The sequence below is a fragment of the Streptomyces ortus genome, from assembly GCF_026341275.1.
Classification (GTDB): domain Bacteria; phylum Actinomycetota; class Actinomycetes; order Streptomycetales; family Streptomycetaceae; genus Streptomyces; species Streptomyces ortus.
In genome coordinates this window covers 759,100-1,681,845 of the sequence record NZ_JAIFZO010000002.1, presented here as the reverse complement: position 1 = coordinate 1,681,845, position 922,746 = coordinate 759,100, and the positions used below count along the sequence as shown (strand labels likewise).

General features: G+C 70.9%; 805 protein-coding genes, 2 tRNA genes, 3 rRNA genes, 17 pseudogenes and 3 riboswitches (1 of these 830 only partly in view). Of the genes and pseudogenes, 461 read left to right on the top strand and 366 right to left on the bottom strand.

The features are described 5' to 3' along the window. Together K3769_RS10740 and K3769_RS10735 are read right to left on the bottom strand one after the other, a co-directional pair. Positions 1–49, bottom strand: the 5' end (the start) of a protein-coding gene (locus K3769_RS10740; protein ID WP_308216300.1) for a helix-turn-helix domain-containing protein. It extends 527 nt beyond the left edge of the window; only the first 49 of its 576 coding nucleotides appear in the window; its start codon is at positions 47–49; the stop codon falls past the left edge of the window. Continuing rightward, the gene (locus K3769_RS10735; protein ID WP_267026207.1) at positions 46–1,548 is read right to left on the bottom strand and encodes a helix-turn-helix domain-containing protein; all 1,503 of its coding nucleotides are present in this window, start codon (positions 1,546–1,548) and stop codon (positions 46–48) included. Before K3769_RS10735 ends, K3769_RS10740 begins: the two co-directional genes overlap by 4 nt. A gap of 652 nt (positions 1,549–2,200) precedes the next feature. Here K3769_RS10735 and K3769_RS10730 point away from each other — a divergent pair. Continuing rightward, complete coding sequence (locus tag K3769_RS10730) at positions 2,201–2,647, top strand: hypothetical protein (RefSeq protein WP_267026206.1); 447 nt, start codon at positions 2,201–2,203, stop codon at positions 2,645–2,647. A 153-nt stretch (positions 2,648–2,800) separates the two neighbouring features. Here the strand turns inward: K3769_RS10730 and K3769_RS10725 are convergent, their stop codons facing one another. Both K3769_RS10725 and K3769_RS10720 read right to left on the bottom strand, forming a co-directional pair. Then, positions 2,801–2,929: a hypothetical protein gene (locus K3769_RS10725; RefSeq protein WP_267026205.1), complete on the bottom strand. Its 129-nt coding sequence runs from the start codon at positions 2,927–2,929 to the stop codon at positions 2,801–2,803. Between the two features lie 228 nt (positions 2,930–3,157). Next, entirely contained in the window at positions 3,158–3,790 is a 633-nt protein-coding gene (locus K3769_RS10720; RefSeq protein ID WP_267026204.1) for a TetR/AcrR family transcriptional regulator, read from the bottom strand. A 355-nt stretch (positions 3,791–4,145) separates the two neighbouring features. On the opposite strand from K3769_RS10720, the gene K3769_RS10715 reads away from it, so the two are divergent. Further along, positions 4,146–5,231 (top strand): amidohydrolase family protein, encoded by a 1,086-nt coding sequence (locus K3769_RS10715; RefSeq protein WP_267026203.1) that lies wholly within the window; start codon positions 4,146–4,148, stop codon positions 5,229–5,231. Positions 5,232–5,253: 22 nt separating this feature from the next. Here K3769_RS10715 and K3769_RS10710 read toward each other — a convergent pair whose 3' ends face one another. The 8 genes from K3769_RS10710 to K3769_RS10675 all read right to left on the bottom strand — a co-directional run bounded on the left by K3769_RS10710 (position 5,254) and on the right by K3769_RS10675 (position 14,608). Next, positions 5,254–6,789, bottom strand: a complete 1,536-nt coding sequence (locus K3769_RS10710) for a bifunctional 3-(3-hydroxy-phenyl)propionate/3-hydroxycinnamic acid hydroxylase (RefSeq protein ID WP_267026202.1) — start codon at positions 6,787–6,789, stop codon at positions 5,254–5,256. Further along, positions 6,786–6,992, bottom strand: coding sequence for a hypothetical protein (locus K3769_RS10705; RefSeq protein ID WP_267026201.1), 207 nt, complete (start codon positions 6,990–6,992; stop codon positions 6,786–6,788). The genes K3769_RS10710 and K3769_RS10705 overlap by 4 nt, the downstream gene beginning before the upstream one ends. Continuing rightward, complete coding sequence (locus K3769_RS10700; protein ID WP_267026200.1) at positions 6,989–7,948, bottom strand: fumarylacetoacetate hydrolase family protein; 960 nt, start codon at positions 7,946–7,948, stop codon at positions 6,989–6,991. Before K3769_RS10700 ends, K3769_RS10705 begins: the two co-directional genes overlap by 4 nt. Then, complete coding sequence (locus tag K3769_RS10695) at positions 7,945–9,084, bottom strand: VOC family protein (RefSeq protein ID WP_267031316.1); 1,140 nt, start codon at positions 9,082–9,084, stop codon at positions 7,945–7,947. The genes K3769_RS10700 and K3769_RS10695 overlap by 4 nt, the downstream gene beginning before the upstream one ends. A 134-nt stretch (positions 9,085–9,218) precedes the next feature. Further along, positions 9,219–9,941 (bottom strand): LmeA family phospholipid-binding protein, encoded by a 723-nt coding sequence (locus tag K3769_RS10690; RefSeq protein WP_267026199.1) that lies wholly within the window; start codon positions 9,939–9,941, stop codon positions 9,219–9,221. Between the two features lie 259 nt (positions 9,942–10,200). After that, positions 10,201–11,646 (bottom strand): sensor histidine kinase, encoded by a 1,446-nt coding sequence (locus tag K3769_RS10685; RefSeq protein WP_267026198.1) that lies wholly within the window; start codon positions 11,644–11,646, stop codon positions 10,201–10,203. A 14-nt stretch (positions 11,647–11,660) separates the two neighbouring features. Continuing rightward, positions 11,661–12,362, bottom strand: a complete 702-nt coding sequence (locus K3769_RS10680; RefSeq protein ID WP_267026197.1) for a response regulator transcription factor — start codon at positions 12,360–12,362, stop codon at positions 11,661–11,663. Beyond that, entirely contained in the window at positions 12,359–14,608 is a 2,250-nt protein-coding gene (locus K3769_RS10675) for an MMPL family transporter (protein WP_267026196.1), read from the bottom strand. Before K3769_RS10675 ends, K3769_RS10680 begins: the two co-directional genes overlap by 4 nt. 296 nt (positions 14,609–14,904) lie before the next feature. Between K3769_RS10675 and K3769_RS10670 the strand changes: the two genes are divergently transcribed. The 5 genes from K3769_RS10670 (at position 14,905) to K3769_RS10650 (ending at position 21,110) form a co-directional block, all read left to right on the top strand. Further along, positions 14,905–16,383 (top strand): sulfatase-like hydrolase/transferase, encoded by a 1,479-nt coding sequence (locus K3769_RS10670; RefSeq protein ID WP_267031315.1) that lies wholly within the window; start codon positions 14,905–14,907, stop codon positions 16,381–16,383. A gap of 140 nt (positions 16,384–16,523) precedes the next feature. After that, positions 16,524–17,996 carry an amidohydrolase family protein gene (locus K3769_RS10665; protein ID WP_267026195.1) on the top strand — a complete coding sequence of 491 codons (1,473 nt, stop codon included), beginning with the start codon at positions 16,524–16,526 and terminating at the stop codon, positions 17,994–17,996. A 3-nt stretch (positions 17,997–17,999) separates the two neighbouring features. Continuing rightward, complete coding sequence (locus tag K3769_RS10660; RefSeq protein ID WP_267026194.1) at positions 18,000–18,614, top strand: hypothetical protein; 615 nt, start codon at positions 18,000–18,002, stop codon at positions 18,612–18,614. Between the two features lie 169 nt (positions 18,615–18,783). Then, positions 18,784–20,424 (top strand): glycosyl hydrolase, encoded by a 1,641-nt coding sequence (locus tag K3769_RS10655; RefSeq protein ID WP_267026193.1) that lies wholly within the window; start codon positions 18,784–18,786, stop codon positions 20,422–20,424. Between the two features lie 317 nt (positions 20,425–20,741). Then, entirely contained in the window at positions 20,742–21,110 is a 369-nt protein-coding gene (locus K3769_RS10650) for a DUF4913 domain-containing protein (RefSeq protein WP_267031314.1), read from the top strand. Between the two features lie 65 nt (positions 21,111–21,175). On the opposite strand, the gene K3769_RS40865 is transcribed toward K3769_RS10650, so the two are convergent. Then, a complete protein-coding gene (locus tag K3769_RS40865; protein ID WP_267026192.1) occupies positions 21,176–22,426 on the bottom strand; it encodes an RICIN domain-containing protein in 1,251 nt (416 codons plus the stop codon). 229 nt (positions 22,427–22,655) lie between these two features. Further along, positions 22,656–23,198 carry a hemerythrin domain-containing protein gene (locus K3769_RS10640; RefSeq protein WP_267026191.1) on the bottom strand — a complete coding sequence of 181 codons (543 nt, stop codon included), beginning with the start codon at positions 23,196–23,198 and terminating at the stop codon, positions 22,656–22,658. Positions 23,199–23,396: 198 nt separating this feature from the next. Between K3769_RS10640 and K3769_RS10635 the strand changes: the two genes are divergently transcribed. Further along, positions 23,397–24,581, top strand: coding sequence for a DUF418 domain-containing protein (locus K3769_RS10635; protein ID WP_267026190.1), 1,185 nt, complete (start codon positions 23,397–23,399; stop codon positions 24,579–24,581). 3 nt (positions 24,582–24,584) lie between these two features. Here K3769_RS10635 and K3769_RS10630 read toward each other — a convergent pair whose 3' ends face one another. The 8 genes from K3769_RS10630 to K3769_RS10595 all read right to left on the bottom strand — a co-directional run bounded on the left by K3769_RS10630 (position 24,585) and on the right by K3769_RS10595 (position 32,943). After that, a complete protein-coding gene (locus K3769_RS10630; RefSeq protein ID WP_267026189.1) occupies positions 24,585–26,405 on the bottom strand; it encodes a type IV secretory system conjugative DNA transfer family protein in 1,821 nt (606 codons plus the stop codon). Then, a complete protein-coding gene (locus K3769_RS10625) occupies positions 26,402–27,856 on the bottom strand; it encodes a putative type IV secretion/conjugal transfer ATPase (protein ID WP_267031313.1) in 1,455 nt (484 codons plus the stop codon). The genes K3769_RS10630 and K3769_RS10625 overlap by 4 nt, the downstream gene beginning before the upstream one ends. A gap of 113 nt (positions 27,857–27,969) precedes the next feature. Next, positions 27,970–29,463, bottom strand: coding sequence for an SCO6880 family protein (locus K3769_RS10620; RefSeq protein ID WP_267026188.1), 1,494 nt, complete (start codon positions 29,461–29,463; stop codon positions 27,970–27,972). A gap of 131 nt (positions 29,464–29,594) precedes the next feature. After that, on the bottom strand, positions 29,595–30,791 hold the full coding sequence (locus K3769_RS10615) for a hypothetical protein (protein ID WP_267026187.1): 1,197 nt from the start codon (positions 30,789–30,791) through the stop codon (positions 29,595–29,597). After that, positions 30,778–31,581 carry a DUF8175 domain-containg protein gene (locus K3769_RS10610; protein WP_267026186.1) on the bottom strand — a complete coding sequence of 268 codons (804 nt, stop codon included), beginning with the start codon at positions 31,579–31,581 and terminating at the stop codon, positions 30,778–30,780. Before K3769_RS10610 ends, K3769_RS10615 begins: the two co-directional genes overlap by 14 nt. Positions 31,582–31,600: 19 nt before the next feature. Then, complete coding sequence (locus K3769_RS10605) at positions 31,601–31,918, bottom strand: hypothetical protein (protein ID WP_267026185.1); 318 nt, start codon at positions 31,916–31,918, stop codon at positions 31,601–31,603. A gap of 129 nt (positions 31,919–32,047) precedes the next feature. Next, the gene (locus K3769_RS10600; protein WP_267026184.1) at positions 32,048–32,350 is read right to left on the bottom strand and encodes a hypothetical protein; all 303 of its coding nucleotides are present in this window, start codon (positions 32,348–32,350) and stop codon (positions 32,048–32,050) included. Next, the gene (locus K3769_RS10595) at positions 32,347–32,943 is read right to left on the bottom strand and encodes a DUF6668 family protein (protein WP_267026183.1); all 597 of its coding nucleotides are present in this window, start codon (positions 32,941–32,943) and stop codon (positions 32,347–32,349) included. The genes K3769_RS10600 and K3769_RS10595 overlap by 4 nt, the downstream gene beginning before the upstream one ends. Positions 32,944–33,196: 253 nt before the next feature. On the opposite strand from K3769_RS10595, the gene K3769_RS10590 reads away from it, so the two are divergent. The 3 genes from K3769_RS10590 (at position 33,197) to K3769_RS10580 (ending at position 35,735) form a co-directional block, all read left to right on the top strand. Further along, positions 33,197–33,985: a lytic transglycosylase domain-containing protein gene (locus K3769_RS10590; RefSeq protein ID WP_267026182.1), complete on the top strand. Its 789-nt coding sequence runs from the start codon at positions 33,197–33,199 to the stop codon at positions 33,983–33,985. Continuing rightward, complete coding sequence (locus tag K3769_RS10585) at positions 33,982–34,938, top strand: hypothetical protein (protein ID WP_267026181.1); 957 nt, start codon at positions 33,982–33,984, stop codon at positions 34,936–34,938. Before K3769_RS10590 ends, K3769_RS10585 begins: the two co-directional genes overlap by 4 nt. 215 nt (positions 34,939–35,153) lie before the next feature. After that, positions 35,154–35,735, top strand: a complete 582-nt coding sequence (locus tag K3769_RS10580; RefSeq protein WP_267026180.1) for a sigma-70 family RNA polymerase sigma factor — start codon at positions 35,154–35,156, stop codon at positions 35,733–35,735. A gap of 150 nt (positions 35,736–35,885) precedes the next feature. Here the strand turns inward: K3769_RS10580 and K3769_RS10575 are convergent, their stop codons facing one another. The 3 genes from K3769_RS10575 to K3769_RS10565 are packed head-to-tail and all read right to left on the bottom strand — an operon-like array spanning position 35,886 to position 38,525. Then, positions 35,886–36,782, bottom strand: coding sequence for a hypothetical protein (locus K3769_RS10575; protein WP_267026179.1), 897 nt, complete (start codon positions 36,780–36,782; stop codon positions 35,886–35,888). A 31-nt stretch (positions 36,783–36,813) separates the two neighbouring features. Further along, positions 36,814–37,482: a hypothetical protein gene (locus tag K3769_RS10570; RefSeq protein WP_267026178.1), complete on the bottom strand. Its 669-nt coding sequence runs from the start codon at positions 37,480–37,482 to the stop codon at positions 36,814–36,816. Next, positions 37,479–38,525, bottom strand: coding sequence for a bifunctional lytic transglycosylase/C40 family peptidase (locus K3769_RS10565; RefSeq protein WP_267026177.1), 1,047 nt, complete (start codon positions 38,523–38,525; stop codon positions 37,479–37,481). The genes K3769_RS10570 and K3769_RS10565 overlap by 4 nt, the downstream gene beginning before the upstream one ends. 174 nt (positions 38,526–38,699) lie before the next feature. Here K3769_RS10565 and K3769_RS10560 point away from each other — a divergent pair, with 174 nt between their 5' ends. The 7 genes from K3769_RS10560 to K3769_RS10530 all read left to right on the top strand — a co-directional run bounded on the left by K3769_RS10560 (position 38,700) and on the right by K3769_RS10530 (position 46,025). After that, positions 38,700–39,320 (top strand): DUF6668 family protein, encoded by a 621-nt coding sequence (locus K3769_RS10560; protein ID WP_267026176.1) that lies wholly within the window; start codon positions 38,700–38,702, stop codon positions 39,318–39,320. Positions 39,321–39,332: 12 nt separating this feature from the next. Continuing rightward, positions 39,333–39,671, top strand: coding sequence for a hypothetical protein (locus tag K3769_RS10555; protein ID WP_267026175.1), 339 nt, complete (start codon positions 39,333–39,335; stop codon positions 39,669–39,671). Positions 39,672–39,683: 12 nt separating this feature from the next. Then, on the top strand, positions 39,684–40,442 hold the full coding sequence (locus K3769_RS10550) for a DUF8175 domain-containg protein (RefSeq protein WP_267026174.1): 759 nt from the start codon (positions 39,684–39,686) through the stop codon (positions 40,440–40,442). Then, positions 40,442–41,707 carry a hypothetical protein gene (locus K3769_RS10545; protein WP_267026173.1) on the top strand — a complete coding sequence of 422 codons (1,266 nt, stop codon included), beginning with the start codon at positions 40,442–40,444 and terminating at the stop codon, positions 41,705–41,707. The genes K3769_RS10550 and K3769_RS10545 overlap by 1 nt, the downstream gene beginning before the upstream one ends. After that, a complete protein-coding gene (locus K3769_RS10540; RefSeq protein ID WP_267026172.1) occupies positions 41,697–43,193 on the top strand; it encodes an SCO6880 family protein in 1,497 nt (498 codons plus the stop codon). Before K3769_RS10545 ends, K3769_RS10540 begins: the two co-directional genes overlap by 11 nt. 30 nt (positions 43,194–43,223) lie before the next feature. Further along, a complete protein-coding gene (locus tag K3769_RS10535) occupies positions 43,224–44,693 on the top strand; it encodes a putative type IV secretion/conjugal transfer ATPase (protein WP_267026171.1) in 1,470 nt (489 codons plus the stop codon). A gap of 111 nt (positions 44,694–44,804) precedes the next feature. Continuing rightward, complete coding sequence (locus tag K3769_RS10530) at positions 44,805–46,025, top strand: hypothetical protein (RefSeq protein ID WP_267026170.1); 1,221 nt, start codon at positions 44,805–44,807, stop codon at positions 46,023–46,025. A 172-nt stretch (positions 46,026–46,197) separates the two neighbouring features. Here the strand turns inward: K3769_RS10530 and K3769_RS10525 are convergent, their stop codons facing one another. From K3769_RS10525 to K3769_RS10505, 5 genes are all read right to left on the bottom strand, one after another. Next, positions 46,198–48,057: an AfsR/SARP family transcriptional regulator gene (locus K3769_RS10525; RefSeq protein WP_267026169.1), complete on the bottom strand. Its 1,860-nt coding sequence runs from the start codon at positions 48,055–48,057 to the stop codon at positions 46,198–46,200. Positions 48,058–48,195: 138 nt separating this feature from the next. Further along, complete coding sequence (locus K3769_RS10520; protein ID WP_267026168.1) at positions 48,196–48,804, bottom strand: hypothetical protein; 609 nt, start codon at positions 48,802–48,804, stop codon at positions 48,196–48,198. Between the two features lie 47 nt (positions 48,805–48,851). Beyond that, on the bottom strand, positions 48,852–50,108 hold the full coding sequence (locus tag K3769_RS10515; protein WP_267026167.1) for an ABC transporter permease: 1,257 nt from the start codon (positions 50,106–50,108) through the stop codon (positions 48,852–48,854). After that, positions 50,105–50,920: an ABC transporter ATP-binding protein gene (locus K3769_RS10510; protein ID WP_267026166.1), complete on the bottom strand. Its 816-nt coding sequence runs from the start codon at positions 50,918–50,920 to the stop codon at positions 50,105–50,107. Before K3769_RS10510 ends, K3769_RS10515 begins: the two co-directional genes overlap by 4 nt. Next, positions 50,917–52,299: an efflux RND transporter periplasmic adaptor subunit gene (locus K3769_RS10505; RefSeq protein WP_267026165.1), complete on the bottom strand. Its 1,383-nt coding sequence runs from the start codon at positions 52,297–52,299 to the stop codon at positions 50,917–50,919. The genes K3769_RS10510 and K3769_RS10505 overlap by 4 nt, the downstream gene beginning before the upstream one ends. A gap of 303 nt (positions 52,300–52,602) precedes the next feature. Between K3769_RS10505 and K3769_RS10500 the strand changes: the two genes are divergently transcribed. Together K3769_RS10500 and K3769_RS10495 are read left to right on the top strand one after the other, a co-directional pair. After that, complete coding sequence (locus K3769_RS10500; protein ID WP_267026164.1) at positions 52,603–53,310, top strand: response regulator; 708 nt, start codon at positions 52,603–52,605, stop codon at positions 53,308–53,310. Position 53,311: 1 nt separating this feature from the next. After that, positions 53,312–55,105, top strand: coding sequence for a HAMP domain-containing sensor histidine kinase (locus tag K3769_RS10495; protein ID WP_308216299.1), 1,794 nt, complete (start codon positions 53,312–53,314; stop codon positions 55,103–55,105). 109 nt (positions 55,106–55,214) lie between these two features. On the opposite strand, the gene K3769_RS10490 is transcribed toward K3769_RS10495, so the two are convergent. From K3769_RS10490 to K3769_RS10465, 6 genes are all read right to left on the bottom strand, one after another. Further along, entirely contained in the window at positions 55,215–55,664 is a 450-nt protein-coding gene (locus K3769_RS10490; RefSeq protein WP_267026163.1) for a spore-associated protein, read from the bottom strand. Between the two features lie 248 nt (positions 55,665–55,912). Further along, entirely contained in the window at positions 55,913–56,605 is a 693-nt protein-coding gene (locus K3769_RS10485; RefSeq protein WP_267026162.1) for a polysaccharide deacetylase family protein, read from the bottom strand. Further along, positions 56,602–57,273: a glycoside hydrolase family 11 protein gene (locus K3769_RS10480; RefSeq protein WP_267026161.1), complete on the bottom strand. Its 672-nt coding sequence runs from the start codon at positions 57,271–57,273 to the stop codon at positions 56,602–56,604. The genes K3769_RS10485 and K3769_RS10480 overlap by 4 nt, the downstream gene beginning before the upstream one ends. A 292-nt stretch (positions 57,274–57,565) precedes the next feature. Beyond that, positions 57,566–58,987, bottom strand: coding sequence for an FAD-dependent monooxygenase (locus tag K3769_RS10475; RefSeq protein WP_267026160.1), 1,422 nt, complete (start codon positions 58,985–58,987; stop codon positions 57,566–57,568). 42 nt (positions 58,988–59,029) lie between these two features. After that, the gene (locus K3769_RS10470) at positions 59,030–60,184 is read right to left on the bottom strand and encodes an MAB_1171c family putative transporter (RefSeq protein ID WP_267026159.1); all 1,155 of its coding nucleotides are present in this window, start codon (positions 60,182–60,184) and stop codon (positions 59,030–59,032) included. 295 nt (positions 60,185–60,479) lie between these two features. Continuing rightward, the gene (locus K3769_RS10465) at positions 60,480–61,151 is read right to left on the bottom strand and encodes an enoyl-CoA hydratase-related protein (protein ID WP_267026158.1); all 672 of its coding nucleotides are present in this window, start codon (positions 61,149–61,151) and stop codon (positions 60,480–60,482) included. A 205-nt stretch (positions 61,152–61,356) separates the two neighbouring features. On the opposite strand from K3769_RS10465, the gene K3769_RS10460 reads away from it, so the two are divergent. Next, complete coding sequence (locus K3769_RS10460; protein ID WP_372514906.1) at positions 61,357–62,739, top strand: extracellular catalytic domain type 1 short-chain-length polyhydroxyalkanoate depolymerase; 1,383 nt, start codon at positions 61,357–61,359, stop codon at positions 62,737–62,739. 35 nt (positions 62,740–62,774) lie between these two features. Here K3769_RS10460 and K3769_RS10455 read toward each other — a convergent pair whose 3' ends face one another. The 4 genes from K3769_RS10455 to K3769_RS10440 form a co-directional block, all read right to left on the bottom strand. Beyond that, on the bottom strand, positions 62,775–63,161 hold the full coding sequence (locus K3769_RS10455; RefSeq protein ID WP_267026157.1) for a MazG-like family protein: 387 nt from the start codon (positions 63,159–63,161) through the stop codon (positions 62,775–62,777). 113 nt (positions 63,162–63,274) lie between these two features. Next, positions 63,275–63,808 carry a DoxX family protein gene (locus tag K3769_RS10450; protein ID WP_267026156.1) on the bottom strand — a complete coding sequence of 178 codons (534 nt, stop codon included), beginning with the start codon at positions 63,806–63,808 and terminating at the stop codon, positions 63,275–63,277. A 153-nt stretch (positions 63,809–63,961) separates the two neighbouring features. Beyond that, on the bottom strand, positions 63,962–64,153 hold the full coding sequence (locus tag K3769_RS10445; protein ID WP_267031759.1) for a hypothetical protein: 192 nt from the start codon (positions 64,151–64,153) through the stop codon (positions 63,962–63,964). An 89-nt stretch (positions 64,154–64,242) separates the two neighbouring features. Beyond that, entirely contained in the window at positions 64,243–65,076 is an 834-nt protein-coding gene (locus K3769_RS10440) for an SDR family oxidoreductase (RefSeq protein ID WP_267026155.1), read from the bottom strand. Between the two features lie 152 nt (positions 65,077–65,228). Between K3769_RS10440 and K3769_RS10435 the strand changes: the two genes are divergently transcribed. Then, positions 65,229–66,875, top strand: coding sequence for an alkaline phosphatase D family protein (locus K3769_RS10435; RefSeq protein WP_267026154.1), 1,647 nt, complete (start codon positions 65,229–65,231; stop codon positions 66,873–66,875). Between the two features lie 166 nt (positions 66,876–67,041). Here the strand turns inward: K3769_RS10435 and K3769_RS10430 are convergent, their stop codons facing one another. Further along, complete coding sequence (locus tag K3769_RS10430) at positions 67,042–68,043, bottom strand: Gfo/Idh/MocA family protein (protein WP_267026153.1); 1,002 nt, start codon at positions 68,041–68,043, stop codon at positions 67,042–67,044. A 123-nt stretch (positions 68,044–68,166) separates the two neighbouring features. On the opposite strand from K3769_RS10430, the gene K3769_RS10425 reads away from it, so the two are divergent. The 4 genes from K3769_RS10425 (at position 68,167) to K3769_RS10410 (ending at position 72,539) form a co-directional block, all read left to right on the top strand. After that, positions 68,167–69,543, top strand: coding sequence for a Bcr/CflA family multidrug efflux MFS transporter (locus K3769_RS10425; protein WP_267026152.1), 1,377 nt, complete (start codon positions 68,167–68,169; stop codon positions 69,541–69,543). Next, positions 69,471–70,673 carry a serine hydrolase domain-containing protein gene (locus tag K3769_RS10420; protein ID WP_267031310.1) on the top strand — a complete coding sequence of 401 codons (1,203 nt, stop codon included), beginning with the start codon at positions 69,471–69,473 and terminating at the stop codon, positions 70,671–70,673. The genes K3769_RS10425 and K3769_RS10420 overlap by 73 nt, the downstream gene beginning before the upstream one ends. Before the next feature lie 22 nt (positions 70,674–70,695). Next, on the top strand, positions 70,696–71,688 hold the full coding sequence (locus K3769_RS10415) for a small ribosomal subunit Rsm22 family protein (RefSeq protein ID WP_267026151.1): 993 nt from the start codon (positions 70,696–70,698) through the stop codon (positions 71,686–71,688). Between the two features lie 236 nt (positions 71,689–71,924). Further along, positions 71,925–72,539, top strand: coding sequence for a TetR/AcrR family transcriptional regulator (locus K3769_RS10410; protein WP_267026150.1), 615 nt, complete (start codon positions 71,925–71,927; stop codon positions 72,537–72,539). Here K3769_RS10410 and K3769_RS10405 read toward each other — a convergent pair. Then, a complete protein-coding gene (locus K3769_RS10405; RefSeq protein ID WP_267026149.1) occupies positions 72,518–73,426 on the bottom strand; it encodes a glycerophosphodiester phosphodiesterase in 909 nt (302 codons plus the stop codon). The genes K3769_RS10410 and K3769_RS10405 overlap by 22 nt on opposite strands. A gap of 170 nt (positions 73,427–73,596) precedes the next feature. Here K3769_RS10405 and K3769_RS10400 point away from each other — a divergent pair, with 170 nt between their 5' ends. Further along, positions 73,597–74,328, top strand: a complete 732-nt coding sequence (locus tag K3769_RS10400) for a bifunctional DNA primase/polymerase (RefSeq protein ID WP_267026148.1) — start codon at positions 73,597–73,599, stop codon at positions 74,326–74,328. Between the two features lie 216 nt (positions 74,329–74,544). Here the strand turns inward: K3769_RS10400 and K3769_RS10395 are convergent, their stop codons facing one another. From K3769_RS10395 to K3769_RS10365, 7 genes are all read right to left on the bottom strand, one after another. Beyond that, positions 74,545–75,567 (bottom strand): SCO2278 family lipoprotein, encoded by a 1,023-nt coding sequence (locus K3769_RS10395; protein WP_267026147.1) that lies wholly within the window; start codon positions 75,565–75,567, stop codon positions 74,545–74,547. A gap of 161 nt (positions 75,568–75,728) precedes the next feature. After that, on the bottom strand, positions 75,729–76,577 hold the full coding sequence (gene efeU / locus K3769_RS10390; RefSeq protein ID WP_267026146.1) for an iron uptake transporter permease EfeU: 849 nt from the start codon (positions 76,575–76,577) through the stop codon (positions 75,729–75,731). A gap of 3 nt (positions 76,578–76,580) precedes the next feature. After that, positions 76,581–77,942 carry an iron uptake transporter deferrochelatase/peroxidase subunit gene (gene efeB, locus K3769_RS10385; RefSeq protein WP_267026145.1) on the bottom strand — a complete coding sequence of 454 codons (1,362 nt, stop codon included), beginning with the start codon at positions 77,940–77,942 and terminating at the stop codon, positions 76,581–76,583. A 9-nt stretch (positions 77,943–77,951) separates the two neighbouring features. Beyond that, complete coding sequence (gene efeO / locus K3769_RS10380; protein WP_267026144.1) at positions 77,952–79,112, bottom strand: iron uptake system protein EfeO; 1,161 nt, start codon at positions 79,110–79,112, stop codon at positions 77,952–77,954. 188 nt (positions 79,113–79,300) lie between these two features. Then, complete coding sequence (locus K3769_RS10375; protein ID WP_267026143.1) at positions 79,301–80,137, bottom strand: heme ABC transporter ATP-binding protein; 837 nt, start codon at positions 80,135–80,137, stop codon at positions 79,301–79,303. Next, positions 80,134–81,273: a FecCD family ABC transporter permease gene (locus K3769_RS10370; RefSeq protein WP_372515142.1), complete on the bottom strand. Its 1,140-nt coding sequence runs from the start codon at positions 81,271–81,273 to the stop codon at positions 80,134–80,136. Before K3769_RS10370 ends, K3769_RS10375 begins: the two co-directional genes overlap by 4 nt. Before the next feature lie 26 nt (positions 81,274–81,299). Beyond that, positions 81,300–82,283 carry a heme/hemin ABC transporter substrate-binding protein gene (locus K3769_RS10365; protein WP_267026142.1) on the bottom strand — a complete coding sequence of 328 codons (984 nt, stop codon included), beginning with the start codon at positions 82,281–82,283 and terminating at the stop codon, positions 81,300–81,302. Positions 82,284–82,474: 191 nt separating this feature from the next. Between K3769_RS10365 and K3769_RS10360 the strand changes: the two genes are divergently transcribed. The 3 genes from K3769_RS10360 (at position 82,475) to K3769_RS10350 (ending at position 86,307) form a co-directional block, all read left to right on the top strand. Continuing rightward, positions 82,475–84,004 (top strand): HtaA domain-containing protein, encoded by a 1,530-nt coding sequence (locus K3769_RS10360; RefSeq protein WP_267026141.1) that lies wholly within the window; start codon positions 82,475–82,477, stop codon positions 84,002–84,004. Positions 84,005–84,085: 81 nt separating this feature from the next. Continuing rightward, the gene (locus tag K3769_RS10355; protein ID WP_267026140.1) at positions 84,086–85,573 is read left to right on the top strand and encodes an HtaA domain-containing protein; all 1,488 of its coding nucleotides are present in this window, start codon (positions 84,086–84,088) and stop codon (positions 85,571–85,573) included. Positions 85,574–85,623: 50 nt separating this feature from the next. Further along, the gene (locus K3769_RS10350; RefSeq protein ID WP_267026139.1) at positions 85,624–86,307 is read left to right on the top strand and encodes a PhzF family phenazine biosynthesis protein; all 684 of its coding nucleotides are present in this window, start codon (positions 85,624–85,626) and stop codon (positions 86,305–86,307) included. A 158-nt stretch (positions 86,308–86,465) separates the two neighbouring features. On the opposite strand, the gene K3769_RS10345 is transcribed toward K3769_RS10350, so the two are convergent. Both K3769_RS10345 and map read right to left on the bottom strand, forming a co-directional pair. Continuing rightward, entirely contained in the window at positions 86,466–87,125 is a 660-nt protein-coding gene (locus tag K3769_RS10345; protein WP_267026138.1) for a biliverdin-producing heme oxygenase, read from the bottom strand. 205 nt (positions 87,126–87,330) lie between these two features. Next, positions 87,331–88,188, bottom strand: coding sequence for a type I methionyl aminopeptidase (gene map, locus K3769_RS10340; RefSeq protein ID WP_267026137.1), 858 nt, complete (start codon positions 88,186–88,188; stop codon positions 87,331–87,333). Between the two features lie 58 nt (positions 88,189–88,246). Between map and K3769_RS10335 the strand changes: the two genes are divergently transcribed. Continuing rightward, positions 88,247–88,477 (top strand): hypothetical protein, encoded by a 231-nt coding sequence (locus K3769_RS10335; RefSeq protein ID WP_267026136.1) that lies wholly within the window; start codon positions 88,247–88,249, stop codon positions 88,475–88,477. 117 nt (positions 88,478–88,594) lie between these two features. On the opposite strand, the gene K3769_RS10330 is transcribed toward K3769_RS10335, so the two are convergent. Together K3769_RS10330 and K3769_RS10325 are read right to left on the bottom strand one after the other, a co-directional pair. After that, positions 88,595–89,857 (bottom strand): MFS transporter, encoded by a 1,263-nt coding sequence (locus K3769_RS10330; RefSeq protein ID WP_267031308.1) that lies wholly within the window; start codon positions 89,855–89,857, stop codon positions 88,595–88,597. 177 nt (positions 89,858–90,034) lie between these two features. Beyond that, positions 90,035–90,649: a hypothetical protein gene (locus tag K3769_RS10325; RefSeq protein WP_267026135.1), complete on the bottom strand. Its 615-nt coding sequence runs from the start codon at positions 90,647–90,649 to the stop codon at positions 90,035–90,037. A gap of 107 nt (positions 90,650–90,756) precedes the next feature. Between K3769_RS10325 and K3769_RS10320 the strand changes: the two genes are divergently transcribed. The 3 genes from K3769_RS10320 (at position 90,757) to K3769_RS10310 (ending at position 93,018) form a co-directional block, all read left to right on the top strand. After that, complete coding sequence (locus K3769_RS10320) at positions 90,757–91,932, top strand: sialidase family protein (protein ID WP_372514904.1); 1,176 nt, start codon at positions 90,757–90,759, stop codon at positions 91,930–91,932. A 57-nt stretch (positions 91,933–91,989) separates the two neighbouring features. After that, the gene (gene npdG, locus K3769_RS10315; protein ID WP_267026133.1) at positions 91,990–92,694 is read left to right on the top strand and encodes an NADPH-dependent F420 reductase; all 705 of its coding nucleotides are present in this window, start codon (positions 91,990–91,992) and stop codon (positions 92,692–92,694) included. Between the two features lie 135 nt (positions 92,695–92,829). After that, positions 92,830–93,018 carry a hypothetical protein gene (locus K3769_RS10310; RefSeq protein ID WP_189776498.1) on the top strand — a complete coding sequence of 63 codons (189 nt, stop codon included), beginning with the start codon at positions 92,830–92,832 and terminating at the stop codon, positions 93,016–93,018. On the opposite strand, the gene K3769_RS10305 is transcribed toward K3769_RS10310, so the two are convergent. Next, the gene (locus K3769_RS10305) at positions 93,008–93,838 is read right to left on the bottom strand and encodes a site-2 protease family protein (RefSeq protein WP_267026132.1); all 831 of its coding nucleotides are present in this window, start codon (positions 93,836–93,838) and stop codon (positions 93,008–93,010) included. The genes K3769_RS10310 and K3769_RS10305 overlap by 11 nt on opposite strands. A gap of 182 nt (positions 93,839–94,020) precedes the next feature. Here K3769_RS10305 and K3769_RS10300 point away from each other — a divergent pair, with 182 nt between their 5' ends. After that, positions 94,021–97,452, top strand: coding sequence for an AfsR/SARP family transcriptional regulator (locus tag K3769_RS10300; protein WP_267026131.1), 3,432 nt, complete (start codon positions 94,021–94,023; stop codon positions 97,450–97,452). A 70-nt stretch (positions 97,453–97,522) separates the two neighbouring features. Here the strand turns inward: K3769_RS10300 and K3769_RS10295 are convergent, their stop codons facing one another. The 3 genes from K3769_RS10295 to panB form a co-directional block, all read right to left on the bottom strand. Further along, the gene (locus K3769_RS10295; protein ID WP_267026130.1) at positions 97,523–98,353 is read right to left on the bottom strand and encodes an ABC transporter permease; all 831 of its coding nucleotides are present in this window, start codon (positions 98,351–98,353) and stop codon (positions 97,523–97,525) included. Further along, entirely contained in the window at positions 98,350–99,414 is a 1,065-nt protein-coding gene (locus K3769_RS10290; protein WP_267026129.1) for an ATP-binding cassette domain-containing protein, read from the bottom strand. Before K3769_RS10290 ends, K3769_RS10295 begins: the two co-directional genes overlap by 4 nt. A 356-nt stretch (positions 99,415–99,770) precedes the next feature. Then, positions 99,771–100,637, bottom strand: a complete 867-nt coding sequence (gene panB, locus K3769_RS10285) for a 3-methyl-2-oxobutanoate hydroxymethyltransferase (protein ID WP_267026128.1) — start codon at positions 100,635–100,637, stop codon at positions 99,771–99,773. A gap of 213 nt (positions 100,638–100,850) precedes the next feature. Between panB and K3769_RS10280 the strand changes: the two genes are divergently transcribed. The 4 genes from K3769_RS10280 (at position 100,851) to K3769_RS10265 (ending at position 105,735) form a co-directional block, all read left to right on the top strand. Beyond that, a complete protein-coding gene (locus K3769_RS10280; RefSeq protein ID WP_267026127.1) occupies positions 100,851–102,425 on the top strand; it encodes an MFS transporter in 1,575 nt (524 codons plus the stop codon). 138 nt (positions 102,426–102,563) lie between these two features. Next, positions 102,564–103,190, top strand: coding sequence for a TetR/AcrR family transcriptional regulator (locus K3769_RS10275; protein ID WP_267026126.1), 627 nt, complete (start codon positions 102,564–102,566; stop codon positions 103,188–103,190). Positions 103,191–103,388: 198 nt separating this feature from the next. Continuing rightward, on the top strand, positions 103,389–104,426 hold the full coding sequence (locus tag K3769_RS10270; RefSeq protein WP_267026125.1) for an endonuclease/exonuclease/phosphatase family protein: 1,038 nt from the start codon (positions 103,389–103,391) through the stop codon (positions 104,424–104,426). 88 nt (positions 104,427–104,514) lie between these two features. Further along, the gene (locus tag K3769_RS10265) at positions 104,515–105,735 is read left to right on the top strand and encodes an MFS transporter (RefSeq protein ID WP_267026124.1); all 1,221 of its coding nucleotides are present in this window, start codon (positions 104,515–104,517) and stop codon (positions 105,733–105,735) included. Between the two features lie 84 nt (positions 105,736–105,819). Here K3769_RS10265 and K3769_RS10260 read toward each other — a convergent pair whose 3' ends face one another. Next, positions 105,820–107,574 (bottom strand): NAD+ synthase, encoded by a 1,755-nt coding sequence (locus K3769_RS10260; RefSeq protein ID WP_267026123.1) that lies wholly within the window; start codon positions 107,572–107,574, stop codon positions 105,820–105,822. Positions 107,575–107,757: 183 nt separating this feature from the next. Between K3769_RS10260 and K3769_RS10255 the strand changes: the two genes are divergently transcribed. Next, positions 107,758–108,456 (top strand): DUF998 domain-containing protein, encoded by a 699-nt coding sequence (locus tag K3769_RS10255; RefSeq protein ID WP_267026122.1) that lies wholly within the window; start codon positions 107,758–107,760, stop codon positions 108,454–108,456. Continuing rightward, positions 108,453–109,388, top strand: coding sequence for an alpha/beta fold hydrolase (locus tag K3769_RS10250; RefSeq protein ID WP_267026121.1), 936 nt, complete (start codon positions 108,453–108,455; stop codon positions 109,386–109,388). The genes K3769_RS10255 and K3769_RS10250 overlap by 4 nt, the downstream gene beginning before the upstream one ends. 69 nt (positions 109,389–109,457) lie before the next feature. Here the strand turns inward: K3769_RS10250 and K3769_RS10245 are convergent, their stop codons facing one another. The 3 genes from K3769_RS10245 to K3769_RS10235 all read right to left on the bottom strand — a co-directional run bounded on the left by K3769_RS10245 (position 109,458) and on the right by K3769_RS10235 (position 112,846). Next, positions 109,458–111,398, bottom strand: a complete 1,941-nt coding sequence (locus tag K3769_RS10245; protein WP_267026120.1) for a S53 family peptidase — start codon at positions 111,396–111,398, stop codon at positions 109,458–109,460. 147 nt (positions 111,399–111,545) lie between these two features. Continuing rightward, on the bottom strand, positions 111,546–112,169 hold the full coding sequence (locus tag K3769_RS10240; protein WP_267026119.1) for a DUF305 domain-containing protein: 624 nt from the start codon (positions 112,167–112,169) through the stop codon (positions 111,546–111,548). 5 nt (positions 112,170–112,174) lie between these two features. Continuing rightward, positions 112,175–112,846 (bottom strand): thioredoxin-like domain-containing protein, encoded by a 672-nt coding sequence (locus K3769_RS10235; RefSeq protein ID WP_267026118.1) that lies wholly within the window; start codon positions 112,844–112,846, stop codon positions 112,175–112,177. 295 nt (positions 112,847–113,141) lie between these two features. On the opposite strand from K3769_RS10235, the gene K3769_RS10230 reads away from it, so the two are divergent. After that, positions 113,142–114,503, top strand: coding sequence for a glutamine synthetase family protein (locus tag K3769_RS10230; protein ID WP_267026117.1), 1,362 nt, complete (start codon positions 113,142–113,144; stop codon positions 114,501–114,503). Between the two features lie 80 nt (positions 114,504–114,583). Here K3769_RS10230 and K3769_RS10225 read toward each other — a convergent pair whose 3' ends face one another. Next, positions 114,584–115,207, bottom strand: coding sequence for a TetR/AcrR family transcriptional regulator (locus K3769_RS10225; protein ID WP_267026116.1), 624 nt, complete (start codon positions 115,205–115,207; stop codon positions 114,584–114,586). Here K3769_RS10225 and K3769_RS10220 point away from each other — a divergent pair. Continuing rightward, positions 115,124–115,651, top strand: a complete 528-nt coding sequence (locus K3769_RS10220; RefSeq protein ID WP_267031307.1) for an SRPBCC family protein — start codon at positions 115,124–115,126, stop codon at positions 115,649–115,651. The two genes, K3769_RS10225 and K3769_RS10220, sit on opposite strands and share 84 nt — an antisense overlap. A gap of 62 nt (positions 115,652–115,713) precedes the next feature. Here K3769_RS10220 and K3769_RS10215 read toward each other — a convergent pair whose 3' ends face one another. From K3769_RS10215 to K3769_RS10200, 4 genes are all read right to left on the bottom strand, one after another. Further along, positions 115,714–116,046, bottom strand: coding sequence for an NIPSNAP family protein (locus K3769_RS10215; RefSeq protein WP_267026115.1), 333 nt, complete (start codon positions 116,044–116,046; stop codon positions 115,714–115,716). A gap of 74 nt (positions 116,047–116,120) precedes the next feature. After that, positions 116,121–116,432: a MerR family transcriptional regulator gene (locus tag K3769_RS10210; RefSeq protein WP_372514903.1), complete on the bottom strand. Its 312-nt coding sequence runs from the start codon at positions 116,430–116,432 to the stop codon at positions 116,121–116,123. A gap of 131 nt (positions 116,433–116,563) precedes the next feature. Next, positions 116,564–116,914 (bottom strand): hypothetical protein, encoded by a 351-nt coding sequence (locus K3769_RS10205; protein ID WP_267026113.1) that lies wholly within the window; start codon positions 116,912–116,914, stop codon positions 116,564–116,566. Between the two features lie 13 nt (positions 116,915–116,927). Then, positions 116,928–117,428 carry a TetR/AcrR family transcriptional regulator gene (locus tag K3769_RS10200; RefSeq protein WP_267026112.1) on the bottom strand — a complete coding sequence of 167 codons (501 nt, stop codon included), beginning with the start codon at positions 117,426–117,428 and terminating at the stop codon, positions 116,928–116,930. Positions 117,429–117,616: 188 nt separating this feature from the next. Here K3769_RS10200 and K3769_RS10195 point away from each other — a divergent pair, with 188 nt between their 5' ends. Both K3769_RS10195 and K3769_RS10190 read left to right on the top strand, forming a co-directional pair. Beyond that, positions 117,617–118,474: a helix-turn-helix domain-containing protein gene (locus K3769_RS10195; RefSeq protein ID WP_267026111.1), complete on the top strand. Its 858-nt coding sequence runs from the start codon at positions 117,617–117,619 to the stop codon at positions 118,472–118,474. After that, positions 118,471–118,656 (top strand): DUF397 domain-containing protein, encoded by a 186-nt coding sequence (locus K3769_RS10190; RefSeq protein WP_267026110.1) that lies wholly within the window; start codon positions 118,471–118,473, stop codon positions 118,654–118,656. The genes K3769_RS10195 and K3769_RS10190 overlap by 4 nt, the downstream gene beginning before the upstream one ends. Before the next feature lie 32 nt (positions 118,657–118,688). Here the strand turns inward: K3769_RS10190 and K3769_RS10185 are convergent, their stop codons facing one another. Both K3769_RS10185 and K3769_RS10180 read right to left on the bottom strand, forming a co-directional pair. Then, on the bottom strand, positions 118,689–119,126 hold the full coding sequence (locus tag K3769_RS10185; RefSeq protein WP_267026109.1) for a VOC family protein: 438 nt from the start codon (positions 119,124–119,126) through the stop codon (positions 118,689–118,691). 49 nt (positions 119,127–119,175) lie between these two features. Continuing rightward, positions 119,176–119,556 (bottom strand): winged helix-turn-helix transcriptional regulator, encoded by a 381-nt coding sequence (locus K3769_RS10180; RefSeq protein ID WP_267026108.1) that lies wholly within the window; start codon positions 119,554–119,556, stop codon positions 119,176–119,178. A gap of 81 nt (positions 119,557–119,637) precedes the next feature. Between K3769_RS10180 and K3769_RS10175 the strand changes: the two genes are divergently transcribed. Then, positions 119,638–120,561, top strand: a complete 924-nt coding sequence (locus K3769_RS10175; RefSeq protein WP_267026107.1) for an NAD(P)-dependent oxidoreductase — start codon at positions 119,638–119,640, stop codon at positions 120,559–120,561. A 127-nt stretch (positions 120,562–120,688) separates the two neighbouring features. Then, positions 120,689–123,697, top strand: coding sequence for a bifunctional [glutamine synthetase] adenylyltransferase/[glutamine synthetase]-adenylyl-L-tyrosine phosphorylase (locus tag K3769_RS10170; RefSeq protein WP_267026106.1), 3,009 nt, complete (start codon positions 120,689–120,691; stop codon positions 123,695–123,697). 45 nt (positions 123,698–123,742) lie between these two features. On the opposite strand, the gene K3769_RS10165 is transcribed toward K3769_RS10170, so the two are convergent. Then, complete coding sequence (locus K3769_RS10165) at positions 123,743–124,621, bottom strand: phosphatase PAP2 family protein (protein WP_267026105.1); 879 nt, start codon at positions 124,619–124,621, stop codon at positions 123,743–123,745. Positions 124,622–124,749: 128 nt separating this feature from the next. Next, positions 124,750–125,796 (bottom strand): LacI family DNA-binding transcriptional regulator, encoded by a 1,047-nt coding sequence (locus K3769_RS10160; RefSeq protein ID WP_267026104.1) that lies wholly within the window; start codon positions 125,794–125,796, stop codon positions 124,750–124,752. 460 nt (positions 125,797–126,256) lie between these two features. On the opposite strand from K3769_RS10160, the gene K3769_RS10155 reads away from it, so the two are divergent. The 8 genes from K3769_RS10155 to K3769_RS10120 all read left to right on the top strand — a co-directional run bounded on the left by K3769_RS10155 (position 126,257) and on the right by K3769_RS10120 (position 140,701). After that, a complete protein-coding gene (locus K3769_RS10155) occupies positions 126,257–127,531 on the top strand; it encodes an extracellular solute-binding protein (RefSeq protein ID WP_267026103.1) in 1,275 nt (424 codons plus the stop codon). A gap of 151 nt (positions 127,532–127,682) precedes the next feature. Further along, positions 127,683–128,687: a carbohydrate ABC transporter permease gene (locus K3769_RS10150; protein WP_267026102.1), complete on the top strand. Its 1,005-nt coding sequence runs from the start codon at positions 127,683–127,685 to the stop codon at positions 128,685–128,687. 13 nt (positions 128,688–128,700) lie between these two features. Next, on the top strand, positions 128,701–129,612 hold the full coding sequence (locus tag K3769_RS10145) for a sugar ABC transporter permease (protein WP_267026101.1): 912 nt from the start codon (positions 128,701–128,703) through the stop codon (positions 129,610–129,612). Positions 129,613–129,689: 77 nt separating this feature from the next. Beyond that, positions 129,690–131,375: a glycoside hydrolase family 13 protein gene (locus tag K3769_RS10140; RefSeq protein ID WP_267026100.1), complete on the top strand. Its 1,686-nt coding sequence runs from the start codon at positions 129,690–129,692 to the stop codon at positions 131,373–131,375. Positions 131,376–131,556: 181 nt separating this feature from the next. Continuing rightward, positions 131,557–132,939 carry an alpha-amylase gene (locus tag K3769_RS10135; protein ID WP_267026099.1) on the top strand — a complete coding sequence of 461 codons (1,383 nt, stop codon included), beginning with the start codon at positions 131,557–131,559 and terminating at the stop codon, positions 132,937–132,939. A gap of 255 nt (positions 132,940–133,194) precedes the next feature. Next, positions 133,195–138,627: a pullulanase-type alpha-1,6-glucosidase gene (gene pulA / locus K3769_RS10130; protein ID WP_267026098.1), complete on the top strand. Its 5,433-nt coding sequence runs from the start codon at positions 133,195–133,197 to the stop codon at positions 138,625–138,627. A gap of 70 nt (positions 138,628–138,697) precedes the next feature. Then, on the top strand, positions 138,698–140,317 hold the full coding sequence (locus K3769_RS10125) for a fused response regulator/phosphatase (RefSeq protein ID WP_267026097.1): 1,620 nt from the start codon (positions 138,698–138,700) through the stop codon (positions 140,315–140,317). 27 nt (positions 140,318–140,344) lie between these two features. Further along, on the top strand, positions 140,345–140,701 hold the full coding sequence (locus tag K3769_RS10120) for a 5-carboxymethyl-2-hydroxymuconate Delta-isomerase (RefSeq protein ID WP_267026096.1): 357 nt from the start codon (positions 140,345–140,347) through the stop codon (positions 140,699–140,701). A 185-nt stretch (positions 140,702–140,886) separates the two neighbouring features. Here K3769_RS10120 and K3769_RS10115 read toward each other — a convergent pair whose 3' ends face one another. From K3769_RS10115 to K3769_RS10105, 3 genes are all read right to left on the bottom strand, one after another. Continuing rightward, positions 140,887–141,576: a TetR/AcrR family transcriptional regulator gene (locus tag K3769_RS10115; protein ID WP_267026095.1), complete on the bottom strand. Its 690-nt coding sequence runs from the start codon at positions 141,574–141,576 to the stop codon at positions 140,887–140,889. Between the two features lie 85 nt (positions 141,577–141,661). After that, the gene (locus K3769_RS10110; RefSeq protein WP_267026094.1) at positions 141,662–143,638 is read right to left on the bottom strand and encodes a hypothetical protein; all 1,977 of its coding nucleotides are present in this window, start codon (positions 143,636–143,638) and stop codon (positions 141,662–141,664) included. A gap of 74 nt (positions 143,639–143,712) precedes the next feature. Beyond that, complete coding sequence (locus K3769_RS10105) at positions 143,713–144,252, bottom strand: tetratricopeptide repeat protein (protein ID WP_267026093.1); 540 nt, start codon at positions 144,250–144,252, stop codon at positions 143,713–143,715. A 235-nt stretch (positions 144,253–144,487) separates the two neighbouring features. Here K3769_RS10105 and K3769_RS10100 point away from each other — a divergent pair, with 235 nt between their 5' ends. Then, positions 144,488–144,928, top strand: coding sequence for a hypothetical protein (locus K3769_RS10100; RefSeq protein ID WP_267026092.1), 441 nt, complete (start codon positions 144,488–144,490; stop codon positions 144,926–144,928). A gap of 91 nt (positions 144,929–145,019) precedes the next feature. On the opposite strand, the gene K3769_RS10095 is transcribed toward K3769_RS10100, so the two are convergent. The 8 genes from K3769_RS10095 to K3769_RS10060 form a co-directional block, all read right to left on the bottom strand. Further along, complete coding sequence (locus K3769_RS10095; RefSeq protein ID WP_267026091.1) at positions 145,020–146,585, bottom strand: DUF1996 domain-containing protein; 1,566 nt, start codon at positions 146,583–146,585, stop codon at positions 145,020–145,022. A gap of 259 nt (positions 146,586–146,844) precedes the next feature. Continuing rightward, positions 146,845–147,498, bottom strand: coding sequence for a LuxR C-terminal-related transcriptional regulator (locus K3769_RS10090; RefSeq protein ID WP_267026090.1), 654 nt, complete (start codon positions 147,496–147,498; stop codon positions 146,845–146,847). Further along, positions 147,483–148,775: a sensor histidine kinase gene (locus K3769_RS10085; protein WP_267026089.1), complete on the bottom strand. Its 1,293-nt coding sequence runs from the start codon at positions 148,773–148,775 to the stop codon at positions 147,483–147,485. Before K3769_RS10085 ends, K3769_RS10090 begins: the two co-directional genes overlap by 16 nt. A 105-nt stretch (positions 148,776–148,880) precedes the next feature. After that, complete coding sequence (locus K3769_RS10080) at positions 148,881–149,894, bottom strand: NAD-dependent epimerase/dehydratase family protein (RefSeq protein WP_267026088.1); 1,014 nt, start codon at positions 149,892–149,894, stop codon at positions 148,881–148,883. A gap of 78 nt (positions 149,895–149,972) precedes the next feature. Continuing rightward, positions 149,973–150,509: a winged helix-turn-helix domain-containing protein gene (locus K3769_RS10075; RefSeq protein ID WP_267026087.1), complete on the bottom strand. Its 537-nt coding sequence runs from the start codon at positions 150,507–150,509 to the stop codon at positions 149,973–149,975. A 450-nt stretch (positions 150,510–150,959) separates the two neighbouring features. Beyond that, positions 150,960–151,997 carry a glutamine synthetase gene (gene glnII / locus K3769_RS10070; protein ID WP_267026086.1) on the bottom strand — a complete coding sequence of 346 codons (1,038 nt, stop codon included), beginning with the start codon at positions 151,995–151,997 and terminating at the stop codon, positions 150,960–150,962. 273 nt (positions 151,998–152,270) lie between these two features. Beyond that, entirely contained in the window at positions 152,271–152,960 is a 690-nt protein-coding gene (locus tag K3769_RS10065; protein WP_267026085.1) for an SCO2207 family protein, read from the bottom strand. A 142-nt stretch (positions 152,961–153,102) separates the two neighbouring features. After that, positions 153,103–153,468 (bottom strand): arsenate reductase family protein, encoded by a 366-nt coding sequence (locus K3769_RS10060; RefSeq protein WP_267026084.1) that lies wholly within the window; start codon positions 153,466–153,468, stop codon positions 153,103–153,105. Between the two features lie 164 nt (positions 153,469–153,632). Between K3769_RS10060 and K3769_RS10055 the strand changes: the two genes are divergently transcribed. Continuing rightward, complete coding sequence (locus tag K3769_RS10055; protein ID WP_267026083.1) at positions 153,633–153,941, top strand: hypothetical protein; 309 nt, start codon at positions 153,633–153,635, stop codon at positions 153,939–153,941. Positions 153,942–154,065: 124 nt separating this feature from the next. Here the strand turns inward: K3769_RS10055 and K3769_RS10050 are convergent, their stop codons facing one another. Beyond that, positions 154,066–155,286 (bottom strand): winged helix DNA-binding domain-containing protein, encoded by a 1,221-nt coding sequence (locus tag K3769_RS10050; RefSeq protein ID WP_267026082.1) that lies wholly within the window; start codon positions 155,284–155,286, stop codon positions 154,066–154,068. Positions 155,287–155,693: 407 nt separating this feature from the next. Between K3769_RS10050 and K3769_RS10045 the strand changes: the two genes are divergently transcribed. From K3769_RS10045 to K3769_RS10035, 3 genes are all read left to right on the top strand, one after another. Beyond that, positions 155,694–155,972 (top strand): hypothetical protein, encoded by a 279-nt coding sequence (locus tag K3769_RS10045; protein ID WP_267026081.1) that lies wholly within the window; start codon positions 155,694–155,696, stop codon positions 155,970–155,972. A gap of 157 nt (positions 155,973–156,129) precedes the next feature. Further along, entirely contained in the window at positions 156,130–156,864 is a 735-nt protein-coding gene (locus K3769_RS10040; RefSeq protein WP_267026080.1) for an ANTAR domain-containing protein, read from the top strand. A 5-nt stretch (positions 156,865–156,869) separates the two neighbouring features. Next, positions 156,870–157,595 carry a GAF and ANTAR domain-containing protein gene (locus K3769_RS10035; protein ID WP_267026079.1) on the top strand — a complete coding sequence of 242 codons (726 nt, stop codon included), beginning with the start codon at positions 156,870–156,872 and terminating at the stop codon, positions 157,593–157,595. 129 nt (positions 157,596–157,724) lie between these two features. On the opposite strand, the gene glnA is transcribed toward K3769_RS10035, so the two are convergent. Further along, entirely contained in the window at positions 157,725–159,134 is a 1,410-nt protein-coding gene (gene glnA, locus K3769_RS10030; protein WP_267026078.1) for a type I glutamate--ammonia ligase, read from the bottom strand. Between the two features lie 199 nt (positions 159,135–159,333). On the opposite strand from glnA, the gene K3769_RS10025 reads away from it, so the two are divergent. Continuing rightward, complete coding sequence (locus K3769_RS10025; protein WP_267026077.1) at positions 159,334–159,801, top strand: RDD family protein; 468 nt, start codon at positions 159,334–159,336, stop codon at positions 159,799–159,801. A 166-nt stretch (positions 159,802–159,967) separates the two neighbouring features. On the opposite strand, the gene K3769_RS10020 is transcribed toward K3769_RS10025, so the two are convergent. The 4 genes and pseudogenes from K3769_RS10020 to lipB all read right to left on the bottom strand — a co-directional run. Further along, the gene (locus K3769_RS10020) at positions 159,968–160,666 is read right to left on the bottom strand and encodes a DUF4191 domain-containing protein (RefSeq protein ID WP_189776609.1); all 699 of its coding nucleotides are present in this window, start codon (positions 160,664–160,666) and stop codon (positions 159,968–159,970) included. A 103-nt stretch (positions 160,667–160,769) separates the two neighbouring features. Beyond that, positions 160,770–160,970: an SCO2195 family GlnR-regulated protein gene (locus K3769_RS10015; RefSeq protein ID WP_267026076.1), complete on the bottom strand. Its 201-nt coding sequence runs from the start codon at positions 160,968–160,970 to the stop codon at positions 160,770–160,772. Positions 160,971–161,262: 292 nt separating this feature from the next. Beyond that, the gene (gene lipA, locus K3769_RS10010) at positions 161,263–162,228 is read right to left on the bottom strand and encodes a lipoyl synthase (RefSeq protein ID WP_267026075.1); all 966 of its coding nucleotides are present in this window, start codon (positions 162,226–162,228) and stop codon (positions 161,263–161,265) included. Between the two features lie 125 nt (positions 162,229–162,353). After that, positions 162,354–163,136: pseudogene (lipB, locus tag K3769_RS10005) on the bottom strand (lipoyl(octanoyl) transferase LipB); the annotation flags it as partial. A gap of 303 nt (positions 163,137–163,439) precedes the next feature. Here lipB and K3769_RS10000 point away from each other — a divergent pair. After that, positions 163,440–164,921: an NsdA family TPR-like regulatory protein gene (locus tag K3769_RS10000; protein ID WP_267026074.1), complete on the top strand. Its 1,482-nt coding sequence runs from the start codon at positions 163,440–163,442 to the stop codon at positions 164,919–164,921. A 193-nt stretch (positions 164,922–165,114) separates the two neighbouring features. Here the strand turns inward: K3769_RS10000 and K3769_RS09995 are convergent, their stop codons facing one another. Next, entirely contained in the window at positions 165,115–166,500 is a 1,386-nt protein-coding gene (locus tag K3769_RS09995) for an NAD(P)/FAD-dependent oxidoreductase (RefSeq protein ID WP_267026073.1), read from the bottom strand. A 195-nt stretch (positions 166,501–166,695) separates the two neighbouring features. Continuing rightward, positions 166,696–167,595, bottom strand: coding sequence for a TIGR01777 family oxidoreductase (locus tag K3769_RS09990; protein ID WP_267026072.1), 900 nt, complete (start codon positions 167,593–167,595; stop codon positions 166,696–166,698). A 95-nt stretch (positions 167,596–167,690) separates the two neighbouring features. Here K3769_RS09990 and K3769_RS09985 point away from each other — a divergent pair, with 95 nt between their 5' ends. Then, positions 167,691–168,179 carry a GNAT family N-acetyltransferase gene (locus K3769_RS09985; RefSeq protein WP_267026071.1) on the top strand — a complete coding sequence of 163 codons (489 nt, stop codon included), beginning with the start codon at positions 167,691–167,693 and terminating at the stop codon, positions 168,177–168,179. A 35-nt stretch (positions 168,180–168,214) separates the two neighbouring features. On the opposite strand, the gene K3769_RS09980 is transcribed toward K3769_RS09985, so the two are convergent. Continuing rightward, complete coding sequence (locus K3769_RS09980; protein ID WP_267026070.1) at positions 168,215–169,399, bottom strand: MarP family serine protease; 1,185 nt, start codon at positions 169,397–169,399, stop codon at positions 168,215–168,217. 188 nt (positions 169,400–169,587) lie between these two features. Here K3769_RS09980 and K3769_RS09975 point away from each other — a divergent pair, with 188 nt between their 5' ends. Then, entirely contained in the window at positions 169,588–170,406 is an 819-nt protein-coding gene (locus tag K3769_RS09975) for a peptidoglycan recognition protein family protein (RefSeq protein WP_267026069.1), read from the top strand. A gap of 42 nt (positions 170,407–170,448) precedes the next feature. Here K3769_RS09975 and K3769_RS09970 read toward each other — a convergent pair whose 3' ends face one another. Further along, entirely contained in the window at positions 170,449–170,967 is a 519-nt protein-coding gene (locus tag K3769_RS09970; protein WP_267031306.1) for a DUF4240 domain-containing protein, read from the bottom strand. Between the two features lie 154 nt (positions 170,968–171,121). Between K3769_RS09970 and K3769_RS09965 the strand changes: the two genes are divergently transcribed. Next, positions 171,122–172,099: an SDR family oxidoreductase gene (locus K3769_RS09965; RefSeq protein ID WP_267026068.1), complete on the top strand. Its 978-nt coding sequence runs from the start codon at positions 171,122–171,124 to the stop codon at positions 172,097–172,099. Here K3769_RS09965 and K3769_RS09960 read toward each other — a convergent pair. The 8 genes from K3769_RS09960 to leuA all read right to left on the bottom strand — a co-directional run bounded on the left by K3769_RS09960 (position 172,090) and on the right by leuA (position 185,162). Beyond that, on the bottom strand, positions 172,090–173,124 hold the full coding sequence (locus K3769_RS09960) for a helix-turn-helix transcriptional regulator (protein WP_267026067.1): 1,035 nt from the start codon (positions 173,122–173,124) through the stop codon (positions 172,090–172,092). The two genes, K3769_RS09965 and K3769_RS09960, sit on opposite strands and share 10 nt — an antisense overlap. A gap of 170 nt (positions 173,125–173,294) precedes the next feature. Beyond that, positions 173,295–176,000: a pyruvate dehydrogenase (acetyl-transferring), homodimeric type gene (gene aceE, locus K3769_RS09955; RefSeq protein ID WP_267026066.1), complete on the bottom strand. Its 2,706-nt coding sequence runs from the start codon at positions 175,998–176,000 to the stop codon at positions 173,295–173,297. A 239-nt stretch (positions 176,001–176,239) separates the two neighbouring features. After that, complete coding sequence (locus K3769_RS09950; protein WP_267026065.1) at positions 176,240–176,881, bottom strand: GntR family transcriptional regulator; 642 nt, start codon at positions 176,879–176,881, stop codon at positions 176,240–176,242. Between the two features lie 217 nt (positions 176,882–177,098). Then, a complete protein-coding gene (sucB, locus tag K3769_RS09945) occupies positions 177,099–178,943 on the bottom strand; it encodes a 2-oxoglutarate dehydrogenase, E2 component, dihydrolipoamide succinyltransferase (protein WP_267026064.1) in 1,845 nt (614 codons plus the stop codon). 67 nt (positions 178,944–179,010) lie between these two features. Next, positions 179,011–180,399 (bottom strand): dihydrolipoyl dehydrogenase, encoded by a 1,389-nt coding sequence (gene lpdA / locus K3769_RS09940; protein WP_267026063.1) that lies wholly within the window; start codon positions 180,397–180,399, stop codon positions 179,011–179,013. A gap of 236 nt (positions 180,400–180,635) precedes the next feature. Further along, positions 180,636–182,177 (bottom strand): leucyl aminopeptidase, encoded by a 1,542-nt coding sequence (locus K3769_RS09935; protein WP_267026062.1) that lies wholly within the window; start codon positions 182,175–182,177, stop codon positions 180,636–180,638. A gap of 379 nt (positions 182,178–182,556) precedes the next feature. Further along, on the bottom strand, positions 182,557–183,267 hold the full coding sequence (locus K3769_RS09930) for a TerB family tellurite resistance protein (protein ID WP_267026061.1): 711 nt from the start codon (positions 183,265–183,267) through the stop codon (positions 182,557–182,559). Between the two features lie 173 nt (positions 183,268–183,440). Further along, positions 183,441–185,162 (bottom strand): 2-isopropylmalate synthase, encoded by a 1,722-nt coding sequence (gene leuA, locus K3769_RS09925; RefSeq protein WP_267026060.1) that lies wholly within the window; start codon positions 185,160–185,162, stop codon positions 183,441–183,443. Between the two features lie 417 nt (positions 185,163–185,579). Between leuA and K3769_RS09920 the strand changes: the two genes are divergently transcribed. From K3769_RS09920 to K3769_RS09905, 4 genes are all read left to right on the top strand, one after another. Then, positions 185,580–186,650: a M4 family metallopeptidase gene (locus K3769_RS09920; protein ID WP_267026059.1), complete on the top strand. Its 1,071-nt coding sequence runs from the start codon at positions 185,580–185,582 to the stop codon at positions 186,648–186,650. A 44-nt stretch (positions 186,651–186,694) separates the two neighbouring features. Then, complete coding sequence (locus K3769_RS09915) at positions 186,695–186,961, top strand: protealysin inhibitor emfourin (protein WP_267026058.1); 267 nt, start codon at positions 186,695–186,697, stop codon at positions 186,959–186,961. A gap of 100 nt (positions 186,962–187,061) precedes the next feature. Beyond that, positions 187,062–188,417 carry a GH1 family beta-glucosidase gene (locus K3769_RS09910; RefSeq protein WP_372514901.1) on the top strand — a complete coding sequence of 452 codons (1,356 nt, stop codon included), beginning with the start codon at positions 187,062–187,064 and terminating at the stop codon, positions 188,415–188,417. Further along, a complete protein-coding gene (locus K3769_RS09905) occupies positions 188,414–189,679 on the top strand; it encodes an MFS transporter (RefSeq protein ID WP_267026056.1) in 1,266 nt (421 codons plus the stop codon). Before K3769_RS09910 ends, K3769_RS09905 begins: the two co-directional genes overlap by 4 nt. Before the next feature lie 227 nt (positions 189,680–189,906). Here the strand turns inward: K3769_RS09905 and era are convergent, their stop codons facing one another. After that, a complete protein-coding gene (gene era, locus K3769_RS09900; RefSeq protein WP_267026055.1) occupies positions 189,907–190,887 on the bottom strand; it encodes a GTPase Era in 981 nt (326 codons plus the stop codon). A 190-nt stretch (positions 190,888–191,077) separates the two neighbouring features. Between era and K3769_RS09895 the strand changes: the two are divergent. The 3 genes and pseudogenes from K3769_RS09895 to K3769_RS09880 all read left to right on the top strand — a co-directional run. Beyond that, positions 191,078–191,512 (top strand): annotated as a pseudogene (locus K3769_RS09895) (ammonium transporter); the annotation flags it as partial. Further along, positions 191,509–191,847, top strand: coding sequence for a P-II family nitrogen regulator (locus K3769_RS09890; RefSeq protein WP_267026054.1), 339 nt, complete (start codon positions 191,509–191,511; stop codon positions 191,845–191,847). The pseudogene K3769_RS09895 and the gene K3769_RS09890, both read left to right, overlap by 4 nt. Positions 191,848–192,812: 965 nt before the next feature. Continuing rightward, a complete protein-coding gene (locus tag K3769_RS09880) occupies positions 192,813–192,971 on the top strand; it encodes a hypothetical protein (protein ID WP_267031758.1) in 159 nt (52 codons plus the stop codon). Here the strand turns inward: K3769_RS09880 and K3769_RS09875 are convergent. The 17 genes from K3769_RS09875 to hrcA form a co-directional block, all read right to left on the bottom strand. Beyond that, the gene (locus tag K3769_RS09875) at positions 192,964–194,289 is read right to left on the bottom strand and encodes a WxL domain-containing protein (protein WP_267026053.1); all 1,326 of its coding nucleotides are present in this window, start codon (positions 194,287–194,289) and stop codon (positions 192,964–192,966) included. The genes K3769_RS09880 and K3769_RS09875 overlap by 8 nt on opposite strands. Positions 194,290–194,542: 253 nt before the next feature. Further along, positions 194,543–195,016, bottom strand: coding sequence for a hypothetical protein (locus tag K3769_RS09870; RefSeq protein WP_267026052.1), 474 nt, complete (start codon positions 195,014–195,016; stop codon positions 194,543–194,545). Between the two features lie 318 nt (positions 195,017–195,334). Beyond that, positions 195,335–195,688 (bottom strand): cytidine deaminase-like protein, encoded by a 354-nt coding sequence (locus tag K3769_RS09865; RefSeq protein WP_267026051.1) that lies wholly within the window; start codon positions 195,686–195,688, stop codon positions 195,335–195,337. Positions 195,689–195,720: 32 nt separating this feature from the next. Continuing rightward, on the bottom strand, positions 195,721–196,080 hold the full coding sequence (locus K3769_RS09860) for an MmcQ/YjbR family DNA-binding protein (protein WP_267026050.1): 360 nt from the start codon (positions 196,078–196,080) through the stop codon (positions 195,721–195,723). Positions 196,081–196,084: 4 nt separating this feature from the next. Then, the gene (locus tag K3769_RS09855; RefSeq protein ID WP_267026049.1) at positions 196,085–197,398 is read right to left on the bottom strand and encodes a hemolysin family protein; all 1,314 of its coding nucleotides are present in this window, start codon (positions 197,396–197,398) and stop codon (positions 196,085–196,087) included. Further along, positions 197,395–197,892 carry an rRNA maturation RNase YbeY gene (gene ybeY, locus K3769_RS09850; RefSeq protein WP_267026048.1) on the bottom strand — a complete coding sequence of 166 codons (498 nt, stop codon included), beginning with the start codon at positions 197,890–197,892 and terminating at the stop codon, positions 197,395–197,397. The genes K3769_RS09855 and ybeY overlap by 4 nt, the downstream gene beginning before the upstream one ends. A 12-nt stretch (positions 197,893–197,904) precedes the next feature. Next, positions 197,905–198,963, bottom strand: coding sequence for a PhoH family protein (locus K3769_RS09845; protein WP_267026047.1), 1,059 nt, complete (start codon positions 198,961–198,963; stop codon positions 197,905–197,907). Positions 198,964–199,118: 155 nt separating this feature from the next. After that, a complete protein-coding gene (locus K3769_RS09840; RefSeq protein ID WP_267026046.1) occupies positions 199,119–200,228 on the bottom strand; it encodes a carbohydrate kinase family protein in 1,110 nt (369 codons plus the stop codon). Positions 200,229–200,295: 67 nt separating this feature from the next. Then, positions 200,296–201,300 carry an adenosine deaminase gene (locus K3769_RS09835; RefSeq protein ID WP_267026045.1) on the bottom strand — a complete coding sequence of 335 codons (1,005 nt, stop codon included), beginning with the start codon at positions 201,298–201,300 and terminating at the stop codon, positions 200,296–200,298. Between the two features lie 20 nt (positions 201,301–201,320). Beyond that, the gene (locus K3769_RS09830; RefSeq protein WP_267026044.1) at positions 201,321–202,226 is read right to left on the bottom strand and encodes a ribonuclease Z; all 906 of its coding nucleotides are present in this window, start codon (positions 202,224–202,226) and stop codon (positions 201,321–201,323) included. 32 nt (positions 202,227–202,258) lie between these two features. Then, positions 202,259–202,612: a histidine triad nucleotide-binding protein gene (locus K3769_RS09825; RefSeq protein ID WP_267026043.1), complete on the bottom strand. Its 354-nt coding sequence runs from the start codon at positions 202,610–202,612 to the stop codon at positions 202,259–202,261. Between the two features lie 202 nt (positions 202,613–202,814). Continuing rightward, the gene (locus K3769_RS09820) at positions 202,815–206,081 is read right to left on the bottom strand and encodes a S41 family peptidase (RefSeq protein WP_267026042.1); all 3,267 of its coding nucleotides are present in this window, start codon (positions 206,079–206,081) and stop codon (positions 202,815–202,817) included. A gap of 98 nt (positions 206,082–206,179) precedes the next feature. Beyond that, a complete protein-coding gene (locus K3769_RS09815) occupies positions 206,180–206,710 on the bottom strand; it encodes a hypothetical protein (protein ID WP_267026041.1) in 531 nt (176 codons plus the stop codon). Between the two features lie 183 nt (positions 206,711–206,893). Further along, the gene (locus K3769_RS09810) at positions 206,894–207,640 is read right to left on the bottom strand and encodes a 16S rRNA (uracil(1498)-N(3))-methyltransferase (RefSeq protein ID WP_267026040.1); all 747 of its coding nucleotides are present in this window, start codon (positions 207,638–207,640) and stop codon (positions 206,894–206,896) included. Beyond that, positions 207,637–208,767 (bottom strand): nitronate monooxygenase, encoded by a 1,131-nt coding sequence (locus K3769_RS09805; protein ID WP_267026039.1) that lies wholly within the window; start codon positions 208,765–208,767, stop codon positions 207,637–207,639. Before K3769_RS09805 ends, K3769_RS09810 begins: the two co-directional genes overlap by 4 nt. Before the next feature lie 109 nt (positions 208,768–208,876). Then, positions 208,877–210,016, bottom strand: coding sequence for a molecular chaperone DnaJ (gene dnaJ / locus K3769_RS09800; RefSeq protein ID WP_267026038.1), 1,140 nt, complete (start codon positions 210,014–210,016; stop codon positions 208,877–208,879). Next, positions 210,017–211,033 (bottom strand): heat-inducible transcriptional repressor HrcA, encoded by a 1,017-nt coding sequence (gene hrcA / locus K3769_RS09795; RefSeq protein WP_267026037.1) that lies wholly within the window; start codon positions 211,031–211,033, stop codon positions 210,017–210,019. 249 nt (positions 211,034–211,282) lie between these two features. Between hrcA and K3769_RS09790 the strand changes: the two genes are divergently transcribed. Then, positions 211,283–212,083 carry an MBL fold metallo-hydrolase gene (locus K3769_RS09790; RefSeq protein WP_267026036.1) on the top strand — a complete coding sequence of 267 codons (801 nt, stop codon included), beginning with the start codon at positions 211,283–211,285 and terminating at the stop codon, positions 212,081–212,083. 70 nt (positions 212,084–212,153) lie between these two features. Beyond that, positions 212,154–212,957, top strand: coding sequence for a DUF3097 domain-containing protein (locus tag K3769_RS09785; protein WP_267026035.1), 804 nt, complete (start codon positions 212,154–212,156; stop codon positions 212,955–212,957). A 63-nt stretch (positions 212,958–213,020) separates the two neighbouring features. Here K3769_RS09785 and K3769_RS09780 read toward each other — a convergent pair whose 3' ends face one another. After that, complete coding sequence (locus K3769_RS09780) at positions 213,021–213,842, bottom strand: adenosylcobinamide-GDP ribazoletransferase (protein WP_267026034.1); 822 nt, start codon at positions 213,840–213,842, stop codon at positions 213,021–213,023. 95 nt (positions 213,843–213,937) lie between these two features. On the opposite strand from K3769_RS09780, the gene K3769_RS09775 reads away from it, so the two are divergent. Further along, positions 213,938–214,705, top strand: coding sequence for a hypothetical protein (locus K3769_RS09775; RefSeq protein WP_267026033.1), 768 nt, complete (start codon positions 213,938–213,940; stop codon positions 214,703–214,705). A 10-nt stretch (positions 214,706–214,715) separates the two neighbouring features. Here the strand turns inward: K3769_RS09775 and K3769_RS09770 are convergent, their stop codons facing one another. Both K3769_RS09770 and cobT read right to left on the bottom strand, forming a co-directional pair. Further along, the gene (locus tag K3769_RS09770) at positions 214,716–216,464 is read right to left on the bottom strand and encodes a phosphatidylglycerol lysyltransferase domain-containing protein (RefSeq protein ID WP_267026032.1); all 1,749 of its coding nucleotides are present in this window, start codon (positions 216,462–216,464) and stop codon (positions 214,716–214,718) included. A 205-nt stretch (positions 216,465–216,669) separates the two neighbouring features. Then, the gene (gene cobT, locus K3769_RS09765) at positions 216,670–217,746 is read right to left on the bottom strand and encodes a nicotinate-nucleotide--dimethylbenzimidazole phosphoribosyltransferase (protein WP_267026031.1); all 1,077 of its coding nucleotides are present in this window, start codon (positions 217,744–217,746) and stop codon (positions 216,670–216,672) included. Between the two features lie 278 nt (positions 217,747–218,024). Between cobT and K3769_RS09760 the strand changes: the two genes are divergently transcribed. Then, positions 218,025–219,173 (top strand): class I SAM-dependent methyltransferase, encoded by a 1,149-nt coding sequence (locus tag K3769_RS09760; protein WP_372514899.1) that lies wholly within the window; start codon positions 218,025–218,027, stop codon positions 219,171–219,173. A gap of 16 nt (positions 219,174–219,189) precedes the next feature. Here K3769_RS09760 and K3769_RS09755 read toward each other — a convergent pair whose 3' ends face one another. Then, positions 219,190–220,389: a bifunctional adenosylcobinamide kinase/adenosylcobinamide-phosphate guanylyltransferase gene (locus K3769_RS09755; protein WP_267026030.1), complete on the bottom strand. Its 1,200-nt coding sequence runs from the start codon at positions 220,387–220,389 to the stop codon at positions 219,190–219,192. Between the two features lie 216 nt (positions 220,390–220,605). On the opposite strand from K3769_RS09755, the gene K3769_RS09750 reads away from it, so the two are divergent. Next, positions 220,606–220,818 carry a hypothetical protein gene (locus K3769_RS09750; RefSeq protein WP_107018265.1) on the top strand — a complete coding sequence of 71 codons (213 nt, stop codon included), beginning with the start codon at positions 220,606–220,608 and terminating at the stop codon, positions 220,816–220,818. Positions 220,819–221,047: 229 nt separating this feature from the next. Here K3769_RS09750 and K3769_RS09745 read toward each other — a convergent pair whose 3' ends face one another. Together K3769_RS09745 and K3769_RS09740 are read right to left on the bottom strand one after the other, a co-directional pair. Next, positions 221,048–221,749 (bottom strand): methyltransferase domain-containing protein, encoded by a 702-nt coding sequence (locus K3769_RS09745; protein ID WP_267026029.1) that lies wholly within the window; start codon positions 221,747–221,749, stop codon positions 221,048–221,050. An 83-nt stretch (positions 221,750–221,832) separates the two neighbouring features. Then, complete coding sequence (locus tag K3769_RS09740) at positions 221,833–222,459, bottom strand: DUF3043 domain-containing protein (protein WP_210883330.1); 627 nt, start codon at positions 222,457–222,459, stop codon at positions 221,833–221,835. A gap of 310 nt (positions 222,460–222,769) precedes the next feature. On the opposite strand from K3769_RS09740, the gene K3769_RS09735 reads away from it, so the two are divergent. The 5 genes from K3769_RS09735 (at position 222,770) to K3769_RS09715 (ending at position 229,598) form a co-directional block, all read left to right on the top strand. Continuing rightward, entirely contained in the window at positions 222,770–223,570 is an 801-nt protein-coding gene (locus K3769_RS09735; protein ID WP_267026028.1) for a PspA/IM30 family protein, read from the top strand. A gap of 36 nt (positions 223,571–223,606) precedes the next feature. Further along, on the top strand, positions 223,607–223,885 hold the full coding sequence (gene pspAA / locus K3769_RS09730) for a PspA-associated protein PspAA (protein WP_267026027.1): 279 nt from the start codon (positions 223,607–223,609) through the stop codon (positions 223,883–223,885). Between the two features lie 405 nt (positions 223,886–224,290). After that, complete coding sequence (locus K3769_RS09725; protein ID WP_267026026.1) at positions 224,291–225,523, top strand: sensor histidine kinase; 1,233 nt, start codon at positions 224,291–224,293, stop codon at positions 225,521–225,523. Between the two features lie 77 nt (positions 225,524–225,600). Then, the gene (locus tag K3769_RS09720; RefSeq protein ID WP_248779536.1) at positions 225,601–226,278 is read left to right on the top strand and encodes a response regulator; all 678 of its coding nucleotides are present in this window, start codon (positions 225,601–225,603) and stop codon (positions 226,276–226,278) included. Positions 226,279–226,499: 221 nt separating this feature from the next. Next, the gene (locus tag K3769_RS09715) at positions 226,500–229,598 is read left to right on the top strand and encodes an efflux RND transporter permease subunit (protein ID WP_267026025.1); all 3,099 of its coding nucleotides are present in this window, start codon (positions 226,500–226,502) and stop codon (positions 229,596–229,598) included. Positions 229,599–229,694: 96 nt separating this feature from the next. Here the strand turns inward: K3769_RS09715 and nadA are convergent, their stop codons facing one another. Then, positions 229,695–230,879: a quinolinate synthase NadA gene (gene nadA, locus K3769_RS09710; RefSeq protein ID WP_267026024.1), complete on the bottom strand. Its 1,185-nt coding sequence runs from the start codon at positions 230,877–230,879 to the stop codon at positions 229,695–229,697. A 320-nt stretch (positions 230,880–231,199) separates the two neighbouring features. Here nadA and K3769_RS09705 point away from each other — a divergent pair, with 320 nt between their 5' ends. Further along, positions 231,200–231,556 (top strand): HesB/IscA family protein, encoded by a 357-nt coding sequence (locus tag K3769_RS09705; protein ID WP_107018256.1) that lies wholly within the window; start codon positions 231,200–231,202, stop codon positions 231,554–231,556. A gap of 100 nt (positions 231,557–231,656) precedes the next feature. On the opposite strand, the gene K3769_RS09700 is transcribed toward K3769_RS09705, so the two are convergent. Both K3769_RS09700 and K3769_RS09695 read right to left on the bottom strand, forming a co-directional pair. After that, positions 231,657–233,195 (bottom strand): hypothetical protein, encoded by a 1,539-nt coding sequence (locus K3769_RS09700; RefSeq protein ID WP_267026023.1) that lies wholly within the window; start codon positions 233,193–233,195, stop codon positions 231,657–231,659. 236 nt (positions 233,196–233,431) lie between these two features. Continuing rightward, positions 233,432–233,650, bottom strand: coding sequence for a hypothetical protein (locus K3769_RS09695; RefSeq protein ID WP_267026022.1), 219 nt, complete (start codon positions 233,648–233,650; stop codon positions 233,432–233,434). A gap of 171 nt (positions 233,651–233,821) precedes the next feature. On the opposite strand from K3769_RS09695, the gene K3769_RS09690 reads away from it, so the two are divergent. Further along, complete coding sequence (locus K3769_RS09690) at positions 233,822–234,796, top strand: carbohydrate kinase family protein (RefSeq protein WP_267026021.1); 975 nt, start codon at positions 233,822–233,824, stop codon at positions 234,794–234,796. 257 nt (positions 234,797–235,053) lie between these two features. Here the strand turns inward: K3769_RS09690 and K3769_RS09685 are convergent, their stop codons facing one another. Further along, positions 235,054–236,451, bottom strand: a complete 1,398-nt coding sequence (locus K3769_RS09685; RefSeq protein WP_267026020.1) for a cysteine desulfurase/sulfurtransferase TusA family protein — start codon at positions 236,449–236,451, stop codon at positions 235,054–235,056. Between the two features lie 705 nt (positions 236,452–237,156). On the opposite strand from K3769_RS09685, the gene ctaC reads away from it, so the two are divergent. The 4 genes from ctaC to K3769_RS09665 all read left to right on the top strand — a co-directional run bounded on the left by ctaC (position 237,157) and on the right by K3769_RS09665 (position 241,673). Next, a complete protein-coding gene (gene ctaC / locus K3769_RS09680) occupies positions 237,157–238,116 on the top strand; it encodes an aa3-type cytochrome oxidase subunit II (RefSeq protein ID WP_267026019.1) in 960 nt (319 codons plus the stop codon). Then, positions 238,113–239,849, top strand: a complete 1,737-nt coding sequence (gene ctaD / locus K3769_RS09675) for an aa3-type cytochrome oxidase subunit I (RefSeq protein WP_267026018.1) — start codon at positions 238,113–238,115, stop codon at positions 239,847–239,849. The genes ctaC and ctaD (K3769_RS09675) overlap by 4 nt, the downstream gene beginning before the upstream one ends. Continuing rightward, entirely contained in the window at positions 239,846–240,244 is a 399-nt protein-coding gene (locus K3769_RS09670) for a cytochrome c oxidase subunit 4 (RefSeq protein ID WP_189778935.1), read from the top strand. The genes ctaD (K3769_RS09675) and K3769_RS09670 overlap by 4 nt, the downstream gene beginning before the upstream one ends. Before the next feature lie 130 nt (positions 240,245–240,374). Then, complete coding sequence (locus K3769_RS09665) at positions 240,375–241,673, top strand: L,D-transpeptidase (protein ID WP_267026017.1); 1,299 nt, start codon at positions 240,375–240,377, stop codon at positions 241,671–241,673. Between the two features lie 144 nt (positions 241,674–241,817). Here the strand turns inward: K3769_RS09665 and K3769_RS09660 are convergent, their stop codons facing one another. Next, positions 241,818–242,219, bottom strand: coding sequence for a DNA-binding transcriptional response regulator (locus tag K3769_RS09660; protein ID WP_267026016.1), 402 nt, complete (start codon positions 242,217–242,219; stop codon positions 241,818–241,820). 210 nt (positions 242,220–242,429) lie between these two features. Between K3769_RS09660 and ctaE the strand changes: the two genes are divergently transcribed. The 6 genes from ctaE to K3769_RS09630 all read left to right on the top strand — a co-directional run bounded on the left by ctaE (position 242,430) and on the right by K3769_RS09630 (position 249,696). Further along, positions 242,430–243,050, top strand: a complete 621-nt coding sequence (gene ctaE, locus K3769_RS09655) for an aa3-type cytochrome oxidase subunit III (RefSeq protein ID WP_107017430.1) — start codon at positions 242,430–242,432, stop codon at positions 243,048–243,050. 65 nt (positions 243,051–243,115) lie between these two features. Continuing rightward, positions 243,116–243,925: a cytochrome bc1 complex diheme cytochrome c subunit gene (qcrC, locus tag K3769_RS09650; RefSeq protein WP_267026015.1), complete on the top strand. Its 810-nt coding sequence runs from the start codon at positions 243,116–243,118 to the stop codon at positions 243,923–243,925. Continuing rightward, complete coding sequence (gene qcrA / locus K3769_RS09645) at positions 243,922–244,995, top strand: cytochrome bc1 complex Rieske iron-sulfur subunit (protein ID WP_267026014.1); 1,074 nt, start codon at positions 243,922–243,924, stop codon at positions 244,993–244,995. Before qcrC ends, qcrA begins: the two co-directional genes overlap by 4 nt. Beyond that, positions 244,992–246,650 carry a cytochrome bc1 complex cytochrome b subunit gene (gene qcrB / locus K3769_RS09640; RefSeq protein WP_267026013.1) on the top strand — a complete coding sequence of 553 codons (1,659 nt, stop codon included), beginning with the start codon at positions 244,992–244,994 and terminating at the stop codon, positions 246,648–246,650. The genes qcrA and qcrB (K3769_RS09640) overlap by 4 nt, the downstream gene beginning before the upstream one ends. Positions 246,651–246,766: 116 nt before the next feature. Continuing rightward, on the top strand, positions 246,767–247,831 hold the full coding sequence (trpD, locus tag K3769_RS09635) for an anthranilate phosphoribosyltransferase (protein WP_267026012.1): 1,065 nt from the start codon (positions 246,767–246,769) through the stop codon (positions 247,829–247,831). Between the two features lie 191 nt (positions 247,832–248,022). Continuing rightward, positions 248,023–248,139: riboswitch (SAM riboswitch) on the top strand. A gap of 177 nt (positions 248,140–248,316) precedes the next feature. Next, a complete protein-coding gene (locus K3769_RS09630; protein ID WP_267026011.1) occupies positions 248,317–249,696 on the top strand; it encodes an aminotransferase class V-fold PLP-dependent enzyme in 1,380 nt (459 codons plus the stop codon). A gap of 67 nt (positions 249,697–249,763) precedes the next feature. Here K3769_RS09630 and K3769_RS09625 read toward each other — a convergent pair whose 3' ends face one another. Further along, on the bottom strand, positions 249,764–250,045 hold the full coding sequence (locus K3769_RS09625; RefSeq protein ID WP_107017436.1) for an Lrp/AsnC family transcriptional regulator: 282 nt from the start codon (positions 250,043–250,045) through the stop codon (positions 249,764–249,766). Then, positions 250,042–250,800: a rhomboid family intramembrane serine protease gene (locus K3769_RS09620; RefSeq protein WP_267026010.1), complete on the bottom strand. Its 759-nt coding sequence runs from the start codon at positions 250,798–250,800 to the stop codon at positions 250,042–250,044. Before K3769_RS09620 ends, K3769_RS09625 begins: the two co-directional genes overlap by 4 nt. Positions 250,801–250,957: 157 nt before the next feature. Between K3769_RS09620 and K3769_RS09615 the strand changes: the two genes are divergently transcribed. The 6 genes from K3769_RS09615 (at position 250,958) to K3769_RS09590 (ending at position 256,896) form a co-directional block, all read left to right on the top strand. After that, positions 250,958–251,197: a hypothetical protein gene (locus K3769_RS09615; protein ID WP_189778954.1), complete on the top strand. Its 240-nt coding sequence runs from the start codon at positions 250,958–250,960 to the stop codon at positions 251,195–251,197. 35 nt (positions 251,198–251,232) lie between these two features. Then, a complete protein-coding gene (locus K3769_RS09610; RefSeq protein ID WP_267026009.1) occupies positions 251,233–252,582 on the top strand; it encodes an NYN domain-containing protein in 1,350 nt (449 codons plus the stop codon). A 352-nt stretch (positions 252,583–252,934) separates the two neighbouring features. Beyond that, entirely contained in the window at positions 252,935–253,966 is a 1,032-nt protein-coding gene (locus K3769_RS09605) for a C40 family peptidase (RefSeq protein ID WP_267026008.1), read from the top strand. 226 nt (positions 253,967–254,192) lie between these two features. After that, the gene (locus K3769_RS09600; protein WP_267026007.1) at positions 254,193–255,203 is read left to right on the top strand and encodes a C40 family peptidase; all 1,011 of its coding nucleotides are present in this window, start codon (positions 254,193–254,195) and stop codon (positions 255,201–255,203) included. Between the two features lie 32 nt (positions 255,204–255,235). Continuing rightward, a complete protein-coding gene (locus K3769_RS09595) occupies positions 255,236–256,507 on the top strand; it encodes a hypothetical protein (RefSeq protein ID WP_372514897.1) in 1,272 nt (423 codons plus the stop codon). A gap of 116 nt (positions 256,508–256,623) precedes the next feature. Next, positions 256,624–256,896, top strand: coding sequence for a DUF3253 domain-containing protein (locus tag K3769_RS09590; RefSeq protein ID WP_267026006.1), 273 nt, complete (start codon positions 256,624–256,626; stop codon positions 256,894–256,896). Positions 256,897–256,952: 56 nt separating this feature from the next. Here K3769_RS09590 and K3769_RS09585 read toward each other — a convergent pair whose 3' ends face one another. Next, a complete protein-coding gene (locus K3769_RS09585; protein ID WP_267026005.1) occupies positions 256,953–257,885 on the bottom strand; it encodes a LysR family transcriptional regulator in 933 nt (310 codons plus the stop codon). A 109-nt stretch (positions 257,886–257,994) separates the two neighbouring features. Here K3769_RS09585 and K3769_RS09580 point away from each other — a divergent pair, with 109 nt between their 5' ends. After that, positions 257,995–258,708, top strand: coding sequence for an NAD(P)-dependent oxidoreductase (locus K3769_RS09580; protein WP_267026004.1), 714 nt, complete (start codon positions 257,995–257,997; stop codon positions 258,706–258,708). 26 nt (positions 258,709–258,734) lie between these two features. Here the strand turns inward: K3769_RS09580 and K3769_RS09575 are convergent, their stop codons facing one another. Next, entirely contained in the window at positions 258,735–260,021 is a 1,287-nt protein-coding gene (locus K3769_RS09575) for a glycosyltransferase 87 family protein (RefSeq protein ID WP_267031303.1), read from the bottom strand. A 159-nt stretch (positions 260,022–260,180) separates the two neighbouring features. Between K3769_RS09575 and K3769_RS09570 the strand changes: the two genes are divergently transcribed. Next, on the top strand, positions 260,181–261,323 hold the full coding sequence (locus K3769_RS09570; protein ID WP_267031302.1) for a glycosyltransferase family 4 protein: 1,143 nt from the start codon (positions 260,181–260,183) through the stop codon (positions 261,321–261,323). A 445-nt stretch (positions 261,324–261,768) separates the two neighbouring features. Here K3769_RS09570 and K3769_RS09565 read toward each other — a convergent pair whose 3' ends face one another. After that, on the bottom strand, positions 261,769–263,565 hold the full coding sequence (locus K3769_RS09565) for an AMP-dependent synthetase/ligase (protein WP_267026003.1): 1,797 nt from the start codon (positions 263,563–263,565) through the stop codon (positions 261,769–261,771). A 287-nt stretch (positions 263,566–263,852) separates the two neighbouring features. On the opposite strand from K3769_RS09565, the gene K3769_RS09560 reads away from it, so the two are divergent. The 6 genes and pseudogenes from K3769_RS09560 (at position 263,853) to K3769_RS09535 (ending at position 269,240) form a co-directional block, all read left to right on the top strand. Continuing rightward, positions 263,853–264,704: a metallophosphoesterase family protein gene (locus tag K3769_RS09560; protein ID WP_372514896.1), complete on the top strand. Its 852-nt coding sequence runs from the start codon at positions 263,853–263,855 to the stop codon at positions 264,702–264,704. Between the two features lie 162 nt (positions 264,705–264,866). Then, positions 264,867–265,301: pseudogene (locus K3769_RS09555) on the top strand (SRPBCC family protein); the annotation flags it as partial. 180 nt (positions 265,302–265,481) lie between these two features. Further along, a complete protein-coding gene (locus K3769_RS09550; protein ID WP_267026002.1) occupies positions 265,482–266,705 on the top strand; it encodes an ArsA family ATPase in 1,224 nt (407 codons plus the stop codon). A gap of 58 nt (positions 266,706–266,763) precedes the next feature. Then, complete coding sequence (locus K3769_RS09545) at positions 266,764–267,312, top strand: DUF5304 domain-containing protein (RefSeq protein WP_267026001.1); 549 nt, start codon at positions 266,764–266,766, stop codon at positions 267,310–267,312. A 53-nt stretch (positions 267,313–267,365) separates the two neighbouring features. Beyond that, positions 267,366–268,319 carry an ROK family glucokinase gene (locus K3769_RS09540; RefSeq protein ID WP_267026000.1) on the top strand — a complete coding sequence of 318 codons (954 nt, stop codon included), beginning with the start codon at positions 267,366–267,368 and terminating at the stop codon, positions 268,317–268,319. Positions 268,320–268,463: 144 nt separating this feature from the next. Further along, positions 268,464–269,240: an endonuclease/exonuclease/phosphatase family protein gene (locus K3769_RS09535; protein ID WP_267025999.1), complete on the top strand. Its 777-nt coding sequence runs from the start codon at positions 268,464–268,466 to the stop codon at positions 269,238–269,240. 8 nt (positions 269,241–269,248) lie between these two features. Here the strand turns inward: K3769_RS09535 and K3769_RS09530 are convergent, their stop codons facing one another. Both K3769_RS09530 and K3769_RS09525 read right to left on the bottom strand, forming a co-directional pair. Beyond that, a complete protein-coding gene (locus tag K3769_RS09530; RefSeq protein ID WP_267025998.1) occupies positions 269,249–269,956 on the bottom strand; it encodes a hypothetical protein in 708 nt (235 codons plus the stop codon). Next, positions 269,949–270,758, bottom strand: a complete 810-nt coding sequence (locus tag K3769_RS09525; protein ID WP_267025997.1) for an alpha/beta hydrolase — start codon at positions 270,756–270,758, stop codon at positions 269,949–269,951. Before K3769_RS09525 ends, K3769_RS09530 begins: the two co-directional genes overlap by 8 nt. A 161-nt stretch (positions 270,759–270,919) precedes the next feature. On the opposite strand from K3769_RS09525, the gene K3769_RS09520 reads away from it, so the two are divergent. The 4 genes from K3769_RS09520 to K3769_RS09505 all read left to right on the top strand — a co-directional run bounded on the left by K3769_RS09520 (position 270,920) and on the right by K3769_RS09505 (position 274,825). After that, complete coding sequence (locus tag K3769_RS09520; RefSeq protein WP_267031300.1) at positions 270,920–271,663, top strand: lysophospholipid acyltransferase family protein; 744 nt, start codon at positions 270,920–270,922, stop codon at positions 271,661–271,663. Positions 271,664–271,701: 38 nt separating this feature from the next. Next, a complete protein-coding gene (gene macS, locus K3769_RS09515; protein WP_267025996.1) occupies positions 271,702–272,955 on the top strand; it encodes a MacS family sensor histidine kinase in 1,254 nt (417 codons plus the stop codon). Positions 272,956–273,005: 50 nt separating this feature from the next. Beyond that, complete coding sequence (locus K3769_RS09510) at positions 273,006–273,653, top strand: response regulator (protein ID WP_372515141.1); 648 nt, start codon at positions 273,006–273,008, stop codon at positions 273,651–273,653. A gap of 143 nt (positions 273,654–273,796) precedes the next feature. After that, positions 273,797–274,825: a 6-phosphofructokinase gene (locus K3769_RS09505; RefSeq protein ID WP_267025994.1), complete on the top strand. Its 1,029-nt coding sequence runs from the start codon at positions 273,797–273,799 to the stop codon at positions 274,823–274,825. Positions 274,826–274,973: 148 nt separating this feature from the next. Here the strand turns inward: K3769_RS09505 and K3769_RS09500 are convergent, their stop codons facing one another. Both K3769_RS09500 and K3769_RS41100 read right to left on the bottom strand, forming a co-directional pair. Then, complete coding sequence (locus tag K3769_RS09500; protein ID WP_267025993.1) at positions 274,974–276,869, bottom strand: anthranilate synthase family protein; 1,896 nt, start codon at positions 276,867–276,869, stop codon at positions 274,974–274,976. A 146-nt stretch (positions 276,870–277,015) separates the two neighbouring features. Then, complete coding sequence (locus tag K3769_RS41100; RefSeq protein ID WP_152788727.1) at positions 277,016–277,078, bottom strand: trp operon leader peptide; 63 nt, start codon at positions 277,076–277,078, stop codon at positions 277,016–277,018. A gap of 142 nt (positions 277,079–277,220) precedes the next feature. Between K3769_RS41100 and K3769_RS09495 the strand changes: the two genes are divergently transcribed. Further along, positions 277,221–278,573 (top strand): class II 3-deoxy-7-phosphoheptulonate synthase, encoded by a 1,353-nt coding sequence (locus K3769_RS09495; protein ID WP_267025992.1) that lies wholly within the window; start codon positions 277,221–277,223, stop codon positions 278,571–278,573. A gap of 182 nt (positions 278,574–278,755) precedes the next feature. After that, the gene (locus tag K3769_RS09490) at positions 278,756–279,046 is read left to right on the top strand and encodes a (2Fe-2S)-binding protein (protein ID WP_267025991.1); all 291 of its coding nucleotides are present in this window, start codon (positions 278,756–278,758) and stop codon (positions 279,044–279,046) included. On the opposite strand, the gene bfr is transcribed toward K3769_RS09490, so the two are convergent. Further along, entirely contained in the window at positions 279,043–279,522 is a 480-nt protein-coding gene (bfr, locus tag K3769_RS09485) for a bacterioferritin (RefSeq protein WP_210883391.1), read from the bottom strand. The two genes, K3769_RS09490 and bfr, sit on opposite strands and share 4 nt — an antisense overlap. Positions 279,523–279,705: 183 nt before the next feature. On the opposite strand from bfr, the gene K3769_RS09480 reads away from it, so the two are divergent. Next, on the top strand, positions 279,706–280,338 hold the full coding sequence (locus K3769_RS09480; protein WP_267025990.1) for a sulfite oxidase-like oxidoreductase: 633 nt from the start codon (positions 279,706–279,708) through the stop codon (positions 280,336–280,338). Here K3769_RS09480 and K3769_RS09475 read toward each other — a convergent pair. From K3769_RS09475 to thiO, 5 genes are all read right to left on the bottom strand, one after another. Further along, positions 280,335–281,222: a deoxyribonuclease IV gene (locus tag K3769_RS09475; RefSeq protein WP_267025989.1), complete on the bottom strand. Its 888-nt coding sequence runs from the start codon at positions 281,220–281,222 to the stop codon at positions 280,335–280,337. The genes K3769_RS09480 and K3769_RS09475 overlap by 4 nt on opposite strands. Positions 281,223–281,335: 113 nt before the next feature. Next, on the bottom strand, positions 281,336–283,261 hold the full coding sequence (pknB, locus tag K3769_RS09470) for a Stk1 family PASTA domain-containing Ser/Thr kinase (protein ID WP_267025988.1): 1,926 nt from the start codon (positions 283,259–283,261) through the stop codon (positions 281,336–281,338). A 189-nt stretch (positions 283,262–283,450) separates the two neighbouring features. Continuing rightward, positions 283,451–284,245: a thiazole synthase gene (locus K3769_RS09465; RefSeq protein WP_267025987.1), complete on the bottom strand. Its 795-nt coding sequence runs from the start codon at positions 284,243–284,245 to the stop codon at positions 283,451–283,453. A gap of 3 nt (positions 284,246–284,248) precedes the next feature. Further along, entirely contained in the window at positions 284,249–284,458 is a 210-nt protein-coding gene (gene thiS, locus K3769_RS09460) for a sulfur carrier protein ThiS (RefSeq protein ID WP_267025986.1), read from the bottom strand. Next, positions 284,455–285,663, bottom strand: coding sequence for a glycine oxidase ThiO (gene thiO, locus K3769_RS09455; protein ID WP_267025985.1), 1,209 nt, complete (start codon positions 285,661–285,663; stop codon positions 284,455–284,457). The genes thiS and thiO overlap by 4 nt, the downstream gene beginning before the upstream one ends. Then, positions 285,661–285,774, bottom strand: a riboswitch (TPP riboswitch). (Overlaps the previous gene by 3 nt.) 51 nt (positions 285,775–285,825) lie before the next feature. Between thiO and K3769_RS09450 the strand changes: the two genes are divergently transcribed. The 6 genes from K3769_RS09450 (at position 285,826) to K3769_RS09425 (ending at position 290,925) form a co-directional block, all read left to right on the top strand. Beyond that, positions 285,826–286,170, top strand: coding sequence for an avidin-fold protein (locus K3769_RS09450; protein ID WP_267025984.1), 345 nt, complete (start codon positions 285,826–285,828; stop codon positions 286,168–286,170). 79 nt (positions 286,171–286,249) lie between these two features. Continuing rightward, positions 286,250–287,479: an NAD(P)/FAD-dependent oxidoreductase gene (locus K3769_RS09445; RefSeq protein ID WP_267025983.1), complete on the top strand. Its 1,230-nt coding sequence runs from the start codon at positions 286,250–286,252 to the stop codon at positions 287,477–287,479. Between the two features lie 163 nt (positions 287,480–287,642). Then, on the top strand, positions 287,643–288,014 hold the full coding sequence (locus K3769_RS09440) for an Rv2175c family DNA-binding protein (RefSeq protein WP_267025982.1): 372 nt from the start codon (positions 287,643–287,645) through the stop codon (positions 288,012–288,014). Between the two features lie 127 nt (positions 288,015–288,141). Beyond that, positions 288,142–288,792, top strand: a complete 651-nt coding sequence (thiE, locus tag K3769_RS09435) for a thiamine phosphate synthase (RefSeq protein WP_267025981.1) — start codon at positions 288,142–288,144, stop codon at positions 288,790–288,792. Between the two features lie 144 nt (positions 288,793–288,936). Further along, positions 288,937–289,860 (top strand): methylenetetrahydrofolate reductase [NAD(P)H], encoded by a 924-nt coding sequence (gene metF / locus K3769_RS09430; RefSeq protein ID WP_267025980.1) that lies wholly within the window; start codon positions 288,937–288,939, stop codon positions 289,858–289,860. Between the two features lie 57 nt (positions 289,861–289,917). Continuing rightward, positions 289,918–290,925 (top strand): SCO2102 family sporulation regulator, encoded by a 1,008-nt coding sequence (locus tag K3769_RS09425; protein ID WP_267025979.1) that lies wholly within the window; start codon positions 289,918–289,920, stop codon positions 290,923–290,925. A gap of 65 nt (positions 290,926–290,990) precedes the next feature. Here the strand turns inward: K3769_RS09425 and K3769_RS09420 are convergent, their stop codons facing one another. The 5 genes from K3769_RS09420 to K3769_RS09400 all read right to left on the bottom strand — a co-directional run bounded on the left by K3769_RS09420 (position 290,991) and on the right by K3769_RS09400 (position 297,016). Then, complete coding sequence (locus K3769_RS09420) at positions 290,991–292,505, bottom strand: phytoene desaturase family protein (RefSeq protein WP_267025978.1); 1,515 nt, start codon at positions 292,503–292,505, stop codon at positions 290,991–290,993. Positions 292,506–292,562: 57 nt separating this feature from the next. Continuing rightward, on the bottom strand, positions 292,563–293,180 hold the full coding sequence (locus K3769_RS09415) for a DUF4126 domain-containing protein (RefSeq protein ID WP_267025977.1): 618 nt from the start codon (positions 293,178–293,180) through the stop codon (positions 292,563–292,565). 377 nt (positions 293,181–293,557) lie between these two features. Next, positions 293,558–294,199 carry a TetR/AcrR family transcriptional regulator gene (locus K3769_RS09410; RefSeq protein WP_267025976.1) on the bottom strand — a complete coding sequence of 214 codons (642 nt, stop codon included), beginning with the start codon at positions 294,197–294,199 and terminating at the stop codon, positions 293,558–293,560. Positions 294,200–294,210: 11 nt separating this feature from the next. Then, entirely contained in the window at positions 294,211–296,301 is a 2,091-nt protein-coding gene (locus K3769_RS09405; protein WP_267025975.1) for a YhgE/Pip family protein, read from the bottom strand. Then, complete coding sequence (locus K3769_RS09400) at positions 296,273–297,016, bottom strand: ATP-binding cassette domain-containing protein (protein ID WP_267025974.1); 744 nt, start codon at positions 297,014–297,016, stop codon at positions 296,273–296,275. Before K3769_RS09400 ends, K3769_RS09405 begins: the two co-directional genes overlap by 29 nt. 212 nt (positions 297,017–297,228) lie before the next feature. On the opposite strand from K3769_RS09400, the gene K3769_RS09395 reads away from it, so the two are divergent. From K3769_RS09395 to K3769_RS09385, 3 genes are all read left to right on the top strand, one after another. Further along, on the top strand, positions 297,229–297,822 hold the full coding sequence (locus tag K3769_RS09395; protein WP_267025973.1) for an SAV_6107 family HEPN domain-containing protein: 594 nt from the start codon (positions 297,229–297,231) through the stop codon (positions 297,820–297,822). A gap of 547 nt (positions 297,823–298,369) precedes the next feature. Then, positions 298,370–299,197: a class I SAM-dependent methyltransferase gene (locus K3769_RS09390; protein ID WP_267025972.1), complete on the top strand. Its 828-nt coding sequence runs from the start codon at positions 298,370–298,372 to the stop codon at positions 299,195–299,197. A 274-nt stretch (positions 299,198–299,471) separates the two neighbouring features. Beyond that, complete coding sequence (locus K3769_RS09385; protein WP_189779038.1) at positions 299,472–299,876, top strand: SCO2097 family morphological protein; 405 nt, start codon at positions 299,472–299,474, stop codon at positions 299,874–299,876. A 264-nt stretch (positions 299,877–300,140) separates the two neighbouring features. On the opposite strand, the gene K3769_RS09380 is transcribed toward K3769_RS09385, so the two are convergent. The 4 genes from K3769_RS09380 to K3769_RS09365 all read right to left on the bottom strand — a co-directional run bounded on the left by K3769_RS09380 (position 300,141) and on the right by K3769_RS09365 (position 305,787). After that, on the bottom strand, positions 300,141–302,648 hold the full coding sequence (locus K3769_RS09380) for a transglutaminase TgpA family protein (protein WP_267025971.1): 2,508 nt from the start codon (positions 302,646–302,648) through the stop codon (positions 300,141–300,143). Then, on the bottom strand, positions 302,645–303,997 hold the full coding sequence (locus tag K3769_RS09375) for a DUF58 domain-containing protein (protein ID WP_267025970.1): 1,353 nt from the start codon (positions 303,995–303,997) through the stop codon (positions 302,645–302,647). The genes K3769_RS09380 and K3769_RS09375 overlap by 4 nt, the downstream gene beginning before the upstream one ends. Then, entirely contained in the window at positions 303,997–305,034 is a 1,038-nt protein-coding gene (locus tag K3769_RS09370) for an AAA family ATPase (RefSeq protein WP_267025969.1), read from the bottom strand. Before K3769_RS09370 ends, K3769_RS09375 begins: the two co-directional genes overlap by 1 nt. A gap of 204 nt (positions 305,035–305,238) precedes the next feature. Then, positions 305,239–305,787: a beta-class carbonic anhydrase gene (locus K3769_RS09365; protein ID WP_267025968.1), complete on the bottom strand. Its 549-nt coding sequence runs from the start codon at positions 305,785–305,787 to the stop codon at positions 305,239–305,241. Positions 305,788–306,238: 451 nt separating this feature from the next. Between K3769_RS09365 and rsmH the strand changes: the two genes are divergently transcribed. The 16 genes from rsmH to K3769_RS09285 all read left to right on the top strand — a co-directional run bounded on the left by rsmH (position 306,239) and on the right by K3769_RS09285 (position 324,286). Beyond that, complete coding sequence (gene rsmH / locus K3769_RS09360; protein WP_267025967.1) at positions 306,239–307,195, top strand: 16S rRNA (cytosine(1402)-N(4))-methyltransferase RsmH; 957 nt, start codon at positions 306,239–306,241, stop codon at positions 307,193–307,195. Positions 307,196–307,288: 93 nt separating this feature from the next. Then, positions 307,289–307,837: a cell division protein FtsL gene (gene ftsL, locus K3769_RS09355; protein ID WP_267025966.1), complete on the top strand. Its 549-nt coding sequence runs from the start codon at positions 307,289–307,291 to the stop codon at positions 307,835–307,837. A 5-nt stretch (positions 307,838–307,842) separates the two neighbouring features. Next, the gene (locus K3769_RS09350; RefSeq protein WP_308216291.1) at positions 307,843–309,825 is read left to right on the top strand and encodes a peptidoglycan D,D-transpeptidase FtsI family protein; all 1,983 of its coding nucleotides are present in this window, start codon (positions 307,843–307,845) and stop codon (positions 309,823–309,825) included. Between the two features lie 99 nt (positions 309,826–309,924). Further along, positions 309,925–311,601 carry a UDP-N-acetylmuramoyl-L-alanyl-D-glutamate--2,6-diaminopimelate ligase gene (locus K3769_RS09345; RefSeq protein ID WP_267025964.1) on the top strand — a complete coding sequence of 559 codons (1,677 nt, stop codon included), beginning with the start codon at positions 309,925–309,927 and terminating at the stop codon, positions 311,599–311,601. Between the two features lie 4 nt (positions 311,602–311,605). Next, positions 311,606–313,018 carry a UDP-N-acetylmuramoyl-tripeptide--D-alanyl-D-alanine ligase gene (locus K3769_RS09340; protein ID WP_267025963.1) on the top strand — a complete coding sequence of 471 codons (1,413 nt, stop codon included), beginning with the start codon at positions 311,606–311,608 and terminating at the stop codon, positions 313,016–313,018. Then, positions 313,018–314,088, top strand: coding sequence for a phospho-N-acetylmuramoyl-pentapeptide-transferase (gene mraY, locus K3769_RS09335; RefSeq protein WP_267031299.1), 1,071 nt, complete (start codon positions 313,018–313,020; stop codon positions 314,086–314,088). The genes K3769_RS09340 and mraY overlap by 1 nt, the downstream gene beginning before the upstream one ends. After that, entirely contained in the window at positions 314,070–315,527 is a 1,458-nt protein-coding gene (murD, locus tag K3769_RS09330; RefSeq protein ID WP_267025962.1) for a UDP-N-acetylmuramoyl-L-alanine--D-glutamate ligase, read from the top strand. Before mraY ends, murD begins: the two co-directional genes overlap by 19 nt. A 161-nt stretch (positions 315,528–315,688) precedes the next feature. After that, a complete protein-coding gene (gene ftsW, locus K3769_RS09325) occupies positions 315,689–317,047 on the top strand; it encodes a putative lipid II flippase FtsW (protein WP_267025961.1) in 1,359 nt (452 codons plus the stop codon). A 6-nt stretch (positions 317,048–317,053) separates the two neighbouring features. Further along, a complete protein-coding gene (murG, locus tag K3769_RS09320) occupies positions 317,054–318,142 on the top strand; it encodes an undecaprenyldiphospho-muramoylpentapeptide beta-N-acetylglucosaminyltransferase (RefSeq protein WP_267025960.1) in 1,089 nt (362 codons plus the stop codon). Positions 318,143–318,165: 23 nt separating this feature from the next. Then, on the top strand, positions 318,166–318,960 hold the full coding sequence (locus K3769_RS09315; RefSeq protein WP_267025959.1) for a cell division protein FtsQ/DivIB: 795 nt from the start codon (positions 318,166–318,168) through the stop codon (positions 318,958–318,960). A 274-nt stretch (positions 318,961–319,234) separates the two neighbouring features. Beyond that, positions 319,235–320,431 (top strand): cell division protein FtsZ, encoded by a 1,197-nt coding sequence (ftsZ, locus tag K3769_RS09310; protein ID WP_267025958.1) that lies wholly within the window; start codon positions 319,235–319,237, stop codon positions 320,429–320,431. Positions 320,432–320,457: 26 nt separating this feature from the next. Then, complete coding sequence (gene pgeF, locus K3769_RS09305) at positions 320,458–321,165, top strand: peptidoglycan editing factor PgeF (RefSeq protein ID WP_372514894.1); 708 nt, start codon at positions 320,458–320,460, stop codon at positions 321,163–321,165. 6 nt (positions 321,166–321,171) lie between these two features. Further along, positions 321,172–321,906 carry a YggS family pyridoxal phosphate-dependent enzyme gene (locus K3769_RS09300; RefSeq protein ID WP_267025956.1) on the top strand — a complete coding sequence of 245 codons (735 nt, stop codon included), beginning with the start codon at positions 321,172–321,174 and terminating at the stop codon, positions 321,904–321,906. Between the two features lie 127 nt (positions 321,907–322,033). After that, positions 322,034–322,675 (top strand): cell division protein SepF, encoded by a 642-nt coding sequence (locus K3769_RS09295; RefSeq protein WP_189769932.1) that lies wholly within the window; start codon positions 322,034–322,036, stop codon positions 322,673–322,675. A 50-nt stretch (positions 322,676–322,725) separates the two neighbouring features. After that, on the top strand, positions 322,726–323,010 hold the full coding sequence (locus tag K3769_RS09290) for a YggT family protein (RefSeq protein WP_107017493.1): 285 nt from the start codon (positions 322,726–322,728) through the stop codon (positions 323,008–323,010). 55 nt (positions 323,011–323,065) lie between these two features. Next, the gene (locus K3769_RS09285; protein ID WP_267025955.1) at positions 323,066–324,286 is read left to right on the top strand and encodes a DivIVA domain-containing protein; all 1,221 of its coding nucleotides are present in this window, start codon (positions 323,066–323,068) and stop codon (positions 324,284–324,286) included. 305 nt (positions 324,287–324,591) lie between these two features. Here the strand turns inward: K3769_RS09285 and ileS are convergent, their stop codons facing one another. Both ileS and K3769_RS41095 read right to left on the bottom strand, forming a co-directional pair. Continuing rightward, positions 324,592–327,750 (bottom strand): isoleucine--tRNA ligase, encoded by a 3,159-nt coding sequence (gene ileS / locus K3769_RS09280; RefSeq protein WP_267025954.1) that lies wholly within the window; start codon positions 327,748–327,750, stop codon positions 324,592–324,594. Between the two features lie 543 nt (positions 327,751–328,293). Next, positions 328,294–328,707, bottom strand: a complete 414-nt coding sequence (locus K3769_RS41095; RefSeq protein WP_369016276.1) for a pentapeptide repeat-containing protein — start codon at positions 328,705–328,707, stop codon at positions 328,294–328,296. A gap of 309 nt (positions 328,708–329,016) precedes the next feature. Between K3769_RS41095 and K3769_RS41090 the strand changes: the two genes are divergently transcribed. The 5 genes from K3769_RS41090 (at position 329,017) to K3769_RS09255 (ending at position 333,343) form a co-directional block, all read left to right on the top strand. Next, positions 329,017–329,277, top strand: coding sequence for a TraR/DksA family transcriptional regulator (locus K3769_RS41090; protein ID WP_369016278.1), 261 nt, complete (start codon positions 329,017–329,019; stop codon positions 329,275–329,277). A gap of 114 nt (positions 329,278–329,391) precedes the next feature. Then, positions 329,392–329,997 (top strand): signal peptidase II, encoded by a 606-nt coding sequence (gene lspA, locus K3769_RS09270; protein WP_267025952.1) that lies wholly within the window; start codon positions 329,392–329,394, stop codon positions 329,995–329,997. 125 nt (positions 329,998–330,122) lie between these two features. Next, positions 330,123–331,067, top strand: a complete 945-nt coding sequence (locus K3769_RS09265; protein ID WP_267025951.1) for an RluA family pseudouridine synthase — start codon at positions 330,123–330,125, stop codon at positions 331,065–331,067. Further along, on the top strand, positions 331,064–331,570 hold the full coding sequence (locus K3769_RS09260) for a GNAT family N-acetyltransferase (RefSeq protein ID WP_267025950.1): 507 nt from the start codon (positions 331,064–331,066) through the stop codon (positions 331,568–331,570). The genes K3769_RS09265 and K3769_RS09260 overlap by 4 nt, the downstream gene beginning before the upstream one ends. Before the next feature lie 186 nt (positions 331,571–331,756). Next, on the top strand, positions 331,757–333,343 hold the full coding sequence (locus K3769_RS09255; protein WP_267025949.1) for a Na+/H+ antiporter: 1,587 nt from the start codon (positions 331,757–331,759) through the stop codon (positions 333,341–333,343). Between the two features lie 146 nt (positions 333,344–333,489). Here K3769_RS09255 and K3769_RS09250 read toward each other — a convergent pair whose 3' ends face one another. Beyond that, complete coding sequence (locus tag K3769_RS09250) at positions 333,490–334,623, bottom strand: mechanosensitive ion channel family protein (protein ID WP_267025948.1); 1,134 nt, start codon at positions 334,621–334,623, stop codon at positions 333,490–333,492. A gap of 110 nt (positions 334,624–334,733) precedes the next feature. Between K3769_RS09250 and K3769_RS09245 the strand changes: the two genes are divergently transcribed. Next, entirely contained in the window at positions 334,734–335,303 is a 570-nt protein-coding gene (locus K3769_RS09245) for a dienelactone hydrolase family protein (protein WP_267025947.1), read from the top strand. Positions 335,304–335,344: 41 nt separating this feature from the next. On the opposite strand, the gene K3769_RS09240 is transcribed toward K3769_RS09245, so the two are convergent. The 4 genes from K3769_RS09240 to K3769_RS09225 all read right to left on the bottom strand — a co-directional run bounded on the left by K3769_RS09240 (position 335,345) and on the right by K3769_RS09225 (position 340,080). After that, on the bottom strand, positions 335,345–337,012 hold the full coding sequence (locus K3769_RS09240; protein ID WP_267025946.1) for an alkaline phosphatase D family protein: 1,668 nt from the start codon (positions 337,010–337,012) through the stop codon (positions 335,345–335,347). Positions 337,013–337,123: 111 nt separating this feature from the next. After that, the gene (locus K3769_RS09235; protein WP_267025945.1) at positions 337,124–337,924 is read right to left on the bottom strand and encodes a DsbA family protein; all 801 of its coding nucleotides are present in this window, start codon (positions 337,922–337,924) and stop codon (positions 337,124–337,126) included. A 45-nt stretch (positions 337,925–337,969) separates the two neighbouring features. Further along, entirely contained in the window at positions 337,970–338,656 is a 687-nt protein-coding gene (locus K3769_RS09230; RefSeq protein ID WP_267025944.1) for a hypothetical protein, read from the bottom strand. Positions 338,657–338,751: 95 nt separating this feature from the next. Then, positions 338,752–340,080, bottom strand: a complete 1,329-nt coding sequence (locus K3769_RS09225; protein ID WP_267025943.1) for a DUF2252 domain-containing protein — start codon at positions 340,078–340,080, stop codon at positions 338,752–338,754. A gap of 260 nt (positions 340,081–340,340) precedes the next feature. On the opposite strand from K3769_RS09225, the gene dnaE reads away from it, so the two are divergent. Further along, on the top strand, positions 340,341–343,886 hold the full coding sequence (gene dnaE, locus K3769_RS09220) for a DNA polymerase III subunit alpha (protein WP_267025942.1): 3,546 nt from the start codon (positions 340,341–340,343) through the stop codon (positions 343,884–343,886). Between the two features lie 109 nt (positions 343,887–343,995). On the opposite strand, the gene K3769_RS09215 is transcribed toward dnaE, so the two are convergent. After that, on the bottom strand, positions 343,996–344,172 hold the full coding sequence (locus K3769_RS09215; protein ID WP_267025941.1) for a hypothetical protein: 177 nt from the start codon (positions 344,170–344,172) through the stop codon (positions 343,996–343,998). Between the two features lie 223 nt (positions 344,173–344,395). On the opposite strand from K3769_RS09215, the gene K3769_RS09210 reads away from it, so the two are divergent. From K3769_RS09210 to K3769_RS09195, 4 genes are all read left to right on the top strand, one after another. Further along, complete coding sequence (locus K3769_RS09210; protein WP_267025940.1) at positions 344,396–345,685, top strand: NYN domain-containing protein; 1,290 nt, start codon at positions 344,396–344,398, stop codon at positions 345,683–345,685. 243 nt (positions 345,686–345,928) lie between these two features. Beyond that, the gene (locus tag K3769_RS09205; RefSeq protein WP_267025939.1) at positions 345,929–346,960 is read left to right on the top strand and encodes an ABC transporter ATP-binding protein; all 1,032 of its coding nucleotides are present in this window, start codon (positions 345,929–345,931) and stop codon (positions 346,958–346,960) included. A gap of 70 nt (positions 346,961–347,030) precedes the next feature. Beyond that, positions 347,031–347,882, top strand: a complete 852-nt coding sequence (locus K3769_RS09200) for an ABC transporter permease (protein ID WP_267025938.1) — start codon at positions 347,031–347,033, stop codon at positions 347,880–347,882. A gap of 34 nt (positions 347,883–347,916) precedes the next feature. After that, positions 347,917–348,564, top strand: a complete 648-nt coding sequence (locus K3769_RS09195; RefSeq protein ID WP_267025937.1) for an AAA family ATPase — start codon at positions 347,917–347,919, stop codon at positions 348,562–348,564. A gap of 321 nt (positions 348,565–348,885) precedes the next feature. Here the strand turns inward: K3769_RS09195 and ybaK are convergent, their stop codons facing one another. The 4 genes from ybaK to K3769_RS09175 form a co-directional block, all read right to left on the bottom strand. After that, positions 348,886–349,389, bottom strand: coding sequence for a Cys-tRNA(Pro) deacylase (ybaK, locus tag K3769_RS09190; protein ID WP_267025936.1), 504 nt, complete (start codon positions 349,387–349,389; stop codon positions 348,886–348,888). Between the two features lie 10 nt (positions 349,390–349,399). Next, on the bottom strand, positions 349,400–350,140 hold the full coding sequence (locus K3769_RS09185) for an LON peptidase substrate-binding domain-containing protein (protein WP_267025935.1): 741 nt from the start codon (positions 350,138–350,140) through the stop codon (positions 349,400–349,402). Between the two features lie 11 nt (positions 350,141–350,151). Then, positions 350,152–351,195 (bottom strand): hypothetical protein, encoded by a 1,044-nt coding sequence (locus K3769_RS09180; RefSeq protein ID WP_267025934.1) that lies wholly within the window; start codon positions 351,193–351,195, stop codon positions 350,152–350,154. A 181-nt stretch (positions 351,196–351,376) separates the two neighbouring features. Further along, on the bottom strand, positions 351,377–352,957 hold the full coding sequence (locus K3769_RS09175) for an oxidoreductase (protein WP_267025933.1): 1,581 nt from the start codon (positions 352,955–352,957) through the stop codon (positions 351,377–351,379). Between the two features lie 213 nt (positions 352,958–353,170). On the opposite strand from K3769_RS09175, the gene hisD reads away from it, so the two are divergent. The 10 genes from hisD to K3769_RS09125 all read left to right on the top strand — a co-directional run bounded on the left by hisD (position 353,171) and on the right by K3769_RS09125 (position 361,172). Then, the gene (gene hisD / locus K3769_RS09170) at positions 353,171–354,493 is read left to right on the top strand and encodes a histidinol dehydrogenase (protein WP_267025932.1); all 1,323 of its coding nucleotides are present in this window, start codon (positions 353,171–353,173) and stop codon (positions 354,491–354,493) included. Beyond that, the gene (locus K3769_RS09165; RefSeq protein ID WP_267025931.1) at positions 354,490–355,815 is read left to right on the top strand and encodes a histidinol-phosphate transaminase; all 1,326 of its coding nucleotides are present in this window, start codon (positions 354,490–354,492) and stop codon (positions 355,813–355,815) included. Before hisD ends, K3769_RS09165 begins: the two co-directional genes overlap by 4 nt. Then, positions 355,812–356,405, top strand: coding sequence for an imidazoleglycerol-phosphate dehydratase HisB (gene hisB, locus K3769_RS09160; protein WP_107017516.1), 594 nt, complete (start codon positions 355,812–355,814; stop codon positions 356,403–356,405). Before K3769_RS09165 ends, hisB begins: the two co-directional genes overlap by 4 nt. Before the next feature lie 2 nt (positions 356,406–356,407). Continuing rightward, on the top strand, positions 356,408–356,572 hold the full coding sequence (locus K3769_RS09155; protein ID WP_189769981.1) for a hypothetical protein: 165 nt from the start codon (positions 356,408–356,410) through the stop codon (positions 356,570–356,572). After that, positions 356,569–357,255, top strand: coding sequence for an imidazole glycerol phosphate synthase subunit HisH (gene hisH / locus K3769_RS09150; protein WP_267025930.1), 687 nt, complete (start codon positions 356,569–356,571; stop codon positions 357,253–357,255). The genes K3769_RS09155 and hisH overlap by 4 nt, the downstream gene beginning before the upstream one ends. A gap of 3 nt (positions 357,256–357,258) precedes the next feature. Continuing rightward, a complete protein-coding gene (gene priA, locus K3769_RS09145) occupies positions 357,259–357,984 on the top strand; it encodes a bifunctional 1-(5-phosphoribosyl)-5-((5-phosphoribosylamino)methylideneamino)imidazole-4-carboxamide isomerase/phosphoribosylanthranilate isomerase PriA (RefSeq protein ID WP_267025929.1) in 726 nt (241 codons plus the stop codon). Further along, a complete protein-coding gene (locus K3769_RS09140; RefSeq protein WP_267025928.1) occupies positions 357,981–358,406 on the top strand; it encodes a RidA family protein in 426 nt (141 codons plus the stop codon). Before priA ends, K3769_RS09140 begins: the two co-directional genes overlap by 4 nt. Then, positions 358,403–359,158, top strand: coding sequence for an imidazole glycerol phosphate synthase subunit HisF (gene hisF / locus K3769_RS09135; RefSeq protein WP_267025927.1), 756 nt, complete (start codon positions 358,403–358,405; stop codon positions 359,156–359,158). The genes K3769_RS09140 and hisF overlap by 4 nt, the downstream gene beginning before the upstream one ends. Before the next feature lie 128 nt (positions 359,159–359,286). Beyond that, complete coding sequence (locus tag K3769_RS09130) at positions 359,287–359,874, top strand: ArsR/SmtB family transcription factor (RefSeq protein ID WP_267025926.1); 588 nt, start codon at positions 359,287–359,289, stop codon at positions 359,872–359,874. 29 nt (positions 359,875–359,903) lie between these two features. After that, positions 359,904–361,172, top strand: coding sequence for an MFS transporter (locus K3769_RS09125; protein WP_267025925.1), 1,269 nt, complete (start codon positions 359,904–359,906; stop codon positions 361,170–361,172). A 49-nt stretch (positions 361,173–361,221) separates the two neighbouring features. Here the strand turns inward: K3769_RS09125 and K3769_RS09120 are convergent, their stop codons facing one another. Then, positions 361,222–361,857: a TIGR03085 family metal-binding protein gene (locus K3769_RS09120; RefSeq protein WP_267025924.1), complete on the bottom strand. Its 636-nt coding sequence runs from the start codon at positions 361,855–361,857 to the stop codon at positions 361,222–361,224. Between the two features lie 142 nt (positions 361,858–361,999). Between K3769_RS09120 and hisI the strand changes: the two genes are divergently transcribed. The 14 genes from hisI to K3769_RS09055 all read left to right on the top strand — a co-directional run bounded on the left by hisI (position 362,000) and on the right by K3769_RS09055 (position 378,823). Then, positions 362,000–362,413 (top strand): phosphoribosyl-AMP cyclohydrolase, encoded by a 414-nt coding sequence (hisI, locus tag K3769_RS09115; RefSeq protein ID WP_267025923.1) that lies wholly within the window; start codon positions 362,000–362,002, stop codon positions 362,411–362,413. 11 nt (positions 362,414–362,424) lie between these two features. Beyond that, positions 362,425–363,912 (top strand): anthranilate synthase component I, encoded by a 1,488-nt coding sequence (locus K3769_RS09110; RefSeq protein ID WP_267025922.1) that lies wholly within the window; start codon positions 362,425–362,427, stop codon positions 363,910–363,912. Between the two features lie 122 nt (positions 363,913–364,034). Beyond that, positions 364,035–364,676: a TIGR02234 family membrane protein gene (locus K3769_RS09105; protein ID WP_267031298.1), complete on the top strand. Its 642-nt coding sequence runs from the start codon at positions 364,035–364,037 to the stop codon at positions 364,674–364,676. 307 nt (positions 364,677–364,983) lie between these two features. Continuing rightward, the gene (locus K3769_RS09100; RefSeq protein ID WP_189770002.1) at positions 364,984–365,217 is read left to right on the top strand and encodes an HGxxPAAW family protein; all 234 of its coding nucleotides are present in this window, start codon (positions 364,984–364,986) and stop codon (positions 365,215–365,217) included. 93 nt (positions 365,218–365,310) lie between these two features. Further along, positions 365,311–365,784, top strand: coding sequence for a DUF2752 domain-containing protein (locus tag K3769_RS09095; RefSeq protein ID WP_267025921.1), 474 nt, complete (start codon positions 365,311–365,313; stop codon positions 365,782–365,784). 192 nt (positions 365,785–365,976) lie between these two features. Then, entirely contained in the window at positions 365,977–366,786 is an 810-nt protein-coding gene (gene trpC, locus K3769_RS09090; protein WP_107017524.1) for an indole-3-glycerol phosphate synthase TrpC, read from the top strand. A 147-nt stretch (positions 366,787–366,933) separates the two neighbouring features. Then, the gene (trpM, locus tag K3769_RS41085; RefSeq protein WP_369016277.1) at positions 366,934–367,101 is read left to right on the top strand and encodes a tryptophan biosynthesis modulator TrpM; all 168 of its coding nucleotides are present in this window, start codon (positions 366,934–366,936) and stop codon (positions 367,099–367,101) included. 188 nt (positions 367,102–367,289) lie between these two features. Continuing rightward, on the top strand, positions 367,290–368,582 hold the full coding sequence (gene trpB, locus K3769_RS09085) for a tryptophan synthase subunit beta (RefSeq protein ID WP_267025920.1): 1,293 nt from the start codon (positions 367,290–367,292) through the stop codon (positions 368,580–368,582). Continuing rightward, positions 368,579–369,394, top strand: a complete 816-nt coding sequence (trpA, locus tag K3769_RS09080) for a tryptophan synthase subunit alpha (protein WP_267025919.1) — start codon at positions 368,579–368,581, stop codon at positions 369,392–369,394. The genes trpB and trpA overlap by 4 nt, the downstream gene beginning before the upstream one ends. Positions 369,395–369,553: 159 nt before the next feature. After that, positions 369,554–370,330, top strand: coding sequence for a DsbA family protein (locus K3769_RS09075; protein ID WP_267025918.1), 777 nt, complete (start codon positions 369,554–369,556; stop codon positions 370,328–370,330). 122 nt (positions 370,331–370,452) lie between these two features. Continuing rightward, positions 370,453–371,451, top strand: a complete 999-nt coding sequence (lgt, locus tag K3769_RS09070) for a prolipoprotein diacylglyceryl transferase (RefSeq protein ID WP_267025917.1) — start codon at positions 370,453–370,455, stop codon at positions 371,449–371,451. 179 nt (positions 371,452–371,630) lie between these two features. After that, the gene (locus tag K3769_RS09065) at positions 371,631–372,362 is read left to right on the top strand and encodes a VIT1/CCC1 transporter family protein (RefSeq protein WP_267025916.1); all 732 of its coding nucleotides are present in this window, start codon (positions 371,631–371,633) and stop codon (positions 372,360–372,362) included. Between the two features lie 412 nt (positions 372,363–372,774). Then, complete coding sequence (gene gltB, locus K3769_RS09060; RefSeq protein WP_267025915.1) at positions 372,775–377,370, top strand: glutamate synthase large subunit; 4,596 nt, start codon at positions 372,775–372,777, stop codon at positions 377,368–377,370. Beyond that, on the top strand, positions 377,363–378,823 hold the full coding sequence (locus K3769_RS09055; protein WP_267025914.1) for a glutamate synthase subunit beta: 1,461 nt from the start codon (positions 377,363–377,365) through the stop codon (positions 378,821–378,823). The genes gltB and K3769_RS09055 overlap by 8 nt, the downstream gene beginning before the upstream one ends. Before the next feature lie 219 nt (positions 378,824–379,042). On the opposite strand, the gene K3769_RS09050 is transcribed toward K3769_RS09055, so the two are convergent. Next, positions 379,043–379,876, bottom strand: coding sequence for a chitosanase (locus K3769_RS09050; RefSeq protein WP_267025913.1), 834 nt, complete (start codon positions 379,874–379,876; stop codon positions 379,043–379,045). 74 nt (positions 379,877–379,950) lie between these two features. On the opposite strand from K3769_RS09050, the gene K3769_RS09045 reads away from it, so the two are divergent. The 3 genes from K3769_RS09045 (at position 379,951) to qcrB (K3769_RS09035) (ending at position 383,143) form a co-directional block, all read left to right on the top strand. Then, a complete protein-coding gene (locus tag K3769_RS09045; RefSeq protein WP_267025912.1) occupies positions 379,951–380,169 on the top strand; it encodes a hypothetical protein in 219 nt (72 codons plus the stop codon). A 10-nt stretch (positions 380,170–380,179) separates the two neighbouring features. Then, positions 380,180–381,283 (top strand): hypothetical protein, encoded by a 1,104-nt coding sequence (locus tag K3769_RS09040; protein ID WP_267025911.1) that lies wholly within the window; start codon positions 380,180–380,182, stop codon positions 381,281–381,283. Positions 381,284–381,514: 231 nt separating this feature from the next. Continuing rightward, positions 381,515–383,143 (top strand): cytochrome bc1 complex cytochrome b subunit, encoded by a 1,629-nt coding sequence (gene qcrB, locus K3769_RS09035; RefSeq protein ID WP_267025910.1) that lies wholly within the window; start codon positions 381,515–381,517, stop codon positions 383,141–383,143. A 39-nt stretch (positions 383,144–383,182) separates the two neighbouring features. On the opposite strand, the gene K3769_RS09030 is transcribed toward qcrB (K3769_RS09035), so the two are convergent. After that, complete coding sequence (locus tag K3769_RS09030; protein WP_267025909.1) at positions 383,183–384,205, bottom strand: acyl-CoA dehydrogenase family protein; 1,023 nt, start codon at positions 384,203–384,205, stop codon at positions 383,183–383,185. Then, positions 384,205–385,350, bottom strand: a complete 1,146-nt coding sequence (locus tag K3769_RS09025) for an acyl-CoA dehydrogenase family protein (protein ID WP_267025908.1) — start codon at positions 385,348–385,350, stop codon at positions 384,205–384,207. Before K3769_RS09025 ends, K3769_RS09030 begins: the two co-directional genes overlap by 1 nt. 80 nt (positions 385,351–385,430) lie before the next feature. Between K3769_RS09025 and K3769_RS09020 the strand changes: the two genes are divergently transcribed. From K3769_RS09020 to K3769_RS09010, 3 genes are read left to right on the top strand one after another with little or no spacing between them, the layout of a single operon-like run. Further along, positions 385,431–386,216: an SDR family oxidoreductase gene (locus tag K3769_RS09020; protein ID WP_267025907.1), complete on the top strand. Its 786-nt coding sequence runs from the start codon at positions 385,431–385,433 to the stop codon at positions 386,214–386,216. Between the two features lie 42 nt (positions 386,217–386,258). After that, positions 386,259–386,870: a TetR/AcrR family transcriptional regulator gene (locus tag K3769_RS09015; RefSeq protein WP_267025906.1), complete on the top strand. Its 612-nt coding sequence runs from the start codon at positions 386,259–386,261 to the stop codon at positions 386,868–386,870. Positions 386,871–386,914: 44 nt separating this feature from the next. Further along, positions 386,915–388,072 carry an acetyl-CoA C-acetyltransferase gene (locus K3769_RS09010; protein WP_267025905.1) on the top strand — a complete coding sequence of 386 codons (1,158 nt, stop codon included), beginning with the start codon at positions 386,915–386,917 and terminating at the stop codon, positions 388,070–388,072. Between the two features lie 72 nt (positions 388,073–388,144). Here the strand turns inward: K3769_RS09010 and K3769_RS09005 are convergent, their stop codons facing one another. From K3769_RS09005 to K3769_RS08990, 4 genes are read right to left on the bottom strand one after another with little or no spacing between them, the layout of a single operon-like run. Continuing rightward, positions 388,145–389,200 carry an NAD(P)H-dependent flavin oxidoreductase gene (locus K3769_RS09005; RefSeq protein WP_267025904.1) on the bottom strand — a complete coding sequence of 352 codons (1,056 nt, stop codon included), beginning with the start codon at positions 389,198–389,200 and terminating at the stop codon, positions 388,145–388,147. Further along, entirely contained in the window at positions 389,200–390,018 is an 819-nt protein-coding gene (locus K3769_RS09000; protein ID WP_267025903.1) for a CoA-transferase subunit beta, read from the bottom strand. Before K3769_RS09000 ends, K3769_RS09005 begins: the two co-directional genes overlap by 1 nt. Then, positions 390,015–390,878, bottom strand: a complete 864-nt coding sequence (locus tag K3769_RS08995) for a CoA transferase subunit A (RefSeq protein WP_267025902.1) — start codon at positions 390,876–390,878, stop codon at positions 390,015–390,017. Before K3769_RS08995 ends, K3769_RS09000 begins: the two co-directional genes overlap by 4 nt. Positions 390,879–390,880: 2 nt before the next feature. Then, positions 390,881–391,714: an enoyl-CoA hydratase family protein gene (locus K3769_RS08990; RefSeq protein ID WP_267025901.1), complete on the bottom strand. Its 834-nt coding sequence runs from the start codon at positions 391,712–391,714 to the stop codon at positions 390,881–390,883. Positions 391,715–391,847: 133 nt separating this feature from the next. On the opposite strand from K3769_RS08990, the gene K3769_RS08985 reads away from it, so the two are divergent. Next, positions 391,848–392,639: an SDR family oxidoreductase gene (locus K3769_RS08985; RefSeq protein WP_267031297.1), complete on the top strand. Its 792-nt coding sequence runs from the start codon at positions 391,848–391,850 to the stop codon at positions 392,637–392,639. Between the two features lie 140 nt (positions 392,640–392,779). Continuing rightward, positions 392,780–393,679 (top strand): annotated as a pseudogene (locus K3769_RS08980) (SDR family oxidoreductase); the annotation flags it as partial. Between the two features lie 73 nt (positions 393,680–393,752). Here K3769_RS08980 and K3769_RS08975 read toward each other — a convergent pair. Continuing rightward, positions 393,753–394,691, bottom strand: a complete 939-nt coding sequence (locus K3769_RS08975; RefSeq protein ID WP_267025900.1) for a hypothetical protein — start codon at positions 394,689–394,691, stop codon at positions 393,753–393,755. Positions 394,692–394,883: 192 nt separating this feature from the next. On the opposite strand from K3769_RS08975, the gene K3769_RS08970 reads away from it, so the two are divergent. Beyond that, positions 394,884–395,678 (top strand): S1 family serine peptidase, encoded by a 795-nt coding sequence (locus tag K3769_RS08970; RefSeq protein ID WP_267025899.1) that lies wholly within the window; start codon positions 394,884–394,886, stop codon positions 395,676–395,678. Between the two features lie 203 nt (positions 395,679–395,881). Here the strand turns inward: K3769_RS08970 and K3769_RS08965 are convergent, their stop codons facing one another. Next, positions 395,882–397,636, bottom strand: a complete 1,755-nt coding sequence (locus tag K3769_RS08965; protein ID WP_267025898.1) for a glycoside hydrolase family 35 protein — start codon at positions 397,634–397,636, stop codon at positions 395,882–395,884. A gap of 166 nt (positions 397,637–397,802) precedes the next feature. On the opposite strand from K3769_RS08965, the gene K3769_RS08960 reads away from it, so the two are divergent. From K3769_RS08960 to K3769_RS08935, 6 genes are all read left to right on the top strand, one after another. After that, a complete protein-coding gene (locus tag K3769_RS08960) occupies positions 397,803–398,693 on the top strand; it encodes a helix-turn-helix domain-containing protein (RefSeq protein ID WP_267025897.1) in 891 nt (296 codons plus the stop codon). A gap of 25 nt (positions 398,694–398,718) precedes the next feature. After that, positions 398,719–399,096, top strand: a complete 378-nt coding sequence (locus K3769_RS08955) for a chorismate mutase (RefSeq protein WP_267025896.1) — start codon at positions 398,719–398,721, stop codon at positions 399,094–399,096. 151 nt (positions 399,097–399,247) lie between these two features. Beyond that, entirely contained in the window at positions 399,248–399,760 is a 513-nt protein-coding gene (locus K3769_RS08950) for a response regulator (RefSeq protein ID WP_267025895.1), read from the top strand. Positions 399,761–399,843: 83 nt separating this feature from the next. After that, entirely contained in the window at positions 399,844–402,390 is a 2,547-nt protein-coding gene (gene pepN, locus K3769_RS08945; RefSeq protein WP_267025894.1) for an aminopeptidase N, read from the top strand. 214 nt (positions 402,391–402,604) lie between these two features. Continuing rightward, positions 402,605–403,996 (top strand): pyridoxal phosphate-dependent decarboxylase family protein, encoded by a 1,392-nt coding sequence (locus K3769_RS08940; protein WP_267025893.1) that lies wholly within the window; start codon positions 402,605–402,607, stop codon positions 403,994–403,996. Beyond that, positions 403,993–405,411, top strand: coding sequence for a lysine N(6)-hydroxylase/L-ornithine N(5)-oxygenase family protein (locus K3769_RS08935; protein WP_267025892.1), 1,419 nt, complete (start codon positions 403,993–403,995; stop codon positions 405,409–405,411). Before K3769_RS08940 ends, K3769_RS08935 begins: the two co-directional genes overlap by 4 nt. Before the next feature lie 46 nt (positions 405,412–405,457). On the opposite strand, the gene K3769_RS08930 is transcribed toward K3769_RS08935, so the two are convergent. Next, the gene (locus tag K3769_RS08930) at positions 405,458–407,266 is read right to left on the bottom strand and encodes a bifunctional metallophosphatase/5'-nucleotidase (RefSeq protein ID WP_267025891.1); all 1,809 of its coding nucleotides are present in this window, start codon (positions 407,264–407,266) and stop codon (positions 405,458–405,460) included. A 199-nt stretch (positions 407,267–407,465) separates the two neighbouring features. Between K3769_RS08930 and K3769_RS08925 the strand changes: the two genes are divergently transcribed. Next, a complete protein-coding gene (locus tag K3769_RS08925) occupies positions 407,466–408,185 on the top strand; it encodes an SIMPL domain-containing protein (protein ID WP_267025890.1) in 720 nt (239 codons plus the stop codon). A gap of 144 nt (positions 408,186–408,329) precedes the next feature. Continuing rightward, on the top strand, positions 408,330–409,766 hold the full coding sequence (pyk, locus tag K3769_RS08920) for a pyruvate kinase (RefSeq protein WP_267025889.1): 1,437 nt from the start codon (positions 408,330–408,332) through the stop codon (positions 409,764–409,766). 10 nt (positions 409,767–409,776) lie between these two features. Here the strand turns inward: pyk and K3769_RS08915 are convergent, their stop codons facing one another. Further along, positions 409,777–410,565, bottom strand: a complete 789-nt coding sequence (locus K3769_RS08915; protein WP_267025888.1) for a helix-turn-helix domain-containing protein — start codon at positions 410,563–410,565, stop codon at positions 409,777–409,779. 89 nt (positions 410,566–410,654) lie between these two features. Further along, positions 410,655–410,737 (bottom strand) — tRNA-Leu (locus K3769_RS08910). 98 nt (positions 410,738–410,835) lie between these two features. On the opposite strand from K3769_RS08910, the gene K3769_RS08905 reads away from it, so the two are divergent. Then, positions 410,836–411,504, top strand: coding sequence for an ANTAR domain-containing response regulator (locus K3769_RS08905; protein ID WP_210883590.1), 669 nt, complete (start codon positions 410,836–410,838; stop codon positions 411,502–411,504). A gap of 97 nt (positions 411,505–411,601) precedes the next feature. Here the strand turns inward: K3769_RS08905 and K3769_RS08900 are convergent, their stop codons facing one another. From K3769_RS08900 to K3769_RS08860, 9 genes are all read right to left on the bottom strand, one after another. Then, entirely contained in the window at positions 411,602–412,318 is a 717-nt protein-coding gene (locus K3769_RS08900; protein WP_189770076.1) for an ABC transporter ATP-binding protein, read from the bottom strand. Then, a complete protein-coding gene (locus K3769_RS08895) occupies positions 412,315–413,214 on the bottom strand; it encodes an ABC transporter ATP-binding protein (protein ID WP_267025887.1) in 900 nt (299 codons plus the stop codon). The genes K3769_RS08900 and K3769_RS08895 overlap by 4 nt, the downstream gene beginning before the upstream one ends. 5 nt (positions 413,215–413,219) lie before the next feature. Continuing rightward, positions 413,220–415,049, bottom strand: coding sequence for a branched-chain amino acid ABC transporter permease (locus K3769_RS08890; RefSeq protein ID WP_267025886.1), 1,830 nt, complete (start codon positions 415,047–415,049; stop codon positions 413,220–413,222). 5 nt (positions 415,050–415,054) lie between these two features. Further along, positions 415,055–415,987 carry a branched-chain amino acid ABC transporter permease gene (locus K3769_RS08885; RefSeq protein ID WP_267025885.1) on the bottom strand — a complete coding sequence of 311 codons (933 nt, stop codon included), beginning with the start codon at positions 415,985–415,987 and terminating at the stop codon, positions 415,055–415,057. 112 nt (positions 415,988–416,099) lie between these two features. Next, positions 416,100–417,329 (bottom strand): branched-chain amino acid ABC transporter substrate-binding protein, encoded by a 1,230-nt coding sequence (locus K3769_RS08880; protein ID WP_267025884.1) that lies wholly within the window; start codon positions 417,327–417,329, stop codon positions 416,100–416,102. Between the two features lie 211 nt (positions 417,330–417,540). After that, on the bottom strand, positions 417,541–418,143 hold the full coding sequence (locus K3769_RS08875; protein ID WP_308216289.1) for a Tat pathway signal sequence domain protein: 603 nt from the start codon (positions 418,141–418,143) through the stop codon (positions 417,541–417,543). Positions 418,144–418,241: 98 nt separating this feature from the next. Continuing rightward, entirely contained in the window at positions 418,242–418,691 is a 450-nt protein-coding gene (locus K3769_RS08870; RefSeq protein WP_267025883.1) for a hypothetical protein, read from the bottom strand. Positions 418,692–418,767: 76 nt separating this feature from the next. Next, positions 418,768–419,256 carry a PaaI family thioesterase gene (locus tag K3769_RS08865; protein WP_267025882.1) on the bottom strand — a complete coding sequence of 163 codons (489 nt, stop codon included), beginning with the start codon at positions 419,254–419,256 and terminating at the stop codon, positions 418,768–418,770. A 97-nt stretch (positions 419,257–419,353) separates the two neighbouring features. Further along, entirely contained in the window at positions 419,354–421,633 is a 2,280-nt protein-coding gene (locus tag K3769_RS08860; protein ID WP_267025881.1) for an FdhF/YdeP family oxidoreductase, read from the bottom strand. Positions 421,634–421,801: 168 nt separating this feature from the next. Here K3769_RS08860 and polA point away from each other — a divergent pair, with 168 nt between their 5' ends. Continuing rightward, positions 421,802–424,528 carry a DNA polymerase I gene (gene polA / locus K3769_RS08855; protein ID WP_267025880.1) on the top strand — a complete coding sequence of 909 codons (2,727 nt, stop codon included), beginning with the start codon at positions 421,802–421,804 and terminating at the stop codon, positions 424,526–424,528. Between the two features lie 292 nt (positions 424,529–424,820). Beyond that, entirely contained in the window at positions 424,821–425,345 is a 525-nt protein-coding gene (locus tag K3769_RS08850; RefSeq protein WP_267025879.1) for a hypothetical protein, read from the top strand. Here the strand turns inward: K3769_RS08850 and K3769_RS08845 are convergent. Next, positions 425,266–426,120 (bottom strand): DUF4184 family protein, encoded by an 855-nt coding sequence (locus tag K3769_RS08845; protein ID WP_267025878.1) that lies wholly within the window; start codon positions 426,118–426,120, stop codon positions 425,266–425,268. The two genes, K3769_RS08850 and K3769_RS08845, sit on opposite strands and share 80 nt — an antisense overlap. Positions 426,121–426,424: 304 nt before the next feature. Here K3769_RS08845 and K3769_RS08840 point away from each other — a divergent pair, with 304 nt between their 5' ends. The 3 genes from K3769_RS08840 (at position 426,425) to pgfA (ending at position 429,489) form a co-directional block, all read left to right on the top strand. Further along, the gene (locus tag K3769_RS08840) at positions 426,425–428,125 is read left to right on the top strand and encodes a lytic transglycosylase domain-containing protein (RefSeq protein WP_267025877.1); all 1,701 of its coding nucleotides are present in this window, start codon (positions 426,425–426,427) and stop codon (positions 428,123–428,125) included. 189 nt (positions 428,126–428,314) lie between these two features. Continuing rightward, the gene (locus K3769_RS08835; protein ID WP_210883605.1) at positions 428,315–428,449 is read left to right on the top strand and encodes an SPW_0924 family protein; all 135 of its coding nucleotides are present in this window, start codon (positions 428,315–428,317) and stop codon (positions 428,447–428,449) included. A 47-nt stretch (positions 428,450–428,496) separates the two neighbouring features. Then, a complete protein-coding gene (gene pgfA, locus K3769_RS08830; protein WP_267025876.1) occupies positions 428,497–429,489 on the top strand; it encodes a cell envelope lipid trafficking protein PgfA in 993 nt (330 codons plus the stop codon). 20 nt (positions 429,490–429,509) lie between these two features. On the opposite strand, the gene hrpB is transcribed toward pgfA, so the two are convergent. After that, positions 429,510–432,080: an ATP-dependent helicase HrpB gene (gene hrpB, locus K3769_RS08825; RefSeq protein WP_267025875.1), complete on the bottom strand. Its 2,571-nt coding sequence runs from the start codon at positions 432,078–432,080 to the stop codon at positions 429,510–429,512. An 84-nt stretch (positions 432,081–432,164) separates the two neighbouring features. Continuing rightward, entirely contained in the window at positions 432,165–433,037 is an 873-nt protein-coding gene (locus tag K3769_RS08820) for a class I SAM-dependent methyltransferase (RefSeq protein WP_267031296.1), read from the bottom strand. 402 nt (positions 433,038–433,439) lie between these two features. Between K3769_RS08820 and rpsA the strand changes: the two genes are divergently transcribed. From rpsA to K3769_RS08785, 7 genes are all read left to right on the top strand, one after another. Next, positions 433,440–434,957 carry a 30S ribosomal protein S1 gene (gene rpsA, locus K3769_RS08815; protein WP_107017577.1) on the top strand — a complete coding sequence of 506 codons (1,518 nt, stop codon included), beginning with the start codon at positions 433,440–433,442 and terminating at the stop codon, positions 434,955–434,957. 187 nt (positions 434,958–435,144) lie between these two features. Beyond that, a complete protein-coding gene (locus K3769_RS08810; RefSeq protein WP_267025874.1) occupies positions 435,145–436,083 on the top strand; it encodes a PAC2 family protein in 939 nt (312 codons plus the stop codon). A 152-nt stretch (positions 436,084–436,235) separates the two neighbouring features. Beyond that, positions 436,236–436,844 carry a dephospho-CoA kinase gene (coaE, locus tag K3769_RS08805; protein ID WP_267025873.1) on the top strand — a complete coding sequence of 203 codons (609 nt, stop codon included), beginning with the start codon at positions 436,236–436,238 and terminating at the stop codon, positions 436,842–436,844. Between the two features lie 67 nt (positions 436,845–436,911). Next, positions 436,912–437,292, top strand: a complete 381-nt coding sequence (locus K3769_RS08800; RefSeq protein ID WP_107017579.1) for a tetratricopeptide repeat protein — start codon at positions 436,912–436,914, stop codon at positions 437,290–437,292. A 227-nt stretch (positions 437,293–437,519) separates the two neighbouring features. Beyond that, complete coding sequence (locus tag K3769_RS08795) at positions 437,520–438,506, top strand: acyltransferase domain-containing protein (protein WP_267025872.1); 987 nt, start codon at positions 437,520–437,522, stop codon at positions 438,504–438,506. A 137-nt stretch (positions 438,507–438,643) separates the two neighbouring features. Beyond that, positions 438,644–439,327, top strand: a complete 684-nt coding sequence (locus K3769_RS08790) for a class I SAM-dependent methyltransferase (protein ID WP_267031295.1) — start codon at positions 438,644–438,646, stop codon at positions 439,325–439,327. 114 nt (positions 439,328–439,441) lie between these two features. Further along, positions 439,442–439,870, top strand: coding sequence for a DoxX family protein (locus K3769_RS08785; RefSeq protein WP_267025871.1), 429 nt, complete (start codon positions 439,442–439,444; stop codon positions 439,868–439,870). Between the two features lie 104 nt (positions 439,871–439,974). Here K3769_RS08785 and K3769_RS08780 read toward each other — a convergent pair whose 3' ends face one another. Continuing rightward, positions 439,975–440,637 (bottom strand): RNA-binding S4 domain-containing protein, encoded by a 663-nt coding sequence (locus tag K3769_RS08780; RefSeq protein WP_282566134.1) that lies wholly within the window; start codon positions 440,635–440,637, stop codon positions 439,975–439,977. Positions 440,638–440,724: 87 nt separating this feature from the next. Between K3769_RS08780 and K3769_RS08775 the strand changes: the two genes are divergently transcribed. After that, positions 440,725–441,444 (top strand): uracil-DNA glycosylase, encoded by a 720-nt coding sequence (locus K3769_RS08775; RefSeq protein WP_267025870.1) that lies wholly within the window; start codon positions 440,725–440,727, stop codon positions 441,442–441,444. 57 nt (positions 441,445–441,501) lie between these two features. Here the strand turns inward: K3769_RS08775 and K3769_RS08770 are convergent, their stop codons facing one another. Together K3769_RS08770 and K3769_RS08765 are read right to left on the bottom strand one after the other, a co-directional pair. Continuing rightward, positions 441,502–441,909, bottom strand: coding sequence for a (2Fe-2S) ferredoxin domain-containing protein (locus K3769_RS08770; RefSeq protein ID WP_267025869.1), 408 nt, complete (start codon positions 441,907–441,909; stop codon positions 441,502–441,504). Beyond that, positions 441,906–442,643, bottom strand: coding sequence for a GntR family transcriptional regulator (locus tag K3769_RS08765; protein WP_267025868.1), 738 nt, complete (start codon positions 442,641–442,643; stop codon positions 441,906–441,908). The genes K3769_RS08770 and K3769_RS08765 overlap by 4 nt, the downstream gene beginning before the upstream one ends. A 171-nt stretch (positions 442,644–442,814) precedes the next feature. Here K3769_RS08765 and K3769_RS08760 point away from each other — a divergent pair, with 171 nt between their 5' ends. The 3 genes from K3769_RS08760 (at position 442,815) to K3769_RS08750 (ending at position 446,266) form a co-directional block, all read left to right on the top strand. Continuing rightward, the gene (locus K3769_RS08760) at positions 442,815–444,332 is read left to right on the top strand and encodes an NCS1 family nucleobase:cation symporter-1 (protein ID WP_267025867.1); all 1,518 of its coding nucleotides are present in this window, start codon (positions 442,815–442,817) and stop codon (positions 444,330–444,332) included. Positions 444,333–444,334: 2 nt separating this feature from the next. Next, entirely contained in the window at positions 444,335–445,051 is a 717-nt protein-coding gene (locus tag K3769_RS08755) for an aspartate/glutamate racemase family protein (RefSeq protein ID WP_267025866.1), read from the top strand. Between the two features lie 249 nt (positions 445,052–445,300). Beyond that, positions 445,301–446,266, top strand: a complete 966-nt coding sequence (locus K3769_RS08750; RefSeq protein ID WP_267025865.1) for a glycoside hydrolase family 6 protein — start codon at positions 445,301–445,303, stop codon at positions 446,264–446,266. Between the two features lie 59 nt (positions 446,267–446,325). Here the strand turns inward: K3769_RS08750 and K3769_RS08745 are convergent, their stop codons facing one another. Continuing rightward, a complete protein-coding gene (locus tag K3769_RS08745) occupies positions 446,326–446,958 on the bottom strand; it encodes a gamma carbonic anhydrase family protein (RefSeq protein WP_267025864.1) in 633 nt (210 codons plus the stop codon). Positions 446,959–447,052: 94 nt separating this feature from the next. Further along, complete coding sequence (locus tag K3769_RS08740; protein ID WP_267025863.1) at positions 447,053–447,457, bottom strand: RidA family protein; 405 nt, start codon at positions 447,455–447,457, stop codon at positions 447,053–447,055. Between the two features lie 183 nt (positions 447,458–447,640). Here K3769_RS08740 and K3769_RS08735 point away from each other — a divergent pair, with 183 nt between their 5' ends. The 4 genes from K3769_RS08735 (at position 447,641) to K3769_RS08720 (ending at position 452,862) form a co-directional block, all read left to right on the top strand. Beyond that, positions 447,641–448,831 carry a peptidoglycan recognition protein family protein gene (locus K3769_RS08735; RefSeq protein ID WP_267025862.1) on the top strand — a complete coding sequence of 397 codons (1,191 nt, stop codon included), beginning with the start codon at positions 447,641–447,643 and terminating at the stop codon, positions 448,829–448,831. Positions 448,832–448,931: 100 nt separating this feature from the next. Then, positions 448,932–449,363: a hypothetical protein gene (locus tag K3769_RS08730; protein WP_267025861.1), complete on the top strand. Its 432-nt coding sequence runs from the start codon at positions 448,932–448,934 to the stop codon at positions 449,361–449,363. A 58-nt stretch (positions 449,364–449,421) separates the two neighbouring features. Continuing rightward, positions 449,422–450,153 carry a DUF7873 family protein gene (locus tag K3769_RS08725; RefSeq protein ID WP_189770126.1) on the top strand — a complete coding sequence of 244 codons (732 nt, stop codon included), beginning with the start codon at positions 449,422–449,424 and terminating at the stop codon, positions 450,151–450,153. Between the two features lie 744 nt (positions 450,154–450,897). Beyond that, positions 450,898–452,862: an FUSC family protein gene (locus tag K3769_RS08720; RefSeq protein WP_267025860.1), complete on the top strand. Its 1,965-nt coding sequence runs from the start codon at positions 450,898–450,900 to the stop codon at positions 452,860–452,862. 146 nt (positions 452,863–453,008) lie between these two features. On the opposite strand, the gene K3769_RS08715 is transcribed toward K3769_RS08720, so the two are convergent. Further along, positions 453,009–453,965 (bottom strand): endonuclease/exonuclease/phosphatase family protein, encoded by a 957-nt coding sequence (locus tag K3769_RS08715; RefSeq protein WP_267025859.1) that lies wholly within the window; start codon positions 453,963–453,965, stop codon positions 453,009–453,011. A gap of 170 nt (positions 453,966–454,135) precedes the next feature. Between K3769_RS08715 and K3769_RS08710 the strand changes: the two genes are divergently transcribed. The 3 genes from K3769_RS08710 (at position 454,136) to K3769_RS08700 (ending at position 456,905) form a co-directional block, all read left to right on the top strand. Then, on the top strand, positions 454,136–455,692 hold the full coding sequence (locus K3769_RS08710; RefSeq protein ID WP_267025858.1) for an amidohydrolase: 1,557 nt from the start codon (positions 454,136–454,138) through the stop codon (positions 455,690–455,692). Positions 455,693–455,838: 146 nt separating this feature from the next. Then, entirely contained in the window at positions 455,839–456,573 is a 735-nt protein-coding gene (locus K3769_RS08705; RefSeq protein WP_267025857.1) for a DUF899 domain-containing protein, read from the top strand. A 164-nt stretch (positions 456,574–456,737) separates the two neighbouring features. Then, complete coding sequence (locus K3769_RS08700; protein WP_107017824.1) at positions 456,738–456,905, top strand: DUF8839 family protein; 168 nt, start codon at positions 456,738–456,740, stop codon at positions 456,903–456,905. A gap of 44 nt (positions 456,906–456,949) precedes the next feature. On the opposite strand, the gene K3769_RS08695 is transcribed toward K3769_RS08700, so the two are convergent. From K3769_RS08695 to K3769_RS08685, 3 genes are all read right to left on the bottom strand, one after another. Further along, positions 456,950–458,806: an ABC transporter ATP-binding protein gene (locus K3769_RS08695; protein WP_267025856.1), complete on the bottom strand. Its 1,857-nt coding sequence runs from the start codon at positions 458,804–458,806 to the stop codon at positions 456,950–456,952. A 453-nt stretch (positions 458,807–459,259) separates the two neighbouring features. Continuing rightward, entirely contained in the window at positions 459,260–459,718 is a 459-nt protein-coding gene (locus K3769_RS08690) for a hypothetical protein (protein WP_267025855.1), read from the bottom strand. Between the two features lie 286 nt (positions 459,719–460,004). Then, positions 460,005–460,604, bottom strand: coding sequence for an ATP-binding protein (locus tag K3769_RS08685; protein WP_267025854.1), 600 nt, complete (start codon positions 460,602–460,604; stop codon positions 460,005–460,007). Positions 460,605–460,782: 178 nt separating this feature from the next. On the opposite strand from K3769_RS08685, the gene K3769_RS08680 reads away from it, so the two are divergent. Both K3769_RS08680 and K3769_RS08675 read left to right on the top strand, forming a co-directional pair. After that, complete coding sequence (locus K3769_RS08680) at positions 460,783–461,643, top strand: Sco1979 family transcriptional regulator (protein ID WP_267025853.1); 861 nt, start codon at positions 460,783–460,785, stop codon at positions 461,641–461,643. Then, the gene (locus tag K3769_RS08675) at positions 461,644–461,907 is read left to right on the top strand and encodes a DUF397 domain-containing protein (protein ID WP_107017598.1); all 264 of its coding nucleotides are present in this window, start codon (positions 461,644–461,646) and stop codon (positions 461,905–461,907) included. It abuts the gene before it with no gap. Between the two features lie 234 nt (positions 461,908–462,141). Here K3769_RS08675 and K3769_RS08670 read toward each other — a convergent pair whose 3' ends face one another. The 3 genes from K3769_RS08670 to K3769_RS08660 form a co-directional block, all read right to left on the bottom strand. After that, positions 462,142–463,629 (bottom strand): glutamate synthase subunit beta, encoded by a 1,488-nt coding sequence (locus tag K3769_RS08670; protein ID WP_267025852.1) that lies wholly within the window; start codon positions 463,627–463,629, stop codon positions 462,142–462,144. 189 nt (positions 463,630–463,818) lie between these two features. Then, a complete protein-coding gene (locus K3769_RS08665; protein ID WP_267025851.1) occupies positions 463,819–464,298 on the bottom strand; it encodes an anthrone oxygenase family protein in 480 nt (159 codons plus the stop codon). Between the two features lie 496 nt (positions 464,299–464,794). Continuing rightward, a complete protein-coding gene (locus K3769_RS08660; RefSeq protein WP_267025850.1) occupies positions 464,795–465,499 on the bottom strand; it encodes a DUF2293 domain-containing protein in 705 nt (234 codons plus the stop codon). 150 nt (positions 465,500–465,649) lie between these two features. On the opposite strand from K3769_RS08660, the gene K3769_RS08655 reads away from it, so the two are divergent. Together K3769_RS08655 and K3769_RS08650 are read left to right on the top strand one after the other, a co-directional pair. Next, the gene (locus K3769_RS08655) at positions 465,650–466,291 is read left to right on the top strand and encodes a nucleoside/nucleotide kinase family protein (protein ID WP_267025849.1); all 642 of its coding nucleotides are present in this window, start codon (positions 465,650–465,652) and stop codon (positions 466,289–466,291) included. Positions 466,292–466,509: 218 nt separating this feature from the next. Beyond that, the gene (locus tag K3769_RS08650) at positions 466,510–466,938 is read left to right on the top strand and encodes a CBS domain-containing protein (protein WP_267025848.1); all 429 of its coding nucleotides are present in this window, start codon (positions 466,510–466,512) and stop codon (positions 466,936–466,938) included. A 73-nt stretch (positions 466,939–467,011) separates the two neighbouring features. On the opposite strand, the gene K3769_RS08645 is transcribed toward K3769_RS08650, so the two are convergent. Next, positions 467,012–468,139 (bottom strand): magnesium and cobalt transport protein CorA, encoded by a 1,128-nt coding sequence (locus K3769_RS08645; protein WP_267025847.1) that lies wholly within the window; start codon positions 468,137–468,139, stop codon positions 467,012–467,014. Positions 468,140–468,337: 198 nt separating this feature from the next. On the opposite strand from K3769_RS08645, the gene K3769_RS08640 reads away from it, so the two are divergent. Continuing rightward, a complete protein-coding gene (locus tag K3769_RS08640; RefSeq protein ID WP_267025846.1) occupies positions 468,338–469,132 on the top strand; it encodes a methyltransferase domain-containing protein in 795 nt (264 codons plus the stop codon). A gap of 37 nt (positions 469,133–469,169) precedes the next feature. Here K3769_RS08640 and K3769_RS08635 read toward each other — a convergent pair whose 3' ends face one another. The 6 genes from K3769_RS08635 to K3769_RS08610 all read right to left on the bottom strand — a co-directional run bounded on the left by K3769_RS08635 (position 469,170) and on the right by K3769_RS08610 (position 475,490). After that, entirely contained in the window at positions 469,170–470,123 is a 954-nt protein-coding gene (locus K3769_RS08635; RefSeq protein ID WP_267025845.1) for a carbohydrate kinase family protein, read from the bottom strand. Further along, positions 470,120–471,019, bottom strand: coding sequence for a pseudouridine-5'-phosphate glycosidase (locus K3769_RS08630; RefSeq protein ID WP_267031293.1), 900 nt, complete (start codon positions 471,017–471,019; stop codon positions 470,120–470,122). Before K3769_RS08630 ends, K3769_RS08635 begins: the two co-directional genes overlap by 4 nt. Positions 471,020–471,159: 140 nt before the next feature. Then, complete coding sequence (gene fdhA / locus K3769_RS08625; protein WP_267025844.1) at positions 471,160–472,386, bottom strand: formaldehyde dehydrogenase, glutathione-independent; 1,227 nt, start codon at positions 472,384–472,386, stop codon at positions 471,160–471,162. A 117-nt stretch (positions 472,387–472,503) separates the two neighbouring features. Beyond that, entirely contained in the window at positions 472,504–473,775 is a 1,272-nt protein-coding gene (locus tag K3769_RS08620) for an MFS transporter (RefSeq protein WP_267025843.1), read from the bottom strand. Positions 473,776–473,970: 195 nt separating this feature from the next. Further along, entirely contained in the window at positions 473,971–474,525 is a 555-nt protein-coding gene (locus K3769_RS08615; RefSeq protein ID WP_267025842.1) for a methylated-DNA--[protein]-cysteine S-methyltransferase, read from the bottom strand. Positions 474,526–474,617: 92 nt separating this feature from the next. Beyond that, positions 474,618–475,490, bottom strand: coding sequence for a glycerophosphodiester phosphodiesterase (locus K3769_RS08610; RefSeq protein ID WP_267025841.1), 873 nt, complete (start codon positions 475,488–475,490; stop codon positions 474,618–474,620). A 277-nt stretch (positions 475,491–475,767) separates the two neighbouring features. Here K3769_RS08610 and K3769_RS08605 point away from each other — a divergent pair, with 277 nt between their 5' ends. From K3769_RS08605 to K3769_RS08575, 7 genes are all read left to right on the top strand, one after another. Continuing rightward, positions 475,768–476,619, top strand: coding sequence for an MHYT domain-containing protein (locus K3769_RS08605; RefSeq protein ID WP_267025840.1), 852 nt, complete (start codon positions 475,768–475,770; stop codon positions 476,617–476,619). Between the two features lie 40 nt (positions 476,620–476,659). Continuing rightward, positions 476,660–478,804 (top strand): excinuclease ABC subunit UvrB, encoded by a 2,145-nt coding sequence (gene uvrB / locus K3769_RS08600; protein WP_267025839.1) that lies wholly within the window; start codon positions 476,660–476,662, stop codon positions 478,802–478,804. 142 nt (positions 478,805–478,946) lie between these two features. Continuing rightward, positions 478,947–479,525, top strand: a complete 579-nt coding sequence (locus K3769_RS08595; protein WP_055615261.1) for a TerD family protein — start codon at positions 478,947–478,949, stop codon at positions 479,523–479,525. Between the two features lie 58 nt (positions 479,526–479,583). After that, positions 479,584–481,623 carry a TerD family protein gene (locus K3769_RS08590; protein WP_267025838.1) on the top strand — a complete coding sequence of 680 codons (2,040 nt, stop codon included), beginning with the start codon at positions 479,584–479,586 and terminating at the stop codon, positions 481,621–481,623. Between the two features lie 319 nt (positions 481,624–481,942). After that, the gene (locus K3769_RS08585; protein WP_267025837.1) at positions 481,943–482,956 is read left to right on the top strand and encodes a TerC family protein; all 1,014 of its coding nucleotides are present in this window, start codon (positions 481,943–481,945) and stop codon (positions 482,954–482,956) included. A 128-nt stretch (positions 482,957–483,084) separates the two neighbouring features. Next, on the top strand, positions 483,085–483,387 hold the full coding sequence (locus K3769_RS08580; protein WP_267025836.1) for a hypothetical protein: 303 nt from the start codon (positions 483,085–483,087) through the stop codon (positions 483,385–483,387). A 97-nt stretch (positions 483,388–483,484) separates the two neighbouring features. After that, complete coding sequence (locus tag K3769_RS08575) at positions 483,485–484,585, top strand: calcium:cation antiporter (protein ID WP_267025835.1); 1,101 nt, start codon at positions 483,485–483,487, stop codon at positions 484,583–484,585. A 175-nt stretch (positions 484,586–484,760) separates the two neighbouring features. Here the strand turns inward: K3769_RS08575 and K3769_RS08570 are convergent, their stop codons facing one another. Beyond that, positions 484,761–486,032 carry an MFS transporter gene (locus K3769_RS08570; RefSeq protein ID WP_267025834.1) on the bottom strand — a complete coding sequence of 424 codons (1,272 nt, stop codon included), beginning with the start codon at positions 486,030–486,032 and terminating at the stop codon, positions 484,761–484,763. A 218-nt stretch (positions 486,033–486,250) separates the two neighbouring features. On the opposite strand from K3769_RS08570, the gene aroQ reads away from it, so the two are divergent. Continuing rightward, complete coding sequence (gene aroQ / locus K3769_RS08565; protein WP_267025833.1) at positions 486,251–486,724, top strand: type II 3-dehydroquinate dehydratase; 474 nt, start codon at positions 486,251–486,253, stop codon at positions 486,722–486,724. Between the two features lie 82 nt (positions 486,725–486,806). On the opposite strand, the gene K3769_RS08560 is transcribed toward aroQ, so the two are convergent. Together K3769_RS08560 and K3769_RS08555 are read right to left on the bottom strand one after the other, a co-directional pair. Further along, on the bottom strand, positions 486,807–487,409 hold the full coding sequence (locus K3769_RS08560; protein WP_267025832.1) for an ATP-binding cassette domain-containing protein: 603 nt from the start codon (positions 487,407–487,409) through the stop codon (positions 486,807–486,809). 223 nt (positions 487,410–487,632) lie between these two features. Beyond that, a pseudogene (locus K3769_RS08555) lies at positions 487,633–487,830 on the bottom strand (MBL fold metallo-hydrolase); the annotation flags it as partial. Between the two features lie 21 nt (positions 487,831–487,851). Here K3769_RS08555 and K3769_RS08550 point away from each other — a divergent pair. From K3769_RS08550 to K3769_RS08530, 5 genes are all read left to right on the top strand, one after another. Then, positions 487,852–489,378 carry a recombinase family protein gene (locus tag K3769_RS08550; RefSeq protein WP_267025831.1) on the top strand — a complete coding sequence of 509 codons (1,527 nt, stop codon included), beginning with the start codon at positions 487,852–487,854 and terminating at the stop codon, positions 489,376–489,378. Positions 489,379–489,612: 234 nt separating this feature from the next. After that, positions 489,613–489,846, top strand: a complete 234-nt coding sequence (locus K3769_RS08545; RefSeq protein WP_267025830.1) for a helix-turn-helix domain-containing protein — start codon at positions 489,613–489,615, stop codon at positions 489,844–489,846. Positions 489,847–490,123: 277 nt separating this feature from the next. Beyond that, complete coding sequence (locus K3769_RS08540) at positions 490,124–490,978, top strand: helix-turn-helix domain-containing protein (protein WP_267025829.1); 855 nt, start codon at positions 490,124–490,126, stop codon at positions 490,976–490,978. A 2-nt stretch (positions 490,979–490,980) separates the two neighbouring features. Further along, positions 490,981–491,481: a hypothetical protein gene (locus K3769_RS08535; RefSeq protein ID WP_267025828.1), complete on the top strand. Its 501-nt coding sequence runs from the start codon at positions 490,981–490,983 to the stop codon at positions 491,479–491,481. Positions 491,482–491,550: 69 nt separating this feature from the next. After that, on the top strand, positions 491,551–491,823 hold the full coding sequence (locus K3769_RS08530; protein WP_267025827.1) for a hypothetical protein: 273 nt from the start codon (positions 491,551–491,553) through the stop codon (positions 491,821–491,823). Between the two features lie 337 nt (positions 491,824–492,160). Here K3769_RS08530 and K3769_RS08525 read toward each other — a convergent pair whose 3' ends face one another. Further along, a complete protein-coding gene (locus K3769_RS08525; RefSeq protein WP_267025826.1) occupies positions 492,161–493,066 on the bottom strand; it encodes a DUF5677 domain-containing protein in 906 nt (301 codons plus the stop codon). A gap of 143 nt (positions 493,067–493,209) precedes the next feature. Between K3769_RS08525 and K3769_RS08520 the strand changes: the two genes are divergently transcribed. The 20 genes from K3769_RS08520 to K3769_RS08425 all read left to right on the top strand — a co-directional run bounded on the left by K3769_RS08520 (position 493,210) and on the right by K3769_RS08425 (position 514,909). Beyond that, positions 493,210–493,647 carry a hypothetical protein gene (locus K3769_RS08520; RefSeq protein ID WP_267025825.1) on the top strand — a complete coding sequence of 146 codons (438 nt, stop codon included), beginning with the start codon at positions 493,210–493,212 and terminating at the stop codon, positions 493,645–493,647. Between the two features lies 1 nt (position 493,648). Continuing rightward, positions 493,649–495,142, top strand: a complete 1,494-nt coding sequence (locus tag K3769_RS08515; protein ID WP_267025824.1) for a hypothetical protein — start codon at positions 493,649–493,651, stop codon at positions 495,140–495,142. An 8-nt stretch (positions 495,143–495,150) separates the two neighbouring features. Then, the gene (locus tag K3769_RS08510; protein WP_267025823.1) at positions 495,151–496,605 is read left to right on the top strand and encodes a phage portal protein; all 1,455 of its coding nucleotides are present in this window, start codon (positions 495,151–495,153) and stop codon (positions 496,603–496,605) included. Next, entirely contained in the window at positions 496,598–497,161 is a 564-nt protein-coding gene (locus tag K3769_RS08505; RefSeq protein WP_267025822.1) for a hypothetical protein, read from the top strand. The genes K3769_RS08510 and K3769_RS08505 overlap by 8 nt, the downstream gene beginning before the upstream one ends. Positions 497,162–497,308: 147 nt before the next feature. Further along, complete coding sequence (locus K3769_RS08500) at positions 497,309–498,223, top strand: phage major capsid protein (RefSeq protein ID WP_267025821.1); 915 nt, start codon at positions 497,309–497,311, stop codon at positions 498,221–498,223. 66 nt (positions 498,224–498,289) lie between these two features. After that, positions 498,290–498,655, top strand: a complete 366-nt coding sequence (locus tag K3769_RS08495; protein WP_267025820.1) for a hypothetical protein — start codon at positions 498,290–498,292, stop codon at positions 498,653–498,655. A gap of 10 nt (positions 498,656–498,665) precedes the next feature. Continuing rightward, the gene (locus tag K3769_RS08490; RefSeq protein ID WP_267025819.1) at positions 498,666–500,132 is read left to right on the top strand and encodes a polysaccharide deacetylase family protein; all 1,467 of its coding nucleotides are present in this window, start codon (positions 498,666–498,668) and stop codon (positions 500,130–500,132) included. Between the two features lie 10 nt (positions 500,133–500,142). Continuing rightward, positions 500,143–500,511, top strand: a complete 369-nt coding sequence (locus K3769_RS08485; protein WP_267025818.1) for a hypothetical protein — start codon at positions 500,143–500,145, stop codon at positions 500,509–500,511. Further along, entirely contained in the window at positions 500,508–501,242 is a 735-nt protein-coding gene (locus K3769_RS08480) for a hypothetical protein (RefSeq protein WP_267025817.1), read from the top strand. The genes K3769_RS08485 and K3769_RS08480 overlap by 4 nt, the downstream gene beginning before the upstream one ends. Continuing rightward, positions 501,242–501,571 (top strand): hypothetical protein, encoded by a 330-nt coding sequence (locus K3769_RS08475; RefSeq protein ID WP_267025816.1) that lies wholly within the window; start codon positions 501,242–501,244, stop codon positions 501,569–501,571. The genes K3769_RS08480 and K3769_RS08475 overlap by 1 nt, the downstream gene beginning before the upstream one ends. A 102-nt stretch (positions 501,572–501,673) precedes the next feature. Then, entirely contained in the window at positions 501,674–501,958 is a 285-nt protein-coding gene (locus K3769_RS08470) for an HK97-gp10 family putative phage morphogenesis protein (protein ID WP_267025815.1), read from the top strand. Then, complete coding sequence (locus tag K3769_RS08465) at positions 501,958–502,416, top strand: hypothetical protein (protein WP_267025814.1); 459 nt, start codon at positions 501,958–501,960, stop codon at positions 502,414–502,416. Before K3769_RS08470 ends, K3769_RS08465 begins: the two co-directional genes overlap by 1 nt. Further along, entirely contained in the window at positions 502,413–502,631 is a 219-nt protein-coding gene (locus tag K3769_RS08460) for a hypothetical protein (protein ID WP_267025813.1), read from the top strand. Before K3769_RS08465 ends, K3769_RS08460 begins: the two co-directional genes overlap by 4 nt. Then, positions 502,628–502,768: a hypothetical protein gene (locus K3769_RS08455; protein WP_267025812.1), complete on the top strand. Its 141-nt coding sequence runs from the start codon at positions 502,628–502,630 to the stop codon at positions 502,766–502,768. The genes K3769_RS08460 and K3769_RS08455 overlap by 4 nt, the downstream gene beginning before the upstream one ends. Position 502,769: 1 nt before the next feature. Beyond that, complete coding sequence (locus tag K3769_RS08450; RefSeq protein ID WP_267025811.1) at positions 502,770–503,330, top strand: phage tail tube protein; 561 nt, start codon at positions 502,770–502,772, stop codon at positions 503,328–503,330. Positions 503,331–503,353: 23 nt separating this feature from the next. Next, positions 503,354–503,731, top strand: coding sequence for a hypothetical protein (locus K3769_RS08445; protein WP_267025810.1), 378 nt, complete (start codon positions 503,354–503,356; stop codon positions 503,729–503,731). Positions 503,732–504,088: 357 nt separating this feature from the next. Beyond that, positions 504,089–509,389, top strand: coding sequence for a phage tail tape measure protein (locus K3769_RS08440; protein WP_267025809.1), 5,301 nt, complete (start codon positions 504,089–504,091; stop codon positions 509,387–509,389). Continuing rightward, a complete protein-coding gene (locus tag K3769_RS08435; RefSeq protein WP_267025808.1) occupies positions 509,386–510,582 on the top strand; it encodes a hypothetical protein in 1,197 nt (398 codons plus the stop codon). Before K3769_RS08440 ends, K3769_RS08435 begins: the two co-directional genes overlap by 4 nt. Then, positions 510,579–513,899: a phage tail protein gene (locus K3769_RS08430; RefSeq protein WP_267025807.1), complete on the top strand. Its 3,321-nt coding sequence runs from the start codon at positions 510,579–510,581 to the stop codon at positions 513,897–513,899. The genes K3769_RS08435 and K3769_RS08430 overlap by 4 nt, the downstream gene beginning before the upstream one ends. 8 nt (positions 513,900–513,907) lie before the next feature. Then, positions 513,908–514,909, top strand: a complete 1,002-nt coding sequence (locus K3769_RS08425; RefSeq protein WP_267025806.1) for a hypothetical protein — start codon at positions 513,908–513,910, stop codon at positions 514,907–514,909. A gap of 54 nt (positions 514,910–514,963) precedes the next feature. Here K3769_RS08425 and K3769_RS08420 read toward each other — a convergent pair whose 3' ends face one another. The 6 genes from K3769_RS08420 to K3769_RS08395 form a co-directional block, all read right to left on the bottom strand. Next, complete coding sequence (locus K3769_RS08420) at positions 514,964–515,821, bottom strand: hypothetical protein (protein ID WP_267025805.1); 858 nt, start codon at positions 515,819–515,821, stop codon at positions 514,964–514,966. After that, positions 515,818–516,840 carry a glycosyltransferase family 4 protein gene (locus K3769_RS08415; protein ID WP_267025804.1) on the bottom strand — a complete coding sequence of 341 codons (1,023 nt, stop codon included), beginning with the start codon at positions 516,838–516,840 and terminating at the stop codon, positions 515,818–515,820. Before K3769_RS08415 ends, K3769_RS08420 begins: the two co-directional genes overlap by 4 nt. Continuing rightward, entirely contained in the window at positions 516,837–517,817 is a 981-nt protein-coding gene (locus K3769_RS08410) for an NAD-dependent epimerase/dehydratase family protein (RefSeq protein WP_267025803.1), read from the bottom strand. Before K3769_RS08410 ends, K3769_RS08415 begins: the two co-directional genes overlap by 4 nt. A 163-nt stretch (positions 517,818–517,980) precedes the next feature. Further along, entirely contained in the window at positions 517,981–518,889 is a 909-nt protein-coding gene (locus tag K3769_RS08405; RefSeq protein ID WP_267025802.1) for a hypothetical protein, read from the bottom strand. A gap of 43 nt (positions 518,890–518,932) precedes the next feature. Then, positions 518,933–519,340 carry a hypothetical protein gene (locus K3769_RS08400; protein WP_267025801.1) on the bottom strand — a complete coding sequence of 136 codons (408 nt, stop codon included), beginning with the start codon at positions 519,338–519,340 and terminating at the stop codon, positions 518,933–518,935. Positions 519,341–519,548: 208 nt separating this feature from the next. Continuing rightward, the gene (locus K3769_RS08395) at positions 519,549–519,911 is read right to left on the bottom strand and encodes an ATP-binding protein (RefSeq protein WP_267025800.1); all 363 of its coding nucleotides are present in this window, start codon (positions 519,909–519,911) and stop codon (positions 519,549–519,551) included. Between the two features lie 232 nt (positions 519,912–520,143). On the opposite strand from K3769_RS08395, the gene K3769_RS08390 reads away from it, so the two are divergent. Both K3769_RS08390 and K3769_RS08385 read left to right on the top strand, forming a co-directional pair. Beyond that, positions 520,144–521,400, top strand: coding sequence for an NsdA family TPR-like regulatory protein (locus tag K3769_RS08390; RefSeq protein WP_267025799.1), 1,257 nt, complete (start codon positions 520,144–520,146; stop codon positions 521,398–521,400). Next, complete coding sequence (locus tag K3769_RS08385) at positions 521,400–521,921, top strand: GNAT family N-acetyltransferase (protein ID WP_267025798.1); 522 nt, start codon at positions 521,400–521,402, stop codon at positions 521,919–521,921. Before K3769_RS08390 ends, K3769_RS08385 begins: the two co-directional genes overlap by 1 nt. A 35-nt stretch (positions 521,922–521,956) precedes the next feature. Here the strand turns inward: K3769_RS08385 and K3769_RS08380 are convergent, their stop codons facing one another. Genes K3769_RS08380 through K3769_RS08360 form a run of 5 tightly spaced genes read right to left on the bottom strand, consistent with a single transcriptional unit; the run spans position 521,957 to position 524,465 of the window. Further along, entirely contained in the window at positions 521,957–522,157 is a 201-nt protein-coding gene (locus tag K3769_RS08380) for a hypothetical protein (protein WP_267025797.1), read from the bottom strand. Continuing rightward, complete coding sequence (locus K3769_RS08375; protein ID WP_267025796.1) at positions 522,142–522,621, bottom strand: hypothetical protein; 480 nt, start codon at positions 522,619–522,621, stop codon at positions 522,142–522,144. The genes K3769_RS08380 and K3769_RS08375 overlap by 16 nt, the downstream gene beginning before the upstream one ends. Further along, entirely contained in the window at positions 522,605–523,066 is a 462-nt protein-coding gene (locus tag K3769_RS08370) for a hypothetical protein (protein WP_267025795.1), read from the bottom strand. The genes K3769_RS08375 and K3769_RS08370 overlap by 17 nt, the downstream gene beginning before the upstream one ends. Before the next feature lie 39 nt (positions 523,067–523,105). Beyond that, positions 523,106–523,756, bottom strand: coding sequence for an MBL fold metallo-hydrolase (locus K3769_RS08365; RefSeq protein WP_267025794.1), 651 nt, complete (start codon positions 523,754–523,756; stop codon positions 523,106–523,108). A 10-nt stretch (positions 523,757–523,766) separates the two neighbouring features. After that, positions 523,767–524,465, bottom strand: a complete 699-nt coding sequence (locus tag K3769_RS08360; protein ID WP_267025793.1) for a maleylpyruvate isomerase family mycothiol-dependent enzyme — start codon at positions 524,463–524,465, stop codon at positions 523,767–523,769. Positions 524,466–524,691: 226 nt separating this feature from the next. Between K3769_RS08360 and uvrA the strand changes: the two genes are divergently transcribed. Then, positions 524,692–527,766 carry an excinuclease ABC subunit UvrA gene (uvrA, locus tag K3769_RS08355; RefSeq protein WP_267025792.1) on the top strand — a complete coding sequence of 1,025 codons (3,075 nt, stop codon included), beginning with the start codon at positions 524,692–524,694 and terminating at the stop codon, positions 527,764–527,766. Positions 527,767–528,015: 249 nt separating this feature from the next. Here the strand turns inward: uvrA and K3769_RS08350 are convergent, their stop codons facing one another. The 5 genes from K3769_RS08350 to K3769_RS08330 all read right to left on the bottom strand — a co-directional run bounded on the left by K3769_RS08350 (position 528,016) and on the right by K3769_RS08330 (position 531,954). Next, the gene (locus K3769_RS08350; RefSeq protein ID WP_267025791.1) at positions 528,016–528,927 is read right to left on the bottom strand and encodes a carbohydrate kinase family protein; all 912 of its coding nucleotides are present in this window, start codon (positions 528,925–528,927) and stop codon (positions 528,016–528,018) included. Then, positions 528,924–529,955: a LacI family DNA-binding transcriptional regulator gene (locus tag K3769_RS08345; RefSeq protein ID WP_267025790.1), complete on the bottom strand. Its 1,032-nt coding sequence runs from the start codon at positions 529,953–529,955 to the stop codon at positions 528,924–528,926. Before K3769_RS08345 ends, K3769_RS08350 begins: the two co-directional genes overlap by 4 nt. A 208-nt stretch (positions 529,956–530,163) precedes the next feature. Continuing rightward, a complete protein-coding gene (locus K3769_RS08340) occupies positions 530,164–531,117 on the bottom strand; it encodes a hypothetical protein (protein ID WP_267025789.1) in 954 nt (317 codons plus the stop codon). A 366-nt stretch (positions 531,118–531,483) separates the two neighbouring features. Next, positions 531,484–531,660, bottom strand: a complete 177-nt coding sequence (locus tag K3769_RS08335; RefSeq protein WP_267025788.1) for a hypothetical protein — start codon at positions 531,658–531,660, stop codon at positions 531,484–531,486. Between the two features lie 138 nt (positions 531,661–531,798). Further along, positions 531,799–531,954: a hypothetical protein gene (locus K3769_RS08330; protein ID WP_267025787.1), complete on the bottom strand. Its 156-nt coding sequence runs from the start codon at positions 531,952–531,954 to the stop codon at positions 531,799–531,801. A gap of 164 nt (positions 531,955–532,118) precedes the next feature. On the opposite strand from K3769_RS08330, the gene uvrC reads away from it, so the two are divergent. From uvrC to pgi, 11 genes are all read left to right on the top strand, one after another. Continuing rightward, on the top strand, positions 532,119–534,173 hold the full coding sequence (gene uvrC, locus K3769_RS08325; RefSeq protein WP_267025786.1) for an excinuclease ABC subunit UvrC: 2,055 nt from the start codon (positions 532,119–532,121) through the stop codon (positions 534,171–534,173). Next, positions 534,170–535,249, top strand: coding sequence for an RNase adapter RapZ (rapZ, locus tag K3769_RS08320; RefSeq protein WP_267025785.1), 1,080 nt, complete (start codon positions 534,170–534,172; stop codon positions 535,247–535,249). The genes uvrC and rapZ overlap by 4 nt, the downstream gene beginning before the upstream one ends. Further along, positions 535,246–536,361, top strand: coding sequence for a gluconeogenesis factor YvcK family protein (locus tag K3769_RS08315; protein ID WP_267025784.1), 1,116 nt, complete (start codon positions 535,246–535,248; stop codon positions 536,359–536,361). Before rapZ ends, K3769_RS08315 begins: the two co-directional genes overlap by 4 nt. Further along, positions 536,352–537,341 (top strand): DNA-binding protein WhiA, encoded by a 990-nt coding sequence (whiA, locus tag K3769_RS08310; RefSeq protein ID WP_107017634.1) that lies wholly within the window; start codon positions 536,352–536,354, stop codon positions 537,339–537,341. Before K3769_RS08315 ends, whiA begins: the two co-directional genes overlap by 10 nt. A gap of 526 nt (positions 537,342–537,867) precedes the next feature. Continuing rightward, positions 537,868–540,819 carry a M14 family metallopeptidase gene (locus K3769_RS08305; RefSeq protein ID WP_267025783.1) on the top strand — a complete coding sequence of 984 codons (2,952 nt, stop codon included), beginning with the start codon at positions 537,868–537,870 and terminating at the stop codon, positions 540,817–540,819. Between the two features lie 191 nt (positions 540,820–541,010). Further along, positions 541,011–542,021: a type I glyceraldehyde-3-phosphate dehydrogenase gene (gene gap / locus K3769_RS08300; protein ID WP_267025782.1), complete on the top strand. Its 1,011-nt coding sequence runs from the start codon at positions 541,011–541,013 to the stop codon at positions 542,019–542,021. Between the two features lie 136 nt (positions 542,022–542,157). Further along, complete coding sequence (locus tag K3769_RS08295) at positions 542,158–543,369, top strand: phosphoglycerate kinase (protein WP_267025781.1); 1,212 nt, start codon at positions 542,158–542,160, stop codon at positions 543,367–543,369. Positions 543,370–543,375: 6 nt separating this feature from the next. Further along, positions 543,376–544,152: a triose-phosphate isomerase gene (tpiA, locus tag K3769_RS08290; protein WP_267025780.1), complete on the top strand. Its 777-nt coding sequence runs from the start codon at positions 543,376–543,378 to the stop codon at positions 544,150–544,152. 160 nt (positions 544,153–544,312) lie between these two features. Beyond that, entirely contained in the window at positions 544,313–544,543 is a 231-nt protein-coding gene (gene secG, locus K3769_RS08285; RefSeq protein WP_016826779.1) for a preprotein translocase subunit SecG, read from the top strand. A gap of 235 nt (positions 544,544–544,778) precedes the next feature. Further along, positions 544,779–545,114 carry an RNA polymerase-binding protein RbpA gene (locus K3769_RS08280; RefSeq protein WP_003957010.1) on the top strand — a complete coding sequence of 112 codons (336 nt, stop codon included), beginning with the start codon at positions 544,779–544,781 and terminating at the stop codon, positions 545,112–545,114. A gap of 301 nt (positions 545,115–545,415) precedes the next feature. Continuing rightward, complete coding sequence (pgi, locus tag K3769_RS08275; RefSeq protein ID WP_267025779.1) at positions 545,416–547,071, top strand: glucose-6-phosphate isomerase; 1,656 nt, start codon at positions 545,416–545,418, stop codon at positions 547,069–547,071. 356 nt (positions 547,072–547,427) lie between these two features. Here the strand turns inward: pgi and K3769_RS08270 are convergent, their stop codons facing one another. The 3 genes from K3769_RS08270 to K3769_RS08260 are packed head-to-tail and all read right to left on the bottom strand — an operon-like array spanning position 547,428 to position 551,052. Next, a complete protein-coding gene (locus tag K3769_RS08270; protein WP_267025778.1) occupies positions 547,428–549,719 on the bottom strand; it encodes an ABC transporter permease in 2,292 nt (763 codons plus the stop codon). A gap of 5 nt (positions 549,720–549,724) precedes the next feature. Beyond that, the gene (locus K3769_RS08265) at positions 549,725–550,540 is read right to left on the bottom strand and encodes an ABC transporter ATP-binding protein (protein WP_267025777.1); all 816 of its coding nucleotides are present in this window, start codon (positions 550,538–550,540) and stop codon (positions 549,725–549,727) included. Beyond that, positions 550,537–551,052 (bottom strand): PadR family transcriptional regulator, encoded by a 516-nt coding sequence (locus K3769_RS08260; RefSeq protein ID WP_267025776.1) that lies wholly within the window; start codon positions 551,050–551,052, stop codon positions 550,537–550,539. Before K3769_RS08260 ends, K3769_RS08265 begins: the two co-directional genes overlap by 4 nt. A gap of 166 nt (positions 551,053–551,218) precedes the next feature. Here K3769_RS08260 and K3769_RS08255 point away from each other — a divergent pair, with 166 nt between their 5' ends. The 5 genes from K3769_RS08255 to K3769_RS08235 all read left to right on the top strand — a co-directional run bounded on the left by K3769_RS08255 (position 551,219) and on the right by K3769_RS08235 (position 557,997). Continuing rightward, the gene (locus K3769_RS08255; protein WP_267025775.1) at positions 551,219–552,493 is read left to right on the top strand and encodes an ABC transporter substrate-binding protein; all 1,275 of its coding nucleotides are present in this window, start codon (positions 551,219–551,221) and stop codon (positions 552,491–552,493) included. A 174-nt stretch (positions 552,494–552,667) separates the two neighbouring features. After that, positions 552,668–554,350, top strand: a complete 1,683-nt coding sequence (locus K3769_RS08250; RefSeq protein WP_267025774.1) for a glycoside hydrolase family 13 protein — start codon at positions 552,668–552,670, stop codon at positions 554,348–554,350. A gap of 85 nt (positions 554,351–554,435) precedes the next feature. Next, positions 554,436–555,764 (top strand): ABC transporter substrate-binding protein, encoded by a 1,329-nt coding sequence (locus K3769_RS08245; RefSeq protein WP_267025773.1) that lies wholly within the window; start codon positions 554,436–554,438, stop codon positions 555,762–555,764. 5 nt (positions 555,765–555,769) lie between these two features. Beyond that, on the top strand, positions 555,770–557,161 hold the full coding sequence (locus K3769_RS08240) for an ABC transporter permease subunit (RefSeq protein ID WP_267025772.1): 1,392 nt from the start codon (positions 555,770–555,772) through the stop codon (positions 557,159–557,161). After that, a complete protein-coding gene (locus tag K3769_RS08235) occupies positions 557,158–557,997 on the top strand; it encodes a carbohydrate ABC transporter permease (protein WP_267025771.1) in 840 nt (279 codons plus the stop codon). The genes K3769_RS08240 and K3769_RS08235 overlap by 4 nt, the downstream gene beginning before the upstream one ends. Before the next feature lie 231 nt (positions 557,998–558,228). Here the strand turns inward: K3769_RS08235 and pgl are convergent, their stop codons facing one another. Genes pgl through tkt form a run of 5 tightly spaced genes read right to left on the bottom strand, consistent with a single transcriptional unit; the run spans position 558,229 to position 564,906 of the window. Continuing rightward, the gene (gene pgl, locus K3769_RS08230; protein WP_267025770.1) at positions 558,229–559,011 is read right to left on the bottom strand and encodes a 6-phosphogluconolactonase; all 783 of its coding nucleotides are present in this window, start codon (positions 559,009–559,011) and stop codon (positions 558,229–558,231) included. Continuing rightward, positions 559,008–560,126, bottom strand: coding sequence for a glucose-6-phosphate dehydrogenase assembly protein OpcA (gene opcA, locus K3769_RS08225; protein ID WP_267025769.1), 1,119 nt, complete (start codon positions 560,124–560,126; stop codon positions 559,008–559,010). Before opcA ends, pgl begins: the two co-directional genes overlap by 4 nt. Next, the gene (gene zwf / locus K3769_RS08220; RefSeq protein WP_308216466.1) at positions 560,123–561,649 is read right to left on the bottom strand and encodes a glucose-6-phosphate dehydrogenase; all 1,527 of its coding nucleotides are present in this window, start codon (positions 561,647–561,649) and stop codon (positions 560,123–560,125) included. The genes opcA and zwf overlap by 4 nt, the downstream gene beginning before the upstream one ends. Position 561,650: 1 nt before the next feature. Next, the gene (gene tal / locus K3769_RS08215) at positions 561,651–562,769 is read right to left on the bottom strand and encodes a transaldolase (RefSeq protein WP_267025767.1); all 1,119 of its coding nucleotides are present in this window, start codon (positions 562,767–562,769) and stop codon (positions 561,651–561,653) included. A 34-nt stretch (positions 562,770–562,803) separates the two neighbouring features. After that, positions 562,804–564,906 (bottom strand): transketolase, encoded by a 2,103-nt coding sequence (tkt, locus tag K3769_RS08210; protein ID WP_267025766.1) that lies wholly within the window; start codon positions 564,904–564,906, stop codon positions 562,804–562,806. Positions 564,907–565,246: 340 nt separating this feature from the next. Between tkt and K3769_RS08205 the strand changes: the two genes are divergently transcribed. The 4 genes from K3769_RS08205 (at position 565,247) to K3769_RS08190 (ending at position 568,760) form a co-directional block, all read left to right on the top strand. Continuing rightward, positions 565,247–566,215 (top strand): heme o synthase, encoded by a 969-nt coding sequence (locus K3769_RS08205; RefSeq protein WP_282566127.1) that lies wholly within the window; start codon positions 565,247–565,249, stop codon positions 566,213–566,215. A 149-nt stretch (positions 566,216–566,364) separates the two neighbouring features. Continuing rightward, positions 566,365–566,694: a hypothetical protein gene (locus K3769_RS08200; protein WP_267025765.1), complete on the top strand. Its 330-nt coding sequence runs from the start codon at positions 566,365–566,367 to the stop codon at positions 566,692–566,694. Between the two features lie 141 nt (positions 566,695–566,835). Continuing rightward, positions 566,836–567,942, top strand: a complete 1,107-nt coding sequence (locus tag K3769_RS08195; RefSeq protein ID WP_267025764.1) for an amidohydrolase family protein — start codon at positions 566,836–566,838, stop codon at positions 567,940–567,942. A gap of 41 nt (positions 567,943–567,983) precedes the next feature. Further along, positions 567,984–568,760: a nucleotidyltransferase gene (locus tag K3769_RS08190; protein WP_267025763.1), complete on the top strand. Its 777-nt coding sequence runs from the start codon at positions 567,984–567,986 to the stop codon at positions 568,758–568,760. A gap of 15 nt (positions 568,761–568,775) precedes the next feature. On the opposite strand, the gene K3769_RS08185 is transcribed toward K3769_RS08190, so the two are convergent. From K3769_RS08185 to K3769_RS08170, 4 genes are all read right to left on the bottom strand, one after another. Further along, positions 568,776–569,783: a COX15/CtaA family protein gene (locus K3769_RS08185; protein ID WP_267025762.1), complete on the bottom strand. Its 1,008-nt coding sequence runs from the start codon at positions 569,781–569,783 to the stop codon at positions 568,776–568,778. 64 nt (positions 569,784–569,847) lie between these two features. Beyond that, on the bottom strand, positions 569,848–570,663 hold the full coding sequence (locus K3769_RS08180) for an ABC transporter permease (protein ID WP_267031291.1): 816 nt from the start codon (positions 570,661–570,663) through the stop codon (positions 569,848–569,850). 11 nt (positions 570,664–570,674) lie between these two features. Beyond that, on the bottom strand, positions 570,675–571,598 hold the full coding sequence (locus tag K3769_RS08175) for an ABC transporter ATP-binding protein (RefSeq protein ID WP_267025761.1): 924 nt from the start codon (positions 571,596–571,598) through the stop codon (positions 570,675–570,677). 68 nt (positions 571,599–571,666) lie between these two features. Then, entirely contained in the window at positions 571,667–572,530 is an 864-nt protein-coding gene (locus K3769_RS08170) for an AAC(3) family N-acetyltransferase (protein WP_267025760.1), read from the bottom strand. Positions 572,531–572,690: 160 nt separating this feature from the next. On the opposite strand from K3769_RS08170, the gene K3769_RS08165 reads away from it, so the two are divergent. The 8 genes from K3769_RS08165 to K3769_RS08130 all read left to right on the top strand — a co-directional run bounded on the left by K3769_RS08165 (position 572,691) and on the right by K3769_RS08130 (position 579,346). Further along, the gene (locus K3769_RS08165) at positions 572,691–573,479 is read left to right on the top strand and encodes a helix-turn-helix transcriptional regulator (protein WP_267025759.1); all 789 of its coding nucleotides are present in this window, start codon (positions 572,691–572,693) and stop codon (positions 573,477–573,479) included. Further along, positions 573,476–574,900 carry a Fe-S cluster assembly protein SufB gene (gene sufB / locus K3769_RS08160; protein WP_107017660.1) on the top strand — a complete coding sequence of 475 codons (1,425 nt, stop codon included), beginning with the start codon at positions 573,476–573,478 and terminating at the stop codon, positions 574,898–574,900. Before K3769_RS08165 ends, sufB begins: the two co-directional genes overlap by 4 nt. Before the next feature lie 65 nt (positions 574,901–574,965). Further along, on the top strand, positions 574,966–576,144 hold the full coding sequence (gene sufD / locus K3769_RS08155; RefSeq protein WP_267025758.1) for a Fe-S cluster assembly protein SufD: 1,179 nt from the start codon (positions 574,966–574,968) through the stop codon (positions 576,142–576,144). Further along, positions 576,144–576,491, top strand: coding sequence for a non-heme iron oxygenase ferredoxin subunit (locus K3769_RS08150; protein WP_267025757.1), 348 nt, complete (start codon positions 576,144–576,146; stop codon positions 576,489–576,491). Before sufD ends, K3769_RS08150 begins: the two co-directional genes overlap by 1 nt. Before the next feature lie 7 nt (positions 576,492–576,498). Next, the gene (sufC, locus tag K3769_RS08145; protein WP_210883727.1) at positions 576,499–577,263 is read left to right on the top strand and encodes a Fe-S cluster assembly ATPase SufC; all 765 of its coding nucleotides are present in this window, start codon (positions 576,499–576,501) and stop codon (positions 577,261–577,263) included. Then, on the top strand, positions 577,260–578,534 hold the full coding sequence (locus K3769_RS08140) for a cysteine desulfurase (protein ID WP_372514890.1): 1,275 nt from the start codon (positions 577,260–577,262) through the stop codon (positions 578,532–578,534). The genes sufC and K3769_RS08140 overlap by 4 nt, the downstream gene beginning before the upstream one ends. 15 nt (positions 578,535–578,549) lie before the next feature. After that, on the top strand, positions 578,550–579,017 hold the full coding sequence (gene sufU / locus K3769_RS08135) for a Fe-S cluster assembly sulfur transfer protein SufU (protein ID WP_267025756.1): 468 nt from the start codon (positions 578,550–578,552) through the stop codon (positions 579,015–579,017). Beyond that, a complete protein-coding gene (locus tag K3769_RS08130) occupies positions 579,014–579,346 on the top strand; it encodes a metal-sulfur cluster assembly factor (protein ID WP_107017666.1) in 333 nt (110 codons plus the stop codon). The genes sufU and K3769_RS08130 overlap by 4 nt, the downstream gene beginning before the upstream one ends. Positions 579,347–579,430: 84 nt before the next feature. On the opposite strand, the gene K3769_RS08125 is transcribed toward K3769_RS08130, so the two are convergent. Next, a complete protein-coding gene (locus K3769_RS08125) occupies positions 579,431–580,297 on the bottom strand; it encodes an AbfB domain-containing protein (protein WP_267025755.1) in 867 nt (288 codons plus the stop codon). Positions 580,298–580,787: 490 nt separating this feature from the next. Between K3769_RS08125 and dapD the strand changes: the two genes are divergently transcribed. The 3 genes from dapD (at position 580,788) to K3769_RS08110 (ending at position 584,039) form a co-directional block, all read left to right on the top strand. Then, entirely contained in the window at positions 580,788–581,777 is a 990-nt protein-coding gene (gene dapD, locus K3769_RS08120) for a 2,3,4,5-tetrahydropyridine-2,6-dicarboxylate N-succinyltransferase (RefSeq protein ID WP_267025754.1), read from the top strand. 460 nt (positions 581,778–582,237) lie between these two features. After that, positions 582,238–582,819: a SigE family RNA polymerase sigma factor gene (locus K3769_RS08115; RefSeq protein WP_267031289.1), complete on the top strand. Its 582-nt coding sequence runs from the start codon at positions 582,238–582,240 to the stop codon at positions 582,817–582,819. Next, positions 582,816–584,039, top strand: a complete 1,224-nt coding sequence (locus K3769_RS08110) for a WD40 repeat domain-containing protein (RefSeq protein WP_267025753.1) — start codon at positions 582,816–582,818, stop codon at positions 584,037–584,039. Before K3769_RS08115 ends, K3769_RS08110 begins: the two co-directional genes overlap by 4 nt. Here the strand turns inward: K3769_RS08110 and dapA are convergent. Further along, a complete protein-coding gene (dapA, locus tag K3769_RS08105) occupies positions 584,036–584,962 on the bottom strand; it encodes a 4-hydroxy-tetrahydrodipicolinate synthase (protein WP_267025752.1) in 927 nt (308 codons plus the stop codon). The two genes, K3769_RS08110 and dapA, sit on opposite strands and share 4 nt — an antisense overlap. Before the next feature lie 149 nt (positions 584,963–585,111). On the opposite strand from dapA, the gene K3769_RS08100 reads away from it, so the two are divergent. The 4 genes from K3769_RS08100 to K3769_RS08085 all read left to right on the top strand — a co-directional run bounded on the left by K3769_RS08100 (position 585,112) and on the right by K3769_RS08085 (position 589,011). Then, positions 585,112–585,525, top strand: a complete 414-nt coding sequence (locus tag K3769_RS08100; protein WP_267025751.1) for a phage holin family protein — start codon at positions 585,112–585,114, stop codon at positions 585,523–585,525. Further along, positions 585,522–585,983, top strand: a complete 462-nt coding sequence (locus K3769_RS08095) for a DUF3618 domain-containing protein (protein WP_267025750.1) — start codon at positions 585,522–585,524, stop codon at positions 585,981–585,983. The genes K3769_RS08100 and K3769_RS08095 overlap by 4 nt, the downstream gene beginning before the upstream one ends. A gap of 246 nt (positions 585,984–586,229) precedes the next feature. After that, the gene (locus K3769_RS08090; protein WP_372514889.1) at positions 586,230–587,849 is read left to right on the top strand and encodes an MFS transporter; all 1,620 of its coding nucleotides are present in this window, start codon (positions 586,230–586,232) and stop codon (positions 587,847–587,849) included. 145 nt (positions 587,850–587,994) lie between these two features. After that, positions 587,995–589,011: an AsnC family transcriptional regulator gene (locus K3769_RS08085; protein WP_267031287.1), complete on the top strand. Its 1,017-nt coding sequence runs from the start codon at positions 587,995–587,997 to the stop codon at positions 589,009–589,011. Between the two features lie 94 nt (positions 589,012–589,105). Here the strand turns inward: K3769_RS08085 and K3769_RS08080 are convergent, their stop codons facing one another. Further along, positions 589,106–590,938: a DUF8508 domain-containing protein gene (locus tag K3769_RS08080; protein WP_267025749.1), complete on the bottom strand. Its 1,833-nt coding sequence runs from the start codon at positions 590,936–590,938 to the stop codon at positions 589,106–589,108. Positions 590,939–591,259: 321 nt separating this feature from the next. On the opposite strand from K3769_RS08080, the gene K3769_RS08075 reads away from it, so the two are divergent. Beyond that, positions 591,260–592,840: a hypothetical protein gene (locus K3769_RS08075; RefSeq protein ID WP_372514888.1), complete on the top strand. Its 1,581-nt coding sequence runs from the start codon at positions 591,260–591,262 to the stop codon at positions 592,838–592,840. A gap of 585 nt (positions 592,841–593,425) precedes the next feature. Then, the gene (locus K3769_RS08070) at positions 593,426–595,186 is read left to right on the top strand and encodes an alkaline phosphatase PhoX (protein WP_372514887.1); all 1,761 of its coding nucleotides are present in this window, start codon (positions 593,426–593,428) and stop codon (positions 595,184–595,186) included. Positions 595,187–595,188: 2 nt separating this feature from the next. Here K3769_RS08070 and K3769_RS08065 read toward each other — a convergent pair. The 8 genes and pseudogenes from K3769_RS08065 to K3769_RS08030 form a co-directional block, all read right to left on the bottom strand. Next, positions 595,189–596,359: pseudogene (locus K3769_RS08065) on the bottom strand (TerD family protein); the annotation flags it as partial. Positions 596,360–596,450: 91 nt separating this feature from the next. Beyond that, positions 596,451–596,675: a hypothetical protein gene (locus tag K3769_RS08060; protein ID WP_267031286.1), complete on the bottom strand. Its 225-nt coding sequence runs from the start codon at positions 596,673–596,675 to the stop codon at positions 596,451–596,453. Between the two features lie 221 nt (positions 596,676–596,896). Continuing rightward, positions 596,897–597,886 carry a zinc-dependent alcohol dehydrogenase family protein gene (locus K3769_RS08055; protein ID WP_267025748.1) on the bottom strand — a complete coding sequence of 330 codons (990 nt, stop codon included), beginning with the start codon at positions 597,884–597,886 and terminating at the stop codon, positions 596,897–596,899. Then, complete coding sequence (locus K3769_RS08050) at positions 597,883–598,764, bottom strand: carbohydrate ABC transporter permease (RefSeq protein ID WP_267025747.1); 882 nt, start codon at positions 598,762–598,764, stop codon at positions 597,883–597,885. The genes K3769_RS08055 and K3769_RS08050 overlap by 4 nt, the downstream gene beginning before the upstream one ends. Then, positions 598,761–599,702, bottom strand: a complete 942-nt coding sequence (locus K3769_RS08045; RefSeq protein ID WP_267025746.1) for a carbohydrate ABC transporter permease — start codon at positions 599,700–599,702, stop codon at positions 598,761–598,763. The genes K3769_RS08050 and K3769_RS08045 overlap by 4 nt, the downstream gene beginning before the upstream one ends. Further along, positions 599,699–601,069: an ABC transporter substrate-binding protein gene (locus K3769_RS08040; protein ID WP_267025745.1), complete on the bottom strand. Its 1,371-nt coding sequence runs from the start codon at positions 601,067–601,069 to the stop codon at positions 599,699–599,701. Before K3769_RS08040 ends, K3769_RS08045 begins: the two co-directional genes overlap by 4 nt. A 97-nt stretch (positions 601,070–601,166) precedes the next feature. After that, positions 601,167–601,937: a DeoR/GlpR family DNA-binding transcription regulator gene (locus K3769_RS08035; protein WP_267025744.1), complete on the bottom strand. Its 771-nt coding sequence runs from the start codon at positions 601,935–601,937 to the stop codon at positions 601,167–601,169. Positions 601,938–602,236: 299 nt separating this feature from the next. Beyond that, a complete protein-coding gene (locus tag K3769_RS08030) occupies positions 602,237–603,073 on the bottom strand; it encodes an NAD-dependent epimerase/dehydratase family protein (RefSeq protein WP_267025743.1) in 837 nt (278 codons plus the stop codon). Positions 603,074–603,369: 296 nt separating this feature from the next. On the opposite strand from K3769_RS08030, the gene K3769_RS08025 reads away from it, so the two are divergent. Both K3769_RS08025 and K3769_RS08020 read left to right on the top strand, forming a co-directional pair. Beyond that, a complete protein-coding gene (locus K3769_RS08025) occupies positions 603,370–604,311 on the top strand; it encodes a 5-dehydro-4-deoxyglucarate dehydratase (protein ID WP_267025742.1) in 942 nt (313 codons plus the stop codon). Then, positions 604,308–605,477 carry a hypothetical protein gene (locus tag K3769_RS08020; protein WP_267025741.1) on the top strand — a complete coding sequence of 390 codons (1,170 nt, stop codon included), beginning with the start codon at positions 604,308–604,310 and terminating at the stop codon, positions 605,475–605,477. Before K3769_RS08025 ends, K3769_RS08020 begins: the two co-directional genes overlap by 4 nt. Positions 605,478–605,630: 153 nt before the next feature. Here K3769_RS08020 and K3769_RS08015 read toward each other — a convergent pair whose 3' ends face one another. Beyond that, positions 605,631–606,878 (bottom strand): MFS transporter, encoded by a 1,248-nt coding sequence (locus K3769_RS08015; RefSeq protein WP_267025740.1) that lies wholly within the window; start codon positions 606,876–606,878, stop codon positions 605,631–605,633. A gap of 90 nt (positions 606,879–606,968) precedes the next feature. Next, positions 606,969–607,946, bottom strand: a complete 978-nt coding sequence (locus K3769_RS08010; RefSeq protein ID WP_267025739.1) for an NAD(P)-dependent alcohol dehydrogenase — start codon at positions 607,944–607,946, stop codon at positions 606,969–606,971. Positions 607,947–608,149: 203 nt separating this feature from the next. On the opposite strand from K3769_RS08010, the gene K3769_RS08005 reads away from it, so the two are divergent. Continuing rightward, complete coding sequence (locus tag K3769_RS08005) at positions 608,150–608,761, top strand: TIGR03086 family metal-binding protein (protein ID WP_267025738.1); 612 nt, start codon at positions 608,150–608,152, stop codon at positions 608,759–608,761. Positions 608,762–608,795: 34 nt separating this feature from the next. On the opposite strand, the pseudogene K3769_RS08000 reads toward K3769_RS08005, so the two are convergent. Continuing rightward, positions 608,796–609,244 (bottom strand): annotated as a pseudogene (locus tag K3769_RS08000) (sensor histidine kinase); the annotation flags it as partial. A 220-nt stretch (positions 609,245–609,464) separates the two neighbouring features. Between K3769_RS08000 and K3769_RS07995 the strand changes: the two are divergent. The 12 genes from K3769_RS07995 to K3769_RS07940 all read left to right on the top strand — a co-directional run bounded on the left by K3769_RS07995 (position 609,465) and on the right by K3769_RS07940 (position 623,714). After that, a complete protein-coding gene (locus K3769_RS07995) occupies positions 609,465–610,121 on the top strand; it encodes a GntR family transcriptional regulator (protein ID WP_267025737.1) in 657 nt (218 codons plus the stop codon). Further along, entirely contained in the window at positions 610,118–611,035 is a 918-nt protein-coding gene (locus tag K3769_RS07990) for a dihydrodipicolinate synthase family protein (RefSeq protein ID WP_267025736.1), read from the top strand. The genes K3769_RS07995 and K3769_RS07990 overlap by 4 nt, the downstream gene beginning before the upstream one ends. Beyond that, a complete protein-coding gene (araD, locus tag K3769_RS07985; RefSeq protein WP_267025735.1) occupies positions 611,032–612,795 on the top strand; it encodes an L-arabinonate dehydratase in 1,764 nt (587 codons plus the stop codon). The genes K3769_RS07990 and araD overlap by 4 nt, the downstream gene beginning before the upstream one ends. Positions 612,796–612,989: 194 nt before the next feature. Beyond that, positions 612,990–613,928 (top strand): carbohydrate ABC transporter permease, encoded by a 939-nt coding sequence (locus K3769_RS07980; protein WP_267025734.1) that lies wholly within the window; start codon positions 612,990–612,992, stop codon positions 613,926–613,928. 23 nt (positions 613,929–613,951) lie between these two features. Continuing rightward, positions 613,952–614,830: a carbohydrate ABC transporter permease gene (locus K3769_RS07975; RefSeq protein ID WP_267031285.1), complete on the top strand. Its 879-nt coding sequence runs from the start codon at positions 613,952–613,954 to the stop codon at positions 614,828–614,830. After that, positions 614,827–615,999: a Gfo/Idh/MocA family protein gene (locus tag K3769_RS07970; protein ID WP_267025733.1), complete on the top strand. Its 1,173-nt coding sequence runs from the start codon at positions 614,827–614,829 to the stop codon at positions 615,997–615,999. Before K3769_RS07975 ends, K3769_RS07970 begins: the two co-directional genes overlap by 4 nt. After that, complete coding sequence (locus K3769_RS07965) at positions 615,999–616,841, top strand: DUF6807 domain-containing protein (protein ID WP_372514886.1); 843 nt, start codon at positions 615,999–616,001, stop codon at positions 616,839–616,841. Before K3769_RS07970 ends, K3769_RS07965 begins: the two co-directional genes overlap by 1 nt. After that, positions 616,838–618,391 (top strand): glycoside hydrolase family 43 protein, encoded by a 1,554-nt coding sequence (locus K3769_RS07960; protein WP_267025732.1) that lies wholly within the window; start codon positions 616,838–616,840, stop codon positions 618,389–618,391. The genes K3769_RS07965 and K3769_RS07960 overlap by 4 nt, the downstream gene beginning before the upstream one ends. An 85-nt stretch (positions 618,392–618,476) precedes the next feature. Next, a complete protein-coding gene (locus K3769_RS07955; RefSeq protein ID WP_372514885.1) occupies positions 618,477–619,847 on the top strand; it encodes an ABC transporter substrate-binding protein in 1,371 nt (456 codons plus the stop codon). A 192-nt stretch (positions 619,848–620,039) separates the two neighbouring features. Beyond that, positions 620,040–621,353 (top strand): pectate lyase family protein, encoded by a 1,314-nt coding sequence (locus K3769_RS07950; protein WP_267025731.1) that lies wholly within the window; start codon positions 620,040–620,042, stop codon positions 621,351–621,353. 2 nt (positions 621,354–621,355) lie between these two features. Next, on the top strand, positions 621,356–622,495 hold the full coding sequence (locus K3769_RS07945) for a pectinesterase family protein (protein WP_267025730.1): 1,140 nt from the start codon (positions 621,356–621,358) through the stop codon (positions 622,493–622,495). Continuing rightward, a complete protein-coding gene (locus tag K3769_RS07940; RefSeq protein ID WP_267025729.1) occupies positions 622,482–623,714 on the top strand; it encodes a dienelactone hydrolase family protein in 1,233 nt (410 codons plus the stop codon). Before K3769_RS07945 ends, K3769_RS07940 begins: the two co-directional genes overlap by 14 nt. A gap of 145 nt (positions 623,715–623,859) precedes the next feature. Here the strand turns inward: K3769_RS07940 and K3769_RS07935 are convergent, their stop codons facing one another. Further along, positions 623,860–624,429 (bottom strand): SigE family RNA polymerase sigma factor, encoded by a 570-nt coding sequence (locus tag K3769_RS07935; RefSeq protein ID WP_267025728.1) that lies wholly within the window; start codon positions 624,427–624,429, stop codon positions 623,860–623,862. A 119-nt stretch (positions 624,430–624,548) separates the two neighbouring features. Between K3769_RS07935 and K3769_RS07930 the strand changes: the two genes are divergently transcribed. Beyond that, positions 624,549–626,000, top strand: a complete 1,452-nt coding sequence (locus tag K3769_RS07930; RefSeq protein ID WP_267025727.1) for an NCS2 family permease — start codon at positions 624,549–624,551, stop codon at positions 625,998–626,000. Positions 626,001–626,081: 81 nt separating this feature from the next. Here K3769_RS07930 and K3769_RS07925 read toward each other — a convergent pair whose 3' ends face one another. From K3769_RS07925 to K3769_RS07915, 3 genes are all read right to left on the bottom strand, one after another. Continuing rightward, positions 626,082–627,533, bottom strand: a complete 1,452-nt coding sequence (locus K3769_RS07925) for a peptidoglycan D,D-transpeptidase FtsI family protein (protein WP_267025726.1) — start codon at positions 627,531–627,533, stop codon at positions 626,082–626,084. Between the two features lie 92 nt (positions 627,534–627,625). Beyond that, the gene (locus tag K3769_RS07920) at positions 627,626–628,114 is read right to left on the bottom strand and encodes a GNAT family N-acetyltransferase (RefSeq protein ID WP_267025725.1); all 489 of its coding nucleotides are present in this window, start codon (positions 628,112–628,114) and stop codon (positions 627,626–627,628) included. Positions 628,115–628,160: 46 nt separating this feature from the next. Next, on the bottom strand, positions 628,161–628,934 hold the full coding sequence (locus K3769_RS07915; protein ID WP_267025724.1) for an IclR family transcriptional regulator: 774 nt from the start codon (positions 628,932–628,934) through the stop codon (positions 628,161–628,163). A 131-nt stretch (positions 628,935–629,065) separates the two neighbouring features. Here K3769_RS07915 and K3769_RS07910 point away from each other — a divergent pair, with 131 nt between their 5' ends. The 6 genes from K3769_RS07910 (at position 629,066) to thpD (ending at position 634,951) form a co-directional block, all read left to right on the top strand. Further along, positions 629,066–630,595 (top strand): aldehyde dehydrogenase (NADP(+)), encoded by a 1,530-nt coding sequence (locus K3769_RS07910; RefSeq protein WP_267025723.1) that lies wholly within the window; start codon positions 629,066–629,068, stop codon positions 630,593–630,595. 226 nt (positions 630,596–630,821) lie between these two features. Further along, positions 630,822–631,430 (top strand): DUF1349 domain-containing protein, encoded by a 609-nt coding sequence (locus K3769_RS07905; protein ID WP_267025722.1) that lies wholly within the window; start codon positions 630,822–630,824, stop codon positions 631,428–631,430. Between the two features lie 336 nt (positions 631,431–631,766). Further along, entirely contained in the window at positions 631,767–632,306 is a 540-nt protein-coding gene (gene ectA / locus K3769_RS07900) for a diaminobutyrate acetyltransferase (protein ID WP_267025721.1), read from the top strand. Between the two features lie 29 nt (positions 632,307–632,335). Then, a complete protein-coding gene (gene ectB / locus K3769_RS07895) occupies positions 632,336–633,607 on the top strand; it encodes a diaminobutyrate--2-oxoglutarate transaminase (protein WP_267025720.1) in 1,272 nt (423 codons plus the stop codon). A 48-nt stretch (positions 633,608–633,655) separates the two neighbouring features. After that, the gene (locus tag K3769_RS07890; protein WP_107017720.1) at positions 633,656–634,060 is read left to right on the top strand and encodes an ectoine synthase; all 405 of its coding nucleotides are present in this window, start codon (positions 633,656–633,658) and stop codon (positions 634,058–634,060) included. 3 nt (positions 634,061–634,063) lie between these two features. Then, a complete protein-coding gene (gene thpD, locus K3769_RS07885; RefSeq protein WP_267025719.1) occupies positions 634,064–634,951 on the top strand; it encodes an ectoine hydroxylase in 888 nt (295 codons plus the stop codon). Between the two features lie 93 nt (positions 634,952–635,044). On the opposite strand, the gene K3769_RS07880 is transcribed toward thpD, so the two are convergent. Then, positions 635,045–636,106: an alkene reductase gene (locus tag K3769_RS07880; RefSeq protein ID WP_267025718.1), complete on the bottom strand. Its 1,062-nt coding sequence runs from the start codon at positions 636,104–636,106 to the stop codon at positions 635,045–635,047. A 145-nt stretch (positions 636,107–636,251) separates the two neighbouring features. Here K3769_RS07880 and K3769_RS07875 point away from each other — a divergent pair, with 145 nt between their 5' ends. Further along, entirely contained in the window at positions 636,252–636,785 is a 534-nt protein-coding gene (locus tag K3769_RS07875; protein ID WP_267025717.1) for a MarR family winged helix-turn-helix transcriptional regulator, read from the top strand. Between the two features lie 127 nt (positions 636,786–636,912). On the opposite strand, the gene K3769_RS07870 is transcribed toward K3769_RS07875, so the two are convergent. From K3769_RS07870 to K3769_RS07850, 5 genes are all read right to left on the bottom strand, one after another. After that, entirely contained in the window at positions 636,913–637,965 is a 1,053-nt protein-coding gene (locus tag K3769_RS07870; protein WP_267025716.1) for a maleylpyruvate isomerase family mycothiol-dependent enzyme, read from the bottom strand. Between the two features lie 25 nt (positions 637,966–637,990). After that, positions 637,991–638,608: an RNA polymerase sigma factor gene (locus K3769_RS07865; RefSeq protein ID WP_267025715.1), complete on the bottom strand. Its 618-nt coding sequence runs from the start codon at positions 638,606–638,608 to the stop codon at positions 637,991–637,993. A 54-nt stretch (positions 638,609–638,662) separates the two neighbouring features. Next, positions 638,663–639,712 (bottom strand): aminotransferase class V-fold PLP-dependent enzyme, encoded by a 1,050-nt coding sequence (locus tag K3769_RS07860; protein WP_267025714.1) that lies wholly within the window; start codon positions 639,710–639,712, stop codon positions 638,663–638,665. A gap of 107 nt (positions 639,713–639,819) precedes the next feature. Continuing rightward, positions 639,820–640,545, bottom strand: coding sequence for a DsbA family oxidoreductase (locus tag K3769_RS07855; RefSeq protein WP_267025713.1), 726 nt, complete (start codon positions 640,543–640,545; stop codon positions 639,820–639,822). Between the two features lie 184 nt (positions 640,546–640,729). Continuing rightward, on the bottom strand, positions 640,730–641,779 hold the full coding sequence (locus K3769_RS07850) for a pyridoxal-phosphate-dependent aminotransferase family protein (RefSeq protein WP_267031282.1): 1,050 nt from the start codon (positions 641,777–641,779) through the stop codon (positions 640,730–640,732). A gap of 210 nt (positions 641,780–641,989) precedes the next feature. Here K3769_RS07850 and K3769_RS07845 point away from each other — a divergent pair, with 210 nt between their 5' ends. From K3769_RS07845 to K3769_RS07825, 5 genes are all read left to right on the top strand, one after another. Then, complete coding sequence (locus tag K3769_RS07845; RefSeq protein WP_267025712.1) at positions 641,990–642,838, top strand: ABC transporter substrate-binding protein; 849 nt, start codon at positions 641,990–641,992, stop codon at positions 642,836–642,838. Beyond that, positions 642,835–643,668: an amino acid ABC transporter permease gene (locus K3769_RS07840; RefSeq protein ID WP_267025711.1), complete on the top strand. Its 834-nt coding sequence runs from the start codon at positions 642,835–642,837 to the stop codon at positions 643,666–643,668. The genes K3769_RS07845 and K3769_RS07840 overlap by 4 nt, the downstream gene beginning before the upstream one ends. Beyond that, entirely contained in the window at positions 643,665–644,450 is a 786-nt protein-coding gene (locus K3769_RS07835; RefSeq protein ID WP_267025710.1) for an amino acid ABC transporter ATP-binding protein, read from the top strand. Before K3769_RS07840 ends, K3769_RS07835 begins: the two co-directional genes overlap by 4 nt. A 90-nt stretch (positions 644,451–644,540) precedes the next feature. Further along, entirely contained in the window at positions 644,541–645,641 is a 1,101-nt protein-coding gene (locus K3769_RS07830; protein WP_267025709.1) for an amidohydrolase family protein, read from the top strand. 329 nt (positions 645,642–645,970) lie between these two features. After that, positions 645,971–646,852, top strand: coding sequence for an SCO1860 family LAETG-anchored protein (locus K3769_RS07825; protein WP_267025708.1), 882 nt, complete (start codon positions 645,971–645,973; stop codon positions 646,850–646,852). A gap of 207 nt (positions 646,853–647,059) precedes the next feature. On the opposite strand, the gene cobC is transcribed toward K3769_RS07825, so the two are convergent. The 3 genes and pseudogenes from cobC to K3769_RS07810 all read right to left on the bottom strand — a co-directional run. Then, positions 647,060–648,157, bottom strand: a complete 1,098-nt coding sequence (gene cobC, locus K3769_RS07820) for an Rv2231c family histidinol phosphate aminotransferase CobC (protein ID WP_267025707.1) — start codon at positions 648,155–648,157, stop codon at positions 647,060–647,062. Continuing rightward, the gene (locus K3769_RS07815) at positions 648,147–649,016 is read right to left on the bottom strand and encodes a sirohydrochlorin chelatase (RefSeq protein ID WP_267025706.1); all 870 of its coding nucleotides are present in this window, start codon (positions 649,014–649,016) and stop codon (positions 648,147–648,149) included. The genes cobC and K3769_RS07815 overlap by 11 nt, the downstream gene beginning before the upstream one ends. A 205-nt stretch (positions 649,017–649,221) precedes the next feature. Next, positions 649,222–649,611, bottom strand: a pseudogene (locus K3769_RS07810) (cobalamin biosynthesis protein); the annotation flags it as partial. A gap of 117 nt (positions 649,612–649,728) precedes the next feature. Between K3769_RS07810 and K3769_RS07805 the strand changes: the two are divergent. Then, positions 649,729–650,457: a ZIP family metal transporter gene (locus K3769_RS07805; protein WP_267025705.1), complete on the top strand. Its 729-nt coding sequence runs from the start codon at positions 649,729–649,731 to the stop codon at positions 650,455–650,457. Positions 650,458–650,495: 38 nt separating this feature from the next. Here the strand turns inward: K3769_RS07805 and K3769_RS07800 are convergent, their stop codons facing one another. From K3769_RS07800 to K3769_RS07765, 8 genes are all read right to left on the bottom strand, one after another. Continuing rightward, positions 650,496–651,977: a cobyrinic acid a,c-diamide synthase CobB gene (locus K3769_RS07800; protein WP_372514884.1), complete on the bottom strand. Its 1,482-nt coding sequence runs from the start codon at positions 651,975–651,977 to the stop codon at positions 650,496–650,498. A 101-nt stretch (positions 651,978–652,078) separates the two neighbouring features. Beyond that, positions 652,079–652,678: a cob(I)yrinic acid a,c-diamide adenosyltransferase gene (cobO, locus tag K3769_RS07795; RefSeq protein WP_267025704.1), complete on the bottom strand. Its 600-nt coding sequence runs from the start codon at positions 652,676–652,678 to the stop codon at positions 652,079–652,081. Next, the gene (locus tag K3769_RS07790; protein WP_267025703.1) at positions 652,678–654,777 is read right to left on the bottom strand and encodes a putative cobaltochelatase; all 2,100 of its coding nucleotides are present in this window, start codon (positions 654,775–654,777) and stop codon (positions 652,678–652,680) included. Before K3769_RS07790 ends, cobO begins: the two co-directional genes overlap by 1 nt. A 67-nt stretch (positions 654,778–654,844) precedes the next feature. After that, positions 654,845–656,377, bottom strand: a complete 1,533-nt coding sequence (locus tag K3769_RS07785) for a cobyric acid synthase (RefSeq protein WP_267025702.1) — start codon at positions 656,375–656,377, stop codon at positions 654,845–654,847. Continuing rightward, positions 656,374–657,336 carry a cobalamin biosynthesis protein gene (locus K3769_RS07780; protein WP_267025701.1) on the bottom strand — a complete coding sequence of 321 codons (963 nt, stop codon included), beginning with the start codon at positions 657,334–657,336 and terminating at the stop codon, positions 656,374–656,376. Before K3769_RS07780 ends, K3769_RS07785 begins: the two co-directional genes overlap by 4 nt. A 131-nt stretch (positions 657,337–657,467) precedes the next feature. Then, positions 657,468–657,609: riboswitch (cobalamin riboswitch) on the bottom strand. Between the two features lie 123 nt (positions 657,610–657,732). Continuing rightward, positions 657,733–657,954, bottom strand: a complete 222-nt coding sequence (locus K3769_RS07775; RefSeq protein WP_267025700.1) for a hypothetical protein — start codon at positions 657,952–657,954, stop codon at positions 657,733–657,735. A gap of 12 nt (positions 657,955–657,966) precedes the next feature. Then, entirely contained in the window at positions 657,967–659,202 is a 1,236-nt protein-coding gene (locus tag K3769_RS07770; RefSeq protein ID WP_267025699.1) for an inorganic phosphate transporter, read from the bottom strand. 198 nt (positions 659,203–659,400) lie between these two features. Then, positions 659,401–660,144, bottom strand: coding sequence for a lysozyme (locus K3769_RS07765; RefSeq protein ID WP_267025698.1), 744 nt, complete (start codon positions 660,142–660,144; stop codon positions 659,401–659,403). A 108-nt stretch (positions 660,145–660,252) separates the two neighbouring features. Here K3769_RS07765 and K3769_RS07760 point away from each other — a divergent pair, with 108 nt between their 5' ends. The 3 genes from K3769_RS07760 to K3769_RS07750 all read left to right on the top strand — a co-directional run bounded on the left by K3769_RS07760 (position 660,253) and on the right by K3769_RS07750 (position 663,905). Then, positions 660,253–660,972, top strand: a complete 720-nt coding sequence (locus K3769_RS07760) for a class II aldolase/adducin family protein (RefSeq protein WP_267025697.1) — start codon at positions 660,253–660,255, stop codon at positions 660,970–660,972. A 154-nt stretch (positions 660,973–661,126) separates the two neighbouring features. Then, positions 661,127–662,263 carry an alpha/beta fold hydrolase gene (locus tag K3769_RS07755; protein ID WP_267025696.1) on the top strand — a complete coding sequence of 379 codons (1,137 nt, stop codon included), beginning with the start codon at positions 661,127–661,129 and terminating at the stop codon, positions 662,261–662,263. Between the two features lie 157 nt (positions 662,264–662,420). Next, a complete protein-coding gene (locus K3769_RS07750) occupies positions 662,421–663,905 on the top strand; it encodes a hypothetical protein (protein WP_372514883.1) in 1,485 nt (494 codons plus the stop codon). An 84-nt stretch (positions 663,906–663,989) separates the two neighbouring features. Here K3769_RS07750 and K3769_RS07745 read toward each other — a convergent pair whose 3' ends face one another. Beyond that, complete coding sequence (locus K3769_RS07745) at positions 663,990–664,403, bottom strand: VOC family protein (RefSeq protein ID WP_267025694.1); 414 nt, start codon at positions 664,401–664,403, stop codon at positions 663,990–663,992. A gap of 163 nt (positions 664,404–664,566) precedes the next feature. Next, positions 664,567–665,457: a KPN_02809 family neutral zinc metallopeptidase gene (gene ypfJ / locus K3769_RS07740; RefSeq protein ID WP_267025693.1), complete on the bottom strand. Its 891-nt coding sequence runs from the start codon at positions 665,455–665,457 to the stop codon at positions 664,567–664,569. 327 nt (positions 665,458–665,784) lie between these two features. On the opposite strand from ypfJ, the gene K3769_RS07735 reads away from it, so the two are divergent. The 3 genes from K3769_RS07735 (at position 665,785) to K3769_RS07725 (ending at position 668,928) form a co-directional block, all read left to right on the top strand. Beyond that, entirely contained in the window at positions 665,785–667,383 is a 1,599-nt protein-coding gene (locus tag K3769_RS07735) for an ABC-F family ATP-binding cassette domain-containing protein (RefSeq protein ID WP_267025692.1), read from the top strand. A gap of 398 nt (positions 667,384–667,781) precedes the next feature. Next, positions 667,782–668,003, top strand: coding sequence for a helix-turn-helix domain-containing protein (locus K3769_RS07730; RefSeq protein WP_006143370.1), 222 nt, complete (start codon positions 667,782–667,784; stop codon positions 668,001–668,003). 133 nt (positions 668,004–668,136) lie between these two features. Further along, positions 668,137–668,928 (top strand): enoyl-CoA hydratase/isomerase family protein, encoded by a 792-nt coding sequence (locus K3769_RS07725; RefSeq protein WP_267025691.1) that lies wholly within the window; start codon positions 668,137–668,139, stop codon positions 668,926–668,928. A 47-nt stretch (positions 668,929–668,975) separates the two neighbouring features. Here the strand turns inward: K3769_RS07725 and K3769_RS07720 are convergent, their stop codons facing one another. After that, the gene (locus K3769_RS07720; protein ID WP_267025690.1) at positions 668,976–669,716 is read right to left on the bottom strand and encodes a nucleopolyhedrovirus P10 family protein; all 741 of its coding nucleotides are present in this window, start codon (positions 669,714–669,716) and stop codon (positions 668,976–668,978) included. A gap of 87 nt (positions 669,717–669,803) precedes the next feature. Between K3769_RS07720 and K3769_RS07715 the strand changes: the two genes are divergently transcribed. From K3769_RS07715 to amaP, 5 genes are read left to right on the top strand one after another with little or no spacing between them, the layout of a single operon-like run. Further along, positions 669,804–670,298 carry an Asp23/Gls24 family envelope stress response protein gene (locus K3769_RS07715; RefSeq protein ID WP_267025689.1) on the top strand — a complete coding sequence of 165 codons (495 nt, stop codon included), beginning with the start codon at positions 669,804–669,806 and terminating at the stop codon, positions 670,296–670,298. Positions 670,299–670,332: 34 nt separating this feature from the next. Further along, the gene (locus K3769_RS07710) at positions 670,333–670,527 is read left to right on the top strand and encodes a hypothetical protein (RefSeq protein WP_267025688.1); all 195 of its coding nucleotides are present in this window, start codon (positions 670,333–670,335) and stop codon (positions 670,525–670,527) included. A gap of 5 nt (positions 670,528–670,532) precedes the next feature. Further along, the gene (locus K3769_RS07705; RefSeq protein ID WP_267025687.1) at positions 670,533–670,877 is read left to right on the top strand and encodes an Asp23/Gls24 family envelope stress response protein; all 345 of its coding nucleotides are present in this window, start codon (positions 670,533–670,535) and stop codon (positions 670,875–670,877) included. Further along, positions 670,874–671,548, top strand: coding sequence for a DUF6286 domain-containing protein (locus K3769_RS07700; protein WP_267025686.1), 675 nt, complete (start codon positions 670,874–670,876; stop codon positions 671,546–671,548). Before K3769_RS07705 ends, K3769_RS07700 begins: the two co-directional genes overlap by 4 nt. Before the next feature lie 5 nt (positions 671,549–671,553). Next, complete coding sequence (gene amaP / locus K3769_RS07695) at positions 671,554–672,132, top strand: alkaline shock response membrane anchor protein AmaP (protein WP_267025685.1); 579 nt, start codon at positions 671,554–671,556, stop codon at positions 672,130–672,132. Between the two features lie 127 nt (positions 672,133–672,259). On the opposite strand, the gene K3769_RS07690 is transcribed toward amaP, so the two are convergent. From K3769_RS07690 to K3769_RS07670, 5 genes are all read right to left on the bottom strand, one after another. Next, positions 672,260–673,015, bottom strand: a complete 756-nt coding sequence (locus K3769_RS07690; RefSeq protein WP_267025684.1) for an SDR family oxidoreductase — start codon at positions 673,013–673,015, stop codon at positions 672,260–672,262. A gap of 5 nt (positions 673,016–673,020) precedes the next feature. Further along, positions 673,021–674,898: a glycoside hydrolase family 15 protein gene (locus K3769_RS07685; RefSeq protein ID WP_267025683.1), complete on the bottom strand. Its 1,878-nt coding sequence runs from the start codon at positions 674,896–674,898 to the stop codon at positions 673,021–673,023. Between the two features lie 97 nt (positions 674,899–674,995). After that, a complete protein-coding gene (locus K3769_RS07680; protein ID WP_267025682.1) occupies positions 674,996–675,787 on the bottom strand; it encodes an SURF1 family cytochrome oxidase biogenesis protein in 792 nt (263 codons plus the stop codon). A 65-nt stretch (positions 675,788–675,852) separates the two neighbouring features. Continuing rightward, the gene (locus tag K3769_RS07675; protein WP_079103534.1) at positions 675,853–676,086 is read right to left on the bottom strand and encodes a metallothionein; all 234 of its coding nucleotides are present in this window, start codon (positions 676,084–676,086) and stop codon (positions 675,853–675,855) included. A gap of 152 nt (positions 676,087–676,238) precedes the next feature. Continuing rightward, on the bottom strand, positions 676,239–677,285 hold the full coding sequence (locus K3769_RS07670; protein ID WP_267025681.1) for a DEDDh family exonuclease: 1,047 nt from the start codon (positions 677,283–677,285) through the stop codon (positions 676,239–676,241). A gap of 257 nt (positions 677,286–677,542) precedes the next feature. Between K3769_RS07670 and K3769_RS07665 the strand changes: the two are divergent. From K3769_RS07665 to K3769_RS07645, 5 genes and pseudogenes are all read left to right on the top strand, one after another. Further along, positions 677,543–678,390: pseudogene (locus tag K3769_RS07665) on the top strand (acetoacetate decarboxylase family protein). Continuing rightward, positions 678,390–678,746: pseudogene (locus K3769_RS07660) on the top strand (SDR family NAD(P)-dependent oxidoreductase); the annotation flags it as partial. The pseudogenes K3769_RS07665 and K3769_RS07660, both read left to right, overlap by 1 nt. Continuing rightward, a pseudogene (locus K3769_RS07655) lies at positions 678,727–679,768 on the top strand (amidohydrolase family protein). The pseudogenes K3769_RS07660 and K3769_RS07655, both read left to right, overlap by 20 nt. A gap of 132 nt (positions 679,769–679,900) precedes the next feature. Continuing rightward, on the top strand, positions 679,901–680,806 hold the full coding sequence (locus tag K3769_RS07650; RefSeq protein ID WP_267025680.1) for a sterol desaturase family protein: 906 nt from the start codon (positions 679,901–679,903) through the stop codon (positions 680,804–680,806). After that, positions 680,803–681,570 (top strand): lysoplasmalogenase, encoded by a 768-nt coding sequence (locus K3769_RS07645; protein WP_372514882.1) that lies wholly within the window; start codon positions 680,803–680,805, stop codon positions 681,568–681,570. The genes K3769_RS07650 and K3769_RS07645 overlap by 4 nt, the downstream gene beginning before the upstream one ends. Here K3769_RS07645 and K3769_RS07640 read toward each other — a convergent pair. The 3 genes from K3769_RS07640 to K3769_RS07630 form a co-directional block, all read right to left on the bottom strand. After that, the gene (locus K3769_RS07640; protein WP_267025679.1) at positions 681,539–682,570 is read right to left on the bottom strand and encodes a CopD family protein; all 1,032 of its coding nucleotides are present in this window, start codon (positions 682,568–682,570) and stop codon (positions 681,539–681,541) included. The two genes, K3769_RS07645 and K3769_RS07640, sit on opposite strands and share 32 nt — an antisense overlap. A 264-nt stretch (positions 682,571–682,834) precedes the next feature. Beyond that, positions 682,835–684,388 carry a S8 family peptidase gene (locus tag K3769_RS07635; protein ID WP_267025678.1) on the bottom strand — a complete coding sequence of 518 codons (1,554 nt, stop codon included), beginning with the start codon at positions 684,386–684,388 and terminating at the stop codon, positions 682,835–682,837. 138 nt (positions 684,389–684,526) lie between these two features. Beyond that, complete coding sequence (locus tag K3769_RS07630) at positions 684,527–686,053, bottom strand: S8 family peptidase (RefSeq protein ID WP_267025677.1); 1,527 nt, start codon at positions 686,051–686,053, stop codon at positions 684,527–684,529. A gap of 367 nt (positions 686,054–686,420) precedes the next feature. Between K3769_RS07630 and K3769_RS07625 the strand changes: the two genes are divergently transcribed. The 3 genes from K3769_RS07625 (at position 686,421) to moaA (ending at position 689,681) form a co-directional block, all read left to right on the top strand. Next, positions 686,421–686,777, top strand: a complete 357-nt coding sequence (locus K3769_RS07625) for a DUF485 domain-containing protein (protein ID WP_267025676.1) — start codon at positions 686,421–686,423, stop codon at positions 686,775–686,777. Next, on the top strand, positions 686,774–688,417 hold the full coding sequence (locus tag K3769_RS07620) for a monocarboxylic acid transporter (protein ID WP_267025675.1): 1,644 nt from the start codon (positions 686,774–686,776) through the stop codon (positions 688,415–688,417). Before K3769_RS07625 ends, K3769_RS07620 begins: the two co-directional genes overlap by 4 nt. Positions 688,418–688,691: 274 nt before the next feature. Beyond that, the gene (moaA, locus tag K3769_RS07615) at positions 688,692–689,681 is read left to right on the top strand and encodes a GTP 3',8-cyclase MoaA (protein WP_267025674.1); all 990 of its coding nucleotides are present in this window, start codon (positions 688,692–688,694) and stop codon (positions 689,679–689,681) included. 28 nt (positions 689,682–689,709) lie between these two features. On the opposite strand, the gene K3769_RS07610 is transcribed toward moaA, so the two are convergent. Both K3769_RS07610 and K3769_RS07605 read right to left on the bottom strand, forming a co-directional pair. After that, positions 689,710–689,967 carry a hypothetical protein gene (locus tag K3769_RS07610; protein WP_267025673.1) on the bottom strand — a complete coding sequence of 86 codons (258 nt, stop codon included), beginning with the start codon at positions 689,965–689,967 and terminating at the stop codon, positions 689,710–689,712. Positions 689,968–690,211: 244 nt separating this feature from the next. Continuing rightward, positions 690,212–690,598 (bottom strand): DUF3099 domain-containing protein, encoded by a 387-nt coding sequence (locus tag K3769_RS07605; protein ID WP_267025672.1) that lies wholly within the window; start codon positions 690,596–690,598, stop codon positions 690,212–690,214. Between the two features lie 212 nt (positions 690,599–690,810). Between K3769_RS07605 and K3769_RS07600 the strand changes: the two genes are divergently transcribed. Continuing rightward, complete coding sequence (locus K3769_RS07600) at positions 690,811–691,086, top strand: GlsB/YeaQ/YmgE family stress response membrane protein (RefSeq protein WP_107017771.1); 276 nt, start codon at positions 690,811–690,813, stop codon at positions 691,084–691,086. Between the two features lie 82 nt (positions 691,087–691,168). Here K3769_RS07600 and tyrS read toward each other — a convergent pair whose 3' ends face one another. The 3 genes from tyrS to K3769_RS07585 all read right to left on the bottom strand — a co-directional run bounded on the left by tyrS (position 691,169) and on the right by K3769_RS07585 (position 695,421). Next, a complete protein-coding gene (gene tyrS, locus K3769_RS07595) occupies positions 691,169–692,437 on the bottom strand; it encodes a tyrosine--tRNA ligase (RefSeq protein ID WP_267025671.1) in 1,269 nt (422 codons plus the stop codon). A 72-nt stretch (positions 692,438–692,509) separates the two neighbouring features. Further along, complete coding sequence (locus K3769_RS07590; RefSeq protein ID WP_267025670.1) at positions 692,510–693,901, bottom strand: metallopeptidase TldD-related protein; 1,392 nt, start codon at positions 693,899–693,901, stop codon at positions 692,510–692,512. Next, positions 693,898–695,421 (bottom strand): TldD/PmbA family protein, encoded by a 1,524-nt coding sequence (locus K3769_RS07585; RefSeq protein ID WP_267025669.1) that lies wholly within the window; start codon positions 695,419–695,421, stop codon positions 693,898–693,900. The genes K3769_RS07590 and K3769_RS07585 overlap by 4 nt, the downstream gene beginning before the upstream one ends. A 184-nt stretch (positions 695,422–695,605) precedes the next feature. Here K3769_RS07585 and fabG point away from each other — a divergent pair, with 184 nt between their 5' ends. The 3 genes from fabG to K3769_RS40690 all read left to right on the top strand — a co-directional run bounded on the left by fabG (position 695,606) and on the right by K3769_RS40690 (position 697,683). Further along, a complete protein-coding gene (gene fabG, locus K3769_RS07580) occupies positions 695,606–696,325 on the top strand; it encodes a 3-oxoacyl-[acyl-carrier-protein] reductase (protein WP_267025668.1) in 720 nt (239 codons plus the stop codon). Between the two features lie 5 nt (positions 696,326–696,330). After that, on the top strand, positions 696,331–697,101 hold the full coding sequence (gene fabI / locus K3769_RS07575) for an enoyl-ACP reductase FabI (protein WP_267025667.1): 771 nt from the start codon (positions 696,331–696,333) through the stop codon (positions 697,099–697,101). Between the two features lie 246 nt (positions 697,102–697,347). Beyond that, the gene (locus K3769_RS40690) at positions 697,348–697,683 is read left to right on the top strand and encodes a hypothetical protein (protein ID WP_372515140.1); all 336 of its coding nucleotides are present in this window, start codon (positions 697,348–697,350) and stop codon (positions 697,681–697,683) included. On the opposite strand, the gene K3769_RS07565 is transcribed toward K3769_RS40690, so the two are convergent. Then, positions 697,667–698,434 (bottom strand): FadR/GntR family transcriptional regulator, encoded by a 768-nt coding sequence (locus K3769_RS07565; protein ID WP_267025666.1) that lies wholly within the window; start codon positions 698,432–698,434, stop codon positions 697,667–697,669. The genes K3769_RS40690 and K3769_RS07565 overlap by 17 nt on opposite strands. A 61-nt stretch (positions 698,435–698,495) precedes the next feature. Here K3769_RS07565 and K3769_RS07560 point away from each other — a divergent pair, with 61 nt between their 5' ends. The 4 genes from K3769_RS07560 (at position 698,496) to K3769_RS07545 (ending at position 701,080) form a co-directional block, all read left to right on the top strand. Further along, positions 698,496–699,866, top strand: coding sequence for a CynX/NimT family MFS transporter (locus K3769_RS07560; RefSeq protein ID WP_372514880.1), 1,371 nt, complete (start codon positions 698,496–698,498; stop codon positions 699,864–699,866). A 60-nt stretch (positions 699,867–699,926) separates the two neighbouring features. After that, positions 699,927–700,043 (top strand): SGM_5486 family transporter-associated protein, encoded by a 117-nt coding sequence (locus tag K3769_RS07555; protein ID WP_107017780.1) that lies wholly within the window; start codon positions 699,927–699,929, stop codon positions 700,041–700,043. 181 nt (positions 700,044–700,224) lie between these two features. Beyond that, positions 700,225–700,440 (top strand): hypothetical protein, encoded by a 216-nt coding sequence (locus tag K3769_RS07550; protein ID WP_267025664.1) that lies wholly within the window; start codon positions 700,225–700,227, stop codon positions 700,438–700,440. A gap of 124 nt (positions 700,441–700,564) precedes the next feature. Then, entirely contained in the window at positions 700,565–701,080 is a 516-nt protein-coding gene (locus K3769_RS07545; RefSeq protein WP_267025663.1) for a SixA phosphatase family protein, read from the top strand. A 128-nt stretch (positions 701,081–701,208) separates the two neighbouring features. Here K3769_RS07545 and serB read toward each other — a convergent pair whose 3' ends face one another. Then, positions 701,209–702,426 (bottom strand): phosphoserine phosphatase SerB, encoded by a 1,218-nt coding sequence (gene serB, locus K3769_RS07540; RefSeq protein ID WP_267025662.1) that lies wholly within the window; start codon positions 702,424–702,426, stop codon positions 701,209–701,211. Between the two features lie 178 nt (positions 702,427–702,604). Further along, positions 702,605–704,605: a streptophobe family protein gene (locus tag K3769_RS07535; protein WP_267025661.1), complete on the bottom strand. Its 2,001-nt coding sequence runs from the start codon at positions 704,603–704,605 to the stop codon at positions 702,605–702,607. A gap of 239 nt (positions 704,606–704,844) precedes the next feature. On the opposite strand from K3769_RS07535, the gene K3769_RS07530 reads away from it, so the two are divergent. Further along, positions 704,845–707,349 carry an ABC transporter ATP-binding protein/permease gene (locus K3769_RS07530; protein ID WP_267025660.1) on the top strand — a complete coding sequence of 835 codons (2,505 nt, stop codon included), beginning with the start codon at positions 704,845–704,847 and terminating at the stop codon, positions 707,347–707,349. 86 nt (positions 707,350–707,435) lie between these two features. Here K3769_RS07530 and K3769_RS07525 read toward each other — a convergent pair whose 3' ends face one another. The 3 genes from K3769_RS07525 to K3769_RS07515 form a co-directional block, all read right to left on the bottom strand. Then, positions 707,436–708,143, bottom strand: coding sequence for a transglycosylase SLT domain-containing protein (locus K3769_RS07525; protein ID WP_267025659.1), 708 nt, complete (start codon positions 708,141–708,143; stop codon positions 707,436–707,438). Between the two features lie 300 nt (positions 708,144–708,443). Then, positions 708,444–709,568 carry an S-adenosylmethionine:tRNA ribosyltransferase-isomerase gene (locus K3769_RS07520; RefSeq protein ID WP_267025658.1) on the bottom strand — a complete coding sequence of 375 codons (1,125 nt, stop codon included), beginning with the start codon at positions 709,566–709,568 and terminating at the stop codon, positions 708,444–708,446. Then, positions 709,565–710,260: an SDR family NAD(P)-dependent oxidoreductase gene (locus K3769_RS07515; protein WP_267025657.1), complete on the bottom strand. Its 696-nt coding sequence runs from the start codon at positions 710,258–710,260 to the stop codon at positions 709,565–709,567. Before K3769_RS07515 ends, K3769_RS07520 begins: the two co-directional genes overlap by 4 nt. 362 nt (positions 710,261–710,622) lie before the next feature. Between K3769_RS07515 and K3769_RS07510 the strand changes: the two genes are divergently transcribed. From K3769_RS07510 to K3769_RS07495, 4 genes are all read left to right on the top strand, one after another. Then, positions 710,623–711,768, top strand: a complete 1,146-nt coding sequence (locus K3769_RS07510) for a GAF domain-containing sensor histidine kinase (RefSeq protein WP_267025656.1) — start codon at positions 710,623–710,625, stop codon at positions 711,766–711,768. Continuing rightward, the gene (locus K3769_RS07505) at positions 711,761–712,402 is read left to right on the top strand and encodes a response regulator (RefSeq protein ID WP_267025655.1); all 642 of its coding nucleotides are present in this window, start codon (positions 711,761–711,763) and stop codon (positions 712,400–712,402) included. The genes K3769_RS07510 and K3769_RS07505 overlap by 8 nt, the downstream gene beginning before the upstream one ends. A 183-nt stretch (positions 712,403–712,585) precedes the next feature. Then, a complete protein-coding gene (gene chpE, locus K3769_RS07500; protein WP_107017790.1) occupies positions 712,586–712,831 on the top strand; it encodes a chaplin ChpE in 246 nt (81 codons plus the stop codon). 193 nt (positions 712,832–713,024) lie between these two features. Then, positions 713,025–713,264 (top strand): chaplin, encoded by a 240-nt coding sequence (locus K3769_RS07495; protein ID WP_189770468.1) that lies wholly within the window; start codon positions 713,025–713,027, stop codon positions 713,262–713,264. A gap of 105 nt (positions 713,265–713,369) precedes the next feature. Here the strand turns inward: K3769_RS07495 and K3769_RS07490 are convergent, their stop codons facing one another. Then, positions 713,370–714,158 (bottom strand): Rv1486c family protein, encoded by a 789-nt coding sequence (locus tag K3769_RS07490; RefSeq protein WP_267025654.1) that lies wholly within the window; start codon positions 714,156–714,158, stop codon positions 713,370–713,372. A 134-nt stretch (positions 714,159–714,292) separates the two neighbouring features. Here K3769_RS07490 and K3769_RS07485 point away from each other — a divergent pair, with 134 nt between their 5' ends. From K3769_RS07485 to K3769_RS07475, 3 genes are all read left to right on the top strand, one after another. Next, on the top strand, positions 714,293–715,084 hold the full coding sequence (locus tag K3769_RS07485; protein WP_267025653.1) for an ABC transporter ATP-binding protein: 792 nt from the start codon (positions 714,293–714,295) through the stop codon (positions 715,082–715,084). Between the two features lie 114 nt (positions 715,085–715,198). Continuing rightward, complete coding sequence (locus K3769_RS07480; RefSeq protein WP_267025652.1) at positions 715,199–715,630, top strand: NfeD family protein; 432 nt, start codon at positions 715,199–715,201, stop codon at positions 715,628–715,630. A gap of 203 nt (positions 715,631–715,833) precedes the next feature. Continuing rightward, positions 715,834–716,769, top strand: coding sequence for an SPFH domain-containing protein (locus K3769_RS07475; RefSeq protein ID WP_107017794.1), 936 nt, complete (start codon positions 715,834–715,836; stop codon positions 716,767–716,769). Between the two features lie 159 nt (positions 716,770–716,928). On the opposite strand, the gene K3769_RS07470 is transcribed toward K3769_RS07475, so the two are convergent. From K3769_RS07470 to K3769_RS07460, 3 genes are all read right to left on the bottom strand, one after another. Then, positions 716,929–717,432 carry an HNH endonuclease gene (locus tag K3769_RS07470; protein ID WP_107017795.1) on the bottom strand — a complete coding sequence of 168 codons (504 nt, stop codon included), beginning with the start codon at positions 717,430–717,432 and terminating at the stop codon, positions 716,929–716,931. Positions 717,433–717,577: 145 nt separating this feature from the next. Next, the gene (locus tag K3769_RS07465) at positions 717,578–718,117 is read right to left on the bottom strand and encodes a YbhB/YbcL family Raf kinase inhibitor-like protein (RefSeq protein ID WP_267025651.1); all 540 of its coding nucleotides are present in this window, start codon (positions 718,115–718,117) and stop codon (positions 717,578–717,580) included. A gap of 111 nt (positions 718,118–718,228) precedes the next feature. Further along, positions 718,229–719,014, bottom strand: coding sequence for a sporulation protein (locus K3769_RS07460; protein ID WP_267025650.1), 786 nt, complete (start codon positions 719,012–719,014; stop codon positions 718,229–718,231). Between the two features lie 183 nt (positions 719,015–719,197). Between K3769_RS07460 and K3769_RS07455 the strand changes: the two genes are divergently transcribed. The 6 genes and pseudogenes from K3769_RS07455 (at position 719,198) to K3769_RS07430 (ending at position 727,938) form a co-directional block, all read left to right on the top strand. Further along, on the top strand, positions 719,198–719,848 hold the full coding sequence (locus tag K3769_RS07455; RefSeq protein ID WP_267025649.1) for a DNA-3-methyladenine glycosylase: 651 nt from the start codon (positions 719,198–719,200) through the stop codon (positions 719,846–719,848). Positions 719,849–720,393: 545 nt separating this feature from the next. Further along, positions 720,394–721,921 (top strand): 16S ribosomal RNA (locus tag K3769_RS07450). Positions 721,922–722,240: 319 nt separating this feature from the next. After that, positions 722,241–725,363, top strand: a 23S ribosomal RNA gene (locus tag K3769_RS07445). Between the two features lie 135 nt (positions 725,364–725,498). Beyond that, positions 725,499–725,615 (top strand): 5S ribosomal RNA (gene rrf, locus K3769_RS07440). The 16S, 23S and 5S rRNA genes sit together here, the layout of an rRNA operon. Before the next feature lie 124 nt (positions 725,616–725,739). Beyond that, positions 725,740–726,852, top strand: a pseudogene (locus tag K3769_RS41080) (hypothetical protein); the annotation flags it as partial. 324 nt (positions 726,853–727,176) lie between these two features. Continuing rightward, entirely contained in the window at positions 727,177–727,938 is a 762-nt protein-coding gene (locus tag K3769_RS07430; protein ID WP_282566475.1) for a tetratricopeptide repeat protein, read from the top strand. A 71-nt stretch (positions 727,939–728,009) separates the two neighbouring features. On the opposite strand, the gene K3769_RS07425 is transcribed toward K3769_RS07430, so the two are convergent. After that, on the bottom strand, positions 728,010–729,308 hold the full coding sequence (locus K3769_RS07425; protein WP_267025648.1) for a DUF1015 domain-containing protein: 1,299 nt from the start codon (positions 729,306–729,308) through the stop codon (positions 728,010–728,012). 72 nt (positions 729,309–729,380) lie between these two features. Here K3769_RS07425 and K3769_RS07420 point away from each other — a divergent pair, with 72 nt between their 5' ends. From K3769_RS07420 to K3769_RS07405, 4 genes are all read left to right on the top strand, one after another. After that, a complete protein-coding gene (locus K3769_RS07420; protein ID WP_267025647.1) occupies positions 729,381–730,409 on the top strand; it encodes an HAD hydrolase-like protein in 1,029 nt (342 codons plus the stop codon). A 140-nt stretch (positions 730,410–730,549) separates the two neighbouring features. Beyond that, a complete protein-coding gene (locus K3769_RS07415) occupies positions 730,550–731,590 on the top strand; it encodes a FecCD family ABC transporter permease (RefSeq protein ID WP_267025646.1) in 1,041 nt (346 codons plus the stop codon). A gap of 65 nt (positions 731,591–731,655) precedes the next feature. Further along, complete coding sequence (locus K3769_RS07410) at positions 731,656–732,717, top strand: FecCD family ABC transporter permease (RefSeq protein ID WP_267031277.1); 1,062 nt, start codon at positions 731,656–731,658, stop codon at positions 732,715–732,717. Beyond that, positions 732,714–733,568, top strand: a complete 855-nt coding sequence (locus K3769_RS07405) for an ABC transporter ATP-binding protein (protein WP_267025645.1) — start codon at positions 732,714–732,716, stop codon at positions 733,566–733,568. Before K3769_RS07410 ends, K3769_RS07405 begins: the two co-directional genes overlap by 4 nt. Positions 733,569–733,589: 21 nt before the next feature. On the opposite strand, the gene K3769_RS07400 is transcribed toward K3769_RS07405, so the two are convergent. Next, the gene (locus K3769_RS07400; protein ID WP_267025644.1) at positions 733,590–733,937 is read right to left on the bottom strand and encodes an SCP2 sterol-binding domain-containing protein; all 348 of its coding nucleotides are present in this window, start codon (positions 733,935–733,937) and stop codon (positions 733,590–733,592) included. A 42-nt stretch (positions 733,938–733,979) separates the two neighbouring features. Between K3769_RS07400 and K3769_RS07395 the strand changes: the two genes are divergently transcribed. The 5 genes from K3769_RS07395 (at position 733,980) to K3769_RS07375 (ending at position 739,579) form a co-directional block, all read left to right on the top strand. Next, the gene (locus K3769_RS07395) at positions 733,980–734,321 is read left to right on the top strand and encodes a hypothetical protein (RefSeq protein WP_267025643.1); all 342 of its coding nucleotides are present in this window, start codon (positions 733,980–733,982) and stop codon (positions 734,319–734,321) included. Between the two features lie 7 nt (positions 734,322–734,328). Next, complete coding sequence (locus K3769_RS07390) at positions 734,329–735,144, top strand: TlyA family RNA methyltransferase (protein WP_267025642.1); 816 nt, start codon at positions 734,329–734,331, stop codon at positions 735,142–735,144. Further along, on the top strand, positions 735,141–736,046 hold the full coding sequence (locus K3769_RS07385; protein ID WP_267025641.1) for an NAD kinase: 906 nt from the start codon (positions 735,141–735,143) through the stop codon (positions 736,044–736,046). Before K3769_RS07390 ends, K3769_RS07385 begins: the two co-directional genes overlap by 4 nt. 306 nt (positions 736,047–736,352) lie before the next feature. Beyond that, positions 736,353–738,095 (top strand): DNA repair protein RecN, encoded by a 1,743-nt coding sequence (recN, locus tag K3769_RS07380; RefSeq protein WP_267025640.1) that lies wholly within the window; start codon positions 736,353–736,355, stop codon positions 738,093–738,095. Between the two features lie 353 nt (positions 738,096–738,448). Continuing rightward, positions 738,449–739,579, top strand: a complete 1,131-nt coding sequence (locus K3769_RS07375; RefSeq protein WP_267025639.1) for a glycosyltransferase family 4 protein — start codon at positions 738,449–738,451, stop codon at positions 739,577–739,579. A 9-nt stretch (positions 739,580–739,588) separates the two neighbouring features. Here K3769_RS07375 and K3769_RS07370 read toward each other — a convergent pair whose 3' ends face one another. Beyond that, positions 739,589–741,235 (bottom strand): PucR family transcriptional regulator, encoded by a 1,647-nt coding sequence (locus tag K3769_RS07370; protein ID WP_267025638.1) that lies wholly within the window; start codon positions 741,233–741,235, stop codon positions 739,589–739,591. 62 nt (positions 741,236–741,297) lie between these two features. Continuing rightward, positions 741,298–743,100 carry a glycoside hydrolase family 15 protein gene (locus K3769_RS07365; RefSeq protein WP_267025637.1) on the bottom strand — a complete coding sequence of 601 codons (1,803 nt, stop codon included), beginning with the start codon at positions 743,098–743,100 and terminating at the stop codon, positions 741,298–741,300. A gap of 493 nt (positions 743,101–743,593) precedes the next feature. On the opposite strand from K3769_RS07365, the gene pyrG reads away from it, so the two are divergent. The 11 genes from pyrG (at position 743,594) to K3769_RS07310 (ending at position 756,682) form a co-directional block, all read left to right on the top strand. Beyond that, positions 743,594–745,261 carry a CTP synthase gene (gene pyrG, locus K3769_RS07360; RefSeq protein ID WP_267031276.1) on the top strand — a complete coding sequence of 556 codons (1,668 nt, stop codon included), beginning with the start codon at positions 743,594–743,596 and terminating at the stop codon, positions 745,259–745,261. 140 nt (positions 745,262–745,401) lie between these two features. After that, entirely contained in the window at positions 745,402–746,028 is a 627-nt protein-coding gene (locus K3769_RS07355; RefSeq protein ID WP_267025636.1) for an NUDIX domain-containing protein, read from the top strand. Between the two features lie 171 nt (positions 746,029–746,199). Beyond that, a complete protein-coding gene (locus K3769_RS07350; protein WP_267025635.1) occupies positions 746,200–748,281 on the top strand; it encodes a tetratricopeptide repeat protein in 2,082 nt (693 codons plus the stop codon). Between the two features lie 166 nt (positions 748,282–748,447). Then, a complete protein-coding gene (gene ald, locus K3769_RS07345) occupies positions 748,448–749,572 on the top strand; it encodes an alanine dehydrogenase (protein ID WP_267025634.1) in 1,125 nt (374 codons plus the stop codon). A gap of 387 nt (positions 749,573–749,959) precedes the next feature. Then, on the top strand, positions 749,960–751,087 hold the full coding sequence (locus K3769_RS07340; RefSeq protein WP_267025633.1) for a ParA family protein: 1,128 nt from the start codon (positions 749,960–749,962) through the stop codon (positions 751,085–751,087). Beyond that, on the top strand, positions 751,072–751,647 hold the full coding sequence (locus K3769_RS07335) for a hypothetical protein (RefSeq protein WP_267025632.1): 576 nt from the start codon (positions 751,072–751,074) through the stop codon (positions 751,645–751,647). Before K3769_RS07340 ends, K3769_RS07335 begins: the two co-directional genes overlap by 16 nt. Positions 751,648–751,665: 18 nt before the next feature. Beyond that, positions 751,666–752,667 (top strand): segregation and condensation protein A, encoded by a 1,002-nt coding sequence (locus tag K3769_RS07330; RefSeq protein ID WP_267025631.1) that lies wholly within the window; start codon positions 751,666–751,668, stop codon positions 752,665–752,667. Positions 752,668–752,671: 4 nt separating this feature from the next. Next, positions 752,672–753,328 (top strand): SMC-Scp complex subunit ScpB, encoded by a 657-nt coding sequence (gene scpB, locus K3769_RS07325; RefSeq protein WP_267025630.1) that lies wholly within the window; start codon positions 752,672–752,674, stop codon positions 753,326–753,328. Further along, positions 753,328–754,578 carry a pseudouridine synthase gene (locus tag K3769_RS07320; protein WP_267025629.1) on the top strand — a complete coding sequence of 417 codons (1,251 nt, stop codon included), beginning with the start codon at positions 753,328–753,330 and terminating at the stop codon, positions 754,576–754,578. Before scpB ends, K3769_RS07320 begins: the two co-directional genes overlap by 1 nt. Before the next feature lie 257 nt (positions 754,579–754,835). Then, a complete protein-coding gene (locus tag K3769_RS07315; RefSeq protein ID WP_267025628.1) occupies positions 754,836–755,666 on the top strand; it encodes an NUDIX hydrolase in 831 nt (276 codons plus the stop codon). Beyond that, on the top strand, positions 755,663–756,682 hold the full coding sequence (locus tag K3769_RS07310; RefSeq protein WP_267025627.1) for an ADP-ribosylglycohydrolase family protein: 1,020 nt from the start codon (positions 755,663–755,665) through the stop codon (positions 756,680–756,682). Before K3769_RS07315 ends, K3769_RS07310 begins: the two co-directional genes overlap by 4 nt. An 87-nt stretch (positions 756,683–756,769) precedes the next feature. Here the strand turns inward: K3769_RS07310 and K3769_RS07305 are convergent, their stop codons facing one another. Genes K3769_RS07305 through K3769_RS07295 form a run of 3 tightly spaced genes read right to left on the bottom strand, consistent with a single transcriptional unit; the run spans position 756,770 to position 758,497 of the window. After that, on the bottom strand, positions 756,770–757,189 hold the full coding sequence (locus tag K3769_RS07305) for a Rieske (2Fe-2S) protein (RefSeq protein ID WP_267025626.1): 420 nt from the start codon (positions 757,187–757,189) through the stop codon (positions 756,770–756,772). Further along, the gene (locus K3769_RS07300) at positions 757,186–757,770 is read right to left on the bottom strand and encodes a DUF6529 family protein (RefSeq protein ID WP_267025625.1); all 585 of its coding nucleotides are present in this window, start codon (positions 757,768–757,770) and stop codon (positions 757,186–757,188) included. The genes K3769_RS07305 and K3769_RS07300 overlap by 4 nt, the downstream gene beginning before the upstream one ends. Before the next feature lie 40 nt (positions 757,771–757,810). Continuing rightward, a complete protein-coding gene (locus K3769_RS07295; RefSeq protein ID WP_267025624.1) occupies positions 757,811–758,497 on the bottom strand; it encodes a hypothetical protein in 687 nt (228 codons plus the stop codon). Positions 758,498–758,754: 257 nt separating this feature from the next. Between K3769_RS07295 and aroH the strand changes: the two genes are divergently transcribed. The 5 genes from aroH (at position 758,755) to der (ending at position 763,332) form a co-directional block, all read left to right on the top strand. Then, positions 758,755–759,117: a chorismate mutase gene (gene aroH / locus K3769_RS07290; RefSeq protein WP_267025623.1), complete on the top strand. Its 363-nt coding sequence runs from the start codon at positions 758,755–758,757 to the stop codon at positions 759,115–759,117. Further along, a complete protein-coding gene (locus tag K3769_RS07285) occupies positions 759,114–760,199 on the top strand; it encodes a prephenate dehydrogenase (protein WP_267025622.1) in 1,086 nt (361 codons plus the stop codon). Before aroH ends, K3769_RS07285 begins: the two co-directional genes overlap by 4 nt. A gap of 220 nt (positions 760,200–760,419) precedes the next feature. Next, positions 760,420–761,115, top strand: a complete 696-nt coding sequence (cmk, locus tag K3769_RS07280) for a (d)CMP kinase (RefSeq protein ID WP_267025621.1) — start codon at positions 760,420–760,422, stop codon at positions 761,113–761,115. Next, positions 761,073–761,780, top strand: coding sequence for a lysophospholipid acyltransferase family protein (locus K3769_RS07275; protein WP_267025620.1), 708 nt, complete (start codon positions 761,073–761,075; stop codon positions 761,778–761,780). Before cmk ends, K3769_RS07275 begins: the two co-directional genes overlap by 43 nt. An 82-nt stretch (positions 761,781–761,862) precedes the next feature. Next, positions 761,863–763,332 (top strand): ribosome biogenesis GTPase Der, encoded by a 1,470-nt coding sequence (gene der, locus K3769_RS07270; RefSeq protein WP_267025619.1) that lies wholly within the window; start codon positions 761,863–761,865, stop codon positions 763,330–763,332. A 96-nt stretch (positions 763,333–763,428) separates the two neighbouring features. On the opposite strand, the gene K3769_RS07265 is transcribed toward der, so the two are convergent. Together K3769_RS07265 and K3769_RS07260 are read right to left on the bottom strand one after the other, a co-directional pair. Then, entirely contained in the window at positions 763,429–763,821 is a 393-nt protein-coding gene (locus tag K3769_RS07265) for a hypothetical protein (protein ID WP_267025618.1), read from the bottom strand. 184 nt (positions 763,822–764,005) lie between these two features. After that, entirely contained in the window at positions 764,006–764,782 is a 777-nt protein-coding gene (locus K3769_RS07260; protein ID WP_248779883.1) for a DUF8842 C-terminal domain-containing protein, read from the bottom strand. A 527-nt stretch (positions 764,783–765,309) separates the two neighbouring features. Here K3769_RS07260 and K3769_RS07255 point away from each other — a divergent pair. Next, complete coding sequence (locus K3769_RS07255) at positions 765,310–765,963, top strand: LysM peptidoglycan-binding domain-containing protein (protein WP_267025617.1); 654 nt, start codon at positions 765,310–765,312, stop codon at positions 765,961–765,963. 154 nt (positions 765,964–766,117) lie between these two features. Continuing rightward, positions 766,118–766,663 (top strand): annotated as a pseudogene (locus K3769_RS07250) (LysM peptidoglycan-binding domain-containing protein); the annotation flags it as partial. A gap of 313 nt (positions 766,664–766,976) precedes the next feature. On the opposite strand, the gene K3769_RS07245 reads toward K3769_RS07250, so the two are convergent. Genes K3769_RS07245 through K3769_RS07235 form a run of 3 tightly spaced genes read right to left on the bottom strand, consistent with a single transcriptional unit; the run spans position 766,977 to position 771,021 of the window. Continuing rightward, positions 766,977–767,621, bottom strand: a complete 645-nt coding sequence (locus tag K3769_RS07245) for an ATP-binding cassette domain-containing protein (RefSeq protein WP_267025616.1) — start codon at positions 767,619–767,621, stop codon at positions 766,977–766,979. Next, positions 767,618–770,449 carry a branched-chain amino acid ABC transporter permease/ATP-binding protein gene (locus K3769_RS07240; protein WP_267025615.1) on the bottom strand — a complete coding sequence of 944 codons (2,832 nt, stop codon included), beginning with the start codon at positions 770,447–770,449 and terminating at the stop codon, positions 767,618–767,620. Before K3769_RS07240 ends, K3769_RS07245 begins: the two co-directional genes overlap by 4 nt. Next, positions 770,449–771,021, bottom strand: a complete 573-nt coding sequence (locus K3769_RS07235; protein ID WP_267025614.1) for a hypothetical protein — start codon at positions 771,019–771,021, stop codon at positions 770,449–770,451. The genes K3769_RS07240 and K3769_RS07235 overlap by 1 nt, the downstream gene beginning before the upstream one ends. Before the next feature lie 141 nt (positions 771,022–771,162). Between K3769_RS07235 and K3769_RS07230 the strand changes: the two genes are divergently transcribed. The 4 genes from K3769_RS07230 (at position 771,163) to K3769_RS07215 (ending at position 775,250) form a co-directional block, all read left to right on the top strand. Then, positions 771,163–771,708: an MTB12 C-terminal domain-containing protein gene (locus tag K3769_RS07230; RefSeq protein ID WP_267025613.1), complete on the top strand. Its 546-nt coding sequence runs from the start codon at positions 771,163–771,165 to the stop codon at positions 771,706–771,708. Beyond that, positions 771,683–773,008 (top strand): ABC transporter substrate-binding protein, encoded by a 1,326-nt coding sequence (locus K3769_RS07225; protein ID WP_267025612.1) that lies wholly within the window; start codon positions 771,683–771,685, stop codon positions 773,006–773,008. The genes K3769_RS07230 and K3769_RS07225 overlap by 26 nt, the downstream gene beginning before the upstream one ends. 143 nt (positions 773,009–773,151) lie before the next feature. Next, the gene (locus K3769_RS07220) at positions 773,152–774,420 is read left to right on the top strand and encodes a glycosyltransferase family 4 protein (protein WP_267025611.1); all 1,269 of its coding nucleotides are present in this window, start codon (positions 773,152–773,154) and stop codon (positions 774,418–774,420) included. Next, positions 774,417–775,250, top strand: a complete 834-nt coding sequence (locus K3769_RS07215) for a hypothetical protein (protein ID WP_372514879.1) — start codon at positions 774,417–774,419, stop codon at positions 775,248–775,250. Before K3769_RS07220 ends, K3769_RS07215 begins: the two co-directional genes overlap by 4 nt. A gap of 14 nt (positions 775,251–775,264) precedes the next feature. Here K3769_RS07215 and ctaD (K3769_RS07210) read toward each other — a convergent pair whose 3' ends face one another. Next, positions 775,265–776,995, bottom strand: a complete 1,731-nt coding sequence (ctaD, locus tag K3769_RS07210; RefSeq protein WP_267031274.1) for an aa3-type cytochrome oxidase subunit I — start codon at positions 776,993–776,995, stop codon at positions 775,265–775,267. A 435-nt stretch (positions 776,996–777,430) separates the two neighbouring features. On the opposite strand from ctaD (K3769_RS07210), the gene K3769_RS07205 reads away from it, so the two are divergent. Further along, complete coding sequence (locus K3769_RS07205; protein WP_267025610.1) at positions 777,431–777,649, top strand: I78 family peptidase inhibitor; 219 nt, start codon at positions 777,431–777,433, stop codon at positions 777,647–777,649. Positions 777,650–777,918: 269 nt separating this feature from the next. Here K3769_RS07205 and K3769_RS07200 read toward each other — a convergent pair whose 3' ends face one another. Further along, positions 777,919–778,929: a phosphatase PAP2 family protein gene (locus K3769_RS07200; RefSeq protein WP_267025609.1), complete on the bottom strand. Its 1,011-nt coding sequence runs from the start codon at positions 778,927–778,929 to the stop codon at positions 777,919–777,921. Positions 778,930–779,166: 237 nt separating this feature from the next. After that, positions 779,167–780,336 (bottom strand): glycosyltransferase family 39 protein, encoded by a 1,170-nt coding sequence (locus K3769_RS07195; RefSeq protein ID WP_267025608.1) that lies wholly within the window; start codon positions 780,334–780,336, stop codon positions 779,167–779,169. Between the two features lie 271 nt (positions 780,337–780,607). Between K3769_RS07195 and K3769_RS07190 the strand changes: the two genes are divergently transcribed. Both K3769_RS07190 and K3769_RS07185 read left to right on the top strand, forming a co-directional pair. After that, positions 780,608–782,224, top strand: coding sequence for an MFS transporter (locus tag K3769_RS07190; protein WP_267025607.1), 1,617 nt, complete (start codon positions 780,608–780,610; stop codon positions 782,222–782,224). Positions 782,225–782,423: 199 nt separating this feature from the next. Next, on the top strand, positions 782,424–783,608 hold the full coding sequence (locus K3769_RS07185; RefSeq protein ID WP_267025606.1) for an acyl-CoA dehydrogenase family protein: 1,185 nt from the start codon (positions 782,424–782,426) through the stop codon (positions 783,606–783,608). A 60-nt stretch (positions 783,609–783,668) separates the two neighbouring features. Here K3769_RS07185 and K3769_RS07180 read toward each other — a convergent pair whose 3' ends face one another. Further along, on the bottom strand, positions 783,669–784,112 hold the full coding sequence (locus K3769_RS07180) for a cell division protein SepF (protein ID WP_217459371.1): 444 nt from the start codon (positions 784,110–784,112) through the stop codon (positions 783,669–783,671). Positions 784,113–784,399: 287 nt separating this feature from the next. On the opposite strand from K3769_RS07180, the gene K3769_RS07175 reads away from it, so the two are divergent. Next, positions 784,400–785,548: a DUF5685 family protein gene (locus tag K3769_RS07175; RefSeq protein ID WP_267025605.1), complete on the top strand. Its 1,149-nt coding sequence runs from the start codon at positions 784,400–784,402 to the stop codon at positions 785,546–785,548. A gap of 162 nt (positions 785,549–785,710) precedes the next feature. On the opposite strand, the pseudogene K3769_RS07170 reads toward K3769_RS07175, so the two are convergent. Then, positions 785,711–786,423, bottom strand: a pseudogene (locus K3769_RS07170) (ABC transporter substrate-binding protein); the annotation flags it as partial. 23 nt (positions 786,424–786,446) lie between these two features. Between K3769_RS07170 and K3769_RS07165 the strand changes: the two are divergent. The 3 genes and pseudogenes from K3769_RS07165 to K3769_RS07155 all read left to right on the top strand — a co-directional run. Further along, positions 786,447–786,710 (top strand): annotated as a pseudogene (locus K3769_RS07165) (LLM class flavin-dependent oxidoreductase); the annotation flags it as partial. Between the two features lie 530 nt (positions 786,711–787,240). Then, the gene (locus tag K3769_RS07160; RefSeq protein WP_267025604.1) at positions 787,241–787,477 is read left to right on the top strand and encodes a DUF1684 domain-containing protein; all 237 of its coding nucleotides are present in this window, start codon (positions 787,241–787,243) and stop codon (positions 787,475–787,477) included. Between the two features lie 190 nt (positions 787,478–787,667). Then, positions 787,668–788,573, top strand: a complete 906-nt coding sequence (locus tag K3769_RS07155; protein WP_267025603.1) for a S1 family peptidase — start codon at positions 787,668–787,670, stop codon at positions 788,571–788,573. 127 nt (positions 788,574–788,700) lie between these two features. Here the strand turns inward: K3769_RS07155 and K3769_RS07150 are convergent, their stop codons facing one another. Beyond that, positions 788,701–789,564: an alpha/beta fold hydrolase gene (locus K3769_RS07150; protein WP_282566463.1), complete on the bottom strand. Its 864-nt coding sequence runs from the start codon at positions 789,562–789,564 to the stop codon at positions 788,701–788,703. A gap of 107 nt (positions 789,565–789,671) precedes the next feature. Here K3769_RS07150 and K3769_RS07145 point away from each other — a divergent pair, with 107 nt between their 5' ends. Together K3769_RS07145 and K3769_RS07140 are read left to right on the top strand one after the other, a co-directional pair. Then, positions 789,672–790,727 (top strand): slipin family protein, encoded by a 1,056-nt coding sequence (locus K3769_RS07145; protein ID WP_267025601.1) that lies wholly within the window; start codon positions 789,672–789,674, stop codon positions 790,725–790,727. A gap of 287 nt (positions 790,728–791,014) precedes the next feature. Further along, positions 791,015–792,097: a S1 family peptidase gene (locus K3769_RS07140; RefSeq protein WP_267025600.1), complete on the top strand. Its 1,083-nt coding sequence runs from the start codon at positions 791,015–791,017 to the stop codon at positions 792,095–792,097. Positions 792,098–792,375: 278 nt separating this feature from the next. On the opposite strand, the gene K3769_RS07135 is transcribed toward K3769_RS07140, so the two are convergent. Beyond that, entirely contained in the window at positions 792,376–793,413 is a 1,038-nt protein-coding gene (locus K3769_RS07135) for a DUF3533 domain-containing protein (protein WP_267025599.1), read from the bottom strand. Positions 793,414–793,589: 176 nt separating this feature from the next. Between K3769_RS07135 and K3769_RS07130 the strand changes: the two genes are divergently transcribed. From K3769_RS07130 to K3769_RS07120, 3 genes are all read left to right on the top strand, one after another. Further along, positions 793,590–797,201: a DNA polymerase III subunit alpha gene (locus K3769_RS07130; protein WP_267031273.1), complete on the top strand. Its 3,612-nt coding sequence runs from the start codon at positions 793,590–793,592 to the stop codon at positions 797,199–797,201. Further along, a complete protein-coding gene (locus K3769_RS07125) occupies positions 797,198–798,172 on the top strand; it encodes a DNA polymerase Y family protein (protein ID WP_267025598.1) in 975 nt (324 codons plus the stop codon). Before K3769_RS07130 ends, K3769_RS07125 begins: the two co-directional genes overlap by 4 nt. A gap of 307 nt (positions 798,173–798,479) precedes the next feature. Next, positions 798,480–799,358, top strand: coding sequence for an esterase/lipase family protein (locus K3769_RS07120; protein ID WP_267025597.1), 879 nt, complete (start codon positions 798,480–798,482; stop codon positions 799,356–799,358). A 48-nt stretch (positions 799,359–799,406) separates the two neighbouring features. Here the strand turns inward: K3769_RS07120 and K3769_RS07115 are convergent, their stop codons facing one another. Further along, positions 799,407–800,456, bottom strand: coding sequence for a lytic polysaccharide monooxygenase auxiliary activity family 9 protein (locus K3769_RS07115; RefSeq protein ID WP_267025596.1), 1,050 nt, complete (start codon positions 800,454–800,456; stop codon positions 799,407–799,409). Between the two features lie 180 nt (positions 800,457–800,636). Then, positions 800,637–800,771, bottom strand: coding sequence for a hypothetical protein (locus tag K3769_RS07110; protein WP_267025595.1), 135 nt, complete (start codon positions 800,769–800,771; stop codon positions 800,637–800,639). Between the two features lie 246 nt (positions 800,772–801,017). Here K3769_RS07110 and K3769_RS07105 point away from each other — a divergent pair, with 246 nt between their 5' ends. Further along, complete coding sequence (locus K3769_RS07105) at positions 801,018–801,632, top strand: class I SAM-dependent methyltransferase (protein ID WP_267025594.1); 615 nt, start codon at positions 801,018–801,020, stop codon at positions 801,630–801,632. A 44-nt stretch (positions 801,633–801,676) separates the two neighbouring features. Here K3769_RS07105 and K3769_RS07100 read toward each other — a convergent pair whose 3' ends face one another. Together K3769_RS07100 and K3769_RS07095 are read right to left on the bottom strand one after the other, a co-directional pair. Continuing rightward, the gene (locus K3769_RS07100; RefSeq protein WP_267025593.1) at positions 801,677–802,231 is read right to left on the bottom strand and encodes a ribonuclease FAU-1 family protein; all 555 of its coding nucleotides are present in this window, start codon (positions 802,229–802,231) and stop codon (positions 801,677–801,679) included. Beyond that, on the bottom strand, positions 802,212–803,141 hold the full coding sequence (locus K3769_RS07095; RefSeq protein WP_267025592.1) for a GNAT family N-acetyltransferase: 930 nt from the start codon (positions 803,139–803,141) through the stop codon (positions 802,212–802,214). Before K3769_RS07095 ends, K3769_RS07100 begins: the two co-directional genes overlap by 20 nt. Positions 803,142–803,212: 71 nt before the next feature. Here K3769_RS07095 and K3769_RS07090 point away from each other — a divergent pair, with 71 nt between their 5' ends. Continuing rightward, positions 803,213–803,593 (top strand): GntR family transcriptional regulator, encoded by a 381-nt coding sequence (locus K3769_RS07090; RefSeq protein WP_267025591.1) that lies wholly within the window; start codon positions 803,213–803,215, stop codon positions 803,591–803,593. Between the two features lie 34 nt (positions 803,594–803,627). On the opposite strand, the gene K3769_RS07085 is transcribed toward K3769_RS07090, so the two are convergent. After that, positions 803,628–804,722 (bottom strand): DUF5925 domain-containing protein, encoded by a 1,095-nt coding sequence (locus K3769_RS07085; RefSeq protein ID WP_267025590.1) that lies wholly within the window; start codon positions 804,720–804,722, stop codon positions 803,628–803,630. A gap of 154 nt (positions 804,723–804,876) precedes the next feature. Between K3769_RS07085 and K3769_RS07080 the strand changes: the two genes are divergently transcribed. Then, positions 804,877–806,295, top strand: coding sequence for a GH39 family glycosyl hydrolase (locus tag K3769_RS07080; RefSeq protein ID WP_267025589.1), 1,419 nt, complete (start codon positions 804,877–804,879; stop codon positions 806,293–806,295). A 132-nt stretch (positions 806,296–806,427) separates the two neighbouring features. On the opposite strand, the gene K3769_RS07075 is transcribed toward K3769_RS07080, so the two are convergent. From K3769_RS07075 to K3769_RS07050, 6 genes and pseudogenes are all read right to left on the bottom strand, one after another. Beyond that, the gene (locus K3769_RS07075; protein WP_267025588.1) at positions 806,428–810,579 is read right to left on the bottom strand and encodes a lipopolysaccharide biosynthesis protein; all 4,152 of its coding nucleotides are present in this window, start codon (positions 810,577–810,579) and stop codon (positions 806,428–806,430) included. Then, on the bottom strand, positions 810,572–811,399 hold the full coding sequence (locus K3769_RS07070; RefSeq protein ID WP_267025587.1) for a polysaccharide deacetylase family protein: 828 nt from the start codon (positions 811,397–811,399) through the stop codon (positions 810,572–810,574). Before K3769_RS07070 ends, K3769_RS07075 begins: the two co-directional genes overlap by 8 nt. Further along, positions 811,396–812,499, bottom strand: coding sequence for a glycosyltransferase family 2 protein (locus K3769_RS07065; RefSeq protein WP_267025586.1), 1,104 nt, complete (start codon positions 812,497–812,499; stop codon positions 811,396–811,398). Before K3769_RS07065 ends, K3769_RS07070 begins: the two co-directional genes overlap by 4 nt. A gap of 71 nt (positions 812,500–812,570) precedes the next feature. Further along, positions 812,571–813,434: pseudogene (locus K3769_RS07060) on the bottom strand (glycosyltransferase family 2 protein); the annotation flags it as partial. A 367-nt stretch (positions 813,435–813,801) separates the two neighbouring features. After that, positions 813,802–814,896, bottom strand: coding sequence for a GNAT family N-acetyltransferase (locus K3769_RS07055; protein ID WP_267025584.1), 1,095 nt, complete (start codon positions 814,894–814,896; stop codon positions 813,802–813,804). A gap of 1 nt (position 814,897) precedes the next feature. Next, complete coding sequence (locus K3769_RS07050; RefSeq protein WP_267025583.1) at positions 814,898–815,359, bottom strand: hypothetical protein; 462 nt, start codon at positions 815,357–815,359, stop codon at positions 814,898–814,900. A 454-nt stretch (positions 815,360–815,813) separates the two neighbouring features. Here K3769_RS07050 and K3769_RS07045 point away from each other — a divergent pair, with 454 nt between their 5' ends. After that, complete coding sequence (locus K3769_RS07045) at positions 815,814–816,623, top strand: SGNH/GDSL hydrolase family protein (RefSeq protein WP_267025582.1); 810 nt, start codon at positions 815,814–815,816, stop codon at positions 816,621–816,623. A 34-nt stretch (positions 816,624–816,657) separates the two neighbouring features. Here the strand turns inward: K3769_RS07045 and K3769_RS07040 are convergent, their stop codons facing one another. The 4 genes from K3769_RS07040 to K3769_RS07025 all read right to left on the bottom strand — a co-directional run bounded on the left by K3769_RS07040 (position 816,658) and on the right by K3769_RS07025 (position 823,247). After that, the gene (locus tag K3769_RS07040; RefSeq protein WP_267025581.1) at positions 816,658–818,337 is read right to left on the bottom strand and encodes a serine/threonine-protein kinase; all 1,680 of its coding nucleotides are present in this window, start codon (positions 818,335–818,337) and stop codon (positions 816,658–816,660) included. Between the two features lie 44 nt (positions 818,338–818,381). After that, positions 818,382–820,040, bottom strand: a complete 1,659-nt coding sequence (locus K3769_RS07035) for a HoxN/HupN/NixA family nickel/cobalt transporter (protein ID WP_267031272.1) — start codon at positions 820,038–820,040, stop codon at positions 818,382–818,384. Positions 820,041–820,090: 50 nt separating this feature from the next. Beyond that, the gene (locus tag K3769_RS07030; RefSeq protein WP_267025580.1) at positions 820,091–821,569 is read right to left on the bottom strand and encodes a tetratricopeptide repeat protein; all 1,479 of its coding nucleotides are present in this window, start codon (positions 821,567–821,569) and stop codon (positions 820,091–820,093) included. A gap of 139 nt (positions 821,570–821,708) precedes the next feature. Continuing rightward, complete coding sequence (locus K3769_RS07025; protein WP_267025579.1) at positions 821,709–823,247, bottom strand: DUF4331 domain-containing protein; 1,539 nt, start codon at positions 823,245–823,247, stop codon at positions 821,709–821,711. Positions 823,248–823,494: 247 nt separating this feature from the next. Here K3769_RS07025 and K3769_RS07020 point away from each other — a divergent pair. The 3 genes and pseudogenes from K3769_RS07020 to K3769_RS07010 all read left to right on the top strand — a co-directional run. Next, a pseudogene (locus K3769_RS07020) lies at positions 823,495–824,046 on the top strand (sigma-70 family RNA polymerase sigma factor); the annotation flags it as partial. Continuing rightward, entirely contained in the window at positions 824,043–824,828 is a 786-nt protein-coding gene (locus tag K3769_RS07015) for an anti-sigma factor (RefSeq protein ID WP_267025578.1), read from the top strand. The pseudogene K3769_RS07020 and the gene K3769_RS07015, both read left to right, overlap by 4 nt. A 115-nt stretch (positions 824,829–824,943) precedes the next feature. Beyond that, a complete protein-coding gene (locus K3769_RS07010) occupies positions 824,944–825,213 on the top strand; it encodes a hypothetical protein (RefSeq protein ID WP_107021126.1) in 270 nt (89 codons plus the stop codon). Between the two features lie 84 nt (positions 825,214–825,297). Here the strand turns inward: K3769_RS07010 and K3769_RS07005 are convergent, their stop codons facing one another. From K3769_RS07005 to K3769_RS06995, 3 genes are all read right to left on the bottom strand, one after another. Further along, positions 825,298–826,524 carry a CaiB/BaiF CoA transferase family protein gene (locus tag K3769_RS07005; RefSeq protein ID WP_267025577.1) on the bottom strand — a complete coding sequence of 409 codons (1,227 nt, stop codon included), beginning with the start codon at positions 826,522–826,524 and terminating at the stop codon, positions 825,298–825,300. Between the two features lie 131 nt (positions 826,525–826,655). Next, positions 826,656–827,444, bottom strand: coding sequence for an ABC transporter permease (locus K3769_RS07000; protein ID WP_267025576.1), 789 nt, complete (start codon positions 827,442–827,444; stop codon positions 826,656–826,658). Continuing rightward, entirely contained in the window at positions 827,441–828,397 is a 957-nt protein-coding gene (locus K3769_RS06995) for an ATP-binding cassette domain-containing protein (RefSeq protein ID WP_267025575.1), read from the bottom strand. Before K3769_RS06995 ends, K3769_RS07000 begins: the two co-directional genes overlap by 4 nt. Positions 828,398–828,481: 84 nt before the next feature. Between K3769_RS06995 and K3769_RS06990 the strand changes: the two genes are divergently transcribed. Further along, positions 828,482–829,195 (top strand): TetR/AcrR family transcriptional regulator, encoded by a 714-nt coding sequence (locus tag K3769_RS06990; protein WP_267025574.1) that lies wholly within the window; start codon positions 828,482–828,484, stop codon positions 829,193–829,195. A 41-nt stretch (positions 829,196–829,236) separates the two neighbouring features. Here the strand turns inward: K3769_RS06990 and K3769_RS06985 are convergent, their stop codons facing one another. The 3 genes from K3769_RS06985 to hmgA all read right to left on the bottom strand — a co-directional run bounded on the left by K3769_RS06985 (position 829,237) and on the right by hmgA (position 832,770). Beyond that, positions 829,237–830,466, bottom strand: coding sequence for a type ISP restriction/modification enzyme (locus K3769_RS06985; protein WP_267025573.1), 1,230 nt, complete (start codon positions 830,464–830,466; stop codon positions 829,237–829,239). A gap of 41 nt (positions 830,467–830,507) precedes the next feature. Further along, on the bottom strand, positions 830,508–831,257 hold the full coding sequence (locus K3769_RS06980; RefSeq protein ID WP_267025572.1) for a GntR family transcriptional regulator: 750 nt from the start codon (positions 831,255–831,257) through the stop codon (positions 830,508–830,510). A 109-nt stretch (positions 831,258–831,366) separates the two neighbouring features. Beyond that, the gene (gene hmgA / locus K3769_RS06975; RefSeq protein WP_267025571.1) at positions 831,367–832,770 is read right to left on the bottom strand and encodes a homogentisate 1,2-dioxygenase; all 1,404 of its coding nucleotides are present in this window, start codon (positions 832,768–832,770) and stop codon (positions 831,367–831,369) included. Between the two features lie 257 nt (positions 832,771–833,027). Here hmgA and K3769_RS06970 point away from each other — a divergent pair, with 257 nt between their 5' ends. The 8 genes from K3769_RS06970 (at position 833,028) to K3769_RS06935 (ending at position 844,610) form a co-directional block, all read left to right on the top strand. Beyond that, a complete protein-coding gene (locus K3769_RS06970; RefSeq protein ID WP_267025570.1) occupies positions 833,028–833,696 on the top strand; it encodes a nuclear transport factor 2 family protein in 669 nt (222 codons plus the stop codon). 145 nt (positions 833,697–833,841) lie between these two features. Continuing rightward, entirely contained in the window at positions 833,842–834,462 is a 621-nt protein-coding gene (locus K3769_RS06965; RefSeq protein WP_267025569.1) for a TetR/AcrR family transcriptional regulator, read from the top strand. Positions 834,463–834,681: 219 nt separating this feature from the next. Beyond that, positions 834,682–836,970 (top strand): molybdopterin oxidoreductase family protein, encoded by a 2,289-nt coding sequence (locus K3769_RS06960; RefSeq protein ID WP_267025568.1) that lies wholly within the window; start codon positions 834,682–834,684, stop codon positions 836,968–836,970. 140 nt (positions 836,971–837,110) lie between these two features. Further along, positions 837,111–838,589 carry a CitMHS family transporter gene (locus K3769_RS06955; RefSeq protein ID WP_267025567.1) on the top strand — a complete coding sequence of 493 codons (1,479 nt, stop codon included), beginning with the start codon at positions 837,111–837,113 and terminating at the stop codon, positions 838,587–838,589. 29 nt (positions 838,590–838,618) lie between these two features. Continuing rightward, on the top strand, positions 838,619–839,935 hold the full coding sequence (locus K3769_RS06950) for an MFS transporter (RefSeq protein WP_267025566.1): 1,317 nt from the start codon (positions 838,619–838,621) through the stop codon (positions 839,933–839,935). A gap of 199 nt (positions 839,936–840,134) precedes the next feature. Next, positions 840,135–841,487 carry an ABC transporter ATP-binding protein gene (locus K3769_RS06945; protein ID WP_267025565.1) on the top strand — a complete coding sequence of 451 codons (1,353 nt, stop codon included), beginning with the start codon at positions 840,135–840,137 and terminating at the stop codon, positions 841,485–841,487. 543 nt (positions 841,488–842,030) lie between these two features. After that, a complete protein-coding gene (locus tag K3769_RS06940) occupies positions 842,031–843,419 on the top strand; it encodes an aldehyde dehydrogenase family protein (protein WP_267025564.1) in 1,389 nt (462 codons plus the stop codon). A 108-nt stretch (positions 843,420–843,527) separates the two neighbouring features. Next, positions 843,528–844,610 (top strand): Zn-dependent alcohol dehydrogenase, encoded by a 1,083-nt coding sequence (locus K3769_RS06935; protein WP_267025563.1) that lies wholly within the window; start codon positions 843,528–843,530, stop codon positions 844,608–844,610. On the opposite strand, the gene K3769_RS06930 is transcribed toward K3769_RS06935, so the two are convergent. The 3 genes from K3769_RS06930 to K3769_RS06920 form a co-directional block, all read right to left on the bottom strand. Further along, positions 844,607–845,593: a DMT family transporter gene (locus tag K3769_RS06930; protein WP_267025562.1), complete on the bottom strand. Its 987-nt coding sequence runs from the start codon at positions 845,591–845,593 to the stop codon at positions 844,607–844,609. The genes K3769_RS06935 and K3769_RS06930 overlap by 4 nt on opposite strands. Before the next feature lie 351 nt (positions 845,594–845,944). Next, complete coding sequence (locus tag K3769_RS06925; RefSeq protein WP_267025561.1) at positions 845,945–846,667, bottom strand: ArsR/SmtB family transcription factor; 723 nt, start codon at positions 846,665–846,667, stop codon at positions 845,945–845,947. Positions 846,668–846,820: 153 nt separating this feature from the next. Beyond that, complete coding sequence (locus K3769_RS06920) at positions 846,821–847,456, bottom strand: TetR/AcrR family transcriptional regulator (RefSeq protein ID WP_267025560.1); 636 nt, start codon at positions 847,454–847,456, stop codon at positions 846,821–846,823. A gap of 64 nt (positions 847,457–847,520) precedes the next feature. On the opposite strand from K3769_RS06920, the gene K3769_RS06915 reads away from it, so the two are divergent. The 3 genes from K3769_RS06915 to K3769_RS06905 all read left to right on the top strand — a co-directional run bounded on the left by K3769_RS06915 (position 847,521) and on the right by K3769_RS06905 (position 849,819). Next, complete coding sequence (locus tag K3769_RS06915) at positions 847,521–848,672, top strand: acyl-CoA dehydrogenase family protein (RefSeq protein WP_267031271.1); 1,152 nt, start codon at positions 847,521–847,523, stop codon at positions 848,670–848,672. Positions 848,673–848,752: 80 nt separating this feature from the next. After that, the gene (locus tag K3769_RS06910; RefSeq protein WP_267025559.1) at positions 848,753–849,040 is read left to right on the top strand and encodes a YiaA/YiaB family inner membrane protein; all 288 of its coding nucleotides are present in this window, start codon (positions 848,753–848,755) and stop codon (positions 849,038–849,040) included. A gap of 140 nt (positions 849,041–849,180) precedes the next feature. Next, complete coding sequence (locus tag K3769_RS06905) at positions 849,181–849,819, top strand: TetR/AcrR family transcriptional regulator (RefSeq protein WP_267025558.1); 639 nt, start codon at positions 849,181–849,183, stop codon at positions 849,817–849,819. On the opposite strand, the gene K3769_RS06900 is transcribed toward K3769_RS06905, so the two are convergent. After that, entirely contained in the window at positions 849,810–850,271 is a 462-nt protein-coding gene (locus K3769_RS06900; RefSeq protein WP_267025557.1) for a MaoC family dehydratase, read from the bottom strand. The two genes, K3769_RS06905 and K3769_RS06900, sit on opposite strands and share 10 nt — an antisense overlap. A gap of 115 nt (positions 850,272–850,386) precedes the next feature. Here K3769_RS06900 and soxR point away from each other — a divergent pair, with 115 nt between their 5' ends. Then, positions 850,387–850,899, top strand: a complete 513-nt coding sequence (gene soxR / locus K3769_RS06895) for a redox-sensitive transcriptional activator SoxR (protein WP_267025556.1) — start codon at positions 850,387–850,389, stop codon at positions 850,897–850,899. A gap of 57 nt (positions 850,900–850,956) precedes the next feature. On the opposite strand, the gene K3769_RS06890 is transcribed toward soxR, so the two are convergent. Next, positions 850,957–851,691 carry a 3-keto-5-aminohexanoate cleavage protein gene (locus K3769_RS06890; RefSeq protein ID WP_267025555.1) on the bottom strand — a complete coding sequence of 245 codons (735 nt, stop codon included), beginning with the start codon at positions 851,689–851,691 and terminating at the stop codon, positions 850,957–850,959. A gap of 62 nt (positions 851,692–851,753) precedes the next feature. On the opposite strand from K3769_RS06890, the gene K3769_RS06885 reads away from it, so the two are divergent. Next, positions 851,754–852,275 (top strand): hypothetical protein, encoded by a 522-nt coding sequence (locus tag K3769_RS06885; RefSeq protein ID WP_267025554.1) that lies wholly within the window; start codon positions 851,754–851,756, stop codon positions 852,273–852,275. A gap of 45 nt (positions 852,276–852,320) precedes the next feature. Here the strand turns inward: K3769_RS06885 and K3769_RS06880 are convergent, their stop codons facing one another. Then, complete coding sequence (locus K3769_RS06880; protein WP_267025553.1) at positions 852,321–852,929, bottom strand: hypothetical protein; 609 nt, start codon at positions 852,927–852,929, stop codon at positions 852,321–852,323. 328 nt (positions 852,930–853,257) lie between these two features. Here K3769_RS06880 and K3769_RS06875 point away from each other — a divergent pair, with 328 nt between their 5' ends. Continuing rightward, complete coding sequence (locus K3769_RS06875; protein WP_267025552.1) at positions 853,258–856,047, top strand: penicillin acylase family protein; 2,790 nt, start codon at positions 853,258–853,260, stop codon at positions 856,045–856,047. Between the two features lie 87 nt (positions 856,048–856,134). On the opposite strand, the gene K3769_RS06870 is transcribed toward K3769_RS06875, so the two are convergent. Next, positions 856,135–857,487 carry an alpha/beta hydrolase gene (locus K3769_RS06870; RefSeq protein ID WP_267025551.1) on the bottom strand — a complete coding sequence of 451 codons (1,353 nt, stop codon included), beginning with the start codon at positions 857,485–857,487 and terminating at the stop codon, positions 856,135–856,137. A 257-nt stretch (positions 857,488–857,744) separates the two neighbouring features. After that, a complete protein-coding gene (locus K3769_RS06865) occupies positions 857,745–859,019 on the bottom strand; it encodes an exo-beta-N-acetylmuramidase NamZ family protein (RefSeq protein ID WP_267025550.1) in 1,275 nt (424 codons plus the stop codon). A gap of 348 nt (positions 859,020–859,367) precedes the next feature. On the opposite strand from K3769_RS06865, the gene K3769_RS06860 reads away from it, so the two are divergent. The 3 genes from K3769_RS06860 (at position 859,368) to K3769_RS06850 (ending at position 862,535) form a co-directional block, all read left to right on the top strand. Beyond that, positions 859,368–860,135 (top strand): SDR family NAD(P)-dependent oxidoreductase, encoded by a 768-nt coding sequence (locus K3769_RS06860; RefSeq protein ID WP_267025549.1) that lies wholly within the window; start codon positions 859,368–859,370, stop codon positions 860,133–860,135. Beyond that, positions 860,132–861,808 carry a class I adenylate-forming enzyme family protein gene (locus K3769_RS06855; RefSeq protein WP_267025548.1) on the top strand — a complete coding sequence of 559 codons (1,677 nt, stop codon included), beginning with the start codon at positions 860,132–860,134 and terminating at the stop codon, positions 861,806–861,808. The genes K3769_RS06860 and K3769_RS06855 overlap by 4 nt, the downstream gene beginning before the upstream one ends. A gap of 133 nt (positions 861,809–861,941) precedes the next feature. Then, complete coding sequence (locus K3769_RS06850) at positions 861,942–862,535, top strand: TetR/AcrR family transcriptional regulator (protein WP_267025547.1); 594 nt, start codon at positions 861,942–861,944, stop codon at positions 862,533–862,535. A 150-nt stretch (positions 862,536–862,685) separates the two neighbouring features. On the opposite strand, the gene K3769_RS06845 is transcribed toward K3769_RS06850, so the two are convergent. From K3769_RS06845 to K3769_RS06820, 6 genes are all read right to left on the bottom strand, one after another. After that, a complete protein-coding gene (locus K3769_RS06845; RefSeq protein ID WP_267025546.1) occupies positions 862,686–863,918 on the bottom strand; it encodes an acyl-CoA dehydrogenase family protein in 1,233 nt (410 codons plus the stop codon). Between the two features lie 7 nt (positions 863,919–863,925). Continuing rightward, positions 863,926–864,948: a phosphotransferase family protein gene (locus tag K3769_RS06840; RefSeq protein ID WP_267025545.1), complete on the bottom strand. Its 1,023-nt coding sequence runs from the start codon at positions 864,946–864,948 to the stop codon at positions 863,926–863,928. A 111-nt stretch (positions 864,949–865,059) separates the two neighbouring features. Then, on the bottom strand, positions 865,060–865,383 hold the full coding sequence (locus tag K3769_RS06835) for a DUF202 domain-containing protein (RefSeq protein WP_267031270.1): 324 nt from the start codon (positions 865,381–865,383) through the stop codon (positions 865,060–865,062). Between the two features lie 2 nt (positions 865,384–865,385). Next, complete coding sequence (locus tag K3769_RS06830) at positions 865,386–865,778, bottom strand: YidH family protein (protein WP_267025544.1); 393 nt, start codon at positions 865,776–865,778, stop codon at positions 865,386–865,388. An 80-nt stretch (positions 865,779–865,858) separates the two neighbouring features. Further along, positions 865,859–866,392, bottom strand: coding sequence for an NUDIX hydrolase (locus K3769_RS06825; RefSeq protein WP_267025543.1), 534 nt, complete (start codon positions 866,390–866,392; stop codon positions 865,859–865,861). Positions 866,393–866,494: 102 nt separating this feature from the next. After that, complete coding sequence (locus tag K3769_RS06820) at positions 866,495–867,385, bottom strand: DMT family transporter (RefSeq protein WP_267025542.1); 891 nt, start codon at positions 867,383–867,385, stop codon at positions 866,495–866,497. Between the two features lie 163 nt (positions 867,386–867,548). On the opposite strand from K3769_RS06820, the gene K3769_RS06815 reads away from it, so the two are divergent. From K3769_RS06815 to K3769_RS06795, 5 genes are all read left to right on the top strand, one after another. Continuing rightward, positions 867,549–869,204 carry an FAD-binding dehydrogenase gene (locus K3769_RS06815; protein WP_267025541.1) on the top strand — a complete coding sequence of 552 codons (1,656 nt, stop codon included), beginning with the start codon at positions 867,549–867,551 and terminating at the stop codon, positions 869,202–869,204. Between the two features lie 288 nt (positions 869,205–869,492). Further along, on the top strand, positions 869,493–870,443 hold the full coding sequence (locus tag K3769_RS06810; RefSeq protein WP_267025540.1) for an amino acid adenylation domain-containing protein: 951 nt from the start codon (positions 869,493–869,495) through the stop codon (positions 870,441–870,443). A gap of 141 nt (positions 870,444–870,584) precedes the next feature. After that, positions 870,585–872,123 (top strand): APC family permease, encoded by a 1,539-nt coding sequence (locus tag K3769_RS06805; RefSeq protein WP_267025539.1) that lies wholly within the window; start codon positions 870,585–870,587, stop codon positions 872,121–872,123. A 205-nt stretch (positions 872,124–872,328) separates the two neighbouring features. Continuing rightward, positions 872,329–873,000: a molybdopterin-dependent oxidoreductase gene (locus K3769_RS06800; protein WP_267031269.1), complete on the top strand. Its 672-nt coding sequence runs from the start codon at positions 872,329–872,331 to the stop codon at positions 872,998–873,000. After that, positions 872,987–873,652 (top strand): cytochrome b/b6 domain-containing protein, encoded by a 666-nt coding sequence (locus K3769_RS06795; protein ID WP_267025538.1) that lies wholly within the window; start codon positions 872,987–872,989, stop codon positions 873,650–873,652. The genes K3769_RS06800 and K3769_RS06795 overlap by 14 nt, the downstream gene beginning before the upstream one ends. 88 nt (positions 873,653–873,740) lie before the next feature. Here the strand turns inward: K3769_RS06795 and bla are convergent, their stop codons facing one another. From bla to K3769_RS06770, 5 genes are all read right to left on the bottom strand, one after another. Then, positions 873,741–874,658 (bottom strand): class A beta-lactamase, encoded by a 918-nt coding sequence (gene bla, locus K3769_RS06790; protein WP_282566116.1) that lies wholly within the window; start codon positions 874,656–874,658, stop codon positions 873,741–873,743. A gap of 233 nt (positions 874,659–874,891) precedes the next feature. Next, complete coding sequence (locus tag K3769_RS06785; protein ID WP_267025537.1) at positions 874,892–875,944, bottom strand: L-idonate 5-dehydrogenase; 1,053 nt, start codon at positions 875,942–875,944, stop codon at positions 874,892–874,894. A gap of 25 nt (positions 875,945–875,969) precedes the next feature. Beyond that, a complete protein-coding gene (locus K3769_RS06780) occupies positions 875,970–876,728 on the bottom strand; it encodes an SDR family oxidoreductase (protein WP_267025536.1) in 759 nt (252 codons plus the stop codon). Between the two features lie 46 nt (positions 876,729–876,774). Further along, positions 876,775–878,172, bottom strand: coding sequence for a GntT/GntP/DsdX family permease (locus K3769_RS06775; RefSeq protein ID WP_267025535.1), 1,398 nt, complete (start codon positions 878,170–878,172; stop codon positions 876,775–876,777). Positions 878,173–878,244: 72 nt separating this feature from the next. Then, on the bottom strand, positions 878,245–878,754 hold the full coding sequence (locus tag K3769_RS06770) for a gluconokinase (RefSeq protein WP_267025534.1): 510 nt from the start codon (positions 878,752–878,754) through the stop codon (positions 878,245–878,247). Between the two features lie 155 nt (positions 878,755–878,909). Between K3769_RS06770 and K3769_RS06765 the strand changes: the two genes are divergently transcribed. Then, entirely contained in the window at positions 878,910–879,617 is a 708-nt protein-coding gene (locus tag K3769_RS06765; RefSeq protein WP_267025533.1) for a FadR/GntR family transcriptional regulator, read from the top strand. A 193-nt stretch (positions 879,618–879,810) separates the two neighbouring features. On the opposite strand, the gene K3769_RS06760 is transcribed toward K3769_RS06765, so the two are convergent. Then, the gene (locus tag K3769_RS06760; protein ID WP_267025532.1) at positions 879,811–880,233 is read right to left on the bottom strand and encodes a YchJ family protein; all 423 of its coding nucleotides are present in this window, start codon (positions 880,231–880,233) and stop codon (positions 879,811–879,813) included. 372 nt (positions 880,234–880,605) lie between these two features. Here K3769_RS06760 and K3769_RS06755 point away from each other — a divergent pair, with 372 nt between their 5' ends. The 20 genes from K3769_RS06755 to K3769_RS06660 all read left to right on the top strand — a co-directional run bounded on the left by K3769_RS06755 (position 880,606) and on the right by K3769_RS06660 (position 911,085). Next, positions 880,606–882,480: a phage tail sheath family protein gene (locus K3769_RS06755; RefSeq protein WP_267025531.1), complete on the top strand. Its 1,875-nt coding sequence runs from the start codon at positions 880,606–880,608 to the stop codon at positions 882,478–882,480. Between the two features lie 39 nt (positions 882,481–882,519). Continuing rightward, positions 882,520–883,044 carry a phage tail protein gene (locus K3769_RS06750; RefSeq protein WP_055614510.1) on the top strand — a complete coding sequence of 175 codons (525 nt, stop codon included), beginning with the start codon at positions 882,520–882,522 and terminating at the stop codon, positions 883,042–883,044. A 149-nt stretch (positions 883,045–883,193) separates the two neighbouring features. Next, positions 883,194–883,922 carry a T4 family baseplate hub assembly chaperone gene (locus tag K3769_RS06745; protein ID WP_267025530.1) on the top strand — a complete coding sequence of 243 codons (729 nt, stop codon included), beginning with the start codon at positions 883,194–883,196 and terminating at the stop codon, positions 883,920–883,922. Then, on the top strand, positions 883,915–884,694 hold the full coding sequence (locus tag K3769_RS06740) for a hypothetical protein (protein WP_267025529.1): 780 nt from the start codon (positions 883,915–883,917) through the stop codon (positions 884,692–884,694). The genes K3769_RS06745 and K3769_RS06740 overlap by 8 nt, the downstream gene beginning before the upstream one ends. 112 nt (positions 884,695–884,806) lie before the next feature. After that, positions 884,807–885,838, top strand: a complete 1,032-nt coding sequence (locus tag K3769_RS06735) for a Pvc16 family protein (protein ID WP_267025528.1) — start codon at positions 884,807–884,809, stop codon at positions 885,836–885,838. 34 nt (positions 885,839–885,872) lie between these two features. Further along, a complete protein-coding gene (locus K3769_RS06730) occupies positions 885,873–887,951 on the top strand; it encodes an ATP-binding protein (protein WP_372514876.1) in 2,079 nt (692 codons plus the stop codon). Next, positions 887,942–888,262: a hypothetical protein gene (locus K3769_RS06725; RefSeq protein ID WP_267025527.1), complete on the top strand. Its 321-nt coding sequence runs from the start codon at positions 887,942–887,944 to the stop codon at positions 888,260–888,262. Before K3769_RS06730 ends, K3769_RS06725 begins: the two co-directional genes overlap by 10 nt. Further along, entirely contained in the window at positions 888,259–894,852 is a 6,594-nt protein-coding gene (locus tag K3769_RS06720; RefSeq protein WP_267025526.1) for an eCIS core domain-containing protein, read from the top strand. The genes K3769_RS06725 and K3769_RS06720 overlap by 4 nt, the downstream gene beginning before the upstream one ends. 30 nt (positions 894,853–894,882) lie before the next feature. After that, positions 894,883–895,596, top strand: a complete 714-nt coding sequence (locus K3769_RS06715) for a hypothetical protein (RefSeq protein WP_267025525.1) — start codon at positions 894,883–894,885, stop codon at positions 895,594–895,596. Beyond that, entirely contained in the window at positions 895,593–896,309 is a 717-nt protein-coding gene (locus K3769_RS06710) for a hypothetical protein (protein ID WP_267025524.1), read from the top strand. The genes K3769_RS06715 and K3769_RS06710 overlap by 4 nt, the downstream gene beginning before the upstream one ends. A gap of 10 nt (positions 896,310–896,319) precedes the next feature. Then, on the top strand, positions 896,320–896,703 hold the full coding sequence (locus tag K3769_RS06705) for a LysM peptidoglycan-binding domain-containing protein (RefSeq protein ID WP_267025523.1): 384 nt from the start codon (positions 896,320–896,322) through the stop codon (positions 896,701–896,703). Next, the gene (locus K3769_RS06700) at positions 896,696–897,835 is read left to right on the top strand and encodes a hypothetical protein (RefSeq protein WP_267025522.1); all 1,140 of its coding nucleotides are present in this window, start codon (positions 896,696–896,698) and stop codon (positions 897,833–897,835) included. The genes K3769_RS06705 and K3769_RS06700 overlap by 8 nt, the downstream gene beginning before the upstream one ends. A 48-nt stretch (positions 897,836–897,883) precedes the next feature. Beyond that, positions 897,884–898,420 carry a phage baseplate assembly protein V gene (locus tag K3769_RS06695; RefSeq protein WP_267025521.1) on the top strand — a complete coding sequence of 179 codons (537 nt, stop codon included), beginning with the start codon at positions 897,884–897,886 and terminating at the stop codon, positions 898,418–898,420. A 67-nt stretch (positions 898,421–898,487) separates the two neighbouring features. Beyond that, positions 898,488–898,841: a hypothetical protein gene (locus K3769_RS06690; protein ID WP_267025520.1), complete on the top strand. Its 354-nt coding sequence runs from the start codon at positions 898,488–898,490 to the stop codon at positions 898,839–898,841. Then, positions 898,838–899,224 carry a GPW/gp25 family protein gene (locus tag K3769_RS06685; RefSeq protein ID WP_267025519.1) on the top strand — a complete coding sequence of 129 codons (387 nt, stop codon included), beginning with the start codon at positions 898,838–898,840 and terminating at the stop codon, positions 899,222–899,224. The genes K3769_RS06690 and K3769_RS06685 overlap by 4 nt, the downstream gene beginning before the upstream one ends. Continuing rightward, positions 899,221–902,484, top strand: coding sequence for a putative baseplate assembly protein (locus tag K3769_RS06680; protein WP_267025518.1), 3,264 nt, complete (start codon positions 899,221–899,223; stop codon positions 902,482–902,484). The genes K3769_RS06685 and K3769_RS06680 overlap by 4 nt, the downstream gene beginning before the upstream one ends. Then, positions 902,481–906,380: a putative baseplate assembly protein gene (locus K3769_RS06675; RefSeq protein ID WP_267025517.1), complete on the top strand. Its 3,900-nt coding sequence runs from the start codon at positions 902,481–902,483 to the stop codon at positions 906,378–906,380. Before K3769_RS06680 ends, K3769_RS06675 begins: the two co-directional genes overlap by 4 nt. After that, a complete protein-coding gene (locus tag K3769_RS06670; RefSeq protein ID WP_267025516.1) occupies positions 906,380–908,572 on the top strand; it encodes a hypothetical protein in 2,193 nt (730 codons plus the stop codon). The genes K3769_RS06675 and K3769_RS06670 overlap by 1 nt, the downstream gene beginning before the upstream one ends. An 80-nt stretch (positions 908,573–908,652) precedes the next feature. Then, positions 908,653–910,215 (top strand): DUF6519 domain-containing protein, encoded by a 1,563-nt coding sequence (locus K3769_RS06665; RefSeq protein WP_267025515.1) that lies wholly within the window; start codon positions 908,653–908,655, stop codon positions 910,213–910,215. Positions 910,216–910,218: 3 nt separating this feature from the next. Then, complete coding sequence (locus tag K3769_RS06660) at positions 910,219–911,085, top strand: peptidoglycan-binding protein (RefSeq protein ID WP_267025514.1); 867 nt, start codon at positions 910,219–910,221, stop codon at positions 911,083–911,085. A gap of 270 nt (positions 911,086–911,355) precedes the next feature. Here K3769_RS06660 and K3769_RS06655 read toward each other — a convergent pair whose 3' ends face one another. The 4 genes from K3769_RS06655 to K3769_RS06640 form a co-directional block, all read right to left on the bottom strand. Next, positions 911,356–912,720, bottom strand: a complete 1,365-nt coding sequence (locus tag K3769_RS06655; RefSeq protein ID WP_267025513.1) for a M1 family metallopeptidase — start codon at positions 912,718–912,720, stop codon at positions 911,356–911,358. Positions 912,721–912,811: 91 nt separating this feature from the next. Continuing rightward, positions 912,812–916,780, bottom strand: coding sequence for a Pls/PosA family non-ribosomal peptide synthetase (locus K3769_RS06650; protein WP_267025512.1), 3,969 nt, complete (start codon positions 916,778–916,780; stop codon positions 912,812–912,814). A gap of 291 nt (positions 916,781–917,071) precedes the next feature. Then, positions 917,072–918,199: a sensor histidine kinase gene (locus K3769_RS06645; RefSeq protein WP_267025511.1), complete on the bottom strand. Its 1,128-nt coding sequence runs from the start codon at positions 918,197–918,199 to the stop codon at positions 917,072–917,074. Continuing rightward, positions 918,196–918,876 carry a response regulator transcription factor gene (locus K3769_RS06640; RefSeq protein WP_267025510.1) on the bottom strand — a complete coding sequence of 227 codons (681 nt, stop codon included), beginning with the start codon at positions 918,874–918,876 and terminating at the stop codon, positions 918,196–918,198. Before K3769_RS06640 ends, K3769_RS06645 begins: the two co-directional genes overlap by 4 nt. A 175-nt stretch (positions 918,877–919,051) precedes the next feature. On the opposite strand from K3769_RS06640, the gene K3769_RS06635 reads away from it, so the two are divergent. From K3769_RS06635 to K3769_RS06625, 3 genes are all read left to right on the top strand, one after another. Then, complete coding sequence (locus K3769_RS06635) at positions 919,052–920,323, top strand: ABC transporter permease (protein ID WP_267025509.1); 1,272 nt, start codon at positions 919,052–919,054, stop codon at positions 920,321–920,323. A gap of 53 nt (positions 920,324–920,376) precedes the next feature. Next, on the top strand, positions 920,377–921,771 hold the full coding sequence (locus K3769_RS06630; RefSeq protein ID WP_267025508.1) for an ABC transporter permease: 1,395 nt from the start codon (positions 920,377–920,379) through the stop codon (positions 921,769–921,771). 112 nt (positions 921,772–921,883) lie between these two features. Continuing rightward, entirely contained in the window at positions 921,884–922,489 is a 606-nt protein-coding gene (locus K3769_RS06625) for an ABC transporter ATP-binding protein (RefSeq protein ID WP_267031266.1), read from the top strand. 66 nt (positions 922,490–922,555) lie between these two features. On the opposite strand, the gene K3769_RS06620 is transcribed toward K3769_RS06625, so the two are convergent. Then, positions 922,556–922,643 (bottom strand) — tRNA-Leu (locus K3769_RS06620). Positions 922,644–922,746: the final 103 nt, after the last annotated feature.

Here is a 922,746-nt window from a genome sequence, read left to right as displayed (position 1 = left end):
TGGTTTCTCCTTCCTTGGCAGCGGCTGGTGACTGAGGCTGTGGATTCACGTGGCGGATTCCCATTCGCTGTGGGCTTGGGCATGGGCTGCTGCCAGCTCGTCGTAACTGCGCTGGTCGGCTGGGGTGATGAGGATGAGTCGCCCGTCGGTGGCCACACGCCAGTCCGCGGCGGGGCGTCCGGTTGCCGGGTCGAGGACGGACCCGCCGGGGGAGTGCCATGAGACAGGGATCTCGTCGGCGCGCGGTGCCGGGACCAGGACCGTGCGGCCGTCACGCACGATCACCACGGCTTTGCTGCGGTGCTCCGTGAGTCGTTCCAGCACCTCGCGATAGGCCGCGCGTTCGGCCACGTGCAGGGCTTTGCGCCGAGCAACAACGCCTGCGGTGCCGTAGTCGTCGGCGAGAGCGTCCCAGCCGAGCGCGGGAGCCCCATCTGGCGTTGACCGCGAAGCGCGGGTGGGTACCCCGATGCCTTCTAGCGCGCGCGGTGTCAGAGCCCACGTCTGACAGTCCTGTCGGACCAGGCCGTGTAGGGCGAGGCGTCGCAGAGTGCGGTAGGCCGTGGCACGGGAAACTGAGGATGAGCCGACCAACTCTTCGACAGTCTGTCCGGGATGCAGGTTTAAGGCGCCGATGATCATCAGTGCGGAGCTACCGAGGCCGTGGTGGGTGAAGGCGTCGTGGCCCATCAGGCGGGCGATGACAGTGGAGTCGATGTCGGCCACCGCGCCTGTCTCAGGGGTAAGCCACTCCTCAAGTGCCAGGTTGGGGGGGAACTGAGTGGTCCGGATACGAGACGGCGAAAAGGACATGCCGTAGGCGCGGTTGTCGAGGTCGAGGTACCAGGTCGAGCCTTCGCGGCCGTGGCCGACCCGCAGCCGGCGTAGCCACCCACGTGGTTTCAGAACCAGTTCGTAGACGGCCCGCAGGGTCGTGCGGGAGATCCCGGCTTCCTCCGCGGTCTGCCGCTCGCTGGCATGGTGCAGGGGACCGCCCGCGATCTCGGCGAAGTTCAGATGCGCCCGCAGCACCCGCAGGGCGGTCCGCCCCCGCGTGCCGCGCCAGGGCGTCGTCTCGATGCGGTCGCGCAGCGCGGCGAGGACCTCATACGCGTGGTGACGAGACTCGACCCTGGTGCTGTCGTGGACGGCGGCCGAGGCGCTGGCCCACACCCGGTGGAGGTAGTCCAGGGCGCGCGGCTGTCCGGAGCGCATTGCGAGGTGGCGTGCGTGCCTGCCGCCCTCGTGCTCGGGGTGCAACAGCAGCTGCGTCAGCTCGTCGACGGTTCCGCCGGCACGCGCCACATGGCAGGCGATCGCCGCGGTGATCCGATGCCCGTGCTCCGCCGCGCCCTGACGGTCGCTGCGCAGGGTCAGGGTCCGGCCGTCGCTGCTGGTTCTGCTGTAGCTGCCGACGGCGTAGCGGCCGGTGAGATCTCCGAGCAGGATCAGGTCAGCGGCGGAGCGGGGTAGCCGGTGAAGGCCCAGCCATTCCTGCGGGTGGGGAAGTCGTCGTTGTAGGTCTGTTCGGTGAGTGCTGTGTGGCACAGTGGAGTCGTCTCGCAAAGACAAGGACGCCACCTGCGCCTGCGAAAACCGCAGGTGATGTCCGGGACCGACCTCCAATCGGTGCCAGAGAAGCCTCCAGGATTGCCTTCCTGGAGGCTTCTGTATGCCTGGCTCCGTTACGGGAGGCAGGCGTCCCCACCGCGGCTCGACCAAGAACGATTCCCGAGGGCTGCCCGAGAGAATCAGCGCTTGCTCAACACCGCCCGACCTGCACCAACTCGGGCCTTGTCAGGGGCGATTGCCTCTAACGGAATCCGAGTGGCTCCGGTCGAATCGGGGTCGAATCAGAGCGGTTTCCTCTGACTGCCTCAGATCGTCTCTGCAATCCGACCTAGCAGGTCACAGCCGATCCGGACGACGAAGGCACAGGTCAGAAAGGTGCTCAGGAAAACCCGGCGTACAGCCCGACTCGTCTGCCGCTCAGCGTCTTCCGCAGGTCAGATGCCATGTTTGCCGCTTAGGCAAACCCTCGGGGTCGAGTCCGGGTCGAATTCTGGCATTCCGGGTTTCAAACGCAGTCCAGGGCGAGCATGGCGTGGGTACGCTCCACCACAACCGCGTCCTGCTTCCGTGAGTCCTACTACTGAACGCCGGCAGAAGTCGGCTACCCCGGGGGATCGGGACGCGGGTCATGCAGAAGTACGGGATCGTCCAGCACATCACACGGTTCTTCCGGCCGCCGCGTGGTGCAGGACAGCCGCCGGCCACGTTCGCCCGGCAACTGATGGGGCTCTGGCTGTTCGCGCTTGCCTTCGGGGCCGGGCTCACCGCGATCGGCTGGGACGACGAGTTCGGCATGGCGCTGCTGCTCCTCTTTTATGGCGACATCATCGACGGGGTGCGGTACCGCTGGACGGCCATATTTGCCTCGCTAGCAGTCCTGACGGTGGCCGGCCGGCTCACGAGAGCCGCCCTGCCCGGCTCCCTCGACGGTGCCTGGGCGCAGAGCGTCGGCTCCGCTGTCGGTGTCACGCTCGCGCTGGCGGTGACCGCCGCGATCACACGGCTTCCGGAACGCCGACCGCATCGGCCCGCCGCTGGACACGACTCCGGGTCCAGCGGTCAAGACTCTCCGTAAAGGGTGAGGGGCCGCCGATCTCGGTGACAGCAAGCCGGCCCTTGCGATACCTATCGTGCTCCAGCTCCAGCTCCAGGCGGGGGGAGTGGTCCGGACACGAGCTCCGCGCAGGGCGTCTTCTCAGATACGGTCGCGCAGCGCGGCGAAAATCTCCTACGCGTCATGGCACGGCTTGACCCCGCTGCTGTCGTTGACGGCGGTCGAGGCGCTGGCCCATACCCGGCGGACGTAGTCCAGCGGCAGATGCGTCAGCTCGTCGACGGTTCCGCCGGCACGCGCCACATGGCAGGCGATCGCCGCGGTGATCCGATGCCCGTGCTCGGCCGCGCCCTGGTGGTCGCTGCGCAGGGTCAGGGTCCGGCCGTCGGAGCCGGTTCTGCTGTAGCTGCCGGCTGCGTCGTGGCCGGTGAGGTCTCCGAGTAGGATCAGATCGGCGGCGGAGCGGGGCAGCCGGTGAAGGCCCAGCCGGTCCTGCGGGCGGGGAAGTCGACCGTGTACGTCCGCACTTGCTCAGCTCAGCCAGGCATGTTCCGGCAAGGGTGCGTGCGCGCACGCAGTCGCGACGTCGAGGGGCACGCCCAGCATCTGGAGCAGGCGCAGGCACAGCTCGTCCGCGACCTCGCCGTTGTCGAGCCGCGGGTCGGCGTCGAGCATCTGGAGCGTGCCGAGGACCGCGCCGCCCACCGCCATCAGCGCGCGATCGGGATCCCAGCCCACGAACGATCCGTCCTCGGCGCCCTGCCGCAGATCACGGCGCAGCCGCACGACGAGTCCGTCATCCCGCAGGAGAGTCGAAGTGCCGAAGCTGAGGACCAGGCGCACCATCTCCGGCTGGGCGCGCTGGAGCCGGCAGGTCAGGCGAATGCCGAGGGCGAAGGCATCCATGCCCGCGAGTCCCTCGGCGAGCGAGTCCACGAAGGAGCCGAACAACTCCATCGTCTCGTCGACCGCGGCGTCGAACAGGGCTTCCTTGTCGGGAAAGTGGGTGTAGAAGGAGCCGAACCCCATGTCGGCTTCCTCGGTCAGCTCCTGGATGCTGATCGAGGTCCGGCCCGCGGCGAGGGCCCGCCGTGCGACGTCCATCAGCGCCGCCCTCTTCGCCGCCCTCTTGCGTGCGACGCGTGGGGAGACTGTCTCGGTCATGACCATCCTTCTGGTTCTTTCGGGAGCGGGAGCGGGGGCGGGGCGGGCGTCACACCGCGGGTGGCGCTGAGCCGTTTCGACTGCGCGGACCAGCCTGCGAGCAGCCACGCGAGCTCCAGGCCTGCGAACATTGTGATGCACCCGGCGGCGAAAGTGATCCGCGCCGGGCGAGCTGCGCCGCCGGTACGGCATCACAGAGCCGGGGCCCGACACGTATCGGTGCACGGCCCTCCACGGGAGAGGATCCCCGCGCCGGATTGTTCCCTCAACGTGCGTCGACCCATAAAATGATGACGTAATCGAAAATGCTTACGTGATCACACGGTCCACACCAGCCCACAAGCAGGAGCAAGCCATGCATGACCCGATTCCCTCCGTGGCGAGCCGCTCTGACGGGCTGGTTGACGTGCATGCCCACTTCCTGCCGCCCTGGTACGTCGACCTCGCCCGTCGGCACGGCCACGACGTTCCCGACGGGATGCCCGCCTGGCCCGACTGGGACGCCCGCGACCACCTCGCCTTCATGGACGAGCGGCGCATCGCCCGCTCCCTGCTTTCGCTGTCCTCGCCCGGCATCGCACTCGGCCCGGACATCGACCACTCCGTGCTGGCCCGCCGGGTCAATGAGCACGGTGCCGAGGAGGCCGCGCGCCGGCCGGACCGTTTCGGACTGCTCGCCTCCCTGCCGCTTCCCGACGTCGACGCCGCCCTGGCCGAACTCGACCACGCCCTGGACACCCTGGGCGCCGACGGGGTGGTCCTGTCCACCCATGCCGACGGCGTCTATCTGACCGAGTCCCGCCACGAGCCCTTGTGGGCGGCACTCGCCGCGCGCGGCTGTGTGGTGCTAATCCATCCGACCGCGCCCGTGGGATCGCAGTCCACCCGGCTCGGGCTCCCGCTGCCGATGATGGAGTTCCTCTTCGACACCACGCGCGTGGTACTCGGCCTGGCGCTGGCCGGAGTCCTCACCCGCCACCGGGGACTGCGGCTGGTGGTCCCGCACGCGGGCAGTCTGGTTCCGCTCCTGGCGGACCGGGTGGCGCTCTTCCAGCTCGGGACGCGGATGACCCTGCCGCCCGAGGACCCTGAGCACGCCGTACCCGGGGTCGTCGAAGCCCTCGACAACCTGTGGTGGGACCTCGCCGGTACCCCCACGGCCACCCACGTGAACGCGCTCCTGACGCGCTACGGATCCGCACGTCTCCTCTACGGCAGCGACTTCTGCTTCACCCCGCCGATCGCCGTCGACCTTCAGATGGCGCTGCTCGACCAGGTGTGGCCGGCGCTCCCTCCGCTCGACGGCCCCGGCGCTCCCGGCACCCCCGAGCCCTGGCGGGACCTGACCCGCGCCAACGCCGACCGCCTGCTGCGGCGGCCCTCGACCGCCCCGGCCCCCGAACTCCCAGCACGTGCCGACGGCGACAGGTCTCAGGGCTGATCGATCCCGAAGCGGTCCTCACTCACCGCGCCGCCCCGCCGGTCCCCGCCCCCACCGGTCCCGCGGCCACGACGACGCGGTCGGGGTCGACTCGGACCCACCCGACACCAGCTGCCCGCAGCCACCGTGCCAACTGCCGCTCGCCGTCACTGCTCCGCGGATCGACGGTCAGCCACGCGGAAGGAAGGGCGCCCGGCACCGTCGCGAGGTCGACGCCGGGGAGCGCGACGACGGTCGTCCTGTCACCCAGCACCCGGTCGACCAGCACGAGGCCGCCGTCGGGGCCCGGCATGCGTACAAGGGGGAGGAGCGCACCACGTACGGAGCCGGGGGTGCGCCGGAGAACGCGCGGGCCCGGTGTGAGTGCCGGGGTGCGGCTGTCGAGCACGATTCGCCGCACGAATCGGGAGCGCGCGAGCGTGGGCACCAGACAGCGGCGCGCGAGTGCGGCCGTCCATCCGCCACCTGTCATCAACCGGCCCATGGCTTTGGCTCTTCTGATCATGGCCGTGACGTGTGGGCGGCGCTCCGCCTCGTAGGAGTTCAGCAGCTCCGGCGCGTCGAGCCCGTGCGACACCGCGGCCAGCTTCCACGCGAGGTTGTGCGCGTCACGCAGACCCGCGCACAGTCCCTGCCCGATGAACGGCGGCGTGACGTGCGCCGCGTCACCGACCAGAAAGACCCGGCCGTCGCGCCACCGCTGCGCCACGCGGGCCCGGAAGGTGTACTCCGCGGACTTGAGCAGGGTCAACCGGTCGTCGCGAACACCGCGGACCCAGGGCCCGATGAGCGGGCGCAGCGCCGGGATGCTCGCGTAGTCGGTCGGACTCTCGCCTGCGAGGAGTTGGAACTCCCACCGGTAGCGGTCGTGGCCGATACGCATGAAGGTGCCCGCCCTGCGGGTGTCACACACCTGGTGCACACCCTCCCAGGCATCGAGGTCGGGTACGCAGCGGATGTCGACGACCAGCCAGCGTTGCTCGAAACCGAAGTCGACGTTCTGGATGTCCAGTTGGCCGCGGACCGTGCTGTTGGCGCCGTCGCAGGCGATCACGTAGGGCGCCCGCAGGTCCATGGGCGAGCCGTCCGGCCGACGCAGGTGGGCGGTCACGGACGCGGGGTCGGTGGTGTCCAGGCGTACCAGCTCGTAGCCACCGAGGAACGACACCTCGGGGTGGTGCTGAAGGTTGTCCCGTAGCAGGCGTTCGAGGTCCGGCTGATCGAACATGTTGGCCTGCGGAAGGCCCGCGGCCGTTCTCCGTGCGCGGGAGAGGGTCACCAGCTCACGGTGGCGGCCGTCGACGAGCCGGAGGCCCGACGCCGGCCGGGTGAGGGCGGCGAACTTCTCGCCGACGCCCAGCTGGTACAGGATCCGGTAGACCTCGTCGTCGAGGTGGACGGCCCGCGGGAGCGGGTAGACGTCGTGATGGCGTTCGACGACCACGACCCGCACACCCCGCTGCCCCAGCAGGGTCGCCACCGACACGCCCGCGGGGCCGCCGCCGATCACAATGACGTCCCACGGCGCCGAGGGCGAGCCGGTACCGGTCGACGTCACTGTCGCTCCTCCTCTCCTCCGGCTCCGGCACGGATGTCGGCGACGTAGCCGTACGGCGCCTCGACGGGACCGGCGACCTCAGCGCCTCCGGGGAGGTCGCGCGCGGCGAGCGGAATACGTTCGACGGCATGCGGATCGGCGACCGAGGTGAGGGGCGGCAGGTCCGTCGTCACGGTCGACGGGGGCGTGGCGGTCGGCTTCACAGGGCCGCCCTCCGCGCGGGGCCCCGGACGATGTTCGTCTGCTGACCGAGGTCGATCCCCCGTGCGGCGTCGGTGATGGTGGCGGCCACGACATCACCGTCCTTGAGGTAGCGGGGGTTGCGGGCCTGGTTCCTGAAGAACGTCCTCCACTTCACGGCGGTCGGGAGCAGTGCGCCGATCTTCTCCGCCACCGCCCCCGGCGACTTGAGCGCGGTGCCGCCCGGTGTGCCCGTGAGCACCAGGTCGCCGACGTCCAGCGCCTGGAAACGGGCCAGCAGGTTGAGAGCTCGTACGGGCTTGACGATCATGTCGGCGGCGGTGCTGTCCTGGCGTACCTCGCCGTTGACGCTCAAGGTCAGTCGCAGTTTCTCCAGGGCGGCGAGGTCGGCGTCGTCGACGAGGGTGAGGAACGGGCCGACGGGCGTGAACGTCGGGTAGGACTTCGATTCGTAGAACTGTGTCCGCGTCAGCTGGATGTCGCGAGCGCTGACGTCGTTGGTGACGACGAGGCCGGCGACGAACTCGGCGAGTTCACCTTCGTCGATCGACGTGCCGACCTCCATTCGGCGGCCGATCACCAGACCGAGTTCGACCTCGTAGTCGAGGAAGTGGACGTGTTCCGGGCATCGGATGTCCGCCGTGGGCCCGCAGACCGAGCCGGACGACTTGCGGAAGAAGGCCGGTGGCACGGTGTCGGGGTCGAAGCCCGAATCGTGCGCGTGGCTGCGGTAGTTGACCATCTGGGCGACCACACGGGCCGGCACGGTGACCGGTGAGCGCAGCTCGACGTCCGTCAGCCGTGGGCCCTCGGGGTCGGGGGCGTTCGCCGCCTCGTCGACTTCCGACCGGTCGGCGAGGAGCTCCGCGGTGGTGCCCGCCCGGGTCCGGATCGGTGTCAGCCGGCCTTCGTTCTCGACCCACCAGCCGTCGTCGGTACGTGCCACGTTCACACTCATGCCGCCATCGCTTTCGCCAGTGCCTTCAAGGTGTTCCTGTCGATGTCGTTGCCCTCGTCGCGCAGCGCCTTGAGGAGCGAGGCGACCATGCCCGGATTGGGGTTGGTGCCCAGAAAGTCGCGGGAGACCGGTGGGCCCCATTGCGCGAGACCGCTCGCGCTCATGGGCGCCCAGCCGGGTTCGAGTGTGGAGTCGAACAGATCGCCGTCGGCGTAGTGCTCGACCATCATCCGGTCGGGGTCGCGCCAGTAGTCGAAGATCTGGCTCCCCTGGATGTGCCGGCCGATCCCCCACACCCGCCGGTATCCCCGCTCCGAGAGGAACTCCCCGCCGGCCGCGACGGCGTCGAGATCAGTGACTTGGTACGCCGAGTGGACGTAACCGGTGCGCGGCCCCAGGTGCATGGCCAGCGTGTGGTGATCGGCCGGCGACGAGCCGAGGTCGCAGCGGAGGAAGGCCATGGTGGGCCCGCGGTCGCGGAGGTCGTCGAGATAGAGGAAGTCACTCACGATCAGGCCGAGGGCCTCCAGGTACCACGACAGAGCTCGCTGGAACTTCGTCGTCTCCAGCACGACGTGACCGAGCCGCTGTACCTCGGGCGCGGCTCGTGGAACCCGTTGGGGCGTATTGAGCCGGACCGGGTCCGTGCCGGTGTTCAGGCTGAGCGGCGCACGTTCGTCCAGGGCGTCCGGCCGCCGCAGTCCGGCGACGACCCGTACCGGTATGCCGCTCGGATCAGCGAGCTGGACGGCCTGCCCGCTCCCGAACGGAAGGACGTTGGCGCCGTCCCAGCGCGCCAGACGGCGCAGGTCGGAGACGGATTCCGCGACGAACGTCGGACCGACGAACCGGGCGTTCCGACCACGATGGATCACCATGCACGGGGACGCGGCCCATGTCCCGCGCAGCGTGAGCCGGTCCGGCGTGCGCTCGTGGACGACGAGGCCGAAGTCGCGGGCGAATCGCTCGGCGCGGTCCAGGTCGGGCTTCACGAAGTCCAGCCGACCGAGCCCGACGACCTTGATCACGGGGTTCCGGATACGGCCCGGATGTTCACCCCTCAGTGCGCCCAGCTCGCTGTGGAGTCCTTGGTGTGCGTCGACCGGGTGGGTGGTGGCCGGTTGCTCAACCTCGATCACGGGCGAGCCCTTCTTTCGACGAGTGTCCTGGCCGGCTGACGCCGCGATGATGAATCCCAATAATGATTACGTCATCATTTTTGATCCGTCAACGATGATGGGTAATCGATCAGAACGCCGGGCGTGCGGGCTCAGGCGGGACACTCCGGGGAATCTCCGGCGGGCTTCCTCGTACTCTTCGGATCCAGGCTGAAGTCCAGGGCCAGGCCGCTGTCCGTGACGTGCGCGCCGGTGATCGCGGTGCCGTCGGGCAGGTCCTCGACCTCGACGGTGCGAGGCTGGAGCTTGTCCGCCAGCCCGGCGGCCCGGGGCATGGAGGACACCCTCTCCACGGGTATCTCACGGCCCATCACCGTGATGCTCGCGGGCGTGATGGTGACGCTGTTACGCGTGGTGGACAGGTCGGTCACCACGGTGACGGGCAGGCCCACCGTGCCCATGCTCCCGTTGAGGGTGAGGTGGGTGCCGTCGGTGCCGGGCGTCAATCCGCCCTTCGCGTCCGGCAGTTTCTCGCCCAGTTCGCCGTAGGCGATGGTCGCGGTCGCGGTGCCGCCCGACGACGTACCGCTGGTGGACACATCGTGCAGCTGAGCGTCGATGTCCAGCTCCATGCCCTGCCGTTGTACGTCGTCGGCGCTGACGTTCACGTCTCCGACATCGCCGGTGAGGGCCCGCAGGCCGGCGAGGGGCCGGCCGAGGTCGACGGCGACATCCTTCGCGGTGTCGAAGCGGCAGGCGACCATGTCGCCCACGCGCTGTTCCACCTTGTGTTCTATGACGGCGTCGGCCGTCGCGGCCGTTGCGGTGAGGACGGCCAGGCCGATGGCGGCCATGGTGATGCGGCGCTTGTTCACGGGGGATGACTCCGATCCGGGGCAAGGAAGGCTGAGGCGGGTCGCGGGCGGGCGCGCGAGGGTCGCGCGGGCAGCCCTGACGGCCGGCGGGCGCGGACCGCCGTCAGGCGCGGACGGCGATGCGCCGAAGGGTCTGGGACGGCGATGCGCCGAAGGGTCTGGGACGGTGTCCGCTGTCCCGTCAGGGCAGCGCTACTGGACGAGTTCGGTGTGCCGGTTCTTCGAAGGCCCGCGGCCGGGGGCGGTCCGGGCGGTCCCTCTAATCAGGTACTTGCTTGGACTTCTGTCTCGCCGGAGCCGCCCTCGGCCCTCTGGGCAGCCGGACCGTGACGGTGGTTCCGGCGGCGGGGTCGGAGTCGATGCCGACGGTTCCGCGGTGGGCGTGGATCACCGCTTGCACGATGGGAAGCCCGAGGCCCGAACCTCCCTGGGCCTGGTTGCGGCTCGCGTCGGCACGCCAGAAGCGGTCGAACACCCGCGCGAGGTCCGCCGCGGGCATGCCCGGCCCGGCGTCACTGACGGACACGAGCGCTTCGTCCGACGTCATGGTCACACTCACCCGGACAGGGGCGCCGGGAGCGGTGTGCTGAATGGCGTTGCCCACGACGTTGTGGAGCACCTGTTGAAGCCTGGGGCCGTCTCCCACGACCTGAACCGACGGTGGAACGTCAAGGGTGATGGATCGATCGGGTGCGACCACCCGGGCGTCGTCCACCACGTCGGCGGCCAGGGCGGACAGGTCGAGGCGGTCGGAGGAGAGGGGGCGACCGGCGTCGAGACGCGCGAGAAGGGAGAGTTCCTCGACGAGTGCTCGCATACGGCCGGCCTCGGCGTCGACGCGTTCCATGGCGCGGTCCAGGGCGGCGGGGTCGCGGAGGACGCCCTGGTGGTAGAGGTCGAGCCAGCCCGAGATGGTTGCCAGGGGGGTGCGTAGTTCGTGGGACGCGTCGGCCGCGAAGGAGCGGATATTGCTCTCCGCGCGAGCTTGGACGTCGAAGGCGTTGTTGACCGCGGCGGCGAGGCGATCGGTCTCGCTGTGGCCGCCCCGGACGGGCAGGCGCTCCTCCCTGGCTCCCGAAGCGAGCGCGTCGGCGGCGTCGGCCATGCGCCCCAGCGGCCGGAGGCCGTACTTCAGCACCGCCAGGCCGAGGACCGCGGCAAGGACCAGAGTCGTGCCCACGATGCTGGCCTGGCGGGAGATGAAGTCGGTGACGGTGACCCGGTCGAGATCCGTGCGCAGCGCGAGCACGATGGCCGACGCCTCGATCTTTCGGTCCGCGACCGTGATGGTCAGGCCGGGCGTCGGGATACGCAGGGCGATCAGATCGGGTACGCCCGGATGATCGGTGATGTGCAGTACCTGGTCAGGCCGTTCCGCCGTCACGGTGTTGACCGGTTCGGGGACGCCGAAGGCGATCTGCTGCGTCACGTGCCCTTCGGAGTCGATGACCATGACCCCGATCGACGGCGCGGCAAGGGTGGCCAACTGGGCTCCGTCGATGTCTGCGGGAGCCTCCGCGAGACGACGGTGGATGCGGTCCCTGGCGTCGCGCAACGTCGATTCCGCACGCTCGTCCAAGTGGCTGCGCAGGGTGAAGACGCTGGCGACCGAGTTGCCCACCAGGCCCACGATCAGCAGCAGCAGCACTCCGGTCAGGATCCGGGCCCGGATCGTGGCAAGACGGCGGAGGCGGATACGGGGCATTCGGCGCAGCCGGTTCACGCGGAGGGCTCACGCAGGCTGTAGCCGACGCCGCGCACCGTGTGGATCAGCGGCACGCGCCCCTGGTCGACCTTGCGCCGCAGGTTGGAGACGAAGCGCTCGATCACGCCGTAGTCCCCGCCGAAGTCGTACTGCCAGACCGCTTCCAGGATCTGAGAGCGTGTCATGACGTGCTCGGCGTGGGAAAGCAGGTAGCGCAGCAGGCGGAACTCGGTGGGCGACAGGTCGATCGCGTCGCCGTCACGGTGGACGGTGTGGCGTTTGTCGTCCAGCTCCAGTCCGGCGTAGCGCAGGACGCCGTCGCCCTGGCTCCATCCGGCGCTGCCCCGTGACCGCCGGATGAGCGCCTGCAGGCGCGCTCCGACCTCGACGACGCTGAAGGGTTTGACGACATAGTCGTCACCCCCGAGGTGGAAGCCCCGGACACGGTCCTCGATGGCGTCCCTCGCCGTGAGGAACATGACGGGGACGCTGAGCCCCCGCGAGCGCAACAGGTGCAGCACGTCGAAGCCGCTGCCGCCCGGCAGTCCGACGTCGAGCACGATGGCGTCGGGGGTTTCCCGCTCCAGGCTGGTGAGGGCCTGGGGGACGTCGTCGGCGAGCCGCACGTCGAAGCCGACGAAGCCGAGAGCCGAGGCCAGCAGGTCGCGAATGCTCGCGTCGTCCTCGACGACGAGTACCGTATCCGGATCTGTCATGCCGTGCTGCCTTCCTCCACGCCGGCGCCCTCAGGGGTGCGGACCGCTGCCGGTTCCCGCACGTGGGCGGTCTCGCCCAGTGCGGCCCCTTCCACGTCGAGGTCGGGCAGCCACCGGTCCAACCAGGCCGGGATGCGCCAAGCACGGTGGCCCAAGACCGACATTACCGCCACCATCAGCGTCATTCGCACGGCGAAGGCGTCGATCAGCACACCGACGGTGAGCCCCAGGGCGATGGGCATGATGGCCGGATCGTGGGACAGGAGGAAGCCGGCGAAGACCGCGATCATGATCACGGCGGCTGCCGTGACCACGCGGGCCGAGTGCCGTGCGCCGCCGATGATCGCCGCCCGCGGGTCGCGGGTGCGCAGGTAGTCCTCCCGCATGGCCGAGACCAGGAAGACTTCGTAGTCCATGGCCAGGCCGAACAGGACGGCCATCACGATGATGGGTACGAAGCTGAAGACCGGCCCGGTCGTGGGGATCCCGAGGGGGCCGGCGAGCCATCCCCACTGGAAGACGGCGACCACCACACCGAGGGAGGCGGCCACGGACAGGAGGAACCCCAAGGTCGCCTTGACCGGGATGGCGATCGACCGGAACGCCGCCATCAGCAGCAGGACGGACAGCCCGACCACGACGAGAGCGAACGGCAGCAGGGAGGCGCTGAGCTTCTCCGACACCTCGATGCTGACGGCCGTCTGGCCCGTGACGGACACCTCGCTGCCGCTCTTCTCCGCCAGTGGCTCCACGGCGTCCTCGATCCCGGACACGAGGTCGGCGGTCCGCGGGTCGCGCGGTCCGGTGTCCGGAATCACCTGGATACGGGCCGCGGCTCCGTCCGGGGAGTACTCCACGGGCATGGCGCGGGCGATACCGTCCACGCCCCGCAGTTCCGCTGCTGCCCGGCCCGCCGTTTCCTTGAGGGCGGCGCGTTCGGTGTCGGTCACCAGGACGATCAGGGGGCCGTTGGCTCCCGGGCCGAAAGCGTCGCTGACCTTGTCGTAGCTCTGGCGGACCTCGGTCGAGGCCGGTTCGCTGCCGTGGTCGGTGAGGGCGAGCTGGAGTTGTGTGACCGGCAGTGCGAGGGCGGCCAGGGCGAGGGTGACGACGACGAGGGCGCGCCAGGGACGCCGGGCCACCAGCGCGACCCAGCGGGTGCCCAGCGGCGGTTTGCCTTCCGCCTCGCTGCCAGGACGCTCCGCCTGCTCCATCAGACGTGCGACGCGGGAGCCGGGGCCGGGGCGCAGTCGCTCACCCGCTGTCGCCAGCAGGGCGGGCAGCAGACCGAGCGAGGTGAGCGCGGCGACGGCGACGGCGCCCGCGGCACTCACTCCCATGGAGGTGAGCGTGGGTACGTCGGCGACCGCGAGGCCGATCAGGGCGATGATCACGGTGAGGGCGGCGAAGGTGACGGCACTTCCGGCCGTCGCCGTGGCCCGGGCGACGGCCTGACGCACACTGCTTCCGCGGGCGAGTTCCTGGCGGTGCCGGGAGACGACGAACAAGGCGTAGTCGATTCCCACGGCCAGCCCCAGCATGAGCGCCAGGGACGGAGCCTTGCTGGAGATGCTGAACACCGAGGCGAATCCGATCAACCCGGTCATGCTCGTCACCACGGAGATCAGCGCGGTGATCAACGGCATCCCGGCCGAGAGCAGCGAGCCGAAGGTGATGACCAGAACCCCGAGGGCGACCAGGAGGCCGATCGCCTCCATGGGGCTGACCGGCGCTTTCGCCTCCTCGAACGCGTCTCCTCCGAACGTCACCTCCATCCCGGCGGCCCGGCTGCCCGCGGTGGTGTCCTCAAGGGCTTCCAGTACGGAGGCCGGTACCTCCTCGTCGCTCGCCACGGAGAACTCGACGCGGGCCAGGGCCGTCCGTCCGTCGGGGGACACCGCTCCCGTGCGGGCGGGGTCGCTCACGGAATCGACGCCGGGCACCGAACGCACGGCCGCCAGTGAACGCTGCAGTGCTTCCGCCTGGTCCCGGTCCTGGAAGGAGTCGCCGGAAGAGGCCTCGAAGACGATGTCGGCCGTCTGCTGATCACTGGCGCCGAAGTGCTCGTCCATCGTGGCCAGGGATTTCTCCGCGGCGGACCCGGGGATCGTGGACCCGGTCTCGAAGTCACCGGCGAATCTGACGCCCAGGACGGCGATCACGGACACGACGAGCAGCCACAGGGCCACCACGAGGCGCCGGCGGTCGACCGTGATCAACCCCCAGCGATGGAGGAGCGAAGCCATGGTCACAACTCTTTTCTGCAGGGAAGGGCAACGCGTCCATGAAAGGCGGCTTTCCTGAAGGAACAGCCCGCGTAGCCTGACGAAACCCTGAAGGTCGGAAGAGCGGCGGACCCGCCGGACCTTTCCTGCGGATATCCTGACGGTTTGCTGAAGCATTGCCGACGTATGCCCGCAACGTCTCGTCGCCGCCCTACGCTCCTGGACTCGACGGTTCACACAGCCCGTACGGACCGTGTCACCTAAATGCCGTGCAACGACATGCATTTCTAGGAGCGAACGTGTCACCACATTCAGCCATGTCCCGCCGTACGTTCGGCAGGACCGTCGGTGCGGGTGCCGCGACGGTGGCCGGCGGAGCCGCGCTCACCGCGGGCACGGCGGCGACCGCGGCGGCTTCCGCCGCAAAGGCGACAGCCCCCGAGGAGCGCCCTTTCAAGGCTGAGAAAGGCCGGAATTCCGGGCGCCCGAACATTCTCTTCATCCTGGGCGACGACATGGGATGGAGTGACCTTTCGTGCTACGGCGCACGCCACATCGACACTCCGAACCTCGACCGTCTCGCCGCCCAGGGGGTTCGTTTCACCGAGGGGTACGCGGGCTCCGCGACCTGCTCCCCGACGCGCCTCAGCCTGTATACGGGACGCTATCCGCAGCGCATTCCGGCCGGTCTGGAAGAGCCCATAGAGGACACCGACCCCGTCGGTCTGGAACCCACTCATCCGACGCTGGCGTCCCTGCTCAGTGATGCCGGGTACACCACGTCGATGATCGGCAAGTGGCACTGCGGTGAGCTTCCCGACTACGCACCGACCAAGTCGGGATGGGACGAGTTCTTCGGCAACTTCGGCGGCTCGCTGGAGTACTACTCCAAGCTCACCACGCTCGGGGAGTACGGCTTGTACGAGGGCGAGACCGAGTACAAGGACCTGCGTTACTACACGCAGGTTCTTTCCGAGCGCGCCGGCGAGTTCATCACCCGCAAACACGCCGAACCCTGGCTGCTTAACCTCAACTTCACCTCGGCGCACTGGCCGTGGATCGCCGAGGGCGACAAGGAGGAGTCGGCTCGTCTGGAGAAGCTCCTGCGCGAGGTCCCGCCGGAGCAGAAGACGGCTGTCATGGCCCACCTGGACGGCGGCTCCCTCGACACGTACGCGAAAATGGTGGAGGGCCTGGACCGGGCGGTCGGTGACGTACTCCGCGCGCTCGACAAGTCCGGACAGGCCAAGAACACCGTCGTGATCTTCTCCAGCGACAACGGCGGTGAGCGTTACTCCCACAGCTGGCCGTTCTTCGGCGCCAAGCACACGCTGCAGGAAGGCGGTATCCGGGTACCCACCCTGCTGCGTTGGCCCGCACGCGTGGGCGATCACCAGGTCAGCCACGTACCGGTGTGCACGCCCGACTGGACGGCCACCCTGCTGGACGTGGCCGGAGCGCGCCCGGACAGGAACACTCCGCTGGACGGTGTCAGCCTCGCCGGACACCTGCTGGAGGGCGAGGACGCCCCGCGGAGAGACCTCTTCTGGCGGCTGCGGGGAGAACGGGCGCTGCGACGCGGCAAGTGGAAGTACCACTACGCCGAAACCGCGAAGCTCGCGCCGTTCAGCGGGAAGGACGTGCTGTTCGACCTGGAGGCGGACCCGAGCGAGAACGCCAACAAGGCCGGCCAGGAACCGGAACTGCTGGCGGAGCTCAAGGCCGCCTGGGGAGAGATCGACTCAGGACTCCTCCCGTATCCGTCGGGGACACGCACGCCGAAAGCTGAGTCATGACCCGAAGTGAGAGTGCGAGCGACACCCCCGGCGCGGTGGAACCGGCCGGGACGGGTGAGACGTCACGCCGAACCGTCCTGAAGAGTGCGGGAGTTGCCGTGGCCGGAGTCGGGGCGGCAGCGGCCGTCGGTGGACCGCTCGTGGCAAGCCTGACGCACGACGAACCCGCACGCTCCGTGATGCCCGTGGCCAAGGCGCTGCGGATCGACCACGTCACCGTCGTCGATCCGCGGGACGGCAGCAGCCGGCGCGACATGTCCGTGCTGGTGCGCGACGGAAAGATCGCATCCGTGACGGCGTCCGCGAAGGCCGAGGCCACGGCCGAGGTCAAGGTGATCGACGGTGCGGACCGTTTCGCGGTTCCCGGCTACAACAACATGCACACCCACGTCCTGCAGGAGAAGCAGCGGTCGAGACTGTTCATGGCGGCGATGCTGGCCGAGGGAACGACGGGCATGCGCCAGATGGCGGGCTCCGACGACCTCCTGTCGTACCGGCGAGAACGGCGTCTCCCGCTGGGCGCGGACACGCCCGGGTTGCACGCCATGCCCGGCGCTCTGCTGATGCCGTTCAACGCGCCCTCCGTGAGCAGGGCCCGGAGCGAGATCAGCCGGCAGAAGGACCTCGGCGCGGACTTCATCAAGCTCATCCAGGTGGAACGGGAGGTGTTCTTCGACGCTGTCGGCTGGGCGCATGCCAACGGACTGAGGGTCGCGGGCCACCTCCCGCCGACGGTGAACCCGTACGAGGCGTCCGAAGCCGGATTCGACTGCCTGGAGCACCTGGGCACGAACACCAACATCTGGATCGAGACGTCCAGCGACCGCGGCGCTCTGCGCGCCAGAGGGGACACCCCCGGCGCCCTGCCCAACTGGCTCGGATACGTGCCCTTTTCTCAGCGGATCTTCTCAAGCGGCATCGTCACCAAAGCGACCGCGAAGAGACTCCTGAATCCCGCGCTCATGAACTCCGAGGAGACTGTCGCGATTCTCCGGGCCGCGCTCGACTCCTTCGACGAGGACGCGGCCGTCAAGTTGGCGGAGACCTTCGCGAGGAACAGCACCTGGCAGACCCCTACGCTCGTACGGCTGCGCACGCAGTACTTGGCGGACGCTCCCGAGTACGAGAACCACCCCTGGCTGAAGATGGTGTCCGCGGAGGAACGCGAAGCCTTTCAGGAGTCCCGGAGGAAGTTCGTCGACCTGCCTGCTGAGACGCGCTCCACCTACCACCGGTACTACGCCACGACCCTCAAGATGATCAAGATGATGCATGAGGCCGGCGTTCCCCTCATGACGGGCACCGATGGTCCGAGCGCGGTTCCGGGACAGGATCTGCATGCCGAGTTCCAGGAGATGGCCGCGGCCGGGCTGACCCCTTTGGACGTCCTGCGTTCGACGACCACCACGCCCGCGTCGTTCCTCGGACGGTCCAAAAGCATGGGTGCGGTGGCCGTCGGCATGGACGCCGATTTCCTCCTGCTCGATGCCGACCCCCTCAAGAGCGTGGACAACATGACGAAGATCAGCGCCCTCGTACGGGCGGGTCATTTCACCGCGTCGCAAGATATTTCCGCCACCGTCGACCGCCTGCTGTCCGAAGCGGAGGGATGAGCCATGTCTCGTTCTCCCAGTAGAAGGAGGAGGCGTTCACTGAAGACGGGCGGCTGGGCCGTCGTCGTGGCCGGCGTGCTCGTCTCCTGGGTGTGGTCGGACAAGCTCGACACCGCGGGAGAACCGACTGCGACGGCGACTGCCGGCGGCCTTGCATTCCTGCTCCTCGCCGTCGCGATCGACCTGTTGCGCCGCGCCCGCCCGGAACCGGAAAGGCGTACGCGCATCCTCTGGGCGACCGCCATCCTGGCCTGCGTGACCGCCGGAGCCGTCGCGGGGATCCTGCCCCTGGCCATCTCGGCGGCCACCACCGGCACCGTGACGACCACGGTCGGCCCTGCCGGGGACGGTGCCGGATACCGCCTGGCCGAGGCGGCGGACATCACCAGCGACGACTACCGGCAGACCGACCTCGTCGTCACTGTCCACGCCCGCGATCGAACCGCCCCTCGGCTGCGGGCCGTCGTCTCCTTCACCGACGGCACCGCGGATCTGAGATGCGCCACCACGCGACCGGTGTGGATCCACGAAGTGTCCACGGTGACCCTCATGTGCGACGACTTCAGACCCGTCTCATCCTTGCGCTCCATCGCGGCTGTCTCGATCGTAGAGACATGACCGGGCGGAAAGGCGCGCTCGACCACCGAGCCTCCCAAGTCCCGCCTCGCGCCCGCGCAGGATCCTGGTTCCCGGCGGGGCACTCCTGCCGGTCCTGCCGGGTGAACCGTCCGCCGCGCCTGTACGTCGTGCGTGCGTAGTCGCATGCCCGACTCGAAAGGCGCGTTCTATGCGTGTGAGACCACTCGTGTCATATCGATCATTTCGGCCGTTCCTGTTCGCCCTTCTGCTGGTCGTCGTTGTGTCAGCGGTGACCTCGGTGGCGTCCTGGGGTACCTCCGACAAACGCCCGGTCCGTGTTTCCGGGGCAGCGGCAGTCGGCGGCGCGGAACATACCGTCACTCTGCGAAACAATTCGGCCTACCGCATCTGGGTCGGCGCCACGGTCAACGCCGACGGTTCGCCCCCGCTCACCGGACTGCCCATGCTGCATCCGGGCAAGTCCGCCACCATCACCATCCCCGAGCGTTCCGGCGCCGGGCACTGGCGCGGCAAGTTCTTCGCCCGCCAGGGCTGCAAGGGAAAGTCCGGCAGCACGTTCCACTGCACCGTGGCCGACTGCGGGCCGTACGCCGACCGTTGCTCGACCGGGGAACAGCCTGCCAGCCTCGCCGAGTTCAACTTCGACCCGGCTGACGCGGCGGCCCCCTGGTACAACGTCAGCTACGTGAACGCCGTCACGACCTCCATCACCATCACTCCAGACGGGGTGCCTCCACCGAAGGACGGCGGTGCGTGCGCCTCGGTGGGCTGCCCCACCGATCTGCTGTCGGTCTGCCCGCCCGAGTACTTGTCGCACAGCAAGGTGACAGGCAGGCCGCTGGTCTGCACCAACCCGAACCGGGATGCGAAGACCGCCTACAGCGAAGCACTCACAAAGAAGTGCCCTTCTGCCTACGCGTGGTCCAAGCACGACGCCGAGGAGGGCAACCAGGTCGTCCGCCAGTGCAGCAAGTGCAAGGGATTCACCGTCTCGTTCTACGGGTCCAAGGCTCCCAAGAAGTCCGCTCTGCAGCCCACCACCAAGGTGGTGCCGAAGGCCAAGTCCACGCTCAGGCCCAAATCCAAGCAGGTCTCCGCAGGTGCGGCCGGCAAGGGTGTAGGACTCAACCCGACCGCCGGCGCCACCAAGGCACTGGTCGACTCCGGCGCGAAGTGGTACCACAACTGGGCCTCCTCCAGCGGCAAGCTCCGCAGGCCGGCGGGTGTCGAGTACGTCCCGACGATCTGGGGCCCCCAATCGGTGACGAGCGCCGAATTGGGCAATGCGGCCAAGGAGGGGAAGAACCTCCTGGGCTTCAACGAGCCCGACATGCCCAGCCAAGCCAACATGACTCCCGAGCAGGCCCTGGATCTGTGGCCGAAGCTGCAGCAGACCGGCCTGAACCTGGGAGCCCCGGCGGTCGCCACCGACGCCGACAAGGCCGGCGGCTGGCTGGACCGCTTCATGAAGGGAGCCTCGGACCGCGGCCTGCGCGTCGACTTCATCCCCGTGCACTGGTACGGCTCCGACTTCAGTTACAAAGCCACCTACCAGCTGGCCGCCTACCTGGAGCGGATCCACAAGCGCTACAAGAAGCCGATCTGGCTCACCGAGTACGCCCTCATCGACTTCAGCAAGGGCACTCCTCGCTACCCGAGCGAGCAGGAACAGACCGCGTTCATCAAGACGTCGACGGAGACGCTGAACGAGATGGACTACGTGGACCGCTACGCGTGGTTCGCCCTTTCGACCCAGACGAGCCCGACCGGTCTCTACAACGGCACCAGTCCGAACGCCAGCGGTAACACCTTCCGCAGCGCGGGATGAGGTGTCGGTTCCCGGCCGGCGAGCCACGCCGCCCGGGAATCCGACGCCCCTGCCTGCCACTGGTGCCAGGGACGGACTTGCCGTGGTCCATGACCTGTCTGGACCACGGCAAGTCCGCTGGCGGGACGCTCGGCTACGCGGGTCAGGTCACCCGCCCCTCCCCCCGAGCGCCCCGGCGCCCTCGCCTCACCCCGAACGCTGGAAGGATCCCGGTGACGATCGACACGTCCGCCATCGAGCAGGAGGCCCTCGCGCCTACCGAGCTCTCCACCGAGGAAGCCGAAGCCCCTCCTCCGGCACCTCGGTTCATCCTCTATATGGAGGGGCCCGAGTACGCAAGGAATCTGCGCCAGCTGACCCTGTGGACCCACCATGTCCTGCTGCCGGTCTACGGCCGGGAGATCACCTCTGCCGCCCCTTGGTGCTCCCGCTGGTGGGAACACCAAGAAGCGATCGCCCAGTTGCACGGCTTGTGGCTCGCCTGGGCGGACCTGACCGGTCCGGGCTCGCCCATGAACGGGCCCGCCAACTGGCACCGGGACTACCTGAGTCCGGTCATGCAGTCACTGCGGGACCCGGAGGGCCCCTTCGCCGGCTGCAAACCTGGCAGCCACCGGTCGAAGGACCAGCCACCGGTCGACGTTCTCGACCCGTTCGGCCCGCCTCCCGCGCCGACCCGGCGGTAGCGTCAGGACAGCGGTGAGAGCGGATACGCATCCGCCGCGCATCCGCTCTCGACCGTCCCTCAGGTTCAGCCTTTCAGGATCCGCCACTGAACGGCTGGGCTGTCACCGCACGCGGAGACGGAGATTCTGGCGTTGGCGGGCCCCGCACTCGTTCGTGACACGTCCATACACATGTCGCCACTCTTCTGGTTGCGAATCCAGTACGTTCCGTTGGAGCGCTTGTCGAACCACCAGAGTTGATTGTCCTTCTCGGTCGGTACGCATTCACGCTCGACCAACCGCGCCGACACCTCGGCGCCGCCCTCGCCCGGCAGGTCCATGCAGAGACTGTCCTTGGCGTTACGGATCAGGTACAGGCCGGAACCGTCGGTGCTCTTTCCCCTGACCGGCTCCAGTTTCCACAACTGGTTGTCACTGGGGGACGTGGTGCAGCTGTGGTCATCCCAGATCTTGGTTCCCGGCTTTCCCTTGCCCCAGCCGAAAAGGTCGACGCAAAAGCGCCACTTCTCGTTCTGGAACGCCACCGGGTCGGTGGGCATCTTGAGGTGGCTCGCGGACTTCTTGGCCTTTTTCGGCTTCGTGGGCGCACTCTTCGTCGTGACGGAAGCCGGTGGCGCCTTCTTCGGCTTCGGCTTCGACTTCGACGGAGAGGGGGAAGGCGACGCCGGCACAGTGCGCGACGATATGTCGGAGGGAGACTCGGTCGGCAGCTCGGAAATCACCGGAGGTTCGCTTGTCCCGTTGACCGGTCCCGCTACCTGATCCTGCTCCTCGGCACCACTCGATCCCGTGCCCAATGCCACCAACGAAGCGATGACGAGTACGGCCACACTGGCGGCTACGCCTCCCACGACCAGGGGCCGGTGCAACAACCCGGGCCGTTCGTACTCGTCGTCCGACTGAACCTGCGTCTTCTTCCCGGGCGTGACGCGTGGCCCCGCACCTGGGGATTCCGTGCGCGCTTCGCGCTCGGTGTCCGGGAAGGCCACCGGCTCGGAGTGCTGAGCGTGCACGACGGGTTCATCAGGTTCGGCGAACTCGACGGGTGCGGCGAATTCGGCGGGCGCGCCCACCCTCTCCGCCGAACCCGCGTCCCCGTCGATCTGCTCCAGCAGCCTGCTGGAGCCGTCCGGAGCGACCTCGACGACCGCCACGTAGTCGGCGGCCGGATCGGTGATGGCTCCTGTCACGGGGGTGTTCCGGCTGCGCGCGTATCCGTGCAGCATGTCGAGGATCGCGACATCGAGGGGCTCGCCCGGCACCATCGGCACCGCCTCGCCGTCGATGGCGGCGGAGCCGTCGCCGAAGATGACCACGGCGAAGGGCGCGGGGCGCTCCGGCGCCTCCTCGACGTCCTCGACCTCCTCCAGGTCGGTATCCGCCGGGACCGCGGGTGGGGGAGGGATTCTCCTCGCCATCGGCGGCTCGTCCGCCTCGTCACCCCTGTTCATGTGTATCCCTTCCTTAGGATCTCGGCGCGTGGTTCGACAACGGTTCTGCTCACACCGCAACGGTCACCGGAGCGAAACAGTTCACCTCGGGGTCTCACATCACCATCCCGCGGTACCCGCCCATCCATTTCCCTGGGAGTGAGGTCGTGAGACGGTCGAAAAAGGTGTCCCACTGCGAGAGCGTGATGTCGCTCTGCAGTGCGGGAAACAAAATCGTCTCCTGACGTTTCAGATATGCGTCCAGGCTGTCGTGCACCTCAAGGGCGACCTCGTTCAGTTCGTGCCGGAAATCCCCCTGCGTGCTGCTCCGGCCTGTTTTTCCCCTGTTCATCAGGTCGATTCCCGAGAGGCGTTCGAGTGTGGTGAGCAAACGTGCGTGTTCCGGCGTGAGTTCAGCGACGGCGTACTCGGCCTCGGGGCCGATTGCCATGATCCGCGGCCACAGCAAGCTGGCTTCCATCTCGTGGTGGTCGCGCAGCACGGTCACCACGAAGTCCCGCAACTGCGACAACACTCCAGGACATATGGAAGGTCGCCCCACGGCGCTCACCAGCAGACGTGCGGCCACTCGATGAGTCTCATGGATGAGCCGTTTTTCCGAGATGACTCTGGACTCGGGTTCGGCTTTCTTCTTCATATGCAAACTTTTCAGGCAGGCCGGGTGGATGAAACTCAGTCACGTCCGAGTACGTAGCACAACGAGTTCCGGGCCCGGACGGTTCAACGCGCCGCGCACATATCTGATGGCCGATGTGAACCGCTTGAGCGTGGAGGTCGTTGTGTCTCCTTGACCACCCGTCCCGGTGTCCCACCGATGGCAGCGCAGGGAGAACGCATGTCTACCGCGGGCACCGCATCGGTGCGGAAGCGAGAGCGGGTACAGGAGGTCGACGTACTGCGCGGCTTCGCCCTGCTGGGAATCGTCCTGGTCAATGTCCCGGCGATGGCCGGACCTCACCTCGGTCCAGGCGGCGAGCTGTATGTGTCATGGGTGGACGAGACGGCTGCCTGGCTGGTCACCACCCTGGTCAGTGCCAAGTTCTATCTGCTCTTCGCCTTCCTGTTCGGGTACAGCTTCACGCTGCAGCGGGCCTCCGCCGAGTACGCCGGAGCACCCTTCGCGCCCCGGCAGCTACGCCGGCTGATCGGCCTGTTCCTCCTGGGGCTCGCGCACGCCGTCCTCCTTTTCCCGGGCGACATCCTGATGACCTACGCCGTGCTGAGCCTCGTACTGTTCGCCGTCCGCGACATCGCGCCGCGCACAGCGGTACGGGTCGCGGCCTGTCTCGTCACCGGTGTCGCCGCATACATGCTGACCTGGGGCGTGTGCACGGTCGCCCTCACGGATCCGGTGCGTTCGCAGGACCTGCGGGAGATCGAGGCCGCGGCGCGCGGGACGGCGGCGGCCTATCGCGACGGCTTCGCCTCGGTCGTCCGGACCAACCTGGAGGTGTGGCGCGACGGACTGGGGTGGAACATCCTGTACGGCGCCGACATGCTGGCGGCCTTCCTGGTGGGACTCGCCGCCGGGCGACGAAGGCTGCTGGCCGAGACCGACCGGCATCGAGCGTGGCTCGCGCGGATCGCCGTCCGCGCGCTGCCGGTCGGGCTGGCGGGGAGTGCCCTCATGGCGGTCTGCCGCAACGGCCCCCTGGACATACGCTGGTACGACATCGGCTCGGCCGTCGGAGTGCTCACGGCCCCGGCGCTGACGGCCGCGTACGCCTGCGGTCTGCTGCTCATGGCGCGCACCCGGGCCGGTGGCCGGGTCACCGAAGCGCTGGCCGGGGTCGGCCGCCTGGCCCTGACCCACTACCTCACGCAGTCGCTGGTCATGGCCCTGGTCTTCACCGGCTACGGACTGGCCTGGTACGGCCGCTACGGCACCACCGTGCTGCTGGCCGGGTGCCTCGTCCTGTACCTGGCACAACTCGCCCTCAGCCACTGGCTGTTGCGGCACTTCCGGTACGGACCGGCCGAATGGCTGCTGCGCGCGATGACACTGGCGCGCAGGCCCTGAGGGTCAGGGCTTGTCCAGCGACACCGCGTCCCTCTGCCACCGGCCGGCGCTCTCGACGGGTGCGTGAGGGCCGGCCGCCCAGGTTCGGGCGGCCCGCTCGGTGATGGCGGCGGTCTCGGCCCTGGCCGCCGCGGAGAGGACGTCCGCGTCGGCTTCCTCGTACCACGGGCGCAGCCGGATCAGGGCGGGCCGTACACCGGTGGCGAGCAGCAGGGCGGTGCCCTTGGGCAGAGCGCGTATGCGGTCGGCGGGCAGGACCGGGTCGAGCCGGTAGGAGTAGGAACGGGAAGTGCCGTCCCTGCTCCGGGAGACGGACCCGGTCCGTACGTCCCGATTGCCGACGAGCTTGGAGATCTTCTCCACGAAGTCGGCGTCGTCGAGGCCGGCGCCGAGCAGCTTGACGGTGGCGGCGCTCCACAGGGCGTCCATGCCCGCCTCACCCCAGACACGGCTTCCCTGGCGGTAACTCTGCAGCAGGGTGACGACGTTGATGCCTCGGGAGCCGAGGTGGCTGTACAGGTCGGGCAGGTCGGAGATGCGGCAGACGTTGGCCGCCTCGTCGAGGACGGCGGTCATCGGGGGGTCGAGTCGGCCGCCCATGCGTTCGGCGGCGATCACGCCCGCGCGCAGCGTCGTGTCGGCGAGTCCGGCGATCACACCCGCCGCCGAGCCGCCGCCGTCCTTCGACAGGAGGTAGAGGGTGTCCCGGCCCAGCACATGCTGGTGCGGTCTGAACTGCGGAAGCTTCGGATCAGGCGTCACCCAGGCCACGATCTCCGGGTCGAGCAGACAGGCGACACACTGCCGGGCGGTCTCGTAGATGCCGTCCCGGGTCTCCACCGCGCCCCGGACCGTGCCCTGCAACTGCTCGGCCATGGCGATCATGCCGACGTCCCGCAACAGGTCGACGGGCGTGCGGTCCGCGGGGTCGGCGAGCCAGGCCAGCAGGTCGAGCACGGAGGCCTTACCGCGCGCGGCGGCGAGGAACAGCGAGGTGAGGGTGTTCTGCGCCGCGGAGATCCAGAAGTCCTTCTTCGACTGGTCGTCGTTGACGGAGGCGACGAAGTGTCCGGCCAGCCGCCGTGCGCCCTCGATGGTGTGGCAGTCGGCGAGGATGTCCCACCACATCCCGCGCGGAGTGTGGGCGATGCTCTGCGGATCGAACGTCCACACCCGGCCGGCCTTCTCCCGTTCGGCACGGGTGACGGAGTATACGTCGGACTTGTTGGAGGTCAGCAGCACCGCCCCCTGGGCACGCAGCACTCGGGGGACGGCGATTCCGGTGGACTTGCCGGCGCGCGGGGCCATCAGGTCCAGCTCCACGTCCTCGAAGGAGGAGCGCAGCTCCGGACCGTGCGGAGCGAGGTCGCCGAGGAGGTTGCCGGTCTCATCGGGGTGGAGATGTTCGCGGCCCTTGAGCGAGGGGCGCAGGTCGCGGGCGCGCGCCGCGATGCCGGCCGGTGTCATGGATGCCAGCTCCCGGTTCCCGGCCAGCCCCCTGGGACGGGAGACGTACCGCAGGACCCGTCGTGCGGCCAGTGCGCCGACGGCGACGGCTGTGCCGAAGACCAGAACGATCCCGGTGATCACACCGGCCGGTGACGCGTCCGGCCAGAGCTTCCCGGGTCCGTCGGTGAGCAGAGTGCCGAACGTCGCGAAGGTGAACGGCGGGGAGCTCCACCCCGAACCGGTCAGCGCGGCGCCCAGGGTCCCACCGAGCCACATCCCCCCGCAGACCACCAGGGCGGTGCCCGACACGAGGACGATCGCCCAGGGTGCCAACTCGCTCCCGTAGCCCCTGCCCCCGGCCGCGTCCCCCCTCATACGATCCCCGTCCCGCCCGGCTCCCGCTGCCTGACGTGCCGGATGATCCGCTCGGAGGCCTTCTCGATGGGGCGTTCGTTCTCGGCCCAGCGTTTGTTGGTGTCGTGCAGACGTCGTTCGGTGTCGGTGATGGCGACCTGGATCGGGATGCCGGGGCGGCCACCGACCTTGATCAGGAAGCGCCCGCGCCCGGGGGGATCCTCGCGGTCCCCGTGGGCGGCCCAGCCCGGGGGCGAGGACCAGGAGGCGACGAGGTCCATCTCCCGGCGGGACAGGCCCACGACCTGGCCCAGATCCTCCATCTCCTGGCGCGGCAGCCCCGCGCAGACCACCATGCCGGCCCGTTCGACGAAACCACGCGCCTTGACCCGGTCGGCGTCACTACCCAGGGCCTCCGCGTCCTTAAGGGTGTGCGTGATCTTGGCGTCGCCCAGGCCGAGGCTTCGGTTGAGACGGGTCAGGGCGTCGATGCGGTCCACGATGCCCGACGCCGCGCGCAGCGGTCGCCACAGCTCGTCGAGCACGGTGAAGAACCAGCGCCGAGGCCGCAGTCCGGCGTCCGCCAGGGCGTGCGAGGCGGCCACGGTGCCCAGGCCGTCGGACCAGGCGGCCAGCATCGCGGCCGCGGTGAGCTGGGTGTCCGACTCACCGATGCGGGAGATGTCCACGCACACCGCGGGCGCGTCCAGGTCGATGCGGGTGGATGCCTCGGATGCGAAGGTGTCGCCCAGCGGCCCGTCCAGGACGCCCAGCAGCGAGCGATGCAGCGGGTCCACGGCGTCGCGGTAGCGGGTGTCGTCCCCGCGGTCCAGCGTCACCGCCCGCACCCGGTCCGGCCCCTCGGTCAGGACGCGCACGAGGTCGGGCAGCAGCGGCTGCCGGCCGGGGGGCGTGCGCTCACGCAGATGGTGCAGCGCGGCGGAGAGCACCGACTGCTCGTGGTCGTCCACTGCCCGGTCGCGCACGATGGTGACCAGCGCGGCGACCATGTTGAGGACACGGCCGTGGGTCTCGGCGCTCAGCACCCGCCCGGCCTCGCCGCCGATACGCCGAGCCGCGGCGCCCATCGCCCCGGGGTCGAGGACGTTGATGCCGCCGACCCCGCGCCCGATGGGCAGGACCTGGCCGCCCAGGGCGCGCACGGTGTCCGCGTAGTCGGGCTTGAGGTCACCCAGCACCATCGGCACCACACCCGTGGCGGAGAGCCCGATGAGCATGCGGTTGATCAGGGTGGACTTGCCCAGGCCCGGCATGCCGAGCATGAACAGCGAGGGGTTGGAGATGTAGTGGGCGCGGGTGAACCACGACAGGGGGTCGCCGCACACGGTGGCTCCGGTGTACAGGTGCTGGCCCAGCGGGACGCCGCTCATGGGGGCACCCGAGCCTGCCGCGAACGGCCAGAGCCCGCAGGCCTGGACGGTGGTGGCCCGCCACATCGTGGGCGGGTCCATGTTGGCCACCTGGCCTCCACCGGGTCCGGGCCAGCCGCGCGCGGGGGCCAGTCGCTCCCTGGGGGGCCGGGCGGGCGGCTGCTTCGCGGTGCTCCTGGACGCGTTCCTCGCTCTCACAGTGCTTCCTTCAGTTCGCGCGGGATCAGGGTGTACTCCCACGGCAGGATCCCGGCCGGCAGGGTGCAGCTGAACGCCGCCGCCTGCATGCGGTCCGCCGGGCGCATCAACAGCCGTGCCCCGGCCAGCTGATTGCGCACCGCCGTGTTCGCGTCCTCCAGGTCGGCGTCGGAGTCGACCGTCACGGTGACCATCAGCGAGAACTCCACCAGGCCGGCCCCGGTCGCCTCTTCCACCGCCGTCTGCTCGGTCGCGCTCACCTCGTTGGCGGCCCGCGCCTGCACCAGGCCCCGCTTCGAGGTCGCCATGAACTGCGCCGCCCGCCGGTCGGCCTCGACGATGCGCGCCGAGGTCGCCGGGTCGATGGGCCGGTACAGCAGCGCCACCCGCTTTCGGCGGGTGCCCGGAGTGGCCTCCAGCAGACCGCGCAGCACATTGGCGCGGACCGTACCGCGGGGGGCCAGGGTCAGCATCCAGGTCCGGGACACCCCTGAGTCGTGGACATAGGAGTTGGTCCTCTCCAGGGTCGCCGCGGGCCCCGCGTCCTCCCAGTCGAGTCCGGTACCGCCGTGCTGGGCACGGATGTCGAGGACATCTCCCGCGACGGCCGGATCGTAGGCCACCCGTACGACTTCGGCGATGCGCTCCGCCGACAGGGGCGCGGCAGCTCCGCCACCGGCGCTCACCACCCCGTCCAGCAGGCCGGGAATGCGGATGGCCAGGTCGGTGATGATCTCGTCGGTCTTGCGCCGCTGTCCGCCGGCCGGACCGTAGGTCAACGAGATGTAGGTGTGCATCTCGGAGGACGTGGACGGGTACCGCTGCACCACCTCCTCCATCACCGCCCGTGCCGCTGCCGGTGCGTCGGGGTGGAGGCGCGGGAGCAGCTCGTTCGCGAGCCGGCTTCCCGTGTCGGGGGCGGTCTCCACCACCACGGCGGCCCCGCGCAGGCCCGGTTCGGCGGACAGCCTGGCCAGCCACTGGCCCCAGGACGCCACCCAGGTGTCCACCTGGTCGGGGTCGACGAGGGACCCGCCGTCGGGTTCGCAGCCGAGCACGATGGTGTAGAGGTTCCGGCTCCGGTGATGCACCACGCCGAACGGCTGGTCGTAGGCGTCCCGGCCCTCCTCCAGCTTGACGCGGTTCAGCAACCCCGGCGGGCGGAACCGGCCGCCGGGCCGGGCGGACAGCGGTCCCGAGACATAGGTGGCCGATCCCTTGGACTTGCGGTTGAACCAGCTGATGCGCAGCGCCAAGACCTGATACATGTTCCGCCCGTCCTGGGTACGCGCCGTCAGCGGCAGCAGGAACAGCACCTGGAGGACGACGGCGACCAGGGTGACCTGCAGCGAGATCAGCGACAGCATGAGATCGACGACGATCCCGCCGAACACCACGACGGTGCCGATGAGGCCGAGCGGCCCCAGTCCGGGCCGTCTGGGCCTGCGCCAGTTCCCGTACGTGGGATGAACAGCGGCTTCGGTGGACATGGGCGATACCTGCTTTGCTTCCGATGGGTGGATCGTGGGGCCCCTGGGGGTGGTTCAAGGGGCCCGGACCACGAGCCGACCGGGCCGGAGAACGGACGGCAGGGAACCCGCCGCCCACGGTCCGGCGCCGGTCAGTGGCCGTTCCGGTCGTTGCTCGTGTTGCTGTTGGCGCCCTCCACCCCGCTCCGGGTGACGCCGACGGCTCCCTTGGCGACCTTGCCGGCCACCGCCGCCGCGCCGAGCACCGCGGCGCCGATGACGGGCACTGCCGCGGCCGGGGTGGTGCGACCCCCCGCGGCTGCGGCGCGGCCCCCGCTCGCCGGGGAACCGCCCCCGCTTGAGGAAGAGCCGCCTCCGCTGTCGGGCCTCGCCGCGGCACCGGTTCCGGCGCCGGTGGCCCCCGAGGGTTTCTGGGTGCCGGACGCACCAGGGCCGACCCGGCTGATGGCGCCGCCGGCGATCGACTTCGCTCCGGAGGCGATACCGGAGGCCGCTCCCATCGTGGCCTGCCCGGACGAGTCTCCTCCGAGCGCCTCCGTCGCCGGCACGATCACCCTCATCAGGGCGGGCAGCGCGATGGCCGACAGCAGGAGCACTCCCATTCCCGCGATCTGCGTGTTGACCTGGTCGACGCCCTGGGCGTTCACCATCACGGCCCCCGAGTAGAAGATGAGGCTGACCGCGGGCTTGTACAGCAACCAGGCGATCAGCCATCCGACGTGCTTCTGCCACCAGGTGCCGCCCCATTGCGTCATGGACGCGGAGGCCGCCAGGGGGAGCGTGCCCATCAGGATGACCATCACGCCGAGCCGGATCCACATCAGGAGGGCGTGGATGATGCCGGCGAGGATGAGGAGGCAGCCGACGACCAGCATCAGCATGGCGGGCATGACCTTGTCACTCATGCATTCGATGCCCGACATCAGCTCGTCGAGGCTGTCCCTGAACAGGTGGCTGGAGTACCTGTCCATGAGGGTGGCGAACGTGATGATCACGGTGCTCGCGGCCGTGTTGACCAAGGTGACGCGCAGGACTCCCTTCAACGCCGTCTGGCCTGCGTCACCCTTCCTGTCCAACGCCATCTTGATCGCGGCGAAGAGGATCGAGCCGATCGCCAGGTACGTGACGATCCACTGGGTCTGCGTGTTGACCTTGTTGGACGAATCCTCGTCGTACGAGTTGATTTCGCCGACGGCCTCGAACATCCCGATCGCGGCGCGCATCACGAGCTTGGCCACCATCGAGACCATCTCGCCGATCGGATCGTCGAACATGCCGAAGAAGTCGAGGCCGCCGCCGCACCCGTGGTCTCCGTCAGCCAAGAACATGTCGGTCTCCCCACGCGGCGAAGTCACCGGGTTTCGCCTGCTGATCCACTGCGGAGTACAGCGATCCGTCGCGCTGAGGAGCCACTTTCCAGTCGCCGTCCTGCCAGCGAACGGTGACCGAGGTCGACAGATGGCCGCCGGAGGGCTTGGTGAGCAGCAACTCCACGGTCGCGGACCGGGCCGAGTAGGACTTCAGGGAGAAGCCCTCGAACCGCCCCACGGGCTTCTCCTCGGGGTCTGTCGTGCCGGACACGGCTTTGCCGGTGACGAATCTGTCGCGCGGCTCCCCGGGCACGATCTGCTGCTCCGCGGCACTGCGCCAGGTGTTGCCGCTCAGCTGGACGGGAATGGTGTGCGCCGCCAGTACCGCGCCCGTGGGCGTGTGGGCGAAGCACCACCACACGGAGCTGTCGCGGTGCAGCGGGCCGGCCGACGGCGAGGTGGGAACCATGACGGCGACGAGCTTCCGCCAGCGCAGATCGGCCGGTGTCGTGGTCGGCCGGGAGGTGTCCCCGTCCTCGGTGCGGCAGTTCTCCGGCCGGCCCCGCGGACCACCGCGGATGTGTTGGGGATCGCCCGGCGACAGCGGGCCGCTCAGTCCGGCGAGTATGTCCCGGCTCTCGTCCGCGATCCGTGTGCTGTGGTCGGGGGCACCGGTGGTGGCGCCGCTCAAGAAGGTCGCCAGTGACATCGCGACGGCGACCCCGAGGAACACGGCCGCGTTGGTCCAGCCGCGTTGTCTGTAGAAGGGTCCGTCGACCGGACCCTTCTTCCGTATCGAGCCGAACATGTCGGTGTTCTCTCTCGACTCACTGTGCCGCGAAGAAGAACTTGACGACGGGCCCCGCGGTGGAGACGAGGATGCAGCCGCCCAGCACCATGCCCAGGCGGCTCATGTGCTCGGAACCCTCTCCGCGCTTCATGGACACGGCCATCATGACCCCGGTGATCATGATCCCGGCCACCCCCGCGGCCGTGCCGAGCCAAGCGGTGATGCCCAGCACGGTGTCGACCGCGTCGCTCAGCTCGGCGGGAGCCTTCCTGGTGGGGTTGGGGACGTCGCCCTCCTCACGGAAGGTCAGGTAGTGCCCGCCCCGGGCGTAGAGGGAGTGCAGGGTGTCCTTCATGGGTGTCTCCGTTGTCGTGAAACAGGCAGATGCTCATCGGGCGAGCGGGGAACATGCGCAGTCGTCCCAGGCGGCGGAAAGCCGGGGAGCGAGCCGGCGTGGCCGGCGGAGGGGAGGGGGCCGTGGGGCTCAGGGCGGGGCGAGGACGTAAGGCTTGATCACGAACTCGACGAGCGGCCCGGCGGTGACGCCGAGGACGCAGGCGCCCACGACGATGGCGAGTCCTCGGAAGTAGGTCGCTCCTTCACCCATCTCACCGCGGCGCAGCTGCAGGGCCATCTGGATGCCGACGACCATGATCCCGCCCACCGCGGCAGCCGTCACGGTCCAGGCGAGGTACCCGAGCAGGGTGCTCCCCTGGGGATCCGGATCGAAGCTCTTTCTCTCCGGGAGAAGGCCGTCGGCCAACGGCAACAGCTCCATGAGCGTCATCGCAGTCCCGCCCCTCGTCCGGGCGGGAGCGAGGTGAGTTCCGCCAGCGCGCGGACCTGCCTCGGGAGCGGATCCACCTCCTCGCCCAGGCGCCAGGCCGGAATCCACGGAATCCGGTGGACCTCGGCCGCCGACCGCAACACCCGTACTCGTTGGCCGAGTCGGTACGGCAGCCGCCCCGGCGCGTCGGCGACGAGTACGACGGCCAGGAGATCCACCCCTGACGGGTGATCACCTGTGCGCAGCGCGTTCAGGGACTGGGACACCGCGCGCAGGCCCCCGGCATGGGTGCGGGCCACCAGCAGGACTCCACCGGGTTCGCCCCGGGCCGGTTCGGGCCAGCGGCCACGCAGATCCGCGCCGCCCAGTACCCGCGCGAGCGTGCTCGCCCCGCCGCCGCCGTGTGCGTTGACCCAGGCGAACCGCTGCCCCCGGTGCGGAGAGGGCTCGCGTTCGGCCGGTGCGGCGGGCCGGGACCGGGGGGTACGCGCAGCCGGCCGCGGTGACACAGCTGTCGCCGGGGCGACCTGCTGAGCGGCCGGTCCACGAATCCACATCTGTGGGCCGGCGGGCGCCGCCGGTGGGACACCCATGAGCGTCCATCCCTTCCCTCTGTTCCGAACCGGGTCGACGAATCCCGCATTGAACTGATCTGCCGCCGTGTCCGTTGCGCGGGTGCGAGTCCGCGGTGATCCGTCGGGCAGCCACTACGTGAAATCGCGCGGCCTGGTTCAGCGCTGTTCGAAACGAGACCGAGCGAGCGACAACCGAGGGGAGCGAACGGTCGTGGGCGCAGGTGCCGGCGGGAAGTCTCGTACAGCCGATAAACGGGGGCCGAACACCGCCGTGGTGGTCGCCGGCGCGTCCGCGGGCTTCCTGGGATGCCTGTTCAGCCCGCTGATCATCCTGATCCTTCTGGTCGGCGTGATCGTCATCTGCGCCATCGGCGTCATCTTCTGGCCGCTCGTGCTCATCTGCCAGATCTTCGGCTGTGGGGGAGGAGGAGGCGGCGGGGGCGTCGACACCGACCAGGTCGCGGAGGCGTTCAACGGCGACGGCAAGGGCGAGGTGCAGGAAGCCGCCGTGCCCGCGGCGTTCCTGAAGTACATCCAGGACGCCGGAGAGGAATGCGATCAGATCGGCCCGGTTGTCATCGCCGCGCAGATCCAGCAGGAGTCCGGGTTCAGGGAGCAGCTGATCGGCCCCGACGGGGCCAAGGGCATCTCCCAGCTGCCCCCGGACAAGTTCGACGAGTACGGCGAGGACGACGACGACAACGACAAGACCTCGGCCCTGAACGCGGGGGACTCGATCAGGGCGCAGGGCCGGTACATGTGCTCGCTGGCCAAGGACATCGACAGGCTCATCGCCGACGGCGGAGTGAAGGACGAGGAGCCCAACAGTCTGGACCTGACCCTTGCGGCGTACCACCTCGGCCTGGACGAGGTCAGGAAGGCGAAGGGCGTACCGGAGTACGGCGGTGCGCAGGCCTACGTCTTCGGCATCAGGACGTCGTTCGCCCTGTACTCGGGTGTCGTCGACTACCCCGAGGGATCCGGCTACCCCAGTGTCAGCCCGCTGCCCCTCGACTCCATCAGCGCGCGGCCCCGCGACGAGGAGGGAACGGAACGATGAACCAGGTATCGGGTGTCGGGAAGCACCTCGACCGTGGTCTGACAGGCCAGGAAGACGTGGAGCCGTGGCACGTGCCCGCCCTGGAGGTCCTGATCGACTCCGACGGCGGTGTGCTGATCGACGGCGCCCCCTTCCCCGTACCGCACGGCGAACCGGCCCATGTGGCCGTGCTCGACATGATGCAGCGCGGTGCGCGGACCGTGGCCGGCCCCGTCGAGGCGCTGGTCGTCGACAGGCGGGCACGGTACGCCGTCCGCATCGCGGTCACCGCCGACGGGGCGAGCCGGATCATCGGGCAGGAGGACTACGAGGAATGGACCGACGTGATGTCCCGGCCCACGGCCCGGCCGGAGCCCACCGCGTCCCCGGCGGCCGAACCGCTCCCGGCCGGACCGCCCGCACCTGAGGTCACGTTCGTTCGACCCACGCTCGGCGGACCACCCGCCGGGGGCGCCCGGCCCGCCGACGTGGGTGCTTCCCCGCCCGCATCGGACGAACTTGCCGAACTCGCCGCGCGTATCGGCCGCGCCATCGACGCCGGAGCACTGGAGCTGGCCGTCGTGCTCGCCTTCAAGCTGCGTCAGTACGCCGTGCGCACCTTCGGCGACGAGCACCCGTACACGGTGGAAGTGCTGGCGCTGGAGGCGTTCGCCGCGTACAGGGCGTGCAATCACACCGTCGCGACGGACACCTGCCTCGAACTCGCCCGGATCCGTCATCAGCAGGGTGACCCACTCGCCCATGAGGAGCTGCTGCGCGCGGTCTACGTGTGGCACCTGGTCGACGACCTGCCGTCGGCGGTCGGCCTCGGTCGGTCCCTGTTGGCCACCTGGTCACAACTGGCCAAAGAAGGCAATACGCCTGCGGGAGATATCGAATTGGTGAGGGGTGTGGAGCGACGTATACGCGCCCTTGTCACTGAGCGCGCACAGGACGGGGACGCTACGACCTGACGGGAAACGCGCAGGTCAGCGGCGGAAGCCCGCCGCAAGAGACTCTCCTGGACCGGTGCCGCACGACGCTCCACCCGTGGAATCCGTCGTTCCGCCGTCAATCGAACGTCAAATCCACGTGGAGATCGGCTCGTCACACTCCCTCGGATCGAGGCCGCTGAGCGCGGCCCGGCGGCCTGGCCATGCCCCGGGGCATGGAGTGAGGGAGTACGTAAGTGAGCTGGACAGTGCTGGGTTCCCTGGGCGCCGCGAGCGCTGCGGAACGCGCGATGCGCACGCTGCACGACGAGCAGGCGGGCGCGTTGTACACCTATGTCCTACGGCTGTTGAACGGTGACCGTCACAAGGCCGAGGACATCGTGCAGGAGGCGCTGCTGCGCTGCTGGCGGACGCAGGACCTGACGGGTAGTCAGCCCCTGCGGCCGTGGCTGTTCCGAGTGGCCCGCAACCTCGTCATCGACGAGTACCGGACGCGCAAGACCCGCCCCCAGGAGGTCAACGGCAACACCTGGCTGGAGGATCTGCTGACCAGGCCCGACGACGTGGACTGGTTGCTCTCCTCCATCCTGCTCAAAGAGGCGTTCAAGGAGTTGTCCGCCCCTCATCGCGAAGCGCTGTACGAGACGTACTTCTCCGGCAGGTCGATGCGTGAGGCGGGCGAGATACTGGGTGTCCCCTCGGGCACCGTCAAGTCGCGGGTGCATCACGCGGTCCGCGCGCTGCGTCTGGCCATGGGGGTCGACGACGGCGCCGGCGACGAAGCCGGCCGGCGCGTGTACCACCTGACCGCCGTGTAGGCGCGCTCGTCCGCGGGGCCGGGACGGAAGGCCGCGACGGCGGACCGGGGGACCGGGGGACCGGGGGACCGGGGGACCGGGACGGCGGATGTCGCGACCGTGTGGCCTTCGGCGACGGCCCGGCTCAGCCCGGCCTCCTGGCGTTCAGCCCTACCTCCTGGTGTTCACCGCAGGCCGCTCCCAGATCGGTGCGGGACGCTGGACCCGTGGCCCGGGCGGGACGGTCACGGGGTGTTCCCGCCTCTCGGGTGCGCGCTTCTCCTGCGCGTCCAGCAGCCGCTCCCGGTGTGCCAGGACCGCGGCCAGCGCCTCTCCGGCGCGGCCCGGGACAAGGCCGCGCATACGGATGACGGCGACCCCGGCGGACAACGCCTCCTCCACATCGGTGATCCCTCTCCACAGCAGTTCGGCGCTGTTCGCCACTGCCTCGGCCTGCTCGGCCTCCCGCTGGTAGTACCAGCGTTCGGCGACGTCGCGGTACAACTGGATGCCGCCGATCCTGTCCCCGGCCAGGGCGGCGGCCCGGGCCCGGACCTCGCGGATCCGCAGGGTCTCCGGATGAGAGACACCCAGGACGCCCGTGGCCTGCTCGTCGAGCAGCGTGGCGAGCGTGGAGGCCCGGTCGGCACGGCCCTCCTCCAGATGGTTCCGCACCTCCGCCATGGGTTCCGCGTACGTCTCGGTCTCCGGCCGCGCGCCGGGCCGGGGCGCCGAACGCTCCGCGGCGGCAGCCGCTCTCGCCTTGCGCCTCGCCTGTCGCCTCGTCAGCTTGGTGGTCTGTGACCGGTCGACCGGGACCTCGCTCACCTCACCGTCGGGTGCGACGATCAACGGCCAGATGACACCGCCCGGTTCGGTGGCCGTGGCCCGCACGGCACGGCCCAGCCTGGCCGCGGCATCGGCCACGATCTCTATGGCGGAGGCGCGCGTGGCGTGCCCGGACGTGGAGATCAGAGGGCCCGACGCGACCACCCGGCCGTCGTCGTGGACGGTGAGGTCGTAGACCGGCCAGGCCGGTACGTCTGTGGACTCGTGACTCGTTGGCATGATGTTTCTCCCGTGCGGCTGACCGCAGGACCTAGTGGACGGTGACGTCGGCGACCCGCCATGGCTGGTCACCTGCTGTGCGTGTGAGGTGCAGAAAGACCGTGACGACGGCGGGTTCGCCGGTCCATTGCCTTCGCCCCGAGGGGGTGGCCGTGACCGTCCACTGCCGCCATGCCCCGGTGTCGGTGTCGGGGGGCTGTGCGGCGTCCGCGGTCTTCCGGGGTACGACGGTCGTGTGCGCGCGGTGTTCGGCCCACTCCTGCCACTGGACACCGGGGATCGTCCGGGGTCGCTGGGCGCGTAGCCGATCCGCGTACGCACCGGTCAGCCAGCCCGCGTCCGCCGCGCGTACCTCGGCGTCGTGCGGGCCTGAGTCGGTGGTGGTGTCGAAGGTCCACAGCACTTTGAGCGCGCCCTCGCTGACCGCGTCGGCATCGGTACGGTCGACGTCCCGCGGCAGAACCGTGCCGCCGCGGGGTTCGTCCGTGCTCTCGGGCTCTGGAACCGCAGCCTCGGGTGGGTGCGTGGCAGGGGCGGACGGTGTCGGATACGGGCCGGTGCCGGTCGGCGGTGGGGTCGACGGCGCCGCGACCGCGCGTTCTTCATCGCCCCCACCGGAACCGCAACCGCCGGCCAGCAGCCCCAGGACGAGCACCGTCGCCGCCGGGCCGAGGGCGCGCTGTCCACGTAAGGAAGTCATCCGAACCGCCTGACCTTCTGCTGCTTGCCGGCGTAGTAGGGCTCGTCGAGATCGTTGATCTTCACGACGTCGCCGGTCTTCGGCGCGTGGATGAACTGCCCCTGGCCGATGTAGATGCCGATGTGGTCGTAGCTGCCGTTGAGTTGGAACCCGATGACGTCACCGGGGCGCAGGTCGTCGCGGGCCACCGCCTTGCCGGACGTGACCTGCAGCTGACTCACCCGGGGCAGGAGAATGCTGCCTCCGGACGCGTGGTAGACGGCGTTCTGTACGAGGCTGGAGCAGTCGAAGCCCACGGTGTCGGCGCCCTGGGCGAAACCGAGCCCGGGGCCTTCCGGTCCGCCGCCGCCCCAGGAGTAGGGGGTGCCGAGCCATTTCCTGGCGTTGGCCACCACCCTGTCGCCGAACGAACCGCCGGCTTCGGCCGGTTCGCCACCGGTGTACGTGGACATCGACGCGATGATCCTGGCGACGTAGCCCTGTGTCTCCGGGGAGGGGGGCACTCCGCCGAACCGCTCGACCGCCCCGGGACCCGCGTTGTAGGCGGCCAGTATCAGCCGGGTGGGGTCGCCGCCCGCGTTCATCTTCTCGACCTTGTCCGCGAGCCAGCAGTCGTAGCGGGCCTGGGTCATGATCGCGTCACCCGGGGTGAACGGGTCGGCGACGCCGTCCGGTTCGCCGCCGTCCCTGCCGGCCGCGTCCACGCCCCACGTCGCCCAGGTGCCGGGGATGAACTGGCTCAGCCCCTCGGCGTGGGCAGGGCTCACAGCCTTGGGGTCCCAGCCCGACTCGGCCTCTATCTGAGCGGCCAACAGCGGTGCGCTGACCTCCTCGCAGAGGCGACCGGCCCGCTCGATCCAGTTCAGGTACTCGGGCGGAACGCGGTCGGTCCTGAGCGCGGTGACCAGGCCCACGGGTGCGACGTCCTGTGCACGGTCCACGGCTCCCAGGATCGACAGGCCGACCAGGGAACCGACCAGGCCCAGTGCGGCGCACCCGGTGAGGAACGCGGCCGAACCCGTCCGGCCGGCCCGGCCGTTCACCGGCGATCACCCACGGGGGGAGGTGCGCCCTCCCGTGAACGCCTGAAGGCGAACATGAACAAATCAGCCCTTATCTATCCTCAACTGGACTCACCAGGAGAGGAGTTACATGTTGAGACTTATCATCTTGTGTGTATTATTCGGCCCGTTGAGTTGACGGGCGAAGGAGATGTCGTGGCAGGGGATGAGCCGGTCGTCAACCCCTGGTTGCCGCAGTCCGGCCGTCCGGAGGGCAGCAACGGGAAACCCCCTCGATCGGTTCAAGGAATTCCGACCGGACTTTCCGGTCCACGGGCGCCGCAGGGCACCGGAGTCCCACGGCCCGACCGGGCGCTGCCCGTCGCCCGTCCGCAATCGAGCGACGGGCAGTCCTGGTGGTGGCTCGGCGTGCACGGCGGCGCGGGCGTCAGCTCGCTGGAGCGGGCCGTGCCCGGTGGCAGGGACGCCGGGCGCGCCTGGCCGGTGTCCTTCGGGAATCAGCCGGTCGTGCTGATCGCCCGCTCCAGCGCGCACGGGCTCGCGGCGGCGCAGAACGCCGCTCGGCAGTGGGCCTCCCGCATGGTCACCGGCGTCGACCTGCTGGGTCTGGTCGTGGTCGCGGACGCTCCCGGCCGGCGCCCCCGGGTGCTGCGGGACCGGGTCCGGCTGGTGTCGGGCGCCGTACCGCGCGTGTGGGAGATCCCGTGGGTGGAGCCCTGGCGGCTCGGCGAGCCGCATCTGCCCAAGGAGTGCGTGACCCTCGCCCGCGACCTGAACCGGCTCACCCAACACCCCCCAGCACACTCAGACATATAGAGGGGAACCGAGTTGTCCACACTGATGGCGGCCCTTTGGGAAGCCTCGCCGTACCTGCAGCCGCATCGCCAGCTGCCCCACGTGGTCGCGGCCTCACCCCTGCCCTCGGGCGTGCCCGACGTCGGCGGGGGTGAGGCGCCGCCCGGAGCCGAGGACCTGCTGAAGGTGCTGAGGTGGGTCGCCTGGACCGTGACCGCCCTGTGTGTCGCGGGCATCTTCGGCGTCGCCGCCCGGATGGCCGTCGACCACTCCCGGGGAGGCGGCAGGGACCATGCCAGGGGGCTCGGCTTCGTCCTCGGGGCCTGCCTGCTGGTCGGCTCCGCCTCGGGCATCGTCGGCGCGCTCGTCTAGGGGGCGGGAACCATGACAGACCCCAGCACCCCTACGGATGCCGACGAGCCGCGCAGTCCCTGGCTGCGCGGCGGGTTCGTACTCGCCGCCGCGTTCATCGGCTTCGTCGCCGTCATCGCGGGCGCGGTCGTCCTCACCTCCGACGCTTCCGGCCCGGACGGCGACGCCACCCCTTCCCGGCACACCGCCGACCGTGCCACCGACCGCTCGCCGTCCCCGCCCGACGGGGACGCGGGCTGCCCCGAACTGGCCGGCACCCACCAGGACGTGCCCACCTCCGCTCCCCGGGACGTGACCTGGGCCCTCTACAGCTCGGTCGCCGTTCCCTCATCCGGGAAAGCGGGTCCCGCCGTGGTCGGCGAGGACGTGGCGCGCTGCTACGCGCGTACTCCCGTCGGCTCCCTGCTGGCCACCAGCCAGATCAGCGTCCGCTACCTGGCCGCCGACGACTGGCGCAAGGTGACCCGGCTCCAGACGGTCGGAGCCGGCCGTGATCCCTACATAGCCGGACGGACCAAGGCGGAGGCGGAATCGCCCACCGACCGGGACGGCGGTACGCACGGGCAGATCGCCGGATTCAAGTTCGTCACCTACAGCGAGAGCACCGCGGTGATCCAGACCGTGTGGCGGTTCCCGGACGGCCGGCTGCAGGCCGCCACGACGACCGTGCTGTGGCGGGACGGGGACTGGCGGCTGGAATACCCGGCCGCTCCCGTCGCCCCCACCCCGGTCGGCTCCCTGGCCGGGTACGCCGAATGGGGCGGTGTCTGATGGCGGGGTGCGACTTCGGCTGGGTGACCCCCTCGGTCGGCGGCTACTGCGTCGGGAACGGCACGGCGACGTCCCCGAAGAACCTCGGGGACAGCGCGTTCGACGACATCGCCGAGAGCGCGGCGAAAGCGGCGAGCACGACCGTCAAGGCACTGGGCAGCGCATGGATGGACCTGGGCAGTCCCGATCTGAGCGACGACAGCGGACCGGTGGCCTTCCTGCGTGGCTCCACCCTCTGGGTCACCACGTTCACCGCCGTCCTGTGCCTGCTGATCGCCGCCGGGCAACTCGCCTGGCAGCGCCGCGGCGATCCGGCACGCAATGCCCTCCAGGGACTGCTCAACCTGGTGATGGTGTCCTCGGTCGGTGTCGCCACCGTCGGTCTGCTGACCTCGGCGGGCGACAAGTTCAGCATCTGGATCATCGACAGGTCCACCGGATGCCGGCAGATCAGCGCGAGCGGGGACCCGGTCGCGCAGTGCGTGGCCGAATTCGAGAAACGCACCTCGGCCATGCTGGCGCTGGGCGGCACGGACTCCTCGTTCCTCGTCCTGATCATGGCCGTACTGGTGATCGCCGGCACGGTGGCGCAGATCGCCCTGATGATCGTGCGGGTGGCCATGCTGGTCCTCCTCACCGGGACGCTGCCCCTGTCGGCGGCGGCCAGTTCCACGGCCGCCGGCCGGTTCGGGTTCCGCCGGTCCGTGGGGTGGCTGCTCGCTTTCCTGCTGTACAAACCCGCGGCGGCCGTCGTGTACGCCGCCGCGTTCTCGATCACCGGCCAGAAACAGGACAACGAGGTCGTCTCCATGGTCTCCGGGGTGGTCCTGATCGTGCTGGCCTGCTTCACGCTGCCCGCGCTGATGCGGCTGACCGCCCCCGTCGTCCAGGCGGCGATGTCCGGTACGGGCCGCACGGGTGGAGCGTCCACCGCGACCTCCGGCGCGGCGGCCGTCGCCGTCACCGGGGCGCTGCCCGTGCCGAACCTGCGGAGCCTGGCCATCGGCAGATCGGTGGCGGGAGCGGCGGTGAACCCCGACGCCGGCGGCGCCCGGCCGAGCCGTCCCCTGACCGCACGGGGCGCCGAGGGAGCACGCGGAACGCCGGACAGCGAGCGTCCGGCGGCGGAACCCGCCCGGCCCCGGTCGGCCGCCAGCACGGATACGGATACGGAGTTCGCGGACCGGACGGAGAGCACGGCCCCGGTGCCCGTCCCCGACCACCGCCATCCCCACCATCAGCAGGAGGAGCCCCGTGGCTACTGAAGAGATCACCCCACGCACGTACGGCAACTTCCGCAAACCGCACACCTCGGGGCTGCGTGGTCTGTCCCTGGGCGCGACGCTGCTGCTGCTCGTCGGACTCGTCGCGGTGGTGCTGGCGTCGCTGGTCTCCCTCTGGGCGGCGCTGGGAGTGGCGATGGCGCTGGCACTCGTCACGGCGTCGCTGGGCTTGCGGGACCGGCACGACCGAACGCTCATGCAGCGCGGCGCGGTCCGTCTGGCCTGGCGGCGCACCACCTCATCCGGCGGCCATCTGTACCGGTCGGGTCCCCTGGGCCGGTCCGGTTACGGCACCTGCCGGCTTCCCGGCCTGGCGGCCGAGTCCACTCTGACGGAGGCCCAGGACGGCTACGGCCGGCCGTTCGCCATGGTCACGATTCCGGCGACCGGCCACCACACCGTCGTCATCTCCTGCGACGCCGACGGATCCGCCCTGGTCGACGAACGACAGATCGACACCTGGGTGGCCCACTGGGGCCAGTGGCTGTCCGCGCTGGGAGCCGAACCCGACCTCATCGCCGCGAGCGTCACCGTGGAGACCGCCCCCGACTCCGGAGTGCGGCTCCAGCAGGAGATCGACACCAACTCCGTGGCCGAGGCCCCCCGCCTGGCCACGGAGATGCTGCGGGAGGTGCTGTCCTCCTACCCCGAGGGCTCGGCGCAGATCGCCACCCGGATCGCGCTGACCTACTCCGGCGCGGCCCGCCCCGGCATGCCTCGCCGCAGCGCCGAGGACATGGCCGTGCACATCGGCACCCGGCTGCCGGGCCTGACCGCCGGGCTGTCCCTGACCAGCGCCGGCACGGCCGTACCGATGACCGCGACCGAACTCGCCGAGGCCGTACGCGTCGCCTACGACCCCACCGTGGCGACTCTGGTGGAGGAAGCACGGGCCACCGGCGGCACCGGGCTGACCTGGAAGGACGCCGGCCCCATGGCGGCCCAGGAGGCGTGGGACCACTACCGGCACGACGGGGCGTTCAGTGTCACATGGGCCATGACGGAGGCCCCGCAGGGCGAGGTGTTCTCCAACGTCCTGACCGGACTGGTGCAGCCCCACCGTGACATCGCCCGCAAGCGGGTCACGCTTCTCTACCGCCCGCACACCCGGGCCGAAGGCGCCCGGGTCGTCCAACAGGACTACAAGAACGCGTTGTTCAGCGCCCAGCAGTCCCAGATCGGCAGGGCCCGGGAGGACGCCGAGGTGACCGCCGCGCGCCGGACCACCGAGGAGCAGGCCCAGGGACACGGCGTGATCCGCTTCGGCCTGCTCATCACGGCGACCGTCAACGCCGCCTCGGAGCTGCCGAAGGCCGCCGCGGCCATCGACAACCTGGCCCCCGCCGCCCGTATCGCGGTGCGGCCCGTCTACGGCTCCCAGGCCGCGGCCTTCGCCGCCGCACTGCCCCTGGGTCTGGTGCTGCCCCTGCACACCGCCGTGCCGCAGACCGTGCGCGACGTGATGTGACGGAAGGCGGAGAGGAATGAGGAGAACCCGATGGCACGTATGACCAAGCAGTCCCGTCAGCCGCGACGCGTCACCCCACGCGGCCGGCCAGGACCGGGCGGCGGCATGGTCGGCTACGTCGATCCCGCGCCGGAGTGGCGGGGCACCTCGGTGCAGGTGTGCGGCCTGTGGCCGTTCGGCGCGGGCGCCGGAAGCCCGATGGTCGGGGTACCACTGGGCCGGGACCTGGACTCCGGGGCGACGGTGTGCTGCGATCCCGTGTCGTGGTTCATGCGTACGGGGCTCCTGGCCAACCCGTCGATGTTCGTGCTGGGCCGCCCGGGACTCGGCAAGTCGACCATCGTCCGGCGGATGGCGCTGGGCCTGTCCGGCTACGGTGTCCATCCGATGATCTTCGGCGACCTCAAGCCGGACTACGCGGACCTGATCAGAGCCATCGGCGGGCAGGTCATCACCCTGGGGCGGGGCCGCGGCAACCTCAACGTCCTGGACCCCGGCGAGTCCGGGCGGGCGGCGACCCGGCTCACCGGCGACGCCCGGCACCGGCTGCTCGCCGACATCCACGGCCGCCGTCTGCACATGGTCTCGGCTCTGGTGACCATCCTGCGCTCGGCGCCGCCGACGGACCGGGAGGAGACGATCCTCTCGACCGCGCTGAACGTCCTGGACGACCGGTACGACGCGCGATCAGGCCGCGTTCCGGTACTCGCCGACCTGGTACGGGTCATCAAGGACGCGCCGGAAGCGGTACGGGCGGTCGCGCTGGACCGGGGCGACATCACCCGCTACCGCGACATCACGGAGAACCTGGAGGCGTCGCTCACCGCCCTGCTCGGCGACGGCCGGCTGGGCGGGACCTTCGCCCGCCCGACGACGGAGGCGATGAAGCTGGACCGCCCGGTCTGCTTCGACGTCAGCGGCATCGACGACAGCGAGTCCCTGCTCCAGGCCGCGGCACTGCTGTCCTGCTGGTCGTACGGCTTCGGCGCGGTGTCGGCGGCCCACGCCCTCGCGGACGCGGGACTCGAACCGCAGCGCAACTACTTCCTCGTCATGGACGAGTTGTGGCGGGTCCTCCAGGCGGGCCGCGGTCTGGTGGACCGCGTCAACGCCCTCACCCGCCTCGACCGCCAGCGCGGTGTGGGGCTCGCCATGATCACCCACAGCATCGACGACCTCATGGCCCTGCCCGCGGAGGAGGACCGCACCAAGGCGAGGGGCTTCGTGGAACGGGCGGGCATGGTGATCTCCGCGGGGCTGCCGCCGGCCGAACTGCCGCAGCTGACCCAGATCGTGGAACTGACCGAGGCGGAGAGGCGCCTGCTGGTCGACTGGTCCACCCCGCCGGCCTGGGACGCCGCCCACGGCCGCCGTGCCGACCCACCCGGCCTCGGCAACTTCCTCATCAAGGTCGGCAACCGCCCCGGAATCCCGGTTCACGTGGACCTGACGGCGGCGGAACTGGAGATCAACAACACGAACAGAAGGTGGAACAAGTAACCGCACGCCCTTCGGACGGTCCAGCCGCACCGTTCGGTTGAACCGTTCGGCCGCCGATGCCGTTGTGACTGCTCAGCGAGTAGTCCTGAACTCCGACGGAAGGCCACCGACGTGGGTATCGACCCTACCGAGCGCCGAGAGTCAAACATGCACAAAATTGACGCCGGGGCGTTCGAAGCCGCCGTGAAGAAGCAAGAGAGAGAGGAGAGGAAGTCGCGCGAGTCGAAGGGAAAGCGGCGCGCGTCGAACTACCCGCTGGAGAAGATCTCCGAGGCGGAGCAGTTCGCTCTTCCGTTCAATCCCAGAAGCACGCGCGCCTCCGTCGCATTCCAGGTTTCCGGACTTGAGAGCGGACGGGCCGTAAACGTAGTTGCCGTCCCGAAGACGGGGCGCTCAGGTGTAGACATATTCCGGCAGGTGTTTTCCACGAGTGGCGCCGAGAAGTGGGTCAAGGAGAACAACGCGAGGATCGAGAAGATAGCGACCCTCGCATCCGCCGCCCTCCAAGGGGCCGGGTACGCGGTCGAGCATGCTCAGGGTGCGGGACCGGCCTCCAAGGGGATGCAGATCGCCGGTGGAACCATAGCTGCCGTCAGCGGAGCCGTTAAAGGCGCCAATTATGGCCTGTCTGCCTACAACACCGCGACCGGAAGGGACGCCGGCACAAGCACCCAGGCGATGCAGGACGCATTCGCATCGGCCGCTCACCTGGGTAAGGCCGGCCTGGGCGTGGCGAGTGCCTTCGGGGCCACAGGTCCAGTGATGGGCCTGGGCTCCACGGTCACGCAACAGCTGATCGACAACGCCACGAGCCCCATGACCACGCACGAAGCAATAGATGATGCCCAGGCGAAGATCGCCGGCTTCACGCAGTACCCCATGAACGCTTCCTGGAGCCCGGACCAGAGGAGCGCGTCGCCCGCCTACAGTAACGACTCCTCCCAGGGAGACCGCCAGTACAGGGAGAGTTTGATCTATTCGGAGACGTACCCCGACCAGACTTCTGTGGCGTTCAACCCGATCGACTACAACCCGTCGTCCTCCGCGTCCCGCGGCGCTGACTCGTGGGGTTCATCGGGGGTGGCGTTCTCAAGTTATGGGCCGGTGCAGCAGAGCGCCTACACCTACAGAAGGACGAGTCCTGGCCTGGCACCTGAAGAATCCGTAGACCCACGGTATTCGCGCGGAGAGTCCTCGGCTCACAACTACAACTACAACTACAGCTACACGACAGGACCCGAGCGTCGGCAATCGAGGCAGGCGGACAGTACTGAGGCGCACCACCGGAGCAGTAGGAGCAGCAAGGGCAAAGGTAAGGCCAGGGGTAAGTGATCCAGGCAACGCAACCGCCCTCACTCGCTTGACGGGTTCGAGTGCATGGAACAGGGCTTCTGGCGGTCGCGTCCGACTTGTCACAGACTGTCGAACGCGACCACCGGAAACCTTGCGGTTCTTGCCGCCCTGACCGTAGTGGCCCGCAACGTCACCCCCACCGCCGACCGGATCACCGACCTCCGGAGTGCAGTTGTTCGCGGGCGTAGATGCGCAGGAGTTCGTGCATGGTGTAGCGGCCGGGGTGGTGTTCGGTGAGTAGGTGGGCGTGGGTCAGTTCTGCGAGGAGGCTGTGGGCCTCTCGCAGGGAGAGGCCGGCCAGGGCCGCTGCCGCCGGTGCGGAGATGTCCGGGTCGGCGTGCGGGCCGATGAGGCGGAACAGGCGTGCAGCGGGGGCGGACTGGGCTTTGTAGGACCAGGAGAAGCTGGCTCGTACGTCGGTGCCGAAGTCGCCGCCCGTGAATGCGTCGAGGCTTCCCCCGCCCCGGCTGTCGCGCAGTTCGTCGGCGATGGCGCTGAGGGGAAAGCCAGGGTTGATCGCCGCTCGGGCGGCGACGACGGCCAGGGCCAGTGGCAGCCGGCCGCACAAGGCGATGATGTCGTCGACGGCGCGTGGCTCAGCCGACAGTCGCCTCGCTCCCAGCCGGCGTCCGAGGACGTCGTGTGCGTCGGCGGGAGCCAGTTGGTGCAGGGCCAGTGGATGTGCGCCTTCGCCGGCGATCAGGCCGGTGAGCTGGCTGCGGCTGGTGACGATGACGAGGCAGCCCGGCGAGCCGGGCAGCAACCGGCGGACGTGGTCGACGTCGCGTGCGTTGTCCAGCAGGATCAGCACCCGCCGGTTCGCGAGCAGGGACCGGTACAGCAGGGTCTGGGCCTCAGGCTGGGCGGGGATGCGCCACGAGGGGACGCCCAGGCCGTCGAGGGCGATGCGGATGCCCTCCTCCGGTGACATGAGCGATCCGGTCGCGTCGAAACCGCGCAGGTTGATGAAGAGCTGCCCGTCGGGAAAGCGGCCGGAGATCTCCCGGGCGAAACGCACCGCGAGAGCTGTCTTGCCGACGCCGGCCATGCCGCTCACCACAGTGATGGGCATCGTCGCCTTGTGGTCGCCGCCATTGGGCAGCAGGGCACGGGCTTGGTCGAGTTCGCTGTGCCGGCCGGTGAACGTGGCCGGATCGGCGGGGAGCTGGGCGGGACGGGTCGTTGATTCGGCCGCCGGCACCGCGGCCCGGCGCGGGGGAGCGGACAGTTCCAGTGACGCGTCGGCCGCCAGAATACTTCGGTGGAGGTGACGCAGCGACGCACCCGGTTCAATGCCCAACTCGGCCACCAGGGTGTTTCGCGTCGTGCGGTAGGAAGCCAGCGCCTCCGCCTGGCGCCCCGACCGGTACAGGGCAATCATGAGCAGTTCGCACAACCGCTCGCGCAGCGGATGCTGCCCGGTCAGCGCACGCAGCTCGGGAATCACCGCGACGTGCCGGCCGAGTTCGACATCGATATCGAAACGCGCCTCCAGAGTGCTGAGCCGTGTTTCGTTGAGCCTGGAGCGTTCGCTTTCCGCGAGCGGGCCCGCCAGCCCGGCCAGGGGAATTTCCTGCCATTGGCCGAGCGCGGTGTGCAGCAGTTGGGACGCCGCGGACAACTCACCCCCGGCACGCAGCTTCGCCGCCCGCTCGACCCGCTGCTCGAACACGCCCAGGTCCACGGCGTCCTCGGGAACGCGCACCAGATATCCGTCGGCGGCGGAGACGATCACGACCCCGGACCCGTCGGAGGTCCGGCCGGACTCCAGGACCTTGCGCAGACGCGACACATAGGTACGCAGCACCGGCACGGCCGCCATCGGCGGGTTCTCGCCCCACACGGCATGGACGAGCTCGGCGGTTGTGACCAGACGCCCACGCCGCAACAGCAAGGCCGCCAGGACCACCCGCTGCTGAGGCGAACCAAGTGCCAGGTCCTCCTCGCCGCGCCCCACCCGAACAGGGCCCAACACGGCGAAGCGCAAGGGAGCCTGAGAGGCCGACTCCACACCATGACTGTCCAAAGAATGCCCTACGACTGGTCGGCGGTGAGGGTGCGAGGGGAGAAACCGTCCTGGCCGCGGCGAGTGCGCGTTCGGCAATGGACATCGGCGACAGGGTCGTCGAGTGGAGGGCAAAGAGATTCGCTATTTCACGACGAATGCTTCCGTCTCGCAGTACTTGATCCACTTGATCTTGTCTGCGGGGGGAAGTCCCCGTTCGAAGGCGAGCATTCCACCCTCCACGATCGCTTCGATGCCATGAGATTTCAGGCACTTGAGCCAATGATCACGCTTGTCCCCGTACTCCGGATCCTCGCGGGCAGCTCGTATCGGCAGAGTCTCGGGCTCTTTCTGCCGGCACTTGTCCTCAGCTGCCGCCTGTTTCTCCTGTCCGTTCAGGTTCAGGCCCCGATAGGAGCCGTCCTTGTTCTTGGACATCCGGAGTCCGTGCTGTTCCAGGCAGTCGTAGTACACCTGCCAGAGCCTGTCCTGCTCCTCCTCGGAGGTGTCCGGCCTGATGAGGGGCTGCTCGACCTGAGCCGACGGCGACCCCCCTTTGTCGGCGCCCTCCACGCTCGCGACGCCGTTGTCCCGCGCCCTGCTCTGCGCCTTGCTCTCGTCGGCCTGCTCGGACCCTCCGCCGCAGGCCCCGAGCAGGCCGACCAGCCCGAGCAGGCCGACCGAGGTGAGCGCGGCGACCGTCGCGGGCCAACGCCTGGCGTCCGACGAACGGGACACATCGGTAGGTTGCATGGTGTCGATCTCCTCTGTGAGTGTCGGAACCTTGTGGCGCCACCGGGTCAGGTGGACGCGAGTGCCGCGGTCGGGGACAGCCGGGAGGCGCGGACCGCTGGATACACCCCGGCGACCACGCCGACGAGTACGGCGCCGCAGAGCCCGCCGGTCACCGCCGGCAGCGGGATGACCGTCGGCCAGCCCTTGTATTCCGCGTAGCCCGTGGTGGCGAGGACGCCGAGGACGATTCCGGCAAGGCCGCCGAGGCCGGCCAGCGCGATGGATTCGGTGAGGAACTGTCCCCGGATCTGCCGCCGGCTGGCGCCCAGTGCGCGACGCAGCCCGATCTCGCGGCGGCGTTCCAGTACGGAGATCACCATGGTGTTGGCGACTCCGACGCCACCGATCAGCAGCGCCACGCCGGCCAGGCCGATGAACAGCCCCGAGAAAGCGGCCTCGGTGGAGCGTTTGGCGGCCAGGGCGTCCGACGGGCGGCTGACCAGCACCAGGCTCGGTGACCGGGGGCTGATGGTGGCGGGAAGCACCGCGTGTACGTCCTCGATGGCCGCCTCGTCCGCCCGCACGAACAACTGCGTCGGTCGGCGGTCGAAACCGAGCACGCTGTGAGCGGCCTCCCAGCCGACCACGACGGCCCGGTCGAGGTCCGGGGCCAGCGGAACGGTACGCAGTATCCCGATGACACCGAACCACCGGTCGTCGATCAGCACGAGTGGCGGGGAGACCCCCGGGCGCAGATCGGGGAAGCCGAGGCGGGCCGCCGCGACCGCGCCGAGGACGGCGGTGGGGTACCCCTCGGTGGCCTTGGAGAGGTAACGACCGGAGCGGACCTCGCCGTTGACCACCTTGAGCAAGTCCGGCTCGGCAGCCAGCACCGTCAGCCCCGAGTCGTCGAGCGGACCGAGCCGGTCGGAACGCCGTACGACAGCGTGTGTGTTGGCCACCGCCGTTACGGCGTTCACGGGCCCGATGCGTCTGACCATCTCGACCGACTCGGGCGGGAACGTGACCGGCTTCCCCTCCGTGGTGGCCGCGTCGGCCGTCGCCTGCAGCCGGTCGGTGCCCAGGGCGGTGAGTTCGGCGTCGAGGGCCCGCTGGCTGGAGGCCGGAATCCCGGTGACCACGATCATGGTGGCGATACCGATGGAGATGCCGAGCGCCGAAAGCGCCGACCGCATGCGCCGGGTGCGGATGCCGATGAGGCCGAGGCGGAGCAGGTCCGCGGGCGAGAGCCGGACGGGCCGGTGCCACGGGGGTGCCGCGGACCGGTGCCGTGCGGAACGCCGGTTCGGAGCCGGCCTCACGACGCGAATCCCGCGGCGGCCCCGTGGTCGACGTTCCCGGCGTTGGTGCCGCTGTCAGCGCTGATGCCGCCGGCACCGTTGGCCTCGCGTGCAACGTCGGTCTCGCGGTCGACGCCGGTGTCGCGGTCCATATGGGTGTCGCCGACGATGCGGCCGTCCTGCATCTCCACCCGCCGGGGCAGTTGTGCGGCGATGTCCCGGTCGTGGGTGATGAGAGCGATCGTGGTCCCCTCCTTGTTGAGCTGGGTGAGCAGGTCCAGCACGGCATGTCCGTTCGCGGTGTCCAGCGCGCCCGTCGGCTCGTCCGCGAGTACGAGCCCGGGTTCGTGGACGAGAGCCCGTGCGATGGCCACCCGCTGACGTTCGCCACCGGAGAGCTGATGCGGTCGGTGGTCGACGCGATGGGTCAGACCGACCCGTTCGAGCGCCGCTTGCGCGAGCGGACGCCGCCGCTTCTTCGGCACCCCGGCGTACAGCAGACCGGTGGCGACGTTCTCGGTGGCGGTCAGCCCCTCGGACAGGTGGAACTGCTGGAAGACGAAGCCGAGCCGGCGTCCGCGCAGCGCCGACAGCAGCCTGTCCGGCAGCGCGGTGACATCCTGTCCGGCGATCATGACGGTGCCGCTGGTGGGCCGGTCCAAGGTGCCCATGATGTTCAGCAGGGTGGACTTGCCCGAGCCGGACGGCCCGACGATGGCCAGGAGTTCTCCGTTCCCGATGTCCAGGCTCACCCCGGCGAGCGCCTTGACCCCGCCGGGATGTTCGACCGTGGCATCACGGACCGACAGCACCGACGTACGTACGCCCGTCATGAGGACGTCACCACCCGGGTGCCCTCGGTGATCCCGTTCCCGGTGATCTCGACCATCCCCTTGGCGAACAGTCCGGTCTCCACCGCGACCGTCTCTCCGTCGGCACGCCGCAGCCCGTAGCCGCCCTCGCGGAGCGCGAGCAACGCGGTGACCGGAACGGCGAGCACCCCGTCCCGGGTCTCGGAGACGAACTCCACCTGGACCGGCGCCGAGTCGAGCTTCCGGACCGTGCGCGGATCCACGAACGAGATGGTGACCGTCACCTTGGACTCCGGCCCGCCGCCCTCCGGCTGCTCGGCGTCGGTGCCGACGCCGGTCACCTTGCCGGCGGCCGAAGTCCCGCCCGGGAGTCGTACGGTCACGCGATCCCCGCGCTTGACGGAGCCCGCCTCGGAGACGTCCACCTGTACGGTCACGGCCTTGGCGGTCGGGGTGACCCGCAGCAGCGCTCCGGCGACCGGGTCGCCCACCTGGGCACTGGCCCCCTCCACCCGGACCGCGCCGCTGAATACCGCCACGTCACCGGGCTCGATCACCCCCGTGGACGGCACCCCCCGATCGGCCTGCCAGCGTTTGACCGCGCTCACCAGCGACTCCGTGTACACCCCGTCACCGGACCCGACCTGCACCCGCGTGACCCCACCGGCGCCGTCGGCCGACTCGGTACCCTTCCCTGCCGGGGCCGGGGCCGGTGCCGGTGCCGGTGCCGGGGCCGGGTCAGGGTCAGGGTCAGGGGCAGGCGCGGAAGCCCCGGACCCTTGACGCCCGTCGCCGGATGTCGCCTCGTCGGCCCGGCTCCCCAGCGCCTCCTGCTCACTCTCCTGCGGGGCCGTGGCGTCGGCGGGAACCTTCACGCTGACGACGTGTCCTGGCGAGGGTTGGGCACCGGTGTCGTAACCCAGAGCCCGCAGATTGTCGACGATCACTCGCACGTCCCGCCCGACAGTGTTCCGCGCCGTCAGATTCCGGTAGACCGGCACGCTGCCGTAGAAGACGGGCACCGCGGTGTCGTCGACGCGGTACAGCGGCTTGCCCCGGGACACCTTGGTCCCGACGGGCGCCAGCCATGTCACCATCCCGTTCCCGGCCCCCTTGACCGTCTGCGGTGTGCCGTAACCGAGCGTGCCCTCAAGGGCACGGCTGTCGGAGAGGTCGGTCCGCACGACCTTGACCGTGCTCGCCTTCGGCTCCGTCCCGGACGGAGTCGGCCTGCCGCCCTGCCCCCACGGAACCGTCACGACGACGGCGACCCCGGCCAGCGCCAGCGCGATCACGGCACCGATGCTTCGGACACGGCGTCGCCCCTGTCCGGCGGCGGGCACCGTCGCGGCGGGCTCCTTCTCCGTCCCGTCGCCGCGATCCTCCGGCGGGCGGGTCACCGTGTGCCCGCAGCGGCGGACAGCCGCGGGACCGCTCGCGTCGCGCCGCCGGGAGGACGGCTGTCGAAGGTGACACGTGCGCTGTCCCGGACGGCCCTCCACCTGGCTGGTGCGGTGGCGCGCGCTGTGGATCGGATCATGCTGAAGAACTCCAAGAACGACACGGACCGGCCTCCGTGCGCGGAGGGACGTCTTCGGTACGAACTCGACCGTGCCAGACGGGAGTCACAGCACCTTCAGGAAGATGTATCGGCAATGTCAGCGCGACGGTTCCGACCGGAGGCCCGGCCTATAGTCGCCGGCATGAGCGCACGGATCCTGGTGGCGGAGGACGACGTCAGACAAGCGCAGGTTCTGCACATGTACCTGAAGTCGGAGGGGCATGACGCGGTGGTCGTGCACGACGGACGAGCGGCCATCGACGTCGCCCGGCGTCTCAAGCCGGACCTGCTGATACTCGACGTGATGATGCCGAGGGTCGACGGCCTCGACGTATGCCGGATCCTGCGTCAGGAATCGACCGTGCCGGTGCTGTTGCTGACCGCGCGCTCCAGCGAGGACGACCTGCTGCTCGGCCTCGACCTCGGCGCCGACGACTACATGACCAAGCCCTACAGCCCCCGTGAGCTGATGGCGAGGGTCCGGACGCTGCTGCGGCGCGTCGCGCGTACGGCGCCACCGGACGACGCCCTCCTGCGCGTAGGTGAGATCACCGTGGACCCGCTCCGGCACGAGGTACGGGGGGCCTCGGGGAAGCTGATCGCCTGCACCCCGGGGGAGTTCACGGTCCTGTCCGCCATGGCGGCCGAGCCCGGCCGGGTGTTCACCCGCAAGCAGCTCCTGGACCGCACCCGCGGCTGGGACGTCTCGTCGACCGACCGCACCGTCGACATGTACATCCTGAACCTGCGGAAGAAGCTGGAACGCAACCCGCGCCGCCCCACTCAGCTGCTCACCGTCTACGGAGTGGGCTACAAGCTGACCACCGGATCCGACTCCGCGGAGGACTGACGTGCGCCGCTCCGGGGTCGCGCTGCGCGGCAGCCTCTTCGTCCGGCTCCTCGTCATGTCCCTGCTGGTCGCAGCCTGTTCGGTGGCGGCGACCACCTGGCTCGCCGTCACCACCACGACCCGGGCGATCAACACGGAACAGGGTCAGTCCTCGCAGGCCCACATCCACATCTACGACACCCTGATCGGCTACGCGGCCACCCACACCGACTGGGCCGGAGTGCAGGGACTGGTGGATGAACTCGCGTCGCACACCGGCACGGCGATCACACTCACCACCCCCCGCCGTACCCGCATCGCCGATTCGGAGCCGCCCGGCGAGCGGGAACACGGCCGTCCGTCCGCCTCCGTCGATCCGCTTCGGCTCGACCCGGTCCTGTCGGACGACAGCGTCGGCCCGATCGACCCGCGCGCGGTGGGCCCTTTCCTCCTGCAGGACAGGGACCGGAAGCAGGCGCGGCAGTTGCTGGACCACATCACGGGCTGCCTCGACGACGAGGGAATCGCCACGAAGGTCACCACGCTGCCCAGCGGGCGCTCCACGATCCAGCTGACCGAGGCCAAGGCCGAGGCCGAAGCCGAAGTCCGATTGGACGTGGTGCGGAACTGCCGTATGGACGAGCTCAAGAAGCCCCAGCGGTCCGAGGAACTGCCGCTGTCCCAGGTCGCCGACCTGGCCACGAAGTGTCTTCGCCAACAGGCCAGAGGACCGGTCGAGGTCTTCGCGGACTTCTCCTGGCGCTACCGTGAGGACGATACCTCGGCGAACTCGGACCGCGCCGCCCAGGAGTGCGTCAACGAGGGCCGCCGCCAGCAGCTCAGAGCCTACGTATCGCCCCCCGTCCTGCTGTTCCTCTCCGATCGCAGCAATCCGGGCGCCGCGACGCTCGAACTGTCACCGGCGAACTTCGTACGGATCGCGGGTACCGCGGGCCTCGTTCTCGTCGTCACCTGCGCCATGACCGTTCTCCTGGGCGTACGCCTGGTCCGTCCGCTGCGTGCTCTGATCGCCGCGGCCCAGCGCCCGGCCGGCGAGGCCGTACGGGTTCCCGTGCTGACCAAGGACGAGATCGGCGACCTCGCCGTCGCGTTCAACGATCTCACCGACCGCAGGGAGGTCCTGGAACGGGAGCGCAGGGCCCTCGTCAACGACGTGGCACACGAACTGCGCACCCCGCTGACCAACATCCGCAGCTGGCTGGAAGCGGCCCAGGACGGTCTGACGCCGGCAGATCAGGAACTGCTCGCGCTCCTGCTGGACGAGGCGGTACTGCTCCAGCACGTCATCGACGACCTGCGCGACCTCGCCGCCGCCGAGGCGGGCAACCTCGTTCTGCACCGTGAAGTGCTGAGCATTCGCCAGGTGCTCGAACAGGTGGTGCTGGCCCACCGCGGAGCCGCCGGTCCGGCGGGCGTCCGGCTACGCATCGAGGCGGCCGAAGAACTGGAGGTGGACGCCGACCCGGTGCGGCTGCGTCAGGTGATCAGCAACCTCGTGTCCAACGCGATCAGGCACACCCCGAACGGTGGCCAGGTCGTCCTGCGGTCCCGGGTCGAGGGAGGCGAACTGGTCGTGGAAGTGGCCGACTCGGGGACCGGTATCGATCCGGCCGATCTGCCCCATGTCTTCGACCGGTTCTGGCGGGCGGACAAGTCGCGCACCAGGCAGACCGGCGGCAGCGGCCTCGGGCTCGCCATCACCCGCAAACTGACCGAGGCCCATGACGGAACGGTGTCGGTGACCAGCACTCCCGGCCTCGGCTGCGTGTTCACCGTCCGACTGCAACGGTGCTGACGGGCAATCCGTACCGGACCAGCCCCCACGCGTCACTGCAGCCGCTGCTCCGGGACGGGACCCGCAGCAGCGGCTGTTCTGAGCTTTGAGCTCTGGTCCTGGGGAAGGGTCAGCGTGTGGAGGTGGTCCTGTGCTCCTTCAAGGACGCGCAGTTGGAGCCCGTGACCCCCACGTACACGTTGTTGATGCTGCCGCCCCAGTCCACGCAGTGGCCCTTGCCGTAGACGTACGTCGGTCCCGCGTACGACGTGTAGGCGCCGTCGTCGCTGGCGCCTTCCTGGGTCTCGGGGATGTAGACGTACGCGGACATGTTCACCGCGGTGCCCGGGTTGTTGCGGATGGTCGCCACACAGTTCTGGCCGTTCGAGGCGTTGTACGTCAGATAGACGGTGCCCTGGGAGCCGACGGCCGCCGAGTTCACGGTCTTGTAGGCGCTTCCGCACACCTTCTGCGGGGTGGTGTTGGGCGCGGCCGAGGCGGGCACTGCCAGCGCGGTCGTGGTTCCCACCGCCAGGGCGGCGAACGCGGCAGCGGTCAGGACGGAACGGTTCAACTTCATACTTCCCCCTTGTAATCCGAGATCCGTGGTGCGGGATCTGTGGTGCGCAATCCGTGGTGCGGGATCCGTCGCGCGAGATCCGTGGTTCGCGGGTTCAGTGTCCGTGGCCGTGCTGACGCGCCGCAAAGCTTTCAGCGAGGGTCGAATAGTTCGGACGTGGGGCAGACGTGGGCAGACGTGAGGCACACGCGGGGCAGCCCCTGACGGCCGAGGCCTTCAGGGGCTGCCCGGTACGCGTCGGCGGTGGGTCAGGGAGCCACCGCCTGGCCGGTCTGCGGGGAGATCCGGCCGGCGCACAGACCGCGGGCGGTCAGGTTCTGTGCGATACGGGGGATCGCGGCGATCGTGTTGGCCGGCCAGTCGTGCATGAGGACGACCTGGCCGTTGCCGAGCCGCCCGACGGCCTGCACGATGGCGTCCGCGCTCGCGCCGTTCCAGTCCTGCGAGTCCACGTTCCAGAGGATCTCGGTCAGCCCGTACCTGGCCTCGAAGCCCCGCACCGTCGAGTTGGTCTCGCCGTACGGCGGCCGGAACAGTTTCGGCGTACCGCCGCCCGCGGCAGCGATCGCCTGCTGGGTCCGCGAGATCTCCGAGTCGATCTGCGACTGGCCGAGCTGGGTCAGATGCGGGTGGGTGTAGCTGTGGTTGCCGACCCACATGCCCGCGTTGACCTGGGCCTGTACGCGGGACGGGTTGGCGGCGGCGTTGTTGCCCTGGTTGAACATCGTGGCCCGCAAACCGCTCCGCGTGAGCGCGCTGAGCAGGGTCGTTGTGCTGTTGGACGGCCCGTCGTCGAAGGTCAGCCCGACGTAACCGTTGCAGGCGGCAGCGGCTTGCGCCGGGGCGGTGCCGGCGGCTCCGACGGTGAGCGTGCCCGCCGCCGTCAGCGCGACGGCGGCCACCGCCGTCGTCCAGGGACGGGTCCGGGCGCCGGCGCTCATGCCGCCACCGTGATGCTTGAGCTGCCGCTGCTCTGGTACCCCTCGGTCGCGAGGATCATGTAGTACTTGAAGTTGCCGAGGGGCATCCCGGCCCGTCCCCAGGCGTCGAAGTGGTTGCCGGTGGTGATGCTGCCGCCGGTCCTCTTCGACTGCCGGACGCTCCAGTACTGGTTGAAGGTCTTCGTACCCTCGACGGACGGGGCGTTGTACCGGGTCGTCTGGTAGATGTCGTACGTGCCGCCGTCGCTGGTGACGTTGCCCTTGTACGTGCCCGTGGGCCGCCAGGTGCCCCAGTTGTCGACGACGTAGTACTCGACCAGCGGGTTGGACGTCCACCCGTAGAGACACAGGTAGGCGTTGCCGGACGGGTTGAAGGCGCCGGAGTAGGTCACGGTCCTGCGGCTGCCGTTGCTCCAGCCCTTGCCGGCGACGAAGTTTCCGGTGTTCCTCCAGCTCGTGCCGTAACTGCCGCCGGAGCCCAGGTTCATGGAGACCGTGCCCTGCGCGTCGGTCCAGAACGAGTAGTAGTAGCCGTTGTTGGTACCGGTCTGGTTCGTGGTGACGACCGTGTCGGCGTGGGCCGTGCCGGGCAGCGCGAGCGCGGTAGCGGCTCCCAGCAGCAGGGCGCAGGCCTGCCTGCGGTTCGGCTGTGCGGGTGTGAGGTTCATGTGCGGGTTACCTCCGTCTTCCGTCTTCCACGGGCGGGGTCTGGTCCGACAGTGTTGACCTGGACCCGTCAAGCGTCAACAGTTTCGCCCATGATTACGAAACATTCGTCTGGTGTGATGCATCCTCGACGCGGAAGTTGGCAGGTGGGAGCCCCTGTTGGAGACTCGCTCGCGGTCGGAAAGTGAGGGCTGCCTCGAAGAGATCACGCGAAAGAGGTCAACGGTTCGAATGTTTCGAAGAGTGTGCGGTGCGGTGCGGTGCGGTTCGCCGTGACCGACCTGGGCGCCGGGACTAGGCAGGACCGGCCGGACCCCGTCCGTCGGAGCCGCTGTCGAACGAGTTCAGCAGCTGCCGTTCCCGCGCGGTCAGTGGGGGAGCGGACAGGGGAGGCAGCGGCGGGCCGCTCAGGGCGGTCACCACTGTCGAGGGGCGCAGCAGACGGGAGGGGCCCGCCCTGAGCCCGGTGACGTCGAACAGCGCGGAGGCCACACGGTAGGAGCCGGTCGCGGCCTTCATGACGCGTCGTGTGTAGCGGGCCGCGAGGCGGTCCACGGCGGTGGGCGCCCCGCCGCGCACCCCGGGATACAGCACGTCCTGGCTCACGGCCAGGTTCCACGCCGCCTCCACATGGGTCGCCGCGGCGCGCTGCACGGCGCGGGCCAGGCCCGGGGTGAGTACGTCGGAGCGTCGCAGGTGATGGTCGAGGGTCCGGGCACTGAGCGCGGCCACGCTCATGCCCTGTCCGTAGGCCGGGTTGAAGGTCGCGAGGGCGTCACCGAGGACGACCAGGCCCTCCGGCCAGTCGCGGGCCTTCTCCAGGTAGCGGCGGGAGTTGCTGGTGCTGCGGCTCACGGCCACGTCGGTGAGCGCGGTGGCGCGGGAGACCAACTGCCCGACGATGGGGTGCGGCAGAGCGCGGATGTACCGCAGGAAGCCCTCGGGGTCCGACGGGGGTTCGGCACCTCGGGAGCCGGCGAGACTGACCATCCAGCGGCCGTCCTCGATGGGGACGACCACGGCGCTGCGGCCCGGCCGGCCCTCGTAGGGGTTGGCCTGCACCATGGTGAGGGGGAAGTCCTCGGCGCCCGGCGGGACGCGGTAGATCCGGGTGGCGTTGACCAGACCCGAGTCGATCGTTCTTTCCCGCAGGCCGGTGACGGCGAGGCTGTTCAGCCACCGCGTCACGCGTGAGCCGCGCCCGCTGGTGTCGACGACGAGATCCGCGGCGAGTTCCGTCAGGCCGGCGGTGCCCCCCAGACGGAGTCCGTCCACCCGGCGGGCGGTGCCGGTCAGTTCGAGGGCCTGGGCCCGGCGGATCTCGATGTTGCCGGTGCTCCGCGTGATCGCCGTACGCACCGACCACTCCAGCAGCCCCCGGCTGCAGGTGATCATGTGGTGGGAGTCGTGACGCCAGCGGCGGAACCAGCCCTCCGGGGTCAGCACCACCATGCCCGAACTGAGGGAGACGGCGTGGGCGCCCGCGGCCAGCAGGTGTGCGCGCATGTCCACCCCCGGCACCAGGTCGTCCATGGCGGCCAGGCCGCCGGGCATCAGCAGATGGGCGTGCCGCCCCTGCGGAACGCCCTTCCGGTGGTCGGGTCCGTCGGGCAGTTCATCGCGTTCGACCACGACGACTTCGTCGACGTGCGGGGCCAGCGCCGCCGCCGCCAGCACTCCGCCCAGTCCTGCGCCGATGACGACGGCTCTCCGCATGAAGCTCCTCCGGTGTGAGCAGTGAGCAACTGTAGGCGAAGATCACGCGACGCCCTTGACGGTTCCGCGCTGGCGGGCGCGGGTCACCACGTCCGAGGTGGTCAGAGCCGCGGAGATGTCTTCGAGCAGGTCGTTGTCGGGGGTGCGGCCCGTCACGCGTCCGGCGTGGGACGGTGTCTCCCCGGCGCGTCGGCCCCGCACCGCCGCGTGGATGGTCACGGCCCACGCGGCGGCTTCCGCCGACTTCCGGTCGTGGGTCCGTTCCAGCGTGGCCGCGAGGACCGTCTCGTACAACTGGTGGTCGAGCAGGCCGTCGAGGTGGTGCAGACCGTTGTTGATACTGGTCTGACGCCACGTCAGAAGCATGGCGGGGGAGGCCCAGTACGGGCGGCGTACGCGCAGGTGGTGACGGGTGAGCAGCTCGTCGAGTTCGCGGTCCAGCGGTCCCAGGCGCACGAAGGCCCGCCAGTCCCGCCGGGACGCGACCGCGGCCTGACCGATCAGCGGGACCAGGATGCCCACGACCGTCAGCACGGCCCCCAGGCCGGCGAATCCGGGGCTGATCCTCGTACTGAGCGCCGACCAGTCGTGCCCGAACCAGCGGGCGACGACCGCCGCCAACTTGGGAAGGCTGTAGCCGGCGCTCACGACGGTGCCCGCTCCCAGGACGACCAGGCCCGCCCGCAGCCGGCCTTCCACCTCCCGGGCCCAGCTCAGCGACCTCACCGCGGTGACGGTGACGGCCGTCAGATGCGCGCCCAGATAGAGCACGATCATCGCGGCGACGAACGGGGTCGCGGCGTAGTAGGTGTCGAAGTCGGTACGGCGCTCCACCGGGGCCTCGCCCAGGGCGAACGTGACGGCGATGCCGCCCAGGACCGCCGCGTAGCTGAGCATCCATCGGCGGGCGGTGCGGCGTACGTTCGGCCCGCCCTGCCAGTGGACGATCAGGACCAGGGACGACGCGCTGTAGGCGGTGATCGCGGCGTAGGTGAGCGGGGCGGCCAGGTTCGGTACGCAGGTGACGTCGTTGACCGCCCGCACGGTGGGAGGGGCGCCGAGCAGGAAGCACAGGCCGGCCAGTGACATGACGACGCAGATCATGCGCAGGAAGGGGTCGCGCCGGTCGCGGACGAGGTCGGGCAGTTTCACCAGCAGACCCAGGAACAGCACACCGCAGCTCAGGTAGTTGATCATTGCCGTCCCCCCGCCGGTAACGGCTCGGCGAGCCGGGTGTGGGCGTCTGCTGCTGTCACCGAGAATCTCCAGGGCACGCGATACGGCAGGCACGGTCGGGCGAGAGGTCCTCCGACTCGTCGCCGGACTCCGATGGTAAGGAGGAAAAGCCCCGGAGTCCGGAGCGGTCCGGATCTCGCCGGATCGCGGAACACGCCGGCCGGTTGGACAACGGCCGGACCGCCGCCGTCCGTCCGCCGCCCGACCCCCGTGAGCTGCGACCCCCGTGAGCCGCGAGCCGCCGCGCCTGTCGGGGTCAGCCCAGGGGGTTCTCCCGGGCGCGCAGGAGGCCCAGGACAGGCGCGTACATACGGGACTTGATGGTGCCGAGAGTGGGCCCGGCCTTGCCCGCCTGCGCGCCGGCCAGTTCCACCGCCTTCGCGCGTACGGAGTCCTCGGGCACCGCGTGGTCGACGAGCCCGGCGTCGAGGGCGTCGCCGCCTCCGTAGCGGCGGGCGGTGAGCATGGCCTCGTGCGCGGTACGCGGGTGCAGGCGGGCCTGGATCAGCGCGGACATGCCCCGGGTGAAGGGGATGTTGATCTCGGCTTCGGGCAGGCACCAGTAACCGCGGTCGGCCCGCATCACGCGGAAGTCCTGGGCCAGGGAGAACATCGCGCCGGCCGCGAAGGTGTGCCCCTGCAGGGCGGCCACGGTGATCAGGGGCAGGGACAGGAACCGCGCGAGCAGCTCCTGCACGCCGACTACATAGTCGTCCTGCTGGCCGGCGTGGGCGAACAGCCAGTCCAGGTCGAGGCCGTTGGAGTAGAACTTGCCGGTGGCGGCGGTCACCAGGGCGCGCGGCCCCTCCGCCTTCTCGACCTCGTCAAGGGCGGCGTTGACGGAGGCGAGCCAGTCGGGGTGGAAACGGTTCTCGCCGTCTCCGATGTCGAGAACGAAGACGTCGTCCTGGCGGTCGAGCGTCGGCATGGTGACTCCTCACCGGTAGCTACTTGCTACTCATGGGTAACTTAGTCTGCGACGCACGGCTCCTGCAATGGTTCCCCGCTGGCCGGTTTCGGTCTCCACGGCGCACCCGTGGGAGCGCTTCCATGGCAAGGCGACAGCGCAGTCATGCGCATGCCATCCCCGCGTGCCCGCGTTCCCCCCCAGCCGTGCTCCGGAAGGGACGGACATGTCCGCCACTGGACCCCGCACCGCGCACCGCCGCACAGCCGACGACCACACCCGCGGACGACGCCCGCGTCCGGGGCTCGCGGCGCTGTTCGCGGCCCTGGTGTCCCTGCTCGCGACGACGGTCCTGAGCGCGCCCGGCGCCGTCGCCCGCGAGCCGGTCGACTCCGCACCCGCCGCGAAGGCCGCCGCCGTCGCCGCACCCACCGCGGCGCTCACCGAGATCACCGGGTTCGGCAGCAACCCCAGCAACCTCCAGATGTACCTCTACGTACCGGACAGCGTCACCGCGAACCCGGCCGTGGTGGTGGCCGTCCACTACTGCACGGGCTCCGGCCCGGCGATGTACTCCGGCACCGAGTACGCCTCGCTGGCCGACACCTACGGATTCATCGTCGTGTACCCGTCGGTCACCCGTGCCAGTAAGTGCTTCGACGTCTCCTCGCCCCAGGCACTGAAACGCGGCGGCGGCAGTGACCCGGTCGGCATCAAGTCGATGGTCGACTGGGTGACGCGCACCTACTCCGCCGACACCGACCGTATCTTCGCCACCGGTATCTCCTCCGGCGCGATGATGACGAACGTCCTGCTGGGCGACTACCCGGACGTGTTCGCCGCGGGCGCCGCCTTCTCGGGCGTACCTTTCGGCTGCTTCGCCACCACGGACGGTTCCGAGTGGAACAGCGCCTGCTCCGGCGGCACCGTGCTCCACACCCCCCAGGAGTGGGGCGACCTCGTCCGCAATGCCTACCCCGGCTACACCGGCCCGAGGCCGCGTATGCAGGTGTGGCACGGCACCGAGGACGACGTGCTGCGCTACCCCAACTTCGGGGAGGAGACCGATCAGTGGACGAACGTGCTGGGCGTCGGCCGGACTCCGGCCGCCACCGACTCGCCGCAGTCCGGCTGGACCCGTACCCGCTACGGCGCCATCGGTGACCAGGCTCCCGTCGAGGCCGTCAGCCTCCAGGGCGTCGGCCACAACCTGTACGCCTGGGGCATGGCGGCCCGCGTCCTGACGTTCTTCGGCCTGGACAGCTCGGGCCCCGGTCCCCAGCCCCAGCCGGGTGCCTGCAAGGTGACGGCCACGACCAGCGCGTGGAGTACGGGGCTGACCGGATCCGTGACGATCACCAACACCGGCACCTCCCGCGTCGAGGGCTGGCGACTGGGCTTCACCCTGCCGTCCGGGCAGAGCGTCACCAACGGCTGGGGCGCCACGTACGCCCCGGCGAGCGGCGCGGTGACGGCCACGAACGCCACGTACAACGGCACGATCGCGGCGAACGCGAGCGTCAGCATCGGCTACCAGGCGAGTCATACGGGCAACAGCTCGCCACCGACCGCCTTCACGCTCAACGGCACGGCGTGCAGCGGTACTTGACGATACGCGCAGCCGATGAGACCTGTGCCACCGTTTCAGCCCCCGCCACCGCCGAGGACACCGTCCCCCGCCCGTCCCGGGGCGGGGGCGGCGGGGGCTGGTCCCTGGGAGCGGGCCGTCACCCGCTTCAGGTGGGTGGTGAAGACCTCTCGGGCGTCGGGCGAGAGTGTTCTCAGCGCCACCGCCGCCGTGATGATCACGTCGCAGAGTTCCGCTCGCACGTCGTCCCAGGTGTGCGACACGCCTTTGCGGGGGTTCTGGCCGGTCGCGCCGATGACCGCCTCGGCGACCTCGCCCACCTCCTCCGAAAGCTTCAGCATCCGCAGCAGCAGGGTCTCCTGCGGCGGGCGCTCCGGCTGCGTCCGGGCCAGCCAGTCCTGGAGGTGCTCGATGGACTCCCAGAGATCACCGTCGTCGCTCATACGGCTCAGACTGCCATGGGCGACGAGGGGGAAGGCGCGGCCTACGAGCCGTGCGAGGTGCTCTTCTCGCCGGACTGCTCGGACTACCGCCCGGACTGCTTGGATTGCTCGGGCTATTCGGGCTGGTCGGCGTTTTCCTGGCTTCGCACCCGTGCCTGTCGTGCGCCGATCACCGCCAGGGTCGCGGCGGCCGTTGCCGCGAGGGCGGTCGGCACCATCCAGTTGCGGTTGACCGTGTGGTTCATGACGTGGTCGAGGGAGATCCGGCCGGGGCCCGTGACGGCCAGGCCCGCCGCCGTGAGGCCCAGGGACGCCGCGTGCTCGTAGCCGCCGCTCATCGCGAAGAAGCCGTTCGGCGCGTGCACCGCGGAGGCTCCCGCCATCGCGCCGGCCGCCGCAGCCCCGGCCGCCGGGGTGCCGAGGCCCAGCGCGAGCAGCGTGCCGCCGCCCGCCTCCGCCAGGCCCGCCGCGACGGCGCTGGCCCGGCCGGGCGCGTACCCCACGGACTCCATGAACTCGGCGGTCCCGGAGAGGCCGGCGCCGCCGAACCAGCCGAAGAGCTTCTGCGCCCCGTGCGCCGCAAGCACCCCGCCCGTACCGAGGCGGAGCAGCAGCAGTCCCAGATCGCGTCGGTCGAAACAGGTCACGGTTCCCGTCACTCCTCGTATGTCACAGCCGGATGGCACACGCGAACGGTCCTTCGCCACACGTATGCGCCTGCCCCCTCTGCCCACCGTCGCACCGGAGCACCGTGCGGGCCCCGGCCGCGCCGCCGTTCGGGTGAGCGCGCGGAAGGCCGCTCAGCGCTGGGAGCCCCGCGAGGAGGTGTCCGTCCTGGCCCACCCCTGGGTGAAGCCGCCGTCGACCTTCGTGACGTTCAGGGTCAGCGCGCCACCGCGTTCGTCACGTTCGACGAGCGCCAGACCCATGGCGATGGCCAGAGCCGACTTCTTGCTCCGGCTCAGCTCACGCTTGAGACAGATGCCAAACACCCCTGCCTCCAAGGTTCTTGGCGTTCCTAGGGGCGCGGGGAACGGCGCGATCTTTTGTCTTTGCCCCTTCAGGGGCGCGGGGCTGTGAGCTACCCCCGCCCCACATAGGGCATGCCGCTCGCGAGCACCGTCGCGAACTGCACGTTCGCCTCCAGTGGGAGCTCCGCCATGTGGCGGACCGTGCGCGCCACGTCCTCCACGTCCATCACCGGCTCCGGAGCCGTCTCCCCGTTCGCCTGGAGGGCCCCGGTCGTCATCCGCTCGGTCATGTCGGTCGCCGCGTTCCCGATGTCGATCTGCCCGCAGACGATCCGGTACGGCCGCCCGTCCAGCGACAGCGACTTCGTGAGGCCGGTCAGCGCGTGTTTCGTCGCCGTGTACGCCGCCGACCGCGGCCGGGGCGTGTGCGCAGAGATCGAGCCATTGTTGATGATCCGGCCGCCCTGCGGATCCTGCTCCTTCATCTGCCGGTAGGCCGCCTGCGCGCACAGGAAAGCCCCGTCGAGATTCGTGCCGACCACGTGCCGCCAGGCCTCGTACGGCAGGTCCTCGAACGGCACGCCGCCGGGTCCGAACGTGCCGGCGTTGTTGAAGAGCAGGTCCAAGCGGCCGAAGCGGTTCCGGGTGGCGGCGAAGAGCGCGGCCACCTCCTCGGGCCGCGCGACGTCGGTGCGTACACACAACGACGTGCTCTTTTTCCCGGTCGGCTCGCCGGCCGGATCCCCGGCCGGAGACCCGGCGGCGCCGGGCGACGCGTCGGCGAGTGCCGCCCGCGCGAGCGCCGCCGTCTCCTCCAGCCGCTCCGCGCGGCGGCCGGCGAGCGTCACCGACCAGCCGGTACGCAGCAGTTCGACGGCCACGGCACGGCCGATGCCCGAGCCCGCGCCTGTCACGATCGCGATCTTCGTTCGATGGGCGTCCATGGCCCCGCAGCGTACGGGAGAGGGGGCGACGGTCCGCCATATCCGCCATGTGGAACTCATGCGTCCGACATCTGAGTGTTGTGTACACGACGGTCCACCGTTGACTCTGACCACTCCAATTCCTTGTACAACCACCGTCAGGGGAGGGCCAGATGACATCCAGCGGCCACCAGCAACCGTCGCAGCACGCCCCCGAACTCCGCGCCGCCGCCCGTCACCTAGGGCGCCGCCGGCTCTTCACCGTCACCGGCGCGGCAGCCGTCCTGGCATTCGCCACCAACCTGCCGACCGCGGGGGTGGCGGGCGCCGCCGAGTTCGACGCGGGGAAGATCACCGACGACCCCTTCACCCTCGGTGTCGCCTCGGGCGACCCGCAGCCCACCTCCGTGCTGCTGTGGACCCGGCTCGCCCCCACCCCCTACCAGGCGGACTCCGGGCTGCCCCCGGAACGCGTCACCGTGCACTGGGAGCTGGCCCGCGACGAACGCTTCCGCCACATCGTCAGACGGGGGGCGACCTTCGCCCACCCCGAGTTCCACCACTCCGTGCACGTCGAGGTCGGCCACCTCGACTCCGACCGGGTCTTCTACTACCGCTTCAAGACCGGCAGCTGGATCAGCGAGACCGGGCGTACCCGCACCGCGCCCTCGTCCCACGCGCGCGTCGACGAACTGAGGCTGGCCGCGGTCTCCTGCCAGGCCTACCACGACGGGTACTTCACCGCGTACGGCCACCTCGCCGAGGACGACGTCGACGTGGTCTTCCACGTCGGCGACTACCTCTACGAGTACGCCGTCGACTCCGTGGGCGGCGCCCGCAACTACACCGACCGTGTGCTGCCCGACCTCTTCAACCACGAGACCATCACGCTGGAGGACTACCGCCTGCGGTACTCCCTCTACAAGACCGACCCCGATCTGCGGGCCGCGCACGCCGCCCACCCCTTCGTGGTCACCTGGGACGACCACGAGATCGAGAACAACTACGCGGACGACATCCCCGAGAACTCCGTACCGCCGGAGGAGTTCCTGCTGCGCCGGGCCGCCGGGTACCGGGCCTACTGGGAGAACCTGCCGCTGCGCCGGCCGCAGCGGCCCGAGGGCCCCGACATGCGGATGTACCGGCGGCTGAACTGGGGCAGGCTCGCGCAGTTCGACATCCTCGACACCCGGCAGTACCGCTCCGACCAGGCGTACGGCGACGGGGCGGACGTCCCCGGCCCCGAGACGGACGATCCGGCGCGCACGATCACCGGGGCGGCGCAGGAGCGGTGGCTGCTCGACGGGTGGCAGGCCTCGCGGGCGCTGTGGAACGTCGTCCCGCAGCAGGTCATCTTCTCCCAGCGGCACTTCGACCTGACCGCGCCGTCGCGGGTGTCCATGGACGCCTGGGACGGCTACCGGGCCTCGCGGCAGCGGGTGCTGGCCGGGGCGGAGGCGGCGGGCATCGAGAACCTGATGGTGTTCACCGGGGACGTGCATGTCGCGTACGCCTTCGACATCAAGGACGACTTCGACGATCCCTCGTCCCGGACGCTCGGTACGGAGATCGTGACCACCTCGATCACCAGTGGGCGGGACGGGGCGGAGAAGCCCGCCAACTGGGAGACGTACATGGCGGCGAACCCGCACCTGAAGTTCTACAACGGGCGGCGGGGTTATACGACGGTGCGGTTGGGGCGGGAGGATGCGCGGGCCGACTTCAAGACCGTGCCGGCGGTCACTGTGCCGGGGGCCGCGATCAGTACGGCTGCGTCGTTCGTGACGGAGGTGGGGGACCAGGGGCTGAAGCCGGTGTAGCTCCGCTGGGGGTGGGGGACGGCGCGGGTGGGCGTGGCCGGTTGCGCCGTTCCCCGCGCCCCTGGAGGCGAAAAGCCAACAGATTGCGCCGTTCCCCGCGCCCCTGAAGGGCCAAAAGCCACAAGACTGCGCCGTTCCCCGCGCCCCTGATGGGGGTCGGCCCCTCCTAAAGCGTTTCTCCGGGGTAGGTGACTCCTACCTCGGTTCTTACCTTGTCCAGGGTGCGCATGACTGCCAGGGTGCCGTTCAGGGGGACCAGGGGGGACTCCGTCTCGCCGGCTCGGAGGCAGCGCATCACCTCCGCCGCCTCGTGCCTGAGGCCCGCCCGCGTGCCGTCCGCCGCGTTCGCCGTGTACTCCTGCGGGTCGCGGCCGTCGCGGTGCAGGACGAAGAGGTCCGAGTGGAAGAAGCCGGACGGGATGTCGATGCGGCCCTCGGAACCGGTCACGGAGGCGGACGTCGACGTGCCGCCGGTCAGCGAGCAGTGCAGCGCGGCGAGCGCCCCGCTGTCGTACGAGAGCAGCATGCCGGTCTGGAGGTCGACGCTCTCCTCCGAGAGCACCGCGCGGGCCGTCACGCCGGACGGCTCCCCGAGCAGCAGGTGCGCGAACGACACCGGGTAGACACCGAGGTCCAGGAGCGCGCCGCCGCCCTGTGCGGGGTCGCGCAGGCGGTGGGTGGGAGGGAACGGGCCCGAGAGGCCGAAGTCGGCCTGCACCGTGCGGACCTCGCCGATCGCCCCGTCGTCCACCAGCGCCTTGAGCTGCCGGATCAGCGGATTGCAGTACATCCACATGGCCTCCATCAGGAAGCTCCCGTGCTGCTTCGCGAGGCCGACCAGCTCCTCGGCCTCGCGCGCGTTCAGCGTGAACGCCTTCTCGCACAGCACGTTGCGCCCCGCCTCAAGACAGAGCCCGGCCGCCGCCCGGTGCGCCGAGTGCGGAGTCGCCACGTACACGACGTCGACGTCCTCGTCCGCCGCGAGGGACTCCCAGTCGCCGTACGCCCGGGGAATCCCGAACCGCTCCGCGAACCCCTTCGCCGACTCCTCGGTGCGCGACGCCACCGCCACCACCTCGGCGTCGGGCAGATCGATCAGATCCGCGGTGAACGCCGCAGCGATCCCACCGGTCGCCAGCACACCCCAGCGCACGCGTTCCTCCGTCATGCCCGACCCCTCGCTCCGTGCCATCGACGCCCGCGGCGCCCTCGACCGCTTCGACCATCTGTACGAGACCACCCGTACGAGCTGAGAGCATAGGTGGCAGATCACACGGAGAGGGAGGGGCGCATGCCCGAGCGCGGCCGTACGACGAGGGGCCCGGACGGCCCGGAGGCCCTTATACCCGGCACGGCGGTGACCGAGGAGAGCGTGATCGCCGCCGCGGCGCCGCCGGTACCGCCACCGGTCGCCCGCCGCTCCGTGGGACTCCTGGTCACGCTCATCCTCGGCGGTCTCACGGCCGTACCGCCGCTGTCCATGGACATGTACCTCCCGGCCCTCCCGGACGTCACCGACGCGCTGCACGCCTCCGCGGCCACCGTGCAGCTGACGCTCACCGCCTGCCTCGCCGGGATGGCGCTCGGGCAGCTGGTCGTCGGGCCGATGAGCGACAAGTGGGGCCGCAGACGGCCGCTGATCACCGGACTCGTCGTCTACGTCCTCGCCACCGCCGTCTGCGCGATCGCCCCCACCATCGAACTCCTCATCGCCTTCCGGCTGCTCCAGGGCCTCGCGGGCGCCGCCGGAATCGTGATCGCCCGGGCCGTCGTACGCGACCTGTACGACGGCGTGGACATGGCGCGCTTCTTCTCCACGCTCATGCTGATCTCCGGGGTGGCGCCGATCATCGCGCCGCTGATCGGCGGCCAGGTGCTGCGGATCACCGACTGGCGGGGCGTCTTCTACATCCTGACCGTCATCGGGATCGCGCTCACCGCCGTCGTCTGGCGGCTGCTGCCCGAGACGCTCCCGCCCGCCGAGCGCCACGGCGGCGGCACCGTCGAAGCCCTGCGCACCATGCGCGGTCTGCTCGCCGACCGCGTCTTCACCGGCTACATGCTCACCGGCGGCTTCGCCTTCGCGGCGCTCTTCGCGTACATCTCCGCCTCGCCGTTCGTGATCCAGGAGATCTACGGCGCCTCCCCGCAGACGTACAGCATCCTTTTCGGCGTCAACTCCGTCGGGCTGGTGATCGTCGGCCAGATCAACGGCAAGATCCTCGTCGGCCGGGTCAGCCTCGACAAGGTGCTCGCGGTCGGCCTCGCCGTCATCACCGTCGCGTCGGCCGCGCTCCTCCTGATGTCCGTCGGGACGTTCGGCGAGGTGGGACTCGTCCCGATCGCCGTCGGCCTCTTCGTCCTCATGTCGGCGATGAGCCTGTGCATGCCCAACACCAACGCGCTCGCCCTCATGCGCACCCGGCACTCCGCGGGCTCCGCGTCCGCCCTGCTCGGCACGTCCTCGTTCCTCGTCGGCGCGATCGCCACCCCTCTGGTGGGCGTCGCCGGCGAGCACACGGCCGTTCCGATGGCCGTCGTCCAGCTCGCGTGTTCACTGGTGGCCGTCGGCTGCTTCATGGCACTGTGCCGTCCCTGGCGGAAACAGCGGAAACAGCGGGACGCCACGGCGGGCAAGCGGGCGGGATCGAAGGGAGCGGGGAACTGAGCGCACCGAGACTGCGCCCCGGCACGGCGGAGCGCGCCGGGCTCGACCCCGGGGAACTCGACGCTCTGGTACGGGAGTTCCACGCGTCCATCGCCGGGGACCGGCCCTGGGCCGCGGGCGCCGTACTGGTCGCCGGACGCGGGCCCGTGATCGCCGTCGAGGAGGCGGCGGGCTGGGCGGTGCGCTACCGCGCCTACGACGAGGACGCCGACGCGGCGGTGGAACTGCCCCGCCGCGCACGTGTGCCGATGACCGTCCACACGCCCTTCGACCTGGCGTCCCTCACCAAGCTCTTCACGAGCGTCGCCGCCGTGCAGCAGCTGGAGCGCGGCACGCTGGGCATCGACGCGCGCGTGGGGGCGTACCTGCCGGGCTTCACGGCGGCGGCCGAGTACGGCATCACCGTGCGGCACCTGCTCACCCACACCTCCGGGCTGCGGCCCGAACTACCGCTCTACGACTGCCGGGATGACCGGGCACGGTTCGCCCTGCTGCGGGCCGAGAAACCCGTGACGGCGCCGGGCGACGCGTACGGCTACTCGGACCTCAACATGCTGCTGCTCCAGCAGGTCCTGGAACGGATCACCCGGCGCCCGCTGGACGCCCTCGTCCGGGACGGGATCACCCGGCCGCTCGGCATGACCGGTACCGCCTTCGGCCCCTGCCCGGGCGCCGCCGCCACCGAGGACCAGCGGCGGCCCTGGGCCAAGGCCGACCGGGGCATGCTGCGGGGCACCGTCCACGACGAGAACGCGTGGGCGCTGGGCGGGGTCGCGGGCCACGCCGGCCTCTTCTCGACGGCGGCCGACCTCGCCGTCTTCTGCCGCACCCTCCTGGCGGGCGGCTCCTACGGCACCGCCCGCATCCTCGGCCCCGACTACGTCGAACTGCTCCTGTCCCCGCCCGGCCTCGGCTTCGCCCTGGACCAGCCGTCGTTCATGGGCGCCCTCGCCGGCCACGGCGCCGCGGGCCACACGGGCTTCACGGGTACGTCACTGGTGCTGGACCCTGCCACGGACACGTTCCTGGTGCTCCTGGCGAACACGGTCCATCCGCGCCGCCGGCCCGCCGACCACGGGCCCCGCGCGGCGGCGGCCACCCGGCTGGCCCGGGCGGTCCGGGGGGCCTGAGCGGTGCTCGTAGACTTCCCTCGTGACCGCCCCCGTTTCCCCAGCTGAGACCCTGCGCACGGCCCTCGCGGGCCTGCTCGACGGACTGCCGCCCAAGGTGGCCGCGCAGGCCGTCGACCGGCTGATCGCGAACTACCGGGGCACCACCCCGACCGACACCCCGATCCTGCGCGACCGCGCGGACGTGGCCGCGTACGCCGCGTACCGGATGCCCGCGACCTTCGAGGCCGTACGGGCCGCCCTCGACGCCTTCGCGGACGTCGTGCCCGAGTGGACGCCGGGCAGCCACGTCGACGTGGGCGGCGGTACGGGTGCGGCGACCTGGGCCGTGAACGCCACCTGGCCCGGGGAGCGGCCGGTGACCGTGCTCGACTGGGCCGAGCCCGCGCTCGTCCTCGGCCGTGAACTCGCCTCCGCCAGCCCGCAGTTGCGGTCCGCCGAGTGGCGCCGCTCCCGGATCGGGGCGGAGCTCGCCCTGCCGGACGCCGATCTCGTCACCGTGTCGTACGTCCTCGGCGAGCTGACCGAGGCGGGCCGCGGCGCCGTCGTGGACGCCGCGGTGGCCGCCGCGCGGGCCGTGGTGGTCATTGAGCCCGGAACGCCGGACGGGTACGCCCGGGTCATCGCGGCGCGGGACCGGTTGATCGGCGCGGGCTTCTCTGTCGCGGCGCCGTGCCCCCACAGTGCGGCCTGTCCGATCGTGCCGGGGGAGGACTGGTGCCACTTCTCGGCTCGGGTGAGCCGGTCCTCGCTGCACCGGCAGGTGAAGGGGGGCTCGCTGGCGTACGAGGACGAGAAGTTCAGCTATGTCGCGGCGACGCGGGGTTCTGTGACTCCGGTCGCCGCGCGGGTGGTGCGGCGGCCGCAGATCCGTAAGGGGCAGGTGTTGCTCGACCTGTGCGAGGTGGGGGGCGGGCTGGCCCGCTCCACCGTGACGAAGCGGCAGGGCCCTCTCTACAAGGAGGCGCGGGACGCGACGTGGGGGGACGGGTGGCCCCCCGGGGAGCCCCGCTAAGGACGTCTCCCGCCCCCGCCGCCCCTACCCGTTCCCGTCCACACATGGGGGCTGCGCCCCCTCGCCCCCCTTGTCCTCAAACGCCGGGCGGGCTACCAGGTAGCCCCTCCGGCGTTTGAGGAGCGGGGGTTCGGGGGCAGCGCCCCCGAGTCAGTGACGGGAAGGGTAGGGGCGGCGGGGGCGAGGGAGAGTTGTGGCGAGACGGGGCGTCTTGTGGTGCTGGTAGGTTCGGGAGTATGGCTCCAGACTCCAGCCGGCGCAGCGAGAAGTCGCGCCGCGCCATCTACGCCGCCGCCCTCACCCTCGTCGCGGAGGTCGGCTACCCGAAGACCACCATCGAGGCCATCGCGGCCCGCGCGGGCGTCGGCAAGCAGACCATCTACCGGTGGTGGTCGTCGAAGGCCGAGGTCCTCATGGAGGCCTTCGTCGACCTCGGCGCCCAGGCGGCGGAGGCGGCCGGGAGCGGGGACTGGGCCGAAGAGGACGGCATCCCCGACACCGGGGACCTGGAGGCCGACCTCAAGACCGTGCTGCGCGCCACCGTCGACGAGCTGAACGACCCGCGCTTCGAGGCCCCGGCCCGCGCGCTCGCCGCCGAGGGCGTGGGCAACCCCGCCTTCGCGGAGGAGTTCGTCGCCACCCTGCTCCTGCCCTCGCTGGAACTGTACGTACGGCGCCTGCGGGCAGCCCAGGAAGCGGGCCAGGTGCGCGCGGACGTGGACCCGTACATCGCGCGCGACCTCTTCGTCTCGCCCCTCGCCCAGCGCTGGCTCCAGGGCACCGGACCGCTCGACCACGCCGTCGCGGACAAGCTCGTCGAGTACGCCCTCTACGGCATCGCCCCTCGCTGACCTGGGCCTTGGCCTTGGCCCTGGTCCTGACCCTGACCCTGGCGCCGGCTCCAGGCCCGTACCCGTGCCCGGGCCAGCCGTCCCGGGGCGTCCGTGATGATCCCGTCGCAGCCGAGCGCCAGGACGCGGTCGCGCTGCGCAGGGGTCACCACCGTGTGCGCCCACACCCGTGGGATGCCGGACCTGACGGCCCGTACGAGATCGCGGTCGCGGGCCTTGTGGTCGACGTCCAGGACGTCCACGAACGGCCGCCACCGCGCGGGCCGGTCCGTGCGCATCTGGTACGCGGAACGCCACAGTTGCGAGAGCAGTCCCAGGCGGTGGGTGCGCAGGGCCACCGCGGGGTGGTTGGAGTTGACCAGCACCGAACGGGTCAGACCCCGTTCCCTGAGCATGGTGGCGATGGCCCGCAGACTCCGCGGGTCCTTGGCCTCCACCATCAGCACCACCCGCCCGCCGAACCGGTCCAGCACCTCGGCCAGCGTCGGGGGCCGTTCCGAACGCCAGCTCCCGGGCAGCGCGTCCCTCGGGCGCAGCCGCACCCCCTGCCAGTCCCGCCGGTCGAGCGCGTCCACAGGGCCGCCCAGGTAGGTCGTGCGGTTCAGGGTGGCGTCGTGCATGACCACCATCGTCCCGTCGCGCAGTATCCGGGTGTCCAGGTCGAGCACCTGGGCCGTCCCGCGCTCGTACGCCGTCATGAGGCCCGTCATGCTGTTCTCCGGAACCTCGCGGGCGCCGCCGCGGTGTGCCGTGTAGACGACGCGGGGCAGCGCCGACACCGTCAGGGGGCCGGCGCCCCATTCCAGCGGGGCGATCGCCCCGCCCTGTCCCGCGAGAGCCAGTGACGTGAGACCGGCGATACCCGTCAGCGCAGTCCGTGTGACCATGCCGACACCGTAGGCGGGCATATAGTGTCAAAGTACGCAATGACACTCGATCACTGCCGCGGGCGGGCATCACCCCACCTACCCCGGATGTGGGCTCCGGCCCCCCCGGAGCGCAGGATGGTGGGAGCATGAGGCATGCTGTCCGCACCACAGGCAGGCGAGGGCGATATATGAGCGCAGAGATGGGCCGCCGCTCCGGCGGACAGGGCAGGATCTCCCAGTGGTTGCGCGGTCGGCGCCCACGGACGGACGCCGCGGACGACTCCGCGGGCCGTGAGGAACTGCTGCTGGCCGCCGCCGGAGCCGGGCTGCCGCTCGCGCCCGCCGCCCATCCCTCCGCCTACCGGTGTTCCTGTGACCGCGTCGGGTGTCCGACCCCCGCGCGCCACCCCGTCTCGTTCGCCTGGCAGACGCAGTCCACGACCGACCGGGCGCAGATCGAGCGGTGGGCCCGGCATCAGCCGCTCGCCAACTTCATCACCGCGACCGGCATGGTGCACGACGTGCTGGACGTGCCGGTGGAGGCCGGGCAGGAGGCGCTGGAGCGGTTGCTCGGCTCGGGGATCGAGGTCGGTCCGGTGGCGCTGTCCGGGGACGACCGGATGCTCTTCTTCACCGCGACGCGCGGTACGCCCGAGGACGAGGACGAGTGGTGGCCGTGCGAGCTGGACTGCCATCCCGAGACGATGGACGAGCATCCGGGGCTGCGGTGGCACTGCCGCGGGTCGTATGTGCTGGTGCCTCCGGCCCGGTTGCCGGGGGATCTGGTGGTCGCGTGGGTGCGGGGGCCTGAGCATCCGTTGCCGGATCCGCTGTCCTTGCTGGAAGTGCTCACGGACGAGTGTGCGCGGTATGCGGGGGGAGAGCGGGAGCAGGTTGCGGCTTGGCCGTTGCGGGGGTGACTCCGTCGGGGGCGGGGGTGGAGCGCGAAGACTGCGCTGTCCCCCGCGCCCTTTGGGGGCTGCGCCCCCTTGAAGACAAAAGACTGCGCCGTTCCCCGCGCCCCTAAAGGCGAAAAGCCAAAGACTGCGCCGTTCCCCGCGGCCCTAAAGGCGAAAAGCCACAAGCCAAAGATTGCGCCGTTCCCCGCGCCCCTGATAGCGCGGTCCCGGTAGGGGTTATTCGCCCCTTGCCGCTGTCAGGCCCTGGATTCTGCTCAGGAATTTTATCCGTTGGTCCGATGCCGACTTCGGGGGGTCCAGGACCGCCTGGTTGGAGGTGGACTCCAGGGTCAGGGACTGTTTGGGGTCGCCGGTCATCAGCGCCTTGACGTCGGCGTTGGTGACGTTGATCGGGACCCCCCGCGCCGCCGTCTGCTTCTGGTAGTGGCGGGTGGTGAAGAAGACGAGCGCGCCGCCGTCCGCCGTGCGCAGACCGACGGGGGCGTAGTCGCCGGACGTCAGCGGCTCGTCGATGTACTGCTGGGCGAGCCCCGGACGCGCGGCGCTCTTCGCCCGGTCCGAGCGCCACTTCGTGGTGTGGGCGCCGTCGGCGAAGCCGCTGCCGCCGTCCTTGAGGTAGGCCGTGTACCGCTGGGGGAGTTTCCCGGGGGCGACCGCCAGATCCGCCGCGTTCGCCGTGACCGGCTCGGCCCAGCCGTCCTTGTTCTTCTTGAAGGCCGGTATCTCCTCGGCGGGGGAGATCGTCAGATACGCGACCTGCCAGACCGCGTCCGCGTCGCCGCGGGTGAACACCATCAGCCAACGGTCCTGCGCACGGCCCTTGTTGGCCTTCGACTCGGTGACGAACCAGCGCGGCCAGCCGGCCTTCTCGGGGATGGTGAACTCGGTGTCGGTCAGCTTGAGGGGCACATAGCCGGGGTTGCCGCCCGGCTTGTTCTTGCCGCCGGCCGTCAGCTTCGCCCCGTCGATGTCCCCGAGGGCGCCGGTGACCCGGTCCGCGTCCAGGGACGGGTCGTTGGCGCCGTTCGCCTTGTTGTAGGCGGCGGTGAAGTCCCGCAGGGCGCGTGCGGCCTCGCTCTTCGTGGCCCCGGGGAGCATCTCCCGTTCCCCGTGCACCACCACGCACCCGCTCGCCGTCACCGACAGCACGGTCACGGAGGCCGCCGTCAGCGCGCTCCGGCCGAGTGCGCGAGGCCTGCGAGGCCCAGGAGACCTACGAGGGCTGCGATCCCTGCTCATCGAGTCCCTTCACCTTCCCCGTTCCCGCATCACGATCCCAGGGTTCCGATGCCAGGTCCCGCTCACTGGTTCCCGATCCCGGTTTCCCGGAGGCGAACCCTACCGGGGCCGGGAAACGCACGGGTGGCCGGATGACGTACCGCGCCCTCCTCGCGCCGGTCTCACACCTCTTCGCGCACCGGAGCGGGAGACCCGGCCCCGCGCCTGCCGGAGCGCGAAGGGGCCAGGAAGAACGCCAGCGTCGGCACCAGGTACAGGACCCACACGACCACCTGGACGACGGTCGGGTCGGGCTGGAAGTTGAAGACGCCCTTCAGGAGGGTGCCGTACCAGCTGTCCGGGGGGACGGTCCCGCTGATGTCGAAGGCCTTGTTCGTCAGGCCCGGCAGGAAGTCGGCCTCCTGGAGGTCGTGCACGCCGTACGCGAGGACGCCCGCGGCCACGACGACCAGCATGCCGCCGGTCCAGGTGAAGAACTTGGCGAGGTTGATGCGGACCGTGCCCCGGTAGAAGAGGTACCCGAGCACGACCGCGGTCAGGATGCCGAGGAGTACGCCGATCAACGGGCCCTGGGTGCCGTCGTTCGACGCGCGTACGGACGCCCAGACGAACAGGGCCGTCTCCAGACCCTCACGGCCGACGGCCAGGAACGCGGTGGCGACCAGCGCGGCCGTGCCCATCCGCAGAGCCGCGTCGAGTCTGCCGTGCAGCTCGCTCCTCAGGTGCCGGGCGGTGCGGCGCATCCAGAAGACCATCCAGGTCACCAGGCCGACCGCGATGATGGACAGCGAGCCGCCGAGCGCCTCCTGCGCCTCGAACGTCAGCTCCTGGGAGCCGAATTCGAGCGCGAAACCGAAACCGAGCGCGAGGACGACGGCGACCGCGATGCCGATCCAGACGGGCTTCAGGGCGTCCCGGCGGTCCGTCTTCACCAGATAGGCGATGAGGATGCAGACGACGAGGCTGGCCTCAAGGCCTTCGCGCAGGCCGATCAGATAGTTGCCGAACACGGCCTACGCCTCCTCGGAATCGCGAGAATCACCGGCATCACCGGCATCACCTGCATCGCCGGGGTTCTTCGTGAACAGGGTGCGGCCCCACCAGTCGTCCTTGTCGCGGACGCCGGGCGGGATCGCGAAGACCGCCGAACCCACGTGCTGGATGTACTCGTTGAGCGCGTCGGCCGCCAGGCTGCGCTGCACCGGGATGAAGCCCTTGCGCACATCGCGCTGGTACGCGAGGAAGAACAGTCCCGCGTCCAGGCGGCCCAGCCCGTCCGTGCCGTCCGTGAAGGAGTAGCCGCGGCGCAGGAGCGTGGCCCCGGCGTTGGTGTCGGGGTGCGCTAGCCGCACGTGCGCGTCGGGCAGCATCGCCTTCAGGAACGGCTTGTCGCGCTCCTTGGCCCTGCCGACGGGAGCGCCCTCGCCCTTGTCGCGGCCGAAGACGTCCTCCTGCTCCTGGAGGGAGGTACGGTCCCAGGTCTCGATGTTCATCCGGATGCGCCGGGCCACGAGGTACGAACCCCCGGCCATCCACGCCGAGTCCGCGTCGCCGTCCTTCTCGGCCACCCACACGAACTTCTTGAGCCGGTCCGTCTCGGTGCCCGCGATGTTGCGGGTGCCGTCCTTGAACCCCATGAGGTTACGAGGGGTCTGGGCGTCCGGGGTCGTCGACGAGGTCTTGCCGAAGCCCAGCTGCGACCAGCGGATGACGACCTTGCCGAAGCCGATCCTGGCCAGGTTGCGGATCGCGTGCACCGCGACCTGCGGGTCGTCCGCGCACGCCTGGACGCACAGGTCGCCGCCGCTGCGGCCCCGGTCGAGGTTGTCACCGGCGAACTTCGGCAGGTCGACGAGGGCGTCGGGCCGCCGGCCGGAGAGGTCGAACTTCTCGAACAGGGACGGGCCGAAGCCGATGGTGAGGGTCAGCCGGGACGGCTGGAGGCCGAGGGCCTCCCCGGTGTCGTCCGGCGGCGCCTCGGCGAGACCGCCGTACGCGCCCTCGCCGACCGGCCGCCCCGCGGTCATCCGCCGGGCCGCCCCGGTCCAGTCCTTGAGCAGCTGGACGAACGCGGCCCGGTCGTCCGTCCGCACGTCGAAGGCGGCGAAGTGCAGCCGGTCCTGCACCGGGGTGGCGATGCCCGCCTGGTGCGTGCCGTGGAAGGCGATCGCGCCGCCCGACCCGGCGGCGTCCGGTCCGGTGTCGTCGCCCGAGCGGGCCACCGCCACCGCGCCACCGGCCGCGGCGGCGCCCAGCGCGAGCCCGGCACCGCCCCAGCCGATCAGCGAACGCCGGGAAGGGGCGGCCGACCCGGGGCGCTCGGAGGGCGTGGCGTCCTCGGAGGACGTGGGGTGCTCGGCGGGGGTGTCCGTCATGGCGGGTCCCTACTTCGGCGCGGCGACGGCGGCGGCGAGCTTGGACAGCGGCTCTGCGAGCGCGTTCACCGCGTCCGAGAGCTCCTTCTGGTCCGCCTCGGAGACCTTGTCGTACGAGGTGAAGTCGTACGAGGTCGTGTCCTCGCGGTAGGTGTCCAGCAGCGTGTCGAGCGCCGCGAACTGCTTGTCCAGTTCGGTGACCAGCGCCGCGTCGTTCTCCTTGGCCACCGGCTTCAGCAGCTCGTACGACTTCTCGGCGCCCTCGACGTTCGCCTTGAAGTCGACCAGGTCGGTGTGCGAGTAGCGCTCCTCCTCGCCGGTGACCTTGCCGGTGGCGACCTCGTCGAGGAGTTCCTTGGCGCCGTTGGCCATCGAGGTCGGGGTGATCTCGGCCTTGCCGACGCGCTTCTGCCAGTCGGTGAGGTCCTCGATCAGCTGGTCGGCCAGCTCGGAGTCCCGGTCCGTGAGCTTCTTGTCCTTCCAGAGCGAGCGCTCCAGGCGGTGCCAGCCCGTCCAGTCCTTCTGCGGGTCCTGACCCTCCTCCAGACCGTCCTCGCGCAGGTCGACCTTCGGGTCGATGTCGCCGAACGACTCGGCGACCGGCTCGGTGCGCTCCCAGCCGATGCGCGAGGTGGCGTACGCCTTCTTGGCGGCCTCGATGTCACCGGCCTTGACGGCGTCCGTGAACACCCTGGCCTTCGGCAGCGTCTCGTCGGCCTGCTCCTGCGCGTACTGCCGGTAGGCGGCGACCGCCGCGTCCAGGCGCGGATCGCGCTTCGCGGCCTTGCCGCCGCCGGTGACCGTGACGTCCTGCCGGATGCCCTTGCCCTTCATACCGGGCTTGCAGGCGATGCGGTAGGCGCCCGCCTTCACCTCGGCGGTGACCTTCTGGCGGGTTCCGGGGCCGATGTTCTCGCGCTCGGTGACGATCCGGTCGTCGGGGAAGAGGAGATAGACCTCGGTGACCTTGGAGCCCTTGTTGCTCACGTCGAGCTGGACGTGGCCGGCCGGGAACTCCTTCTTCGACACCTCGCACTTGGTGTCCGTGGCCGTCACCTCGACCACGTGGTCGTCGCTCGACGCGTCGCTCTTCTCGGTGCAGCCCGTGACAGCGGCCAGCGCCGCCGCGGTGGCGGCAGCGGTGACGACGGAGAGTCGGACGGCTCGCATACAGGCTCCAAGAGGATCACAGGGGAAACACAGTCACTGCCCGACGGCTGGGTGAGGCTGACCTAACTTATCTGAGGCTTACCTGACTGAAAGCCGCCCGTCCAGTGATTCAGCTCTCATGGACGGCGTACGAGCACGGCACGGTCACGGGGGCGCTATCCGCCCCCCACGAAACGGTCAAAGACGGGTCAAGAACCCCTGACAGGAGTCACCATGACCCCGCCCGTGCGCGGGTGCGGAAACACCTCCACCGGCTGTTTGTAGACGTCCGAAAGCAGTCGGTCGGTGAAGACCTCCGAGGGCGCGCCGTCGGCCACCGCGCGCCCGGCGCACAGGATCACCACCCGGTGCGCGTACGCGGCGGCGAGACCCAGATCGTGCAACACCACGACCACCGCGTCCCCTTCGTGCGCCCTTTCGCGGCAGACCCGCAGCACCAGCTCCTGGTGCCTGAGATCCAGTGCGGCCGTCGGCTCGTCGAGCAGCAGCAGCCGGGCGCGCTGGGCGAGTACCCGGGCGAGCGCGACCCTCGCCCGTTCACCGCCGCTGAGCGCCGAGAAGGGCCGGCCGGCGAACCCGGTGACCTGGGTCGCCGCCATCGCCGACGCCACCGCCGCGTCGTCCTCGGCCTCCTCGGGCCGCCCGGCCCAGGGCGCCCGCCCCATCCGTACGACCTCCTCGACCGGGAACGGGAAGGAGAGCGAGGCGGACTGGGGGAGCACCGCCCGGCGCAGGGCCAGTTCCCGCGCCGACCAGTCGGACACGGGGCGCCCGTGGACCCGTACGATCCCCTCGGCAGCCGGGAGGTCGGCGGCGAGCGCGCCCAACAGGGTTGATTTTCCCGCCCCGTTGGGGCCGACGAGCGCCAGCACCTCGCCGGCGCGGGCCTCGACATCGACGCCGGACAGCACCTCGCGGGCGCCGAGCCGGACACGCAGGGCCCCGGCCTCGGCGAGCACGTCACCGGCGGCCACGGGCCCGGGCGCCACGGTCCCCGTACGCGGCCATCGCGTGCCCCTCCTCATGCCCAGCCTCCTTGCCTGCGACGGGTCCTGCGCAGCAGCCAGAAGAAGAACGGGCTGCCGAGGAGAGCGGTCAGCACACCGAGCGGCAGCTCGGCGGGCTCGGCGACGGTACGCGCCGCGAGATCGCCCGCGAGCAGCACGACCGCCCCGCCCAGCGCGCTGCCGGGTACGAGGAAGCGGTGGCCCGGACCCGCGACCATCCGCAGCAGATGCGGGACGACGAGACCCACGAAGCCGATGACCCCGGAGACGCTCACGGCCGCGGCCGTCAGCAGCGCGACGACCAGGACCAGCACGATACGGAGCCGTTCGACGTCCACGCCCAGGTGCCGGGCCGGGCGCTCGCCGAGCGCCAGCAGGTCCAGCTTGCGCGCGTACAGCGGCGCGACGGCGAGACCGGCGACCGCGCACGGCAGCACCGCCAGCACCTTCGGCCAGGTCGCCTGGGAGAGCGAGCCGAGCTGCCAGAAGGTGATCTGGTTCACCGCGGCGGTGTCGGCGAGGAAGAGGAACAGGCCGATCAGCGCGCCCGCGAACGCGTTCACCGCGATACCGGTGAGGATCAGCGTCACGACCTCGGTCCGGCCGCCCGAGCGGGACGTCGAGTACACGAGCAGCGCGGTGCCGAGCCCCGCGACGAAGGCGAAGACCGGGATCGTCCAGGTGCCCAGGAAGGTCAGGCCGAGCGAGATCGCGGCGACCGCGCCGACCGCCGCGCCCGACGAGACGCCGATCACGCTCGGTTCGGCGAGCGGATTGCCGAACACACCCTGCGTCAGCGCGCCCGCACAGCCCAGCGAGGCGCCGACGAGCAGCGCGAGCACGATCCGCGGGAAGCGCACGTTCCACAGCACGGACTCGGGGACCCGGTCCAGTGCGCCGCCGCCGAGACCCGCGCGGTGCGCGACGGAGGACAGGACGTCACCGGGCGGGATCTCGTACGCGCCGAGCCCGGCGGAGGTGAGGGTGAGAAGCAGGAGAACGGCGGCCAGCCCGACCGTGAGCAGCCAGGGCACGCCGCGGCGCGGACGCGTGACACCGCCGCGGGCGAGGGCGGCGAGGGCGGCCGGGGTGGCGGGAGCAGGGGCCTCGGGGTCCAGGACCTCGGGGTCCGGGGGAGCCGTCTTGTCGGTCACGGCGGGAGCGGCTCTGTCGGTCACGCTCACTTCTCGTCCCCGTACAACTGGCCGACGATGGAGCTCAGTACGGCGTCCGTGCGGGGCCCGTAGTTGAGGAGTACGCCGTCCTCGATCGAGATGATCCGGCGGTCCGTCCCGGCGGGGGTCTGGGCGACGCCCGGGATCTCGACCAGTCCGTCGACACCGCCGACGGACTCAAGTCCCTTGGACATGACGAGGATCGCGTCGGGAGCCGCCCGCGCGAGCGCTTCCGTGGTGATCGCGGTGAAGTCCTTCTTCAGGCCCGACGCGGCGCCCGCGTCCACGGCGCCCGCCGCTTCGAGCAGCGAGGTGGCTCCCGAACCCCTGCCGCCGATCAGGTAGACGGACGCGGAGCCGCGGAGGTAGAGGAAGGCGACCCGCGGTTCGTCGGTCCTCTTCGGAACGTCCGCGCGCACGGCGGCGATCCGGTCCTCCGAGCGCTTCGTGAGTTCCCTGCCCGCGGCCGGTACGCCCAACGCGCGGGCCACCGCCCGGATGCGCGGCCCCACGTCGTCGAGGCCCCGCGCCGGATCGACGACGAGGACGGGGACGCCCGCGTCGCGGACCTGGCCCATCGCCTCCGCGGGCCCGGTGGTGGTTTCGGCGAGCACCAGATCGGGCTTGAGGGACAGCACGCTCTCCGCGGAGACGTCGTGGTTGCGGGTGACCACCGGCAGTTTCTCCGCCTGCGCGAAGGTGGCGGTGATGTCGCGGGCGACGACCCGGTCGCCGAGGCCGAGGGTGAAGACGATCTCGCTGAGGCTGCCGGAGAGCGGAACGACGCGTTCGGCGTCCTGGACCGTGACGTCGTGGCCGTCGGCCGACCGCACGGTGACCGGGAGTTGGGGCTTTGGCGGGTCGGCGAGCGGCTCCACGCGATCGGCCGCCGCGCGGGCTTTCGTGCCCGGCTCGGGTGTCCCCCCGCTGGAGGCGCACCCCGCCATCACGAGCACCGCGAGCAGCGCACCCGCCCCTCGTACATGCATGCGTCGCACTGTCGCGTAGTTCCTTTCGGTTCGCTGGAGGGGCAACTGGGCCCCCTGCAGGTGGGGCTGCACCCTCCAGGGGGATCCCGCACTTCCCGCATCAACGAACGTAGCTTAGGTTAGCCTTACCTTCCTTGCCAGGGGTGCGCATCACACCGCCTCCGGCCGGATCCACCCGTCCCGGAGGACACATGCCAGCCCGCCCGCACCTACGCACCTACGTACCCCTGCTCTGCGCGGCAGTGCTGACGGCAGTACTCGCGGGGCTGCTCCCGGCCGGCCAGGCCCACGCGGCGAGCCGGACCGTGCAGGGCGGCCGGCTGGACTGGGGCATCAAGTCCTCCTTCCAGAGCTATGTCACCGGCCCGACAGCGCACGGCGGCTTCTCGCTCACCGGGGGCGCGGCCACGGTCGGCGGCAGCCAGTTCCGCTTCCACTCGGCGACCGGTACGTACGACGGTTCCTCGGGTGCCTTCGACGCCGGCTTCTCCGGCGGTGTCCACTTCCTCGGGCACAAGAAGGCCGACGGCACCCACCAGCTCGACCTGACGATCAGCCGCCCCGCCGTCCGCCTCGCGGGTAACGGCGGCACGCTGTACGTCGACATCACCAGCAAGGCGAAGGGCACCGGGGCGGTTACGACGTCCTCACAGGTGCCCTTCGCCTCCCTCTCCCTGGGCGGCATCGACATGAAGGGCGGCGGCAACGCCGTCCGGCTGAACAACCTGCCCGCCACGCTGACCGCCCAGGGCGCGAAGTCCTTCGCCGGCTACTACACGGCGGGCACCGCACTCGACCCGGTCAGCCTCTCCGCGGACGTACGGGCGTCTGCCGCCGGACCGACCCGGACGCTGGCCCCCTCACCGACCGGGTCCCCGTCGAAGCTGAAGGAGAAGGTGAAGAAGGAGACTTCGGGCCGGATCGAGGACGGCGCCGTGGACTGGGGGGTGCGCAGGACCTTCCGCGAGTACGTCACCGGCGCCATCGCACAGGGCGAGTGGAAGCTCAGCGGCGGCGCCCAGGACGGCGGCGCGCTCTTCCGCTTCCCCGAGGGCTCGGGCACGTACGACGAGAAGAGGCGGACCCTCGACGCGACCTTCACCGGAGCCGTCCGCTTCACCGGCGAGCAGGGACTCGACCTGAAGCTCGGCGGGATCCGGGCCGAGGTCACGGACGAGGGCAAGGGCACGCTGTACGCCGACGTCACGAGCGGCGGCGACACGGACAAGGTGAGCGGCACGGACAGGGCGAGCGACACGGGCAGGGCGAGCGGGACGGACAAGAAGGTGCCGCTGGTCACCTTCACCGCCGAGGATCTCAAGCCGGAGGACGGCCTCGTCCAGATCACCGAGGCCCCCGCGAAGCTGACCGCCCAGGGCGCCGATGCCTTCGGCGGGATGTATAAGGCGGGCACGGAGATGGACCCGGTGTCCCTCGCCGTCGCCCTGACCGCCAAGGCCGAACTGCCCGCCCTGCCCGACCTGGGCAGCGCGGAGTCGGCCACGCCCGAGGCGACGGCGGCCGAGCCGAAGAAGGCGGAGCCCAGGACGGAGGCCGCCACGAGCGAATCAGGTGTCCCCGTCCTGCCCATCGGCCTCGCGGTCGCTTCCCTGGCCGTGCTCGCCGCGGCCTTCGTATTCATCCGCAGGCGCGGTACGCCGCAGACCGCCACCGACGCCACCGACACCTCGGACGCGTCGGATGCGTCGAACGAGAACTGAACTTCCTCCCCCCCCGTCCGCCAGTTGAGCGGACCCCGCCCACGCGCTGAAGCCGCTTACGAACCGAGGAGATCCACGACCATGGCCGCCAACCGCCGCCGCCCCACAGCCCTTGCCGCAGCCTGCGCGACCGCCGTCACGCTCGGCGCCACCGCGCTCGCCGCCACGTCCGCCTCCGCCGCCGAAGTACCGCTCAAGGGGTACGAGCTGACCTGGGGCATCAAGGAGTCGTACCGCACCTATGTGACGGGCATGGCGGCCGGTACCTTCACGCCCGAGGCCGGCGCCACGCAGGCCGGGGACAACGGCGTGTTCACCTTCGTCAACGGCACCGGGAGCTACGACTCCGAGGCCCACACCGTCGCGCTCGGTTTCGAGGGCGCCCTGGACATCGTCTCCGAGGCACACCACTTCGAACTGAGGCTGTCCGACGTGAAGTTCGACAGCAAGGTCGCGAGAGTCACCGCGGATGTGACGAAGGCCGGTACGACCGAGCAGGACGTGCCGCTCGCCGAGGTCACCGTCAACCGCGCGATGACGGACATGACGACCAAGCTGACCAAGGAGGCGGGGGACGTCTTCGGCAGCTCCTCCTACACGGGCGCGGCAGGCGACCCCCTGACGGTCGTCGAGAAGAAGGCCGAGTCACCGGCCCCGACACCCACGGGCACCCCCACCCCGCCGGCCGGTCCGACCGGTACCCCCACGAGCACCCCGACCACCACCGCCACCCCGAGGCCGACGGGATCGGCGACCCCGAAGCCCTCGCCCGCCGAGGCCGCCACCAAGGGGGCCATCAGCTACGGCACGCTCGGCTGGGGCGTGAAGCAGTCCTTCCGTACGTACGTCGTCGACGGGGCGGCCAAGGGCAGGATCACGGTGTCGGGCCGGGCGGAGCAGGCGTCCGGCAACGGCGCCTTCACCTTCCCCGACGCCACGGGCACCTACGACACGGACGCCGACACCCTCAAGGCCTCCTTCAAGGGCTCGGTCAACTTCAAGGGCCACGAGGACAACGGCAGTTACGGTCTCGACCTCACCCTCAGCGACCTGAAGGCGGAGATCGACGGCGGCTCCGGCAAGCTGACCGCCGACGTCGACAGCCTCGGTGAGAAGTCCGAGGACGTGACCCTCGCCGAACTCAGGCCCAAGTCCGCGGACCTGACCGCGAAGAAGGACGTCATCACCCTCGACGACGTCGCCACCACCCTCACCGCGGCGGGGTCGGCGGCGTTCGGCGGCTTCTACCAGGCCGGCGCCGAACTCGACCCGGTCGACATCGCCGTGGCCCTGACCGCGGACGCCGAACTCCCGGACGGCGACCCGACGTCGACCGCCGGAACGGGTGGCGGCACGGGCGGCACCACGGGCGGGACGACCGGCGGCACCACCGGAGGCGCGGGTACGACCGGGTCCACCACGGGCGGCGTGAGCGGCAACCTCGCCTCCACCGGCTCCGAGGTCCCGGTCGGCGCGCTGGGAGCCGCCGCGGCGGTCACCGTGGCGGCGGGCGCGGGCGTGGTGTTCGCGGTACGCCGCCGCCGTATGACGGGCTCCGCCCAGGCCTGACCGGGGAGTTACCCGCACGCACGTCGTCGTCATGATGTTTGAATGCGAGCGTGACTGATTACGACGTGGTGCGGGTCTTCTGCGGGCCCCGCGGCGAGTACGGCAATGAACTCGGGGTGGTCCGGGAGGGTTCCGCACTGCCCGACCGGGACGAACGGCAGGCGTTCGCGGCGAAACTCGGCTTCAGCGAGACGGTGTTCGTCGACGACCCCGAGCGCGGGGTCATCGACATCTACACGCCCGGTGTGCGGCTGCCGTTCGCCGGATACCCGTGCGTGGGCGTGGCCTGGCTGCTGGACGTACCCGAACTCGTCACGCCCGCGGGCGTGGTGGGTACGCGGCTGGACGGCGAGTTCACCTGGATCGAGGCGCGACCGGAGTGGGCGCGGGCGCGCACGCTGCGGCAGTACGCCACGGCCGCGGAGGTGGAGGCGCTGGCGGTGCCGCCGACGGGCGAGCGAAGCGAGTTGGGGGTCCCCCCGGACGAAGTCCGGGGGAGGGTGTACGCCTGGGCGTGGGAGGACGAGGCCGCCGGCCGTGTCCGGGCCCGTGGCTTCCCCGGCCGGGGGGACGGCGTGGACGAGGACGAGGCGACGGGTGCCGCGGCCCTCCAGCTGACGGCCCAACTGGGCCGTGCCCTGAACATCATCCAGGGCACGGGCTCCCAGCTCCTGACAGCGCCCCAGCCCGAGGGCTGGATAGAACTGGGCGGCAGAGTCTTCCTGGAACGCTGACGACTCCCTGCCGGGCGAGACCGGGAATCCCGCGCCCCTTCAGGGGCGCGGGGAACGGCGCAGTCTTTTGTTTTTAAGGGGCGCGGGGAACTGCGCGGCCGGCCACAGCGGACCCGCACCCAATAACCGCGCCCCCCGGTGGAACGTCACGTGGAACGTCACGCGCTGATGCGGAACTCGTCCCCCAGCGCCCGAAACACCCCCGTGTTCAACGCGAACGCCCGCCGACACTCGGCAACAATCCGCTGCTTCTCCAACTCGTCCACGGGAAGCGCGTCAAGCAACTCCCGGTACCCCCGCTTGAACGCCGCGGGATTCCCGATGTCCTCGAAGACATAGAACCGCACCCCGTCCCCCTTGCGCGCGAACCCCCACGTCTTCTCCGCCGTCCCCCGGATGATCTGCCCACCGGAGAGATCCCCGAGATAGCGCGTGTAGTGGTGCGCCACATACCCCCCGGCCCACGTACGCGCACACTCGGCGACCCGCGCCGCGTACTCCACCGTCGCGGGCAGCGCGGTGACGTGCTCGCGCCACCCCGGACCCCGCAGATGGGCGAGATCCCGCTCCAGCGAGGCGAGCCGCATCAGCTCGGGCTGGATGAACGGCCCCGCCACCGGATCGCCGGACAGATCCCGCGCACCCGACTCCAGCGCCTCGTACACGAACCACAGCTGTTCCGTGTAGCGGGCGTACGCGTCCACGCCGAGCCGGCCGCCGAGCATGTCGCTCATGAACGTCGAGGTCTCCGCCTCCACATGCTGCTCGTGGGAGGCGGTGCGGATGAGCGTCGAGAACGGCGTACTCGACGATGTCATGAGGACCTCCGGGGCTGAACGGGGGAGACGGGAGCCGGGCCAATCTTCTATGGTTAGGCTTACCTAAGTCAATGGGTTCCCGACGCCCTGTCGGTAAAAAGGTACCCCGAATGCCCCTCGCTTCCACCTGAACATGAAAGAGCCGCCCGCTCAGAACGAGCGGGCGGCGGGCAGCGTGCGTCGGACGCCGATGGGCCGGGGGCGGCTACGGCAGCGTGAGGATCTCGGCCCCGCTGTCCGTGACGACCAGGGTGTGCTCGAACTGCGCGGTCCGCAGCCGGTCCTTCGTGACGACCGTCCACCCGTCGTCCCACATGTCGTAGTCGTACGAGCCCAGCGTCAGCATCGGCTCGATCGTGAACGTCATCCCGGGCTGCATCACGGTCGTCGCGTGCGGGCTGTCGTAGTGCGGGACGATCAGCCCGGAGTGGAACGAGGAGTTGATGCCGTGCCCGGTGAAGTCCCGGACGACCCCGTACCCGAACCGCTTCGCGTACGACTCGATGACGCGGCCGATGATGTTGATCTGGCGGCCGGGCCTGACCGCCTTGATGGCCCGCTCCAGCGCCTCACGGGTCCGCTCGACCAGCAGCCGCGACTCCTCGGCGACGTCGCCGACGAGGTACGTGGCGTTGTTGTCGCCGTGCACGCCCCCGATGTACGCCGTCACGTCGAGGTTGATGATGTCGCCGTCCCGCAGGACCGTGGAGTCCGGGATGCCGTGGCAGATGACCTCGTTGACCGAGGTGCACAGGGACTTCGGGAAGCCGCGGTAGCCGAGCGTGGACGGGTAGGCGCCGTGGTCGCACATGTACGCGTGCGCGACCCGGTCCAGCTCGTCCGTGGTGACGCCCGGCGCGATGAGCTTCGCGGCCTCGGCCATGGCTTGCGCGGCGATCCGGCCGGCGACGCGCATCGCCTCGATCGTCTCGGGGGTCTGCACCTCCGGCCCGGTGTACGGGGTCGGGGCGGGCTTGCCGACGTACTCCGGGCGGCGGATGTTCCCGGGCACGGAACGGGTGGGGGACAGCTCCCCTGGGACGAGCAGCGACTGGCCAGACATGTCAGCGAGTCTAACCAGCGCGGATGGGGGAACATGTCGGTGGCGAGAGGAGCTGGTCATGGCCCTGTTCAAGAAGCGGACGGTCGGTAAGCCGGGCGAGTGGTACTACTGCCTGGAACACAAGAAGGTGGAGGAGGGCCCGGAGTGCCCGGCGAAGGACCGCTTCGGTCCGTACGCGTCCCGCGAGGAGGCCCAGCGGGCGATGGACACGGCCCGTGAGCGCAACCTCGAATGGGAGACGGACCCCAAGTGGCACGACCGCGCTCCGGGTGCCGCGGACGACCACTAGACCCGCTCCGTTCCCCGCGCCCCTGAAAGATTGCGCCGTTCCCCGCGCCCCTGGAAGCCGAAAAGATCGCGCGGTTCCCCGCGCCCCAGGTAGCCAGGGGCGCGGGGAACCGCGCGTTCAACCCCCACCGCCCCGCGCCGACTTCATCCGCACCGCATGTTCATTCGTCCGCACGTCGTACGTCATGAGCTTCGGCAGGCACGCCGCCAGCACCCCCACCGCCGCCACGCACATCACACCCCCCGCCCACACTGACGCCCGCACCGAGAAGACCGCGGCCATCCCGCCCGCCCGCACCTGCCCCAGCTGTGGCCCGGCCGAGTACGACAGCAGCTCGATCCCCGCCAGCCGCCCCCGCAGCTCATCGGGGATCGTCTGGTTCCACATCGCCGCCCGGAAGATCCCGCTGACCATGTCGAAGCAGCCGGCCAGCGTCAGGAACAGCAGCACGAGCCACACCTCGTGAACTGCTCCCGCGGCCACCATCGCGAGCCCCCAGCACGCCGCCGCGAACGCCACCATCCGCCCGTGCCGATGGATCCGCGAGGTCCACCCACTCGTCAGGCTCACCAGCAGCGACCCCGCGGGCAACGCCGCGTACATCAGTCCGAGCGACCACTCGGCGTCCAGCTCGTCCGCGAGGAACGGCAGCACGGCGAGCGGGAAGGCGAAGAACATCGCGGCCAGGTCGATCGCGTACGTCCCCAGCAACTCCTTGCGGCTCCACGCGTACCGCGCGCCCTCCGCGATCGACCGCAGTGACGGTTTCGCGGCCTCGTGCGCGGCGGGCGACGCGGCGAGCCCCACGGCCAGGAAGAGCGAGACGGCGAACGTGGCGAGGTCCGCGGCATAGGCCCAGCCGAGCCCCGCGTACGCCACGACGAGCCCCGCGACCGCCGGTCCGGCGACCCCGCCGACCGTCCAGCGCAGCGAGTTGAGCGCGGCGGCGGCCGGCAGGTGCTCGTGCCGGACGATGCGCGGGGTGAGCGCGTCGAGCGCCGGCCGCTGCACGGCGACGAGCGCGGAGGACAGCGCGGCGACGGCGTACAGCGGCCACACCAGGGGCTCCGGCAGCAGCGCGTTGACCAGCAGGACGGCCGACAGCGCCCCCTGCCCCGCCTCCGTCCACATGATCAGCTTCCGCTTGTCCAGGGCGTCGGCGAGCGCTCCGCCGTACAGTCCGAACACGATCAGCGGGACGAGTTCCACGGCACCGAGCGCGCCGACGGCGACCGCCGAACCGGTCAGCTCCTTCATCTGCACCGGCAGCGCGACGAACGTCAGGAAGCTGCCGAAGTTGGTGATGAGCCCGGCCACCCACAGCCGCCGGAAGTCGGCCGAGGTCCGCCACGGCGCGAGATCGGGCAACAGCGCCCGCAGCCGCGTACCGGCCCCAGCCTCAGCCTTGACCTCGGGCTCGGGCTCGGGCCGGCGCTCGGCCTCGGGCTTGCTCAGTTCCGTCACGACGGGACATGCTGCGGTCGCGACCCCGCCGCCGACAAACGCTTTTTCCGCCCCGAGTGGCCGACGGAGCGGCCCGCCGAGCGAACCGTCACCTCACCAGCGCGCGGGCGGCGGCGCCGTCAACCGGTCCGCCAGCCGCGCCAGCCGGTCGGTGAACCGCCGTCGGCCCCGGGGCGCGGGCAGCGCGTTCTCCCCGGTGGCCGCACTGACCAGATGCTGAACCGTGTCCAGATCCAGCCCCTCGTCGAGGTCCGGTCCCGGCGGTACCGCCAGCGCCTCGTGCGCCATGGCGTGCAGTTCGTGGTCCCCCGAGTCCAGTGCGAGGACCGTCGCCCCCGCCCGCCGCGCGTCGTACACCCGCTCCAGGAGCGGCGCCCCGGGCGCGCCCGGCGCCACGACGAGCAGCGTCTCGCCGCGCCGGGCCGCCTCGATCCGGCCGAGCCCCACCGCCAGATGCGCCGGGTCACCGGGCCGCGCCCCGTGCCGCACCAGCGTCGGCTTCAGCTCCGGCGTGCCCGACCAGGCGGCCTCGTCCACCAGATGCGCGGCGAGGTGCCACGGTTCGTACTCCGCCGTGCCCACCAGAAGAAGTCCGCCCCCGTGCGGCAGCACGGACGACCGCAGCGTCCCCGCGAACCGCCGGGTTGCTCCCGGCCACTCGGTCCCGGCGAGCACTTCGCGCAACAAGGCCACCCGTACGGCATCCATGGGGCCGCATCCTGCCGCAGCCGACTGCGCGTCAGACGGCGTTCACGGCGAATTCGCCCGTCCTGGGCACACTGGCCGGTTCACCCGGCGGGCAAGGAGCGATGTCCATGACCAGCAGTGAGACCAGCAATGAGACCGGCAGCGAGAACAGCGGCGAGAGCAGCGGCGAGAGCAGCGGCGAGACCGGCAGTGCGACCGGCCGTGGGGTGTCCGTGCCGTTCCGGGCCGGGCGGGAGGGCTACGCGAGCTTCCGTATCCCGGCCGTCGTCGCCACCCGCGAGGGAACCCTGCTCGCCTTCTGCGAGGGCAGGGTCGGCTCCCGCGACGACTTCGGCCACATCGACATCGTCCTGAAGCGCTCCACGGACGGCGGACTGACGTGGGGACCGCTCCAGGTGGCCGCCTCGAACGGCGAGGCGCTGGCCGGGAACCCGGCCCCCGTCGTCCTCGACACCGGCAGGATCCTGCTCGTCCACGTCCGCAACGCGGCCCTCGCCACCGAGGACGCCATCCGCCGGGGGAAGGTGAGCGCCGCCGACGGGCGCCGCGTCTGGATCCGGCACAGCGACGACGACGGACGTACCTGGTCCACCCCGCGGGAGATCACCGGGCAGGCGAAGAAGGCGGCCTGGCGCTGGTACGCCACCACTCCCGGCCACGCCCTCCAGCTCACCACCGGCCGGATCGTCGTCCCCGCCAACCACTCCCTCCCGCCGACCGGCACGGACACCGGCACCGAGGGCAAGTACAACGGCGGGCACTGTCTGCTCAGCGACGACCACGGCGCGACCTGGCGCATCGGGTACGTCGACGACGACCCCGCCAACCGCATCAACGTGAACGAGACCACCGCCGCCGAACTCCCCGACGGCCGCGTCTACTTCAACACCCGCAACGACTCCGACGCCCCCGGCACCCGCGCCGACGCGTACTCGCGGGACGGCGGCCGGACCCTGGTCAAGCCCTTCCGCCCGCAGGCAGGCCTCGTCGGTCCCGTCGTCGAGGGCTGCGTGCTCCAGCTCCGCGACCCCGACCTCCTCCTCTACTCGGGCCCCGCCGACCCCGGCTTCCGCGCCCTGATGACGGTCCGCGCCAGCACCGACGACGGCGTCACCTGGCGGACGGCGCACACCGTCGACGGACTGCCCGCCGCGTACTCCGATCTCGTCCGCGTCGACGAGGACACGGTCGGACTCCTCCACGAGACGGGCGACTTCGGCGCGTACGAGACCATCACCTTCCGGCGTATCCCCGTGACGTCTCTGGTCACGGCTCTCCCCTGAGCGGCGCGCACCGGAGCCACCCGCCGGAAGGGACCACCACGCACGTAAAGTCGGCCCATGACCTCTACTGACAGTGCACAGAAGGCCCCCGCCAAGGACCCCTGGGACCTTCCCGACGTCTCCGGGCTCGTCGTCGGCGTACTCGGCGGCACCGGTCCGCAGGGCAAGGGCCTCGCCTACCGGCTGGCCCGTGCCGGGCAGCAGGTGATCATCGGCTCGCGGGCCGCGGAGCGCGCGCAGGCCGCCGCCGACGAGCTCGGACACGGCGTCGAGGGCGCCGACAACGCCGAGACCGCCCGCCGCAGCGACATCGTGATCGTCGCCGTGCCGTGGGACGGACACGGCAAGACCCTGGAGTCGCTGCGGGAGGAACTGGCCGGCAAGCTCGTCGTCGACTGCGTCAACCCGCTCGGCTTCGACAAGAAGGGCGCGTACGCGCTCAAGCCCGAGGAGGGCAGCGCCGCCGAACAGGCCGCCGCGCTGCTGCCGGACTCCCGTGTCACCGCCGCCTTCCACCACCTGTCGGCCGTGCTGCTCCAGGACCCGGAGATCGAGGAGATCGACACCGACGTGATGGTGCTCGGCGAGGAGCGCGCCGACGTCGAGATCGTCCAGGCGCTGGCCGGCCGCATCCCGGGCATGCGCGGCATCTTCTCCGGGCGGCTGCGCAACGCCCACCAGGTCGAGTCGCTGGTGGCGAACCTGATCTCGGTGAACCGCCGCTACAAGGCCCACGCGGGCCTGCGCCTCACCGACCTCTAGAGCCCCGACCGGCGACCGGGACCGTGTACGGGCGGGTTCCGGACGTGGGGGACACTGGAGCCGAGCAGTGTCCCCCTCCGGAACCCGCGTGCTGTGGCGCCGGGCTCCCGGAGTTCCCCGACAGGAGCAGAACCCATGTCCCGACTCGCCCTCTACGCCCTCGTCGTCTGCGTCCTGGCCACGGCGGCGGCCGTCGTCTCCTTCGTCCAGGGCAGCTGGCTGGGGATCGTCTGGGTGCTGCTCGCGGGCCTGTCGTCCAACATGACCTGGTACTACCTGCGCCGGGACCGGATGCGGCGCAAGGCGTCCTCCGTCACTGGTTGACCGAGCAGTACTGGTCGGTCTCCGTCCAGAACCGGTAGAGGTTCTGCCCGCAGTACGTACGGATCTCGTCGATGCCCAGGGTGCGCAGCAGCGCGTCGATCGCGTCGAAGAACTGGTTGTTCACCTCCGGGATCCACAGGATCGCGAAGACGAAGAGCAGACCGAAGGGCGCGTACGGCTCCACCTGGCGGCGGATCTTGTACGAGAGCCAGGGCTCGATCACGCCGTAGCCGTCCAGGCCCGGGATCGGCAGGAAGTTCAGCAGCGCGGCCGTGACCTGCAGCAACGCCAGGAACGCGAGGGCGAACTGGAAGTCGGCCGGTACGCCGTCCAGCGCGTCCAGCCAGAACGGGGCCGTGCAGACCACCGCGAACAGCACGTTCGTCAGCGGGCCCGCCGCCGAGATCAGGCTGTGCTTCCAGCGGCCCCGGATCCGGCTCCGCTCGATGAACACCGCGCCACCGGGCAGACCGATACCGCCCATGATGACGAAGAGGACCGGCAGCACGATGCTGAGCAGCGCGTGCGTGTACTTCAGCGGGTTCAGGGTCAGATAGCCCTTCGCGCCGATCGAGATGTCGCCGCTGTGCAGGGCGGTGCGCGCGTGCGCGTACTCGTGCAGACAGAGCGAGACGATCCACGCGGCCGTCACGAACAGGAAGACGGCGACGCCCGGCTGCTCGGCGAAGCCCGTCCAGGTGGCCCAGCCGGTCACCGCCGCGACGGCCACGATCCCGAGGAACACGGGGCTGATCCTCTCCCAGTGCTTCGATTGCCTGGGGGGACCCCCATCACTGTGCCGGCCTGTGGCGGTGGTCATGGGGCGGGGCTCCCTGAAAAGTTCGAACGGGCTTGGGCGTGCCGGGTAGACCGTACCGGTGGTGTGGGGGGAACGTCCCAGGGAGGGTCGGAGGTTCCTCCGGCCCTCCACTCGCGTCCTCCGCCCTCACCGGTTCACGCCGGTCCGAAATCCGGGGCGGGCCCGGGGCGCGGACAGGGACAATGGTCTGCGTGCGCTATCGCATCCTCGGCACCACCCAGGCACTCCGCCCCGACGGCACCCTCGTTCCGGTCGGCGGGGCGCGGCTGCGCGCCCTGCTGACGGTCCTCGCCCTGCGCCCCGGCCGGACCGTGTCCGTGGCCGTGCTGGTCGACGAGGTCTGGGGCGCCGACCCCCCGGCCGACGCGCCGGGCGCGCTGCAGGCCCTGGTGGGCCGGTTGCGCCGGGCGCTCGGCGCGGACGCGATCGGCTCCGACGAGGGCGGCTACCGGCTGCGCGCGGCGGCCGACGACGTCGACCTGCACCGGTTCGAACGGCTCGCGGGCGAGGGGGCGCGCGCGCTGGCCGACGGCGACCCCGGCAAGGCGGCCGTCATCCTGGACGACGCCCTCGCCCTCTGGCAGGGCCCGGCCCTCACCGATCTCCCGGACCGTACGGCGCGGGCGTCGCGCTGGGAGGCCCGCCGGCTCGACGCCCGGCGCGCCCGTCTCGGGGCCGCGCTCGCCCTCGGCCACGCCGAGCAGTCCCTGCCCGACCTCACCGCCCTCTGCGACACCCACCCCCTGGACGAACCCCTCCAGGTGCTGCGCCTGCGGGCCCTGCGCGACGCGGGCCGCGCGGCGGAGGCGCTGGCCGCCTACGAGTCCGTACGCCGTCTGCTGGCCGACCGGCTGGGCACCGACCCGGGCCCGGAACTGCGAGCCCTGCACACGGAACTGCTGACCGGCACCCCGCCGGTCCGGCGCCCCGGCACCCCACGGAACGGCAGCCACCCCGACAATCACCGGAACGGGTCGGTCCCGTACGGCGATGGGTCCGAGGCCGCTCCCGGCTGGCGCGGCACCGCGACCGCCCCGCGCGAGCGGCCCGTGCCGGTCGGGAATCTGCGGGCCCGGCTCACCTCCTTCGTCGGCCGGGACACCGATCTGGCCACCATCCGCGGGGACCTCGCGGCGGCCCGGCTCGTCACGCTGCTCGGTCCTGGCGGCGCCGGGAAGACCCGCCTGTCGCAGGAGGCGGCGGAGAGCGTCGCCCCGGACCTGCCCGACGGGGTGTGGCTGGCCGAACTCGCCCCCGTGGACGACCCGGAGACCGTCCCCGAGGCCGTCCTCACCGCCGTCGGCGCCCGGGAGACCGTGCTGCGCGGCGCCGGGGCCGACGAACTGCGGGCCGTCACCGACCGGCACGACGACCCGCTCCTGCGGCTCACCGAGCACTGCGCCAAACGCCGCATGCTGATCGTCCTCGACAACTGCGAACACGTCGTGGACGCCGCCGCCCGCCTCGTCGAGCAACTGCTCGAACGCTGCCCCGGACTGACGGTACTGGCCACGAGCCGCGAACCCCTCGGCGTACCGGGGGAGTTGCTGCGGCCCGTCGAGCCGCTGCCCGAGCCGTACGCGCTGAAGCTGCTCGCCGACCGGGGCGCCGCCGCCCGGCCCGGTTTCCGCATCGAGGACGACCCGGAGGCCGCCGCCGAGATCTGCCGGCGCCTGGACGGACTGCCGCTCGCCATCGAACTGGCCGCCGCCCGGCTGCGGATGCTCACCCCGCGCCAGATCGCCGACCGTCTCGACAACCGCTTCCGGCTGCTCACCTCCGGCAGCCGTACGGTCCTGCCGCGCCAGCAGACCCTGCGGGCCGTCGTCGACTGGTCCTGGGAGCTGCTGGACGAGGACGAACGCGACGTGCTGCGGCGGCTGTCCGTCTTCGCCGGCGGCTGCGACCTCGCCGCCGCCGAAGCGGTCTGCGGACCCGCCGCGCTGGAGGCGCTCGGCTCGCTCGTCGACAAGTCCCTCGTGGTGGCCGCCCCTTCCGGCGGCCAGGACGCGGGGGAGGGGACGGGCGAGGAAGCGGGTCCGGGCTCGGGCGACAGCGCCGGCGGCGGGATGCGCTACCGGCTCCTGGAGACCGTAGCCGAGTACGCCGGACAGCGCCTCGACGCGAGCGGCGAGCGCCCCGCGACGGAGCGCGCCCACCTCACGTACTACCGCGAGCTCGCCCGCACCACCGACCCGAGGCTGCGCGGCCCCGGGCAGCGCGCGGCCATCGAACTGTTCCAGCTCGAAAGCGAGAACACGCGCGCCGCACTGCAGCGTGCCGTCGCCGCGGGCGACGAACAGGAAGCACTCTGCCTCGTCCTCTCCCTCGCCTGGTACTGGCAGATCCGCGACCTGCGGATGATCACCCGCAACTGGACACGGGAGGTCATGGCGATGGGCCCCGACCCGTTCGCGCCGCCCACCGAACGAGCCGTCCCGCTGTACGAGTCCTGCGTCGCCGATCCGCCGCCCATGAGCCCGGACGTCCTCGTCGAGGCCAGGCGCGGCGTCCATCTCCTCCATCTCGCCTGTATGGACCTGGAACTGGACACCTGGCAGACACCGGAGGCGGAGGCCAAACTGCGCGCCGTCAACGAGGCCTACGAGCCCGGCCTCCCGCAGGTCTGCCGCAACCCCGGCTACCTCTGGTTCTTCGCCGTGCTGCTGACCGGCGACATGGACCGGTTGCGCCAGGTCATCGACGCCAGTGTGGAGACCTGCCGGCGACTCGGCACCCGCTGGGAGCTGGCCGTCGCCCTCCAGATGCGAGCCAACATGCTCGCCAACCGCGCCGACTGGGCGGGGGACGCGGCCCATGACGCCGACGAGTCGCTGGAACTGTTCGTCGGTCTCGAAGACGCCTGGGGCGCCGCCGAGGCGCTCTCCGCGCGGGGCGAGGCCCATGAGCGCAAGGGCGAGTACCAGCTCGCCGCGAAGGACTACGAGACGGCCATCGGCCACGCCGAACGCCTGGGAGCCCGTGCCCAGGTGGCCATCCTCAGCACCCGGCTGGGCAGCGTGCTCATCGACGCGGGCGAGACCGGGCGGGGTGAACGGCTGCTGCGCGAAGTCCTCGAACAGGGCGACGGCGCGCACAACGAAGCCATGCCGGGGGCCCGGCTCTTCCTCGCGATGTGGCTCGGCCGCACCGGCCGCGTCGCCGAGGCGCGGGCGCAGATGGAGCGGCTGTGGGACGACTTCGGCGCCGTACGGTTCGTGGTCTTCGACGGGTTCGTCATGGGCGTGGAGGCCTGGCTGGACTCGCAGGAGGGCCTGTACGACGAGGCGGTGGTGAAGGTGCGGGGAGCCCTGGAACGGGCCAAGGACCCGCTGACCCAGATGATCGCGCCGCACATGTTCTCGGTGCATCTGGCCACCGCGTCCATCGCGCTCGCCGGGGCCGAGGGCGGCCGGCGCGCCGAGGACGCCGCCCGGTGCCTGGGCGCCGCCGACAAGCTCCTGCCGGCCGGACACTTCCGGGCCGTCGTGGAGCACGAGATCAGGGCACAGGGCGAGGCGGCGGCGCGCGGGGTCCTCGACGGACCGGCGTACGACGCCGCGTACGCGCAGGGCGGCGGCCTCTCCTTCGAGGAGGCCGCCGCCCTGGTCTGAGACGAGACGCCCTGTCCGGAAACAAGACGGTCTGCTCGGAAACGAGACGCTCTGCTCGGAAACGAGACGGTCAGGTCTTGGTGCGGTACTTGTGGATGGCGACCGGGGCCATCACGACGGTGATGACGAGCGACCAGAGCAGCGTGATCATGACGTCGTGGGCGACCGGCTGGCCGCCGTTCATCAGACCCCGGGCCGCGTCCGCGAGGGACGACAGCGGGTTGTAGTCGGTGAACGTCTGCAGCCAGCCCGGCATGGTGGACGGCGGCGAGAAGATCGAGGAACCGAACTGCAGGGGCATCAGCACGAGGAACCCCATTCCCTGGATGGCCTGGGCGTTCTTCATCACCACGCCCATGGTCAGAAAGATCCACATGATGGACGAGCCGAAGACCAGGGCCAGCCCGATGGCGGCGAACAGACCCGGCACGTTCGACACGGACAGGCCGAGCAGGAAACCGACCCCGAGCAGGATCGCCGTGGCGAGCAGCAGTCGGCCGATCTCGACCATGATCTTGGCGATCAGGACCGAGGCGCGGGAGATCGGCAGGGACCGGAAGCGGTCCATGACCCCCGTCTGGAAGTCCTGGTTGAAACCGGTGCCCACGCCCATCGCGATGTTCATGCCCATCATCGCCATCAGGCCCGGGACGACGTAGTTGACGTACTCGTCCTGGTTGCCCTTGCCGGCGATCGCGCCGCCGAAGACGAACACGAAGAGCAGCGTGAAGACGATCGGCATCAGGATGACGTCGAACATCGACTCCGGGTCCTGGCGGATCCACAGCACGTTGCGGCGGACCAGGGCGCTGATGTGGCGCAGATGGGCGCGTATGCCGACGTGCGGATCGTCGTCGGTGCCGAGCGCCGTGGGCGCTTCGACGGCGGTGGCGGCGCTCATACGGCGGCCTCCTCATAGGACTCGTGGGAGCGGCCGGCCGGGGTGTCCCGCGGGTCGTCCGGGTCGGTCGGTTCGGTGGCCCGGTGGCCGGTGAGGGAGAGGAACACCTCGTCCAGGCTGGGCAGTTCGGTGCTGAGGCCGGCCAGGGTGACGCCCCGGGCGGTGAGCGCGCCGACCACGGCGGTCAGCTGCTCGTCACTGAGGATGGGCACGAGGACCGTGCCGGTGGCGATGTCCACCGTGGCGCTGCCCGGGCCCGTGAGGCCGAAGTCGTCGAGGGCGGTGGCCGTGGGGCGCAGCTCCAGCGGGTCGGCCGGGCGGATGCGCAGGGTGCGACCGCCGACCTTCGCCTTCAGCTCGTCGATGCCGCCGTTGGCGATGACCTTGCCGCGGTCGATGACCGTGAGCTCGTTCGCGAGCTGCTCGGCCTCCTCCATGTACTGCGTGGTGAGCAGGACGGTGACACCGTCCCCGACCATCCGCTTGACCTCTGTCCACACCTCTTTCCGCGTCCGCGGGTCCAGGCCGGTCGTCGGCTCGTCCAGGAAGAGGACGGTCGGACTGCCGATCATGGACGCGGCGAGGTCGAGGCGGCGCCGCATGCCTCCGGAATACGTGCTCGCCGGGCGCCTGCCCGCTTCGGTGAGCGAGAAGCGCTCAAGGAGTTCGTCCGCGCGGGTGCGGGCGTCCTTGCGGGTCAGGTCGAGGAGTCGGCCGATCAGATAGAGGTTCTCGCGGCCGGAGAGCTTCTCGTCCACGGAGGCGTACTGGCCGGTGAGGCCGATCACCCGGCGCAGCCGGCGGGGCTGGCGCACGACGTCGAAGCCGGCGACCGTGGCGCGGCCCGAGTCGGGTATGAGGAGGGTGGAGAGGATGCGTACGAGGGTCGTCTTGCCCGCGCCGTTCGGGCCCAGCACGCCGCGGACCGTGCCCTCGCGTACGTCCAGGTCCACGCCGTCCAGTGCTTTGGTCTCGCCGTAGTGCTTGACCAGTCCCCGCACGCTGACGGCGTCGGCGTGGTCTGCGCCGTCCTGCCGGGGCTCGTTGTCGATTCGCGTCATGCCCCCAACCTCCCACCCCCCACCGACAAACCACCGACACCCCACCGACACCCCCCGCCTGGCGGCGGCCGACCCCCAAAGACTGCGCCGTTCCCCGCGCCCCTGAAAGCAAAAAGATTGCGCCGTTCCCCGCGCCCCCGAAGACGAAAAGACTGCGCCGTATCCGCGCCGCCGGGAGGGGCTGCGCCCCGTCAGGGGCGCGGGGAACTGCGCAGCGGGGGGTCGGGGGCGGAGCCCCCATGCGGTGGAGGCGGCGGTGGCGGGAGAAATCTGGCACCCCGCCGGCGGGGGAAATACGGCAGCCCGCCGACGGGGGAAATCGGCGGGCTGCCTCCGTACCGCAGTGGACTAGTGGACTAGTGGACGGAATGCTCCTCCTGAGGGAACGTTCCGCCGACGACATCATCCGCGAACGCCTTCGCCGCCTCCCCCATGACCCCCCGCAGATCCGCATACTGCTTCACGAACCGCGGCATCTTCCCACCCGTGAGCCCCAGCATGTCCGTCCACACAAGGACCTGCGCGTCCGTCTCGGCCCCCGCCCCGATCCCGACCGTCGGAATGTGCAGCACGCGCGTGACCTCGGCGGCCAGCTCCGCCGGCACCAGCTCCAGCACGACGGCGAACGCCCCCGCGTCCTGCACGGCCTTGGCGTCGCGCAGCAACTGCTGGGCCGCCTCCTCGCCGCGCCCCTGCACCCGGTACCCCATGGAGTTCACGGACTGCGGAGTGAGCCCGATGTGCGCCATCACCGGGATCCCCGACTCCACGAGCAGCTTGATCTGCTCGTGCGAGCGCTCACCGCCCTCCAGCTTCACGGCCCCGACCCCGGCGTCCTTCACCAGCCGCATGGCCGACCGCAGCGCCTGAACCGGCCCCTCCTGGTACGACCCGAACGGCAGGTCGCCCACGATGAGGGCGCGCGAGGTGCCCCGTACGACGGCCGCCGACAGCATGGTCATCTCGTCGAGGGTGACGGGCACGGTGGTCTCGTAGCCCAGGTGGCAGTTGCCCGCCGAGTCGCCGACGAGCATGACGGGGATGCCGGCCTCGTCGAAGACGGACGCGGTCATCGCGTCGTACGCGGTGAGCATCGGCCACTTCTCGCCGCGCTCCTTGGCCACCGTGATGTCGCGGACGGTGATGCGGCGTGTGCCCTTGCCTCCGTACAGCGCCCTGTTGCTGCTGTCGGTGGTGTTCTGGGCAGCCGAGAACTGCGTCATTGCAACGGCTCCTTCTGTCATCTCGAAGCGCCCTGACGGCGTCTCCGGATCCCCTCCATGGTGGCACCTCGTGCCACAGAACGGCTAGAGGGGTCACCGTGGCCCTCGTCTCCACCCGGCGGGCCTCAAGCCCGTCTCCAGAGCTCGTAAGGTCTAGGTAAAGGATTCCGATACGAGACGGTATCGTATCGAATCTCCTCTAGCCTTTTCGGTATGACCACTCCTGCCGACACCTCGCCCCGGATACCGGAGGCCGTGCACCGACGACGCTGGGCGATCCTCGGCGTGCTGATGCTGAGCCTGCTGATCGTCGTTCTCGACAACTCGATCCTGAACGTGGCGATCAAGACCATCTCCACGCCCGCCCCGACCGGCCTGGGAGCCACCCAGAGCGAGCTGGAATGGGCCATCAACTCCTACACCCTCGTCTTCGCGGGCCTGCTCTTCTCCGCCGGCCTCCTCGGCGACCGGCTCGGCCGCAAGAAGGTGCTGCTCGGCGGCCTCCTCGTCTTCGGGATCGGCTCGGCGCTCGCCGCCTCCTCCGGGTCCCCGGTGGAGCTCATCTCGTTCCGCGCGGTGATGGGCCTCGGCGCCGCCTTCGTGATGCCGGCCACCCTCGCCGTCCTGATGAACGTCTTCGAGCGCGACGAACAGCCGAAGGCCATCGGCATCTGGGCGGGCGGCGTCGGCCTCGCCATCGCCATCGGCCCGATCACCGGAGGGGTCCTGCTCGACCACTTCTGGTGGGGCTCCGTCTTCCTGATCAACGTACCGATCGTGATCGTGGCGCTCGGCCTGATGATCTGGCTCGTCCCCGACTCCCGCGACCCGAAGCCCGGCCGCATCGACCCGGTGGGCGTGGTGCTGTCCGTCATCGGCCTCGTCCTGCTGGTGTACGGCATCATCAAGGGCGGTCAGCTCGCCGACTTCACGGACGCCACGGTCCTCGCGACCATCGGCGCCGGACTCGTCGTACTCGTCGGCTTCGTCGTGCACGAGAAGCGCAGCGACCACCCGTCGATCGACATCGACTACTTCAAGAACAAGGTCTTCTCCGCGGCCATCGCCGCCATAGCGCTGGTGTTCTTCGCGCTGATGGGCGTGACGTTCTTCTCCGTCTTCTACACGCAGAGCGTGCGCGGTTACTCGCCCCTGCAAACCGGTCTGCTGATGCTGCCGCTGGCCGTCGCGCAGCTCGTCTTCGCGCCGCGCGCCCGGCTGGTCGTGGACCGTTTCGGCAACCGGGCCACCACGACGGCGGGCATGCTCACCATCGCCGCCATGCTGGCCGCGTTCGCCGTGCTGGAGGCGGACACGCCGATCTGGATCCTGGAAGTCATCTTCTTCCTGATGGGCGCGGGCATGGCGCACATCATGACGCCGACCAGCGTCGTGATCATGCAGGCCCTGCCGCGCGAGAAGGCGGGCTCCGCCTCCGCGCTCAGCAACACCTTCCGCCAGGTCGGCGGGGCCCTGGGTATCGCCGTACTGGGCTCGGTGCTGTCCGCCGCGTACCGCTCGGGCATCGAGGACAAGCTGCCCGAGGCCGCCCGGCACGAGGCGGGGGAGTCCATCGAGGCGACCCTCGGCTTCGCGGCGAAGCTCGGTCCCAAGGGCGACGCCTTGGTCGGCCCGGCCAACGACGCCTTCCTGCACGCGATGCACGTGACGGCCCTGTGCGGCGCGGGAGTCGCCGTGGTGGGCGCACTGGTCGTCTACCTGTTCCTCCCGGGCCGCACCCCGGCCGAGGCGGAAGAGAAGACGGACCTGGTCAGCACGGACCACTGAAGCCCGCCCCCAAGGGGCGCGGGGAACTACGTGCCCGGCCACGACGGACCCGTACCCACGTCCCATCCCTTCGGGGGCCAGGCACAATCAACCGAGCGGCGAGCGCGACAGCAACACCGGAGAGAGCGGAGCGATCACGTGGAGCAGGGGCCGGGCGGGGCCGGACGGACCGGCGGCGGGGCCGTCAGGGGCCGGCCACGCAGCGAGGCGGTGGAGCGCTCGATCGTCGAGGGCGTCATGCGCCTGCTGGAGGAGGGCGTTCCGCTCGCGGAGATCTCCATAGAGCGGGTCGCCCGCATCGCCGGTGTCGGCAAGGCCACCATCTACCGCCGCTGGAGCGGCCGCGAGGAACTCTTCTGCGACGTGCTGCGCACCGCCGAACCGCCCGACCCGGGGCTGCCCGGCACGTCCATGCGCGACGACCTGATCGCCATACTCGAATCGCTGCGGCAGCGCGGTCTGGCCACCCGCTCGTCGGCGATCATGCACAACGTCTACGCGCAGATGAAGAGCAGCCCCAAGCTGTGGAAGGTCTACCACGCGGCCGTCATCGAACCGCGCCGCCTGCTGACGCTCGACGTCCTGCGGCGCGGCCAGGCCAACGGCGAGTTCCGCGCGGACGTCGACGTCGAACTGGCCAACGACCTCTTCGTGGGTCCCATGCTCGTCCGCGCGGTCATCCGCACGGACGCGGGACTCGAGGAGGGACTGTCCGAACGGATCGTCGACACGGTCCTGGCGGGACTGGGCTCCGCCGCCCACTGACCCCCCGCGACGCCGGTCCCGTCAATGTGCGCGTTCCGTCACAGACCACCCCACCTGGCCCGCCGCCGGAACTCGCCGCGCCCCCTCGGTCGTCCTTGTGCCCGTACGGCCGCCGTGGGGCGGCGGGAACGATCGCGATCATCCCCTAGGGTCTTAGGGCGCGGGGATGATGTGAACGGCAGTTGGTGAGGCGACGGTATGGCGCAGGCGTACATGACGGAGACGGGCAGCGGCGGCCAGGGACCCGACCGCAGAGGACCCCGGCTCCGCCGCCTGCTGACGTCGCTCCGCACCGACCGGGGCATCTGGCGGCGGGGCGTCGTCCTGGCCGCGTGCGCCCTCGTCCTCGCCCTGGTGATGGCGATGCACGCGCAGATCCCGAACCGGATCGGCAACCTCGGCAGCCTCCTGGAGACCTTCCTGCCCTGGCTGGGGCTGGCCGTCCCGGTGCTGTTCGGCCTCGCGCTGTTCCGCAGGTCGGCGACCGCGCTGATCGCAGTCCTCCTGCCCGCGATCATCTGGGTCAACCTCTTCGGCGGGCTGCTCGTCGACAGGACGGGCTCCGGCGGGGACCTCACCGTCGCCACGCACAACGTCAACGCGGACAACCCGGACCCGGAGGGCACGGCCCGTGCCGTGGCCGCCTCGGGCGCGGACGTGGTGGCCCTGGAGGAGCTGACCACCACGGCGGTTCCGGTCTACGAGAAGGCCCTCGCCTCGACGTACAAGTACCACTCCGTGCAGGGCACGGTCGGTCTGTGGAGCAAGTACCCGATCAGTGGGGCCGCCCCCGTCGACATCAAGCTCGGCTGGACCCGCGCGATGCGGGCGACCGTCGCCGCGCCCGACGGGCGGCTCGCGGTGTACGTGGCGCACCTGCCCTCCGTCCGGGTGAAGATGGAGGCCGGTTTCACCGCGCGGCAGCGCGACAAGAGCGCCGACGCGCTCGGGGAGGCCATCGCCGACGAGAGGCTGCCGGACATCGCCCTGCTCGGCGACCTGAACGGCACGATGAACGACCGCGCGCTGAACGGCGTCACCTCGCAGATGCGCTCCGCGCAGGGTGCGGCGGGCAGCGGCTTCGGGTTCAGCTGGCCGGCGTCGTTCCCGATGGCGCGCATCGACCAGATCATGGTCAAGGGCGTCGAGCCGGTCACCTCGTGGACCCTGCCGGAGACGGGCAGCGACCATCTTCCGATCGCCGCACGCGTGAAGCTGTCGGCAACCCGCTCGTAACCCTTGGGAATACTGGGGCTGGAAGGCTTTGTTCCGTAGTTGAACATAAACTGCACGGAACACCGCTCTCCCCTGTGAAAGGTCCCTCATGCCCCTGGCCCTGCTCGCCCTCGCCGTGGGCGCCTTCGGCATCGGCACCACCGAGTTCGTGATGATGGGGCTGCTGCCCGACGTCGCGGACGACCTGGGCATCTCGATCCCCACCGCCGGCCATCTCGTCTCGGCGTACGCGATCGGCGTCGTCGTCGGCGCCCCGCTGCTCGCGGCGGTCACCGCCCGCATGGCCCGCCGCAAGGTCCTGATCGGGCTGATGGTGCTGTTCGTCGTGGGCAACACGCTCTCGGCGTTCGCCCCCGACCACACCTCACTGCTCGCGGCCCGCTTCCTGAGCGGTCTGCCGCACGGCGCGTTCTTCGGCGTCGGAGCCGTCGTCGCCACCGGCATGGTCAGCGCCGAGCGCAAGGCCCGCGCGGTCTCCCTGATGTTCCTCGGCCTCACCGTCGCGAACATCGCGGGCGTCCCCGCCGCCACCCTCGTCGGCCAGCAGTTCGGCTGGCGTGCCACCTTCCTCGGTGTCAGTGTGATCGGCCTCGCGGCCATCGCCTCGCTGGCGCTGCTCCTGCCCCGCACGTCCGAGCACGACCTGGCCGCCACCGGACTGCGCGGCGAACTGGCGGCGCTCAGGTCGGTCCCGGTCTGGCTGGCCCTCGGTACGACCGTCGCGGGCTTCGGCGCGCTCTTCTCGGCGTACAGCTATATCACGCCGATGCTGACGGACTCCGCCGGGTACGCCGACTCCAGCGTGACCCTGCTGCTCGCGCTGTTCGGCGTGGGCGCCACCATCGGCAACCTGCTCGGCGGCCGGCTGGCGGACCGCTCGATGCGCGGCACGCTGTTCGGCGGGCTGGTCTCGCTGGTGGCGGTGCTGGCCCTCTTCCCGCTGATGATGACCACGGCGTGGAGTGCGCCCCTCGCCGTGGTCCTGCTCGGCGCGGCGGCGTTCACGACCAGTTCCCCGCTGCTGCTCATGGTCATGGAGAAGGCGTCCTCGGCCCCGTCCCTGGCCTCCTCCGCCAACCAGGCGGCGTTCAACCTCGCGAACGCCGGCGGCGCGTGGATCGGCGGCCTGGCCCTCGCGGCGGGTTACGGCGTCACGTCCCCGGCCCTCGCGGGCGCGGCCCTGGCGGTGCTGGGCCTGGCCGTCGCGGCCGTCGCGTACGTCGTGGACCGCAACCGCGGCACGACGAACGCGGGCCGCATAGTGGCGACCCACACCCCGCAGCACGCGGAGGTCCCGGCCCACCACTGAGGAACAAAAGACTGCGCCGTTCCCCGCGCCCTTTCTCAGGGGCGCGGGGAACGGCGCAGTCTTCTCGTCTTTCGGGACGCTGCCTCAAACGCTCTCGCGCCAGAGGCTCGTGATCGGCAGCCGCCGGTCCTTGCCGAAGCCCTTCGCCGAGATCTTCGTGCCCGGCGGATACTGCCGCCGCTTGTACTCGGCCGTGTCGACCATCCGCAGCGTCTTGGTGACCATCTCCCGGTCGTACCCCGCCGCCACGATCGCGTCGGCCCCCGTGTCCCGGTCGACGTACAGCTCCAGAATCGCGTCCAGGACGGGATAGTCCGGCAGCGAGTCCGTGTCGACCTGCCCCGGCCGCAGCTCGGCGCTCGGCGGCTTGGAGATGGAGTTCTCCGGGATCGGCGGGGTCTGCCCCCGCTCGGCCGCCGCCCGGTTGCGCCACTCGGCGAGCCGGAAGATCGACGTCTTGTAGACGTCCTTGATCGGCCCGTACGCGCCCACCGAGTCGCCGTACAGCGTCGAGTACCCCACCGCCAGCTCGGACTTGTTGCCCGGCGCCAGCACGATGTGCCCCTCCTGGTTGGAGAGGGCCATCAGCATGGTGCCGCGCAGCCGCGACTGGAGGTTCTCCTCGGCCAGCCCGGTGAGCCCCAGCGACCCCATGTACGCGTCGAACATCGGCTCGATCGGGACGGTACGGAAGTTGAGCCCGGTCCGCCGGGCCAGCTCGGCCGCGTCTCCCCTGGAGTGGTCCGAGGAGTACTTGGACGGCATCGACACGCCGTACACGTTCTCCGCGCCGAGCGCGTCGCAGGCGATCGCGGCGACGAGGGCGGAGTCGATACCGCCCGAGAGCCCGATCAGCACGGAGCGGAAACCGTTCTTCGCGGCGTACGCCCGCAGGCCCACCACCAGCGCGGAGTACACCTCCTCGTCGGCGTCGAGCCGCTCGGCGTACCCGCCGGACAACTCCGCCTCGTACGGCGGCAGCGGCTCGTCGGAGATGACGAGGTGATCGATGCGCAGCCCGTCGTCCACGACCCCCGAGGGCGGCTCGGGGGCGGCGGCGGGCAGCTCCAGGTCGAGGACGACGCACCCCTCGGAGAACTGGGGTGCCCGCGCGACGACGTCGCCGTTGCGGTCGACGACGATCGAGTCGCCGTCGAAGACCAGCTCGTCCTGGCCGCCGATCATGGCCAGGTACGCGGTCGTGCAGCCGGCCTCCTGCGCGCGCTTGCGCACGAGGTCGAGCCGGGTGTCGTCCTTGTCGCGCTCGTACGGCGAGGCGTTGATCGACACCAGCAGGCCGGCGCCGGCGGAACGGGTCGCCGGGACCCGGCCGCCGTCCTGCCAGAGGTCCTCGCAGATGGCGAGGGCGACGTCGATGCCGTGCACCCGGACGACCGGCAGGGTGTCGCCGGGCACGAAGTAGCGGAACTCGTCGAAGACGCCGTAGTTCGGCAGGTGGTGCTTGGCGAAGGTGAGGACCACCTCGCCGCGGTGCAGCACCGCTGCCGCGTTCCGCGGGGCACCGGCCGGCTGCCCGTACTTGGGCTGCGCCTTTTCGGAACGGTCCAGGTAGCCGACGACGACCGGCAGCTCCCCGAACCCCTCCTCGGCGAGCCGCGCGGCGAGGGCGTGCAGGGCCGCGCGGGACGCCTCCACGAAGGACGACCGCAGGGCGAGGTCCTCGACGGGGTACCCGGTCAGCACCATCTCGGGGAACGCCACGAGGTGGGCTCCCTGCTCGGCGGAGTGCCGGGTCCAGCGGACGACCGCCTCGGCGTTCCCGGCGAGATCGCCGACGGTCGAGTCGATCTGATTCAGAGCGAGACGTAGTTGAGGCACGAGGCCCAGTGTAATCGTCAGAGAGACGTTATGGGCTGGCAGCCCCGCCGACCCCCCAGCGGTGCGCCGTTCCCCGCGCCCCCAGAGACGAAAGACTGCGCCGTTCCCCGCGCCCCTGAGAGGAGGCGCGGGGAACGGCGCACGACATGCGAGCCCCACCCACCGCCCCGATCATGGGCGTCAATGACGACACCTCGCCCGCCCACAGCAGCCACCCTCCTGGCCCTCGCCGCCCTCGCGTACTCCGCCTGGACGCTGGAAGCCCTCCTGCCGACCTCCCTCCCCCCGGCCACCGCCTACGTGAGTGAACTCGCCGCGACCGACCAGCCGTACTCCACCCTGTTCCGCACGACGGACCTCCTCGCGGGCGTCCTGGTGTGCGCCGCAGCCGCGACCCTGCCGGCCCGCCGCACCCCACCGACCGCACGGGCCGCGCTCCTCCTCTTCGGCGCGGCCACCGCGGTCGACTCCCGCCTCCCGCTCAGCTGCACCCCCACCACCGACCCGGTGTGCGCCGCGCGGGAGACCGCGGCCGTGGTCCCGTGGACCCACTCCGCGCACACCGTGAGCAGCACGGTCGCCCTGTGCGGCATCCTCCTCGCCATGCTGACCCTCACCCGCACGGCGGCCTTCCCGGCGGCCCACGCCCTCCTGGCGCTCGAACTGGCCGCCACCCTCTGGACGCTGGCCGCGATCGCCGCCCTGGAGACGGGCCACGACGGCTGGGGCGTCGGCATCGCCCAGCGCCTCCAGGTCGGCGTCATCGCGATCTGGCTGGGCGCACTGGCCGTCTCCCTCCTCCGCGCCCCGACACCGCCGCCCGACGCACCTCTCGACGCACCGCTCGACACCCCTCTCCGCCGAGCGGACGTCCGCCCATGAGCTTCGTTCGCATCGACGGAATCCCGCACCACCTCCGCGTCGACGGAGCCGGACCCGGCTGCCTGCTCAGCGCCGGCCTGGGCATGTCCTGGTTCGACTGGGACCCCGTGGTGCCGCTCCTCGCCCCGTACCGCACGGTCGTCCGGTTCGACCGGCCCGGACTCGGACTCAGCGGCCCCGCGCCCGCGCGCGCGTGGCCCACGCTCACCGGCGAGGCGCGGCGCATCGCGCGCGTGCTCGACGCGGCCGGTGCCGACACACCCGTCACCGTGGTCGGGCACTCGCTCGCCGGTTTCCACTGCGAGGCCTTCGCGCGGCTGTACCCGGAGCGGACGGCCGGTCTCGTCCTGGTCGACGCCGGCGTCGAGGAGGAGCCGCGCCCGTCCCGCGCCCCCGCCCTCCGGAACACCGCCACGCGCGCGTGCGGCACGCTGCTGGCGGGCGCGGGCCTGCCACGCGCCCTCGGCCCCCTCCTGCGGCGTACCGCGGTCCGCGCGGGACGCCGGAACGGCCGCGGCGACCCGGCCCCGTACGACCTCGTCCGGCGCGCCTACTCCACCAGCCGCTCCCTGCGGGCCGCCCTCGCCGAGAACGCGACCTACCGGGACCAGGCGGTCGAGCTGGCCGACCTGCGGGAGCGGCCCCTGCCGGACGTACCCGTCACGGTCCTCGCCGCCCACGCCGACCCCGACAGCGGCGGCTCGCGACACTGGCTGGACCGCCAGGAACGCCTCGCCGAGCGCCTGGGCGGCACCTTCCGCGTCGCCGCCCCCGCGGGCCACCTCGTCATGCTCGACCGCCCCCAGGACGTGGCGGCGGCGATCCTGTACGACCCGAACGAACCAAACGAACCAAACGACCCGAGCGACCCGAACGAACCGGTGCGCCCGCCCCTCGCCGGCCAGGAAGAGGAACGGACGCACCGGAGCTGAGAAGCCGCGACGGCCGAGAAGCGGCAGCGGCAGCGGTTCAGCGGCTCAGGGACTCAGGGACTCAGGGACTCAGCGACGGTACGAGGTCACGTAACCCGGCGCGGGCGAGCCCACCCCCGTGACGTCGTCGTACCCCCGCACGGCCTTCAGGCTGCTGTCCTTGCCGAGGCTGCGGACCGAGGTCAGCAGGCCCTCCGAGGCGTCGAAGGCGTTGACGAAGTCCACGCGTGCCACCGCGAGGTCGCGGCCCGTCGGGCGGTCCGTGACGTCGTGGTAGAGCTTCGTGCCGTACCGGTCGTAGATCGCCGGGTTGGCGAAGCCGATCGGCCGTCCGCCGCGCGCCTGCTGGGCGAGCGCCTGGACACCGGCGATGACGGGCGAGGCGAGCGAGGTGCCGCCGATGCGGTACTCGTCGTACCGCTGCGTCCCGTCCGGGAAGGTCTGCGTCTGCCCGACCAGGAACCCGGTGTTGGGGTCGGCGATCGCCGCGATGTCGGGAACCGTGCGCATGGCCTGCCTGCCGTTGGCCTTCGCGAGCCGCGACGGCACGACACCCCGCTGGTAGAACGGCTGCCTCACCGTCGCGCTGGTCCCGCCGCCCGCACCCGAGGTGAACGCGCCGGGGAAGTCCGTCCAGCTCTTCCCGTCGTCGGACAGCGTGGCCTTGAGCGTGCCCCAGCCGGTCTCCCACTGGTACGTGTCGCCCTTGCCGACGGCGAGCGAGGTGCCGCCGACCGCCGTGACCCACGCCGAGTCGGCGGGGGTGTCGACCTGCTTCGTACCGGTGTTGGCGACCTCGTCGCCGTTGTCGCCGGACGAGAAGTAGAAGCCGATGCCCTCGATGGCGCCGAGCTGGAAGACCTGGTCGTAGGCGGCGGCGAGGTCCGGCGTCTGGTTGGCCTCGATGTCGCCCCAGGAGTTGGAGACGATGTCGGCGAGATGCCCGTCGACGATTCTGCCGAGCGAGTCGAGCAGGTCGTCGTCGTAACAGGACGCCGCGCCCACGTAGACGATGTTCGAGGCGGGCGCGACCGCGTGCACGGCCTCGACGTCGAGGGTCTCCTCGCCGTACCAGCCCGCCGCCCCGCATTCCTCGGTCCGCGTGTACTGACCGGGCAGCACCTGCGTCAACTGCCCGCCCCGGTACGCCGCGTCACCGTGCTTCGCCGCGTACGCGGCGGCGTCCGCCGCGATCGTCGGCGAGGCGTAGGCGTCCGTGATCGCCACGGTCACGCCCTTGCCGGTCGCCTTCCCCGCCCCGTAGGCGGCCCGCAGCTGCTTGCCGGTGTACCCCTTCACGGCGTACGGGACCTTCGTGCCGTACGCGCCCGGCAGCGTCGTCGCCGTCTTCGAGCCGTAGTACGACGAGAACGGCCCGGCGTTGTGGAACACGGCGTCCGGCGGCGGCAGCGTGTCGGAGTGGTCCACCTTGTGCGGGGCGTTGTCCAGACCGGTCACGGTGAGGACGGCGCCGTTCAGCCCGGCGGGCGCGGAGGCGGTCTTCTCGGGCGCGCGGTAGGTCTTCCTGCCCTTCGCGTAGTTGTGCAGCTGCGTGCCGAACGCCTTCTCCGCGTCCGCCACCTCACCGGTCACCGACACGTAGTGCGTCCTGGTGGCCGTGACGGTCAGCCCCGCCGACTTCAGCCAGGCCGTCACCTCGGCCACCTGCGCCTTCGTCGCGCCGAAGCGGGCCTGGGCCTGCCGCGCGGTGAGGTACTTCCCGTACGAGGCCGACGACGGGTCGGAGACGGCCCCGGCGTAGGCGGCCAGGCCCGCCGCGTCCCGGCCCGCTAGGTAGACCCGGGCCGACACCCGGGAGCTGTCCGCCGTGGCCCCCTTGTCCGCCCCGGCCGTGGCCCACAGGGACTTGGTGCCCCGGAGCGTGTCACGGCCGGCCGGGTCGTCGGAGGCGTGGGCCGCGGGTATGCCCAGGGCCAGCGCGCCGGCGAGCAGCGGCAGGGTCGCCGCCATGCTCACACCGGCGCGCACCGCCGCGCGATTGGATCTCATGGAACCCCCAAAGGATCACTGGATGGGGGTCACTCTTGCGATGAACCGTTCACGCCAGGGGAATGGCCGGGGCATGGCTGCCCCAAAAACCACCCAAGGAACCGTATGGGAAGGGGGTTTGCGGCGAAGCGTCCGTAATCGGAAAGGTCAGTGCAACGGCTTCGCGCCGCGCTGCTTCAGCAGATCCGTGATCAGCTTCATCTCCGACTCCTGGGCCTGCACCATGCCCTGTGCGAGCCTTCGCTCCACCCCGACCTGGCAGCGCTCCACACACCCCTTGGCCATGTGCACACCGCCCACGTGGTGCGCGTACATGAGCTGCAGATAGCGGACCTCGGCCGCCTTGCCGCTCAGCTCGCGCAACGCGTCCATCTCGGTGTTGGTCGCCATGCCCGGCATCAGCGCGCCGTCCTCGCCCGACCCCATGCCGGCCATGCCCATCCACTCCATGGGCTCGCCGGCGGACACCTTGGGCAGCTCCCACAGGTCCAGCCAGCCGAGCATCATGCCGCGCTGGTTGGCCTGGGTCTGCGCGATGTCGTACGCGAGGCGGCGCACGCCCTCGTCGTCGGTGAGGTCGCGCACGATGTACGACATCTCGACGGCCTGCTGGTGGTGCACGGACATGTCACGGGCGAAGCCCGCGTCGGCCGAGTCCGCCGCGGGCGGGCGCATCCCGGAGTCGTCGCCGTCGGCGACCGCGTACGTGATGGCCCCGGCCGCCACGAGGACGGCCGCGGCGGCTCCGGTGATCCACCCCGCGGACTTCATCTTCCTCACTTCGACAGGCCGTTGGTGCAGGCGGCGCCGGGCTCGGGAGTCTGCTTGCCCTGGACGTACGTCTCGAAGAACGTGCCGACGTCCGGGTCGCTCGCGCTCTTCACCGTCCGCTGGTGACCCCACGCGGAGAGCATGATCGGGTCCTGCTGGTCCTCGACGGGGCTCATCAGCGAGTACGGCGTCTTCTTGACCTTCTCGGCGAGCGCCTTCACGTCGGCGTCGGACGCCTTGCCGTTGTACGTCACCCAGACCGCGCCGTGCTCCAGCGAGTGCACGGCGTTCTCGTTCTTGATCGCGTCCTCGTAGACGTCGCCGTTGCAGTTCATCCAGACCTGGTTGTGGTCACCGCCGACCGGGGGCTCCATCGGGTACTTCACGTCCTTGGTGACGTGGTTCTGCGTGAGCTTGGTGCTCCACTTCTTCACGCCGTCCTTGCCCGTGACGAACTTCCCCGAGGCCGCCTTCGAGTCGCTCGCCGCTCCGCTGTCCTTGTCGTCGGACTGCGACTTGACCAGGAACGCGCCACCGGCGACGAGACCGGCGACGACGATCACACTGGCGGTGATCGTGAGGACCCGGTTGCGGCGCTCGCGGGACTGCTCGGCGCGCCGCATCTCCTCTATCCGCGCCTTGCGCGACGCGGACTCTGTCTTCTTGGCGGAACCCATGGGGTGGTCCTTCTGGGGGAAAGGGGCAGGGGCAGTGGAGTGGTCTGCTGATCGTAGTGGGGAAGGTGACGGAGAGACGCCAGTTGTCCGCCATTTCATGTCCGCCGTTCAGCGGGCAAGATGGGCGTCAGCGCAGTACACGCGCCGTGTGCGAGGCGTTCGGGCGGAGGTCGGCCGGACGATCGGGGCCCGCAACGCGCATGAAATGCTGATGTGGTGTGATGCGCAGGTGCCCGACCGCCTCCCTGGGACGGGAGCAGGCGGCCTGACCAGCAAGATTGGGTGGAAGCGGAAGATGGACAAGCAGCAGGAGTTCGTGCTCCGTACGTTGGAAGAGCGCGACATCCGTTTCGTACGCCTGTGGTTCACGGACGTGCTGGGCTTCCTCAAATCGGTGGCCGTGGCCCCGGCGGAGCTGGAACAGGCATTCGACGAGGGCATCGGTTTCGACGGGTCGGCCATCGAGGGCTTCGCCCGCGTCTACGAGTCCGACATGATCGCCAAGCCGGATCCGTCGACCTTCCAGGTCCTGCCGTGGCGGGCCGAGGCCCCCGGCACCGCCCGGATGTTCTGCGACATCCTGATGCCGGACGGCTCGCCGTCCTTCGCGGACCCGCGGTACGTGCTGAAGCGGGCGCTGGCCAAGGCCTCCGACCAGGGCTTCACCTTCTACACGCACCCGGAGATCGAGTTCTTCCTGCTGAAGGACAAGCCGACGGACGGCTCGCGGCCGACCCCGGCCGACAACTCCGGCTACTTCGACCACACCCCGCACAACGTCGGTATGGACTTCCGCCGCCAGGCGATCACCATGCTGGAGTCGATGGGCATCTCGGTCGAGTTCTCGCACCACGAGGGCGCGCCGGGCCAGCAGGAGATCGACCTCCGGTACGCGGACGCGCTGTCCACGGCCGACAACATCATGACGTTCCGGCTGGTCATGAAGCAGGTGGCGCTGGAGCAGGGCGTGCAGGCGACGTTCATGCCGAAGCCGTTCAGCGAGCACCCGGGCTCGGGCATGCACACGCACCTCTCGCTCTTCGAGGGCGACCGCAACGCGTTCTACGAGTCGGGCTCCGAGTACCAGCTCTCCAAGGTCGGCCGCTCCTTCATCGCGGGCCTGCTGAAGCACTCGGCGGAGATCGCCGCGATCACCAACCAGTGGGTCAACTCGTACAAGCGCATCTGGGGCGGCTCCGAGCGCACCGCGGGCGCGGGCGGCGAGGCTCCCTCGTACATCTGCTGGGGCCACAACAACCGCTCGGCCCTGGTCCGCGTCCCGATGTACAAGCCCGGCAAGACGGGGTCGGCGCGGGTGGAGGTCCGCTCGATCGACTCGGGCGCGAACCCGTACCTGACGTACGCGGTCCTGCTGTCCGCCGGCCTCAAGGGCATCGAGGAGGGCTACGAGCTGCCGCCGGGCGCCGACGACGACGTCTGGGCCCTCTCCGACGCCGAGCGCCGCGCGATGGGCATCGAGCCGCTGCCCCAGAACCTGGGCGAGTCGCTGTCCCTGATGGAACGCAGCGAACTGGTCGCCGAGACGCTCGGCGAACACGTCTTCGACTTCTTCCTGCGCAACAAGAAGGCGGAGTGGGAGGAGTACCGCTCCGAGGTGACCGCTTTCGAGCTGCGGAAGAACCTGCCGGTGCTGTAAGGGCAGGCTCTTCCGGAGCGGGTTTCCCGAAGATCAGACATGTGGGGCCGACGGTCGCGGACCGTCGGCCCCACGGTGTTTCAGGGGGCCGGGGCGGCGTCTTTGAATGAGGTCAGGCCCGTGTCGATGAGCTTGGCTGCTCGGCGGACGTCGGCCGTCACCGCCTCATGGATCTGTGCCGGCGTGCGGGCGCCGTCCAGGTGTTTCCCGAGGCTCCGGAACTGGATCGACCACAGTCCGAGCAGGGCGGTGGCCGCGATCTGCGGTTCCGGGTCGTCCGGGCTCATGTCGGTCCGCCGGGCCAGCGCCTCGGCTGCGACGGTGACGAGCCGGTCGGTCATGTCCCGGTGGTAGGCCCTCAGTGAGGGCGCGGACCTGGTCAGCGCGCCGAAGCGCCTGATCATGGCGGCGGCGTGGACGGGGTCGTCCTGTGCGGCGATCCAGGAGGTCATGGCGCGCAGTTCGTCGGAGAGGATCCGCAGCGCCGCCTCGACCGGCGAGTGGTCCGCGTCGGCCAGGCCGGCGCGCAGGGCGGCCATAGTGGTCTCGCCCCGGTCCAGGATGAGCGATTCCTTGGTGGGGAAGCGGTTGAAGACCGTCTTCTCCGAGACTCCGCATGCCTGGGCGATCTCCGATACGCGGACGGCGTCGAAGCCGCGCTCCAGGAACATCTCGGTGGCGATGTCGGACAGGCGCTGCCGCAAGAGGCGCTTCTTCCGTTCGCGCAGCCCTTCCGCCCCGGGCTCGTACCGCTGTGGACCGCGACCGGAGCGGGGGCGCGCCCGGAAGGGTTCAGCACCAGCGTCGGCGCCCGGTTCCAGTTCATCGCCAAGCCCAAGCCCGGCTGGAGCGGCATCGTCGACTGCGTCGTACTGGATGTGGACGAGCCCCGTCTGCTGCGTTACTCGTGGACCGACCATGGCGGCGGCGAGACCACCGAGGTCGCCTACCGCATCGAATCCCACGGCACGGGAACGCGCTTCACCTATGACCACACGGGCTTCACGGGTGCGGGCGGGTTCCTGATGGCCCAGGTCCTGGGTCACGTCCGGAGGAAGATGCTGAGCGTCGGCCTGCCGGCCGTGCTGAACGATCTGGACGAGGGGGGCGGACTCCGCCCCGGAAGCACGCTCCGGCCCAGGACCTGACTCTTTCAATCAGCCGGCCACCAGGCTTGCGAGCACTGCTGAGAGCTGACCAGCCCGAAGGCTCACGCAGTGTTCGGGTTCCCCGCGAACGCGAGTGAGCCGAGAAATCGCGTCTGTTCGTGTTCCACCGTGGCATCCAGCTCGCCCATGGCCTCCAGGGCGCGGGGATCGCTGAGCGTCAAGGCGCCGAGTGCGCGCTCCAAGTGGCCCTGGTCCTCGATCTTCCACAGGTTGAACGCTTCGTACAGCGGTCCGACCTGCGTCACCGTGCCCGCAACCAGCGAGATGCCCTGCGATTCGAAGAATTCACGGATGGTCACCATGGCGGCTTCATAGCGCGCCAGATTCGCGAAACCGTACTTCAGCTGGAGCTGCGCCAGCATGTAGTTGCCCATCTGCCTGCCTTTCCTGGGGCCCTGTCGGGGCATTCACCAGGAAGGTAGACGTTCACACCGGCGTGAAGGGCAAGTCAGCTGCTGCCGGTCACCGCGTTCAGTACGGCTTCCAGGCCCGTCAGCTTGGAATGCAGTTCTTCCGCCTGTCGTGAGAGTTCGGCGTGCCGCGTACGCAGTAGAGCCTCGATCCGGGGCGCGGAGTCGGGGAGTTTCCACTCCTGGACCACCGTACGGATCAGGTCGCTCGGCAGGCCCGCGCCGTACAGACACTGGATGAACCCGACGCAGTCGGCGTCTTTCGCCTGGTACCTGCGGTGCCCCACGGCGTTGCGCGACGGGAACAGGAGACCTTGCTCCTCGTAGTACCGCAGTGACCGCGTGCTCACTTGGCACCGGTGAGCGAGTTCACTGATCGACAGCGACACCGGGGCCGAACCGTGGTGCCGCCCGGGGCCCGACTCGGAGGTCGATTCGAGACTGTGCGCCGGCCTGCCCCCGCACGACGAGAGGGCCCTCCTCACGCGAGGGCGTTCTCGACCAGGGCGACAGCCGCGCGAGGGTCGTCGACCTGGATGACCAGGCGTGCGTACCGCTCGTCGGCGAGTTCCACCACGACCGCCTTTGCGGCGTCCCTGACGTTCCAGAAGACCTTCTCGCCGTCCTGGTGGAAGGTGCCGGCGGTTATCACCCCGGGTACGTGGGAGCCCGGTGCGCGGATTCCCTTGGGGTCGGCGGCGATACCGGGGTCGGCGGTCGCGCCACGGACGTTGGCCAGTGGGATGGTCAGGCTGCCCTTGAACGACCAGAGTTTGTCGAAACCCTCGATCACGACGACGAGGTCGTCGCCCTCGATACGTATCAGTGTCATTTCGGTGTCCGTTTCAGGGGAGTGGGTCGAGGTGTCGGATCAGCGCGGTGGCGGCGTTGTCGGGGTTGCCGCGCAGGACGATGCCCAGCGCGGCGGCGGTGAGGGCGGCGGCCAGATCGGCGGGAACGCCGAGCGCGTCGGCGATCGCCCGGTCGACGGCGGCCAGTGCGGCCGTCACCTCGGAGGCGACCTCCTCGTCGACCGGTGCGCGTTCGACCGTCGCGAGGAGAAGCAGGCGCAGGTCTGCCGTGGTGACCAGTCGCAGCGCGGCCTCGGCGTCCGGTACGTCGCCGAGGGCGTCGAGCAGAGGGCGGACATCGTCGGTGAGGTGGCGGCGCAGAGCGATCAGGTAGAGGCCGCGCTTGCTGCCGAACGTCTTGTACAAGCTGTTGCGGTGCACGCCGAGGTGGCTGACGAGGTCGTCGACCGACACGCCGTCATAGGCGCGTCCGCCGAACAGATCCACGGCGGCGCGTACCGCTTCGTCCTCGTCGAATGCTCTTGGCCTGCCCATGACCACGAGGGTAAACAGTTAAGGAACGATCAGTCAAGAACGACCGTTCCTTAACTGCGGACCCGTACGCGCGCCGAGCGTACGAGCTCACCGTGTGGACCGTATGCGTAACCCTCCGTGACCATGGGTGCGTTGGTGGTGTTGGCGGTGTGGTCGGGTGATGGGCGCGGGTGAACGGAGGGCCTGGCATGACGGACGGTACGGGTGGGGTGGGTGCCCCTCTTGGTTGTGGTGGCGGTGAGCCGGAGGTGTCCGACAGCCTTAAGACGTTCGGCGAGGTGGTCAAGGCCTTCCGGAAACGGGCCCGCCTCACACAGGAGGAGTTCGCGCCCAGAGTGCGGTACTCGGCGCCGACCGTGGCCTCCATCGAACAGGGGCGCCGGTTTCCGACGCCGGAGTTCGTCGAGCGGGCAGAGGAAGTGCTCGACGCGTTCGGGGCGTTGCGGGGGGCCGCACGGCATCTGTCCCGGCAACCGGGGCTGGCCAGTTGGTTCCGCCAGTGGGCCCGCCTGGAGGCGGAGGCGGTGAGTCTCCATACGTACGAATGCCGCCTGATCCCGGGGCTGTTGCAGACCGAGGCGTATGCGCGCACCCTGTTCGTGAACCAACTGCCGCCTCTGGGCGACGACCAGATCGAGGCCCAGTGGGTGGCCCGGGCGGATCGCCAACGGCTGCTGCGGGAGCGGCCGAACACGGCGTTCAGCTTCATCCTGGAGGAGCATTTGTTCCTCCGGAGGACGGGCGGGGTGGAGGTGACGCGAGCGTTGATCGACCATGTGCTGGAGCTGGCTGAGCTGCGCAACGTCGAGGTGCAGGTGATGCCGGTGGTGCGGCAGGCGCATGCGGGCCTGGACGGACCTATGCAGCTGCTGGAGACGCCGGGGAACCGATGGGTCGCCTACAACGAGGGCCAACGCGGGGGCCTGTTCGTCTCGGATGCGAAGGAGATCAGCGTTCTGCAGATGCGATATGCCAGGATGCGATCGCAGGCTCTCACCCTTGAAGACTCCGTGAGCCTGTTGCAGCGGATGCGGGGAGAACTATGAACACCACTGAACTGGCTTGGTTCAAAAGCAGCTACAGCAGTGGCGGTGATGGCGACTGCGTCGAGTTGGCCGTCTGCTCCGACCTCATCCACGTACGTGACTCCAAGGTGCAGGCGGGTCCCCAACTCGCCGTCACCCGCGGCGCCTGGACCAGCTTCCTGGCGTACGCGGCCAGCGGCTGACGCCGGCCGGTCCAGGCGCTCGGGCCGGCGGGCTACTGCTGCTCGGCCTGGTCCGACAGCAGCTTGTGCAGCGGCTTCGTCGCGCGCTCCCGGTACTCCTGGATCGCCCAGCCGTTGCCGTCCGGGTCGGTGAAGTGCATGAACGTGCCGCCGTCCTGCGGGGCGTACGCGACGGGCTCGCTCAGTTCCAGGCCCCGCGCGGTCAGCTCCTCGTACGCGGCCTTGGCGTCCGCGACGACCAGCTGCATGCCGTGGTACGTGCCCGGCTGCGGGGTCCCGGACGGGATCGGCACGCCCTCGGCGAGCGCGATCGAACAGCCGGAACCGGGAGGCGTCAGCTGGACCACCCGCGCGCCCGGCATCACCTCCGTGTCGAGGTCGACGTGGAAGCCCACCTTCTCCTCGTAGAAGGCCTTCGCCCGGTCGATGTCGGTGACCGGCAGCGTGATCACTTCAAGGGCCATGTCCATGGAACGACTCCTTCGTCGTGTCTGGTTCGTTCGGAGTTCCGCCGCACGCTCAGACGCGTGCGGCCTCCACCGTGTCCGCCGCGTCCGCCGTCGCGAGGCCTTCGCGGCGCATCCGCTCGGCGCCCCAGGCGCCCAGCGGACCGAGCGCCCGGTTGAGCGTGCGCCCGTGCCCGGTCAGGGAGTACTCCACCCGCGGCGGCACCTCGGCGTGGACCTCGCGGTGTACGAGGCCGTCCTCCTCCATCTCGCGCAGATGCTGCGTGAGCATCTTCTCGCTCACCCCGGGCAGAGCGCGACGGAGTTCCGCGAAGCGGCGTACGCCGTGGGCTTCGAGCTCCCAGAGGATCAGCCCCTTCCACTTGCCGCTCACCACGTCGAGCGCGGCGTCGATGCCGCAGATGTACGGCCCGAGCCTCGGCGCCTTGGCCACCTGATCCCCTTACGAAAAGGTAAGTACCGCAGAAAATAGTGCGTACTTCCTAGATTAGTGAGCCTCTTCGAGCATGGAGGGGTGAACGAACAACAGAAACCCACCCACCGGCCGGACAGCGCCGCCACCGGCACCGGCGTGACCGTCATCGGGCTCGGTCCGATGGGCCGCGCCATGACCCGCACCCTTCTCGCCGCCGGCCACCCGGTCACCGTCTGGAACCGCACCGCCGACCGGGCCGACGGCGTCGTCGCCGACGGAGCGGCGCTCGCGGCGACACCCGTCGGGGCCGTCGAAGCGAGCGACCTCGTCCTCCTCAGCCTCACCGACTACGCGGCCATGTACGACGTCCTCGGCGGCGCCACCGGATCGCTCGCCGGCCGGACGCTGGTCAACCTCAGCTCCGACACCCCCGACCGCACCCGTGAGGCGGCGGCCTGGGCGGCCGGTCACGGCGCCGCCTTCCTCACCGGCGGTGTCATGGTTCCCGCGCCGATGGTCGGCACGGCGGCTGCCCACGTCTACTACAGCGGCAGCCGCCAGGTGCTGGAGAGCCGGGCGGCGACACTGGCGGCGCTCGGGACGCCGAAGTACCTGGGCGAGGACCCGGGCCTCGCCCAGCTGATGTACCAGGCCCAGCTCACGGTCTTCCTGACCACCCTGTCCGCCCTGATGCACGCCACCGCGATGCTGGGCGGCGCGGGCATGAAGGCCACACAGGCGCTGCCGGAGCTGCTGGCCTCCGCCGACTCGACCGGCGCCATCCTGCGGGCGGGCGAGGAGACCCCCGGCGCGGCGCTCGACGCCGGTGAACATCCCGGTGACCTCAGCACGGTCACCATGATGGGTGCGACCGCCGACCACATCGTCGCGACCAGTACGTCCCTCGGCCTCGACCCGGCGCTCCCGCTGGCCGTGCGGGCGCATTACCGGCGCGCCGTCGAGGACGGCCACGGCGGCGACAACTGGACCCGCATCATCGACGGCATCCGCGAACCGCGCTGACCGGACGCCCGGCCCGCGCACGCACTGCCCGGCCGCCCAGGCGCTTCCCCCCGCCTCTGCGGTTACTCTCTCACTCGTACGACCTTGATCGCATGGGGTGACATCGCGGGGGACGACGGAGGCCGGGATGACGGTGCCGGGGCGCAGGAGCAGTACCTTCTCTCGGCTGCTGCGGCACGGTTTCACCGATCCGTCGGCCGCCGAGCGGCTGCTCGACAGCCCGCAGCTCGCGGCCGTGACGGACGACCCGGTGCTGCTCGACGCGCTCGGCGCCACCGCCGACCCGGATCTGGCCCTGCTCGGGCTCGTCCGGATCGTCGAGGCGCAGGAGAACGACGCGGGGCGGCGCGAGCTCCTCGACACGCTGATCGCGGCCAAACCGCTGCGCGACCGGCTGCTCGGGGTGCTCGGCGCCTCCGACGCGCTCGGCGACCACCTCGCGCGCCACCCGCTCGACTGGCAGGCCCTCGTCACGTACGAGGCGCAGGACCTGCATCCCGGCGTCACGGAGTTCGAACACGGGCTCGCCGAGGCGGACGACCCCGTGTCGCTGCGGATCGCCTACCGGCGCTGCCTGCTGTCCATCGCCGCCCGTGACGTGTGCGGGACGACCGACGTCACACAGGCGGCGGCCGAGCTCGCCGACCTCGCGACCGCCACCCTGCGCGCCGCGCTCTCCCTCGCCCAGGCCGCCGCGCCCGAGGACGCCGACATGTGCCGGCTCGCGGTGATCGCGATGGGCAAGTGCGGCGGCCATGAACTGAACTACGTGTCGGACGTCGACGTCATCTTCGTCGGGGAACCCGCGGAGGGCACCGACCCGGCCGACGAGGACAAGGCGATGCGGGCCGCCACCCGGCTCGCGGCCCATCTGATGCGGATCTGCTCGGAGACCACCGTCGAGGGGTCCATCTGGCCCGTCGACGCCAATCTGCGGCCCGAGGGACGCAACGGCCCGCTCGTGCGCACGCTCAGCAGCCATCTCGCCTACTACCAGCGCTGGGCCAAGACGTGGGAGTTCCAGGCCCTGTTGAAGGCGCGGGCCGTCGCGGGGGACGTCGAACTGGGGCAGGAGTACGTCGCCACGCTGGCCCCCCTCGTCTGGCAGGTCGCCGAGCGGGAGAACTTCGTCACCGACGTGCAGAAGATGCGGCGGCGCGTCGTCGAGAACATCCCGGCCGCCGAGATCGAGCGGGAACTGAAACTCGGACCCGGCGGACTGCGGGACGTCGAATTCGCCGTACAGATGCTCCAGTTGGTGCACGGACGGGTCGACACGTCGCTGCGCAGCGGGACCACCCTCGACGCCCTGAAGGCACTGGCGGCGGGCGGGTACGTGGGACGCGTCGACGCGGTGCAGTTCGACGAGGCGTACCGCTTCCTGCGGTCCATGGAGCACCGCATACAGCTCTTCCGGCTGCGGCGCACCCACCTCGTGCCCGAGGACGACGCCGATCTGCGGCGCATCGGACGCTCGCTCGGGCTGCGGACCGACCCGGTCAGGGCACTGAACCGCGAGTGGAAGCGGCACGCCGGAGTGGTGCGGCGGCTGCACGAGAAGCTGTTCTACCGGCCGCTGCTCGACGCCGTCGCCCAACTCGCGCCCGGCGAGAGCCGGTTGAGTCCGGTGGCGGCCCGGGAGCGGCTGGTCGCCCTCGGGTACGCGGATCCGGCCGCGGCGCTGCGCCACCTGGAGGCGCTGGCCTCCGGCGTCTCCCGCAAGGCCGCCATCCAACGCACGCTGCTGCCCGTCCTGTTGGGCTGGTTCGCCGACTCCGCCGACCCCGACGCGGGGCTGCTCAACTTCCGCAAGGTCTCGGACGCGCTCGGCAAGACCCCCTGGTATCTGCGACTGCTGCGGGACGAGGGCGCCGCCGCCGAGAACCTGGCCCGCGTCCTGTCCGCCGGACGGCTCGCCCCCGACCTGCTGCTGCGGGCGCCCGAAGCCGTGGCACTCCTCGGTAACGGCTCCGGCGGCGGGCTCGTGTCCCGTACCCGCGCCCACCTGGAGCAGGAGATCCTCTCCGCGGTGGGCCGGGCCGGCAAGGGAGAGGCCGCGGTCACCGCCGCGCGCGGCGTACGGCGGCGCGAGCTGTTCCGTACGGCCGCCATCGACATCGTCGGCTCCTACGGCACCGAGGAGACGCCGGCCAACGCCGACCAGGGCGCGCTCGTCGACCTCGTCGGAGGCGCCATCTCGGACCTCACGGCGGCGACGATCGCCGGCACCCTGCGCGCCGTCGTCCGCGACGGCTGGGGCGAGACACTGCCCACCCGCTTCACCGTCATCGGCATGGGCCGCTTCGGCGGCCACGAGATGGGGTACGGATCCGACGCCGACGTGCTCTTCGTGCACGAGCCCCGGGAGGGCGTGGGCGACGAGGAGGCCGCGCGGGCCGCCAACACCGTCGTCTCCGAGATGCGCAGGCTGCTGCAGATCCCCAGCGCCGACCCGCCGCTGCTCATCGACGCCGACCTGCGTCCCGAGGGCAAGTCCGGACCGCTCGTACGGACGCTGAAGTCGTACGAGGCCTACTACCGGCGCTGGTCGCTCGGATGGGAGTCGCAGGCGCTGCTGCGGGCCGAAGTCGTGGCGGGGGACGAGGAGTTGGGGCGGCGGTTCCTCGACCTCGCCGATCCGCTGCGGTATCCGGCGGAAGGGCTCGGGGAGGACGCCGTACGGGAGATCCGGCGGCTCAAGGCGCGGATGGAGACCGAGCGGATGCCCCGTGGGGCGGATCCCACGCTGCACACCAAGCTGGGGCGGGGCGGGCTGTCCGACGTGGAGTGGACCGTGCAGTTGACGCAGTTGCGGCACGGGTGGGCGGAGCCGGGGCTGCGGACGACGCGTACGCGGGAGGCGCTGGCCGCCGCGTGTGCGGCGGAGCTGATCTCCGGGGAGGACGCGGCGACGCTCGACGAGGCGTGGGTGCTGGCCACCCGGGTGCGGAACGCGGTGATGCTGGTGCGGGGACGGGCGGGCGACACGTTTCCCTCCGACGGGCGGGAGCTGGCCGCCGTGGGCCGGTATCTGGGGTACGGCCCCGGGCATGTCGGGGACATGCTGGACGACTACCGTCGGACGACTCGGCGGGCACGGGCGGTGGTGGACGAGCTGTTCTACGGCACACACTGACGTCGGCGGGGCGGCGGAGGCGGGGAGTGACCCCGCCCCGGACCCTCACGCTTCGGGCGGATCCTTCGGCGGGACCTTCGGTGGAACCTTCTGTGGAACCTGCTGCGGCAGCGTGTACGGCAGTGATCCGTACCAGAGCCTCGCCACCAGGTAGCCGAACGCCAGGCAGGCCATGCCGCCCACCGCGTCCAGCCAGAAGTGGTTGGCCGTGGCGACGATGACCACCAGGGTCGCCACCGGGTAGAGCAGGCCGAGGACGCGGACCCAGGGGACCGAGGCCAGGGCGAAGATCGTGAGGCCGCACCACAGGGACCAGCCGATGTGCATGGACGGCATCGCGGCGTACTGGTTCGACACGCTCTTCAGGTCGCCGGAGGCCATCGAGCCCCAGGTCTGGTGGACCACGACCGTGTCGATGAAGTCGTTGCCCGTCATCAGGCGCGGCGGGGCCAGCGGACACAGGTAGTAGCCGACCAGGGCCACACCCGTGGTGGCGAAGACGACCGTGCGGGTGGCCGCGTACCGGCCCGGGTGGCTGCGGTAGAGCCACACCAGGACGCCGATGGTCACCACGAAGTGCAGGGTCGCGTAGTAGTAGTTCATGCCGACGATCAGCCAAGTCACCGAGTTCACGGCGTGGTTGACCGACTCCTCGACGGCGATGCCGAGGTGGTGTTCCACCCGCCAGAGCCAGTCGGCGTTCGCCAGCGCCTGGCCCCGCTGCTCGGGGACCGCGTTGCGGATCAGTGAGTACGTCCAGTAACTCACCCCGATGAGCAGGATCTCGAACCAGAGCCGGGGGCGGCGGGGCGTACGCAGCCTTCGCAGGAGACGGTGTCCCGCGCTGACGTGCGCCTCGTCCGCGACGGGCTGTGGAGGGGCCTGCTCCTGGCCTTCCAGTGTCGTCACGGTGCTCTCACCCATAGGGACAGAGTCTGCCAGATGAGCCTTTCTCGACCGATCATCCCCTGGGTGGGTCCTGCCCGCACGTTCTCCACCTGAAGTAGGTGCCGCACTACTCCCCGCGCACGACGACGCCCCGCCGCGCACCCCTAGGTGGTGCCCCTGGCGCGGTTGCGGTCCCCTGGTGACGAGGCCGTCGAGCCCCGGACCACCAGCTCCGGCATGAACACGAACTCGCTGTGCGGCGCCGGGGTCCCGCCGATCTCCTCCAGCAGCGTCCGCACCGCGGCCTGGCCCATCGCCGGGACCGGCTTGCGGACCGTGGTCAGGGGCGGGTCGGTGAAGGCGATCAGCGGGGAGTCGTCGAAGCCGACGACGGAGATGTCGTCCGGGACTTCGAGGCCGCGCTGCCGCGCCGTCCGTATGGCACCCAGTGCCATCATGTCGCTCGCGCAGACGATCGCCGTGCAGTCACGGTCGATGAGCGCCGCCGTGGCCGCCTGGCCGCCCTCCAGCGTGTACAGCGAGTGCTGGACCAGGCGCTCCTCGATGTCGGCGGTGGCCAGACCCAGCAGGTCCTGCATCGTGCGGACGAAGCCCTCGATCTTGCGCTGCACCGGCACGAACCGCTTGGGGCCGAGTGCGAGGCCGATCCGGGTGTGGCCGAGCGAGACGAGATGGGTGACCGCCAGGGCCATCGCCGCCCGGTCGTCCGGTGAGATGAAGGGTGCCTGCACCTTCGGCGAGAAACCGTCGATGAGGACGAACGGCACTCCCCGCCCGCGCAGTTGCTCGTAGCGCTGCATGTCCGCCGAGGTGTCCGCGTGCAGTCCGGAGACGAAGATGATGCCGGCGACCCCCCGGTCGACCAGCATCTCGGTCAGTTCGTCCTCGGTGGAGCCGCCCGGCGTCTGGGTCGCCAGAACCGGTGTGTAGCCCTGCCGGGTCAGCGCCTGGCCGATGACCTGGGCCAGGGCCGGGAATATGGGGTTCTCCAGCTCCGGGGTTATCAGCCCGACGAGCCCCTCGCTGCGCTGGCGCAGCCGGACGGGCCGCTCGTAGCCGAGCACGTCGAGCGCGGCGAGTACGGACTGGCGGGTGGTGGCGGCGACGCCCGGCTTCCCGTTCAGGACCCGGCTGACGGTCGCTTCGCTCACCCCCGCCTGCGCTGCGATGTCGGCAAGCCGTGTGGTCACGGGATTGGACTGTACCGGCCGGGGATCGCGTTGCCCACTGAACGAACGCCGTGCACGGGCACTCGGACGGCCCGTTCCGGGCTGCTGCGTCATCGCGTTCCCTCGTGATCCTGGTCGGCAGTGGTGCGCGGTGCTGGTTCCTGCAAGGCGCTGAGGCCCGATGATCCCCGCGACGGACGGGTATGGCAAGAGCTTGCAGAGTCTTGCACGGCACCCCCTCACCCGATAAATGCTTCTGTGGCAAGGCATCGCGGCAGATCGGGACGGTTCCGAAGAGGTCACGGCGGGGTAACTGTCCGTCGGTCTTGCACTTTTTTGCTGCAAGGTCTTTCGCACCGCTTACATCGCTGTTACGTTCACGTCGCCCGACGGCGGCAACGGTGCGGTCGGCGAGTCGGCGGGGACGGCGGACGGGTCCGCTCCCCCGAAGCACACGGGCTTTCACCCTCAAGGAGAACTCATGCGGCGTGGCATAGCGGCCACCGCACTGGTGGCGTCCCTCGCCCTCACGGCGACGGCCTGCGGCTCAGACAGCGACGACAGTGGCAAGGCGGACGGCCCGGTCACCCTCACGTGGTGGGACACGTCCAACGCCACCAATGAGGCACCCACGTACAAGGCCCTCGTGAAGGAATTCGAGAAGGCCAACCCGGACATCAAGGTCAAGTACGTCAACGTGCCCTTCGACCAGGCGCAGAACAAGTTCGACACGGCCGCCGGCTCCAAGGGCGCCCCGGACATCCTGCGCTCCGAGGTCGGCTGGACCCCCGCCTTCGCCAAGAAGGGCTTCTTCCTGCCGCTCGACGGCACCGAGGCCCTCGCGGAGCAGGACAAGTTCCAGCCCAGCCTGATCGAGCAGGCCAAGTACGAGGGCAAGACGTACGGTGTGCCGCTGGTCACCGACACCCTCGCGCTGGTCTACAACAAGGAACTCTTCGCGAAGGCCGGCATCGACGCGGCGCCCACCACCTGGGCCGACCTCAAGACGGACGCCGGAACGGTCAAGAAGAAGACGGGCGTCGACGGCTACTGGGGCTCCACCCAGGCCTACTACGCGCAGTCGTTCCTGCACGGCGAGGGCACCGACACGGTCGACGCCGACGCCAAGAAGATCACCGTCAAGTCGCCCGAGGCGGTCAAGGGCTACGAGACCTGGCTGGGCCTCTTCGACGGCAAGGGCCTGCACAAGGCCGACACCACCGCCGACGCGTACGCCCACATCCAGGACGCCTTCGTCAACGGCAAGGTCGCCTCGATCATCCAGGGCCCGTGGGAGATCACGAACTTCTACAAGGGCTCGGCCTTCAAGGACAAGGGCAACCTCGGTATCGCCACCGTCCCGGCCGGCTCCGGCGGCAAGGCGGGCGCCCCGACCGGCGGCCACAACCTCTCCGTGTACGCCGGCTCGGACAAGGCCCACCAGAAGGCCTCGCTCGCGTTCCTGAAGTTCATGACCTCGGCGAAGTCCCAGGAGACCGTCGCCCTCAAGAACTCCACGCTGCCGACCCGCGAGGACGCCTACACCACCGAGGTCAAGTCCGACCCGGGGATCGCCGGCTACCAGGGTGTGCTCTCCGCCGCCCAGCCGCGCCCGGCGCTGCCCGAGTACAGCTCGCTGTGGGGTCCGCTCGACACCGAGCTGCCGAAGATCGCCGGGGGCAAGGAGTCCCTCGACAAGGGCCTGGGCAACGCCGAGACCGCGATCGCCAAGCTGGTCCCGGACTTCAGCAAGTGACACCGGGTGGCCGCCGGACCCGTCCCCGCCCGCAACGGAGGAGGAACGGCTCCGGCGGCCACCGGCCACGCCCCCGAGCGGCCCACGGGCACAGGCCCGCAGACCCGACGGCCTGCCGATCAGCCCCTGATTTTCCAGAAGGTGTCGAACCATGACAGTCGTCATCGACCGCGCGACCGGCAAGCGCCGCGGTGGCCGGGCCCCGCGCCCCGGCCCGCTCCAGCGCCTCAAGCACGCGTACCGCAAGTACTGGTACGCGTACGCGATGACCGCTCCGGTGGTCGTCGTGCTCGGTGTGCTGGTGCTCTATCCGCTGCTGCGCGGCATCTACCTGACGTTCACCGACGCCACCAGCCTCAACTCGGCCCGCACGATCGGCGTCAACCACATCGACGCCACGTACGAGTTCATCGGCCTGGACAACTACGCCGACATCCTGTGGGGGCCGACCGCGTACGACCGGTTCTGGTCGCACTTCCTCTGGACGATCGTGTGGACGGCGCTGTGCGTGCTGCTCCACTACGTCATCGGGCTCGGGCTCGCCCTGCTGCTCAACCAGAAGCTCAAGGGCCGCACCTTCTACCGGCTCATCCTGGTCCTGCCGTGGGCCGTGCCGACCTTCGTCACCGTCTTCGGGTGGCGTTTCATGCTCGCCGACGGCGGCATCATCAACTCCATGCTCGACGCGGTCCATCTGCCCTCGCCGCTCTGGCTGGAGGACACCTTCTGGCAGCGGACCGCCGCGATCATGGTCAACACCTGGTGCGGTGTGCCGTTCATGATGGTCTCGCTGCTCGGCGGACTGCAGTCCATCGACCCGGTCCTCTACGAGGCCGCCGAGATGGACGGCGCGAACGCCTGGCAGCGCTTCAGGAACGTCACCCTGCCGGGTCTGCAGTCGGTCAGCTCCACCGTCGTCCTGCTGGGCATCATCTGGACGTTCAACCAGTTCGCCATCATCTTCCTGCTCTTCGGCGACACCGCGCCGGACGCGCAGATCCTCGTCACCTGGGCCTACCAACTGGGCTTCGGCCAGCAGCCGCGCGACTACGCGCAGTCCGCCGCGTACGGCGTCCTGCTGCTGTCCATCCTGATCGTCTTCACCTCCGTCTACCGCCGCTGGCTGGCCCGCAACGAGCAGCAGCTCGCGATCTGAGGCAGGAGCCCCCATGAGCACCACGACCGTCAAGACCCCGCCCCCGGTGGACGGGCCCCCCGCGGGCACGGCGCCGGCGGCCAAGGGGCCGAGGCGCGGCGAGCGCAGTCGCGCCGGGGCCCTGACCTCGCACGGCATCCTCGGCGTCGCCAGCCTGATAGCCCTGTTCCCGATCGCCTGGCTGATCTATCTGTCGCTCGGCCCGGACAAGGACGACTACCTGCACCCCGGCGGCATCTGGGGCAAGATGACGTTCGACAACTACACGTTCGTGTTGCAGCACACGCCGTTCTTCGACTGGCTGTGGAGCACGCTCGTCGTGTCGCTGGGCACGACCGTGATCGGCGTCCTGGTCGCCGCCACCACCGGTTACGCGGTCTCGCGCATGCGCTTCCCCGGCTACAGGAAGTTCATGTGGGTGCTCCTGGTGACCCAGATGTTCCCGGTCGCCGTACTGATGGTCCCGATGTACGAGATCCTCAGCGAACTGCAGCTGATCGACAACTACTTCGGCCTGATCCTCGTCTACTGCTCGACCGCCGTGCCCTACTGCGCGTGGCTGCTGAAGGGGTACTTCGACACCATCCCCTTCGAGATCGACGAGGCCGGACGCGTCGACGGGCTCTCGCCCTTCGGTACGTTCGCACGGCTGATCCTGCCGCTCGCCAAGCCGGGGCTCGCCGTCGCCGCGTTCTACAGCTTCATCACCGCGTTCGGCGAGGTCGCGTTCGCCTCGACGTTCATGCTGTCCGACACGAAGTACACGTTCGCGGTCGGACTGCAGAGCTTCGTCAGTGAGCACGACGCGCAGCGCAACCTGATGGCCGCGACGGCCGTGCTGGTGGCCATCCCCGTGTCCGCGTTCTTCTACCTCGTACAGAAGAACCTGGTCACCGGGCTGACCGCCGGTGGCACGAAGGGGTGACCCCTGCCGGGGTGCCCGCGACCGAATCCGACCGTGTGACTCCGTACCGTGTGACTCCGTTACGTACCAAGGAAGTTATGAGCCAGCAGCACTCCGCCGACCCGGCGCCGAACTCCGCTCTCGTGACCGTCGCCGACCGCCGCGACTGGTGGCGCGACGCGGTGATCTACCAGGTCTATCCGCGCAGCTTCGCCGACAGCAACGGCGACGGCATGGGCGACCTGGAGGGCGTACGTTCCCGACTCCCGTATCTGCGCGACCTCGGCGTCGACGCCGTGTGGCTCAGCCCGTTCTACGCCTCGCCGCAGGCCGACGCGGGCTACGACGTGGCCGACTACCGGGCCGTCGACCCCATGTTCGGCAGTCTGCTCGACGCCGACGCGCTGATCCGCGACGCCCATGAACTGGGCCTGCGGATCATCGTCGACCTCGTCCCCAACCACTCCTCCGACCAGCACGAGTGGTTCAAGCGGGCCCTCGCGGAGGGGCCGGGTTCGCCGTCGCGCGAGCGCTACCACTTCCGCGCCGGGCAGGGCGAGAACGGCGAACTGCCGCCCAACGACTGGGAGTCCATCTTCGGCGGCCCCGCCTGGACGCGGGTCACCGAACCGGACGGCACCCCGGGCGAGTGGTACCTCCACCTCTTCGCACCCGAGCAGCCCGACTTCGACTGGGACCACCCGGCGGTCGGCGACGAGTTCCGCTCGGTGCTGCGGTTCTGGCTCGACATGGGCGTCGACGGCTTCCGGATCGACGTGGCCCACGGCCTGGTGAAGGCGGAAGGCCTCCCGGACCTTGGATCCCACGAGCAGCTGAAGCTTCTGGGCAACGACGTCATGCCGTTCTTCGACCAGGACGGGGTGCACGAGATCTACCGCCAGTGGCGTCTCGTGCTCGACGAGTACTCCGGCGACCGCATCTTCGTCGCCGAGGCATGGACACCCACCATCGAGCGCACCGCCCACTACGTGCGCCCCGACGAACTCCACCAGGCCTTCAACTTCCAGTACCTGAGCACCCACTGGGACGCCGAGGAGCTGCGCGCCTGCGTCGACCGCACGCTCGACGCGATGCGGCCCGTGGGCGCCCCCGCCACCTGGGTGCTGTCCAACCACGACGTGACCCGGCACGCCACCCGCTTCGCCAACCCGGCCGGCCTCGGCACCCAGATCCGACTCGCGGGCGACCGCGAACTGGGCCTGCGCCGGGCCCGCGCGGCCACCCTCCTGATGCTCGCGCTGCCCGGCTCCGCGTATCTCTACCAGGGCGAGGAGCTGGGCCTGCCGGACGTCGTGGACCTGCCGGACGAGGTCCGCCAGGACCCGGCGTACTTCCGGGGCGCCGGGCAGGACGGGTTCCGTGACGGCTGCCGGGTGCCGATCCCGTGGGACCGCGAGGGCTCCTCGTACGGCTTCGGCGGCGGGGGCAGCTGGCTCCCGCAGCCGGCCGGATGGGGCGAGCTGAGCGTCGAGGCGCAGACCGGGGTGGCCGGCTCGACCCTGGAGCTGTACCGGTCCGCGCTCGCCGCGCGCAGTGAGCAGGCCGACCTCGGCGCGGGCGACCGGGTCGAGTGGCTGAGGGCGCCCGAGGGCGTCCTGGCCTTCCGTCGCGGGGCGTTCGTGTGCACCGCCAACACCGGGGGAGAGGCGGCGACCGTCCGCGCGTACGGGCGGGTGCTGCTCGCGAGCGGCGAGGTGACCGTCACGGACGACGGGGAGGCGAAGGTGCCCGCCGACGTCACCGTGTGGTGGATCGCCGACTGACGGTTCACCAACCGTCATCAATCGGCCCTTCCTGTAAGAACTTTCAGGAATTTTCAGAAGCCCGTCTTCCGCTTTGGGAGACGGGCTTCTACGATCTGCGGCACCGCACGGCTGTTGAATTTTGCAGCAAGAAGATTCAAGAGCCTCAGAGAAGACCTTCAACGGAGAAGGGACCCCCCACATGGCCAGGAGAGCTCTGTCCTGCGCGCTCGCCGTGGCGGCTGCCGCGTTCGTCGTCCCCGCGAGCACCGCCGGTACCGCCCACGCCTCCCCGCCGGGCACCAAGGACGTCACCGCCGTCCTCTTCGAGTGGAACTTCGCCTCCGTGGCGAAGGAGTGCACCAACCGGCTGGGCCCCGCCGGTTACGGATACGTCCAGGTCTCCCCGCCCGCCGAGCACATACAGGGCGCGCAGTGGTGGACCTCGTACCAACCCGTCAGCTACAAGATCGCCGGGCGCCTCGGTGACCGTACGGCCTTCCAGAGCATGGTCAACACCTGTCACGCGGCCGGGGTGAAGGTCGTCGCCGACACCGTGATCAACCACATGTCGGCGGGCAGCGGCACCGGTACGGGCGGCTCGTCGTACACGAAGTACACCTACCCGGGCCTGTACTCGTCGCCCGACTTCGACAACTGCACCTCGCAGATCAGCAACTACCAGGACCGCGCGAACGTCCAGAACTGCGAACTCGTCGGCCTGGCGGACCTGGACACGGGCGAGGAGTACGTCCGCGGGGCCATCGCCAAGTACCTGAACGACCTGCTCTCGCTCGGCGTCGACGGCTTCCGCGTCGACGGCGCCAAGCACATCCCGGCCGCCGACCTCGCGAACATCAAGGGCCGGCTGAGCAACACGAGCGCGTACTGGAAGCAGGAGGTCATCTACGGCGCCGGCGAGGCGGTCCAGCCGACCGAGTACACCGGTACGGGGGACGTGCAGGAGTTCCGGTACGCGTTCGACCTCAAGCGCGTCTTCAACAACGAGAACCTCGCCTACCTGAAGAACTACGGCGAGGGCTGGGGCTATATGAGCAGCGGTGTCTCGGGGGTCTTCGTCGACAACCACGACACCGAGCGCAACGGGTCGACGCTCAGCTACAAGGACAACGCGACCTACACCGTCGCCAACGTGTTCATGCTGGCCTACCCGTACGGGGCGCCCGACATCAACTCCGGGTACGAGTTCTCGTCCACGGACGCGGGGCCGCCCAACGGCGGTTCGGTGAGCGCCTGCTGGCAGGACGGGTGGAAGTGCCAGCACGCGTGGCCGGAGATCCAGTCGATGGTCGGCTTCCGCAACGCCGTCCGGGGGCAGTCGGTCACCAACTGGTGGGACAACGGGGGTGACGCGATCGCGTTCGGCCGCGGCGGGAAGGGGTTCGTGGCGATCAACCACGAGTCGTCCTCGCTGACCCGCACGTATGCGACGTCGCTCGCGGCGGGCACGTACTGCAATGTGCAGGCGGGCACGACGGTGACGGTGAACGGCTCGGGCCAGCTGACGGCGACACTCGCGGCGAACACGGCACTGGCGGTGCACGCGGGCAAGTCGAGCTGCTGATGCGCCTGCGGGCCGATGAGGGCGGGCCCAAAAAATTGCGCAGTTCCCCGCGCCCCTGAAAAACCGCGTTCGTCTGCGGCCCGGCGAGGGCTGGTTCACAGGATTGCGCAGTTCCCCGCGCCCCTTCGAGGGGCGCGGGGAACTGCGCAGTCTTCGGCCGTCACTGAAACTGCTTTCCAGTTCTTGCAAGGCTCTTGCTGAAAGCGTTTCGGCGGGGATAGCGTCACGCCGATCCCACCGCAAGGAGTCAGGCCAGTGATACCGAGACGGACCGCGGCCATCGCCGCCGCAGCCCTCGCCGCCGCGCTCGTCCAGCCCCTCGCCGCCCGGGCGGCAGCCCCGCCCGCGCCCCCGTCGGACGCGGCCCTGGCGAAGACGCCGGCCCGCAACGACCTCACCCGTGAGCAGTTCTACTTCGTCCTGCCGGACCGGTTCGCCAACGGCGACACCGCGAACGACAAGGGCGGCCTCACCGGCTCCCGCCTCGCCACCGGCTACGACCCCACCGACAAGGGCTTCTACCAGGGCGGCGACCTCAAGGGCCTGACGAAGAAGCTCGACTACATCAAGGACCTCGGCACCACGGCCATCTGGCTCGCGCCGATCTTCAAGAACCAGCCCGTGCAGGGCACCGGTGAGAACGCTTCGGCCGGCTACCACGGTTACTGGATCACCGACTTCACGCAGGTCGACCCGCACTTCGGCACCAACGCCGACCTGGAACGGCTGATCGACAAGGCCCACGGCAAGGGCATGAAGGTCTTCTTCGACGTCATCACCAATCACACGGCCGACGTCGTCGACTACGAGGAGAAGTCCTACTCCTACCTCCCCAAGGGCGCCTTCCCCTATCTGACGAAGGACGGCGAGCCCTTCGACGACGCCGACTACGCGGGCGGGAGGCGGAAGTTCCCCGCCGTCGGCAGCGGCTCCTTCCCGCGCACGCCCGTCGTGCCCGCCGCGAAGAAGAACGCCAAGGTGCCCTCCTGGCTCAACGACCCGTCGATGTACCACAACCGCGGCGACTCAACCTTCGCCGGCGAGAGCTCCGAACAGGGCGACTTCTCCGGACTCGACGACCTGTGGACCGAGCGTCCCGAGGTCGTCACCGGCATGGAGAAGATCTACCAGCGGTGGGTGCGGGACTTCGACATCGACGGCTTCCGGATCGACACCGTGAAGCACGTGAACATGGAGTTCTGGACGCAGTGGGCGACAGCCTTGGACGCGTACGCGGCGAAGCACGGCCGTGACGACTTCTTCATGTTCGGCGAGGTGTACTCGGCGGACACGGCGATCACCTCCCCCTACGTCACCGAGGGCCGCCTCGACTCCACCCTCGACTTCCCCTTCCAGGACGAGGCACGGGCGTACGCCTCCCAGGGCGGCAGCGCGCAGCGGCTGGCCTCGGTCTTCGGCGACGACTACAAGTACACGACGGACAAGGCCAACGCGTACGAGCAGGTCACCTTCCTCGGCAACCACGACATGGGCCGCATCGGGACCTTCCTGAAGCAGGACGACGAAGGCGCCTCCGACGCGCGACTGGTGAAGAAGGCGAAGCTCGCCAACGAGCTGATGTTCCTCACCCGCGGCAACCCCGTCGTCTACTACGGCGACGAGCAGGGCTTCACCGGCGCCGGCGGCGACAAGGACGCCCGCCAGACCATGTTCGCGTCGAAGACCGCCGACTACCTGGACGACGACCAACTCGGCACCGACCGCACACACGCCGAGGACGCGTACGACACGAGTGCGCCCCTGTACCGGCAGATCGCCGCGCTGGCCAAGCTCCGCAAGAACAACCCGGCCCTCGCGGACGGCGTACAGACCGAGCGGTACGCGGCCGACGGCGCCGGCGTCTACGCGTTCTCCCGCACCGACGCGAAGACCGGTGTCGAGTACGTCGTCGCCGTGAACAACGCGGACGAGGCGAAGAGCGCCACGTTCGCGACCGGGTCGGCGGGCATGACCTTCCGCGGGATCTACGGGGTCCATGGGATCGATGGGACTCATGGGGTCGAGAAGTCGCTGAAGAGCGGGGCCGACCGGCGGGTCACCGTGACCGTCCCGGCCGGGTCCTCCGTCGTCTACAAGGCGGCGGGACGGCTCGCCGCGCCTGCCACCAGGCCGACTGTCACGCTCAAGGCTCCCGCCGCCGGCGCCACCGGCACCGTCGAGATCACCGCCGACGTGGACGGGGGCAGCGGGCAGCTCAACCGGGTCGTCCTCGCGGCCCAGGTCGGTAACGGCAAGTGGCGCACGCTCGGGTCCGCCGACCATGCCCCGTACAAGGTCACCCAGGTCGTCGGGAAGGACGTGCCCGCCGGAACCGCCCTGCGCCACAAGGCCGTTGTCGTCGACGCGGCCGGGCGTACCGCGAGTGCGACGGCCGCCTCCACCACCGGCACCCCGCCCGCCGAGGAGGTGCCGACCGCCTCCTCGCGCGACTACGCGGTCGTCCACTACAAGCGCGCGGACGGCGACTACACCGACTGGCGGCTGTACGCCTGGGGCGACCTCGCCGAGGGCGAGGAGACCACCTGGCCGGCGGGCCACGACTTCGTCGGCCGCGACGCCTACGGGGCCTTCGCGTACGTCAAGCTCAAGCCGGGCGCCTCGGCCGTGAACTTCCTCGTCATCGACAAGGACGGAAACAAGGACGTCGCCGCCGACCGCACCATCGACGTCACGAAGACGGGTGAGGTCTGGGTCGAGCAGGGCAAGGAGGCCGTACGGACCGAGAAACCGACCGCCGACCATCCCGCGCCGGACAAGACCAAGGCGGTCCTGCACTACCACCGCGCCGACGGGAACTACGCGGGCTGGGGCCTGCACACCTGGACCGGCGCCGCGAACCCCACGGACTGGTCCAAGCCCCTGGAGCCGGTGCGGACCGACGCGTACGGCGCCGTCTACGAGGTGCCGCTCGCCGAAGGAGCCACCAGCCTCAGCTACATCCTGCACAAGGGCGACGAGAAGGACCTGCCCACCGACCAGTCGCTCGACCTCACGGCGAACGGCCACGAGGTGTGGATGCTGGGCGGCCAGGAGAAGTACCTCCTGCCGCAGCCCGCGGGCAGCGCCGCCGCACTCGACCTGACCACCTCCAAGGCGGTCTGGATCGACCGGAACACGGTCGCGTGGAACGGCAACGATACGGCCGCGTCGACCCAGTTGCTGTACTCCCGCAAGGGCAGCATCAAGGCCGAGAACGGCACCCTCACCAGCACCGACGAGCGCTGGCTGCGGCTGGGGAAGACCTCGCTGACCGACGCCCAGAAGGCCGCCTTCCCGCATCTGAAGGACTACAGCGCCTGGTCCGTCGACCCGCGCGACCGCGACCGGGTGCGCGAGGCACTGAGCGGCCAGCTCGTCGCCTCCCAGCGCGCCGCCAACGGAGCCGTGCTCGCGGCGACGGGCGTGCAGATCGCGGGCGTGCTCGACGACGTGTACGGGACGGCCGCGACGAAGGCGGAGCTCGGTCCGACGTTCCGCGGCGGCCGGCCCACGCTGGCCGTCTGGGCGCCGACCGCCCAGGAGGTGGCGTTGGAGATCGGCGGCACGACCGTCCCCATGAAGCGGGACTCCGCCTCCGGGGTCTGGTCCGTCACCGGGCCGGCCTCCTGGAAGAACAAGCCCTACCGGTACGCCGTGAAGGTGTGGGCGCCCAGCGTCCGCCGACTCGTCACCAACAAGGTCACCGACCCCTACTCGGTCGCCCTCACCGCGAACTCCGGGCGCAGCCTCGTCGTCGACCTGGACGACAAGTCCCTCGCCCCCGGCGGCTGGTCGAGCCTCAAGAAGCCGAAGGCGGTGCCGTTGAAGGACGCGCAGATCCAGGAACTGCACATCCGTGACTTCTCCGTCGAGGACGACTCCGTCCCGGCGAGGGACCAGGGCACCTACCGCGCCTTCACCGATCAGGACAGCGCGGGCTCCCGGCACCTCAGGAAACTCGCCGAGGCCGGGACCTCGTACGTCCATCTCCTGCCCGCCTTCGACATCGCCACCATTCCGGAGAAGAAGGCGGACCAGGCAGTCCCCGACTGCGATCTCGGCTCCTACCCGGCCGACTCCGACCAGCAGCAGGAGTGCGTGGCGAAGAGCGCCGCGAAGGACGCGTACAACTGGGGGTACGACCCGTACCACTACACGGTGCCGGAGGGCTCGTACGCCAGTGATCCCGACGGGACGCGCCGCACCGTCGAGTACCGGCAGATGGTGAAGTCGCTCAACGAGGACGGGCTGCGGGTCGTCATGGACGTGGTCTACAACCACACGCCTGCCAGCGGTCAGGCCGACACGAGCGTGCTCGACAAGGTGGTCCCCGGCTACTATCAGCGGCTTCTCGCCGACGGCGGGGTCGCCACCTCCACCTGCTGCGCCAACACGGCCCCCGAGAACGCGATGATGGGCAAGCTGGTCGTCGACTCGATCGTCACCTGGGCCAGGGAGTACAAGGTCGACGGGTTCCGCTTCGACCTGATGGGACACCATCCGAAGGCCAACATTCTGGCGGTCAGGAAGGCCCTCGACGCGCTGACCCCCGCCAAGGACGGCGTCGACGGCAAGAAGATCGTCCTCTACGGCGAGGGCTGGAACTTCGGCGAGGTCGCGGACGACGCCCGGTTCGTCCAGGCCACCCAGAAGAACATGGCCGGAACCGGCATCGCCACCTTCTCCGACCGGGCCCGGGACGCCGTACGCGGCGGCGGACCCTTCGACGAGGACCCCGGCGTCCAGGGCTTCGCGTCCGGCCTCTACACCGACCCGAACGACAGTGCCGCCAATGGCACCTCCGCCGAGCAGAAGGCCCGCCTGCTCCACTACCAGGACCTGATCAAGGTCGGCCTTTCCGGCAACCTCGCCGACTACACCTTCACCGACACCGCGGGCGAGCGGGTCAAGGGCTCCGAGGTCGGCTACAACGGGGCGCCCGCCGGATACGCGGACGCGCCCGGCGACGCCCTCGCCTATGCGGACGCCCACGACAACGAGTCGCTGTTCGACGCGCTCGCCTTCAAGCTGCCCCAGGGCACCTCGGCGGCCGAGCGCGCACGGATGCAGGTCCTCGCGATGGCCACGGCCACCCTGTCGCAGGGGCCCTCGCTCTCCCAGGCGGGCACCGACCTGCTGCGCTCCAAGTCCCTGGACCGCAACTCCTACGACAGCGGCGACTGGTTCAACGCCATCCACTGGAAGTGCCGCGACAGCGGCGGCACCGGGAGCGGCAACGGGTTCGGGCGGGGGCTGCCGCCGGCCGCCGACAACGAGTCCAAATGGTCCTACGCCAAGCCCCTGCTGACGTCCGTCGAGGTGGGCTGCCCGCAGATCGAGGGCGCGTCCGCCGCGTACCGGGACCTGCTGCGGATCCGCACGAGCGAGAGCGACTTCGGGCTCGGGACCGCCGCACAGGTGCAGTCGAAACTGTCCTTCCCGCTGTCCGGCAAGGACGAGACACCCGGAGTGATCACGATGGAACTCGGCGACCTCGTCGTCGTCCTCAACGCGACCCCGGGGGCGCGGGAGCAGACGGTGACGGAGGCGAAGGGCACCGGATACGCGCTGCACCCCGTGCAGGCCGAGGGAGGCGACACCGTCGTCAAGTCCGCGTCCTACGCGGCCGGCTCGGGCACGTTCACCGTTCCCGGACGGACCGTGGCGGTGTTCTCCCGGACCTCCTGACAGGGCACTACATTGGTGGGGCGGCCCCGGGACCCCGGGCCGCCCCACCGGCGGGTCCGAGGGCTGGCAGATGGACGTCCACGGCAAGCGAACCGACGCGACCGTACTGCTCGTGGACGACACGGCGGCGGGCCGGTACGCCATGGCCGCACTGCTGCGCCGGGCCGGCCACCAGGTCGTCGTGGCCGCCACCGGCAACGAGGCCCTCGTCGAACTCGACGCGCGGCTGCGCAGGGGCACCCTCCCCGACGTGGCCCTCGTCGATGTGGACCTCTCCGACATGAGCGGCATCGAACTCTGCCGCAGGATCAAGGCCCGCCCGCACCTGGCCGGTCTGCCCGTCGTGCACTTCTCCGCCACCGCCGTGACCCCCGGCGCCCGGTGCCTGGGCCTGGAGGCGGGCGGGGAGGCCTATCTGGCGGTACCCGCCGAGCCCGAGGAGATCGACACTGTGGTCCGGGCCGCCGTGCGCTCCGCGCGGCTGCGGGCCGACGACCAGGCACTGGCACGGCGGCTGACGCTGCTGTTGGAGACCATCGTCACCATCCAGGCGGCGCGCGGCCTCCAGGAACTCGCCGACGCCGCCGCCAACGGCACCGCGCGGCTCACCGGCGGCCCCGCCGCCGTCTTCTTCCTCGGCCCTGACGACGAGCTGTACCGCGCCCACTCCCAGGACCGCACCTCGCTCGCACTGCCCGACGAGGGTGCCCACCGGGCCGTGGCCGGGCTGCTCCGGCGGCTCACCCGCGGACAGTCCGGGGTGCGGATCACCACCGTGCCCGCGCCGCTGTGGCCCGGCGGGTTCTTCCGCCCCGGCATGCAGCACGACGCCCGTCTTGCGCTCATCCTCACCCAGGACGGCAAGGCCGCGGTGTGCCTGGCCACGCCCACCCGAGGCGTGCGCAGGCTGAACCCGGAGGACGAGACCCTGGTGGCCCGGCTCGCCCAGGCCACCGCGTACGCCGCCGAGCCGCTGCTCATGTACCAGGTGGAGCGGCACGTCGCCCTCACCCTCCAGCACAGCTTCCTGCCCCAGCCGCACCGGCTCCCCGAACTGCCGGGCATCGACATCGCGGTCCGCTACGTGCCCGCCTCGCAGCAGACCGAGATCGGCGGCGACTTCTACGCGGCACTGCGCACCGACGACGGGGTGCTCGCCGCCGTGGGCGACGTCGTCGGGCACTCGCTGGACGCGGCCACCGTCATGGTCGAGATCCGGCACGCGCTGCGCGCCTACTGCGTCGAGGAGAGCGACCCGGCCGTGCTGGCCGAGCGACTCGACCGGATGCTGCGGCACTACCACCCCGGGATCACCACCACGGTCTGCCTGGCCCTGATCGACCCCGCGACCGGACGCACCCGTATCGCGAACGCCGGCCACATCCCGCCGCTCATCATCCGCGACACCGGTACGGCCGACTACGCGAAGGCCGCCGGGCCGCTGCTCGGGGTGGGGCTGCCCCATCCGGCGCCGACCGAACTGTTCCTCGAAGCGGGCGACCGGCTCCTGATGGTGACCGACGGGCTGATCGAGACGCGCGGTACGGATCTGGCGGCCTCGATGGAACACCTGCGCGCGGCGGCCGTGGGTGCGCTGCCCGGGCTGGACGCCCTGTGCGACACGCTCCTGGACTGCTTCGGCCACGACCGGGAGGACGACATCGCGCTGCTCGCCCTGCGGCTAGGGTGAGGGTTCTTTCCCAGCACAGGAGTTCCCATGCCGCAGATCACCGTCGACTACTCCGCGCCGCTCGGCGACGCCTTCGACCGGCAGGGGTTCGCCGTCGCGCTGCACGCCATGGTGGTGGAGACGGCCGCGGCGAAGACCGAGGCGTGCAAGTCCCGGTTCCGGGTGGTGGACGACATCGTCGTGGGGGCCGACACGGTGGGGCACGCGCTGGTGCACGTCGGTGTGGCGCTGCTGCCGGGGCGCTCCGCGGAGGTGAAGTCGGCGTTGACGTCGCGGGCGTTGGAGCTGGTACGGGCGCATGTGAAGCCGGCCGACGGAGCCGTCCTGCACGCCTCCGCGGAGGTCACCGACCTGGACCCCTCCTACCAGAAGTCCGTGAACTGACGCCCGCGAGCCTCAGGGGCGCGGGGAACGGCGCAGTCTTTTGGCTTTTAGGGGCGCGGGGAACGGCGCAATCTTTTGTCTTCAGGGGCGCGGGGAACGGCGCAGTCTTTTGTCTTTGGGGGCGCGGGGAACGGCGCAGTCTTTTAGGGGCGCGGGGAACTGCGCGAACGGCCCCCCGGGCCGCCTCAGGACGCGAGCGCCACCAGGCGCGTGACCAGGTCCGCGAACGGACTCTCGGTCGGCTCCTGGTCAAGCGCGGCACGAAGAATCGCCGCCATCTCCGCGTCCGACGCCGCACTGACCGCCGCCAGCGCCGCGAAATCATGCACCAGCTGAACCTCCAGCTCCCCGCGCGGAATCCGCCGCCCGTCCAGCCAGATCAGCGCCGTCGCCTCCGCCAGCGATATCCAGGACCGCACGACCAGTTCGAGCCGGGCCGGCGGTCGCTCCACCCGCAGATGCGACACGATCTCCAGATACGCCGCCTGCCGCACCCCGTCCACGAGCGCGTTCGTCGTGGTGGACCCGACCGAGGGACCACCCCGCATCAACGCCGAGAACCCCGGCCCGTGCTCGTCGACGAAGTCGAAGAACCGCCGCATCACCCGCAGCAGCCGCGCCCCCAGCGGCCCTTCCCGCGGCTCAACGAAACGTTCCGCCAGGTCGTCCGAGGCACGCTTCAACGCGGCCTCGTACAGGCTGAGTTTGCCCGGGAAGTAGTGGTAGACCAGCGGTCGTGAGATACCCGCGGCGGAGGCTATCTCGTCGATGGACACCTCGTCCGGCGAGCGCCGGCTGAACAGGTCGAGGGCGACGCCGATCAACTGCTGCCGTCGCTCCTCGACGCCCATTCTGCGCCGCACCCCGGTAGTCATATGAACACCTTACCGATCGAACCGATCGGAACCGGCCGCGAACGGGCCGCGAGCGGGCCGCGAACGCGCCACCGCCCGGTGCGGTTCAGCGCAGCCCGCCGATCTCCCTTCCGCTGCTCAGCGTGCCCTCCAGCTCGGCCTTCGCGCCCTGTTCGGCCCGCACGGCGAGGAGATTGCTCCGCGCCGCCCCGCTGACCCCGCCCGTCGCACGGATCGACGCCGTGCCCTTCCCGCCGGCGGCGAGGAGGTACCAGTCGCCCTTGACGGACTTCCACAGCACCCCCGCCAGGACATGGGGATCCTTCGCACCGCACGCGGACGCGTTCTCCGCCTTCGCCGCGACCGCGCCGAACCGCTGCCCCGGCGCGTGGAACTGGGCGAGCACCCGCGGGCCCCCGCCGCGCCAGGTGTCCGCGCGGGTGCACAGCCACTCCGCGGTGCCGCTCCCGTCGGGCAGGGCCTGGCGGGCGTAGCTCCAGGAGTTCACCGAGCGCACCCCCTGGCCGCGGGCGTCCGCGAGGGAGCAGGCCAGCGGGGCCCAGTCCGCCGCCGAGGCGTCGCCGGGCCGCCCGGGACGGCCCGAGGTGAGCCGGGCGGGCGTCAGTTCACCGAGGTCGGTCGACAGCCGGGTGCCGGCCTTGTCCGTCAGCTCCAGGACGTTCCAGGAACGGCAGGCGCCGCTCTGCAGGGCCGGGCTCGCGAACGGCTCGGTCACCCCGTCCGCCGAGCGCGCCAGCGGCGTCGTACCGGACGACGTACCCGTGGCGCCGGGCGTGGCCGCCGCCGACTTCAGCAGGTCGCGCACGACGGCGGTACGCACCCAGGGTGCCGTCAGATAGCGGACGTTGCCGTCGGTGCGGCCGAGGACCAGCGCGTCCGCGTCGGCCCCCGAGGCACCGTCGACCCGGGCGAAGTCGAGGGCCGCGCCCCGGGTGCCGCCGTCCTTCGCCTCGGCGTACCGCGCGATCCGCAGTCCGTCGTACAGCAGCACCACCCGGCTCTGGTCGACCACGCCCGCGTACAGCAGCTGCGGTGGTCCCGGCGGGGCGCCGGAGGGGGTGCCGGGGGTCGCGGAGACCTGTACGGAGCCGCCGGGCCGCGCCCATACGGCGAGCGCGCGCCGCAGCAGGGCCTTGTCGCCGGTGAGCGCGCCGCGCGCGGGCCACACGGAGAAGTCGGTGCGCGCGGACGACTCCCAGGCCGCCGCCGGCACCAGCGTCAGCTTCCCCGGGTCGAGGGCGGCCTGGGCGGCGGGGTTGCGCGCGTACGGGGGCGCGGCGGCGCCGTCGGGGCCCCAGCCGTCACCCGGCATGCCGAGGAGCGCCCCGCACACGGCCACCGCGGCGGCGGCGGCGACCGCCGCCTTGAAGTGCTGGCGGCGCCGCATCAGATCGGTGGGCCGGGCCTGCAGCGAGCACGGGTCGAACTCGGGGGAGGTCAGCAGCGCGTCGGCGCCCTCGGCCGTGCCCACCGCGTCCGCCTCGGCGAGGGCGGCGGCCGGGTCCTGCGCACCGGCCGCGGCCAGCACCCCGCGTACGTCCGCGTCCGCCATCCGCTCCAGGCCGCGCAGCACGAAGGCGGCGCGGGCCGGGGCGGACAGCGCCGAAAGACGCTGGTCCAGGGCGAGTTCGTCCGCTCCGCCGGAGCGCGGGAAGAGCCGCAGACCCCACACCTGGGGGAGCAGCGGCGGCAGTTGGGCCCGGGTGGGCCAGGCCCGGAAGGTCAGCGGCCGGCCCGCCTCCAGCGCCGTCCGCAGGACCCGCAGCCGCACGTACGCGTACCCGGGGTCCTCGGCACGGCCGTCGTCGGCGGTCTTCTGCGCCGGGAGGACGGCGCTGTCGCCGGAGGCCCGCCCGCGGGGCAGGGTGCGCTGGGTGAGCGCGTGCGCGGTGAGCACCCGGCGGTTGCGGCCGAGGCTCGGCGGGAGCACCAGATAGGCGAGCCGGACGAGCCGCGGGTAGTGCTCGACGAGCGCGGCCTCGGCCTGCTCGATGTCGACCACCGGCCCGGGGGCGGCGGCTGATGCGGGGCGGGGGCGCGGGGCGACATCCTGTGACTGCACGTTCAGCAGAACGAGCGAATCGGTGGATGGTCACCTGGACTGCCCCGACACCACCGGGACTTCGCGGTCCTGTCCTACGCGTCGGGCTCCACGAGCAGGCGCGCGTAGTTCGCCATGGACCGCTGGTAGCGCGGCAGATGAGGGGCGAGGGCGCCCAGGACGAGCGAGAGGCCTTCGCGCTCGCGGCCCAGGCTCGCCAGGCACAGGGCGAGGGTCGCGCGTACGGCGTCGTCCAACTCGTCGGACACACCGACGAGTTCGGGCGACAGGAGCTTGACGCCCTCCTCCGGCTGCCCGATGTTCCGCAGCGAGCTGGACAGCTGGATCTTCGCGCGCCGGCCCCGGTAGCCGTCGAGGCCGAGCGCCAGGGCCCGGCGGTACAGCGGGACGGCCTTGTCCGAGTGGCCCGTGGAGTCCCAGGCGCACGCCCGCTCGAAGGGGCCGACCGGGCTGTCGGCGGGCAACTCGGCGACGAGCGCGTCGATCCGCGCCCGGAAGTCCGCCGTGTCCGTCTGCGGATCGGCCTCCAGTGCGGCCCACGCGGCGGCCACCCGCTCCTCCCAGTCCGCCGGGTCGTCCACTGCCTTGTCCGTCGCACTGCCCTCTGTCGTCACGGGCTCACCTTCGCACACGTGCGCCAACCAGAACCAACGCTCCTGTGACGCGGGTCACTGTTACGTGTGCCGTGGTGCCTGTATGACGGAATCGGTCACTCGTGCCGCCGTCCGTTGAGCGCGGAGCGGACGGGAGCCGTATCGAAGAGCGGGGCCCCTGTGCGGGCTTTCAGAAGCGTGGGCGCACGGCCCCGGCGAGGCAGGTCGCCGGAACGGACCCGGAGGTACGGACGTAATGAGTTGTACGGGCAAGAGGCTCGCGGTCGGCACGGCCGGGGCGGTCGTGGCACTCCTCGCGGTGACCGGCTGCGGCTCCGACGGCGGCGGCGAGAAGAAGGTTCCCGAGACCGCTACCGGGAGTCTGGAGCACATTGCCAGCGAGGCGGGCTGCAAGCCGAACATGCAGACGGACGCGGACACGATCCGGCAGGCCCTCTGCAAGAAGCCGGGTGAGAAGTACGTCCTCGCGACGTTCGCCACCGACCGCGGCCAGGCCGAGTGGCTGAGCGGGGCGAAGGACTACGGCGGCTACTACCTCGTGGGCCGCAAGTGGGTCGCCGTCGGCGAGAAGAAGACGGTCACGGCACTGCGCGGCCGGCTCGGCGGGACCATGGAAGAGGGCTCCGAGCACATGAACCCGGGCGGCAGCCACAACAGCGGCAAGCACAGCGGCTGACCGCGGGGACACGAAAGAGCCGGCGGTGGGAATTCCCACCGCCGGCTCTTCCGTGTGCTCGACGTTCAGATGCCGCGTGAATACATGCGTATCACGTGCAGTTCTGGCCGCTGTTGATGCAGTTGACGACCTCGTTCATCTCGTTCCCGTCGAAGAAGTTGATGAAGTCGTTGTGGTCGGTGATGGCCTTGTGCAACTGGTCGGGGAAGCCGTCCACCGCGAACGGGTTCACGACCTGCCCGTTCTGGATCTGTGGGGCCGGAACGTCGTAGACCAGCCGGGCCTGGAGCTGGGGGATCGCCTTGAACCCGTTGGCGCAGGTGCCGTCCGCCTGCACGAAGGAGATGTGTGTGCGGTGGTTGGCGCTGTCGATGTTCTGGCCGTCCCAGCAGCTCTGGAAGAAGGACGTCCGCACCACGGAACTGCCCTCGGGGCAGATCGGGTACTTGTCCGTCAGCTGCCGGTCCTCGAACCCGGTGCAGCTCCAGTTCGTGTTGGCGTTGGCGAGACCGTTGGTGAACGCCTTGGCGTCACCGGTGATGATGCGCAGTGCCTGCGGCATCGCGACGACGTCGCCCGCCTTGTTGCCGACGAACTTCAGCTGAGCCTCACTGGCCTGGAGGATCTTGCCGATGTTTCCTTCCGCACCGCCACCGAGGTCGTTCGCGTCGAACTCGTCGGTGCCGTCCTGCAGACGCAGCACCGGCCAGTAGTACGACGACTTGTCGGCCTGGTTCTCGCAGCTGGTGTCGGCCTGGAGGAACTCCTGGTCGCTGGTGAAGGCGTTGTTGTTCTGGTTGCCCACGTAGTCGTGCGTGTGCTGAGCACCGTTGTCGACACCCGGAGCGACGATGATGTTGTCCGAGTTGTGGTTGTCGTTCCCGTTGGTGCCGCAGCTCGTGGTGAAGGTGCCGGTGGAACCGCCGTCGCCGTTCGCGGCGAGGCCGTTCGCGCCGACCCCCTTCGGGCCGCCGTTCGGCTGGACCTGGGTGATGTCCTGGAAGTCGGCTGCCACGGGACCGTTGACGACCTGGCCGTCGCCGCCGCCGTCCTGGCCGCCGTTACCGGCCTGACCGCCGTTGTCACCGCCCTGGCCGCCATTGTTGCCCTGGCCACCGTTGTTGCCCTGACCGCCGTTGTTTCCGCCCTGGCCGCCGTTGTTGCCCTGGCCACCGCCGGTCGGATTCTCGGCGGGCACACCCTGGCAGCCCGCGAACTTGCCCCATCCTCTGGGCCCCTTGCCGCCCGCGCGCTTGATGTTGTTGCTGATCCTGTCGATCGTGGCAACGCGCTTGGACTTCAACGGGCCGAGAATGGCGTTGTTGACGTAGGCGGGGTCCCCCGCCTGGGCCTGGCGGGTGTCCGCAAGACGCTTATAGGCCTCCGTGACCTGCTGGTCGAGCTTGGCCAGCTCCTTGTCGACACCGGCGCGTGCGCCCTTGGGCACGGAGGTCAGCTTCTGGCCGACGTCCGGGCATTTGATCGTGGCCACCGAGGCGGCGGTCGTCTGCGCGTTCCGCGTCGAGTTCTTGTTCTCGCCCGCGGAAGCGTAGATGTTGGCCGCAAGCAGACCGCCGCCACCCAGCGCGAGAGCCGCCGATGCGGCTATCGCCCGGTTGGCGAGCGTGGAGCGGCGTTTTCGGTTCGTGCGTCCCATGGAACTCCCTCTGGCTTCCTTGCGGGGCAACGAGGCGCCCGACAGGAGGTGAAGCGGCTCCGTTCAGTACGGAGGAGGTTCCTGGGGCGTTCAGAGGCCTCAGAAATTGATGAGAGTTCCGTGGCGCAATCCTGCCGCAAGGGGCCCAGAAGCCCCTGAAACAACGGCCGTTGAGCGGGAATCTTTGAATTTCGTTCAGCGGGTCCGAAACTCGGGAACGGTTCCGGCGGGCCCTTGTTCCCCCCGCTTATGAACCCTTTCAGCGGCCCTGGTCCAAATAGGCGAGAACGGCCAGGACGCGACGGTTGTCGTCGTCCGAGACATCCAGGCCCAGCTTCTGGAAGATGTTCGACGTGTGCTTCGCGATCGCCCGCTCCGTGACCACGAGGTGGCCCGCGATCGCCGCATTCGACCTGCCCTGCGCCATCAGTTCCAAAACCTCCAGCTCACGAGGTGTGAGCCGGCCCAGCGGCCGGTCGTCGCCCTGCCGACGCGCCAGCAACTGCTGGATGACCTGCGGATCCATCGCCGTACCGCCCGCGGCCACCCGCCGCACCGCGTCGATGAACTGCTCGGCGTCGAACACCCGGTCCTTCAGCAGATAACCGACCCCGCCGACCCCGTCGGCGAGCAGCTCACGCGCGTACAGCTGCTCGACGTGCTGGGACAGGACGAGGACCGGCAGCCCGGGTCTGGCCCGGCGCGCCGCCAGCGCGCACTGCAGCCCCTCGTCCGTGTGCGAGGGCGGCAGGCGTACGTCGACCACGGCGACGTCCGGCTCCAAGTCGGCCAGTGCACGCGTCAGTTCGGGCCCGGTCCCGACGGCGGCGGCGATCTCGAAGTCGAACGCCTCCAGCATCCGGACCAGACCGTCGCGCAGCAGGAACAGGTCTTCGGCTAGGACGACTCGCAAGGGATCTCCATGGTCACCATGGTGGGACCGCCCGCGGGACTGCTGACGGCCAGGACGCCGTCGAATGTACCGAGTCGCCGTTCGACTCCGGAGAGTCCCGAACCCGAGCCGGTCGCGGCGCCGCCCCCGCCGTCGTCGGTGACGGCGATCCGCAGCATGCCGCCGCGCTCCGGGGTGTGGTGCAGATCGACCCAGATCCGCTCGGCCCCCGAGTGCTTGACCGCGTTGGTCAGGACCTCACTGACGGCGAAGTACGCCGCGGCCTCCACCGGTTCCCCGAGCCGGCCAGGCAGGTCCACGTCCACCTCCGTGGCGATCGGCAGCCGCAGCGCCAACGCCCGTACGGCGTCGCCGAGTCCGCGCTCGGCGAGCACGGGGGGATGGATGCCGCGTACCAGGTCCCGCAGTTCGGTGAGGGCCTCCGCCGAGGACCGGCGGGCCCGTGCGACCAGCTGCCTGGCCTTCGCCGGGTCCTTCTCGATCAGGGCCTCGACCGTGCCGAGATCCATGCCCATCGCGACCAGCCGGGCCTGGGCCCCGTCGTGCAGATCCCGCTCGATACGGCGCAGTTCGGCCGCGGAGGTGTCGACGGCGTCCCGGCGGGTCTCCGTCAGCACCCGCACCCGCTCGGCGAGTTCGCCCTGCCCGGACGCGAGGACGGACCGGGTCAGCAGGAAGTGGACGCGCAGCAGGAAGGGGGCCGTGTACACGCCGACGACGAGCAGGGCGGCGCCCAGGGCCCCCGCGGCGAGGGCGCTGAGCTGCCCGCCGACCGGCACGAACCCGTACCACCAGCCGACGTACGTGCCGTCGGTGAGGGCCCGCCACAGCCCGGCGGCCAGCGCGAACCCCTCGAAGGGGTAGAAGATCAGCAGGGCGGGCAGCAGCGCGGTGAGCAGGCCCGCGGTCATGTCCACCGGCAGCCACAGGAGGTCCCGCCGGACGGCCGGATCGCCGAGCAGACGGAAACAGCGCCCCCACGGATTGGCGTCCTTCGGGACCGGCCGGTACGCGGGCGGGATCCGCACCCCGCCCCACCGGACCGCCAGCAGCCGCCGCAGGTCGGCGAAGCCGCGTACGGCGGCGAGCACCCAGGGCGTCGTCACGATGCCGATGCCCAGTGGTACGAGCACGATCGACACGACGGAGAACACGAAGAGGACGATCGACCCGGCCGGCGCCACGACGGCCAGCAGCAGCGCCCGCGCTCCGGCGACTGCGGCGGTACGCGCCCGGCCGCCCGCCCTGTTCTCCCCGCTGTCCCCGTCGGTGTCCATGCCCTCAGTCTCGCCCACCTCGCGGCCGTGGTCAGGGGGCCGAGCCACCGGGAGGGGGGTGGTGCCAGCACCACCCCCGCCGCTCCCCGCCGTCCCCGGCCGCCCTCAGCCGTGCAGGAGTTCGTCCTCCACGGCGGGATCGAGTCCGACGGCGGGGCGGTCGGGGCGTTGGGGCGGGACACCGCCGATGTCCTGGAGCCAGCTCCAGGTGTCGGCCACCGTCTCGGAGACGGGACGGCAGCGGAGCCCGGCCCGTACCGCCTTCGACACGTCGGCGCGGTGCAGCATGGCGTGCAGCTCGGAGTCCGGCGGCACCCACACTGGCAGCTGTGTCCAGGGCTCGACGCCGGCCGCCAGGATCAACTCCGGTTCGGTCCACCGCAGTTCGGCCCGCCCACCGGTGACCCGCGCACAGGCGTCGAGCAGCGTCCGGGTGGTCGCGTGCCCCGAAGGACTGATGAGGTTGTACGCCCCACCGGCCCCGCCCTCCGCCGCCCCCAGGGTCCACTCGGCGAGGTCGCGGACGTCGATGTACTGCAGTGGCAGTTCACGGGGGCCGGGCGCGAGCACGGGGCCGCCGCGGGCCGTGCGGGTGAGCCACCACGGCAGCCGGCCGATGTTCTCGTACGGGCCGAGGATGAGACCGGCTCGTACGAGGAGCGCCCGATCCGCGCCGAAGGCGTCGAGCACGGCCAGTTCCCCACCGCGCTTGTCGCGCGCGTAGTCGGTCCGTCCGGCGTCGGGGGAGGCGCCCTTGACCGGCGGGGCGCTCTCGTCGTAACCGGCCGGCTGCGGCCACGCGTACACGGAGCAGCTCGACACGTAGACGTACCGCTGAACGCGGCTTTCCAACAACCGCGCGGAGTCCCGCACCACCCGGGGAGCGCCCGACCAGGTATCGACCACGAGGTCCCATGAGCCGCCGCCGGGGCCCTGCCCGTCCTCGGCGAGGGCCGCGAGCCCGTTCGGCGCGGTGCGGTCACCGTGCAGGGAACGTACGCCCGCGGGTGCCTGGTGCCGGCCGCGGTGGAACACGGTCACGTCCCAGCCGCGTTCCAGCGCCGCCTCCACGACGGCCCGGCCCACGAACTCCGTACCGCCCAGCATCAGAAGTCTCATGCGGGGGACTCTGCCCTGCTCGGCCGTGCGGCGGAACGGAATTCTGCCCACAGGCAAACCGTCCCGCCGCCGGGTGGGTCAACTGCCCGTGCCGGGCGCGTACGTGTAGCCGACGCGGCGGACGGTCCTGATGGTGTGCCGGTGCTCCACGCCGAGCTTGCGGCGCAGCCGGGCGATGTGCACGTCGACGGTCCGGCCGTCGCCCACGTGTCCGTAGCCCCACACCGTGGTGACCAGCTGGTCGCGGGTGTGCACCCGGTGCGGATGCGCCACCAGGTGCGCGAGCAGCTCGAACTCCAGGTACGTGAGGTCGAGCGGGCGCCCGTCGACCTCGGCGGTGCGCCGGACGGTGTCGACCCGCACGGGCAGGTCCTCACCGGCGGCCGGCAGGGGGGAGGGCTGATCGGCGGGTACGAGGACCAGGTACCCGATCATCGGCGGGTGGCCCGGCAGCGTGGGCAGGGTGTGCGGGGGAGCGGGCAGCCAGGTGGCGCCCGGCGGCAGGAAGCCGGTGACGTCGACCACCTCGTCCCGGTCGACGGCCCGCAGCCGGTGGCGTGCGGAGGCGGTGGACGGGGCGGTGGCGACGGCGGAGAAGGAACGGGTGTTCGCCATGAGAGGTCAGCTCTTTTCGCGCGAGAGGTCGTCGAGGACGTACGTCGTGCGCGCTGGCCGAAGACCGGTGTACGGCTTTAGAGGGCCCGCGCGTTCGTCGCGCGACAACACACCCGGTCGAAGTCGTGGTGCTGACGGGAAGGCCAGAAGGGCTCCAGGTCATGACGACCCGTAGCGCTGCACTCCCGGAAACTGGCCATACCCCCATTGAAGCAGACCGAGCCCCACAACATCAGCCTCCACCCACAGTCCGCCCCCCACCCGCACCTCCCAACTCCCCGAGCCCCCACTCACCAAAGGGGCGCGGGGAACGGCGCAAACGCCCGCACCGACCCACCTCCGCCCACACACCCCGTGTCACCCCACATCACCCCCGTGCCACCCCGAGCGGACGCGAAAAGGCGCCCACCGCACAGGTGAGCGCCCCTCCGAACAAGCGGAACCGCCGGTTCAGACCTGCCCGGCCTTCTCCAGCGCGGAGCAACACGTGTCGACGATCAGCCGAGTAACCACGTACGGGTCGACATTCGCATTCGGACGCCGGTCCTCGATGTACCCCTTGCCGTCCTTCTCCACCTGCCACGGGATCCGAACCGAGGCCCCCCGGTCGGACACCCCGTACGAGTACTCGTTCCACGGCGCCGTCTCGTGCAGCCCTGTCAGCCGGTCGTCGATCCCCGCACCGTAGTTCTTGACGTGGTCGAGCGGCTTCGAGCCCTCGCCCAGCGACTCGCACGCGGTGATGATCGCGTCGTACCCCTCGCGCATCGCCTTCGTGGAGAAGTTGGTGTGCGCACCGGCACCGTTCCAGTCGCCCTTCACCGGCTTCGGGTCCAGCGTCGCGGAGACGTCGAAGTCCTCGGCCGTGCGGTACAGCAGCCAGCGCGCCACCCACAGGTGGTCGGAGACCTCCAGCGGCGAGACCGGTCCGACCTGGAACTCCCACTGCCCGGGCATGACCTCGGCGTTGATGCCGGAGATGGCCAGCCCCGCCTTGAGGCAGTTGTCCAGGTGCGCCTCGACGATCTTCCGGCCGAAGATCTCGTCCGCGCCGACGCCGCAGTAGTAGCCGCCCTGGGGGGCCGGGAAGCCGCCCACGGGGAAGCCGAGCGGACGCTCGCCGTCGAAGAAGGTGTACTCCTGCTCGATGCCGAAGATCGGCTCCTGGGCGCCGAATTTCTCCGCGACCTCGCTGAGCGCGGCCCGCGTGTTGGACTCGTGCGGCGTCATGTCGATGTTCAGGACCTCGCACATGACGAGGATGTCGTCACCGCCGCGGATCGGGTCCGGGAAGCTCGCGACCGGCTTGAGCACACGGTCCGAGGCATGACCCTCGGCCTGGTTCGTGGACGACCCGTCGAAGCCCCAGATCGGCAGCTCCGCACCCTTGGCCGACTTCTGGGAGTCCGCCATTATCTTCGTCTTCGAACGGAGCTTGGCCGTCGGCTCGGTGCCGTCGATCCAGATGTACTCAGCCTTGAAGGTCACGGGCCACATCCTTCGGGGTGGGTCTCTAGGCGCGGTGCGGGAGCCGCGGCGCTGCGGCACCTGGGCGCCGCGGAGGATGCCCGAAGCCTGTCAACAGGCAGTTTCCCGATCATTGCCCTGGTGTGAAGCCCGTGTTACCTGGGGCCCCTGTGGCGGGGGTCACCCGGGGAGAGCGCACTCGCTCGTATGCGATGGGTTTCGGACAGGCGGCGGCTCGGGGCCGCCGCCCGACGCGAAGAAGAGCGGGCGGGACGGAGCGATCCGGTGGGCCCCTCAGCCCACCTTCTCGATGACGGCCCTGCGGATCAGGAACTTGCCGGGCTCGCGGACCTGCTCGAACGCCTCGTTGTTCAGGAGGGCGCAGCTGCCGGAGACCGAGGTGACCTCCACGGTCGTGGACTTGTTGTTGTCCAGGTTCGTGACCTTGAGCTTCGTACCGGCCGGGAACTGGTTGCTGGACGCGGCGGGCGCGCCCGCCTCACCGGAGAGGGTGACCGTGGACCCGTTGCAGACCTGCTCGCCGGTGGCGGCGCCGTCACCTCCGGCGGCGGGGGGCGCGGAGGCCTCCTGCGAGGGCTGCTCGGCGGGCGCGGAGGTGGCGGGCGCCCCGGCACCCGCTCCCGCCCCGGCACCCGCGCCCTCACCCACGTTGGCGTCGGACTCGCCGACGGCGCAGCCGGAGGCCTCCTGCTGCACCTTGATCTGGGCGATGACCGCTTCGCGGTTGGCGATCCGCGCCTCGGACTGGGCGTCCGGGGCGGTGCGCTGTCCTTCGATGAACTTCTCGTTGTTGCCGAGGGCGGTGGCCAGGCCGGCGCAGACGACGGACGACTGCGCGTTCTGGGTGGCCGGTGCCGCGTTCGACGTGGCGGCCAGGGCGAAGGCCCCGCCACCGGCCACCGCGGCGGCGCTCACCAGCAGGGCGATCTTCTTCTTCGTCCCGAGAGTTCTTCTGCGCGACATCAACGGCTCCTGTCCCCGGCCGCCCCTGGCGGCGGCCGTTCGCCGCTATGTACGAGATACCGAACGGACTTGCTCACCCGTCGACCCAAGTCGCGTGAGTAACGTGGATCACACCGGAACCACCTCCACGGACACGGAGTTGTCAGGGCCGCCGCCCCAGAACGTCCCGCACCGCCTCGTCCGTCCGCCCGACGACGGCGGTCCCGTCCTCAGCGGTGATGAGGGGCCGCTGGATCAGCCGGGGATGCGCGGCCAGCGCCGCGACCCACCGCTCCCGCGAACCGGCGTCGCGGGCCCACTCCTTCAGCCCCAGCTCCTTCGCCTCGGCCTCCTGGGTCCGGGTGATGTCCCAGGGCTCGAGGCCGAGCCGCTCCAGGACTTCCCGGATCTCCGCCTCGCTCGGCACGTCCTCCAGGTAGCGCCGGACCGTGTACTCGGCCCCCTCCGCCTCCAGCAGGCTGATCGCGCTGCGGCACTTCGAACAGGCCGGATTGATCCAGATCTCCATACCGCAAAGGTACGCGGGAACACCGCGCCACTCACTGGTCACGGCACCCCCAAAACGCCTGTGGCCAGGGGCGATTGTCAGTGGGCGGCAGTAGAATAGAAGCAGTGTTCGAGGGTGCCGCCGGAGACGCCGGCCGGTGCCCTGACCGCGACAGGAGGATGCCTGTGCCCGCTGCCGCACTGAGTCCGCTGCCCACCCAGTCCACAGCCCGGAGGGCGGTCCAGCTCGACCTGCCCTACCAGCCCGTCGAGAAGCGCCCGCTGCCGCCGGGTCGCCCGCGCGAGTGGTACGTCACGCACAACCGCCGTCTCAAGGCGATGCGGCTGGCCATCGCCCTCCTCGACTCCGGCGTCTACCTGCCCAGGCAAGCCCGCAACGACACGATCCGCGGCACGGCCGCACTCATCGGCGTACATCCCCCGTCGGACACGACCTGCCACATGGTCCGGGCCCTGATGCGGTACGCCCGCTGAGCCCACGCCCGTAGCGCCGCCCGCTTCCCGGGCGGCGCGTCGGCGCGTAGGCGCGTTGGTGTGTCGGTGTGTCGGCGTTTCAGCGCGTGGACTTCGGCGCCTCGCGCCCGACCCGGGTCGCGCGTCAGGCGGACGCCAACTCCCGCTCCAGCGGGGTCCGGAAGCGAGGGGTGACCCGGGTGGGGCCCAGCCACGCGCGCAGCCGGTCGGCCTCGGCCCCGATCGCGTCCAGAGCCTCGGCCCCGGAGCCCTCGGTGTCCGCGTCCCCGCCGGTCGCGTCCCCGCTGTCCAGCAGCCGCCAGGCGATCTCGCCGTCCGGGCGCTGGGCCCAGCCGCCCACGATCCGCCCGTTCCACCAGACGGTCGGCCCGATGTTCCCGCTGCGGTCGAAGAGCGTCGGCCGCAGCCCGGGCGGGCAGTACCAGTCCCGTTCCCGCCATCCCATGGCCGTGGGGTCCAGGCCCGGCAGCAGCGCGGCCCACGGCTCGACGGCCGCGACCGGTTCCACCGCGTCGGCGAGCACGTACGCCACGCCTTCGTCCACCGAAACCGTCACCGCCTCCACCGCACCCAGCGCCCGCCGTACGTCGCCTGCCTTCCACCCGGTCCACCACCTGAGGTCGGCCTCCGTGGCCGGCCCGCACGCGGCGAGCCAGCGCCGGATCAGCTCCGCCTGGGCCTCGGCCACGGGCAGTTCGGCGCACGGGGGAGCCACCGCCCACCGGAACTGCGTGGACGTCCACGACCCGAGCGGACGCCCCCGTACGACCCGGCCCTCGACCCCGAGGACCCGCAGCAGCCGCGACGACACGGTGTGCACCCCCTCGTAGCTCTTGCCCGCCGCGTACGTGAACCGCTCCCTCAACCGGGGCTCCGCACGGGCCAGTTCGGCGGCCGTAGCCTCTCCGTACCGGGCCAGCGCGGCCAGCGCGGACGTCTCCACCTCCGCGAGCCACTCCGCGTCGGGAGCCCCGGCCAGGGCCATGTCCCCGATCAGGGCGGCCCGGGCCCGCGCGGCCACGGCGAGTCCGGTGGACGCGTGCACGACCGGGACGAGTCCGGTGGGGAACACGAACACGGTGTGCCGCATGCCGTGCATCCGGATCAGCGTCCGGTCCTCGTACAGGGCCCGCTCCATCGCCGATACGGTCCCCGCGCCCGCCGCGTCCGTGAGCCGCGCCCCCACGGCGAGGTAGACGCTCGCGGGATCCGTCCCGTGCAGCGCCACCAGCGAGGCCGCGACCTCCTCGGGCGTGTCCGCCCTGGCGGCCCCGGCCAGCCGTTGCCCCACGGCCAGCCGAGCCCGCCGCTCGGCCACCCCGATGTGCCGCCGCTGCCCGCCCATACGCTTCCCCCTGTCCGGCCCGATCCCCGGATTCTCCCCGACGCGCGTTGCTCGGATGTGCAGTGCCCGGACTCGGATTGTCGCCCGGATCCGCCCTTGACCGGGAGCCGTGCGCCGGCGGCCGGGGCGGGGGCGCAGGTGAAGGCGAAGGCGGAGGACGCGGTGGCCCCGGACGCAGATTTACTCACTCCGAAGCACCCCCCTTGCTCCCCTCTGTGATGATTTCGCTTGACCTCAAGCTGTTTTGTGACTGCTCGTAAGCGGACCCGGCCGTTATTCGTTTCCGTCGGACAGGGATCGCCCGGCATCCTGAGGACTACTCTCGACGTCACCGACGGCCCGGTGCACGGCCCGGCACCGCCTCGGACAGCTCAAGGTCCCACCACTCACGCACAAGGAGACCCGCCATGGGTACCTTGATCGTTCTGGCGATCCTCGTCCTGGCAGTCATGGGAATCAACAGCCCCGGTTGGTGGCTCCTCGCAGCCGCCCTGACCTACCTCTACGTCCGCTACTTCCGAGTGGGCCAGGGGGCCTCCGGCTCGTCGTCGGGCGGCGGCGCGAGTTCGGGCAGCTCCACGACCCGGATGGACAGCGACTACCACGCGTACCGCCGGCGCCGCGACCGGTTGGCCAAGTGGGAGCGCCGCTACCGCCGCGAACGCCCCTGGAACGTAAAGAAATGACGGACCCCCGCCCCTGCCCGAAGGGCTGTGGCGGGGGCGCCGGCCGGTCACGCTCCAGAGGCTGCCGTGTGCGCGGAGTTCACAGTCGGCGCCGGGTCAGGGATTCGGACGGCTTCCCGTCTCGGGTGGCTTCTGTGCGGGTGTGCGGAGCGGTGGCGTGTTGAACACGAGCGCGACCCTTGCCCGGCTCCTCCATGACCTTCCCGCCGGCTACGGTCCCGGTCTGCTGGGCGGCGACCCGGCGCTGTGCGCGCAGGTGCTGAGGGTGGACGGGGCCGCGGTGTCACTCGGCACCGACGGGGCGTTGACGGAGCTGGTGTGGGCCACCCCGGGGCGCAGCACGGCTCTGGACGACATGCAGTGCACGATGGGCGAGGGACCGGCCTTCGACGCCTACGGCCACTGCGGCCTGGTCGCGGTGCCCGATCTGCAGCGCGCCGACCCGCACCGGTGGCCGGCCTTCCTGCCCGAAGCTGAACGGCTCGGCGTCCAGGCACTGTTCTGCTTTCCCCTGCGCCTGGGAGCCGTCTGTCTGGGGACGCTCACCGCGCAGCGCGCCCAGGCCGGTCCGCTGGCCCCCGATCAGCTGAACGACGCGCTCATAGTGACGGCGGCCGTCACCGCGTCGCTGCTCCGCGACACCGGCCGGCGGACCTCTTTCGCCCAGGCGGAACCCCACACCGCGCTGCACCGCGCGGTCGTCCACCAGGCCAGCGGCATCATCAGCGTCCAGGCGGGCATCTCCTTGCCCAAGGCGCTGGCCCTGCTGCGCGCCCACGCCTACCGCACCGAACAGGCATTGTTGACGATCGCCGAAGACGTGGTCGCACGACGACTGCACTTCCGGAACAATCCGGAGGGGACGGTCTCCCCGTCCGGAGACAGGGACTGATGACGATGGCGACCCAACAGCGCGTGCTCAAGATCCTGGTGGAGGCGGTGGACACGCTGACCGCGGACTTCGACCTGATCGAGTTCCTCCACCGCCTGTCCGTCCGCTGCGTGGAACTGCTGTCCGCGGACGCGGTCGGCATGATGATCGTCGACCAGCACGGCGAACTCCAGCTCATCGCCGCCTCCGACGAAAGGACCCGTCTGCTGGAGCTCTTCGCTCTCCAGCACGACCAGGGCCCCTGCGTGCGCTGCTACCACAGCGGCGAGGCGCAGCTGAACATCAACCTCACCTCCAGCGCGGTCACCGCGGACTTCGGCCCCTTCGCCGCCCGCGCCCGGGAGGGCGGTTTCGTCGTCACCCACGCACTGCCGATGAAACTGCGCCGCGAGGTCATCGGCGCCGTGAACCTCTTCGACACCCGGCTGCACCACCTCAGCGACTCCGACATCCAGATCGGCCAGGCCATCGCCGACGTCGCCACCATCGCCATCCTGCAACAGCGCACCATCGAACAGGGCTACGCCGAAAAGGCACAGCTCCAGGCGGCCCTGTCCAACCGCGTGATCATCGAACAGGCCAAGGGCATCCTCTCCGAACGCCAGAACCTCGGCCTCGACGACACCTTCGACGCCATGCGCGCCCTCGCCCGCCACCGCGGGCTGCGCGTGACCGAACTGGCCAGGCAGATCACCGAAGGCACCTTCGACGGCGACATCACGTCCGCCTAGAGCCCTGTCCGCCCACCCCACATCGGTGAAACGCCGCCGGCCGTGCCCTCCCGAAAGCGGGGAGAACACGGCCGGCGGCTCACACACGGCCCAGGGGAGCGCTGACGCACGCTCCGACCTGGGGCTGGATCACACGTCGTAGTACAGCTCGAACTCGTGCGGGTGCGGACGCAGCTGCAGCGGCGCGATCTCGTTCGTGCGCTTGTAGTCGATCCACGTCTCGATCAGGTCGGAGGTGAAGACGTCGCCCGCGAGCAGGAACTCGTGGTCGGCCTCGAGGCGGTCGAGGACGGCCGGGAGCGAGGTCGGGACCTGGGCGACGCCCGCGTGCTCCTCGGGCGCCAGCTCGTAGAGGTCCTTGTCGATCGGCTCGGCCGGCTCGATCTTGTTCTTGATGCCGTCGAGGCCCGCGAGCAGCAGCGCCGAGAAGGCGAGGTACGGGTTGCCGGAGGAGTCGGGCGCGCGGAACTCGACGCGCTTGGCCTTCGGGTTCGAGCCGGTGATCGGGATACGCATGGCCGCGGAGCGGTTGCGCTGCGAGTACACCAGGTTGACCGGAGCCTCGAAGCCGGGGACCAGGCGGTGGTACGAGTTCACCGTCGGGTTGGTGAAGGCCAGCAGCGACGGGGCGTGCTTGAGGATGCCGCCGATGTAGAAGCGCGCCATGTCCGACAGGCCCGCGTAACCGGCCTCGTCGTAGAACAGCGGGTCGCCGTTCGCCCACAGCGACTGGTGGACGTGCATGCCCGAGCCGTTGTCACCGAAGATCGGCTTCGGCATGAAGGTCGCGGTCTTGCCGTTGCGCCAGGCCACGTTCTTCACGATGTACTTGAAGAGCTGGAGGTCGTCGGCCGCGGCGAGCAGCGTGTTGAACTTGTAGTTGATCTCGGCCTGGCCGGCCGTGCCCACCTCGTGGTGCTGGCGCTCGACCTGGAGGCCGGACTTGGCCAGCTCCAGGGAGATCTCGGCACGCAGGTCGGCGAAGTGGTCGACCGGCGGGGTCGGGAAGTAACCGCCCTTGTAGCGGACCTTGTAACCACGGTTGTTCTCGGCCGCGCCGGTGTTCCAGGCGCCGGCCTCGGAGTCGATGTGGTAGAAGGACTCGTTCGACTTGGTGTCGAAGCGGACGCTGTCGAACACGTAGAACTCGGCCTCGGGGCCGAAGAACGCGGTGTCGGCGATACCGGTCGACGCGAGGTAGGCCTCGGCCTTCTTCGCCACGTTGCGCGGGTCACGGGAGTACTGCTCGCCCGTGATCGGGTCGTGGATGAAGAAGTTGATGTTGACCGTCTTGTCGCGGCGGAACGAGTCGACGCGCGCGGTGGACAGGTCGGCGCGCAGCGCCATGTCGGACTCGTGGATGGCCTGGAAGCCGCGGATGGAGGAGCCGTCGAAGGCCAGTTCCTCGGTCGGGTCGAAGGCCTCCGCCGGAATCGTGAAGTGCTGCATCACACCCGGCAGGTCGCAGAAGCGGACGTCGACGAACTTGACGTCCTCGTCCTTGATGAACTTCTTGGCCTCGTCGGCGTTCTGGAACATCCAGCTCCTCCTACTCCCGCTCACTTCGGACCGGGGTGGTAGTTCGTTCGTGCTGCCAGTGCGGTGGCACACGCTGAGCCCGACCTTAAGGACGGGTGATTTCTCCAGCGTGACCCATTTGTTTCGCCCAAGTTAACCGGACGAGGTCCGGTGTACCCCGCCCGTCCGCACGGCAAAACGGTCGCAGTACCGTGGACGGGTGGACAACAGGCAAGCAATCGGATCGTGGCTGTCCGGACCCCGTGCCGCCGCGGAGGACGCCGGTGCCGACTTCGGATACCGCGGAGAACAGCTGGGCCTGCCCGAGTCGGGCCCCGGCTCCATCGCGCGCCCCGGCAGGCGGCTGGGCGCCCTCGCCGTCGACTGGGGCCTGTGCACCTTGATCGCATACGGCCTCATCACCGACGGCTACGGCCAGGCGACCGGGAACTGGGCGCTGCTCATCTTCTTCGTCGTGAGCGTGCTGACCGTGGGCACCCTCGGCTTCACGCCCGGCAAGCGCCTGTTCGGCCTGCGGGTCCTGGCCCTGGAGACCGGCTCGGTCAACCCGCTGCGCGCGCTGGTGCGCACGGTCCTGCTCTGCCTCGCGCTGCCGGCCCTGATCTGGGACCGCGACGGACGCGGGCTGCACGACCGCCTGGCCCGCACGGTCGAGGTCAGGATCTGACCCGCACGGCCGAGGTCGGGAATTGATCCGCACGGTCGAGGTCGGAAACTGATCCGCCGCTCGCCCTACCGCCCTACGTCCCGTCGGGGGCGGGCACGGGAAAGGGGCGCCCCGGAACCGTCGGTGATTCCGGAACACCCCTTACCAGTGGAGCTCAGCCGCGGCGCTAGCGCATCTTCCCGCCGCGCGGCATCCGCATCCCCTTGGGCATCGGGCCCTTGGGGAGCGGCATGTTGCTCATCAGGTCGCCGAGGGCGCGCAGCCGGTCGTTGGTCGCGGTGACCTGGGGGCCGGTCAGCACCCGCGGCAGCTTCACCATCGTCGTACGGAGCTTCTTCAGCTCGACCTGGCCCTCGCCCGTGCCGACGAGGATGTCGTGCACCGGCACGTCCGCGACGATGCGGGCCATCTTCTTCTTCTCGGCGGCCAGCAGGCTCTTCACCCGGTTCGGGTTGCCCTCGGCCACCAGCACGATGCCGGCCTTGCCCACGGCCCGGTGGACCACGTCCTGGCTGCGGTTCATCGCCACGGCCGGGGTGGTCGTCCAGCCGCGCCCGACATTGTCGAGCACCGCCGCCGCCGCGCCCGGCTGGCCCTCCATCTGGCCGAAGGCCGCCCGCTCGGCACGGCGCCCGAAGACGATCGCCGACGCGAGAAAGGCGAGCAGGAGGCCGAGAATGCCGAGATAGATCGGGTGACCGATCCAGAAGCCGATCGCGAGGAAGACACCAAGGGTGACGATTCCGACAGCCGCGAGTACAAGACCGATCTTTTTGTCGGCCTTGCGGGTCATCTTGTAAGTCAGAGCGATCTGCTTGAGTCGCCCGGGGTTCGCAGCGTCCGCTGCGGGTTCCTTCCTCGCCATGCCGTGAAGTCTACGTGTCGGGGGAAGCGCCTACGACGGCGGTGCCGGGTCGGCCTCCGTCGCGGGGCCCGGAACGACCCGCGTACGAGGGTGTGTCCTCGGTTCAGAGGTGGGTGACGAAGGACTGCTCCACGACACGCTGTGCCTCGACGCGGTCCTTGGCGCGACGGCGGTCCTCCAGGACGGACGTCCAGGCGTTGCGACGGGCGGTGCGCTGGCCACTGCTCAGCAGCAGGGCCTCGACGGCACGGAGTGCATCGGTGAACGACGGAATCGCGGTGGCGCGTACGGGCGCGGCCTGCATGTGAAGGTCCCCCCTCGGGACGGCGGCTCTGGCTGAAGGCTCTACGGGGTGTGTAGGAACCAGGGTCACTGAATGGTGTTACCAGGGCGTGACCGACCGGTCAAACGCCAGTGAAGCCTTGATGGGCGGGCCCGAAACCGCGACGCGGCCCCGAGGCGGCCCCCATCTGCGGGGACGCCCGGGACCGCGTCGTACAGGCCATTACCGATGAGTAGCCGCTTGTGCGCAGATTCACACGCGCGGCTGGCACTGCATGCCATTCGGCGGGGTGTCCGCCGGTGGCCGGTACGGCTCAGACAGCCTGCGAGGCGACGTACGCGCCCCGCTTCTCGATGGCCATCTGGTAGAGGCGGCCGGCCCGGTACGAGGAGCGGACCAGCGGGCCCGACATGACCCCGGAGAAGCCGATCCGGTCGGCCTCCTCCTTCAGCTCCACGAACTCGTGCGGCTTCACCCAGCGCTCGACGGGGTGGTGACGCACGGAGGGCCGCAGGTACTGCGTGATGGTGACCAGCTCGCAGCCCGCCTCGTGGAGCTGGCGCAGCGCCTCGCTGACCTCCTCGCGGGTCTCGCCCATGCCGAGGATCAGGTTCGACTTCGTGACCAGACCGTAGTCGCGGGCCTCGGTGATGACCTTCAGCGACCGCTCGTACCGGAAGCCCGGGCGGATGCGCTTGAAGATGCGGGGGACCGTCTCCACGTTGTGCGCGAAGACCTCCGGGCGGGAGGAGAAGACCTCGGCGAGCTGGGCCGGCTCGGCGTTGAAGTCCGGGGCCAGCAGCTCGACCTTGGTGCGGCCCTCGGCGCGGTCGGCGGTCTGCGCGTGGATCTGGCGCACGGTCTCGGCGTACAGCCAGGCGCCGCCGTCCGCCAGGTCGTCGCGGGCCACGCCGGTGATGGTGGCGTAGTTCAGGTCCATGGTGACCACGGACTCGCCCACACGGCGGGGCTCGTCGCGGTCCAGCGCCTCGGGCTTGCCCGTGTCGATCTGGCAGAAGTCGCAGCGCCTCGTGCACTGGTCGCCGCCGATGAGGAACGTGGCCTCGCGGTCTTCCCAGCACTCGTAGATGTTGGGGCAGCCCGCCTCCTGGCAGACCGTGTGCAGGCCCTCGCTCTTCACGAGGTTCTGCATCTTCGTGTATTCGGGACCCATTTTCGCCCGGGTCTTGATCCACTCGGGCTTGCGCTCGATGGGGGTCTGAGCGTTCCGGACCTCCAGGCGCAGCATCTTGCGTCCGTCGGGTGCGACTGCGGACACATCGGCTCCCTGTAGCTTCGATTCTTCGGCGTACACCAGGGTACGCCCGTTCGGTGCGTGGCCTCCGAGGAGGGGAACCTTCGGGAACGGGGGTGCATTCCCGGTCCTTCTCTCGCCCCCGCCCCCTCCACCGCCCGGGGCAAAAGCTCCGCGCCCCCCAGCACATCCCCGAGATGCCGCTCGACCACGGGCAGCACCTCCGCGATGCCCACATCCCGCCCCAACTCGTGCGCCAGCGACGTAACCCCCGCATCCCGTATCCCACAAGGAATGATCTTGTCGAAGCTGGACACGTCGGGATTCACGTTCAGGGCGAACCCGTGCATGGTGACCCCCTTGGCCACCCGGATCCCCACCGCGCAGATCTTCCGGTCCTCCCGCCGCTGCCCGGCGTTGGAGGGCGCGTACTCGGGCCCGTTCAGCCTCGGGTCGAACTCGTCGTCCGCCACCCGGGGATCGAGGTCGAGGGTGAGCCCGCCGAGCGCCGGCCGCTGGTCCACCGGGTCGCCCAGGACCCAGACACCCGCCCGCCCCTCCACCCGGCTGGTCACGACGCCGAACTCCGCGCAGACCCGGATCATCGCGTCCTCGAGCCGCCGCAGGTGGGCGACGACGTCCACCGGACGCGGCAGCTTCTGGATCGGGTAGCCGACCAGTTGCCCCGGGCCGTGCCAGGTGATCTTCCCGCCCCGGTCCACGTCGATGACGGGCGTGCCGTCGAGGGGCCGCTCGTTGTCCGCCGTACGCCGGCCGGCCGTGTAGACGGGCGGGTGCTCAAGGAGCAGACAGGTGTCGGGGATCTCGTCCTGAAAACGGGCGGTGTGGATACGGCGCTGCTCGTCCCAGGCTTCCTGGTACTCGACGGCGTCCGCACCGAAACCCATGCGGACGAACCGCAGCTCACTCACGGCAAGCGCCTCCCTTGCAAGAGTTCGTGGGCCCGTGACCGGTCCCTCGTGGGCCCGTGACCGGTCCCGTAAGGCTCGTAACGCCCCACGCCACTGTACGTCCGGTCGGCGCGCGTCAGCCCTGAGGGCAATCCTCACACGATCGGATGAATGAACACCAAAGTGTGCGATCGGTTGCTTACAGACCGCTACATTCGCGCCGTTCACGAGGCATATCAGGGCTGCTCAAGGCATGGCGGCCGACCTCGCCCCGGGCCTGCCCGCGCAGGCCCCCAGCCCGGAAGGCAGGAGTTCGCACCGCAGATGACGGAACGACCCGCGCAGCGCACCCCCAACCGTCAGCTCGCCGCACTTATCGCAGAAGCGGGGTTCTCCAACGCGGGGCTCGCCCGTCGAGTGGACCAGCTCGGCCTCGAACACGGTCTCGATCTGAGATACGACAAGACATCGGTGACCCGCTGGCTGCGAGGGCAGCAGCCCCGCGGCACCACACCGGCCCTGATCGCCGAGGTGTTCACCCGCCGCCTCGGCCGCCGGCTCAGCGCACAGGACCTCGGACTCGACGCCTGCGCACCCGTCTACGCGGGACTCGAGTTCGCCGCCACGCCGGAGGAGGCCGTCGACATCGTCGGCGGGCTCTGGCGCAAGGACTCGGGAAGCCATGCCGAGCTGCGCAAGATCGCGTTCACCCCGGCCGGGCTCGTCGTGCCCAGCCGGGACTGGCTGATCGGCCGGGCCGACGACCGGGTGAGCCGCGGCGACCCCGGCGCCGCGCGCATCCCCGTACAGGGCGGCCGACCGGTTTCCGTCAAGCCGCTGGCCTTGCCGGAACAGGTCAGACCGCCGTTCCGGCAGCGTGCGGGGACCGAGCGCGGCCCCGGGCAGCGGGTGACCGCGGGCGACATCGCGGCCCTGCGCTCGGTCGGCGAGCTCTTCCGCACCCTCGACAACGCGTACGGCGGAGGGCACGCCCGGCAGGCCCTCGTGCGGTACCTGGAGCACGAACTGGAACCGATGCTCCGCGGCACGTACGGCGAGCAGACGGGGCGCCGGCTGTTCGCCGCGGCGTCCGACCTGACCCGGCTGGCGGGCTGGACCTCGTACGACATCGCCGCGCACGGGCTCGCTCAGCGTTACTTCGTGCAGGCGCTGCGGCTCTCGCAGGCGGCGGCGGACCGGGCGTACGGCTCGTACGTGCTGGTCACGATGAGCCGGCAGGCCGTCTACCTCGGGCACGGGCGCGAGGCGGTGCAACTGGCCCGGGTCGCCCAGCAGGGCGTGGGTTCGTCCGCGCCGCCCGTCGTCCAGGCGCTGCTGTACGCGGTCGAGGCACGCGGCCACGGGGTGCTCGGCGAGGTGCGGGCGGCCACGGCCTCGCTCGTGCGGGCCGAGCGGGCGCTGGAGGTCGCCCGGCCGGGGGACGAAGTCCCGTACTGGGCCCGGTTCTTCGACGAGGCGCAGCTCGCGGACGAGTTCGGGCACTGCCACCGGGATCTGCAGCAGTACCGGGCGGCGGCCCAGCATGCCGAGCGGTCGCTGCAGTTGCGCGCGCCCGGGTATGCGCGCAGCCGGCTCTTCTGCCGGGTGGTCCTCGCCTCGGCGCGGCTCGGGCTCGGGGAGCTGGACCAGGCGTGCCAGCTGGGGGCGGAGGCGGCGACGCAGGCGGCGGAGATGCGGTCGGTCCGGGCGCTGGAGTATGTGCGGGACTTCGAGCGGCGGTTGGAGCCGTATCGGGATGCCGCGCCCGTCCGGGGGTATCGCGACAAGGTCGCGGCTCTGGGATGACTCCGGGGGAGGTCGCGGGCCGGCGGGGGGCTCGCGCCGCCCCCTGCGCCCCCGCGCCCCCAGGAACAAAAGATTGCGCCGTTCCCCGCGCCCCTAAAGGCAAAAGATTGCGCCGTTCCCCGCGCCCCTGAAAGCAAAAGACAACTGATTGCGCCGTTCCCCGCGCCCCTAATGGGGCGTGGGGAACGGGGTGTTATGCGGCTGTGGTGGTCGGTAAGGGGGCAGTCGCCGGCGCCGTCGCTGGGGCACCCAGGTCCTTGAGGAGGGCCCTCGCCGCCCGGTGGCCCGAGTGCAGGGCACCCTGCACCGTGCTCGTGCCCCGGTGGTCGCCGCAGACGTACAGGCCCGCCAGCAGACGCACCGGACGGCGCGGATCGTGCGGCGCCGGCATCGCCGGGACCGCGTCGGGCGTGTGGTGCACCGCCAGCAGCTCCCACCGGTGCGTGGCGGTGCCGTAGAGGGCCGCCAGATGCGCGCGTACCGCGCGGTCCGTCTCCGCCTCCGTGTCCCCGGGCGGTGCGCCCAGGACCGTCGAGGAGATCAGGGCGCGGCCCACGGGCGCCCGGGACGGGTCGACCTGGCTGATGACCGCCGTGTGGGCCACGGGCCCCCGGCGGTCCGCGTCCAGGAGCAGTGCCGCGTCCGTCAGGGGCGGCTCGTCCGCCGTGTGGTGCACCACCGTCACCGGGTGGCAGGGCGGCACCCGCAGACCGGGCAGCAGCTCCGCCGCGGCGCGGGCGCCGGTCGCCACCAGGACCGCCCGGCAGCGGAGTTCACCGTGCTCGGCCGTCGTCACGGACGTCGTCGAGACGGCGGTGGCCCGTACGCCGGTGCGGACCGTCCCCGGCGGCAGAGCCGCGGCGAGCAGCTCCGGCAGGGCGTCCGCACCTCCCTCGGGCACGCACAGCCGCCCGGCGGCGAAGGCCCGGAGCGCGAGGTCGGCGCACCGGCTGGACGTCGTCAGCTCCGGGTCGCAGAGCAGCGCCGCCAGCAGGGGGCGCAGAAAACCCTCGACCGTACGGGCGGGCATGCCGCGGGCCGCGAGCGCCCGCCCGGCGGGCCGTTCGGGCCGGACCAGCAGCCGCTCCACGGGAACCGTCGCGACCCGGCCGAGCGCCGCGGCCAGCCGGGCCTGGTCGAGCGCGCCCCCGAGCGGGGGATACGCCCGCGACACGGGCGCGGCGGCGGCCGGGGACAGCTGCCGTAGCCTGCGCGGGGGGCTCACAAAGGCGCGCGCCGCGTCGAGTGCGCCCCTTGTGCCCCCGGCGCTCGCGGGCTCGCCCGCCCGGTGCACACGCCCCTCGGCGTGGACGAGCACACCTGGGGCGAACGGGCGCAGGACCAGGGCGTCCAGGCCGGGCGTCAGCCGCAGTTCGGGGTACGAGGTGGAGAGGAGCCGTCCGACACGGTCGAGACGGAAACCGTCGATCTTCTCGGTCGCCATCCGGCCGCCGACCTGAGGGGCGGCTTCCAGGACGACGGTCGACACACCTGCGCTGTTCAGCCGTTGGGCGGCCGAGAGTCCCGCGACCCCGGCCCCCACGATGACGACGTCCGCCTGGCAAGCGGGCTCAAGCACGTGCCCCTCCTAGAGGTCGCGCGGCTGCTTGGAGGCGTCCCGCCCCCAACGGGTATCCGGAATACCCGACTTCGGGACGAGCGTAGGGCCGCGACCGGCCGGCGGAACTCGCGCATGAGCAGGGCACGGTCGCACGCCGGTCGCATGTGGTCGGCGCGCGCGGGCGGGAACCGTGCCCGGTAGCGGAATCCGCAGTTACGCCCGAGCCGCCCGGACGGCCTCCTCGATGCCGGGGAACGCGAAGGTGAAGCCCGACTCCAGCAGCCGGGCGGGACGGACGCGCTGGCTGCCCAGCACCTCCTGGGCCATCTCGCCTAGCACGGCCTTCAGCACGGGCGCGGGCACCTGGAACAGGGTGGGCCGGTGCAGGACGCGCCCCATGGCGGCCGTGATCTCGCCGTTGGTGAGCGGCTCCGGAGCCGTCAGGTTGAAGGGCCCGGACAGGGAATCGGAATCGATCAGGAACCGCAGCGCGGCCACGTGGTCGTGCAGCGCGATATAGCTCCAGTACTGCCGCCCGTCGCCCATCTTCCCGCCGAGCCCCGCCCGGAACAGCGGGAACAGCCGTCCCCAGGCGCCGCCCTCGCGGGCCACCACCAGTCCGGTGCGGGCGAAGACGGTCCGTACGCCCGCCTCCCGCGCGGGCGCCGCCGCCTCCTCCCACTCCACGCACAGCGAGGGCAGGAACCCGTCCCCGGGCGGCGCGCTCTCGTCCACGGCCCGCGTGCCGGTGTCCCCGTAGAAGCCGATGGCGCTGCCGTTCAAAAAGACCCGCGGCGGCCGGTCGAGGGAGGCGGCGGCCTCCGCGAGCGCGGCCGTGCCGAGGAGGCGGCTGTCGCGGATCGTCCGCTTGTAGGCGTCGGACCAGCGGCGGTCGGCGATCCCGGCGCCCGCGAGGTTCACCACGGCGTCGCAGCCGGTCAGGCCCACCGCGTCCACGTAACCGCGTTCGGGGTCCCATTCGACCTCGTCCTCCGTCCGGGGCGTACGGCGTACCAGCCGCACCACCTCGTGCCCGTCAGCGGTCAGTGAGCGCACCAGGGCCGTACCGATCAGGCCCGACGCGCCGGCCACGGCGATTCGCGAAGCTTCCATGACCCCATCCTGCGCCAGTCTCCCCGCGAACACCGCGTCCAGGGTGCCCGCGGCCCGGAGTGGCGCGTGGGGGAGCCGGCTCTACAGTGGCCTCCATGACCGAGCCGTACATCCGCACCGCGGTGCCCGAGGACGAGGAGGCGCTGGGCCGTCTCGACCGCGAGGTCTGGTCCTACCGGCACGCGGTCGGACCCCGGGAGCAGCCGCCGTACGAGCCGTTCTTCAACGACCGCTCCGGGCCCCGCGACCACCTGGTCGCCGAACTGGGCGGGCGGCTCGTCGGCTACGTACGGCTCGGATTCCCCACCCCGCTCGCGTCCAACGCGCACGTCCGGCAGATCCAGGGCCTCGCCGTCGCCGACGAGGCCCGCGGCCACGGAGTGGGCCGGGCCCTGGTCCGCGCCGCCGTCGAGGAGGCCCGCCGCCGGGGCGCACGCCGGATCACGCTGCGCGTCCTCGGCCACAACACGCCGGCGCGCAGGCTGTACGAGTCGGAGGGCTTCGCGGTCGAGGGGATCCAGCCGGAGGAGTTCCGGCTGGCCGGCGAGTACGTGGACGACGTACTCATGGGCCGCAGGATCTGACCCGCGCGGCACGGGCCCTCAGCGGCCGACGTGGCTCACGACGTCACGAGGTCTCCCGTGTCCACCGGTGACGACGCCTTCGCCGCGCGGGCCGCGTCGTCCGCGACCTCGTCGGCGGTGAGTACGTAACCCGTCTCGGCGTCGCTCGTGGAGCGGGCGAAGACGACGCCGAAGACCTTGCCGTCGGTGGTCAGCAGGGGGCCGCCGGAGTTGCCGGGGCGGACCGTGGAGCGGATCGAGTAGATCTCGCGGCTGACCGTGTCGGAGCCGTAGATGTTCCGGCCCTGCGCGTCGATCTTGTTGGCGACCGTGGCCGCCTGGAGGTCCAGCCCGCCGTCCTGCGGGTAGCCCGCGACCACGGCCGCGTCACCGCGCTTCGCACTCGTGTCGAACGACAGCACGGGAGCCCTGAGCCCCGGCACGTCGAGCACGGCCACGTCCTTCTGCGGGTCGAAGAGGACGACCTCCGCCTCGTACGCCCGGCCGGTGCCGCCCACCCGCACGGTCGGGTCGTCGATGCCCGCCACCACGTGCGCGTTGGTCATCACGTGCTCCGCGGCGAACACGAAACCGCTGCCCTCGCGGCCCTGCGTGCCGACGGCGCCCTCGACCTTCACCGTGGAGCGCTGCGAGGCCCGCGTGGCGGCGGCGGTGACGCTGTCCCCGGAGGGCTTGGCGACCGAGGCCGTCGGCTCGTTCTCGAAGGGGTTGAAGACCTGCGGGAAACCGGCCTCCGTGAGCGCCGAGGTGGCCCGGGAGAACCAGGTCGGCGTCGTCTCCGGCATCGTGTCCTGCACCGCCCCGAGCAGCGCGGAGTCCCGGATCGCGGAGGTGACGACGGGCGAGGCCGACGCGCCGAGGACACTCGCGGCCACCCAGGCCACGAGCAGCACGGAGACCGTGTTCGCCGCGGCGCCGCCCACGCCGTCGACCACGCGCAGGGAACCCCCGTCCAGCTCGCGGCGCAGCTTCAGGCCCAGGCGCCCCGCCAGCTCGTGGCCCACCGCGGCGGGCAGCAGCACGGTGAGCACCGCCGTGACCGTCGCCGCCGTGGTCCCCGCCTCCACCAGGTCCATCACCCAGGGCAGCACCCATACGCCGATGACGGCACCGCCCACGAAGCCGGCCAGCGAGACACAGCCCGCGACCAGTCCGCGCCGGTAGCCGGACGCCGCGTAGCCGAGAATGACCAGCAACAGCAGGATGTCGAGCAGGTCCACGGAGCTCCCTTTCTCTTGGGCCCCCTAATACGCGCCGGGCGGGCCCAGTGATCAGGTACGCGCGTGGGGGACCGGCCGGCCGGCACACGTGCGTGGACCTGTAGAAACGTCCCGGACCGGGGCGTTGGTTCCACCGGGTGGCACACCACACATCGCGGACCCTCCCGCTCTCCCGGAGAGTGGATCGCATGTGCGCCCACCGGAGCCCGCTCACGGCCCGCATACCCCGCCTGCCGCGCGTCGTCCCGGCCCGGCTGCCCCGGCCCGCGCGCGCCGGGCTGGCCTGCGTCCCCGGCCTCGCGGCCGTCGCCGCGCTGGTGCTCTGCGCGGTGGGCGTCGACCGGACGCCGGGTGACGGCGGGCGGGCCGTCGCGGCCCGCGCGTCGGTCGGGCACCGGGCCCCGAAACCGCCCATCGTGCCGCGGGACCGCTGGCTGGGCGACGCCGCGTCCACCCAGCCGCCGACCCGGTACGCCGACCGGGTGTCCGCCGTCTTCGTGCATCACACCGACTCGCCCAACGGCTACGACTGCGCCGACGCGCCCCGCATCATCCAGTACCTGTACACAGGGCAGGCCGGAGTCCGGCACTGGGACGACATCGGCTACAACTTCCTCGTCGACCGCTGCGGCACGGTGTACGAGGGCCGGGCGGGTGGCGTCGAGCGGGCCGTCGTCGGTGCCCACACCCAGGGCTTCAACGTCGGCACGGCGGGCATCGCCGCACTCGGTACGTTCACCGCGGGCGTGCCCGTGCCCAAGGCGATGACCGACGCCATCGCGGCCGTCGCCGCCTGGAAGCTGGGGCTCACCGGCGTCGATCCGCGCGCCCCCGTCCGGCTCGTGTCCACCAACAGCCTGAGCAAGTACCCGGCGGGCACCCGCGCCACCTTCACCGCCGTCTCCGGCCACACCGACGGCTACTGGACCGCGTGCCCGGGCGCCGCGCTCACGGCCCGGCTGCCCGCGATCAGACAGCAGGCGGCGCGGTTGCAGGGACGTCACTGAGCGCGCCGGGCCGCGAGGTCCCCCGCACAGCGCTGCTCGGCGTCAGTCCGCGAAGCGGTCCCACAGGCGCGGCAGGCGTTCCGCAAGGAGCGAGTGGTTCTCCAGGTCGAACGGGGTGCCCAACGGCTCGGGAGGCGCCGCCGGGATGCCCAGATCGGGGGCGACCGCGCCGGTGAGCTGCTCGTACGCCTCGTCGGCCGCGTACCCCAGTTCCTCGGCGTCCCCGTCGACCTCGTCGTCGAAGTCCCCGAGCAGGTCGGCCAGTTTGTCAGGATCGTGCACGGCGCCCTCGTACGTCTCCCGGCCCTGGCCGATCAGCCAGCAGCGGAAGAAGTCGAAGGCGTCGTCGCCGGCCCCGTCGAGCAGGATCCAGGCGGCGCCCCACAGGTCCCAGGTGTACGCGCGGTTGTAGCGGGCCTCGAAGTGACGGGCGAAGTCGAGGACCATCTCGGGGTCCAGCCGGAGCAGCCGTTCGACGAGCAGGTCGGCCTGCTCCTCGGGGTCGCCCTCGGCGGCCTCGCGGGTCGCGTCCACCAGCTCCCAGAACTCCGTCTCGTCCATCACGGGACAAGCATCGGGCCTGGACCCGGCCCGCGCACCCGGGGACGGGCGGATCGTTATGCGCGCACATGCCGCCGGAATGCGTCCGGAATGCGTCCGCGCGCCGCGGGAAATCACGACAGCGGATGTCGCCATTCGGCGAGATGCTCGGTCCATGGAGAGAGCAGAGCAGGCAGTACAGGGGAACGCGGGACCGCTCGGCGGCAGGATCGCGCTGGTCGCGGGCGCCACCCGGGGTGCCGGACGGGCCATGGCGGTCGAACTGGGGCGCGCGGGCGCCACGGTGTACGTGACGGGACGTACGACCCGCGACCGGGTCAGCGAGGTGGGCCGGACCACCGAGACGATCGAGGGGACGGCCGAACTGGTCGACGAGGCGGCCCGCGCCGCCGGCACGGCGGGCCGGGGGATCGCCGTACCCACGGACCATCTGGAACCGGAGCAGGTACGGGAGCTGGTCGGGCGCATCGACCGGGAGCAGGGCCGCCTCGACATCCTCGTCAACGACATCTGGGGCGGTGACGTCCACCTCGACTTCACGGCGGACAAGCAGCCCGACATGTGGGACATGGATCTCGAAAAAGGGCTGCGGATCATGCGGCTGGGCATCGAGTCGCACCTCGTGACCAGCCACATCGCGGCGCCCCTGCTCATCCGTAACCCCGGCGGACTGCTCGTCGAGGTCACGGACGGCACCGAGGAGTACAACCGGCGCTACCGCAAGCCGTTGTTCTACGACCTCGCCAAGACGGCCCCGATCCGGATGGCGTACGACCTGGGGGAAGAACTGAAGGAGTACGGCTGTACGGCGGTCTGCGTCACTCCGGGCTGGCTGCGCTCGGAGGCGATGCTCGACACCGCGTTCAAGGTCACCGAGGAGAACTGGCGGGACGCCTGCGCGGACGTACCGCACTTCGCGATCTCCGAGTCGCCCACGTACGTCGGGCGGGCCCTGGTCGCCCTGGCCGCCGACCCGGACGTGGCCCGCTGGAACGGGCAGTCGCTGTCCAGCGGCGGCCTGGCCCAGGAGTACGGCTTCACCGACGTCGACGGCTCGGCGCCCGACGCGTGGCGCTACCTGCTGGAGGTGGAGTCGCAGGGCAAGCCGGCGGACGTGACGGGCTACCGCTGACCCTCGGTCTCACCGTCCGGTGGGCCCGGGTCGCCGTAGTACGCGGCGAGCCGGGCCGCGGCGTCGGAGAAACGTTTCCTTAGTTCGGCCGGCTCCAGGACCTCCGCCTCCGGGCCGAGGGAGAGGAACTGCGTGTACGCGACGTCGTACGACTCGACCGGCAGCGTGAGCGTCACCCGGCCCTCGCCGTCGGGCGGGCCCGCCGCGTCCAGGGCCTCCTGGGCCGAGAGCGGGTCGACGGTGTGCTTCAGCCGGCGCGCGCCCGCCTCGGTGAGGCGCACCACGATCGTCGCCCGCAGGAGGGAGCGGGCGAACTGCTCGGCCTGCTCCGCCCAGAAGCCCGGGAGGTCGAAGGACTCGTCGCGCTCGAAGCGGTCGTTCGCCGGTTCGGCGGAGGTGAAGCGTTCGATGCGGTAGACCCGGAAGGGTGCTGGTCGCTGTTCCGGTGCTGGTTCCGGACCGACCACTCTGGCGCACACGTACCAGACGCCGGCCTTGAGGACGAGTCCGTACGGCTCCAGCTCGCGTTCCGGTTCCGTTTCCCCGCGCCGGTAGCGTGCGGTGATCCGGCGGTCGTCCCAGACCGCTTCCGCGATCGCGGGCAGCAGGTCGGGGGTCTTCGGCTCGGCGAACCACGCGGGGGCGTCCAGGTGGAAGCGCTGGGCCGCGGTGCGGGAGGCGTCCCTGAGGGAGGGCAGCAGGGCGGCGGACACCTTCAGGAGGGCGGCGGAGGAGGCGTCCTCCAGGCCCATCTGGCGCAGGGCGCCGGGTACGCCGGAGAGGAACAGGGCCTCCGCCTCGCCGCGGGCGAGGCCTGTCAGCCGGGTCCGGTAGCCGCCGACGAGCCGGTATCCGCCGGTGCGCCCGCGGTCGGCGTACACCGGGACGCCGGCCTCCGACAGCGCCTGCGCGTCCCGCGTGATCGTCCGCTCGGACACCTCCAGCTCGCGCGCCAGCTCGGCGGCGGTCATGGAGGACCGGGACTGCAGGAGCAGCACCATCTTGATGAGCCGGGCAGCACGCATGGCTCCCATGATGCAGGTGGCCCCGCGGGTCGAACGGGCGGGGTCGTCGCTCGCGAAGGCGCGGCCGGCGCCGAGGTGCCCGTTCGCGCAGTTCCCCGCGCCCCTTCAGGGGCGCGGGGAACTGCGCAATCTTTTGGGGCGCGGGGCCCGGCCCCGGGGAACCAGGGGAACTACAGGCCGTACTTCGCGCGGGCTTCCTTTACCGCGGATGCGGGTACCTCGCCCCGTCGCGCCAACTGCGCAAGCGCCGCGACGACGATCGACTCCGCGTCGACACCGAAGTGCCGCCGCGCCGCCGCCCGCGTGTCGGAGAGACCGAACCCGTCCGCGCCCAGCGACGAGTAGTCCTGCTCGACCCACTGTGCGATCTGGTCCGGCACCTGCCGCATGTAGTCGGAGACGGCCAGCACCGGCCCCTGCGCACCCTGCAGCGCCTGCCGCAGGAACGGCACCCGCTCCTCACCCCGCAGCAGCGCCGCGTCGGCCTCCAGCGCGTCGCGCCGCAGCTCCGTCCAGGACGTGGCGGACCAGACGTCCGCGGCCACCCCCCACTCCTCGGCGAGCAGCTTCTGCGCGTCGAGGACCCAGTGGATCGCCGTACCGGAGCCGAGGAGCTGGATCCGCGCGGCGTTGGCGGCGTTGACCTGGACGCCCGCCGACTCCGCCGTGTTGAAGCGGTAGAGCCCCTTGACGATGCCCTCGTCGACACCGGCGGCGGAAGGCTTCGCGGGCTGCGGGATCGGCTCGTTGTAGACGGTCAGGTAGTAGAAGACGTTCTGGTCCTCGCCCGGGGCGGCCTCGCCGTACATCCGGCGCAGCCCGTCCTTGACGATCGTCGCGACCTCGTACGCGAACGCCGGGTCGTAGGAGAGCGCGGCGGGGTTCGTCGCGGCGATCACCGGCGAGTGGCCGTCCGCGTGCTGCAGGCCCTCGCCCGTCAGCGTCGTACGCCCGGCCGTCGCGCCGACCAGGAAGCCGCGGCCCAGCTGGTCGCCGAGCTGCCACATCTGGTCGGCCGTGCGCTGCCAGCCGAACATCGAGTAGAAGATGTAGAAGGGGATCATCGTCTCGCCGTGCGTGCTGTACGCGGTCGACGCGGCGATGAAGTCCGCCATGGAACCGGCCTCGGTGATCCCCTCGTTGAGGATCTGCCCGTCCTTGGCCTCCTTGTAGTACATCAGCTGGTCACGGTCGACCGGCTCGTACGTCTGGCCCTTGGGGGAGTAGATCCCGAGCGAAGGGAAGAGGCTCTCCATGCCGAAGGTGCGCGCCTCGTCGGGGACGATCGGCACCCAGCGCTTCCCGGACGTCTTGTCCCGGACCAGGTCCTTGACCAGGCGTACGAAGGCCATGGTCGTCGCCACGTTCTGCGAGCCGGAGCCCTTGTCGAAGGCCGCGAACGCCTTGTCGGCGGGCGCGGGAAGGGGCGCGAGCGGCTGCGTACGGCGGGCCGGGGCCGGGCCGCCGAGGGCCGCGCGGCGCTCCTGGAGGTAGCGGACCTCGGGGGAGTCGGCGCCGGGGTGGCCGTAGGGGACGACGCCGTCGACGAAGTCGCTGTCCTTGATCGGCAGCTCCAGCAGATCACGCATCTGCTTGAACTCGTCCGTCGACAGCTTCTTCATCTGGTGGTTGGCGTTCTTCGACGCGAAGCCCGTACCGAGGGTGTGACCCTTGACCGTCTGGGCCAGGATGACCGTCGGAGCACCCTTGTGCTCGACGGCGGCCTTGTACGCCGCGTACACCTTGCGCGCCTCGTGGCCACCGCGGGAGAGGTGGAAGCACTCCAGGATCTTGTCGTCGCTCAGCAGCTTCGCCAGCTCGACGAGTGCCGGGTCCGAGCCGAAGAAGTCCTGTCGGATGTAGGCGGCGTCGCGGGTCTGGTACGTCTGCACCTGCGCGTCCGGGACCTGGCGCAGGCGGCGGACGAGGGCGCCCGTGGTGTCGAGCCGGAAAAGCTCGTCCCAGGCGTTGCCCCACAGCGACTTGATGACGTTCCAGCCGGCGCCGCGGAACTGGGCCTCCAGCTCCTGCACGATCTTGAAGTTCGCGCGGACCGGACCGTCGAGGCGCTGCAGGTTGCAGTTGATGACGAAGGTGAGGTTGTCCAGGCCCTCGCGGGAGGCCAGGGCGAGTGCCGCGGTCGACTCGGGCTCGTCCATCTCGCCGTCACCGAGGAACGCCCACACGTGGGACGCCGAGACGTCCTTGATGTTGCGGTTGGTGAGGTAGCGGTTGAAGCGCGCCTGGTAGATCGCGGAGAGCGGGCCGAGGCCCATCGACACCGTCGGGAACTCCCACAGCCAGGGCAGGCGCCGCGGGTGCGGGTACGACGGGAGGCCGTTGCCGCCCGCCTCCTGGCGGAAGTTGTCGAGGTGCGCCTCGGTCAGCCGGCCGTCGAGGAAGGCGCGGGCGTAGATGCCGGGGGAGGCGTGGCCCTGGATGTAGAGCTGGTCGCCGGACCCGTCGGCCTCCTTGCCCTTGAAGAAGTGGTTGAAGCCGGTCTCGTAGAGCCAGGCAGCGGAGGCGAAGGTGGCGATGTGGCCGCCGACGCCGTGTTTCGCGCCGCGGGTCACCATCGCGGCCGCGTTCCAGCGGTTCCACGCGGTGATCCGGCGCTCCATCTCCTCGTCGCCGTCCACGGTGGGCTCGGCGGCGGTCGGGATGGTGTTGACGTAGTCGGTCTCAAGCAGCTTGGGCAGCGCGAGTCCGTTGCCCTCGGCGCGCTCCAGCGTGCGGCGCATCAGGTACGCGGCACGGTGCGGCCCGGCCGCCTCGGTGACGGCGTCGAGGGAGGCCTGCCACTCGGCGGTCTCCTCGGGGTCGCGGTCCGGGAGCTGGTCGAGCTCGCTCGGCTGGATAGCGGTGGGGTCGGTCATTGCGCCGCCTTCCGGATGCGGAGGGGGTTCCCTCGTCGGCAAGGGGTGTGTCGGGGGATGCCCTTGGTCTTTGGCAGGACAGGGCGGCGGGCTCGTGTGGGAGCCCGCCGATGACAATAACTCGCTGATCGATGATCGATCAAAGGGTTGAAGGGCAAAACCTCTTGATCACGAGAAAGTAGGCACGCGGTGCCTTCGCCGTGGGCACGGGGTGCCTTGTTTTCGCAGGTGAGGCGGGTTCAGGTGGTGGGTTCGTCGCCCGTTCTGGGGGCGCACCCCAGCACATGCGCCTTCACCAGCTCCGCGATCAGCGGGTCCCGGCGCCGGAACGCCGCCACCAGGGCCTCGTGCTCCTCCGCGTACGACTGCTGGACCGTGCCCAGCCAGCGGATCGACAGGGCCGTGAAGACCTCGATGCCCAGGCCCTCCCAGGTGTGCAGCAGCACGCTGTTGCCCGCGGCGCGCACGAGCTCGCGGTGGAAGGCCACCGTGTGGCGGACCTGGCCCGTGCCGTCGGCCCTGCGGTCGGCCTCGTACAGGGCGAGGACGTGCGGTTCCAGGGTCGAGCAGTCGGCCGCCAGGCGCTCGGCGGCCAGCTCCGCCGCGATGGCCTCCAGACCGGCCCTGACCGGGTAGCTCTCCTCCAGGTCGGCCGCGGTCAGATTGCGTACGCGTACGCCCTTGTTCGGGGCCGACTCGATCAGCCGCAGGGACTCCAGCTCGCGCAGGGCCTCCCGTACGGGGGTCTGGCTGACCTCCAGCTCGGTGGCGATCCGGCGCTCCACGATCCGCTCGCCCGGCTTCCAGCGCCCGCTGACGATCCCCTCCACGATGTGCTCGCGGATCTGCTCGCGGAGCGAGTGGACGACGGGGGCGGTCATGGAGGGCTCCTTCGTTTTGACCTTTAGACAATAAGGCCGTGCGTTGGCGGGAGAGGGGTGCGCGGCGTGCTTTGACGCAGGTGAGATGAGCCACGGCGCCGGGCCGGAGCGGCCGTTCGCGCAGTTCCCCGCGCCCCGGGGGGCGCGGACAACGCGAAGGTGCCCCCGTCCGGCGAACCGGGCGGGGGCACCTCGTCGTGCGTTGCGGCGGCGGAGCCTACAGGCCGAGCTCGACCTCGAACTCGCCCGCCTCGAGGATCGCCTTGACCGCGGTCAGGTAGCGGGCGGCGTCCGCGCCGTCCACCAGGCGGTGGTCGTACGACAGCGTCAGGTACGTCATGTCCCGGACGCCGATGACCGTGCCCTCGTCCGTCTCGATGACGGCCGGACGCTTGACCGTCGCGCCGATGCCCAGGATCGCGACCTGGTTCGGCGGCACGATGATCGTGTCGAAGAGCGCCCCGCGCGAACCGGTGTTGCTGATGGTGAAGGTCGCGCCGGACAGCTCGTCCGGAGTGATCTTGTTCGCCCGGACCTTGCCCGCGAGCTCGGCGGTGGCCTTGGCGATACCGGCGATGTTGAGGTCGCCCGCGTGCTTGATGACCGGAGTCATCAGGCCCTTCTCGGAGTCCACCGCGATACCGATGTTCTCGGTGTCGAAGTAGGTGATCGTGCCCTCGTCGACGTTGATCCGGGCGTTGACGGCCGGGTGGGCCTTCAGCGCCTGGGCCGCCGCCTTCACGAAGAACGGCATCGGGGAGAGCTTGACGCCCTCACGCGCCGCGAAGGAGTCCTTCGCCTGCGCGCGGAGCTTCATCAGCCGGGTGATGTCGACCTCGACGACTGAGGACAACTGGGCCTGCTCGTGCAGGGCCTTCACCATGTTGTCGCCGATGACCTTGCGGATGCGGGGCATCTTCACGGTCTGGCCACGCAGCGGAGAGGCCTCCAGCGTCGGTGCCTTCTTGCCGGCGCTCGGCGCGGCCGACGCGGCGGCCGGAGCCGGAGCGGCGGCAGCGGCCTTCGCGGCCTCGGCGGCGGCGATGACGTCCTGCTTGCGGATCCGCCCGCCGACGCCGGTGCCCTTGACGCCGGACAGGTCGACGCTGTTCTCCGCGGCGAGCTTGCGCACCAGCGGGGTCACGTACGCGCCGTCGTCACCGGAGGTCGCGGCGGGCGCCGCGGCCGGGGCGACGGGAGCGGGAGCCGGTACCGGCGCGGCCGGAGCCGGGTCGGGGGCCGGAGTCGTCTGCTGCTGCGGCGCGGGAGCCGAGGGCGCCTGCGGAGCCGGCGCGGCCGGTGCCGGAGCCGCGGGGGCCGGGGCCTCGGCCTTCGGGGCGGCCGGAGCCGGAGCCGGGGCGGCGGGGGCCGGGGCCTGCTCGGCCGGGGCGGGGGCCTCGGCCTTGGGGGCCGCCGGAGCCGCGCCGGGAGCACCGATGACGGCCAGCTTCGCGCCGACCTCGGCGGTCTCGTCCTCGCCGACCACGATCTCCAGCAGCACACCGGAGGTGGGCGCCGGAATCTCGGTGTCGACCTTGTCCGTGGAGACCTCGAGCAGCGGCTCGTCGGCCTCGACCGACTCGCCGACCTCCTTGAGCCAGCGGGTGACGGTGCCCTCGGTGACCGACTCGCCCAGTGCCGGAAGCACCACGTCGGTGCCCTCGGCGCTGCCGCCGCCGGAGGCGGCCTCGGCGGTCGGGGCCGGCGCCGGAGCTTCGGTCTCGGTGGACGGGGTGGCCTGCGGGGCCGGCTCCGGAGCCGCGACGGGCTCGGGCTCGGGGGCGGGCTCGGCGGCCGGGGCGGACTCGGCGGCGGGGGCGCCCGAGCCGTCGTCGATGACGGCCAGCTCGGCGCCGACCTCGACGGTTTCGTCCTCGGCGACCTTGATGGAGGCGAGCACACCGGCTGCGGGGGAGGGGATCTCGGTGTCGACCTTGTCGGTGGACACTTCGAGCAGCGGCTCGTCGGCCTCGACGCGCTCGCCCTCGGCCTTCAGCCAGCGGGTGACAGTGCCCTCGGTGACGCTCTCACCGAGCGCCGGAAGGGTTACGGAAACCGCCATGGTTTCGGTTGCTCCTTACGAATTGCGGAAGTCTGTGTCGTCGCGTCGTGCGGTGACCGAGGGTCGGTCAGTCGTGCGAGTGCAGCGGCTTGCCCGCCAGCGCGAGGTGGGCCTCGCCCATCGCCTCGTTCTGCGTCGGGTGGGCGTGGATGAGCTGCGCGACCTCGGCCGGCAGCGCCTCCCAGTTGTAGATCAGCTGGGCTTCGCCCACCTGCTCGCCCATACGGTCGCCGACCATGTGGACGCCGACCACGGCACCGTCCTTGACCTGGACGAGCTTGATCTCGCCCGCGGTCTTGAGGATCTTGCTCTTGCCGTTGCCCGCGAGGTTGTACTTCAGAGCGACGACCTTGTCCGCACCGTAGATCTCCTTGGCCTTGGCCTCGGTGATGCCCACGGAGGCGACCTCCGGGTGGCAGTACGTCACCCGGGGCACGCCGTCGTAGTCGATCGGGACGGTCTTGAGACCGGCCAGACGCTCCGCCACCAGGATGCCCTCGGCGAAGCCGACGTGCGCGAGCTGGAGCGTCGGGACGAGGTCACCCACGGCCGAGATGGTCGGCACGTTGGTGCGCATGTACTCGTCGACCAGGACGTAACCGCGGTCCGTCGCGACGCCCTGCTCCTCGTAGCCGAGACCGGCGGAGACCGGGCCGCGGCCGATGGCGACCAGGAGGATCTCCGCCTCGAAGGTCTTGCCGTCGGCGAGGGTCACGCGGACGCCGTCCTGCGTGTACTCGGCCTTCTCGAAGAACGTGCCGAGGTTGAACTTGATGCCGCGCTTGCGGAACGCGCGCTCAAGAAGCTTGGAGCTGTTCTCGTCCTCGACCGGGACGAGGTGCTTGAGACCCTCGATCACGGTGACGTCGGTGCCGAACGACTTCCACGCGGAGGCGAACTCGACGCCGATGACACCGCCGCCCAGCACGATCGCGGACTGCGGTACGCGGTCCAGCGTCAGCGCGTGGTCCGAGGAGATGATGCGGTTGCCGTCGATGTCCAGGCCCGGCAGCGACTTCGGCACGGAGCCGGTCGCCAGGAGCACGTGACGGCCCTCCACGCGCCGCCCGCCGACGTCCACGGAGGTGGCGGACGACAGACGTCCCTCACCCTCGATGTACGTCACCTTCCGGGAGGACACGAGGCCCTGCAGGCCCTTGTACAGGCCGCTGATCACGTCGTCCTTGTACTTGTGGACGGCGGCGATGTCGATGCCCTCGAAGGTGGCCTTGACACCGAACTGCTCGCTCTCGCGTGCCTGGTCGGCGATCTCGCCGGCGTGCAGCAGGGCCTTGGTGGGAATGCAGCCGTTGTGCAGGCAGGTGCCGCCGAGCTTGTTCTTCTCGATCAGGGCGACGTCCAGGCCCAGCTGCGCTCCGCGCAGGGCCGCGGCGTAGCCGCCGCTACCACCGCCGAGGATCACTAGGTCGAAAACGGTGCTGGCGTCGTTCGCCACGTCACGTCCTCCATGCATGTGCGCCGGCCCCGGTCTTCAGTGACCGGGCGGCGGCTGGTGTGGCCGCTCTTTCTTCGGCCCTGAGGTGGGCCCTGTCCTGCCGAGAACCCATCTTCGCACTTGTCGCCGACACTCGGGACGCCGGGCCGGGCTGTGAGACGTCTGATCGATCACACGGACCCCGCCGGCCCGCGTCCGCCGTACGACGGACGCGGGCCCGATGCGGCGGGCGGGCGTCAGCCCAGGTCGCCCGCGGCGGTCAGCTCGGCCAGCCGCACCAACGTACGCACGGCGGACCCCGTACCGCCCTTCGGCGTGTAACCGAACGGCCCCTGCTCGTTGAAGGCGGGCCCGGCGATGTCCAGGTGCGCCCAGGTGATGCCCTCGCCGACGAACTCCTTCAGGAAGAGCCCGGCCACCAGACCGCCGCCGTAGCGCTCGCCCATGTTGGCGATGTCGGCGGTCGGGGAGTCCATGCCCTTCTTCAGGTGGTCCGGCAGCGGCATCGGCCACGCGGGCTCGCCGACCTCCTCGGCGGCCTCGTGCACCGCGGTGCGGAACGCGTCGTCGTTCGCCATGATCCCGAACGTGCGGTTGCCGAGCGCCAGCATCATCGCGCCGGTCAGCGTCGCCACGTCGACGATCGCGTCGGGCTTCTCCTCGGACGCCTTGGCGAGCGCGTCGGCGAGCACGAGCCGGCCCTCGGCGTCGGTGTTGAGGACCTCGACGGTCTTGCCGCTGTACATGCGCAGCACGTCGCCCGGACGGGTGGCGGAGCCGGACGGCATGTTCTCGGCGAGCGCGAGCCAGCCGGTCACGTTGACCTCGAGACCCAGACGCGCGGCGGAGACGACCGCGGCGAACACGGCGGCGGCACCGCTCATGTCGCACTTCATCGTCTCGTTGTGCCCGGCGGGCTTGAGCGAGATACCGCCCGAGTCGTACGTGATGCCCTTGCCGATGAAGGCGAGGTGCTTCTTCGCCTTCGACGAGGTGTACGAGAGCTTCACCAGCCGGGGCGCGGACGCGGAACCGGCGCCGACGCCGAGGATGCCGCCGTACCCGCCCTTGGCGAGCGCCTTCTCGTCGAGCACCTGCACCTTGATGCCGTGCTCCTTGGCCGCGGCCTGCGCGACAGCGGCGAAGGCCTCCGGGTTCAGGTCGTTCGGCGGGGTGTTGATGAGGTCGCGGGCGCGGTTCAGCTCCTCGGACACGGCCGTGGCGCGCTCGATCGCCGCCTTGAAGGCCTTGTCGCGGGACTTGCCGCCGAGCAGTGCGGCCTCGCCGAGCGGGGCCTTGCCCTTCTTGGCGCCGTTCCCGTCCTTGGCGGTCTCCTTGTACGCGTCGAAGGAGTACGAGCCCAGCAGCACGCCCTCGCCGATGGCGCCCGCGTCGGCGGCGTCCGAGACCGGCAGGGCGAACGCGGCCTTCTTGGTGCCGGCCAGGGCGCGGGCGGCGACGCCGGCGGCGCGGCGCAGCGTCTCCGCGGAGAAGGAGCCGTCCTTCTCCGGCAGGGCGCCGAGGCCGACCGCGACGACGAGCGGTGCCTTGAAACCGGACGGCGCCGGCAGCTTCGTCACCTCACCCTCGCCGCCGGAGGCGCCGAGGGTCTCCAGAACGTCGGCGAGCCTGCCGTCGTACGCCTTGTCCACGGCTTCGGCGCCCGGTGCGACCGCCAGGTCCCCGGACTTGGACCCGGTGACCTTGGCGACACCGACGACGATCGCGTCGGTGCGCAGACCGGGCGCCGCGGCGGTGCTGAGAGTGAGAGCAGTCACGGTGGTGAAATCTCGCTTCCGTTGAGTTCTGTGGCCGGCGGGGGTGTGGTCGGCCCGGGGGATTCGAGTCCCGCCCCCGAGCCTACGCGCGCCGCACCCCTCGCCTCCTACCAGAGGGGTCCCCGCCCCCGCCGCCCCTACCCTCCCCGTCACTGCATGGGGGCTGCGCCCCCTCGCCCCCTGATCGCGCTGCGCGCTCGTCCTCAAACGCCGGACGGGCTGAAGATGCGCATCTTCAGCCCGTCCGGCTACATCTCAGCCCGTCCGGCGTTTGAGGACAAAGGGGGCGAGGGGGCGGAGCCCCCATGCGTGGACGGGAACGGGTAGGGGCGGCGGGGGCGCGGGGAACCGCGCGGCCGGCGCCCACCGGGCGGCGCCGTCAGGAGGGCGTGCGGGCCGCCGTGAGGAGGCGGGTCACGTCGTCCGTGCAGATGGTGAGCGCCGCCCCGACCGTCGTCAGAGCCTCCCGCTCCGCAGGCGTGTAGGGACCGTCCGCGAGCGCGATCCGCGCGCCCTGCAGCAGGATCGCCTCCCGCCCCGCGGGCGCGAGATGCGGCGCCAGCGGATCCAGCGCCTCGTGCAGCTCTATGGACAGCCCCGGCCCGCACGGCTCGCCGAAGATCCGCCCGGTGTCGGCCGCGAGCGCCTCCACGAGCGCGGCCAGCTGCTCCTCCGTACAGTCGTCGAAGCCCGCGGAGCGAACAGCCACCGCGGCCGTCTCCAGCGACGTACGCGCGCACGTACCCCCCGCGGCGAGCACGGCGAGCGCGACCGTGTGGACGGCGTCGCGGAGCATCGCCGAGAAGCGCGTCGTGGTCGGGTGGTCCAGGACGTCGGCGCTGTAGTGGTCTCCGCAGGCCGCGCACTCGACGACGGGCCCCGTCTCGCCGCGCGGCATGACCGGGACGCCGAGGCAGGTGAAGCGCCGGCGCCCGGTGAGGCGCTGGTAGTTGCGGTCGCCTCCGCAGCCCGGACAGAAGAACTCGCCGTCGCCGACGGTGGTCCACGCGGTCCTGGTTCCGAGGATGCGCGAAACGCCCATGGCGCCGGCGCGGACAAACCGGCCGTTTCGACCCCATCCTGGCAGCACGTTCGCACCTCCGTAACCCCACGGCAACATCGCCGCGTTGGCGTGATGTTAGCCACATTGTTGATGCGGAGTCAGTACCCCGGGAGTGGCCACTCGTCGACATGGCCGGATAAACGCAGTGGCCCCGGCCGCCTGTGAGGCGGACGGGACCACAGAAACGCAGGTGAACGGCCCTATCGCGTGGCGCGGTTGACGGCGGAGACGACAGCCTTCAGTGAGGCGCGTGTCGTATTCGCGTCGATACCGATCCCCCACAGAACCTTGTCGCCGATCGCGACCTCGATGTACGAGGCGGCCACCGCGGAGGCGCCCTCGCTCATCGTGTGCTCCTGGTAGTCCAGCAGGCGGGCGTCGACGCCGATGCCCTGCAGGGCGTGGAAGAACGCGGAGATCGGGCCGTTGCCGGTACCGACCAGCGTGGTCTCGGTGCCGTCGACCTCGGCCTCGACGGTCAGCGTGTCCACACCGTCCTTGTCGGTCGTGGACTGGCCGTTGCGGACCTGGACGCGGCCCCAGGGGTTGTCCGGGTTCGGCAGGTACTCGTCCTGGAAGGCCGCCCAGATGTCGCCGCCCGTTACCTCGCCGCCCTCGGCGTCCGTCTTCGCCTGGATGATCTTCGAGAACTCGATCTGCATCCGGCGCGGCAGGTCCAGCTTGTGGTCGTTCTTCAGGACGTACGCGATACCGCCCTTGCCGGACTGCGAGTTGACCCGGATGACGGCCTCGTACGAGCGGCCGACGTCCTTGGGGTCGATCGGCAGGTACGGGACGGCCCACTCGATGTCGTCGACCGTGACGCCTTTGGCGGCGGCGTCGGCCTCCATCGCGTCGAAGCCCTTCTTGATGGCGTCCTGGTGGGAGCCGGAGAAGGAGGTGTAGACGAGGTCGCCGACGTAGGGGTGCCGGGCGTGGACCTCCATCTGGTTGCAGTACTCGGCGGTGCGCCGGACCTCGTCGATGTTCGAGAAGTCGATCTGCGGGTCGACACCCTGCGAGAACAGGTTCATGCCCAGCGTGACCAGGTCGACGTTGCCGGTGCGCTCGCCCTGCCCGAACAGACAGCCCTCGATGCGGTCGGCGCCGGCCATCAGCGCCAGCTCGGCGGCGGCCACCGCCGTACCGCGGTCGTTGTGCGGGTGGACGGACAGGCAGACGTGCTCGCGGCGCGACAGGTTGCGCGACATCCACTCGAAGCGGTCCGCGTGCGTGGAGGGGGTGGAGCGCTCCACGGTGGCGGGCAGGTTCAGGATGATCTCGCGGCCCGGACCCGGCTGCCAGACGTCCATGACGGCCTCGCAGACCTCCAGGGCGAAGTCCAGCTCGGTGTCGGTGAAGATCTCGGGGCTGTACTGGTACCCGAAGGTCGTCTCGGGGCCCAGCAGCTTCTCCGCGTACTCGACGACCAGGCGGGTGCCGTCGACGGCGATCTGCTTGATGTCGTCCCTGGAGCCGCGGAAGACGACGCGGCGGAAGACGGGGGCCGTGGCGTTGTACAGGTGCACGTTCGCGCGCCTGGCGCCCTTCAGCGACTCGACGGTCCGCTCGATCAGGTCCTCGCGGGCCTGGGTCAGTACGGAGATCGTGACGTCCTCGGGGATCGCGCCCTCTTCCTCGATGATCGAGCGCACGAAGTCGAAGTCGGTCTGTCCGGAGGCGGGGAAACCGACCTCGATCTCCTTGTAGCCCATCGACACCAGCAGGTCGAACATCTCGCGCTTGCGCGCGGGCGACATGGGGTCGATCAGGGCCTGGTTGCCGTCACGCAGGTCGGTGGAGAGCCAGCGGGGAGCGGTGGTGATCCGGTTGTCCGGCCACGTGCGGTCAGGGATGTCGACCTGATCGTACGGGCGGTACTTGTGGATCGGCATGGACGTGGGCTGCTGGCGGTTCGCCATGATGCGAGGGCTCCTCTTGGTCCGCTTGATCCTCGGAACCGGTGGGTTCTGGGTCCGAGGGACGGCCGACGGCGCAACGCCAGAACTCCGCGGGGAGGGGGTCGGCCTCGACTACAGGCCCTCGCCGCGGCAGCTAAGAAGAAGCAGCCCGTAACGCATGATGTTCAGCACCCTACCGGAATGGCGGCGCCCCGCCCCCCGCGTATCACCATGCGGGACACCCCTCCCAGGATTGCGCCGTTCCCCGCGCCCCTTGAAGCCAAAAGACTGCGCCGTTCCCCGCGCCTCTGAATCGCTTGGGGCGCGCGCATCTGTCCGTACAGGAAACCGGACCCCCTCGCCCCCCTTATCCCCCCATTTCACCAATCATGGTTGCCCCTAGTGACAGTTACGTCACACAGTGCAATGGTGCCGGGCATGACGACAAACGGCAGCTTCGAGCCCGTCTTCTGCACCATCATTCCGCCTCACGTCCTCGACACCCTGTCCCGGGCGGAGGACCGAGCGCTCGCCGGCAAGGCCCGCCGCACCCTGGAGCGGGACGCCCTGGAGCGCACCCGCCGCCGGCTGACGACAGTCCTCGGCGCACCCGCCCTCGCCCCGCCGAGCGGCACCGCCGACGACGAACCCCACCGCACGATCTACGACGCGAAGCACCGGCAGGACCTGCCGGGCAAGAAGGTGCGCGGTGAGGGCGACAAGCCCGGCAAGGACGCCACGGTCAACCGCGCCCACGCCGGCCTGGGCGCCACCTTCGACCTGTACCTGAAGGCGTACGAGCGCAACTCGATCAACGGCGAGGGACTGCCGCTGAACGCGACCGTGCACTTCGACGAGGACTACAACAACGCCTTCTGGAACGGCGAGCAGATGGTGTTCGGCGACGGCGACGGCGAGATCTTCCTCGACTTCACCATCCCCGTCGACGTCATCGGCCACGAGCTCACGCACGGCGTCACGCAGTACACCGCGAACCTCACGTACTTCGGCCAGCCGGGCGCGCTCAACGAGTCGATGTCCGACGTCTTCGGCTCACTCATCAAGCAGTACGCGCTCGGCCAGAGCGCCGCCGAGGCCGACTGGCTGATCGGCGCGGGCCTGCTCGCCCCGCGCGTCACCGGCACGGCCCTGCGCTCGATGAAGGCCCCGGGCACGGCGTACGACGACGACGTGCTCGGCAAGGACCCGCAGCCCGCCACGATGGACGACTACGTCCGCACCGGCCGCGACAACGGCGGTGTGCACATCAACTCCGGCATCCCCAACCACGCCTTCTACCTGGCCGCGACCGCCCTCGGCGGCAACGCCTGGGAGAAGGCCGGAAAGATCTGGTACAGCGTGCTGACCGGTGGCGCGCTGGACTCGCAGGCGAGCTTCTCGGACTTCGCGACCCTGACCCTGGCCCAGGCACGCACCCTGTTCGGCGAGGGCGAGGAACTGCAGGCCGTCACCAAGGCATGGGAACAGGTCGGGGTCCCGACCGGCTGAACGGAACATGGCTCGGGCCCGCGATTCGTACTAGACAGGGACCCATGCGTATTCAGGTACGACGCACCGGCGGATTCGCGGGCATCGAGCGGCACGCCGAGGTGAACACCTCGGGCCGCGCCGACGCCCAGGACTGGCACGCCCTGGCCGAGCAGGCGGTCGCCGCCGGCCGGGGCACGCCCCCCATCGGCGTTCCGGACGGCTTCAGCTACCAGATCACGGTGGACGGCAGGACGGTCTACTGCGCGGACCCACGGCTCACGGACGAGCAGAGAAAACTGATCTCAAGGGTCCTGAAGGAGGGCGCGTAGGCATCCGCCGGAACCCCGACGGAGCCGGTACGGGACCAGTAACGGCCACTTCTCGCAACGCCGTTGACTTCGCTCACCGCCGGTACGGATGATCGCGCGCATGACTGACGCGGCGACGAACCCGATACCCCGATTCCCCGCCGGCTTCCTCTGGGGGGTCTCCACCTCCGCCCACCAGATCGAGGGCGCGGCGGAGCTTCGCGCCCCCTCCGTGTGGGACGCCTTCACGGCCGAACCCGGCCAGGTGAAGGACGGTTCGACGGCCGCCGTGGCCTGCGACCACTACCACCGCTACCCCGAGGACGTGGCGCTCCTGCGCGACCTCGGGGTGGACGCGTACCGCTTCTCCGTCTCCTGGCCGCGGGTGAACTCCCCCGGCGGCCTGGACTTCTACGACCGGCTGGTCGACGAGCTGTGCGCGGCGGGCGTACGCCCCGTCCCGACCCTCTTCCACTGGGATCTGCCGCTGTCCGAGGCGGACGCCGGCGGCTGGCTGGAGCGCGACACCGCAGGACGGTTCGCCGAGTACGCCGCGCTGGTCGCCGCCCGGCTCGGCGACCGCGTCGGCAAGTGGATCACCCTCAACGAGCCCGCCGAACACACCCTGCTGGGCCACGCCCTGGGGGCGCACGCGCCCGGCAAGCAGCTCCTCTTCGACGCGCTGCCCGCCGCCCACCACCAGCTGCTGGCCCACGGCCTCGCCGTACAGGCCCTGCGGGCGGCCGGGGCCACCGACATCGGGATCGCGAACTCGCACGGCCCGACCTGGCCCGCCTCACAGGAACCCGCCGACCTGGAGGCGGCCGGCTTCTACGACCTGCTCCTCAACCGGCTGTTCGCCGACCCCGTACTCCTCGGGCAGTACCCGGACGGCATCGGCGAGCTGATGCCCGGCGACGCCGAGGACCTGGCGGCGGACCTGAAGATCATCGGGCAGCCGGTCGACTGGTACGGGATCAACTTCTACGCACCGACGAGGGTGGGCGCGCCGCAGGGCTCGGAGATCGAGTTCGGCGGACTGACCCTGCCCGCCGAACTCCCCTTCTCCGTCAGGGAGATCGAGGGCTACCCCGTCACGGACTTCGGCTGGCCCGTCGTGCCGGAGGCGCTCACCGAACTGCTGGTGGACTTCCGCGAGCGGTACGGCGACCGGCTCCCGCCCGTCGTCATCACGGAGAACGGCTGCTCGTACGAGGGTCTCGACGACCAGGAGCGGATCACCTACCTGGACGGTCATCTGCGGGCCCTGCACCGGGCGTCGGAGCAGGGCGTGGACGTCCGCGGCTACTTCGTGTGGTCGCTCCTCGACAACTTCGAGTGGGCCGAGGGGTACGCGCGCCGCTTCGGCCTGGTGCACGTCGACTTCACGACCCTGGAACGGACCCCGAAGGCGTCGTACCACTGGCTGCGGGACGTGCTGCGGACACAGCGGACCGAGCCGCGGGCCCAGGGGTGACGGCGTCCCCGCACGGGCCCGCGCCCGGCCTGGCGCTCGCCGAGCCCGTCGAACGGGTGGGCCGGGGTTGGACGACGACCCTCTCGCTCGCCAACTGGGCGATCTGGGTGGGCTGGTTCGGCCCGCTGCAGATCCTCCTCGCCTCCCAGGCGGAGGACTTCGCACCCGGTACGGGCCTGTCGAAGGAGGCGGTCCTGGCCTGGGTGACGGGCGCGGGCGCGCTGGTGTCGCTGCTCGCGAACCCGGTGTTCGGCGCGCTGTCCGACCGTACGACGTCCCGCTGGGGCCGCCGTACCCCGTGGATCGTGGCGGGCACGGCGGGCGGCGCGCTGTCGCTGCTGCTCCTCGGGGCGGCGGGCGGCCCGTGGACCATGGCGCTCGGCTGGTGCCTGGCGCAGCTGACCCTGAACGCGGCCTGGGCCGCCGTGACGGCCGCGGTACCGGACCGGGTGCCGCGGCGGCAGCGGGGCTCGGTGGGCGGCTGGCTGGGCGCGGCGCAGATCCTGGGCGTGGTCGGCGGGACGGGCCTGGCGACGGTGGCCGGGGGCGTCACGGCGGGCTACGCGGCCTGTGCGGCCTTCACGGTGCTGGGCGTCCTGCCGTACGTGCTGCGCCACCGGGACATCCGGCTGCCGCGCGCGGATCGCCCGACCTGGTCCTGGCGGGCCTTCCTGGGCTCCTTCTGGCTGAGCCCGCGGCGCTATCCGGACTTCGGCTGGGCCTGGCTGACGCGGTTCCTGGTCAATCTGAGCAACAGCCTGGGAGTCATGTACCTCCTGTACTTCCTGCGGGACCGCCTGCACCACTCCGATCCCGAGCAGGGCGTGCTGATCCTGACGTCGCTGAACGCGTCGATGCTGCTCGCCACGGTCGTCGTCGCGGGGATCTGGTCGGACCGGGTGGGGCGCCGCAAGCCGTTCGTGACCTGCTCGGGCGTCGTCATGGCGATCGCGGCCGGAGTGATCGCGGCGTGGCCGACGTGGACCGGCACGGTGGTGGCCTCGCTGCTGCTGGGCCTGGGCTTCGGGGTCTTCGCGTCGGTGGACTTCGCGCTGATGACGGATGTGCTGCCGAAGGCGCTGGACCGGGGCAAGGACCTCGGCGTGGTGAATGCGGCGAACTCGGTGCCGCAGGTGGCCGCGCCGGTGCTGGCCGCGCCGATCGTCACGTATCTGGGGGGATACCGGGTGCTGTACGCGGTGGCGGCGGTGGTGGGGCTCGCGGGGGCGGTCCTGGTGAACCGGATCAGGGGGGTGGAGTGACGGGGGATTCTCGCCCCCGCCGCCCCTACCCGTTCCCCGTCCACGACTCGGGGGCCGGCCCCCGAACCCCCGGTCCTCAAACGCCGGACGGGCTGGAGGGTGTCGCCGGACGGGCGGACATCTTCAGCCCGTCCGGCGTTTGAGGACGAGCGCGCAGCGCGAAAGGGGGGCCTGGGGGCGCAGCCCCCAGTTTCGGGAAGGGGCGGGGCTGGGGAAGGAAAAAGCCGTCAGAAACCGAGCTTGCGCAGCTGGCGAGGGTCCCGCTGCCAGTCCTTCGCGACCTTCACATGCAGGTCGAGGAAGACGGGCGTACCCAACAACGCCTCGATCTGCTTGCGCGACTTGATCCCCACTTCCTTCAGCCGCTTCCCCTTGGGACCGATGATGATCCCCTTCTGACTGGGCCGCTCGATGTAGACGAACGCGTGGATGTCGAGCAGCGGCTTGTCGGCCGGCCGGTCCTCGCGCGGCAGCATCTCCTCCACGACGACGGCGATGGAGTGCGGCAGCTCGTCCCGCACCCCCTCCAGCGCGGCCTCGCGGATCAGCTCGGCCACCATGACCTGCTCGGGCTCGTCGGTCAGGTCGCCCTCGGGGTAGAGGGCGGGGCCCTCCGGGAGAAGCGGGACCAGCAGGTTCGCCAGCAGGTCGACCTGCTGGTCGGCGACCGCCGAGACGGGCACGATCTCGGCCCACTCGAAGCCCAGCTCCTTGCCCAGCTGGTCGATGGCGATGAGCTGCTCGGCGAGCGCCCTGTGGTCGACGAGGTCGGTCTTGGTGACGATCGCGATCTTCGGCGTCTTCTTGATGGACGCCAGTTCCTTCGCGATGAACCGGTCACCGGGACCGAGCTTCTCGTTCGCGGGCAGGCAGAAGCCGATCACGTCGACCTCGGCCCACGTCGTGCGGACGACGTCGTTGAGCCGTTCGCCGAGGAGCGTGCGCGGTTTGTGCAGCCCCGGGGTGTCCACCAGGATCAACTGGGCGTCGGCCCGGTGCACGATGCCGCGTACCGTGTGCCGCGTGGTCTGCGGCTGGTTCGCGGTGATCGCCACCTTCTGGCCGACCAGAGCATTCGTGAGGGTGGACTTGCCCGCGTTGGGGCGGCCCACGAAACAGGCGAAGCCGGCACGGTGGGGTGCCCCCGAGGGGGATCCCGAGGATTCCGGCGGCTCGGGTGACTGGGTACGAACGCTCATGGCGCCCATTGTCCCTGATCGTCGGGGCCCCGCCGTACCAGGATTCCGGCCCTCACCGCCGATCGACGGCCGGACCGGCCCCCGGTGAGGTTCCGGAAACCCCCACGCAACACGAAACGTGACGGAAACACACCTGTGCGCGACCGGAAACGCGAAGCCGTGACCCTCTGACGAGCCCCCTTCAGCCGGCCCCCACCAGCTGTTCGTGGAGCAGCGGCGCGACGGCCACCCCACCACGCTGGGCTCGGCGTCCGGCGCGGTCGCGGGCCTGGTCGCCATCACCCCGTCCTGCGGCTCGGTCTCGCTGTTCGGCACCCTGCTCATCGGGGTCTTCGCCACGGACACCATGACCGGCGGGGCCGAGGGCCTGCTGTACGGCGGCGGGTTCGGGCAGCTCGGCCGGCAGCTGGTGGCGATCGTGGCCGTCGGCGCGTACGCCTTCGCCGTCACATATGGCGTCGCCAGGCTGATCGACCGGTTCGTCGGACTGCGGGCCGACGAGGAGCACGAGCAGACCGGCCTGGACCTTACGGTGCATGCCGAGACCGCTTACGATCACGGGGTCCTGGGCCATGGTGCCCCGGTCTCCTCCTCCGTCCCCTCCCTCGTGCAGAAGGCCAGGCCCCAGGCATGAAGCTCATCACCGCGATCATCAAGCCGCACCGCCTCGACGAGGTGAAGACCGCTCTGCAGGAGATCGGCGTGCACGGGCTGACCGTCACGGAGGCCAGCGGGTACGGGCGTCAGCACGGCCACACCGAGGTGTACCGGGGCGCCGAGTACCGCGTCGACCTCGTACCGAAGGTCCGTATCGAGGTCGTCGTCGCGGACGCGGACGCGGAGCCCGTCATCGAGGCGGTCGTGAAGGCCGCGCAGACGGGGAAGATCGGCGACGGGAAGGTGTGGGCGGTTCCGGTGGAGACGGTGGTGCGGGTACGGACGGGCGAACGCGGCCCGGACGCTCTCTGACCCCGCCCTCTCCCCTACCCCTACCCCTGCCTCTCCCCCTGTTGCGGTCCCTGTTCGTGTCCCTCCTTCTGACCCCGATCACCACCGCCGCTGCCGCGATGCCCGCTCCCAGCACCACCGCGAGCAGCCACGGCAGGGCGAAGAACGACGTACTCGCCGACTCGCGGGTGTCCCGCGCGCTGGCCGTCAGCGTCACGTCGCCCCAGTCGAACTGGGGCGCGCCGCGCCACTTCGCGCTGAGCCGCACCCGCTGGCCGGGCAGCAGTTCGGAGGGGATCCCGGCCAGGTCACGGGAGAGCAGGGTGCGGCCGAAGAGCCCTTGGGCCGTCAGCCGCACCTTGGGGTTCAAGGTGACGTTGCCGGTGTTGTGGAGGATGTACGAGACGGTGGCCGTGCTGTCACCCACGCCCGGGAAGAGGGGCTGGTGGTGGCTGATCCGGACCTTCTCCACGGCGACGGCCGCTACGGTCGGCCCGCCCACCCGCAGATAGATCCGGGCGCCGACGGCCCGCCGGACCCCGACCTCGACCGTGCCCTCCCCCGCGTCGATCCGCTCGTCCAGGGCGACCAGGGCTCCCGGATGATCGCCGGGTTCGGCCGTCTCGGGCACGCGCAGCGTGAACGGCACGGTGACCCTGCCGTGCGCGGGAACGGTCACCCGGTCCTTGGCGGGCCTCGCCCAGGCACCCACGCCCCGCTGTCTCTCCTGCCGGGTCCGTACGGCGAATCCGCCGTCCCGCGCGGTGTTGTAGGCGTCGGCCGCGTACAGCCGGAACGTCAGCGGGCGCCCGGTCCTGTTGGTGACGGCGACCTCGTCCTCGATGGCCGTGCCCGGGTCGGCGGAGAGAAGGAAGTACGGCCGCGCGGCGGGTTCCGACGCGACGGGGAAGACGGACCAGCTGCCGTTGTCGGCGGCCCGCGCGGGCGTCCCGCCGGTCACCGCCACGGAGAGAAGGACCAACAGGATGGAACAGATGGAACAGATGGAGCAGATGGAACAGAACGGCTTGCGCATGGGCGCGGACCCCCGGGGCGGGTGGGACGGAGAAGGGGGCCGGGCGGGTGCGCGCCCGGCCGTCTGCGGACTGTGGCTCGGGCTCGGGCTCGGGCTCGGGCTCAGGTGAGCGTGAGCGTCAGCACGCCGGAGTACGCGCCGGGCGGGGTGAACGCCGGAACGTTCAGCGAGAGCCGGGCGTCGACGGTGAACTCACCGCCGGTGAGCGTGCCGTTGGGCGTGGACGCCAGCGTCGCGCCCGCGCTGCCGACCGAGCCGGGCGAACCGGCCTGGCAGGTGCTGGGGCTGCCGGTCCTGGTGAGGCAGACAGGGGTCCAGCCCAGCTTGGCCGCGTCGATCTTCGCCCCGCCGGGGCCGGTGAAGTCGGTGACCTTGCCGGTCAGGGACCAGCCCGCGGGCCCGCCGCGGAAGTCCTTGACGGTCACCGTCTGCAGGGAGCCGCGGGAGAAGCCACCCTTGCCGTAGTCGACCGCCGCGAGTTCGACGGTGTCGCCGGCCTGGGTCATGGACAACGTCCCCGCCTTGACCGAGGAGTTGACCTTCTGGCTGTTGGCGGGCAGGGGTGTGTCGTCGATGACGACGTAGGCGGCGGGACCCGCGCCCTTGTCGTCGCTCCAGGCGCTTCCCTCGTACGCCACCACTCCGGTGGTCGCCTTGTCGCTGACGGCCAGGCTGCCGCTGAAGGAGCCCTGGGCGTTCGCGGTGGCGGTCGTCTTGTCCGCGGTCTCGGCGGCGCCGGCCCGTCCGGCGAGGGTGACGGTGGCGCCCGGAGCGAAGTGGGAGCCCGTGACGGTCACGCTGTCACCGGGCTTGCCGGAGGCCGTACCGAGGCTGATGGCACGGTTGTTGGTCTGGCCGCCGCTGGTCGCGGTGATCGTCTCGGAGACGGGGGCGGGCGGGGAGATGACCGTGCAGGGGGTGTCCAGCTCCAGGAGGTAGCTGGTGTGGATGTTGTAGTCGCCGGGCGACAGGGTGATCGCGCCGGGCGCGGTGACCGTGAAGGTGCCGGTCATCGAGAACGACGGGAAGGCCCCCTTGCCCGGGACGGGGTCGTTCTTCTTGGGGCCCGCGACCGTGAGGTCACCGCTCTGCGCGCCGCCCAGGGTCACCTTGCCGGTGGGCGTCATGATGTCGGCGGGCAGGGCGATGTCGACGGGGTTGCTCGCGGCGGGCTTGACCACCGTGTACGTGACGGTGACCGTGTCGCCCACCTTGGGCGCGGCGTTGTCGACGGTGATCTTGGCGGTGGTGGTGCCGTCGATCGCGGGGATGCCCGCGATGGGCGGCGGGACGCAGTGCGTGGCGAAGTCGACCTGCTGCGGATCCGCGTTCGCGGGGCAGGCGAACGCGCCTCCCGTGGTGAGCGCGAGTGCGGCCGTGCCGAGAAGTGCCGCCCAACGGCGGCGTCTTCGGGTTCCTGAACCCATGGGTGTCCCTCCTGTCGTTGTGGGCGCTGTGCGCCGACAGGAGGTCATTGATGTGCGGGTTGTGTGAGAAGTCAATGGAAGCCTGGAGCACTAACTGATGGACCATCAGTTTCTGTCAACTTGCCTCGATGGCAGGCGAGTTGGCGGTGAAACGACGGACGGATCGGTGCCGCCGCACACACGGCGGCACCGATCCGTACCGGGCTGCTGCCCGTGGGGGGACTGTGTGTCTGCGGCGCTTACGTTCCGGTGGTCACTCGAAGACGAACGGGCCGGGCGACTGCGGCCCGTCCGCCGTACACGTGATGGTGATCCCGAAGACCGTCATCTGCAGGGAGCCGCCGAAGGCCTCCAGGCTGTCGCCGGCGGCGACGGTACCGGGCAGCGGGCCGACCGTGACGCCGCCACCCGCGGCGATCGCGGGGTTCTCGGTGCCCGAGAAGACGGTCGTGCCGCCGCCCGCCTTCGTCAGGGTGAGCGTGGAGTCGACCGAGTCCTCGGCGAGCGCGAGCGGGGAGGTGATCTCGGAGGAGCTGACGGTGAGGGTGGCGGCGGTGCCGTCCTGGGTGGCCGTGAGGGTGGCCTCACCACCGCCGTAGACACCGCAGTCGGCGACGATCGTGGCGCTCTGGGGGACGACGGCCGCGGCGCCCGGGGCGAGCGCGAGACTGGCGGCGAGGGTGCCGGCGGCTAACGCCGCACCTATTCCGAGTCGCTTGCAGATCATTGGATTTCCTTCCCTGGTACGGGAATTGCCGTGTGGGGACGGCCGACGGGCACTTCGCCGACGACTGGTGACGGCTGGAATCTGACGGCCCGTCGGAAGAGCAGGCGTCCATTGAGGCGCGAGCGCCTCACGATTACAAGAGAACCGGCGGTGATTCTTCCGTTCCCCGCGCCCCTAGGTACCCAGGGGCGCGCCCTTCAGGGGCGCGAGGAACGGCGCAGTCTTCTAGGGGCGCGGGGAACGGCGCAATCTTTTAGCTCTTCAGGGGCGCGGGGAACGGCGCACTCAGCCCCCACCCGGGGCCCGCAGGCGGAACTCTCAGCCCGCGGTCACCACGGACCGCACCGCCCCGTCCACCCCCGCGACGAACACCCGCGTGGCGGAGCCACCAAGATCCCGTACCGCCGCCAGGTCCTCGTCCGGCAAGGACAACGCCTCACCCACCACCGCCGCCGCCTCCAGCGCCCCCGCCCCGGAGGCCACCGCCATCGCCACCGCGGTCCGCAGCGCGCTCAGCCCCAGCGAGGGCAGGGCGACGGTGCCCGCCACATACGTACGGCCGTTGTCGTCCCGTACGGCCGCCCCCTCGGGCACCCCGTTGCGGGCGCGGGCCGCACGGGCCAGGGTGACGATCTTGCGGTCCTCGGGATCGAGCGCGGTGCTGTCGGTCATACCCAGAGGATACGTACGACGGTGCGGACGGCTCAGGACCGGTCCAGCCGCAGCCGCTCCGCCCGCGGCAGCCCCGCCACCACCAGGTCGTACGAGTCCTCGACCAGCTCCCGGACCAGCCGGTCCGGCAGCGAACCGTCCACGGTGACCGTGTTCCAGTGGCGCTTGTTCATGTGCCAGCCCGGAATGATCAGCCCCTCGTACTCACCGCGCAGCCGCACCGCGTCCTCGGGGTCGCACTTGAGGTTGACCGTCAGCGGACTGCCTTCCAGGGAGCTGAGCGCGAACATCTTCCCCAGCACCTTGAAGACCGAGGTCTCCGGGTTGAAGGGGAACTCCTCCACGGCGGCGTTGAAGGACAGGCACAGCGTGCGCAGCTCCTGCGGGGTCACTCCGTCACTCCGCTTTCTCCTCCGGGGCATCGGGATCGGCGTCGGCCGGGACGACGGGCTCGACCAGCACCGTGACGATCTTGTTCCGGCGTCCCGCCGAGGCCTCCGCCGTCAGCAGCAGCTCGCGGCCGTCGGGCAGCGCGACGACCGAGGACGCGCCGGCGATGGGCACGCGGCCGAGCGCCTTCGCGAGGAGCCCGCCGACCGTCTCCACGTCCTCGTCGTCGTAGGCCTCGAAGCCGTACAGCTCGCCGAGGTCGCCGATGTCGAGCCGGGCGGTGACCCGGTAGCGGTCGTCGCCGAGTTCCTGCACGGGCGGCAGCTCACGGTCGTACTCGTCGGTGATCTCGCCGACGATCTCCTCAAGGATGTCCTCGATGGTGACGATGCCGGCCGTGCCGCCGTACTCGTCGATCACGACGGCGACGTGATTGCGGTCCTGCTGCATCTCGCGCAGCAGGTCACCGGCGTTCTTCGTGTCCGGGACGAACGCCGCGGGCCGCATGGCCGTGGACACCAGCTCGCTCTCCGCGTCCCGGCTGATGTGCGTCTTGCGTGCCAGGTCCTTCAGGTACACGATCCCGACGATGTCGTCCTCGCTCTCCCCGGTGACGGGGACGCGCGAGAAGCCCGAGCGCAGGGCGAGGGTCAGCGCCTGCCGGATGGTCTTGTACCGCTCGATGACCACCAGGTCGGTGCGCGGGACCATGACCTCCCGGACCAGCGTGTCGCCCAGCTCGAAGACGGAGTGCACCATGCGGCGCTCCTCGTCCTCGATGAGCGACTCCTTCTCCGCCAGGTCGACCATCGCGCGCAACTCGGCCTCGGAGGCGAAGGGCCCGCGCCGGAAGCCCTTGCCGGGCGTGAGCGCGTTGCCGATGAGGATCAGCAGCGCCGGCACGGGGCCCATGATCCTGGCGAGCGGCAGCAGCACGTACGCGGCGGCCGTCGCCGTGTTCAGCGGGTGCTGGCGGCCGATGGTGCGCGGCGAGACACCGACGGCGACGTACGAGACGAGGACCATCACCCCGATGGCGACGGCCAGCGCCTGCCAGGTCTCGGCGAACTCCTTCAGGCAGGCGTACGTGACGAGGGCGGCGGCTGCCATCTCGCACGCGACGCGCACCAGCAGTGCCACGTTCAGATAGCGGGTCGGGTCGGCGGCGACCTGGGCGAGCTTGGCGCTGCCGCGGCGGCCGGACCGTACCGATTCCTCGGCGCTGAAGCTGGAGACGCGGGCGAGGCCGGCCTCCGCGCAGGCGGCGAGCCAGGCGACGACGACCAGGGCGATGGCGCCCAGGACCAGTTGCGGGCTCATGAGACGGTCGGGGCCGGGGAGGGACCTTCGAGGCCCTTCTCCGCACGCCAGCCGTCCACGATGGCGGCCTGCAGACCGAACATCTCGGCCTTCTCGTCGGGCTCCTCGTGGTCGTACCCGAGCAGGTGCAGCACTCCGTGGACGGTGAGGAGCTGGAGCTCCTCGTCCATGGAGTGCTGCGTCTCGGCGTCCTTGCCCTGCTGCTCGGCGACCTCGGGGCAGAGCACGATGTCACCGAGCAGGCCCTGCGGCGGCTCCTCGTCGTCCTTCGAGGGCGGCCGGAGCTCGTCCATCGGGAACGACATGACATCCGTGGGACCCGGCAGGTCCATCCACTGGATGTGCAGCTGCTCCATGGCGTCGGTGTCCACGACGATCACCGAGAGCTCGGAGAGCGGGTGGATGCGCATCCGCGCGAGGGCGTAGCGGGCGATGTCGAGGATCGCCTGCTCGTCGACCTCGGTCCCGGACTCGTTGTTGACGTCGATCGACATGGTCGCGCTGGTCTACTTCCGTTTGGTACGGGCGCCCTTGTGGGTGCCGTTCTCCGTGCCGTTCTGGCTGTCGTACTTCTCGTACGCGTCGACGATACGGCCGACCAGCTTGTGCCGGACGACGTCCTGGGTCGTGAGCCGCGAGAAGTGGACGTCGTCCAGGCCCTCCAGGATGTCCTGGACCTGGCGCAGCCCGGACTTGGTCCCGCTCGGCAGGTCGACCTGCGTCACATCCCCGGTGACCACGATCTTCGAATCGAAACCGAGCCGGGTGAGGAACATCTTCATCTGCTCGGCACTGGTGTTCTGCGCCTCGTCCAGAATGATGAAAGCGTCATTGAGCGTGCGACCCCTCATGTACGCCAGGGGCGCGACCTCGATCGTGCCCGCTGCCATCAGGCGGGGGATCGAGTCCGGGTCGAGCATGTCGTGCAGCGCGTCGTAGAGCGGGCGCAGGTACGGGTCGATCTTGTCGTAGAGCGTGCCGGGCAGGAAGCCGAGCCGCTCCCCCGCCTCCACCGCCGGGCGGGTCAGGATGATGCGGCTGACCTGCTTGGCCTGGAGTGCCTGGACCGCCTTGGCCATGGCCAGATAGGTCTTGCCGGTGCCCGCCGGGCCGATGCCGAAGACGATGGTGTGCTTGTCTATGGCGTCGACGTACCGCTTCTGGTTGAGCGTCTTGGGGCGGATGGTGCGGCCGCGCGAGGACAGGATGTTCTGGGTGAGGACCTCGGCCGGGGTCTCCGGGCCGTCGCCCTCACCGTTCTCAGTCGCCCGCAGCATGGCGATCGAGCGTTCCACCGCGTCCTCCGTCATCGGCTGTCCGGTGCGGAGCACCAGCATCATCTCGTCGAACAGTCGCTGGACGAGGGCCACTTCACGGGCGTCGCCGACGGCGCTGATCTCATTGCCCCGGACGTGGATGTCGGCCGCCGGGAAGGCCTTCTCGATCACGCGCAGGAGGACGTCCCCTGATCCCAGCACGGTCACCATGGGGTGCGCCGCGGGGACGGTGAACTGGGCTCGTGACTGCCCCTGCGCGGGGGTGTGAGCTGTGGGTGTCTGCGTCATGGGCCGGCTCTGAAGGCCTGCTCATCCTCCTCGGTGAGGCACGCTTGCCGGTACGGCAGCCTTGTGTCTCCAAGAGTACGTCGGGGCACCGACAACACCGTAGGACTTTTCCGCCGCAGGTGTGGCACGGGAGGCGGTCCCGCCCCCGTGGGGCCTCACGCGGAGCTGCGGAAGCCGATCGTCGGTACGGCCCGTCTCAGGGGCCAGGGGCGGGCGCTCCCCGGAAGCAGCGGTTCCAGGAAGGCGTACCGGCCGAGCGCCGCGGGGTCCTGGTGGTCGTAGGACTGCACGCGGCGCCACCAGGCGGCGATCTCCGACCAGCCGGGCGCGGACAGCGATCCGCCGAACTCCTGGACCGAGAGGGCCGCGGTGAGGCCCGCGAAGGCGAGGCGGTCGGCGAGCGGCCAGCCGGCCAGCGTGCCCGTCACGAACCCCGCGACGAAGACGTCCCCGGCGCCGGTCGGATCCATCGCCTCGACCTCGATGGCCGGCACCTCCGCGGTCTCACCGGTCCTGCGGTCCACGGCGTACGCGCCCTCGGCACCGAGCGTGACGACGGCCAGCGGTACGTGCTCGGTGAGCGCGTGCGCGGCGGCGCGGGGACATGAGGCGCCCGTGTACCGCATGGCCTCCTCGGCGTTCGGCAGGAACGCCTCGCAGTGCCGCAGGTCGGGGAGCCCGGCGAGGTCCCAGCGGCCCGTGTCGTCCCAGCCCACGTCGGCGAAGATGCGGGTGCCCCGCTCCGCCGCCCCGGCGATCCAGTGCGCGCTGGTACCCGGTGTCAGCGAGGCGACGGCCGCCCGCGCGCGGGGCGAGCAGTCGGGGGCGGGTTCCTCCGGGGGCGGCTCGTGGCCGTGGCTGACCATGGTCCGCTCGCCCTCGTACGCCATCGAGACGGTCACCGGGGAGTGCCAGCCGGGCGCGGTGCGGGACGTGGAGAGGTCGATGTGCTCGCCCTGCTCCAGGGCGTCCCAGCAGTACTCCCCGTAGTGGTCGTCCCCGAAGGCCGCCGCGAGGGAGGTCTTCAGGCCGAGCCTGGCCAGCGCGGTCGCCATGTTCGCCACGCCGCCGGGGCTCGATCCCATGCCGCGGGCCCAGGACTCGGTCCCGCGGACGGGGGCGGTGTCGAGTCCGGTGAAGATGATGTCGAGGAAGACGGTGCCGGTGAGATAGACGTCCCAGGGCGGGTCGTCGGAGCGGCGCAGTTCGGCCAGTGGGTCGAACTGGGCCTGTCGGTACGGTCCCTTCCCGTTGGTCGCGGTCACGGTGCGCTCCCTGGAGTGGTGCGGATCCAGGCCAGTGTGCACCAAACGCTCTTCAGGGCGGGGAGGGTCACGCCCCGAACTCGTACGCCTCCACCTCGGCGATGTACCGGGCCCGCCGCTCCTCGTCGTGTTCCAGGAAGGAGGCGACGAACGAGTTGCGGGCCAATTCGCGCAGCCGCTCCGGGGAGAGCCCGAGGGCCGTACGCACGGCGTAGAAGGTGTCCCCGGCGTAGCCGCCGAAGTAGGCGGGGTCGTCGGAGTTGACGGTGCACAGCAGTCCCGCGTCGAGCATCGCGGGCAGCGGGTGCTCCGCCAGGACGTCGACGGCCCTCAGCCGTACGTTGGACAGCGGGCACAGCGTCAGCGGCACCCGGTCCCGTACCAGCCGGGCCACCAGCTCCGGGTCCTCCATGCAGCGCAGTCCGTGGTCGATCCGCTCGGCGCCGAGCACGTCGAGCGCCTCGGTGATGTACGCGGGTGGCCCCTCCTCGCCCGCGTGCGCGACCCGTCGCAGTCCCAGCGCGGCGGCGGCCTCGTACACCTCGCGGAACTTGGCGGGCGGGTGTCCGACCTCGGCGGAGTCGAGTCCGACGCCGACGATGGGGCCGTGCGGCGCCAGGTAGGGCTTCGCGGTCTCCAGGGTCTTCAGCGCCGAGCCGGCGGACTCGTCCCGCAGGAAGCACATGATCAGCTGGGTGGAGACCCCGTGCACGGCCTCGGCGCGGTCGAGCGCCCGCCCGAGCCCTTCGACCACCGTCTCGATCCCGACACCGCGCGCGAGGTGCGCCTGCGGGTCGAAGAAGATCTCCGCGTGCCGCACCCCCTGGGCGGCGGCGCGCGCGAGATACGCGTCGGCGAGGTCCGCGAAGTCGTTCTCGGTCCGCAGCACCGCCATGAGCCCGTAGTACAGGTTCAGGAACGACTGCAGATCGGTGAAGTCGTACGCCGTGCGCAGCTTCTCCGTGTCCGCGTACGGCAGCGTGATCCCGTTGCGGTCGGCCAGGGCGAAGGCCAGCTCGGGCTCCAGCGTGCCTTCGATGTGCAGGTGCAGTTCAGCTTTGGGGAGGGGCATCGAAGAATGGTACGGGTGTTTCACCGACGCTTCGGAACCGGCACCCTCAGCAGATCGTGTGCCACGGTCAGCTCCCCCTCGAACCCGGCGGCCCGCGCCTGCCGCTCGAACTCGGCCGGATCGGAGTACCGCTGGCTGAAGTGCGTGAGCACCAGATGCCGTACGCCGGCGTCGCGCGCCACGGTCGCCGCCTGCCCGGCGGTGAGGTGCCCGTGGTCGACGGCGAGCCGCACGTCCTCGTCCAGGAACGTCGACTCGATGACGAGCAGATCGCAGCCCTCGGCGAGCGCGTACACCCCGTCGCACAGCCGGGTGTCCATGACGAACGCGAACCGCTGCCCGCGCCGCACCTCGCTCACGTCGTCCAGCGTGACGTCCCCGAGCACGCCCTCCCGCTGGATCCGCCCCACGTCCGGCCCCTTGATCCCGTGCGCGGCGAGCCGGTCGCCCAGCATCCGCCGCCCGTCGGGCTCGACGAGCCGGTACCCGTACGACTCGACGGGATGGGACAGCCCGCGCGCCTCCAGCGTGTACGCCTTCGCGGTGGCGAGGACCCCGTCGGCGTCCACCGGGGCCTCGGTGAGCGCGACCGTCTCGCGGTAGGCGGTCGCGTACCGCAGCCGGTCGAAGAACTTCTGCCCGGAGCGCGGATAGTGCGCGCTGATCTCGTGCGGCACCCGGTCGAGGTTGATCCGCTGGATCACCCCGGCCAGGCCCAGCGAGTGGTCCCCGTGGAAGTGCGTGACGCAGATCCGGTGCAGGTCGTGCGCGGCGACCCCGGCACGCAGCATCTGCCGCTGCGTGCCCTCGCCGGGATCGAAGAGGATGCCCTCGCCGTCCCAGCGCAGCAGATAGCCGTTGTGGTTGCGGTGCCGGGTGGGGACCTGGCTGGCGGTCCCGAGGACCACCAATTCACGTACGGACACGTCGGGTTGTCCGGTCTCTTCCTGTGCGGTCGTTATCCGGGGGGCCACTGCAGGCCGCGACCGCCCAGCACATGGGCGTGCGCGTGGAAGACGGTCTGGCCGGCGCCGCTGCCGGTGTTGAAGACGAGGCGGTAGCTGTCGAGCTTCTCCTCGGCGGCGACCTCACCGGCCTCGCGCACGACGTCGGCGAGGATCGCCGGTTCGGCGGCGGCGAGGGAGGCGGCGTCCGGGTGGTGGACCTTCGGAATCACCAGGATGTGGGTGGGTGCCTGCGGGTTTATGTCCCGGAAGGCCAGAGTCGTGTCGGTCTCACGAACGACGGTCGCCGGGATCTTCCCCCCGACGATCTTGCAGAACAGACAGTCGTCCTGCGGTTCCCCTGCCATTACGCGCCTCCTCATCCCAAGTGATCGATGCTCAGGCATGGTACCGAGCACCGATTCCTCAGGGGCGCGGACTTCTTGGGGACGCGGACATCCTGGGGGCGCGGGGAACGGCGCAGTCTTTCGCCTTTCGCTTCTGGGGGCGCGGGGAACGGCGCAACCCTTGAGGCCGGCCCAACGCCCCCGCACCCGCCGAGCGCACCCCTCACGCCCCCGGCAACTCCGGCGCCGCCTTCGCCGGCCTCTCCTCCAGCCCCTCCAGCGCGATGCGAATCGCCTCGTCGAGCTGTACGTCACGCCCCGCGGCGTGATCCTGCGGCGTCTGGATCACCTCGACGTCCGGATCGACCCCGTGGTTCTCCACCCCCCACTCGTACCCCTCAAGCCAGAACGCGTACTTGGGCTGGGTGACCAGCGTCCCGTCGACCAGCCGGTACCGGCTGTCGATCCCGACGACCCCGCCCCACGTACGCGTGCCCACGACCGGCCCGATCCCCAGCGCCTTGATCGCCGCGTTCACGATGTCCCCGTCCGAACCGGAGAACTCGTTGGCGACGGCCACGACGGGCCCGCGGGGCGCGTCCTCCGGATAGCTCGTCGGCCGCATCCCCCGCGCGAGGTCCCAGCCCACGATGCGCCGGGCGAGCTTCTCGATGACGAGCTGCGAGGTGTGCCCGCCGCGGTTCTCGCGGATGTCCACGACCAGACCCTCCCGCGCCACCTCGATCCGCAGGTCGCGGTGGATCTGCGCCCAGCCGGGCGCCTGCATGTCGGGCACGTGCAGATACCCGAGCCGGCCGCCGGACTTCTCGTGCACGTAGGCGCGCCGGTCGGCGACCCACGCGTGGTAGCGCAGCGGCTCCTCGTCGGACATCGGCACGACCACCGCGTGCCGCGGATCGCCGCCGCCCGCCGGGGAGACGGTCAGCTCGACGGGCTTGCCGGCCGTGCCGACGAGCAGCGGCCAGGGCCCCGCGACCGGGTCGACGGGCTGCCCGGAGACGGCCACGATCGCGTCGCCCGCGCGCACCGCGACGCCGGGCGCCGCGAGCGGCGACTGCGCGTCGGGGTCGGAGGTCTCGGAGGGCAGGATGCGGTCGATACGCCACAGCGGCGCCCCTTGCGGGCCGTCCTCGTGGCGGGAGATGTCGGCGCCGAGCAGCCCCTGCCGCTCCCCGTGCCCGAACCCGCCGCGCGGCATGACGTACGCGTGCGAGGTGCCGAGCTCGCCCTGCACCTCCCAGAGGAGGTCGACCAGGTCGTCGTGGGTGGCGACCCGGTCGAGGACGGGCCGGTAGCGGTCCAGTACGCCGTCCCAGTCGGTGCCGCCCAGGTCGGGGCGCCAGAAGTTGTCGCGCATGAGGCGGCCGGTCTCGTCGTACATCTGGCGCCACTCGGCGGCCGGGTCGACGTATCGGCGGATGCGTGACAGGTCGACGGTGATGTTGGTGTCGCTCTCGTCGTCGTTCGAGGCGCGCCGGTCGCTCGGTACGACCTTCAGCTTGCCGTCGGTCCACAGCAGGATCCGCTTGCCGTCGCCGGTGACCATGAAGCCGTCGGCGTCCGAGGCGAGGTGCTCGATGCGCTGCTGGACGAGGTCGTAGCGCTCCAGGTCGGTCTTGGGGTCCGGGTCGTCGGGGGTGGCGCGGGAGGCGCCCAGCACACCGCGCACGGGGTGCCGCAGCCACAGCAGTCCGTCCTTGGCGGCCCGCAGTCCGGTGTAGCGGGCGGCCTCGACGGGGAACGGCACGATGCGGTCCCCGAGCCCGTCGAGGTCGATGCGGGTGGCCGGGGAGCCCTCGCTGTCGGGTGTCTCGTCCTTGTCGGGCGCCTCGAAGGGCCGCCCGTGCCGCTGCGGCCCGAAGGGCGAGGGGGTGGTCGCGGCGAGGGTGATGAGATGCGGCCGGGAGCCCCCGACGAAGGCGAGGTCGAAGACGTGCTCGTCGTAGACGGGGTCGAAGGAGCGCGCGGACAGGAAGGCCAGGTGCTTCCCGTCGAGGGTGAACGCGGGCGCGTAGTCGCGGAAGCGCAGCGGGGTCGCCTCGGTCACCGACAGGTCGGCGGTGTTGGCGAGCTTGAGCTGGCGCAGCGGGCGCGGACCGGGATGCGACCAGGCCAGCCAGGCCGAGTCGGGTGAGAAGACGAGCCCCAGGACCTCGCCGTCCTCGCTTCGGTCCACCTCGCGGACCTCGCCGGTCTCGCGTTCGACGAGCAGGACGCGTCCGTCGTGCGAGGCGACCGCGGCCCGGCTGCCGTCGGGTGCCATGGCGAGCCCGAGGACGCGGCCGAGCTGTCCGGCGGCGAGCCTGCGCGGGGTGGCGCCGGGTGCCACGCCGGTCGCCGGGGCGAACTCCAGCGCGTCGTCGCCCTCCGCGTCGGTCACCCACACCACGTGTTCCTCGCCGTCGGCGCGGAAGGTGCGGGGCAGCCTGGCCCGTACGCCCTGTTCGGCGGCGAGCGCGCGGGCGGGGCCCGAGCGGTGGGTGACCCAGTGGACGGCTCCGCGCACGGCGACCGCGCTGCCGCGTCCGGTGTGGTCGGGGGCGGCGGCGCCGAACCAGCGGGCGGCGTTCACGGGATGCGGCTGCAGGTCGACGCGCTGTCCGCCGAGCCGGATGTCGAGCCGGCGCGGCTCGGCCCCGTCGAGGTCGTCGAGGATCCACAGCTCACCGGCGGACGCGTACACGACGCGGGTCCCGTCGGTGGCGGCGTGCCGGGCGTAGAAGCCCTCGATCCCGGTGTGCCGCACCAGGTCCGACTCGTCGGCGAGGGAGGAGTACACGGCTCCCACGCCTTCGTGGTCGGAGAGAAAGACGACCCGCTCCCCGACCCACGAGGGGTACTCGATGTTCCCGTCGAGATCGGCGTGCAGCCGTACGAACTCGCCGCGCCGCTCCTCCCCGCTCTCGCGGTCGATCCACAGCTTGCCCGCGGTGCCGCCCCGGTAGCGCTTCCACCAGGCGGCCTCGCGGCCCATGGGCGCGGACAGCAGAACGGTTCCGCCGGGGCCGTGGGCCACATCGCCGACGGGCCCGTACGGGAGGGTGGTCGCGGGGCCGCCGTCGAGCGGGACCGCGCGGGCCCAGCTGCGGCGCAGGCTCGCCTGGCCCTGCGAGCTGAGCGCGAGCACCTGCCCGTCGGGGGTCCAGCCGCGCACCTGGGTCTTCCAACTGCCCCAGTACGTCAGGCGTGTGGCGGGGCCTCCGTCGACGGGGGCGATGTGCGCCTCGGGGGCGCCGTCGCGGGTCGAGGTCCAGGCCACGGTCGTCCCGTCGGGGGAGATCCGTGGATGGTTGACGGGGACGTTGTCGGCACTGACCCGCCAGGCACGGCCGCCGTCGAGCGGCGCCACCCAGACGTCGTCCTCGGCGGTGAAGGTGATCAACTCACCGTGCAGGTGCGGATACCGGAGATACGCGGAGGTCGCGGCGGATGCGGCGGATGCGGATGCGGCGGATGCAGGCTGTGTCACCCGATCACCCTATGCAGTCGTCCCGGGCGCGACCAGAGCTTTCGATCACTTCCCCGGGCCGACCCGCTACGTCGCATCGATCACTTTCCATCCATTGATCACTTTCCCGAGATGCAGGAGCAACTCGGGTTCGGATACACGGTCACGGTCCGTGTGACGGTGACGGTCGCCCCCGGCTGGTCGGGCGGTGGTGTCGTTTTGTTGTCGACGGGCGGGGTCTCGGCCTGGCAGTTGCCGAGGACGTTCACCCGGAAGACCTGCTTGCCGCCGACCGTGGCGGTGAGATCGCCGCGTACGCAGGTGCCGTTGACCTCCTGGGTCACCTGGCCCTTGATGCTGATGTCCTGCCCGTCCTTGGTCTCGCCCGTGCAGTCGACGGACGCCACGGTGTGCACGCTCGCGGTCGGGGTGGACGCGGCCTTGTCGCCGTACGAGGAGGTGCAGGTGAGCCACTGCACGTCCACGCCCCGCTTCTCCAGCTCGCTCGTGCCCTTCTGGTCGGTGGTGATCGCGACGGCCGCGGTGTTCAGGCCGTCGCCCGGTTCACACGCGACCAGCGCGAACACGGCCGAGATCGCGGTCAGAGCGATCGCCGGGCCGCGGTGCCGTATACGCCTCAGTGCCCCCATGCACGGCAGCGTGCCACTGCTCGCCCGCCCGCGGTAGCCCCCTTGCGGCCACACTCACCCACACGGGGGCTCCGCCCCCGAACCCCCCGCTGCGCCGTTCCCCGCGCCCTCAGGTGCCTGGGGGCGCGGGGAACGGCGCAATCCTGTGCGCCCACCCCCACCGGCCCCGCGGACGAACCGGCGCTACGACCAACGCCCCGTCCGGCCCAGCAGCAGCGCCACCGCCGCCGTCCCCGCCGTGGACGTCCGCAGCACACTGCGTCCCAGCCGGCAGGCCCGCGCCCCGGCCTCGGCGAAGGTCGCCAACTCCTCCGGCGAGACGCCCCCTTCGGGCCCCACGACAAGCACGATCTCCCCCGCGGCGGGCAGCTCGACCGTGGCGAGCGGCTCGGCGGGATACCCCCGGTCCTCGTGCAGCACCGCCGCGAACTCCGCTTTGGCGAGAAACGCGGCAACCTGCTTCGTCGTCATCGCGTCCGCGACCTCCGCGAACCGCACCCGCCGCGACTGCTTGCCCGCCTCGCGCGCGGTGGCCCGCCACTTCCCGAGCGCCTTCGCCCCCCGCTCGCCCTTCCACTGCGTGATGCAACGGGACGCCGCCCAGGGGACGATCGCGTCGACGCCGGTCTCCGACATGGTCTCGACGGCCAGTTCACCGCGATCGCCTTTGGGCAGCGCCTGCACGACGGTGATACGAGGAGCGGGCGGCGGCTCCTCGTGCACGGCGTGGAGGTCCGCCACGACGAGCCGGTCCTTGCCCTCGGCCGTCATGACGACACCCTCGGCCCAGCGTCCGCGCCCGTCGGTGAGGACCACGTCCTCACCGGTCCGCAGCCGCTTCACGGACACCGCGTGACGCCCCTCGGGCCCGTCGAGCACGAACCGCGGCCCGCCCGGCACCTCGTCCACCACGAACACCGGCGCGGTCATCGCCCGACGCCCCCGCCCGGCCCGTCCGACAACGCTGTCCTGGCGGCGGCGAGTTCGGCCGCGAGCACCTCCACGAGCTGTCCGGCGGGCAGTTCGCGGGCGAGCCGGTGCCCCTGTCCCGCCCACAGCGCCATGCCCTGCGCGTCCCCCGCCTTGGCGGCGGCCTTGCGCAGCGCGGAGGTGAGGTGGTGCACCTCGGGGTAGGCGGCGGGCGCGTACGGCCCGTGCTCGCGCATGAAGCGGTTCATCAGTCCGCGCGCGGGCCTGCCGGAGAACGCCCGCGTCAACTGCGTACGGACGAAGAGGGGGTTGGTCAGCGCCTGCTTGTGCAGGGCGTTGGCGCCGGACTCGGGGGTGGCGAGGAAGGCCGTGCCGAGCTGGGCGGCGCTCGCTCCGGCGGCCAGCGCGGCGGCGATCTGGCTGCCGCGCATGATGCCGCCGGCCGCGATGATCGGGATCTGCACGGTCTCGCGGACCAGCCCGATGAGCGACATCAGCCCGATGCCGGAGCCGTCCGTCTCCGGGTTGTCGCGGTGGGTGCCCTGGTGGCCGCCGGCCTCGACGCCCTGCACGATCACCGCGTCGGCGCCCGCCCACTGCACGGCCTGCGCCTCCTCGGCGGTGGTCGCGGTGACCAGCGTGAGCGTCCCGGCCCGGCTCAGGGAGTCCAGGACGTCGCGGGTGGGGCAGCCGAAGTGGAAGGAGACGACCGGCACCGGGTTGTCGAGGAGGACGGCGAGCTTGGCGTCGTAGCCGTCGTCGCGTCCGCTGTCGGGGTCGCCCAGTTCGGTCTCGTACCAGGAGGACTCACCGGCGAGCTGGTGGGCGTAGACCTCGACGGCTGCCGCAGAAGGGAGCGCGGCGCCAGCCGCTCCGGTGGAGCCGGTGCTTGCACCGGGGTACTCGGGCTGGGGCATGAAGAGGTTCACGCCGAACGGCCTGGTGGTGGCGCCGCGCAGCTGCTTGATGTCCTGGTACATGCCGTCGGCCGTCTTGTAGCCGGCGGCGAGGAAACCGAGCCCCCCGGCCTCGGACACGGCCGCGGCGAGCTGCGGCACGGAGACACCGCCCGCCATCGGGGCCTGCACGATCGGGAGGGGGAAAAGATCGGTCAGCGCGGAGGACATGACGGCATGTTGTCACGTCCTCCGTACAAGTCCGAATCCGGCCGTCCGCCGGGTATGAGCCACCGGAATCATCCTGCGGCGCGCCCGGCGGTCACCTGCGGTCCGCCCGTCAGGTACGGCCGTTGAAGGCATCCTTCAGCCGGGAGAACAAGCCCTGCTGACCGGGCTGGAACTGCCCGGTGGGCCGCTCCTCGCCGCGCAGCTGGGCCAGCTCCCGCAGGACCCGCTCCATCTCGGGGTCGAGTTTCGTGGGCGTCATGACCTCGACGTGCACGATGAGGTCGCCGCGTCCGCCGCCCCGCAGATGCGTGATGCCGCGCCCGTGCTTGGGGATCGACTGCCCGGACTGCGTACCGGGGCGGATGTCGACCTCTTCGAGCCCGTCGAGCGTCTCCAGCGGGACCTTGGTGCCGAGCGCCGCCGCGGTCATCGGGATGGTGACCGTGCAGTGCAGATCGTCGCCGCGCCGCTGGAACATGTTGTGCGGCAGCTCGTGGATCTCCACGTACAGGTCGCCGGCGGGGCCGCCGCCGGGGCCGACCTCGCCCTCGCCCGCGAGCTGGATCCGGGTGCCGTTGTCGACACCGGCCGGGATCTTCACGGTCAGGGTCCGGCGTGAGCGGACCCGTCCGTCGCCCGCGCACTCGGGGCACGGCGTCGGGACGACGGTCCCGAAGCCCTGGCACTGCGGACACGGCCGGGACGTCATGACCTGGCCCAGGAAGGACCGCGTGACCTGGGACACCTCGCCGCGACCGCGGCACATGTCACAGGTCTGCGCGGAGGTGCCGGGGGCCGCGCCCTCACCGCTGCAGGTGGTGCAGACGACGGCCGTGTCGACCTGGATGTCCTTCGTCGTGCCGAAGGCCGCCTCGTCGAGCTCTATCTCCAGCCGGATCATCGCGTCCTGGCCGCGCCGCGTGCGCGACCGCGGGCCACGCTGCGACGCCGTGCCGAAGAACGCGTCCATGATGTCCGAGAAGTTCCCGAAGCCACCGGCGCCGAAGCCGCCCGCGCCTCCGCCGCCCTGCTGGGACAGCGGGTCGCCGCCGAGGTCGTAGACCTGCTTCTTCTGCGGGTCCGACAACACCTCGTAGGCGGCGTTGATCTCCTTGAAGCGCTCTTGCGTCTTCGGATCGGGATTGACGTCCGGGTGCAGCTCGCGGGCGAGCCGCCGGAATGCCTTCTTGATCTCGTCCTGGGACGCGTCGCGGCGCACGCCGAGTACGGCGTAGTAGTCCGTGGCCACTTACGACTCCGCCAGGATCTGTCCTACGTACCGTGCCACCGCTCGTACCGCTCCCATCGTTCCGGGGTAATCCATGCGTGTCGGTCCGACCACACCGAGTTTGGCGACTGCTTCGCCGCCCGAACCGTAGCCGACCGAGACCACAGAAGTGGAGTTGAGTCCCTCATGGGCGTTCTCGTGACCGATCCGTACGGCCATGCCCGAATCGTTGACCTCACCCAGGAGTTTGAGGAGCACGACCTGCTCCTCCAACGCTTCGAGCACCGGACGGATGGTGAGGGGAAAATCATGTCCGAAGCGCGTCAGATTGGCGGTTCCGCCGATCATCAGCCGCTCCTCGGTCTCCTCGACGAGAGTCTCCAGGAGGGTGGAGAGCACGGTCGCGACCGTGCCCCTGTCCTCCGACTCGAAGGCGTCGGGGAGATCCTGCACCAGTTGGGGGACATCCGCGAAACGGCGCCCCGTGATCCGGCTGTTGAGACGCGCGCGCAGATCCGCCACGGAGACCTCCCCGAAGGGGGCCGGACAGTCCACCATGCGCTGCTCGACCCGCCCGGTGTCCGTGATCAGTACGAGCATGACGCGGGCCGGGGCCAGCGCGAGCAGCTCCACATGACGCACGGTCGAGCGGGTCAGTGACGGGTACTGGACGACGGCCACCTGGCGGGTGAGCTGTGCGAGGAGCCGCACGGTCCGCCCCACGACGTCGTCGAGGTCGACGGCGCCGTCCAGGAAGTGGTGGATCGCCCGCCGCTCGGGCGGGGTCATCGGTTTGACGCCCGCGAGCTTGTCGACGAACAGGCGGTAGCCCTTGTCCGTGGGGATGCGCCCCGCACTGGTGTGCGGCTGCGCGATGTACCCCTCGTCCTCGAGGACCGCCATGTCGTTGCGGACGGTCGCCGGCGAGACGCCCAGCCGGTGTCGTTCCGTGAGCGCCTTCGAGCCGACCGGCTCCTCCGTGCCCACGTAGTCCTGGACGATGGCGCGCAGCACTTCGAGTCTGCGTTCACTGAGCATCGCGCACACCTCCCGTGGTCTTCCGCGCGGTCATCGGTCGTGATCGGTCGTCTTCGGTGGCCTCGCCTGGCACTCAGCGCGCGCGAGTGCCAGCATCCCCGCGCCAAGTGTACGGCCGGTGGGTACGGGCCGGGCAAGGGCGGGCCTGCGATGTCGTGACGCCGGGCCACATCGGACAGCCGACGTGTACGAGGGTGTCCCGCTCTGTCGGGAACATGCGGGCGCCGCCGACGGGGTTAGCGTCGGCGTATGGACGTGACATGGGAAGGGTCCGGGGGCGACGGGTCCGGCTGGGAGGAACTCTCCCCGTACGTGGGGCGCTGCCGCCTGCCGGTGTGGGACTGCACGGCCGGGCTCGTGGTCGGCGAGGACGCGGCGCTCATGATCGACGCGGGATCGAGCGTACGGGAGGGCGCGCGGCTGCGGACACGGGCGCTACGGGCGCTCGGGGGCGGGCGGTCACCGGGGAGCGGGCGGTCGCCGGGTGACGGGCGGTCGCCGGGGAGCGGGCGGGTCACGCATCTCGCGCTCACCCACCCGCATTTCGACCATGTCTTCGGGGCGGCGGCGTTCGCGGGGGCCGAGGTGTTCACGGCGGTGGGCGCCGAACTGGTTCTGGGCGAGGGCCGGGAGGAACTGCTCGCGGACGCGGTGCGCAACGGCGCCGATCCCGAGGAGGCCGCCGAGGCGGCGGACCTCCTGGTACGGCCCCGGCATCTCGTCTCCGGCGAGTGGACACTGGACCTGGGCGGGGGCCCGCAGGTCCTGCTGGCGAACGTGGGCCCCGGCCACACGGGCCACGACCTGGCCGTCCTGGTCGCCGCGCCCGGCTCTCCGGAGATCGTCTTCTGCGGCGACCTGGTCGAGGAGTCAGGCGAACCCCAGGCGGGACCGGACGCCGTGCCCTCCCAGTGGCCCGCCGCGCTGGACCGCCTGCTGGCCCTCGGCGGCGAGGACGCGCTGTACGTGCCCGGGCACGGGGCGGTGGTGGACGCGGCGTTCGTCCGGGCCCAACGGGAGGCGCTGGCGCGGCGTTTCGACGTACCGTGAACGGTCTTCGTGCCTGCCGAGGGGGTGTCGGTGTGTCTGCCGGGGCCGGGCTTCTCCTATCGTCATCCGAATGCGCCAGTACTCAGCGGATCTGACCCCTCCGTGGAAGAAGCCCAAGCCCGTCCCCGAGGTCGCGGCGGAACCGGGGCTCGTGGTCGAGGAGCCCGGGACCGGGTTCTGCGGTGCCGTGATCCGCTGCGAAGCGGGGACGGTGACGCTGGAGGACCGCTTCGGCAAGCACCGCGTGTTCCCGCTGGAGCCGCGCGGCTTCCTGCTGGAGGGGCGCGTCGTGACCCTCGTACGCCCGTCCGCCGCGCCGCTACGCCCCACGCGCACGGCGTCGGGGTCGGTCGCCGTGCCCGGGGCGCGGGCCCGGGTCGCCCGGGCGGGACGCATCTACGTCGAGGGCCGCCACGACGCCGAACTGGTGGAGCGGGTGTGGGGCGACGACCTGCGCATCGAGGGCGTCGTCGTCGAGTACCTGGAGGGCATCGACGACCTGCCCGCGATCGTCGACGAGTTCGACCCCGGGCCGGACGCGCGGCTGGGGGTCCTCGTGGACCATCTGGTCCCCGGTACAAAAGAGTCGCGTATCGCGGAGGCGGTGACGAGCGAGTACGCACTGGTCGTGGGCCACCCGTACATCGACGTCTGGGAGGCCGTGAAGCCGTCGTCCGTGGGCATTCCGGGCTGGCCCCGGGTGCCGCGCGGGCAGGACTGGAAGACGGGGGTGTGCCGTTCTCTCGGATGGCCGGAAAACACCGGGGCTGCGTGGGAGCGGATCCTGGACTCGGTCCACTCGTACCGGGACCTCCAGCCGGAACTCCTCGGCCGAGTGGAAGAACTGATCGACTTCGTCACGACCTCGGAGTAGCCCATTCGCAGCCCCCATGCGGGACGGGAACGGGTAGGGGCGGCGGGGGCGGAGAGATCGCCGCTAGGCGAAGAGGCAGAACGCGACCAGCGCGACGGTCACGGCGGTCTCTTCGAGCGCGCCGAAGACATCCCCGGTCACCCCACCGAAGCGCCGCACACACCGCCGCAACACCCCCTCGGCGACAACACAGCCGAGCACAACGGCCAGCACGGCCCCCAGCACCCCGTACACCCCGAGCGCCACCCCGACCCCCGCTGCCGCAACCGTCACACCGCCCGCCACAAGGACCGCGCCCCGCACGGACACCACCCCCGCCACCACCGCCCCCAACCCCTCCGCCCGAGCGGCAGGCACCCCCGCCCGCGCGCCCAGCGTGAGGGCGAGGCGGCCGACGGTCCCGGCCACGACCGCCGCGAGAACGCCCCGCCCCCACGACTCCCCGTACGCCTGAGCGAGCGCCGCCACCTGCGCGAGCAGGACGAACAGCAGCGTGATGACCCCGAACGGGCCGATGTCCGACTGCTTCATGACGCGCAGCGCGTCCTCGGCCGGCTTGCCGCTGCCGAGACCGTCGGCGGTGTCGGCGAGGCCGTCGAGGTGGAGGCCGCGGGTCAGGACGGCGGGCACGGCGGCGCTCGCGACGGCCGCGAGGAGCGGGCCCGCGCCGAGCACCAGCAGGAGCAGCCCGGTCGCCGCGGCGAGGACGCCCACGGCGAGACCGGCGACGGGCGCGAGCGACATCCCGGCGCGCGCCGCCCCGCGGTCCCAGCGCCGCACGGTCACGGGGAACACGGTCAGCGTGCCGAAGGCGAAGCGCAGCCCGTCGGCCCAGAACGCCGCGGACGTCTCGGGCGGGGGGCCGGGCGGCGGGGGCGTGGACACCGGCGCAGATTACCGGTCACCGCCCACGGAACGACCACCGGACGGCCGTCGGGCGACCGGGAGACGTCCACGGCAGCCGTGGATAAAGTGCGCACATGGGGCATTGGTGGACACGGAACATCATCGAGCCGGGAAAGCTGCCGCTGCTGCTGGCGCTGACCTCCTTCGTCCTCACCTTCGTGATCACCCGGATCGTGGTCCGGCTCATCCGGGCGGGCAAGGGCCCGTTCGGCAACGTGAAGGCGGGCGGCCTGCACATCCACCACGTCGTCCCCGGGGTCGTGCTGACCGTGATCGGCGGCTTCGGCGCGGTGGGCAGCGACCGGCACGGCTTCGGCTCGGCCGTGTTCGCCGTGGTCTTCGGCATGGGCGCGGGCCTGGTGCTCGACGAGTTCGCGCTGATCCTCCACCTCGACGACGTCTACTGGAGCGAGGAGGGCCGCAAGAGCGTCGAGGTCGTGGTGGTCACGGCGGCGCTGGTCGCCCTGATGCTCAGCGGTTTCCTGCCGTTCGGCGTCAACGACCTCACCGAGAACGAACTGCACGACCGCGCCGGTCTCGTCCTGAGCATCGGGCTGAACTTCGTGATCGCGCTGCTGGCGCTGAGCAAGGGCAAGGCCCGGATGGCGATCTTCGGGGTGATCGTCCCGCTCGTGGCCCTGGTCGGCGCGATCCGGCTGGCCCGCCCCGCGTCACCGTGGGCCAGGCGCTTCTACCGCCGGCGGCCGAGGGCCCGGGCCGGAGCCTGCCTGCGGGCCTACCACCACGACCGCCGCTGGGCGGGACCGCGCCGCAGATTCCAGGACCTGATCGGCGGCCGGCCCGACCCGAAACCCGCACGTTCCCTGCCTGAACGCTCCTGAACGGGCCTACTCAGCCGTGCGAGTCCAGGCGCTTGCGGTGCAGCCACTTCGGCAGGCCCGGCGCCTCCAGGAAGCCCTCCGCGCGGGCGGCGGCCAGGCCGATGCGCGGCAGGTCGGCGCTCTTCTCGAAGAGCAGGAACCGCGGTTCCCAGATGGGCCGGTACTTGGCGTTGGCGCGGTACAGCGACTCGATCTGCCACCAGCGCGAGAAGAAGCTGAGCAAGGAGCGCCACAACCGCAGCACCGGCCCGGCGCCGAGGCGCGCGCCGCGTTCGAAGACGGAACGGAACATGGCGAAGTTGAGTGAGACCTGTGTGATCCCGAGCTCGGGGGCCCGCTGGAGGAGCTGGATCACCATGAACTCCATGAGCCCGTTCTCGGAGTCCCGGTCCCGCCGCATCAGGTCGAGGGAGAGCCCGTGGGGCCCCCAGGGCACGAAGGACAGGACGGCCCGCAGCTCGCCGTCCCCGTCGCCCTCCTCCCCGCCGCCGTCGCGGCATTCGAGCATCACGCACCGCCCGTCGCCCGGGTCCCCGAGCCGCCCCAGCGCCATGCTGAAGCCGCGCTCGGTCGCCCCGTCCCGCCAGTCGTCCGCGCGGGCGAGGAGGTACGCCATCTCGTCGGCCGGGATGTCCTCGTGCCGCCGGATGCGTACCTGGTAGCCCGCGCGCCGCACGCGGTTGTAGGCCTGGCGGACGGTCCGCATGGCCCGCCCGTCGAGGGTGAACTCGCCCGTCTCGACGATCGCCTCGTCCCCGAGCTCCAGCGCGTCGAGACCGTGCCGGGCGTAGACGGTCCCGGCCTCCTCGCCCGCGCCCATCACGGCCGGGATCCAGCCGTGGGCGCGCGCCTCGGAGAGCCAGGGCGCGATGGCGCCGGGCCACGCCTCGGGATCGCCGATGGGGTCGCCGGAGGCCAGTGAGACCCCGCCGACGACCCGGTAGGCGACGGCGGCCTTGCCGGTCGGCGACCACACCACGCTCTTCTCGCGACGCAGCGCGAAGTAGCCGAGGGAGTCCCGGTCGCCGTGCCGGCCGAGCAGGGTCCGCAGCCGTTCCTCGTCGTCGGCGCTGAGCGGGTCGACGACACGGCGGGAGCGGAAGGCCGCGTACAGGACGGCCAGGACGAGCAGGGTGCTGAGTACGTTGATGGCGACGTTCACCCAGTTGGGAGTGGTGATCCCGGGGAAGCGGGAGTCGTCGGCGGCGACCGAGACGAGCCGCAGGGTGCCGTAGCGCCAGCGGTCGGCGAAGGTCGACAGGTGCGCGTCGGGGGCGTGGTTCGTGACGGTCACCAGGAGCGCGGCCAGCAGGGAGCAGAGCAGGAGTCCGCCGATGCCGACGGCCGCGGCGAGGCGGGGGTTCGAGCGGTCGCCCTTCGCGTAGAACTCGGGGCGGCCGACGACCAGGGAGGCCACGAAGGCCGCCGTCAGGGCGAGGGAGATCCAGTTCTGCGGATACCGGCGGACCTCGGGAAAGACCATGGCGAAGGCGAACAGCAGCAGGAACGCTCCGCTCAGGGCGAGGTTGAGGATCCAGGCGGCCCGCTTGCGCCTGCGCATCGTGATCGCCAGGAACATGGTGAACACCCCTGACGCGAAGCCGGCGGTCAGCAGGTACGGGGTGAAGTAGTCCGCCGTGTTGTGGCGGCGCACGTCCTGGCCGAGGGAGACCCATACGGCGCTCAGGAAGTTGAGGAACGCGACGGTGCGGAGGTACCACACGGCGGATGTCGCGGCGGTGGATCGGGCGCTTCCCATGAAAGTGGATCATATGGGGCACACCCACCCACGAACCGCCTCCCAGCCGCGGCGGCTCGCCCACCATGCCCCTGCGGGCCCACCGCACCCCACCCGACCCCAGGGGCGCGGGGAACGGCGCAGTCCTTTGTCCTTCGCCCTGTTAGGGGCGCGGGGAACTGCGCGCACACGCCCACCGCCCGCACCCGACGGCCCACCCCCACCCCTACTCGGCCGACAGGCCCTCCGCGGCGTCGGCGGAAGCAAACGGCAACTCCGCCGCCAACGCCGCCGCGGCCTGCACCAAAGGCAGCGCGAGCAACGCCCCCGCCCCCTCGCCCACCGTCACCCCGTGCGAAAGCAGCGGTTCGAGTGCCATCCGGTCGAACGCCTTCGCCTGCGCCGGCTCCCCACTGCTCTGCCCCGCCAGCCACCAGTCCGGCGCCCGGAAGGCGACCCGCTGCCCGACCAGCGCACAGGCCGCGGACACGACCCCGTCGAGCACCACCGGCGTCTTGCGCACAGCGCTCTGCAGCAGGAACCCGGTGATCGCCGCGAGATCCGCCCCGCCCACCGTCGCGAGCAACTGCAACTGGTCCCCGAGAACGGGACGGGCCCGACGCAACGCGTCGCGGACCGCCGCGCACTTGCGCATCCACGCGAGGTCGTCGATCGCCCGCCCCCCGCGCCCGGTCACCACCGACGCGTCGGTCCCGCACAGCGCCGCCACCAGCACGGCCGCCGCGGTCGTCCCCCCGACACTCACATCCCCGAGCACGACGAGATCGGTCCCGGAGTCGGCCTCCTCGTCCGCGACGGCGACCCCCGCCCGGAACGCGGCCTCCGCCTCCTCCAGGGTCAGCGCGTCCTCGACGTCGATCCGCCCGGACCCGCGCCGCACCCGGTGCCGTACGACCTCGTCGGGCAGGCTCTCCGGCTCGCAGTCCAGCGCCATGTCCACCACCCGCACGGGCACCCCGAGCCGCCGGGCCAGTACCGACACGGCGCTGGCGCCGTCCAGCACGGCGCGCACCAGGTCGTCCGCGCTGCCGGCGGGCCGCGCCGAGACCCCCAGTCCGGCGACCCCGTGGTCGCCCGCGAACAGCACCACGCGCGGACGCTCGATCGCCCGCACCGGCACGGCCGCCTGCGCGGCGGCCAGCCACTCACCGAGTTCGTCCAGGCGCCCCAGTGACCCGGGCGGCACGACCTGCCGCTCCCGGCGCGCCTCGGCGTCACGGCGTACGCCGCCGTCGGGGCGCTCGATCAGGTCGGTGAAGTCGTCGAGATTAAGCGAGCTCATTCGCCGAACAGTACCGGCAGTGATCCGGCCGGGATCCTGACGGGCGGTCAGTGGTCCGGGCAGGGCGGGCGCACCGAGGGCCGTGATCCCTTGTGTGCCGGTTTGCAGTGGATTGTCATACCGGTTTGTATCGGCTGGTAGCGGCTCATATCAGCCTCTACAGGGTCTTACCCCGTCGGACCAGCAGGAGCAGACAGACCATGCCCCCCACACCCGTCACACCCCCGAGCCCGGCCACACCCCCCACGCCTCCCGTCCCTCCCGTCCCCGTCCCTCCCGTGCCCGTCACGCACGCCGCCCGGCAGTCCGTCGCCCAGCGCCGTGCCGTGTACCTGGGAGAGCTGGCCCAGGGGACCGACCGCTTCCACGAACCGCGCAGACCCGACTGCCCCTGGTGCGGCTCGGCGCGGCTGCGCACCCGGCTGCGTACGCCCGACCTGCTCCAGCACAAGCCCGGCACGTTCGTCGTCGACGAGTGCGAGGACTGCGCCCACGCCTTCCAGAACCCCCGTCTGACCACCGAGGGCCTCGCCTTCTACTACCGCGACTTCTACGAGAACCAGGATGGCGGCGAAGAACGGCGGGAGCACGGCGGCGAACGCCACGAGGACGAGAGCTTCGCCGAGCGGACCCTGCGCTCCCACGCCGGCCGCCGCCGCCACGAGGCCGCGGCCCGCGCGATGCTCCCGTTCCCGGAACCCGAGAGCTGGCTCGACGTCGGCACCGGCCACGGCCACTTCCCGGCGGCGGCCAAGGAGTTGTTCACGTACACGTCCTTCGACGGGCTCGACCCCACCGCGCGCGTCGACAGGGCCCTGGCCGCGGGCCGGGTCGAGGAGGCGCACCGCGGCCGGCTGCCGGACCTGGTGGGCCGGCTGCGCGCCCGCTACGACGTGGTCAGCATGTTCCACCACCTGGAGCACAGCCCCGACCCGCGCGAGGAACTGCGCGCCGCGCTCGCCGTACTGCGCCCCGGCGGGCATCTGCTCGTCGAAGTCCCCGACCCGGACTGCGCGTTCGGCGCGCTCCTCGGCAAGTGGTGGGTGTCCTACTGCCAGCCGCAGCACCTCCACCTCATGCCGCTGCGCAACCTGCTCGACGAACTCGACGCACTGGGCTGCTCGGTCGTCTCCACCGACCGCCGCGAGCCGCACGTCCCGTACGACCTGACCGGCGCCCTCGCCCTGGCGATCGGCAACCGGCTGCCCGGCGGCGACGAGCCCTGGCGCCCGGCCCCGCCGACCGACCTCCAGCGCACCCTGCGCACGGCCCTCACCCGGGCCGCCGCCCCGCTGCTCGCCTCCGCGTTCGTCCTGGACCAGGCCCTGGCGCCGCTCCTGCGCCGCACCCGCTTCTCGAACGCGTACCGGATCATCGCCCGCAAGAACCCGCGCGGCGCCTCCCCCTTCGACGCGGCCTCCCTCTGATTCCCTCTGGTGGGCCTCAGCCCTTCAGGGTGACCGCCTGACCCGCCACCACCAGCAGCACGTGCTCGCACTCGGCCGCGAACGCCGCGTTCAGGCGGCCCAGCTCGTCGCGGTAGCGGCGGCCCGAGGGGGTGGCGGGGACGATCCCGGAGCCGACCTCGTTGGAGACGGCGACCACCGTGCGGCGCGACGCGCGGACGGCGGCCGTCAGCTCCTCGACGCGCGCCCGCAGCACGCGCTCGCCGCCGCCGGCCCACTCGGCGTCGTCCCACGCGTTCGCGTCGTCCATCGCGTCCGTCAGCCACAGCGACAGACAGTCGACGAGCAGCGCGGACCCGTCCTCCTCCAGCAGGGGTACGAGGTCGCAGGTCTCGGCGGTACGCCAGGAGCCGGGGCGCCGCTCGCGGTGCGCGTGCACCCGGGCCGCCCACTCCCGGTCCCCGGCCCGCGCGCCACCCGTGGCCACGTACAGCACGTCGGGGAAGGCCTCCAGGCGTCGCTCGGCCTCCACCGACTTGCCCGACCGGGCCCCGCCGAGGACCAGCGTCCGGCGCGGCACGTCGGGCACGTCCTCGTACACCCCGACGGTCAGCGTCCTGCCGTCCGGGACCGTCCGCGCGCCCGCGGCGGCGAGGCGCCGCCGCAGTTCCCGGCCCGGCGGCACGTCGTGGTCCAGATGCACCGCGATCACGTCGGTGGCGGGACCCACGGCCCCCACCAGCCGCAGCCGGGCCAGCGCGTCCGGCCGCCCGACGACGTCGCCGGCCACCATGTCGTACGTCTCGGTCGTCCCGTCCAGGCCCGCGGGGGCCGCGCCGGGCGGCAGATAGAGCAGCCGCTGCCCGTCCGGGCCCGTGACCGCGTACCCGGTGCCCGGCGCGTCCATCGCCAGCGCCCGCACCCGATGGCCCGTCAGCAGCGTCAGCTCCCGGCCGTCCGGCACGCGCCCCGGCTGCGGCAGCCCCGCCGGTACCTCCACGGCGGGTCCGTCGTGCGGATGCGAGAGCAGGACCTGGCGGACCCCGTTGAGCGAGCACCCGGCCCGGGCCGCCGCGAAGGCCGCCCCGGGGGTCAGGTCGAGCAGCAGCGTGCCGTCCACCAGGAGGGCGGTGGCCGCGCGGGCGTCCCCGCCGAGCGCCACCGCGCAGACGGCGCACGGACAATGGGGCCTGGGCAGCCCCAGGGGCCCGCCGGTACCGAGCAGAGTCACTTCCACGGGGCCGATTTTCCCGTGCCGGCGCGGCTCGTGCCCGTCAGGGGGTGCACAAGGGCGCACCGCGCACACCCACCACCGCCACCCCATGGTTCTCGACCTGCGCTTTTGAGCACCGGACCAGTGACCGAGCGCCTAGGCTGACGGCGAGAGCCCGATCTTGCTCGGTACTTTCTGCGGTACTTGCTCGGTACTTTTGGGAACTTTTGGGAGGCTGACATGGCGGCATGGACGTGGCGGTTCGAGAAGGCCGACGGGACGGAAGTCCAGCCCGCGGTCCAGCCCGAGGAGTTCACCACCCAGGGCGACGCGGAGTCCTGGCTCGGCGAGAACTGGAAGGAACTGGCCGAGGGGGGAGCGGACCAGGTCCGGATCTTCGAGGACGCCGCGGAGATCTACGGCCCGATGAGCCTGCACGCCGAGGCGTCCTAGCCACAGGATCCAGACGATCTGCACGAGGACGCGTACGGCTCACGAGTCCTCATGATCCGTACGCGTGAGGGGCCGCGGCCGTGCGAACCGGCCGCGGCCTTCTGCCGCCCGGCCGTGGATCCGCCCGGCCGTGGACCCGCCCAGCCGTGGACCCGACCGGCCGTGGACCCGACCAGCCGTGGATCCGACCGGCCGGGGGGCGAAGGACAGGTGAAGGACAGCGGGGACTTCAGCCCCGTACGCCGCACAGGTGCAGCAGTGCCGCCACCCGGCGGTAGGGGTCGGTCCGGCCGGCCCGCTCCTCGGCGGCCAGCAGGGCGTCCACGTCCTCCGGCACCGCCGCGTCGTCGGCGGCCGTGTCCGTGAAGACCCGCACCCCGTACCAGGTGTGCAGCGGCGCGCCCATCCCGGCGAGCGTGCCGGTGAGGGTGTCGAGCCGGTCGGCGCGGACGTCGAGCCCGAGCCGGTTCCTGTACGTGTTGGTGTCGAAGGCGGCCAGCGTCCCGGCCCAGTCGCCGGCCAGCCCCGGCCGCATGGCCAGCGCGTCGGCGTTGCGCACCAGCAGGGACAGCATCCCACCGGGGGCCAGCATCCGGCCGAGCCCCGCGAGCAGCGCGTCGGGCTCCTCGACGTACATCAGTACGCCGTGGCACAGCACCACGTCGAAGCTGCCGGGCAGGAAGTGCACCCCGGTGTCGCGCCCGTCGCTCTCGACGATCCTGACCCGGCCGCGGATGCCCTCCGGCTCGGCGGCGAGGGCCTCGCGGGCCACGGAGATCAGGGCGGCGTCCTGCTCGACACCGGTCACCTGGTGTCCGGCCCGGGCCAGCCGCAGGGCCTGCGTGCCCTGGCCCATGCCCACGTCGAGCACGCGCAGTCGCTGCCCGACGGGGAACCGCCCGGCTATCTGTTCGTCGAGCTGCCGGGCCACCAGCTCCCGCCGTACGACAGCGCGCAGCTCGCCCGGCTCGGTCAGCCGGGCGTCCGCCGCGCCCCCCGGGATGGGTGCCGCGCTCAGGGCCGCTCTCCGCGCTTGACCTGCGGCTTGGGCAGCCGGAGGCGACGCATCTGGAGGCTGCGCATCAGCGCGTACGCGACGGCGCCGCGCCGGGGCTCGTCCGGGAAGCGCGCGGCCAGCTGCTTCTTCAGGCGGATCGCGATACCGATCGAGTCGAGCACGATCAGCACGATCACGAAGAGCCACATCAGCAGCGCGACGTTCTGCAGCTGCGCGATCCGGACCATGCTCAGGACGAGGATGACCACGGCGAGCGGCAGGAAGAACTCGGCGATGCAGAACCGCGAGTCGATGAAGTCACGCGCGAGCTTGCGCACCGGGCCCTTGTCACGGGCGGGCAGATAACGCTCGTCGCCGCTGGCCAGCGCCTGGCGCTGCTTCTCCATGTGGGCGCGGCGCTCGTCGCGCTGCCGCTTGGAGGCCTCCTTGCGCGACGTCGGCGTATTGGCGACGCTGCGGCGCTGGGACTGGGCCTCACTGCGCTTGGGAGTGGGCCTGCCCTTGGGGGCCTGCGGGTCACGGATCTGAGGGGAGTCGGTCACCGACGCCTTGTCGGCGTGGGCCTTCTCGTCTTTGGCGCGGCTACGGAACACAAAACCCAAGGGTAAGGGGTGCGGAGGCATGGACGTCGGCCGAGTGGGGAACGATCCGGCAACACCGGTCGTCTGTAGGGGGACAGGAGGCCTGAAATGGGGTGGTGCGTGCGGTGGCACGAGCCGGCCCCGGGACGACTCCGGAGCCGATCCGGACCGAACCCGGAGCGACCCCTGGGGGGACACCTACTCCCTACGCCGGAGCAAGATCGTCGTCAGTCGTCCTTGGGGATGAGCGCATCCGTCCCCGAACAGTGCGGTAATGGATGCAGGGCCCGTACTGTGGGTTCTGTTGTAGTCGCTGCAGCCGGAGTCCGTCAGAAGGGGGCGCGCGAAGCCCATGAGCGGTGTCATGAAGCGTATGGGGATGATCTTCCGCGCGAAGGCGAACAAGGCCCTTGACCGGGCCGAGGACCCGCGCGAAACCCTCGACTACTCGTACCAGAAACAGCTTGAGCTGCTGCAGAAGGTGCGCCGCGGTGTCGCCGACGTGGCGACCTCACGCAAGCGCCTGGAGTTGCAGCTGAACCAGCTCCAGGGCCAGTCCTCCAAGCTGGAGGACCAGGGGCGCAAGGCGCTCGCGCTGGGCCGTGAGGACCTCGCCCGTGAGGCGCTGTCCCGCCGGGCCGCTCTTCAGCAGCAGGTGACCGACCTGGAGACACAGCACCAGACCCTGCAGGGCGAGGAGGAGAAGCTCACTCTCGCCGCGCAGCGTCTGCAGGCCAAGGTCGACGCCTTCCGTACGAAGAAGGAGACGATCAAGGCGACGTACACGGCCGCCCAGGCGCAGACCCGGATCGGTGAGGCATTCTCCGGCATCTCCGAGGAGATGGGCGACGTCGGGATGGCCATCCAGCGGGCCGAGGACAAGACCGCGCAGCTCCAGGCGCGGGCCGGTGCCATCGACGAGCTGCTCGCCTCCGGCGCCCTCGACGACCACTCGGGGCTCGCCAAGGACGACATCCAGAGCGAGCTGGACCGGCTGTCCGGGGGGACGGACGTCGAGCTCGAACTGCAGCGGATGAAGGCCGAGCTGGCCGGCGGGTCCTCGTCCTCCCAGCAGGCGATCGAGGGCGGTCAGGGGCAGACTCGGTCCCAGCAGCAGTCGCAGTCGGACACCCCGCGCTTCGACAAGCAGTAGCAGGGGTTTCGCGGGTCCCACGCCGAGGAGGGCGTCATGATCGTACGGATCATGGGGGAGGGACAGGTGAGGCTGGACGACGGCCACCTCGCCGAGCTGAACGAACTGGACGACGAGCTCCTCGCGGAGACCCGGGCCGGGGACGAGGAGGGGTTCCGGCGGACGCTGGGAGCGCTGCTCGACGCGGTGCGCCGCCTGGGAGCTCCGCTCCCGGACGACTCCCTGGAACCCTCGGAACTCATCCTCCCGTCCCCGGACGCGACGCTGCCAGAGGTCCGCGCCCTCCTGAAGGACGACGGCCTGCTCCCCGGCTGAACCTTCTTCGCCGCCCGTCCCCGTCCTGGGGGCTGCGCCCCCAGACCCCCCTGTCGCGCTGACGCGCTCGTCCTCAAACGCCGGACGGGCTGCAAGAGGCGCGGGGGAACGGCGCGCCCAGCCCTGACCGGGCTGCGAACGAATCCCTGGCCCTGTCCCAGCGTCTTGGGGGCGCGGGGAACGGCGCGCTCAGCCTTCACCGGGCTGCGAACGAATCCCCTGGCCCTGTCCCACCTTCTTGGGGGCGCGGGGAACGGCGCGCTCAGCCTTCACCGCGCCGCGGATGCACCCCCTCGCCCTGTCCCACCTCCCAGGGACAGGGCCGCGGGGAAGCCCACCACCCCACCCCCACCCCCGCCACCCGCAGACGCACCCCCGGCCAGGGCCCCCGTACCGTAGAGAAGCGTGAGCACACTGACGCGTGCAAGGGACTGGCTGCGGTCCCACCCCCTGGTCGCCGACGGCACCCTCGCCGCCGCGGTCCTCGCCTGCATGCTGGCCGGCTCCTTCGCGGAGCCGAACGGCCGGCACGGCGGCACGATGTGGGGCACCCGCGCCCCCGACGCCCTCGGCCTCACCCTCATGCTGCTGGCCGCGACCGCCCTGATCCTCCGCCGCAGGTACCCCCTCGGGGTCCTCGCCGCGACCGGCGCCCTGTCCGTCGTGGAGTTCGCGACCGGCGACCCCCGCGCCCCCGTCGCGATGTCCGCCGTCGTCGCCCTCTACACCGTCGCCGCCGCGACCGACCGCCCCACCACCTGGCGCGTGGGCCTGCTCACCATGACGGTCCTGACCGCCTTCGCGATGCTCGCCGGCCCCCTGCCCTGGTACGCCCAGGAGAACCTGGGGATCTTCGCCTGGACCGGCATGGCCGCCGCCGCGGGCGACGCGGTCCGCAGCCGCCGCGCCTTCGTGCACGCCATCAGGGAGCGCGCCGAACGGGCCGAACGCACCCGCGAGGAGGAGGCCCGCCGCCGCGTCGCGGAGGAACGCCTGCGCATCGCCCGCGATCTGCACGACGTGGTCGCCCACCACATCGCCTTGGTCAACGTGCAGGCCGGAGTCGCCGCGCACGTCATGGACAAACGCCCCGACCAGGCGAAGGAGGCCCTCGCCCACGTCCGCGAGGCCAGCCGCTCCGCGCTCAACGAACTCCGCGCCACGGTCGGACTGCTGAGGCAGTCGGGCGACCCCGAGGCTCCCACCGAACCGGCCCCGGGCCTGCACCGCCTCGAAGAACTCGTCGGGACCTTCCGCAGCGCGGGCCTGCCCGTCGAAGTGGCCCGCACCGACCAGGGCACGGCCCTGCCCGCCGCCGTCGACCTGGCCGCGTACCGGGTCATCCAGGAAGCCCTCACCAATGTGCGCAAGCACGCAGGCCAGGAGGCGAAGGCCGAGGTCAGCGTCGTACGGGTGGGGCCGGACGTGGAGATCACCGTCCTCGACAACGGCCCCGGCGACGATGCCGCCGCCCGCCTGGAGGAGAACGGCGGCCACGGACTCCTCGGCATGCGCGAGCGGGTCACCGCCCTCGGCGGCACCTGTAGCGCGGGACCCCGCTACGGAGGCGGCTTCCGGGTGCATGCGATCCTGCCGGTCAAGAGCGGCGCCGGAACCACCGCCACCACGACCGCCTGATCCAGAACCGCCGCGTCCAGGACCACCCGGTCCAGAAACACCGCGTCCAAGACCGAGGCAGCCAAGGGGAACCCCGTATGACGATCCGTGTCCTGCTCGCCGACGACCAGGCCCTGCTGCGCAGCGCCTTCCGCGTCCTGGTCGACTCCGAGCCCGACATGGAGGTCGTAGGAGAGGCCTCGGACGGCGCGGAGGCGGTACGCCTCGCCCGCGAGGAACGGGCCGACGTCGTGCTCATGGACATCCGGATGCCCGGCACGGACGGGCTCGCCGCGACCCGCCTCATCAGCGCCGACCCCGGTCTCGCCCACGTCCGCGTCGTCATGCTGACCACCTTCGAGGTCGACGAGTACGTGGTGCAGTCGCTGCGCGCCGGCGCCTCCGGCTTCCTCGGCAAGGGCTCCGAGCCCGAAGAACTGCTCAACGCCATCCGCGTCGCGGCGGCCGGCGACGCCCTGCTGTCACCCGTCGCCACCAAGGGACTGATCGCGAAGTTCCTCGCGCAGGGCGGCGACGACGACCGCGACCCCGCCCGCGCCGAACGCCTCGAAGCGCTCACCGTCCGCGAGCGCGAAGTCCTCGTCCAGGTCGCCGGCGGGCACTCCAACGACGAGATCGCCGAGCGTCTGGAAGTGAGCCCGCTCACCGTGAAGACGCACGTCAACCGGGCCATGGCCAAGCTGGGAGCCCGCGACAGGGCCCAACTCGTCGTGATCGCCTACGAGTCCGGACTGGTCCGCCCAAGGGTGGAGTGAGCTCCACCCTTACGTACTGCGGGCGCGGTATGCGCCGTATAAGGAAACGGGACCTGGGGGCGAGGGGAGTGCCCCACCTATGGCTCAGAGTGATAGGCGGACGCTCACATGAGCCCATCGCGCCGCTCCCCACCCACAGGCAACAGCCTCCGGACACCCAGGCAGCAGCCTGCGGACACCCAGGCAACCGCCTCAAGCAACAGAAGAGAGACCCGCCACCCATGTCCTGGCTGTCCCGCTTCAGCCTCGCCCAGCGTGCCCTCATCGGGCTGATGTCGATCATCGCGCTCGTCTTCGGGGCGATAGCGATCCCGCAACTCAAGCAGCAGCTGCTGCCCACCATCGAACTGCCCATGGTGTCGGTCCTGGCGCCGTACCAGGGCGCGTCCCCCGACGTGGTCGAGAAGCAGGTCGTCGAGCCCATCGAGGACAACCTCGAAGCGGTCGACGGGATCTCCGGCGTCACCTCCACGGCCAGCGAGGGCAACGCCCTGATCATGGCCTCCTTCGACTACGGCAACGACTCCGCGCAGATCGTCGCGGACGTCCAGCAGGCCGTGAACCGCGCCCGCGTCCAGCTCCCCGACGACGTGGACCCGCAGGTGGTCGCCGGTTCGACCGACGACATCCCGACCGTCGTCCTCGCCGTCACCTCCGGCAGGGACCAGCAGGCGCTCTCCGACCAGCTGGACCGTACGGTCGTCCCCGCTCTGAAGGACATCGACGGTGTCGCCCAGGTCACGGTCGACGGCGTACGGGACCTCGAGGTCGCGGTCACGCCCGACGACGCGAAGCTGGCGAAGGCGGGGCTGACCACGGCCGCGCTCGGCCAGGCCCTCCAGGCGGGCGGCGCGACCGTCCCGGCCGGCTCCTTCGACGAGGACGGCAGCAACCGCACCGTCCAGGTCGGCGGCGGCTTCACCTCGCTGGAGCAGATCGAGGACCTGATGGTCGGCGGCGGGGGCGGCAAGAAGCCGGTACGCCTCGCGACCCTCGCCACCGTCGAGGAGAAGCCCGCCAGGACGGAGTCCATCACCCGCACCGACGGCAAGCCCAGCCTCGCCGTCTCCGTCACCATGGACCACGACGGCAGCGCGGTCGCGGTCTCCGACGCCGTCCAGGACAAGCTCGCGGGCCTGCGCAAGGACCTCGGCTCCGGCGCCACCCTGACGATCGTCAGCGACCAGGGACCCGCCGTCTCCAAGTCCATCAACGGCCTGACCACGGAGGGCGCGCTCGGACTGCTCTTCGCGGTCCTGGTCATCCTGGTCTTCCTGGCGTCGGTCCGCTCGACGCTGGTCACCGCGGTCTCCATCCCGATGTCGGTCGTCCTCGCGCTGATCGTGCTCTGGGTCCGCGACGAATCGCTCAACATCCTCACCCTGGGCGCCCTGACCATCGCCATCGGCCGCGTCGTCGACGACTCGATCGTGGTGCTGGAGAACATCAAGCGGCACCTCGGCTACGGCGAGGAGCGCCAGGAGGCGATCCTCAAGGCGGTACGCGAGGTCGCGGGCGCGGTCACGTCCTCGACGCTCACCACGGTCGCGGTCTTCCTGCCCATCGGCCTGACCGGCGGCATGGTCGGCGAGCTCTTCGGCTCGTTCTCCCTGACGGTCACCGCCGCCCTGCTGGCCTCGCTGCTCGTCTCGCTGACGGTCGTCCCCGTCCTGTCGTACTGGTTCCTGCGCGCCCCCAAGGACGTACGCGGAGCCGACCCGGAGGAGGCCCGCCGCAAGGCCGAGGAGAAGGAGGCGCGCAGCCGCCTCCAGCGCTTCTACGTGCCCGTGCTGCGCTTCGCCACCCGCCGCCGCCTCACCAGTGTGGCGATCGCGGCGGCCGTGCTCGTCGGGACGTTCGGCATGACGCCCCTGCTGAAGACGAACTTCTTCGACCAGGGCGACCAGGAAGTCCTCACCGTCAAGCAGGAGCTGAAGCCCGGCACCAGCCTGGCCGCGACCGACGCCCAGGCGAAGAAGGTCGAGCGGATGCTCGCCGACGTCAAGGGCGTCGAGGACTACCAGGTCACTATCGGTTCCTCCGGCTTCATGGCCGCGTTCGGCGGGGGCACGGACACCAACCAGGCCTCGTACACCGTCAAGGTCGCCGACTCGGCCTCCTTCGACGACGTCCAGGACGGCATCGAGGAGGGGCTCGGCAAGCTCTCCGGCATCGGCACGACGACGGTCGCGGCCGGTGACGGGTTCGGCAGCCAGGACCTGAGCGTCGTGGTGAAGTCCGCCGACGCGGACGTGCTGCGCGAGGCGGCGGAGAAGGTCCGGGACGAGGTCGCGAAGCTCGACGACGTCACCGACGTCACCAGCGACCTCGCCGAGTCGGTGCCGCGGATCTCCGTCAAGGCCAACGACAAGGCCGCCGCCGCCGGATTCGACGACGCCACGCTCGGCGCGGCCGTCGGCCAGGCCGTGCGCGGCACCACCAGCGGCAAGGCGATCCTGGACGACACCGAGCGGGACGTCGTCATCAAGGCGGCGAAGCCGGCCGAGACGCTGGCCGAGCTGAAGAGTCTCAAGCTCGGTCCGGTGAAGCTCGGCGACATCGCGACGGTGAAGCTGGTCGACGGGCCGGTCTCGATGACCCGCATCGACGGCCAGCGCGCGGCCACCATCACGGCCAAGCCGACCGGCGACAACACCGGCGCGGTCAGCACCGAGCTCACCACGAAGCTCGACGAGCTGAAGCTGCCGGCCGGGGCCACGGCCTCCATCGGCGGTGTCTCCGAGGACCAGGACGACGCGTTCGCGTCCCTCGGCCTCGCGATGCTCGCGGCGATCGCGATCGTGTTCATGCTGCTGGTGGCGACCTTCCGGTCACTGATCCAGCCGCTGATCCTGCTCGTCTCGATCCCGTTCGCGGCGACCGGCGCGATCGGCCTGCTCGTGGTGACCGGCACCCCGCTGGGCGTGCCCTCGCTGATCGGCATGCTGATGCTCATCGGCATCGTCGTCACCAACGCGATCGTCCTGATCGACCTGATCAACCAGTACCGCAAGCAGGGTTACGGGGTCGTGGAGGCCGTGATCGAGGGCGGCAGGCACCGTCTGCGCCCGATCCTCATGACGGCCCTCGCGACCATCTTCGCCCTGCTGCCGATGGCCCTGGGCATCACCGGTGAGGGCGGCTTCATCGCCCAGCCGCTCGCGGTGGTGGTGATCGGCGGTCTGATCACGTCGACGCTGCTCACGCTGCTGCTCGTACCGACGCTCTACGCGATGGTGGAGCTCCGCAAGGAGCGCCGTGCGAAGAAGAAGTCGGCGAAGCGGGAGGCTGCCGCCGAGCCGGAGGCAGTTGCGGTCTAGGTCACCGACTCGGGGGCTCCGCCCCCGGGCCCCGTAGCGCAGTTCCCCGCGCCCCAGCGAGTAGGGGCGCGGGGAACCGCGCAGTCTTTCCGCCCTTTACGGCAGCGCCAGCATCCGTTCCAGCGCCAGCTTCGCGAACTGCTCCGTCTCGCGGTCCACCTCGATGCGGTTGACGAGGTTGCCCTCCGCCAGGGACTCCAGCGTCCAGACCAGGTGGGGCAGGTCGATCCGGTTCATCGTCGAGCAGAAGCAGACCGTCTTGTCGAGGAAGACGATCTCCTTGCCCTCGGGCGCGAACCGGTTGGCCAGGCGGCGGACCAGGTTCAGCTCCGTGCCGATGGCCCACTTGGAGCCGGCCGGAGCCGCCTCCAGCGCCTTGATGATGTACTCCGTGGATCCCACGTAGTCCGCGGCGCTCACGACCTCGTGCCTGCACTCGGGGTGGACGAGGACGTTCACGCCGGGTATCCGGGCGCGGACGTCCTCCACCGACTCCAGCGAGAAGCGGCCGTGCACCGAACAGTGCCCGCGCCACAGGATCATCTTCGCGTTCCGCAGCTGCTCGACGGTCAGACCGCCGTTCGGCTTGTGCGGGTTGTAGAGGACGCAGTCGTCGAGCGACATCCCCATGTCCCGTACGGCGGTGTTGCGGCCCAGGTGCTGGTCGGGCAGGAACAGCACCTTCTCGCCCTGCTCGAACGCCCAGTTCAGCGCCTTCTCGGCATTGGACGACGTGCAGATCGTGCCGCCGTGCTTGCCCGTGAACGCCTTGATGTCCGCGGAGGAGTTCATGTACGAGACGGGCACGACCTGCTCGGCCACCCCGGCCTCGGTCAGCACGTCCCAGCACTCGGCGACCTGCTCGGCGGTGGCCATGTCGGCCATCGAGCACCCGGCCGCCAGGTCGGGCAGGACGACCTTCTGGTCGTCGGAGGTCAGGATGTCCGCCGACTCGGCCATGAAGTGCACACCGCAGAACACGATGTACTCGGCCTCGGGGCGCGCGGCGGCGTCCCTGGCCAGCTTGAAGGAGTCGCCCGTGACATCCGCGAACTGGATGACCTCGTCGCGCTGGTAGTGGTGACCGAGCACGAACACCTTGCTGCCGAGCTTCTCCTTGGCGGCGCGGGCGCGCTCCACCAGGTTCGGGTCGGACGGCGAGGGCAGGTCACCGGGACACTCGACGCCGCGCTCGCTGCGCGGGTCGGCCTCGCGGCCGAGCAGCAGCAGGGCGAGGGGCGTCGGCTGTACGTCGAGTTCCTGGGTCTGGGCGGTGGTCACGACACGCACCCTTTCTGTTCTGCGGCTCGCTTGGACCGTCCGACTGGAGCGATCAAGCAGGACACGCCTTTTCGTCGAAATGACGCTATCTATCATAACCGCTTCACGTCACGTTGACGATGGCCATAGCGTCCATGTGACGTGAATCCCGTGTCCGGGGTTGTCCATCGGGTTGTCCACAGGTCGTTCTCCGCTTCGGGGCGGGTGTGCGAGCATGAAGAGAGAAGACAAAGACTCGACGCCCGGCCCGGAATGAATCCGCGGCCCCGCCGGTTGGAACCGTCGGCAAGCAGTCTCCGTACAACCCGGGAGAGAAGCAGATGTCCGTATCGGACGAGACCACCACCGTGAGCGACGGCATCCTCCTGTCGGACGCCGCCGCGGCCAAGGTCAAGGGCCTGCTGGAGCAGGAGGGCCGTGACGACCTGGCGCTGCGCGTCGCCGTCCAGCCCGGCGGCTGCTCCGGCCTGCGGTACCAGCTCTTCTTCGACGAGCGCTCCCTCGACGGCGACGTCGTCAAGGACTTCGGCGGTGTGAAGGTCGTCACCGACCGTATGAGCGCTCCGTACCTGGGCGGTGCCTCCATCGACTTCGTGGACACCATCGAGAAGCAGGGCTTCACGATCGACAACCCGAACGCGACGGGTTCCTGCGCCTGCGGCGACTCGTTCAGCTAGTCCGTGAGCCATGGCCCCGTAAGCCATGGCGACAGCGGAAGGCGGCGCCCCCTCCAACGGGGCGCCGCCTTCCGCGTTCCGGGACTGTCCGGCCCGGCCGTCAGCCGGTCCGGTCGGGCAGGTCCTTCTCCTGGGGCACGGCCTTCCCGTTCGAGCCGACCACCTTGCGGTCCCCGAGCGGCTTGTCGAGGTCGACCTTCTCGTGGAAGACCTTGGCGATCAGGATGCAGACCTTGTCCTTGTCCGGCTTGTCGGTGACCTTGACCGTCACCTCGCCGCCGCTCTCGTCCGCCGAGGCCGAGTAGTCGCTGCACACACCGCCGGTGAAGCGCACGGTCAGTTCCTTGCCGTCCGCGCTGTAGCCCTCGACCCGGACGTCCCGTTTCCCCACGGGCGCCGTGCTCGTCCCGCCGCCGGGTTCGCTCGTACGCGGGCTCGGCTCGGCCTGAGGCGGCTGCGGAGCCGTCAGGTACTTCGGGTCGACCGCGGGATGGGTGATCGTGAAGGTGTCGTCGGCCCCCGAGGGCCGTACCTCGAAGAGCCAGGACGGCACCAGCGCCTGCCGGCCGTCCACGAGGTGCGCGGCGAGACCGAACACCGCGTCCTCGACGACGACCGGTTCGGGCTTCGGCGCCGCCGTCCCCGACGCCTCGCACGGCGTCTCGTTCCGGTCCTTCAGCGGTACGGGGCTCGCGCAGCCGCCGATGCCCACGCGCCCGTCACCGGTCCCGGACCCGTTCAGCAGCCCGAGGGTCTGCTTCGCGCTGAGAACGGGATACGTGTCGGTCTTCGCCGGAGCCTTCAACTGGCCGCTGCCGCCCACCACCTGGCCGTCCGGACCGATCTGCACGCCGGTCGTCCAGCCGTAGGTCGGCAGTCCGCCCACCTTCGGCTCCGCGTTCACCACGCGCACGGCGTCCATCAGCTGGCCGGCGTCGAGCTTCGCGTCGTCCTGGCCGACCGCCTTGAGGACCGGCGCGGCGGCCTTCTTCGCGGCGGCCACACTCACCGGGTCCACGTCGGCACCCTTGGCGCTCTCGCTCCCACCCGCGCTCCCGCTCCGGTTCGCGCAGGTGGTGGTGCCCTTGCAGTTGTCGGTGCCGGGCGCGAAGCGGCTGAACGTCCAGCTGCCGGGGGCCTTTTTGCCCACCCGCAGTCCGGCCCCGAAACCGTCCTTCGTGGCTCCGACCTGCCAGGCGTCGCCCGCCGCCTTCGGTGTGCCCTCCACCCCCAGCGCCTCGGCCAGCTTCGCCACCTCGGCCGCCGTGACCGTGCCCTTCGTCCGGTGGACGGCCGCGGAGGAGGGGCCGTCCGGCAGCTCACCCCCGGCGCGGTAGGTCACGCCGTTCGGGTCGGGCTCGCCGGGCGCGATGCCACCCGTGCCCGCCGTGCCGCTCGCCCCGGTCTCCGTATAGCCGTCGAGGGCGAGGAGCGGCGGAGTCCCGTCGCCGCGCGGCGCACCGGAACCGTCCCTGCCTCCGGAGCCGCCGGTGGCGGTGGCTGTGAAGTACGCGCCGCCACCTCCGACGAGGAGCACGGCGGCCGCCACCGAGGCGACGGCCACCGGCGAACGCCGTCGGCGCGGCTGGTCCTCGTCGGCGGCTCCGGCCGCTTCGTTGTCGGGTCGCTCGGTGTCCACCGCATTGCTCCTTCTGCCACGCCGTCGTCCCACGGGACCCACCCCCGACCGGATCGAACCGGATCAGGGCAGAGCGGGGTCGTATCCTGCCTCCCCTTTACGGGGGACAGCGATGGGACGCGGCGGGGGAGCGTGCGGTTCCCTTCGGGGAAAGCGGGTTCGAGACCGGCGGGCGGTCGTCGTCCCGAGCGCCTTCGCCGGGCGGGACCTTTGAAACGCCGCCTACGGGACAGCCCTTAGTCGCCGTAGTCGGACATGCCGTCCAGCAGGCGGGCGGAGGCCGGCGGGACGGTCACGCCGTGGATGAGTGCCGGGGAGACCGGGCGGGCAGCGATCCGGGCGGGTGCCTCCCAGTGCGGGACCATCCGCGCGCAGTCGCCCCACAGCTCCGCGAGACCACCTTCGATGCCTTCGGGGCCGAGCGGGGCGTCGCCATGGATCTTGAGGTTCGTCATACCGGAACCGTATGCACCGGAAGCCGGACGGAAAAGCCCTACTATCGGGTAGTTCTTCCTGCTTCGAAGCCGGTACCTCCCGCGGACTCCAGCGGGACCCCACCGCCGTCTGAACGCCGACCCGATAGCGTGAACTGTCAATCCCCCTCCTCGCAGGAGTGTGTCCTAGCCGTGCGTATCGCTGTCTCGGGCTCCATCGCCACCGACCACCTCATGACCTTCCCCGGCCGCTTCGCCGACCAACTGGTCGCGGATCAGCTGCACACGGTCTCCCTCTCCTTCCTGGTCGACAATCTGGACGTACGCCGGGGCGGCGTGGGCGCGAACATCGCCTTCGGCATGGGCCAGCTCGGCTCGTCGCCCATCCTGGTCGGGGCCGCGGGCTCCGACTTCGACGAGTACCGGGCCTGGCTGGACCGGCACGGCGTCGACACCGAGTCCGTCCGGATCTCCGAGGTGCTGCACACCGCGCGCTTCGTCTGCACCACGGACGCCGACCACAACCAGATCGGCTCCTTCTACACGGGTGCCATGAGCGAGGCCCGCCTCATCGAGCTCAAGAAGGTCGCCGACCGGGTGGGCGGGCTCGATCTCGTCCTCATCGGCGCGGACGACCCCGAGGGGATGCTCCGGCACACCGAGGAGTGCCGGACGCGGTCGATCCCGTTCGCCGCGGACTTCTCGCAGCAGATCGCGCGGATGGACGGCGACGAGATCCGGCTGCTGCTCGACGGGGCGACGTTCCTCTTCTCGAACGAGTACGAGAAGGGGCTCATCGAGTCCAAGACCGGCTGGAGCGACGCGGAGATCCTCTCGCGGGTCGGCCACCGGGTGACGACGCTCGGGGCGCGCGGTGTGCGTATCGAGGCCGTCGGCGCGGACCCGATCGAGGTCGGTGTGCCCGAGGAGACGGCGAAGGTCGACCCGACCGGGGTCGGGGACGCCTTCCGGGCGGGGTTCCTGTCGGGGCTGGCGTGGGGTGTCGGGCACGAGCGGTCGGCGCAGGTCGGGTGCATGCTGGCGACGCTGGTCATCGAGACCAAGGGGACGCAGGAGTACCAGCTGCGGCGGTCGCACTTCCTCGACCGCTTCACGAAGGCGTACGGCCACGACGCGGCGGCGGAGGTCCAGGGCCACCTGGCGTAGGGCTCGCGCCCTAAAGATTTAAAGATTGCGCCGTTCCCCGCGCCCCTGAAAGACGAAAAGACAAAAGATTGCGCCGTTCCCCGCGCCCCTGAGGGATCGGGGACGGGGCGCAGGCCCTTCCCGAGGGGCGCGGGGAACTGCGCGGGTGACCACGGCGTGGCCGCAGTCGCCGACGGTCCGCGCCATCCGGGTTCAGTTGCGCCCACGCGGCAACCGACGCCGAGGTGGAGATACGGGTAGGGGAAGGGGTAGAGGGGCTAGGAGGCCACCCGGCGCACCAGGTACGCCGTCCCCCGGCCCGCCGGCTCCTCGCCCACGTACTCCTGCCCCCGCATCTCGCACCACGCCGGAATGTCCAGCCGCGCCGCCTCGTCGTCCGAGAGGACCCGTACGGTGCCGCCGAGCGGAACCTCGGTGATCACCTTGGCGAGTTCGATCACGGGGATCGGGCAGCGCTTGCCGAGGGCGTCCACGACGCGCACGTCCGGGGCGCCGGAGGGCGACACCGCGACGGCGGCGGTCCCCGCGGGCGCGCCCAGCTTCTCGCGGACCGCGGCGACCGCGCGGGGCAGGACGGCGAGGAAGCGGTCCACCTCCTCCGCCGTGGTGCCGAGCGGCAACGACACCCGTACGTTGCCCTCGCTCAGCACACCCATCGCCTTCAGCACATGGCTGGGCGTCAGCGTGCTGCTCGTGCAGGACGATCCGGACGACACCGAGAACCCCGCACGGTCCAGCTCGTGCAGCAGTGTCTCTCCGTCGACATAGAGACAGGAGAAGGTGAGGAGATGGGGCAGCCGGGTGACCGGGTCGCCCACCACCTCCACGTCCGGGACCAGTTCGGGCACCCGCGCACGGATCCGGTCCGTCAGCTCCCGCAGCCGGACCGACTCGGCGGCGGCCTCGGCCCGTACGGCCCGCAGGGAGGCCGCCGCGGCGACGACGGCCGGGATGTTCTCGAAGCCGGGGGAGCGGCCCGACTCCCGTTCGTCTGCGGGGCCCTGGGGCGCGTACCGCACCCCCTTGCGCACGGCGAGCACTCCGACGCCCGCGGGCCCGCCCCACTTGTGGGCGCTGCCCGTCAGCAGGGACCAGCCGCCCTCGACCGGCCCCCAGGCCAGCGACTGCGCGGCGTCCACCAGCAGGGGTACGCCCGCTGCCCGGCACGCTTCGGCGACCGCGGCCACCGGCTGACGCGTACCCACCTCGTGGTTGGCGGACTGGAGGCAGGCGAGCGCGGTGTCGGGGCGCAGGGCGTCCGCGTACGCGTCGGGGGAGACCGCGCCGGTCCGCAGGACGGGCACTTCGGACACGGTTCCGCCGTCGTGGCGGTGTGCTTCCGCCGAATGGAGCACCGAAGAGTGTTCGACCGCTGACACGATCAGGTGGCGTCCGACGCGGTGCCGGCCGGCGAGCGCGCCGGCGATTCCCGTGTGGACGGCGCGGGTGCCGGACGCCGTGAACACCAGCTCGTCCGGGCGGCAGCCGAGCGCCTCGGCGGTGGCCTCGCGGGCGGCGTCCAGGAGGATCCTGGCGCGCCTGCCCTCGCGGTAGAGGCGGGCGGGGTCGGCCCAGCCTTCGTCGAGCGAGGCGTGGAGGGCCTGGCGGGCGACGGGGTGGAGGGGGGCGGACGACGCGACGTCGAAGTAGGACACGCGGTCACGCTATCCCTTGCCCCTGACAACCACCGCGCCGTTCCCCGCGCCCCTAAAACCGAAAGACTGCGCCGTTCCCCGCGCCCCTAAAACCGAAAGACTGCGCCGTTCCCCGCGCCCCTAAAACCGAAAGACTGCGCCGTTCCCCGCGCCCCTAAAACCGAAAGACTGCGCCGTTCCTCGCGCCCCAGGGGCCGAAAGACAAAAGACTGCGCCGTTCCCCGCGCCCCTGAGCGGCGTAAGACTGCGCTGTTCCCTCCGCCCTTGAGGGATCGGGGACGGGGCGGAGCCCCTTCTCGAGGGGCGCGGGGAACTGCGCGGGTGACCACGGCGCACCCGCACCCGCCGACGAGCCGCGCCTCCTCCCCGCCGCCGCGTAGGTCCCGGCGCACCCGCACCCGCCGAAGCCCCGCCCCGCCTCCCCGCCGCCGCGTAGGCCCCCCGCAGCCGACCCCACCCGCTGCTCCACCCCCCCGGGGCCAGGGCCCGCACCCGAACGCCCCGTCACATGCCTCGCAGAGCCCCTTATTCCACCCCTTCGGGGTGAGTGGCGGCGCGTTGGGGACCCTCCCCGCGCGACCCCAAAAAGCGTCCAGTAGGGTTTGGTCCGCATAAACATCCAAACCCCTGCCCGACGCAGGGCGGCGACCGACCAGCGAGAAGGCCGCAGCCAACCGCGCGGGCGAGACTCTCGGAAGGCGCTACGTGAGTCCCTACGGCTCCGACCGCTCGCCGCGGCGCCCGATGCGGCGGAAGCTGCTGCAGGCACTGACTGCGGGTCTGGTCCTGGCGACCGCGACCGGTTGCACATACAAGGACTTCCCCCGCCTTGGTATGCCCACCCCGACCACGGAAGAGGCTCCTCGGATCCTGTCCCTGTGGCAGGGCTCGTGGGCCGCAGCACTCGCCACGGGCGTGCTGGTCTGGGGCCTGATCCTGTGGAGCGCGTTCTTCCACCGGCGCAGCCGCACCAAGGTCGAAGTTCCCCCGCAGACCCGGTACAACATGCCCATCGAGGCGCTGTACACGGTGGTCCCCCTCATCATCGTCTCGGTGCTGTTCTACTTCACAGCCCGCGACGAGTCGAAGCTCCTCAGTCTCGACAAGAAGCCCGACGTCACGGTCAACGTCGTCGGCTTCCAGTGGAGCTGGGGCTTCAACTACATCGAGAACGTCGACGGCTCGACCGGTGACGCGAAGACCGACAAGAATCTCGACGCGATCCCGGATCGCTTCAAGAAGGACTTCCCGGCAGCCGCCGGCGGGGTCTACGACGTCGGTACGCCCGCCTCGAAGAACCCGCAGACGCTCAACCCGGGCCCGACCCTCTGGCTCCCCAAGGGCAAGACGGTCCGCTTCGTCCTCACTTCGCGTGACGTCATCCACTCCTTCTGGGTGGTGCCGTTCCTCATGAAGCAGGACGTCATCCCGGGTCACACCAACTCCTTCCAGGTGACCCCCAACAAGGAGGGCACCTTCCTGGGCAAGTGCGCCGAGCTCTGCGGCGTCGACCACTCCCGGATGCTCTTCAACGTGAAGGTCGTCTCTCCCGAGCGCTACGAGGCCCACCTCAAGAAGCTCGCCGAGAAGGGTCAGACCGGTTACGTCCCGGCCGGTATCGAGCAGACGGACCACGAGAAGAACCGGGAGACGAACAACCTGTGAGCATCCTCAACGAACCTCAGGGTGCCGCCGCGGCTGAAGCCTCGTACGAGAGCGAGCTGCCCGTACGGCGCAAGCAGCCCGGCAACGTCGTGATCAAGTGGCTGACCACCACGGACCACAAGACGATCGGCACGATGTACCTGGTCACGTCGTTCGCGTTCTTCTGCATCGGTGGCGTCATGGCGCTGCTGATGCGCGCCGAACTGGCCCGTCCCGGCACCCAGATCATGTCGAACGAGCAGTTCAACCAGGCGTTCACGATGCACGGCACGATCATGCTGCTGATGTTCGCGACGCCGCTGTTCGCGGGCTTCACGAACTGGATCATGCCGCTGCAGATCGGCGCGCCCGACGTGGCGTTCCCGCGGCTGAACATGTTCGCCTACTGGCTGTACCTGTTCGGCTCGCTCATCGCGGTCGGTGGCTTCCTCACCCCGCAGGGCGCGGCGGACTTCGGCTGGTTCGCCTACAGCCCGCTCTCGGACGCGGTCCGCTCGCCGGGCATCGGCGCCGACATGTGGATCATGGGTCTGGCCTTCTCCGGCTTCGGCACCATCCTCGGCGCGGTCAACTTCATCACCACCATCATCTGCATGCGTGCCCCCGGCATGACGATGTTCCGTATGCCGATCTTCGTGTGGAACGTGCTGCTCACCGCGGTCCTGGTGCTGCTCGCCTTCCCCGTGCTCGCCGCCGCGCTGTTCGCGCTGGAGGCGGATCGGAAATTCGGGGCACATGTCTTCGACTCGGCCAACGGCGGAGCGTTGCTGTGGCAGCACCTCTTCTGGTTCTTCGGCCATCCGGAGGTGTACATCATCGCGTTGCCGTTCTTCGGCATCATCTCCGAGGTCATTCCGGTCTTCTCCCGCAAGCCGATGTTCGGCTACATGGGCCTGATCGGCGCGACCATCGCCATCGCGGGTCTGTCCGTGACGGTGTGGGCGCACCACATGTACGTCACCGGCGGTGTGCTGCTGCCGTTCTTCTCCTTCATGACGTTCCTCATCGCCGTACCGACCGGCGTGAAGTTCTTCAACTGGATCGGCACGATGTGGAAGGGGTCCTTGTCCTTCGAGACCCCGATGCTGTGGGCCACCGGGTTCCTGATCACCTTCACCTTCGGTGGTCTGACCGGTGTCATCCTGGCGTCGCCGCCGATGGACTTCCACGTCTCGGACTCGTACTTCGTGGTGGCGCACTTCCACTACGTGGTGTTCGGCACGGTCGTGTTCGCGATGTTCTCCGGCTTCCACTTCTGGTGGCCGAAGTTCACCGGAAAGATGCTCGACGAACGCCTCGGCAAGATCACCTTCTGGACGCTGTTCATCGGCTTCCACGGGACGTTCCTCGTCCAGCACTGGCTGGGCGCCGAGGGCATGCCGCGTCGTTACGCGGACTACCTCGCGGCCGACGGCTTCACCGCGCTGAACACGATCTCGACGATCAGCTCGTTCGTCCTGGGCCTGTCGATCCTGCCGTTCTTCTACAACGTCTGGAAGACGGCCAAGTACGGCAAGAAGGTCGAGGTCGACGACCCGTGGGGTTACGGCCGTTCGCTGGAGTGGGCCACGTCCTGCCCGCCGCCGCGGCACAACTTCCTCACGCTGCCGCGGATCCGTTCCGAATCCCCGGCGTTCGACCTGCACCACCCCGAGATCGCCGCTCTCGACCAGTTGGAGAACGCCGGTCACGGTGAGAAGGCCCTCGCCGGCGGCAAGGAGGCGGGCAAGTGAAGGTCCAGGGCAAGATGTTCATCTGGCTCGCCGTCTTCATCCTCGTCATGGCGGTCGTCTACGGCGTGTGGTCGAAGGAGCCGGCCGGTACCACGGCGCTCTTCCTGGGCTTCGGCTTGAGCGTCATGATCGGCTACTACCTGTGGTTCACGGCCCGGCGGGTCGACACGGGCGCACAGGACAACAAGGAGGCCGACGTCGCGGACGACGCCGGTGAGGTCGGTTTCTTCAGCCCGCACAGCTGGCAGCCGCTCTCGCTCGGTATCGGCGGCGCGCTCGCCTTCATGGGCGTCGTCTTCGGCTGGTGGCTGCTCTTCTTCTCGGCCCCGATCATCATGATCGGCCTGTGGGGCTGGGTCTTCGAGTACTACCGCGGAGAGAACCAGAATCAGTAACACGCGCTGAGCGCACGGAAGCCCGGACACTCCGTCAGGAGGTCCGGGCTTCCCCCTTTCGCCACACCTGCCGTCCCTCGCACGGCTCAATGGGCGCGCCGCGAGCGACCGCGCTTCCTACGCTCAGGACATGAGCCACTCAGCTTCCTCCAGGAGCGCCGACGCCGGCTCGGCGCGCCCGCGCGGCCGTACCGCCGCCGGCTGCACGGCGCTGATGGTCGCCATAGGCGCGGGCGTCACGGCCTGCGGTTCCGGCGGCCATCCGCTCTCGGCCGAGCCCTACGACGCGGCGAAGGACCTCTCCTTCAGCGCCGCAGTGAGCGACGGCAGGAAGGCCGACCCGGACAAGCCCCTGGAGATCACCGCCAGGGACTCCGGCGGCCGGATCACCGACGTGACAGCCACGGACGCCGCAGGACGGTACGTGGCGGGCGAACTGACGGCCGACGGAGGCCGGTGGCACAGCACCTCGCCGCTGGCCGCAGGCGCCCACTACACGGTGCGGGTGAGCACCGAGAACGACGACGGCGCGCCCGGGCGCAGGACCGTCGACTTCGAGACCAGTGTCCCGAAGACCAAGAAGCGGCTGGACGTGACGTTCGGCCCCGACAAGGGCACGTACGGCGTCGGCCAGCCCGTCACCGCGGAACTCAGCGCCCCGGTCAAGGACAGGGCGGCGCGCGCGGTCGTCGAGCGGGCCCTCAAGGTGCAGTCGCAGCCCGCCGTCGAGGGCGCCTGGCACTGGGTGGACGACAAGGAACTGCACTACCGCCCGAAGGAGTACTGGCCCGCCCACGCCACCGTGCGGGCGAGCAGCAACCTCGCGGGCATCAAGGTGGCCGAGCGCCTCTGGGGCGGCACGGCCAAGCCCCTGACGCTCACCACGGGCGACCGCCTGGAGGCCGTCACGGACGCCGCGGCGCACTCGATGACGGTCTACCGCAACGGTGAGGCGATCAACACGATCCCGGTCACCACCGGCAAGCCCGGCTTCGACACCCGCAACGGCGTCAAGGTGGTGCTGGGCAAGGAGTACTTCGTACGGATGCGCGGCACCAGCATCGGCATCGCCGAGGGCACCGCGGACTCGTACGACCTGCCCGTCTACTACGCCACCAGGGTCACCTGGAGCGGCGAGTACGTGCACGCCGCGCCCTGGTCGGCGGGCTCCCAGGGGGCCGCCAACGTGAGCCACGGCTGCACCGGCATGAGCACCGCCAACGCCGAGTGGTTCTTCGACACGTTCCGCGCCGGCGACATCGTCAAGGTCGTCAACTCGTACGGCGACATGATGGACCCGTTCGGCAACGGTTTCGGGGACTGGAACCTCACCTGGAAGAACTGGCGCAAGGGCAGCGCCCTCACCGCCGGCACCCCGGAAGGCCCGTCCCCGGAGTCCCGCCTGAGACTCACCCCGGAACCGGCATAGGGCGGCCCGCAGGGGCCCGCCTTCAGGGGCCCGCCCTCAGGGGCGCGGGGAACGGCGCAATTTTTTGCCTTCAGGGGCGCGGGGAACTGCGCGACCAACCACGACGGGCCCGCAGCCGCCCCGCCACGCCCTCCGAGACGGCGCCTACGCGCTCAGGGCGGCCCTGCTGCGGAGCAGCCCCGCCAGCGCGGCCGCGAACTCCACCGGCTCGACCGGCAGGGTCACCGCCGCCTCGGCCCGGCTCCACGTGGCGAGCCACGCGTCCTGGGGCCGGCCGATCAGCAACAGCACCGGAGGACAGTTGAAGATCTCGTCCTTGATCTGCCGGCAGATGCCCATCCCGCCCGCCGGAACGGCCTCGCCGTCCAGCACGCACACGTCGATGCCACCGCGGTCGAGTTCCGCGATGACCGCCGCGGGGGTCGCGCACTCGATGAACTCCACCTGGGGGACGTCGGTGGCGGGCCTGCGCCCCGTGGCGAGCCGCACCTGTTCGCGGGTGTTGGAGTCGTCGCTGTAGACCAGCACCGTTGCGGTCGGCTGCATTCTTCCTCCGGGACGTCAGCGTCGTGGGGACATGCCGTACAGACTTCAGATACAGAGACGGACAGGGTCCGATGCGCGGATGCTACTCCCTCGATCACGTCGTCAACACCGGTTCGGACAGGGCTTCGATGGGCCATATGGGCTGGACACACCCCACAGACACCCCGAACGGCACCCCCCGAGGTGAGGGCGGGATAAGCGACCGACATAATGTCGGTCGTGGCGACAGCAACGACAGTAGATACCGGGCACGCGCACCCGTCGGTCAATCGGCCGAACCTCACCAGCGTCGGAACCATCATCTGGCTGAGTTCCGAGCTGATGTTCTTCGCGGCCCTCTTCGCGATGTACTTCACCCTCCGATCGGTGACCGGTCCCGACCACTGGAAGGAGATGGCGTCCGCCCTGAACTTCCCGTTCTCGGCGACCAACACCACGATCCTGGTGCTCTCCTCCCTCACTTGCCAGCTCGGCGTGTTCGCGGCCGAGCGTGGGGACGTGAAGAAGCTCCGGATGTGGTTCATCGTCACCTTCGTGATGGGTGCGATCTTCATCGGCGGCCAGGTGTACGAGTACACCGAGCTGGTCAAGCACGAGGGCCTCTCGCTCTCGTCCGACCCGTACGGCTCGGTGTTCTACCTGACCACCGGCTTCCACGGCCTGCACGTGACGGGTGGTCTCATCGCCTTCCTGCTGGTCCTCGGGCGCACCTACGCGGCCCGCAGGTTCACGCACGAACAGGCGACCGCCGCCATCGTCGTGTCCTACTACTGGCACTTCGTCGATGTCGTCTGGATCGGCCTCTTCGCCACGATCTACATGATCAAGTAGCCGGGCCAGTTCCCGCGTACATTCCAGAAGCACCGACGCTGAAGATCCTGACACCGGGGTAATCCGTGAAAAAGCTCTCCGCACGACGACGCCATCCGCTGGCGGCGGTCGTCGTCCTACTCCTCGCGCTGGCGGCCACCGGGGGGCTGTACACCGCGTTCGCGCCCGCGGACAAGGCACAGGCCGACACATCCGCCCAGTCCCTCGCCATCGACGAGGGCAAGAAGCTCTACGCCGTCGGCTGCGCCAGCTGCCACGGCACCGGCGGTGAGGGCTCGACCGACGGTCCCAGCCTGGTCGGCGTGGGCGCCGCCGCCGTCGACTTCCAGGTCGGCACCGGCCGCATGCCCGCCCAGCAGCCTGGCGCGCAGGTTCCGAAGAAGAAGGTCATCTACACGCAGGCGGAGATCGACCAGCTCGCGGCGTTCGTCGCCTCGCTGGGCGCCGGTCCGAACGTGCCGACCGAGGAGCAGTACAACCCCGAAGGCGCGGACATCGCCGAGGGCGGGGAGCTCTTCCGTACGAACTGCGCGCAGTGCCACAACTTCACCGGCAAGGGCGGTGCGCTGACCAACGGCAAGTACGCCCCGACGCTGGAGGGTGTCGACCCGAAGCACCTCTACGAGGCCATGCAGACCGGCCCGCAGAACATGCCGTCCTTCCCCGACACCACGCTGACGGAGAAGAACAAGAAGGACATCATCGCGTACCTCGACGCGGTCAACGGCGATGAATCGGAGAGCCCCGGTGGCCTGGCGCTGGGCGGCCTCGGGCCGGTCAGTGAAGGTCTCTTCGGCTGGATCTTCGGTCTCGGCGGGCTGATCGCCGTCGCCGTGTGGGTCGCCGCCCGGACCGCAAAGGCCAAGAAGTCATGAGTAGCCAAGACATTCCAGAAGAGAACCTGCCCGCCGAGCGGGCCGCCGACCAGCACGCCCACGCGCACGGTGACGTGAGCGTGCCGGACGAGAAGCATCCGTTCGCGGATCCTGGTCTGCCGCCGCACGAGCACCGCATCCAGGACATCGACGAGCGGGCCGCCAAGCGCTCCGAGCGCACGGTCGCCCTGCTGTTCACGCTCTCGATGCTGGCGACGGTCGGCTTCATCGCGTCCTTCGTGACCATCCCGGCCGACCGGATCGTCTACATCTTCCCGCTCGGCCACATCAGCGGTCTGAACTTCGCCCTGGGCATGACGCTCGGCCTGGCGCTGTTCTGCATCGGCGCGGGCGCGGTCCACTGGGCCCGCACCCTGATGTCCGACGAGGAGATGGCCGACGAGCGCCACCCCATCGCGGCGGAGCCCGAGGTCAAGGCCAAGGTCCTGGCCGACTTCAAGCAGGGCGCCAAGGAGTCGGCGCTGGGCCGCCGCAAGCTCATCCGCAACACGATGTTCGGCGCGCTGACCCTCTTCCCGCTGTCCGGCATCGTCCTGCTGCGCGACCTCGGTCCGCTGCCGGAGGACAAGCTGCGGCACACGCTGTGGTCCAAGGGCAAGCTGCTCGTCAACATGAACACCGACGAGCCGCTGCGCCCCTCCGACGTCGCCGTGGGCTCGCTCACCTTCGCCAAGCCCGAGGGCCTGGAGGAGCACGACCACGACTTCCAGACCGAGATCGCCAAGGCCGCCCTGATGATCGTCCGGCTCCAGCCGGAGAACATCAAGGACAAGCAGGAACTTGAGTGGTCCCACGAGGGCATCGTGGCGTACTCGAAGATCTGCACCCACGTCGGCTGCCCGATCTCCCTGTACGAGCAGCAGACGCACCACGTCCTCTGCCCGTGCCACCAGTCCACCTTCGACCTCTCCGACGGTGCCCGAGTGATCTTCGGCCCGGCCGGTCACGCCCTTCCGCAGCTGCGCATCGGTGTGAACGACGAGGGCTATCTCGAGGCGCACGGCGACTTCGAAGAGCCCGTCGGTCCTGCCTTCTGGGAGCGCGGATGAGCACTACGACCACCCCGAACCCCTCGGGCGCCGGCGCGCCGGGACGTTCGCGAGAGAAGGCACCGGCCGGCGAGCGCGTGGCCGACTGGGCCGACGGCCGGCTGGGGATCTACTCCCTGGCCAAGGCCAACATGCGCAAGATCTTCCCGGACCACTGGTCCTTCATGCTGGGCGAGATCTGCCTCTACAGCTTCCTGATCATCATCCTCACGGGTGTGTATCTGACGCTGTTCTTCCACCCCTCGATGAACGAGATCGAGTACCACGGAAGCTATGTCCCGCTCCAGGGGCAGCTGATGTCGGAGGCGTTCGCCTCCACGGTGGACATCAGCTTCGACGTCCGCGGCGGGCTGCTCATCCGGCAGATCCACCACTGGGCGGCGATCGTCTTCCTGGCCGGCATGTTCGTGCACATGATGCGCGTCTTCTTCACCGGCGCGTTCCGCAAGCCGCGTGAGATCAACTGGCTGTTCGGCTTCCTGCTGTTCGTCCTGGGCATGTTCACCGGGTTCACCGGCTACTCGCTCCCCGACGACCTGCTCTCCGGCACCGGCGTCCGCTTCACCCAGGGCGCCATCCTGTCGATGCCGATCGTGGGCACCTACATCTCGATGTTCCTGTTCGGCGGGGAGTTCCCGGGCGGCGACTTCGTCGCGCGGTTCTACTCGATCCACATCCTGCTGCTGCCCGGCATCATGCTGGGGCTCGTGGTCGGCCACCTGATCCTGGTCTTCTACCACAAGCACACCCAGTTCGCGGGTCCCGGAAAGACCAACAAGAACGTCGTCGGCATGCCGCTGCTGCCGGTCTACATGGCCAAGGCCGGAGGCTTCTTCTTCCTGGTCTTCGGGTTCATCGCCATGCTGGCCGCGGTCGCGTCCATCAACCCGATCTGGGTGCTGGGGCCGTACCGGCCGGACCAGGTGTCCACGGGCGCCCAGCCCGACTGGTACATGGGCTTCGCCGAGGGTCTGATCCGCGCCATGCCCGGCTGGGAGATCAACATCTGGGGCCACACCCTGGTCCTCGGTGTACTGATCCCGCTGGTGATCTTCGGTGTCTTCCTGGCGCTCATCGCGCTCTACCCGTTCATCGAGTCCTGGGTCACCGGGGACAAGCGCGAGCACCACATCCTGGACCGCCCGCGCAACGCCCCGACCCGTACGGCCTTCGGTGTCGCCTGGGTGACCGCCTACATGATCATGCTGATCGGCGGTGGCAACGACATCGTCGCGACCCACTTCCATCTGTCGATCAACACGGTCACCTGGTTCGTCCGGATCGGGTTCTTCCTCGGACCGGTGCTCGCGTTCATCGCCACCAAGCGGATCTGCCTCGGCCTGCAGCGCCGGGACAAGGACAAGGTGCTGCACGGCCGCGAGTCGGGCATCATCAAGCGCCTGCCGCACGGTGAGTTCGTCGAGGTGCACGAGCCCCTCAGCCAGGAGGCCATGCACACCCTCACGGCGCACGAGCAGTACCAGCCGGCCGAGATCGGCCCGACGGTCGACGAGAACGGTGTCGAGCGCAAGGTGAAGGGCCCGCAGAAGCTCCGCGCGAAGCTCAGCACCGCCTACTTCGGTGAGGACGGCCAGATCCCCAAGCCGACCGCCGAGGAGTACAAGGAGATCACGAGCGGCCACGGCCACCACTGATCACCACCTGTTCGCCACGGCAGGAGCCCCGTCCATTGCATGGACGGGGCTCTTTGCCGTCCCGGGGGCTGGATAGGGTGGACCCACATCCACGCACACGAACCCAGGAGCGGCAGATGAGTGCTGTGACCCCCGCTGGAGGCGACTTCGCGGCGGGCCGTTCCTGGCCCGCCCTCCTGAACGGCCTGCTGGACGGACGCGACCTGAGCGCCGACGACACGGCCTGGGCGATGGACCTGATCATGCGGGGCGAGGCGACCGACGCGCAGATCGCCGGGTTCGCGGTGGCCCTGCGGGCCAAGGGCGAGACCGTCGAGGAGATCTCCGGGATGGTGCGCACGATGTACGCGCACGCCAACGTGATCGAGGTGCCGGGTGACACCGTCGACATCGTCGGGACGGGCGGCGACGGCGCGAAGACCGTCAACATCTCCACCATGTCGGCCGTCGTGATCGCCGGTACGGGGGCCAAGGTCGTCAAGCACGGCAACCGCGCCGCGTCCTCCGCGTCCGGCGCCTCGGACGTCCTCGAAAAGCTCGGCGTCAACCTGGAGCTGACCCCGCGACGGGTGGCGGAGGTGGCCGAGGAGGCCGGGATCACCTTCTGTTTCGCGGTGAAGTTCCACCCGGCGCTGCGGCACGTGGCGGCGGCGCGCGGGCAACTGGGCATCCGCACCACCTTCAACTTCCTGGGCCCGCTGACCAATCCGGCCCGGGTGAGGGCCCAGGCGGTCGGCGTCGCGCACGCGCCCATGGCGCCCATCGTGGCCGGCGTCCTCGCCGAGCGCGGCAACTCCTCGCTGGTCTTCCGCGGCGACGACGGCCTCGACGAACTGACCACCACGGCCACGTCCCGGGTGTGGATCGTGCGGGACGGCAAGGTGCGCGAGGAGGCCTTCGACCCGCGGGACGTGGGGATCGAGCTGGTGCCCGTGGAGGCGCTGCGGGGGGCCGACGCGTCGTACAACGCGGATGTCGCCCGACGGCTGCTGGCGGGCGAGCGGGGGCCCGTGCGGGACGCCGTGCTGCTCAACTCGGCGGCGGCGCTGGTGGCGCTCTCGCCCGGCCCGGGACCGCTCGCCGAGCAGATCCGGACGGGGATGGCTCGCGCCGCGGAGGCGATCGACTCGGGGGCGGCGCTTCGGACGCTGGAGCGGTGGGTGGCCGCGACCAGCAGGTAGCCGGTCGGCGGGGGCCGGCTCAAACGATCGCGCAGTTCTCGCGCCCCTGAAAGCCCAGGTTTTCAGGGGCGCGGGGAACTGCGCGACGGGGGAGAGGGGGCGGAGCCCCCAGGCGGTGGACCGCACTCACGCCGTCCCGGCATACGGACGCGGGGGTTGCGCCCCCGTGATCGTATGGCAAGATGCTGGCAGGTCATGAGTGACAGTCAACAGGCCCCGGCCGACTGTCCGGCAACCCTCCGTCCGTGGCGGGGTGCCCCGGGTGAAGACCAGGTCGTAGGCAGTGAGGTCTACGGCAAGCGCGGACCCCTCACCGCTCGCTGGAGCGGACACACCAGGGGTCCTGGTCGTTCGAGGGAGCCTTTCATGAGCAAGCGAATGCGATAGGGCGCCGAGCCCCACTTCCGCGTACCCCTTTCACCTTTTCTGTGCCGGGCCCCGTCCGCCCGCACAGCGATCTCGCCTGCCTCACACAGGAGTTCGCCATGTCTGTCTCCACCGTTGCCGCCGACCGGACCGCCCCTTGTGACACCGACACCGCGGGGTCCCTGCCCGTGCTCGGCCGAGACGTCACCGTTCCGCTCGTGACCGGCGGCGAGGTCACCTACGCGGCCCTCGACTACGCCGCCAGCGCCCCCGCCCTCCAGCGGGTCTGGGACGACGTGGCCGCGTACGCCCCGTACTACGGCAGCGTGCACCGCGGGGCCGGATACCTGTCCCAGCTCTCCACGGACCTGTTCGAGAACGCCCGCAGGACCGTGGGCGAGTTCCTCGACTGCCGCGACGACGACGAGGTCGTCTTCACCCGGTCCACCACCGACTCGCTGAACCTCCTCGCCGCCGCCCTGCCCGCCGACTGCCAGGTCTTCGTCTTCGAGACCGAGCACCACGCGTCGCTGCTGCCCTGGCGGGACGCCCGCGTCACCTACCTCGACGCCCCGCGCACCCCGGGCGAGGCCGTCGCGACGCTGGAGACGGCCCTCGCCGCGCGCGACCCGTACGGGCCGGCGCTCGTCTGCGTGACCGGCGCCTCGAACGTCACCGGTGAGCTGTGGCCCGTACGGGAGCTGGCCGCCGCCGCCCACGCGCACGGCGCCCGGATCGTGCTCGACGCGGCCCAGCTCGCACCCCACCACCCCGTCTCCGTACGGGAGCTGGACGTGGACTGGGTCGCCTTCTCCGGCCACAAGCTGTACGCGCCGTTCGGCTCGGGCGTGCTCGCGGGACGCTTCGACTGGCTGCGCGAGGCCGACCCGTACCTGGCCGGCGGAGGTGCCTCGAAGAAGGTGTCACGGCGTACGGACGGCGGTGTGGACGTCGAGTGGCACGAGAGCGCCGCACGGCACGAGGCCGGCTCGCCCAACGTCATCGGCGCCTACTCCATCGCCTCCGCCTGCAAGGCCCTCACCGAGGCCGGCTTCGAGACGCTGGTCGCCCGTGAGCAGCGTCTCGTCGCCACCGTCCGGCAGGGCCTCGCCGAGGTGCCCGAGATCCGGGTGCTCTCGCTGTTCGGCGACGACGCCCCGCGCGTCGGCGTCATCTCGTTCGTCGTCGAGGGCTGGAACAGCTCGCACTTCGCCGCCGCGCTCTCCGCCGAGTACGGCATCGGCGTCCGCGACGGCCTCTTCTGCGCCCACCCGCTGGTCCGTACGCTCCTCGGCAGCGACCCGCAGTCCCAGGGCGAGTGCGGTGCCCCCGAGGCCGCCCCCGGCGAGAAGTCCCTGAACGCCATCCGGGTCAGCTTCGGCGCGGGCACCCCCGACGAGCACGTGACGCGCTTCGTGGGAGCGGTCAAGCAGCTCGTCGCGAACGGCGCCGGCTGGACCTACCGCACGGAGAACGGCCGCTGCGTCCCGGCGACCTGACGGGCTGCGCCCTGAAAGATTGCGCCGTTCCCCGCGCCCCTGAAGGCGGGGCCGCGCCCCCGGGACCCTAGTTGTCGCCCCCGATGGCGAACGCCGCCTCCAGGTCGTGCTGCGAGTACGTCCGGAACGCCACATGCGTGTCCGTCCCCTCGACCCCCGGAATCTTGCTGATCATGCCGGGGATGACGTCGGCGAGATCGTCGTGGGCCTTCACCCGGACCATGGCGATCAAGTCGTACGTCCCGGTCACGGAGAACACCTCGCTGACGCTGTCCAGCGCCGCGATCGACTCGGCGATCTCGGGGATCCGGTCCACGCTGGTCTTGATGAGCACGATCGCGGTGATCACGGCTGGTTTTCTCCCTCGGTGGCCGTCGCTGGGGATTTCACTCTAGCCGGACGCCCGTACCGCACCCACGCGTAGAGGAACCCGGCGGAGAAGCCCAGCAGGTGCGCCAGATAGGCGACTCCGGGGCCCTGCGACGCGCGCCCCGCGGCCAGCCACTGCAGGGACACCCAGAACGGCAGGACCACCCACGCGGGAAATCGCAGCGGCAGGAAGAAGAGGAACGGGAAGAGACTGGTCACGCGGGCTTTGGGGAAGAGGTAGAGGAACGCGCCGAGGACCGCGGAGATCGCCCCCGACGCGCCGACGAGTGTCTGCGCCGAGTCGGCGTGGACGCCCGCGTAGCCCAGCAGGGCGAGGTAGCCGCAGCCCACGTAGAAGAGGGCGAATTCGACGTGGCCCATCCTCTCCTCGGCCATCGCCCCGAAGACGTAGAGGAAGAGCATGTTCCCCAGCAGATGCAGCCAGCTGCCGTGCACGAACAGCGCGGTGGCCGGCGTCCCGAGCGCCCGCAGCGTTCCGTCGAACAGTTCGACGGGCACCACGCCCCACCGTTCGAAATAGGCCCGCTGCGCGGAAAGCAGCTCGTCACCGGTGCCGTAGGAGGGACTGAGCCCCGAGGCGGGGCTGATCAGGAAGATCGCGCAGCACAGGGCGATCAGTCCGTAGGTCACCGGCGCCGACTGGCTCCGGGCCGCTCCGATCGCCCTGAACGTCCTGACGGTCCTGTTGCCGGGTCCACCCCAGTTGCCGAGCATGAACAGAGCATGACGTAACGGGACCGAACCGCACAGAGCGCCTCGCCGCTCACGGTGGACGGGCGTCGAGTACCCGCCAGGCCGTAGGGTTACGAGCCACACGCCCCGGGGAATCCCGTGCGGCACGAGGACTTACGGAAAGAGAGCGACTGCCACGATGACGGTTCCCCTCCCGACGGCCGAGACCCGGTGGCGCTGCACGCTCTGCGGCAACCTCACCCGATTCGACGTGACCCGTTCGTCGAAGGTCGTCGAGTACGTACATCTGGACCTGGCCGGGGAGCCCAAGGTCGAGGAGCGCGACGTGGTCAGTGAGACCATCGACTCCGTGCGCTGCCGGTGGTGCAACGCGGTGGATCAGGTGGAACTGGTGGACAGGCCGGGCGCCCGCTCCTGACAGGAGCGGGCCCCGCACGGACGATGGGGTGAAGGATGGTGGAGACCACAGGCGGTGAGCCGGACGACGGCGACGCCGAGGTGCTCGACCGTCCGCTGCCCGACGGGGTGCGCCGCAGGGTCGTACAGATCGTGTCGGACGGGTTCGGCGGGCTGACCGTGGCCGAACTGCCCACCCAGCTGCGGCAGTACGCCCGGTTCGCCCCCAATCGTCGTGCCAAGTTCGCGGGGACCGCTATGGCGGCGGCCATGGAGACCGATCCGCTGTTCAGACAGCGCATCGCCGAGAAGCTGAGAGACGCCCAGCCCGAGCTGGCCGGCGCTCTCGACTCGGGCTCGCCGCCCCCGGCCGCGGACCCGCTGGACGTGGCGGCCGCGGCCTATGTGCTGCGCCCCACGGGCTGGGTGAAGCTGGTCACCGCCGCCGGTGAGGAGGCCCTGCGGGCCGACGCCGAGCGGGTCGACGAGGAGAACCGCGCCGAGCTGGAGCGGCTGCGCGAGGAGCTGGCCGAGGCCCGGGGGCAGACCCGGACCGAGACGGAGCGGCTGCGCACCGAACTCGACGCGGCCAAGAAGGAAGCGGAATCGCTTCACCGCAAGCTGCGCGGGGCTCTGAGCGACGTCAAACGGGGTGAGGCGGCCCTGCGCAAGCTGCGCGGCGAGATGGAGGCCGTGCGCGGCGAGGGGCAGGCTCAGGTGTCCGCCGCCGAGAGCGAGAGCCGGCGGCTCAAGCAGCGGCTCGGTGAGGTCGAGGGCTCCCTGGAGGCCACCCGCCGCGCGGCGCGCGAGGGGCGCAGCGTCGAGGACATGCGCGTACGGCTGCTCCTGGACACCGTGCTGGAAGCCACTCAGGGGCTGCGGCGCGAACTCGCCCTGCCGCCGGTGTCGGTGCGGCCGGCGGAGACCGTCGACGCCGTCGAGCCGGGGCGGATGACCCCGAAGGACATCGCGGCCCGTGCGCTGTCCGACAGCGATCCCGCCGTCCTGGACCAGCTGCTCGCGCTGCCGCAGGCGCATCTGGTCGTCGACGGGTACAACGTCACCAAGACCGGCTACCCGCAGATGCCGCTGGAGAAGCAGCGGCTGCGGCTCCTCGGCCAGCTCTCGCAGCTCGCCGCGCAGACCGGCGCAGAGGTCACCTGTGTCTTCGACGGGGCCGAACTGGCCGCCCCGGTGCTGCTGGCCCCGCCGCGCGGGGTACGGGTGCTGTTCTCCAAGCCGGGTGTCACCGCGGACGAGTTGATCCGCCAGCTGGTGCGCGCCGAACCGCCGGGACGGCCCGTCATCGTCGTCTCCACGGACCGCGAGGTGGCCGACGGCGTGGCGAGCGCGGGTGCCCGTCCGGTGGCCTCCGTGGTGCTGCTCAAGCGCCTTTCGAGGGGTTGAGCGTCGCCCTTTCTGGGCACCCTCGCCGCTTTGCCCGGCCGTGGCGTCGTTATGTCCCGTACGCCCCATGGGTCTCGTACGCGCCAAGAGCAACACATGGTCGTCTTGCCCGAGTTGGCGAAACCTTCACGCAACGTAGGGTCAAGCGAGCGTTACTGCACGTGAGTTGATTGTAAAGAATGCGATCGGTGACCGAGATTTTTCCGGGGAGGATTTGAACTGATCACAGGTGGTCACTAGGGTCAGGCGTCGAACCTCCACTCGGGTGATCACTCATCGGGAGTGACGGTGGAGGGGCACCGCCAACCGGCGTCTTCGGTGGGCGGCTGAGGTAATGAAGGAGCTCGCCTCCGTGGCGTCCCACCGTCGACCGAAGCAGCCGAGCCGCACCCGTGTGACCGTGCTCACCACCGCCGCCGCTGCCGCCGTTGCTCTCAGCTCGCAGGCTGCCAACGCCGCCCCCAGCGAGAAGCCCGGCAAGGACGAGGTCAAGGCCAAGGTCGACGCGCTCTACGAAGAGTCCGCGCTGGCCACGGACCGTGCCAACGGCGCCGAGGAGAAGCAGGAGAAGCTGGAGAAGGAGATCGACACCCTCCAGGACCAGGTCGCCCGCGGCCAGGACGATCTCAACTCCATGCGTGACGGCCTCGGTCTGATGGCCAGCTCCCAGTACCGCACGGGCGCCGTCGACCCCTCCGTGCAGCTGTTCCTCTCCTCGGACCCGGACGACTACCTCGACAAGGCGTCCGCCATCGACCAGTTGAGCGCTCAGCAGGTCGAGGCGCTGAAGAAGGTCCAGGACAAGCAGCGCGTCCTCGCCCAGCAGCGGCAGGAAGCGGCCGGCAAGCTCAAGGAGCTCTCCGACACCCGCAAGACCCTGGGCCAGAAGAAGAAGGAAGTCCAGGAGAAGCTCGCCAAGGCGCGCCAGCTCCTCAACACCCTGACGGCCGCGGAGCAGGCGGCCATCAAGACCGCCGACACGCGCGCCAGCCGTGACGCCGGGGACCGCGTCGAGCTCGGCAACGAGGCGCCCGCCTCCGAGCGCGGTGCCGCCGCCCTCGCCGCCGCGAAGACCCAGATGGGCAAGCCGTACGTGTCCGGTGGCAGCGGCCCCAACTCCTACGACTGCTCCGGTCTGACGCAGTGGGCGTACAACCAGGCCGGCCAGTCCATAAGCCGGACCACCTACACGCAGCAGAACGACGGCGTGAAGATCGGCCGCGGCGCCCTCAAGCCCGGCGACCTGGTCTTCTTCAACAGCCTCGCGCACGTGGGCCTGTACGCCGGCAACGGCGTGGTCCTGCACGCGCCGAAGCCCGGCGCCGTCGTCCGGCTCGAGTCGATGAGCACCATCGGCTCCTTCCAGTTCGGTGTCCGCGTCTGATCCCAGCGCCTCGGGAATGTCCCGGAGGCCGCTCGCCACGCCGCCCGAACGGGCGAATTCCGGTGACCGCCGCTGACCCCGCGCCCCGCCCATGACCTGCGTCTGAGGCGGGGCGCCGCGTTGTGTACCCGGATGGGTCTTTGGCCACCGCGTAGTCGCACGACTACTGTCTGGCGCGTTTCCCCCAACTCCGGGGGTCCGTCAGCGGAAGGGAGTGCGGCTTCCTGTGGGGTCCCATCGCCGCCTTGTACCGTCCGGCTTCGACCGGGGCGCCAAAGGCGCCACCCTGTGCGTACTGACCGTCGCGGCAGCGGCCCTCGGCGTCCTGCCGGCCGGCGCCGCACCGCAGGACGACAACCGCGCGGAGGTGGACCGCCTGTACGAGGAGGCGGAGCACGCCACCGAGTCGTACAACAAGGCCGACGAGCGCGCCGATCTCCTGCACGACGAGGTGGACAGGGCGCAGGACCGGATCGCCAGGCATCAGGAACGCGTCAACACCATGCGGGACGCGCTCGGTTCGCTCGCCGGGGCCCAGTACCGCTCCGGCGGCCTCGACCCCTCGCTGGCCCTGATGTTCTCCGACGACCCCGACGAGTACCTGGACAAGGCCGCCGCGCTCGACCGGATCGGCGTCCGCCAGGCCGGGGAGCTCAGGAAACTGCAGACGGCCATGCGCGACCTCGCCCAGGAACGCGCGGAGGCGACCGGCAAGCTCGCCGAACTGGACCGCAGCCGCGCGGCCGTCGCCCGCCACAAACGCACCGTCGAGCGGAAGCTGGCCAAGGCGCGGCGGCTGCTCAACTCGATGCCGGACGCCGACCGCGCCGCCTACGACCGGACCTCCCGTTCCGGCCGGACCCCCGACCTCACCGGCGCCGTCCCGTCCTCGGGCCGCGCCGCCGCAGCCGTCGCCGCGGCCCGCTCCGCCGTCGGCCGCCCGTACATCTGGGGCGCCAACGGCCCCTCCGGCTTCGACTGTTCGGGCCTCACCCAGTGGTCGTACGCGCAGGCCGGGGTCGGTCTGCCGCGCACCTCGCAGGCCCAGGCGCACGCCGGACGGCAGGTGCCGCTCTCCCAGGCGCAGCCCGGTGACCTCGTCACCTACCGGGACGACGCGAGCCATGTCGGGATGTACGTGGGCAACGGGCAGGTGGTCCACGCGCCCTACCCGGGTGCCGCGGTGCGCTACGACCCGGTGGGCATGATGCCCGTCTCGGCCGTCACGCGCCCCTGACCCGTCGCGGTCCGCGCCGTACGATCAGAATCGTGGCTGGTCGTGGACGTGCGCCGAAGAGGGTCGTGGGGCTGTTGCTGGCGGGCCTCACGGGGCTTGCCGGTCTGACGGGGCTGGTCGGCTGCGGCGGCTCCGCCGGGACCGACGCGGCGTCCGCCGGGGTCCGCCAGGTACTGGACCGGCGGGCGGCGGCGGTGCGCGACGGCGACGAGGAGGCCTTCGTGGCGACGGCGCCGCCCGGCTCCGACGCCACCTCCGAACGGGCCGGGGCGCGTACGGAGTTCAGGAACCGGCGGGCGGTCCCGCTGACCGAGTGGTCGTACCGCGTGACCGGCTTCCACCGCTCGGGCGCCCGCGCCACGGCCGACGCGGAGCTGCGCTACCGCATAGCCGGCTACGACCGGGCGCCCGTCGTCACCGCCCGCACGCTGAGCCTCACCCGCGCCGAGGGCCGCTGGTACGTGAGCGCCGACCGGCCCGCGGCCGACGCGAGCCGACAGCTGTGGGAACAGGGGGCCGTGATGGCCCTGCACGGCGAGCACAGCCTCGTCCTGGGGGTCGGGCAGTCCCGGGGCACGCTGCGCGGTTACGCGGGCCTGGCGGACCGTGCGGTGCCCGCGGTGCGGCAGGCGTGGCACGGGACGTGGCCGGGGCGGATCGTCGTCCTCGTACCGAAGTCGCTGGAGGGCATGGCGGAGCTGCTGGGGGCGCCCGCTTCCGGGTACCGGGGGATCGCTGCGGTCACCACGGGGGAGGCGGGAGGTTCCGGGAAGGCGCCCGCCGACCGGATCATCGTGAACCCGGACGCGTACGGGGTGCTGGGTTCCTTCGGACGGCAGGTCGTGCTCACCCACGAGACGACCCATGTCGCGACCCGCGCCTCGACCTCGGCGGCGACCCCGCTGTGGCTGTCGGAGGGGTACGCGGACTGGGTCGGCTATCTGGGCACCGGCCGCACGGCGGCGCAGGCCGCGCCCGAGCTGACCCGCGCGGTGCTGGACGGACGCGTGCCGGACGCGCTGCCCGAGGACGGGGACTTCGGGTTCGGCGGGGACGCGGGGAAGCTGGCGCGGGCGTACGAGAGCGGGTGGCTGGCCTGCCTGATGATCGCCGAGCGGTGGGGCGAGGCGCGGCTGGGCGAGTTCTACCGGACCGTGGGGGCGCACGAGACGCGCGCGGGTGCGGTGGAGGCGGGGCTGCGGGAGGTGCTGGACACCTCGCCGGAGGAATTCACGGAGCTGTGGCGGGAGTATCTGCGGGAGCGGCTCGTGGGAGGGGGTTCGCGTGACGTGGGCTCGGGGTGACCCGGCCTCGTGTGACGGGGCTCGCGTGACGAGGGAGGGGGCCGTTCCTGGCCCCCTCCTGGTCGCTTCGTTGTGCCGCGATGGCCGGACGGTGGGGCCGGTGCGACCCTGGTCGTGTGACGGACAGCGAGCGGCAGGCCGGCCGGGACCTGGAGCGGGTCATCCTGGAGTTGCTGGAGCAGCGTGCCCCGACCGCGACGATCTGCCCCTCCGACGCCGCGCGGGCGGCCTACCCGGGCGACGACGACGGCTGGCGCGCGCTCATGGAACCCGCCCGCCGCGCGGCCCGGCGGCTGGTCGAGGCCGGCGAGGTGGAGATCACCCAGGGCGGCCGGGTCGTCGAACCGGCGAAGGCCCGTGGCCCTGTCCGGATCCGCCGCGTCCGCTGATGTGCCGCATCCGCTGAAGGGTCGTGGTGTGGCCGTTCACGGGGTGACGGCGGCCGTCACGGGTCCGGGGCCACGTCGTCGGTGGCGGCGCACGCGTGGTGCAGGGCGGTACGGGCGTGCCGGCGCAGCCAGGTGTGCGCCGGGTCGTTGTCGTAGCGCTGGTGCCAGGCCAGTTGGACGGGGACGTCGGGCATGGGCAGCGGCAGCGGCCGGACACGCAGGCCCAGACCGTCCAGGAGAGGGCGGCTGATCAGGCGGGGCACCGCGGCGACCAGGTCGTGGTGGCGGACGAACTGCAGCGCCGTGGCGGCCGTCGGGGCGGCGGCCACGACCCGACGGCTCAGGCCCCGGGCCTCCAGCACGTCGTCGATGGGGTCGCGCAGTCGTCCCCGGCGGGAGACGGTGATGTGCTCGGCGGCCACGTAGTCCTCCAGCCCGAGGGGGCCGTCGCCGTCACACAGCGGGTGGGACGGGCGCAGGGCCAGGACCAGCCGGTCGTACCCCACGACCTCGTGCCTGATCTCGGGCGAGGAGGGCTCGCCGGCGCCGGCTTCGAGGTCGATGTCCCCCCGGCGCGGGTCGTGGGCGTCGGTACTGGCCTCCGCCAGGAAACGCAGCCGCACTCCGGGGGCCTCGGCCCGCAGGGCGCGGATCAGGTGCGGGCCGGCCGCCGCGGCCAGGGCGTCGTGCCACTTCAGGATGAAGGTCCGCTCCAGCGCCGCCGGGTCGACCTCCGTGTCGGGGGACAGGACGGTCCGGGCCTGCTGGACCAGCTCGTGCACGGTCGCGCGCAGGGCGAGGGCGCGGGGCGTGGGCGTCATCGTGCGGCCGGTGCGGACCAGGATCTCGTCACCGGTGGCGCGGCGGATACGGCCCAGGGTGCGGCTCATCGCGGGAGGGGAGACATGCAAGCGGGCGGCGGCGTCCGTCACGCTGCCCTCTTCCAGCAGCGCGTCGAGAGCGGTCAGCAGATTCAAATCAAGTTGCATAGAGGTAAATCCAGTCGTAACTAGATTGCATTTGCAGTTAATGATGCCTGCTTCTAGCGTCGAAGGCGAGCGGTCGGCGTACCGCGCATCCCTTGGACTGGAGACTCCCGTGAAGATCGCTGTACTCGGTTCCACCGGACTGACCGGCCGGCTGGTGGTGGCCCGCGCACTGGAGCGCGGGCACGAGGTCGTGGCGCTGGCCCGCCGGCCGGAACAGGTCCGGATGCCGGAGGACGTCCGGATGCCGGAGGACGTCCGGATACCTGAAGACGTCCGGATACCGGAAGATGTCCGGATACCGGAAGAGGCCCGGGTCCCTGCCTCCGCGAACCTGCGGGTGGTCCGGGCGGACGTGACCGAACCCGGCAGCGTCGCCGCCGCCGTCGAGGGCGCCGACGTCGTCGTGAGCGGTCTGGGCGTCACCAGGAAGCAGGACCCCGCGGTTCTCTCCGAGGGCGCCCGCCAGATCGCCTCGGCCGGGCCCCGCGTCATCTGGCTCACCTCGCTGGGCATGGGGGGCACCCAGGGAGCGCTCGGCGCGTTCAACGGCGCCCTCCTCAAGCGCGTCCTGCGCCACGAGTGGGACGCGAAGGACGCCGCCGACCGTGCCGTCCGGGAGGCGGGCGGGACCACCGTCCACGCCGGGCCGCTGACCGACGGGCCCTACCGGGGCAACGGACACCTCGTACGCGCCGATGAGTTCGCACCGCGTCTGATCCCGCCCAGGGCGCCGCGCGCGGGGATCGCCGCGCTGATGGTCGCGGAGGCGGAGACCCCGCGCTTCGCCGACGCGGCCGGCATCGCGCTGTTCGAGAACCGCTGAGCGAGGCGCGCGCCGCGTGCGTGGCGTCAGGAGGTCAGGGATTCCTCGTCGGTGGCATCGGTGGCATCGGTGGCATCGGTGGCGTCGGCGGGTGTCGGTCGGCTGGGTGCCTCGGCCGCCGGGTCCGCGTACGACACGGTGTCGCGCCACAGGAGCACGCCCGCCGTGACGGTCGCCGCGACCAGCAGACCGTTGCGGATCACGAGCAGTTCGATGCCGAGATCGGTGCTGGCGACGACGTCCGCGAAGAAGATCGGGAACTCCAGGACCGTGAACAGGCACGCCACCAGCACCATCACCGCGGGCCACCCCATCCGGCTGCCGCGGAAGACCAGGCACACGGCGGCAAGACCGACCAGCCACACCAGGTACTGCGGGCTGATGACCCGGCTCGTCGTGGTGAACAGCAGGACCGCCATGAACGCGGCGTCGGCGGCCGTGTGCACCAGGAAGCGGGTCGCGCACAGCCGCCACAGGAGCATCCAGCCGAAGGCCAGCCCGGTCAGCATCAGCGCCACCGTGCTCACCACGTCGACGTACGGGCCGAGGAATTCCACCGAGCCGTAGTTGAGCAGGACCTGGCCCTCCCAGCCGTGGTGCCGGGCGATGTGGAAGACCAGCGAGCCCAGGGACTCGACCTCGGTGCCGCGGTCGCGCTGGAAGGTCAGGAACGCGAACGCGCCCGGCATCGACACGACGAACACCAGCGCGACGGCCGCCGCCGTGGCCGCGGCGGCGCCCCAGGCCCTGCGCCCGGTCGTACCCACGAGCAGCAGCAGCGGCCACACCTTCAGCATCGCGCCGAGCGCGGCGAGGACGCCCATCACCCTCGGGTGCCGGACGCCCGCGAGGAGCGCGGCCACGGCGACGGCGGTCACCATGACGTCGTAGCGCGCGTACACGGTCGGCCCGAGAAGGGGGACGCCGATCACCCACACCCAGACGCCGCGCACCGACACCGGCACCGACCCGCCGGGCCGCCGGGCCGCGTACAGGAGCAGGCCGAGTGCGATCAGGTCGGCGGCGCAGGCCAGGACGAAGAACGCCTGCGTATAGGCGAGGAAGGGCAGGAGCGCGGGGGAGAGGATCGCGAGGGCGGCGGCGGGCGGGTACTGCCAGGTGACGTCGTTGAGCGGGAAGGTGCCGGTGCGCAGGACCTCGTACCAGTTGTGGTAGGTCACCGAGACGTCGCTCGTGACGTCCGGGCCGGGGAAGACGAACACCTTGAAGACGAAGAGCAGGAGCAGCAGTCTGGTCAGGCCCCAGGTCGCCAGCAGTACGTACGGGAACCTCGGCCCCCTGGCTCCCGCCATGCCCACCCGCCTCTTGTCCGTACGCGTCCGCCGTGCCGCTCCGTCGCCGCCCCGCTGTGCGGCCATGATCCCCCGCGCGGCTGTGCGAGACCCGTGAAGCGCGGCCGGGCCGAGCTGTGAGGTACGGGTTCGGTACTGTCGACGGCGATGCGCGAGACCATGCACAAGACCCTGATCGTGACCAACGACTTTCCGCCGAGGCCGGGCGGTATCCAGGCCTTCCTGCACAACATGGCGTTGCGCCTGGACCCCGAACGGCTCGTCGTCTACGCCTCCACATGGAAGCGGGGCCGGGAAGGTGCCGAGGCCACAGCCGCCTTCGACGCCGAACAGCCCTTCGTCATCGTACGCGACCGAACAACCATGCTGCTGCCCACCGCGAGGGTCTCCCGGCGGGCCGTCGGGCTGCTGCGGGAGCACGGCTGTACCTCGGTGTGGTTCGGCGCGGCGGCACCGCTCGGGCTGCTCGCGCCCGCGCTGCGCAAGGCGGGCGCGGAGCGGCTCGTGGCCACCACGCACGGTCATGAGGCGGGGTGGGCGCAACTGCCCGCGGCGCGTCAACTGCTGCGCAGGATCGGTGAGTCGACGGACACGATCACGTATCTGGGGGAGTACACCCGGTCGCGGATCGCCACGGCGCTGACGGCCGAGGCGGCCGGTCGGATGGTGCAACTTCCGCCCGGGGTCGACGAGAAGACGTTCCATCCCGGGTCGGGCGGGGACGCCGTCCGGGCGCGCCTCGGTCTCACCGACCGGCCGGTCGTGGTGTGCGTCTCGCGGCTCGTGCCGCGCAAGGGGCAGGACACGTTGATCCTCGCGATGCCGCGGATCCTCGCGAGCGAGCCGGAGGCGGTACTGCTGATCGTGGGTGGCGGGCCGTACGAGAAGGAACTGCGCCGGCTGGCGTACGAGACCGGGGTCGCCGGCTCCGTCCGCTTCACCGGGGCGGTGCCCTGGTCCGAACTGCCGGCCCATTACGGGGCAGGCGACGTGTTCGCCATGCCGTGCCGGACGCGGCGCGGGGGGCTGGATGTGGAGGGGCTCGGCATCGTCTACCTGGAGGCGTCCGCGACGGGGCTTCCCGTGGTCGCGGGTGACTCCGGGGGCGCGCCGGACGCGGTGCTCGACGGGGAGACGGGGTGGGTGGTCCGGGGTGGCTCCGCGGAGGACGCCGCCGACCGCATCACCACGCTCCTCGCGGATCCGGAGCTGCGGCGGCGGATGGGGGAGCGGGGACGGGAGTGGGTCGAGTCACGCTGGCGGTGGGATCTGCTGGCGGAGGGGTTGCGGGGGTTGCTGTAGCGCGGGCGGGCGGCGCGCGTCGCGGGAACGGGCCAAAAGATTGCGCAGTTCCCCGCGCCCCTGAAAGCGCGGGGTACGCCGGGCAGGGCGCTGCGGACCGTTGTGGCCGATTGCGCCGTTCCCCGCGCCCCTGAAAACGCGCCGTGCGGAGCTACTTGCTGCGGGTGCGGCGGCCTGCGGAGCGTCGTGGTCGGGTTTGCGCAGTTCCCCGCGCCCCCAAAAAAGCAAAAGGAAGGGGCGCAGCCCCGCCTTTCAGGGGCGCGGGGAACTGCGCGGGCAACCGTCACGGCCCGTAGCTGTGATGCGGGCGCTCTTTCAGGGGCGCGGGGAACTGCGCGGGCGGCCGTCACTGCCTGGAGTTGTGAGGCGGGGGGTTTTGAGGGGCGCGGTGGTCGGCGGGGGGCGAGTGGGGGACGTGGTCCCCGATGGTCGGTGAACGTGGGCGTCAGCCCTGGTAGATCGCCTCGATCTCCGCGGCGTAATCCTTCGCCACCACGTTCCGCTTCAGCTTCAGGGACGGCGTCAGATGCCCCGAATCCTCCGTGAACTGGTGCGACAGCACACGGAACTTCCGCACCGACTCCGCCTTCGACACCGCCGCGTTCCCGTCGTCCACCGCACTCTGCAGCGCCGCGAGCAGATCCGGGTCGAGAGCCAGGGACGCCGCGGTCGAGCCGGCCGGCTTCCCGTGCTCCTCGGCCCACCGCCCCAGGAACTCCTCGTCGATGGTGACCAGCGCGCCCACGAACGGCCGCCCGTCACCGACGACCATGCACTCGGCGACCAGCGCGTGCGCCCGGATCCGGTCCTCGATCACGGCCGGAGCGACGTTCTTGCCGCCCGCCGTGACGATGATCTCCTTCTTGCGGCCGGTGATGCGCAGATACCCGTCCTCGTCGAGCGTGCCGATGTCACCGGTGTGGAACCAGCCGTCGGCCAGCGCCTCCTCGGTCGCGCCCTCGTTGTTCCAGTACCCCTTGAACAGGTGCTCGCCGTGCAGCAGCACCTCGCCGTCGTCGGCGATCCGGATCACCGAGCCCGGCAGCGGCTGTCCGACCGTGCCGATCTTCTGCCGGTCCCACGGGTTGAACGCGGTGGCCGCGCAGGACTCCGTCAGCCCGTACCCCTCCAGGACCGTGAAGCCGATGCCGCGGAAGAAGTGGCCCAGGCGCTCACCCAGCGGAGCCCCGCCCGAGATCGCGTACTCGCCCTTGCCGCCGAGCACCGCCCGCAGCTTGCTGTAGACGAGCGCGTCGAACGCCTTGTGTTTGATCCGCAGGCCCAGCGACGGACCCGCCGTCGTGTCCAGCGCGCGGCTGTACGCGATCGCCGTGTCCGCCGCCTTGTCGAAGATCTTGCCCTTGCCGTCGGCCTGCGCCTTGGCCCGCGCCGAGTTGTAGACCTTCTCGAAGACGCGCGGCACACCGAGGATCAGCGTCGGCCGGAACGAGGCCAGCTCGTCGGTGAGGTTCTTGATGTCCGGGACCATGCCCAGCTTGATCGGCGCCATCATCGGCGCGACCTGCACGAGCCGTCCGAAGACGTGCGCGAGCGGCAGGAAGAGGAGCACCGAGCACTCCCCGGTGCGGAACAGCGGACGCAGCCGCTCCACGATGTTGCCGCACTCGGCGAAGAAGCTGCGGTGGGTCAGCACACAGCCCTTGGGGCGCCCGGTCGTACCGCTGGTGTAGACGATCGTGGCCGGGTCGTCGGCCTTGGCGAGCGAGCCGCGCTCCTCGACCGCGGCGTCCGAGACGTCCTTGCCGGCGCGGTCGAGCTCGTCGATCCCGCCGCGCTCGATCTGCCAGACGTGCTTGAGCTGCGGCAGCCGGTCGCGCACCGACTCGACGGCGGCGGCGTGCGCGTCCAGCTCCACGACGATCGCGATCGCTCCCGAGTCGCCGAGGATCCACTGCACCTGCTCCGGGGAGCTGGTCTCGTACACCGGTACGGTGACGGCGCCCGCGCTCCAGATGGCGAAGTCGAGCAGCGTCCACTCGTACCGCGTGCGGGACATCAGGGCGACGCGGTCGCCGGGCTGCACGCCCGAGGCGATCAGGCCCTTCGCGGCGGCCTGCACCTCGGCGAGGAAGGCGGTGGCCGTGACATCCGTCCAGGTACCGCCGACCTTGCGGGCGATGACCGCGACATCGGGATGCTGCGCGGCGTTTCTGCGGACGATGTCGGTCAGATTGCCGTCCGCAGGGACCTCGTACAAAGCCGGAAGGCTGAACTCGCGCAAGACTGCTGCTCCTCATAGGGCGCCGACGCCACGACTTCGTGTGATGCGACGGAGCGGTCCAAGGCTCGGGCAGGTGCTCCGGGAGTCGGATGTTGAAACCCTGAGCACGACTGGACTGCCCGGACGTTACCCGCCGGTAGTGCTTCTACGACAGGGGGGTCGGGCGAGATGTTCCCCGCGTCACATGTGTTGGCGTTCCTTGGCGCAGAGTAGTCCAACCCCTTACTGATCGGGTAGTAACCGCAGGTCCGCCCGCGTCTACACACCTTTGCTCCACAGGCCTACCCTTGATCGCCATGGCAGGTACACAAGGCGGCGCCAGTGGCGGCAGCGGCGGGCGCGAAACCCCCGGAACAGTCCCCGCAACAGTCCCGAGGACACGGATCCACGTCGTGAGCGACGTGCACGGCAACGCCCGTGACCTGGCCAGGGCGGGTGAGGGCGCGGACGCCCTGATCTGTCTGGGCGACCTCGTGCTCTTCATCGACTACGCCGACCACTCCCGCGGCATCTTCCCGGATCTCTTCGGCACCGAGAACACGGACCGCATCGTCGAGCTGCGCACCGCCCGCAGGTACGAGGACGCGCGGGCCCTCGGCGCCCGGCTGTGGGCGGGCGTCGACCGCGGCCCCGCCATCGAGAAGGCCGTACGCAAGCAGTACGCCGAACTCTTCGCGGCGTTCCCCACCCCGACGTACGCCACCTACGGCAACGTCGACATCCCGTCCCTCTGGTCGGAGTACGCCGGACCCGGCACCACCGTGCTCGACGGGCAGCGCGTGGAGATCGGGGGCCGGGTCTTCGGCTTCGTCGGCGGCGGCCTGCGTACGCCCATGCGGACCCCGTACGAGATCAGCGACGAGGAGTACGCGGCGAAGATCGAGGCCGTCGGGGAGGTCGACGTGCTGTGCACCCACATCCCGCCCGAGGTGCCCGAGCTCGTCTACGACACGGTGGCGCGGCGCTTCGAGCGGGGCAGCCGGGCGCTGCTGGCCGCGATCCGGCGCACCAGGCCGCGCTACTCGCTCTTCGGGCACGTCCACCAGCCGCTCGCCCCGCGCATGCGGGTCGGCGCCACGGAGTGCGTGAACGTGGGTCACTTCGCCGGGACGGGGAAGCCGTGGGCGCTGGAGTGGTGAGGGGTGCGGGGGGCGCCGGCGGGCGCGGGGCCGGGGGCGGCGGGCCCTGTCCAGCGCGGTAGCGTTCACGCTGCGCACACAGGTAGAAAGCGTTCGTACCCCGCAGAACCCTCGTGCTGCGCGCAACCCCCTGTCCGGACCGCATCTGGAGGAGCCACAGCGATGGCGGAACACACCAGTTCGAGTATCACGATCGAGGCGGCACCGGCCGATGTCATGGCGGTCATCGCCGACTTCGCCCGCTACCCCGACTGGACGGGCGAGGTGAAGGAGGCGCAGGTGCTCGCGACGGACGAGAAGGGCCGCGCGGAGCAGGTGCGCCTCGTCATGGACGCCGGTGCCATCAAGGACGACCAGACGCTCGGTTACACCTGGACCGGCGACCACGAGGTCTCCTGGACCCTGGTCAAGTCCCAGATGCTCCGCTCGCTGGACGGCTCGTACATCCTCAGGCCGGCCGGCCTGAGCGCCACCGAGGTCACCTACCGGCTCACCGTCGACGTCAAGATCCCGATGCTCGGCATGATCAAGCGCAAGGCGGAGAAGGTCATCATCGACCGCGCGCTGGCGGGCCTGAAGAAGCGGGTGGAGTCGGGCGACGCCGCCGGCGAGGACGGTACGACGCGGCCGACCGACACCGACACCGACACCGGCACCGGCATCGACAAGAAGACAGGGCCGGGCGGCAAGTAGACAGGGCTGGGCGGCAAGTAGGCGGGGCCGGGGGCTGGTGGTGGGGCGTGGCCGCCGTTGTCGCACCGCGTACCGTTCACCCTCATGCGCACCATCCTGATCACCGGCCCCGGCGGCTCCGGCCGCACCACCGTCGCCGCGGCCACCGCTCGGGAGGCCGCCCGCCGGGGCACCCGCACCCTGGTGCTCTCCGCGGACAGCACCGACACCCTCGGTGCCGCCCTCGGCGTTCCCACCGGCCCCGCGCCCACGCCCGTCGGGACCGCTCCCGGGCTCACGGCCTGGCGGCCGGACGCCGGCGAGAGCTTCCGGGCGGACCTCCTGGCCCTCCAGGAACAGGCCTCCACCGCCCTCGACCTGCTGGGCTCGGCCCGTCTGGACACCGAGGAGCTCACCCCGCTGCCCGGTGCCGAGGAACTCACCCTGCTCCGCGCCCTGCGCGACGCGAGCACCGCGGACACCTTCGACCTGCTGGTCGTCGACCTGCCCCCGGCCCCCCAGGCCCTCGCCCTGCTCGCCCTCCCGGAACAACTGCGCCGGTACCTGCGCCGCCTGCTGCCCGCGGAACGCCAGGCCGCCCGCGCCCTGCGCCCCGTCCTCGGCCGCCTGGCCGGCGTCCCCATGCCGACGGACCGGCTGTACGAGACGGCCGCCCGCTGGGACGTCGAACTGGCCGCGGTCCAGCTGGCCGTCGAGGACCCGGCCACGACGGTACGGCTGGTCGCCGAGCCGGGACCCGCGGGCGCCGACGCCGTACGGTCGGCCGTCACCGGCCTCGCCCTGCGCGGGCTGCGCACCGACGCCCTGATCGGCAACCGCGTCCTGCCCGACGCGTCCCCCGACACCTGGCTGGCCGCCCTGGCCGCCCAGCAGCGCAAGGCCCTCGACGGATGGCGTGACGAGTGGGGTTCCGCCGGGACGTGCGAGGTGCACGAGATCCCCCACCTCGGCCGCGACCCGCGCGGCGCCGACGACCTGGCCCTGCTCCCCGTACCCGTATCCCTCTCCGCTTCCGCTTCCGCGACCGTTCCGGGTGGCGCCGCGGGCCCGCTCGCCTGGCCCGTCGTAGACCGGCTCGCCGACGACGGTGTGCTCGTCTGGCACATCCCGCTGCCCGGCGCGATACGCGAGGAACTCGACCTCGTCCGCCGAGGCGACGAACTCGTCGTCACCGTCGGGCAGTTCCGCCGGATCGTCGCGCTCCCGTCCGCCCTGCGCCGCTGCGCGGTCGACGGGGCCTCCCTGCGCGAGGGCGAACTGCGTGTCCGGTTCGTGCCCGACCCGGATCTGTGGCCACGGACACGGTGAACGGCCTACCCCGTTCGGGTAACGTCGAGAGACACAGAGCCGATGCTTGGAGTCCGCCATGAGCGATGAGCGCCCCACGTCCGACGCGGGGGAGGACGCGCTCGACCCGGTGCGCGACGGCACGGTGCCCGGCGAGGAGCGCGACGATCAACGCGACGACCGGCGCGACGAGGTCCGGGCGACCGACGACGATGCCTGGGCGAAGGCGTGCGCCGAGGACCTCGCCGCCGAGAAGGAACGCCGCCGCACCCAGTACGGCCAGCCGCCCGGCTCGGCCGCCGAGGAACTGCGCAAACTCGTCGACGCCGTCGCCGACAAGCTGTCCGGACTGCAGTCGCCGCTGCTCGGCGCGGTCGCGGGCGGCGCCGCCCAGCAGATGGTGAACCAGGTCGTGCAGCAGGCCAAGGCCGCCGTCGAGCCGGTCATCGAGCGCAACCCCGACGTGTTCGACCACCTGGCGAGCGCCGGCTCGGAGCTGCTCGCCGCGTACCGCTCCGCCGTCGAGGCGCAGGAACGGCGCTGGACCGCCCGTGACACCGCCGCGCGCCCCCGGGACGAGGGCACCGGCCAGGGCACCGGTAGCGGTGAACACATCGACCTCGACTGAAGTCGCTCGGGTACGGTTGGCCATAGCGGGGCTCGACCGAAACTGAGGGATTCATGGGACTCACCATCGGCGTCGACATCGGCGGCACGAAGATCGCGGCCGGGGTGGTCGACGAGGAAGGCAACATCCTCTCGACCTTCAAGGTGCCGACTCCCACGACGCCGCAGGCGATCGTGGACGCGATCGCCGCGGCCGTCGAAGGTGCCAGGGCCGGGCACGAGATCGTCGGCGTGGGCATCGGTGCCGCCGGATACGTCGACCGGCAGCGCTCGACGGTCTATTTCGCGCCGAACATCGACTGGCGTCAGGAGCCCCTGAAGGAAGCGGTGGAGGCCCGGGTGGGCCTGCCGGTCGTCGTCGAGAACGACGCGAACGCGGCGGCCTGGGGCGAGTACAAGTTCGGCGCGGGCAAGGGGCACCGGAACGTCATCTGCATCACGCTCGGCACCGGCCTGGGCGGCGGCATCATCATCGGCAACAAGCTGCGCCGCGGGCACTTCGGGGTGGCCGCGGAGTTCGGGCACATCCGGATGGTCCCGGACGGGCTGCTGTGCGGCTGCGGCTCGCAGGGCTGCTGGGAGCAGTACGCGTCCGGGCGCGCGCTCGTCCGGTACGCGAAGCAGCGGGCCAACGCGACGCCGGAGAACGCGGACATCCTGCTGTCGCTGGGGGACGGCTCGCCCGACGGCATCGAGGGCAAGCACATCTCGATGGCGGCGCGGCAGGGCGATCCGGTGGCGGTGGACTCCTACCGTGAGCTGGCCCGCTGGGCCGGTGCGGGTCTCGCCGACCTGGCCTCGCTCTTCGACCCCTCCGCGTTCATCGTCGGCGGGGGGCTCTCGGACGAGGGGGAGCTGGTCCTCGACCCGATCCGCAAGTCGTACAAGCGGTGGCTGGTGGGCGGGAACTGGCGTCCCGTCGCCGACGTGATCGCCGCGCGACTGGGGAACGAGGCGGGCCTGGTCGGCGCGGCCGACCTGGCCCGCGAACCCGACCCCATCATGTAGCGCAGACGCCGCCGACCCGGCAGGGGATGGTTGCGCGGGTCCCCGCGCCCCTGAAAGCAGGGGCGCGGGGAACCGCGCGAACGGCACCCGCCCGGTCGCCGCCGGGCGACAAATCCGCCCCCTCCACCCGATATCTTGATCCGCATGTCGACCACCCCGACAACCACCCCCCTGCCCGGCCCCCGGACGGAGTCCAACGGCTCGGCCGTCATCCGCGTCCTCAGCTACAACATCCGCTCCATGCGGGACGACACCAGCGCACTGGCCCGCGTGATCGCCGCTTGCGACCCGGACCTGGTCCTCCTCCAGGAAGCCCCCCGCTTCTTCCGCTGGCGCAAGAAACTCGCCCGCCTCGCGGCGGCCTCGGGACAGGTCGTCCTCTCCGGCGGGGCCACCGCGTCAGGCCCCGCCCTCCTCTGCTCCCTGCGCGCCACGGTCGAACGCACCGAGGACGTACTGCTCCCCCTCACCCCCGGCCTGCACCGCCGCGGCTTCGCGACCGCCGTCGTACGGTTCGGCGGGGCGGACGGCCCCCGCGTCGGCGTACTGAGCTGCCATCTCTCCCTCCAGAAGGACGAGCGCCAACAGCAGGGCGCCATGCTCCTGGAGAGCCTCGCCGCCCTGGACACCCCGTACGCCGTCGTGGGCGGCGACCTCAACGAGCGCCCGGACGGCCGGACGTTCAAGCGCCTCGCGGCAGCGCTCCAGGACGGCTGGGCGGTGGCCCCCTGGGGCGGGGAACACACCTCCACGCCCGGCGACCCCCATCAGCGCATCGACGCGCTCTTCGCCACGGCGGGCGTACAGGTCCTGGGCTGCGGCGTACCCCTGGACCAGCCCGGAGTGACCGAGGCGGACCTGAGAGCCGCCACGGACCACCTCCCGGTCCTGGCGGCCCTCAGAATCCCAGCCTCCGCATAAGCCGGCCGTCAGACGACCGCGCCGCGCCCAGGATCGTCCTCGTCCTCCTCGTCGCCGCGCATCCGCCCCACCAGCGTGGCGAACCCGCCGAGGAAGCCGCCGATGCCCAGCGTGGCGAGGTACCACGTCATCTCCCACCCGAGCAGCACCGCGAGAAGCAGCAGCACCGGGCCGCCGATCACGCCCAGCCAGGCGAACTTGGCCGTGGCGTCCGCGGCGGGCAGCGGGGGCGGCTCCGGCGGCACGAAGTGGCCCTCGTCGTCCTCGTCGAAGTCCTCCTCGACCGGTTCGGGCGCCGAGTAGTCACGCGGCCCGGCGACACCCGGCGCGAACGCCACCGAACTGCCGAGCGGCCTGCCCGCCCCGGACTCGTCCTTCGCGCCGGTTTTCGCGTCCCCCTCGGAGCCGGTCTCCGCGCCGCCCTCAGGACCCGTGCCGTCCGTACCGCCCTGCTTGCCCTTGACGCCCTTGGAGGGCGCGGAACTCCTGCCGCCGGAGTCGCCGGCACCCCCGCCCGCGTCGTTCGTCTCGGGCTCCAGGAGCGCCAGGTCCTCCACGGACTTGAAGGGCTTGGCGCCGGGCGGGTCCGGCGGTTCGTCGCCGTATCCGGCGACGATGGCCTCCCAGGCCGCCGTCTCGTCGAACGACGGGCCCTGCTCACCGCCGGGCGGTGCGTCCTTCTCGTCGGGCTCGCGGTCCGCGTCGTGCTCAGCCACCAGTGTCCGTCCCTTCCTGCTGACTCGCCTGACCCGCGCCTGCCTCCTTGCCGGCACCGGGTGCGAGCCGGGAGACGAAGGCGAAGCTCTCCTCGAAGATCCGGTCCGCGTCGTGGTCCAACGTCGCGACGTGGTAGCTCTGTTCCAGAAGTATCTCCGTGACATCCACGGACGACACCCGGCTGAGGATGCGGGCCGAGTCGGCGGGCGGCACGACATGGTCCTGGGGGCTGTGCAGAAGCAGCATCGGCTGGGTCACCTGCGGCAGCTCGCCGTCGACCAGCCGGTAGAAGTTACGCATCGAGTGGGCCGCGTGCAGGGGCACCTTGTCGTAGCCGATCTCGATCCCGCCGTCCTTGGCGATGTCGCTGGTGATGCCGTCCACGGTCCTGACGAAGTGACGGATCACCGGCAGTGCGTACGCCGAGAGGCCGTGCACCTTGTTCGCCGGGTTGACGACCACTGTGCCGCTGACCTCGTCGCCGTGCTTGGCGGCGAGCCGCAGGGTGAGCGCGCCGCCCATGGAGAGGCCGAAGACGAAGACCTGCGAGCAGCGCTCGCGCAGGGCGCGCAGCTCACGGTCCACTTCCGCGTACCAGTCCTGCCAGCCGGTGAGCTGCATGTCCTCCCAGCGTGTGCCGTGCCCGGGCAGCAGCGGCAGCGAGACGCTGAGGCCGCGTGCGGCGAGATACTCCGCCCAGGGGCGCAGCGACTGCGGGGAACCGGTGAAGCCGTGGCAGAGGAGGACCCCGACCTCTCCCCCCTCGTGGTGGAACGGCTCAGCTCCGGGAAGGACCGGCACCTTCGGTCTCCTGTTCGTTCAAGAACGACGCGACGATCACCCCGAAGCTTCGAGGCGTACTTCACCGTACGCGACGGCACTGACACCGACCAGGCCCGTCGGGCCCATTGACGGTGCTCCGGGTTAAGGTCTGATCGACATACACAGGAGGCACTCGGGTGATCTACGGCGCAATGAAGTTTTCCATCGGAGGGCCCCTGAAGCTCGCTTTCAGACCCTGGGTGGAAGGCCTCAGGAACATTCCCGCCGAGGGCCCGGCCATCCTGGCGAGCAACCACCTGTCGTTCTCGGACTCCTTCTTCCTCCCCGCGGTCCTGGACCGCAAGGTCACCTTCATCGCGAAGGCGGAGTACTTCACCACGCCCGGCGTCAAGGGCCGGATGACCGCCGCCTTCTTCAAGGGCGTCGGCCAGCTGCCGGTGGACCGTTCCGGCGGACGCGGCGCGGGCGAGGCGGCGGTCAAGAGCGGTATCGACGTCGTCGAGCGCGGCGAGCTCTTCGGTATCTACCCGGAGGGCACCCGGTCGCCCGACGGCCGCCTCTACCGGGGCAAGCCCGGCGGGCTCGCGCGCGTGGCGCTGGCCACCGGGGCGCCCGTCATCCCGGTCGCCATGATCGACACCGAGAAGATCCAGCCGCCCGGCAAGGTGATGCCCAAGCTGATGCGCCCGGGCATCCGCATCGGCGAACCGCTGGACTTCAGCCGCTACAGCGGCATGGAGCACGACCGTTTCGTGCTGCGCGCGGTGACCGACGAGGTCATGTACGAAATCATGAAGCTCTCCGGCCAGGAGTACGTCGACATCTACGCGACGGCCGCCAAGCGGCAGATCGCGGAAGCGGCGAAGGCACAGAAGCAGGCCCAGAAGCAGGAGCGGGCCGACAAGGAGCACACCGGCTCGTAGACCTGGACGTGGCCGCGGGGGATGGGGTAGTGGGGGACATGGCCAAGCGCGAGAGAGTCATGAGAATGTCGGTCGAGCAGCCGCTGTGGCGCGCGCTCACGGGATACCGCGTCCTGACGCTGGTCTACGCGATCGGTCTCTTCGCCGCGAAGAACGACGAGTTCGTCCGCCCCGAGGTGGCCATCGGCTACTACGTGCTGCTCGCCGCCTGGACCTTCGCCACCCTGCCCAAGGTGGCGAACGCGCAGAGCTGCACCAAGCGCTTCCTCGCGGCCGATCTCACCGTCGCCCTCACCGGCATCCTGCTCACCCCGGTCGCGGACGCCCACGACCGGATCGTCGCGGGCGGCCCGACCCTCCCCTCGATATGGACCGCGGGCGCCGTGCTGGCGTTCGCCATCAAGGGCGGCTGGCGCTGGGCGGCCTTCGCCTCGGCGCTCGTCGGCGTCGCGAACGTCGTCCAGCGCGGCGCCCTCAGCGAGGACACCCTCCACAACGTGCTGCTGGTCTGGGTCGCCTCCATCGCCATCGGATACGTCGTCGAGGTCGCCCGCGCCTCCGAGCGCACCCTGGCCCGCGCCCTGGAGATCGAGGCGGCGACCCGCGAACGCGAGCGGCTCGCCCGTGACATCCACGACGGCGTGCTCCAGGTGCTCGCCATGGTGCAGCGGCGCGGCTCCGCGATCGGCGGGGAGGCCGCGGACCTGGGCCGTCTCGCGGGCGAGCAGGAGGTGGCGCTGCGCACCCTGGTCTCCGGCGGACTCGTACCCCTCTCGCGGGTGTCGGAGGACGAGGCCGAGGGTGCCGTCGTGCGCGCGGTGGACGAGCCGGACCCGCTGGACGACCTGGCGCCCCGCGATCTGCGCCCGCTGCTCGCCCCGTACGCCACCGCGAAAGTGACGTTCTCCGAGCCGGGCACCCCGGTGCCGCTCCCGGCGGGAGCCGCGAGGGAGCTGGCCGGGGCGGTCGGTGCCGCCCTGGACAACGTCCACCGGCACGCGGGCGAGGACGCCCGGGCCTGGATCCTGGTGGAGGACGAACCGGACGAGGTGATCGTGACCGTACGGGACGACGGCCCAGGCATCCCCGAGGGCCGGCTCGCCCAGGCCGAGGGGGAGGGGCGCCTCGGGGTGGCCCTGTCGATCCGCGGACGGCTGCGTGAGATCGGGGGCACCGCCGAGCTGATCTCGGTGCCCGGCCAGGGCACGGAAGTGGAACTGAAGGTACCGAAGCAGGCACCGAAGGCCTCGAAGGGGCCCAAGGGCACACGGGGGAAGGCGGAAAAGGCATGACCGAGGGACAAGGGCAAGAGCCGGAACCGGGGCAGGCCCCGATCCGCGTCATGGTGGTCGACGACCACCCCATGTGGCGCGACGCGGTCGCCCGCGACCTCGCCGAGTCGGGGTTCGACGTGGTCGCGACCGCGGGCGACGGGGAGCAGGCGGTGCGCCGGGCGCAGGCCGCCGGGCCCGACGTCCTCGTGCTGGACCTGAACCTGCCCGCCAAACCCGGCGTGCAGGTCTGCAAGGAACTCGTCGGGCTCAACCCCGCCCTGCGCGTCCTGGTCCTCTCCGCGAGCGGCGAGCACGCCGACGTCCTGGAGGCGGTCAAGTCCGGCGCCACCGGTTACCTCCTCAAGTCGGCCTCCACGGAGGAGCTGATCGACGCGGTGCGCCGCACGGCCGTCGGCGACCCCGTCTTCACCCCGGGCCTCGCGGGTCTCGTCCTCGGCGAGTACCGCAGACTCGCCTCCGACCCGGGCCCCGCCACCGGCGGCGACGAGCCGAGGGCCCCGCAGCTCACCGAACGGGAGACCGAGGTGCTCCGGCTGGTGGCCAAGGGCCTGAGCTACAAGCAGATCGCCGAGCGCCTGGTGATCTCCCACCGCACGGTGCAGAACCACGTCCAGAACACCTTGGGCAAGCTCCAGTTGCACAACCGCGTGGAGTTGGTGCGCTATGCCATAGAGCGGGGCCTCGACGACGCGTAAACCCACCGATATGCCCCAACGAGTGATGACGAGTGATCAACTCCCGCACATTGCACCGGAATTGACCTTCCGCCCTCTCCTGGAGTGACCTGGATCACTATTAGCGTGAGTTCCGTCAGCCAACCATGGCGAAGGGACTTTCCATGCGGGTCGGAGTACTGACCGGTGGCGGCGACTGCCCCGGGCTCAACGCCGTCATCCGGGGCATCGTCCGCAAGGGCGTGCAGGAGTACGGCTATGACTTCACCGGCTTCCGGGACGGGTGGAGGGGGCCGCTGGAAGGCGACTTCGTCCCGCTCGACATTCCCGCCGTGCGGGGCATCCTGCCTCGCGGCGGCACCATCCTCGGCTCCTCGCGCACCAACCCCCTCAAGGTCGAGAACGGCATCCGCCGGATCAAGGAGAACCTCGCCAAGTGCGAGGTCGACGCCCTGATCGCGATCGGCGGAGAGGACACGCTCGGTGTCGCCGCGCGCCTCACCGACGAGTACGGGGTGCCCGTCGTCGGCGTACCGAAGACCATCGACAACGACCTGTCCGCCACCGACTACACCTTCGGCTTCGACACCGCCGTCGGGATCGCGACCGAGGCGATCGACCGGCTGCACACCACCGCCGAATCGCACATGCGCGTGCTGGTGTGCGAGGTGATGGGCCGGCACGCGGGCTGGATCGCGCTCCACTCGGGACTCGCGGGCGGTGCGAACGTCATCCTCATCCCGGAGCAGCGCTTCGACGTCGAGCAGGTCTGTGCCTGGGTGACCTCGCGCTTCAAGGCCTCGTACGCGCCGATCGTGGTCGTCGCGGAGGGGGCGATGCCCAAGGACGGCGACATGGTGCTGAAGGACGGGTCGCTGGACTCCTTCGGGCATGTGCGGCTGTCGGGTGTGGGGGAGTGGCTGTCCAAGGAGATCGAGCGGCGTACGGGGAAGGAGGCGCGGACGACGGTCCTCGGGCATGTCCAGCGGGGTGGGACTCCCAGCGCCTTCGACCGGTGGCTTGCCACACGGTTCGGGCTGCACGCGATCGAGGCCGTCCGGGACGGGGACTTCGGCAAGATGGTCGCGCTCCAGGGGACGGACATCGTGCGCGTCCCGATCGCGGAGGCGACGGCCCGCCTGAAGACGGTGGATCCCCGCCTGTACGAGGAGGTCGGCGTCTTCTTCGGCTGACTTTCCCCGCCCCCGAACCCGAGGTCCTCAAACGCCGGACGGGCTGAATCAGTTCAGCCCGTCCGGCGTTTGAGGACAAAGGGGGCGAGGGGTGCAGCCCCATGCGGGACGGGAACGGGTAGGGGCGGCGGGGGCGCGACGTCCTCGGCTACCCGGCGGGTCGACGCTCCGGGAGCGGGCCCGCCCCCGCCCCCGCCCGCACGCGCGCCATCAGCTCCCGTACGACGTCCGCGCCCCGCAGGCTCAGCACCGACTCGGGGTGGAACTGCACCCCGGCGAAGCCCGGCCCGCGCAGCGCGTGCACCTCCTGACCCCGGCTCCGGGCCACCTCCACCCCATGGGCCGCCAGTTCGAGCGCGGCCTCGTCGCCGCAGCGCGCCACGAAACTGTTGTAGAAACCGACGGTCTCCGTCCGCCCGAACAGCTCGATGTCCGTCTGCGCCCCCTGGTACGGAACCTCCTTGCGCACGGTCTCCAGCCCCAGCTCCGCCGCGATCAGCTCGTGGCCCAGGCACACCCCCAGGACGCCGTACCGGTGCCCGCGCAGCACCTCCGCGGTGAGGCCCCGCAGGAAGGCCATCTTCGGATCGGTGAGGTCGGACGGATCACCCGGGCCGGGGCCCAGGACCAGCGGCCCCTCGTGGGCGAGGGCGGCCTCCCGCAGGCCCTCCTCGTCGTACCGCCGTACGGACACCGTCAGGCCGGAGGAGCGCAGCAGATGCGCGAGCATCGCCGTGAAGGTGTCCTCCCCGTCCACGACGAGCGCGTGCCCCGCCAGTGCGGCGGACGGCTCCTGCATCCGCAGCCAGAACGGCGCGAGCGAGGCCCGCCGCCCGTCGAGCGCGGCCCGCACCCGTGGATCGTCCGCGAGGTTCGCCCGCGCCTCGTCCCCGCCCGGCCGCCCGGGGCGTACGCCGAGAGCGGCCAGTACGCCCGCCGCCTTCGCGTGGGTCTCCGCGACCTCGCCCGCCGGATCCGACCCGCGGACCAGCGTCGCGCCCACCGGTACGCGCAGCCGCCCGCCGCCGTCGATGTCGGCGGTCCGGATGAGGATGGGGGAGTCGAGGGTCTGGGCGCCGCCCGAGTCGCGCCCGATGAGGGCGAGGGCCCCGGCGTAGTAGCCGCGTCCGCCGACCTCGTGCCGCTCGATCACCCGGCACGCGTTCTGCACCGGCGACCCGGTGACGGTCGCCGCGAACATGGTCTCCTTCAGCACCTCGCGCACGTCGAGCGACGACCTGCCCCGCAGCTCGTACTCGGTGTGCGCGAGATGGGCCATCTCCTTGAGGCGCGGCCCGATCACGACTCCGCCCATGTCGCCGACCGTGCACATCATCTTGAGCTCCTCGTCGACGACCATCGAGAGCTCCTCGATCTCCTTGCCGTCGGCCAGGAACTCCAGCAGACCCTCGGGCGTCGGCCCCTCGGCGGGATAGCGGTACGTGCCGCTGATCGGGTTCATCACGGCGGTCCCGCCGGACATCCGCACATGCACCTCGGGGCTCGCCCCGACCAGCGTCCGCTCCCCGGTGTGCACGACGAACGTCCAGTACGCCCCCCGCTCGCCCACCAGCAGCCGGCGGAAGAGCGCCAGCGCGTCGGCCCGTCCGAACCCGGGGATCTCCCCCTCGTACGTCCGCCGGATGACGAAGTTCGCGCCTTCGCCCCGCCCGATCTCCTCCCGCAGCACCCGCCCGACGATCTCCGCGTACTCCTCGTCCGCGACGTCGAAACCGCCGTCCTCGACCCGCACGTCGTGCGCGGGCAGCTCCGCGAGAACCCGCTCGAGGGAGAACTCGTACGACTCCTCCGGGACGAGCACCGACAGGGGAGTGCCGTCGTCGCGGACGTCGAAGCCGCGCTCGCGGATCTGGCGGTACGGGACGAGGGCCAGCCCTTCGGGGAGGTCGGCCAGCCGCTCGTGCTCGGTGACGGGGCCGAGCAGCAGCTCGACGGTGTCGCCCTGCCCGTCGTGGTGGCCCGGTGTGCGGCGGCGCAGCAGGGCGAACGGTCGGGGGTCGTCCAGCAGATCGCGCAGGTTCATGGGTGGGTCCCTGTTCCTTCTCGAGTCTCGGCGTCTCGGCTTCTCAGCGGATGAGGAGGGCGAGAGGTCGTGAGGAACGGTCCCGGTCGCGAAAACACCGAAGGCCGCCCCTCGGGCGGCCTTCGCGAAGTCTTGCGTACGCGCAGTCAGTGGGCCGCCGGGTGAGCGGTCCACCACCAGTTCTGGTTCTGGGTCGAGTGCGCGAACATGCGCCGCACCCTACCTCACGAAGGGTCTGCCGCAGGATGCGTTCGGACGGTGGCCGGTTCGCGGCGCTTCGATCGAGCGCGATCCGTCTCAATTGATGAGCATGGGGAGGGATGCCCGACACGACCCCGTAATGTTGACGCCGTGACCGTGAACGCTAAGTCCAGCGCGAGCGCTGGCAACACCTGGCGAGACCTGCCCGCGGCGCAGCAGCCCGAGTACCCCGATGCCGAGGCTCTGCGCGAAGTGATCGCGGACCTTGAGTCGTATCCGCCGCTCGTCTTCGCCGGCGAGTGCGACCAGCTGCGCGCCCGACTGGGAGCAGTCGCCAAGGGCGAGGCGTTCCTCCTCCAGGGCGGCGACTGCGCCGAGGCCTTCGACGCCGTGTCCGCCGACCACATCCGCAACAAGCTCAAGACCCTGCTCCAGATGGGCGCGGTCCTCACGTACGCGGCGTCCGTGCCGGTCGTGAAGGTGGGCCGGATCGCCGGCCAGTACTCCAAGCCGCGCTCCAAGAACACCGAGACCCGCGACGGCGTGACCCTGCCGACGTACCGCGGCGACTCGGTGAACGGCTTCGACTTCAACGAGAAGGCCCGCGTCCCGGACCCCGAGCGGCTGAAGCGGATGTACAACGCCTCCGCCTCCACGCTCAACCTGGTCCGTGCCTTCACCACCGGCGGCTACGCGGACCTGCGCCAGGTGCACGCCTGGAACCAGGACTTCGTACGGACCTCGCCGTCCGGCCAGCGCTACGAGCAGCTGGCGCGCGAGATCGACCAGGCGCTGCACTTCATGAACGCCTGCGGGGCGGACCCCGAGGAGTTCAAGACCGTCGAGTTCTACGCCTCGCACGAGGCGCTGCTGCTCGACTACGAGTCGGCGCTGACCAGGGTCGACTCCCGCACCGGGCACCTGTACGACGTCTCCGGCCACATGGTGTGGATCGGTGAGCGCACCCGGCAGCTGGACGGCGCGCACATCGAGTTCGCCTCGAAGATCCGCAACCCGATCGGGATCAAGCTGGGCCCGACGACGACGGCCGAGGACGCTCTGCAGTACATCGAGCGGCTCGACCCGGACCGTGAGCCGGGCCGGCTGACCTTCATCGTCCGGATGGGCGCCGACAAGGTCCGCGACAAGCTGCCCGAGCTGGTCGAGAAGGTCACCGCGTCGGGCGCGACCGTCGCCTGGATCACCGACCCGATGCACGGCAACACCTACGAGGCGGCCTCGGGCCACAAGACCCGCCGCTTCGACGACGTGCTCGACGAGGTCAAGGGCTTCTTCGAGGTCCACAAGGGCCTCGGCACCCACCCGGGCGGCATCCACGTCGAGCTCACCGGTGACGACGTCACCGAGTGCGTGGGCGGCGGCGACGAGATCTTCGTCGACGACCTGCACCAGCGCTACGAGACGGCCTGCGACCCCCGGCTGAACCGCAGCCAGTCGCTTGACCTGGCCTTCCTGGTCGCGGAGATGTACCGGGACCAGTAGCAGATCAGCAGCCGTCGCGGCTGTCACCGGCGCGTGTACGGCACGCGTATTGGGGCGCGGATCACATACGATCCGCGCCCCCTCGCACTTTTGCGGCTCAGACTCGACGGGTAAGGTTAGGTTAGCCTCACCGATCTTCGGGACGGCGTGACCTGTCGGACCCCGTCGGGAGGTGGAACCGCGTGTTCGTCTGCAACTGCTTCGGAGTGACCGAGGCACAGGTGAGGAAGCACGCGGCGGACGGCGCCTGCACCCCCCGGCAGATAGCGTCCGCCTGCAAGGCGGGCACCGACTGCGGATCCTGTGTCCGGCGCATCCAGGCGCTGCTGGGCCGGGGCGCCCTCCCCGGCCGGGAAGCCGTCAAGCAGGACAGACCGGCGTTCGCCGAAGCTGGCCGCCGGGACGGGTGGCTGGACGACGGCCGACCGAGTGACGGCCGGCTGAACGACGAGCGGCTGAACGAGGCCGCCTAGCTCTCCGGCTGCTCGATGAGCTGCGCGATGTAGAGCGCCTCGCCGAGCTTCTCGACGAGCTCCAGCTGGGTGTCCAGGTAGTCGATGTGGTGCTCCTCGTCCGCGAGGATCGACTCGAAGATGTTCGCGGACGTGACGTCGCCCTTGGCCCGCATCAGGTCGATACCGCGCCTGAGCCGGTCGATCGCCTCGACCTCGACCTGGCGGTCCGCCTGGAACATCTCGGTGACCGTCTGCCCGACGCGGACGTGGAAGAGCCGCTGGTAGTTCGGCAGGCCGTCCAGGAAGAGGATCCGGTCGGTCAGCAGCTCCGCGTGCTTCATCTCGTCGAAGGACTCGTGCCGCGTGTACTTCGCCAGCTTCGTCCAGCCGAAGTTCTCCTGCATCTTCGCGTGCAGGAAGTACTGGTTGATCGCTGTGAGCTCGGCGGTCAGCTGCTCGTTGAGGAATTCGAGAACCTCGGGGTCGCCCTGCATCGCGAAGGCTCCTTCCAGGCGGGGGAACTGGTGGGTTGCGCCGCATGATTGCACCGGCTTTGAAGATCGTCCAGTAAGTGCATGCTTAGTAAGTAAGTGCAGGCTTAGTCCGAGTTGTCATGATTGGCCGAGTGGGTGTGGACCTGGTCATGTCCACCTCCCCGGGTCTGTCAGGATGGAGTCATGGGTCAGCCGGTGGGTCGTGAATCTGGGGAAGCAGCGCAGTCGGAGCTTCCGCCGGGGCAGCGACTGCAGCGGGGCTGGCCGGTCACGCACTACGGGCCCGTACCGAAGTTCCGCCCCGAGCGCTGGGAGTTCAGGATCTTCGGTGCCACCGCCGACAGCGAGAAGTACTGCTGGACCCACGACGAGTTCACCGCGCTGCCCTACGCGACGGTCGTGGCCGATCTGCACTGCGTCACGAAGTTCAGCATGACCGGCGCCGAGTGGGGCGGTGTGCCGACCCGGACGATTCTGGAGCTCGCCCCTCCGGCGCCCGCCGTCACCCATGTCATGGTCTGGGCGGAGTACGGGTTCAGTTCGAATCTGCGCCTCGACGACTTCGCGTCCGAGCGCTCGATCTTCGCCACCCACAAGGGCGGCGAACTGCTCACCGCGGAGCACGGCTTCCCGCTGCGCCTCGTCGTGCCGCAGCTGTACGCCTGGAAGGGGCCCAAGTGGGTCCGCGGCGTGGAGTACATGACAGCGGACCGCCGCGGCTTCTGGGAGGAGCGCGGCTATCACAACGTCGGCGACCCCTGGCGCGAGCAGCGCTACTCCTACCAGGAGGAGCCCGGGGACGGCCCCGAGCTCTAGCCCGCGTCGGCCGCCCGACCGTCCCTGAGCTTCTTCAGTCGTTCCACGTCCGCCGCGTGCCCCTCCTTGCCGCCGGGCGTCTCGATGATGAGTGGTACGCCCTCGGTGGCGGGGTGGGTCATCAGGGCGCGGAAGGGGTCCTCGCCGATGTGACCGGCGCCGATGTTCTCGTGGCGGTCCTTGTGGGCGCCCGCCACATCCTTGGAGTCGTTGGCGTGGATCAGCTTCAGGCGGCCCTCACCGACCGTGTCCACCAGCAGATCAAGGGTCTGATGCATTCCGCCGGGCCCGGTGAGGTCGTGGCCCGCGGCGAAGATGTGGCACGTGTCCAGGCAGACACCCAGCTTGGGATGGGCGTCGAGCGCCTCGAAGTACGGCCCGAAGTCCCAGGTCCGCGAGCAGAGCGAGGAGCCCTGGCCGGCGGTCGACTCCAGCAGCAGGAACGGGTCGTCGTCGTGGGTCAGCTCGTCGAGCAGCGGCAGCAGATACGCGCGCACCTGCCGGAGTGCCACCGAGCGCTCCCGTCCGCCGGTCGCCGAGCCCGTGTGCACGACCACTCCGAGAGCCCCGATCGCCCGCCCCCGGCGCAGCGAGTGCCGCAGCGACTCCACCGACTTCTCCGCGGTCGCCTCGGTGTGCGAGCCGAAGTTGATCAGGTAGGGCGCGTGGACGTACGCGGGGATGTTCTCCGCGGCGCAGGCGGCGCGGAACTGCTCGTCCTGGGCCGGGTTGCCGGGTGGTGTCGCCCAGCCGCGCGGGTTGGCGACGAAGACCTGGACGGTCTCGGCGGCCAGCTCACGCGCGTACGAGAGGCCTACGGAGGCGAGGCCTCCGGCGACGGGGACATGGCCGCCGACGGGGTTGCGGGACTGCACAGTGCTCACCCTCCAAGGGTGTCACGCGCTCCCGGCCCTCCCGTCGGCGGCCATGTCCTGTCGAGCCGTCCGAACCGCCCTCGGCCGTTCGCCGGAACTCCGGTGGGACCTCGCTCGACCGTTCAGCGGATCTTGATGGTGATCTTCGATCCCTTGGGTGCCTGCTCGCCGCCCTCGGTCGACTGGCTGTCGACCGTGTCGCCGAAGAGCCCGAGCAGCCCGCGGTCCTCCTCGACCTCGAAGCCGGCCTCTTCCAGCTCCTGCGTCGCGTCGTCGACGCTGTCGCCCACGACGTCCGGGACCTCGACCATCGGCGGGCCCTTGGAGACCGTCAGCTTGATGGTGTCGCCCTGCGCCACCTGCTTGTCGGGAGCGAGCGACTGCTCGGCGACCTGGCCGGCGTCGTAGTCGGAGGTGATTCGCTTGGAGGCGACCTCGACTGTCAGGCCCGCTTCCTCCAGCTCCTGCCTGGCGTCGCCCAGGTCGTCGCCGCGCACGTCGGGCACGTCCACCGGGCTGCCCTTGCTGACGACGATCGCGATCGCCGAGCCGCCGCGGCGCTCGGTGCCCGCCCCCGGCTTCGTACCGATCACCTGGCCCACGACGACGTCTTCACTGAAGGCCTTGGTGACCATGCCGGCCGCCAGCCCTTCCTTCTCCAGCCGCTCCTTGGCCTTGCTGAGCACGAAGCCCCTGAGGTCCGGGACGCGCACGGTGTTGGGGCCCTTGGAGATCGTCAGTGTCACGGAGCCGTTGTCGCGGATCCGGGCGGTGGGCTTCGGGTCGGTGCTGATGACCCGGCCGAGCTTGACGGTGTCGCTGTACGCGTTCTTGGTCTTCACGTCGAGGCCGGCGCCCTCGATGCTCTTCCTGGCCTGCGCCTCCGTCTTGTCGAGCACCGCGGGGACCTCGGTGAACTGACCGGAGTTGATGTACCAGACGCCCGCGCCGAGGCCGAGGACCAGCAGCACCGCGGCGACGATCCCGAGTACGCCCCGGCGAGGCGCCATCCTCGTGCGGCCGCGCCGCGGGGGCTCGGGCGGCGGGGACGGCAGGAAGCTCGTGCGGTGCAGCTCCGCGTCGTCCTCGTTCACCGGGAGCAGCCGGGGCACCGACAGCGAGCGCGGGATCACGCTCGTGCGGTTGTCGGCGCCGGGGCGGTCCGTGGCGACGGCACCCGGCGGCACGGCGTCCAGCTGGTCGTCGCTCAGGGCGCTGCGCGCGTCCAGGGTCAGTGCGAGCAGCGCCACCGCGTCGTACGGGCGGACGCCGGGGGTGCGCGCGGTCGCCGAGGTGACCAGCTCGTCGAGTTCGAGGGCGAGGCCCGGCACGAGCGCCGACGGCGGGGGCACGTCCTCATGGAGGTGCTTGTAGAGCACCGCGGCGGGTGAGTCGCCCGAGTGCGGCCGGTCGCCGGTCAGCATCTCGAAGAGGAGGATGCCGCACGCGTACACGTCCACGCGGGGGTCGGCCGTGCCGTGTTCTATCTGTTCCGGAGCGAGATACGACACCGTGCCCAGGATGGCGCCCGTCGTGTGGGTGACCGTGTCCACGGCCCGTACGAGACCGAAGTCCGCCACCTTCACCCGGCCGTCGTCCCCTATCAGGACGTTCTCCGGCTTCATGTCGCGGTGCACGAACCCGGCGCGGTGCGCGGCGCCGAGCGCGGCGAGGACCGGCTCCAGGATGTCCAGCGCGGCCCGCGGCTGGAGCGCCCCGCGCTCGCGCAGTACGTCACGAAGGGTGCATCCGGCCACGTACTCCATCGCCAGATAGACGTACGGGCCGTCGGTGCCCTGGTCGAAGACCTGCACCACGTTCGGATGGGCGAGCCTGGCCACCGACTTGGCCTCGCGGATGAAACGGTCGACGAACGAGGCGTCGGCCGCCAGGGTCGGATGCATCACCTTGAGCGCGAGCACCCGGTCGAGGCGGGTGTCCACGGCCCGGTAGACCGTGGCCATCCCGCCGACCGCGATGCGGGCGTCGACGCGATACCGACCGTCGAGCACATGCCCGACCAAGGGGTCTTGAAGGGTCGTATCCACGCAGGTGAGTGTACGAGCCACCACTGACGGAGCCCCCCGTGCGGGCGATACCGGGGCGGTTCTGAAGCCGACCTGTGACGCACCTCGCACCGCGCGCACGCCGGTCGGCGCGTTGACACGGCCGGACGGCCGGACGGCCGGCCGGGCGGACGGCCGGACCGGTCCGCAAGCGGGAATCCGGGCCGATGCTCAGAAAGCGGGGCGTTCCGGGTCGAGTCGCGCGATTCCCTCCGCCGGGGACGAGGCCTCCGCGAAGTGGCGGCGCGGAATGCGCCCCGCCCGGTACGCGAGGCGCCCGGCCTCGACCGCGTGCCGCATGCCCTCGGCCATGAGGACCGGCTCCTGCGCCCGCGTCACCGCCGAGGCGAGCATCACCCCGGCGCACCCCAGCTCCATGGCGAGCGCCGCGTCCGACGCCGTGCCCGCCCCCGCGTCCAGGATCACCGGTACGCGCGCGTGCTCCACGATCAGCTGGAAGTTGTGCGGGTTGCGGATCCCGAGCCCCGACCCGATGGGCGACCCGAGCGGCATGATGGCGGCGCAGCCCACGTCCTCCAGTTTCCGGGCGAGGACCGGGTCGTCGTTCGTGTACGGGAGGACCGTGAAACCGTCGTCGACGAGCGTCTCGGCGGCGTCCAGCAGTTCGATCGGGTCGGGCAGCAGCGTGCGCTCGTCGGCGATCACCTCCAGTTTGACGAGGTCCGTGCCGAGCGCCTCGCGCGCGAGGCGGGCCGTCAGGACGGCCTCCCCGGCGGTGAAACAGCCCGCGGTGTTGGGCAGGACGCGGATGCCGAGCCGGGCGAGCACGGACAGCACCGAGCCGTGCGACCCGGGACTCACGCGCCGCATGGCGACCGTCGTCAGCTCCGTGCCGGACGCGACGAGCGAGCGCTCCAGGACGTCGAGGCTGGGGGCACCGCCGGTGCCCATGATCAGCCGGGACGTGTAGGACGTACCGCCGAGGACGAAGGGGTCGTCGGCCATCGGTCAGCCTCCTTGGACGGCGGTGAGTACTTCGACGCGGTCTCCCTCGCGCAGGAGGGTGGCCGGCCACTGCGTACGCGGGACGACGGTCTCGTTGAGCGCGGCGGCCACACCGGAGGGGGCCGCGCAGAGGGTGGCCACGAGGGCGTCGAGGGCGGTGTCGGCGGCGAGTTCGCGTCGCTCCCCGTTGACGAGGACGGTCACGCCGCTCATACGGGCTGCTCCACGAAGGCGGCGGCGCCGAACCTGCCCGGGGTGAACGGACGCGCCACTTCCGGGAGTTCACCGGTGGTCAGCGCGTGCGCCAGGGCGTCGCCGGTGACCGGGGTGAGCAGCACGCCGTTGCGGTGGTGGCCGGTCGCCAGGAGCAGCCCGGGAAGGCCGGTGGGCCCGAGCAGGGGCGCGTTGTCGGGGGAGGCGGGGCGCAGTCCGGCGCGCGTCTCGGTGAGTGGCAGCTCGGTGATGCCGGGGACGAGTTCGTGGGCGTCCCGCAGCAGCTCGTACACACCGCCCGCGGTCACCGTGGTGTCCCAGCCCAGCTCCTCGCTGGTCGCGCCGACGACCAGCTCGCCGCTTTCGCGCGGCACCAGGTAGACGTGGCTGCCGCGGACCACCGCGCGCACGGTCCGGCTCAGGAAGGGCGCGCTCGGGTTGTGCGGCGCGGGGGCGGGCTCCGGCATGGCGAGGCGCAGCACCTGGCCCTTCACGGGCCGTACCGGCGGCAGTACGTCCTCCGGCATCCCCGCGAGCCGTCCGCTGAGGCTGCCCGCGGCGAGGACGACCTGCCCCGCGGACAGTTCGGTGCCGTCCGCCGTGACGATTCCGGTGGCCCTGTCCCGTACGACGCCCAGGCGCTCGGCCCAGGTGCGGTGGAAGAGGACCCCGGCCCGCTCGCAGGCCGTGACCAGGGCCGCGGCGAGCCGTCGCGGGTCGATCTGGTGGTCGCCGTCCACCCGCAGCCCGCCGCGCACCCCGGGGGCGAGCATCGGCTCCAGACGGCGGCACTCGCGGCCGCTCAGCCACTCCGACTCCAGGCCCGACCGGCTCTGCAGGGCGTGCAGTTCACGCAGATGGGCGCGGTCGTCGGCGTCGAGCGCGACGGTCAGCGTGCCGCACCTGCGGTAGCCGAGATCCTGGCCGCTCGCCCCGGTCAGCTCCGCGACGAAGTCCGGATAGCGGTGCGCCGAGGCCAGGTTGAGGCCGAGCAGGGTCTCCTCGCCGTAGTGCAGCTCGGTGACGGCGGCCAGCATGCCGGCCGCGACCTGCGCGGCGCCACCGCCGGGCGCCGGGTCCACCAGCGCGGTCGTCAGCCCGCGCTGCGCGGCCCGCCAGGCGGTGACCAGACCGATGATCCCGCCCCCGACGACCAGGACGTCGCTGGTCGGGCGGCTCGGAACTGCTTGCGGTGTACGCGACATGGGCGTCCAGCCCCTCCCTTCGCCGGCATGACCCGGATCAGGTTCGTACGGTCGGAGGCCGTCCCAGCCTCCCTCTCAGCCCGGTACGCCCGGGCTCCCGCGAGTGCTTTACGTTGGCCACCCTAACTCTTCGTTCCGGACCTCAGTAGGGAGCCTCACGGCATGGCCCGCTCGCTCGACGGACTCGTTCTCGCCCCCGTGGCCGACCAGGCGCCGGGGCAGGTGGGTACGCGCACCCGGTTCTCGTACCACGAGCGGGACGGCGTGATCTGGGCCGAGTACGCGGGCGGCGACGTCGTGCGCGGCCATCTCGTGGGCACCCGCGAGGGCGACCGGCTCGACTTCCGGTACGTACAGCTGAAGACGGACGGAACCACCTCCTCCGGGCACTGCGCGTCCCAGGTCGCCGAGACCCCCGACGGGCGGGTGCGGCTGGCGGAGACCTGGGAGTGGGAGTCCCAGGAGGGCAGGGGGACGAGTGTGGTCGAAGAGGTCGCCCCGAGCTGACGCCGTGGCCGGGCGGTGTGCAACAGCTCACCGGCCACGCCCCTGACCGACGATTTCACCGACTGTCTATGGTGACCGGGTGAGCGAGCTGACACAGGAAACGGGCCCGGCGGCGCGCGTACGCGTCGTGATCGTCGGCGCGGGCATGGCGGGGGTCCAGACCGCCGTCGCCCTGCGGGAACAGGGTTTTCCCGGCAGCGTGACCCTGATCGGCGCGGAGCCCCACCAGCCGTACGACCGGCCGCCGCTGTCCAAGGCCGTCCTGCTCGGCAAGGCCGAGAGCTCCGCCTTCGGCGTCGACTTCGAGACCCTCGGCGTCCAACTGCGCCTGGGCCTCGAAGCGACCGGCGTCCGCCCGGCGTCCCGCGAACTCGACACGGCCGAGGGGGCTGTCCCGTACGACGTCCTGGTCCTCGCCACGGGAGCGGAGCCCGTGCGGCTGCCCGGCGCCGAGGGAGTACCGGGCGTCCATCTGCTGCGCACCCTCGACGACGCCGAACGGCTGCGGCCCGTCCTCGCCCGGCAGCACGACATCGTGGTGGTCGGCGCGGGCTGGATCGGCGCGGAGTTCGCCACGGCGGCGCGGGAGGCGGGGTGCTCGGTGACCGTCGTCGAGGCCGCCGACCGGCCGCTCGTGGGCGTGCTGCCGGCCGAGGTGGCCGCGCCGATGACCGCCTGGTACGCGGACAGCGGGGCCTCGCTGCGCACCCACGCGCGCGTGGAGCGCGTCGAGCCCGGCGCGGTGGTGCTGGACGACGGCTCGCGGCTGCCCGCGGGCGCCGTCGTGGTCGGCATCGGGGCACGGCCGGCCACGTCCTGGCTGGCCGGCTCGGGGATCGAACTCGGCGCCCACCGGGAGGTCGTCGCGGACGACCACCTGCGCACCTCCCTCCCGGACGTGTACGCGGTCGGCGACTGCGCCTCGTTCCCCTCGGGCCGGTACGGGGAGCGGCTGCTGGTCCACCACTGGGACAACGCGCTCCAGGGGCCCCGCACGGTCGCGGCGAACATCGTGGGGGAGACGCCCGCGCCCTACGACCCGGTGCCGTACTTCTGGTCGGAGCAGTTCGGCCGCTTCGTCCAGTACGCGGGGCACCACGGCGCCGCCGACGCCCTGCTCTGGCGGGGGGATCCGGCGGGGCCCTCCTGGTCGGTGTGCTGGCTCCGGGAGGGCCGTCTGGTCGCGGTCCTCGCGGTGGGGCGGCCCCGGGACCTGGCGCAGGGCCGCCGGCTGATCGAGTCGGGCACCCGAATGGACCCGGCGCTGCTCACGGACCCGTCCCGCCCCTTGAAGACGGCTGCGGTCTGAGCGACCGTCCGTGGGCCGCGGCCCCGTCTCCCAGGGGCGCGGGGAACCGCGGGCTCGGCCGCGGGCGGCCCGCACCCGACGGGCGTCCTGGTGCGCGCCTGCCCCGGGGCGGAGCGCGGTGCCCGGGTACCGGGTGTCAGTGGGAGATGGCAGGCTTGTCCTCGTGACCGAGATTGACGCAAAGATCGATGCTCTCGTCCCCGCCTGGCTCACCCTCCCCGACATCGCCGAAAAGTTCGGCGTCGAGGTGACGCGCGTCCGGCAGCTGGTCAGGGAAGGCCAGCTGATCGCCGTACGCCGTGGTGAGAACCGCGCGCTGCACGTCCCCGCCGCCTTCATCGACGCGGACGAGCAGAAGGTCGTCAAGGGCCTGTCCGGCACCCTGACGCTCCTGCGGGACGACGGCTTCAACGACGAAGAGATCCTGGAGTGGCTCTTCACCCCGGACGAGAGCCTGCCCGGCACCCCCGCGCAGGCGCTGAGTGAGAATCGCGGCACGGAGGTGAAGCGCCGCGCCCAGGCGCTCGCCGTCTGACCCGAGCACGCCGCAGAGCCGCAACGCCGCACGGCGTACGGGCCGCGGGCCGCGGACTGTCAGGACAGGAGAGGACAGGACGGGACCCACGGCCCGTACGCCACCGACCCACACGGGGGACCCACGCATGCCCGAATCCACCGCACGCGCGCAGCTCGCCGACGCCCGGGTCTACCTCTGCACGGACGCGCGCAGGCGCCAGGGCGACCTCCCCGCCTTCCTGGACGCGGTCCTCGCGGGCGGCGTGGACGTCGTGCAACTGCGGGACAAGGGCATGGAGGCGGCCGAGGAGCTGGCGCACCTCGCGGTGTTCGCGGACGCCTGCCGCCGGCACGGCAAGCTCCTCGCGGTGAACGACCGGGCCGACGTCGCCCACGCCGCCGGAGCCGACGTCCTGCACCTCGGGCAGGGCGACCTGCCCGTCCCCGCGGCCCGGGCGATCCTCGGCGACGAGGTCGTGATCGGCCGTTCCACGCATGCGGGCCCGGAGGCCTCGGCCGCCGCCGTCCAGGACGGCGTGGACTACTTCTGTACGGGCCCGTGCTGGCCGACCCCCACCAAGCCGGGCCGCCACGCACCGGGCCTCGACCTCGTCCGGCACACGGCGGCGCTCGGCACGGACCGTCCCTGGTTCGCCATCGGCGGCATCGACCTCGGCAATCTCGACGAGGTGCTCGAAGCGGGCGCCCGCCGCGTCGTCGTCGTACGGGCGATCACCGAGGCCGACGACCCGGGCGCGGCGGCGGCGGAGTTCGCCAAGCGGCTCCGGACGGTGTGAAGCGCGGAACTGGGCGGGACGGATACGCGCCGATCCAGGACCGGTCGAGCGCCGGTTGTCCGAGGAGTGGACAACAAGTCGGCAAATCGGGCAAATTGCCCGCATCCGGTTGGGTGGCCGTCTCCCCCTGGCTAACCTGCGGGTATGGCCCTCGGATCTGCTTCCACCAGGACTGACCGCGCACGCACCGTGCGCGACATGCTCGCGACCGGCAAGACGACCTTCTCGTTCGAGTTCTGGGCGCCGAAGACCGAAAAAGGCGAGCGGAACCTGTGGAACGCGCTGCGCAGGGTCGAGGCGGTGGCCCCCAGCTTCGTCTCCGTGACATACGGAGCCGGCGGTACCACCCGCGCCGGCACGGTCAAGGCGACCGAGCAGATCGTCGCCGACACGACGCTCACCCCGGTCGCCCACCTCACCGCGGTCGACCACTCCATCGCGGAACTGCGCAACATCATCGGCCAGTACGCCGACGCCGGGATCCGGAACATGCTCGCCGTGCGCGGCGACCCGCCCGGCGACCCGATGGCCGACTGGGTGGCGCACCCCCAGGGGCTCACGTACGCGGCCGAACTGGTCCAGCTCATCAAGGAGTCCGGTGACTTCTGCGTGGGTGTCGCGGCCTTCCCCGAGATGCATCCGAGGTCCGCGGACTGGGACGCGGACGTGGCGAACTTCGTCGACAAGTGCCGGGCCGGCGCCGACTACGCGATCACGCAGATGTTCTTCCGGCCCGACGCCTACCTGCGCCTGCGCGACCGGGTCGACGCGGCGGGCTGCGACACCCCGGTCATCCCCGAGGTCATGCCGGTGACCAGCGTGAAGATGTTGGAGCGATTGCCCCAACTCAGTAACGCGTCGTTCCCGGATGCCCTGAAAGAGCGGATCCTCACAGCCAAGGACGATCCGGCGGCTGTACGCTCCATTGGCATCGAGTTCGCCACGGAGTTCTGCGCGACACTGCTGGCCGAGGGAGTCCCCGGACTGCATTTCATCACGCTGAACAACTCCACCGCGACGCTGGAAATCTACGAGAACCTGGGCCTGCATCACCCACAGCAGGCCTAGACCGGTCGCATCGTGATACGACACACTGCGTAGCGGCCATCTGGGAGAGGGGCGTACATGGGCTGGACGGTCCTCTACATCGCATTCGGCATCGTCGCGCTGTGGCTGCTCGGCGAGGTCCTGCTGCAGTACAAGGCACGGCTGCGCTGGCGGCTGCTGGCCTTCGGCGGCTTCCTCGGAGTGGTCATCGGTGTCCTGATCCCGTCGGTGGTGGTCATCGGGCTGGGCGCCGCCGCCTTCGCCGTCGGGCAGACGTACGTCACGCTGTCGTTCCGCAGCGGCTTCGCGGCCGGCTGGGCCGTCGCCGGACGGCCGGGCCTCACCAAGCGCCGCCGCGGCGAACCCGACCGCAAGGAACCGACCCTGGAGGTCACGGACCTGCAGGCCGCGCCGAGCGGAACGTATCCTCAGGACGACTTCGGCCGCGGCGAGAGCTTCGGCGGGGACGACGACTTCGGGCGCGAGGACTCGGTCTTCGGGCAGCGCCCGGGGAACGCCGCCGAGTCCACCGCCGTCTACGAGCCGCAGCCGCTGCCCGACGACACCGGCCAGTACGGCGTCTACAGCGAAGCCGCCTACGCCGCCGCGGCCGACGCCGCGTACGCCGCCTCCGCCCAGGCGCAGGCCCAGGGCGGCCACGCCGACCAGGGCCAGTCCCAGGACCAGTTCGCCCAGAACTACGGATACGACGGCTACTCGGGCTACGACCAGCAGCAGTACGGCTACGACACCGGACAGCAGCAGCAGTACGCCCCCTACTCCGACCCGTACGTCGGCTCGCAGTCCTACGACGCCGGCTCCTACGGCCAGTCCTACGACGCCTCGCAGCAGCAGTACGGGCAGCAGGGCCAGGGGCAGCAGGGCCAGCAGGGTTACGAGCAGGACCAGTACGCGGCGGGCGCCTACAACGGCGGCGAGAACACCCCGCCCGGCGGGGTCTGGGTGCCGCAGCAGCGGAACACCGAGGACCCGTACGGGGGCGAACTCCCGCCGGAGCAGCCGTATCCGTACGACGGCAACGGGCAACAGCAGGGCGGGTACGACGAGCAGCAGTACCGGTACTGACCGCGGTACCGGCACCGGCCGGTACCGCGTGCGGCCTCACCCGGGAAGCTCTGCCTCCGCCTCCCTCACTGCGAACCCCTGAAGTCCGGTCCCTCCACGATCAGTCCGGCGACCAGCGAGCCCGACATCCCGGCGTGCGGAAGCCCGCCGCCGGGGTGCGCCCGGCCGCCGACCGCGAACAGGCCCGGTATCTGGGTGGCGTTGCCCGGCCGCAGCCGGGTGCCGCCCGCACCGGCCAGCGCCGGAGCGGGTACAGCGCCGCCCGGCGCTCCGGTCTCCCGCTCCGTGTGCAGGGGCGTCCGTACCTCGCGCCACAGCACGCGCTCGCGCAGGTCCGGCACGGCCCGCTCCGCCGCGGCGACCATGCGATCCGCGAAGGCATCGGCGGCACCGGCCGCGGCCCAGTCGTAGTGCGCGAGGGACGGCACCGTCGCCGTGAGCACCACGGACTCGTGGGCGTCGTCCGGGCGCAGCAGCGGATCGTCCGGACGGGCCACCCACACCGTGGGCCGCGGCGCCGCCGTACCCGCCCCGAAGGTGTGGTCCAGCTCCTCGGCCCGGTCCGGTGTGTGGACGACCGTGCGGTGCGCGGCGCCCGCCTCGCGCGGGCCGCGCAGGGCGAGGCAGACCACTGCCTTGCCGCAGCTCGGGGTCGCGGGACGGGGCCCGGCGGCCTCGCCCCCGTACAGATCGTCGCGGCCGGTCAGGCTCTTCAGCAGCTCCGGTGGGCCGCCCACCACGAAGTCCGCCTCGGCGACGGTCCCGTCGCGCAGCTCCACGCCGGTCGCCCGGCCGTCCTTCTCGGTGACGGCCACGACCTCCGCCCCGAAGACGAACTCCACCCGCCGGGCCACGCACCGCTCGTGCACGGCCCGCGCCAGCTCGCGGATCCCGCCGCGCACGTACCACGCGCCGAAGGCGTGCTCCATGTACGGCAACACGGACGCGCTGGCCGGTACCGCGCGCGGGTCGAGTCCGTACGCCAGCGCGTAGCTCTCCAGGAGGGCGGCGAGGCGGGGGTCGCCCAGCTCCCAGGCACCGACCTCCGAGAGCCGGGCCGCCGTACGGGTGCGCAGCAGGCGCCGCTGCCGCGGTGCCGGATAGGGCTCGCGCTCGCCCAGCACCTGCCAGTCGGACCACAGCGGCTCCTCCAGGAGCGGCCGGCGGGTCCGGTCCCAGGCCTCGCGGGCCCGGACCAGGAAGTCGCCCCAGCGCTCACCCGCGCCCGCGCCCAGCGCGCCGTCCAGGGCCGAGACGACCCCCGCGCGCGAGGCGTTGGGCAACGGGACCTCCGTGCCGTCGGCGAAGACGTGCCGCGCCGCCGGGTCGACCTGGACCAGGTCGACGCACGCCTCCAGGGGCTCCTTGCCGGTCTTCACGAACAGATCGCGGTAGACCGCGGGCAGCTGGAGCAGTCCGGGGCCCGTGTCGAAGGCGAACCCGTCGCGCTCGAAACGGCCCACCGCTCCGCCGTACGTCGCCGCCCGCTCGTACACCGTCACCCGGTGGCCCGCGACGGCCAGCCGGGCAGCGGCCGCCATCGCGCCCATCCCGGCGCCGATCACCACAATCCGTGCCATGCCAGGGACTTTATCGGCCACCACTGACAACGGGCCCGCGGCCCCGGGCGGCCGAGGTCAGCCGGGTGGCGGCGGCCCGAGGCGGTCCACGAGCCGTTTCTCCTCGCGGCGCTGGGCCCGGCGCCGCCGGAACCGTCTGATCCGCGAGATCAGGAAGTAGAGCACCAGCACACCGGCCAGCAGCAGGACTCCCGCGATGATCGCCGCGGCCTCGGGATGGAACATCGCGAAGGTCAGGATCCCGGCGACCCCGAGATCCTCGGCGGTGCTCATCACGACGTTGCTGAACGGCTCCGGCGAGGTGTTGATCGCCATCCGCGTCCCGGCCTTGACGGTGTGGCTGGCCAGGGCGGAGGAGCCACCGATCGCCGCCGCCGTCAGCTCGGACAGCGAACCGCTCTGCCCGGCGAGCAGCGCCGCGACGACGGCTCCCGACACCGGCCGGATCACCGTGTGCACGGTGTCCCACACCGAGTCCACGTACGGGATCTTGTCGGCGAAGGCCTCGCAGACGAACAGGACGCCGGCCACGACGAGGACTTCGGGGCGCTGCAGCGACTCGGGGACCTCGTCGGTCAGGCCGGTCGCGCCGAAGAGGCCGAGGAGCAGCACCACCGCGTACGCGTTGACACCGCTGGCCCAGCCACTGGTGAACACCAGGGGGAGTACGGACACGGACGCGATCGTAACCAGTCGGCAACGACCCGTCCTGGGCATGAGTGCGCAGTTCTGAGTACGCGTACCTAGTGAGTGAGTTGAGTACGCGCGCGGATGGGCTCCCACCTGCGCGAACGAGAGAGTGGAGGCACGGAAAGGGGCGCGGCTCCGGTACCGCCGACACGGGGCGGCGGAACGGCGCGGCGCCCTCTACCGCTCCTTCCGCCGAGCACTCGGCGGGAGCGAGGCACGGGGGCCCGAGGGCGACCGGATCCGTCACCGGCGAAGCGCTGGTCGAACACCCCGGCGTCGCGAAGATCGTGGCTCCCGCGGGGGACGCGGCCACTTCGGACCGGCGCCCCTCCTGTGTCCGCGGTGTCTGCCGTGCGGCTGTGTCACCCGGGTCCGAGGCGCCCGCCGCCGACTCTTCCCTGGAGCAGCAGGGACAGTGCGGCGTGGACCTCGTCCAGGGAGCGCTGCGGCTGGAACGCCTGCCAGTCCAGGGCCGCCACCAGCACCATGCCGACCAGCGCCGCCGCCGTCAGGGGGGTGTCGATCTCGTCGCTCAGCTCACCGTTGGCGATTCCGTCGCGCAGGACGTCCTCGACGACCGCGACGGCCTGCTGCCTGACCACCATCAGCGTGGACTGCCAGGCCCGGTTGGTGCGCCACAGCTCCGCCACGTACAGCTGGGTGAAGGCCGGATAGCGGCCGATGAAGACGAGGCCCGCCCGGATCATCGCGTCCAGCGCGTCGACCCTGCTGCCGCCGTCCTCGTCGGTCTTCTCGACCGCCTCCCGCAGCGAGGCGGTGAGCAGTCCCACCCCGTGCCGGAGCAGCTCTTCGAAGAGGACGGACTTGCTCGCGAAGTTGTAGTAGACCGTGCCCTTCGCCACTCCGGCACGTTCGGCGATCTCGTCCACGGTGGTGGCGGAGAAGCCCTGCTCGGCGATGAGGGTCACCGCCGCCTCGTAGAGCTTCTGCCGGGTCGCCTGCCGCCGGCCGCCGCCGCTGTCCACCGTACTGCTGCTTTCCATGGCCCCGATTGTCACAGGCTCAGCTCCGGGTGAAGTCGGTCGAGGGTCCACACCTGCCGTCGTCGCGCCGCCACCGCGGTGAGCGCGAGGGCGCCCAGGGTGAAGGCGGTGAGCACGGCGCAGGCCTGCCAGACCGGGCCCAGACCGCCGCCTGTGATGAGTCTCCGCAGGGCGTCGACGACGTAACTCATCGGCATGAAGGGGTGGATCACGTTGAAGAAGCCGGGGCTGGTCTGCACGGGGTACGTGCCGCCGGCCGAGGTCAGCTGGAGCATCAGGAGCGCGAGGACGAGGATCCGGCCGGCCGCTCCGAAGCGCGCGTTGAGCCACTGCACGATCGCCGCGAAACAGGCCGTCACCAGGAACAGGAAGGCCACCGTCCCGGCCGCCCGCACCGCCTCAAGACCGATCGCCCAGTGCAGTACGGACATCAGCGCGACCGTCTGGAGCACTCCCAGGGCGGCCACCGGCAGCCAGCCCGCCAGCGCGATCCGCCAGGCGCCGGCGCCCGCGGCGAGCGCGCGCCGGTTGAGCGGCGGGATCAGCATGTAGGCGACCATCGCGCCCACCCACAGGGAGAGCGGAATGAAGTACGGGGCGAAACCGGTGCCGTAGTTGGGCGCCTTGTGCAGGTCCTTCGAAGCGAGCTGTACGGGGTCGGCCATGACCCCGGTGCGCTGATCACGATCCTTCTTGTCGTAGTCCGGGATCTTTCCCGCGCCGTCGTGGAGTCCGCCGGCGAGCTTCCCCGAGCCGTCGGCGAGCTTGTACATGCCCCCTTCGAGGTCGTCCGCTCCCGTCCCGAGCCTGCCGATGCCGCTGTCCAGGTCGGTGGCGCCCTTCTTGGCCGTGCCGAGCCCCGTGTGCAGCGTCTCGGCACCCTTGGCGACCTTCCCGGCCCCCTTGTTGAGCTGGTTGATCTTCGAGACGGCCGTGGTGAGGTCCTCGGACAGGTGCGGCGAGCGGTCGGCCAGCGCCCGGGCCTGCTTCTCCAGGGTGGCCAGGTGCTTGTCCAGCGTCTTCAGGTCACCCTTCTGGCCGGCCACCAGCGTGTCGACGTCGTCGGCGACCTTCGCCACGTCCGCCGCCGCGTCCCTGGCCTTCTTCAGGTCCGGGCAGGCGGCGTCGGGCAGCGGCAGGTCCTGGTCCTCGCAGCGCGTCCTGTAGACGCCGTTCAGCGTGTCGGAGGCGGTGTGCGCGCTCTTGGCGGCGGCCGGGGCCGTCCTCGCCAGCGTGTCGAGGTTGCCGCGGATGACGGAGGCGGAGTCCGCGACGAGCCGGGCGGTGTCGCCGATCTCCTTCTCGTTGCCCTTCAGGAAGGGCCCCACCTTGTCCGCGACGCCGTTGACCTTGTCCGCGAGGGTCTGCGTGCCCTGCGAGACCTGCCGTGAGCCGTCCTCCAGGTCGCCCGCTCCCGTGTCGAGCTTCTTCAGCCCGGTGGCGAGCTTGCCGCTGCCCTTCTCGGCGTCCGCGAGGCCGTCCGCGAGGTCCTTCGAGCCCTTCTTCGCCTTCCCGATGCCACCGGAGAGGCTGTCGGCCCCCTCGGCGGCCTTCTGGGTCTTCCCGTGAATGTCGGAGAACGAGACGTAGATCTTGTCGAGGAACGACCGTGCCGCCTTGGTCGAGGCGGCCGTGCGCACCTCGCTGAAGACCGTCCGCGAAATCTGCCCGACGATGTAGTTGTTCGCGTCGTTCGTACGCACCTGGAGGGCGCCCGTCTCCGGGGAGTCCCCCGAGCTGGAGGCGATCCTCCTACTGAAGTCGGACGGCATGGTCAGCGACAGGTAGTAGTCGCCGTCCTCGACGCCCTCGCGGGCCTCGGCGGCGCTCACCTCGTGCCACTCGAAGGTGTCGCTCTTCCGCAGCCCCTTGGTGATCTCGTCGCCCAGCACGACCTTCTTGTCGGCCGCGGTGGCTCCCTGGTCGTCGTTCACCAGCGCCACGGGGATGCGGTCGAGGCGGCCGTACGGGTCCCAGAACGACCACAGGTAGAGGGCGCCGTACAGCAGGGGGAGCAGCAGGAGCGCGGCCAGCGCCGCGCGCGGGAGCCTGCCCCTGCCGAAGCGCCTGAGCTCAAGCGCGGCCAGTTTCGGCGAGCGCATCCACCGTCTCCTTGTCGTGGTCGGATTCCATGGACACCAGGACCGCGCCCTTCGGGGCCTCGCTGCACACCGCCACGACCGTGGTCCCGGCCTCGGTCAGCGAGCGCAGCAGCGCCCACACCTCGGTCCGTTCGGCGTCCGAGAACTTCAGGTCGGTGTCGTCGATCCCGAGCAGCCGGGGGCGGCCGATCAGGGCGAGGGCCACGGACAACCGCAGCGCCTCCAGGCGTTCCAGGTCGCGTACGGCGGTCCTGGAGCCCTTGGGCAGTGCCTCCCGGTCGAGCCCGGCGGCGGCCAGCGCGCTGTCGACCCGCAGCCGGGCCTCCGTCAGCCGTTCCTGACGCGGTCGCAGCAGCCCGCGTACGGGGCCGCCGAAGCGCCGCTGGAGCAGGGCGCGCTCCCGGAGGTGCTCGGCGACGGACAGGGCGGGTTCCAGATCGGTGACGCCGGGGACATGGGCCAGCGCGCTGCACCGGCGGACCGCCGCCATCTGCTTCGGCAGCTCGTGGCGTCCCACTCTCGCGTGGCCCTCGGTGGGTTTCATCCGGCCGGTGAGCGCCAGCAGCAGACAGGTACGGCCCGAGCCCGAAGGTCCCTCGACCGCGATCAGCGAGCCGGGCTCCGCGTCGACGTCCACGCCGCGGAACGCCCAGCCGCGAGGCCCCTCGAGCCCGAAGTCCTCGGCCGTGACGCCGAGTCCGTGCGGACCGTCCACAACTTCCCCCACCTTCCGGGCCCTTCAGCCGGCTGCCGTGCCGGTTGAATGACGAAGTTTTTGAACTGACTGGTCAGTGCAAAAGCTACTCCGAACCTTTGAACGAAGCAAAAGCGCAGGTCAGAACGGATTGTCAGTGGCATACCGCACGATAGGCACATACGGCATCTCCCGTCGGGGGTGTGCCGTCACACGACGACAGGAGGTTCGTCATGGCCAGCTCTTCCGCAGCCGCCGCCCGTCGGCGCCGCGCCACCGGCCCTGCCCCCTCACTGACCGGACCGGCGAGCGACGTGCACCCCGTGCTCCGCCGTGCCACGGCCCCGCCCGCCGCCCTCGATCTGCTCGCCCAGGCCCGCGCCGGACTCGACGAGGCGGCCCTGCTGGAAATGCCCAACGACCGGTACGCGACGGCGCACCTGGCTGCCCTGCGCACCGCCGCGGCCGTGCTCGCCGCGCGCGGCCGGCCCGAGACCAGCGAGAGGCGCCGGGCCAAGATCCGGAGCGCTTGGGAAGTACTGCCCGAGATAGCGCCCGAACTCGCCGAGTGGAGCGTGCTGTTCGCCTCGGGGGCCCGTCGGCGGGCCCGCGCGGAGGCCGGCATCCAGGGCGCCGCCAGCATCCGGGACGCCGACGACCTGCTGCGTGACGTGGCGATGTTCCTCCGCCTCGTGGAGCGCATGCTGGTGCTCCAGCCGGTCCTGCCGCAGCCACGGCAGGAGGGCGGTCAGGCGAACCGGAGCGAACCCGAGGGCCGGCTCGCGCCGGGCCCCCGGGAGATCCGGGAGGTCCCGGACGCGGGCTGACACGGCCGGGCTCCACGGCCCGCGGCCGGGCCCGGGCCCTGGTTCGGCCCGGCATCGAGCCTGGCCCGGCTTCGAGCGCGGCCCGGCATTGAGCACGGCCCGGCATGGAACGCGAACCGGACCGACCCCGCACCGGTACCGGTACCGGCGCCAGACCAGCGTCAGACACGAACCAGCGCCGACCCCGGGCTGGCGGGATCCGGGTGGGCACCGGGCGGCCCGGCACCGGACGCGAACCGGGTCCGTCCGGACCGGCACCGGACCGGCACCGGCCCGGACCCGGACTAGCGCCGAACCCGGACCGGCGGGATCCGGGTCGGTGCCGGGGCCCGGGCGTGGGCTACGGCTTCGGGGAACGTGCTGACGGCGGCGCGGTGGCAAGGGTGGTGTGCGGGTGTTCGTCCGCCGCGCGAGACGGGGGGCCGGGCAGCGGGCGTGAGGCAATAGGGTTGGGACGCCTGAATCTCCCCGGCGCCGGACACGGCGGGGGAGAGATGCCCATCGCTCCGCCGTACCGAGGCGGTGCCGCGCCGAGGAGTCAACTGCCGTGTCGGACCCGATGCGCCCACCCGTCTCCCACCGCCGCCCCCGACCGGCGTCGCCGCGCTCCGGCCCCGCCAGCCCCCGCGCCTCTCTGCGTACCGCCGTGGTCTGGGACGTTCTGAAGGACGCCCTCGACCGCCGGGTCAAGGCCACGGGCCGGGAGTCGCTGGACGTGCTCGACACCGGAGGCGGCAGCGGCAACTTCGCGGTGCCCGTGGCCCGGCTCGGCCACCGCGTCACCGTCGTGGACCCCAGCCCGAACGCGCTGTTCGCGCTGGAGCGCCGCGCCGCCGAGGCGGACGTCGCCGACCGCGTCCAGGGTGTCCAGGGCGACGCGCACGGCCTCTTCGACGTCGTCGAGCGCGGCGGCTACGACGCGGTGCTGTGCCACGGCGTCCTCGAGTACATGGACGACCCCGCCGAAGGCCTGCGCAACGCCGTCGGCGCCCTGCGCCCCGAAGGCGTCCTCAGCCTGCTCGCCGCCGGACTGGGCGGCGCCGTGCTCGCGCGGGCCCTCGCCGGACACTTCACGGAAGCCCGCCACGCCCTGAGTGACCCGGACGGCCGCTGGGGCGAGAGTGATCCCGTGCCGCACCGCTTCACGGCCGACCAGCTCACCGCGCTGGTCGAGGCCGCGGGCCTGGACGTCGGTGCGGTACACGGCGTGCGGGTCTTCGCCGACCTGGTCCCCGGGGTCCTCGTGGACACCGAGCCCGGCGCCCTGGACGCCCTGCTGAAGCTGGAGACCGCGGCTGCGGAACTCGCCGCCTTCCACGCTGTTGCCACGCAGCTTCATGTGCTCGGTGAGACGCAGGAGTCGGCCGAGGGGTGAGCCGCCACCCCTGTCGCACCGCTGATCAGGGGCGCGGCGGCAGATGGAGTACGCCACAGGCCCCCCGATCGGGCCCTCGGAGCCGTATGATCGGGGGAGACCGTCCGGCATGACGGGCCGGTCGCTGGGGAATCTACGCCTCAGCGGATCGGAAAGCCATGGCGGGTTCCGGTTGGCGAATTGGCGCAGAGGGGCGGGTTTCACGGGGGCGATTCCCTGCCTATCCTGAAGGGACCCCCGGTCGCCCCGGCGACTGCACGATGAGGAGGACGCCGTGCCGCTCTCGGAGCACGAGCAGCGAATGCTCGAGCAGATGGAGCGAGCGCTGTACGCCGAAGATCCCAAGTTCGCGACAGCGCTTGAGGGAAGCGGGCTGCGTACGTACACCCGGCGACGGGTCTACCAGGCGGTCGCCGGCTTCCTCGTAGGTATCGCGCTCCTCATGGCCGGAATGGTCGCACAGCAGATCTGGGTCAGTGTGGTGGGTTTTCTCGTCATGCTGGGCTGCGCGGTGCTCGCCGTCACCGGTTGGCGCAAGGCCCCCAAGCCGGGTGAACAGCCCGCGGCGGGTGCGCCGGGTGCTCCGCAGGCCCGTCGTCAGGGTCGGCAGCGGCGCTCCATGATGGACCGCATCGAACAGCGCTGGCAGCGGCGCCGTGACGAGCAGGGCGGCCAGTAACCCACCGGGTTCCGGGCCGGACAGACGCATACACGAAGGGGCGACCACCACTGAGGTGGCCGCCCCTTCGGCGTACCTGCCCTGAGTGAGCAGGGGCGCCACGGTTCACGGACGGCTCCCAGCGCCCGGCCGGAAGCCGTGCAGCTTCAAGCCCGCCCGGCGCGAAGCCGGAAGCCGCGAAGCCGCGAACCCGGGCAGTGACGAGGGGGCGCCGACCCGGACACGATCGGCGCCCCCTCTTCACTGCCTCGGCCCGGCGGCCGGTCAGCCGCCCGCGCCGCCGCTCTGTTCCGACGGGCGCGCGCGCCGGACCAGCGCTGCCCAGCGCGTCGCGGTGCGGTACTTCAGCGCGTGCCACCTCTCGGCAGCCGCCCACACCACCCGGACGGACGAGCGCGGTGCGAGCAGTGCGCGCAGGCGCGTACCGCGGCCGGCGTTGGCTCGCAGACCCTGGGTCATCCGGCGGACATCGGCGCCCAGCCCGGGGGCCGGCCGGGGACTCGGCGCGTACAGGACCTGCTCCACCGCGTCGGCGACCCGGTGCACGGAGGCCGCTGCCTCCGGCTCCAGCTGCCCGACGCGGACGATCCGCGCCGCCGCCTTGCGCGGCGTCTGCGAATCGTCGGGAGGGATACCGAAGTCCCACGCCGTGTCACTGACCTCCTGCCAGGCCTCCAGCGCGATCGCCGCGGTGCGTGCCTCGGCCCGGCCGTGCGACTCGAGCCGGAGATCCCGCGTCGTGTCGCCGTCGGCCTCCTGCCCGGACGCCGACGCCGCGGCTCCGGTGTCCGACCCGGTCCAGCTGTGCGAACCGAGCCGCACCGACCGCGTCCGCATCCGCCACAGCATCGGCAGCAGCGGCAGCGTGCCCACGGCGAGTCCGCCCGCGAGCCACAGGAGCAGGGACAGCCACCACGGTGGATCGTCGTTGGTCGCGCCGAACGCCGCCTGCGGGGACTCGCTCGTGCAGGGCTGCTCCAGCTTCTTCTCGGCCGCCGTGCACTCCTCGCTGCCCGACGGGGCGGCGGAGGGAGCCGTGGACGAGGAACGCGACGGCGCGTCCGGGTCGGGGACGGCCGCGCCGGGCGTCTCCGTACGCGTGTACTCGGGAACCGAGCCACGGTTCGGGGTCGGCTCGAAGCGGGTCCAGCCCACACCCTCGAAGTACAGCTCGGGCCAGGCGTGCGCGTCCCGCAACCCCACCGACATCGTGCCGTCCGACTTGGGCGAACCAGGCGTGAAGCCCACCGCGACCCGGGCCGGGATGCCCAGCGTGCGGGCCATGGAGGCCATCGCGAACGAGAAGTGGACGCAGAAGCCCTCCTTGTCCCTGAGGAAGCGCGCTATCGCCTGGGACCCGCTACCGACCTTCACCTCCGTGTCGTACGTGAAGCCGCCCTCCAGGGCGAACCAGTCCTGCAGCTTCACCGCGCGCTCGTAGTCGTTGGCCGAGTTCGCCGTGATCTTCCGTGCCGTCGCGGCCACCACCTGCGGCAGTGAGTTCGGCACCCTGGTGAACTCGCGCTTCAGCACCTCCGGCGCCTCGGGCGCGTTCGCGAGCTGGTCCGCGGTCGGCTGCACGATCAGGCTCTTGACCGTGTACTCCTGGCCGCGGGTCGTCTGGCCGTGGTCGCCGACGAGCGTGCGGCCCACGGGCTCGAACCGCCACTTGCCGTTGATCCCCACCTGGCTGGCCGGGTAGGGCAGCGGCAGCCAGTCCTGCGCGTACCAGTCGGCCGCCGAGATCCTCGTCTCCACCTCGGTGCGCCGGACGTCGTCACTGAGTCCTGGCGGTGTCGGGAACGTCCCCGGCACGTCCTCGACATGACGCTTGGCCGGTTTCCACGCCGTGCCGTCGAACTCGTCGAGCGAGACGATCCGCAGATAGAGGTTCTGCGTCTCCTCCGAGTTGGTGCGGTAGGACATGACCTCGCGGTCCTCGTCCACGTTCAGGCTGTCGCTGAGCGAGACCAGCGGGTTCACCGCGGAGATCGTGTTGCCCCCGCCGGAACCCGCGGCGACCCCCGTGCGGGCGGCGTCCAGCAGCCCGCCGTCGAGCGCGGGCAGGGCGAGCGGAACGACCAGCGCGACCCCGAGCGCGACGGCGCCGATGCGCCGTCCCGTACGGACCGGCGCGGTCGGGCTGCCCGAGGGATCTCCGCCGGGTGTACGGGGCCCGCCGCCGAAGACGCGCCCCCACTGGGAGAGCCGGTCACGTCCTTCGGCCAGCAGCAGCACCAGGAAACCGGTGGCCGCCAGCAGGAACCAGATCCATCCGGCGCCGCCGTCCGCGAGACCCGCGGCGACGGAGTACAGCGCGAGCAGCGGCAGTCCGGCGGGGGCGGCGCTGCGGAACGTCACCGCGAGCGCGTCCACCGCGAGTCCGATCACCACGACCCCGCCGACCATCATCAGACGGATGCCGTCCGAGAGCGGCGCCGGGATCGAGTACCTGCTGACGTCGTCCGCGCCCGCCTGCAGCAGCTCACCGAAGTAACGGAAGACGTCGGGGCCGGGCAGCAGCCCGGCGACGGCATGCTCCCGGGCGAACGACAGCGTCAGCAGCATCAGGGTCACCAACGCCTGCACCGCGATCGTCAGCGGCCGTGCCAGCGGCACCCGCCGGGCCGCCGCGCCCACCGCGGTCTGCACCGCGACGAGGAACGCCGCCTGGAGGAACCAGGTCGCCGGATCGACCAGCGGCAGCAGGGCGCAGGACGCCATCAGGGTCGCCGCTGCGGCGCACAGCGCCAGACGCGCGCGCCCGCTCATGAGTCACCGCCTCCTGCCGTGCTGCCCGTGGACGCGACTCCGATGCGCTGCCGGTCCGCCTCCCGCCACAGGTCGGCCAGGCTCACGCCCGGTGGGACGGCCACAGCGGTCCAGCCCGCCTCACGCAGCATCCGAAGCCGCTCCTCGCCCTGTTCGTCGGGGGCGCCCCGCACCCATGCCCCGCTGTCCAGCAGGAAGGCGATCGCCCCGCCGCTGCGCTGGCGCATCTTCGCGAGCACCGACGCCTGTTCCTCGTCCAGGTCGCCGAGGAAGGCCACCAGCAGTCCCTCGTTGCCACCGCGCAGCACCTCGTACGCCCGGGACAGGCCCGTACCGTCGGAGTGGTCGATCACCGCCAGGGTGTCCATCATGAGCCCCGCCGCGTCCGCCGACTCCTGGCTGGCCCCGGCGAACCCGTCGGCGCCCTCGCCGGGCACCGAGGTGCCGGTGTCGGTCAACAGGCGCACCGAGAAGCCCCGTTCGAGCATGTGCACCAGCGTCGACGCGGCGCCCGAGACGGCCCACTCGAAGGCCGAGTCCGGGCCCGCGCCGTCGAAGGCGATGCCCCGGGTGTCGAGGAGCACCGTGCAGCGGGACCGCTGCGGCTGCTCCTCGCGGCGCACCATCAGCTCGCCGTAGCGGGCGGTCAGCCGCCAGTGGACCCGGCGCAGGTCGTCGCCGTAGCGGTACCCGCGCGGGATCACGTCGTCCTCGCCCGCCAGCGCGAGCGAGCGATGCCGCCCGTCCCCGTACCCCTTCGCCTCACCGGTCAGCCGGACCGGCGGCAGGGCCTCCACGCGCGGGACGACGGTGAGGGTGTCGTAGGTCGAGAAGGAACGGGTCAGCTCGCACATGCCGAAGGGGTCGCTGAGCCGCAGTTGCAACGGGCCCAGCGGGTAGCGCCCGCGCAGGTCCGAACGCACGCGGTACGACACCTCGCGCCGGCCGAGCGCCTCGACCCGGTCCAGGACGAACCGGGGCCGGGGCCCCAGCACGTACGGCACCCGGTCCTGGAGCATCAGCAGTCCGGTGGGCAGCCGCGAGACGTTGTCCATCCGCAGATGGACCCGTGCCTCGGAACCCGCCGGCACCCGCGCGGGGGAGAGCCGGCGGCTGCCGGCGACCCGGTAGCGCGTGCGGTACAGCACGGCCGTGCAGACCAGCGGCAGCACGGCGAGCAGGAGCCCCACCCGGAGCAGATCGCTCTGCCCCAGGACGTACGCGCAGACGGCCGCCGCGATGCCGGCGGCCAGGAACGACCGCCCGCGCGTGGTGAGCCCGGCGAGAGCCGTGCGCAGTCCCCCCTTGTCCTCCTCGGCCGTGGCTGCGGGCATCCCCCCGGTGGTCATCACAGCCTCCGGGGCGGCTGCTGGCCCAGGGCGGACGCGCCGCGGCCGATCACCGGATTGCCCGGCGGCTGGGGCGCCGCGGGCACGGCCGTGCGCTGGAGGATCTCCAGGACGACCTGCTCGGCCGTACGACGGTTCAACTGGGCCTGGGCGGTGGGCAGCAGCCGGTGCGCCAGGACCGCCACGGCGAGGGCCTGGACGTCGTCCGGCAGCGCGTAGTCCCGGCCGCTGAGAGCGGCGGACGCCTTCGCGGCGCGCAACAGGTGCAGTGTGGCGCGCGGCGAGGCGCCGAGTCTCAGGTCCGGGTGGTTGCGGGTGGCGCCGACCAGGTCGACCGCGTACCGGCGGACCGAGTCGGCGACGTGCACCGTGCGGACCGCGTCGATGAGCTTCACGATCTCGTGCGCGTGCGCCACCGGCTGCAGGTCGTCCAGCGGCGAGGCCCCGCCGTGGATGTCGAGCATCTGCAGCTCGGCCTCCGCGCTGGGATAGCCGATGGAGACCCGGGCCATGAAACGGTCCCGCTGCGCCTCCGGCAGCGGATAGGTGCCCTCCATCTCGACCGGGTTCTGCGTGGCCACCACCATGAAGGGGCCGGGCAGCTCGTAGGTGTGCCCGTCGATGGTGACCTGGCGCTCCTCCATGGACTCCAGGAGCGCCGACTGCGTCTTGGGCGACGCGCGGTTGATCTCGTCGCCGATCACGATCTGCGCGAAGATCGCCCCCGGTTTGAACTCGAACTCCCTGCTCTGCTGGTCCCAGATGGACACCCCCGTGATGTCCGAGGGCAGCAGGTCTGGCGTGAACTGAATACGTCGCACCGAGCAGTCGATGGACCGCGCCAGTGCCTTGGCCAGCATGGTCTTGCCCACGCCGGGGACATCCTCGATGAGCAGATGTCCCTCGGCGAGCAGCACGGTCAGCGAAAGCCGTACGACCTCAGGCTTGCCCTCGATCACTTCCTCCACCGAACTGCGGACTCTCTCCACAGTGGCGGTCAGATCTGTAAGGCTCGCTCGATCGTCATAGGTCGTCACCCGGCCCTCCTCGGCCCGTTCTTTCTCCGGGCCGACACGCTGCGATGCGGACCGGCCCACCCCGAACACGGACGCCACGCGTGAAAAGTTCCGCGCGACGCCACACACGCATTCTTGTTGCCGTTACCGGTTCGTGTCATCCGCCTGTGGATAACTGGCCGTGATATGTCGGGTCTTGCGTTCTATGGCCGGGCCCAACCTGCGTCAGGTGGGGTCTATCTCACTCAGGAGACCCGTCTTCACGTCGAACACGAAACCACGTACGTCGTCGGAGTGCAGAAGGAACGGGGAGGTCCGCACGCGCTGCATGGACTGCCGTACGTCCTGTTCGACGTCGCGGAACGCCTCGACCGCCCATGCCGGGCGCTGGCCGACCTCCATCTCCAGGTCGTGGCGGAACTCCTCGGTGAGGGACTCCAGGCCGCAGCCGGTGTGATGGATGAGCACGACGCTGCGGGTGCCGAGCGCGCGCTGGCTGATGGTCAGGGAGCGGATCACGTCGTCGGTGACCACGCCGCCCGCGTTGCGGATGGTGTGGCAGTCGCCGAGTTCGAGGCCGAGCGCGGCGTGCAGGTCGAGACGGGCGTCCATGCAGGCCACGACCGCGACGCGCAGTACCGGCCGGGCGTCCATGCCCGGGTCGGTGAACGCGTCGGCGTACCGCTCGTTGGCGTCGACCAGGCGGTCCGTGACGGTGCCGGGGCGTGCCGTGGCGTCCTCGGGTTCGGTGGGAACGGATGCGGAAGTCGTCATACCTATGAAGGTAAGGGGCACGCGTCGATCGGGCCCGCTGTGAGAGGGGACAAAGAACATCAATGAGCGTTGTTGTGAGGTAACCCACAAGGGTGGACCGAGTGCACCCGTTCGGGTGGAAATCGCCGGATTTTTGCTTGATCGCGGGCGAGAGGCGCGACGCGCAGGCCGGTTCATTGACCGCGAGACACCGTGGACTAAAGTGACGCGAAGCGGGAGGCGAGCTGTCCTCCCTGCTGGACAGACCCCCGGAGCCCCGGCGCCATGCCGGGATCTCCCCGCGTGCGCGGCGCGTACGTACGGCTCGGCCTCCTCCCGCTCCCGGTCGACTGACGCTTCCGGCGCCGGCCGGCCTTCCCCTCGACAAACCGAGGGGTGTTCCTCCGTGACGGCTGCGGGCGGGCGGGGACCCGGTTGTGCGTACCGGCCGCGCCGGACCTGAGAGGGCCCCTTGAGCAACAGTCGACATGTCCCGGTGATGCTCCAGCGGTGCCTGGACATGCTGGCCCCCGCACTGGAGGCACCGGGAGCCGTGGTCGTCGACTGCACCCTCGGCCTCGGCGGCCACAGCGAGGCCCTGCTCGCCCGCTTCCCCGAGGCCCGTCTCGTCGCCCTCGACCGCGACAAGGAGGCACTGCGCCTCTCCGGGGAGCGGCTCGCCCCCTTCGGCGACCGCGCCGAGCTGGTGCACGCGGTCTACGACGAACTCCCCGACGTGCTCGACCGCCTGGGCATCGCGAGCGTCCAGGGCGTCCTCTTCGACCTGGGCGTCTCCTCCATGCAGCTCGACGAGGCGGACCGCGGCTTCGCCTACGCCCAGGACGCGCCGCTCGACATGCGCATGGACCAGACGACCGGCATCGGAGCGGCCGAGGTGCTCAACACCTACCCGCCCGGCGAACTCGTCCGGATCCTGCGGGCGTACGGCGAGGAGAAGCAGGCCAAGCGGATCGTGTCCGCGGTCGTCCGCGAGCGCGACAAGGAGCCCTTCACCAACAGCGCGCGGCTCGTCGAGCTGATCCGCGACTCCCTGCCGCAGGCGGCCAAGCGCACCGGCGGCAACCCCGCCAAGCGCACGTTCCAGGCGCTGCGCATCGAGGTCAACGGCGAACTCACCGTCCTGGAGAGGGCGATCCCCGCCGCCGTGAAGGCGCTCGCCGTCGGCGGCAGGATCGCCGTGCTGTCGTACCACTCCCTGGAGGACCGGCTCGTGAAGCAGGTGTTCGCGGCGGGCGCCGCCACCACCGCGCCGCCCGGACTGCCGGTCGTCCCCGAGCGCTACCAGCCCCGGCTCAAGCTCCTGACGCGCGGTGCCGAACTCCCCACCGAGGAGGAGGTCGCGGAGAACCGGCGGGCCGCTCCCGCACGGCTGCGCGGGGCGCAGCGCATCAGGGAGGACGCCGAGTGACGAAAAGCGTGCGTGAGGCGGACGACCGAACTCACCGGGCACAGGGGCCTGACACGCGGACCCGCCAGCCGGCGACCCGGACTCACCTGGAGGGTGAGTGAACAAGAAACCCGACTGAGGGGGAGGGCGGCCCGGCTCGCGCGGCTCTTCCCGACCGGTCCCGGACAGGCGGCCCGTACCCCCTTCGTCCTCCTGGTCGTGCTGCTGCTCGGGGGCGGGCTCATCGGACTCCTGGTGCTGAACTCCGCCCTCAGCGAGGGATCGTTCCAGCTCGACGACCTCCAGAAGGACACCAAGAGCCTCACCGACGAGGAACAGGCGCTCCAGCGTGACGTGGACGCCTACTCCGCCCCCGATGCCCTCCAGCGCCGCGCCCGCGAGCTCGGCATGGTGCCCGGCGGCGACCCGGCCTTCCTGAATCCCGACGGCACCGTCCGCGGCGTCCCCAGCGCCGCGGCCGATCAGTCGTCCGTGTACGTGCCCCTGATCCGGCCGCCCGAGGCGCTCGCCACGGAACCGGCCGGGACGTCCCCGGAGCCCACCCCGACGGCCACCGGACTCCCGGCGCCCAGCGGGGCGCCGGAGGCCGCCACCGGGACCGCCGGACAGCCCACGCCGACCTCTACGACTCCCGGCAGGTGACGGAAGTGTCCGACAGGGAACCCCCGCGCCGCAGGGTGCCCGCGCCCGCCCGGTCCGCGAAACCCGCCCCGAGGCCCGCCGCCCGCCCCGCGAAACCCGGCAGCCAGCGCCGCCCCGGACCGGGCGCCCGGCCCGCCCGCCGTCCCGCGCAGCCCCGCGCCAAGGCGCCGCGCGTCATCCGGCTGGGCAGCCCCCGCCCGCGGCTGCGCCTGGTCAGCCTCGCCCTGGCCCTCGTACTGATCGCCTTCGTCGTACGGCTCCTCCAGGTGCAGGCGGTCGACGCGAGCGAGTACACCGCCAAGGCCGAGAAGAACCGGTACCTCAGCCGCACGCTGGCCGCCGCCCGCGGCGGGATCACCGACCGCAACGGCGTGGACCTGGCGATCAGCGTGGACGCCAACGACATCACCGCCGACCCCACGCTCTTCACGAGGAAGGCGACGAAGACCGGCGACGCCCCCGAGCAGGCCGCCGCCCTGCTCGGCCCGATCCTCGGCAAGGACACCGACGAACTCGCCGCCAAGCTCCGTACGGAGAAGACCCGCTACGTAGTGCTCGCCCGCCGCCAGACCCCCCAGGTCTGGACGCAGATCAAGGACCTCAAGAGCACCCTCGCCGAGAAGGCCGGTGCGGGCGGCCCCGCGAACATCCTGGCGGGCGTCCTCCAGGAGCCCAGCAGCAAGCGGGTCTACCCGAACGGCGAGCTCGGGGCCGGGATACTGGGCTGGGTCAACGCCGACGGCAAGGGCGGCGGCGGCATCGAGCAGCAGCTCAACGGGGACCTGTCCGGCAAGGACGGCGAGATCCGCTACGCGCAGTCCGGCGGACGGCAGGTGCCGACCGCCGGTTCCACCGAGAAGCCCGCGGTGGCCGGTGCCGACGTGGAGCTGACGATCGACCGCGACATCCAGTGGGCCGCGCAGCACGCCATCGCCGAGCAGGTCGAGAAGTCCAAGGCGGACCGCGGCTACGTCATAGTGCAGGACAACAGGACCGGCGAGATCCTCGCGATGGCGAACTCGCCCGGCTTCGACCCCAACGACCTGTCCGCGGCCGACGGGGGAGCCCTGCACAACTGGGGCCTGGAGGACGCCTACGAGCCCGGCTCCACCGCCAAGGTGATGTCGATGGCAGCCGTCCTGGAGGAGGGCGCCGCAACCCCCGGCACACACGTCACCGTGCCCAACCGGCTGCACCGCGGCGACCGGCTCTTCAAGGACGACATCGACCACCCGACCTGGTACCTCACGCTCAACGGCGTCCTCGCCAAGTCCAGCAACATCGGCACCATCCTGGCGACCGGACAGCTCGGCAAGACCCAGCGGGAGGCCAACAAGGTCCTCTACTCCTACCTGCGCAAGTTCGGCATCGGCGGATACACCGGCCTGGACTTCCCCGGCGAGACGAAGGGCATCCTCGCCCCCGCCGACCAGTGGTCGACCTCCCAGCAGTACACGATCCCTTTCGGCCAGGGCGTGTCCGTCAACGCGATGCAGGCGGCCTCCGTCTACTCGACGATCGCCAACGGCGGCGTCCGCGTGGAACCCACCCTCGTCCGCGGCACGAAGGGGGCCGACGGGCAGTTCACCCCGGCGGCCAAGGCCAAGAAGACACGAGTCGTCAGCGAGAAGACCGCGAAGACCCTGGCACACATGCTGGAGTCCGTCGTGGACGACGAGGAGGGCACCGGCGCCAAGGCGCGCATCCCCGGCTACCGCGTGGCGGGCAAGACCGGCACGGCCAACCGTGTGGATCCGGCCACCGGCCGCTACCGCGGCTACACCTCGTCCTTCGCCGGGTTCGCGCCCGCCGACAACCCCCGGGTCACCGTGTACTGCGCCATCCAGAACGCCACCAAGGGCAGCTACTTCGGCGGCCAGATCTGCGGACCCGTCTACAAGGAGGTCCTGGAGTTCGCACTGAAGACCCTCCAGGTGCCGCCCACCGGGGACACGGCCGACAGACTCCCCGTCACCTTCACGCCCTGACCGACGCCGGCCGCGCCCTCACCGGCGGCCGGCGGCACCCATCGGCGGCGCCCGGCACACTCCCGTGCACCGCCCGGAACACCGACCAGGAACAAGCTCGTGACAACGATCACTCCCGATCCCGGCAACGACGGCCCGCCGCCCGTCCCGCCATGCCCCTCGCTTCGCTCCGGCGGGGGTGTGCCCGGTACGCTCACCGCCGTGCCACACGCTGATCAGTCCCAAACCACCCAGAAGGGCGTCCCTGTGACATATCCGGGGCCGCCGCGACCGGTGCAGAACCCCGCAACACCCCTCGCGGAGCTCGCCGGTCAGCTGGGTGCGGACCACCCAGTGAGCGAGCCGGGCGCCGCCGGGGTCACGGGCATCACCCATGACTCCCGCGCCGTCCGGCCGGGCGACGTCTACGCCGCGCTGCCCGGCGCCCGGATGCACGGCGCCGACTTCGTGACGCAGGCCGCCGGCCTCGGCGCCGTCGCCGTGCTGACCGACCCGACGGGAGCCGACCGGGCCCGGGCCACCGGCCTGCCGGTCCTCGTCGTGGACGACCCGCGCGGGTCGATGGGCGAGCTGGCCGCCTCCATCTACGGCCACCCCGGCCGCGACCTGCTGCAGATCGGCATCACCGGCACGTCCGGCAAGACCACCACGGCGTACCTCGTCGAGGGCGGTCTCCAGGGCGTCCGCAGTACCGGACTGATCGGCACCGTGGAGATGCGCATCGGAGACGAGCGCATCAAGTCGGAGCGCACCACCCCCGAGGCCACCGACCTCCAGGCGCTGTTCGCGGTCATGCGCGAGCGCGGCGTGGAGGCGGTCGTCATGGAGGTCTCCAGCCACGCCCTGGTCCTCGGCCGGGTCGACGGCTGCGTCTTCGACATCGCGGTCTTCAACAACCTCAGCCCGGAACACATGGAGTTCCACTCCGGCATGGAGGACTACTTCCAGGCCAAGGCGCAGCTGTTCACGCCGGAGCGCAGCAGGCTCGGCGTGGTCAACCTCGACGACGAATACGGCCGCAGGCTCGTCAAGGAGGCCGGCGTCCCCGTGGTGACGTTCTCCGCGGAAGGGCACCCCGACGCCGACTGGCGCGCCGAGGACGTCCGGGTCGGCCCGATGGACTCGGTCTTCGTCGCGGTCGGTCCCAAGGGCGAGCGGATCACCGCCAAGTCACCGCTCGCGGGCACCTTCAACGTGGCCAACACGCTCGCTGCGATCGTCGCCCTCGCCGCCGCCGGGATCGACCCGCAGACCGCCGCCGACGGCATCGCCGCCGTACCGGGCGTGCCCGGCCGCCTGGAGCGCGTGGACGCCGGACAGCCCTACCTCGCGGTCGTCGACTACGCGCACAAGACGGACGCCGTCGAATCCGTCCTGAAGGCCCTGCGCAAGGTCACCGAGGGCAAACTGCACATCGTCCTCGGCTGCGGCGGCGACCGCGACAGGACCAAGCGCATGCCGATGGGCGCCGCCGCGGTCCGGCTCTCCGACACCGCCACACTGACCTCGGACAACCCCCGCGGCGAGGACCCCCTCGCCATCCTCGCCACCATGCTCGCGGGCGCCGCCGAGGTGCCGGCGCACGAGCGCGGAGAGGTCCAGGTCTTCGAGGACCGGGCCGCCGCGATCGCCGCGGCCGTCGCCCGCGCACAGCCCGGCGACACCGTGCTGATCGCGGGCAAGGGCCATGAACAGGGCCAGGACATCGCCGGGGTGATCCGTCCCTTCGACGACCGCCAGGTGCTCCGCGCAGCTATCCAGAAGACCCAGGGATGAACTTGTGATCGCCCTCTCTCTCGCCGAGATCGCCACAGTCGTCGGCGGGCAGACCCATGACATACCGGATACATCGGTCCAGGTCACCGGACAGGTCGTCAGGGACTCCCGGGAAGCCGGGCCCGGCAGTCTCTTCGTCGCCTTCGCGGGCGAGCGTGTGGACGGCCACGACTACGCCGCGGCCGTCGTCGAGGCGGGCGCCGCGGCCGTCCTTGCCTCCCGGCCCGTCGGGGTGCCCGCCATCGTCGTGGACGACGTCCAGCGCGCCCTCGGCGCCCTCGCGCGCCACGTCGTGGAGCGGCTCGGCGCGACGCTGGTCGCGCTCACCGGCTCGGCGGGCAAGACCAGCACCAAGGACCTGATCGCCCAGGTGCTGCGCACCAAGGCGCCCACGGTCTTCACACCCGGCTCGCTCAACAACGAGATCGGACTGCCGCTCACCGCGCTGAGCGCCACCGAGGAGACCCGTTTCCTCGTCCTGGAGATGGGCGCCCGCGGGATCGGCCACATCCGCTACCTCGCGGATCTGACGCCCCCGAGGATCGGTCTCGTCCTCAACGTCGGCACCGCGCACATCGGCGAGTTCGGCGGCCGGGAGCAGATCGCGCAGGCCAAGGGCGAGCTGGTGGAGAGCCTGCCCCCGGCGGAGGAGGGCGGCGTCGCCGTTCTCAACGCCGACGATCCCCTCGTACGGGCCATGGCCTCGCGCACGAAAGCACGCGTGCTGCTCTTCGGAGAGTCCGACGAAGCGGACGTACGGGCCGAGAACGTGCGGCTCACAGGGAGCGGACAGCCCTCGTTCAGCCTTCACACACCCACCGGGTGCAGCGAAGTGACCATGCGCCTGTACGGTGAGCACCACGTGTCGAACGCGCTCGCCGCCGCCGCCGTCGCCCATGAGCTGGGCATGTCCGCAGACGAGATCGCCACCGCGCTCTCCGAGGCGGGCTCCCTCTCCCGTTGGCGGATGGAGGTCACCGAGCGCCCGGACGGCGTGACGGTCGTCAACGACGCCTACAACGCGAACCCCGAGTCCATGCGAGCCGCCCTGCGGGCGCTCGCGGCCATGGGCAAGGGGCGGCGGACCTGGGCGGTGCTCGGTCAGATGGCCGAGCTCGGGGACGAGGCGCTCGCCGAGCACGACGCGGTCGGACGGCTCGCCGTCCGGCTCAACGTCAGCAAGCTCGTCGCGGTCGGGGGCAGGGAAGCGTCCTGGCTGCAACTGGGCGCATATAACGAGGGTTCGTGGGGTGAGGAGTCGGTGCACGTGTCCGACGCACAGTCGGCGGTCGACCTGTTGCGCAGTCAGCTGCGCCCGGGAGACGTCGTACTCGTGAAGGCGTCCCGGTCGGTCGGTCTCGAACGGGTCGCGCAGGCGCTCGTCGAGGGCGCCGAGGGTGAGGTCGCCGTCCGATGATGAATCAGATCCTGTTCGCGGGAGTCATCGGTCTCTTCCTGACCCTGATCGGTACCCCGTTGCTGATCAAGCTGCTGGCCCGCAAGGGCTACGGCCAGTACATCCGTGACGACGGCCCGCGCGAGCACCACGCCAAGCGCGGTACGCCGACCATGGGTGGTATCGCCTTCATCCTGGCCACGCTGCTGGCGTACTTCCTCAGCAAGGTGATCACGGGGAAGCCGCCGACGTTCTCGGGACTGCTGGTGCTCGGCCTGATGACGGGCATGGGCGTGGTCGGCTTCCTGGACGACTACATCAAGATCGTCAAGCGGCGTTCGCTCGGTCTGCGGGCCAAGGCGAAGATGGCCGGCCAGCTGGTCGTCGGCATCGGCTTCGCGGTCCTCGCACTGCAGTTCGCGGACAACCGCAACAACACCCCGGCCTCCACCAGGCTCTCCTTCGTGCAGGACTTCGGCTGGTCCATCGGCCCGGTGCTGTTCGTGGTCTGGGCGCTGTTCATGATCCTCGCGATGTCGAACGGCGTGAACCTGACGGACGGTCTGGACGGCCTGGCCACCGGCGCCGCGACCATGGTGTTCGGCGCCTACACGTTCATCGGCGTCTGGCAGTTCCAGGAGTCCTGCGCCAACGCGCAGACCCTCACCAACCCGGGCGCCTGCTACGAGGTACGCGATCCACTGGACCTCGCGGTCGTCGCCGCCGCCCTGATGGGCTCCTGCTTCGGCTTCCTGTGGTGGAACACCTCGCCCGCCAAGATCTTCATGGGGGACACCGGTTCCCTGGCGCTCGGCGGCGCGCTGGCCGGTCTCGCGATCTGCTCGCGCACCGAGCTGCTGGTCGCGCTCCTCGGCGGACTCTTCGTCCTCATCACCATGTCGGTCGTCATCCAGGTCGGCTCGTTCCGCCTCACCGGCAAACGCGTCTTCCGGATGGCGCCACTGCAGCACCACTTCGAACTCAAGGGGTGGTCCGAAGTCCTTGTGGTGGTCCGCTTCTGGATCATCCAGGGCATGTGCGTCATCGTCGGACTCGGCCTCTTCTACGCGGGATGGGCAGCCAAGAAGTGACCACCGCTTCCGCCTGGCAGGGCATGAACATCACCGTCGCCGGTCTCGGCGTGAGCGGCATCAGCGCCGCCCGCGCCCTGGCCGGCCTCGGCGCGTCGGTCACGGTCGTCGACGGCGGCGACTCCCCGGCCCACCGGGAGCGGGCCGTCCCCCTCGAACAGCAGGGCATCGCGGTACGCCTCGCGGACGCCGACACGCTGCCCGAGGGCACCGACCTGGTGGTCACCTCGCCCGGCTGGAAGCCCGGCAGCCCCCTCTTCCTGGCCGCCGACAAGGCGGGCGTGGACGTCGTGGGCGACGTCGAGATCGCCTGGCGCCTGCGTGGCCACGACGGCCGCGGGGCCGCCCCCTGGCTGGCCGTCACCGGCACCAACGGCAAGACCACCACGACCCGGATGCTCGCCTCGATCCTGGCCGCCGCGGGCCTGCGTACGGCCGCGGTGGGCAACATCGGCACACCCATCGTCGACGTGGTGCTGGGCACCGACCCCGAATACGCCGACCTCGACGTGCTCGCCGTCGAACTGTCCAGCTACCAGCTGCACTGGGCGCCCTCGCTGCGCGCCCACTCCGCGGCCGTCCTGAACCTCGCCCCCGACCACCTCGACTGGCACGGCTCCATGGAGGCGTACGCCGCCGACAAGGGCCGTGTGTACGAGGGCAATCAGGTGGCCTGCGTCTACAACGTGGCCGACGGCGCCACCGAGGACCTGGTGCGCGCGGCGGACGTCGAGGAGGGCTGCCGGGCCGTCGGCTTCACGCTCGGCACCCCTGGGCCCTCCCAACTCGGCGTCGTGGACGGCATCCTGGTCGACCGCGCCTTCGTCGAGGACCGGCACAAGCAGGCCCAGGAACTCGCGGAGATCGCGGACGTCGACCCGCCCGCCCCGCACAACATCGCCAACGCCCTCGCGGCGGCGGCCCTGGCCCGCGCCTTCGGAGTGCCCCCCAAGGCCGTCAGGGACGGCCTGCGGGCCTTCCGTCCCGACGCCCACCGCATCGAGCACGTGGCCGAGGTGGACGGCGTCGCCTACGTCGACGACTCCAAGGCCACCAACACACATGCCGCACAGGCCTCGTTGGCCGCGTACGAGTCGATCGTGTGGATCGCGGGCGGCCTCGCCAAGGGCGCGACCTTCGACGAACTCGTCGTCCGGTCCGCGAAGCGGCTGCGGGGCGTCGTGCTCTTCGGCGCCGACCGGGCCCTCATCGGGGAAGCCCTCGCGCGACACGCGCCCGAGGTACCGGTGGTCGACCTCGACCGGACCGACACTGGTGCGATGCCCGCGGCGGTCCAGGAGGCGGCACGACTCGCCCGCGCCGGCGACACGGTGCTCCTGGCACCGGCCTGCGCTTCCATGGACATGTTCGCCAACTACAACCAGCGCGGTGACATGTTCGCGGAAGCGGTCCGCGAACTCGGCGCCGCGGGCGCCTGACGGCAGGCCCCGGGCCGGCCCGGGCGCCCGGGATCCTTGGGAGCGACACGTGACGCCATCGTGGTCGGTGGACCGACAGCCCTCTGCCGCCGGCACCGCGCCGTGCGGCCCCGCCCGCGGTTCCGCGCCCGTGTGCCCTCCCGCCCCGAGGGGAGCCCGCCGTGCCCACTAGCCGTACAGGGCGTCCTCCCGTCCAGCGGGCCCCCCGGCGGCCCCCCGCCCCCCGCCCGCCGCGCGACAACCCCGTAGGCCGCCTCTACGGCCGCGCACGCCGTGCCTGGGACCGGCCGCTGACGGCGTACTACCTGATCCTCGGCGGCAGCCTGCTGATCACCGTGCTCGGTCTGGTGATGGTGTACTCCGCCTCCCAGATCACCGCGCTCCAGCTGTCGCTGCCGGGCAGCTACTTCTTCCGCAAACAGTTCCTCGCGGCCGTGCTCGGCGGCCTGTTGCTGCTGGCCGCCTCCCGGATGCCGTCCAAACTGCACCGGGCGCTCGCCTACCCGATGCTGCTGGGCTCGGTCTTCCTGATGATCCTCGTCCAGGTGCCGGGGATAGGGGTCGCGGTCAACGGCAACCAGAACTGGATCTCGGTCGGCGGCCCCTTCCAGCTCCAGCCCAGCGAGTTCGGCAAGCTCGCCCTCGTCCTGTGGGGAGCCGACCTGCTCGCCCGCAAACAGGACAAGCGGCTGCTGACCCAGTGGAAGCACATGCTGGTGCCGCTCGTACCGGTGGCCTTCATGCTGCTCGGGCTCATCATGCTCGGCGGCGACATGGGCACCGCGATCATCCTCACCGCGATCCTCTTCGGCCTGCTGTGGCTGGCGGGGGCCCCGACCCGGCTCTTCGGCGGCGTCCTCGCCATCGCGCTGACCCTCGGCTTCATCCTCATCAGGACCAGCCCCAACCGCATGGCGCGCCTCGCCTGTCTCGGCGCCACCGAACCGGGTCCCGGCGACTCCTGCTGGCAGGCCGTGCACGGCATCTACGCCCTCGCCTCCGGCGGCCTCTTCGGCTCCGGCCTCGGGGCGAGTGTGGAGAAATGGGGTCAACTCCCCGAGGCCCACACCGACTTCATCTTCGCCATCACAGGTGAGGAACTGGGTCTGGCGGGCACTCTGTCGGTACTCGCGCTCTTCGCGGCCCTAGGCTATGCGGGTATCCGCGTGGCCGGACGCACGGAGGACCCCTTCGTGAGGTACGCCGCGGGTGGCGTGACCACCTGGATCACGGCCCAGGCCGTGATCAACATCGGTGCGGTGCTCGGCCTGCTGCCGATCGCCGGCGTCCCGCTCCCGCTGTTCTCCTACGGGGGTTCCGCCCTGCTGCCGACCATGTTCGCCATCGGGCTCCTGATCGCCTTCGCGCGTGAGGATCCCGCTGCGCGGACGGCACTCGCGATGCGGCAGCCCCGCTTTGGCAGAAAGCGGGCTGCGGTGAGAGGCTCCGCTGTCCGGGGGCCTCGGAAGTGGAACACGATGCGACGGCGCGCCTCGGCGCGTTCGTCCGGAGAGCGGTGAATTTCGGTGCATGTCGTACTCGCCGGTGGGGGGACCGCCGGCCACATCGAGCCGGCGCTCGCCCTCGCGGACGCCCTGCGCAGGCAGGACCCGACCATGGGCATCACGGCCCTGGGCACGGAGCGCGGACTTGAGACCCGGCTCGTACCGGAACGGGGCTACGAACTCGGGCTGATCCCCGCGGTACCGCTGCCGCGCAAGCCCACCCCCGAGCTGATCACCGTCCCCGGACGGCTGCGCGGCACCATCAAGGCGGCCGAGCAGATCCTGGAGCGCACCAAGGCGGACGCGGTCGTCGGCTTCGGCGGCTACGTGGCGCTGCCCGGCTACCTCGCGGCCAAGCGCCTCGGCGTCCCGATCGTCGTCCACGAGGCCAACGCGCGGCCGGGACTGGCCAACAAGATCGGCTCCCGGTACGCGGCCCAGGTCGCGGTCTCCACCCCGGACAGCAAGCTGCGCGGCGCCCGCTACATCGGTATCCCGCTGCGCCGCTCCATCGCCACGCTCGACCGGGCCGCCGTGCGCCCCGAGGCCCGCGCCGCGTTCGGGCTCGACCCCTCCCTGCCGACGCTGCTGGTCTCCGGCGGCTCGCAGGGCGCCCGCCGCCTCAACCAGGTGATCGAGCAGACCGCCCCGTACCTCCAGCAGGCCGGTATCCAGATCCTGCACGCGGTCGGCCCGAAGAACGAACTGCCGCAGGTCCACCAGATGCCGGGGATGCCCCCGTACATCCCGGTACCGTACGTGGACCGGATGGACCTCGCGTACGCCGCGGCCGACATGATGCTCTGCCGCGCGGGCGCGATGACCGTCGCCGAACTCTCCGCCGTCGGGCTCCCCGCCGTCTACGTCCCGCTGCCCATCGGCAACGGCGAACAGCGGCTGAACGCCCAGCCGGTGGTCAAGGCCGGCGGCGGACTGCTGGTCGACGACGCGGAACTGACGCCGCAATGGATCCAGGGCAATGTCCTGCCCGTGCTCGCCGATCCGCACCGGCTGTTCGAGATGTCCCGCGCGGCCTCCGAGTTCGGCCGCAGGGACGCCGACGACCTGCTCGTCGGGATGGTGTACGAGGCGATCGCGTCGCGCCGCTAGCGCGCGGCAGAAGGCAGGGGAGCGTGGCCGGACCGACCACCGCCGAACGGCAGGACCGGCAGGACGCGGGCTCCGGCCCGCCCCGGCAGCCTCTCCTCAAGAGGCCGAAGAGGCTGCCGAAGCCTCGAACGCTCATTGTTGTGATGGTCTGTCTGGCCCTGCTCGCGGGGGGCGGGGTCTGGATCCTCTACGGCTCGCAGTGGACGCGCGTGGAGCGGGTATCGGCCACCGGCACGCGCGTCCTGACGGCCGAACAGGTCGTCGAGGCGGCCGACGTCTCGGTCGGATCGCCGTTGATTTCAGTCGACACCGATGCGATCGAGGCGAGTCTGCTCCGGAAATTGCCCCGAATTGACTCGGTTGACGTCGTCCGTTCCTGGCCTCATGGAATCGGGCTGAAAGTAACTGAGCGTAGGCCGGTCCTGATTGTCGAAAAGGGCGGAAAGTTCGTCGAAGTGGACGCCGAGGGTGTGCGATATGCCACGGTCGCTCGCGCCCCGCAGGGTGTGCCCGTACTGGAATTGACGGCGTCCCACTCCGCGGGCCTGCGCCGCTTCGGCACCGCCCGGCTGGTGCGCGAGGCGGTGCTCGTGGCCGGTTCCCTTCCGGCCGCGGTCGCCCGCGCCACCAGGGTCGTCAAGGTCCGTTCGTACGACTCCGTCACCCTGGAGTTGAGCGGCGACCGCACCGTCGACTGGGGCAGTGGTGAGAAGGGCCGCGCCAAGGCGCATACGCTCATTGCTCTCATGAAAGCCACCCCCGGGGCGGCTCACTTCGACGTGAGCGTTCCCACCGCCCCCGCGTCATCAGGGAGTTGACGCGCGTCTGCGCAGGCCAGCACCCTGGTTGGGCAGTGACATGGCTGATCACATAGGGTGAAAAGAAAAACGGGAGGTTCGGCGTGTTCGTTGAACGTGCGCCACTTGTCGACTTAGTGTCCTGTTCGGAAGAGTCCAAGGAACAGACACACTGGTAACCCTAAACTTCAGCGTTAGGGTTCGGGTCGGCGTTCGGACCGTCCCATTCGGCATCAGTCGTCGGATCGCGACCGTGCGAGGCGACGACACGTAATCGAGGCGAGAGGCCTTCGACGTGGCAGCACCGCAGAACTACCTCGCAGTCATCAAAGTCATCGGTGTCGGCGGCGGTGGTGTCAATGCCATCAACCGGATGATCGAGGTCGGTCTCAAGGGTGTCGAGTTCATCGCCATCAACACGGACGCCCAGGCGCTGTTGATGAGCGACGCCGACGTCAAGCTCGACGTCGGCCGCGAACTCACCCGCGGACTCGGCGCCGGAGCCAACCCGGCCGTCGGCCGCAAGGCCGCGGAGGATCACCGCGAGGAGATCGAGGAGGTCCTCAAGGGGGCCGACATGGTCTTCGTGACGGCCGGCGAGGGCGGCGGCACCGGTACCGGCGGCGCGCCGGTGGTGGCCAACATCGCCCGCTCGCTCGGCGCACTCACCATCGGCGTGGTCACCCGCCCCTTCACCTTCGAGGGCCGGCGCCGCGCCAACCAGGCCGAGGACGGCATCGCGGAACTCCGCGAAGAGGTCGACACCCTCATCGTCATCCCGAACGACCGGCTGCTGTCCATCTCGGACCGCCAGGTCTCCGTCCTCGACGCGTTCAAGTCGGCGGACCAGGTCCTGCTCTCCGGTGTACAGGGCATCACCGACCTCATCACCACCCCCGGTCTGATCAACCTCGACTTCGCCGACGTCAAGTCCGTGATGTCCGAGGCCGGTTCGGCCCTCATGGGCATCGGCTCGGCCCGCGGCGACGACCGCGCGGTGGCCGCTGCCGAGATGGCGATCTCCTCGCCGCTCCTGGAAGCCTCCATCGACGGAGCCCGGGGCGTACTGCTCTCGATCTCCGGCGGTTCGGACCTCGGCCTGTTCGAGATCAACGAGGCGGCCCAGCTGGTGAGCGAGGCCGCGCACCCCGAGGCCAACATCATCTTCGGCGCGGTCATCGACGACGCGCTCGGCGACGAGGTACGGGTCACCGTCATCGCGGCCGGCTTCGACGGCGGGCAGCCCCCGTCCAAGCGGGACACCGTACTCGGCTCGTCCTCCGCCAAGCGCGACGAGCCCGCGCCGGTCCGGTCCAACGACAGCCGCCCGTCCTTCGGCTCGCTCGGCAGCGTCACGCCCAAGGAGGCTCCGGAGCCCGCTCCGGAGCCCGCGAGCAACGAACTGCCGCCCGTCTCCCCGCCGGTCCCGCCGTCGCGGACGTACTCCGACAGCGCGGCGGAGGAGCTGGACGTGCCGGACTTCCTCAAGTGATAGGACGGCGCTCCTCGACGAGCACCGTGAGCGGCGCGCACTTCGCCTTCACCGACCGGTGGGGCGGGGTGAGCGCCGTTCCGTACGAAGAGCTCAATCTCGGCGGGGCGGTCGGCGACGACTCCGAAGCCGTACGCACCAATCGTGAGCTGGCGGCCAAGTCGCTGGGCCTCGACCCGGCGCGGGTCGTCTGGATGAACCAGGTCCACGGACCCGACGTCGCCGTGGTCGACGAGCCCTGGGGAGAGCGCCCCGTGCCGGAGGTCGACGCCGTCGTCACCGCTCGCCGCGGCCTCGCGCTGGCCGTGCTCACCGCGGACTGCACCCCCGTGCTGCTCGCCGACCCCGTCGCCGGGGTCGTGGCCGCCGCCCACGCGGGACGGCCGGGCATGGTCGCCGGGGTCGTGCCCGCCGCTGTCGCGGCCATGGAGGAACTCGGCGCCGAAGCGGCCCGGATCGTCGCCCGTACCGGACCCGCGGTCTGCGGGCGGTGCTACGAGGTGCCGGACGCGATGCGCGCCGAGGTCGCGGCCGTCGAGCCCGCGGCGTACGCCGAGACCACCTGGGGCACACCGGCGGTCGACGTGACCGCGGGGGTGCACGCGCAGCTGGAGCGGCTCGGGGTGCGCGACCGGGAGCAGTCGCCGGTCTGCACGATCGAGTCGGACGACCATTTCTCGTACCGTCGGGACGGCCGCACCGGCCGGCTCGCGGGTTATGTGTGGCTGGACTGATCGGGCATGACGGACCGCAGGACCGAACTCGCCGGGAATCTGGCGGACGTGGAGGAGCGGATCGCCGCCGCGTGCGCGGCGGCCGGACGCAAGCGTGAAGACGTGACCCTGATCGTGGTCACCAAGACCTACCCCGCCGAGGACGTGCGCATCCTTTCGGAACTCGGTGTGCGGCACGTCGCCGAGAACCGCGACCAGGACGCGGCGCCCAAAGCCGCCGCCTGTTCCGATCTGCCCCTGTCCTGGCACTTCGTGGGCCAGTTGCAGACCAACAAAGTACGTTCCGTGGTCGGTTACGCCGATGTCGTGCAGTCGGTCGACCGGGCCAGGCTCGTCACCGCCCTGTCCAAGGAAGCCGTGCGGACGGGACGTGAGGTGGGCTGCCTCATCCAGGTTGCGCTCGACGCGGAGCGGTCCGCGACGGGAAGGGGTGGACTGGGGGAGCGCGGTGGTGTAGGGGCCGAAGGTGTCGGGGAGTTGGGCGAACTCGTTGCCCGGGCCCCGGGTCTGAGGCTCGACGGACTGATGACCGTCGCCCCGCTCACCGGCCCCTACGCGGGGCGTGAACCGGCGGCGTTCGAGCGCCTGATGGATTTGTCGACTGACCTGCGCCGGGCTCATCCGGCTGCCACCATGGTCTCGGCAGGGATGAGTGCGGACCTCGAACACGCGGTGACGGCCGGAGCGACACATGTACGCGTCGGCACCGCGGTACTCGGCGTCCGCCCCAGGCTCGGGTAACGTCGCCAAGAAGTCGGACCACAGCAGAAAATATGGTCATTACCGCCGCTGGCGGGCAGACGACCTCGTGGATCGCGGGCACTTGGCAACAGTCAGCCGATCCACCACAGAGCGGAGGACTCAGAGCATGGCCGGCGCGATGCGCAAGATGGCGGTCTACCTCGGCCTCGTGGAGGACGATGGGTACGACGGCAGGGGCTTCGACCCCGATGACGACTTCGAGCCCGAGCTTGACCCTGAGCCCGAGCGGGACCGCCGACGGCATGAGCCGTCGCATCAGTCGCACCAGCCACACCAGTCCCAAAGGGACGAACCGGTACGAGTGGTGCATCCACCGGTGCAGCGCGAGCCCGTGCCGCATTCCGCTTCGCTGGGCGCTGAATCCGGCCGCCCGGCCCGCATCGCCCCCGTGGCGTCCATCACACAAGAACGTCAAAGCCTGGAGAAGAACGCACCGGTGATCATGCCCAAGGTCGTGTCGGAACGAGAGCCGTACAGGATCACCACGCTGCACCCCCGGACCTACAACGAGGCCCGTACCATCGGGGAACACTTCCGTGAGGGCACCCCGGTGATCATGAATCTGACCGAGATGGATGACACGGACGCCAAGCGACTTGTCGACTTCGCGGCCGGTTTGGTGTTCGGTCTCCACGGGAGCATCGAGCGGGTGACGCAGAAGGTGTTCCTGTTGTCGCCTGCTAACGTCGATGTCACGGCGGAGGACAAGGCTCGCATCGCAGAGGGCGGGTTCTTCAACCAGAGCTGAGACGCAGGACCGGAGCAGCAGGGAAACAGGGGAGAGGGACGCACGGAATCATGAGCGTGGTCGGGCAGGTTCTCTACGTCGTGCTGATGTGTTTCCTCATCGTGCTGATCTTCCGGTTGGTCATGGACTACGTGTTCCAGTTCGCCCGCTCATGGCAACCCGGCAAGGCGATGGTGGTCGTTCTTGAGGCGACCTACACTGTCACTGATCCACCGCTCAAGCTTCTGCGGCGGTTCATTCCGCCGCTACGTCTCGGGGGCGTGGCGCTCGACCTGTCCTTCTTCGTACTGATGATCATCGTCTACATCCTGATCTCCGTTGTGAGCCGGCTGTGAACGATACGGTCTTGCCGAACGCCGACGATGCCGACGACTACGTTGAGGTGAAGAGATGCCGTTGACCCCCGAGGACGTGCGGAACAAGCAGTTCACGACCGTCCGCCTCCGAGAAGGCTATGACGAGGACGAGGTCGATGCCTTCCTCGATGAGGTCGAAGCCGAACTGACCCGCCTGCTCCGCGAGAACGAGGACCTGCGCGCCAAGCTGGCAGCCGCCACACGCGCCGCCGCGCAGAACCAGCAACAGGGCATGCGCAAGCCACCCGAACAGCAGGATCCGCAGCAACAGCAGGGTCCGCCGCAGGGCATGCGCGGCGGTCCGGGCGCTCCCGTACCCGCCGGCATATCGGGTCCGCCGCAGCAGCAGATGGGCGGCCCCATGGGCGGCCCGCCGCAGCTGCCGAGCGGTGCGCCGCAGCTTCCCGCGGGCCCCAGCGCCCAGGGCGGCCAGCAGGGCCCCGGCCAGATGGGTCAGGGCCCCATGGGCCAGGGTCCGATGGGCCAGGGCGGCATGGGTCAGGGTCCGATGGGCCAGGGCGGCATGGGACAGGGCCCCGGCCCCATGCAGGGACAGATGCAGCAGCAGATGCCCCAGCAGATGGGTGGCCCGATGGGCGGCCCCATGGGTGGTCCGATGGGCGGGCACGGCCCGCAGATGGGACAGCCCGGTCAGGGCCCCGGTGGCGACAGCGCCGCCCGTGTGCTCTCGCTGGCCCAGCAGACGGCCGACCAGGCGATCGCCGAGGCCCGTTCCGAGGCCAACAAGATCGTCGGCGAGGCCCGCAGCCGCGCCGAGGGTCTGGAGCGCGACGCCCGTGCCAAGGCCGACGCCCTGGAGCGGGACGCGCAGGAGAAGCACCGCGTCGCGATGGGTTCCCTGGAGTCCGCCCGCGCCACGCTGGAGCGCAAGGTCGAGGACCTGCGAGGCTTCGAGCGCGAGTACCGTACGCGCCTGAAGTCCTACCTGGAGTCGCAGCTGCGTCAGCTGGAGACCCAGGCCGACGACTCGCTGGCTCCGCCGCGCACCCCGGCGACCGCCTCCCTTCCGTCGTCGCCGAGCCCGTCCATGGCTCCGGCCGGGGCGAGCGCGCCGTCCTACGGTGGCAACCCGATGGGTGGCCCCGGTCCCGGTGCGCAGTCCTACGGCGGTCAGCAGCAGATGTCGCCGGCCATGACCCAGCCGATGGCGCCGGTTCGGCCGCAGGGGCCCTCGCCCATGCAGCAGGCGCCTTCGCCGATGCGGGGCTTTTTGATCGACGAGGACGACAACTGACGGCCTCTCGTACGCCTTAGGCGTCGGCAGCGTTCAGGGCGGAGCCCCCGGTTTTCCGGGGGCTCCGCCCTTTTTGCTGTCTTTTTTGCCTCTGGGGGACGAGAAGGCCCCGGCACCAGAGTTTCGGTGCCCGGGGCCTTCTCGGTGCCCGGTGCTGGTGCGCAGGTCACGGGGCTGTCGCGGGCCTGCGCTTGCAGGTGCCGCTGCGCCCACCCGTGCCGCCCCTAGCGGCACGCATGCCCGCAGGGGGGTGGGGATGGGGTGGAGGGGCCGCCCTGCCCGCTGGGTGGCGGGCAGGGCGGCTGTTATGCCTTGTGGAGGTGGAATGTCAGGGACAGGGGGGTGTCCGTGAACGCCGGGCCGTAGGTGTCGTCCGGTTCGCCCTGGGCGAAGTCCGTGGCCAGGACCTCGTCCGCGATCAGGGCGGCGTGCTCGGTGAGCGCCGCGATGACCTTCGGGTCCGTGGACGTCCAGCGCAGGGCGATCCGGTCGGCCACGTCGAGGCCGCTGTTCTTGCGGGCCTCCTGGATCAGCCGGATGGCGTCCCGGGCCAAGCCGGCCTGCCTCAGCTCCTCCGTCAGCTCCAGGTCGAGCGCGACCGTCGCGCCGGAATCCGAGGCGACGGACCAGCCCTCGCGCGGGGTCTCTGTGATGATGACCTCGTCCGGGGCGAGCGTGACGGTCTCCCCGTCGACCTCCACCGACGCCGTGCCCTCGCGCAGGGCCAGGGACAGCGCCGCCGCGTCGGCCTCGGCGACGGCCTTCGCCACCGCCTGGACGCCCTTGCCGAACCGCTTGCCCAGCGCCCGGAAGTTCGCTTTCGCCGTCGTGTCGACCAGCGAGCCGCCCACCTCGGACAGGGACGCGAGCGAGCTCACGTTCAGCTCCTCGGTGATCTGCGCGTGCAGCTCACGGTCGAGGGAGCCGAAACCGGTCGCCGCGACCAGCGCGCGGGACAGCGGCTGGCGCGTCTTGACACCCGACTCCGCGCGCGTGGCACGGCCCAGCTCCACGAGACGGCGTACGAGCACCATCTGCTTCGACAGCTCCGGGTCGATGACGGACAGGTCCGCCTCCGGCCAGCTCGACAGGTGCACGGACTCCGGGGCGTCGGCGGACACCGGCACCACGAGGTCCTGCCAGACCCGCTCGGTGATGAACGGGGTCAGCGGGGCCATCAGCCGTGTGACCGTCTCGACGACCTCGTGCAGGGTGCGCAGGGCCGCCTTGTCGCCCTGCCAGAAGCGGCGACGCGAGCGGCGTACGTACCAGTTCGACAGGTCGTCGACGAAGGCCGAGAGCAGCTTGCCGGCCCGCTGGGTGTCGTACGACTCCAGAGCCTGCGTCACCTGGTCGGTGAGCGCGTGCAGTTCGGACAGGAGCCAGCGGTCGAGGACCGGGCGGTCCGCCGGGGCCGGGTCGGCCGTGCTGGGCGCCCAGCCCGCCGTGCGCGCGTACAGGGCCTGGAAGGCGACCGTGTTCCAGTACGTGAGGAGCGTCTTGCGGACGACCTCCTGGATGGTGCCGTGACCGACGCGGCGGGCCGCCCAGGGGGAGCCGCCGGCCGCCATGAACCACCGCACGGCGTCCGCGCCGTGCTGGTCCATCAGCGGGATCGGCTGCAGGATGTTGCCCAGGTGCTTGGACATCTTGCGGCCGTCCTCGGCGAGGATGTGGCCGAGACAGACCACGTTCTCGTACGACGACTTGTCGAAGACCAGGGTGCCGACGGCCATCAGCGTGTAGAACCAGCCGCGGGTCTGGTCGATGGCCTCCGAGATGAACTGCGCCGGGTAGCGGCTCTCGAAGAGCTCCTTGTTCTTGTACGGGTAGCCCCACTGCGCGAACGGCATCGAACCCGAGTCGTACCAGGCGTCGATGACCTCCGGCACGCGCGTGGCCGTCTTCTCGCAGGTCGGGCAGGCGAACGTGACCTCGTCGATGAACGGGCGGTGCGGGTCCAGCTCCGACTGGTCGGTGCCCGTCAGCTCGGTGAGCTCCGCGCGGGAGCCGACGACGGTGAGGTGGTCGTCCTCACAGCGCCAGATCGGCAGCGGCGTGCCCCAGTAGCGGTTGCGGGACAGGGCCCAGTCGATGTTGTTGTTCAGCCAGTCCCCGTAGCGGCCGTTCTTGACCGAGTCCGGGAACCAGTTGGTCTTCTCGTTCTCCTGGAGGAGCCGGTCCTTGACCGCAGTGGTGCGGATGTACCAGGACGGCTGCGCGTAGTAGAGGAGCGCGGTGTGGCAGCGCCAGCAGTGCGGGTAGCTGTGCTCGTACGGGATGTGCTTGAAGAGCAGACCGCGGCTCTGGAGGTCTTCGGTGAGCTGTTCGTCGGCCTTCTTGAAGAAGACACCGCCCACGAGGGGGACGTCCTCCTCGAAGGTGCCGTCGGGGCGCACGGGGTTCACGACCGGCAGCCCGTACGCGCGGCAGACCAGGAGGTCGTCCGCACCGAAGGCGGGGGACTGGTGGACCAGACCCGTACCGTCCTCGGTGGTCACGTACTCCGCGTTGACCACGTAGTGGGCGGGCTCGTCCTTCGGGAACTCGACGAGCTCGAAGGGACGCTGGTACGTCCAGCGCTCCATCTCGGCGCCCGTGAAGGACTGGCCGGTGGTCTCCCAGCCCTCGCCGAGGGACTTCCCGACGAGCGGCTCGGCGACGACGAGCTTCTCCCGGCCGTCCGTCGCGACCACGTACGTCACCTCGGGGTGCGCGGCGACCGCCGTGTTGGACACCAGGGTCCACGGGGTCGTCGTCCACACCAGGAGCGCGGCCTCGCCCGCGAGCGGGCCGGAGGTGAGCGGGAACCGCACGAACACCGAGGGGTCGACGACCGTCTCGTAGCCCTGCGCCAGCTCGTGGTCCGACAGGCCCGTGCCACAGCGCGGGCACCAGGGGGCGACGCGATGGTCCTGGGTCAGCAGACCCTTGTTGAAGATCTCCTTGAGCGACCACCAGACACTTTCGATGTACTCGGGGTCCATCGTCCGGTACGGGTCGTTCAGGTCGGCCCAGTAGCCCATGCGGGTCGTGAGCTCTTCGAACGCGTCGGTGTGGCGGGTCACGGACTCACGGCACCTGGCGTTGAACTCGGCGATGCCGTACGCCTCGATGTCCTTCTTGCCGTTGAAGCCCAGCTCCTTCTCGACCGCCAGCTCCACCGGGAGGCCGTGGCAGTCCCAGCCGGCCTTGCGGCCCACGTGGTAGCCGCGCATGGTGCGGAAGCGCGGGAAGACGTCCTTGAAGACGCGGGCCTCGATGTGGTGGGCGCCCGGCATGCCGTTGGCCGTGGGCGGGCCTTCGTAGAACACCCACTCCGGGCGGCCCTCGGACTGCTCAAGGGTCTTGGCGAAGATCTTCTGCTCGGCCCAGAAGTCGAGCACGGCGTGCTCAAGGGCGGGCAGGTCGATCTGGGCCGGCACCTGGCGGTACTGCGGCTGTGTACTCGGCTGCGTATCCAACGAACTTCCTCCGGCGGACTTCTGCCTTCCGTCCGGAGGGACGAGAGCTGGGCTGTCACCTGCGCCGTGCGGCGCGCTCCCGCGGTACCACCCTCCTTGGCCCTCCGACGCTTTCCGCACGTCGGCGAGCCCCCTCATTGGGGTCGCGATACCGGTTCTACCGGCCGCTGCGGGCTCGCTGCGGCTTTCTTCCGGCGGCTCCGGGGTGATCTTCGCGTCGCGCTCGCCCCCGGGCTCACACCGTCCCCGGGTCGCTCCTGGCCGCCTACGCCGCTACTCGTCCCCATCCACGCTTCTCGCTGCGCCCAGTGTACGGCGCCCGGCCGACAGCGGCCGACCGGTTTTGCGGGGCCCGCGGGGGAGGGGGTGGCGAAGCCCGGTAGAGGTGCGCACTGACCCGAATGCCGAGGCGCCGGTGTTCGCATCCCGGGACGCCCGGCGCGCCGGATTACCCGGCGGGGAGCTGGGCACAACGCTTGCAGACTCGCCGTGCGGTACGCGCGGGGCGGGTGGACCGGGCGGCGTGCCCCGTTGCCGCGGGACTCAAGTCGATTTATCGTCCCAGCACGATTCGCGTGCAAGGTCACAAAACGTGAAGGGGCCGCGGCCATGGTGGCGAAGAAGACCGCCGGACAGCAGTCGGCGTCCGGCAGATCCATGGGGGCGGCCGGTGACTCCGCGGCGGCCGCCACGGAGACGACCCCTACGAAAACGGCCTCTACGAAGAAGTCCGGTACGAAGAAGTCCGGTACGAAGACGGCTCCTACGAAGAAGCCCAGTACGAAAACGGCCTCTACGAAGAAGCCTCGTACGAAGACGGTTGCCGCCGAAACGGGCTCCGCCAAGACGGCTTCCGCGAAAACGGGCGCCACGAAAACGGGCGCCACGAAGACGGCTGCCGCGAAGGCGGCGAAGGCGGCCGGGAAGCGGGCGCCCCGGAAGACGGCCGCCGAGCACGGCACACGCACGTCCGGGAAGGCGGTCGCCACCGCGGCCGAGGGAGCAGCAGCGGCACAGGCCGCCGAGACGACGGGAGCCACGACGGTGGTTGCGAAGAAGACCTCTGGCACGGCCGCGGCGGCGGACAAGCCCACCGCGGTTCCCAAGGCGCGGGTGGCCGCGGCGGAACCCGGCGAGCTGGCGGTCCGCCCCGGCGAGGACCCGTGGACTCCCGAGGAGGCCGCGGAGGCGCGCGAGGAGCTGCTCTCCGAGGCCCTGCGGCTGCGGGCCGAGATCACCCACTCCGAGGAGTCCCTCGCGGGGCTGATGCGCGACTCCGGGGACGGCGCGGGCGACGATCAGGCGGACACCGGTACCAAGAACATCACGCGCGAGAGCGAGATGGCCCTCGCGGCCAACGCGCGGGAGATGCTGGAGCAGACCGAGCGCGCCCTGGAGCGCCTGGACGCGGGGACGTACGGGCTCTGCGAGAACTGCGGCAACGCCATCGGGAAGGCCCGTATGCAGGCCTTCCCGCGGGCCACGCTGTGCGTCGAGTGCAAGCAGAAGCAGGAGCGCCGCTACTGACGTCTGGCCGGTCGAACGCCGATCCGCCCGGTGTGCCTCCTGGGCGCCTGGCCGCGGCGGGCCGTGCCGTACCCTCGTGCTCAGTCAGGCACCTAGGTCGAGGGACTCACTCACGTGGCAGAGGCGGAGCGCATCATCGGTACGCCGGATACGCCGGATACCCCGGGCGCGGCCGGGGCCGAGCCGGAGCAGCCCGACAGCGGGGCGGCCCCCGACGAGGCCGCGGCGCCCAGGGGCAGGCGCCGGATCGCCGTGCTCTTCTCCGTCGCCGCCCTGGCGTACGCGCTGGACCTGGTCAGCAAGCTGATCGTGGTCGCGAAGCTGGAGCACCACGAGCCGATCGAGATCATCGGGGACTGGCTGAAGTTCGAGGCGATCCGCAACGCGGGCGCGGCCTTCGGCTTCGGCGAGGCGTTCACGATCATCTTCACGGTGATCGCCGCCGCGGTGATCGTGGTGATCGCCCGGCTCGCCCGCAAGCTCTACAGCCTGCCCTGGGCGATCGCTCTCGGCCTGCTGCTCGGCGGCGCGCTCGGCAACCTCACCGACCGGATCTTCCGCGCGCCGGGCGTCCTGGAGGGCGCGGTCGTCGACTTCATCGCGCCCAAGCACTTCGCGGTCTTCAACCTCGCCGACTCCGCGATCGTCTGCGGCGGCATCCTGATCGTGCTGCTGTCCTTCAGGGGCCTGGACCCGGACGGCACCGTCCACAAGGACTGAAGGACTGAAGGACCGAAGGGCTGAAGGACTGAAGGACTGAAAGGCTTGAGGGACCGACGGCCGTCACGGGCCCCGCTCGCGGGCTGCCGTGAGCCGGTGTCTCACCCGTCCGGCATACTCGACGGGTGAGTACCGTTCCCGATATCCGTACCCTGCCCGTGCCCGACGGCCTGGAGGGCGAGCGTGTCGACGCCGCCATCTCCCGCATGTTCGGCTTCTCCCGTACGAAGGCCGCCGAGCTCGCCGCGGCGGGGAAGGTCACGGTCGACGGCTCGGTGGTCGGGAAGTCCGAGCGGGTGCACGGCGGCGCCTGGATGGAAGTCGAGATGCCCCAGGCCGCCCCGCCCGTGCAGATCGTCGCCGAACCCGTCGAGGGCATGGAGATCGTGCACGACGACGACGACGTGGTCGTGATCGTCAAGCCCGTCGGAGTCGCCGCGCACCCCAGCCCCGGCTGGTCCGGGCCGACCGTGATCGGCGGCCTCGCCGCCGCCGGGTACCGGATCTCGACCTCGGGTGCCGCCGAGCGCCAGGGCATCGTGCACCGCCTCGACGTGGGCACCTCGGGCCTGATGGTGGTGGCCAAGTCGGAGTACGCGTACACCTCGCTCAAGCGCCAGTTCAAGGAGCGCACGGTCGACAAGCGGTACCACGCGCTCGTGCAGGGCCACCCCGACCCGACCAGCGGCACCATCGACGCACCGATCGGCCGGCACCCGAACCACGACTACAAGTGGGCGGTCACCGCCGAGGGCAAGCCCTCCGTGACCCACTACGACCTGATCGAGGCGTTCCGTGCGGCCTCGCTGCTCGACATCAAGCTGGAGACCGGGCGCACGCACCAGATCCGCGTCCACATGTCGGCCCACCGGCACCCCTGCGTCGGCGACCTGACGTACGGCGCCGACCCGACGCTGAGCAAGCGGCTCGGGCTGACCCGGCAGTGGCTGCAGGCGGTGCGGCTCGGCTTCGAGCACCCCGGCGACGGGCAGTGGGTCGAGTTCGAGGCCGGTTACGCCGACGACCTGCAGCGGGCGCTGGACCGCGTCCGGGAGGAAAGCAACGCATGAGCCCGTCGCCGGGCCCGTCGCCCTGCGTGGTGCGGGTCGCCGATGATCCCGCCGACCGTGAGGCCTGCTTCGCGGTGCGCAAGGAGGTCTTCGTCGTCGAACAGCGGGTCCCCGAGGACCTGGAGTACGACGCGTACGACGCGGGTGCCGTGCATGTACTCGCCGTGCGCGAGGACGGGCAGCCGCTCGGCGCGGCGCGGCTGCTGTACGGGGAGGCGGCGGGCGCGAAGACCGGTGGCGAGGCGGGTGTCGGCTCGCTGGGGCGGCTCGCCGTCGTGCGGGCCGCGCGCGGGCTGGGGGTCGGGGTCGCCCTGGTGCGGGGCGTCGAGGACGTGGCACGCGCGCGTGGGCTGACGGCGGTGGATCTGCACGCGCAGACGCACGCGCTGGGGTTCTACGAGCGTCTGGGATATGTGGCCTACGGGCCCGAGTTCCCTGATGCCGGGATTCCGCACCGGGCGATGCGGCGCTCGCTCCAGGCGTTCGGCCGGGCGCGGGAATGACTCCCTGACGAGCTCGGGAAAGACTCCCTGACGAGCTCAGGAAAGACTCCCTGACGAGCTCGGAAAAGACGTCCTGACGTGGCGTCCGTCAGGACGTCCTTGGTGCGTCTGCGTGTGGAAACCGTCTGCGGTGGCACGCTTGAGGTCTGGCCTTCTGTACATGTCTAGACCCCTGGAGCTCCGACCGTGGACCAGCTGGCCCTGCTGTTCGTGCTGTTGCTCGGGGCCGTCGTCAGCGTTCCGCTGGGGGACCGCTTCGGGCTTCCCTCGCCGGTGCTGATGACCCTGTTCGGGATCGTGCTCGCCGTCCTCGACTTCGTACCGAACGTGGACATCCCGCCGGACCTGATCCTGCCCGCGCTGCTGCCGCCCCTGCTCTACGCCGCCGTACGGCGTACCTCCTGGCGGCAGTTCACCGCCAACAAACGGCCGATCTTCCTGCTCGCCGTGGCCCTGGTGTTCGTCACCACCGCCGTGGTCGCCGCGGTCGCCCACTCGATCGTGCCCGGCCTGCCGATCGCCGCAGCCGTGGCGCTCGGCGCGCTGGTGGCGCCGCCCGACCCGGTCGCGGCGACCGCCGTCGCGGGACAGCTCGGCCTGCCGCGCCGTCTGGTGTCGATCCTGGAGGGCGAGGGGCTGTTCAACGACGTGACGGCCATCGTGCTCTACCACGTGGCCATCGCCGCCGCGATCAGCGGCTCCTTCTCGGTGCAGGGCGCGGCGCTCGACTTCCTGCTGTCCGCCGTCGTCGCGGTGGCCGTCGGGCTCGGGCTCGGCTGGGCCACGAACCGGCTGATGGACTCCCTGGGGGACCCCACCCTGCAGATCAGCCTGACCCTGCTCGTGCCGTACGCCTCGTACGTGCTCGCGGAGGAACTGCACGGGTCCGGCGTACTGGCGGTGCTCACCACGGCGTTGTTCCTGGCCGAGTATGCGAACAACGCCGACGACGTCATGACGCGGCTGGCCGGGCACACCTTCTGGAACATCGTCGACACGCTGGTCACCGGGGTGGCCTTCGGGCTCATCGGACTGGAGCTGCACAACGCGATCCGTACGGCGTCCGGGCGCTGGGGGGAGATGCTCGGCTGGGCCGCCGCGATCGTGGGGGTCGTGGTGTTCCTACGACTGGTGTGGCTGCTGCCCGCCACCTGGCTGGCCCAGCGGCTGCACGCGAAACGGGATTTCGACGAGGACATCCCGACGACCTGGCGGGAGACCGTCGTCATGTGGTGGTCCGGGATGCGCGGGGTGGCCTCCGTCGCGCTGGCTCTGGCCATTCCGCTGGAGACGGAGAACGGGCAGCCGTTCCCCAACCGGGAAGAGATGATCTTCATCGCGTTCGGGGTGATCATGGTGACGCTCGTGGTGCAGGGGCTGAGTCTGCCCTGGCTGGTGCGGAAGCTCGGGGTGCAGGCCGACACCGACCGGGAGAAGGAGTTCGAGAAGACGCTCGCCGTGCGGGCGGCCAAGGCGGCGAAGCAGCGGCTGCGGGAGCTGGAGCGGACGGAGGACCTGTCCGACGAGCTGACCGAGCAGTTGCTGCGGCGGGCGTTCGACATCGGATACCGGATCAGTCCCGACCTCGGGGAGGACGAGCGGCGGGAGGCGCATGCGCAGCGCGCTCGCCGGATCAAGCTGGTGCGGCGGCTGCAGGGGGAGATGCTCTCCGCCGCGCGGCACGAGGTGCTGGCCGCGCGGAGTGAGCCGGGGGCGAATCCGGAGGTCGTCGACCGGGTGCTGCGGCACCTGGACGTACGGAGCCTGAAGTAGGCCGTCGGCGGGGCCGTTCGCGCAGTTCCCCGCGCCCCTGAAAAGCCAAAGATTGCGCCGTTCCCCGCGCCCCTGGAAAGGCAAAAGATTGCGCCGTTCCCCGCGCCCCCAAAAAAGAAACAGGGGGGCGGGGGCGGGGGGACGGGTCAGCCGCGGCCTGTGCGAGGGGGTTCCACCATTCGCCCCCGGGTGGTCGTGCGGGGGCGGTGGGCATCGCCGCCGCCGTTCGGGTGGGCGATGGTGCCCGGGGGCAGGATCGCGTCTGCCGTGTTGACGCGGGGCAGGGCGTAGGGGTGGTGGACGGTCAGCCAGCGCAGCATCTGCTCGCGGACCGTGACCCGCACCGTCCAGACGTCGTCCGCGTCCTTCGCGGTGACCAGCGCCCGCACCTCCATCGTGCTGGGCGTGGAGTCGGTGACCGCGAGGCCGTAGTCGCGCCCGTCCCAGGCCGGGCATTCGCGCAGGATGTCACGGAGCTTGTCGCGCATCTCCTCGACGGGGGCGCTGTGATCCAGGTGGAAGAAGACCGTCCCGGTCATCTGCACCCCGCCGCGCGACCAGTTCTCGAACGGCTGTGAGGTGAAGTACGAGACCGGCATCGTGAACCGGCGCTCGTCCCAGGTGCGCACGGTCAGGAAGGTGAGCGTGATCTCGTCGACCGTGCCCCACTCCCCGTTCACCACCACCGTGTCCCCGAGCCGAACCATGTCGCCGAAGGCGATCTGGAACCCGGCGAACATGTTGGCAAGGGTGGACTGCGCGGCCACACCGGCGACGATGCCGAGGATGCCGGCCGAGGCGAGCAGGGAGGCGCCGGCGGCGCGCATCGCGGGGAAGGTCAGCAGCATCGCGGCGACCGCCACCACACCGACGATCGCGGAGACGACGCGCTGGATCAGCGCCACCTGCGTACGGACCCGGCGGACCCGGGCGGGATCGCGGTGGGCGTGCGCGTAACGGGAGTACGAGGACTCGACGACGGCCGTCGCGATCCGCACCAGCAGCCAGGCCGTGGAACCGATGAGGACCAGGGTCAGGAGCTGGCCGACCCCCGCGGAATGTGCCTTGGTGAGTTTGGCCTGGTCGTAGGAGCCTCTCAGCAGGGCCGCACACATGACGAACTGCAGCGGAAGACGGCAGCGGCGCAGCAGGTTCCACAGCGGGACCTGGTGGTGGCGTTGATCGGCGCGTCGCAGCAGCAGGTCGACCAGCCAGCCGACGAGCAGCGTCACCACGAGCGAGCCGCCGATCACGATCAGCGGGCGAAGCACGTTCTCCATGCCTTCGACCGTAACCGGCCCGCCGGGGTGGCTAACCTGTGGGCCCGGTCATATCCGGGCCGCCGCCCCGGGGCGACCGCGTTGTCGGTGGTGGCTGGCACCATGGACCCATGAACATCATGCTCTTCCACTCGACCTTCGGTCTGCGGCCCGCCGTGCGGGACGCGGCGGACCGGCTGCGTGCGGCCGGACACGAGGTGTGGACGCCCGACCTCTTCGGGGGGCGCACCTTCGAGACCGTCGAGGAAGGCAGGGCCTTCAAGGACGAGCTCGGCAAGGAGGAGCTGCTCAAGCGGGCCATCCTGGCCGCGGCGCCCTATTCGGAGCGAGGGCTCGTGTATGCCGGGTTCTCGCTGGGGGCGGCGACCGCGCAGACTCTGGCGCTCGGCGACGACAAGGCCCGCGGGCTGCTGCTCCTGCACGGCACGTCCGACATCGCGGAGAACGCCTCGGTGGACGAGCTGCCGGTCCAGCTGCATGTCGCGGAGCCGGACGCCTTCGAGCCCGACGACTGGCTGACCGCCTGGTATCTGCAGATGGGCAAGGCGGGAGCCGACGTGGAGGTCTACAGATACGCGGGCGCGGGACACCTCTACACCGACCCCGGCCTGCCGGACTACGACGAGGAGGCCGCCGAGGCCACCTGGCGGGTGGCACTCGGCTTCCTCGAAAGCCTGTAGGCGTTCAGGACGGTGCGGGCGTTCAGGACCCGGTGAGGGGATCAGACCGGGTCGTACGTCCGCTCGACCTTCTGCGTGCCGCTGCGCGTGCGGTACGAACGGGCCCAGGACGCCGTCGCGTTCGTGGTCGTGCGGTCGGAGAGGACGTAGTAGTCCATCTGCGCCCGCTCGGCGGTGAGGTCGAGGACGCCGAAGCCGTGGCGGTCGGTGTCGACCCAGTGGACATGCCGGTTGGCGGCGCGGATCACCGGTGACGCCAGGGCCGAGACCGTGCCCTCGGGGACCTTGACGAGGTCGTCGAGGTTGTCGGAGGTCACCGAGGTGACGACGAACTCGGTGGCGGCGGAGCCCGACAGAGGATACGTACCGGCGTTGTGGGGTACGTCGTTGGCCCAGGCCATGTGGATGTCGCCGGTGAGGAAGACCGTGTTGCGGATCGCGTTGTCCCGCAGGTGGGCGAGGAGTTCGCGGCGGTCGTCGGTGTAGCCGTCCCACTGGTCGGTGTTGAGGGCGAGGCCCTCCTTGGGCAGGCCGAGCAGTTCGGCCAGCGGCTTGAGGAGTTCGGCGGAGAGCGAGCCGATGGCGAAGGGGGCGATCATCACGGAGTTGCCGACCAGCCGCCAGGTGGTGTCGGAGGAACGCAGGCCCGCCTTCAGCCAGTCGAGCTGCGCCCGGCCGGTCAGCGTACGGTCCGGGTCGTCCACCGTGCCGTTGCCCACCTTCACCTGCTGCGAGCGGTACGAGCGCAGGTCGAGCAGCGAGAGGTCGGCGAGTCTGCCGAAGCGCAGCCGCCGGTAGGTGGTGCCCTCGACGGCGGGACGGACCGGCATCCACTCGAAGTAGGCCTGCTTGGCGGCGGCCTGGCGGGCGGACCAGGTGCCCTCGGCGCCCTCGGTGTGGTTCTCGGCGCCGCCCGACCAGGCGTCGTTGGCGAACTCGTGGTCGTCCCAGATCGCGATGACCGGCGCCACGGCGTGCAGGGCCCGCAGATCGGGGTCGGTCTTGTAGCGGCCGTGCCGGGTGCGGTAGTCGGCGAGGGTGACGATCTCGTGCGCCGGGGCGTGCGGGCGTACGACGGTGTCCCGCGTCCCGTACTCACCGGTCCCGTACTCGTAGATGTAGTCGCCCAGGTGCAGCCAGGCGTCCAGGTCGCCGCGCGCGGCCAGGTGCCGGTACGCCGAGAAGTAACCGGCCTCCCAGTTGGCGCAGGACACCACCCCGAAGCGCATCCCGGCCACGGCCGCGTCATGGGCGGGGGCGGTGCGGGTGCGGGCGGCCGGTGAGTCGGTGCCGCCGCTGGAGAAGCGGAACCAGTAGTCGGTGGCGGGCGTGAGACCTCGGATGTCCGCCTTGACGGTGTGGTCGGAGGCGGCGGTCGCGGTGGTGGAGCCCTTCGCGACGATCGTCGTGAACGCCTTGTCCGTGGCCACCGTCCAGCCGACCTCGACGTCCGGGCCGAGCCCGGAGCCGGGGGTCGCCTCGGAGGCGGGCGTCACCCGGGTCCACAGGAGGACGCCGTCCGGCAGCGGGTCGCCCGAGGCGACGCCGTGCAGGAAGGCGGGAGCCTCGGCGGCGCGGGCCGGCAGCGCCGCGGCGAGCGGGGCCCCGAGCACGGCGGTGGCCGCGGCGGCCTTGACCACCGTACGGCGGCTGGGGGCGGGGGCGTCAGGGCCGGAGGGGCTGATGTGATTTCTGATGCGACTGGTCACGGCCGGTCACATTACTGATGGGTAGGGCTTTCTGTAAGGCGAAAGACGTGAAGGGCGGGCGAACGCGGAGAAGTTCGCCCGCCCTTCACGCGGGGTGGTACCGGGAACGCGCTACTTGGTGACGCCCGCGTCCTTGAGCGCCTTCTGCCAGTCGGCGACCGTGCTCGGGTTCGTGATCACCTTGTCGTTGATCTTGATGGTCGGCGTCGAGTCGACCCCCTTGGCGTCGTCGAACGTCTTGCTCATCCGCATGGCCCAGGCGTCGTACGTGCCCTTCTTGACGGCGTCCTGGAACTTCTTGTTGTCCTTGAGGGCGTCCACCGAGTTCGCCACCTTGATCAGGTAGCTGTCCTTGGCGAGGTCGTCGGACGTCTCCTCCGGGTGGTACTTCGTGGAGTAGAGCGCGGTCTTGTACTCCAGGAAGGCCTCGGGGCTGACGTTCAGCGCGGCGCCGAGCGCGCTCACGCCGTTCTTCGAGCCCTCGCCGCCGAGGTTGCCGTCGAGGAACGTACCGAGGGTGAAGGAGAGCTTGTAGTCGCCGTCCTTCATGCCCTTGTTGACGGTCTCGCCGACCGTCTGCTCGAAGGAGGCACAGGCCGGGCAGCGCGGGTCCTCGTAGAGGTGGACCGTGTTGTCGGTCTTGGACTCGCCGATGACGACGGTCGAGCCGTTCTTGCCGCTGGTGTTGGCGGGGGCGACGACCTTCGCGTCGGCCGCCGCGTCCCACTTGGAGGGCTCGTTGTTCTGTACGACGGCGTAGCCGATGCCGCCGGCTATCGCGAGGACCGCGACGATCGAACCGGCGACGATGATCTGCCGCCTGGCCCTGTCGCGCTTGGCCTGCCGCTCGCGCTCGATACGCAGCCGCTCACGGGCCGCCGACTTCGAGGCCTGGCTGTTCCGCTTGCTCATGATGGGTTCTCCGTGGGTGTGACAGGTGTACGGGGACTGGTGTGCTCAGGCGGATACGGCCGAGCGCGGCGGTCCCCGCCGTCCCATCGAGTGCACGAAGAGCCGCGTACGCGTGGCGGCCACCCGGCGCGTGGGCCGCGGCAGCCGGCGCACCGGAGTGAGATGCGCGCTCACCGCGGCGACCGCGATCAGCAGCGGCCGGAAGGTGGCGGCGGCCATCGCGTCCAGGAACTGGGCCAGGGCCCGCTCGCCGCGGCGCAGCCAGGCGGCGGCGAGGAGGCCGACACCGATGTGCGCGCCGAGCAGCAGCCAGGCGGCGCCCGGATCGGCCTGCGCGAGCAGGGCCGCGGCGGGGGTCGCCTCGCCGCCCGTCACCCGGGCCAGCGGGGTGCCGACCTCGCCGCCACCGCAGAGCACGTCGAGGCCGACCGAGCGCAGCGGGCCCGCGACCGGGCCGCCCGCCTTGCCGTAGCAGGCGTGCTGGCCCGCGGTGAACAGCGTGTCGGCGGCCAGCTCCAGCGGGATCAGCAGGGCGGCGATCCGTCCGAAGCCGCGCTCGCGGCCCGCCAGCGCGTACGCGACGACGAAGACGGCACCGGCGAGGGCTGCCACGGTGGCCAGCGGCAGGGGGACCCGGGACAGCAGCACGTGCGACGCGGTGCTGAGCGTCACGACCAGTGCCGTGAACAGCGCCGCGCGTACGGCTCTGAGCTGGGTCCCGGATATGTCCATGGTTCCGAAGAGTCTGTCACGTACTCCTGTAAGGGACCCCTAAAGGGATCCTGTGGGCGGTCGGGGTCCGGCGGGCGAGGTCGGCGGGCGGGCGGCTACAGGCCCGGGATCCGGCCGTTGCGGTACAGGTCCACGAAGATCTGGTGGTCCTCACGCGCGCGTGCGCCGTACTCGTGCGCGAAGTCGACCAGGAGGTCGCCGAAGTTCTCCTCGTCGCCCGCGATCGCCGCGTCGATGGCGCGCTCGGTGGAGAACGGCACCAGCTCCGAGTGGCCGCTCTCGTCGTCCGCGGCGGCGTGCATGGTGGCGGTGGACCTGCCCAGGTCGGCGACGACCGCCGCGATCTCCTCCGGGTCGTCGATGTCGCCCCAGTCCAGGTCCACGGCGTACGGCGAGACCTCGGCGACCAGCTGGCCCGCGCCGTCCAGCTCGGTCCAGCCCAGCCACGGGTCGGCGTGCGCCTGGAGGGCGCGCTGGGAGATCACCGTGCGGTGGCCCTCGTGCTGGAAGTACTCGCGGATCGAGGAGTCCGTGATGTGCCGGGAGACGGCCGGGGTCTGGGCCTGCTTGATGTAGATCACCACATCGTTCTCCAGGGCGTCGGTGGCGCCCTCCAGCAGGATGTTGTACGAGGGCAGCCCGGCCGAGCCGATACCGATGCCGCGGCGGCCCACGACGTCCTTCACCCGGTACGAGTCGGGGCGGTCAAGGGACGACTCGGGCAGCGTCTCCAGATAGCCGTCGAAGGCGGCCAGGACCTTGTAGCGGGTGGCCGCGTCCAGCTCGATGGAACCGCCGCCCGGCGCGAAACGCCGCTCGAAGTCGCGGATCTCGGTCATCGAGTCGAGCAGCCCGAAGCGGGTCAGCGAGCGCGCGTCCCGCAGGACGTCCAGCAGGGGCCCCTGGGCGGTGTCCAGCGTGAAGGGCGGCACCTCGTCGCTCTTGGCGCCCGTCGCGAGGGCGTGGATGCGCTCCCGGTAGGCCGCCGCGTACGTCCGGACCAGGGTGGTGATCTGCTCGTCGCTCAGCGCCTTCGCGTAGCCGATCAGGGCCACCGAGGCCGCGAGGCGCTTGAGGTCCCAGGTGAACGGGCCGACGTACGCCTCGTCGAAGTCGTTCACGTTGAAGATCAGCCGGCCCTGGGCGTCCATGTACGTGCCGAAGTTCTCCGCGTGCAGGTCGCCGTGGATCCACACCCGGGAGGTGCGCTCGTCCAGGTACGGGCCGCCCCGCTTCTCCCGCTCCAGATCGTGGTAGAAGAGCCCTGCCGTCCCGCGGTAGAACGCGAACGCCGAGGCCGCCATCTTCCGGAACTTCACGCGGAACGCGGCCGGATCGGCGGCCAGCAGATCGCCGAAGGCGGTATGGAAGACGGCGAGGATCTCTTCGCCGCGCTGCTCGGCGCTGAGCTGCGGAACCGACATTGCTGGGTGCCTCCTGGTGCAGGTGATGCATGACGAGTGGGACGGAATGCGCGGTCCGCCGGAGCGGTTGTCTCCGTCATCCTCCAACGGACGGGGGCGCACGCGAGTGCCCGTTTACCGTCCGATGAAGGTACGCCCGAAGGTACGGGGGAGGGCGCTCGAAGTGTCAGTGCTCCGGCATACACTTCGTGGCTGTCCCCCGGACTGCCCGCAGCCCGCAGGACGTCCGTCGACGCCTGTTCGCCTTGGAGGCCGAAGCCGTGTCAAAGCCGCCGTTCACGCACCTGCACGTCCATACCCAGTACTCGCTGCTGGACGGTGCCGCGCGGCTGAAGGACATGTTCGACGCGTGCAACGAGATGGGCATGTCGCACATCGCGATGTCCGACCACGGCAACCTCCACGGGGCGTACGACTTCTTCCACTCGGCCAAGAAGGCGGGCGTCACCCCGATCATCGGCATCGAGGCGTACGTCGCCCCCGAGTCGCGGCGCAACAAGCGCAAGATCAAATGGGGCCAGCCGCACCAGAAGCGGGACGACATCTCCGGTTCCGGCGGTTACACCCACAAGACGATCTGGGCGGCGAACAAGACGGGGCTGCACAACCTCTTCAGGCTCTCCTCGGACGCGTACGCGGAGGGCTGGCTGCAGAAGTGGCCCCGCATGGACAAGGAGAGCATCTCCCAGTGGTCCGAGGGCCTGATCGCCTCCACGGGATGCCCCTCCGGCGAACTGCAGACCCGGCTGCGCCTCGGCCAGTTCGACGAGGCGGTCAAGGCGGCCTCCGAGTACCAGGACATCTTCGGCAAGGACCGGTACTTCCTGGAGCTGATGGACCACGGCATCGAGATCGAGAGCCGGGTCCGTGAGGACCTGCTGCGTGTCGGCAAGAAGCTCGGCATCCCGCCCCTGGTGACGAACGACTCGCACTACACGTACGCGCACGAGGCGACCGCCCACGACGCGCTGCTGTGCATCCAGACCGGCAAGAACCTCTCCGACCCCGACCGCTTCCGCTTCGACGGCACCGGTTACTACCTGAAGTCGACGGACGAGATGTACGCGGTCGACTCCTCGGACGCCTGGCAGGAAGGGTGCGCCAACACCCTCCTGGTGGCCGAGCAGATCGACACGACCGGCATGTTCGAGGCGAAGAACCTCATGCCGAAGTTCGACATCCCCGAGGGCTTCACCGAGGTCACCTGGTTCCAGGAGGAGGTGCGCCGCGGCATGGCGCGCCGCTTCCCCGGCGGCGTCCCCGAGGACCGCCAGAAGCAGGCCGAGTACGAGATGGACGTCATCATCCAGATGGGGTTCCCGGGGTACTTCCTCGTCGTCGCCGACTTCATCATGTGGGCCAAGAAGCAGGGCATCGCGGTCGGCCCGGGACGTGGCTCCGCCGCCGGTTCGATCGTGTCGTACGCGATGGGCATCACCGACCTCGACCCGATCCCGCACGGCCTGATCTTCGAGCGGTTCCTCAACCCCGAGCGCGTCTCCATGCCCGACGTCGACATCGACTTCGACGAGCGCCGGCGCGTCGAGGTGATCAGGTACGTGACGGAGAAGTACGGCGCCGACAAGGTCGCCATGATCGGCACGTACGGCAAGATCAAGGCGAAGAACGCCATCAAGGACTCCGCGCGCGTACTGGGCTACCCGTACGCGATGGGCGACCGGCTCACCAAGGCGATGCCCGCCGACGTCCTCGGCAAGGGCATCGACCTGAACGGCATCACGGACCCGAAGCACCCGCGTTACGGCGAGGCCGGCGAGATCCGCGGGATGTACGAGAACGAGCCGGACGTCAAGAAGGTCATCGACACCGCGAAGGGCGTCGAGGGCCTGGTCCGGCAGATGGGTGTGCACGCGGCCGGCGTGATCATGTCCAGCGAGCCCATCGTCGACCACGCCCCGGTCTGGGTGCGGCACACCGACAACGTCACGATCACCCAGTGGGACTACCCGCAGTGCGAGTCGCTCGGCCTGCTCAAGATGGACTTCCTGGGCCTGCGCAACCTCACGATCATGGACGACGCCATCAAGATGGTGAAGGCCAACAAGGGCATCGACCTGGAGATGCTCGCCCTCCCGCTGGACGACCCCAAGACCTTCGAACTGCTCTGCCGCGGTGACACCCTCGGCGTCTTCCAGTTCGACGGCGGCCCGATGCGCTCGCTGCTCCGCCAGATGCAGCCCGACAACTTCGAGGACATCTCCGCCGTCTCGGCCCTCTACCGGCCGGGCCCGATGGGCATGAACTCGCACATCAACTACGCGGAGCGCAAGAACGGCCGCCAGGAGATCACCCCGATCCACCCGGAGCTGGCGGAGCCGCTCGAAGAGGTCCTGGCGGTCACCTACGGCCTGATCGTGTACCAGGAGCAGGTGCAGAAGGCCGCCCAGATCATCGCCGGCTACTCGCTCGGCGAGGCCGACATCCTGCGCCGCGTGATGGGCAAGAAGAAGCCCGACGAGCTGGCGAAGAACTTCGTCCTCTTCCAGGAGGGCGCCCAGAAGAACGGCTACAGCGCCGAGGCGATCCAGGCCCTGTGGGACGTCCTGGTCCCGTTCGCCGGCTACGCGTTCAACAAGGCCCACTCGGCCGCGTACGGACTCGTCTCGTACTGGACCGGCTATCTGAAGGCGAACTACCCGGCCGAGTACATGGCCGCGCTGCTCACCTCGGTCAAGGACGACAAGGACAAGTCGGCGGTCTACCTCAACGAATGCCGGCGCATGAAGATCAAGGTCCTGCCGCCGAACGTCAACGAGTCGGAGCAGAACTTCGCCGCGCAGGGCGACGACGTGATCCTCTTCGGCCTCTCCGCCGTCCGCAACGTCGGTACGAACGTCGTCGAGTCGATCATCCGCAGCCGCAAGGCCAAGGGGAAGTACAACTCGTTCCCCGACTACCTCGACAAGGTCGAGGCCGCCGCCTGCAACAAGCGCACCACGGAATCCCTCATCAAGGCCGGCGCCTTCGACACGATGGGGCACACCCGCAAGGGCCTCACCGCGCACTTCGAGCCGATGATCGACAACGTCGTCGCGGTGAAGAGGAAAGAGGCCGAGGGACAGTTCGACCTCTTCGGCGGCATGGGCGAGGCGGACAACAGCGAGCCGGGCTTCGGCCTGGACGTCGAGTTCACCACCGACGAGTGGGACAAGGCCTACCTGCTCGCCCAGGAGCGGGAGATGCTCGGCCTGTACGTCTCCGACCACCCGCTCTTCGGCCTGGAGCACGTGCTCTCCGACAAGGCCGACGCGGGCATCGCCCAGCTCACCGGCGGGGAGCACGGGGACGGCGCGGTCGTCACCATCGGCGGCATCATCTCCGGCCTCCAGCGCAAGATGACCAAGCAGGGCAACGCCTGGGCCATCGCCACGGTCGAGGACCTGGCCGGTTCCATCGAGTGCATGTTCTTCCCCGCGACCTACCAGCTGGTGTCGACGCAACTCGTCGAGGACGCCGTGGTGTTCGTCAAGGGCCGCCTCGACAAGCGCGAGGACGTACCGCGGCTGGTCGCGATGGAACTGCAGGTACCGGACCTGTCGAACGCGGGCACCAACGCGCCCGTGATCCTCACCATCCCGGCCCTGAAGATCACCCCGCCCATGGTCAGCAGGCTCGGCGAGATCCTCAGCCACCACCGGGGGGAGAGCGAGGTGCGGATCCGGCTGCAGGGCCCGAGCAAGACCACCGTCCTGCGGCTCGACCGGCACCGGGTGAAGCCGGATCCCGCGCTCTTCGGGGACCTGAAGGTACTGCTGGGCCCGGCCTGCCTGGCGACGACCGGCTGACACCGGCCGGTAGCGGCTGACAGCGGCCGGCATCGGCGCGAGGGGCGCACCCGTGCACGGGTGCGCCCCTCGGCATGTTGCCCGGGCCGCAAAGGCCCGTGCGCTCGGCTCAGTTGTGGCCGAAACGCTTCTGGTGCTTACGGGCCACATCGGCCGGGCTGCCCTGGATCTGCGACACCGGCGACTGCTGCGCCTGTGCCGAGGACCGCTCGGACTGCTCGGACTGCTCCGGCTGCGACGAGCGGTCCTGTTCGCCGCCCTGCTTGCGGTTCTTGTTCTTGGCCATGGTGCTGCCTCCTACGGGGGTTTTTAGGGGCCAGGGCCGGGACCAGACTCACATAGGCTGAGGAATGACGCATTTCGGAGAATTACCGTGCGTAATAAGGGCTGTGGGCGAGCGATACGCCGATCCGCCACGCCGAAGATCGAGTTCCGGCCGTTAACCTCCGCGCGGTCGGGCAGACTCGAAGGAAGCCCGAAGCAAACCTCCCGGAAAGAGGGTGGATCGCGTGGACCGCTGCATCATCCTGGTGGACGCCGGTTATCTGCTCGGGGCCGCTGCCAGTCTCCTCGCCGGGGAACCCTCGCGATCCCGGATCACCGTTGACCACGCCGCCCTCATCCAGGGGCTGCGCGAGCGCGCCGAGTCCGAGACGGATCGGCCCCTGTTGCGCATCTACTGGTTCGACGGCGCCCCCGACCGCGTACCGCAGCCGGAGCACCGCAGGCTGCGGGTGATGCCCCGGGTCACGGTCCGGCTCGGCGCGCTGACGCGCAGCGACGGGCGGTGGGCGCAGAAGGGCGTCGACGCCGCCATGCACGCCGAGCTGACGGAACTGGCGCGCAACCGTGCCTGCTCCGACGTCGTGCTGGTCACCGGCGACGGGGATCTGCTGCCGGGCATGATGGCTGCCAAGGAACACGGGGTCGCCGTGCACCTGTGGGCCGTACAGGCCGCGGACGGCGACTACAACCAGTCCGAGGACCTGGTCGCCGAGGCCGACGAGCGGCGGGTGCTCGACCGGATCTGGATCACCAAGGCCGTCCGCGCCAAGGAACTCGGCGGCGTCTGCGCGCCGCCGCCCGTGCCGCGGCCCGAGATCGCCGCGATCCTCTCCGCGCCGCTGCCCGAGTCCGCGCTGGGCGCCGGGCTCGGCTCGGCGCCGGCCTCCGCGCTGGGCCCCGCCGGGGAGCGGACCGCGGACGAACGGGCCGCGGCGGAGACCGAGCACACGCAGGCCGCGCCGGGTGAGAACGGCACGGAGGCGCGGGTGCCGGCCGCCAAGGGGGTGCCCACACCGAAGGATCTGGCCGCGCTGCGGGCCCCCGGACCACCCGGTGCGCCCGGCGGCGCGGCGGCGCAGCAGCCCGCGAACGCGACGCTGCGCTGGTCGTCCGACAAGGGGTGGGTGGACCGGCCCGGCACCGCCGCCGCGGAGAACGCGGAGGCGGCGCTGCTGCCGACGCTCGCGCAGCTCACCTCGGCGGAGCAGCGGTGGGCCGACCGCGAGGAGGACATCACCACGGTGGGCGGTGATCCGTTCGAGGTGGGGCAGGTGTTCGCCCGGCGGTGGATGGAGCGGCTGGCTGACCAGGCGATGCTGCCCAAGCTGTCCACGATGTATCCGCGGGTGCCGCACCGGATCGACGGGGAGCTGTTGCGGTACGCGGCGCGGTTCGGGCTGCTCGCGCACAAGGACGATCAGATCGATGAGCATGATCGGTATGCGATCCGGGCGGGGTTCTGGCGGGAGATCGACGCACGGACCGCGACGGAGCACGCTTCCGCGGGGGAGTAGGAGGGGTCGGCTTCCGCGGGGGCGGGGTGTCGGGTGCGGGCTGGTCGGTGCGGAGGTTTTGCGCAGTTCCCCGCGCCCCTGGGGGTGGGGGCGTCGCGTTGTCGGCCGCGGGTCGGGTGGGGGGATTGCGCAGTTCCCCGCGCCCCTCAGGGGCGGGGGTGCCGTGGGGTCGGTGACCATTCGTGGCGGGTATGTCCTCCCCGCGCGTCGTTCGGGGGGTGGGACCCCGTAGTCTCGGGTCTCGTGAGTACGCGCACCGCACAGGCAGTCCGGGACGGGCACGGCGGGGATGTCGTGTGTGCCGTGCGGGATCTTACGAAGACCTATCGGGCGGTGCGCGGCCGGCGCGGGCAGCCCGCGACACCCGAGGTGCGGGCCACCGACGGGGTGCGGATCGACATCCGGCAGGGCGAGATCTTCGGACTGCTCGGGCCGAACGGCGCCGGCAAGACCACCCTCGTACGCCAGCTCACCGGACTGATGCGCCCCGACCGCGGCAGCGTCGAGATCCTGGGGCACGACATCGTGCGCCACCCCGAGCGCGCGTCGCGGATCCTCGCGTACCTCGGGCAGGAGTCCACCGCGCTCGACGAGCTGACCGTGTCGCTCGCCGCGGAGACCACCGGCCGACTGCGCGGCCTCGACGCGCGCAGCGCGCGGGCCGAGCGGGACGCGGTCCTGGAGGAGCTGGGGCTCACCGCGCTCGCCTCGCGGCCCCTGAAGAAGCTCTCCGGCGGCCAGCGGCGGCTCGCCTGCTTCGCGACCACCCTCGTCGGCGCGCGGCCGTTCCTCGTCCTCGACGAGCCCACCACCGGGATGGACCCCGTCGCCCGCCGGGCCGTCTGGAGCGCCGTCGACCGGCGCCGGGCCGAGCACGCCACGACGGTCCTCCTCGTCACCCACAACGTCATCGAGGCGGAGACCGTCCTCGACCGGGTCGCCGTCCTCGACCGGGGCCGCGTCATCGCCTGCGACACCCCCGCCGGCCTGAAGGAACAGGTCGCCGGGGAGGTGCGGCTCGAACTCGTCTGGCGCGAGCGCGCCCCCCTCGACGTACCGGAAGTCGCGGCCCTGCGCGACCGCGCCGTAGAGTCGGGCCGTCGCTGGTCGCTGCGGCTCACTCCCGAGGAGGCCCGCGCGGCCGTCGCGGCGGTCACCGGCGGCGCCGCCTTCGCGGCCCTGGACGACTTCACGCTCGCCACGCCGAGCCTGGAGGACGTGTATCTGGCACTGGGCGGCAGCGCCGGAAGCGTACGGGGGTTGGTCAAGGCATGAGCACGCGGACCCCCGCAGCCGTACGGAACAGGTACAGGACGACAGCCGAAGCGAACAGGAGCCGCTCGACGTGAGTGTCGTACCCGCCGAGGTCCTGCCCGGCGCAGCCCGTGCGGACGGGAGCCGGTCCGGTCAGGGCGCGGACACCGAGGACGGTGCCCGCGCGGTGGCCGTGCTCGGACCGCGCGCGCGGCTGTGGCCGGCGCTGGCCGCCGTCTACCGGGCGCAGCTCTCCCGGGCCAGGGTGGCGCGGATCCCGCTGCTGTTCGTGGCGACCTTCCAGTCGATCGGGATCATGGTCCTGATGCGCGGAGTCGTGGACGGCGGCGGTGAGGCGCGGGCCGTGGTCGCCGGTTCGTCGGTCCTCGTGGTCGCGTTCGTCGCGCTCAACCTGCTGGCCCAGTACTTCGGGCAGCTGCGCGCCAGTGGCGGGCTCGACCACTACGCGACGCTGCCCGTACCGCCGGCCGCCGTCGTGCTCGGCGCCGCCGCCGCGTACGCCTCCTTCACCGTGCCGGGGACGCTCGTGACCGCCGTCGTGGGCAGCGTCCTCTTCCAGTTGCCGATGACGCACCTGTGGATCCTCGTCGCCGTCATCCCGCTCGCGGGCGCGGCGCTCGCCGGGCTCGGAGCGGCGCTCGGACTGCTCGCGCCCCGGCCCGAACTGGCTACACTGCTCGGCCAGTTGGGTATGTCGGCCGCGCTGCTGCTCGGCGTGCTGCCGCCGGACCGGCTGCCGGTGTTCGTGCAGTGGGCGCGTGATCTGCTGCCCTCCACCTACGGGGTCGAGGCGCTCGGGCTGACCTTCGGTCCCGACCCGGACTGGGGGGTCGTGCTGCTCGACCTCGCCGTCTGCGCGGGCGTCGGCGTCGCCTCGCTGGCCGTCGCGACCTGGGCCTACCGCCGGGCGGCCGTCCGGTGACGCGCCCGACAGGCGGGCCTGGCACGATGTCGGTGTGACCGCACCGCTGAACCCGCCTCCGCCGCCGCACCACCAGCCGCCGCACGACGCCTGGCAGGCGCCGCCCGCCGGGTACGGGCTCGGTCATCAGGAGGACGGTCCCGGAATGAAGACAGAGCTGCGCGAGGCCGCGATCATCGCGGTCGCGATGGCGGTCGGCGGGCTGCTGCTCGGTGTCCTGTGGTGGTGGCTGGCCCCGCACGTGCCGCTGGTCTCGGACGACACCACCGTCTACCTCGCGGACACGGAGGGGGAGCAGGCCATCGGCGTGGACGGGACGTTCACCCTGCTGGCGCTCGGCCTCGGCCTGGTCAGCGCGCTGGTGGTGTTCCTGCTGCGGCGCGGGGGCGGCATCGCGCTCGTCGTCGCCCTCACCGTCGGCGGCGTCCTCGGCTCCCTGGTCGCCTGGCGCCTGGGCATCTGGCTCGGACCCACGCAGGACGTGGTCGCGCACGCCAAGGAGGCCGGCAAGGGCGTCACCTTCGACGCCCCGCTGGAACTCGGCGCGAAGGGCGCGCTGCTCGCCTGGTCCCTCTCGGCCCTCCTGGTCCACCTGGGCCTGACGGCCCTCTTCGGCCCCAGGGACCCGGACCCCTTCGAGTCCCCGTACTACCCGCAGAACCCGCAGACTCCGCAGGCCTGACGACTACCCGGTCGGGGGCAGCCCCGCAGGGGCGCCCCGAGGGGCGCGGGGAACCGCGCGCCCAGCGGCAGCCCACCCGCAACCGAATCACGGCCCATGCGGCACTCGCGGCCCGGGCGGCAACGCACGGCCCGCGCGGCACCTCACCGGTCCGGCGGAGCGCTCAGGCCGGCCGGCGCCCATGGTTCGCCCGTCCCTTGCGTACCCGCCACTTCCGCTTGCGCGTCTTCTTCGACATGTCCTCGGTACTTAACCGAGAACCCGGCTCCCGTCGAGAGACCGCGCGCCCCCGTCGAGAGGCCGCGCATGCCCGTCGAGAGCTCAGAGCCGCCCGACGGGCGCCACCACCGCGTCCGTGAGCCGCGCGAGGTCGTCCGGGGCCAGCTCGACCTCCAGCCCCCGCCGCCCCGCGGAGACGCAGATCGTGGCGTGCCCGCGTGCGGACGCGTCCAGGACCGTACGGAGCCGTTTGCGCTGGCCGAGCGGCGAGATGCCCCCGCGGACGTACCCCGTGGTGCGTTCCGCGGCGGCCGGATCGGCCATCGCGGCCCGTTTGCCGCCGACCGCCGCCGCCAGCGCCTTCAGGTCGAGGGAGCCGGCCACGGGCACGACGGCGACCGTCAGATCCCCGTCGACGTCCGCGACCAGCGTCTTGAAGACCCGGTCCGGGGACACGCCCATGGCCTCGGCGGCCTCCTCCCCGTACGAGGGGTGCGCCGGGTCGTGTTCGTAGGCGTGGACCGTGAATCCGACCCCCGCCGCGGTGAGCGCCACGGTCGCCGGTGTCCCGCCCGCCTGCTGCTGCTTCTTCGCCTTCTTGGCCAAAAAAGGTCCTTCAGTTGAGGTTGGTCGGCCCGCGCGTCAGCTCCGAGGCGGGCAGTGAGGGCAGATTGCGGATGATGGCGGTCTCCGCCCGCAGCAGCGTCAGCTCCTCGCGCAGCCGGGACGCCGTGTCCGGTGCCTGCAGCAGCCGCTGCTTGGCCGGGACGTCGAGCATCGCCGCCGCCGCGACCAGGTAGGAGACGACGGACGGCTCGTCCGGCAGATCGGCCCCGGTGGCCAGCGACCGCTCCCGCGCGCCCGCCAGCCGCTTCTGGTACTGCCGGAAGGCCCGCAGCACCCCTTCCGCCAGCGCCCCGGCCTCGTCGCCCGGCTCCTCCGCCAGCTCCTCCAGCTCGGCCGTCAGATAGGGGCCGGAGGCGTCCACGGAGGCCAGCCGCACCCGGGTCGTCCCGGTGGCCAGCACCTCGAAGCTGCCGTCGGCCCGCTCCCGGATCGTCGCCGCGTCGGCGATACAGCCCACCGCGTGGAAGGCCTTGAGCGGTTCGTCGCCGAAGCCGGCCGAGGGCCCGCGTTGCGGTACGGCCGTCTGGTCGGGCATACCGGGCGAGGTGGCGGCCACCTCGTGGCCGTCGCGGATGGCGACGACGGCGAACCGGCGCGGTTCGTCCTCGGGTGTCTTGAGCAGATCGCGCATCATCGCGCGGTAGCGCTCCTCGAAGATGTTCAGCGGCAGGACGAGCCCGGGAAACAGCACCGAGTTCAGGGGGAAGAGTGGGAGCCGGACGGTGGTCACGACGCGAAAGCCTAATGGTCACCGGAGGGCGCGCGTCCGCCGTGCTCACTTCGTGGATGCGGAAGATCCCCGCTCCGTGCCCGCAGAGGGCGCTCCGAGGCCACCTGGATCCGGATCCCGTCGCGCAGTTCGAGGAACTGGCCGAGCGGATCGTCCGAGACCCGGTCCCAGGGGAACGAGGTGGCGTACGGGCCGATCCGGCGCAGTTGTTCCAGCGCGTCCTCCCAGCGTTCCAGCCTGACCAGCACATAGGTGAGCAGATTGCGGACCTGCGCGGGCCACGGGTCGGCGTCCTCGTACTCGGCGGAGAGGGCGATCGCGAGGTCGGCCGCCGCGTCGAGGCGTACGCGACCGACGGCGGCCCCGCCGCCCTCGGTCAGATAGGCGAAGGCCGCCCGTACGGGCAGGGCCTGGACCAGGGAGCCGGGCAGCGCGTCGTGGGCGGCGCGCTCGGCGAAGTCGAAGCACTCGCGGTGCGAGCCGTACCACGCGGCGGACAGGTACTGCAGGGCGGCCACATGGCAGCCGTAGTGGTGCGGGGAGCGGCGGACGGCCTGCGCCCACAGCCGCTCGAACTCGGCGTGCGAGGCGTTGGTGCCGCGGGCGTGGTCCAGCGCGATCCGCCACGGGACGGGGTCGCGCGGGTCGCCCTCGGCGGCGGCGGAGATCAGCGGCCCTACCTGGCGCAGCAGTTCGGCGCGGGCCGGTGACCGCCAGCTCCGGCACACCGCGAGCTCGGCCTTGACCAGGGCCGCGTCCGGGTCGTGCGGGGCGGCGGAGCGCCAGTCGTCGAACCACTCGTCGCGGGAGAGGGCGAAGGCCGCGAGGCGGGTCGTGTACCGGTCCCGGTTCTCCCACTCGGCCGACTCGCGGGTGGTGGACAGCAGTTTGCCGGCCGGGCCGTACTCGCCCCGGCCCGCCGCGACCAGGGCCGGGCCGAGCCGCTCGTCCGGGGCGTCCAGCAGGACCTCGTCGTCGGCGGGCAGACCGGCGGCGAGACTCGAAGTGTTCCGCGCCATCCGGATCGTACGGAGGAGCGCTCGCAGCAATGCCATGGTGGTTCCATTGAAAACCGCAGGTCGGACCGGTACCAGAGGATGCGCGGTGACGCTTTCGTAACCGTGGTTTGGTTGCGTGGGGATCGGTCAAGGCCGGGTAAAAGGTGACGGTCGCTCAGCCCTGGGGGGTGGGCGCCCAGCCTCGGGGAGTGTGCGCCCAGCCTCGGGGAGCGTGCGCTCAGACTCTGCGGAGCGTGCGGGTCGCGCCCGCCGCCACCGTCGTCGCCAGTACCCAGCCCAGCAGGATCACCACCGCGGCCAGCCACTGCCAGCCGCCGCGCAACTGCCAGTAGCCGGCCTGGCCGAGGTCTATCAGCGGCAGCAGCAGGTCCAGGGCGAACAGCGTCGGGTTCCAGGGCGGGTGCTCGCCCGTCTTGAGCGGCGGATGGTCGGCGTGCGCGAAGGCGAAGGAGGTCACCGCCCACAGCACGCCCATCCAGAGGGCCGCGCGCCCCGGCCGGTACCCGTAGGCGACCGTCCAGTCCTGTACGTAACCCCACAGCCTGGCCGCGATCGGCAGGTTCTCGCGCCGGTGGCGCTGCTTGGCGAGCAGCACCTCGCGCGCCTCCTCGTCCTCGCCGCCGTTGCGCAGCACCGTGGCCAGCCGCTCGTACGGCTCCGGGTTGTACTCCGGCGTGGCCGCGGCCACCCACTGCAGGCGCCGGGACAGCGGGAACGGGCCGCGCGGCACCAGGTACTCGTACTGGAAGCCGCCCATCTGCAGCTGGCCCGCGCCCGGCCAGCTGGTCGCCTGGTCGATGAGGGTGACCACACGTGCCCCGTTCAGCACGACCCGCCCGCGCTGCGGACGCCGGCCGAGGAACCGCAGCTCGGGCACCTGGACGCGGCGCAGCGAGATCTCCTGGTCGTCGCGCAGGGTGAGCCGGGCCTGCTCGAAGTCCACCGCGTCGCCGAACCGGCCGTCGTCGAGCCGGATCCCGCCCTCGCACGCGAACCGCTGTACCCGGGTGCCGTGCGCGGGGGTCCGGCCGCTGGTCAGCACGGGGTCGCCGATGCCCGCGGGGGTCAGGTACATGGTGCGCTCGACGGTCAGCTGCGGTGCGTTGAGCGCCCGGCGCCCGTACGGATTGGCCAGCCGGCTGCCGCGCAGGCTGAGCGAGACGCCGACCTTCGCGCCGCGCAGGCTCAGCTCGCCGTGCGACTCCATCATCTCGGCCTGCAGGTCCTGCCCGATGGTCATCCCGTCGCCGACGAGGGAGTTGTCGCGCCGGTCCCGGTAGATCACCGACTGGTTGAGCAGCAGGTCCGTGCCTATGTGCGCGTCGGTGAGGCGTACGCCGTTGTGGAAGCGGCAGCGCGGCATGTGCAGATCACCCTCGGTGTGCAGCCGGGCCGCCTCCAGGCGCGGTATCGCGCAGTCCACCAGCCGCAGTGTCGTGAACCGGGACTCCGGCAGCAGGATCTCCTTCTCGAAACGGCAGCCCTTCATCTCGACGTACGGCTCCACGGTGCCGCCCGCCAGGTCGAGCGAGTCGGCGATCTGGACCCCGGTCAGCTTGAGAGAGGCCACGCGGCCGTCGAGGGCGGGCGGGCCGTTCAGCAGCAGCCGGCACACGACCCTGGCCCGTACCGTGCGCTCCGGGCCCCAGGGGTGGCCACCGTGCGGATCGTCGGCGGCGGTGTCCCCGGCCCGCAGGTCGTACACGCTGCCGTTGCGGAACGCCTGCCACATGCCGGCCTCGGCCGCGTTCAGGTCGTCGGGCAGTTCGCCGACGCGCAGGCCGGCCCCATCGGTCACCGTTTTCCCTCACTCCTCAGTTACCCGCCGGTTCGTACAGCCGTCCCTGTGATGCCCGCTGAGTCGGCGCCTGAACGCCGAGAGTGACGATGGTGGCTCTCAGTGACGACGGGGGGCCGGGATCAAGCCACGTACCGGCCGGTGATCCAGGGCTCGTATCAGCGATTGATACAGCCGTCCGACGTCCGAGCGCCGTCTGAGAGAATTGACCATGTGATCTCCCGAATCGATCTGCGCGGCGACGCCCTACCCGAGGGCCCCGCCCTGCGCGACCTGCTGCCCCGAGCCGACTTCGACGTTTCGGCCGCCCTGGAGAAGGTGCGTCCGATCTGCGAGGCCGTGCATCATCGGGGTGACGCGGCGCTGATCGACTACGCGGAGAAGTTCGACGGCGTACGCCTGGAGTCCGTACGGGTTCCGGGGCGGGCCCTCGCGGACGCGCTCGAACAGCTCGATCCGGATGTGCGCGCGGCCCTGGAGGAGTCGATCCGCCGCGCCCGCGTCGTCCACCGCGCGCAGCGCCGCACCGCCCACACCACCCAGGTGGTCCCCGGCGGCTCGGTGACCGAGAAGTGGGTGCCCGTCGACCGCGTGGGGCTGTACGCGCCCGGCGGCCGGTCCGTGTACCCCTCGTCCGTGATCATGAACGTGGTCCCGGCGCAGGAGGCCGGCGTCGCGTCGATCGCGCTCGCCTCGCCCGCCCAGGCCGACTTCGGCGGCCTGCCGCACCCGACGATCCTGGCGGCCTGCGCGCTGCTCGGCATCGACGAGGTGTACGCGGCCGGCGGCGCGACCGCCGTGGCGATGTTCGCGTACGGCACCGAGTCCTGCCCGCCCGCCAACATGGTGACCGGCCCCGGCAACATCTGGGTCGCCGCCGCCAAGCGCTACTTCGCGGGCCGGATCGGCATCGACGCCGAGGCGGGTCCGACCGAGATCGCGATTCTCGCCGACGACAGCGCCGACCCCGTGCACGTCGCCTCCGACCTGATCAGCCAGGCCGAGCACGACCCGCTGGCCGCCGCCGTCCTCGTCACCGACTCCCTCGCGCTGGCCGACGCGGTCGCCAAGGAGCTGGAGCCGCAGGTCGCCGCCACCAAGCACATCGAGGACCGGATCGTCCCGGCGCTCGGCGGCAGGCAGTCCGCGATCGTGCTGGTCGACGGGGTGGCGGAGGGCCTGCGGGTGGTCAACGCCTACGGCGCCGAGCACCTGGAGATCCAGACGGCCGACGCGCACGCGGTCGCCGACCGGGTCACCAACGCCGGCGCGGTCTTCGTCGGCCCCTGGGCGCCCGTCTCCCTCGGTGACTACGCGGCCGGCTCCAACCACGTCCTGCCGACCGGCGGCTGCGCCTGCCACTCCTCGGGTCTGTCCGTCCAGTCGTTCCTGCGCGGCATCCACATCGTCGACTACACCCGCGACGCGCTGGCCGAGGTCGCCCACCACGTGGTGACGCTCGCCGAGGCGGAGGATCTTCCCGCCCACGGCGCCGCGGTCAAGGCCCGGTTCGGCTGGAAGGTGCCCGGCAAGTGAGTACCCCCGACCGTTCCCACGGCAGCCCTTCGGGAAGCGCTTCCGGCAGCCCTTCGGGAAGCGCTTCCGGCAGCCCTTCGGACACCGCTTCCGGCAGCCCTTCGGACACCGCTTCCGGCCGTTCCCTCGGTATCGACGACCTGCCCGTCCGCGACGAACTGCGCGGGAAGTCCCCGTACGGCGCGCCCCAGCTCGACGTGCCCGTCCGGCTCAACACCAACGAGAATCCGTACCCGCTGCCCGAACCGCTCGTCGAGCGGATCGCCGAGCGGGTGCGCGAGGCCGCGCGGCACCTCAACCGCTACCCCGACCGGGACGCGGTGGAGCTGCGCACCGAGCTGGCCGCCTATCTGACGAAGACCGGCAGGCACGTGGTCGGCGTCGAGAACGTGTGGGCGGCCAACGGCTCGAACGAGGTCATCCAGCAACTGCTGCAGACCTTCGGCGGGCCCGGCCGCACCGCGATCGGCTTCGAGCCCTCGTACTCGATGCACGGGCTGATCGCGCGCGGCACCGGCACCGGATGGATCTCCGGTCCCCGCAACGACGACTTCACCATCGACACGGCCGCGGCCGAGCAGGCCATCGCCGAGCACCGGCCCGACGTCGTGTTCATCACCACCCCCAACAACCCCACGGGCAACGCGGTCCCACCCGCCACGGTCCTCGCGCTGTACGAGGCGGCGCAGGCCGCCAGGGCCGAAACCGGCGGCGCGATGGTCGTCGTCGACGAGGCCTACGTCGAATTCAGTCACGGTGAGTCACTGCTGCCGCTGCTCGAAGATCGGCCGAATCTCGTCGTCTCGCGCACCATGTCGAAGGCGTTCGGGGCGGCCGGGCTGCGCCTCGGCTACCTCGCCGCACACCCGGCGGTCGTGGACGCCGTCCAGCTCGTACGGCTGCCGTACCACCTGTCGGCCGTCACCCAGGCGACCGCGCTGGCCGCCCTGGAGCACACCGACACCCTGCTCGGCTACGTCGAGCAGCTGAAGACGGAGCGTGACCGGCTGGTGGCCGAACTGCGCGCGCTGGGTTTCGAGGTGACCGAGTCCGACGCCAACTTCGTCCAGTTCGGACGGTTCGACGGCGCGGCCGGCTCGCACGAGGCGTGGCGGCGGATCCTCGACCGGGGCGTCCTGGTCCGGGACAACGGCGTACCGGGATGGCTGCGGGTCACCGCGGGCACCCCCGCCGAGAACGACGCGTTCCTCGACGCGGTGCGTGCGCTGCCGCGCGAGTCCCCGCGTGCGTCGCCGAGTGAGTTGCAGACATCCGTGCCCGTGGGGGACACCCCCGCACCCCCGAAGGAGCAGAGCGCATGAGCCGCGTCGGCCGTGTCGAACGGATCACCAAGGAGACCTCCGTCGTCGTCGAGATCGATCTCGACGGCAGCGGAAAGGTCGATGTGTCGACAGGCGTCGGCTTCTACGACCACATGCTCGACCAACTCGGCCGGCACGGTCTGTTCGACCTGACCGTGAAGACCGAGGGCGACCTGCACATCGACTCGCACCACACCATCGAGGACACCGCCCTCGCCCTGGGCGGCGCCTTCAAGCAGGCGCTCGGCGACAAGGTCGGCATCTACCGCTTCGGCAACTGCACCGTCCCGCTGGACGAGTCGCTCGCCCAGGTGACCGTCGACCTCTCGGGGCGCCCCTACCTCGTGCACACCGAGCCCGAGAAGATGGCGCCGATGATCGGCGAGTACGACACGACGATGACCCGGCACATCCTGGAGTCCTTCGTCGCCCAGGCGCAGATCGCCCTGCACGTGCACGTGCCGTACGGGCGCAACGCCCACCACATCGTGGAGTGCCAGTTCAAGGCGCTCGCCCGGGCCCTGCGGTACGCCTCCGAGCGCGACCCGCGCGCGGCGGGCATCCTTCCCTCCACGAAGGGCGCGCTGTAGGCATGAGCGGCCTCTCCACCGTCCTGATCGTCGTCGGGCTCTTCCTGCTCGGCGGCGTCTACTCCTTCGTCAAGCAGCAGATGCCCAAGAGCCTCATCATCCTGCTGTCCATCGGCGCGGCCATGTGTCTCGTGGCCGGTGTCGTCCGCCTGGAGGTGTGGAATTGAGTACTCCTGACACCCCTGACGCCTCTGCGGTTACGTCTTCGAGCGCCCCTTCCAAGCGAGTGGTCGTCTTCGACTACGGCTTCGGGAACGTCAGGTCCGCCGAACGCGCCCTCGCCCGTGCGGGCGCCGACGTCGAGATCACCCGCGACTACGACAAGGCCATGGCCGCGGACGGGCTGCTGGTGCCGGGCGTCGGCGCCTTCGCCGCCTGCATGAAGGGCCTGCGGGAGGCGCGCGGCGACTGGATCGTCGGCCGCCGTCTCGCCGGTGGCCGCCCGGTCCTGGGCATCTGCGTCGGGATGCAGATCCTCTTCGAGCGCGGCATCGAACACGGCGTGGAGACCGAGGGCCTCGACGAGTGGCCCGGCTCGGTCGAGCCGCTGCAGGCCGACATCGTGCCCCACATGGGCTGGAACACCGTCGAGGCGCCGGCCGGCTCGAAGCTGTTCGCCGGCCTCGACGCCGACGCGCGCTTCTACTTCGTGCACTCGTACGCCGTCCACGACTGGTCCCTGGAGACCGGGAACCCGGCGATGCGCTCGCCGCTCGTCACCTGGTCCACGCACGGCAAGCCCTTCGTGGCGGCCGTCGAGAACGGCGCCCTGTGGGCCACCCAGTTCCACCCCGAGAAGTCCGGCGACGCCGGAGCCCAGCTGCTCACCAACTGGATCGGAACCCTGTAGACCATGGCCAAGCTCGAACTCCTCCCCGCCGTCGACGTCCGTGACGGCCAGGCCGTCCGGCTCGTGCACGGCGAGTCCGGCACGGAGACCTCGTACGGTTCCCCGCTCGACGCCGCCCTCGCCTGGCAGCGGTCCGGCGCCGAGTGGCTGCACCTGGTGGACCTGGACGCCGCGTTCGGCACGGGCGACAACCGCGCGCTGATCGCCGAGGTCGCCCGCGCCATGGACATCAAGGTGGAACTGTCCGGCGGCATCCGCGACGACGACACGCTCGCCGCCGCTCTCGCCACCGGCTGCACCCGCGTCAACCTCGGCACCGCCGCCCTGGAGACCCCCGAGTGGGTCGCCAAGGTCATCGCCGAGCACGGCGACCAGATCGCGGTCGGCCTCGACGTACGCGGCACCACCCTGCGCGGCCGTGGCTGGACGCGGGACGGCGGCGACCTCTACGAGACGCTGGAGCGCCTCGACAAGGAGGGCTGCGCGCGGTACGTCGTCACCGACATCGCCAAGGACGGCACCCTCCAGGGCCCGAACCTGGACCTCCTGAAGAACGTCTGCGCGGCCACCGACCGCCCCGTCGTCGCTTCCGGAGGCGTCTCGTCGCTGGACGACCTGCGGGCCATCGCCGACCTCGTGCCCCTCGGCGTCGAGGGCGCGATCGTCGGAAAGGCCCTGTACGCCAAGGCGTTCACCCTGGAAGAGGCACTCGCGGCGGTGGCCGGATGAGTGCCGTGCGACGCGTCACGACCGGCGCCCCCTGGGAGGAGGCCTTCGGCTACTCCCGCGCGGTGGAACTGCCGAACGGCCTGGTCCTGGTCTCCGGCTGCACCTCCGTGGTGGACGGCCAGATCGCCGGCGGCGACCCGTACGAGCAGGCCGTCAACTCCTTCAAGGTCGCCCTCGCGGCCCTGGAGCAGCTCGGCCTCGGCCGCGAGCACGTCGTCCGTACGCGCATGTACCTCACGCACGCCCGGGACGTGGAGGACATCGGCCGCGCCCACAAGGAGTTCTTCGACGCGGTCCGGCCGGCCGCCTCGATGATCATCGTCTCCGGTTTCGTGGACCCAGGCCTGGTGGTCGAGGTCGAGGTGGAGGCGTACCGGGAGGCGGCGTCCGGGGCGGAGTCCGGCGCGGAGTCCGCGTCATGACCCTCGCCGTACGTGTCATCCCCTGCCTGGACGTCGACAACGGCCGGGTCGTCAAGGGTGTCAACTTCCAGAACCTGCGCGACGCGGGCGACCCCGTCGAGATGGCCAAGGTCTACGACGCCGAGGGTGCCGACGAGCTGACGTTCCTGGACATCACCGCGTCCTCCGGCAACCGTGAGACCACCTACGACGTGGTGCGCCGCACCGCCGAGCAGGTGTTCATCCCGCTCACGGTGGGCGGCGGCGTACGCACCGCCGAGGACGTCGACAAGCTGCTGCGGGCCGGCGCGGACAAGGTCGGCGTGAACACCGCCGCCATCGCCCGCCCCGACCTCATCCGCGAGATCGCGGAGCGCTTCGGACGGCAGGTGCTGGTCCTGTCGGTGGACGCGCGCAGGACGGCCGCCGGGACCTTCGAGGTGACCACCCACGGCGGTCGCGAGGGCACCGGCATCGACGCCGTCGAGTGGGCGCACCGGGCCGCCGAGCTGGGCGCGGGCGAGATCCTGCTCAACTCGATGGACGCCGACGGCACGAAGGACGGCTACGACCTGGAGATGATCGCGGCCGTACGCAAGCACGTGAGCGTGCCGGTCATCGCCTCCGGCGGCGCGGGCGGCCTCGGCGACTTCGCCCCGGCCGTCACCGCGGGCGCGGACGCCGTGCTCGCCGCCTCCGTCTTCCACTTCGGCGACCTACGAATCGGCGAGGTGAAGCAGACGCTGCGGACGGCGGGCCACCCCGTCCGGTGACGTTCCACCGACGCCGCACCGACGAGAGCCCCGGCCGCTGAGCGGCCGGGGCTCTTTTCACGCGGTTATGCAAGAAAAGTTGCGCAGTTTTTATTGCACAAGTTTTCTTTCGTATCTACGGTGTTGTCATGACCGGCACGGAGAACCACCCCATCACGGACCTGGGCACCCTCAAGGCCCTGGCCCACCCCCTCCGGATGCGGCTCTACCGAGGCCTGTGCGTGGCCCGTACCGCCACCGCCTCCCAGCTCGCCGAGCAGGTCGACGAAGCGGTCTCGCTGGTCAGCTACCACCTGCGCAAGCTCGCCGAGCACGGGCTGATCGAGGCGGCCGACCCGCAGAGCGGCGACGCCCGCGAACGCTGGTGGCAGCCCGCCACCCAAGGCGTGAGCATCAGGGACGAGGACTTCCGGTACGCACCCGAGCGGGCCGCCGCGCACCTCGCCGCCACCCGGCTCTTCCACCAGCAGCGATCCGACATGTACCGCCGCTACCTCGACGAACGACTGACCTGGGGCCCCGAGTGGGCCTCCGCGGCCCCGGACAACGAGTCCCTGCTGCGGCTGACCGCCGCCGAACTGGCCGAGCTGAGCGAGGAGTTGCTCGCCCTCGCGAAGAAGTACGACGAGAAGGGGCGGGCCGCCGAGGCCGCGGGCGAGACCGAGGGGCGCGAGAACGTCGCGCTGCACGCGCTCGCGTTCCCGTTCCGTGCCTGACAGTCCGTGCGTCCCAGGAGGCCACCGACGTGACCGTCACTCCCGCGATCTCCGAAGCCGCCCCGCCGACCCCTGAGCGCCCCGCCCACCGCGACCCCGACGTCCTGCGCTGGCTCGGCGCGTACGCCTCCTCGGCGATCGGCGACAACGTCTACTACGTGGCGCTGTCCTGGGCCGCCGTGCAGGCGGGCACGCCCTCGCAGGCCGGGCTCGTGATGGCCGCGAGCGCCCTGCCGCGTGCTCTGCTCATGCTCGGCGGGGGAGTGGTCGCCGACCGTTTCGGCCCGCGTCGCGTGCTGCTCGCCGGCAACGGCGTGCGGTGCGCGACGGTGGTCGCCGTCGCCGCCCTGCTGCTGGTGAGCAGCCCCGGGCTCTGGCTGCTCGGGGCGCTCGCCCTGATCTTCGGCGTGGTCGACGCCGTGCTCATGCCCGCCCTGGGTGCGCTGCCGGCCCGGATCACCGCCCGTGGCCAACTGGCCCGTGTACAGGGCATGCGGGGCATGGCGAACCGGCTCGCGAACGTACTGGGCGCCCCGCTCGGCGGCCTCGGAGTGGCGCTCGGCGGCGCCGCGGCGGCCTTCGGCACGGCCGCCCTGCTCTTCGCGGTCGCGCTGCCGCTGCTGGCGGCCGTCCGGATACGACACCGATCACGGGAGGGGGCCGCCGGACAGGAACAGCTTCCACGGCCGACGGCCGCACGGGATCTCCGCGACGGACTGACCTACCTCCGGCGCAACCCCGTCCTCGCCCGGCTCATGGTGGTCATCGCGCTGAGCGACCTCGGGTTCGTCGGGCCGCTGAACGTCGGACTCACCCTCCTCGCGGACGAACGCGGCTGGGGTGCCTCGGGGATGGGCTGGGTGCTGGCCGGCTTCGGGACCGGGGCGGGAGCGATGTCCCTGCTGCTGACCGTGCGGGGAAGGGTCCCGCGCGCGGGGCTGGCGCTGTCCGCGACGATCACCGTCGGGGCCGTCGCCGTCGGGGCGATCGCGTACGCGCCCACGCTCGCCGCGGCCGTCGGCGTGGCGCTCGCCGTGGGCCTGCTCGCCGGGCTGAGCGGGGCGCTGTGCTCGGCGCTGATGCAGACCGAGTCGGACCCCGCGTTCATCGGACGGGTGACTTCCGTGGCCGGCCTCTTCAGCCTGGGCATCGCCCCGCTCACGTTCCCGTTGACCGGTGCCGCGGTCGCTCTCTGGGGGACAGGGCCCGTGTTCGTCGCCAGTGCGGGCGTGTGTGCGCTCGGAGGGCTGGCGGGGCTCGGGTCCGGGGCGTTGCGGAGGGCGGAACTGCCGCTGTAGGTGTCCGCCCGCGCCCCTGGCGGTACAGGGCGCGGGGGACGTGCCCGGCCTACAGGCCCAGTTGCTTGGTTTCCTGGAGTTTGGTGATCGCGTCCTTGTCGCCGTCCACCTCCACGTCGGCCACGCTCTGGCGGCCGTGGGCGAAGAGGACCAGCTCCGAGGGGTCCCCGGTGACCGTGACCACGGGGGTGCCCTTGTGGGCGACGACCGTCTGGCCGTCCGGGCGGCGCAGGACCAGACCGGTGGGCGCGCCCCGGCCCATCATCCTGGCGACGCGTTCGAGCCGGGACCACAGGGCGTCCTGGAAGACCGGGTCGAGCACCCGGGGCACCCAGTCGGGCCGGGCACGGCGTACGTCCTCGGTGTGGACGTAGAACTCGATCGCGTTCGACGCCTCGTCGATCTGCTTCAGGTTGAACGGCGAGAATCGCGGCGGCCCCGTACGGATGAGCTGGATCAGCTCCTCGTACGGTTTCGCGGCGAACTCCGCCATCACCCGGTCGAGCCGGGACGCGAGCTGCTTGATCAGGATGCCGCCGGCGGCGTCCGGGCGGCGCTCGCGCACCACGACGTGGGCGGCGAGATCGCGGGTGTTCCAGCCCTCGCACAGAGTGGGGGCGTCCGGTCCCTCGGCCTCCAACAGATCGGCGAGGAGAAGTCGTTCACGCTTCGCATGGGTCGACATGCCTGCCAGCCTACGACCGCTCCCGCGGTACGCCCACTCCTCCGGGCCACCGGTCCGCCGTCCACGGGTCCCCGTCGGGCCGACCCTCTCAGCCAGTGGACGCCGTCCGGGCGCGTACGGCCGGCGCGGCACAATGGTCGGCATGACCAGCACGCCCACGCCCAGCAGGCCCAGCGGCCTGGACCCCGAGATCGCCGCACGCCTCAAGCGCGGCGCCGACGGGCTCGTACCCGCCATCGCCCAGCAGTACGACACCGGTGAGGTGCTGATGCTCGGCTGGATGGACGACGAGGCGCTGCATCGCACGCTGACGACCGGGCGGTGCACCTACTGGTCCCGCAGCCGCCGGGAGTACTGGGTCAAGGGCGACACCTCAGGGCACGTCCAGTGGGTCAAGTCCGTGGCCCTCGACTGTGACGCCGACACCCTGCTGGTCAAGGTCGATCAGGTGGGCGCCGCCTGCCACACCGGCGACCGCACCTGCTTCGACGCCGACGTGCTGCTCGCGGAGAGGACCGGGGACGCCGGTTCCGGCGTACCGGCCGTGGATCAGTAAGGTCAGCGGCCATGGACCTCGACACCTTCCGCAAGCTGGCCACCGACCGGCGTGTCATCCCCGTCAGCCGCAAGCTCCTCGCGGACGGCGACACACCCGTCGCGCTCTACCGCAAGCTCGCCGACGAGCGCCCCGGCACCTTCCTCCTGGAGTCCGCGGAGAACGGCCGCACGTGGTCCCGCTACTCCTTCGTCGGCGTCCGGTCGGCAGCCACCCTCACCGAGCGCGACGGACAGGCGCATTGGCTCGGCACCCCGCCCGTCGGCGTCCCGGCCGACGGCGACCCCCTCGCGGCCCTGCGCGCCACCATCGAGACCCTGCACACCCCGCACGACCTCGCCCACGGCCAGGCGCTTCCGCCGTTCACCGGCGGCATGGTCGGCTACCTCGGCTACGACATCGTGCGCCGCCTGGAGAAGATCGGCCCCGGCGAGCGCGACGACCTGAAGCTGCCCGAGCTGACCATGCTGCTCACCAGCGACCTCGCCGTCCTGGACCACTGGGACGGCTCGGTCCTGCTGATCGCCAACGCGATCAACCACAACGACCTCGACTCGGGCGTCGACGAGGCCTACCACGACGCCGTGGCCCGCCTCGACGCCATGGAGGCGGACCTGTCGCGGCCCGTCTCGCAGCCGCCCGCCGCGCTCCCGCCGTCCGAACTCCCCGAGTACACGGCACTTTGGGGCGGCCCCGACTACCAGGTCGCCGTCGACGACATCAAGGAGCGCATCCGGGCCGGCGAGGCCTTCCAGGTCGTCCCCTCCCAGCGCTTCGAGACGGCGTGCACGGCGAGCGCGCTGGACGTCTACCGGGTCCTGCGGGCGACCAACCCCTCCCCGTACATGTACCTCTTCCGCTTCGACGGCTTCGATGTCGTGGGCTCCTCCCCGGAGGCCCTGGTCAAGGTCGAGGACGGGCAGGCGATGGTCCACCCCATCGCGGGCACCAGGCCGCGCGGCGCCACCGTCCAGGAGGACCAGGCCCTCGCCGACGAGCTGATCGGCGACCCCAAGGAACGCGCCGAGCACCTGATGCTCGTCGACCTGGGCCGCAACGACCTGGGCCGGGTCTGCGAGCCCGGCTCCGTGGAGGTCGTCGACTTCATGTCCATCGAGCGCTACTCGCACGTCATGCACATCGTGTCGACCGTCACCGGCAGGGTCGCCGAGGGGCGTACGGCCTTCGACGTACTGACCGCCTGCTTCCCCGCCGGCACGCTCTCGGGCGCCCCCAAGCCCCGCGCGATGCAGATCATCGACGAACTGGAGCCCTCGCGGCGCGGTCTGTACGGCGGCTGCGTCGGCTACCTCGACTTCGCGGGCGACTCCGACACCGCGATCGCCATCCGTACGGCCCTGCTGCGCGACGGCACGGCGTACGTGCAGGCGGGCGCCGGGGTCGTCGCCGACTCGGACCCCGTCGCCGAGGACACCGAGTGCCGCAACAAGGCGGCGGCGGTCCTGCGCGCGGTCCACACGGCCAACCGGCTCTCCTGACGGGCCCCGTTCCGACGGGCCCGGGGCGGCACGCGCGAGCAGGTCGACAAGGCGACAATTCTGGTCAGTGCGACGTGGCTCACGTGTCCTCGGGTGACGGTTCGCCCGGAGTTCAGGCGATAGTGGGGTACGTGACTGCTGTACCGCACCCCCGATCCGAAGCCCCCGGGCCCGGCCGCGCCGGCCGCCGGAGCCTCGCCGTCGCCCTGTTGTCCGGCGCGCTCGGCGCGGCCCTCGTGCTGCTCGCCACCCGGCGCGGCTGGTCGGGCGGCACGGCGACCGTGGCCGGCGGCGACTTCCCGCTGAGCGCCTCAGGAAGTGACGTCACGGGCGTCCCCGCCGCCCTGGCGATCGTGGGACTCGCCTCCCTCGTCGCCGTCTTCGCCGTCCGCCGGGCCGGGCGTTTCCTGGTCGCCGGCCTTCTCGCGCTCTCCGGCGCGGGCACGATCGCCTCGGCGCTCCTCGGCCTCTCCGACAGCTCCGCGCTGGACGAGAAGGCCGCGGCGGCGACCGGGGACACCGCCGCGACCGTGGGCACGATGACGCACACCGGCTGGCCGTACGTGGCCGCGGCGGGTGGGCTGCTGCTGCTCGTCGCGGGGCTGCTGGCGCTGCGGTACGGGCGGGGCTGGCCGACCATGTCGGGGCGGTATGAGCGGGACGGGACGCCTCGGCCGCGGCGGGCCCGGACGCCGGTCGATCCCGACCGGCCGGAGGAGATCTGGAAGGCGCTCGACCGGGGCGAGGACCCTACGGGGGCGTAACCGTTCCACGGGGGGTTGCGTCCGGGGACGAAGAGATTGCGCCCATTGCGCCGTTCCCCGCGCCCCTGAAGGATCAAAGACAAAAGATTGCGCCGTTCCCCGCGCCCCTGAAGGATCAAAGACAGAAGATTGCGCCGTTCCCCGCGCCCCCGAAAGGGCGCAGCCCTCCGCGTCCGCCCAGCGGGCCGCGGTCGCCGGGAGCCCATCGCGCACCCCCGCTGAACTCACCCACGCCCGTGCGGGACAATGGGGGTGAGCGTCCGGCTCACCCACGTACTCACACACGTACAGCAACGAGGAGCAAGTCATGGCGGGCAGCAGCCACGGCCACACCCCGGCCGCCTGGACCGGTGTCATCATCGCCTTCATCGGTTTCTGCGTCTCCGGTGCCTTCATGGTGCTGGCCAGCCCGCTGGGCTTCTGGGCGGGCATGGTCATCGTCGTCCTCGGCGGCGTGGTCGGCATGGCCATGCGCGCGGCGGGCCTCGGCCAGCCGAAGAACTCGCACCCCACCCACCAGGTGGCGTCGGCCGAGAGCTGACCCCGGCAGGCTGCCCAGGAGGCGGGTCCGGCGCGTGGAGCCAGCGCCGGGGCCGCCTCCCGCCGCGTGCGGCCCGCACCCCCGCGCGGCAGAATGCGACGCGTGAACGCCGAATCCCAGAGAGTGACGCCCGCCCCCGGAGACCCCTCCGGAGCCGCTCCCGGATCCGCTGCGATGCTGCGACGGCTCGCCGTGCCCGGCGGGATCCTCCTGGCCGTCGCCGCGGCCTTCGCGTACGTGGGAACCGTCGACCCGAACGAACCGGGCCACTACCCCGCCTGCCCCCTGCTCCGTTACGCCGGCCTGTACTGCCCCGGCTGCGGAGGGCTGCGCAGCGCTTACGCCGTCGTGCACGGCGACCTCGGGGCGGCCCTCGGGGCCAACGCGCTCGCCGTGCTCGGCTATCTGGTCTTCGCCGCGCTGTGGACCGTCTGGGTGGTCCGCACGGCCCGCGGCCGGCCGATGGACATCGATCCCGGCCCGCCCCTGCTGTGGAGCCTCGGCGCGTTGTCGCTGGTCTTCACCGTTGTCCGGAACCTGCCGTTCGGTGGCTGGCTGCACCCTTGATCAATCAGGGAACGTCCAGGTAGTGGGACCGGCGTCAACCGGATGTGAGGCCCAAGCCCTCCTGCGGATACCATCGCAGTGACCACCGGTTTCGCCCGATGCGACGAAACCCGGTCTACGCGGAACCGCACCAAGCGCACCAACCGCTTCAACTGCTTCAACCGTTCACCGTCTGGGAAGGGGGCCGCTCGCGTGAGTGTGCTCGACGAGATCATCGACGGAGTCCGTGCCGACCTCGCGGAACGGCAGGCGCGGGTCAGCCTCGACGAGCTCAAGGAGCGCGCCGCGAAGGCTCAGCCCGCCAAGGACGGTGTCGCGGCCCTGCGCGGCGACGGCGTCAAGGTCATCTGCGAGGTCAAGCGCTCCAGCCCGTCCAAGGGCGCGCTCGCCGCGATCGCCGACCCCGCGGCCCTCGCCGCGGACTACGAGGCGGGCGGCGCGGCCGTCATCTCCGTGCTCACCGAGCAGCGCCGCTTCGGCGGCTCGCTGGCCGACCTGGAGGCCGTCCGGGCCCGGGTCGACATCCCGGTGCTGCGCAAGGACTTCATCGTCACGTCGTACCAGCTGTGGGAGGCCCGCGCGTACGGGGCCGACCTCGCGCTGCTGATCGTGGCCGCCCTCGACCAGCCCGCCCTGGAGTCCCTCATCGAGCGCGCCGAGTCCATCGGGCTCACCCCGCTCGTCGAGGTGCACGACGAGGACGAGATCGACCGGGCGGTGGACGCCGGGGCGAAGGTCATCGGCGTCAACGCGCGCAACCTCAAGGACCTCAAGGTCGACCGCGGCACCTTCGAGCGCATCGCGCCCGAGATCCCCGCGCACATCGTGAAGATCGCCGAGTCCGGTGTCCGCGGCCCGCACGACCTCATCGCCTACGCCAACGCGGGCGCCGACGCCGTACTCGTCGGCGAGTCCCTGGTGACCGGCCGGGACCCGAAGACCGCCGTCTCCGACCTGGTCGCCGCGGGCGCGCACCCCGCGCTGCGGCACGGACGGGGCTGACCCCTCCCGATGAGCGCCGACCGCACCCCCGCCACGGCCACCCGTCCGGGCTCCCGCCCCGACGGTGGTCCGGCGTGCCTGGGGCCCGTCGCCGTCGGGGAGTGTCCGCAGAGTCCCGCCGGCCCCGCGACCCGGCCCGGGCTCCCGGTGGCCCACGGCCCGTACGCCCGGCTCGCCCGCGGCTGCCGTCCGCGTGGCTGCCGGGCGCCCGCGCGGCGCGTGCACGGGCGCCGGGTGCGGTACGTCATCGGTGACGAGCCCGGTCAGGTGAACGGCATGCGATGGCGTCGGCGCGTGTCACCTGCGGTGAGCTGAGCCGCGTCCAAACGTTCCGCCGGATGCCCGTTGTGAAACCGCGGGCCGGTGAGGGCTGGGCGCGCCCCGCGGCGGAGCCGCACATGTCACGGCCCCGCGCCCCCGAAGGGCGCTGCCGAACCGCAGACGAGACCTACGTGACCCCCTTCCGACCTATCCCGGGGCCGACGCCCCTGCGAGGTAACCGCATGTCCAGCGAGTTCTTCATTCCCGATCCCGAGGGCCGGGTTCCCAGCGCCGAGGGCTACTTCGGCGCGTTCGGCGGCAAGTTCATCCCGGAGGCGCTGGTCGCCGCCGTGGACGAGGTCGCCGTCGAGTACGACAAGGCGAAGTCCGACCCCGAGTTCGCCCGCGAACTGGACGACCTGCTCGTCCACTACACCGGCCGGCCCAGCTCCCTCACCGAGGTCGAGCGGTTCGCCGAGCACGCCGGGGGCGCCCGGGTCTTCCTGAAGAGGGAGGACCTCAACCACACCGGCTCCCACAAGATCAACAACGTGCTCGGTCAGGCCCTGCTCACCAAGCGCATGGGCAAGACCCGCGTCATCGCCGAGACCGGCGCCGGCCAGCACGGCGTCGCCACGGCCACCGCCTGCGCGCTGTTCGGCCTCGAATGCACCATCTACATGGGCGAGATCGACACCGAGCGCCAGGCCCTGAACGTGGCCCGGATGCGCATGCTCGGCGCCGAGGTCATCGCCGTGAAGTCCGGCAGCCGCACACTGAAGGACGCCATCAACGAGGCCTTCCGCGACTGGGTCGCCAACGTCGACCGCACCCACTACCTCTTCGGCACGGTCGCCGGACCGCACCCCTTCCCGGCGATGGTCCGCGACTTCCACCGCGTCATCGGCGTCGAGGCCAGGCGCCAGATCCTGGAGCGCGCGGGCCGCCTCCCGGACGCGGCCATCGCCTGCGTCGGCGGCGGCTCGAACGCCATCGGCCTCTTCCACGCCTTCATCCCGGACGCGGACGTACGCCTCGTCGGCTGCGAGCCCGCCGGACACGGCGTCGACACCGGCGAGCACGCGGCCACCCTGACGGCCGGCGAACCGGGCATCCTGCACGGCTCCCGCAGTTACGTCCTCCAGGACGAGGAGGGCCAGATCACCGAGCCCTACTCGATCTCGGCCGGTCTCGACTACCCGGGCATCGGCCCCGAGCACGCCTACCTCAAGGACAGCGGCCGGGGCGAGTACCGGGCCGTCACCGACGACGCGGCCATGCAGGCCCTGCGCCTGCTGTCCCGCACCGAGGGCATCATCCCGGCCATCGAGAGCGCCCACGCGCTGGCCGGAGCCCTGGAGGTCGGCAGGGAGCTGGGCCCGGACGGGCTGATCGTCGTCAACCTCTCGGGCCGCGGCGACAAGGACATGGACACGGCCGCGCGGTACTTCGGCCTGTACGACGAGGGCGCCGACGCCGTCGTCGAGGCGGACGCAGACGGCGACACCGCCGAGATCGAGGGGGACGCCAAGTGAGCGGCAACGTACAGCTGTTGAGTGACACCCTCGCCGGCGCGAAGGCGGCGGGCCGGTCCGCGCTCATCGCGTACCTGCCGGCCGGCTTCCCGACCGTGGACGGCGGCATCGCGGCGATCAAGGCCGTCTTCGACGGCGGCGCGGACGTCGTCGAGGTGGGGCTGCCGCACAGCGACCCGGTCCTGGACGGACCCGTCATCCAGACCGCCGACGACATCGCCCTGCGCGGCGGCGTCAAGATCGCCGACGTGATGCGCACGGTGCGTGAGGCGTACGAGGCGACCGGCAGGCCCGTCCTGGTGATGACGTACTGGAACCCCATCGACCGCTACGGCGTCGAGCGCTTCACCGCCGAGCTCGCCGAGGCGGGCGGCGCCGGATGCATCCTGCCCGACCTCCCCGTGCAGGAGTCGGGGCTGTGGAGGGAGCACGCGGAGAAGCACGGTCTCGCGACCGTCTTCGTCGTCGCGCCCAGCAGCAAGGACGCCCGCCTCGCCGAGATCACCGCGGCCGGTTCCGGCTTCGTGTACGCGGCCTCGCTGATGGGTGTGACCGGTACCCGCGCGTCCGTGGGCGCCCAGGCGCAGGACCTCGTCCGGCGCACCAAGGCCACCACCGACCTCCCGGTCTGTGTCGGCCTCGGCGTCTCGAACGCCGTACAGGCGGCCGAGGTCGCCGGGTTCGCCGACGGTGTCATCGTCGGTTCGGCGTTCGTGAAGCTGATGCTGGACGCCCCCGACGAGAACGCGGGCCTGGACGCCGTCCGTGCACTCGCCGCCGACCTGGCCAAAGGCGTGCGCGGCCCGGTGTGACGACGCGACGTGACAACGCGACGTGACGACGTGACGTGACGACGCGGTGTGACGACGCGATGGGATGACGCGATGGGATGACGAACGGTTCACTCACTCGAACGGGTGGACCTGGGGCCGGGGAGGCGCGGTGCGCCTCCCCGGTTCGTTCTGCGGGATGTGAGCGAGAAGAACCGTGAGGGAAAGCGCACCGCCCGCGAGCGGCTGGCGGAAGAGCGAGACAAGCAGAAGAAGGCCGACAAGCGCCGCCGGGTGCTGGTGGTGGGCGGCGCGATCGTCTGCGTACTGGCCCTGGCCGGGGTGATCGGCGTCCTGGCCGCGAATTCGGGCGGCGACAAGGCGGACACCGAGGCGGGCCCGCTGACGGCTCCTTCGGGGGCGAACGGCGACGACAGCCTCGCCATCCCCGTCGGCAAGGAGAGCGCGAAGTCGACGCTCACCGTGTGGGAGGACTTCCGCTGCCCGGCCTGCAAGAGCTTCGAGGACCGCTACCGCTCGACGGTCCATGAGCTGACGGAGTCCGGACAGCTGAAGGTCGAGTACCACCTGGCGACCCTGATCGACGGGAACATGCGCGGCAGCGGCTCCCTGCGCGCCGCCAACGCCGCCGCGTGCGCCCAGGACGCCGGGAAGTTCCCCGCGTACCACGACGTGCTGTTCGAGAACCAGCCCGCCGAGGCGGACGACGCGTACGCGAAGAACGGCAAGCTGATCGAGCTGGCGGGCAAGGTCGACGGGCTCACCACCGACGCGTTCGAGAAGTGCGTCGAGGGCGGTACGCACGACAGCTGGGTCGCCAAGTCCCATCAGGCCTTCCAGGGCGGCGGCTTCGGCGGCACGCCGACGGTCCTGCTGAACGGGAAGAACATCTACCAGGACCAGACGATGACCCCGGCCAAGCTGAAGCAGATGGTGCAGCAGGCCGACAAGGCGTGAGCCCGGAGCGGGGCCCGCGGACACGCCCCGCGGTCGGCGGGGTCCCGCCCGGTCTCGTTATGGACCCGTAGCCCGGGCGGGTTGCCGTACGTGCCGCCCGGCAGGGTAGCGTCGACCCCGCCATGGAATTTGCCTATATCCCCAGTCCTTCGCGCGGTGTGCTGCACCTCGGCCCCATTCCGCTGCGTGGCTACGCGTTCTGCATCATCATCGGCGTCTTCGTAGCCGTCTGGCTCGGCAACAAGCGGTGGGTCGCACGCGGGGGCCGGCCAGGCACCGTGGCGGACATCGCCGTGTGGGCCGTGCCCTTCGGCCTCGTCGGCGGGCGGTTGTACCACGTCATCACCGACTACCAGCTGTACTTCAGCGAGGGTCAGGACTGGGTCGACGCCTTCAAGATCTGGGAGGGCGGCCTCGGCATCTGGGGGGCCATCGCGTTCGGCGCGGTGGGCGCCTGGATCGGCTGCCGCAGCCGTGGCATCCCGCTGCCGGCCTGGGCCGACGCCCTCGCCCCCGGCATCGCCCTCGCGCAGGCCATCGGCCGCTGGGGCAACTGGTTCAACCAGGAGCTGTACGGGCGCGAGACCGATCTGCCCTGGGCCCTGCACATCACGTCCGTGACGGACGGCCGCGAACCCGGCTACTACCACCCGACGTTCCTGTACGAGTCGTTGTGGTGCGTCGGTGTCGCGTTCCTCGTGATCTGGGCCGACCGCCGCTTCAAGCTCGGCCACGGCCGGGCCTTCGCGCTGTACGTCGCCGCGTACTGCGTGGGGCGCTTCTGGATCGAGTACATGCGTGTCGACGAGGCCCACCACTTCCTGGGCCTGCGTCTGAACGGCTGGACGTCGATCGTCGTCTTCGTCCTCGCCGTGGTCTACATCGTGCTGTCGGCGCGCAGCAGGCCGGGCCGCGAGGAGGTCGTCGAACCGGGCGACCCGGACGACGCCAACGACGCGAAAGACGCGAACGACACGGCCGAGGACGGCGCCGCGGTGGACCTGGACAAGAAGTCCGAGGACGACACCGAGGCAGCGGACAAGGCCGAGGGCAAGGCGGAGGCCGAGCCGGAGGACAAGGTGGAGGAGAAGGACGGGGCCGGGTCGGCCAAGAAGTCCTGAGCTCCGCGTCTGCGGGTATGTGGAAGGGGGCGCCCCCGGAACTCGGGGCGCCCCCTTCCGCATACCCGCAGACGCGAACGTGCAGGTAAGTACGGCCTTCCTTGCTGGCGGGGGCGGAATTTCCGGCGTAGGTTCGGGGTTGTCCAAAAGTAGAAGAAGTCCAAACAAGGGGACCCCGCATGGCCGTCATAGAGACCGAGGCAGCGCTGCACGAGGCGCACCGTGACAACCACACCCACCGGGACGTGAACGGCGGCTGGCTGCGCCCCGCCGTCTTCGGTGCGATGGACGGCCTCGTCTCCAACCTGGCGCTGATGACCGGTGTGGCCGGCGGAGCCGTCTCGCATCGGACCGTCGTCATCACCGGACTCGCGGGACTGGCCGCGGGCGCCTTCTCCATGGCCGCCGGCGAGTACACCTCCGTCGCCTCGCAACGCGAACTCGTCGAGGCCGAACTCGACGTCGAACGCCGGGAGTTGAGGAAGCACCCGCAGGACGAGGAGCGTGAACTCGCGCTGCTGTACCAGGCCCGCGGGGTGGAGCCCGCGCTGGCCGGCGAGGTCGCCCGGCAGCTGTCCCGGGATCCCGAGCAGGCGCTGGAGATCCACGCGCGGGAGGAGCTGGGCATCGATCCCGGCGATCTGCCCTCGCCCCTCGTCGCCGCCGTGTCGAGCTTCGGCGCGTTCGCCCTGGGCGCCCTGCTCCCCGTCCTGCCGTATCTGCTGGGGGCCGCCACCCTCTGGCCCGCCCTGCTGCTCGCCGCCCTCGGGCTCTTCGCCTGCGGTGCGATCGTCGCCAAGGTGACCGCGAGGTCGTGGTGGTTCAGCGGGCTGCGACAGCTCGCGCTGGGCGGGGCCGCGGCCGGTGTGACGTACGCCCTGGGCAGTTTCTTCGGAACGGCCGTAGGATGACCGACACCGTCTGATCGCGCACCTATGCAAGGGACTGCATAAGTAGTCGTTACTCGGCGGTTTCGAACGCTTAACCATTGGGCATGAGCCGTAAGCGCCGTGGGCAATGACGCCCGCGCCGCACCACACGCACATCATCAGCAGCAGGTGACGTTGCCTGCCGCGACCGGGCCGACGGTCATCGATCTGACCGAAAAGGCCCCTTTTTCCGGCCGCCACGAGCGGAGCCCCGCCGCGACCCGTGGCGTCCGCATGGTGGAACGCGGTATCCGGTTCACGAGAACCGCTCCATCATGTAACCTGCACGAAATTTTGCACTCTCGCTAAGGGCCAACGTCGTCCCTCGGCACTTGCCCCCAGAGCCTCAAGGCCTGGGAGGTGCCCCCCAGACACGACGACGACGGGAGAGCCGATGCGTACGCCGCGCCAGCCGTCCCAGCACTCCGAGAATGGCCAGAACTGGTCCTTCATGGATGCTCGCCCTGCCGCGCAGGGAATGTACGACCCGCGCAACGAGCACGACGCCTGCGGCGTCGGCTTCGTGGCGACCCTCACCGGTGAGGCGAGCCACGCGCTGGTCGAACAGGCGCTGACCGTACTCCGCAACCTGGAGCACCGCGGCGCGACCGGCTCGGAACCCGACTCCGGGGACGGCGCGGGCATCCTGTCCCAGGTCCCCGACGCCTTCTTCCGCGAGGTGGCCGGATTCGAGCTGCCCGAGGCCGGCTCGTACGCGGTCGGCATCGCCTTCCTGCCCGAGGACGTCACCGCCGACGCCGTCTCACGCATCGAGACGATCGCCGCCGAGGAGAACCTCACGGTGCTCGGCTGGCGCGAGGTCCCGGTCGCCCCCGGACTCCTCGGCGTCACCGCCCGCTCGACGATGCCGCACTTCCGGCAGGTGTTCGTGGGGGACGGTTCCAGCCAGGGGATCGACCTCGACCGCAAGGCGTTCGCGCTGCGCAAGCGTGCCGAGCGCGAGGCCGGCGTGTACTTCCCGTCGCTCTCCGCCCGCACCATCGTCTACAAGGGCATGCTGACCACCGGCCAGCTGGAGCCCTTCTTCCCGGACCTGTCCGACCGCCGCTTCGCCTCCGCGATCGCGCTCGTGCACTCCCGGTTCTCCACCAACACCTTCCCGAGCTGGCCGCTCGCCCACCCGTACCGCTTCGTCGCGCACAACGGCGAGATCAACACGGTCAAGGGCAACCGCAACTGGATGGCGGCCCGCGAGTCCCAGCTCGTCTCCGACCTGTTCGGCGCACAGGACAGCCTCGACCGGATCTTCCCGATCTGTACGCCCGACGCGTCCGACTCCGCCTCCTTCGACGAGGTCCTGGAGCTGCTGCACCTCGGCGGCCGGTCCCTCCCGCACTCCGTGCTCATGATGATCCCGGAGGCCTGGGAGAACCACGCCTCCATGGACCCGGCCCGCCGTGCCTTCTACCAGTTCCACTCCACCCAGATGGAGCCCTGGGACGGCCCGGCCTGCGTCACCTTCACCGACGGCACCCAGGTCGGCGCGGTCCTCGACCGCAACGGTCTGCGCCCCGGCCGCTACTGGGTCACCGACGACGGCCTCGTCGTCCTCGGCTCCGAGGTCGGCGTCCTCGACATCGACCCCGCGAAGGTCGTCCGCAAGGGCCGCCTGCAGCCCGGCCGCATGTTCCTCGTGGACACCGCCGAGCACCGCATCATCGAGGACGACGAGATCAAGGCCGGCCTCGCCGCCGAGAACCCGTACGCCGAGTGGCTGGAAGCCGGCGAGATCGAGCTCTCCGACCTGCCCGAGCGTGAGCACATCGTGCACACCCACGCCTCGGTCACCCGCCGCCAGCAGACCTTCGGCTACACCGAGGAAGAGCTGCGCGTCATCCTCGCCCCGATGGCCAAGACCGCCGGCGAGCCCCTCGGCTCCATGGGCACGGACTCCCCGATCGCGGCCCTGTCCGAGCGCCCCCGGCTGCTCTTCGACTACTTCACCCAGCTGTTCGCGCAGGTCACCAACCCGCCGCTGGACGCCATCCGCGAAGAGCTGGTCACCTCGCTGCGCTCCTCGCTCGGCCCCGCGGGCAACCTCCTCGAACCGACCGCCGCGTCCTGTCGCAGCGTCACCCTGCCCTTCCCGGTGATCGACAACGACGAGCTGGCCAAGCTCATCCACATCAACGCCGACGGCGACATGCCCGGGATGAAGGCCGCGACGCTCTCCGGCCTGTACCGCGTCTCCGGCGGCGGCGACTCCCTCGCCGCCCGTATCGAGGAGATCTGCACCGAGGCCGACGCCGCCATCGAGAACGGCGCCCGGCTGATCGTCCTCTCGGACCGGCACTCCGACGCCGAGCACGCGCCGATCCCCTCGCTGCTGCTCACCGCGGCCGTCCACCACCACCTCATCCGCACCAAGCAGCGCACCCAGGTGGGCCTGCTGGTCGAGGCGGGCGACGTCCGCGAGGTCCACCACGTGGCCCTCCTCATCGGCTTCGGCGCCGCGGCCGTCAACCCGTACCTGGCGATGGAGTCCGTCGAGGACCTGGTCAGGGCCGGTACGTTCCTGCCGGGCATGGAGCCCGAGCAGGCCATCCGCAACCTGATCTACGCGCTCGGCAAGGGCGTCCTCAAGGTCATGTCCAAGATGGGCATCTCCACCGTCGCCTCCTACCGCGGCGCCCAGGTCTTCGAGGCCGTCGGCCTCGACACGGCCTTCGTGCAGAAGTACTTCAGCGGCACCGCCACCAAGATCGGCGGCGTCGGCATCGACGTCGTCGCCAAGGAGGTCGCCGCCCGCCACGCGAAGGCGTACCCGGCCAGCGGCATCGCGCCCGCGCACCGCGCCCTCGACATAGGCGGCGAGTACCAGTGGCGCCGCGAGGGCGAGCCGCACCTGTTCGACCCCGAGACGGTCTTCCGCCTCCAGCACTCGGCGCGCAGCAACCGCTACGACATCTTCAAGAAGTACACGGACCGGGTGAACGAGCAGTCCGAGCGCCTCATGACGCTGCGCGGCCTGTTCGGCTTCGACTCGGGCCGCGAGCCGATCTCGATCGACGAGGTCGAGCCGGTCAGCGAGATCGTCAAGCGCTTCTCCACCGGCGCCATGTCGTACGGCTCCATCTCCAAGGAAGCCCACGAGACGCTCGCCATCGCCATGAACCAGCTGGGCGCCAAGTCCAACACCGGTGAGGGCGGCGAGGACCCGGACCGCCTCTACGACCCGGCGCGCCGCTCCTCCATCAAGCAGGTCGCCTCCGGCCGCTTCGGCGTCACCTCCGAGTACCTGGTCAACGCGGACGACATCCAGATCAAGATGGCCCAGGGCGCCAAGCCCGGCGAGGGCGGCCAGCTGCCCGGCCACAAGGTCTACCCGTGGGTCGCCAAGACCCGGCACAGCACCCCCGGCGTGGGCCTCATCTCCCCGCCCCCGCACCACGACATCTACTCCATCGAAGACCTCGCCCAGCTGATCCACGACCTGAAGAACGCGAACCCGCAGGCGCGGATCCACGTGAAACTGGTCTCCGAGGTCGGCGTCGGCACGGTCGCCGCGGGTGTCTCCAAGGCCCACGCGGACGTCGTCCTGATCTCCGGCCACGACGGCGGAACGGGCGCCTCCCCGCTCACCTCGCTCAAGCATGCGGGCGGTCCCTGGGAGCTCGGCCTCGCCGAGACCCAGCAGACGCTGCTCCTCAACGGCCTGCGCGACCGCATCGTCGTACAGACCGACGGCCAGCTGAAGACCGGCCGTGACGTCGTCATCGCCGCGCTGCTCGGCGCCGAGGAGTTCGGTTTCGCGACCGCGCCGCTCGTCGTCTCCGGCTGCGTCATGATGCGCGTCTGCCACCTCGACACCTGCCCGGTCGGCATCGCCACCCAGAACCCCGTCCTGCGCGACCGGTTCACCGGCAAGGCCGAGTACATCGTCAACTTCTTCAAGTTCATCGCCGAAGAGGTCCGCGAGATCCTGGCCGAGCTGGGCTTCCGCTCCATCGAGGAGGCCGTCGGTCACGCCGAGGCGCTCGACGTGGCCCGCGCGGTCGACCACTGGAAGGCGCAGGGCCTGGACCTGGCCCCGCTCTTCCACGTGCCCGCGCTGCCCGAGGGCGCGGCCCTGCACCAGACCATCAAGCAGGACCACGGCCTGGAGAAGGCGCTCGACAACGAGCTGATCAAGCTCGCCGCCGACGCCCTGAACGCGACCGGCGCCACCGACGCCCAGCCGGTCCGCGCCCAGGTCGCCATCCGCAACATCAACCGCACGGTCGGCACCATGCTCGGCCACGAGGTGACCAAGAAGTTCGGCGGCGCGGGCCTGCCCGACGACACCGTCGACATCACCTTCACCGGCAGCGCGGGCCAGTCCTTCGGCGCCTTCCTGCCGCGCGGCGTCACGCTGCGCCTGGAGGGTGACGCCAACGACTACGTCGGCAAGGGCCTCTCCGGCGGCCGGGTGATCGTCCGCCCCGACCGGGGCGCCGACCACCTCGCCGAGTTCTCCACCATCGCGGGCAACACCATCGCGTACGGGGCGACAGGCGGCGAGCTCTTCCTGCGCGGCCGTACCGGCGAGCGCTTCTGCGTCCGCAACTCCGGTGCGACCGTGGTCGCCGAGGGCGTGGGCGACCACGGCTGCGAGTACATGACCGGCGGCCACGCCGTCGTCATCGGCGAGACGGGCCGCAACTTCGCGGCCGGCATGTCGGGCGGCATCGCGTACGTCATCGACCTGGACCTCGACAACGTCAACGCCGGCAACCTCGGCGCGGTCGAGGCTCTCGACGACACCGACAAGCAGTGGCTGCACGACGTCGTGCGCCGCCACCAGGAGGAGACGGCCTCCACCGTCGCCGAGAAGCTGCTGGCCGAGTGGGACACCGCGGTGGAGCGCTTCAGCAAGATCATCCCCAGCACGTACAAGGCAGTGCTCGCCGCCAAGGACGCCGCCGAGCGAGCCGGACTCGACGAGTCCGCGATCACCGAGAAGATGATGGAGGCGGCGACCAATGGCTGATCCCAAGGGCTTTCTGAACCATGGCCGAGAGGTCGCCAGGACCCGCCCCGTCGAGGAGCGCGTCAGGGACTGGAACGAGGTCTACGTCCCGGGCTCCCTCCTGCCGATCATCCCCACGCAGGCCTCGCGCTGCATGGACTGCGGCATCCCGTTCTGCCACCAGGGCTGTCCGCTGGGGAACCTCATCCCCGAGTGGAACGACTTCGCGTACCGCGAGGACTGGTCCGCCGCGTCCGATCGGCTGCACGCCACGAACAACTTCCCGGAGTTCACCGGCCGGCTGTGCCCCGCCCCTTGCGAGTCGGCGTGCGTGCTGGGCATCAACCAGCCCGCCGTGACCATCAAGAACGTCGAGGTCTCGATCATCGACAAGGCGTGGGACAGCGGCGACGTCGCCCCCCGCGTCCCCGAGCGCCTCTCCGGCAAGACGGTCGCCGTCATCGGCTCCGGTCCCGCGGGCCTGGCCGCCGCACAGCAGCTCACCCGGGCCGGCCACACGGTCGCCGTCTACGAGCGCGCGGACCGCGTCGGTGGCCTCCTGCGCTACGGCATCCCCGAGTTCAAGATGGAGAAGCGGCACATCAACCGCCGCATCGAGCAGATGCGCGCGGAGGGCACCCGCTTCCGCACGGGCATCGAGATCGGCCGCGACCTCAAGGCCACCGACCTGCGCAAGCGGTACGACGCCGTGGTCATCGCGGCCGGCGCCACCGTCTCCCGCGACCTGCCGGTCCCCGGCCGCGAACTGAACGGCATCCACTTCGCGATGGAGTACCTGCCGCTCGCCAACAAGGTGCAGGAGGGCGACTTCGTGGCGCCCCCCATCACCGCCGAGGGCAAGCACGTCGTCGTCATCGGCGGCGGCGACACCGGCGCGGACTGCGTGGGCACCGCCCACCGCCAGGGCGCGGCCTCCGTCACCCAGCTGGAGATCATGCCGCAGCCGGGCGCTGAGCGCGCTCCGCACCAGCCGTGGCCGACCTTCCCCATGCTCTACAAGGTGACCTCCGCGCACGAGGAGGGCGGCGAGCGGGTCTACGCCGTCTCCACCACCCACTTCGAGGGCGACGAGGACGGCAACGTCCAGTGGCTGCACCTCGGTGAGGTCGAGTTCATCGACGGCAAGCTCACCCCCAAGCCGGGCACGGAGCGCAAGATCCCCGCCCAGCTCGTCACCCTCGCCATGGGCTTCACCGGCACCGACCAGGAGAACGGACTGGTCTCCCAGTTCGCCCTCGACCTCGACGAGCGCGGCAACATCGCCCGCGACCGCGACTACGCGACCAACGTGCCCGGCGTGTTCGTCGCCGGTGACGCCGGGCGCGGGCAGTCCCTCATCGTCTGGGCCATCGCGGAGGGCCGCTCGGCCGCCCGCGGGGTCGACCGCTTCCTGACCGGGGCCAGCGAACTGCCGGCGCCGGTCCGTCCCACGGACCGCTCCCTGATGGTCTGACGCTCCACCCCCAAAGACGTCCCGTACAACGGTGTACGGAACTGAGCGCGGCGCCTGCCCCAGTCCCCGACCGGACCTGGCGGGCGCCGTGGTGCGTCCGGGCGCCGTTGCGCCCCTGGGCCTTCAGGGGCGCGGGGAACTGCGCAAAGGGGGGCGAGGGGGCGGAGCCCCCATGCGGTGACGGGAACGGGTAGGGGCGGCGGGGGCGGGAAAAAAGGCCTACTTCACCTCGTACGACTGGCCGTACACCTGCCACTTCAGCGGCGTGTCCAGGTCCAGATTCCCGTCGTACAGGAACCGCCGCTGAGCCGTGTCCACACGGGACGTGTCCCCACGCCCCTCGTCCTCCATCGTCTTCTTCCGCACGTCCAGGAAGATGTCCAGGTACGACTTCTCCCCGCCGCCCTCCGCAGGAGTGTCCGCCTCCGCCATCGCCCGCTCGCGGATGCCGTAGAAGCCGGGATCCCTGCCGGGCCCGTGCATCACCATGGCGTCGTAGTAGACGAACTGCCCCAGCACCCCCAGCCCGTCCCGCTTCGCGAGCCGCACCGCGGGGTCGAAGTACACCCGGTCCCGCTCGGAATCCTGAGCCCGCCGGAACGCCGCCTTGCGCGACTCCGCCTTCCAGGCGGCCACGAACGCGGAGCCCAGCCCGTCGTGGGACGCGGAGCCGTCGACCTCGCGCAGAGCGGGCAGATAGCGGGCCAGAGCGTTGTCCGGACGGGACTTCGTGTAGCGCTCGACCAGGACGAGCAGATCGTGCGTCCCGGTGGTGAAGCCGATGATGCCCGCCGTGTACCCGCGGCCGTCGTCGATGTCCTCGATGTAGTCGTACTGCGCCCGCCAGTCCAGACTGGAGTTCTCCGCGCTGGACACGATCCGCTGGGCCAGCTCCTTCTTCTCCGGCGCGTCCAGGCCGGCCTTCCGGACGTCGGGAGTCGCGCTCCCGCCGTCCTGACGCGCACCGTCACCGCTCCCGCCGGGCACGACGGAACAGGCCGCCACCGCGAACAGGGGGACGACGGCGAACAGCAGACGGCCAGCGCGTTTCATGAGCAAAGAGTACGATCGGCGCAGGGTGCCGTGCCGCATCGGGTGGACTGTCTGTGAGCATCGGGGGAGGACCAGTGAGCGCGGAGGAACGAGCCCTGCTGCGGGCGGAGTTGGGTGTTCCACTGCCGGACGCCTTCGGTGAACTGGACGGCCCGCAGGCCCGGTTGCTCGCCGAGGCACTGCGCCGGGCACGGCAGCGCCGGACGTCCGGGCTGAACGAGTCCGTCGAGGACGCCCTCACCCTCGTACCAGCCCTGACCAGGCAACCCGTCCGCCGGATGCTCTTCCGCTGAGGGAACTCGCATGGACACACTGCGCGGCAGAGCCGAGACCCTCAAGCTCGCCCGGCTGCTGGACGTCGAGCCACAGCGACTGGCGTTCCTCGAAGAGCTGCCCGCCGACGACGTACGCGTCTTCCGCGAGCGGGCCGTCGCCGCGCTCTTCGGCGAGGACGCCGCCCTGCTCGACCGCATCGCCGCCATGACGAGACTGCTGCCCGCGTCCGTCGCCGCGGGCATCGCCCAGAAAGCACTGGGCCCGCGATTGGCCGCCGCGCTCGCCGGACGCCTCGAACCGGCCCGCGCGGCCGACATCATCGACCGGCTCCCCGTCGACTTCACGGCCCGCTGCTGCCACCACGTCGACCCGCGCCGTATCGCCGGGATCATGGGCAGGCTCGACGACGACATCGTCGTACGCATCGCCCTCGTCCTCGCCGAGCGCGGCGACCACCTCACGATGGGCCGGTTCGTCGGCCATCTGCGGGACTCGGCGCTGAACAGCGTCCTGCCGCGACTCGACGAAACGACTCTGCTGCGCACGGGCTTCGTCATCGACCACCCCGAGCGGCTCGGACACATCGTCGGACTGCTCGACGACGAACGGGTCACCGCGGTCATCACGGCCGCCGCCGACCACGGCCTGTGGCCCGAGGCCATCGCCGTCGCGGGCATGGCGGCCGGTGAGCAGGGGGCCCGGATCGCGTCGCTGACCGCCGCGCAGCCCGAGGCCCGGCTCGACTCCCTGATACGCGTCACGGCCGAGCAGGACCTGTGGGAGTCGCTGCTGCCGATCGTGTCGCTGCTGAGCGAGGACGAACTGCGGGCCGTCGCCGCGCTGCCCGCGCTGCGGGACCCAGCGGTGCTGGACGGGCTCGTCCGCGGGGTGGTGGCGACCGGTCTCTGGGGGGAGTTCCTGCCACTCGTACGGGTGTTGCCGCCGAGCGCGCGGCGGGTGGTGGCGGGGGCCGCGGGGGCGCTCGACGACGCGGGGCTCGACGCGCTGGCCCGGGGGGTCGACAAGGAGGACCTGTGGGAGCTGGTGCTTCCGCTGGTCGAGCTGATGTCCGACGCGGCGCGGGAGAGGGTTCTTGCGCTGCGGGCGTTCCGGGGGCGGGCGGCGGGGTAGGGCGGCCCGCTCGGGGCAGGTTGCGCCGTTCCCCGCGCCCCCAAAAGCGAAAGACTGCGCCGTTCCCCGCGCCCCTGCGGGCGAAAAGCCAAGGACTGCGCCGTTCCCCGCGCCCCTGAATCACCCCCCTGAACCGTGCCCCCAGAAGTGGGCGGGCAAGGACGGGCTGAACAAACTCTTCGTCTTCGTCGGTGGCCGTGCCACTCTGAACTGAGCCTGAAGGGAGCCCCCATGGACGGGCGGAGCGGAAAACGGCCGGCCGACGCCGGCCGCGGCGAACGCGTCGCCGACTGGGCCGACGGACGCCTCGGCGTCTACACCCTCGCCAAGACCCAGCTGCGCAAGGTGTTCCCGGACCACTGGTCCTTCATGCTCGGCGAGATCTGCCTCTACAGCTTCCTCATCCTGATCCTCACCGGCGTCTACCTCACCCTCTTCTTCGAGCCCAGCGGCGTGGAAGTGGTCTACAACGGCTCGTACGAGCCACTCAACGGCATCATCATGACCAGGGCCTACGAGTCCACCGTCGACATCAGCTTCGACGTACGCGGCGGACTCCTCATCCGCCAGATCCACCACTGGGCGGCGCTCGTCTTCGTCGCCGGGATGCTCGTGCACATGATGCGCGTGTTCTTCACCGGTGCGTTCCGCAAGCCGCGCGAGCTGAACTGGGCCTTCGGCTGGCTCCTGCTGTTCCTCGGCATCCTCACCGGTCTGACCGGCTACTCGCTCCCCGACGACCTGCTCTCCGGCACCGGCATCCGCTTCTCCCAGGGGGCCGTCCTGGCCGTCCCGCTCGTGGGTACGTACCTCTCCTTCTTCCTCTTCGGAGGGGAGTTCCCGGGGCACGACATCATCTCCAGGCTCTTCCCGGTCCACGTCCTCCTGCTGCCCGGGATCATGCTCGGCCTGGTCGTCGCCCATCTGATCCTGGTCTTCTACCACAAGCACACGCAGTACCCCGGCCCCGGCCGCGACCAGAAATCGGTCGTCGGCATGCCGTTCATGCCGGTCTACATGGCCAAGGCGGGCGGCTTCTTCTTCCTGGTCTTCGGCGTGCTGTCGATGATGGGCGCGATCGCCACGATCAACCCCGTCTGGGCGTTCGGCCCCTACCGCGCGGACCTGGTCACCACCGGCGCCCAGCCCGACTGGTACCTCGGCTTCTCCGAGGGCCTGATCCGGGTGATGCCGGGATGGGAGATCAACGCCTGGGGCCACACCCTGCAACTGGGCGTCTTCATCCCCTTCGCCCTCTTCCCGCTGATCCTGCTGGCGATCGGTGTCTACCCGTTCATCGAGGCGTGGATCACCGGTGACAAACGCGAGCACCACATCCTCGACCGCCCCCGCAACGTCCCCACCCGCACCGCACTGGGCGTGTCCTGGCTGAGCCTGTACGCCGTACTGCTCGTCGGCGGCGGCAACGACATCGTCGCCACCCATCTCCACCTGTCGATCAACACGATCACCTGGTCCGTACGGATCGCCGTCCTGCTCGTACCGCTCCTCGCCTTCGTCGTCACCAAACGCGTCTGTCTGGGCCTCCAGCGCCGCGACCGCGACAAGGTGCTGCACGGCAGGGAGTCCGGCACGATCAGGCGGCTGCCGCACGGCGAGTACGTCGAGGTGCACGAACCCCTCACCCAGGCCCAGCGGTTCACCCTCACCCAGCACGACCAGGTCCCGCCCTACGACGTGGGCCCGCTCGTCGACGCGAACGGCGTCGAACGCAAGGTCAAAGCCACCCGACGCCTGCGGGCGCGCCTCGCCCACGCCATGTACGGCCAGAACGCGCACATCCCCAAGCCGACCGTTGAGGAGTACCGCGAACTCACCGGCAGCGACGACCACCACTGAGGGCGTCCGGGGCACGAAGGCGTCCGGGGCACGAAGGAGTCAGCCGAAACCGGCATCGGCACCGTCGCCCAGCACCACGGCCCGGCACTCGCCCGGGCTTCCCCACGCGGACCGCAGCGCCCGCGCCCTGGTCAGCCACAACGAGAGGTCGTACTCCGCGGTGTAACCGATCGCGCCGTGCAACTGCAGGGCCGTACGGGCCGTCGCGTACGCCGCCTCGCAGGCCGCGACCTTCGCCGCGGCGACGTCCGCCGGGTCCAGCGACAGCGCGGCGCCGAGGACCAGCGGGCGCGCGAACTCCAGCGCGATCTTCGCGTCGGCCAGCCGGTGCCGGACCGCCTGGAACGAACCGACGGGCACCCCGAACTGGCTGCGCTGCTTCACGTACGCCACGGTCCTGTCGAGCAGGGCGAGACCCACTCCCAGCGCCTGGGCCGCCGTCGCGAGCCGTGCCCAGCGAACGGCGTGCGCGGCGCCCGCGACGACCGGCGGCCCGGTGGCCAGCAGCTCACCCCCGGGGCGGGGGAGGCACAGACGCCGGGCGGGATCGAGGGACCGGCGCACCCGCGAAGTCCCCCCTTCGGGACCGGCCGCCTCCCGCGCCACCCGCAATTCCCCGGCGCCCGTCACGCCGACGCCCAGCTCGACGTCCGCCACGTCCCCGTCCAGGACGTACGGCCCCCCACCCGGCAGGGCCAGCGTCATGACCGTCCCACCCGAGGCCACTCCCGGCAGGAACCTCTTCGCGAGGTGCGCGAGACGCGGCTCCGAGAGCAGCGCCGCCGCCGCCACCGTCTCCACCGACGGCCCCGGCACCGCGTGCCTGCCCAGCTCCACGAAGGCGACGGCGACCTCGACGGGGCGCGGCCCGAGCCCTTCGTACGCCTCGGGTACCGCCAGGGCGAACACCCCGAGGTCCGCGATGCGCGACCACAGCGCGCGCCCGGCCGCGTGGTCGCCGGCGCCCCAGGACCGTACGGCCGCGGGCGTGTCCGCGGCCGTCAGCAGGGCGTCCAGCGAGCGGGCGAAGGCGGTCTGTTCGGGGTCCAGCAGGAAACGCATCAGCGGCGCCCCTTCGGCAGGCCGAGAAGCCGCTCGGCGATGATGTCGCGCTGGATCTCGTTCGTGCCCGCGTAGATGGGCCCGGCGAGCGAGAAGACGTACCCCTCGCCCCACCCGCCTCCGGCATCCGCCGCCTCCCCTTCTCCGCCCAGCAGATCGAGCGCCGTCTCGTGCAGGGCGATGTCGTACTCGGACCAGAAGACCTTGTTCAGGCTGGACTCGGGGCCGAGGGGCTCGCCTTCGAGGAAGCGCGACGCCGCCGCGTAAGTGAACAACCGGTACGCGCGGGCGCCGATCACCGCGTCGGCCACCCGGTCGCGCGTGTACGGGTCCCGGCCGCGCTCGTGCCACAGCGCGGCCAGCCGGTCCGCCGACGCCAGGAAGCGGCCCGGGGCGCGGAGCGTCAGACCGCGTTCGTTGCCCGCCGTGGACATCGCCACCCGCCACCCCGAGCCGGGCTCGCCGATCACGTCCTCGTCCGGTACGAACACCTCGTCGAGGAAGAGTTCGGCGAAGGCCGGCTTCCCGTCCAGCCGGCCGATCGGGCGGACGGTCACGCCCGGCGCCCGCAGGTCGAACATCAGGTAGGTGAGGCCCTGATGGGGCTTCGGGGTGTCCGGCTCGCTGCGGAAGAGGCCGAACGCGCGGTCGGCGAACGCGGCCCGCGACGACCACGTCTTCTGTCCGCTCAGGAGCCAGCCGCCGTCCGCACGCACCGCCCTCGACCGCAGCGAGGCGAGGTCGGACCCGGCCTCCGGCTCGGACCACGCCTGGGCCCAGACGACCTCGCCGCGGGCCATCGGCGGCAGGATCCGCGCACGCTGCTCCTCGGTGCCGTGGTCGAAGAGCGTCGGGGCGAGGAGGTTGACGCCGTTCTGCCCGACCCGGCCCGGGGCACCCGCCGCCCAGTACTCCTCCTCGAAGACCAGCCACCGCACCAGCCCGCAGTCCCGTCCGCCGTACGCGAGCGGCCAGGACACCACCGACCAGCGGTCCGCGGCCAGTCCGGCCTCCCAGGCACGGTGGGCCGCGAAGCCCTCCTCGGTCTCCAGGGAAGGCAGCGGCGCGGCCGGTACGTGCGCGTCGAGCCAGGCCCTGGCCTCGGCGCGGAACGCCTGATCGCCGGGGGAGTACGTGAGATCCACGGCCACCTTCCTCCTGCTCGACCGGCCCGGCCTGCCCGTCCCGGTTCCCTAACAAGTGTTTGGTAGGTTAGCGTGGCCCTATGACAGACGTCGAGGGTCCGGTGTACGAGCCCGGGCACGGGCTGCTGAAGGGACGCACCGCCGTCATCACGGCCGCCGCCGGCGCGGGCATCGGCGGGGCCACGGCCCGCCGCTTCCTGGAGGAGGGCGCGCGCGTGCTGATCAGCGACGCGCACGGCCGACGGCTGAAGGAGTACGAGGCGGAGCTGGCGGCGGAGTTCGAGGGGGTCGCGGCGCTCGCCTGCGACGTCACCGACGAAGCCCAGGTGCGGGCGCTCTTCGGCACGGCCCTGAGGCTGCACGGACGGCTCGACATCGTGGTCAACAACGCAGGTCTCGGCGGCACGTCGGACCTCGTCGACATGAGCGACGAACAGTGGTCGCGGGTGCTTGACGTGACACTGAACGGCACGTTCCGGTGCACGCGCGCCGCCCTGCGCGCCTTCCGCGAAGGCGGCCACGGCGGAGTGATCGTCAACAACGCCTCCGTGGTCGGCTGGCGCGCCCAGGCCGGGCAGGCGCACTACGCGGCGGCGAAAGCCGGGGTGATGGCGCTGACCCGGTGCGCGGCGATGGAGGCGGCCGGACTCGGCGTCCGGGTCAACGCCGTCTCGCCGAGCCTGGCCATGCATCCGCATCTGGTGAAGGTGACGACTCCCGAACTGCTGGCGGAGCTGACGGCCCGCGAGGCGTTCGGGCGGTACGCCGAGCCGTGGGAGGTGGCCAACGTGATCGTGTTCCTGGCGTCCGGGTACTCCTCGTACCTGACGGGCGAGGTGGTCTCCGTGAGCAGCCAGCATGCGTGAGCGCTCCGCCGGGGCGCGCGGCTCGCACCTCACAATGGTGCCGTGCCTACCAAGAAGAAGCCCCAGGTGACCGCCTCGCCCGAGCGGCGCCGTGAACTCCTCGGCACCGCCGCCGAGGTCTTCGCCGAGCAGGGTTACAACGCCACCACCGTGCGCAAGATCGCGGACCACGCGGGCATGCTCGCGGGCAGCCTCTACTACCACTTCGACTCCAAGGAATCGATGCTGGAGGAGATCCTGCGGACCTTCCTCGACGAGCTCTGGGACGGCTACGACACCGTTCTCGACGCCGGACTGGGGCCGCGCGAGACGCTGGAGGCCCTGGTCACCGAGTCGTTCCGGGAGATCGACCGGCACCGCGCTGCCGTCGCGATCTACCAGAAGGAGTCCAAGCAGCTCGTCGCGCAGGAGCGCTTCGCGTTCCTCGCCGAGTCGCAGCGCAAGTTCGAGAAGGCGTGGCTCGCCACGCTGGAGCGGGGCGTGGCCGGCGAGGTCTTCCGGGACGACCTCGACATCCGGCTCACCTACCGGTTCGTGCGCGACACCGTGTGGGTCGCCGCGTCCTGGTACCGGCCCGGCGGACAGCACAGCCCGGACGAGATCGCCCGCCAGTACCTGTCGATGGTGCTGGACGGGATCGCCGTACGCGGTTGATCGCGGTCGATCGCGCTTCATACAGCTGATCCAGGGGAGTTGGCATGGCCGAGGCCTACATCGTCGAAGCGGTCCGTACGCCCGTCGGGCGTCGCAAGGGCGGCCTGAGCGGGGTCCATCCCGCCGATCTCGGGGCGCATGTGCTCAAGGCGCTGGTCACGCGCTGCGGAGTCGACCCGGCCGCCGTCGAGGACGTCGTCTTCGGGTGTCTGGACGCCGTGGGACCGCAGGCCGGTGACATCGCCCGCACGTCCTGGCTGGCGGCCGGACTGCCCGAGGAGGTGCCGGGGGTGACGATCGACCGGCAGTGCGGTTCCTCGCAGCAGGCCCTGCACTTCGCCGCCCAGGGCGTCCTGTCCGGCACACAGGACCTCGTGATCGCGGGCGGCGTCCAGAACATGACACAGATACCCATCGCGTTCGCCTCCCGGCAGGCCGCCGAGCCGCTGGGCCTCACCCAGGGACCGTTCGCCGGCAGCGAGGGATGGCGGGCCCGGTACGGGGACCGGCCCGTCAACCAGTTCCTCGGCGCCGAGTCCATCGCCGCCAAGTGGGGGATCAGCCGGCGGGACCAGGAGGAGTTCGCCCTGCGGTCCCACCGGCGGGCGCTCCGCGCGATCGACGAGGGCCGCTTCGAACGGGAGACCGTGCCGTTCGGGGACGTCACGGTCGACGAGGGGCCGCGCCGGGACACCTCGCTGGAGAAGATGGCGGGCCTGCGACCGGTCATCGAGGGCGGCACCATCACCGCCGCCTGCTCCTCCCAGGTGTCCGACGGAGCCGCCGCGATGCTGCTCGCCTCCGAACGGGCCGTCCGTGCACACGGACTCACTCCCCGGGCCCGCGTGCACCACCTCTCCGTGCGGGGTGAGGATCCGATACGGATGCTGTCGGCGCCGATCCCCGCCACCGCCCACGCCTTGAAGAAGGCCGGGATGTCCATCGGGGAGATCGACCTCGTCGAGATCAACGAGGCGTTCGCGCCCGTCGTCCTCGCCTGGCTGAAGGAGACCGGGGCGGACCCCGACCGGGTCAACGTCAACGGGGGCGCGATCGCGCTCGGGCACCCCCTGGGGGCCACGGGGGTGAAGTTGATGACGACCTTGCTGCACGAACTGGAGCGGACCGGGGGACGGTTCGGACTGCAGACGATGTGCGAAGGCGGGGGACAGGCGAACGTGACCGTCGTGGAGCGGCTCTAGGTGTATTGCCCTGTGAGGTCGGCTCTGCCCTGTGAGGTCGGCTCGTGCGCCGCGGGCGCCCCCTCAGGGCGCTCATGGTGAGGCCGGATCGGGGAGTGCGCGCAGTGTCCGCCGCGCCTCCTCCATCACCCTCTCCACCAGGTCCACGCACGACGGCAGGTCGTCGATCACGCCCGCCACCTGGCCCGACGCCATCACGCCCAGGTCCGTACGGCCTTCCACCATGGACGCCCGCAGGAGCATGGGCGTGTTGGCGGCGAGCAGCACCTGGCTCCAGGTCAGGTCCTTGCCGTGCCTCATCGCCAGACCGTCGCGGATCAGTTGCCGCCAGCCGAGACCCGAGAGCCTTCTGAAGCCGGCGGCTCTGCGCACCGCCCGGGTCAGCGTTCTCGTACGGCCCGCTCCCTCCAGGGAGTCGACCAGGTCCGTACGGAGCATGCGGTGCGGCAGGCCGTCCACGGCGGTCGTCACCGTGACGTCCTTGACCGTGGCCGCGAGATACCGGGCCTTCACCGCGTCCGGCACCGTCGAGTCCGAGGTGAGGAGGAACCGGGTGCCCATGGCGACACCCGCGGCGCCGTACGCGAGCGCCGCGACCAGGCCCCGGCCGTCGAAGAAGCCTCCCGCGGCGACGACGGGTATACCGACCGCGTCCACGACCTGGGGGAGGAGCACGCTGGTCGCCACCTCGCCGGTGTGGCCGCCGCCCTCGCCACCCTGCACGATCACCGCGTCCGCTCCCCACGCCGCGACCTTCTCGGCATGACGGCGGACCCCGATCGAGGGAACGACGACCACGCCCGCGTCCTTCAGCTCGGCGATCAGCTCACGGGACGGCGCGAGCGCGAACGAGGCGACCCGCACCCCCTCCTCCACGATGATCCGGACCCGCTCGCGGGCGTCACCCGCGTCCGCGCGGAGATTCACCCCGAACGGCGCCTCCGTACGGGACCGGACCTCCCTGATCGCCGCCCGCAGCTGATCGGGAGTCATCGTCGCGGAGGCGAGGATGCCCAGCGCCCCCGCGTTCGCCGTCGCCGAGACCAGACGCGGGCCCGCCACCCAGCCCATACCCGTCTGCACGATCGGATGCCGGACACCGACGAGCCGTGTGAGGGCGGTCTCCATCAGCCCTTGACCTCGCGGTCGCGCAGACCCTTCGGGTCCAGGTCCTCGCGGATCGATGCCAGCTCAGCCGGGGACGGTTCACGCGTGTACGGGACGTCCGCCGGGACGGTCAGCTCGAAGCCCGTCGCCGCCACGACCTCCTCGACCGTCACCCCCGGATGCAGCGAGGCGAGCCGCATGGAGTGGTCCTCGGTCGCGAAGTCGAACACTCCGAGGTTCGACACCACCCGCGGGATGCGGTGGAAACGCGTCGCCGCGGGACCGGCCGCCGCGGCGCTGTCGTACCCCACCCCGCCGATCATGTCGACCTTCTCCACGAAGACCCGCGTCGAGTGTCTGGGCACCCAGTAACTGACCGGGTTGTTCAGCGTGTTGACGGGGCCGCCGCGCACCCCGAGCAACTGCCGCGCGGGCCGCTCCCAGTCGCCCACGCAGGAGATGTTCTGGTTGCCGAAACGGTCGAGCTGGCTCGCGCCCATCATCACGTGCCGGCGCCCGCCGGTCACCAGGGCCAGATGCTGCCGGTACGGCAACCACCCCTCCGGACTGCCGTCGGGACCGACCAGCAGTGCCTCGCCGTCGGTCAGCAGCAGGTCGGGCGAGAAGGTGCGCCGGGCGAGCCGGGCCCCTATGGACGGGATCGGGCCCATCGGACTGGCCAGTATCTCCCCGTCGCCCCGCCACGCCTCCGCGCAGGCGATCACGCAGTACTCGGCGCGGGTCACTCCGTTCCGGGGCGGGCTCGGGGTCGCGCCGCGGGACGCACCCGGTGTGCTGCCCGGCGTCGTGTCCGGGGACGCACCCGGGGCCGCGCTCATGACTGCTCCTCGTGCCATGCCTCGACGGCGGTCCGGTAGGCCTGTTCGTCGCCCGCGAGGAACCTCTCGGCGAACTCGGGCCACGGCATGGACGCGTAGAGCCGTTGGAAGGACTCGTCCCGGTCGTGGTCGGGCACGCACGACGTGAAGTGCGCGCCACCCGGCGCCTCCACCACGCCGTTCACGTTCAGCCGCTTGATCAGCAGGGTCTGGGGCGGGGCCGCCTTCGTCAGCTCCGCCGTGTCGACGATCCGCTCGCAGGACACGTACGCCGTCCGGGCCGCCTCGCAGAACAGGTCGTCGAAGTACGGGTCGGGGCCCAGATACTGGCCGTTTCCCGCGCGGTCGGCGCGGTTCACATGGACCAGAGCCGCGTCCAGCCGCAGGGCGGGCATGGCGACGAAGGTCTCGCGCACGCCCGTCGACTCGTCCTCGTACGGCGAAGTGACCGTACGCAGGCCGGGGTTGACCCGCATCACGTCCGAACCGATACCGGCCCGCACCGGCAGGAACGGAAGCCGGTTGGCTGCTGCCCGCAGCCCCCACATGAACATCGCCTCGTCGATCTCCATCAGTTCGAGCGAGCCGCTCTCGCGGGCCGCCCGGAAGTGCGGTTCGAGCGGGATCGAGTCGAGCGTCGCGAAAGGCGCGACCAGTTTCCGTATCCGCCCGGCCGCCGCCAGCATGCCGACGTCCGGGCCGCCGTACGAGACGACCGTGAGATCGGTGATCGTGGAGCGCAGCAGTGCCCGCACGAGAGCCATCGGTTTGCGGCGGGAGCCCCAGCCTCCGATACCGAGGGTCGTCCCGCTCTCCAGCCGGGAGACGGCCTCGTCGGCGGTCATCGTCTTGTCGCCCATCCTTACCCGCCTTCCTTCGCGTGAGCGTCCTGGACCCCGACCGCGTCCTGGACCCCGACCGCGTTCCGGACTTCGAGCGTGTCCCGGGCCGCGGCCGTGCCCCGGGTGCCGAACGTGTTGCGGACGCGCTCGCCCGTGCCGCCGAGAGCCGCCTCGAACGTGAAGCCCTGCTCGAAGCGGTAGCTGCGGCGCACGTCGACGGGGTCGATGCCGTTGAGCGCGGCCTTGGCGAGCCGGAGCAGCCGGCCGTCCTTGCCCGCGATCTCCCGGGCCAGCTCCAGCACGGCCGGGCGCAGCCGGTCGCGCGCCACGACCCGCCACACCGAGCCGTGCCCGTGCAGCTCCGCCGCGGTCGCCGTGCGTGAGGTGTAGTACAGGGCCCGCATCAGGTGTTGCGGCACCAGCCGGGACAGATGCGTGGCCGCGCCCAGCGCGCCCCGGTCCAGCTCGGGCAGCCCGAAGGTGGCGTCGTCGCTCGCCACGATCGCGTCCGCGTTGCCCACCAGGCCTATCCCGCCGCCCAGGCAGAAGCCGTGCACCTCCGCCACCACCGGCACCTCGCACTCGTACACCGCGGCGAAGGCCTCGGCGCAGCCTCGGTTGGCGCCGAGCAGCGCGGTGTCGCCCGCCGCCTGTATCTCCTTGATGTCCACGCCCGCGTTGAACCCCCGGCCCTCGGCGGCCAGCACCACACAGCGGTTCCCGGCGTCGCGTCCCGCCGCGCGCACGGCGTCGGCCAGCTCGAACCAGCCGCTCACCGGCAGCGCGTTCACCGGCGGGAAGGCGACCGTGACGACGGAAATCCCTTTTTCCGGGGACGAGGTGGAGACACTCATGGACGCATCAGCTACCTTTCCACCAAACGTTTGTTAGGTGCGATCTGCTGTCGAAGGTAACAGCCAATACCGACGGGCGGGAGGCCCTGTGGACAACTGGCCGGGCGGGCGACCGGAGGGGTGGCCGGACGGGGTGGCCGGCGAGCGGTCGGGCAAGCGGCTCGTGGTGGTCACGGGCGGGACCAGGGGCGTCGGCGCCGGGATCGCGCGGGCGTTCGCCGAGGCGGGCGACGAGGTCGTCGTCTGTGCGCGCAGACCGCCGCGGGCGCCGCTCGACGGCGTCGGGTTCGCCCCCCTCGACCTGCGCGACCCGCCTGCCGTCCACGCCTTCTTCGGACGGCTGCCCCGGCTCGACGTCCTCGTCAACAACGCGGGCGGCGCGCCCTACCGGCTGCTCGCGGGGACGGACGCCGAGCGGCACGCGCGCGTGATCGACCTCAACCTCGTCGCGCCTCTCACCGCCTCCCTGGCTGCGTACGACCTGCTGAGGCGGGCCCGGGGTTCCGTCGTGATGATCGGCAGCGTCAGCGGGACCAGGCCCTCGCCCGGTACGGCCGCCTACGGGGCCGCGAAGGCCGGACTGGAGAACCTGGCCCGCTCCATGGCCGTGGAGTGGGCACCGGAGGTGCGGGTCAACACGCTCGTGGTCGGGATGGTCCGCACCGAGCTGTCCCACCTGCACTACGGGGGCGAGGACGGCATCGAGGCCGTCTCCGGCACCGTCCCGCTCGGGCGGCTCGCCGCGCCCGCGGACATCGGCAGGGCGGCCGTCTTCCTCGCGTCGGACGCCGCCGCGTACATCACCGGGGCCGGCCTCCTCGTCCACGGCGGCGGCGAACGGCCCGCGTTTCTGGACGCCGCGACCGTCAACAGGACCGACAGGGTCGAAGAGGCCGACAAGGAGAGAAGAGGACAAGTGACATGACCTCGGGCACGAGCGCAGGAGCAGGAGCAGGAGCAGGAGCAGGGGGAGGGGGAGGGGCAGATCCAGCCTCAGCCCCAGCCCCAGCCCCAGCCTCAGGCCCAGCCTCAGGCCCAGACCCAGGCACAGGTGCGGGCGCCGGTCTCTGCGAGGGGCGGGTGGTGGTCGTCACGGGCGCCGGACGCGGGCTCGGGCGCGCCCACGCACTCGCCTTCGCGGCCGAAGGAGCACGCGTCGTCGTCAACGACCTGGGCGTCGGACTCGACGGCTCCCCGGGCGCCGACACCCCGGCCCGCCAAGTCGTCGAGGAGATCCGGGCGGCCGGAGGCGAGGCCGTCGCACACGCCGGGGACGTCGCGACCACCGAGGGCGCCGCCTCCCTCGTACACACGGCGCTCGACGCCTTCGGGCGGCTCGACACACTCGTGAACAACGCCGGCTTCCTGCGCGACCGCATGCTGGTCAATCTTGACGAGGACGACTGGGACGCCGTCATGCGCGTCCACCTGAAGGGCCACTTCCTGCCGCTCAAGCAGGCCGCCGCGCACTGGCGGGCGCAGGCCAAGGCAGGGCTCGTGCCACAGGCCCGGGTCGTCAACACCAGCTCCGGAGCGGGCCTCTCCGGGTCCGTCGGGCAGGGCAACTACAGCGCGGCCAAGGCCGGCATCGTCGGGCTGACCCTGGTGGCAGCCGCCGAGATGCGGCGCTACGGAGTGCAGGTCAACGCCATCGCGCCGGCCGCGCGGACCCGGATGACCGAGACGGCCTTCGCCCAGGTCATGGCGGCGCCGGACAGCGGCTTCGACGCGATGGCTCCCGAGAACGTGTCACCGCTCGTCGTCTGGCTCGGCTCGGCCGCCAGTGCCGGGGTCACCGGCCGGGTCTTCGAGACCGAGGGCGGCCGGATCACCGTCATGGACGGCTGGCGGCCCGGCCCCGGCGTCGACAAGGGGGCCCGATGGACTCCCGCCGAGGCCGGGCACGCCGCACTGGAACTCCTCGCACGGGCCCAGGCGCCGACCACGGTCCACGGGACGCGGTAAACACGGACGCAGTAAGTACAGCCCGATACCCTCACGCCACCAGTGCCCCCCGCCGGTTCCCCCCACGCCAGTGCTACGTGTCGCACTCCAGCACCGTGCGGCAAAGCCCGCACCGCGCCCGGACCCGCCCCCGGACCGGCACCCGGATCCGCTGATGACAGGTCGGGCAGGGGAACGACACCCGCAACGGGCCGCGTCCGTCCGGCGCGAAGGCGTACGACGCGTCCGTGGGTGCCTTCGAAGGCGCCCACGCAGCCACCTTCGAGGACGGCGGCGTGGTCGTGCCGGCGCGGTCCTGCGCATGGCGGCGGTCCTTCGCGTAGCGGCGCCGCCCCGCCCACCCCGCCGCGGTCAGCGGCGGCTGCCGCTCGTCGTCCCGGGCCCGCGCCAGGCCGCGCGTGTACGCGGTGTACGCCTGCGGACTGGTGAACCACGTCGCGGGATCCTCACCGAACGTCAGCGCCCGCTTGGCCAGTACGTACCCGAACTCCTCCGGCGTCAGATAACCGAGCTTCTGTGAGGACGACGCGTCCTCCCGGTACGCGTCGAGCAGCAGCCAGCCCGCACCGAGATACGTCGTCGCCGTGTCCGTGAGGATCTCGTTGTCCCGGGTGCCGGGGAAGGACAGGTCCAGGCGGTGCAGATAGACGTGCATCACCTCGTGCGCCAGCGCGGCGCCGATGTCACGGCGGTGGGTACGGAAGCGGTCGTTCAGCTCGATGAAGTACTCCGGCCCCGCGGCCAGCTCGACACTCGCCGCGTGCTCCATCTCCCGGAAGCTCACGATCATGCGGGCGTCCGGCAGCCGGAAGTGACGCACCAGTTCGCGGGCCACCCGCTGCGCGCCCAGATACAGGTCGTCCGTGTCGCAGAACGCCACGTCGGCGGGGGCCACGCTGGCGGCGAACGTGTGGACGGTGTCGTACGAGAGCCGCTTGTACAGCGCGGTGACCGCCGCGCGCACCGTCTCCAGGTGCGGGTAGCCGTGCTTGACCGGACCGCCGTTCGCCACGTCCGAACCCCCAAAGTCCCGAAGCTCCCGAAAGGCCCCGAACCTCGTTCCACCTTAAGGGGACGCGAGCGGTTTCCGGCGGGTTGGGTTGCCCGACGTGTACGTGACATCCACCCTTGCCTCGCATGCCGCATGATCTTCATACTTCTGTGCACTCTTCTGTGCGCTCAAGCCCCCTCGAAAGGGAACAAGTTGACCAATAGAACGCTCGGTCTCCTCAGGAGATCCGCCTTCCGGCGGGCCGCGGCCGTCGGTGCCGTCGCTCTCGCGACGGCCAGCCTCCAGCCCGTCGCCGCGCATGCCGCGCCCGCCCCGATAGTCGGCGGCTCGCCCGCCGCGCAGGGTGAGTTCCCGTTCATGGTCAGCCTGTCCATGGGCTGTGGCGGCTCGCTCTACAAGAAGGACGTCGTCCTGACCGCCGCGCACTGCGTGGACGGCTCGGGCGACACCAACCGCATCACCGCGACCGCCGGGGTCGCCAACCTCAACGCGTCCGGGGCGATCAAGGTCAGGTCCACCAAGGTCGTCCAGGCCCCGGGCTACAACGGCAACGGCAAGGACTGGGCGCTCATCAAGCTCGCCCGGCCCATCGAGCTGCCGACGCTGAAGATCGCGACGACCACCCGGTACAACAGGGGGACGTTCACCATCGCCGGGTGGGGCGACCCCGCGGAGAACGCGAACACGGGTTCCACGAAGCTGCTCAAGGCCAAGGTGCCGTTTGTGGCCGACCGGCAGTGCAAGCGGCACTACGGGGGGCGGTTGATCGCCTCGCAGGAGATCTGCGCGGGGATTCCTCGTGGCGGGGTCGACACCTGTCAGGGGGACTCCGGGGGGCCGATGTTCCGCAAGGACGAGGCGGGCAAGTGGATTCAGGTCGGGATCGTCAGCTGGGGTGACGGGTGTGCGCGGCCGATGGTGCCGGGGGTGTACACCGAGGTGTCCACGTTTGCCTCTGCGATAGCTCGGGCGGCTTCTTCGCTTTAGCGGGTGTGTGAGTTTAGCGGGTGTGTGAGTGGGGGGGGGGCGTTCTCGGCGTGGTGCCGGGAGCGCCCGTCTTTCGCGCCGTTCCCCGCGCCCCCAAAGGCGAAAGACTGCGCCGTTCCCCGCGCCCCCAAGAGTAAAAGACTGCGCCGTTCCCCGCGCCCCTTCAGGGCAAAAGCGAAAGACTGCGCCGTTCCCCGCGCCCCTTACGGGGTGTCCGGGGGCGTCAGGGTTGGGGTGGTCGCCGCGTGGTCCAGTTCCAGTAGCCAGATCTCGTTCCGGCCCCTTTTCAGAGTCGGGCCCGGGATGTAGAGGGTCGGTTGGGGGCCCAGCGACCAGTAGCGGCCCAGGTTGAAGCCGTTCAGCCAGGCGAAACCCCTGGTCCAGCCGGGGAGTTCGAGGCGCGCGTCCCCGGGGGCGGACACCGTGACCGTGCCCCGGTAGAGGCCGGGCGCGGACCCTGCCGGCAGCGCCCCGAACGGCACCCCCTCCACCCCTGCGTCGAACGCGTCGAGCCGCAGCGCCCGCGCCCGCACCCCGTGCAGATACTGCCGTTCGTGCAGCACACCCCCCGTGATGCCCTTCGGTTCGCCGGTGCGCGGCCCGTAGTTGACCCGCCCCAGCGACTCCACCCACAGCTCCACCCGCGCCGGGCCCGCGACCGGCTCCCTCAGCTCCGGCTCCTGCCCGGTCACGACCCCGGCCCGCATCCCGTCGACGTACACGACCGCCAGATCCCGCAGCCCTCGTACCGTCAGCGGGTAGGGGCGGCGCGGTCCGGGCACGTCGACGGTGTAGCGCACGAGTCCGCGGTCCACGTCCAGTTCCTCGAACGTGGGCGGTACGGGGGTCTCCGTCTCCGGTCCGCCGAGGGTGTCGAGGACCGCCGACAGGGGAGCCCAGCCCGTCAGGTCCACGGTGGTGGGGGAGCCCAACGAGGCCGGTGCGGGCGGCACTTCGGGCAGCGGGCCGTCCGCGTACGCGGCCAGGATCTCGCGGAACCGCCAGAACTTCTCCGTGGGGCGGCCGGCCTCGTCGACCGGCGCGTCGTAGTCGTACGACGTCACGTCCGGTTCCAGGGCCCCCTCGTGCAGCGCGCCGCCCCGGTTGGCGCCCGCCCAGCCGGCGAAACTCGTGCCGCCGTGCGCCATGTACAGGTTCACCGACGCCCCGCACCCCAGGATCTCCCGCAGCGCCTCCGCCGCGTCCAGCGGATCACGTACGGCGTGCTCACCGCCCCAGTGGTCGAACCAGCCGCACCAGAACTCCATACACATCAACGGCCCCGACGGCCGGTGCCGGCGCAGCGTCCCGAAGGCCTCGCGCGCCTGCGCACCGAAGTTCACCGTCGCCAGTACGCCGTCCAGGGAGCCGCCCGTGAGCATGTGGTCCTCGGGTCCGTCCGACGTGACCAGCGGCACCCGTACGCCCCCCGCGCGCAGCAGTTCGGCGAGGCGACGCAAGTACACCAGGTCCGAGCCGTAACTGCCGTACTCGTTCTCCACCTGCGCCATGACCACCGGGCCGCCGCGGTCGAACTGCCGGTCCACGATCTGCGGCAGCAACCGCGCGAACCACCGCTCCACCGGCCCCAGGAACCGCTCGTCCCGGGTGCGTATCCGCGCGCCGAGCCCAGCGGTCACCCAGTGCGGGAGCCCGCCGTTCTCCCACTCGGCGCAGATGTACGGACCCGGCCGCACGATCGCCCACAGCCCGGCCGCATGCGCCGCGTCCAGGAACCTGCCCAGCGCGTCCACGTCCCGGAACACGCCCGGCGCCGGCTCGTGCAGATTCCACGGAACGTACGTCTCCACACAGTTGAGGCCCATCGCCCGCAGCATCGCCAGCCGGTGCCCCCACTGGCCTTCGTGCACCCGGAAGTAGTGCAGCGCCCCCGACAGCAGCCGCACCGGCCGTCCGTCCACCAGGAAATCGGCGTCCCCCACCGTGAACTCGCTCATGCCCGCCACCCTCACCCCTGGCGGCGGGCCCGGTCCATGGACAAAGATCGGCACCGGTTGGACGCAGTTCCGGAGGAAGCCGACGAGCAACCGAGGAGCAACCGAGGAGCAACCGACGGACAGCCGACGGGCAGCCGACGTGCAGTCGCCGGGAGGGAGGAAGCGGATGTATCACACCTGGATGCGGTTCTTCACCCCCGGGCCCGCCCACCACCGGCTCGGCCTCGTCTGCCTCGGCGTCGGACTCCAGCACGGGACCCTGCCCACCGTCGGACCCCGCACCCTGGACCACCACGTGGCCGTCGTCGTCAGTACCGGCCGCGGCTGGTTCCGTACCCCCGACGGACGGCGCACCACGGTCACCGCCCCCGCCCTGCTCTGGCTCACCCCCGGCGTGCCGCACCACTACGGGCCCGACCCCGACACCGGCTGGGACGAGGCCTTCGTCGACTTCACCGGGCCCACCGCCGACACCTACACCGAACTCGGCTACATCGAACCGCACCGGCCCGTCGTCGCCCTCTCCGACGCCGGCGCCGCCCGCGCCACCGTCGGCCGCATCGTCCGCGCCGCCCGCCGCGGCAACCCCCTCCTCGAAGTCGAGACCAGCGCCGCCGTCCACGAACTCCTCGTCACCCTGCGCCGCGCCCGCGCCGACACGGCCCCCGACGGCGAACAGGTCCTCCAGGCCCTCGCCCGCGACGCCTGCAAACCCCTCACCGTCGCCGACCACGCCACCCGGCACGGCATGACCCCCGCAGAACTGCGCACCGCCGTCCGCCGGGGCGCCGGCTGCAGCCCCAAGGACTACCTCCTCGGCGTCCGCCTGGGCCGCGCCAAGGAACTCCTCGCTGCCACCGAACTCCCCGTCGCCGCCGTCGCCCGACGCGTCGGCTACGACGATCCCGCCTACTTCTCCCGCCTGTTCACCCGACGCGTCGGGATGGCACCCGTGCGCTTCAGGGAACAACAGGCCCACACGGTCCCCGGCGGCTGGAGCGACCAGGTCCCCGATCCCGGCGATCCCCCGATCATCGACAGGACCCACACCGGCTGAGACACCCGACGTAGGGTTGGCATCCATGACCACCAGCAACACCGACAACAGCAGCAACACCAACAGCAGGGCCGGCGTCGGCGGCGGCACCGGTGACATCGACCCCGCCGTCCGCGCCGACCTCGACCGGCTGCGCGAGAGCATCGACAACATCGACGCCGCCGTCGTCCACATGCTCGCCGAGCGCTTCAAGTGCACCCAGCAGGTCGGCCACCTCAAAGCAGCCCACCAACTGCCGCCCGCCGACCCCTCCCGCGAGGCCCAGCAGATCGCCAGACTCCGCCGACTGGCCGAAAACGCCAACCTCGACCCGGCGTTCGCGGAAAAACTGCTGAACTTCATCATCGCCGAGGTCATCCGCCACCACGAGCGCATCGCGGAGGACACCCACACCCGCGAATGACCCCTCCCGGCCACCGGCGCGCACCCGTTCTCCGGCCGTTGTGAGCCCCGACCCTCGGCGTGCGCGCCGAAATGAGGCATCCTGCGCTGAGCACTCCCTGTCAGTCGGTTCGGCCGCAAGCTCATCGGTCCAAGCGAGGGGACTTCGCTCCATGCCGTCGGATGCCAAGATCCTCATAGTCGACGACCACGAGGACACGCTCTACGCACTGGAAAGCGCCCTGGCTCCCCTCGGTTACCAGTTGACCCGGGCGACCAGCGGCGACGACGCGCTGAAGGAAGTCCTGCGCGGCCAGATCGGCCTGCTCCTGCTCGACGTGCACATGCCCGGCGTCGGCGGCCTCGACGTCGTCCGCTACATGCAGGGCGTCGAACAGACGCAGCTCATCCCGATCATCCTCGTCACCGGGTTCGGCGCCAGCACCGCCCTCACCTCCGCCGCGTTCCGCCTCGGCGTCGCCGACCTCGTGATGAAGCCCATCGACCCCTGGACCCTGCGCACGAAGGTCCGCTACCTGTACGACTCCCACCAGCGATACCGGTCCCTGCAGAGGGAAGTGCGCGAACTCAAGGCCCTCGTGAAGGAACCCACCGCCCACTACGACCCCCCGATCGCCGCCCAGCGCCCCGCTCCCCGCAAACAGGAACAGGGCCGCACGGCGTAGGCCCGCGCACCACCCCGAGCCGCCCGCGCACGCGCCCGGGCATACCGGGCCGCCCCTGTGCCGAGCCCAGCCCATCAGGCAGCATGGCACCCATGTCCGTACTGACGCGCGACGAAGCGCAGACCCGTGCCACACTCCTCGACGTCCACCGCTACAAGATCGCACTCGACCTGACGCGCGGCGACGAGACGTTCCACTCCCACACCACCATCACCTTCACCGTCCGCGCGGACCAGGGCGCGGACCAGGGCGGGAACCACGATGGGGGCCACGGGGGCGGGGACACCTTCGTCGAGCTCAAGCCCGCCGAACTGCGCTCCGTCACCCTCGACGGGCAGCCCCTCGACACGGCGGCGCTCCACGAGAACCGGCTCCCCCTCACCGGCCTCACCGCGGGCACCCACGAACTGCGCGTCGACGCCGACATGCGCTACTCCCGCACCGGTGAGGGCATGCACCGCTTCACCGACCCCACCGACGGCGAGACCTACGTCTACACCCAGCTGTTCATGGACGACGTCCAGCGCGTCTTCGCGGCCTTCGACCAGCCCGACCTCAAGTCGGTCTTCGAACTCACCGTCACGGCCCCCGACGACTGGACCGTCCTCAGCAACGGCGTCACCACCCGCACCGCCGACGGCACCTGGCAGGCCACCCCCACCCCGCTCATCTCCACCTACCTCGTCGCCGTCGCCGCCGGCCCCTGGCACTCCGTACGCACCGAACACCGCGGCCTGCCCTTCGGCATCCACTGCCGCCGCTCGCTCGCGCCCCACCTCGAAGCCGACGCCGACGAGATCCTCGACATCACCCGCGCCTGCTTCGACCGCTACCACGAGAAGTTCGAGGAGCCCTACCCCTTCGACTCCTACGACCAGGCGTTCGTCCCCGAATTCAACGCCGGCGCCATGGAGAACCCCGGGCTCGTCACCTTCCGCGACGAGTTCGTCTACCGCTCCGCCGTCACCGACACCGAACGCCAGACCCGCGCCATGGTGATCGCCCACGAGATGGCCCACATGTGGTTCGGTGACCTCGTCACCCTGCGCTGGTGGGACGACATCTGGCTGAACGAGTCCTTCGCCGAGTACATGGGCTACCAGACCCTCACCGAAGCCACCCGCTTCACCGGGACGTGGACCGACTTCGGCATCGTCCGCAAGGCCTGGGGCTACGACGCCGACCAGCGCCCCTCCACCCACCCCGTCGCCCCCGACCCCGAGGCCGTCCCCGACACCGCCTCCGCGCTCCTCAACTTCGACGGCATCTCCTACGCCAAGGGCGCCTCCGCCCTGCGCCAACTCGTCGCCTGGCTCGGCGAGAAAGACTTCCTCACCGGTATCAACAACCACTTCGCCCGCCACAAGTTCTCCAACGCCACCCTCGCCGACTTCATCGAATCCCTCGCGGCGGCCACCGAACGCGACGTCCACGCCTGGGCCGAGTCCTGGCTGCGCACCACCGGCGTCGACACCCTCACCGCGACCGTCGCCGCCCAGCCGGGGGAGTGGACCCTCACCCTCGACCGCACCGGCAGCCGCCCCCACCGCGTCGACATCGGTGTCTACGACCGCGACCTCGGCAGCGACCGCGCACTCGTCCTGCGCGAACGCTACGAGACCGACGTCCCGCACCACGGACCGGCCGCCCCCCGCCCCGGCACCCGGCCCGCCCTCGTCGTGCCCAACGCCCACGACCTCACCTACGCCAAGATCCGCCTCGACGACGACTCCGAGAAGACCGTCCTGCGCGGCATCTCCGGCGTCCCCGACGCCCTCACCCGGGCCGTCCTGTGGAACACCCTGCGCGACATGGTCCGCGACGGCGACCTCGACCCCGGCGCCTACCTGGACACCGTCCGCGCCCACCTCCCCGAGGAGACCGACCTCGCCATCGTCCAGGGCGTCCTCACCTTCGCCGCCACCCAGGTCGCCGACCGCTACCTCCCCGCCCACGACCGGCCCACCGCCCTCGCCACCCTCACCTCCCTGGGCCGCGACCTGCTCCGCCGCACCGAGGACGGCGACCACCCCGGGCTGCGCCTCCTCGCCGTACGCCACCTCATCGACGTCGCCGCCCGGCCCGACACCATCAGCGCCTGGATCTCCGAGGGCACCGTCCCCGGCGGACCCGAACTCGACCCCGAACTGCGCTGGCGCATCCTCGGCCGCCTCGCCGTCCTCGGCGCGATCGACGACGCCGTCATCGACGCCGAACTCGTCCAGGACCCCAGCGCCACCGGCCAGGAGGGTGCCGCCCGCTGCCGCGCCGCGCTGCCCGACCCGGTCGCCAAGAGCGCGGCCTGGGAGGCGATGTTCGCGGGCGACGACCTGTCCAACTACCTGTTCACCGCCACCGCCCGCGGCTTCTGGCAGCCCGAACAGGCCGATCTGGTACGGGCCTACGTGCCGCGGTACTTCGAGGACGCCGTCGCCCTGGCCGCCCGCCGGGGGCCCGCCATCGCCGACGCGGCGGGCCGGTGGGCGTTTCCCGCGTACGCCGTCGACGCCGAGACCCTCGCCCTCGGCGAACGCTGCCTCGCCGAATCCGGGCCCATCCCGTCCCTGGCCCGCAAACTGACGGACCAACTGGACGACATGACCCGAGCGTTGCGCTCGCGCACGCGTTAGCGGGGTCATCAGCGGGGGCGCGATCTCCCGGCCGCGGGCCGGTCAGGATGAACCGCGCCGTTCTTCGCGCCCCGTCGGGGGGCGGGAAGAACGGCGCAATCATTTGCTTTTCAAGGGGCCACCACCACACTTTCGGGTACCGATCACCGAACTCCCGGGCACGCCGCCCCGAACGCGACAAGCTGGAAACCCCGTCGCGCGCCCCGGAGACCGCATGAGCACAGCCCTCGCCTCGGGCCCCCAAGGCCCGGACAACCTCCGTCCGTTACTCGCCACCGTGCTCGACGCACTGAGGACGGGCGCCGCCGACCGCCCCGGCCCCCTCCCCGCCGGCGGCCCCCCTGCCGTGGCCGCCCACCTGCGCCAAGCCCTCGGCGACCCCTTCCCCGAACACGGTGACGACCACGCACTCCACACCCTCGTGCGCGCCTTCGCCGCGGGCGCCGCGGACCCCGCCCACCCCCTGTGCACGGCCCACCTGCACTGCCCGCCCCTCGCCGTCGCCACCGCCGCCGACCTCGCCGCCTCCGCCCTCAACCCGTCCCTCGACTCCTGGGACCAGGCCCCCGCCGCCTCGGAACTGGAAACCCTCGTCGTCCGAGCCCTCGCCGCCGAGGTCTATCCCCCCACCGGACCAACCGCCGACACCGCCACCCCCGACGCCCTCGTCACCACCGGCGGCACCGAGTCCAACCAGCTCGCCCTCCTCCTCGCCCGCGAGAAACACCCCCACGTGCGCCTCGTACAGGCGGAGAACGCCCACCACTCCCTGCCCCGCGCCGCCTGGCTCCTCGGCCTTCCCGAACCGGTCACCGTGCCCACCCCGGCCGGCACCATGGACCCCGCCGCCCTGGACCAGGCCCTCACCGCACTCGGCGGCCCACCCGGCACCGTCCTCGTCGCGGCCACCGCGGGCACCACCGACGCCGGCCTCATCGACCCGCTCCCCGAGATCGCCGACATCTGCGAAACCCACGGCGCCCGCCTCCACATCGACGCCGCCTACGGCGGAGGCCTCCTCCTCAGCGACCGCCACCGCCCCCGACTCGACGGCCTCAGCCGCGCCCACACCGTCACCCTCGACCTGCACAAACTCGGCTGGCAGCCCGTCGCCGCGGGCCTCCTCGCCGTCCGCGACCCCCACGACCTGCACCCGCTCACCCACCACGCCGACTACCTCAACGCCGACGACGACACCGAAGCCGGCCTCCCCGACCTCCTCGGCCGCTCCCTGCGCACCACCCGCCGCGCCGACATCCTCAAGATCGCCGTCACCCTCAGGACGCTCGGCCGCAGCGGACTGGGCGCCCTCGTCGACCAGGTCTGCGCCCACGCCACCGCACTCGCCGAACTCATCGACGTACACCCGCACTTCGAGCTCTACGACCGGCCCACCATCAGCACCGTCCTGTTCCGCCCCGCCCACGCCACCGACGCGGCCGTCGCCCACGTACGCCGCACCCTCCTCACCGAGGGCCGCGCCGTCCTCGGCCGCGCCCGGCTCGACCACCGCCTCTGGCTCAAAGTCACCCTGCTCAACCCGCACACCGGACCCGACGACCTCGCCGCACTCCTGAAACTGGTGGAAGGACACACCGCCCGATGACGCCGCCCGCCACACCACCCGCGCACCACCAGCCCGAAGCCCCCCGCGACCTCGTCGGCATCGGCATCGGCCCCAGCAACCTCTCCCTCGCCGCCCTCGCCCACCCCCTCGCCGAACTCGACGCCGTCTTCTACGAACAACACCCCGCGTTCGACTGGCACCCCGGCCTCCTCCTCGACGGCGCCACCCTCCAAGTCCCCTTCCTCGCCGACCTCGTGACCCTCGCCGACCCCGCCAGCCCCTGGACCTTCCTCAACTACCTCAAGACCCGCGAACGCCTCTTCCCCTTCTACTTCGCCGAGCGCTTCCACATCCACCGCGCCGAATACGCCGCCTACTGCCGCTGGGTCAGCGACAGCCTCCCCGGCCTCCACTTCGGCCACCAGGTCGACGCCGTCCGCTGGAACCCCGAACGCGACATCTTCGAAGTCGACTTCACCCAACTCGACACCGACGGCGAAGCCGAGGCCCTCGGCCGCACCTACACCAGGAACATCGCCCTCGGCATCGGCACCGCCCCCCACATCCCCGAACCCCTGCGGCCCCTCGCCGACGCACCCGGCGTCCCCGTCATCCACGCCGCCGACTACCTGAAACACCGCGAGAACTTCCGCACCGCCGACCACGTCACCGTCATCGGATCAGGCCAGTCCGGCGCCGAAGTCTTCCTCGACCTCCTCAGAAACCGCCCCGCCGGCCGCGAGAGACTCCACTGGCTCACCCGCACCGAGGCCTTCGCCCCCATGGAGTACTCGAAACTCGGGCTCGAACACTTCACGCCCGACTACACGCGCTACTTCCACGCCCTGCCCGAGCCCGTACGCGACCGGCTCGTCCCCGCCCAATGGCAACTCCACAAAGGCATCGACGCCGACACCATCGCCGCCATCCACGACGAGCTCTACCGCCGCACCCTCGACGGCGGCTGGCCCGACACCGTCCTCACCCCCGGCGTCCACGTCCGCACCGCCGGACGCATCGCCACCACCAAAGTCGAACTACATCTGGAACACGCCCAGCAGGCCGGCCGGTCCCGCATCACCACCGACGCCGTCGTCCTCGCCACCGGCTACCGCGAACGCCCCCTCGACCGCATCCTCGCCGGCCTCGACCCCTACATGCGCCGCGACGCCTCCGCGCGCCCCCGCATCGACGACCGGCACCGCCTCGTCCTCGACCCCTCCGTCACCGGATCCGTCTACGTCCAGAACGCCGAGACACACACCCACGGCGTGGGCGCCCCCGACCTCGGCCTCACCGCCTGGCGCAGCGCGAGCATCCTCAACACCCTGACCGGCAAGGACCCCTACCCCCTGCCCAGCCGCACCGCGTTCACCACCTTCGGACTCACCCCCCGACCCCACATCCCACCGGCCAGGCGCCCCCAGACCCTCACACCACTGGTGGCCGACTGAGCATCAGCCAGCCACCAGTGGCACCACCCGCACAGACCCCCGGCCCCTAGAAGACCGGCGTGCCCTCACGCGTCAGCTTCCAGGCCACCGAGGCGAACTCCTTCGGGTCCAGCGAACCCTTCGCCGTCACCCACTCCGCGATCCGCGTACGAATCTCCGTCGACTCCGCCCACAGCTCCTTCGCCGACGCCACGTACGGGAACGCGCCACCACCGTTCGCCCGGTAGTTGTTCACCGCCAGCACGAACTGCTGCGCGTCGTCCAGCGCCGCACCGTTGAAGGAGAGGTTCTTGATCCGCGAACCCGCCGCCTGCGCGATGTCGATGTCGTACGACAGCCCCGACACGTAGTCGTAGTTGTAGTCCGGCCGGTTGCCCGCGTTCGTCAGCTTCTCCACGTCGACCACCGCACCGGCCGCCGTCCGCACGAAATACTCCGCCGAGAACTCCAGGTACGCCCGCACCTGCGCACCCGTCAGCAACTTCGCGACCAGCGTGTTGTCATACACGTACAGACTCGACAGATCCCGGATCGTCACATCCCCCGCCGGGATCTCCGACGTCCGCGAGAACGGCGACGCCTGCGACAGCACCGGCAGCGACGCGTACTCCGTCCCCGCCAGCGCCGCCTTGACCACGTCCTCCTGCACCTTCGTGATCAGGTCGATGATCGGCGCGTCCTTGTACCGCGCCTCCACCGTCGTCAACGTCTCCGTGGCCGTCCCGACCACCTGGTTGACGTACGCCACGACCACCTCGTGCTCGTCCTTCAGCAGCTTGGTGATCCGCGGGTCGTCCGCCACCGAGTTCGAGTTGCGGACCGACGCCGCCACCGACTCGACCGACCAGCGGCCCTTCTCGAAGACCAGCTCGAAGTCGAACAGCGACAGCCGCTCCGCGTACGCCAGCGGCTCCGACAGGACGACCGTCTTCCCCGACTTCGTGTTCGTCACCTTCAGCTCGGGAATCTCCACATGCGCGTGCCCGACCAGAATCGCGTCGATCCCCGGCACCTGCTGCGCCACCAACGCCGCCGAATTCTCGACATACGGCACCTGGTCACCGTACGACGACGTACCGGAGGACCCGCTGTGCGCGGACACGACCACCACGTCCGCACCCATCGACCGCAGCTTCGGCACCCATTTCGCCGCCTGCTCCTCAAGTCCCGGGAACACCAGCTTCCCCTGGACATACGCCTTGTCCCAGATCGCGATACCGGGATTCGTCAGACCGAGAACCGCGACCTTGACCGGCGGAGCACCCTTCACATGGAACGTCTTCATGAAGTACGGAGGGAAAGCCGGCTTCAGCGTCTTCGCGTCCAGCGCATTCGCACCGAGCAGCGGGAAACGGCACTGCTGCTCGAACTTCCGCAGCGTCTCGATGCCGTAATTGAACTCGTGATTTCCCAGCGCCACCGCGTCATAACCGATCGCGTTCATCGCCTGCGCCATCGGGTGCACGGGCCCGCCCTTGGCGGTGATCGGATCGACCTTCGCGTAGTAGTACGTCAGCGGCGTGCCCTGGATCGTGTCGCCCGCGTCCAGCAGCAGCGTGTTCCCGCGGCCCCTCTCCTTGCGCACCGCGTTCACCAGCGTCGAGATACGTGCCAGACCCTGCGCGTTGCCCGCCGCGTCCTTGTACTCCGCGTCCTTGAAGTAGTCCCAGTTGAAGACGTGACCGTGCAGATCCGTCGTGCCCATCACCGTCAGCGCGTACCGCTTCGGCTTCGGCTTCCCGTGCCCCTTCGCCACCGCGGCCTCGGCGCCCGGCGCCGCGGCCACACCGGCCAGAGCGACCCCGGCCCCGGTCACAGCGGACTTCTTCAGGAACTTCCGGCGGTTCAACGGCATGACGGGCTACTCCTCGCAGGAACGATCAATGACGCGCGTAGACGGCGATGTGGATACCGGCCCGCATCACAACAACGCGCGTAGATTCTGACCCGATCACCCCACGCGGCAACACCCCCCGCAGGTTTCGATCTGATGACCGGCGGGCACCACGGCCGGCAGCCACCACGACCGTGCCGCCGGTGACAGAGTGGTACGCATGACCTCCGCACCCGAGCACCCCGCCGGGCCCGCCACCCCCTACGGCACCCCCGCGGCCCCCCGCATCGCCGTCCGCGGCGAAGCCCACCTCGAAGTCGACCCCGAGATAGCCCGCATCGGCATCACCGTCAGCGCCCGCGGCACCGACCGCACCGACGCCCTGACCGACCTCACCCGCCGCAACACCACCGCCCTCGACCTCATCAAGACCTACGGCGACGCCGTCGAGAAACTCGAAACGGGCGCCTTCTCCATCACTCCCGAACTCACCAGACACGGCCGGGGCGAACGCGTGCGCGCTTACCACGGCCGCGTCCACCTCACCGCCGAACTCACCGACTTCACCGCCCTCGGCGAACTCACCACCCGCCTCGCCGAGCTCGACCTCACCAGCGTCGACGGCCCGTGGTGGGCCCTGCGTCCCGATTCCCCCGCCCACCGCCGCGCCAGACAGCAAGCGGTACGCGAAGCCGTCCAGCGGGCCCGCGAATACGCCGAAGCCCTCGGCACCACCCTCGCCGCACTCGTCGAACTCGCCGACCTCGAAGCGGAGAACGTCCAGCCCTACGCCATGGCGGCCCCGCAGTTCGCCATGCGCTCCAAAGGCTTCGACGCCGCCGCCCCCGAACAGGCCCCCGCCCTCGACCTCGAACCCGAAAGGCAACACGTGTACGCACAGGTCAACGCCCGCTTCACCATGTCACCGCCGGCCCTGTGAAAGCGGCTTCGGGCATCGCCGGAAATGCTCATCGGAGCACCCCCGCGCACAATCCAACCCTTGTCAATATCCCTTCACGCAAAGGCCGTTGAGTAGTCATGCAGCGCCAATTCCCTACCCACTGGTAAGCCCTAGGCTCACACCATGCGCCGAGCAAAGATCGTCTGTACGTTGGGCCCCGCCACCGATTCCTACGACCAGATCAAAGCACTGGTCGAAGCCGGAATGGACGTAGCCCGCCTCAACCTGAGCCACGGCGGTTACGCCGACCACGAGGAGCGCTACCAGCGCGTACGCAAGGCATCCGACGAGACCGGCCGCAGCGTCGGAATCCTCGCCGACCTCCAGGGCCCCAAGATCCGACTCGGCCGCTTCACCGAAGGCCCCGTACTCCTCGAACGCGGCGACACCTTCACCATCACGGTGGAGGCGGACGCCCAGGGGGACCGCCACACCTGCGGCACCACCTACGCCGGCCTCGCCGCGGACGTCACCGCCGGCGAACGCATCCTCGTCGATGACGGAAAGGTCTGCCTCGAAGTCACCTCCGTCGACGGACCCCGCGTCCACACCACCGTCGTCGAGGGCGGCATGGTCTCCGACAACAAGGGCCTCAACCTCCCCGGCGTCGCCGTCTCCGTCCCCGCCCTCTCCGAGAAGGACGAGAACGACCTCCGCTGGGCGCTGCGTGCCGGCTGCGACGTCATCGCCCTCTCCTTCGTCCGCAGCGGACGCGACATCGAGGACGTCCACCGCATCATGGACGAGGAGGGCCGCCGCCTCCCCGTGATCGCCAAGGTCGAGAAGCCCCAGGCCGTCGACAACATCGAGGACATCGTCGCCGCGTTCGACGGCATCATGGTGGCCCGGGGCGACCTCGGCGTCGAAATGCCCCTGGAGCAGGTTCCGATGGTCCAGAAGCGCGCGATCAAGCTGGCGAAGCGCAACGCCAAGCCGGTCATCGTCGCCACGCAGATGCTCGACTCGATGATCGAGAACTCGCGGCCGACGCGTGCCGAGGCCTCGGACGTCGCCAACGCGGTCATCGACGGCACGGACGCGGTGATGCTCTCCGGTGAGACCAGCGTCGGCAAGTACCCCGTGGAGACGGTCGCCACGATGGCCCGCATCGTGGAGGCGGCGGAGGAGGACATCCTCGACAAGGGGCTGCCGCCGCTGACGGACCGGAACAAGCCCCGTACGCAGGGCGGCGCGGTCGCGCGGGCCGCCGCCGAGATGGGCGACTTCCTGGGCGCGAAGTTCCTGGTGGCCTTCACCCAGTCCGGCGACACGGTCCGCCGGCTGTCCCGCTACCGCTCGCCGATCCCGCTCCTGGCCTTCACCCCGGACCAGGCGACGCGTTCGCAGCTGAACCTCACGTGGGGCGTCGAGACACTGCTGGGCCCGCACGTCGACTCCACGGACGCGATGGTCGACCAGGTCGACGAACTGCTCCTGAAGCACGGCCTCTGCCAGAGGGGCGACATCGTCGTCATCACAGCCGGCTCACCCCCCGGAGTCTCAGGCTCCACAAACCTGGTCCGAGTCCACCACATCGGAGAGGACGACAGCCCGAAGTAGGGCGCCGGGGTCAGTACTTGGCCCCTACGTGGAGGTCCATGAGAGCGACGGAGGCACGGCGGGCGACGGAGATGTTGTACGGGTTGCCGTGGCGGGTGCAGTGCGTCCACTCGACGCCCAGCGTGTCGAGCGTGTCCGTATAGAGCTGCCGGATGTCGTCGGACACGTTGGTGAAGAAGTACCGGGGGTATTCGTAGCGCTTGCGCTCACCGGCCACGAGCCGGGTCGTCCAGTTGATGATCCGGCACCCGTCGGAGTGGACGAGCCCCCGGACGAACTCCCACGGGTGGGCGCCGACGATGCCCTGCTGCCAGGGTTCGAGGGCGATGCGGCGTTCGTGCTTCTTACCGGGGCCGTGCTGGGGGAAGAGGCAGGACAAGTGCTTCGAGTAGACCTTCACGTTGCGGCACCCGGTTTTCCGGACGCGGCAGACTGAGTTGTCGGGGAACACGGTGCGCATGGCTTGTTCGCAGTTGTCCATGAGACCGGGCCACGACTCGTCGCAGGTGATCATGAGGTTGGGCACGCGGTGCTCGGAGTAGTGGCTGATGTGACCGTCGCCCAGATACAGGCCAAGCAGGTAGCTGTATGCGACCCCGTCCAGCTCCCGGCCGTCGCACCGGGGGCACTTCGGGTCGTGCTTCCCTGGGCATTCGCCGCGTTTCGCTCTGTCGACATGCTTCCAGTAGGCGATCGTGCCGGGTGGTACCTCGCAGTTCCGTGCCACGTCCGCGTTGCTCGCGCCGTCCCGCAGCAGCGTGATCGCCCGCTGTCGCACCTCTGTGCCGTGAAAGTTCATGCGAACACTGTCTGTGACTGATCGCGACTTTATGCAGCAAAAAGCGGATGTTCACGAGAACGTGAACATCCGCTTCGAGGCGAAAAACGTACCGGGTGCGGGATTCGAACCCGCAAGCCCTCTCAGGCAGAGGTGTTTGAGACCTCCGTGTATACCCTTCCACCAACCCGGCTTGAGTGGCTGCCGGAAGCATACCGGGTCATCGCATCGCGCTGCAGCTAGGTAGGCTCTTGAGCAGCAGTACTGTCCGGCCCGTAACGAGGAGCCCCCGTGACCGCCCCCGAGTCGCCCCAGCCCGTAGACGCGCCCGACGACGACAAGTCGCACGTGCCTCCGCTGACGACCCGTGTCGTCATCGCCGAGGACGAGGCGCTGATCCGTCTCGACCTCAAGGAGATGCTCGAAGAAGAGGGGTACTCGGTCGTCGGCGAGGCAGGTGACGGTGAGGAAGCCGTCGAGCTCGCCCGGGAGCACCGCCCCGACCTGGTGATTCTCGATGTGAAGATGCCCAAGCTGGACGGGATCTCCGCCGCCGAGAAGATCGCGGAGGAGTCCATCGCCCCCGTGCTGATGCTGACCGCGTTCTCCCAGCGCGACCTCGTCGAGCGCGCGAGGGACGCCGGCGCGATGGCGTACCTGGTGAAGCCGTTCAGCAAGAGTGATGTCGTCCCGGCCATCGAGATGGCCGTCTCGCGGTTCACGGAGCTGAAGGCGCTGGAGAAGGAGATCGAGGATCTCACCCAGCGGCTGGAGACGCGGAAGCTGGTCGACCGGGCGAAGTCCGTGCTGCAGACGGAGTACGGCCTGACCGAGCCGGCGGCGTTCCGGTGGATCCAGAAGACGTCGATGGACCGTCGTATGTCGATGCAGCAGGTCGCCGAGGCGGTCATCCTGGACGCCGACGAGAAGAAGGCCGACAAGAAGGCCGCCAAGGGCTGACCGGCGGGCGTTCTCGCACGGACCTGTACGGCTGAGGCCCGCACCCCGGATTCACGGGTGCGGGCCTCAGCCGTGCGGCGGGCAGGAGCCGGGGACCTCAGTCCTCGCCGAGGTACGCCTTGCGGACGGACTCGTCGGTGAGGAGGTCCCGGCCGGTGCCGGAGAGCACGATGGAGCCGACCTCCATGACGTGCCCCTGGTCGGCGAGGGAGAGCGCCGCCTGGGCGTTCTGCTCGACGAGGAGGATCGTCGTGCCCTGGGACTTCAGTTCCGCGATGGTCGCCATGATCTTCTGCATCATGATCGGCGAGAGACCCATGGAGGGTTCGTCGAGCATGAGCAGCTTGGGCTGCGACATCAGGGCGCGGCCCATGGCGAGCATCTGCTGTTCGCCGCCGGAGAGGGTGCCCGCGGCCTGCTTACGGCGTTCTCCGAGGATGGCGAAGAGGTCGTAGGCGCGCTGGATGTCCTTCTCGATGCCTGCCTTGTCGTTGCGCAGGAAGGCGCCGAGGCGGAGGTTGTCCTCGATCGTCATGCGGGGGAAGATGTGCCGCCCCTCGGGGGAGTGCGCGAGTCCGAGGGAGACGATCTGGTGGGCGGGGGTCTTCTTGAGCGACTTGCCCTGGAACTTGATCTGGCCGCCGATGGGCTTGAGGAGGCCGGACAGGGTGCGCAGGGTGGTGGTCTTGCCGGCGCCGTTGGTGCCGATGAGGGTGACGACCTGGCCGGCGTCGACCTTGAAGGAGATGCCCTTGACGGCTTCGATCTTGCCGTAGGCGACCCGGAGGTCTTCGACTTCGAGGAGTGCGGTCATCGGTCGGTCTCCTTGCGGGGCGCGGCGTCGGCCTGTGCTTCGGCCGCTTCGACCTCCGCGACTTCGGCTTGGCCGGGTGCGTCTTCGTAGGGTTCGCCGAGGTAGGCGGCGACCACGCGTTCGTCCCCCTGGACGGTGGCGCTGTCGCCTTCGACGAGCTTCTCGCCCTGGACGAGTACGGCGACGCGGTCGCAGAGGTTGAAGATGAAGCGCATGTCGTGCTCGATGACGAGTACGGCGATGCCCATGTCACGGATGGCGAAGACGAGCTCTTCGGTGGCGCGGGTTTCCTGCGGGTTCATTCCGGCGGTGGGCTCGTCGAGGAGCAGGAGGCCGGGTTCGCTGGCGAGTGCGCGGGCGATTTCGAGCTTGCGCTGTTCGCCGTAGGGGAGGTTCCTGGCGAGGTGGTCGCGTTTTGCGGCGAGACCGATGAACTCCAGGAGTTCCATGGCGCGCTCTTCGGAGGCCTTTTCGGCCTTCTTGAAGCCGGGGCCGCGCAGGAGCGCGGACCAGAGGCCTTCCTTGGTGCGGGTGTGGCGGCCGACGAGGACGTTTTCCAGGACGGTCATGTTGGAGAAGAGCCGGATGTTCTGGAAGGTGCGTGCTACGCCGGCGGCGGTGACCTTGAAGGACTGGGAGGGGAGGACCTTGCCCTTGTAGCGGACCTCGCCCTCGGTGGGGATGTAGAGGCCGGTGAGGCAGTTGAAGAAGGTCGTCTTACCGGCGCCGTTGGGGCCGATGAGTCCGACGATCTCTCCGCTGTTGACGGTGAGGTCCACGTTCTTCACGGCGGTGAGTCCGCCGAAGCGCATGGTGACGCCGCGTGCGTCGAGGACGGTCTCGCCGGGGGCGTTGGCGCCCGGGGCGGTGTCCTTGGTGGTGGTGTCGGTTGTCATCGTGGTCAGGCCCCTGCCTTGCTGAGGACTGTGGGCGCTTCCGCTTCCTCGTGGAATTCGAGCTGGCGCCGCCGGTTGGGGATGAGGCCTTCCGGTCGGAAGCGCATCAGCAGGACGAGCGCGAGGCCGAAGGCGAGGAGTTGGTAGTCGCCGAGGAACTGGAGCTTGGCGGGGATGAGGTAGAGCAGTGCGGCGCCGACGAGGGGGCCGCTGATGGTGCCCATGCCGCCGAGGACGACCGCTGCGAGCAGGAAGGCCGAGTTGGGCGGGACGACGTGGGCGAACTGGTACTGCTCGGGTGTCACGGTGTAGGTGACGTGTGCCTGTACGGATCCGGCGAGGCCGGCGAGTGCGGCGCCGAGGGCGAAGGCGATGAGCTTGACGCGGAAGCCGTTGATGCCCATGGCGAGTGCGGCGGTCTCGTCCTCGCGGATGGCGACCCAGGCGCGGCCGATGCGGGAGTCGCCGCTGCGCCGGAAGACGATCACGACGATCAGCGTGATGAGGAGCATCAGGAAGAAGTAGTTGGCGAATCGCGCGATGGTGAAGCCGGCGATGCTGTGTTCCTGGCCGAAGTCGAATCCGAGGATGTTCAGGTTCGGGATCGAGGAGATGCCGTTGGAGCCGTTGGTGATGTCGGGTCCGCTGGTGCCGTCCATGTTGAGGACGGTGATGCGGAAGATCTCGCCGAAGCCGAGGGTGACGATGGCGAGGTAGTCACCGCGCAGTCGCAGGGTGGGGGCGCCGATGAGGACGCCGAAGATCATGGCGACTGCTGCGCCGAGGAGGGCGGCGGCCCAGAACGGCAGGTGGACGTCGAACGGTGAGGAGGGGGAGCCGGAGACCATGGCGGCGGTGTAGGCGCCGACGCCGAGGAAGGCGACGTATCCGAGGTCGAGGAGTCCGGCGAGGCCGACGACGATGTTGAGGCCGAGGGCGACGGTGGCGAAGATCAGGATGTAGACGCCGATGGTCGCGTACTGGTCGTCGGACTGGGTGAAGGGGAACGCGGCGGCGGCGACGAACGCGCCGAGCATGGTGATGTTGCGGTGTTTGGCGGTGAGGGCGGAGACGCGGTTGACGAGTCCGGCCTTGGCCGCCGCGGCGAAGCCGAAGCCCGCGGTGATGAGGAAGCCCACGAACTGTTCGTCGTACTCGGTGCCGATGCCGTAGGTGAAGACGATCAGGCCGAGGCTGAGCGCGGCGATGATGATGAGGATTTCGGCGTACGGGGGGAGTTTGTGGGCCGGGGCCTTGGTGGTGCCGGAGGCGAAGGCGGCCTTGACGACGGTGCGGTTGTGCCGCGCCTTGTGGCGGAACTGCTCCCAGCCGGTGTCTTCGGGGTCGAAGGGGTCGGGCGCGGGGTGTTCGAAGGGCAGGGAGAGTGCGCCGATGAGGGCGGTGAGGGTGGCCACGGCCGCGACCCAGCCGCCGGGTTCGAGGTTGGCGAGGCCGCCGAGTTCGGAGCTGATCGCGAGGATGGTGTACCAGGCGGTGGCGAACGCGGCGAGTGCGGCGAGCTTGATGGCGCTGTCGGCGCCGGCGGGTGTCAGCCAGCGCAGGCCCTTGATGCCGTAGGAGGCGAGGGCGAAGAGCGTGGTGAGGATGCCGCCGATGAGGACGAGGACCTGGAGGCCGCCGGGGTAGCCGTAGACGGTGAGGTCGCCGGGGAAGGCGGAGGTCCAGGTCCAGGCGAGGAAGGTGGAGATGATGGTCAGGATGCCGCCGCCGGTGGCGAGCGCGCGTCCGATGTGGGGCGGGATGCCGATGAGGCCGGTGGTGTTGTCGGCGGGTCCCTTGGCGGGTGTCTGGGGCGTGTTGGTCTGTGTGGTCATCGGTGTCACGCCCTGTCCGCGACGCGCTCGCCGAGCAGGCCCTGTGGCCTGAAGAGGAGCACGAGGATGAGGAGTACGAAGGCCCAGACGTTGGCCCAGGACTGGCCGCCGAGCTGTTCCATGCCGGGGACGTCGGCGATGTAGGCGGTGGCGAGGGTTTCGGCGAGGCCGAGGACGAGGCCGCCGATCATGGCTCCGTAGATGTTGCCGATGCCGCCGAGGACGGCGGCGGTGAAGGCCTTGAGGCCGAGGATGAAGCCCATGCGGAACTGGACCTGGCCGTACTTGAGGCCGTAGGCGACGGCTCCGACGGCGGCGAAGACCGCGCCGAGGGCGAAGGCGACCACGATGATGCGGTCGGTGTTGATGCCCATGAGTTTGGCGGTGTCCGGGTCCTGCGCGGTGGCCTGCATGCCGCGGCCGGTGCGGGTCTTCATCACGAAGAAGGCGAGGATCGCCATGCTGATGGGGGCCGCGATGAGCAGGAAGACGTCACCGGTCTGGATGGTGACGTCACCGATCTTGAAGGGGCCGCCTTCGATCTCGGGGAAGTTGATGGACTGCTTCGCGTCCGGGTACCACGCCCACACGGCCTGCTGGAGTGCGAGGGAGAGGCCGATGGCGGTGATGAGGGGGGCGAGGCGTGGCGCGGTGCGCAGCGGCCGGTAGGCGAACCGTTCCGCTCCCACGGCGACGGTTGTCGCGGTGATGACGGCTCCGAGGAGCATCAGGGGCAGTGCGATCCACATGGTGGTGCCGTCGGGCAGCACGTACAGGTAGACCGTGAGTGCGCCGAAGCCTCCGATCATGAAGATCTCGCCGTGGGCGAAGTTGATGAGCTGGACGATGCCATAGACCATCGTGTAGCCGATGGCGACCAGCCCGTACATGGATCCCAGTAGCAGGCCGTTGACCAGCTGCTGCGGCAGTTCGTTCACCGCATGTCCTCCGAGACGTTCGGATAGTCGAGGGGTGTGACCGGATGTGAGTCCGCGCGGGGCGCCTGTACTGCGGCGCCCCGCGCGGCTCAGGTGGTGGTGCGGGTGTGGGTCAGCCGGTGTAGGTGCCGGACTTGATGGCCTTCCAGGTGCCGCCCTCGACCGAGTAGACGGTGAGCTGCTTGTTGGTGGTGTCGCCGTACTCGTCGAAGGAGACCTTGCCGGTCACTCCGTCGAAGGACACGTTCTGCACGGCCTCGGTGATCTTGGCGCGGGCGTCGTCCGGGAGCTTGCCGTCGTTGTCCTCGACGACCTTCTTCACGGCTTCGATGATCGCCCAGCCGGAGTCGTAGGAGTAGCCGCCGTAGGCCTCGAAGGCCTCCTTGTAGCCGGCCGCCTTGTAGTTGGCGACGAACTCCTTGGCGGAGGGCAGCTCCTCGACGGGCGCGCCGACCGAGGTGGCGAGGTCGCCCTTGCCGCCCGCGCCGGCCAGCTTGATGAAGTCGGCGCTGTAGATGCCGTCACCGCCGACGAGCGGGATCTTGACGCCCGCGGCCTTGATCTGCTTGCTGAGCGGGCCGGCCTGCGGGTACTCGCCGCCGTAGTAGACGACGTCGGCGCCGGAGCTCTTCACCTGGGTGACGACGGCGGAGAAGTCCTTGGTCTCGGGGTCGATGTGCTGGGTTCCGACTACCTTGCCGCCGAGCTTCTTGAACTCGGAGGTGAAGGTGGCGGCCAGGCCGGCGCCGTAGGTCTTCTTGTCGTCGATGACATAGACCTTCTTCTTCTTCGCGTCGTTGTAGACGTACTGCGCGGCGAACGGGCCCTGGATGGCGTCCGTGGTCGCGGTGCGGAAGTACGACTTGTACGTGCGGACCTTCTTGGTCTGCCAGTCCGTGCCCTGGGTGAGGGTCGGCCCCGTGTTGGCGGGGGAGATCTCGACGAGCTTGGCGTCGTCGAAGACCTTCTGCATGGACTCGGCGACCGAGGAGTTCAGCGGGCCGACGACGCCGACGACGTCCTTGTCCGCGACGAACTTGACGGCGTTCTGCTGGCCCGAGGAGGGCTGTGCCTGGTCGTCGAGGGCTTCGACCTTGAAGGTGATGCCTTCGACGGTCTTTTCCTTGTTGGCCGTCTTGGCGGCGAGGTCCACGGAGTTCTTGATTCCGAGGCCCAGGGCGGAGAGGTCACCCGTCAGCGGGGCGTCGACACCGATGACGACGGTTTTGTTACCGCTGCCGGAGTCCGAGCCGCCGTCGTCGTCGCGCGAGCCACAGGCGGTGAGGGTGAGTGCTCCCGCCGCCAACGCGGCGGTGATGGCGATGAGCGAACGTTGACGCACGATCAGCAGTCCTTTCCCTGGCACGGCCGTCCCTCGTGGAACGGGCCGAGTCGAGCGCTGGGCCGAAAAATCTTCGAATCCGATGGCGCGGTGACTGGCCGTGACTCTAAGCGGGTGGAGGGAACCGGGAGGAGAGTCTGACGAATGCTGTGACGCTCTTGTTATGACACGAGGTAATGCAGAGCGGTACTCGGTGGGTGGATGGGCGGAATTACGGCCGATTCGTCCGGTCCACATTCTGAGAACCCGCAGATCGTGCGGCGGTGTTTTCAGCAGCGTTCTGACGTTTTGCTCGTGACGGCGGGTCGTTGCTGCAGGCTACTTGCAGGGCTTCGGACAGGTCGTGCGCATAACGCTCACCCAAGATGTAGCTGTGGTCTTCCATTGCGCGCGTATTACGCAGAGTTACGTCCAGGAAAGGAAGTCCGGCGTTCCGCGGCGTATTCGCGCATTCCGTGACATTCATAGTGACAACGATCTTGTGGCCGAAACCCGTCCTCGTGCGGAACGGTGTATGCGGCACCGATGTCAGGTGGAGCCCGGCGTAGGGCTGGGAGATCTTCACGACGGTGAGGGTGGGGCCGGACAGGGCGGTGATCCGCACCGCGAAGGTGAAGCTGTCCTTCGGCGCGTTCCTGGGGGAGCCCTCCTCGCCCAGGTAGGCGACCTCGACGACCTGGGACGGATACGGCCCGACGGCGGGCGGCGCCGGCCGCGGCCGGGTCGCGTAGAGGTAGCCGCCGCCCGCCAGGAGGGCGGCGGCCGTCGCGGACGCGAGCACGGCGCGGCGGTGCCGGGCGTAGTAGAGAGCCACCGGGTGCCCCTGGGGCTGCTCGTGGCCGGTCGGCGGGGGAGGTTCCAGGCCGTCCCACGCGCGCGTTCCCTCGCCCGGTTCGACCGGGCCTACGCCACTCAACTCCAGGGCCCTTCCGTCGGACTGCCGTTGCGGTACCGCTCCGCGCAGCGCTCGCGCGCCGTGCGGTCGATCAGTTCTCCCGCCGCCCGTCCGCCCTCGCGCCGCTGCTCGGCCCGGGCGGCGTCCACGACGTCCAGCAGGATCTCGTACTGCCTGTCGGACAGGCCCATCGACTGGTAGTCCCCGTAGGTGTCGCCGGCCAGGACCTTGCGCGACCAGCGCGCGACGAGCCGCACGCACAGGTCCTCGGGTGCGGCCACCGGGGGAGCGGACCGTGTGCCGGGGGCCGTGCGCGTGACCTCCGGCGCGCCGGTCGTGCCGTTCTGCGTGGTCCGTGTGCTCTGTGTGCCGGACTCACCGCACCCGGCCGCGCCGGCGGCCAGGGCGCCGGTCAGGAGCGCCAGTCCCAGCACCGGCCCCCGCCAGGGTGCCCCGCCCGTTCGCATGCCCCGACGCTAGGCCGCCGGGTGCCCGGGATCAACGCTCCTGCCGGACATCGGTTTTCGGACGGGCCGGAGCGGTTCAGCCGGTGGCGCCGACCCGCTCCGCGTCGCTCGGCCGCACATCGCGCAGCAGGCAGGTCAGCCGGGCGCTGCACACCCGCCTGCCGTCCTCGTCGCTGATCACGATCTCGTACGTGGCGGTCGAGCGGCCCCGGTGCAGGGGAGTGGCCACGGCGGTCACGAGGCCCGACGAGGCGCCCCTGTGGTGGGTGCAGTTGAGGTCGACCCCGACGGCGATCTTGGAGCTGCCGCCGTGCAGCATGGCGCCGACCGAACCGAGGGTCTCGGCCAGCACCGCGGAGGCGCCGCCGTGCAGGAGCCCGTAGGGCTGGGTGTTGCCCTCGACGGGCATGGTGCCCACCACGCGGTCCGCGGAGGCCTCGATGATCTGGACGCCCATCCGGGTGCCGAGGTGTCCGGCGGAGAACATGGCGGCCAGGTCCACGCCGAGCGCCGAGTACTCGTCGATGACCTCTTGCGGGAACTTCACGTGGTGCTGCTCGCCCATGGGGTCCGTTTCCTTACGTCGTAGGTCGTGCGCCGGGAGCCGGCGTCCGGAACGCGCCGTCCGGCGGTGTGGCCGGAAGATACGTCTAAGCGAACGCTCAGTTGGTTGTCGATTGTTCCAGACGGACGACGACGGACTTGCTGGCGGGCGTGTTGCTGGTGTCGGCGGTGGAGTCCAGCGGCACCAGGACGTTCGTCTCCGGGTAGTAGGCGGCGGCGCAGCCCCGGGCCGTCGGGTAGTGCACGACGCGGAAACCGGCCGCGCGGCGCTCCACCCCGTCCTTCCACTCGCTGACCAGATCGGTGTACGAGCCGTCGGCGAGGCCCAGCTCGCGCGCGTCCTCGGGGTTCACCAGGACGACCCGGCGACCGTTCTTGATGCCCCGGTAGCGGTCGTCGAGGCCGTAGATCGTGGTGTTGTACTGATCGTGCGAGCGCAGGGTCTGCAGGAGCAGACGGCCCTCCGGGAGCTTCGGGTACTCGACGGGCGCGGCCGTGAAGTTGGCCTTGCCGGTGGCGGTCGGGAAGCGGCGCTCGTCGCGCGGGGCGTGCGGCAGGGCGAAGCCCGCAGGGTCGGCCACGCGCGCGTTGAAGTCGTCGAAGCCCGGCACCACGCGCGCGATGCGGTCGCGGACGGTCGCGTAGTCCTTCTCGAACTCCTCCCAGGGCGTACGGGAGTCCTCGCCCAGGACCCGGCGGGCGAGCCGGCACACGATGGCCGGCTCGGACAGCAACTGGCCGCTCGCGGGCTCCAGCCGGCCGCGGGAGGCGTGCACCATGCCCATGGAGTCCTCTACGGTCACGAACTGCTCGCCGCCGCCCTGGAGGTCGCGCTCGGTGCGGCCGAGGGTGGGCAGGATCAGGGCGCGCGCGCCGGTGACGGCGTGCGAGCGGTTGAGCTTCGTCGACACGTGCACCGTCAGGCGGGCGCGGCGCATCGCGGCCTCGGTGACCTCGGTGTCGGGGGAGGCCGACACGAAGTTGCCGCCCATCGCGAAGAAGACCTTGGCCTTGTCGTCGCGCATCGCGCGGATCGCCCGCACGACGTCGTAGCCGTGGCCGCGCGGCGGGGCGAAGCCGAACTCCTTCTCCAGGGCGTCCAGGAAGGCGGGCGCGGGGCGCTCGAAGATGCCCATCGTGCGGTCGCCCTGCACGTTCGAATGGCCGCGCACCGGGCAGACGCCCGCGCCCGGCCGGCCGATGTTGCCGCGCAGCAGCAGGAAGTTGACGACCTCGCGGATCGTCGGCACGGAGTGCTTGTGCTGGGTCAGGCCCATCGCCCAGCAGACGATGGTGCGCTTCGAGGCGAGGACCATGGACAGCGCCTCGTCGATCTGCGCGCGCGTGAGGCCCGTCGCCGTGAGCGTCTCGTCCCAGTCGGCGGCGCGGGCGGCCTCGGCGAACTCCTCGTAGCCGTGGGTGTGTTCGCCGACGAAGACCTCGTCGACGGCTCCCTCCGTCTCCAGGATGAGCTTGTTCAGGAGGCGGAAGAGGGCCTGGTCGCCGCCGATGCGGATCTGTAGGAAGAGGTCGGTGAGGGCCGCTCCCTTGAACATGCCCTGCGGGGTCTGCGGGTTCTTGAAGCGCTCCATGCCCGCCTCGGGCAGCGGGTTCACCGTGATGATCCGCGCGCCGTTCGACTTCGCCTTCTCCAGGGCCGAGAGCATGCGCGGGTGGTTGGTGCCGGGGTTCTGCCCGGCGACGATGATCAGATCCGCCTGGTAGAGGTCGTCCAGCAGGACGCTGCCCTTGCCGATCCCGATCGTCTCGTTCAGCGCCGAGCCGGACGACTCGTGGCACATGTTCGAGCAGTCGGGGAGGTTGTTCGTGCCGAACTCGCGGGCGAACAGCTGGTAGAGGAACGCCGCCTCGTTGCTGGTGCGGCCCGAGGTGTAGAACAGCGCCTCGTCCGGGGAATCGAGGCCGTTGAGCTCCTCGGCGATGATGTCGAAGGCACGCTCCCACGGCACCGCCTCGTAGCGGTCGGCGCCCTCCGCGAGATACATGGGGTGCGTGAGGCGGCCCTGCTGGCCCAGCCAGTAGCCGCTGCGGGTCGCGAGGTCGGCGACTGGGTGCGCGGCGAAGAAGTCCGGGGTCACGCGGCGCAGGGTGGCCTCCTCCGCGACCGCCTTCGCGCCGTTCTCGCAGAACTCCGCCGTGTGCCGGTGCTCGGGCTCGGGCCAGGCGCAGCCGGGACAGTCGAAGCCGTCCTTCTGATTGACCCGCAGCAGCGTCAGTGCCGTGCGCTTCACACCCATCTGCCGCTGCGCGATGCGCAGCGTGTGCCCGATCGCCGGCAGCCCGGCCGCTGCGTGCTTCGGTTCGGCGACCTGCGGCGCGTCCTGAACCGGATCACTCTGGGGCGGCTTGCCGGCCATGTCGGCCTCCTCTTCGAGCACACGTGTGAGGTACGTCTCCGATCCTCGCACGTGGTACTGACACGGATCGTGGCCCGGTCCGCGGAACGGGGGAGAACCGGTGTGGGAACACCGGCGTGGGCGGCGGGGCGGGACCGACTGTCAGTGGGGCGTGGCAGGATCGGGGGTGTGGCAGAGACAGCATCGAAGAAGACCGAGAAGACCTCCGGCGGGGGACGCCCGCGGCTGATGCTCATGGATGGGCATTCGCTGGCGTACCGCGCGTTCTTCGCGCTGCCCGCGGAGAATTTCACGACGGCGACGGGCCAGCCGACGAACGCGATCTACGGCTTCGCGTCGATGCTCGCCAACACGCTGCGCGACGAGTCGCCCACGCACTTCGCGGTGGCGTTCGACGTGTCGCGCAAGACGTGGCGCTCCGAGGAGTTCACGGAGTACAAGGCGAACAGATCGAAGACGCCCGACGAGTTCAAGGGCCAGGTCGAGCTGATCGGCGAGGTCCTGGACGCGATGAACGCCGAGCGGTTCGCCGTCGACGGCTTCGAGGCGGACGACATCATCGCCACGCTCGCCACGCAGGCCGAGGCCGAGGGCTTCGACGTGCTGATCGTCACCGGCGACCGCGACTCCTTCCAGCTGGTCTCGGAGCACACCACCGTGCTCTATCCGACCAAGGGCGTCTCCGAGCTGACCCGGTTCACTCCGGAGAAGGTCTTCGAGAAGTACGGCCTGACGCCCGCCCAGTACCCCGACTTCGCGGCCCTGCGCGGCGACCCGTCCGACAACCTGCCGGGCATCCCCGGCGTCGGTGAGAAGACCGCCGCGAAGTGGATCAACCAGTTCGGTTCGTTCGCGGAGCTGGTCGAGCGCGCCGAGGAGGTCAAGGGCAAGGCCGGGCAGAACTTCCGCGACCACCTGGAGGCGGTCAAGCTCAACCGCCGCCTCACCGAGATGGTGCGGGACGTCGAGCTGCCGAAGGCGGTGCCCGACCTGGAGCGCGCTCCGTACGACCGGACGGCCCTCGCGATGGTCCTGGACACCCTGGAGATCCGTAACCCGTCGCTGCGCGAGCGGCTGCTGGCCGTCGACCCCGGCGCTGAGCAGGCCGAGGACGCGGCGCCGGTCGCCGCGGGCGTGGCCGTGGACGGCGCGGTCCTCGACGCGGGCGAGCTGGCCCCCTGGCTCACCGAGCACGGCACGACCGCCCTCGGTGTCGCCACGGTCGACACCTGGGCGCTCGGTACGGGATCGGTCGCCGAGGTCGCCCTCGCCGCGGCCGGCGGGGCGGCGGCCTGGTTCGACCCGTCGCAGCTCGACGAGAGCGACGAGAACGCGTTCGCGCGCTGGATCGCCGACGCCGACAGCCCCAAGGTGCTGCACAACGCCAAGGCGGTCATGCGGGTCTTCGCCGAGCACGGCTGGAGCGTCGCGGGCATCTCCATGGACACCGCTCTCGCCGCCTACCTCGTCAAGCCGGGCCGGCGCTCCTTCGATCTGGACGCGCTGTCCCTCGAGTACCTCGGCCGGGAGCTGGCGCCCGCCGCGACCGCCGACGGGCAGCTCGCCTTCGGCGCCGACGAGGGCGCCGAGGCCGACGCCCTGATGGTGCAGGCGCGCGCCATCCTCGACCTGGGCGAAGCCTTCGGGGAGCGGCTCAAGGAGGTCGGCGCGGCCGACCTCCTCCAGGACATGGAGCTGCCCACCTCCGAACTGCTAGCCCGTCTGGAGCGGCACGGCATCGCGGCGGACAGGGCCCACCTGGAAGCCATGGAGCAGATGTTCGCGGGCGCGGTCCAGCAGGCCGTGAAGGAGGCGCACGCGGCGGTCGGACACGAGTTCAACCTCGGCTCGCCCAAGCAGCTCCAGGAAGTCCTCTTCGGTGAACTGGGCCTGCCCAAGACGAAGAAGACGAAGACCGGCTACACGACGGACGCCGACGCGCTCGCCTGGCTCGCCGCCCAGACCGACCACGAACTGCCGGTCATCATGCTCCGCCACCGCGAGCAGGCGAAGCTGCGGGTGACCGTCGAGGGCTTGATCAAGACGATCGCGGCCGACGGCCGCATCCACACCACGTTCCACCAGACGGTCGCCGCGACGGGCCGTCTCTCCTCGCAGGACCCGAACCTGCAGAACATCCCGGTCCGCACCGAGGAGGGCCGCGCGATCCGCCGCGGCTTCGTGGTCGGCGAGGGCTTCGAGTCCCTCATGACCGCCGACTACAGCCAGATCGAACTGCGCGTGATGGCCCACCTCTCGGAGGACGAGGGCCTGCTGGCGGCCTTCACGTCCGGCGAGGATCTGCACACCACCGTCGCCTCCCAGGTGTTCTCCGTCGAGCGCGACGCCGTCGACGCGGAGATGCGCCGCAAGATCAAGGCGATGTCGTACGGGCTGGCGTACGGGCTGTCCGCGTTCGGTCTCTCCCAGCAGCTCAACATCGACGCGGGCGAGGCGCGTGGCCTGATGGACACGTACTTCGAGCGCTTCGGAGGGGTCCGGGACTATCTGCGGCGGGCGGTCGACGAGGCGCGGGCCACCGGGTACACGGCGACGCTCTTCGGGCGCCGCCGCTACCTCCCCGACCTCAACAGCGACAACCGTCAGCGGCGTGAGGCGGCCGAGCGGATGGCGCTGAACGCGCCGATCCAGGGGACGGCGGCGGACATCGTCAAGATCGCGATGCTGCATGTGGACAAGGCGCTGCAGGAGGCGGGGCTGAAGTCCCGGATGCTCCTCCAGGTCCACGACGAAATCGTCCTGGAGATCGCTCCCGGGGAGCGCGCGAAGGCGGAGGACCTGGTCCGCCGGGAGATGGCCGGTGCGGTGCGGTTGCGGGCCCCCCTGGACGTCTCGGTGGGCTCGGGCCCCGACTGGGAATCGGCGGCACACTAACCGCTCCGCGAAGGGCCGGGGCACGCCGCGTGCGGCCCCCCCCCGCCGGGGGCGGGTGCGCAGTTCCCCGCGCCCCTGGGTGAGCTCGGGCGAGGGCTGCTTCTTCGGCGCGGGCCCGGTCTTTCAGGGGCGCGGGGAACGGCGCAGTCTTTTGTCTTTGGGGGCGCGGGGAACTGCGCAATCCTTTGGCCTGGGGGCGTCCGGAACCGCGCCGCCAGCCCCCGCAACGCTCCGTCACCCGCCTGGACCCCGACCGGACGCCCCCGGCGGAGCCGCCCGCCAGGATGCGGACATGGGTCCTCACATACGGCACATACGGCACGTAGGGAACACGCGGCACCCCCGCCCCGCACTCGTCGCAGCCCTCACCTCCACCCTCCTCGCCCCGGTCGCCGCCGTCTCCGCCACCGCCGCCAGCCCCAGATTCCCCACCGGCGTCACCCTCCGCGGGTCCCGGCGGGCGGACGCCACCACCCACCGTTTCCTGCCCGACGACCCTGACGACCTCGACGGCCCTGCCGACCCCGCCCCCTGCCACGCCCCCGACCTCCACGTCGCCCAGTCGTCCGGACACGGCCACGGGACCCGTGCCGTGGCCGTCCGGGACGACCTCGGCTCGGTCTGCGAGCTGGCCGACGAGCGCCAGTACGACTCCACGCGCATCGCCAAGGTGCTGATCATGGAGCGTCTGCTGCGGCGCGCCGACAAACTACGCATCCGGACCCGTGCCCACGGCCTCAGCGGCGAATCGGACCGCCCCGCCCCGTACGAGCCGCTGCCGGGCCGGGACGAACCGCAGCCGGGCGCCACACCCTGACCGCCACGGCGTACGCCGCGAACCCCACGGCCAGCCCCGCCCCCGCCCCGAAGCACACGGTGGGAATCAGTTCCCAGGGCTCGGCCCGCGACCCCCAGTAGTCCCACCACCGCGTCGCCCGCCGCACGGCCGCCACCACCGCGCAGCCGCCGATCAGGGCCCCCGCGAGCGCGCGGTCACGCGCCGAGAGCACGGGCACCCCCACCGGTCCGGCCCCGGACTGCCGCCGCAGGGCCACCACCAGGAACACCGCGATCACCACGGCCGCGAGCGCCGAACCGCCGTACTGCAGATACCAGTACAGGGGCGAGCCCGCGATCTCCCGCCCCAGGACGGGCAGGACCCGCATCCCCCACCGGTCGAGATGCGTGAACGCGTCCCACACGACATGGGTGAGCGCCCCGGACACCGCGGACACGTACCACCACAGGGCGAGCGAGGGACGCGGCCGGGCGCGCGGCGCGCCGCAGCGCAGGAGGGCGCCGACCCGGCCCTGCCGGCTCCGCGGCAGCAGCGCCACCAGCGGCTCCCGCAGCACGAGCCAGGCGCCCACGAGCGCCCAGGCGACCAGGACGTCGAAGGTGAACACTCCGGTGAAGGAGTGCGTGAAATCGCCGAACTCCATTGCCTGCGGCAGCACACTCGCCGCGTAATAGGTCATGTCGGGCGCGAACGAACCGGCCACGAGCACGGCCGGCACCAGTCGGCCCCGGCCGGACCCGTCGGCGCGCACCGCCGGCAGGACGGCCGCGGCATGGCTGAGAGTGAACGGCAACTGAGCTCCAAGCGCACATCATTGACCGGGCCCGACAGTTCAAGGGGGCGATCCTGGTCATTCCTTGATCGGTGACGTCCGGTACATGGAATCGGTTCCCGGCTCCCCGGCATGGCGAGTAGCCGCGGGGGAAGGACAAACGGGATATGGCCAACCGGTGAAGACCGGGTACGAACAGGTGTCTGCGCGGCAGAAGTTGTCGTAGGGTCGCCTGGGTTGCCGTATGGGGGGCATACGGCCGCACCACCGGACAGCAGGGGAACGCGCGGAGCACGGACGGACGTCCACGGGAGGGGTTCACGCAATGGCGGCGCAATTCGGCAGGCGAGTCGTCAAGGGGGCGGCCACCACCGCCGTGGCCGCACTAGCGGTCGCGGCTCTGTCCGCATCCCAGGCCCCGGGTGTCACGGACACCCCGCAGGGCAGGCAGAACGCCAACTCCCAGCCCTCACCCGATGTGAACGCCGACGACAGCGCGACCGGCAACTCGCCCTATTACACGGACCTCCCGCCGCTCAACAGCCCGACCCCGTCCCCCAGCGCGAGCAGCGGCATCCCGGGCGGGGCGGGGAACGCCGAAGCGGGCATACCCGCGACCGTCCTCGACGCCTACAAGAAGGCCGAGACGTCGCTGGCCGGTTCCAAGCCCGGGTGCAACCTCCCCTGGCAACTCCTCGCGGCCATCGGCAAGGTCGAGTCGGGACAGGCCCGCGGCGGCAACGTGGACGCCAACGGCACCACGATCACCCCGATCCTCGGCCCGGTCCTCAACGGCGTCGGCTTCGCGCGGATCACCGACACCGACGGCGGCGCGTACGACGGGGACACCACCCACGACCGCGCGGTGGGCCCCATGCAGTTCATCCCCTCCACCTGGGAGTGGTCCGGCCGCGACGGCAACGGCGACGGCAAGAAGGACCCCAACAACATCTACGACGCGGCCCTCGCGGCCGGCCACTACCTGTGCCGGTTCAACTGGGACCTGTCCGACCGTGCCGACCTCAGGCGCGCCATCCTCAGCTACAACAACTCGACGGACTATCTGAACACCGTCCTGTCGTGGCTGGAGTACTACCGCAAGGGCACCCACGAGGTCCCGGACGGCACGGGCTCGCTGCCCTCCGGCCGCAGCGACGGAAGCAGCGGCAACGGCGGCGCGAGCCCCGGTCCGACGTCCCCGGCCTCCACCCCGCCCGGCAAGCAGCACCAGGGCGGCGGCAGCACGAAGCCGAAGCCGCCCTCCACGACTCCGCCCGCGACCACCCCGCCCGCCACGACGCCTCCGGCGTCCCCGTCGCCCACGCCCACGCCCACCGAGACGGTGGACCACCTGGAGGACGCGGGCACCGGGAAGCTCACCGCGACCGCGGGCGACACCTTCGCCGAGAAGATCAGCGCCCGTACGGAGACCAAGGCCGGCAAGGCCGTCGCGAAGGTCCGGGTCCGGTTCACGATCACCGGCGACACCGACACGGTCTTCACCGGCGGTGAGAGCGTCGCGACCGTCGTCACCAACGCCTCCGGTGTGGCGACCGCGCCCGCCCTCAAGGCCGGTGAGAAGACGGGCGGCTTCAAGGTGCGCGCCACCGTCGTCGGCCGCACCGTCTCCGGCCTCGACTACGCGGCGACGGTCACCGCCCGCCAGGCGGACGCCCTCGCCCGCACCGCCGACACCGCGCTGACCTGCGTCCCGGGCGGCGAGTTCGCGGACCAGGTCGAGGTGAAGGCCACGTACAAGGGCGCCGTCGCGGACGGTGTCGCCGCCACCGCCACGCTCATCAAGGCGGCGGACGACGCGACCGAGAACGACAAGGGCCCCTACTTCAAGGACGCGGACGGCAAGACGGTACGCACCCTCGCGGGCCTCAAGACCGGCAAGGACGGCCTGCTGAAACTGCCGAAGCTGCACGCGGACGACACGGCGGGCACGTACCTGCTGCGGATCACCACGACCGGCGGCGCGACCCTGACCGTCGAGCTGAAGGTGGCTGCCGCCGCCTCGTAGCCGGCGAAGACACAACGACCGCGCCCCCTCACCCGTCGGTGAGGGGGCGCGGTCGTTGTGTGCGCAACGTGTTCTCATCTGGCCCGCCCGTTGCTACGGTGCCCGACCTGACGATGTATCAGGTCCATGGGGCCGGTTCCGCCCGGAGCCGCTCCATGGACTCGGTTCCGCCTGTGCCGGGAGGCCCGCATGCGCGCTCTGATCGCCGCCGCGACCGGTCTGGCCCTCGCGTTCGCGCTGGTCCTCCTCGTCACGGCCATGGGATCACCGTCGGGCGAGACCTCACCGAAACCGCTGCTCACCACCGTCCCGAGCCACCCGTAGCGCACATCCCCAGCGCATACCCACAACGCACCGGGAGGGCCGCCGAGATGCGCCGCAAGGCCAGCCTGATCCTGCTCGCCCTCGCCGTGTTCTTCGCGGCGCTGTCCCCGCTGCTGCGCTGGTACGCCTTCCCGCGCGTGGCCAAGATCCCCGCCGGCCAGTACCAGGACATGGTCCTGGAGGCGAAGGACGCGACCCTCCTCGACTACGGCTCGATGACCGCCAAGAAGGTCGACAAGGTCACCGTCGTGCAGACCCTCAAGGGCAACGTCGAGGCATCCGAGAGGATCGAGCGGACCGCCAACCGCGATGTCGTCGTCTGGGACGGCCTCTCCTACGTCCAGGGCCCCGACGGCGAGATGGTCTCCAAGATCCCGGAGCGGTACATCTTCGACGCGCACACCCAGGAACCCGTCCACGCCACCGGCGAGAGCGTCGACGGCGACCCCGTGCGGCGCGAGGGCATCGAGTTCAAGTGGCCCTTCCTCACGGAGAAGAGGGATTACGAGTACTTCGACGCGCAGGCCCGGATCACCGAACCCATCCACTACAAGGGCACCCAGAACTTCCGGGGTGTCGACGTCTATTACTTCGAGCAGACCATCCCCTGGACCAAGGTGCCCTTCCCGAAGGTCATGCCCGTGGAAGGCATCACCGCGGAGTCGGTCGCGAAGACGGGCACCACCCGCTGGTACACCACGGTCCGCAAGTTCTGGGTCGAACCCGTCACCGGAGCGCCCGTCTACGGAGAGGAGATCCACCGCGAGGAACTGCGCGGTGGCACCCTCCTGGGCGACCGCGAGAAGGTGACCGCCTTCGCCGGACACGTGAAGATGCGCGAGGACTACATCCGCTCGACCGTCGACCTGGTCAAGTCCCAGCGACTGCTTGTCGCGCTGATGTCCACGTACCTGCCCTGGGGCTTCCTCGTCCTGGGCGTCGGACTCCTGGCGCTCTCCCTCTACCTGGAGGCCCGCAGCCGCCGCCCGGGAGACCCGTCACCGGCCCGGACTCCGGAGCCCGAACCGCTGAGTGCGTGAGGCGGCGCGCCTGAGGCGGTTCAGCCCCTGCTGAGGCGCGCGTTCGTGTGCCGGGTGGGCCGCGCGCCCGCCGGGTCCTCGGGCCAGGGATGCTTCGGATACCGCCCGCGCAACTCCGCCCGTACGCTCCGGTAGCCGTCCTTCCAGAAGGACGCGAGGTCCGAGGTGACGGCGGCCGGGCGCCCCGCGGGCGACAGCAGATGCACCTGTACGGGCACTCCCGCGACCGTCGGCGACTCCTGCGCCCCGAACATCTCCTGCAGCTTCACCGCGAGCACCGGCCGCTCGGGATCCGTGTAGTCGATCCGGATCCTGGACCCGCTCGGCACCTCGAACCGCTCCGGCGCCAGCTCGTCGAACCGGGCGGCCTCCCCGGACGCCCACGGCAGCAGCCGGCCCAGCGCCTGTCCGGCCTGGACGCGCTCCAGGTCGGCCCGCCGTCGTGCCCGGCCCAGTTCCGGTTCCAGCCACTCGTCCACGCGCGCGTGGAGCGCGTCGTCCGACACGTCGGGCCAGGGGGCGCCGAGCTGCCGGTGCAGGAACCCGAGCCGCTGCCGCAGCACCTCGGCGTCCCGGGACCACCGCAACAGCCCGAACCCCTCCGCCGCCAGCCCTTCGAGCAACGCCTCCCGTACGCGTGCGGGGTCGGCGTCGTGCAACGGCCGTACCGCCAGCTCCACGGCTCCCAGCCGCCGCACCCGCCGCGCGACGATGTCCCCGCCGTCCCAGCGCACCTCGTCACCCTCCGCGTACAGGGCTCCCGCCGCCTCGCGCGCGACCTCCTCGTCGATCACGGCCGCGAGTCGCACGCGCGCGTGCCCGGCGTTCACCGGCCGGTCTGCGACCGCGACGGCGAGCCAGGAGGCGTCCCGCAGCCCACTGCCCTCCCCGGCCTCGGCCCGGGTCCCGCCCACCATGAGGAAGGACCCGCCGTGCCGCCGGGCAACCCGCTCGGGAAAGGCAAGCGCGGCAACGAGTCCGACCACCCGATCGACCTCACCCTCCTGGGCGGAGGGCGCCCCTTCAGGGGCGCGGGGAACGGCGCGACCGGCCCCGGCGGAGCCACCTCCCGTCGCGCCCCGCCCAGCCGCGGGCGCCACCGCGCGCAGCCGCCGAACCTCCGCCCGCCAGCGCCCGGCATACGCGTCACCCCCACGGCGGGCGGTCCGCAGACAGACGGCGAGGTCATCGCCGTACGACCGCGGCGGCTCCTCGCTGAGCAGCGCGACCACCTCGGCCGCCGGCTCGCCACCGACGGACGCCCCGGCGTCCAGCAGCGCGCGCCCGAGCCGCGGATGCAGGCCCAGCCGGGACATCCGTACCCCCCGATCCGTCGGACGCCCGTCCGGGTCCACCGCGCGGACGGCCTCCAGGACGCCCCGTGCCGCCGCCATGGCGCCCGCCGGCGGCGGATCGAGGAGAGAGAGCCCCGACGCGTCGGGATCGCCCCAGCAGGCCGCCTGGAGGGAGAACGCCGTCAGGTCGGCCACCTTGATCTCCGGCGAGGGGAAACGCGGCAGACGCCCGTCCTCCGCCTCCGTCCAGCACCGGTACACCGCCCCCGGAGCCTCGCGCCCCGCCCGCCCGGCCCGCTGCCGGCCGGCGGCCTGCGAGGCCCGTACGGTCGTCAGCGCGCTCAGGCCGCGCGCGTGGTCCACCCTCGGTTCGCGCGCAAGGCCGGAGTCCACGACCACCCGCACCCCCGGAACCGTCAGCGACGACTCGGCCACCGACGTGGCAAGGACCACCCGGCGCCGCGTACCGCCGGACAGCACCGCGTCCTGCACGGCCGTCGGGGCCCGCCCATGCACCTGCAGCACCTCGACATCGCCGAGGTTGCCGAGCTGCCCGGCGACCCGCGCGATCTCCCCGACCCCGGGGAGGAAGCACAGGACGTCCCCGTCCCGCTCGGCGAGCGCCCGGCGCACCACCGACGCCACATGGGTCAGCAGCACCGGATCCACCCGCATCCCATGGGGTGGCCGCACCGGGCGCACGGGCGGAGCCCACACCACCTCGACCGGATGGGAGACGCCCGCCGCCTCGACCACGGGCACGTCGCCGAGCAGTCGGGCCCACCCCTCGGCGTCGGTCGTCGCCGAAGCGGCCACCAGCCGCAGCTCGGGGCGCAGGGCGGCCCGGACGTCCAGCAGGAACGCCGCCGCCGTGTCGGCGTCCAGATGGCGTTCGTGGCACTCGTCGAGCACGACGACGTCGACGCCCGCCAGTTCCGGGTCCCGCTGCAGCCGCTGCAGCAGCACCCCGGTGGTGACGACCTCCACGCGCGCGCGTGGCCCGACCAGCCGTTCCCCGCGGACGGTGAATCCGACGCTCTCGCCGACCTTCTCACCGAGCAGCCACGCCATCCGGCGCGCGGCGGCCCGTGCCGCGATCCGGCGCGGCTCGGCCACCACGACCCGCCGTGCCGGTTCCCCGCCGACGAGCCCGGCGAGCACCAGCGGCACGAGGGTCGTCTTGCCCGTGCCGGGCGGCGCGACGAGCACCGCGGCGCCATGGGCCTCAAGGGCGTCCCTCAGACCGGGCAGCGCGCCGCGTACGGGCAGCAGGTCCAGGGCGTCATGACGGATCACACGATCACTTGCCCGGTGCGGGCCACTCGCCCGGTGCGGGGCGCATGCTCGGTACGGGGCGCAAGCTCGGTACGGGGCACTCGCTCAGTCCCTCTCCCAGCCTGCGGCCGGGGGTGCCCCCGTCTCGCTTCGCTCGCACACGAAGATCGCCGTGCCCGGGATCAGGTTTCCCCGAAGGGGCGACCAGCCGCCCCACTCCTGGGTGTTCCAGGCGGGCCACTCGGGCTCGACCAGGTCGACCAGCCGGAAACCGCCCGCCACCACGTCCCGGACGCGGTCGCCGACCGTCCTGTGGTGCTCGACGTACACCGCGTTCCCGTCCTCGTCCTGTTCGACGTACGGCGTGCGGTCGAAGTACGAGGAGGCCACGCTCAGCCCCTCGGGGCCCGGCTCGTCGGGAAAGGCCCAGCGGACCGGATGCGTGACGGAGAAGACGAACCGGCCGCCCGGCCGCAGCACCCGCCGTACCTCCCGGAGGACCCGCACGGGCTCGGCGACGAAGGGCAGCGCCCCGTACGCGGAGCACGCGAGGTCGAAGGAGCCGTCCGCGAAGGGCAGCGTCGTGGCGTCCGCCTGGACGAGCGGGACGCTGTCGGCGCCGATCCGCAGCGCGTGCTGGAGCTGCCGGTGCGAGAGGTCCAGGGCGACCGGACGGGCACCCTGGGCGGCCAGCCAGCGCGAGCACTGGGCGGCCCCCGCGCCGATCTCCAGGACGTCCTTGCCCTTCAGGTCCTCCATCGGGCCCAGCAGCTCGGCCTCGATCTCGTCGAGCCCCTCGGGGCACCACACGAAACGGTCGTCGCCGAGGAACGTGCCGTGCTCCACCTGGTAGTCGTCCGCGTTCCGGTCCCACCAGCCGCGATTGGCACGGGAACTCTCGGTGCCGCCGGCCGCGCGTCGGGTCGCCTCGGGCTCGGTCGGTTCGGGCTCTTGGATGATCGGCTCCCTCGTATTAATGTGCGATCACTTCCGTGCGGTCCGTCCTGGCGGCGGTCACGAAAGTGGCACCACGGAATCGGCGTGACCCCACGGCGTTGCCTGACGTACGGCTGCCGCCAGAAGGGTCCTGTGCCGGGTATGCGGCGATCCGCCCCGGGTGTGCGCCTTCGCGCATTGACCCTGTCCGGCTGCCCCCGTATGCTACAAGTTGCGCTGCGGGCCTGCGCTCCTCAGACGTAGCAGGCTGCGCTCGCATCTGTCGTATGTCCCCTCGGTTTTCGAGGCGCCACCGGCGAGTGTTTTCATCGAACACGGCCCGGATTCGGCGCTTCCTTGGCTGTCCGGCTTCTTCAGAGCGAAACGGGCTCCCGGCGTAAGCAGTACCTACGACTCACTGTCCGTACCGGAGCCCTTTCCCACATGACGAGCAGCACCGAGACCACCTCTACCACGCCGCAGGTAGCGGTCAACGACATCGGTAACGAGGAAGCCTTCCTCGCCGCGATCGACGAGACGATCAAGTACTTCAACGACGGCGACATCGTCGACGGCGTCATCGTGAAGGTCGACCGGGACGAGGTCCTGCTCGACATCGGTTACAAGACCGAAGGTGTCATCCCGAGCCGCGAGCTCTCGATCAAGCACGACGTCGACCCGAACGAGGTCGTCAAGGTCGGCGACGAGATCGAAGCCCTTGTTCTCCAGAAGGAGGACAAGGAAGGCCGCCTGATCCTCTCGAAGAAGCGCGCCCAGTACGAGCGCGCCTGGGGCACCATCGAGAAGATCAAGGAAGAGGACGGCATCGTCACCGGCACCGTCATCGAGGTCGTCAAGGGTGGACTCATCCTCGACATCGGCCTCCGTGGCTTCCTGCCGGCATCTCTCGTCGAGATGCGCCGTGTCCGCGACCTCCAGCCCTACGTGGGCAAGGAGCTCGAAGCCAAGATCATCGAGCTGGACAAGAACCGCAACAACGTGGTCCTGTCCCGCCGTGCCTGGCTGGAGCAGACGCAGTCCGAGGTCCGCCAGACGTTCCTCACCACCCTGCAGAAGGGTCAGGTCCGTTCCGGCGTCGTCTCCTCGATCGTCAACTTCGGTGCCTTCGTGGACCTGGGTGGCGTCGACGGCCTGGTGCACGTCTCGGAGCTCTCCTGGAAGCACATCGACCACCCCTCCGAGGTTGTCGAGGTCGGCCAGGAAGTCACCGTCGAGGTCCTCGACGTGGACATGGACCGCGAGCGTGTCTCCCTGTCGCTGAAGGCGACGCAGGAAGACCCGTGGCAGCAGTTCGCCCGCACCCACCAGATCGGCCAGGTCGTGCCCGGAAAGGTCACGAAGCTGGTTCCGTTCGGTGCGTTCGTCCGCGTGGACGAGGGCATCGAGGGTCTGGTGCACATCTCCGAGCTGGCCGAGCGCCACGTGGAGATCCCGGAGCAGGTCGTCCAGGTCAACGACGAGATCTTCGTCAAGGTCATCGACATCGACCTCGAGCGCCGTCGCATCAGCCTCTCGCTGAAGCAGGCCAACGAGTCCTTCGGCGCGGACCCGGCCTCGGTCGAGTTCGACCCGACGCTGTACGGCATGGCCGCGTCGTACGACGACCAGGGCAACTACATCTACCCCGAGGGCTTCGACCCCGAGACCAACGACTGGCTCGAAGGTTACGAGTCCCAGCGTGAGGTGTGGGAGAACCAGTACGCCGAGGCGCAGACGCGCTTCGAGCAGCACCAGGCTCAGGTCATCAAGTCCCGCGAGGCGGACGCCCAGGCCGAGGCCGAGGGTGTCGCCACCCCCGGTGCGGCTCCGGCCGCCTCCGGCGGCAGCGGTGGCGGCGGTGGCGGTTCGTACTCCTCGGAGTCGGACGACAACTCCGGCGCCCTGGCGTCGGACGAGGCCCTTGCCGCTCTGCGCGAGAAGCTCGCCGGCGGCCAGAGCTGAAAGCTCACCGCCAGCGCTAGCTAGCTGGTAACCGCGGGCCCGCACCCAATTGGGTGCGGGCCCGCGGTGCGTCGCCCCCGGCAGTCGCCCCGGCCACCGGCAAGAGGCGCAGTGAAGCGATGTGAACCGGGAATGCCCGTCTCCTGGCTCGTGTTGTCGATTAGGAACACGAGGAGGAGCGGTCACAGTGCTTGATCCGCAGGGTTTGTACGCATGGGAGCCGAAGGGCCTGGCCGTGGTCGACGTGGCACTCGCCCAGGAGTCGGCCGGTCTTGTGATGCTCTACCACTTCGACGGCTACATCGACGCGGGCGAGACCGGCGACCAGATCGTCGACCGGGTGCTCGACTCGCTGCCCCACCAGGTCGTCGCGCGTTTCGACCACGACCGGCTCGTGGACTACCGCGCCCGCCGCCCGCTGCTGACGTTCAAGCGCGACCGCTGGGCCGACTACGAGGAGCCCACGCTGGACGTGCGGCTCGTCCAGGACGCCACCGGCGCGCCCTTCCTGCTGCTCTCCGGGCCCGAACCGGACGTGGAGTGGGAGCGCTTCGCCGCGGCCGTCCAGCAGATCGTGGAGCGCCTCGGCGTCCGGCTGTCCGTGAACTTCCACGGCATCCCCATGGGCGTCCCGCACACCCGCCCCGTGGGCCTCACCCCGCACGGCAACCGCACGGACCTCGTCCCCGGCCACCGCAGCCCCTTCGACGAGGCCCAGGTGCCCGGCAGCGCCGAGTCCCTGGTCGAGTACCGCCTCATGGAGGCCGGACACGACGTCCTCGGAGTCGCCGCACACGTGCCCCACTACATCGCCCGCTCCCCGTACCCGGACGCCGCGTTGACGGTCATGGAGTCGATCACGGCCGCGACCGGCCTGGTCCTGCCGGGCATCGCGCACGGGCTGCGCACCGAGGCGCACCGCACGCAGACGGAGATCGACCGGCAGATCCAGGAGGGCGACGAAGAACTGGTCGCCCTGATCCAGGGACTTGAGCACCAGTACGACGCCGCCGCGGGTGCGGAGACGCGCGGCAACATGCTTGCCGAGCCGGTGGACATCCCGTCCGCGGACGAGATCGGCATGGAGTTCGAGAAGTTCCTGGCGGAGCGGGAGGGGGACGCGTAGTCCGCTTCCGTGCGGTGGCTGCGCGTCACCGCCACGGGAAGAGCGCGTTCGCGGGCTGTGGCTGTGGCTGTGGCTGTGGCTGTGGCTGGGGGTTGCGTGGTTTCCCCGGCGGTCCTTCGGGCCTCGGCCCCGGCTGGGCCTAAGCTTCAGGCATGTTGAAGGTGGGACTGACCGGTGGGATCGGCGCCGGCAAGAGCGAGGTGTCACGGCTGCTCGTGGAGCACGGCGCCGTGCTGATCGACGCCGACAGAATCGCGCGGGAGGTCGTGGCGCCGGGAACACCCGGGCTGGCCGCCGTGGTCGACGCCTTCGGTAAGGAGGTGCTCGCCGCGGACGGCACCCTCGACCGGCCGAAGCTCGGCTCCATCGTCTTCGCGGACCCCGACCGGCTCGCCGTGCTGAACTCGATCGTGCACCCCTTGGTGGGCGCCCGCTCCCGCGCGCTCGAAGAGGCCGCCGCGGCGGACTCCGTCGTCGTGCACGACGTACCCCTGCTCACGGAGAACGGCCTCGCGAAGCTCTACGACCTCGTGATCGTGGTCGACGCCCCTACGGAGACCCAACTCGACCGGCTGGTGCGGCTGCGCGGGATGACCGAGGAGGACGCCCGCGCCCGTATGGCGGCCCAGGCCACGCGCGAGGAGCGCCGGGAGATCGCGGACGTCGTCATCGACAACGACGTGCCCCTGGAGACGCTGCGGCAGCGGGTACGGGAGGTATGGGCGGACCTTGAGCGGCGGGCCGGGGCGGCCGGGCGATAGCAGGTGTCCGCGGAATAGTGGGTGTCCGCCAGGCGTTGACTCCCCGCAGTGAGGGAAGGGATGTGCCGTGCCCGAGACCAGCGGATTCGCCGGACGTACTCCGGAGACGCATGTCATCGACTTCCGTGCCGCCGAGCAGTTGCTCGCCGCACGGGATCCCAGGGGCGCGGTGAAGCTGCTCGACAACGTCATCGCCGCGTACCCGGAGAACACGGCCGCGCGGCTGCTGCGCGCGCGTGCCTTCTTCGCCGCGGCCCAGTTGCGGCCCGCCGAGCTGGAGTTCACCATCGTGCTGGAGCGCGAACCGGACAACGCCTTCGCGCACTTCGCACTGGCCCGCACGTACGAGCGCTCCGGGCAGCCGGCGCAGGCCAAGCGCCACTTCCGGCTCGCGGCGGCGCTCGACCCGCAGCCGGAGTACCTGGCCGCGGCACGGTTCGACTCCTGAGCGCAGCCCGCTCCGGGAGTGGAGCACGTTCCTGAGCCGGGCCACTTCAGGGTTCGGGTGGCGACGCCGCCCGCTCGGGCTCGGGCTCGGACGCGTTCGCGGCGCACTGTGCGCGGTTGTCGCTTCACTGTCTGTACGCGTTGGGATCACCACGACCACCGGGAAAACGTACTCTTCGTAGTGCGCATTTCACCTGGGGCGGGCTGGCGAGCGGACGGGGAGCGGCTGTGCTGGTGGAGGAGCTGCGGGCGGACGAGAAGCTCGCCGGATGGCTGAGGGACCTGGAGAGCGGGGGCGCACCGCGTACGGAGGCGACCCTGCCCGACGCGGTCGACCTGCCCGACGTGCTGCTCGACCTGGCCGTGCCGCACGAGTGCGTCAACGAACTGGTCGCCCTGCGCGCCCGGCTGGTGGCGGACCCGCAGGCGATGACGCTGCTCTCGCTGTGCGTCGACCGGTTCGTACGCGACATGGGGGTGATCGGCGGGGGCTGGGAACCGCCGGCGTTCCCGGAGTCCACCGGTGCGCTGGGCCGAACCTTCCAGGTGTTCGTCTTCATCGCCGCGCTGCCGTATGTGCGTGCCTACCACCGGCAGCGGGACATCCCGGTGGACGTGTCCCGGCGCACCCTCGCCGACCTGGGCCGGAATCTGGCCGTGCACCGGCGGCGCACCGGGACGACGGGGCTGCTGGTGCCCTGGTGGATCGGTCTGCACTTCCACGGGGAGCTGTACCAACTGGGGCGGCTGCAGTTCCAGCGCGCCCGGCTGGGCGGGCGGACCGGTCAGGCGGCGGCGGACGCGGGGCTCGGCACACGGCCCGGTGAGCCCTGTCTGAGTCTGCACATCGCCGACTTCACGGGACCGCTGTCGCCGGAGGCCTGCGACCGGTCGCTGGACCGCGCGCGGGAGTTCTTCGCACGCCACTACCCGGAGGAGCACTACGCGGTGGCGGTCTGCCACTCGTGGCTGCTCGACCGGCAGTTGACGCGCTATCTGCCCACCGACTCCAACATCGTGCGCTTCCAGGAACGGTTCCGGATCGCCCACGAGGAGACGAAGGCCGACGACAAGGCGCCCGTCGCGTTCGTCTTCGGTGACCCCGAGCTGCCCGTGGCGGACCTTCCGCGGCGCACCGGCGTGGAGCGGGCGGTGGGGGACCATCTGCGGGCGGGCGGTCACTGGTACGGCGGCCACGGATGGTTCGCGCTGTGACCGCCGGCTGACAGGACCACGGCTCCCGCGGGCCACCGGCCTCGTCGCCCGGCCGCGTCTCACTCGAACGGGTGAGAAGGCCCTGGGTGGGGAACGACCGTGCGAGCGCGGGCCGTTGGGCGGGTATGACGATCGAGATGCGCGAGGGATATGAGGGGACGGGGCCCGGTGCCATCACACCGGACGGCTGCGCGGTGGAGCTGTACTCGCGGTTGTCCGTCGGGGACGAGCCGGACATCATCGCCTCGGCGGTGCCGGCGGGGGCGCACATCCTCGAACTGGGCAGTGGCGTGGGGCGAATGACTCATCCGCTCCTGGAGCGGGGCTTCACGGTGACCGCTGTGGACGAGTCCGCCGAGATGCTGGCGCGGGTACGAGGGGCGCGGACGATACGCAGCGCCATCGAGACGCTCGACCTGGACGAGAGATTCGGCGTGGTGATGCTCGCGTCGTTCCTCGTGCACGCCGGAGACGTCGAGGTCCGGCGCGCGATGCTGGACGTCTGCCGGAGCCATCTCGCGGACGGCGGCTGCGTGCTGATCCAGCGCGAGGGCGAGGACTACCACACCGACCTGCCGCGCGAGCGGCTCGATCCGAGCGGGTTCACGATCCGGATGCTGTCCGCGGAGCCGGTGGGGGACGGGGTGAACTCGGTGCGGGCCGAGTATGTGTTCCCGGACGCGGTGTGGACACAGACGTTCCGCGCCCGGCCGCTCAGCAAGGAGGAGTTCGAGGGGGCGCTGGCAGAGGCGGGGCTGCGGGTCGACCGCTATCTCACGGAGGACCGGGTGTGGGTGCGGGCGGTGCCGCTGGAGACGTGACCTGGTCGGTCCGCGGGGTGCGTGGTCGTGGAGCGATGAGTTCGGGAAGGCGGGCCGGTCTACCTCTGTGACAGCGACGCGAGCCGTCGCATCCGAAGAACTCAGGAGAACCCCATGTCCGAGACCACCGTTCCCGCCGCCGCTACCCCGACCGCCCGGGGACGCCGTGCCCGTCTCGCGCTCGCGGGGCTGCAGGTACTGCTCGCCCTCTTCTACGTCCTCGCGAGCGCGCTGCCCAAGCTCGTCGCGCACTCCTCGGCGGTCGAGTCGTTCGACGAGATCGGCTGGGGCAGCGCCGGGATGTACACCATCGGACTTCTCGAACTGGCCGGCGGCATCGCGCTGCTGATACCGGTGCTGGCCTCCGTGGCCGCCGTGTCGCTGAGCGCACTGATGGTGGGCGCGTTCATCACCCAGGTCACCGTGTTCGACGGGGAGTACGCGGCGACCCCGCTCATCCTCATCGTGCCGCTCGCACTGATCGCCTGGGCACGCCGGGGTCGGACCGCGGAACTGACGAGGCTTCTGCGGCGCCGGTCCTGAGACGCGGGATGAGTACGGGACGCGTGGGGGGACGAGTGCGCTCTGCGGCTGACCGGCGCCGAGCGTGGGGGACGGGCGGGGGACGAGTGGTCGCCGCCGCCCGGCTACTCCGGCGCCCCGAGACCTCGCAGGCGTTCCAGCTCACGGCGGTCGCGCTTGGTGGGGCGGCCCGTGCCCCGGTCGCGGATGCCCGCGGGGGCGACGGCCTCGCGGGGCGGGGGCGGCGGACTGTTGTCGACGTAGCACTCGGCGGCGACCGGAGGCCCCACCCGCTTGCGGATCACGCGCTTGACGATGACGATCCGCTCCCGGTCCGCGTGCCGGAGGCGGACCTCGTCACCGACGCGGACGGCGTACGCGGGCTTGACCCGCTCGCCGTTCACCCGGACGTGGCCGCCACGGCAGGCAGTGGCGCCCATGGAGCGGGTCTTCACCAGGCGCACGGACCAGATCCAGCTGTCGACGCGCACGGTCTCGCCGCTCGCGGGCGCGGCGGCCTTCGCGACGGCCACGGGATCGACCGCGGGCGTCGCGGCCACGGGCGGGGCATCGGTAGCGGGGGTGGCTGTGGTGGTGTCGTCGGCACCGGCGCCGACGCTGGAATCGCTGAAACCGGCACCAGCACCGGCACCGGCACCGACGCGGACGGCGGCGGCATCACCGGCACCTGTGCCGACGGCAGCGGTGGGGCTGTCCGCATCCGGCCCGGCGTTCCCGCGTCGTCCCGCCTCGTTCCTCTGCTTCCCTGACTGAGTCCCTGGAGCCATGGTCCGACCTTAGTCCTCGGCGGGCGTGGCGCCGGAATCGTTTTCCGTCGCATGGAGCCGGGTTCCCGCCGGGCATACCGTGGCGGCATGAAGCAGGAGCACAGCCTGGCGGAACTGGACCGGCGGATCACCGGCTGCCGGGCCTGTCCGCGGCTTGTCGAGTGGCGGGAGGAAGTGGCCCGCACGAAACGGGCCGCCTTCGCGGACTGGACGTACTGGGGCCGCCCGGTGCCGGGGTTCGGCCCGCCGGACGCCTCGCTCCTCGTGGTCGGGCTCGCGCCCGCCGCGCACGGCGGGAACCGGACCGGCCGGATGTTCACGGGAGACCGGTCCGGGGACGTGCTGTACGCGGCGCTGCACGACGTGGGTCTCGCCTCGCAGCCCACGGCCGAGAACGCCGGCGACGGGCTGGCCCTGTACGGCGTCCGCCTCACATCGCCCGTGCACTGCGCGCCGCCCGAGAACAAGCCGACGCCCGGGGAACGGAACACCTGCCGCCCCTGGCTGGTGAACGAACTGCGCCTGCTCGCACCCACGGTCCGCGCGGTCGTCGTCCTCGGCGGTTTCGGCTGGCAGGCGGCGCTGCCCGCGTTCGCCGAGGCGGGCTGGCAGGTGCCGCGGCCCCGCCCGGCCTTCGCGCACGGAGCACGGGTCGAACTGGAGGGCCCGGACGTCCGGCCCCTCCACCTCTTCGGCTGCTACCACGTCAGCCAGCGCAACACCTTCACGGGTCGGCTGACCCCGGAGATGCTCAGGGACGTGCTGCGTACGGCGGCCCGGACGGCGGGGCTGCCCGTAACTCCGTAGCCGATCCGGGGCGGCGCCCCGCTTGAGGGGCGCGGGGGACCGCCCGCCCAGCCACACCTACCGGCGCGCCCGGTCCCGTTCGCCCGCCGACCGGACGAACTGCAGCTCAAGGGATGCCGGGGGAGCGGTGATGCCGGGGCCGCCGGATTCCGCCCAGCGGAGTATCTCGTCGGTGCAGTCGTCGCCCATCGACCAGCCGATCCAGACGGCCCGGCCGCCTCGCCTGCGGCCCTCGCCCGACGGCTGGACGACGATGATGTTGGCCTGGTCGCAGGGGCCGAGGCAGTCCGCCGTACGGATCGCCAGGCGCCCACCGGAGGCGTCGGCTGCGGCGCGCAGGCGGTCCAGTTGCCAGTCGTGGTCGTAGCCGGGGTACTTGCGCGCGTCGCCGCAGCAGCAGCCGCGGCAGACGACGAGCGTGCAGGGCCGGGTCCTCGCGGCACCGATCGCCGTACGGGCAGTCACGCTTCTCCTTCGCCAGCGGTATGGGCAGCGGTACCTATACCGGTATCAGGGGTGTCAGTGGGGCCGGTGAATTCGGTGGTGTCCGCGGCTGTGGCGCCGAAGAGGTGGCGCACGGTCGAGCGGTAGTTCGCCTGGACGTGTGCCAGGGCGTGGGCGCGGGCCCGTTCGCGGTCGCCGGAGGCGATGGCCGCGTACAGCTCCCGGTGTTCGGCCAGGAGTTGCGGCCACTCCTCGTTCTGGCGGGTGAGCCAGCGCAGGCGGCCGTCGACCGGTTCCATCACGGAGATCAGCAGGCTGTTTCCGGCCATCGCCAGGATCCGGTCGTGGAAGCGGGTGTTGATGTCGGTGATCGCCTCCGCGTCGTCGGCGTCGGTCGCGTCCGACGCGCGGTCGAGGAGTTCGTCGAGCTCGGCCAGGTCGGCCCGGGTGGCGCGCTGGGCGGCGAGCCCGGTGGCGTACACCTCAAGGGCCTCGCGGAGTTCGAAGAGTTCCGCGACGTCCGTGCGGGTCAGTCGGCGTACGACCGTGCGGCGCGGGGTCTCGAAGAGGACGAAACCCTCGGTGACCAGGGCCCGGATCGCCTCGCGGACCGGCACCCGGGAGACCCCGAACCGCTCGGCCAGCTCACGCTCGACCAACCGGTCGCCGGGCAGCAGCCGCCCGGCGATGATTTCCTGCCGCAGCGAGCTGAGTACCCGCTCGCGCACCGCGCCCAGCGGTTCCACCGTCGTCATGCGTCCATCCTCGCCGACCCGAGGACTGTTTTACCGAGCTGTTACCGCCCGGACATGGCCAGATGTCATCAGGAGCGGGACCATGACGACAGTTTGGTATACCAAAAGTGAAACACGGTCTGCAGCCGCCCGAGTCCTCCCGTCGTCCCCGACCACGCTCATGGAGGCCCTGTGTCCCTCGCCGATCCCGCCGCGGCCACCGGCACGCCGGCGTTCGTCCCCGATCCCAGGCTCACCAACGAAGACCTCGCCCCCGCGGGCAAGCGCAACTGGAAGGTCTTCGACCTCTTCGCCATGTGGATGTCCGACGTCCACAACCTCGGCAACTACACCTTCGCGGCCGGGCTGCTGGTCCTCGGCATGAACGTCTGGCAGATCTTCACGTCCCTGCTCGTCGGCTTCGTGCTCATCTACATCGGCATGAACTGGATGGGGCGGATCGGACAGGCGCACGGTGTGCCCTTCCCGGTCGTCAGCCGCATCAGCTTCGGCGTCTGGGGCGCCAACATCCCGGCGCTGATCAGGGCCGTCATCGCCATCATGTGGTACGGCATCCAGACCTATCTGGCCTCCGTCGCCGTCAACATCATGCTGCTCGCGGCCTGGCCGGGACTGGAGTCCTGGACGCACAGCTCGTTCCTCGGCCTCGACGCGCTCGGCTGGCTGTCCTTCGTCTCGCTGTGGCTGGTCCAGGCACTGATCATCAGCCAGGGCATGGAATCCGTACGGAAGTTCCAGGACTTCTGCGGTCCCGCCATCTGGCTCGTGATGATCGCGCTGGCCGTCTGGATCCTCGCGAAGGCGGGCTGGACCATCTCGCTCACCTCCACCCCGAACCCCGTCTCCGTGGGCGAGCAGTGGCGGCAGTGGTTCGGCGCGATAGGGCTGATCCTCGCCACGTACGGCACGCTGATGCTCAACTTCTGCGACTTCTCGCGCTTCGCGCCCAGCTACCGGACCGTCAAGCGCGGCAACTTCTGGGGTCTGCCGATCAACTCGACGGCCTTCGTGATCGTGTCGGTCATCGTCACGGCCGGTTCCATCGAGGTGTTCGGCAAGGCCATCACCGACCCCGCGCACCTCGTCGCCGAGATCGGCAACAAGTGGGTACTCATCCTGGGGGCGCTGACCTTCGCCATCGCCACCATGGGCGTCAACATCGTCGCCAACTTCGTCTCGCCGGCGTACGACCTGGCCAATGTCTGGCCGCAGAAGATCACCTTCAGGGTCGGCGGCATGATCAGCACGGTCGCCGCGCTGGTCGTGACCCCGTGGAACCTCTTCTCCAACCCCACCGTCGTCAACTACTTCCTCGGCGGTCTGGGAGCCTTCCTCGGCCCGCTGTTCGGCGTGATCATGCTGGACTACTTCTGGGTCAAGCGCGGCCGTATCGACGTGAACGAGCTGTTCGACGCGCGGCCCGGCTCGCGCTACTACTACCGCAAGGGCGTCAACCCCAAGGCCCTGTGGGCGTTCCTGCCCGCGGCGGCGGTCTCGGCGGTCCTCGCGCTGGTGAAGACCTTCAGCGACGTGGCCCCGTACTCCTGGTTCATCGGTACGGCGCTGGCCGCCGGGCTGTACGCGCTGCTGTGCCGCTCCGAGCGCGCCGCCGCCGTGGAAACAGCTCCCGCCCCGGCTCCGGCTCCCGCTCAGGCTCCCGCCTCGGCTCCGGCTCCTCGGGAGGGCTGAGCGTGCGGATCGTCGTCACCAACTGCAATACGACGCAGGGGATGACCGAGGAGATCGTGCGAGGTGCCCGGGCCGCCGCAGGCCCGGGCACCACCGTGCTCGGACTCACCCCCGCCTGGGGACCCGAGTCCGCGGAGGGCTGGCTCGACAGCTATCTGTCGGCCGCCGCCGTCCTCGACACCCTGCGGACGTACGAGGGTCCGTACGACGCCGTCGTCATGGCCGGTTTCGGGGAGCACGGGCGCGAGGGCGTACGGGAACTCGTGGACGTCCCCGTCGTCGACATCACCGAGGCCGCCGCGCACCTCGCGTGCCTGCTCGGACGGCGGTACGGAGTCGTCACCACGCTGGAACGCTCGGCAGGCCAGATCGAGGACAGCCTGTACACGGCGGGGGTCGCCCGGAACTGCGCCGTGGTCGTCGGTACAGGGCTCGGGGTGCTCGACCTCGGCGACCAGGAGCGTACGGAAGCGGCCTTCGTCGCCGCGGCCGAACGGGCCAGGGAGGCGGGCGCGGAGGTCCTGGTCCTCGGCTGCGCCGGGATGACCGGTCTGCAACGGGCCGTGGGGGAGAAGCTGGGGCTGCCAGTCGTCGACGGGGTGGGCGCCGCGGTGAAACTCGCCGAGTCGCTCGTGTCCCTCGGCCTCACGACGAGCCGCGCGGGCGGTTACGCGAAGCCGCTGCCGAAGCGGCGGACCTGGGCGCCGCCGCCGGAGTGACGGCGCGGGCGCGCGCCGCCGTCGGAGTGATTCCGGGTGCGACGGAGGCGGCGGGCACGGCGGTGGCTCTCGGGGCACCGCAGACTCCGGGAGAGAGCCGCCGGCAGCCGGCCGGCCGCTCGCGAACGAGCCGTCGTCGGCGCCGCGGGCCGCGGTGCCGCGGTGGCGGGAACGGAGTCGGTCGTGCCCTCAGCTGTCGGAGCCCGTCCCCGACTCCGTCCCCCTTTTCGGAGCGGGGTCCGTGTCCGGATGTTCGCTGTCGGACTGGTCGCGTGGGGGGTGGCCGCGTCGGCCGGTCTGTGGGGCGGCGAGGGTTCGGGCGGCGAAGGCTCGGGCGCCGCTGCCGACGTCGCCCTCTGGGTGAACCCCGAGTCCAGCGCCGCCCGGCAGGCAGCCGAATGGCGTCGTACGGGACGGACCGCGGACGCCCTGCTGATGGACCGGATCTCCACCCGTCCTCAGGCCGAGTGGCTGGTCGGTTCGGACCCCGGGGCCGTCGTGGAGGCCCGCACCACCGCCGCCGCACGGGAAGGGCGTACGGCGGTACTCGTCGCCTACTACATCCCGCACCGCGACTGCGGCTCCTACTCGGGCGGCGGGGCCTGGAGTGCGACGGGATACCGGGAGTGGGTCGACGAGTTCGCGGCGGGGCTCGGGGACCGGGGCGCGTACGTGATCGTCGAACCGGACGCGGTGGCGCAGGCAGTCGGAGGCTGCGGCCGGGTCGTACCGGAGGAGCGGTACGCGCTGCTGGCGTACGCCGTCGACCGGTTGAAGCGGCAGGCGCACACCCGCGTCTATCTCGACGCGGGCAACTCCGCCTGGCACCCGGACACGTCGAAGCTGATCGCGCCGCTGACCCGGTCGGGCGTCGCCCGCGCCGACGGCTTCGCCCTGAACGTCTCCAACTTCCGGACCGACGCCGACACTTCGGCGTACGGCGCCAGGCTGTCCGCGGCGCTGGGCGGCAAGCACTTCGTGATCGACAGCAGCCGTAACGGCAACGGGCCCTGGACGGGCCCGGACTCCTGGTGCAACCCGCCGGGCCGGGCGCTGGGCGCCGCGCCCACCACCGTCACGGGCGCGCCGCTGGTCGACGCCCGTCTGTGGGTCAAGCGACCGGGCGAGTCGGACGGCACGTGCGGGGGAGGCCCGGCCGCCGGCCAGTGGTGGCCGGAGTACGCGCTGGAGCTCGCGCGCAACGCCCGGGGGTGAGGGGCGCCGGGACCTCAGGGGGTCGGGGGGTGCCGTCAACGAGCCGGTCAACGGTCGGGTCAATCAACGGTTGGATCAATGATCGGATCAACGATTGAGTCAACGATCCGGTCGTCGAGGTGGGCGCCGAAGTGCTCGGACTGCCGGGCCATGATGTCGCGCATCGAGGTGCCGCGCGGAACGCCGTAGACCGTGCCGGGAAAGTCCAGCTCACTTTGCACTTGCCACAGCTCGTCGTGCTGGTCGGGTGAGAAGAGCCGTGCGCGCGGGGCACCGGCCGCGATCCATCCGATGGGGACGACCGTGCCGGGCGGCAGCACCGAGTTCGTGTGCAGCACGCTGTTGATCCGCAGCTCCGAACCGGCGCCCACGACGGCTCCGGGGAAGGCGGAGGCGCCGGTGGCCACGAAGACCTCGTCCTCGACGCGGGCGCCGTTGATGTGGGCGTGCGGGCCGATGAGCACGGCGTTCCCGATGATCGCGGGGTGCCGGCGGCGGCCCCGTACGAGGGCGTTCTCCATGATGACGACATCCGCGCCGGTCCGTACCTCGCCGTCCTCCGCCGTGAGCACGGCCCCGTGCAGGACGCGGGCGCCCTCGCCGAGGGTGACGGCGCCGCAGAGGACGGCCGACGGGGCGACGTAGGCGGAGGCCGGGACGACGGGGCGCTGTCCACGATGCTCGATCAACATGGGACGACTCTAGGCGTGTTCACTGCCGGGTCCTGGGTCCTGAGCCATGAGCCCTGAGTCCTGAGTTCTGGGTTCTGGGTTCTGGGTTCTGGGTTCAGCGTTCGGGGATCACGGCTGTCGCCGTGATCTCCACGAGCTGGCCCGGGTAGCCGAGGCAGGCCACGCCGAGGAGGGTGGAGGAGTGCGGGCCGGCGCTGAGGCGGGAGGCCTCCACGACACTCCAGACCTCGGAGAGCACGGCGGGATCGGCGCTCACCACGTACACGTCGGTGTACACGACATGCTCGAAGTCGCTGTCGACCGCCCGCAGCTGGTCACCCAGGTTCGCGATCACCTGCTCGGCCTGCCGTACGGGGTCGCCGGGGCCGACGAGTTCGCCTTCCGCGTTGAGTGGCACGGACCCGGCGAGCAGGGCGAGACGTGTGCCGGCCTCGACCACGGAGGCGTGGGAGTAGGCGGGCGGCGCGAAGAGGCTGGGGACGGTGACGCGCTTCAGCACGGTGGGGCCTTTCGGGGCGGGGTGAGGCGGGACCGGGCGGGACGGGGCGGCGGGTGGGCAGGTCGGCAGGGTGGGTCGATGATGCGGTCGCGGCGCACGGAGCCGCATCCGAATATCCGCCGGGTCGGAGTCCTATGATCCTTTGCATCTTCGCTTCTTTGCATATTCGAACGAAGGAACTCCATGGCCGTTCCCCCCACCGAGCCGACTTCCTCCCCCACTCCCTCCCTTGCTCCTCCCTCCTCCTCCCGCGCCGGGGCACGCGTCACGCGGCGCGGCCTGATCGGCGCCGCGGGCGCGATCGCGGCGGGCGCCGCGCTCACTCCCGTGGCGCCGGCCGACACCTCCGCGGAAGCGGCCACTGCGGAGACCGCGTCCACCGCGGACGCCGCCGCCCCGGAGCCCGGCACGACCTCCGAGACGTTCCCCAGCACCCGCGCCCAGACGGCCACCGGTGAGGCACCCGTCGAGGCCGCCTTCCCCATCGGCTACGTGGGGGTGCGCTGGACCGGCACCCGCGAGGCGACCGGCGGCCGTATCCGGCTGATCGACGCCGACGGCGGCAGGGGAGCCTGGATGCCCCTGAGCGACGGCGGTTGCTCGGACAGCAACGGCGGCGCGCTGCTCATCCCCGTCGACCGGGCCTCGGGATACGAGCTGAGAGCCCCGGACGGTGCCACGGAACTGCGGTCGCTGGCCGTCGACACGACCCGGGGCCCGGCGCGCGAGGTCGCCGTGCCGCAGGACACCACACGGGTGCGCGGCGTCGCCTATCTGACGCGGGCTGCCTGGGGCGCGGACGAGAAACTCCGCTTCCGATCGGACGGCGCGGAGATCTCACCGCAGACGTACCACCCGTTCCAGACCCTCACGGTGCACCACACCGCCACGGCCAACGGCGACCCGGACCCGGCCGCCACGGTGCGCGCGCTCTACCACGTGCACACGATCACCAATGACTGGGGCGACATCGGCTACCACTTCCTCATCGACGAGGCAGGACAGATCTACGAGGGCCGGTACTCGGGCGAGTCCGCCACCCCGGCCCACGACGAGGGCGGCAAACTCGTGACCGCGTTCCATGTGCTCAGCTTCAACCCGGGCAACCTCGGCATCGCGCTCCTCGGCACCTTGACGAAGCAGGGCCCGACCGCCGCCGCCCGCGACGCCCTCACCACCCTGCTGCGGTCCATGGTCCGCATGCACGGGGTCGACCCGGAGTCCAAGGTCACGTACACCAGCCCGACCACCGGCAGGACGCGGGAGGTCTACGAGATCGGCGGCCACCGCGACTGGATGGCGACGGAGTGCCCGGGTGCGGTGATGCACGGGGAGCTGGGGGCCCTGCGGAAGGCTGTGGCGAGCGGAAGCTGAGCCCCGGGCATGCCGCCGACGGGCGCATCCTCCCGTACGGGTGGCTGCAGGTGTCTGTCCCGCTACCGTGGGTCTCCGGATGTACGGCGAAGGGGGGCCGATGGAAGCGGAGTTGGCTGCGCTGGCGGCGGCGGGGGCGACTGCTCTTGTGCAGCAGATGGTGACCGACGGGTGGGGGAACGTACGGGACCGGGCCGTCGCCCTCTTCTCTCGGGGGCGGGACGAGGAGGCCGTGCGGGGGGAGTTGGAGGAGTCGCGCGCCGATCTCGTCGCGGCGCGGGACGCCGAGGACGAGGACGCGGCGGCCGACGTCCAGGCGTCCTGGCGCGTCAGACTGCGGCGGACCCTCCGCGACGATCCGGAAGCGGCAGCCGAACTCCGTTCGCTTCTGGCCGAGTTGGACCCGCGGCCGACGGGCCCCGCAACGAGCACCGTCCACAACTCCATCAGCGGAGGAGTCCAGCACGGCACCGTGGTCCAGGCCCACACGGTCGGCGATCTCACGATCGGGGAGCCCTGGCGCCGTACCTGACGCCGTTCGTCGAATAATCCTTCGATCAGTTCCCGTCGGCACTGCTACCGTCGCCGACGTGGCGAAACTCAATCAGATCATCGCAGTGGAGAAGGGTGTCAAGTCCAAGTCGCATCAGGACCTGACGGCCGCGCATCATGGGCTGCAGAAGCCTGCCCTGCTGGCCGGAATCTCCCGTACGTACCAGCCCAAGGACGAGGAGGGCGAGCAGCTGCCGCCCGAGTCGACCCGGGTGCAGGTGCAGGCGGAGAACGTGCTGCGGGACACCGCGGCCACGCTGACCCGGCTGTTCGACGTGACCGCCACCAAGGACTGGGCCAACTGCACCGCCCGCGCGGACGTGAAGGTGGACGGACGGGTGCTCGTCGCCGACGTTCCGGTGTCGTACCTGCTCTTCCTTGAGAAGCAGCTCACCGATCTCAACACCTTCGTACGGAAGCTGCCCGTGCTCGACGCCTCCGAGTCGTGGGTCCAGGACCCGTCGACCGACGCGTGGAAGACCGAGCCGGTGCGGACGCTCCGTACGAAGAAGGTCCCGCGCAACCACGTGAAGGCGGAGGCCACCGACAAGCACCCCGCCCAGGTCGAGGTGTACTACGAGGACATTCCCGTCGGGTACTGGACGACCGTGAAGTTCTCCGGCGCCCTGCCCGCGCGGCGCGTCAACGAGCTGCTCGACCGGGTCGAGAAGCTGCAGCAGGCCGTCAAGTTCGCCCGGGAAGAGGCGAACGGCGCGGAGGTCACCGACGAGCGCGTCGGAGACGCCGTGTTCGGCTACCTGTTCGGGTAGCCTCAACAACTCCCCGGCCATCACCCATGAGGGCCGACGGCCGGGGTGCGCGAGGAGCGCAAGCTGAACCTGAAGCTTGTCGTGACCGCGCGGTTCCAGTGGAGGTTCGAGTCCTCCCCGCGGCATCATCCATCGCGCCGCGGTAGCCCAACCGGCAGAGGCAGACCGCGCTCAATCTCAGACTATTGCTCCAGACTCAGCATTCGCCGCCGATCGCCGGATCGACCGGACCCAGGCTCCGGGCGTCGAAATGCCGGTTCAAGTCCGGCCCGCACAGCTCGATGTGCGGTGGTCCAAAGGCAGGACGCGGCGACATGAAACTGACCTGGGTCCTCAAGCGTGCCGGCGTGCCGCATGGGTGGCATCTCAGGGCTCGGGGGCCGGCTACGCCCCCGGGCCCGCTCCCGTTCCGGCTCCGATTCCGGCTCCGATTCCCGCTCCGGTGCGAGTGCGCTCGCCGTTGCGCTCGCGCTCGCGATGGCGATTGCGTTCATAGAGAACTCGGCTTTCGCCGGCATCGTCACACCGTGGAAACTCCGGTGTCCGATTTTCCCGCCGGTCACCATCTACCGTAGAGAACCAGAAGAACCAGAAGAACCAGAAGGACCAGAAGCACCAGAAGAACCTGAAGCACCAAGAGAACTTAGAAGACCGAAGACCGAAGACCGCACCCACCGCTCGGCCGATGTCGTCCGAAGGCATGCCACCCGCAACCGCCCTCGTCTCGACAGGAGCCCCGTGCCCGTGCCGCGACCCTTCCGGACACTCCGAACAGCCCTCCCGCTCTGGCTCACCCACGCGCTGCGCGCGCAGCGGGGACCCGTGCCGTGGAACGCCGTGCTGCGCGGGATGCTCGCCGCCGGACCGTTGCTCGTCGTGGCCGTCGTCGTGGGGCGCGAGCCCCTCGGTGTCATGGCCGCGCTCGGAGCCATGTTCGCCGGGATCAACGACCGGCCGGGAAGCCGACGCACCGCCGTGCCCCGGATCGGCGTACCCGGGCTGGCCGGAGCTGCCGGGACCGCCATCGGCACGTACGCCGGACAGGGCCTCGGCGCCGCCCCGCTGACCCTGACCCTCACCGCCCTCGGGCTGCTCGCCGGGGCGGTCAGCGCGGTGGGGCCCGTGGCGTCCGGGGCCGGGACCCAGCTGCTCGTCGCCGCGGCCATCGGCGCCGGGATGCCGTTGCCCGAACCCGGCTGGCAGCGGGCCCTGTTCTTCCTCGCCGGTACCGGTTGGCTGATCGTGCTGCGGCTCGCACTGCCCACGCCCGGCGCGCTGGCCAACGACTTCCGCTTCGACGGGGAACGCGCCGGGGTGGCCGGCGTGTACGACGCGATCGCGGATCTGCTCGCCGTCGTGGGCGGGGAGCAGGCCGGTGGCCGACGGGCCGCCCTGACCGCCGCGCTCGATCACGCACAGGACGCGCTCGCGGGGCCACGGCTGCGGCGGTACGCGACATCAGCCGCCGAGCGCCGGCTGCGGGCGCAGTACGCAGCCGCACTGCCGCTCGCCGAGGCCGCGACCGCGCTGGCCTGGGCCGGAGAGGCACTGCCCGCCCGCACGGCTCAGGGGCCCCGGCGACTCGCCGTCGCCGTGCGGACCGGGGAGCCCTGCGGGCCGCTGCCCGCGCCCGCCCGGACCGTGCCCGGACTGCGGGCCCTCGACGACGCCCTGCTGCACGCCGCCGAGACCTTCGACCGCGGCGGCCCGCGCCCCCGGCAGGCGAGCGGCGGTCATCCCGTCGGGCTCGGCGCCGAGCGGACCGCCCATAAGGGCCTGCATCTGCGACCCCTGCGTGCCGGTGCCGTCCTGCGCGCCGTCACCGGTACCGGAGGGCGGGAGTACGGTCTCCGCGTGGCCCTCTCCTACGGCGCCGCCGTCGCCGTAGCGCAGGCACTGCACCACGTCCACTGGTACTGGCTTCCCGCGACCGCCGTGTTTCTCGTGAAGCCGGATCTCGGTCCGCTCGTGTCGCGCGTACTGAACCGGGCGGCCGGTACTGTCCTGGGCGCCCTCGTCTTCGCGGGGTTCGCGGCCGTGCTGCCCCGGCCCGAAGGACTCGTCGCGCTGGTGGCGATCAGCGGGGCCCTCATCCCCGTAGCCACCCGGCACTTCGCCGCACAGACGGCCGTCGTCACCGTCCTCGTACTCGCCCTCGTCATGGTCGGCGGTGAGCCGGAGGCGTCCTGGGGCCGGATCGGCGAGACGCTGCTGGCCTGCGCGATCGTGCTCGTCGTGGGGCACCTTCCGGCGCCGGGACAGCGCGGCGGGAACGTACGAGCCCGGCTGACGGCCGCCACCGACGCCGCGCACGCCTATCTCACCCACGTCCTGAGCGGCGGCGATGGCGTCGACGGCGGTATCGATGGCGGTACGGGGACGGGGGGTGGGGGTGGTGATGACCGGGCCACGCGTTGGGCGCTGCGCCGGGAGGCCTACCGGACGTTGGCTGAGGCCCGCGCGGCGATCGACCGGTCCGCCGCCGAACTCCCCACCCTGGCCCGTCACACGGCAGGCACCGACGAGGTCGCGGCCACCCTCGAACGCCTGGTGGACACCACCACCGCCTGCGCCGTGCACCTCGACGACACGGGACGGCTCACCCCGCGGCACACCGAGCGCCTCGCCATTCTCCTCGACGAACTCGTCGACCGACGGGAGTACGCGGGGTTCGCGACGCCCTTGCCCGCAGGGCGGCACAGCGCCTGAGCCACACCCGTTCCGTGCCCGGAGCCACACCCGTTCCGGACCAGGAGCCGCACCCGTTCGTGCCCGGAGCCACACCCGTTCCGGGCCAGGAGCCGCACCCGTTCGTGCCCGGAGCCGCTCAAGGCGCTGTCCGTGTCCGGAGCCGGCTAGGGCGCTATCCGCGCCCACACCGGCGCGTGGTCCGACCCCGTCGCGTCCCGTCGCCCGTCCGCCTCCTCGTCGACCGACGGCAGCGGCGTCTCCAGGAGCGGCGCCCCCGCCCCCGCCCCGGTCACCCGGTCGAGAAGCCGGTGGCTGACCAGGATTTGGTCGATCAGTTCGGGACGACCGGAGTGAACGCGCGAGAAACGCTGCTTCTCCGGTATGAGGGGAGCGATGTTCCAGAGCCGTACCGCGTCACCCTTGTCCGGCCGGCCGAAACCGGGAGTGCCGATCTCGGAGCCGGGCGGCCCCTGCGGGATCTGTGTCGTCGCGGCGGTGACCTCGTCGTTGAAGTCACCGAGCACGGCCACGTGCCGCTCCTTGCCCCGGCCGCCGAGGAGGTTGTCGGCGAGGGCACGCAGCGTCGTGGCCTCGGCTGCCCGCCGGTACAGGGCGTACGCGCCGTAGCGGGCCCGCTCACCCTCGTTCCGCGGCTGGAACCGCCCGCCCGGGTACGTCAGCAGCTTCGACTTCAGATGGCAGACCGCCACCGACAGGGTCACGCCCGTGCCCGGCAGCACCCCCTCCACCGCGAGGAGACCGCGGCCCGTGCGAGGTACCGGTTCGCCGTCGTCGTCGCCCTGGACGGGCCGCAGCGGCGCGGGGAACTCATTGGTGTCGGTGATCGTCCGCAGCGCCGGCCGGCTGAGGAAACCGACCCGGATGCCCCGGCTGTCCGGATGCGCCGAGAGCACGGTGTGCCAGTCGCCGTCGAGCAGCCGGACCAAGTCCTCCAGCGCGGCCGGGTCGCCCACCTCCTGCACACCGAGCAGCGTGGGGTCGAGTGCCCTGATGACCCCGGCCAGCGTGCTGAGCTTCGCCTTGTACGCGGCCTCGGTACGCGGGCCGAACGCCCCGCCGGGCCGGTACAGGTTCTCCAGGTTCCAGGTGCCGAGGAGCATGCCGGGCTCCTTCCCGGACGAGCCTTCCCAGGGGCGCCGCCCGTCGAATGGTGAGGCCGAGGGACGGTCCTCGGCCTCAGAGTGCGCGCGAACGCGCCCCCGGGACAGGGCGGGGACAGGATGCGTGGTTCACGTCACCCGGCGGCACGATCCCGCCGTACCGTGGCGTGATGACCTCGCCCGAGCCCCCGCCCGACGCGAAGACCGCCCCACCGGGTTCCCCGGCCGCCCGCGCGCCGGAGCCCGCCGATCTCGTCATCACCGGATGCACCGCCCTCGTCCACGACGAACGCGAAGGCGGGCGGGAACGCGAAGGCGGACGCGGACGCGGACGCGAGGGCGAACGCGGAGGCAGAGGCATAGGCGGAAACGGAAGCGGAAGCGGAGGCGGAGGCGGAAGCGGAGGCGAACGGATCGCCTTCGTCGAGGACGCCACCATCGTCGTACGCGGCGGCCGTATCGCGACGATCACCGGCGGGCGGGCCGCCTCGCATGCCGCGCACCTCCTCGCGGCGGGCCTCGCCGACCCCGTGCACATCGACGCCCGCGGCCAGGTCGCGATGCCCGGCCTGATCAACTGCCATACGCACACCCCGATGGTGACCCTGCGCGGCATCGCGGAGGACCTGCCCCTCGACGAGTGGTTCAACGACGTCGTCTGGCCCATCGAGTCCAACCTCCAGGACCGGGACATCGAGTTGGGGGCGCGGCTGGCCTGCGCCGAGATGATCAGCGGCGGGGTCACCTGCTTCGCGGACCACTACTTCTCGATGGACGTCGTCGCCGCCGTGACCGCCGAGAGCGGTCTGCGAGCCAACCTCGGGCAGGCCTTCTTCTCCTCCCAGGGAGCCGAAGGACGCGAGCGCTCGCTCGACTTCGCCCTCCGGCACCATGACACCGCCGACGGCCGCATCACCACCTCGCTCGCCCCGCACGCGCCCTACACCGTGGACGACGCCGACCTCGCCGCGACCGCCCGGCTCGCCCGCGAACACGGCCTGCTCGTGCACATCCACGCCGCCGAGAACCGCGACCAGACCGACGCGAGCCTCGACCGCCACGGCCGTACGCCGATCGAGATCCTGGCCGCGGCCGGTCTCCTCGACACCGATCTGCTCATCGCGCACGGCACCGGCATCGTGGAGCGCGACCTGCCCGTCCTCGCCCGCGCGACCGGCCGGATCGGCGTGGCCGGCGCACCCCGCGGCTACCTCAAGTTCGCCTGGCCCACGACCACTCCGGTACGAGCCCTGCGTGAACTCGGCATCCCCGTCGGGCTCGCCACGGACGGGGCCGCCTCCAACAACTCCCTGGACGTATGGGAATCCATGGCGCTGACCGCGCTGGCGCAGAAGTTCACCGAGGCGGACCCACGATGGCTCACCTCCCGGCAGGCACTGCACCACGCGACGCTGCAGAGCGCCCGGGCGGTCGGGCTCGGCGAGACGATCGGCAGTCTCGCACCGGGGCGCAGGGCCGACATCATCCTGGTGGACCTGAGCGGCCCGCACACCCAGCCGGTGCACGATCTGGCGGCCACCCTCGTGCACAGCGCCCGCTCCGGCGACGTACGCACGACGATCGTCGACGGCCGGATCCTCATGCGCGACCGAGAACTCCTCACCCTCGACGTCCCGGCGGTCGTACGGGAGATGAACGCACGCATGCCCGCCCTCATCGACCGCGGCCACGGCCACGGCAAGCGGATCCAGAAGTACGAGACCTGAGACGGGAACCTCGGCTCGCCGCCCGCATACGTCTGTTCTTGTGCAGCTGTTCTTGTGCAGCCTGAAAAGGATTCTTCCGCTCACCGATGAGTTCCGACGTCTCCTTCGGTCCACCCCTGACAAGGCACCGCACCGAAGGAGTAGCGATGACGCTTCCGCGGATCGTGTCGCGCGAGGAATGGCATGCCGCGCGCGAGGAACTGCTGGTCAGGGAGAAGGCCGCGACCCGGGCCCGGGACGCGCTCAACGCCGACCGGCGACGGCTGCCCATGGTCGAGATCGACACGGAGTACGTCTTCGAGGGAGGCGACGGCAAGGCGACACTGCTGGACCTCTTCGCGGGGCGGCAGCAACTCATCGTCTACCACTTCATGTTCGCGCCGGAGTGGGACGCGGGCTGCCGAAGCTGCTCGGCCTTCGTCGACCAGATCGGGCACCGCGCGCATCTGCGGGCGCGGGGTACGGAGTTCGCGGTGATCTCCAGGGCGCCGTACACGAAGATCCTGCCCTTCAAGGCGCGGATGGGGTGGACGCTGCCCTGGTACTCGTCGTACGGCAACGACTTCAACTACGACTTCCAGGCGTCCTTCACGACGGGCGCGGGCGCGGGCGCGGGCGACGAGAACGGGGCGGGCGGGGACCGTGGGGAGCCGTACGAGCGGCCGGGGATGAGCTGTTTCCTGCGGGAGCGGGAGCGGATCTTCCACACGTACTCGACGTATGCGCGCGGCCTCGACGGGCTGGGCTCCACCACGAGCCTCCTGGACCTCACGGCGCTCGGCCGGCAGGAGGAGTGGGAGCAGCCCGAGGGGCGCGCGTCGTCGCTGGGCGCGCCCGCGGGCAGCGAGCGCCTCCGCTACCACGACGAATACGAGGACTGAGCGCGACGACCCTTCGAAGCGGTCGCCCGGATGTTCCCCCATCCGTCGTGACCCTGTGTCGGGTACGTCTCAGTAACGTCACTTCGCGAGACCTTCACCCCATGATGAGCGTTTAACTCTTCAAGGGCTCCTACGGGAGCAGCGCCACATGGAGGTACACGATGTTGAACGGTCGAACGGTGCTGGAGCGCTTTCCGGCCGGTGGGCCGCGTGGTTCCTGGCCCGCGGAGGAGTTCGCGCAGGCGCGCCGCCTTGAGGGGCAGCACGTCGACGTCGTGATGGACCTGTCGACGGACACCTTCCTGGTCGTCGTGCGGGAACTCGTCGAGTAGGGAGCCGACCCGAGGTCCTCAACCCGCCTGGGCCCGCCTTCGCCTCAACCCGCCTTCGGCACCGGCACCGAGAACTGCCCGGCCTGCAGTCCGTACAGCTCGGCGTAGACACCACCCGTGGAGAGGAGCTCGTCCGGAGTGCCCGATTCCACGAGTCGGCCCTGGTCGAGGACGTGCACCAGATCGGCATGGCGCACCGACGCCAGCCGGTGCGTGATGAGAATCACGGTCTGACCGGTACCCGCCAAGGCCCGGATCTTCTCGAAGACCTCCAGTTCGGCACGCGCGTCGAGAGCCGCCGTCGGCTCGTCCACGACCAGGATCGCGCCCCGCCGGTACGCCGCCCGCGCGATACCGAGCCGCTGCCACTGGCCGCCCGACAGCTCGTGCCCGCCGCTGAACATCCGCGCCAGCAGCGTGTCGAGACCCCGCGGCAGATCCGCCACCACGTCCTCGGCGCCGGCCTCCGTGACAGACGTGTCCAGCCGCTCGTCGGTGAGCGGTGCCGAGGCCCGGCCGATCGCGACGTTCACCCGGGCCGTGAACGGCCACCGCTTGAAGTCCTGCGCCACCATCGCGATCCGCTCCGCGAGCTGATGCCGGTCGGCGGTCGCCGCGTCCACGTCGTCCCACAGGATCCGGCCGCGCTGTGGGGCGTACAGGCCGGACAGCAGTTTGACCAGGGTGGTCTTTCCGGAACCGTTCTCGCCGACGAGTGCCACGATCTTGCCGAGCGGCACGCTGAGCGTCAGGTCCGACAGCGCGGGCCGGGCCGCGCTGCCCGGATAGGTGAAGGTGACGTTCTCGAAGCGGATCTCCCGCGGCTGCTCGGGCAGCACCGCGCCGCCGACCGGGATCGTGCGCTCGGCCGCCTCCACGTACAGGCGCTGCAGATCCCCCACGAACAGGGCCTCCTCGTGGAGCGTGTTGACCTCCAGGACGAGCGTGTCGAGGTTCGCGGAACCGGTACGGATCGCGATGACCGCCGTACCCGCCACGGACAGTGCCATCGCACCGGCCAGCAGCAGCCCGCCGAGTGTCGCGTACGTCGCCACGGTGGCGAGGCCGGTCCAGGCGGCCGCGATCAGGCCGGTCCGGGCCTCCAGGCGGGCGAGCCGGGCCTGCTCGGCCTCGGCGGCCTCCGACATCGCGCGGAAGTGCCGCAGCAGGAACGGGCCGACGCCGTGGACGCGGATCTCCGGCGCGGCGGCGGGCTCGGTGAGCAGGTTGCCGATGAGCCGGCCGGCCCGGGCGTGCTGCACCCAGGCGTGCCATGACGCGTAACGGCGCCGGGCGATGGTCAGCGCGCTCCAGGCGCTCGGCAGCGTCATCGTCATCAGCAGGGGCAGCAGGGCCGGGTGCAGCACGGTGAGGACGCCGGCCGCCGCGACCAGCGAGATCATCGCGTTCACCACGCGCGTGGCGATCCCGATCATGCGCCGGGCGGACGAGGCGCCGTACTGCGCGGTGTCCAGCAGTTTGTGGAACGCCTCGTCCTCGATCGCCGACAGTTCGACCGTCGCCGCCCGTTCCAGGTACAGCTCGGTGGCCACGCGCTCCACCTTCGGTTCGAGGCGGCCGGTCGCGTACGTCGAGGCGCCCCGCAGCAGTGCGGCGAGCAGCGTCACCACGGCGACCGTGATGAGCGCGGGCGCCGCGTCCCGGAGCCGGTCCGCGACCGGGCCGCTCGCCATCAGCCGGCCCAGGACGCTGTTGACCGCCAGCAGACTCACCGCCTGGGCCAGACCGCGGCCCACCTCCGCGCCCAGGACGGTCCGTGCGGCGCGGCGGTCCGCCTGCCAGGCCAGCCGGAAACTGGACGCGAGCAGGGCGGGCAGCCGCGTCACCATGGCGCGGAAGTTCAGTTCCATGAACGCGTCGGAGTGCTGCGACCAGCCCATGTCGTAGCGGAGCGGGCCGCCGAACAGGAGGCGCTCGGACTCGGAGGGCTCAGGCCCGTCCGCACCGGGTTTCTCGCTGTCGCGCGTGACCTTCTTCGACGTTTTCGACGTTTTCGGTGCTTGCGGCGTTTGCGAAGTTTTCGACGATCCCGCCGACCCGGCAGACCCCACCGATGACCTCCCCGATCCGATCGTGGGCGAACGGCCACTATCGCGGTGCCGGGCGCTCTCGGGCAGGGCGCGCGCCCGCATCGGTACGGCGTATCCGGAGCACGCCCGGCGCTCGTGGCCGCGCGACGTGCGATGCCATCGGGACGCCGAGCGGGCCGTCGTCGGCTCGCCCGAGGCCGAACTGGTCAGGTTCGGTCAGGTCAGGTCAGGTCCGGGCGGAGGTCGTACTGGTCGGGTCAGGCGGGTCGTACGGGTCGGGCCAGGTCCGGTCGGTCGTACGGATCAGGCGCTGATCGGCCGCGACCAGGCCGGCGGCGTCCCGGTCACCCGGCACAGTGCCAGGTAGAGGGGGATCGGCGGAGTGTACGGCAGCGTGCCGTCGGGCGTGTGGATCAGCCCGGGAAAGGTCGGCGAGGCGGGAACGAGCGCGCCCGTGGCGTAGTGCGCGGGCGAAGGCCACTCCAGTGCTACGTCCGAGTCGGAGGGCACGAGCCACCACCAGTGCGTGCTGTCGGCGTACACACAGCCGACGCGTGGCAGCCGGGGCATCAGCAGCGGGCCCAGTCTCGCGGGCGTGGCCACCGCGTCGCAGCCCAGTGGGGCCCGCATGCCCTCCGGCACGGCCAGTGGCCGCGGCGCGCCCGGACCCGGGCCCGAGGCCGTCCGGCCGCGCTCCATGCGCACCAGCGTGTTCAGGTTCAGCACCCTTGGCGTACCGGCCGAGGTAGCCCTCACACCCATTCAGCCCCCGCTCGTGTTCCCAATGTCTTCGGTCCCGTTCGGTCGGTCCCGCCCGGGTCGGTCCTGGCTCTACGGTGTCGCGCCACCCGCGCCACCCGCGCCACCCGGCGACACCGGTGCTGACGCCGAAGCCGAAGTCGACGCCGACGTCGAAGCCGCCGGTGATCGCGCTGCCGACGCTGATGGCGGGTGGTGGTGGCGATGGTCTTGCCGGTACAGATGGTGTTGCCGGTGGTGCCGATGCTGTCGGTGATCCCGATGTCAGGCCGGGGCGGAACGATTCAGGTCAGAACCATTCATTCCCGGCCGGGGGTATGTGTACCCCTGTCGGCGAGGAGCCGGCTGGGGCCGGCCGGCTCCTCGCACTCCAGCCCAGGTCCGACCGCGGCTCGACGCCGTTGTTCGCCGTCCGCGGCAGTTCCGCCCAGACCAGCAGTCCGGGACCGGTTTCCTGGGCGCCCCAGGCAGTGCACATCGCCGCCACGAGAAGCAGTCCCCTCCCGTGCTCCTCGTCGGGACGCTGTGGCGACGGGTGGGGCTCACCCGGCGCACATCCCTCGTCACGAACGGCTATCCGTACCAGGTCGTCGCCGTCGTGCAGCTCGCACACCACATGGCGGCTCGCCGTGTGCACGATGGCGTTGGTGACCAGTTCGGAGACGACGAGCTCTGCCGTGTCGCAGGTGTCCTCGCAGACCGCCCAGCCCGAGAGCCGGGCCCGCGTCAGGTGCCGGGCCTGTGCTGCTGAGCCCGGATGTGCTGCCAGCTCGAAGCGGAACCGGCGCTCGGCCGCCGTGTCGGGGCGCACCCCGGCGGTGACGGTAAGACGGTCTCGGTTCACGGCTGCGGCTGTTCCTAACGGCGCGGACGGAATCACGCTTGCCACTATCTCCCCGTCGTGAACACTTGGCAAGTGTCACTCTGAAAATTGCAGAGTGCAGTGTTCTGAGCAGTATGGCCATGGCACACTGCTCGCAACAGCACGTGGCGCGGCGTCAGTTGGGTACCCGTACAGGGCCCGAACGGGCGCCGCCCCGGCTGTCTGGACAAAAGTGGAGGTGGACGTGAGCGAGCCGCGGTCCGCGCCGACGGTCGGGCAGGTCGTCCTCGGACGGCGCCTGCTGGACCTGCGGGAACGCGCGGGGCTCAAGCGCGAGGAGGCGGCACGCGTCCTGCGTGTCACCGCCGCCACCGTCCGTCGTATGGAGATGGCCGAGGTAACCCTCAAGATCCCGTACCTCCAGCTCCTGCTGAAGTCGTACGGCGTCTCCGACGGCGAGGCCGACGCGTTCGTCATGCTCGCCGAGGAGGCGAACCAGCCGGGCTGGTGGCAGCGGTTCCACGACATCCTGCCGGGCTGGTTCTCGATGTACGTGAGCCTGGAGGGCGCCGCGGCCCTCATCCGTTCGTACGAACCCCATTTCGTGCCCGGAGTGCTGCAGACCGAGGAGTACGCGCGTGGAGTCATGCATTCCGGCGCCGTCGGACAGACCAGACCCGAGGACATCGAGCGGCATGTGGCGCTGCGCATGCAACGCCAGGAGCTGCTGACGCGCGAGGGCGCGCCGCGGTTCTGGGCCGTGATGGACGAGACCGCCCTGCGCCGCCCGGTCGGCGGCCCCGAGGTCATGCGCGGCCAGATCGACAGACTGCTGGAAGCCACGACACTGCCGAATGTGACACTGCAGGTCGCGCCCTTCTCCTCGGGGCCGCACGCGGGCACGTACGGGCCGTTCGTGCTGTTCCGCTTTGCCATGCCCGAACTGCCGGACATGGTCTACAGCGAGTACCTGACCGGCGCGGTCTACCTGGACGCGCGTACCGAGGTGGCAACCCACCTCGAGGTCATGGACCGCATGGCGGCCCAGGCCGCCACTGCACATCGCACGAAGGAGATCCTGCTGGATCTCCGCAAGGAGCTGTGAATGGATCGCATCAAGTCCCGGATACGCCTCGCGCGGATCTACAACGGCATGCCCGCCAGGGAACTGGGCAGCGAAGGCTGGCACAAGCCGTGGAGCGGTGGGAACGGCGGCAACTGCCTGGAGGCGATGAAGCTCGCCGACGGCAGGATCGCGGTTCGTCAGTCCGCCGACCCGGACGGTCCGGCTCTCATCTACACGCCCGGCGAGATGACCGCGTTCATTCAGGGTGCCAAGGCGGGGGAGGCGGACTTCCTGCTCTCCTGAGGTCGCCCACGACGTCCCGGTGCGGTTGCTGCAGAACCGTTTCCTCGGGCGTCTCGCCCGGCGTTCCTCCGAGCGTTCCCGGGGGTGTGTCGCAACGCGGCACGGCAACCGGGAACGCCGCCTCGATGACGGCCCCGCCCACCCCGCAGTGCACGTACACCGGCTCTGGGGCCGCACGCCCGACGCCTTGTTCCGTCTCCGCGCACAGAGACGGAACGCCCTCGCACTGATCGACTAGGCCGTCATGGGCCGGTCGTACGGCCCGATCGGTGCGGGCAGCCGGGAGTCGCCCGTCAGTCGGCGGTCCACCGCTGCCGCCACCGCCCGGCCCTCGGCGATGGCCCACACGATGAGGGACTGGCCGCGCGCCGCGTCCCCGGCGGCGTACACCCCCGGCACATTGGTCGCGAAGTCCGCGTCCCGGCTGATCGTCCCGCGCGGGCCCACGGCGAGACCGAGCTGTTCGACGAGGCCGTCGGAACGGTCGGGGCCCGAGAACCCGAGCGCCAGCAGCACGAGATCAGCGGGGAGCACGCGCTCGCTGCCGGGACGCGGCCGGCGCTCGGCGTCGACCTCGACGAGGTGCAGCGAACACACCCGGCCGGCCGCGTCCCCCGTGAAGCGAAGCGTGGACGCCGCGAAGAGTCGGGCGTCCGCGTCGGCCGCGGGCGAGGCCCCCAGAGCCCCGGCCTCCTCGTGCGCGGCCGACAGCCGGTAGATCCGCGGATACACCGGCCACGGCTCGGACTCCTCGTCGCGCTCCGCACCGGGCTGCGCGTAGATGTCCAGCTGCGTCACGGACCTCGCGCCCTCGCGCACCGCCGTACCCAGGCAGTCGGCCCCGGTGTCACCCCCGCCGACGATCACCACGTCCTTGCCCGCCGCGGACAACGGAGACGCCTCCAGGTCACCCTCGCACACCCGATTGGCCAGCGGCAGATACTCCATCGCCTGATGGACGCCGCCCAACTCTCTCCCCTCCACCGCCAGTTCACGCCATGCCGTCGCGCCCACGGCGAGGACGACCGCGTCGTGGCGCGCGAGCAGCCCGGCCGCCCCGATGTCCCGTCCGGCGGCGGTCGACGTACGGAACTTCGTACCCTCCGCCCGCATCTGCGTGATCCGCCGCTCCAGATGCCGCTTCTCCATCTTGAACTCGGGGATGCCGTACCGCATCAGCCCCCCGATCCGGTCGTCGCGCTCGTACACGACGACGGTGTGCCCGGCCCGGGTCAACTGCTGCGCCGCCGCGAGCCCGGTCGGACCCGAACCGATCACCGCGACGGTCCGCCCCGACAGCCGGTCCGGCGGACGCGGCGGAACGAACCCGTCCGCCCAGGCCCGGTCGGCGATGGCGACCTCGACGTTCTTGATGGTGACCGCCGGCTGGTTGATCGCCAGCACACAGCCCGCCTCGCACGGCGCGGGGCACAGGCGCCCGGTGAACTCGGGAAAGTTGTTCGTCGCGTGCAACCGGTCGCTCGCCTCGCGCCAGTCGTCGCGCCCGACCAGGTCGTTCCACTCCGGGATCAGATTGCCGAGCGGGCAGGCGTCGTGGCAGAAGGGGATGCCGCAGTCCATGCACCGGTCGGCCTGTGTCCGGACGATCGGCAGCAGGGCCCCGGGGACGTACACCTCGTCCCAGTCACGGACCCGGTCCTCGACGGGCCGACGTGGCCATTCCTCGCGGGAGGAGTTCAGGAAACCCCTGGGATCGGCCATGGCCGTCTCCCTCACGTACAGGCGCGGGGCCCCGCACGGTGTTCGCCGCCGTCTTCGGCTCCACCCTGCCCTGTCCGACGCCGTCGGCGGGGCGGTGGGCCGCGAGGCCTGTGGGCAGACTCTTCCCGCCACGATACGACGCCGCGGCGTGGTCCGCCCCAGGTGGACGCCGCCCCCGGTGGGGTGCCCTCAGGTCAGCGCCAGCACGTACAGGATCGCCCCGGCCGCCGCGGCGACCATCCGTATGTGGTTCCACATCGACCACTCGCTCACGTAGGTGGGCCAGTACGCGATGGCCTCCGGGGTGCCCGGGTCCATCTCCGCCAGCTTGTTGTTGCGCGGGACGTTCGCCGCGACCGTGACCCCGAAACAGCCGAACAGATACAGCGCGCTGCCCAGCAGCAACTCCACCGTGCCCTCGTCGGGCCACAGTACGAAGGTGACCACCGCGATCACGGCGCACAGCGCGGCCGACCCGATGAACACGAGCATGAAGGCCGGCGTCAGCGCGGTCACGTTGATCGCCTGCATCGCCGCGACACCCTGCGCCGGCGGCAGCGAGGCCAGTCCCTTCATCACGAACGTCGAGAACGCGCAGAACACCCCGGCCACCAGCCCGGTGCCGAGCACACCCACCACGGTGAGCACGAAGTACGGTCCCTCGATCATGGCAACCCCCGCGTAAGCAGAACCTATGGTCAACAACTCGCGCACCCGTTCCCGAAGCCGTGAGGGCCGGACCGCCCCGAACCTCGAAAGCCTGCCCGGCGCCCCCTGCCGCCACAAGTGAAATGCCGGCCGGTGAGGGTCACCGTGGCCGGGTAACTCGACGCCCTGCCCGGGCGTCCGGGCGTCTCACCCACGCCACGGCCACGCACGCCACGGCCACGCACGCCACGGCCATGCACGCGACAGCCACGCATGTCACGTCCATGCACGCGACAGCCACGCATGTCACCGCCACACAGGGCCGCCGCCGTCGAGCACGTCGCCGGTGCGCGCAGCGCTTCCGGCCTTCTGCTTCCGGCCTTCTGCTTCCGGCCTTCTGCTTCCGGCCTTCCGCCTCCGGCGTGCCGTCTCAGGCCTCCCGCCTCACGAACCGTCTCGTCCCGCATTCGACCCGCCGTCCTCCTCCCTCAGGTCTCCTCCCTCAGGTCTCTCCCCCTCACCCCTCCCCACCCCCGGCCGGCCCGCCCTCGCGCCAGGTCGCCAGCGTCGCCTCGACCGCGGAGGCGATCCGTCGGCGGGCCTCGTGACGCGCGACTCCGCTCATCAGCAACTCGTCGTACGGAGTCTCCGTGTGCCGGACCGCCGCACGCACGGCCGAGGCCACCGCGGCTTCGGACAGCGCCCGCCCGGCGGCGCTTCGCCCCACCCGCCCGCTGCCGCGTACCGAGGCGTGTGCGGCGATCGCCCACGCCCGGTCGTCCGGACAGCCGGGAAACAGCCGCAGGATGTTCCGCGCGAACGCGTCCGTGAACCGCACATCCTCGACAGCCCGTCGCCGTGCGTCGCGCAGTCTGCGCCGCCGTCTCGCCTCCGCGTCCGCCAGGCATCGCGCTTCCGCCCGTGCGAGCGCCGCCTCCTCGACCAGCATTCCCTGCCGCTCGTACCGGCTCCGCCGCCGGTTGAACCGCACCACTACCGCCGACAACCCGCTTTCCTCCCGCGACCTGCGCGTCAACGCCGTGTCACCCCGGGCCAGGAACACCAGATGGCCCAGGTCGGCGCAGTCGAGGCAGCGCGGGGCTCCCTCCTCCAGCACCAGCAGGGAGAGCGGCCCGCCCCTACACTCGCCGCAGTGCCGCCGCTTCAACGGCTGGACGACAAGAGGCCCGGTGCGGGGCGGGGGAGTCGCCATCATCGCCATAGGCGGTTCCTTCCCGAACGGCACCCGCCTGTACGCCGACTCGCGCACCCTTCTCCTCCCGCCGCAGCACCGCCCGTCACGTCCACCCGATGCCGTCGGACAGCTCCGCACGGGCACACGGTCGCCGTACGGGTGTGCCCTCGCGGCATCATGGGCGGTGTGCGACTCGAAGCGATCACCTGGGACCGGCTCGGCGACCTCATCGCCGAGCGTCTGCTCGAACTGAAGCCGGCTGACGGCAGCCCCTGGCCGCGCATCGCCTTCGACGGGGCCCCGGCGGCCCGCCCCGGTGACCTCGCCGAACGTGTCGCCGAGGCCCTGCGCCCACGCGGTCGTTCCGCCCTGGTCGTCGGTACGGAAGGCTATCTGCGGCCCGCGTCGCTCCGGTTCGAATACGGCCGCCAGGACGTGGAGACCTACTACGACGGCTGGTTCGACACCGGCGCCCTGTGGCGGGAGGTGTTCGGCCCCCTGGAACCCGGCGGTGACGGGCGGGTCCTGCCCGACCTCCTGGACCCCGTGACCGACCGTGCCACCCGCACCCCATACGTCCAACTCCCGCCCGGCGCGATGCTGTTGCTGCACGGGCCGCTGCTCCTGCACCATTGGTTCCCCTTCGATCTCACTGTCCATGTACGTCTGTCACCGGCCGCACTGCGCCGCCGCACCCCGCAGGACGAGCACTGGACGCTCCCCGCTTACGAGCGGTACGAGACCGAGACGGCGCCGGGCGACACGGCCGATGTGCTGGTGCGGGCGGACGACCCGCGCCGCCCGGCGTGGAACGGCTGACCGGACGGCCGTCCGTTCCCCGGTGCGAAGCCCCGCTCGACCGACTTCCTGGGCACCGAACCTCCCGCGGCGCGAAGGGATGGGGAGGGGCAGGAGCGTCAGGCCGAAGTCGCGGCCGTCCGGGTGCGTATCTCCGCGTACCCGGCGAGAATGTAGGGCACCGGGATCAGCGGTGCGTCTCCGCGCCGCGCCGGCCGTCCGGCACCGGGAGGTACCGCATGACCACCGCCGGAGACATCATGCACCGCGGCGTCCAGTGGATCCCCGCTCACGAGACCCTGGACCGGGCCGCTCAGCTGATGCGCGAGCTCAAGGTGGGCGCCCTGCCCATCAGTGACGAGAACGAACGGCTTTGCGGCATCCTCACGGACCGCGACATCGTGATCGGCTGTGTGGCCATGGGCCACGACCCGGCGCGCGTCACCGCCGGTGAGATGGCCAAGGGCACCCCGCGCTGGATCGAGGCGAGTGCCGACGTCGGCGACGTACTGGGCGAGATGCAGGAACATCGGATCCGTCGCCTCCCTGTGATCGAGAACAAGCGTCTGGTCGGAATGATCAGCGAGGCCGATCTGGCCTCGCACCTGTCGGACCGACAACTCGCGAGCTGGGCCGAGAGCGTCTACGCGAAGAACGACCCACGCTGAGGGACCGGGCGCTGAGGGACCGGGCACTCCGAACAGCGGCCCGTCGCCGCGTTCGTGCCCTGCGGACGCGGCGTCACAGCCAGCCGTTCCGCTTGAACCCGCGGTAGAGGGTGAGGCACGCGACGGCGATCACGGCGACCGCCAGGGGATACCCGAACTTCCAGTGCAGCTCGGGCATGTGCTCGAAGTTCATTCCGTAGACCCCGCAGACCATCGTCGGTACGGCGATCAGCGCGGCCCAGGCCGTGATCTTCCGCATGTCCTCGTTCTGCGCCACGCTCACCTGGGCGAGGTGCGCCTGCAGGATCGAGTTGAGCAGTTCGTCGAAGGCGGCTATCTGCTCGGCGGCCCGCAGCTGGTGGTCTGAGACGTCCCGGAAATAGGCCTGGATCTCCGGGTCGATCACCCGTATCGGCCGTGTGGCGAGATCCATGATGGGCCGGCCCAGCGGGACCACTGCCCGCTTCAGTTCCAGGAGTTCGCGCTTGAGTTGGTAGATGTGGCCGGGGTCGGCCCGCGCGCCGTCCGCCGCGAACACGGCCGTCTCGACCTCGTCGATGTCCTCCTGCACGGAGGCCGTGACATTCAGATAGTCGTCCACCACGTGGTCCGCGATCGCGTGCAGTACGGCGGCCGGACCCTTGCTGAGCTGCTGTGGGTCTGCTTCCAGTTCCTCGCGCAGCGGGCCCAGCGAACCGTGCATGCCGTGCCGGACCGTCACCACGAAGTCCCGGCCGACGAACACCATGATCTCGCCGGTGTTCACCACCTCGCTGGTCGCGGTCAGTTCGGTGTGTTCGACGTAGCAGACCGTCTTGAACACCATGAACAGTGTGTCGCCGTACCGCTCCAGCTTCGGGCGCTGGTGGGCGTCCACCGCGTCCTCGACCGCCAGCGGATGCAGGTCGAAGAGCTCGGCGATGCCCGCGAACTCCACCTCGGTCGGCTCGTGCAGCCCGAGCCAGACGAAACCGCCGTCGGCCTTGCGGACCCGCTCCACCGTCTCGACCAGATCGCGGCCGGCGGGGACCCTGGCCCCTTCCTCGTACGCCACGCAGTTCACCACCGCGGAGCCCAGCGGTGACCGGGCGGGGTGGCTCAGATCGACACGGGTACGCCGTCGTGTCAGCCGTGCCACGGTACGGAGGCCGCCGACCTTGCTCAGGCTCGTCACCCTCCGCAGATTCCCTGCCATGGACATCTGGATCTCCTTGCGTGGATCTCCTCGCGCCGCACTCTGCGCCTTGCCTCGGCCAGTCTGCCAGGATGTTTCGACGGCCGGTCAGGCCTGTGGGAACGGAATATTCCGCTCCGGTGGCAGGGATTTCTCCCGTGCGACGCGCCCGCGTCGGGAGCGTCGACCCTCCAGGAAAAGCATGACAAATGGGATGATCTAGGCATGACGCGAACCGACGGACACCTCCTCGACAACCGCCCGCCCGGGGCGGGGCAGCGATTCGACGCCCACGCCGCTCTCTTCGACCCCACGACGTTCCGGCACATCGAACGGTTCGGTATCGGATCCGGCTGGCGCTGCTGGGAGGTGGGAGCGGGCGGCATGTCGGTGGTGTCCTGGCTCGCCAAGAGGGTCGGGCCCACCGGCCGGGTCCTCGCTACCGACCTCGACGTCTCCTGGGCCCCCCTGGCCGTCCGGCCGCCGATCCAGCTGCGCGTGAACGACGTGGGCGTCGACGAGCCGCCCGCGGAGGGTTTCGACCTCGTGCACGCCCGGCTCGTTCTCGCTCATGTGCCGGACAGAGAGCGGGCCTTGCGCACGATGATCCGGGCGCTGCGGCCCGGCGGCCGGCTCCTGGTCGAGGACGCCGATCCCACCCTGCAGCCGCTGGCCTGCCCGGACGAGCGAGGCCCCGAGCAGCAGCTGGCCAACCGGTTGCGCCATGCGACGCGCGACGTGCTCGCCGAGCGGGGCGCCGAACTCTCGTACGGGCGACGCCTTCCCCGGCTGCTCCGCGAGGCTGGACTGCGGCAGGTGGAGGCGGACGCGTACTTCCCGCTCACCTCGCCCGCCTGCGGGGCCCTGGAGGCCGCGACGGTCGGTCAGGTCCGTGACCAGCTCGTCACGGCGGGCCTCGCCACCGATCAGGACATCGACCGCCACCTGGCGAACGTGACCGCGGGCGGCCTGGACCTGGCCACCGCGCCGCTGATCTCGGCCTGGGGGCGCAAGGTGTAGTGCCGCAGGAAGCGGACGCCCTGCGGTGGCGGCCGGACTATGCCTTCGCTTCCTGTGCGGTCGGCGCCTTCGCGTCCGGTGTGCCCGGCCTGCCGCCCACCTGTTCCACCGCCCGGGCTCCGGCCCGGCACCCCTCGGCGGCGGCCTCCTCCGGCCGCCCGCCCGCGAGCAGGGCAGCCAGGAAGGCGCCGGTGAAGGCGTCGCCGGCCCCCGTGGTGTCGACGGGATGCGCCACCTCCGCCGGAATCCGGGCCCGGACCGCCCCCGCCCGGGCGATGAGGGCGCCGGCGTCGCCCTGCTTGACCACCACCAGCGGGAAGTGGCGGCTCAACGTGGCCGCCGCGTCCGCCGTATCGGGCAGGCCCGTCAGCAGACGGGCCTCGTCCCGGCTCGGTAGCAGCACGTCCACGCCCTCGGCGCGTGAGAGGAAACGGTCCACGCCCAGTGCGGCGAGGAACCCCGCCGACGCGGGATCCACGCTCACCGGGACTCCACGCGCGCGTGCCGACTCCACCGCCACCGACACCAGAGCACGGCACGGCTCGGAGAAGAACAGATAACCCGACAGGTGCAGCCGTGCGACACCGTCGAGCAGCGCGGGCGACCAGTCGTCGGCGTCCAGACGCAGGGAAGCACCGCTGTCCGTGAGGAAGGTGCGTTCCGCCGAGGCACCCGCGTCCACCAGGCAGATCACCGTCCCGGTGGGCGCCCGCGGGTCCACGACCAGGAGGGGGCGCACCCCCGAAGCCACCAGCTCCCGCTCGTGCCACGCCGCCGAGTCGGCGCCCACCCGGCCGAGGAAGCGCACCTCCGTACCTGCCCGACGGGCCGCCCAGCACGCGACGTTGGCGCCCGCACCGCCCGGCACGGTCCGGACGGCAGCGGCCGTGTCGGTGCCCGGCGCGAGCGGCCCGCGATGCCGGGCGACGACGTCGGTGATGACATCACCGACGACAAGGAGAGCCCCACCGGCACCCCTCGCTCCCGTCACACCTGTGCCCAGGCCGCCGCGATCCGCCCCGCGAGCCGTACGTTGCCGCGTACCGCCGCCAGATTGGCCTCAAGTGACGCGCCGTCGGTGTGGCGCACCAGATGGTCGAGGAGGAACGGCGTGACGGCCTGGCCGCTCACGCCCTCCGCCTCGCACGCGTGCAGCGCGTCGGCGAGCACGCGTGCGTGCAGCGCGGGGTCCAACTGCTGCGCCTCGGGCACGGGGTTGGCGACGATCAACGCCGTCGCGGGCCCGTCCAGCGTGTCCTGCGCGCGCATGACGGCCGCGACCTCGCCCGGCGATTCCAGCGTCCAGTCCACCGGGTGTCCCGAGTCCGACAGGTAGAAGCCGGGAAAGCGGTCCGTGCCGTATCCGGCGACCGCGACGCCCAGTGTCTCCAGACGCTGCAGTGTCGCGGGCACGTCCAGGATCGACTTCACTCCCGCGCACACCACGGTGATCCGGGTCCGCGCGAGGAGCCCCAGGTCGGCGGACTCGTCCTGCGTCAGTGTCCACTCCCGGTGCACGCCCCCGAGGCCACCCGTGGCGAACACCCGTACCCCGGCCCGCGCGGCCAGCAGCGCCGTCGCCGACACCGTGGTCGCTCCGCTGGCCCCGGTGGCGATCGCCAGGGGCAGATCGCGCTGGCCCAGCTTGCGGATGCCGTCCTCGTTGGCGATCCGCTCCACCTGCTCCTTGTCCAGGCCCACACGGGGCTGCCCGTCGAGCACGGCGATCGTCGCCGGGACGGCTCCCTCCTGGCGCACGGCGTCCTCCAGCTCCAGCGCCACCTGGAGATTGCGCGGACGCGGCAGCCCGTGCGCGATGATCGTGGACTCCAGCGCCACCACGGGCCGACCCGTGGCGAGCGCCTCCCGAACCTCTTCGGACACCATCAGCACGCGCGTGTCTCCTGTCTGTCGGTTCTCCTCTCATCCCTGGCGGGCGGCGCGCCCGGCCAAACCCCCGTTGCACACCCGAGGTGCGAAAAGGGGTGCCCACGCGCGCGTGGACACCCCTTTCTTTGCGGCGGCGCTCAGACGGGCCGTACGCCGGTCAGCGCGCCGTGCGGGTCGAGGACGTATTTGCGGCTGGCGCCCTGGTCGAACTCGGCGTAGCCCCGCGGCGCGTCCTCCAGACCGATCACCGTCGCGTTGACGGCTTTCGCGATGTGCACCCGCTCGTGGAGGATCGCCTTCATCAGCCCCCGGTGGTACCGCATCACCGGGCACTGACCTGTGGTGAAGCGGTGGCTCTTCGCCCACCCCAGACCGAGCCGCACCTTGAGCGTGCCGGTCCGCGCGTCCTGGTCGACCCCACCGGGATCGTCCGTGACGTACAGGCCCGGGATGCCCAGCGAGCCGCCCGCGCGGGTGAGGCCCATCAGCGAGTTGAGGACCGTGGCGGGTGCCTCCGGGGCGTCCGGGCCATGGGCCCGCGCCTCGAAGCCGACCGCGTCGACGGCCACGTCCACCTCCGGCTCGCCCAGGAGCTGATCGATCTGCTCGCCCACGTCGCCCTGGCTGACGTCGACCGTCTCGCAGCCGAAACTCCTCGCCTGCGCGAGACGTTCGGGGTTGAGGTCGCCGACGATGACGACCGCGGCGCCGAGCAACTGCGCCGATGCCGCCGCGGCGAGACCGACCGGCCCCGCACCGGCCACGTACACCGTCGAGCCGACGCCGGCGCCCGCGCTCACCGCGCCGTGGAAGCCCGTCGGGAAGATGTCCGACAGCATGGTCAGGTCGAGCAGCTTCTCGCGCGCCTGGTCCCGGTCCGGGAACCGCAGCAGATTGAAGTCCGCGTACGGGACCATCGCGTACTCCGCCTGGCCGCCGACCCAGCCGCCCATGTCGACGTAGCCGTACGCTGCCCCGGGACGGGCCGGGTTGACGTTCAGACAGATGCCGGTCTTGCGCTCCTTGCAGTTGCGGCAGCGCCCGCAGGCGATGTTGAAGGGCACCGAGACGATGTCCCCGGCATCGAGGAACTCGACATCGGGGCCCCGCTCGACCACCTCTCCGGTGATCTCGTGCCCGAGGACGAGCCCTTCGGGCGCGGTCGTACGGCCGCGCACCATGTGCTGGTCGCTGCCGCAGATGTTGCTGGCGAGTACTTTCAGGATGACTCCGTGCCGACACGTGCGGCCTATGTTCGCGGAGGCCACACCCGGTCCGTCCCGCAGTTCCAGCGTGGGGTAGTCGATGGTCCTGACTTCCACCGCGCCCGGCTTGAGGTACGCGACTGCCCTGTTCCCGCTCATACGTGATCGCCGTCCCTTCAGCCCCCGTGCCTTCCCCTGCCAGTGGCTGTGCGCACGGCGGAGTCTGCTACCGGCGAACCGTTCCGGCCAGCCTTCGCGCGGGCCCCGTCGGGCACATCACGAGCGGAGCCCCCTGCGCCGGGTGAACAGCGCCAGCGCGCCGAGCGGCAGCAGCAGGCAGGCGGCGACGGCGTTCAGCCAGCCGTAGCTCGCCTGGGCCACGACGAGACCGGCGGCGGCCCCGCCGAGCCCCGCCGAGGCGTTCATGGTCAGGTCGGAGAGTCCCTGCGCGGCGGCGCGCGCGGGCTGGGGCACGGAGTCGGTCAGCAGCGCGGAGCCGGAGACGAGACCGGCGGACCAGCCGAGGCCCAGCAGGAACAATCCGGCGGCGGTCCGCCGGTGGTCGGCGCCCGCGGTGCCCGCGAGTAGGGCCGCGCAGGCCAGCAGCGCCACGGCCAGGCCTATCCCCGAGAGCCGGCCGAACCGGTCGGACAGCCGCCCCATCAGGGGTGAGAACGCGTACATCCCCGCGATATGGACGCTGATGACCAGCCCGATCAGATCGATGCCCGCCCCGTGGTGGCCGAGGTCCAGCGGAGTCATCGACATGACCGACACCATCGCCGTGTGCGACACGGCCACCGTCACCAGAGCCAGCCGCGCACGCGGGGAAGCCCGGACGGCGGCGGCCCCCGCCCTGATGGACCGCGCCGCGGGGGACCGCTCCTCGGCCGGCGCCAGCGCGCGGGCGGTGAGCAGCGGATCGGGCCGCAGCAGCACCAGGACGAGCAGCGCGGATATGAGGAACACCCCGGCCGCCCACACGAAGGGGCCCGCCGCCTCCGGTATGCCGAGCCCGGAGACGCTGCGGCCCGCGGGCGCGGCGATGTTGGGTCCGAGGACCGCGCCGATCGTCGTGGCCCACACGACGTTCGAGATGGCCCGTGCCCGCCGCTTCGGCTCGGCCAGATCGGCGGCGGCGAACCGCGCCTGCAGATTCGCCGACGAGGCCGCGCCGAAACCCGCCATGCCGGCCAGCAGCAGCGGGAAGCTGCCCATGACCGCGCCCGTCACCACGATCCCGGCCCCCAACGCGCCGATGAGGTAGGCCAGCACGAGCCCCGGCCTGCGACCGCGTGCGGTCATCAGGGCGGCCAGCGGCACCGACAGCACCGCCGTCCCGGTGACGGTCGCGGTGGGCGCGAGCCCGGCGAGCGACTCCGTACCGGCGACTTCCTGGGCCAGGACCACGGCGAGCGCGATGCCCGTGGCCACACCGAGCCCGCCGAGGATCTGACTCGCGATGAGCACGGCGGAGGTCCGGCGTCGCAGCGCGGGCAGTCCGGCGGCGTCGAAGGGCACGGCGACCGGCCGCTCGACAGCGCTCACGCCGGACACACCCGAGCGAGCGGAACGAAGGCGCGTACGCCATCCGGATCCACGGACCGCACCGGGTCGGACGCGTACAGAAGAGTGAAGTCGGGCGTGGTCATCGGCGCAGTCTCCCCCCATGGCATGAGCCCAGAACACCCCTGCGACATCGGCGACGGCCTCGAAACCGAGCCCTTCGAAAGGTCCTCGCCGCTAGAACAGCGGTTCCGGCAGCACCCCTTCCAGTGCCAGCAGCCGCCGCTTGGTCTCCACGCCGCCCCCGAACCCGCCGATGCCGCCGTCCCTCTCCACGACCCGGTGGCAGGGCACGACCACCGGCAGCGGATTGGCTCCCATGGCCGTCCCCACGGCCTGGGCCGCCCCCGGCTGGCCGACGCGCCGCGCCAGATCGCCGTAGCCCACCACCGCCCCGTACGGAACGCCGGACGCCAGCTCGCGCAGCACCTGGCGGTTGAAGCCGGATATCAGGGACCAGTCCAGGGGCAGTTCGAAGTCGCGGCGCTCACCCGCGAAGTACGCAGCGAACTGACGTATCGCCTCGGCCAGCAGCGGGGAATCCGGCGCTTCGACGGGCTCGGTGGCGAACCGCGCACCGAGCCGCTCCAGGGCCTTGGCGCGCACCTCGTCCGTGGCGTGGAAGACCACGCTGACCAGGCCCTCGCCGGTCGCCGCCAACAGCAGCGGGCCGATGGCGCTGTCGACGTCGGCCCACACCACCCGCTGCTCGTCCTGCCCATGGCTGTTCATGCGCTCCACGGTACGGCGCACCACTGACAACGCCGGTGGCGCGGACGCGTACGGGCGTCCGGCCACCGGCGGCGGGCTGTCGGTCGGGGCGCTCAGTCCTCGTAGAGGGCCTTCCGCACCACGTCGGGCTTGTTCGTGATGATGCCGTCCACACCGAGCCCCGTAACGCGCCGCGTGTCCGCGGCGGTGTCGACGGTCCAGGTGAGGATCTCCAGCGGCTTGCCGTGCGGCCCTTCGAGCGCGTGGATCGCCGCGACGTATCCGAGGGAGATCGTCGTGTGCGACGAGTTGATCTGGTCGGCGAACCGCGCGTACGCCGGCAGCTCCGCGATCGACGGAGTACCGAGGAACCCCGTCTTGATGTCGGGCCGCAGGGCGTGCACCGTGCGTACGCTGTCCGCGCTGAAGCTCTGGATCACCAGCTTGCGCCGTACATGGGCCGGGCCCAGCCAGCCTTCGTTGCTGAGGGTCTTGAGGGTCTCCCGCTCGATGCCCGGGTACAGCTCGGGGTTCTTGATCTCCAGGACGAGCTTCTGGTGGTTGTGCGAGACCCGGTTCATGTACTGCTTCAGCGTCGGAACGCGCGCGCCCTCGTAGCGGGGGCTGAACCAGCTGCCCGCGTCCAGTCGGGCGATCTCCGCGGCGGTGAAGTCCTTCACCTTCCAGGGGGCCCGGTCGGGGAAGACCTCCTCCACATCGGTCGTGCGGGCCAGGCTGGCGTCGTGGATCACGACGAGCTTGCCGTCCTTGGTGCGCTGGACGTCGTTCTCGACCCAGGTGAAGCCGAGGCGGGCCGCCCGGTCGATGGCGGCGAGGGTGTTCTCCGGGGCCTGGGCCGAGGCTCCGCGGTGTGCGACGACCAGGGGCTGGTCGGTGCTCACGGCTGCGTGAGCGAGGGAGGCGGGGAGAACGACGGCGGCTCCCAGGAGCGCGGTGGTCGTGGCGGCGGCAGCGCGCGCGTGCATGCGTACTCCTAGCGTCTGCGATCACGGACGGTCTCAGAGTGACAGCAGGGGGTCAACATCAGGGGGGTACAGGATGGCCATAAATTGAATGGAGTTGCCCAAGCCCGCTCACGTGTGCCGCACAACTGGGGCAAGGTCGTGATTCTTTGCCGGAAAATCGTTCGACCGTTCAGGTGCGAGTCATACTCTCTGCGACAACCCTGGTCGCTGCGGCGCTCCTGGGGCGGGGGCGTTTCACCAAATTCCGGGATGTAACAGGGCGGAAAGGCAACCGCGCATGCAGGGCACGGTCGACGGATTCAGCTACGGACTCGTCACGCCGCTCGTGGCGTACCTGATGGCGTGTCTCGGCGGAGCGCTCGGTCTGCGCTGCACCACGAGGTCGATGCTCGTCACCCGTTCCTGGCGGCCGGGCTGGCTCGCTCTCGGATCCGCGGCGATCGGCTCCGGCATCTGGACCATGCACTTCATCGCGATGATGGGGTTCTCCGTCCAGGAGAGCCCGGTGAACTACGACATGCTGATGACTTTCGCGAGCCTCGGCGTCGCGATCGTCATGGTCGGCATCGGGATCTTCATCGTCGGATACCGGGGAGCCTCCGGAACGGCCCTGTTCACGGGGGGCACCATCACCGGACTCGGCGTCGCCTCCATGCACTACCTGGGCATGGCCGGAATGCGCCTCAACGGGAAGCTCGAGTACAACACCCTCACCGTCGCCGCCTCGGTCGTCATAGCCGTCGCCGCCGCGATCGCGGCCCTGTGGGCGGCGGGCCAGGTCCGCGGCTTCCTGTGGAGCGTGGGCGCGAGCCTCGTCATGGGCCTTGCCGTAAGCGGCATGCACTACACGGGGATGGCCGCCCTCAGCGTCCACCTGCACGGCGCCACCAGCACCCCCGCCGGGGACTCGCCCGCCTCCCTGCTGGCTCCCCTCATGATCGGCCCGCTGGCCTTCCTGCTGCTCGCCGGCGTCGTCGTGATGTTCGACCCGCTGATGGTCATGGGCAAGCCCGACCGGAGCGCCGCCGAGCAGAAGCCCGGCATCCCGGCCCACCACACCGGCCGCGGGTACATGCCCGGCCCGCGCTCCCGCCACCACGCCGATGTGCGGACCCCGCAGAACCGGTGAGAGGACCCCGTTGTCAGTGCGGGGTCGTACGGTTGATTCCATGCGGCCCGTATCCAAGATCGAACGCACGGTGGCGCCTTTCGAGGTCGTCAGTCCCTACCAGCCCAGCGGCGACCAGCCCGCTGCCATCGCCGACCTGGAGCGGCGCATCCTCGCCGGTGAGAAGGATGTCGTCCTCCTCGGTGCCACCGGTACCGGCAAGTCCGCGACCACCGCTTGGATGATCGAGAAGCTTCAGCGCCCCACCCTCGTGATGGCGCCGAACAAGACGCTGGCCGCACAGCTCGCCAACGAGTTCCGCGAGCTCCTGCCGAACAACGCGGTCGAGTACTTCGTCTCGTACTACGACTACTACCAGCCCGAGGCCTACGTCCCGCAGTCGGACACCTACATCGAGAAGGACTCCTCGATCAACGAGGAGGTGGAGCGGCTGCGTCACTCCGCCACCAACTCCCTGCTCACCCGACGCGACGTCGTCGTGGTCGCCTCCGTCTCCTGCATCTACGGCCTGGGCACGCCGCAGGAGTACGTGGACCGCATGGTCAACCTCAAGGTCGGCGACGAGATCGACCGCGACGACCTGCTCCGCCGCTTCGTCGACATCCAGTACACGCGCAACGACCTGGCCTTCACCCGCGGCACCTTCCGCGTCCGCGGCGACACCATCGAGATCTTCCCGGTCTACGAGGAGCTGGCCGTCCGCATCGAGATGTTCGGTGACGAGATCGAGGCCCTGTCCACGCTGCACCCCCTCACCGGCGAGATCATCAGCGACGACCAGCAGCTGTACATCTTCCCGGCCACGCACTACGTCGCCGGCCCCGAGCGCCTGGAGCGCGCCGCCAACGACATCGAGAAGGAACTGGGCGAGCGCCTGTCCGAGCTGGAGAAGCAGGGCAAGCTCCTGGAGGCCCAGCGGCTGCGCATGCGCACGACGTACGACCTGGAGATGCTGCGCCAGATCGGCTCCTGCTCCGGCGTCGAGAACTACTCGATGCACTTCGACGGCCGCGAGCCCGGCTCCCCGCCGAACACACTGCTCGACTACTTCCCTGACGACTTCCTGCTCGTCATCGACGAGTCGCACGTCACGGTGCCCCAGATCGGCGCGATGTACGAGGGCGACGCCTCCCGCAAGCGCACCCTCGTCGACCACGGCTTCCGGCTGCCCTCCGCCCTGGACAACCGACCCCTGAAGTGGGAGGAGTTCCAGCAACGCATCGGACAGGCCGTCTACCTGTCGGCGACGCCCGGCAAGTACGAGCTCTCGCGCGGGGACGGCTTCGTCGAGCAGATCATCCGCCCCACCGGCCTCATCGACCCCGAGGTCGTGGTCAAGCCCACCGAGGGCCAGATCGACGACCTGGTGCACGAGATCCGCAAGCGCACCGAGAAGGACGAGCGCGTCCTCGTCACCACGCTCACCAAGAAGATGGCCGAGGACCTCACCGACTACTTCCTGGAAATGGGCATCCAGGTCCGGTACCTGCACAGTGACGTCGACACCCTGCGCCGGGTCGAGCTGCTGCGAGAGCTGCGCGCCGGTGAGTACGACGTCCTCGTCGGCATCAACCTCCTCAGGGAGGGTCTCGACCTGCCCGAGGTGTCCCTGGTGTCGATCCTGGACGCCGACAAGGAGGGCTTCCTGCGCTCCGGCACCTCGCTGATCCAGACCATCGGCCGCGCGGCCCGCAACGTGTCCGGTCAGGTCCACATGTACGCCGACAAGATCACTCCGGCGATGGAGAAGGCCATCGAAGAGACCAACCGCCGCCGGGAGAAGCAGGTCGCGTACAACACGGAGCGGGGCATCGACCCCCAGCCCCTCCGTAAGAAGATCAACGACATCGTGGCGCAGATCGCCCGCGAGGACGTCGACACGGAGCAGCTGCTCGGCTCGGGCTATCGCCAGTCGAAGGACGGCAAGAGCGCCAAGGCCCCTGTACCCGCACTGGGATCCAAGGCGGCCAAGGGAGCCAACAAGTCCGCCAAGTCCGCCAAGGACAAGGCGACCGTGCCGACCGATCGTCCGGCGGCGGAGCTCGCGGGGCAGATCGAGGAGATGACCGAGCGGATGCGCGCCGCCGCCGCGGACCTGCAGTTCGAGATCGCCGCGCGGCTGCGCGACGAGGTCTCGGAGATGAAGAAGGAGCTGCGGCAGATGAAGGAGGCGGGTATCGCCTGACGCCCCGGCCGCCGCGCAGTGTTGCAAGACCGACACAAAGTGTGCACCGGGCTTCGGCGCTGTCAGTGGCTCTGCGTAGGGTTGCTGGTCAACCGCAGGATTCTGCGGCAACAGGGGAGACAGTCCGAGAAGGGAACAGCGCGTGACGGTCAACATGACCAAGGGTCAGGCCATCAGTCTGCAGAAGAACGACGGAGGCACGCTGACCGCGGTGCGCATGGGGCTCGGCTGGCAGGCAGCCCCGCGACGTGGCCTGTTCGGTTCCCGCACCCGCGAGATCGACCTGGACGCGTCCGCCGTGCTGTTCGCCGACAAGCAGCCGGTCGACGTGGTGTTCTTCCGTCACCTCGTCAGTGACGACGGCTCTGTGCGGCACACCGGTGACAACCTCGTCGGCGGTGTGGGCCAGGGTGGCGACGACGAGGCGATCCTCGTCGACCTCGCGCGCATCCCGGTCCACATCGACCAGATCGTCTTCACCGTGAACTCGTTCACGGGCCAGACGTTCCAGGAGGTGCAGGACGCGTTCTGCCGTCTGGTCGACGAGACCAACGGCCAGGAGCTGGCCCGCTACACCCTGGCGGGCGGCGGGCAGTACACCGCGCAGATCATGGCGAAGGTCCACCGCGCGGGCGCGGGCTGGCAGATGACGGCCCTCGGCACGCCCGCCAACGGTCGTACCTTCCAGGACCTGATGCCGGCGATCCTGCCGCACCTGTAGTCACGTCCGGCCAGTCGGCCCGGCGCCGGCACACGAGTACACAGGGGGAACGAAGGCGATGACGGCTGAGCTGGTCCGGGGGCAGAACCACCCGCTCTCCCAGGCCCGACTGGAGATCCGGGTGTCGGCCGGCAAGCCGATCGTGGCCGGGGCCACGCTCAGCGATGAGCTGGGCAAGGTGCCCGGAGTCGAGTGGGTGGCCCATCCGGGATCACCCACTCTGCCGGGCATAGAGGTGTCCAAGCAGGCGGCGGCCGATCACCGGCTCGCGTGCGACCTGGACGCCCTGCCGGAGACCGTGCACCGGGTCAGTGTGCTGCTGGCCCTGCCGTCGGGGGTGGGCGGCCCGGTCCGCTTCGGAGCCGTCGCCGCCCCCTTCGTCGCGGTCACCGGACTCGACGGCGCCGAGGTCGCCAGCTACACGGTCACCGGTCTCGACGCCGAGTCGGCCGTCGTCGCACTGGAGCTCTACCGCAGGCAGGGCGCCTGGAAGGTACGCGCCGTCGGCCAGGGATACGCGGGCGGCCTCGCCGAGCTCCTCACCGACCACGGCCTTCCCCAGGCCCGTCAGCTCGCGGGCAGTATCAACGAAGCGGTCGTCCAGGGACTCGCGCGCTCGGTGGCCGCGCCGCCGCCGCGTGCGGCCGATGGCGACCGCTCCCGGCACGCCGCGACCCCCGCGCTGGGGCAGGACCCGGGCGGAGCGACGTCCCCCGGCACACCCGCCCAGATGTCGCCGCAGCACGGACACCCCGGCGGCCAGGGATCCACCGCACCCGGCGCCGGGCCCGGGGCGCCGCAGCCCGCCTACCCCGCGGGTTCCGCACCGGGGGACCCGTCCGCCGTCCCACAGCCCGGCGGGCCCGGAGCAGGCGGCCCCGTCAACTACAGCCACCCCGGCCGGCAGGCCGCCGCGCCGCCTCCGCCCCCGCCGACCGCGCCCCCGGCCCAGCCCGGGCAGCCCGCACAGCCCGTCGCGGGCGACGCGACCGGCTGGTCCATGGAGGAGCGCCTGTACAACCAGGTGTGGGGCATGTTCGAGGACCTGGCCCGCGCCACCGCCGCGTACCGCAGCGCGGTCGACTTCGCCGAGTCCCGCATGGAGCAGGAACTGGACAAGGTTCTCTCGGACCCGCGCGCCCGCATCGGCGGGCAGGGCGATGCGGCCCGCGAGGCGGCCCGCGCCAAGCAGGCCGACCTGGTGGACCGGGCCAGGGAGGCGCTGGACCGCGATCTCGCCCAGCTCACCGCGGAGGCCGAGGTCGTCGAACCGGCGCTGCCCCCGGCGTTCGCCCGCTGGGACAACCCCGCCTGGCACGGCTACTGCGTCCCGATGGAGATCCCCATGGCTGTGCGCCTGGGAGATCTGCACCTGCCCGAGAGCGCCGGCCTCAGCATTCCGATGCTGGTGCGGCTGCCGCTGGAGCGCGGCCTGTGGATCGACAGCGGCCGGACGGGATCCTTCGACGGGTCGATCGCGGACTCCGACGACCTGCGTCGCCTCTCCATGGACACGGCGGTGGCGCACGCCGCCCGGCTGCTCGCCGTCTATCCGGCGGGCGAATACACCGTGCACGTCATCGACGCGGCGGGCTCGGCGGCCTCGTCCCTCGCGCCGCTGGTGGACACGGGGGTGCTCGGGGCCCCGCCCGCCGTGGGGGCCGCGGGAGTGAACGAGGTACTGGCCCGGCTGACCCAGCGGGTGGACCTGGTGCAGATGGCTGTCCGGGGCGGGGCGGCCGACTCGCTGCCGTCCGATCTCGACCCTGCCGAGCAACTTCTCATCGTCAACGACTTCCCGCACGGCTTCAACGACCGTGCCGTGACCCAGCTGCGCTATCTCGCGGACGAGGGACCGGCTGTCGGGGTGCACCTCATGCTGGTCGCCGACCGGGAGGACGCCGCCGCCTACGGGCCGCTGCTCGATCCGCTGTGGCGGTCTCTGCTCCGGCTCACGCCCGTGCCCGACGACCACCTCGCCGACCCCTGGGTCGGACACACCTGGACCTACGACCCCTCACGCGTTCCGCCCGGCAGCCAGGTGCTCCAGCACGTCCTCACCCAGGTCGCGACAGCGCGTCGCGCCTGGAACCGCTGAGGTCCGCCGCAATTCACCCGCTGAGCCCCGTCGGGCTCAGCCAAGCTTTCCCAAGGGTTCGTCAAGCCGCCTGACCTGGTGACTTGGGACTTCTTTTACCAATCTCTTTACCTTTTCTTGGTGATTGGGGTACTGTCATGAGTGCGGAGGGGAGTACTCCCTACCTACTGCGACGTACCCGTCAATACGGATCCGGCCGGATCCCGGGGCGTCGGCCCGGATAACCCCGGGCGCATCACGCGCCCCGGACACATCGGGTGGAAGAGACCTCCAGCAGCGACGACGCTGACATTTGCCGTTACGAACTGCCGGAGGCGCAGTGGATGTTTCCGTGACCCTTTGGGTCCTGACGATCGTGGGCCTCGCGGCCCTCATCGCGGTCGACTTCTTCATCGGCCGCAAGCCGCACGACGTATCCATCAAGGAAGCAGGGATCTGGACGGTCGTCTGGATCGTCCTTGCCGCACTGTTCGGCCTCGGACTGCTGCTCTTCTCCGGCGGCCAGCCCGCCGGAGAGTTCTTCGCCGGCTTCATCACCGAGAAGTCACTGAGCGTCGACAACCTCTTCGTCTTCGTCCTGATCATGGCGAAGTTCGCGGTGCCCACGCAGTACCAGCAGCGCGTGCTGCTGATCGGTGTGCTCATAGCCCTCGTCCTGCGCGCGATCTTCATCGCCGCGGGTGCCGCGATCCTGGCGAGCTTCGCGTGGGTCTTCTACATCTTCGGCGCGTTCCTCATCTACACCGCGTGGAAGCTGATCCAGGAAGCCCGCGCCGACGCCGAGGACGAGGAGTTCGAGGAGAACCGGCTGCTCAAGGCAGCCGAGCGCCGCTTCGGTGTCGCCGACCGCTACCACGGCACCAAGCTGTGGATCCAGCAGAACGGCAAGCGGGTCATGACCCCGATGCTGGTCGTGATGCTCGCGATCGGCACCACCGACGTGCTCTTCGCACTCGACTCGATCCCCGCGATCTTCGGCCTGACGCAGGACCCGTACATCGTGTTCACGGCCAACGCGTTCGCGCTGATGGGTCTGCGACAGCTGTACTTCCTCATCGGCGGACTGCTCAGGAAGCTGGTCCACCTCAGTTACGGCCTGTCGGTCATCCTCGGATTCATCGGCATCAAGCTGGTGCTGCACGCGCTGCACGAGTCCGGCGTCCATGTCCCGGAGATCTCCATCCCGGTCTCCCTCGGTGTGATCTGCGGTGTCCTCGTGATCACCACCATCACCAGCCTCATGGCCTCCAAGAAGCAGGCGGCCGAAGAGGCGCGGCAGGGCGAAGGACCCCAGAAGGGCGACGGCTCCCAGAAGGACAGCGTCGACGTCTGACCGCGTCGGACGTAGAAACAACCAGCACCGGGAGCGACGCTCGGCCAATTGCCGCCGACCGCTCCCGGTGCCTGCTTGTGTGCTGAGCGGTTCCCGCTTCGGGGGCGCCCGGCCGAGTGGAGGTACCCATGAAGTTCGCGCAGATCATCGACTTCGAGACCGAGCGCATCGACGAGATCCGGGAACTGGTCGAAGGGGCCGAGCAGCGGTCGGCCGGCCGTGGCGGCGGCCCGCTGCACCGCATGGTCCTGCAGGACCGGAACACACCGAACCGCTATCTCGTGGTCCTTGAGTTCGAGTCGTCCGACGACGCGAGGCGCAACAGCGAGGACCCCGAGACCACCAGGGTGGCGCGGCTGATCGCGGAGCTGTGCACCCGGCCACCGGCATTCACCGACTGCGACGTACGCGATTCGTCCGAGCTGAAGTAGCTCGTAGGATCCCGGGCGCACGCCGCGGCAAGGGGCGGCATAGGGCCGGGCCGTCCGCCGGAATGCGGGGGTCGCGTGCGACTGCGACGATCGCTGCATGATCGTTCGGCTTCGGTCACTCGTGACGCAGTGGACGGCCGTCGTACCCGTGATGGCGATCGTCCTGCTGGCTCTCACCTGGGGGCGTGATCTGCCCGGTGTGCTCGTCGGCCTCGTGACGCTCGTGCTGGCGGGCGCCGTGCTGGCCGCGGTCCACCATGCCGAGGTGGTGGCCCATCGAGTCGGGGAGCCCTTCGGCTCGCTGGTCCTCGCCGTCGCCGTCACGATCATCGAGGTGGCGCTGATCGTCACTCTCATGGCGGACGGCGGGGACAAGAGCGCCACGCTGGCCCGGGACACCGTCTTCGCGGCCGTGATGATCACCTGCAACGGAATCTTCGGCCTGAGCCTGCTCGTCGCCTCCCTGCGGCACGGCCTGGCCGTCTTCAACGCGGAGGGCACCGGCGCCGCCCTCGCGACCGTGGCGACACTGGCGACGCTCAGCCTGGTGCTGCCGACCTTCACCACCAGCAAGCCGGGACCGGAGTTCTCCACGGCCCAGCTCACCTTCGCCGCCCTCTCCTCACTCGTCCTGTACGGCATGTTCGTGGCCACCCAGACGGTGCGGCACCGCGACTACTTCCTGCCGATCACCCGGCAGGGAGAGGTGATCGACGCGGACGACCACGCCGACACCCCGGCCACCAGGACCGCCCTGACCAGCCTGGGCTTCCTCGGTCTCGCCCTCGTCGGCGTGGTCGGCCTCGCCAAGGGCGTCTCACCCACCATCGAGTCCGGGGTGGATGCCGCCGGGATGCCGCACGCCGTGGTCGGCGTGATCATCGCCCTGCTCGTGCTGCTCCCCGAGACGATCGCCGCCCTGCGTTCCGCCCGGCGCGACCGCGTGCAGACCAGTCTGAACCTCGCCCTCGGTTCGGCGATGGCGAGCATCGGCCTGACCATCCCGGCCGTGGCGGTCGCGTCCATCTGGCTCTCCGGGCCCCTCGTCCTCGGCCTGGGCTCCACCCATATGGTGCTGCTCGCGCTGACCGTGGTCGTCAGTTCGCTCACGGTGGTCCCCGGCCGGGCGACCCCGCTGCAGGGCGGAGTGCACCTGGTGCTGTTCGCGGCGTACTTGGAGCTTGCGATCACTCCGTAGAGGCCGGGAGCCGAAGCCGAAGCCGGGGGAGCCGAGACCGGGAGCGGCGCAGCCCCCACCGGCTGCACGCCCCGCCGTACCCCGCCACGACCTGCCCTGACCCGCGTGACCCGCGAAGCCGTCCGCGTAAACGCTTGCGCAAGCGTTTACGTGCGGGCGCCGGCGCCGGCGCCGTTCATCCCGTCGCCGGTTCCACTGCCGTCACCTTCGCGAACCGTGTCTCCGGGAGCAGCGCGAAGCAGCCGAGGCTGAGCAGCGCGATGCCGGTCAGATAGGCGGCCACCCCCCACGGGACCCGGCCGCTCTGTTCGGCGATCGCCGTCGCCACGATCGGGGTGAGCGCGCCCCCGACCACCCCGCCCAGGTTGTAGCCGACCGCCGCGCCCGTGCAGCGCACCCGTGGCTCGTACAGCTCCGGCAAGTACGCGGCGATCACGGCGAACATCGTCACGAACGCGATCAGCGCGACCAGGAAGCCGAGGAACATCAGCAGCGGTTCGCCCGTCGACAGCAGCGCGATCATCGGGAACATCCACACGGCCGCACCCGCGCAGCCGGCCAGGCACAGGGGCCGCCGTCCGTAGCGGTCGCTCAGCACGGCCACCACGGGAGTGAGGGCCCCCTTCACCACGACGGCCGCCATGATGACGGCCAGCATGACGGTACGGCTCACCCCGAGCCGTTCGGTCGCGTAGGCGAGGGACCAGGTGGTCACCGCGTAGAACAGCGCGTATCCCACGGAGAGCGCCCCGGCCGTCAGCAGCACGAGCCGCCAGTGGCCGCGCACCACCTCGACGAGCGGCACGCGCGCGTGCTCCCGCATTTCGAGGAACCTCGGGCTCTCGGCGAGCGAGGAGCGCAGCCACAGCCCCGCCGCGGCGAGCACACCCGCCGCCCAGAACGGCACCCGCCAGCCCCAGGCCGCGAACTGCGCGTCGGAGAGCATCGCCGACAGTGCCAGTATCACGCCGTTGGCGAGGACGAACCCCAGGGCAGGCCCGATCTGGGGGAAGCTCGACCACAGCCCGCGACGGTCGGCGGGCGCGTGCTCGGCGGTCAGCAGCACCGCCCCGCCCCACTCCCCGCCGAGCCCCAGGCCCTGCAGGAAACGCAGCACAAGGAGGAGCACGGGAGCGGCCGTGCCGATGGAGGCGTACGACGGTACGCAGCCGACCGCGACGGTCGACGCACCGGTCAGCAGCAGGGAGACGACGAGGACGGGCCGCCGTCCGTGCCGGTCCCCGATGTGCCCGAAGAGGACCGAGCCAAGGGGTCGTGCCACAAACCCGACCCCGAAGGTCCCGAAGGCCGCCAGGGTCCCGGCCAGGGGCGAGAACGTCGGGAAGAACAGCGGGCCGAGGACGAGCGCGGCGGCCGTCCCGTAGATGAAGAAGTCGTAGAACTCGATGGCCGTCCCGGCGAGTGCCGCGGCAGCGAGCCGCAGCATGGAAGGGGGCCTTACTGTGCGTGCACGGTGCATGCCGCGTCAACTACCCACGGTCACCATGAGTTACGGGGGCGTGCGGGGGCCCGGCCGTCCTCGGTACGTCACCATCGTGCGCCGGGCGTTCCAGGGGGCCCGTTCCGGTGTCCGCGCACCGTGATAGACCGGGTCCGAGCGGCGGTCCCGGACGGACCGACCCACCTGATCGGACCGGAGGAACCGTGCCCCGCACCCTCGCCAGCGCCCCCATCATGATTCTGAACGGCCCCAACCTGAACCTCCTGGGCCAGCGGCAGCCGGAGATCTACGGTTCCGACACCCTCGCCGACGTCGAGGAGTTGTGCGCCAAGGCGGCGGCCACGCACGGCGGGACGGTCGACTTCAGGCAGTCCAACCACGAGGGCGAACTGGTCGACTGGATCCACGAGGCACGTCTCGGCCACTGCGGCATCGTGATCAACCCGGGCGCCTACTCGCATACCTCCGTGGCGATCCTGGACGCCCTCAACACCTGTGACGGCCTGCCCGTGCTGGAGGTCCACATCTCCAACATCCACCGGCGCGAGGAGTTCCGGCACCACTCGTACGTCTCCCTCCGCGCCGACGGTGTCATCGCGGGCTGCGGTGTGCAGGGGTACGTGTTCGGGGTGGAGCGGGTCGCGGCACTGGCGGGGACGGGGCGGGCGGAGGCCTGACGGAGCACGGCGCACCGCGGACGGGGGACCGCGGACGGCGGCCGACTGTCAGTGGCGGGTGCCACCATCGACACATGACCGCTCAGAGTCGTCCCGCCGCCACGATCCGGCGCAGAAAGCGTCGGGTGCGCTCCTCCCGCGGCTCGCCCAACACCTCCTCGGCCGGGCCGCGTTCCAGCACGACCCCGCCGTCGAGGAAGCAGACCTGGTCCGCGACATCCCGGGCGAAGCCCATCTCGTGCGTGGCCAGCACCAGGGTCATGCCGTCCTCCTTCAAGTCCCTTACGACGTTCAGGACTTCACCCACCAGCTCCGGGTCGAGGACGGCCGTGACCTCGTCGAGAAGCAGCAGGCGGGGGCGTACGGCCAGGGCGCGGACGATCGCGGCCCGTTGCTGCTGGCCGCCGCTCAGCCGGTCCGGGTACTCGTCCGCCTTGGCGCCCAGCCCCAGCCGGTCCAGCAGCTCACGGGCGCGCGCCTCGGCCTCCGCCCGCCCCGTGCCGTGCACGCGCCGCGGGGCGAGCTGCGCATAGTGGGAACGGGTGTTGCAATGCTGTGAACTGGCGTGACGTGGGCGGCGTTTCGCGGTTCCACGGGTCCGGGAGCCGAACGCGGCGAGAGCCGCGGACCGGAAGTCGTCGGTGGGACGCGGCGCCCGGGGCGGTGGCCGCCGGACGTCGGCCACCGCTGCCGGGTGGGGCCGCCGGCCAAGGGCGGGGAACGAAGGGGCCGGCGACCCGTCCGGCGCAGGAGCCGTCTTCCTGTGCGGGACTGCCACCAGTGGACAGCGCGCGCCCGAGCGCGGGGAGCGCACGCGGGGCACCGGAGTGAGCGCTCTGTTCACACGGGGCACGCGAGTCGCCGTCGCGCGCTCCCCGCGCCCTGGTGGGGCACGGAGCGCGGGTCGCCTACCAGCCCCGTGCGCGCCACTCCGGCAGGTGGGGCCGCTCCGCGCCCAGAGACGTGTCGTTGCCGTGGCCCGGGTACACCCAGGTCTCGTCCGGCAGCGTGCCGAAGATCTTCGTCTCGACATCGTGGATCAGACGGGCGAAAGCCTCCGGATCCTTACGTGTGTTGCCCACCCCGCCGGGGAACAGCCAAGCGCCTCAGTGGATAACATGTCAAGCGTGCAGATCGAGTGCTGGTTGTACGCGCGCATCAGTGACGATCCCCGAGAACAGCGCAGGGGAGTCCACCGACAACTACAAGACCTACGAGTCCATGCCCAAGCCAAGAACTGGCTGGTCAAAGGGGAGTTCCACGACAACGACATCTCCGCCCACAAGGAAGAGGAGAGGCCCGGCTACGACAAGTTGATGCACGCGGTCATCACCGCGATGCCAGAGGTGGGGGAGACGGGGAACCAGGGCGTGGTCCTGGCGCTGCACCCGTCCCGGTTGTGGCGGCGGAGGGTCGAGCGGGCGCAGGCCATAGAGGATCTGCGGCACGCGAAGGCGTGTGTCGCGTTCGAGACGGGAGGGTTCTTCGACATGTCTAAGGCGACGGAGAGGTCGCAGCTCGCCCAGGTGGGAGAGTCGGACACTTTGGAGTCCGAGGTGAAGGGAGAGCGGGTCGCCCGTGAGGCTCTCGCTCGCGCAGAGGAGGGAAGGGCGAACGGGGCCGTCCAGTACGGGTGGCGTCGGGTCTACGAGTACGACCGTGCGGGGAGGGTGGAGAGCTTCCGCGACGAGATCGACCCGGAGCAGGCGGAGATCGTGAAGGAGGTCACCAACCGGTTGCTGGCCGGAGAGACCCTGTTCCGGATCACGGACGATCTGAACATACGGAGGGTCCTGCCGCCGGGCGCGAACCTGGTGATGAAGAGGAAGAAACGCGCTCAGGGCAACGAGGACGGCGCGCTGTGGAACAAGACCAGCGTGAAGAAGCTCGCGCTCCGGCCGGCGAACGCGGGACTGCGGGTGCATCACGGGGAGTTGTATCCGGCCGCGTGGGAGCCGATCGTGGACCGGGAGAAGTGGGAGCAGGTCAAGAGCCTGCTGACGGCTCCTGGGCGGAGTGTGCGCCGTGACGGTCAGCGTAAGCACCTGTTGACGTGGGGGATCGGGGAGTGCGGTGTGTGTACCTCGGTGCTCGCGGCGAAGCCACGAGGGAGGGCGAAGAAGCTCCTCTATGTGTGTGACTCGAAGCAGGGGTGTACGGGCCGGAACGAGGAACTGGTCGACACGTGGGTGGGCGCGGTCGTAGTGGCCCGTCTGAGCCGTCCCGATGCGGCGGCGGTGTTCGGTCCTGATGAGGAGAGGCTGACGCGCCTGAGGGTCGCGCAGGACGGGTTGAAGACGCGGCTGGAGGAGGCGGCCGACGACTACGCGGACGGGATGCTCACGCGGGATCAGCTGCGGGCGGTGACGAAGAAACTGAAGGAGCAGATCGCACGACTGGAGGAGGAGATCGAGGGGGCCACACCGAAGTGGGACCTGGAATTGATGGGTGATTTGTTGGGGCCGCCACAGGAGGCGGTGGAGGCGGCGTGGGAGGCGTTGACGGTCGTCCAGAAGCGGGCCGTCCTGGAAGTCCTGGGAATCAAGGTCCGTATCTTGCCGACGCCGAAGCGCGGTCCGGGCTTCGACCCGGATTATGTTGAGGTTCTGGCCGGAGATGGAACGCCGTTCGCAGAGTATGTTCCTGCTGCATGATGGTGAAGGCCGCCCTGGATAGTCCCCAGGGCGGCCTTATTTTGTAAAAGGGTTTCCAGGCGGAAAACCCTTTACATGCAAGGCGGGTGGAACATGCGCCTTGCATTTTCTCTACCGATGCGCCTAATCTCTAACTAGTCGCGCATTCGGTGAAGGCGCAGGTGAACTCCTTGCCTGCGCGCGAATCTGCCCTCGGGCAGTGAGCGAGATGCGCCGAGACCGAAAGGTATCTCGGTGCAGAAAGTGCAACCCTCCCGGGCCTTCTCTGGAGAACGCCTCCGGAAACTCCGGAAAGAAGCCGGACTCAAAGGCAGCGACATCCACCGCGCTACCGGAATCGACCAGCGCACCATCAGCGCATGGGTCTGCGGCCGACGCCTCCCGAACTCGCAGAGCCTCGCGCTGCTGGCCGACGCTATCGGCTGCCGCATCGACGACTTCTTTACGGAGGCCAACGATGTCGCCTGAACTTAAGGCTCTCCTGCGGGAGAAGGCTCGCGTCGCCGCCGAGAAGATGCCGCCCCTCACGCAGGACCAGATCGCACGCCTCCGCGTCCTTTTGCGGGGAGGGAAGTGAGATGATCGCGGACAACAAGAAAGCCCCCCAGCGGGAGGCTTTCAAGCGGCTTGGCGGGCCCGATAACAAGAACCTTCAGGAAGGTTCCGATGTGAGTAAGGCTACGCCAGCCCTCCGACAGAGTCACGCCCTTCAGCGCGCCACCGCTGAAATCGCTGGAGGAGCGCTGTGAGCATCAAGGCCATGACATGGGCCATGCAAGAGGCCCCAGTAGAAGACGCGGGACCCGCCCACGTTCTTCTTATCCTCGCCGACCACGCGAACGACGACGGCACCGGAGCTTTCCCCTCGGTCGACACCATCGTTTGGAAGACACGCATGGGCGAGCGAACCGTACAGCGGCACCTGCGCACGCTGGAGGAGCAGGGGCTGATCCGGAAGGGCAACCAGAAGCTCGCGGAGCTGTACATCGAGCGTGAGGACCGCCGCCCGACGGTGTACGACCTCGACTTGGCGCGCTGTAGGCCACCCAGGGAACGGGGTGCCAATCTGACGCCCCGCTCCAGCGCGTCATCGACGGACGGGGTGCCAAATTCGACAGAACGGGGTGCCAATCTGGCACCCGAACCGTCCTTTGAACCGTCCGGTAAAAAGAACCAACCCCCTACCCCCCAGAGCGCTGCGGCAGAGGTCGCTGACGCTCCCGGACAGGTAGGTCACCAAGTTCTTCAGGAAGAAGCAAAAGACGCAGCAGCAGGAGGAGCGGAGTACGCCTCCGCCGTTGCTGCCATCACGTCTCACATGCAGTGGCAGCCGCAAGCCTCCACGCAGCGCAAGCTGACAGACATCCTCCACACCCTGGTGCCGGACCTCCAGCAGTTGCCCGATGTTGTGGACCGGTCCTCCGGATGGATCGCCCGCCCCGAGAGGCTCAGCAGTGGAGCCTTTCGGGGACGTATCCGCACCCTCAAGAAGCAGATCGACAGCGGCGTTACGCCGCTGCACCGCAAGGGCTTGAACCGATCCCCGGCATCCCCTGAAGGCCATGAGGACGTCTCCTCCGACCTGAAGTACGGGTGGTGACCATGAGCACCCAGGAAACCGTCTTCAAAGTGCTCAGCGCCCGCGTGAGCGCCGACGGGATCGTCCAGGTCCACCGCGCCGTCCTCGCCGCCGAAACCGGCTCCAGCGCCCGCACAATCGACCGCGCACTCAAGGCGCTCCGGGAGGCCGGCGAGCTGGAGACCGTGACCGGCGGACGCTTCGGCGCACCCACGGTCTACCGACTGGTCGGCCACAGCGTGCCAACCTCCGTGCCGGAGCGCGCCATCCACAGCGCGCCACAGAAAAGCCCGCAGGTCGCACAGCGCGTCACACCCCTGAAGAAGCAGCGCGCCATGTGTACCGCCCGCTGCGGCTATCCCCTCGACAAGCTGCTCATGGAACAAGGTGACGACATGCACCCCTGGTGCGAACTCGGCGTCACCAGCAGTCACGCCACACAAAGGCAACTGCGCTCCGCCATCTGCCAGTACGAGACCACCGAAGGCATCACCCGAACAGATGATCAGCGGAAAGCGGCCTGACGCTATGCGTTTTTGCCAGTCAGGATCGAAAGAGCAACGAGAAGTTTCAGCACCCTAGGAGGAGACAGTATGAGTAACCCCGATGCGCGCAGCTATGGCCAGTACTACTGGTGCATCATGCTCGCCGACAAGGATCAGACTGAGGTCTACGCCCACGGAGACGAAGTAACCCTCGACGATGGCGTCCTCGTTCTGTGGCAGCACAAGGACGACAAGCCTTCCCAGCAGACCCTGGCATTTGCCCCGGGGCAATGGGCCTCGTTCTACGCCGCGAGCGTCTTGGACGGCCACGCCGTAAGTGTCGAGCACTGGCCAGGACAGATCACTACGAGCAACGACTGAGCAACGTGGTGGCCCGCCGGGGAGCAGCTGGCCCTGTTCCCCGGCCCCCACCGGACAAGCCGCCAAACAGCCATACAACGCCGCCTACGAGCCGAACTCACAGAAGCCCGCACCCACGGCCTCAGAAAACGGCATGCTGCGAAACTCGCCCACACACTCCACCAGATCGGGGCCCTTATCGAGCCGATCTTCGACGCCGCCGACGGCGTGAAGAACGAACTCGAAAGGAGAGGATGGTCGCCCACCGCATCCGAAGAACACGCTGCCGAGTACCTGACGCTTTGCCTACGCCGCCTCTTTGCTGACCTTGCAACCCCATAGCTGAACCAGGACGAGATCACTTGTCGGTGCGGAACCCGGGAAGATCATCGAACTCGGATACCGCCATGAACTGCATGGCGGTCCGCATCCACGCATTGGCCTGCTCTGCGGGCAACGGAACAGCGTGAGGTAGCTCCCTCCACAACGCCACGAACATCGCCACCGTCATATTTGCTGACTCAATGACCCTCTTTGTGTCCGACTCCATGGCCTCGCTGATCCAGTCCTCACCCGCATCACGGAGAATGTTTTCGATGAGGCTCCTCGGAGCCGCATGCGCCTGCTCCGACCAGCTCGTAAACAAATGCTCATACTGATGTGGACGCATCGCGTCCTCCGACAACTCGGAGAGAGCCTTCGCAGACTTACGACTCCAGCTTGACACCCACCGAACCGAACCGTCGGCCCTCGGTGTCCCCTGGAAGTCATCAAAAGACTCATCGAGGAGCTTCTCCAGAAACGCAAGATGCTCCTCATCCACCGGACGCCCTGTATCCCTGTTGTACAAACAACGCCGATGCTGCTCTCGCACCAGCTGGAGCATCCCGAAACGGCAGTACAGCAGCGTCGCCCCCAAGCGGTCAGGCTGCTTACCTAGATACTCCATATTCACCAGCAGCTCGAACAACTGTCGGATGATCCCCGACGCGTGCTCCCAGTGCCCGCCTTCCAGGAGACGGTTCACGGACTTCACGCTGTTGATCGCTCGAACGAGAATCTCCGTATCGAAACGGACCAGCCGATCGCGCTCGTCGGGCGTCGAAAGAATCAACCGGTCAGCTGTAGCCGTCACCTCGTAAAGCAACTTATACAACGGCTTCAAATGAGGGACCGGAACAACGGCAACCCGAGGATCCCGCGACCCTGTCGCACCCGACTTCCTGCGGTCCTTCTTCGGCTTCCGCCGCCTACTCTGCGCCATCCCTGAACGGTAGCCGTCACCCCCACCCAGAGCGGAACCATTTACCAGCCCGCCCATCAACGCTTACATTGCCACTCACAACTCAACAAAAATCGAATACCATCAAACAAGAACCAACAAGGAGCGAGCGTAAGGACACGAACATGGCGGCCAACCCCTCCGCACACAAACCCCAAGCCGTCATCGCCGAAGAAGCAGTCCGCGCCTACGAAATGCAGCTCTCCGGCATGAGCGTCCGACGCATCGCCAAAGAACTGCACATCGCCATCGGCACCGTCGACAAACGCATCAAAACCGCCATCGCCGCCGTCATCGTCCCCACCGTCGAAGAACTCCGCACCCGCGAAGGCGACCGACTCCTCTACCTCCTGGACCGGTTGCAGCCCGCCGTCGACCGCGGAGACGTCGGCGCCATCAAGACGGCCGCCCGCCTGTCCGAGTCGTACCGGAAGCTCTTCGGCCTCAACGCCCCCGAGCAGCACACCGTGCAGCTCCACGAGGTCACGCAAATCGATCTGGGCGTACAGGAAATGATCCGCGACGCCCGAGCACGCGCGCAGCTCAACGCCGAACGGACCTGACGTGACCGCGCCGATACTCGACACCTACCTGACCGGGTACGACCCGGCGTGGTTCGGCGTACCCGAGTGCAGGCGCATCCTCACCCGCGACAACCCTCTCCTGTTCGCCCTCACGTACTTGCCCCATCACCTGAAGGACCAGAACGGCAGGCTCTCCCTGTCCGGCGTTCACGAGGACTGGATCGCTCACGCCCGCCACTGGATCAGCCCCAACCTGAAGTCGAAGAACGGCCGGCACGCCTACATAGCCCCCCGCTCCATGGGCAAGTCCACCTGGTGGCAGCTCATCCTGCCCCTGTGGGCTGCTGCGCACGGCCACGTCGACTTCATCGCTGGGTTCGCCTCCGCCGCCTCACAGGCCCGCCAGAGGCTCCGCGACATCAAGCATGAGTTGGAGACGAACCCGCTGCTCCGCGCCGACTACCCGACCCTCTGCGCCCCCGCGAAGCGCTCCACCGGGGCATCGGACGCCGACCGGCAGGACATGTACGTTGCCGCGTCCGGTGCGGCGTTCACCGCGCAGGGAATCGACTCGTCCGTCCTGGGCGCGAAGGTCGGCTCACGCCGTCCCGGCCTGATCATCCTCGACGACGTCGAACCCGGCGAAAGCATGTACTCGCAGTACCAGATGGAGAAGCGCCTCAAGCAAATCCAGGACGACATCCTCCCCCTCAACGACAAAGCCCACGTCGTGTTGGTCGGAACCGTCACCATGCCCGGCTCCATCACCCACCAGCTCGTCAAAGCCGCAGACGGACGCGAGATAGCCGACTGGATCACCGAAGAGCAGATCCACGTCCACCACTACAAGCCGATCCTCACCGCACCGGACGGCACCGAATACTCGGTGTGGCCGGAGAAGTGGCCCATGGACTTCCTCAACCAGGAACGCCACTTCCGGAGCTTCGCGAAGAACTTCGCGAACGACCCCATGGGCTACGACGGCAAGTACTGGTCCCGCGAAGACTTCCGCCACGGCCAGCTGGACACGGTCACGAAGACCCTCCTGTCCATCGACCCCGCCGTCACCGCCAAGGAGTCCTCCGACTACACGGGCCTCGCCGTCGTCGGCTACAGCCCTTTGGAGAAGCGCTGCGTCATCAAGCACACGGCGGGCGTCCGGTTGATCGGGAAAGACCTCCGCGACCACGTCATCAGTCTGCTGGAACGATTCCCCGAAATCCGGGTCGTGCGCGTTGAGGCGAACCAGGCCGGCGACCTGTGGCACGACGTGTTCCACCACCTCCCCGGCGTGAAGGTCATCACCCACACGTCGTCGGCATCGAAGGAAGTCCGCTTCGCTCAGGCCCTCGACTGGTGGCAGCGCGGCCGGGTCCTTCACGCCCAGCCGATGCCCGTCCTGGAGGAACAGGCCGTCGGCTTCCCCGAAGCAGCATTCGATGACGTCATCGACGCCGCCGTCGCCGGAGTCGCGTTCTTCCTCCAGCCCAACACCAAGACCAAGGCGGGCCACACGGTCCGCAGCTACGTATAGGAGTGGCCGTGCTCGACGACCTGGTCTCCGGTTGGCAGGCCCTGGAAGAGGCGCTGCCTGAGTACGAGAAGGCGGAGGCGTATTACAAGGGCACCGTCGACGAGGTGTTCGCCTCGCCGCGGATCCGGCAGGCCATCGCCGCGACAGGGGACCGCTACCGGTTCAACCTGGCGAAGACCCCCGTCAACGTCCTGGCGAACCGGGTCGAGCTGACCGCCGTCACCGTCCCGGAAGACGAAGCGAACAGCCAGGTCATCTCGGTGGTGTGGGACGCCAACAACATGGACGTCCACTACCCCGATCTGATCCTGCGGGCGTTCGAGTACGGCGACTCCTACCTGATGGCGTGGCCCATCTACGAAGACGACCCGGACACCGTCGAAGACGACGAGCTGTACGCCTCCGGGGTCGAGCTGACCGTTCACTCCCCGCTGCACTGCCGGGTGATCTACGACCCGGAGAACGAACGCCGCAAGCTGTTCGCGATCAAACGCTGGAAGCTGCGCGTACGCGGCGAGAAGGCGTGGCGCGTCGACCTGTACTACCCCGACCACATCGAGCAGTGGATATCAAAGGCCGGGGGAGAGGTCGGCACAGCGGAGGGCTGGGAGCCGTTCCTCGACGACGACGACCCCGAGTCGTGGCTCCTCGACAACCCCTACAACGAGATCCCGTTCTTCCACCACCGCAACGCCCTCCCCTACGGCGTACCGGAACACAAGGACGGATACGGCTGCCAGGACGCCATCAACAAGATGCTGATCACGCAGCTCACCACCACCGACTCCCACGGCTGGCCGCAGCGGTACGCCCTCACCGAGCAGGGCGCAGAGCTGGACCAGAACAACGACGGCCCCCTGTGGTCGGACGACGCGGACGCCGACGACACCAGCGGCACCACGGGCCGTATCAAGGCCCCGTCGTCCGGCCTGTCCGGCGGGCCGGGCACGATGCTCGAACTGGAAGGCATGAAGAGCGTCGGCCAGTTCGCCGCCGCCCAGCCGGAGGTCTTCACTGACCCGGCGCAGCTGTACATCCGGCTGATGGCGCAGGTCACCGAAACCCCGCTCCACGCGTTCGACCCGTCCGGCGACACCCCGTCTGGGGAGTCGCTGAAGGTCGCGGAAGCGCCGCTGGTGAAGAAGGCCATCAACCGCGAAGCGATGCTCAAGGGCGCGATCCAGGAGACGTGGAAGTTCGTCCTGCGGATCCTCGGCGTGACCGTGCCCCGTATCGACGTCAGGTTCGCTCCCGCGCAGGCAGCGACCGGCAAGTCCGACTGGGAAGTCGTCGAGCTGAAGCAGGCCGTCGGCGTCCCCAAGGACCAGACCCTGATCGAGGCGGGCTACGAAGCGGACGTCGTCGCCGACTGGGACCTGTCCACCCCCACCCCGCCTGTAGCGGTCGTGCCGGCCGCTGCTGTCCCTGTAGAGAACCCGCAGATGGAGGCCCCGAATGCCTGAGAACGACAACCCGGACGTCGACGACGTCGAAGACGTTGAGGACCAGGACGTCGAGGAGACAGACGACGACGTCGAGGACGAGGAAGACGAGTGGACGCCGCCCTCGAAGGAGGAGTGGACGAAGCTGTCGAACGCCGCGAAGGCCCGTAAGCGGGAACGTGACGCAGCGAAGCGGGAGCTGGCCACCCTCAAGAACGGCAAGGATGAAGAAGACGAGGACGACAACGAGGCGAAGAAGTGGCGTTCCACCGCTGCACGGAACTCCGCCGCCACTGCTCTTTCTGCTGCCGGATTTCCCGGAACAGCGAAGCAGGCTCGCCTTCTGACGCGTCTCCTCGACCTGAATTCCGCCGAGCCTGACGGGAACGGCGACTTCGACTTCGGCGACGAGATCGAGGAGTTGAAGGAGGAGTTCCCGTCCTTGTTCAAGGAGTTGGGTGAACCTCGCCGCCGTGCACCGAAGGTCACCACTTCGGACCGGGGGCGTACGGCCGGTGGAGGAAATCGAGATCGTGCTTCGGCAAGGCTGTTGAAACAAGCGGGGATCCATTTGTAGCAACACGCTGTTACATTGGGGGTGTCCGTGATGGACACCCCCTTTGGTTTGCGTGATGCGACATTCGGGGGCAGCAGGAAACGGCCGTTCCGTGATGGGCGACCGGGCAAAGCAACTCATGTCCGGGCTCATCGAAAGGGACGACCCATGGCCCGCGAGACTTTTGAGAGTTGGATTCCCGAGGAGTTTGACTCCAAGCCGATCCAGGCTCTTGTCCAGAACTCCGTCATGGAGCAGGTTGCCAAGCGTGTTGTCATGGCGACCGATACGAAGAACGTCGCCCGCGCTGGCGGATTCTCCATCACTGGTGTCGCCAAGGGAGCGGCGTACACCGAGTCGACGGCCACCAACGACACCGTCACGCTGATCGCGAAGAAGATCGGTGGCATTGTCCGTATCGCGAACGAGGATCTCCTCGACTCGCCGGTCGACATCGTCGGGACGAAGAAGATCGAAGCCGCCCGCACCATGGCGAAGTACTTCGACAACGCGACCCTCGCCACCTCCGGCGCGCAGAGCGACCCCACTGTGCCCTACATGTCGGTGTATAAGGTGCTCCGTACGACGAACGCGGCGACCTCCTACACGGCCGACGCGAACGTCATTCGCGGCGCGGTGACGTACGCCAACCTGTCGACGCTGCTGGGCATCTACGAGCAGAGCGACTGGTTCGACCAGAGCCGCACCTTCGTCATTGCGTCTCCGGCGTTCAAGACCGCCCTGCGTGGCGTGCTGGACGGCAACCAGCGTCCGATCTTCAATGACGACCCGCTCCAGCCGACCTTGTTCGGCAACCCGGTCAAGTGGACGCCGGGAGCACGCGTGTCGTCGGTTGCGACGGACAACCCGCAGGGGAACCCGCTGCTCATCATCGGCAACGCGGATCTCCTCCTGAAGGGCGACGCGAAGCTGGCCCCGAACATCGCATCGACGAACCCCGGCTTCGCCATGTCTGCGGAGTCCGGCTTCGAAACTGACGAAACCCTCCTGAAGGGCGTCATGCGGCGTGGCTTCGCCGTAGGCCACGAGAAGGCATTCGCCCTGCTGGAGAAGACCTCCTGAAGCTCCGGGCGGAGCAACGGAGGGCCTCCATGCTCCGCCCGGCCTCAGGCATTCCAAGGAGACGCCGTGGCCGCGCAGAAGAAGACCAAGAAGACCGACGACAGCACCACTGAGATCAACGCCCGGACCACGGACGGCCCGCAGGATGGTCGCTTCCACCGGGAGTACGTCGTGCCCGCCAAGAGCTGGAACGGCGACGTCGGCTCACACGAAGCGAACAAGGTGTCCGTGTTGCAGCAGGCACTCCACAGGGGCCTGCACCCCCGTGGAGACGTGTCCTTCGACGGACAGCACGACCACCCCGATGGGCAGTCCCTTGTCCTGCCGTACTCCGTGGATGTCCTGCTGGCCTCCGAGGATGACCAGCAGGCACAGACCAACACCCCGAGCAAGGCCATCGAGCGCCTCGGCGGCTCCACTCACGGCAAGTAAGGAGCCTCCTGTGGCAGCGGTCGGCTACACCTCGGGCGACCCCCGGAAGGTCAACGACACCGGAGACACCCTCACCGGTGGCCTGGTGCTGTCCGGTGGCGGCTCGAACCTGACCGTCGGCGGATCCGGAGCCGTGACCGGAGACTTGAGCGTGGCGGGCCGTCTCTCCGCAGCAGGCGTTGCCCTGCCCACCACCTTCCCGGGGCGTAGGGCACCGTTCCGGGATCCCACCCGGATCGTCACGCACTTCCAGACCGGGCACGGCTGGGCCACGTCAGGCGGTGTGGATGCGCCGACGACGAACCTGAATGACACGACGGACTTCGCGAAGGGCACGCAGGCCGCGAAGGTCGTCTTCACTGGCAACGGCAACCTCGATATCTCCGGCCTGTCGTCGATCGACCTCACCGGTAAGGCGATCCGCTTTCAGGTGAAAGTCGATGACGCCTCGAAGCTGTCGCAGCTGAACATCCGTGTCGGCACCAGCACAACGAACAACTTCCAGTGGCAGACCCTCGCCTCCACGGCCACATCGAAGCTGTACCGGTCAGGGGAGTGGACCACTGTCACCGTCGGCTGGGCAGATGTCCACGGTGGGGCTGGCACTTTCAGTCTGGACGCGAACCGGGTGCCGTCCGCGACGACCGGGTTCACGTTCATCCGCTTCCAGGTCGTCGCCACGGGCGGTAACTGCACCGTCCACTTCCAGTCCGTCGAGGTCATCGACAACGTCTCTGCGACGTTCCCCAACGGCGTGGTCTCCCTCGTGTTCGACGACTCGTGGGACTCCCAGTACGCGCTGGCCCGCCCGAAGATGGACCAGTACAGCTACCGGGGCACGAACTACCAGATCGTCGAGCGTGTCGGCCAGGCCGGACGACTGACCCTGCCGCAGCTACGGACGTTGCAGGACCAGTCCGGGTGGGAGATCGCCGGGCACGCCTACACCACAGCCATCCACGACAGCCGCCTGACCGCGTTCACGGCCCGGCAGGTCGATGACGAGCTGCGGAACCTGCGGGCGTGGCTGGTCGCTAACGGCTTCCACGGCGACTCCTACGCCTACCCGGGCGGACAGTTCGAGTCGACGACGGACGGCGCTTCGATCGAGCAGATTGTCTCCCGCTACTTCTCCTCCGGCCGCACCGTCCTGTCCGGGTACGGGGCGTCGACGAACGTCCTGTCCGAGCAGTACCCACCACCGCGGCCTTACCGGATCCTCGCCCTCTCCGGGATCTCCGACGCCTCCGGAGGGCAGGGACTCGTCTCCAGCCTCGTTGCGGCAGGCGGGGAATTGGACACCTGCAAGCGCCTTGGGTCGTGGCTGATCCTCACCTTCCACGTCCTCACCACGGGTTCGACCGGCGGAGATGACGGGGTCATCACTCAGGCCAACTTCAACACGCTGATCGACGCCATCAACAGCTACGGCATTCCCGTGAAGACGGTCGCCGACGTCATGCGCTACTACACGTGAGGCGGCCGTGATGACTCTGGTGCGCCTCACGATCCGCCCCTGGGAGCCCGTCGACGTCGATGACGTCGAACTCTTGGACCTTCAGCGTCAGGGCCTGGTCTACACCGACGACTCGGTCCTCTACGCGAACTTTTACATGTACGACGGCGGACCGCCGGCCGATGTCTTCGGTCTCACGGTGAAGGTCGCCAAGAGCGCCGTGGTGCTGGTCGGCCCGACCTCGGACGGCATCTCCCACATCGCGACGGGCGCGTACGGCTGGGCGTGGGGCGAGGAGCACCGCGACGGACCGGGCACCTACCTCGCCGAGTGGGACGCCGTCGACAGCAGCAGCACAGCCGTGCACGCCTCAGAAACGATCACCTTTGAGGCGTCATGAGCTTCCTGCAAGGCACGACCGTCGCATTGACGGCACAGTTCTACGAGTACGCAGGCGGGCCCGGAACCAACCTGGCCAGCCTCACGCTGACGGTCACGAAGGTCGGTGACGGCACGCCCACGCTGGGGCCGCTGTCTACGGGTGTCGGGAACCCTGCGAACGGCTTGTACACGTACGCCTGGTCGACGAGCCTCGCCACTCCGGCCGGGGACTACACCGTCGTCTGGGACGGCACAGACGCCGACCTGGAGCCCGTTCAGGCGTCCGAGGTCATCACCGTCACGGAGGCTGTCACGGCGACGTGGTGCAGCCTCGCAGAGGTCGAGGCGATCACCGGGAAAACCGTGACCGCCGAGCAACTCGCCGCAGCGTCATCGGTGATCACTCTGTACGCCAACCGGAACCCGTCCGCCGTCCAAGGGCTGCGGGTGCGGGATCTGTACTGGCTGAAGCAGGCGTGCGCGTGGCAGGCCCGCTGGCAGTCCCAGCAGCCCGGCTACGACCAGAACTCCGTGGTGTCCGGGACGAACCAGGACACGGTGCAGGTCGGCTACGAGTCGGAGTGGAATATCACCCTGGCCCCGCTCGCAGCCCGAGCCATGAAGAACCTGTCGTGGAAGGGCTCCCGCACCGTACGGATCGATGGTGACGACTCGCGCCGCGTCTTCGATTTCACGAACGAAGCGTCCGACCCGTACTCGCAGTGGCATCCGCTCGGAGGTATCGGCTGATGCGCGCCATCCCGAACACCACGATCAGCGTCCTGCGCGGAACAACCCTTGACGAATTCGGGGACGAGGCGGACAACGCCACCACCGTAGCGTCCGGTATTCCCGCCTCGCTCGTCGAGCAGGTCCGGCAGGCATTCACCCCAGAATCCGCCACACCCCGCGTTGTGCGCTACACCATCGGCCGGGTGAACCCGGACGTCGATATCCGCGAAACTGACCGGGTCAAAGACGAACGAACCAACAGAACATACATCGTCCAAGCCGTCTCACAAACCGGCGGAATCGGCACCGTCAATGACTTGCGCCTCGACTTGAAACATGCGACGTAGCTTTCCATTCACACTGCACGGATACTGAACAACGCAGACATCAACACCCTGGGAAAACCAAGGCAGTCTGCACCGAGACCGACACCCGGAAAGGGGGCGGCCATGCGCGTACGGTTCGAAATAGACCCGTCGTGGCAGCAGCACATAGGGCAGCAAGAAGACGAAGCGCTGGAAAAGCTGGGCGACCAGATCCTGCCCGACATGCAGCGCAACTGCCCCGTGCAGACCGGCCGCCTCAAGGCATCCCTCACCAGCCAGGTCGAAAACCAGACCCTCAGGGTCGGATCCCGAGACGTCGACTACTCCACCGACGTCGAACTCGGCACCTCCGCACGCCCCGCACGCCCCTACATGCGGCCCGCCCTCTACCGGCAGCGGGAGCTGTGATGCCGACGCTCCTGCGCCCCACCACAGAGCTTGTCGCGGTCGCCTGGCTGTCCAGCCTCTTCGACACACCCATCGTGTCCACGACCCTGCCGAAGACCAGCACCGACCAGACGATCTCCTGGGCCGACACCGGCTTCGTCGTCGTGTCCACCGTCGGCGGCACTCCCAACGCGTACATGCCGATGCGGAACCCCGTCGTGTCCGTCGACTGCTGGGCCGTGAACCCCCAGTCCGGGAAGCCGCCATGGGGACGGGCGAACAACCTCGCCGAGACGATCGTCGCCGCCTGCTACGACGTGCCGAACATCAGCCGGCCCCTGACCCTCCCTGGCGGTTTCCCTCCGGCGCGTGTCCTGACCGCCTACCCGCTGGGTGAACCACAGAGGGTGCGGGACGACCAGGCGTCCTACGCCCGCTACAACGTCCCGATCGCTCTCATGTGGAGGGCTGAGGGATGAAGCGGTACGCCCTGTGCTCGGAGAAAGCCGACCTGCTGTCGTGGGGCGGGAAAGTCATCGTCCACGACAGCAAGGCCGAGCTGGAATTCCTTATGCGCGGGGCCCGGGTCGTGGAGTGCCCCCGTGACATTCCCGACGACCAGACACTCCCCATCCGTTTTCACCCCGATATGGCCACCGTCACGTGGCCGTTGGACAGGAGGAACTTTCCATGAAGGTGCGCACCACGCTGCGGCCCCACGAGGAGATTGACGTCGACGAAGGCGAATACCTCGACCTCAAGCGACAGGGACTCCTTCTCCCGGAGCTGACCGCCCCCGAACCGCCGAAGACCACAAAGAAGGAGAACTGACATGGCGCAGTCCGCCACCAACCTGATCGCCGGGCCCGCCCTCCTGTACACCGGGGCGTTCGGTGCCACGGAGCCCGCCGACACTGCCGTCAACGCCACCCCTGCGGCCTCCGCGTGGACGGAGGTCGGCTTCACCCAGGACGGCGTGAAGCTCGTTGGCGACCAGGCGTTCCTGGAGTTCGAGGTCGACCAGACCAACACCACGCCGGAGCGCCGCCAGACCAAGCAGGACTGGATGGTGGAGACGACTCTGGCGGAGGCGACTCTGGAGAACCTCAGCCTGACCATGAACGGCGGCACCACGGCCTCCGGTGCGGGCTTCAAGTCGTGGGAGCCGAACGAGACGACGTCCGCGACGCAGCCCACCTACAAGGCTCTGATCATGGACGGCTACGCCCCGCAGCAGTTCCGTCGCCGCGCAATTGTGCGTAAGGCGCTGTCGACGGACGGGTTCGAAGTCGCCTACGTGAAGGACAAGCAGACCGTCCTCGCCGTGAAGTGGGCGGCGCACTGGGTTTCCTCGTCCATTCGGGCCGTCCACATCGTCGACCAGACGTCGTAATTCACCAGCACGGGAGAACCATCATGGCTGCACCTCGTAAGAAGACGTCCGCCGTTCAGCGGAAGGCCGTTCCGGCGGTTGCGGGCGGTTTCGAGCCGCTGCACTTTTCGTCGAAGGCGCCGACCGAAGAGCGGGTGCCGATCTTCTACATCGACGACGACGAGTACACGATCCCGAAGTTCATCTCGAAGTCCCTTTCCCTGAGTGTCATGGACCGGGCCCGGGATGTCGGCATGGAGATAGCCGTCACTGAGGCCATGGAGGAACTCCTCGGTGAGGACGGATATAAGGCGCTCCTGGATTGCCCGTCGATATCGGATGATGACTGGGACGCATTCCAGACCATCTTCCGTGACCTGGTCTTCGGTAAGCCCGAGGAGCAGGGAAAAGGACGGCGGTAGTCGAAGTCCGCGTCCGTGAGGTCATCTGGGTCCTGGACTACCTGGATGACTTGGACGCCGACTTCCTCGCTTTCTACGGCATAGACAACGAAATGCAGGACCTGGCGGGCCCTCGCTTCTTCGCATTGGCGGAGCGCACTTTTGCGTATGGAGGGGTCATGGCTCGCAGGGCAGAGAACGAACAAGAGGGGCAGCAAGGAGGAACGCTTGCGGCCCCCGTGCCTGCCGTCCCCGCCACCGAGCGAACGCAAGAGCAGTGGCAGGCAATGGAGGCGGCAAAGCCCACCGTTCCCACGGCTGCGGTTGTGGCAAGCAGCGCTCCAGGTTGGATTTCCGTCAGCAAGGTGAGCGGCTGACATGGCCGGGTTCCGTATCGCCGAGGGCTACATCGAAGTCACCGTCGACGACAGTCGTGTCGCACCGGGCATCCAGCAAGCCTTGCAGTCGGCTCGCTCCTCGACCAGCCGTGACGCGCAGCGCCTTGGCCAGCACATCGGCCAGCAGATCAACCAGGGCATCAACGACGGCACCCGAGACGGCGCTTCACAGGCCGGGCAGCAGGGCGGCCAGACGTTCTCTCGTGGCTTCACCGCATCGGCGGGCGCAGCCCTCAAGGGTGGCGTAGCGGGTCTGGCTGCTGCTGCGGGCGCCGTGTTCGTGAAGGGCTTCGGTCAGGCCCTGGAGCAGGGCAACGTCACGGCACGCCTCCAGGCCCAACTGGGGGCGACGCCGAAGGAAGCGAAGAAGTACGGCGACGTCGCCGGTCAGCTGTACACGCACGGCATCACGGACACCTTCGAAGAGGGCGCTGCCGCGATCAAGGCCGTGATGCAGCAGGGCCTGGTCCCGGCGGGCGCAACGAATGCGCAGATCCAGTCGATCGCAGGGAAGGTCACGGACCTTTCGAAGACGTTCGACATGGACCTCGGCGGGGCGACGAACGCCGTCTCGCAGATGATGAAGACGGGGCTTGCGAAGAACGCGCAGGAAGCCCTGGACATCATGACGCGGGGCGCGCAGACCGGCGCGGACAAGGCCGGGGACCTCGCGGACACGTTCAACGAGTACGGCACCCAATTCCGCAAGGTCGGCTTGGACGGCAAGACCGCAATGGGTCTGCTGTCTCAGGGCTTGCAGGCCGGCGCGCGGGATGCGGACATCGTCGCGGACTCCATCAAGGAGTTCTCGATCCGTGCGGTCGACGGGTCGAAGACGACGGTGGCGGGCTTCCAGGCGTTGGGTCTGAACGCCGACGATATGGCGTCGAGGATCGCGAAGGGCGGCAAGTCCGCCTCGCAGGGCCTGGACCTGACCTTGGACCGGCTGCGGGGCATCAAGGACCCTGCGGAGCGTTCCAGGATCGCCGTGCAGCTGTTCGGCACGCAGGCCGAGGACATGGGCGATGCGCTGTATGCGCTGGACCCGTCGAAGGCGGTGAAGACCCTCGGGGACGTGGGCGGGGCCGCGGAGAAGATGGGGAAGACCCTCCACTCCGGTCCCTCGCATCAGATCACCGTGTTCAAGCGGACCCTGGAGCAGGGTGTCGTCAACTTCATCGGCGGGACGGTCCTGCCTGCGTTGATGTCGTTCGGTAGCTGGCTGAAGAACACGTTCGGCCCGTTCTTCACCACGGCGAAGACGGCGGTGGCCGGGTTCTTCAACCAGATCGGCGGCAAGGACACCGCCATCAACGGGGCGAAGAGCGCCCTGAGCGGGCTGGGGAGCACGGTCCGGGACGCGGTGAACCCGGTGTTCCAGGCCGCCGTCAGGATCTGGCGGAACGACCTCCAGCCTGCTGTGGCGAAGCTCGCTGCGACGTTCCGCAGCGACATGATGCCCGCGCTGAACAAGATGTGGGGCATCGTGAAGAACGATGTCCTGCCTGCCTTTTTGGCGTTGTGGTCGGGGCTTCAGCAGGCGCTGCTTCCCATCATGGGGAAGATCGCGTCCATCATGATCGGCACGGTCTATCCGGCCATCATGAAGATCTACCGGTCGATCGCTGACACGCTGAAGCCGATCTTTGCTGCGCTGGCGAAGACGATCTGTGAGGACATCGCACCCCGGCTGAAGGAGTTCGGCGGGAAGCTCTCCGAGCTGGTCGGGAAGATGCAGCCGGTGATTTCGGTGGTGTCTACGGTCATCACGTGGCTGGTGAAGCTCGCGGGGAAGATCCTCGCGACGGTGATTCCGCCGCTGATCCGTCTGACGGGGAAGGTTCTCGTCGGGCTGATTGACATCATCATCAAGGTGATCGGGAAGATCACGGATGTCATCGGCTGGTTCGTGAAGTTCGGGACCGGTGTCGTCAATGCGGTGAAGAAGATCAAGAGCGGCTTCGACGACATGTGGTCGAAGGTCAAGTCGGTGTTCTCTTCGGTCACGAAAAAGGTGTCGGAGGTGAAGTCGTGGCTGTCCGCGAAGTTCACCGACATCAAGAACGCGATCACAGCGCGCTGGTCGGACGCCTGGAATGCCATCACGAAGAAGGTCGTCGACTTCTTCGTGTGGCACGCCAAGAAGATCACCGATTCGTGGGCGTGGTTGCGGAAGAAGTTCACGGACGTCAAGAACGCGATCACGAAGACGTGGTCGGATGCGTGGTCGGCGATCCGGTCGAAGCTCACCGACATGTGGTCTTTGATCTCGAAGAAGGTCACGGAAGCCTTCGCGTGGCTGCGGAAGAAGTTCACTGACCTGAAGCACGCCATCACCAAAACGTGGTCCGACGCATGGGGTGCGATCCGTACGAAGCTGTCCGACGCCTGGTCCGCGATCAGCAAGAAGGTCACGGACTCATTCTCGTCGCTGCGCGGCAAGTTCACCGACGTCAAGAACAGCATCACGAAGACCTGGTCGGACGCCTGGTCCGCGATCCGTACGAAGACCACCGACCTGGTGAGCAAGGTGCTGAGCAAGGTCACCGAATTCAAGGACAAGGTGAAGACGGCATTCACCGCGGCGAAGGACGGCATCAAGGAAACCTGGGAAAAGGTCCAGGGCGTCGTCAAGAAGCCCATCAACTACGTCATCGACCCGATCTACAAGACCGGCATCAAGGGCCTGTGGGACAAGGTCGCCGGGTTCGTCGGCATGGACAAGCTCCCCAGCGTGAAGAAGCTCGCCGCTGGTGGCACCGTCGGTACGGAGCCGGGCGTCTTCAACGCGCCGACGGCGATCGTCGGCGAGGGCAACCCGAACTACCCCGAGTACGTGATCCCCACCGACCCGAAGCACCGCAAGCGCGCCCTGGGCCTGTACGAGCGGGCCGGGACGCAGTTGATGGACGAGGGCGGCATCCTCGGGAAGGTCGGCGGCGCCATCAAGGGCGGCATCGGCAAGGTCACCGGGGCGGCCTCGGCCGTCGGCGGGTGGATGAAGGACAAGGCCGGCGACCTCGCAGCCGGTGCGTTGGAGCCGTTCTTCAAGGCCGGTATGAAGATCGTGACCGGTCTGCTGGACAAGATCCCGGGCGCATCCACGGGGTTCGGCAAGATGATGAAGGCCGTCCCGCAGAAGTACGGGAAGGGCATCCTGTCGTGGCTGAAGGGCAAGGACGAGGAGTCTTCCGGCGGCGGGGATGTTGCTGCCGCGCTGAAGTGGGCGCGTACGCAGGCAGGGAAGCCGTACCAGTGGGGCGGCGCGGGGAATCCCAGCTGGGATTGCTGCCTTGTTGGAACTGTGAGGATTTATGGACCCAATGGGGCGACCCCTATCCAAGATGTCCGCGCGGGCGACGAGGTGTATGCCTACGTCGACGGAAGGCTCACGCCGCAGACGGTGACAGCGGCGTGGCAATCCGAGACGCAACGAGTGCTCAAGGTGCGTACCAGGAATCGAAATGTCGTCGCGTCGGCCAATCACCCGTTCATGCGCATCGTGCAGGTCGAACCGTCCCGCCCAGTGACTGGCGGTAGTCGCGGTGAGCGAACTCTCGCAAAGTTCGACGTTGAGTGGGCTCGCTTGGACGAACTCCAGCGTGGTGATCTCTTGGTGCAGCCTCGCGCAATGGACACGGTTTCGGTCGAGCAGCCGACGTTGCCGGACGGTACTGATGTTACGGAGGACGTGGCGTGGTTGCTGGGCCTCTTCGTCGGTGACGGCTATTTGACCAACAACACCATCCGCATCTGCGTTTACAACGACAACAGCGTGCGAGCGCAGCGCATTTTCCGGTCCCTCGGCGTGAACAGCTTTACTTCTAAGAAGCATGGCGTCGTGGCATCGAGCGTGTCGCTCGTTCAGACGCTTGAGGCGATGGGGTTGCGGCTTCCCGGCCCGAATAAGCGGGTCCCTTCAGCTGTCTGGGCGTGGAACGAAGCATTGCAACAGGCGTTCCTCGATGGTTACTGCGCTGCTGACGGACACCGGCCGGCAGATCCGGCGAAGCATGGAGATCGAACGTACGCCTCGGCCTCGCGGGAGCTGCTGGAAGACGTCCGAGCTATGCACATGATGCTGGGCCAGCCTGTCTCCAATATCACCACGAACTACAGGACGAAGCCGATCACCATCAAGGGCGTCGAGGTCAAGAACGCTCGGCCGCTGCACTCCTTCACGGTGTGGCCGGGCGTAGGTCGTGGCGAGGTTGTCTTCCGCCGTAACCCCGGTCTGGCCGCGTGGCTGGACGCTAGCGACTTCACGGTGGCCAAGGTTCTGGAGGTCACGGAGGAAGGTATCCAGGACACTTATGACCTCGAAGTAGCAGGTGCACACAACTTCGTGGCAGACGGCGTCGTCGTGCACAACTCGGGGTTCATGGGCGGTATCCAGAAGAAAATCGACGGGAAGAACCCGAACGGTCGGATCTGGTCGACGTTCTCGTTCTCCGGTGCGCGCGCCCCGTCTGGGTGGGTGCGGCACCTGAAGTCGCCGTTCCAGGTCGGTATCACCAACCGGGGCAAGGGCCACACGGCCGGAACTCTCGGCGGGGTCAATGTGGAGTCCCGTGGCGGGGACGGTGTCCTCGTCGGTCCTCGGGCACGCGGCTACAACAGCAGTCTCTTCACCGACTGGTACGGGTACAAGCCCGCCAAGTCCAGTGGCGGGGACTGGTCCGCGAAGGGCACAGGCGTCGCGAGGTGGCGTCCGCACGTTATCAAGGAGCTGAAGCACCTGGGCCTGTCCACGGGTTGGCAGGACACGGTGCTGCGCCGCATGAACCAGGAGTCGGGCGGCGACCCGAACGTCGTCAACAAGTGGGATTCCAACTGGCATGCCGGGCACCCGAGTGTCGGGTTGATGCAGGTCATCCGGGGGACGTTCGACGCCTACGCCGGGTCGCACCGGAACACGGGCCCGAAGAAGTACGGGGTGTCGGTCCAGCCGAACGCGAACATCCACGCGGGCCTGAACTATGCGAACAAGCGGTACGGGTCGCTGGCCGGGCTGAACCGGCCGGGCGGCTACGACGCGGGCGGCTGGCTGCCCCCGGGGTCGACGCTCGCCGTCAACAAGACCGGCAAGCCTGAGGCGATCCTGACGAACGAGCAGTGGTCGGCGATCGAACGGTTCGCGAACACGGGCGACCCCATGGAAGTCCACGTCCACTTCAACTCGACGTTCCCGCCGACGCGTGAGCAGGCGAAGCAGGCCGCGAAGTGGCTCGTCGATGACATGCGTGAAGAGATCCGTAAGAAGGAGAGGGCGCACCGATGAGTGACTTCGGCACGATCACCGTGGGCCGGATCGCCCTACGGGAAGTCTTCTCCGTCCAGGAATCCGGAGGGGACTCCCGGAAGCTGTCCGTCGACGGGCAGGAAGCCTCCACCGACCTCACCCGGGCACAGGTCATGGCCCGGCACGACAGCCTCCTCGCCCTGGAGGGCACCGTCGTCCCGGTCACCTTCACCAACAAGACCGAATGCAACGGCTACTACACCGTCGAGTCCGTCGGCGCGGACCTCACGGAGTGGCCCGGCGGCACGACCGTGAAGACCGACTGGAAGCTGTCCCTGACCCGCCTCGGCACCCAGGGAGAGACAGACCTTCAGACGCGTCTGACGGGGGCCCGCCGCTCCAACCCGTACAACCTTGCGGGGGAGCGGTGGCATGCCCCGCCGATCGGCCACTACGGCTACTACACGGGCTCCACCAACCCCACCTCGATGACGAGGACCGGGGAGGACGGGGCGATCACCGTGTACCGGGCGGTCCCGTCCACGTTCTCCCCGCGCTGGGGGTGCGCAGCCGGGGACTACATGCGAGGCCGGGTGCAGTTCCGATCGGCCGGATCAGAGCTGACCGGTGTGGATCAGGAGTGCTCCACCACGGTGTGGCAGCTGTCGAACGGCCTCGTGAACGTGGTCCCGTCGGCTTCCGCGAGCCTGGACGTGCAGGCGTACACGGGCGGGGCGTGGCGGTCGAAGCTGTGGAGGGTGTTCTCCGACACCTCAACCGAGGTGACGTCGTGGGATGCGGTGACGCTCCTCCACAACGAGCCGGAGGCGGTCTGTGTCCGCTTCACGAAGAGCCTCAACCCGGGACGCCTGCACCTGGACCTGACCTTGCGGCGGGGTTCCCGGTTCGTGGAGGGCTACCTCCACCGGGGCACTGCTGACACGTTGACGGTGCGGCTCGCGACGATGGAGAACAACACGGCCCCCGCGTCGGGCGAGTACGTCACGGCCAGCGGGAACGACGCGGCGGGGAACCGGTTCATCATCGGCTCCGCCAGCAACTTCACCCCGCACGCCTCCGGTGGGCTGTCGCTGGCTGCGACGACCCGCCTGGACTTCTTCCTCGGTGCCGTCGCCGGAGGCGGTACAGCAGCGGCAGGGGATACGGCGCCGGTGCTGCGGGACCAGTACCTGGGGGCGCTGCCCGAGCGGATCTACGGGGTGCGGCGATGAGCGTCAACGAGATCGGAAACATCCTCGGCGCGTGGGACGTCACCCTGTCCCCAGGCACACCCCGGGATGTCCTTGACGCTCTGCTGGAGTTCGGCCGGCTCGTGATCCTGCCGGGGCGTCTGGACCCCGTGCAGTACGGCGACACGCTCCTCACTGCGGCCCGCTACACCGGGGTGCTGCGGGAGAAGGAGTACGCCTCCGACGGGTCGGTCACTCTGTCCGGGTCGTCGATGGTGGTGTGGCTCGGCGACGAGGACGGCAAGGGGCCGATCATCGAGAACGCCGTCACTGCGGCGTCGGGGACGTTCGCGAACGCCGTGAACGCGGTCCTGCCCGATGCTGTGACAGCCGGGACGATCTACTCGGTGCCCGGGACGGCCGCGTACACGATCCAGTGGAAGACACCCCGGCAGGCGTTGGACACGATCTGCGACCTGTACGGCACGCCGACGTACCCGGTGGAATACCGAGTCAACGGGGACGCCACCGTGGACGCCGGGCGGGTCGATGACCTGTACGGCACCGTCCCGAAGACGATCGTCGTCGCGAAGGATGCAGGCTACGACCTCGACCTGCTGGCGCTGCCGGGAAAGTTCGGCACGAAGCGGGACGTGGAGGACTACACGACCCGCGCCATCGCAATGTCGCAGGGCGAAGGCGACGCCATCTCCACCGCCGTCGTCGACCAGGCCGACATCGGCGCATCGAACCCCTACCTCGACCCGTTCGGTCAGCCCGTCGTCTTCACGCGTCTCATCGACTCCTCCGACACTGAACCCTCCCAGCTCGCCACCGTGGCGAGGCTTCAGCTGGGCCGCTTCCAGGGCACCAACGACGAACTCACCCTGTCGACGACCGAGTACGACATTGCTGGCGACGTGTCGGCCGGGGATTACATCTGGGCCTATGACCCGGACGCCGGTCTGTACGACCTCGCGAACGAGATCGTGTTCCGGGGTCAGCGGTTGAACCCGATGAAACTGCGGGTGCTGGAGACGACGTGGCCGATCGTGCAGGGCACGACCGTGGCGTACCGGCACGGCGACGGCACGTGGATCGACCTGTCCGATTACGTGGACTTCGATGCGGTGGGGGAGACGAGCCTGAAAGTCGCAGGCTACGACCGGTCCCTTACCTCGTCGACGACGACCCCGCCGGGGGACCGGGTCAACGGCGACACCAGCATCCCCGCAACCCCGGTGTTTGGGACGTTTGCAGGGAACGTGTACGAGTCCTCCGATGGGGAGACGAAGGCGCAGATCCTTGTCACCTGGACGGAGCCCCTCAACCAGGACGGGTCGACGATCGTTGACGGCGACCACTACGAGATCCGGTGGCGGCCCAACGTGGATGCCCCGTATCCGGCGACGTGGACGGAAGCCGCCCAGGGCACGTGGGACGAAGTGTTCACGTGGGATCAGCCCCGCGTCGCACCGATCACCAGTACGGATTGGCACACCTTCTACGCCGGATGGGACACCGACCAGTTCCTCCTTCAGGAGCTGACTCCGTCGGTGATCTACGAGTTCCAGATCCGGGCCGTGGACGGGGCGACTCCGGCGAACAAGTCGCAGTGGTCGGTGACGCAGGCGTTCACCGCGCCCCGCGACACGATCCCCCCGTCGACCCCCGCCGCACCCGAGGTCGACGGGTCCAGGATCGCGATTCAGGTCGTCCACCGGCTGGGCGTCAGCACGGGCGGCACCTTCAACCTGGAGGCCGACACCAACCACCTGGAAATCCACGTCTCCAACAACCCCACCTACTTCCCCGACGAGACGACCCTCGTCGGCCGGCTCCTGTGCGGGGCAGCTCTCCGGTCGCAGATCGCGGTGGTCGGCACGTTCCCCGTCGAGGAGGTCGACGAACGGTATGTGAAGGTCGTCGCCGTCGACCGCAACGGCAACAAGTCCCCGGCCTCCGACGCGGCGACCGCGACGGCCGAGCTGATCGACGACGCCCACATCTCCGATCTGTCCGTCTCCAAAGTCACCGCAGGGGAGATTACCGCCGACTGGCTGCTGTCCGCGTCCATCCGGACCGGAGAGACCGGGCAGCGCCTGGAGCTGAACGCCCAAGGGCTTCAGGCGTACGACGAAGACGGCGCCCAGACCATCAACCTGTCGTCCGACCCCGAGGTGTCGGGGAACTACATCACCTTCCAGGAAGACGGCGTTGCCCTCGCAGGTATCGACGAGGACGGCAACATCTCCGGGCAGACCGTGTCCGCTGACGCTGTCGTCATCGACGGCGACGACCTGATGACGACGATCCTCAACCGCTTCCCCCGGGGACTCCTCGCCATCGCCTACCAGTCGACGGACGACTCGGCGACGACCGGCGCCGACGAGATGGCCGTCCTGGAGCTGAACTGCGCCCTCGAAGACGGCCGCATGTACCGCCTCGGCACCACCACCATCCAGGCGACCGGTACCCACGTCGGGGACGTGTTCGCGTTGCGTATCCGGGACGCGGAGCCGATCTCCCCGGACGTCAACTCCAACCTGCTGGCGCGTGGCTCGCTGCCGATCGTCGCGGACAACTCGTTCCCGTCCCGGAACTCCGGCCACGTGTCGGTGATCTTCTCTTGTGACGACTCGAAAGCAGTCGGGATCACGAACCTGCACTCCGGTACGCACCGCATCTTGCTGACGTTTGCCCGCGTCGAAGGCACCGGCACAGCGTTCCTGTCGACGACGGGCGGGTTGATCAACCCGATCACTCTCACGTTCGAGGACTTGGGCCCGCTGATCCAGAACACGGCCGTCGAACAGTCCGGTACGGGCGGCGGCACCGCCCCGGTGAAGACGTACACGAAGACGTACCCGGCGACCTGGTCCGGGTCGTACAGCAGCAGCGGCGCCTACAACAGCTTCTACTCCGCGTACGTCGCGCAGGGCGATGCTCCTGGCACGTCGTACGGCAACCAGCGTGGCCTGATCGGCTTCGACGCCTCACAGATCGCAGACGACGTGTCGGGGGCGACGGTGCAGTCCGTGACGCTGACGATGAACGCCGTCCACTGGTACCAGTCGACCGGCGGGACCGCGGTCCTCGGCACCCACAACTATTCGGCGCGCCCGTCGACGTGGACGAACTCCCGCGTCACTCAGGACCGGCTCCAGTACGCGAACTGGCCGCGCCCGGGGAAGCGCACCGTCGCGCTACCTATCTCGTGGGTCGGGGAGATCGCCGTCGGGATCACGACTGGCATCGCGGTGGGGCCGGGCCCGTCGAGCAGCACCGTCTACTACGGACGGTTCGACGGGGCCAGCTCGTCGAACAGGCCCGTTCTCACTGTTAAGTACACGAAGTAGGAGGGGCCATGACCGGCACCAACACCACACGGCTTGGCCTCTACAAGCCGGACCCGAACGACAACATCAACGTCACCACCGACGTGAACAACAACCTCGACAAGCTGGACGTGCAGGTCGGTACGACGGTGTGCACGTCGTCGACCCGACCGAACGCCCCCTACTCGGGGCAGAACATCTACGAGACCGACACCGGCCGTTTCCTGCTGTCCAACGGGACCCTCCCCGCGTCGGGGTCGTGGCGGGATCCGCTGACGGCTACGAACGTCACGATCAGCAGCAGCGGCGGCACCACCACAGTGCCCGCGAGGCTCCTGTCGCAGCGTCCGTCCAGCACCAGCACCGCCCTGGACGTGCAGGTGACCGGGGACTCTGTGGCCCGCTTCAACGTGAACCAGTCCGGGAAGATCGAGTGGGGCTCTGGTGCGGCGACCCGGGACACGAACCTGTACCGCAGCGGAGCGAACATCCTCACCACCGACGACACACTGACCGTCGGCGGGGACCTGACCGCGACGGGCGCCGTGTCGGGCTGGAACGTGCCGGCCTACGTGTACAAGGCGGCGTCGACGGACCGTGGGTCGACGACGACGCTGACGGCGGACCCGGATCTGACGTTCACCCTCGCGGCGAACGCCGTGTACATCGTCGAGTTTCATCTGTTCGTCGGCTCCGGGGCCACCGGGCTGATGACGACGGACTGGACAGTGCCGTCCGGGGCGACCGGCTTCAAGGCCCTGACAGGTCCGGCGTCGACTGCGGCGGGCGACGGGGGAGCCCACAACCTGGGTGACGACGTCAACGGCCGGTTCGGTGTGCACGGCTTCGCGACGACGGCGACCTACGGGTACCGGAACGCGAACACGAACCTGCTGCACGCGATCGAGACCGGCACGGTCATCACGACGACCGGCGGGACGTGCACGCTGCGGTGGGCGCAGGCCGTATCGAACGCGACGAACACCCGCATGGGGTTGGGGTCGTGGGCCCGCGCCACCCGCATCGCCTGACCACGGAGGCTCCGGTTCGAGGGTTTCATAGAGAAACCCTCGAACTCTCGTAGGTCAGAGCTTCTCGGCGAGGGCCCGGTAGCGGTCCAGAACATCCGAGGCGAGGACGATCGCCCGCTGGGGGAAGAAAGTGAAGTGCGAGACGACCGCGTTCCCGATCAGGATGTTCGGCGAGTCCAGCACCTGCGGCTGGTGCACCGTGTGCCAGTGCTCCTCCTCATCGGGCACCAGGATCCCGGGGCCCGCAGGGAGGCTCTGGTAGAGGGAGCCGAGGGACGCGAAGCACGACACGGAGAACTGCACGCCCGGCTTGATCGGGTAGTCCTGGTACGTGTACAGCTCCGACACCGTGCCTGCCTCGATGTGGTCGAGGAGCAGGTGGTGGATGTCGACGGCGAACTGCCCGTTGGCCCACCCTGTGGCGTCCATGCAGTACGGCTCGCACGCGCCGAACTCCTTCGGGATCACCCCGACCTGCTGAAGGAACCACGACACGATCGCGTTGTTCCAGATCGCCGGGAAGATCGCGGTGGCGTGCGGCATCTGGAGCCGCTTCCGCGTCAGGTTCTCCACAGCGTCTTCGTGGACGTACACCAGGTCGTCGTCCATCCGGATGTACACCGCATCCGGGTCGGTCATGTACCGGTAGGCGTAGCCGGTGTTGCGCTGCTTCTGCCCGTGGATGGACACCCCGTCGGGCCGCTCCTTCAGCTGGAACCACGGATACCGGGCCGCCAGCTCATGCGCGTACGCAATGTCCTGCTCCTGGCCGGACGGGTCGGTGTTCATGTACGCCCACACCTCGTCGATCAGGCCGCGCTCCACGTCACGGCGCAGGTACTGGATGAGGATGTTGTAGGTGTCGCGGCGCCCGTACGGCGTCCACACGACGACCTTGTGTCCGTCGATCATGGGAGTGCTCCTGTGCTGTGAGAGAGGGACTGGTCTCCCACCACGTCCTCCCACCGCAGCGACAGCGCCTGGAGGATGTTGCGGGATGCGCGGGCGCGGGCGGCGATCCCCATGGACTGCCGCAGCGCAGGGTCGTCGACGAGCTGCTTCAGGTACTTCCCGAACAGGTGCTCCTGCCCGGACGGGACGAGGAACCCGTTCTCCTCATGGGTGATCCAGTCCCGGTAGGCGCCGACGTCGGACACGATCAGCGGAATCCCGAAGAACCCGGCCTCCAACGCTTTCGTAGGGAACTTCGCCCGGTTGAAGACGGTGTCCCGATAGGGGGCGACCCACACGTCGAACTGGTACGCCCACCCCGCGTAGGCGCTGAACCCGTCGACCCAGCCGGTCGTCCCGATCCGCGGGTGCCGAACGCCGGCCTCCCGCGCCTGGGGTCCTGTAGGGCCGACGAGGAGGACTTCGACCTTGCCGGGCTTGTAGTCGGCGATCCGGTTCAGGGCGCGGGCGGCGAGGGGCAGCTCGTGGAGCGTGGAGGTGGTGACGGCGCACCCCACGGTGAGCATGTCGGGGGTGTAGTCGCGGGGCAGGCCGAGGTGTTGGGCGGGGAGCCCGTTCTCGATGACGCGGACGTCGTCGTGGTAGTCGCGTACGACCTGGGCGAGAGTTTCGGAGCAGACGGTCACGGTGTCCGCGTACTTCAGGTTGTCGATCAGACCGGGCAGCAAACGCGTCGTCCAGTCCCGGTGGGCGGCCTCGTTGCTCGGGTCGATGTGGAAGTAGTCGTCGTCAAGGTCCAGGACCAGGCGGCGGCCTTCGTCGTGGAGGTGCCGCCACAGGCGGGACGGGCCGGGCAGGCAGACCCGGGAGCCCACGATGGTGTCGGCGTCCTGCCACGGCGCGGACATGACGGTGGAGGCACCGACCTGGTGGCCGCGCCACGCGAGGCCGGTGCCGGGCATGGTGCACCGGTAGAACCCTGAGCCGCCTTCGTCGGCGGCCCAGAAGAACGTCTTCATGCGGCTGTCTGGTAGGAGGGCAGCCAGTTCGCGAGGAACCAGTCGACGGTGTGGGAGATCCCGGTCTCCAGGTCGACGAAGTCTCCGGCGGACAGGCCGATCTGCTCCAGGGTGCGGGTGTCGGCCTTCACGACCGCGTTCGGGACCTCGCCGGGCCGCATCGGCAGGTGCTCGATCTTCACGGGCGCGCGTCCGGTCTTCACGGACACCGTTCCTGCAACAAGACGCGCTACGTCCAGGACGGTCGCGGACTTGATGGGCCCGCAGTCCACGGGGGCCTTCGTCGGCCCGTGTTCGGCGGTCCACTCCAGGGCGGTCGCGAAGGTCCGGGCGACGTCGGTGACGTACACGCAGTCGGAGACCTGGGTGCCGTAGCCGTATACCTCGATCGGCGCTCCGGTCAGGGCCCGGCATATGAACGCGGGCATGATCTTGCGGACCTTGGAGGTGCCGTAGGGGGCTGCGACGGACTGGCGGGGCCCGTACGCGTTGACGGGCCGGACGATCGTGATCCGGCCGCCTCGGTAGGCGTTGTGCATGCGGGCGAAGTCTTCGGCTGCCGTCTTCGAAATGGTGTAGGAGCCGGTTCCGTGGTTTCGCATCCAGTGATTTCCCACTCCGGCGTACACGACGGGAAGCTGATAGTGGGAGGCGGCTTCGAAAACGTTCAGCGATCCGAGGATGTTCGTTTCTGCTGAAGGCTTCGGGCACTGGATTGTTTCCTGTGTGCCGAGGACGGCGGCGAGGTGAATGATGCCGTCGACGTGGGCGGCGAGTTCGAAGACTGCGCGTTCGTCGGTGACGGTACCGAGCATCCGGGTGATGTGGTCGCGGCCTTCCGGGTCGGCGTTGGCGATGATTTCCCGGTCGACTCGGCCGAGGTGGTCGAAGACGATGGCGGAGTGTCCGCGTGCGACGAGGTCTTCGATGATGTGTCCGGCGATGAAGCCTGCGCCGCCTGTTATCCCAACGCGCATGTCAATGGTTCCTTTTCTGTGCTGGTCTCTCTGAGGCCATGGTAGAGAAAGGGACCGACAATGCGTGTTTGTCTTATTTCGTCGTGGAGAAGCCCCCTCCGGCGACGGCGCGTACGGCGGAGGGGGCTTCAGGGTTCACCAGCACAGGAGGAACCCGATTCGATTATGCCCGAGGGGTGCCGTTCAGGGAGGCCGTGTGTTTCTTCGGCTTCGCCTTCTTCTTCGGCTTGGGCTTCACGGCCTTCATCGCCGCAGGCGCAGGCTCACTTGCCGAGTTGGACCGGACACTCATGCGGGAGCTGGTTGCCAGGACCTCGTTGATGATCTGCTGCTTCAGTGCGAGCTGGTTTTCTTTGTCGAGGCCCTCTGTGACGCGTTCGGCGGTAAGGAAGTAGCTGTTGAGTACCGGTTGGTCGAAGTATCGGTTCAGCTGGCCGATCGACTCTTTGTACATCGCCAGGTAGGTACGGGACAGGTATGCGGCGAACATGGTGCTGAAGAGCGCGAGTGCGCCGATGAACCAGCGAACCTCTTCAATGGGTACCTTCACACCGCTGATGGCGGCTGCCACGAGAAGAGCAAGACCGGTATGCATGGCGGTCCGGGATGACTTGAACGACTTGTCGGCCTGTTCGGTGACGATGTCGTGGTACGTCTTGATCTGGTCTTGGTTCCATTCCATCAACGTAGCCAGCTCGGTGGTTTTTCTGAGCTGCTCCATCGCCTGAGAATGACGCTCCTTCTCGGCCTTCAGTCTTTCCGAGAAGTGCACGTTCTGGTTCTTCATGTATGCGCGTCGTGTTACAAGCCATGGAATGGAGAATCCTACGATGATGGCCATCGCGACGCCGACGGTCAGTGAAAGAGCGAGAACGTCACCGTAGTCGAAGGAGTCCTTCGACTCGCCACCAGAGGAACCCGCAGCCGAAGCAACTGAAAGGGTACCTAGTACGCCGCCTGCTACTCCGGCTCTCATCGCAAACATCGCCGACTTGCTCTTCCTGTGGCGGGCGAGGTCGGTTTGTGCTCTTTCTCTTTCGGCCCGAATTGCTGCCATGTTGGATGCGTCCATGTGTCCCCCTGATCAGGGACGGCAGCGTAGCGGCGTGCGAGTCCTACTTGCAGGTGTACTTCAGGGTTCGTACCCGGTTCGTGACAACGTCGCCGATGGCCCTTGCTGCGGCCGTCTGCTCCTTGTCGAGCGCCACAACGAGCCGGTCGAGATCGTCACCGAGCCCCTCGGAGAGCGAACCCACCGCACCTGGGCCTGTGGCTCCGACCCTGTGGAAGGTCTTCGCGCCGTCGCGGTAGTCGTCCGTCCACGACACCGGGGTCCCGCCCTCAGCGAGGAGTTGCAACGGCGTCTCTAGGCGCTCCAGCGCCGCGTTCACCGTGGCGCACGCTTCCGCCCGGGTGGTCCGCGTCACCGTCTCTGTCGCCGACGCAGAGACGGTGACGCGGTTCTCCTGCTCTGGCTGGCTGACCGGACCCTCATCACAGCCGACAGCGAACAGGAGGATCATGGGGAGGGTGGCGAGCCGGGTCCCCATTACTCGGTCCCCTGAAGCGGAACCGTGATGGTGAGGCGGTCACCGTCAGGGTTGGCCCACTCCGCGCCGGGCCCGTAGGTCGGGTGCATCACGTACATGCCCGCACTGACGTCGGTGACGATCCCAGTGCGTTGCGCGTCTTGGTCGTAGACCTCGTCTCCGACCCACGGTTTGCCGCCCTTCATGGCCGGGCCTCGACCAGAAGGTCGCCCCACACCATTTTTCCCCAGTTGTACAAGTCGGTGCCCCACCGGTACGTCAGGGCGTCGATCATCAGCAGGCCCCGACCGTGCGGCCGGGTGTAGTCACGGTCCGTGTACTGGAGGTGCGGGATCGTGCGGGACCGGTCGATCACCCCGATCCGTACGCGCGTGTCCATCGGCCATGCCGCTGTTACCCGGATGACGCGGCTGCTGGTGTGGCGTACCGCATTGGACACCAGCTCGGACACGATCAGCTCGGCGTCGTCGATGGACTGTTCGAGACGCCAGTTCGTGAGAGCGATCCGTACGAGGCGCCGAGCGGACAGTGCGCTCGACGGCACGGAGGGAAACGTCTCGGAGTACCCGGGAACCCCGGTGGGGCGTGACACGGCAGACACAGTCATCAGGACCTCGGAGGAGTTTTGGTGCTGCCTCGTTGGGCGGCCTTGATTCAGTCAACGACCGTGCGCGTACGGACAGGAGGAAAAGTCCGGTGGGTGTGCGTCACGGGCAACCGGAAATTTCTTGGCAGTCGCCCCCACTCGCCCAGCTCAGGTCGCTACCGTGGAAAACGTGGACGGGAACACCAGCCTCACGAGCGCCATGCAGGAAGCAGGCTTCACGCAAGGCGAGTTGGCCGACGCCGTGAACTCCCGCCTGCGCGCCCTGGGGCATGACGGCACCGTCACCGACCGCACCGTCCGGTACTGGCTCACAGGTCGAACCCGGTGGCCGCACCCTCGGCAACGGGCAGCCTTAGAAGGAGTATTCGGTTGCCCCGCCGAAGATCTAGGCTTCTCACCCCCTCGGAGAAGCCCGACCACCGAACCGGAGTCACCCGTGAGGCGCAGGAATTTCCTCACCGCCACCACCGGCACGGCTGCCGCCGTCATGAAACCCCTCGAAGGTCGCCCCTACTCCGTCGGCACGTCCGATGTGATCCGGCTGCGCTCCGGCCTCGACACGCTGATGGCCCTGGACGACACCCGAGGCGGCCACGAAGGCTTGGAACGTGCCGCCCTCGTCGGAGCGAAAGAAGCCCTCGACAAGTTGTCCAAGGCAGCCTCGCAGCGGATCCGGCTCCGCCTGTTCTCCATCGCCGCCGACTACACCGCCACCGCCGCCTGGTCCACCCTCGACGCCCGGAAACTCGACAAGACAACCGAGTACCTCAACCAGGCCCTCTACCTGGCCGGGATGGCGAAAGACCCGATCGTCGAGATGAGGGTGTGGAACTCGTTCGCGATGCTCGCCCACCAGAGCGGACAACACGCCCAAGCCGTCGACGCCGGATACGCGGCACAAGCCACCGCGATCACCCGACGGGATCCGTTCTTCGCTTCCCTCGCCCACGCACGCACCGCCGTCAGCCACTCCAACCTCGGTGACCGGCAAGCCGCCATCCGCTCCCTCGGCTACGCCCAAGAAGCCCTCAGCAAGGCACCAGACGAACCTCGCCCCTCATGGATGGCGTTCTACGGGCCGGCCGAACTCACCGCGATGACCGCGATCGTCCGGGACCGGATCGGAGACTCCGCGCAGGCTGAAGCCGCCTCCCACAAGGCGCTCTCCACCATCCCGGACCAGTTCCGCCGTAACCGGGCTCTCGCCACCACCCGTCTCGCTCTCGCACAGCTGCACCAGCGGGACATTGACCAAGCCTGCGCGACTGCCTCACAAACGTTTCAGTTGATGGCGGGCGCTCCCATTCCCGGACGGATGCGGTCTCTCCTCGGTGACTACTACCGCGACCTGCTCACACTTGCGCCTGACGCGGACGTCGCACGAGAGTGGGGAGACCGTTTCCGATCCGAATGGAGCCGTCCCTGATGGCCGAGGTGGACGTCCGACGCTTCACGCACAGAGACCTTCCGAACATCCGGCAGGCGTTGATCGATGTGCATGCGGACGCCTACGCCGACGCGATGGACGACGAGTTCAACCAACGTTTCCCTTGGTTCGTCGATCACTGGGGCGGTAACCCCGGCTTCGCCTGTGTCATCGCCTTCGATGGGGACGAGCCGGTCGGCTTCGCCTACGGGGCGCCTGCCGTTCCGTCGCGGGAGTGGTGGCGTGAACACCTTGATCCCGCACCGGAGAAGGCTCACACGTTCTCCTACTCGGAGCTGGCGGTCCGTACGAAGTGGCAGAAGGCTGGCCTTGCTGAGCAACTGTCCCGCGCCCTGTTGGACGGCCGGGACGAAAGCCTTGCCGTCCTGTTGGTGGATACGGAGCATCCGCGGGTGCAGGCCATGTATGAGGCGTGGGGGTTCTGCAAGGTGGGGGAGCGGCAGCCGTTCCCCGACTCCCCGGTGTACGCCGTCATGCTTACCGAACTCCCCCTGACGTAGCAGGGGAGGGGGCCCGTATGAGGCCCCCTCCCGGCTTAGTTCACAGGCTTTCCGTACCGCTCCTCGATCGCCTCCCTCGCCTTACCGCACGCCGACTGCCAACCCATCGGCGTGAAGAACGACCACTTCGGCTTCTTGTCGCACTCCCCGGCATGCCACGAACACACGCCCTTATGGGCCTTCGACTTCTTGCCGTGCAACGCCGAGTTGAAGCGGAACTTCAGGAGGTGAGACACGCCGTCTCCTCCTGCCCGGCGCACATGTACAACGGCACACCCTCAACGTGGTCCAGCAGGCTCATCTGCGACGGGAAACGCCCACACCGCGAGCACCTCCAGCCCTGCGCCTCCGGTGAGAACGCCCGGCCGGCCAGGATGCCCCGGTACGACACGCACGGCTCCTTCACCAAGCCGTACACCTCATCCAGCAGACCAGGCGTCGGGTATGCGTTGTTGTTCTGCATCCACAACCACACGTCCGGGTCGTTCCACTCCGCCAGCATCACCAACCCGAGATCCCGGACCAGCGCCTGATCGAACGCCCCTGCGGTATCGGGTCCGGCAGGCAGGAACGTCACATCGCTGCGGATCAGGGATTCGAGGTTCTGCCAGCCGATGCAGAACAGCGAACCGAAGCGGGCGGCGCAGTCCCGTAGCCGGAACCACAACCGGTCATCCGTGCTGTCACGTGCGATGAACATCGTGACCCCACAGCACAACCAGAGTTCCGATGAGCTTCTCCCTCACCCGCTGAGGGAGGTCCCGGCGTATCTGCGGCCACAGCCCGGCATGCTGCTGGCACACCGGGATCTTGTTCCGCAGCCGGTCCGTGCCGTCCTTCGACAGCGGCAGCGCGTACGTGATGTCCACTGCGGACTGCGTGCAGAACGCGCACGTCGCCGTCTTCAGCAGGACGAGCCGCCTGTGGTGCTCCCACCTGCGGCGGTCCTTCGTCGCCGTCCGCATGTCCCACTGGTAGGGGGCACCGTCCAGCTGGGCGTGCCGGGCGTTCCGCAGGAGCTGCGCGTTCACCCGGACCGCGTCGTTCAGGTCGAGCGCCCACCCGGCGGCGATCCACCGCTTGAAGTGGGCCAGTCTGAACTGCGGGTTCCCCACCGCGAACGCGATGGCGTGGGGCTCGTTCATGGGGCCTGTCCTCTCGTGAGAGGTGGCCCCGGGGACCGACTACCAGCCGCGTGCGCGCCACTCGGGGATGTGAGGTCGTTCTGCCCCGAGGGAGGAGTCGTTGCCGTGTCCGGGATAGATCCACGCCTCGTCCGGGAGGCCGAAGATCTTCTCTTCCAGTCCGTCCATCAGTGACGTGAAGTCCGCAGGATTTGTTGTCCGTCCAGGACCACCGGGGAAGAGGCAGTCCCCCGTGAACACATGAGGGTGTCCGTGCGGGTCGTCGTAGACCAGCGCGATCGAGCCGGGCGTGTGGCCCACCAGGTGGCGGGCGGTCAGTTCCACGTGTCCGACCCGGATGGTGTCCCCGTCCGCGACCGGTACGTCGGTCGGCACGGGGATGCCCTCGGCGTCGTCCCGTCCCGCGTACGTACGCGCGCCCGTGGCCTCCACGACCTCGGCGAGGGCCTGCCAGTGGTCGCCGTGCTGATGCGTGGTCACGACGGAGGCGATGCCGTCGGCGCCGATCAGGGTGAGCAGGGTGCCCGCGTCGTTCGCCGCGTCGATCAGCAGCTGCTCGTCCGTGGCCCGACAGCGCAGCACATAGGCGTTGTTGTCCATCGGGCCGACCGCGACCTTGGAGATCATCAGGTCCCGCAACTCGTGCACGTCCGCAGGGCCGCCGACCCTCACCGCTCCGCTGTAGGTCATGCCGCTCAGCCTATAGCGGGGGCAGTACGGGAAGCGGTCCGCCCTCCGTGCGCAGAGCCGACCCGGCACGGCGTCCCGCGAGCCAGCCGAGCAGGGCCGGGGCGGGACCGGTCACGGTGACCTCGGGGGACTTTTCCGCGTCTTCGGAGCCGCGCCCCGTGCTCCACGCGCGCGTGCCGTCCGTGACGCGCGTGGAGGGGACCTCGGGGTGTCCGGCGAAGCGGTCCGCTAGGAACGCGATCTCCCGCTCCCTGAACTCCGCCGGCAGGTCCTCCAGCTCGTACCCGATGCCCAGGTCGACGTGGTGCAGCTCCACCTCGATCCAGCGCCGGAACGGCACCCTGGCCGCCGCGTCGGTGACCCCGTTGCGCAGCTCCACGGTCCGGGACCAGTCGGCGGGCGCGGCCCCGGTCTCCTGGAAGCGGGCCGCGCTGTCGCGCAGGTCGACCAGGTGTGTCTTGAGGGGGTGGGGGGCGTCCCGTTCGATCTCGGCGTCCCGGGCCTCCCCGGAGGAATACATCGGCCGGCCCTCCAGGACGTTCACCAGGGCGTCCGCGTTGCGGGCGAGATGGGCCAGGACGTGTCCGCGGCTCCAGCCGGGCAGCCGTGACGGTTCGGTCACATCGGCGTTGTCCAGGGCGGCGACTGCGGTGAGCAGCCGTTCGGTCGCGTCACGTACAGACGCCAGGTCGCGCACATGATCATTCATGCGTCCGACGATAGCTCCGGTACGCGTTCGGGTGAAGGTGGCGGACAACGTCCGGTAATCGAATGTGCGTGCTATAAGGTCGGGGGTGGCGCCGGGCATTCTTGGAAGTCCGGGATTGTTCTCACCGAGGCGAACCGAACCGGCGTTGTCAGTGGCTCCCCCTAGTCTGAGAAAAGACGTGGGGCCTCGGCCCTGTCACTTCTCTCTAGAAAGGTGCGGACCCGGCGTGGCCGACCGTCTCATCGTCCGTGGAGCGCGCGAGCACAACCTGAAGAATGTCTCGCTCGACCTTCCGCGCGACTCGCTCATCGTCTTCACGGGCCTGTCGGGGTCGGGCAAGTCCTCGCTGGCCTTCGACACGATCTTCGCCGAGGGACAGCGGCGCTACGTGGAGTCCCTTTCCTCGTACGCCCGGCAGTTCCTCGGCCAGATGGACAAGCCGGACGTGGACTTCATCGAGGGTCTGTCCCCGGCCGTCTCCATCGACCAGAAGTCGACCTCGCGCAACCCGCGCTCGACGGTCGGCACCATCACCGAGGTCTACGACTACCTGCGACTGCTCTTCGCGCGTATCGGCAAGCCGCACTGCCCCGAGTGCGGCCGTCCCATCTCGCGCCAGTCGCCGCAGGCCATCGTCGACAAGGTCCTGGAGCTTCCGCAGGGCAGCCGTTTCCAGGTGCTCTCGCCGCTGGTGCGCGAGCGCAAGGGAGAGTTCGTCGATCTCTTCGCCGACCTCCAGACCAAGGGGTACAGCAGGGCCCGGGTCGACGGCGAGACGATCCAGCTCACCGAGCCGCCCACGCTGAAGAAGCAGGAGAAGCACACCATCGAAGTGGTCGTCGACCGTCTCACGGTCAAGGAGGGCGCCAAGCGCCGCCTGACCGACTCCGTGGAGACCGCGCTCGGCCTCTCCGGCGGCATGGTCGTGCTCGACTTCGTCGACCTCCCGGCCGACGACCCCGAGCGCGAGCGGATGTACTCGGAGCACCTGTACTGCGCGTACGACGACCTGTCCTTCGAGGAGATGGAGCCCCGCTCCTTCTCCTTCAACTCGCCCTTCGGCGCCTGCCCGGAGTGTTCGGGCATCGGCACGCGCATGGAGGTCGACGCCGAGCTGATCGTCCCGGACCAGGACAAGTCGCTCGACGAGGGCGCCATCCACCCCTGGTCGCACGGGCACACCAAGGACTACTTCGCGCGCCTCATCGGAGCCCTCGCGGACGCGCTGGGATTCCGGACCGACATCCCCTTCGCCGGTCTCCCGCAGCGCGCCAAGAAGGCCCTCCTGTACGGGCACAAGACACAGATCGAGGTCCGCTACCGCAACCGGTACGGCAGGGAGCGCGTGTACACCACGCCCTTCGAAGGCGCCGTCCCCTTCGTGAAGCGCCGGCACAGCGAGGCCGAGAGCGACACGAGCCGCGAGCGCTTCGAGGGCTACATGCGCGAGGTGCCCTGCCCCACCTGTGAGGGCACGCGTCTCAAGCCGGTCGTCCTCGCGGTCACGGTCATGGAGAAGTCCATCGCCGAGGTCTCCGCCATGTCCATCAGTGACTGTGCGGACTTCCTGGGCAAGCTGCGGCTCGACGCGCGCGACAAGAAGATCGCCGAGCGCGTCCTGAAGGAGGTCAACGAACGGCTGCGGTTCCTGGTCGACGTCGGCCTGGACTACCTGTCGCTGAACCGCGCCGCGGGCACCCTCTCCGGCGGCGAGGCGCAGCGCATCCGGCTGGCCACCCAGATCGGCTCCGGCCTCGTGGGCGTCCTGTACGTCCTCGACGAGCCCTCCATCGGACTGCACCAGCGGGACAACCACCGCCTCATCGAGACGCTGGTCCGGCTGCGCGACATGGGCAACACGCTCATCGTCGTCGAGCACGACGAGGACACCATCAAGGTCGCCGACTGGATCGTCGACATCGGTCCCGGCGCGGGCGAGCACGGCGGCCATGTCGTGCACAGCGGCTCCCTGAAGGAGCTCCTCGCCAACGAGGAGTCACAGACCGGCCAGTACCTCTCCGGCAAGAAGGCCATCCCGCTGCCCGATGTCCGGCGCCCGCGCGACCCGTCCCGGCAGCTCACGGTGCACGGCGCCCGCGAGAACAACCTCCGGGACATCGACGTGTCGTTCCCGCTGGGCATTCTCACGGCCGTCACGGGTGTCTCCGGCTCCGGCAAGTCGACGCTGGTCAACGACATCCTGTACACGCACCTGGCCCGCGAGCTGAACGGCGCGAGGAGCGTTCCCGGCCGCCACACGCGCGTGGAGGGCGACGACCTCGTCGACAAGGTCGTGCACGTCGACCAGTCGCCGATCGGCCGCACCCCCCGGTCCAACCCGGCGACGTACACCGGTGTCTTCGACCACGTCCGCAAGCTGTTCGCCGAGACCACCGAGGCGAAGGTCCGCGGCTACCTGCCCGGCCGCTTCTCCTTCAACGTCAAGGGCGGCCGCTGCGAGAACTGCTCGGGCGACGGCACGATCAAGATCGAGATGAACTTCCTGCCGGACGTGTACGTCCCGTGCGAGGTCTGCCACGGGGCCCGCTACAACCGGGAGACCCTGGACGTCCACTACAAGGGCAAGTCCATCGCCGACGTCCTGAACATGCCGATCGAGGAAGCGATGAACTTCTTCGAGGCGGTCCCCGGGATCTCCCGCCACCTCAGGACACTCAACGACGTCGGCCTCGGCTACGTCCGGCTCGGCCAGTCCGCGACGACCCTGTCCGGCGGTGAGGCCCAGCGGGTGAAGCTCGCCAGCGAGCTCCAGAAGAGGTCCACCGGACGCACGGTGTACGTCCTCGACGAGCCGACCACAGGGCTGCACTTCGAGGACATCAGCAAGCTGCTCGTCGTGCTGTCCGGCCTGGTCGAGAAGGGCAACACGGTCATCGTCATCGAGCACAACCTCGACGTGATCAAGACTGCCGACTGGGTCGTCGACATGGGCCCCGAGGGCGGGGCGGGCGGTGGCATCGTCGTTGCCGAGGGCACGCCCGAGGAGGTGGCCGGGGTGTCGACCAGCCACACGGGCAAGTTCCTGCAGGAGGTGCTGGGCGCCGAGCGCGTCAGCGACGCCTCACAGGCGAAGCCCGTGCGCAAGACCGCCACCAAGAAGAAGGCCGTGGCGGCCACGGCGACGACGAGGAAGACGGCGACGGCCAAGACCACGACGGCGAAGTCCGCGGCGGTCGGCGCCACCGCGGCCAAGGGCGCCAGCGGCACGGCCGTGAAGAAGACGGCCGTCGCCAAGAAGGCGACCCCGGCGAAGAAGACGGCCCGGGCCCGCAAGGCCTGAACGGGGTGACCGGCTGCAGGGCCTTGTAGTCCTGTACGTCGTCACCGTCACGCGCCGCGCCCCACGGGAAAGTCCGTGGGGCGCGGCGCGTTCTGGAATCAAGACGGGTGTTCCGCCCAAGGGCCGAGGGGGTGCCAGGTCCGGCCGTCTTGTGACGGCGGGCGCGTCGTGGCTGGTCGCGCAGCTCCCCGCGCCCCTTTGCGGCGCTCGCGCAGTTTCCCGTGCCGCTCGGGGCGCCACTGAGGTCGCTCAGAAGGCGTCCAGTTCATGTGCGTACGGCGGTTCCGCGCCCGCGCGCGAACAGGTGATCGCCGCGGCCCGGGCGGCGAACCGCAGCAACTCGCCCCAGCCGTCGGCCCCCAGACCCACCGGCCCCACCTCGGAGAGCGCGTCGCGGGCGGCGAGGCCGTGCAGCAGCGCCGCGTTCACCGTGTCGCCCGCGCCGATCGTGTCCACCACGTCGACCGGTTCGCCCGGCACGGAGTACTCCCCGCCGTCGCGGGTGAAGGCGGTCAGCCCGTCGCCGCCCCGCGTGATCACGACGGCCGAGGGGCCGGAGGCCAGCCATTCGCGCGGTGTGCCGCCCAGCCAGCGGGCGTCCTCCTCGGACAGCTTGAGCAGGGACACCGAGGGCAGCCAGCTCTTGAACCGGGCCCGATAGGCGTCCGGATCGGGGATGAGTCCCGCGCGGATGTTGGGATCCAGCGTGGTGAACACCCCTTGGGCGGACGCGGTCCGCATCAGCTCCTCGTACGCGCTCGCACCTGGTTCCAGGACGAGCGAACAGGTACCGAAGGACACTACCCGCGCCCCCTCGGGAAGTCGGTCGGGCGCCGAGAACAACCGGTCCGCGGTGCCCTCGACATAGAAGGAGTACCCGGCTGAGCCGTCCGCGGCGATGGACGCCACGGCCAGGGTCGTGGGCTCGGCGCCCCGCTGCACCGACGACACGTCGACGCCCGCCTCGCGCAGTCCGTCGGCCAGTGCCGCACCGAAGGCGTCGGTCGAGATCCGGGAACAGAAGGCAGCGCGGGAGCCGAGCCGGCCCAGCGCGACCGCCGTGTTGTACGGGCCGCCGCCGCGCCGCGGAGCGAGTGCGGCGAGCGCGCCCGGCTCACTGGGCACCAGGTCGATCAGGGCCTCACCGGCGACGACGATCACGAGTCGGTTCCTTTCTCGGGGCAACCGCAGGAGGTGCGGTGGACGAAGGTGGAGGGCAGCCGGACCGTACGGGCGGGGCGGCCGGGGGAGTCCAGCCGTTCCAGCAGCAGCCGCACGGCCCGGGCCCCGATCTCCTTGCTGGGCTGGGAGATCGTGGTGAGCCGGGGCGAGAAGAGGTCCGCCCAGGAGAAGTCGTCGAAGCAGCACAGGGCCAGATCGCCGGGCACCGACAGACCTCGCGCCCGGACTGCCCGCAGCGCACCGATGGTCATCGCGTTGTTGGCGGTGATCAGCGCCGTCGGCGGTGCGGGCAGGGACAGCAGGGCATCGGTCGCCCGCTCGGCGCCGGCCGCCTCCGAGTTGCCGGGGATCACGAGCCGCTCCTCGTGGGCGAGTCCCGCGTGCGCCAGACCGAGCCGGTAGCCGGTGATCCGTTCGCTCGTCGTGCTGAGGCCCGCGAGGCCCGCCACCAGGCCGATCCTCCGGTGGCCCCGTTCGGCGAGGTGGGTGACCAGGCGGGTGACGGGCTCGGTGTTCTCCGCGGACACCTGGTCGAACGTGAAACCGGGCGCCGCGACGTCGTCGACCAGCCGGTCGAGGAACACCGTCGGTACGCCGTGCCGACCGAGGTAGCCGAGCAGCTCCCGAGGGTCCGCGGAGGGCGCGACGATCATGCCGTCCACGCGTCGCTCGTGCAGGAGCTGGACCACCTTGCGCTCATGGACCGGGTCGTCGTGCGGATCCGCGATCAACAGGCTGTAGCCGTGCTCCAGGGCGCTCGCCTCCACACCCTGGAGGATCTCCGTGAAGTAGGGGTTGCTGATCGCCGACACCGCGAGCCCGATGGACCGGGTGCGCGCGGTGACCAGGGATCGGGCCAGGCCGTTCGGGGTGTAGCCGAGTGTCTCGATGGCGTCGAGGACGGCCTGGCGCGTGTGCGGCAGCACCGGGCGCGTGTCGTTGAGCACGTGCGAGACCGTCGCGACGGAGACGCCCGCGTGCCGGGCCACATCGACCATCGTCGCCATGCCGTACTCCCCGCTGCCCCGGCGCGCCGTGCCCTGCTCCGGCCTGCGCCGCCCTGACCTGTCTGGCCCGCCCCGCCCTGTGTTCCGCCGGGTCGCGCCCGCAAGCGGCTGTCGTCCGCGAAGGTACCCCATCAGAAAGGGTACGTAAACGCTTACGCAAGCGTTTACGTGCTCGCGGAAAAGGCGGCCGAGCCATCCGGACGGCCGCTCACTCCCAGTCCCACCCGATTCCCACGATCCCCGACCGCACCCGCTGCTCCACCATGTGGACCGAGCGGTGGTGGCCGCTCAGGGACAGTTCCCGGCGGCCACCGCGGGGCGCCGCCGCCGAGTGCTGGGCGAACCGGTGGCAGCGCACGGGCAGCGCCTCCTCGGAGAACCGCACCTCAAGGGCGTACTGCCCGCCGGAGAAGCCGAACCCGCGGACGTACTCGCCGGACGCGCCGGCCGTGCCGTCCTCGACCCCGTAGCGGAAGAGGAAGGTGTCGCCCGCCCGCAACAGCGTGTCGAAGAGGAGCTCGGCCACCAGCACCCCGGTCTCGTGGTGCCACAGCACGCGTCCCGTGCGGCAGTTCTCCAGGGCGTGCACGGTCATGCGTTCCGGGGCGCAGCCGGGATCGCCGTGGTGGACGGCCACATAGCGGTCGACGCCGTCCTTGTGGGCGCGGACGATGTGCTGGGAGTCGCGCGCCAGCAGCTCACGGCGTGCGCCGATCCGTACCCGTTCGTGCTGGCCGATGGCGAGCAGCCCGCCGTCGGGCGGTGAGTCGAGTTCGGCCAGCAGCTTCTCGAGGGCTCCGGAGGCCTCGACCAGTGCGCGGTACGAGCGCGCCGAGGGCCGTTCTCCGGTGGCGTGGCCGTCGGCGGTCGTGAGCAGGCGGATCAGCGACTCCTCCGGCAGTTGGAGTATCTCCTCCAGGGCGCGCACGGCCCGCAGGGACTCGGCCCGCTGGGGACGCCGGGCGCCCTGCTGCCAGTAGCTCAGGCTGGTCACGCCGACCTTGACCCCGTACCGCGTCAGATGGTGCTGTACACGCTGCAACGGCAGTCCGCGAGCGGTGATCGCGGCGCGCAGCGCGACATGGAAGGGGCCGGTCCGCAGCGCCGTGTCCAGTTCCGCCGCCACGACGTCCACGTCCGCGCGCTGTGTGCCGTGCCGCATGCAGGGGCCCTTCCGTTGAAGCTGCAACGGCTTGTCGTGCCGTTCGCACTGTTCGAGGGGGCCGTCCCGGTCGACGTACGGGGGATGGTCGCAGGCGTACGCCGTGGTTCACGGCCCAAGTAAGACCGCATTGAAGCCTGTTGACCAGGCCCGGACAACACCTGAGGCGCAACTTCGCCGCGACCGGCGTTGCCGGGGCGTAGGTATGGGCGCGTACGTGCGGGCCCGGAACCGGACGGGCCGGCCCGGACATGCGGCGGCCCGGAGCGTGGGCGGTGAGGGTCCGACGCGGATGCGTCCTGGACCGGTACACGCGTGCGCTCCGGGCCGCCTTCGTGCTGGGGAACGGCGAGGTGGCCGTTCGGTTCAGGGGCGGGGCTCCCCGCCCTGCTGGGCCGACCGCAGGCGCAGGCGCTTGGCGCGCACGATGTCGGGGTCGCGGGGATCGAGGCCGGACAGCAGGCTGTCGCCGAACCGTTCCTCGTCCTGGTACGGGCGGACCCGGACCGATCGCCGTGTCTTCTCGATCCGTGTCTGTCGCATCTTCCGCAGCCCTTCGGTCATCGACCCGACGCCCTTGTCCGGGGCGGTGGATCCACCTGCATCTGCACTGCTACGAGCATTGCCCCGAATTGTCTTCGTGTCGTCACGGCCAGCCCCCGAAACAGGTTCCGGTGCACCTCAAATGCCCACCTCGTGCCAGCCGTAACCGTCCACGTCCGAGGGGGTGTTGTGCGCGGGTCGCGGCGGCGGGCCCGTCGGCGGGTGCGGCATCGGCCGGTCGAGGGGGCCGGCGAGGGTGTTCGGCAGGGCGTGAGGGCGTGTTGATCGGGGCATGCCAGGTGAGCTGATCGGGGCATGCCAGGTGACCTCCCGGACCGGACCCGGCTGGATCAGGAAGCCCGGCGCGATTCGGAATCCGGCCGGCGCGGTCCGGAATCCGTCCGGCCCGGGACCGGCGGGCCGCCGCGCTGTCACACCCCGCCAGTAGGGTGTGAGACATGGCCGACCCCTCCAGCTACCGCCCCAAGCCGGGACAGATCCCCGACTCGCCAGGGGTCTACAGATTCCGCGACGAACACCGCCGGGTGATCTACGTCGGGAAGGCGAAGAGCCTGCGCCAGCGCCTGGCCAGCTACTTCCAGGACCTCTCGAACCTCCACCCGCGTACGCGCACGATGGTCACCACGGCCGCGTCGGTGGAGTGGACGGTGGTGTCCACGGAGGTCGAGGCGCTCCAGCTGGAGTACTCCTGGATCAAGGAGTACGGCCCGCGGTTCAACGTCAAATACCGCGACGACAAGAGCTACCCCTACCTCGCGGTCACCATGAACGAGCGGTTTCCGCGCGTGCAGGTGATGCGCGGCCAGAAGAAGAAGGGCGTGCGCTACTTCGGTCCCTACGGGCACGCGTGGGCGATCCGCGACACCGTGGACCTGCTGCTGCGCGTCTTCCCCGTCCGGACGTGCTCCGCGGGCGTGTTCAAGAACGCCGAGCGGACGGGCCGCCCCTGTCTGCTCGGCTACATCGGCAAGTGCTCCGCCCCCTGTGTCGGACGGGTCTCGCCCGAGGAGCACCGCGAACTCGCCGAGGAGTTCTGCGACTTCATGGCCGGCCGCACGGGCACGTACATCCGCCGTCTGGAGCGGCAGATGACGGACGCCGCCGAGGCCATGGAGTACGAGCGCGCCGGCCGGCTGCGCGACGACATCGGGGCCCTGAAGAAGGCCATGGAGAAGAGCGCCGTCGTACTCGCCGACGCGACGGACGCCGATCTGATCGCGTTGGCCGAGGACGAGCTGGAAGCCGCCGTGCAGATCTTCCACGTACGCGGTGGCCGGGTGCGCGGCCAGCGCGGCTGGGTCACCGACAAGGTCGAGGCGGTCACCACGGGAGACCTGGTCGAGCACGCGCTCCAGCAGCTGTACGGGGAGGAGAGCGGCGACTCCGTACCGAAGGAGGTGCTCGTCCCCGCGCTGCCCGACCCCCTGGAACCCGTCCAGCAGTGGCTCACCGAGCGGCGCGGGTCGAACGTGTCGCTGCGGATCCCGCAGCGCGGCGACAAGAAGGCCCTCATGGAGACGGTCGAGCGCAACGCCCTCCACTCGCTCGCCCTGCACAAGACCAAGCGCGCCTCCGACCTGACGACCCGCTCCCGCGCGCTGGAGGAGATCGCCGAGGCCCTCGGCCTGGACAGCGCGCCCCTGCGGGTCGAGTGCTACGACATCTCGCACCTCCAGGGCGACGACGTCGTGGCGTCGATGGTCGTCTTCGAGGACGGGCTGAGCCGCAAGAGCGAGTACCGCCGCTTCCAGATCAAAAGCTTCGAGGGCCAGGACGACGTCCGCTCCATGCACGAGGTGATCACCCGCCGCTTCCGGCGGTACCTCGGCGAGAAGGAGAAGACCGGCGAGTGGGCCGACGGCGAGGCGGGTCTCACCGAGGAGGACGGGCGGCCCAAGCGTTTCGCGTACCCGCCGCAGCTGGTCGTCGTCGACGGCGGCAAGCCCCAGGTCGCGGCGGCCCAGCGGGCCCTGGACGAGCTGGGCATCGACGACATCGCCGTCTGCGGCCTCGCCAAGCGCCTCGAAGAGGTCTGGCTGCCCGGCGACGACGACCCGGTGGTACTGCCACGTACCAGTGAAGGGCTCTATCTTCTTCAGCGTGTGCGCGACGAGGCGCACCGCTTCGCGATCACCTATCAGCGCGCCAAGCGGGCCCGGCGCTTCAGGGCGAGCCCGCTCGACGACGTGCCGGGCCTGGGTGAGACTCGCAAGCAGGCATTGATCAAGCATTTCGGTTCGGTGAAAAAGCTGCGATCCGCGACGATCGACCAGATCTGCGAGGTTCCCGGCATAGGCCGTAAGACGGCGGAATCGATCGCCGTGGCCTTCGCCCAGGCGGCTCCGGTGGCTCCCGCCGTGAACACCGCGACCGGAGAGATCATGGAAGACGAGGATCACGTGGAGGACGCGGCACCCGAAACGACGGCGGGTGTCGCAGAGGAGCCCGTGTCCGCGGGCGCCTCGGACGAGCGACGGGGGCAGGAAAGATGACCGGGTACGAGCAGGAAGAACCGGTGGCGCCGCACACGACGGACGCCGGAACCGACGTACCGCACACAGCCGGGACCGAGGCCTCGCACAAGGAAGCACGCGAAGATCGGCCGCAGCGGACCGCGGCGGCCGGCGGGGCCGGTCCTGCGGAACAGGAAGACGGAGCGGAAGTGAACACGGGCACGACCATCGAGAAGGCAGGCGTCCCCGAGGCGGCCATCCCGGAGCTGGTGATCATCTCCGGGATGTCGGGCGCGGGCCGGTCCACCGCCGCCAAGTGTCTGGAGGACCTGGGCTGGTTCGTCGTCGACAACCTGCCGCCCGCGCTGATCCCCACCATGGTGGAGCTCGGTGCCCGCTCGCAGGGGAACGTGGCACGCATCGCGGTCGTCGTCGACGTCCGGGGCCGCCGCTTCTTCGACAACCTGCGCGAGTCCCTCGCCGACCTGGAGACCAAGCACGTCACCCGGCGCATCGTCTTCCTGGAGTCCTCGGACGACGCCCTGGTGCGCCGCTTCGAGGGAGTGCGCCGGCCGCACCCGCTGCAGGGCGACGGCCGCATCGTCGACGGCATCGCCGCCGAGCGCGAACTGCTGCGCGAGCTGCGCGGCGACGCCGACCTGGTGATCGACACCTCCAGCCTGAACGTGCACGAGCTGCGCGCCAAGATGGACGCCCAGTTCGCCGGGGAGGAGGAGCCCGAGCTGCGGGCCACCGTCATGTCCTTCGGCTTCAAGTACGGCCTGCCGGTCGACGCCGACCTGGTCGTGGACATGCGGTTCCTGCCCAACCCGCACTGGGTTCCGGAGCTGCGCCAGTACACGGGCCTCAACGAGGAGGTCGCCGCGTACGTGTTCAATCAGCCCGGCGCCAAGGAGTTCCTGGACCGGTACGCCGAACTGCTGCAGCTCATCCAGACGGGCTACCGCCGTGAGGGCAAGCGGTACGTGACCATCGCGGTCGGCTGCACCGGCGGCAAGCACCGCTCCGTCGCCATGTCGGAGAAGCTCGCTGCCCGCCTGGTGTCCGAGGGAGTGGAGACGGTCGTCGTCCACCGGGACATGGGCCGCGAATGACACGACGTTCTCTGCGGCTGGACCGGCTGCGGCGGGGCGGTATCGACGGGCGCGCTGTCGACGGGCCCGGCGGCAGGCCCGCCGACGCCCGCGGTGCCAGGCCCGCCAAGCCCGCCGAGGCCCGTGGTGCCAAGCCGCGCCGCCGCGGCGCCCAGCCCAAGGTCGTGGCGCTGGGCGGGGGCATGGGCCTGTCCGCCTCGCTCGCCGCCCTGCGCCGCATCACCGGCGACCTCACCGCCGTCGTCACGGTCGCGGACGACGGCGGCTCCAGCGGCCGGCTCCGTGACGAACTGGGTGTGCTGCCGCCCGGTGACCTGCGCAAGGCGCTGGCCGCGCTGTGCGGCGACGACGAATGGGGCCAGACCTGGGCCCGGGTCATCCAGCACCGCTTCCAGTCCCAGGGCGAACTGCACGAGCACGCGGTCGGCAATCTGCTGATCGTCGCCCTGTGGGAGCAGCTGGGCGACCACGTCCAGGCGCTCGACCTGGTCGGCAGGCTGCTGGGCGCGCACGGCAGGGTGCTGCCCATGTCCGCTGTACCGCTGGAGCTCCAGGCGCTGGTCAAGGGCCACGACCCGGACCGGCCCGAGGACGTCGACACCGTGCGGGGGCAGGCGACCGTGGCGCTCACCCCCGGCGAGGTGCAGTCCGTGCACCTCGTGCCGCACGACCCGCCGGCGGTCCCCGAGGCCGTCGCCGCGGTCCTCGACGCGGACTGGGTGGTGCTCGGTCCCGGCTCCTGGTTCTCCTCGGTGATCCCGCATCTGCTCGTGCCCGAGCTGCTCGACGCCCTCACCGAGACGAAGGCGCGCCGGGTCCTTCCGCTGAACCTCGCTCCGCAGCCCGGAGAAACAGAAGGCTTCTCACCGCAGCGTCATTTGGAGGTTTTGGGACGACACGCCCCTAAACTCGCCCTGGACGTGGTGTTGGCCGACGAGGCCGCCGTGCCCGACCGCGAGATACTCGCCGACGCCGCCAAGCGGTTCGGCGCGGCGGTCGAGCTGGCGCCCGTGGCCAGGACCGACGGGACTCCGAGGCATGATCCGGAGCTGTTGGCCGCCGCGTACGACCGTATTTTTCGGATGCATGGAAGGATCGGCCCATGGCGATGACGGCAGCGGTGAAGGACGAGATCTCCCGGCTTCCCGTCACCCGGACCTGCTGCAGAAAGGCGGAGGTCTCCGCCATCCTGCGGTTCGCGGGCGGCCTTCACCTGGTGAGCGGCCGGATCGTGATCGAGGCGGAGCTGGACACCGCGATGGCGGCGCGACGGCTGAAGCGGGACATTCTTGAGATTTTCGGCCACAGTTCCGAGCTGATCGTGATGGCGCCGGGCGGGTTGCGCCGCGGTTCGCGTTACGTCGTCCGGGTGGTTGCGGGCGGTGACCAGCTGGCCCGCCAGACGGGGCTCGTGGACGGCCGTGGACGCCCGATCCGGGGGCTGCCGCCGCAGGTGGTCTCGGGGGCCACCTGCGACGCCGAGGCGGCCTGGCGCGGGGCCTTCCTGGCGCACGGCTCGCTCACCGAGCCGGGGCGCTCGTCCTCGCTGGAGGTGACCTGCCCGGGGCCTGAGGCCGCGCTCGCGCTGGTCGGGGCGGCGCGGCGGCTGTCGATCGCGGCGAAGGCGCGCGAGGTGCGGGGGGTCGACCGGGTCGTCGTGCGGGACGGGGACGCGATCGGGGCGCTGCTGACGCGGCTCGGGGCGCACGAGTCGGTGCTGGCGTGGGAGGAGCGGCGGATGCGGCGGGAGGTTCGCGCGACGGCGAATCGTCTCGCCAACTTCGACGACGCGAATCTGCGGCGGTCGGCTCGGGCGGCCGTTGCCGCGGGGGCGCGGGTGCAGCGGGCGCTGGAGATTCTCGCGGACGAGGTTCCCGAGCATCTCGCGGCTGCGGGGCGGTTGCGGATGGAGCACAAGCAGGCGTCGCTCGAGGAGCTGGGGGCGCTTGCCGAGCCGCCGCTGACGAAGGACGCGGTGGCGGGGCGGATTCGGCGGCTTCTCGCGATGGCCGACAAGCGGGCGCAGGATCTTGGTATTCCGGGGACGGAGTCCACGCTCAGCGAGGAGATGGCTGACAACTTGGTGGGGTGAGCGGGGGCGGTCCCCTGGGGGACGGGTTGTTTGTGGGTGCGGGGGAGTGAGGGCTGGTTGCGCCGTTCCCCGCGCCCCTGGGTCGGCGGGGCCGCGGGTTTGTGGGTATGTGCGGGTCAGTGAGTGGTGGTTGCGCCGTTCCCCGCGCCCCTGGGGTGGGTCGGTCCGCGGGTTTGTGGGATTGTGCGGGTCAGCCGGGGTGTTGCGCAGTTCCCCGCGCCCCTTGGGGTGGGTGGGGACGAGGCGTGTGGGTTTGTGCGGGTCGGTCGGGGTGTTGCGCCGTTCCCCGCGCCCCTGGGGTGGGTCGGTCCGCGGGTTAGTGGGATTGTGCGGGTCAGGGAGGCTATTGCGCCGTTCCTCGCGTCCCTAGGGTGGTAGGGGCGCGGTCTCAACTGACTGGTGCGGGCGGGTAATTGGGGGCGTCGGTTCGGCGGGGGCCGTGTGTGTTGTGCTATTGACTTGACCATGGTCTGTCATGAGCCTGGCATCTGTTCGCCGCAGTGGCGGACTACCGCAAGGGGGGCTCATGAGACGAAGAGCGAGATCGATCCTCGCTGCCGGCGCACTCCTGCTCGGCGGAGTGGCGGCCGCACCCGTCGCGCAGGCGGATCCGGGCGCCGCGGCCGACCCGGGCGCGGACCAGGTCAAGGTGTTCCGCGCGGACGTCACGAAGGAGCAGGTACCCCTGCTCCTCGCGGCCGGCCAGGACAGCCACGAGCTGGGCGAACGCGTACCGCAGAAGGGCACGGCCACCGTCGAGGTCTACCTCACCGACAAACAGGCCGAACAGCTCGAGGACAAGGGCGTCGACCTCGCCGAGCACAAGCTCTCGGCCACGGCACGCGCGCGTGTGGCCGCCGCGGGGGACGGCGTCTTCCGGCCGTACAGCGGCGCGGGCAACCTCAAGGAGGAGATCGTCAGGACGGGACAGCAGAACCCGAACCTGACGAAGGTCGTCTCCATCGGCAAGACCCTCCAGGGGCAGGACATCCTGGCCCTCAAGCTCTCCAAGGGCGCCAAGAAGACCAAGGACGGCGCCAAACCCGCCACGCTGTACATGTCCAACCAGCACGCCCGCGAGTGGATCACGCCCGAGATGACCCGGCGCCTGATGCACTACTACCTGGACAACTACGGCAAGGACCAGCGCGTCACCAAGCTCGTGGACTCCACCGAGCTGTGGTTCGTGCTGTCCGCCAACCCGGACGGGTACGACTGGACGTTCAAGCCGGAGGGCGACCGCCAGTGGCGCAAGAACCTGCGTGACGTCAACGGCGACGGCGCCCTGACCGTCGGCGACGGCGTCGACCTCAACCGCAACTTCGCCTACAAGTGGGGCTACGACGACGAGGGGTCCTCGCCGTATCCGACCAACCAGACCTACCGCGGCGCGAGCGCCGGCTCCGAGCCCGAGACCAAGGCGATCGACGCCTTCGAGAAGCGCATCGGCTTCGAGTACGGCATCAACTACCACTCCGCCGCCGAACTGCTCCTCTACGGAGTCGGCTGGCAGGTGGCGACGCCGAGCCCCGACGACGTGCTCTACAAGTCCCTCGCCGGGACCCCCGAGAACTCGGCGATCCCCGGCTACCGCCCGCAGGTCTCCTCCGAGCTCTACACGACCAACGGCGAGGCCGACGGACACGCGTCCAACGTCAACGGCACGGCGATGTTCACCCCTGAGATGTCGACCTGCCAGACCGTGTCGAACCTCTACCCGGACGACCCCTGGAACGCCGCCGACTGCGCGTCGGTCTTCACCTTCCCGGACGACGAGAAGCTGATCCAGGACGAGTTCGTCAAGAACATCCCGTTCGCGCTCTCCGTCGCCGAGTCGGCGGCCAGGCCCGACCAGCCGAAGTCCTCGGTCGGCATCGGCGCCCCCGACTTCACCCCCGCCCCCTTCACCACCTCGTACTCCCGCGGCGCCGACCAGGAAGTCTCCGTGGTCGCCCGCAGGTCCGTACGCGACAAGGAACTGAAGTACCGCGTCAACAACGGCCGTACGAAGGACCAGGACCTCAGGGCCTGGAAGGGCGGCGAGACCTACGGCGGCGAGGACAACCTCTACTTCGACGAGTACCGCGCCAAGGTGCGCGACGGAGCGCCGGGTGACAAGGTCGAGGTCTGGTTCGCCGGCGAGACCCGGAGCGGGAAGCCCACCTCCAGCACGCACTTCACGTACACCGTCGCCGAACGGCCCCGCGCCGACACGCTGGTGATCGCGGAGGAGGGGGTGACGGCGACCAAGGCGCAGACCTATGTGGACGCGCTGAAGGCCAACCGCCGCAAGGCCGTCGTCTGGGACGTCACCACCCAGGGCGCGCCCGACGCGCTCGGCGTCCTGAGCCACTTCAAGTCCGTCGTCCACTACACCGGCGCCCCCCGGCCCGGGTACACCACCCAGCTGCAGTTGCGTGCCTACCTCAACGAGGGCGGCAAGCTCGTCGAGGCGGGCGAGCAGGCGGGCGGCCAGGTAGCGCTGCCGGGCGCCCTGACGGACGACTTCAGCCAGTACTACCTGGGCGCCTACTCCCGTACGACGACTCCGGGCGCCACCGCCTTCACCGGCTCGGGCAAGCTCGCGGGCACCGGGGGACCGCTCGGCGACACGCCCGGCAACCCGCTGAACGCGGCGGGCGCCTACAGCGTCACCTCGGACACCCTGCCGGCCGACCGGTTCCCGCAGTTCGCCAGCGAGGGCGCCGGAGGATATCCGGGCACGGTCAACCCGTACGGACCGTACGAGGGCGCTTCCATGGCGGCCGTCACGCACACCGACTACGCCTGGAACCGGCTCGGCCGGACCATCGACCTCACCGGGGTGAGCGCGGCCGACGCGCCCACCCTGCGCACCCAGCTCCTGTGGGACACCGAGGAGGGCTACGACCACGCGGTGCTCGAAGCGCACACGGCCGGGGCCGACGACTGGACCACGCTCCCCGACAAGGGGGGCGCCACCAGCACGGCCGTTCCCGCCGAGTGCGAGGCCGGGTTCTTCATGCAGGGGCACCCCGCCCTCGCGCGCTATCTGACCCGGGGCGCGACCGCGTGCACCCCGACCGGCACGAGCGGCTCCTGGAACAGCTTCACCGGGGCCTCGGCGGGCTGGCAGCAGGTCGAGTTCGACCTCTCCGCGTACGCCGGGAAGACGGTGGAGGTGTCGCTCGGCTACATCACCGACCCGGGTTCCGGCGGACACGGGGTCCTCGCCGACAACGCCTCCGTCGTGATCGGCGGCACGGCCACCGAGACCGAGGGCTTCGAGACGTCCCTCGGCGCCTGGAAGGTCCTCGGACCGCCCGCGGGCAGCCCCGCGGTCATCCAGGACTGGGGCCTGTCCGGCGAGCTCTTCAAGACGTACGGCGCGGTCACCACCCGTGACACCGTGCTGTTCGGCTTCGGCCTCGAACACGTCACCGCGGCGGCCGACCGCACCGCCCTGCTGGGCAAGGCACTGGCCGCGATCGGCGGCTGACACGGCTCCACGGGGCATCCACCCGGAGGGCGGTCCGTACCCCTACTGGCGGGTACGGACCGCCCTGCCGTGTATGGGGCATCTCGATGTCACCCCGGGAGCCTCAGGGAGGTAGGGTCGTAGGCGGTCGGGGACATCCCATACAACTCGCCGGCGTCCACAGCCGGCGTACCTAACGAGGAGATCGGTTCGTGACGATCCGCGTAGGCATCAACGGCTTTGGCCGCATCGGTCGTAACTACTTCCGCGCGCTGCTGGAGCAGGGTGCAGACATCGAGATCGTGGCTGTCAACGACCTGGGTGACACCGCGACCACCGCGCATCTGCTCAAGTACGACACCATCCTGGGCCGCCTCAAGGCCGAGGTGTCGCACACCGACGACACGATCACCGTCGACGGCCACACCATCAAGGTGCTGTCCGAGCGCAACCCCGCCGACATCCCGTGGGGCGACCTCGGCGTCGACATCGTCATCGAGTCGACCGGCATCTTCACCAAGAAGGCCGACGCCGAGAAGCACATCGCGGGCGGCGCCAAGAAGGTCCTCATCTCGGCTCCGGCCAAGGACGAGGACATCACCATCGTGATGGGCGTCAACCAGGACAAGTACGACGCGGCCAACCACCACGTCATCTCGAACGCCTCCTGCACCACCAACTGCGTGGCGCCGATGGCCAAGGTCCTCGACGAGAACTTCGGCATCGTCAAGGGTCTGATGACGACGGTCCACGCGTACACGAACGACCAGCGGATCCTGGACTTCCCGCACTCGGACCTGCGCCGCGCCCGCGCCGCCGCCGAGAACATCATCCCGACCACCACGGGTGCCGCCAAGGCCACCGCGCTGGTCCTGCCGCAGCTCAAGGGCAAGCTCGACGGCATCGCGATGCGCGTCCCGGTCCCGACCGGCTCCGCGACCGACCTGGTCGTCACGCTGCAGCGCGAGGTCACCAAGGACGAGGTCAACGCCGCGTTCAAGAAGGCCTCCGACGACGGCGACCTCAAGGGCTTCCTGACCTACACCGAGGACCCGATCGTCTCCTCCGACATCGTCGGCGACCCGGCCTCCTGCACCTTCGACTCCTCCCTGACCATGGTCCAGGAAGGCAGCACGGTGAAGATCCTCGGCTGGTACGACAACGAGTGGGGCTACTCCAACCGCCTCGTCGACCTCACGGTCTTCGTCGGCGAACAGCTCTAGGTCCAAGAAGCAAGGCACCTCGTGTGAGCACAGGGCCCGGGCAGCGCACCGCCGCGCACCCCGGGCCCTGTGGCACGTGCTGAGCGATCAGCCCTGACCTGACTCGGACAAAAGAGCTTCCCTAGGAGTCCACTTCATGAAGACGATCGACGAACTTCTCTCCGAAGGGGTCGACGGCAAGCGGGTCTTCGTGCGCGCCGACCTGAACGTGCCGCTCGCCGACGGTCTCATCAGCGACGACGGCCGCATCCGCGCCGTCCTGCCGACCGTCAAGGCCCTCGCCGAGGCCGGTGCCAAGGTGATCGTCGCCTCGCACCTGGGCCGCCCCAAGGGCACCCCGGACCCCGCCTTCTCGCTGCTGCCCGCCGCCGAGCGGCTCGGCGAGCTCCTCGGCGCGCCCGTCGCGTTCGCCCAGGACACCGTCGGCCCGGCCGCCCACGACGCCGTGGACGGGCTGCAGCCCGGCCAGGTGGCGGTCGTCGAGAACCTGCGCTTCAACGCCGGTGAGACGTCCAAGGACGACACCGAGCGCGGCGAGTTCGCCGACCGGCTGGCGGCCCTGGCCGATGTCTACGTGGGCGACGGTTTCGGTGCCGTGCACCGCAAGCACGCCTCGGTCTTCGACCTCCCGGCGCGGCTGCCGCACTACGCCGGCTACCTCATCGCCACCGAGGTCGGCGTCCTGAAGAAGCTCACCGAGGACGTCGAGCGCCCCTATGTCGTCGCCCTCGGCGGCTCCAAGGTCTCCGACAAGCTCGCCGTCATCGACGAGCTGCTCGGCAAGGCCGACCGGCTCCTCATCGGCGGCGGCATGGCCTTCACCTTCCTCAAGGCCAAGGGGTACGAGATCGGTGCCTCCCTGGTCCAGGACGACCAGCTGCCCGCCGTCAGGGAGTACGTCGAGCGCGCCGAGAAGAACGGCGTCGAGCTGGTCGTCCCCGTCGACGTCGTGGTCGCGGCCGGCTTCCCCGACCTGAAGACCAAGGCGCCGTCCGACCCCGCCACCGTCGCCGCGGACGCCATCCCGGCCGACCGGATGGGCCTGGACATCGGCCCTGAGACCGGCGCCCTGTACGCCTCGAAGCTCGCCGACGCGGCCACCGTGTTCTGGAACGGTCCGATGGGCGTCTTCGAGCACCCCGACTACGCCGAGGGCACCAAGGCGGTCGCCCAGGCCCTGCTCGACTCCCAGGCCTTCACGGTCGTCGGCGGCGGCGACTCCGCCGCGGCCGTCCGCATCCTGGGCTTCGACGAGAATGCCTTCGGCCACATCTCCACCGGTGGCGGCGCCTCCCTCGAATACCTCGAGGGCAAGACGCTCCCCGGTCTCGCCGCACTGGAGGACTGACCCCGTATGACCACTCGCACGCCGCTGATGGCGGGCAACTGGAAGATGAACCTCAACCACCTCGAGGCCATCGCCCATGTCCAGAAGCTCGCCTTCGCCCTGGCCGACAAGGACTACGACGCCTGTGAGGTCGCGGTCCTGCCGCCCTTCACGGACCTGCGCTCGGTACAGACCCTGGTCGACGGCGACAAGCTCAAGATCAAGTACGGCGCCCAGGACATCTCGGCGCACGACTCCGGTGCCTACACCGGCGAGATCTCCGGCGCCATGCTGGCCAAGCTCAAGTGCACGTACGTGGCGATCGGCCACTCCGAGCGCCGCCAGTACCACGCCGAGACCGACGAGATCGTCAACGCCAAGGTGAAGGCCGCGTACAAGCACGGCCTCACCCCGATCCTGTGCGTCGGCGAGGAGCTGGACGTCCGCGAGGCGGGCAACCACGTCACGCACACGCTCAGCCAGGTCGAGGGCGGCCTCAAGGACCTCCCCGCCGAGCAGGCCGAGTCGATCGTCATCGCGTACGAGCCCGTCTGGGCCATCGGCACCGGCAAGGTCTGCGGCGCCGACGACGCCCAGGAGGTCTGCGCGGCGATCCGCGGCAAGCTCGCCGAGCTGTACTCGCAGGAAGTGGCCGACGCCGTCCGTATCCAGTACGGCGGCTCGGTCAAGTCCGGGAACGTCGCCGAGATCATGGCGAAGCCCGACATCGACGGCGCCCTGGTCGGCGGCGCGGCGCTGGACGCGGACGACTTCGTCAAGATCGTCCGGTTCCGCGACCAGTAGACCGGCCTCCGGATGTGAAGCGCCGAGCTGCGAGTATGCGGTAGCGGTGTTACGTCGTACCCTTGCGGGGGCCGGACGGCTTCGAACCCGAAGCACCGGCCCCCGTCGTCCGTCCAAGAGTCGTCCGTCCAAGTCCGAGGAAGTTGGTCCAGCCGTGGTTATGGGGTTCTCGATCGCCCTGATCGTCTTCAGCCTGTTGCTGATGCTGCTGGTGCTGATGCACAAGGGGAAGGGCGGCGGTCTGTCCGACATGTTCGGCGGCGGCATGCAGTCGTCCGTCGGCGGTTCCTCGGTCGCCGAGCGCAACCTCGACCGCATCACCGTGGTCGTCGGCCTGCTGTGGTTCGCCTGCATCGTGGTGCTGGGCATCATGATGAAGGTCAACAACTGACCCCGGCCGAACCAGGCACGGCAGCACGAACGCACATTACCCAAGCACATTCCGCACGTAAGGCCCCATGTCCGGTACGCGCCCGCAGGCGCGGCCTATCATGGGGCTTGCGTCTGTGCGCGGGGGTGTAACTCCTATCACTGGACGCGCGTTGGGCCTTACGTAGACTGAGGCGCCCGCAGCGAAGCGTCACGCCGACTCGCTTCGCGGCACCATCACGCAGGGAGTTACGACCGTGGCAAGTGGCAACGCGATCCGAGGAAGCCGGGTCGGGGCGGGGCCGATGGGCGAGGCCGAGCGTGGCGAGTCCGCGCCCCGGCTGCGCATCTCCTTCTGGTGCTCCAACGGGCACGAGACGCAGCCCAGCTTCGCCAGCGACGCGCAGGTCCCCGACACCTGGGACTGCCCCCGCTGCGGCTTTCCCGCCGGACAGGACCGGGACAACCCGCCGGACCCGCCGCGCACCGAGCCGTACAAGACGCACCTCGCGTACGTACGGGAGCGGCGCAGCGACGCGGACGGCGAGGCGATCCTCGCCGAGGCGCTCGCCAAACTGCGGGGCGAGATCTAGGAGCGAGGCGCGGCATTCCAGGAGCGGCGCGGTATTCACGAGTGGCGAGCCGGCCGGGCACCGAGAGGTGTCCGGCCGGCTGTGTCTCGTGCCGGACGCCCTTTTTCACGGCGTATTTTTTGTACGCCCCCAGTCGTGCGGCTTCTCCGTCGCCATGCTGACACCTGCGGGTGAACCGCACGTATCTGTTGTTGAGCCGGACGACGGCGGGACGACAACTCGCGTCACCCTGCTCCATTAGGTTGGGACCGGTAACGGGGCAAGGTACGCAGCACTGGCAGGAAAGAGGCGGAAGTCCGAGATGAACGCAGAAAGCCGCACCAGGCTCAACCAGTTGCCCGAGTGGACCGCGCTGGCGGAGCACCGGGAGGAACTCGCCGGGACACACCTGCGCGAGCTGTTCGAGCGCAACCCCGGACGCGGCACCGCGTACACGCTCCAGGTGGGCGATCTGTACGTCGACCACTCCAAGCACCTGGTCACCGACGAGACGCTGCGGCTGCTGCGTGAGCTGGCCGCGGCGACGGACGTGTTCGGTCTGCGGGACGCGATGTTCCGCGGGGAGCGGATCAACGTCACCGAGGACCGGGCGGTCCTGCACACCGCGCTGCGCGCCCCGCGCGACGCCGTGGTGGAGGTCGACGGCGAGAACGTCGTACCGAAGGTGCACGCCGTCCTCGACAAGATGTCCGGCTTCGCCGAGCGTATCCGCTCGGGGGAGTGGACCGGGCACACCGGCCGCCGCATCAAGAACGTCGTCAACATCGGCATCGGCGGCTCCGACCTGGGCCCGGCGATGGCGTACGAGGTGCTGCGTGCCTTCACCGACCGGGACTTGACGGTCCGGTTCGTGTCGAACGTCGACGGGGCCGACCTGCACGAGGCCGTGCGGGACCTCGACCCGGCCGAGACGCTGTTCATCGTCGCCTCGAAGACCTTCACCACCATCGAGACGATCACCAACGCGACCTCGGCGCGCGACTGGCTGCTGACGGAACTGAAGGCCGGTCAGGAAGCTGTCGCCAAGCACTTCGTGGCGCTGTCGACGAACGCGGAGAAGGTCGCGGACTTCGGTATCGACACGGCGAACATGTTCGAGTTCTGGGACTGGGTCGGCGGGCGGTACTCGTTCGACTCGGCGATCGGTCTCTCGCTGATGATCGCGATCGGCCCGGACCGCTTCCGGGAACTGCTCGACGGCTTCCACCTCGTCGACGAGCACTTCCGCACGGCGCCCGCCGAGGCCAACGTGCCTTTGCTGCTGGGGCTGTTGGGTGTCTGGTACGGCAACTTCTTCGACGCGCAGTCGCACGCGGTGCTGCCGTACTCGCACTACCTGTCCAAGTTCACCGCGTACCTCCAGCAGTTGGACATGGAGTCCAACGGAAAGTCCGTGGACCGCGACGGACGCCCCGTGGAGTGGCAGACCGGCCCGGTGGTGTGGGGTACGCCCGGGACGAACGGGCAGCACGCCTACTACCAGCTCATCCACCAGGGTACGAAGGTGATCCCGGCGGACTTCATCGGCTTCGCCGAGCCGGTCGCGGAGCTGAGCGAGGGGCTGAAGGCGCAGCACGATCTGCTGATGGCCAACTTCTTCGCGCAGACGCAGGCGTTGGCCTTCGGCAAGACGCCGGACGAGGTGCGGGCGGAGGGGGTGCCGGAGGAGCTCGTGGCGCACAAGTCGTTCGCGGGGAACCACCCGACGACGACGATTCTCGCGCGGGAGCTGACGCCTTCGGTTCTGGGGCAGTTGATCGCGCTGTACGAGCACAAGGTGTTCGTGCAGGGGGCGGTCTGGAACATCGATTCCTTCGACCAGTGGGGGGTCGAGTTGGGGAAGGTGCTGGCGAAGCGGGTTGAGCCGGCGCTTACGGAGGGGGCCGATGTTCCTGGGCTGGACGAGTCCACGGAGGCGTTGGTGAGGCGGTATCGGGTGCTGCGCGGGCGGGGGTAGCGGGCGCTTCCACCTGGGGCCGGTGTGGCGTTTGCGCCGTTCCCCGCGCCCCTTTGGTGGGGCTGGTGAGGGGGCTTCATCGGCTCCGTGGTGAGGGTTGGCCGCGCAGTTCCCCGCGCCCCTTTGGGGGGACTCGGGAGGGGGCTTCATCGGCTCGGTGGTGAGGGTTGGGCGCGCAGTTCCCCGCGCCCCTTAGGTGGGGCTCGTGAGGGGGCTTTGTTCGCGGCGTGGTGAGGGTTGGCCGCGCCGTTCCCCGCGTCCCTCAAAAGCGGGGCTGCGCCCCGGCTTTTGCCTTTTAGGGGCGCGGGGAACTGCGCGAACCGCCCCCGCCGGGGCCCCGGCGCCAAGTGGGCCGGTCAAGCCACCGCGCTCTGTGTGTCCGCGAGGCGGCGGTGGGAGGCGCGGGACGCGGGGAGCGCGGCGAGGGCCGCGGCGCCCAGGACGGCGGCTGTCGCCAGGAGCGTCAGCAGCGTCGGTGACGGTCCCTGCGAGATACCCGCCCCGATGCCGCTCGACCTCCCCTGCGCGTCGATCAGCCAGTGCGCCAACGGCACCCCCAGCGCCGTACCGACGACGACCGCCGCCAGCGCCGTGCACCCCGTGGCCGTCACCGTGATCGCGGTGATCTGCCGCGGGGTCAGCCCGATCGCCTTGAGCGCCAGCAGATCCCGCTCACCCTCACGGACCGTCCCGCCGATCGCGGTGAGCAGTTCGAGAAGGCCGATCAGGGCCAGGACGGCGATGAGCCCCACGACGACCCCGCGCAGCGGCGAGAGCCCGTCGGCCGGGTTCGGCACGGCGTGCGTGCTCAGGCCGCCGTGCGCCGCCGCGGTCAGTTCGGCGCCCACCCGGTGCGGGTCGGCGCCGGGACGCAGCTGCAGCTGGTAGAGCGCCGCGCGAAGTCCAGGGTCGTTCTCCCGGAGGGTGTCGAGCGAGGTGGAGATGACCCGCCCGCCGTTCTCCGGCTCGATGCTGCGCCCCACGATGTGCAGGATCTGCGGCTGCGCGCCGACCGTCATCCGCACCCAGTCCCCGACCCGTACGTCCAGCAGGTCGAGCAGCCCCTGACCGGCCACCGCCTCGTCGGGGCCGCGCGCGGGGCGGCCCTCGGCCAGCGCGAACGGATACGGGTCCGCGCGGGTGCCGAGCCCGCGCAACGCGATCGTGCCCGTCTGGCCCGGGACCAGCGCGGCCACCTCGACGCCCGGATGGACCGCGGCGACCCGTGGATCGCGGGCCAGCAGGGCCCGTACGTCCGGATCGGTCAGGGAGCCGTCGGCCCGTACGGTGAGCGCCGCCGCGAGGCCGATCCGGTCCGGGCTGTGCTGGAAGCGGTCGATGGTGGACCAGGCGCTCATCGCCACGACGATCAGCAGCAGCGGCAGCGCCAGCCGGGCCACCGCGGCCAGCGAGCGCGCCCGGCGCGTGAACGCCTTGTGCCAGCCCAGGACCAGCGCCGACGGCAGCCGCAGCCCCAGCGCCCCGCGCGACAGAGCGGACAGCCCCCCGCCGAGCGGCGCCGCGGCCCGCAGCCCCGGCACCGCGGGCACCTGCCCGGCGCGCCAGGCCGCGAGCCCGGTCGTCGCGGCGATGAACAGCACCGCCGCCAGGGGTACGCCGAGGAGCGCGGCCGTATGCCCCGGCAGGCCCTGCCACACCCCGACCGCGTCCCCGAGACGCCCCGGTGTCCGGCTGCCCAGCGCCTGGATGAGGGCCGCGGCGAGCACGGCCCCGAGGAGCGCGAACGCCACATGCTGGAGCAGGAAGATCCGCACCACCTGGCCCGGGGTGAAACCGATCGCCTTCAGGACCGGGATGTCCCGCAGATGACCGCGGATCCGGGTGCCGATGGCGCCGTGCACCGCTAGCGCGGCGGCCAGCAGGGCCGCCAGCCCGAACAGGCCGAGGACCTGGCCGAGCAGCCGGTTGCCGCCCTGCGCCTCGGCCCGGGCCTGCTGCCAGCTGGAGACGTCGGTGACGGCCTTGGCGCCCAGCAGGGTGACGGCGCGCTGCACGGCGTAGTCCGTGTCGTCGGGGTCGCTCAGCCGCAGCCCGGTGACCTGGCCGCCGTGTCCGTCGGTGCGCTGCACGGAGGCGGGCAGCGCCCAGACGAGGCCCGGCCGCTCGCCGGGGCTGTAGCGGGGTTCGGCGCTGTCCGCGATGCCCAGCACGGTCAGCGTCCGGTCCGTGCCCGGCACGGTGAGCGTGTCCCCGGGCTCGGCCCACAGCGCCCGTGCCAGGCCGCTCTCCAGCACCACACCGTCCGGGACGCCGGGGTCGAGCCAGCGACCCGAGGCGAGCAGCGGGCGGCCGGTCGCGGGACGGCCGACGGTGCCGCGCAGTTCGACGGAGGCGCGGGTGCCGCGGGAGGCGAGGGTCGTGGCGGCGGTGGGGTACGGGCCCGCGACGGACGCGACACCGTCCACCCCGGAGAGCCCGGCCGCGTCGGCGGAGGGGCCGGTGTGGATCCACACATGGGCGCCCTGCGACTGGGTGAAGACCCGCTGCCAGGGGTTGGTCGCGTACCCGAACAGCGCCGTGGCGAGCAGCAGCGAGGCGACGATCCCGGCGGTGGCGAGCACGATGAACAGCGCCTCGCCGCGGTGCGAGCGCAGATCGGCGTGCGCCCAGCGCAGAGTGGCCCGCACGCCGCTCAGTCCCTCAGTTCCAGCACGCCGGATATCCCGGTGCCGCGGGCGGGCGCGGTGTCGAGTGCCGCGTCGTCGGCGATCCGGCCGTCGAAGAAGCTGATCACCCGGTCCGCGGCGCTCGCGAGCCGCGCGTCATGCGTGACCAGCACGATCGTCTGGCCGCGCTGGTGGAACCGGGTCAGCAGCCGGGTCACCTCGCGGGTGCCCCTGCTGTCCAGGCTGCCCGCGGGTTCGTCGGCCAGCAGCAGTTGCGGGTGGTTGACCAGGGCGCGGGCCAGCGCGACCCGCTGCTGCTCACCGCCGGACAGCTCGCCCGGCATGCTGCGCTCCTTGCCCGCGAGGCCCAGCTCGTCGAGGAGCAGTCCGCGCTCGGCGCGCGCCTGCCGGGGGGACAGGCCGGCCAGCAGGGCGGGCAGCTCGACGTTGTCGGCGACCGACAGGTTCGAGACGAGGTTGAAGAACTGGAAGACGATGCCGATCCTTCGCCGGCGCTCGACCGCCCAGCGCGCCTCGCTGTACGCGTCCGTGCACTCGCCGTCCAGCCAGAGACTGCCGGAATTCGGCCGCTGGAGCCCGCCGAGCAGATGCAGCAGCGTCGACTTCCCGGCGCCCGAGGGGCCCGTGACGGCCACGAACTCGCCCTGCCGTACGGACAGGTCCACGCCCCGTACGGCGTGCGCCGGGGCGCCCTCGCCGTAGTGCGTCTTGACCAGGCCCTCGGCCCGCAGGAGGGGGGTGTCCTCGGCGCGCGGCCCGGGAACGGCGGCCGGGGGAGCGGCGGTCGGCGCAGGGGCGGCCGGCGGAGGGGTGCGCCTCATTCCAGCTCCTCCAGTTCCTCCTGGCAGCGTTCCAGCCAGTCGAGGTCGGCCTGCAGATGCAGCATGGCGCCCTCGATGAGCAGCTGGGAGATGCGGTGGTCCCGGCTCTCGGCCGCGGCGAGCTTCGACAGATTGCGCATGGTGTTCAGGTACTCGCGCCGTTGTTTGTTGATCAGGGCGATCTGGCCGGCCAGTCCGGTCCGCGGTGCCAGGGCGAGCTTCATGAAGAACTCGTCCCGTACGCGCGGCTCGTCCGCCGTCTCCTCGTACCAGACGCGCAGGGCTTCGCGTCCGGCGTCGGTGAGGTGGTAGATCTTCTTGTTGGGCCGGCTCGACTGCTCGACTTCCTCGCCCTCGATCAGTCCCGACTTCTCAAGGCGGCCGAGGGTCACATAGATCTGGCCGACGTTCGGCTGAGGGTACGCGGCGCCCAGCAGTTGCTCAAGGTCCTGCTTGAGCTCGTAGCCGTGGGCCGGACCGCGCGCCAGCAGGGCCAGGAGGGGCAGCCGCACTCGTGCTCTCCCCTTCCTCCGCCGTAGATCCTCATCAGGTGGTGCAAGCCCGCGCGTCCGGAGCCAATGTGCGACAGGACCTAGTATCGCCCATACCTAACGGGTATACATGGCCTCTGACTCCGGGCGAAGGTGCCCGGCAGCCGGGTGCACCAGGGAGGAACCTATGCGGTGGATCCACGCCGCCGGTAGGGGGCTCCTGGTCGCGGCGGTCGTTCTGGCCGGTTACGTCGCTTCCGGCGCCCCGGGCGACGAGGCGCGCGGCGGCGGCCGGGGCCCGCTCACGCTGGCCACCGCGGGAGATCTCACCGGCTATCTGGGGCCGCTGCTCGACGGCTGGAACCGCGCCCACCCGGGTGAGCGGGTCACCCTCGTCGAACTGCCGGACTCCGCCGACGAGACCCGTGCCCAGATGACCACCGATCTGCGCGGCGACGGCCGGAGCCGCTTCGACGTCCTGAACATCGATGTCGCCTGGACCTCGGAGTTCGCCGCCGCGGGCTGGATCTCGCCGCTGCCCGCCGGCCGCTTCCCGCTCGACGGCTTCCTGCCGCCGGTCGTGGACACCGCGACCTACGACGGACAGCTGTACGCCGTCCCCTACGTCACCAACGCGGGCCTGCTCCTCTACCGCAAGGACCTCCTCGACAAGGAGGGCGTCGCTCCGCCGCGTACCTGGGCCGAGCTGGAGAAACAGGCGAGAAGCATCGCTCCGAAGTACGGACTCGACGGCTATGCCGGCCAGTTCCTGCCCTACGAGGGGCTCACCGTCAACGCCGCCGAGGCGGTCTACTCGGCGGGCGGCACCATCCTCGGGGACGAGGGCGAACGCGTCACCGTCAACTCGGCGGCGGCGCGCGAGGGCATCGGGTTCCTGGCCCGCGGCGTACGCGACGGCTGGATCCCCGAGAAGGCGCTGACGTACAAGGAGGAGGAGTCCAAGCAGGCCTTCCAGGACGGCCGTCTCCTCTTCCTGCGCAACTGGCCGTACGCCTATGTCGGCGCCTCGGACAAGGGCTCCCCGGTCGCCGGGAGGATCGGCGCGGTGCCGCTGCCGGGGCCCGACGGGCCGGGCGCGAGCGTGCTCGGCGGCTCGAATCTCGCGGTGAGCGCCCACGCCCGGCACCCCGACTCCGCCGCCCGGCTCATCGCCTACCTCACGAGCGAGGCGACCCAGCGTCAGGTGCTCACCAAGGGCGCGCTGCCGCCCGTGCGGGCCGCGCTGTACGAGGACCCGGGGCTGATCCGGCGGTTCCCCTATCTGCCGACGCTCCGCGCGAGCGTCCTGGCGGCGGCGCCGCGTCCGAAGAGTCCGCGCTACGACCAGGTCAGCCTGGCCGTGCAGGCCGTGGTGCACGACGCGATGACCGGCCGGCAGACGCCCGAGGCCGCGGTACGGCGGCTGGCGCGCGAGCTGGCGGACATCTCGCGCCGCGGCTGAGCCTCTCTCTCCCGCCCTCGTTACTCCCACCCCGGCAGTTCATAGTTTCATGTTAGGTAACGCGTCCGTCTCATCTGCCGTTCAGCGGGCGGAAATGTGTGGACATAAGTCCCCAGTTCTCAGGGTGGCCCCGTCAGCTCGTTGACACTCCCACGACATGTCTACTTAACATGCATGCATAACCGGAGCAGGCACACGGACGCACAGACGGGTCAACGGGTGACGATCGACACGCACCGCTGGTGGCGCGACGCAGTGATCTACCAGGTCTACGTCCGCAGCTTCCTCGACAGCACCGGGGACGGCATCGGCGACCTCGCCGGGGTACGCGCCGGACTGCCGTACCTGAAGAAGCTCGGCGTCGACGGGATCTGGCTGAGCCCCTTCTACCCCTCACCGCAGCAGGACCACGGCTACGACGTGGCCGACCACTGCGACGTCGACCCGCTCTTCGGAGACCTCGGCGAGTTCGACCTGCTGATGACGGACGCCCGGCTGCTCGGCATCAAGGTGCTCCTCGACATAGTCCCCAACCACTGCTCCAGCGAGCACCCCTGGTTCCGGCAGGCGCTCGCCGAAGCACCCGGCGGCGAGGCCCGCGCCCGCTTCCACTTCGCCGACGGCCGCGGGCCCGGGGGAGCGGAGCCGCCCAACAACTGGCACGCCATGTTCGGCGGCCCCGCCTGGAGCCGGATCACCGAGCGGGACGGCACGCCCGGCCAGTGGTACCTGCACATGTTCACGCCCGAGCAGCCCGACCTGAACTGGCGCAACCCGGAGGTCGGCGCCCACTTCGACCACGTCCTGCGCTTCTGGCTCGACCGGGGTGTGGACGGCTTCCGCGTCGATGTCGCCGCCGGCCTCTACAAGCACGCCGACCTGCCCGACTCGCCCGATCCGATGGCCGACGCCCGCACCCGGGACTCCGTCAACCCGCTCGCCTGGAACCAGCCCGAGGTGCACGGCGTCTGGCGGCACTGGCGGTCGGTGTGCGAGGAGTACACCGCCCGCGACGGCCGGGAGCGGCTGCTCGTCGGCGAGGTCTCCGTGCCCTCCGCCCGCGAACACGCCCACTACGTACGCCCCGACGAGCTGCACCAGGCCTTCTTCTTCGACCTGCTCAGCGCGTCCTGGAACGCCGACGCCTTCCGCAAGGTCATCTCGGAGGCCATGCAGGACATCGCGGGCACCGGCTCCACGGTCACCTGGGTCCTCAACAACCACGACCAGGTCCGCACGGTCACCCGCTACGGCGAACTGGGCGCCGAGGGCAGCGGACTGGGCGCCGCCCGCGCCCGCGCCGCGGCCCTGCTGATGCTGGCGCTGCCCGGTGCCGCGTACATCTACCAGGGGGAGGAGCTGGGGCTGCCCGAGGTCGTCGATCTGCCGGACGACGTGCTCACCGACCCGATCTACCGCCGTACCGGCAGCCGCGCCCGGGTCCGCGACGGCTGCCGGGTGCCGCTGCCGTGGTCGGGGCACGCCTCCCCGTTCGGCTTCACCACCGGCACCGAGAGCGCCAAGCCGTGGCTGCCGCAGCCCGCCTACTTCGCGGAGTACGCCACCGACCGCGCCCTCGCCGACACCCGCTCCTTCTGGCACCTCTACCGCGACGGGCTCCAACTGCGGGCCGGGATGCCCCAGCTGGGCGAAGGCCCGCTGCGCTGGCTGGACACCCCGCCCGGCGTCCTCGGTTTCGTCCGCGGCGACGGCCTGGTGTGCGCCGTCAACTTCGGTACGGCACCGACGCCCGCGCCGGTCGCCGGCACCCCCCTGCTGTCCAGCGGCCCCTGCGCGCCCGGCGTCCTGCCCGGCTCGACGGCCGCCTGGTGGATCAGCGACCGCACCGCCTCCTGAACCGGCCGCACCGGCCGCCGACCCCCTCAAGTACCGCTCTCACGGCTCTCACCGCTCTCACCGCTCTCACGAAGGAACATCAACGATGATGCGACGACGTACGACCCTGCTCGCGAGCTGCACCGCCCTCGCTCTGTCCCTCGGTGCCACCGCGTGCGGAGGCGGCGGCCCCGTCTCGGCGGGCGGCGGCGACAAGCCGCTCAGCGGCCAGACGATCAACGTGGCCGGAGTCTGGTCCGGCAGCGAGCAGAAGAACTTCCAGAAGGTCCTGGACGCGTTCACCGAGAAGACCGGCGCCAAGACGCAGTTCACCTCCACCGGCGACAACGTCTCCACGGTCGTCGGCAGCAAGATCGAGGGTGGCAACGCGCCCGACGTGGTGATGGTCCCGCAGGTCGGCGTCCTCCAGCAGTTCGCGAAGGAGGGCTGGCTCAAGCCGCTGTCCAGGACCGCCCAGAAGTCCGTCGACGCCAACTACGCGGACGTGTGGAAGAACTACGGCAGCGTCGACGGCAGCCTGTACGGCCTGTACTTCAAGGCCGCCCACAAGTCGACGGTCTGGTACAGCCCCGACGCCCTCGATGAGGCGGGCGTCGAGGCGCCGACGAGCTACGACGCGATGCTGGAGGCCGGACGGACCGTCTCCGAGTCGGGCCTCGCGGCCTTCTCCGTCGCCGGACAGGACGGCTGGACCCTCACCGACTGGTTCGAGAACGTCTACCTCTCGCAGGCGGGCCCCGAGAAGTACGACGCCCTCGCCGCCCACGAGATCAAGTGGACCGACCCGACCGTGGTCGCCGCCCTCACCACCCTCGGCAAGCTCTTCAAGGACAAGGAGCTGATAGCCGGCGGCCAGAAGGGCGCCCTGAACACCGACTTCCCCGGCTCCGTCGAGAAGGTCTTCGGACCCGAGCCCGCCGCCGGCATGGTCTACGAGGGAGACTTCGTGGCCGGTGTCGCCAAGGACCAGTTCGGCAGGCAGATCGGAGAGGACGCGGACTTCTTCCCCTTCCCCGCGGTCGGCGACGGCAAGGCGCCCGTGGTCAGCGGCGGCGACGCGGCGGTCGTCCTGAAGGACGGCAAGAGCCCGAAGGCCGCCATGGCGTTCCTGGAGTACCTCGCGACCCCCGAGGCGTCCGCCGTCTGGGCCGAGGTCGGCGGCTTCCTCTCCCCGAACAAGGAGCTCGACCTCGCCTCCTACGGCGACGACATCACCCGCGAGACCGCCAAGTCCCTGGTGGACGCCGGTGACTCGGTCCGCTTCGACATGTCGGACCAGGCCCCGGCCGCGTTCGGCGGCACCAAGGGCGCGGGCGAGTGGAAGCTCCTCCAGGACTTCCTGCGCGACCCGTCCGACCCGAAGGCGACCGCCGCGGCGCTGGAGAAGGCCGCCGCCAAGGCGTACCAGGACTGATTGCCATGACCGCCACAGACCTCAAAGACAGAAAAGACAGGAAGGACCCGGACGAGGAGGGTCCGTCGTCCGCCGCGCGGGCCGACCGTGACCGCAGACAGCGCGCGCGCCGCCGGGCCCGGGTCGTCGCCGTCGCGTTCGTCCTGCCCGCGCTGCTCCTGCTCGGCGCGCTCGTCGTCTACCCCGTGCTGTTCTCCGTGGGCCGCAGCTTCTTCGACGCCTCCGGCGACCGGTTCGTGGGCGGCGACAACTACACCGAGATGTTCCACGACCCCGCCACCATCAAGGCCGTCCGGAACACCGCCATCTGGGTGGTCATCGCACCCACCCTGCTCACCGGCCTCGGCCTGATCCTCGCCGTGCTGGTCGAAAAAGTGCGCTGGGCGACGGCGTTCAAGCTCCTGCTCTTCATGCCGATGGCCGTCTCCTTCCTCGCCGCCGGCATCATCTTCCGGCTCGCCTACGACGAGGACCCCGACAAGGGCGTCCTGAACGCGGCCGTCGTCTCCGTCCACGACGCGTTCAAGGGCGAGTCGTCCTACCCGACCGCCCGCGCCCGCGAGGGCCAGGGCCTCACCAAGGGCGCCGACGGCTCGTACGGTACGACCGCCGGTGTGTCCCCCGGTGACACCGTCGGGCTCGGTCTGGTCGGCGTGCGCGCCGACGACCTGCCCGGGGACGCGCGGCCCGCCTATCCGGCGGCGGCGCGCAAGGCGTCCGCCGACGAAGTGCGCGGTGTCGTCTACCTGGACTTCACGCGCGGCGGGGGAGGGAAGCAGGGCGAGGTCGACAAGGCGGAGAGCGGGCTGCCGGGGATGGCCGTCGAGGCGGTGCGCGACGGGAAGACCGTCGCGAGCGCCACCACCGCGGCCGACGGCTCCTTCCGTTTCCAGGGACTCGACGCGGGCTCGTACACCGTGCGGCTGCCCGGCTCGAACTTCGCCCCGCCGTACGAGGGGATCTCCTGGCTGGGTCCCGCGCTTGTCACTCCCGCCATCATCGGCGCGTACCTGTGGATCTGGACCGGGTTCGCCATGGTGCTGATCGGGGCCGGGCTCGCCGCGCTCCCGCGGGACGCGCTGGAGGCGGCCCGGATGGACGGCGCGAACGAGTGGCAGATCTTCCGGCGCATCACCGTGCCGCTGCTCGCACCCGTCCTCACCGTGGTCTTCGTGACGCTGGTGATCAACGTGATGAAGGTCTTCGACCTCGTCTACATCATCGCGCCGGGACCCGTGCAGGAGGACGCCACCGTGCTCGCCACCCAGATGTGGCTGGTGTCCTTCGGCGGCGGCAACAACCAGGGTCTCGGCAGTGCGCTGGGCGTCCTGCTCCTGCTTCTGGTCATCCCCGCCATGGTCTTCAACGTCCGCCGCTTCCGAGGGAGTCAACGATGAACGCGCTCAGGCGGGGGCTCGGCAACAGCCTGGTCCAGGCGTTCCTGGTGGTGATCGGCCTGGTCTGGCTCACCCCGCTCGCGGGCCTTTTCCTGTCCTCGCTGCGGTCCGCCCAGGACACCGCGACGGGCGGCTGGTGGACCGTGCTGACCAGCCCCCGGCAGCTGTCCTTCGACAACTACTCGGCACTGCTGGGCAATGAGGGGATGACGCGGGCGTTCTGGAACACCGTGCTGATCTCGGTGCCGACGACGTTCCTCGTCGTCGTCATCGCCGCACTCGCGGGGTACGCGTTCGCGTGGCTGGAGTTCCCCGGGCGGGACACCGTCTTCCTGATCGTGGTCGCGCTGCTGGTGGTGCCCGTGCAGATCGGGCTGCTGCCGGTGGCCAAACTCTTCGGCGAGCTGGGGCTGTTCGGCACGATTCCCGGGGTCATCCTTTTCCACGTGTCGTACGGGCTGCCGTTCGCGATCTTCCTGCTGCGGAACTATTTCGCCGAAATGCCGAAGGAGATGCTGGAGGCCGCGCGGATGGACGGGGGCGGGGAGTGGCGGATCTTCACCCGGCTCGTGCTGCCGGTGGGGCGGCCGGCGCTTGCCAGCCTCGCCATTTTCCAGTTTCTCTGGGTCTGGAACGACATGCTGGTCGCGCTGCTGTTCGCGGATAGTTCCGCGCAGCCGTTGACTGTGGAACTGCAGTCGCAGATACGGCAGTTCGGGAGCAATATCGATGTGCTCGCGCCAGGGGCGTTCTTGTCGCTGGTGGTGCCGGTGGTGGTCTTCTTCGCATTCCAACGGCACTTCGTGCAGGGGGTCATGGCGGGTTCGGTCAAATAACCGGACGTCTCTCGCCCCCGCCGCCCCTTCCCGTCCCCGACCACGTATGGGGGCTGCGCCCCCTCGCCCCCGTTCGCGCAGTTCCCCGCGCCCCCAGGGGGCTTCAGGGGCGCGGGGAACTGCGCAATGGGGGGGTAGGGGGCGAAGCCCCCATGCGGTGACGGGAACGGGTAGGGGCGGCGGGGGCGAGGAAAGCCCCTGCCGCCCCACCCCTTACCCCTTACCCCTCCGTCACGGCGAAGCCGGCGGATACAGCGCGCGCGGCAGCTGCGACGCCGCCGCCGCGTCCAGCAACCACAACGTGCGGGCCCGCCCCCGCGCACCAGCGGCCGGCGCCTGGATCTCCCCCGCCCCGGACAGCGCGATCGCCGCAGCCTCCGCCTTGTCCTCGCCCGCCGCGAGCAACCACACCTCCCGCGCGGCCCGGATCGCGGGCAGCGTGAGCGTCACCCGGACCGGCGGCGGCTTCGGCGCGCCCCGCACCCCCACCACCGTCCGCTCCGTCTCACGGACAGCGGGCAGTTCCGGGAACAGCGACGCCACGTGCGTGTCCGGCCCGACGCCCAGCATCAGCACGTCGAAGGACGGCACGGAAGCGTGATTCTCCGGCCCCGCCGCCGACGCGAGTTCGGCCGCGTAGGCCTCCGCCGCCGCGTCCACGTCCCCGCCCCAAGGCCCGTCCGACGCGGGCATGGCGTGCACGCGCTTCGGGTCCAGCGGCACCGAGTCGAGGAGCGCATCCCGGGCCTGCGTGACGTTCCGCTCGGGGTCGCCCTCGGGCAGGAACCGCTCGTCGCCCCACCACAGGTCGAGCCGGCTCCAGTCGACCGCGTCCCGGGCGGGCGCGGACGCGAGCGCGGCCAGCAGGCCGTTGCCGTTGCGGCCACCGGTCAGGACGACCGAGGCGTGACCGCGTGAGGCCTGCGCGTCCACGACCTTCGTGATGAGCCGGGCCGCGGCGGCCTGGGCCATCAGTTCCTTGTCGCGGTGGACGACCAGCTGGGGAGTGCTCACTGCGGGTCCGCCTTCTTGACCGGGGGCATCTGGGCGGGCGTGGGGCGCCCCGCGTCTCCCTCGCCCGTCCCGGCCCCCGCCACGGCCGCCGAGGCCTTCGTGGCCTGGGCCGGGGTGTCGTGCAGCGGGCGGACCGGGAGCTCCCCCGGCGTCCAGGTGGCTGCCTCGGGCCGCTGCGACGCCGACTGGATGCCGCCGAGACGGTCCACCCCGAACCGCAGCGCGGACGCGTACGTGTCGTCCGGGTCGAGCCGGCGCAGCTCCTCCGCGAGCAGCTCCGACGTCTCGCGGCGCTTGAGCGCGACCGCGCGGTCCGGCTGGCCGGGCAGTGCCAGGGTGGCCATCGCGCCGTCCGAGCGGTGCAGGGTGATGGGGCCGCCGGTCGTCTCCAGGCGCACCTGGGTCAGACCGGGGCCCGCGGACACGGCACGGCGTACGTGCACATGGAGCCGGTCGGCGAGCCACATGGCGAGCAGCTCGACGCTCGGGTTGGCCTCCTCGCCCGCCACCTCGACGGAGACGACCTCGCAGTCGACCTGGTCGAGGGCGGCGGCCAGCATGGAACGCCACGGGGTGATCCGGGCCCACGCGAGGTCGGTGTCGCCCGGCTCGTAGCTCTCGGCGCGGGACTTCAGCTCCTCGACGGGCTTCTCCGCCGTGTAGCTGTCGGTGACCCGGCGCTGGCCGAGGGCGCCCAGCGGGTCGCCCGCCGCGTCGCGGGGCGCGTCCACCGACCACCAGACGACGACCGGCGCGTCGGGCAGCAGCAGGGGCAGGACCACCGACTGGGCGTGGTCGGAGACCTCGCCGTACAGCCGCAGGACGACCGTCTCGCCGCTGCCCGCGTCCGCGCCGACCCGCACCTCGGCGTCCAGGCGGGACTTGGTGCGGTCGCGGGGGGAGCGCGAGACGCGCTTGATGACGACGAGGGTGCGCGAGGGGTGCTCGCGTGCGGCGTCGTTGGCGGCCTTCAGGGCGTCGTAGGCGTTCTCCTCGTCGGTGACGATGACGAGGGTGAGGACCATGCCGACGGCCGGGGTGCCTATGGCCCGGCGCGCCTGCACGAGCGCCTTGTTGATCTTGCTGGCCGTGGTGTCCGTGAGATCTGTCTTCATGGCCGACGCCAGCTCCGTCCGTCTCGCTCGAGCATTTCGTCGGCCTCGACGGGCCCCCACGTGCCCGACTGGTACTGCGCGGGCCTGCCGTGCTTGTCCCAGTACTCCTCGATCGGGTCGAGGATCTTCCAGGACAGCTCGACCTCCTCGGTGCGCGGGAAGAGGTTCGAGTCGCCGAGCAGCACGTCGAGGATCAGCCGCTCGTACGCCTCGGGGCTCGACTCCGTGAACGACTCGCCGTACGCGAAGTCCATCGAGACGTCCCGGATCTCCATGGAGGTGCCGGGCACCTTGGAGCCGAAGCGGACCGTGATGCCCTCGTCGGGCTGGACGCGGAAGACGATCGCGTTCTGGCCCAGCTCCTCCGTCGCCGTGTGGTCGAAGGGGGAGTGCGGGGCGCGCTGGAAGACGACGGCGATCTCGGTGACACGCCGGCCGAGGCGCTTGCCGGTGCGCAGGTAGAAGGGGACGCCCGCCCAGCGGCGGTTGTCCACCTCCACCTTGATCGCCGCGTACGTGTCGGTCTTCGACTGGGGGTCGATACCGTCTTCCTGGAGGTAGCCGACGGCCTTCTCGCCGCCCTGCCAGCCCTCGGCGTACTGACCGCGGACCGTGTTCGCGCCCAGGTCGGCGGGCAGCCTGACCGCGCCGAGCACCTTGGTCTTCTCGGCGGCGAGCGCATCCGCGTCGAAGGAGGAGGGCTCCTCCATCGCGGTGAGGGCCATCAACTGGAGCAGGTGGTTCTGGATGACGTCACGGGCGGCGCCGATGCCGTCGTAGTAGCCGGCCCGGCCGCCGATGCCGATGTCCTCGGCCATCGTGATCTGTACGTGGTCGACGTACGACCGGTTCCAGATCGGCTCGAACATCTGGTTGGCGAAGCGCAGCGCCAGAATGTTCTGGACCGTCTCCTTGCCCAGGTAGTGGTCGATGCGGAAGACCTGGTCCGGGGCGAAGACCTCTTCGACGGTGGTGTTGAGGTCCTCGGCCGACTTCAGGTCGTGGCCGAAGGGCTTCTCGATGACCGCGCGCCGCCAGGAGCCGCTCGACTGGTCGGCGAGGCCGTGCTTCTTCAGCTGCTGGATGACCACCGGGAACGCGGACGGCGGCACGGAGAGGTAGAAGGCGAAGTTGCCGCCCGTGCCCTGCGCCTTGTCCAGCTCCCCGATGGTGTCGCGCAGCCGCTCGAAGGCGTCGTCGTCGTCGAAGGTGCCCTGGACGAAGCGCATCCCCTGGACGAGCTGCTGCCAGACCTCCTCACGGAACGGCGTACGGGCGTGTTCCTTGACGGCGTCGTGGACCTCCTGGGCGAAGTCCTCGTTCTCCCATTCGCGGCGTGCGAAGCCGACGAGGGAGAAGCCCGGCGGCAGCAGGCCGCGGTTGGCAAGGTCATAAACGGCAGGCATAAGCTTTTTACGGGACAAATCGCCCGTGACCCCGAAGATGACGAGGCCCGACGGCCCCGCGATACGCGGGAGCCGTCGGTCCGCCGGGTCACGCAGCGGATTGCTGCTTGACAAGATTTCAGCCCTCCGAAGGGGCGAGGCGCTTGAGCTCGGCCTCGGTCGACTTGAGCAGGTCGTTCCAGGCGTCCTCGAACTTCGAGACGCCCTCTTCCTCCAGGAGTTGAACCACTTCGTCGTACGAGATCCCGAGCTTCTCGACCGCGTCGATCTCGGCGCGGGCCTGCTCGTACGTACCGGTCACGGTGTCACCGGTGATCTGCCCGTGGTCCTCGGTGGCGAACAGGGTCGCCTCCGGCATGGTGTTCACCGTGTTCGGCGCGACCAGGTCGTCGACGTACAGGGTGTCCTTGTAGGCCGGGTCCTTGACGCCGGTCGAGGCCCACAGCGGACGCTGCTTGTTGGCCTGCGCCCGGTCCAGGGCGGCCCAGCGGTCCGAGGAGAAGACCTCCTCGTACGCCTGGTAGGCGAGCCGCGCGTTGGCGAGACCGACCTTGCCGCGGGCGGCCTTGGCCTCGTCGGTGCCGAGGGCGTCGAGGCGCTTGTCGATCTCGGTGTCCACGCGGGACACGAAGAAGGAGGCCACGGAGTGGATCTTGGAGAGGTCCAGGCCGGCGGCCTTGGCCTTCTCCAGGCCCTCCAGGTACGCGTCCATCACCTTGCGGTAGCGCTCCAGCGAGAAGATCAGCGTGACGTTGACGCTGATGCCGCGTGCGATCGTCTCGGTGATCGCGGGCAGACCCGCCTCGGTCGCCGGGATCTTGATGAGCGTGTTCGGCCGGTCGACGAGCCACGCGAGCTGCTTGGCCTCGGCGACGGTCGACTTCGTGTTGTGCGCCAGGCGCGGGTCGACCTCGATCGAGACCCGGCCGTCCTGGCCCTGCGTCGCGTCGAAGACCGGACGCAGGATGTCGGCGGCGTCACGGACGTCCGCCGTCGTGATCATGCGGATGGCCTCTTCGACCGTGACCCCGCGCGCGGCGAGGTCGGAGAGCTGCTGGTCGTAGCCGTCGCCCTGCGAGATCGCCTTCTGGAAGATGGACGGGTTGGTGGTGACGCCCACGACGTGCTGCTGGTCGATCAGTTCGGCGAGGTTGCCGGACGTGATCCGCTTGCGCGACAGGTCGTCCAGCCAGATCGCGACGCCCTCTTCGGAGAGGCGCTTCAGTGCGTCTGTCATGGAAAATGCATCTCCTACGTGTCGTATGTGAGCGTCAGCGCTGGGCTGCGGCGATCGATTCCCGGGCTGCGTCCGCGACGTTCTCGGCAGTGAAACCGAACTCCTGGAAGAGGACCTTGCCGTCGGCCGACGCGCCGAAGTGCTCCAGGGAGACGATGCGGCCGGCGTCCCCGACGAAGCGGTGCCAGGTCAGGCCGATGCCGGCCTCGACCGCCACGCGCGCCTTCACGGACGGGGGGAGTACCGAGTCCCGGTACCCCTGGTCCTGCTCGTCGAACCACTCCACGCACGGCACGGACACGACCCGGGTCGGGGTGCCGTCGGCCTGGAGCCGCTCGCGCGCCTCGACGGCCACGTGCACCTCGGAACCGGTGGCGAGGAGGATGACCTCGGGCTCCGCGCGCTGCCCGTCGGGCCCCTCGGCCTCGAAGAGCACGTACGCGCCCTTGGCGGTGTCCTCGTTGGCCTCGTACGTCGGGACGCCCTGGCGGGTCAGCGCGAGACCGTGCGGGTTGCCCTTGCCGAAGACCTTGGTGTAGCGGCGCAGGATCTCGCGCCACGCGATCGCGGTCTCGTTGGCGTCGGCCGGGCGCACGACGTTCAGGCCGGGGATGGCGCGCAGCGAGGCCAGGTGCTCGACCGGCTGGTGGGTCGGGCCGTCCTCGCCGAGACCGATGGAGTCGTGCGTCCACACGTACGTCACCGGCAGGTGCATCAGCGCGGACAGGCGCACGGCGTTGCGCATGTAGTCGGAGAACACCAGGAAGGTGCCGCCGTAGATACGGGTGTTGCCGTGCAGCGCGATGCCGTTCATCTCCGCGGCCATGGAGTGCTCGCGGATACCGAAGTGGATCGTGCGGCCGTACGGGTTCGCCTCCGGCAGCGGGTTGTCCGCCGGGAGGAAGGACGACGTCTTGTCGATCGTCGTGTTGTTCGAGCCCGCGAGGTCGGCCGAGCCGCCCCACAGCTCGGGGATGACCGAGCCGAGCGCCTGGAGGACCTTGCCGGACGCGGCGCGCGTGGCGACGCCCTTGCCCGTCTCGAAGACCGGGAGCTTCTCCTCCCAGCCGGCCGGCAGTTCGCCCGCGGCGACGCGGTCGAACTCGGCGGCGCGCTCCGGGTTGGCGGTCCGCCACGCGGCGAAGCCCTTCTCCCACTCGGCCTTGGCCTCACGGCCCCGGTCGAGCGCCTTGCGCGCGTGCGCCAGCACCTCGTCGGAGACCTCGAAGGTCTTCTCCGGGTCGAAGCCGAGGACCCGCTTGGTGGCCGCGACCTCGTCGTCGCCGAGCGCCGAGCCGTGGGCGGCCTCGGTGTTCTGCGCGTTCGGGGCGGGCCAGGCGATGATCGAGCGCATCGCGATGAACGACGGCTTGTCCGTGACCGCCTTCGCGGCCTCGATCGCCGCGTACAGGGCGACCGGGTCGAGGTCGCCGTTCTCCTGCGGCTCCACGCGCTGGACGTGCCAGCCGTAGGCCTCGTACCGCTTGGGGGTGTCCTCGGAGACGGCCGTCTCGGTGTCGCCCTCGATCGAGATGTGGTTGTCGTCCCACAGCAGGATCAGGTTGCCGAGCTTCTGGTGGCCCGCCATCGAGGACGCCTCGCCGGAGATGCCCTCCTGGAGGCAGCCGTCACCGGCGATCGCGTAGATGAAGTGGTCGAACGGGGAGGTGCCGGGGGCCGCCTCCGGGTCGAACAGACCGCGCTCGTAGCGGGCGGCCATCGCCATGCCCACCGCGTTGGCGACACCCTGGCCGAGCGGTCCGGTCGTCGTCTCCACACCGGTGGTGTGCCCGTACTCGGGGTGTCCCGGGGTCTTCGAGCCCCAGGTCCTGAACGACTTCAGATCGTCCAGCTCCAGGCCGAAGCCGGCCAGGTACAGCTGCGTGTAGAGAGTCAGGGACGAATGGCCGGCGGACAGTACGAAACGGTCGCGGCCGGTCCAGTCGGCGTCCGCCGGGTCGTGCCGCATCACCTTCTGGAACAGGGTGTACGCGGCTGGTGCCAGACTCATCGCCGTACCCGGATGGCCGTTGCCGACCTTCTGTACGGCGTCGGCGGCCAGGATGCGGGCGGTGTCGACCGCCCGCTGGTCCCATTCGGTCCACTCGATGTCTGTTGTGGTCGGCTTGGTGCTCACCCTGGGTCAGGGCTCCTCTCCACATGTCGCACATGTCGAATGCCGGTGCACGTGGCGCCCACCGGCTCGCTGTCGAGCCTACCCCCGTGGCAACGCGCATTCTTTCGAGTCATTCCAGACTGCCGGGACTTGCCCTCTTCCGCCTCCCGACCGGCGGGTTCCGTATTCGGCAAGTGAATACGGAGCCGGTCATCCGAGTGCTCAATCCGAAGGCGATCAGTCCTTCGCAGGACCCTTTCAACACGAGCGGACCCCCGCCGAGGCCGGGGTCTGGGCAACGTCTACAGTGGCGTGGTACGCGCGAGCCTTTACCGGGAGTTCACACCCGGGGCTCGCTGGGATGTCTCTGTCAGGGGTGTGCGTGACGGCCGTTGAATCCCGTCCAGCGGGAGTGCTTGGGACGACTCAGGGCACGAAGCACCGGCCGTTCGGGGCCCGGATCAAGGCGTTCGTCGCTCTCACCAAGCCGCGGATCATCGAACTGCTGCTGATCACCACCGTGCCGGTGATGTTCCTGGCGCAGCAGGGGGTGCCCGACCTGAAGCTGGTGCTCCTCACCTGCCTCGGCGGCTACCTGTCCGCGGGTGGCGCCAACGCGCTGAACATGTACATCGACCGCGACATCGACGCGCTCATGGAACGTACGTCGCAGCGCCCGCTCGTCACCGGCATGGTGAGTCCCCGCGAGTGCCTCGCCTTCGGCATCACGCTGGCCGTGGTCTCCACGCTCCTGTTCGGCCTCACCGTCAACTGGCTGTCCGCGTGGCTGGCGCTGGGAGCCCTCCTCTTCTACGTCGTCGTCTACACGATGCTCCTCAAACGGCGTACGTCGCAGAACATCGTGTGGGGCGGGATCGCCGGCTGTCTGCCGGTCCTCATCGGCTGGTCGTCCGTCACGAACTCCATGTCGTGGGCCCCGGTCATCCTCTTCCTCGTCATGTTCTTCTGGACGCCGCCGCACTACTGGCCGCTGTCCATGAAGGTGAAGGACGACTACGCGCGCGTGGGCGTGCCGATGCTGCCCGTCGTCGCCTCCAACAAGGTCGTCGCGCGGCAGATCGTCCTCTACAGCTGGGCCATGGTCGGTGTCTCCCTGCTGCTCACGCCGCTCGGCTACACGGGGTGGTTCTACACGGTCGTCGCCGTCGTGACGGGTGGGTTCTGGCTCTGGGAGGCCCACGGGCTGCAGTCGCGGGCCAAGGGCGGGGCCGTGGGGGCGAAGCTGAAGGAGATGCGGCTGTTCCACTGGTCGATCACGTACGTGTCGCTGCTGTTCGTGGCGGTGGCCGTGGACCCCTTCCTGCGCTGACGCCGCGTCCGCCACGCGGCGTCGCTGAGGTGCGTTGTCGGGTGCGGGTCGGCCATGGCTGGTCGCGCAGTTCCCCGCGCCCCTGAAGGACAGAAGATTGCGCCGTTCCCCGCGCCCCTTGGGGGGCTACCGGTCGGTAGCATCTGGGTATGGCAGAGACTCAGCAGGTTGACGGCGGCGGGCGGCGTACGGCCAAGCTCGTCAAGCAGATTTCCTCCTTCGCCCAGGCCCATGGCGGGGCCGAGGGGCAGATCGCGTACCTCGGGCAGAAGGGTGCCCGGATCGTGCTCGTGGGGGAGGACGGTGAGTGGGGCGACCTCGTGGCCCCGACCTACGCCCTCGCCGAGGAAGCCGTGAAGCAGTCCGGCATCACCGTCCACGAGGACTTCGACGGCGACTTCGCCAACAAGGTCAGGACGGGCCCGTACGAGTGGACCCGCATGGCGGGCATCCAGGTCGGCGGCCCCAGCAACGGTTGACAGCGCCCGAAGGGGCGCGGGGCTGTGACATCTGCGGCTCCGCCTCGTGGGCGCGGCCGGCTTCAGCGGACCCGCACCCGACCACCCACCTCCCCCGTTAGGCCCTGCACACAGGCGGAGCCAATCGCGGGGGAGGTCCGGATGATCGAAACGCCGTCGCTGGTGGACCAGTACTGCCACGGCGTACTGCGGACGGAGCTGGGTCTCGGCACCTTCGAGGCCCACCTGGCCCGCGGCGAGGGACCGCCCGCCGCGGGCACCACGTTCTTCGACACCCAGACCGGTTTCGCGGTACGCCGCTGGTGCCCCCCTCTGCTGGGGCTCGAACCGCACTGCCCGCCCGCCCGCTATCTGGCCCGCCGCCGCGAACTCGGCGTCCTGGAGTCGGGCCGCAAGCTGCTGCGCGGGACCGGCATCACGACGTATCTCGTCGACACCGGGCTGCCCGGCGATCTCACCGGGCCCGGTGAGATGGCCTCCACGGGGGCCGCCGACGCCCACGAGATCGTCCGTCTCGAACTGCTCGCCGAGCAGGTCGCCGACACCTCCGGCACCGTCGAGTCGTTCCTCGCCAACCTCGCCGAGTCGGTGCACGGGGCCGCCGTCACCGCCGTGGCCTTCACCTCGGTGGCGGGTGTGCGGCACGGCCTCGCGCTCGCGCCCGAACCACCGGGACCCGGCGAGGTGCGGGGCGCCGCGGGCCGCTGGCTGGCGGGCCGCCGGGTGGGCGGCGCGCTGGGCGACCCGGTGCTGCTCAGACACCTGCTGTGGATCGCCGTCGCCTCCGGCCGTCCGCTCCAGCTGCACGCGGGCCTCGGCGAACCCGGTCTGCGCATCGACCGTACCGACCCTGTCCTGCTCACCGACTTCGCCCGTGCCACGGCCGGGCTCGGCACCGATCTGGTGCTGCTGCACGGCTACCCGTACCACCGCCACGCGGCGCATCTCGCCGGGATCTTCCCGCATGTGTACGCCGATCTGGGCGCGGCGCTGGTGCGCACCGGCGCGCGGGCGGCGGCCGTGCTCTCGGAGATCCTGGAGCTCGCCCCCTTCGGCAAGCTCCTGTTCTCCAGCGGGGCCCACGGACTGCCCGAACTCCATGTGGTCGGCGCCCGTCTCTTCCGCGAGGCGCTCGCCCGGGTGCTCGGCGCCTGGGTGAGCGAGGGCGCCTGGTCGCAGGCCGACGCGCAGCGGGTCGCGGGACTGATCGCCGCGGGCAACGCGAAGCGGGTGTACGGAGTGGAGTGAGGCGGGTGTACGGAGTGCGGTGAGGTGCACAGACTGGGCGCATGACTCGCAGCGACGCGACCGACCGGCTCCTCGACCGCTTCCGCACCGAACTGCGCGGCCTCGGCCCCGTGGCGGTGTGGGCCCACGGCTCACTCGGCTGCGTGGGCGGCGACGACTACCAGGAGGGCCGCAGCGACCTGGACCTGATCGTGGTCCTGGACGGCCCGATCGGCGCGAGAACGGTCTGGCGGGTGGCCCGGCTGCACGCCCGGCTGCGTGCCGAACCGCTCGTCGCCAAGCTGCACTGCAGCTATCTGACGCCCGGCACGGCCGCCGATCCGGAGCGACGGCACCTCACCTGGGCGCACCGGCAGCTCTTCGCACGGCCGGTCACCCCGGTGACCCGGCGCGAGCTGCACGCCTTCGGGCTGGTCCTGGACGGCGAGCGCCCCGAGGCCCTGCTGCCACCGGTGACCGACGACGAACTCGCCGCGTTCGTGGTCCGGGACCAGCGGGACTTCTGGCGCCGCGAGGTGGACCGTACGGGCAATTGGACCCAGGACGCGTGGGTGGACGTCGGCATGACCACCCACGCGCGGGCCGCGGTCACCCTGAAGGAGGGCCGTCTGATCACCAAGCGCGAGGCCCTGGACCTGCTGCCCGGCCTCGGCGCGCCCGTCGAGGTGGTCGCGGACATCCGCGGGCGGCGGTACCCGGGGCCGGGGACGCCGCTCCGGGAGGTTCGGGAGGTCCAGGGGTGGGTGGCCCGCCGGGGGCGCCTGACCAGGGACTACCTCGGTCCGGCGATCGACCGGCTGGTGGCCGCGTACACCTGACGGACCGGGGGCGCGTCAGGTGCGGCTGAGCGCCGACTCCGTCGACTGGCCCGGCAGCTCGGCCACGGTCCCCGGACGTTCCCGCAGGGCCAGCAGGACGCGGAGCGTGGCGATCCACACCAGGCAGGAGCCGAACATGTGGAGGCCGACCAGGACCTCCGGCAGATCGGTGAAGTACTGGACGTACCCGATGGCGCCCTGCGCGAGAAGCACCAGGAAGAGGTCGCGGGTGCGGTGCAGGGGGCCCCGGGGCGCGTCGACGGCCTTCAGGACGAACCACAGGGCGAAGGCCAGCGTCACCACGATCCAGGCCAGCACGGCATGCAGCTTGGTGACGTCCTCCCAGTTCAGCGGGATGCGGTGCACCTCGCTGGAATCGCCGGCGTGCGGGCCCGCACCGGTGACGACCGTGCCCACCGCGATCAGCAGGACCGTGGCGGTGACCAGGATCCACGCCATCTGCAGCACCGGCTTCCCGACCAGCGGACGGGGTGCGTCGTCACCCTCCCGGGTGCGCTGCCACATCACCGTGGCGACGGCGATCAGCGCGGTGGAGAGGAGGAAGTGCGCGGCGACCGTGTACGGGTTCAGCCCCACGAGGACGACGACCCCGCCGAGGATCGCGTTGCCCATGACCACCCAGAACTGCGCCCAGCCGAGCCGGGTGAGGCTGCGGCGGTACGGCTTCTGCGAGCGCGCGGCGATGATCGCCCAGCCGACCGCGGCGCACAGCACGTACGTCAGCATGCGGTTGCCGAACTCGATGACGCCGTGCAGGCCCATCTCGCTCGTCGTGGTGAGGGAGTCGTCGGTGCACTTGGGCCAGGTCGGGCAGCCGAGACCCGAGCCGGTCAGCCGGACGGCACCACCGGTGACCACGATCAGTACCGCCATGACGAGCGCGGCGAGAGCGGCGCGCCGGACCGTCCGGGGGGAGGGGGTCCAGCGCCCGGCGATGAAGGCGAGCGGGTTGCGCACGGCTTGAGCGGCGTCCGCTCGGGTCACGTTTGGCACGGGCTCCATCGTAGGGGGCCGCTTGTGCACGCGTTCACGAGCCCCCTCGCCGAGAGCGCGTGTCCCTGTGCCGTCACTCCCAGCGGAAGAACCTGCCCGCCGCCGCCAGGCCCACGGCCGCCCACAGCGCGAGGATCCCGAGACTGCCCCAGGGCATACCGGCCCCGTGCTGGAGCACGTCCCGCAGCCCCTCCGAGAGGGCCGAGACCGGCAGCAGACCGAGGACGTCCTGCGCTCCCTGCGGGAACTTGTCCAGCGGGACGACCACCCCGCCGCCGATGAGCAGCAGCAGGAAGACCAGGTTCGCGGCGGCCAGCGTGGCCTCCGCCTTCAGCGTCCCCGCCATCAGCAGGCCGAGCCCGGAGAACGCCGCCGTGCCCAGGACCAGCAGGAGCAGCACGGCGAACGGATTGCCGTGCGGGGACCAGCCGAGCGCGAGGGCGATCGCCGTCACGAGGAGTACCTGGAGGACCTCCGTGACCAGCACGGAGAGTGTCTTGGCCGTCATCAGGCCCCAGCGTGGCAGCGGGGAGACGGCGAGCCGCTTCAGCACGCCGTACCGGCGCTCGAAACCGGTCGCGATGGCCTGGCCGGTGAACGCCGTCGACATCACGGCCAGCGCGAGGATGCCCGGCGTCAGGAAGTCGACGGCCTTCCCCTCGCCCGTGTCGACGATGTCCACCGCGCTGAACAGCACGAGCAGCAGCGTCGGGATGATCACCGTCAGCAGCAGCTGCTCGCCGTTGCGCAGCAGCATCTTCGTTTCGAGGGCCGCCTGCGTCGCGATCATGCGGGGCAGCGGGGCGGCTCCCGGCTTCGGCGCGTAGGTGCCCGCGGCCGTCGACCGGGCGGCGGCTCCCGCGCCCGTTCCCGTCGTTTCCGTGCTCATCCGCTCCGTGCTCATCCGCGCAGCTCCTTACCGGTGAGCTCCAAGAAGACGTCCTCCAGGGTGTGCCGCTCCACGGAGATCTTCTCCGGCATCACCCCGTGCTGGGCGCACCAGCTCGTGACGGTGGCGAGCAGCTGCGGGTCGATCTTGCCGCCCACCCGGTACGAGCCCGGCGTCAGCTCGGCCGCCGTGGAGTCCGCCGGGAGGGCCTTGAGGAGGGAGGCCACGTCCAGGCCGGGGCGCCCGCCGAACCGCAGGGTGTTCTCGGCGCCGCCGCGGCACAGCTCCTCGGGGGAGCCCTGGGCGATGACCCGGCCGGCGTCGATGATCGCCACGTCGTCGGCGAGCTGCTCGGCCTCGTCCATGTGGTGCGTGGTCAGGATCACCGAGACCCCGTCGGCGCGCAGCTCCCGGACGAGTTCCCAGGTGGCCCGGCGTGCCTGCGGGTCGAGGCCGGCCGTCGGCTCGTCCAGGAAGACCAGCTCGGGGCGTCCGACGACGGCCATGGCGAGCGCGAGACGCTGCTGCTGGCCCCCGGACAGGCGCCGGTAGGTGGTCCGGCCGCAGCTGCCGAGGCCCAGGCGCTCGATCAGCGCGTCCACGTCCAGCGGATGTGCGTGCAGCCTGGCCACGTGCCGGAGCATCTCGTCGGCGCGGGCGCCGGAGTAGACGCCGCCGGACTGGAGCATCACACCGATGCGGGGGCGCAGGGCCGGGGCCTCGCGCACCGGGTCCAGGCCCAGGACCCGGACCGTTCCGGAGTCGGGGCGCCGGTATCCCTCGCAGCTCTCGACGGTGGTCGTCTTGCCCGCGCCGTTGGGTCCGAGCACGGCCGTGATGCCCGCCCGGGCCACCAGATCCAGGCCGTCCACGGCGGTCTTCCCGCCGTAACGCTTCACCAGACCGCTGACCTGGACGACGGGGTCACTTCGCATGGGCGGCCTCACTTCGCATGGTCGCCAAGTCTAGGGACGGCCGGGCGGGCGCATGAGGGCGGGGCGCGTCACGGGCGGGGCGGGGCGGGGTGTGGGAGGGAGCGTGGGTGGGGCACGTCGTTCGTGATCCACTCCTCGCGCGAACGGTGCACCGCGAGCCACCGCTGCGCGTAGGCCACCGCGTCCGCCAGCGGGAACAGCCGGGTGTCCGCCGCGCCCACCCGGCCGCGTACGACAGGGCGGTCGCGCTCGAAGTCGGCGCCCAGGGTGTCGAACTCGTCCGAGCTGATCGAGACCTCCGTGACGCTCTCCCACCGGGGCCCCTCCGGAGTGCGGACCGGCCGTCCCACCTCGACGCGGGGTGCGGGTATCCGGTACTCGGCGAGGTGGAAGCCGGTGCAGGTGTCATACCCCGCGCCCAGCATGAGGATCCGGGCGCCGCGCTCCTCCAGGCGCGCCAGCGGGCTGTGCTCGCCGAGGCGGCAGTCCGGCGCGTGGCCCTCGACGACCGCCGCCGCGGCCGGGCCGACGGCCGCGAAGGAGGTCTGCGGATGCGCGCTGCGCAGGGCGCCGGGCCAGCGGCGCACGGTCTCCGGGACCACGCCCACCCCACGTGAGGGCGTCACCAGCGGGTCGTACGGGGGCATCGTGGCGCGGATCGCCGGCCACCACTCCTCGGGCACGGGCGGGTTGCTCCACAGGGCCGGGTCGGAGAGGTCGCCGGACTGGGTGGGGACCACGAGCGTGCCGTCGGGTCCGAGTGCGTCCAGGAGTCCCTGGACGGCGGCGACCGCTCCTCCGTTGACCCATCCGAGGGAACGGAGCGACGCGTGGACGAGGAGCGTCTCGCCGGGGCGTACGCCCAGTGCGCGCAGGTCCGTGGCGAGGGTGGCGCGGGTGACCAGAGGGCCGGTGGGAGGGGGTGTCGGCATGGTTCACCAGTCTTGCCGTCCGCCTCGGGCCGCGCCACCGAATTGATCGATCAAAGATCGTTCCCGCAGGTCAGATTAGGTTCACCTAAGTGATGCAGCGCACCCCATCGGTCGCGGGCACGGCTTGTCACTCTCTGAGGAATTACGCAACAATGGTGTTGTGAAATACGTCGGCGAGGCTCGGGAGACCCCCACGGGGGCCCCTCAGGAGGAACTCGCGAGCGGGGAGCGCTCCACGCGCAACCGGGTCGCGCGCTCCATCCTGGACCACGGCCCGTCGACCGTGGCCGATCTCGCCGGACGGCTGGGACTCACCCAGGCGGCCGTGCGCAGGCACCTCGACGCCCTCGTCTCCGACGACGTGGTGGAGCCCCGCGAGCAGCGGGTCTACGGCGCGCGCACGCGCGGACGGCCCGCCAAGGTGTTCGCCCTGACCGACTGCGGCCGGGACGCCTTCGACCAGTCCTACGACCAGCTCGCCGCGGACGCCCTGCGCTGGATCGCCGACCGTGAGGGCGGGGAGGGGGCGCTCGTCGCCTTCGCCCGCGCCCGGATGGCCGCCCAGGCCGGCGCCTACCGCGAGGCGGTCGAGTCCGCCACCCCCGAGAAGCGCGCCGAAGCCCTGGCCAAGGCCCTGAGCGCGGACGGGTACGCTGCTACGGCGCGCAGCGCACCGGTCGGTGAGCAGCTCTGCCAGCACCACTGCCCGGTCGCCCATGTGGCCGAGCAGTTCCCGCAGCTGTGCGAGGCGGAGACCGAGTTCTTCTCCCAGCTGCTGGGTACGCACGTGCAGCGGCTGGCCACCATCGCCCACGGCGACGGCGTCTGCACGACCTTCATCCCCAAGAACTCCCCCGCCCCGAAGATTTCCAAGGCTCCACCAGTCTCCACGCCCGCCAAGACCACTGACAACGCATCCGCACGTACCGCCGGGAGGAACCCCGCATGACGCTCCCCATCGAGGAGACCGCCCACCCCGAGCTCGAGGGTCTGGGCAACTACGAATACGGCTGGGCCGACTCCGACGTGGCTGGTGCCTCTGCCAAGCGCGGTATCAACGAACACGTCGTCCGGGACATCTCCGCCAAGAAGAACGAGCCGGAGTGGATGACCAACCTCCGTCTCAAGGGCCTGCGCCTGTTCGGCAAGAAGCCCATGCCGAACTGGGGCTCGGACCTCTCCGGCATCGACTTCGACAACATCAAGTACTTCGTGCGCTCCACGGAGAAGCAGGCGCAGTCCTGGGAGGACCTGCCCGAGGACATCAAGAACACGTACGACAAGCTCGGCATCCCCGAGGCGGAGAAGCAGCGCCTCGTCGCCGGTGTCGCGGCCCAGTACGAGTCCGAGGTCGTCTACCACCAGATCAACGAGGAGCTGGAGGCGCAGGGTGTCATCTTCATGGACACCGACACCGCGCTGAAGGAGCACCCGGAGCTCTTCAAGGAGTACTTCGGCACCGTCATCCCGGTCGGCGACAACAAGTTCGCGTCGCTGAACTCCGCGGTGTGGTCCGGCGGCTCGTTCATCTACGTGCCGAAGGGCGTGCACGTCGAGATCCCGCTCCAGGCCTACTTCCGTATCAACACGGAGAACATGGGCCAGTTCGAGCGGACTCTGATCATCGTCGACGAGGGTGCCTACGTGCACTACGTCGAGGGCTGCACCGCCCCGATCTACAAGTCGGACTCGCTGCACTCCGCGGTCGTCGAGATCATCGTCAAGAAGGGTGGACGCTGCCGTTACACGACCATCCAGAACTGGTCGAACAACGTCTACAACCTGGTCACCAAGCGCGCCGTGGCGTACGAGGGCGCGACCATGGAGTGGATCGACGGCAACATCGGCTCCAAGGTCACCATGAAGTACCCGGCCGTCTACCTGATGGGCGAGCACGCCAAGGGCGAGACCCTCTCCATCGCCTTCGCGGGCGAGGGCCAGCACCAGGACGCCGGTTCCAAGATGGTCCACATGGCGCCGAACACCTCGTCGAACATCGTGTCGAAGTCCGTGGCGCGCGGCGGCGGCCGTACGTCCTACCGCGGTCTCGTCGAGATCGGCGAGGGCGCCCACGGCTCGAAGTCGAACGTCCTGTGCGACGCGCTGCTCGTCGACACCATCTCCCGCTCGGACACGTACCCCTACGTGGACGTCCGCGAGGACGACGTGTCCATGGGCCACGAGGCGACCGTCTCCAAGGTCTCCGACGACCAGCTCTTCTACCTGATGAGCCGCGGCCTCTCCGAGTTCGAGGCGATGGCCATGATCGTGCGCGGCTTCGTCGAGCCCATCGCGAAGGAGCTGCCCATGGAGTACGCGCTGGAGCTCAACCGGCTGATCGAGCTGCAGATGGAAGGCGCGGTCGGCTAGGACCCGCACTCCGGAGCAGTCGCAGGTTTCTGACGTAGACGTAGGAAGAGAGCAGACCGACAGCCATGGCTGAGGCTCAGAACATCCCCGTGGGCTCCACCACCGCGGGCCAGATCGCGGTGGCCGCCGAGTCGACCGTCGCCACGCGCATGAGCGCGCCCCCGTCCTTCGACGTGGCGGACTTCCCCGTCCCCCACGGCCGTGAGGAGGAGTGGCGGTTCACCCCGCTGGAGCGGCTGCGCGGGCTGCACGACGGCACCGCGGTCGCCACCGGCGACGGCGTGAAGGTCGACATCGACGCGCCCGAGGGCGTCACGGTCGAGACCGTCGGCCGTGACGACGAGCGGCTCGGCCGGGCGACCCCGGTCGACCGCGTCGCCGCCCAGGCCTACTCGGCGTTCGAGAAGGCCGGTGTGGTCACCGTCCCCAAGGAGACGGTCCTCACCGAGCCGATCCGCATCGCCGTGCACGGCGCGGGCGGGGTCGCCTACGGCCACCAGGTCATCGAGCTGGGAGCCTTCGCCGAGGCCGTCGTCGTCATCGACCACACCGGTGACGCCGTCCTGGCCGCCAACGTCGACTACGTCCTGGGCGACGGCGCCAAGCTCACCGTCGTCTCCGTCCAGGACTGGGACGACCAGGCCGTCCACGTCGGCCAGCACAACGCGCTGGTCGGCCGTGACGCCACCTTCAAGTCCTTCGTGGTCACCTTCGGCGGCGACCTCGTACGCCTCCACCCGCGGGTCGCCTACGCGGGACCCGGCGGCGACGCGGAGCTGTTCGGCCTGTACTTCACGGACGCCGGCCAGCACCAGGAGCACCGCCTGCTGGTCGACCACAACACCCCGCACTGCAAGTCGAACGTCGCCTACAAGGGCGCGCTCCAGGGCGACGGCGCCCACGCGGTGTGGATCGGCGACGTCCTCATCGAGGCCGCCGCCGAGGGCACGGACACCTACGAGATGAACCGCAACCTCGTGCTGACCGACGGTGCCCGGGTCGACTCCGTGCCGAACCTGGAGATCGAGACCGGCGAGATCGTCGGCGCCGGACACGCCTCGGCGACCGGCCGCTTCGACGACGAGCAGCTCTTCTACCTGATGGCCCGCGGCATCCCGGCCGACGAGGCCCGCCGTCTGGTGGTCCGCGGCTTCTTCGCCGAGCTGGTCCAGCAGATCCGCGTCCCCGACATCCAGGAACGCCTCCTCGCCAGGATCGACGAGGAGCTGGAGGCGTCCGTCTGATGACTGCCGCCGACCGTGCTCAATACCTGCGGGCCTGTGGGCTGAGCGAGCTGGAGGAGGACACCCCGAAGCGGGTGGAACTCGACGGCACGCCGGTCTCGGTCGTGCAGACCGAGGGGGAGGTGTTCGCGATCCACGACATCTGCTCGCACGCGAACGTCTCGCTCTCCGAGGGCGAGGTGGAGGACTGTCAGATCGAGTGCTGGCTGCACGGCTCCGCGTTCGACCTCAGAACCGGCAAGCCGTCCGGCCTCCCCGCGACGCGCCCCGTCCCCGTATACCCCGTAAAGATCGAAGGGGGCAGCGTCTTCGTTGACGTACGCGCCCGCCTCACCCAGGAGTCCTGAGGAACCCATGGCAACGCTTGAAATCCACGACCTGCACGTCACCGTCGAGGCCGACAACGCCACGAAGGAGATCCTCAAGGGCGTCGACCTCACCGTGAAGCAGGGCGAGACGCACGCCATCATGGGCCCGAACGGCTCCGGCAAGTCGACTCTCGCCTACTCGCTCGCGGGACACCCGAAGTACACGATCACCGGCGGCACCGTCACCCTCGACGGCGAGGACGTCCTGGAGATGTCCGTCGACGAGCGCGCCCGCGCGGGCCTGTTCCTGGCGATGCAGTACCCGGTCGAGGTGCCCGGTGTCTCCGTCTCCAACTTCCTGCGCACCTCCGCCACCGCGATCCGCGGCGAGGCCCCCAAGCTCCGCCTGTGGATCAAGGAGGTCAAGGAGGCCATGCAGCGGCTGAACATGGACCCCGCCTTCGCCGAGCGCAACGTGAACGAGGGCTTCTCCGGCGGCGAGAAGAAGCGCCACGAGATCCTTCAGCTGGAGCTGCTCAAGCCGAAGATCGCGATCCTCGACGAGACCGACTCCGGTCTGGACGTCGACGCCCTGCGTGTCGTCTCCGAGGGCGTCAACCGCGTCCGTGAGAGCGGCGAGGTCGGCACCCTGCTGATCACGCACTACACGCGCATCCTGCGCTACATCAAGCCCGACCACGTGCACGTGTTCGCGAACGGCCGCATCGCCGAGTCCGGCGGCGCCGAGCTCGCCGACCAGCTTGAGGCCGAGGGCTACGACAAGTACGTGAAGGGTGGCGCATCAGCGTGACGCAGTCGCCGGGCCTCCTCACGGGTACACCTCAACTGCTCGACGAGGCGATCCGTAAGGACTTCCCCATCCTGGACCGCCAGGTCCACGACGGTAAGAAGCTCGTGTACCTGGACAACGCGGCGACCTCGCAGAAGCCGCGCCAGGTGCTGGACGCACTCAGTGGTTACTACGAGCAGTACAATGCCAACGTCCACCGCGGTGTGCATGTGCTCGCGGAGGAGGCCACGGCGCTGTACGAGGGCGCGCGCGACAAGGTCGCCGCGTTCATCAACGCACCGAGCCGCGACGAGGTCATCTTCACGAAGAACGCCTCCGAATCGCTCAACCTCGTGGCCAACATGCTCGGCTGGGCCGACGAGCCCTACCGCGTCGACCACGAGACCGAGATCGTCATCACGGAGATGGAGCATCACTCCAACATCGTGCCGTGGCAGCTGCTCGCGCAGCGCACCGGCGCGAAGCTGAAGTGGTTCGGCCTCACCGACGACGGCCGGCTCGACCTGTCCAACATCGACGAGGTCATCACCGAGAAGACGAAGATCGTGTCCTTCGTGCTGGTGTCGAACATCCTGGGCACGGTCAACCCGGTCGAGGCGATAGTGCGCCGAGCGCAGGAGGTCGGCGCGCTGGTCTGCATCGACGCCTCCCAGGCCGCCCCGCACATGCCGCTGGACGTGCAGGCCCTGCAGGCCGACTTCGTGGCCTTCACCGGCCACAAGATGTGCGGCCCGACCGGCATCGGCGTCCTGTGGGGCCGCCAGGAACTGCTGGAGGACCTGCCCCCGTTCCTCGGCGGCGGCGAGATGATCGAGACGGTGTCGATGCACTCGTCGACCTACGCGCCCGCCCCGCACAAGTTCGAGGCGGGCACCCCGCCGATCGCCCAGGCGGTCGGTCTCGGTGCGGCCATCGACTACCTGAGCGCGATCGGCATGGACAGGATCCTCGCCCACGAGCACGCGCTCACCGAGTACGCGGTGAAGCGGTTCGCCGAGGTCCCGGGCCTGCGCATCATCGGCCCGACGACCGCCGAGGACCGTGGCGCGGCGATCTCGTTCACGCTGGGTGACATCCACCCGCACGACGTGGGTCAGGTTCTCGACGAACAGGGCATCGCGGTCCGGGTCGGACACCACTGCGCGCGGCCGGTCTGCCTGCGGTACGGAATTCCTGCGACCACGCGAGCGTCGTTCTATCTGTACTCCACGCCGACCGAGATCGACGCACTGGTCGACGGCCTGGAGCACGTACGGAACTTCTTCGGCTGAGGAGCTGGCTGAGTCGTGAGGCTTGATTCGATGTACCAGGAAGTCATCCTGGACCACTACAAGCACCCCCACGGGCGCGGTCTGCGGGACGGCGACGCCGAGGTGCACCACGTCAACCCGACGTGCGGCGACGAGATCACCCTGCGGGTGAAGTACGACGGCACGACGATCAGTGACGTCTCGTACGAGGGCCAGGGCTGCTCCATCAGCCAGGCCTCCGCCTCCGTGCTGAACGATTTGCTCGTGGGCCGGGACCTGGCTGAGGCGCGGAGGATCCAGGAGACCTTCCTGGAGCTGATGCAGTCCAAGGGTCGTATCGAGCCGGACGACGCGATGGAGGAGGTCCTGGAGGACGCGGTCGCGTTCGCCGGGGTCTCCAAGTACCCCGCCCGCGTGAAGTGCGCGCTGCTGAGCTGGATGGCCTGGAAGGACGCGACGGCCCAGGCCCTGGGCGAGGCCGGCGCCGAGAGGAAGACGGCATGAGCGAGACCATCGAGATGAAACCGGCCTCCGAGGAAGAAGTCCGCGAGGCGCTGTACGACGTCGTCGACCCCGAGCTGGGCATCGACGTCGTCAACCTCGGACTGATCTACGGGATCCACATCGACGACGCGAACATCGCGACGATCGACATGACCCTGACGTCGGCGGCGTGTCCGCTCACCGACGTCATCGAGGACCAGGCCAAGTCCGCCACGGACGGCATCGTGAACGAGCTCCGCATCAACTGGGTGTGGATGCCGCCGTGGGGCCCGGACAAGATCACGGACGACGGCCGTGACCAGCTCCGGGCGCTGGGCTTCAACGTCTGAGCGCGTCCGAGCGTATGTGTGTGCGGCCCCCGGCGAATGCGCCGGGGGCCGCGTGCGTGCTGCGTCAGCCGAGTGTCGTGCGGCTCAGCCCAGGCCCTTGACCAGGCGGAACGCCGAGTCGGCCTGGTAGGCACGGCTGTTGTCGTACGGGTCCAGGCGGAGCCGGAAGTCGCGGTGGCGCAGGAACCGGCCGCGGTAGTTGACCGACTCCAGCATGACGGCGCCGGAGAACGCCGACGGACGCGGACAGAAGGTGGCGTCCTTCTTGAAGAGCTCGGAGCCGTCTCGGCGGTCGGCGCGCAGTTGGAACTGGGAGTGCCGCAGATAGCGGCCGTTCCCCAGCGAGAACGAGACGCAGTCGGCGTCGGCGAGGCCCGGGACCAGCTTGAAGGAGGTCCCCTGCCTGCTCCAGGAGGAGCTGCCCGGGTCCACCCGGTCGAGCCCCACGTAGTCGCGGTCGAGGCGCCAGTAGCGGTCGGGGTAGTTGACCGCCTGGACGGACTTCCGCGCGGACGACGGCTTGGCCGCCGGCGGTTTGCCGCCGGACGCGGACTTCGACCTGGACGCCGACGGCTTCGGTACGGGACCGGCGCCGCCCTGCGGCTCGGCGGGCGGGGCGGATTTGTCCGGGGTGCTCCCCGAGGGCGAGGGGGCGGCGAGCCCGCTCTTCCCGCTGGGAGCGGTGGCGGCGACGGGCGGCGCGGCGACCAGCGGCTCGTCCTTGACGGAGGTGTTCTCCGTCCGGTCCTTCGACGAGGTGTCCCTGTCCTCGTCCAGCACGGTGACCGCGGTGACCGTGGAGGCGAGGACGGCCAGCAGCAGCGCTCCGGCCAGCCAGAGCCGGCGGGTGCCGGGGATGGGGGACTGGTCCAGGGTCTCGCCGGTCTCCCACACCTTCGGGAGGTGGTGAGGGGACGGGGCGGGAGCGGACTCGGTGTTTCTGTCGGGCATGCGCGGTTCCCCCCGGCGTCGCCGATGGCGGACGCGGTTCGGTCATTGGTCGTGGCACATGGGGCGGCGGAGGTCGCGGGCACACGGGACGGCCATGGCCGGGCGGTCCGTGTGCGCGACGAGGGGAACCCTAGTGGAACTCGTGCGGGTCGAGTAAGCGTTCCTGAGAGCGGTTTCTGCCTGAACTGACGGCGAAGGCCATCGAGTTGGCGGCGGGCGCCGGGCTCGGCGGCCGGGAAAGATAGTTCAAGGCTTAAGGATTCGAGATCAGGGCCCTGAGGAGGGGGTCCGGGCGCCCGAGGGGGGAAGCCGGGGCGCCGGTGGGGGAGTTTCCATCACGGCCGGAAGATTTCCCTGGGGCTGGGGCTGGGGCTGGGGCTGAGGGCTGGGGGCTGGTGCTGAACCTGGGCCGGTCGCGCGGGTGGCCGGTACCTGAGACGGGGGGTGCGCTGGTTGGCTCGGGCGGGGTCGGCCACGTTAGGTTTCTGTCATGACCGACACCACTGCTACACGCACCACCGGCGCCGTTGCCGCCGGGCTCGCCACGATCACCGCCGACGGCACGATCCTCGACACGTGGTTCCCGGCCCCCGAACTGGCCGTCGAACCGGGCCCCTCCGGCACCGAGCGGCTGCCCGTCGAGCGTGCCGTGGAACTGCTCGGCGAAGGTGCCGTGAAAGCGGTCGGCCCGGACGCCCGCCGGGGTGTCGAGGTGGTCGCGGTCCGCACGGTCATCGCCTCGCTCGACGAGAAGCCGGTCGACGCGCACGACGCGTACCTGCGGCTGCACCTGCTCTCGCACCGGCTGGTGAAGCCGCACGGGCAGAGCCTGGACGGCCTCTTCGCCCACCTCGCCAATGTCGCCTGGACCTCGCTCGGTCCGGTGGCCGTGGACGACGTGGAGAAGGTACGGCTGAACGCCCGTGCCGAGGGGCTGCACCTGGCGGTGACGTCCATCGACAAGTTCCCGCGCATGACGGACTACGTGGCCCCCAAGGGTGTGCGGATCGCCGACGCCGACCGGGTCCGCCTGGGGGCGCACCTGGCCGAGGGCACCACGGTCATGCACGAGGGCTTCGTGAACTTCAACGCCGGCACGCTCGGTACGTCGATGGTCGAGGGCCGCATCTCCGCGGGCGTCGTGGTCGGTGACGGCTCGGACATCGGCGGCGGCGCGTCCACGATGGGGACGCTGTCGGGTGGCGGCAACGTCCGCATCACGATCGGGGAGCGGTGCCTGATCGGGGCGGAGGCGGGGGTCGGTATCGCCCTCGGGGACGAGTGCGTGGTGGAGGCGGGGCTGTACGTCACGGCCGGTACGCGTGTGACGATGCCCGACGGGCAGATCGTCAAGGCGCGTGAGCTGTCCGGGGCGTCGAACATCCTGTTCCGGCGGAACTCGGTCACGGGGAAGGTCGAGGCTCGGCCGAACAACGCGGTGTGGGGTGGGCTGAACGAGGTTCTGCACAGCCATAACTGAGCTGTGCGGGGGTTTTGACGTGAACGCCCTTTCGCCGGTGCCCGGCGGGAGGGCGTTCGTCGTGCGCGGGCGGTGGGTGGGGCGGTTGCGCAGTTCCCCGCGCCCCTTGGTGGGTGGGGGTGCTGGGGGGTGTCTTGTGCGGGTGCGCTGGGGCCGAGCGCGCAGTTCCCCGCGCCCCTGGGGTGGGTGGGGCGCCGTGGGGTGTCCTGTGCGGGTGCGCTGGGGCTGAGCGCGCAGTTCCCCGCGCCCCTAAAGACCAAAAAACAGGGGCGCAGCCCCGTGTTTAGGGGCGCGGGGAACTGCGCGGCCAACACCAGCGCACCCGCACGTGTCACGGCCCTCACCCCTTCAGGGGCCCACCGGGGGAGGAATCCTGGGTGTCGAGGCATAGCGGGGGGTCGGTGCAGGCGTCAGTACAGGTGGGAGCGGGGGAGACGCCCGCGGGGAAGAGACGGTGACGATGGATGCCCAGGGGCACGAGGCGTTCAGGGAGTTCGTGGAGAACAGGTCGACGGCGCTGCTGAAGACCGCCGTGCTGCTCAGTGGCGGCGACCGCCACGCGGGCGAAGACCTGTTGCAGAACGCGCTGATCAAGGCGGCCGGACGATGGCACCGGATCGACGAGCCGGAGGCGTACGTACGTCAGATCCTGTACCGGCAGCAGGTGAGCCGATGGCGGCTGAAGTGGCGCCGGCGGGAGCTGACCGTCGCCGAGCCACCAGAAACGGCGGACGGCGCGACCGGCCGGACGGCGGACGCCGCGGACGCCGCCGCCGCGACCGAGCTGCGGATCCTGATGCGCGGAGCGCTCGCCCGGCTCACCGCCCGGCAGCGGACCGTGCTCGTCCTGCGGTACTTCGAGGACCTGCCGGAGGCCGACGTGGCCCGGATCCTCGGCTGCTCGGTCGGCACCGTGCGGTCCACGACCCACCGTTCGCTCGCCAGGCTGCGCGCGCTCGCGCCGGAGCTGACCGCACTCGGTCCGGCCGACGCCGAACAGAGCCCTTCCCGCGACTTCTCGCCCGTGGAGGTACGTCCGTGAACGTCGACGAACTGGTGCGTGACACGCTCCGTGAGACCGCGGCGGACACGGTGTCCGTCCCGGCGGGCTTCGCCGACCGGGTGCTGGCCGTCCGGCGGCGCCGCCGGAACCGCAGGATCGTGGCGACGGCCGGCGTCACCGCCGCCGTGGTGGCGGTCGCGGTGGCCGTCCCGCTGCTGGACGGCGGGGACGAGGTGCGGCCGGCGAGCCGTATGAACAGCAGCGACATCATCGGTCACCCCGACCAGTCGCCCCCGAAGGACCTGATCGCGGCGGGGGACACCGTGCTCGCCGCCTTCCAGGTCAGCAAGGGCGTCAAGCAGGACAACGGGGACATCGTCCACACCCCCACCTACGGGTTGCTGAACCAGAAGACCGGCAAGTACGAGAAGACCAAGAAGTGGGCGTTCCTGGACGTCGCGCCCGGTTCGCGCACGGCCGCCGTGCTGGAGCGGGAACTGCCGGCCGACCGCATCGGGCTGCTCGACCTGATCACCGGCAAGGTGGACCGCTGGATTCCCGTGGACCACGGAGTCGGCGGCGTCGCCTTCTCGCCCGACGGCAGAAAACTCGTGGCGACCACGTATGCGAAGAACCCGAGCCGCTACCTGGCGGACAAGCCGGTGAACGTCAACGGCAAGGACGAGCCCGGACCCGTGCCCAGCAGGACCGGCTTCACCATCGTCGACGTGGCCTCCGGCACGTCCGACTGGCACAAGGTCCCGCTGGTCAAGGACGAGTTCGGGTTCTCGACGATGAACAGCCGCGAGGACTTCGACTGGAGTCACGACGGCTCGCTGGTCTACACCCACCTCACCTCGGAGCCCTTCCGCCAGTACTACGACCTGAACGGCGACAAGGCGGCCGTGCCCGCGAACGAGAAGTACCTCAGCTATCCCGAGGCGGGGCTCTCGCCCAACGGGAAGCTCGCGGCCGGGGAGTTCGCCGGAAGCGGCAAGGAGATCGCCGTGGCGGTCAACGACGCCAGGACGGGGAAGCGTGCGTACAAACTGCCGGCACAGCAGCTTCTCGCCTGGGCCGACGACAAGCGGCTCATCGCCTGGGGCTGCGACCCGGAGAAGTGCTCGGGCAAGGGCGAGTTCCGCAACCAGTTGCTGCTCGTGACCATCGGTACCAACCAGGTCGTACCGCTCAGCGACTTCCGCAGGGCGAGCGACGACTACCCCGGCCGGTGGAGTCCGATCTTCAGCACGCGTTAGCCCGCGGCGACACCGGCCATCGCGGAGTACGCCGTCAGCAGCCCGTCGACCGTTTCCCGGCCGGCGGGCCGCAGCGGTGCCCGCACCGGACCGGCCGGCAGCCCGAGGGCGTTCAGCAGTGCCTTCGTCGTCACCGTGCCGGGAAGCCCGGAGGCCATCATCAACTCGGTGAGCTGGATGGCGTGTTGCTGCAAGCGGGCTGCCTCGCCCGTCCGGCCCCCGTCGAACGCGTCGATGATCGAACGGAAGTGACGTGGCATCACATTGGCCACCGTGCTGATGTATCCGGCGCCGCCGATCGCGTACAGGGCGAGTACGTATTCGTCGCAGCCCGTGTAGTACGCCAACTCCGTTGCGGCCAGCACCTTCTGCGTGCCCAGCAGGTCGTAGGCGCAGTCCTTCACGGCCACGATCCGCGGATGCTCCGCCAGCCGCACCATCGTCTCCGGCTCGATGCGGGTCCCGGTGCGGCCCGGGATGTCGTACAGCGCGAGCGGTAGTCCGCAGGCGTCCGCGATCGTCCGGAAGTGTTCCTCGACGGCGTCCTGCGGGGGTCTGCTGTAGTAGGGCGTCACGGCCAGCAGGCCGTCCGCGCCCGCCTTCTCGGCCGCCAGCGCGAGCCGGACGGAGTGACGGGTGTCGGCCGTCCCGATGCCCGCGACGATCGAAGCGCGGCCTCCGACGGCCTCCGCCACCGCCCGCACCAGCGCGGACTTCTCCGCGTCCGTCGTGGTCGGTGACTCCCCGGTGGTCCCGGACAGCACCAGCCCGTCGCAGCCCTCGGAGACCAGCCGCTCGGCCATCCGTTGAGCGCCGTCCAGGTCGAGCAGCCCCTCCTCGGTGAAAGGGGTCACCATCGCGCACAGGGCGCGGCCGAAGGGGCGGGAGCGGGGGCGGAGGGGTGGCGGTGAGGTCGTGGTCATGGGAGCAGTCTCGGGCTGCCCACTCGGAAGCTCCACTTAATTCTTCTGTGGCATATAAGTAAGGGGTGCTACTGGATCGGTGCCGGGGGGTAGTGGCGGCTCAGCCGGGTACCCGGGCGTTCCCCCCGGACGAAAGGAGGCGGAACGCCATGACCGGGACCACGGACCGGCGGCCGGACGAGCAGCACTCGGTGGGTGAACTCGTCGGGCAGGCCACAGAACAGCTTTCCGAACTCGTACGACAGGAAGTGCGGCTCGCCAAAGAGGAGCTGACCGAGAAAGGGCGGCGCGCGGGGCGCGGCGGCGGGTTGCTCGGCGCGGCCGGTGCCGTCGCCTACGTGGGGTTGATGGCCCTTGCGGCGACCGGCGCGGTCGCGCTCTCCCTGGTGCTGCCCGTGTGGGCGGCGGCGCTCATCGTCACGGCCGTGCTCTTCGTGGTCGCGGCCGTACTGGCGAAGACCGGCCGTTCGCAGCTCGGCCGCGCCACCCCTCCGATGCCCGAGGAGACGCTCGACAGCGTTCGGGCCGACGTCGACGAGATCAAGGAAAGGGCGCACCGATGAAGGACACGAACGAGCCGGTGGAGATCGGCGGGGCCTCGGACCAGCCGGCCGCCGGGACCGAGGGGCCGGCGGAACTGCGGCGCCAGATCGAGGAGACCCGTACGCAGCTCGGCGACACGGTCGAGGAGCTGGCGGCGAAGGCCGATGTGAAGGCCAGGGCCAAGGTCAAGGGCGATGAGCTGAAGGACAAGGCGGCCGAGGCGGGGCAGGTCGTGCAGGGCAAGGCGGTCCAGGCCGGCCATGTCGTGCAGGAGAAGGCGACCGTGGCCGGGCACGTCGTGCAGGAGAAGGCCGCGGAAGCGGGGCACGTCGTGCAGGACCGCGTACCCCAGCCGGTGCTCGACGGCGCGACCGCCGCCATCCGGGCCGGACGGCGCAACCCCAAGGCCGTACTGATCGCCGCGGCCGGAGTGGTGGTCGTGACCGTGCTGCTGCGGCGCCGCAACGGCCACCGCTGAGCCGACCGAGGGGGCCGGCGGGCGGAGGGGAAAAGCGTGGTGAGTGGCGGGGCCGGGTTACCCGGCCTCGCCACTCCTTGTGTCGGGCGGTCGTGTCGGGTGGTTCGGAAATCCTCGCGGAACACGCCTCCGATGTCGGATTACCTCGATATCGGGACCGTGGCTGGGCCCGCATCGGCGGTGACGCCGAAGGTGGGCGCGGTAACAGCCGAACGCGGCGTACGGCGCCGCGAGGGGGAGAGTTCCGTGAACGTCACCACTACCGACAGCGTCCCGCAGGGCCGACGGGCGGCTACGCTCGTGATGGCCTGCGTGGGCGTGTTCGTCGCCTATCTGCCGGTGACCACCGTCTCGGTGAGTCTGCCGGCCATCCAGCGGGCGATGCACGCGTCGACCGCCCAGCTGGCCTGGGTGTCCGACGCGTTCGTCCTGCCCATGGCCGCCCTCATCCTCACCGCCGGAGTCGTCGGTGACGTCCATGGCCGCAAGAAGGTCTTCCAGGCGGGCCTGGCGTTCTGTGCCGCGGGCGCGGCCGTCGCCCTGTCCGCCCAGTCGGTCGAGGTCCTCTGGATCGGCCAGGCCCTCGCGGGCACCGGGGCCGCGGCACTGCTGCCCACGACCCTGGCACTGATCAGCCACGCGGTCCCCGACCACCGGGAACGCGGCAAGTTCATCGGCCTGTGGGCGACGTCCCTCCTGTCGGCCCTGGCCCTCGGCCCGATCATCGCCGGGCTTGTCCTCGAACACGTTTCCTGGCGGTGGATCTACCTGCCGGCGGTTCCCGCCTCGGTCGTCGCCATGGTCTGCGCGGCCCGGCTGCTGACCGACTCCCGCGCCGCCGGCTCGCGCAGACTGGACTGGCCCGGCCAGCTCACCGCCGCCCTGGCGATCACCGCACTCGTCTACGGAGTCATCGAGGGCGGCGCCGAGTCCTTCACGGACGCCAAGGTGCTGCTGGCCCTGTTCACGGCCGTCGCCGCCGGAGTCGCCTTCGTACTGGTGGAGCGGCGCAGTGACAGTCCGATGCTGGACCTGAAGCTGTTCCGCAGCGCGGCCTTCAGCGCCACCACCCTGGTCGCCATGATCAGCTTCCTGGGCCTGATCGGGTTCTTCTTCGCCCTCAGCCTCTACTTCGGCATGGTCCAGCAGCTCAGCACCCTGGAAGCGGGCGCCCGGCTGGTGACGGTCAGCCTCATGGCCATCCTGGTGGGAGCGCCGGTCGGCCGCCTGATGCACCGGGTGTCGGCACGTCTGCTGATCACCGGCGGGCTGCTCGTCAGCGCGGGTGCCCTGCTGTCCCTGACCACCATCGACGCCGACACCTCGTACGTATCGCTGGTCTGGCGGCTGGCACTGCTGGGTCTCGGCATGGGACTGGTCATCACGCCCATGACCGCCACCGCGGTCGCCTCCGTACCGCACCACCTCGCGGGCATGGCCGCCGCCGGGAACAACGCCTTCCGGCAGGTCGGCGGCGCCCTCGGCCCCGCCGTCCTCGGCGCCCTGCTCACCAGCAGGGCCACCGGCTCCCTGTCCGGACACCTCGCCGAGGCGGGCCTGACCGGCCCTCAGCGCCGGAGCGTCCTCGCGGCCGTGGACGAGGGCGGACTCGGCGCGGTCGCGCGGCTGGACCTGGGCCCGGCCCAGGGGCGCGCCCTGGGCGCGCTGTCCGAGGCCTTCCTCGACGGCCTCCACCTGTGCCTGATCGTCTCCGCGCTGCTGACCCTGCTCGCCGCGGCGGTCGCGGCCGTCCTGCTGCGTGGCCCACGGCAACGGCAGCAGCGGACGACGACGCCCGTGGCCGGATCCGGCTCGGGTGCCGGGACCGGAACCCGATCGCCGGTGGGGATGAACCCCGAGCGGTGATCCGGCGTCTTACCGGGTGCCCTCCGTGGGGACGGGATGGGCGCCGGTGCGAGGCCCGGACCCGGGAACACACTCCTGGGTCCGGGCCTCATGCCTGCTCCGCCGGCACCCCCTCGGTGGGATGATCGTCGACGGTTCCCCGTCCATGCCGTCCTGGCCCAAGAGCGGAAGCGCGCCCGTGGAGTCCCGCACGACCGACCCCCTCGACCCTCTCGACCTGAAGCTGCTGCAGGCGCTCCAGCTGGACGGCCGCGCGCCGTTCAGCCGTCTCGCGGACGTCCTGGGCGTCTCCGACCAGACCGTCGCGCGACGCTACCGCCGCCTGCGCACCACGACGGGCCTGCGCGTACTCGGCATGACCGACGAGAGCCGGCTGGGCAGACAGAGCTGGGTGGTCCGGCTGCGCTGCACGCCCGACGCCGCGGAACAACTGGCCGCCGCACTTGCCCGGCGCCCCGACACCTCGTACATCGGGCTGTTCTCGGGAGGCACCGAGCTGATGTGCGCGATGAAGCCGCGGTCCAGCCAGGAACGGGACGAACTGCTCTTCGACCGGCTGCCGCGCACTCCGCGCGTCATCTCGGTCAGCGCGCACTGCCTGCTGCACTCCTACTACGGCGGACCGCTCGGCTGGCTCAACAAACTGCGGGCCCTGGACCCCGACGAGGAGGCCGCTCTGACCCCGCCGCCCGTCGGGACGCCCACCGATCCCGTCACCCTGGACGCGCAGGACGAAACCCTGCTCGCCGTGCTCCGGCGCGACGGCAGGACCCCGCTCACCGAACTGCAGACGAGCACCGGGCAGACGGAGTCGGCGGTCAAACGACGCCTGGACCGGCTGCGCGCCTGCGGGGTGCTCTACTTCGACGTACAGCACGACGGGCAGTCCCTGGGGCACTCCACCCACGCCATGCTCTGGCTCACGGTGGCCCCCGCCGCCCTCGCCGAGGTCGGGCGCGCGCTGGCGGGACATCCCGAGGTCGGCTTCGCCGCGGCCGTCACCGGGCAGGCCAACATCGTCGCCGCCGTCCTGTGCCGCGACACCGGCGCCCTGTACACGTATCTGAGCGAGCGCATCGGGGTCCTCGACGGCGTCCAGGCCGTGGAGACCGTGCTCACCCTGCGTCAGATCAAACAGCTCGCCTACGAACCCGGCCGCTGACAGCCCACCGGTTCGCCCGCGGACACGACCGGGCCCGGCCCCGCTGACACCGGGGCCGGGCGTCGCGACGCCGCGGAGATCCATCAGAAGCGCCCTAGGGGCGGAAGCGCAGCACCTGCGGGTCGTGGTCGCTGATCTGGTCGGAGAACTCCGCGTTGATGTGCACGCTGTCGTACGTGAAGTCGCGGTCCTTGCGGATCGAGGGGCTGATCAGGATCTGGTCGAGGACCTGGCTGTTGCCCTGGTAGTCGTAGCTGTAACGCTCGCTCGCCGGCAGGGACTTGACCGCCGACCACAGGGCGCCGTCGGTCTCCAGGAGCTTCGCCGTCCGCGAGAACTCGAAGTCGTTGATGTCGCCCAGCGTGACGACGTCCGCGGTGCGCTGCTTGGCCAGGATGTCCTTGACGAAGGCGTTCACCGCGCTCGCCTGGAGGTGGCGCTGGGTCTCCGAGCTGCGCGCCGGCGGCTGGAACTGCGAGTGCAGGGACTGGTCGCCGCCCTTCGACGCGAAGTGGTTCGCGATCACGAAGACCGTCTCGCCGCGGAAGGAGAACTCGCCCGCGAGCGGTTTGCGGCTGTTCGTCCAGGCCGCGTTCGCCGGGTCGATACGGCCCGGAGAGGCCGTCAGACGGGCCTTGCCGCGCACCTTCGTGACGCCGACGGCGGTGGTGGCGTCGCCGCCCGCGCGGTCGACGAAGGAGACCCGCGCCGGGTTGTAGAGGAACGCCTGGCGGATGTTGCCGCCCGGCTCACCGCCGTCCGCGAGGTCCACCGGGTCGATGGACCGCCACTCGTAGGCCGGTCCGCCCGCGGCGGTGATCGCGTCGGTCAGCTTCTTCAGCGTCAGGTCGGCGGCGACCGTACCGTCGTTCGTCGCGCCGTTGTTGTCCTGGATCTCCTCCAGGGACACGATGTCGGGCGACTGCAGGTGGTCCACGATCGCCGCCGCGTGATCGGCGAACGTACCGTCCGCCGGATCGAGGTTCTCGACGTTGTACGTGGCGACCGCCAGCTCCGTGCGCGACTGCCTGCGGGTCGTCTCGCGCTCCAGGCCGCCGGCCTCGACCGTGCCGAGGGTGCGGGCGGTCAGCGTGTAGCCGCCGAACTGGTTGTAGTCGAGCGGGCCCTCGGTGGTGCCCTTCAGGGTGTCCCCGACGTTCGCCGTCGGGAACGGCTGCGTGGCGGTCGGGATCAGCGACTGGATCTGCAGCCGGCCGGTGTTCTGCGAGGAGTACGAGCCGTAGACCGTGCCGCCGCGGCGGTTCGGGTTCTCGTGCGGCTTGACCGTCACCCACAGTTCCGAGTACGGGTCGGTCGCGGTCACCACGCGCGACGAGCCGATCGCGACGTTCATGCCCTCCAGGGACTCGTAGAAGTCGAGGGCGTACTTCTTCGGCCGCAGCGTGAGGCCGTTCGTCGAACCGCCCGCCGCCGTGTCGCCCTCGGGCGCGTACGCGGCCGGTACGGAACGGGCGTCGACCACGGTGGCTGCGGGCAGCGCGTTGCCGCTCGACACGACCGTGACCGTCGGACGGGTGATCTCGGTGACCGACTGGTTGCCGGTCGAGGCACCGCCCGGTACGAACTCCGTGACCGTGCCCGAGACGGTGACCGAGTCGCCGGCGGCGACCTTCGGCGTGGAGCTGGTGAAGACGAAGACGCCCTCACTGGTGGCCGGGTCGCCGTCCGCCGACGGGCCCTGGATCCAGAAACCGCGGGACGAACCGTAGGTCCGTACGCCCGTGACGATTCCGGCCACATCCGTGACCTGCTGACCCGCGAGCGGGGACGTCCGGGTGGAGCCCTGGATGTCGTGGACGGCCACGGGGTCGGCGTGGGCGGGCGAGGCGACGACCACCGAGGAGACCGTGGAACAGACGGCGGCGACAGTGAGCGCGGCGATGCGTGCGGAAGACTTGCTCGGCAACGAAATCCCTCCGGGGACGTGCGTGGGCGCCGGGACGAGGGTGCGGTCCATGCTATCTACGCGCGTCAATCTCGTGTCTGGTCAGGCCACTTGTCAAGGTTTCCTGGCCGAACACTTCTGACAGGTTCATGAACCGGGCGGCATGGGCCCAAATCCGTCTAGGCTGAGGCTGCGTCTTCGGGGCGGCCGGAGGGTGCTCTCCCCGGCGGCCCGGGGGCGCCGCGTCGTGCGTCCGGAGGGGCGCCGGATACGCGAGTCGCGTCCAGCAGGGCGCCGAGATACGAGATCGACGTCCGACGTTCGTCCTAGGAGAACCAGCCGATGTCAGACAGCTCCCCCCTGCCGCCGGTGCGTCTGCACTCCGAAGCGGAGCTCGCACGGGACGCGCTCGCCACGCCGCTCCTGTCGCGCGCCGTGCGGCTCGCCCGCTGGGCCGGCCCGGACACCCGGGTCGGCGCCGGAGGCGAACTCGTCGAGGAACAGCTGCCCGCCGCCGCCGCGGAACTCGCGCTCGACGGCGAGGACGCCGCGGCCTACGCCAGCGAGGCCTGGCGGGTGGCCGTGGACACCGGGCTCGTCGAGGTCGTGGACGAGGAGGAGGGCACGGTCGCCGCCGGAGCCGATCTCGCCCTCGTGCTCTCCGGGGCGCCGCAGGATGTACTGGGGCTGTGGCTCGGCGCACTGGAGACGGTCCTGGCCGACGCGAGCGTGCCCGACCTCGACGACCTCGTGGAGGCCATGGACGAGGGCGGCGAGATCGACTTCTCCGCGCTGGACTGGGATCCCGAGGCCGAGGCCGAGTTCCTCGACGGGGTCCTCGGCAACCTCTACCTGCTGACCGCGAGCGAGGACGGACCCGGTGACGGTCCTGTCCCGCTGCCCGCGCTCGCCGCGTCGATGATCGTGCCGGACGACATGGGGGAGCCCACCAACGACGTCCTGGAGCAGGTGTCGGACGCGATGATGCGGCTCGACGACCAGTTCCGGGCGCTGGAACCGGTGGGGCTCGTCGACTTCCAGCCCGTCGACGAGGCGCTCATGGCGGAGGCGGGTGACGAGGCCGCCCTCTCGTCGGGCGAGGCCGTGGACGACACGGACGTCTCCCGGTACGGGATGGTGCGGCTCACCCCGCTCGGGGTGTACGGCATCCGCGCGCGGCTCCTGGAAGCCGGGTTCGCGGCGCCCGCGGTCGGCGACCTCGCGGACAAGGGCGCCGACGTGCTCCTCGACAGCACGTCCACGTTCCCGCCCATGGCCGCACGGGCGGAGACCGAGCAGTGGCTCGCCCGGCGTGAACCCCTCGCCGCCGCACGGGAGTTGCTCGCCGCGGCGCGCGGGGCCGACACGGGCGCGCCGCTGCGGCGGCTGCGCTGCCAGCAGGCGCTGTCCCTCGTCGGTACGGAGGCCGCGCCCGCACTGCACGAGGTGCTCGACGACGGTGAACTGGGCGGGCTCGCACGGGTCTGGCTCACCGAGCGGGGTGTTCCGGACGTGCCCCCGCCGTCCGAGGAGATGGTCTTCTGGCTGACCGTCGACACGATCGCCGCGCAGCTCGCGGCGGAGGGGAACTCCGAGGAGTTGCAGGCGCTGGTGGAGGGGCTCGCGGCGCAGCACGGGTCGTTCTTCGCGGCGGCGTGGCGGGTGGAGCATCCCGCCACGCCGGATGTGCTGGAGGCGATGGGGCGGTTGCACCCGGACAAGAGGGTGGCGAAGGAGGCGCGGAAGGCTGCAGGCGCGGTCGCAACAGGGGCAGTGATCGGGGGCTCCGCCCCGAACCCCGGTCCTCGCGGGCCGGACGGGCTGAACCGCTTCAGCCCGTCCCGGCGACGCAGCCCGTCCAGCGTTTGGGGACGAGCGCTTGCAACGCGATACGAAACAGGAGAGCGCAGCCCCCATACGTGAATGGGAACAGGTGGGGGCGGCGGGGGCGAATTCAAGGGGTGGAGGGGTCGTCCATGGAGGGGCCCTTGCAGGACACCCTCCAGGGTGTCCGGAATCGTGTCCTCGGGACGGGCCGTCCCAGAGGAGCACCTTGCGCGTGACGAACACGACGACGACATCCTCGCCAGACTCCTCGTCACGCCCGTCCCGACGCCACTCACATGGGCCATCGCCAACCGCTCCTCATGAAGATGGCGCGCCTGACGTGCACGTCACTGCAGCTCGCCTCCCATGCGCCGTACGGTCGTGGTCTCGTGCCGGGCCTCGGTACCGAGATTATTCCGGCCGACGGTCCGGACGCGAGGGCTGATGGGCCGTATGGGGTGCGTGGGGCCGGAGGGACGGATCGGGGCGCGTTCACGCAAGGGGGAATCGAAAAGTCGGGCGGCGTTCAAGCGGCGTTAAGTCGCGGGCGGGAACGTGTGGCCGACCCCTCCCGGGTCCACAGCCCTGGGTCCTGGCCCCGGATTCCTGGCCCGTCCCGCAGCCCCAGGGCCCGGGCTCCTGGGGCCCGGCTCGCCGCTCGCCACGGTCACAGGAGACAGCATGTCGCTCACCCGCAGGGACTTCGCCAGACGATCCGCGATCACCGGTGCCGGTGTCGCCCTGATCGGCAGCGTCGGCACACTCGCCACCGCGCCCGGCGCCCTCGCGTCCACGGACACCGAGACCGCGGGCGACGACGGCGACGGCGACGGCGACCGTCATGGGGATGGGGGCGGTGACCGTGACGGTGCCGGGGAGCGGCACGGCGCCGTCGGGTACGGGCCGCTCCTGCCCGACCCGAAGGGCGTCCTCGCGCTGCCCGCCGGGTTCTCCTACCGCGTCGTCACGTACAGCGGGAAGACCAGGCTGGAGTCGGGCGAGTACACCCCCTCCAACCACGACGGCACGGCCACCTTCGAGGGTCCGCGCGGCACGACCCTCCTCGTCAACAACCACGAGCTGAAGGGGCCGCGCGCCAACTGGAAGTACCCGGTGCCGCTGGCCGATGGCCTCGTCTACGACCCGGCCGCCTCCGGTGGCTGCACGGTCGTCGAGGTGCGTCCCGGGGGCGCGGTGGCCGAGTGGGTCGGCATCGCGGGCACCTCCACCAACTGCGCGGGCGGCAGCACGCCGTGGGGTACCTGGCTCACCTGCGAGGAGAACTCCGACCGGGCCGGCGAGAACGGCATGACCAAGGACCACGGGTACGTCTTCGAGGTCGACCCCAGTGATCGGCGGGCCAACCGTGATCCCAAGCCCCTGAAGTTCTTCGGCCGGTACGACCACGAGGCCGTCGTCATCGACCCGAAGCGCGGCCACGCGTATCTCACCGAGGACGACTCCGCGCCCAACGGGTTGTTCTTCCGCTGGAAGCCCCCGCACGGCTTCACGCACGGGCGCGGCAAGTTCCGTACGCTCGCCGACGACGCGGGGGTGCTCCAGGCGCCCAAGTGCTATGACTCCGGCGGCCGTTACGTCGACGACCTGTCCCGTGCCACGAAGATCGGCACGGTGTACGGGGTGGACTGGGTCGACGTGCCCGACCGGGACGCTGGGGCCGTTCCGGTGCGCGAGCAGTTCGACATCGGCGAGGTCACGCGCGCTCGTAAACTCGAAGGGATGTGGTGGGGGGACGGGGGCGTTTACGTCGTGTCGTCGTACGCCCGTGAGGAGAGTCCTGTCCAGCATGATGGGCAGGTTTGGTTCTATGACCCCAAGCGGCGCACGCTGACGTTGAAGGTGCTGCTCGGGGTGAATCCCGATCCGGCGAAGGACGGTGCGTTCGACGGTCCTGACAACATCACCGTGTCGCCTTATGGGGGGCTGGTCATCGCTGAGGACGGTGAAGGCGTTTCGCATCTGTTCGGTGCGACGGACAGTGGGCGTACTTATCCCATTGCTCGCAATGACCTGAATATTGGCTCTGCGGAGCCTGAGTTCAGTGGAATTCACTGGTGTTACTTTTTCGCCCGACGGGAAGGTTTTGTACGCAGCATTCAGGTGCCGGGATCATGGTGGCGATCAAGGGCCTTGGCGGCAGCAGGAAGCAGGGTGACGATCTTCAGGGCCCTGGGGGCCCGCAGGGCTCTTGGTCGCTCCCGCGATGGGTGTGGGTGGGGTGGGGCGTCCGTGCCGGTGTGTCCGTTCCGCGGCGTCTCCGTGCGCACGGCCTGTGTTTCCACGAGGTGGGCGTTTCCAGCGGGGCCGTACGCTGCGGGCAGCCCGACACACCGGCACGGCCCCGCCCCGGTTGCGTCTGCAGGTGCCGGGTGCAGCGGGGAGAACAGGGTGCGTGGGGTGGGGTTAGAGGGCCTGGGCTGAAGTTTGACCATGCCTCGGACCGTGCAGAGATTTGACAAAAAGTTGCAGGGCCGTCATTTCCCATTCGCCGGAGAACTGCTTGATGAGCTTAGCCATCATCACGCCGGTCTGGGGCTCCACTGTGGTGAGGTCGAAGCGGACCAGTTCCTGCGCCCGTCGTGGCGTCCAGGAGACGGCGGTAGGCCTTGGCCACCTCGGTGAACTTCTGGCCCGAGAAGCTGTTGACCGTGAAGACCAGGCCTGTGACCTCTTGGGGGAGGCGGCCGAGGTCCACGACGATCACCTCCTCGTCGCCGCCGCCCTCGCCCGTGAGATTGTCGCCGAGGTGCTTGATCGCGCCGTTCACGATCGAGGCTTGCCGAAGTAGCAGCTGTCGATGTGGTTGCGCTGCGGGCCGTAGGCGATGACCGAGGCGATCCAGGTCGATGTCACTTGCCCCGGTACGCCGGCTCCCAGCCCGAGCCCATCTTCACCTGGGAGAGGAAGGGCTGCCGCCCTTGTGAGGATACGGTCTGGTTCTTCTGGAGGTTCACCCGGCCCTTGTCGAGGTTGATCTTGCCGGTGCCAGCACTTGAGGCGGGAGCAAAGGCGAGGGCGGCCGAAGTGCTGGGGGCGTGGGGGTGGTGACCAGAGGTGCGGGGGCAGGGGAGGGTCTGGGTGTAGGGCGGGGTGCCACAAGGGTTGCGGCAGCGGGTTTCCTCCACCGTTACGCCGAAGTCCGTGGCGATGCCTGCCAGGCCGTTTGAATATCCTAACCTACCGCGCGGGCCTTCCATGCGCCGTTGCGCAGATAGACCTCGACGATGACCAGGGCCGTCTCCGCGCCCAGCTGGGGCGGGGTGAAGGAGGCGAGGACCGCGTTGTCGTCCGCGTTGCGGATGGTGGCCGTCGGTTCGATGCCCTGGAACGTCTGGCCCGCGGCGTCCGGGCTCGCGGTGACGACGATCTTCTCGATGCCCTGGGGCACGGCTGTCGTGTCGACCGTGATCGAGTCGGGGGAGCTGCCGCCGCCGGAGCGGTACGTCCACGCACGCCCTGGCCGGATGGCTGGTTGTAGAAGATGAAGTCGTCGTCGGAGCGCACCTTGCCGTCGGCGGTGAGCAGCAGGCCCGATACGTCGAGCCGCACCGGGGCGGCGACGTCCACCGTCACGCGGGTGACGGGGAGAGGGATGTTCGAGCCGGGGTCATAGCTGTCATGCCGGGTGAACGAGCGGGCTGTCTTTGCCGTTCCCTTACCAAGTGGGTTTTCGGCCGACCGGGTGTCAGTGGCGGTTGCGGGGGTGGTTGCGGGCGGTTCGTTCGTTGCCGTGTTTGTAGTTGCCCGTCCAGCGGGCCATGACGAGCTGAGGGTCGCCCCTTTCCACTTCCGCGAGGAACTGGGTGGCTCTTGCGCCGCGGAGGGTGGTGGCGGGGCGTGCGCCGTGGGTGATCGTGACCGTGTTGTCGGGGTGGTGGTGGGTGTAGGTGAAGCCGTGGGGTTTGGGCATGGGGGAGCGTAGGGCGGGGGGTGGGAGGTGGCCCTGGGTTTCTGCCCCCCGCCCCGCCCCCTACCCGTTCCCGTCACTGCATGGGGCTGCGCACTTCCCCGCTGCGCAGTTTCCCCGCACCCCAGGGCTAAGGGCGCGAGGAGCTGCGCGAACGAGGGCGAGGGAACGCAGCCCCCATGCGTGGTTGGGAACGGGTAGGGGCGGCGGGGGCGAGGAGAGGGTTAGGGGATTACCACGATCTTGCGGCCGATGCCTGAGGCGAACTGGTCCAGGGCCTGGGGGTACTGGTCCAGAGGGAGGCGGTCGCTGATGAAGATGTCCGGGTCCAGGACGCCTGTCGCGAAGAGTTCCGCCGCGCGCTCGAAGCTGTGGAGGACGGCCATGGAACCCGTGATCGTGATCTCCTGGTTGTAGATGCGGTACGGGTCGATCGAGACCCGGGTCGCGTAGTCCGCCACTCCGAACTGCAGGAACGTGCCCGCCTTGGCCACCCGCTCCAGGCCGTCCTGGATCGCCGCCGCGTTGCCCGTGGCGTCCACCACCAGGTCCCAGCCCTGCGGCCGGTCCAGCTCGTCCGCGCTCGTCGCGGAGGCCGAGACGCCCAGCTTCTGGGCGGTCGTCAGACGCTGCTCGTTGATGTCGACCATGTCGACGCTCGCCGCGCCCGTCCGCTTCGCCAGTTCCAGCATCATCAGGCCCATCGTTCCCGAGCCGTAGATCAGGACGTGGGAGCCGAGGCGGGAGTTGAGGACGTCATAGCCGCGGACCGCGCAGGAGAGCGGTTCGATCAGGGCCGCGTCCTGGGTGCGTACGTGCTCGGGGAGCTTGACGCAGTTCGCCACCGGGGCGACCGCGTACTGGGCGGCGCCGCCCGCCGTGGTGACGCCGATCGCGGCCCAGCGCTCACAGAGGTTGTTGTGGCCGGTACGGCAGTAGCGGCACTCGTAGCAGTAGAGGGAGGGGTCCACGGCCACCTGGTCGCCGACCGAGAGTTCGGTGACCTGTCGGCCCACGCCGACCACCTCGCCCGCGAACTCGTGGCCCGGGACGATCGGCAGCTTGGGCGCGAACTCGCCCTGGAGGATGTGCAGGTCCGTGCCGCACAGCCCGCAGGCCGACACCTCCACGACGACCTCGCGGGGGCCCGGCGTCGGGTCCGGGACCTCGGAGACGACGGCCTTTCCCACGGACTCGATGACGGCGGCCTTCATTTCACGGCTCCCAGCGAAAGGCCCTGGACCAGCTTGTCCTGGGCGGCGAACCCCGCGGCGAGCACCGGCAGGGAGACGACGAGCGACGCGGCGCACACCTTCGCCAGGAACAGGCCCTGGCTGGTGATGAAGCCGGTCAGGAAGACGGGGGCTGTCTCCGCCACCACGCCTGTGAGCACCCGGGCGAACAGCAGTTCGTTCCAGCTGAAGATGAAGCAGATGAGGGAGGTGGCGGCGATGCCGGGGAGGGCGATCGGGGCCACGACGCGGGTCAGGATCGTGGGGAGTTTCGCCCCGTCTATCTGCGCCGCCTCGATGATCGCCACCGGGACCTCGGAGAGGAAGGACTGCATCATCCACACCGCGATCGGCAGGTTCATCGAGGTGTAGAGGATGACCAGGAGCCAGATGTTGTCCAGCATTCCGGTGTTCTTCGCGAAGAGGTAGATCGGAAGGAGGCCCGCCACCACCGGCAGCATCTTCGTGGAGAGGAAGAAGAAGAGGACGTCCGTCCACTTCTTCACCGGGCGGATGGAGAGCGCGTACGCGGCGGGCAGGGCGAGGATCAGGACCAGGAGGGTTGATGCCAAGGACGCCACCGTGGAGTTGATCAGGGACGGCCAGGGGCTCGCGCCGCCGCCCGTGCCGAAGAACTCGCGGTAGCCGTCGAGGGTGAGGGGTGCGGCGAAGGAGGGTGGATTCGTCGCCGCGTCCTCCTCGGAGTGGAAGGACGTCAGCGCCATCCAGGCGATGGGGAGGAAGAAGACGATCCCGGCCAGCCAGGCAACCAGGCCGAGGCCCCGTCCCTTGGGGCGGCGGGGGGTGGGATCGGCCGACTGTGTGGTGCTGGGGCGGGCTTGTACGGCGGTTGCGGTCATGCGCGGGACACCTCCTCGCGGAACAGGGACGAGACCACGCGCAGCGCGAAGGTCGCGATGATGATCGAGCCGATGACGACCAGGACGCCGGCCGCGGAGGCGAGGCCGTTCTCGTGCGCCTGGTAGAAGGTCTGGTAGACGGTGTAGGGGAGGTTCGCCGTGCCCAGACCGCCGGATGTGATGGTGAACACCGCGTCGAAGTTCTGCACGATGTAGATCGAGCCGAGCAGGGCGCCCAGTTCGAGGTAGCGGCGCAGATGGGGCAGGGTGAGGTAGCGGAACACCTGCCAGTTGCTCGCGCCGTCGACCTTGGCCGCCTCGATCTGCTGGTGGTCCCGGCTCTGCAGGCCCGCCAGCAGGATCAGCATCATGAACGGCGTCCACTGCCAGACGAGGGACGCCTCGATGGCGAGCAGCGGCGTGTTGGAGATCCAGTCGGGCTGTGGGCCGCCGACGTAGTGCAGCAGACCGTTGAGCAGGCCGTACTCCGGGTTGTAGAGCACGTGCTTCCAGAGCAGGGCCGCCGCTACGGGCACCACCAGGAAGGGTGCGATCAGGAGGGTGCGGACCAGGCCGCGGCCCCGGAACTTGCGGTCCAGGAGGAGGGCGAGGCCGAGGCCCAGGACCAGGCTCGTGAGGACGACGCCGACGGTGAGCAGGATGGTCACCCAGACCGACTTGCGCAGGGCCGCGTCGGTGAGGACCTCGGTGTAGTTGCCGAAGCCCGTGAAGCTGCGGGCGTCCGGGTAGAGGGAGTTCCAGTCGAAGAAGGAGATCACCAGCGTGGCCACGAACGGCAGCTGGGTCACGGCGATCATGAAGATCAGGGCGGGCAGGAGCGGGGCCCGGGTCGCCCAGGCGCGCATGCGGCCGGAGGGCTGCTTCTTCTGGGTGTGCACGGGTGGTGCGGCCACGGGGGCTGTCGTTGTCGCGGTCATCGTCCCTCGTACTCCTCGGCGATCTCCTCGGCCAGCTTCTGGGACTTCTTCAGGGCCGACTCGACGGACTGGCGTCCGGCGATGGCCGCGCTGATCTCCTGCGAGACCTTGGTGCCGAGATCGGTGAACTCGGGGATGCCGACGAACTGGATGCCGGGGGCGGGCCGCGGCTGTACACCGGGGTCGGTGGGCCGGGCGCCCTCGATGGCTTCCTTGGTCATCTCCTGGAAGGCGCCGGCCTCCTTGCGGTAGTCGGCGTTCGTGTACGTCGAGGCGCGCTTGCCGGCCGGTACGTTGGACCAGCCGATCTTGTCGCCCACCAGCTGCTCGTACTCCTTGCTGGACGCCCAGGAGACGAACTTCCACGCCTTGTCGGGGTTTCGGGACGCGTCCTGGATGCCCCAGGCCCAGGTGTAGAGCCAGCCGGAGGACTCCGTCCTGTCGACCGGCGCCGGTGCGTAACCGATCTTGCCCTTGACCGGGGACTTCGCCGACTCCAGGGAACCGGCCGCGGACGTGGCGTCGTACCACATGGCGACCTTGCCCTGGGTCAGGTTGTTGAGGCATTCGGCGAAGCCGGACTGGGCCGCGCCGGACTCCCCGTGCTTGCGGACGAGGTCCACATAGAACTTGGTCGCCTTCTCGAACTCGGGGGAGTCGAGCCGCGCCTTCCAGTCCTTGTCGAACCAGGTGCCGCCGAAGGTGTTCACGACCGTGGTGAGCGGGGCCATGATCTCGCCCCAGCCGGGCAGGCCGCGCAGACAGATGCCCTTCATGCCGGACTCGGCGCCGTCGGCCTTCGCGGCGAGGTCGGCGACCTCGTCCCAGGTCGGGTGGGCGGGCATCTTCAGGCCCTTCTCGGCGAACACGTCCTTGCGGTACATCAGGAAGGACGACTCGCCGTAGAAGGGCTGTCCGTAGAGCTTGCCGTCCTCCGCGGTGAGGGACTGGCGCATGGGCTTGAGGACGTCCTGCTCGTCGTAGCCCGGGTCCTTGGCGACGTACGAGTCCATCTCGTGCAGCCAGTCGTTCTTGGCGTAGATCGGTATCTCGTAGTTGGAGAGCGTCGCGACGTCGTACTGGCCGGCCTGGTTGGCGAAGTCCTGGCTGATCTTGTCGCGGACGTCGTTCTCCGGCAGCACGGTGAAGTTCACCTTGATGCCGGTCTCCTTGGTGAAGTGGGCCGCGGTGAGCTTCTGCAACTCCACCATCTGCGGGTTGTTGACCATGAGGACGTTGATGGAGTTGCCACCGGAGCCCGCACCGCCCGCTCCGGCCCAGCAACCGGAGAGCAGCGGGGCGAGCAGCGTCCCTGCGGCGGCCGCGGCGAACATCGCGCGCGGCCTCCGTCGGCTCTGGGTTCGCATGGATCACTCCTGGATGTATCAGTGCAAATGGGATGACGAAGGGTGTGAAGGAGAGGGGAAGGGGGGTGTGCTGCCTCTGTGGTGGAAGGGGGTGTGCTCAGACGCGGATGACCTGAGGGCCCTGCATCGAGTAGCGGTGGGCCTCGGAGGTGGGGAGGAACGTGCTGGTGACGATCGCCTCCAGGGCGCTGATCTCCGCGAACCTGCAGAAGCTGACGGCGCCGAACTTGGTGTGCACGCCAGCGAAGACCGTGCGCCGCGCGGCTCGGATCGCCTGTGACTTGACCTCGCTGACGGCCGGGTCGGGGGTGGTGAGGCCGTGTTCGCGCGAGATGCCGTTGGCGCCGATGAACGCCAGGTCGATGACGAAGCCCGCGAGCATCTTCGTCGTCCAGTGGTCGACGGTGGCCAGCGTGCCGGGCCTGACCCGGCCGCCCAGCAGCAGAACCGTCTTGTTGTCGGCCTCGGCGAGCGCGCCCGCGGTGGCCAGGGACGCGGTGACCACGGTCAGCGGCCGGTCCCTGGGCAGTGACTCGGCGATGAGCTGGGGGGTGAAGCCCTCGTCGATGAAGACCGTCTCCGCGTCCCCGACCAGCTCGGCCGCCGCGGCGGCGATCCGGCGCTTCTCGGGTACGTGGCTGGTGGCGCGGAAGGCGAGCGTCGTCTCGAAACCGGCGCTCTCCACGGGGTAGGCGCCGCCGTGGGTGCGGCGGACGAGGCCGTGGTCCTCCAGGGCGCGCAGATCGCGGCGCACGGTCTCCCGGGCGACGCCCAGCTCGGCCGCGAGCTCGTTCACGTCGACGGCACCCGTGCGTCGGGCGGTCTTCACGATCGCCCGTTGCCGTTCTTCCGCGCTCATGCCCGACACCCGCTTCCGCTCCCTTGCGTACGCGTCTACTGCCCGTTCGGGCCCGTTCGACCCATGGGGGAAGTTCTACAGCGGGTACGCGCCACTGACCAGGTCTGTTGCGGGTCCGATGGCGCCCGTGTGTGCCCGTTGGGTGAGACGGGTGCCCGCTGCGGACCTGCGGCGGAGCGTAATTCGGGCAGGGAGCGTGCCCGAACGGCGGGGCGGACGGGCCCGTTCGGTGCCCGTCCGCCCGGTGGGGTCGTCCGTATGGGGTGGCCGGAAGTGTCGGCGGGGCCCGCTGTGGGCGGCCGGGAGCGTCAGTGGGGCCACACCGGGGGGTCGGTGACGAAGGCGCCGCCGAGACAGGCGTGGTCCGGGTTCGCCGGGTCCAGTTCGCCCTGTTCCGCGATCAGCTTCCCGGCGTACTGCTCGGAGTCGTCCCGCGGCTCGTAGCCGAGGGCGCGGGCGGTCGAAAGGTCCCACCACAGGCGGGTGTTGGCCGAGGAGCCGTAGACGACGCTGTGGCCGACGTGCTCGGCGGTCAGGGCCGCGTGGAAGAGGCGGGCGCCGTCGCCGGGGCTCATCCAGACCGACAGCATGCGCACGGTGGTCGGCTCCGGGAAGCAGGAGCCGATGCGCACGGAGACGGTCTCCAGGCCGTGCTTGTCCCAGTAGAACTGCGCCAGGTCCTCGCCGAAGGATTTGGAGAGGCCGTAGAAGGTGTCCGGGCGGCGGGGGGTGGTGATGGGGATGAGCGCGCCCGGCTCGTGGGGCGCCTCGCCCTCGGGGCGCGGGGTGAAGCCGACCGCGTGGTTGGAGGAGGCGAAGACGACCCGTCCGACGCCCTCCTCGCGTGCGGCCTCGTACAGGTTGTACGTGCCTTCGATGTTCGCTTTGAGGATCTTCTCGAAGGTGGACTCCAGGGAGATGCCCGCTAGGTGGATGACGGCGTCCACGCCGCGCACGGCCTCTCGCAGGGCCTTCTTGTCGCCGAGGTCCGCGACGATCGCGTCGGGCTCGCCCTCGATGGGGCGCATGTCGAGGAGGCGCAGTTCGTAACCGTAGGCGGGAAGCAGCCCGCGCATCAGGGTGCCGAGTCCGCCGGCGGCGCCGGTGAGCAGGACGGTGCGGGGAGCGGTGCGCGGAGCGGGCATCCTCGGGTCTCCTAGAATCAGCAGCCGTATGCAATGCGTAAGCGTGTACGGCATTCACATCCATGGAAACGCTATGGATCGTTCGCCGCTCGCGTCAAGTGTCGCGCGAAGGGTGGGGCGCCCTATCGGTCGGGTTGATTTCCGGTTCTCTCATGTTCCGAAATTGCTTCGGGAATGCGGGTTTGCCCGCTTGACCGGTCCCGACGGCGAGCTCTAGCGTGGGCGGGTTCAGAGATGTGGACGCAGGTCAGAAACGTGCACGGGTGGCGTGTACGTACATGCTCTAGGGAGAGCCCGTGTCGTCAGCCCCCCTCGCCGCTCGACTCAGTATCCCCAGTGGGCCGCTGTTCTTCCCCGTCACCGCGTACGACCGTGACGGAGCCGTCGATCTCGACGTCTACCGCGAGCACGTCCGACGGGGTGTCGAGGCCGGTGCCGCCGCCGTCTTCGCCTGCTGCGGCACCGGCGAGTTCCACGCGCTCACGCCCGAGGAGTTCCAGGACTGCGTCCGGGCCGCCGTCGAGGAGACCGCGGGCCGGGTACCCGTCGTCGCGGGCGCGGGGTACGGGACCGCCCTCGCGGTGCGGTACGCGCGGCTCGCCGAGGAGGCCGGCGCCGACGGGCTGCTCGCCATGCCGCCGTACCTCGTGGTCGCCGGGCAGGAGGGGCTGCTGCGGCACTACACGGAACTGGCCCGCGCCACCTCGCTCGACATCGTCGTGTACCAGCGGGACAACGCCGTCTTCACGCCGGAGACCGTGGTCGCGCTGGCCCGCACCGAGGGCGTCATCGGCTTCAAGGACGGCACCGGCGACCTCGACCTCATGCAGCGCATCGTCAGCGCCGTACGGTCCGAAGTACCGGGCGGCTTCCTGTACTTCAACGGGCTGCCGACCGCCGAACTCACCGGACTCGCCTACCGGGGCATCGGCATCACGCTCTACTCGTCCGCCGTCTTCTGCTTCGCGCCCGAGATCGCCCTCGCCTTCCACCGTGCCCTGGGCTCCGGCGACGACGCGACCGTGAACCGGCTGCTCGACGGCTTCTACCGGCCGCTCGTCGAACTGCGCGCACAGGGCCGCGGGTACGCCGTCTCGCTCGTCAAGGCGGGCGTACGGCTGCGGGGGCTCGACGTGGGCGAGGTACGGCCGCCGCTGCACGAACCGTCCGAGGACCACCTCAAACAGCTCGCCCAACTGATCGAACGCGGCCACGCGCTGCTGGAGGAGGCCAAGTGAAGGCGGCCACCTTCGTCTATCCGTGGGACGTCAACGGCGACCCCGGGGCGGCGGCACGCATCGCCGGGCTCGGCGTACGGCAGGCGACCCTCGCGTCCGCGTACCACTCCACGCGCGCGCTGACCCCCCGGCACCCCCGCCACCGCGTCGTCACCGCCCGGTACGCCGCCGTCCTCTACCCGCCGGACCCCGGACGCTGGGAGGGGCGCAGGCTGCGGCCGTACCCCGCCGGGGACTGGGCGCCCGGCGACGCGTACGGGGAGGCCGCCGGGGCGCTCGCGGGGGCGGGGCTCGACGTGCACACCTGGGTGGTCCTCGCGCACAACTCCCGGCTGGGCGAGGAGTTCCCGGACACCTCCGTGGTCAACGCCTACGGGGACCGCTATCCGTGGGCACCCTGCATCGCCCAGCCCGAGACGCGCGCCCATCTGACCGACCTGGCCGTCGAGGCGGCCGTACGGCCCGGGGCGGCGGGCACGGAACTGGAGTCCCTCGGCTGGTACGGGCTCCCGCATCTGCACGCCCACGACAAGACGTCGGGCGTGGCGCTCGGGGACGCCGGGACGTACCTGATGTCGCTGTGCTTCTGCCCGTCGTGCCGTGACGGGTATACGCAACTGGGTCTGGATGCTGCTGAGTTGGCGTCGGCCGTGCGGCGCGCCCTGGAGCCGGTGTGGCGTGGTGGGACGCCCGCCGGGGGCTGGGAGACCGTGGAGGAGCTGCTGGGCGGTGAGCTCGCGAGCGCCACGCGCGCGTGGCGCGACTCCGTCGCCCGCTCCCTCCAGACGGACGTCGTCGGCGCGGTCCGGGCGGCGGCCCCCGAGGGCTTCCGGATCCTGCTGCACGCGGACCCGGACTCGTACCACGTGGGCGCGAACGCCGGGGTGGACCCGCGGCACATCCTGACCGTCGCGGACGGTGTGGTCGTGCCGTGCGCGGGAGGGGCCGGGCTGCTCACCCCCTTCGCGGCACACGCCGCAGAGGGGAACGTGCTGGCGGCCAACTTCCCCGTGGTGGCGGGGATGGGCGGCAGCCCCGGGACCCTCTTCGAGGACGCGAGGCGGGCGGCCGGACGAGGGGCCACGGAACTGCGCCTCTACCACGCGGGCCTGGCATCGGCCCAGGACCTGTCACTGGTGACGGAGGCACTGGCCCGACTGACCTGACGGCAACGACGACAGGCCGGGTCGCGGCCGGCCTTTCGCGGACCTGGGGGCCTTGTGCGCCGCACGGCGGTGAGGCGGGGCCGCCGCCCGTCCTACAGCGGCCCGGGGGCTTCATGCGCGCAGCGATGAAAAGCCGGGGCGCAGCCACGTTTTTCAGGGGCGCGGGGAACTGCGCGGCCGGCTCCGGCAGGGCAGCACCGTCAGGAGCCGCGTGACCCCCACCACCGCCAACAGCGCCTGATACGGAACGAGTTCCACAAGAGCCGCGCCCAGCGCGAGCCCCACCGCGTTCGGCGCGAACAGCAACGTGTTCGCGGTCGCCGCCGTGCGCCCCAGGAGCGCGCCCGGAGTCTCCCGCTGGACCGCGGTGAGGGCTGCCACCAGAACGCACGGCAGCCCGACCCCCACCGCCACGGCCGAGGCGAGCGCCACCGCGTCGTACGGGAGCGCGCGAGCCGTCACGGCCACCGCGGTCAGCGCGATGCCGTACCGCCCGAACCGCCGCTCGCCGAGCCGCCGCAGCAGCGGCCCCGAGACCAGGCCGATCGCCACCGACCCGGCGCCCTGCGCGACGTACAGCAGCGCCACGTACGAGGGGGCGTGGCCGAGGCCCTCCGCCACCGCGTAGACCGCCGCGCCGTTGACGCCCGCGAAGAGCATCGTCGTGCCGCCGGCGAGGACGAGCGGGCGCAGCACCGGGTGGCCCCACAGGTAGCGCGCGCCCTCGACGGTCCGGGCCCGCAGGTCCGCGGCGCCCTCCGCCGGACGCGGCGGCGGCTCGTGGACGCGCAGGAGCGTGCAGAGACCCGCGGCGAGGGCGAAGGTGACGGCGTCCAGGAGTGCGACGCGGGCGCCCCCGTAGGCCGCGTACAGGCCCGCTCCGGCGAGCGGGGCGAGCAGTTTCATGCCCTCGTTGGCCGTCATGCGCAGGCCGTTGAAGTCGCCGAGGAGCCGTGGGTCGACGGCGGTGGCCACCAGCGCCGCCTCCGCCGCGTCATGGACGACGCCCGCCGCCCCGTAGACGAGCAGGACGGCGAACAGGATCCACAGGGTGTCCGGCGAGTCGACCGCGAGGAGCGGCAGGAGCAGCACGGCCAGGCCCAGGTCCGTCCCCACCAGCAGCGGTCTGCGGCGCATGCGGTCGGCGAGGGTGCCCAGGGCCGGGCCGATCAGCGTGGGCGCCCAGAGCGCGAAGACGCAGAGCGCGGCCAGGCCGTCCGAGCCGGTCAGGTCCTTCACCCAGATCCCCGCCACCAGCCACATCGCCGACGAGCCGAAACCGGAGACCACGACTCCGCCCAGGTACAGGCTCGCGTTGCGGTCCCGCAGGACGCGGACCACCGCCCATGCCGGCCGGGCCGCCCGGGAAGTCCGCGGTGCCCGCGGTGTCTGTTCCGTCATGCCTGCTGATCGTGGGGCTAAGGCCCGGGGGCGGGGATCGGGCAGGTGCCTTGGACGGGGTACGCGGCAGGGGCGCCGCGGCGTCGTCCCCTAAGGGACGGTGATGACGAGTTTGCCGCGCGGGTGGCCCTTCTCCAAGTGGCGGACGGCCTCGGCGGTCTCGGCGAGGGGGTACGTGCGGTCGACGGGCGGGACGAGCTTGCCGTTCTCGGCGAGGTCCTTGAGGGTCAGCAGGTCCTCGCGGCGGATGACGGCGACGAGGTTGCGCAGGTTCTGCCTGGCGAACGGCGAGAGCAGGACCGCCCGCAGCCCGCGGCTCAGCCCGCCGAACAGCGCGGTGCCGCCCTCGCCGCCGACGATCACCAGGGTGCCGCGCGGCGCCAGGACGCGGCGCAGTACGGACAGGGGGCGCTGTCCCGCGTTGTCGACGACGACGTCGTAGCGGTGCGGGTGCGGGCCGCCGGTGATGTCCCCGGTGGTGTAGTCGATGACGTGCGCGGCACCAAGGGCCCGCACGAAGTCCGCGCCGCCGGGGCCGCACACACCGGTGACCTCGGCCCCGTACAGGGCGGCGAGCTGGACGGCGTAGCAGCCCACACCGCCGGAGGCGCCGATGACGAGGACCCGGCCGCCCGGCTTCGGGCGGGCCGGGCCGCTCAGGGCCTGGAGGGCGGTCGCCGCCGACACCGGAAGGGCGGCGGCCTGCTCGAAGGTCAGGTTGACCGGTTTGAGGGCGAGTTTGGCGGCCTTGGCGCACGCGAACTCGGCGAACGAACCCTCGCAGTTGCCGAAGACCTCGTCGCCCGGCTTGAAGTCGGTCACCTCGGCCCCGACGGCCTCGACCCGTCCGGCGCCGTCCCAGCCCCGTACCGGGTTCTTGGGCCTGCGGAGCCCGAGGACGGCGCGCGCCACCAGCGGGCGGCCCGTCATGAGGTGCCACACCTCGGGGCCGAGACCGGCCGCGCGGATCTCGACCAGTACCTCGTCGTCGCGGGGGACCGGACGCTCGATGTCCCGCAGTTCCAGCAGGTCCGCCGATCCGTAGGCATCCTGGACGATCGCCTTCATGGCGTGGCTCCCCTCGTGGTCCCCGGCGCCGGGAATCTTGTAGGCCCGAGCATTCCGGCGGTTCGAACGCCTGGCCAGATTCCTGAGCACGATCGTGGGAGGAGAAGCGATGAGTTTTCGTACGGCCGACGGTCTACCCCCTGACGACTCCCGGATGACCCCTGGACGACCCCCTGACGACCTTGTGACGAGAGGAGCCCACCATGGGCGACGGCGAGAGCACCGCGAGCACCCTTGACCTGGGTCCGCAGGCCCTGATCGTGGCGCGCGTCGCGGACGCGGTGCGCGAGGACCAGCTGGAGGACGCGACGCCGTGTCCGGACTACGCGGTACGCCATCTGGTCGGGCATCTGACCGGCCTCGCCGCGGCCTTCCGGGACGCCGGGCGCAAGGATCTCGGGGCCACGACGGACACCGCGCCCACCGCCGCCCTGCCCGACGTGACGCCCGGCTGGCGCGGCGAACTGCCCAAGCTGCTGGTCGAGTTGGCCGAGGCCTGGCGCGACCCGGCCGCGTGGACGGGCCAGACGCGGGCGGGCGGGGTGGACCTGCCCGGCGAGATCGCGGGCATCGTCGCCGCCGACGAACTCGTCGTGCACGGCTGGGATCTGGCCCGCGCCACGGGACAGGAGTACGTGCCCGACGAGGCGGCCCTGCGGGTGGCGTACGGGATGCTGGCCGCGTCCGTCGACGACCCGTCGCGCGGCAGCATCTTCGGCCCGGTGGTGGCCGTCCCCGAGAGGGCGCCCCTGCTGGACCGGGTGATCGGGCTGAGCGGGCGGGACCCGGGGTGGCGGGCCGCCGGGGAGCGCTGATCCGACCGGGGACGACCCGGGCTCCGAGGGGATCTCAGACTCCGGGCGGTTCCACCGTGACGCGCAGCCCGCCGGCGGGGCGCGGGGTGAGGGTGAGCGTGCCGTCGTGCGCCCGGGCGATGGTCCTGACGATCGCCAGGCCGAGGCCGACGCCTCCGTGGTCGGTGTGGACGCGCTCGGCGCCGCGCCGGAACGGCTCGGTGAGGGCCGAGGCCTGCTCCGGCGAGATCTTCTCGCCGGTGTTCTCCACCGTGGGCACCACCCCGCCGGGCCGGACGTCGGTCCGCATCCACACCCTGCCCGGACCGGGCAGATTGTGGACGATCGCGTTCTGGACGAGGTTGGTGGTCGGCTGCAGGAGGAGCGCGCGCGATCCTCGGTGGGGGTGAGGTCTCCGCCGGTCTCCAGGGCGACGCCCCGCTTCTCCGCGAGGGGCAGGAGCGTTTCGACGGCCTCCTCCGCGAGGTGGGACAGGTCGACGTGCGTGCTTCGCGGCTCCACTCCGAGCACCAGAACCCGCGGTCGAGGAGCGGCCACCGGACCCCGACGGCAACTTCTTTTGTCGGAAGCATTGACGAAACACGGAGGCGCTTCTAGCTTCATCGCGTCGTACTTCGTACGTCATATATGAGACGCGATACAGAAGATCAGATACGCGATCCCTCGATCCCCGATGAGGGCTCCGCGCCACCGAGAGGCGAGCATGACCTCTGTGCCCACGCCGATCCCCTCCCGCACGCAGTTCGTGCAGGAGGGGATCAAACACCGCATCCTCACCGGGCAGTTGACCCCGGGACAGGCCCTGGTTGAGACCGAGCTCGCCGCACAGTTCGGGGTGTCCAAGACCCCGGTGCGCGAGGCGCTCAAGACCCTGGCCGGTACCGGGCTCGTCGTGATGAACCAGTTCAAGGGCGCCACGGTGCGCATGGTGGACGCGGACATGGCGCGCGAGGTGTACGACGTGCGGCTGCTGCTCGAACCGGAGGCCCTGCGGCGCTCCGTCCTGCGCGGCACCTCCCTCGACACGGCGCGTGAGGCGCTGGAGCGCGCCGACGCCGCCACCGACACCGCCCAGCGGTCCCTCGCCAACCGCGAGTTCCACCGCTCCCTGTACGTCCGCTGCGGCAACCCGCTGCTCGGCCGGATGCTCGACGAGGTCCGGGACCAGGCCGCCCTGGTCTCGGCGGTCGCCTGGGCCGCCGACCCGTCCTGGGAGCGCGAGGCCGCCGAGCACCGGGAGATCCTGCGGCTCGCCCTCGACGGCGACTCGGACGGCGCGGCGCGCGCCCTGCACGCGCACATCGCCTCGTTCGTGCGACGGGCCTTCCCCGAGGCCCAGGGAAAGGACGAGCAGGAATGACCGCGACCACGACCACGTTCGAGGCCCAGCGGGCCGCCCTCGCCGACGTGGTGGCGATCCCCGTGACCCCCTTCGCCGAGGACGGCTCCATCGACCAGGACGTGCACCGCGCGCTGCTGCGCCGGACGTTCGACGCCGGCGTCCGGATCGTCACCCCGAACGGCAACACCGGCGAGTTCTACGCCCTCAGCCCCGAGGAGCGCCGCCTGGTCACGGAGCTGACCGTCGACGAGGCGCGGGGCCGGGCCGCCGTCCTGGTCGGAGTCGGGCACGACCTGCCGACCGCCGTCGCCTCCGCCCGCCACGCCCGCGGGCTCGGGGCCGAGATGGTGATGGTCCATCAGCCCGTGCACCCGTACGTGTCGGAGGACGGCTGGGTCGACTACCACCGGGAGATCGCGGCGGCCGTCCCCGAACTGGGCGTCGTCCCCTACATCCGCAACCCGGTGCTCGCCGGCGCCCGGCTCGCCGAACTGGCCGACGCCTGCCCGAACGTGATCGGCGTGAAGTACGCCGTGCCGGACGCGGCCCGCTTCGCCGCGTTCGCCCGGGACGCGGGGCTCGAACGCTTCGTGTGGGTGGCCGGGCTCGCGGAGCCGTACGCGCCCTCGTACTTCTCGGCGGGTGCCACGGGCTTCACGTCGGGGCTCGTGAACGTCGCCCCGGCCGTCTCGCTGAACATGATCGAGGCGCTGCGCTCCGGTGACTACGCGGGCGCGATGAAGGTCTGGGAGCAGATCCGCCGCTTCGAGGAACTGCGCGGGGCCAACGGCTCCGCCAACAACGTGACAGTCGTGAAGGAGGCCCTGGCCTCGCTCGGCCTGTGCCGCCGGGACGTCCGCCCGCCGAGCAGGCAGCTCCCCGAGTCCGAACGGGCCGAGGTCGCCGCCATCGCCGGGGGGTGGTCCATATGACAGACATCAGCCCGACGACGCCCGAAGCCGGTGAAGTCCCGGCTGAGGAGCGGCAGTTGCGCAGCCACCAGTGGTACGGCACGGAGGGCCTGCGCTCCTTCAGCCACCGCGCCCGCACCCGTCAGCTCGGCTACCTCCCCGAGGAGCACCTCGGCAAGCCGGTCATCGCGATCCTGAACACCTGGTCCGACATCAACCCCTGCCACGTCCACCTGCGCGACCGTGCCCAGGCGGTCAAGCGGGGTGTGTGGCAGGCCGGCGGCTTCCCCCTCGAATTCCCGGTGTCGACACTCAGCGAGACCTTCCAGAAGCCCACCCCGATGCTCTACCGCAACATGCTCGCGATGGAGACCGAGGAACTGCTGCGGTCGTACCCGGTCGACGGGGCCGTCCTGATGGGCGGCTGCGACAAGTCGACGCCCGCCCTGCTGATGGGCGCCGCGTCCGTCGACCTGCCGACCGTGTTCGTGCCCGCGGGGCCCATGCTGCCCGGCCACTGGCGCAACGAGGTCCTCGGCTCCGGCACCGACATGTGGAAGTACTGGGACGACAAGCGCGCCGGGCTCATCGGCGACTGCGAGATGACCGAACTGGAGAGCGGTCTGGCGCGCTCGCCGGGGCACTGCATGACCATGGGTACGGCGTCCACGCTCACCGCCGCCGCCGAGGCACTCGGGGTCACCGTGCCCGGCGCCTCCAGCATCCCCGCGGTCGACTCCGGCCACGATCGGATGGCCGCCGCCTCGGGGCTCAGGATCGTTGAACTGGTCCACAAGGGCCGCACGTTGTCCGACATCCTCACCCAGCAGGCCTTCGAGGACGCGGTGACGACCGTGCTCGGACTCGGTGGCTCCACCAACGCGGTGATCCACCTCATCGCCATGGCGGGACGCGCCGGAGCCCGGCTCACCCTCGACGACTTCGACCGCATCGCCCGTAAGGTGCCGGTCCTCGCGAACGTACGGCCCGGCGGGCAGCGGTACCTCATGGAGGACTTCCACTTCGCCGGCGGGCTGCCCGGGTTCCTGTCGCGGATCACCGATCTGCTGCACCTGGACCGGCCGACCGTCTCGCACGACAGCCTGCGCGAACAGCTCGCTCCGGCGCAGGTGCACAACGACGAGGTCATCCGCACCCGTGAGAACCCCGTCGCCGCCGAGGGAGGCGTCGCCGTGCTGCGCGGCAACCTCTGCCCCGACGGCGCGGTCATCAAGCACATCTCCGCCGAGCCGCGCCTGCTCAAGCACACCGGTCCCGCGGTCGTCTTCGACGACTACCGGACCATGCAGCGCACCATCAACGACCCGGAGCTGGGCATCACCGCCGACACCGTGCTGGTGCTGCGCAACGCGGGACCCAAGGGCGGCCCCGGCATGCCCGAGTACGGGATGCTGCCGATCCCCGACCATCTGCTGAAGCAGGGCGTACGGGACATGGTGCGGATCTCCGACGCCCGGATGAGCGGCACGAGTTACGGCGCCTGTGTGCTGCACGTGGCGCCGGAGTCGTACATCGGCGGGCCGCTCGCCCTGGTCCGCACCGGCGACAGCATCACGCTCGACGTCGACGCGCGTTCGCTGCGACTCAACGTGACCGACGAGGAGTTGGAGCGGCGTCGGGAGCGGTGGACCGCACCGCCCGAGCGCTTCGAGCGGGGCTACGGCGCGCTCTACAACGACCAGATCACCCAGGCCGACACCGGCTGCGACTTCGCCTTCCTGGCCCGGCCGGGCAAGGTGCCGGACCCGTACGCGGGCTGACCCGTACCACCCGGGACCGCCTTCCCACCCCGGCGGTCCGGCTTCCGCACACCGTACGTGAAAGCGCTTGCCATCAAGATCGCGCGCCTGTACCACCGGCTCGACCCGTACGACCCGTACGACCCGTACGACCCGTACGACCGGTTCGCCCGTACCACCGGCTCGACCCGCACACCCGAGAACGGAGAACAGTCATGGCACAAGCCGCAGCCGTGGCGAAGCAGCCCGCGCCACCGAGGCGGCGCCGTGGCTCGGCGACGCCCCGCAGGCTCCCGTATCTGCTGATCGCCCCGGCGGGACTGCTGATGCTGGGCTTCATCGCCTACCCGGTGCTCAGCGTCTTCTACTACAGCCTGCAGCACTACAACCCCACCAAGCCGTGGCGCAACGGCTACGCGGGCTTCGACAATTTCACCCGCATCTTCACCGAGGACCCGCAGTTCTGGGACACGCTGGTCTTCAGCGCCAAGTGGGTCGTCGTGGAGGTCGGACTCCAGCTGCTGTTCGGCCTGGCCCTCGCGCTGATCGTCAACCAGACCTTCGTGGGCCGCTCGCTCGGCCGCGCCATGGTCTTCTCACCCTGGGCCGTCTCCGGCGTGCTCACCTCCGCGATCTGGGTCCTGCTCTACAACTCCCAGACGGGCATCACCCGTTACCTCGCGGACATGGGCATCGGCGAGTACGGCACCAGTTGGCTCTCCGACACCTCGACGGTCTTCCCCGCGGCGGTGGTCGCGGACCTGTGGCGCGGAGTCCCCTTCTTCGCCATCCTCATCCTCGCCGACCTCCAGTCCGTCTCGAAGGACCTCTACGAGGCCGCCGAGGTCGACGGCGCCGGCCGCCTCAGGCAGTTCCTGCACATCACCCTGCCGCACCTCAAGGACGCGATCATCCTCTCCACCCTGCTGCGCGCGGTGTGGGAGTTCAACAACGTCGACCTGCTCTACACCCTCACCGGCGGCGGACCCGCGGGGGAGACGACGACACTGCCGCTCTACATCGCCAACACCAGCGTCGACGCGCACAACTTCGGCTACGCCTCGGCCCTGACCACCGTCGCGTTCGTCATTCTCCTCTTCTGCTCGATGGTCTATCTGCGGCTGAGCAAGTTCGGAGTGGGTGGGGACAAGTGATCACCAAGGACATCGACACCATCATTCCGGCGGAGCAGTCCGCACCGGTGGCCGACGAACCGCCGCAGCGCCCCCGCAAGGGCAGGCGCGCCTGGGACGAGGCCCCGCGCTGGCAGATCTACCTCCCGCTCGGCATCTACCTCGTCTTCACCCTCGTCCCCTTCTACTGGATCCTGCTCTTCGCCCTGCGGCCGACCGGCTCCACCTCGCTCGTGCCCTGGCCGATGACGTTCGAGCACTTCGACAAGGTGTGGAACGACCGCAGCTTCGGCACGTACTTCGAGAACAGCGTGTACGTCGGCCTCGCCACGCTCTTCATGACGACCCTCGTCGCCCTGGCCGGCGGCTACGCCCTGGCCCGCTTCGACTTCAGGATCAAGCGCGCCTTCATGCTGGCACTGCTCTGCTCGCAGTTCGTGCCGGGTGCGCTGCTCCTGGTGCCGCTGTTCCAGATCTTCGCCGAACTGCAGATGATCAACTCGCTGGGCAGCGTCATCATCGCCGAGACCGTCTTCCAGCTGCCGCTGTCGATGATCCTGATCAGCGGCTTCATCCGGAACGTGCCGTACACCCTCGAAGAGGCCGCCTGGGTCGACGGCTGCAACCGCTTCACCGGCTTCCGGGTCGTGGTCCTGCCGCTGCTGCGGCCCGGCCTGATCGCGGTCGGCTCCTTCGCCTTCGTGCACTCCTGGAACCACTTCCTGTTCGCCCTGATGTTCCTCAGCAACCAGGAGAAGCAGACGATCCCCGTCGGCCTCAACAGCCTGATGAGCGCCGACAGCGTCGACCTCGGCGCACTCGCCGCGGGCGGCATCGTCGCGGCCGTACCCGTCGTGATCGTCTTCGCCTTCATCCAGAAGTGGCTGATCACGGGCTTCAGCGCCGGGGCGGTGAAGGGATGAGCGGCCACGGGGGACCTCTTCCCGTCGTCCTGGCGGGCGCCCGCGGGCACGGCCGCTGGCATCTGCAGAACATCCGCCGCCTCCAGGACAAGGGAGTGGTGCGGCTCGCGGGGATCTGCGAGCTGACCCCGCTCACCCCGGCGGAACTGGCCGGCTTCTTCACCCCAGTTGCCGGTGAACTCCCTTTGCAGTCACCCGACTTCGGGTCCCTGCTCGACTCCACCGGTGCCGCGATCGCCGTGATCTGCACGCCCATCCCCACCCACACCGACCTGGCGCTGACGGCCGCCGCCAGGGGCGTGCACCTGCTCCTGGAGAAGCCGCCGGCCCCGTCGTACGCCGAGTTCCGCCGGATGGCCGACGGGGTCGCGGCGGCCGGGGTGGTGTGCCAGATCGGCTTCCAGTCGATGGGCTCGCACGCCGTTCCCGCGATCCGGGAGCTGATCGCGAAGGGCACCATCGGCCGTGTGCACGGCATCGGCGGGGCCGGGGCCTGGGGCCGCGCCGAGGAGTACTACCGCCGCGCGCCCTGGGCGGGACGGCGCCGGATGAACGGGTCCGACGTCGTCGACGGCGTCCTGACGAACCCCCTCGCGCACGCCGTGGCCACCGCCCTCGCACTGGACGGCGCCACCCGCGCCGAGGACGTCGCCGGCATCGAGACCGAGCTGCTGCGCGCCAACGACATCGAGTCCGACGACACCTCCTGCGTCCGCGTCACCACCACCGGCGGCAACCGGATCACCGTCGCCGCGACCCTGTGCGCCGAACGCCCCGACGAGCCGTACGTCCTCGTGCACGGCGACGGCGGGCGCATCACCTTCTGGTACAAGCAGGACCGCGTCCTCGTCCAGCGCTCGGGGCACGGCCCGCAGGAGCTCACGTACGGCAGGACCGATCTGCTGGAGAACCTGGTCGAGCATCTCGAAGGCCGGGCCGGGCTGCTGGTCGCGCCCGACGGGACGGGCGCCTTCATGAAGGTCGTCGAGGCGATCCGGCGGGCGCCGGACCCGGTCGCGCTGCCCCGGGACGCCTGGTACCTCGACGCCGACGAGAACCGTCGGGTCGTGGCCGGGGTCGACGGACTCGTGGCCGCCGCCGCCGACACCCTCGCCCTCTACTCCGAGCTGGGCGCCTCGTGGGCACTGTCGAAAGAGGTGAGCACCTGATGAACGACGAGTCGCTGGTCCTGCGCGTCGCGGGCCGCCCGGTCGGCCGTTACGTGACCCGGCCCGCACTGGCCCCGACGCTGTCACCGCGTCCGTACCTCCATCCCGTCACCACCCTGGCCGGCACGGCTGTCACCGAGCTCAGCCCCGCCGACCACCTCCATCACCTCGGCGTCGGTGTAGCCGTTCCCGACGTCGAGGGTCACAACTTCTGGGGCGGGCGCACCTTCGTACGCGACCGGGGGCCGACCGAGCTGGCCAACCACGGCGCCCAGCGGCACACGGCGTTCCAGCTGCGCGACCCGGACGGCTTCGTGCAGGAGCTGCGCTGGGTCGCCGCCGGAGCCGAGCTGCTGCGGGAACGGCGTACCGTCGCGGCGACCGAACTCACCGACACCGCCTGGGCGCTGGACTTCACCTTCTCGCTCACCAACACCACCTCCGCACCCCTGTCGATCGGCAGCCCGGCGACCAACGGCCGGCCCGGCGCGGCCTACGGAGGCTTCTTCTGGCGGGCCCGCAAGGAGGCCGAGCCGCCCGCCGTGTTCACTGCGGACACCGAGGGCGAGGACGCGGCGCACGGCACCCGCGCCGGCTGGGTGGCGCTCGCGGGGGACGGCTGGACGCTGGTGTTCGCCGGGGCCACCGACCGCACCCGCCGCGACCCGTGGTTCGTGCGCGGCACCGAGTATCCGGGCGTCGGCTCGTCCCTGGCCCCCGAGGAGCGGCTGCCGGTCCCGGCGGGGGAGACCGTCGTACGCCGGGTCGTCACCGTGGTCGCCGACGGCCGCCTCGACCGGGCCGAGGCGGCGGCACTCGTCCGAAAGGCAGTGAGTCCATGAACGCCCAGGAGAGTCCCGCCTTCACCGCCGACCTCGGCGACGGCACGTACCGCAATCCCGTGCTGAACGCCGACTGGTCCGACCCCGACCTCCTGCGGGTGGGGGACGACTACTACCTGACCGCGTCCAGCTTCGGCCGGGCCCCCGGCCTGCCGCTGCTGCACTCCCGCGACCTGGTCAACTGGACACTGATCGGCCACGCGCTGCAACGCCTGGAGCCCGCGGCCGAGTTCAACAAGCCCCGGCACGACTGCGGGGTCTGGGCGCCGGCGTTACGGCATCACGACGACCGCTTCTGGATCTTCTGGGGCGACCCCGACCACGGCGTCTTCCAGGTCAACGCACCCGGGATACGCGGTCCCTGGACCCGCCCGCACCTCGTCAAGGCGGGCAGGGGCCTCATCGACGCGTGCCCCCTGTGGGACGAGGAGAGCGGCGAGGCGTACCTCGTGCACGGCTGGTCCAGATCCCGCTCCGGCATCAAGAACCGGCTCACCGGCCACCGCATGCGGCCCGACGGCACCGGCCTGCTCGACGAGGGCAGGCTGATCGTGGACGGCGACCGCATCCCCGGCTGGTTCACCCTTGAAGGGCCCAAGCTCTACCGGCACGACGGCTGGTTCTGGATCTTCGCGCCCGCGGGCAGCGTCGAGACCGGCTGGCAGGGCGCCTTCCGCTCACGCGGCTTCTTCGGCCCGTACGAGGAGAGGGTCGTCCTGGAGCAGGGCGCCACCGACGTCAACGGCCCCCACCAGGGCGGCTGGGTGGCCACCCCGTCCGGCGAGCACTGGTTCGCGCACTTCCAGCAGAGGGGCCCGTACGGGAGAGTCGTCCACCTCCAGCCGATGCGCTGGGGCCGGGACGGCTGGCCGGTCATCGGTGACGAGGGCACCCCCGTCGCCGTGCACCGCAAGCCCGATCTGCCGCCGCAGCCGCTCTCCGCGCCCGCCACCGACGACGACTTCCCCGGCGGGCGGTTCGGACGGCAGTGGCAGTGGACCGCCAACCCCCAGGACGGCTGGGCGACCCAGCACTCCGGTGACGGACTGCGGCTGGCCTGCGTGCGGTCGGCGGACGCGGACGACCCGCGCAAGCTGGCGAACGTGCTCACCCAGCGGCTGCCCGGCACCCCGTGCACCGTCGAGGTCGGGCTGCGGCTCGACGCCGAGGAGCCGGGCGCTCGGGCCGGACTCGCCGTGCTGGGCGACGCGTTCAGCTGGATCGGACTCGAACGGGGGGCCGACGGGACGGTCCACCTCGTGCACCGGTTCGGCGAGCAGGTCGCGGAGCGGGAGCGCGACGCGGCGCATCCGCGGATGGCACCCGAGGCGGGGATCCGGCTGCGGATCGAGGTGGGAGCGGGGGCGCGCTGCCGCTTCTCGTACGACCTCGGCGGCGGCTGGGAGCCCTCCGGCCAGGTCTTCGCCGCCACCCCCTGGCGCTGGGTCGGGGCCCTGCTCGGCCTCTACGGGGTCGCGCCGTCCGGCGGGGGACACGCGGGGGCGGCCACGTTCACGCGGTTCCGCGTCACCACCGCCTCACCTGCCTGATTCCACAGCACGCCGCTTCACGGCGACACCGCTTCACCGCTACAGCGACACACCCCTCGTCGGATCCAGAAGAAGAGAGCCGATCATGAAGAGCAGCATGCGCAGCAGCAGTAGAGGAGCGCGCCGCTCCGCGGCCGCCGTCGCCGTGAGCGCGGTCCTCGCGCTGACCGCCACCGCCTGCGGTGACGACGGCAGCGGTTCGTCGGGTGACAAGGGCGCCGAGGGCAGTGGCAAGGGCGAGATCACCTTCTGGGACAACAACGGCGGTGTCCGCACCGACATCTGGAAGGAGATCATCGCCGACTTCGAGAAGGCGAACCCGGACATCGACGTCAAGTACGTCCCGATCGCCGCCACCGAGTACCAGTCCAAGGTCGACACCTCCATCCAGGCCAAGGGGCTGCCGGACGTGGGCGGTGTCGGTGCGGCGATGCTCGCCGGCTTCGCCGCGCAGAACGCGCTGGAGCCGCTGGACGACCGCCTCGGCAAGTCCTCCCTGAACGGCAAGCTCAACGACGACATGGTCAAGTCGCTGAAGGCCGCGGGTGGTGGCGGCGCCGAGGACAGCACGCTGTACTCGGTCCCGACCTCCGCCAACAACGGCGTGCTGTACTACCGCACCGACCTGTTCAAGAGCGCCGGGCTGGACGCGCCGACCACCTGGGACAAGTTCTACGAGGCCGCCGACAAGCTCACCGACAAGGACAAGAACGCCTTCGGTTACACCATCCGCGGGGGCGCCGGTTCCATCGCCCAGGCGCTGGACGCGATGTACGGGCAGTCCGGCATCACCTCGTTCTGGGACAACGGCAACGAGAAGACCACGGTCAACGACCCGAAGAACGTGGCGGCCCTGGAGAAGTACACGGGCCTGTTCAAGAAGGTCACTCCGGCGGCCGACCTCAACAACGACTTCACCAAGATGGTCGCCCAGTGGGACTCCGGCACGATCGGCATGCTCAACCACAACCTGGGCTCCTACCAGGATCACGTGAAGGCGCTGGGCGCCGACAAGTTCCGCGGTATTCCGCAGCCGGTCGGGCCCGGCGGCAAGCGCGTCCAGGTCTCCAACCCCGTGGACGGTCTCGGCATCTTCAAGACCTCCAAGAACAAGGACGCGGCCTGGAAGTTCATCGAGTTCGCCACGGAGAAGGCGCAGAACTCGAAGTTCAACGAGTCGGCGGGGCAGGTGCCGTCGAACAACGACGCCGGTAAGGACGCGTGGGTGGCCGAGGCCGAGCCGACGAAGTTGGCGGCCGAGGCGTTGACCGACGGTTCCACGACCATCGTCCAGTTGCCTTACTACCTGCCCGACTGGAACACCATCTCGAAGACCGACAACGAGCCGGCTTTCCAGAAGGTGCTGAACGGGTCGTTGAGCGAGAAGGAGTTCCTGGACACGTTGGCCGATCAGCTCAATGAGGCTCAGGGGGAGTGGAACGAGCAGAAGGGGTAGGCTGGCCGCTGGTGGGGGGCAGGGGACTGCGGGGCCGTGGGGGTGGTCGTGCAGTCGCCCCCCCCGGGCCCCAAAGGCAAAAGATTGCGCCGTTCCCCGCGCCCCTGAGGGCGAAAGGCGAAAGCCGAAGATTGCGCCGTTCCTCGCGCCCTGGGTAAGTCGATCCGTTCTCTGTTGGAAGGAACCGTAGTCATGCGTACTTCTATGTGGCATGTGCATGTCATTGCTGGATGTACCGCGCTTGCCCTTGGGGCGGTCGCGACCGTTGCCCATGCCGGGGAGGGGGAGCGTGGTCGGGATCTCGGGCGGGAGGTTCTTGCCGTGGGGGACGGGTGGGGGGCCGAGGGGGCCGGGACCACCGGCGGCTCGGCCGCCGACGGCGAGCACGTGTACACCGTCACCACCTGGGACGCGTTCAAGGCCGCGCTGAAGGCCGGCGGCGACGCGCCGAAGATCGTCAAGGTCAAGGGCGTCATCGACCCCGTCGCCGAGGGGTGTGCCTCCTTCGCGGCCCCCGGGTACGACTTCGACGCCTACCTGGAGAAGTACTCGCCCGAGAACTGGGGTCTGGACACCGACCTGTCCGGGGAGCCCGCCGACAGCCCCGAAGGACTGCGGGCCGCCTCCGCCGCCGCCCAGGACGCCGCCATCAAGGTGAACGTGCCCGCCGACACCACCATCGTCGGCGTCGGCAAGGGCGCCGGCATCAGAGGCGGCAGCCTGCAGATCAAGGGCGTCGACAACGTCATCCTGCGCAACCTCACCATCGAGGCCCCGCTGGACTGCTTCCCGCAGTGGGACCCGACCGACACGGCGACCGGCGCCTGGAACTCCGAGTACGACGCGGTCGTCGTGTACGGCTCCACCCATGTGTGGGTCGCCAACAACACGCTGACCGACGGCCGTTACCCGGACAGCACCCTGCCCACCTACTTCGGCCGGACCTACCAGCAGCACGACGGCCTGCTCGACATCGTGCGCGGCGCCGACCACGTGACCGTCTCCTGGAACGCGGTCGAGGACCACGACAAGACCATGCTCATCGGCAACAGCGACAGTGCCGGAGCGACCGACACCGGCAAGCTCAAGGTCACGCTCCACCACAACAGGTTCGAGGGCGTCGTCGAGCGGGCGCCGCGGGTCCGCTTCGGCCAGGTCGACTCGTACAACAACCACTTCGTGGTGCGCGAGGGGCAGTCGTACGGCTACACCTTCGGCGTCGGGATCTCCTCGCAGCTGTACGCCTCCGACAACGCGTTCTCGCTGCCCGCCGGTGTCAGCGCCGCCAAGACCCTGAAGAAGTGGAGCGAGGCGCCGCTCACCGCCGAGAACAACTACGTCAACGGCCGCAGGACCGATCTCATCGCCGTCCACAACGCGGAGATCCCCGCCGAGACCCTCCGGTCCGGCGCCGGCTGGACGCCCACCCTGCGGACCAGGGTCGACCCGCCGCGCGCGGTGCCCGGCATCGTCGACGGCCGCGCGGGCGCCGGAAAGGTCCGCTGATCATGACCCTGCCGATCAGTGCGAATGCGAAGGCGAGCCCGAGGGCGAGCAGACGGTCCTTCGTCGTCGCGAGCGTCGGGGCCGCCCTCGCGCTGGGGACCGGCGGGACCGCCCACGCGCGCGGGCGCTCCCCCTTCGGACGGTACGGTTCGCCGTCGGCCCGGCTCGACGAGCGAACCCTGTACGTCCACCCCGGCGGCCTCGGCGACCACACCACGGTCCAGGCCGCGGTGAACGCCGCGAACGGGAGCGGACACACGCTGGTCATCGCGCCGGGAACGTACCGCGAGACGGTCGCCGTCAGCACCGCCCGTACGGAGCTGACCTGGCTCGGGGCCTCCGAGGACGCGCGGGACGTCGTCATCGTCTACGACAACGCCAACGGCACCCCGAAACCGGACGGCTCCGGCACCCACGGCACGACCGGCTCGGCGACCACGACCGTGCAGGCCGACGGGTTCACCGCCCGCGACATCACCTTCGCCAACGACTGGCTGCGCGCCGACCATCCCGAGATCACCGGCACCCAGGCCGTCGCCATCAAGGTGCAGGGCGACCGCTCGGCGTTCCTCCACTGCCGTTTCCTCGGCCACCAGGACACGCTGTACGCCGACTCCCTCGCGCTCACCGCCTTCGCGCGGCAGTACTTCGCGCACTGCTACGTCGAGGGGGACGTGGACTTCGTGTTCGGGCGGGCCACCGCCGTGTTCGAGCACTGCCACTTCCGCACGCTGCGGCGCACGGACCTCGCCGGAGCCCCGTACGGCTTCGTCTTCGCGCCCTCGACCGCGGTCGCCAATCCGCGCGGATACCTGGTGACGGACAGCCGGGTGACGAGTGGGGCCCCGGACGCCTACTACAAGCTGGCCCGGCCCTGGGTGCCCGGATCCGACCCCACCGCGCGGCCCATGCTGACCGTGCGCGAGACCCGCCTCGGCGCCGGGATCGACGCCGTGGAGCCGTACACCGACATGTCGGCCACTTATCCGTGGCAGAGCCAGCGGTTCGCCGAGTACCGCAACAGCGGGCCGGGCGCCGAGATCACCGTCCCGGCCAACCGGCCCCAGCTCACGCGCGCCGAGGCCGCCTCGCACACCCGCAGGACGTATCTCGGTGACTGGAGGCCGTATGAACAGCGGTAGCGGTGGTGAGCCGTCGTCCCCGGGACCGCCGTCCCTGGACCGGCGGTCGTTCGTCGCGGGTGCCGGGGCGGCGGCACTGCTCGGCGCGGCGGGCGCCGGAGCGTCCGCGGCCCCCGCGCACGCGGCACAGGCCACCGCCCCGGCCGCGCGGGTGACGGGCATCGTCGAGGGGAACCTTCCCGACTTCCACCCCCTCCTCAAGGACGAACTGCGTTTCCCGCTCGCCTGGGGCACCTCCCCGGTCCGGGACTTCCGGGCGTGGCGGCGGGCGGCCCGGTCGAAGGTCGAGGAGCACCTGTTCGTCGAGCGGGACCACACCCCGTACGAGCAGGAGTTCGGCGGGCGCGTCGAAGCCGACGGGTACACCCGCGAGTCGGTGACCCTCTCGCTCACCCGGTACGAGCGGGTCCGCGGCTCCCTCCTCACCCCGCACGGCACCGGCCCCTTCCCCGCCGTCCTCCTGCTCCACGACCACGGCGCCAAGTTCGACATCGGGAAGGAGAAACTGGTCCGGCCCTGGGACGACGACACACGGCTGGCGTCGGCGCAGGGCTGGGCGGACCGCTGTTTCGGCGGCCGGTTCGTCGGTGACGAGCTGGCCCGGCGCGGTTACGTGGTCCTCGCCCTGGACGCGCTCGGCTGGGGCGACCGCGGACCAGTCACGTACGAGCAGCAACAGGCCCTGGCGAGCAACCTCTTCCATCTGGGGTCCTCGCTCGCCGGACTCATGGCCCGCGAGGACGTGCGCGCCGCCGGTTTCCTGGCCGGTCTCGACCGGGTGGACCGGCGCCGGGTCGCGGCCGTCGGATTCTCCATGGGCGCCTTCCGCGCCTGGCAGACGGCCGCCCTCAGCGACGACATCGCGGCGGCGGCCAGCGTGTGCTGGATGACCGGGCTGAAGGAGGTCATGGTGCCGGGCAACAACATCCTGCGCGGCCAGTCCTCGTACTGCATGCTCCACCCCGGGCTCGCCCGGCACCTCGACTTCCCCGACGTGGCGAGCATCGCCGCGCCCAAGCCGTCGCTCTTCTTCCATGGCGCCCAGGACACCCTGTTCCCCGCGGAGGGCGTCCGGGTGGCCCACGAGAAGCTGCGCGCCGTCTGGCGCGCACGCCGTGCCGGGGAGCACCTGCACACCAAGGTCTGGCCCGAGCTGGGCCATGTGTTCAGCGTGCCGCAGCAGGACGAGGTCTTCGCCTGGCTCGACGCGGTCCTGTAACCGGCGCGCTCCGTTTCGCGGGGCGGGCATGCGAACGCCCCTCGCGGTCGTCACCGACGAGGGGCGTCGCTCTGACTGGCCGAGGGGGGCTCAGGCCAGCAGCTCCGCGGGGTCCGGACGACCCCGTGTTCACTGGTACGTCCTGTCAGATGCCGTGCAGCCGCAAGAGGTTCCGTCCGGGCCCGAACCATTTGTCATCGGCTCGTGGGGCCTCCCGCGGCCCCAGCAGCCGCTGCAGTTCCGCCATCCCCTTCGACGTCTGGCTCTTCACCGTCCCCACCGAGACGCCGAGGGTGAGCGCGGTGTCCTTCTCCGACAGGTCGAAGGAGTGGCGCAGGACCACACACGCCCGCTTGCGGAACGGCAGTCTGCGCAGCGCCTCCTGGACGTCCACCATGCCGGGCACGTCGGGGTTCTCGCTCCTGTCCTCGCGCTGCGACCAGACCAGGGTGATCCGTCTTCGTTCGCGCACCGCGCTGCGGATCCGGCCACGCGCCAGGTTGGCGACCACACCGCGCGCGTACGCCACCGGGTGGTCCGCGGCGCGCACACGGTCCCAGCGGTGCCACAGCGCGAGCAGCGCGTCCGCCGCGAGGTCGTCGGCGGCGTCGGACTCACCGGTCAACAGCTGGGCCAGCCGGGCCAGTTCGGAGTAGTGCCGCTCGAAGAAGTCATGGAACTCCACGGAGGCGGCGTCGTCGACGACAGTGCCCACGGGGACCTCTCCCTGTCGGTTCATTCTGTAACACGATGAAAACCTGAAACTGGTTCTGCGCGGGAACAATCCAGCCAGCACCCGCACACCAGGCACGCAGGTAACGAGGAGCATCCGCCATGTCCGAAACGCAGCAGGTGGACGACCGGCCCGGCGCCGGACCGCCCCCGGCCAACAGCGTCGACCGGTTCTTCAAGATCTCCGCCCGGGGCTCCACCGTCGGCCGGGAAGTGCGCGGCGGCTTCGCCACGTTCTTCACGATGGCCTACATCCTTGTCCTGAATCCCATCATCCTCGGCAGCGCGAAGGACAAGTTCGGCGATCAGCTCGACAGCGTCCAACTGGTCACCGCCACCGCCCTGGTGGCCGCGGTGATGACGATCGTCATGGGGGTCGGCGGCAACCTGCCGCTCGCGCTCGCCGCCGGCCTCGGCCTCAACGCCGTCGTCGCCTTCCAGATCGCCCCGCTGATGAGCTGGGACGACGCGATGGGCCTCATCGTCCTGGAAGGCCTGCTGATCTGCGTCCTGGTGGTGACGGGACTGCGCGAGGCCGTCATGTACGCGATACCGCAGCCGCTCAAGCAGGCGATCAGTGTCGGCATCGGGCTGTTCATCGCGTTCATCGGCTTCGTCGACGCCGGGTTCGTCAGCCGTATACCGGACGCGGCCAACACCACCGTGCCGGTGCAGCTGGGGGCCACGGGCGCGCTGACCGGCTGGCCGATCCTGGTGTTCTGCCTCGGGGTGCTGCTGACGATCGGGCTGCTCGCGCGGAAGGTCAAGGGCGCGATCCTGATCAGCATCGTGACCATGACGCTCGTCGCGATCGTCGTCAACGAGATCGCGGACGTCAAGAGCTGGGGCCTCACCACGCCCCAGGTGCCCGACGACGTGGTGGCCTCGCCCGACTTCGGACTGCTCGGCGACTTCAGCCTGTTCGGGGCGTTCGGCGAGGTCAGTGTGATCACCGTCGTGCTGCTGGTGTTCACGCTGATCCTGTCGGACTTCTTCGACACCATGGGCACGGTCGTCGGCATCAGCGCCGAGGCGGGGCTGCTGGACGAGGAGGGCAAGGTGCCGAACCTGGGCCGGGTTCTGCTCATCGACGGCGCCGCCGCGGTTGCGGGCGGCGCGTCGTCCGCGTCCTCCGCCACGTCGTACATCGAGTCGGCGGCGGGGGTCGGCGAGGGGGCCCGTACGGGGTTCGCGAACCTCGTCACGGGCGGACTGTTCGCCTGCGCGCTCTTCCTGACCCCGCTGCTGACCATCGTGCCGATGCAGGCGGCGGCGCCGGCGCTGGTGGCGGTCGGGTTCCTGATGATGACGCAGGTCAAGCACATCGACTGGGACAAGTACGAGATCGCCATCCCCGCGTTCCTGACGATCGCGGTGATGCCGTTCACGTACTCGATCACGAACGGGATCGGGGCGGGGTTCGTGTCCTACGTCCTCATCAAGACGGTGCTGGGGAAGGCGAAGGAGGTGCACTGGCTGCTGTGGGGGACGTCGGCGCTGTTCCTGATCTATTTCGCGATAGACCCGATCGAACAACTCCTGAACGCAAAGTAACCGCCGCGGTCTGTTGGTCTTTCAGGGGCGCGGGGAACGGCGCAATCCTTTGGCCCGGCGGCGGCGACCCGCAGGGGGCCCTCAGTCGCGGAGGGCCGCCCGCATCACGGCCTCCGCGACAGGCGCGGCCAACCCGTTCCCGCTCACCTCCGACCGCGCCGCATCCGACTGCTCCACCACCACGGCGACAGCGACCTCCTTGTCGGAGGAGTCGGACTTCGCATACGACGTGAACCAGGCGTACGGCGTCTTGCTGTTGTTCTCGCCGTGCTGAGCCGTACCGGTCTTGCCCCCGACCGTCGCCCCGGAGATCCGCGCGTTCGTCCCCGTACCCTCCTCGACGACCGTCCGCATCGCCGACTGCAACTGCTCGGCCGTGGACGAGCTGACGATCTCCTCGCTCCGGGCCTCGTCGTCGTAGTTCTCCAGCACATCGCCGTTCGCGTCGCTGATCTGCGACACCATGTGCGGCGAGACCAGCTTCCCGCCGTTGGCGATGGCGGCCGAGACCATGGCCATCTGCAGCGGCGTCGCGGTCACGTCGAACTGCCCGATGCCCGTCAGCGCGGTGGACGACTTGTCCATGTCCGAGGGGTACACGCTTGTGTAGGCGCGCACGGGCACGTCCTGCGACGTGTCGTTGAAGCCGAACTTCTCGGCCATCGCCCTGACCTTGTCCTGCCCGAGGTCGACGGCCATCTTCGCGAAGACGTTGTTGCACGAGTACTGGAGCGCGACCCGGATCGACGCGTTCTCGCAGGGCGCCGACTTGCTCTCGTTCGCCAGGACCGTCGTGGTGCCGGGCAGCGTGTACGGATTCTCGCTGTCCGTCCGCTCGTCCACCGAGGAGTACAGGTCGTCCTCCAGCGCGGCGGCGGCGACGACCAGCTTGAACGTCGAGCCCGGCGGCAGCGGCTGGCGCAGCGCCCGGTTCGTCATGGGCTTCTCGGAGTCCTTGGTCAGCTTTTTCCAGGCTTCCGAGTCACCCCCGCTGAGCACCGAGGGGTCGTAGGACGGGGTGGACACGACACCGAGGATCCTGCCGTTCCGCGGGTCGATCGCCACGGCCGCGCCCTTCTTGTCACCGAGCGCCTTGTAGGCGGCCTTCTGCACGTCCGGGTCGATGGTGGTGATCACATCGCCCGGGTCGGACCGCTTGCCGGTGACCGTGTCGAGGGGGTTCTTCAGCCGGTTGTCCGTGCCGTCGAGCAGCTGCTGGTAGACGCCCTCCAGCTGCGTGGCCCCGAAGACCTGCGAGCTGTACCCGGTGACGGCCGCGTAGAGACGGCCGTCGGTGTACGTGCGCTTGTACTTGAGGTCGCCGCCCGTCGTCCGCGCGGAACCGGTGACCTCGTCGCCGCCCACGACGATGTTCCCGAGCGGATACGCGTACTGCTCGATCGCGTTCCGGCGGTTGTCCTTGTCCTCTGCGAGCGCCTGGCCGTCGTAGAACTGCACCCAGGTCGCTCTGACCAGCAGAGCGAACACGAGCAGCAGAGTGAAGACGGAGGCGTGCCTGATCGTTTTGTTCATCCCGTCCAGAAGACGAGCACCGACCCCCCGAACGTTCCCTTCGCCCCATTTTTCTCATGCGGAGTTCATCAACGCCCACCGCCCCGGGCGCTCTACTCCGAGAGCTTGAGGACCACCTCGTCGGTCTCGGCGCCCCGCGCGTTGGCGAACCCCCGGTCCCGTCCGGTCACGACGAACCCGCACTTCTCCAGCACCCGCAGAGACCCCGCGTTGTCCGCGGCGGCCCGCCCGTACAGGGGCCGCTCGGGCACCAGGACCAGCAGGGCCCGCAGCGCTGCCGTGGCGATTCCCCGACCCCAGTAGGCGCGATCGATCCAGTACGTCACCTCGCGCTCGCCCGGTTCCCCGTACACCGCCGCGTTCCCGACGACGTCCCCGTCGACGAGGACCGTACGGGTCACGGCGGACGACGCCCGCACCCGCTTCCAGTGGGCCTCGAAGGCGTCCCGGTCGGTCGGGTCCTTGTGCGTGAACGCGGCCATCCGCGCGGACTCGGGATCGTTCGTCTGCCGGAAGAACACCGGCAGATCACTGTCGTGGACCTCCCGGAGCTCGACCTCGGAACCAGGCACGTCAGGCATGCCGGGCACGCCGGTCACACCAGGTACCTCAGGGGCGTCGGACATGTCAGAGCCTCCGGGTCGCGAGCGTCAGCCGGTCCCGCGCGTCGAACAGCGCGTCCTTCACCATCTGCTCGTGCGCGGGCGTCAGCCGCGCCACCGGCACCGAGCAGCTGATCGCGTCCCGGGCGGGCGTCCGGTAGGGGATCGCCACGCCGAAGCAGCGCAGCCCCAGTGTGTTCTCCTCGCGGTCCACCGCGAACCCCTGCTCCCGTACCAGGCGCAGCTCCTCGATGAGCTTCTCCCGGTCGGTGATCGTGTGCTCGGTCAGCGCGGGCAGCGTCTCCGGCAGCAGCTTGCGTACCTGCTCGTCGGTGTGGGTCGCGAGGAGCGCCTTGCCGAGGGACGTGGAGTGGGCGGGCAGCCGGCGCCCCACGCGCGTGAAGGGCCGCAGGTAGTGCTGGGACTGGCGGGTCGCGAGGTAGACGACGTTCGTGCCGTCGAGGCGGGCCAGGTGGATCGTCTCCGTCGTGTCGTCGGAGAGGCGGTCCAGCGTCGGGCGCGCCGCCGCGACGACCTCGTCCCCGTCGATGTACGACGTGCCGACGAGCAGCGCCCGTACGCCGATGCCGTACCGCGTGCCCGTCGCGTCCGTCTCCACCCAGCCGAGCTCGACAAGCGTGCGCAGCAGCATGTAAAGACTGGACTTGGGGTACCCGACGGCCTCCTGCACGGCGGCCAGGGAGTGCATACCGGGGCGTCCGGCGAAGTACTCGAGCAATTCAACCGTCCGCACCGCGGACTTGACCTGTGCTCCGCCGCCCGTCTCGCCTGCCGACATCGGCCTTGACCCCCTAGTTCGCCGGGAAATAGTCTCGACAGCATATTCACCATCAGAGACAGCGTTCAGCATATCGAACGCCCCTGGTGAGTGGCACACGTACTTCGGCATTACATCTGGAGGGACCCTCGGTGGCAGCAGCACCAGTCTGGAGTGTCGACCCCCGAACCGGGAAGCAGCGCGAGCAGGTTGCGGTGGAGGCCACAGCCCAGGAGGTGGACGACGACGTCCGCGCCGCGCACGCCGCCCGGGGGGCTCTCGCCGACCGCACGGTCCGCGCGGCCTTCCTGCGCACCGCGGCCGACCTGCTCGAAGGCGCCAAGGAGCACCTCGTGGAGGCGGGCGACGCGGAGACCGCGCTCGGCCCGGTCCGGCTCACCGGCGAACTCGCCCGCACCTGCTATCAGCTGCGGGCCTTCGCGGACATCGTCGACGAGGGCGAGTTCCTCGGCGTCGTGATCAACCACCCCGACGCCACCGCGACGCCGCCGATCCCGGATCTGCGCCGCTACAAGGTGCCGCTGGGCGTCGTCGCCGTCTACTCGGCCTCGAACTTCCCCTTCGCCTTCTCGGTGGCCGGCGGTGACACCGCGAGCGCGCTCGCCGCGGGTTGCCCGGTCGTCGTCAAGGCGCACCCGGACCACCCCGGTTTGTCCGAGCTGGTCGCCTCCGTCGTACGCCGGGCCGCCGCCCAGCACGACATCCCGGACGGCGTCCTCGGCCTCGTGCACGGCTTCGAGGCGGGTGTCGAGCTGGTCAAGCACCCGCTGGTGTCGGCCGCCGGATTCACCGGCTCGGTACGCGGCGGACGCGCCCTGTTCGACGCGGCGGCTGCGCGGCCCGCGCCGATCCCGTTCCACGGCGAACTGGGATCGCTCAACCCGGTCGTGATCACCGAGGCCGCCGCCGCCGAGCGCGCCGAGGCGATCGGCGCGGGGCTCGCGGGCTCCATGACGCTGGGCGTCGGCCAGTTCTGTGTGAAGCCGGGCCTGGTGCTGGCGCCGGCCGGCGCGGCGGGCGACCGCCTGCTGAAGTCCCTGACGGACGCGGTGAGCGACACCGAGGCGGGGGTCCTCCTCGACCACCGCATGCGCGACAACTTCGTCGCGGGGGTCGCCGAGCGCGCGGAGCTGCCGGGCGTGGACGCGCCGGTGACGCCGGGTGCGGGCGGTGAGCACACGGTGAGCGCCGGCTTCCTGACGGTCTCGGCGCAGAAGCTGGCCGCCGAGGGCGCCTACGACCTGCTGCTCGAAGAGTGCTTCGGGCCGGTGACCGTGGTCGCGCGCTACGAGGACGAGGACGAGGCGAACGCCGTCCTCGCGCGGCTGCCCGGCAACCTCACCGCGACGGTGCACCTCTCCACGGAGGAGGAGGCCGGTGAGGGGCGTGGCGCGGAGATCCTGGCGGAGCTCACGCCGCTCGCGGGGCGGGTCGTCGTGAACGCGTGGCCCACGGGGGTCGCGGTGGCGCCGGCCCAGCAGCACGGGGGGCCGTATCCCGCCACGACGTCGACGTCCACGTCCGTGGGCGGGACCGCGATCGAGCGGTGGCTGCGGCCTGTCGCGTACCAGAACGCGCCGGAGGCGCTGCTTCCGGCGGAGCTGCGGGATTCCAACCCGTTGGGGTTGCCTCGGCGGTATGACGGGCGTCTGGAGCGGTAGCGCGTAGCGCTCCGCTTGTTCCGTCGTGGGGTCCGTGGCCGGGGGTCGGCCGCGGACCCCACGCGGTTGCCCGCGCTCCTCAGGCGCAAAGATCGCGCCGTTCCCCGCGCCCCCAAGAGCAACAGGCTGCGCCGTTCCCCGCGCCCCTAGAAGCAAAAAGACTGCGCCGTTCCCCGCGCCCCCGAAGGGGCCGCCCCGAGGGTGGGGGAGCTGGCAGACTCTGTGGATGGACGTGAAAATTCCTGAACTTCCCTTTTCGCTTCGGTCGTACGGGCCCGACGGGCACTGGTCGTACGAGGACGGCGTGCTCACCGGCTGGGCCGGTGCCCGGCAGGACCGGTTCGTGCCGCCCACCGACGAGGGGCTGGACCCCGCGTCGGACGCGCCCCGGCTGCTGGGGGCGCCCGAGGGGGACTTCCAGCTCATCGCCCGTGTCACGGTCGGCTTCGCCGGGGCCTTCGACGCCGGCGTCCTCTACGCGCACGTGGGCGAGCGGGCCTGGGCCAAGCTCTGCCTGGAGAACTCCCCGGACGTGCCCACCGTGTGCACGGTCGTCACCCGCGGCCACTCCGACGACGCGAACTCCTTCACCGTCGACGGCAGCTCCGTCTGGCTCCGGATCAGCCGCACCGGCCGCGCCTTCGCCTTCCACGCCTCGAAGGACGGCGAGCGCTGGACCTTCGTCCGGCTCTTCACGCTGGGCGAGGAGAAGGAGACCGGGGCCGCCCTCGTCGGCTTCATGACCCAGTCACCCATGGGCGAGGGCTGTGTGGTCACGTACGACCACATGGAGTTCCGCTCCGAGTGGCCGGCGGACCTGAGGGACGGTCGCTGATTTCCGGGCCTCCCCATTCGAGGGGCCACTGTGAATGCGAGCCTTATTGTGCTTTTATCTTCCCAGGGTTTTCCATTAGCTTCTGCCCGATTTCTCGGAGCCTAAACACCCCAGTTTCGAGAAGTCTCGTCTCGTAATTCGGGCAGGTCTCGCGGCGGTTAAGCCCTTGTGACGCAATACACAACCGCGCCGCTTTGTCCTGGTATTTACTGGACAAAGCGGCACTTTTTGTTGGCTCCACGCGCGGGGCGCGCCCGCGTGATAACACACGCGGGCTGCTTGTGTAACCCCACTCGGCGATGCAATTTCGATTTTTGCTGGGTAAATTCAATCAACATGACCGCCGCACAAGCAGACCTGCAAGCGGAATTCCTGGAAATGCCAGAAGGGTTGCTGATCGACCGTCCGCGCGTGGACGACGGAGCCGCACTCTGGCGCATTGCCAAGGACTCCGGGACCCTCGACCTGAACTCCTCCTACAGCTACCTGCTGTGGTGCCGTGACTTCGCCGGCACCTCCGCGGTGGCGCGTAAGGCCGACGGCGATCCCGTCGCCTTCGTCACCGGTTACATCCGGCCCGAGCGCCCCCACACGCTTCTCGTGTGGCAGGTGGCCGTCGACGCGGCCCAGCGTGGCCGCGGTCTGGCCGCCGCGCTCCTGGACGGCCTGACGCGCCAGGTCGCCGACCGGCACGAGCTGACCTCCATGGAGACCACGATCTCCCCGGGCAACACCGCATCCGAGCGGCTGTTCACCTCCTACGCGGCGCGCCACGGCGCGAGCGTCGAGCGTGAGGTCCTGTTCGACACAGGGCAGTTCCCCGACGGCCCGCACGACCCAGAAGTGCTGTACCGCATCGGTCCCCTGTCGTTCTGAACACCCCCCCACGCACGAGGAGCACCACTGTGACCATCACCCAGCCCGACCTGAGCGTCTTCGAAACCCTGGAGTCGGAGGTCCGCAGCTACTGCCGCAGCTGGCCCACCGTCTTCGACCGCGCGCAGGGCAGCCGCATGTACGACGAGGACGGCCACGAGTACCTCGACTTCTTCGCGGGAGCCGGCTCACTCAACTACGGACACAACAACCCGGTACTGAAACGGGCCTTGATCGACTACCTGGAACGTGACGGCGTCACCCACGGTCTCGACATGTCGACGACCGCGAAGCGCGGCTTCCTGGAGTCGTTCCAGAACCTGGTGCTGCGCCCGCGCGACCTGCCGTACAAGGTGATGTTCCCCGGCCCGACGGGCACCAACGCCGTCGAGGCGGCGCTGAAGCTGGCCCGCAAGGTCAAGGGCCGCGAGTCCATCGTGTCGTTCACCAACGCCTTCCACGGCATGTCGCTCGGCTCGCTCGCCGTGACCGGCAACGCCTTCAAGCGGGCCGGCGCCGGCATCCCGCTCGTGCACGGTACGCCGATGCCGTTCGACAACTACTTCGACGGCCAGGTGCCGGACTTCCTCTGGTTCGAGCGCCTCCTCGAGGACCAGGGCTCGGGCCTGAACAAGCCCGCCGCCGTGATCGTCGAGTCCGTGCAGGGCGAGGGCGGCATCAACGTCGCCCGCGTCGAGTGGCTGCGCGCGCTGGCCGAGCTGTGCGAGCGCCAGGACATGCTGCTGATCGTCGACGACATCCAGATGGGCTGCGGCCGGACCGGCGCCTTCTTCTCCTTCGAGGAGTCGGGGATCGTGCCCGACATCGTGACCGTCTCCAAGTCCATCAGCGGCTACGGGCTGCCCATGTCCCTGTGCCTGTTCAAGCCCGACCTGGACATCTGGGAGCCGGGTGAGCACAACGGCACGTTCCGCGGCAACAACCCCGCCTTCGTGACGGCCGCCGCCGCTCTGCAGACGTACTGGTCCGACGGGCCCGCCATGGAGAAGCAGACCCGCACCCGAGGGGAGCAGGTCGAGCAGGCGCTCATCTCCATCACCGAGGAGAACCTCGCCGACGTGAAGGAGTACCGCGGCCGGGGCCTCGTGTGGGGCATGGAGTTCCACGACAAGGAGCGCGCGGGCCGGGTGGCGCACCGCGCCTTCGAGCTCGGCCTGCTGATCGAGACGTCGGGCCCGGAGAGCGAGGTCGTGAAACTCCTCCCCGCGCTCACCATCACGCCCGACGAGCTGGACGAGGGCCTGCGTACCCTCGCCCGGGCCGTCCGCGAGACGGCCTGAACCACCACATCCCCCTGCACACCAGCCTGAAGGAGGCTTCGTACCACCGTGATAGTCCGTTCGTTCAAGGAGATCGAAGGCACTGACCGACACGTGAAGTCGGCGTCGGGCACCTGGGAGAGCAAGCGCGTCGTCCTCGCGAAGGAGCGCGTCGGCTTCTCGGTGCACGAGACGATCCTGTACGCGGGTACGGAGACGTCGATGTGGTACGCGAACCACATCGAGGCCGTCGTCTGCGTGGAGGGCGAGGCCGAACTCACCGACGACGAGACCGGCAAGAAGTACACGATCACGCCGGGCACCACCTACCTCCTCGACGGCCACGAGAGGCACACGATGCGGATCAAGGAGGACTTCCGCTGCATCTGTGTCTTCAATCCGCCGGTGACCGGACGGGAGGACCACGACGAGAACGGTGTCTACCCCCTGCTGACCGAGCCCGAGGAGGTCTGAACGATGACCACCGTCACCGACCTGTACCCCAGCCGCGGCACCAGTGAGGTGTCCGTACCCCGGCAGGACCCGGTCGTGTGGAGCGAGCCGGGCGCGCCGGGTCCGATCCCGGCGGCCGACCTCCAGGGGTACGAGCGCGACGGCTTCCTCGCCGTCGAGCAGCTCATCGACGACGAGGAAGTGGCGCTCTACCGGGCCGAGTTGGAGCGCATGGTCACCGACCCGGCGGTCCGCGCGGACGAGCGCTCCATCATCGAGCCGCAGTCGCAGGAGATCCGCTCGGTCTTCGAGGTCCACAAGACCAGTGAGATCTTCGCCCAGCTGGTGCGCGACGAGCGAGTGGTCGGCCGCGCCCGGCAGATCCTCGGCTCCGACGTGTACGTGCACCAGTCGCGGATCAACGTCAAGCCCGGATTCGGCGCCAGCGGCTTCTACTGGCACTCGGACTTCGAGACCTGGCACGCCGAGGACGGCCTGCCGAACATGCGCACGGTGTCCGTCTCGATCGCGCTGACCGAGAACCACGACACCAACGGCGGCCTCATGATCATGCCGGGGTCGCACCACACGTTCCTCGGCTGTTCCGGAGCCACGCCGAAGGACAACTACAAGAAGTCGCTGCAGATGCAGGACGCGGGCACGCCCTCCGACGAGGCGCTCACCAAATTCGCCTCGCAGCACGGCATCAAGCTCTTCACGGGCCGGGCGGGATCGGCGACCTGGTTCGACTGCAACTGCATGCACGGTTCGGGCGACAACATCACGCCGTTCCCGCGCTCGAACGTCTTCATCGTGTTCAACAGCGTGGAGAACGCGGCGGTGGAGCCGTTCGCGGCGCCGGTACGCCGACCGGAGTTCATCGGGTCGACGGACTTCACCCCGGTGAAGTGACCCGCGGGTGAGGTGACGTACGCCTGACGGCGATCGGCCCGGTGTCCGACTCACGTGAGTCGGACACCGGGCCGATCGCCGTGCCTGGCGCGACTACAGCGCCGGGTAGTCGGTGTAGCCCTTCGCGTCCCCGCCGAAGAACGTCGCCGGGTCGGCCTCGTTGACGGGGCCGCCGGCCTTCAGCCGGGCGGGCAGGTCCGGGTTGGCCAGGAACAGCTGGCCGTACGCGACCAGGTCGGCGGTGCCGTCCTCGACCAGGGCCAGGGACTCGGGGCCGGTCGGCCCCTCGGTCGCCGGGTTCAGGATGAACGTGCCGCTGAACCGCTTGCGCAGCGCGAGCGTCAGCTCACGGATCTCGCCCACCTCGGTGATGTGCAGATAGGCCAGACCCAGCGGCTCCAGCGCGTCCACCAGCGCGGTGTACGCCGCCTCCGGCTCGGGCTCCCGGATGTCGTTGTACGGGTTGCCGGGGGAGAGGCGGATGGCCGTGCGCCCCGCGCCGATCTCCGCGGCGACGGCCTTGACGGTCTCGACCGCGAACCGGACGCGGTTCTCGGCCGGGCCGCCCCACTCGTCGGTGCGGAGGTTGGAGCCCGGGGCCAGGAACTGGTGGATCAGATAGCCGTTGGCGCCGTGCAGCTCGACACCGTCGAAGCCGGCCTCGATCGCGTTCCGGGCGGCGCTCGCGAACTCGCCGATGGTGGCGCGGACCTCGTCGCCGGTCAGCTCGCGCGGGGTGACGAAGTCGAGGGGGCCCTCATGGGTGTAGACCTGGCCCTCGGCCCGTACGGGCGAGGCGCCGACGTTGACGAGCCCGTCGGGCAGCAGGCTGGGGTGGCCGATCCGGCCCGCGTGCATGAGCTGCGCGAAGATCCGGCCGCCCGCGGCGTGCACGGCGTCGGTCACCTTGCGCCAGGCCGCGATCTGCTCGGCACTGTGCAGCCCCGGGGTGTCCGGGTAACCCTGGCCCACCACGGACGGCTGGGTGCCCTCGGTGACGATCAGGCCGGCGGAGGCCCGCTGCGTGTAGTACTCGACGACGGTATCGGTCGGCGCTCCGCCGGCGCCGGCCCGGCTGCGGGTCATCGGCGCCATGACGATGCGGTTGGCGAGCGGTGTGCCGGACAGGTCGATGGGGTCGTATGCGGTGGTCACGGCTGCTCCTGGGAAGAGTGCGGGGAATGTATATGGTCGGCCAAAGATTGGAACAAGGGGCCACCGTAACCCATTCCTTGGTCGGCCAAGTTTTGTCCCGTGAAAAGCTTGGCCGATACGAACACGCGCGGAACCAGGAGCCAGGATGAGTGCCACCCAAGAGGTCGCAACCTCTCAGGCCGACCCCGCCTGTACCGAGGAGGCGCCCTCCGCGGCGTGCGGCGGACAGGTCAGCTACGCCATCTCCCGGGTGGCCCGGATGCACCGGGCCGCGGCGGGCAGGCTGCTGCGCGGGGCCGGGCTCTACCCCGGCCAGGAGTTCGTGATGATGCACCTGTGGGACGCGGGCGCGGTGCGCCAGTCGGAGCTGATCAAGGCGGTCGAGCTCGATCCGTCGACGGTCACGAAGATGCTCCAGCGGCTGGAGCAGGCGGGACACGTCCGCCGCCGCCCCGACCCCAGGGACGGCCGCGCGGTCCTCGTCGAGGCGACGGAGGACAGCTGCGGCCTGCACGACGAGGTCACCCGGGTCTGGACGGGCCTGGAGGAACACACCCTCGCCGGGCTGAGCACCGACGAGCGCGAGCAGCTCGCCGGACTCCTCGCACGCGTCGAGGCGAACCTGTGCACGGAGACCACCGACTGCCCGGCCGGCCCGACCGGCGGTGACAGGCCCTGAGACCCTGCCCGGCGCGGGGCCCCGCGCCGACGGGCTCTGAGACCCGGTCGGCACCGAGCTCTGCGCTGACGGGCGGGCCCTGAGACCCGGTCCGCGCCGGGCCTCGCGCAGGCAGCGGGCCCAGGGTCTAGAGCCAGGCCAGCGCCGCCGCCTGTTCCAGTACGGCGCGTACGGCGTTCTCGTCGCCCTCCACACCGCGGGGGATCGAGGCGGGTGTGTGGCGTCCTCCCACCAGCAGGCAGAAGTCCACGGCCCGCAGGGCCAGTTCACCCCGGACCGGCTCGCCCTCGGAGCCGAGCACCCACTGGAGATCGCCCTCGACGCCCGTCACGGCGAACAGCACCGGCGGCGCCGTCGGCCCCAGCGCCAGACCGAGCATCCGGACGGCCAGCCGGACCATCTGCCCGAGGTGGGCCTCGACCGGCGGCGGCACGGCGAGCCCGAGGGCGCGGCCGATGTCCACCGTGTGGATCCAGGTCTCGAAGGCGCGCCCCAGGAAATGGTCGGCCACCGGCAGCCGTACGCCCAGCATCGTCGTGGCGTGCGAGGCCCGTTCGGGATCCCGGGCCTCGGGCGTCGCCAGCAGCGCCGAACTCTGCGCCGCCCACGCGGCCACCGTCTCCTCGGGGGAGCGCGTCCGCTGGTACGCGATCATGTCGGCGGTCCTGGCCTCCCAGGCCTCCTCCCACGGCAGGTCCGGCCCGCCCCGGGAGGCCGGAACGTCCGCCGCCGCGCCGTCCGCGGACACGCCGAGCAGCCGGGCCAACTCCTCGTCGGCGGCGATCAGATGACCGACCGTGTCCCGGACATCCCAGTCGTGCACCACGGGAGTGCCCCACGGCCGGCGGCCGTCCACCTCGCGCAGCAGAGCGGTGAGCCCGGTGACCGCCGCCGCGTACGGGGCGGCGTGCGCGGCGACGCGCGGCGCGGTGGGCCGCGCCCGCCGGGCCGCGGCGAGCACGCCGTCCGGCAGGGCGGCACCGTTGTGCACGGCGGCCTGCTCCGGTGCCCCCGGAGGCCCGTCCAGCAGCCGTACCGTCTCCCGCAGCCGCTCCGCCTCCGCGGCGCAGCTCTCGCACCCGGCCAGATGCAGCGGCACGGCCCTCTCGTCCGCGGGCTGCAGCGCGCCGAAGGCCCAGGCGGCCAGCAGTTCGGGCACGCCGTCGTGGTCGTCGCTCACCGGAGGCCTTCTTTCCCTGGCGCCATCATGCGCCCCTTTCCCACGCCGGATCCGACGGGTCGCCCAACGACACGGCCAACTTGCGCAACGCCGACCGTAATCGGGTCTTGGCCGTGCCCTCCGGGATACCCAGCTCGACGGCCGCCTGGCGGTAGGTGCGGCCCGCGAAGTAGGCGAGGAGGACCACCTCCCGCTGGGGCTCGGGGAGTTCGGCGAGCGCGGAGTGCAGCAGGAGCGAGCGTTCGCGGTCGACGAACGCCTCGTCGGGCCCCGGCCCGGAGTCCGGGATGGAGTGCAGCGCCGAGTCGTCCGCACGCGCTTCCTTGCGGTGCCGTGCCTCGCTGCGCACCCAGTCCACGGCCCGCCGGTGCGCGAGCAGGGACAGCCAGGTACGCATCGAGCCCCGGTCGGGGTCGAACGCGTACGGCCTGCTCCACAGCTGGGCGAAGACCTCCTGCGCCACGTCCTCGGCGGCCACCGCGCTGCGCGTGACCCGGACCGCGACGCGCCGGACCAGGCCGCCGTACGCCGCGTACGCCTCGGCCAGCGCGGTCTCCTCGCCGTACACCAGCCGCCGGTGCAACTCCGCATCCGCGGACGGCCGTTCGGACGTGTGGAGAGTTGGCTCCACCGGCACCACCACCTCGTGGTGCCCTTCCTAGCGGTCCCGTGGGCCGCGCGCCAGTGGCCCGGGGGCTCATCCGGACAGGACCTCCAGCAGACGGTCGACATCCGCGGGCACGTTGTACAGGTGGAAGGCGGCCCTCAGATGGCCCGCGCGGTCGGACACCTCGATCCCCGCCCGGCTCAGCTCCGGCTGCCGGTGACCGAGTCCGGGCACGGAGACGATCGCCGACCCCGGTGCCGGGACCGGCTCGTGCCCCAGCGGGGCGAGACCTGCCCGGAAGCGGTCGGCGAGGCCGAGGTCATGGGCGCGTACGGTCTCCACGCCCAGCTTCTCGACCAGTTCCAGGGAGTGGCGGGCGCCCGCGTACGAGAAGAGGCTGGGACTCTCGTCGAACCGCCGCGCCGAGTGGGCGAGTTCCTCTACCGGCCCGTAGCAGCTGTCCCAGGGGTTCTCTCCCGCCACCCAGCCCGCGAAGACGGGATCGAGCCCTCCGAAGTCCTCCGGGACGACGAGGAAGGCCACGCCCCGCGGGCAGACGAGCCACTTGAAGGCGACGGAGGAGACATAGTCGTACGCGTCCGCGTCGACCGGCAGCCATCCGGCCGCCTGGGACGCGTCGATGTACGTACGGGCGCCGTGGGCGCGGGCGGCCTCGCGCAGCGCCGGCAGGTCCGCGATCCGGCCGTCCGCGGACTGCGCGGCACTCACCGCGACGAGCGCGGTGCCGGGGCGCACCGACTCGGCGATCCGCTCCAGCGGCACCGAGCGCACCTTGAGCCCGCGGCGTACATGGAAGGGGTTCACCACGGAGGTGAAGTCGCCCTCGGCGGTGAGGACTTCGGCGCCCTCGGGCAGCGAGGCGGCGATCAGCGCGGTGTAGACGGCGACCGACGCCCCGGCCGCGACCCGGCTGTCCGGAACGCCGACGAGCCGCGCGAAGGAGGCACGGGCCGCCTCCACGTCGGCGAACATGTCCTGCGGCCGGCCGGCCGCCACGGACTCGATGCCGGCGCGCATGGCCGCCACCGCGCGGGCCGGGAGCAGCCCGGTACTGGCGGTGTTCAGATAGGTGTTCTTCGGGGCGAACTCGGAACGGACGAGGCTCTCGAAGGTCTCCATGCGACCACTCTGCGGCGCGGAGACCTCCCCGTCCATTGCGTTCTTTTAAGCGGTTCCGCGAAGGAACGCTTATATGTCCAGGTGAGAGGCCCGGTTCAGCGGTGTGGTCAGTGCTGCTGGGGCACCGCGCAGCCGTCCGGACCGCAGGCCTCGGCGTCGCCCTTGCCGTCCGGCTGGATCAGCTTGAGCGGGGAGTGGCTGGCCCACGCCTGCTCCAGTGCCTGCGCGAAGACCTCGGCGGGCTGGGCGCCGGAGACGCCGTACTTGCGGTCCAGGACGAAGAACGGCACGCCGTTCGCGCCCAGCTCGGCGGCCTCGCGCTCGTCGGCGCGGACCTCGTCGGCGTACGCGGCCGGGTCGGCGAGCACCTTGCGGGCCTCGTCCGCGTCGAGTCCGGCGTCGACCGCCAGCTCCACGAGCCGCTCGTCGTCGCCGAAGACGGAACGCTCCTCGGCGAAGTTCGCCTTGTACAGGTGCTGGATCAGCTCGTCCTGGCGGCCCCGCTCCTTGGCGAGGTGCAGGAGCCGGTGCATGTCGAAGGTGCTGCCGTGGTCGCGGTCGCGGGTGCGGTAGTCCAGCCCTTCGGCGGCGGCCTGGGTGCCGAGGTTCTCCTCGCCGGCCTGGGCCTGGGCCTCGCTCATGCCGTACTTCTTGGTGAGCATGGGGATGACGGGCTGGATGTCGTCCTTGGCGCGGTGCGGGTCGAGCTCGAAGGAGCGGTGTACGACCTCGACGGCGTCGCGGTGCGGGAAGGCGGTGAGGGCCTTCTCGAAGCGGGCCTTGCCCACGTAGCACCACGGGCAGGCGATGTCGCTCCAGATCTCGACGCGCATGACTCGAACTCTCCCTCGACCAGACGACCGGCTCAGCTGAATGCATGAACATTCAAGAAGCGCAACGTATTCCCCGCGTCCCACCAGGGACGCGGGGAACGGCGCAGTCTTTCTGCTTGTGGCTTTCAGGGGCGCGGGGATCTGCGCGAACGGCCCCCGCCGGGGCCGCAGCCGGCGTCGATGCTCAGGTGGTCGCCGCCAGCACCGTGCGCAGCGCGGTGAGGCAGGCCCCGGCCACGACAGGGTCGGCCGCAGGCCCGTAGTGGTTGACCCGGATCATCGACGACGCCAGCGCACCCCCACCCGCGACGAGCGGGAGCGAGGGGTCGACGGCCAACGCGGCGGCCACCACTTCCGAGGCGTCCACCCCCACGGGGACCCGCAACGTCGTGGCGACCGGCGCCGCGTTCGACGCCTCATACACGTACGGCTCAAGCCCGACGCCCAGCGCGAGCGCCCCCGCCCGCGTCGCCGCCGCAGCCGCCGCGTGCCGCGCCATCACCGTCTCCAGGCCCTCCGCCTCGATACGGTCCACACACGCCTCCAGTGCCAGCATCTCCAGCTGCGCCGGCGCGTGGAGAAGAACCTTGCGCCCGGCGTCGACCCACCGCTGCTTCCAGTCCAGGAGGGAGAGGTAGGACCGCCGCGGCGCGGCCGGGTTCGCGGCCATCCGCGCCCACGCCCGCTCGCTCACGGACACCGCCGAGACCCCCGCGGGCCCGCCCATCGCCTTCTGTGCCCCGATCACGCACAGGTCCACGCCCCACGCGTCCGGCAGCACCGGCTCCGCGCCGACCGAGGCCACCGCGTCCAGGTAGAAGAGGGCGCCGTGCGCCCGTACGACCTCGCCGATCTCCGCGACCGGATTGGTGTTCCCGGTGGCCGCCTCCGCGTGCACCAGGGAGACGAAGTCGATCTCGGGGTGCTCGGCGAGGGCGTCGCGGATCTGATCGGCCGTGACCGCCGTGTGGAAGGGGACGGCCAGGTCGTACACGGTCGCGCCGCAGTCCCGCAGCCAGTCGCCGAACGTCTGCCCGTACGGGCCGGTGATCACGTTGAGGGCCGTCGTGCCGGGACCGGCCGCGCCGCGGATCGCCCCTTCCAGCGGAAGCAGCGCCTCGCCCTGCATGATCACGACGTCCTGCTCGGTGGAGAGCAGCCGCGTCACGCGGTCCTCGATCGCCGCGAAACGCTCGGCGCTCAGCGGCGTCAGGTCCAGGAGGGGATGGGTCACGGCGTTGCTCTCTTCACTCACGTTGCTCACGACGCTCACGTTGCTCTGGTCACTCACTGGGTAGGCAGCAACGAGCGTAACCGCCGTCCCAGCAGTCGCCCACCGACGACTTCCGAGGCCGGACGGCCCCACGGCCATGGGATTGGTTTGAGAGCCTCAAACCAATCCTTATAATTAGCAGTCACAGTTTCCCCACAGGAGGTCACCCCCGTGAAGATGGTCCCCGGGCGCCGAACCCGCATTCTGGCCGCCACCACCGCGACGGCCGGGCTGCTGCTCGTGTCCGGCTGCTCCTCGGACGACGACGGGGGCAAGAAGACCACCGCGAACGGGGTCGAGCTCGTCAAGGGCGGACAGCTCACCACCTGCACGCACCTGCCGTACCCGCCGTTCCAGTCGGAGATCGACGGCAAGGTCCAGGGCTTCGACGTGTCGCTGGTCGACCTGGTCGCCAAGGACCTGGGCGTGAAGCAGCAGATCCTCGACCAGCCGTTCGAGAACTTCAAGACCGGCGGGTCCCTCAACTCCGGCCAGTGCGACCTCGCCGCGGCCGGTATGACGATCACCGACGAGCGCAAGAAGAACGTCGACTTCTCCGACCCGTACTTCGAGGCCACCCAGGGCATCCTGGCCGACAAGAAGAGCGGCATCTCCTCCCTCGCTGACCTCAAGGGCAAGAAGGTCGGCGCGCAGGCGCAGACCACCGGCGAGGAGTTCGCGAAGAGCAAGGGACTGAACCCGGTCTCCTTCGAGTCCTCGGACGCCCTCCTCAACGGTCTGCGCACCGGCCAGGTCAAGGCCGTCGTCATCGACTACCCGGTCCTCCAGGGCTGGCTCAAGGACAAGGCCAACGCCGCCGCCTTCGAGGTCGCCGACAACATCAACACCGGTGAGGAGTACGGCTTCACGATGAAGAAGGGCAACACCAAGCTCCTCGAAGCCGTGAACAAGGCACTGGCGGACGCGAAGTCCGACGGCACGTACAAGAAGCTGTACGAGAAGTGGATCGGCCCCTACGACGAGAGCGCCGCCTCCGCCTCGCCCTCCGCCTCCTCATGACGGAGACCGACACCCGGGTCCAGCCCCGCCGGCGCGGTCTGACCAGGAGCCAGAAGCGCACCGTGTCCCGGGGCGTCCAGTACGCGGTGTTCGTCGCCGCGCTGGTCGCCCTCGGGTTCACGGCCGACTGGGGACAGCTGCGGAACCAGTTCGCCCAGGTCGACCTCGCCGAGCGGATGTTCCCGGACATCATCACGCTGGCCCTGAAGAACACCGTCCTCTACACGGTGTCCGGCTTCGTCTTCGGTCTCGCCCTCGGTGTGCTCGTCGCCCTGATGCGGCTCTCCTCGGTCGGCCCGTACCGCTGGCTGGCCGGCATCTACATCGAGATCTTCCGCGGGCTGCCCGCTCTGCTGATCTTCATCTTCGTGGGTGTCGCCGTGCCGCTGGCGTTCCCCGGCACGGAGATCCCCGGCGGCACGTACGGCAAGGTCGCGCTCGCGCTCGGCCTGGTGGCCGCCGCGTACATGGCGGAGACGATCCGCGCCGGCATCCAGGCCGTTCCCAAGGGGCAGATGGAGGCGGCCCGTTCGCTGGGCTTCTCGCACGCGCGGGCCATGGTCTCCATCATCATTCCGCAGGCGTTCCGGATCGTGATCCCCCCGCTCACCAACGAGTTGGTCCTCCTCTTCAAGGACTCCTCGCTGGTGCTGTTCCTCGGGGTCACCCTGGAGGAGCGCGAACTGTCCAAGTTCGGCCGCGACCTGGCCAGCGAGACCGCCAACTCGACGCCGATCCTGGTGGCGGGCCTGTGCTATCTGCTGGTCACGATCCCGCTCGGTTTCGTCGTACGCCGCCTTGAGGCGAAGGCCGGGGAGGCCACCAAGTGAGTACCGCGAACCCCGCCCCCGAGATCCAGGTCCGCGGGCTGCACAAGTCGTTCGGGGACAACGAGGTGCTGCGCGGCATCGACCTGGAGGTCGCCTCCGGCGAGGTCGTGTGCGTCATCGGCCCCTCCGGCTCCGGCAAGTCGACCCTGCTGCGCTGCGTGAACCTCCTCGAAGAGCCCACCCGGGGGCAGGTCTTCGTGGGCGGCACCGAGATCACCGACCCGGACGTCGACATCGATGCCGTACGCCGCCGGATCGGCATGGTCTTCCAGCAGTTCAACCTCTTCCCGCACCTGACGGTGACCGACAACCTGACGCTGCCGCAGCGCCGGGTGCTGGGCCGCGACAAGGAGGAGGCGGCGAAGGTCGCCGTCGAGAACCTGCGGCGGGTCGGACTCTCCGAGAAGGCGACCGCCTACCCCGCCTCGCTCTCGGGCGGCCAGCAGCAGCGTGTCGCCATCGCCCGCGCGCTCGCCATGGGCCCGCAGGTGATGCTCTTCGACGAGCCCACCTCGGCGCTCGACCCGGAACTGGTCGGGGACGTCCTGGCCGTGATGCGCATGCTCGCCGACGAGGGCATGACGATGATGGTCGTCACCCACGAGATGTCCTTCGCGCGCGAGGTCGCCGACCGGGTCGTCTTCATGGACGGCGGCGTGATCGTGGAGCAGGGCCCGCCGGCCCAGGTGATCGGCTCCCCGACCCACGACCGGACCCGCCACTTCCTCTCCCGCCTGCTGGACCCGGCGATGGCGGACGTGGAGGACACGCCGCGCCCCTGAAGGACTGCGCCGTTCCCCGCGCCCCTGTCCTCAGGGGCGCGGGGAACGGCGCAGTCCTTTGGGCGGCGGCAAAGAACTAGGCTGCCGTTCATGAGCGATCAGTCGGTGGTACTGCACGTGAAGGGCCGGGTGCTGGTCGCCCCCGACGACGCCCGGGACGAACTCTGGGTCGTCGACGGCAAGGTCACCTACGACCGCCCCCGCGCCGAGGCCGCGCGGGACGTGCGCACGATCGACGGCTGGACCCTCCCGGGACTGGTCGACGCCCACTGCCACGTAGGCCTCGGCCCGCACGGCGCCGTCGCCGACGACGAGTCGGAGAAGCAGGCCCTGGCCGACCGCGAGGCGGGCACCCTGCTCATCCGCGACGCCGGCTCACCCGCGGACACCCGCTGGGTGGACGACCGCGACGACCTCCCGAAGATCATCAGAGCGGGCCGCCACATCGCCCGTACCCGCCGCTACATCCGCGGCTTCGCGCACGAGATCGAGCCGGCGGACCTCGTCGCGTACGTGGCCCGGGAGGCCCGGCGCGGCGACGGCTGGGTGAAGCTGGTGGGCGACTGGATCGACCGCGGCACGGGCGACCTCGGCGCCTGCTGGCCCCGCGACGCCGTCGAGGCGGCGATCGCCGAGGCCCACCGGCTCGGCGCCCGCGTCACCGCGCACTGCTTCGCCGAGGACTCCCTGCGGGACCTCGTCGAGGCGGGCATCGACTGCGTCGAACACGCCACCGGCCTGACCGAGGACACGATCCCGCTCTTCGCCGAGCGCGGCGTCGCGATCGTCCCGACCCTTGTGAACATCGCCACGTTCCCGCACCTCGCGGACGGGGGCGAGACCAAGTTCCCGCGGTGGTCGGCCCATATGCGGCGGCTGCACGAGCGCCGTTACGACACCGTGCGCGCCGCGTACGACGCCGGGATCCCCGTCTTCGTCGGCACCGACGCGGGCGGCACGCTTCCGCACGGACTGGTGGCGGCGGAGGTCGCCGAACTGGTGACGGCCGGCCTCCCGCCCCTCGAAGCGCTTTCGGCCACCGCATGGGGTGCCCGGGCGTGGCTGGGGCGGCCCGGTCTCGAGGAAGGGGCTCCGGCCGACCTCGTCGTGTACGAGCAGGATCCGAGGACGGACGTACGGGTCCTGGCGGCGCCGCGGCGGGTGGTGCTGGACGGCAGGGTCGTACGCTGACGGAGAGTGACCGTACGCCGGTCCGCGCGGCGCGCGTTCTGCCGGCCCTCCGCCCCGCTCCACTGCCCGCACTCCGGCGCGTGGAGGGGCGCTTTCCAGCCAGTTCGGTGATCCGGGTGGCCCTGAGGAACGTACGTGCAGGATGAATCGAAGAGGTGCGCGGAAAGCCCACGTACGGGTGAACTCCCGTCAGCTCGCTGACTGTTCACTCTCCGTGCGTAAGGATTCCCGTCATCGACGCCGCCGGACGCTCCCCGCATGTCCCTGCGAGCGGAGCGTTCCGCGGCGTCGTCTCTTCCCGTTCTGTCTCCCGTGGGGGTCCCACCACCATGAACAGCACCACTTTCCGCATGCCCGCACACCGGCTGGCCGCCTTCGCGACCGCCGTCTCCCTGGCCGCGGGTCCAGCGGTCCTGGCCGGCGCGGGCCCGGCCCATGCGACCGACGAGCACGGCCGGGCCGGGGCCGTCGTGCTCCGTACCGGACTCGACGTGTCCCTGCTCAACAGGACCGTGAACGTCCCGCTCGCGGTCTCGCTCAACGACGTGCGGGCGCCGCGCAGCGCCGAGAAGACCACGCTCAGCGCGAAGCTGGACGGGGTCGGCGGCGGCCGGCCGTTCACCGTGCTCGGCGCGGAGGTCGCGAGAGCCGCCGCGACCGTCTCGGCGGCGAAGGCCGAGGGGTCGGTGCACCTCGCCCACGCCAAGGTGCACGTCCCCGGGCTGCCGCTGCTGTCCCTCATCGAGGTCGATCAGGTCACCGCGAAGGCGGTCTGCGCGGCGGGAAAGAAGCCCGTCGCCTCGGCGAATCCGCTGGGTGCGGTGACGGTGCTCGGCAAGAGGACCACGCTGACCTCCGGCGGGGTGACGGAGGTGAAGGTGCCGGGTGTCGGTGAGGTCCGCCTGGACCTGTCGTCGACCAGGACCACGTCCCGTACGGCGGCGGCGACGGCGCTGCGGCTCAAGGTGTCCGTGAACCCGCTGAAGCTGAACGTGGCGGAGGTCGAAGGAACGGTCACTCTGGCGGAGGCCACCTGCGAGGCCCCTGCCGGGGCCGAGCCCGGGGTGACGCCGCAGGGGGCCGCCGCGGAGGAGCCGGGGCTCGCCGAGACCGGCGGCGGGTCGGCGACGCCGTATGTCGCGGCGGGGGCGGGCGCGCTGCTCGCCGCAGGCGCGGGAACGCTGGCGCTGACCCGCCGCCGCAGGCGCTGACTCCGCGCCCCTGGTGCGACGGCGGTTCGCGCAGTTCCCCGCGCCCCTGAAAAGGGGCGCGGGGAACTGCGCACGGCACCCCCGACCGACCCGCACCACCTCACAGGCCCGCGCCCCAACTCCCCAAGGGGCGCGGTGAACTGCGCACCCAGCGCCGGCCGACCCGCACCATCCGACCGGCCGTCGGGCCCGACCTTCTCAGGGGCGTCACGCACCCCGAAGGCTCAGCGCCTGGTCCAGCGCCTGGAGGAAACGGTTCACCGTCCGACGATCCCGCACCGCCAGCCGCAACCACGTCCCGTCAAGACCAGGAAACGTGTCCCCCCGCCGCACCGCGAACCCCAACCGCCGCAACCGCTCCCGCACGGCCCCCGCCCCCGGCAGCGAGACCAGCACGAACGGCCCCTCCGCAGGCTCCGCCACCCGCACCCCGTCGGACGCGAACTCCCGCAGCCCCGCGACCAGATGCGCCCGGTCCGTGGCCACCCGCAAAGCCGCCACCGCCTGCTCGGCGAGCGCCTCCGGCGTCATGCACGCCTCGGCGGCGGCCAACGCGGGCGTGGACACCGGCCACAACGGCTGCGCCCGTTCGAGCTCGACGACCGTCTCGGGCGCCGCGAGCACGTACCCGATCCGCAGCCCCGCCAGCCCCCACGTCTTGGTGAGGCTGCGCAGCACCACGAGCCCCGGCAGGTCGGTCCGCCCCGCGAGCGCCTCCCGTTCCTCCGGCACCGCGTCCATGAACGCCTCGTCGACCACCAACGTCCGCCCAGGACACGCGAGTTCCGCGATCGACCCGGCCGGATGGAGCACGGACGTCGGATTCGTCGGGTTGCCGATCACGACCAGGTCCGCGTCCTCGGGAACGGCCGCCGGATCCAGCCGGAAACCCTCCTCGGGACGGAGCAGCACCCGGTCCACCGTGTGCCCCGCGTCCCGCAGCGCCGCCTCCGGCTCGGTGAACTGCGGGTGCACGACCACGGGGTGACGGACCTTCAGCGAACGCGCGAGCAGCACGAAGGCCTCGGCCGCCCCGGCCGTGAGCAGCACCCGTTCCACGGGCAGCCCGTGCCGTGCCGCCACCGCGGCCCGCGCGGCCCGCCCGTCCGGGTAGGCGGCCAGCCCGCCCAGCGCCTCGGCGATACGGCCCCGCAGCCACTCCGGGGGAGTACCGGCACGCACGTTCACGGCGAGGTCGACGAGCGCGGAGCCGTCGTCGCGCACCTCGGCGTCCCCGTGATGCCGCAGATCGTGCCCGCCGCCCCAGGAACCGGAGCCGCCTCTCCCGCCGCTGTCAGTGCGCATGAGAGGAAACGCGATCGAGGCGGAGACCGCGGTCGGGACCGCCCTCGTGCGGTCTGTGTCCGTGGTCCCGGCCCTCGTCGCCCGCCGGCGTCTCCCGGTACCGCTCCATCACCAGGCCGAACAGTTCGGGCGCCGGCCCGATGACATCGGCCCGGAGCACCTCGACCTCCGGACGAGCCGTCGCCCACCCCTCGCTCTCCTGCCGGATCCGCTCCGGGAGCGTGCCGGTGAACAGGAAGTAGGGCAGCACCACGATCCGCCGCGCGCCGAGCTTCACACAGCGCTCCAGGCCCGACGGCACGTCCGGCGCGGCCAGCGACACGAACGCCGTCTCCACACCCGCGTAACCGTTCCCCTCCCACAGCAGCCGCGCCGCCCTGTGCACCTCCGCGTTGGCCGCCGGGTCGGTCGAGCCGCGGCCGACGAGCAGCACGGTCACCTCGGCCCGGTCCCGGGGCGTGCGCACCGCCCCGCCCAGCGTTTCGTCGAGCCGCCGCTCCAGCACGGCGAGCAGCGCGGGGTCCGGACCCGGCGGACGCCCGTACGTGTACGAGGTCCCCGGATGCCGTGCCAGTTCACGGGCGAGCCCGGCCGTGAGCTCGCCCTCGGCGGGTCCGGCGGGCCCGAGCGTCATCGGGACCGCGGCGAACCGGCGCACCCCCTGGGCGGCCAGCCCGGCCACCGCGTCGCCGAGCGACGGCGGGGAGAGCCCGATGAAACCGCCCGCCACGGGCAGGCCGGGGTTGCGCCGGCCCAGCTCCCGTACGAAGTCGCGGAACGCCTCGGCTCCGGCGTCGTCCCGGGTGCCATGGCCGACGAGAAGCAGGGCTGGAGCGGGGGTGGGGGCGGGGGTGGTCACGATGTCTCCCGGGGATACGGAACGGGGTGGGGGGTCAGCAAGGGCTGCCAGGGCGGGCGTCGACGGCGGGCGGGCCAGGAGACGACGAGTGCCTGACGGGTGTGGTGGCTCACTCGGGCTCCTCCCGTCGACGGTGGCCGCGCTGCGCCACCCTACGACCGGTGGCCTCGCGGGTCGCCGTCGCGTCCCCACTCATCTCGGGCACCCCGTGCCCCGTGAGGCGTACGACCGCGCAGGTCGCCCGTGACGGACGCGCGGCCGACCGGCGCTTGGGGACGAGCAGCTCACCGCCCCTGGCGAGGGCCGCGGCCTCGGCGACCGACGGCGTACCGACGGCGGTGAGCGGCGCGGCCGAGGGGTTCGGCACGCCGACCCGCGCCAGCTCCTCGGCGCTGTACGTCACCAGGGGCACCCCGAGCCGCTCGGCCGCGCCGAGGATCCCGGGCTCACCGGCCTTCGTGTCGACGGTCGCGAGCTCGGCGACGGACCGCGCGGCCAGCCCGGCCTCGCGCAGGGCGCCCTCGACGAGCCCGAGCACCTCCTCGGCCGTTACGCCCCTGCGGGCCCCCACGCCGACGACGAGGGACGGCGGTCTTCCCGGGAGGGATGCGAGCCGGGCCGGCCGGGCAAGCAGGGTCGGCCGGGCAAGCCGGGAGGCATCCGGAGTGCGGCGAAGGTGCGTGAAGGCGGGTTGATCGGATAGCAAGGGCGTATGGCGGTGTTCGTCGCGCTCGGCGCGTTCCTCATGACGCTGGCCGGCGGCTGGACGGCGCAACGCGTCACCGACCGCCGCCACCTGGTACTCGGCCTGGCCGGCGGCCTGATGCTGGGCGTCGTCGGCCTCGACCTGCTGCCGGAGGCACTCGACGCGGCGGGCGAGGAGATCTTCGGCGTCCCGGCCGCGCTCCTGCTGTTCGTGGGCGGCTTCCTGGGGGCCCATATGGTGGAACGGCTGCTCGCCGTGCGCCAGGCCTCGCACGGCGGCGGGGAACACGACGGGCGGACACCCCAGGTGGGCCTGACCGCCGCCGCCGCGATGGTCGGCCACAGTGCCATGGACGGCGTGGCGATCGGCGCGGCCTTCCAGGTGGGCGGCGGCATGGGAGCGGCCGTGGCGGTCGCGGTGATCGCCCACGACTTCGCGGACGGCTTCAACACGTACACGATCACGACCCTGTACGGGAACGCCCGCCGCAAGGCGGTCGCGATGCTCGTCGCGGACGCCGCGGCCCCGGTGCTCGGCGCGGCCTCGACGATGCTCTTCACCCTTCCCGAGCATCTGCTCGGCGGATACCTCGGCTTCTTCGGCGGCGCGCTCCTCTACCTGGCCGCCGCCGAGATCCTGCCCGAGGCGCACCACGATCACCCCGCCCGCTCCACCCTGCTCTGCACGCTCGCCGGAGTGGCCTTCATCTGGCTGGTCGTCGGCATCGCGGAGTGAACCACGGCAGACCGGCCCCCGAGCACCGGGAGCCGGTCTCATGACCCGGCACTCCCGGCACCGCCCACGCTCCCGGAACACCTCTCCACGAAGCGCCGGGCGACACCCGGCGAGCCCGCCCAGTGCGTGTGCAGATAGCTCGCGTGCACACCCCGTTGCACGAAGCCCTCCAACCGCCGCACCGGAGTGCGCATCCCCCAGGCGGCGGCATCCCCGGCCCCCGGTTCGACGACGGTCCGGTGGAACTCGTGCCCCCGCATCCGGGTGCCCGCCTCGGCCAGCGAGCTGTCGGACACCGCGACGGCGTCGCGGTACCCGAGCGTCAGCCGCGCGTCCATCCGGGCCTCGGCGTCGATGACCCCGCACATGGGCAGCCCGTCGAGCTCTCGGGAGAGGTAGAGCAGCCCCGCGCACTCGGCCGCGATCGGCGCCCCGCTCTCGGCGAGCGCGGCCACGGCCTTGCGCAGCGGCTCGTTGGCGGACAGCTCCGGCCCGAACACCTCGGGAAACCCACCCCCGAGGACCAGCCCACGGGTCCCGTCAGGCAACTGCTCGTCCCGCAACGGATCGAACGCGACAACCTCGGCCCCGGCCGCAGCCAGCAACTCGGCGTGCTCGGCATAGGAAAAGGTGAAGGCGGCCCCACCGGCGAGAGCGACAACGGGAGCACTTCTCCCTCTCAGCCCGTCCGGCGATTTCAGCCCGTCCGGCGTTTGAGGACGAGCGCGAAGCGCGATCCGGGGGGCAAGGGGACGCAGCCCCCCTGCGTGGTCGGGAACGGGAAGGGGCGGCGGGGGCGAGAAACCCAGCACCTCACCCGCGTCCCAGGCCCCACCCCCCAATTCCCCCGCACTGCGCGCGAGCGCGAACAACGCCTCCAGATCACACCCCGCCCGCACCCGCGCCCCCATCGCCGCGACAGCGGCAACGGCCTCGGCCCGCCGCTCGGCAACAGGCACCAGCCCCAGATGCCGGGACGGCGTACCCACCTCCTCGGCCCGCCGCAGAGCGCCCAGCACCGGCACCCCGGACTGATCCATCGCCTCCCGCAGCAGCGCCTCGTGCCGGTCGGACGCGACCTTGTTGAGAATCACCCCGCCGATCCGCACCGCGGGATCCCAGGAGGCGAACCCGTGCACGAGCGCGGCCACCGACCGTGACTGCGAGGACGCGTCCACGACCAGCACCACGGGCGCCCGCAGCAACTTCGCCACGTGGGCGGTGGAGGCCAGTTCGCCCTCCCCGGAAGCCCCGTCGAACAGCCCCATCACGCCCTCGACCACGGCGAGATCACACCCGCGCGCCCCATGGGCGAACAGCGGCGCGATCAACTCGGGTCCGCACATGTAGGAGTCGAGGTTGCGTCCCACGCGCCCGCTGGCGAGCGAGTGGTACCCGGGATCGATGTAGTCCGGCCCCACCTTGTGCGGGGACACGGCGAGCCCCCGCGAGGCGAACGCGGCCATCAGCCCCGTGGCCACGGTGGTCTTGCCGCTCCCGGAAGCGGGCGCGGCGATCACCAGCCGAGGAACGGACCCGGACCCTGACCCGGAGCTGGACCCCGACCCGGACCCGGAGCTGGAATCGAAGCCGGACGCTCCCGGGGCGGAGCCGTGGGACGTCACCACTCGATGCCCCTCTGCCCCTTCTGCCCGGCGTCCATCGGATGCTTCACCTTGGACATGTCGGTCACCAGATCGGCGAACTCGACCAGCTTCTCGGGCGCGTTGCGCCCGGTGATGACGACGTGCTGGGTCCCGGTACGGCCCCGCAGCACCTCCACCACCTCGTCGACGTCGACCCAGCCCCAGTGCATCGGGTAGGCGAACTCGTCGAGCACGTACAGCTTGTACGTCTCGGCGGCGAGGTCCCGCTTGACCTGCTCCCAGCCCTCCCGGGCCTTCTCCTCGTTGTCCTGCTGGGCGTCGCGCTGCACCCACGACCAGCCCTCGCCCATCTTGTGCCAGTCGACGGACCCGCCCTCACCGCTGGCGCCGAGGACGCGCAGCGCGTTCTCCTCGCCGACCTTCCACTTCGCGGACTTGACGAACTGGAACACCCCGATCGGCCACCCCTGGTTCCAGGCGCGCAGCGCGAGCCCGAAGGCGGCGGTGGACTTTCCCTTCCCCATTCCGGTGTGCACCATGACGAGCGCCCGGTTCCGTCGCTGACGGGTCGTCAGCCCGTCGTCCGGCACGACACTCGGCTGTCCCTGAGGCATTACGCGGCCTTCCTGCCGTTGCCCTGCTTGCTGCCCTGTACGTCCCTGACCAGCCCCGCGATCGAGTCGGCCCGCAGCTCGTCGAGCGTCACGGCCGTACCGCCGAGGTCGCCCGCGAGCTGCCCCGCCAGCCCGAGCCGTACGAGGCCCGACTCGCAGTCGACGACGACGGACGCGATCCCCTCCGCGGCGAACAGCCGGGCGGCCCGCCCGGCGAGCGCCACCGGTTCCGGGCCGCCGGTCGCCCGCCCGTCGGTCACCAGGACGACCAGCGCGCGCCGGGCCGGATCCCGCAACCGCTCCACCCGCAGCACGTCGTGGGCCCGCAGCAGCCCGGCCGCGAGCGGTGTACGGCCGCCGGTGGGCAGCGACTCCAGCCGTACCGCCGCCGCGTCGACCGACGACGTGGGAGGCAGCGCCACCTCGGCCGCGGACCCCCGGAAGGTCACCAGCCCCACCTTGTCCCGCCGCTGGTAGGCGTCGAGGATCAGGGACAGCACGGCTCCCTTGACGGCGCTCATCCGCTGCCGGGCCGCCATCGACCCGGACGCGTCCACGACGAACAGCACGAGGTTCCCCTCGCGGCCCTCCCGGGTGGCCTGCCGCAGATCGTCACGGCGTACGACGAGGCCGGGCCCGGACCGTCCGCGTGCCCGCTGATGGGGCGCCGCGGCCTGGACGGTCGCGGCCAGATGCAGCTTGGTGAGCGCCCCGCGCGGTCGGCGCGCCCCGGTGGTGCGCCCGTGCTCGGTCCGGGCCCGCGAGCGCCGCCCGGCGGCCCCCTCGCCCAGCCCCGGCACGCTCAGCATCTTCGTACGGAAGGGCTCGGCGGCCCGTACGGGGGACTGCTCGCCCGCGCCGGGGGACGGCGCCCCGCCGTGCTCGGACTCGTTCGCGGGAGCCTCGCCCTGCGCGGGCACCTCCCCGGAACCGTCACCGCTGTCACTGTCGCCCCCGTCGTCGGGCCCGTCCTGCGGAGGCCGCCCGCCACCGCCACCGGGCCCGTCCGGATCCGGATCGTCATCGCCGGAGTCGCCGGAGTCGCCGGAGTCACCGGACTCACTGGGATGCCCTGAGCCGTTCTCGTCGCCCGCGAACTCCTCCAGCGTCTCGTCGAGCTTGTCCTCGTCGAGGCCGGGCGCGTCGAAGGGATTGCGCCGCCGCCGGTGCGGCAGGGCGAGGAGCGCGGCCTGCCGCACGTCCTCGGCGAGCACGTCGGTCCGCCCCGCCCACGCGGCCAGCGCCGTCGCGGTCCTGGCCATCACGATGTCGGCCCGCATACCGTCCACCTCGAACGCGGCGCAGGTCGCCGCGATCTGGCGCAGCGCGCCGTCGCCGAGCCGCACGGACGGCAGCAGCTCCCGCGCGGCCACGATCCGCGCCCGTACGTCGGACTCCTCGTCGGCCCAGCGCGTCGCGAACCCCTCCGGGTCGTCGTCGTACGCGAGCCGCCGCCGCACGACCTCCACCCGCTGGTCGGGTTCGCGCGAGGCCGCCACCTCGACGGTCAGCCCGAACCGGTCGAGCAACTGCGGCCGCAGCTCGCCCTCTTCGGGGTTCATGGTCCCGACCAGCAGGAACCGCGCGGCATGCCGTACGGAGACGCCCTCGCGCTCCACGTACGAGGCACCCATCGCCGCCGCGTCGAGCAGCAGGTCGACCAGGTGGTCGTGGAGGAGGTTGACCTCGTCCACGTACAGGAGTCCGCGGTGGGCGTCGGCCAGCAGGCCGGGCTCGAAGGCCTTCACGCCCTCCGCGAGCGCCCGTTCGATGTCGAGCGCGCCGACCAGGCGGTCCTCGGAGGCGCCGACGGGCAGTTCGACCATCCGCGCGGGACGCGGCACACCCGGGCCCACCTCGTGGGGGCCGTCCGGGCAGGCCGGATCGGGGGCGTGCGGCGCGCAGGAGAAACGGCAGCCGGGGACGACGTCCACCTGCGGCATGAGCGCCGACAGCGCGCGCACGGCCGTGGACTTGGCGGTGCCCTTCTCACCGCGGACGAGCACACCGCCCACCGCGGGGGAGACGGCGTTCAGCAGCAGGGCCAGCCGCAGGTCGTCCTGACCGACCACGGCCGTGAACGGAAACGGGGTACTCACTGGTTGTCGTCCTCCAAATAGCCCATACGGACTTCGACTTCGTGGCCCAGGCGGGCTTCGCGCACGCTCATACGGGCGCCCCCGGTGGGATGAAAGGCAGTCCGGCCGGTGCGCCGGACTCGATGAGCCGCCACAGCGCGTCCGTGTCCGCGTGTTCCTCGATCAGGTCGCCCAGCCGGTCGAGCTGCTCCTCGCGCAGCCCCTCGAACGAGGTGTCGGCGGCCGGTACGAAGCGCCGCCCCGCCGCTGCCGCCACCTCGCGCAGGAAGGCACGCCGGAAGCCGTCCGACTCCAGCGAGCCGTGCCAGTGCGTCCCCCAGACCGCGCCGACCCGGCAGCCGTCCAGGAAGGGCTCACCGCCCGTCACTTGGGCTACTCCGTGATGGATCTCGTACCCCTGGACGGGTTCGCCGAGCGCCTCGCCGACGGGCCGGGTGAGGGTCTTCTCCCGTGCGAACCGCACGCGTACGGGGAGGAGTCCGAGGCCGTCGACGGCGCCGGCCCTCGACTCGACCTCGTCCTCGATGTGTTCGCCGAGGAGCTGGAAGCCGCCGCAGATGCCCAGCACCGGGCGCCCTTCGGCGGCCCTGCGCACCAGGGCGTCCGCGAGGCCGCGCCGCCGCAGCCACTCCAGGGCCCGGACCGTGCCCCGGGTGCCGGGTACGACGACCAGGTCGGCGTCCACCAGTTCCTCGGCGCGGTCCACGAACCGTACGACGACGCCCGGTTCGGCGGCGAGGGCGTCCAGGTCCGTGAAGTTGGACATCAGCGGGACCGCGCAGACGGCGACGCGCAGGATGTCCTCGCCGACGGGGGAGGAGACCTCGGACTCGCGCACCGCCCCCCGCAGGGACACCCTGAGCCCGTCCTCCTCGTCGATGCCGAGCCCGTGCCGGAAGGGCAGAATGCCGTAGGTGTGCCGCCCGGTGAGCCCGCGCAGCATGTCGACGCCGGGTTCGAGCAGCGAGACGTCCCCGCGGAACTTGTTGACGAGGAACCCGGCGACCAGCTCCTGGTCCTCGCGCGACAGCAGCGCCACCGTCCCGAAGAACGAGGCGAAGACCCCGCCGCGGTCGATGTCCCCGACCACGAGCACGGGCAGCCGGGCGTTGCGCGCGATCCCCATGTTCACGATGTCGGTGCGCCGCAGATTGATCTCGGCGGGACTGCCCGCCCCCTCACAGATCACCGCGTCATACGTGCCCCGCAACTCGGCCAGGCAGTCCAGCACGGTGCCGAGCAACGCCTCCTGGCGACCGCCGTGGTAGCCGCGCGCGCTCAGCTCGCCCACGGGCCTGCCCATCAGGACGACCTGGCTGCTGCGGTCGCCACCCGGCTTGAGCAGGACGGGGTTCATGAGCACGGAGGGCTCCACGCGGGCGGCCTGCGCCTGCATGGCCTGCGCGCGCCCGATCTCGGCGCCCTCGCGTGTGACGAACGAGTTCAAGGACATGTTCTGGGCCTTGAAGGGCGCCACCTTCACACCCCGGCGCACCAGCCACCGGCAGATCCCGGCGGTCACGACGCTCTTGCCCGCGTCGGAGGTCGTCCCGGCGACGAGCAGCCCGCCGCCCGTTCTCCCGCCCGTTCCCGCGTTCATGCCGTACGCCCCTTCGCCTTCGACAGCACTGACGTGGCGAGCAGCCGCCCGGCGGCACTCGCGCCCATCGCGAGCAGGCTCACGCGGCGCGAGAGCCGCACGGCCCGCTCGATGTCCCCGACCCGCACGGCCCGCCCCGGACCATTGAGCACGGGCCGGTGCTCCACCCGTCCCGCGTACGAGAGCGTCCCGCCGAGCCGTACCCCGAGCGCGCCCGCGAACGAGGCCTCCACGGGCCCGGCGTTGGGACTCGGATGCCTGGCGGCGTCGGCGCGCCAGGCGGTGGCGGCCCCGCGTGGATCACCCCCCGCGACGGCGGCGAGGGCGGCGGTCAGCCGGGCGCCGGGCCACCCCACCACGTCGTCGAGCCGTGCGGAGGCCCACCCGTACCGCCGGTGTCGGGCCGACTTGTGCCCCACCATGGCGTCCAGCGTGTTGACGGCCCGGAACCCCACCAGCCCGGGCACGCCCGCGACCGCGCCCCACACCAGGGCGCCCACCACGGCGTCGGAGGTGTTCTCGGCGACCGACTCGACCACCGCGCGGGCGATCCCGTCGGCGTCCAGCGCCTGCGGGTCGCGCCCGCACAGATGCGGCAGCCGCTCCCGGGCCACCTCGATGTCCCCGGCGGCCAGCGCCCCGCCGACGGCCCGCGCCTCACGGCCGAGCGAGGTCCCGCCGACGACGGCCCAGGTGGTGGCCGCGGTCAGAACGGCGGAGGCGACGGGGGAGGAGCGCAGGGAACGCTCGGCGGCCACGGCGAGGCAGACGGCGCCGCCCGCGCACACGGCGGTGTGCAGTGCGCCCCAGCCCCGGTGGTCGTGCCACAGGGCCCGCTCGACGGCTCCCGCGGCCCGCCCGAACGCGGCGACCGGATGCCCCCGGCGTGGATCGCCGAGCAGCAGGTCGGCGAGGAGGCCGGCGGCGGCGCCGGACGCGAAGACGCGATCGGCACGCATCGGTTCAGCCCGCCGTCGCGTGCGGCGGAACTGCCCTGCCGGGCACCCTCGTACCGGGCCCGGGCACACTGGTCCACAACAGACGGCCGCGCATGGCGATATGTCCTCACTCAGGGTGTCCACGCCCTGGTTCGACGAGACCGACGGCGAGAGTTCCTGGCTCCCGGGGGGATCGATTCCCCGGTGACAGTGGCGGGACCGCGCCGGATTCGCACCGGCTTCCTCTTCTGCCGACGTACATGGCCCCGGCAGTCCACCACGGTCCGAGAACAACCGTCAACTTGCCGTTGACCTGCGGCGGGAGAGTGTGCTGAGCCCCACACACGGACACGAGCAGGCCCCGCCGACCAGGTGGTCGACGGGGCGGTCCCGTTCGGAACGGACGTGCTGCGAGGGTCAGGCGACGATCAGATAGATCCCGTACGCCACGGCCGCCGCGCAGGCGGCGAAGCAGGCGTACGCGCCGGTGACCGCGAGGGGAGCGGAACCCCCCTCCGCGGCGGCCGACTCGCGCTTGGTGAGGCCGACGATGCCGAGGGTGAAGAGGCCCACGAGGGCGACGGTGGCGATGAGGCTGACTCCGAACACGGAGCCGAGGGCTGCCCAGTCGATCTTCATGAGGTTCGTTCCTTACACCGTGGCCGGACGGACGGGCTCGACGTCCGGGCCCGGGATGGTGGTCTTGAGGTCGTCGGCCGCGGCGACCGGACCGGCGGGAGGCGGGGTGACGGCGGCGATCGCGGTGGTCACGACGCCCGCGGGCTCGTGGTCGTCGTTGACGTTGTCGACGGTGACGGGCTGGCGGCGGGAGAGCGTCCAGATGACCGCGGAGCCCGCGATCAGCAGCGCGCCGGTGAGGACGATGCCCCAGGTGCCCTGCTTGGTCAGGAACTCGGCGCCCGCGCCGACCAGACCGGCGGCGGGGAGCGTGAGGCCCCAGGCGACGAACATGCGGGTCGCGGTCGACCAGCGGACGACACCGCCCTTGCGGCCCAGGCCCGAACCCATCACGGCGCCGGAGCAGGACTGGGTCGTCGAGAGGGAGAAGCCGAGGTGCGAGGAGGCCAGGATGACCGTCGCGGCGCTGGTCTGGGCGGCGAAGCCCTGCGGCGGCGCGAGGTCGGTGAGGCCCTTGCCCATGGTGCGGATGATGCGCCAGCCGCCCAGGTAGGTGCCGAGCGCGATGGCTATACCGGCCGAGACGATGACCCACAGGGGAGGGTTCGAGCCGGGCGCGAGCACCCCGCCGGTGACCAGGGCCAGGGTGATGATGCCCATGGTCTTCTGCGCGTCGTTCGTGCCGTGGGCCAGCGAGACCAGGCCCGCGGAGGTGATCTGACCCGCGCGGTAGCCCTTGGAGGTCGCCTTCTCACCGGCTCCGCGGCTGATCCGGTAGGTCAGCCGGGTGGCGAGCATCGCGGCGAGTCCGGCCACCACGGGTGCGGCGATCGCCGGCAGGAGGACCTTGGTGATCACGGTCGAGCCGTTCACCGAGGACCAGCCCGCCGACATCACCGCGGCGCCGATGAGGCCGCCGAAGAGCGCGTGGGACGAACTGGAGGGCAGACCCAGGAGCCAGGTCAGCAGATTCCACAGAATGGCGCCGACGAGCGCCGCGAAGATCACTTCTGTGCGGATGCCCTCTTCGTTGATGAGGCCGCCGGAGATCGTCTTGGCGACCTCCACGGAGAGGAAGGCACCGACGAGGTTCAGTACGGCGGACATGGCCACCGCCGTCTTGGGCTTCAGCGCGCCGGTCGAGATGGTGGTCGCCATCGCGTTGGCAGTGTCGTGGAAACCGTTCGTGAAATCGAACACGAGAGCGGTCACGATCACGATTCCGAGGAGGAGCGTGATGTGTTCCATTTACCCAGGCTTCTGTTGGACGACAGTGGCATGGGGAACGTAAGCAACCTGGATGAACGGAAGATGAACTGAGTCGGGCGGTGGGGTGACCCGATGGAGGTGTCGGCATTCCGCTTGTGTCGAAAGGGCGGCAAAGAGCGTGCGGCGGCGCCGAACGGTGTCGAACGGAAGCGGAATCCCTGGTTCCGCCACCCCGGCTCACCCCTTCGCGAGAGCCTTCAGCTGTGACAGCGAACCGTTGAAGAGATTCTGGTCACCCGGCAGGCTGCCCTTGTTGTCGTACTGCCAGAACGTCCAGTACTTCCAGCCCGAGGGCAGCGGCCCCGCGCTCGCGCTGTAGCGGGCCAGCCACAGCGGATGGTTCGCGGCGAAGGCGGCGCTGTTGCCCGTGCACGTCTTCCACCACGTGTAGGTCGTGTAGATCACGGGACGGCGGCCGGTCTGCCGCCGCACCTCGTCGCTGAAGGCCCTGATCCAGCCGACCATCCCGTTCTTGCTCAGCCCGTAGCACTTCTTCTTCTTGTCGTAGGGGTTGTACTCGATGTCCAACGCGGGCGGCAGCGTCCGGCCGTCCGCCCGCCAGGCGCCGCCGTTGCGTACGAAGTAGGCGGCCTGCTCGGTGCCCGACGACCTGTTCGGCAGCGCGAAGTGGTACGCGCCGCGGATGATGCTCGCGTCGTGCGCGCCGTCGTACTGCTGGGCGAAGTACGGGTTGCGGTACGTGGTCGACTCGGTGGCCTTCACGTAGACGAACGCGGCGCCCCCGCTCTTCGCGCTCGACCAGTTCACGTTCTTCTGGTGCGAGGACACGTCGTGCCCCTTGGGCTTGCCGGCGGCCGTGGCCGGCACGTCGGCGAATGCGGTGCCGCCGAGCGCCAGCGCCGCCACGGAGGCGGCGACGAGACGGACGCGCTGACGGGACGATGTGCGATCACTGACCATGTCTCCCCCGGATTAGTACCTGTATATGACCTTTCGGACGTGCGGGTTCCGTCCTTCAGTGCTCTCGCCCGAACGGAGCAGGGCCCGAGCGGCTGGCAGGATCACGGCATGGCTGAGCAGCGGCGGGACGCAGGGGACGGACGAGGCGCGGGGGAGCGGGGCGCGGGCCGGCCCGAGGAGGCGGAGGCGGAGACACTGGAGCGGGCGTGGGGCGACCTGGTGGCCACGGCCCGCCGGACGGTGTCCGACGGACTCGTCGTCGGCACCTCGGGCAACGTGTCCGTGCGCGTGGGCGACACCGTCCTGGTCACCCCGACCGGGGTGCCGTACGACCGGCTGCGGCCCGAGGACGTCTGCGGCGTCTCCCTGGACGGCCGGCGCGTGCTCGGTTCACTCGTTCCGACCAGCGAACTGCCCATGCATCTCGCCGTCTACCGAGCCACGGACGCGCGTGCCGTCGTCCACACCCACGCCGTGCACGCCACGGCCGTCTCGACCCTCGTCACCGAGCTGCCCCTCGTCCACTACATGTCCGCGGCCCTCGGCGGGCCCGTCCGGGTCGCGCCCTACGCCACCTACGGCACGGCGGAGTTGGCCGAGAACACGCTCCGGGCCCTGCGGGACCGCACGGCCTGCCTCCTGCAGAACCACGGCACCCTCGCCCACGGCGCCACCCTCGACCAGGCCTACGACCGCACCGCCCAGCTCGAATGGATGTGCCGCGTGTGGCTCACCGCGTCGTCCGTCCCGGGCCTCACCCCCACCCTGCTGACCGAGGACCAGGTGACACGGGCGGGCGAACGCCTGAAGGGATACGGCCAGCCGTGACGCGCCTGCCCCCGCGGGCCCGTCTGTCCTCGCTGACAGGCCTGCCCCCGCCGGTCCGTCTGTCCTCACCGACCCGCCTGTCCTCACCGACCCGGGGGTCACCCGTGTCGCCCGTCCACTGGCCGACGGCGGGCTCGATCAGGAGACTGGACGGGTGCGCACAGTGAAACCGACGACCGCAGCCCTCACCACCGCCCTCGCCGTGGCCGTGGCCGGCGCGGCCGGTGTCGCCGCCGGCCGCTTCGCCGGCGACGCCGCCCTGAAGGCGGCGCCGGGCCGGCCGCTGCCCACCGAACCCCGGCTCACCGTGCACGCCACGGCCGCGGGCCAGATCACCCTGACCCGCGCCCTCGCCTCCCGGCGCCCCGGCGTGTACGGCCTCGTCGGCCACGGCAGCCACGCCGTCGTCGGCCCGCTCCTGGCCGGGGCCGCGCACACCGCCGACACGGTGGTACGGCGCCTGGAGCGCGTCACCCACGGCACGCTGCAACCCGGCGACAAGGTGTGGTTCACGCCCGGCGTGCACGTCGGCGACCCGGGCACCGCCCTCGGCCTCCCCTTCACCGACGTGGACATCCAGGGCGAACTGGGCAGCCTGCCCGCCTGGTTCGTGCCCGCCGCCCGTGACACCTGGGTGATCACCGTGCACGGCCTCGGCGCCACCCGCGAACACCCCATGAACCTCTTGGAGTTCCTGCACCACCAGCAGTTCCCCGTCCTCGGCCTCGCCTACCGCGGGGACGCCGGGGCGCCGCGGTCCCCGGACGGCCTGAACCATTTCGGCGAGACCGAGTGGCACGATCTGGACGCCGCCATCCGCTTCGCCGTGCGCCACGGCGCCGAACGGGTCGTGCTGTACGGCTGGTCGACCGGCGCCACCATGGCGCTGCGCGCCGCCGGGCACTCCGGCCTGCGCGAGCGGATCTCCGGACTCGTCCTGGACTCGCCGGTCCTGAGCTGGGAGACCACCCTGCGCGCCCTCGCCAGGGCCCGCCGCACCCCGGGCGCCCTGCTGCCGCTGGCCGTCCGCGCCGCACAGGGCCGCACGGGCCTGGGCCGCGACCGCGTCGAGGGCGCCGCCGACCCGGTACGTCTCAAGGTGCCCACCCTCCTCCTGCACGGCCCCGACGACACCGTCGCCCCCTGGGGACTCTCCCGCCGCCTCGCGGACCACCGCCCCGACCTCGTCACCCTCCACACGGTCCACGACGCCCCGCACGGCGCCATGTGGAACGCCGACCCGGCCGGTTACGAAGAGGCCCTCCGCCGCTTTCTCACCCCACTGATGTGACCGCCTCCCCGCCCCGGCCGCGAAGCTTCCGTTTAACCGTGTACCAGTGGCCGAAATCCTCCCGGAGCCCCTGCCGGGGCCGGTGAGCGGACCGCCGCTGTGGCCTCCTGTGGCATTCCGTTTGGGTTTTCGGACCGTCAACCGGAAGACTGCCCCCGTGACGTCCCGTATCCCGCGCGACTCCAGGCTCCGACTCGTCCGCCCGCGAACCCTGGCCGCCGCCCCCCGAGCGATGACCCAGAGGCCCGCCCGCCGACCTGCCCCCCGCCCACCGGAGGGCACACCGGCACCGGCGGAACTGGCCCGTATGGCGCGCGCCGTGCTCGCCGGCGCGGCCCGGGTCGCCCGCTGGGCCGACGCCACGCTGGGCCCCGCCCCCGGGCCCCGCCGGGAGCGTGACAGCGCGGCCCCCGGCAGCGGTTCCACGGAGAACGGCGACTCCGGAGGGGAGAGCGGCCCCGGGGCGAAAGGCACACTCTCCGACGCGATCGCCCAACAGGCCGCCACCGATCTGTCCCTGACCCCGGATCAAGTACGGGCGGACTGGGACATCGCACGGCTCGCCGGCCTCATCGAGGTGCACGGCGACACCGCGCGCCCCGGCTGGCGCCTGCGTGCCTGGAACCGCGACGACAGCGCCGTACTGCGCGGCTGGGTCGCCTTCTTCGACGCCTGGTCGATCGCGCATCCCGGCCCCGACGGACAGGAGCCCTCCGCCGTCGCCGAGGTCGTCTCGGCGATGCCGCAGGTGCTCTCCTTCCTCCAGCTGTCCGCCGGCCCCGTCCCCGTCCCGCAGCTCCTCGACCTGCTGGAGCAGCGCGTCACGGAACTGCGCACCGAGCGCTGCGAGATCCCCTACGGACCGCAGCCCGGCCCCGTCGACAGCTCGGAGAGCCCGGCCGAGGACTCCGCGCCCGAGGACACCGCGCTCGCCCCCCTCCTCGACTGGGCGCTGCACGCCCTCGCCGCCGTCGGCGCGCTCACCTGCGCCGACGGCCAGGCCACGCTCACCCCGCTCGGCAGCTGGGCCGTGTGGGTCAAGCTGGAGCAGATCTGCGTGGCCGCGCAGAGCCCCGCCGGGAACATCGAGCAGGGCGCCGAGGACATGCTCCGCGGCTGCGCCCAGCTCAGACCCAACGCGGCCCGCGCCGAGTACCGCGCCTGGCTCGCCGCCCGCCCCGTCGGCAGCGCCGTCACCGAACTCCTCGCCGCCGCCCGCGGGGAGGACGCCCTCTCGCGCGGACTGGCCTTCGAGGCCCTGCGCGTGGTCGGCGCTCCCGCCGAGCCGGAGGTCCGCGCGGTGGCCGACGAGACGCCCCTGCGTCCGTACGCCCTGCTGTGGCTCGCCGAGCACGACGGGCACGACCCCGAGGACGCCCACCTGGTGCTCACCCGCGAGGAGGCCACCTGGCTGTGGGTCGACACCGCCGCGGCCGTCGCCGACCACGGCGAGGCCCCGCTCCTCGTACGGCACCTGGAGTCCGCGGTGCAGCCGACCGTCCCCGCGCTCCTCGACGAGGTGCGCGCGGTCGGCCACCCCCGCACCGTGCAGGTCCTGGTCGCGCTCGCCGCCGCCCACCCCGACCCGGCCCTCGCCAAGGCAGTGCGCCGCGCCGCCTTCCAGGTCCACCGAGGGGGCTGAACCGTCCGGGGCGGACGCGGACGCCGATGGGACTCCGGCCCCGGTGGGACTCGGACGCCGATGGGATTCGGGCCCCGGCAGGGCTCAGACCCTGGTCTCCGGGGCGTACGTGCCGAAGCTCCAGATGTTGCCCTCGACGTCCCTGGCCATGTAGTCCCGTGAGCCGTAGTCCTGGTCCGTCGGGGGCATCAGGATCTCCGCCCCGTGGTCCACGGCCCGCTGGTGGTGCGCGTCCACGTCGTCCACGACGACGTACACCCCGGTGGGGCCCGCGCTCTTCATGGCTTCGTCGAAGCGGCTGCCGGTGCCCCTGGAGCCCAGCATCACCGCGCCGTTGCCCTGCACCAGTTCGGCGTGCACGACCTTGCCCTCCTCGTCCTCGTACACCGACGCCTCCGTGAAGCCGAAAGCCTCCGTGAGCTGCCTGATCGCGGATTTCGCGTCCGCGTACAGCAGCGTCGGGCAGACGCTCGGGCGCCCGCCGTCCGTACCGGCCATGCCGATCACTCCCTCCGGTCCCCGCTGTCCTGTCCCACCGCTGGGACAGCACATGACTGTGACCTGCCCCACAGTCTGGCACCCGGCACTGACAACGCCCCGCGAACGGCCGTGAACGTCCGCGAACGCCGGACACCCCCCCGGGCGCACGCCCCGCGAACGCTCAGCGGAAGGTGTCGCAGCGGGCCATCTGTCCGGTGCGGTAGCCCTGGCGGAACCACTGCTGCCGCTGAGCGGCCGACCCGTGCGTCCAGGACTCCGGCGTCACCCGGCCCTGGAACCGCTCCTGGATCCGGTCGTCGCCCACGGCCGCCGCCGCGTCCATTCCGTCCCGGATGTCGGCCTCGGTGAGGCTGGTGACCAGCGGCCTGCCCGTCGACTCGTCCTTCGTGGTCGTCGCGTGGTGCGCCCACACGCCCGCGTAGCAGTCGGCCTGCAGCTCGACCCGGACCGCGTTGCTGTTCGCGCCGGTCCGCCCGTCCTGGGAGCGGTCCAGGGTCCCCGTCAGGTCCTGCACGTGGTGCCCGTACTCGTGCGCCACCACGTACGCCTGCGCGAACGGTCCGCCGCCCGCGCCGAACTTGGTCCGCAGCTCGTCGAAGAACCCCAGGTCCAGATAGACCTTCCGGTCGCCCGGGCAGTAGAAGGGCCCGACCGCCGAGGTCGCCGTTCCGCAGGCGGTGCCGACCCTCTCACTGAAGAAGACGGTCGGCGAGCGCGTGTACGTACCGCCGCGGCGCTCGAACTCCTGCGCCCAGAAGTCCTGGACGCTGTTGACCACCGCCACGACGCGGCAGTCCTCCTCGGTGTTCGCGTCCCGTCCGCTGCGGCACGTCTGCTGGACCTGGGCCAGGGACGAGGCTCCCGCCCGGGGCTCCTCGTCCCCGGAGGAGAGGCCCAGCTGGTCGGGCCCGACACCGAAGAAGAGCCCCAGCAGGAGGGCGATCAGACCGGCGACGCCACCGCCCACCGTGGCCCTGCCGCCGGGGATCCGACTGCCGCGCACATCCTGGACCTCGGAGGTGTCGAGACCGGTGTCGTCGTCGAACTGCATGGGCGCTCCACCCTCCGCGGACGGGACCTGCGGGGCCGCCGCTCCGGTGCGGCGTCGCCCCTGGCGCCATCCTCGCCCGCGTCCCGCAGCGCGGCGCCGGACGACGGGCCGAACGGGGGACCAGCGGGGGGACCGGCGGGGGACTGACGAGGAAAGGCCGCGGCCCGCCGCGGGGCAATGAGCGTCACACCCCCGAACACCCGCGCACAGAAAAAGTGGTTGCATCGCCCCGTTAGACTTGGCCCATGGCCATTCTCCTCGCGCATTAGACGGCGTGAACGCCTTCAGCCGCCCGCCCCGTCAACAACCCTGCCCAGGAGTCTGTCCGTGATTTCCGCTTCCGGTATCGAACTGCGTGCCGGCGCCCGCATGCTCATCGAGTCCGCCACCTTCCGCATCACCAAGGGCGACCGCATCGGCCTGGTCGGCCGCAACGGCGCCGGCAAGACCACGCTCACCAAGGTCCTCGCAGGTGAGGGCACCCCCGCCGCGGGCACCGTCGCCCGCTCCGGCGAGGTCGGCTATCTTCCGCAGGACCCGCGCACCGGCGACCTCGACATGCTGGCCGGCGACCGCGTGCTCTCCGCGCGCGGCCTGGACACCCTGATCCGCAAGATGCGCGAGAACGAACAGCGCATCGCGAACGGCTCGGGCGCCACCCGCGAGAAGGCGATGCGGCAGTACGAGCGCCAGGAGACGGAGTTCCTCACCAAGGGCGGATACGCCGCCGAGGCCGAGGCCGCCACCATCGCCGCCGCGCTCAACCTCCCCGACCGGGTGCTCGGCCAGCCCCTCCATACGCTCTCCGGCGGTCAGCGCCGCCGTATCGAGCTGGCCCGCATCCTGTTCTCGGACGCGGACACCCTGCTCCTCGACGAGCCCACCAACCACCTCGACGCCGACTCCATCGTCTGGCTGCGCGACTACCTGAAGACGTACCGCGGCGGCTTCATCGTGATCTCCCACGACGTCGACCTGGTCGAGACGGTCGTCAACAAGGTGTTCTACCTGGACGCCAACCGCGCCCAGATCGACGTCTACAACATGGGCTGGAAGCTCTACCAGCAGCAGCGCGAGGCCGACGAGAAGCGCCGCAAGCGCGAGCGGCAGAACGCCGAGAAGAAGGCCAGCGCGCTGCACTCGCAGGCCGACAAGATGCGCGCCAAGGCCACCAAGACCGTCGCCGCGCAGAACATGGCCAAGCGGGCCGACAAGCTCCTCGCGGGCCTGGAGGCCGAGCGGAAGTCCGACAAGGTCGCCAAGCTGCGCTTCCCCGACCCGTCCCCCTGCGGCAAGACCCCGCTGATGGCCGAGGGCCTGTCCAAGTCGTACGGCTCCCTGGAGATCTTCACGGACGTCGACCTGGCCATCGACAAGGGCTCGCGGGTCGTCATCCTCGGGCTGAACGGCGCCGGCAAGACGACCCTGCTCCGCCTCCTCGGCGGTGCGGAGAAGCCCGACACCGGCCAGGTCATCGAGGGCCACGGCCTCAAGCTCGGCTACTACGCGCAGGAGCACGAGACCCTCGACCCGCAGCGCACGGTCCTGGAGAACATGCGCTCCGCGGCCCCCGACCTCGACCTCGTCCAGGTCCGCAAGACGCTCGGCTCGTTCCTGTTCTCCGGGGACGACGTCGACAAGCCGGCCTCGGTCCTCTCCGGCGGTGAGAAGACCCGTCTCGCGCTCGCCACCCTGGTGGTCTCGTCCGCGAACGTCCTGCTCCTCGACGAGCCGACGAACAACCTCGACCCGGCCAGCCGCGAGGAGATCCTCGGCGCGCTGCGCACCTACAAGGGCGCCGTCGTCCTCGTCACCCACGACGAGGGAGCCGTCCAGGCGCTCCAGCCCGAGCGGATCATCCTGCTGCCCGACGGCGTCGAGGACCTGTGGGGCGCCGACTACGCGGACCTGGTGGCCCTCGCCTGAGCGGTCCGAGATATTTGATCGTTTGACTGATCCCGCCCCGACCCCTCGCTCACTCCCCACTGATCCACTCGCTGATCCACTTCGTATGGATCATTCGGCCGATCCGTGATCCATCATCTGAGTGAGATCTCCTCGTACCGAGGTGTGTCCTACACGCATTTCCCGGCCGGGCCCCTCGTTCTCGAAGGCCCGGCCGTGGTGCGTCGCTGACCTGGACCTTCGTCCGCGAACTCGTTCGGCGGCGCGCGCGGGAAGCGGATGGAATGCGGGATTCCGCTCATGGTGACGGGCTTTCACGGCGCAAGCTCGTCCCACCGACCTTGCCGAATGGGTGGCCAGGACGCTCATGAGGGGTGATCATGAGAAGTCCAGAGCGCACTTCCGCTGAGGAGGCACGGGTGGCCGAGACTCTGAAGAAGGGCAGCCGGGTAACCGGCGCCGCGCGCGACAAGCTCGCGGCAGACCTGAAGAAGAAGTACGACTCCGGTGCGAGCATTCGGGCACTGGCCGAGGAGACCGGCCGCTCGTATGGCTTCGTGCACCGGATGCTCAGTGAGTCGGGCGTCACGCTGCGTGGGCGTGGCGGAGCGACGCGAGGCAAGAAGTCCGCGTCGGCCTGACGCCGGACGGCTCCTCGTTCTCCGATGGTGACCACCCGGTCGGTTCCTTGACCGCCCGGGTGGTTACTGTGCAGTCACTTAAGGGTGTGCCCGCACGGCATCCCCGCTGACCGCACTCATCGGAGGCGCCCTCATGGCTTCGTTCGACTCGCTGCTCGACAAGGACGGCGTACGGCTCACCGTCGACGACGCGATCGCCACGGTGACGCTGACCAACCCGGCCAAGCGCAACGCGCAGAGCCCCGCCCTGTGGCGGGCGCTGGCCGAGGCCGGTCGGCTGCTGCCGGGCACCGTCCGGGTCGTCGTGCTGCGCGCCGAAGGCAAGTCCTTCTCCGCGGGGCTCGACCGGCGTGCGTTCACGCCCGAGGGCTTCGACGGCGAGCCGTCCTTCATCGATCTCGCACGCGGTTCCGACGCCGAACTCGACGCGGCCATCGCCGAGTACCAGGAGGGTTTCACCTGGTGGCGGCGGAGCGACATCGTGTCCGTCGCCGCCGTTCAGGGGCACGCCATCGGCGCGGGCTTCCAGCTCGCGCTCGCCTGTGACCTGCGCGTCGTCGCCGACGACGTGCAGTTCGCCATGCGCGAGACCGGCCTGGGCCTCGTCCCCGACCTCACGGGTACGCATCCGCTGGTGGGGCTCGTCGGCTACGCCCGCGCGCTGGAGATCTGTGCGACCGGACGGTTCGTGCACGCGGAGGAGGCGCAGCGGGCCGGGCTCGCCAACATCGCCGTGCCCGCCGACCAGTTCGACGCCACGGTGACTGAACTGGCCGCCGCGCTGCTGGCCGCGCCCCGGGACGCCCTGATCGAGACGAAGGCCCTGCTCCAGGGCGCGGCGGGTCGTACGTACGAGGAACAGCGGGCCGCTGAGCGGGGGGCTCAGGCGCGGCGGTTGAGGGACCTCGCGGGGCTCTCCGACTGAGGGACCGGCTGTTCGGCGGGGCGGGTGAGCGGGGGATGCGGGGCCGGTCAGCCGACCGAGGTCACCGGGGACACCGCCGTCACCGCCGTCACCAGGACCGCTGTCGTCGGACGGTCCGGGAGCGATGCGGTGACGGCCGCGCGGACCGCTCCGGCCACGTCCAGCGTGCGCTCGGTGTCGTCCACCGCGACCTCCACCCGGACGTGGCGGCCGGGCAGAGCCGTCCCGCCATGGGGCTCGGTGACGGTGATGTGTGCCTTGCTCGTCAGGACTGTCACCCCCGGGACGGCGAGCGCGGCGGTGGCCACACGGAACTCGTCCGTGCCCGGCGAGGGGCGTGCTCCGGCGGTGCGGGCGGCATCCGAGTCGGCCGGTTCCGACGGGCCCTCGCCCTCCTCCAGCAGGCCCGTCACCCGTAGGTCCACCTCCGTGACCTCAAGGCCCAGCGAATCCGTCGCCGTCGCGGTGAGGGTCGCGCGCAGGCGTGCCGCGGCCGTCGGCAGGGGCTCGGCCGGCGAGGCCGCGAACTCCGCGTCGACACGCAGCGGCCCCGGAGGCAGCGCGCTCGGCGGCGGGGGCACGGCCGGCTCGGACGCGCCGCCCGGGTCGGCGAGGCCGAGGCGCAGGGAGCCCAGGCGCACACCCCGCACGGGGCGTACCGCCCGGCGCAGTACGGCGACGGCCGCCGCCTCCGTGATCCACGCGCCGTCACCCGGGCCGCCCAACGGCAGCAGTCTGCCCAGGCCGAGCTGTTCCCTTACCGCTTGCGTCCATCGGTCCGCCGTCATCCCTCCAGCCTGCCGTATCCCTGGCGCGCGACCGGGCAACCCGTCCTAATGTGGGCGATGAGGCCCACCGAAAGGGGATGCACCGCGATGAGCGACACGACCCAGCGCAATCGGCCGGACGGCCCGGAGACGGAACAGCCGGACCAGCAGCAGATGAGGAAGGCCGCGGTGCCCAAGCGCGGCGGCGGAGATCCGTCGACCCGGGGGCGTACCACCATCGCCGACGGCGTCGTCGAGAAGATCGCCGGACTCGCCGCCCGCGACGTCCTCGGCGTGCACGCCATGGGCAGCGGCATCTCGCGGACCTTCGGCGCCGTACGCGACCGGGTGCCCGGCGGCAGCGCGAAGTCCGTTACGCGCGGGGTGAAGGCCGAGGTCGGTGAGGTGCAGACCGCGCTCGACCTGGAGATCGTCGTCGACTACGGCGTGTCCATCGCCGACGTCGCCCGGGACGTACGCGAGAACGTCATCGCGGCCGTCGAGCGGATGACGGGCCTTGAAGTCGTCGAGGTCAACATCGCGGTCAGCGACGTCAAGCTGCCGGAGGAAGAGGACGAGGAACCGGAGAACAGGCTCCAGTGACCGACCTGTCGAGGCTGAGACCGAGGAGCGCACCATGAGCATGGCCGTGATCGGCATGATCGCCGGAATGGCGCTGGGATTCGCCGGGTACTTCGGCGGGTTCGGCGCGTTCCTCCTGGTGGCCGCGCTGGGCGCCATCGGCTTCGTCGTGGGGCGCTTCCTGGAGGGCGACCTGGACCCCGGTGACTTCTTCCGGTCCCGCGGCAGCCGCGACGACCGCCGGCGGTGACGCGCGTGTTTGAAGCCGTCGCGCCGGGCGAACGGGGCGCCACGAAGATCGCCGACCGGGTCGTCGCGAAGATCGCCGCGCAGGCGGCCCGTGAGGCGCTCGACGCGCTGCCCTCCGGCGCGGCGCCCCCGCACGCCGCGGTCGTCGTCCACCGGGACGTCGCCCGCGTCAGTGTCAGCCTCGAACTCGGCTATCCCTGCGACATCGGCGGCCGGTGCGGTGCCGTGCGTCGTCGAGTCGCCCAGCGGGTAGAGGCGTTGGCGGGAATGAAAGTTCCCGAGGTCGCCGTCCAGGTGGAGCGACTGCACTCCGCGCAGACGCGCGGCGCGGCACAGGGGAGGACGCAATGAGCGAGCCCCAGGGCTCCGAGAGCACCCGACAGCTGCCCGTCATCGAGAAGACCGCCGAGAACGAACTGGGCCAGGCCACCTCCGCCGCCGACTACACACCCCTGCCGACCCTCGACGACACCGAGGGCGGCAACGGCCGGTTCTGGTCGCCCCGCCGCATCCCCGCGGGCGTCCTCGCGCTGCTGGTCCTGGCCGCCGCGGGGCTCCTGCTGTACGACGTCGTCGCCGTCCGCGCCGACCGGCCCGCCATGCACTGGCGCAGGTCCCTCGCCCGTGAACTCGCCGAACGGCCCCTGGACGACACCTGGGTGCTCGTCGGCGCCGGAGTCGCGACGGCCCTGGGCCTGTGGCTGCTCGTCCTCGCCACGACCCCCGGACTGCGCGACATCCTGACGATGCGGCGCGCCCACCCCGACGTACGGGCCGGCCTGCACCGGAACGCCGCCGCGACGGTGCTGCGCGACCGCGCCATGGAGGTGTCCGGCGTGCGGTCGGTCCGGGTCCGGATGGGGCGGCGCAAGGCGGACGTCCGCGCGGTCGCGCACTTCCGCGAACTCGACGACGTACGCGCCGACCTGGACGCCACGCTCGCCGACGGCGTCAGGGGGCTCGGTCTCGTCCGGCGGCCCGCGCTGTCGGTGCGGGTCGCCCGGCCGGGCCGGAAGGGGTGAACGGCATGCTGAAGATCGTGAACCGGATCCTGCTGGGCCTCGCGGGGCTGCTCCTGGTTGTGCTCGGCGGCTCCGTGCTCGCGGTGGGCCTCGGGGTGAACCCGCCCCTGTGGTGGATCCACGACGGGCGGCACGACGTGCTGCTGAGCGACGCCGACCGGGAGCGGTGGCGGGCCGACGGCTGGTCGTGGCCCGCCGTCATCGCCGCCCTGACGGTGGCCGTGCTGCTCGCCCTGTGGTGGCTGACGGCGGTGCTGCGCCGGCGCCGCCTCGCCGAGGTGCTGGTCGACACCGGCGACGGCGAGGGCGCGCTGCTGCGGGGCCGGGCCCTGGAGGGCGTACTGGCCGCCGAGGCGAGTGCGCTGGCCGGGGTACGGGGTGCGCGGGCGTCGCTCGTCGGCCGGCGCGGTGCCCCCGAGGCGCGGGTCCGCCTGCTCCTGGAGCCGCACGCCGACCCCGCCGAAACCCTGACCCGCCTGATGACGGAGTCCGTGGCCCACGCCAGAGACTCGGCCGGCCTCACGACCCTCCCCACAGAAACACACCTACGCGCAGCAAAACACGCCCCAGAACGAGTCAACTGACACGTCAAGGGGGCGCGCGGAACGGCGCATTCTTCTGCCTTTTCCCTTCAGGGGCGCGGGGAACGGCGCAAAAGCCTCACCGGCCCGCACCCGCCCCGCCCCCCGCTGCCGCAGGCACACCCCGGGATCAGAACCCGTTCCGCGCCCCGCCGTCCACCGGCACCATGACCCCCGTCAGATAGGACGCCGCGGGCGACAACAGAAACGCGGCAGTCCGCCCGAACTCCTCCGGCCTCCCGTACCGCCGCAACGGAATCCGCGCCTCGTTGGCCGCCCGAGTGGCCTCGGGATCGGCCGAGTACGAGTCCAGCTCCCGCACGCGATCCGTGTCGATCCGCGCCGGCAGCACCCCCACCACCCGGATCCCGCGCGGACCCAGCTCGTCGGCGAGGGATTTGGCGAACCCGGCGAGCCCGGGCCGCAGCCCGTTGGAGATGGTCAGCCCCGCGATCGGCTCGTGCACCGACCCGGACAGCACGAACCCGATCACCCCACCCTCGCCCAGCTCGGCGGCAGCCGCCCGCGCCAGCCGGACCGCCCCGAGGAAGACGGACTCGAACGCCGCCTGCCACTGCTCGTCCGTGGTGTCGGCGACGAAGCCGGGCGGAGGCCCGCCGACGCTGATCAGGATGCCGTCGAAGCCGCCGAACCGCTCACGGGCGGCCGCGATCAGGCGGGCCGGCGCCGACGGGTCGGCGTTGTCCACGGCCACCCCGTGGGCGTTCGGGCCGAGCGCAGCCGCCGCCTCGGCCACCGTCTTCTCGTCGCGCCCGCTGACGATCACCTTCGCGCCGTCGCCGACGAGTTCACGCGCGGAGGCGTGCCCCAGGCCGCGCGTTGCTCCGGTGACGACGTAGACACGGTCCCTCAGTCCAAGATCCATGGCCCCTATACTGCCTCGTCCGCTCCCGCCCCGTCCCCGTCTCCGTCCGGCACCCCGGTCCTCCCCTCGTCGTCGAACAGCGCGAGGGCGGTGCCGACCAGACCGATGTGGCTGAACGCCTGCGGAAAGTTGCCGAGTTGTCGGCCGGCCACGGGGTCGTACTCCTCCGCCAGCAGTCCCACGTCGTTGCGGAGCGCGATCAGCCGCTCGAACAGTTCCAGGGCTTCCTTCGTACGCCCCGTCAGATGCAGCGCGTCCGCCAGCCAGAACGAGCAGACGAGGAACGAACCCTCGCCGCCCGGCAGCCCGTCGACGTCCTTGAGGTCCGAGCCGGACGGCTCCGACCCGCGCGGCCCCGATCCGTCGAAGGAGGCGTCGTAGCGGTGTACGAAGCCGTCGCGGGCGAGTTCCGAGCGCACCGCGTCGACCGTGCCGACCACCCGTGGGTCGTCCGGCGGCAGGAAGCCGAGGCGGGGGATGAGCAGCAGCGCGGCGTCCAGCTCACGCGAACCGTAGGACTGCGTGAACGTGTTCCGCTCGGGATCGAAGCCGCGCTCGCACACCTCCCGGTGCACCTCGTCCCGCATCGCGCGCCACTTCTCGACGTCGCCGTCCAGCTCGGGGTTCGCCTCCAGGGTGCGTACCGTACGGTCGGCGGCGACCCACGCCATCACCTTCGAGTGCACGAAGTGGCGGCGCGGTCCGCGCACCTCCCACAGGCCCTCGTCGGGCTTGCGCCACGCCGTGTGCAGGAAGTCCATCAGGGCCTGGTGCAGGCGCCACATGTCCGGTTCGGCGGGCAGACCGGCGTGCTGCGCCAGCGTGAGGGAGTCGATCACCTCCCCGTACACGTCGAGCTGCAGTTGGTTCACGGCGTCGTTGCCGATCCGCACCGGCGCCGAACCCTGGAAACCGGGCAGCCACGCCAGTTCGTACTCGGGGATCCGCCGCTCGCCCGCCAGCCCGTACATGATCTGCAGGTCCGCCGGATCGCCCGCGACCGCGCGCAGCAGCCAGTTGCGCCAGGCCTCCGCCTCCTCCTGGTAGCCGCACGCGAGCAGCGCGCCCAGCGTGAGCGTGGAGTCCCGCAGCCAGCAGTAGCGGTAGTCCCAGTTGCGGACGCCGCCGATCTCCTCGGGCAGCGAGGTCGTGGGCGCCGCGACGATGCCGCCGCTCGGCGCGTACGTGAGGGCCTTCAGGGTGATCAGCGAGCGGACGACCGCGTCGCGGTGCGGTCCGTCGTAGCGGCAGCGGGCCGCCCAGGCCCGCCAGTCCTCGACGCTGTGCTCCAGCGCCTCGAACGGGTCGACGAGGTCGGGGCGCGGTTCGTGCGAGGGGTGCCAGGTCAGGACGAAGGCGACCCTCTCGCCCTCGGCGACCGTGAACTCCGAGTGCGTGCCGAAGTCCTCGCCCCAGGTGTGCACCTCGGGTTCGCTGCGCAGCCATGCCGAGTCCGGGCCGGCCACGGCCACCCGGTGGCCGTCGGACCTGCGCACCCACGGGACGACGGAGCCGTAGTCGAAGCGCAGACGCAGGGTGCTGCGCATGGTGACGCGGCCCTTGAGGCCCTCGACGATCCGTACGACGTCGGGGGCGCGGTCGCGCTGCGGCATCAGGTCGGTGACGCGTACCGAGCCGTCCTCGGTGTCCCACTCGGTGTCGAGCACGAGGGTGTCGGGCCGGTAGGCCCGCCTGGTGCAGGTGTCCGCTCCCTTCGGGGCGAGCCGCCAGTGGCCGTTGTCGTCGTCGCCCAGCAGCTTCGCGAAGCAGGCCGCGGAGTCGAAGCGGGGCAGGCAGAGCCAGTCGATCGAGCCGTCCTGGCCTACCAGGGCGGCGGTCTGGTGGTCGCCGATGAGCGCGTAGTCCTCGATGGAAGGGTGCACCTTTGCCGGGTTCCCTTGGGATCCGGCGATCAACCCGGCGGGTTACGGACTGCGCCGTTCCCCGCGCCCCTGGAGGGGCAAAGACGCCCCCCTGGTTTCAGACCGGGGTGGGTTCGGGGGACGGGGTGGGGGGTGTGTTCGCCGCTTCCTCTCGGTCGCGGCGTTCGCGGCGGGCCAGGATCACGAAGCCCACCGGGACGCCCGCGGCGAAGAGCCACCACTGGACCGCGTACGCCATGTGGGGGCCGATGTCGCTGTGGTTGGGCGCCGCGATCAGTTCGGGGACGTCGCCTCTGGGCTCGGGCGCGGTCAGTTCGACGTAACCGCCGAGGACCTGCTTGCCGAGCGCCTTCGCCTGCTGCTCGCTGTTGATCAGCATGACCATGCGGTCGGGCAGACCGCGTACGTCCTTGATGCCGCTGCCGCCGGCCGTCTCGTCGGCCATCAGCCGCCCGGTGACCGTGGTCTCGCCCTTCGCGGGCGCCGGAATTTTCGGGAACTCGGTCTGCGCGCCGTCCGCCGGGATCCAGCCGCGGTTGACCAGCAGGACCCGCCCGTCGTCCAGCACGAACGGGGTCAGTACGTGGAAGCCGACCTCTTCGTCGGAGTTGGTACGGCGGCGGACCACGACCTCGTCGGCGGTGTCGAACGTGCCCTTCGCCGTCACCCGGCGGTACAGGTTCTCGTGCTCGACCGCCTGCCCCGGCGCGGCCAGCGACTCGGCGGGCACGGGCTTCGCGGCCAGCGACTGGGAGATCACCCGGTTCAGGGCGACCTTGTGCTCGTGCCGGTGCAGTTGCCAGAAGCCCAGCTCGATCATCGTCGGGATGAGCGCGAGCATGATGAGGGTGAGGATCACCCACTGCCGGGACAACAGGAAGCGGTACACCCCACGACCGTACAACCGGGTCGTGGGGCGCGTTCGGTCGGGTACCGGGTCCCTCGCGTACCGGGTCAGACCCGGTCGATGATCCCCACCTTTCCCTCCGCGCGGGCGCAGTGGGCACCGCAGTACCAGTGGCCCTCGACCTCCACGCCCTGCCCGATGATCTGGACCCGGCAGTGCTCGCACAGGGGTGCCATGCGGTGGATCGCGCAGGAGAAGCAGTCGAAGACGTGCACCGCTCCTTGCGCGTGGACTTCGAAGGTCATTCCGTAGCTGTTGCCGCAAACCTCACATGTCGCCATGCGCCACAGGGTGGGCCGTTCCCGCGGTCCGGGCGAGCGGGCCGTGGGCGAGTCGCCCGGCAATCACCCGTCCGTACGGTCAGGTCCGTACGGTCAGGTCCGTACGGTCACGTCCGTACGGTCAGGTCCGTCCGGGCGTGTCCTCGGTACCGTCACGCCCCCGCTGCCGGTCCGGTCGGCGGTCCCGCCGCCGGTTCCACGTTCCCGAGGAGCTGGCCGAACGCCGCCTCGTCGACGACCGGGGTGCCGAACTGGCGCGCCTTGACCACCTTGGACGTACCGGACTCCGGGTCGTTCGTGACGAGCAGGCTGGTCAGCCGGGACAGGCTCGTCGCGACATGCAGCCCGGCCTCGACGGCCCGGTCCTCCAGTAGGTCGCGCTCGACCGAGGTGTCTCCGGAGAACGCGATCCGCATGCCCTGTTTGAGCTGCTTGCCCGGTTCGTACCGGCCCGGATTCGGATACGGGCAGGCGGGCCGCTTGCGCGAGGGACGCCAACTCGCGGGCGTTCCCGACGCGTAGCCGCCGGACGAGTAACCCCCCGCGCCCCCCGAACCCCCCGACTGCCGTCCGATGAGCGGGGCCGCCCGGTCCGTCCACTCCGTCAGCGGCCGGCACTCGAGCAGCGGCAGCCGTACGCCGTCGCGTGCGGCCGTGTGCAGGCTCGGCCGGAACGCCTCGGCGAGCACGCGCGCGTCGTCCAGCGCGTGGTGCGCGCGCTGCTGCACGACGCCGAAGTGCGCGGCCAGCGACTCCAGCTTGTGGTTGGCGAGCGGCAGCCCCAGTTCCTTGGACAGCGCGATGGTGCACAGCCGCTGACGGACCGGCGCCTCGCGCCGGGCACGCGCGTACTCCCTGGCGATCATCGACCAGTCGAAGACCGCGTTGTGCGCGACGAGCACCCGGCCCTCCAGGCGGGTCGCGAACTCCTCGGCGATGTCCGGGAACAGGGGCGCCCCTTCGAGCACGTCGCTCGTCAGGCCGTGGATCCACACCGGGCCCGGGTCCCGCTCCGGGTTGACCAGCGTGTACCAGTGGTCCTCGACCTCGCCGCGCGCGTCCAGCCGGTAGACCGCGGCCGACACTATGCGGTCGTCGCGGGCCAGCCCTGTGGTCTCGACGTCGACGACCGCGTACCCCTGGGGATAGGCGGCCGGCCACGGGGTGGCGGACGGTGCGGTCTGACGGTCTTCGAGCATGGTCACTGAGGATAAGGGGCGCGACTGACACTCCTGTCCCCGGAGTCCGAACCCGGGGCGGGTTCAGGCCCTTTCGACGACATTCCGGCGATTTCCGCGGGCTCGTGCCTGCACGGCTGTGGACCATTGCCGCGCCCGGTGCGACCGTGCTGCGCGCCCGGCCCGAACGGCCGGTGCACGCACGAGGGACACGCGCGAGGCACACGCACGAGGCACACGCACGAGCGGAACGCATGCGACGCGAAGGGCGGTACGGCGTGGCACGCGTACGGTACGGCGCGCGGACCGGGGCGGAGATCGCCGCCGCGCGCACCGCGGGTTCCCGGCTCCCCCCGACATCTGGTCCACCGGGGTGGCGGCCGTCTGGGAGAGCGACCCGGACGCGGTCGCGGCGGTCCTTCCGCCGCCGCTCAAACCCACCGGCCGTCCCCTCGTGCGGGTGAACATCAGCAAGGTGGACCTGCCCGGATACCCGCTGGGCGCCGGGTCGTTCGCGGTCGCCGCCGCGCACGGCGGGGTCGAGGGCTGGTATCCGCTCGTCGTGCCGATGACCCACGAACGGGCTCTCGTCGGCGGCCGGGAGGTCTTCGGCGAACCCAAGAAACCCGGCGAGGTGACGGTCGAACGAGAGGGCCTCGTCGTACGCGCCGCCCTCGCCCGGCACGGCATCGAGTTCGTGGAGGTGCGCGGCGCCGTGAGCGGGCCGCTGCCCCTGCCGGAGCCGGCCCGGAAGACCGACTTCTACTTCAAGTTCCTGCCCGCGGTGGACGGTTCGGGCGATGGCTCGGCCGACGGTCCGGGTGATGGTCCGGGAGGCGGTTCCGGTTTCGACGCCGGACCCGTCCTCGTGCACTGCGTGCGCAACGAGAAGGTGCGGAAGCTGGAACGGGTCTCCGGCGACGTCGTCCTGCGGGAGTCGGTGTACGACCCGGTGGCCGACCTTCCGGTCCGTGAACTCCTCGGGATCACCCTCGGCGAGAAGACCACGGACCAGAGGGGCACGGTCGTCGAACGCGTCGACGCCCAGGCGCTGTTGCCCTACATCCACCACCGGTACGACGACCCCCGGCAGATCCTCGACGGGCCGCCCCGGGGGAGTGTCTGATGGAACTGGCCGTGGGACAGGTCGCCGTCGTCACGGGCGCCGCGAGCGGGGTCGGCCTCGCCCTGGCCCGCCGGTTCGCGGCCGACGGGCTGAAGGTCGTCCTCGCCGATGTGGAGGAGGGCGCCCTGGAGAAGGCCGCCGCCGCGCTGCGCGAGGACGGGGCCGTGGTGCACGCGCGCGTGGGGGCCTCCGTGCTCTTCCCCGGGCCCCACATGCTCCGTACGGGCCCGTGGGAGACGCACCGCAACCGGCCGGCCCGGTACGCCAAGCAGCGGCCCCGCCGAACCCCGTACCGCAGCCTCGGCCAGTGGGAGGCCGCGATGAGGGAGGCGGGGAATCATCTCCTCCGACTGCCACGCCGGGCTGCCCACCGAGGAGTACCGGCCCTACCTGGAGGCCCGTTTCCACCGGGACTTCGACGAGTTCCTCGCGGGGCAGGGCCGCCGCCGCGAGGAGATGACCCGCCTGGGCATCCGCAACGAGTCCTTCGCCGACAAGTGGTTCCGCGACAACGAGGAGGGCCTGCGCGGCGGCTGGGACTCCGCGCAGCGCCTCAAGGAGCCGGACGGCGACGGGGTGGCGGGCGAGGTCGTCTTCCCGGACGCGGACGCCGTGGACAGCCGCACGGCCGCACCCTTCGGAGTGGGCCTCGGCCTCTCCGGCGACCACGACCCGGACCTCGGCATGGCGGGCCTGCGCGCCCACAACCGCTGGCTCGCGGACTTCTGTTTCCTCGCCGCAGCTCGGGGAGGAACCGGCGGCCCGGGCGGTCTTCATGGTGGAGACGACATGGTTCTCGCACCGCGCCCTTCGGCACCTGATCTTCGGCGGTGCCTTCCACCGGTACCCGGGCCTCCGGCTCGTCCTGACCGAGCAGGGTTCGGGCTGGATCCCCGGAGTGCTCGACATGCTGGACTACTACCACGGCCGCCTGGTGGCCGCGGCGACGAAGACGGCCACCGCGGAGTCCGAGTTCGGCGCGGGGCTCGCCGCCTCGATGGGCAGGGGTCCGTCCCGGGTATGGCGCGACAACTGCTTCGTAGGGGCGAGTTTCATGCGCCCGCACGAGGTGCCGCTGCGGGACCGCATCGGCCTCGACAAGATCATGTGGGGCAGCGACTACCCGCACGACGAGGGCACGTACCCGTACAGCGGGCAGGGCCTGCGCATCGCGTACGCGGGCCTGCCACCCGAGGAGATCAGGGTCATGGCGGGCGGCAACGCGGCCCGCGTGTACGGCTTCGACCTGGCCCTCCTGGATCCCGTCGCCGCGAAGGTCGGGCCGACGGTGAAGGAGCTGGCCGAGCCCCTGACCACCCCGCCACCGGACGCGACGAGCCCGGCGTTCGCGAGGGGAGGTTCGGTACGGGTCTGGTGACTCCGCACCGATGGGGCGGGCCGCACGGTGACGGGATTGGCGGGGATGGCCAAGAAACAAGCGCGTACCGTCGGTAATACTTGTGGGTAACAACGTCTAGCCGCAGCCGGCCGGCCGTCCTACGGTGCAGTAATGCCGAACCTGCCCGATGTCGTGCTGTGGTCGATACCCGCCTTTGTCCTGCTCACCGTCGTGGAAATGGTGAGTGTCCGCGTCCACCCGGACGAGGACGCCGCGGGGTACGAGACGAAGGACGCCGCCACGAGTGTCGGCATGGGCCTGGGGAGCATGGCCTTCGACTTCCTGTGGAAGATCCCGATCCTCGCCGTCTACACGGCCCTGTACGAGCTGACACCCCTGCGCGTGCCCGTCCTGTGGTGGACCGTGCCCCTGCTCCTGCTGGCGCAGGACTTCTTCTACTACTGGTCGCACCGTGGGCACCACGTCATCCGCATCCTGTGGGCCTGTCACGTCGTGCACCACTCCAGTGAGAAGTTCAACCTCACCACCGCGCTGCGGCAGCCCTGGACGACCTGGACCGTATGGCCGTTCTACGTGCCCCTCATCGCCCTCGGCGTCCATCCCGCCGCGCTCGCCTTCTGTTCGTCCGCGAACCTCGTCTACCAGTTCTGGATCCACACCGAGCGGATCGACAAGCTGCCCCGGGCCTTCGAGTTCGTCTTCAACACGCCTTCGCACCACCGGGTCCACCACGCCTCCCAGGGCGGTTACCTGGACCGGAACTTCGGCGGGATCCTGATCGTCTGGGACCGGCTCTTCGGGTCGTTCGTCCCGGAGACGGACCGGCCCGTCTACGGACTGACCAAGAACATCCGCACCTACAACCCGATCCGCGTCGCCACGCACGAGTACGCCGCCATCGCCAGGGACCTGCGGGCGGCGCGGAGCTGGCGCGAGCGGGCCGGGCGGGTGTTCGGCGGGCCGGGCTGGCAGCCGCGCCCCCCGGAGCCCGCGCCCGCCTCCTCTCCCGGGCGGGGCGCGCCTACGGAGGCCCCCGTCACGGAATCCGCCGCGTGAGTAAGCGCCACGCGCGCGTGCTGACCGTCGCCCTCGGGGTCTCCTTCGCTCTCGTGAGCGCCGTGGATCTCGTCTCCCTGGCCGTCGGCCTCGACATCGGTCACGCCGTGGCCAAGCCGCTGCTGATGCCCCTGCTCGCCGTCTACGCGCATCTGCGCGGCGGACCCCGGCTCCTCGTCGGCGCCCTGCTGTGCGGATGGGGCGGCGACGTCCTGCTCCTCCTCGACGCCGAACCGGCGTTCCTCGCCGGAATGGCCTCCTTCGCGGCGGGCCATGTCTGCTACCTGCTGCTCTTCGCGAAGCTGGGGAATCCGGGGAAGCCCGGCGAGGGGAACGCTCCCCGCAGACGTGCCGGGCGGCTCACGGCAGCCGCGTACGCCCTCGCCCTCCTCGTCACCGTCGCCCTCCTGTGGCCCGGCCTGCCCGCCGGCCTCCGCGGCCCCGTCGCCGCCTACAGCCTGCTGCTGACGGCGATGGCGTACGGCGCCACCAGGCTCGGGCCCGTCGCCGCCGCCGGGGGAGCCCTCTTCATGCTGTCGGACACCCTCATCGCGACCGGCGTCGCCGACCGGCCGCAGCCGCCACGGCCCGACCTGTGGATCATGCTGACCTATCTCGCGGCACAGTACCTACTGGTCACAGCCGTACTCAGGGTGTCCGGCGCGCGCCCCGGGCCCTCCGACGCCGAGCCCCCCGAACCCTCCTGCGCCACGCACCCCGGGAGCCGGCCGGTCACCAGCGGATCGGCACCGGCACCGCCGTGAGCAGGGCCGAGACCGCCACCACGAGCCCCAGCACCACGACCTCCGCGCGCGCGGGGGAGTAGGCGGTGAGCGGATCGGCCGCCCGGCTCAGCCTGCGTCTGGCCCACAGCGCGAGGAGGGCGACGACGACCACGAGGAGCACCTTCGCGAGCAGCGTGCGCCCGTACGCCGTCGTCGTCAGCTGGTCCACCACCGTGCCGGGCGGCATCCGGCGCAGGGTGCTGCAGACCCCCGTCGCGGTGATCGCGGCGAGCAGAACGGCCGCCACGCGCGCGTAGAGGCCCAACAGCGCGGCGCCCTCCCCGGGGGCGCTGTTCCGCCACCGGAGCAGCGTGCGCAGGACATACAGCAGCCCGCCCGCCCACAGCGCCGCACAGGTGACATGAAGGAGGGTTAGGCCCGAACCGGCCAGCGGACTCTGTTCGGTCGTCGGATGGGCGCGCAGGGCCTCCGCGACGGCCACCGCGGCCAGCGGCCACACCTGGGTGCCCGGCCGGCGCGACAGGGCGCACAGACCCAGCACGACGAACGCGTTGACCTCCAGGAGCGCCAGCGCGCCGTCCCTCGACTGGTACAGCCCTCCGATGTCCATGTCGGAGAGCCGGCGCGGCACCAGGTTCCCGGTGGCCACCACCGACGCCAGACCGAGCGCGGCGACGAAACCGGCCGCGGCCGACACCGGCGCCCAACTGCGCGGCGCGTCCTCCCACGGAGCGCCGGGCACCCGGCGCGCCAGCCGGGCGACGAACAGCTCGCCGACCGGCACGCACACCGCCGCGAACAGGACCGTCCGCAGCAACGCGATCCCGCCCACCCCGGGCGCGGCGGCCTCGCCCGTGCCGCTCAGCGCGAGGGACGGGCCCAGCAGGGGGATCAGCGCGGCCAGCGCCACCAGGGCCAGGACGGTGACGGAACGCCGCAGGGAGGCCGCGCTCACCCGGGCAGCGCCCGGCTCGCCGGCCTCGCCACCCGTGTCGGCAGTGGGTCGTATCGCACTCACCCCAAGATCTTCACCAGTCGTCCCAGACCGGGGCAAGTCCTGGAAAACAACCGGCGGAACGGCATTCCACCCGCCCCACGGGCATTCCGCCCATTCATACGCGCCCGGCCGCTCCGCGACTCAGCCGGGGCGGAGCCAATCCTCGCCCGTCGGCAAACGCCCGTCAGCACGAAGGGGCCGGACAGCACACGGCTGCCCGGCCCCTCACGCAGTGCCCTCGGCTCGGGCAGTGCTCTCCCGCAGTGCCCTGGGGCAGCGCGGGTCCTACTTCGTCACCGCGTCCAGCGCGTCCGCCGTGCCCCAGCCGTAGAAGCTGTTGCGGTTCTTCGAGCCCTCGCACACCGCGTCGACCTTGCCGTCGCCGTCGATGTCGTACGGGTCCGTGCACGGCGTGGCGTCGGCCTCCGCGTACAGCAGGGCCTTGACCAGGGCGGCCGAGGCGTGCGGGTGCGTCGACTTGATCAGGGCCGCGACGCCCGCGACGTGCGGCGACGCCATCGACGTACCGGCCATGTAGCCCCACGAGCCGCCCGGCAGCGGGCCGAGGATCAGGCCGCTGGTGGCGGGCGGGGCGGGGGTCTGGTAGCGCGTCGAGTCGCCGCCGGGGGCCGCGATGTCGATGACGCCCAGGCCGTGGTTGGAGAAGGACGACTTGATGCCCTTCGCGCCGGTCGAGGAGACCGTGACGACGCCCGGCAGCTGGGTCGGGATGTCCAGGCACTCGGACGGGTCGATGACGCGGTCCGAGGGGGTCGAGTCGTTCGGCGAGGTCGGGTCGGCGATCTCGTCGGCGGCGAGGTCGTAGTTCTCGTTGCCGGCCGCCGCGACGTTGACCGTGCCCTTCTTCTCGGCGTACTTCGTGGCCCGGGTGAGGGCCTCGACGAGCGCCTTCTGGTCCGGGTCGTTCTTGCAGTTGAAGTACCACGGGTCGGTGTAATAGCTGTTGTTCGTGACGTCCACGCCGTGCTCGGCCGCCCACATGAAGCCGCACACGACGGCCTCCGTGTAGAAGAAGCCGGCCGTCGTGGAGACCTTGATGCCGGACACCTTCACGCCGGGCGCGACACCGGTGACGCCGACACCGTTCTTGGCGGCGGCGATCTCGCCCGCCACGTGTGTGCCGTGCGGGCTCTCCTCGGCGCTCGGCCGCCAGGCCCCGTCGGTCGTGTCCGGCTTGCCCGTCACGCAGTTGACCGACGCCTTGCGGTCGAAGTTCGGCGCGATGTCGGGGTGCGTGTCGTCGACGCCCGTGTCGATCACGGCGACGGTGACCTTCTTGCTGCCGAGCGTCTTCTCGTGCGCCTTGTCCGCCTTGATGGCGGGCAGGTCCCACTGCAGGGGCTCCAGCGGGTCCTGTCCGGCGGCGGCCTCGACGTCGGCGATCTCCTCGGCGGTGAGCGCCTTCGGGGTGCCGACGTCGGTCGTGGACTGCGCGGGCAGCGGCGCCGTACGCGTCGAGCCGGCCGACTGGACGCCGCGCGTCTTGCGGATGGTCTTGGCGAAGTCGGCGTTCGACGAGTGGACGACGATCACGCCGATCCGGTCGTACGACGTCACGATGGTGCCGCCGGCCTTGGCGATGGCCTTCTTCACGTAGGACGACGTGCCGTGCCCGGAACGGACGTTGACGACATAGCTCAGCGGGGTGCCCTCCGCCGAGATCTTCCCGGCCACGTCGGCCGCCGTGGTCGCCCCGGTCCCGTCGGCCGCCGGAGCGGCGGACGCGTTGACGTTCGGCAGGAAGGCGAGGGCCGTGGCCATGGCCATTCCCAGCGGGATGGCTATGAAGCGACGCGAGCGCGTAGTAGGCGCGGTCATGCTGTCTCCAGTTCGTTTTCGCGAGTTCGAGCGGGCCGTGCGGGCGGTACGAGGTGTACGGGTGGTGCGGGCCGTACAGGTGGTGCGAGCGGTGCGGGTCGTGCGGGAGTCCCCTGGCGGAAACCGGCGGAAACCGGGCTACTTGACCGCCTTCAGCGCGTTGACGATGCCGAAGCCGTAGAAACCGTTCACGCGCTTGCCGCCCTCACAGGTGGCGTCCTGCGTGCCGTTGCCGTCCTGGTCGTACGAGTCCGGGCAGCCCGGGTTGTCCGCCTGGGCCTTCAGCAGCGCCTGCAACTGGGCCGGACTCGCCCACGGGTGCTCGGACTTGAGGAGCGCGGCGACCCCCGCGGCGTGCGGCGACGCCATCGACGTGCCCTGGAGGAAGCCGTACTGGTTGTTCGGCAGCGTGGAGAGGATGCGGCCGTTCTTCGACGGGGTGTCCGGGATCTGGTAGAGCCGGTCACCGCCGGGAGCGGCGATGTCGATGACACCCTTGCCGTACGTCGAGTAGTACGACTTGAGGTTCTGCACGCCGGTCGCGCTCACCGTGACGACACCCGGCAGCTGGGTCGGTACGTCGAAGCACTCGTGCGGGTCGATCGTGCGGGTGACCGGCGTCGAGTCGTCGGGGCTGGAGTCGTCCACGATGGCGTCCGAGGCCAGGTCGTGGTTGGAGTTGCCGGCCGACGCGAGGTGCAGGGTGCCCTTCTTCGTGGCGTACTGCTGGGCCCGGTTGACCGCGTCGAGGATCGCCTTCTGGTCCGGGTCGTCCATGCAGTTGTAGAGCCACGGGTCCACGTAGTAGCTGTTGTTCGTGATCTCCACGCCGTGGTCGGCGGCGAACACGAACGCGCAGACGACGCTCTCCGGGTAGAAGAGCCCGTTGTCCGGGTCGCTGACCTTGATGCCGGAGACCTTCACACCGGGCGCGACACCGGCGACGCCGATGCCGTTGCGGGCGGCGGCGATCTCACCGGCGACATGCGTGCCGTGGTAGTCCTCGGCGGTGTACGGACGCCAGGCGCCCGCACTCGTGTCGGCCACGCCGCCCACGCAGTTGGCGGACTGCTTGGCGGAGAAGTTGGGGGCCAGGTCCGGGTGCGTGTCGTCGACACCCGTGTCGATCACGGCGACCGTGACCTTCCTGCTGCCCGGGTTGATCTTCGCGGCCTTGTCGGCGCCTATCGCGCGCAGGTCCCACTGGTCGGCCTCTAGGGGCTCGCTCCCGGGGGTGGCGGCGGCCTTCACCTTCGCGGCCTCGGCGGCCGACAGGTGGTCGGCGGCGCCCTCGTCCGTCGTACCCGCCGCGGTCAGCGGGGTCGTACGCGTCGCGCCGGCGGACTGGACGCCGCGCACCGCGCGCATCCGCGGTCCGAACTCGGGGTCGGCCGAGTGGGCGACTATGACGCCTATGCGGTCGTACGTCGTGACGACGGTGCCGCCGGCCTCCGCGATCGCCTTCTTCACCGCACCGATCGTGCGGTGGTCGGTCTTCGTGTTGACCACGTACGCGAGGTTCGGCCCGTCGGCGGCGGTGACCGCGGGGGCGGACCGCTGCGGGGCGGCCGAAGCGGCACCCGGCAGGAAACCGAGCGTGGCGGTGAGGGACAGCACGACGGGCACGGCGAGAGCGAGACGGCGTCTGGAGCGCAGATGAGCCATGGGATCTCCACATCATCCGGAAAAGGAACCGGCCCGAACACAGGTGGTGCTCGGGCAGGTACATGACTGGGTGGTGCAGGGCGAAGCTATCTCCCGCCATCCCTGGCCAGCAATGACTTACGGGGATGTCTTGTGAAACGCCCGAGCCGTGTTCCGAAAGAAGTGCCGGGTGTTGAACCGCTCCCGGTGCGGCGCCGTGACGTTGAGCAGGGAGCACGAGCACCGTCGGGCCCCCTGTTGGATCACGCCCGGGGGCCCTAACATCGCCAGCCGGCCCACGTGATCCACGTCACCGTGAGGTCAGAAACCAGCCATGCCCGCACCCGCCTCAGAACCCGCACCCGCACCCGCAACGCGAGGAGACTCCGTGGCCACCGACGCACCACCCCCCTCGAAAGCCGAACCTCATCTCCCGTCCACCGCGGAGTTCGTCGAGGTGCAGGAGAGCGCCGAGTTCGGTGAACTGCGCCGCGCCCACCGCTCCTTCGCCTTCCCGCTAACCATCGGCTTCATCAGCTGGTACCTGCTGTACGTCCTGCTGTCGATCTACGCGGACGACTTCATGGGCACCAAGCTCTTCGGCAACTTCAACGTCGCCTTCGTCCTGGGCCTCGCCCAGTTCCTCACCACGTTCCTCATCGCCTGGTGGTACGAGCGTCACTCCTCGACCAAGCTCGACCCCAAGGCCGAGGCGATCAAGTCCCGGATGGAGGGCGGCGCATGAGCCCCGCGATCGGTCAGGTACAGCTCGCACAGGCGCAGCTCGCGGCGGGGGAGGCCAGCGAGCACCGGCCGCTGATCATCTCCCTGTTCGCGATCTTCGTCGTCGCGACCCTCGTCATCACCGTCTGGGCGGGCCGGCAGACCAAGGACGCCTCCGACTTCTACGCCGGCGGCCGTTCCTTCAGCGCCTTCCAGAACGGACTCGCCGTCTCCGGCGACTACATGTCCGCGGCCTCGTTCCTCGGCATCGCGGGCGCCATCGCTCTCTTCGGCTACGACGGCTTCCTGTACTCCATCGGCTTCCTGGTCGCGTGGCTGGTGGCGCTGTTGCTGGTCGCCGAACCGCTGCGCAACTCCGGCCGCTACACGATGGGCGACGTCCTCGCCTACCGCATGCGCCAGCGCCCGGTCCGTACCGCGGCGGGCACCTCCACGATCGTCGTCTCGATCTTCTACCTGCTCGCGCAGATGGCGGGCGCGGGCGTCCTGGTCTCGCTGCTCCTCGGCATCACCAGCGACGCGGGCAAGGTCGGCATCGTCGCCCTGGTCGGCGTCCTGATGATCGTGTACGTCACCATCGGCGGCATGAAGGGCACCACCTGGGTCCAGATGGTCAAGGCCGTGCTGCTCATCAGCGGCACCCTGCTCATCACCTTCCTGGTGCTGCTCAAGTTCGACTTCAACGTCTCGGACCTGCTCGGTTCGGCGGCCAAGAACAGCGGCGGCGGCGCGGCCTTCCTGGAGCCCGGCCTGAAGTACGGGCTCACGACCACCTCCAGCATCGACTTCATCTCGCTGGGCATCGCCCTGGTGCTGGGCACCGCCGGTCTGCCGCACATCCTGATCCGCTTCTACACCGTGCCCAACGCCAAGGCCGCCCGTAAGTCCGTGAACTGGGCGATCGGCATCATCGGCGGCTTCTACCTGATGACCATCGCGCTCGGCTTCGGCGCGGCGGCCCTCATCTCCAAGAAGGAGATCGTCGAGTCGAACCCCGCGGGCAACACGGCCGCGCCCCTGCTCGCCCTGCATCTGGGCGGCGTCGACTCGGCGTGGGGCGCGATCCTGCTCGCCACGATCTCCGCGGTGGCCTTCGCCACGATCCTCGCCGTGGTCGCCGGTCTGACCCTCGCGTCGTCCTCGTCGTTCGCGCACGACATCTACGCGAACGTCATCAAGAAGGGCCAGGCCACCGAGAAGGAGGAGCTCAGGGCCGCCCGGTACGCCACCATCGGCATCGGTGTCGTCTCCATCGGCCTCGGCGCCCTCGCCCGTGACCTGAACGTCGCGGGCCTCGTCGCCCTGGCCTTCGCGGTCGCCGCCTCCGCCAACCTGCCGACGATCCTCTACAGCCTCTTCTGGAAGCGGTTCACCACCCAGGGCGCGCTGTGGTCGATCTACGGAGGACTCGCCACGGCGGTCGGCCTGGTGCTCTTCTCGCCGGTCGTCTCGGGCAAGGCCACCTCGATGTTCCCGGACGTCGACTTCCACTGGTTCCCCCTGGAGAACCCGGGCATCATCTCGATCCCCGTCGGCTTCCTGCTGGGCTTCCTCGGCACCCTCCTGTCCAAGGAGGAGCCCGACGCCGGCAAGTACGCCGAGCTGGAGGTCCGTTCCCTCACCGGAACCGGGGCGCACTGACCGGAGCGCACAGACCGAAGCGCGCTGACCGCTCGTTATCGCCCGGTCAGGTACCGACTGTCACGCACCGCGGCCACGTCGTAGATCCCTACGACGTGGCCGCGGTGCGTCTCGTGGGATCGGGCCACGCGTGTTGTCGGTCCTGTCACGTAGGCTCGTTCGTATCGTCGACCGATCGTTCGAAGCGGATTCGAAGCGATCCGGTCGTTCGCATCGGTCCGGCCGTCCACCACGGTCGGTCCGTGTCGCGGTCCGTATCGAGGGAGGGGCCCACGTGCTCATCGACACCTACGGCCGGGTGGCCACCGACCTGCGCGTCTCACTGACCGACCGGTGCAACCTCAGATGTACGTACTGCATGCCCGAGGAGGGCCTGCAGTGGCTGGCCAAGCCCGACCTGCTCACGGACGACGAGATCGTCCGCCTCATCGACCTCGCGGTGACCCGGCTCGGCATCACCGAGGTCCGCTTCACCGGCGGGGAGCCCCTGCTGCGCCCCGGTCTGGTCGGGATCGTCGAGCGCGTGGCCGCCCTCGAACCCCGCCCCCAGATGTCCCTGACGACGAACGGCATCGGCCTCAGGCGCACCGCGACCGCCCTCAAGGCGGCGGGCCTCGACCGGGTGAACGTCTCGCTGGACACCCTGCGCCCGGACGTCTTCAAGACCCTCACCCGCCGCGACCGCCACAAGGACGTCATCGAGGGCCTCGAAGCGGCCCGCGCCGCGGGACTGACCCCGGTCAAGGTCAACTCCGTACTGATGCCCGGACTGAACGAGGACGAGGCGCCGGACCTGCTCGCCTGGGCCGTGGAGAACGACTACGAACTGCGGTTCATCGAGCAGATGCCGCTGGACGCGCAGCACGGCTGGAAGCGCGAAGGAATGGTCACCGCCGGTGACATCCTCGCCTCGCTGCGCACGCGCTTCGAACTCACCGAGGAGGGCTCCGAGGAGCGCGGCTCGGCACCCGCCGAGCGCTGGTTGGTGGACGGCGGCCCCCACCGGGTCGGCGTGATCGCCTCGGTCACCCGCCCGTTCTGCTCGGCCTGCGACCGTACGCGGCTCACCGCGGACGGGCAGGTCCGCACCTGCCTCTTCGCCCAGGAGGAGACCGACCTGCGGGCGGCGCTCCGCTCGGACGCGCCGGACGAGGAGATCGCCCGGATCTGGCGGCTGGCGATGTGGGGAAAGAAGGCCGGAGCGGGCCTGGACGACCCCTCCTTCGTTCAGCCGGACCGCCCGATGTCGGCGATCGGCGGCTGACCGCCCGGCCCGTCGCAGGGGCCTCGCGTCAGCTTCCGGGCGGTTGTTCCGCGGACTCCCATTCCGCCAGGAGGACCACGTCCTTCAGGAATCCGCGGACGCTCAAAAACTTCGACAGATGGTCGCGGTGTTCCTCGCACGCGAGCCAGGTCTTGCGGCGCTCCGGCGTGTGCAGTTTCGGGTTGTTCCAGGCGAGCACCCACACGGCGTCGGCCCGGCAGCCCTTCGCGGAGCAGATGGGGGAGGACGGCGACGACGGCTCGGAACCGGGAACGTTCAGGATCACGTCCTCGACACTAGCCGAGTCCAGAAGGGCTCCGACGGCCCCTGTCGGCTCCGGAAAAGGCGACGCCGAGCAGCCACGGGGGGAGCTGCCCGGCGTCGGTCTGTCACTCCGACGGGGGATGCGGAGTGCGTACCAAGTATGTCACGGGTAACCCATCGCCCGGCAACGGAACAACATGATTGATCTGAGCTTTTCTTGAGCTTGGGAGAGGATTCGGATTCCGCTTTTTCCCGGTCCCCGGTGCTCAGGCCCGCTCGTGCGGCTCGTCCCGCAGCCCGGTGCCGGGGGCGGCCGTCAGGTCTTCCGCGACGGGTTCCGCGGTCCCCCCGGCGCGCGGAGCCGCGAGCATCGGACGGGTCGGAGCGGTCACGAAAGTGGACGGCAGCGACGGTACGTTCTCACGTCCCGCGTTGGCGATCACGACGGAGATGTAGGGGAGCAGCACGCCGAGCACCAGCGCAACGACGGCGACATGGCGCTCCACGTTCCAGAGCGTGGCCGCGAGGACGACGGAAACCGTGCGGACGGACATCGAGATGATGTAGCGCCGCTGCCTGCCGCGTACGTCGTCGGTGAGTCCCTGCCTGGCCCCGGTGATCCGGAAGACCTCGGTCTCGCTCTGCTTCCGCATCACGTTCCACCACCCCGCCTGCGTCGGACGCTCCCTGGCCCGTACGGGCAACAACGTTACGCCGCGGTCGCGCCGCCCACGAGGCCGGGTCGCCTCCGGCGCGGGTGGGGACGGCTGCGCCGTACCGCGTATGGCTGTGCCCGACATGCGCCGTAGGGGACCCGGGCCGACACTGGGCGTAATGCTCGCGTAGAGCCGTATAGGAGGCAGCCATGGGCTGGTTGTGGGCGATCATCGTGGGATTCGTGCTGGGCTTGCTGGCCAAGGCGATCATTCCGGGCAAGCAGCACAGTCCGCTCTGGCTCACCACGATCTTCGGAATCATCGGTGCGATCGTGGGCAACGCGATCGCCCGCGGTATCGGCATCGGGGAGACCAGCGGTATCGACTGGGGCCGTCACGCCCTTCAGCTGGTCGCCGCGGTCGTCATCGTCTTCCTGGGAGACATGCTCTACACCGCGATGAAGGGCAACAAACAAAGAGCCTGAGCCAAAGGCAAAAGACTGCGCCGTTCCCCGCGCCCCTGAAAAGGGGCGCGGGGAACGGCGCAATCCTTTTGCTTTCAAGTTTTCAAGCGGGCACGACTTCCACTGCCGCGAGCGACTTCTTGCCCCGCCGCAGCACCAGCCACCGCCCGTGCAGAAGATCCTCCGCCGCGGGCACCGCGTCCTCCGCGGCGACCTTCACATTGTTCACGTACGCCCCGCCCTCCTTCACGGCCCGCCGCGCGGCGGACTTGCTGGGCACGAGCCCGACCTCGGCGAACAGGTCGACCACCGGTCCCGGCGAGGACACCCGCACCCGGGGCAGCTCGGACAGCGCGGCACTCAGCGTCGCCGCGTCGAGCTCACCCAGCTCCCCCTGCCCGAACAGCGCCCGCGAAGCGGCGATCACGGCGGCGGTCTGCCCGGCGCCGTGCACCAGCGTCGTCAGCTCCTCCGCCAGCGCCCGCTGCGCCGCCCGGGCCTGCGGACGCTCCTCGGTCAGCTTCTCCAGCTCCTCCAGCTCCTGTCGGGACCTGAAGGACAAGATCCGCAGGTACGTCGAGACGTCGCGGTCGTCCACGTTCAGCCAGAACTGGTAGAACGCGTACGGCGTCGTCATCTCCGGGTCGAGCCAGACGGCCCCGCCCTCGGTCTTGCCGAACTTGGTGCCGTCCGCCTTGACCATCAGCGGCGTCGCGATGCAGTGCGCCTGCGCGTCCGGCTCCAGGCGGTGGATCAGGTCCAGGCCCGCCGTGAGGTTGCCCCACTGGTCGCTGCCGCCCTGCTGGAGCGTGCAGCCGTACCGGCGGTACAGCTCCAGGAAGTCCATGCCCTGGAGCAGCTGGTAGCTGAACTCCGTGTAGCTGATGCCCTCCTGGGACTCCAGGCGCCGGGCGACCGAGTCCTTGGTGAGCATCTTGTTGACGCGGAAGTGCTTGCCGATGTCCCGCAGGAACTCGATGGCCGACAGGCCGGCCGTCCAGTCCAGGTTGTTCACCATGACCGCGGCGTTCTCGCCCTCGAAGGACAGGAACGGCTCGATCTGGGAGCGCAGCCGGCCCACCCAGGCGGAGACCGTCTCCGGGTCGTTCAGCGTGCGCTCCGCCGTCGGGCGCGGGTCGCCGATCTGGCCGGTCGCCCCGCCCACCAGGGCCAGCGGACGCAGGCCCGCCTGCTGGAGCCGGCGCATCGTGAGGACCTGCACCAGGTGTCCGACGTGCAGGGAGGCCGCGGTCGGGTCGAAGCCGCAATAGAAGGTGACGGGACCGTCCGCGAGCGCCTTGCGCAATGCGTTCTCGTCGGTGGACAGGGCGAACAGCCCGCGCCACTTCAGCTCGTCGACGATGTCCGTCACGGTTCTCGCGTCTCCTCGGATGATCTTCGGGGTGCAGTCGGCAGGGACCTGCCGACTGCGAGGCTATCGAGGTTATACGCCCTGGCTGACCGAGCTCATATTGAAATCCGGCACCCGCAGCGCCGGCATCGCGGCCCGGGTGAACCAGTCGCTCCACTCGCGCGGCAGCGTCTTCTCGGTCCGCCCCGCCTCCGTCGCCCGGCCCAGCAGCCCCACCGGCGACTCGTTGAACCGGAAGTTGTTCACCTCGCCGGTGACCTCGCCGTTCTCCACGAGGTAGACGCCGTCCCGGGTCAGCCCGGTCAGCAACAGCGTCGCCGGATCGACCTCCCGGATGTACCAGAGGCAGGTCAGCAGCAGCCCGCGCCCGGTCGCGGCGACCATCTCCTCCAGCGACGTCTCGTCGCCGCCGTCGAGGATGAGGTTGCCGATGCCGGGAGCCACCGGCAGACCGGTCAGGACCGCGCTGTGCCGGGTGCTCGTCAGACGCTTCAGCTGCCCCTCGCGGACCCACTCCGTGGCCGCGAGGGGCAGCCCGTTGTCGAAGACGGAGGCGTCGTCCCCGGAGGAGTGGGTGAGGACGAAGGGCGCGCATTCGAGCCCGGGCTCGTTCGGGTCGCTGCGCAGGGTGAGCGGCAGGTCGCTGAGCCGGTCGCCGACGCGGGTGCCACCGGGCTTGCTGAACACCGTCCGGCCCTCCGCCGCGTCCCGGGCCGCCGCCGACCACAGCTGGTAGATCAGCAGGTCCGCGACGGCGGTCGGCGGCAGCAGCGTCTCGTACCGCCCGGCGGGCAGGTCGATCCGCCGCTCCGCCCAGCCCAGCCGGACGGCCAGCTCGGCGTCGAGCGCCGCCGGGTCGACGTCCTTGAAGTCCCGTGTGGAGCGGCCGGCCCACGCCGAGCGCGTACGGTCCGGGGACTTGGCGTTCAGCTCCAGCGTCCCGTTGGGCTGGTCGTGGCGCAGACGCAGCCCCGTGGACGTACCGAGGTAGCTGCTGACGAGCTCGTGGTTGGCGAAGCCGTACAGCTCGCGGCCGCCCGTACGCGCGTGGGCGAACGATTCGCCGAGCGCCGGGGCGAAGTCGGTGAACACCGCCGACGAGGTCTCGGCGGGCGCGTCCGTGAAGTCGGGGGAGGCGGGCACGCCCTCGACGAGCGGCTGCGCGTCCTCGGCGGGGCCCGCCCCGCGCGCCGCGGCCTCCGCGGCCCGTACCAGCGGCTCCAGCTCGTCGGCGGTCACGGCGGAGCGGGAGACGACCCCGGAGGCGGTGCCCTCGCGGCCGTCGACCGTGGCGACGACGGTCAGCGTGCGCCCGCGCGTGACACCGTTGGTGGTCAGCGCGTTGCCCGCCCAGCGCAGGTTCGCGGTCGACCGCTCGTCGGCGATGACGACACACCCGTCGGCCCGGGACAGCGCGAGGGCACGCTCGACGATCTCGTGCGGCTTGTTCGTACGAGGACTCATCGACCGGCCTCCTGCGTGGTGTTCAGAATGTTGACGCCCTTGAAGAGGGCCGACGGGCAGCCGTGCGAGACCGCCGCGACCTGGCCCGGCTGGGCCTTGCCGCAGTTGAAGGCGCCGCCCAGGACGTAGGTCTGCGGGCCGCCGACCGCCGCCATCGAGCCCCAGAAGTCCGTGGTCGTCGCCTGGTAGGCGACATCCCGCAGCTGGCCCGTGATCTGCCCGTTCTCGATCTTGAAGAACCGCTGGCCGGTGAACTGGAAGTTGTAGCGCTGCATGTCGATCGACCAGGACCGGTCACCGACGACGTAGATCCCGCGGTCGACGCTCCCGATGAGGTCGTCCGTGGACATCCCCGCCGGATCGGGCCGCAGCGACACGTTCGCCATGCGCTGTACGGGCACATGCGCGGGCGAGTCGGCGTACGCGCAGCCGTTGGACCGCTCGAAGCCGGTCAGCCTCGCGATCCTGCGGTCCAGCTGGTAGCCGACGAGCGTGCCGTCCTTCACCAGGTCCCAGGACTGCCCCGCCACACCCTCGTCGTCGTACCCGATGGTCGCGAGCCCGTGCTCGGCGGTGCGGTCACCGGTGACGTTCATCAGCTCGGAGCCGTAGCGCAGCTTGCCCAGCTGGTCGAAGGTGGCGAACGAGGTCCCGGCGTACGCGGCCTCGTACCCCAGTGCGCGGTCCAGCTCGGTGGCGTGGCCGATGGACTCGTGGATGGTCAGCCACAGGTTGGACGGGTCCACGACCAGGTCGTACATCCCGGCCGTGACGCTCGGCGCCCGCATCTTCTCCGCCAGCAGCTCCGGGATCCGCCCGAGCTCCTCCTCCCAGTCCCAGCCGGTGCCGGTGAGGTACTCCCAGCCGCGCCCGACGGGCGGCGCGATCGTGCGCATCGAGTCGAACTCGCCGCTCGACTCGTCGACGGCCACGGCGGTCAGCTGGGGGTGCAGCCTGACCCGCTGCTGGGTGGTCACCGTGCCCGCGGTGTCCGCGTAGAACTTGTTCTCGTGGACGGTCGTCAGCGAGGCGTCGACATGGCTGACACCGGCCGCCCCGAGCAGCCGCGCACTCCACTCGGCCAGCAGCGCGGACTTCTCCTCGTCCGGTACGGAGAAGGGGTCGATCTCGTACGAGGAGATCCACGTCTTCTCGGCGTGCACGGGCTCATCGGCCAGCTCCACGCGCTCGTCCGAGCCCGCCGCCCTGATCACCTGCGCCGACAGCTTGGCCATCGCCACGGCCTGCGACGCCACCTTCGCGGCGGCGTCCATCGTCAGGTCGACACCGGAGGCGAACCCCCAGGTCCCGCCGTGCACGACCCGTACCGCGTACCCGAGGTCGGTCGTGTCCGAGGAACCGGCGGGCTTCGCGTCCCGCAGCCGCCAGGACGCGCTGCGCACCCGCTCGAACCGGAAGTCCGCATGGTCGGCGCCCAGCGCCCGGGCCCGCGCGAGCGCCGCGTCGGCCAGGGCCCGTAGCGGCAGTGCCGTGAAGGCTTCGTCGATGGAATGGGGCACGGAGGTCTCCCTTGTTGTCGCCTGTCGGTCCGATCATGTCGCGCGGGCGGGCCCGGCGGCCAGACCTTTCTGTAGGGATCCGACAGCGAGTCCCCCGAGCCACTGTCGGTGCCCGATTCTCCGCGGGACCGACCGTACCGATAGGTTTTTGAGGTACCAGACCGGCTATCGAAAGGGTGATCCGTTGAGCCGCTCGGTTCTCGTCACCGGAGGAAACCGGGGCATCGGCCTCGCCATCGCCCGCACGTTCGCCGACGCGGGCGACAAGGTCGCGATCACATACCGTTCGGGCGAGCCCCCGGCCGCCCTCACCGAACTGGGCTGCCTCGCGGTCAAGTGCGACATCACCGACACCGAGCAGGTGGAGCAGGCCTACAAGGAGGTCGAGGCCGCGCACGGCCCGGTCGAGGTGCTCGTGGCCAACGCCGGTGTCACCAAGGACCAGTTGCTGATGCGGATGTCAGAGGAGGACTTCACGTCCGTCCTGGACACCAACCTGACGGGCACCTTCCGGGTCGTGAAGCGCGCCAACCGCGGCATGCTGCGCGCCAAGAAGGGCCGCGTCGTCCTGATCTCCTCGGTGGTCGGCCTCCTCGGCTCGGCCGGCCAGGCGAACTACGCCGCGTCCAAGGCCGGCCTGGTCGGCTTCGCGCGCTCGCTCGCCCGTGAGCTCGGCTCGCGCAACCTCACCTTCAACGTCGTCGCGCCCGGTTTCGTCGACACCGACATGACCAAGGCGCTCACCGACGAGCAGCGTGAGGCCATCGTGAAGCAGGTGCCGCTCGGCCGCTACGCGCAGCCCGAGGAGATCGCCGCGACGGTGCGGTTCCTCGCCTCGGAAGAGGCCTCGTACATCACTGGAGCCGTCATCCCCGTAGACGGCGGACTGGGAATGGGTCACTGATCACCATGAGCGGAATTCTTGAGGGCAAGCGTGTCCTGATCACCGGTGTGCTGATGGAGTCGTCCATCGCCTTCCACACCGCGAGGCTGGCCCAGGAGCAGGGTGCCGAGATCATCCTGACCGCGTTCCCGCGGCCCACGCTGACCGAGCGCATCGCCCGGAAGCTGCCCAGGCCCACCAAGGTCATCGAGCTCGACGTGACCAACGACGAGCACCTCGGGCGGCTCGCCGAGGTCGTCGGCGCGGAGCTGGGCAGTCTCGACGGGGTCGTGCACTCCATCGGCTTCGCCCCGCAGGACGCCCTGGGCGGCAACTTCCTGAACACGCCGTTCGAGTCGGTCGCCACCGCCATGCACGTCTCCGCCTTCTCCCTGAAGTCGCTGACCATGGCCTGCCTGCCGCTGATGCAGAACGGCGGCGGCTCGGTCGTCGGCCTCACCTTCGACGCCCAGTACGCGTGGCCGCAGTACGACTGGATGGGTCCGGCCAAGGCCGCCCTGGAGGCCACCAACCGCTACCTCGCCCGCGACCTGGGCAAGCAGAACGTGCGTTCCAACCTCATCTCGGCCGGTCCGATCGGCTCGATGGCCGCCAAGTCCATCCCTGGCTTCGGCGAGCTGGCCGCCGTCTGGGACGACCGCGCGCCCCTGGAGTGGGACCTCAAGGACCCCGAGCCGGCCGGCCGCGGTGTCGTCGCCCTGCTCAGCGACTGGTTCCCGAAGACCACCGGCGAGATCATCCACGTCGACGGCGGTCTGCACGCGATCGGCGCGTAACCGCTGCCGCGAAGGCGCCCCTACGGTGTCGGCGCCCCGTTCCCCGCAGAGCGCGGGGAGCGGGGCGTCACCCGTTCGGCCCCACCGGCCGGGCGGCCAGGAGGGGTAACGGCCCACTCTGGAGTAGGAGTTCTTCTCCCGAGATGCCCTCCAGAGCCCAGCCGAGGAGGTCCCTTTGTGCGCCTGTCCCAGGCCCGATGCACCCGTCGGCTCCCCAGGAACGGTTTCGCGGCGGCCCCCGCCGCGCTGTTCGCCGCTCTGACCCTGCTGCTCGCGGCGCCCTCCGACGCCGCCTCCCACACCGCGCACAGCGCGGTAACGACGCCCCACGCGCGCGTGCCCGCCGAGAAGCGGCCCTTCGGGGCCGCGTGCCGGACCGTCGTCGACGGCTCCCACGTGACGGCGTACTGCCACAACCCGTATCCGGAGTCCGACCATGTCGGACTGCACATCGAGTGCGACCGGTGGTGGGACCTCGACGCCGACGGTACGAGGGTCGAGGCGGGGCCCGCGCAGAACGTCCGGCTGACCGGCCGCTGCTGGAAGGAAGTCCGCTCGGCGTGGGTCAGCCACCAGAAGTGACGTCTGCCTCCTGTCCTGGCTGAGCCTCCTGTCCTGGCTGCCCCCGCTGTCCCGTCCGCCCCGGCCGTCCAGCCGCCGCGGACCGCCCGGGGCGGCACAGGAACGGATAGCCGGCCGCCTCCGAGGCCGCCGTCTGCGCGTCGCCCGCGCGGATCGCGTCCACCAGGCGTGTGTGGTCCATGTGCGTCTCGGGCGTCAGCTCCTCGCCGACGTCCTCGCGCAGCCAGTCGCGCACGACCTCGCCCAGGTCCGCGTACATCGCCGTCATGACGTCGTTGTGGGAAGCGGCGACCACGGCCAGGTGGAAGGTCGTGTCGGCGGTCACGAAGGCCTCCGTGTCGCCGGACTCCCAGGCCTCCTCACGGCGTACGAGCAGCGCGTCCAGCTGTTTGAGATCGCGCTCGGTACGGCGCTCGGCGGCCAGCCTCGCCGCGCTCGACTCCAGCGTGGAGCGCAGCTCGGCGATGTGCCGCGGGTCGGCGTCCGCGAACCGGCGGTGCATCACCCCGGCCAGCTCGCTGGTGGCCAGCACGTAGGTGCCCGAGCCCTGCCGGATGTCGAGCAGGCCGTTGTGGGCGAGGGCCCGCACGGCCTCCCGGACGGTGTTGCGGGCCACTCCCAGCTGCTCGACCAGCTCGGGCTCGGTGGGGATGCGGGAGCCCACCGGCCACTCGCCCGAGGCGATCTCGTTCCGCAGAGCGGCGATGACCTGCTCGGACAGTGCCGACCGACGAGGGTGGCTCAGGGGCATGACGGTCCTTCGCGCCAGGGGGTTGGACAACCAATCATCCCATGATTCTATGATGGGGTTCATGACAGGCGAGGAAACCAGGACGACCGTGTCCCCATCGATACCGACCACGACACCGGTACGCGGCTCCGCGCGGGTCGCCGACCCGCACACGCCCCCCACGCGCGCGTGGATGACGCGTCTGGTGATCGCCGGCATCGTCCTGACGGCCCTCAACCTGCGCCCCGCCATCACCAGCCTGGGCGCCCTCCTCGAAGAGGTGCGCGACGGCCTCGGCATGAGCGGCAGCGTCGCCGGACTCCTCACCTCCGTACCGCCGCTCTGCTTCGCCGTCTTCGGCGTCATGGCGCCGCGCCTCGCCCGTCGCTTCGGACCCGCCGCGGTGGTCTGTGCCGGCATGCTCGCGATCGGTACGGGGCTGGTGCTGCGCCCCTTCGTGGGCGGCACGGCGGGCTTCCTGGTGGCCAGCGCCCTCGCCCTCATGGGCATCGCCGTCAGCAACGTCCTCATGCCGGTGATCGTCAAGCGCTGGTTCCCGGACCGGGTCGGCACCATGACCGGCCTCTACTCCATGGCCCTCGCCCTCGGCACCGCCGCCGCGGCGGCCGTCACCGTGCCCATGACCCGGGCCCTGGGCGGGAACTGGCAGTCGGGCCTCGCCGTCTGGGCGGCTCTCGCAGCCGCCGCCGTCCTGCCCTGGATCCCGCTGGTACGGGCCAAGGGCACCCCCTTGTCCGCCGAGCCCGCCCCGGCCCGGGCCCCTGCGGCTGCTCCGGCCCGCGCTTCGGCACCTGCCCAGACTTCGGTCCCGGCCTCGGTTTCCGGGGCGCGGGAGGCGTCCGCCCCGCTGCGGATCACCCGCAGTCGTACCGCCTGGGCCCTCGCCGTCTTCTTCGGGCTGCAGGCCACCGCCGCGTACATCACGATGGGCTGGATGGCGCAGATCTTCCGGGACGCCGGCGTCCCGGCGGGCACCGCCGGACTACTGCTCGCGGTCACGATGGTGATGGGCGTGCCCCTCGCCTTCGTCATACCGCGGCTGGCCACCCGGCTGCCCCACCAGGGGCCCATCGTCGTCGCCCTCGGCCTCTGCGGGTTCGCCGGCTACGCGGGGCTCTACTTCGCCCCGGCCGGCGGCGCCTGGGCGTGGGCCCTGCTGCTCGGTATCGCCAACTGCGCGTTCCCGCTGGCCCTCACCATGGTCGGCATGCGGGCCAGGACCGGCGCGGGCGTCGTGCAGCTCTCGGCCTTCGCACAGAGCACCGGCTACCTCATCTCGATCCCCGGCCCGCTGCTGGTGGGCGTGCTCTACCAGCACAGCGGCGGCTGGGGGCTGCCGATCGCGCTCATGGCGGGCCTGCTGGTCCCGCAGATCGTGGTGGGCGTCCTGGCGGGCCGCGACCGCACGGTGGAGGACGAGGCCGGGCGCTGACCGCCCCCGGACACCGACCCCACCCGTGAGGAGCCGGGCGAAGAGTGCGAGACTGGGCGTATGCCCGTGCTCGATCCGAACCCCAAGAACGGCCAGAAGAAGATGCTCCTCGTCTTCGGCGCGTTCCTCCTCATCTTCGTGGTCATCGGCGTCATCGCGTCCATCGCCTCACCCTGACCGCACTGCGCCGAGCCCTCACGAGGGCGGGTGGTGGGGTTATCCCCCCGTCCCCTAGGGGGCGAGTGTCAGGGTCAAGTGGGTGGATCACCGGATGGGTTGAGGGTTCCCGAGTCCGTACCTTCGAGATGTGACCGCGAGGACGCGGACCACGGACCACTCGGAGCCCCACGGAGGCGGCATGTCGGCCCCAACGCACACCCCGCCCCACCCGGCGACCGGGCGCGGCGTCGATACGCGACTGCCCTGGTGGGCGCTGCTCCTCCCCGCGCTGGCCTTCGTGGCCCTCCTGCTGCTGATACTGAACCCCGCGGACGCCCACGCGGCGGGCGCGGACCCGGCGGTCGGCAGCCTCTTCGAGCGGATCCAGCAGATGGTGCTGCACCAGGGCTCCTGAGCCGCCCGCGCGTCGCCTCCTGGGACCGTGCCGCACCGGGGCTCCCGAGCTCCCCGCACCCGGTGGTGGGGCAGCGCATCAACTCCCTGCGCCCCGTGGCGTGTTTCATGCGAAGCTGGGACCCATGAGCGTCGCAGAACCCCGCAGGATCGTCCTTTTCCGGCATGCGAAGGCCGACTGGCCCGAAGTGCCCGACCACGAGCGTCCGCTGGCCGAGCGGGGCCGCAAGGACGCCGCCGTCGCCGGACGCAAACTGGCCGATACCGGCATCCCCTTCGATCTGGCCCTCTGCTCCACCGCGACCCGGACCCGCGAGACCTGGAAGCTCGCCGTCCAGGAACTGCCGCGCCGGCCGAAGACGGTCTACGAGGAGCGGCTCTACGAGGCCTCCCCGGGCGAGCTGATCGCCGTACTGAACGAAACGCCGGACGACGCGCAGAACGCCCTCCTGATCGGCCACAACCCCGGGGTGCAGGGTCTCACCGACATCCTCGTCGGCCGGTCCGCGGCCGACGCCCGGGAAGGGGTGAACCGCGAGTTCCACCCCGCCGCGTTCGCCGTCCTCTCCTTCACCGGCTCGTGGAAGAGCCTGGAGCCCGGCGCCGCCACCCTGCTCGACTACTGGGACCCGTCCGAGTGACCACGCCGTGAGCGCGGACGGGGCCCGGCACCATCAGGTGCCGGGCCCCGTCCCTGTCGCGGCAGGCCCCGAGGGAGCCTCCGTGGGACCCCACATGCTCGCGAGAGCGCGTCCACGAGGGCGGGCGGTCAGTCCACGTGCATGTCCGCCGCCTCGACCTCTTCGCGGGTCACGCCCAGCAGGTAGAGGACCGTGTCCAGGAAGGGGAAGTTCACCGCGGTGTGCGCCGCCTGGCGCACCACCGGCTTGGCGTTGAAGGCGACCCCGAGACCGGCCGCGTTGAGCATGTCCAGGTCATTGGCCCCGTCGCCGATCGCCACCGTCTGGGAGATCGGTACGCCCGCCTCCGCGGCGAACCGGCGCAGCAACCGCGCCTTGCCCGCCCGGTCCACGACCTCGCCGATGACCCGGCCCGTCAGTTTCCCGTCGACGATCTCCAGGGTGTTGGCCTGGGCGAAGTCCAGCCCGAGCCGCTCCCGCAGATCGTCCGTGACCTGGGTGAACCCGCCCGAGACGACACCGACCTGGAAGCCGAGCCGCTTCAGCGTGCGGATGAGCGTGCGCGCCCCCGGGGTCAGCCGGACCTCGCTGCGCACCTTGTCCACCACGGAGGCGTCGAGGCCCGCGAGCAGCTTCACGCGTGCGTGCAGGGACTGCTCGAAGTCCAGCTCGCCGCGCATCGCGGCGGCCGTCACCTCGGCGACCTCGGCCTCGCAGCCGGCGTGCGCCGCGAACAGCTCGATGACCTCGTCCTGGATGAGCGTGGAGTCCACGTCCATGACGACCAGGCGCTGGGCCCGCCGGTGCAGCCCGGCCGCGACCACCGCGATGTCGACGCCGAGCGCCGCGGCCTCGGTCACCAGAGCGGTCCGCAGCTTCTCGGGCTCCGTACCGGACACCGCGAACTCGACCGCGGTCACGGGGTACTTGGCGAGCCGGAAGATACGGTCGATGTTGCCGCCGGCCCCGGTGATCCGGGCGGCGATGGCGGCCGTCGACTCAGCGGTGAGCGGATGCCCGAGCACGGTCACCAGCGACCTGCCGTGCCCGCGGGGCCGGTTGTCGCCGCGACCGGAGATGATCTCGGTCTGCAACCGCATCGAGTCCGCCCAGCTGTGCACGGTGGCCCGCAGATCGCCCTCCAGACCGGCCGGCGGATGCGTCACGAGCGCGCACAGCACGATCCGGCCACGGGTGACGACCTGCTCGATGTCGACGACGTCGACCGAGTAGGCGGCGAGGGTGTCGAAGAGTCCGGCGGTGATACCTGGGCGGTCCTTGCCGAAGATCTTGACGAGAAGAGTGGGGACATCAGTGGGAACATCAGAGGTCTGTGATGCGCTCATGGTGCGTACACCGTATCCGGCACTCCGTGCCGGAGGCCCCTGAGGTCCGCCTGACGGACAGGGAACAGTACATGTCGTCCGGGTGTCCCGGGCCCGTACACGCCGTGGCGGCTGTGTCGGCCACACGTCGGTCCGCGTCCCGGTCCCCGTCCACTCTTTCCCGTTCACCGTTTCCCGGTCAGCGGCGCCCGCCCGGTTTGCGCGGCGGAGGCGGGGGCGGCAGCTCGTCCGGTGGGGGCGGCGGCCCGTCCTGCGACGAGCGGGGGCGGCGCCGGGGTCCGGCCCCGGGAGACCCCGGACGGGACGCCGGCGGGATGGGACCGATCATCGTCTGCGCCCCGTACACATCGTCCGGCACATCGTCCGGCGGACGCGAGCCGGGCGGCTGCCCACCGCCACGTGGAGGCTGCCCGCCAGGGGGCTGTGGCTGAGCGCCGGGAGGTTGTGCTTGTCCGCCCGGGGGGCGTGGCTGAGCGCCGGGAGGCTGCTGCTGCCCATGCCCACGTGGGGGCGGTGCCTGTGCGCCGGGAGGCCGGGCCTGTCCACCCGGGTCGCGGGGCTGGCCGCCGGGCGGTCGCGGGCCACCGGGGGAGTGGGGGCCGGCGTGCCGCCCGGGCCCGGACTCCCGTAACTCTTCGGGGATCCGCAAGTAGGGGTTCGTCTCCGGGTTCGTCGGCCGGAACGGCGTCCCCGGGCGGTAGGGACCGGCCTCGGCCTCCCCGGCTGCCTGACCCGCCTCCTGCCCGGCGCCCCGCCCGGCCACCTCCGCGTACGAGGCGACGGCGTCCGGGGTGGCGTCCGCGTCACCCCGTGCCAGCGGTGCCGCCTGCCGGCCGGCCGCACCCGACGCGCACGCGAGCAGCGCGCCCACCGCCCCCGCGACCGCGCCCCACAGCGCCCCGAGCAGCAGCGCCATGCCGATCTGCCCGCGCAACTCGATGCCGGAGTCGAAGGCGTCTATGCCGAGCACGGACAACGAGGCGTTCACCGACACCTCGGTCAGCCGGACCAGCAGCGGCAGCACCAGCGCGGTCACGACCGCCAGCCGCAGCGCGCAACGAGCCGCGAAGGCGAGGACGCCCCGCTCCCGTACGAACGGAGTGCGCGCCGCGGTCAGGACGCCCGCGAACAGCATCATCAGGGCCGCCGCGATGCCCAGCAGCCAGACCCGGCCGTCCAGTTCGGCCAGCCTGCTCAGGGTCACGGGCTTGTCGGAGAACTTCAGGAGGTCGTCCATGGGATCCGGCAGGAACTGCAGGAACGGCCCCTTGGCCGTCCCGTCCCACGGCACGAACAGCCCGATCGGGACACCGAGCCACACCCCGTTGGGCGCCCCGAGCAGCGCGGCGCCGGCGATCCGCTTCGGGTTCTCGTCGCCGATCGCCGCGTACGCCGCCGCCGCGAAACCCGCGAGGACCGCCACCAGCAACACCGTGACCAGCGCGGACACCGCGGGCCGCACCACCCGGTGCACGGCCGTCCAGCCGCCGGGCAGCGGGGTCCTGCGCGAGGCCAGCAACGCGATCAGCAGGACGCCGAGCACCCAGCCCAGGCCCCCGAGGAGCGTGGGGACGGTGTCCACGGTGAAGCCCACCTTGGCTTTCGCGTCCGCGAGGTCCCCGAGCCGGTCCGGCAGCAGTCCGCCGATGTTGCCGAGGCCGGGCACCTCCACGTCGTCGGGCACTCCACCGCCGGGCAGCTTGTCCAGCCCGAGCGCACCGCCGTCGATCGTGATGATGTCGTGTCCCGCCCAGGCGAGACCCCCCAGCAGCGCCACGAAGAGGGCGGCCACCGTGCCCGCCCGCGCCAGCAGTTCGGCGGGCGCGAGCACCGCGCCCGCCCCGCGCAGGGAGCGCAGGAAGAACCAGGACAGCAGCAGCGCGCCCACCAGGCTCACCCCGAGTGGCGTGATCTGGAGGGCGGTGTCGGCCTGCGCGCCATCGAGCCCGAAGGCGGACATGTCCCCCGACGGCGTCACCGAACCACCCGCCCCGAGCGCCACGAGCGCCGCGGTCATCGGTCCGAGCGAGGCCGTCTCGTCGGCGCCGAGCAGGTGCAGCCCCAGCGCGGCCACGCCCGCCATGCCGATCAACGCCCAGCTCACGGCGGCGATCGCGGACAGCAGCACATCGCCCACCGGCACGCGCCTGCCCTGTCCCACGGACCCGTCGCTCATCATCAGCCCCCCGACTCCGCACCCGCGACACCTCCGCCGCGGTGTCCCCCTCGCGTGGGATTACCACTCTCCGGTCCGGTTTCAACCCCGTCAACGGAAACGGACAAGACGCCCGTACTCGGTCTTCGCGAGGCCCGACTTTCGGTCAGGGGCCTCCTACTGAAATAGTTCCCCACGATGTTCGACATCCCTAGACTCCCTGTGTTGGGGGTACATCGGGGGACAACACAGTGGGGCATGGAGTGCCGGAACTCGTACTGGAATTGAACGGACGTACCTGGACGCTCGACGCGTCCAGGCCATACAGCCTCGGACGCGATCCGCAGGGGGACGTCGTGCTCGAGGACGCCAGGGTGTCCTGGCGTCACGCCACGATCACCTGGGGTGGCCGCAGTTGGGTCATCGAGGACCACGGCAGCACCAACGGCACCTTCGTGCAGGGCCAGCGGATCCATCAGATGGAGATCGGCCCGGGCTCGGCCGTGCACCTCGGCAACGCGACCGACGGACCACGTCTGAGCCTGACGGGCGCCGCGGCGCCCGCACCGCAGGCACAGTCCCAGCAGCAGCCGTACGCCGCTCAGGGCGCCCCGGCGGCCGGCTGGGCCCAGCAGACTCCGCAGGCGCCGGAGCAGAGCTGGCAGCAGTCGCAGCAGGGACAGCAGGGCGGCCACATCCCGCAGCAGCAGGGCTCCGGCGGCGCCGCGGGGGCGCCGCCGGTCTACGGGGACCGCAGCCCGACCACGTTCCACCAGATGTCGCTGGGCCGCGTGATGCGGATCGGCCGTGCGCTGGAGAACGAGCTGGTCGTCTCCGACCTGCAGGTCTCGCGCCACCACGCCGAGTTCCACGCGACGCCCGACGGACGGGCGGAGATCCGTGACCTCGGCTCGCACAACGGCACGTTCGTCAACGGTGTGGCGATCGCCAAGGGCGGCTCCGCGCTGCTCGGCCCGAACGACATCGTCGGCGTCGGCCACTCGACGTTCCGCCTGGTGGGCGACCGCCTCGAGGAGTTCGTCGACACCGGTGAGGTCTCCTTCTCGGCCCGCCACCTGACCGTCACGGTCGACGGCGGCAAGCAGATCCTCAAGGACGTCTCCTTCGGCGTGCCGGAGAAGTCGCTCATCGCGGTCATCGGCCCCTCCGGCTCCGGCAAGTCGACGCTCCTCAAGGCGCTCACGGGCTACCGCCCGGCCAACGAGGGTGACGTCCTCTACGACAACCGAAACCTCTACAAGCAGTTCGCCGAGCTGCGTCAGCGCATCGGTCTGGTCCCGCAGGACGACATCCTGCACAAGGAGCTGACCGTCAAGAAGGCCCTCAAGTACGCGGCCAAGCTGCGCTTCCCCGCGGACACCACGACCCAGGAGCGCGACTCCCGGATCGACGAGGTGCTGCGCGAGCTCAAGCTCGACGTCCACAAGGAGAAGAAGGTCACCTCCCTCTCCGGTGGCCAGCGCAAGCGCGTATCGGTGGCCCTGGAGCTGCTGACCAAGCCGTCGCTGATCTTCCTCGACGAGCCCACCTCGGGTCTCGACCCGGGCATGGACCGCGATGTCATGCAGCTGCTGCGCGGCCTCGCCGACGACGGCCGCACGGTCCTCGTCGTCACGCACTCGGTGGCCGAACTGGCCATCTGCGACAAACTTCTGGTCATGGCGCCCGGCGGTTCCGTGGCCTATTTCGGTCCGCCCGAGGAGGCGCTGAACTTCTTCGGCTACGACACCTGGGCCGATGTCTTCTCCGCCTTCGAGAACTACCGCGACTACGACTGGGCGGGCCGCTGGAAGGGCTCGCAGCACTACCAGATGTACGCCGCGGACATCGACGCGGTCGCCCCGCAGTCCGTAGCCATGCCGTCGCCGCAGGCGATGCGCCCGCCGAAGCCCCAGGGCTGGGTCTCCCAGCTGAGCACACTGGTCCGGCGGTACGTCTCGGTCATCGCGTCCGACAAGGGCTTCCTGGCCCTGACGGTGATCCTGCCGGCGGTCCTCGGCGCGGTCAGCCTGCTCATCGAGCCGGACAAGACGCTGCTGGTGAACGAGAAACTGCAGCCGAACGGCCTGCCCATCCCGAACAGCACGGCCGCGACCGTGCTGCTGATCCTCGCGGTGGGCGCCTGTTTCGCGGGCGCCGCGAACTCCGTCCGTGAGCTGATCAAGGAACGGGTGATCTACGAGCGCGAGCGCGCGACCGGCCTGTCACGCTCCGCGTATCTGATGTCCAAGGTGATCGTTCTCGGCGTGATCACGATGTTCCAGGGCGCGCTGGTCGGCGCGATCGGCTTCATGAGCCGGACCATCCCCGACGAGGGACTGATCCTCGGCGGCGCGGTCGCGCTGGAGCTCTCCCTGCCGATCATGGCGCTCGGCTTCACCTCGATGATGTTCGGCCTGGTCATCTCCTCGCTGGTGAAGACCGCCGAGAAGACCATGCCCCTGCTGGTGATGTTCGCGATCATCCAGGTCGTCTTCACCGGCTGCCTGTTCCCGCTGAACGGCGCTGTGGGCGTCAACCAGATCTCGTATCTGATGCCGTCGCGCTGGGCGGTCGGTGCCTCCGGGGCCACGCTCGACTTCAACAAGATCAACCCGCACAACACGGCCGAGACCGACCCCCTCTGGGACCACACGGCGCTGACCTGGGTCCTGGACATGACGGCCCTGTTCGCCCTCGCCGCGGTCTGCGCCTTCCTGGTGGCCCGCTTCCTGCGCCGCCACGAGCCGGAGGTCATGCGCAAGTAGTACGCCGCGAGCGGCACGCGCGAAGGGCGGCACCCCGCTGGGGGTGCCGCCCTTTTCGGCGTACGGGGCAGAGGTCCGCGCAGACCTCAGTACGCGCTGTTGACGTTGTCGATCGAGCCGTACCGGTCCGCCGCGTAGTTGGCGGCGGCGGTGATGTTGGCGACCGGGTTGTACTGGCTGTGGACGGTGCCGGCGACGTGGTAGGCGTCGAAGGTCGGCTTGATGACCTGCAGCAGACCGATGGACGGGACGCCGTTGATGGCGTTGATGTCCCAGCCGTTGATCGCGTTCGGGTTGCCCGAGGACTCCCGCATGATGTTGCGGTGCAGTCCGTCGTACGTGCCGGGGATGCCGTGCTTCTTCATGATGTCCAGCGACTGGCGTATCCAGCCGTCGAGGTTGTTCGCGTAGGTCTTCGCGGCGACCGGCTTGACCGCGGCGCGCTGGGCGGACCGGCTCGCGGCCTCCTTGGCCTTGCGGGCGTCCGCGGCCTTCTTCGCCGCGGCTGCCTCGGCGGCCTTCTTCGTGGCGGCGGCGTCGGCGGCCTTCTTCTTCGCGGCGGCGGCCTGGGCGTCGGCGAGCTGGCCGCTGAGGCCGACGGTCTTGACCTTCAGGTGCTCCGACGAGAACGCGGCGGGGGCCGCGGAGACCGCGTCGGTGCTCGCCTTCGTGTCGGCGGGAGCCAGCGAGAACGCGAGCGCGGCGGCGCCGAGCGTGGCGACACCGGCGAACGAGAGCTTGTGGGCCTTGGTCATGGCGGGGATGCGACCAGGAATGCTGTGCTGCTTGGGCATGGCTGGAGGACCTCTTCGAGTAGCGCGGAGGCCGCTCTCGATCCGATGGGGACAAGAAGTGTTTCCGGATCTGACGCCGTGGGTAAGCACCTTCGGCATCGAGCGACGGGAGCCATTGTTAGCGGCCCGAATTTTCGATGGCAAAGGTGTGACGTACGACCTCGGGTAGTGGACCCCCAAAGGGCAAATCGGGACAGACTGGCACGTCTGTCCCGCTCACCAGGGATCCGGTTGTCTCCTATGCCCGTTCGTACGTGATGTGTGCCCTATGTGCGGGCTCACATCGAGCGCACCGGGAACTCACCGGGAGTTGCTGCGGCAACCCTCTGCGTGAGGGTCCTCCTCCGGGAGGATGAGGTGCACGTCGCCGAACTCGTGCCACAGATAGCGCCCGCGCAGCGCCTCCTGGTACCCACGGTCGACGGCCTCCCTGCCCGCGATCGCCTCCAGCATCAGCAGATGTGAGGCCCGCGGCTCGTGCAGCCCGGTGAGCAGCCCGTCGACGACCCCCACCCCGCGCTCCGGGGTCACCACCAGACCGGTCCAGCCCCGCGCGGCGCGCACCACCCCGTCGGGACCGGCCGCCGACTCCACGGCGCGGACGGCCGTGGTGCCGACCCCGACGACCCTGCCGCCCCCGGCCCTCGCCGCGTTGATCAGCCGCGCCGAGGTCTCCGGCACCGCGAAGCGCTCCGGATACGGCGGCTCGTGCGCCTCGGCCGAGGCGACCCCCGTATGCAGGGTGACCGGCGCGAACTGCACACCCCGGCTCACCAGCTCCGCCACCAGCCGCGCCGTGAAGGGCCGCGAGGCGCTCGGCATCTCCGCACTCCCCGCCCCGTCGGCGGACGCCAGCGCGAAAACGGTCCGGTACGCGGACAGCGGCTGGTCCCGCTCCGTGTAGGAGTAGCGGATGGGCCTCCCGTGCCGCCGCAGCAGCCCCGGCACGTCGGCGTCAAAGACCCGCCCCCACCACAGCCGCGCGTTCCGCCCCGACAGCGGCTCCTCCAGCACGAGCCGTACGTTTCCGGGCAGCCGCACCTCCGTCCCCGCGGGCCCGCCCCCGCGTGCGCGCGTGGTCCCCCTCCCGTCGGGCTCCCGCAGCTCCACCGCCCAGCGCCCGTCGTCGCCCCGGGTGGAGAAGTGCACCACCGCGCGCGCGTGCCCCGCTCTCCCGTCCACCGCCGCCGCCAGCGTCATCGAGGTGTTCACGACGAGCAGGTCCCCGGCCCGCAGCAGACCCGGCAGCTCCACGAACGCGTGGTGCGACACCCGGGTCCCGTGGGAGACGAGCAGACGGACGGCGTCGCGGTCGAGCCCCGGACCCCGCTGCTCGGCCGGCACGGACGCCGACAGCTCCGCGGGGAGCGTCCAGCTCCCCGGCCGGCCGCCGTCGAGCGGAGGCACCCCCATGGCGGTCGTCATCGCCGCTCCAGCAGCGCGGAGGCCCGGTAGCGTCCACTCGCCGGACGCCCGTCCAGCAGCCTCAGGAAGGCCGGCGCGACGCCCGCCGGGTCGGGCCGCGGATCGTCGTCCTCGGGAACGGCCGCCGCGTACAGGTCCGTACCCATGTCACCCGGGTCGACCGCCCAGACCCGCAGGCCCGGCTCCTCCTCCCCGAGCACCGCGGAGAGCTGGTCGAGCGCCGCCTTCGACGCCCCGTAGCCGCCCCAGGTCTCGTACGCCTCCGCTGCCGCGTCCGAACTGACCGCGATCACCGCGCCCGCCGCCGACCTTCGCAACAGCGGCAGCGCCTCCTGGACCAGCCCGAGCGCCGCGACCACATTGACCTCCAGCGCACGCCTGAGCCCGTCCGCAGCCAGCGATTCGAGCCGTACGAGCGGTTCGGCGCCCAGCGCGCTCGCGTTGTTCACCAGCAGATCGACGCCGCCGAGCTCCCGGGCCGCCGCCACCAGCCGGCCCCGGTGCGCGGCGTCCGTGACGTCCCCGGGCAGCGCCCGTACCCGTGCTCCGTACTTACTGAGGACGGCCGCCGCCTCCTGGAGGGGCCGCGCGGTTCTGGCGTCCAGCACCAGATCCCAGCCGCGCTCCGCCAGCGCCTCGGCGAGCGCGCGCCCGAGCCCCTTCGAGGCCCCCGTGATGATCGCTACCGGCATGATCCGTCCCCTCGTCCCGGAACCGCCGCTCCCGGCGGGTCGTCCTCAACGTAGGAACCGAGAGGACCTGTCCGCCTCGTGCGCGGGCCGCAGCGCACCGGGGCACTTCGGCCTAGGGTCTGTCTGACAATTCCCGTCGTCGCCCGTAGGGCGGCTGCGCGGCGTCAGGTGCGTGCTCTCGGTGTGCCGGGCGTAGAGCCTCGTACTGGACGTACTTGGCTCTGCGCCCGGTGCGGCGAGAGTGCGTGCATGGCGTCGCGCGGCAGACGGGAATTGTCAGACAGACCCTAGGTCCAGCGGCCCATGAGCGGCCCGTCCACAGGCCGGATCCGGCTGTCGCACCCCGCCGGTACCGTGAGGTCATGAGTCAAGGACCCCGGTCGGGCCTGCTCGCGGTGAGCACCGCGCTGCTGGCCATGAGCAGGCATCTCGAGGTGCGCGACGTCCTCAAGACGATCGTCGCCTCCGCCCGCGAACTGCTCGACGCGCAGTACGCGGCCCTGGGGGTCCCCGACGACCACGGCGGCTTCGCCCAGTTCGTCGTCGATGGTGTCAGCGATGCCCAGTGGAAGGCCATCGGCCCGCTCCCGCGCCAGCACGGCATCCTCGCCGCGATGCTGCACCAGGCCCGCCCGGAGCGCCTCGCCGACGTCCGCGAGGACCCGCGCTTCGAGGGCTGGCCCGCCGCCCACCCCGACATGTCCGACTTCCTCGGCCTGCCCATCCGCGACGGCGACGAGGTCCTCGGCGCACTCTTCCTGGCCAACAAGAACTGCGCACGGCCGACGGGCGGCTGCGGTTTCACCGAGGACGACGAGGACGTGCTCGGGATCCTCGCCCAGCACGCCGCGATCGCCCTCACGAACGCCCGGCTGTACGAGCGCAGCCGTGAGCTGACCATCGCCGAGGAACGCTCCCGCATCGCCCACGAACTGCACGACGCCGTCAGCCAGAAGCTGTTCTCCCTGCGCCTGACCGCCCAGGCCGCCGCGGCCCTGGTGGACCGCGACCCGGACCGCGCCAAGGGCGAACTCCAGCAGGTGGCCGCCCTCGCCGCCGAGGCGGCCGACGAACTGCGCGCCGCCGTCGTCGAGTTGCGCCCCGCCGCCCTCGACGAGGACGGCCTGGTCGCCACGTTGCGCACCCAGACACAGGTCCTCGACCGGGCCCACTCCGCGCGCGTGACCTTCGACAGCCGCGGCGTCCGCGCGCTGCCCGCCGCCCAGGAGGAGGCCATGCTGCGGGTCGCCCAGGAGGCGCTGCACAACGCGCTGCGGCACTCGGGCGCGGCCCGCGTCGACGTCACCGTGGAGAAGCGCGGTCCGGGCGCCGTCCTGCGCGTCACGGACGACGGCAGGGGCTTCGAGCCGAGCGCGACCCGCCGCGCGGGACGCCATCTCGGCCTGGTCTCCATGCGCGACCGGACCAACGGCGTCGGCGGCGAGCTCACCGTCGCATCAGCGCCGGGCAAGGGCACCACGATCGAGATGGAGGTTCCTGGTGGCTGACGCGATCAAGGTGCTGCTCGTCGACGACCACCAGGTCGTCCGCCGAGGGCTGCGCACCTTCCTTGAGGTGCAGGAAGACATCGAGGTCGTGGGGGAGGCGTCCGACGGCGCCGAAGGAGTCGCCCGCGCCGAGGAGTTGAAGCCCGACGTCGTCCTCATGGACGTCAAGATGCCGGGCATGGACGGCGTCGAGGCCCTGCGCAGGCTCCGCGAACTGGACAACCCCGCGCGCGTGCTCGTCGTCACCAGCTTCACCGAGCAGCGCACGGTGATCCCGGCCCTGCGCGCGGGCGCCGCGGGCTATGTCTACAAGGACGTGGACCCGGACGCGCTCGCCGGGGCCATCCGCTCGGTTCACGCCGGGCACATCCTGCTGCAGTCCGAGGTGGCCGACGCGCTGCTGTCCCAGGAGGGCGTCAACTACAGCCAGGGAAGAGGGAGTTCGCTCACGGAGCGGGAGCGCGAGGTGCTCGGCCTGATCGCCGACGGCCGCTCCAACCGCGAGATAGCCCGCGCCCTCGTCCTCTCCGAGAAGACCGTCAAGACGCACGTATCGAACATTCTGATGAAGCTCGACCTCTCCGACCGCACCCAGGCCGCGCTGTGGGCCGTACGCCACGGTGTGACGGGCTGATGACCTGCTGATACGCGCAACGGCCGGTCCGGGGGACGGCAATTCGGAGGGCCTGCCTCCGGACTGAGATTCATACCGTCGTGGGAATGTCCCCCGGATGGCGCATCCTTCGCCGGCCGCCGCCGTTCTTCAGTGCGTGCTGCGGCGCTCTGCCGCAGTGGTTCGCAAGGAGAGGGCTCAGAAGTGAAGAACCTGAAGAAGGCCGCTGCCGTCACGATGGTGGCCGGTGGCCTCGTTGCCGCCGGTGCCGGTTTCGCCTCCGCCACCGACGGTGCGCACGCCGCCGGTCAGGCCGTGGGCTCGCCGGGTGTCGCCTCGGGCAACCTCGTCCAGGTCCCGGTCGCCATCCCGGTGAACGCGGTCGGCAACACCGTGAACGTCATCGGCATCCTGAACCCGGCGTTCGGCAACGACGGCTTCAACGGCTGACGTACGCCCCGGGTCACATGACCACCGGCCTCCCAGGTTCGCCTGGGAGGCCGGTCCGTTTTTCGGCTCGTCGGACCACTGGCCCGAACGGGCAGAACGCGCCCGGCCACCGTGCCGTCCGCGCCCCTCGGACGTTTCTCAGGCTACGGCCCGCGGCAGGGCCGGATACGCAATCGCAGGAGGAACGCTTTTCATGAACATCGCCAAGAAGGCCGCACTGGCCGTCACCGTCGCCGGTATCGCAGCGGGTGCCTCGGCCGGTGCGGCTGTCGCCGACTCGGACGCCGACGCCGCTGCCGTGAAGTCCCCGGGCGTCGCCTCGGGCAACGCGGTCCAGGCGCCGATCCACGTCCCCGTCAACGTCGTCGGTGACAGCATCAACGTGATCGGGCTCCTGAACCCGACCTTCGGCAACGAGGCTGTCAACGACTGACGCCCCGACCGCCCTGAGGGCCCCGCGGACCACACGGTCCGCGGGGCCCTCGGCCGTGCCGGTGGCCTTCGTCGACCGGCGCCTCAACCGGGGCCTCCGCGACCCTCAGCGCACCCCGCGCTCCCGCTCCTCCACGAACGCGTTGTACGCCGCCACCTGAGCCCGCCTGGCCGTCCGTTCGACCGGCCGCAGCGCCTCGGAGCGCGCGGCCATCTCCGACGCGCTCACAGCCCCACCGGACCCGTTGCCGTGCGCCACCGAGACCAGCAGCCCGACCCGCCGGGACAGCGCCAGCACCCGCACCGCCCGGGGCGGATAACCGGGAGCGAGCACCTCGCCGTCCCGCTCGGCCCGCGCCCGGTACGCGTCGATCGCCGCCTCGGCGACCGGCCCCGACCCCGCCACGTCGAGCCGCGACAGCACCTCGGTCGCGTCCCGCAGCGCCTCCGCGAGCTCCCGCTCCGCCTCCCCGAGGGACGGCACATCGGCGGGCGGCCCCTCGCGCACCGGCAGACAGTGCCAGACGACCTCCACATGCACATCGCCGTCGGGCCCGGCCTCGTACACCTCGGGTACGAGGCCGAGACCGACCCCCTGACAGACGACGGCCTCCTCGGCCTCCAACGCGCGCGCGTTGAAGTCCGGCGGGCCGCTCAGCCCGAGGGGATGCCCGGGCGCGGGCAGCGCGACCCGCAGCCCGGTCGCCCCGAGCGTGCGCAGCCGCCCCAGGGCGAGCGAGAGCCCGACGGGCGCCGTCTCGCCGGGCAGCCCCGCGACCCGGTGCACGGCGTCCTCCCCGACGATGGCGACGACCGCGTCATCCGGTGAGACAAATCCGGCCAACAGTGCGTTTCCCCATGCCGCCAACCGTCCTGAACGTGGTTCCGAAAGCATGCCTCCCACTTTAAGGAACCGCTTAAGGACCGGCCGATGGATTGGACGGGTCGACCGGTGGCGTAGGTTTTCCCTGGGGGCTGCGTCCACAGACGTCAGCGACGGCCGAGACTGCAATGGGAGACAGCGCGCTCATGAGCGATGTACTGGAGCTTGAGGACGTATCCGTGGTCCGAGAGGGCCGGGCTCTGGTGGACCAGGTCTCCTGGTCGGTCAAGGAAGGCGAGCGCTGGGTCATCCTCGGCCCCAACGGCGCCGGAAAGACGACCCTCCTCAACCTCGCCTCCAGCTACCTCTTCCCCAGCCAGGGCACCGCCACCATCCTCGGTGAGACCCTCGGCAAGGTCGACGTGTTCGAGCTGCGCCCGCGGATCGGCGTGGCCGGCATCGCCATGGCCGAGAAGCTCCCCAAGCGCCAGACCGTCCTGCAGACGGTGCTGACCGCCGCCTACGGCATGACCGCCGGCTGGCACGAGGACTACGAGGACATCGACGAGCAGCGCGCCCGCGCCTTCCTCGACCGCCTCGGCATGACCGACTTCGTCGACCGCAGGTTCGGCACGCTCTCCGAGGGCGAGCGCAAGCGCACCCTCATCGCCCGCGCGCTGATGACCGACCCCGAGCTGCTGCTCCTCGACGAGCCCGCCGCCGGTCTCGACCTCGGCGGGCGCGAGGACCTCGTACGCCGTCTCGGCCGCCTGGCCCGCGACCCGATCGCCCCCTCCATGATCATGGTCACGCACCATGTGGAGGAGATCGCCCCCGGCTTCACCCACGTCCTGATGATCCGTCAGGGCAAGGTGCTCGCGGCGGGCCCCCTGGAGCTGGAACTCACCTCGCGCAACCTCTCGTTGTGCTTCGGCCTCCCGCTCGTCGTCAGCCAGGCCGGCGACCGCTGGACCGCCCAGGGCCTGCCGCTGTCCTGACGGGCCCGGGCCGGCGGACTTGTCCTGACAAACCTCCTACGACAACCGGGAACACCCGCCCCAACCGGATCGGCGCCCTGTCGGGGACGGGACCTGCGGACTTACCATGACCGTGTGAACGACATCGACGCTTGGGTGTGGTGGCTGATCGGCGCGGCCGGGCTCGGAATCCCGTTGGTCGTGACCGCGATGCCGGAATTCGGCATGCTCGCCGTCGGCGCCGTCGCGGGCGCCGTGACCGCGGGGTTCGGAGGCGGTGTCGTCGTCCAGGTCGTCGTCTTCGCCGCCGTCTCCGTCGCCCTCATCGCGGTGGTACGGCCCGTCGCGGCCCGGCACCGTGCGCAGCGACCTGAACTGGCTACGGGAATCGACGCGTTGAAGGGCAGGCAAGCCGTCGTCCTGGAGAAGGTGGACGGTTCGGGAGGCCGGATCAAACTCGCGGGAGAGATCTGGTCCGCACGCTCCCTCGACACCACCCGCGCCTACGACGTGGGCCAGGAAGTGGATGTGGTGGAGATCGAAGGAGCCACGGCGATCATCGTGTGACGACCCGACGCACCCGACGCACCCGAGGCCACCGAGGCACCCGAGGCACCCGAGGCGTCCAAGACGTCCAGTGAACGGAACGTCGCACGTGGCGAGTTGTGGTCTGTCACACTCGTCCAGCAAGATCTTCGACAGTCAGCAGATCTTCGGCAGTCACAGGATTTCCGGAAGCACCGAGGCGGAGAAGGGTACGGGGAGCCACGATGGAACCGATCATCATCGTCCTGATCATTCTGGTGGTGTTGGTCTTCATCGCGTTGATCAAGACCATCCAAGTCATTCCCCAGGCCAGCGCCGCGATCGTCGAGCGGTTCGGCCGTTACACGCGCACTCTCAACGCGGGCCTGAACATCGTCGTCCCGTTCATCGACTCGATCCGCAACCGCATCGACCTCCGCGAGCAGGTCGTGCCGTTCCCGCCCCAGCCGGTGATCACCCAGGACAACCTGGTCGTGAACATCGACACCGTCATCTACTACCAGGTGACGGACGCCCGCGCCGCGACCTACGAGGTCGCCAGCTACATCCAGGCGATCGAGCAGCTCACCGTCACCACGCTCCGCAACATCATCGGCGGCATGGACCTGGAGCGGACCCTGACCTCCCGCGAGGAGATCAACGCGGCCCTGCGCGGAGTCCTCGACGAAGCCACCGGCAAGTGGGGCATCCGCGTCAACCGCGTCGAGCTCAAGGCGATCGAGCCGCCCACCTCCATCCAGGACTCGATGGAGAAGCAGATGCGCGCGGACCGCGACAAGCGCGCCGCGATCCTCACCGCGGAAGGTATCCGCCAGTCGCAGATCCTCACCGCCGAGGGTGAGAAGCAGTCGGCCATCCTGCGTGCAGAGGGTGAGGCCAGGGCCGCCGCGCTGCGCGCCGAGGGCGAGGCCCAGGCGATCCGTACGGTCTTCGAGTCCATCCACGCCGGTGACGCGGACCAGAAGCTGCTGGCCTACCAGTACCTCCAGATGCTGCCGAAGATCGCCGAGGGCGACGCGAACAAGCTCTGGATCGTGCCGAGCGAGATCGGCGACGCGCTCAAGGGTCTGAGCGGCGCGATGGGCAACTTCGGGCCGATGGGCGGCGGCAACCAGGGCGGCGGCGGCACGGAACGCCGAGAAAAGCCGTCAGTGGACTGACCCGCTCAGCCACGTAGCGGGGGGCTCAGGGGCTCCGCCCCGACCCCCCGCTCCTCAAACGCCAGAGGGGCTGAACCCCCTAGGGGCGCGGGGAACTGCGCAGCCAGCCACAGCGGACCCGCACCCGACAACGCCCCGCACCCCCCTCAGTCGGAGCGACTACGCCGGCTGCGCAAGCCACTCCGGCAGAGCCTCAAGGTCATCCCGCCCCAGCGCGAGCAACATCGCATCCGCCGGCGTAGGCTCGAACGGCCGCCGCAGCAACGGCATCCCCGCCTGGTCAGGCGTCCGAGCAGCCTTCCGGTGATTGTCCTCCGCACACGACGCCACCGTGTTCAGCCACGAGTCCTGACCCCCCTGAGCCCGCGGCACCACGTGGTCCACCGTGGTCGCCCGCCGCCCGCAGTACGCGCACTTGTGCCGGTCACGCACCAGCACACCCCGCCGTGACCACGGTGCTTGTCTTCGGAAGGGCACCCGCACATAACGGCAGAGCCTGATCACCCGCGGCGCGGGTATGTCCAGCGCGGCTCCGCGCATACGCAGTTCGGGGTGGGCCTGCTCGACGACAGCCTTGTCCTGCAGCACCAGAACGACGGCTCGGTTCAACGTCACCGTCGACAGCGGCTCGAAGCTCGCGTTCAGCACCAGCGTGTCCCGCATCCAGCCCACCTCCCATGTGCACCGGCCCACCACCTGGCGGGCGTGGATCAACTCTGGCCGGGCACGTCGAGATGGACAACGCAATAAAAATGCCCGCCCCTGATCAATTCCAAGACCAGGGACGGGCAAAACACTCAGTGAAAGGTCAGCTCTCCGCCGGAGCCGCGTACTCGGCGACGAGCTGCGCCCTCGCGAGCGTGTGGAACCGCAGATTGAAGCCCACCACGGCCGGCGAGGCGTCCGCGTCAGGACCGAGCTTCTCCTGGTCCACCGCGTACACGGTGAACACGTACCGGTGCGCCGGATCACCCGCCGGGGGCGCGGCACCTCCGAAGTCCTTCGACCCGTAGTCGTTGCGCACGTGGATCGCGCCCTCGGGCAGCCCCTCGAACTTCCCCGTGCCCGCGCCCGCCGGCAATTCCGTCACCGAGACGGGAATGTCGAACACGACCCAGTGCCAGAATCCACTCCCCGTGGGGGCGTCCGGGTCGAAACACGTCACGGCGAAACTCTTGGTCTCCGCCGGGAAACCCTCCCAGCGCACCTGCGGCGAGGTGTTCCCGGCCGCCTGGACCTGAGCGTCCTTCAGCGTCCCACCCGCCTCGACGTCCTCACTGGTCACAGTGAACGACGGCACGGCGGGATGGAAGTCATGGGGAAGCGGCGGCCTCGTCGACTCCGTCACCTCGGTACCTCCTGATCGGTTCCTGCTCGGGACTACTGGACTACTGGACTACGGGATTCCTGCTCCGGAGAAGTCACGTCCCGAGCTTAGGCCCGCCAGGTCCTGGGCGCCCTAGAACCAGTTGCGGCGGCTGCCCACCTCGGACAGCCACTGGTTGAGGTACGCGGCCCAGTCGGTGCCCTGGAAGTCGTTGAGGCCGACCTGGAAAGAGCGGAAGGAGTCGCTGCCCTCGCTGAACAGACCCGGCTTCTTGTCCATCTCCAGGACGACGTCCATCTCGCGGTCGTCCGCGACGAAGGTCAGCTCCACCTGGTTGAGACCGCGGTACTGCTGCGGCGGGAAGAACTCGATCTCCTGGTAGAACGGCAGCTTCTGCCGCGTACCCCGGATGTGCCCCTTCTCCAGGTCCGCGCTCTTGAAGCGGAAGCCCAACTGGATGAAGGCGTCCAGCAGTGCCTGCTGCGCCGGCAGCGGGTGCACGTTGATCGGGTCCAGGTCACCGGAGTCCACCGCGCGCGCGATGGCCAGCTCCGTGGTCACACCGATGTTCATACCGCGCAGCGACTGACCGGCGATGTTCGTGATCGGCGTCTCCCACGGGATCTCAAGACCGAACGGCACCGCGTGCACGCCGTTGGCCTGGAGTTCGAAGGCACCGCCGAGCTGAACCTTCGTGAACTCGATGTTCTGCTTGTACTCCTGGTCGTCGTGGCCCTCGACCTCGACCTTGGCCTGCAGCCCGACCGACAGTCCCTCGATCGCCTGGTTCACGGATCCGCCCTGGATCCGCACCTCGCCCTGGACGACGCCACCGGGAACGACGTTGACCTCGGTCAGCTCCGTCTCGACCGAAGCCCCACCGGCACCCATGCTCGCAAGCAGCCGCTTGAACCCCATCGTCTTCTCCTCTTTCGGGCAACGCCCCGTTGTTGTTCGGTCCGGGTTGTCCGGTCCGGATCGGATCCTTGATCCATACATACGCGATCCGGCCGGGTCCGGTTCCGCGTCTTCACCCTGGCAAGCCGGGCGCTCCCTGACCACCCCGCCCGTATTCGGACGTGTGAAGTACGCTCGGAAGCCATGATCGCGGCCCCTGACCGTACGCCCCTCACCCGGGACTTCTTCGACCGACCTGTACTTGAGGTCGCCCCCGACCTCCTGGGGCGCGTACTCGTGCGCATGGACATGGACGGTTCGGCCGATCCCATCGAGCTGCGCATCACGGAGGTCGAGGCCTACGACGGCCCGAACGACCCCGGCTCCCACGCCTTCCGCGGCCCCACGGCCCGCAACGCGGTGATGTTCGGTCCACCCGGGTACGTGTACGTCTACTTCACCTACGGCATGTGGCACTGCATGAACCTGGTCTGCGGCCCGAAGGGCAGGGCGAGCGCGGTCCTGCTCCGCGCGGGAGAGGTCACCGCAGGCGCCGAACTCGCACGCAAACGTCGACTTTCGGCCCGACACGACCGAGAACTGGCCAAAGGCCCGGCCCGCCTGGCCACGGCCCTGGGCGTCGACCGGTCCCTCGACGGCACGGACGCCTGCGCCTCGCAGCGTTCACCGCTGAGCCTCCTGCACGGCACCCCGGTGACCTCCGACCAGGTACTCAACGGCCCACGCACCGGAGTGTCAGGCGACGGAGGCGTCCACCCCTGGCGCTTCTGGATCAGCGACGACCCGACGGTGAGCCCGTATCGGGCCCACACCCCTCGCCGCCGCCGAACTTGACTCGTCCTTGGGCGATACGTAACGTGGCCCGAGCCGCTTGACCCGGGTACTGCGTTCAGCCAGCAGCCGGAAGTGGCCAACCCACTACCTACGACTTCCTCTCAGCGAGGGTCGATTCAGCGTGTCCGTATGCCTGAATTCGAACTCGCGGGACTCGATTATGAGTTGCCGAGGGGATCGGCTAACGTAGTGAATGTCGAAAGGCCGCAAGGCCAATAGGCAAAGCCCACCGACTGGGAATCGGAGCCGGAAACGGTCTGATAGAGTCGGAAACGCAAGACCGAAGGGAAAAGCCCGGAGGAAAGCCCGAGAGGGTGAGTACAAAGGAAGCGTCCGTTCCTTGAGAACTCAACAGCGTGCCAAAAATCAACGCCAGATATGTTGATACCCCGTCCATCACCGCAGGGTGGTGGGTGGAGGTTCCTTTGAAAAAGTCCTGCCGGGCGCAAGCACGGCAGGCGCATCAGCGAGGACGCTGTGAACGGCCTTCCTTATTCCGGTTGGTCGTTCCGCTCTCATGATGTGAACCGGATTACCGGTAAACATTCACGGAGAGTTTGATCCTGGCTCAGGACGAACGCTGGCGGCGTGCTTAACACATGCAAGTCGAACGATGAACCACTTCGGTGGGGATTAGTGGCGAACGGGTGAGTAACACGTGGGCAATCTGCCCTTCACTCTGGGACAAGCCCTGGAAACGGGGTCTAATACCGGATGATACTTCTGCAGGCATCTGTGGGGGTTAAAAGCTCCGGCGGTGAAGGATGAGCCCGCGGCCTATCAGCTTGTTGGTGAGGTAGTGGCTCACCAAGGCGACGACGGGTAGCCGGCCTGAGAGGGCGACCGGCCACACTGGGACTGAGACACGGCCCAGACTCCTACGGGAGGCAGCAGTGGGGAATATTGCACAATGGGCGAAAGCCTGATGCAGCGACGCCGCGTGAGGGATGACGGCCTTCGGGTTGTAAACCTCTTTCAGCAGGGAAGAAGCGAAAGTGACGGTACCTGCAGAAGAAGCGCCGGCTAACTACGTGCCAGCAGCCGCGGTAATACGTAGGGCGCAAGCGTTGTCCGGAATTATTGGGCGTAAAGAGCTCGTAGGCGGTCTGTCGCGTCGGATGTGAAAGCCCGGGGCTTAACCCCGGGTCTGCATTCGATACGGGCAGACTAGAGTGTGGTAGGGGAGATCGGAATTCCTGGTGTAGCGGTGAAATGCGCAGATATCAGGAGGAACACCGGTGGCGAAGGCGGATCTCTGGGCCATTACTGACGCTGAGGAGCGAAAGCGTGGGGAGCGAACAGGATTAGATACCCTGGTAGTCCACGCCGTAAACGGTGGGAACTAGGTGTTGGCGACATTCCACGTCGTCGGTGCCGCAGCTAACGCATTAAGTTCCCCGCCTGGGGAGTACGGCCGCAAGGCTAAAACTCAAAGGAATTGACGGGGGCCCGCACAAGCAGCGGAGCATGTGGCTTAATTCGACGCAACGCGAAGAACCTTACCAAGGCTTGACATCGCCCGGAAAGCATCAGAGATGGTGCCCCCCTTGTGGTCGGGTGACAGGTGGTGCATGGCTGTCGTCAGCTCGTGTCGTGAGATGTTGGGTTAAGTCCCGCAACGAGCGCAACCCTTGTTCTGTGTTGCCAGCATGCCCTTCGGGGTGATGGGGACTCACAGGAGACTGCCGGGGTCAACTCGGAGGAAGGTGGGGACGACGTCAAGTCATCATGCCCCTTATGTCTTGGGCTGCACACGTGCTACAATGGCAGGTACAATGAGCTGCGATACCGCAAGGTGGAGCGAATCTCAAAAAGCCTGTCTCAGTTCGGATTGGGGTCTGCAACTCGACCCCATGAAGTCGGAGTTGCTAGTAATCGCAGATCAGCATTGCTGCGGTGAATACGTTCCCGGGCCTTGTACACACCGCCCGTCACGTCACGAAAGTCGGTAACACCCGAAGCCGGTGGCCCAACCCCCTTGTGGGGAGGGAGCTGTCGAAGGTGGGACTGGCGATTGGGACGAAGTCGTAACAAGGTAGCCGTACCGGAAGGTGCGGCTGGATCACCTCCTTTCTAAGGAGCACTTCTTGGCTGTCAGGTTCTGCCTGATGGTCCAGAGGCCAGTTCATCGGCGAACGTCCGGTGCTGGTTGCTCAAGGGTGGAACGTTGATTATTCGGCACACTCAGCCTTCTTCGGCTGCAAGTACTGTCCTTCGGGGCGTGGAAAGCAGACCTGAAGGGATGAGGGTGTCGGGCACGCTGTTGGGTGTCTGAGGGTACGGACTTCAAGTCTGGATCTTCAGTGCCGGCCCCAGTGCACTCCGGAGTTTTCCGGGGGTGATGGGTGGTTGGTCGTTGTTTGAGAACTGCACAGTGGACGCGAGCATCTGTGGCCAAGTTTTTAAGGGCGCACGGTGGATGCCTTGGTACCAGGAACCGATGAAGGACGTGGGAGGCCACGATAGTCCCCGGGGAGCCGTCAACCAGGCTTTGATCCGGGGGTTTCCGAATGGGGAAACCCGGCAGTCGTCATGGGCTGTCACCCACATCTGAACACATAGGGTGTGTGGAGGGAACGCGGGGAAGTGAAACATCTCAGTACCCGCAGGAAGAGAAAACAACCGTGATTCCGGGAGTAGTGGCGAGCGAAACCGGATGAGGCCAAACCGTATGTGTGTGAGACCCGGCAGGGGTTGCGCATGCGGGGTTGTGGGATCTCTCTTTCACAGTCTGCCGGCTGTGAGGCGAGTCAGAAACCGTTGGTGTAGGCGAAGGACATGCGAAAGGTCCGGCGTAGAGGGTAAGACCCCCGTAGTCGAAACATCAACGGCTCGTTTGAGAGACACCCAAGTAGCACGGGGCCCGAGAAATCCCGTGTGAATCTGGCGGGACCACCCGCTAAGCCTAAATATTCCCTGGTGACCGATAGCGGATAGTACCGTGAGGGAATGGTGAAAAGTACCGCGGGAGCGGAGTGAAATAGTACCTGAAACCGTGTGCCTACAAGCCGTGGGAGCGTCGCGCATCAAGTTTACTTGGTGCGTCGTGACTGCGTGCCTTTTGAAGAATGAGCCTGCGAGTTTGCGGTGTGTTGCGAGGTTAACCCGTGTGGGGAAGCCGTAGCGAAAGCGAGTCCGAATAGGGCGGTATAGTAGCGCGCTCAAGACCCGAAGCGGAGTGATCTAGCCATGGGCAGGTTGAAGCGGCTGTAAGAGGTCGTGGAGGACCGAACCCACCAGGGTTGAAAACCTGGGGGATGACCTGTGGTTAGGGGTGAAAGGCCAATCAAACTCCGTGATAGCTGGTTCTCCCCGAAATGCATTTAGGTGCAGCGTCGTGTGTTTCTTGCCGGAGGTAGAGCACTGGATAGGCGATGGGCCCTACCGGGTTACTGACCTTAGCCAAACTCCGAATGCCGGTAAGTGAGAGCGCGGCAGTGAGACTGTGGGGGATAAGCTCCATGGTCGAGAGGGAAACAGCCCAGAGCATCGACTAAGGCCCCTAAGCGTACGCTAAGTGGGAAAGGATGTGGAGTCGCACAGACAACCAGGAGGTTGGCTTAGAAGCAGCCACCCTTGAAAGAGTGCGTAATAGCTCACTGGTCTAGTGATTCCGCGCCGACAATGTAGCGGGGCTCAAGCGTACCGCCGAAGTCGTGTCATTCATACACATATCCCCAACGGGAGTATGGATGGGTAGGGGAGCGTCGTGTGCCGGGTGAAGCCGCGCCGGAAGGCAGTGGTGGACGGTTCACGAGTGAGAATGCAGGCATGAGTAGCGATACACACGTGAGAAACGTGTGCGCCGATTGACTAAGGGTTCCTGGGTCAAGCTGATCTGCCCAGGGTAAGTCGGGACCTAAGGCGAGGCCGACAGGCGTAGTCGATGGATAACCGGTTGATATTCCGGTACCCGCTGTGAAGCGTCAAACATCGAACCAGGCGATGCTAAGTCCGTGAAGCCGTTCCGGACCCTTCGGGGAATGGAAAGTGGTGGAGCCGACGGACCAGACCTGTAGTAGGTGAGTGATGGGGTGACGCAGGAAGGTAGTCCAGCCCGGGCGGTGGTTGTCCCGGGGTAAGGGTGTAGGACGTGATCCAGGTAAATCCGGTTCACATAAGTCTGAGACCTGATGCCGAGCCGATTGTGGTGAAGTGGATGATCCTATGCTGTCGAGAAAAGCCTCTAGCGAGTTTCATGGCGGCCCGTACCCTAAACCGACTCAGGTGGTCAGGTAGAGAATACCGAGGCGTTCGGGTGAACTATGGTTAAGGAACTCGGCAAAATGCCCCCGTAACTTCGGGAGAAGGGGGGCCATCACTGGTGATCCGATTTACTCGGTGAGCTGGGGGTGGCCGCAGAGACCAGCGAGAAGCGACTGTTTACTAAAAACACAGGTCCGTGCGAAGCCGTAAGGCGATGTATACGGACTGACGCCTGCCCGGTGCTGGAACGTTAAGGGGACCGGTTAGTCAAACTTCGGTTTGGCGAAGCTGAGAACTTAAGCGCCAGTAAACGGCGGTGGTAACTATAACCATCCTAAGGTAGCGAAATTCCTTGTCGGGTAAGTTCCGACCTGCACGAATGGCGTAACGACTTCTCGACTGTCTCAACCATAGGCCCGGTGAAATTGCACTACGAGTAAAGATGCTCGTTTCGCGCAGCAGGACGGAAAGACCCCGGGACCTTTACTATAGTTTGATATTGGTGTTCGGTTCGGCTTGTGTAGGATAGCTGGGAGACTGTGAAGCTTGAGCGCCAGCTCGGGTGGAGTCGTCGTTGAAATACCAGTCTGGTCGTGCTGGATGTCTAACCTGGGTCCGTGATCCGGATCAGGGACAGTGTCTGATGGGTAGTTTAACTGGGGCGGTTGCCTCCTAAAGAGTAACGGAGGCGCCCAAAGGTTCCCTCAGCCTGGTTGGCAATCAGGTGTTGAGTGTAAGTGCACAAGGGAGCTTGACTGTGAGACCGACGGGTCGAGCAGGGACGAAAGTCGGGACTAGTGATCCGGCGGTGGCTTGTGGAAGCGCCGTCGCTCAACGGATAAAAGGTACCCCGGGGATAACAGGCTGATCTTCCCCAAGAGTCCATATCGACGGGATGGTTTGGCACCTCGATGTCGGCTCGTCGCATCCTGGGGCTGGAGTCGGTCCCAAGGGTTGGGCTGTTCGCCCATTAAAGCGGTACGCGAGCTGGGTTTAGAACGTCGTGAGACAGTTCGGTCCCTATCCGCTGTGCGCGTAGGAATATTGAGAAGGGCTGTCCCTAGTACGAGAGGACCGGGACGGACGAACCTCTGGTGTGCCAGTTGTCCTGCCAAGGGCATGGCTGGTTGGCTACGTTCGGGAGGGATAACCGCTGAAAGCATCTAAGCGGGAAGCCTGCTTCGAGATGAGTATTCCCACCAACTTGATTGGTTAAGGCTCCCAGTAGACGACTGGGTTGATAGGCCGGATGTGGAAGCCCTGTAAGGGGTGGAGCTGACCGGTACTAATAGGCCGAGGGCTTGTCCTCAGTTGCTCGCGTCCACTGTGTAGTTCCCAGACAACGAACGGTTGTGCTGGCTGAACAGTTCCACTAGTCAATTAAATAGTGTGCTAGTTCGCTGCCCGTTCACAGCTCTGCCTCTGGCGGAGTGTCTGAAAGGGTTTCGGTGGTCATAGCGTGAGGGAAACGCCCGGTTACATTCCGAACCCGGAAGCTAAGCCTTACAGCGCCGATGGTACTGCAGGGGGGACCCTGTGGGAGAGTAGGACGCCGCCGAACAATCTTTGAGGACCTCTGGTCCCAGCGACTCGCTGGGACCAGAGGTCCTTTTTTGTTTTCCCGAAGCGCGCCGGGTACCCGGCTGCGCGAGAATGACTTGCGGTACCGATGACAGGAGTCACCCATGTCCACCAACTCTCCCGACGAGCGACCGGAGCGCGATCAGCGACGCCGGGACAGTGGTGACCGCGGCGGCTACCGCGGAGGCCCGAGCCGCGACAACGACCGCGGTGGGGCCGGCAGGCGTGACGACAACCGGGGCGGCGGTGCCCGCCCGCCCTTCCGTCGCGATGACCGGCGTGACGACCGCCGTGATGATCGCCGTGACGACAACCGCGGTGGCGGTGATCGTGGTGGTTTCCGGCGTGACGACAACCGCAGCAGTGGTGGAGGCCGTCCTCCGTTCCGCCGCGACGACCGGCCCGGTGGGCCGAGCCGTGACGACCGTGACCGCGGTGCCCCGCGCCGTGACGGCGACCGTCCGGCCTTCCGCCGGGACGACCGTCGTGATGATCGCCGTGACGACAACCGCGGTGGCGGTGACCGTGGCGGTTTCCGGCGTGACGACAACCGCAGCGGTGGGAGTCGTCCCCCGTTCCGTCGCGACGACGAGCGTGGTGCCCCGCGCCGCGACAACGACCGTCCGCCCTTCCGCCGCGATGACCGGCGCGACGACAACCGCGGTGGCGGTGACCGTGGCGGTTTCCGTCGCGATGACAACCGCGGGGGAGGCGACCGCGGTGGCTTCCGTGGGCGCGACGACCGCAGTGGTGGCGGTGACCGCGGGGGCTTCCGTCGCGACGACAACCGTGGGGGCGATCGTCCGGCGTTCCGTCGCGACGACGACCGAGGTGCCCCGCGCCGCGACAGTGACCGCCCGTCCTTCCGCCGCGATGATCGACGTGACGACAACCGGGGCGGTGGCGACCGCCCGTCCTTCCGGCGTGATGACGACCGCGGTGGCTTCCGTGGACGCGACGACCGCCGCGATGACCGTGACCGCGGTGCCCCGCGCCGCGACAGTGACCGCCCGTCCTTCCGCCGCGATGACCGGCGTGACGATCGCCGAGACGACCGCCGTGACGACAATCGGGGTGGCGGTGACCGTGGTGGTTTCCGGCGCGACGACAACCGTGGTGGTGGCGACCGTCCGTCCTTCCGGCGTGATGACGACCGTGGCGGCTTCCGTGGACGCGACGACCGCCGCGACGACCGCCCGGCCTTCCGGCGTGACGACCGTCGTGATGACCGCCGTGACGACAACCGTGGTGGCGGCGACCGTCCGGCGTTCCGTCGTGACGACAATCGCGGCGGTGGCGACCGCGGCGGATTCCGTGGCCGTGACGACCGGGGCGGGCGCGACGACCGCGGGCGTGGCGGACCCCGCCGCGACGACAGCCGTGGCCGTCCCGGCGGTGGCTTCCGTGGGCGCGACGACCGTGGCGGCGGCGGTGGCCGCTTCCGTGACGAGCGGGACCGCGATCGCGAGCCGATCAAGCGGCTGCCGATCCCTGACGACATCACGGGCGAGGAGATCGACAAGGACGTGCGGCAGGAGCTCATGAGCCTGCCCAAGGGACTCGCCGAGGACGTCTCCAGGAACCTGGTCATGGTGGCGCGGCTCATCGACGAGGACCCCGAGGGCGCGTACAACTACTCCAGGATCGCGCTGCGGCTCGCCTCACGCGTCGCCGCCGTGCGGGAGGCGGCCGGCTTCGCCGCGTACGCGAACCAGAAGTACAGCGAGGCGCTCGCCGAGTTCAGGGCCGCCCGCCGGATGACCGGCAACGTGGACCTGTGGCCCGTCATGGCGGACTGCGAGCGGGGCATGGGGCGCCCCGAGAAGGCGCTCGACATGGCCGGAGCGCCCGAGGTGCAGAAGCTCGACAAGGCCGGACAGGTCGAGATGCGGCTCGTGGCGGCCGGTGCGCGGCGCGACATGGACCAGCTCGAAGCGGCCATCGTCACCCTGCAGAGCCCCGAGCTGGCGTCCCACTCCGTCCAGCCCTGGACCGCGCGGCTGCGTTACGCGTACGCCGACGCGCTGCTCGCCGCCGGGCGGACGGGCGAGGCCCGTGAGTGGTTCGCCAAGGCCGTCGAGTCCGACAAGGACGGCAGCACGGACGCCTCCGACCGCCTCGCGGAACTCGACGGCGTCGAGTTCGTGGACGCGCTCGTCGACGACGAGAACGACACAGAGGCCGGACCCGAGGACGCAGCCGAGGACGACGTAGAGGCCCCCGAGCCCGGCAGCGACAGTCACATTGACAGCGACAGCGACAGCGACAGTGACGGCGACGTCAAGGGCGACCGGTCGGACTGAGTCGGCGCGTAGGAACACGGTAGGAACACGCGGGCGGGATTCCCTCGGGGAGTCCCGCCCGTTCGTGTTTTCTAGGGGGGATCCGTGTCGGAGAGGGCGCGCAGCACCAGGCCCGACGCCGGCTTCGGGCCGAAGGACGTCGACTTGCGGGGCATCGTGACGCCCTGGCTCGCCAGCTCGCGTACGACCTCCTCGCGGACCGGGTGCATCAGGACGGCCGTACCGCCGTCGCGCTCCGCCTTGGCGACCGTGGCGGCCGTGTCGTGGATGTACGCGATGTGCTCCGGGACGTCCGGGATCCGCCAGACGTGGTCGAGGAGCGTGGCGTGCAGGACCGTCGCGTCGAGGGTGCGCCAGGCCTCCGGCGGGTCCGGTGGAACCGTACGGGCGAGGAGGTCGGGGGAAGGGCGGTCGACGAGGTGGAAGGCTCCGTCGCCCGCAAGGAGGAAGGCGTTTCCCTCGGCGGTCGCTACGGAGAGGGCCGACAGAGCCGAGGAGAGGGAGCCCTCGACCCGGCGTACGCGGAACGAGCCGTCCAGGGCCGCGAGGGCTTCCGGCACCGGGAGGCGGTGCAGCAGACGGTGGATCGCGCGGACGCGCAGAGGGTGGCGCGCGGTGTCCACCAGGAGGACCAGGCCGTAGTCCCAGGGGCTGGGGGACGGGTGCTCCGCGCGTACCCGCAGGTAGGTCGCCCAGCGGTGGTGGCCGTCCGCGATGAGCGCTTGGCGGTGGGCCAGGTCCGCGTGGATCTCGGTGAGGTCGGCGGGGTCGGTGACGGCCCACAGATGATGGCTGAAGCCGTCCTCCGTGGTGGTGGACAGCAGGGGCGGGTGTTTCGCGGTGCGTTCGATGACGGCCGTCGTACCGGACGCGCCGTCGCCCCGGTAGGTCAGCAACAGGGGTTCGAGGTTCGCGGAGGTGGCCCGCATGAGGGCCGCACGGTCCGCGACCACGTGCGGCATGACGTCCTCGTGCGGCAGCACCACGCCCTCCGACGGCTCCGACAGCCGCAGGGCGCCGATGACGCCCCGCTGGAACATGCCTTCGTCGTCCCGCTGCTCGTAGACGTACAGAGCCGGCCGGGCGTCGGTTCTCAGGACGCCCTCGGACACCCATCGGTGCAGGGTGTCGGCCGCCTGTTCGTTGCGGATGCTCGGGGTGGGGGCCTGCGGCAGGATCAGACGGACGATGTTGTGCGGGTCCGCCGACTCCAGATGGTGCAGGCCGTCGGGCCGTACGACCACGTCGTACGGCGGGGATGTGACGGCGGACAGGCTGCCGACCCGGTCGGGGTCGTAGCGCAGGCCCCGGAACGGGGTGAGGTCGAGACCCACGCGTGCCGGTACGTCCGCGGTACCTGCCGTGTTCATTGATGCATCGTAAGTGTGTCAGTGCCATGAGCGATGATCGGGGGAAAGAGACCGAACGAGGAGCGATGCGTAATGAGCCAGACCGCCAGGACGCGGCCCGAGGGCAGTGACACGGCCCTGAGCCAGGCGTACGACACGGCGCTGCTCGACCTGGACGGCGTGGTGTACGCGGGTGGCAACGCGATCGCGCACGCGGTGGAGTCGCTCGGCACGGCCCACAAGGGCGGGATGCGCCTCGCGTACGTCACGAACAACGCGCTGCGCACGCCCGACCATGTCGCGGAGCACCTCACCGAGCTGGGCATGGCGACCGAGGCGTCGGACGTCATCACCTCGGCCCAGGCCGTGGCCCGCCTGATGAGCGAGCAGCTGCCCCAGGGCGCGCGCGTGCTGGTGGTCGGCGGGGAGGGACTGCGGGTCGCGCTGCGCGAGCGCGGTCTGGAGCCGGTCGAGTCGGCCGACGACGACCCGGCGGCCGTCGTGCAGGGATTCGGCGGCCCCGACCTGCCGTGGGGGCGCTTCGCCGAGGCCTGCTACGCCATCGCGCGCGGGGTGCCGTGGTTCGCGTCCAACACCGATCTGACGATCCCCGGCGCCCGCGGCATCGCCCCGGGCAACGGCGCGGCCGTGGAGGTCGTCCGGATCGCCACGGGTGCCGAGCCGCAGGTGGCGGGCAAGCCGCTGCCCCCGATGCACCGGGAGACGATCCTGCGGACCGGGGCGAAGCGACCGCTGGTGGTCGGGGACCGGCTCGACACGGACATCGAGGGCGCGTTCAACGGCGAGGTGGATTCGCTGCTCGTACTGACCGGGGTGACCGACGGTGCGCAGCTCCTCGCCGCGCCGCCGCAGCACCGGCCGACCTATGTGGACGCCGATCTGCGGGGCATGCTGACCGGGCAGCCCGAGGTGGTCGAGGACGGTGACGGCTTCCGGTGCGGGGGTTACACGGCCACGGCGGGCGGCGAGAGGCTGGAACTGGACGGTGAGGGCGAGCCCATGGACGGGCTGAGGGCGCTGTGTGCCGCGGCCTGGACGGCGGGCGGCGACGCGGCGTGCGAGCTGGACGGGGGCAAGGCGCTGGCCCGGCTGGGGCTCTGAGGGGCGCGCACAGGCACGTACGGCCCGCGCAAGGACATGCCGACCCGCGCAAGCCCGCACCGGCCCGCTCGGGCTTGTCTGGCCTGATCACCGGGACCGCCGAGCGAAGCGCCACCGCAAGTTAGGTTAACCTAACTGCCGTGTTGGTCGACAGTCCCCCCGAACAGAGCGCGACCGCCCCCGCGCCCCCCAGGCGCCGGGCGGTCCGAGCCGCCGGGCTTCTCCTGTCCCTCGTCGTGCTGGCGCTCGTCGCCGTGGCGAGCATCGCCATCGGCGCGAAAGAGCTGTCCCCGGAGCAGGTGTGGCACGGCCTGTTCGCGGACTCCGGTACGTACGGCGACGTCGTGGTGGGGGAGCGGCTGTCGCGTACGGTCCTCGGGCTGCTCGTCGGCGCCGCGCTCGGGCTCGCCGGAGCCGTGCTCCAGGCGCTCACCCGCAACCCGCTCGCCGACCCCGGGCTGCTCGGCATCAACGCGGGCGCGTCCGCCGCGGTCGTCACGGCGATCACCTTCTTCGGCGTCACCTCGCTGAACGGCTACGTGTGGTTCGCCTTCGCGGGCGCGGCGCTGGTCGGAGTGCTCGTGTTCTTCCTCGGCGGCGGCCGGGGCGCGACGCCGGTGCGGCTCGCCCTCGCCGGCACCGCGATCAGCGCCGCGCTCTACGGCTATCTCCAGGCCGTGATGATCACGGACGAGGCGGCGCTCGGCAAGATGCGCTTCTGGACGGTCGGTTCGCTGGCCTCGGCGACCGGCGACATCATCTGGCAGGTGCTGCCGTTCCTCGCGGCCGGTACGGTCCTGGCGCTGGCCCTCGCCCGGCCGCTGAACGCCATGGCCATGGGCGACGACACCGCCCGCGCCCTCGGCGCGCATCTGAGCCGCACCCGCGCGCTGTCCATGGCCGCCGCCACCGTGCTGTGCGGGGCCGCGACCGCCGCCTGCGGGCCGATCGTCTTCGTGGGGCTGATGGTCCCGCACGTCGTGCGGTCCTTCACCGGCCCCGACCTGCGCTGGATCCTGCCGTACGCCACCGTGCTGTCGCCGGTGCTGCTGCTCGGCGCCGACGTGATCGGCCGCGTCGTGGCGCGGCCCGCGGAACTCCAGGTCGGCATCGTCACCGCGATCCTCGGCGGCCCGGTCTTCATCTTTCTCGTACGACGGCGGAGGACGGCACAGCTGTGAAGGCCCCACGCAACCAGACCGCCACCGAGCCCGAAACCGCGACCGAGGCCGCCACCGAGCACGGGATCACGCCGGCGGCCCCCGCCCGGGTCTTCCGCGGCCGTACGGTCCGTACCGTCGGCGGGCTGTCGGTCCGTGTCGACGTCCGCGCGTTCACGGTCGTCGCCCTCCTCCTGGTGGCCGCGCTCACCGCGAGCGTCGTGCTCATCGGCACCGGCGACTTCCCGATCTCCCCCGGCGACGTCGTCCGGACGCTGCTCGGCGACGGAGACGCGGGCCAGGAGTTCATCGTCAACGAGCTGCGGCTGCCTCGGGTCCTGGTAGGGCTCCTGGTCGGCGCCTCGCTCGGACTCGGCGGCGCGCTCTTCCAGGCCATCTCCCGCAACCCGCTGGGCAGTCCGGACGTGCTCGGCCTCGGGCAGGGCTCGACGGCGGGCGCGCTCGTGATGATCGTGCTGTTCTCCGGCACCGCCAGGCAGGTCACCGTCGGGGCGCTGATCGGCGGTCTGGTGACCGGATTCGCCATCTATCTGCTCGCCTGGAAGCGGGGCGTGCACGGATACCGGCTGGTCCTGGTCGGTATCGGGGTCTCCGCGATCGTCACGGCCGTCAACGGCTATCTGATCACCAAGGCCGACCTGGTCGACGCGGCCCGCGCGGTCGTCTGGATGACCGGCTCCCTCGACGGCCGCGACTGGGAGCAGGTCCGGCCCCTGCTCGGCCTGTGCGCCGTGCTCGTCCCGCTGGTCCTCGGCAACGCGCGCGCCCTGCGCATGCTGGAGATGGGCGACGACGTGGCGTACGCGCTCGGTGTGCGCGTGGAGCGGACGCGGCTGCTCCTGATGGTCGCCGCCGTGCTGCTCACCGCGTCGGCCACCGCCGCCGCGGGCCCGGTCGGCTTCGTCGCGCTGACCGCGCCGCAGCTCGCACGGCGCCTGACCCGCTCACCGGGACCCAATCTGGTGCCCGCGATGTGCATGGGCGCCACGCTCCTGGTCGTCGCGGACTGGGCCTCCCAGCGGCTCTTCGGGGCCGACCAGCTGCCCGTCGGCGTGGTGACCGGAATCCTCGGCGGCGTCTATCTCCTGTGGCTCCTGGTCACGGAGCGGAAGGCGGGCCGGATATGAACAACCTGAGGAGCACTGTGAACCGCCTGTCCGCCGAGGATGTCACCCTCGCCTATGACCAGCGCGTCATCGCCGAGCGGTTGTCGGTCGAGATACCGGACAACTCGTTCACGGTGATCGTCGGCCCCAACGCCTGCGGCAAGTCCACGCTGCTGCGCGCGCTGTCCCGCATGCTGAAGCCGCGCCAGGGCCGGGTGCTGCTCGACGGCCACGCCATCCAGTCGATGCCCGCGAAGAAGGTGGCGAGGACGCTCGGACTGCTCCCGCAGTCGTCGGTCGCGCCCGACGGGATCACCGTCGGCGACCTCGTGGGGCGTGGCCGCTACCCGCACCAGGGGCTGCTGCGCCAGTGGTCCGCCGACGACGAGCGGATCGTCCGCGAGTCCATGGCCTCCACCGGTGTCGCCGAACTGGCCGACCGGTATGTCGACGAACTCTCCGGAGGGCAGCGGCAGCGCGTGTGGATCGCCATGGCGCTCGCCCAGCAGACCCCGCTGCTGCTGCTCGACGAGCCGACCACCTTCCTCGACATCCAGCACCAGATCGACGTACTCGACCTGTGTGCCGAACTCCACGAGGAGCAGGGCCGCACCCTGGTGGCCGTACTGCACGACCTCAACCACGCCGCCCGCTACGCCACCCATCTGATCGCGCTGCGCGACGGTGCGGTGATCGCGGAGGGGGCCCCGGCGGACATCGTCACGGCGGAACTGGTCGAGGAGGTCTTCGGACTGCGCTGCCAGGTCATCGACGACCCGGAGACGGGTACGCCGCTGGTGGTGCCGGCCGCGCGGAAGGCCCGTACGGCCGTCGCGCCTGTTGACGCGCCCGTCGCTGTGAGCAAGCGCTGACGGGGCCGGGGGAGGAGCGGGTCAGAGCAGTTTTCTGAGCCGCATCAGGTCGCGCAGGCCCGCTTCGAGCTTGACGCGGCCCGAGCCCCAGGCCTTCGCGAAGTGGAGCTCGCCGTCGACCATCGCGAGCAGGTCGTCGCCGGTCATCGCGAGCCGGATCTCGGCCTTCTCGGGCGGCGGGCCCTCGACCGTGTCGAGCACCACGATGCGGCCGTCCTGCAGGCGGCCCACGAAGGTGATGTCCAGGTCAGTGATACGGCAGCTCAGGGAGCGGTCCAACGCGGCTGCGCTGCGCACGTCGCCGTTCGCGCCGGCCATGTTGTCCGAGAGTTTGTCGAGTGCGCTGCGGCACTCCTCGATCGTCGCCATCGTGATCGACGGTACCTCAGCGCTTCGCGGTAGCGTCGGGTCATGAGCGAGTCCATGACCGGGCCGGACGACGGATCCCGGACCGAACCCGGCGGTGACGGCGGTGCTGTCGGCGCCGTCGGCGCGGAACCCTTCGGTACGGAGGCGTACGGTCCGGCCGCGCCCGCCCCCCTGCACGTCCCGCGCACGCCCACGGGCGACGACGGGGTCGACGCCCTGCTCGACCGGCTGGGCGACGCGGACCACCTCGCGACGGACGGGCACGTCGAGGTGTACGAGGATGTACACCGGGGGCTGCGCGACACGCTCACCGCGCTCGACGCCCGTCCGGGACCCCCGGCGCCCCCGGGACCGACCGACCACAGCAACAGCAACAGGAGCTGAACCGAACGTGGCAGGAGTGGCACGACGCCGCCTCGACGCCGAGCTGGTCCGACGCAAGCTCGCCCGCTCGCGCGAGCACGCCGGACAGCTGATCGCCGCCGGACGCGTCACCGTCGGCAAGAACCTCGCGACCAAACCCGCCACCCAGGTGGAGACCGCGGCCCCCATCCTGGTCAGCCGGGACGACGACGACCCGGACTACGTCTCGCGCGGCGGCCACAAGCTCGCGGGGGCCCTGGAGGCCTTCGTACCGCTGGGTCTTGAGGTCCGGGGGCGGCGGGCGCTGGACGCCGGAGCCTCGACCGGCGGGTTCACCGATGTGCTGCTGCGCGCGGGCGTCTCGCACGTCCTCGCCGTGGACGTCGGCTACGGCCAGTTGGCGTGGTCTCTCCGAAGTGATGAACGCGTCACCGTCAAGGACCGTACGAACGTACGCGAGTTGACGTTGGAGGCGATCGATGGGGAGCCGGTGGATCTTGTGGTCGGTGATTTGTCCTTCATCCCGCTCGGCCTGGTGCTGCCCGCCCTCGTGCGGTGCGCGGCGCCCGGTGCCGACCTGGTGATGATGGTCAAGCCGCAGTTCGAGGTGGGCAGGGAACGGCTCGGGAGCGGCGGCGTCGTCCGCAGCCCCGAGCTGCGGGCGGACGCCGTGCGCGGTGTGGCCCGCCGGGCGGGGGAACTGGGGCTCGGGGTGAAGGGTGTGACGGCCAGTCCGCTGCCCGGGCCCTCGGGGAACGTCGAGTACTTTCTGTGGCTGCGTGCCGGGGCACCCGCACCGGACCCGGCCGACATCGACCGTGCAGTGGCGGAGGGGCCGCGTTGACCGACACCCGATCTCGTACCGTTTTCCTGCTCGCCCACACCGGACGGCCCGCTGCCATCCGCAGTGCCGAGCTCGTCGTCGAGGGGCTGCTGCGCTCCGGACTCGGCGTACGCGTCCTGGCGGCGGAGGCGGCCGACCTGCCGCTGCCGCCGACCGTGGAGCTCGTCGAGGAGGCCACTCCCGAGTGCCTCGACGGATGCGAACTGCTGATCGTCCTCGGCGGTGACGGCACGCTGCTGCGCGGCGCCGAGTTCGCCCGCGCCTCCGGCGTGCCGATGCTCGGCGTCAACCTGGGGCGCGTCGGCTTCCTCGCGGAGGCCGAGCGCGACGACCTCGACAAGGTCGTCGACCGGGTGGTGACGAAGGCGTACGAGGTCGAGGAGCGGATGACCGTCGACGTCGTCGTGCACAGCAACGGCGACGTCGTGCACACGGACTGGGCGCTCAACGAGGCCGCTGTGCAGAAGGCGGGTGCCGAGAAGCTGCTCGAAGTGGTCCTGGAGATCGACGGGCGGCCGGTGACCGGCTTCGGCTGCGACGGGATCGTCCTGTCGACGCCGACCGGGTCCACGGCGTACGCGTTCTCCGCGGGCGGTCCCGTGGTGTGGCCGGAGGTCGAGGCGCTGCTCATGGTGCCCATCAGCGCGCACGCCCTGTTCGCCAAGCCGCTGGTGACGTCGCCGAACTCGGTCCTCGCCGTGGAGATCCTGCCGCACATCCCGCCCGGGGTGCTGTGGTGCGACGGGCGGCGGACGATCGAGCTGCCGCCGGGGGCCCGGGTGGAGGTCCGGCGCGGTGCCGTGCCGGTGCGGCTGGCGCGGCTGCACCACGCGTCGTTCACCGACCGGCTGGTGGCCAAGTTCGCGCTGCCGGTCGCCGGGTGGCGGGGGGCGCCGCACTAGGGCGTTTCTGATGGATCTCCGTGGGTGAAGGAGCGGCGTCCGGTGCGTGCTCTCGTCGTGCCGGGCACAGGCCCGCGTACTGGACGTACTTGGGTCTGTGCCCGGTGCGGCGAGTGGGGGTCCCCCCGGCCGGAGGCTGGGGGAGCGTGCCGGGCGTCGCGACGCCGCGGAGATCCATCAGAAGCGCCCTAGCGCCCCGCGGGGCCGTCGGCGGGGTAGCCCCCAGGAGTGACCTCGGGCAGCGTGGATACCTGGACGTTTGTGCAGGGACTGGGGCGGCGTCGCGCCGGGTGGGAGAAACCTCGTATGGTCATGTCCGTGTTGGAGGAGATGCGGATACGGTCGCTCGGAGTAATCGACGACGCGGTGGTCGAGCTGTCGCCCGGCTTCACCGCGGTCACCGGTGAGACCGGCGCGGGCAAGACGATGGTGGTCACCAGCCTGGGCCTGCTGATGGGCGGACGCGCCGACGCCGCCCTCGTGCGGATCGGGGCGAAGAGCGCGGTCGTGGAGGGGCGGATCTCCGTCCCCGACGGCGCCTCGGCGACCCTGCGGGCCGAGGAGGCCGGCGCGGAACTCGACGACGGCACGCTGCTCATCAGCCGTACCGTTTCCGCCGAGGGCCGCTCGCGCGCGCACCTCGGCGGACGTTCGGTGCCGGTGGGGCTGCTCGCCGAACTCGCCGACGACCTGGTGGCCGTGCACGGGCAGACCGATCAGCAGGGGCTGCTCAAGCTGTCCCGGCAGCGGCAGGCCCTCGACCGGTACGCGGGCGACGCGGTCGCCGTGCCGCTCGCCAAGTACTCGGGCGCCTACCGCCGGCTGCGTGCCATCACCACCGAGCTGGACCGGATCACCACGCGTGCCCGTGAACGCGCCCAGGAAGCCGACATGCTGCGCTTCGGGCTCGACGAGATCGCCGCGGTGGAGCCCCGGGCGGGCGAGGACGTGGAGCTCGCGGCCGAGGCCGAGCGGCTGGGGCACGCGGAGGCCCTCGCGTCGGCCGCCACGGTCGCGCACGCCGCTCTGGCGGGCAACCCGGAGGACCCGGAGGGCATCGACGCCACGACGCTCGTGGCGGGCGCGCACCGGGCCCTGGAGGCCGTGCGGTCCCACGACGCCGCCCTGGGTGCCCTGGCGGGCCGCATCGGGGAGATCGGGATCCTGTTGGGCGACGTGGCGGGGGAGCTGGCCGGTTACGCCGACGACCTCGACGCCGATCCGCTGCGGCTCGCCGCGGTCGAGGAGCGGCGTGCCGCGCTCACCGCGCTCACCCGCAAGTACGGCGACGACGTCGGCGCGGTGCTGACCTGGGCCGAGCAGAGCGCGGCGCGGCTGCTGGAACTGGACGGGGACGACGACCGGATCGGTGAACTCACCGCCGAGCGGGACGCGCTGCGGGCCGAGCTGGGCGGACTGGCGCAGGCCCTGACCGACGCCCGTACGGAGGCCGCCGAGCGCTTCGCCGCCGCCGTGACCGCCGAACTGGCCTCGCTCGCCATGCCGCACGCGCGCGTGTCGTTCGAGATCCGGCAGACCGAGGACCCGGAGGGCGTGGAGGTCGGCGGACGTTCCGTCGCGTACGGGCCCGCCGGGTGCGACGAGGTCGAACTGCTCCTCGCCCCGCACCCGGGGGCACCGCCGCGGCCCATCGCCAAGGGTGCGTCCGGCGGTGAACTGTCGCGCGTCATGCTCGCGGTCGAGGTCGTCTTCGCGGGTACGGATCCGGTGCCCACCTATCTCTTCGACGAGGTCGACGCCGGTGTCGGCGGCAAGGCGGCCGTCGAGATCGGCCGGCGGCTCGCGAAGCTCGCCAGGAGCGCGCAGGTCGTCGTCGTCACCCACCTCCCGCAGGTGGCCGCGTTCGCCGACCGGCAGCTGCTGGTCGAGAAGACCAACGACGGCTCGGTGACCCGTTCCGGCGTGAAGGTCCTGGAGGGCGAGGAGCGCATCCGTGAGCTCTCCCGGATGCTGGCGGGTCAGGAGGACTCGCAGACGGCACGGGCCCACGCGGAGGAACTGCTGGCGACGGCCCGGGCGGACGGGTAGCGGAGCGGGGAGGGGCGCGCGGAGGGCGTGCGCCGGAGCTCGGCAGGGCGACGCACGCCCCTGACTGTCCGCGGGCATCGCCCGGACCTCACTCGCGCGAGTGAGAGGCGCATCCGGCCCCCGTATCCGGCCCCCCGTATCCGGCCCCCGTATCCGGTCCGCGTATCCCGTCCGCGCCGCCGGTCCGCACACCCGGCCCCCGCCGCGGTGGTCCCGCTCCGCCCCCGCGGTGGTCGGCGGCCCGTCCCCGTCCTGGCATCCTTGGGAGCGGGACGAGCGGTACACCCCCGTCGCCCGTTCCTTCGGTACTTTTCTTCGTGACCGCCCGACGCCGAACCAGGAGCCACGGCCACGTGAGCAGCCACTCACCGCACGGACAGTCGCCGCTGCGTACCGTCCAGGTGCTCGGCGGCGGCAGCGCGGGCAGCTGTGCCCATGTGCGGTCGCTGACCTCGGGACTCGTCGCACGGGGCGTGCGGGTGACCGTGTGCGCCCCGGCCGAGGCCGACCACGCGTACGACTTCACCGGCGTCGGCGCCCAACACGTCCCGGTGCCCAGGCGCAACGACCCGTCCTCCGTGGCCGCCCTGCGGGCGGTCTGCGGGGACGCCGACCTGGTCCACGCGCACGGGCTGCACGCCGCGCTGCGGGCCGCGCTCGCGCTCAGCGGACGGCGCGTCCCGCTCGTCGTCACCTGGCACACCCGCCCCTACGCCGAGGGCGCGCGGGCGCATCTGCTGCGCGCCCTGGAACGGCGGGTGGCGAGGGCCGCCTCGGTGGTCCTCGGATCCTCGTCCGACCTCGTGGACCGCGCCCGCAGCCGGGGCGCCCGGGACGCGCGGCTCGCCGCGGTCGCGCTGCCGGCCGGGCGACGGCCCGGCGCCGCGCCCGAGGAGAGCGACGGACTGCGGCCCAAGGCGCGCGCGGAACTCGGCACGACCGACCGGCCGTTGCTGGTGGCCGTCGGCTCCCTCGACCGGCACCGGGGGTACGACACGCTGCTGGACGCCACGCACGCCTGGAGTCGGCTCGACCCCGTACCGCTGCTCGTGATCGCCGGCGAGGGACCGCTGCGCGGCGCGCTCCAGCGGCGCATCGAGGACGAAGGGCTCCCGGTACGTCTCATCGGCCGCCGGGACGACATCGGGGAACTGCTCTCCGCCGCCGACCTCGCCCTGCTGCCCGGCTGCCCGGAATCGCGCTCCCTGCTCGCCCAGGAAGCCCTCCACGCGCGCGTGCCGCTGGTCGCCGCCGCCACCGCGGGCCTGCCCGAACTCGTCGGTGACGCGGCCGAACTCGTCCCGCCCGGCGACCCGCGGGCGCTCGCCGGGGCCGTCGCCGCGCTCCTCGCCGACCCCGGCCGGTGCGAGCGGCTGCGGGACCGGGGCACGCGCCAGGCGGCCACCTGGCCGACCGAGGACGAGACCGTGGCGCAGGTCCTCAGCGTGTACGACGAGCTGACCCGGCCGCTGCCGCTGCCGTAGGGCCAGGGCTCACGGGACGAGTCGGCGGGCCCGCAGCGCCAGGCTCAGGGCCAGTACCGTCTGCGGGTCGTCGAGGTCAGTCCCGAGCAACTCCCCGATCCGCGCGAGCCGGTTGTAGAGCGTCTGCCGGTTGAGGTGCAGTTCGCGCGCGGTCTCCGCCTTGCGGCCCGCGTGCGCGAGATACGTCTCCAGGGTGGGCAGCAGCGGCGGCTTCGAGCGGTGGTCGTGCTCGCGCAGCGGGCCGATCGCGCGGTCCACGAAGGCCGCCAGGTCCCGGTGGTCCCGCAGCCGCCACAGCAGCAGGTCGATGTCCAGGCGCCGGGCGTCGTACCAGGGCCGGTCGGACAGCCCCTGGGCGGCCGTGGCCGTCTCGGCCGCGTGCCGCAGCCCCGCCGAGGCGGCGGCCCAGCCGCCCGCCACCCCGACCACCACGACCGGCGGCTGCGCGCCGGGCCGCTGGGTACCTGCCCGCTCCACGCCCGCCCGCAGCGCCGCGGCGACCCGGTCCGCGACCGCCGGCCGCTCGGCCTCCGCCCGCAGCCCCACCAGCAGCGGTACGCGGCCCTCCACGGGCCGTACGCCCAGCAGGACCGGTACGCCCACCGAGGCCAGCTCCTCGGCGACCGCCCGCGCCAGCACGGCCCAGCCGCCGCCGGGGGACGGCCCGTCGGCGAGCCGCATGACGACCGGCAGCAGCGGGCTCGCGCCGGGCTTGAAACCCAGGACCCGGGCCTGCGCCGGGGCGTCCTCGGCCGCGATACGACCCTCGGCGAGGTCGGTGAGGAAGTCGCCCCGCCCGCGGGCCGCCAGCTCCTCCTCCTGACGGGCCTGCATCAGGACCACGGCGAGGACGCCCGCCGCCCGCTCGGCCGCGATCCGGTGCACGGGCGCGAGCGGGGAGTTCACCGGCAGGAGGACCAGCCGGGCCCGGACGGACCCGGCACCGCCGCCCTGTCCGCCGCCGGGTACGTCCACCAGGACCGTGCCGGCGGGCGGCGCGGTCCTGTGCTGGCCGCGCAGCCCCTCCCACACCTGGAGCGGGTCGGCGTTCGCGGGGCCCGCCCCGGCGGCGTACAGGAGTTGTCCGTCGGGGGTCTCCAGGAAGACCGGGTTGCCGGCGAAGTCGGCGAGGATGCCGAGGACCTGCGGGATGCCGCCCCCGCCGAGCAGGGCCTCGGTGCAGCGCCGGTGGACCTCCTCGGCGCGCTGGAGGAGTGCGTAGTGGCCGTTGACGATCTCGGTGTGGATCTCCTCGGTGACCGTCACGAACGCCACCTCGCGGTGCAGCTGCACCAGGGGGAGACCGGCTGCCCGCGCCGTCTCCACGAGCGCGGCGGGCAGTGCGGTGAAGCGCGGCCCCAGCTCCACCACCAGGGCCGCGATACCGCGCTCGGCCAGCGTACGGACGAACGCCCGCTGGTCGGCGGGGCGGGTGCCGAGCCCGTAACCGGTGGTCAGGAGCAGTTCGCCGCCCTTGAGGAGCGAGGCGATGTTCGGTACCTCGCCCGCGTGGACCCAGCGCACGGTGCGGCCGAGGCGGTCGGCGCCCGCCAGGATCTCCGGCAGGCCACCGCGCAGCCCGGGCAGCTCCAGGGCCCGCCGCACGGTGATCCCGCCCCTGTGCCGGCTGTCCGGCGGGTCGGTGCTGCTGTCCATGGCCGGACGCTACCCCGTCCGCCACCTGCCGTGACGCGCCGGACGGGGCTCACACCGGCCGCTCAGCCGCCGTACGCTCCGGAGGCCGTCAGGCGCAGGGCCGTGTCGATCAGCGGGACATGGCTGAACGCCTGCGGGAAGTTGCCCACCTGGCGCTGCAGCCGCGGATCCCACTCCTCCGCGAGGAGACCGAGGTCGTTGCGCAGGGCCAGCAGCTTCTCGAAGAGTTTGCGGGCCTCGTCCACGCGGCCGATCATCGCGAGGTCGTCCGCCATCCAGAACGAGCAGGCCAGGAACGCGCCCTCGTCACCCTCCAGGCCGTCCACGCCCGCGTCGTCGCCGGAGGTGGGGTAGCGCAGGATGAAGCCGTCCGAGGTGGACAGCTCGCGCTGGATGGCCTCGATCGTGCCGATCACGCGCTTGTCGTCCGGGGGCAGGAAGCCCATCTGCGGGATCAGCAGCAGGGAGGCGTCCAGCTCCTTGGAGCCGTACGACTGCGTGAACGTGTTGCGTTCCTTGTCGTAGCCCTTCTCGCACACGTCCCGGTGGATGTCGTCGCGCAGCTCGCGCCACTTCTCCAGCGGGCCGTCCGCGTCCCCGGACTCGATGAGCTTGATGGTGCGGTCGACGGCGACCCACGCCATCACCTTCGAGTGGACGAAGTGCCGGCGCGGCCCGCGGACCTCCCAGATGCCCTCGTCGGGCTCGTCCCAGTGGTCCTCCAGGTAGCGGATCAGCTTGAGCTGGAGGAGCGAGGCGTAGTCGTTGCGGGCCAGGCCGGTCATGTGGGCCAGGTGCAGGGCTTCGGTCACCTCGCCGTAGACGTCCAGCTGGAGCTGGTGGGCGGCGCCGTTCCCGACGCGCACGGGGCCGGAGTTCTCGTACCCCGGCAGCCAGTCCAGCTCGGCCTCGCCCAGTTCGCGCTCGCCCGCGATGCCGTACATGATCTGCAGGTTCTCGGGGTCGCCCGCCACCGCGCGCAGCAGCCATTCGCGCCAGGCGCGCGCCTCCTCGCGGTAGCCGGTGCGCAGCAGCGACGACAGGGTGATCGCTGCGTCGCGCAGCCAGGTGTAGCGGTAGTCCCAGTTGCGGACCCCGCCGATCTCCTCCGGGAGGGAGGTCGTGGGGGCGGCGACGATGCCGCCGGTCGGCGCGTACGTCAGCGCCTTCAGGGTGATCAGCGAGCGGACCACGGCCTCGCGGTAGGGCCCGTGGTACGTGCACTGGTCGACCCAGTCGCTCCAGAACTCCTCGGTGGCCTCCAGGGACTGCTCCGGCTCGGGCAGCGCGGGCGGCTGCTTGTGCGAGGGCTCCCAGGAGATGGTGAACGCGATCCGGTCACCGGGCGCGACGGTGAAGTCCGAGTACGTCGTCAGCGCCTTGCCGTACGTCTCGCACTCCGTGTCGTACCAGACGGAGTCGGGTCCGGCGACGGCCACCGTCCGTCCCTCGTGCTTGTGCACCCACGGCACCACGCGCCCGTACGAGAAACGCATCCGCAGGGCGGAGCGCATCGGGACGCGGCCCGTGACGCCCTCGACGATCCGGATGAGCTGCGGGGCGCCGTCGCGCGGGGGCATGAAATCGGTCACCCGGACCGTGCCGCGCGAGGTGTCCCACTCGGATTCGAGGATCAGCGAGTCGCCGCGGTAGCGGCGGCGGACCGCTCTCGGCGGTTCGGCGTCGGCGGCGTGCGCGGGGCCCAGCCGCCAGAAGCCGTGCTCCTCCGTGCCGAGCAGTCCCGCGAAGACGGCGTGGGAGTCGAAGCGGGGGAGGCACAGCCAGTCCACCGTGCCGTCCCTGCAGACCAGCGCGGCCGTCTGCATGTCTCCGATAAGTGCGTAGTCTTCGATGCGCCCGGCCACGTGCAACTCCAGTCGAACGGCCACGTCGCCCCGAGGGGGCGGTGTTCTTGCGGTCAGAGGATCATTGGTAAAGCGTCGTTGCGGAACGTCGGTTGTCGCGTGTCACGCAGGTCAATGGTTGCAGCGATTGTCTTCGCGAGGCGAACCGACGAGCTCTTGGCCCGGGAATACCGGCGGGATGGTGCCGTTTGCCCGCCCTACTCGGCAGCGAGTGTCCGAGCAGGATACGACGCACGATGATGTTCCGCGCGCCCCTCCCGACAACCCGCCCGGTCCGAACGAGTGAGCCCGGGTGTGGCGCGTGTCGGCGCGTGCGCGGAGCGTGGCCGGAAGCGACCTCCTCGCGTCGCTGATACCCTGGTAGCCCGTGGACCGGTGGACGCCCGAGCAGGAAAAGGGACCCCCGAACCGCAGCGACGGCACCGCCGGAAACCTCCGGTCCTGGCAGCCGTACCGCAACCGAAACCGCGACCACGGGAGCCCCCTCTTGGCCATGCCGCCCGCTGCTTTCCGAAGCAGCACAGCCACGACGACCAAGCACATCTTCGTCACCGGGGGTGTCGCCTCCTCCCTCGGCAAGGGCCTCACCGCCTCCAGCCTGGGCGCGCTGCTCAAGGCTCGGGGTCTGCGGGTCACCATGCAGAAGCTCGACCCGTATCTGAACGTCGACCCGGGGACGATGAACCCGTTCCAGCACGGTGAGGTGTTCGTCACCAACGACGGGGCCGAGACGGACCTCGACATCGGTCACTACGAGCGTTTCCTCGACGTCGACCTGGACGGCTCCGCGAACGTCACGACCGGGCAGGTCTACTCCACGGTCATCGCCAAGGAGCGGCGCGGCGAGTACCTCGGTGACACCGTGCAGGTCATTCCGCACATCACGAACGAGATCAAGCACCGCATCCGCCGGATGGCCACCGACGACGTCGACGTCGTCATCACGGAGGTCGGCGGCACGGTCGGCGACATCGAGTCGCTGCCGTTCCTGGAGACGGTCCGTCAGGTCCGTCACGAGGTCGGCCGCGACAACGTGTTCGTCGTGCACATCTCGCTCCTCCCGTACATCGGCCCCTCCGGGGAGCTGAAGACGAAGCCCACCCAGCACTCGGTTGCGGCCCTGCGCAACATCGGTATCCAGCCGGACGCGATCGTCCTGCGCGCCGACCGCGAGGTGCCCACCGCGATCAAGCGCAAGATCTCGCTGATGTGCGACGTCGACGAGGCGGCCGTCGTCGCCTGTCCCGACGCCCGCTCGATCTACGACATCCCGAAGGTCCTGCACACCGAGGGCCTGGACGCGTACGTCGTGCGCAAGCTGGACCTGCCCTTCCGTGACGTGGACTGGTCGACCTGGGGCGACCTGCTCGACCGGGTCCACAACCCGCTGCACGAGATCCACATGGCGCTCGTCGGCAAGTACATCGACCTGCCCGACGCCTACCTCTCGGTCACCGAGGCGCTGCGCGCGGGCGGCTTCGCCAACAAGGCCCGGGTGAAGATCAAGTGGGTGGCCTCGGACGACTGCAAGACCCCGGCGGGCGCCGCCAGGCAGCTCGGTGACGTCGACGCGATCTGCATCCCCGGCGGCTTCGGCGACCGCGGGGTGGCCGGCAAGGTCGGCGCGATCCAGTACGCCCGCGAGAACAAGATCCCGCTGCTCGGCCTCTGCCTGGGGTTGCAGTGCATCGTGATCGAGGCCGCGCGCAACCTCGCCGACATCGCGGACGCCAACTCCACCGAGTTCGACTCCGCCACCGGCCACCCGGTCATCTCCACCATGGCCGAGCAGCTGGACATCGTCGCGGGCGACGGCGACATGGGCGGCACGATGCGCCTGGGCATGTACCCCGCCAAGCTCGCCGAGGGCTCCCTCGTGCGCGAGGTGTACGACGGCAAGGAGTACGTGGAGGAGCGGCACCGCCACCGCTACGAGGTGAACAACTCCTACCGCGCCGAGCTGGAGAAGAAGGCCGGTCTGCAGTTCTCCGGCACGTCCCCGGACGGCAAGCTGGTGGAGTTCCTGGAGTACCCGCGCGAGATCCACCCCTACCTGGTCGCGACCCAGGCGCACCCCGAGCTGCGCTCGCGTCCGACCCGGCCGCACCCGCTGTTCGCGGGCCTGGTCAAGGCCGCTGTGGAGCGCAAGACGGCCAAGTAGGCCGAGGGTTGTACGGTTGCCGGGGTGCGCGTCTTTTGGGGCGCGTGCCCCGGTTTCCGCCGTGTGCGCATCGCCGTCGCGGCGCGGGTTCGTGCGCGCGGTTCGTGCGTGCAGATCGTGTGTGGGAGGAAGAAGTCGACATGACCATCAAGGACACCGCCGAGGAGTGGGAGGTCAGGGCGACCGAGACCCCGTTCACCGGCAAGAAGACCTCCGTGCGCACCGACGACGTGGTCATGCCCGACGGATCGGTCGTCCGGCGGGACTACCAGGTGCACCCCGGTTCGGTGGCCGTCCTCGCCCTCGACGACCAGGGCCGCGCGCTGGTCATCCGCCAGTACCGGCACCCCGTGCGCCACAAGCTGTGGGAGATCCCGGCCGGCCTGCTCGACGTCCCGGGCGAGAACCCCCTGCACGCCGCACAGCGCGAGCTGTACGAGGAGGCGCACGTCAAGGCCGAGGACTGGCGGGTGCTCACCGACGTGTACACCACGCCCGGCGGCTGCGACGAGGCCGTCCGGATCTTCCTGGCCCGCGATCTCTCCGAGGCCGAGGGGCAGCGGTTCGAGGTCGAGGACGAGGAGGCCGACATGGAGCTCTCCCGGGTCCCGGTCGACGAGCTCGTACGCGGAGTCCTCGCCGGCGAACTGCACAACAACTGTCTCGTCGTGGGCGTCCTCGCGCTGACCGCCGCCCGGGCCGGTGAGGGTCTGGACGCGCTGCGCCCCGCCGAGGCGCCGTGGCCAGCACGCCCGTTCGAGGCATGATCCACTTCGGTGCGCGCAATCGGCCCACCGATGTGACGATCGCCTGATCCGATCGGGGGATGTGCCCGCCGCGCTCCGCACGGATCGTCGCAGAGCGTGAACTAGGCTCTGAAAACGCCCCGTCCGGAGTCCCGGCGGGCTTGCGCGCGCAGTGGGACGGGAGTGTGGCCCGTGACGGATCAGGCGGTGGATGCCGACGGCACGAAGGTGTCGGAGAAGGGGCGGCGCCCGGCTGCCGCGCCCGCCCTCACGGGGGGTCAGTTCCTCGGCCGCGCACGCGAGTTGAAGGAACTGCGGGCCGACATCGACCGCGCCGGCCTGGACACCCTCGCCGGCCGCAAGGCGCCCCGCGCGCGTGTGCTGCTCATCGCCGGAAAGCCCGGATCCGGCCGCACCGCGCTCGCCGAGGAGCTCGTACGGCAGGTCGCGGACAGTTACCCGGACGGGGTCCTGCGGGCCCGGCTCACCGAGCCCGACGGCACCCCCGTACCGACCGAACGCACCGCCCGCGACCTGCTCACCGCGCTCGAACTGAACGCGCCGGCCGGAGCGGACGAGGACGACCTCTCGGAGCGGCTGCGCGAGGCGCTCGCCACCCGCAGGGCCGTGCTCCTGCTCGACGACGCGGCCGACGCGCAGCAGGTCGACGCGCTCCTCCCGGAGACCCCCGACTGCCTGGTCGTGGCCGTCTCCGGCGGGCCCCTGACCGGGATCGCGGACGTCCGCCCCTGCACCCTCGGCGGGCTTGACACCAAGTCGGCCCTCGAACTCCTGGACCGGTTCACCGGCTCCGTACGCATCACCGTGGACCCGCGCGCCGCCGAAGGACTCGTGGAGACCTGCGGGGCGCAGCCCGCCGCGCTCGTCCTCGCCGGGGCCTGGCTCGCCCACCGGCCCAAGTCCGCCGTCGCCGATCTCGCCAAGCAACTGCACACCGACGGTGACGACGGCCCGGTCCTCGAACGGATCTTCCGGCTCACCTACGCGGCCCTGCCGACGACCGCCGCACGGATACTGCGACTCCTCTCGCTCGCCCCCGCCGGTCTCGTCGACCCGCACACCGCGTCCGCGCTCGCCGGCTGCTCGGTCGGCGCCGCCCGCACCACCCTGGACGACTTCACCGCACTCGGCCTCGTACGAGCCGTGGAGTCACCGCTGCCGCAGTACGAGGTGCCCGGCTGCCTGCTGCCGCTGCTGCGCGCGCTGACCGCGACCGAGGACCGCGCGGCCGAACTGCAACTGGCCCGCGCCCGCATGCTGGAGCGGACCGTGCGGCTCCTGGTGTCGTGCCGGGCGATCACCGAGACCGACAGCTCGCCCGCCCGCGAGAAGCTCGCCGGGATGCCCCGAGCGCTGCGCTTCCCCAACCCGCGCGCGGCTGCCGACTGGCTGCGCATCAGGCAGCCCGCGCTGCTGGCCGCCGCCCGCCTCGCGGTCCGCGACGGCGAGCTGGACACCCTGGCCCGCCGCCTGATGGCCGCCCTGGTCAGAGCGCTGGTCGCCCATGTCGGTACGCAGGCCGCCGCCCCCGAGCTGTACGGCATCCACCGACTCGTCCTGGACGTCGCCGAACGCCGGAACCTGCCCCGCGAGAAGGCCGCGGCGCTGCTGAACCTCGCCGACCTCGACGCCCGGACCGGCCGTACGACGGACGCGCTGGCCCGCTACCGGGCCGCTCTGGACGCCGGACGCGAGGCGAACGACCCGTACGCGACCGGCCGCGCGATGGAATCCGTGGGCGGTGCCCATCAGAAACTCGGCGACTACGACCGGGCCGCCGACTGGTACGGGCGCGCGCTCGCCCAGCGGCTCGCCCGCGACGAGCGCGCCGACGCGGCCCGACTGCACGGCCGGATCGCCACCGCGCACACCTACGCGGGCCGCTACGGAGAGGCGCTGCGCAACTGGCGCTCCGCGGTCACCGGACATCGCCGGACCGGTGATGTGGCGGGCCAGGCACGGGCGTTGAGCGAGATGGCGCGGGTGCAGGAGTACGCGGGCCGGCCCGAGGAATCCCTCGTCACCTGCCAGGAGGCGGTCGAGTGGGCGCGCCGCGCCGACGACGTCCGGCTGCAGGCCGCTCTCCAGCTGCGGCTGGCCGACACGCTCGACCGGCTGGGGGACCCCACGGCCGCCCGGCTGCACCGCACCGCCGCCGAACGAATGCTCGGTGACGAGCTCCCGGAGAGCGCAGCAAGCAGGGAACAAGACGGCAACACCTGCGAAATCCGTAGCGCATCCAAAGAAGATTGATGCTTTGAAAGGCTAGACAGAGAGAATCCCTTCATTAAACTGGCTCCGCCGCGTCTTTTCGTGGTGTTCCCCGGTGTGCTCCCGTGCATCCGGGTATGTCAGGCATCGTCATGTTGTGCGCTGCCCGGCCCAGATCCCCGCTGCATCCCTCCTGAGCCAAGGAACCGTGATCGACGTGAAGGTCGGCATCCCCCGCGAGGTCAAGAACAACGAGTTCCGGGTGGCCATCACCCCCGCCGGTGTGCACGAGCTGGTGCGCCACGGCCATCAGGTCCTGATCGAGCGGCACGCCGGTGTCGGCTCCTCGATCACGGACGACGAGTTCGTCGCCGCCGGCGCGCGGATCGTCGACACCGCCGACGAGGTCTGGACCGCCGCAGACCTGCTGCTGAAGGTCAAGGAGCCCATCGCCGAGGAGTACCACCGCCTCCGCAAGGACCAGACGCTCTTCACCTACCTGCACCTGGCCGCCTCCAAGGAGTGCACGGACGCGCTCCTGGAGTCCGGCACCACGGCGATCGCGTACGAGACGGTCGAGCTGCCCGGCCGCGCGCTGCCGCTGCTCGCCCCGATGTCCGAGGTCGCGGGCCGCCTCGCCCCGCAGGTCGGCGCCTACCACCTGATGCGCGCCAATGGCGGTCGCGGCGTCCTGCCCGGCGGCGTCCCGGGCGTGCTGGCCGCCCGCGCCGTGGTCATCGGCGGCGGGGTCTCCGGCTGGAACGCCGCGCAGATCGCCATCGGCATGGGCTTCCACGTGACCCTGCTCGACCGCGACATCAACAAGCTCAAGGAAGCCGACAAGATCTTCGGCACGAAGATCCAGACCGTCGTCTCGAACTCCTTCGAGCTGGAGAAGGCCTGCCTCGACGCGGACCTCGTCATCGGCGCCGTGCTCATCCCCGGCGCGAAGGCGCCGAAGCTGGTGACCAACGAGCTCGTGTCGCGAATGAAGCCCGGAAGTGTCCTTGTCGACATCGCCATCGACCAGGGCGGCTGCTTCGAGGACTCGCGTCCGACCACCCACGCCGAGCCGACCTTCCCGGTCCACAACTCGGTCTTCTACTGCGTCGCCAACATGCCGGGCGCGGTGCCCAACACCTCGACGTACGCGCTCACCAACGCCACGCTGCCGTACATCGTCGAACTCGCGAACCGCGGCTGGGTCGAGGCGCTGCGCCGTGATCCCGCGCTCGCCCGGGGGCTCAACACGCATGACGGCAAGGTCGTGTACCGCGAGGTCGCGGAGGCCCACGGCCTGGAGCACGCCGAGCTGGAGACCCTGCTCGGCTGAGGTCCCCGTCGCCAAAAGGCGATACGTCAACACGACTCGTCAACATCGCACGTACGGCCGGACCTTGCTTCAGGGGCCCGGCCGGATGTGTGTCGGGTCACTTTGCGAGACTCGTTCAACTCGCCTCGAACGTAACCCTTAGACCGTTTCGCACACCCCTGGAACCGCCCGTGCGACGTCCTTACGCCCTTGACAGAGGGATGTTCCGTTGCCGACACATCGGGCCGGGTCCGGCGGATTGTGTTGCTGCGAAGCGGTGACACGCCATAGAGTCGCCAACCGTCGGCATGGTGCCACGCTGACCTATCGAGAAGTTTCCTGGTCACCAAGGAGGTAAGACGACTTGTGAATGAGTCGACATTTACTCCCGGGGGTGGTCAACCAGGAATGCCTGCGCAGGGCTCAAGGCCAACGGGGCTCGAAGCTGTCGGCTCCGTCGCTGTGCGCACCTTCGCAGCCCACCAGAGTCCGAAGACGACTCAGACAGCACACCAGAGCATGGATGGCCATCACGTGAACGCCATGGCCGGCAACGGAAGTGGCGAGAACCGCACCCACTTCGCCGACTACGACGACCTGCCCGAGGGGCATTTCTACGACCCCGACGCCGAGTACGAGCCCGATCCGGAGTACGCGGCCACGCTCGCGCCCGACGCGGCGCGCCAGCGGCGCGAGCGCATCGGTCCGACCGGTCGCCCGCTGCCGTACTTCCCGATCCCGGGCCCGCTGACCGACCACGGCCCCGCGAAGATCATCGCGATGTGCAACCAGAAGGGCGGCGTGGGCAAGACGACGTCGACCATCAACCTGGGTGCCGCCCTCGCGGAGTACGGACGCCGGGTCCTGCTCGTCGACTTCGACCCGCAGGGCGCCCTGTCCGTGGGCCTCGGAGTCAACCCGATGGAGCTCGACCTCACGGTCTACAACCTGCTCATGGAGCGGGGCATGGCGGCCGACGAGGTGCTGCTGAAGACCGCGGTCCCGAACATGGACCTGCTGCCCAGCAACATCGATCTGTCCGCCGCCGAGGTCCAGCTGGTGAGCGAGGTCGCCCGCGAGTCCACGCTGCAGCGCGCCCTGAAGCCGCTGATGGCCGACTACGACTACATCGTGATCGACTGTCAGCCCTCGCTCGGCCTGCTCACCGTGAACGCGCTGACGGCCGCCCACAAGGTGATAGTGCCGCTGGAGTGCGAGTTCTTCGCGCTGCGCGGGGTCGCGCTGCTCACCGAGACCATCGAGAAGGTCCAGGAGCGGCTCAACCCCGAGCTGGAGCTCGACGGCATCCTCGCCACGATGTACGACTCGCGGACCGTGCACAGCCGTGAGGTGCTCGCGCGTGTGGTCGAGGCGTTCGACGAGCACGTCTACCACACGGTGATCGGCCGGACGGTCCGCTTCCCGGAGACCACGGTCGCCGGTGAGCCGATCACGACGTACGCCTCCAACTCCGTCGGCGCCGCCGCCTACCGTCAGCTCGCCAGGGAGGTGCTCGCCCGGTGTCACGCCGAGTGAGTCTGCCGGGGGCCGACGAACTGTTCCGTACGACCGGGGGGATGGCGCTCCAGTCCTCCAGCCCGCGGCGTCCGGCCAACGGCGAGGCGCGGGTGCCCGCTCCGGCGGGCGAGAGCGACGCCGCGGCCGGGGAGGACGGGCCGCAGTCGGTGCCCGTGCGGGGCGGTGACGGCGAGGGCGACGAACATGTCGCGGCCGACGCCGACTCCGCCGACGGGGAGTCCCGGAGCCGGGGCGCCGTCACGGCGGACCGCTCCGGGCGGCGTCCGGCGCCGCCGGAAGGCGCTGCCGGGGTCCAGCCGCAGGGCCAGGCCCGCAAGCGCGGGCGGGGCTCCGGACGGCGGCCCAGCGGGCGCGAGCGGCACGACGAGAAGATCACGGTGTACGTGTCCGCCGAGGAGCTCATGGACCTCGAACACGCCCGGCTGGTGCTCCGCGGCGAGCACGGGCTCGCGGTCGACCGCGGTCGGATCGTGCGGGAGGCCGTCGCGGTGGTCCTCGCGGATCTCGAATCGCGCGGCGACGCGAGCATTCTCGTACGACGGTTGCGCGGGCGGTAGCGGTAGCCTGCGACGGCCATGACCTCGAACGACGGCCCTCCTCCCACCGCCTCCGCCGCCGCACCCGGTGGGCGACGGCGCGTGCTGGGGCGGGGGCCCGGGGGCGGGCCCCCCGCTGAGCCGCCCGTGGAAGAGGGCCCGGCCGGGCCGGGCGTGGACTCCCCGGCGGCGGCCGAGCCCGGAAGTGATCCCGAGCCCGACGACGGCGTCTTCAAGGTGCGGCTGGTCAACTTCGAGGGGCCGTTCGATCTGCTGCTCCAGCTGATCTCCAAGCACAAGATGGATGTCACCGAGGTCGCGCTCTCCAAGGTCACCGACGAGTTCATGGCGCACATCCGGGCCATGGGGCCGGACTGGGACCTCGACCAGACCACCGAGTTCCTGGTCGTCGCGGCGACCCTGCTCGATCTGAAGGCCGCCCGGCTGCTGCCCTCCGCCGAGGTCGAGGACGAGGCCGACCTGGCCCTCCTGGAAGCCCGCGACCTGCTCTTCGCCCGGCTGCTGCAGTACCGCGCGTACAAGCAGATCGCCGACATCTTCGACCGCCGCCTCGACGAGGAGGCGCGCCGCTACCCCCGTACCGTCGGCCTTGAGGCGCACCACGCCGAGCTGCTGCCCGAAGTGGTCATCAGCATCGGGGCGGAAGGTTTCGCCGCACTGGCCGTGAAGGCGATGCAGCCCCGCCCCAAGCCGCAGGTCTACGTCGACCACATCCACGCGCCGCTCGTGAGCGTGCAGGAGCAGGCGGCGATCGTGGTGGCGCGGCTGCGGGAGCTCGGCGAGGCCAGTTTCCGCTCGCTCGTGGAGGGCGTCGACGACACCCTCACCGTCGTGGCGCGTTTCCTGGCCCTTCTGGAGCTCTATCGGGAGAAGGCGGTCTCCCTGGACCAGGAGGAGGCTCTGGGGGACCTGGTGGTGCGCTGGACGGGCGGGGAGGGGGATGCGCAGCCCGCGGTGACGGACGAGTTCGACCGGCCGCCGGATCCTGTCCCGGATCCGGTCGAGGAGAAGAAGGTGTGAAGGTGTGAGCGAGGACACCACCGGAGCCCCCGCGGGGGCTCGCAGCGTCGCGGATCTCGACCTCCGGCCCGCCCTGGAGGCCGTCCTCATGGTCGTGGACGAGCCCGCCACCGAGGAGCACCTCGCGAAGATCCTGGAGCGGCCCAGGCGGCAGATCGCGGACGCGCTGCGCGCGCTGGCCGACGAGTACAGCCTCCACAGGCGCGGCTTCGAGCTGCGGATCGTCGCCGGCGGCTGGCGGTTCTACAGCCGCCCGGAGTACGCGGCGGCCGTCGAGCGCTTCGTCCTGGACGGCCAGCACGCCCGTCTCACCCAGGCGGCGCTGGAGACGCTCGCCGTCGTCGCGTACCGGCAGCCGGTCAGCCGATCGAGGGTCTCGGCGGTCCGCGGAGTGAACTGTGACGGCGTGATGCGCACCCTCCTTCAGAGGGGTCTGGTCCAGGAGGCGGGCGCGGAACCCGAAACAGGTGCGATCCTGTACAGGACGACGAACTACTTCCTGGAGCGAATGGGCCTGCGCGGCCTGTACGAGCTTCCGGAGCTCGCGCCCTTCCTTCCGGAGGCGGACGCGATCGAAGCAGAGACGCTGGAAGGGGTCCCGTCGTTCGATCCGGATGCGCCGGACGCAGATGCAGACGACACGACGACGACGGAACTTTGATGCGAAGCAGTGGCAGTGGCAGCGGCAGGAACAGCGGCGGGCGCGGCAACCCCCGCGGGACCGGCGGGAGCGGAAGCTCGCGCGGCTCCGGCGGTGGAGGCGGCAACCCCCGCGGGGCCGGGGGCGGTAACTCCCGTGGCTCCGGTGGCGGCGGGGGATCCCGCGGCTCCGGCGGCGGTGGCCCCCGTACCTCCGGCAGCGGATACAACTCCCGGGGGCCCGTCGGCGGCTCCCAGCAGAGCGGGGCGGCGGGCTCCGACGACAGGCCGAAGCGCCCCAGCAAGCCCCGCCCCGAGGAGCGGCGCTACGACGTAGGCCCCGGCGCCACCCACGAGGGTGCGAAGTCCGGGCGCGGCAGCTCCGCGCGCGGCGGTGCCAAGGGCGGCCCCAAGCAGGGCCAGCAGCGCGGCGGCCGTACGGAGAACGCGCGCTCGCGTGAGTACGAGACCCGTACCGAGGAGCGCAACAGGGACCGCTACGCGGGCAAGCCCGACGCCAAGACGGTCAAGACCTTCCCGGGCGCCGAGCAGGAGGGCGAGCGCCTGCAGAAGGTGCTCGCGCGGGCGGGCTACGGTTCGCGGCGTTCCTGCGAGGAGCTGGTCGAGCAGTCCCGGGTCGAGGTCAACGGCGAGATCGTCGTGGAGCAGGGCATGCGCGTCGACCCGGAGAAGGACGAGATCAGGGTCGACGGACTGACGGTCGCGACCCAGTCGTACCAGTTCTTCGTGCTCAACAAGCCCGCCGGTGTCGTGTCCACCATGGAGGACAACGAAGGCCGGCAGTGCCTCGGCGACTACGTGACGAACCGCGAGACGCGGCTCTTCCACGTGGGACGGCTCGACACCGAGACCGAGGGCCTCATCCTGCTCACCAACCACGGTGAGCTGGCGCACCGCCTGACCCACCCCAAGTACGGCGTGAAGAAGGTGTACCTCGCGCACATCGTGGGCCCGATCCCGCGCGACCTGGGCAAGCAGCTCAAGGACGGCATCCAGCTGGAGGACGGGTACGCGAAGGCGGACCACTTCAGGGTCGTCGAGCAGACCGGCAAGAACTACATGGTCGAGGTGACGCTGCACGAGGGCCGCAAGCACATCGTGCGGCGCATGCTCGCCGAGGCCGGCTTCCCGGTCGACAAGCTCGTGCGCGTGTCCTTCGGACCGATCGCCCTCGGCGACCAGAAGTCGGGCTGGCTGCGACGGCTGTCCAACACCGAGGTCGGGATGCTGATGCAGGAGGTCGGCCTCTAGGCCACCGCTCCACCGCTGCTTGCGTAGTACGGCGTCGGCCGGTTCCGGGATCTCCCGGGGCCGGCCGCTTCGCGTTCGGGGCTTCGTCGTCCGGGGGTTGTGGGGACACCGTTCGCGATTTATAGTCTTGCTGACCATTAAGGAAACGCCCGTGCCGGGCGCGGCCGGTGGAGCAGGGCCCACGGGGGTGGTCCCGGTCCTCGGCCGTCGCCCGGCACGGTGCGCCGACGGCCGTCGAGGCCACACGAGGAGGGGGCATGGAGGGCTACGACAAGCACGCCTTCGAGCCCTTCGCCGTCACCGTCGATCTCGCGGTGTTCACGGTCCGGGCGGGCGCGCTCCAGGTGCTGCTGATCGAGCGCGGACAGGAGCCGTACGCGGGATGCCGGGCGCTGCCCGGGGGATTCGTGCTGCCCGCCGAGTCCGCCGAGACGGCCGCCCGGCGTGAACTCGCCGAGGAGACCGGTCTGGCGGACGTCTCCGGACTGCACCTGGAGCAACTGCGCACATACAGCGAGCCGGAGCGCGATCCCCGGATGCGGGTGGTCTCCGTGGCGTACACCGCACTGCTGCCCGACCCTCCCGAGCCGCGCGGCGGCGGAGACGCGGCCAGCGCGCACTGGCTGCCGTACGACGGACTCGGGCCGCTCGCCTTCGACCACGGGCGGATCCTCGCCGACGCCCGGGAACGGATCGGCGCGAAGCTGGAGTACACCTGCCTCGCCACCGCGTTCTGCCCACCGGAGTTCACCCTCGGGGAGCTGCAGCAGGTCTACGAGACGGTGTGGGGGGCCGCGCTCGACCGCCCGAACTTCCGGCGCAAGGTCCTCGCCACGGCCGGGTTCGTCGAACCGGTCCCGGGGGCGGCGCGGCTGACCGGGGGGCGGGGGAAGCCGGCCGCGCTGTATCGCGCGGGGGCTGCCACGGGGTTGCATCCGCCGTTGCTGCGGGCGGCACCACCCGCGCCGGGTCCTGCGGGCCCGCAGGACTCGCCGGGCCCGCAGGACCCGGCGGCCTCCTCGCCCTCGGTTTCAACTGCGGCTTCGGCTTCGGCTTTGTCCTCGTCCTCGAAAGGACCGTCCTCATGACCACGACCGTCAGGAAGCAGGCCGCCACCGGGGCGTTGACGGGGCTCGCCCTCGGGGACGCGCTCGGCGCCCCGACCGAGTTCAAGGACGTGCCCTCGATCCTCGCCGCGTACGGACCCTGGCGGGAACTGGAACTGCCGGACCCCGCCCACATCACCGACGACACCCAGATGACCCTCGCGGTGGCGCGAGGGCTGCGCGCCGCCATGGACCGGGGGCTGCTCGGCCCACGGGAACTGGCGGAGTCGCTGCGCGGGGAGTTCATCGCCTGGAACCGGTCGCCGGAGAACAACCGCGCCCCGGGCAACACCTGCCTCACGGCCTGCGCACTGCTGGAGCGCGCGGACCTGCCCTGGCAGGACGCCAGCCAGCTGGGATCGAAGGGCTGCGGCGCCAACATGCGGGTGGCGCCCCTCGGTCTCGCCCCGGGCCTCAGCGACGAACAGCGCGCGGTCGCGGCCCAGTTGCAGGCCGCCCTCACGCACGGCCACCCGACGGCGCTGGCCGCCTCCGACCTCACGGCGCACGCGATACGGCTGCTCGCGCAGGGCGCCGAACCGACCGGCCTGGTCGGACAGCTCCGCTCGTACGCGTACGAGAACCGCACGCGCTACCACGAGCGCTGGCTCGGTGATCTGTGGACCCGCGCCCAGGATCCGACGCCCGAGCACTTCATCACGCGCGGCTGGGACGAGTGCCTGGCGGCGCTGGACCGGCTCCGGCAGGCCCTGCGGTCGCCGTCGCCCGAGACGGACCCCTGCCTGGCCACCGGCGCCGGATGGATCGCCGAGGAGGCCCTCGCCACCGGCCTGCTGAGTTTCCTGCTCTTCGTGGCCGAGCCGGTGACGGCCCTGCGCCGGGCCGCCTGCACATCGGGGGACTCGGACTCGATCGCGTGTCTGGCCGGTGCCTTCGCGGGGGCGTACCTCGGCGCCGAGGCCTGGCCCACGGAGTGGGCCGACAGGGTCGAGCACCAGGGTGACCTGGCGGCGCTGGGCGCGCTCTGGGACGCCTGAGCCGCCCGGTTCGCCGCCGTCCCGCCCACGCGGCCGGATTTTCCGCCCGCGCGCCCGGCCTTCCCGCGCGCCCGGCCTCGAAGAGGCTCAGGCGAGGCTGATCGAGTCGCCCTCGACCGTGATCTGCCTCGCCGGAAGCGGCTTCGGGGCGGGGCCGCCGGCCACCGAGCCGTCGGCGACGCGGAACCTGCTGCCGTGGCACTTGCAGTTGATCGTGCCGTCGGAGACGTCGGCGACGACGCAGCCCTGGTGGGTGCAGACCGCCGAGAAGGCCTTGAAGCCGCCCTTCTCCGGCTGGGTGACGACGACCTTCTCCTCCTTGAAGATCCTGCCGCCGCCGACCGGGACGTCGGCGGTCCCGGTGAGTTCCTTGCCTGCGGGTGCCGGCTTCTCCGTGTCACCCCCGTCGTTCTCGTCCCCGTACTTGCTGCAGCCCAGGAGCAGCGCGCCCGCCGCGCTCGCGGCGCCCGTCGCGAGCACCGTGCGCCGCGTCGCGGGATTCGTCATGTCGTCACTCCGAAGGTGCGGAAGAACCAGAGGGCGGAGGTCAGCCAGATCACGGTGAGGGCGGAGAAGACGAGCCCGCCGACGACGGGCAGCAGCCAGCCGGGCAGCCGCTCCGCGCGCAGCAGCAGCATCTTGGCGCTGAAGGCGCCGAAGAAGAAGCACCCCAGGAGTGAGTGCCACAGGACGCGCGGTTCATATGTCTGATAGCCCAGCGCGTACAGGCAGTGCACCGCCACCGGTACCGCGACCAGGAACGCGATCCGGCCCGACCAGCGGTGCAGTACCCCCGACCAGCTCGGGCCCGGCAGCCGCCCGTACAGCATCAGTGCCGAGACCAGCTGGACGACAGCGAAGCCCACCGCGACCGTGGCCAGCCAGGACTTCACCGCGCTCGTGCTGCTGAAGCCCGCGAGGTTGAAGGCGGTGCCCTCCGGGTCGTGCACGTTTCCGTAGACGCCGAGGCCGACCGCGACGGCGCCGGCGACCAGGGCGGGTACGAGATAGCGGGCGGCCCCCGGGCCCCGGCGCGCTGGGTCGGGCGCGGGAAAACCCTGGGTTGCGGCGTTCGGGTCCACTGTCATGGTCGGCTCCCAGCGGTCACGCGATCTCGCGGTCACGGAGTTACGGAGTCACGGGGCGGGCGGTGAGCTGCTTACCGTCGACCGTGACGGTGCCGGTCGCCGGGTCGATACGGGGCGCGGGGCCCGCCTTGCCGTCCCGCCTGAGGATGCCGACCTGGCTGTCGTCCTGCAGCACGATCCACCCGCCGTCGATCTTGGTGTCGGCCACGGTGTCGGTGGCGCGGTACAGCGCGTTCGGCTTCAGGGACTTGTCGGCCGTGAAGCCGTACCGCCGCGCTCCCATGTCGACCGTGCCGGTGATCCGCCTGCCCGCCAGGGTGCCGGTGAGGACCTGCTTCTTCTTGTTCGTGAGACGCATGCTGCCGTCGGACTCGACATCGCCCCTCAGCCACGACTCCTGGTCCCGGCCGTCGCAGAAGTACGCGACCGCCTTGCCGTCGCGCAGTGTCACCGCGACCGCGGAGGAGTCGTCGTCGGTACGGCCCGCGTAGTCGGCGTTCGGCACGGCGGACCCGGGTTCGGACTTCGACGGGCCGGGCGACGGTGACTGCTTGGTCGGCGACACCGTGGCCGTCACCCCGGGTGCCGGGCTCGCCGACACGGCGTCGGCGGGCTCATCGCTCCCGGTCGTCGTGCTGCGCGTCCCGGTCGTCGCGTTGAGCGACAGCATGAACAGGGCGAGCAGCAGTCCCGCGAGGAGCGTGAAAAGTGGTCCGGAACGCTTCATCGTGCCTCCCCCGAGGCCTGGCGCGGACAGCCTCACCATGGAAGCGGACCGTGGCCCCCGCGTCCAGAGGCGCACAGGAGCCACTTGGCGGAGATTGGAGGGCGAGAGCGGACATCGGGGAGCGAGAGCGAGGAGTGGAGAGCGCGAAGCGAGAAGGGGCGGCCGTCTCGGCAGGCGGGCGCCGTGGGCCGGGCCGCCGAGGGCTGGCTAGGCTGGCCGCGGCAGAGCCGATCCGTACATGAACGAGGAGCATCACCGTGGCGGTACGAGCGGTCCGGGGCGCCGTCCAGCTGGAGCGGGACGAAGCCGGTCACATGGACGAGCAGGTCAGCGAGCTGCTCACCGCCATCCTGGAGCGGAACGGGCTGACCGCCGACGAGCTGATCAGTATCTGGTTCACGGCCACCCCCGACCTGCACAGCGACTTCCCGGCAGCCGCGGCGCGCAAGCTCGGCATCGTCGACGTTCCGCTGATCTGCGCACAGGAACTGGACATCGAAGGCGCGATGCCCCGCGTCGTACGGGTCCTCGCGCACATCGAGTCCGACCTGCCGCGCGCCGACATCGCGCATGTCTACCTGGGCTCGGCGGGCGCGCTGCGCAAGGACATCGCCCAGTGAGAACCGCACTTGTCATCGGCACCGGCCTCATCGGGACGTCGGCCGCGCTGGTCCTGACCGGGCGGGGCGTCGTCGTGCACCTCGCCGACCACGACCCCGGGCAGGCCCGTACCGCGGCGGCGCTCGGCGCCGGCACGGACGAGGAGCCCGGCGGCCCCGTCGACCTCGCGATCGTCGCGGCGCCGCCCGCCCACGTGGCCGCGGCGCTCGCCGACGCGATGCGCAACGGCGTCGCGCGTGCCTACCTGGACGTGGCCAGCGTCAAGGGCGGGCCGCGCCGCGAGCTGGAGTCGCTGGGCCTCGACCTGTCCGCGTACATCGGCTCGCACCCCATGTCGGGCCGCGAGAAGTCGGGCCCGCTGGCCGCCACGGCCGACCTCTTCGAGGGGCGGCCCTGGGTGCTGACGCCGACCCGGGACACCGACACCGAGGTGCTCAACCTCGCCCTGGAACTCGTCTCGTACTGCCGGGCGGTCCCGGTGGTGATGGACGCCGACGCCCATGACCGGGCCGTCGCGCTCGTCTCGCACATGCCCCACCTGGTGTCCAGCATGGTCGCCGCGCGGCTGGAGAACGCCGAGGAGGCCGCCGTACGCCTGTGCGGTCAGGGCATCCGTGACGTGACCCGGATCGCCGCGTCCGACCCGCGGATGTGGATCGACATCCTCTCCGCGAACCCGGGGCCCGTCGCCGACCTCCTCGCGGACGTCTCCGCCGACCTGGACGAGACCGTGCAGGCCCTGCGCGCCCTCCAGTCCTCCGACGAGGCCAAGCGCCGGACCGGCACCACCGGCATCGAGGACGTCCTGCGCCGCGGCAACGCCGGCCAGATCCGCGTCCCCGGCAAGCACGGCACCGCTCCCGCCACGTACGAGAGCGTCGTCGTCCTCATCGACGACCAGCCGGGCCAGCTGGCCCGCATCTTCGCCGACGCGGGCCGCGCGGGCGTCAACATCGAGGACGTCCGTATCGAGCACGCGACCGGTCAGCAGGTCGGTCTGATGGAGCTGCTGGTACAGCCGTCGGCGGCGCCGGTGCTGACGGCGGCCCTGCGCGAGCGGGGCTGGGCGATCCGGCAGTAGCGGTTCGCGGCCCGCCCCGGCCCGCCACCGGGTATGTACCGGGCCCGCCACCGTGTACGCACCCGGCCCGGTGCTCCCGCGGTGGTACCGGAGGCTGTCCGCGTCGTACGGCCCTCGTCGCGGGGGCCGTAAGGCGGGGTCCGGGGAGCCAGTAACCTTGTTCGGGGCGCGCTCGTGCCCGAACCAGCCAGTACCCCGTACCAGGAAGGTGTCCGCACCCGTGGAATCCACCGACGCCCGGACCGCCCCGGCCGTGATTGTCGCCATCGACGGTCCCTCCGGCACCGGCAAGTCGAGCACCTCGAAGGCCGTCGCGGCGCAGCTCGGCCTGAGCTACCTGGACACGGGCGCCCAGTACCGGGCGATCACCTGGTGGATGGTGAACAACGGCATCGACATCGCCGACCCCTTCTCCGTCGCGGACGCGGCAGGCAAGCCCGACATCGTGTCCGGTACGGACCCCGCGGCGCCCGCCATCACGGTCGACGGCACCGATGTCGCGGCGGCCATCCGCACCCAGGAGGTCACCTCGAAGGTCAGCGCGGTCAGCGCCGTCCCCGAGGTTCGCGCCCGGATCACCGAGCTGCAGCGCTCGATCGCCTCGGCGGCCGGGCAGGGCATCGTCGTCGAGGGCCGGGACATCGGTACGACCGTGCTGCCCGACGCCGACCTGAAGATCTTCCTCACCGCCTCGCCGGAGGCCCGCGCCGCCCGCCGCAGCGGGGAGCTGAAGGGCGCCGACGTGGCCGCCACCCGCGCGGCGCTCATCAAGCGGGACACCGCCGACTCCACCCGCAAGACCTCGCCGCTCGCGAAGGCGGACGACGCGGTCGAGGTGGACACCTCCGACCTCACGCTGCAGCAGGTCATCGAGTGCGTCGTCACCCTCGTCGAGGAGAAGCGGGCCACGAAGTGAGCGAAGCCCGGAACGCAGCGAACACAGCCCCGACGGCCCGGCGGGCCGACGTCGGCCGCCGTATCGGCGTCGGCCTGATGTACGGGCTGTGGAAGCCGCGCGTCCTGGGAGCCTGGCGGGTTCCGGCGACCGGCCCGGCGATCCTCGCCGTCAACCACTCCCACATGATCGACGGCCCGATGGTCATGGGTGTGGCGCCCCGGCCCACGCACTTCCTGATCAAGAAAGAGGCGTTCGTCGGCCCGCTGGACCCCTTCCTGCTCGCCATCGGGCAGGTGAAGGTGGACCGCACGGTCGCCGACCGCACCGCGATCACCCGGGCGCTGGGCGTCCTGGACGACGGCGGCGTCCTCGGGATCTTCCCCGAGGGCACCCGCGGCGAGGGGGACTTCGCCTCGCTGCGTGCCGGGCTCTCCTACTTCGCGGTCCGCAGCGGGGCCCCGATCGTGCCGGTCGCCGTCCTGGGCAGCACCGACCGGCGCGGACGGCTGATAAAAGAGCTGCCCCCGCTGCGCAGCCGGGTCGACGTCGTCTTCGGCGACCCGTTCGAGGCGGGCGACGGCAGCGGACGGCGTACGCGCAAGGCGCTCGACGAGGCGACCGTGCGCATCCAGAAGCAGCTCTCCGCGCACCTGGAGAACGCCAGGCGTCTCACCGGGCGCTGAGTGACACTTGCAGTACTTGAGTAGTGGATCTCCCGAAACAGGCGGTTCCACCGATCACCACGATGAACGAGGTACGGACTTCATGAACGACCAGATCCAGCCCGACGGCTCGGAGCACGAGCACGGGGCGCTTGGCAATGCCGAGTTCGCGGAGTTCATGGAGCTCGCCGCGGAAGAGGGCTTCGACGCCGAGGACATCGAGGGCGCGATCGAGGAGGCGGGCCACGGCCCGCTCCCGGTCCTCGCCGTCGTCGGCCGGCCGAATGTCGGCAAGTCGACCCTGGTGAACCGCATCATCGGCCGCCGCGAGGCCGTCGTCGAGGACAAGCCGGGCGTCACCCGCGACCGCGTCACCTACGACGCGGAGTGGGCGGGCCGCCGCTTCAAGCTCGTCGACACCGGCGGCTGGGAGCAGGACGTCCTCGGCATCGACGCGTCCGTGGCCGCGCAGGCCGAGTTCGCGATCGAGGCGGCCGACGCGGTCGTCTTCGTCGTCGACGCCAAGGTCGGTGCCACCGACACCGACGAGGCCGTCGTCCGGCTGCTGCGCAAGGCCGGCAAGCCCGTCGTGCTGTGCGCCAACAAGGTCGACGGCCTGAGCGGCGAGGCGGACGCCTCGTACCTCTGGGCCCTGGGGCTCGGCGAGCCGCACCCCGTCTCGGCGCTGCACGGCCGCGGCACCGGCGACATGCTGGACGCCGTCCTGGAGGCGCTGCCCGAGGCGCCCGCGCAGACCTTCGGCGTCGCGGTCGGCGGCCCCCGCCGCATCGCCCTCATCGGCCGTCCGAACGTCGGCAAGTCGTCGCTGCTGAACAAGGTGGCCGGCGAGGACCGCGTGGTCGTCAACGAGGTCGCCGGCACCACCCGTGACCCGGTCGACGAGCTGATCGAGCTGGGCGGGGTGACCTGGAAGTTCGTCGACACCGCCGGTATCCGCAAGCGGGTCCACCTCCAGCAGGGCGCCGACTACTACGCCTCGCTGCGTACCGCCGCCGCCGTCGAGAAGGCGGAGGTCGCGGTGATCCTGCTGGACGCCAGCGAGAACATCAGCGTCCAGGACCAGCGCATCGTGACGATGGCCGTCGAGGCGGGCCGCGCGATCGTCCTGGCCTTCAACAAGTGGGACACCCTCGACGAGGAGCGGCGCTACTACCTGGAGCGGGAGATCGAGACCGAGCTGCTCCAGGTGGCGTGGGCGCCGCGGGTCAACGTCTCGGCGCGTACGGGCCGCCACATGGAGAAGCTGGTCCCGGCGATCGAGGCCGCGCTGGCGGGCTGGGAGGCGCGCGTCCCGACCGGGCGCCTGAACGCCTTCCTCGGCGAGCTGGTCGCCGCCCATCCGCACCCGATCCGGGGCGGCAAGCAGCCGCGGATCCTCTTCGGTACGCAGGCGGGCACCAAGCCGCCGCGGTTCGTGCTCTTCTCCTCGGGCTTCATCGAGCACGGCTACCGCCGGTTCGTGGAGCGCAGGCTGCGTGAGGAGTTCGGCTTCGAGGGCACGCCTATCCACATCTCGGTGCGGGTGCGCGAGAAGCGCGGCAAGAAGAAGTAGCCGCCGCCGACCGCCGCGCGAGCGGGGTGCGTGCGTGGACAAGGGAGAGGGCCCCCGCGGGATGCGGGGGCCCTCTCCCGTTCGTGTCAGCTCACGTCAGCGTTCCCTGCGCGGGGCGGGCGGCAGCGCCGCCGGCTGCCGGACGGAGGTGACCGTCTGGCTCTGGTGCGTGGCCGCGTATCCCGTCTGGTGCTGCCCGGTGACCTGTCGCAGGCCGTACACGGTCGGGGTGTAGGCGGCCGAGCCCGAGTGGTACGGGCCACCGCCGAGCAGCCCCGGTCCGTGCGGGCCGATCCCGAAGGCCGTGAAGCCCATCTCCTCCTCGCCGAGGCGGTCACCCGGCAGGGCCCGGAAGGTCCTGAGGTACTCCGCGTAGAGCGCGTCGTAGATCGGGGTGGCCGAAGAACTGCCCGTGGCGTCCCTGGCCGGCCGCAGGGCGGGGAGCGGTGACGAGTGGGGCAGGCGGCGGGGGGTGTCGTAGGTGTACACGTACGTGCCAACGACCCCGCCGCCCATCGGATGCGGCCGACGGCCCGCTTTCGCAGGTCACAGCGCTGCCGGTCAGGCTCATCGGCCCGCCTGGCCCGCCTGGCCCGCCTGGCCCGCCCGGCCCGAGCGGCCCGGGGGACCGGGCAGTCCTGGCGGGCCGAGCAGGGCCGGGCGGGTGGGGGTGTCAGGTGCCGGCCAGGGGCATCGCGCTCGCCACCAGTCGGCCGCCCACCGCGGCCTTGTCGAGGGCGTCGCGCAGCAGGTCCTCGCGGGGCTGACGGCCGATGGAGCCGACCGGGGCGGCGAACAGCAGCACCTGCTGGTGCTTGTTGGCGGCGGCCCGCCAGCTGTCGGTGACCTGGAGCGGCTGGTGCGCCTGCCACCAGGCGACGGGCGAGCCGCCACTGCTGCTGGGCTGGAGAACCGCGTGCAGCTGGCCCATCGCGAGCAGCACGGACCAGCCGTGCAGCACGGGCGGCACCTCGGTGAGCCGGCTGACCGGCATGAAGCCCTGCTCGATGAGGAGCGGCAGGAAGTCGTCGCCGCCGCCTCCCGTCGTACCCGGCCGGGCGATGCGTCCGGTCGGTTCGACGACGAGCGCGGGGTGCAGCTCGCCGCCGAGCAGGATGAGCCCGCTGGTGACGCCGAGGACGGCCTGCTCGGGCAGGGCCTCGGAGGGGCGCTCGTCCCCGGTGATGGACCGGACGGCGCCCTGCAACTGCTCCTCGGTCACCTGCACGACCTGCGAGGGCAGACAGGTGGCGTGGGCGAACGCGAGTACGGCCGTCTCGTCGCCGATGAACAGGACGGTGCTGGTGCGCTCCTGTTCGGAGTCGCCCTGGGTGCGGCAGGAGGTGCAGTCGTAACTGCCCGGGGCGTTCTCTCCGGCGAGCAGCCGGTCGGCTTCTTCGTCGCCGATCTCGGCGCGTACGTCGTCGCTGACGTCGAGCATGCGCGGCACGGGGGGCTCCTCGGGTGCGGTGCGTGTTGTGGCCGGGGGCTCCCGGTCCGTGAACCGGATGGAGTCCCGGCTCATGAAGAAGACAACGGAGGATCTGTGGCGGGGGTCACGCCCCGGAGCGAACGGAATCGAACCATCCTGCGCACAGCGTGAACCCGGCGGCGGAATCCGTCACTCCACGCCAACTCCCTTGATCAGCAGGGAAGTTGGGCCGGTGAGGTGAGTCACAGATCGCCGGGGTCGAGGGTCGACAAATCAGGAAATCCACGAATGAAGTGGGTGACTCAAAATCGACGATACCTACGGTAACGGTGAACTGGCCTGGAATGACAAGGAGTTGGTTGATATCGGGCCTCCCTCTCCCTACATTTCTCCGCCGTGTGCAGCGAGCACCGCTCGGGTACGTCCGCCGGCCGCACGCTTGTCCGCACCACCTCCGGCGGACGGGGCGGGTCGGGACGTCCGCGTCGAGACGCGGCGGTCCCGACCCGCCTCGGGGGACCCCGGGTCCTTCGAGAGGGAAATACATGTCCGAATGTGCCGACAACACCCGTAAGGCTCGTACGACCGCGGTTCTCGCCGGGGCGGCCCTGCTGGCCCCGCTCGGACTGCTCGCCGCGAACGGCAACGCCGCCGCGGCGGACAGCGGGGTGTGGGACCGCATCGCCCAGTGCGAGAGCGGCGGCAACTGGCACATCAACACCGGGAACGGCTACTACGGAGGGCTCCAGTTCTCCGCCGGCTCCTGGCGCGCGTACGGCGGTACCGCCTACGCGTCCACGGCTGACAAAGCCTCCAAGGCACAGCAGATCGCTGTCGCCGCCAAGGTGCAGCGCGCGCAGGGGTGGGGCGCCTGGCCCACCTGCGCGGCCCGCGCAGGCGCGTACGGGAGCGCTCCGGCGGGGTCCTCGGCGGGTGCGACCAGAAAGGCCGCGCCGTCGAAACCGTCCAACTCGTCCAAGTCGTCCAAGCCGCCGAAGGCGTCCGGGGCGCAGGAGCGATCGGCGGGGCACACCGGCCGGGGATCGTCGCGTGGTGACTACACCGTCCGCGGTGGTGACACGCTGAGCGGTATCGCGGCGCGGTACGGGACGACCTGGCAGCGCGTCTACGCCGCCAACAGGACCGTCATCGGCGGGGACCCCGATGTCATCGTTCCTGGCCAGCGGCTGAGGGTCTGAGGCTGAGGATTTGAGATCTGAGGATTTGAGATCTGAGGGTCTGAGGGTCTGAGCCGGAGCGGGGGCCCCACCCGGTCGGCCGACCGGGTGGGGCCCCCCGTCGCCCACCGCGCGGCTCGTCCGCCACCGTCGTGCCCGCACCTAACGTGGCCCGATGTCGATCAAGCGCATGCGGTACGCGGCCGTCGTCGTCGCGGTCCTGGCCCTGGCCGCCCCCGTGGAGGCGGAGGCGGCATCACCATCGGCACCTGAGGACCGGGCGTCGTACGCCTGTGCGAAGGACGGGTGGCCGTGGGGCTGCGTCGCGAAGTGCGAGAGCTCCGGCCGCTGGAACGCGAACACCGGGAACGGCTTCTACGGAGGGCTGCAGTTCTGGCAGCCCACCTGGCGGGCGTTCGGCGGCCTGGCCTATGCGCGGCGGGCCGATCTGGCCACCCGCGAGGAGCAGATCAGGGTCGCGGAGGAAGTGCTGCGCGTCCAGGGCTGGAAGGCGTGGCCGGTCTGTTCCAAGAGGTACGGGCTCTCGGGGCGGGCGCACGTGGTGAGGCCGGGGGAGAGCCTTTCGTCGATCGCCCGGTCGTACCGCGTCGCGGGCGGGTGGAAGGCGCTCTACAAGCTCAACCGGCAGATGGTCGGGGCGCGGCCGGAGCTGCTGAACGTCGGCACGATGCTGCGGCTTCCGAAGGGGGCGGGGCCGGGACGGCGGCCCGCTTCCCAGGCCGGGGGAGGGCTTGCCCCCGTACCCGCGGCGCGCCGCCCGGGCGTTCCGACTCCGCCGGCGCCGCCCTCGACGCGGCCGACCCAGCCGGTGGCCGGGGTCCCCTCGGGCGTCCCCTCGGGCGTCCCCTCCGCGCCGGTCACGCCGGCTTCGCCGGTCCTGATGGATCCGTCGCAGTCGCAGTCGCAGTCGCCGTCGTCGCGGCCGTCACTGTCACCCGCAGCCGCACCCGCAGCCGCAGCCGCAGCCGCACCCGCACCCGCACTCTCTCCCTCCCCTTCCTCCTCTCCATCGACTACTCCGTCGCCTCGCCGCTGAACACGACCTCGCCGCGCCGGAGTTCGTACACGATCGTCGTTCCGGCGCCCAGGCCGGGCGGGAGCCGCTGTTCGGCCACGACCACGCAGGCGTCGAGGCCGCGCAGCAGCTCGTACGTGCGGGCCGCGACCGTCGGGGACATGCCCTGGGCGGGCTCGTCGACCAGGACCACGCGCGCGCGTGCCAGCAAGGCGCGGGAGAGGGCGAGCATGCGCTGCTCGCCGCCGGAGAGCGTGCCCGCTCGCCGGGGCAGCAGGGCGCCGAGCGGTGGGTAGACGTCGAGGGCGGACGAGAAGGGCCGGCCGGCGGCGGCGAGTTCGAGGTTCTCGCGGACCGTGAGCGAGGCGAACACCGCGCGGCGGTCCGGGACGAGGCACAGGCCGCGGCGGGCCCGTTCGTAGGCGGGCAGGCGGGTGACGTCGGCGCCGTCCCAGACCACGGAGCCGTGCGTCAGGGGCAGGGTGCCGGCCAGGGCGCCGAGCGCGGTCGTACGGCCCGAGCCGTTGCGGCCGAGCAGGACGGTGACGCCGGGGGCGGGCGCGTGGAGGGTCACGCCGTGCAGGGCCTCCAGCGGGCCGTGCCGCACGCGCGCGTGCCGCAGCGAGATGCCGGCCGCGCTCATCCGCCGAACCCGTCGAAGCCGCCGAACCTGTCGGATACGGCGGACTCCGCGTGCTCGTCCAGCCCTTCGAGCACGTGGTCGGCGGGGCCGGAGGCGACGACGCGGCCCGCGGTCATGACGTGCACGGTGTCGGCGAGGTCGGCCACCAGGTCGAGGTCGTGCTCGACGACGAGGAGGGTGGTTCCGTCGGCGGCGAGGGCGCGCAGTACGCGGGCCAGTGCCGTCACCTCTGCCGTGTCGAGCCCGGCCGCGGGTTCGTCGAGCAGCAGGACCCGGGGGCTGGAGGCGAGGGCCCGGGCGAGTTCGGTCCGGCGCAGGGTTCCGGTGGGGAGGTCCGCGGCGGGCAGCGTCCGTACGGCCCCGTCGAGCCCGAGCAGCCGCAGGGCTCGTTCCGCCGCGCCGGGGTCCGCGGAGCGTCCCTGTTCGGCGCCCACGCGGACGTTCTCGGCCACGGTCAGGGTCGGGAAGACGGCCGGCTGCTGGAACGTGCGGGCGACGCCGAGCCGGGTCCGCGCGTGGGCGGGCAGCCGGGTGATGTCCCGTTCCCCGAGCGCGACCCTGCCCGACGCGGGTCGCACGGTGCCGGCGAGACAGTGGAACAGCGTGCTCTTCCCGGCGCCGTTGGGCCCGACCACCGCGGTGATCCGGCCGGGCGGGAGGTCGAGGTCGACCCCGTCCAAGGCGGTGAACCCGTCGTAGGCGACGCGCAGGCCCCGGGCCCGCAGGACGGGAAGCCGGGCCGCCGCGCCCACCGGGGGCGTACGCGGACCACGGCCGCGGTCGGGACCGCCCCGCCCCGCCACGACGCCGTCCCTGGGACCGGCCCCGGGACGGGAAACCGCTGCACGGCGCTCACCCTGAACCGGCCCGGTCGGCTCAGCCGAGCCGGACGACCGCCACGCACTGGGCTCGTCGATACCGGGCCCGCCCGCGCCCTCCGCCCGAAGCCCGCCCGCCTCCCTCGTCCGTATCGCCCGTATCGCCCGCCTCGCCCCCACCCCCAGCGGGGTCAGCGTCGCCCTTCGGCGCGGGCTCAGGCGTAGGGCTTTCGCAGTCGTGTGCAGGGCCTCGTACGGGCCGCCCGGGAAGCGGCCCACCAGGACCGCCAGGACGCCGATCGTGGCCGCCGCCACCCCGCCGCGGGTGCCCGCGTCCAGGCCGACCAGGAGGGCCGCCGCGAGCAGGGCACCCAGGACGCTGTCCGCGCCGAGCACCACGATCGCGGCGAACCACAGCAGCCCGCGGACCGGGTCGTACGCCGCCGGGTCGAAGGCGCGTACCCCCATGCCGAGCATCCCGCCGCCCAGCGCGGCCAGCGCCGCGCCCGCCACGAAGGCCGTCAGTTTGAGGCGCGGGACGCGGACGCCCGCCGCCGACGCGCCCGCCTCGTGGTCCCGCATCGCGGCCAGGGCCCGGCCGATACGGCCCCGGCGCAGCGCGCGGACGGCCAGCAGAGCGCCCGTGAGCAGCAGGAGTTCCAGTACGTAGTAAGCGCGGTCGCCCTCGAAGCCCGCCGGGCGGCCCAGGGCAAGGCCCGAGGTCGCGTACGGCTGGGTGAGGACGAAGCGGCTGACGCCGACGCCCACCGCGAACGTCGCCAGGGCGAGGGCGAGCCCGTGGCGGCCGATGGCGGGCCGGCCGGTCAGCAGGCCCAGGGGCGCGACCAGCAGCACGGCGGTCATGAGCGCCACCCATTCCGGGAGTTCGGGCAGGCCCGGGAAGCGGCCCGCCGCCAGCAGCGCCGTGAAGAGGGCGCCCAGACCCGCGTACGCGGCCTGGCCGAGGGAGATCTGGCCGCCGCGGCCCGTGACCACGACCAGGGAGAGCAGGACGACGCCCAGCGCCGGTACCTGGACGGCCGTGTGCAGGTCCGGGCCCGCGAAGCCCAGGGGGAGGAGGAACAGGACCACGGCGACGATCCACACGCCCGGCGGGGTCGGCACGCGCGCCGTCGCCGTGCGCGGGAGCGCGTCCCGGGCGCCGACCCCCGGCAGCACCAGGGCGGCGACCAGGAGGGCGACGACGAAGAGGTTCGCGCCGACCGCCTGGAGGAGGGGTTCGAGGTGGCCCCCGGGGTGCAGCCGGGTCAGCTGGCTCTGGGCGACGCCGATGGCCAGCGCCACCAGCACCGCCACCGGCAGACTCCGCATCCGGGCGGCCACCGCGACCGCCACCACCTCCATCACCAGCAGGGGCATGCCGTACGGGTCCAGGCGTACGTACGGCGCCAGCAGCACCCCCGTCAGGCCCGCCGTGAACGAGCCGAACGCCCAGCCCGCCGCCGCCACCCGGTCCGCGTCGACACCGGTCAGCGCGGCGAGCGGGCGGTCGTCGACGACGGCCCGCAGTTCCCGGCCGAAGCGGGTCCAGCGGATCACCGCCCCCACGCCCGCGGCCAGCACGAGCGTCACCGCCAACTGGCCCCAGGGGTCCGCGGAGACCAGCGCCGGCGCGTCCGAGCGCGCGCCCGGGCCCCAGACGAGCGCCGCCCCGCCGACGAGCAGCACGAACACGCCGATGGACGCGACGAGGGTCTGCGCGGGATCGCCGCCCAGGACGGCCAGGGGGCGGAAGACGAATCGTTCCAGCGCCACCCCGATCGCCGGGGCCACCACGAGCAGGGTGAGCGGCGCGGCGAGAGCGAGCGGCCAGTCCCACTCGACGGCGAGCTGGCGCAGCAGACAGGCGCACACCATCGCGATCGCGCCGTGCGCGAAGTTGAGCACGCCGGTCGCCCGGTGCGTGACGACCAGCCCGATCCCGGTGAGCGCGGCGGCGCTGCCCACCGAGAGCCCGGCGAGCGTGAGGTCGTACGTCAGTGACGACATCAGCCGGTCGCCGCCCCGGGCGCCGGGCCGTCCGGGAAGGCGCCGGGAGAATCGTCCGGCGACTCACCCGGGGACTCAGCCGGGGACTCGCCGGGGGCGTCGTCCGCGGCCGTGGGTTCGCAGATCGGGCAGGGGGCGAGTTCTCCGCCCGCGAGGACCCGTGAGTCGACCGGCAGGGCCTCGGGTCTGCCGGCGACGAGCGGGCAGTCCGCGCGGTGCCACAGCGTGCCGCCCGGCACCATCAGCAGCTCCCCGCCGACCGCCACGGGTGCGGCGGCCGTCCCGTCGGCGGAGCCGGCGTCCTCGGGGCCGGCCGCCACCAGGAGCCCGTACAGCTCCTCCACGCGGGCCGCCGCGAGCGCGTTCCCGCCGTGGGCGAGGAGGACGGCCGCGGCGACGATCAGGGCCGCGCCGGGCACCGTGCAGGACGCGAGGTACGGCAACTGCCGTTCCGCGTACCGCTCGCCGGAGATCCCGTACCAGCCGAGGACGCACAGCACCGCGCCCGTGGCGAGCGCCGCCCACCCGGCCCAGAGGACGGGACGCACATTCCGCAGTCGAGCAGTCCGCATGGGGGCTCCACGTGAGGTGTCCGGCCGTATGTGTGCGGCTGTCTTCCAAGTCCGCCGAAGGACTTGCACTATGCCTTCTGGAAGCTGTCCCTGAAAGCTCCGGGCGCACATGGCCCGGACCGAAACCCGGTGGTGGGCCAGATGGTTCTCGGGAGTGATCTCAGGCGGGGTACGGGCCGGGGGCTGGTGGTGGCGGCGCTCCTGTTCGCCCCCTCCCTCACGCTCGCGGCGTGCGGCGACGACAGCGGCGGTGACGACACGAGTCCGCCCTCGCCCTCCGCGGAGCGGACCTCGAAGGCCGAGCCGGGTCCGAGCGCGAGCGCGCCGGACGACCCGGCGGCGGCCGAGAAGGAGATCAAGGAGAACTGGAAGAAGTTCTTCGACCCCGCCGTCCCCACGAAGGAGAAACAGGCCGTCCTGGAGAACGGCGACGCGATGGGCCCGGTCCTGAAGGGCTTCAGCGGCGACAAACGCGGCGGGCAGGTCGAGGCGACGGTCGGCAAGGTCGCCTTCACCTCGCCGACCGACGCGGACGTCACGTACACCCTCACCCTGAAGGGCGCCACGGTCATGCCGGACGCCGCCGGGACCTCCGTCGAGCAGGACGGCACCTGGAAGGTGTCGGTCAAGACGCTGTGCGGTCTCGTCACGCTGAGCGGCGATGCCTCGCCGGGGCCGGGCTGCTGAACCCGCTGTCGCGGGCCTGCTGTTCCTGCTGCTCCTGGTGGGCACGGCCTGCGGCAGCCGCCTGCCGGAGAGCGACTTCGAGAACCGGCCCGACCGCACGTCCGGCCGCACGCCCGCCCGCGCCACCGCGGACCCGATCCGGGTGGGCATCGTCACGAGCGCCACCAGCCCGGTCGGCGGCGACGCCTTCACCGGCCCGCGCGACGGCGCGAAGGCCTACTTCGACGCCCTGAACGCGCGCGGCGGCCTCGAAGGACGCAGGGTCGAGGTCCGTACGTGCGACGACGGCGGCAGCGGCGTCGGCAACAACGAATGCGTGCACCGGCTCATCGACGAGGACGAGGTGGTGGCCCTGGTCGCCACCACCGCCCTCGACTACGCGGGCGCCTCCCGGGTGTCCCACGCGCGCGTGCCCGACATCGGCGGACAGCCCATCGGCGCGGCCTACGACACCTACCCGCACCTCTACGGGATCTACGGCAGCCTCGCGCCACGCGACGGAAAGCCCGGCTGGGACGGCGAGCTGTACGGCGGCACCGAGATCTACCGCTACTTCAAGGAGAAGCAGGGCGCCCGTACGGCGGCCGTCGTCTCGTACAACCAGTCCGCGTCGGCCGCGTACGCCCGGCTCGTCACCCGGGGCCTGAAGGCCGAGGGGTACCGGGTCGTCACCGAGCAGGTCGACTTCGCGCTGCCCAACTTCCGGGCCGCCGCGGCCGACCTGAAGGAGCGGGGCGCCGACCTGGTCTTCGACGCCATCGACACCTACGGCAACGCCCGGCTGTGCGAGGCGATGGACGACGTCGGGGCGAAGGTCCTCGCCAAGGTCACCAACGTGCAGAACTGGACGTCCACCGTCCGCGAGGACTACCGGAAGGCCCCGCGCTGCCGCAACACCCTGTGGGCGACGGGCGCGAGCCGCAACTACCAGGACACCCACGGGAAGGACACGGCCCACGAGGCCGTACGGGAGTTCCGGGACGGCACCGAGGCGCTGAAGACCCGCTCCCAGTGGCAGGTGGAGGGCTGGGCCGCCGCGATGTGGTTCACGGACGCGGCCCGCTCCTGCCTGAAGAGGGGCGTCACGCGCGCGTGCGTCGACCGGTACCTGGCCACGGGGAAGCCGTACACCGCGAAGGGGCTGCTGCTGCCGGTCCGGTTCGCGCGTCTGCCCGAACCGCCCAGGACGCGCAGGACCTGCCTGTCGGTGGCCCGCTGGGAGGACGCCCGCGGGTGGGTGAGCCAGGGCGACATGGACCGCCAGTGCTACGACGTCCCGCAGCTCTCGTACAAGCCCTGATGCGCACGGGCCCAGAAAGGTTCCCTCATCCGGTTACCGATGGCGCAACTGTTCGGGAACAGAGTGATAAGCAAGCCCAACCATCACAGCCGTACCCCGGTCTAACCCTCTGGTAGCTGGACGAGCCGGAGATACGGGGACGCATGCAGATTTCTTTCCTTATTCACAACGCCTACGGAATCGGTGGGACGATCCGGACGACGTACAACCTCGCGAACACCCTGGCCGAACAGCACGACGTGGAGATCGTCTCCGTCCTCCGCCACCGCGACGAGCCGGTCTTCGCACGGAACCCGCGGGTACGCCTGCGCCACCTCGTCGATCTGCGCAAGAGCAGTCCCGGATACGAGGGCGACGACCCCGAGTACCGGAAACCGGCCCGGGTCTTCCCGAGGGGAGAGCTCCGCTACGAGCAGTACAGCGCCCTGACCGACCGCCGTATCGCCGAGCACCTCTCCACGACCGACGCCGATGTCGTGGTCGGCACCCGGCCGGGCCTGAACGTGCACCTGGCCCGTGACACCAGGCCCGGCCCGGCCCGCGTCGGCCAGGAACACCTCACCCTCGACAGCCACTCCGTCGGGCTGCGCACCCAGCTGCGCGGCGCCTACCCGCGCCTCGACGCGGTCACCACGACCACGGAGGCGGACGCCGCCGCGTACCGCACGAAGATGCGGCTGCCCGGGGTGCGGGTCGAGGCCGTGCCCAACTCGGTGCCCGCGCCCGCCATCGAGCCCGCGGACGGCAGCGGGAAATGGGTCGTCGCGGCCGGCCGGCTCGCCCCGGTCAAGCGGTACGACCTGCTGATCAGGGCCTTCGACCTGGTGCGCGCCGAGCGGCCCGACTGGCGCCTGAGGATCTACGGCAGCGGGAAGCAGAAGGACAAACTGCGCCACCTCATCGACGAGCTCGGCCTCTACAACCACGTACTGCTGATGGGGGCGGCCCATCCCATCGAGCCGGAGTGGGCCAAGGGCTCCATCGCCGCCGTCACCTCCAGCCTCGAATCCTTCGGCATGACCATCGTCGAGGCCATGCGCTGCGGCCTGCCCGTCGTCTCCACCGACTGCCCGCACGGCCCGGGGGAGATCATCGACAACGGCGTGGACGGACGCCTCGTGCAGGTCGGGAACGTCCAGGCCATCGCGGGCGGCCTGCTCGAACTCATCAACGACGACGCGCTGCGCCGGCAGATGGCGGACGCGGCGCTCAAGGACTCCGAGCGCTTCGACCCGCAACGGATCGCCGAACGCTACGAATCGCTCTTCAGCGGTCTCGTCTCGCGCGGCGGCACCTCGAAGATCGGCCGGGTGCGCGGCTCGCTGCACCGCACCCGAGGGGCCCTGCTCGGCGGCGCGTACGCCGTGCGGGACGCCGGACTCACCGTATTCGGAAAGGAGCGTTCCGCATGATGACGCTGGCTCCGCAGAGCGCGCGGACGTCCACCGACGAGGACGCCGACGTGGCGCTGCGCGCCGACTGCCTCGCCGACTCCGCGGGCGGCCTCACCTTCGACATGGCCGAGACCGGCGAGAGCGGTGACACCCACCTCGTGCTGCTCCACCGCGACGGGATCCGGGAGGTCCGGCTGCCGCTGGCCCCGGCCGCCGACGGCCGGCTGCGCGCCGCGCTGCCCAGCGGTGTCGAACTGCCCGAGGGCCGCTGGAACGCCTTCGCGCAGACCGGCGACGGCGAGCCGCAGCGCCTGACCCCCGGGCTCAACGACCTGCGCTCACTCGTCGACCGGGTGCCGAGCGGCGCGCGCGGCCATGTCGCCGTCCGAATCCCGTACGCGACCAAGCACGGCAACCTCTCCGTCCGCAGCTGGCTGCGTGCCCCGCACGCCGAGGCCGGCGAACTGCACATAGGGCAGGACGGACTGGGCGTCCACGGCCAGGTGTACGGGGTCGCGCTCACCCCGGACGCGTACGCCGAGTCGGCCGGCCACGAGGGGACGGGCCCCGTGCCGAGGATCCGGGTCCACCGGGACGGGGCGCTGTTCCGCTTCACCGTGGACTACGGCGCGCTGCCCGCGGGGTTGTGGGACCTGTGGCTGCGGCCGGCGGGGGAGAGCGGGCCGCGGGTACGGATCGCGCGGCTGCTCGACGACATCGCCGACAAGAAGCCCATCTTCACGTACCCGAAGGTCACGCTGGAGACGGCGGACGGCCCGGTGACGGCCGGGCCGTACTACACGAGCGACAACGACCTCTCGGTGGCCGTCACCGCGGACAGCCCTTAGCCAGGGGCCAGTACTCAGTACTCATCGGGGCCGGCTCCCGGACGCTCCTGGCCGAAGCGGATCTGCGGGCTGTCCTCCTGGCCGGAGCGGGTCTGGGGCGGGGTGATCGCCGCGAACCGCGGATGGTGCAGGTCGAACGCCGGTGACTCGGAACGGATCCGGGGCAGCGTGGTGAAGTTGTGCCGCGGCGGCGGGCACGAGGTCGCCCACTCCAGGGAGCGGCCGAAGCCCCAGGGGTCGTCGGCGTCGACCGGCACGCCGTACCGGGACGTCCTCCAGACGTTGTAGAGGAACGGCAGGGTCGACATGCCCAGCAGGAACGCGCCGATCGAGGAGAGGGTGTTGAGCGCGGTGAACCCGTCGGCCGCCAGATAGTCCGCGTAGCGGCGCGGCATGCCCTCCGCGCCCAGCCAGTGCTGCACCAGGAACGTGGTGTGGAAGCCCACGAAGAGCGTCCAGAAGTGCACCTTGCCGAGCCGTTCGTCGAGCATCTTGCCGGTGAACTTGGGCCACCAGAAGTAGAAGCCGGCGAAGGTCGCGAAGACGACGGTGCCGAACACCACGTAGTGGAAGTGCGCCACCACGAAGTACGTGTCCGTGACGTGGAAGTCCAGCGGCGGCGAGGCCAGGATGACCCCGGTGAGGCCGCCGAACAGGAACGACACCAGGAAGCCCGTCGCCCACAGCATGGGGGTCTCGAAGGACAGCGACCCCTTCAGCATCGTCCCGGTCCAGTTGAAGAACTTCACCCCGGTGGGCACCGCGATCAGGAACGACACGAACGAGAAGAACGGCAGCAGCACCGCGCCCGTCGCGAACATGTGGTGGGCCCACACGACGACGGACAGACCGGTGATGGCCATCGTGGCGCCGACCAGCGTCAGATAGCCGAAGATCGGCTTCCGGCTGAAGACCGGGATGATCTCCGTGATGATCCCGAAGAACGGCAGCGCGATGATGTAGACCTCGGGATGCCCGAAGAACCAGAAGAGGTGCTGCCACAGCAGCGCCCCGCCGTTGGCCGAGGCGAAGACCTGCGAGCCGAACCGCCGGTCCGCCTCAAGGACCAGGAGCGCCGCGGCGAGCACCGGGAACGCCATCAGGATCAGGATCGACGTGAACAGCGTGTTCCACGTGAAGATCGGCATCCGGAACATCGTCATGCCCGGGGCGCGCATCCCGATGATCGTCGTCAGGAAGTTCACCGCGCCGAGGATCGTGCCGAAGCCGGCCAGCGCGAGCCCCATGATCCACATGTCGGCGCCGATCCCGGGCGAGCGCTCCATGCTGTTCAGCGGCGCGTACGCGAACCAGCCGAAGTTCGCGGGGCCCCCGGGCACCAGCAGCGAGCCCAGCACGATCAGCCCGCCGAAGAGGAACAGCCAGTACGACAGCATGTTCAGCCGGGGGAAGGCGACGTCGGGCGCGCCGATCTGCAGCGGCATGATCTCGTTGGCGAAACCGGCGAAGGTCGGCGTCGCGAAGAGCAGCAGCATGATCGTGCCGTGCATCGTGAACATCTGGTTGAACGTGTTGTTGCCGATGATCTGCGTACCGGGCCGTGCCAGCTCGGCCCGCATCAGCAGCGCCATCAGACCGCCGATCAGGAAGAAGGCGAACGAGGTGATGAGGTAGAGGTGGCCGATCTTCTTGTGGTCGGTGGTGGTCAGCCAGTCCACGACCAGCCGTCCCGGCCGCTTCACCGGTACGGGCCGTAGCGCCGCCTGTGCGGTGTCCGTCCCCATCGCCGCCCCCTCGCTCGTCGCGTCCCGGGCCTCCTGAAGCACACGCCATGATGCTCGCGGGCACCGCGCTTCGACAGGGGGCGTACGCGGGTTCTGTGCTCGAACCATGTATTTCCTGTGGCGGCCCAACTTCCCTGCGGCGCCCCGTAATCGAAAAGTAAAGGCAGGGAAACCGGTCCGGTTACCCGCTTTCGGCAGGGGTATTCGGGGCCGCTTCGGGGATAGTCCCGTGCGCCGCGGAATTACGCGCGAAGGCAGGCGGAAAACGTGGGGAACCGCCCGTTCGTGTGACGGCCCGATGCGTGACCGCCGATGTCGGCGCGGCCGGAACGAGTGTCGTTGTCCTGTGACAGAAGCGTGACCGGAGGGGGACCGGTGACTGTTGGTGGCGGGGCCGGGGTTCCGCGTCCGCGTGGGGGCGCTTAACGTGGCGGCATGGCACCGATTCCCACTCCGCCTGCGGAGCCCTCCGACACCCCGGACGCGTACGTCGGCCTCGATGCCGGGGGCGCGGAGCGGCAGGCTCGTGCGCGCGGCTGGTCGACCGTGCGGTCGTTGCCGCCGGGCGCGATCATCACGATGGAGTACCTGTCGGGGCGGCTGAACTTCGAGGTCGCGCAGGACGGCCGGGTCACGCGCTGCTGGAAGGGGTGAACGGTTCCGGGGCGAGCCGGGGCGGGGTGGAGCAGGTGCGGGCCGTGGATGCCGGCCGCGCAGTTCCCCGCGCCCCTGAAGAACGGGGCTATGCCCCGTCAGGGGCGCGGGGAACTGCGCGCTCGGCGCTGACTCACCCGCAGATTCAAGCGCGCGGTCCGGTGACTCCCCAGGGGCGCGGGAAACTGCGCGGCCGGCTCCCACCTACCCGCGGGTTCAAGCGTGCGAGGCATCGGTGTGTGCGTACCGGCCCCGCCGCGTTCCCCCGCTCAGCCCCCCGCGAGGGGCCGCGCGGACGCCGTCCCGCGTGTCACCCGGTCCGCCTGCGGCGGCCGACGGCTGCCGAGCGGTGTCACCGGCGTGCGCTCCGAACGGCTCAGATGCGGCCCGGGGGCCAGATGCCCCGGCGGCCGGGGCGGCCGTGACGCGGCCACCGGCTCACGCACCACCGGCTCCTGCTCACCGGCGGAGCCGCCGATCGGGGTGAGGGGCACGGGCACCTCGGCCGGAGCCGCGCCACGCCGGCGGTCGCGCCAGGCGTCACGCAGGTCGAAGATGCCGGTCTCGGCACGCGCGATCAGCGGCTCGAACCAGGGCAGCGCCAGCAGGATCAGCAGTCCCGCGACCCAGCCGAGCACCACGTCGCTCAGCCAGTGCGTACCGAGGTACACGGTGGTCAGGCCGACGCCGAGGGAGACCACGGCGGAGAAGGCCGACAGCCAGCGGCGGGCGCCCGGCGTCGAGGCCAGATAGGCCAGGATGCCCCAGGTCACGACGGCGTTGGCGGTGTGACCCGAAGGAAATATGTCGCCGCCCAGCCACATCTCGTTCGAGCCGACGCTGGTCGCGTAGTGCGGACCGAGGCGGCCCATGCTGATCTTGGCCGCGCCGACCGTGAGGTTCAGGAGCAGCAGCGAGGCGCCCAGCGTGAGCAGCGGGCGCAGCGTGTGCTGCCGCCAGGAGCGCCAGCCCAGCCAGGCCGCGATCATCACGGCGGTGGGGCCGCGCTGGCCCAGCACCACGTAGTAGTCGAGGAACGCGTGGATCTCCGGCCACTGCTGGTACGGCCTGAAGAACATGACCTGCCAGTCGAGCCGGACCAGCCACGAGGTGATCACGACGGCCCACACGATGGCCGCGTAGAAGGCGAGCGTGGACGCGAAGAGGACCACTCGGTGCCGGCTCATCCTGGGCACGTCGATGTGGGCCGGTCGTTCCGGCTCACGGTCCAGCCGGGCGAAGACCCGGTCCAGACGAGTCAGCTTTCGTTCGGTACGCACCCAATCGACGTTACAGCGAGTGAGCTGTGTTCCAGGCCGAAGTTCCGTCTTTGTGATGACGATGTGATGTGGGATTGCTCTCAGAAGGGGGTTTATCGCCGTGGATTATGGAATCCCCCGTCCGCTCTTCCTTCAATTCGATTGATCATTCCGGAGCGGAGTTTTATGGCGCTTTCAAATTCGTTCACCGAATGCTTGCGCGCGCTTCTCCGGGCGCTCACCGGCAACCGTGAGTGATCATGGCGGACCGCTCCCGTTCAGCCACCAGGCGCCGTACGCCGCCGACACCACCGCCACAGCGCCCAGCACCCACGCGGACCTGGACGTCCGCAGCCTCGCCAGGGCCAGGGCGAGGGGCAGGAGAAGGGGGAAGGCGGGCAGCAGAAGGCGTGGTTTCGAGCCGAAATAGCTCGACGCGCACAGCGCGAGAGCGGCGACGACCCCCGCGTACACCAGGAGCGGCAACGGCTGCCGCTGCCGTACGCAGACCACGTACAGCCGTACGAGCAGGCCGACCCCCGCGATCAGGGCCAGCCCGGCCAGGGCCGAGGGGAACGAGGTGAACTTGTCGGCGACGAAGCGGGCGAAGGCGTAACCACCGTCGAAGCCGTTGCGCCACCCCGCCTGGACGTCGAGATAGCCCAGCGGGCCCCCGCCCGTGCGACGGCCGACCCACAGGACGTATCCCGCCGCGCCGAGGGGCGCGACCAGCATCGACAGGGCGCGCCGCCACCGGGACGCGCCGTCCTCGGCAGGCACACTCCGCTCCCGTACGAAAGAGGCGATCGCCGTCACCCACACGGCCGCAACGACCGCCGCGCCCACCGGCCGGGTCAGCCCGGCCAGCGAGGCCAGCAGGCCCGCGGTCAGCCAGCGGCCGGTCAGGACCGCGTACAGCGACCAGGCAGCGAGCGCCGTGAACAGCGACTCGCTGTACGCCATCGACTGCACGATCCCGATCGGCAGGACCGCCCACACCAGTACGGCGCAGACCCCGGCCCGGCGGCCGTACACCTGGTCCGCGACCGCGAAGATCCCCCAGGCCGCCGCGAGCGAGGCGGTCCAGCTCACCAGCAGGCCCGCGTGTGCGGGGGAGAGCGGCAAGAGCGCCGACACCGCCCGCTCCAGCCAGGGCAGCAGCGGGAAGAAGGCCAGGTTCGAGTGCACGTCGCCGTTGGGCAGGCGCACCTCGTAGCCGTAACCGAGCTCGGCGACCCTCGTGTACCAGAGGGAGTCCCAGCGGGACGAGAGCAGCCGCAGCCAGCTCTCGTCCCGGGCGGCGCTCCACACCGCGAGCACCACCAGGCCCAGCGCGCGCACCGCCGCGTACCCAAGGAGGGCGGGCGCGGCGCGGCGCCAGGACGGCCCCGGACGGGGCGGCGCGGCAGGCGTCTCAAGATCGGTCACGGGCTCGATTATCGAGGGGGCCCGGGGCCGTGGACCCCGGCGGGGGCGCGCGCGGGCACCGGGCCGGGCGGGGAGCGGCGTGGCGCACGCCACACGTGTCCCGGGAGAACGTGAGAGGTCCGCCACCCGACGCCAGGAACAACTCGCGTACTCTGACGTCCCACTCGCCTTTGTTGCGTGGGCCGGGACACCGCTCCTCCCGAGCCGCAGCCGCAGGGAGTCCCCACCCAGCGGATCGCCGAACGCGAGGGAACATCTGGGAGGTACGTACATGTCCGGGACGACCACGGCCGCCGCGCGTCGCCGTCGGGAGACCGGGGCCGGTGCAGACCGCTGGGTCGTCCTTGTGGTGCTGTGCGTCAGCCTGCTCCTGGTCGCCGTCGACGCCACCGTGCTCCACGTCGCCGTGCCCGCCGTCACCGAGGACCTCACGCCCGGCGCGATAGAGTTGCTCTGGATCGTCGACGTCTACCCGCTCGTCTGCGCCTCGCTCCTCATCCTCTTCGGCACCCTGGGCGACCGGATCGGCCGCAGACGCGTCCTCCTCCTCGGATACGCGCTCTTCGGCGTCGCGTCCGCCGCCGCGGCCCTCGCCGACAGCGCGCAGGTGCTGATCGCGGCGCGCGCCCTGCTCGGCGTCGGCGGCGCGATGATCATGCCCGCGACGCTGTCCATCCTGCGGCAGGTCTTTCCCGCCCGGCGCGAGCGGGCCCTCGCGATCGGCGTCTGGAGCGCGGTCGCCGCGGTGGGCGCGGCCGTCGGACCGCTCCTCGGCGGATTCCTCCTGGAGCACTTCTGGTGGGGCTCGGTCTTCCTCATCAACATCCCCCTGATGCTCGTCAGCCTGCCCGTCGGACGGCTCCTGCTGCCCGAGTCGAAGGGCGAGCGCGACGGGCCGTGGGACGTCGTCGGCGCGCTGATGGCCGCGGCCGGTCTCTTCGGCGTGGTTCTCGGTGTGAAGCGGCTCGGCGGCGGCGAGGACCCGCTGAGCGTGTTCACGGCGGTGCCGCTGCTGGCGGGGGCCGGGCTGCTCGTCGCCTTCGTACGGCGGCAGCGGCGCCGCCGGCATCCGCTGATCGACCTCACGATGTTCTCCCGGCCCGCCTTCAGCACCTCTGTCGGCTGCATCGTGCTGGCGATGCTCGCGCTGGTCGGACTCGAACTGATCGCCGCGCAGTATCTGCAGCTCGTCCTCGGCCTCTCCCCGCTGGAGACCGGGCTGCGGCTGGTGCCGCTCACCGTCGCGGCGATGGCCGCCGGGCTCGCCGGGGCGAAGCTGCTGCAGTGCTTCGGGCCGCGGACCATGGTGTGCGCCGGCTTCTGCCTCACCGCCGCCGCGGTCGTCACCCTGACGGCGATGGGCGCCGAGGACAACGCCCCGCTGCTGCTGACCGGGTTCGTGATGCTCGGCTTCGGCCTTGAGGTCACCCTCTTCGGCGCGTACGAGTCGATGCTGAGCGAGGCTCCGCCGGAACAGGCCGGCGGGGCGGCGGCGATCGGCGAGACCTCGTACCAGCTCGGGGCGGGGATCGGGATCGCGCTCCTCGGGAGCGTGATGAACGCGGCGTACGCGCCCGGCCTCGCGTCCGTCTCCGGGGTGCCTCCGCGCGACACCGCCGCGGCGGGGCATTCGCTGGGGGAGGCGTACGAGGTGGCCGCGCGGCTCGGCGGGGGGTCGGGGGAGGCGCTGCGGTCCGCCGCGCGGCACGCGTTCGTGCACGGCTTGCATGTGACGTTGGTGGTCAGTGCGGGGCTGTTGCTGGTGGGGGCGGCGATGGCGCTGCGGCTGCCGCGGGCGATGGAGTGCGCGGAGCCCTCCCGGGCGGAGGTGCCGGGGCCTCGGGAGGCGGGGGCCGGTGCGCCCGTGCGGGTGGAGTCTGTGCGCTGAGGGTGCGTCGTGGCTCGCGTACGGGGCTTTCCCGCTCACACCGCCCGTGCGGGGGGTTGCACCCTGCGGGTATCCCCGCCCCGGTGGCCGCGGGACAGTGGCTCGCGTGCGGTTCTGGACGTGCGGTGCGCCTCGACGTAACGTCGGGGACCGTCCGTGGCTACCACTGCTAGTTTTACGTACTCGTACCGGAGGCCCCATGTCCCCGAAGTTGCCGCCGTTCGATCCCGCCGATCCGCTCGGTGTCGACGATCTGCTGAGCGTGGAGGACCTGGCGGTCAGGGACACCGTGCGGGCCTGGGCCGCGGACCGGGTGCTGCCCCATGTCGCCGAGTGGTACGAGCGGGGGGAACTGGCCGGGATCCGGGAACTGGCGCGGGAGCTGGGCGGCATCGGCGCCCTCGGGATGTCGCTCGACGGCTACGGGTGCGCCGGGGCCTCCGCCGTGCAGTACGGCCTCGCCTGTCTGGAACTGGAGGCGGCCGACTCCGGCATCCGCTCGCTCGTCTCCGTGCAGGGCTCGCTCGCGATGTACGCGATCCACCGGTTCGGCAGCGAGGAACAGAAGCAGGCCTGGCTGCCGAGGATGGCGGCCGGCGAGGTCATCGGCTGCTTCGGGCTGACCGAGCCCGACCACGGGTCCGACCCCGCGGGCATGCGCACGTACGCCGCGCGGGACGGCGGCGACTGGATCCTCACCGGACGCAAGATGTGGATCACCAACGGATCCGTGGCGGGCGTCGCCGTCGTCTGGGCGCGGACCGACGACGGGATCCGCGGGTTCGTCGTGCCGACCGACCTCCCCGGCTTCTCCGCACCGGAGATCAAGCACAAGTGGTCACTGCGGGCGTCGGTCACCAGCGAGCTGGTCCTCGACGGCGTACGGCTGCCCGCCGACGCCGTACTGCCGGAGGTCACCGGCCTCAAGGGGCCGCTCAGCTGTCTGTCCCACGCCCGCTACGGGATCGTCTGGGGCTCGATGGGGGCCGCGCGGGCGAGTTTCGAGGCGGCCGTGGAGTACGCGAAGACGCGTGAGCAGTTCGGGCGGCCCATCGGCGGATTCCAGCTCACCCAGGCCAAGCTCGCCGACATGGCGGTCGAGCTGCACAAGGGGATTCTGCTGGCCCACCACCTGGGCCGGCGGATGGACGCGGGACGGCTCCGTCCCGAACAGGTCAGTTTCGGCAAGCTCAACAACGTACGGGAGGCGATCGACATCTGCCGTACCGCACGGACGATCCTCGGCGCCAATGGGATCTCGCTCGAATACCCCGTGATGCGCCACGCGACGAACCTCGAATCGGTGCTGACCTACGAGGGCACCGTCGAGATGCATCAACTGGTACTGGGCAAGGCGCTCACCGGTCTCGACGCGTTCCGGTAGGGCCCGCGGCGGGACGCTCTCACCGCGGTGCCGGGGAACGGACCCGGTGAGCCGCCTTGCCTAGCTCTGGTTGAAGAAGCCGTCCGTGCGACGGGCGGCCGGTTCCCCGCTGACGATCTCCGTGTCGGCGGGGGTCAGCAGGAAGACCCGGTTCGACACGCGCTCGATCGAGCCGCGCAGGCCGAAGATCAGGCCGGCCGCGAAGTCGACGACGCGCTTGGCGTCGGCGGCCTCCATGGCCGTGAGGTTCATGATGACGGGCACGCCGTCGCGGAACAGTTCACCGATGCCACGGGCGTCCCGGAAGCTGTCCGGGGTGACCGTGCCAATCCGGCGGCCCTTCTCCTCGGCGGCCTCCGATGCCACCTTGACCCGAGGATCCGTGACCCAGACCTCCCGGCTCCCGGTCTCGGATCCTTCGGCGTAGTCGTCGTCGTAGTAACGCTCGTCATCGTTGTCGTCGACGAGGCCAAGCCAGGCACTCGCCTTGCGCACCGATCCCATGGACGCCTCCTCTCACAGCGGTCTTTCTTCTTTCCGCATCCCCATGGTCGTGCATGATGCGGATGTCGCGCCAAGGGGATAGACGCCGCGCTGGGGTTTCGTGACGGTACTGGTGCACAGCGAATACGTCGAGAGGCCGCGTACCCCAAGGGTCGTGCGGTACACCGCTGCTGACTGTGAGTGAAATATGATTCTTCGCGGCGGACGGGTGACGGCTGGAGCGTACGGGTGAACGAGCCGCCCCACGATGCCGCAGTTCAACGTCGTACACACCACGGGGGATCGTCGTGTTCGGAATCGTCAGGCCCTGCCGTCACCGGCTGGGAGAGAACCTCAAAACCCAATGGATGGCGCATTTGTGCGGGCTTTGTCTCGCGCTGCGCGGGGATCACGGGCAGTTCGCGCGAGTCGTCACCAACTACGACGGCTTGCTGATATCGGTTCTGACGGAGGCTCAGGCCGCACCGGGAACGGAATGGCGGCGTACCGCGGGGCCGTGTCCGCTGCGCGGAATGCGGAGCGCGTCGGTAGCTCAGGGTGAGGGCGCACGGCTCGCCGCCGCCGTTTCGCTGGTGCTCGCCTCGGCGAAGATGCGCGATCACCTGGCCGACGGGGACGGGCTGCTGGCGCGCCGTCCGGTGGCGCTCGCGGCGCGCCGCGTTGCCACGAACTGGAGCCGGGCGGGCGCGAGGACCGGCTCGGCCGTCGGGTTCGACACCGCGGTGCTGGTCGACGCCGTGGACCGGCAGGTCGGCATCGAGACGCTCGCCGGGATCGGCACGCCGCTGCTGACCGTCACCGAGCCGACCGAGTCCGCGACCGCCGCGGCCTTCGCGCACACCGCGGTCCTGGCCGGCCGGCCCGCCAACGCGGCACCGCTCGCCGAGGCCGGCCGGCTCTTCGGCAGGCTCGCCCATCTGCTGGACGCGGTGGAGGACCGGGCGGCCGATGCCGCGGCGGGCGCCTGGAATCCGCTGACGGCCACCGGGGCATCCCCGGCGGAGGCCCGGCGGCTCGCCGACGACGCGCTGCACGGGATACGGCTCGCGCTGCGGGACGTGGAGTTCACGGACGCGAAGCTGGCGCACGTGCTGCTCGTGCACGAGCTGCGGAACTCGGTGGACCGGGTGTTCGGAACGGCGTCCTGCTCGCACGGCACGTCACACGGCACGTCGCACGGCAACCCGTACGCGCCGCCCGAGCCGCCGCGGCGCGACCGGCGGCGGGGGCTGCTCGCGGGGTGCGCGGTGTGGATGGGACTGGCCTGTACGTGCCAGCTGTGCTGCGGGGAGTACCACGATCCATGGTCGGGGGAGCAGAAGCCGGGGTTTTGTCAGCGGTGCGACAACTGCGACGGGTGCGATGGGTGTTGCGACTGCTGCGACTGCTGTGACGGGTGCGATTGCTGTTGCGACGGTTGCTCTTGCGACTGCTGATCGCTGGTGCGGGTCAGCTCCGGCCGGCCCAAAAGACTGCGCAGTTCCCCGCGCCCCCAGGCACCTGGGGGCGCGGGGAACTGCGCAAACGGGGGCGAGGGGGCGGAGCCTCCATGCGTGGTCGGGAACAGGTAGGGGCCGCGGGGGCGAGCTCCCGCAGGTTCAGCCCTTGATCTCGGGTGGTGAGATCCGGGACTTGGCGATCGCCGAGCCAGTCGCGCCCCACTTTTTAGGGATCTTCGCGTACGTCCCGTCGGAGATCAGCTCGTTCACGGCCGCCCGCACGGCAGGCGCCAACTCCGTGCCCTTCTTGAAGGCGAACCCCACATCGAGCCGGTGGAACTTGTTCAGGAACTTCAGCCCCTCCTGCCGCGAGACGGCATAGCGAAGTCCGTTGATCGTGCTCATCACCACATCGCTGCGACCCTGCTGCAGCGAGGACCACAGAGCACCCTGCTCGCTGTACGTCTGCGCCTTGTACGCCTTCTCGCCCGCGTCGGAGCACACATGTGTTCCTGCTCCTCCAGCGTGGCCTCGAATGTGGTGCCCGCTCCGGTCGCCGCGTTCCGCCCGCACAACTGGGCGAGGTCGGTGACCTTGTCCGGGTCGCTGTCCTCGCGGGTCGCGAATCCCCGGCCGTCGTTGATGTAGGTGACGAAGTCGATGGTCCCGCGGCGCTCGTCGGTGACACCGAAGTTGCCGACCCCCACGTCGTACTTGCCGCTGTCCAGGGCCGGGAGGATCGCCTCGAAACTCGCGGCCTCGCGCCTGAGCCGCAGCCCGAGTGTCTTCGCCACGGCGTCCGCGAGGTCGACGTCCTGTCCCGCGAGGGTCTTGCCGTCCTCCAGGTAGTTGGTGCCGGGCGGCGAGCCGCCGACGCTGACGGCGCCCCGCCGTGGCCGCGCCGGGCCACGGCGGGGGAGGCCCGCGGCAGACCGCGCGGGGCCCGCTGTACCGCGGCGGGCCCGTCGACCTCGCCGAACTGATCGCCGCCTGGCACGGGACCGGTGCCGCCGACGGCTTCCACCTCACCCCGGTCGAACCCCGCCGGGACCTGGAACGTCTGGTCAACGGCACGGCCGCGCTCCTGCAGCACCGCGGGCTCCTGCGCACCTTCTATCCGGGCAGCACGCTCCGCGAGCATCTGGGCTCGACCGGCCCAGTCACCGGTACGCCATGGCGGAGGGAACGTCATGACCGTACGGACCGGCGTGGCGGACGGTCTCCGGGAGCGTGGCGCGTTTCGAGCGGACCGCACGGGCGCGACCCCGCGCGCACACCTCGGGTTGCACGAGCCAGTAGGGAAGGACCGGCCCTGGAAAGGCCGATACGTACGGGGATCGAAGGTCATCCGGAGGGGCGAATTCTGGCCACCCCCGGACGATGGGCGGTCGGCGGCCCGTCGACGGGGGCACGGTGCCGCCGACGGCCGGGGTGTACGCGACTTAGCCCCGGCCTCACCTGCCCGGCAGGCGTTCCGCGGCACCTAGGGTCTGTCTGACAATTCCCGTCTGCCGCGCGACGCCATGCACGCACTCTCGCCGCACCGGGCGCAGAGCCAAGTACGTCCAGTACGAGGCTCTACGCCCGGCACACCGAGAGCACGCACCTGACGCCGCGCAGCCGCCCTACGGGCGACGACGGGAATTGTCAGACAGACCCTAGGGCACCTCGTGCCACCCGCGCCGGTCGGTGCCGGGGTGCTGTGGGCGTCTTCGGCGCTTCCGCCAGGGGGTACGGCGGTTGTCGCTTCCGTTTCCCGCGCCCCGCGGAGCCCGACGCGCGGGGGCGCGCACGACGGTGGACCTCCATCGGGCCCTGCTCCCGCCGTGCGTATTCGCGGACCCCTTCGTCTGCCCGTGCCCGCCGCCGCGGAATACCCTGGGCGCGGAGATTGCGGCCGGAGAGCGCGGAGATCAACGTCGCTGAGATGTACGTAAGTTGAAGGCCGTACGGCCGAAAGGCGCCCTTGCGTCCTTCGGGCGCCCGGCCAAATACTCCCCCCAGCGCCTTGTCAGGAGCACGGCGTGTCCGGAATCCGGACACTCTGCCTCTGGCGTGCGCCTCACGGGCCCCGACCCCACGCGGGCCCCCGACTTCCCTTTGGAGGGAACGAACAGTGAGGACCAAGCGCACCACCCCCCAGAGCGGCATAGCGAGACGGACCCGGCTGATCGCCGTGACCACCGGACTCGTGGCCGCGGCCGCATTCACCGTCCCCGCGGCGAACGCGAACGACGCGTCGACGTTCAGCACCACCCAGCTGAAGAGCGCCAACTCCGCGGTGCTCAAGGCCGATGTGCCCGGTACCGCCTGGGCGACCGACGCCAAGACCGGCAAGGTCCTGGTCACGGTCGACAGCACGGTCTCGAAGACGGAGATCGCGAAGATCAAGCAGGCCGCGGGCGCCAACGCCGGGGCCCTGCAGATCAAGAGCACCCCGGGCAAGATCAATAAGTTGATCAAGGGCGGCGACGCCATCTATGCGAGTAGCTGGCGCTGTTCGCTCGGCTTCAACGTCCGCAGCAGTTCGGGAGTCGACTACTTCGTGACCGCCGGTCACTGCACCGACGGCGCCGGCACCTGGTGGTCGAACTCGGGGCACACGACCACCCTCGGCTCGACGGCCGGCTCCAGCTTCCCGACCAACGACTACGGGCTGGTGCGCTACACCAACACCTCGGTCACCAAGTCGGGCACCGCAGGCAGCGTGGACATCACCAGCGCCGCCACGCCGGCCGTGGGCACCAACGTCATCCGCACCGGTTCCACCACCGGCACGCGTACCGGACGGGTCACCGCCCTGAACGCGACCGTCAACTACGGTGGCGGCGACGTCGTCTACGGCATGATCCAGACCACGGTCTGCGCCGAGCCCGGCGACTCCGGTGGCGCGATGTACGGCAGCAACGGTGTCGCCTACGGTCTGACCTCGGGCGGCAGCGGCAACTGCACGTCCGGCGGCACCACGTTCTTCCAGCCGGTCACCGAGGCCCTGAGTGCCTACGGCGTCAGCGTCTACTGACCGGTACGTGTCGAAGTAGATCCTGTCCGTACGGTCCGACCTGCAGCCAGCAGCAGACGGGCCCCCGCACACCGTTCGCGGTGCGGGGGCCCGTCCTCGTCCTCGTCCTCGTGTGTCCCGCGCCGGCTCAGGCGTCGGTCCTCGGCGTCGCGCACAGCCAGTCCAGTACGTCGGGAAGGGCCTCCAGCGCCGAGAAGTGACCGCCCTTCGGGTCCAGGACGGGGCGGGCGCGGGGGATCTGCCGGGCCAGCCACTCGAAATGGCCCACCGGGGAGAAGGTGTCCTCGGCGCCGTGCCACAGCAGCACGGGCCGGGTGACGCGCGCCGGGTCGAAGCCCCAGTGGCTCAGCAGCGCGAGATTGTCGTCGAGCCACCCGTACGCCGAAGTGCGCAGAGCCGCCCGGTAGTTGCGCAACAGCATGTCGCTCACGGCCGGCGTGGAGACGATCCGCCGGTCGGATTCGGTGAGGCCGTCCCGGATCGACGCGAGGAACCGCGCCGGGTCCGTCCGGATCTCGGCGGCCCGCGAGGCGAGCCGTTCCGCGAAGTCCACGGGGTCGGTCAGCGCCCGGGTGAACTCCTCGACGGTGGACTCCGCCATCCCCTCGAACCAGTTCAGCCCCTCGCTGGAGGGCGGCGCGAGGCTCGCCAGCGCGGCGGCCCGCCGTACCCGGGTCGGCAGCAGCGCCGCGCAGGCCAGCGCGTGCGGGGCGCCGCCCGCCCGGCCCAGCACCGCGAACGGGCCCAGTTCCAGGGCGTCGGCCAGCGCCGCCACGTCCCGTGCCGCCTGCGCCACCCGTCGGCCGGGGCCACGGTCCGAATCCCCGTACCCGGGACGGTCGTACGCGATGAACCGCACGTCGGGGCGTGCCTCGATCATGTCCTGCGGCACCACCCCGGTCCGGCAGCCAGGTGTGCCGTGCAGCAGCACCACCGGCGTGCCGTGGGGGTCTCCCCACTCCTCGAACGCCAGCCGCCGTCCGTCCCGCATCCGTATCCCGCCAGGCACCTCAGTCCTCCATCTCCCCTTCGCCCGCGCGCCGGAGTTACCGTCGAAGTACACACCTTGTGCGCCCGTTACGGACCCTGGGGGTCGTCGTGGTCGAGGAGCTGGTGACGGCGGGAGTGGCACTCGCCTCCGTCGGAGCGGTGTACGGGATGGCAGCGGCCCGAGTCGTCAAACAGTACGAGCGCGGAGTGGTGCTCCGGCTCGGAAAACTGCGATCCGGGGTGCGTGGCCCGGGATTCACCATGATCGTGCCCTTCGTGGACCGGCTCCAGAAGGTCAACATGCAGATCGTTACGATGCCGGTGCCCGGGCAGGACGGCATCACCCGGGACAACGTCACGGTGCGGGTCGACGCCGTCATCTACTTCAAGGTGGTGTCCGCCGCCGACGCGGTCATCAAGGTCGAGGACTACCGGTTCGCGGTCTCGCAGATGGCGCAGACCTCCCTGCGTTCGATCATCGGCAAGAGCGAGCTGGACGATCTGCTCTCCAACCGCGAGAAGCTCAACCAGGGTCTGGAGCTGATGATCGACAGTCCGGCCGTGGAGTGGGGTGTCTCGATCGACCGGGTCGAGATCAAGGACGTGTCGCTGCCGGAGACGATGAAGCGGTCCATGGCGCGCCAGGCGGAGGCCGACCGTGAGCGGCGGGCCCGGGTCATCAACGCGGACGCCGAACTGCAGGCCTCCAAGAAGCTGGCGGAGGCCGCCGGGGTGATGTCGGAGCAGCCCGCCGCGCTCCAGCTGCGGTTGCTGCAGACCGTGGTGGCGGTCGCGGCGGAGAAGAACTCCACGCTCGTGCTGCCCTTCCCGGTCGAGCTGCTGCGGTTCCTGGAGCGGGCCCAGCCGGGGCACGGGCCGCAGCCGGCCCACCCCGCCCACCCGGCCCACCCGGGGACGGCTCACGCGCAGTCGCCGCCGGCGCCGCAGCCGCAGCAGTCACCACAGGCGCTGTCCGAATCGCAGCGGGCCCTGGACGGGGCGGCGGACCCGGCTCCGGATCAGGCGCCGCACCGGGCCCTTGAGCTGGCGGCTCAGGCGCAACAGCTGTTGACCCAGTGGCAGCAATCGATGCAGGAGCAACTCCCGGCCGCCGAGGCGCCGCTGGATCCGGACTCCCGAGGGTCGAATTCAAGACAGGACTAGACCTCACAGAGGGGCGCTGGTTACTCGCTCGTAGTATTTGCGATGGGGATCGACGTGGTGGGACGGCGTTCTTGTCAACGCGCGTCAACCATGCGGGGGCGCACGTCGGTTCTGGTGCGCGCGTCCTGAAGTCGACCTTGTGTGCCCCGGTGCGGCCTCGGAATAGTGGTCGGTGTCCGTTGGCATGGACGCGGCTTTTTTTATGAGTCGTCCCTCCTTGCCACACACCTTTCGGGCGCGCTGGTCCCCACTACCGCCGCGTCCGACCCCCCACAGGAGGACACAAGTTGAAGCACCGACGCATACCAAGGCGACGGGCCGTGGCGGCCGGCGCGGGCATCGCCGCACTCGTCGCGGGTGGACTCACCTTGCAGAGTGCGAACGCGAGTGAGAACGCGCCCGCTCCGGAGCCGAAGGTCCTCTCGGTCGCGGCGGCCGGAAAGCTCGCCTCGACACTCGGCAAGGACCTCGGCGGCGACGCGGCGGGAACGTATTACGACGCGAAGGCCAAGAGCCTTGTCGTGAACGTGCTCGACGAGGCCGCGGCCGAGACCGTCGAGTCGGCGGGCGCCAGGGCGAGAGTCGTCGAGAACTCCCTCGCCGACCTGAAGAGCGCCCGTACGACGCTGAAGCAGGACGCGACCATCCCCGGCACCTCGTGGGCGCTCGACCCCGCGACCAACAAGGTCGTCGTCACCGCGGACCGTACGGTCACCGGTGCCGACCTGGCCAAGCTGACGAAGGTCGTCGACGGGCTGGACGGCACGACCGAACTCAAGCGGACGAAGGGGGAGTTCAGGACCTTCGTGGCCGGCGGTGACGCCATCACCGGCGGCAGCGGCCGTTGCTCGCTCGGCTTCAACGTGGTCAAGGGCGGCGAGCCGTTCTTCCTCACCGCCGGGCACTGCACCGAGGGGATCACCAACTGGTCGGATTCCTCCGGGACCGAGATCGGTGAGAACGCGGACTCCAGCTTCCCCGACAACGACTACGGCCTGGTGAAGTACACCGCGGACGTGGACCACCCGAGCGAGGTGAACCTCTACAACGGGTCCGCGCAGCAGATATCGGGCGCGGCGGAGGCCACCGTCGGGATGGAGGTCACCCGAAGCGGGTCCACGACCCAGGTGCACGACGGGTCGGTGACCGGTCTGGACGCGACCGTGAACTACGGCAACGGCGACATCGTCAACGGGCTCATCCAGACCGATGTCTGCGCGGAGCCGGGGGACAGTGGTGGGTCGCTGTTCTCGGGGAGCAGCGCGATCGGGCTCACGTCCGGTGGCAGTGGTGACTGCACCTCCGGTGGGGAGACGTTCTTCCAGCCGGTGACGGAGGCGTTGTCCGCGACGGGTACGCAGATCGGCTGACGGCTTCGCCGTCCTGGCGGGTGCGTGTGCGCCCCGTTCCCACGTGGTTTGTGGGAACGGGGTTCTCGTGTTTTACGGAGGGTGCGGGTTCGGTAGGGGGTGCGGTTAAAAGATTGCGCCGTTCCCCGCGCCCCTGAGGCGCCGCTTCGCGTGCGCCCCGGTCGTCTGGGGGGGGTGCGGGTTCGGGGGTGCGCGCCCTAAAAGATTGCGCCGTTCCCCGCGCCCCCGGGAGGCGCCGCTTCGCGGGCGCCCAAGGGGTTGCGCCGTTCCCCGAGCCCCTAAAGGGTGCGGCGCTGGCCTTGGGTGTTGCGGGAACCTGCCGTCAGGGTGATCGCTGTGCCCAGGGCCGCCCACGCCGACAGGATCAGTAGGGACGGGGTGAGGTCGTTGGACTTGAAGTAGGCGATCGAGCGGGTCGCCCACGTGCCGGCGCCCGGGGGGAGGGCGGGGCCGATCGCCTTCCAGAACGGGGGGAGCATCGGCGGCGGAAGGGCGCCGCCCGCGCTCGGGTTGCCCAGGATCACCACCAGCAGGACGGCCACTCCGATGCCGACGATCCCGAAGACGCACTGGAGCGCGAGCGTGGCGGCGCCCACCGCGAAGGTGATGAGCGCGCCGAGCCCCCAGAGCGCGGCCACGCTTCCCGGCAGGGCGCCCAGGACCGGTCCGACGACGACCGCCCCGCCGAGTCCGCCGACGATCGCGACCAGCGCCATCGCGGCGAGCCGGATCACCGCGCGCCGCAGGTTGGCCGGCCGCGCCCCCGCGCTGATCGCCAGCGCCGACGCGCACAGATAGCCGCCCACGCACCAGCCGACGACCAGGTAGAACGGGGTGAGCCCGTTGGCGTCCTGGGCGTCGGCCGGGGCCACGTCGACGGTCTGTACCGTGCGCCCCTGGTCCTTCTCCAGCGCGGTGGTGAGGGAGACCAGGGCGTTCGACAGGGTCTTGCCGGCGCCGGAGGCGACCAGCAGCGTGTCGGTGGTGCCGTTCGCGTCGACCAGCAGGGCACCGTCGATGTCACGGTTCGCGATCTGCGAGCGGGCCGTCGTCTCGTCCGCGAGCGCCCGGGGGTCCAGGGGGCCGCCGGGCAGCTTTTCGAGCCGGGCCACCGTCTGCCCCGCGGTCGCGCCCGGCGCGACCACCCCGAAGGCCACGTCTTTCGGCGTCGGATGGTGCAGCGCCCCCACGTAGGAGGCGATGAAGAGCAGTTGCAGCGCGACCACGCCGAGGACGAGCAGCGTGGCCCGCGGGGTGACCGCGTCCTTGACCTCGTCGAGGAAGGACCTGGGCGGGGCCTGTGCTGTCCGTGACATGTACCCACGGTCCGGGGTTCGTGACGTTTGTGCAGGTGGGAGGGGTCCGAACGGATGTCGTACAGATGTTCGATGCGAGGTCCGCACATGGTCTATGGTGGAGATGAGGAACTTGGGAACTAATGTTCGAGGAATGTTCGAGGGCTGAGGGAAAGCCCCTGGTGGTGGAGGTGCGCGTGTCCGGCTTCACGCATCTGCACACCGCCTCCGGGTACTCCCTGCGGTACGGGGGCTCCCACCCGGAACGGCTCGCCGAGCGTGCCTCCGAGCGGGGCATGGACGCGCTGGCGCTCACCGACCGGGACACCGTCGCGGGCGCGGTCCGCTTCGCGAAGGCCTGCGCGGCGAAGGGCGTGGGCGTACGCCCGCTGTTCGGGGTCGACCTCGCGGTCGAAGCGCCCTCCGCGGGACCGGGGGCCGGGCTCGGCGGCGGACCCGCCGGAGGGCCGGGGCGAAGGCCGGGCGCGGAGCCCGTACGGGGCGAGCGGCGCCGTACCCCCGTACGGGGCGGTGCCTTCATCGATGAGTCGACACCACGCGTGACCTTTCTCGCCCGGGACGGTGCGAAGGGCTGGGCCGACCTCTGCAGAATCGTTACTGCGGCACATGCGGGGGAGGGACGGCCGCTGCTGCCCCGGGCGGCGAACCATGCCGAGGGGCTGACCGTGCTGCTCGGCCCGTCCTCCGACGTCGGCCGCGCGCTCACCGCGGGACGGCCCGACCGCGCCGCGGCACTGCTCGCGCCCTGGCGGGAGGTGTACGGCGGCGCCCTGCGGCTGGAAGCGGTCTGGCACGGACGCGAGGGCACCGGGCCCGGCTCCCTGCGGCTGGCCGCCCGTACCGTCGGCTTCGCCGCCGAGCAGCGGGTGCGGCCGGTGCTCACCAACGCCGTCCGGTACGCCGACCCCGGCATGGGCCCGGTCGCCGACGTGCTGGACGCCGCCCGCCTGCTGGTCCCCGTCGACCCCCGCAAGGAGCTGGACAGCGGAGAGGCCTGGCTCAAGGGCGGGGGAGCCATGCTCGCCGCCGCCGAACGGGTCGTCGAGGCCGCCGGCTACCGCCGCGACACCGCCCACCGGCTGCTCGAACAGACCCGGGCCACCGCCGACGAGTGCCGGGTCGACCCGGAGGGCGACCTCGGCATCGGTGCCGTGCACTTTCCCGAGGCGCACCTCGTCGGCGCCGGGCGCCGCACCGCGCAGCGCGTACTGGCCTCACGCGCGGCGGCGGGAATGGTGCGGCTCGGACACGACCGCTCCTCCCGGGCGCGCGAGTACTGGGAGCGGATGCACCGCGAGCTGGACATCATCGCCCACCACCACTTCGCCTCCTACTTCCTGACGGTCGCTCAGGTCGTGGACGACGTGAAGGGGATGGGCATCCGGGTCGCCGCGCGCGGCTCCGGGGCGGGCTCGCTCGTCAACCACCTCATCGGCATCGCGCACGCCGACCCCGTCGAACACGGACTGCTGATGGAGCGCTTCCTGTCCAAGCGCCGCGCGGTCCTGCCCGACATCGACATCGACGTGGAGTCCGCGCGCCGCATCGAGGTCTACCGCGCGATCATCGGCCGGTTCGGCACCGAGCGGGTCGCCACGGTGTCGATGCCGGAGACGTACCGGGTGCGGCACGCGGTACGGGACGTCGGCGCGGCCCTGTCCATGGATCCGGCCGACATCGACCGTATCGCCAAGTCCTTCCCGCACATCCGCGCCCGCGACGCCCGCGCCGCGCTGGCGGAACTGCCCGAACTGCGTTCCCTGGCCGAGGAGTCCGCGCGCAACGGGGTGACGTACGGACGGTTGTGGGAACTGGTGGAGTCACTGGACGCCCTGCCGCGCGGCGTCGCCATGCACCCGTGCGGGGTCCTCCTCTCCGACGCCTCGCTCCTCGCCCGTACGCCGGTCGTGCCGACCAGTGGCGAAGGGCTCCCCATGTCGCAGTTCGACAAGGAGGACGTCGAGGACCTCGGGCTGCTCAAACTCGACGTGCTGGGCGTGCGGATGCAGTCCGCGATGGCGCACGCGGTGACCGAGGTGGAGCGGGCGACGGGCGACCGCGTCGACCTGGACGCCGTCGCCGTCGAGGAGGGCGACCCCGAGACGTACCGGCTCATCCGGTCCACGGAGACGCTGGGCTGCTTCCAGATCGAGTCGCCGGGCCAGCGCGACCTGGTCGGCAGGCTCCAGCCCTCGACCTTCCACGACCTCGTCGTCGACATCTCCCTCTTCCGCCCCGGGCCGGTCGCGGCCGACATGGTGCGGCCGTTCATCGAGGCGCGGCACGGCCGCGCGCCGGTCCGCTACCCGCACCCCGACCTGGAGAAGCCGCTGAAGAGCACGTACGGGGTCGTGGTCTTCCACGAGCAGGTCATCGACATCGTCGACATCATGACCGGTTGCGGACGGGGCGAGGCGGACCGGGTGCGGCGCGGGCTGTCCGACCCCGGGTCGCAGGACCGGATCCGCTTCTGGTTCGCGCAGCACGCGGCCTCGCGGGGGTACGACGCGCAGACGATCACCCGTACCTGGGAGATCGTCGAGGCCTTCGGGGCGTACGGCTTCTGCAAGGCGCACGCGGTCGCGTTCGCCGTGCCGACCTATCAGTCGGCGTGGCTGAAGGCGCACCACCCGGCCGCCTTCTACGCGGGGCTGCTCACCCACGATCCCGGGATGTACCCCAAGCGTCTGCTGCTCGCGGACGCGCGACGGCGGGGGGTGCCGATTCTGCCGCTGGACGTGAACCGGTCGTCGGTCGCACACAGTATCGAACTGGTGTCTGAATCACCCGGAGAATCGCGGGACTCAGGAGGGACCTGGGGGGTGCGGCTCGCGCTCTCCGACGTGCACGGGATCAGCGAGGCCGAGGCGGCCCGGATCGAGCAGGGGCAGCCGTACGCCTCGCTGCTCGACTTCTGGGAACGGGCCCGGCCGAGCCGTCCGCTGGCCGGACGGCTCGCGCAGGTCGGTGCGTTGGACACCTTCGGCGCCAACCGCCGTGATCTGCAACTGCACTTGACGGAGCTGCACCGGGGCGCCCGCGGTGCCGGTGGCGCCGGTGGGTCCCAACTCCCGCTGACCGGAGGCCAGGAGACCGCGTCGGCCGGGCTGCCCGACCTCTCCTCGGCGGAACGGCTCAGCGCCGAGCTGGGCGTGCTCTCCATGGACGCCTCACGCAATCTGATGGACGACCACCGGGAGTTCCTGGACGAACTGGGCGTCGTCACGGCACGTCGGCTGCGGGCGGCCGAACACGGTGAGACGGTGCTGGTCGCGGGCGCCAAGGCGGCCACCCAGACCCCGCCGATCCGCTCCGGCCGGCGGGTCATCTTCACCACCCTGGACGACGGTACGGGCCTGCTCGACCTCGCCTTCTTCGACGACTCCCACGACACGTGCGCGCACACCGTCTTCCACTCCTGGCTCCTGCTCGTCCGCGGGGTGGTGCAGCGGCGCGGCCCGCGCAGCCTCAGCGTGGTCGGGGAGGCGGCCTGGAACCTCGCCGACCTGGCGGAACTGCGACACGAGGAAGGACTGGACGGAGTGGCGACGAGACTGGCCGAACCGCCGCGACCGCAGGGCGGGCCCGAGGGCGGGCCCGGAGCCGAAGCCGGGGCCGGCCCCGGGGTCGAGGCCGGTTCCCGGGGGTCGGGAGATCCGGCGGTCGGCCGGCGCATCCAGTTGCCCACGGGATTCGAAATGCATCCGTGGGCGGATCTGCGCCCGGCGGGCGAGGGATCCGCGAGCGGAAAGAAACTGTGGCACCAGAGCCCGGGGAGTGCGGGATGACGATCCTCTGCGTACGTTTCCAGCTGCCGCCGATGTACGAGGCCGCCCTGCCCGGGCTCCTCGGCACCTTGGAGGAGTTCACCCCGGTCGTCGAGGCGCTGCCGCCCGACGGGGCGCTGGCCGATCTGCGGGGCGCCGGGCGGTACTTCCGGCGGGACGTCGTGGAACTGGCCTCGCTGATCCGGGTACGGGCGCTCGCCTGGCACGGCGTCGACTGCGCCATCGGGGCGGGACCCGGCCCGATGTTCGCGCGGATGGCCCTGCGGGAAGCCGCCCCGGGGGAGATCCGGGTGGTCCCCGCGGACCCCGGCGCCCTCACGGAGTTCCTGGCGGAGCGGCCCGTGCGGGCGCTGCCCGGCGTCGGCACGGCCACCGCCCGCACCCTGTGCGAGTACGGCCTGGACAGCATCGGCAAGGTGGCCGCCGCGCCGCTGTCCACGCTGCAGCGGCTCACCGGTGCCCGTACCGGCCGCGAACTGCACGAGAAGGCGCGGGGCATCGACCGCGGCCGGGTCGTACCGAACGCCGTCTCCCGGTCGCTCGCCACCGAACGGTCCTTCCCCCGCGACGAGTTGGACCCGGCGCAGCACCGGCGCGCGCTGCTCTCGGCCGCCGGGGAACTGGGCTCGCGGCTGCGCGCCCTGGAGAAGGTGTGCCGCACCCTCACCCTCACCGTCCGCTACACCGACCGGTCCACGACGACCCGCAGCCGGACGCTCCCCGAACCGACCGCCCACTCCTCCGCGCTCACCGACGCCGCGTACCGCATGTACGAGGCGCTCGGTCTGCAGCGGGCCCGCGTCCGTGGCGTGGCTCTGCGGGCCGAGGGGCTCGACCCCGCCGACCGGGCCTCCCATCAGCTCACGTTCGATCCGGTGGACGAGAAGGTGCGGCGTCTTGAGGAGGTGGCGGACCGGGTGCGGGAGAAGTTCGGGGCGGGGGCGGTGGTGCCGGGCGCGCTGGCCGCGTGACGCTCCGCGGGGGCGGGGGCCTTCCGGCCGCCCCTCGATCAGGTGGGTCGAACTAATCGAGGAGGGTGAAAACCGGGCGTTGCGCGCCCCTTTGCCCTGCCTTGCCCTCTACGGTCCCCTCAGGCCCGCCCGGTGACGGTTCAACGACACGTGTCAGTACCCCCGACTACCACTGGAAGTTTTTACTGACGCGTAACTTCCCACCTTTACTACTCACTCGTAACTTGAAAAAAGAACAGCATCCTCGTGATCCGGATCACAGGGCGTCAGGCCTCGTCACTCCCTTGAGCCGCAAGGAGATCACCCGATGCTGCCCTGGAAACACCTGCTCAGACCCCTGTCGGCGCTGCTGCTGACCGCGGTGGCCGCGATCGTCCCCGCCACCACGGCCACCGCCGCCGCCCCCGACCGGGCCGCCACCGCGACCAGCAGCGGCTGGAACGACTACTCCTGCAAACCGTCCGCCGCCCACCCGCGCCCGGTCGTCCTCGTGCACGGCACCTTCGCCAACTCCGTCGACAACTGGCTGGGCCTCGCGCCCTACCTGGTCAACCGCGACTACTGCGTCTACGCCCTCGACTACGGGCAGCTTCCCGGCGTACCGCTCGTCCACGGACTCGGCCCCATCGACAAGTCGGCGGAGCAGCTGAAGACCTTCGTCGACAAGGTGCTCGCCGCGACCGGGGCGGCGAAGGCGGACCTCGTCGGCCACTCGCAGGGCGGGCTGATGCCACGCCACTACCTGAAGTTCCTCGGCGGCGCCGCCAAGGTGAACGCCCTCGTCGGTATCGCCCCCGACAACCACGGCACCACCCTGAACGGCCTGGCCAAGCTGGTCACGGCCTTCCCCGGCGCGGGCGAGGTGCTGTCGTCGGCCGCCCCCGCGCTCACCGACCAGGTGGCCGGCTCCGCCTTCCTCACCCGGCTCAACGCGGGCGGCGACACCGTGCCGGGTGTCCGGTACACGGTCATCGCCACCCGGTACGACGGGGTCGTCACGCCCTACCGCTCGCAGTTCCTCGACGGCCCGAACGTACGCAACGTCCTGATCCAGGACCTGTGCGCGCTCGACCTCTCCGAGCACGTGGCGATCGGACTCATCGACCGCATCGCCTTCCACGAGGTGGCCAACGCCCTGGACCCGTCCCGTGCGACCCCCACGACCTGCCTGTCGGCGATCAGCTGATCCTTCTACGGGGGTGCGGCCCGTACGACCCGCACGCGTGGTCCCCGCCTACCGGCGGGCGCCGCCCGTCCGCCGGCGAACGGACGCGAACATCGCCGCCGCGCCGACCGCCAGCGCCGCCGCCCCACCCACGGCGAGGTACGCGGTCGAGTCGGACCCACCGGTCTCGGCGAGGTTCGCCGACGCACCGGCGGGTTCGGCGCCGGACCCGGACCCGTCCTCGGCCTCGGCGGCGGCTCCGGCCGTCTTCTGGGCCTCGGTGCCGCCGTCGGTTCCGGAGTCCGGGTCCGACTTCGTGCCCGCGGCGGCCGTGACCGAGGCCTGGGTCTTCGGGTCGTCGTCGCCGTGGCCCCCGTGCTCCACGGACGACTTGCCCGCGCCGTCCACGATCTCCTCGTCGGACGGCGCCGACGCGGCCGGGGCCGCGGAGGCCTCCGCGCCCGCGCCGCCCTCGCCGAAGACGACGTCCGAGCAGGTGTAGAAGGCCTCGGGGGAATCGGAGCGCTGCCAGATCGAGTAGATGAGATGGCGGCCGGACTTGACCGGGACGACCCCGCTGAAGACGTAGTCGCCGTTCTCCAGCTTCGGGTCGGTGACCTTGAGGAACGGCTTCGACTCCAGGTCCGACCACTTCAGCGGCTTCGCCGGGTCGTAGCCGTCCTTGGTGACGTACAGCTCGAACGAGCCCCTGTGCGGGGCGGTCCCCTTGTAGCGGAAGGTGCGGTTGCCCGAGGTGAGCCGAGTGGCCGGCCAGTCGGCGCGGGCCAGGTCGAGGCCCTTGAACTTGTCGTTGGCGGCGCTGCACAGCTTCCCGTCGGGGATGATCTGCTTCGACTTCCCGGCCGCGTTGGCGATGTTGACGCCGTTCCAGTCGTAGAGCGCCTGGGTGCCGCCGGCTGCGACCGCCGCCTTGCAGGCCGCGGACCTCGGGCTCTCCGGACCTTCCGCGAAGCAGGCCGCGACCCGGCTCACCGGGTCCGTCATCGAGCCGTGGGCGGCGGCGGGAGCGGCGGCGAGCGCGGTCAGGGCGAGCGGGGCGACGCCGACCGCGACGACCGTGGCGATACGGGCGGCGGCGGCCTGGGGGCGAGCGGGCATGGGGTACTCCTCGAAACGGATCTGGGGGGTGCCTGTGATGCCTGGGGGCGATCAGCAAGCTAGCCCCTCGAAACCGCAAAATCGCCTGCTGGGAGCGGGTGAAGGCGATCCTTATGGTGCCGTTAAGGGAGTGCTGAGACTGGGCTCAGGTAGGTATCGGGGCCGGGGGCCCGGGGGCGCTCATCCGTCCGGCCACCAGGTGCGGCGGATGTCCTTCCGGATTTCCGGACGCTCGGCCGGGCGCTGGCCGGCCTCCTCCGGTACACGACGGGAGTCCGACTTCTTCAAGGGCTTCTGCAGGGTCACACGGCGCACAGGGGCCTCCCTTGCGGCTGGTCTGCCGAGTACCGCGCTTTCACGGGGACAGACCATTTCCGGGAGGGTGACTCATCGGCGGCCACTTGTCAGTGGCGGCTGTCACGTTTCATCAATGAGTCCACATGTCGGACATCTTGTCGGTTTGTACGAAGGGTGGGGCCGGGTGGGGTCCGCAGCGGTTCCGCAGCGGGCTCTGTCCCGGGCCCCGACCCCGTTGTCAGTGGTGGGTGCCACTCTGGGTGCATGACGAGTAACAGCACTGGTGAAGAGCGGTCCGGCGTCGACTGGGACGTGGCGGCCGACACCTTCGACGACGAGCCGGACCACGGACTGCGGGATCCCGCCGTGCGCGAGACCTGGGCGGCCAGACTGCGCGGCTGGCTGCCCCGCGGCCCCTCCGACGTGCTCGATCTGGGCTGCGGCACGGGCAGCCTGTCGCTCCTCGCGTCCGAGGCGCGGCACCGGGTCACCGGCGTCGACCTCTCGCCCCGCATGGTCGGCCTGGCCCGCGCCAAACTGGCCGGACGAGACGCCGCCTTCCTGGTCGGTGACGCGGCGGCCCCGCCCGTCGGGGAGCAGCGGTTCGACGTCGTCCTGGTCCGCCACGTGCTCTGGACACTGCCCGAGCCCGGCCGCGCCCTGCGGCACTGGCGCGGGCTGCTGCGCCCCGGCGGGCGGCTCGTCCTCGTCGAGGGCGTCTGGGGGACGGTCAGCCCGGTCGGCATGTCCGCCGACCGGCTGACGGCCCTGCTCGCGCCCCTCGCCGAGGACGTGCGGGTGGAGCGGCTGTCGGACGACTCCTCGCTGTGGGGCCGGGAGGTGACGGACGAGCGGTACGCGGTGATCGCCGTGCCGTGAGGGAGAGGGAGACGCCGGGTTGTGGTTCGCCCACGGGACAGCCCTCAGGCCAGCAGCGCTTCGAAACCGGCTTCGCGCGCGCGGAGTTCGAGTGCGTCCAGGGCCGCCCGGGCGGCGGACGCGGCCCGTGGATCGGTGGCCTCCAGGCCGCTCGCCGCGAACTCGTCCTCGTCCAGCCGCAGTACGGTCCCGCCGTCGGCCGAGCGCCACAGGTCCAGGTCGAGGTCCTCGCAGACCACCTCGACCGGGGTGGCATCGGCCGGAGTGATCACGGCCGGGCGGGCGATGTCGCAGTACCAGCCCTTGAGCGCGCCCTCGGCGTCGTGGACCTCCTTCACCGCGTACCACCGGTCGCGCCAGTAGTGCTCGGTGAACACGTCGCCCGGTTCGAAGCGTACGAAGCCGAAGTCGCGGACGCCGGCTCCCGCCCAGGCAGCGCGCACGACGACATGCGTCCCGTCGTCGTGGAGCAGGTCGGCCGGATACCGGATCTTCGTACGGCCGGCCTTCACCAGGACGATGTCCACGGTGGCGGGGGCGGTGCCCACGGTGGCCGGGGCGGCGGACCGGGACGCGGGGTCAGCCGGGTTCGCGGACATGCTGTACCTCCGTGGCGCAGATCTCGTAGCCGAACCACTCGTTGATCGCGAGCATCGGGCCGTTGCCCGAGTCGTTGCCCGTGAACGCCTCGGTGAAGCCGGCGGCGCGGGCGCGGTGCAGGGAGTCGGCCTTGGCGAGCTTGGCGAGGCCGCGTCCGCGGTGGGCGCGGGCCGTGCCCGTCATCACCGTGCCGTACCGGGTGCGGCCGTCGGTGCGGGCGGCGCTGAACGCGGCGGGCCGGCCGTCGACCACCGCGACGGAGGTCAGCTCCAGGCTGAGGAGAGGGTGGTGCCAGGTCTCCCTCAGCCACGCCTCGTAGTCGGTGAACGCGTGGTCGATGTCGCTCGGTTCGTCCGCGAGCGTCTCCGCGTCCAGCTCGAAGAGGGGGCGCGGATCGTCGGCGAAGTCCGCGGCCGTGCGCAGCTCCACCCCCGCGGGCGGCTCCGGGCGCGACGGCAGGGGGCTGTTCGCCAGGTCGAGACGGAGGAAGTGCGCGGAGCGGCTCGCGCGGTAGCCGCGCCGCTCGGCGAAGGAACGGTTCGCGGGTTCGTCGAGGACCCAGGCGAAGAGCTTCTTCGCGGACACCGAGGCGAGATGCTCCTCCGCGGCCCGTACGAGCAGCGACCCGGCGCCGCGGCCCCGGCGCTCCGGGTGCACGTACACGTTCAGAAAGCCCTGGCCGGGCTGCGGGCTGTCGTACACCACACCCGTGTTGGCCGTGCCGATGAGTTCGCCGTCCTCCTCGGCGACCAGCGGCCGGAAGTGCGCGTCGGGGTGGGCGTGCGTGACGTCGTGGAGGACGGACTGAGGGGTGGAGAGCATGTAGGGGAGCGCCAGACGCCGGATGCGCGCGAAGCCCTCGGCGTCCTCGGTGTCCTCGGTGCGGAAGTCGCGGACGATCACAGTCATGGAATCGCACGCTACGCGCGGGATGCGGCAGGCCGCCTCTCATTTTCCGCCGGGTGCGGGACAATCACCGGGTGACGTTGAAGATCGACATCGATGACGGTACGGGGATCGCGCCCTACGAGCAGGTGCGCGCCCAGATCTCCGAACAGGCGAGGGCCGGGGTGCTGCCGGTGGGCTACCGGCTGCCGACCGTACGGGGGTTGGCCGAGGAGCTCGGGCTCGCCGCCAACACGGTCGCCAAGGCGTACCGGGCACTTGAGGCGGACGGGGTCATCGAGACGCGGGGGCGCAACGGCACGCTGGTCGCCGCCGCGGGCTCGGCGGCCGACCGTACGGCCGCGTCCGACGCGCAGGCCTACGCCGAGCGCGTACGGCGGCTCGGACTGTCCGAGGCCGCCGCCCTCGCCGCGGTACGGGACGCGCTGCGCGCGGCCTACGGCGAGTCCGGCTGAGGGCGGTCCACGGGGGCGGGCGGGACGCCGGGGATCACAGGTACAGGCCCGCCTCCGAGTCGCCCCGCCGGCCGGGGACCGACGTCGGGGTGGTGCCCCGGCGCAGGGCGTACAGCTCCGCCAGGGTCGCGCCGTCGCGGCCCACGCCCTCCTCCGTGCCCAGCCACGCCGTGGACTCCCGGCGGGTCAGCGGGCCGACCTCGATACGCGCGAGGCAGCGGCCCGGACGGACCACCGCAGGGTGCAGGCGCTCCAGGTCCTCGTTGGTCGTGACGCCCACCAGGACGTTGCGGCCCTGGCCCAGCAGCCCGTCCGTGAGGTTGAGCAGCCGCGAGAGCGCCTGCCCCGCCGTGTGCTTGGCCTCGCCGCGGATCAGTTCGTCGCAGTCCTCGAGGAGGAGCAGCCGCCAGCGCCCCTTCCCCGAGCCGTCCTCCTCGCCGATGGCGATGTCCATCAGATAACCGACGTCGGAGAACAGCCGCTCCGGGTCGAGGACGCAGTCCACCTGGCACCAGTCCCGCCACGAGCGCGCCAGCGTACGCAGCGCCGACGTCTTGCCCGTGCCCGGCGGACCGTGCAGCAACAGCAGCCGGCCCGCGATGTCCTCGGGCGTGGTCTTCATCAGCCCGTCCATCGCGTCCGCCACCGGCGCCGTGTAGTTGCCGCGCACCTCTTCCCACGTACCCGCCGAGATCTGCCGGGTCGTGCGGTGCGGGCCGCGCCGCGGTGACACGTACCAGAACCCCATGGTCACGTTCTCCGGCTGCGGTTCGGGCTCGTCGGCCGCGCCGTCCGTGGCCTGGCCGAGGACCTTCTCGGCGAGTTCCTCGCTGGTCGCGGTGACCGTCACGTCGGCGCCGCGGTTCCAGCGCGACACGAGCAGCGTCCACCCGTCGCCCTCCGCGAGGGTCGCGCTGCGGTCGTCGTCGCGGGTGGACCGCAACACCCGGGCGCCGGGCGGGAGAAGGGACACCCCGGACCGTACGCGGTCGATGTTCACCGAGTGGGAGTGCGGCTGCTCGCCCGTCGCGAAGCGGCCGAGGAACAGCGCGTCGACGACGTCCGACGGTGAGTCGCTGTCGTCGACGTTGAGCCGGATCGGCAGAGCGTCGTGCGGGTTGGCAGACATGCCGACATGATCCGTCACACGGCCGCCCCGTGCATCCGGTTTCCGCGTTGCGTCCACGGATGTCCGGGGAAAGGCCCGAGTGCCGTGCCGTTACCGGGCTGTGCCGATACGGAAGCTGTTCCGCCGCCGAGGCGCGCGGCTACTGTTGTCCCTGATGGCACGTCATGGGTGGAATTCGGGGGCTCGGCGGTGGCGCATCACCGCTCTGCTCGGCGTGGGTGTGGCCGCTCTGGCCCTGGTACTGACCCTGATCCACACGCTGCCGGGAGACGCGGGGAGCGAGGCGGGCACGACCCGCGACGGCGGCAAGGTGCACGGCACGCCGTCCGTCCCTCCGGCGCCGGAACCGGCGGTGGGCTGGGGGTTCACCCACACCCAGTACAGCGCCGACGAGGGCAGTGCGGCCGCCACGAAGCGCGTGGAGCGGCGCCTCGGCGACCAGTCCCCGCCGCAGATCCAGCACATCATGGGCTGGGGCGCGGACAACCCCGAGCCGGTTAAGGGGCGTTACGACTTCGAGGCGATGGACCGCCGGATCGACTTCGTCCGCGCGACGGGCGGCACACCGGTCGTCACCCTGTGCTGCGCGCCGGACTGGATGAAGGGCGGCACCCCCGGCTCCGATCAAACCGACTGGAGCCAGGCGGCCCTGGAGACGGCTCCGGACCGCGCCCACTACAAGGACTACGCCGCCCTCGCCGCGACCGTCGCCAGGCGCTACCCGGACGTACGCCACTTCATCGTGTGGAACGAGTTCAAGGGTTTCTGGAACGACACCGCCGCCCGCTGGGACTACGAGGGCTATACGGAGCTGTACAACCTCGTCTACCAGGCACTGAAGAAGGTCGACGAGGACATCGAGGTCGGCGGCCCCTATCTGGTGATGGACAGTGTCGACCCGCGCCAGAAGGAGGACGCCTCACCGACGGTGCGCGGCAGTTGGGGCGCGATGGACCAGCGGGTCCTCGACGCCTTCGACTACTGGAACAAGAACAAGGCGGGCGCGGACTTCGTCGTCGTCGACGGTTCCAGCTACACCAGGGACGACGAGCTGCTGCCGGACGAGTTCGCGGCGACCGAGAAGTTCACGGCCGTCAGCCGGTGGGTCCGGTCGCGGACCGGTGATCTGCCGCTGTGGTGGGCCGAGTACTACGTAGAGCCGGCGGACAGCGACGACGACCGGGACGGATGGTCCGAGCCGCACCGGGTCGCCGTGCAGGCGTCCGGGCTGATCGCGATGGCCCGCGGGGGGACCACCTCCGCCTTCTACTGGAATCCGGAGACGGCGAAGGGGACGGGGTGCGCGGGGTGTCTGTGGACGCCGACCGGCCGTGCGTCCGGCGGGAAGCCGTTGCCGATGCTCGGGCTGCTCTCCCGGTTCGGGGCGGAGTTCCCTCCCGGGACGGCGTACGAGCCGGTGTCCGTCGCGGCGGACGACAGGGCCAATGTGCGGGTCCTCGCGGACGACCGGGTCGTTCTCGTCGTGAACACGTTGGGGCGCGGGATCAGCGCGAAGGTCGACGGGCGGCGGTTCGACATGGACGCGTACGAGGTGAAGTGGCTTCGCCGGTAGGGGGCGGGTGCGGGTGTGTCGTGGCTGGTGTTGCGCCGTTCCCCGCGCCCCTGAAGGCCAAGGACTGCGCCGTTCCCCGCACCCCTGAAAAAAGCCAAGGACTGCGTCGTTCCCCGCGCCCCTGAAGGCGGCTCAGGCCATCGTCAGGAATCTCTGTACGAGGGACGCCAGCAGCAGCGCCAGCAGGGGCAGCGAGAACCAGAAAGTCGACTGCAGCCAAAGATGCTGGCGCACGCTCGGGCGCACCGCCACGCGAACCACCTCGCGGGTCGTCAGCAGCGCGATCAGCGCGACCGCCGCGAGCGCCCCCACCACCGACCAGGGCGTCCAGGTCACCTGCGGACCGATCGGCCCGGGATCGGCCTCGGGAACCTTGCCGCCCGGCTGCTGCCGCAGGGCGTACAGGGAGACGTCCTCGTTCACGAAGACCTTGCGCAGCTCCTGCCGCGCGTCGAGGTTGCGGATGAGCCGGTACTCGTACGTCTTCGAGTAGCCGATGTCCAGCTGCAGGTAGGTCACCTGACTGCGGTTGACCACGAGGTACGAGTTCGGGCCCGCGTCCCTGAGCGACTTGACCAGGCTCGACACCAGCACGGGATCGGCGGGCGCGAGCGTCGGTACGTAGTTCACCTTCTCCATGTCCCGCGCGCCCCACGGCATCGCCGGCGTCACGTTGTTCACCGTGTCGTTGCTCAGCCACAGCACCCGTGCCGTGGGCCGGTCGTGGGCGTACACGTACTCCATGGCCGCCACCTCGCCCGGTCTGATCCGCTCGAACGGCTCGTTGCCCCAGCGGGCCACCAGGAAGCCGCCCATCAGGACGAGGCCCGCGAGCAGCGCGGCGAGCGGCGCGAGGCTCACCCGGTCCTTGTCCCGTTCGTCCGCGGTGACGCCGGTACGCGGGAACAGCGCGAGCCCGGCGAGCAGGGCCGCGCCCGGCAGGGCGAACATGAAGACGCGCAGCGCCATCTCGCCGCCGTACGACTGCATGCCGAAGCCGAGGAACGGGACGAAGGTGAGGACGAGCAGCGACCGCTCGCGGTACTTGTGGTCGCGTCGGCGCCACCAGCCGTAGCAGGCCAGTGCCAGCACGCCGCCCGCCAGCGCCACCCGCGCGTACAGGACCAGTTTGTGGGACGAGCTGCCCTCGCCGATCCGGCCGGAGACCGAGGACGAGACGTTCTCGCCGACCCCGCCGACACCGCCGAACAGTTCGCCGAAGTGCCCCGACCAGTACGGCTCGGCGAGGAAGCCGATCCACACGCTCACCACGACGGCGAACAGGATCGGCAGGCCCCGCAGTTCGGAGCGGCCGACGAGGACGAGGACCGCGAGGACGCCCAGCATCACGAACGGCGTCAGCTGGTGGGCCGGCACGGTCGCCATGAACAGCCCGATCAGCACCATGAGCAGCACGGCCCGTTCCCGCCGGCCGGCCGGTTCGACCTCCAGTTCGCCGGGCCGCATCGTCGTCCACAGCACCCGCGGCGCCCGGAACCACACCAGGAGGATCGCCACGAACACGAGGTAGAGGAGGTAGGTGAAGCCCTGCGGGGAGAAGTAGTCCTGGCCCACCCAGCCGCTGAGTACGAAGATCCAGATGCCGGTCCACTGGGCGCGCCAGCCCGCCCGCATATGGCGTACGAGCAGGAACAGCGGTGCCAGGTAGAGGAGTTGCATGGCCGTCGGCCACCAGCGGATGACCTCGGTGAGGTCCTCGACCCCGCACGCCTTCGAGAGGAAGGCCGCCGCCGCGAAGAAGCCCGGCCAGCTCCAGCGGGCGTCCAGGTCGGGCACGGCCGCGCCGGTCCGGTCGATGTGGTCGATGAACCCCAGGTGCTGCCAGGCCGTCGCGAACCGCGGCTCGGTCTCGATCACCGCGGGGAGCGCGTGCAGCGACACCACAGTGGCCAGCAGGGTGACCATGAGCAGGGCCTTGTGTTCGCGGCCGAGCCAGAGCAGCGAGGCGAACACCAGGACCAGGAGTCCGGCCCCGGCCAGAGTCGTCGTGGGCAGGACGGAGATCAGGCCGAGTCCGTCCATCCGGTCGAGGTCGCGCTCCCCGAGGCCGGACACCGGCACCCAGTACAGGACGAGCGCGGCCGTCAGCAGACAGCCGAGCAGTACCCCTGGCCGGGTCGGCCGCAACCGCTGCCACCAGGAGGCCGGCGGCTGCGGCGGCTCCGATGGCTCCGGCGGTCCGGGTCCGTCCGTCTCCCGGACGGCTCCGGACGCGCCTTTCGTACCTTCCGCGCCTTTCGTGACTTCCGTGCCTTCCGCGCCTTCCGTGCCGGAGGCGCCGGTCCCGCCTGCACCCTCCGGTTCCTCGGCGATGTCGCCGACCGGTGGGTCGAAGGGTGCGTCCACCTCGATCTCGGACGGGCTGAGGGAGGTCTCCGAGCCCGGTTCCCGCCTCTCGACGGGCAGGCCCAACTCCATTCGGGCGGACGGTAGTTGTGAGGGGGGTCGGGGGATCCTCAGCGCCCAGGTCGGCCGGTGATCCGGCTGGTGGCTCCGCTGGAGGCCCGGCTGGGGGACCGGCCGATGGTCCGGCTGGTGAGTCGGCTGCGGGACCGGCCGGGGTCCTGAGGGGCGGCTCGGCCGGTCGACCGCGGGTGTTCCGGCGGGCGGTGTGCCCGGACCGGGGCGTACGTCCGGCCGTCGCTCCAGATGGTCGAAATCGAGCTGGACCCCGAGGGCGAGGGTGTCCGTGTCCAGGCGCTGCGCCCAGGCCGGACCGCGCACTTTCCTCGGCCGGTCCTTCGCCGGCCCGCCCTTCCCGGGCCTGTCCTTCCTGGGCCCGTTCTCCCCGGCCCCATTGCTCCCAGGCCCGTTCCTCCCAAGCCCGTCCTGTTCCGGTCCCTCCTGCTCCGGCCCGGGTACCTCGTGGGGGCCCAGATCAGCCAGGTCGCCGTCGGGTGCCGTGTCCCGGGCGGCCTCCCCGGGCGGTGCGGTCATGACGATCCGGTACAGCCGGGGAGCGGCGAGCAGCACGATCACCGTGAGGCTGGAGATCTCCGCCACTCCCGCGCCGGTCAGTCCCGTCCGGGGCAGCAGGATCACCGTGAGGCTGAGGACCAGTACGCACAACAGGCCCTGCAGCCAGGCGAGTCCGGCGGTGCGGCTCTGGGCGCGCAGCACCGCGAAGTACGTCTCCATGACGACCCGCAGCACCGCTCCGACCGCGAACCAGCGCAGCAGCGGCGTCGCCGCGTCCGCGTACCCCTGGCCGAACACGCCGAGGATCCAGGGCGCCCCGACGAACAGCGCCCCGGCCACCGGCAGCATGATCCGCGCCATCCTGCGCAGCGCCGCCCGGGTGTTCGCGGCGAGCCGGGCCGGGTCGTGCGAGCCCTCGACGGTCAGCGAGGCGCCCATGTTGATGGCGAGCAGGTTGACCGTGCCGCCGATGGTCGTGGTGATGTAGAAGTACGCGTTGTCGGTGGACGTCACCTGGGAGGCGACGATCACCGGGACGAGGTAGACCACGGCGAGCGAGAACAGCGAGCCCGTGTAGTCGCCGGCCAGGAACCGCCCGATCTCCCGCAGGGCGGGCGGTTCGGCGCCCTCCGCGGTCGCCTTCACCTGCCGGGGGACCAGCCGCCGGAACACCAGCCAGCCCAGCGGCAGCACGGACACCGCGATGGCGGCCACCCACGACACGAAGACACCCATGGTGGGGATCGCCGAGGCGAACGCCACCAGCAGCGCCAGCTTGACCGCCGAGAACACGGTGTTGCCGACGGGCACCCACAGCGCGCTGCGTAGCCCGGTCAGCACGCCGTCCTGGAGGGTCAGCACCGACCAGGCGACGACCGACAGGACGAAGCAGAGCCCGATGAGCGGGTCGTGCAGGAAGCGGTACGAGGATCCCCAGAGCCTCAGCGTCAGCAGGAAGACGCCCGAGGCCAGCGCCACGATCACCGAACTGCCCGCGTACGTACGGAAGATGAGACGGCCGGTGCCGCGTCCGGCCACCGGGATGAAGCGGGCGAGGGCGCCCGTCAGGGTCACCGCGGTGAGACCCGCGAGGAGTTTCATCGCGGCGATCGCGGCGGAGCCCTGCCCGACCGCCGACTCGGAGTAGTACCGGGCGGCGGCCAGCCAGAAGCCGAGCCCGAGGACGGCCGAGATGCCGGTGTTCAGCATCAGGGCGTAGGCGTTCCGGAACAGCGGGCTGCCGCCGGACGACGGACCCAGCCGGGGCAGGCGCAGGCGCCGCCGGGACGGCCCGGGTGGATCGGGCGCGGGGGTGTCGGCTTCGGCCGTGGTCGTGTCAGACACGGGAACGGGTGGCCTTCCGGCGTACCTGTCGTGCTCTGCGGACCATGGAGTACCCCTTGGTGAGGGCACGGTCCCTGGCGAAGACACGGGTGATCGCGCGGCCCTCGACGAGCCGCTCGAACTCCTCGATCCCGGTGCCGCGGCGCACGGTGACCCGCCGCAGCGCGTACGGTCCCTGGCGGCGGCGCGCGAGGGCGTTGCCCACGGCCAGCGACTGGGTGAAGCCCGCCTCGCGCACGGCCCGGCGCACCCGGCGGCTGGAGTAGCCGTACGGGTAGGCGAACGAGGCCGGGAGTACGCCCAGTTCGGCGGCGATGATCTCCCGGCAGTGCCGCAGTTCGTAGCGCAGGGCGTCGTCGGCCAGCTGGTCCAGCTGCGGATGCGTATGGCTGTGGCCGCCGATCTCGACGTCCGCGGCGGCCAGTGCGCGCACCTGGTCCCAGTCGAGCATGATGTCGAGGCCGCCCCCGGTGTCGTACTCCCCGCGCAGCCAGCCGGTCGACACGAACAGCGTGGCCGCGAAGCCGTGCCGGGAGAGCACGGGCAGGGCGTGCCGGTGCACGCCCTCGTAGCCGTCGTCGAAGGTGATCAGCACGGGGCGCTCGGGCAGGGGCGCCGAGTGGCGCCAACTCCGCGCCAGCGAGGCGGTGTTGATGGCGGTGAAGCCCGAGCCGCGCAGCAGTGCCATCTGCTCGGTGAACGCCTCGGGCGTCACGGACAGCGCGCGGGTGGCGTTGTTCGGCGCCTTGGCCACCGCGTGGTACATGAGGATCGGCACGCGTGGCTCACGCGGCGCGCCCGACTCGGGTGATCCACTCATGGTGCGGCCCCCTTGATCCCCTCGTTGCGTTCGTTCTGCTTGCTCGGCTCGTTCGGCTCGTTCGGCTCGTACCGCTTGTTCCGTTGCTTCCGTTCGTTCTGCTCGTTCCGTTCGATCGGGAGCGCCGAGAACGTGGTTCCGCGCCTGCGCGCCCGGAGGCTGCCGAGCGCGTAGCCGCCGGCCGCCGTGACGACCCCGGCGACGATGGCGGCGGCCCGGCCCGCGCCGCCGGGGCGGGCGAGCAGCGCGTCGCGCAGCCCGCGCGCGACTCCGGCGGGCAGCACGCGCGTGGTGTAGCGGCGCTCCGACTCAAGCCCTTTGCCGGCGCCGACGCTCCGGGCGACCAGGGCCTTGGACAGGCCTTCGGCGTACGTGCGCGTGCGGAAGTAGGCGAAGCGCTCGCGGATCTCCGGCACCCGGTGGTGGATCACCGCCCGGTCGTCGATCAGCAGGACGGCGTCCGGCCGGGCACGGGTGAGGCGGATGCACAGCTCCGTCTCCTCGCAGCCCAGCGGACGTCTGTCGCCGTCGCGCCCGATACCGGTCGCGAAACCGCCCGCCGCGTCGAAGGCCGTACGGCGGAACGAGGCGTTGCCGCCGAGCACGTTGCGCACCCGGACCCGGCCGGGCGGCAGACCCCTGTACGTGCAGCCCACCACCCAGTCGAACTCCGCGGGGAACCAGGCGGGGCGGCGGCCCGACGCCCAGATCGGCATCGTCCGGCCGCCCACCGCCATCACCCGCGGATCCTCGTACCCCTCGGCGAAGCGGCGGAGCCAGTCGCGCTCGGCCACCGCGTCGTCGTCGAGGAAGGCGATGACGTCGCCGCGGGAGGCGGCGATCCCGGTGTTGCGGCCCGCGGACAGGCCGCGGGGGCCCGCGTTGGCGAGCACCCGCACCTCCTCGGTCCCCCGGCGCTCCCCGTGTGCCGCGTACTCCTCCGACAGCCGGTCCAGGAGTGCCTGGTTGTGATCCACGACCAGCAGGGTCTCCCGTGCGGGCCGGGACTGCGCCCGCACCGAGGCGACCGCCGCGAGGATGTCCTCCCAGCGGTCCTCGGTGTAGACACAGATCACCACTGAGATGTCCGGAGCGCTCAAGACGTCTCTCCTGACGTCTCTCCTGACGTCTCTTCTGACGTCTTTCCCGGCGTGGCTCCCGATCTCTTTCCCGATGTCTCGCCCGGACCGGAGCCGAGTGCGACGGCATGCGGGCGGCGGCGCAGCGAGCGCCGGTTGGAGCGCTCCCTGAGGATCACCTTGAGCACCCGCAGCCCGTCGCGCACGGCCCGCAGATTGCCCACGCCGTGGATGCGTATGTACTCGTGGCTCGGTATCTCCTGGACCTTCAGCCCCGCCTTGACCACGCGGATGTTCATCAGGGTCTCCACCTCGAAACCCGTGCAGTCGAGGTCGATCTCGTCCAGGCAGTGCCGCCAGAACGCGTTGTATCCGTAGCAGAGATCGGTGTAGCGCGCGCCGAACTTGCGGTTGACGACCGTGCACAGGGCCCAGTTGCCGAGCTTGCGGATGGGTGTCATGTCGTCGGTGCCGCCGCCGTTGGCGAACCGCGAACCCTTCGCGTAGTCCGCCCCGGAGACCAGCGCGGAGACGTAACTGACGATCTCGTGACCGTCGGCCGAGCCGTCCGCGTCGACCATCACGATGATGTCGCCGGTCGCCGCCTCGAAACCGGTGATCAGGGCGTCGCCCTTGCCCTTCCCGTGCTGCTCGACGACCTTGACGTCGGGCCACAGCTCACGGGCGACCGTCACGGTGTCGTCGGTGGAATTCCCGTCGACGAGAATAACCTCGTGAATCCAGTGCGGAAGTGTCTTGAAGACGTACGGGAGATTCTCCGCCTCGTTCATGGCGGGAATCACGACGCTCACCGGAGGCGCTATGGCCAGGTGAGTTGATATGAGTCGGTAGGTGCTGGCTGTGATCTGTCCCTGGAGCTGACCTTGAATGTGATCCTGGGACTGATCTTCGATCCGATCTTTTCCCGAATCCGCCGGGCGCAGAAAAGAAGTCATTGAGTCTGGTCCCTCTCGTCCGGTGGACCGCCCGCCCCCGGGCGGTCCGGTTCTTTGTCCGGTTCGAAAGGGGGGTTTCTCACTTACGGCATGCCGAAATAGAACTCCGTCCATGCCGGGTGAGCTGGCATAACTGGCCGACTGTCTGGGTCGGTCTCGCGGCACGGCTCGGCACCCTCTCGGCCACCGAGCACGGCACCCCCCTACCGCGCCCCGCCCCGGGCCGTCGTCGCGATCTTGAGCCCTCCCCTAGATCGCACAAGCGCTGATGGACCGGTGCGGGTGAGATGTACGACGGTATTGATGATTGAGACGCTATGGCAAGACCTGGAACGTGGCCTCACGTTTTTGTTGATTTGGCCGTTACTCAACCGCCCGAACGGATCTTTCCCATCCGTTTGAGCAATTTGTCGGCCGGCTCGAACAACTCCGGCCTCCCCAGCACCGCATTGCGCAGAGCGCGGACGGGGGCGCGGCGCGCCCGGTGCCCGAGCGCCACGGGATGGCGGCGCGCAACCCACCCTTCGGACACGGTGAGTTCCCGTGTCTTGAGGGAGTCCTTGTATTCCTTCTGGCCCCGGCCGAGATCCAGATGGGCGATGCCGTCGGCGGCGGCCGACTCGGCCATGCGCAAATGCAGGATCAGACCGGGTGAGTATTTCGAGAACTCCGGGTCGTACGCGGGGAACCAGCACGCCAGCACCCGTTCGGAACGCAGTCCGAAGTGCGCGGCGATCGGCCGACCGTCGGCGTGGAGCACCGACAGGAGCCCGGCGAACGACTCGGAACGACTGTGGAAGAGCTGCTGTGCCAGCCGGGCGATCCAGTCCTGCGCGAAGCGGTCGCTGCGCCCGGTCCTGCGGTACTGCGCCGACTTCCAGCGCATCAGCGTGCTCAGTACCTCCGGGTCGCGCTCGTCGTGCACGTACCGCACGTCCGCGTGGTCGCGGGCCAGCCTGCGTTCCTTTGCGAGCGTGGTCCGGGTGAACTTGGGTGACTGAGTGCGCAGTTGGGCCAGATACGCCTCGTAGCCGCGGTCGACGTCGATGACGGGGGACGGGAAGGTGCCGGAGGCCCCGGCCTCGAACGGCGTCTGCCCGCCCGCCAGATGGTCGAACTCCCACACGGAGAGCCCGCAGGCCCGCAGCAGTTCGCGGGCGTCCCAGGTGAAACCGGGCCGGTGGACCAGGCCCTGGCAGTCCGAGATGCCGAGGCCGATCGCCCGGCCGACGCCGGCGGCGGTGGTGTGGAAGGGGAAGAACGCGGCGGGCTCGCCGTTCTCCCGGATGACCGCGATCCGCACATTGCGCCGGCATCGGCCCACGGCCAGTGTGAACTCCGGTGACAGGAAGGGGTTCGCGAGTTCCGGTGTGTCGTGCAGATGGGCCTTGGACTGGAAGGCCGTCCACGCCGACCGGTCGGTGGAGGTCAGTTCACCGGGGCGGTACACGCTGATGTCCACGTCAGGAAGCCCGTCCTCTCTCCGTACGGCCGCGCAGGCGCCGTACCAGGACCAGCAGGAGAATGAGGGAACTGAGTGCGGCCACGGCCGCGATGCCGCCCGGGGCCGACCACCGGTGCACGGCGAGCATTCCCTGGGCGACCAGGAGGTTGACAGCTGTCGCTGCCGACAGGGACGCCAGGACGCGGCCGACCGGTTCCAGCTTCCGCAGGGCGGTCGCCACGGCGGCGGCGGGGGCGGCGAGCAGGAAGAAGAGCGTGAACGGGGCGCGCAGGGGGGAGTCGATGTCGGCGAGGGCCAGTACGGCGCCTACGCCGGCGGTCGTCGTGGCCGCTCCCGCGAGCAGGGGCAGCAGGTCCCTTGCCGGGGATCGCGCCGGGCGTAACCGCTCATCCGCCTCGTCGTCGTCGCCGTCCGGTTCGGGCGGGCCCGATGATGATGACTTGGTGCCTATGGTGTGCATGGGCGACTTGCCCCCTGAAGCGCCGGATGCCGGGCTTCAATGTCGCGCAGCTGTCGGGGGCAGTCAAGCCCTGCGCCTCGCCGGCGGCGGGTCCGCGAGGGCCGGCTCCCGCCCTGCGCAGCTCCTTGCGGCTCGCGCCCCCACCGCAAAGACAGAAGATTGCGCCGTTCTCCGCGCCCCTTCAAGGGGCGCGGAGAACGGCGCACCCGAGGGTGCGCGCAGCCGGGAGCGTCGCGTTCCGCTAGCGGCCGAGACATCAGCGTGATCGATCTACGGGCGTAGCGCAGGAGAGTTGAGGGTATGTCACATGTATGTCATGAGCACGCAATCAAACGTGCGGTGAACGCCGGGAAGAGCCACCCCCCTGTCCGGAAAAGTCTTGGCATGGACACTTCCTGGCGACACGCGTGGCTGGTACCAAAGTCACAGCAGAGATCCTGCTAAGGGAGGTTCCATGAGACGTTCCCGACTTACGGCATACGTGACCTCACTTCTCCTCGCCGCCGCCCTCGCCCTCACCGGGGCAGCGACGGCCCAGGCGTCCCAACAAGCCGCCGCCACGGGCTATGTGGCCCTCGGCGACTCCTACTCCTCCGGCGTCGGCGCGGGCAGCTACATCGGCTCGAGCGGCGACTGCAAGCGCAGCACGAAGGCCTACCCCTACCTCTGGGCCGCCGCGCATTCACCCTCGTCCTTCAACTTCACGGCTTGCTCAGGCGCTCGTACGGGTGATGTTCTGGCGAACCAGCTGAGCCCGCTCAACTCCGGCACCGGCCTCGTCTCGATCTCCGTCGGCGGCAACGACGCCGGCTTCGCCGACGTCATGACGACCTGCGTCCTGCAGTCCGACAGCGCCTGTGTCGCCCGCGTCAACACGGCGAAGGCGTACGTCGACTCGACGCTCCCCGGCAAGCTCGACTCGGTCTACTCGGCGATCAGCGCCAAGGCCCCGGCGGCCCGGGTGGTCGTCCTGGGCTACCCCCGCTTCTACAAGCTGAGCGGCAGCTGCCTGGCAGGTCTCTCCGAGACGGAACGGGCCGCCATCAACGGCGCCGCCGACTACCTGGACAGCGCCATCGCCAAGCGCGCCGCCGACCACGGCTTCACGTTCGGCGACGTACGCCCCACCTTCACGAACCACGAGATCTGCTCCGGCAGCGCCTGGCTGCACAGCGTCAACTGGTTGAACATCGGCGAGTCCTACCACCCGACCGCCGCCGGCCAGTCGGGCGGCTACCTGCCCGTCTTCACCGCCGCGGCCTGACCGCTCCGGCGGTCCTGCCACCGCCGCGGTCCGCTCAGGTCCGCGGCCTGACCGCCCCGTTCGGGGCCAGTGCCTGAGGAGAACCGGAGCCGGAGGTCCCGCCCGTCGGGGCCTCCGTCTCGCACGTCACCGAGAACGGCACCTGATTCGACTTCGTCCGCAGCGGGCTGCGGACCTCCACCCCGATCTTGTTCGTGAGCGTCCCGGACGTGTCGTACGTCGTCAGGACCACCGTGTTCTGCTTGGACTTCCCACCGCCCGCCGGGAACGAGAGCGTCTTCCAGCCCGGGTCGGACACCTCGCCGGTCTCCGTCACCCAGCGGTACCGCACATCGACCGGTACGACGCCCACGGTGAACGTCGCCGTGAAGGTCGGAGCCCCCGCCTCGGGCGGCGGACAGGCGCCGCTGTAGTCGGTGTGCGAGCCCGAGACCGTCACCTTCACGGACTGGGTGGGCGCGGGCGTCGTACCCTCGCCGCCCGAGCTCGTCGAGCCGCCGTCGTTCGCCCCGCTCGTACCGGAGTTCTCCGTCGTCGAGCCGCCGTCGGTGCCGCCCCCGTCGTTCCCTCCGCTCTTCCCGCCCGTCGAGCCGCCGGTCGTACCGCCGTTCGAGCTGTTGGCCCCGCTGCCCCCGTCGCCGCCGTTGTCCCGGTTGATCAGCGCGTAGCTCAGGCCCGCGATGGCCAGGGCGAGCGCGGCCAGGCCGGCGATCATCACGATCATGGCGCGCCGGGGACGGTCGGGCTGCGCGGTCGTCGTGGCGGTCGGGGTCGACGAGCCGGGGGAGTACGCCGGTACCGGGGACGGCCGGGTCGCGTCCCGCGGATCCTGCTGTGGGAGCGCGGCGACCGTCTGCGCGTAGGGGACGGTGCCCGTGAGGGGGGTGCCGCCGGACGAGACGAGCCGCAGGTCCCGCTCGGCGTCCTCGGCCGACATGCGCTCCGCCGGGTCCTTGCGCAGCAGGCCCTCGATGACCGGAGCGAGCGGCCCCGCCCGGAGCGGCGGTGGCAACTCCTCGTCGACGACCGCGCGCAGCGTGCTGAGCGGGGTGTTCTGGCGGAACGGCGAGTTGCCCTCGACGGCCGCGTACAGCAGGACGCCGAGCGACCACAGGTCGGACTCGGGTCCCGGCGTACGGCCGAGCGCGCGTTCCGGGGCGAGGAACTCGGGCGAGCCGATCACCTCGCCGGTCATCGTGAGCGCCGAACTGCCCTCGACCGTGGCGATACCGAAGTCGGTGAGCACGATCCTGCCGTCGTTCGACAGCAGGACGTTGCCGGGCTTCACGTCCCGGTGCAGGACCCCCGCCTCGTGCGCGGCCCGCAGCGCGGCGAGCACCTCCGCGCCGATGTGGGCGGTGCGCTGCGGGGGCAGCGGGCCCTCCGCGTCCAGCGCGTCGGACAGCGCGATCCCGCGGATCAGCTCCATCACGATCCACGGGCGGCCGTCCTCCATGGCCACGTCGTAGACCGTCACCACGTTGCGGTTCGAGACCCGGGCCGCGGCCCACGCCTCACGCTCCAGACGCGCGTACATCCGCTCGACGTCCGGGCCCGGCAGCCCGCCCGGGGCCCGTACCTCCTTGACCGCCACCTCGCGGTGCAGCACCTCGTCACGGGCCCGCCACACCGTCCCCATCCCGCCCTCGCCCAGCGGCGAGAGCAGACGGTAGCGGCCCGCGATCACGCGTTCACTGCCCGGCTCTTCGGACACGGGCGTCCCCCATTCGCATCCGCACGATTCTGAACAAAACTAGCTCAACCGAGTGCGGTTGCCGCCCCCTTGAACACCAGTCCGACCCCGAGGGCCACGACGACGAACGCGGACCCCAGGGGTACGGTCCTGCGTACCAGCGCGGCCACCGGACTGTCGGCCCAGCGTGAGCGGGTCGTCAGTACGTGGCTCACCCCACTGCCCAGCTTGACCACGGCGACCCCGGCGGCGGTGAGGGTCAGGGCGAGTCCGACGCCGAACGCGAGGACGAGCAGCAGCCCGAACCAGGCCTTGCCGAGCGCGGCGGCGCCCACCAGTACGACGACCGCCGAGGGGCTCGGCACCAGTCCGCCGGCGAAGCCGAGCAGGATCGTGCCGCGCACGGTCGGCGCGATCTCGTGGGTGTGGGTGGAGCCGCCATGGGTGTGGGTGTGGGTTCGGGAACGGCCGTCACCGTGGTCGTGGGAGTGGCCGTTTTTCGCGGAACGGCTGTGCGGGGGCGGTTCCAGGAGGGCGGAGGCGGTGCCGTGCCCCGATGTCCGGGCCGCACCGCCGGAGTGGGAGTGCGCGAGGACGGGCCGGCGGTCGTGGGCGTGCTCGTGCGCATGCCCGCCCTCACGCACGTGCTCGTGTCCACCCTCATGGACGTGCTCGTGCGTGTGCTCGTGCGAGTCATCGTGTGTGTGCTCGTGCGCCGGAGCGTGGGTGTGGGCCGGGCGCCGGTTTCGCCACGCTCGTCGTACGAGGGTGATGCCCGCCGCCGTCACGAGGGCGCCGCTCGCCACGCCCAGCCAGGTCACCACGGAGGGCGCCGCCGCCGAGCCGGCCGTGACCAGGAGGCCCAGCGCCGCGACCCCGAGGGTGTGGGTGATGGTCACCGACGCCGCCAGGGGCAGGACGTCGCGCATACCCGCCCGGCCGCCGCGGGCCGCTGCCGTCGCGGCCATCAGTGTCTTGCCGTGCCCCGGCGCGAGCGCGTGCAGGGCGCCGAGGAGGACCGCGATGGCCAGGGCCAGCAGGGCGAAGCCGAAGGTCAGGTCCTGGCGGGAGACCAGGTCGTCCAGCGCGCGGGTGAAGCGGTCGGCGCCGCGCGGCAGCACGGACGAGGCGGGCGCGTCGGCGCTCTCCTCGACGAGCGCGGGACCACCGGGGCGCACCCGCAACGAAGCGGACGCCGTGTCCGCCGGGGACGACAACAACTCCGCCGGATACTCGGCCAGTTCGCCCGAGACGGACTTCTCGGGTACGTCGGAGGCGGCGAGCGTCGTCCGGTCGCCGCGCGCCGTGACCTCCCGCCAGCCCGGCCCGTCGTCCACGGAGGCGTGAAAGCGCAGCGCCAGGTTCCCGTCGGGCAGCGCCGCCGTCCAACGGCACTCCACCCGGAGCGTCTTGAGGCCCGCCTGTCCGGGCCGCACCCGTGCGCGACTCTCGCCGGCGGTCAGCGCGACGGCCTTGCCGCCCACGGTCACCCGGCTCTTCCCGGCGGCCGTCGCGCACCGCTCCCGCGCCCAACTCCCCATGCCCGCCTCGTCGATGGCGGGCTGCGCCTGGGTCGCCGGGATCTCCGCGAGGTCCTCCACGTGCAGGACCCGCAGCGTGCCGGGCGCGACCACGAGACCGTCGTAGCGGTTGACGGTGAAATTCCCCAGCGGATGGGCCGCGGCCGTCCCGGAGGGGATCAGCACGAGTGCGCAGGCGGCCATGAGCACGGCCACGCAGGACCCGGACACGCGACGGCGCAAGGTGAAGGCACTCACAGCGCACCGCCCAGGCCGGTCAGTGCCTTCTTCGCCTGGTTCGCGCCCACCGGTGAGAAGCCCGGGTTGAGTTCGAGCGCCGAGGACAGGCTGCCGCGGGCCTCCTTCTTGTGGCCCGTGGCCCTCTCGATCATGCCGCGGTGGTAGAGGAACGTGGCGTCGCGGTAGCCGGTCGCCGTGGCGCGCCGGGCGTACGCCAGGGCCTCGTCGTCACGGCCGTTGACGTGCAGGGCCCAGGCGAGCGCGTCCGCGGTGTGCACGGTGTGCCGCCGCTGCCACTCCGCGCGTGCGGCGCGCAGGGCGGCCTTGCGGTCGCCGTGGTCCGCCGCCGCGAGGGCGGTGTCCAGATCGGCGTTGACGCCGTTGGCGCGGGCCAGCGAGGTCCAGGCGTCGACCAGCGCGTACTGGTCGCGGGCCCTCGCCGGGTCCCCCTCACCGCCGCGTGCCTCGTACAGCTCGCCGAGCACGACGAGCGCTCCCGGCAGCGGGAAGCGCGCCACGACCTCCTCCATCCCGCGGACGGCCGCCGCCCGGTCGCCGTTCGCGGCCTGTGCGCGGGCCCGGCCCTCCAGTGCCGGCAGATAGGTCTTGTCGGCCCGCAGCGCCCGCTCGTAGTACTTCAGCGCCGCCTCGTAGTCGCCCTCGCGCCAGGAGAGCTGGCCGAGCGAACCCGCCACGTACGCGACGTCCCCGGGCGCGGTGGCACCGGACAGCGCCTGCTTCAGGACGCGGCGTGCCGTGCCGATGTCGCCGCGCAGCTCACGTACATAGGCGTACCGGGTGAAGACCGGGACCCCCGGGCGGCGGGAGTCGGCCTCGTCGGCGGCCTTCGCCGCCTCCTTGTAGCGGCCCAGTTCGACCAGGGCGTCGATGCGGACGGACAACGCGCGCTCGTTGAAGGCGTTCTCGTCCAGCGCCTTCTCCGAGTAGGCCAGCGCCTCGGGGAACTCGTGCCGGGCCGCGGCGAGCGCCGCCCGGCCCGCCAGCGCCGGATCGTTGTCGGGGCTCAGCCGCAGCGACCGCTCCAGCGCGCGCTGTGCCTGCGGATAGCGGGAGGGGTCGCCGTTGGTGCGGGCCTGTTCGACATAGGCCATGCCGAGCGTGGCCCAGCCGCCGGAGTCCTTGGGCTGCGCCTTGAGATGGGACTGCAGGGCGGAGATGCCCGAGGCCAGGCTGCCGCCGGCCAGCAGTTCGGGGTCGAGGCCGGGCGCGGACGACACCGTGCTCGTACCGCCGCCGTCCCTGTTGCCCAGGACCACGGCCCCCGCGGTCATCGCGACGGCGAGAGCGACGGCACAGGCCGCGAGCTGCAGCACCCGTGACCGCCCGGATTCCCGGCGCTCCCCGGGCGCGAGTGCGGGCGCGGGCGTGGACGCGGCCTGCTCGGTCCCGGCGGCGCCCGCCGTACCGGCCGGGTCGGCGGCCTCGTCGGCGAGGTCCCTCTCCTGCGCGTCGTCGTTGCTACGCGGGGACATTGCGCTCTCCTCAATCGCCGTGCTGAAACGGGTGGTTCACGGGATGGATGCGTTCGGTGCGGGGGGTGGCGCGGCCCGTGCGCCGTGGGGGACGGTTACGCACGGACCGCGCCAGTCGGGGATGCCGACCGGGCGCGGGTCAGTACGACCGGCGGCGGCTGCGCCACCAGAGCAGACCCGTGCCGACGAGCAGGAAGCCCGCCGCGCCCGAGGCCGCCGAGACGGCGATCAGCGTGGTGTCGTCCATACCGCCCGTGCCGTTCGCGCCGGCGGGCTGCAGCGCGTCACCGAGCTGGTTGCGGACGTCGTTGGTGCCGGTCGTGCCCTTGGCCAGCGGTCCGCGCGAACCCGAGGTCGGCTGACCGACGTACGGGAACGCCTTCTCGAACTTCACGTCGTTCTTGTCGACGGCGTCACCCAGGTCGTTCTTGGAGCCGACCAGTTCGCCCTCGACGACCTGCAGCGCGATGTCCAGCACGTCGTCGCCGAGACGGCGGCCGTTCGGGAAGCCCGCGTTGTCGCCGTCCAGCACACCGAGACGCTTCTCCTCGGCGGCCGGCTTGGTGGAGGTGTTGAGCCGCAGCATCTCCGAAGGACGCACGTTCGGCGGCTGGTTGAGGCCCTCGACGCCCTTCAGGAACACGTCGACCAGGTCGTTGCGGGGCTCGTCGGGCGCCTCGATCTTGTAGATCGCCTCGATGAGCTTCGGCAGCTCGGGCTCGGTGACGTTCTTCAGGAAGTCACCGTCGTTCCAGGGCGCGGACGCGTTGAACTTGTCCTTGTCCTTGATCGGGTTGACGACCTCGTTCACCAGCGGCATGCCGAGGCGCGAGACCTGGCGGTAGTGGCCGCTCGCGTTCTTGCGCTGCGTCGTCGACCAGATGCCCACGATCGGCTGCTCGGCCGACTCCTGGATCATGTCGTTCGGGAGCTGCAGGGCGACGGAGTTGACGTTGTAGCCCTTGAGGGTGTCGTTGCCGACCTCGGACAGGTTCCCGCCGTACAGCAGGTCGAAGACCCGCAGGTCCAGGAAGAACGGGTCGTCCGCCTGGCCGGCGAACGTGGTCGCCCCGCCCGGCAGCTCGTGCACGGCCTGGGAACGGAGCTTGGCGTAGTCCGGCATGGACGCCTTGCCGACGTTCGACGGCGCGACCGCCACGTCGTCCGCGTACTTCGTCTTCTTGACCAGGTGCTGGTCCTTGAGCTGCAGCAGGTCTATGTCGTAGGTCTGCGTGATGTTGAGGTCCGGGTCGTCGAGGCTCTCGACGGGGCCGGTGTTGTACAGGAAGGTCTTGTCGTTCTTGACGTGCGTCTCGAACGTGTAGCGGAAGACCAACTCCCCCTGCGCGTCACCGTTGTTGTCGATGTGCAGGTCGTACTGGGCGTCCTCCGCGAACGGGAAGAAGTTCGGTCCGCCGGCCGGCTCCTCGAACGGGATCCAGTTGGCGATGATGGTCGTCGTATCCGGTTTGTCCGGACTCGCGAACGCGTACACGTCCGTGTTGTCGTACTGCGGCTGCCCCGAGATGAGCGGAGCCTCCCGGTGGCTGGAGGCGCTCGCCGCCCCCGGTTCGAGCGCGGTCACGCCGACGGCCGCGAGCCCGCCGGTGGCCAGCGCACCGCAGACAAGGGTCGCGAGGCTCCTGCGTCCCACGAACCCGCTGGTGAAAGGTGTCATGCCGTCCGTCCTCTGTCCCAAAGCTGTGTTCCGGCGGTGATGGGGCGGAAGCGACCTGTCGACCGGTCGGTTCCCACGCTCGTACCGCGTCGGTGGGTGATGCCTGATGCACGCCATTCGGAGCCGGGGGGAATAAGGATTGGTTCGGGATTCACCCGCGTTTTCGAGCGGCTGATCCGTAACCCCATCCGACGGCGTTCCTGCGCCGAATACGTGAGGACGGGACGAGCCGTTCAGACGGCGAAGGGGGAAACGGGTGGAGGCGGACGAACTTCTGGTTCTCGTGGCCAAAGGTGACCAGAAGGCCTTCGAGGATCTGTACGCCGTGGTGTCCGGGCCGGTCTTCGGGCTGGTGCGCCGGGTTGTTCGTGATCCGGCCCAGTCCGAGGAGGTGGCGCAGGAGGTGCTGCTCGAACTCTGGCGCTCCGCCGCGCGCTACGACCCCGGCCGCGGCAGCGCACTCGCCTGGGTCCTGACCCTCGCGCACCGCAGGGCCGTCGACCGGGTCCGCAGCGCCCGCTCCGCCACGGAACGCGAACTGCGCATGGCCCGGCGGTCGAACGGCCCCGCCTTCGACCATGTCGCCGAGGAGGTCGAGGCCGGCCTCGAACGGGAGTGGGTACGCCGCTGCCTCGACCGGCTCACCGCCCTGCAACGACAGTCCGTCACCCTCGCCTACTACGACGGCTACACCTACCGTGAGGTCGCCGAGCGGCTCTCCCTGCCGCTCGGCACGGTCAAGACCCGCATGCGCGACGGACTCACGCGGCTGCGCAACTGCCTCGGAGGCGTCGCATGACCAGCATCTTCCGCCGCCGCGAACTGCACTCACTGGCCGCCCCGTACGCCCTCGACGCCCTGGAACCCCATGAGCACAAACGATTCGAGAAGCACCTGAAGCGTTGTGACAGCTGCGCCGCCGAAGTGCGCGCCCTGCGCGAGGACGCGGTCCGCCTCGCCTGGTCCACGGCCGCCCCCGCGCCCGCCGCGCTGCGCGACCGGGTCCTGCTGGCCATCCGGACGACCCCTCAGGAGCCGGTCACCGCGGAACCCCAGCCGCGTCCGCGCGCGGAACGGCCGCCCTCCCGCGCCCGCCGCTCGTCCTTCTCCGTCTTCCTCGTCCCGCTCGCCTCCACCACGGCCGCCGCCGCTCTCGTCGTCGCCGCGCTCTTCGGCATGCAGGCGTCCCGCACACAGGACCAGCTGGCCGAACAGCGGGCACAGGCACGTGAGATCGCCCACGTTCTCGCGGCGCCCGACGCACGGTCGGGCGCCGGACGGGACGCGAACGGTCAGGGCATCGGCGTCGTCGCGTCCGCCTCGCAACGCACCGCCGTGGTCACCTCGGCCGGTCTCGGCGCACCTGCGAACAAGAGGGTCCACCAGCTGTGGCTCATGCGACCGGAGGAGAAACCGCGCTCTCTGGGGCTCATCGACGGCGACACGCCCTTGATTGCCACCGGACTGAACCCGGACGCGATCTCACTCGCTGTCACCGTCGAGCCCCCCGGTGGCTCTCCGCAGCCCACCACCGCACCGGTTGTCCAACTCGCCCTGAAATCGCTCGGATTCGGAGAGTAATCGTCAACCCCCTTGGCGGGTAGGTGAATCCCGTGCCCGGGATACACGAGTGTGACGAGGGAGCGATAGGGTTAACCTGCCCGGGCCGGGTGCCCTCGTATGGGTGGGGAGTGACATGGAACAGATAACAGTGCGTGGCAGGGCGCGAGTCCCTGCGATCACGTGCGGGAGCAGCGCGACCAGTTCGCGCCTCGACCGCCATCTTTCGGTGATGGGTGGCCCTGCCATACCTCAGCGTGAGGCGGCCGAGGCGACGTCCCTGATGCGCGAACTGACCGCACGCGACACCGCGCACGACCGCACCGGCAGGAGTGCGCGAGTGAGGCGGGTCTCGCTCTTCGCACCACTGCGCCGGCTGCGCCGTTCCCTGTTCGGCGGTCGCTGACAGGCGGCCCCGGTCGCCCGGAGGCGGCCGAGACCGAGCAGGGCCGGCACCATCGGCAGGACCAGCTCGATCCCCGACCCGCGCTCAGGCGGACACACCGTCCCGGCGCAGTGCTGCGATCTCATCGTCCGTCATCCCCACGGCACGCAGCACCGCCTCGGTCTGCTCCCCGAGTGCGGGTACGGGCCCCATTCTCGCCGCTTCCCCGCCCGGCAGCGTGATCGGCGGCAGAAGAGCCCGCAGCGGCCCGACCGGTGACGAGACCTCCCGCCACCGGTCCCTGGCCGCCAGTTGCGGATGCTCCGCCACGTCCGCCACGTCCCGCAGTAGCGCGCAGGCGATCCCGGCCGCCTCAAGACGCGCCACCGCCTCCTCCGCGCCGAAGCCCGCGAGTGCCGTGGCGACCAGCTCGTCGGTACGGTCCCGGTGCTCGACCCGGGCCGCGTTCGTCGCGTACGCCGGATCGTGGGCCAGCTCCGGCCGCTCCAGCACCTGCTCGGCGAGGCGGCGCCACTCCCGGTCGTTCTGCACCGACAACAGCACACGCCCGCCGTCACCCGTCGGATAACCGTCGTACGGAGCGATGACGGCGTGCGCGAGCCCGGTGCGCGCCGGGGGAGTGCCTCCATGCATCGCATGGTGCAGCGGATGCCCCATCCACTCGGCCAGCGCGTCCAGCATCGCCACCTCCACCGGCCCGCCGCGCCCCGTCGTCCCGCGTCGCACCAGCGCCGCGAGCACCCCCGAGAACGCGTACATCGCCGCCGCGATGTCGGCCGCCGGAATGCCCGCCTTGACCGGCTGCGCGGCCGTCCCGGTCACGGACACCAGCCCCGCCTCGCACTGCACGAGCATGTCGTACGCGCGCTTGTCGGCGTACGGCCCCGACAGCCCGTAACCCGAGATGTCCACGGCGATCAGCCACGGGTGCGCGGCGCACAGGGTGGCCGCGTCCAGGCCGAGCCGCGCGGCGGCGCCCCGCGCGAGATTCTGTACGAAGACGTCGGCACCGGCGATCAGGCGGCGCACCGCGTCGAGTCCGCGCGGGTCCTTCAGGTCGAGGGCGACGGACTCCTTGCCGCGGTTGCACCACACGAAGTGCGAGGCGAGTCCGCCCGCCGCGGTGTCGTAGCCGCGCGCGAAGTCGCCGCCGTCGACGCGTTCGACCTTGATGACCCGCGCCCCCAGATCGGCGAGCTGCCGGGTGGCGAAGGGCGCGGCGACGGCCTGCTCGACGGCGACGACGGTGATGCCCTCCAGGGGCAGGGGCAGGGGCAGGGGCAGGGGCAGAGGCGGGGGTTGCGGCTCCATGCGGGGATCATGACCCGCGGGCGACGGCTTTGTCATGCATGGGCCGAGGGGTGGGGACGGTGAGCGGGGTGGTCGGCCGCGGGTCCGTGAGGGCCGTCCGCGCAGTTCCGCGTGCCCCTTCGGGGCGGGGCTCAGCGTCCGTCGTTCGCGTACCGGCGGACCGCGAGCGGCATGAACACCGCGATGAGGACCGCGCACCAGGCCAGCGAGCCCGCGACGGGGTGCGTCACCGGCCAGGCGCCGTCGGCCGGCACCGGCGCGTTGCCGAACAGGTCCCGCAGGGCCGTGGTGACCGCGCTGATCGGGTTCCACTCGGCGAGCGTGCGCAGCCACCCCGGCAGGTTGTCCGTCGGGATGTACGCGTTCGACAGCAGCGGCAGGATGAAGGTCGCGCCCCCGAGCTGCCCGGCCGCCTCCTCGCTCCGTGAGACGAGCCCCAGCAGGATCCCGATCCACGTGGTCGCGAACCGGAAGAGCAGCAACAGCCCCACTGCGGCGACGGCCTGGAGCGCGGAGCCCTCGATCCGCCAGCCCACCGCGAGCCCCACGAGCAGGAACGGCACGGTACCCGCGGCCGTGACGACGAGGTCGGCGGCGGCCTGCCCGAGCGGTACGGCGGCCCTGTTCACCGGCAGCGTACGGAAGCGGTCCGTGACGCCCCGGTGTGCGTCCTGGGCCGCCTGGAACATGCCGGTCATGATGCCGTTGGCGGCCGTCGCGACCAGCAGCCCCGGCACCAGGAAGGCCCGGTACTCCTCGCCGGGCATCGCCAGCGCGCTGCCGAAGACGTACCCGAAGAACAGCAGCATCGTGACCGGCATGGTCTGGGTGAGGATCAGCAGGCCGGGGTTGTGCCGGATGCGCCGCAACTGGCGGCCCAGCATCGCGGTTCCGTCGTAGGCCAACGCCGACGTGCTCATACCACCAGCTCCTTGCGGTCGGTCCGGTCGTCGGTCAGGCGGAGGAAGACGTCGTCGAGGGTCGGCGGGCGCAGGCTCACGTCGAGCAACGGGACACCGGCGGCGTCGAGTTCGCGGACCAGCCGGGGGAGCGTGAGGGTCGGGTCGGTGGTGACCGCGCCGACGGCGTGCCGCTCCTGGTCGAACGACGGCGCGGAGCCGGTCAGCCGGTCGAGGACGGCCGCCGCGCCCGGCATCGCGTCCGCGTGGGCGACGACCGCTTCCGCGTACGAGCCGATGAGCGCCTTGAGTTCGGCGGGCGTTCCCGAGTGCGCGGCCCGGCCGCGGTCCACCAGCACGATGTCGTCGGCGAGCTGGTCCGCCTCCTCCAGGTACTGCGTGGTGAGCAGGACGGTCGTGCCCTCGGACCGCAGGGCGCGCACGGCCTCCCAGATCTGGTTGCGGCTGTGCGGGTCGAGGCCCGTCGTCGGCTCGTCGAGGAAGAGCACGGCGGGCCGGACGAGCAGGCAGGCGGCCAGGTCGAGACGGCGCCGCATACCGCCCGAGTACGTGGACGCGGTCCGGTCCGCCGCGTCGGTCAGCTCGAAGCGTTCGAGCAGTTCGTCGGCCCGGGCGGCGGTCTTCGGGAGGCGGTGCAGCCTCGCGAAGAGCCGTAGGTTCTCGCGCCCCGTGAGGTCGCCGTCCACCGAGGCGTACTGCCCGGTGACGCCGATCGCGCGGCGCACGGCGGCCGACTCCCGTACGAGGTCGTGCCCCGCGATCCGGGCGGACCCGGCGTCGGGCCGCAGCAGGGTGGTGAGCAGCCGTACCGCCGTGGTCTTGCCCGCGCCGTTGGGGCCCAGCAGCCCGCAGACGGTCCCCTCCGCCACCGCGAGATCCAGCCCGCGCAGGGCATGGACGTCCCCGAAGCGCTTCTCCAGACCTTCACTAAGTACGCCGTACGTAGTAGTCATGGCTCGACCATAGCGCACTACGTACGCTGTACGTAACTAGGATGGTGACGACAGGATCCACCGACGGCAGGACTGGCGACACCGATGGCAGGACGTGCCGACGTACCCGAAGTGATCTGGGCCCGACCCGAGCGCACGGGGCGGGGGCCGAGGCCCGCGTTCACCCGGGCCGACATCGCGGCGGCGGCCGTGCGGATCGCGGACGCGCAGGGGCTCGACGCCGTGTCGATGCGGCACGTGGCGGCCGAGCTGGGCTGCGGGACGATGTCGCTCTACAACTACGTGCCCCGCAAGGAGGACCTGTACGAGCTGATGGTCGACGCCGTCAGCGCGGAGCACGAGCTGTGGGAGCCGGCCGGGGACTGGCGGACCGACATGCTCCGGGTCGCGTACCAGTCGCGGACGCTGATGCACCGGCATCCCTGGCTGCCGGCCCTGATGTCACCGGTCTACGGCTTCAGCCCGAACGCCCTGCGGTATCTGGAGCACTGCCTGACCTGCCTCGACTCCTTCGACGGTACGTACGGGACGAAGTTCGAGCTGATCGCGATGGTCAACGGCGTGGTGACGACGTACGTCGGCAACGAACTGGCGACCGCCGAGCGGGCGCGGGCGCTGCCGTGGTCCGAGGAGCGGGAGAACGCGGTGCGGATCGCCTACCTGGGGGGCCAGGTGGCGAGCGGGGCGTATCCGCGGCTGGCCGCGGCGTTCGCGGAGGACGCGGGGCCGATCGACCTGGGGGCGGTGTTCCGACGGGCGCTGGAACGGGTGCTCGACGGGTTCGACCCGTCGCGCTGAAGAAGACGAAGGACCGCACCGTTCCCCGCAACCCCGGGTGATCAGAGGAGGGTGAACTGGCCCTCCGGACCCTCCTCCTCGTGGGTCAGGACCGAGGCCGGGGTGCGGGCGGAGGCGGGGGGCGGGAGTACGCCCGCCTCGCGCAGGTCCGCCGTGGTGACGGGTGCCGACCGCAGCGCCAACCCCTCGCGTTCCGAGCGCAGTTCGGACAGCAGCGTCAGGACCGTGACCAGCTCCAGGAGGTCGGAGGTCCACGTCCGCGGCCAGGTCGTGGGGCGGACGGCCTCCAGCGTGCCGGGCTCGGGGCGGGTGATCCGGGCGGCGAACCACTGGTCCAGGACGCGGACGCCGCCGACCTCGAAGTCCCGGGCCGCGGGCGGCACGGGCGAGATGCGGCCCTCGTCGAGGTGGAGGGTCTCCTCCTCGCGGTCGTAGCGCGGTTCGGCCGGGAAGGGCGGCAGTGGAGCCCGCACGTAGGGGCGGCGACCGCCGGGGAGTTTGGGACGCTCGCCGTCCCGGCGCATCAGCCACAGCATGCGGTGGCCCAACTCGGTTCCACGGGACCACAGTTCGGGGTCGGCCGTGAGCGGGACGGTCACCCCGCGCGGCTCCCGGCCGGCGACCGCGACCGTCCAGGCGAGGACGTCGAGCGGGGCGGGGGTGTGACCGAGACGCTCGGCCAGCAGGTCCAGCAGGCCCGGTGTCAGGTTCGGTTCGAGGCCGCCGGGGCGCCGGTACAGGGGGTGGACGCGGCCGGGGCGGGCGACGGGGGCCGCCTTCGTGCCGGGTGTTTTTGCGGGGGGCCTCGACTGCGGCAGGACCATCGGCAGCACCGACGCGGCGAGGAGCGCGGGTCCCTCGGGCGAGGGCGCCTGCTCGACGGCGAACACCTGGTGCTCGTCGGCCACCCGCCACAGCTCGGGACGCGCCGCGTCGATCAGCCGGTGGTCGGGGATCAGCCACTGGTCGTCGAACGGGCCGGTCCGGATCCGGACCGGCTCCGCGCAGGGGCCCGAGGCGCGCGCCAGCCGGCCCGTACCGGAGGACTGGCCGGGCAGCTGCCCCACGGCCGAGTGCGGGGTGCGCGCACGGGTGGCGCCGAACAACGCCTCCCGGTCGGGTCCCTCCGCCTTCATCAGCGCGTCCCACCGCGCTTTCAGGGACGCCGGATCGGGCGCCGCCGGCCACGCCCGGCCCAGCCGGGGAGGTGCGACGGACCACGGCATGAGGTCCGCGAGCAGCGGAGCGTCGTCGTGCGTCACGCTCGGCATCGTACGACGTGGCCCGTGGGCGGCGGCCGGGTCCCGCACGGTCAGTGGGCGTCGAGGGTGACCGTGAACGAGAAACGATCACCCCGGTAGTGGATGCGGACCACGTCCAGCGCCCGCCCGTCCGCACCGTGCACGACACCCGTGTAGTGCAGGATCGGGCTCAGCAGCGGGACCTGGAGCAGCCGGGCGGTCTCCGGGTCGGCCAGCCGCGCCTCGACGGTGTCGGTGATCTGGCCGATCCGCGCCCCCGCGACATCCCGCAGGACCTTGGTCATCGGCCAGTGGACCAGATCCTCCGGATCGAACCGTTCCGCCAGCTCCGGCCGCACGTAGTTGCGCGCGTGGTTGGTCGGCTCACCGGTCTCCTCGTCGCTGCGCAGCCGGTGGTACGTCGCCACCTCCGCGAGATCCGGGAAGTACGCGGAGAGTTCGCCGGACACGGGCTCGCTGCCGTGGCCGAGCAACTCTGTCGTCATACCGGACTGCTGGGCCACGATGGCGTCGACCGAGCCGAGGAGGCGGACCGGCGCGCCCCGCAGGGCGCTCGGCTCGATGAACGTGCCGCGCCTGCGGTGCCGGGTGATGAGCCCCTCGTCCTCCAGCTCCTTGAGCGCCTGCCGCATGGTCAGCACGCTGACGCCGTAGTGCTCCGCCAGCTGTTCCTCGGTGGGCAGGCGCAGCGGATCCCGTGCGGACCGCCCGAGTATCGAGGCGCGCAGGGACTGCGACACCTGATACCAGAGCGGCAGCTTGCGGTTCAGGACGATCGAGTCGGGCGCGAAGGAGGTCACGAGGGTATCCGTACCGGTCGCGGGCGTCGGGTGCAACGGGCGGACGGCCGCGGGAGCGCGGCGGGCGGCCACCGGAGGCGGTCGGGCCGGACCGGCGCGCCGTGCGCCGTCATGGCCGCCCGTCCGCCCGGAAGTGCCGCTCAAGCCCCCGCCACACGTCGTCGTACGAGGCTTGCAGGTGCTCGGCGCGGGCGGCCTGCGCGGTGGCGGTGACCGGCCAGCGCGTCTCGAACATGAAGGCGAGGCCGTCGTCGACCTTCTGCGGTCGCAGCTCGGCGGCGCTCGCCCGCTCGAAGGTCTCCCGGTCGGGGCCGTGCGCGGACATCATGTTGTGCAGCGAACCGCCACCCGGCACGAAGCCCCCTTCGCCGGCCGCCTTCGCGTCGTACGCGCCTTGGACGAGCCCCATGTACTCGCTCATCACGTTCCGGTGGAAGTAGGGCGGCCGGAAGGTGTCCTCGCCCACCAGCCAGCGCGGCGCGAAGACCACGAAGTCGACCCCGGCCAGGCCCGGGGTGTCGGACGGCGAGGTCAGGACGGTGAAGATGGACGGGTCGGGGTGGTCGTAGCTGATGCTGCCGAGCACATTGAAGAGGCGCAGATCGTAGGCGTACGGCACGTGGTTGCCGTGCCAGGCGACGACATCGAGCGGCGAGTGGTCGTACATCGCGGTCCAGAGGTTGCCGCAGAACTTGTTGACCACTTCCACGGGCCCCGCCGAGGTCCCGTCGCGCTCCTCGTCCTCGTACGCGGCGACCGGGGCGCGGAAGTCCCGGGGGTTGGCGAGGCCGTTGGCGCCGATCGGGCCGAGGTCGGGGAGCTGGAAGGGCGCCCCGTAGTTCTCGCACACGTATCCCCGGGCGGTCGGGCCTGCCGGGTTCCGGCCGTCGTCGGAGGCGTCGCCCAGCAGCTCCACCCGGAAGCGGACCCCGCGGGGAATCAGCGCCACGTGTCCTGGCTCCACGTGCAGCAGCCCGAACTCGGTGCGCAGCAGCAGCCCGCCGTGCTCCGGGACGATCAGCAGCTCGCCGTCGGCGTCGCTGAAGACCCGGCGCATCGAGGAGTTGGCGTGATACAGGTGCACGGCCATGCCGGTGCGCTGCGTGACGTCGCCGTTGCCGCCGAGGGTCCACAGGCCCGCCAGGAAGTCGGTGCCCGGCGCCGGTTCCGGCAGCGGGTTCCAGCGCAGCCGGTTCGGGTCCGGCACCGACTCGGTGAAGGGTGCCGAGCGCAGGGTGCCGTTGTCGGTGCGGGTGAACGCCGGGTGCGCCGCCGAGGGGCGGATGCGGTACAGCCACGAGCGGCGGTTGTGCGCCCGCGGCTCGGTGAACGCCGAGCCGCTCAGCTGTTCCGCGTACAGCCCGAGCGGGACCCGCTGCGGTGAGTTGCGGCCGTGCGGGAGGGCGCCCGGGACCGCCTCCGAACTGTGTTCGTTGCCGAACCCGGAGAGATACGTCAGCGCCTCGGCGGTCTTCCGCAGTGCCGTTGCGCCGTTGCGCGCGTCCCCGCTCATGAGTGATCGCTCCCTCGTTCTGATTCCTATGCATCACCGTAGGATTCGGTGAATCGGCGCGCAAGGGGGAGGGGAGTCGGGCCCGGCGGGAGGCGGCGGGATCGCGCCAGACGCGCACGGGCGGCCGGGGGCCGGTGCCCGGGACCCCGAGCGGCCCGATCGAGCCCGATCCCCGACTGGGCCCAAGGATCCGACTGGGCCCAAGAACCCGACTCAAGGGGGATCCGGCTGTCGGAGCGGTGCTCTAACCTCCCGGCATGTCGTGGACGCGCGCATTCCTCACCGGGCTCGCGGTCTGCGCCCTGTTCGGTGCTCTGCTCGTCGGAGCGACGGGCTGCGGGTCCAGCGGCGCGCGTGAGGACGACGAGGCCACACCCTCACCGGTGGGCAGGGTGCTGAAGGACACGGACGAGGAGGGGCGGCACTACCGTGAGGTCGACGGCAGGAGCGCACCCGAGGTCGAGATCGAGATACAGCCCGCGGCGGACCCCGACGGCTCCGCCGGTTCCGAGGGCTCCGACGGCCCCGGGGGTGCCGGCGAGGGCTGGGACGTCCGGCTGACGGTCCACGGCTTCCGCTTCTCGCCCGCCGGCACGGCGGAGAGGGCCGAACCGGGCCGCGGTTACGCCCAGCTCCGGCTGGACGACCGCCCCCTGTCCGTCCTCCGGGGCCCGGACCACCACCTCGCGGGCGATGTCGTCCCGCGCGGCACCCACCAGGTGACGGTGCGCCTGCACGCCGACGACGACACGGTGTGGGCGGTCGACGGAGAGCCCGTCGCGAGCACGGCCGACATCACGGTGTCGGACCCGGGCCCCACCCCGGCCTCCCGCCCGGCGCCGACCGGCCCCCGATCCGCACCCGCCACCTCACCCGCACCGTTCGGCGAACCCCGGCCGACAGCCTCCGCACACGCTGTCGCCTGACGTACGCCGTCCGCCGCGCCACCCCGGCGCGGCGTGCCCCGCGGTGAGCCGCACGCACCGCGGGACGGGCACCGCGGGATGAGTGGTACGGGCACGGACTTCGTACCCAAGGGCAAGGTTCACCGGACCCCGGCGGAAAGGCATCATGAAGCCCGTGCCCCATGCGACCTCGCTGCGCCGCGCGCCCGTCCAGCGCCGTAGCGCCGAACGACTCACCCGTATCCTCGACGCCTGCGCCGACCTTCTGGACGAGGTCGGCTACGACGCCCTGAGCACCCGCGCTGTCGCCCTGCGCGCCGGAGTGCCCATCGGCTCCGTCTACCGGTTCTTCGGCAACAAGCGGGCCATGGTCGACGCGCTCGCCCAGCGGAACCTGGACATCTACACCGAGCGTGTCACCCACCGCCTCCAGGAGACCGGCAGCGGAGCGGGCTGGCGGGTGGCCATGGACGCGGTCCTCGACGAGTACCTCGCCATGAAGCGCACCGCACCCGGCTTCTCCCTGGTCGACTTCGGCAACCAGATACCCGTCGGCACCCGCGACGCCGAGCCCAACACCCGCGTCGCCGACCGGCTGACCGACATGCTCTCCGCATACCTCGACCGTGCCCCCGACGAAGACCTCCGGCGCATCTTCCTCATCGCCGTCGAGGCTGCGGACACCCTCGTCCAGCTCGCCTTCCGCCTCGACCCGGCGGGCGACGAGCGGGTCATCGAGGAGACCCGGGAACTGCTCCGGGCGTATCTCTCCCGCTCACTCGACTGACCCACCGCGCGTGCGGCGGCCGACCGTGCCGCCGTACAGCCGCCCCGACCGTCCGCCTCCCGGTGTGCGACGCGTGTTCCTTCCGCCCCCGCCCGCCGACGACGCGACGCGCGGACATCCGTACCCCGCACCCCCTCCCCACCGTCCATACCGGTCGGTATGCTCAGCCGGGTCAGAGGCAGAGCGCCGTTGTTGTCGCCCATTCCTTCGGGAGGACCCGTGTCCGTCACCGCCGACTCCCGCACAGCCCTGCGCATCTGCCCGCTCTGCGAGGCCACCTGTGGGCTGACGCTCACCATCGAGGGGACCCGGGTGACGAGCGCGCGCGGGGATCGTGACGATGTGTTCAGTCAGGGGTTCATCTGTCCGAAGGGGGCGTCGTTCGGGGCCGCCGACGGTGACCCGGACCGCCTGCGCGTCCCCCTCGTACGCAAGGACGGTGAACTGCGCGAAGCCACCTGGGAGGAGGCCTTCGACGCCGTCGCCGCCGGACTGCGACCGGTCGTCGAGCGGTACGGGCCGCACTCCGTCGGAGCCGTCCTCGGCAACCCGAACGTGCACACCATGGCCGGCGCCCTCTACCCGGCCGTCCTGCTCTCCGGACTCGGCACGCGGAGCGTCTTCACCGCGTCCACCGTCGACCAGATGCCCAAGCACGTCTCCAGCGGGCTCCTCTACGGCGACGCCAACGCGATCCCCGTACCCGATCTCGACCACACCGACCATCTGCTGCTGATCGGCGCCAACCCCCTGGAGTCCAACGGAAGTCTGTGCACCGCACCCGACTTCCCCGGCAAGCTCAAGGCCCTCAAGGGGCGCGGCGGCACCCTCACCGTCATCGACCCCCGCCGCACCCGCACCGCCAAGCTCGCCGACCGGCACGTCGCCGTCCGCCCCGGCACCGACGCCCTGCTCCTCGCGGCGATGGCGTACGTCCTCTTCGACGAGCAGCTGACCGACCTCGGCCACCTCGGCGAACTGGTCCAGGGAGCCGACGAACTGCGCGACGCCGTAAGCGACTTCACGCCCGAGGTCGCCGCCGAGGCGTGCGACGTCGACGCGGAGACGATCCGCGCGCTCGCCCGCGAACTCGCCGCCGCGCCCACCGCCGCCGTATACGGCCGCATCGGCAGCTGCACCGTCCCGCACGGCACCCTCGCCAGCTGGCTGGTTGACGTCCTCAACATCCTCACCGGCAACCTCGACCGGCCCGGCGGCGCCCTCTTCCCGCAGGCCGCCACCGACCGCACGCCCCGGCCCGCGGGCCCCGGCCGCGGCTTCGCGCTCGCCCGCTGGCACAGCCGCGTCAGCCGTCACCCGGAGGCCAAGGGCGAACTGCCCCTCGCCGCCCTCGCCGAGGAGATCGACACCGCCACCGAGGAGGGCGAGCCGATTCGCGCCCTCGTCGTCATCGCCGCCAACCCCGTCCTGTCCGCCCCCGACGGCGACCGCCTCGACAAGGCCCTCGACTCGCTCGACTTCATGGTCAGCGTCGACCCGTACCTGAACGAGACCTCGCGCCACGCCCACGTCGTGCTGCCGCCGCCCCCGCCCTCGCAGAGCCCGCACCACGACTTCGCCTTCAACACCCTCGCCGTACGCAACCAGGTCCGTTACACCCGGGCCGCCGTCCCCCTGGAACCCGGCAGGAGGGCCGAGACGGAGATCCTCGCCCGGCTCGTCCTCGCCGCGACCGGCATGCACGGCGCCGACCCCTCCGCCGTGGACACCCTGGTCATCGACCAGACCCTCGCCAAGGCCGTCAAGGAACCCCACTCCCCGGTGCACGGTCGCGACCCCCGCGAACTCGCCGCCGCGCTCACCGGCGAGTCCGGTCCCGAGCGCCGCCTCGACATGATGCTGCGCTTGGGCCCGTACGGGGACGGATTCGGCGCCCGCCCCGACGGCCTGAACCTGGAGAGGCTGCTCGCCGCGCCCCACGGCATCGACCTCGGCCCGCTCCGGTCCCGCCTGCCCGGCCCCCTCAAGACCCGCAGCGGACGCGTCGAACTCCTTCCCCAGCCCCTCGCCGACGACCTCCCGCGGCTCAGGGACGCCCTCCGGCAGCGTCCGGAGGGGTTCGTCCTGGTCGGCCGCCGGCACCTGCGTTCCAACAACAGCTGGATGCACAACATCCCCGCCCTCACCGGCGGCACCAACCGCTGCACCCTGCACATCCACCCCGACGACGCCGAACGCCTCGGCGTCACCGACGCGGCGCCCGTACGCGTGAAGGGCGCCGGGGGAGAGGTCGTCGCCCCCGCCGAGATCACCGACTCCGTACGGCGCGGAGTCGTGAGCCTGCCGCACGGCTGGGGGCACGACCGGCCCGGCACCCGGCTGCGCCACGCCACCGCCGACCCCGGCGTCAACGTCAACCAGCTCCTGGACGGCAGCCTGCTCGACCCGCTGTCCGGCACGGCCGTCCTCAACGGCGTACCCGTCGACATCACGCCGGCAGGCGTGGAGCTCACACCGACAGGCACGCGGACAGGCGTAGAGCTCTGACCGCGACGAACGCTGTGACCAGGAGTTTTGCGCTTATTGCTCTCGTGTCAACATCTTGTTAAGACTTGTCGGCCCGACCTAACGTCACTCGAACCGCCGTCCCTGGTGGGAGTTCAAGGGCGAACGTTAGGTATCCACTCATGCTGACCATCCTCGGCTTCACCATGATCGCGACCTTCCTGGTCCTGATCATGATGAAGAAGATGTCGCCGATCGCGGCGCTGGTGCTGATCCCGGCACTCTTCTGTGTGTTCGTCGGAAAAGGCGCCCACCTCGGCGACTACGTCATCGAAGGGGTGGGCACGCTCGCGCCCACCGCCGCGATGCTGATGTTCGCCATCGTGTACTTCGGCGTCATGATCGACGTCGGCCTCTTCGATCCGGTCGTCCGGGGCATCCTCAAGTTCTGCAAGGCCGACCCGATGCGCATCGTCGTCGGTACGGCCCTGCTCGCCGCGATCGTCTCCCTGGACGGCGACGGCTCGACCACCTTCATGATCACGGTCTCGGCGATGTATCCCCTGTACAAGCGCCTCAAGATGAGCCTCGTGGTGATGACCGGGGTCGCCGCCACCGCCAACGGCGTGATGAACACCCTGCCCTGGGGCGGTCCGACGGCCCGCGCCGCCACCGCGCTCAAGCTCGACGCCGGCGACATCTTCGTCCCGATGATCCCGGCGCTCGCCGTCGGCCTGGTCGCCGTCATCGGCCTCGCGTACGTCCTCGGCCTGCGCGAGCGCAAGCGCCTCGGCGTGCTGAGCCTGGCCGACGTCCTGGAGAAGGAGAAGGAGAAGGAGGAGGAGCGGGAGACCGAGACGGTACTCGTCGGTGCGGGCGCCGGTGCTGCCGCGGCTTCCGGTGGCTCCGGTGACGGCAAGGTGCGCTTCACCAAGACCACGGGCGGGTCGGGTTCCGGGACCGACGCGGCGGTCGGCTCCGAGGGCGGATCCGAGGACGACGACGTGGACGACGTACGCCTCCAGGGTCTGGACCCGAACCGCGCGACCCTGCGTCCCAAGCTGTACTGGTTCAACGCGCTGCTCACGGCGGTCCTGCTCACCGCCATGATCATGGAACTGCTGCCGATCCCGGTGCTGTTCCTGCTCGCCGCGGCCCTCGCCCTGACCGTCAACTTCCCGAACATCCCGGACCAGCGCGAGCGGCTCGCCGCGCACGCCGACAACGTCCTCAACGTCTCCGGCATGGTCTTCGCCGCCGCCGTCTTCACCGGCGTCCTCCAGGGCACCGGCATGGTCGACTCCATGGCCAGGTGGCTCGTCGACGGCATCCCCGACGGCATGGGCCCGCACATGGCCATCGTCACCGGCGCCCTGAGCCTGCCGCTCACCTACTTCATGTCGAACGACGGCTTCTACTTCGGTGTCCTGCCCGTCCTCGCCGAGGCCGGTGCCGCGCACGGCGTCTCGCCGCTGGAGATCGCCCGCGCCTCCCTCGTCGGCCAGCCGCTGCACATGTCGAGCCCGCTGGTCCCGGCCGTGTACGTGCTGGTGGGTATGGCCAGGGTCGACTTCGGCGATCACACCAAGTTCGTGGTGAAGTGGGCCGCCCTCACCTCACTCGTGGTGCTCGGGTCCGGAATTCTGTTCGGCATCATCTGAGGCATGGCCGTCCGAGGGAGAACGACACGATGAGGCCCGGCAGGAACCGCGGCTGGCTGCTCCGCCTGGTCATCGCCTTCAGCTTCGCGCAGGGGGCGGTGTCCATGGCCCGGCCCGCCGTCTCCTACCGGGCCCTCGCGCTGGGCGCCGACGAGCGGGCGATCGGCGTGATCGCCGGGGTGTACGCGCTGCTGCCGCTCTTCGCCGCCGTACCGCTCGGCCGCAGGACCGACCACGGCCGGTGCGCCCCGCTGCTGCCGGTGGGCGTCGTTCTGATCGCCGGCGGCTGCGCCCTCAGCGGTACGGCCGACTCGCTCACCGCGATGGCGGCCTGGAGCGGTGTGATGGGCCTCGGACACCTCTCCTTCGTGATCGGCGCCCAGTCGCTGGTGGCCCGCCAGTCCGCGCCGCACGAACAGGACCGCAACTTCGGCCACTTCACCATCGGCGCCTCGCTCGGCCAGCTCGTCGGACCGATCGCCGCGGGCGCCCTGATCGGCGGCCCCGACATGGCGGGCACCAGCGCGCTCGCCCTGCTGGTGGCGGGCGGCGTCGCCGCGTTCTCGTTCGTCTCCCTGTGGCGCATCGAGCACCGTACGTCGGCCACATCCCGTACGGGGCCGGGTGCACGCGTGCCCGTACACCGCATCCTGCGGACCCGGGGGGTGCCCGCGGGCATCTTCATCAGCCTCGCCGTGCTCTCCGCGACGGACATCCTCACCGCGTACCTGCCGGTGGTCGGCGAACACCGGGGCATCGCCCCCTCCGTGATCGGCCTGCTGCTCAGCCTGCGCGCGGCGGCGACCATCGCGTGCCGCCTGGTGATGACGCCGATGCTGCGCCTGCTGGGCCGGGCCGCGCTGCTCACCACGACCTGTCTGCTGGCGGCCCTGTTGTGCGCCGGGATCGCGCTGCCCGTACCGGTCTGGGCGCTCGCCGTGATCCTCGGCACGCTCGGCTTCTGCCTGGGGGTCGGCCAGCCCCTGTCGATGACCACCGTCGTCCAGGCCGCCCCGGACGACGCCCGTTCCACCGCGCTCGCCCTGCGGCTGACCGGCAACCGGCTGGGGCAGGTCGCCGCGCCCGCCACCGCGGGTCTGATCGCCGGAGTCGCGGGGGTGGCTGCGCCGTTCGTGATGCTCGGGGGGCTGCTGCTGATCGCCTCGGGGCTGGGGCTGCGACAGGGCCGCCCGGGGGCCGGGCCCGCCGCGCCCGTTGGATCCGTCGCATCCGCCGCATCCCCCGGACCCGCCGTATCCGCTGGATCCGAATCGGTCACGGACCGGGACGCGACCCTGCCCTCGCCTGAACTGGGCAAACACCGAACGGGCCGCGGTGGCGCCTGAGTTGCGGCGATTCGAGGCGTTCAAGGGGTTCCCCGGGACGCCCGCGGTCCGTTAGCTTCCGTGACTCACAGGTCTCGTACGTAACCGTCGGAACCGTCGTAACCGTCGTAACCGTCGTAACCGTCGGAACCGTCCGTACGGTCCGAACCGTCCGGCCGCGGAGTATCAGCGTTCCGTGCGCCCCCGGGGGGCACGTCTCATGTCACGTGCCGTCTCTCTGCACCAGGTGAGCAAGTCATACACGCCGGGCGTCCGCGTCGTGCAGCGGCTGTCGCTGGACATCGGTCCCGGAGAGTTCCTGGTGCTCCTCGGGCCCTCCGGCTGCGGCAAGTCGACCGTGCTGCGGATGATCGCCGGACTTGAGGAGCCCACCGAGGGAGAGGTGCGGCTCGACGGGGAGTACGCCAACCATCTCGCGCCCGCCGAGCGGGACATGGCGATGGTCTTCCAGAACTACGCGCTCTACCCGACCATGAGCAGCCGCGCGAACATCGGCTTCCCCCTGCGGATCGAGGACCCCGGCCGGGATCCGGGGCCGCGGGTGGAGGCCACGGCCCGGATGCTCGGCATCGCGGACCTCCTCGACCGTTTCCCCCACCAGCTCTCCGGCGGGGAGCGCCAGCGCGTGGCCATGGGCCGGGCGATCGCCCGGCATCCCTCCGCCTTCCTGATGGACGAGCCGCTGGCCAACCTGGACGCCAAGCTGCGCAACCATCTGCGGGCGGAGATCGCCCGGCTCACCCGGGACCTGGACGTCACGACGGTGTACGTCACCCACGACCAGGCGGAGGCGATGTCGCTCGGCGACCGGGTGGCCGTCCTGCGGGGCGGCGTGCTCCAGCAGCTCGGCAGTCCGCGTGAGGTCTACGCGCTGCCGGAGAACGTCTTCGTCGCCGCGTTCATCGGCACGCCGAGGATCAACCTCCTGCGGGGTGTCGTCCTCGCCCCGCTCGACGGGGCCATGTCCATCGGCCTCGGCCGCCAGGCCCTGGTCCTGCCCGAACCGCTGTCCGCGGACCACAGCCTGCTGCGGGTGCAGCAGGGCCGGGAGGTCATCGTCGGGCTGCGCTCGGAGGCCGTACGCCTGGCGCGGCCCGCGCGGGCCCGGCCCGGGGAGGTGGCGATCAGCGGGCTGGTCGAGCATGTGGAGTTCCAGGGGCACGAGGTGCTGGTCCACCTCGACACGGGGTCGCAGCCCGCGTTCGTGCCGGAGCTGGAGGCGCCGCGTCCGATGCCGCGGGCGGCGGGGCGCCGGCGGCGGGAGGGGCGGGTGTTCGACCGGCTGCGGGGGCGGGCGGCCGGGGCGTTGCGGGCGGGGCCCGTCGTGGTGCTGGAGCATCCGGGGGACGCGGGACCGGGGCGGTCGGCTGGGCCGCCGTCCGGCGAGGGGCGGTTGCCGGGGGACCTCATCGTCCGTACGACGCCGGATCACGCGCTGCGGCAGGGTATGCAGGTGCCGCTCCTGGTGGACCTCGCGCACCTGTTCGTCTTCGACCACGACGGTGTACGTATCTCGCCCGCGCCGGCGCGTCTCCCGAACTTGGAGGGATGAACGGGGGCGGGTACGCGGCCCGGCCCCAACCGCCCGCGCAGTTCCCCGCGCCCCTTGGGGGGTGAGGGTGAGCGTGCTTGAAGGTGTGCGGGCTGCCTGGTGCTGGCCGCGCAGTTCCCCGCGCCCCTTGGGGGGTGGGGGTTGAGCGTGCTCGTAGGGGTGCGGGCCCACCGTGGTCACCCGCGCCGTTCCCCCGCGCCCCTTGGGGTGAGGGTGAGCGTGCTGGAAGGTGCAGGTTGCCCGCTGTGCTGGGCGCGCCGTCTCCCGCGCCCCTAAAGACGCCCCCGCCCTTTAGGGGCGCGGGGAACGGCGCGGGTGCCGTGGTGGGGACCTGTGCCTGGCACTGACGTCGGCCCGGACTCCCTAAGGGGCGCGGGGAACTGCGCGGGTGACCGGCGGCCCGCACCCGACAGTGCCGCCCCCCCCCCACCCCCCCCCCCGGGAGGGACCCCCAAGTAGGGAAACTAACACCGCCAGTTTGTGGCGGTCGTGACGCGTAAGTTGGGCGGTGGACCACCACACCCCCACCCGCGGGAGGACCCCATGAAGGCACACGACGGCATGTACATCGACGGCACCTGGCGCCCCGCCGCCGGAACGGACACGATCGCCGTCGTGAACCCGGCCGACGAGCAGCTCATCGCCCACGTCCCGGCCGGCACGATCGAGGACGTGGACGCGGCCGTCCGCGCCGCCCGCGCCGCCTTCCCGGCCTGGGCCGCCACCCCGCCCGCCGCACGCGCGGAGCGCATCCGCGCCCTGCGGGACGTCCTCGTCGCCCGCAAGGACGAGATCGCCGCCACGGTCACCGCCGAACTCGGCTCACCCCTGAAGTTCTCCCAGGCCGTACACGTCGGCGCCCCCATCGCGGTCGCCGGTTCGTACGCCGACCTCGCCGCCTCCCACCCCTTCGAGGAGAAGGTCGGCAACTCCACCGTCTACCTCGAACCCGTCGGCGTGGTCGGCGCCATCACGCCCTGGAACTACCCCCTGCACCAGATCGTCGCCAAGGTCGCCGCCGCCCTCGCGGCCGGCTGCACGGTCGTACTGAAGCCCGCCGAGGACACCCCCCTGACCGCCCAGCTCTTCGCGGAAGCGGTCCACGAGGCAGGTGTCCCGGCCGGCGTCTTCAACCTCGTCACCGGCCTCGGCCCGGTCGCCGGCCAGGCGCTCGCCGAGCACGAGGGCGTGGACCTGGTCTCCTTCACGGGCTCCACGGCCGTCGGCCGGCAGATCGGCGCGACGGCGGGCGCGGCCGTCAAGCGCGTCGCCCTCGAACTGGGCGGCAAGTCCGCCAACGTCATCCTGCCGAGCGCGGACCTCGCCAAGGCCGTCAACGTCGGCGTCGCCAACGTGATGTCCAACTCCGGCCAGACCTGCAGCGCCTGGACCCGCATGCTGGTGCACGACTCGCAGTACGACGAGGCCGTGGCCCTGGCCGCCGACGCCGCCGCGAAGTACGGCGACCGCATCGGCCCGGTCGTCAACGCCAAGCAGCGCGACCGCGTCGTGGGCTACATCGAGAAGGGCGTCGGCGACGGCGCCCGTCTGGTCGCGGGCGGCCCCGAATCCCCCCGTGAACAGGGGTACTTCGTCAGCCCCACCGTCTTCGCCGACGTCACCCCGGAGATGGCGATCGCCCAGGAGGAGATCTTCGGCCCGGTCCTGTCCATCATCCGGTACGAGGACGAGGCGGACGCGCTCCGCATCGCCAACGGCACGGTGTACGGGCTCGCGGGCGCCGTCTGGGCCGGGGAGGAGCCGGAGGCGGTGGCCTTCGCACGGCGCCTCGACACCGGACAGGTCGACATCAACGGCGGACGCTTCAACCCGCTCGCCCCCTTCGGCGGTTACAAGCAGTCGGGCGTCGGCCGCGAACTCGGTTCGCACGGACTGTCCGAGTACCTCCAGACCAAGTCCCTCCAGTTCTGAGTCCCCCAGTTCCGAGTCCCCCAGTTCTGAAGCCTTCCAATTCTGAAGCACGCCAGTTCTGAAGCCCTTCAGTTCTGCAGATCCAGAGTCCTAGGAGCGTTGTACGCCATGACCCGCGCCGCTGTGCTGCCCGCCGTCGGGGCCCCGCTGGAGATCACCGAGATCGATCTGCCCGAACCCGGCCCCGGGCAGGTGCGCATCCGCCTCGCCGCCGCCGGGGTCTGCCACTCCGACCTCTCCCTGACCAACGGCACCATGCGCCTGCCGGTGCCCGCCGTGCTCGGCCACGAGGGAGCGGGGACCGTCGTCTCCGTCGGACCCGGGGTCGGCCATGTCGCACCCGGCGACGAGGTGGTCCTCAACTGGGCCCCCTCCTGCGGGAAGTGCCACGCCTGCACGCTGGGCGAGGTGTGGCTCTGCGCCGACGCGCTGGCCGGCGCCGCGAACGTCTACGCCCACCGTTCCTCCGACGGCACGGACCTCCACCCGGGCCTGAACGTCGCCGCGTTCGCCGAGGAGACGGTGGTGGCCGCCGGCTGCGTACTGCCCGCGCCGGAAGGCATCCCGCTGACGGACGCGGCCCTGCTCGGCTGTGCCGTGCTCACCGGCTACGGGGCCGTGCACTACTCGGCCCAGGTCCGCCCCGGCGAGACGGTCGCGGTCTTCGGGGTCGGCGGCGTGGGACTCGCGGCGATCCAGGCCGCGCGCATCGCCGGTGCCTCCGCCGTCGTGGCGGTGGACGTGTCCTCGGAGAAGGAGTCCCTGGCCCGCGCCGCCGGAGCCACCGAGTACGTGATCGCCTCCGACACCACCGCCCGCGAGATCCGGGGGCTCACCGGCAAGCAGGGCGTGGACGTGGCCGTGGAGTGCGCGGGCCGCGCCGTCACGATCCGTACGGCGTGGGAGTCCACCCGCCGCGGCGGCCGTACGACGGTCGTCGGCATCGGCGGCAAGGACCAGCAGGTCACCTTCAACGCCCTGGAGATCTTCCACTGGGGCCGCACCCTCGCCGGCTGCGTCTACGGGAACTCCGACCCCGCCCGCGACCTGCCCATCCTGGCCGAACACGTCCGGGCGGGACGGCTGGACCTGAGCGCCCTCGTCACCGAACGGATCGCCCTGGACGGCATCCCGTCGGCGTTCGAGAACATGCTGGCGGGCAAGGGCGGGCGGGCGCTGGTGACGTTCTAGTCGGACCGCGGCTCCGGACGTGCCTCCGGGGCCGCCCCGCCCGGGGCGGTTCCGATCGGAGCCGCCCCGGCCGCCGTGGCCGTCGCGGCCACCCCGGCCCTGGGCCCGGACCGTGACACCGCCACCCCCGCCAGACACACCAGTCCGCCGACGAGCGTGATCCAGCCCGGCACCTCGTCGAGCGCCACCCACGACATCAGCACCACCAACGCGGGCACCGCGTACGTCGTGGCGCCCATCCGCCCCGCCGTCGTACGCGCCAGGGCGAACGCCCAGGTGGTGAAGGCGAGCGCGGTCGGGAACACGCCCAGATACAGCATGTTGAGGGTCGCGGACAGCGGGGCGTCCCGGGCGTCGGAGACCAGCTGCCCGGCGAACGGCAGACAGGCCACCGCGCCGATCACACACCCGTACGTCGTCACCTGGAGCGCGGAACCGTGCCGCAGGGCCGGTTTCTGCGCGACGACACCGCCCGCGTACGCGACCGCGGCGAGCAGGCAGAGCAGCACGCCGAGCACGGAGGCGCTGCCCTCGCCCGACATGGACAGTCCCACGACGGCCGCGCCGGCGAAGGAGACGGCCATCCCGGCGAGCAGCCGCGGGGGCAGGCCCTCCTTGAGCAGCCAGCCGGCGAGCAGGGCCATGATCAACGGCCCGATGTTCACCACGAGGGCGGCGGTGCCCGCGTCGACCTTCTGCTCGCCCCAGTTGAGGACCACCATGTACAGGCCGAACCAGAGCAGCCCGGACACCGCGATTCCCGGCCAGGCCGCTCGGGCGGGGAGGCCTTCGCGGCGTACCAGGCAGATCGCTCCGAGGACCAGCGCTCCGGCGAGCAGCCGGCCCAGGGCCAGGGCGCCGGGGGAGTAGGCCTCGCCCGCGCTGCGGATGGACACGAAGGCGGAGGCCCACAGCAGCACGGTGGCGCCGGCCGCTGTGGCTGCGAGCGGGTCTGTGCGGGGGGTGGTTGGGGGAGAGGTCATCACGGTCCAGAGGGTAGGTGGGGTGGTGCGAAAGGGCGCGCGGTTTTCGGACGGCGAGGGCGGGTAGCGAGGTTTCCCGCGCCCTTGAGGGCGGGAGGTGAGTGACTGCGCAGTTCCCCGCGCCCCTGGGGGCGAAAGGCGAAAAGATTGCGCCGTTCCCCGCGCCCCTGGGGGTCGGGAGGCGGGAGGCTGCGCAGTTCCCCGCGCCCCTGAAGGCAAAAGCGAAAAGATTGCGCCGTTCCCCGCGCCCCTGGGGGTCGGGAGGCGGGAGGCGGGAGGCTGCGTAGTTCCCCGTGCTGCTGCGGGCCAAAGGCGAAAAGATTGCGCCGTTCCCCGCGCCCCTGGGAGGCCTCATCGCAGGGTTTCTGCTGGGATTCCCAGGAGGTGGGAGAGCGCCTGCTCGCCGGTGTTCGTGAGTTTGACGGCTCGTTCCGAGCCGATGCGTACGCACCAGCCGGCGGACAGGGCGTGCCCGCAGAACGCGGCGCCCGCCACCCCCGCCAGGTGGGGGCGTCGTTCCGTCCAGTCGAGGCAGGCGCGGGCGAGCGGGCGCCGACCGGTGCGTACGAGGGGGATGCCGGCGCCCTCGAACCAGTCCACGCCCTCGTCCGTGAGCGCGAAACCGGTGTCCTGGCGGAGCAGCCCGAGGCCCGTCAGCGCGTCGGTGACCGCGATGCCGAGGCGGCCGGCCAGGTGGTCGTAGCAGGTGCGGCCCCGGGCCATCGCGCTGCCCGCGCCGGCCTCGCGCAGCGTGCGGGGCCGGGTGGCCGCCGCCGGCGACACCTGGGCGGCCAGGTCCTCGACGAGCTGGGCGACCCGGGCGTCGGCCAGCCGTACGTACCGGTGCCGTCCCTGCCGCTCCTCGGTGAGCAGCCCGCCCGCGACCAGCTTGTCCAGGTGCTCGCTGGCAGTCGACGCGGCGACCCCGGCCCGCCGTGCCAGCTCCCCCGCGGTCCAGGCCCGCCCGTCGAGCAGAGCCAGCAGGAACCCGGCCCGCGTCTCATCGGCGACCAGCGAGGCGAGGGCGGCGAGCCCGGCGGCCCCGGTAGGCGCCCCGCTGCGTGAGGAGGTCATGCACTCAGCATGACCGCCCCACACTTCGGTCCCGGCCGAAGGATGCCCGGCCCCGCGTTCTCTCAGGGGCGCGGGAAACGGCGCAGTCTTTTGTCTTTCGCCTTCGGTGGGCGCGGGAACTGACCGCGCGACCGGCCACGCCCGGGAAGCGGCCTACTCCCGCAACCCCGCGTACTGCGAGGCGAACCCTTCCAGCAACGCCGCGAGCCCCGTCTCGAACGCCCGCTCGTCGATCTTCTCCTGCTGCTCCGCGAGGAGATGCGCCTGCCCGAGGTGCGGATAGTCCGCGGGATCGTACGCCGTCTCGTCGTCCACGAACCCCCCGGCGAACGACGACAGCGCGGACCCCATCACGAAGTACCGCATCACCGCCCCGATGGACGTCGCCTGCGCCGCGGGCCACCCCGCCGCGACCATCGCCCCGAAGACCGCGTCCGCGAGCCGCAGCCCGGCCGGCCGACGCCCCGGCCCCCGTGCCAGTACGGGAACGATGTTGGGGTGATCGCGCAGGGCGGCCCGGTAGGAGACCGCCCAGTCGTGCAGTGCGGTCCGCCAGTCCCGCCCGTCCTCGAACATCGACAGGTCGACCTGCGCGCTCACGGAGTCCGCGACGGCCTCCAGGATCTGGTCCTTCGTGCGGAAGTGGTTGTAGAGGGACGGCCCGCTCACCCCCAGCTCGGCCGCCAGCCGCCGCGTGGAGACCGCGGCGAGCCCTTCCGCGTCCACCAGGGTCCGGGCCGCCGCGACGATGCGGTCGGTGCTGAGGAGGGGCTTGCGCGGTCGGGCCATGGCCCACATAGTAGGGCTGCGGATCACAAACTAGCAGTGCTAATTAAAAGCAGGGGTGAGCACAGTGAACCTGGAACTCAGCGAGGAGCAGACCGCCGTCCGACGGCTGGCCAGGGACTTCGTCGCGCGTGAGATCACCCCGAACGTGATCGCCTGGGACCGCGCGGAGGACGTCGACCGCTCCATCGTCAAGAAACTCGGCGAGGTCGGCTTCCTGGGCCTCACCATCGACGAGGAGTACGGCGGCTCCGGCGGCGACCACCTCGCCTACTGCCTGGTGACGGAGGAGCTGGGCCGCGGCGACTCCTCGGTCCGGGGCATCGTCTCCGTCTCGCTCGGACTCGTCGCCAAGACCATCGCGTCCTGGGGGACCGAGGAGCAGAAGCGGCGGTGGCTGCCGGGCCTCACCTCCGGCGGCTACGTCGGCTGCTTCGGCCTCACCGAACCGGGCACCGGCTCCGACGCGGGCAACCTCTCCACGAAGGCGGTGCGCGACGGCGACGCGTACGTCATCAACGGCGGCAAGACGTTCATCACCAACGGCACCTGGGCGGACGTCGTCCTGCTCTTCGCCCGCTCGACCGACGCCCCCGGCCACAAGGGTGTCTCCGCCTTCCTCGTGCCCACCGACACCCCCGGGCTGACCCGCCGCACCATCCACGGCAAGCTCGGACTGCGCGGCCAGGCCACCGCCGAGCTGACCCTGGAGGACGTCCGCGTACCCGCCTCGGCCATGCTCGGCCCCGAGGGCAAGGGCTTCTCCGTCGCCATGTCCGCGCTGGCCAAGGGCCGGATGTCGGTGGCGGCCGGCTGTGTGGGCATCGCCCAGGCCGCACTGGACGCCGCCGTGACGTACGCGACCGAGCGCGAGCAGTTCGGCAAGGTCATCGCCCGCCACCAGCTCGTCCAGGAACTGCTCAGCGACATCGCCGTGGACGTCGACGCGGCACGGCTGCTCACCTGGCGCGTCGCGGATCTCGTCGACCGCGGGGAGCCGTTCGCCACCGAGTCCTCGCAGGCCAAGCTCTTCGCCTCGGAGGCCGCCGTGCGCGCCGCGAACAACGCGCTCCAGGTCTTCGGCGGCTACGGCTACATCGACGAGTACCCCGTCGGGAAGCTGCTGCGCGACGCCCGGGTCATGACGCTCTACGAGGGCACCAGTCAGATACAGAAGCTGGTCATCGGCCGCGCGCTGACGGGGGTTTCGGCCTTCTGAGGCCCTTCGTGGTGTTCTGAGTACGCGACTTGAGTACGTGCGCGGATGTGGTTCCGGCCACCCGCGCCGATTCTGGTCGCATGAGTGAGACACAGGTCAAGCAGCAGTCCACCGCCGCGTTCTACGGCCAGGCGGTGCTTTCGTTCGCCGTCGCCATCGTCGCCACCGCGATCGGCATCTTCAAGCTGGAGGCCGACACCTGGGTGCGCGCCTTCCTGGGAATCGCCGTGCTGTACCTCGTGACCTCGGCGTTCACCCTCGCCAAGGTGATCCGCGACCGGCAGGAGGCCGGGCAGATCGTCAGCCGGGTCGACCAGGCCCGCCTGGAGAAGCTCCTCGCCGAACACGACCCCTTCGACAAGCTGTGAGGCCGCACGAGCCGGGAGGCCGCGCAAGCTGCGGGGCCGCACGAGCGGTGGGGCCGCGCGCCTCTGAGCGGGCACTCTAAGCGCTCGCTCAGCATCGGGGGTATGGTGTTCGCTCTGTCACTGGAAGGGGCGAACGAGCGATGAGTACGGCGGAGGAGACGGCCGGCGGCGAGCTGCAGCCGTGGGCCGAGGTCACCCCGGACGCGGCCCGGCGGCTGCTGGTCGCCGCGGTGGAGGCCTTCGCCGAGCGCGGGTACCACGCGACGACGACCCGTGACATCGCGGGCCGGGCGGGGATGAGCCCGGCCGCGCTGTACATCCACTACAAGACCAAGGAAGAGCTGCTCCACCGCATCAGCAGGATCGGCCACGAGAAGGCCCTCGACATCCTGCGGACCGCGGGCGCCCGCGAGGGCAGCCCGGCCGAGCGGCTAGCCGACGCGGTGAGTTCCTTCGTCCGCTGGCACGCGGGCGGGCGCACCACCGCCCGGGTGGTGCAGTACGAACTGGACTCGCTCGGCGCCGACGCCCGCGCGGAGATCATGGGCCTGCGCCGCCAGGTCGACGCCGAGGTGCGCGCGATCATCGCGGACGGCGTGGCCGCGGGCGACTTCGACGTCCCCGACGTACCGGGTACGACGCTGGCCGTGCTGTCCCTGTGCATCGACGTGGCCCGCTGGTTCAACGTGAACGGCCCCCGCACCCCGGAGATGGTGGGTTCCCTGTACGCGGACCTGGTCCTGCGCATGGTCGGCTCGCGGCCCCTGGCTCAGAAGTAGTAGCGGGACACCGACTCGGCCACGCACACCGGCTTCTCCCCGCCCTCGCGCTCCACGGTGAAGCCGACGGAGACCTGCACGCCCCCGGCCACCTCGTCGACGGCCGCGATCCTCGCCGTGGCCCGCAGCCGCGACCCCACCGGCACCGGCGCCGGGAAACGCACCTTGTTCGTCCCGTAGTTGACGCCCATCTTCACGCCCTCGACCGCGATCAGCTGAGGGCCGAAGAGCGGCAGCAGCGACAGGGTCAGATACCCGTGGGCGATGGTCGTCCCGAAGGGGCCGGCGGCGGCCCGGGGGGCGTCCACATGGATCCACTGGTGGTCGCCCGTCGCGTCGGCGAACAGATCGATCCGCTTCTGGTCGATCTCCACCCAGTCGCTGTACCCCAACTGCTCACCCACCGCCGCCTTCAGTTCGTCGGCGGACGCGAAGATCCTCGGCTCTGCCATGTCCCGGCCTTTCCGTCGCTGTGCTGCCCTGTTGCTAAGCAACTGCTTAGCATGGTCGCAGTGGGGTTCCCTGTCAACGGACCGGAAGGGTGACGGTCTGGGTAGGGTTCGAGGGATGCCCCAGATTCCCGAGAAGATCCATGAACTCACGGTCGGCCAGCTGTCGGCCCGCAGCGGAGCCGCCGTCTCGGCCCTGCACTTCTACGAGTCCAAGGGCCTGATCAGCAGCCGCCGCACGTCGGGCAACCAGCGCCGCTACCACCGTGACGCCCTGCGCCGGGTCGCCTTCGTACGGGCCGCGCAGCGCGTCGGCATCCCGTTGGCCACGATTCGTGACGCCCTCGCCGAACTCCCCGAGGAGCGCACCCCCACCCGGGAGGACTGGGCCCGGCTCTCGGAGGCCTGGCGCTCCGAACTGGACGAGCGCATCAAGCAGCTGGGCCGTCTGCGGGACCACCTCACGGACTGCATCGGCTGCGGCTGTCTCTCCCTGGAGAACTGCGTCCTGTCCAACCCCGACGACGTCTTCGGTGAACGCCGCAGCGGCTCCCGCCTCATGGTGGAACGCGGCGGGCGGCGCGCGAGCCGGCCGCCCGAAGGTCCCCCGGAGCCCGGAGGCTGCCGCTGAGGCGGCCCGGTTCCGAGGCCGCCGACGTCACGGCTCCCGACGTCACGGCTCCCGACGTCACGGCCGTCGGCCGGGCCCGGCGGAGTCCAGCAGGGCCAGGGCCTCCGTCACCAAGTGGGCGTTGGACGCCGCCCGCCGGCCGTCCGGCAGGAGCAGGGTGTCCTCCAGGCCGATACGGGTCGCCAGGCCCAGGCGCGCGGCGAGACCCAGCACGGGCCACGCGCCGCCCTCCTCGCCGTGCAGCAGGACCGGGCGGCCGTGCGCGGCGCCGATGGCGGTCAGCAGCCTGCGGGCCGTGTCCTCGGCCGAGGCCGGATCCGGGTCCGTCACCTCCGCCAGGACGCGCAGCACCCGCGGCCCCAGCGGCGAGACCGCGAACCGCGCGGCCCCGTCCGTGCCGGACCAGATGCCCGCCTCGACGCCCACGCCCCGCGCGAGGAGCGCCGCGGCGACCTCCTCGGCGCCCGGCTCGTGCCAGTTGACCGAGGCGTGGTCGGGCAGGACGCTCCACGCATGAACGCGCGCGACACGGGTCACGGGATCGGGCTCGGCCCAGGCGCCGGTGGTCACTCCGACGGGAACGGTGACTCTTGTCCTGATTTCGTCCAGTGTGGCCGCGACCGCCTTCGCCGACAGTGTGTCTTCTCCACAAGGGGACTTGGGATGCACATGGACGTCCGACGCCCCGGCCGCGACGGCTTCCGCCACGGAGCCGGCCATCGCTTTCGGCGACATCGGCACGAGGGCCCCGTCGCCGGACCCGCGCCCCCCGTTCACACAGACCTGGACCATGCCCCGATGGTGCCAGGCCGTACCGACAACCGGAGAGCGAAAGATCGAAAGGGGAACAGGTGATGAGCCTGGCCATCTGCTCACTCAAGTGGGAAGCCGCGCACACGGGGGCCCAGCGCATCACGTACGACAGCGACGGGTACCACCTCGTGCGCTTCCCGTACGTCACGGGCGACGAGCAGTACGACCGCTGGAACATGCACGACCCGGGGAAGGGCGGGGGCGCCGCGTCGGCGTTCCCCGACGCCCGCTCGGGTCTCGTCTGGCCGAGCCACGACGGCTGGGGTGTGCTGTCCGCGCTGGTCTTCTGGGAGGCGGACGCCGCCGGTCTTGAGTACCGGGCGCGCTTCGTGCGCGATCCGCTGAACCTCACGGCGGCCGGCTACAACTCGACGGCCACCACCGACTGCGGGCCCACCCGGGGCGGCCAGTACCGGTCGTACCTGTGGCAGATGTTCGTCCATCCGGACACCCCGGTCGGTCTGAAGGTGTCCGTGCGCGGCGCGCGGGGCGCGAAGCTCTCCACCCCGCTGCTGTGCGCCGAGTTCAAGCTGGCCATCCACACCGACGTCAAGGTTCCGTAAGCGCGTACCCGGGGGTGCGGCTCCTTGGGCGCACCCCCGGTGGAGCTACCCCGCGACCGCCATGAGCAGGCGTCCCCGGCGGCATTCCGCCAGCGCCTCGGGGGTGAGGACCGGTCGGGGGACCACGATTCCGCAGGCCGTGCAGACCGGTCCCGAGGACGGTTCGTGGGCCAGATCGTATTTCCAGACGAGGTGCTCGCCCGAGCAGACGGGGCAGACGGCGCCGGGCTCCCGCTCCAGGGCGGCGATCAGCCGGCGCAGCACCTCGGCCAGTGGTTCATGGGGGTGGACCTCCGGGTCGTCGCACCAGGCGACCCCGAAGCCGCCCCAGGTGAGGCGGTGCCAGTCGTCCACGCTGCCGGGGCTGCGCAGACCGTCGTGCTTCTCCTTCTTGCGGCGCTGGGCGAACCCGGCCTCGTAGGTGAGCCAGACGGAACGGGCCGCCTCCAGTTCGTCCAGCGCGGCCACGAGCCGCACCGGATCGGGGGACCGGTCCTCGGGGTCGAACCCGGCCCGGGAGCACAGATGGTCCCAGGTCGCCCGGTGACCGTAAGGAGCGAACCGCTCAAGGCACTTGCGCAGTGAATAGCGCCGCAGTGCCAGATCGCTCCTCGGGTCGCGCACCTGTCTCGCCAGACTGCGGAATCCCGCCATCGCCCTGCACCTCCGTCACACCTGCACCTGTACTTCGGTCACTTCGGCGTCGTCGTAAGGACGTCGCCGAATAGACGTATCGACACGCGATTCGGCTCCATCTCTTTTTCGGCGACCGCCATAAAACCGCCAATCAGCCGGATATCGGCCATCCGCAAGACGGTTGTCGGCCGTCTCCCGGCTCGTTCCCGGCCGTCGTCCGGTGATGGACGGCGACCTCGGCGGGGCTCGGGCGGCCCCTCCGGCGCCAAAAGTGACGCATGTTCATCTTCTAACCCGGGGATACCGGCAGTAACATCCCGCCCACCCCCGTCGTGAGGAGCCAGCCATGCCCCGGCGTATCCCACGCACCATCCTCGACAGACTGAGAACTCCCCGCAGATTCCCCAAGTTCCTCATGGGGGCGTCGGTATGCGTTCTCATTGCCGGTCTTTTGTCACCGCTTTCCCAGGCGGTCGCCGCCGACACCCCCGTCGCCGCGGCGAACGACTACTGCGGCAGCCAGTGCTCGGACATTCTCCCCGCAGGTCAGAACGGCAATGCGACGCTCGCCCAGATCCTTCTCAACCAGGCTTTCGGTACCCAGCCCGCCCACGCGGACGACCAGCTGGCGCCCTACGGCAATCTGGCGTCCGGCTATTCCGCGCTCACCGACGCCAAAATTAATGATTTCTTCAGGGACGCCTCGTTCGGGGTCCCCGCCGACCAGGTCGAGTCCACCCTGAAGCCCGCCGGACGCACCGACGTGACGATCGTCCGCGACAAGAAGACGGGCGTGCCGCACATCACCGGCACCACCCGCTACGGAACGGAGTTCGGCGCCGGTTACGCCGCCGCCCAGGACCGCCTGTGGCTGATGGACGTCTTCCGGCACGTCGGCCGCGGCAAACTGACCCCCTTCGCGGGCGGCGCCCCCTCCAACCAGGGCCTGGAACAGGAGTTCTGGCGCCACGCCCCGTACACCGAGGCGGATCTGCAGGCGCAGATCGACAGTGCCGTCGCGAACAACGGAGCGCGCGGCCAGCAGGCGCTCGCCGACGTCCGCGCCTACCTCGCCGGCATCAACTCCTACATAGACGCCTCGGACAGCGGCCGCTACTTCCCCGGCGAATACGTCCTGACCGGCCACAAGGACTCGATCACCAACGCCGGGACCATCGAACACTTCAAGGAGACCGACCTGGTCGCCCTGGCCTCCGTCATCGGCGCGCTCTTCGGCTCCGGGGGCGGCGGCGAGGTCAACAACGCCCTCTCACTGCTCGCCGCCCAGTCCAAGTACGGCGTTGAGGAGGGCACCAAGGTCTGGGAGTCCTTCCGCGAGCGCAACGACCCCGAGGCCGTCCTCACCGTCCACAACGGCGAGAGCTTCCCGTACGCCACGAAACCGGCCACCCCGCAGGGTGCCGCGCTGCCCACCGCGGGCACGGTGACCGAGGAGCCGCTGGTCCACGACCGCACCGGCAGCGCGGCCACCGCGACGGCCACCGGCACGTCCCGCTCGGCGACGGCGAGCGCCCTCAGCTCGGCGAGGCGCGGGATGTCCAACGCCCTCGTCGTGAGCGGGAAGTCCACCGCGAGCGGCCACCCCATCGCGGTCTTCGGACCACAGACCGGCTACTTCGCGCCACAACTGCTCATGCTCCAGGAGATCCAGGGACCGGGCCTCAGCGCCCGCGGCGCCTCCTTCGCGGGCCTGAGCATGTACGTCGAACTCGGCCGCGGCCAGGACTACGCGTGGAGCGCCACCACCTCCGGCCAGGACATCATCGACACCTACGCGGTCGAGCTGTGCCAGGACGACACCCACTACCTGTACCGCGGCACCTGCACGGCGATGGAGAAGGTCGAGCAGACCAACGCCTGGAAGCCCACCACCGCCGACAGCACCCCCGCGGGCTCCTACCGCATGCAGGTCTGGCGCACCAAGTACGGCCCGGTCACCCATCGGGCCACGGTCGACGGCAAGAAGGTCGCGTACACCACCCTGCGCTCCTCCTACCTGCACGAGGCCGACTCCATCATCGGCTTCCAGATGCTCAACGACCCGGACTACGTGAAGAGCCCGCAGACCTTCCAGGCGGCGGTGCAGCACATCAACTACACCTTCAACTGGTTCTACGCCGACTCGGAGCACACCGCCTACTACAACAGCGGCGACAATCCCGTACGCGCCACCGGCGTCGACGCCGAGTTCCCGGTCTGGGCGCAGACGGCGTACGAGTGGAGGAACTGGACGCCGGCGACCAACACCGCCGACTACACCCCGGCGTCCGCCCACCCGAACTCCGTCGACCAGGACTACTACATCTCCTGGAACAACAAACAGGCCAAGGACTACACCACGGCCCCCTGGGGCAACGGCTCCGTCCACCGCGGCAACCTCCTGGAGGACCGGGTGAGGAAGCTGGTGACCGCGGGCGGGGTGACCAGGGCGTCGCTCACCAAGGCGATGGCCGACGCGGCGCTGGCCGACCTGCGCGCCGAGGACGTCCTGCCGAAGCTGCTACAGGTGGTCAAAAGCTCGCCGGTCACCGACACGACGGCCGCGGCGGCGGTGACGAAACTGTCCGACTGGGTCACGGCGGGCGCCAAGCGCAAGGAGACCTCCGCCGGTTCGAAGGCCTATGCCGATGCCGACGCGATCCGCCTCCTGGACGCCTGGTGGCCCCTGCTGGTGAAGGCCGAGTTCGAACCCGGCCTCGGCAGCGACCTCTACACCGCGATGACGGCCAACCTGCCGGTGGACGAGGCCCCCTCGGCGGGACACGGGCCCACCGGGTCGCACGCCGGCAGCTCCTTCCAGTACGGCTGGTGGAGTTACGTCCACAAGGACATCCGGGCGGTGCTCGGCGAGTCCGTGCAGGGCCGACTCGCCAAGCCGTACTGCGGCGGCGGCAGCCTCGGCGCCTGCCGGGACGTCCTGATCAGCACGCTCAGGACCGCAGCCGGCCGGACCGCCGCCCAGGTCTACCCCGGCGACGACCTCTGCTCGGCGGGCGACCAGTGGTGCGCCGACTCGGTCAACCAGCGGACGCTGGGCGGCATCAAGCACGGCAAGATCAGCTGGCAGAACCGGCCGACCTACCAGCAGGTCGTGGAGTTCACCTCACACCGGTGACGTACACACCGGTGACGTACACGCCGATGGCGTACACGCGAGTGACGTGCATGCCGGTGACGTGAGTACGCGGGTACTGGTGGCGGGTCAGCGGATGCGGCCCGCCGCCAGGACCACCCGGGCCAGTTCGGGGTGGCAGATGTCGCTGTGGGCGCCCGCCGGGGCGCCGCCGCGTCGCACCACCGCGGACGCGTCGATGTTCACGCACCCCGACGCGGGCAGTGTCGTGCGCAGCGCGTCGGCGAGCGTGAACGCCTTCGTGCCGGACACCGCCTGCACCCCGTCGTGGCCCAACGCCCCCCATCTGGGGCCCAGCAGACGGGGCAGGGCGATGTCGGTGGCCGCCCGGTCGTCGTCCGCCGTCCGCGAGGCCAGCGGATAGACCGTGCCGAGCGCCGAGTCGAAGCGGGAGTGGCAGCACACCAACGGGCCGTCGATCCGGTCCTGTTGGCCCCGCAGCACACCGCTCCGCCGGGCGTCCTGCGGGAGCTTCGCCGCGAACGCGTAGTGCGAGAAGGCCGCCTGGATCAGCGTCACGGACTTCACGGTCCGCACCCCCTTGGGCAGGCCCCGCAGCGCGAACGACACCAGACGCCCGCCGAAACTGTGCCCCACGAGATGCACCCGCACCCCGGGCGCCGTCTGCGCGAGCCGCCCGACCATCCGGCCGAGCCCGCGTTCGCCGACCGAGCCCGCACGGCGCTTCATCGCGAAGTACGTGGCCTGGCGCAGCAGTTCATGGGCGCCGTCCCAGGCGCGCGCGAGGCGGGGTGCGGCCTGCGCGCCCTCTCCCGCGGACGCGGCGCCGGCGTCCTCGGCCAGCGCCCGCGCGAACTCCCGGCAGGTCCGCGCGGTGTCCCCGAGGAACATCCGCGGATCGTCCGAAGGCCCGGGCGGTGGCCCGGGTGGGGTCCCGGAGTCCGGCAGGGTGTCCGCGGCGAACGCGGCACCGGGGGCCTCCGGCCGCAACTCGACGAGCAGCCGCACCAGCCGTCCGTACTCCTCCAGCAGGCTCTCGCCGTCGGGCTGCTGGTCGAGCATGCGAGCGATCTGGTCGATCAGGGTGGCCCGGCCGGGGAAGGCCGTCAGCAGGGCGCCGCGGGTGCCCTTGTCCAGCGCCGGGCCCACGGACACGGGGACGACGCTCCGCGCGAGGGCGGGGATCGGCTCGTCGGCGAACCGCATCGACGGCCACAGCACGCCCACGTAGCCGAGGCGGGCGTTCGGCGCGAGGGCGGGGACGGGTTCGAAGAAGTGGCTGTAGAGCCGGGTGGCCATCGCGTGGTCGTTGTTCCAGCCGTGCGCGAACACGATCAGGTCCTTGACGCCCCGGTCCACCACCTCCCGGAGCAGCCGGTCGCGCTGCCGCGCGTCGACATCGCCGTCCGCGTCGAACGTCAGCTCCCAGTAGGGAGTCACGCCCACTTCGAGATCCGCCATGACAAGCCCCCTTCGGCCTCCGCAACCCGTGCGATGTGCACGTAATCGTCCCGCCGACCGGGGGAGTTGGCCAGGGTCACGTCCAGTCTGACCAGCCCGAACCCATGTCTCGGCGGATGATCCGGAACGGGTGCTCCAGGATAGGGGATCCGATGCGGGTGGGATGCCGCGGACGGCCGGGGGAGGGCTTGCCTGCGGTGCCCCCGGGGCCGTCCCGGACGGCCTCAAGGTGCCTCAGCGGTACAGGAGGGACCGCCTCAGCGGTACAGGAGGTACTCCTTGCGCACGCGCCGGAACGCCGCCAGTTCGTCCTGCCAGCCCGCCACGACCTCGTCGGCCGTCGCGCCCGCGTCGATCATCGTGCGCACCAGCGTGGAGCCCGTCAGCTTGTCGATCCAGTTGTCCGGCCGCCAGGCGAACCCGCTCCAGACCTCCTTGGCGGTCACCAGCAGCGCGATCCCGGTGCGTACGGGGTCGTACGCGGCGCGGTCGTGGACGTGGAGCTGCACCCCGCCGACCGTCCTGCCCTGGAACTTCGAGAACGTCGGCGCGAAGTACGCCTCCCTGAAGTGCACGCCGGGCAGCCCGAGTTGCTCCGCCTCGGCGGCCCACCGCCGGTCGATGCCCTCCGCGCCGAGCAGCTCGAACGGGCGGGTCGTGCCGCGCCCCTCCGAGAGGTTCGTGCCCTCGAAGAGACAGGTGCCCGAGTACACGAGAGCGGTGTCGGGCGTCGGCATGTTCGGGCTCGGCGGCACCCAGGGCAGCCCCGACGCGTCGTAGAAGTCCGACCGCCGCCAGCCCGACATCAGGACGGTCTCCAGGGGCACCGGCTCCGTCAGGAACTCCCCGTTGAACAGCCGGGCCAGCTCCGCGACGGTCATCCCGTGCGCCTGCGAGATCGGCTCCCGGCCGACGAACGTCGCGAACTCCTTGTGCAGCACGGGTCCGTACGCGCCGCGGCCCGTCACCGGGTTCGGCCGGTCCAGCACCACGAAACGCTTGCCCGCGATCCTGGCCGCGTCCATGCAGTCGTACAGGGTCCAGATGTACGTGTAGAAGCGGGCGCCCGCGTCCTGGATGTCGAAGACGACCGTGTCCACGCCCGAGGCCGTGAAGATGTCGGCCAGCGGCTGCCCGCTCTTCAGATACGTGTCGTAGACGGGGAGGCCGGTCGCCGGGTCGTCGTAGCGGCCCTCCGAGCCGCCGGCCTGCGCGGTGCCGCGGAAGCCGTGCTCGGGGCCGAAGACGGCGACGAGGTCCACGCGGTCGTCGGCGTGCATCACGTCCACGAGGTGGCGGGCGTCCCCGGTGATCCCCGTCGGGTTGGTGACGACGCCGACGCGCCTGCCTTCCAGGAGGGCGTAGCCGGTCGCGGCGAGCCGGTCGAAGCCGGTCCGGAAACGGCGGGGCGCCGTTTCCGGGGTGGCGCCGGCCTCGGTTGCTGCCGTTGCCGCCGTTGCCGGCGGGCCCGCGGAGATCGCCGCCGCGGTCGTGGTGGCGGCGAGCAGGGTTCGTCTGGACAGGCGGCGCATGTGACCTCCGGGGGGCGGAAGGGTGGCATTGGCATTGGCGTTGGCATGTGCACGGTATGGCTTCCGCCGGGGGTTCGTAAGCTGCGGCGCCGCATATCGCGGCGGGGTGGCGCTCTTGAAAGCGAAGTTTGCGCCGTTCCTCGCGCCCCCAAAGACGAAAAGATTGCGCCGTTCCCCGCGCCCCTGGAGGGCGGAAGACTGCGCCGTTCCCCGCGCCCCTGGAGGGCGGAAGACTGCGCCGTTCCCCGCGCCCCTTGCGGGGCCCTCACTGGGGCCCTTCCCGGGTGCATACCGACCGGTTAGTCTGGTGGCTGCTGTGCAGAGATGTCGTCGTGTCGAAGGAGACCGATGGTGGAAGCCATGCAGGATGCCGGAGTGGTCGTCACCGGGGCCGGTGGGGGGATCGGGGCCGCGCTGGCCCGGCGGTTCGCCGCCGCGGGAGCCCGGGTCGTGGTCAACGACCTGGACGCGGTGAAGGCCGCGGCCGTCGCCGAGGAGATCGGCGGGATCGCGGTCCCGGGCGACGCCTCCGCGATCGTGGTCGACGCCCGGGACGCACTCGGCGGCACCGTCGACGTCTACTGCGCCAACGCCGGACTGCCCTCGGGCGGCTCCGAGGCGGCCCCCGCGCGGGTCTGGGAGCTCGCCTGGGACGTGAACGTGATGGCGCACGTCCGTGCGGCCGAGGAACTGCTCCCGGCCTGGCTGGAGCGCGGCAGTGGCCGTTTCGTCTCCACCGTCTCGGCGGCCGGGCTGCTCACCATGATCGGCGCGGCCCCATACAGCGTGACCAAGCACGGCGCGTACGCCTTCGCCGAGTGGCTCTCCCTCACCTACCGCCACCGCGGTCTGAAGGTGCACGCGATCTGTCCGCAGGGCGTGCGCACCGACATGCTCGCGGGCACCGGCAGCGCGGGCGACCTCGTCCTGCTGCCCACCGCCATCGAGCCCGAGGCCGTCGCGGACGCCCTCTTCGCGGGTATCGAGGAGGACCGCTTCCTGATCCTGCCGCACCCCGAGGTGGCCGAGTACTACCGGGCGCGCGCCGCCGATCCCGAGCGCTGGCTGACGAACATGAACCACATCCAGCAGAAGTGGGAGGCCGACGGCCGATGACCACCACCTCCCTGTACGCGGGCCGGCCGTGGGTCGCCCTCCTGAACGAGGCCCAGCGCGCACCCGTCAGCCCGGACGACTCGCCCGTGCACGCCCTGCGCCGGGTCGTCGCCGAGACCCCCGACCGCACCTTCCTCGCCTACTTCGACGGACGGCTCAGCTACCGCGAGGTGGACGAGCTGAGCGACTCGGTCGCCGGCCACCTCGCCGAACGCGGTCTTGAGCGCGGCGACCGGGTCGCCGTCCTGCTGCAGAACAGCCCGCTCTTCGTCCTCGCCGTCCTCGGCGCCTGGAAGGCCGGCGCGACCGTCGTCCCCGTCAACCCCATGTACAAGTCCGGCGAGGTGGCCCACGTCCTGCGGGACGGCGAGGTCGCCGGGCTGATCTGCGCCGACCGGGCCTGGGAGTCGTATCTGCGCGACACGGCCGCCGACTCGCCCGTACGCATCGTGCTGACCGCCTGCGAACTGGACTTCCAGACGCGCGACGACGCGCGCGTGCTGACCTTCGAGCGGCTGCCGCAGGCGCCGGACGCCGACGACCTGACGACCGTCGCCAAGGCCGGCCGCAAGGCCCCGGGCCCGGGCGACCGCGACCCCGGCCCGGCGGACATCGCGCTGATCAGCTACACCTCCGGGACGAGCGGCGCTCCCAAGGGAGCCACCAACACGCACGGCAACGTCATGTACAACGCCGAACGCCAGCGCACGGGCCTGGACCTGCCCGAGCCACCCGTGTACTTCGCGATGGCCCCGCTGTTCCACATCACGGGAATGGTCTGCCAGTTCCTCGCGTGCCTCGACAGCGGGGGCACGCTCGTCCTCGCGTACCGCTTCGACTCGGGCGTCGTCCTCGACGCGTTCGCCGAGCACCGGCCGCACTACACGGTCGGCCCGTCGACGGCCTTCATGGCGCTGGCCGCCCACCCGTCCGTGACGCCGGACCACTTCTCCTCCTTCGTGACCATCTCGTCCGGCGGCGCGCCGCTGCCGCCCGCGCTCGTCGAGAAGTTCCGGGCGGGCTTCGGCCCCTACATCCGCAACGGCTACGGACTGACCGAGTGCACCGCGCCCTGCGCCTCGGTGCCGCCGCACCTGGAGGCGCCCGTCGACCCGGCCTCCGGGACGCTCGCCGTCGGCCTGCCGGGCCCCGACACGGCCGTACGCATCGTCGACGACCACGGCCAGGAGGTGCCGTTCGGGGAACAGGGCGAGATCCTCGTACGCGGCCCGCAGGTCGTGCCCGGCTACTGGCGGCGCCCCGAGGCCACCGCGGAGACCTTCCCGGACGGGGAGCTGCGCACCGGCGACATCGGGTTCATCGACGCGCAGGGCTGGCTCTATGTCGTCGACCGCAAGAAGGACATGATCAACGCGTCCGGCTTCAAGGTGTGGCCGCGCGAGGTCGAGGACGTCCTCTACACCCACCCGGCCGTGCGGGAGGCAGCCGTCGTCGGAGTGCCCGACGGATATCGCGGCGAGACCGTCAAGGCGTACATCAGCCTGCGGCCCGGCGCGGCGGAGGACCCGGCCGCGCTCGCCGCGTACTGCAAGGAGAGACTGGCCGCCTACAAGTACCCGCGGCAGGTGGAGATCCTGCCCGAGCTGCCGAAGACGGCCAGTGGGAAGATCCTCCGGAGGGAACTGCGCTCCCGTCCGCACGACATCCCGTAGACGGAGCGGACAACGCGGGCGAAGCAAACGAAGTGGACATCGCGGGTGAATGGGCCGGGCGGGCAACCGGAGCGCCCTGAACAGCCTCTACCACGTGAACAACACAAAGAACACTGGAAGGCAGGTGGCGGCAGTGCCCAGGACGACGGACGGGGACGGCACGCCCGTTCCGAGGCGGCTGCTGGCCGCCGCCACCCGGCTCTTCGCCGAGCGCGGCTACGACCGCACCTCGGTCCAGGAGATCGTCGAAGCGGCCGGTGTCACCAAGGGTGCGCTGTACCACTACTTCGGTTCCAAGGACGATCTGCTCCACGAGGTGTACGCGCGGGTGCTGCGGGTGCAGCAGGAGCGGCTCGACTCCTTCGCGGACGCCGACGCGCCGGTCGAGGAGCGGCTGCGGGGCGCCGCCGCCGACGTCGTCGTCACGACGATCGACAACCTCGACGACGCGTCGATCTTCTTCCGCTCGATGCACCATCTGAGCCCGGAGAAGAACAAGCAGGTACGGGCCGAGCGGCGGCGGTACCACGAGCGGTTCCGCGCGCTGGTCGAGGAGGGCCAGGAGGCGGGGGTCTTCTCGAAGAAGACCCCGGCGGACCTCGTCGTCGACTACCACTTCGGGTCCGTGCACCACCTGTCCACGTGGTACCGCCCCGACGGTCCCCTCACCCAGCAGGAGGTGGCGGACCACCTCGCCGATCTCCTGCTTCGAGCACTCCGCCCATAGGGCCGCGGCGTAAAGGACTGCGCAGTTGCCCGCGCCCCCAGGTGCCTGGGGGCGCGGGCAACTGCGCAATGGGGGAGGGGCGCAGCCCCCATGCGGTGGCGATGGGGGAGGGTAGGGGGCGGGGGCGAAAACCCCACCCTCGCCAGAGGATCAGACGTACCTCTTCAGCTCATGCCGCGCCAGCGAGCGCTGATGCACCTCGTCAGGCCCGTCGGCCAACTTCAGCGTACGAGCCCCCGCCCACAGCTCGGCCAGCGGGAAGTCCTGACTCACACCCCCCGCACCGTGCAGCTGGATCGCCTTGTCGATGATGTCGACCACCGTACGAGGCGTAGCGATCTTGATCGCCTGGATCTCCGTGTGCGCGCCCTTGTTGCCCACCGTGTCCATCATCCAGGCGGTCTTCAGGACCAGCAGCCGCAGCTGCTCGACGGCGACCCGCGCGTCCGCGATCCAGTTGTGGACGACCCCCTGCTGGGCCAGCGACTTGCCGAACGCCTCGCGGGAGACCGCGCGCCGGCACATCAGCTCGATCGCCCGCTCGGCCATGCCGATCAGCCGCATGCAGTGGTGGATACGGCCGGGCCCGAGCCGCGCCTGGGCGATGGCGAAGCCGCCGCCCTCCTCGCCGATGAGGTTCGCGACCGGCACCCGCGCCCCGTGGAAGACGACCTCTGCGTGGCCCCCGTGGGAGTGGTCCTCGTAGCCGTACACCTGCATCGCGCGCTTCACCTCGACGCCTGGGGTGTCGCGCGGCACCAGGATCATCGACTGCTGACGGCGGATGTCGGAGCCGCCGGGGTCCGTCTTGCCCATCACGATGAAGATCTTGCAGTCGGGGTTCATGGCCCCGGAGATGTACCACTTGCGGCCGGTGACGACGTACTCGTCGGTACCGGACGCCGGGTCGGTGGCCCGCTCGATCAGCGTGGTGATGTTGGTGGCGTCCGAGGAGGCCACCTCCGGCTCGGTCATCGCGAACGCCGACCGGATCTCACCGGCGAGCAGCGGCTCCAGCCACTGCTTGCGCTGCTGCTCGTCCCCGAACTGGCTGAGCACCTCCATGTTGCCGGTGTCGGGCGCCGCGCAGTTCAGCGCGGTGGGCGCCAGCTGCGGGGAGCGGCCGGTGATCTCGGCGAGCGGCGCGTACTGGAGGTTCGTCAGCCCGGCCCCGTACTCCGAGTCCGGCAGGAAGAGGTTCCACAGCCCCTGACGGCGGGCCTCGGCCTTCAACTCCTCGACGACGGCCGGGGTGTCCCACGGCGAGGCCAGCAACTGGCGCTGCTCGTGGGCCACTTCCTCCGCCGGATAGACGTACTCGTCCATGAAGGCGAGCAGCTTGGCGCGCAGTTCCTCGGTGCGTGCGTCGAACGCGAAGTCCATGATGCGGTCAGCCTTCCTGAAGGGTGGTCAGGCCGTGCTCGATGAACACGGGCACCAGGTCGCCGATTTGGTCGAAGCCCGCGCCGACGGTCTGGCCGAGCGTGTAGCGGTAGTGGATGCCCTCCAGGATCACGGCGAGCTTGAACCAGGCGAACGCCGTGTACCAGGCGACGGCGGACACGTCGCGCCCCGAGCGCGCGGCGTACCGCTCGATCAGCTCGGCCGGTGACGGGTGCCCGGCGGCCGTCGCGGTGGTGGAGACGGGGGAGTCGGGCAGGCCCAGCGGGATGCTGTACATGACCAGCAGGCCCAGGTCGGTGAGCGGGTCGCCCAGCGTGGACATCTCCCAGTCGAGGATCGCCCTGATCCGGTCGTCCTCGCCGATCAGCACGTTGTCGAGGCGGTAGTCGCCGTGCACGACGGTGGCGGCGGGGGAGTGCGGCAGTTCGCGGCCGAGGGCGGCGTGCAGTTCGTCGATCCCGGCCAGCTCGCGGTTGCGGGAGGCGTCCAACTGCTTTCCCCAGCGGCGCAGTTGCCGGTCCAGGAAGCCCTCGGGCCGGCCGAAGTCGGCGAGGCCCACTTCGGCGGGGTCCACGGCGTGCAGCTCGACCAGGGTGTCGACGAGGCCGAGCACCGCGCCGCGCGTGCGCTCCGGGCCGAGCGGGGCGAGCTGCTCGGCGGTCCGGTAGGGCGTGCCCTCCACGAAGTCCATGACGTAGAACGGCGCGCCCAGCACCTCGACGTCCTCGCACAGCAGCAGGGTCCGCGGCACGGGTACGGCGGTCGGGTGCAGCGCGCTGATCACCCGGTGCTCGCGCTTCATGTCGTGCGCGGTGGCCAGGACGTGCCCGAGCGGCGGCCGGCGCACGACCCACCGGGAGGTGCCGTCCGTGACCGCGTACGTGAGGTTCGACCGTCCGCCCTCGATCAGCCGGCCGGTCAGCGGGCCGTCGACCAGCCCGGGGCGCTCGCTGTCGAGCAGGCCGCGCAGCCGGTCGAGATCGAGACCTGGCGGGTGGTCTGGACTCATCGTGTTGCCTCCGTAGGCGGGGATCAGGGCTCCCCCATATGATGCCGACCGGTCGGTATGCCGTCCAGTGGGCGGACGAAACGTGATGGGCGTCTCGGTGAGGGGCGGTTCTCAGAAGACCAGTGCCGTCGCGCAGGCGGCGAGTGCGATCGTGCACAGGGCCGCGGTGCTCGCATGTCCCGGGGTCAACGCCGTCGGGGGCACGCTCCCGGACAGGGCGCGGATCCGGCGGTGTGCCACCGCGAGGAAGCCCAGCCACAGCCCGCAGCACAGCGCGCACACCAGCAGCGCGGTCACGTCCGGCCCTTCGCGCAGCGCCGACTTCCCGGCGAGTACGGCGGCCACGGTCGCCGCGAGTGTCGTCCGCCGCCAGGCCAGCCGGGTGCGTTCCGGCTGGAGTCCCGGGTCCCGGACCGTGGGCCCGCCGGCGTCCACCGTCACGACTCCCACCCCGCCAGCACGACCACCACCATCGCGAGGGCCACCAGGGCCACGCCGATGCTCAGCAGGGCCGGGAACCGGGACACCGGCAGGTCCTCGCCCCGGCGCATCGCGCGCTCGCAGCGCACCCAGTGGTTCACCGACCGCAGCGCGCACAGCACTCCCGCGGCCAGCAGTCCGAGGGCGAGCCCGGCCCGCCACGCCCACCGCAGATCCGGCAGGAACTGGTCCACGGCGAAACCGCCGCCGATCAGCGCGAGGGAGGTCCGCAGCCACGCCAGGAACGTCCGCTCGTTCGCCAACGAGAACCGGTAGTCCGGGGTGACCCCTTCGTCCTCGATCCGCGCAGGCGCGAACCACAACCGGACGTTCCGCACAAACTCGATCACACACACGACCCTACCGGCCCGCTCATGTCCCCCAGGGCCCCTGCGGGGCCTCCCTTCAGGAGTGCCCTTTGGAGTGCCCTTCAGGGGCGCGCGGAACGGCGCGGGCTTCCGCGGAACGCCCGCAGCCGCGCATACGCCGCCAGCCCGTCCGGCACGAACTCCCACTCGGCCAACCGCTCCCGCACCTCCTCCTCCGGCAGGAACGCGTGCCAGGCGACCTCCTCCGCCTGCGGCCGTACGGGCACCTCGCACCGCACCTCGTACACGGCCGACCACCAGCTCTTCCCGGCCCCGTCGTCGTACAGGAACTTGAACAGGAAGGACGGCCGGGCCAGCCCGGACACCCCCAGCTCCTCCTCGGCCTCCCGCAACGCCGCCTCGTCGTAGCTCTCGCCCGCCCCCACGACCCCGCCGACGAACAGGTCGTACAGGGAGGGGAACACCAGCTTCGTCGATGTGCGCCGGTGCACGAACAGGCGCCCCCGCGCGTCCGTGACCTGGATGAACGCGCACCGGTGCCGCAGCCCGCGCGCGTACACGTCCCCGCGCCGGGCCCGGCCCACCACCTCGTCGTGCTCGTCGACGACGTCAAGAATCTCGTCAGCGGAAGTCATCCGGCCATCAAAGCAGCCCACCGGCAGCCCGCAGGATGTCCGCCGACAGTCGACCGGCGGCCCGTCGCGGCCCACCAGCGGCCCGCCCCGGCCGGTGAGCCGTCAGCGGGGCTGCAGATCCCGCAGCCGCTCCTTGAGCGCCACCCCGTTCGGCATCGCGGGATGCAGTCCCAGCAGGACGACCCCCGCCACGATGCCGGCCAGTCCGGCGGCCTCCCAGGTCAGCGCCCCGGTGTCGGCCCGCAGCCGGTCACCGAGGAAGCCCACCCCGCACACGATCCCGGCGAGCGGCTGGGCGGCGGTGAGCGCGGGCAGCGACATCCGCAGCGGCGCGGTCTCGAAGGCGCTCTGCACGAGCACGAGCCCCGTGATCCCGAGGGCGACGACCGCGTACACCTGCCACCCGGTGGCGAGTGCCACCCAGCCACCGTCGGAGAAGCGCTGTCCGCTCACCCGCGTGAACGCGTCCTGCACCCCGTAGAGCAGGCCCGCCGCCACCCCCAGCGCCGGTCCCGAGCTGAGCCGGGTCCGTTTGGCGTACGCGGTGAGCAGCAGCGCGAGGCCCACCATCACGCCGACGATCAGCCAGTGCCGTACCGGGTCGGAGATCGCGTCGCCGCCCCGCGGCTGTCCGGCCACGATGAAGGCCGTCACCCCGCCGGCCAGCAGCAGGAGCCCGCCCCAGCCCTGCCGGCCGAGCGGCTGACGGGTCTGGCGCCGGGAGAGGACGAGCGCGAAGAGCAGGTTCGTGGCGAGCAGCGGTTCGACGAGGGACACCTCGCCGTGCGCCAGCGCGACCGCGCCGAGCACCATGCCCACCGCCATGAACCCGATGCCGCCCAGCCAGCGCGGCACCTTCACGAGGTCGAGGAGCAGCCGGGGGGAGAGGAAGTCGCCCAGGGGAGCGTGCGACGCCGCGTTCTGCTGGAGGACGAAACCGACGCCCAGACAGCAGGCCGCGCCGACGGCGAGGACGAGAACCAGGACCGACACGCTGCGTACCTCAAGACTTCGGACGGTGACGGGGCGGGGTGTGGTTGCGATCGACTGTAGCCCGAGTACCCGCGACCGGGCAGTTGACTGAGTCACTCCGTTGCCCAAGGATCTGACCGACCGGTAACGACCGGTCGGTAACAAGCCCCAGGAGGACCCGCTCATGGCGTACGACGCAGATGTGATCGTGATCGGAGCCGGGCTCGCCGGGCTCGCGGCGACCGCGGAACTCGTCGACGCGGGGCGCAAGGTGATCCTCCTCGACCAGGAGCCGGAGCAGTCCATCGGCGGCCAGGCGCACTGGTCGTTCGGCGGCCTGTTCTTCGTGGACTCGCCCGAGCAGCGCCGGATGCGCATTCGGGACGGCCGCGCGCTGGCCCTCCAGGACTGGATGGGCACCGCGGCCTTCGACCGTCCGGAGGACCACTGGCCGCGCAAGTGGGCCGAGGCGTACGTCGACTTCGCGGCCGGTGAGAAGCGGAGCTGGCTGCACCAGCAGGGCATGCGCTGGTTCCCGGTGGTCAGCTGGGCCGAGCGCGGCGGCTACGACGCGAACGGCCACGGCAACTCCGTGCCCCGTTTCCACATCACCTGGGGTACGGGCCCCGGTGTCGTCGCCCCCTTCGAGCGGCGGGTCCGCGAGGGCGTGGCGCGAGGCCTCGTACAGCTGAGGTTCCGCCACCGCGTGACGGGTCTGTCGCGCAGTGCGGGCGCGGTCGACACCGTGAGCGGCGAGATCCTGGAGCCGTCGGGCGTCGAGCGCGGCCGGGCCAGCGGCCGGGCGGTCGCCGGTGCCTTCGAGCTGCGGGCCCAGGCGGTGATCGTCACCTCCGGCGGGATCGGCGGCAACCACGAACTCGTACGCGCCAACTGGCCCGCGCGCCTCGGCGCCCCGCCCGAGCGGATGATCTCCGGGGTGCCCGCGCACGTGGACGGCCGGATGCTCGGGGTCGCGGAGGACGCGGGCGCGCACTTCATCAACCGCGACCGCATGTGGCACTACACCGAGGGCATCCAGAACTGGAACCCCATCTGGGACAAGCACGGCATCCGCATCCTGCCCGGCCCGTCCTCGCTCTGGCTGGACGCCCGCGGCAACCGGCTCCCCGTACCGCTGTTCCCGGGCTTCGACACGCTCGGCACGCTGGAGCACATCATGTCCACGGGGTACGACTACACGTGGTTCGTGCTCGACCAGAAGATCATCGGCAAGGAGTTCGCGCTCTCCGGCTCCGAGCAGAACCCCGACTTCACCGGCAAGTCCGTCAAGGGCGTCTTCCAGCGGGCCCGCGCCGAGGTGCCGGGGCCGGTGAAGGCGTTCATGGACAAGGGCGCCGACTTCGTCGTCGAGAAGGACCTCGGCGCACTCGTCCGCGGGATGAACGCGCTCACCAAGGAGCCGCTCATCGACGAGGCGGAGCTGCGCCGCGTGATCACCGCGCGCGACCGCGAGATCGCCAACCCCTTCACCAAGGACCTCCAGGTGATGGCCGTCCGCGGCTCCCGCGCCTACCTCGGCGACCGGCTGACCCGCACGGCGACCCCGCACCGCATCCTGGACCCCAAGGCGGGCCCGCTCGTCGCCGTGCGCCTCAACATCCTCACCCGCAAGACACTCGGCGGCCTGGAGACCGACCTCTCCTCGCAGGTGCTGACCGAGGGCGGCGACCCGCTGTCCGGGGTCTACGCGGCAGGGGAGGCGGCCGGTTTCGGCGGCGGCGGAGTGCATGGCTACCGGGCCCTCGAAGGGACGTTCCTGGGCGGCTGCCTGTTCTCCGGGCGCACGGCGGGACGAGCCGCGGCGAAGGCCGTGGACTGACGGGCCGGACTCGACGACGGGACCGACGACGGGACCGACGATCGGACTGCCGGCCGGTCGGCCGGGCTCGCGGTGCGGCTCAACTCGCTCTGCCCGACGCCGTGTTGACGCGTGTCAGCGGTCGGCGGGCCTTGACGCGAACCCGTCGTGAGGGGTTGGCTGTCCGTGACCGGTCGCTGACAGAACCAGTACATGCCGAAGGCCGGCCGACCGGTCGGCCGACCGCACGGAACAGACCGGCCCCACGCCACAGCCATGCCTATCCGCGTCTTGCGAGGGAGTCCCGCGGTGTCCCCACCTCCGCCGCCCCTCGGCCGCGCCCGCAGGCGGGCGGTCCAGCCCTTCGACGCCGCACTGGACGACACCGAACTCGTCGCCGCCCGCGCCGCGTTGGCCCAGGGGCGATGGACGGCCGTACGGGCCCTGCTGGCCGCGACCGGTGACGACTGGGACCGCCGGGGCCACCGCGTCACGACCCTCGCGCTGGAGAGCGGCACCCTCGCCTGGGCCCGCGACTGGCAGCTCGCCGAACCCGAGTCGCCGGACGCCGCCGTGCTGCTCGCCGTCGCCGCCGTGCAACGCGCGCTGAACGGCAAGGAGAAGCCGACCGCGGCGCGCGAGGCCTGCCGTACCGCCGCCGGGGCGCTGCCCGCCGACCCCACGCCCTGGCTCGGACTGCTGATGCTGGAGTGCGTCCTGGGCGCCGACCAGGACGTGGTCCGGCTCTTCGACGAGGTCCGCCACCGCTGTCCCGACCATCACCACGCCCACCACCTGATGGTGGCCAGGCTCGCCGAGCGACGCCCCGAGGCCGGGCAGGACCCGCTGCACGAGGTCTACGACTTCGCGACCTGGTCCGCCGAACAGGCGCCCGCCGACTCACCGCTGGCGATCCTGCCCGTCGTCGCGCACGCCGAGCGCTATCGCGTCCTGGCCGCGGCCGGCAGCGAACCGCCCGACCCGGTCGCCTCCGGGCACTGGGGCGGGCGCCGGGCGCGCCAGGTGATGACGTCGGCCTTCGACTGGTGGCTGGAGTGGGAGCGCGACGACCATCCGCGCAGCCGGCTCGACCTCAACTTCCTCGGCCACGCCAAGTTCTGCGAGGGCCGGGGCGCCGAGGCCGCCGCCCTGTTCCACCGCATCGGACCGCACGTGACCCCGGTGCCCTGGTCGTACCCCGGCCGGGACCCGCACCAGGCCTTCCGCGCCGCACGCGACAGCGTGCTCGGCGCGGTCTGAACGATCCCCGGTGAGCCATCCAGCGACCCAGCGACCCAGCGACCCAGCGACCCAGCGACCCAGCGACCCAGCGACCCAGCGACCCAGCGACTCAGCCCCCCAGCCAGGCAGCAGCCTGCCGACCGAAAGGACGATCACGCCATGACGACGGGCACGAGCAGACCGGCCGCCGCCGGAAGCGGCATCAGCACCTTCAAGGGCCAGGACCGGGCCCTGCGTTCCGACCGGCTCGGTACGGGAGGCCTGCTGCTCTCCGTCCTCGCGGCGACCGCCCCCCTCATGGTGGTCGCGGGTGTCATGCCCACAACATTCGCGGTGATGGGCATCGTCGGGCAGCCCCTGCTCTTCGTCCTGCTCGGCGTCGTGCTCGTCCTCTTCAGCGTCGGATACGCCGAGATGAGCCGCCACGTCCACAACGCCGGCGCCTTCTACGCGTACATCTCCCGAGGACTCGGCGGCCTCGCGGGCTCGGGCGCCGCGGCGGTCGCGCTGGTGGCCTACAACGCGCTCCAGGTCGGCATCTACGGCATCTTCGGCTTCGAGGTGTCCGGCCTGTTCGCCACCTACCTCGACATCGAACTCGCCTGGTGGATACCGGCGTTGCTGGCCGCCGTCCTCGTCGGCACCCTCGGCTGGCTGAAGATCGACGTCAACGCGCGCGTGCTCGGGGTGCTGCTCCTGATCGAGGTCGCCCTCGTCGTGATCTTCGACATCGCGGCCGTCGCCGACCCCGCCAGGGAGGGCCTGTCGCTGCACGCCTTCAACCCGGACACCCTGAGCGGGGCGGGCCTCGGCACCGCGCTCTGCTTCTGCGTCGCCGCGTTCCTCGGCTTCGAGCAGGCCCCCGTGTACGCGGAGGAGACCAGCCGCCCGCACATCCTGGTCCCGCGCGTGATGTTCCTCGCCATCGGCTTCGTCGCCGTGTTCTTCGCACTCAGCTCCTGGGCGCTGACCGTCGCCGCGGGCCCCTCCGGGATCGTGGGCGCCGCTCAGAAGCAGAGCGCGGGACTGCTGTTCCTCCTCACCGAGTCACGGCTCGGTGACACGTTCACCGATGTGCTCCATGTGCTGTTCGTGACCGGCATGTTCGCCGCGATGCTCAGCTTCCACAACGTCGTCGCCCGGTACGCCTTCGCCATGGGCCGCGAAGGACTGCTGCCCGCCGCCTTCGGCCGGACGACGGGCGCGAGCGGCGCCCCCGGCACGGGCTCACTGCTCCAGTCGGCCGTCGCCGTGGTGACCGTCGTGGCGTTCGCCGTCGCCGACGACAAGCCGGTCGGCGACCCGACCGCGCCCGTCCTGCACCTCTTCACCTGGATGGGCAACGTCGGCGCGCTCGGCGTCATCGTGCTGATGGCCGTCGCCTCGCTCTCCGTCGTCGTCTTCTTCGTCCGCCGGGGCGCCGGGCGCGCCCAGGCCCGGCGCCTGGCCTGCTCGGTGATCGCGGGAGTCTCGCTCCTCGTCATCGCGCTCTACACGATCAAGGACTTCGACGTCCTGGTGGGCGCGGGACCCGGCTCCTCGCTGAGCCGGCTGCTGCCGGGCGTCATCGTGCTGGCCGCCGCCGCGGGCGTCGTCCAGGGCCTGTTCCTGCGCACCCGCAAGCCCGAGGCGTACGCCGGCATCGGGCTCGGCAACGAGGCGTTCCAGCTGGACAAGGCGGCGGGGTCCGACGGCTGAGAGGTCCGGTTCCGCAGGACCCGGTGCCCGGCCGTGCCGCCAGGTACCGTCCTGAGAAACGTGTGAGAAGTCATTACGGAACGCTGACGAGCACCCCGGGCCGCTGGCTTCCGGCGGCCCGGGGTGCTCGAATCAGTTGGTGAACACGGAATCACCGACAGCGTCGGATCCGGAGGGGAGCGGCACCCCTGTGGGGCGGCGACTCATGCTCGGGATGCTCGGACTGGGCGCCCTGGGCGTGGTCACCGCACCCACCCTCCAGCGCGGCCTCGAATCCTTCCTCGGCGGCGCCGCCGACAAGGACCCCACCGGTCTGACCGGCCTGCTCCCCAACGGCGGCGGCTTCCGCTACTACTCCGTCACCTCCTCCGTCCCGCACAAGGACGAGGACTCCTACCGCCTGAAGATCGACGGACTGGTCGACCACCCCGGCACGTACACCCTGTCCGACCTGCGCGCCCTGCCGCAGACGCGGATGGTCCGGGACGTGCAGTGCGTCACGGGGTGGCGGGTGCCCGACACCCCCTTCGAAGGGGTGCGCCTGTCCCGGCTGCTGGACGCCGCGGGCGTGCGTGCCTCGGCCGGGGCGGTGCGCTTCACCTGCTTCGACGGGGCGTACTCGGAGAGCCTGACGCTGGACCAGGCCCGCCGCGCCGACGTCCTGGTCGCCCTGCGCATGCAGGACAAGGACATCAACCACGCCCACGGCGGCCCCGTCCGCCTCTACGTGGCCCCCATGTACTTCTACAAGTCGGCGAAGTGGCTCTCCGGCATCACCGTCACTCCGGACGTCCGCCCCGGCTACTGGGAAGAGCGGGGGTACGACGTGGACGCCTGGGTCGGCCGGTCGAACGGACGTGACGATGAGACCACCTGAGACCGACGCCTCCAAGGCACCGGAGGCTGCTTCCGAGGCTGGAGAGCGCCTCGCGGGGGCGCTGCGGGTCCGCCGCTTCACGCCCGCCGAACGCTGGGTGCACCGCGTCACGGCCCTCCTGATGGGGGTGTGCGTGCTGACCGCGGGCTGCCTCTACCTGCCCCAGCTCGCCGAACTCGTCGGCCGCCGGGAGCTGGTCGTGCGGCTGCACGAGTGGTCCGGGCTGCTGCTCCCGGTGCCCGTCCTCGCCGGGCTCGTCTCGCGCGCCTTCCGGGCGGACCTGCGGTTGCTCAACCGCTTCGGCCCGCACGACAAGGTCTGGCTGCGCTCGGCGCTGCGGCGGGATGCCCGGCCGGAGTCCCGGCCGGCCGGGAAGTTCAACGCCGGACAGAAGACGTACGCGGCCTGGATCGCCGGGGCCGTCCTGGTCATGGTCGGCACGGGGCTGCTGATGTGGTTCACCCACCTCGCCCCGCTGGTCTGGCGCACGAGTGCGACCTTCGTCCACGACTGGCTCGCGCTGGCCATCGGCATCGTCCTCGCGGGACACATCGGGATGGCCCTCGCCCTCCCGGAGTCCCGGCGGGGACTGCGGACGGGCTCGGTCAGCCGGGAGTGGGCCGAGCGGGAGCATCCGCTCTGGCGACCGTAGGAACCGGCTCGTAGGAACCGGCCCCTTGGGAGCGACCGGCCCCTTGGGACCGACCGGTTCGTACGGGTCGGTCCGTCGGGAGCCGGGGCTAGCCCAGTGCCGCCGCCAGGAGTCCGGCCGTCTCGGCGACGAGTGCCTCGTCCATCGGGGCGTCCTGGTCGGGCTTGGTGGACAGGACCGACAGCACGACCGGCGCCCCGTCCGGCGTCCAGGCGATGCCCACGTCGTTGGTCGTGCCGTACTTGCCCGTGCCCGTCTTGTCGCCGAGCGCCCAGTCCGCGGGCAGGCCCTTGCGGAAACGATTCGTGCTGGTGGTGTTCGCCAGCAGCCACTCGGTCAGCTGCCGCCGGTCCCGGGCCACGAGCGCGTCCCCCAGGGCGAGCTTCTCGTACGTCCGCCCGGCGGCGGCGGGGCTGGTGAGGTCCGTCGTACGCCACGGCTCGGCCGAGTTCAGCGCGGGCTCATACCGGTCGAGGCGGGTGACGGGGTCCCCGATCGAGCGGCAGAAACGGGTGATCGCGGTCGGCCCGCCCAGCTCACGGAGCAGCAGGTTCGCCGCGGCGTTGTCGCTGTGGGCCATGGCCGCGTGGCACAGCGCGGCGACGGTCATGCCGTTGGCGAGGTTCTCCGGGCGGCCCGTCACGGGGGAGCCGCCGGCGTCCGTGAGGTCCTGCTCGGTGTACCGGATCACGAGGTTCAGGAACTCGCCGCTCCGGTCGAGGTCCCGCAGGACGGCCGCGGCGGCGAGGGTCTTGAAGACCGAACACATCGGGAACGTCTCGTCCGCGCGGTACCGCACGGTTCTGCCGGTGACGGTGTTGCGGGCGTAGACGCCGAGGCGGCCGTTGTGGGACCGCTCCAGCTCTGCGAGCGCCTTGCCGATGTCCGGCGTGGTCGCCGCCGCGGCGGCGGGGGGCGCGGTGGTTGCCAGCGCGGCGGTCGCGGTCGCGGCTGCGCCCAGGACGAGTGCGGTGCGGCGGCTGGGGTGGGGGATTGAGCTGTGCAAGATGTCTCTCTTCCGCTGCGAACGATGAGCAGTTGCATAGAGGGAGACTTCTGAGGGGCGCGTGTGGTTCCTGGGGTGATCGGAAGTGGCGCGTTGTGAGCGGGCGGTCGCGCCGTTCCCCGCGCCCCTGGGGGCGGGAGGGTTGCGTCGATCCCTGCGGCCCTGGAGGGCGAAAAGACTGCGCCGTTCCCCGCGCCCCTAAAAGCAAAAGGATTGCGCCGTTCCCCGCGCCCCTAGGGGTGGGCGGGTTTCTTGGGGGTGAAGGTCAGTAGGACCTTGCAGGATTGTGTTCTGTCTGCTGCCAGGGTGAAGGCCGCTGTTGCCTCGGGGAGGGGGAGCACCGCGCTGATCAAGTGGTCGAGACGCGGCTCCCTCGCCAGGAGCGCGAGCGCGTCGTCGAACTCCCCGTCGAAGCGGAACGCCCCCCGGAGGTCGATCTCCCGGCTGACCACCAGGTTGCCGGGGAAGGCGCTCGCGCCGGGTGGGAGCATGCCGAGCTGGACCACCACCCCGCCGCGCCGTACCAGGCGCAGGCAGGTGTCCAGGCCGGCCGCGACTCCGGACGCCTCGACCGCCGCGTCCACCTCGGGCAGCCGGTCGGGGGAGGACGCTTCGTCCGCCCGTACGGTGGCGTCGGCGCCCGCGGCCACCGCGTACTCCAGGGCCCGTGGCAGCAGGTCGGTCGCCGTCACCCGCGCGGCCCCCGCAGCCTTCGCCGCCGCGACGACCAGGCAGCCGATGGGCCCGGCGCCGGTCACGAGGACGTGTTTCCCGCGTACGTCGCCGGCCCGGCCCACCGCGTGCAGGGCGACCGACAGCGGTTCGGCCAGAGCGGCCCGCCGCAGGGGCAGTTGGGCGGGCAGTGCCCTCAACTGGGCCGCGGGCACCACGACGTGTGCCGCGAACCCGCCCTGTACGTGCGGGGTCCGGGCCGCGCTGCCGAGGTAGCGGGTGTCACGGCACACGTTCCGGCGGCCGGCCGCGCACTCCGGGCACGCTCCGCACGGGGTGGCGGGGTGCACCGCGACGGCCGTACCCGGCGCGGGGGTTCCGTCGGCCCCGGCTCCGGCTCCGTACGCGAGGACCGTGCCCACGATCTCGTGGCCGAGGACCATCGGTTCGCGGAGCCGGAAGTCTCCCACCCCGCCGTGCCGCCAGTAGTGGAGATCGGAGCCGCACACCCCGCCGTAGCGCACGGCGACGAGTGCCTCGCCCGGGCCGGGGGAGGGGGCGGGGAGTTCGTCCACGCGGAGGTCTCCCTGACCGTGGATCACGCAACCGAGCATTCGGGACGGTCCCTTCTCGCGGCGCTCAGAGGACGCTGGTCATGCCGCCGTCGACGTAGAGGATCTGGCCGCTGACGAAGTCCGCCGCGGGGGAGGCGAGGAACAGCACACCGCCGACCAGGTCGTCCGTACGCCCCCAGCGTCCCGCCGGGGTCCGGCGGCGGACCCAGGCGCTGAACTCCGGGTCGTCGACCAGGGGTCGGGTGAGTTCGGTCTCGATGTAGCCGGGGCCGAGACCGTTCACCTGCACCCCGTGCGGGCCCCAATCGGCGCACATGCCCTTGGTGAGCATCTTCAGCGCGCCCTTGGTGGCCGCGTACGGCGCGATGCCGGGCCGTGCCACCTCGCTCTGCAGGGAGCAGATGTTGACGATCTTGCCGTGACCGCGCGCGGTCATGCCCCGAGCGGCCTCGCGGCCCACCAGGAACGCGCTGGTCAGGTTGGTGTCGAGGATGCGATGCCAGTCGGAGTCGGTGAACTCCAGGAGCGGGGAGCGCAGTTGCATCCCGGCGTTGTTGACGAGGATGTCCAGCGGCCCCACCCGCTCCTCGACGTCCGCGATCCCGGCGGCCACCGACGGACCGTCGGTCACGTCGAAGGCGGCCGTGTGGACCGTACCGGGCAGCCGTGCCGCGGCCTCGGCGAGCCGGCCGGGGTCGCGGCCGTTCAGCACGACCGTGCAGCCTGCCTCCGCCAGTCCCCGGGCCAGCGCGAGGCCGATGCCCCGGCTGGACCCGGTGACCAGCGCCGTACGGCCGCCGATGTCGAAGAGGGGGTGGGTCATCGCCGTACCTTCCTGGGTACTTGAGGAGTACCTGCGAGCCGGGGCGCTAGATCACTAGCGACAGCAGCAGCACCAGGCCTCCGGCGACCACCGAGATGATGGTCTCCATGACCGACCAGGTCTTGATGGTCTGGCCGACGCTCAGGCCGAAGTACTCCTTGACCAGCCAGAAGCCGGCGTCGTTCACATGGCTGAAGAACAGCGAACCGGCGCCGATCGCCAGCACGAGCAGCGCGGCGTGCGTGGTCGACATGTCGGCGGCCAGCGGAGCCACCAGACCGGCCGCCGAGATGGTGGCGACGGTCGCGGAACCGGTCGCGAGCCGGATCGCCACCGCGATCAGCCAGGCCAGGAGCAGCGCGGGGATCGACCAGTCCTTGGAGATGTCCAGGATCATCTGGCCCACCCCGCAGTCGATCAGCGTCTGCTTGAAGCCGCCGCCCGCGCCGACGATCAGCAGGATGCCCGCGATGGGGGCCAGCGACTTCTCGACGGTCGAGGACATCCGGCCCTTGGTGAACCCGGCCGCCCGGCCGAGCGTGAACATGGCGACGATCACGGCCGCGAGCAGCGCGATCAGCGGGGAGCCGATCACGTCGAAGACACGCTGCACCATGTGCGTGGGGTCGTCGATGACGATGTCCACCAGCGCCTTGGCCAGCATCAGCACGACCGGCAGCATGACGGTGGCGATGGTGGCGCCGAAACCGGGGCGCTTCTCCAGGTCCTCGGAGGCGCGCTGGGGGATCATCTTCTCCGGCGCCGGGACATCCACCCAGCGGGCCGCGTACTTGGAGAAGACCGGCCCCGCGATGATCACCGTCGGGATGGCGACCAGGATGCCGAGGGCGAGGGTGACACCGAGGTTCGCCCCGACCGCGTCGATCGCGACCAGCGGGCCGGGGTGCGGCGGGATCAGCCCGTGCATCACGGACAGGCCCGCGAGCGCCGGGATGCCGATGCGCATCAGCGAGTAGTTGCCGCGCTTGGCCACCATCAGGACGACCGGGATCAGCAGCACGATGCCGACCTCGAAGAAGAGCGGCAGCCCGATCACCGAGGCGATCAGCACCATCGCCCAGGGCATCGACCGGCCGCCCGCCTTGGCGAGGATCGTGTCGACGATCTGGTCGGCGCCGCCGGAGTCGGCGAGCAGCTTGCCGAGGATGGCGCCGAGCGCGATCAGCACGCCCACGCCGGCGACGGTCGAACCGAGACCGGCCGAGAAACTGGTGATCGCCTTGTCGAGCGGCGCCCCGGCGAAGGCACCGAGCGCCAGCGACCCGATGGTCAGCGCGAGAAAGGCGTGGAGCTTGAACTTGGTGATGAGCAGGACGATGACGGCGATGCCCGCCAGTACGGCGATGCCCAGCTGAGCGTGGCCCGCCGAGGTGATCGGCTCGACGGGATCCGCTGCCAGCATCTCGACGCTGAGTCTGGTCACGGTGCTTTTCCTTGCATGGGAGGGGAGAGGGGGAGAGCGGAGGGAGGTGCGGCGCCCCGCGGGGGCGGGGCTTCAGCGGGCGAGACCGTCCAGCGCGCTCACGGCCCGGTCGGTGATCTCGTCGGGGGTGCCGGTGACGTCCACGGCGACACCCGTCTCGTCCGCCTGGAGCGGCTGGAGGGTGGCGAACTGGGAGTCGAGCAGCGCCGTGGGCATGAAGTGGCCCTGGCGGTGTGCCATCCGGTCCTCGATGAGTGCGCGCTCACCGGTCAGGTGCACGAAGACGATGTCGGGAGCGGCGGCCCTGAGCCGGTCCCGGTAACTCCGCTTCAGCGCGGAGCAGCTGACCACGCCGCCGAGTCCGGCCCGGCCGTGCGCCCACGCGCCGATGGCGTCCAGCCACGGTTGGCGGTCCTCGTCCGTGAGCGGCGTACCGGCCGACATCTTGGCGATGTTGGACTCGGGATGGAAGTCGTCGGCCTCGGCGTAGGGAACGCCGAACCGGCTCGCAAGCAGGGGCCCGATGGTGGTCTTGCCCGTGCCTGCCACGCCCATCACCACGACGACGTGGGGGGTAGTCATAGCTGCCTCGCTGTCTTCTTCGACATCGGATGACGGATGAAGGTCAGGTGCCGCATCCGTCACGACACTGAAACCCATAGGTCAGATGAATTCAAGACTCTGTGACGCATAAGTCTGACTTTTTGTTCCGGCTCCGTCCCTCGTACCCTGAACCCATGAGCACACCGGGCCGGGGGCTGCACGGCCATGTACTGGAGCGCCTCGGCCCTTCGATCACCGCGGGCGAGTACCCCGCGGGCAGTGTTCTGCGCACGGACGAGCTGGCGCAGCGATTCGAGGTGTCACGCTCGGTGATGCGGGAGGCGGTCCGCGTCCTGGAGTCGATGCACCTCGTGGAGTCCCGCCGCCGGGTCGGCGTGACCGTCCGTCCCGCGCACGAGTGGAACGTCTACGACCCGCAGGTCATCCGGTGGCGGCTGGCGGGCGCCGACCGGCCGCGGCAGCTGCGCTCGCTGACCGTGCTGCGCTGTGCCGTGGAGCCGGTCGCGGCGGGACTGGCGGCGAAGCATGCCACGGCCGAGCAGTGCGCCGAGCTGACCGAGTGCGCGCTCGGCATGGTGGCGCACTCACGCGGCCACAAGCTGGAGGGGTATCTCGTCCATGACATCGCCTTCCACCGGATCGTGCTGAACGCCTCCGGCAACGAGATGTTCGCGCGGCTCGGGGATGTGGTGGCCGAGGTGCTGGCCGGGCGCACGCACCATCAGGTGATGTTCGAGGATCCCGATCCGGCGGCGGTGACGTTGCATGTGCAGGTCGCCGAGGCGGTGCGGGCGGGGGACGCGGTGCGGGCGGAGGCGCTGACGCGGGAGGTTGTGGTGGGGGCGCTCCAGGAGTTGGACATTCTCAGCCCGGAGGGCTGACATGTCCCGGTTCGCCGTCGTCGGCGGCGGGCCCGTCGCGTCACGCGGTGCGTCGCTCGGGGGCTGCGCCCCCTGAAAGCAAAAGACTGCGCCGTTCCCCGCGCCTCTGAGGGCTGCGTTCTTGGGGCTGCGTTCTTGGAGGGTGCGCCGCCTGACGGGCGGAAGGCCGGAGGCTGCGCCGTTCCCCGCGTTCCTACAGGACGTCTCCGTTCGTGTAGGCCCATGCGCCGCCGTCCGCCCGCTCGAAGCGGCTGTGCTCGTGGAGCGAGCCGCCCGCGTAGGACGCGCGGAACGTCACCGTGCCCGTCGTGTGGAACGGCGTGCCCTCCGTCGTGGCGAGGATCTCCAGGCCTGTCCAGCGCATGGCCGGGTCCAGGTCCAGGTGGGGCGGGCGCGTGCGGGGGTGCCACGTGCGCAGCAGGTACGCCTCGTCGCGTGTGACGAACGCGCAGTAGCGCGAGCGCATCAGCGCCTCGGCGGTCGGCGCCGCACCCTCACCCCGGTGAAACCGGCCACAGCACGCCTCGTACGTCTCCGCAAGACCGCAAGGACATGAGGGGTTGCGCGCGGGAGCGGAACGGCGCTGGTTGCGGGAGTGCGGGGTGCGTCGGGGCATGCGCTCCATTCTGCTGCACCACGGCCTGTGGCGAACCCGTGAATCAGGCGCCGCGACACGAGTACATCGTGTGCGAGCTGTGCGCGGTGCCCTTCATCGAATCTCCTTCCGGCGTGGCGTGAACACACCTTGCATACGCAACTGCCGAGCCAGCACGGTGGATCGAGCACTTGAGCATCAGGAGTCACAAGCGTGCTGCTTGACCCCGGACGGCCGTCCGGCCGGGGCACTGACGGGGGACTGATGCGGTGCCGTGGACCGGCATGCCTTCCGCACGTCCGGAGAACTCCGCGTGCGCCGGACGCGAACCACCCCCTCTGCCGCCTCTTGGTGCATGTCTTCCGGTGCCCGAGATCGGATTTAGGAGGGGGAATGCCGATGAACGCGGTGAACACTGCCAGGCCGACGTATCCCGGCGTCTACGTCGAAGAACTTCCCAGCAGCGCACGGACCGTCTCGACCGTCACCACCTCGGTGACCGCCTTCGTGGGCCACACCCGGCGCGGCCCGCTGAACGAGCCGGTGCGCATCACGAGCTTCACCGAGTTCGAGCGCCGCTTCGGGGGCCTGAGCTCGCGCAGCGCCGTCGGCTACGCGGTGCACCAGTTCTTCGGCAACGGCGGCACGGTCGCCGTGATCGTCCGCGTCGCCAGAGCGAACAGCGGGAAGGCCGCCCGCGTCACCCTGGAGTCCACCGAGGGCCACAGCGGGAGCGCGGTCCTCGACGTGCACGCCAAGGAACCCGGCGTATGGGGCAACGGTCTGCGCGTCGCCGTCGACCACGACACGCCCCGCCCGGACGAGACCTTCAACCTGCGGGTGTACGACGCCGGGGGCCGGGCCCGGGAGAACTTCACCGGGCTGTCCATGAACAGCTCGCACGGCCGGTACGCGCCGACCGTCGTCAACGCCGGGTCGCGGCTCGTCCGCGTCGAGGCCGTGGGCGAGGGCCGGCCCGACCCGTCCGGCACCGTCTCCAAGCCGTTCGGCCACGAACTGCCGAACCTCGCCGTCGACCTGACCGTCAAGATCGGTGACGTCGAGCGCGAGTTCACGCTGTACGACCCCGACTGCGACGGCCAATCCCCCTCCGGTGTGGCCGAGTTGGCCCTGCTGCTCGAACGCAGGCTGCGGGCGCTGCCCGACGCGCCGGGACGGCACGCCTTCGCGGGCGTCGAGGTCACCGCCTTCGGCAGGCGCCTCCAGGTCGTCGCGGGCTCCACCGACCCCGAGGACGTCGTCCGGTTCGTCGGCGAGTGCGCCAACGACCTGGGTCTTGAGGCCTCCGTCAACCCGCCCGTCTTCCCGCTGGAGGGCGGCGAGGACGGCGAGGCACCCGGCCCGCGCGACCTCATCGGCAGCGAGGCCGACAAGACCGGCCTGCAGGCGCTGCGCGGGGTCGCGGACGTCAACCTGCTCGTCCTGCCGGAACTCGCGGCGTACGAGTCGACCGACGACGCGCTCACGGTCGTCTCGGCGGCCCAGCGGCTCTGCGAGGAGCGGCGGATCTTCCTGCTCGTCGACGCGCCCGGCACGTGGGGCAGCGTGGACAGCGCCCGCGCCGGACTCGCCGCCTTCGACGCCGTCCGCGGCAACCACGCGGGCCTGTACTTCCCGCACCTGCAGCTCATCGACCCGCTGACCGGGCGGCTGCGTTCCTTCCCGCCGTCGGGCGCGGTCGCGGGGGTCTACGCGCGCACGGACTCCGAGCGCGGTGTGTGGAAGGCGCCGGCCGGCACCGAGGCACGGCTCGCGGGAGTCCACTCGCTGACCGTCGATCTCACCGACCGCGAGAGCGGACTGCTCAACCCGCTGGGCGTCAACTGCCTGCGCACCCTGCCGCTGGTGGGCCCGCTTGTCTGGGGCGCGCGCACCCTGGAGGGCTCCGACGCCCTCGACAGCGAGTGGAAGTACGTGCCCGTGCGACGGCTCGCCCTGCATGTCGAGGAGAGCCTGCAACGCGGGCTGCAGTGGGTCGTGTTCGAGCCCAACGACGAGAACCTGTGGCAGCAGATCCGCCTCGCGGCCTCCTCGTACCTGCACACGCTCTTCCGGCAGGGCGCCTTCAAGGGCGGTACACCGCGGGAGGCGTACTTCGTCAAGTGTGACCGCGACACCACGACGGACGAGGACATCGCGAACGGCGTCGTGAACGTCCTGGTCGGCATCGCACCGGTCAGGCCGGCCGAGTTCGTCGTCGTCAGGATCCAGCAGACGTCCGGGCAGTTCGAGCTCCAGGCCCCATGAGCCGCATGAGCCCCGTGAGGAAGAACGTGAAGGAAACCGATGGCTGAGTTCACTGTCAACGCCCAGCGCTTCGACCCCTACAAGAACTTCAAGTTCCTGGTGCTGTGGGACGGTCGTACGGTCGCGGGCATCAGCAAGATCAGTCCACTGAAGCGGACCACCGAGGTCGTCAAGCACCGGCACGGCGGCGACCCCAGCTCGCCGCGCAAGTCGCCGGGGCGCTCCGAGTTCGAGGGCATCACGCTGGAGCGCGGGGTCACCCACGACCCCGAGTTCGACCGCTGGGCCAACAAGGTCTGGCAGGTCGGCGCGGGCCTCGGCTCCGAGGTGTCCCTCGCCGACTTCCGCAAGGACATCGTGATCCAGGTCCTCAACGAGGCGGGGCAGGTGGCCGTCTCGCACAAGCTCTACCGGACCTGGCCCAGCGAGTACCAGGTGCTCGGCGAGCTGGACGCCAACGCCAACGCGGTGGCCATCCAGTCGCTGAAGCTCGAATGCGAGGGCTGGGAGCGGGACTACGAGGTGCCCGAGCCGGAGGAGCCCTCGTTCCTGAACCCGGCCTGACGGGCGCGGAGTCGCACGACGGCTGAGTCGGCTGACACGGCTGACACGGCTGGGACACAGCCAGGACGGCTTGGACGGAAAGGGCTGCGGGGGCAGCGGGGACAGGTACGGCCTACAGCGGGTACGGCCGGGACGGAACGGGGGCGGGCATGACGATCACTCGGGCGGCCGAACTACTCACCACCTGGGAGACCGGGCTTGCCCAGGCCCCGTCCGGACGCGCCCTGCTGCTGCACCGCGCCGCCCGCCCGGACACCGGGACCGAGACGCTGTCCGCGCTGCCCGTCGGCGTGCGGGAGGCAGACCTCTTCACGCTGCGCCGGACCCTGTTCGGCGAACGGATGCAGGTCCGGCTCGGCTGTTCCGCCTGCGCCGAGGACATGGAATTCGACCTGGACGCGGCGGAACTGGCCCGGTCGGCGGGCAGTCCCGCCCCGGCCTCGGTGCGGGTCGCCGAGGACGGCTGGGAGATCGAACTCCGGGTGCCGAGTGCCGCCGACCTGACGGCGGCGGCCCGGCACCCGGAACCCCGCCTAGCCCTGCTGGAACGGTGCGTCGTCTCGGCCGTACGCCACGGTGCGGACGTCCCCGCCGACGCGCTGCCCGAGGCGGTACGGCACCGGCTCGCCGAGGCGGCACAGGAGGCCGACCCGGGCGCCGACCTCACGCTCGACGTCAACTGCCCCGAGTGCGGAACGGCCACCCGCGCCGAACTCGACATCGCCTCCTATCTGTGGACCGAACTGGACGCCTGGGCGCGCGACGTGCTCCTCGACGTCCATCTGCTCGCCACCGCCTACGGCTGGAGCGAGCCGGAGATCCTGGCGCTCAGCCCGCTGCGGCGCCGCTACTACCTGGAGCTGTGTGCCGATGTCTGACCCCTCGGCTGATCCCGTGGGAGGGCGCCCCGAGCAGGAGCGGGCGTCACGGGCGCCCGACTTCTTCGACCGGCTGCTCGCCCGGCACACCCCGGCCGCCGCGCCGCCCGCGGACGTGGTGCGGCTGCGACCGCGGCTGGCCGGCCCCTTCGAACGGGCCGAGGCGGTACGGGCCGCCGCGCCCGACCCGGACACGGGGGCACCGCTGTGGCCGACCGCGCCCCAACAGGGCTCGGTGTCGACTGACTTGGCGGGGTCGGCCGTGCGCGAGGTCCAGCTCCGCACGGAGCGCGAGCGGACCGTCCTACAGGCCGGGCGGCCGGTGTCCGGGGAACCGGCACCCCGGCCCGTGCCGCTGGACCTGCCTCAGGCGCCGCTGCTGCGGCCCGCCGCCGAGGTCGTACCGGCGCCGCTGCCCGCTCCCGACTCCGTGCGGCGTTCCAACGTGCGGGGCGAGCCGGAGCGGGCCTCCGCCCCGAGCGCGGTGTCCGTGCCTCTCCCTTCCGGCACGGGCGTCGCTTCCCCCGCCGCCGTGTCCGCCGCGCCGCGACCCGGTCCCGCGGACACGGCGGCGGCCCGCGACGCCGTACGGCAGGCCACGGGCCGTCGGTCCCGGCGCGGCGGCGAACAGGTGGTCCAGGTGCAGATAGGGCGCCTCGAAGTGACGGCGGCGGGCGCGGCCCCGTCCGGCGGCGGACGTCGGCCCACCGCCCCCGGGCGACCGTCGGCGACCGTGAGTCTGGCGGACTACCTGGCGAGGGGGCGCGAGTGAAGCACGCGCGGACACGACGGATCGACGCACCGGCGACCGGCCGGCGGAGCAGGGGAGCGGGGAGCGGCGGACCAGTGGGACCGGGGAACTCAGGAACCGAGGAACTGACGTCATGAGCAACGCACTCGCCATCGCCCACGTCACCCAGGCCCTCGCCCTGCTGATCGAGGCCAACCTGCAGCCCGAGATCGACATGGCCGTCAAGGTCGAGCCGCGCAAGCCGTCGGCCGACCCGCCCGCCGAGCCCACGATCACCGTCTTCCTCTACCAGGTCACCCCCAACACCTCGCAGCGCAACACCGACCTGCCGACACGCGCCTCCGACGGCACGCTGCTCAAGCGGGCCGCGGCCGGGCTGGACCTGCACTTCCTCATCAGCGCGTACGGCGAGGAGACGGAACTGGTCGGCCAGCGGCTGATCGGCTCCGTCGTGCGCACGCTGCACGAGATCCCGGTTCTGCCGCTCGACATCATCGAACTGGCCGGGGAGAAGCCGTACTTGGCGGACAGCGACCTCGCCGAAGCGGCGCAGCGGGTGCGGTTCACGCCCACGGTGATGGACATCGACGAGACCTCGAAGCTCTGGGGGATGCTCCACCAGACCCCGTACACCCTGTCGGTGGTCTACCAGGCGGCGCTCGTCCTGATCGAGGGCCGCGGGACGCCGGTGGCGGCGAAGCCGGTGGAGCGGTCGACGGTACGGGTGCTGCCGTTCGGGGCGCCGGGGGTGCCAGGGGTGCCGGTTCCGCCGGGCGCGGGCGACGCGGCCCGGCCCGCGTCGGGGGCCGCGGAGGCCGGCACTCCGGCGGACACCGCGCCCGCCGGTACGGCCGAGGTGACGGCGAGGACGGCCACGAAGTCGCCTGCGCAGTCGCCCGCGCAGCCGCCTGCCAAGACGCCTGCCAAGACGCCCGCGAAGGCTTCGGCGAAAGCGCCCGCCAAGCCGTCGGCGCGGGCCGCCGCCAAGGCACCGGACGGCGCCCGCGCCCGCGCTCGCAAGGAGCCGCAGGCGGGCAGGTCCTCGCGGGGCGTGGCGAAGAAAGCGACGCCCGCCGCCTCGACCGATGCCTCGCCGGATGCCCTCACGGACACCGGAGCGGGCTCCCCGACGGCCGACGACGGTCCCGACGGCGCGGGGCGGTGAGGCGGGCGTGAGCACGACGGGGGGAGGCGAGGGCATGGGTGCGCAGGAGCCGGCCGCGATGACCGGACCGGACGCGGGGGTCGTACCGGGGGACGGCGCCCCGACCCTGATCGCGGAGATCCGGCGCGTCCTCGCCCGCGTCGACGCCCACGCGGCGCGTGCGACCCGGCCCACGGACCCCTCGCGGAGCACACCTGAGAAATCAGCCGCAGCCGCAGCTGCAGCCGCAAGTACCGGCACAGCCACAGGTACCGGCGCCGACAGCGGTTCCGCGGGTGGTCCGGTGGGGCCGGTGACAGGGCCCCTCGACGCGCTCGTCGCCTGTTTCGCGCTCACCCCCTTCGAGCGGGACCTCGTACTCCTCACCGCCGCCTGCGAGGTGGACACCACGACCGCCGCCCGCTGTGCCGCGGCCCACGGGGACCCCGAACGCGCGTACCCCACGTTCTCGCTCGCCCTGGCCGCCCTCGCCGAACCGCACTGGAGCGCGCTGACCCCGGTCGCGCCCCTGCGCCGCTGGCGGATCGTCGAGCCGGCCGACGACGCGCAGCGCGGCCGGGACCAGTCCCTGACCCTGTCCCGGCTGCGGCTCGACGAGCGCATCCTGCACTTCCTCCTCGGCTCGCCCTACCTGGACGCGCGCCTGCACGGCCAGTTGCGCCGCGCGCCGGTTCCCGAGGACCTTCCGCCGTCGTACGACCTGGCCGCGAGCCGGGTCGCCGCGGGCTGGACGACCGGCGCGCGCCCCGACGCGCCGCCGCTCGTCGAGGTGGTCGGCGGCGACCCGCGCGGCCGGGCCGACATCGCCGCCGCCGCGGCGGCCCGCTCCGGACTCGCCCTGTACGCGATGAACGCCGAGGACATCCCGACCGCCCCCGGCGAGCGTGACCTGCTGGCCCGGCTGTGGCAGCGCGAGGCGATCCTGCTGCCCGCCGCCCTGCTCGTGGAGGCGGGCGAACTCGACCGCGACCAGCACGCGGCGACCGACGCGTTCCTCGCCGGGGCGGCCGTTCCCGTCGTCGTGTCGAGCCCCGACCCGCGCCGGTCCGATCAGGCGCGCGGGGAACGGGTGGCGGTGCCCCGCCTGGACGACGAGGAACAACTGGGCCTGTGGACCGACGCGTTCGAGGGCGTCGTCGACCTCGGGGAGGGCGAACTGCGGTCGCTGGTGGCCCAGTTCCAGCTGCCGCCCCATGTCGTACGGTCCGCCGCCGCCACCGTACGCCGTGAGCTGCCGGCCGAGGACGAGCCGGACCCCGCGCTGCTCGCCTGGCGGGCCGGGCTGAACGAGGCCCGGATCGGCATGGACGAGCTGGGCCGCCGTATCGAGCCGGACGCGGGCTGGGACGACCTCGTACTGCACGAGCGGCAGACGAGCGTACTGCGGGAGATCGTCGCCCACGTGCGGCAGCGGGCGACGGTCCACCAGGAGTGGGGCTTCGCCGCCACCCTGCGCCGGGGCCTCGGCGTCACCGCGCTCTTCGCGGGCGGCTCGGGCACCGGCAAGACCCTCGCGGCCGAGGTGATGGCAAAGGAGCTGGGCCTCGACCTCTTCGTCATCGACCTGTCCCAGGTGGTCAGCAAGTACATCGGCGAGACCGAGAAGAACCTGCGCCGCGTCTTCGACGCCGCCGAACGCGGGGGCGCGCTCCTCCTGTTCGACGAGGCCGACGCCCTCTTCGGCAAGCGCAGCGAGGTCAAGGACAGCCACGACCGGTACGCCAACCTCGAAGTCAGCTATCTGCTGATGCGCATGGAGGCGTACCGGGGTCTCGCGATCCTCACCACCAACATGAAGAAGGCTCTCGACACGGCGTTCCTGCGACGGATCCGGTTCGTCGTCGACTTCCCGTTCCCGGCCGAGCACGAGCGCGCCGAGATCTGGCGCCGGGTGCTGCCGCCGCAGACCCCGGTGAAGGGCATCGAACCGGAGCTGCTGGCCCAGTTGACCGTCGCGGGCGGCTCGATCCGCAACATCGCCCTCTCCGGAGCCTTCCTCGCCGCCGAGGAGGGCGACCGGCTTCAGATGCGGCACATGCTCGCGGCGGCCCGCACCGAGTACCTCAAGCTGGAGCGCTCGCTCACACCGGGGGAGGTCCGCGGATGGGTGTGAACGACGTGAACCACGTGCACGGGGGCGCGGGCAGGCGGCCGGACGCGATCCGGGTGGACGTCGGTGAGCTCGTCCTCGACGGCTTCCGGGTGGACCCCGACCGGGTGTCCGCCGCCTTCACCCACGAACTGACCCGGCTGGTACGGGAACACGGCGTGCCGCTGGCCACCGGGCGCGGCGCGGTGACGCTGGACGCGCTGTCCGGGCTGCCGCCCCTGCCCGCCGGACTGTCGGCGCGACGGCTCGGCCAGGAGCTGGCACGGGCCGTCCACGCGGGTCTCTCCGGCCAGGGGGAGGTGCAGGCCCCATGAGCGGCAACTCCTCGACCCAGGACGCCCGTGCGGAGCAGGCCGCCGAACAGCGCCGCCGCAAGCGCAAGGAGCGCGCCGCCAAGGCCCGGGAACCCGAGCCGAGGGACATCGTCAGCGGCGCGGGACAGCCGCTCGACGTCGGCGTACGAAGGGAGTTGGAGGAACAGCTCGGTCATGATCTCGGCCGCGTACGGCTGCACACCGGGCGGGACGCCGGACAACTGACCGAACTGCTCGGCGCGGACGCCGTCGCCGTCGGCCAGGACGTCTTCTTCCGCGAGGGCGCCTACCGCCCCGGCACGGCCGACGGGCAACGCCTGCTCGCGCACGAGCTGTTGCACACCGTGCAGAACCCGGACGGCCTCGGAGCCCTGCGGGCCGGCCGCGACCTCGGCGCGGTCAGCCTCCCGCAGCAGGCGATCGAGCGGGAGGCGGAATCGGCCGCCCAGGACCTCGTACGCCCGGCCGCCGCGCACTCCGCCGCACCGTCCGCGGAGCAGCCCGCACAGGAGGTGGCGCGGGGGCAGGCCACGCCCGGCTGGCTGCGGTACGCCACCGTGGACGCCGACCGCAACCGCCTGGAGCAGATCGACCCGGCGACCCTCGTGGACCGGCTGACGAACTCGGTCGTGCGGTCGCTGCGCGGCGACCCGGAGGACCGTTCCAGGCGTACGCGCCACCAACTCGCCCGCCTGCCGGAAGAGTTGCTGGACGGTGTGCTCGACCGGCTGGAGGACCGGCTGCTCGGCTCGGAGCACGACCGGGTGCTCGACCTGGTCGAGGAGATCGAGGCCGACGGCGACCTGCCGCAGGAGCCCGACTCGTACGAGGCCCCGGCGGTCGAGGCCGACGCGGCCGGGGAACTGCGGTTCCGGCGCGAGAACGAGCGGCGCTCGGCCGAGGAGGAGCAGGCCGAGAAGCAGGCCGGGGAGCACGGGACGGGGAAGGCGCCGGGCCCGGAGAAGGAGCCGGCGGGCACGGAGGGGGCGACGGGCTCCACACCGGAGAACGGGAGTGCCCAGCCGGGCGGCGACCGGGGCCCGGAGCGGCAGCAGCCTTCGTCCGGGGCGGCGCAGTCCCCGGGCGCGCGGCAGTCCGGGGAAGGGACGACCGAGGGCTCCGACGGGCAGGGCGCGGCACAGAAGAAGGAAGCGAAAGAGGACAGGGCCGCGCCCGGAGACCGGAGCGGCGAGAGCGGCGGGAGCGGTGCGGAGCGGAAGGAGGGCGGGGCGGACAAGGGGGCCGCCGACGAGCGGAGCGCACCCGCGGCGAGCGAGGAGGAGTCCGCCGCCAGGAACCGTCCGGGCGCCGTGGACGCTCTCGTGGCGGGGCAGCACCCCAAGCCGGCGGACAAGGCCGGACAGCCGAAGCCGACGGGCTCGCCCACGGCCGCGGGCAAGGACACCCAGCTGCCCGCGCGGCTCAGCCGGCTCGACGGCGTACGCAACCAGGATCTCGAAGGCCCCGAGGAGACCGCCGACGAGGACCCCTTCGGCTCCGGCAGCGAGTCCGAGGTCGAGGTCGGCGGCGAGGAGAAGAGCGCCTGGGACGTCAAGCTCCGGCCGGAGGACTTCATCCCGGAGCACGACCCCGACATGTCCGGCATACCGACCGCGGACGCGTCCGACCCGTCCCCGGGTGCCGCCGAGGCTGTCCCGTCGTTCCCCGCGCCTCCGGTGACCAGGGCCGACAAGGTGCAGGCGGAACGGGACGCCGAGGACGCGGAGGACGCGGCGGCCGAGTCCGAAGCCGAGTCCGAGTCCGCGTCCGGGTCCGACGACGGCACCGGGCCCGCCGACGGGGACTCGGCGGCGGGGGCGGAGTCGGACGCGGCGGCCGGCCGGGAGTCCGGTCCGGGCGACGGCAGGTTCGACGGTCTCGCGGTGGAGCAGGCCGCCGCACCGGCGTCCGTGTCGGGCGCTCCGGCGAGGGACCCCAAGAGCGGCGCCGACCCCAAGGCCGGACCGGTGGCCGCGCAGACGGCGGTGCAACAGGCGCCGGGCAGGTCGGACGGCGGCGCCGAGAGCGGTGGAGAAGTACGGGAGACGGCCGCCAAGGAGGAGAAGGGCACTCCCGCCGGGGGAGAGAAGGCGGGCGGAGCGCAGGAGAAGGCGTCCCCGCAGGCGACCCCGGCTTCGAGCGCGAGCGCGGGCGTGGGCGCGGGCGTGGGCGCGGGCTCCGGCTCTGGTTCGGCTGCTGTTACGGGTCCGCAGGCGTCGTCGGCTTCGGCGTCCGCGGGTTCCTCAGGGTCTTCCGGCTCCTCCGGGTTCTCCGGGTCCTCGGCGGGGGCGTCCGAGTCCGCGTCGTCCGCACGGGACAGCCATGTCTCCGGCAGCACGTCCGGGGGCGGGACGGGGACCGGGGCCGGAACCGGGACGACGGAATCTCCGGCAGCGCAGGCACCGGCGCCCGCGCCCGCGACCCCGGGACCCGCGAACGCACCCCGGTCCGAGCCCACCCGGGCCACCGAATCCCCGGCCCCCGCGAAGGAGTCCTCCGCTTCCCGCACCAAGGCGGCCAGATCGGCGCCCGCCGCCGGCGGATCACGCGGAGGTGGCGGCGGTGGCGCGGGCGGTGGCAGCGCCGCCGTGCCGGCCGCCCGTGGCAAGGGCAACAAGAAGGACTCGGCCCCGGCCCCGAACCTCTCGCAGGTGTCCCCGGAGGCAGGCCTGGCTACCGCCTCGAACCTCAAGCCCCACCGGGCACTTGAGGCCATGGGCGGAGTGGGCGGCTCGGTCGACCGGACCGTCGGCGACGAGCACAAGGCACTGGCCGCCGCCCCGCCGTCGATGGAACGGCCCGCCGGCGCGCCCCAGACTCTCCAGGGCAAGCCGAAGGCCGGCGCACCGGCGCAGTACTCCCAGGACCCGGCGCGCAAGTCCGAGGCGCCCGAGGAGAAGAAGGCCGAGGTCAAGGGGGCCAAGGAGCCCGAGGGCCAGATCGAGGCCGAGAAGGCCGAGGAGCCGGGCGGCTGGGACACCTTCAAGATGGCCCTGGGCTTCGGGATCGGCTGGCTCGCGGACAAGCTCGGGTTCGAGGTGGACGCGCAGGAACTGGCCGCGAAGTTCGCCGGGCTGCCGACGAAGGACGAGGCGCTCAAACAGGCCCAGGCGGGCAACGCGCCCGGCGTGGAACTGCGGGGCGAGGCGGAGGGCGCGGCCGGCGAACAGGGTGCCGCGGTCGACACCAAGGGCCAGGAGACCGTCACGACGGGCCGTGACGACGCGGCCCGCCCGATGGGCGAGAACCAGGTCTACCCCGACGCCCCCAAGGAGCAGCTGAAGGCGAAGGTGCCCGGCGCCGAGGGCGGCAGGGGCGGAGTGCCGCAGGGCGGCGCGTCCACCGGGGCCGTACCTCCCGAGGCGGCTTCCGAGGTCGCGGAGCACGACCGGGGACCGCAGTTCAGGGCGGCGTTCAGCGACGGCCAGAAGGGCGTGTCCGAGGGGCGCCGGACCAAGGACCGGGACTTCCGCGACTCACAGGCGAAGCACAGGCAGAAGGTGGACGCCGAGATCGCGGCGAACACCGAGAGCCAGGCGGGCGAGCGCGAGAAGGCACTGGGAGAGGTGACGGCTCAGCGTGCCGACTGGCGCAAGGAGCAGGACGAGGAGCTGAAGAACCTCGGTACGAAGAAGACCGAGCGGCACGACAAGGTCCGCAAGGACGTCCAGGACAAGGAGAAGAAGACAGACGACGACGTCGCCAAGGAGAAGACGGACGGCGACAAGAAGATCCGGGACGCGAACACCAAGGCGGAACAGGACGCCGAGAAGAAGCGCGACGACAGCGTCAACGAGTCCGGCAACTGGATCAGCAAGGCCTTCGACTGGCTCAAAGAGAAGGTCATCGAGATCAAGAACGCGATCGTCCGCGTCATCAGAGCGGCACGTGACGCGGTCGTCGGTTTCATCAAGAACTTCAGGACGACGGTCGAACGCTGGATCAACGAGGCGCGCAGGTTCATAGTCGACGCGATCAAGAACCTGATCGACGACCTGATCGAATTCGCGAAGGCCCTGGTCCGCGGAATCATCGAACTGGCCGCCCGGATCAGGAAGTTCATCGGCGACCTGATCTCGGCGGCGATCGCGCTGGTGAACCGGCTGGCGAAAATGCTGAAGCAGATCGTCACGGATCTGCTGAACGCCATCGGGAAACTGCTGGGCAGCATCCTGAGCATTCTGCGGAAGATGCTCCTCGATGTGGTCGAGGCCGTGATCGCGGCGGTGAAGACGGTCCTTGAGTACGCGTCCAAACTGCTCAGCGCGCTCGGCGAGTTCATGATGATCGCCGTCGACTTCCTCTCCGACCCGGGCGGCTGGCTGAGCGGCGCGAAGAACTCCGCCGTGGACGGGGCGAAGAACCACCTCTTCCGAGAGGTCCAGGCGGCGGTGAAGCAGTGGTTCCAGTCGAAGATCGAGGAGATCATCGGCATCCCGAAAGCGATGATCGACAAATTGATCAAGGGTGGTTTCACCCTGGAGCGGATCGTCAAGGAGACGTGGGACGCGATCGTCCCGCAACTCCCGTTCATCATCGGCGAGATCGTCATCACGAAGGTCATCGCGAAACTCATCCCCGGGGCGGGCTGGGCGATGGCGGTCATCGACGCGATCCGCACGGCGATCGGCGCGCTCAGCGAGATCCTGCGGGCGATCGGCGCGGTCATCTCGTGGCTGCGCGCGGTCCGCCAGGGCGGCGCGGGCATCCTCTTCGCGAAGGCGGTCGCGGCGGGCATCGTCGCCCTCCTGGAACTTGCCTACGAGGCGCTGCTGAGCGGCATAGGCAAGTACGTGGCGAAGGTCGGCCGCCGCCTGAAGGGCGTGGCGGCGAAGCTGGGCAAGGAGAAACGGGGCGGGGGCGACGGCAAGGCCCCCGCCGGGCGGGCCTCGGACGACCGGGCCGACACCGGAAGGCCCCGTCCAGCGACTGCGGCGTCCCCGTCCCCGACAAGCCCGGGACCGGTCCCGTCACCCACCCCGAAGAGGCCCACGCCCGCTACCCCACCCAAACCGACAACCACCACACCGAAGAAGCCGGCGCCTGCTGCGGGCCCGGCGAGGCCCACGACAACCGGCCCGGCCAAGGAAACTCCCAAGCCCGGCTCATCCGCCTACGCGAAGCCCACGGCCAACGACAAGAACGCCCGCCCGAAGCCCAAGGAGGACAAGAAGCCGGACACCCGCCCGACCCCCGTCCCCGAAGCCCACCCCACAGCCGACCCGCGACCGGCAGGAACCGACCCGACCCCCCACCCGAAGACGGACACCCCGGCCAAGCCGAAGGCGGACCAGCCGTCCCCCACCCCCGAACCGGACAGCAAAGCCCCGGACAAACCCAGGCCGGACAAACCCAGGCCGGACAAGGACAGGCCGGACAAGGACAGGCCGGACAAGGACACACCGGCCAAGCCCGAGCCGGACAGGGACGGTGCCGGAAGGCCGAAGAGCCACGACGGCAAGAAGCCGAAGCACGGCAAGGACAGCGACGGTCACCCCAAGAAGCCGAACAAGGACGATCGCAGGCGACAAGAGGAGTCACCGGAAGCGAAGGCGGCCCGCCTGGCTCTCATCGTGCAACGACTTCGACGCATCCTTCGCCCCAAATTGAGGCAAGGCGTACCTCGCGGCACGCACGAGGCGATGCTCGTCGGGCTGGGGCGCCACTTCAAACTCACCGGGCTGAAGCGCGTAGGGAACAAGAAGTTCACCGACTTCGCCACCCTGAATCCCACCCTTCCTGTGACCCCCGGTGAATATTCGGCCGATGACGAAGACGATTACATAGAAATTCCGGCCGACCCGGCGCTGCCGAATACGCGGATTCCTAACTTCGCTGACAACAAATTGGCGAGGAATTTCAAAGCCGAGTACATCAACAAGGCCTTCGTGGGCACTCATGGTGAGGAGTCGACCGAGGCGGACCTGCCCACCGAGCCCATCGGTTTCAGGCATCTGAACAAATATGACTTCAACACCGATAAGTCGAATCGCTGGGTTCGCATGCATCTGCTGACGAAACGGCTCGGCGGGCCGGCGAAGGGGTCCAATCTCGTACCGGCTCGGCGCGGGGTCAACACCAGGTTCAAGTGGGACATCGAGCGATATCCTGAGAGCTGGGTGAGGTCGGGGGATAAAAAGCCGGCGTGGTACAAGATCGATCTCAACTATCACGGTGGCAGCATTGTTGGATTCCCAAGTCATCTCCAGGCTGAATGGGGCATATATGAACCGGACCGTCGGCGCAGTACCTGGGTAGAGAAGCCTGCCCCTGCCGGGATGCCGTCCAGTAAGTCGGATCCCAGGCTGGAGAAGCCTCCCATTCCGAGCGGGGCCAACCGGGTCTTCGTCAACCACGATCCCGTGTCGCGCCTCGAAAGAATGCTCTTCATTCGGGAATCGTTCGCGAAGTTGATTGAGGAAGCGGTGAAGTCGAGGGGGCGGAACGTCAGGTCCAGGACGCAGCTTCTGGCCGCGATCGATGCCCTGCACGCGAAAAAGAAGACGCCCCTTGAAAACTATGCCTCCGACAAACAGAACCTCCTCGATGCTCTGATCGCCTCACACGCTACGTTCGATCCCAAGCCCTAGGTGGGGCGGCCGAATCAAAGGGAATGCAGCATGCGCAAACTGACGGCAAGTGAAAATGCTCACCTGAAATCCTTCACCGAGCTGCATGAATGCGACTCCATCGACATCTTCTTCGAAAATCAGGGGCAGTGGGGGGAGCCGGAGGAGCCCGGAGCGCTGACGGCAGTGTTCGATGGCGTCTCCGGGTTCGAGGGTGTGGTCCTGGATCCGGGACTTGAGCGGTGCATGGTGGGGATCTCCGACCTGTCGTCCTGCTGGGGAACCGTCGACACCTTGCCGCGTCTGCGCGGAGAATTCTCCATCAAGGAGTTTTTCGACTGCCTCCTCGACCCGCCTCCGGAGTTGGTCCGGGAGGAACCCGCTCCGGCGGAGGCGGAGTTCTACTCGCAACTCCGGGTCATCGACAGCGCGCCGCGCGCAGCGAACGGAATGATGACGGCCGTCCGGATCCAGCCCGGCGTGAACTCTCTGGAAATCTATTTCATCGACAGCGGTCTCGATCGTACTCCAGAATATGAAAATGAATACATTCGTATGGATGTGGACTACTGTGGATATCTCGATGCTCTGCTCATGACCAAGGGAACCTTCGGCTGGCAGTACCTGTTCACTGAGGCGTCGAGTCGCGACGAGCGGTTCCGGGATTTCTCTGACCGTTTGGCATACATGCTCGAACTTTTCCCCCGGATTTTCCCCGAGTACGACTACACGCCCCTGCGTGACCGTCTGGAGGCCCGTCGATGACCCGTTACGCCGATATTCCCAAACCCATCCGTTCCGGAATAGTCGTCATCGATCCCGATCGCGGCACCCCCCAGCGCATCATCGTGCTGCAGTTCAATCCCGACACCCTCGAACGCTCCCTCTCGCCCCAGTCCGCGGGCGGCAGTGGGGACTCCGGCGGTGGGGGGAGCGGGTCCGGGGACCGGAATGAGGCGCTGCGGCTCAAGGGGCCCGCCCAGGAGACCTGGAAGTTCGCCGCTGAGATCGACGCGACCGACCAGTTCGAGGTCGCCGCCCCCGACGGCATCCACCCGCAGCTCGCCACGCTCGAAATGCTGGTGCAGCCCACGACCCGGCAACTGCGCGACGCCACCCGCCTCTCGCAGAAGGGGGCCATCGAAATCAGCCCCATCGAGATGCCGCTGACCCTGTTCACCTGGGGCAGCAAACGCGTCATGCCCGTGCGGATCACCGAACTGTCCATCAACGAATCCGCCTTCGACATCGACCTCAATCCGATCCGGGCATCCCTCTCGATCGGGCTGAAGGTCCTCACCGTCAGCGACCTGCCCGCCGGACACCGGGGCGCCGACTTCTACCTGGCCCATCTCGCCCAGAAGGAACGCCTCGCGGCAGCCGCCCGCAGAGGCAGCCTCGGCGGACTCGGCCTCACGGGCGGCGCGGGCATGAGCACGGGCACGGGCACGGGCTTCACTCTGAGCGGAAGGGGCTGAGACAGCGGCCATGGCAGACATCGAGCCCTACGAGAACGCCCTCGACGCCATCCCCGGCGCGCACCCCTACCCCCGCTCAAGCCGCTACCACGACGCGGACATCGGCATCCACCGGCAGGCGGACGGCACCGAAGTCCGGTACACGAAGCGCCGGTTGCTGCCCCCGCTGCCTCCGCAGCCAGAAGCGGGCGACGCGCAGGACGAGAGCCGGACCCACACCGTCAGCGCGGGCGACCGCCCCGACCTCCTCGGCCGGCGCTACTTCGGCGACCCCGCCCAGTGGTGGCAGATCGCCGACGCCAACCCCGTCCTCGACCCGCGTGAGCTGACCGACGAGGCCGGCCAGGTCATCGACGTGCCGCTCCCCGGCAACGGGGGAGAGCGGCGTGTTTGACGTCCCCGTGGGCCAGGGCCCCGTACACCTCACCCTCCGCATGGGACCCAAGCTCACCCGCCCCGTCCCCGCCGAGGTCACCGAAGCGCTGCTGTCCGCCCAGATCACCGCCACCGCCGGCGAACGCAGCGGCTTCCAGCTCGCCTTCGACCTCACCAAGAACGGGCTCATCAACCGCGCCCTGCTCCCGGAGGGCTTCTTCGACCCGAAGACCCGGATCATCGTCTCGGTGAGCGTCAAGGGCACCGCCGACGTGCTCCTCGACGGCCTGATCGTGCGCCAGGAGGTCGGCGCCAGCAACCAGCCGGGCCACTCCACCCTCACCGTCACCGGCGAGGACCTGTCACTGCTGATGGACCTGGAGGAGCGGACCGACCGCTACCCCAACCTCCCGCCCTCCGACCGCGTCCTCGCGATCCTGCGCCGCTACTCCGACTACGGCATCCGGCCCGACGTCTACAAGGAGAAGGTGGCCCAGCCCCCGCACCAGGACCTCCGCGTCCACTACCAGACGGGCACCGACCTCCAGTACGTCACCGAGCTGGCCCGCGCCAACGGCTACACCTTCTATCTGGAGCCCGGCCCCACCCCGGGCCGGTCGTCCGCCCGCTGGGGCCCCGAGATCCGCCTGGGCATCCGCCAGCACGCCCTCAACGTCAACATGGACAACAACTCCACCGTCGACCAGCTGACGTTCTCGTACGACGGGACCGCGCGCGAGGAGCCGCAGGCCCGCTGGCAGGACCCGGGGACCAGGGTGTCCACCCTGCTGCCGCAGCCGCCGATCAGCCCGCTGCGCCCGCCGCTCGGCAGACGCCCCACCCCCGCCCTCAAGCGCCGAACGCTCTCCGGCACCGCCAAACAGCAGCGCGAACAGGCCGAGGCCGAACTGCTCGCCCGGGCCGCCGTGTCCGCCGACGTCATCTCCGGCTCCGGCTCGCTCGACGTCAACCGGCACGGCTACATCCTCCAGCCCCGCCAACTGGTCGGCGTGCGGGGCGCGGGGCGGGCGTACGACGGCGACTACTACGTCAAGTCCGTCACACACACCCTGCGTCCGGGTTCCTACCAGCAGAACTTCACCGTCTCGCGCGAGGGGCTGGAGGCGCGCAGCGCCTACGTCAGGCCCTGACCCCGGCGAGCCGACCGGCAACATCCGACAGAGCAGGAGCAGTTCAGCATGGCGGCAACCGGCAATCGTTACCTCGGCAAGTTCCGCGGCCGGGTCGTGGACAACGACGACCCGCTGCGGATCGGGCGCGTCCGGGCCGAGGTCCCGGACGTCCTGGGCGACGAGCCGTCGACCTGGGCGTTGCCCTGCCTGCCCTTCACCGGCCCGGAGTCGGGACAGTTCGTGGTGCCGGCGCCCGGCGCGGGCGTCTGGGTGGAGTTCGAACAGGGCGATCCCAGCTTCCCCATCTGGACGGGCTGCTGGTACGGGGCGGCCGAGGAGCTGCCGCCCGACGCGCGCCGCGAACTGGCCGCGTCCGCTACGGAGAAGCCGGTCGTCGTGCAGACGCCGCAGGCCCACAAGCTCGTGATGAGCGACACCTCCGGCGCCGAGCGGGGGATCCTCCTCCAGGCCCAGGGCGGCGCGTACATCCGCATCACCGAGGACGCCGTGGTCATCGCGACCGGCGCGGGCGCCGAGGTCGTCCTGCGCGGCAAGGAAGTGACGATCAACGAGGGCCAGCTGACCGTGCTCTCGAAGCGATGAAGAAGTCGAAGAAGTCGAAGAAGTCGAAGACGAAGACGAGAAGACTAGGAAGACGGGGGACCATCAAGTGTCCAGAGCGACAGGGGCGTCCGGGGGACTGCTCGGCGCAGGAGCCGTGATCAGCTGCCCGCACGGCGGGCGCGCCGCCACCGCCACCGCATCCGACTCCACCGTGCTGATGGACGGCCGTCCCGTGGTCACGGCGGCACACGCGTACGTCGTCACCGGCTGCCCGCACACCGTCGACGGGGTGCCCGAGCCGTGTGTGTCCGTCCGCTGGACGTCCGGCGACACCGGGGTGACCGCCGGCGGCTCGCCCGTCCTGCTCGACATCTCCGCCGCCGAGTGCTTCACGGCCGCGTTCGTGCCGCAGGGACCGCCCGTCGTCCAGGCCGACCGGCGAAAGGTGACCGTCCGATGAGCCCACGCACCCACCCCCGCAGCGACATCGCGTTCCCCTTCCGGGCCGACCGCCGGGGCCGCACCGCGCACGCGCGCCACGACGAGCACGTCCGCGACCTGATCGAACAGGTGCTGTTCACCAGCCCCGGCGAACGGGTGATGCGCCCCGACTTCGGCTGCGGACTGCTCGACCTGGTGTTCGCGCCCAACAGCCCCGAACTGACCAGCACCGTCGAACTGTCCGTGCAGGCCTCCCTGCAGCGCTGGCTCGGCGACCTCGTCGAGATCGAGGCCCTGGACGTGGTGGGCGAGGACGACACGATCCGGGTCCACCTCTCCTACGCCGTGCGCTCCACCGGGACGCGCCGAGACGACGTCTTCGAAGGGAGGGCCGCGGCATGACGGCCTCCGGCACCACCCGCGGCACGACCGCCTCCCGGCGGGCGAAGGCACGAGCCGCCCAGCTCAACGGAGTCGACGCGGTCGAGGTGAGCGACGACGGGCTCACCCTCACCGTCACCTTCCTCGGCAAGGCCCCGCACGGCCTGTGCGCCGAGAACGTACGCATCGAGGGCGGCCGGCGCGTCGACGGCCTCACCGGCCTCACCGTCGTCGACCTCGGCGTCGAGCGCGAGGAGGACCCCGAACTCGACGACCGGCTCTACGTCACCCTCGACCGGACCGGCGACTCCTCCCGCTACCGGCTCTCCCTGGTCGAGGCCGATCCGTACGGCCGTCCCGGGACCGAGCCGTACCGCGGCTTCGACCAGCGCTACCACAGCGCCTCCTTCACCTTCCGCCCCGACTGCCCGACCCCCTTCGACTGCGCCGACGAGCCCCACCCGGCCCGGGAGTTCCCGCAGGCGCCCGTCGTCGACTACACCGCCCGCGACTACGACACCATCCGCAAGCTGCTCCTCGACCGGCTCGCCCTCACCACCCCCGACTGGATCGAGCGCAACCCCGCCGACCTCGGTACGACGCTCGTCGAGATGCTCGCGTACACCGGCGACCAGATCAGCCATCAGCAGGACGCCGTCGCCACGGAGGCCTACCTCGACACCGCGCGCCGCCGGATCTCGGTCCGCCGGCACGTAAGGCTCATCGACTACGCGATGCACGACGGGTGCAACGCGCGCGCCTACGTCACCGTGGAGAGCGCGGGCGACCACACGCTGCCCCCGGGCACGTACCGCTTCGCCTCCGTCGACGTACGCTCCCTCGACCCGCACGACCGTCCGGCGCCCGGCACGGTCATCGGCGACGGGGACCTCGCCGACCTCGACGAGCGCGGCTCCGTGGAGGTCTTCGAACCGGTCGCGACCGCCGACCCGCTGGAACTGCGGTCCGCCCACAACATGATCCGGCTCTGGACCTGGGGCGGTGAGGTGCGCGCGCTGCCCCGGGGCGCGACGGCCGCGACCCTGCGCGACGAGTGGCGCGACACAAAGACCTGCGAGGAGCGTCGACTCGACCTCCGGGCAGGGGACTTGCTGGTCCTGGAGGAGGTGAAGGGGCCGCGCACCGGCACCCCGGGCGACGCCGACTCCGCCCACCGGCAGGTGGTCCGGCTGACCTCCGTCACCCCCGCCGTCGACCGGATCGAGGACCAGCCGGTCCTGGAGATCACCTGGGCCGCCGAGGACGCGCTGCGCTTCCCGCTGTGCCTCACCACGCACGCCGGACGCGGCTGCGAGCCATTGGAGGACGTCACGGTCGCCCGCGGCAACGTCGTCCTCGTCGACCACGGCCGCTCACTGAACTGGTGCGGTGAAGACCTCCCGGAGACGGTGACCGTACCGTCCGGGCCCGCCGTCGTCGGCTCCTGCGGCGCACCGGCCCTCGGCTGCGCCGACCGCGACGAGGGCAACGGCCCCGCCCGGCTCATCGACTCCCTGACGGACAAGGCGGAGTGCGGCGAACCACTGACCCCCGACGACCTGCGCGAGCTGTTCGCCGTGGTGGGCGAGGACGCGACCGTACGCGCCGGACTCGGCCTGGAACTCACCGGGCGGCGGCCCGGCCACGACGGCACGGAGAGCGCCGGACGGGTCGTGCCGGGCACGGCGTACGCCCAGGCCGCGGCGTTGCGGACACTGCTCGCCCAGTCCGTGTACCCGGGCATCGCACCCCGCTTCCGGCCCGTGCTCGGCCGCGCACCCGTGACCCAGGCCGTGCCGTTCCCGGACCCCGGGGCCGTCGCCGCCGGGCAGGCCGAGCGGATCGCCGCCATCCCGGGGCGTGTCGAGCAGCGGCTCACCGAACTGTGGCGCAGCGCCCGCGACCGCGACGGGCTCGACGAACAGGAGATCGCCGAACTCACCGTGCTCTACGGCCTGAAGGTCCTGGAACGGCTCGAACTGCGCCGCCACCCGGTCCGGGCCCTGCGTGAACTCCTTTTCCGCGGCGACCGGTTGCTGCACGCCAAGCTCCGGCGCGTCGAGGTGCTCACGGCACGGGCCCGCGCGGGCACGGTCCTCGACGGACACATCGCCTGGGAGATCGCGCACAGTTGGGGCCCGGTGTACGCGGACGGACTGCACCCGGGTGAGCAGGTCCTGCGGGGCCCCGCCTCGGCGGCCCTCCGCCACGACCCGCGCAAGGCACTCCCCGCAGTCCGGCTGCACGAGGACCGTCACGACCGTGACGGCCGGCACGGCGACGACAGCCACGGCGGCCGGGGCAGCGACCACAGTCACGGCGGCCACCACGACCCGCACGGCGACACCGTCTGGGAGCCGCGTCGCGATCTCCTCGACAGCACGCCCCGCGACCGTCACTTCGTCGGTGAGCTGCGGGACGACGGCCGCCTCGCCCTCCGCTTCGGTGACGGCCGGCACGGAGCGCGGCCCACCCCCGGCACCCGGCTCGAACTCCGCCACCGGCTCGGCGGCGGCACCGCGGGCAACGTGGGCGCGGAGGCCATCGGCCACCTCGTGCTCACCGCCGACTGCGAACGGCCGGCCGTGGCCGGCGTACGCAACCCGCTGCCCGCCGTCGGCGGCACGGAACCCGAACCGGTCGAGCAGGTACGCCAGTCGGCCCCGCTGGACCTGCGCCGCACCCGGCTGCGCGCCGTCACCGCGGACGACTACGCGGCCCTCGCCGCCGCCCTGCCCGGCGTCCAGCGGGCCGCCGCCACGCTCCGCTGGACCGGCAGCGGCCAGGAGGCCCACATCGCCGTGGACGCGTACGGCACCGGGGAACCCTCCCCGGGGCTGCTCGCCGAGGTGACCCAGGCCCTGGAGGCGTACCGCCGTATCGGCCACGACCTCGTCGTGGGACCCGCCCGGCCGGTGCCGCTCGACATCGCGCTGCGGGTCTGCGCGCTGCCGGGCCACCAGCACGGGCAGATCCTGGCCGAGCTGTACCGCGTCCTCGGCCGGGGCCGTCTCCCGGGCGGGCGGCTCGGCTTCTTCCACCCGGACGCGCTCACCTTCGGCGAACCGGTCCGGCTCAGCCGTCTGGTCGCCGTAGCGGCGGCGGTGGCAGGCGTGGAGAGCGTCCATGTCACCCGGCTGCGAAGGCAGTTCCACGAGGACCGAGGAGAGAGGGAGGACGGCGTGCTGCGGCTCGGCCCGCTGGAGATCGCCACCTGCGACAACGACCCCGACCGACCGGAGAACGGCCGGCTGACGATTTCCCTCGGAGGTGCCCGATGAGCGACGACTGCACCTGCGGCGGAGCATGCGGCGACGGCAACGGCCCCGGCGGCGGCACCGGGTGCGGTGGCGGCGCGTGCGGCGGTCATGACGAACGCCTCGCCCCCGCCCCCCTCCACAACCCTCCCGGGCGTACCGCCCTCGACTACCGAGTCGGCGACCACGGCTCCTTCCTGGCCGCCCTGCTCGACCGGCTCGCCTCACCCGCGTACCCGGCGCTGAGGGGCCTGACGGTCCGCACCCCGGACGACCCGGCGATCGGCCTGCTCGACGCCACCGCCGTCCTGGGCGACCTGCTCACCTTCCACTCCGAGCGGATCGCCGACGAGGCCTATCTGCGTACGGCCGACGAACACCGTTCCCTGGTGCTGCTGGGCCGGCTGGTCGGCCACCGGCCGCGTCCGGGAGTCGCCGCCGCCACCCATCTGGCGTACACCCTCGAACGGGACCCGCGCGCCGAGACCCTGCCCGTGGTCGTTCCGCGGGGCGCGCGCAGCCACAGCGTGCCCGCGTCCGCCGACGAGGAGTCGCAGACCTTCGAGACGAGCCGCGACCTGACGGCCCGCTGGGACTGGAACGAGCTGAAGGTCCGGCGCCGCCGCCCCTCGCTCCTCACCCCCGAGGACCTGGAACGCCGGTCGGCGCTCTTCGTCGAGGGCACGGCCAACTCCCTCGCCGTGGGCGACCAGTTGCTCTTCGTCTTCGGCGAACAGGCCGGGGCGCGGCGGCTGCTGCTGCCCGTGGCGAGCGTGCGGGTCGACCGGGACGACGACGTCACCGCGATCGGTCTGCCCCGCTCGGCCTCGCCCACCTTCCGGGAACTCGTCGACGAGGTACGGCGCTGGACCAGCGAGCCCGCGACCCCCGGCGAGCCCGGCGACGAACCGCCCACCCCGCAGGTGCCCAACCCGCGCCCGGTCAGCCGTCTGATCGACGACCTCGACGACCAGGTCCTCGCCCCGCTGCGCGCCGACCTGGACGGCCTCGGCACACCGGAGAGCCTCGCGGCCCGCCTCGCCGAGCCCGTCGCACGCCTCGGCGAGGCCCAGGTCCTCGCGACACCGTACGAGGACGTGGCGGCCTGGTTCGAGCGACTGGAGGCAGTCCTGGCCGAACTGGCTGAGCGCGCCCTGGAGTTGGCGCCCGCCCAGCCGGTTCCCCAGGAGGCGGGGGAGGACTCCACGGCGACCCGCCCGGCGGCCTCCGCGACGGTCTCCGGCGCGGCCTCCACGGCGTCGGTGGCCCGGCGCGAGCCGGCGTCGACGACCGGTCGTCACGAGGCCGCCTTCCAGGCCCTCGGCGGCCTCCTGCCCGCTCTGCGCGGCCGGGCACCCTCGCCCGCCGCCGGGGCGCGCCCCCGCCGCCCCGGCGCGGACACGGCCCGTCTGCTCTCGGTCCTCGACCCCGGCCTGAGCGGCCTCTACCCGGCCTGGCGCACGGCCGCCGTCCCCGGCACCCCACCGCTCCTGCGCGAACTCCTCGCCCTGCGCGTGACCACCGCCCCCTTCGGCGCGATGGCCCCGCTCAAACCCGTCCAGGACGACCGGGGCCGGGTCATCCGCACCGCGGACTGGCCCCTCACCGGCGCCCTGCTGGTCAGCATGCGCGTCGTGTTCGACACGGCGGGCAGGACGCCGGTGCGGGCCGAGTTCCAGTACGTCGAGGGCGGCAGCTCCGACCAGCGCGCGGAGAACCTCCCGGTCACCGTGCCCGTCACCTTCCGCCTCGGCACGGGAGAGGTGGACCTGTCCACCCACGCGGGCCAGGACCGCGAACCGAACCGGCTCACCAGGCGGCCCGCGGACACCCAGGAGCCCGGCGTCACCGCGGTCCTGCGGGCGGGCCTGCCCGAGCGCGCCCTCTTCGTGTCGCGCCCCGACGGGGACGGCCTGGTCCACGTGGGCGTCCACAACGGCACCACCGAACAGGTCACCCTCCGCCCGGGTGTCCCGGAGCAGTTCACGCACGGCGAGTACGAGGTGAGCCTCACGTACACCGTGGGCAGCGCCGCCCCGAACGTCGAGGTGGTCATCGCCTCGAAACCCGCGCCCGCCAACCGCCGCCTGCTCCAGCTGGACTCGGTGCGCGACGGCATCACGGTCGGCAGCTGGGTGGCGATCCAGCGCCCCACCAAGGGGGCCGAGGGCGGCATCCCGGGCGACCCCGCCCTCGCGTACGTCACCACGAAGGTCGTGTCGGCGCGGACGGCCGCGTACACGAACTACGGCATCACAGGCCGGGGCACCGAACTCGTCCTGGCCGACCCGTGGCTGGACGAGTTCGACGTCCTGCTCTCGCACATCCGGGACACCACCGTGCACGCGGCGGGCGAACCGCTGCGCCTCGCCGACGAACCGCTCGGCGAGGACGTGCACGGCAACGAGATCGAACTCGCCGAGCTGTACGACGGGTTGCGGCCCGGCCGCACCCTCATCGTCGACGGAGAGCGCGGCGACCTGCCCGGCGCCACCGCCGTACGGGCCACCGAGGTCGTCACCGTCGCCACCGCCGAACCGGCGATCGACCCGCGGCTGCCCGGCGACCACGTCCACACCGAGCTGACACTCACCACGGACCTGACGTACCGCTACCGCCGCGACAGCGTGCGCATCCTCGGCAACGTGGTGGAGGCGACACACGGCGAGTCCCGCGACGAGGCGATCGGCAGCGGCGACCCGGACCGGGCCAATCAGACGTTCGCGCTCTGGCAGTCGCCCCTCACGTGGCTCGCCGACGACAACCCGCTCGGCGCCACCCCCGTCCTGGAGATCAGGGCCGACGGCGTGCTCTGGCACGAGGTCGACAGCCTCGCCGGACGCGGCCCACGCGACCGGTTCTACATCACCGGCAGCACCGCCGACGGCCGCACCACCGTGACCTTCGGCGACGGCGTCCACGGCGCCCGGCTGCCCGGCGGCCACGAGAACATCCACGCCCGCTACCGCTTCGGCACCGGCCGGGCCGCCAACGTCGCCGCGGGCCGCGTCACCCAGGCCCTCACCCGGCCCCTGGGCGTCTCCGCGGTCACCAACCCGCGCCCGGCCACCGGCGGCGCGGACGCCGACGGACCCGCCCTGACCCGCCGCACGATCCCGCTCGCCGTCTCGGCCCTCGACCGTCTGGTGTCCGAGGCCGACTACGAGGACTTCGCCCGTTCCCGGGCCGGCGTCGGCCGGGCCGCCGCACGCGAACTCTTCGACGGCCGACGGCGCGTACTGCATGTGACCGTCGCGGGCACGGACGACGTGCCGATCGCCGGAGCCGGAGCGGGCGACGGCGGCGACTCGCCCCTCCTGCGGTCCCTGCGCGCGGCCCTCACCGAGTACGGCGACCCGAACCTCCCGGTCCGCGTGGACGCCCGCGAACTCGTCGCGCTCCTCGTCTCCGCGAAGGTGAAGGTCTCACCCGACTACTCCTGGCAGCTCGTCGAACCCCGACTGCGGCAGGCCCTCCTGCGCAGACTCGGCTTCGAGGGACGGGAGTTGGGGCAGCCCGCCCGGCTCTCCGACATCCTTGCCACGGCCCACCGGGTGCCCGGCGTCGACTACGTGGACGTCGACGTCTTCACAGGGGTCGCGGCCTCCACGACCGTCGAAGAACTCACGCGGCTCCTCGCGACCCCCGGCCTGCCGAAGGCGACGGTCCCGGCGCGCGGAGCCACGTACGACGAGAAGATCCACACCGTGCGCGAGAGGGACGGCGAGACGCTGTCGGAGATCTGTGCCCGGTACGGAGTCCCGCTCGCCGAACTCCTGCGCCTCAACCCCGACATCACCGACACCCGCCGCCTGGCGAGGGGCCGCTCGGTGTACGTCTTCCGCGGCATCCGCCCCGCCCAGCTCGCCCTGCTGTCGCCGAGGGCCGCGGACACCCTGATCCTGACGGAGGTCAACTGATGTCCAGGGAACCGGACGGACTCGCCGAGCTGCTTCCCCGGTGGCACCGGCTGCGCGACGCCCAGGAGGGCGAACCCCTGCGCGCGCTCCTCGCCGTCATGGCCGAGCAACTGGACCTCGTACGCGAAGGAGTCGAGCAGGGCTACGAGGACCTGTTCGTGGAGACGGCGGCTCCTTGGGTGCTGCCCTACCTCGGCGACCTGGTGGGCTATCGCACGCTGCCCGGCTACGAGCGAAGCGAGATGGGGGTCCCCCCGGCCGAAGGCTGGGGGAGGGGGCTCACCACCGGGCTGCGCGGCGGGAGTCCGGCCGCGCTCACCGAGGCCGTCGCACCGCGCGCCGACGTCGCCGCCACGGTCGCGAACCGCCGCCGCAAGGGCACCCTCCACCTCCTCGAAGAACTCTCCGAGGACGTGGCCGGCTGGCCCGCGCGCGCCGTCGAACTCTCCCGCCACGTCTCCCACCACCAGCCCGTGAAGCTGTACGGAGCAGGCGCGGCCCCCGCGGGGCGCGCCGCCCGCGGGCGGCGCGCCGACCTGCGGGACGGCTCCGCGCTCGACCTCGCCGGCGGCCCCTTCGGCGAGGTGGCCCGCTCGGCCGACGTACGCCGGGCCGACTCCCGTCACCGGCAGGGGGGTTGGACCCCGGCGGGCGTCGCTCTCCACGTCTGGCGGCTGAAGGCGCACTCGCTGACGTCGTCACCCGCGTACTGCGTCGACCGGGCCCGCAACCTCTACACCTTCTCCATCCTCGGCAACGACACCCCGCTCGTCACCAAGCCCGTTCCCGAGCCCTCGCCCCACCACATCGCGGAGATCGACAACGTCCCCGCGTTCATCCGTCGCCGCCGCCTCCACGACCGTCTCGCCGACCTCTACGGCCCCGGCAAGAGCCTCGTCATCCGGCGCGACGGCGAGGAGCGGCCCGTCCCGCCCTCGGACCTGGTGGTCGCCGACCTGTCGGACTGGCGCTACCGCCCGAAGCGCGGCCAGGTCGCCGTCGACCCGGAGCTGGGCCGGATCGCCTTCGGCGCCCGGACCGCGCCCCGCAAGGGCGTCTGGGTCGACTACCACCACGCGTCCGCCGCCGACCTGGGCGGCGGCGAGTACGCACGCGACCGCGAGCCCCGCCCGGACGCCACCGTGTTCCGGGTCGGCCCCGGCCAGACCCACCGGCAGATCATGGACGCCTACCGGGCCTGGCAGCACGACCGCCGGGCGGGGAACTGCGGCCCCGAGGGCATCATCGAGATCACCCACAGCGGCGCCTACCAGGAGCAGCTCGACTTCGACCTCGATCCGGGCGACCGGCTGGAACTGCGCGCCGCCGAGGGCACCCGCCCCGTCATCCGGCTGCTCGACTGGTACAGCAACCGCCCCGACGCCCTCAACATCCGTGCGGTGTCGGACGACTGCGCCCCCGGCGAGCGGCCCCGGATCGTGCTCGACGGGCTGCTCGTCACCGGCCGCGGCATCAACGTCACCGGCCCGATGGGCGCCGTCGTCGTACGCCACTGCACCCTCGTGCCCGGCTGGTCCCTGGAACCGGAGTGCGACCCGCACTCCCCGGAGGAACCGAGCATCGTCCTCGAACGCACCACCGCGTGCCTCCAGGTCGAGCACAGCATCCTCGGCACCATCGAGGTCATCGGCGACGAGGTCTCCGAGGACCCCCTCGACATCCACCTGAGCGACAGCGTCCTGGACGCCACCGCCGACGACCGCGAGGCGCTCTCCGCCCCCGACTGCCGGCACGCCCACGCGGTCCTGCACCTGCACCGCACCACCGTGATCGGCGAGATCCACACGCACGCGGTCCGCATCGCCGAGAACTCGCTCTTCACCGGCCGCCTCCACGTGGCCCGCCGGGGCATCGGCTGCCTGCGCTTCTCGTACGTGCCCACCGGCTCCCGTACGCCCCGCAGGTACCGCTGTTGGCCGGACCTGGCGGGTCAGGGCCCGGGCCGGGCCCTCCGCGTACGCCCGCGCTTCACGTCCACGCGCTACGGGACGCCCTGGTACGCGCTGTTGGCCGACGGGGTCGCGGAGGAGATCGGGCGCGGCGCGGAGGACGGGGCCGAACTGGGCGCCTTCCACGACCTGTACCGGCCCCAGCGCGAGGACAACCTGCGGGCGCGGCTCGCGGAGTACACGCCCGCGGGCACGGACGCCGGGATCTTCTTCGTGACGTAGACCGGCCGGAGGCGGCCCGTCCCACCTTCGCCGCCCATGACTTCGACGAACCGCACTTTCCGACCAGGGGGACCCCCTTCATGCACGCAGACCTCTCCCGCTCCACCTTCCGCCCGGAGCGGCACTACTCGGCGGTCATAGCCCAGCAGGGCCGCGTCCAGCTCGACGCCGACGCCAACGAACAGACCGCCATCCAGCTCCATCAGGCCCGCGCGCTCACCACCGACCTGATCGGCCCGCACGGCGGCCCGCGCGGCGCGGCCGGCTTCCGGATCGAGTACGTCGGCGGCAAGCACGACATCGACACCCTCCACATCCACGGCGGTCGCTACTACGTCGACGGCATCCTGTGCGACGCGGACCGCCCGGACGCCGGGGTCCCGGTACCGGACGAGGACGCGCAGGACGGTACGCCCGGCGCGGACGGCGCGGACACCGGCGGGCAGGACACCGTGCGGCCGGCCCCGCACTGGACCTACTGGGACCAGCCGGACGGCTTCCGCGACCCGGAGAAGCCCGGCGACCGGCTGCCCTCGCCCGCCCGAGCACCCTTCGTCGCCTACCTCCGGGTCTGGGAGCGCGCGGTCACCGCGGCCGAGGACCCGGCGCTGCGCGAGGTGGCGCTCGGCGCGGCGATGCCGGACACCGCCGCCCGCGCCAAGGTCGTCTGGCAGGTCCTGCCGCTGGCGCTCGCCGACCTGGACATCGAGGAGCCCGAACCGTCGAAGGACACGGTCCGCGCGGCCTTCGCGCGCTGGGCGGCCGGGCAGACCCTGTCCGCGTCCCGTCTCGCGGCCCGCGCCGAACGCCCCGGCCACGCGGACGAGGACCCCTGCCTGGTCAAGCCGGACGCCCGCTACCGGGGCCCGGAGAACCAGCTGTACCGAGTGGAGATCCACGCGGGCGGCGCGGCGAAGGACGCCACGTTCAAGTGGTCGCGCGAGAACGGTTCCGTGGTCTTCCCGGTGGACGAACTGGACGGCACCTGGGTCCAGCTGGCCTCCCTCGGCCACGACTCCGAGCTGGACCTGGACGTGGGCGACCGCGTGGAGTTCACGGACACCGCGTACGCCTCCCGCCTCGAACCCCTGCCCCTGCTGAGGGTCGAGGAACTGGACCTTCCCGGCCGCCGCGTACGCCTGTCGGCGGAGCCCGGGCCGGGTGTCGGGCGGCTGCCGCACCTGAATCCGTTCCTGCGCCGCTGGGACCACCACGAGGGGCCGCGCCGCAAGGGCCGTACGACCACCCTGCGGGGCGGCGCGGTGCCCGTCACGGAGGGGGAGTGGCTGCCCCTGGAGGACGGCATCGAGGTGTACTTCGCGAAGGGCGGCGCCTACCGCACGGGGGACCACTGGACCGTGCCCGCCCGCACCGCGACCGGCGGTGTCGAATGGCCGGTCGACGGCTCCCGCAGGCCCCTGCTCCGGCGGCCGGCCGGCATCACCCGCCACTTCGCGCCGCTGGCCCTGGTCAAGGGCGAGGCGGGCGCGGTGGACCTGCGCCTCGCCTTCGCGCCCCTCGCCACCGACATCCCGGCGGCGGACGAGGCGACGCTCGCGGCGGAGGCCCGGGCCCGCGAGGAGGAACAGCGCGCAGAGACGGCCGAAGCGGAGAATGCCGCGGCCCCGGAAGGAGACAAGTAACCCATGGCTACACCACTGACCGCATCCAAACTGGTGGCGATCCTGCGCGCGGAGGGCCTGACGGTCCACGAGGTCCGCAACTGGCGCACCCACAACCGCAACAGCAAGGGCGCCTGGGGCCCGCTGAACGGCGTGATGATCCATCACACCGTCACCTCGGGCACCGCCGCCTCGGTCGACATCTGTTACGACGGCTACGCGAGCCTGCCCGGCCCGCTGTGCCACGGGGTCATCGACAAGAAGGGCCATGTCCACCTGGTCGGCAACGGCCGCGCCAACCACGCGGGCCTGGGCGACGGGGACGTGCTGCGAGCCGTCGTCAACGAGACGAGACTCCCGTCCGACAACGAGGCGGACACCGACGGCAACCGCCACTTCTACGGCTTCGAGTGCATCAACCTCGGCGACGGCGACGACCCGTGGCCCGAGGTCCAGAAGGAGGCGATCGAGAAGGTCTCGGCCGCGATCTGCCGGGCCCACGGCTGGAGCGAGCGGTCGGTCATCGGCCACAAGGAGTGGCAGCCCGGAAAGGTCGACCCGCGCGGCTTCACGATGGACAGCATGCGCACGCGCATAGCGGCCCGCCTGAAGGGCAGGCCCACGACGCCCCCCAAACCGTCGTACGTCCCCTTCCCCGGCAGCGACTTCTTCCACGTCGGCCAGAAGTCCGCGGTCATCACGGCGATGGGCCGCCGCCTGGTGGCGGAAGGCTGTGGCCGCTACGAATCGGGCCCGGGCCCCAACTGGACGGAAGCGGACCGCAAGTCCTACGCGGCCTGGCAACAGAAACGCGGCTTCACCGGCAAGGACGCGGACGGAATCCCAGGCAAATCAACATGGACAGCCCTAAAGGTCCCCAAACCAACCTAACCCCCCACCAGGGCGCCCCCCGGGGCGCCCTGCCCTCAGGGGCGCGGGGAACGGCGCACTCCAGCCCCAGCGAACCCGCACCTTCCCACCACCGCCCACCCGGGCGCCCTGCTTCAGGGGCGCGGGGAACGGCGCACTCCAGCCCCAGCGAACCCGCACCTTCCCACCACCGCCCACCCGGGCGCCCTGCTTCAGGGGCGCGGGGAACTGCGCACTCCAACAGCAACGGCCTCGCACGATCCAGCCACCCCCGCCGAAGCCCCCCGCCCCCTACCCCCCACTAGGCGGATAAGAAGGCCGGTCAGGAATCGCCACCCCCGCCACCGGCAACGCCGGCAACGCGGTTTCGTGAACCCAAGAAGCGAACAACGCATCCAACGGCTCAGCCGCATACCGAGCCACATGCGCCTCGAACGCCGCCGTGGTCACCGCCCCACCCCGATGAACCGTCACCCACCCCCGCAACATCCGGAAGAACGCCTCGTCCCCCAACGCACACCGCACGGCGTGCAACACCAACCCGCCCCGCTCGTACAGCCGGTCGTCGAACATCAGCTTCCGCCCGGGATCGGCCAGCCGAAGATCCTGCGGCTTCCCGGCCAGCCCCCGATGCGCCAGCCCCGCCAACGCCTGCGCGCTACGCCCCCCCGACCGCTCCGACCACAACCACTCCGCGTACTTCGCGAACCCCTCGTTCAGCCAGATGTGCCGCCAGTCGGCGATGCTCACACTGTTCCCGAACCACTGGTGCGCCAACTCGTGCGCGACCAGCCGCTCGAACCCCCGCCCCCCGTCCACATGGTTCGCGCCGAACAGCGACAGCCCCTGCGCCTCCACGGGCACATCGAGCTCCTCCTCGGTGACCACGACCGCGTACTCACCGAACGGATACGGCCCGAACAGCTCCTCGAAGAGCGTCATCATCGCCGGCTGCCGCGCGAAGTCCCGCGAGAACTCGGTGAGCAGCCGCGCCGGAATGTGCCCCGCCTGCGGCACCCCGCCGAGCCCCGGGTCACCGAGCAGCACGGTCTGGTACTTGCCGATGGAGAGCCCGACCAGATAACTGGACGTCGGCGCCGCCTGCTCGTACACCCACGTGGTCGTGGACGCCTTGGCCGTACGCGTCAGCAGCCGCCCGCCCGCCACCACCGAGTACGCCGACGGCGTGGTCACGGCGATCTGGTACGAGGCCTTGTCGGCGGGCCGATCGTTGCACGGGTACCAGGACGGCGCCCCCACCGGCTGGCTCGCCACCAGCGCCCCGTCCTCCAGCTCCTCCCAGCCGATCCCGCCGAACGGGCTCCGCACCGGCTTGGGATTGCCCGACCAGTGGATCTCCACGGTGAACGCGGCCCCGGTGCGGATCGCCTTCCCCGGGCGGATCCGCAGCCGCCCGCCGCGGTGCGTGTAGTGCGTCGTCCGCCCGTCGACCCTGACCCGCCCGATCCGGAAGTCGGCGAGGTTCAGCTGGAACTCGGCGAGCGGCGAGCGGCCCGCTATGGCGTTCAGGCGCGCGGTGCCGGACAGCCGGTTGGGTCCCGGACGGTAGTCCAGGGCGAGTTCGTACCGATGGACCCGGTAACGGGGATCGCCGTTCGCCGGGAAGTACGGATCCGCTCCCACTGTCTGCTGCACCACTGAAGTATCTGCTCCCTGCGCTGTGCTCGTACGGCGTGCCCGTCGGCCTTCCCCGGGCACCGCACGAGGCGCCTCGCCCCCGGGAACATCACGCCGGGGAACGCCACGCCTCGATCGGGTTGCCCAGCCAGCGGGTGTCGTCGGGAACGGATTCCGCCGCCATGACGAGGGACGCGGGTCCCAGGGTGCTGCGCGCCCCGACGGTGCTGCCGGGCAGAACGATTCCGCCCGGGCCCAGGGTGGCGCCCTCACGGAGGACCACAGTATCCGTCCTCAAGATCCGGTCGTGGAAGAGGTGGGTCTGCAGCACACAGCCACGGTTGACCGTCGCCGCGTCCTCCAGTGTCACCAGGTCCGTCTCGGGCAGCCAGTAGCTCTCCACCCAGACACCCCTGCCGATCCGGGCGCCCAGGCCGCGGAGCCACAGGTTCATGACGGGGGTACCCGGCACGGACCCGGCCAGCCACGGCACGGCGACGACCTCGACGAAGGTGTCGGCCAGCTCGTTGCGCCACACGAAACCGCTCCACAGCGGGTGCTCACCGGCCCGGTGCCGCCCCACGAGCACCCACTTCGCGACCACGGACAGCAGCCCGGCAGCCGCCCCCGCGCCCAGCAGCACCACCCCGGCGAGCGCCCAGGCCCACGCCCCGAGCGCGCTCAGCGCCGCCACCGTCAGCACGGCGAGGGCCGCCGAACAGAAGACGGGCACCATCCGGCACAGCTCGACGAGCCCGCGCGCCCACAGCAGCCGCACGGGCGGGTCGTACGTAAGGCTCTGGTCGCCGTCCTGCGTGGAGCGCGGCAGCTTGACCGGCGGCAGCCCGAGGTAGGAGCTGCCCTTCTTGGCCTTTTTCGGGGTCGCGGACAGCACCCCGACCAGACCGCCGTCCGGCACCGAGCGGCCGGGTCCGGTCATCCCGGAGTTCCCGAGGAACGCCCGGCGCCCGATCTCGGCCCGTCCGATCCGCATCCAGCCGCCGCCCAGTTCGTACGGCGCGGTCAGTGTGTCGTCGGCGAGGAACGCGCCCTCGCCGACCGTCGTCAGGCTCGGCAGCGCGAGCACGGTGGACACCTCGGCGCCCCGCCCGATCCGCATCCCGAGCAGCCGCAGCCACACCGGTGTGACGAGCCCGGCGTACAGCGGGAACAGCGTCTCGCGGGAGCGGTCCATCAGCTGGGTGACCGTCCAGGCCTGCCAGCCGGTCCTGCTGTGCGTCGGATGCGTACCGGGCCGCAGCCCGAGGCTGAGCAGCCGCACGGCCACCAGCAGGAGCAGCGCGAACGTCAGACCGAAGGCGAGCGTCGCCGGCACCAGCGCCACGGCGGCGCCCTTCAGCGCGTCGGCGAGCCCGGCGTCCGGCGAGACGAAGACACCCACGACGAGCAGCGCGGCGAGCCCCGCGACCACGGGCAGCATCGTCAGCGCGACGCCGGTCGCCCCGTACATCACCCGCCAGTACGTGCCCTTCTGGGGCCGCTCCTTGGGCCAGTCCCGCTTGGCCCTGCCGAGCTTGACGGCGGGCGCACCGGCCCACCGCTGCCCGGTCGGCACGTGCCCGGCGACGGCGGAACCGGGGGCCACCTCGGCCCGCTTGCCGACCCGGGCACCGGGGAAGAGCATGCTGCGGGTGCCGACGACGGCGTGTGCGCCGACCTTGACCGGGCCGATCTCCAGCCGGTCGCCGTCCAGCCAGTGCCCCGACAGGTCCACCTCGGACTCCACGGCGGCACCACGGCCGAGCTTCAGCAGTCCGGTCACCGGCGGCAGCGAGTGCAGATCGACGTCAGGACCGACCTTGGCGCCCAGCGCCCGCGCGTACCGCTCCAGCCAGGACCCGGTCAGCGAGGTCGCCCCGCTGAACTCGGCGAGCCGCTCGGCCGTCCACAGCCGCAGATGCACACTGCCGCCCCGCGGATACCGGCCGGCCTGTACACCGCGAAGCAGCAGCCGGGCGCCGCCCGCCCCGATCGCGAGCCGGCCGGGCGGACTGAAGAGCAGGACGGCCGACGGGGCGACGAGCCACCAGGAGGCGGTCGGCGCCCACGGATACGCCCCGAACCAGTGCAGCACGTTGCCGAGCGCGGCCAGCGCCACCGTCCAGCGCAGCCCGACCAGCGCGAAGAGCGGCACGAGCACCAGCAGCTGGACGGCCTGGGCCCGCCGCGGAACCGGCGCGATCAGCCGCTCGGCCCCGTCGCCCTGCGCTGACTTCTCCAGATGCCGGGCCAGCTTGCGCAGCACCGGCTGCTGGTAGATGTCGAGCACGGCGGCGCTCGGGTAGCGGGTGCGCAGCCGCGTGGTGAGCTGGGCGGCGGCGAGACTGCCCCCGCCGATCGAGAAGAAGTCGTCCCGGGCGGAGGACACCGGGATGCCCAGCACCTCGCTCCACTGCTCGGCGAGCCAGGCCTCGGTCCCGTAGAGCTGCTCGGCCGGTCCGCCGGTCGCCAGGTTCTCCAGCGGCCAGGGCAGCGCGTTCCGGTCGACCTTGCCGGAGGTACGGGTCGGCAGCCCGGGCACGAGGGCGATCAGCGGGACGAGGGCGGCGGGCAGCTCGGCCCGCAGCCGCTCGACGGCGGACGCGTGGTCCCAGCGCTCCCGGCCCCCGCTGCCCTGAGGGCCGCTGTTCCGGGTGCCGCTGTCCTGAGTGCTGTCGTCCTGAGCGTCGTCGTCCCGGGTGTCGTCCTGGAGCACGACATAGCCGACGAGGAGCTGGTTCCCGCCGCGCGCGGTACGGACGGCGGCGGCGGCGCCCGCGACCCCGGGCAGCCCCTGGAGGGCGGTGTCCACCTCGCCCAGCTCGATCCGGCGCCCGCCGAGCTTGATCTGCTCGTCGGCCCGCCCGAGGAAGACCAGCCCCTCCGGCTCCGCCTTGACCAGGTCACCGCTGCGGTACGCGCGCTCCCAGCCGAGCGATTCGAGCGGGGCGTACTTCTCGGCGTCCTTCTCCGGGTCGAGATAGCGGGCGAGTCCCACGCCCCCGATCACGAGCTGCCCGCTGCCACCCATGGGCACGGGGTCCCCCGCCTCGTCGACCACGGCCAGCTCCCACCCGTCGAGCGGCAGCCCGATCCTGATGGGCTCGTCGCCGGTCATGAGCGAGGCACAGGCGACGACGGTGGCCTCGGTGGGCCCATAGGTGTTCCACACCTCCCGCCCCTCGGTGACCAGGCGCTGCACCAGCTCGGGCGGGCAGGCCTCACCGCCGAAGATCAGCAGCCGTACCTCGTTCAGCGCCTCCGGCTCCCACAGGGCGGCCAGCGTCGGCACGGTGGAGACGACGGTGATCTCCTGCTCGACCAGCCACGGCCCGAGGTCGGCCCCGCTGCGCACCTGGGAGCGCGGCACGGGCACCAGACAGGCTCCGTACCGCCAGGCCAGCCACATCTCCTCGCAGGAGGCGTCGAAGGCGACGGACAGCCCGGCCATGACCCGGTCGCCGGGCCCGATCGGGTCGTCGGTGAGGAAGAGACGGGCCTCGGCGTCCACGAAGGCGGCGGCACTGCGATGGCTGACGGCCACACCCTTGGGCCTGCCCGTCGAACCGGAGGTGAAGATGATCCACGCGTCGTGCTCGGTCCCCGGCCGTGCGGCGGGCTCCTCACTGCGCCCTTCGACGGTCAGCTCGTGCCCGGCCCCGACGACGGCCCGTACGCCGGCCTCCCCGAAGACCAGTTCGGCGCGCTCGTCGGGGTCCTCGGCGTCCACCGGCACGTAGGCGGCCCCGGCGGCCAGGACAGCCAGAATCGCCACGTACAGCTCATTGCTGCCGGACGGCACCCGCACGCCGACACGGTCCCCGGGACCGACACCCGCCTCACTCAGCCGCCGCCGCAACGCCTCGACCTCTATGGCCAGCTCGCGGTAGGTCAGGGCCCGGCGGCCGTCGTCGAGGGCGGGCTCGTCGGGGTACGCGCGCACGGAGGCGTCGAGGATGTCGACGAGCGTGCGCGGTGAAGGTGCGGACGCCGCGGAGAACCGGGCCCGGTCGCCGAACTCGGCCCGTACCTCGTCGTCGGACAACTGGAACGCGGGGCCATGCTGGAGGGCTGCCATCGGGTCCTCACATGTCGTACCCGGACGCACCGGGGGAGCAGGCGGGCCCGCAGGTATGCCTGGGGATATTCCACTCAGCTCCGAACAAGCGTGGAATTTTAGTACGACGCTAGCGCCGGCCTCGCGTCCTGGCGACGCGAAGTGGCCTGTGCGGGGCGCCCGGAGCGGCCTCAGCACCTCTCTGACATGGAGTTATGTCACACTGACGAGATCTGCCCCACACATGCCGGAAACGCGGCGATGAACGCCGTCCAGGTGTCGGGGAGATGGCCTTTTCCTCGGCTCGGCGAGTCACGGGAACGTGACCCCGATGCGCAGGCCGCCGTCCGGCCCCGGTCGTGCGGTGACCTGTGCGCCGTGGGCGTGGGCGATGAAGCGGACGATGGACAGGCCCAGGCCGTGGCCGGTGGTGCCGACGCGGTCCTGCCCCAGGCGGCGGAACGGTTCGAAGAGGTCGTCGAGCCGGGCGGGGTCCACGGGACCGCCGGTGTTGGTGACGGTGAGGGTGCGGCCGGTCAGGCTCACGTCGACACGGCCCCGAGGGCGGTTGTACTGGACGGCGTTGCGGAGCAGGTTCGTGATCAGGTGGCGCAGCAGTACCGGATCGCCGTTCAGCGGGAGGAGGGTGCCGACGGGGGCGTGGATCTCCACCGCCATCTCCGCGGCGAGCGGGCGGAGTTCGGTGATCGAGGTGGCGATGATCCCCGTCGGATCGACGGGCTCCGTCTCTTCCAGCCCGCGCTCGCTGCGGGCGAGCAGGAGCAGGGCAGCGATGAGCTGTTCGGCCTCGCGGTTGGTGGTGAGCAGGTCGTCGCGGACCCCGACGAGGTGGCCGGGGAGCGGGTCGGCCAGCCCGACCTCGATGCTCGCCCGCTGCGCGGCGAGCGGGGTGCGCAGCTCGTGCGAGGCGTTGGCGACGAAACGGCGCTGACTGTCGAAGGCCCGCTGGAGCCGGTCCAGCATGGTGTCGAAGGTGTCGGCGAGGCGGTGCAGTTCGTCGTCCGGTCCGGTCAGGGCCAGCCGCTCGTCCAGGTTGGTGTCACCGATCCGGCGGGCGGCCTCGGTCACGGCGGCGACCGGCCGCAGTGCGCGCCCGGCGAGCCACCAGCCGGTCAGCCCGGCGAGGAGCGCCATGACGATCAGGCCGATGCCGGACCACAGGACCATCTGTTCCAAGGCCGCGTCCTGGACCGCCCGCACCGTCGTGTCGACCTTCCGCAGGGAGATGCCGTCCCCCACGGGCTCCGCCTCGATGCCCGCCACCTGCCGCGCGGTGCCGTACCGGGCCAGGACCACGACGAAGGCGAGCAGGGCCGTTCCGGCCAGCAGGAACAGCGCGCTGAAGGCGACCGCGAGCCGGGTACGGAAGGGGAGTCGGGACAGGACGTCACGCGCGTCGAGGGCGCGAGGCCGGCTCATCGCAGCGGCCCGGGGACGCCGTGCAGACGGTAGCCAAGACCCGCGTCGGCGGTGATGACGCCCGGACCGCCCAGTTTGCCGCGCAGTCTGCTGACGGTGGTCCGCACGGCGCTGGTGCGCGGGTCCAGGTGTTCGTCCCAGACGGTGCGGACCAGGTCCCGGTGGGAGACGTGGTCACCGTGGGCCTCCAGAAGCAGTTGGAGCACGGCGAACTCCTTGGGGGTGAGCCCGACCGGGCAACCGTCCACCTCGACCCCACGTCTGGCGCGGTCCAGGGTGATGCCCCCGTGGCGCAGCACGACCGGCGACGGCTTGGGCGCGCGCCGGGACAGGGCGCGGACCCGGGCCACGAGTTCGGCGAAGTCGAAGGGCTTGGCCAAGTAGTCGTCGGCGCCCAGCTCCTGCAGCCCGTACACCTTGTCGGTGATCCCGGCGGCGGCGGTGAGCAGCAGGATGCGGGGCGGGTCCCGCAGCTCCCGCAGCCGCCGGCACACCTCGTCGCCGGTCATCACCGGCAGATCGCGGTCCAGGACCAGTACGTCGTAGTCGGTCAGCAGACACATCCGCTCGGCCTGGTCGCCGGTCTCGGCGACGTCCACCGCCATCGACTGGCGGCGCAGGCCGGTCGCGATGGTGCGCGCCAGCACCCGGTGGTCTTCGGCTACCAGAACCCTCATGATCCCCATGGAAGCAAGCCGGCTATTGCAGCCACATAAGGAGCGTCCCCGGGGCGGCGCTCCGGCAGACCCCAGGTCTGGCTCCGACCTGCCACGACCTGCTCCGACCGGGGATTCTTATCCGCCCGCAACATCCTTTACGTGGCCGCAAACGCCCCTTTGCTCTGCTGACGACATGAACTTCGCCAAGCGGGCCGCGTACAGCCTCATCGCCCGCAAAGGAAAGTCGGCGCTCCTGCTGGGGATCTTCGCCGTGGTGTGCACGCTGCTCCTCGGCGGGTTCCTGCTGCGGGACGCCACCGCACGCCAGGAGGCCGAGGCGCAGCGGCGCATCGGAGTGGACGCCACGGTGCGGGGCGAGCCGTTCACCGAACGGCAGGCCGCGAAACTGGGGCGATCCCCCCTGGTGGAACGGTACAACCCGATTCTGCGCGGGACCCCGAGGGCGCCCGGACTCAAGCTGGAAACCTCCGCCGCACCACGCCCACCAGGCGAGAAGCCCACAACGGCCGGTCCGGGGCTGACCGGTGTCCGGGAGTCGGAGATGCTCCTCGACTTCGCCACCGGACGCACCACGGTCACATCGGGGCGTGCGATCACCGCGGCGGACGCGGACCGCGCGGTGGTGATGGTCGAGGTCCGGACGGCCGAGAAGAACGGGCTGGGGCCCGGCGACCGGATCACCCTGACCTCGCCGGACGGCAGGACCGAGAAGTCCTTCGAGGTCATCGGCGTCTTCGAGGACCCGGCACGCACCCCCGACCCATGGATGCCACCCGCCGACCTCCCCGCCAACCGGATGTACGCGCCCATCGGCGCGCTGCGCGGCCTGGGACCGGGCGAGCAGCTGACCGAGGCCGTCTACAAGCTCCGCTCCCCGGAACAGGCGCGGGCCCTGCGGACCGAGGCCGAGCACCTGCTGGGAGCGGGCAAGGGGTTCCGCTTCGACGTGAACGACAAGGCGTACCGGGACCAGGTGCAACCGCTGCGGAGGGTGGCTGCCTTCGCGAACGCGGTGGTGTGGCTGATCGCGGTGGCCGGCGCGGTGGTCCTCGGGCTGATCGTGATGCTGACCATCCGGGAGCGGCGCGACGAACTGGGCATGCTCTTCGCCCTGGGTGAGAAGAAGTGGAAGCTGGTCGGCCAGCACACCGTCGAGGTGGTCGCGCTCGCCGTACCCGCCCTGGTCCTCGCCGCCACGGCTGCCGGGCTCCTCGGCGGGCAGCTCGACGACCGGCTGCTGGACCGGCAGAGCGGCGGTCGGGTGGCCGCCGCCCGCACCCCGGGGGCGGCGGCGGAACTCCCCCCGCCCGAAGTGCGCGTGACACCGCGTGACCTGGTGAAGGTCGCCGGAACGAGCCTGGGCATCGCGCTGGCCGCCACCGTCGTCCCCGGCATCGGCATCCTGCGTCTGCACCCCCGCTCCATCCTCGTCGGCGGCGACTGAGCCGCCACCGGATGTCCCACCAACTGATGCCCTACGACAAGGACTTGTGGCACATGAACTTCCTCCGACGCGCGGCCCTGAGCCTGTGGGCGCGCAAGACCAGAACCCTGGCGATGCTGGCGACCTTCCTGGTCATGTCGGCCATGGTGTTCGGTGGCGTACTCATCGACGACGCGACCTCCCGGGCCGGCGAGCAGGCCAAGCGCAAGCTCGGCGCCGACGTCACGCTGAGCATGGACATGGACTCGCTGAAGGACGGTGGGGAGGGCGGCAGCGGCGGACTCCAGGCCCCGCAGATCGACTCCGACGCCGTGGACCGGATCGGCAGGTCACCGCTCGTCGAGTCGTACAACTACGAATCCTTCAACGGGACCAGACTGGCCGGCGGCGCCAAGATCGTGGGCCAGACGATGGACCCGTCCGTGCCCAACTACACCTTGGTCAGGGGGGTCCTGGACTCCTGCCTGATGCCCGACTTCGCCGGCGGAAAGTGGAAGCTGCTCGCAGGTAAGGCGCTCACCGCCGCCGACAAGGACCGCAACGCCGTTTTGATCGAGGAGCGGCTGGCGAAGAAGAACGACCTCAAGCCGGGCGACAAGATCTCCCTCACACCCAACGACCCGGCGAGCAAGGACACGGCCGTGTTCACCGTGCAGGGTGTCTACCGCGATCCCTCCAGCGAACCCGACCCCGAGTACATGCAGTTCCCCGGGGACCGGATGATCGTGTCCTCCCGGGCACTGAGCCGGCTCAACAGCGAGGAGGACGGCCCCGCGACCCGACTGAGCGGCGCCGTCTTCAAGCTCAAGGACCCCGCGACGTACGACGCGTTCAAGGCCTGGGCCCAGCGGCGGGCGGGCAGTGCCCTGGACGGGTTCAAACTCGGCATCAACGACAAGGCCGTGCGGCAGATGACCGCCCCGATGTCGGCCGTGTCCTCCTCCACCACCGTCGCGATGTGGCTGACGGGCATCGCCGGCGCCGCCGTCCTGGCCCTGCTGGTGACCCTCGCGGTCAAGCAGCGGCAGAAGGAGTACGGGGTCCTGCTCGCCCTGGGTGAGAAGAAGCGACGGGTCATCGCCCAGCAGGCCGTGGAGATCTTCGCTCTCGCCGCCCTGGCCATCGGTGCGAGCTTCCTGTTCGCGGCGCCGCTCGCGCAGGCCGCGGGGGACTCGCTGGTGTCCGGCGAGGCCGCCGCCGAACAGAAGAAGCTCGACTCCTGGAAGCAGCCGCCGCCCGGCCAGACCGGTCTGCAGCAGGGCCAGGACCCGAACGACGAACCGGTCCTCGGCGCCGACCCCATCGACAGGATCACCATCCGCCTCGACCACGGGACGATGGCCGCCCTCGCCGGCGCCGGCCTGGGCATCGCCCTGCTGGCCACCGCCGTACCCGCCGCATCCGTACTGCGCCTGAACCCCAAGACCATCCTGACGAAGGGCAAGTGACCACCATGTCCACCCCCGACCCCACCCCGCCCCCGACCCCGCCACCCCCTCCCGTGCTCGGACCGGCGTCAGCCACCACTGGGCAGCGCCGCAAACCACCGTCCTCAAGGAGATCGACCACGACTTCCACCGCGGCACCTTCTACGCCGTCCTCGGTCCTTCGGGCTGCGGCAAGACCACCCTGCTGTCGCTGGCCGGCGGCCTGGACACGCCCACCAGCGGCACCATCAGCTTCGACGGCACCGGCCTCGACCGCATCGGCCTGGGCCGCTACCGCAGCCGGCACGCGGCGACGATCTTCCAGCAGTACAACCTGCTCACCTACATGACCGCCGTGCAGAACGTCACCACCGCCATGGAGATCACCGGCACCAAGGGCCGCAACAGGAAGGCACGGGCCCTCGAACTCCTCGAACGCATCGGGCTCGACCGGCACCAGGCCACCCGCAACGTGCTGCGGCTCTCCGGCGGCCAGCAGCAGCGGGTCGCCATCGCCCGCGCCCTGGCCTGCGACGTCGACATCCTCTTCGCCGACGAACCCACCGGGAACCTCGACGAGGACACCGCCGCCGGGATCATCGGCATCTTCCAGGAGCTGGCCCGCGAGCAGGGCAAGTGCGTCATCGTCGTCACCCACTCCCACCGCCTGGCCGCCGAGGCCGACCACACCCTCACCCTGCGCAAGGGGAGGCTCTCCAGCTCCGACAGGAAGGGGTGAGGGGGAGGAGGGAGGGGAAAACGCAGAAACCCCACACGAAGTGGGGTCTCAGCTGGTGATTGCTACTGGTGTCCGAGGGGGGACTTGAACCCCCACGCCCGATAAAGGGCACTAGCACCTCAAGCTAGCGCGTCTGCCATTCCGCCACCCGGACAAGGTGTCTGTCGCGCGGGGTTCCCCTCGCGGCGACGAAGGAAACATTACCAGGCTTTGGGGAGCCCCCGATCACCGGTCGATCGCCGGCCGACCACCCGCCG

What these genes read in the sequence shown, in the direction of transcription:
- K3769_RS06705 (WP_267025523.1), top strand. Translation starts at nt 896,320, where the DNA reads ATGGCAGACATCGAGCCCTACGAGAACGCCCTCGACGCCATCCCCGGC.
- uvrB (WP_267025839.1), top strand. Translation starts at nt 476,660, where the DNA reads ATGCGGCCCGTATCCAAGATCGAACGCACGGTGGCGCCTTTCGAGGTC.
- cobO (WP_267025704.1), bottom strand. Translation starts at nt 652,678, where the DNA reads ATGCCTCAGGGACAGCCGAGTGTCGTGCCGGACGACGGGCTGACGACC.
- efeB (WP_267026145.1), bottom strand. Translation starts at nt 77,942, where the DNA reads ATGACGGACACCCCCGCCGAGCACCCCACGTCCTCCGAGGACGCCACG.
- K3769_RS07455 (WP_267025649.1), top strand. Translation starts at nt 719,198, where the DNA reads ATGATCGCGGCCCCTGACCGTACGCCCCTCACCCGGGACTTCTTCGAC.
- K3769_RS08460 (WP_267025813.1), top strand. Translation starts at nt 502,413, where the DNA reads ATGAAGCGGTACGCCCTGTGCTCGGAGAAAGCCGACCTGCTGTCGTGG.
- K3769_RS10215 (WP_267026115.1), bottom strand. Translation starts at nt 116,046, where the DNA reads ATGGGCAACTACATGCTGGCGCAGCTCCAGCTGAAGTACGGTTTCGCG.
- cobC (WP_267025707.1), bottom strand. Translation starts at nt 648,157, where the DNA reads ATGCGCACTGACAGCGGCGGGAGAGGCGGCTCCGGTTCCTGGGGCGGC.
- K3769_RS08780 (WP_282566134.1), bottom strand. Translation starts at nt 440,637, where the DNA reads ATGGCTCCAGGGACTCAGTCAGGGAAGCAGAGGAACGAGGCGGGACGA.
- K3769_RS08670 (WP_267025852.1), bottom strand. Translation starts at nt 463,629, where the DNA reads ATGGCCGATCCCAGGGGTTTCCTGAACTCCTCCCGCGAGGAATGGCCA.
- K3769_RS08415 (WP_267025804.1), bottom strand. Translation starts at nt 516,840, where the DNA reads ATGAAGACGTTCTTCTGGGCCGCCGACGAAGGCGGCTCAGGGTTCTAC.
- K3769_RS07690 (WP_267025684.1), bottom strand. Translation starts at nt 673,015, where the DNA reads ATGGATCTTGGACTGAGGGACCGTGTCTACGTCGTCACCGGAGCAACG.
- K3769_RS08435 (WP_267025808.1), top strand. Translation starts at nt 509,386, where the DNA reads ATGAGTGACTTCGGCACGATCACCGTGGGCCGGATCGCCCTACGGGAA.
- tpiA (WP_267025780.1), top strand. Translation starts at nt 543,376, where the DNA reads ATGACCACTCGCACGCCGCTGATGGCGGGCAACTGGAAGATGAACCTC.
- K3769_RS08865 (WP_267025882.1), bottom strand. Translation starts at nt 419,256, where the DNA reads ATGGGCGAGCAGCACCACGTGAAGTTCCCGCAAGAGGTCATCGACGAG.
- K3769_RS07990 (WP_267025736.1), top strand. Translation starts at nt 610,118, where the DNA reads ATGACCGCGACCACGACCACGTTCGAGGCCCAGCGGGCCGCCCTCGCC.
- K3769_RS08130 (WP_107017666.1), top strand. Translation starts at nt 579,014, where the DNA reads ATGAGCGAGACCATCGAGATGAAACCGGCCTCCGAGGAAGAAGTCCGC.
- K3769_RS06840 (WP_267025545.1), bottom strand. Translation starts at nt 864,948, where the DNA reads ATGAGTCCAGACCACCCGCCAGGTCTCGATCTCGACCGGCTGCGCGGC.
- K3769_RS08125 (WP_267025755.1), bottom strand. Translation starts at nt 580,297, where the DNA reads ATGCCCGACAGAAACACCGAGTCCGCTCCCGCCCCGTCCCCTCACCAC.
- K3769_RS08170 (WP_267025760.1), bottom strand. Translation starts at nt 572,530, where the DNA reads ATGCCGACACCCCCTCCCACCGGCCCTCTGGTCACCCGCGCCACCCTC.
- npdG (WP_267026133.1), top strand. Translation starts at nt 91,990, where the DNA reads ATGACCTCTACTGACAGTGCACAGAAGGCCCCCGCCAAGGACCCCTGG.
- K3769_RS07970 (WP_267025733.1), top strand. Translation starts at nt 614,827, where the DNA reads ATGAGCGGCCACGGGGGACCTCTTCCCGTCGTCCTGGCGGGCGCCCGC.
- K3769_RS08235 (WP_267025771.1), top strand. Translation starts at nt 557,158, where the DNA reads ATGAACGCGCTCAGGCGGGGGCTCGGCAACAGCCTGGTCCAGGCGTTC.
- K3769_RS10550 (WP_267026174.1), top strand. Translation starts at nt 39,684, where the DNA reads ATGACAGACCCCAGCACCCCTACGGATGCCGACGAGCCGCGCAGTCCC.
- K3769_RS07960 (WP_267025732.1), top strand. Translation starts at nt 616,838, where the DNA reads ATGAACGCCCAGGAGAGTCCCGCCTTCACCGCCGACCTCGGCGACGGC.
- K3769_RS09450 (WP_267025984.1), top strand. Translation starts at nt 285,826, where the DNA reads ATGGCCCGCTCGCTCGACGGACTCGTTCTCGCCCCCGTGGCCGACCAG.
- K3769_RS09110 (WP_267025922.1), top strand. Translation starts at nt 362,425, where the DNA reads ATGGACCTCGACACCTTCCGCAAGCTGGCCACCGACCGGCGTGTCATC.
- K3769_RS07765 (WP_267025698.1), bottom strand. Translation starts at nt 660,144, where the DNA reads ATGGTCAGTGATCGCACATCGTCCCGTCAGCGCGTCCGTCTCGTCGCC.
- K3769_RS10605 (WP_267026185.1), bottom strand. Translation starts at nt 31,918, where the DNA reads ATGAAGGACACCCTGCACTCCCTCTACGCCCGGGGCGGGCACTACCTG.
- K3769_RS09890 (WP_267026054.1), top strand. Translation starts at nt 191,509, where the DNA reads ATGAAGCTCATCACCGCGATCATCAAGCCGCACCGCCTCGACGAGGTG.
- K3769_RS10195 (WP_267026111.1), top strand. Translation starts at nt 117,617, where the DNA reads ATGACGGACGGTACGGGTGGGGTGGGTGCCCCTCTTGGTTGTGGTGGC.
- K3769_RS10325 (WP_267026135.1), bottom strand. Translation starts at nt 90,649, where the DNA reads ATGGATGCCGTACGGGTGGCCTTGTTGCGCGAAGTGCTCGCCGGGACC.
- K3769_RS10355 (WP_267026140.1), top strand. Translation starts at nt 84,086, where the DNA reads ATGGCCGCCAACCGCCGCCGCCCCACAGCCCTTGCCGCAGCCTGCGCG.
- K3769_RS08040 (WP_267025745.1), bottom strand. Translation starts at nt 601,069, where the DNA reads ATGCGAACCCAGAGCCGACGGAGGCCGCGCGCGATGTTCGCCGCGGCC.
- K3769_RS06900 (WP_267025557.1), bottom strand. Translation starts at nt 850,271, where the DNA reads ATGGCAGAGCCGAGGATCTTCGCGTCCGCCGACGAACTGAAGGCGGCG.
- K3769_RS08520 (WP_267025825.1), top strand. Translation starts at nt 493,210, where the DNA reads ATGGCGGCCAACCCCTCCGCACACAAACCCCAAGCCGTCATCGCCGAA.
- K3769_RS09130 (WP_267025926.1), top strand. Translation starts at nt 359,287, where the DNA reads ATGACCGGCACGGAGAACCACCCCATCACGGACCTGGGCACCCTCAAG.
- K3769_RS06660 (WP_267025514.1), top strand. Translation starts at nt 910,219, where the DNA reads ATGGCTACACCACTGACCGCATCCAAACTGGTGGCGATCCTGCGCGCG.
- K3769_RS09120 (WP_267025924.1), bottom strand. Translation starts at nt 361,857, where the DNA reads ATGTCGACCCATGCGAAGCGTGAACGACTTCTCCTCGCCGATCTGTTG.
- K3769_RS08180 (WP_267031291.1), bottom strand. Translation starts at nt 570,663, where the DNA reads ATGAGCACGGAAACGACGGGAACGGGCGCGGGAGCCGCCGCCCGGTCG.
- K3769_RS09805 (WP_267026039.1), bottom strand. Translation starts at nt 208,767, where the DNA reads ATGTCCTCCGCGCTGACCGATCTTTTCCCCCTCCCGATCGTGCAGGCC.
- K3769_RS06885 (WP_267025554.1), top strand. Translation starts at nt 851,754, where the DNA reads ATGAGCCTGGCCATCTGCTCACTCAAGTGGGAAGCCGCGCACACGGGG.
- K3769_RS08590 (WP_267025838.1), top strand. Translation starts at nt 479,584, where the DNA reads ATGACGGCTGAGCTGGTCCGGGGGCAGAACCACCCGCTCTCCCAGGCC.
- K3769_RS10270 (WP_267026125.1), top strand. Translation starts at nt 103,389, where the DNA reads ATGGCGCAGGCGTACATGACGGAGACGGGCAGCGGCGGCCAGGGACCC.
- ctaE (WP_107017430.1), top strand. Translation starts at nt 242,430, where the DNA reads ATGTCGGTCGTGGCGACAGCAACGACAGTAGATACCGGGCACGCGCAC.
- K3769_RS08660 (WP_267025850.1), bottom strand. Translation starts at nt 465,499, where the DNA reads ATGGCGATGATGGCGACTCCCCCGCCCCGCACCGGGCCTCTTGTCGTC.
- K3769_RS09735 (WP_267026028.1), top strand. Translation starts at nt 222,770, where the DNA reads ATGAGCGGTGTCATGAAGCGTATGGGGATGATCTTCCGCGCGAAGGCG.
- K3769_RS07220 (WP_267025611.1), top strand. Translation starts at nt 773,152, where the DNA reads ATGCAGATTTCTTTCCTTATTCACAACGCCTACGGAATCGGTGGGACG.
- K3769_RS07100 (WP_267025593.1), bottom strand. Translation starts at nt 802,231, where the DNA reads ATGTCCGCGAACCCGGCTGACCCCGCGTCCCGGTCCGCCGCCCCGGCC.
- K3769_RS09705 (WP_107018256.1), top strand. Translation starts at nt 231,200, where the DNA reads ATGTCCGTATCGGACGAGACCACCACCGTGAGCGACGGCATCCTCCTG.
- K3769_RS07780 (WP_267025701.1), bottom strand. Translation starts at nt 657,336, where the DNA reads ATGCGTGCCGATCGCGTCTTCGCGTCCGGCGCCGCCGCCGGCCTCCTC.
- K3769_RS10145 (WP_267026101.1), top strand. Translation starts at nt 128,701, where the DNA reads ATGAGCACCACGACCGTCAAGACCCCGCCCCCGGTGGACGGGCCCCCC.
- K3769_RS07015 (WP_267025578.1), top strand. Translation starts at nt 824,043, where the DNA reads ATGACCAGCATCTTCCGCCGCCGCGAACTGCACTCACTGGCCGCCCCG.
- K3769_RS09020 (WP_267025907.1), top strand. Translation starts at nt 385,431, where the DNA reads ATGACAGACGTCGAGGGTCCGGTGTACGAGCCCGGGCACGGGCTGCTG.
- K3769_RS06970 (WP_267025570.1), top strand. Translation starts at nt 833,028, where the DNA reads ATGTCGTGGACGCGCGCATTCCTCACCGGGCTCGCGGTCTGCGCCCTG.
- K3769_RS07805 (WP_267025705.1), top strand. Translation starts at nt 649,729, where the DNA reads ATGGCGGTGTTCGTCGCGCTCGGCGCGTTCCTCATGACGCTGGCCGGC.
- K3769_RS09410 (WP_267025976.1), bottom strand. Translation starts at nt 294,199, where the DNA reads ATGGAAAGCAGCAGTACGGTGGACAGCGGCGGCGGCCGGCGGCAGGCG.
- K3769_RS08315 (WP_267025784.1), top strand. Translation starts at nt 535,246, where the DNA reads ATGACACGACGTTCTCTGCGGCTGGACCGGCTGCGGCGGGGCGGTATC.
- K3769_RS09540 (WP_267026000.1), top strand. Translation starts at nt 267,366, where the DNA reads ATGGGACTCACCATCGGCGTCGACATCGGCGGCACGAAGATCGCGGCC.
- K3769_RS08425 (WP_267025806.1), top strand. Translation starts at nt 513,908, where the DNA reads ATGACCGGCACCAACACCACACGGCTTGGCCTCTACAAGCCGGACCCG.
- K3769_RS10435 (WP_267026154.1), top strand. Translation starts at nt 65,229, where the DNA reads ATGACATCCAGCGGCCACCAGCAACCGTCGCAGCACGCCCCCGAACTC.
- pgi (WP_267025779.1), top strand. Translation starts at nt 545,416, where the DNA reads ATGAACGCAGAAAGCCGCACCAGGCTCAACCAGTTGCCCGAGTGGACC.
- K3769_RS10625 (WP_267031313.1), bottom strand. Translation starts at nt 27,856, where the DNA reads ATGGACCCGCCCACGATGTGGCGGGCCACCACCGTCCAGGCCTGCGGG.
- K3769_RS10405 (WP_267026149.1), bottom strand. Translation starts at nt 73,426, where the DNA reads ATGGTCACACGGACTGCGCTGACGGGTATCGCCGGTCTCACGTCACTG.
- K3769_RS07420 (WP_267025647.1), top strand. Translation starts at nt 729,381, where the DNA reads ATGAGCCAGACCGCCAGGACGCGGCCCGAGGGCAGTGACACGGCCCTG.
- K3769_RS10120 (WP_267026096.1), top strand. Translation starts at nt 140,345, where the DNA reads ATGCCGCAGATCACCGTCGACTACTCCGCGCCGCTCGGCGACGCCTTC.
- K3769_RS07860 (WP_267025714.1), bottom strand. Translation starts at nt 639,712, where the DNA reads ATGGAGACCTTCGAGAGCCTCGTCCGTTCCGAGTTCGCCCCGAAGAAC.
- trpD (WP_267026012.1), top strand. Translation starts at nt 246,767, where the DNA reads ATGAGTGCTGTGACCCCCGCTGGAGGCGACTTCGCGGCGGGCCGTTCC.
- K3769_RS10050 (WP_267026082.1), bottom strand. Translation starts at nt 155,286, where the DNA reads ATGGGCGGGCAGCGGCGGCACATCGGGGTGGCCGAGCGGCGGGCTCGG.
- K3769_RS06735 (WP_267025528.1), top strand. Translation starts at nt 884,807, where the DNA reads ATGAGCAACGCACTCGCCATCGCCCACGTCACCCAGGCCCTCGCCCTG.
- K3769_RS10535 (WP_267026171.1), top strand. Translation starts at nt 43,224, where the DNA reads ATGGCACGTATGACCAAGCAGTCCCGTCAGCCGCGACGCGTCACCCCA.
- K3769_RS09585 (WP_267026005.1), bottom strand. Translation starts at nt 257,885, where the DNA reads ATGCAACTTGATTTGAATCTGCTGACCGCTCTCGACGCGCTGCTGGAA.
- K3769_RS06785 (WP_267025537.1), bottom strand. Translation starts at nt 875,944, where the DNA reads ATGCTCGGTTGCGTGATCCACGGTCAGGGAGACCTCCGCGTGGACGAA.
- K3769_RS10305 (WP_267026132.1), bottom strand. Translation starts at nt 93,838, where the DNA reads ATGACCACCGCCACAGGCCGGCACAGTGATGGGGGTCCCCCCAGGCAA.
- dapD (WP_267025754.1), top strand. Translation starts at nt 580,788, where the DNA reads ATGACCGACACCACTGCTACACGCACCACCGGCGCCGTTGCCGCCGGG.
- K3769_RS10125 (WP_267026097.1), top strand. Translation starts at nt 138,698, where the DNA reads ATGGACGTCCACGGCAAGCGAACCGACGCGACCGTACTGCTCGTGGAC.
- K3769_RS07005 (WP_267025577.1), bottom strand. Translation starts at nt 826,524, where the DNA reads ATGGAGCCGCAACCCCCGCCTCTGCCCCTGCCCCTGCCCCTGCCCCTG.
- K3769_RS06905 (WP_267025558.1), top strand. Translation starts at nt 849,181, where the DNA reads ATGAGTACGGCGGAGGAGACGGCCGGCGGCGAGCTGCAGCCGTGGGCC.
- K3769_RS07355 (WP_267025636.1), top strand. Translation starts at nt 745,402, where the DNA reads ATGACCATCAAGGACACCGCCGAGGAGTGGGAGGTCAGGGCGACCGAG.
- K3769_RS08100 (WP_267025751.1), top strand. Translation starts at nt 585,112, where the DNA reads ATGACCGGGACCACGGACCGGCGGCCGGACGAGCAGCACTCGGTGGGT.
- K3769_RS06920 (WP_267025560.1), bottom strand. Translation starts at nt 847,456, where the DNA reads ATGGCCCGACCGCGCAAGCCCCTCCTCAGCACCGACCGCATCGTCGCG.
- K3769_RS10060 (WP_267026084.1), bottom strand. Translation starts at nt 153,468, where the DNA reads ATGGAGATCTGGATCAATCCGGCCTGTTCGAAGTGCCGCAGCGCGATC.
- K3769_RS10290 (WP_267026129.1), bottom strand. Translation starts at nt 99,414, where the DNA reads ATGACGCGAATCGACAACGAGCCCCGGCAGGACGGCGCAGACCACGCC.
- K3769_RS08095 (WP_267025750.1), top strand. Translation starts at nt 585,522, where the DNA reads ATGAAGGACACGAACGAGCCGGTGGAGATCGGCGGGGCCTCGGACCAG.
- K3769_RS08580 (WP_267025836.1), top strand. Translation starts at nt 483,085, where the DNA reads ATGAAGTTCGCGCAGATCATCGACTTCGAGACCGAGCGCATCGACGAG.
- K3769_RS08470 (WP_267025815.1), top strand. Translation starts at nt 501,674, where the DNA reads ATGCGCGTACGGTTCGAAATAGACCCGTCGTGGCAGCAGCACATAGGG.
- K3769_RS07520 (WP_267025658.1), bottom strand. Translation starts at nt 709,568, where the DNA reads ATGACGACCGCCATGGGGGTGCCTCCGCTCGACGGCGGCCGGCCGGGG.
- K3769_RS08500 (WP_267025821.1), top strand. Translation starts at nt 497,309, where the DNA reads ATGGCCCGCGAGACTTTTGAGAGTTGGATTCCCGAGGAGTTTGACTCC.
- fdhA (WP_267025844.1), bottom strand. Translation starts at nt 472,386, where the DNA reads ATGAGCGGGAACAGGGCAGTCGCGTACCTCAAGCCGGGCGCGGTGGAA.
- K3769_RS09065 (WP_267025916.1), top strand. Translation starts at nt 371,631, where the DNA reads ATGGCCGTCATAGAGACCGAGGCAGCGCTGCACGAGGCGCACCGTGAC.
- K3769_RS07125 (WP_267025598.1), top strand. Translation starts at nt 797,198, where the DNA reads ATGACGATCCTCTGCGTACGTTTCCAGCTGCCGCCGATGTACGAGGCC.
- K3769_RS07135 (WP_267025599.1), bottom strand. Translation starts at nt 793,413, where the DNA reads ATGTCACGGACAGCACAGGCCCCGCCCAGGTCCTTCCTCGACGAGGTC.
- hmgA (WP_267025571.1), bottom strand. Translation starts at nt 832,770, where the DNA reads ATGAGCGGGGACGCGCGCAACGGCGCAACGGCACTGCGGAAGACCGCC.
- K3769_RS08615 (WP_267025842.1), bottom strand. Translation starts at nt 474,525, where the DNA reads ATGAACAGCCATGGGCAGGACGAGCAGCGGGTGGTGTGGGCCGACGTC.
- K3769_RS06865 (WP_267025550.1), bottom strand. Translation starts at nt 859,019, where the DNA reads ATGCGCCGCCTGTCCAGACGAACCCTGCTCGCCGCCACCACGACCGCG.
- K3769_RS06965 (WP_267025569.1), top strand. Translation starts at nt 833,842, where the DNA reads ATGAAGCCCGTGCCCCATGCGACCTCGCTGCGCCGCGCGCCCGTCCAG.
- K3769_RS10595 (WP_267026183.1), bottom strand. Translation starts at nt 32,943, where the DNA reads ATGGGTGTCCCACCGGCGGCGCCCGCCGGCCCACAGATGTGGATTCGT.
- K3769_RS07945 (WP_267025730.1), top strand. Translation starts at nt 621,356, where the DNA reads ATGACCCTGCCGATCAGTGCGAATGCGAAGGCGAGCCCGAGGGCGAGC.
- der (WP_267025619.1), top strand. Translation starts at nt 761,863, where the DNA reads ATGAACGACCAGATCCAGCCCGACGGCTCGGAGCACGAGCACGGGGCG.
- K3769_RS07560 (WP_372514880.1), top strand. Translation starts at nt 698,496, where the DNA reads ATGACAGGCGAGGAAACCAGGACGACCGTGTCCCCATCGATACCGACC.
- trpB (WP_267025920.1), top strand. Translation starts at nt 367,290, where the DNA reads ATGTCCAGCGAGTTCTTCATTCCCGATCCCGAGGGCCGGGTTCCCAGC.
- K3769_RS07255 (WP_267025617.1), top strand. Translation starts at nt 765,310, where the DNA reads ATGTCCGAATGTGCCGACAACACCCGTAAGGCTCGTACGACCGCGGTT.
- K3769_RS10620 (WP_267026188.1), bottom strand. Translation starts at nt 29,463, where the DNA reads ATGTCCACCGAAGCCGCTGTTCATCCCACGTACGGGAACTGGCGCAGG.
- K3769_RS08850 (WP_267025879.1), top strand. Translation starts at nt 424,821, where the DNA reads ATGGGTCCTCACATACGGCACATACGGCACGTAGGGAACACGCGGCAC.
- pyrG (WP_267031276.1), top strand. Translation starts at nt 743,594, where the DNA reads ATGCCGCCCGCTGCTTTCCGAAGCAGCACAGCCACGACGACCAAGCAC.
- K3769_RS10395 (WP_267026147.1), bottom strand. Translation starts at nt 75,567, where the DNA reads ATGAGCAGGGATCGCAGCCCTCGTAGGTCTCCTGGGCCTCGCAGGCCT.
- K3769_RS07825 (WP_267025708.1), top strand. Translation starts at nt 645,971, where the DNA reads ATGAACAGCACCACTTTCCGCATGCCCGCACACCGGCTGGCCGCCTTC.
- K3769_RS10265 (WP_267026124.1), top strand. Translation starts at nt 104,515, where the DNA reads ATGCCCCTGGCCCTGCTCGCCCTCGCCGTGGGCGCCTTCGGCATCGGC.
- K3769_RS07405 (WP_267025645.1), top strand. Translation starts at nt 732,714, where the DNA reads ATGAACAACCTGAGGAGCACTGTGAACCGCCTGTCCGCCGAGGATGTC.
- K3769_RS10510 (WP_267026166.1), bottom strand. Translation starts at nt 50,920, where the DNA reads ATGACGGGCGTACGTACGTCGGTGCTGTCGGTCCGTGATGCCACGGTC.
- K3769_RS07590 (WP_267025670.1), bottom strand. Translation starts at nt 693,901, where the DNA reads ATGAGTCCTCGTACGAACAAGCCGCACGAGATCGTCGAGCGTGCCCTC.
- ybeY (WP_267026048.1), bottom strand. Translation starts at nt 197,892, where the DNA reads ATGTCGATCGACGTCAACAACGAGTCCGGGACCGAGGTCGACGAGCAG.
- K3769_RS07330 (WP_267025631.1), top strand. Translation starts at nt 751,666, where the DNA reads ATGACCTCGAACGACGGCCCTCCTCCCACCGCCTCCGCCGCCGCACCC.
- K3769_RS07725 (WP_267025691.1), top strand. Translation starts at nt 668,137, where the DNA reads ATGGCTTCGTTCGACTCGCTGCTCGACAAGGACGGCGTACGGCTCACC.
- K3769_RS07425 (WP_267025648.1), bottom strand. Translation starts at nt 729,308, where the DNA reads ATGAACACGGCAGGTACCGCGGACGTACCGGCACGCGTGGGTCTCGAC.
- K3769_RS07000 (WP_267025576.1), bottom strand. Translation starts at nt 827,444, where the DNA reads ATGAGCACGTCGGCGTTGGCCTACGACGGAACCGCGATGCTGGGCCGC.
- K3769_RS09740 (WP_210883330.1), bottom strand. Translation starts at nt 222,459, where the DNA reads ATGCCTCCGCACCCCTTACCCTTGGGTTTTGTGTTCCGTAGCCGCGCC.
- K3769_RS08750 (WP_267025865.1), top strand. Translation starts at nt 445,301, where the DNA reads ATGTTCGCTGTCGGACTGGTCGCGTGGGGGGTGGCCGCGTCGGCCGGT.
- K3769_RS07430 (WP_282566475.1), top strand. Translation starts at nt 727,177, where the DNA reads ATGAGCCTGCCCAAGGGACTCGCCGAGGACGTCTCCAGGAACCTGGTC.
- thiO (WP_267025985.1), bottom strand. Translation starts at nt 285,663, where the DNA reads ATGTCGCGTACACCGCAAGCAGTTCCGAGCCGCCCGACCAGCGACGTC.
- K3769_RS06990 (WP_267025574.1), top strand. Translation starts at nt 828,482, where the DNA reads ATGGCAGGACGTGCCGACGTACCCGAAGTGATCTGGGCCCGACCCGAG.
- K3769_RS08360 (WP_267025793.1), bottom strand. Translation starts at nt 524,465, where the DNA reads ATGAATGATCATGTGCGCGACCTGGCGTCTGTACGTGACGCGACCGAA.
- K3769_RS07715 (WP_267025689.1), top strand. Translation starts at nt 669,804, where the DNA reads ATGAGCGACACGACCCAGCGCAATCGGCCGGACGGCCCGGAGACGGAA.
- K3769_RS09695 (WP_267026022.1), bottom strand. Translation starts at nt 233,650, where the DNA reads ATGACGAACCTCAAGATCCATGGCGACGCCCCGCTCGGCCCCGAAGGC.
- K3769_RS08410 (WP_267025803.1), bottom strand. Translation starts at nt 517,817, where the DNA reads ATGCGCGTTGGGATAACAGGCGGCGCAGGCTTCATCGCCGGACACATC.
- K3769_RS09365 (WP_267025968.1), bottom strand. Translation starts at nt 305,787, where the DNA reads ATGACGACTTCCGCATCCGTTCCCACCGAACCCGAGGACGCCACGGCA.
- K3769_RS08650 (WP_267025848.1), top strand. Translation starts at nt 466,510, where the DNA reads ATGACCACCGCCGGAGACATCATGCACCGCGGCGTCCAGTGGATCCCC.
- K3769_RS08375 (WP_267025796.1), bottom strand. Translation starts at nt 522,621, where the DNA reads ATGTTCATCGCACGTGACAGCACGGATGACCGGTTGTGGTTCCGGCTA.
- K3769_RS10230 (WP_267026117.1), top strand. Translation starts at nt 113,142, where the DNA reads ATGGACAAGCAGCAGGAGTTCGTGCTCCGTACGTTGGAAGAGCGCGAC.
- sufC (WP_210883727.1), top strand. Translation starts at nt 576,499, where the DNA reads ATGGCAACGCTTGAAATCCACGACCTGCACGTCACCGTCGAGGCCGAC.
- K3769_RS10470 (WP_267026159.1), bottom strand. Translation starts at nt 60,184, where the DNA reads ATGATCAACTACCTGAGCTGCGGTGTGCTGTTCCTGGGTCTGCTGGTG.
- K3769_RS07240 (WP_267025615.1), bottom strand. Translation starts at nt 770,449, where the DNA reads ATGTCGTCACTGACGTACGACCTCACGCTCGCCGGGCTCTCGGTGGGC.
- K3769_RS08465 (WP_267025814.1), top strand. Translation starts at nt 501,958, where the DNA reads ATGCCGACGCTCCTGCGCCCCACCACAGAGCTTGTCGCGGTCGCCTGG.
- era (WP_267026055.1), bottom strand. Translation starts at nt 190,887, where the DNA reads ATGGGCGCCATGAGCGTTCGTACCCAGTCACCCGAGCCGCCGGAATCC.
- K3769_RS09845 (WP_267026047.1), bottom strand. Translation starts at nt 198,963, where the DNA reads ATGACGCAGACACCCACAGCTCACACCCCCGCGCAGGGGCAGTCACGA.
- K3769_RS07525 (WP_267025659.1), bottom strand. Translation starts at nt 708,143, where the DNA reads ATGCCCAAGCAGCACAGCATTCCTGGTCGCATCCCCGCCATGACCAAG.
- K3769_RS07010 (WP_107021126.1), top strand. Translation starts at nt 824,944, where the DNA reads ATGGAACAGATAACAGTGCGTGGCAGGGCGCGAGTCCCTGCGATCACG.
- K3769_RS08015 (WP_267025740.1), bottom strand. Translation starts at nt 606,878, where the DNA reads ATGACGGAACAGACACCGCGGGCACCGCGGACTTCCCGGGCGGCCCGG.
- K3769_RS06935 (WP_267025563.1), top strand. Translation starts at nt 843,528, where the DNA reads ATGACCCGCGCCGCTGTGCTGCCCGCCGTCGGGGCCCCGCTGGAGATC.
- K3769_RS06855 (WP_267025548.1), top strand. Translation starts at nt 860,132, where the DNA reads ATGACCACCACCTCCCTGTACGCGGGCCGGCCGTGGGTCGCCCTCCTG.
- K3769_RS09055 (WP_267025914.1), top strand. Translation starts at nt 377,363, where the DNA reads ATGGCTGATCCCAAGGGCTTTCTGAACCATGGCCGAGAGGTCGCCAGG.
- K3769_RS08150 (WP_267025757.1), top strand. Translation starts at nt 576,144, where the DNA reads ATGACTGCCGCCGACCGTGCTCAATACCTGCGGGCCTGTGGGCTGAGC.
- K3769_RS06925 (WP_267025561.1), bottom strand. Translation starts at nt 846,667, where the DNA reads ATGACCTCCTCACGCAGCGGGGCGCCTACCGGGGCCGCCGGGCTCGCC.
- glnA (WP_267026078.1), bottom strand. Translation starts at nt 159,134, where the DNA reads ATGTTCCAGAACGCCGACGAGGCCAAGAAGTTCATCAAGGACGAGGAC.
- K3769_RS07920 (WP_267025725.1), bottom strand. Translation starts at nt 628,114, where the DNA reads ATGCCTGACGTGCCTGGTTCCGAGGTCGAGCTCCGGGAGGTCCACGAC.
- K3769_RS08430 (WP_267025807.1), top strand. Translation starts at nt 510,579, where the DNA reads ATGAGCGTCAACGAGATCGGAAACATCCTCGGCGCGTGGGACGTCACC.
- K3769_RS07940 (WP_267025729.1), top strand. Translation starts at nt 622,482, where the DNA reads ATGAACAGCGGTAGCGGTGGTGAGCCGTCGTCCCCGGGACCGCCGTCC.
- K3769_RS09395 (WP_267025973.1), top strand. Translation starts at nt 297,229, where the DNA reads ATGGCCAGCTCTTCCGCAGCCGCCGCCCGTCGGCGCCGCGCCACCGGC.
- K3769_RS06780 (WP_267025536.1), bottom strand. Translation starts at nt 876,728, where the DNA reads ATGACCCACCCCCTCTTCGACATCGGCGGCCGTACGGCGCTGGTCACC.
- K3769_RS10675 (WP_267026196.1), bottom strand. Translation starts at nt 14,608, where the DNA reads ATGGCTTCGCTCCTCCATCGCTGGGGGTTGATCACGGTCGACCGCCGG.
- K3769_RS06725 (WP_267025527.1), top strand. Translation starts at nt 887,942, where the DNA reads ATGGGTGTGAACGACGTGAACCACGTGCACGGGGGCGCGGGCAGGCGG.
- K3769_RS06995 (WP_267025575.1), bottom strand. Translation starts at nt 828,397, where the DNA reads ATGACTACTACGTACGGCGTACTTAGTGAAGGTCTGGAGAAGCGCTTC.
- K3769_RS08455 (WP_267025812.1), top strand. Translation starts at nt 502,628, where the DNA reads ATGAAGGTGCGCACCACGCTGCGGCCCCACGAGGAGATTGACGTCGAC.
- K3769_RS06770 (WP_267025534.1), bottom strand. Translation starts at nt 878,754, where the DNA reads ATGACTACCCCCCACGTCGTCGTGGTGATGGGCGTGGCAGGCACGGGC.
- K3769_RS08240 (WP_267025772.1), top strand. Translation starts at nt 555,770, where the DNA reads ATGACCGCCACAGACCTCAAAGACAGAAAAGACAGGAAGGACCCGGAC.
- K3769_RS08835 (WP_210883605.1), top strand. Translation starts at nt 428,315, where the DNA reads ATGCGCGCTCTGATCGCCGCCGCGACCGGTCTGGCCCTCGCGTTCGCG.
- K3769_RS08575 (WP_267025835.1), top strand. Translation starts at nt 483,485, where the DNA reads ATGATCGTTCGGCTTCGGTCACTCGTGACGCAGTGGACGGCCGTCGTA.
- hisF (WP_267025927.1), top strand. Translation starts at nt 358,403, where the DNA reads ATGACCCTCGCCGTACGTGTCATCCCCTGCCTGGACGTCGACAACGGC.
- K3769_RS08405 (WP_267025802.1), bottom strand. Translation starts at nt 518,889, where the DNA reads ATGGACGCATCCAACATGGCAGCAATTCGGGCCGAAAGAGAAAGAGCA.
- K3769_RS09245 (WP_267025947.1), top strand. Translation starts at nt 334,734, where the DNA reads ATGAACATCATGCTCTTCCACTCGACCTTCGGTCTGCGGCCCGCCGTG.
- K3769_RS07215 (WP_372514879.1), top strand. Translation starts at nt 774,417, where the DNA reads ATGATGACGCTGGCTCCGCAGAGCGCGCGGACGTCCACCGACGAGGAC.
- K3769_RS09095 (WP_267025921.1), top strand. Translation starts at nt 365,311, where the DNA reads ATGCGACGCGTGAACGCCGAATCCCAGAGAGTGACGCCCGCCCCCGGA.
- K3769_RS08935 (WP_267025892.1), top strand. Translation starts at nt 403,993, where the DNA reads ATGACGCCGCCCGCCACACCACCCGCGCACCACCAGCCCGAAGCCCCC.
- K3769_RS10570 (WP_267026178.1), bottom strand. Translation starts at nt 37,482, where the DNA reads ATGACTTCCTTACGTGGACAGCGCGCCCTCGGCCCGGCGGCGACGGTG.
- K3769_RS06860 (WP_267025549.1), top strand. Translation starts at nt 859,368, where the DNA reads ATGGTGGAAGCCATGCAGGATGCCGGAGTGGTCGTCACCGGGGCCGGT.
- K3769_RS10310 (WP_189776498.1), top strand. Translation starts at nt 92,830, where the DNA reads ATGTCCCGACTCGCCCTCTACGCCCTCGTCGTCTGCGTCCTGGCCACG.
- K3769_RS09970 (WP_267031306.1), bottom strand. Translation starts at nt 170,967, where the DNA reads ATGGACGAGACGGAGTTCTGGGAGCTGGTGGACGCGACCCGCGAGGCC.
- K3769_RS09155 (WP_189769981.1), top strand. Translation starts at nt 356,408, where the DNA reads ATGAGCGGCCTCTCCACCGTCCTGATCGTCGTCGGGCTCTTCCTGCTC.
- K3769_RS06635 (WP_267025509.1), top strand. Translation starts at nt 919,052, where the DNA reads ATGAACTTCGCCAAGCGGGCCGCGTACAGCCTCATCGCCCGCAAAGGA.
- K3769_RS08765 (WP_267025868.1), bottom strand. Translation starts at nt 442,643, where the DNA reads ATGACGACGGTGGAACCGCTGGGCGCGGTGCGCGAGCGGGTACTCAGC.
- K3769_RS08440 (WP_267025809.1), top strand. Translation starts at nt 504,089, where the DNA reads ATGGCCGGGTTCCGTATCGCCGAGGGCTACATCGAAGTCACCGTCGAC.
- K3769_RS09000 (WP_267025903.1), bottom strand. Translation starts at nt 390,018, where the DNA reads ATGAGCGCGGCCCCGGGTGCGTCCCCGGACACGACGCCGGGCAGCACA.
- K3769_RS07045 (WP_267025582.1), top strand. Translation starts at nt 815,814, where the DNA reads ATGAGACGTTCCCGACTTACGGCATACGTGACCTCACTTCTCCTCGCC.
- K3769_RS09040 (WP_267025911.1), top strand. Translation starts at nt 380,180, where the DNA reads ATGGACACACTGCGCGGCAGAGCCGAGACCCTCAAGCTCGCCCGGCTG.
- K3769_RS08640 (WP_267025846.1), top strand. Translation starts at nt 468,338, where the DNA reads ATGACGCGAACCGACGGACACCTCCTCGACAACCGCCCGCCCGGGGCG.
- K3769_RS10115 (WP_267026095.1), bottom strand. Translation starts at nt 141,576, where the DNA reads ATGACTACCGGGGTGCGGCGCAGAATGGGCGTCGAGGAGCGACGGCAG.
- K3769_RS08365 (WP_267025794.1), bottom strand. Translation starts at nt 523,756, where the DNA reads ATGACCTACAGCGGAGCGGTGAGGGTCGGCGGCCCTGCGGACGTGCAC.
- K3769_RS09180 (WP_267025934.1), bottom strand. Translation starts at nt 351,195, where the DNA reads ATGGCATTGCTGCGAGCGCTCCTCCGTACGATCCGGATGGCGCGGAAC.
- K3769_RS06640 (WP_267025510.1), bottom strand. Translation starts at nt 918,876, where the DNA reads ATGAGGGTTCTGGTAGCCGAAGACCACCGGGTGCTGGCGCGCACCATC.
- K3769_RS07235 (WP_267025614.1), bottom strand. Translation starts at nt 771,021, where the DNA reads ATGCGGACTGCTCGACTGCGGAATGTGCGTCCCGTCCTCTGGGCCGGG.
- K3769_RS10075 (WP_267026087.1), bottom strand. Translation starts at nt 150,509, where the DNA reads ATGGCGAACACCCGTTCCTTCTCCGCCGTCGCCACCGCCCCGTCCACC.
- K3769_RS10545 (WP_267026173.1), top strand. Translation starts at nt 40,442, where the DNA reads ATGGCGGGGTGCGACTTCGGCTGGGTGACCCCCTCGGTCGGCGGCTAC.
- K3769_RS09420 (WP_267025978.1), bottom strand. Translation starts at nt 292,505, where the DNA reads ATGGCACGGATTGTGGTGATCGGCGCCGGGATGGGCGCGATGGCGGCC.
- coaE (WP_267025873.1), top strand. Translation starts at nt 436,236, where the DNA reads ATGTTGAAGGTGGGACTGACCGGTGGGATCGGCGCCGGCAAGAGCGAG.
- gltB (WP_267025915.1), top strand. Translation starts at nt 372,775, where the DNA reads ATGCGTACGCCGCGCCAGCCGTCCCAGCACTCCGAGAATGGCCAGAAC.
- K3769_RS08535 (WP_267025828.1), top strand. Translation starts at nt 490,981, where the DNA reads ATGAGCACCCAGGAAACCGTCTTCAAAGTGCTCAGCGCCCGCGTGAGC.
- serB (WP_267025662.1), bottom strand. Translation starts at nt 702,426, where the DNA reads ATGAGCGCATCACAGACCTCTGATGTTCCCACTGATGTCCCCACTCTT.
- K3769_RS08250 (WP_267025774.1), top strand. Translation starts at nt 552,668, where the DNA reads ATGCATAACCGGAGCAGGCACACGGACGCACAGACGGGTCAACGGGTG.
- K3769_RS06955 (WP_267025567.1), top strand. Translation starts at nt 837,111, where the DNA reads ATGCTGACCATCCTCGGCTTCACCATGATCGCGACCTTCCTGGTCCTG.
- ypfJ (WP_267025693.1), bottom strand. Translation starts at nt 665,457, where the DNA reads ATGCAGTTCGACGACGACACCGGTCTCGACACCTCCGAGGTCCAGGAT.
- K3769_RS06715 (WP_267025525.1), top strand. Translation starts at nt 894,883, where the DNA reads ATGCGCAAACTGACGGCAAGTGAAAATGCTCACCTGAAATCCTTCACC.
- K3769_RS07745 (WP_267025694.1), bottom strand. Translation starts at nt 664,403, where the DNA reads ATGGCCGGTACGGACGGCGGGCGCCCGAGCGTCTGCCCGACGCTGCTG.
- K3769_RS08665 (WP_267025851.1), bottom strand. Translation starts at nt 464,298, where the DNA reads ATGATCGAGGGACCGTACTTCGTGCTCACCGTGGTGGGTGTGCTCGGC.
- K3769_RS08060 (WP_267031286.1), bottom strand. Translation starts at nt 596,675, where the DNA reads ATGCCCAAACCCCACGGCTTCACCTACACCCACCACCACCCCGACAAC.
- K3769_RS07545 (WP_267025663.1), top strand. Translation starts at nt 700,565, where the DNA reads ATGAGCGTCGCAGAACCCCGCAGGATCGTCCTTTTCCGGCATGCGAAG.
- K3769_RS08175 (WP_267025761.1), bottom strand. Translation starts at nt 571,598, where the DNA reads ATGCGAAGTGACCCCGTCGTCCAGGTCAGCGGTCTGGTGAAGCGTTAC.
- K3769_RS07635 (WP_267025678.1), bottom strand. Translation starts at nt 684,388, where the DNA reads ATGACCGCGCCTACTACGCGCTCGCGTCGCTTCATAGCCATCCCGCTG.
- K3769_RS07205 (WP_267025610.1), top strand. Translation starts at nt 777,431, where the DNA reads ATGGCACCGATTCCCACTCCGCCTGCGGAGCCCTCCGACACCCCGGAC.
- K3769_RS06645 (WP_267025511.1), bottom strand. Translation starts at nt 918,199, where the DNA reads ATGAGCCGGCCTCGCGCCCTCGACGCGCGTGACGTCCTGTCCCGACTC.
- K3769_RS10715 (WP_267026203.1), top strand. Translation starts at nt 4,146, where the DNA reads ATGCATGACCCGATTCCCTCCGTGGCGAGCCGCTCTGACGGGCTGGTT.
- K3769_RS06945 (WP_267025565.1), top strand. Translation starts at nt 840,135, where the DNA reads ATGTCACGTGCCGTCTCTCTGCACCAGGTGAGCAAGTCATACACGCCG.
- K3769_RS07700 (WP_267025686.1), top strand. Translation starts at nt 670,874, where the DNA reads ATGAGCGAGCCCCAGGGCTCCGAGAGCACCCGACAGCTGCCCGTCATC.
- K3769_RS10575 (WP_267026179.1), bottom strand. Translation starts at nt 36,782, where the DNA reads ATGCCAACGAGTCACGAGTCCACAGACGTACCGGCCTGGCCGGTCTAC.
- K3769_RS10485 (WP_267026162.1), bottom strand. Translation starts at nt 56,605, where the DNA reads ATGAGCGCCGGCGCCCGGACCCGTCCCTGGACGACGGCGGTGGCCGCC.
- leuA (WP_267026060.1), bottom strand. Translation starts at nt 185,162, where the DNA reads ATGGCGAACCGCCAGCAGCCCACGTCCATGCCGATCCACAAGTACCGC.
- K3769_RS08870 (WP_267025883.1), bottom strand. Translation starts at nt 418,691, where the DNA reads ATGCGAACGGGCGGGGCACCCTGGCGGGGGCCGGTGCTGGGACTGGCG.
- K3769_RS08955 (WP_267025896.1), top strand. Translation starts at nt 398,719, where the DNA reads ATGACCACCAGCAACACCGACAACAGCAGCAACACCAACAGCAGGGCC.
- K3769_RS07565 (WP_267025666.1), bottom strand. Translation starts at nt 698,434, where the DNA reads ATGCCCCTGAGCCACCCTCGTCGGTCGGCACTGTCCGAGCAGGTCATC.
- K3769_RS09915 (WP_267026058.1), top strand. Translation starts at nt 186,695, where the DNA reads ATGCGTATTCAGGTACGACGCACCGGCGGATTCGCGGGCATCGAGCGG.
- K3769_RS07535 (WP_267025661.1), bottom strand. Translation starts at nt 704,605, where the DNA reads ATGATGAGCGACGGGTCCGTGGGACAGGGCAGGCGCGTGCCGGTGGGC.
- K3769_RS10190 (WP_267026110.1), top strand. Translation starts at nt 118,471, where the DNA reads ATGAACACCACTGAACTGGCTTGGTTCAAAAGCAGCTACAGCAGTGGC.
- whiA (WP_107017634.1), top strand. Translation starts at nt 536,352, where the DNA reads ATGGCGATGACGGCAGCGGTGAAGGACGAGATCTCCCGGCTTCCCGTC.
- araD (WP_267025735.1), top strand. Translation starts at nt 611,032, where the DNA reads ATGACAGACATCAGCCCGACGACGCCCGAAGCCGGTGAAGTCCCGGCT.
- K3769_RS10250 (WP_267026121.1), top strand. Translation starts at nt 108,453, where the DNA reads ATGAGCTTCGTTCGCATCGACGGAATCCCGCACCACCTCCGCGTCGAC.
- K3769_RS10720 (WP_267026204.1), bottom strand. Translation starts at nt 3,790, where the DNA reads ATGACCGAGACAGTCTCCCCACGCGTCGCACGCAAGAGGGCGGCGAAG.
- K3769_RS09630 (WP_267026011.1), top strand. Translation starts at nt 248,317, where the DNA reads ATGTCTGTCTCCACCGTTGCCGCCGACCGGACCGCCCCTTGTGACACC.
- K3769_RS10430 (WP_267026153.1), bottom strand. Translation starts at nt 68,043, where the DNA reads ATGACGGAGGAACGCGTGCGCTGGGGTGTGCTGGCGACCGGTGGGATC.
- bfr (WP_210883391.1), bottom strand. Translation starts at nt 279,522, where the DNA reads ATGCAGGGCGACCCCGAGGTTCTCGAATTCCTCAACGAGCAGCTGACC.
- K3769_RS06695 (WP_267025521.1), top strand. Translation starts at nt 897,884, where the DNA reads ATGGCGGCAACCGGCAATCGTTACCTCGGCAAGTTCCGCGGCCGGGTC.
- K3769_RS08690 (WP_267025855.1), bottom strand. Translation starts at nt 459,718, where the DNA reads ATGGGTGTGAGGGCTACCTCGGCCGGTACGCCAAGGGTGCTGAACCTG.
- K3769_RS09545 (WP_267026001.1), top strand. Translation starts at nt 266,764, where the DNA reads ATGAGCGATGAGCGCCCCACGTCCGACGCGGGGGAGGACGCGCTCGAC.
- K3769_RS07965 (WP_372514886.1), top strand. Translation starts at nt 615,999, where the DNA reads ATGAACGACGAGTCGCTGGTCCTGCGCGTCGCGGGCCGCCCGGTCGGC.
- K3769_RS09990 (WP_267026072.1), bottom strand. Translation starts at nt 167,595, where the DNA reads ATGGAAGCTTCGCGAATCGCCGTGGCCGGCGCGTCGGGCCTGATCGGT.
- K3769_RS07190 (WP_267025607.1), top strand. Translation starts at nt 780,608, where the DNA reads ATGTCCGGGACGACCACGGCCGCCGCGCGTCGCCGTCGGGAGACCGGG.
- K3769_RS08735 (WP_267025862.1), top strand. Translation starts at nt 447,641, where the DNA reads ATGGCCGTTCCCCCCACCGAGCCGACTTCCTCCCCCACTCCCTCCCTT.
- K3769_RS06845 (WP_267025546.1), bottom strand. Translation starts at nt 863,918, where the DNA reads ATGGACTTCGCGTTCGACGCACGCACCGAGGAACTGCGCGCCAAGCTG.
- K3769_RS10295 (WP_267026130.1), bottom strand. Translation starts at nt 98,353, where the DNA reads ATGAGCGCCGCCACCGCCGTCGAAGCGCCCACGGCGCTCGGCACCGAC.
- K3769_RS06795 (WP_267025538.1), top strand. Translation starts at nt 872,987, where the DNA reads ATGAGACCACCTGAGACCGACGCCTCCAAGGCACCGGAGGCTGCTTCC.
- K3769_RS06745 (WP_267025530.1), top strand. Translation starts at nt 883,194, where the DNA reads ATGACGATCACTCGGGCGGCCGAACTACTCACCACCTGGGAGACCGGG.
- macS (WP_267025996.1), top strand. Translation starts at nt 271,702, where the DNA reads ATGGCCAAGCGCGAGAGAGTCATGAGAATGTCGGTCGAGCAGCCGCTG.
- K3769_RS10000 (WP_267026074.1), top strand. Translation starts at nt 163,440, where the DNA reads ATGACGGAACGACCCGCGCAGCGCACCCCCAACCGTCAGCTCGCCGCA.
- aceE (WP_267026066.1), bottom strand. Translation starts at nt 176,000, where the DNA reads ATGACCGACCCCACCGCTATCCAGCCGAGCGAGCTCGACCAGCTCCCG.
- K3769_RS07650 (WP_267025680.1), top strand. Translation starts at nt 679,901, where the DNA reads ATGCCGAACCTGCCCGATGTCGTGCTGTGGTCGATACCCGCCTTTGTC.
- K3769_RS10035 (WP_267026079.1), top strand. Translation starts at nt 156,870, where the DNA reads ATGGCGACCCAACAGCGCGTGCTCAAGATCCTGGTGGAGGCGGTGGAC.
- efeO (WP_267026144.1), bottom strand. Translation starts at nt 79,112, where the DNA reads ATGCGAGCCGTCCGACTCTCCGTCGTCACCGCTGCCGCCACCGCGGCG.
- mraY (WP_267031299.1), top strand. Translation starts at nt 313,018, where the DNA reads ATGAATCAGATCCTGTTCGCGGGAGTCATCGGTCTCTTCCTGACCCTG.
- K3769_RS09140 (WP_267025928.1), top strand. Translation starts at nt 357,981, where the DNA reads ATGAGTGCCGTGCGACGCGTCACGACCGGCGCCCCCTGGGAGGAGGCC.
- K3769_RS08115 (WP_267031289.1), top strand. Translation starts at nt 582,238, where the DNA reads ATGGATGCCCAGGGGCACGAGGCGTTCAGGGAGTTCGTGGAGAACAGG.
- K3769_RS08695 (WP_267025856.1), bottom strand. Translation starts at nt 458,806, where the DNA reads ATGGGCTGGTCGCAGCACTCCGACGCGTTCATGGAACTGAACTTCCGC.
- K3769_RS09505 (WP_267025994.1), top strand. Translation starts at nt 273,797, where the DNA reads ATGCGGGTCGGAGTACTGACCGGTGGCGGCGACTGCCCCGGGCTCAAC.
- K3769_RS07395 (WP_267025643.1), top strand. Translation starts at nt 733,980, where the DNA reads ATGAGCGAGTCCATGACCGGGCCGGACGACGGATCCCGGACCGAACCC.
- K3769_RS08305 (WP_267025783.1), top strand. Translation starts at nt 537,868, where the DNA reads ATGAGACGAAGAGCGAGATCGATCCTCGCTGCCGGCGCACTCCTGCTC.
- K3769_RS08070 (WP_372514887.1), top strand. Translation starts at nt 593,426, where the DNA reads ATGTCGCTCACCCGCAGGGACTTCGCCAGACGATCCGCGATCACCGGT.
- K3769_RS07185 (WP_267025606.1), top strand. Translation starts at nt 782,424, where the DNA reads ATGTCCCCGAAGTTGCCGCCGTTCGATCCCGCCGATCCGCTCGGTGTC.
- K3769_RS06685 (WP_267025519.1), top strand. Translation starts at nt 898,838, where the DNA reads ATGAGCCCACGCACCCACCCCCGCAGCGACATCGCGTTCCCCTTCCGG.
- K3769_RS09285 (WP_267025955.1), top strand. Translation starts at nt 323,066, where the DNA reads ATGCCGTTGACCCCCGAGGACGTGCGGAACAAGCAGTTCACGACCGTC.
- K3769_RS08995 (WP_267025902.1), bottom strand. Translation starts at nt 390,878, where the DNA reads ATGGGCGACAAGACGATGACCGCCGACGAGGCCGTCTCCCGGCTGGAG.
- K3769_RS08610 (WP_267025841.1), bottom strand. Translation starts at nt 475,490, where the DNA reads ATGCACGCGCGCGCTGCCGCCGCCACGACCACCGCGCTCCTGGGAGCC.
- K3769_RS10630 (WP_267026189.1), bottom strand. Translation starts at nt 26,405, where the DNA reads ATGAGGGGGGACGCGGCCGGGGGCAGGGGCTACGGGAGCGAGTTGGCA.
- K3769_RS07490 (WP_267025654.1), bottom strand. Translation starts at nt 714,158, where the DNA reads ATGCTTTCGGAACCACGTTCAGGACGGTTGGCGGCATGGGGAAACGCA.
- K3769_RS08860 (WP_267025881.1), bottom strand. Translation starts at nt 421,633, where the DNA reads ATGGCCGGCAAGCCGCCCCAGAGTGATCCGGTTCAGGACGCGCCGCAG.
- qcrB (WP_267025910.1), top strand. Translation starts at nt 381,515, where the DNA reads ATGGACGGGCGGAGCGGAAAACGGCCGGCCGACGCCGGCCGCGGCGAA.
- pgfA (WP_267025876.1), top strand. Translation starts at nt 428,497, where the DNA reads ATGCGCCGCAAGGCCAGCCTGATCCTGCTCGCCCTCGCCGTGTTCTTC.
- K3769_RS08655 (WP_267025849.1), top strand. Translation starts at nt 465,650, where the DNA reads ATGGGCGGTGTGCGACTCGAAGCGATCACCTGGGACCGGCTCGGCGAC.
- K3769_RS06670 (WP_267025516.1), top strand. Translation starts at nt 906,380, where the DNA reads ATGTCCAGGGAACCGGACGGACTCGCCGAGCTGCTTCCCCGGTGGCAC.
- K3769_RS10100 (WP_267026092.1), top strand. Translation starts at nt 144,488, where the DNA reads ATGAGTTGTACGGGCAAGAGGCTCGCGGTCGGCACGGCCGGGGCGGTC.
- K3769_RS09950 (WP_267026065.1), bottom strand. Translation starts at nt 176,881, where the DNA reads ATGACCGCCCCCGTCGTCCACTCGCTCCGCGAGCAGATCCGCGAGCAC.
- K3769_RS09720 (WP_248779536.1), top strand. Translation starts at nt 225,601, where the DNA reads ATGACGATCCGTGTCCTGCTCGCCGACGACCAGGCCCTGCTGCGCAGC.
- opcA (WP_267025769.1), bottom strand. Translation starts at nt 560,126, where the DNA reads ATGAAGACAGATCTCACGGACACCACGGCCAGCAAGATCAACAAGGCG.
- K3769_RS08895 (WP_267025887.1), bottom strand. Translation starts at nt 413,214, where the DNA reads ATGACAACCGACACCACCACCAAGGACACCGCCCCGGGCGCCAACGCC.
- K3769_RS07120 (WP_267025597.1), top strand. Translation starts at nt 798,480, where the DNA reads ATGCTGCCCTGGAAACACCTGCTCAGACCCCTGTCGGCGCTGCTGCTG.
- K3769_RS06910 (WP_267025559.1), top strand. Translation starts at nt 848,753, where the DNA reads ATGAGTGAGACACAGGTCAAGCAGCAGTCCACCGCCGCGTTCTACGGC.
- K3769_RS08005 (WP_267025738.1), top strand. Translation starts at nt 608,150, where the DNA reads ATGGGCGACGGCGAGAGCACCGCGAGCACCCTTGACCTGGGTCCGCAG.
- K3769_RS06675 (WP_267025517.1), top strand. Translation starts at nt 902,481, where the DNA reads ATGAGCGACGACTGCACCTGCGGCGGAGCATGCGGCGACGGCAACGGC.
- secG (WP_016826779.1), top strand. Translation starts at nt 544,313, where the DNA reads ATGGGGTTCTCGATCGCCCTGATCGTCTTCAGCCTGTTGCTGATGCTG.
- K3769_RS07875 (WP_267025717.1), top strand. Translation starts at nt 636,252, where the DNA reads ATGAGTGCCACCCAAGAGGTCGCAACCTCTCAGGCCGACCCCGCCTGT.
- K3769_RS09855 (WP_267026049.1), bottom strand. Translation starts at nt 197,398, where the DNA reads ATGAGCCCGCAACTGGTCCTGGGCGCCATCGCCCTGGTCGTCGTCGCC.
- K3769_RS07785 (WP_267025702.1), bottom strand. Translation starts at nt 656,377, where the DNA reads ATGAACGCGGGAACGGGCGGGAGAACGGGCGGCGGGCTGCTCGTCGCC.
- uvrC (WP_267025786.1), top strand. Translation starts at nt 532,119, where the DNA reads ATGGCCGACCCCTCCAGCTACCGCCCCAAGCCGGGACAGATCCCCGAC.
- K3769_RS09380 (WP_267025971.1), bottom strand. Translation starts at nt 302,648, where the DNA reads ATGAGCGGGCGCGCGCGTCTGGCGCTGTGCGCCGCAGCGGCGACCCTG.
- K3769_RS08530 (WP_267025827.1), top strand. Translation starts at nt 491,551, where the DNA reads ATGAGTAACCCCGATGCGCGCAGCTATGGCCAGTACTACTGGTGCATC.
- K3769_RS08790 (WP_267031295.1), top strand. Translation starts at nt 438,644, where the DNA reads ATGCGCGAGGGATATGAGGGGACGGGGCCCGGTGCCATCACACCGGAC.
- K3769_RS07840 (WP_267025711.1), top strand. Translation starts at nt 642,835, where the DNA reads ATGACGGAGACCGACACCCGGGTCCAGCCCCGCCGGCGCGGTCTGACC.
- K3769_RS07460 (WP_267025650.1), bottom strand. Translation starts at nt 719,014, where the DNA reads ATGGGGTTCAAGCGGCTGCTTGCGAGCATGGGTGCCGGTGGGGCTTCG.
- K3769_RS07050 (WP_267025583.1), bottom strand. Translation starts at nt 815,359, where the DNA reads ATGCACACCATAGGCACCAAGTCATCATCATCGGGCCCGCCCGAACCG.
- K3769_RS07105 (WP_267025594.1), top strand. Translation starts at nt 801,018, where the DNA reads ATGACGAGTAACAGCACTGGTGAAGAGCGGTCCGGCGTCGACTGGGAC.
- K3769_RS09405 (WP_267025975.1), bottom strand. Translation starts at nt 296,301, where the DNA reads ATGCGCTCGCCGAAACTGGCCGCGCTTGAGCTCAGGCGCTTCGGCAGG.
- hrcA (WP_267026037.1), bottom strand. Translation starts at nt 211,033, where the DNA reads ATGCTCAGTGAACGCAGACTCGAAGTGCTGCGCGCCATCGTCCAGGAC.
- K3769_RS06710 (WP_267025524.1), top strand. Translation starts at nt 895,593, where the DNA reads ATGACCCGTTACGCCGATATTCCCAAACCCATCCGTTCCGGAATAGTC.
- K3769_RS09480 (WP_267025990.1), top strand. Translation starts at nt 279,706, where the DNA reads ATGGGTCAGCCGGTGGGTCGTGAATCTGGGGAAGCAGCGCAGTCGGAG.
- dapA (WP_267025752.1), bottom strand. Translation starts at nt 584,962, where the DNA reads ATGACCACGACCTCACCGCCACCCCTCCGCCCCCGCTCCCGCCCCTTC.
- K3769_RS08840 (WP_267025877.1), top strand. Translation starts at nt 426,425, where the DNA reads ATGGCGGCGCAATTCGGCAGGCGAGTCGTCAAGGGGGCGGCCACCACC.
- K3769_RS09375 (WP_267025970.1), bottom strand. Translation starts at nt 303,997, where the DNA reads ATGACCACCGGGGGGATGCCCGCAGCCACGGCCGAGGAGGACAAGGGG.
- K3769_RS07980 (WP_267025734.1), top strand. Translation starts at nt 612,990, where the DNA reads ATGGCACAAGCCGCAGCCGTGGCGAAGCAGCCCGCGCCACCGAGGCGG.
- K3769_RS09965 (WP_267026068.1), top strand. Translation starts at nt 171,122, where the DNA reads ATGGAGAGAGCAGAGCAGGCAGTACAGGGGAACGCGGGACCGCTCGGC.
- K3769_RS06650 (WP_267025512.1), bottom strand. Translation starts at nt 916,780, where the DNA reads ATGGCAGCCCTCCAGCATGGCCCCGCGTTCCAGTTGTCCGACGACGAG.
- K3769_RS06890 (WP_267025555.1), bottom strand. Translation starts at nt 851,691, where the DNA reads ATGGTCCAGGTCTGTGTGAACGGGGGGCGCGGGTCCGGCGACGGGGCC.
- K3769_RS09225 (WP_267025943.1), bottom strand. Translation starts at nt 340,080, where the DNA reads ATGTCGGTTCCGCAGCTCAGCGCCGAGCAGCGCGGCGAAGAGATCCTC.
- K3769_RS06875 (WP_267025552.1), top strand. Translation starts at nt 853,258, where the DNA reads ATGCCCCGGCGTATCCCACGCACCATCCTCGACAGACTGAGAACTCCC.
- K3769_RS06755 (WP_267025531.1), top strand. Translation starts at nt 880,606, where the DNA reads ATGCCGATGAACGCGGTGAACACTGCCAGGCCGACGTATCCCGGCGTC.
- K3769_RS07030 (WP_267025580.1), bottom strand. Translation starts at nt 821,569, where the DNA reads ATGTCCCCGCGTAGCAACGACGACGCGCAGGAGAGGGACCTCGCCGAC.
- K3769_RS09770 (WP_267026032.1), bottom strand. Translation starts at nt 216,464, where the DNA reads ATGGGAAGCGCCCGATCCACCGCCGCGACATCCGCCGTGTGGTACCTC.
- K3769_RS09960 (WP_267026067.1), bottom strand. Translation starts at nt 173,124, where the DNA reads ATGCGTGCTGCCCGGCTCATCAAGATGGTGCTGCTCCTGCAGTCCCGG.
- K3769_RS10365 (WP_267026142.1), bottom strand. Translation starts at nt 82,283, where the DNA reads ATGCATGTACGAGGGGCGGGTGCGCTGCTCGCGGTGCTCGTGATGGCG.
- K3769_RS10360 (WP_267026141.1), top strand. Translation starts at nt 82,475, where the DNA reads ATGCCAGCCCGCCCGCACCTACGCACCTACGTACCCCTGCTCTGCGCG.
- K3769_RS10440 (WP_267026155.1), bottom strand. Translation starts at nt 65,076, where the DNA reads ATGGACGCCCATCGAACGAAGATCGCGATCGTGACAGGCGCGGGCTCG.
- pepN (WP_267025894.1), top strand. Translation starts at nt 399,844, where the DNA reads ATGGCACCCATGTCCGTACTGACGCGCGACGAAGCGCAGACCCGTGCC.
- K3769_RS06930 (WP_267025562.1), bottom strand. Translation starts at nt 845,593, where the DNA reads ATGACCTCTCCCCCAACCACCCCCCGCACAGACCCGCTCGCAGCCACA.
- K3769_RS10170 (WP_267026106.1), top strand. Translation starts at nt 120,689, where the DNA reads ATGACGGTGCCGGGGCGCAGGAGCAGTACCTTCTCTCGGCTGCTGCGG.
- hisB (WP_107017516.1), top strand. Translation starts at nt 355,812, where the DNA reads ATGAGCCGCGTCGGCCGTGTCGAACGGATCACCAAGGAGACCTCCGTC.
- K3769_RS09610 (WP_267026009.1), top strand. Translation starts at nt 251,233, where the DNA reads ATGGTGGAGACCACAGGCGGTGAGCCGGACGACGGCGACGCCGAGGTG.
- K3769_RS07295 (WP_267025624.1), bottom strand. Translation starts at nt 758,497, where the DNA reads ATGAAGCGTTCCGGACCACTTTTCACGCTCCTCGCGGGACTGCTGCTC.
- K3769_RS10585 (WP_267026181.1), top strand. Translation starts at nt 33,982, where the DNA reads ATGAACCAGGTATCGGGTGTCGGGAAGCACCTCGACCGTGGTCTGACA.
- K3769_RS06825 (WP_267025543.1), bottom strand. Translation starts at nt 866,392, where the DNA reads ATGACTTCCGCTGACGAGATTCTTGACGTCGTCGACGAGCACGACGAG.
- K3769_RS08385 (WP_267025798.1), top strand. Translation starts at nt 521,400, where the DNA reads ATGGCCGAGGTGGACGTCCGACGCTTCACGCACAGAGACCTTCCGAAC.
- K3769_RS10185 (WP_267026109.1), bottom strand. Translation starts at nt 119,126, where the DNA reads ATGGACATGGCCCTTGAAGTGATCACGCTGCCGGTCACCGACATCGAC.
- K3769_RS10155 (WP_267026103.1), top strand. Translation starts at nt 126,257, where the DNA reads ATGCGGCGTGGCATAGCGGCCACCGCACTGGTGGCGTCCCTCGCCCTC.
- K3769_RS10475 (WP_267026160.1), bottom strand. Translation starts at nt 58,987, where the DNA reads ATGCGGAGAGCCGTCGTCATCGGCGCAGGACTGGGCGGAGTGCTGGCG.
- K3769_RS08420 (WP_267025805.1), bottom strand. Translation starts at nt 515,821, where the DNA reads ATGATCGACGGACACAAGGTCGTCGTGTGGACGCCGTACGGGCGCCGC.
- K3769_RS08345 (WP_267025790.1), bottom strand. Translation starts at nt 529,955, where the DNA reads ATGGCGACGATGGTCGATGTGGCCCGGCACGCGGGCGTCTCCGTCGCG.
- K3769_RS10455 (WP_267026157.1), bottom strand. Translation starts at nt 63,161, where the DNA reads ATGAGCGACGACGGTGATCTCTGGGAGTCCATCGAGCACCTCCAGGAC.
- K3769_RS10065 (WP_267026085.1), bottom strand. Translation starts at nt 152,960, where the DNA reads ATGTCGCGCAGAAGAACTCTCGGGACGAAGAAGAAGATCGCCCTGCTG.
- K3769_RS07180 (WP_217459371.1), bottom strand. Translation starts at nt 784,112, where the DNA reads ATGGGATCGGTGCGCAAGGCGAGTGCCTGGCTTGGCCTCGTCGACGAC.
- K3769_RS06750 (WP_055614510.1), top strand. Translation starts at nt 882,520, where the DNA reads ATGGCTGAGTTCACTGTCAACGCCCAGCGCTTCGACCCCTACAAGAAC.
- K3769_RS08330 (WP_267025787.1), bottom strand. Translation starts at nt 531,954, where the DNA reads ATGCCCCGATCAACACGCCCTCACGCCCTGCCGAACACCCTCGCCGGC.
- K3769_RS07115 (WP_267025596.1), bottom strand. Translation starts at nt 800,456, where the DNA reads ATGCCCGCTCGCCCCCAGGCCGCCGCCGCCCGTATCGCCACGGTCGTC.
- K3769_RS07225 (WP_267025612.1), top strand. Translation starts at nt 771,683, where the DNA reads ATGCCTCGCCGGGGCCGGGCTGCTGAACCCGCTGTCGCGGGCCTGCTG.
- K3769_RS07950 (WP_267025731.1), top strand. Translation starts at nt 620,040, where the DNA reads ATGCGTACTTCTATGTGGCATGTGCATGTCATTGCTGGATGTACCGCG.
- K3769_RS10095 (WP_267026091.1), bottom strand. Translation starts at nt 146,585, where the DNA reads ATGGGACGCACGAACCGAAAACGCCGCTCCACGCTCGCCAACCGGGCG.
- K3769_RS08965 (WP_267025898.1), bottom strand. Translation starts at nt 397,636, where the DNA reads ATGAGCGAGTTCACGGTGGGGGACGCCGATTTCCTGGTGGACGGACGG.
- K3769_RS07995 (WP_267025737.1), top strand. Translation starts at nt 609,465, where the DNA reads ATGACCTCTGTGCCCACGCCGATCCCCTCCCGCACGCAGTTCGTGCAG.
- K3769_RS10280 (WP_267026127.1), top strand. Translation starts at nt 100,851, where the DNA reads ATGACCACTCCTGCCGACACCTCGCCCCGGATACCGGAGGCCGTGCAC.
- K3769_RS07605 (WP_267025672.1), bottom strand. Translation starts at nt 690,598, where the DNA reads ATGCGGAAGCAGAGCGAGACCGAGGTCTTCCGGATCACCGGGGCCAGG.
- hisI (WP_267025923.1), top strand. Translation starts at nt 362,000, where the DNA reads ATGACCAGCACGCCCACGCCCAGCAGGCCCAGCGGCCTGGACCCCGAG.
- K3769_RS08400 (WP_267025801.1), bottom strand. Translation starts at nt 519,340, where the DNA reads ATGATCCTCCTGTTCGCTGTCGGCTGTGATGAGGGTCCGGTCAGCCAG.
- K3769_RS09880 (WP_267031758.1), top strand. Translation starts at nt 192,813, where the DNA reads ATGGAACAGATGGAACAGATGGAGCAGATGGAACAGAACGGCTTGCGC.
- K3769_RS08255 (WP_267025775.1), top strand. Translation starts at nt 551,219, where the DNA reads ATGCGGTGGATCCACGCCGCCGGTAGGGGGCTCCTGGTCGCGGCGGTC.
- K3769_RS09665 (WP_267026017.1), top strand. Translation starts at nt 240,375, where the DNA reads ATGAGCCACTCAGCTTCCTCCAGGAGCGCCGACGCCGGCTCGGCGCGC.
- K3769_RS06630 (WP_267025508.1), top strand. Translation starts at nt 920,377, where the DNA reads ATGAACTTCCTCCGACGCGCGGCCCTGAGCCTGTGGGCGCGCAAGACC.
- K3769_RS08245 (WP_267025773.1), top strand. Translation starts at nt 554,436, where the DNA reads ATGATGCGACGACGTACGACCCTGCTCGCGAGCTGCACCGCCCTCGCT.
- murD (WP_267025962.1), top strand. Translation starts at nt 314,070, where the DNA reads ATGGGCAGCCAAGAAGTGACCACCGCTTCCGCCTGGCAGGGCATGAAC.
- K3769_RS09535 (WP_267025999.1), top strand. Translation starts at nt 268,464, where the DNA reads ATGTCGACCACCCCGACAACCACCCCCCTGCCCGGCCCCCGGACGGAG.
- rapZ (WP_267025785.1), top strand. Translation starts at nt 534,170, where the DNA reads ATGACCGGGTACGAGCAGGAAGAACCGGTGGCGCCGCACACGACGGAC.
- sufB (WP_107017660.1), top strand. Translation starts at nt 573,476, where the DNA reads ATGACGCTCCCCATCGAGGAGACCGCCCACCCCGAGCTCGAGGGTCTG.
- K3769_RS06880 (WP_267025553.1), bottom strand. Translation starts at nt 852,929, where the DNA reads ATGGCGGGATTCCGCAGTCTGGCGAGACAGGTGCGCGACCCGAGGAGC.
- K3769_RS08940 (WP_267025893.1), top strand. Translation starts at nt 402,605, where the DNA reads ATGAGCACAGCCCTCGCCTCGGGCCCCCAAGGCCCGGACAACCTCCGT.
- K3769_RS09235 (WP_267025945.1), bottom strand. Translation starts at nt 337,924, where the DNA reads ATGAGCAAGCGGAACAGCCAGGCCTCGAAGTCGGCGGCCCGTGAGCGG.
- pyk (WP_267025889.1), top strand. Translation starts at nt 408,330, where the DNA reads ATGCGCCGAGCAAAGATCGTCTGTACGTTGGGCCCCGCCACCGATTCC.
- K3769_RS08715 (WP_267025859.1), bottom strand. Translation starts at nt 453,965, where the DNA reads ATGCTCCTCGGCACCTGGAACCTGGAGAACCTGTACCGGCCCGGCGGG.
- K3769_RS08730 (WP_267025861.1), top strand. Translation starts at nt 448,932, where the DNA reads ATGGAAGCGGAGTTGGCTGCGCTGGCGGCGGCGGGGGCGACTGCTCTT.
- K3769_RS08485 (WP_267025818.1), top strand. Translation starts at nt 500,143, where the DNA reads ATGACTCTGGTGCGCCTCACGATCCGCCCCTGGGAGCCCGTCGACGTC.
- panB (WP_267026128.1), bottom strand. Translation starts at nt 100,637, where the DNA reads ATGACGCAGTTCTCGGCTGCCCAGAACACCACCGACAGCAGCAACAGG.
- K3769_RS07230 (WP_267025613.1), top strand. Translation starts at nt 771,163, where the DNA reads ATGGTTCTCGGGAGTGATCTCAGGCGGGGTACGGGCCGGGGGCTGGTG.
- K3769_RS10480 (WP_267026161.1), bottom strand. Translation starts at nt 57,273, where the DNA reads ATGAACCTCACACCCGCACAGCCGAACCGCAGGCAGGCCTGCGCCCTG.
- K3769_RS06985 (WP_267025573.1), bottom strand. Translation starts at nt 830,466, where the DNA reads ATGCCGAGCGTGACGCACGACGACGCTCCGCTGCTCGCGGACCTCATG.
- K3769_RS10500 (WP_267026164.1), top strand. Translation starts at nt 52,603, where the DNA reads ATGAGCGCACGGATCCTGGTGGCGGAGGACGACGTCAGACAAGCGCAG.
- K3769_RS06760 (WP_267025532.1), bottom strand. Translation starts at nt 880,233, where the DNA reads ATGCCCCGACGCACCCCGCACTCCCGCAACCAGCGCCGTTCCGCTCCC.
- K3769_RS07245 (WP_267025616.1), bottom strand. Translation starts at nt 767,621, where the DNA reads ATGAGCGCGGCCGGCATCTCGCTGCGGCACGCGCGCGTGCGGCACGGC.
- K3769_RS10680 (WP_267026197.1), bottom strand. Translation starts at nt 12,362, where the DNA reads ATGACAGATCCGGATACGGTACTCGTCGTCGAGGACGACGCGAGCATT.
- K3769_RS09500 (WP_267025993.1), bottom strand. Translation starts at nt 276,869, where the DNA reads ATGAACCTGCGCGATCTGCTGGACGACCCCCGACCGTTCGCCCTGCTG.
- K3769_RS08705 (WP_267025857.1), top strand. Translation starts at nt 455,839, where the DNA reads ATGACGCTTCCGCGGATCGTGTCGCGCGAGGAATGGCATGCCGCGCGC.
- K3769_RS08295 (WP_267025781.1), top strand. Translation starts at nt 542,158, where the DNA reads ATGAAGACGATCGACGAACTTCTCTCCGAAGGGGTCGACGGCAAGCGG.
- K3769_RS08505 (WP_267025822.1), top strand. Translation starts at nt 496,598, where the DNA reads ATGCCTGAGAACGACAACCCGGACGTCGACGACGTCGAAGACGTTGAG.
- K3769_RS08960 (WP_267025897.1), top strand. Translation starts at nt 397,803, where the DNA reads ATGTATCACACCTGGATGCGGTTCTTCACCCCCGGGCCCGCCCACCAC.
- qcrA (WP_267026014.1), top strand. Translation starts at nt 243,922, where the DNA reads ATGAGTAGCCAAGACATTCCAGAAGAGAACCTGCCCGCCGAGCGGGCC.
- K3769_RS09615 (WP_189778954.1), top strand. Translation starts at nt 250,958, where the DNA reads ATGACGGTTCCCCTCCCGACGGCCGAGACCCGGTGGCGCTGCACGCTC.
- K3769_RS10375 (WP_267026143.1), bottom strand. Translation starts at nt 80,137, where the DNA reads ATGAGGAGGGGCACGCGATGGCCGCGTACGGGGACCGTGGCGCCCGGG.
- qcrB (WP_267026013.1), top strand. Translation starts at nt 244,992, where the DNA reads ATGAGCACTACGACCACCCCGAACCCCTCGGGCGCCGGCGCGCCGGGA.
- K3769_RS10640 (WP_267026191.1), bottom strand. Translation starts at nt 23,198, where the DNA reads ATGAAGAAGAAAGCCGAACCCGAGTCCAGAGTCATCTCGGAAAAACGG.
- K3769_RS10660 (WP_267026194.1), top strand. Translation starts at nt 18,000, where the DNA reads ATGTCTCGTTCTCCCAGTAGAAGGAGGAGGCGTTCACTGAAGACGGGC.
- K3769_RS07470 (WP_107017795.1), bottom strand. Translation starts at nt 717,432, where the DNA reads ATGCGGGACACGCTGGTGCTGAACGCGAGCTTCGAGCCGCTGTCGACG.
- K3769_RS10200 (WP_267026112.1), bottom strand. Translation starts at nt 117,428, where the DNA reads ATGGGCAGGCCAAGAGCATTCGACGAGGACGAAGCGGTACGCGCCGCC.
- K3769_RS08775 (WP_267025870.1), top strand. Translation starts at nt 440,725, where the DNA reads ATGAAGCAGGAGCACAGCCTGGCGGAACTGGACCGGCGGATCACCGGC.
- K3769_RS09300 (WP_267025956.1), top strand. Translation starts at nt 321,172, where the DNA reads ATGACGGACCGCAGGACCGAACTCGCCGGGAATCTGGCGGACGTGGAG.
- K3769_RS07915 (WP_267025724.1), bottom strand. Translation starts at nt 628,934, where the DNA reads ATGTCGGCAGGCGAGACGGGCGGCGGAGCACAGGTCAAGTCCGCGGTG.
- K3769_RS10650 (WP_267031314.1), top strand. Translation starts at nt 20,742, where the DNA reads ATGGAGGGGCCCGAGTACGCAAGGAATCTGCGCCAGCTGACCCTGTGG.
- K3769_RS07510 (WP_267025656.1), top strand. Translation starts at nt 710,623, where the DNA reads ATGAGTCAAGGACCCCGGTCGGGCCTGCTCGCGGTGAGCACCGCGCTG.
- K3769_RS09750 (WP_107018265.1), top strand. Translation starts at nt 220,606, where the DNA reads ATGGCGGCATGGACGTGGCGGTTCGAGAAGGCCGACGGGACGGAAGTC.
- K3769_RS08340 (WP_267025789.1), bottom strand. Translation starts at nt 531,117, where the DNA reads ATGCGGCACGGCACACAGCGCGCGGACGTGGACGTCGTGGCGGCGGAA.
- K3769_RS06730 (WP_372514876.1), top strand. Translation starts at nt 885,873, where the DNA reads ATGGGTGCGCAGGAGCCGGCCGCGATGACCGGACCGGACGCGGGGGTC.
- lgt (WP_267025917.1), top strand. Translation starts at nt 370,453, where the DNA reads ATGGAATTTGCCTATATCCCCAGTCCTTCGCGCGGTGTGCTGCACCTC.
- K3769_RS10490 (WP_267026163.1), bottom strand. Translation starts at nt 55,664, where the DNA reads ATGAAGTTGAACCGTTCCGTCCTGACCGCTGCCGCGTTCGCCGCCCTG.
- K3769_RS08645 (WP_267025847.1), bottom strand. Translation starts at nt 468,139, where the DNA reads ATGTCCATGGCAGGGAATCTGCGGAGGGTGACGAGCCTGAGCAAGGTC.
- K3769_RS07855 (WP_267025713.1), bottom strand. Translation starts at nt 640,545, where the DNA reads ATGCGCGTCGAGATCTGGAGCGACATCGCCTGCCCGTGGTGCTACGTG.
- K3769_RS09100 (WP_189770002.1), top strand. Translation starts at nt 364,984, where the DNA reads ATGGCGGGCAGCAGCCACGGCCACACCCCGGCCGCCTGGACCGGTGTC.
- K3769_RS08950 (WP_267025895.1), top strand. Translation starts at nt 399,248, where the DNA reads ATGCCGTCGGATGCCAAGATCCTCATAGTCGACGACCACGAGGACACG.
- K3769_RS08605 (WP_267025840.1), top strand. Translation starts at nt 475,768, where the DNA reads ATGCAGGGCACGGTCGACGGATTCAGCTACGGACTCGTCACGCCGCTC.
- K3769_RS08475 (WP_267025816.1), top strand. Translation starts at nt 501,242, where the DNA reads ATGCGCGCCATCCCGAACACCACGATCAGCGTCCTGCGCGGAACAACC.
- K3769_RS09825 (WP_267026043.1), bottom strand. Translation starts at nt 202,612, where the DNA reads ATGGCAGGGGAACCGCAGGACGACTGTCTGTTCTGCAAGATCGTCGGG.
- K3769_RS07930 (WP_267025727.1), top strand. Translation starts at nt 624,549, where the DNA reads ATGTCCGAAACGCAGCAGGTGGACGACCGGCCCGGCGCCGGACCGCCC.
- K3769_RS07675 (WP_079103534.1), bottom strand. Translation starts at nt 676,086, where the DNA reads ATGGCGACATGTGAGGTTTGCGGCAACAGCTACGGAATGACCTTCGAA.
- K3769_RS07150 (WP_282566463.1), bottom strand. Translation starts at nt 789,564, where the DNA reads ATGCGGGACGGACGGCGGCTGGCGTTCGAGGAGTGGGGAGACCCCCAC.
- K3769_RS08195 (WP_267025764.1), top strand. Translation starts at nt 566,836, where the DNA reads ATGATCGAAACGCCGTCGCTGGTGGACCAGTACTGCCACGGCGTACTG.
- K3769_RS09425 (WP_267025979.1), top strand. Translation starts at nt 289,918, where the DNA reads ATGGGCTGGACGGTCCTCTACATCGCATTCGGCATCGTCGCGCTGTGG.
- K3769_RS09870 (WP_267026052.1), bottom strand. Translation starts at nt 195,016, where the DNA reads ATGATCTGCAAGCGACTCGGAATAGGTGCGGCGTTAGCCGCCGGCACC.
- K3769_RS10700 (WP_267026200.1), bottom strand. Translation starts at nt 7,948, where the DNA reads ATGAGTGTGAACGTGGCACGTACCGACGACGGCTGGTGGGTCGAGAAC.
- K3769_RS10345 (WP_267026138.1), bottom strand. Translation starts at nt 87,125, where the DNA reads ATGACATCGTCGAGTACGCCGTTCTCGACGCTCATCCGCACCGCCTCC.
- K3769_RS10020 (WP_189776609.1), bottom strand. Translation starts at nt 160,666, where the DNA reads ATGGCGAGGAAGGAACCCGCAGCGGACGCTGCGAACCCCGGGCGACTC.
- K3769_RS07620 (WP_267025675.1), top strand. Translation starts at nt 686,774, where the DNA reads ATGAGCCCCGCGATCGGTCAGGTACAGCTCGCACAGGCGCAGCTCGCG.
- K3769_RS08185 (WP_267025762.1), bottom strand. Translation starts at nt 569,783, where the DNA reads ATGGAGCCCGTGCCAAACGTGACCCGAGCGGACGCCGCTCAAGCCGTG.
- K3769_RS10320 (WP_372514904.1), top strand. Translation starts at nt 90,757, where the DNA reads ATGACCAGCAGTGAGACCAGCAATGAGACCGGCAGCGAGAACAGCGGC.
- K3769_RS10400 (WP_267026148.1), top strand. Translation starts at nt 73,597, where the DNA reads ATGAGCGCAGAGATGGGCCGCCGCTCCGGCGGACAGGGCAGGATCTCC.
- K3769_RS08925 (WP_267025890.1), top strand. Translation starts at nt 407,466, where the DNA reads ATGACCTCCGCACCCGAGCACCCCGCCGGGCCCGCCACCCCCTACGGC.
- K3769_RS10300 (WP_267026131.1), top strand. Translation starts at nt 94,021, where the DNA reads ATGGTCTGCGTGCGCTATCGCATCCTCGGCACCACCCAGGCACTCCGC.
- K3769_RS07080 (WP_267025589.1), top strand. Translation starts at nt 804,877, where the DNA reads ATGGCACGTCATGGGTGGAATTCGGGGGCTCGGCGGTGGCGCATCACC.
- K3769_RS09660 (WP_267026016.1), bottom strand. Translation starts at nt 242,219, where the DNA reads ATGCAGCCGACCGCAACGGTGCTGGTCTACAGCGACGACTCCAACACC.
- K3769_RS07310 (WP_267025627.1), top strand. Translation starts at nt 755,663, where the DNA reads ATGACCACGACCGTCAGGAAGCAGGCCGCCACCGGGGCGTTGACGGGG.
- K3769_RS08085 (WP_267031287.1), top strand. Translation starts at nt 587,995, where the DNA reads ATGCCGTCCTGGCCCAAGAGCGGAAGCGCGCCCGTGGAGTCCCGCACG.
- K3769_RS07710 (WP_267025688.1), top strand. Translation starts at nt 670,333, where the DNA reads ATGAGCATGGCCGTGATCGGCATGATCGCCGGAATGGCGCTGGGATTC.
- K3769_RS10015 (WP_267026076.1), bottom strand. Translation starts at nt 160,970, where the DNA reads ATGCAGGCCGCGCCCGTACGCGCCACCGCGATTCCGTCGTTCACCGAT.
- K3769_RS10635 (WP_267026190.1), top strand. Translation starts at nt 23,397, where the DNA reads ATGTCTACCGCGGGCACCGCATCGGTGCGGAAGCGAGAGCGGGTACAG.
- K3769_RS09910 (WP_372514901.1), top strand. Translation starts at nt 187,062, where the DNA reads ATGACTGACGCGGCGACGAACCCGATACCCCGATTCCCCGCCGGCTTC.
- K3769_RS08045 (WP_267025746.1), bottom strand. Translation starts at nt 599,702, where the DNA reads ATGACCGCGACAACGACAGCCCCCGTGGCCGCACCACCCGTGCACACC.
- K3769_RS10335 (WP_267026136.1), top strand. Translation starts at nt 88,247, where the DNA reads ATGGCCCTGTTCAAGAAGCGGACGGTCGGTAAGCCGGGCGAGTGGTAC.
- K3769_RS07475 (WP_107017794.1), top strand. Translation starts at nt 715,834, where the DNA reads ATGGAACCGATCATCATCGTCCTGATCATTCTGGTGGTGTTGGTCTTC.
- K3769_RS10655 (WP_267026193.1), top strand. Translation starts at nt 18,784, where the DNA reads ATGCGTGTGAGACCACTCGTGTCATATCGATCATTTCGGCCGTTCCTG.
- soxR (WP_267025556.1), top strand. Translation starts at nt 850,387, where the DNA reads ATGCCCCAGATTCCCGAGAAGATCCATGAACTCACGGTCGGCCAGCTG.
- tal (WP_267025767.1), bottom strand. Translation starts at nt 562,769, where the DNA reads ATGACAGACGCACTGAAGCGCCTCTCCGAAGAGGGCGTCGCGATCTGG.
- K3769_RS08445 (WP_267025810.1), top strand. Translation starts at nt 503,354, where the DNA reads ATGGCTGCACCTCGTAAGAAGACGTCCGCCGTTCAGCGGAAGGCCGTT.
- K3769_RS07320 (WP_267025629.1), top strand. Translation starts at nt 753,328, where the DNA reads ATGCGAAGCAGTGGCAGTGGCAGCGGCAGGAACAGCGGCGGGCGCGGC.
- K3769_RS08370 (WP_267025795.1), bottom strand. Translation starts at nt 523,066, where the DNA reads ATGAACGAGCCCCACGCCATCGCGTTCGCGGTGGGGAACCCGCAGTTC.
- K3769_RS09810 (WP_267026040.1), bottom strand. Translation starts at nt 207,640, where the DNA reads ATGACCGCGCCGGTGTTCGTGGTGGACGAGGTGCCGGGCGGGCCGCGG.
- K3769_RS10520 (WP_267026168.1), bottom strand. Translation starts at nt 48,804, where the DNA reads ATGCAACCTACCGATGTGTCCCGTTCGTCGGACGCCAGGCGTTGGCCC.
- K3769_RS07305 (WP_267025626.1), bottom strand. Translation starts at nt 757,189, where the DNA reads ATGACGAATCCCGCGACGCGGCGCACGGTGCTCGCGACGGGCGCCGCG.
- K3769_RS07370 (WP_267025638.1), bottom strand. Translation starts at nt 741,235, where the DNA reads ATGGACAGCAGCACCGACCCGCCGGACAGCCGGCACAGGGGCGGGATC.
- K3769_RS09875 (WP_267026053.1), bottom strand. Translation starts at nt 194,289, where the DNA reads ATGGGTTCAGGAACCCGAAGACGCCGCCGTTGGGCGGCACTTCTCGGC.
- K3769_RS09920 (WP_267026059.1), top strand. Translation starts at nt 185,580, where the DNA reads ATGACGACAAACGGCAGCTTCGAGCCCGTCTTCTGCACCATCATTCCG.
- cobT (WP_267026031.1), bottom strand. Translation starts at nt 217,746, where the DNA reads ATGAGCTCGCTTAATCTCGACGACTTCACCGACCTGATCGAGCGCCCC.
- K3769_RS09975 (WP_267026069.1), top strand. Translation starts at nt 169,588, where the DNA reads ATGTGCGCCCACCGGAGCCCGCTCACGGCCCGCATACCCCGCCTGCCG.
- K3769_RS09575 (WP_267031303.1), bottom strand. Translation starts at nt 260,021, where the DNA reads ATGGCGGGAGCCAGGGGGCCGAGGTTCCCGTACGTACTGCTGGCGACC.
- sufD (WP_267025758.1), top strand. Translation starts at nt 574,966, where the DNA reads ATGGCTGAGGCTCAGAACATCCCCGTGGGCTCCACCACCGCGGGCCAG.
- K3769_RS08205 (WP_282566127.1), top strand. Translation starts at nt 565,247, where the DNA reads ATGTCTCTGTCAGGGGTGTGCGTGACGGCCGTTGAATCCCGTCCAGCG.
- K3769_RS10085 (WP_267026089.1), bottom strand. Translation starts at nt 148,775, where the DNA reads ATGGACACCGACGGGGACAGCGGGGAGAACAGGGCGGGCGGCCGGGCG.
- K3769_RS06765 (WP_267025533.1), top strand. Translation starts at nt 878,910, where the DNA reads ATGAGCACACCGGGCCGGGGGCTGCACGGCCATGTACTGGAGCGCCTC.
- ctaD (WP_267031274.1), bottom strand. Translation starts at nt 776,995, where the DNA reads ATGGGGACGGACACCGCACAGGCGGCGCTACGGCCCGTACCGGTGAAG.
- K3769_RS10205 (WP_267026113.1), bottom strand. Translation starts at nt 116,914, where the DNA reads ATGACACTGATACGTATCGAGGGCGACGACCTCGTCGTCGTGATCGAG.
- K3769_RS09620 (WP_267026010.1), bottom strand. Translation starts at nt 250,800, where the DNA reads ATGCTCGGCAACTGGGGTGGACCCGGCAACAGGACCGTCAGGACGTTC.
- K3769_RS08675 (WP_107017598.1), top strand. Translation starts at nt 461,644, where the DNA reads ATGGATCGCATCAAGTCCCGGATACGCCTCGCGCGGATCTACAACGGC.
- K3769_RS10255 (WP_267026122.1), top strand. Translation starts at nt 107,758, where the DNA reads ATGACGACACCTCGCCCGCCCACAGCAGCCACCCTCCTGGCCCTCGCC.
- K3769_RS08075 (WP_372514888.1), top strand. Translation starts at nt 591,260, where the DNA reads ATGTCAGACAGCTCCCCCCTGCCGCCGGTGCGTCTGCACTCCGAAGCG.
- K3769_RS07555 (WP_107017780.1), top strand. Translation starts at nt 699,927, where the DNA reads ATGCCCGTGCTCGATCCGAACCCCAAGAACGGCCAGAAGAAGATGCTC.
- K3769_RS06740 (WP_267025529.1), top strand. Translation starts at nt 883,915, where the DNA reads ATGTCTGACCCCTCGGCTGATCCCGTGGGAGGGCGCCCCGAGCAGGAG.
- thiS (WP_267025986.1), bottom strand. Translation starts at nt 284,458, where the DNA reads ATGAGCGGCGTGACCGTCCTCGTCAACGGGGAGCGACGCGAACTCGCC.
- K3769_RS08930 (WP_267025891.1), bottom strand. Translation starts at nt 407,266, where the DNA reads ATGCCGTTGAACCGCCGGAAGTTCCTGAAGAAGTCCGCTGTGACCGGG.
- K3769_RS10245 (WP_267026120.1), bottom strand. Translation starts at nt 111,398, where the DNA reads ATGAGATCCAATCGCGCGGCGGTGCGCGCCGGTGTGAGCATGGCGGCG.
- K3769_RS10080 (WP_267026088.1), bottom strand. Translation starts at nt 149,894, where the DNA reads ATGAGACTTCTGATGCTGGGCGGTACGGAGTTCGTGGGCCGGGCCGTC.
- K3769_RS09010 (WP_267025905.1), top strand. Translation starts at nt 386,915, where the DNA reads ATGGCCGAGGCCTACATCGTCGAAGCGGTCCGTACGCCCGTCGGGCGT.
- K3769_RS09790 (WP_267026036.1), top strand. Translation starts at nt 211,283, where the DNA reads ATGGACGTGACATGGGAAGGGTCCGGGGGCGACGGGTCCGGCTGGGAG.
- K3769_RS09215 (WP_267025941.1), bottom strand. Translation starts at nt 344,172, where the DNA reads ATGGCCAAGAACAAGAACCGCAAGCAGGGCGGCGAACAGGACCGCTCG.
- K3769_RS07085 (WP_267025590.1), bottom strand. Translation starts at nt 804,722, where the DNA reads ATGTCTGCCAACCCGCACGACGCTCTGCCGATCCGGCTCAACGTCGAC.
- K3769_RS06805 (WP_267025539.1), top strand. Translation starts at nt 870,585, where the DNA reads ATGACGACGGGCACGAGCAGACCGGCCGCCGCCGGAAGCGGCATCAGC.
- K3769_RS10610 (WP_267026186.1), bottom strand. Translation starts at nt 31,581, where the DNA reads ATGTTCGGCTCGATACGGAAGAAGGGTCCGGTCGACGGACCCTTCTAC.
- K3769_RS07670 (WP_267025681.1), bottom strand. Translation starts at nt 677,285, where the DNA reads ATGCTCGAAGACCGTCAGACCGCACCGTCCGCCACCCCGTGGCCGGCC.
- K3769_RS07400 (WP_267025644.1), bottom strand. Translation starts at nt 733,937, where the DNA reads ATGGCGACGATCGAGGAGTGCCGCAGCGCACTCGACAAACTCTCGGAC.
- K3769_RS09030 (WP_267025909.1), bottom strand. Translation starts at nt 384,205, where the DNA reads ATGCGTTTCCTGCTGGACCCCGAACAGACCGCCTTCGCCCGCTCGCTG.
- K3769_RS41090 (WP_369016278.1), top strand. Translation starts at nt 329,017, where the DNA reads ATGCGCGACTCCGGGGACGGCGCGGGCGACGATCAGGCGGACACCGGT.
- K3769_RS07315 (WP_267025628.1), top strand. Translation starts at nt 754,836, where the DNA reads ATGGAGGGCTACGACAAGCACGCCTTCGAGCCCTTCGCCGTCACCGTC.
- K3769_RS09865 (WP_267026051.1), bottom strand. Translation starts at nt 195,688, where the DNA reads ATGACCGACAGCACCGCGCTCGATCCCGAGGACCGCAAGATCGTCACC.
- recN (WP_267025640.1), top strand. Translation starts at nt 736,353, where the DNA reads ATGGTCATGTCCGTGTTGGAGGAGATGCGGATACGGTCGCTCGGAGTA.
- K3769_RS10670 (WP_267031315.1), top strand. Translation starts at nt 14,905, where the DNA reads ATGTCCCGCCGTACGTTCGGCAGGACCGTCGGTGCGGGTGCCGCGACG.
- K3769_RS10685 (WP_267026198.1), bottom strand. Translation starts at nt 11,646, where the DNA reads ATGCCCCGTATCCGCCTCCGCCGTCTTGCCACGATCCGGGCCCGGATC.
- map (WP_267026137.1), bottom strand. Translation starts at nt 88,188, where the DNA reads ATGTCTGGCCAGTCGCTGCTCGTCCCAGGGGAGCTGTCCCCCACCCGT.
- K3769_RS07720 (WP_267025690.1), bottom strand. Translation starts at nt 669,716, where the DNA reads ATGACGGCGGACCGATGGACGCAAGCGGTAAGGGAACAGCTCGGCCTG.
- K3769_RS07550 (WP_267025664.1), top strand. Translation starts at nt 700,225, where the DNA reads ATGTCGGCCCCAACGCACACCCCGCCCCACCCGGCGACCGGGCGCGGC.
- K3769_RS10410 (WP_267026150.1), top strand. Translation starts at nt 71,925, where the DNA reads ATGGCTCCAGACTCCAGCCGGCGCAGCGAGAAGTCGCGCCGCGCCATC.
- K3769_RS09570 (WP_267031302.1), top strand. Translation starts at nt 260,181, where the DNA reads ATGCACAAGACCCTGATCGTGACCAACGACTTTCCGCCGAGGCCGGGC.
- K3769_RS10235 (WP_267026118.1), bottom strand. Translation starts at nt 112,846, where the DNA reads ATGGGTTCCGCCAAGAAGACAGAGTCCGCGTCGCGCAAGGCGCGGATA.
- rpsA (WP_107017577.1), top strand. Translation starts at nt 433,440, where the DNA reads ATGACGAGCAGCACCGAGACCACCTCTACCACGCCGCAGGTAGCGGTC.
- K3769_RS08055 (WP_267025748.1), bottom strand. Translation starts at nt 597,886, where the DNA reads ATGAAGGCCGCCGTCATCGAGTCCGTGGGAAAGGCCGTCGTCTCCGAG.
- K3769_RS06720 (WP_267025526.1), top strand. Translation starts at nt 888,259, where the DNA reads ATGAGCGGCAACTCCTCGACCCAGGACGCCCGTGCGGAGCAGGCCGCC.
- K3769_RS08785 (WP_267025871.1), top strand. Translation starts at nt 439,442, where the DNA reads ATGTCCGAGACCACCGTTCCCGCCGCCGCTACCCCGACCGCCCGGGGA.
- K3769_RS07775 (WP_267025700.1), bottom strand. Translation starts at nt 657,954, where the DNA reads ATGAAGATCGACTGGGCAGCCCTCGGCTCCGTGTTCGGAGTCAGCCTC.
- K3769_RS08890 (WP_267025886.1), bottom strand. Translation starts at nt 415,049, where the DNA reads ATGACCACACAGACCAACACGCCCCAGACACCCGCCAAGGGACCCGCC.
- K3769_RS09050 (WP_267025913.1), bottom strand. Translation starts at nt 379,876, where the DNA reads ATGAAACGCGCTGGCCGTCTGCTGTTCGCCGTCGTCCCCCTGTTCGCG.
- thiE (WP_267025981.1), top strand. Translation starts at nt 288,142, where the DNA reads ATGCCCGAATCCACCGCACGCGCGCAGCTCGCCGACGCCCGGGTCTAC.
- K3769_RS06950 (WP_267025566.1), top strand. Translation starts at nt 838,619, where the DNA reads ATGAGGCCCGGCAGGAACCGCGGCTGGCTGCTCCGCCTGGTCATCGCC.
- K3769_RS07770 (WP_267025699.1), bottom strand. Translation starts at nt 659,202, where the DNA reads ATGGAACACATCACGCTCCTCCTCGGAATCGTGATCGTGACCGCTCTC.
- K3769_RS07515 (WP_267025657.1), bottom strand. Translation starts at nt 710,260, where the DNA reads ATGCCGGTAGCGATCATCACGGGGGCCTCGAAGGGGCTCGGGCGCGCG.
- K3769_RS10615 (WP_267026187.1), bottom strand. Translation starts at nt 30,791, where the DNA reads ATGTTCTTGGCTGACGGAGACCACGGGTGCGGCGGCGGCCTCGACTTC.
- metF (WP_267025980.1), top strand. Translation starts at nt 288,937, where the DNA reads ATGGCCCTCGGATCTGCTTCCACCAGGACTGACCGCGCACGCACCGTG.
- K3769_RS09775 (WP_267026033.1), top strand. Translation starts at nt 213,938, where the DNA reads ATGGGGCATTGGTGGACACGGAACATCATCGAGCCGGGAAAGCTGCCG.
- K3769_RS08745 (WP_267025864.1), bottom strand. Translation starts at nt 446,958, where the DNA reads ATGTTGATCGAGCATCGTGGACAGCGCCCCGTCGTCCCGGCCTCCGCC.
- K3769_RS09290 (WP_107017493.1), top strand. Translation starts at nt 322,726, where the DNA reads ATGAGCGTGGTCGGGCAGGTTCTCTACGTCGTGCTGATGTGTTTCCTC.
- K3769_RS08900 (WP_189770076.1), bottom strand. Translation starts at nt 412,318, where the DNA reads ATGACCGCACTCCTCGAAGTCGAAGACCTCCGGGTCGCCTACGGCAAG.
- K3769_RS09835 (WP_267026045.1), bottom strand. Translation starts at nt 201,300, where the DNA reads ATGCCCCTCCCCAAAGCTGAACTGCACCTGCACATCGAAGGCACGCTG.
- K3769_RS08630 (WP_267031293.1), bottom strand. Translation starts at nt 471,019, where the DNA reads ATGGTGTCCGAAGAGGTTCGGGAGGCGCTCGCCACGGGTCGGCCCGTG.
- K3769_RS07300 (WP_267025625.1), bottom strand. Translation starts at nt 757,770, where the DNA reads ATGACAGTGGACCCGAACGCCGCAACCCAGGGTTTTCCCGCGCCCGAC.
- K3769_RS09250 (WP_267025948.1), bottom strand. Translation starts at nt 334,623, where the DNA reads ATGGAGAACGTGCTTCGCCCGCTGATCGTGATCGGCGGCTCGCTCGTG.
- K3769_RS07925 (WP_267025726.1), bottom strand. Translation starts at nt 627,533, where the DNA reads ATGAACAAAACGATCAGGCACGCCTCCGTCTTCACTCTGCTGCTCGTG.
- K3769_RS08200 (WP_267025765.1), top strand. Translation starts at nt 566,365, where the DNA reads ATGGCAGAGACTCAGCAGGTTGACGGCGGCGGGCGGCGTACGGCCAAG.
- K3769_RS09815 (WP_267026041.1), bottom strand. Translation starts at nt 206,710, where the DNA reads ATGGGGGCACTGAGGCGTATACGGCACCGCGGCCCGGCGATCGCTCTG.
- fabI (WP_267025667.1), top strand. Translation starts at nt 696,331, where the DNA reads ATGAGCGGAATTCTTGAGGGCAAGCGTGTCCTGATCACCGGTGTGCTG.
- K3769_RS08450 (WP_267025811.1), top strand. Translation starts at nt 502,770, where the DNA reads ATGGCGCAGTCCGCCACCAACCTGATCGCCGGGCCCGCCCTCCTGTAC.
- K3769_RS09985 (WP_267026071.1), top strand. Translation starts at nt 167,691, where the DNA reads ATGACCGAGCCGTACATCCGCACCGCGGTGCCCGAGGACGAGGAGGCG.
- K3769_RS08480 (WP_267025817.1), top strand. Translation starts at nt 500,508, where the DNA reads ATGAGCTTCCTGCAAGGCACGACCGTCGCATTGACGGCACAGTTCTAC.
- K3769_RS08265 (WP_267025777.1), bottom strand. Translation starts at nt 550,540, where the DNA reads ATGAGGCGCACCCCTCCGCCGGCCGCCCCTGCGCCGACCGCCGCTCCC.
- K3769_RS06870 (WP_267025551.1), bottom strand. Translation starts at nt 857,487, where the DNA reads ATGGCGGATCTCGAAGTGGGCGTGACTCCCTACTGGGAGCTGACGTTC.
- K3769_RS08010 (WP_267025739.1), bottom strand. Translation starts at nt 607,946, where the DNA reads ATGAAGGCGATCGTCCAGGATGCCTACGGATCGGCGGACCTGCTGGAA.
- K3769_RS08525 (WP_267025826.1), bottom strand. Translation starts at nt 493,066, where the DNA reads ATGGCGCAGAGTAGGCGGCGGAAGCCGAAGAAGGACCGCAGGAAGTCG.
- K3769_RS06680 (WP_267025518.1), top strand. Translation starts at nt 899,221, where the DNA reads ATGACGGCCTCCGGCACCACCCGCGGCACGACCGCCTCCCGGCGGGCG.
- K3769_RS09715 (WP_267026025.1), top strand. Translation starts at nt 226,500, where the DNA reads ATGTCCTGGCTGTCCCGCTTCAGCCTCGCCCAGCGTGCCCTCATCGGG.
- priA (WP_267025929.1), top strand. Translation starts at nt 357,259, where the DNA reads ATGGCCAAGCTCGAACTCCTCCCCGCCGTCGACGTCCGTGACGGCCAG.
- K3769_RS07025 (WP_267025579.1), bottom strand. Translation starts at nt 823,247, where the DNA reads ATGACACCTTTCACCAGCGGGTTCGTGGGACGCAGGAGCCTCGCGACC.
- pspAA (WP_267026027.1), top strand. Translation starts at nt 223,607, where the DNA reads ATGATCGTACGGATCATGGGGGAGGGACAGGTGAGGCTGGACGACGGC.
- K3769_RS10045 (WP_267026081.1), top strand. Translation starts at nt 155,694, where the DNA reads ATGGGTACCTTGATCGTTCTGGCGATCCTCGTCCTGGCAGTCATGGGA.
- K3769_RS08190 (WP_267025763.1), top strand. Translation starts at nt 567,984, where the DNA reads ATGACTCGCAGCGACGCGACCGACCGGCTCCTCGACCGCTTCCGCACC.
- K3769_RS08570 (WP_267025834.1), bottom strand. Translation starts at nt 486,032, where the DNA reads ATGCTGCGGCTCGCTGCCGCGGCACTCGCCGGGACGGCCATCGAGTTC.
- K3769_RS07340 (WP_267025633.1), top strand. Translation starts at nt 749,960, where the DNA reads ATGCCTGCGCAGGGCTCAAGGCCAACGGGGCTCGAAGCTGTCGGCTCC.
- amaP (WP_267025685.1), top strand. Translation starts at nt 671,554, where the DNA reads ATGCTGAAGATCGTGAACCGGATCCTGCTGGGCCTCGCGGGGCTGCTC.
- thpD (WP_267025719.1), top strand. Translation starts at nt 634,064, where the DNA reads ATGACCACCGTCACCGACCTGTACCCCAGCCGCGGCACCAGTGAGGTG.
- K3769_RS08335 (WP_267025788.1), bottom strand. Translation starts at nt 531,660, where the DNA reads ATGCGACAGACACGGATCGAGAAGACACGGCGATCGGTCCGGGTCCGC.
- K3769_RS09295 (WP_189769932.1), top strand. Translation starts at nt 322,034, where the DNA reads ATGGCCGGCGCGATGCGCAAGATGGCGGTCTACCTCGGCCTCGTGGAG.
- K3769_RS10460 (WP_372514906.1), top strand. Translation starts at nt 61,357, where the DNA reads ATGTCCGCCACTGGACCCCGCACCGCGCACCGCCGCACAGCCGACGAC.
- K3769_RS07630 (WP_267025677.1), bottom strand. Translation starts at nt 686,053, where the DNA reads ATGGCTCATCTGCGCTCCAGACGCCGTCTCGCTCTCGCCGTGCCCGTC.
- K3769_RS09230 (WP_267025944.1), bottom strand. Translation starts at nt 338,656, where the DNA reads ATGGACATATCCGGGACCCAGCTCAGAGCCGTACGCGCGGCGCTGTTC.
- K3769_RS07905 (WP_267025722.1), top strand. Translation starts at nt 630,822, where the DNA reads ATGGACGTGAAAATTCCTGAACTTCCCTTTTCGCTTCGGTCGTACGGG.
- K3769_RS09510 (WP_372515141.1), top strand. Translation starts at nt 273,006, where the DNA reads ATGGTGGTCGACGACCACCCCATGTGGCGCGACGCGGTCGCCCGCGAC.
- ectA (WP_267025721.1), top strand. Translation starts at nt 631,767, where the DNA reads ATGACCGCCGCACAAGCAGACCTGCAAGCGGAATTCCTGGAAATGCCA.
- K3769_RS10135 (WP_267026099.1), top strand. Translation starts at nt 131,557, where the DNA reads ATGGCCAGGAGAGCTCTGTCCTGCGCGCTCGCCGTGGCGGCTGCCGCG.
- K3769_RS07485 (WP_267025653.1), top strand. Translation starts at nt 714,293, where the DNA reads ATGAGCGATGTACTGGAGCTTGAGGACGTATCCGTGGTCCGAGAGGGC.
- K3769_RS06815 (WP_267025541.1), top strand. Translation starts at nt 867,549, where the DNA reads ATGGCGTACGACGCAGATGTGATCGTGATCGGAGCCGGGCTCGCCGGG.
- K3769_RS07600 (WP_107017771.1), top strand. Translation starts at nt 690,811, where the DNA reads ATGGGCTGGTTGTGGGCGATCATCGTGGGATTCGTGCTGGGCTTGCTG.
- K3769_RS09465 (WP_267025987.1), bottom strand. Translation starts at nt 284,245, where the DNA reads ATGGCCGACGACCCCTTCGTCCTCGGCGGTACGTCCTACACGTCCCGG.
- K3769_RS10730 (WP_267026206.1), top strand. Translation starts at nt 2,201, where the DNA reads ATGCAGAAGTACGGGATCGTCCAGCACATCACACGGTTCTTCCGGCCG.
- K3769_RS08710 (WP_267025858.1), top strand. Translation starts at nt 454,136, where the DNA reads ATGACCTCGCCCGAGCCCCCGCCCGACGCGAAGACCGCCCCACCGGGT.
- K3769_RS09550 (WP_267026002.1), top strand. Translation starts at nt 265,482, where the DNA reads ATGCGCACCATCCTGATCACCGGCCCCGGCGGCTCCGGCCGCACCACC.
- K3769_RS07760 (WP_267025697.1), top strand. Translation starts at nt 660,253, where the DNA reads ATGGCTGAGCAGCGGCGGGACGCAGGGGACGGACGAGGCGCGGGGGAG.
- K3769_RS06800 (WP_267031269.1), top strand. Translation starts at nt 872,329, where the DNA reads ATGCTCGGGATGCTCGGACTGGGCGCCCTGGGCGTGGTCACCGCACCC.
- K3769_RS10165 (WP_267026105.1), bottom strand. Translation starts at nt 124,621, where the DNA reads ATGGGTGAGAGCACCGTGACGACACTGGAAGGCCAGGAGCAGGCCCCT.
- K3769_RS10425 (WP_267026152.1), top strand. Translation starts at nt 68,167, where the DNA reads ATGCCCGAGCGCGGCCGTACGACGAGGGGCCCGGACGGCCCGGAGGCC.
- K3769_RS08990 (WP_267025901.1), bottom strand. Translation starts at nt 391,714, where the DNA reads ATGAGTGTCTCCACCTCGTCCCCGGAAAAAGGGATTTCCGTCGTCACG.
- K3769_RS10600 (WP_267026184.1), bottom strand. Translation starts at nt 32,350, where the DNA reads ATGACGCTCATGGAGCTGTTGCCGTTGGCCGACGGCCTTCTCCCGGAG.
- K3769_RS10465 (WP_267026158.1), bottom strand. Translation starts at nt 61,151, where the DNA reads ATGCCGACGCTCGACCGCCAGGACGACGTCTTCGTTCTCGACATCGGA.
- K3769_RS07070 (WP_267025587.1), bottom strand. Translation starts at nt 811,399, where the DNA reads ATGAGTGGATCACCCGAGTCGGGCGCGCCGCGTGAGCCACGCGTGCCG.
- K3769_RS09005 (WP_267025904.1), bottom strand. Translation starts at nt 389,200, where the DNA reads ATGGAGACCGCCCTCACACGGCTCGTCGGTGTCCGGCATCCGATCGTG.
- K3769_RS08030 (WP_267025743.1), bottom strand. Translation starts at nt 603,073, where the DNA reads ATGCCCGCTCCGCGCACCGCTCCCCGCACCGTCCTGCTCACCGGCGCC.
- K3769_RS07830 (WP_267025709.1), top strand. Translation starts at nt 644,541, where the DNA reads ATGAGCGATCAGTCGGTGGTACTGCACGTGAAGGGCCGGGTGCTGGTC.
- K3769_RS08915 (WP_267025888.1), bottom strand. Translation starts at nt 410,565, where the DNA reads ATGAACTTTCACGGCACAGAGGTGCGACAGCGGGCGATCACGCTGCTG.
- K3769_RS08050 (WP_267025747.1), bottom strand. Translation starts at nt 598,764, where the DNA reads ATGACCGCAACCGCCGTACAAGCCCGCCCCAGCACCACACAGTCGGCC.
- K3769_RS06940 (WP_267025564.1), top strand. Translation starts at nt 842,031, where the DNA reads ATGAAGGCACACGACGGCATGTACATCGACGGCACCTGGCGCCCCGCC.
- K3769_RS09785 (WP_267026035.1), top strand. Translation starts at nt 212,154, where the DNA reads ATGCGCCAGTACTCAGCGGATCTGACCCCTCCGTGGAAGAAGCCCAAG.
- K3769_RS10240 (WP_267026119.1), bottom strand. Translation starts at nt 112,169, where the DNA reads ATGAAGTCCGCGGGGTGGATCACCGGAGCCGCCGCGGCCGTCCTCGTG.
- K3769_RS10150 (WP_267026102.1), top strand. Translation starts at nt 127,683, where the DNA reads ATGACAGTCGTCATCGACCGCGCGACCGGCAAGCGCCGCGGTGGCCGG.
- K3769_RS06665 (WP_267025515.1), top strand. Translation starts at nt 908,653, where the DNA reads ATGCACGCAGACCTCTCCCGCTCCACCTTCCGCCCGGAGCGGCACTAC.
- K3769_RS07955 (WP_372514885.1), top strand. Translation starts at nt 618,477, where the DNA reads ATGAAGAGCAGCATGCGCAGCAGCAGTAGAGGAGCGCGCCGCTCCGCG.
- K3769_RS07495 (WP_189770468.1), top strand. Translation starts at nt 713,025, where the DNA reads ATGAACATCGCCAAGAAGGCCGCACTGGCCGTCACCGTCGCCGGTATC.
- K3769_RS07035 (WP_267031272.1), bottom strand. Translation starts at nt 820,040, where the DNA reads ATGGCCGCCTGCGCACTCGTGCTGATCCCCTCCGGGACGGCCGCGGCC.
- K3769_RS09260 (WP_267025950.1), top strand. Translation starts at nt 331,064, where the DNA reads ATGAGCCCGTCGCCGGGCCCGTCGCCCTGCGTGGTGCGGGTCGCCGAT.
- sucB (WP_267026064.1), bottom strand. Translation starts at nt 178,943, where the DNA reads ATGGCGGTTTCCGTAACCCTTCCGGCGCTCGGTGAGAGCGTCACCGAG.
- K3769_RS10140 (WP_267026100.1), top strand. Translation starts at nt 129,690, where the DNA reads ATGAGCCAGCAGCACTCCGCCGACCCGGCGCCGAACTCCGCTCTCGTG.
- K3769_RS07095 (WP_267025592.1), bottom strand. Translation starts at nt 803,141, where the DNA reads ATGACTGTGATCGTCCGCGACTTCCGCACCGAGGACACCGAGGACGCC.